We start from the raw sequence: 922746 nt of genomic DNA on the forward strand, positions 1-922746 counted from the left end.
ACTACCTGCAGAATGTAACCAGGTTTATTCCTTCATCCCAAAGTGGCGTTTTAGAAAGCTGTAAGGCGCTTATGGATCGGCTAAAGCATCTCGACGCTGATATAAATACCTATGGTCTCATCCATGGGGATATCAATGTAGGCAACTTTTTGGTCCACAATGGTAAGCTGACCTTGTTTGATTTTGATGAAGCTCAGTACAGCTGGTTTGTAGAAGATATCGCCATTCAACTGTATTATCTAGTCTACGTTTACGGGGATGATAGTATGGAGGACAGGCAGCTTCAATGTCAGCGTTTTATGGAGCATTTTCTTAAAGGCTACGTTAAAGAGAACAGTATTTCAGAAAATGAGCTGAAGCTAATTCCTCTTTTTCTTCGATTAAGAGAGATTATTGTTTATACAGGGATGTACCGGAGTTTTGATATGTCTAACCTAGATGATTGGACCAAAGATTATTTAACGCAGAGTAAGGCGAGAATCGAGAATGGTATTTCCATCATTGAGTCTTATTTCTGAACAAACATCCAAAGCGTTTCATATGATGTGTCTCTCTTACAAAACCCACAGCTATCACTGTGGGTTTTGTGTTCTCTAAACAAGTCCATTTTTGCTTTTAAGAGGTTGATATGCCGTGACTCTATCCTAACTTGGACATATCGTATAAATGAGACTTTTCCCAAAAATGCATATGAGGGGTTGGTTAAATGAGTGCTGTACCTCACTACAAGGCGAACCAACAAGGTATTTCCATTATTACCTGTACCAATCGCCATAATTATTTAAACAACCTATTTCAAAATTACAGCAGACAAAAATATGCAAATAAAGAACTTATCATTATTATCAATAATAATAAAATTCCACTATCCCCCTACCTAACCTTAGCTAAAAAACACAAAAATATTAAGATATTTCGTAAACCTGAACATCAATCTCTCGGTTCATGCTTAAACTATGCCGTAACAAAATGCAAATATCATACCATCGCCAAATTTGATGACGACGATTATTATGCCCCTCATTATTTGACGGAAAGTAATCTGACCTTACAAAGAACTAAAGCTGATATCCTTGGAAAACGGGCTCACTATATGTATTTACTAGGTTCAAAGACTTTGATTCTTCGTTTTGCAAATGATGAACACCGGACGGTTACCCATCTCCCTGGCGCTACGCTCGTCTTCAAACGAAAAGTATTCGATCATGTGAAATTTCCTAATAAAAACGTAGGTGAGGATGATCTCTTTTGCAGCAGAAGCAGAAAGAAAGGTTATAAGATTTATTCTGCGAGTAAAAATAACTTCGTTGCCATACGTAGAAAAAACTCTTCAAAACATACATGGATTATCAGTGATAGTACGTTAATAGCTAACCATAAGATCATCCGGAATATTAAAAACTACAGGAATTTTGTTGGACGCAGTCCAAAGATTCCGTTATGAAGTTAACTGCTGAATCTACTTCATCTGCTGTGTCTATTCTAACTTGTACGAAACGACTTGATTGTATTAAAACCATGTTTGATAACTATCAACGACAGAATTTCAAATCTAAAGAACTTATCGTGATCATAAATAATGATAGCTTGAGAATTGAAGATTATATACATGCTGCAAAAAAACATAAAAACGTACGGATCTATAAACTACCAGAATATCGTTCACTCGGGTTTTGTCTGAATTTTGGTGTGCACTTAGCGAATTATAGTTGTATCGCTAAATTTGATGACGACGATTATTACTCTGCCAACTATTTAACGGATAGTATGAAAATCCTCAATAAAACTAAAGCTGATATCGTTGGAAAACGAGCTCACTATATGTATTTAAATGATAAGAAGCTACTTTTGCTTCGTTATCTTCATATGGAAAATAAACAGGTAACCAATGTTCAGGGTGCCACCCTACTCGTAAAACGAAATGTCTTCCAGCAGATTTCTTTTCCAGATTGGAATAAAGGTGAATGTGTTAAGTTTTGTGCGGATTGCGCTGCACAGGGCTTTAAGATTTATGCAGGAAATAAGTATAACTTCGCTGCGGTTCGTAGAAAAAACTCCAAAGATCACACATGGATCGTTAGTGACAAGAAACTTCTAGCTCAAAATGTTAAAGTTCTAAAGGTAAAAAACTTCAAAAAATACGTAACTCGAGGCTGATTTAATCAAACTCATTCTAGCAGTTGCGACTTAGTAACCCAATAAAAAGACTGGACAGCAATTAGCTAAGCGGCTATTCGCATCCAGTCTTTCATATTTTTAAAAAGTATAATCGAAAAATTTCTCTGCATTCCTTAAGCTAGACCATATATCAGAACTTTCTCCACCTATATACCAATAAGCTACTCCAGCTAGTTTTTTAGTAACCGCTAAGTTGTATTTAGTTATTAATGAACGCCCATCCTCAATCCAAATCGTATGTTTTATAGCTTGTTTCGAGTAGCTCGCGACATATTGTCCCAGAGTAGGATTCCACACAGGTTTCGATGCATAGCTGCTGATGATCTGATTTTGCTCCGGAAGCGTAATATATTCAGAGGATAAAACCGTTCCCTTCTGGTTCAGTGTCCAATCCCGATTATATAAGGGCAATGCCAATATAACTTTTTGACTAGGTACAACTTTTAGGATTGTATTCACAGCCTTTTGATCATAAGAAAGCGAAGCATTGGACCCCGGAACTTGACTCCCGTCATAATGCTCATCATACCCCATCATCACCATGTAATTCACTTGCTTGCCTAGGGCAGCATAGTCAAAAGCTTCTGTCCAATCCGTTCCAAGATCAGGGGATACATCCATCGACAGAATAACATTGAGCGAATGCATTTTCTCGGCCAATAAAGTAATAAACGAAGTCAAATACACACGATCTTCGGCCGCTACATTTTCAAAATCTATATTTAGTCCATCTAATCCATATTTACTCACTAAAGCAGCTAATTGTTTGACTGCCGTATTCCTTGCGGTTGTACTCAACAGCATCTGATGCGTCGCTTCTTGATCCGATCGATTACTAACCATCGCCCAGACTTGCCTTTTATTCTTTTTTGCCCAAGTTACCAGCGAGACATCTGTCGAATCCGTTACTGTCCCTGTTTTTCCAACATAATACCAACGTGGTGAGAGTGTGTTGACGTTCGATTGCAAAACATGATTCTCAAATTGTGACGTCGTGAGACCATACTGCCAGCCTATAACAATACGTTTATCCGGATCACTTTCCAGCTCTGCCGCCCAGCTTGTATGTTGCAGCACCCGATCCATCAGCACTGCCGTCTCTTGCCTGGTTATCGGGTCCGTGGGTCGAAAATTTCCGCTATTATCGCCCTTCATTAATCCGCGATCATTAACCTTGGCTACAGCAGCACTTGCCCAGCTAGCAATTTGTTGCCGATCTTTAAAATTGGTTTGTGCGGTAGTTGCAGTGTTTGTTTGCTTTAGCGCTTTGGCTATCCACACAGCCGCTTCCTGCCGAGTAACTGCTTTTGCGGGTGCAAAAGTAGTTGCCGAAGTGCCGTTCGCCAGTTCAAGCTGAATTGCTGCCTGTATCCAGCCGTAATACCAAGCGCTTTTGGCTACGTCGGTATAAGGAGATACCGGACTCAACGCTGGATCAAGCTTCAACAGACGATCAAGAACGGTAATAAACTCAGCTCTAGTAATCGATTGAGTAGGTGAAAATTTAGTATTCGAGGTGCCAGTTAATATATTCCGGTTATATAAATCTATGATTTCTTTTTTTGCATAACTAGTGTTTATATCCTCAAAAGGAACCCCGTTATCGGCCGATATATGCTGAATAAATACTCCGGCGTATAGCACGACAGCGAGGGTCATTATAGTAAATATAGCAAATATATTCTTCACGGGTTAAGAGATTCCCCCTTGGTTATCAATCTTTGAATTATACCAAGGATACAATCCATAAACATCGCTAAAATATTGGTAGAATACGATAGGATCAGCTCTTCGGATTACGCAAAAAGAGACTAAGAACCACACCACACAGCGCCAAGACCAATGAAACTAGGAACGTGTCGTGGAATCCTGCAACCATAGCCTCTAAAGGTAGCTTCTGATTTCCTTGACTCATTTGAGTAGCTATATTCGAAGTCAATAAGCCCGACATTATAGCGACAGCAAAAGAACCTACAATTTGTTGTGCAGAGGCAGTAAGTGGGGTCACACGGCTGATCAAATCCTTCGGAGCGGCCTTAAGCACATGTGTACCGAGCTGCATAGTAGTTAATCCTTGGCCAAGTCCCATAATGGCAAAATAACTGATCATAACGTATACACTTGTATCATTTTGCAAACGTGACAAGAGAAAGAGTCCGGTGGACAGCAGCACAAGTCCAGAGAACACAACGGGCCGAGCTCCATACTTATCAAATAATTTTCCTCCAATAATCATGCCAGCAAAGGATATTAAAGCTTGAGGAATAACTAAAAGTCCCGATTCAAAGGAAGAAAAACCTCTGACCTGCTGCAAAAAAATTGGAATTAACAGAATCGAACCAAATAAGGCGAACTGATTAATCCAGGTCAAAATCATACCTTTACTAAATTCTAGAGATCGAAAAGAGCGAAGTTCCAATAACGGTTCTTTTTGGCGCAATTCCACGAAAATAAACAAGGCTAAAGCAATGAAGCTGAACGCAAGAGATATAATCGTTATACGATCCCCCCAGCCGTCCACTCCCCCTCTATGCACCCCAAATACCAAGCTGGAGAAAGCGAGTGGTGATAAAATCACACCCCAAATATCCAATTTAGCTTTATTCCCCTTCTCTATTACCGGAAGAAATTTCACTCCAACAATCATTGCAATAATACCAATGGGGACATTAATCAGAAAAATCCAGTGCCAGCTTGCATATTCCAACAGCCATCCTGACAGTACAGGACCAAGAACAGGCGCAATTAACATCGGTAGGCCAAGCAATCCCATGATTGAACCTCTTTTATCGGGAGGTGCGATTTTGAATGACATAGCCATACCAATTGGAGCAATCATCCCTCCGCCTAATCCCTGCAAAATACGAAAGATTATCAGCTCTGTTGTGGATTGTGCCATTGAGCATAATAAAGAACCTATGGTAAACAATACGATCGAAGCTAAAAAAACACGTTTGGCAGTAAACTTATCCGAGAACCATCCGGCCAATGGGATAATTACGGATAAAGCCAGCGTATAACCCGTGATGGCCCACTGTATTGTTTTTAGGCTAGCATCAAAGTTTTTTTCAAGCTGCGGGATCGCTACATTCATAATTGTACTGTCGAGCATAACCAGCAACATTCCTGTTATAAGTGCCAGTATTACGGGAAATATTGCTTTTATAGAAAATTCTTTGGTGACTGGTTGGGATTGTTCCACTTGTAGATTACTCATGGGTCTATACACATCCTTTTTAATTTTTACTAATAAAATAGCTAACCGCTGCCTCCTTTTAAAAAAATCGCACCATTAAACTAACAGTGTAAGATTAATATAGCACCCGTTTATTTGCTTGTAAATAAAAATATCTAACACTGTAAGATAAACCGGTAATCTAACGATGGTAGACCAGCCATCCATCTTCGCTTATGATAAAAGAAGACAGTAACAGGAGGTCGTTTCGATGAGAATCAAAAATCTGCAAATCACTGAACAAGATATAATAAAAGCTTCTTGGGAGCTGTTGGATGATATCGGCATAGAGGCATTTAGTATGCGTAAATTAGCAGAACTATTAAATATACAAGCCGCCTCTCTCTATTGGCATTTTAAGAGTAAACAGAGTATTTTCCAGACACTGGCTAATGAGATCGCCAAAGAAGCCCTCGAAACTGCGAATCTCGAAGGTGATTGGCAAGAACAGCTTTTTCATTTTGCAGATCGAATCCGCGGGGTTTTACATAAGTATCCTTGCTCGGCTCAGCTGATGATGAGAACCTTGCCTTCTGAACCTAATTATCTATCTTTACTGAATACTTTGCTTCAGATCGTGGATCATCTTCCTTTAAGCGATAGTGACAAATTCTCCCTAATTGCTTGCGTGTTAAACTATGTAATCTCTTTCGAATTGGACAAATATGAGCAGGATCGAATTGACTTAGCCATGAAAAATGAACCTAATGGAGATGCTAGAGAGGTATTTAAACAATCGCTTGAGCACTTATCCGGGGATGGACCTAATGTTATAAAACGAATGTACGAAAACAATATCTTTAATGAAATTGGCTCCGATAAGATGTTCTATACAGGTCTAAAAATAATGGTGAGTGGAATTGAACAGTTAGCTAATGAGCGACAAGAGCGAGAAGAGCAAGAAGAATAACAAGAGCGACAGTAGAGCTTAGGGGATTTTTCACGAAAATAAATCTTGGCACAAAAAAAGGGCATCCCAGCAGCCGATTTCGGCTTTTGGAATGCCCTTTTTTAAAGAGCCCGAAATAAAAGTTCTCCTTTGGACTGAATATATCTATACATCACTCCACATGCCACAAATATCACCACACCAATACCTAACATAACGAGATTACCATTTAGATCGGATAAAAGAAAACTCAAACCAAATGGAATCAGCAAGCTGATAAATCCTATAATCATCGCTACAAGGACCGAAGCACTTTGTTTAATTACTGAGACTTCGTTAGTCCACTCCAGTTTAGGAAGCTTCAAGTTAACGATCACACCTACCATTGCAGTAAGACAAGCGTATAGGACGGGGATTATTAGCAATAACAAGCTCTCCATCCAGCCTGTGCCCAGAGAAATCATTAGAAGCACACTACTAACAATCACAATCGGTACTGTAATGGTGAGATTCACTACGATTTTACTTAATAATATGGTTTTTGTCGGAACGGGGGCGCTTTTTAAAATCCAAATATGGTTACCTTCAAGCGAAATCGAACTCGATGTCGTACAGCTTAATGCAACAAAGAGGGAAACAAATAGTGGCGCCAATCTACTTAGATAGTTAGAGAGTTCAGGTATCTCAATAATTTGTCCTAATTGCTCTGAGCTAACAAACAGTAAGGTAATCGCCATGACAAGTAACATAACCATACCGATACTCGTATTTAGCACATATATAGAAGAACTGAAATAGCGGCGCAGCTCTTTTTTATACAATGTGTAAAGCGGTGAAGAGACTGCAAGTGACCTCATTTGATACTTATTCTTTGAGTAAGAAGTCGTAAGGCCTGTGTGTATTGCTTTATATTTGCTGCCAAGAATAAGGGTAAACAACATAAAAGAAAGTAACGAAATCCCTATAAATAATAGTAAAGGAGCTACCTGATACGAGCAGACAGCATCTACATACATAACCGTCAAAGGATATAAGTTGAAGATTTGATCGGCAATTTGTGTGCTCATATCCGCAAGTAACTGCGGGTCATTCCCATTCATTTGGCCTGAACCCAAAATAATAACAATGATTACGGCAAAAGTCAGAATGAGACTTATTAAACGACTTCCTTTAAAACGTGAGGAAATCCAACTAATCAATGCCCCTATAATTGTTGCAGCAATGATCGGCACTAATGGGATAAATAGCAGCGTTATCATGAAAAATAAATAATATACTACTGCCGGATTTACCTTTATAGCATAAACTACACCTGCTGGCACCATCACCATCAATGAGAACAGTATATTCAGCACATAGAGCTGAACTACACGGCTTGCTACGATATGGCTCGTTTTGATAGGCAACGACATTACGAGATCGTAATCTTTGGAGCCAAATAATACCCCACTCGCCTTATAGATCGTTGTAAAAAATCCAATCAAGCAAGTAACAGCCATCATAATCGCAAGCAGCAGCTCTGGCCTGCCTATCTGTTCAAGGGTCTCTGCTATCATGAAGCTATATCCAAACGAAACTACTGCCATCATGACAATCCCTATTAAGATACCGATGCTCAGCAAAAGCATTTTTCGTCTTTCTTTCATATTCCTTGTATGCAAAGCTTTATTTAACCCAAACGATGAGATCAGCTGAATTTTCGTCAATCGCCAGATATTAATCATGTTTAATCAACTCCAAAAACACATCTTCAAGGCTGCTGTCACCCTTCACCTCTTCTGTTTTCCCATGAGTGATCAATTCACCCGCTTTGATAATGGCAATCTTATTGCAGAGCTTCTCGGCCACATCCAGTACATGCGTCGAAAAAAAGATCGCACTGCCTTGGCTGCAAATCTCCGCCATGATTCTCTTGAGCGTGTGTGCCGCTTTTGGATCAAGTCCCACAAAGGGTTCATCCAGAACGAGCAGCTTCGGTTTATGAATAAGCGCGGAGATAATCGCGAGTTTCTGTTTCATACCATGAGAATATGCGGAGATTAAATCCCCCAGATTAGAGGTAATCTCAAATTCATCGCTATACTTCTTTATCAATAACTCCCGATCCGCTTTCGATACACTAAAAAGATCACCAATAAAATTCAAGTACTGAATGCCCGTCAGATGATCGTATAGATCCGGATTATCTGGAATATATGCAGTAATCGCTTTGCAGGCTAAGGGATCTTTTTTAATGGAGTACCCACCAATCTCGATATCCCCCTCCTCAAAATCTAAAACTCCGACCACTGCTCGGATAGTTGTTGTTTTCCCCGCACCGTTATGACCGATAAAGCCATAGATGTCACCTTTTTCGACCACCAAATTCAGATCATTTACCGCCTTCTTGCCACCCTTGTAGCTCTTGGTAAAATGTTTGATTGTCAACATCTTGCCACTCCCCTTCCAATCTCATAACACTCTCGACAAGCCATATTTACTATAGTTTCGTCGTCTTCAATATACGTTTCTTATAATACGTTTAGCCCGTCCAGATAGTTCATTCATTCACAAATATTTTTATCGGAAATTCCCACCCTATAGCGCGCGAGGTGAATAGTAACCGGGTCCGTAAGGGTAAGCAATTTACTTTTGAACGCTAAACAGTCGACTTCGTTGGTGCCACGGTGTATAGGACCGAGGCGCCCTTATTTCACAAAATCATGCCTTTTTCCACTCCGTTCGGACTCAGATGCAGCTATTGTGCCATATCCACTGCATTTTGCTGCAAAATCAGCCGAATAAGTGCTTTACAGTCCGTTACTTTGAAATAAGGCGCCAAAAACACTATTTAGCTGCAATACGGTCCGCAAGGGTAAACAAACTACTTTGGTGACGATGAGCTAACTACTTTGGAACGCTAAGCAAACGAATTTCTAAGCATTCTACACTGGAACAGAAGCAATCTACCTTTGGCGATGGCTGCCATTCCTACGTATCGGACCGAGGCGCCCTTATTTCACAAAATCATGCCTTTTTCCACTCCGTTCGGACTCAGATGCAGCTATTGTGCCATTTCTGCTCCTTTTTGCTGCAAAATCAGCCGAATAAGTGCTATGCAGTCCGTTACTTTGAAATAAGGCGCCAAAAACACTATTTAGCTGCAATACGGTCCGCAAGGGTAAACAAACTACTTTGCTGACGATGTGATAGCTACTTTGGAACGCTAAGCAAATTACTTTGGGGACGGTGAGATAACTAACTTTGGAACGCTATCCAAACTACTTTGGGGACGCTGAGTTAGCTCCTTTGGAACGTTAAGCAAATTACTTTGGGGACGCTAAGCTAACTACTTTGGAACGCTAAGCAATCGAATTTCTAAGCATTCTACTCCGGAACAGAAGCAATCTACCTTTGGCGATGGCTGCCCTTGCAACGTATTGGACCGAGGCGCCCTTATTTCGCAAAATCCCACCCTTTTCCACTCCGTTCGGACTCAGATGCAGCTATTGTGCCATATCCGCTCCTTTTTGCTGCAAAATCAGCCGAATAAGTGCTATGCAGTCCGTTACTTTGGGGAAAGGCGCCAAAAACACTATTTAGCTGCAATACGGTCCGCAACAGTAAGGTAAGGTAAGGTAAGGTAAGGTAAGGTAAGGTAAGGTAAGGTAAGGTAAGGTAAGGTAAGGTAAGGTAAGGTAAGGTAAGGTAAGGTAAGGTAAGGTAAGGTAAGGTAAGGTAAGGTAAGGTAACTATCCACCCAACAAAAAGAGCATTCACCCCCAAATTCGGGATTGAATGCTCTTTTTTCTAAATGCAAAGTCTACGCTGATGCGAACTGACTGTTATATAATCTGGCGTAATATCCACCGCTGGCTAGGAGTTGGTCATGCGTACCACTCTCCACAATGTCTCCGTCCTTCATGAAAAGAATGAGATCCGATTCTCGAATCGTTGACAAACGGTGGGCAATTACAAAGCTGGTCCGGCCTGCGATCATTTTTAGAAAAGCCTTCTGAATCCGTACCTCAGTCAGCGTATCAATACTGCTGGTGGCTTCATCCAAAATGAGCATAGGTGGATCTACGAGCATCACTCGTGCTATGGTTAGCAGCTGCTTTTGTCCTTGCGACAAATTATCTCCTGAGCCACTGATCTTCGTATCATATCCCTCAGGCAGGCGTTTAATGAAGCTATGAGCATTAGCAGCCTTTGCAGCAGCGATGACCTCTTCTTCGGTAGCCTCAGGTTTGCCGTAGGCAATATTTTCTCTAATTGTGCCGCCAAACAGCCAAGTGTCCTGCAACACCATCCCGAAATTACGCCGCAGACTGTCCCGGGTAATCGTCTTGATATCCACGCCGTCAATCTTGATGGAACCCCTATCCACATCATAAAAACGCATAAGCAGATTAACCAGTGTCGTCTTCCCCGCTCCCGTCTGCCCTACAATTGCAACCCGGGTACCTGGTTTCACTTCCAGACTGAAATCATTAATCAGAGGACGTTCAGGATTATAAGCAAAGGATACTTTTTCAAAGGTAATCGTTCCTTGACTTGTATTCATAATTTTGGCGTCTGTTGCATCAGCTGGTTCTGGCGATAGGTCTAGAATGGCGAAAATCCGCTGCGCTGATGCTGTTGCCGATTGAAGCTGCGTAATCACACCTGTAATTTCATTAAACGGCTTAGCGAACAAGTTGGAGAAGATCAAAAAGCTGGACAAATCCCCTACCGTCACAAGCCCGCGAATCACCATAACACTTCCGATCATCGCGATAACAGAGAAGGTAATATTATTTACTAACCTTGTTGTCGGATTGGACAAGGAACCGTAAAATTGTGATTTCACACCAGTCTGGTACAAAGTCTCGTTTCGTTCTTCAAACTGGGTCAGTGCACGGTCTTCATAATGATAAGCTGTGACCACTTTTTGTCCGCCAATCATTTCCTCCACATATCCGTTGAGACCGCCCAGAATTTTAGCCTGCTCCTTAAACATCTTCTGGGAGCGCATCGTAATGAATCTTGCCACAAAAAATGTAACGGGTGCTGACAGAAGAACAACTAAGGTCATTAAAGGACTAATGTACAACATGAGTACAATCGCCCCCACGATGGTGATGATCCCCGTGAGCAGTGTTGAGAAGCCTTGCAGCAGTCCATCAGAGACCGCATCCATATCATTAACAAACCGGCTGATGCTGTCCCCTTGCGGGTGGTTATCATGAAATTTCAGCGGCAAAACATTTAATTTATCAAAAAGCTCCCGCCGTAAGTCATATACAGTCCGGTAGGCAATTCGATTAGTCAGGTAGGTAAGAAGCCATCCGAAAAAGCTGCCGACAATATACACCCCTGCCAGAATCAAAAGCAGTCTAAGTACGGCGTCAAAATCAACCTCTCTCGGCCCGATCATAAAATCGATGGCGCTGCCGATAAGCAACGGGCCAATTAGATTGGCAATCACACTGAGTATTGCGCAGATTACTGCGCCTATAGCTATTTTTTTATAATGCCCTGTGTATACAATAAGTCTTTTCCAAATGTTGTTTTTGATCATTGGCCCGACTCCTCACTTGATAGCTGGGACAGGCAGATTTCTTTATACTCTTCACAACCCCGCATCAGCTCCTCATGGGTTCCGACACCGGCGATCCGCCCTTCCTCAAATACCATTATTTTATCCGCTTGTCTTACAGTGCTTACCCTCTGCGAGACAAGGAGCACGGTCATTTCCTGGCTGCTCTCTTTGAGAGCCTTACGAAGTGCCGCATCTGTGGAGAAATCCAGCGCACTGGAGGAGTCATCCAAAATAAGAATCGATGGCTTACCTACTACTGCACGAGCTATGGTTAAGCGCTGCTTTTGTCCACCGGATAAATTTAATCCACCACGAGATACTTGCGTATTCAAGCCTTCGGGTAATTTACGTATAAACTCCTCCGCTTGAGCGATAGAGGCTGCCTGCATGATTTCTTCCTCAGTTGCATCTTCCTTACCCCAACGTATATTCTCAGCGATTGTTCCTGTAAACAGCACAGCTTTTTGCGGTACAATCCCTATTTTCTCACGAAGCTGGTGCAGCTTGTAATCTCTGACATCCACACCATCCACTTTCACTTCACCTTGCACCACATCATAAAAACGAGGGATCAAATTCACAAAAGTAGACTTACCTGAACCCGTACTGCCAATCAGGCCCACGGTCTCTCCGCGATTAATTACTAAAGATATATCCTCTAATGCCGATTCACCTGTCGTATTATACCCAAAGGATACGTGATCGAATTGTATAGCAGGGGCAGCATGGTCAGGTTCTGCAATCAATGCATTTCCTTCCTCGGACACGGATACCTTAACACCAAGCACTTCATTCACACGATTCGCTGAGGATGAGGCTTTTGTAAAAATAATAACCAAGTTGGAGACTACTATCAGCGCCAGCAAGATCTGAGTGATGTAATTGATGAAGGCAATGATCTCCCCTTGAGACAATCGGCCCCCATCGATATGAATTCCGCCTACCCACAAAATAGCTATGATCGCCGCATTTACTACAAGTGTAGTCATCGGCCCAAGCAAAGCAGAAATCCGCGAAACCCGGATCGCTGTAGTAGTCAAATCATCGGATGAGGCATCAAAACGGTCTTTTTCTGTACGTCTTTTGGCAAAAGCACGAATCACTCGAATCCCCGATAAATTCTCACTCAGTACGAGCGCAAGGGCATCCAGCTTCTGCTGGTATTTTCGGTACAAAGGAGCACTGCGGGTGATAATAAAATATAAAATAATGCCAAAAACCGGTGTTGCCGCTATTAGAATCAGCGATAATCTAAAATCCAAAATCATGGACATTAGGATAGCCCCGATGCAGATAAACGGTGCACGAATAACTAGACGAATCAGCATGGCCACAGCAATTTGCAGCTGGTTTACGTCATTGGTAATCCGATTAATCAGTGTAGGCGTACCTAAGGTATCCAGTTCAGCATACGACAAGGATGTAATATGTCTAAACATCTTATTGCGTAGTGTCGTACCGAATCCCTGTGAAGCCCGGGCTGCATAATATTGGCATACCATGGAGCAGCCGAAGCCAAGCAGTGACATCAGCACCATTAGGCCACCCATGCGGTAAACATAGGCGCTGTCATGATTGCCAACCCCGTTGTTGATGATCAATGCGACAATGGTAGGCAAAATCAGCTCCAGAATCGCTTCCATCAGTTTGAAGATCGGTCCAATGATCGCTTCTTTTTTGTACGGCTTTAAATATACTGCAATTTTGAACAAATTTATCCACACCCAACATAAGAAGTATTTAACCACTTGAAATATGTATAAGAACAGTTATGATTATGGCATATCTACTCACATATTAATAATATTGGATTCGTATCGCTCCCATACGATTAGCATATCTCAAGTTCGGAGGATTTTTATATGGATATTAGACAGCTTAAATATTTTATGGCGATAGCTGAGGAAGGACAGATCACATCTGCAGCCAAAAAACTGCAAATGGCCCAGCCTCCGCTGAGCCAGCAGCTAAAGCTCCTGGAGGAAGAACTCGGTGTAAAGCTAGTGGAACGAGGTCCACGCAGCGTGCAGCTCACTGAAGCTGGAGCCATTTTGCGGGACCGTGCCCAACAAATTCTGGAGCTGGCAGATTCCACTGCCCGTGAGCTCACTGATTTTGTCAAAGGTTTAAAAGGAACCCTAGCCATTGGTACAGTTTCTTCCTCTGGAGCTACGTTGCTTCAAGATCGGCTATGTGAATTTCACAAAACCTATAAAGGTGTGAAGTTTGAGATTCATGAAGGAAATACCTTTAGAATCATTGACCTCTTGAATAAAGGCATTGTCGAAGTCGGAATTGTAAGGACACCCTTTAATGGTACAAATTTAGAGTGTCTTTACACACAAGCTGAACCTATGATTGCCGTAATGACACCTGAGTATGACTGGAAAACGGATGAAAACTTTATTGAGATCGGTGAGCTAAAGGATAAGCCGCTTATTATCTACCGCCGTTTTGAGCAGCTTATCCGGGAAACATGTCTTGAGAACGGCTTTGATCCGCTGATTTTCTGCATGAATGATGATGCTAGGACAACACTGCTCTGGGCAAACGCTGGTCTTGGCATCGGAATCATCCCCAAATCCGCTTTCGAATTAACGAGTAACCGTAATTTGATCTATAAAGAAATCAGTAGTGAATCACTACGCACGCGGGTCGCCGCCGTCTGGATTAAGGATAAATACTTGTCATCATTGGCTTCAAAGTTTATTGAGAGTTTCAAGAATGGATAATACCAGCTCTATTTATTCACTTGTTGTTGAACGAGCCTATCCTCTTCTTCTTTAATACGGTTAATATCAATTCGTTCAAACAATAATTGTAATTCAGTAACCTGTTGGTAAGGGGGTACCGAGCAAGGCTGCCAATTCGGTAGTTCTAACGACAGGAACCCCCTGATCTTGTCACAAGAGAACGGCAGAAACGGATGTAACAAATTCGCTAGGTTCGCAATAATCTGCACACATGTGTATATTGCAGAATCACAAGAAACCTGATCCTCTTTTATCTGTATCCATGGTTTTTGCAGGTCGAAATACTGGTTTGCCTTGCGCACATAAGAAAAAATATACTCCAGCGCATCTTTTAGATTCCCAGCCTCAATAAGCCGCCCTGATTCGAGATACAAGAGGTCAATGTTGTCATTCCACCCCTTATCCAATTGCCCATTCGGCACTTTCCCTTCATAAAACTTATCTACAAAAGCCAATGAACGATTCACAAAGTTACCAAATGCTCCAAGCAGCTCTCCATTATGGCTATAAATAAACTCTCTCCAGGAAAAATCCGTGTCCCGCTTCTCGGGTCCATTGGCAATTAAGAAATAACGAATAGAATCTGGCTGATACCGCTCTAAAATATCAGGTACCCAGACCGCCCAGTTTCGGCTAGTGGAGAACTTCTGCCCTTCAAGGGTTAAATATTCGCTAGATATAATCCTGTCCGGTAAATGCAGACCTCCTGCTCCTAATAACACAGCCGGCCATATTAAAGTGTGAAAAGGAATATTGTCTTTACCATGCACATAATAAGCGGTTATCTTCCTTTTTTCCTCTAACCAAAAATCCTCCCAGCTTCCTCCGGACTGTGCAGCCCACTGCTTACTGGCTGATAAATAACCACTTACCGCCTCAATCCAAACATAAATCTTTTTATCTTCAAATCCAGCCACAGGAACATCTACACCCCAAGACAAGTCTCTTGTTACCGCGCGGTCCTGCAGCTCTTCTTGTAAATAACGTTTGGTCAGTTTTATAGCGTTATCTCTCCAAAATTGTGCTTCCTCTACATATTCCGTTAATTCAAACTGAAAATTAGATAAGCTAAGATAATAATGTTCTGTCGGCCTTTCTGATGGTGTATTACCACATAATTTGCATACTCTGTCTAACAAATCGGCAGGATCTAGAATCGTAGAACAATAATCACATTGATCCCCTCGCGCCCGCTGGCCACATACCGGACAAGTCCCTTCCACATATCTGTCTGGCAAAAAGCGCTGATCCACCTCGCAGTAACATTGCGCAATGGTTTTTTTATATAAATGACCATTCTCTAGTAGCTTTGTAAACAACTCTTGCACGACCTTATGATGCTGCTGTTGATCCGTTCGAGTATATAGATCATAACTAAATCCCAGCTGTTCAAAACACTTCAGAAACTCTTCATGATATCTGCTTGCAAAAGCTCCGGGCGTAATCCCTTCATTCACAGCCTGAACCGCTACGGGTGTTCCATGGCAATCACTGCCTGATACATATAATACGTTATCCCCTTTGGAGCGAAAATATCGTGCCAGCACATCCCCAGGCAACACACTTGATAATCTCCCAAGATGTAAAGATCCATTCGCATACGGCCAAGCGCCACCTATAAACACATTACTCATTAACCTTTTCCTCCTTTTTTAGACAACAAAAAAACTCCCATCCACAAAGGACGAGAGTTCTACTCACGTGTTACCACCTAATTTTATAAATGCCTCATGACATTTACCTCTTCAGGTACGACGTTAATTAACGTTTATACCCTAGCACTGTAACGGATGCAGGTTCCGGCGCAGCCTACAACCCATAAGGTTTCGATGCGCAGCTCTGAGACCATATTCCCAAGGGTTTTCTTTACTCCTTTTCAGCGACCGGAGCTCTCTGTTGAAAGAATTGCCGTGGTACTCTTTCTCTTCTTTGCTTTTACATATTCAAGTTAGAGAAAATAATACTCAATTTGTTGTTTATTGTCAATGTGAAAAATCAAGCTCACTGTAACTTTTCCAGTTAATCTCCGTCTTTTATATAAATACGTTACAAGGAGGTTCCTCAGTGAAAAAGGTAAATTTGCTTACACTCTCTTTTCTTTTACTAGGAGGAGTATGGGGTTGTTCCGATAATAAAGTTAATTCTCTTCCCAAAAGTGAACCCTATACTTCCAAAGAAGCCATCAGTAGAGGGGATATTGTTTCTTGGGAAAAAGTGTACAACCTAGATAAATTCGAGAAATTTATAACTAATCTCTCCAGCAAAAAAGCAGACAATATACGCGTTACAAGTTACACAGATGAAGGCGATCCTATATTTAAGGATTTGAAATTTGACGGTAACGTGATTAATTATAGCTATGATACCTCTAAGGATGCATTCGGTGGAAGCAACACAGGAGTCAGAACCGATACCTGCTCCGAAGTGACGAGTAAAAAAAGCACACAAGGTGAAATTATCTATTCGATCAGCGGTTGCACAAATAATGACTCTGAAATTGATTACTACCTTTTTCGCACAACAAAATGAAATGCTGAAATAAAAAAGACCACCCAATCATAATACAATTGGATGGTCTCTGTACTTCATATTATTTCATGATTTTGCAAATATCATTGGTGAATTGAACAGGATCACTAACCTGTAGACCTTCGATCAACAGCGCTTGGTTGTACAGCAGGTTCGTGTATAAACCGAGCTTTTCTTTGTCGTTCTCTGCTGCCGCCTTCAAGGACTGGAATACTTCGTGATGGATGTTGATTTCAAGTACCTTATCCGCTTGCACCTCTTGGCCATTCGGCATCGATTTCAGAATTTTCTCCATCTCGATCGTCAGCTCACCTTCTGCAGAGAGACATACCGGATGAGTCTTTAAACGTTTGGAAGCTTTAACATTTTTCACTTTGCCGGACAGGATGTCCTTCATCGCTTCAAAAAGCTCCTTGTTTTCGTTCTCTTCCGCTTCCGTTGGCTTGTCCGCTTCGTCGGCTTCGATCCCCAGATCTCCGCTGGATACGGATTTAAATTCTTTTTCCTTATAAGACTGAATCATCTTGATCGCAAATTCATCAATATCATCAGTGAAGTAGAGAATTTCATACCCTTTATCCGATACAAGCTCGGTTTGCGGGAGCTTCTCGATTCTGTCGATCGACTCTCCGGAAGCATAGTAGATATACTTCTGATCTTCTGGCATTCTTGAGACGTATTCGTCCAGCGTAACCAGCTTCTTCTCCTTGGAGGAGTAGAACATTAGTAAATCTTGAAGGGTGTCTTTGTGCATCCCATAATCGTTATAAACACCAAACTTAAGCTGTCTGCCAAAAGCATTATAGAACTGCTCATATTTCTCTCTTTCATCCTTCAGCAGGCTTTGCAGTTGGCTTTTCACTTTATTCTTAATGTTCTTAGCGATCAGAGTCAGCTGACGGTCATGCTGGAGCATCTCTCTGGAAATGTTCAAGGAAAGATCCTCTGAGTCCACCATACCTTTTACAAAACTGAAGTAATCAGGCAGCAGATCCGCACATTTGTTCATGATCAACACACCGTTGGAATAGAGCTCAAGACCTTTTTCATATTCCTTTGTGTAATAGTCAAACGGTGTATTTTCTGGGATGAACAAAATCGCATTGTACACTACAGCACCATCAGCACTGATATGAATATGTTTAAGCGGCTTATCGAAGCCGTAACGTTTCTCTGCATAGAAGTTATCGTAATCTTCTGTAGTCAGCTCGCTTTTATTCTTGCGCCAGATTGGCACCATGCTGTTTACGGTTTGTTCTTGAACAACTTCTTCGAACTCGTTCTCCGTGCCTTCTTTTGGCTTTTGTTCCTTCACGTCCATTTTGATTGGGAAACGGATGAAGTCGGAGTATTTTTTAATGATGGATTTCAGGCGATATTCTTCCAAATATTCATCATATTGATCTTCTTCAGTATTCTCTTTAATCTTCAAAATCACATCAGTGCCGACAGAATCCTTCTCAACAGTCTCGATGGTATAGCCGTCAGCGCCCTTAGACTCCCATTTAAAGGCCTCGTCGCTGCCTAATGCCTTACTGATCACTATAACGTCATCAGCCACCATAAACGCAGCGTAGAAGCCCACCCCGAACTGTCCGATGATGTTGTGGCCATCTTTAGCTTCGTTCTCTTTCTTAAAAGCAAGAGATCCACTCTTCGCGATTGTACCTAAGTTATTCTCCAGCTCCTCTTGTGTCATCCCGATACCTGTATCGGAAATCGTCAAGGTTCTGTTCGCCTTATCGGCGGTCACTTTAATATAATAATCCTCTTTATTGAAGACCAGGCCTTCATCAGCTAAGGCTTTGTAATAGATCTTATCAATCGCATCACTTGCATTGGAAATCAGTTCACGCAGGAAAATTTCCCGTTGAGTATAAATGGAGTTAATCATCATTTCCAGCAATCTTTTCGATTCGGCTTTAAACTCTTTTTTGGCCATGAATAAATAAATCTCCTTTCAAAATAACCTTATTATTCATCATTCCGTGATTAGCACTCTTCTTAGATGAGTGCTAATTCTTCTTTTTATATAACATAAACTCATTTTCAATGTCAAATTTTTTGGCTACTTTCATATGAAAATATAACCATTTACAATTCCCTTGCAATCCTATTGATTGTATGATTTAAATAGATTAGATACATAATTTCCAAATAAAGGTTTATCCATTTCGGATTTGGGAGGTCTTTAAATGAATGAACAAGCAATGTCCGCTTTAAATTCCACAATAATAAGCCCCGTAAAGAACTTAATTGGCAGTGTATTCATTCCCGTACATGATATTGAAAAATCCCGTCGCTGGTATTGCCAAGTCCTGGGGCTTCCAGAGACAGATTGTAAGATCATGAACGGTCATTTATGCCCGCTGCCTATGCAGGGAAACACTGGAATCATACTGGATACCATGCCGTTGTGGGGCGGCTTAGAACCTGAAGGAACACCGCCCATTACAACACCAGCTTTTTTGTTACTGACCGATGATTTGCAAGCCTCTTTCAATTATGTGAAGGCTCTCGGTGTAGAGCTAGTAACTGAAATTCAAGATGAGCATTGGTTTGTTGTGAAAGATCCTGATGGGAATAAATTAATGATTTGCAAGCAACATTTGGATTAAAAATTGCAGCGGTTGTGATTTCCACTTCTTAGGGTGCATCAAAAGCTGCAGATCAAAGTGAATTTCGGGATGAATAAAGGACAGCTCCGCCAAGCTTCCTCGTTCAATTTCTTCCTCTGCCACGATTTTTGGTAACAAAGCAATTCCAAGGCCATTCATTACACAACGTTTGATGGCCTCCAGATTCGAAAGCTCAAAACCAATGCGGAATATGATCCCGTGCTCTTTTAACAAATTCTCGAACAGACTGCGGTAAATACAGCTTTCCTCCGAGACTATTAGCTCACAGTTATTCAGATCGTTTAGGGTTACCGTATCCATCTGGGCAAGCGGATGATGAATGGGGGCTATCAATACAAGCGGCTCATCTCTGACGATCGTACGCTCAAGGATGGAATCCGCAGTGGTGCGATCCAACATTAAGCCTAGATCTACTTCGCCATCTTTTATTTTGGCAAGAAGATTAGCTTCCTGCATCGTTTGCAGATGAATATCCAGCTTCGGAAATTTAGTCCTTAGCTGCTGCAGGTAAGGAGGTAAATAAAAGGCCGCTAAAGAATCTATCGTCCCAATAGTTATCGTTCCTCCGATTTGCTGGGCGATGGTTTCTTTTGAACGATCATACAAATCCAAAATCTCCACGAACAGCTTCAATAACTCTTCTCCTGGCGGGGTAAGCCGCAGCTGACGGCCATGCCTCTCTATTAAAGGTACTCCATATTCCTTCTCTATCTTCTGTATCTGCATCGTCACACTTGATTGTGCATATCCCAATTCTTCAGCAGCTCGCGTAAAGCTCTGACGTTTAGCCACCTCGCGGAAGGTTCGTAAATAGGTTAAATCCATTACCTCACCCTAACATCAATATTTTTGATGATCCATATCATTTATTATAGCTAACGACGATGCTACTTTCCATGGTAAAGTGTATGTAGAGGAATTAAAATATTTTGGAGGCCGATAATTTATGCTTACAGAACAACAGATTTATGGAGTTTATGTCCCCGTGGTCACCCCGTTCAATGCTGCTGGTGAAGTTGATTTGGATTCGTATCAGCGTTATGTAAAGAACATTATTAACAACAGCATACAAGGTCTGGTCGTTAATGGAACCACCGGAGAATCGCCCACTGTAACCGTAAATGAAATGCAGCTTCTAGTAAACACTTCCCGTGAGCTTCTACAATCCACATCAATCCCCTTAGTAGTTGGTACAGGTACCAATGATACAGCCTCTACGGTTGCACGCACGGAAATTGCTGCAAACCTTGGTGCTGATTGTGCACTAGTAGTCGTACCTTATTATAGTCGTCCTTCACAAGAGGGTATCATTGCCCATTTCCGCAAAGCAGCAGAAGTAGGCATACCTATCATGGCTTATGATATTCCAAGTCGTACAGGTACCGCCATGACGGTAGATACTGCACGTACAATCCTAGAAATGAATAATGTTGTCGGTTTAAAAGACTGCTCAGGCAGTACAAAAATGGTTACGGAGTTAGTCCGTACAGGTGCCAAACCTGTGCTTGGCGGCGATGATTCCCTCTTTTATGAAATGCTTAGCTGCGGAGCAGCTGGGGGTATGCTCGCTACTGCCAACGTTTATCCGGCAGAATGCCTTCGTATCTTTGAAGCCTTTACATCTGGTCAAGTGGACTTCGCTAAAGAAAGCTTTGAACAACTACTGCCGATCATCCGCCTATTGTTCAAGGAATCGAATCCCGCTCCAATTAAATGGATGCTTAACCAAAACGGCCTACTATCCTCGGATACGCTTCGCCTCCCTATGACTTCCATCAGCACAGGACTTCAGCAAGAACTGAGCCCCTATGTTCAGGACAATACAATTGAAGCAACCGCATAAATGAAATAACAACAGCCGTTGTACAGTGAGGAACTGTTTAGCGGCTGTTTTTTGTTGTAAATCATCAGGACATAAAACATAAAAAACTGCACCTCCAAATGTTAGTTGTGTCTAACAATTGGGGTGCAGTTCAATTTACTCTGACGGTTTTTTATAATGCTATAGAAAACGATACGCATTCAAACTTACTTATCTGCTGCTCGTTTTTTGTCTTCCTTTTGTGAACCACTCGGACTTTGGCTTCAATGGAGGGTTAGACTTAGGTTTTGCTTTAGCTGGTTTGGATGCCGCTGATTTTGTTGCTGCCGGTTTTGTTGCCGCAGGTTTAGCAGTTGCTGGTTTAGAGTTCGACGGTCTGGAAGACGATGGTCTCGAAGCTGCTGCTTTCGAACCTGACGGTTTCGCAGAACGATCTGTCTTCATTTGCGTTTTACGAGACATCGGATAAGGATGATCCTTAACTTCCGGAATCGATTTTCCAATCAATTTTTCAATATCTTTAAGGAAAGGAAGCTCTTCAGCTTCGCAAAAAGAAATTGCCGTTCCGCTCAATCCCGCTCTGCCTGTACGACCGATCCGGTGCACATAGGTTTCCGGAATGTTCGGTAAATTGAAGTTGATTACGTGAGACAGCTCATCAATATCAATTCCCCGGGCAGCTATATCCGTAGCTACGAGAACACGAGTCGCACCGCTTTTAAAATTCCGCAAGGCGTTCTGGCGATCATTTTGTGATTTATTGCCGTGTATGGCTTGAGCAGAAATGTTCACTTTAGCCAGATCGCGGGTAACACGGTCTGCACCACGTTTGGTACGAGTAAACACCAAAGCTGAGACGATGGATTTATCCTGTAACAGCAGGTTCAATTGGTTTTGCTTATTTCCGTTCTCTAATAAATAGATCGATTGATTGATTCTATCCGCAGTAGATGACACGGGTGTGATTTCTACCTTCACTGGATTCACAAGCAATGTTTTGATCAATTTAGAAATTTCAGTTGGCATCGTTGCCGAGAAAAACAGAGTTTGCTTCTTCGTAGGCATTTTGGCGATGATTCGTTTCACATCATGAATAAAGCCCATATCCAGCATCCGGTCAGCTTCATCCAGAACTAAAATTTGTACATATTGCAGATCTACACGTTTCTGATTGATCAGGTCGATAAGTCTGCCAGGGGTAGCAATAAGAATATCGGCCCCTTGATTCAGTGCGCGTTCTTGCACTTTCTGTGACACACCGCCAACAATGGCAGCAGAGCGGATATCTGTATATTGGCTATACGCTTTTATGTTATCAGCAATTTGAATCGCTAGTTCTCTTGTCGGTGTTAAAATCAACGAGCGAATGCGTCGCACATTATTGGATTTGTTTGGGTTGGATTGTTCGCTTAACAATTGAATAATAGGCACGGAAAATGCAGCTGTTTTTCCTGTTCCCGTTTGTGCGCATCCAAGTAAATCTCTACCCGCTAATACAGCTGGAATCGACTGCTCCTGTATTGGTGTAGGTGATGTATAGTTTTCTTTGCTTAAAGCCTTCAAAATTGCAGGCACAATATTCAGTTCATTAAATGTCATTGGGTCTCCTTAATTTCTAATACATATATTCTTAACAATAAATCCTTTTGTCACGTCATAAACCATAATCATAACACAATAAGTTACATAATAATAGATTTTCTTTATCATCACACCAATTTTCATTAAAAATCCATTTCAGGATACTATTCGTTCTGCTCTTACAGAAATATTTTGCTAACCGTAAAATACTCCTCCTCAATTTATCCTGTGGCGTATCATTTGTTGATCCTGTTGATCCTGTTGATCCTGTTGATCCTGTTGATCCATCGGACTCAGACGCCCTTATTTTGAGGATTCATGGTTTTTGGCGATGCTATCGGACTCAGATGCACTTATTCACACCTTCGAAGCCCAATTCAGTACAAATATAAGGCAATAAGAGCTATGCGGTCCGATACCTTGGCAAAATAGATCAAAATGCTGAAATAGCTGCGATACAGTCCGATATGTACAAGCGGTCGGGTAAACCACGCAAACTTTACAGCACGCGGATCAGACACGCAATCCTTACAGCACGCGGATCAGACACGCACAAAAAAGCGGAGGATTTCTCCCCCGCTTCTTATCTTTGCTATAACTATGATGACTATTCTACGATTTCAGCAGTATCGCCGTTGTTGGCACCTGCAGCGTTAGCTTCGTCAGTGTCAATATGCATATCCAGTTTAAAGCTGTCTGATACGCGTGCAATTACGTTCTCCAATACGAGACCACGATCGCCTCCGAGACGAACTTTAAGCAATTGCTTATCAGCAATGCCCCAAGCTTCAGCTTCAGAAGTATGGAAGTGAATGTGACGAGCGGCGATGATAACGCCTTGTTCCAATTCTACTTCGCCAGCAGGTCCTTTAAGCGTAATGCCAGGTGTTCCATCAATATTTCCAGATTCGCGAACTGGAGCTTTCACGCCAAGTGCGAAGGAGTCAGTACGGGAAATTTCTAATTGGGAAGCCGGACGAGCAGGTCCCAAAATTCTTACTTTGTCAAATTTACCTTTGCTGCCGATAACTGCTACTTGCTCATTTGCTGCAAACTGTCCTGGTTGAGAGAGGGGTTTGAACTCCGTTAGTTGATATCCTGGGCCAAACAAAGCCTCCACATGCTCTTGCGTAAGGTGAATATGTCTAGCCGACACACCTACGGGTACAGTCTTACTCATAGTAAAGTCACTCCTTGTATTTTCTCTAGTATCTGTACAAGCCATTAACCATTATACATCTTCTTAACCAAAAATAAAAAGCCCCACATCATAACGAGGGCCTTTTTTTCGACAATTCATACTTTTAGAACAGGATTGTCATGATTTAGACACCTGTGAAGGTAAGTTTGTACGCAAGTAGGAGACCGCATTCTCATATAACCAACCTTTAACGGAAGCTTCTGGATAGTAACGAAGCAGGTGCTCGGCAAGCTCAGGGTATTTTCCCGGATGTTCCATATTCTCTACCCAAGTGTCAATGCCGTCAAAGTCCGAACCAAACATCATATGTTTCTCCCCACCCAGACTACATACATGATCAATATGCTTAAACAAATCATCTATACGAGCTTTTCCATCATCACATACAAACCACGGATAAAAGGTCAGGCCCATTCTTCCGTCCATTGCAATTAATGCTTTAATCTGTTCATCATTTAAATTTCTAACATGCCCGCAGATCTTTGCGGCGTTCGAATGGGAAGCTATAAACGGACGTGTGCTTAAGTCGGCTAGCTCCCAAAAACCTGCTTGAGACAAATGTGACACATCAAGCAGCATTCCACTGTCGTTGCACCATTCGATCAGCTTTCGCCCTTTTTCCGTAAATCCGCCGTTGCGCTGCTCCAATACTCCGTCCGCTGCCCAATTGGCATAATTCCAAGTGATCCCCAAAAACCGCACGCCAAGCTCAAAGCAGAGCTGTGCATAAAATAGGTTCCCTTCTAGACCGTCTACACCCTCCAGAGAGAGCATTCCCCATGGAGGTGCTCCAGCTGCTCGTTTACCTACCTCCTCCTTCCAACGCAGCCACTGAAGGCTCTCTGCGCCTAATATTTTTTTCCGGAACAAATCAATTTGTCCTAAAACATTCTCAAAGCTAGGTCTACCTCTACTTGCCGAAAGGTATATCGCAAAAATCTGCAATTCTACACCGCCCGCTACCAACCGCTCTCCGGTAACATCCAACCGGGGATCATTCTTAAAATCCATATCCGGTGATGCTTGCATTTTACTCAGCACATCACAATGAAAATCCGCAACCTGTAGCTTATCGGTTCTCATCCCAAGCCCTCGCTTTCATGCAGCCCTATTCCAGATTCTATGCTTAAAAACGCCAGACTATATACCAAAAGCAAAAAACCTGTTTACATAAGTAAACAGGTTCATCCGTTCTATGCTTCTATTATCTGGGTTCTACAATCAATTTAATCGCGGTTCGATCCTCTCCATCAATCACAATGTCTGTAAATGCCGGAATGCAGATCAAATCTACTCCGCTTGGTGCAACAAATCCCCGGGCAATGGCAACTGCTTTGACTGCTTGATTCAGTGCTCCAGCTCCAATAGCTTGTAATTCGGCCGATCCACGTTCACGAAGAACACCTGCTAAAGCGCCGGCGACGGAATTTGGATTGGATTTAGCTGATACTTTTAATACATCCATAGTAAGTACCTCCCCTGGGAAAATAATGGTGTTCTTCCACTACTTTAGATGTTATTCGCGAGAGAAGAAATAATTCCTTCTTTTTGCGGACTACTCTGGAGAAAATGGTACAATAGATACTCTTTTTCGATATAATAAATATCACACTTTACCCTTATTCGGCGAAATTACCCAGAAAATCACTTATCTTATCCTACTACTAGCTCATTACCCATTCATCTTCACGTAGCCGTATTTTCTCCAGACGGGTAGCCGCGCCAGTATTCTCGTCTAATTCTGCAAATAAACCGTGAAGCTGCCATTTGCCTTCATCAACAACAAATCGTGCTGGAAGCTGTGTAGTGAACTTATAAAGTACTGCATCTCTTTCCATACCCAGAATCCCTTCACTTGAACCAACCATACCCGCATCGGTCAAGTAAGCCGTTCCACCTGGCAAAATCACATCATCATTCGTCTGCACGTGAGTGTGGGTCCCAACTACAATTGATGCGCGACCATCCATGAAATAGCCCATTGCGATTTTTTCAGAGGTAACCTCTGCATGGAAATCAACGAGAATGCATTTATGATCTCTACGTAGCTCTTCCACAATTTCTTCACCCACACGGAAAGGGCAATCAATCGCAGGCAAAAATGTACGGCCTTGCAGGTTAACTATAGCCAGCTCTTTCCCGTTACCTTTAACAACCGTATATCCTCTTCCTGGTGTTCCTGGAGGAAAATTAGCAGGACGGATAATCCGGGCCTCATCGTCGATAAACTCGAAGATATCCTTGTTGTCCCATGTGTGATTACCCATGGTGATTCCGTGAACGCCCCAGTTAAAAAATTCATTTGCGATCGCTTTAGTAATCCCTCTACCGGCAGCAGAATTTTCACCGTTAACTATGATTATATGTGGTTGATATTTGCTTTTTAATGAGGGCAACATCTCCCGAAGTGCCTTCCTACCTACACTACCTACGATATCTCCAATGAATAGTACTTTAATGTTTCTCTCCTCCTAATCTTAACCTCTTCATCTAACGGATAAGTCTTCATATTTAAAAGAAAAAAGGCCCCGCTTAGGGGCCAATTTTCATCAAATATAAGAAAGTATAAGTTATATCTTATCCTTTAACCTTATATTCCTAGCAGAAACATGTACCAGGAAACGATCATAAATATCGTTATTTCCGAAGCGTATGTTATCTACTTATTGCCTATTTAGCGTATTCAACAGCCCGTGTCTCACGAATAACGGTAACCTTGATATGTCCTGGATAATCCAGTTCACTTTCAATCATCTTCGTAATATCGCGAGCAAGACGGAATGCCTCTGCATCGTCAATCTTCTCTGGCTGTACCATCACGCGCACTTCACGGCCCGCTTGAATAGCAAATGATTTCTCAACGCCTTCGAATGACTCTGAGATTTCTTCCAGTTTCTCTAGACGTTTAATATACGTTTCCAGTGTTTCACGGCGAGCACCAGGTCTAGCAGCCGACAATGCGTCAGCGGCGCCAACCAACATAGCAATAACCGAGGTAGCTTCGCAGTCTCCATGATGAGATGCGATACTGTTGATAACAACCGGATGTTCCTTATATTTCTTCGCTAGTTCAACGCCGATCTCAACGTGCGAACCTTCCACTTCATGATCCAGCGCTTTGCCGATATCATGAAGTAATCCTGCACGTTTTGCAAGCACGATGTCTTCCCCAAGCTCACCGGCCATCAGTCCTGTTAAATAAGCAACCTCCATGGAGTGCTTCAATACATTTTGACCATAGCTTGTACGGAATTTCAGACGCCCCAGAATCTTGATCAAATCTGGATGCAAACCGTGAACGCCCACTTCGAAAGTAGCTTGCTCACCATATTCCCGAATCCGTTCGTCCACTTCTTTGCGGGATTTCTCCACCATCTCTTCAATACGAGCGGGGTGAATACGTCCATCAGCCACCAATTTCTCAAGTGCCGTACGGGCCACTTCACGGCGAATTGGATCAAATCCCGACAAAATAACTGCTTCCGGCGTATCATCAATAATGAGGTCGATACCTGTAAGAGTTTCCAACGCACGAATATTACGGCCTTCACGACCGATAATCCGACCCTTCATCTCTTCATTCGGCAACGTAACAACTGAAACCGTTGTTTCCGCCACGTGATCAGCTGCACAGCGTTGGATAGCGAGTGTAATGATTTCACGGGATTTCTTATCCGCTTCTTCTTTCGCCTGCTGTTCAATTTCTTTGATCATTTGTGCCGTTTCATGGCGAACTTCTTGCTCAACATTGCTAAGAATGATACTTCTTGCATCTTCGATGCTTAAATTGGAGATACGTTCCAATTCAGTGACTTGGTTTTTGTAAATAACATCAATTTGCTGTTGGGTTTCATCAATTCGTTTCTCTTTGTTAGCTACTTGTTCTTCTTTTCTTTCAAGCGATTCCATTTTTTTATCCAGAGATTCTTCCTTTTGCAGCAAACGTCTCTCTTGGCGTTGGATTTCATTCCGACGTTCACGAGTTTCTTTCTCAGCTTCAGTACGGATTCTATGGACTTCGTCCTTAGCTTCCAATACTGTTTCTTTCTTCAGCGCCTCAGCGTCCTTCTTCGCATTCTCAACGATGACAACGGCTTCTCTTTCTGCGCTTTGGATTTTAGCTTCTGCAAGGGATTTACGAATAAAATAACCGAACCCAAAGAATATTGCAGCTACAACGAGAACGATAATGACCCAGATCCATGATTCCAGCATCTGTTCACCTCCTCGTTGGTTCCTCTCCAAGGTATATCCCTGGGAATTGTGCAGTTGTTTAACTATCCGTTCATCACCATACAAAAAACCGGTAAACAACCGATTGCCATACTGCACATGCTGCACATGCACACTGCCCGCCTTATCCGGCGATTACATTTCATATGAGTTGTACGTGAACCGTTTAAAACAGTCTCCTTTTTGGGAAGGAAAAAGGATTCTAATTTTATGCCGATTCATGTTATATTTTATTATTTATAAAAAGACATTGTCAAGAGAGTCGATATACGCATTAATGTCAAGAGAATCAGTGATTCTAGTAAAACTCCTCATCTTCACCTTCATAATTGTCTTCCGCAAGTAAAGTATTGATCACTTGGCGAACCATATCGCCCGAGAATCCACGGCGCATAAGGAAGGCTCCAGTCTTTCTTCGCTTATCTGAAGCGTCTCCACGGATGAGATTCCATTTCTTGCGCCCTGTTTCGAGTGCACTCTCCAGCTCTTGTTCAGGAGTAATATTCTCCAAAGCTTCCGATATAAGGGTTTTGTCAATCCCCTTCTCACGTAGCTCTTGTCGAATCCACATCTTCCCTTTCCGCTGGTTCGCTATTCGTTGCTCCGCCCATTGCTTAGCATATAAAGGGTCATCAAGAAATCTTTCCTGATGTAGCCGCTGCACCACTTCCGCAATAATAGTCTCTCCTATTTCCTTCTGGCGTAAACGGCGAGTCATTTCCATAGCGGTGCGTGGTTTACGTTCAAGATAACGGAGGCCTTCCACATAAGCTCGTTGACGCTCATCAGCTACAACAATTTCTTCCAAATCAGCCTTCATAAAAGAATTACCAGTAATCATTCGATATTTAATCATGACGTCCTCGTGCACAGTCATGTTATATGCTCCGAAATGTATGATATAACGGTGGTCAGATTTCTTTTGACGTTCTACTTTAGTGATCTCTAAGAGTTCTCCTTCAGGAAAATCAGATAACACCTGCTCATCTTGTTCTTCTGCTTCAAAATCCAGTTGTATTACCATAGTTGTTTGTCACCTCATAGCAATAGATCAGTTATCGTCTTACTTTCAATACTTGTTAAGAAAAGACACCCTGCAACAATCAATCACAGGGCGTCCTATTGTTTAATATACTATTCGATTTCGAGGAGCAATTTTTCTTCTTCCTCTTGCTCTGCAACAATCTCATCATTATTCGGCGCAGCAACAATAGTGGATAAATTACTTGCTTCACGGATCTTATTCTCAATAATAAGGGCAATATCCTGATGTTCCTTCAAAAACTGCTTAGCATTCTCACGACCTTGGCCGAGACGCTCGCCTTCGTAGGAATACCATGCACCACTCTTATTCACGATATCCATTTCAGTACCGATATCTACAAGACTTCCCTCTTTGGAAATCCCTTCACCATACATGATATCAACATCAGCCTGTTTAAATGGAGGGGCTACTTTATTCTTCACAATCTTGATCTTAGTACGGTTACCAACCACATCGTTCCCCATCTTGATGCTCTCTACGCGACGTACATCTAAACGTACAGAGGAGTAGAATTTCAATGCACGACCACCCGGAGTTGTCTCAGGGTTACCGAACATAACACCGATCTTCTCACGAAGCTGGTTGATAAAGATAGCAATCGTATTCGATTTGCTAATGGCACCAGAAAGCTTACGAAGTGCTTGAGACATCAAGCGAGCTTGCAGTCCGACGTGGGAATCACCCATATCGCCTTCAATTTCAGCCTTAGGTACCAAAGCAGCAACGGAGTCAACGACAATAATGTCAACGGCTCCACTACGAACAAGTGCTTCGGCGATTTCCAGCGCTTGTTCACCCGTATCTGGCTGAGAAAGCAGCAATTCATCGATATTTACGCCCAAGTTACGTGCATATTTCGGATCAAGCGCATGCTCGGCATCGATAAAAGCAGCTTGTCCGCCTTGTCTTTGCACTTCTGCAATAGCATGAAGAGCAACTGTTGTTTTACCTGAAGATTCCGGTCCATATACTTCAATAATACGTCCCTTTGGAAGTCCGCCTATACCTAACGCAATATCAAGTGCCAAAGATCCGCTAGGTACAACTTCCACTTGCATATGCGTGGATTCTCCCAGTTTCATTACCGAACCTTTACCAAATTGTTTTTCTATTTGACGAAGCGCCATATCAAGCGCTGCACGACGATCTGACAATCAGACCACTTCCTTCACTGTTTATAGTAATATAATAACGTGTTTTTAAGGTCTTGCCAAGCTTTTTTTCGAACATACATTCGTTTTTTTTGTCTTGGGCGTTATTTATCCCTTTTATTGTAAGCCTCCCTCCGGAGATAGAAGTTAATTAAATTCTCCACTTCACCGGACATCAACGACTTATGATCATGAGAAAGCATCGTGATCAAAATCTCTGCAAATATACAAAAAACCGCAGCAAAGAAATCTCAGTGCCACGGTTCTTCCGTATGTGTTTATTATAACTGGGCTAATCTCCCATTACAAGTCTGAACCCTCAAGAGGTGTCTCCACCTTGCGTTCCTCAAGTCTCCGCCAGAGACGATACAGCAAAGCCTTAACTGTTCGTAAGCGGATATTTTCCCGCGTACCTTTAAGATTAAGCTCATAAACCTCTGTCTTACGTCCCCGTTCAGCCAAGCCGATAAATACAAGTCCAACAGGCTTTCGTTCAGAATAACCCGGTCCAGCTACACCTGTAACAGATAAGCCGAAATCGCTGTCTGCAATCATTCTCACTTGGTCAGCCAACACCTCGGCAACTTCTCGGCTTACGGCTCCAGGGGCATTGGGTCCCTCCAAATAAGCACTTGGCACATTCAGCAGCTTTTTCTTTAAGTCATTTGAATAGCAGACGATTCCGCCGGCAAACATCGAAGCACTGCCTGGAATATTTGTTATACTCTCCATCAGCAAACCTCCGGTGCAGCTCTCTGCCGCACTTAAGGTCAGGCCGGCATCCGCCATCCAATCCACTATCAATTGCTCTAGCGGCACATCAATGTTCGCATACAAATGTTCCGGCAAAATCTCCTTGATTTGTTGTTCCAGTATCTCCAGCTTTTTTGTAGCTTCATGCTCAGAAGGGGCCTTTGTCGAAATACGAACAGTTACCTCTCCCTCTTTGGCATACGGAGCAATCGTTGGATCAGTCTGACTGCGAATCAGCTCAATGAGCTTGTCCTCCAGCAGTGATTCTCCGATGCCGGCAAATTTGAGCATTTTTGAATAAAGCGGTGTTTCGTTCGTCAAGGCGTGCTGCTGTAGCCACGGTACTGCTTTATCTACGAACATCGGTTTCATCTCACGAGGTGGACCTGGAAGCACAATATAATATTTCTTCTCATGCTCAAAAGCAATCCCAACCGCAAGACCGATTTCATTCGGCAACGGTGTAGTTCCTTCAATTATAAGTGCCTGTTTGCGGTTATTTTCGGTCATAACGATCTTACGATCATCAAAGAAACGTTGTACATGATCCATCGCCAAACGATCAATGTGGAGCGTTCTACCTAGCGATGCAGCCAGTGCGTCTTTAGTCAGATCATCCTCAGTGGGGCCAATTCCGCCTGTAAAGATAATAACGTCGGCCCGACTCTGAGCGATCTCGATGGCTTGCTGCAGGCGGCTGCTGTTATCACCGACAACAGTTTGAAAGTATACATCGATCCCGATGGCAGCTAGCTCTATAGACAAAAACTGGGCATTACTATTCACGATTTGACCGAGCAAAAGCTCTGTCCCTACTGCAATAATCTCCGCTTTCATACCTGGCTTTCGCCTCCTAGTTATAATGTAGGTACACTGCTTTTAGATTTCAAAAAAGGTAATAGGTGCTTCACCTATTACCCTTCCTTGTATGTCCAGCTTACATGCTTACGCATTATGCAGCTGTAGCAGATCCTTATTCTTCACAAAATAATCAATTCCAGAATAAATAGTGATCAGCGCTGCGGCCCAAATAGCAATATCGTCTACAGGAATACTGACAAATTGAAATGGGAAATTATTCAACAACAGCAGTGAAATCGCAACAATTTGTACAACCGTCTTTATCTTGCCCCATTTGCTGGCGGCAACCACTTTTCCCTCTAGCAATGCAATCTGGCGAAGTCCGGTGACTGCAAACTCACGACTGATGATTACAATAGCAATCCATGAATCGCATCTGCCCAGTTCCACAAGTGAAATCAGAACTGCAGATACCAGCAGTTTGTCCGCAAGTGGATCAAGGAGTTTACCGAGATTGGTGACCATATTATATTTCCTAGCAATGTAGCCGTCTATTCCATCCGTGCTGGCCGCAAGCAAAAAGATTACAGCTGCTACCAAATGATTAACAGATAGCTGAAACGAGCCCCAATGTATCGGTTCTGGATAAAAACTGAAATCCACCAGTAAAAAAAACATCATAATCGGGATCAGGCAAATACGAGCTAGCGTGATGCGGTTGGGCAAATTCACTGAAGTTTTCCTCCCCTAAATCGTTCATACAAATTGCCTAAAACAGGCTAATCCATTTCTACTTAAGCAAGTATATTATAGCAATAAATAGGTGTCAAAAAAACAGAAAGCACCCCGCGTTGTTAGCGCTAATAAGCACTGCGGGGCACAAAATTCTATTTCATGTTCATGAATTGTAGATCCAGCGGCAAATCAGCTTTACGCAAAATCTGAATAATCTGCTGCAAATCATCGCGGCTCTTGCCGGTTACACGAATTTGATCCCCTTGGATCTGGCTCTTCACCTTTAATTTTGAATCACGGATCAGAATATTAATCTTTTTCGCATTCTCCTGATCAATGCCTTGCTTAAGCCCTAAACGTTGACGTACAGATCCCAGGGAAGCCGGTTCTACTTTACCGAAGTCCAGATTCTTTAGGGTAATGCCTCTTTTCACCATCTTTGATTGTAAAATATCAATAACAGCGTTTAGCTTATATTCGTCTTCAGAGGCGATTATAAGTGCGTCTTTCTCCATCTTCAGACTGCTTTTGCTGTTCTTAAAATCAAAGCGGTTGTCGATCTCTTTCTCTGTTTGGTGAATAGCATTCGTTAACTCCTGCATATCCATTTTGGATACAATATCAAATGAACATTCTGAACTCATTAAACTCCACGTCCTTTATACAATTAGTCTGCTACTATTATAAGAGAATGGTACTATTAAGTCTAATTTTGGATAAATCATTATGTAGCTCACCCGACATAGAAAACAGCCCCACTAAGTGGAGCTTTTCCTTCGAGTGAGTTTGGTTCAAAGGGTAGAAACACGTCTCCACCGGAAGTACGCCGTTGGAGACGTTCATTTCTACAGCTTCTATCTGCTTCGGACCGGATTACGAAACATATCCAGAATTCCTAGCACAATATGTGCAATACCGAATCCGAGAATTCCGTATCCCCAAGCACCTGGTGTCAAATAGTATCCGATGAGACTGACAACAACCCCAAGGCCAGCTACAATCCAGCTAACTGTCATAAGATGTACACCTCACTTTGGCTAAAACTGAAAACAGTCTTATGTTCTCTCTAAAGCCAAAGTCTATACATCCTATTTGTTATTCGCCTGTCCCTTCACTTTGGGTACCTTCACTTCCAGAACCGTCGTCAAGATTAAGCAGGAGACGTGAAGAAGTCTTCTCATCCGTGATTACTTGACCATTTACGGTAATCTCAGTTGCTGGGGAATACCCAGACTTAATATACATGCCCTCACTACCAAGAACGAAGCTCATAGTTTCTCCTGCAGCTGTATTTCCGAAGGAGAGTTTTTCACCTTTAGAGTTCTCGCCTTTGTAAACTTCAAGCCAGCTTACTCCGGATGCAACAATCTCAACCTTAACTTCGCTTCCGGCAGGAGCTGTGACCTTAAATTTCGTTGTTTTGCCTGACTTCCCATCTGGTGTAACCGTGATAGATTGAGGAGTCGGCGTTGGCGTCGGTGTTGGCGTAGGCTCCGTAGTTGGCTCTGTAGTTGCTTCAGCACCTGCCGAGGAAGTAGGCGCTACAACACCGCCTCCTGATGCGGGTGGAGAAGTTTGTGCTGTATTAGGATCCTGCACATTATTGGTGATATTTGTTTGATCAACTTGATCAGGGTCTGCTTTGTTTAAACTAGAAGCATAAATGTAAATCACTACAATAATCAATATAGGGAATGTCCACATTAGCACCGTTGGCAGCCATTTTGCATTCCGTTCGGTTTCGGGTCTACGGCTGCGCTTTTGAATCACCGTCTCCATGGTCGTGTCTGCGGGTGGTGCAGGTACGTTCCCATGCTCCTCGAGCAGTTCGTCAGGACTCATGCCTACTGCTTCTGCATACGTTTTGATAAACGCCCTCACATAAAAACTTCCTGGAAGCACCTTGTAGTCTCCAGACTCGATGGCTTCCAAATACTTTTTGCGAATTTTTGTTACTTCCTGGACATCGTCAAGACTCATCCCTTTTTGCAGACGTGCCTCTTTCAATTGCCGGCCCAGTTCCGACATACCATCACCTCCTGTAAGTTCTATGAATGTAAACTTCCTTAACCAGCTTTATAAATAAACATGCTCGGAAGTGTATTCTTCATTGTTTGTGTTCTATAAATCATCACTGTAGCTCGTCGTAAACGACTCGTACAAGATTTCTTCAGTTGGATTATTCCGCAGCTCAATAATAATATCAAAGTCATCATAACTGTACTCAGATTCGCGTACGAAAATATCTGGATGCTCTATAACCTTTGTGCTTGGCATGCTCATAACATTTTGTAATAAATTATAATGTTTCTCATTAGAGCGGATCGTACTAACTATACCATCAATAATAAATACATTATGTGGGTTCATCTCATCTTCAGCCAATTGACTCCGCACCGTCTGCCGCAACAGTGTGGACGAGACAAATGTCCAGCGTTTCATAGCACAGACACTGCCAGCTATAATGGATTCCGTCTTTCCTACACGGGGCATACCACGCAGTCCTATAACCTGATTCCCATCTTTTTTAAACAGCTCACCGAGAAAATCAACCAATAGACCTAACTCATCGCGGGTGAAACGAAACGTCTTCCGATCATCTGAATCCCGTTCAATATATCGCCCATGGCGCACAGCCAGCTTGTCCACGAGCCTAGGAGACCGCAGAGCTGAAACTGTAATATTATCAACTTTTTTGAGCATTTCGCCCATCAGCATAATTTTCTCATCATCATTGGTCTCCAGCAACATTCCGCGAGTTTTTCCTTCAACTCCATTAATCGTCAGAATGTTAACTTCCAGCATCCCTAACATTGAAGCGATATCACCAAGCAGACCGGGTCTGTTCTTGTGAATCTTGTATTCCATATACCACTGTTTATATTCCACTTGTACACCTCATAGATTCCTTTTCCCTACCCTTTGCCAATACAGCAAAAAAAGCTGCCCCGGCAAAGCGGTCTTTTACACGGGTCATGTTAATGATATATAAAATAAAAATGAAAGGCAAGGTCAGTCCTGTAATAATTGCAGAAAAGCTCCCACAGGGGGAGCTTTTCCGCAAGCTTAGGCGTTGTCTTTCGCCAACTTGACCATGAGTTTAGCAATCGTTTGCTTTTCTTCATCGTTGCCGACATCCCATAGCTCTTTGATCGCACGGTTTTGAGTGTTTGCTGGATCCACTTTTTCATCAAGGAATTCCCCGATTTCAAAAGCCAGCTTTGAGATTGTGTCTTGACTCATCCCAAGTTTCTCTGCCTGTACAACCCGTTTACCTAAGAATTTCTTCCAGGTGTCAAAATTTTTGATTACGCTATCGTCTTGTGTCATCTTAAATCCTCCTTCATGTTTACGGTCGAACACCTGCATACAGGCTGTAAGCCGCCTTACGAGAGATTAAAAAACAACACTTATAATATGTCTCAGACGATAGCTTCTTATGCTGGAGCTTTTCTCCAAGTTAAGCATTACGTAATCCAGCCACCGTTAGGGCTAATGATCTGCCCAGTAATATACCCGGATTCTGGCAGTGCCAAAAAGTAAATCAATGAGGAGATTTCGTTCGGAGTAGCCAAACGTCCCGCCGGAATCTCATCCTCCAGCATCCGGACCTCATCCTCCTGTAGGTTAGACAACATATTCGTATTAACCGCTCCTGGAGCTACCGCGTTCACAGTTACGCCAGAAGGTGCTAATTCTTTGGCTAACGCCTTAGTAAAAGCATTTACTCCGCCTTTACTAGCTGAATAAGCGACCTCACAAGAGGCTCCCGATATTCCCCACACGGAAGAAACGTTGATGATTCGACCATAACGCTGGGATACCATGTACGGCATAAAAATCTGGCTGCACATAAAGGTACCTTTCAAGTTAATGGCCATAATATCGTCCCATTCCTCTTCGCTCACATCAGCGAGCATCCCGTAATGAGATTTACCGGCATTGTTAACAAGGATATCCGGCTGCATTCCATTGCTTTCAAGCTTCTCCGCCATTCGTACAATCTGACTGCGATCCTTCATATCCGCATTTACAGTCATTACCTTTGCTCCAAGGGCCATACAACGCCGAGCGACATCATTAGCAGCTTCATGTGAGTGCTTGTAGTGTATAACAATATTCATGCCCACAGAGGCAAACCGTTCTGCAATGGCGCCACCGATTCCCCCGCTGCCCCCTGTCACCAGAACTGTCATTTCTCCTAATGGTTTGTTGCTCTCTCCCAAAAGCGCCATTTAAGGACTCACCACTAGTGAAACAGCGAGCTGCTCCCAATTTACATGGGCATGTAAACGCTCATTCACTTCAGCTAAAGTAATCGATTCGTAAATAGGCAGAACTTCAAACAGGTCACCACCGCGGAATTGGTAACGTGTAAATTCATGTGCGATACTTTCAGGGGAGTTCAGCATGCGCAAATATCCGCCTATTTTCTTTTTCCGTGCCCGCTCGAAATCCTTCTCAGCAAAGCCAGACTTTAAGATCTGATCCACTTCTTCTTTTATTCGTTTTAGAAGCAAATCAGGGTCCTTGGTATCTCCACCCATAGCTGAAAAAGTATATTGTTCTGAACTATTAAATTCATGGCCAAAGCTGTCTGAGATCAGTTCTTCATCATAGAGCTTTTGGTACAACGCTGTGCTGCTGCCAACCAGCAAATCAAGCATAAGCTTAGTGGCCAAATCACGCTTAAGCGCAGCTTCACCTGTAAGACCATCAACTTTTTCCTTAAATCCAAACATAATCTTAGGCATCGAAACAGCCAGTTTGCTTTCTAAGCGCTTCGTAGCGACTTGTTCCGGCTCCTCTTCAAAAATACGCTTAATCTCACCTTGTTTACCATAAGATTTCCCCTGCTGATTGCTGCGAATCAAGGAGAATACCTTCTCCGGATCCACACCACCCACTACGAACAACAGCATATTGCTGGGATGATAAAAAGAATTGTAACAAGTGTACAGTGTTTCTTTCGTAATCGTACTAATCGACTCTATAGTTCCGGCAATATCAATCCGAACCGGATGTTTCGAATACATCGCCTCAATAAGGCCAAAGTACACACGCCAGTCTGGATTATCTGCATACATATTGATTTCTTGACCAATGATCCCTTTTTCCTTTTCTACATTCTCATCCGTAAAATAAGGTCGTTGCACAAAATCAACGAGTGTACTAAGGTTGGTCTCTATGTTTTCTGTTGCCGAGAAAAGATAAACCGTCTGATCGAAACTTGTAAAAGCGTTAGCTGAAGCTCCATTTGAGGCAAAAGTGGCAAAAATATCGCCTTCTGGCTCTTCAAACATTTTGTGCTCCAAAAAGTGAGCTATACCATCAGGAACAGTGGTCTCTTCTCCACCTGCGACATGAAAATGGTTATCTACAGAACCGTATTTAGTTGCAAATGTGGCGTAAGTTTTTTTGAATGTTGGTTTTGGCAATACATAAACCTGAAGCCCATTATCCATCACCTCATGATAAAGGGTCTCTTGAAGTCTGTCGTATTGAATCTGTTCCATCTCTATTCCTCCTTCCCTGTCAAGAAATAAATCGTATCCAGCTGAAAGGTCTCCGCTGCGGCTTTTACTTCCCCTGCACCGATTTGTTCCACCTCTTCTAGCAGCTGATCCGCTGTCCGTTCTTTTCCTGACAACTGGCGGTTGAAGTCGTAAGAGATCATCTCAAAAGCAGAATCCGGAATCTCGGAAAGCTGATTGCGGATCATGGCTTTGGTCTGGCTTAACTCCAGATCACTGATGTTGCCAGCTTTCATCTCTTCCAATTGTTTCTCTATAATTTCAACAGCTTTGTTGTAATTTTGCGTTTCGATGCCTGATTGTATCGTTCCAATCCCCTTGTGACCGTCATAGCGTGAAGAAGCATAATATGCAAGACTGGCCTTCTCCCGTACATTGACGAAGAGTTTGGAGTGTGGATACCCTCCTAATATTCCGTTGTACATAAGTGCGGACGCATATGTATCGTCCTTATACGTAATTGATGTGCGCAGACCCATGTTCAACTTGCCCTGACTGACATCCAGCTTCTCCTCTACCGTCCTTACCTCGCTGACGGATACTGGGACAAACTTGGAACTATATAAGCCCACCTCCGACTGAATGCGTCCGAAGTGATGCTTTACAAGCTTTTCAACTTCCTCAGTAGTCGTATCTCCCACTACATAGAGATCCAAAATAGCTCCATCCAGCCATGAATTATAGGATTCGTACAAACTTTTTGGGGTAATCCGGTCCAAATCCGCTCTTTGACCCAGTGGATGAAGACGATAGGGCTCGTTACGGCACATTTCTTCGATACAGCGCTCCGCTGCATAACGAATCTTATCATTTACGATAGATTCCAGCTTCTTGCGCACTGTTTCACGCTCTGTTGCAACATAGGAAGGACGGAAGCTTCCATCCTCCGCCAATGGACGGGTCAGGACTTCTCCTAGGAAAGCAAAGGATTGTTCAAGCAAGCTCTCCTGACTCTGCACGAAGGAGTCATTAATGGTGTCCATGCGAAACTGAACAATCTGATAATCGCCTCTTTTATAAATATCAAAACCAAATCCAGCGCCATACAGCTCCTCCAAACGCTCGCGGAATTGAGTAGTCTCTGGGTAAGAAGCGGTACCTCTGCGGAGCACAAATGGAGCAAGTGCTGTAGGGGTGACCGTATCCTCATTAAGTGGGACGCCGGCATAAAGTGAGATGGCGTAGGTCTTGAACGCCTTGGTAGGCATCACGTGAATACGCATACCTGCAACGTTGCCATGCTGAAATACATTATTAGTCAAGTCCAAAACTCCTTTACCGCGTGGATAGTTGCTCATTAACATGTTTATGAATTAATAACCATTCTAAACCATTCCAAAGTAAGGAAGCAACCGGATGCCTCTTCCCGGTTGCTCTCTGGATTTACTTCTTTACTTATCTACATACAGAAAATATGCTGGCCGATAGTCTTGACCTGTGGACGAGTCCAAATCCATTTGGAGGTCGCCGTTTTAGGGTTGAAATAATACAAACATCCACCCGAAGGGTCCCAGCCATTCAGCGCTTGCTGCACTGCTTTTCGTGCCTGCTCATTTGGCTCCAAATAAATCTGCCCGTCAGCTACAGCTGTAAAAGCTCCCGGCTGAAAAATAACGCCAGACGGTGTATTAGGAAAGCTCGGAGATTTTACCCTGTTCAAGATTACTGCAGCAACAGCAACTTGACCTTCGAAAGGTTCGCCTCTCGACTCACCATAGACGGCATTAGCCATGATTTTGAGATCATTTTCTGATAATCCCATCGTATTCCCTGAAGACAGAGACGCTGAATCCGAATTATTGGTTGTATTTGTTTTGTTACCGGTGTTGTTGTTTGCTGTATTATTTCCGGTTGCTGAAGCAGACTCTGTCGGCTTCCAGTTCTTAGTTGCGTTATACAATTTCAGCTTAGTCTTAGCGCCTACGATGCCATCAGACTTCATTCCAAACTTCCATTGAAACCACGTTACTGAATTTTTCGTTTTCGGACCAAACTGACTGTCTATTTTCCCTTCATAAAAGCCTAGATGTTTTAAACGTCCTTGCAACTCATAAACATCCTGACCAGAAGAACCGAGTTTAATCGGAGTCGTGCTGAAGGCAGGCAAGGCCTCTTCTTCAGGATGATTTAGTTCATGGACAAATGACGCAGCAGCACTTTGCTTGGTCTGTACTATGCCATTACCCTGGAGCAACATTCCTGCAAACGGTGCGGCAGCAAGTGCAAGGGTTAAAGAAGCAAAGATCCACAACTTATGTTTCTTCATAGGGGTTCGCTCTACCTTTCTTTTGTGAGTTCTGCATGAATGGCTAAAGTTATTATGACGACTGTCAGGACATCCTATGCATTACTAAAAAAGAAGTAATAGCATTTCATTGTAATTGAGAATGATTATCAACTATAATCGAAATAAGAAAACGTTGGAGTTGATATTAATCATGAATTTAAAGGACCACATGTTATTGTGGAACCACGCATTAATAGAAATTATTGATATACGCCATACTTTTCAACGATCAGGTGATCTGAATTCACATTATCAGCTGCCCTCAAGTGCATTCTTGTTGATCATAAACGGCAAGGCCGAAATACTAATTGACGAGGTCCCGCACGAGATCAGCAACTTTCATATCCTTCATGGTGGAAAAGGAATGAACATTCAATTTTTACGCACGGAGGAACTACTGGAGTATTACTTAATTTTATATAAAGCAAACCTTTCACTCGCCTCACGCAACAATCTAAAAGCAATCATGGAACACAATAATCCCTTTAATCTCCAATATGGATTTACGCCTACTAGTCCACTGCCCTTATTTGATAAGATGGAGAACATGTTTACTGATTGGGGCAAAATAGGGCTTTTGGATCGGCTGCATGTCAAAACACTTTTTTATCAATGGATTTATGAGATGCTTAGGCAGCTGCATACGCTGGAAACACAGTTAATTCAACCTGATCCGCTAGATCAAGCAATTCGCTATATGCAGACTTATTATAAGGAAACCTTCTCTCTTGAAAAATTAGCTAAAGCGGTAAACAGCAGCCCTAGAACATTATCCAGATTATTCAGAACACAGCTGCAGACTAGCCCTGCTCAGTACTTAATCAACATCCGCATGGAAAAATCGAAAATATTGCTCCTGAACACAGAGGCCAGCTTGCATGACATCGCAATTGCAGTAGGTTATCCTGATGGCTATTATCTAGGAAAATGTTTAAAAAATATTACGGAATCTCCCCTGTCCGATACAAAAATAAAGTTATCACCCAATCCAGTTGGCGTGATATGCCATCTCAAGGTGCACAAATTGACATTGCCCGAACACAACCTCTCCGTTATATTGATTATGATAATCATTATCAATATAACGGAGAAGGGGAATTACCAATGTTTAGAAATGCCAAACCATCATTACTGCTCACCCTGTTATTATGCTTTACCATAGTGTTAAGCGCTTGTTCCACGGGAACCACAAATTCAAATGCATCAAGCAATGGGAAACCCACCCCCTCAGCAGAAACAAGTACAGGGGCAAATACAGACAAAGCTGCTGTCGAAGCACAAACCCGGATAATTTCCACAGTTAAAGGAGACATTGCCGTTCCCACTAGTCCACAAAGAGTTGTAGTTCTTTATTTGCTCGGTGATGTACTGGCTCTCGGCATTAAACCTATAGGTGTATCCGATGTATCCGAGGGTGCTGCATTTGAAGATGAGCTAAAAGATGTGCAAAAGCTTGGCACCTGGTTTGAGGCTAGCCCTGAAGCAATCCTTGCTCTTAATCCCGATCTTATCATTGTGCCGTCAGAGGAAACTTATGAAGCTCTTCACCAAATTGCGCCAACAGTCTTAGTTCCGTATGAAAAAATGTCAACAGAAGAACGGGTGTCCTTTATTGGACAAGTCGTAGGCAAAGAAGATCAAGCAAAAGAATTATTTACTGATTTCCATAAAAAAGTTGAGGACAGCAAACAAAAGCTGCAAGAAGCTGGTATTCTTGATCACACAATATCCATCATGGAAGGTGGAAAAGACAACAGCATGGCTGTTGTAGCGAGCAAACAATTCGGACGTGGTTCACAAATCATTTATGAATATTTAGGCATGAAGGCGCCGGACATCATTCAACAGGAAATAGATACGGCGACTGGTGCGGATGGGGAATCCGTATCCTTTGAAGTCCTTGGCAAATACAGTGGTGACTATATCTTCCGCTCCTCTTATGATGGTATGGCTGATCTGACCCAAAACCCAATTTGGAACAATATCCCTGCCGTGAAAGAAGGCCGTTTGATGGAGATCGATTTTGGCTTAGGTTATTACAGTGATATCTATTCTCTAAATGTGCAACTGGATTATATTGTTGAAGCTTTGCTTGCTGCGCCAAGAGTCAAATAAGTACTCAGGATACAAAAAAAGAGATGGTCCACTTCATAAAGTGGCCATCTCTTTTATTGTCTATTGAAGGTTTCAACGGGCTTCTACAGCTTAGGAGCTGATCTTGTTATGCTGATATTGCTCAAGTGACATCAGCACCTCACGCGGCTTGCTGCCCTCGTAAGGACCGATGACCCCACGAGCCTCCATAGAGTCAATCAACCGGGCTGCACGGGTATAACCGACCCGCATACGACGCTGCAGCAGCGACACTGAAGCCTGCTTAGCCTCTAGTACAATTTGTACGGCTTGCTCGTATAATTCATCCTGTGGCTCCTGATCCTCAGTGATTGTATCATCCACTTCAGGAACGATGGACTCATCGTATTCGGCTTCACCTTGACTGCTGACATATTGAACAATAGTCTCTACTTCTTGGTCACTCATAAAAGCTCCCTGTACACGAATAGGCTTAGATGCGCCCATTGGTAAGAACAACATATCACCTCGGCCTAACAACTTCTCTGCACCGGGCATATCCAGAATGGTACGTGAATCCACATTGGACGATACGCCAAAAGCGATCCGGGATGGAATATTAGCTTTAATTAAACCTGTGATGACATCTACTGAAGGACGTTGTGTAGCGATAATTAGATGAATCCCTGCCGCCCGCGCCATTTGTGCAAGTCGGCAAATCGCATCCTCAACATCATTGGCTGCAACCATCATCAAATCCGCAAGCTCGTCCACAATAACAACGATATACGGTAGAATAGCCGCTGGATTCTCAGCCATTAGCTTATTATAACCTTCCATATTCCGTGTTCCCGATTTGGAGAATAGCTCATAACGCTTCTCCATTTCGACTACGATCTTCTTCAAGGCTAGGCTTGCCCGCTTTGGATCTGTGACAACCGGAGCCAAAAGATGGGGAATTCCGTTATACACATTCAGCTCGACCATCTTAGGATCGACCATGAGGAATTTGACCTCATCAGGTTTAGCTTTGTATAAGATGCTTGTTATAATCCCGTTGATACAGACTGATTTACCGGAGCCAGTTGCACCGGCCACCAATAAATGGGGCATCTTAGCCAGATTGCCGATAATGGTCTGGCCGGAAATATCACGGCCAAAAGCAATCGATAATCTGGATTCAGCCTCCTGAAAAATCTGTGTTTCCATAACTTCGCGCATGGTAACAATAGACACTTCAGAGTTCGGAACTTCTATCCCGATCGCAGATTTACCCGGAATCGGTGCTTCCATCCGAATGTCTTTGGCTGCAAGTGCAAGGGCAATGTCATCCGTCAGATTTACAATACGGCTAACCTTAACCCCAATATCCGGTTGTATCTCATATCTTGTAACAGCTGGGCCTCTTACTACCTCCAGCACTTTAGCTCGTACCCCAAAGCTTTCAAGTGTTGCTTCTAATTTACGGGCTGTCTGCATATAATCATTCTGATCTCCAGCTTTGCCACCATTGTTAGGTTTGGCTAAAAGACGGAACGATGGCAGCTTATATGGCTTCGGTGGCGGTGGTGCTGGAGGAGCGGGAATAATCTCTCCATCTGGAGAAGCACCTAGCAGGCCTTCCAAGTCAATACTTACATTCTCCTCAGACTCATCCGTAGCCTGCTGCTTAACGGCATTAGCTCCGGCTACAGCAGGTTTAGCTGCTTCACCCCGAGCTGCGGGTGAGAATTCACTCCACTCTTCCCGATCTTCTTCGTTTAAACCTTCTGAACGGATATGTTCAAAGAAATCTCGAATAATAGGCGTCACAGGTTCAATATCCAGATCCGCATCGTCAAAATCATGATCGATATCCTCTAATGGAATTACACGGCTATCTGGTGTTAATCCCGAAATAATCGGACCGCTCGAAGCACTTGTCACAATTGGACCCTGATCGTCATCCTCAGGATCTGCTTCCACCTGTGAACGCGTGGAGCCTGAGAACCAGCCAGATATTTTTTTCAAAAGGACGGGTTGTTTGCGATTAGGCAGATACCGATCGTCTTCGTCTTCTTCATCCTCGTCATCATAGACAGGCTGCTTCACCTGCCGAGCTTTAGCTGGAGCAGACGCTCTAGATGGTCTCGCCGCTACTGGGACCGCCTTCGGGCGATTTGCAGCATGGAGACGAATCCCCTCCACAAACTTAACCGAGCGCACTCGCAAAAGCGTAAAAATCTCTACATATGACAAGTTGGTAATTAGCATAAAGCTGATCGCCAGCATGACGATCATAAGCAGCTTAGCGCCCAGACTGCCAAAAAGCCATAACAGCGCTGCATACTCCAACCCGCCGATGTAACCTCCGCTTATATCCTTACCCAGCATATAGACATTGCTGTCGTTCGAGCCAGGTGAAAGTGATCCCGAAAGATCATTATGTATTTGTGTCATTACATTGCCAGGATGTAACAAAGACAACGGGCCAAGCTTCTGCTCCATTGCAGATATTGTGCTCATAAGGCACATAGACAACAGAAGCAGAAGCACGCCAGTATGCCTGCTGTTCCACGAGGAAGGCCATCTTCGATGGATCATAACCATAAGTCCATAAAAAATGCCGACAAGCGGCAACACAAAATAAAATCTCCCTAATAAGTAACCCGCCATACTTGAAAGTGAGCGCCCTACGGCTGCTTCACCAGACAGTGCAATGACGGAAATAGTTATTAATAAAATTCCATATATTTCATATTTTAAAACGCTGCCGAGCAGCGCTTTTTTCTTCTTCTTTTTTCGTTTAGCCACGCCAGCCACCCCCGGAACAACATTATACCATATAATGGCGTGGCGTACCTATGTTCTCTTTTGTCAGAAATTGAATCTTTATGTTAATGTAATTATCGAACCTGGAGAGAACGCCGGATCTAGATAACGGTTCAGTGGACAATCCAATAATCTCACGATCCGCGCACGCCCTTCCTCCATCGGTTCAACCTGCATCAGCATGCCCTGCACACTCACTTCTCGGGTTGTTGCATAATTGTTAAATGCCCCCTCCCACACCTGTTCCATTGCAACTACTGTGTACAGTGTCATTGCGTAATCCCTCCTGGAGTCGATGCAGAGAAATCCCCGCCGATCATTCGGTTGAGATGCGCTAGAGCCGCTCCGATCCCGCCGACCTCATCCATAAGGCCATATTTAACGGCATCCAAGCCCCCCACAGCCGTCCCGATATCACGATTGAGCTCACCTGTCTTAAACATGAGATCACGGAACTGTTCTTCAGAAATACGCGAATGGGAAGTCACAAATTTAACGACACGTTCCTGCATTTTCTCCATATACTCGAACGTTTGCGGCACTCCGATCACTAAACCATTCATACGAATCGGATGAATCGTCATCGTTGCACTTTCGGCAATAATCGAATAAGTGGAGGAAACTGCAATCGGCACCCCGATACTATGCCCGCCTCCAATGACCACGGTTACCGTTGGCTTGGAGAGGGATGCAATCATTTCCGCAATTGCTAATCCCGCTTCTACATCTCCACCTACCGTATTTAAAATGATAAGCAGACCTTTGATGTTTTTATTCTGCTCAGCAGCCACCAGCTGTGGAATGATATGCTCATACTTTGTTGTTTTGTTCTGTGGAGGCATTACAATATGTCCTTCAATCTGACCAATAATCGTTAAGCAAAAAATATCAGGCTCTCCACTTGGGACTACCGTTTGTCCAAGCTCCTTAATCGCTCCCATTGCAGTGGGCGGCATATTTTCATTAGGATTCGGATTAGTTTCTCCTGGGACAACTTCCTCATTTTTTGCTCCATGTGATCCTTCGATGTAGTTCATCTTCGCAGCTCTCCCTTGTCATATGCAGCTCTAGTCTGCTGTTGCCTTACTAACAATCCTTAGTATGACATTTCAGGGTGCTGCCTTATGCAATTTTCAGCTTATGAAGTAATTATGACATGCAAAAACCCCTTCTCCCAAGGAAACCGTCCAATATTTCCGGGGAAAAGGGGCTCAGCCCTAGCTATATATTCGTTGAAGGAGAAACTCTCCTTACACTTCCATGATAATTGGCAAAATCATCGGTCTGCGGCGCGTTTGTTCATATAAGAAACGGCCCAGCGAATCTTTTACGCTTGTTTTAAGGGAAGCCCACTCATTTACTTTTTCACTCATCAGGCGTTGCAATGTACTGGATACAATTCGGTTAGCTTCGTCGAGCAGTCCTTCGGACTCCCGAACATAAACGAAACCACGTGAAATGATGTCAGGTCCAGAAACAATGGCACCATTCTGTTTGCTAAGTGTAACCACGACAACCAAGATACCGTCTTGAGACAGCAGCTTACGGTCACGCAATACAATGTTACCCACATCGCCTACACCTAGTCCGTCAATCAATACGTTACCAGCCGTTACTTTACCAGCTTTACGAGCGGCACCGCCTTGGATCTCAACAATTTCACCGATTTCAGTGATGAAAATGTTCTGTGGATCTACGCCAACGGATTCTGCCAGCAAAGCATGTTTGCGTTGCATGCGGAATTCACCGTGGATCGGAATGAAGAATTTCGGCTTCATGAGGTTGAGCATAAGCTTAAGTTCTTCTTGGCTACCGTGACCGGATACGTGAACGCCGGAGTTGGAACCGCTGTAAATCACATCAGCGCCAAGACGGAACAATTCATCGATGGTACGGCCTACATATTTCTCATTACCTGGTACAGGTGTTGCCGCAATAATAACGGTATCACCTGGCAGGATATCTACTTTACGATGACTGGAACGCGCCATACGTGTCAATGCAGACATTGGCTCGCCTTGGCTGCCTGTGCAAAGAACAACGACACGATTAGCTGCCATTCTATTCATTTCTTCTGGTTCGATCAGCATACCGTCAGGTACGTTCAGATACCCAAGCTCAGAAGCGATGGATACAACGTTAACCATACTACGGCCAATTACTGTAATCTTACGACCCGTGGATTCTGCTGCATTAACCACTTGCTGAATACGGTGCACATTGGAAGCAAAAGTTGCTACAACGACACGTTGCTCAGCTTTGCGGAAAATATCTTCCAGCACAATACCGACATTCTTCTCAGAAGGGGTAAAGCCTGGTTTCTCAGCATTCGTACTATCCGACAAAAGAGCAAGCACGCCCTTTTGGCCAATCTCTGCCATCCGATGCAGATTTGCAAATTGACCGTTGACTGGGGTGTGGTCAAATTTGAAATCGCCCGTATGAACAACATTTCCTTCCGGAGTCTCAATGCAAACACCCACGGAATCAGGAATGCTGTGATTGGTTCTAAAGAAAGTTACCTTAAGTGAGTTCCCCAATTGAATTTCTGAATCTTCGTTGATCAGAATCCGTTTGGTGTCACCCAGCAGGTTCGCTTCCTTCAATTTGTTCTCTACAAGGCCTAAAGTTAATCTTGTTCCATAGACTGGAACATTCAAATTCTTCAGGACATAAGGCAGACCACCGATGTGATCCTCGTGTCCGTGAGTAAGCACAATACCTCTTACCTTGTCACGGTTCTCTGTCAAATACGAGATATCAGGAATTACGATGTCAATACCGAGCATATCCTCTTCCGGAAACTTGAGTCCCGAATCCACGACTACAATGTCAGCTCCGTATTGAATAACATACATGTTTTTCCCGATTTCTCCGACTCCGCCCAATGCGAAAATCGTCAATTTATCGTTGTTGTTTTTTTTGGACAAATGAATCTAACCCTCCTATGATGTTGGACGTCATACTTTTATTGGTAAATATCGAACTTCGATTATTTCAGCGGCGCTGAACACATTCTTCAAACAGCTAATAACTTCCAATCAACAAGGAAATTCCTGAAATCTGTAAAATGCGCAATGCGAAAGCTCCCGATTCCGGGCAGTAAAGTTCATATTGAAGCGGACAAACGCCGTCAAAATTCACCGTCGCGCCCCTCGCGCGAAGACATGTCATTTATTTAAACAGACTCATCTTGGGACCTATCCTGTCTCACAATGTATTACATTGACGGAAGATTACCGCATATTTAATTTTAACCGCACCCAGTCACTTAAGATCATTATACATGATTTTTTTGGCAAAAGACAAGTCATCCGCCTCGTATCCAAATTCTTTCCTTAAATTCGCCTCAATACTTCAGAAAAAAAATATAAATGCAAAAACCGGCTCCCCCAATAGAGTAGCCGGTTTAGAACGTTCATCATCAATGATTAATTCTTAGTGAAATAGTCCTTCAATAAAAGCCGCTTCCGCTTCCGTTGGCGAAATAAGTGGCAATCTGACTCCGCCCACAGGGATCCCCTTGAGTCCTAAAGCATATTTTACTGCTGATGGATTGGGCAGCGGTTGTGGGCATTCAAACATTCCTTTAAAAATCGGGAACAGCTGGCGATGAATCTCTCCAGCAAGCTGAACATTGCCGGAGGTATAAGCGTAAATCATTTCTGACATCTGCGCACCAACCACATGGCTAGATACACTTATAATTCCGTATCCACCAACAGCCAGACTGGCAAGACCCGAGGCATCATCACCTGTATATACACGGAAATCATCTGAACAAGCAGAGGCAATAAGTGTTACCTGATCCACAGACGCGCATTCTTTCGTAGCAATGATGTTCGGAATCTCAGCAAGTCGCAGGGTAGTGGCCACGCTCATACTTACACCTGTTCGACCTGGAACATTATATAGAATCACTGGTAATGAAGTCTCTGAAGCAATCGTGGAAAAATGCTGATAAAGACCTTCCTGATTCGGTTTATTATAATAAGGAACGACCAAAAGCACTCCATCTACACCTATTTTCTCTGCTTCCTTCGTCAGATGAATGGAATGTTTCGTGTTATTGCTGCCAGTTCCAGCAATAACTTTACAACGTCCATTCGCCTTTTCCAGCACAAAAGAAAACAGCTGCAGCTTTTCCTCATCGCTTAACGTAGGCGATTCCCCTGTCGTTCCGCAGACAACCAAAGCCTCTGATTTCTGTACCTCAATTAAATAATCGACAAGCTGTGAAGTTACATCCCAGTTGATTTCTCCATCCCCATCAAAAGGGGTTACCATGGCTGTTATTAATCTTCCGAAATCCACTTTGAATTCCTCCTTGTCAGCGGTGCAATTCAAACATAGCATGCAGCGAACGCAAGGACTGCACCATATCTTCTTTTTTCACAAGCACCCATATCGTTGTATTCGAATCTGCGGATTGTAGAATTTGAATGTTTTGCGAGCTAAGCGCCTCAACGATGCGCGCCATAATACCAGGCACACCGTTAATTCCTCCCCCGATAACAGAAACTTTGGCACAACCCGATAAACTCTTAGGTCGCAAACCCAGCTGTTGCAGAGCAGAAATAGCCTTCTCTGATTTGTCATCAAAAACCGTATAAAGAGCTTCCGTAGGTGTTACATTAATAAAATCAACGCTTATCCCGTTATCTGCCATACTCTTAAAGATTTGCAATTGCACTCCGGTTCCGTTACCGTCCGGGCATTCCACAGAAATCTGTGTAACATTGCTGACATAAGCAATCCCTGTAACGAATCGATCCACAATACCCCCTGCTTGGATATCGTTAAATCCTTCTGGATTCGTAACCAGCGTACCTTCAGCTTCTGAAAAGGTTGAACGAACACGAACTGGAATCTGTGCCTGCATAGCAATCTCAACCGCACGTGGATGAATGACTTTTGCTCCCTGATGAGCCATATTGCAAATTTCAGTATAACTAACGTAAGTTAATGGCTTAGCATCTTCAACGATCCGTGGATCAGCTGTAAGTATCCCGTTAACATCCGTATAAATATCCACCATATCAGCATGAAGAGCAGCACCCAGTGCTGTAGCAGAGGTATCACTACCGCCACGGCCTAAAGTTGTTAAATCACCCGCTTCAGTCTGGCCCTGGAACCCGGTAACAATAACCACTTTATCCTCACGCAGCTCACGGAGAATGCGTTCCGGACGTACATCCAGAATTCTGGCATTGCCATAGTTGCTGTCTGTCAGAAATCCTGCCTGAGCTCCCGTTAATACTGTAGAAGCGATACCTTCATTCTCCAACAGCCCACATAGAGTAGTAGCTGAAATAATTTCACCGCAGCACATCAGGAGATCTTTTTCCCGGTCAGGAAGTGCATCTCCGTTCTGCACGGCCCAATCCAGCAAAGTGTCTGTTGCGTAAGGCTCTCCGCGACGGCCCATGGCCGATACAACAATAACAAGACTGTAGCCACTTGCCAGCTCTCTTTTGACATTGCGGATTACGTGTTCTCTAGCTTGCGGTGTGGATAGCGATGTTCCTCCGAATTTTTGTACCAGAATACCCATGTATAATTCCCCCATTATTATCAAAGCAAACACACTAATCATTCGTGAAAAGATTACGGTACGTGAGCTTATTCGTTAAGTAAGTTGTTAAATGGCTGTACCGCCCTCGAACCTGAGGACGGTAGCAATATTGCTTATATTTTTTTGATAGCAATGAACTTAGCTGTTTCCACTACGTTATCTTGGCACTTCTCATTGCTCATTTGGTGCATCTCCCCTTTTATTGTCCACAACAAAATCAGCCGAGCTCTGTTAATTTTCTATGCTGAATGAAACCGTTCGATGATCATCGGCTGTAGTTGTTTACCTTGCAAAGCGGCATAGCAAGCTTCCGGGATAAGATCCATGCGTGCCACGAGCGAGTTAGGTTTACCCTCAGGGTTATCTTGACCGAATGGTACAAAATAAATATGTTTAGCCACCAGAAGCTTAGCAATATTTGCGGCATTTAGGCCCAATCCATCATTTGTAGATATCGCTAGAACTAGTGGACGTCCGTTGCGCATCTGCGATTTAGCGGCCATTAGCACGGGACTATCCGTCATGGCATTAGCCAGTTTACTCGTTGTATTTCCTGTGCAAGGTGCTATTGTCAGCACATCCAGCAGCTTGGAAGGACCCAGCGGCTCCGCTTCAACAATTGTAGAAATGATATCATTCCCTGTTATATCTTTCAACTGTTTTAACCAATTTTGCGATGTCCCAAAGCGGGTGTCTGTTCCTAGTACAGATGCTGAAACTATAGGTACTACGTTTGCTCCCCCGTCTACGAAGCGCTGAATTTGTGGCATTACCTCAGCAAAAGTGCAATGAGATCCAGTGATCGCATACCCTACTGTTTTTCCGTGCCAATCCATTTTATTCGTCCCCCTTGATTAAAGCCTCGTCCGAAATCGACTGTACCAGCGCATTTGCCATAATAATCCCAGCGCTTTTTGGAGCTACAATGCCAGGGAGTCCTGGAGCCAGCATCGCCTTAATCCCACGTTTTTCAGCATAACGAAAGTCACAACCGCCTGGTGCAGATGCCAGATCAATAATTACGCAATGCGGCGCAAGCCGCGAGAGCACCTGAGCGGTGATGATCATACTTGGTATCGTATTAAATATAAGATCCACATCCGGTACGTGAAGCAGCAGCTCACTGGTCATAAAAGGCTTCCAGCCCATTTCCTCAGCACGTGCATAATGTTCTTGTTTTCTGACACCAACCTTTACACTAGCCCCCAGTCCCTGTAGACTTCGAGCCATTGTAAATCCAGTTCTACCTAAACCAAGCACCATTGATTTCGAGCTGTGAATCGTAAAATCCGTGTTCTGAATGGCCATTACCAGCGCTCCCTCCGCTGTCGGGATAGAGTTGTAAATAGCCACATCATCACGATTAAGCAGTTCGATTAACTTTAGTGAGTGCTTGGTACACATCCCGCGCAAGTAACTTTTAGCCATACCGGTATACACTAAACAATCGGATGGCAGCGCAGTGAAATGCTCCTCCAGAATCGTTAAACGCTCAGAAGAAAATAGAGCACTAATATTTCCTTCATCATCACAGCCTACCGTAGGCAACACTAATACATCTGCATTACTTAGCAGCTCTACCGTCAATTGTTCCAGGCTCACCCCTGGGCTAGGGGTCTCCCACTTATCGAACCCGGCAGCGCTTACCGTCGCATCCAATTCCACACATTTCCGAATCACTTCAAGCTGTCTCGCGTCCCCGCCCAGGAACACGATCCTGACGCCAGTAAGCATAGGGATGACGCTCCTTTCAACATACACTATCGACTATAAAGCATCTTATGCTGGGCATAGTTAATGGGTGAAGAGCGGAAATGAAATCCCCGGCACGCATGGCTGATGGCTGATGAGCAGATGGCTTACGGCTGATGAGTTACGGACCGAGATGCAACTATTTGTGTATTTTTTGTCTTTTAGGAGGAGTTTCGGACTGGAGAGCTCTTATTCGACATAAACAGGTTCGATATCAGGTGTTTTTGATCCAATAGTGACACTGGGGTCCGAAAACAGCCGAATTAAGCAGAATTGTTGTAAATAAGAGCGCTGAGGTCCGATAGGGGCTTCGTTTTTAATTTGACAGTAGGGTTAGAGTTGTGGCAGAGCTCCAATGAAAATGCTGAGTTTATTCGATGGGGAAATCGGATGTAGTTGGAGTAGCAGATAGCACTTTATAAAATGCTATCTGCATAACAATCGAAGAAAATAATGTTTAATGATAATTAACTCTGCATAACAAAAAAAGCTCACGAATCATGCCTTGGGCATGAATTCGTAAGCTTTTTAAATGAATTATATCAACAATCTTATTTGCCAGTATGACCAAAGCCTCCGGCTCCGCGTTGTGTTTCGGACAACTCTTCCACTTCCACCAAATTAACCACTGGAACAGCTTGAAATACCATTTGGGCAATCCGCTCATTGCGAGCGATAGCAAACGGCTCCTGCCCCAGATTGATCAAGAGTACTTTGATCTCTCCGCGGTAATCAGCGTCTATAGTTCCAGGTGTATTTAAGCAGGTAATCCCGTGCTTCAAGGCCAGTCCACTACGCGGACGGATCTGCGCTTCAAGCCCCTCTGGCATAGCCAGTGAAATCCCTGTTGGAATTAAAGCACGCTCTCCTGGTGCAAGTACAATTTCACCCGCAACTGCAGCATAAAGATCATAACCGGAAGCTTGCTCCGACATTTTACAAGGAAGATTTACATCCTCGTTTCCAGTAAGTTTATTGATTTGTACGTAATAAGACAAGATCATCTCTCCTAACATTTGCAATAGCTTTATCTGATGAGCCTACCATCGCTAAAGAAAGCGGCTCCGCGAACATATGGTCCAGCACACTGTTGATATTGTCCATCGTCACTAGCTGAATTTTGGCGATCATATCGTCCAATGTATTATGTCTTCCGAGCATAAGTTCATTTTTTCCGATACGGTTCATTCGGCTGCTAGTGCTTTCGAGACTAAGAATGAGACTGCCTTTAAGCTGCTCCTTGCCTTTTCTCAGCTCATCTTCACTGAGGCCGTTAGTAGCAAGTTCGTACATCATTTCCTTGATTAACTCCATGACATCTTTTGTTTGCTTGGGCGCTGTACCAGCATAGACCGTAAACAGACCAGAATCTGCCTGGGAGCTGTGATAGGAATACACCGAATAAGCTAATCCGCGTTTTTCACGAATTTCCTGGAACATACGGGAGCTCATCCCTCCGCCTACGGCATTATTGATCAGCACCATAGCATATTGCAAGGGATCGCCAGAACGTACGCCAGGCAAGGAAAGACAGATGTGATTCTGCTCTGTTTTCTTGCGGTGAAATAAGAGTTCTCCATAGTAATCTGGTGGAGTCAGCGGCGCACTTGTACCATGATTATCAAAAGAACCAAAATGCTGTTCCAGCAGTTCGATCAATCCATCACTAATGTTGCCGGCTACACTTATAACCGTATTCTCAATCGTGTATTGTTCCTTCATATACGCCCGAAGATCATCCGGCTTCATCTCCATCAGCCGTTCCTTCAAGCCAAGGATGGAATACGCTAGCGGATGGTCCTTGTAGGCAGCAGCACACATTAAATCATGTACAAGATCATCCGGCGTGTCTTCGCACATGGAGATTTCCTCAAGGATGACATTCTTTTCTTTCTCCAGCTCTTCAGCGTCCATCCGTGAACGGAAGAACATATCCGCTAATACATCTACAGCGATGGGCAGATGCTCATCCAGTACTTTAGCATAATAACATGTATATTCCTTTGAGGTAAACGCATTTACATTGCCCCCGATGGCGTCAAACTGCTCAGCAATATCCTTGGCGCTGTACCGATCCGTACCTTTAAAAAGCATATGTTCTACAAAATGGGATATCCCGTTGTTTCCAGGGTGTTCATTCCGAGAGCCTGTCTTTACCCAGATTCCGAAAGAAACGGACCGGCCAGTCGGGATTTTCTCCATTACCACTCGTAAACCATTGGATAACACTATTTTTTCCACTTCAAGTCCTCCTGGCAAATAGCCATGTTCTATCTAATTTAATTACACGTGCCTATAATCCTACCAGAAATACAGCTCTCACTCAACATTAGAGGGGATCAGCCGCTCTGCTGAGAGCGTTTGACTAACTGTGCCTAACTGCAACCCTTTTGCTTTGATTCCACGTATCATAGCCCTCAGAGCTTTGGAGGATGAGGCTGTGGGATGCATTAAGACTAGAGTGCCTGGTTCCGCTTTGCTTGTGATTTTGGCAACTACAGATTCAGGAGAAGGATTACGCCAATCCACGGTATCCACGGTCCATAGTACGGTCTTGAGCCCTAAACTGCTGGCAATTTCTACTGTCTCCTGATCGAAATCACCAGAAGGGGGTGCGAACCATTTATTAGTGACTCCAAGCGATTCCTTTAACAGCTTTTGTGTCTTCTCAATTTCTACAGTAGCTCGCGCACGACTTAAAGTACTCATATTAGGGTGGGTATAAGCATGATTCTCCATCTCATGACCACGTTTTAGCATTTCTTTAGCCAGCTCCGGATTTTTACTCAGCCAGCTCCCATCCAGAAAAAACGTAACTTTAACGTTCTCTTCATCCAAAACATCCAACATTGGCACAATGTACTCATTTCCCCACGCCACATTAATCATCAACGATACCATCGGTTTGGCCGGATTCCCACGATATATGGGTTCAGCTCCCAGTTGATTCAGTGATATCTGTGGTTCAATCTGCCGATACACAAATTTTATAGGTTCTTTTGGCGCCAAAAGAGCATTCCGATATGTACTCTCTACATCAATCTCAAGTCCGTTATAACCCGGAATCGCCTTCCATACCCGATCAACCACGGCATTCACTGGAGGGGCATTAAGTTTGGCTGCGGCGGTCTCAATCCGTGTCCGAAGATCATTGTTCTCCGGCTTAGAAATATCCTTCCACACAGCTAGGTCATCCTGCGGCTTCAATTGCGCAAGCATGTCCTTTACCGGTCCCTGAGTGCTGCCAATTCCTATCACGATCGCAATACAAGCAACCACTAAAGCCACTTTTTCCGTCTTCATGACGACTTCCTCCCCGGCAGAAACGACTTGTAGTCCGTTCCACACGAATACAAAGACACTTTGTCCCAATCTATGAGACAAGAGAGGAATTTATGTCATAAGAACAGAGGCAAGAGGCGTGATAGTGATGCACTTTACTTTATTTCATATAAAAAAAGAGCCAGAACGCAATCGCTTCTGTCTCCTTTTATTATGCTATTAGGTACCTTAGAAAAGGTACCTCTACAATTGAAACTTAAGCTTTAGCTCCAGTTTCCGAAGTCAATACCGCTTTACGCGACAGGTTAACCCGGCCTTGTTGGTCGATTTCGGTAACTTTAACGGTAATTGTATCCCCGACAGCTACAACATCTTCAACCTTAGCTACGCGCTCAGTGGACAATTGGGAAATGTGTACCAATCCGTCTTTACCCGGAATTAGTTCAACAAATGCTCCGAATTTCTCAATACGTCTAACTGTACCCACATAGATTTCTCCGACTTGTACTTCACGCACTAGTCCTTCGATAATCGAACGTGCCTTTTGGATCATCTCTTCATCTGAAGAACCGATAAAGACACGGCCATCTTGTTCGATGTCGATTTTTACGCCGGTTTCTTCAATAATTTTATTGATAATCTTACCACCAGCACCGATAACATCACGGATTTTGTCCGGATTGATGTTGATAATAATGATTTTTGGAGCATATTTGGACAGATTAGGTCTTGGCGCAGAGATCGCTTCATTCATTTTGTCCAAGATGAACAGACGGCCTTCTTTAGCCTGCTGAAGTGCATCCTGAAGAATGTTGCGGTCGATACCGGCAATCTTAATGTCCATTTGAATAGCTGTAACACCTTCTGCTGTACCAGCTACCTTGAAGTCCATATCTCCGAGATGATCTTCCATACCTTGAATATCCGTCAGGATGGAGACATGCTCTCCGTCTTTGATCAGACCCATTGCTACTCCGGCTACCGGTGCTTTGATTGGCACACCAGCGTCCATCATAGCCAGAATGCTGGCACAGATACTTGCCTGGGAAGTAGAACCGTTAGATTCAATCGCTTCTGATACTAGACGAATCGTGTACGGGAATTCAGTTTCACTAGGTATAACCTTGGATAATGCACGTTCTCCAAGTGCTCCATGACCGATTTCACGGCGTCCTGGTGCTCTAAGCGGACGAGCTTCCCCTACGCTGAACGGTGGGAAGTTGTAATGGTGCATGAAACGTTTCGTTTCAGTAGGATCGATTCCGTCGAGAATTTGCACATCACCTAGTGCTCCAAGGGTACAAACGCTAAGGATTTGTGTTTGTCCACGTGTAAACAGACCGGAACCGTGTGTACGCGGTAACAGACTTGTATCACATTCAATCGGACGGATTTCATCAAGTTTACGCCCATCTGGACGAACCTTATCATGTGTGATTAGACGTCTTACTTCATCCTTCACGATATCATGTAGGACTTCTTTAACATCTTTCAGAAGCTCCGGTGCTTCTATGTACTTCTCTACGAAATACGCAACCGCTTCATCATTAACGACATCAATCGCTTCCTGACGCGCATGTTTTTCAGCTATTTTAACGGCTTCCACCAGACGAGCCTCAGCAAATGCACGGACCTCAGTATTCACGTCAGCATTCACTGTATGCAGCTTCACAGCCATTTTTTCTTTACCAGCCACTTTAACCAGTTCTTCAATGGTTGCAACGATCTTGCGGATTTCATCATGACCGAACATAATCGCTTCGAGCATCACATCTTCCGTCACTTCGTTCGCTTCTGCTTCAACCATCATGATTGCATCCTTCGTTCCAGCAACCACTACATAAACATCACTGATTGCTTGCTGAGACATATCCGGATTGATCACAAACTCTCCATTAATCCGACCTACAGCAACGCCGCCGATTGGTCCATCAAAAGGCACATCGGAAATACTAAGTGCAGCTGAAGTACCGATCATAGCAGCAATATCTGGTGCGCAGTCCTGATCCACACTCATTACCATGTTCAATACCTGAACATCGTTACGAAATCCTTCAGGGAACAGTGGTCTGATTGGACGGTCTGTCAAACGGCTTGACAGAATCGCTTTCTCACTCGGTCTACCTTCCCGTTTAATAAATCCGCCAGGAATTTTACCTACCGCATATAATCTTTCCTCATAGTTGACTGTAAGCGGGAAAAAATCCAGATCCTTAGGCTCTTTCGAAGCCGTAACGGTACATAATACCGAAGTATCCCCGTAACGCACCATAACAGCTGCATTTGCTTGTTTAGCCAGGCGGCCCGTTTCCAGCACAAGGCGTCTTCCACCCAGCTGCATTTCTACACGTTTTTCCATAAATACCTCCTTGAATAGTAGTAGACCCGCAGTCTAAAATAGCAGGTTCACATATCGATCTAAATGAATTGGAAAGGCTTGTCCCAAAGGGAGGCTACCTATTCTGTATGCATATAAGAAGAAACGGCTGGGCCTTACTGAAAAGTAAAGCCGCCGTTTTTGCGAATAATCTCATCGATCCTAATATTAAGTTTTCCCTAAATTTTCAAAAAGCAACCCAGCTGTCCCGCTGTCGCTCCGAGAAGGACATACGGTATACAACCAGGCTGCTTTAAGAGTAATCTTATGGAAAATTAACGACGCAATCCCAGTCTTTCGATCAGGGCGCTGTAACGTCTGATGTCTTTGTTTTTCAAATACGCCAGAAGTTTACGACGTTGTCCAACCATTTTCAACAATCCGCGACGGGAGTGATGATCTTTCTTGTGCGTACGCAAGTGGTCAGTCAAATTAACGATGTTCTCCGTTAGGATAGCAACTTGCACCTCAGGGGATCCAGTATCGGATTCGTGAGTTTTGTGCTCGTCGATCAATTGATGTTTACGTTCTTGAGTTAATGCCATCCTGTTCACCTCCTTCAATATAATCGCCACTAGCCTCGTCACCGTCGGTGAGAACGTGCAACCAAGCTAAGGTTATGATGCTGTAAGCCAGCAACGTTACTTAGTATAGCATCTCCATTAACAAAAGTAAACGGCTTGTCCGGGATGACTATAAATTATACTCCAGAATCTTCTTCGCGGTTTCTGCATCCTCGCCAATCTGAGTAATCAATGCCCCAATGGAGTCAAACTTCCGTTCTGGACGAATGTAAGATACCAATTCTACCTTAAGCTCTTGATCATACAGGTCACCCTCGAAGTCAAACAGATGTACCTCAAAGCTCGGAGTCAACACACCCTCATGAAAGGTTGGTTTAACGCCCACATTCATAACCCCGTACAGAACTTTATCCTTATAAAAGACTCGAACCGCATATACACCTTTGGTCGGAATGACAAAATGATCACTGAGCTTCAAATTGGCAGTTGGAAAACCAATTGTGCGGCCTCTCTTCTCACCATGCCCCACTTCACCACGCAGATGATAGCAACGTCCGAACCAGGAGTTTGCCAGTCCCAGATCTCCATTTTGGAGACTTTTGCGAATGCCGGAGCTGCTAACCTTTTCGCCTTCAAGCAGAAAAGGAGGAGCAACTTCCACATTCATAACACCTTCACCCAGCTTACGAAGCATCTCAACATCGCCTTCACCTTGGTAGCCAAAGCGAAAGTCAAAGCCAACAACTGCAGTTACAATATGTAGCGGCAAAAGCATAACAGAGACAAAATTCTGTGGACTAACCCGGGAAAGCTGCTCATTAAATTCAATAACATACAGGATATCTACACCCATGCTGGCAAGAATCTCTTGCTTTTCAAAGGGTGGCGTCAAGTACCCTTCATAATCCCCCTTACCCATAACATCTTTGGGATGAGGATGAAATGTAAGGACTGCAGCCGGCACACCTTGTTTACGGGCTAAGGCCACAGCGGATGTAATGACACTGGCATGTCCACGATGCAGGCCGTCAAACTGCCCTAGAGCAGCCACTTGAGGTTGTGCCCATTCGGCAGCAGTCTCCGGCGACATCGGATAGGTTAACGTTACGGTTCTCACGCTGTTTCTCACCTACAATTCACTTGGTAAAATTGATTTAAGCTTGTGCAAACACTTTTACTGGGGCAATAGCACCTGTCTCTTCCAGCTCATAAATGCCAAGAAACAATCCCTGAAGATCGTATAGCCGAATTTGACCTGCTGTCTTCACTTCTGGAGCAATGAACCGCGAAGACAAACGTTGACCCTGCAGTGCTGCCTTCTTCTTCTCATCCATAACGGTATGCTTAGGCAAATGCGAAATTGCCTCATCAGCAGCGATTAAATGATCTTCTAATGTTCCGGCTTCCTTGTGCGCGGCAATATCCTCAAGGGATAAACAATGGCTGGCAGAAATTCCTGCCGACATTGTTCTCTCCAGCTTCACCATTACACCCGGCAGTCCAAGCGCACGACCGATATCAACACAAAGTGTTCGAATATACGTGCCTTTGGAGCATAATACCCGGAAAGTGATGTCGGGATGATTACCTTCCCAAGTCATATCCGTCATTTCGATTTCATAAATCTCTACTTCACGACTTTTTCGTTCAACGGTCTTGCCTTCTCTAGCCAATTCATAAAGACGTTTGCCATCCACTTTCACCGCAGAGTACATGGGAGGAACCTGAGAAATTACACCTTTGAAAGAGGCAAGCACTGCAAGAATCTCTTCCTCAGATACATGAACCTCATCTACAGTTTCCGTAATGGTTCCAGTTAAGTCTTCAGTATCACTGGACATCCCCAGTCTCAGTGTTGCCACATATTCTTTGGGCAGCTCCTGAATATACTCCACAACGCGAGTCGCACGTCCCAGACAAAGCGGCAATACACCAGTCACTTGGGGATCTAGTGTCCCCGTATGACCAATCCGTTTCATGCCGAGAATACGGCGTGCCTTGGCTACAACATCATGTGAAGTGAAGCCTGCCGGTTTATAAACCGCCAGAACACCTTCTAATTCACTCATAAATGACGTCTTACCTCCTCAAGCACCTGAGTTATTGCCTCTTCAAGCGTAGCTTCTATACGCGCACCTGCAGCACGGGTATGACCGCCGCCGCCAAACGTTTGCGCCAATGCAGCCACGTCTACTTTACCGGCAGAACGTAGGCTAACCTTGACCGCATGTTCATGAATAACTTTAAAAAGAATGCCTACTTCCACGCCCCGTATATTACGAGGGTAGTTTACGATCCCTTCCAAATCTTCATTAGCAGCAGCACATTCGATCATATGCTCGGGTGTAACATATAGCCAGGCAATATCCCCTTCAGGAGATAATTCCAGCGTATTTAAGGCTTTATTTAATATTTTAACCTGTGGCAGCGTCATTTCTTCAAGCAATGTCTCAGCGAGTTCAGGACCGTTAACTCCAAGGGATAATAGCTCAGATACAGCTGCCATTACTTTTGGTGATGTGTTGGTATAACGAAAACCACCGGTATCTGTTAACAGACCCGTATATATAGCTGTGGCGATATCAATATCCCATTCGATCTCGAATGTCTTCAGCAGGTCGAACAATATTTCCGCTGTCGCAGCTGCATCCGGTTTGATTAAATTAACGAATCCATAACCGTTATTTGTTGGATGGTGATCAATGTTCAGGATAAGAGCCTCATTCGCAAAATAGCGGTTTGTCAGCCCTACTCGCTGAAAATCCGCACAATCCACACAGATGACGTTGCTGTATTGACGGGGCGGTTCACTAGAGGCCATATTGATGATTTCATCCGAATGCCATAGGTATTCCATTCGCTTCGGGATCGGTCCTTCATTCAGCATAGTGTATTTTTTGCCCAGACATGAGAGAAGCCAGCCCACCGCAAGGGTGGAGCTGACTGCATCTCCGTCCGGCTGAACATGCGACACTACAAGGTAATCGTCGTGTTCCAGCAGAAACTCACGGGTCTGCTGGAGACTTTGTTCATAGCTCTGCATTCGCCGTCTCCTTTTTAAAGGTTGTTCAAAATAGCATAACGCTATTTTGAACCCCACTTTAATCACTTATTTCTAATCGTTCTTATGAAGCTCTCCAAGAAGCTTCTCAATATGACTGCCATAAGCGACAGATTCGTCGATCTTGAAGATCAGCTCCGGTGTATGCCGAAGGCGAATGGCCTTGCCAAGCTCTGAGCGAAGAAAACCATTGGCTTTCTCAATCGCTTTAAGCGAGTCTGCCTTCTGCTCTTCATCCCCGAACACGCTTAAGTATACCTTGGCTTGCGATAGATCGTTAGTCACATCTACGCCAGTTACAGTTACAAAACCGATTCGAGGGTCTTTCAGACCGCTTTGGATAAGTTGACTAAGCTCTTTCTTGATCTGCTCGCCCACTCGTCCTGCTCTAATTTTAGACATCTATATTCACCTCTTCGCTTAGCGCTCTACAGTTTCCATAAGAAACGCTTCGATAATGTCGCCCTCTTGGACGTCATTATAGCGTTCCAAAGTTATGCCACATTCATAACCTTGCGCCACTTCTTTGGCATCATCTTTGAAACGTTTCAAAGTATCAACCTTACCTGTGAACACTACGATTCCGCTACGGATCAAGCGCATTTCAGCATTACGGGTAATTTTACCGGAAGTAACCATACATCCTGCAATGGTACCCACTTTGCTGATTTTGAACACGCTGCGAACTTCGGCGTGACCGATAACATTCTCTTTATAGATAGGATCGAGCATACCTTTCATGGCACTTTCGATTTCTTCAATTACGTTGTAGATAATGTTGTGCAGACGAACATCTACTTTTTCTTGCTCAGCAGCTGCTTTGGTCTGTGCGTCTGGACGAACGTTAAAGCCGATAACGATAGCATTAGATGCTGCTGCAAGCGTAATATCGGATTCAGTAATCGCACCAGCACCGCTGTGAATGATCTTCACGCGTACGCCTTCCACTTCGATCTTAGCCAAGGATCCTTTAAGCGCCTCGACTGAACCTTGTACGTCAGCTTTGATGATCACGTTAAGGTCTTTGATCTCGCCATCTTTAATGTGCTGGAACAGATCATCCAAAGTTACACGGGTGTTCGTATTCAGCTCAGATTGACGTTGGGAAGTGGAACGTCTATCAGCAATCGCACGGGCTTTACGCTCGTCTTCGAATGCCATAAACGGATCGCCAGCTTGTGGCACCTCAGTCAAACCAGTAATTTCTACTGGAGTAGATGGTCCAGCTTCTTTAATCTTACGACCTTTATCATTGACCATCGCACGTACACGTCCGAAGCAGTTACCTGCTACAAAGGCATCGCCGACTTTCAACGTACCGTTCTGAACGAGTATACGAGCAACTGGTCCACGGGATTTATCAAGCTCAGCTTCTATAACAGTACCGCGTGCCCGTTTGTCAGGGTTCGCTTTGTACTCATTAACTTCAGCTACGAGCAGGATCATTTCCAGCAGTTCTTCCAAGTTAATACGTTGTTTCGCAGAGAGGTTAACGAAGATGGTATCTCCACCCCACTCTTCAGGAACAAGTTCATAACTTGTAAGCTCTTGCTTCACCTTATCAGGATCTGCGCCCGGCTTGTCGATTTTATTAACAGCGACAATAATCGGAAGTCCAGCAGCCTTAGCGTGTGCAATAGCTTCAACGGTCTGAGGCATAACACCGTCATCAGCAGCAACTACGATAATTGTCATATCCGTAACCTGTGCACCACGAGCACGCATAGCAGTAAATGCTTCGTGACCAGGTGTATCAAGGAACGTGATTTTCTTTTGATTAATTTCGACTTGATAAGCACCGATGTGCTGAGTGATTCCGCCGGCTTCGCCTAGAGTCACATTTGTCGAACGAATAGCATCAAGCAGTGTAGTTTTACCATGGTCAACGTGACCCATAATAGTAACTACTGGAGGACGAGTCTGAAGATCCTCTTCATTGTCATTCTCTTCCACTGTTTCGAAGCTGTCCTCATCAACAGGAATCTTCACTTCTACTTCTACGCCAAATTCAGCAGCGAGTAGCAAAATGGTGTCGATATCAAGTTCTTGGTTGATGGTAGCCATAACACCCATTGAAATCAGCTTTTTGATTACTTCAGAAGCATCCTTGTGAAGCAATTTCGCTGTTTCACCAACGGTCATGCTGCCACGAACGATGATTTTCTTAGGTGTGTTATCGATCTTCTCGCGGTGTACCATTGGTTGGTTCTTGCCACGACCATTCTTACCACCACGACCGCGGTAGTTACCACCTTTACCATCATCAAAACGTCTTTGATTATTATTCGGTCTGCCACCAGTTGTGTTCTTTTTAGGACCTCTGTCATCACCGCGTGTGAAACCTCCGCCTGTGCCAGATTGACCTTGTGGACGGCTGTCAGTGCGTGGTGCACTGTTTTGTCCTTGCGGACGGCTGCCACTTGTGTTGCTTCCTTGTGGACGGCTTCCACCAGTGTTGCTGCCTTGTGGGCGGCTACCACCAGTATTGCTGCCTTGCGGACGGCTGCCACTTGTGTTGCTTCCTTGTGGTCGGTTGCCGCCAGTATTACTGCCTTGCGGACGGCTGCCACCGGTATTGCTACCTTGTGGGCGATTGCCGCCGGTAGTGCTGCTTTGCGGGCGGCTGCTACTAGTACTGCTAGTACTGTTAGTACGTGGAGCACCGCTTTGTTGCGGACGTGCATTCTGCGTTGAACCTGTTTGTGTTCTGCGGGAATCTTGTCCGCTTTGGGGCCTTGGGGACGTCGTCGATTGGTTGTTGTTTTGGTTACTGTTCATACCTACCTGCTTTTCCTGTTGATTTTTGTTGGCATTCTGAGCACTTTGAGGTTCGGCTGTTACCGCACCGGTTGTTACCGGCCGGCTGCTGGTGCCGGTATCCCGCTTGGCTGCAGCGTTTGATTTGATATCCTTAAAGAACTGTTCAACTTTGTTCACGGATCCATTCTCCATGACACTCATATGATTATTCACGGGGACATTCAAACGCTTCAGAATAGTAATAATTTCTTTACTGCTCATGTTTAGTGACTTTGCGTATTCGTACACGCGCAATTTATCTTTGTTCTCTTCTTTAGTCAATAAATCCACCTCCGACAGTATCTCCGAGTTGCTTGGAGATCATTTCCGCGAATCCTTTATCCGTAATGGCCAGTACTACACGCTGGTCTTTACCAATACTTGCACCGAGTTCATCCCGGTGAAATGCGATTACTAGTGGAATATCGTAAGTTCCGCATTTATCACGGAACTTTTTTTGGGTATTATCTGAAGCGTCACCTGCCAGAACGACCAGCTTCGCCTCTGAAGACCGTACAGCTTTGAGTACAGCCTCGTCACCGGTGACTATCTTGCCTGCTCTCATGGCAAGCCCTAAATAAGAAAGCGCCTTACTCATTATCCTCACTATCCTTTGCTGCTAGGAACTGCTCTTCCACGGATGTAAACTCCCGGGCTAGCTGGGCGTAGATTTCAGGACTCACTTGACATTTCAATGCACGGTCAAGTGCTTTGTTCTTTTGTGCCAGCTGAAAGCATTCAAGCTTGCCGCATATGTAAGCACCACGGCCTGACTTCTTACCCGTCAGATCAATCAGTACTTCACCTTCAGGCGTTCTTACCACACGAATCAGCTCTTTTTTAGGCATCATCTCTTGGGTAGCAACGCATTTACGCAGCGGCACCTTTTTTTGTTTCATACCAAACGCCTCCCGTCAAGCAGGTTAATTAATCTATGGAGACGGAATCCTGATGCATTTCATCAATAGAAGATTTCGGTCTGCCGTATTCCTGCTCCGCTTGAGTTTCACTCTTGATATCAATCTTCCAGCCGGTAAGTTTAGCGGCAAGACGTGCATTTTGCCCTTTAATACCGATAGCCAGTGATAATTGATAGTCAGGAACGATAACTCTCGCCATCTTCTCCGCTTCAAAGACTTGAACTTCAAGAACCTTGGAAGGGCTTAGTGCATTCGCAACATATTCCTGCACCAGATCAGAATAACGGACGATATCGATCTTCTCACCGCGAAGCTCAGTAACGATGGTCTGAACGCGTGTGCCTCTTGGACCTACGCAAGAACCAACGGGATCTACTTCTGGATTGCGGGAATACACAGCAATCTTCGAGCGGAAGCCAGCTTCACGAGCTACAGAACGAATCTCAACTACACCGTCAAATATTTCAGGAACTTCAAGCTCGAACAGACGCTTCAGTAATCCAGGATGACTGCGGGAGAGCATAATCTGCGGACCTTTTGTTGTATTCTCAACTTTTGTGATATAAGCCTTGATGCGTTCGCTTTGTTTGAACTTTTCACCTGGCATCAATTCGCTAAGCGGAAGAACCGCTTCGATTTTACCAAGATCAATGTAAATGTTCCGCATATCTTGACGTTGAACTAGTCCAGTAACGATATCATCTTCTTTGTCGATAAAAGCATTATAGATAAGTCCACGCTCTGCTTCGCGAATCCGTTGAGTTACAACCTGCTTAGCAGTCTGTGCGGCAATACGTCCAAAATCACGCGGTGTCACTTCAAGCTCAGCGATATCTTCCAGCTGGAAATGCGGGTTAATTTCTCTGGCTGCCGGCAATGAGATTTCAGTCCTTGTATCCAGGACCTCCTCAACAATTAACTTGCGGGCAAACACTTTAATGACACCTGTATTGCGATTCATGTCAACACGCACGTTCTGTGCTGCATTGAAATTACGTTTATAACTAGAGATCAGCGCCGCTTCAATCGCTTCAAACAGCACATCTTTACTGATGCCTCTCTCCCTCTCCAGCTCATTCATTGCTTCAATAAACTCCATACTCATGAATTTCCGGCCCCCCTTTCAAGACGTTAAAAAATAATGGCCAATCTCGCACTTGCGACCTTGGCGTACGGTACTGCATGTTCTTTTTTGCCCGCGGAGATGAGCAGTTCCTCGTTCTCGAACGAGAGCAAACGACCTTCAAATTCTTTGAGTCCTTGAATCGGCTCATAAACAGTCACATACACGTCCTTACCTACCGCTTTAGCTACATCCGCAGCTTTTTTGAGAGGACGCTCTGCTCCCGGCGAGGAAACCTCAAGGAAATATGCCTCAGGAATAGGATCATTCTCATCTAACTTCTGACTGAAATATTCGCTAATGATCCCGCAGTCATCAATATCAATGCCGCCTTCTTTATCTACGAATATACGCAGAAACCAATTGGAGCCTTCCTTCACGTATTCAACGTCCACCAGTTCGAAACCATTGTCGTCGAGATAGGGCCCGAGCATCTGCTCTACCGTTTGTTTAATTTTAGATTTGGGTGTGCTCAAAAGAAAATTACCTCCACGAACTTGTCTTTTGCTATATACCAAAGATAAAGAGTGGGTTTCCCCACTCTTTACACAACGGACTTATCTCATTATTACCAAAGAAATTATACCATAGGGAAACTGGACTGACAAGTGCTAGCCCTTGACTCCCCCTTTGGAGCACTCTTTTCTAGCCATGAAATAAGTGTTGTTAAAGCCTTTAAAATAGGGAAAGTTGATTGCTTTCCGGTAAGCCGCGGAAGCAGCCCATGCCAGTCAGCAGCTCAATAACCGTCTTACTTGCCTTTGATTTCTGCTGGAAATCTTCAATAGACAGGAACTCTCCAGCATCTTTCGCAGCAGCTATGTTGATAGCAGCATTCTCACCAATTCCCGCTAATGCGGAAAACGGAGGAATCAAACTCTTGTCATCAACAATAAACTTATTCGCTTCTGAGCGGTAAAGATCAATGTTTTTGAATGTAAACCCACGTGCCGTCATCTCCAAAGCCATCTCAAGGACAGGCAACATAGCCTTTTCCTTAGGCAAAGCCTGAAATCCTTTTTGCTCGATTTCTACGATCTGACGGTTGATGGCTTCATACCCCTTACAGCACAATTCAATATCAAAATCTGCTGCACGTACAGAGAAATAAGTCGCATAATATTCAATAGGATGATACAGCTTGAAGTAGGCGGTACGTACTGCAGAAATTACGTATGCAGCAGCATGCGCCTTCGGGAACATGTATTGAATCTTCAGACAAGAATCAATATACCATTGTGGGACCTTGCACTTTTTCATTTCCTCGATCCATTCGTCAGACAAACCTTTACCTTTACGAACACTCTCGGTAATTTTAAAGGCCAAGCTCGCATCCATTCCCGCTTTATAAATTAAGAAGAGCATGATGTCATCACGACAACCGATAACGGTCTTAATGTTACACGTGTTATTCTTTATAAGCTCTTGAGCGTTACCAAGCCAAACTCCAGTACCATGAGACAAACCTGATATTTGCAGTAAGTCAGCAAAGCTGGACGGCTTCGACTCAATAAGCATTTGACGTACGAACTTGGTCCCCATTTCGGGCACACCATAGGTCGCAACCGGTGATCTGATTTCGTCAGGTCTCACTCCAAGTGCATCTGTAGAGTTAAACATGCTCATTACTTTCGGATCATTCATCGGGATAGAAGTTGGATCCACACCTGTCAAATCCTGCAGCATCCGCATCATCGTCGGATCATCATGACCCAGAATATCAAGCTTCAGCAAATTCGCGTCAAAAGCGTGATAATCAAAGTGTGTGGTCTTCCATTCAGCATTGACATCATCCGCCGGGAATTGTACTGGCGTAATATCTTCTACCTCCATATAGTCTGGAACAACGACTATACCACCCGGATGCTGTCCCGTACTACGTTTAACGCCTGTACAGCCAGCCGCCAGACGGCCAACTTCAGCTCCACGCCAACGTTTCTGGTGCAGTTCTTCGTATTTTTTTGCAAATCCGAAGGCTGTCTTCTCAGCTACGGTACCAATCGTTCCGGCACGGAATACATTTTTCTCACCAAACATTTCTTTGGTAAAGTTATGTGCATTCGGCTGATATTCCCCTGAGAAATTCAAGTCGATATCGGGAACTTTATCCCCTTTAAATCCAAGGAAGGTCTCGAACGGAATATCCTGGCCTTCACCTTTGAGCTTCTGACCGCAATCCGGGCAGACTTTATCTGGTAAATCGAATCCGCTCCGCACACTACCGTCCAGGAACCATTCACTATGGCGACACTCGGGATCTAGGCAAATATAATGCGCAGGCAAAGGATTAACTTCTGAAATCCCAAGAAATGTAGCGACTACAGAAGAACCTACGGAACCCCGCGAGCCTACGAGATACCCATCCTGATTTGATTTTTTTACGAGACGTTCAGAAATCAAATAGTTGGCAGAGAACCCGTATTTAATAATCGGTGCAAGCTCTTTCTCCAAACGGGCAATAACTACCTCAGGCAGCTCTTCACCGTAAATGGATTTGGCAGTATTGTAGCAGGTCTCGCGAATTTCTTCGTCCGCCCCGTCAATAATTGGTGTAAATAGCTTATCTGGAAATAGCTCCAGTTCTTCAAAACGCTCCGCCAGCTCAACTGTATTTGTGACAACGACTTCCATCGCTTTTTCAGCACCGAGAAATTCGAATTCAGACAGCATTTCATCTGTTGTGCGGAAGTGTGCATCCGGTTTGCGTTGGTCTTTAAGCGGACTAAAGCCCGTGATCCCATTAATCGTAATATCACGATACAGCTTGTCCCGGGGTTCAAGATAATGCACATTCCCCGTTGCGATAACAGGTTTATTCAACTGTTCCCCTATTTCGCAAACCTTCCGGACTACATCGCGAAGCTCATCCGGGCCTGCTACAAAACCCTTGTCCACCAAGTGCATGTACATGGTCAATGGCTGAATCTCCAGCACATCATAAAAATGAGCAACCTCCATGGCTTCCTCAGTCGTTTTGTTGAGTACTGCTTCAAAAAACTCTCCACGTTCACAACCGGAAATCACTAGGAGTCCATCTCTATGCTCTTCCAGCTTAGATTTTGGAATACAAGGTACACGTTTGAAATATTCCGTATGTGACATGGAAATGAGCTTATAGAGATTTTTTTTGCCTATTTGATTAAGTGCATAAATATTACAGTGGAACGGTCTTGTGTTCGAAAGATCATTACCCACATAATCGTTTAGTCGATCAAGGCGGGTCATGCCCTTCATCTTTTCAGCATCTGCGAGCAATCCTGTTAATATACCGCCGAGTGCTATGGTATCATCAATCGCACGGTGATGGCTTTCCAGAAGAACTTTATATTTATCGGCTAATGTGTTCAGCCTGTGATTCTTCATGCTTGGATATAGTAAGCGAGCGAGCTCAAGCGTATCAAGAGATGGATTCGGAAGATCAGGTTCACCTATTTTACGTAACGAGGCCTGAATAAAACCCATATCAAACCTGGCGTTATGAGCTACAAGGATACTGTCACCCACAAATTCAACAAACTTACGCAGTACTGGTTCAAGATCAGGAGCATCCTTAACCATTTCATCCGTAATATTGGTCAATTGCTGAATATGATAAGGGATTTTCTCATGCGGATTAACAAAAGTAGAATAACGGTCTACTTCTTTGCCTTCGCACATTTTAATGGCCGCCAGCTCCGTAATATTATTGCGGGTAATCGATAAACCCGTGGTTTCTATATCAAACACTACATAGGTAGCTGTCTTCAAGTCCAAAGGCTGAGCATTCTCGACAATATTCACAGAGTCATTCACAACATTAGCTTCCACACCATAAATCATTTTTATCTTATGCTTATGAGCTGCATGGTTTGCATCAGGAAAAGCCTGAACGCCACCATGATCAGAAATAGCAATCGCAGGATGACCCCACTGGGCAGCTGTTTTGACATAGGTAGTGATCGGAGTGACCGCATCCATCGTACTCATCGTAGTGTGAAGGTGGAATTCCACCCGTTTCTTAGGAGCAGTATCTTTACGTGCAGGCGGTGCCTTAACTTCCGTTAAATCCGAAGGGATCATCACGAGCTCAGGAATCTGCATAAAACGGTCATATTCTACTTTTCCGCGTGCTCTTACCCATTTGCCATTAGCTAGCTGACTCATAACCTTCAGATCATCTTTAGTCTTCGCGAACATCTTCATTTGTAGAGAATCCGTAAAATCGGTCAGACTGAAAGTGAACAAGGTACTGCCATTGCGAAGCTCCTTACGATCCAGACCAAAAATGGTACCCTGAATTGTAATTTTCTTCTCTTCATCTTGAATTTCAAGAATCGGCACAGCCTGTTCCTTAATTTCATACCCCACTTGAAGCTTAATTACTTCATTAGGATCGCTATCATCAGCAGGAGCTTCTGTTTCAACAGCAGTCATCATCTGCTCAACAATCTCGCGTTGTTCTTGCTGAAGCTTTTGCTGAAATTCTTCGAATGCTTCAACATTATTATTTTCGTTCTCCGCCATTAGTAATTTAACTTTTAAGGAGAGACCGAAATACTTATCATAAAATTTAATAATTGCTCCATCGATGCCTTTTTTGCGAGCCAGCTCCATCGAAGTGGAATCACTCATCGTTAACATTAAAGTATCCTCTTTAAGCTCCTGTGAGGAGCGGGTCAGCCAGCCGTTTACCGATGGAATCTCCCGATGCACCCACTCCAGAAACAGTCCCCAATATTCTTGGACAAGCTCCGCTCTACTAACCTTCTCATCATATAGGAACAAAAAGCTTACTTTAGCTATATGCTGTAGCTTCTCCCGCATTCTAAGGCTAAATGTCCGATATACCTGTGCTGGAACCAGACTTTCTTTCGTAATAACGATTTGCCAGTCCCGGTTGCCGCGACTGATCTCAACACGTTCTATATACCCGTCTAAAAAGTAGGGATCCATGATTGCAGGCGGAATTTCACCCTGCTTCATCAAGAGCTCGAACCTTTTTCTTCTCTCCTGGTTTTGTTCCATGCTTTCCTCCCACCTTTAATAACCCAGTTAAAACTATCCATGATATACAGTGAAAGTACAATATGATAAGAAGAAACGATGTTGTCGCCTTTTAAAGACGATAACTGTTTCTCGTAAAAATATAAGGATAATTTATAGCGAATTCCTATAAATTCTTATATTTTAAAAAGCTTCTGGTTTCAAAAAGCATTGGGTTCTTACGGCCCGCCGACTCCTCTCTCCAGAAGCTAAATTAAAATACTACAAGACTGTTGATCGGTGCCTAAAGATTAATATGCCTTTGCAAAAACCACAGTATGCTTGGCTGGTTGGCCACAGCAAATGCAGACTTGCTTAGTCTCCGCTGGATCAAAAGGAATATTGCGGCTACCCGCACCTGTCTCTTCCTTAACTTTGGACTCGCATTCTTCGGAACCACACCATCCAGCTAGAGCAAATCCACGTTTTTCATCCATCGAAGCCTTCATTTCCTCCAAGGAATCCACAGAATAGAAGTGGTCCTCGCGGAATTTCAGGGCACGTTCGAACATTTCGTTGTGAACCTGTTCAAGCATTGTTTGAACCTCTTCTACGAGGTTTTCCTGTTGAATAACCTTCTTCTCACCGGTGACACGTGAGACGAGAACGCAGACGCCATTCTCCATGTCGCGTGGTCCAAGCTCCAAACGTACTGGCACTCCACGCATTTCATATTCATTAAACTTCCAGCCTGGAGTAACATCTGAACGATCATCCACACGTACACGAACGCCAGCATTCTTCAATTCCTTGAACAGCTCGTCCGTCCGCCCAATCACAGCTTCGCGGGTCTTAGGAGGTCCGATAGGAATCATAATAACTTGCGTTGGAGCTACCTTAGGCGGCAGAACAAGACCGCGGTCATCTCCATGTACCATAATCAAGGAGCCAATCAAGCGAGTGGTTGAGCCCCATGAAGTAGTGTGTACATACTCCAAATTATTGTCACGGCTTAAATATTGAATCTCAAAAGCTGTGGCAAACTTGGTGCCGAGGTAATGTGAAGTAGCAGCCTGAACAGCGCGTCCATCCTTCATCATCGCTTCAATAGAATACGTATCTACCGCACCGGCAAAACGCTCGGAAGGTGTCTTTTGTCCAGTAATAACCGGAATGGCAAGATAGGTCTCGACAAAATCACGGTAGTTATCCAGCATCCGCATAGTTTCTTCACGAGCTTCCGCTTCATTCTCATGCGCGGTATGCCCTTCTTGCCAAAGAAACTCAGTCGTGCGGATAAATGGTAATGTACGTTTCTCCCAACGAACCACGTTCGCCCATTGATTGATAAGTACAGGAAGGTCACGATAAGATTGAATCCATTTAGAGTACATGTGGCCGAACATGGTCTCTGAAGTAGGACGAACTGCGAGACGTTCCTCAAGTACGTCACCACCCGCTTCTGTTACCCATGGCAGCTCTGGATTAAAGCCTTCAATATGATCCTTTTCCTTCTGAAAGAAACTCTCTGGAATGAACACTGGAAAATAAGCGTTTCGATGCCCAGTTTCCTTGAGGCGACGGTTCATTTCCTCCTGAATATGCTCCCATATTTCATAGCCTTCTGGCTTAAATACAATACAGCCACGAACAGGAGAGTAATCCATCAAGTCTCCTTTTTTAATAACATCAATATACCAGCGTGAGAAATCCTCGCTTTGCGGCGTGATTTCCGTAACGAATTGTTTATCTTTAGCCATGTAATGGAATGCCTCCCGAAGAAAATTAGCCGCTGATCAAACGTAAAATATCATTATACGTAACAGCAATCATTAATAAAAATAGCAGTGCAAAACCTACAAAGTGAACCATGCCTTCATGACCCGGATCCACAGGTTTGCCACGCAGTGCCTCAACACCTAGGAATGCCAGACGGCTTCCATCGAGTGCCGGAATCGGCAAGAGGTTAAATATCCCCAGATATAGACTCAAAATAGCGGCCCAGTATGTAAGATACTGAATACCTTGTTGAGCAATTTGACCGGTTACCTCAAACGTACGAACCGGACCTCCAATATCATCCATATTGAATTTATTGATCAATTGTTTAAAGCCCAAAAAGATAGCTTCTGTCGTATCAACCATAGCTTTTCCTGAACCTGTTATCGTCTCGCCAAAACCAGCTTTACGAGTAGGTAGCTCAGGAGTGATGCCTATTTTACCGCCTTCTTGTCCTTCCATACTACGAGGAACTAGCTTAACGTTAAGGGTTTCTTCTCCCCGTTGCAGCGTCCAGTTCATTTCTTTACCTTTGGACTCCGAGGTCAAGCTAATCATTTTTTTGTAATCAGCACCGATTTTCTCACCATTGATGGAGACAATGATATCGCCCTTTTGGAGTCCTGCTTCTTGCGCCGGCATTCCTTCGGAGACGTCGCCAATCTTAACAAAAGTAGGATTTTCAACTTGAATCCCGACCATTTGCAAATGAATGGCGAAGAGTACAAAGGCTAACAGAAAGTTCATCACAGGACCCGCAACGATAGCCAACGCACGCTGACCCACGGTCTTGCTGCCGAATTGACGATCTTTAGGTGCAATTTGTGTCTGTTGCGTCCCTTTAATCATCATCGCTTGCGGATGAACATCATAAGTAGTAACTTCTCCGTCCACATCTAAGGTAATCTGCAATTTATCTTCGAGATCGGTACTCAGCGCCTCACCACGGATAACATTTCTACGGGTGTCTAGTGCATCCAGATAAATGTTTTTAACTTTATTGTCTTGTCCGAGCCTTACCGCAATGGTCTGTCCAGAACCAATCTCGACAATCTCAGGATCTTCACCAGCCATGCGGGCATAACCGCCAAAAGGCAGTAAGCGAAGAGTGAACTGAGTCTCATTCCGTTTATAAGAAAACAGTTTCGGACCGAAACCGATAGCAAATTCCCTCACGAGAATACCGGCGCGTTTGGCAAAATAATAGTGACCCCATTCGTGTACAGTCACAAGTACAAAAAACATGAGCACCGTTAAAAAAACGACCTGAACCATTTCCAAACGTATCATCCCCCTTTAGGTGTAAGACCGAAGTATGTCCTCTTAATTTATCATTATTCTCCGATCAGGCACAAGAGAATCAACTGTCCCAACCTATTTTTAGGGCAAAGTAAGTATTTCCAGTCAAGCAATAACGCCATCAGTGTTCCTTAAGGAGACGGTACGCGTTTACGCGAGAAATATAAGGATAATGTATAAAGTGAAACTTATACTTTCTTATATTTTTAAAAGGAGATCTTTCTACGTTCTACAGCGTAGCTGCCAGCTCTCGAACACGTCTATCACAGGATTCAATTTGTTCCAGATTCGGATTATGCTCGTTATTATGACAATCTAGCACTTCTCCGATAATCTCCTCAATACGCAGGAACGAGATCTCATGACTTAAGAATCGGGCAACTGCTATTTCGTTCGCAGCGTTGAAAGCAGTAGTCGCCGTTCCACCAGCTTTTCCGCAATCTATCGCTAGCTTCAGTGCAGGGTAACGTTCAAAGTCCATTTCACGGAAGGTCAAACGTCCTATCTCAGCTAACGACAAACGCTGTGCCGGAGATTCCCAACGATCTGGATAAGTAAGTGCATATTGAATCGGGACACGCATATCGGGATTGCCAAGCTGGGCAATAATACTGCTGTCACGGAATTCAACATAAGAGTGAATGATGCTCTCCGGGTGCAGCAGCACATTCACTTGTTCATACGGAAGACCGAATAACCAATGCGCTTCAATAACCTCTAAGCCCTTGTTCACCATTGTAGCAGAATCTATCGTTATTTTCGCGCCCATGCTCCAATTCGGATGACGAAGCGCATCTTCTACCGTCACATCCTTAAGCTGATCACGCGTAAAGTCACGGAATGAGCCGCCGGATGCTGTTAAAGTGATGTAGGCAATATCTGAGATATTCTCGCCATTGAGACATTGATATATAGCTGAATGCTCACTATCAATCGGCAACAGCTTAACTCCCTTACGATTAGCAAGATCAGTGACCAAATGTCCGGCCGTTACTAATGTCTCCTTATTGGCGAGTCCAATATGTTTGCCGGCTTCAATTGCCGCTAGTGTTGATTGAAGCCCTACGCTTCCCATAACAGCCGTTACGACCATTTCGGCATCGCCGCCAGCCGCCACTTCAACAAGCCCTTCATTCCCGCTGTAAAGCTCTATACCAGAAGGTAGGCTGGATCTAATCTCATCTGCCAGCTCTTTCGTTGCCACAGAGACTCTACGCGGGTTAAAACGACGAACTTGCTCCAGTAATAATGCTGTATTTGTTCCGGCCGCCAAGCCATCTACTTCAAAAGAGTCTGGGTGCATTGCGATGACATCTAGAGTCTGAGTGCCGATCGAACCCGTCGAACCTAGAACACTTATTTTTTTCATAGTTATACTCTCTCTCCCTTCGTTTAATAGTAAGGCATAAGCATTACAATATGTACGAATGGAAATACGATAATCCAGCTGTCACATCGATCAAGAATACCGCCATGCCCTGGCAAAAGTGTACCTGAGTCTTTAATGCCATACGCACGTTTATAAGCTGACTGCACAAGATCTCCAAGCTGTCCTAATATCGCACAAGAAAGCCCAATAAGCAATGCTCGTCCTATCGCCAAGTGTTCAGGAGCAAGCAGCGCAAACACGATAGAAATAAGCATCGAGATCAGTACCCCGCCAACAGCACCTTCCACCGTTTTGTTAGGACTGATGGCCGGCCAGAGCTTGTTCTTGCCAAAGCTTCTGCCTACAAAATATGCCCCCGCATCACTGCCCCAAATGCAGAACAGGAGCAAAAAAGTCCAGAACAAACCATGTCCGTCATCCGATGCACGAGCCACGGCCATATAAGAGAAGCCCATTCCAATGTATACAATACCAGTAAACAGCAAGGCTGTTACTCGAATATCTAATTTATTTTTAGTGAAAACGGTGACCAGAAGGAACAATAACAGCAGAATCCAAATCCCTTGCTCCCAGGACAGCGGCTCAGAAACACCAAGCAAATTCCATGGGATCATGAAGCTTAGAATAGCTGCGTAACCCAGAAAAGTAGTACCGGAAAGCGTAGGAATACCTATCATTTTGACAAATTCATAAAAACCTATAAGAGCCATAGCAATAAGCAGAACCTGATACGGCCAGTTTCCCAGTACACATAACCCTAAAAATAATACTCCGGCAACAATTCCGGTAATCAATCGCTGCTTCAAAGGTTCCATCTCCTAACAAGCTACTTCAGTCCACCATAACGGCGTGTTCGTCGTTGATATTCAGCAACGGCCTGATGCAAATGCTCTTTGTCGAACTCAGGCCAGTACACATCAGTAAACCACAATTCACTATAGGCAATCTGCCATAACATAAAATTGCTAAGCCGAATTTCTCCACTTGTTCGTATCAACAAATCAGGATCGGGTAAACCAGCAGTTAATAGTCTGTTGTTAATCAACTCTGATGTAATTTCTTCTGGCGACAATATACCAGCTTGGATATCTTTCCCTAAACTGCGCATACAGCCTTCTATTTCATTGCGTCCACCATAGTTAAGAGCAAAATTTAAGATCAATCCAGTATTCTCTTTTGTTCGAGCTACCGCCTCTTCCATAGCCTTACGGGTATATGAAGGTAAAGCGTCAGCGTCACCCATCATGCGTACTTGAACATTCTTCTCGATTAGCTCATCAAGCTCAATCGCCAGAAACTCCCCAGGCAAACGCATCAAGTAATCGACTTCTTCTTTCGGGCGTATCCAGTTTTCTGTCGAGAACGCATACATCGTTAAGTATTTAATACCTAATTCGTCTGCAGCGATCGTAGCACGTTTGACAGCCTTCATGCCGTTTTGATGACCCATAACGCGCGGTAAGCCGCGCCGTTTAGCCCAGCGTCCATTACCATCCATAATCACAGCCACATGCCGGGGAATGTTATCCGGTGAAATCTCGACTGACTGTTGCCTGTCTTTACGGCTCAGCCACGCTTGAATCCGTTTGATCATTTCCGTTTCCTCCAAGCTCTTATCAGAAAGAGACAAACCCCACCATTAACGGAGGGGCCTTAAGTCTCTTGAATATCATTAAACTTCCATAATCTCTTTTTCTTTGGAGACAAGCACTTTGTCAACTTCGGCTATGAACTTATCCGTTGTTTTTTGAATGTCTTCCTGATGGCCACGGGACTCATCTTCAGAGATACCGTTTTTCTCCATCTTTTTAATATCATCGTTGGCATCACGGCGAATGTTGCGGATCGCTACTTTCGCTTCTTCACCAAACTTCTTAGTCAGCTTAACCAAGTCCGTCCGACGCTCTTCAGTCAGCGGAGGGATAGAAAGACGAATAATGGTGCCGTCATTGGCTGGCGTCAATCCGATATCGGATTTCATGATCGCCCGTTCAATATCAGACATCGATGTTTTGTCCCACGGCTGAATCAACAGTGTCCGGGAATCCGGAGTACTTATGTTGGCCAGCTGATTAATTGGAGTAGGTGCTCCGTAATATTCAACTTGAATACGATCGAGAAGCGATGTTGTTGCACGTCCTGCACGTAATGTTGCCAAGTCACGTTTCAGCGATGAAATCGCTTTGTCCATACGCTCTTCGGCATTTTTTTTGACCGATTGTGGCATTAATCTACACTCCCTTTAACAATCGTTCCGATCTTCTCACCGAGAACGACACGTTTGATATTGCCTTGTTCTGTAATGGCGAATACAATGAGCGGTATATTGTTATCCATGCATAAAGATGAAGCTGTTGAATCCATAACACCGAGGTTTTTATTCAGAACATCCATATAAGTAAGCTGTTCGAATTTCTCAGCTGTACTATCTTTGAACGGATCAGCAGAATATACTCCGTCAACCTTATTTTTCGCCATCAGAATAACTTCTGCTTCGATCTCTGCCGCTCTAAGTGCTGCAGTAGTATCTGTTGAGAAGAATGGGTTACCTGTGCCTGCTGCAAAAATAACAACCCGGCCCTTCTCCAAGTGGCGAATCGCACGACGACGAATATATGGTTCAGCAATTTGCTGCATCGAGATCGAAGTCTGCACTCTTGTTGGCACATCAATTTGCTCCAATGCGTCCTGAAGAGCAAGTGAGTTCATTACTGTTGCCAGCATGCCCATATAATCTGCAGTAGCGCGATCTATGCCGCTTGCGCTGCCCGCGATCCCGCGCCAAATGTTACCCCCGCCACAAACAATTGCAACCTGAACGCCAAGTTCTACAACTTCCTTGATCTGTTCAGCGATGGAAATAATCATGTCGGCATCAATACCATATCCGTTTTGTCCTGCCAAAGACTCTCCACTTACCTTAAGGACTACTCTCTTAAATACCGGCTGTTCCAAATGTATACCCTCACTTTCTGCAAAAGACGGAACACTACGTGTACGTGTTCCGCTCTTCTGATGCTTGCCTTTATTCAATTCTTCATATTTATGATGAAGCTATTATTGATTAACTTGTGCCATAACTTCTTCAACAAAGTTATCCACTTTCTTTTCCAAACCTTCGCCTAGTTCAAAACGAGCAAAACGACGGATCGAGATGTTTTCTCCGATGGTGCTGATTTTTTCATTCAACAATTGGGAGATTGTTTTGTCTGGGTCTTTAACGAAAGTTTGCTCAAGCAAGCAATATTCTTCGTAATATTTACCAATACGTCCTTCAACCATTTTTTCAATGATTTTCTCAGGCTTACCTTCGTTCAAAGCTTGAGCTTTCAGGATTTCTTTTTCTTTTTCAACATCTTCTTGTGGTACTTCTTCACGACGAACATAACGAGGGTTTGCTGCAGCGATTTGCATAGCGATATCGCGAGCAAATTCCTTGAAGGAATCTGTTTTACCAACAAAGTCAGTTTCGCAGTTGATTTCTACAAGTACACCAATGCGGCCGCCAGCGTGGATGTAAGATTCTACAACGCCTTCAGTAGCAATACGTCCTGCTTTGTTTGCTGCTGCGGACAGACCTTTTTCACGAAGCAATTCTGCTGCTTTAGTAATATCGTTATTAGCTTCTTCAAGCGCTTTTTTACAATCAAGCATACCAGCGCCTGTTCTTTCACGAAGTTCTTTTACTGCTTTTGCATCAACTGCCATTGTTTATTCCCTCCAGGTAATTGTCGTTTTCTTACATTATTCGAGGCCTTTATCCTAAAAAAAGGGCAGTGAGAGGTTATCCACCTGCCAACCACCCTTTTCATTTAAGTTCTTGTATGTGCTAGTCGCTACTTAAGCAGTAGTTGTGTCTTCGCCTTGGTGAGCTTCAACAACAGCGTCTGCCATTTTACCAGTCAACAATTTAACAGCGCGGATAGCGTCGTCGTTACCTGGAATTACGTAGTCGATTTCGTCTGGATCACAGTTAGTATCAACGATAGCTACGATTGGAATACCCAATTTGCGAGCTTCTGCAACTGCAATACGCTCTTTACGCGGGTCAATGATGAACAACGCGCTTGGAAGACCTTTCATGTTCTTGATACCGCCCAAGAATTTTTCAAGACGATCTTTCTCTTTGCGAAGAAGGATAACTTCTTTCTTAGGTAGTACTTCAAAAGTACCGTCTTCTTCCCAAGATTCCAATTTCTTCAAGCGATCAATACGCTTTTGGATAGTTTGGAAGTTAGTAAGCGTTCCGCCCAACCAACGTTGGTTAATGAAGAACATACCGGAACGTTCTGCTTCTTCTTTTACGGAATCTTGAGCTTGTTTCTTTGTTCCTACGAATAGGATTGTGCCGTTGTCACCAGCGACGCTTTTCACAAAGTTGTAAGCTTCCTCTACCTTTTTGACTGTTTTTTGCAAGTCAATAATGTAAATTCCGTTTCTTTCAGTGAAGATATAACGATCCATCTTTGGGTTCCAACGACGAGTCTGGTGACCGAAGTGTACCCCAGCTTCTAGAAGCTGTTTCATGGAGATTACTGCCATCTTCACACACCTCCTAAGTTTGGTTTATTGTGTGTCTCCTCCGCCATGCGTCATCTTTCAGCAAGACTTTCTTCAGAAGAAAGCACCCCTTGTCGAAATCAACCGGCGTGTGTTTTAACACCGTCAATTACTATACCATATTATCTCAGTGTATGCAACGATCACTTTAAAGTTATTAATTTCTCTATTATAGAGTCAATACTCTCTCCCTTATTAAAGCTATAAGAACCGGATTGAATTTTCGTATTAATCTTTCGTTTGTTTGCAGCCTCTAGAAAAGTAGACTTATCCTTAATGACTCCAGCCTTTGCCAAAATATCTGTTGTTGCTGTCAATGTGCTGCCAGATGGAATTCGAACGGAAACACTAGCATTTGCTGTGACTTTAGGCGTTACAGGAGCTACAGCGGTTGGAGCGGCACTGGCCTTTGGAGTGACCTGTGGCTGCTCAACCTTGCCGTCAGTAGGCGTAGATGGCTTCTTCGGCGCAACGGCTTTATCAGAGCTCTCAGGTACTGTAGGTGACACTACCGGCGTGGGGGAGGCTGCAGCAGCCGGCGCAAAGGGGCTGACATTCTCCTTGCTTTCTGCTGTCGGCCCCCCGGTCTCTGTGACTTCCTCTTTATTATCATTCTCAGTTTCCCCTGAGGAAAGTACTGCAGCTTCATCGATGACTTTCATATTCAGTTTCTCCGCACCCTGTAGAACTTGTTCTTTGGTAAGTGGAGCCGCTCCACCGGAGATCATTAATTGAAGTAATAAAGCGCCAGTAATTAGTCCAGTGCCTAGCCCGAACAAGAATGAACGGTTCTTAATCATACCGATTCCTCCTGTTTGGCAAGTTGCAGAATCAGTTGCACTTCCCCTCGCTGAAGTCCAGCTGTCTTGGCAATGGAGTCTATCGATTTGCCCTGCTCATGCAGTTCAAACAATCTTGGGTAACGTAATTTTATCGAACTAATAGGTTTCGCTTTCACATCTGGCGACACTGAACTCATCTCTGCTTGGAGAGACGGATCTTCGTTAACACCAACTTTAACCTTCGAACCTTGTTCAACCGACACTGCAAGTTCTTTCAAACTCTTCTCTTCCTCGGCCACTCGTGCTTCTAGCTTTAAAGAGCTGTTCTGCAACTCTACCACTTGACTCTGTAATTCATTAACCTGTCCCTGCAGTACATTATGATTAGTTTGCGATTGTTGTTTAATACTACTAACTAATTGTACCAGTTCCTCATTCTCGCGCTCTATGTCTGCCATATATAGCTCAAGCGCAGCCTCTGCATCTTTGAGGCTTTGCTGATTAGCTTTTCCTTCCTTTACACGTGTGGGAAGTAAAAGGGCATAAAGAATAGCGGCGACACCTACTAGCACAATATAAACCCATGGTTGCAAGTGCCTTATCTCCTTTTACATATCAGATGTAGATTCATGTAGATTCTTATTAAAGACTTAGATCAATGCGTTGGCCTTTGTAAGGATGCTCAGCATCACGGGTTGCAGGCGGGTTCGAATGTTTATCTGACGAAGAATTGCCACCTGAATGCTGATTGCCTTTTCCACCGCCATCCCGTAAAGCTGATTCAGAAGACTCATCCACTTCAGTGCTCCGCATGGCCAATTCCTGACTTTGTTTTACATTTTGCCCAGCCAATTGATGTTGGTCGATAGCAGGACGTTGCTGAGATTCATTCTGAAGCTTGCCCGCCTCCGTGGTGCGAGGCAAAGCAATTTGCAGTTCCACCGGTTTTAGGCTCATCTTAACCCTTCTCTCACAAGTAATGGCCGGCCGCAAATGCTGCCCGCCCGATTAATTGTACGGCGTTAAAGATATATCCCCATCACTGTAAATAAACACAACCCGCTCCGTAGCATCCTTAACAAATCGGGTATATCTGCCGATCATGATCTTTGAACCGCCATAAATGGTTTTGATAACCTCAACTCTCGCTCTACCTGTATCTTCTAACATTCTTTCTATCTCTAGCACTCGTTCTTTAATTCTTTTTTCTTCACGTTGATGGGATTGTTTAGTAGCATTTAATTTGACGCGAAGCGCCACTTTATCCGCAGGGAGCTGACCGTTAGTAGCCAATTGATTTAATAGATACAAAGCTTTAGAGGTTTTATCCTCGTTCTCCAGCAGCTGCCGCAGCTCTTGACGAAGTTCGTTAATCTCATTTCTAAGCTCTGGAACCACGCCTACCTCAATCACAGTCGCAGTGGACATGGTGTTACCTATAGTTCTTGCTACAACTCTTTCTCCAGACTGAACGATTCCACCCACTATCAAACCTTTAGAGCCGTTACAGATAACATCTCTACCAGCACGTATATTGGAGTGCATAATACTCTGAGAAACAATTACATCTTCCCCAGCGGTTACGTTTCCATCTTGAATGAAAGAAACCTTCACACTTTTTCCAGCGGTAACTTGGCCTTTGTTATATCCGATAATTCCACCAGTAATTTCAATGGAGCCCCCAGAGATTAACTCTGCACCTTCAACGCCGCCTACAACCCGAATATCACCGGCAGACTTTACCGTAAAGCCTGAAAGGACATTCCCACGTATGACGACTGTACCTACAAAATCAATATTTCCAGTGCCGTAATCGACATCACCATTCACTTCATATACAGGAAACACATTGATTTTCCCGTTATCAGTTAACGTGACCAGTCCATCAATCGCTGCGTACATCGAAGTGCCGTCATTATCAATGAGTACATTTTTCCCGATTTTAAAATGAGCTTCCTTTCCAGCCTTGAAAGCAAGCTCATCACCAGTTACAGTCATCCCTAGCTTTCCAGGCTGGGCAGGGATAATTTTAGCTATTAACTTTCCTTTAAGTACATTACGAAGCCGGACCAAGTCCTTATAGTCGACCTTACCATCCGCTTTCTCAAGCGGTTTGCGGTCCTCTTCCAGATCTACTGTAAGCATAACTCGTCCATCCGTGCCATGCACAGCAGGATAACCTGCAGCAATCGGAACTTTACTCCAAAAAAACTCCTCAGGATGACTACAAATACGTTCGACAACATCACTCTTGATACCGTAGCGAATATTGTGACTGTGCAGGAAGGCTTCCAGTTCTGTAGATGAGCAGGAAAAATTCTCATCCTTTTTGGAGAACTGCAAATACGCGATCCCTTTGTCCTCCGAAAAAGTTATACTCAAGTACTGATTCAAAGCATATTGACCGATCAAATTTTGCTCCCCCTTGTCACCGCTAACGGTTAATCGTTCTGCATAAGGAGATCACGGTTCTTCTCGAGCGTTCCCCTCAGCCGCAAAATAGCTTTGGAATGCAACTGCGAAATTCTTGAAGGAGATAACGACATGACCTCTGCAATCTCACTTAAAGATAAATCTTCATAATATAAAAGGGACACAACGGTCCTTTCTTTCACCGTTAATTTCTCAATACCTTTGGTGAGCGCTTCGCGCAAGTAGAATTCATTTACCTTGCTATCCGGATTCTTAGCTTTATCGTCCACCAGTATGGACATTCGGGTCTCTGATTCCTCTTCACGAATCGGGTCTTCCAGTGAGCAAAGTGACATCACAGCCACATCCTGCAACATATTTTGAAATTCCAGTTCACTAATATTAAGGTATTGGCTCATTTCCTCGTCACTAACTGACCTTAAGTGCTTCTGCTCCAGCTGCTGATAAGCGTCCTCGATTTTTTTAGCTTTTTCCCGAACGGATCTAGGTACCCAATCACTTTGGCGTAATGAATCTAATATCGCACCACGCACACGCCAGGACGCATAGGTCTGAAATTGCAATCCTCGTTTGTAGTCGAATTTCTCAATCGCATCAATTAGTCCCATAACCCCATTGCTGGCTAAATCATCTTTGGATACATTTTTGGGTAATCCCACAGCCAAACGACTGGATACATAATCAACAATATGGAGATAACTCTCTATCAGCTTCTTTTTGGCTTCAGGGTCTCTGTGTTCTTTCCACTGTTCCCATAGCTCGTCAGTTTCCAATTGAGAAGCTTTACGCTCGTTCAATAGCTTTCACCCTTCCCAAAGTTTAGTCAGCGAGCATTCGCGGCGAAATGTACCTTCCAATAAGATCACCGATTCCGCCTCAGCCCTCACTTATTCTTCTTTCAGGTGACGAACGGCCTTGGCCAATTCTTCAGGATCCTTCATCGAAACTAGCTTAGGAGGTGTAAGAGGCTTAAATCCCTCGCTATTCTCGTTTCCTTGTCCTGGCTTCGGTTTTAGTAGATTGATTAATTCTTCATCCTCATTAGGGGTGCTGATGTCCAGCTTCGCCCCAAGTTCTTCACCGCCAGTGTCCACTTCATCCGGAGGCGATGTTTGAATCATAATAAAACCCAATACCCATCTTAAGAGAAAAGCAAGCAGAAACCAGATGATAAATGCAATTAGGCTTCTTAATAAACTAGTACCCAATACATTGTTACTGTAGGTTACAAAAAAGGTAAATATGAAACCTACCAAACCCGACACCAAGTTTATCAAAATGTTTCCAATCATATTCATAATTATAGTTCCTTAGCGCCTTTTTGCACACTGCGAATAAACAATATACCAGTGTTGCAGGCTATTTCTATCGTACGGCCATAATTGCCGCCTGTGTCTTCTGCGATTAACGGAATTTTTAAATTTTCAAGTGCTAGTTTACAAGATTCAACATTACGAGGCCCGATCCTCATGGTGTCGCTCCCCCCGGCAAAGGCAAACATTTGTGAACCTCCGGCCATCTTGGCTACGATCCGGCTCCGAACTGCCCCAAGCTCTAGCAGACGGGATAAGAGCTCCGGCACTGCGGTATCTGCAAACTTAGCAATGTTTAACTGCCCTTCCCTAGCAATCTCAGATGATGGGAGCATCACATGCGCCATCCCTGCGAGCTTTTTTCCAGGGTCAAACAATGTTAATCCCACGCAGGAGCCAAGACCTGTGGTACGAATTAAACTATCTTGGCTGCCAACGTTAAGATCCGCCATCCCTACTTTAATAATGCTTTGTTCTTCAATCATTTTCAAAAGGAACTCCTAGCGATTTGAAGATTTTCGGGAATGATTCCGGATCGGGAATAAGGAAAAATTGCCCTTCAATTTCGTTTTTCCCCTCAAAGAAGGTAGTGTCGATCAACAATGCATCGTCCCCCATCTGCCCGAATTGCAGCAGACCGTAGCTAAGGATGGCGCCAGCCATGTCCATAGCAAGGGCCGGAACCGTTGGATACATAGAAAGTGAGGTGAAGTCTGCTAGAGAAGAAAGATATGAACCTGCCAAAATATTGCCAATTTCGCTTAGCGCAGAAAGTTCCATTTCTCCAAGCTCTTCATCACTCGACAGCTCAATGCCTGCAATACGACTAAGCAAGTTCATTGCCGCTTCTGGTGACAGAATGAAAAACAGGTTACCTGGAGCTTCACCCTCCACACGTAGAAACACCGCATATACTAGTTCTTCGGCTCCGCCAACTTTATCAGTAATTTCCTCAAAGTTAAGGAGCTGTACCTTAGGAACAGCCATATCTATCGGCTTGTTCAAGAGCTGTGATAATGCGGTGGCTGCATTTCCAGCTCCAATGTTCCCAACTTCCTTAAGCACATCCATTTTGAAATCCTTATAGTGCTTAAATAGTTCCACAGGTTAGCCCTCTAGGCTTTCTAATTGAACGATTTCGCTTTTGTTAAGCACTTCTGACAAGTTGAGCATAATCAGTAAGCGCTCGTCCCCAATCTTGGCCACCCCATCCAAATACTTTGCCTTGATGCCGCCAACAACATCAGGAGGTGTATCAATAGAATCTCTGTTCAGATCTATAACATCATTTGCAGAGTCTACAATGAAGCCTACTTCCATTTCATTAACAGATACGATGATGATTCTTGTCTGATCGGTGTGTTCAGCCTCTTCGATACCGAAACGGCCCCGAAGATCAATTACAGGAATAACAACACCACGTAAATTAATTACACCTTTGATAAATGAATAGGTCTTAGGTACACGAGTTATGGGCATCATACGCTCAATAGTTTGTACCTTTTCAACTTCAATTCCATATTCCTCTACGCCTAATTTGAACACTATCACTTTAATATCTTCAGCCATGGAATGAACCTCCCTGTTCTATCCTAGTTATTTAATAAAAGCGTTGGGATCAATAATAAGTGCTACTTGACCATCACCAAGAATGGTTGCGCCAGATATTCCTTGTACTTCAGGCAAATATTTACCCAAATTCTTGATCACAATCTCGTTCTGGCCAATAAAATCCTGTACCGCTAAGGCAACTAGCCTTTCTCCTTTACGCACAACCACGATTTCTGTTTCTTCTTCAGTACTCTCATCATAATCAGGCACCGAAAAGAGACGGCTAAGAGAAACCAGTGGAATATGCGAATCACGGAATTCCACCATTTTATTGCCATGAATTGTACGAATCTGGGATTGCTTCACGATTCCGGTTTCCACTATGGAGGTCAAAGGAATGGCATACTTCTCAGAGCCTAAACGGATAAGCATTGCAGCAATGATAGATAGAGTAAGAGGCAGCTGCACTGAGAAATTAGTTCCTTTACCTGGAGACGAATAAATCGTTACATTGCCGCCTAAAGAAGAGATCTTAGATTTCACTACATCCAGCCCTACCCCGCGGCCTGAAACATCAGAAATGACCTCTGCTGTACTGAAACCTGGTGCAAACAACAACTGAAAAGCTTCATCATCCGACATACTGGCTGCCTGCTCTTGTGTTATAACACCCTTCTTCACAGCAGATTTCAGAACCTTCTCTGGATAAATCCCTGTTCCATCTTCCTCGATCTCAATAAAGACGTGATTACCACTGTGGAAAGCCCGCAAATAGACCGTTCCGGTCTCCGACTTACCAGCAGCAACACGATCTGCAATAGATTCGATACCATGGTCAACTGCATTACGCAATAAATGCACCAGCGGATCACCGATTTCATCAATGACCGTACGGTCTAGCTCAGTTTCTGCTCCTGTGATGATAAGATCTACTTTTTTGTCTAGTGACTTGGCTAGATCACGAATCATACGTGGGAATCGGTTAAATACTGTATCTACTGGAACCATCCGCAGCTTCATTACAATATTCTGGAGATCTCCACTTACCCGGCCCATATGCTCAACCGTTTCCGTGAGATCACCGTTTTGAACCTCAGAAGCCAGCTGTTCCAAACGAACACGGTCGATAAGAAGTTCACTGAATAAATTCATCAACACGTCCAAACGTTCAATATCTACACGAATGGTACGTGACGGTGCCCCACCTGTTTTGTGAGTTGCAGGTTTGTTACCCTCTTCTTTGGTTGGCAGTGGTTTAGCGGCAGAAGCGGCAGGTGCAGCTGCTGCTGGCGCCTCAGTAGTCGTGGCTGCCACTTCAGAGGCTGCTGCTGCTTCCTGACCCAGCTGTTGCAGAGAATCTTGATCCAATGCTACTGCCGATACCTTGTCAATCTCAGACAGATTTAGAATCATAGCCTGAATTTGATCAGCACTTTTTTGAGTTATGTAATAGAGAGAGAAGCTTTGATCAAATTTCTCTTGTTCAATATCCTGAACGGATGGGAAGGATTTAACCACTTCACCTGAACGCTCCAAAAGATCAAACACCATATATGCACGTACTGCCTTAAGCTGACAATCCTTGCGAATGGTTACGTCCACATATAATACTTGATGTCCTTCTTGAATCGACTGTTCTAGAACAGAAAATTGAAACTCATCTAAATGAATCGGGGTTTCAACCGCTTGTGCAGCAGGTCCTGAGACAGAAGCTGCCTCGCCACCCGCAACAGGAATCTCTCCCCGGACTATAGCCTGTAAGGAGGAGACGATAGACGAGACATCCGCTTTACCCTCGCCTCCTCCCGTAATATCCTCAACCATAGACTCCAAGGCATCCAAACTTTTGAACAACGTATCAAAAATGAAATCCTGCATGCGCAGTTTGTTGTTGCGTACCAAATCAAGAACATTTTCCATTTGGTGTGTGAGTGAAGCCAAATCTTCAAAGCCCATAGTTGCTGCCATACCTTTTAAGGTGTGCGCAGAGCGGAATATTACCTGTACAATACTAATGTCCTCAGGATTCGCTTCCAGCCCCATCATGCTCTCGTTCAATGACTGCAGATGATCGTTCGACTCATCAATAAACATGGATAAATATTGGTTCATGTCCATCAGTGAGCACCTCCCCTTTGAGTTCGCTTTTCTGTTATTTAACAGCTTGCACCAGCCTTGGAGCAATTTCTTGCAAAGGCAGTATGTGCTGGACGCACTGTAATTCCACCGCAGATCGCGGCATTCCATATACGACACAAGTTTCTTCGCTTTCAGCAAAGGTTGAGGTTACCCCAGAGTCGTATAAGGATTTCATCATTCTTGCCCCGTCACTACCCATCCCTGTCATTAGTAACAAATGACGTTCTAACGATGTGAGCGGCAGCAATGATTCAAATAAAACATCCACAGAAGGTCGATGGCCATTACGCGCCTCCTCCTTTGTGAGTACAACCGCATATTGCCCTCTAGAGGATGGGACAACTTGTAAATGATAGCCTCCAGGTGCTATATAAGCAGTTCCTTTTTGCAATATCATCCCCTGCTCAGCTTCAATCACTTCTAGCGGGCTAAAGGTATTCAGTCGCTGGGCTAGTGATTTGGTAAAGTTAGGCGGCATATGCTGCACGATAACAATAGGCGCTGGAAAATCCGCAGGAATCTTCTCCAGAAATACCTTTAGAGCACGTGGTCCACCTGTAGAGCACCCCACGGCAACCAACTTTTGCAGATCATTACTCCCATACTTCCGGACCTGAGGATTTGCAGGAGCGTCAGAAGACACTTCCACTTTAGGTTTAGGCAACGGTTTTGGTGGGGTAGCGTTATTCTCTACTCTTGACCTTGCATTACTCTTTTCTGATAAAGGTGGTGGAGTAGAGATTAATGGTTTGGCTGCTCTTTTAGGAACAGTATGATCTAACGGCTGCTTCACCCGCGGTTTTTTGATCACTTCATTTTTGAGTGAAGCTTTAGGTTCTACCTTGGGTTTGCCGGGCATCACTCTCGGTACAGTTGGCGGTGCGACTTCTACTGGCGGTATGTCTGGCAACTTAAATGCAGAAGCACGTGCTTCGCGCTGCTCCCGGGCCATCATAGCCTCTTTCATTTGTTCCCTTAAGGATTCTCCCACTCCCATGATATCCTGAGAGTTGGTAATCGAAGGTTTACGAATAAAGTCAAAAGCGCCCCATTCCAGTGCAAGAATGGTTTCCTTCATACCCTCTTCATTGATCCCTGACAGCATAATCACTGGCAGAGGGTCTGAGGCCATTATTATTTTCAGCGCTTCCAGGCCGTTCATTTCTGGCATTTCTACATCCATAGTAACCAGATCTGGACGAAGCTCATTGATTTTTTCGATAGCCTCACGACCGTTTTTTGCTGTTGCCGTCACCTGAAAGTCAGCGTCATTTTCAATTAAATCGGAAATGATCTTGCGCATAAATGCCGAATCATCAACAACCAATACTTTATATGGCTTCATATCATTTCCACCTCTGTCCCAAATTCAGAACAACTATTTACTCCGCTTTAACCATTTATGGATAAAGCCTTTAATCCCTTGGACTTTTGTGGTCTTTTTAGAATCAATGGTCAAATAACTTAGAGCAAGCCGATGTATATCTTTTGCAGCAATACTGTTTGGAAAAGCCAATGTGAATGGCGTTTGCCTTTTGACAGCTTGCACTACATGGGCATCTGAGCTTATATGACCAAGATAAGAAATATCTAATTGCAAAAAACGACTGGCGGCCATTCGGATCTTATCGCTTGTCGCTATGGCTTCCCTTTCATCACCTGCCTGGTTCACAATCAATTTAAAGGAAGTCTCAGGATAGGAACGATTCACAACCTTCATTAATGCGTATGCATCTGTGATAGCTGTTGGTTCTGGTGTAGTAACCACTAGGCAATCGTCGGCAGAAGTTATAAACTTCATCGTTTCCTTAGATAATCCAGCACCAGTATCGAACAAAATATAATCCATGCTGTCCGCGATAAGTGTTATCTGATTTGTGAAATAATCAAGATCAGACTCTGAAAGCGTGAATAGCTCATCCATTCCAGAGCCACCTGCTATAAAAGGGAGCGAATTCGGACCGTATTGAATAATCTGCTCGATATCCGCTTCTCTTTTTAACAAATGATAAAGATTATATCTCGCCGATACGCCCATCAACACATCTATATTAGCCATGCCGATATCTGCATCGAACAGCAAAACCCGTTTGCCCATAGCCTTTAAAGTTAGAGCGAAGTTAAGTGTAAAATTCGACTTACCAACGCCCCCTTTACCACTACACACCGTAATGATCCTGGCGGATGATCCCCCTCTTACAGCTACTTTAGAATCCTGACTGGATACAAGCTGTCTTAAGGATTGTGCCTGATCCATCATGTTTCACCTGTTCCAAGAAGCAACTCACTCAGCTGTCCTTTGGTAGCCATAAGCAGGTCATCAGGAACATTTTGACCATCGGTCATATAAGACAAGGTAAGTGGGAAGTCATTCAGGACATTAAAGAGCGGGCCGTAACTCCCCGTCTCATCCAGCTTTGTGAAAATAACCTTATCCAGCCTATATCTGCCGAAATGCTCTGCAATAAGTTTCATATCACGGCTTTTCGAGGTCAAGCTAAGCACAAGATAAGTTTCACTTCTCAATTCCTTCGCAAGCAAGCTTTGCAGTTCGGCTACTAGCATATCATTACGATAATTTCGGCCAGCTGTATCCATTAATACTAGATCACAACTCTCCAAGCGAAAGAGTGCTCTTTGCAAATCTCCTGGCGATTGGACAACCTCCAATGGAACATTGAGAATAGCAGCGTAGGTTCGCAACTGTTCCACAGCTGAGATTCTATACGTATCGGAGGTGATAAAACCTACCTTGCGTCCGTGCTTAAATAGCTGTTCTGCCGCAAGCTTAGCTATGGTTGTGGTCTTTCCAACTCCAGTGGGTCCGGCAATATATACAATTTGAGTATCCCGGGCAATTCCATCAGCAATTCGTCCCGTCAGGAAACCATCAATCTGTTCTTTAAGAGATCCCATAAATTTCTCTGGTCCCCAAGTACGCCCTTCATCCACCCAACGTTCCGAGATGTTACTGATCCATTCCTCAACAAGCACAGCATCCATTTCTTGCTCTAATAAAAGATCCCGTAGCTCCTGCAGACTGTCTGGCAGTTCTCTTCCACCTGAGGATTGTCTGGCAATTCGCTCCATCCAGAGCTTCATATCTCTAATCTCACGAAGAACATCATTTTCGAGAGCAGTGGCAACCTCTGGCGATTGTTCTAATCCTAATGATTCATACAACGCTGATATAGAAGGTGCATCTTCCAGATTTAATTCAGGAAGTTTTTGCTCAGGTTCTGGCTCCGGATGCTTGGCTATCGATTCTTGTACATTGATAGCTTCCGATAAGGCTGCAGCAATCTCTGCAAACGTCCGTGACTCTTCTGGCTTTTCTAATGAAACAGAAGGTACGGAAGGTATAGAAGGTGTAGAAGGTGTAGTGGAAGCAGCTGAAGCTTTTTGATAAGCCTGTGGTACTGCACTCCGTGGAATGTTCATCGCTGGCGCAGCCGGCTTTTTTGGAACATTATTCTTCTCTGCCTTTTCTACTGCTGCTACAACTTCTATTTTTTTCTTCTTAAATAACCCTAAAAATCCGCCGATTTTGATTTCCTTTGTACTTAAAATGACGGCCTCGCTCCCAAGCTCGTTGCGAATGGAAAGCATGGCGTCAGGCATCGAATCGACCACGTAACGCTTCACTCTCATAAATTCACCACTCCGACGCTTTGTATTTCAATGTTAGGCTCTAGCTCGCTATAAGACAGTACAGGAATGTCCTGCATCGTTCGTTCAATCACCTGCCGCAAATACATACGAATGGTTGGTGATGTGAGCACTATTGGCTGTTGCCCTGTCTGCAGCAATCGATTAATCTGTTCACTTAACCGCTGATAGATCGTTTGTGTCGAAGTTGGATCTAGTGCCAAATAACTTCCCTGTTCAGATTGCTGCACACTCTCGGAAATTTTCTTTTCAAGATTAGGCCCCACCGTGATGACTTTCAGCGTCTCTCCTACTTGCGAGAATTGCTGGGTAATCTGTCTGGACAAGGACTGACGAACATATTCAGTGAGAATATCAGGATCCTTGGTGTATGTCCCATAATCCGCCAATGTCTCAAAAATCGTAACCAAATCTCTGATCGATATTTTTTCACGAAGCAGCTTAGCAAGAACCTTCTGCACATCCCCAATCGCCAATACGGAAGGAATAAGATCGTCGACGAGCACTGGATAATTATCCCTAAGGTTGTCCACCAGCATCTTAGTTTCTTGTCTTCCTATCAGCTCATGTCCATGACGTTTGATTAACTCCGTCAGATGTGTTGCGACAACAGATGGAGGGTCTACTACAGTATAGCCGGACAATTCAGCCCGCTCTTTAACCGATTCATCAATCCATAATGCTGGAAGCCCAAAGGATGGTTCGATGGTCTCAATACCGTTTATAGATTCATCATCATATCCTGGACTCATTGCAAGGTAATGATTAAGTAATAATTCACCACCGCCGACTGTATTTCCTTTAATTTTTATGACATATTCATTCGGTTTTAGTTGAATATTGTCGCGAATGCGAATAACAGGTACTACAAGACCCATTTCTAGGGCACATTGCCGTCGAATCATGATGATACGATCTAGCAGATCGCCTCCCTGACCTGTATCCGCCAAAGGAATAAGACCATAACCAAACTCGAATTCAATGGGATCAACTGACAACAAATTAATGACACTTTCCGGACTTCGTACCTCTTCAATCTGCTTCTCTTCAACAAGTTGCTCTTCGGCAATCTGTTTCTTATTTAAATTTTGTCCCATACGGTAGGCTGCAAAAGCCAGCAATCCGGCCAATGGGAGCGTTGTAATCATATGTATGGGTGTAAAGAGTCCAAGAAAAGCTACCGTAACTGCGACAATATACAACAATTTCGGATAGGACAACAACTGTCCTGTCAGCTCTTCTGCCAGATTACCTTCCGAAGAAGCTCTAGTAACAATCAAGCCGGCTGCTGTCGAAATAAGCAAAGCTGGAATTTGACTGACGAGACCGTCCCCGATGGTCAATACAGAATAAGTGGATAACGCAGTAGCAAAATCCATCCCGTGAACCATCATACCGATGATAAATCCACCGATCAGGTTGATCAGCAAGATGATAATACTCGCAATCGCGTCTCCTTTAACGAATTTACTTGCACCGTCCATGGCTCCGAAAAAATCCGCTTCGCGTTCTACGTTACGCCGGCGCTCACGTGCCTGGGTTTCGTTAATCATGCCTGCGTTAAGATCGGCATCAATACTCATTTGTTTACCGGGCATCGCATCCAAGGTAAATCTAGCGCCTACCTCAGCTACGCGCTCTGAACCTTTGGTAATAACAATAAACTGTACTACTACCAAAATCAGAAACACGATAAATCCAACCGCAATCTGTCCGCCAGCGATCCAGCTACCGAAAGTAGATACCACTGAACCGGCATCTCCGTAAGTCAGGATCAGTTTTGTAGTCGAGATGTTAAGTGACAGACGAAAAAGTGTGGTTACTAGGAGCAGTGAAGGAAAAATTGAAAATTCGAGTGCATTTTTCGTATTCATAGCAACCAGAATGATAATTAATGCGATTGAGATGTTAATAACAAGCAAAACGTCCAATAGCCAGGACGGGATAGGCAGAATCATCATAAGCACGATCCCGATGATGCCTAGCAAAACTGTTAAATCTTTAGCTTTCAATGTCCTAACCCCCCCGCCTTATCTCCTCTTACCTTTAAGCTTATATACATATGCCAGCACTTCAGCCACAGCCTGGAACAGATCATTTGGAACGACATCTCCAATCTCTGCCCTTTGGAATAATGCCCGTGCCAGCGGTTTGTTTTCCATAGTCACGACGCCGTGCTCTTTAGCCAGCTCCCGGATGCGAAGTGCTACATAATCCTGCCCTTTTGCTATAATCTGCGGTGCTTCCATCTTGGTACCGTCATATTTAAGCGCAACAGCAAAGTGCGTAGGATTCGTAATGATTACATCCGCATTTGGAACTTCCTGCATCATACGCTGCATGGCCATTCTACGTTGGCGTTCCCTGATCTTACCTTTGATTAGAGGGTCACCCTCCATTTTTTTGTATTCATCCTTGATATCCTGCTTGGACATTTTTAGGCTTTTTTCATGCTCGTATTTCTGATACATGTAGTCCAGAAAAGCCATAACCAATAGGGCAGCCCCGATTTTCAAACCAAGACTCATCGTCAGCTTGGCCGCAAATTTAAAAATCCCCTCCGCACTGATATGCGACAGGGATGCAAAGTTCTTCTTTTCTCCCCATAAAGTGCTATATACCAGATAAGCGATAATTAGAAGCTTAAATATGGATTTCAGGAACTCAACAAACGAACGCATGGAGAAAATATTTTTGAACCCTTTTATCGGATTAAGCTTGCTGAATTTAGGGGTGATCCCCTCTCCTGTGGTCATAAAGCCCACCTGCGCCAAATTGCTTACCAGCGCCATAACAAAAACTATTCCAAGTAATGGAGCTAGCAAAATCAGTATTTGTAGTCCATATTGATTAAATAGCAGCGTTATATTCTCAGGAGTAACCTCCATTGTCATTTGATTCTGAAATACGTCCATATATAGCTTCATGAAGCGCTCTTTCATAAAACCACCAAACATCATCAAGCTAACTATTGCTGATAACAATACAACTGCACCGGATAGCTCAGCACTTTTGGCTACTTGACCCTTCTTACGAGCATCTTGCCGTTTCTTCGGGGTTGCTTTTTCCGTCTTTTCACCGGCGAATTGTTGAAGATCCAGTCTATACCGCTTCGTCTTAGGCATAATACGCTCCCCTTACGGTCACCTACGGACTCTTCCCCATGAGACTCAATAAATTCTCCATGGATTCGAACATGATATCGAAGAGATTCTGAAACAGCACAGCCAGACCAGGCATCAGCACTAAAAGCAGTGCAAGACCTATAATGATTTTGAGCGGCACCCCAATAACAAATACATTATATTGCGGAGCCGTTCTCGCCAAGAAAGCAAGGCCAACATCAGTCAGAAACAGCGCAGTTACTAAAGGAGCCGACATTTGAAAAGCGAGTACAAAGGACTGCACAAATGTTCGAACCAGAAACTCTGATAAACTACCGTCAATCATGCCTAGAAATAAATCATTATTCATAGGAACCCATTTATAACTGTACACAATAGCATCTAGCAGATGGTGATGACCATTCATGCTCAGAAACATTAGCAGGGCAATCATATATTTGAAATTACCGATAACAGGTGCAGATGTTCCAGTCATAGGATCAATGACATTAGCAATACCGAATCCAATCTGAATATCTATAAACGAACCTGCTGTCTGAATCGCCATAAACATCAAATATCCAATGAAACCTAGCAATAAACCTATTAATACCTCTCTGGCAATCAGCAAAATATAACTGAAATCCTGCGGGATTGTAAGTCCTGTTCCGTTAGCACTAAAGACAACCAATGCTACAAAAAAAGAAATGCCAATCTTAAAGGTTGTCGGGACCCCTTGTGAAGAAAATACAGGAACGACAACAAAAAAAGCGGTTATTCGACAAAAAATAAGCAAAAAGACGGGTAAACTTTGCAGTATGGTCTCCATGTTCATTGTTTAACCAATATACATGTAGAGATTACCTAAAATTTGGCTTGTAAAGTCAATCAGCTTCGTGACGATCCACGGACCAAATAGCAATAAAGCCAGTAGCACTGCGACGATTTTGGGAACAAACGCTAGCGTCTGTTCCTGAATCTGTGTCGTAGCCTGAAAAATACTGATTATTAGTCCTACCACCAGACCAAGAATCAGCATGGGTGCGCTGACTTCCAGCACTAAATATACGGCTTGGCTTGCTAGCCCGATTATAAACTCCGTACTCATCCCTCATGCCTCCTCTTTAGGTCAGGTGTTAAAACTAAGAAGTAGTGATTTAATGACTAAGTACCAGCCGTCTACCAGTACAAAGAGCATTATTTTAAAAGGTAATGAAATCATAACCGGGGGAAGCATCATCATCCCCATGGCCATCAGTGTGCTCGCCACAACAATATCAATAATCAGGAATGGTATGAAAATTAAGAAGCCCATTGTAAAAGCCTTTTTCAATTCGCCAATTGCAAAAGCTGGCACCATCACCGTCAGTGGAATATCACTGTATGTAGCCGGTTTAGTAGATCCGGTATAACCGGTGTATTTCATAAATAACAGAAGATCTTTGGTGTTCGTCTGTTTAAACATAAATTCTTTCATCGGATCAGCAGCTTTGTCAAAAGCCTCAGTTTGGGAGATTGTCCCCTTCATATACGGCTGCAACGCATTTTCATTCACTGTGGCCAGCGTTGGTGACATAATGAACAGGGTCAGAAACAAAGCAAGTCCTACCAGCACCTGGTTCGGAGGCATATTCTGAGTACCCAGCGAGGTTCTCACAAAACCTAATACGATTACAATTCTAGTAAAGCTAGTCATAAGAACCAGAAACGCCGGAGCAATACTCAGAACCGTAACAAGAAGAAGAATTGATATGGAACTGGTACCACTGCTTGAACCTTCATTACCGACCTGAATATTAACATTAGGTATAGGATCAGCATGTATCGGCGTCATCATAACCACACTGATAATACCGAACAGCAGAATAGCAAGAATTAGCTTCTTTTTCATATATTCCTCGACTCATCCTTAGTAACATCATCCCGAAGCAGCTCTTCCATTTTCTCTTTGCGCTCTGGTGCAGAACGAAGCTTGGATTGCAGAGTCTCGTAAAAAGATGATGTTTCACTAAGTTCAATTTCCTGAGATGGAACCTCCCCACGCAGCTTTACCTTTACCTTGGCAATAAGCGGTGCGAGGAAATTATTCTGGTTAGAGGACTGATCCTCAAATGCCGCAATGATCAATGCTACCTCATCCGGATCGGTGACTTTATCCAAAATGGATATATTTTCACCAATCCCGATTAAGTAAAGACTGCTTCCCAGTTCGATAACCTGCATCGACTTATTAGGTCCAAGCCCTATTGCACCAAGCGTTCTTATAGAACGGTTGCTCATAAAGGTCTGATTACGTCGTCCAAGAAAACGAATCAGTACCACTATAAGTACAATGATTATCGCCAGGACAATAATAACTTTAAACAAATTCAGCAGGGTGTTACTGCTTCCGAGCGTTTCGGAATATAACATGACTTTATCCTACACGCCCAACGTTTTGTTAATAGCTTCGATAACCCGGTCAGCTTGGAAAGGCTTCACTATAAAGTCTTTAGCTCCTGCTTGGATTGCATCGATAACCATAGCCTGCTGGCCCATGGCTGAACACATAATAACCTTTGCAGCCGGATCTACTTTTTTGATTTCTTTCAGGGCGGCGATTCCGTCCATCTCAGGCATAGTAATATCCATCGTGATGAGGTCCGGACGCAGTTCCTTGAATTTTTCTATCGCTTGAGAACCGTCCTGAGCTTCGCCCACTACTTCAAATCCGTTTTTCGACAAAATGTCACGGATCATCATTCTCATAAATGCTGCATCGTCCACGATTAGAATTCGGTTAGCCATTTTTACAAAATCCTCCCTAAGTATGCTTATTGTAATTTCTGAATTCGGTCCCACTGGCTGACGATATCCGTAACGCGTACGCCAAAGTTTTCGTCGATAACAACGACTTCACCTTTGGCAATAAGCTTGTTGTTAACCAAAATATCTACAGGCTCACCTGCGAGCTTGTCCAGCTCAATAATTGAGCCTTGTGACATTTCTAAAATATCTTTGATCTGCTTCTGGGTCCTTCCTAATTCTACGGTTACTCTAAGCGGTATGTCCATCAATAAATTTAAATTATTTTCATCAATATGACCAAAGGCCCCACCATTCAGATTTGCAAATTGCACAGGCTGTACATTTACATTGCGATTTGCCTCAGAATTAAGCGGTGGTGTCTGTCCATATGGCATCCCTTGCGGTGGCATACCGTATGGTGGCATCCCAGGCATTCCATAAGCCGGCATACCCGCTGGAGGATAATAATACCCGCCTTCTGGCATCCCTGGATACGCTGGCATACCCTGCGGTGGATATGGTGGTTGCGTTCCTCCTGCGGGCTGTGAGGGCGCCTGTTGCACCGGAGGTGCTGGAGGTGGTGTCTCCGCAGAATTAGTCATAGCAGGTGTTTCAGCCATTGTAACCGCTGCCTCCTCCTCTGCCGGACTAACATCACCAAGAAGCATGGATACCATATCTTTTGCGAACTGAACAGGCAAGAGCTGCATAATAGTAGAATCTATTAAATCGCCAATTTTAAGCCGGAACGAAATACGAATTAGAGTTTCATCGTCTGGCAGACTGCCTACTCCTTCTCCGCTGGACATATTCAAAATGTCGATACCCGGAGGTGAGATATTAACAAAACGATTAAAAATCGTAGACATCGATGTAGCAGAAGAACCCATCATTTGATTCATAGCTTCTTGCACAGCACTAATATGAATCTCGTTCAACTCTTCATCCTTAGGTTCGCCGGCACCGCCAAGCATCAGATCGGCAATGACCTGCGCGTCCCTAATCTTAATAACAAGTGAGTTAATCCCTTGAAACCCATCCACATATTGAACGTGAACAGCTACATGCGGTTTAGGAAAAGCAATTTCAAACTCCCCGCGTGTAATGATCGAAACTTGAGGGGTTGTAATATCTACTTTTTTCCCTAGTAAAGTGGAAAGTGCTGTTGCTGCACTGCCAAACGTTATATTACCAATTTCGCCCAAAGCATCCTGTTCAAACGGTGTTAGATAGTCATCTACCGTTTTCTCCGTAGGAGCTAATGAGCCCTCCGCAGATTGTCTCAGAAGGGCGTCGATTTCTTCTTGGGATAAATAATCTTTACTCGTCAAATTCTTCAACTCCTTCATTGACAATTTCGTCTATTTGCACGGCTACCCGATCTTTAACCATTCCGGGACTTCCGATGAACTTAAGCTTCTCCCCTACCTTAATTGACAGTCCAGAATCTACGTTTCTGTTGAGAGAAATCACGTCACCGACGCTAAGCCCTAGGAATTCAGATATGGATAAGCTCGATTCTCCAAGTTCAGCAACAATCGGCAGCTTCGCTTTATGAACTCTAGCTCTAATGGCCAGTAGCTCATCTTCATCCCGCGTCTTCTTCTCTGTCACAAACCATTGGTGAACAGAAAGTCTGGACATGATAGGCTCTAGAACGACATGCGGTATACAAAGATTGATCATGCCTGTTGTATCTCCAATTTTGGTACTTAGAGAGATTAATGCAATGGTCTCATTGGGCGATACAATCTGCATGAACTGCGGGTTCGTCTCAAGAGCTTCCATCCGCGGATGAATATCCAGCACCGTTTTCCAAGCCTCCTGCAGACTCTCAAAACATCTACTAAAGATACGCTCCATAATCGTTGTTTCGATCTCAGTTAGAGCATTAATCTTAGAAGGTGCAGTTCCAAAGCCCCCAAGCAACCTGTCCAGCATAGCAAAAGCAATGTTTGGATGAACTTCCATTACCATGCGGCCCTCTAAAGGTTCAGCTTCAAAAATGTTCAATATCGTCATTTTCGGTATGGAGCGAATAAATTCATCATAAGGGAGCTGCTCTACTTGAACGACATTAATCTGAACGAAGGTGCGCAATTGGGCTGAAAAATACGTTGTAAGATAACGGGCGAAATTGTCATGTATCCGTGTAAGACTGCGGATATGATCTTTGGAAAAGCGGACAGCCCGTTTAAAGTCATAAGAGCGGATTTTCTTCTGAGTTTCTTCCTTTTTAAGTTCATCGGCGTCCATCTCACCTGAAGAAAGTGCAGCAAGTAGAGCATCAATTTCGTTTTGTGATAGTACATCAACCAATTCAATCACCCCCCCATCAAAGAATTATCAGGAATAAAGCTACACAGAAGCCAAAAGGAATTTGGTGATTTCGATCTGAGTAATTTGACCCTCAGTCAATGTCTTATTGATCAGATTAATAAGCTTACTGCTAAGCTGATCTTTTCCATTCGCTCCATTAAGGTCCTCAGGTTTGGTATCTGCAAGCGTCTTGATAATTATTGGTTTGATTTTGATCTCTTTTATTTTTTCGAATTCTTCCTTTGATTTCGCAGAACTCAGTTGGAAGGCGAAATCTACTTGAAGGATAAAATCGGGATCAGCAAGATTTGTTTTGATATCAATGATCTCTGCCGTCAATTCGACGATTTCATCTGCAGTTAAATGTTTTGTTTCCACATTTTGAACAGCAGCACTTACCTCGTTCGTATCTTTCGGAAAGATCCTGTCCATTAGTAAAAATGCGGCGACCACGATCAGAGTAATCGCTAGTAATATCGTGATGAGCCACGGCATCATCTTTTTCATGTTAGCTCCTCCATTGACTGGATTTTAATGGTGGCAGCATATGTGCCTATGTCCCTGTTATAATCCCGGATCTTCGTAATAACCTCATCGGCTTTTTCGAGAACGATCAGTCTTTTTCCGGTTACGAGCGTAATATATGTATCCGGGCTTTCTTCTACCATTTCGACCAGTAGGGCATTGATCCACATCGGTGTTCCATTTAATCTCGTTACCGATATCATAACAGGCCTCCTAACAAAATAGGGGGAGGAGTAACTCCCCCACGACTCCGCATGAACCATTTAAGAAAATATAGAATTTATTGATTAAATTAACGCTTCAGGTTTACTACTTCCTGCAGCACTTCATCAGAAGTTGTGATGATACGGGAATTCGCCTGGAATCCACGCTGTGATACGATCATTTCTGTAAATTCATTGGTAAGATCCACATTGGACATTTCCAGCTGTCCAGAGATGATTGCCCCGGTGCCATCTTCTGTATTGTTCGCTGTAGTCGGAACTAGTTCGCCTTCTGCATTCGCATTAAGTGTCATACGATACAGATTGCCTCCGATTTTCTCCAGACCAGATGGGTTAGTAACCTTGGCTACACCAATCTTCACCCCAGCTCCAGTCGTTCCATCTTCCATGGTCTGAACAATTGTTCCATCATTAGAGATAGAAAACGCCGTTACATCGTCACCTAATTGAATGAGCCCACCGTCGGAATCTAAAACATGAAGTCCGTCAGCGGTAACAAGATTACGCGCAGCGTCAATGTGGAAATCTCCGGCGCGGGTCAGAAACGCAGTTTCTTGATCCTCAGTAAGCTTAACCAGAAAAAAACCATCTCCATCGATACGTAAATCTGTTGGGTTGTTGGTGGTTTGAGCACTACCAGCCAAATGTAGGGTATCTATAGAAGCAATACTAACACCTAGTCCAACTTGTTTCGCATTTACCCCACCTTGACCATCCTCACCCGGTGCAGTAACACCAGAAACGGTTTGGCTCATAATATCCTTGAACATAACACGTCCGGATTTAAACCCGATAGTGTTTACGTTAGCAATATTATTACCGATTACATCAAGCTTAGTTTGAAAGCCTCTCATTCCTGAAACCCCTGAATACATTGATCTTAACATGTTTAATGTCCTCCCAGATTATAGAGTCCTAATAACTTTCCAAGTGAATTGGGACCGCGTCAGTCGGTCAGCGGCCGCCTCGGCTTTCCGTTAGGACCAGCCTATTATGAAATCACTATTGCACTATCGATTTGTGTAAATACATTATCTTTGATCGAGTTACCATCCATAGCAGTAACTACTGTGCGATTAGGAACGCTAACGATAAACGCCAAATCCTTCATTAATATCAAGGATTCTTTACTTCCCTTAGCAGCAGCTTTGTCCACAGCAGATGAAATTTGATCCAACTGACCGCTTCCAAGCTCTATCCCTCTTTGTTCTAGGCGCTTAGCAGCATGATTGCTGAATTTTAATAGTTTCTGTTGCAGTAAACTCTCAAAAGAAGCTTCCCCCGCCACAGACTGCTTAGGCAGCGAAGATCGTTGTAACGTTGTAGAATGCAGGGACGCAGGATACAGCTGGCCTATAGTAAGCCTGTCACTCATATGCTCGCCCCGCTTCCTCCGCTATTCTCCGGAGTATTACTATCTGTACCAGAACCGCTTTCTGGCGTTGCTGCGGCATTCTGAATTTGTGTAATATCGGTTAAAGCAATTCTGTCTTTTCCCACAACCGCATATTGAATACCATTGCTAACAACGATAGATTCAACATTACCTGTCTTAGGCAGCTTTGTGGCGGTGTCTGTCCAAGTAATATCTTTACCAATCAACCCGGATACAGATCCAAGGGACTGATTCATAGCATTAAGCTGAGTAGAGATATTCATCAATTGCTCCACGGATGTAAACTGGGCCATTTGCGCAATAAATTCTTTATCTTCCATCGGTTGCATCGGATCTTGATTTTGCAGCTGAGTAATCAAAATCTTCAAAAACTGATCCTTACCTAAAGTAGAATTACCCGTTGTCCGTGCACTAGAGTCGGGAGTTGTATAATTCCACTGATCTTTAGTAGAGACCGGAACTGTTGTCGCCATAACCACTCACCTCTCTTTCGTTTGTTATTAGAGTTAAGCCTTAGCAGAAAAAGATCCACCTTGGGACTGATCTTCTTGTCCCGCATTTGAAACCCAGTCCTTCCATTCACCATTCAGCTCTGCGGCAAGAACGGCATCACTGGCTTCCTCTCTGCTTTCTTTGGAACGTCTACCCTGCTGTCCACTTCCGGAATTAGGTTGGCGTCCTTCTTGCCCCCATTGCGAATTAAGTGGGGTATTATTTTGCGTAACTTCCAGCTTCTCCACTTGAAGACCCTGAGATTGCAATGCAGCGCGAAGCTGGTTCATTTGTTGCTCCAGCATATCTTTAGCACCGGTATGTTCAGTCATGAACTGGGCAACTAAATGACCATTTTGCATTGTGATCTTAACATCAACTTGTCCGAGATTTTCTGGAAAAAGGGATATAGTCGCTTCAGCGATCCCACCTTTTTGCACAATCTCTAATTTGCCTGTAATGAAACCTGTCATTTCTTGAGCAAATTGCTGAACCGGAACAGGCGCTGCTGGCATTTCAGCCTTCAGGGGTGCTGTAATTCCTCCGCGCAGAGATAACTGACCCGCAGTAACAACCTCATGATCCCCTTCGTTAGCTGTAATTCCTAGCGTGGAATCTAGAGTGGATTCTGTTGACTTCGTTTCCCCGGTTACACCTGTCTTGATTAACGGCGTGTTCGCAGTCTCTGCTTCAGCTTCTTGCACAGTTCCTGAGGTCACTGGCGAGCTGACAACCGTATCATTTCTCACTACAACAGCTTCTCCGGAACGATTGCTCACATTCTGAAGTGTTTTATCCGTTGGATTATTTTTGCTTTCAGTGATAGCGGGCTGTTCTACGGAAGAAACAGAAGCAGCATTCACATTGCTTGTCTTTCCCTTCCCTTTATTAGTGTTAGAGGAGGACTCTTCTAAAAGCGCTGTGAAATTATTCAATAAACTGATTCCCTTAGCTGCTACTTCCTCATTGCCACTCACTGCAGCTTCCTGAATCATAGAAACTAAACTTTGCAGGTCGTCTTGAACTGCAAATCTCAATGTATCAGCATTCTGTGCCAATGGGGACAAGCTTCCAGCCACTTCTGCTTCCGTTGTAGCAGTGCCATCTTCTGCGGCATGGCTTCCAGATAAAAGTGCAGATACCTGAAGAATCCAAGCCTGTAAGGCTACCAACAGAGCAGGATCACTACTGATACTTTCATCCAGCTTCTCAACATCAGCAGCAAGTTTTTCAAGGAGATCACCCTTCTGAGTGTCTTGCCCTGCTTGCTCTTCTCCAGTCGGCTGCACTTCCTTTAACAGGCCTTGCAGCAAAGAAGTTAGATTTCCCAATAGGGGTTCAGCTGGAGTCGACGAGTTGTTGGCATTGCCTCCCATGGTTTGTACCAGGGTTTGAGCAAATGGTGCAGCCGTCGTTGTTGTGCCCGTTGTAGTCGATGAACTCCCATTTACTGCAGTTGCGTTTGCACTCACAAGCGATTGAACGACTAAACTCATTTATTTTTCACCTCCTTTCCCTATCTATTTAGCACCCATCAGACGATTAACAATTTTCGCAGTTTGCGCGCTATCATTTTTAGTCATTTCTCCCAAAATAGATGAACGAACACTATCACTTACGGTATTCATAATCGTCACAACCTTATCAGGGCTAATCTTGTACATTTCTCCTAGTAACGATGCTGCATTAGCAGGAGTCATTGAACTGAAGGTCTGATTCAACTTTTCCTTATCCAAATTCTTACTGGTTGTTGCTGTTGCTGTTGTGCCGGCATCTTTCTTCAATCTAGATTGAAGGGCTGCGATCGCCATGTCACTCGAAGATGTGGTCTCTTTTAACTTAATCGTTACATCTGCAGCTTTTTGCGGATCCATTTTTTCCAAAATCGCAGTTTTACTCGCTTTACTCATGACACTGAAGATCTGCACCATTTCTTCTGTAGTTAAATTCTCCATGATCGGTGCAGCCTTTGAAGCTTTCATGCCCGCATACAGCTTAGCCAAATCAGAAACCTGTTTCTGATAAGGATCCTCAGCTTCTTCTGTGCTTGCCTCTGCGGTTTCAGCTTCCTTCTTCATTCCTTCAATCTGTGACTCTAGCGCCTGAACCTTGGTATCCTGGGCAGTTTTTTCATCTGTAACCTTCTTCAGGTTTTCTTCCTGCTGGGCGAGCTGAGCTTTAAGCTCCTTAATCGTTGTCGCTGAGCTCACTTCCTGCTTTTTGCTTTCTTCCTTCGGTTTAGAAGGATCTGCAGGCGGATCAGGAACCCATTTTTCCAGGATAGGAATTTTATTCGCAACTTCAAGTACATTATTACGAATGTCCATATTAAAAAGCGTCAACAGTACTCCAAGCAGTACTAGCGTGAATATAATCGGTATCATTAAGAATAAGAACCGCTCAAATTTCCCCGCTGACCCTTCATTTTCAAGTTCCATATCATTATCAATATTAGCCACTAGCGGAAACCTCCCGGGTTAGAGGGATTTCATCGCGAAGCGGACGGTTGCCATCTCATCCAGTTCGTTTTGTTCCCGTAAAATCATACTTTGCTGAAACAATGTCTCAGCCTTGTCTTTTGCCTTCAACCATACTTTTTCATCTAAAACCTTAGTGCTTAACTGATCTTGTTTCTTCTGGACTTCTTGATGTGCACGGCTAATGTCCGTATGCTTACGGGCAATGCATTTATCCAGATATTCCACATACTCCTGCATTTCACGAATCTTAACCATAGGTGTCTTTTGCTCTGCGGCATTTTGTAAGGATAGCATGATAGCACTCCGCTGAAAGATGAGTTCATCCAGGCTTCTTTCCTGTGCCTGCAATTCTCCAAGCGCGCTTGAGAGCATCCATTCTGCCTGTGTCTTCTCATTGCCCTTCAAGTCAACGACTTTTTGAAAAGTATAATGAAACCTCATAATACCGAATCAACTCCTTGAGAACTGTGAAATTAAAGACTGTTGAACTTCAGCCAGCGTAACTTTTTCATTCACCTTTTGTTTGGTGAAATCCCATATACTGTCGATAAATTCCATCGACTCGTCGATTTGAGCATTAGAGCCTCTCTGATAAGCTCCAATATTAATCAAATCCTCTGAATCCTTGTAAACGGCCATAAGGCGCTTCACATTCTCCGCTGCTGCAATCTGTTCTTCTGGAGCAATATCCTTCATTACTCGACTTATGCTGGAAAGAACATCTATTGCTGGAAAGTGTCCTTTGTTAGCAATGTTTCGATTGAGTACGATATGTCCGTCAAGTATTCCTCTGACTGCATCTGCGATTGGCTCGTTCATGTCATCACCATCAACTAGTACCGTGTAGAAGGCTGTTATAGAGCCTGTAGGACCTGTACCAGCACGTTCCAGCAGTTTGGGTAAGCTTGCAAACACCGAAGGTGTATATCCCCGCATGGCTGGCGGCTCTCCAACTGCAAGTCCAACTTCACGTTGGGCCATAGCATAACGGGTGACCGAATCCATCATCAGCATTACATTAAGGCCGCGATCGCGGAAATACTCGGCAATCGTTGTAGCGATAAGCGCACCTTTTATGCGAATCAATGCAGGTTGGTCTGAGGTAGCAACAATTACTACGGATCGCTGCAAGCCCTCTGGTCCCAAATCTCGTTCAATGAAATCCAATACTTCTCTGCCACGCTCACCAATCAGAGCAATAACATTTACGTCAGCTGATGTATTCCGGGCAATCATCCCCATCAAAGTACTCTTGCCGACCCCCGAGCCAGCAAAAATACCGACCCGTTGTCCCTTGCCAATCGTTAGCAAACCGTCAATCGCTCTCACACCGATACTAATGGGCTCCTGCACCCGCGGTCTATTAAGTGGATTGGAAGGAATATTAAAGGTAGAGCTATGTGGCATTCGTGCTGGAATGAGAGAGCCATCAAGCGGCTGCCCCAGACCATCCAGTACTTTTCCTAATAATTCAGAACCTACTTGCACGCTAAGCGGCTTACCAGTGCCCACTACATCACAACCAGGTCCAATCGCCTGCAGTTCACCAAGTGGCATCAATAGTACCTTGTTATCACGGAAACCAACGACCTCAGCTTGCAGCGGTTTGTTTCCTTTAGAAGGGTAGATGTAGCATACATCACCTATACTTGCGTCAGGACCTTCCGATTCAACCATTAGACCGATTACCTGCGTCACTTTCCCATTGATCCTCACCGGATCGAGATTACGAAGTTGCTCCTTATAACGGTTGCTATTAAGCATCGTCTTCCCCATTTCTCTGCTCATCGGTGTCCAGCGCAATTCTTACCAGCTCTTTCTTAATCTCTGCGAGCTGAGTGTCGATTCGAGCATCTATGCTGCCAAAGGAAGAGCGGATAACACATCCTTGGTCTTTTACCGTTGAGTCGGGCAAGATTTGCAGTTCAGCCTGTGAATCAACAGCTAGTGATAATTCTTCCCGAGCAGCATTCACAAAAGCGAACTGCGCTGGGGATACACAAAGTGAGATCAAACCCTGTTCTCGCTTACGAGCCAGATTTTTGCGAATTAAGTCCATTGCGAATTGTGGTTCTATCGTTAATTGCTTGTCCACAATTTTTTCTGCAATATCACAGCTTAACTCTACTAAAAAAGGCTCCGCTTCCTGAATAATCACTTCTCTTGCTTTATACGCCTCAGTCAAAACAGCACGCGCTTCTTCCATCATCTCTGCAATCTTATGCTTCATCTCTTCCTCAGCCTGAGAAACACCTTCCTCATAACCTTGCTGATGAGCTTCAGCTTTGATAGCTTCGATCAGATGTTCATCCTGCTCACGCCGTTGTTTCCACCACTCTTCAGCCTCCGCTTTCGAGGACTCTACAATCTGTTCCGCTTCAAGAGATGCATTCCGAACCTGCTCTTCAGCAAAATCCTGAGCGTCCTTAAGCATTTGCTTACGCGTCTCTTCTGCCTCTTCACGTGCGGGATCATGATAGTCAGTCTCGCTTAAAGTCTCCTCGGGAACGGGCTCCTCAGTTAGGCCCGCATATTGCCGGGCCTGTTCCAGTCTCTTAAAGACATCAACCGGAACATACTGGGAGTGTTTGATCAGCTTAGACAATGATGTCATCTCCTCCGCCACGAGCGATGATAATTTCACCAGACTCTTCGAGTCTGCGGATCGTGCCTACAATACGAGTCTGTGCTTCTTCAACATCACGCAGCCGCACAGGACCCATGTATTCCATTTCTTCTCGGAACGTCTCTGCCATACGCTTGGACATATTTCTGAAAATAACATCCCGTACTTCTTCGCTGGCAACCTTGAGTGCAAGCTGTAAATCCGCATTATCGATATCACGAACAATGCGCTGTATTGAACGATTGTCCACATTGACAATATCTTCGAATACGAACATCCGTTTCTTGATCTCTTCGGCAAGTTCTGGATCTTGAATTTCGAGAGAATCCAGAATCGTACGTTCTGTCCCCCGGTCAACCCCATTCAAGATTTGTACAATCGATTCGATACCGCCAGCATTTGTATAATCCTGAGTTACTGTAGCGGAAAGCTTCTGCTCCAGCACACGTTCAATTTGCGTAATTACCTCCGGAGAGGTGCTGTCCATAACAGCAATTCTTCTCGCCACCTCTGCCTGCTTCTCTTGAGGAAGCGAGGAGAGGATTGCGGCAGCTTGTTCAAATTGCAGATAAGACAATACAAGTGCAATAGTCTGTACATTTTCATTCTGGATAAAGTTGAGAATCTGATTAGGATCCGCTTTTCGTGCAAAATCGAAAGGTCTTACTTGCAATGTTGCAGTCAGACGATTAATGACCTCCATTGCTTTTGTTGACCCAAGCGCTTTCTCCAGAATTTCTTTAGCGTAGTTAATACCGCCTTGTGATATATATTCCTGGGCGAGGCATATCTGATGGAATTCAGACATGATCGACTCTTTTTCACTGCTGTCCACTTTGCGAACATTGGCAATTTCAAGAGTCAGCTGTTCAATTTCCTCGTCTCTTAAATGTTTGAAAATTTGCGCCGATACCTCGGGCCCTAGTGTGATAAGCAGGATCGCAGCTTTTTGACGGCCACTAAGTCCCTGCTGGCTAGCCTTTGCCATTAGTTCACCTCTGTTCGTCTGCAAGCCATGTACGCAGCAGATTTACGAATTCGTCTGGCTTCTTCTTGGCCAAACTTTCCAATTGCTTACGAACTTGACTTTCATTCGTCACGCTCTCCAAATTAATAGAAGGAAATTCAGTAGGAACCTGCAATGGAATGTCTTCATCTTCCTCTTCCACAGTCTGTTTACGACTCCGGTAGATTAGATATCCTCCACCTGCTCCAACCAGCAATGCTGCTGCTCCGATAGCCCATATCATCCAAGAAGCGAGACCACCTTTAACGGTGTTGGCATCGGTGCCACCAAATTGTTGCGAGTAGACCGAAACCTTTTTGGTCAAATCAGCGTCTGTATATGTAGTACCTGAATCTGCAAGAGAAGCGCGAACAATATTCACCAAAATATTTTGAATTGCAGCTGATGTTGCATCATCTAAAGTTTTTTCTCCTGAAGGTGGTTCAACTGCAACATTTATGGTTAAGTCTTTAACAGTATACGGACTAGCAATAACATCTTTAGTAATTCGGTTAACTTCGTAGTTCCTCGTTTCAGAAGATTCCTCCGAGGTAGAAGTATCCGCACCCGCATCAGAAGGATAGCCCGTAACATCTTGAGAACCAGTGCCAGCCACTCCGCCAGTCGTGTTTCCTTGACCCGAATACGAATTACTAATTATCTGTGAACTGATCTCAATCCCCTTCATGTTCTCTGTATCCACAGGGGTAACAAGATCTTCCTTCCGGTTTTCCTTGTCAAAGTTCAACTTTGAGAACACAAGAACATCCACTTTATCAGGACCGGTAAGAGTGCTAAGGAATTGTTTCACATTTTTCTTTACTTCTTCTTCGAATTTTTTCTGAAGAGCGAAGTTTTCTTCAACTTGGTTTGTGACACCAGCCTGTCCACCTTTAGCTGTTGGCATTAATTCAATTTCATTATTTGCAATGGTAATGTTGTCAATTGGCAAATTGGGCACAGCAGTTTTCACAAGATTGAAATACCCGTCAATATTGTCTTGAGTAGGTCTAAATCCTGGATCAAATGAAAGCACAACGGATGCAGATGCCTGCTCCTGATCAGCCTGTGAGGCAAAAACTGTCTCTTTAGGCAAATTAATCAGCACTTTTGCATCTTTAATCCCTTGCATGCGTCTCATTAACTGTTCAACTTCACCGTTTAATGCATTATTGTACTTCACGTTAAACTCGCTATCTGTTGTACCAATCATCGATGAGTTTTCATCAAAGACTTTATATCCGATAGAACCACCTTGAACAATCCCCTGAGAACCGATATCCACCTTGACCCGAGCTGCTTCTGTACTTGGTACAGAAATACTCTTTCCATCTTGACTTAATCGGTATGAAACACCTGCTGAATCTAAGGCTTTCATTACTCCAGCCGAATCCGTACTGTCCAAATCTTGAAATGCTACTTCATATTCTGTTTTTGAAAGCTGCATGGTCATAACTACGATTATTATTAGAATGATAAACAATGTTGAAAAGAATAAAATCTTCTGTTTACCACTAAATCTGTTCCAATACAAGAGAACCTTCTCCCGATATTGGGCAAATCTTTCATTCACAGTGTCACCCCATCCGAAACTAAGCTAGGATTTATTATATTTGAGTTCTCATAATTTCTTGATAGGCTTCAATCACTTTGTTCCGGACTTGTGTAGTCAACTGTAAACTCAGTAGAGCCTGTTGGGAAGAAATCATCACTTCGTCAATGTTCACTTCTCCCAATACAAATTTATTACTCATATCCTTAGCTTGTTGTTCCTGATCAGCCACTTTATTGAGCGCATCCTCAAGATAAGAGCCAAAGCTCTCCATCGAATTAGCAGGAGTGGATGAAACTTCGGAAGATGTCGGTTTCATTGCAAGCTGCTGTACAGCCTGAACCCCATTAGATATATTCTGTATCAACTGTTTCCCCCCCTTAAGTTAATTAACATTCATTTATCTACCAATTTCGAGTGCCTTGCTTACCATAGCTTTGGATGCATTAAGCATCGTAACATTGGCATCATAAGAGCGAGATGCAGATAACATATCAACCATTTCTTTGGTAATGTCTACGTTTGGCATATAGACATATCCTTCAGCATCCGCATCGGGATGGCTCGGATTGTATACCGGCTTCAATGGTGAAGTGTCTTCTATGATCGACTGCACCTTAACCCCTTCATTGCTATTATTCATTTTCGAATTTAGTATATTCGAGAATTTATTACTTTCGTTCGTTTCCAAAACAACCAACTTACGTCGGTAAGGAACAGCCTTGCCATCCACCACGGATGCTCTTGTAGTTTCAGCATTGGCTACGTTGGAAGAAATTACATCCATCCGCAACCGTTGAGCCGTTAATGCAGATGCGCTGATCCCAAAACTACTACCAAAGTTCATACTCTCTTATCCTCCTTGAATTACGGCTCGCATCATCGAAATCTGGCTGTTAATCTGTTCAACATAAGAACTATACCTAAGCTGGTTCTCTGCGCTTAACGCCATTTCGCGATCTACATCCACATTATTGTCGTTATTGTTCATAGAGGTAGTTTCATCAGTATTCTCAACAGCAGCGGGAACAATTGTGTTGCTGCCAAATTGATAATGCCGGGTATCCGAAACTTTCGCTCTAAGTGTAGATTGGATTCCACTTTCCTGTTGTTGCAGGATACTTTCGAATGAAACATCAGAACGTTTGAAATTGGGCGTATCTTGATTAGCCACATTATTTGCTAGAGCACTTTGTCGTTTATAGGCAGCATCAATGCCTCCCTGCAATCGTTGAAAACTGACACTATTCAGCAATCCCAAGACAATTCCTCCTTTCAAAGCTATCATAATGAAAAGAATTCCACAACTTCCATCAAAAAACCTGCTTGCTTTCGACAAATAAAGAAAAAAACACTCTAAATTTACGGTATTCCGTCGAACGCTGTCGCAATGAATAACACTTAGCATTTTCACATACATTGATTTTCATTTAATTTGTATATTATTACAATAAGAAATAAGCCCTATCTTTTTAGAAAAGACAGGGCTTTTAGCACTTTATTACTATTTATTTACATTTTCAACTCATTTTTTTCTTTTTAATTGCATGTTTTGACATATTTTTACGTTTTCACGACACCAATTTGTAATTTATCTAATCCGTTATGCCCAAATTCAAAATACATAGATTTTTTGTTTTTTTGTCGCTTTAAAGAATATACTGACTTAAATCACGATCCTGAGCTATACTTGCCAATTTCTCGCGCACATACTCCGGGGTAATAACCATTTTCTCCAAAGTCAGCTCAGGTGCTTCAAAAGAAAGATCCTCTAACAGCTTCTCCAAAATAGTATGAAGACGCCGTGCACCTATATTCTCCATATTTTGATTCACTGAAGCCGCTATTTTGGCGATCTCATGTATAGCATCCTTCTGGAATTCCACTTCTAAATTTTCTGTTTTAAGCAGATTCACATATTGTTTAGTTAAAGCATTCTCTGGTTCCGTCAAAATAGAAACGAAATCCTCTAACGTTAGACTGCTCAGCTCTACGCGAATCGGAAAACGGCCTTGAAGTTCTGGAATCAAATCTGAAGGCTTAGCAATATGGAAAGCTCCGGCAGCCATAAAGAGTACATAGTCCGTCTTCACAGGACCGTATTTCGTCATAATGGTTGAACCCTCTACAATCGGCAAAATATCCCGTTGCACGCCTTCACGCGACACATCCGGTCCAGACCCTTTTCCCTGACTTGCTACTTTATCGATTTCATCGATAAAAATAATGCCTGATTGTTCAGCCCGAGTCACAGATTCCTGGATCACATCATCCATATCAATCAGCTTAGCCGCCTCATCCTGAATGAGTACCTTGCGCGCTTCGCGAATAGGAAGCTTACGTTTCTTCGTCCGCTTAGGCAGCAAACTGCCGAACATCTCTTGCATATTCATACCCATTTGGTCGTTACCTTGACCTGCAAACATATCCATCATAGTTGGCGCTGTATCCTCAACATCAATTTCAATGATGTCATCTTCCAGCTGACCAGCTAACAGCTTAAATCTAACCCCACGGCGGCGTTCACTTAAACTTCCATCCTGCTCAGTGTCTTCTTTAGAGTCCTCTTGTGCAGAATTCCCTCCAAAAATCATCTCGAAAGGATTCTTTTGTGATTTATTTTTGGAAGAGGAAGGGACCAATATAGAAACGATCCGCTCATTAGCCAGTTCTTCCGCACGATCCTTAACCTTCTCCGTACGCTCAAGCTTGACCATACGAATAGAAGTCTCTACCAGATCACGAACCATAGATTCCACATCTCGACCTACATAACCGACCTCAGTGAATTTAGTAGCCTCCACTTTGATGAACGGTGCATTAACAAGCTTTGCTAGACGCCGGGCGATCTCTGTCTTACCCACACCTGTAGGTCCGATCATCAGGATGTTCTTAGGGACGACTTCATCACGCAGTTCCTCTGCTAGCAGACTGCGCCGATACCGATTACGGAGCGCAACAGCTACCGATTTTTTGGCTTGCTTCTGACCTACGATATATTTATCCAATTCGGCTACAATTTGACGGGGTGTAAGCGATTGATTCACCATCGTGAATTCCTCCTTGTCTCTATGGCACTGAGTCTATAATTGTTCAACAATAATGTTGGAATTAGTGTACACACAAATTTCAGATGCTACCTGAAGCGATTCTCTAGCAATATCCGAAGCGGAAAGATTGGGTGCATGACGTTTGAGTGCTCGACCTGAAGCCAGCGCAAAATTACCACCGGAACCAATCGCAAGAACGTCATCATCCGGTTCGATAATTTCACCATTTCCGGAGATCAGGAGCATTCCTTCCTTATCCATAACAATCATCAAAGCTTCAAGCTTCCGAAGAATACGATCTTGACGCCAGTCCTTCGCTAATTCAACTGCAGCCCGCTGCAGGTTCCCATGATGCTCCTCCAGCTTGCCCTCGAATTTTTCGAATAGGGTAATAGCATCCGCAACGGACCCCGCAAAACCTGCTATTACTTGTCCTCTGTACAGGCGACGGACTTTTCTGGCCGTCGTCTTCATAATAACACTCTCTCCGAATGTAACCTGTCCATCACCTGCTATAGCTGCCTGTCCGTTATGTCTTACAGCACAAATTGTAGTCGCATGAAAGCTGGGTACCATGATTGTAAGTTACCTCCTTAAGATGGGCTTTGTTCGCTATCGACAACCTCCGGCTCCGAATAAGCGAGTCCTGTACGGTTGGCATACTCGGCAAGACTGTCCAGAGCACGATGAGCTAACATTTCATTCTTTTCCTTCTTATTGCGGATCTTCTTCTCTACCTTCGGCAACAGACCGAAATTGGCATTCATAGGCTGAAAATGCTCTGGATCGGCAGAAGTAATATAAGCTGGCATGCTGCCTAGAACAGTATCCTGCGGGAAGATCAGTCCTTCCTGTCCGAGTGCTGCCCGTGCAGCATTAATGCCAGCTATGAGCCCGGAAGCAGCTGATTCAACATAACCTTCTACACCTGTCATCTGTCCAGCAAAAAAGAGTCTTTCCTTGCCTTTCATCTGATAGGTAGGGTGCAGAAGTTTAGGAGAATTAATAAATGTATTTCTGTGCATCACACCATAACGAACATATTCAGCATTCTCAAGACCTGGGATCAGCGAGAATACACGCTTCTGCTCGCCCCATTTCAAATGGGTCTGAAAACCAACAAGATTGTAAAGTGTGCCTGCAGCGTTATCCTGACGGAGTTGCACAACCGCGTAAGGAAGTTTACCTGTATGCGGATTGATAAGTCCTACTGGCTTCATTGGGCCAAATAACGCTGTTTGCTTACCGCGTTTCATCATGATTTCAATAGGCATACAGCCTTCAAAGTATATCTCTTTCTCAAAATCCTTGAGAGCTGCTGTTTCAGCAGAAATCAACGCATCATAAAACACGTCGAACTCCTCTTCTGTCATCGGACAGTTCAGATAAGCCGCTTCTCCCTTATCATAACGGGAAGCCAAATACACCTTGTTCATATCAATGGTGTCTTTCTCAACAATCGGTGCTGCTGCATCATAGAAGTAGAAATACTCTTCACCCAGCAGCCCTTTTATTTCAGCAGATAATGCCGGTGAAGTTAGAGGGCCCGTTGCAATAACAACAATCCCTTCCTCCGGTATATGCGTAAGTTCTTCATTTATGACTTCAACGAGCGGATGATTATGCAAAGTATGGGTGATCTCACCTGAGAATCCGTCACGATCTACGGCGAGTGCTCCTCCTGCGGGTACCGCGTGTCGGTCAGCAGCACCTAATACAAGAGAGTTCAAACGCCGCATTTCTTCCTTCAATACACCTACAGCATTTCCTAATCCATTCGCACGCAAGGAGTTGCTGCATACCAGTTCAGCAAATTGATTCGTGTGATGGGCTGGTGTCTTTACTACGGGTCTCATCTCATATAATCTTACCGGTACTCCTAGTGATGCTATTTGCCAAGCGGCTTCGCTTCCTGCGAGACCCGCTCCAATTACTGTTACTTTTGCTGTATCTGACACTGTCTTTTTTCCTCCCATAGAGACTATTAATCTGCTAATTCTTCTTCGTTGTCTAGAACCGCCTCTGTATGATCACAAGACGTACATTGTAGCTTGGTTCCTTGCTTATTACGTTTCTCAATCATCCAAGATCCACATGATGGACATGGTTTTATAGAAGGTCTATCCCATGAAACGAAATCACAACCAGGGTACTGATCGCAGCCATAGAAAACACGCCCTTTTTTACTGCGTCGCTCCACAACCTTACCTTCATGACATTTAGGACAAGTTACGCCAATATCCTTGATAATCGGTTTTGTGTTTCGGCAATCAGGAAAGCCAGAGCATGCTAGGAATTTTCCAAAGCGACCCAGCTTATACACGAGAGGTTTGCCGCATTTCTCACAGATCTCATCAGAGACTTCATCTTCAATCTCAATTTCTTTCATCTCTTCTTCCGCGAACACCAAACGCTTCTCAAACGATTCGTAAAACTCTGCAAGAACCTTTACCCAGTCTTCTGAGCCCTCTTCCACATGGTCAAGATCCCCTTCCATGTTCGCCGTGAACTCAACGTTTAGGATTTCCGGGAAAAATTGCTCCATCTGCTCTATAACAAGCTCGCCAAGTTCGGTTGGCATGAATTTTTTCTCTTCAATAGCCACATACCCACGCTTCTGGATGGTTTCCAGCGTTGGGGCATATGTACTTGGACGGCCTATACCCAGCTCCTCAAGCGTCTTTACAAGTCTTGCTTCCGTATATCGTGGAGGCGGTTGTGTAAAGTGCTGCTTAGGCTCGATCTCCTGCTTATTTAAAGCATCTCCCGCTTGAAGCGGCGGCAAATACTTGTCTTCATCTGTAGTTCCGTCATCGTTGCCTTCTACATAAACCTTCATGAACCCGGGGAATGAAACCTTCGAACCAACAGCTCTGAATGTAGCAGTACCTGCAGCAATATCGACCGAAAGCGTATCCAGCAGGGCAGAAGACATCTGACTTGATACGAATCGCTCCCACACTAGCTTGTAGAGACGGAATTGATCACGGCTCAAGAACTCTTTGACCATTTCAGGTTCGCGTAATGCCGAGGTAGGACGAATCGCTTCATGCGCTTCCTGTGCTCCAGCTGCCTTTTTAGAATACTGCCGTGGGGATTCTGGCAAGAACTTCTCACCATACTTAGCTGTTATAAGCTCTTTAGCTTCATCCTGAGCGGTGACAGAGAGACGCGTGGAGTCTGTACGCATATAAGTGATCAAACCTACGGTACCTTCTTTACCGAGTTCCACACCTTCGTATAGCTGCTGTGCAACAGACATTGTCTTAGCGGCACGGAATCCAAGCTTACGAGCTGCTTCCTGTTGTAGGGAGCTGGTGGTAAAAGGAGCCGAAGGATGACGTTGTCTTTCCTTCTCCTTCACATCACTCACCTTAAAAGATGCGTTCTTAATGGCTTCAAGAACCTCCTGAACATCACTTTCCTGGTTCAGTTCTTTTTTCACACCATTCAGCTTATGAAACTTAGCTTCAAAGACGGAATCCCGGATTCCAAGCTTCGCTGTTATGCTCCAATATTCGGTGGGTACAAAAGCGGAGATTTCATTCTCACGATCCATAATGATCTTCACGGCAACGGATTGTACACGTCCAGCAGATAAACCTTTTTTGACTTTCTTCCATAATAGAGGGCTAATCTTGTACCCTACCAGTCGATCCAGAATACGTCTAGCCTGCTGTGCATTCACGAGATCCATATTAATCTTACGCGGTGTCTTAAAAGCATCTTTTACCGCTTGTTTGGTGATCTCATTAAAAACAACTCTGCATTCTTGTGTATTATCTAAATCCAGCGCATGCGCCAAATGCCAAGCAATTGCTTCCCCTTCGCGGTCGGGGTCAGCTGCGAGATAAACTTTTTTAACTTTTTTACTAGCGTCTTTCAATTCCTTCAATATAGATCCTTTACCGCGGATAGTAATATATTTGGGACTGAAATTATTCTCCACCTCAACACCAATTTGACTCTTCGGTAGATCTCTAATATGTCCCATTGATGCCTTTACAATATATTTACTACCTAGATATTTGCCAATTGTCTTCGCTTTTGCAGGCGACTCGACAATAACTAATGCATCTGCCATAGACTCTTCCTCCTCGTTAACACTCGCACCTCTATATTAAATTACCTTATAAATAGCTCCTGGTAATTGTGTTACCGCTTTTTTTATGATTAAAGATAACAGAACTGAATGCAAATGTCCAAAATCCCATCCTGTTCTTACAAGCAGATCGTCCAATATAAAAGGGCCTTGATGCAGTATATGGTATAGGTGAGACTCCTCATTTGTCAATTTCTTTTCAATCATAAAGTCGTCTGCTGTCTGTTCGGTAGTGCTATTATTCCCTGTTTTTATTACGTTTGCCGGCAAATAAGAAGTATATTCTTCTATAATATCTAATCCACTGGTTACCAGCTTTGCACCCTGTTTGATAAGCTCTAACGCCCCTCTGCTCTTAGGTGATGTGATAGGTCCGGGAACTGCGAAGACATCCCTTCCAGCTTCCAAGGCAGCATCGGCTGTAATAAGTGATCCACTGCGACTGTCAGCCTCCACGACCACTGTCCCCCGTGATAAACCTGCTATGATCCGATTACGCTGTGGAAATAATCCAGGATGACTTTTAGTTCCAAGAGGATACTCTGTGATGACAAGCCCTTTTTGAGAGATACGCCGCTCCAGCTCAATATTCTCAGTTGGATAGACTTTGTCCAACCCTGTTGCCACTACCGCTATCGTCCCTCCACCGCTTCTTAGCGCCGCTTCATGACAAATGCTATCGATCCCCCTCGCAAGTCCGCTAACCACCGTTAGACCTGCTGCACTAAGCTCCTCCGCGAGAATCTCCCCTACCTTTCGTCCATATGCTGTTGGCACACGAGTGCCAACCATCGCCACACTAGGAGTTGATAACAGTTCCAATCGACCTCGATAATAAAGGATCCACGGTGGCTGTGTCGTCTCCTTCAACAAAACAGGATAAGCCGCATCAAACACAGTTACCATCTTCACTGCACATTCTTCCATTAATAAGCGCCTTTTGGCGATCCACTCTAACGTATATTTGGAAGCAAGATAATTCGACAGCTTTCTGTTCAATCCGATCGTTTCCCAATCTTTTGCACTACAGGAAAATGCTCGTTCTGACATTAAGCCGGCTCTGCGGATCTTGTCGATACTCTTCCAGCCAATCCCCTCCACTTCATTAAAACCAAACAGCAGATCTTTTTCTTCCATATAAGTTTACTCTCCTTTAATGGAAGGGTTAGCCTTCCCTATTTTGTAACATGAATTTGACGAATGCAATATTTTCTTTTAATTCAATATTTTTCTATGTTAAAAAAACAAAAAAAGCAACCTTTCATCCCTTGGATAGGAACAAAAGGTTGCTTACCTCTGAAATAATTATACACGAAAGAAGCCCACTCGCGTAGAGTGAATTCCTTCAATTATATAAAATAATTAATGCGTTGTAAATGCGCTAAGAATACCGCGTTCTTCAAGCACACTCACAAGCGTTGAGCCCATTTCGGCAGGTGTAGGAGCGACCTTGATTCCGCACGATTCAAGTACGGCAATTTTCTCACTCGCTGTTCCTTTGCCTCCGGAAATAATAGCACCCGCATGCCCCATACGTTTGCCAGGAGGGGCAGTAGCACCGCCAATAAACCCTACAACCGGCTTAGTCATATGCTCACGAATCCACTCTGCTGCTTCTTCCTCTGCGGTTCCGCCAATTTCACCAATCATGATGACTGCCTTTGTACCCGGATCCTCATTAAAAAGCTTCAGAATATCAATAAACTCCGAGCCTTTAACAGGGTCTCCGCCAATACCTACAGCTGAAGATTGCCCGATTCCACGCGTGGTCAGCTGATGAACAGCCTCATAGGTTAGAGTTCCGCTGCGCGAGACAACACCTACATACCCTGGCATATGAATATAACCCGGCATAATTCCTATTTTGCATTCCCCAGGAGTGATAACTCCCGGACAGTTGGGTCCGATCAATACAGTAGAGCGCCCCTCCATATAACGGGACACCTTTACCATATCAAGCACTGGAATCCCTTCGGTAATACAAATCACCAAGTCGAGTTCTGCGTCCACGGCTTCCATTATGGAGTCTGCTGCGAATGCTGGCGGTACATAGATTACACTAGCGGTTGCGCCTGTAGCCGCCTTAGCAGCTACAACAGTATCGAATACCGGAAGGCTAACCTCACTGCCATTTTCAAGCGTGATATTGACAGATGTTCCACCTTTACCCGGTGTTACCCCTCCAACCATCTGTGTTCCATAATCAAGCGCACCTTTAGTATGGAACAAACCCGTTGATCCTGTAATTCCCTGCGTGATAACTTTCGTATTTTTATCTACAAGAATGCTCATGCCTTAAGTCACATCCCTACTTATATTGTCAAATACGATAACTGGCTTCCTAAATCAGGCCATTATTGCACAAGAGACACAATCTTACGGGCACCGTCCGCCATAGAATCAGCAGCAACAATATTAAGTCCCGATCCAGCCAAAATCTGCTTGCCTAATCCAACATTTGTTCCCTCAAGACGCACAACCAGCGGTTTTGTCAAACCCAGTTGACTAGCCGCTTCTACAACACCGTTAGCGATAACATCACAGCGCATAATACCGCCGAAAATATTAACAAAAATCCCGTTCACCTTTTCATCCGATAAAATGATTTTAAAGGCTTCTGTTACCTTCTCGGTCGTTGCACCGCCCCCTACATCCAGGAAGTTGGCGGGTTCGCCCCCATAATACTTAATAATATCCATAGTCGCCATCGCGAGACCTGCACCGTTTACCATGCACCCAATATTGCCATCAAGCGCAATATAGCTAAGGTCATACTTCGAGGCTTCGATTTCCTTTAAATCCTCTTCATCCAAATCCCGCAGCTCTAGAATATCCTTATGACGGAACAAGGCATTGGAATCAAAATTCAGTTTGGCATCCAGTGCCATCACATTCCCATCCGCAGTCACTACCAATGGGTTAATTTCGGCAATAGAGCAATCTTTATCCACGAAAGCTAAATATAGCGCTTGCATGAATTTCACAGTTTTGCCTACCAGCTCATTGGGAATAGAGATGCTGTAAGCCAGCTTGCGCGCCTGGAAAGTCTGCAAACCCACTGCCGGATCAATGATCTCTTTAAAAATTTTCTCCGGATGTGTTGCAGCTACTTCTTCAATCTCAGTACCGCCTTCTTCAGAAGCCATCATGACCACTCGGCCAGTTCCTCTGTCAACTACGATACCAATGTAATACTCCTTAACAATTTGACAACCCTCTTCAATGAGCAGTCTTTTTACTACCTTACCCTCCGGTCCAGTCTGGTGAGTTACTAGAGTCTTTCCAAGAATCTCAGTTGCGTAACTACGCACCTCATCGATATTCTTAGCAACCTTTACTCCTCCAGCTTTACCGCGTCCACCTGCGTGAATCTGAGCTTTAACTACAACAACCGGTGTGCTCAGTGACTCTGCGGCTTCTACCGCTTCCTCCACTGTATAAGCTACTTTTCCATTCGGTACGGCTACACCGTACTTCTTAAGCACTTCTTTTCCCTGATACTCGTGGATATTCATAGCGGTAGCCTCCTAAAGTAGCGTGGTGACTAAACAGGCAGCCTGTCGTCATCTCGCTTTCCGTTTTGATTGCCGCGGGGTTAGGGATAGGCTGATGTTATACATGCAGCACTATTCCGGAACCAGCAGAAACTGATCTACCACTCGTAAAAAGAATGGCACTATTTCTGCAAGAGACATTGTGTAAATCTATAAGACTAAGCTTATATTTACCTATATGCCATACAAAGGAACCCAGAATAGTGTAACATGTTTTTAAAACGCTTACCTTAAATATATTCATGATTTGTACACATTTTTTCGCTTGATTTCATGCCGAAATGCGAACGATCGCATTGACTCCTTACTGCGCTTACTTTTTACTATCTTGGATATTAGCTTCGTGAACACGATTCAATAAGTCTTTAAACTGATCAAGTAGCTCTATGGATTCATTATTTGTCAGTGTCGTTTCTTCCATCATTTTGCCGGGAATACACACGGCATCACTTTGGAGTGCCCAGCCTTGTTTCGTTAGTGAGATTAATACTTTTCGCTCATCCTGCATCGAGCGTTCACGTATAATCAGGCCTGCGGCTTGCAAGCGTTTCAATAGCGGAGTCAGCGTTCCTGAATCCAAAAATAACGCCTCACCAATCTCTTTCACTGTACATTGCTGCCGTTCCCATAACACAAGCATTACTAGGTATTGGGAGTAAGTTAAACCGATCTTATCCAAGTACGGTTGGTACAGCTTTGTAATCTCACGCGAGCAAGCATAAATGGTAAAACAGAGCTGATTCTCGATCAGCAGCTCTGGGGTTGTAGTCATTTTCTGCATATCTTCTTCACTCATTTTCATATTTATTCACCCGCCTTATCTCTTTATTTTATCATAATTCACTCACACATCATAATAATAGCAAAAAATTAATTTGACTTTTATATTAATTGTGATAAATTAGATTGTACACAAACTAATTAATGAATAGGAGAGATTTATTATGATGACAATTCAACAAAAGATGTATGAAACAACAGTTAAAGCGGTTGGGGGAAGAAACGGTTATATAGAATCAGAAAGTCCTAAACTCAACCTTACGATCAGTACACCACGCGAAATGGGTGGCGCCGGTGGTGAAGGTACTAATCCTGAACAATTATTCGCAGCTGGCTACTCCGCTTGTTTTGACAGTGCCCTAAACATGGTTGCTCGACTTGGCAAAGTGAAGATTGAAGGCAGCGAAGTTACGGCTACTGTTAGCTTTGGTAAAGTTGAAGATGGCGGGTTCGGCATTGCGGTTAAGCTTGACGTGCTGGTTAAGGGCGTTGACAGAGAAACCGCAACATCTTTGGTAGAAGCTGCCCATGGCGCATGTCCTTACTCCCGTGCTACTCGTGGCAATATCGAAGTAGAATTGAATGTACTGTAAGAAATTATAGAGAAAAATGTATGTGAAATTCACTAAACGATCTAACCTTCGTTTGAATACGTGGCATTTCGCATTCGAAGTAGCTAACGGACACAGTTGATCTTAAACGCAACTTAATCCCATATTTGGAATGCTATCGGACTTCATGGAAGCTATTGGAATGAAAATCACCCAATATAACCTTCTTCCAAAGGAATAGCGTCTCCAGAGTCCGAACCTACGCTCCAAGGGCTAAAAACTTGCAAATAACGTCCTCTAGGTCCGTTCCGTAAACATCAGAGGATAATGATGATTCGGCGGTGTTCGTAACTAACGGTCCATAATATAGAGCAGCGATTCTCCCATAACGGGAATCGCTGCTCTTTTATCTTTATTCCTCCGCTATTACCTGCCGATCCAGATTACGGTATTGCACAGCTTCCGCGAGATGTGCAGAAGAAATATCCTGTGCACCCTCTAGATCAGCTATGGTACGGGATAGCTTAATAATCCGATCATGCGCTCGCATGCTTAGACCTAAATTCTCCAAAATGTCATACAGCATTTGAGCACTCTCTCGGTTTAGGCTCGCATATTTCCGAAGGGAAGCACCAGAAAGTTCACTGTTCCATGAAATCGCAAGTCGTTTGTAACGTTTAGCTTGGATGGCCTGAGCAGCCAACACCTCCGCACGCATATCTGCTGACGATAAAACATGCCCCTGCCGATCCCATTCCTTCGGGCGGGGAACATCAACCTGTAAGTCGATCCGATCCAATAAAGGACCAGATATTTTTGCCCGATATTGGGCAATCCTGGCAGGACTACAGGTACAATTTTGCTGGAAGATACCGCTTCCAAAAAAGCCGCAGCTGCACGGATTCATCGATGCAGCGAGCATGAATTTGGCAGGAAAAGTAAAGGAAGCTCGGGCACGACTTATAGTAACCACCCCATCTTCGAGGGGCTGTCGCAGCACTTCAAGTACATTCCGGGAGAATTCTGGCAATTCATCCAGAAACAGAATACCTCGATGTGCAAGACTTACCTCACCTGGCTTGGGAATACCGCCCCCTCCAATTAATCCGGCAGAAGATATCGTGTGGTGTGGAGAACGAAATGGACGACTTCGCAGCAAACCGTTGTGTGCATCCTTCAAATTTCCAGCCGCACTAAAAATTTTGGTTACCTCAAGCGCCTCACTGTCCGACAATTGCGGAAGGATACTGGGAAGGCGTTTAATCAGCATCGTTTTGCCTGTGCCAGGTGGACCAATAAGCATAATATTATGCATCCCTGCAGCCGCGATAGTTAGTGCTCTTTTCACATGTTGCTGTCCAAGCACATCACTGTAATCATCCATTATTTCATTCGCTTCGGAAGAAGCAGCCTCAGAATCAGAATATATAGGGTTATATTTGAGATGCTCTACAGAAAGAACAAGCACCGGAGGTTGTTCTTTTGCCCCCGCCCCCATACTCATGGATACAGGAAAAGGAAGTAGTGATCCTTCAGATTCTTCTATAGGAACTAGCTTATCTATAATCGGACCAAAGCTGGCCACAGGTTCAGCAGCATTCACTAACGCTTGCAAATGGTTGAGGGTGTAAACATTCATGCCACTGATTAAAGCAGCTTCTGCCGCATTGCCCTGCGGGAGCAGAACGGCTTTAAACCCGCTTTTACGCGCTGCTTCAACCATCGGCAGCACACCCGATACCGGACGCAGACTGCCGTCGAGCGCAAGCTCTCCAATTAAAAGCATCTCTTGAGCTGAAGGCATAATCAACTGGCCACTAGTTATCAGTATGCCTAAAGCAATCGCTAGATCAAAAGCGGAACCTTCTTTACGCAGGTCAGCTGGGGCAAGATTGATCGTAATACGCTGCTGTGGATAGCGGTAACCGCAATTTTTAACGGCAGCCCTAACTCGTTCAACAGCCTCGCGAATTGCTGAATCTGGTAAGCCAATGATATTCGTCTGCGGCAATCCATTTGCAAGATCGATTTCCACACCAATCATTACCCCTTCAATCCCATACAGACACGCGCTAAACATTTTCCCATACATAATAAAAACACCTCATCTCCTGAAATACACCCTAATTTGGGGTGTCATAGCTTCAAGAAAAAAGGTGCTTCCTTATTTTCCAAATATATATTAGCTGTTAAGTACATTATAGAAGTTGTGTCCTAACGCAATCTGTGAGCAATTTATCTTTAGAATAAGAAATTCAAGTTTTACATAAAAGCGAAAGCACATCTCTAAAGACCTACATCAATCTCCTTCTTTAACTACGACCGAGCCCCTAATCTGCTCAAAAGTCAACGGTTTATAGTTCCAATGCTCTACACAAATGTTAAAATGATTGTTTCCCTCATATTTTTGCCCATGAATATGGCCGTGCACATTTACGTAAGGCATATGTTTATTCATGTACATAGGCTCATGTGAGAGGAAAAAGAAATCCTTATAAATCAAAGGATATTCACTAACCTCATCAAAACCTGCCTCAAGCCACCAGCTTCGGCTGCGGCCGCGATCATGATTGCCAAGGATCAGGATTTTGTATCCATGCAGCCTGGCCACAATCGCACGAGTCGCCTCCTTATTTAAAAAAGAAAAGTCTCCCAAATGAAATACTTTATCGTCCGGATTCACTACCGAATTCCAACTTTCAATCATAACTTCATTCATTTGCTCTACATCGTTAAAGGGTCTGGATTCAAAATCAATGATCAACTTATGCCCAAAATGATGATCTGATGTGAAAAAAACCTTAGCCATTTGCACCCTCCCTTTGTTCCTATTCTAATGACAGTATGTATGAAAAAAGCTCCGACTACCCATAAACCCTAGGAAATTCGGAGCCCCGAGGACTTTTCCGCCTAATTTCTCACGAAATTATACGTATCATTCTATGTCATGAGGCGATGACGGAATACCTCTTTATTGTTAATGTTACTTTTCCCAGTCGCGCCGCTTACTCGAACGTTTATTAACATCACTCTGAATCAGTTCAGCTAAAGGAGGCGCCTCCTCATTGTCAATAAGCCAGCCACGCATCTCCTTGATCGCTTCCACCTGTCCATTGCCTTTGTCACGCCATGTAAGCAGTTCAATAACTCTAATTACAAGCGCTAAGAGACTGCTATTGCTGTTTTGCGACTTTTCAGCCCGGATTTTTTGAAATAACGCTTCATTTTCCCAATCTATTAATATTTCCTCCGCTATAGTGGGCCGCATTACCGTGAAGGTCTTATTGCAATTATCGCAACAGACGACAGATATTGGCTCTGCTTTAAATTTCACTTCAATCTTCTGCTGGCAATATTGGCATGTAAAACTAACCTGCATTTCAGAAGGTTTATTCTTCACTAGACAGCCCTCCTCATGATGACATTAAAAAGTTACTCCTAATGTTTACCCATTTCTTTTGAGAAATGACCCACAGTGCGGAAGGTATGTAAAGACTTTTTTATCAGAACAGCAGTAAATTCATAAAGAATCGCATGAGAATATAGAGTTACTCTTAAAACGCCTCGCGAATATGACTAAGTGAAGCTAGGCTAAGATCGTCATTTAACAAGACGCTAATTACATCAAAAGAAACCCGCCGTTCCTCATAACCCTTCATATGCAAATAAACCTGTGTTGTATTCCGAACCTGGTTTATTTTGCGAGCATTCACCGATTCTTCTGGAGTTCCCTGAAGCAGCTCTCCACTGCGGCTACGAACTTCGACAACAACAATACAGTCTTCACGCTCCGCAATGATATCAAGCTCTCCAGTACGACAACGCCAATTCCGTTCCAATATCATATACCCGCTAGAAGATAGGTACTGCACAGCTCCGTTCTCTGCAGCTGTTCCTTTCTCTTTGCGGTTATAGTGTTTTCTTACATATGGCTCTTTCATTCTTGTCCCCGTTCACCAGCAGAACGATCGCTTTGATACACAAAGCTGAGGATTTCCGCCACCAGCTGATAGAGCTCAGACGGAATCTGTTGGTCCAGATCAAGCTTTGAAAGAACCTCCACGAGGGCTGCATCTTCCTGAACAGCAACCCCGCTCTCCTTAGCCTTTTGCAGAATAAGGTCTGCTATCGCGCCTTGTCCCTTGGCTACTACGACAGGAGCCTCGTTTTGTCCGGGACTATATTTGAGAGCGACCGCTTTTTTGAGCCCTTGTGAAATTGGCTGTACAGGCTCATTCATATACGGTAATCCACTCCTTTGTAAGCCTCAGGAACATAATCAACAAACTTATTAGTATTGGAGCCGGCAAGTTCTTTAGGCAGATTCAATTCTGGCAAGGGTTCGGTTCTTAAACCTGATAACTGATAACCGATAGATTCTACTGCGGTTTTTATATCATCACGCCGCGTCTCCAGCAGCTCAAGCACCCACGGATGATCATTATGAAGCTTAAGACTAACGATTCGATCTACAACCTGCACATCTACCAATGTCTGCCCTAGCTGCTTCATGTCCAAATCGAACCATAATCGACAGTTAGCTGCATCCAGCTCCCCTTTGCGGCCCCGCCTGGACTGGATATGAACCGATGCAGTTTCCTGCCCATCTGGACCTTGCAGCGGCAAGAACAGTGTAACCTGCGCGAAGGGAGCAGTCCGATCTGTATTCAGCAGCAGCTGTTGGCCTGTCAGCTGCTGCACTAGCCCGCTCGCGGCATCTTTTACCGCGGGCGGCACCTCGCTGCTGCTCATAAGCTGCAGCAGCACGCCCTTCAACGTGTCGGCAGCTTGCTCCCCGCCGACACTGCCTAGCGCGGCTGCAGCTGTCCCCGCTGCCGCTCGCGCCGTGTCCGCGGCCGGCAAAGCGCCGCCGCGCACGGCCTGCTGCTCGTGCTCCGCACCGAGCAGCTTCAACACCCGCCCCACCCACGACTCCGCATCCGCGGGTGGGGCGGTGTCTGGCTGCACCGGCGAAGCCGCAGCAGCCGTGGTCTCCCCGCGCGGCGCTGCCGGCGCGGGGGCAGGATCTTGTCCCGCCGCGTCAGCGGGCGGGACGTTCGCGAGCTGCGGCATGCTGCCGCGCAGCTCGGTGAGCACGCTCTGCAGCTTCGCGAGCAGGGCAGCCCCGCTAGGCGCAGCAGCTTGGCTTGCTGCACCAGCTTGGTTTGCCGCAGCAGCTTGGCTATCTGCCCCAACTGATCCAGTGGCGCTTGTATTCGCGCCACTGACACTGCCCTGCGCTCTATCTTTATTTAGACTCATTTCATTGCCATGAGTTTCGCTCCCATTAGAACTATTTTGATTGTTTACAATCCCGTCCCCTTGCGTGTTAGCGGCACTACTCTGAGTCCCGGCAGCAATCGTAGAAGTTGTCTTCCCAGCCAAAGGTTCACCAGTATTTCCACTCTTCGAGAGCTGAACAACCTCACCAGCCTCTTCGGGCACCAGTGGCTTAGCAGTTACAATACCGGTTTCATTCTCAGGAGCTTCAGCTGTACTCGCAGCTGCACTTCCCGATATTTCTGATTTCACTGAATTCAAAGGAATTGCAGGTTCGTCAGAAATAACTCCGGCTCCCATTGCCCCTCCTGTTGCAGCAGCACTTCCGCTTGTAGTAGTAACACCAGTGCTACCTTCAGCAGGTTTACTTACAGGTTGTCCAGTCCCTTTAACCGCCACTTGGTCCATTTCCGCATCAGCATCACCTGCTGATACCGCTTCCCCGTTAATCACAGCGCCTGTACCTGTCGTTACAGGAGCATTCAGCTTTCCGGTTTGGGTACCCATTTCAGCTTTAGCTTCAGCTGTTGTTGTTTCTTCACCGGCGACTTGACCTGCCCAAATCGTAATCTGTTCTTCGAGCGCTGACAAAAGCTGATGAAGCTGCGGACCAAAAACCGCCTGCTGCAATCCTTTCACACTTTCAGGGGTAACCGGCAGGCCCCGCTTTACAGAAATGACAGCTGCATCAAGCCACTCTGAGGTCGGCACGCCCGCAGGTTTCGCACTCATTACAGCATCCAGAATCGCCGCTGTCTCTTTGGTAAGCGGAATACCACCCGACTGCATCGCCAACACAATTTCCCGACCCGCTTTGGAGTCAGTAAGCCCAAGCGATTCCAACGCCTCGCCCATGTTTTGCGGGGTAGCTAACACCGTTTCGCCGAGGGAGACCGGCTTCAATACGGGCAATCCGCCTTCTCCGGGTGCTCCAACCTGCAAGTTCAGGGTCTCTCCTGGCAGTAGTGGTGTTTCCAACTCCGCACGAACAGGTGTACCTTGAATCTGCACAACGGCTTCTTTTCCCGAATCCGATACAGACAAAACAACACCACGTACAACTTGCCCTTCTTTTAATTCCAAAGACTTGGCCGCTCCCGGTTTATTATCCCCGAGCAATCCGCGGATCAATGTTCCGATATTCATACCGTTTCTCCTCCCTCCATTTTCTCTCTTCTTACTATATCGGTATTAATCCGACTTTTTTGAGCGGTGAATTTATCCAAGCTTAAAGCGCCTTTGGCGTCTTTTATATTCTGATATTTCTAAAAAAGGGTTTGCTGTTCAGCAAGAATCTTCCCAATAAAGCTGCGCCGATGCATAGGTGTCGGACCTAACGCCGTAATTTGTTCCCTGTGAAGCTTGGTCGCATAACCTTTATGTATCGCAATCCCATAATCAGGGTATAATTCCTCCCACACCCCTTCACACAGTCTATCTCTTGTTACTTTAGCTATAATCGAAGCTGCCGCAATGGACTGGCTGTTAGCATCCCCTTTTATGATCGCCTGCTGCGGCAACGGAAGATCTACTTTTTCAGCATCGATTAACATATAGTCCGGGGTATGACTAAGACCTTCTACCGCTTTTTTCATCGCCAGACGAGAAGCCTGCTTAATATTAATTTCATCAATCATGCGGGAATCCACATAACCTACACCAATAGCTATCGCCTGCTCCATAATAATCTCGAATAAGGCATCTCTTTTTTTCGCTGTAAGCTTCTTAGAGTCGTTGACGCCATCAATAATAAGCCCTTCCGGCAAAATCACCGCTGCTGCAACAACATCCCCAAACAAACAACCTCTGCCTACTTCATCTACGCCGGCTATACGGCGATAAGACTGTTCCCAGCCCTCTTTTTCATAACTCAACATATCTATCGTACTCACGAATCTGTCACCGCCAATTATAATTTATTCTATAAACTACATAAGTCAGCTTACCATAGTAAAGCTCACATGGTCATGTACAAATAACCACTCCAATTTGATCCAAATCGGCAAAAAAAAGAGCCCCCGAAAAATTCCGGATGGCTCTTCCATACCCATTCATTTAAACGCCTTTAAGGTGTTTCCAGCGTAAAACGACCAAGCTTACCTGCCCGCAGCTCATGCAGCAAAGCACGTGAAGCTTTTTCCAGATCAACACGTCCACCGCTAATCAGACAACCGCGTTTGCGGCCCACGGCTTCCATAACTGCGACGATCTCATCAGGGTTCTCAAGATCCTCAGGAAGCTTCTCAATACCAAAGCGTTCTTGAAATCTGGAACCATAATCCTTCACCAAATACTTCACTGCATAAAAAGCAATGTCCTCAATGTTCAGGATTTCTTCTTTGATCGCACCCGTCACTGCCAAGCGGTAACCCACGTCTTGATCCTCAAACTTCGGCCATAAGATACCAGGAGTATCCAGAAGCTCCAGATTACCTCCTGTTTTAATCCACTGCTGGCCCTTAGTAACCCCCGGGCGATCACCCGTAGCAGCGATACTCTTCCCAGCCATTCGATTAATCAGCGTTGATTTACCGACGTTAGGAATACCGACGATCAATGCGCGCATAGCTCGTGGGTTCATTCCTCTTGCGATCTGCCGATCAATTTTTTCCTTCAGCAGCAGCTTGACCTGCTCCGGAATCTCCTTGACGCCTGTTCCAGTAGATGCATCCACAGGATGGGCAACATGCCCTTGTTCCTTAAAGTAAGCCAGCCACTTCCGAGTAATTTCCGGATCCGCCAGATCCGCTTTGTTCAAAATAATTAATCTCGGCTTGTCCCGCAAAATATCGTCAATCATCGGATTGCGGCTGGAAAGCGGCAGACGGGAATCGAGCAACTCTATAACAACATCAATCAGCTTCAGCTTATCCTCGATTTGCCGCCTAGCCTTCGTCATATGACCAGGAAACCAATGAATGGCCATTGCCGTCACCTCCTTTGACTTCTGTCAACTTAATGGTTAATCAGTGTAATATCTTTTATCGGCCAGAAGATTAAATCTGCACGACCCACAATATCACCCAGCGGCACATAGCCAATCATCCGGCTGTCTGTACTATCCGAGCGATTATCCCCCATAACGAAAATATGTCCTTCTGGTACAGTACCATCCGTGAATTTTTCATTTGGGAAATCTTTATTATTATACAGAGCGTTGTTACTATGCGCAGCATCAATAGCGCCTTGGATGTAAGTCTCGTTAACAACCTCACCGTTAACTGTAACTACATCTCCTTCTACTTTCACAGTATCTCCAGCCACACCAATTACACGTTTAATAAAATCTCTGCCTTCAGATGGCACGTGGAATACAATAACCTCACCCCGCTGCGGTGATCTTATATCGTATAAAATTTCATTAACGATAACACGTTCTCCCGTATGGAAATTAGGCTGCATGGAAGGTCCATCTACAATAAAAGGCTTGAATAAAAGCCAGCGAATCAGTATAACCAGAACTAAAGCAATCGCAATGGCCTTGACCCATTCCAGCACTTCATTTTTCTGTTTACGTGGGTTCTGCTCGCTTGATTCCAAAGTTTCGCTTTGTTCCTGCTGCATAGTTCACCGTCCTCTCTTAATACTACTCTTACTATACAACACAAAAAAACTCCTGCCAAAAACCCCTCCACAGATACTCCTTCAGGAGGCCTTTTCGGAGAAGCTTATCCCCAAGCGTATATGTCACACGCATTGTATACCAAGCTAAAACGCCCTCAGCGTCCTTTTAAGGACGGTAAGCGTTTATGCGAGAAATTTAAGAATAATGTATAACGTAAAACTTATGCTTTTCTTATATTTTCAAAAAAAAATAAAGCGAAAGGGGCTTGAACTCAAGCCCCTCTCCTCTGTCACTATTCTAGCGACGAATTTCTTTAATTCTCGCTGCTTTACCACGTAGTTCACGAAGGTAATAAAGCTTAGCACGACGCACTTTACCACGACGAGCCACTTCGATTTTTTCGAGTTTAGGCGAGTTGATTGGGAATGTTCTTTCCACACCAACACCGTAAGAAATTTTACGAACCGTAAAAGTCTCACTGATTCCACCGCCACGACGTTTGATTACAACGCCTTCGAACAACTGGATACGCTCACGAGTTCCCTCGATAACTTTTACATGCACCTTCAAAGTGTCACCCGGACGAAAACTAGGGATATCTTTACGAAGTTGCTCTTGCGTAATAGCTTGTAGGATATTCATTAAGGACTTCCTCCTTCCGTACAGGTGTTCTTGCCTCTTCCGGAGAGATCTGAGCTCTCCCTCATTATCCGCAGCGGACCACCGTATTCCACACAACAGAGTTAATAATATCATAAAGGACGGGCTAATACAACTTATTTTTCTATTTTATAACGGCAACATATCTCTTTTTTTTGCCTTAGACTGGCAGTCTTTACACAAGCCGACCACGGTTCCGTTGTCTTGAGCATAGAAGATCAACTTTCCATTCTTCTTCTTGCAAGAAGAGCAAGGCTGCTCCCCTGGACTCTGTTTGGCTTTGCGATGACTGTCCATTGAGATCACATTATTGCTAGTGGTGCGCAAAGGATTGCTTGAGCTGCTTGTTTTCTTTTTCTGAGCTATATAATACACAACACCCAGCGCTAGCAAGGCAAGCAAAATAACTACATATTGCATCTGGCTCCCTCCGCTCTTCATGATTTAATTGAGGTAAGAAAATAAAAAGACCGCCCTGTGATGCAAGTAAGGCGACGGTCTATATCGTATTCGCAAACTAGCCCTAGCACATCTCACTTTAAAAAGCGCTTTTCAGTAGCTGCTGAAGATTATATATGAGAGCATCTTCGCTCTTTTTATATGTATCCTTACCCATTTTAATGTCAGCGTAAGATCTATATTACATTTTAGCACAATTGAAATTTGAAGTGTAGTGAACACTTTTTAAATACCTAGTCTTTGGTCCAGTATATTAACCCGTCTACAGCCGTTTTTACAATAAATCCCCGTAGGCTATACTTACAGAAGTACGTACATAACGTAGCGCTTAGGGAAAAACACATATACCCAAAAATAAGGAGGATTTTATTCAATGAAAAAGAGTAATACAACTAGCGTAATGGCAGCTGTAGCCGTCTTGTCCATCGTACTTCTGGCAGGATGCACAGAGTTACCGGGTAGGCAATCCGCTAATAACGAACTAGGAAAGAATATTACTGAAGATGTGCAGCAAAATATTGGTGAGGCTGTGAAGCAAGAGTTAGGTAAAGCCGCTGCAAGCGTGGAGCAAGCCGTTCAGGATACAGCTACCAAGGTGGTCGACGAAGTTAAAGCAAACAGCATTAGCAAAGAACTATCCTTATCAAAAGAGATCGGCTCTGCTTCAGTGCTTAGCATGAACAATGCAGTGGGAGAAATTGAAGTCACATCAACTACGGGTGATCAAATTAATGTAAGTGCAACAATCTTAGCTCATAACGGCTCTGCCCATAAAGCTGACCGTCAGAAAATCTTGGATGACGCTGAGATTTCAATAGACGTTAGTGGCGATACTTTGAAGGTATCTACAAATTCCAAATCAAATTTGAAGAAGGATTTATGGACTTGGGCTCAAGATAAATACGGCTATTCGGATTTTAGTATTAACTATACTATAGAGATCCCCACCAGTATGGATGAATATCAAATCACCAATAATGTCGGACAAATTCGTCTCCGCAATCTGAACGGAAACTACCGCATCGTCAGCAACGTTGGAGCTATTGATATCGAAGGAGCGAACATCACCGGTAAGTCCACTCTAGAGTCTAATACAGGAAGCATACGCATGGATATAGCCGGAATGAAGAGTGATAGCCGCCTTAAAGCGACAACAAATGTGGGTAGCCTCAATGCTGTTCTAGCCGATGGCGTGAAATGTAGCTTGGTGGCTAAAAGTGATCTAGGCCAGATCACCGGGGTTGAGGGTGGCAAACGTGATGTTAACGGAGGAGGTCCATTGTTGTCCTTAAGCTCTGATATAGGCGCAATTACAGTAGAGTAACCAACCACTAATAAACAGACCGTCCGGATGAGCGGACGGTCTGTTTTTGCATCATCATGATTAAATTAATGCAATAGCCAACAGCGTGAACAAGCTGAGAGTTAAAATATTGTCTGCAGCATAAGGGTAACCAAAAAATGCAGAAGTCTGCACAGGTCCATTGGATCCTGTTCTTAAGTAAACATTATATCTGTCCACATCTGTAATCACACCTTCATGCTGTCTGCCATCAGTAGTCAGGATACGTACCCTTCTATTCTTACAACGTAAGCAATTATAATAAGCCTCCACTAGTGTACTCCTCCTCATTCGTAATGATATACTCTATGGTGAGGAGTACAGGTCGGTAACGGCTAAGTTACATAGGTCATTTGTTTGGATCGATATTTACTTTCCGTTCTCTGCATTTTTTGTATTCCCAAAGGTTATATATAAGGAAAGACATATTTTCGGCTTGTTATCCGTACCATCCTATCCATTCAAGGAGGCCAATCGAATGAATGTAGCACGTAAACAGTTTATTAAGGAAGGCGTACTGCGTATTACCATCTTTATTATTTTATCATCGCTTACCTATACCGTTCGCAACTATGCATGGGCAGTTACTGTTCTCGTATGTTTTGCGCTTTACGCTCTACTTACAGGAGTATATCGCCTCTTTCGTAAAGAGTAGAATGCGCCTCCACGAATTTTTATAGTTAACCAAACACCCCCTTTCCAAAGAGTTTTTAATTTTCCTTGAAGTGGGGGTGTTTACATTCTGATCAGAGTCACAGGGTTTGACCTCTCTTAGCAGGAACAATAAAACCATTAGATGTAGTGAACTTTCGTTCGCTATACTCTAATGGTTTTATTGGACTTGCTTATTCATACTTAATTATTAATCTTATATGTTCAAGCTTTAAAGGGCGAATGGGAATTACGATTTGCGATTTGTATAATAATCGATAATATCATTCACGGTGCGGAGCGGCTCCGCTTCTTTGTGGATCGTGTCCACGCTAGGCTTGAATTCTTCACGCGTCTTCGTAGTCACTTCAGTTCATTCCTTTCAATAGTTAAGCTTGCTGCATCGTAAGCTGCATATAGTATTACGCCACCTCTATCTATTACCCCAAATAGAAGAGTTCAACGCACCTATGCTCATTTGTTTTGGAAATTACGCAAAAAAATACGAGATTATAGCCCTTCTTATATTTAAGTAAACATAACAAAAACGCCTCCTTAACGTAAGATACGTTAAAAAGACGTAAAATATGCCTGTTTTATTAAAATTTTACTCCGGCTTGATTTCATTTTTCAGACGTTCCAGTGTTTTCTTGTCTTTCAACGTTAGTTCTGCACTTTCGAGCAAATCAGGTCTACGTTCAAATGTACGCTGTAACGCTTGCTCTCTTCGCCATACTTCGATGTTGGCATGATGGCCACTCAGCAACATATCTGGTACCTTCCAGCCCCGAAATTCAGCTGGCCGAGTGTAGTGGGGATATTCCAACAGCCCTGTACTGAACGAATCCGTGATCGCAGAGGTTTCATTTCCAAGCGCTCCTGGCTGTAGCCGAACTACTGAATCAATAACCGTCAGTGCTGGTAGTTCTCCACCCGTTAGCACGTAATCGCCAATCGACAGTTCATCTGTAACCAGATGCTCCCGTATCCGCTCATCGTAGCCCTCATAATGACCACATATAAAGATTAGATGCTGCTCTTGTGCCAGTTCCTCAGCAATCTTCTGATTATACGTCTTTCCTTGCGGGCACATAAGAATGATGCGCGGCTTCACAGAGGAAGGCGTCGGGACTGCAGATTCAGAACCATTCTCCAAAGGACTAGCCTCGATCCCCAATACATGTTCTACCGCTGCAAAGATCGGGTCAGGCTTCAGTACCATGCCCCCGCCCCCGCCATACGGTGTATCATCCACACTGTTGTGCTTATTGCCTGAGAAATCACGAAAGTTCACAGCATTCAAAGATACAATCCCTTTTTCGCGTGCCTTACCAAGAATGCTTGTGCTAAATACGCCTTCGCACATCTCCGGAAAGAGCGTTAGCACATCAATTCTGATCATGGCAATAGTCCTTCCATTAAGTGAACCGTAATTCGTTTGGCCTCAATGTCCACGTTCAGCACTACATCGTTAATTACAGGGATAAGGATGTCTTGCCCTTTAGCAGGCTTAACAACCCACACGTCATTTGCACCTGGCTGTAAAATTTCCGTAATTGTGCCAAGCGGTTCATTTCCAGCATCATCCGTATAAACTTCACAGCCAACGATTTGGTGGAAGTAATATTCGTTCTCTGGCAGATCAACCAGATCATTACTTGGTACCTTAAGCAAACTTCCCTTATACTTTTCCACTTCGTTAATATTGGTATATCCCTTAAGCTTAACGATAAACATACCCTTATGCTCTCGAGCGGATTCTACAGTCACTTCAAATTTTGCACTGCCATCCGCAGGGATGACGAACAGTTTCTTGTCTTTAGCGAAACGAACCTCAGGAAAATCGGTATGGGATAATACTTTAATCTCCCCGCGAATTCCATGCGTATTCACAAGCCGGCCTACGGTTAATTCTTCCGTCATATAACCCTCTCCTTTACAAGCTTCATCTATATATTTGAACAAAAAGGAGCCGGGATATACTATCCCTAGCCCCTCATTGTACGCATTATTTAAGATAAAATATCTACAGTTACGCGTTTATCGCTCTTGACTGCTGCAGATGTGACTACTGTACGGAGCGCCTTGGCGATCCTGCCTTGCTTGCCGATGACCTTTCCTACATCATCTGGATGTACGGACAGCTCATAGACAATCAAGTGTTCTTTCTCCACAGCCCGTACCGTCACATCTTCTGGATGATCCACTAAAGCCTTAGCAATTACTCCAACTAATTCTTCCATAGAGGACCCTCGCAATCAGTCATTATTTCTGTTGCTTAAGCTCATGAAACTTCTTCATCACGCCTGCTTTGGAAAGCAAGTTGCGGACGGTATCAGATGCTTGCGCACCTGTTTGAAGCCATTTAAGAGCTTTTTCCTCATCGATCTTAACTACTGCCGGTTGTTCAATCGGATTATAATAACCGATTTCCTCGATAAAACGACCGTCACGAGGGGACCGGGAATCGGAAACCACTACACGATAGAAAGGCGCTTTATGCGCTCCCATTCTTTTTAGACGAATACGTACTGCCACGAAAAATCACCTCCTTATAATAGTTTCCAACATTAGTTGGACAGACATTCAAGATCATTTAAAAGGGAATTTCAGCCCTTTTCCACCACCAAGACCTTTAAGCTGCTTCATGGCATTTTTCTTGGAGGCTTTGCCGCCTCCGCCCATCATGCCGGAGAATTGCTTCATCATCTTACGCATCTCATCAAATTGTTTGATGAGGCGGTTGACCTCAGCGACTGAGGTTCCGCTGCCGGTTGCGATACGCTTGCGGCGGTTATGGTTAATGATCTCAGGCTGTTGCTTCTCCGCCTTAGTCATAGAATGAACTATGGCTTCAACGCGTCCCATTTGCTTATCGTCGACCTTTAAATCTTTAATGCCCTTGGCTTTGTTCATACCCGGAAGCATATCAAGAATTTGATCGATAGGGCCTAGCTTCTTCACCTGATCCATTTGCTCAAGGAAATCATCGAACGTAAACTCTGCATTACGCATCTTACGTTCCATTTCTTTAGCCTTGTCAGTATCAATGTTCGCCTGGGCTTTCTCAATCAGCGACAGCATGTCGCCCATACCCAGAATCCGCGAAGCCATACGTTCCGGATGGAACGGCTCCAGCGCGTCGATCTTCTCCCCTAAAGCGGCGAATTTGATCGGGCAACCGGTAACAGCTTTTACTGACAGTGCAGCACCACCACGGCTGTCGCCGTCGAGTTTCGTCAATACGACCCCTGTAAGCTCAAGCTGCTTATTAAAGCTCTCGGCTACATTCACGGCGTCTTGACCTGTCATAGCATCTACTACAAGAAGTACTTCATCAGGATTTACAACATTGTGAATCTGCTTGAGTTCTTCCATTAGTTCTTCATCAATATGCAGGCGGCCTGCTGTATCGATAATAACATAATCCAGTCCGTTATCCTTCGCATGTTGTACAGCTTGTCTGGCAATTTCTACCGGACTAGTCTGATCACCAAGCGAGAATACAGGAACCTTAATCTGTTCTCCCAGCACTTGCAGCTGCTTGATAGCAGCAGGCCGGTAAATATCTCCCGCAACCAGGAGCGGACGATGATTGCCCTTCTGTAACAGCTTAGCTAGCTTACCCGAAGTGGTTGTCTTACCAGCCCCTTGTAGACCCGCCATCATAATGACGGTCGGTGGCTTGTTCGACTTGGCCAGCTTCGCTTGGCTTCCGCCCATCAGCTCGGTTAGTTCCTTGTTGACGATGTCGATAATTACCATGCCAGGCGTAAAGCTGTCCATGACTTCCTTGCCGATGGACTTTTCTTTCACCTTAGCCACGAATTCTTTAACTACCTTGAAGTTAACATCGGCTTCCAGAAGGGCTAACCGCACTTCACGCATAGCTTCGTTTACGTCTTCTTCGGATACTTTACCTTTCCCGCGTAGCTTGCTGAACACATTCTGCAATCTTCCGGTTAAACCTTCAAACGCCATATGCAGATTTCTCCCTTCATGCTACTCTAACCTCTGCAAGCGATCCACGATCTCCGCGAACCGAAGTTTATATTGCTCAGGCAGCATCCCATTCTCCGGCAGTCTGCGCAGCTCTTCTAAATATTTAGTACGACTCTCATGTTTCACTAATAATCCAAGTTTTTCTTCATAATTCTCAAGGACTTGCTCAGCCCGCTTAATATGCTCATAAACAGCTTGGCGGCTGATTTCAAATTCAGCGGCGATTTCTCCTAAGGAAAAATCATCGTGAAAATAATATTTAAGAAACGTTTGCTGCTTATCTGTAAGCAGTCGTTCATAGAAGGCAAAAAGCAAATTGATACGATTCGTTTTCTCGAGCCTATTCTCCTGACTCATTAAGGACAACCCCTTCGTCAAGGAAAAACACTTTACACCTTCACAACGTCCCTTATGATACCTAAAAGAAAGAGAGATGTCAAGCACTTTTGCTTGTCATCTCTTTCTTTATTAAAAATCCATATTTTCCGCGATAAATCCGCTTGAAATTATTGGATTGGCAGTACATAAATCAATATGGCGAAGAAATGTGTGACACTGCCTGCAAGAACAAATACATGCCAGATCGCGTGATGGAACGGAAACCCTCTCCACACATAAAAAACTGTGCCTAGAGTATAAAGCACTCCGCCAGCCATCAGCAGAATCATACCACCGTCCGCTACAACTGCCGAAAGAGGATTCCAGGCGATAACAATCAGCCAACCCATAGCAATGTAGAATACCGTAGACATGAACAAAAACTTTTTAACAAAAAATGCTTTGAAGAAAACGCCAAATACTGCGATCCCCCAAATGACTCCAAATAAACTCCAGCCAAGTGTTCCCCGAATAGCTACTAGCAAAAAGGGAGTGTACGTGCCTGCGATAAACAGATAAATAGAGGAGTGATCGAAAAATTCGAACAAATCCTTCGCCTTGCCCTCTTTGAGACTATGCACAAGTGTTGAATTGAGATACAGAAGCAGCATTGTCGTTCCATAAATGGAGAAGCTGACCACATGCCATGCCGTTCCTTTCAGACTTGCAAAAACAACAAGCAGGACAAGTGCAGCGACGCTTAATACAGCTCCGATCCCGTGCGTAATCGCATTCGCGACTTCTTCTCTCCGGGTGTAGGTGTGAGTATTTGCCATATCCATATCCTTCCGTCTAAGCTTTCTTTCTATTATACCACGCGGACCTCACTGGATTACAGTTTGTAAATCTCCGTGTATTTCTCCTCCAAATAATCAGCCAGATAATCTGGGCTCAGCGGCTCACCTGTTACTTGTTCGATAATTTGCGAAGGGGTCAGGCTTTTTCCGAAACGGTAGATTTTTTCTGTTAACCATTCTTTAATCGGCAAAAGATTTCCCGCAGCAATCAATTCATCGTAGTTCGGCAGCTCCTTGCGGAGTGTATTCAAGATTTGGGCAGCGTACATATTCCCCAAAGAGTAGGATGCAAAATATCCGAAGTCTCCACCGGACCAGTGCACATCCTGCAATACACCAAGTGCATCATTAGGCGGTGTAATACCTAAATATTCTTGATATTTAGCATTCCATACCTGAGGCAGATCTTTGACAGATAGACCTTCATTAAAAATAAGCTTTTCGATCTCGTAACGCACAATAATGTGCAGATTGTATGTAAGCTCATCTGCTTCAATTCGGATGAATGAATTTTCCACACTGTTAATAGCCCGGTAGAAATCCTCTACATCTACATTAGCAAGCTGCTCTGGGAAATGCTGCTGTAGATCACCGTAATAACGTTGCCAGAACGCACGGCTGCGGCCGATCATATTCTCCCATAGTCTCGACTGAGATTCATGAATCCCCATCGATGCGCCTTGAGCCAGTGGTGTTCCCACTAAATCTTGGCTGATATTTTGTTCGTAAAGCGCATGTCCACCTTCATGCAGTGAACTGAAGACGGCACTAGTCACGTTATCAAGTAAATAAGCGGTCGTAATACGAACGTCACCTGGATTCAGCCCTGTAGCAAAAGGATGCACACTCTCATCCAAGCGGCCTGCGTCGAAGTCATAGCCCATTTGCTTCAGAATAAAGTTACCAAACTTTTGTTGCTGCTCTTTAGGGAAAATCTGCTGCAAGAAGCTGGTATCAGGTTTATTAGGTGAAGCAGCGATAGCTTCCACTAACGGAACCAAGCGGCTGCGGAGGCGACTGAACACTTCATCCACCTTCTCTACCGTGAGATCAGGCTCATACATATCTAGTAGCGTATCGTAACGTGTGCCATTTACACCCCAATAATCGATGAACTCTTGTTTCAGAGCTACGATTTTGCTCAAATAAGGTTCAAATGTAGCAAAGTCATTGTTCTCCTTAGCTTCTTCCCAGATCGTTTGGGAATGAGCAGACAGGACAGCGTACTCTTCAAATCTTTTGGAAGGAATACTCTTACTGCGCTCATACTCTTTGCGGCAATCGTTGACGATCTTTTGTTGATTAGCTGTAAGCTGGCTCAACACTTCTGGACGACTGAAAAATGCTGTGAAGTCACCCATCTCCTGTGAAATCTCGAGTCTGAACAATTCTCCACTCAGCATCCCAATCGTACCGGAACGAACTTCTACTCCCTTACGCGGTGCACCTGTGCGCAAATCCCAGTGCATTAATTCTATGGCCTCTGAATATCCACTAATTTTTGCCAATAACTCGCTGAATTGTTCCCATCGTTCCTTTACTTGTTGTTCCATTCTACTCCACCTGCTTTCTCTGTTTTACAGACTCCTCTTGATGATACTTTTTTGAATGAGTATAATCAACTTCAGAGATTACATCTCTAATTTTAAATATTTAATGAGTTACATAAGAAGCAGAGCATGCTTCGAACAAAAATCAAGGAGCGTGAACAGGGCTATGATGATTCAAGTTACACCTCTCGCAGAAAGGAAGTTGAAGGAAAGGCTTGGAGATCAGCCAGGATTTTTCAAGCTCTTTTATGATACGGTAGGCTGCGGGTGTGACGGAATTAATGTGTTACTGATTGTTTCAGAAGTGGAGCAAGGCGATTCTAGGATAGAGACGAATTCTCTTCCCTTTATCGTAAGCCGGCAACAGGAAATCTTTTATGAAGACAAGATGCGACTCGATGCAGAGGAACGTTTCTCTTCCTATAAGCTGGTCAGTGATTCTCAGATTTATGGCAACAATATCATGGTAAGAGATATGCGCAACGTAAGTACAATTCAAGGATTTTAAGGGAGGAAGCTAATATGAGCCACGTATCAGAAATTATTAACTTTAATAAAAGTTTTGTAGAGAATAAGGACTATGAAGCTTATTTAACCAGTCGTTATCCTGACAAAAAAATGCTGATCATCACCTGTATGGACACTAGACTCGTTGAATTATTGCCGAAAGCCATGAATTTCAAAAACGGTGATGTCAAAATTATCAAAAATGCTGGTGCGGTTATTTCTCAGCCTTTCGGTAGTGTTATGCGTAGTGTAATGGTAGCTCTATATGAACTAGATGCTGAAGAAGTAATCGTGGTTGGACACTATGAATGCGGTATGGCCTCCCTCAATGCGGACCATATGATCAATTCCATTAAAGAACGTGGCGTATCTGAAGAAGTGCTGTCTACACTGGAGAATTCCGGAATCAAACTAACAAAATGGCTGCGTGGGTTTGACAATGTCGAAGAAGGGGTAATTCAGACTGTGGACCTGATTAAACGTCATCCACTGCTTCCCCCTAATGTACCTATCCATGGCATGATCATCGATCCGGCAACCGGAGCGCTTGAGCTTGTCGCTGATGGGTATAAGTAACGAATGACGACTCTCTAACTGCTGTTTGCGTGGATCCTGGATCCACGCTTTTTTTGTGCATAAAAGTATAAATTATGATAAATAAAATTGAAACCTTGTGGGGCATGTCTGCGTATTACCGACCATACACAAAAATTCATGCTCACAGGAGGGTTTTCGTACTAAATGAAACCAATGAAACGCGTAATGATGATTCTAATGGCCTTCACTCTATTTTTTGCAGTGGCTGCTCCAGACTTTGCCGATGCACGTCGAGGTGGCGGCGGTTTCAAATCCGGCACTCGCAGCTATTCAACAACTCCAAAAAAATCAACAACAACAAATAACATCAAAAAAAGTGACAGCACTAAAAGCTCCACAGCAGGATCTGCTGCTAATACGAAACGTGGATTCTTCAGCGGCGGCAGCTTAATGAAGGGCATGATGATCGGTGGTTTGGCCGGATTATTATTCGGTGGAATGTTTGGTGGAATGGGAGCTTTTGGTGACTTCTTAGGCTTTGCCGTTAATATGCTAGCTATCTATGTACTGGTTATGCTCGTGATGTCCTTCTTCCGTCGTAGAAAAGAACGTCGCCGCTTAGAAGAACAGGATGGTCGTTACTAATGTCTACAATCGTTCTAAGCATGGATGAGATCATCAATGCCCTCTGTCTGCACATGGCGGAACGAAAGGCTGTTCGCCCAGAGGATGTTCAGGTAGAACTGAGCTGGGAAGAAGATACCGGTTACTCTGCAGAGGTTTGGGTACAGGGCCGCAGTCAATTTCTAGTGGAGTCCAATATGATTGAAGCGATCCTGCGTTACATGCTCAGCGAATATGGTGTTCGCACCTATCGTGAAGATGTAAGACTGGACCTGGATGAGGAAATCACAGCGATTGTAAATACAGGGAACTAATGATAGTAAAAGGGACAACCCAAGGGGTTGTCCTTTTTTGATATAACGCTATTCATAGAAATATTGCTTTACCGTCCCTACCCCGTCTGCCACTTCAATTTCTGCATAAGCTCCATTAATAAAAGTAACCTGCGGCGGGACATGACCACAATCGATATCATAAACGATCGGCACCTTAAGCTCTTCAAAAAGTTCAGCATAGATATCCTCGGCAGTATAGTTATCCACAGGCCGATTAGCTGGACTTCTGCCAAACATAATCCCCGAACAATTCTCAAACCACCCTGCCAGCTTCATCTGCACTAAAGATCTGCGTAAATCCGCTGTGTTCAATTCACAATTTTCCAAATACCAAACTATAGGTTCGTCATGAATCATTTCTTGCTGAAAATGCTGGAGCTTTCCATAGGGCGTGCCGATTAAATGCCTAATTACATCTATACAACCACCCAACAGACGTCCTTTCATCGTTACAGCATCTGTAGTTAGAGACTTCCAATAGGTCTCCTCTGTCAAATGAAAAACGCATGGCGAAGGCACATCATGTTGCCATTCCCGCTGATATTTAAGAGATGAATGCTGGACAATGGACCCACCCACTGATGTCTCTAGGACCGCCTGCCAGAGGGCTGTAGTATCATCTGAATACTCTCCCCGTAAATCAATGAGATTCGCTCCATGGGCAGTAGCCAACCCGGTTGTCAGCGTGACCGCAAGCAGCAAGACGCTTATATCTGAATATCCCACGATCCATTTGTCCTGCAAAGCATCAAAATCAATAAATTCCAGAGCTTCAATTAACAATTCCCCGCCCCAAGGCGGAATAAGGATATCAATTCCATCATCTTTGATCATCTCATTAAACTCATGACCTCGAACATTGGCTGGTGCAGATTTAGCCTTATCTTGCTTCCATGCCGTTTCGCCGATAATGACATTAAATCCTTGCGACTTCAACCGGCTGGAGGCCAGTGTAAGAAGTTCTGCATTTTGAATGCCTACTCCAGATGAAGGTGCTGTAACGCCTATCGTCGCATTCTTTTTCAAAAAAGGGTATCTAATCATATGCCACCTCCCAGAGTTTGTACCCATTATATCCCTAAAGTGATAATGAGAACACCTCCTTCTAACACATACTTTACGCCTACAAAAAAAGGACCTGGCGGGATGCGTCAACGTATGACCACAAATCCTGCACATGTCCTTCTTCAATTAAACCCAAGCACTAGATTAAAGAGATAGCAAGCAGTTCAAACAACACAAGCGGTAAAATCACATTATTATTGTATGGGGGACCTGGATAAGGTCCTGGATATGGGCCAGGTCCGGGGCCCGGATGAGGATGATAAGGCTGATGAGGGTTGTAAAACCCGCGGGGCATTTGCCCATTAGCCGCAACGTTCAGATACAAGTGTTTATTATCTACTCCGGCTATAACGCCTTCATGTACAAAGCCATCAATTGTCTGTACGTTCACCTTATGGTTAAGGTATGGCTTGCAAGATTGATGTAAGGAATCACGGACACCGTGCAGGTGCCGGATCACAGCAGGATCGGCCTGATAAATCACATTCTGTTGCTGCCCAGTGTTAAATGTCGACATGGATGTTCTGACCTCCGTAAATGGATTTGCTCCATTCTATGCTGAAGCCTAGATTACGGTGCCTATTAAATGGGCTATTCTTAGAATGGCAGAGCGACCTTCTCAACCTTAACATTTACGGAAACTAGAGACAGTCCCATCATATTTTCAACAGCATTTCTTACATTTTGCTGTAGCATATAGCAGACCTCTTGAATCACACATCCGTAATTAACTATGACCTGAAGATCGATGGCAACATCCACTTCTTTTACTTCAACGGACATTCCTTTTTTTACATTTTTACCGCTTAGACGTTTAGCCCAGTTGTCCGAGATACTGCTTCCTGACATGCCGGCAATACCCGGTGTGTCCAGAACCACTTGCCCGACGATCGAAGTCACCACATCATCTGAAATATGAATTAGTCCTTGCTCCGTTCCTTCATTCATAGAAATCCCTCCATAATGTTTTATTACCTTAAGAGATATCAGGACTCTCCTCTACCTCTATCTCTACCCGTCGTTGCTTGACAAACAAATAATAGGCCTTGGTCAAGACGATTTTAACAATCATATACAGCGGAATAATCAGCAATATCGCTATGATCCCGCCTAAATCCCCGCCAACCAATACCAGGATAATCGTTGTCAGTGGATGAATATCGAGCTTTTTCCCAAAGATGTAGGGAGCGATTAAATTATCCTGTATCTGCTGCGCTACCAGAACAATGATGATGGACCAGACGGCTATAGACGGCGATTGAATGAATCCGATGATGAAAATAGGGATACTAGACAGTATCGCACCAATAAAAGGCACGAAGTTCATCACAACTGCGATTACAGTCAACAGCAATGCATATTGCAGGCCGATAATAAGGAAACCAATATACATCAGAACGCCTAAGGCTAAATTAACAAGCACCCGGCCCACGATAAAGCCACTAAGCGCACTGTCGATTTCAGTCATCATTGTAGTTCCTTCTTCACGATACTTCTTTGGGAAGAAACTTACAATCTTACGTCCGAATTTCCCACCTTCCTTAAGCATGTAGAATAACATAATCGGAAAGGTGAACAAAATGATCGCGAAATTCGAAACAAAAGAGAACAGTCCTGAAACGTAATTCGTTAACAGCGTAAACCCTTTATTCAAATAATCCGTCAATGTGGAGGCTGGATTCGCATCAGCAGGGATCAACGCAGACAGAAATTCATTATCTTCTAGTTTCAAAAGCTGTTGATTCAAGGAGGCAATGAGATTCGGCATATTATCGACGAAATTAACTAATTGTGTGCGAAGTGAAGGCCAAACACCGATAATAAAAGCAAACAGAAGCACTAAAATAACTACATATACGATGATAATCGCCAAAGAACGATTCAGCTTATATTTCTCCAAGGTATCGATCAGTGGCCGCAGCAGGTAATAAAAGAAACCCGCCAGCATTAAAGGCACTATAATGACACTGAACAAAGACAGGATCGGTGTGAATAAAAAATCTACGCGTGAGCCTAAAAATACAATGCCTAACACTAAAAGGATCGCTAGACAAACTCTGATGAAATTGTTCAGTTTAGCCATAGTTTCTCTCCCGTCTTCTGATTTGGATGTCTTCCAGCTCGTTATTTCGGAATCCGGATGGTGAACACCGTAGGTTCCTTCTTTCGGCGACTGAGATGAAGCGTACCCCCCATTTTCTCTGTATTTTTCATAGCTATCGAGAGACCTAGCCCTGTTCCTCCCGAAGCTGTCCGCGCTTTATCTCCCCGAACAAACGGATCAAACATTGTGGACCACAGCTCTTCTGGAATACCCACTCCAGTATCAGCGATTTCAATCGTGACTTCTTTCTCCAAAGGGATAACCTCCACACGCAAATGTGTACCTGGAGGATTATAGATCAGTGCATTGGAGATCAAATTATGAACCACACTCGAGAGCAGCTCCGCATCAAAGTTCAAGAACACATCCTCTTCGGGAACATTTAGATGCAAAACAAAGTTCTTTTGTTCAATCTCTCCGTAGGTATCTGCAATGATTTCACGAATAAATTCGCCCAGTTCTTGACGCTCCATTCGTAGCAAGAAATCCGGTGAATCTATTTTTAACAGCTCCAGCATGTTCTGAATCAGCTTAGTAACTTGTGAGGATTTATTATAAATATAGCTTAAATATCTTTTTTGGCGTTCTTCATCCTCGCCTCTACCCTCTACAAGCGCCTGTGCAAAGCCCTGTATACTCGTTATCGGCGTCTTCAGATCATGGGACAGATCAACCATCATCCGTTTCTTACTTTCCTCTGCCTGGCGTTTTTCTTTGGTCGTCTTTTCAATTACGTCTGCCATATAATTAAAAGTCTCTCCAATTTGCGAAAATTCCTTCTCTGCATATAAAGCGATTCGAGTATCATAATTCCCCTGAATCATCTGCTTCAGCCCAAGCGTGATGATACGCAGTGGTTTCCTGATTCGCCGCGCCACCCAATAGCTGTACACGATAATTAGCAAAAGAATCATTCCCACACCCAAAAAGACGTAGTATGAAAGCGAATGATTAAAGTAGGCCACGAAGGGATCACTATTAATGGTGATGGTGATAGCTTCCCGCGGCAGCTTCAGCAGCAGCCACTCCGATTCGCTCTGAGCATTTACCGTGGTCAACGAGTAAAAGTAAGCTTGATCTTCTCCATTTTCCAAACTTTTTAAAAGCTGGTTACTGGTATATTGGGTTACACCGTCTTTTTTTTCTCCAACAACCTTGGTGACCTTCATGTCTTGATCCAAGACCTCGATCCATCCCCCGCTACGCAGAAGACGTTTGGTTTCTACCCCATGCTCCAGATTTTCTCGATAAGCACTAGCTTCCACCTTCAAATCAGGATCAGCAATTTTATTTTTTTCAAAAATATGGGTCACATCAAGATTAATAAACAAATAATATACAATCACGAGAAAAAACAAAATACAGATAAACAACAAAAAATCCAGCGTCAGCGATGATTGTAAAGGTCGTTGATCTCTATTGCTCCATAGGCGCTTCAATTTTGTATCCCAGCCCTCTAATAGTCTTTAAATATACTGGCTTTTTGGAGTCTTCCTCAATTTTTTCCCGGATATTGCTGATATGTACCATGATACTATTATCTTCGTACACATAGAAATCTTCCCACACGGCCTCATATATTTTTTTGCGTGTAAAGACTCGTCCAGGCTGCTTCATCATTAGTTCCAAAATTTTGTACTCGGTAGAAGTAAGCACCACAGGTTCACCAGAACGATAGAGCAGACACTGGCTTTGATCCAGCATTAATTCACCTAATACAATCTGTTCAGCTTCTTTTTCCTCAACGACTTGCGCATCGAAATGATGTACACGCCGCAGCAGTGCTCCAACACGGGCTACTATTTCTAATGGATTAAACGGTTTGGAAATATAATCGTCGGCTCCTAGTTCAAGACCCAGAATCTTGTCATGATGTTCGCTTTTGGCGGATAAAAATAACACTGGAAAATGATGCACCTCGCGGATCTTTTTCAATAATTGCAGTCCATCCAGACCCGGCATCATAATATCCAGAATTGCCAAATCAACTTTATGGTTCTGTACCTGCGTTAAGGCTTCAGTCCCACTGTTCGCTTCCAAAATGTTGTACTCTTTCTCTAAATATAATCTTAGCAATTCCACAATTTCTGCTTCATCATCAGCGATCAATATTGTATACATGATAATCCCCCCATCTAACTATATTCTGTGATTATTAACAGAGCCTAAACACAATCTAAAGAATAGCTAAATTATCACATAGGAATAAAATAAAAATCGCACACGGGAAACCGTCCCATGTACGATCGTAATTTGTCTGGATTGTGAGGATCACTACTTTAAAAAGCTACGCCAATTCCGCCTTCCCCAGCATAGGTTCCCATTACCGGACCCATGCTTGAGAGTAAGACTTCTTTGAAGGGATGCTTTAGTAAAATGCGTTCTTTAATCTCGAGTGCCAGCTTCTCACAATTACTGTGTACAATAGCGATAACCGCTTTCTCGTAATCATGCTGCTTCTCATCCAAATGCGCAAGCAGACGATTCAGTGCTTTTGGAAGACCCCGGGTCTTCTCCACTACTTCGACAGTGCCTTCTTCGCTGATTTTGAGCAGCAACTTTATATTGAGTACAGACGCTACGGCTCCCGAGAGCCGACTTAGACGTCCGCCTTTCATTACATTCTCCAGAGTGTCCAGCGTAAAATAAGCGTTAACTTCCTCTATCTGCTGAAGTACCTTTTCCTTGAGCTCTTGCAAGCTTGAACAAGTTAAGGACCACTGCGCCGCCAGGCCGACAATCAATGACAGCCCGCCTGAGAAGTTTTTGGAATCTATAACCTCTATTGCATTGGTATGTCCTTCATCCTTATACATTTCCATAGCAATCATAGCCGTCTGATAAGTGCTACTAATATTAGAGGACATACAAATGACCATAATGTCAGTTCCCTCCTCCACTTGCTTGAACTTCTCAAGGAATTCGTTGGGACTTGGACTAGCTGTGGTAGGCAGCTCCTTGGATTCGCGCATTTGAGCATAAAAGCTTTTCGTGTCCGTATCTGCCGGCATTAACTCATGCCCAAAATGAACCGGTAGGTGGATCACGGAAACATTATACTTCTCCATGTAGTCAAGGGGCAGGTCTGAACCGCTGTCTGTTATGATCTTGATTGCCATAATATAAGTACTCTCCTTTCAATATCAGTACTATTATAGCCACCATAAAATGAAATCTCCAGTAACCTTTATAACTTGAAAAATTCTTCGATCTGTGCTATGTCTTTCTTCCTTAACTTGTCCTTATATGATATGGTTTATAAATAAGCGTATAGAAATGGAGTGTATGTATGAGTAAGGGAAGAGTATGGAACAGAGGCAAACATGATGGTACAGGACTATCGAGAAAAAAAACCGTAGATCAAGAGGGTACAGCTTCTACTGAAACTGAATCCACAGAACCTTCGAAGGAACCTTCCAATTCAAGAATTGATACTGTAAAACCGATGAATCGCACGAATTGGGTGACCAGACCCACCCGAGTCAGCAATAAAGATTCGAAAGACAAACGATAATTCATACATTCTGAGATTTGAGGACCCAGATAACGTTATTGGCAAATTCCCAGCCTTCTGAGCAGAGTTTCGGACTCCAGAGCCGTTATTCCGTTGAAAGAGATTCATATATGGTGTTTTTCGTGCCATTAGTGACTATGCGGTCCGTTAGCATCCCAAATGCGGAATAAAACTACGTTTAGAGTCATCTGTGTCCGATAGTTATCTTTGTACATGCAAAAGTAATGAAATCCAGCGAACAACAAAAAGGGTTGTCCCAGTAGCCATTTCATCATTTCATGGCTTATGGAACAACCCTCTTCTACTTTCTACGCCATATATCCTAACTCCGCTTCATCTCTGGAGGGGGCTTCGCCAATTAACTGCTTCAATAGTTTTTTCATCATTACCGAAGCTTTTACTTTGGTATGAAGACACGGAGAAACCTCTATTACATAGTTTCCTTGTTTGATAGCTTCCTTCAATTCTTCCACAGTTGAGCAGGAGTCTTGCAGACGATTCACAACACTGCCATACTGCAAACACTGATGACTGTCACTGCCAGCAATCACAGGCACACCCAGCTTCTCAGCAAAGGGCGTGATCAAGTTTTTATAAGTCTCCACCCCCTGCATGTAAATATCCTTAGCGTTGAAATCAAAAGCGTCTAATCGCTGAAGCAATGCCGGATCCAGTTGATGTAAAGGCGTAGAAGTTCGGAAGGGGTGGGCTCCGATTTTCCAAAGATTATGTTCGTCGGCCATATCAAGCAACTGCTTAAAAGGTATGAAATCCCCCTCCTGTGTATGCTCATCTAGTAAAGCGCGGACAGCTAGAACATTCTCCTTTAGTCCGATCAACAGGATGTGACCTGTCTCCGCGATATCCACTTCCATGCCTGGAAACAGTTTAAGTCCGTTCACATCGTAATAATGCCCGTTATAGGGATAAGTCTGATCCAGCGCATCATACATCGCAAAGAAATTAGAAGTATTAAAATGCTCGGTCAATGCTACAGCCTGTAATCCATTTGCCTTGGCTTCGAACATCATCTCCGCAAAATATTCGGGGGAAAACGTAGATTTCTTAGATAATTTACCATGGGTATGCAGATCAATATTCATCATGTCTAATTCGTCTCCTTTGAGCTTGTAAGTTATGTTAATACACCAGTTCAGGGTAGAGATAACCAATACAGAATATCAAGATGACATAAGCAATGGATCCGGATAAAAAGTACCAGTCGGACCGCTTCATTTTCAAATAAGATAACTTGATCTTCTTCACTTTCTTATTATTAAGCCCGTAGCTAAATCCCCGAGTCTCAAGAGCTTCAATCGTTGTTCGAGAACGTTTAGCTGTGTTCAACATGAGCGGGTAAAATGCCAGAATGACGATTCGCAAATAATACGTTATTGTTCGCCAGTAGAAAATTCCATGTTGAAGCGGTCGTTGCCCTCTCAATCTAAAGGAAAGTAGAATTTGATGGAATTCCTCCAGTAAAGTAGGCAAAATACGATAGCCATAAGATAAGCTGAACGCAAAGGTATCAGGGATTCCTAAAGACAGTAAGCCGTCACTAAGTCGTTCCGGATCAAGACTAGAGAAAACCGTAATACTCGCCAGCGAAATCACCGAAAGCTTAAGCGTCAGTGTCAGCATAGGCAGCAAGGATTCAATCCCCCCGCCGAAAAAGAGCGACAATATAAACATCCAGCCAATCTGGCTGATTAAGCCGAGACATAATATAAAAATAATATAAGGGCTGACCCGGGAGAGAACAGTCGTTAAAACCATAAGCACGAACATCCCTAACAGGATTGTCCGGTTATGTACAAACCAAGGCACGATGGCAAAAAAGAGATACCAGAGCAGCAGGGTTCGCGGGTCCAGCCTGCCCAGAAAAGTACTGCTGCTGTTATATGCGGTTCCTAGTAACTCCAATTTGATTTGTTCTACAGATATACGGTCAAGTGCCCGTTTAACGGCTTCCATGGATTGCAGCTACCTCCTTCTTTTCCACTAAACTCACAAACTCTTCTAAGCTACTGCAAATTCTAGGGAGACCGAGCATACGACTTAGCTCCATCAATTGGGTCTGAGCCAGACCCGCACGCCGTAAAAGAAGGCCGTCAGCGAAAATTTCATCCTTCGTCCCATCCGCGATTATCCGCCCTTGATGCATTACAATTATTCTGCTGGCCCATTCTGAGACAAGCTGCATATCATGAGTTGCGATGACGACCGTCTTCACATGATTACGAAGCGTCTCCAGCACATGTACCATTTCTTGTTTGGTCGAAATGTCCAGATTAGCTGTCGGTTCATCAAGCAGCATGATGGCGGGCCTAACCGCGGCACCAATCGCCAAGGATACCCGGCGCTGCTGCCCGCCACTTAGCAGTCGGGCATCCCGTTCAGCCAGCTCGCTTAAGCGAAACGCCTTTAGCATCTCATCCACTCTTTCATCCGTATCTGGTAATTTCCGCGCCTTCAGATAATAAGCGATTTCCTTACGCACAGAATCCTCGATAAACATTTCCTCCGGATTCTGGAATACGTAAGCTACCGTACCGGAGAGACGTTCAGGCGGCAACCCGTTCACCGTCATTTCTTTAACCTTTACGGTTCCAGCTGTAGGTCTGACAATACCAGCAATCAGCTTCATTAATGAAGATTTACCTGCTCCGTTGTTGCCAATAAGAGCAATGGACTCTCCCTGCCGCAGTTCTAGCTGAATTCCATTCAGTACAGGATGCAGCACCTTATGAATCGTACGATAAGAGAGGTGGACATTCTCCAGCTGAACGATAGAACTTTCTTCTTTTGCTGCTATGGGGAGCTGCTCTTGAATTCGTCCGATTGGAAGTGTCTCCACATTAGCATCCTGACGAAGCATCATGCGGGTACTGCCTTCCTCAGCATTTAAGGGAAGCAGCTTTGACTTCTGATCATCAGGCTGTAGCAGCCAAGCCGCCCGGGTCACATCCGGTGGGTAAATGCCCAGCTCTAGCAATTCTTCTACAGATGACAAAGCTTCACGCACAGGCTTCTGCCAGCGCATTTTACCCTGATCCATCAGGACAACATTTTTACAATAATCCGCAATAAATTCCGCATGATGCTCAATCACTACAATGGTCTTTCCATGCTCTTCATTCAAACGCTGCAAAATATCATAGATATGACGGGCATGCTGCGGATCCAGCTGGGCTACGGGTTCGTCGATCACCAGAATTTCCGGATCCATAGCTAATGCTCCGGCCAGAGCGAGCAGGTGTTTTTGCCCACCACTTAACTGCCAAATAAATTCATGCCTCAAGTCACTAAGTCCGGTTAACGCCAGCGCACGCTCTCCCCGTTCCTTGTAATCCGTAAATCCATAATTCAGAGGTGTAAAAGACACATCATCAAGTACCGTCGGCCGTACCAATTGATTCTCGAAATCCTGATAAACATAACCGATACGTTTGGACAGCTCTGCTACACTTTTTCCATCCGCAGATTGGCCGCAAACTGTCACCTCTCCACTGAAATCACCCGTGTAATAATGAGGAATTAAGCCATTGAAGCATTTGCAGAGTGTAGATTTCCCGGAGCCATTACTGCCGATGATCGCAATAAAATCCCCTTCTCCCAGTCGTAAGTCTACGTCTTGCAGTACTGGTTGTTCAGCTCCCGGATACGTAAAGTTAATTTTGTTCAATTCAAGAATTGTATTACGCATCTGCTTGACCCGCTTCCTGTCTTTTTCGTGCCGAACGCCGAAGCAGTGCAATAATCGCCGTTGCCGCTACTACAGCCGCTACCAACATACTGAGCCAAATCAAGGTCTTTTCATTCGATTCCGCCCCTGCAAGCTCAAAATCACCGAAGTTCCAGCCCGATTCCGATAACAATTCTGACCCCACCGCTACCATTACTAGAAAGGTTCCGGCAATGACCAGCTTAGGAGATAGCCATGCTCCTGTTGCATATTTCATATTCCGCTCACGTGGCTTCATGCCGAGCAATGGTTCAATTTTTCCATATAAACGCGGAACCAGATACATGGTAGGAATCAGCGCGAACAAAATGCCGGAGAAGAGGACATCATTCAGGAACCCTACTCCCTCAATTACAACGATACTTTCTGCCAGCCCTTTAACAGCCTCTAGCTCTTCTACCCCTACCCATACCTTCACAATATCTATAACGGAGCTAAAAAACTGGTGAATCGCCACGCCGGTAATCGCAGCCACTCCAACCTGTCTACGATTCTTCGGATCAGTTACCATGCGGCCTGCGGTATACATCGCCAGTGAGAAGGTAATGAATTTCTCCAGCTCCCCTAAACCTCCAAATTGGCCTAACATCAATTCCCCGAAGATTACCTCACCAACAGCTGCTCCGACCGCCGCATATAAGGGGTGAAACAACATACATAATGTCAAAGGAATAAAAGCGAAATATTCAATGGATAATTCAATCGGGCCCAGTTTGATCCCAGGCACTAGCTCGGTAAACATATTGGACAACCCGTAAAGCGACATCGACAGTACAAAAATCATCATTTTTTGTGACTGAGTCAGTGTGTAACGCGTTTTTATCGTGCTCATGAAATATTTGGCCTCCCAATAAGAATTTATCTTCATTATAAGAAGGCCATGTCATCACAGCTTTTTTCATTTGTTAAATGAGAGTAATATTTTTTTCAATATTTTTAACGTTGTAAAAATATTTACAACATATTCGCACGTTATATTCTATCTATCGCATCATCATAGGAGGATTGAGAGATTGTATAAAGATTGGAACCATCGCGCTTTTTCGCCTAATCAACGGATAATTGCCGACTTTATTCAAAAAAATGAGCAACGCGTGGTCTATATGACCGAACAAGAAATGGCAGACGAGCTGCATTTGAGCATCGCCTCTGTTTCACGTTTCTGGAAAGCTGCGGGGTACAAACATGCCAAAGATTTTAAAAACCGGCTCCGTTTCCGCTTTGAATCCACACCTTCTGTAAAAATGCGTGATGCCATGCAGCGATCAGACGATACCTCACTCCCTCAACTGCTGCTGGACAATTGCTCACATCATTTGCAAGAAACACGCCGCTATTTAAACGACGATGTACTAAAGCGTGCAGTAGATGCAATATCTACAGCTCGGATTATTTATGTATACAGCCCTGGCCCTTGCGCCGGATTAGCCGAGCTAATGATCTATCGAATGGCGCGTTTTGGTCTTCAAATGAAAAAAATGGCCCCCAGCGGCCATGAGCTGCTAGAGACCTTAATGCATGCTGACAAACAAGATGTCTTGCTTGTCTTTGGATTTGTGCAAATACTGCCTGAGATTGAAGTCATACTGAACCATGCACGTGAAGTAAATTACCAGGTCATCCTGATCACAGATAGACTCGTCTACCCGCGATCCCAAGATGCAGATATCGTGCTTTATGCCGGGAGAGGTGAGGTTTGGGAGTTCCACTCCATGGTTGGCCCCACCTATATTATTGAGAATCTGATCCTTGGAGTGGGATTAGCGAACAGGGACAGTAGTCTAAGCAAGCTGGATAAATTGCAGCAAATGCGCGCGCAGTATGGGGGGAAGCTCCCGCGGAGTTAGGTTTAGATTTGACTGCAAGGTGAAGAAATATTTAATTCATTCCTAAAGCTTCTTTAATTTGTGGGATAGATAAACCGTTTGCTTTCATTTCTTTGATCCAAAGAATGCGCGCGACGGTTTCTTCTCTTTTATATCTGCGTGTTAAGTTCTCCTCTGCCTGTTCAAAGGGCAGCATGCCTTCTTCTGTGTAATGTTTGAGTGTACTATAACGAGCATTTGTGATTCTTACTAATTCCCCTATCGATACATATTCTGACGCCATAATATTCTCCATGGATCGTTGTCTAGACATTGATAACCAACTCCTTTACAGCGGGCGCTTCGGAATAAGACGCACACCTTGAATTGGCACTTTCATCATTACAAAATGTGGGATCGCATCGTAGAGCAAATTATCAATTTTAAGAGTCGCAATCGATCCTCTCTCCAGCACCTTAACTTCATGTCCATAGGACATTAATCTTGTAATAACTGCGTCTAACCTTTGATTAGAATTATCAAACCAAGACTCTGTTTCTATAAAGACAGCTCGTGATCGCTCTAGGGCAGGGAAGATAAGATTGAGACTGCTGCCGATAAAGGTCTTCGCAAACTTTGTCTTCAATGCTAAAAAACGTTTGATGCCTAACTCAACTCCCTGGCGGATTTGTATAGGAAACAATGCCTTTGCCCATAAGTTACTTTGGTATAGATCATGTAATTTGATATTCACCTGTTCTAATTCGTTCAGTGAGAAGAAATCTTGCATACATCCACATTCACGAAGTAGCCATAGCATACAAATGACCTCATCCGTAACTGGTCCCTCTTCCAAAATCTCTGCCCGCATATTCTCTGTAATGCTCGTGTACGCCTCCATATTACTGCGATAGGCTCTAATTTCAACTTCAGCAGAATCAAAATACATGTCGCTCCCTATCAGGCTTGGTATATCTTCAAGCAAATTCATGGCTTGAAGATCATCTGAAATCGCGGTTTCGAACTTTTTTAGTTGATGGTTAGACTTCCTCGAAGCCTTCTTTAACCACCAATTTAGGTCACCCGTTACCTCAGCACTATTATGAAGTAAGGGTTGTAGAACAGTTTCTCTATAGAGTGTTGAATAAGATTGATCAAGTGCTTCTTTGTGCAAAGTTAACTTGTTCTCTGATTGTGTAAAACATCCCTCTAAGTAAAGCTCCAATATAACCGCTGCTGCCATGCAGCGCAAAGACACTTTCTTAACAGTAGTCATCTGAAGACTTCTCTGTGCATTAAGCGCGATCAATGAAAAACTTGGTGCTAATTTAAGATCCATCATAACCATCCACCCCTATCCATTAATTCCTATTAACAGGATGATATTTATTCCGTATGGTGAGCGTTTGATTTACTTACTACTTACTACTTACTACTTACTACTTATCACTTACAATACACCATCTTTACAATAATTGTCAATGGTTTGGAATAACGTAAAGGAGGCCCTGCCCATAATGGTCAGGCCCCGATTTTATAGACACTAAAAAAAGACCCTAGGCTATAAGCTGCTTCCGGTAATCAACCAGGGTAGCTTAGAAACAGGAGGATCAGTTCTAACGGGAATTTATGTAGCCAATGAAGCAATTGGAGCATCCGGCTGGTCTCAAAAAGAAGTCGACTTGTTAAGTTAAATAAAGAAGGCTGGCCATGTGAGCCTGCCTTCTTTATTCACACGGATCAATAAGTAAATTGGTTAACTCTAGATTTTCAACCTTGTCTTCTTTGACGACAAAGGCAAGGGAAGGATGATAGAATCCTTCGTCAAGCTTGGTACCGTTCAACCAATAATTAACAACATCTACTACTTTCTTTTCGCTGCGGGATGCCTCAGGGATAGCTGCGATGATATCCTTTTCACTGCTTCCGATACCGATATTTTTATCCGTCCTAAGCGAAGAAAGAGAGCTAATCGGTATATCAACTACGCCTCCGACTGGCTTAATTTCTCACTACGGTAAAACTGATCGTCAAAATTATCTTTTTCATATAACCAGCGGATGTTAGGGGGTTCCCCCCACTTCCGTCATCCGTTTCGAATAAATTCCCGCTCCGCTTTTTTCAAATGCTTTAATGAATTTTCGAAAGAATATGGAAACTTAGCCCTAAGTTTAGAGAGTTTTTCAACCTCTCCCATAGCGATAGCTTCCTTAATAGCAGGAACCAACTTCGCTTGAATAATGCCCCAACTTTCTGCCTGAAGAAGTTCGTCTATCAACATATGCGGTTTGGAATGATATTGTTCAATTTTTGTTCTCCTCTTCTCGATTTCTACCCTCTAATAGCTCTATCTTTATTTTTTCAAGACATAGCTTCTCCCTTAGAGTGTATAAGTTCATCCTTATGTTCTAATACTTCTATTATCATAGCAGCCCCCGTTCTGAATCCGAGAGTATAGGCGGAAGCGGATGAGATAGAGTTCTGCATGCCACTCAGATCCAAGGCTTGTTCAATCATAGTAAAGTCTTCTATAGATAACTTTGCTTTTAGGATGTCCATAAACTCTGAGATTAGCTTGGAGTTCTGTATATACTCGGGATCGCGTAAACACAAAAGTTCACTTGGACAGATTTTCCCGTAATATAAATCCTCCAAAAGACTCACCAGTCATCCCTCCCAAATCATCTCTTCAATCATATTAGCGAATTTATCGCTAAAAATCAATAGCGAATAATTCGCTAAGATATGCTTGCCTTGGAGGTGTTTAGTATGTATCAACGTATCCGAGATTTACGTGAAGATAAAGATTTGACTCAAACCCAAATGGCAGAGTATTTGCAATGCAGCCAGCGGATTTATAGTAATTATGAACGCGGTGATGTTGATATTCCCACGGCTATTCTGATTAAGCTAGCAGATTATCATAAGACGAGTACTGACTATTTACTAAACAGAACGAACCAAAAAACTCCTTACTCTAAAAGTTAAATTAAAAGAATGAGTAGATATCGCAGTTTTCAAAGGATTTCATCCTTATGCTGATGAGCATTGTACACAGGAATCCGTGATTTACGCGAAGACAAAGATCTGACACAGCAACAAATAGAGGAGCTTTTATATATTACACAAGCCACCTACTCCCGCTATGAAAATGGAAATTTGGATGTTCCGAGCGCCGTTTTAATTACGCTAGCTAATTTCTAAAAAGTAAGCATCGACTATATTTTAGGTCAGACAGATAATTCCAAATGCTATCCCAACAAATAATAATCCGCAGCACAAACAAGCTCCTGTGATAATCACAGGAGCTGTTCACGTTTAGGCTAAAAATAGCCTGAAATTAGGGGATGCTCTTAGATACCGCTCAGGCCAGCAAGGTACGGGCTACCTGATCCACAATGTAATTAATACCTGTCGGTCCGTAGCAGCCGATCCATGTAGCGGCATCTACCGGGTATATATACGGCCGCTCATCGGAATCCAACATCCCTCGGACGCTTTGCTCTGTCGCAGATACCCCCTCCTGCATCATCTCGTTACTAAGTAAAAAATAATGGCTGGCATGCACAGCTGGCAGTCTATCAACTGTAATATGATAAGCCGTGTCGGAAGTGTCTGCGACAAATAGCGGAGCAGGCAGACCAAGATCACGGTACAGCACGGCACCTGTGCGATGGGAGGCAGTATGTACCCGTACCAGCGACTCACGCGGACGGATCAAGGCCACGCTCTGACCCGCCAGCGCCGTTGCAAGCTGCTCAGACAGCAATGCTGTTCGGCGCAGGTAATCCGCAATAATACGCTCCACCTCTGTCCGCTTGTCCGTCAATTCACCGAACAGGCTCAAAATCGTCTGCCAGCTCTCATTCCGTTGAAACATTAGGGTTGGCGCAATCCGGTTTAACCGTTCATAATGCTGGGCATGCACCTCAGTACAGACAATCAAATCCGGCCGCAGCCGTTCGACAGCTTGCAGGTCCGGGTACTCATAAGTTCCGAGCATTTCCGTTGTCTTAAGCCTTTCCCTGATATATTGGGGGAATTTTAACGCTGCACTGCCCGTTCCTACACTCCCTGCCGGTGATATCCCAAGCGCAAGCAAATGGTCTGCATATTGAACGTCGAGTACGGCGATACGCCTCGGAGAAGCGGTGACGCAATATTCGCCTCGCATATGACAAATTACCGGGCCTTGCAGCGACTCGTACGATGAGGCCAGGCGATCCGGCAGCCCAGAATATGCTGAGAGAGCACCGATCCCTGAAGCGGCAGTGCGCCTGTAGATCTGCGGGGGAACTCCGTGATATTTCTTAAATGCCCTGCTAAAGTAATACATGTCGCGATAGCCCGTTTTTTCTGCGATTTCGCCGATGGTAGCATCCGTATGACGCAACATCCGCTCGGCACTCTCCATCCGCAGCTGGATTACATATTCCATCGGTCCTAGTAACTTCTCCTGTTTGAATCGCCGCTGTAACTGTCTTGTACTGCATCCGGCAAGCGCTGCCAGCTCCTTAAGCTCCAGCTCCTGACGATAATGCCCCGCTATATAGGCAGCGACAACATCCACCATATCCGCCTCTGTGCCTTTCTGACCACATTCATACTCCATAATAAGCTCGTAAAGCATTCCTTGCAGTAGCGCATTCGCATGGAAACGCTCCAGCCCTTCGCCCCGGCTCCATTTGGCTTCGATTTGTTCCGCAGTCTGATGCAGTTCAGCCTGGAGCACGGGACGGTGAACAAATGATGTGCGTAACGGGTGATTACGCTGCGGAAACAGAACATGGGCAGCCCCCAACATTGGAAAAGCCTTGTACATAATAACGGTATAATGAATGGATTCTGATCCAGCAGTCAAAGTAAATGCTGATCCCTTGACTACGTGACAAGCGAAATAGGCCTGGATATGACAAATTTCGCCATTCATCACAAGCCTACCTTCCCCGCCGCCTGCCAGCAGCAACACATTGGCTGTTAATCCGGTTTCGCTCATAACGCCGCCGGGTGGCAAAGTACCGCTGCGCACATCAAGCATCTTGATCGTTGTATCACTCCATAAACTTGCCTGTTCTTTCAGCGGCATTTCTCTCATCTCCTGACAATAGCATCCTCTGTTAAACGGGCGCACTCGAATAGGATTACATGCTTTAGTGAAAGCGCGTCCGCAACATAAGTGAGTGCGTTGCTGTTGTCATTTTAATTGAGATTCATTCTCATTGTCAATTTTCGGACATTTTCCGCAATATTCCGCCGACATCCTGTAATAAAAACAGCAGGTGATACGCTTGTTTTTTGCAACCGGAGCCAGGTCATTGTTCTCTGTGAACCGGGTAAACGGATTGCGTCTTGCGCCGAACAATTGTCCGGGAGCTATCCGGGTCAGGAAGGCAAAATCGGCTTGCATTCGTTGCCTCTCTTGCCCAAATTCACCTGTTCCAGGAGAATACAACGGGGCAACGCGTACCATAATATTCTCCCAAAGTACTGCCATGGAGACGGGACCAATTACAGCAAGCGTGTGCAGCATCGGCGCAAGACGTACCGCGAAAATTTCCTCTACGATCTCTTCTCGCCAGGCTTCCCTGTCTTCCGGTGCCGCCGTCGCTCGAAGCCCGTTCAGCGCAAGGAAAGGAAAACGCGTATCCCCTTTAAAAGCTGGGGAAGCCGGATGATAGAGGAAGCAGTTCTCCAGCGGGATGGAGACTTCCCGGTTATGAAGGGTCATAGCGGTCAGCATCGGTGCGATCCACAGATAACCGATCCGCTTGGCCAGCATGGAAGCGGCAACCTGCATATCAGGCGCACCGATATAACCTTTAAGCCAGCTTACATATTCGCGGCATGCAGCTTCTTCGTGCAACTGGCTAAGGGCAATTGTACGAACGTTGCCTTCAGGTAGTTCACCTACCCACAGACGGTATTCCTCCGCCATTTGCTTCCAGGTGGCAGACGACAGATAGTTGTCCATTTTAATGCGATCCCAACAGCGCTTCCGCGGTTTGATCTACAATAATATTGAGGGCAATTGGCCCATAATAAGCGATCCAGAGCGTTGAATTCACATTGTATACGCGGTTATTTTTAACGGCATCATGAGATTTCCAGACCGGACTGTTCGCCATTGCCTCTGCCTCTTTGGCAAACAATTCATCCGATAACAGGAAATAGTGATCTGCTCCAATATCAGCGATGGTCTCCATCGAAATTTCAACGGAGGTATCATCTTTGATCTCCTGAACGAATGCAGGGATATTCAATCCCAAATCCTCATAAAGAATGCTTCCGGTCCGATGTTCGGGACCGTGTACGCGAATACCTTCCGGTCTTGGGCGAATCAGAGCTACCGTTTCGTCGCCCAGCTTCGCCGACAGCTGCTCCCGCAGTCCGACGATTTTGTCCTCGTAGGCTTGACGCACTACCTTCGCCTCCGCCTGCTTGCCCGTTATCATACCGATGGTAGCCGATGTATCCCGCCAATCTTCATAGAAGTCGAGTACTATTGTGGGCGCAATTTTACTGACGCTGTCATACACCTGCTCCTGAAAATCGGTCATCAATATAAGATCCGGATTCATCGCTACAATAGCTTCAAGATTGGGCTCATCGCGTGTGCCCAGGACCTTCACATCACCCAATTGTTCACTTAAATATTCTGGAAACTTTGCATCTTTCGCTCCAGCTACAACGCTGCCTGCCGGATGCTCGCCTATCGCTAACAATTGATCGATGAATTTCACATCAAGCGCGGCGATGACCTTCGGCTTCTCAGTCAGCGTATATTCGCCCTTCATATGCGAGATGGTAACCGGGAAGGCTGCAGTCTGAGCCTGTGTCTCAGATGTAGGTGACGGCTCGGCTGAAGCAGATGGCAGTGCGGCAGTGCCCGCATTTGCTCCCCCTCCAGTACCGCAAGCCGTTAGCACAAGTACCAGCGCCATCATCCATATCATTAATAGTCCTGCTTTTTGGGCAGCATCTACCTTTCTACCGGTTGCTTGCCTCTTCTTTGTTCTTTTCATGCTGACTCCCCCTTATGTATGATAATGATTTTCATTATCATATCAATAAAGTGAGTATAATCTATCTTCATACTCTATTTCCATGTACTTTTGCGACATTGCAGCAGGATTAATGCGACATTGCACACCATAGGAACGACTCAGGAGAATCGCGACTGACTACAAAAATTCCACACAAGCACCTAACTCCCTAATTTTAACAAAAATTTCTTTGCTCCAGTTCTACAAATAGCCAACACAGTCGATGGTAATCTCGCTCAATTCAAGCTTTTCCTTCTCCAGAAACTGATCATCGAGCAATCTGGCTACTTCAGAAATGGTTCTCCCATTGCACTCCCTGCTTTTTCCCAAAATGAAAAAAAGCATCTTTGTTTTACACAAAGATACCTTTTTTCATTAAAAGCTTATGGCTCAATCCCCCACACAAGCTGACCATTCATATACCCGGTGACCTGTTCATTGTTGATGAACTGACTGCTGGATGCCTTGAACGAATAATCATTAACCTGGTTGAAATTGGACCAGTCGGTTTTGGAGAAACGGGTTTGAATTTCTGCGCTCTGACCTGGATTAAGTGTTCCAGCCGAACTCGTGAAACCAATTTCCAAAACATAATCTGCACTGGCAACAGGAGTCGCCAGCTTAATGAAATTGCCGGTTAGATTCGCATTTCCGATGCTGGCCCAGTCGATCCAGAAACTCTGATCTTTCTCGCCATCAATCGTATAGTAATACCGGACCTTCACATCACTTAGTTGAATCGCTGAATCACCGGTATTGACTACTTTGATTTTGGGTGAAATCCCGTTAGTGGAGGCACTTGTGTTGCCATTAAAAGCTTGGACCGTCAAATCTCCAGTGGGTACTGGAACACTGCTATCCGTTACGTTCACTGTAAGAACAGCATTATTTCCTCCATTAAAATGAAAGGTTAGGGTATTCTGTCCCAGCGGAAGCGTGGAAAGATAGGATTTTTTCAGAACAACAGCAGTGCTTGATGCCGTATAATCCTGACTCGCTAAAAGTGTGGAATTTCCATTTGTGATACTTGCAAGCTGGTGTCCATTTAAGGTAAGGACTACGGAAATATCCTGGGTTAGATTCGCCGCTTTATCAAATGCAGCGCTCACGGGCGCAATGGATGCGCTTGGCGTGGTATCGACAATTTTCACTTTTAATACGGGATCTTGTCCTTTATTAAAATCAAAGATGATCGAATGCTCGCCAACCGGCAGTGTCGCCAGAAATGCTTTTTTGAGCATTAGCGTATTTCCACTCAAGGTATAATCCTGAGTCTCTATTAATGTATTTGCGCCTGCCCGGAGAGCGGTTAACGTATTGCCGTTTAAATTCACGGTGATGGCTTTGTCACTCTGATTGGAGGCATTTTTATCAAATTCGACGTTTGCAGGTGTGATAGACGCACTTGGAATTGGATTGTTAACCTTCAAATCAGGCAGCTCATCGAGCGTGATTACATAATTGCTTTGGTACAGCGTTGTTAAGGTGGCCGGATAATTAAAGGCGGAACTCATGAGATGCTCACCATACCACGGTAAGAAATAGAGCCAGCCCGATTTTTCCTCTGTCAGATTCTGAACGCTTGGAACGGTGTCGTTCTCCGTCATGGCTACCATTTTCTTACCGCCGGTTAAATCAACAAGCTGATAGAAAATCGAGGTAATCGCGTCCTCATTGGGAACACCAGACAAACCGTCATAGCGGTTATAGATCGTATTGTATTTATCATAGCCTACAATATCCACCTGATCATCGCCGGGATACCATGCGGGAGAAGTGCTGTACACGTAGCTGTTGTAGGTCCAGATCAAATTGTGCAGACCATACGTTTCTGTAAGTTCGGTATAGAGCAGGTCCCACAACTGCTTGTACACCTCCGAGCCTGCCGAAGCCCACCAGAACCATGCACCTTCTCCATTCAATCCGCCGTTGCCCTCCGCCTCATGGAAGGGTCTGAAGATAACCGGCACGTTGTTATTTTGCAGAATCTGCAGTTGCTCCGCCAAATCCCCAATGGCCAGTTGTACATATTGGTATTCTTTCGTACCTGGAACTACCGCATTAGCTGTATTAAAATTGGTTTCTGTCGGCTTGTAGGTGGCTTTCTTCCAATCCACAAATTCCCCGAGCTGATAGGCAGTGAAATCTCGAGGTACAGTGATATGCCAGCTGTTTGTCGCGATCCCGCCCCGGTTATTCACCCAATCGATCATCCGGGCGGTCGTACCATCCTCCCATCCGTAAAGCGGATTGTAATTCATCAGATCAAATCCGCGGATCGCCGGATACTTTCCCGTTAAATTGTGAATCCAATCAAACTCCAGCTCGGAATTGCCGTCATTTCCGCCTCCGTAAATCTCCTGCTGGCCGGAGATCATATGATTGCCGTAAACCTCCGTTAAATAATTCATCAGAAGCTGAGTTTCCGGAGTCGCTTGAGTATCGCTGAGGACAGGTTGCACATCCAGGGGATCAAGATCGGCATAATCCACAGTGAAGGTATCAAAATAAGCGAAACCCCAGCCAGCCTTCAGTTGAATAGTGTTGCTGCCTTGATTCAGCTTGTGATAGCCAAAATCGAAATTCGACCATGTGGTCGTATAGGGCAGCATATACGACCCCTTCGTAACGCCGTTAACGGCTAAAGATTGAAGCCTGCCGTCAGCACTGAGCTCCTGCATATAACGTGTGGAGATCGTATACATGCCGGTTTCTGGGACAGTCACTGTGAAGGAAATTGTACCGGAATTCTGCATCCAGACAAATCCGCTTCCAGAGTATCCGGGTTTGGGCTGTCCGTAAATTTGGGTCGTCACTTGAAGATCGGAGGTGAGCTGAGCGTTTTCGCTTTCAATTGTGAAAAGTGCGTTGTCTGCATGAACGGGCGGCGCTGTCATCAATCCAAGTAGCAGAGTAAATGCCAGCATCATTGTGATTGCCTTCTTGAGCAAATTTTTCATTTCCACCTTTCCTCCCTATGTTAAATATGGTAAATAAAAGTTTAATATACCATCTCTTGGATGCGCTTTCATAGATAAGATAGCATATATTCCATATTTTGTAAATCTATCAAATCGAGAAAATTTCCACATGCAAAAAAACTCCCACCAATATTTATTAGGAGGAGTTAAATAACATTGATTCATACAAACAACTCATCAATGACAGGTAAGTGTGGGTCAATAAGTAGATACAGATAAATATGTGTGTTATCACCAAACGGGATAACACACATATTTTCTGAAAAAGAGAACCTTCTCCATGTTATTTAGGTGTTGCAGCATATATACAATGAATTTACCTTGGTTTATATATTAAATTATATTAAAGAATGTAATAAAATCGTTACCCAACCTTTAAAAAGGCTCTTCCTAATTAAGGCATGAATTTGAAAAAAGACACTTCTTTAATTCTTCCACGTACTACCTAGAGTGAACGGAATAGGTTTAACATTAGGATTATCTAACAATGTAATCCGGTGATGATCAGTATATCCACTATCTGAATTTAAGCAACACTTTTTATATTTTATCCCCGAACTACAAGGACATAAATCATTTCTTCCTATGTCCCTATATTCTGGATTTTTTTCTTTTAAAATATCAACATACCAATTATCATAAGGTTTTTTAAGATTTGGCATTAACTTTTCTAACATAAAGTAGTTATATTCTTTATCTTGAGGAAACAAAACAGTATATTTGTCAAAGGGATTCGTAACAATCGAAAATCCTAAAATTTCAAATTCTTCAACAATTCTACTACACATTTCTCCCATATATACTTTTCCAACTTTATGTCCACAGTGTTTTCTAATTGTGTTGATTTCCCCACAAATAGAACAAGATTCTTTTTTAACAATTGATTCTCTACTCGTAAAATACTCATAGGGAAATAACTTTTCATATTCCTTAATTATGTTTTCTGTAAATTTTAAATTATATATATTTTCAGAATAGTTGAAATTTTCTCTTAAAAATGAAAACTCAATACCAATTTTCTCTAGTATTTTCCATGATTCAAAGTAGTTATTGTATTTATTTTCTTTCAGTAGATAAAACATATCGATATACATTTTTTGTATATTGCATATTGTTTCTAAGCACCAAATTTCATTAGCTAACTCTTCATTAAAAGTATTTATTGCTTGTTTCTTTAATTTTTCTAATTTGTCAAATATGTTATCATCAAATGCTATCTTTTTAATAGCAAGATATTTCTTTATATTTTCTATTGACAAAATAATCACCTACTTAAGTATGTGCTCATCCACACTTTTCATTGCACTCTCAAAGTTTTCAATACTTCCTTCATAACGAATGGTTTTTGACTTACCATTTGTTTCAACAGTTATACTAACATTAGCATTAATATCTTTTTTATTATAATGTTTCAATTTATCATATAAATAATTAGTAATTAAACCTACTACAATTGCGTATGCAGAACTATTAACAATAATTTGAGCAATATTAATTACATCAGCGTGCAACTCTAGCTCTTTATACTCTTCGTCGGAACTACATATTTCAACAGTAATTGAATTGCTAAGAGTGTTCTCTTTAAGGTAATCATATAGTTTATATGTTTCTTCTGGAAAAAGGTAGTCACTTCTATCTCTAAAACCCTCGTAGGGCAATATTAAAATATCAGCTTTTTTTATCGTATCTATCATTTCCTGTGGTGTATAATCTTTTTTGTAAATGTCAGAAAATGTGTACTTCCCATCAATAATTTCAATTTTTGATTTTTCGCTACTTTCGTGTTTCATAGATATATTCCTCGTTTCGATCTGGAATTAAATTGCTCCTTAAGATTTAATTCTTTACAACTAAAGGTATACCTAACTCCATATTTGTTCAAAGAGCATTTGTGTGTATTATAGCACAATTAAAGATCCCTTTTGGAATATTATTCAAAGCTGTTTACGATTTAGATACCTATAACAAACTGTCAACTCCACCCGATTCCCTTCCCGATTATACTCAATCCGCTCCACTAGCTTCTTCAACGCCCTATTCTTCTCTTCACTCGTCACCGCGACGCTCCATTTCTCTCTAAATCTATCAATCCACTCATGTATCAGTCTAATGACAACAAAATTTCATGAAAAGTTGATTCTTATGTGACAAATTAAAAATTACTTCTACCTAAAATTAAACTCGGTTCCGCTTCTACTAAAGGATTGATCAAATTAAATTAGGTTACCAAAAAATCGTTTCTTCACTACTCATTTCCGATGTTTTCTTTTCATATAATCCAGAAATGACAACCCGCTATTCACCACATTAATTACTTCTGTAAATTCCAGTGGAATAGCCATTGCTTTCCCACCCATCTCAAAATCAACTAGGACTACAATTGATGGCATATTAACAGACGTTTCTCTGTAAATGCCTTCCAACCCCTTAACATACTTTCTTTCAACGCCTATTACACGCTCTTTTATCTCAGAGTCTTCATTAATTGGATTTAGAGCAAGATAAAATTCAGCTTTCGCCTTAGTATCGAAAAATAATAAATGATCCTCTCCATTTATTTTTTGAGTTCTCATATTCCCGGAATTAACTTCGTCCATAAACTCCATTATCGCCCAAAACGGTTCACCTTTTGATGTAATCAAAGGTAAAAATTTGAAGTGCGGTTCTCTTTGCAATTCTTCTTTCTTAGCGCGTCGAGCTGCATCTGCCTTTTGGCTGTCAGTCATAGACTTTAATAATCTAATAATTTTGTATACACCTAAGAAGTCCTCACAATTCAGTATTGCATGATTTATCTCTGGTCTTAAATCAAACATACTTGGACCATTCCACGCACACTTTTCATGAATAATATGAAAATTACCTAAATTTTCATTAGATAAATCATTTTTATCAACCCTTAATACAATAGTAACCTTATCTTCTGTCACTATTTTAGTGTTGCAACTAATACATAGAGGTTGATCGCTCTTTGAATAAGTTTCACTCCAAATCTCACGCTCATTCTTAAACTGACTTTGTTTAAAAGTAATTAAGAAAATCGGATATTGACGAAGGTATTCATCGCATATATAAGAATTAAACGGTTGAATTAAATCAATAATTAATTTTGTATGCCACTTTGATATCTCATAACAATAAATATATTTCATTAAAGCATTGTTACTTATAGAGATATATTGGATTTCGTTAGAATCTTTAGTAACGAGTATTACCCCTATTCTAAGTAATTCCTGAAAATGTGAAAATCCATTATCAACTATTGACAAAAAATTCAATAGTAAATCGAACTCTAAGTTTTCCCTCTTTTCTTCGACCATCTGTTTTACAATCTTTATTAGGACAAGCCTAGTCATATCTGGCGATGAGGTCTGACCGAGCTTCTGGTGCAGCCATTTTTTGTACAGCTCTATTTCAGTAATTTCGCTCGCAATTTCTTGATCTTGATACACCTCAGCAAGCATTCTCATTAGAAAGGGTTGCTTTGCCAACTCTCTACTCTCGCTTTTCAAACTCCCCTTAATTCTAAATGTTTTTTTATACCGTTCCCATAAAAAGGTCAATTCCTTTTCGTCCAGCTTATCAACATAAACACCTTTCCTGTTTAGATAAGACAAGTTCCTTGACGTATAAATATTTTCTCCAAAAGAATTTAGCGAACCCTTAAAATGAGTCAAGCTGCTCCAAATATCATTAGATTCATCAGTTGTTTTACAGGATATAATCAAATGAATATTTGTATCTTGAACTTTTTTTATTAGATCGTTCAATTCATTCCGCAGTTCCATCGTGTTGGGGTGCTCATCTAAACCATCAATTACAATAAAAAAGCGTTGCTCCCCATTATTCTTAGTAATATCGTCAAATCTTCTGATTAATTCTGCTAAACTGTATTCCTTGTCTAGTAAAAAGTGAAAATCCTCTTGGATTGAAGTTATCACTCTCTGATTTAATAAGCCTGCGTTATAAAACAAAATTGGAAACCGATCTCGATATAGTTGCCATAATGAGTATAAATAATTAGTTTTTCCATATCCCGAATTACCGATTATTGCATAAATCTTGCTTCCCGACTTTAAAAAGTTCTTAAACTCATCTATGTATTTGGCTCTGTTACAATGAAGTTCATCTATAATACTTTTACTTGAAAGCTTTTCTGACTTTATATCCTGAAAATTACGTTCGCTCTGTAGCTGACAAAAGCGAAGAAGATTCGTTCGATCTAAACCAATAAAAGTTCTAAGAGCCACTTCACGGATATCTTCTGGCATTGTTAGGTTATAACCTGCAGTGACGAAGTTACTCTTGCTCAAATCAGAATTAGTTAATTCATTTTTTGTTATGGTATCAAAAATTTTTGTCATTTTTCCGTTAGTTACTACACAATAAGGAGCAATTTCATCAAGTAACCGAGCATAATTTATGGCTTGTTCTTTATCTCTGTCATTAAGCGTGTGATTCTCCCTCTTAACTTCAACTAAAATAACATTTGTCAACCTACCGTTCACTAAAGCTTTATAAAGTATATCTGAGTAAACATTTTTAGCTATTTCTTCCCCTATCTTCACCCCACCTTGTCGTGGAATATTTATTGTCAAATGTGTCTCAAACTCTACATTGTCTGTTAATAAACCTATTTTGGAGAAAAACGGGACTATAACAGTATTTTTAACTTGCTCTTCATTCATGTATTTATTTCCCATATACCACCCTCATCCTCCCAGTCCTATATAATTATGATTCAACCGCTCTCTAGCAAGTTACTGGCAAACTGCAAAACAGAAAATTCACTTATCTTTCGAATTGAAGAATTATCATACTAAATTATCTCCAATCCTTTTAATACGCTATGATATACAATATGGGAAATTCGACAAATTTCCGGTTTATTCCTTCAAATCAAAACATTTTAGTGTAGACTCTGTTTATCCAACTTTCTATTAGGTCTATTTAAACCCTAATAAGCCGTGCCATAATCCAGCACGACTTCATCAAAGGGTAAATTTAAATATGTTTACTTATAGCAAACCGTCAACTCCACCCGATTCCCTACGAGAACACAATAAGAGTAATCTCTATGAGTTAACACAAATGTACAAAGGTATCGATCAATATAATATACACTCAACTTGATAACTAACGGCTTCGTGTTGAACTTCGCTGCACATTTCTTCTCACCAATAAATTCCAGATAAATATTCCACTGCGCCTGATTAGGAGTACATGACTATAGTTATTAAAAGCATGTTTGATTTTTTTCGATAATCACCAAGCGAAACTCCATCGCTTTGGTTTATTTTGGTATAATAAGTAAACGTTAAAGAAAAAAAGATATAATTCAAATACCTGAATCAACTTCATAATTCATAAAATCGCAAATTAACACAAGCCAAATTGTGACATTAAACGAAGAATATTCGAGTTTGGACTGATTTCCCAACTATAAATAGCTCTGAACACATGCTATAGTTCGGTTTTCTGCTGCAAAAAAATGTTTGTGGAATTGATTCACCTAAAATTAAATTCTTACAGATGGGATTCTTACTCATCTAGGAAGGCTGATATTTATGAAGAGAAGTAACCAGCACAAAGATTTACAAGGAAAATGTTTGGAGTTAGTCAATCAAAATAATACTATTAATGAGCGATTTGATATTTCAGGCAATGCCTTTAGATTAAATCGAGAGTCCATTTTAAACAATACTAAAGCTAACTTTACAAGGAAACAACTAACTGTATTTGAGAAACAACTTTCCTTTAATGGTTATTTGTTCTCACTTCTTGAAGAAATTCATCGCTTTGCATATTTGGCATTAAGTGAAGTTTTTATGTTTGAAGAGCGTCTCAAACACAAAGATGACACAACATTCTTTAGTTCACGTTATTTCTTAAATAATTCATTTATACATATAATGGGTTCATGGGAACGTACACTCCGTTTTTCCGGATTCATTTATGGGTATGATTATTCAAAAAAATCTGGAAAATCCTCTGATGTGTATAAAGCGTTAAAGAAAATGGATTCTTATAAATCTAGTGAGTTAAGCAAGATTATCGAGTCTCTTAAGAAAACAGGTTATTTCCCAACAGTGGAGGATTTTAGAGAAAGTAATGATCATCGTTTATCAAAACATGTTGAGGTTGAGCAAGATGATGACTTGAAGCCAGTAGCATGGTCTTGTTACGAAAATGGAAAATCGCTGTATGAAATTGTTATACTATTTATAGATCAACTCTCAAGAGAATCGTATATATATAATGAGGCTATAGATTTGAATATTTTAAATTGGGAGACCAAACTCGATACAAAAAAACTTGAATCTACCGTTCCTAATGAGTTACAGAATCAATTGCTTGAAGATCGTTTACAGAATAATAGTAAGTATATTAATTCCGCTATTTCTGTTTTCAAAAAAATGAGGCCCATCATTAACAAATTCCTTATTGAATTAAATGACCAGTCAAAATTTATTTTACTTCACACGGATCTAGTTTTTAGACTACATGAAGCGAACAGATCTTTAAATTTTGCATACTCTCTCATCCAGAGATCCATCAATAAAAATACTGAGCTCGATGAAGAATTTGTATGTTTTCATAACATGAATTACGCTTATTTTATTGATTCAGCTATATTTAGAATTTATGCAACTTTCGATAAAATCGCAAACATATTAAATACTTACACTGAAGCAGGATACAAAAAAGTTACATTTGAACAATTTATGCGCAATTATAAGGGTTTCCAAAATGATACAGTTCTGATGAAGTTAGCAACATCCCTATTTCTTGCTGCTGAATATAAAGAATTATCACAACTAAGACAACACAACTTTCACTATATTACAAAGGAAAGTTTTATTAATATCCATGATAGTGAGTGGAGTAATATGTATAACATGATCCTAGCTAGCAAAAACATTGAATTACTTAATGAGATAGTATTTGAAATTATGAGTCTCTTTATTAATAAAACTACTCGTTCTTAACGATTTATTGCCTATTTAATTATATAGATAACAGCCCATTAGTACTTTATTTAATGTAGAAGAGAGCTCTAATCACTAGAACTCTCTTCTACATTAATTTTAGAGCTTTTATTTATAATCTACCGTCAACTCCACCCGATTCCCTTCCCGATTATAAACAATCCGCTCCACCAGCTTCTTCAACGCCCGATTCTTCTCTTCACTTGTCACCGAAGCGCTCCACAACTCCCTAAACTCCCCTATCCGTTCATATATCTGATCAACAGTCGGATAATTCCCTTCATCTACTACAACCTTCCGCAAATCCTTCAACTCTTCCTCCAGCTTCTGTATCTGCCTTGAACGAACAGCCTTTCGCTCTAAAAACACTTGTTTCGTTATCATGTCCTCTTCATACGATTCATACAGCTTGTCCAATGCCCGCTTCTGCTTTTTCAACTCCTGCTCTTTGACCTCAATGATCGTCTGCGTATCATTATAACGACTTCCATGCAATTCAATCTCCCGTAAAATGTTTGGGTCTACATGAATAATCCGATCATACAGAGCATTGAAAAAATCGGCATCCATTACTTTGCCACGCTGTTCACATTTGCTGCCATCTTTGTACTGGTGATAGCACAATGCACTCCAGTGCTACCCCTGCTTCTTGTTCTCACCCACTCGGAATCTCATCCGTGAACCGCACTTTTCACAATACAGCAAGCCTGACAAAGGAAAAATGTTACGCCTTGAATTGGGATTCAACATGCGATTCTTAAGCAGCCGCTCCATAATCGCTTCATGTTCTTCCGGCGTTTTCAGCTTTTCATGTGTTCCCATGACTTTAATCCGCTCTTCTTCGGGAACCAATTCCACCTGTCCACGTTTGGAACGGGTTTTACCATAAGTAATGTAACCCAAATGGATTTCGCTTGCCAGCAACCGTTGAACCGTAATATTTGACCAGCCCTTGCTCTTTCCATCCGGCTTAATGTTGTATGGCGTGGGTATCTTGTTATTCGTCAACCAAATGGCGATATGTCCCAAGTTTGTTCCATTAAGATATTTCTCTACAATCGCTCGGTAAATTGGACGCTTCGTCTCATCGACCAGTACCGACCTTGTGTTCTTATCATAATAGTTTGGAAACGGTGGCTTTCCATTTGTCCACATGCCTTTTTTCGCCCCAGCCTCTTTGCCCTACTTCATTCTTCGCTTAATCGTTTTATATTCTATTCGGGCAAAAATGGACATGAAATCAAAGGATACATCGTCATTGTCTATTTCCAGATCGTATATCTTGTTTGGTGTGATAATGACCGTTTCTGAGTTAAAAACGGATCTTTTATGAGTGCCCAATCCTTATTTTCTCCACGCCCTAAACGGTCAATATCCATGACCACTACCCCATAATAAAGCTGGAATTCAACATGTCGAAGAAACTTCTGCATTTCCTTACGGGACTCGATCTTTTCACCTGAGGCCACTTTTTCATATAGCCTATAAGTCCAATTTCGATTCTCGACCAAGGTCAGAAGGGTATCCCTATGCTTCGAGAGAACGTCTTCAAACTTACCATCATCCCGTGATTTTCTTAAATAAACGGCTACGTGTTTAATTGTTTTACTTTCCATAATAGTTTCTACTCCAAACCTGTTAAATTTTTGCTGCCTTTCAAGTAGAATGTTGAGCATTTTTGATGACACATCATCGAATATGACAACTGTAAAATTTTGGAGGCATAATTCATGAAGAAATGTGAATATGTAATCAAAGAAGTTAATGAGCCATCTGGCAAAGCGTTGCGGCAATTTCATGAGCATGTGACCGAAATATTAAGCCATACTGTCCAAGCTGAAGCCGAGAAGACATACCACTCCCCAAGTGAATCATTCTACGCAAGACAGTCAGAAAAATTAACAAAATAAAAACAAGCCGGAGCACATGACCAATCCATGCTCCGACTTGTTCTATTTCAGGTTATTTTGAATGAATTCCCGTTCCAACTTTTTCAGATACTTAAGCGAATTCTCGAAGGAATACAGGTACATGGAGCGAAGCATCCTCAGCTTTTCGGCTGAGCCGTCCGCAATCACTTGCTTAATGGCCGGTGCAGAATCTTACTAAACATAATGTTTTATTTTTATAATCTAGGTCTTATAAACCACAGTCCCATTGTACTGTAACATGGTAGAAGATGTAGCACGATATTTCCATGATTCAACGCAAAAAACTTCTAATCAATACTGAGCCGCTGAAGCTTCTTTGAATAATTGATTCACCCAAACATCCCATCAATGAAAAGTCAAATATCCCATACGGAGGGAAATTCGCTTATTTATTTATTTATTTATTTATTTATTTATTTATTTATTTGTTTGTTTGTTTGTTTGTTTGTTTACTTAAATGCCCATAACTTCAAGCGTACCAACTCTTCTTACAACTTAAAGTTTCGGAGCGGCTTTCCGTACCGTACCAAAACATGCCATAAGAGTTTTAATTCTTGAAGTACTTCTTTTTCGGTTCCTCGGTCCCGCCATGCTGAAGGATCATGCTTTAAGTGCATAGCAGCAGATCCAATCATGCTCGCATCAATATAACCGTGATGAGCAATACGCTTAGCCAAGGAGGGCATCGTAGGCCCTCTAAAATCTGAAGGCACTTCGTCTACCCACATCGCGAATCCCATGTGCCAATAGAGTTGGATGGCATACTGTAAACATATTTGCTCCAGGACTTGCCCTGTTGGAGTACCCTTGAATGAAGGATCGGCAACTAAGATTTCCACATCTTCCTTTAGACGGATGTTTCCATGAACTTGCGCTTCAATATAGTGGTTAAGATTACGTTTAGCTTCACACTTTGAAGGGTCTGTAAACGGCATTGTGAGGTTGACCCGAAGATGGTCGACTAATTTTTGTGATTGAAGATCTTTTTCCCCTAGAGCGGAATCTCTTAAGAAAATCTCCTCTAGTAATGCCGCCATCATATCATCAAATTCTGCATATGTCCCTTTCTGTACAGGGTTTTGATGCGAATCCATATAGGTGTATGTACTGCGATAAGAAACCTCAGGGGACAGGAGGAAATAGCAGGAGCCAAAGCGCGGAGCTGGCCCATCCGAATGAAGCATCAAATCAAGAGCGCCATATTTAGGGCGTTCGCTATTCGAAGCACCCTCTTGTTGGTATGCCCCTCCAAATAGTCTTTCCTCCCACAAATCACGTGGACCACCAGAATAGGCTGATACACTACCACTGGATAACAAGGTCTCAAATTGGCTCTTGTACACGCCTTGCTCCAATAGCGCCTCTGCAACACTTTTCTTTACCGGATCTAGTCGATCTGGATGGAAATGTAGAGCAATCTTCGCCTGTGACTTTATTTTGACCACAGCATCTTCAAACTCTTCCCGATCCACATTAGACATTTGAAGAATTTCATGGATAGTCTGAACTGCTTCACTTTTTCGAGTTCGCGCGTAATTCGTAACATATTCTAAAGCCGATAATTGTGACTCCGATAGTTCCTCAGTGAACTGAGACTCTCTTATTTTATTGGCATTTGCATCGCCTTTCCACTCCATTGCTTATTCACTCCTTTCTAGACCCAGTCCATAAGAAAAGAGACTTGAGTTCTCCTCTCACTGTATCAAACGCTTCTTCACTTGAAACTTCATATCCTTGCAACCGCGGATTCCGATAACTTTACGTGGATCTGGAATGATATAAATTCAAGATCGAATGGTGATGGCTTGAACATCGTATGCGCGTTATGCGTAATCTTCCTTTTTCGCAGGAGTAATCAACTCGATTTGCTCGTAAGGTGCGGGACTCAAAACAAATACCATTCAGTTAACCGTCAGTGTCACAACCACTCAACCATTATTAGAGCGTCTCAGCCAATTTCTGAATCTTTGAGTGAGAAATTAAATATACATTGCCTATAATGTCGATTTTGCTGTCCTTCACACGTACAGCACCATCTTTGTCTGCCGCCACATAAATATCCATTTTATTCGATAAAGGGAAACGCTCCTCAATCATCGCGGTGTTATCATGATCAAAATGAGCTTCAAAAGAAAAGTGATTAAGAGCCATACCTTCACAAACAGTGCATTCATCCACATATTCATCAGACATGTTCATCCCACCAGCACTTGTTCCCATTACAACAGCATTGCTTTTTTTAATCAAATCCGATAATTCATATTCCGTCAAAAGGTGCTTTTGGTCCCGAGCGGTTCCACCACATAAAAAAACGACAGAGGCGTTTTGAATTAATCGCTGGGCATCTTCCTTCTGCGTGCGGTCATCAATGAAATGATATTCATCAAAATAAATGTTAGCCTGATTAAACCATGTCCTTTCAAAAACACTATCAATATTAACTTGTTCATCACTAAAATCAGACGATTCAGCGCTAATCATAACGAGCGATTTTCTGTCTGTTATATCCTCATGCAACACATTGACTAATTTCTCAGAAAAACCCTTATCATAAAACCAATCTAAGTAATAGTGAGTTTTCATCCGTAATTACCTCCATATGTAATATTTAAATTTATCCATTATGTTTATCAAAATCCATAGTGCCAGACAAGATAAAAATGTCTATAGTAATATAAATTTAGAGGCATAATCAAGGTTTTTTATCTGCGCTTGATCCACACTAAGCTTATCCGGAGTGGAAATGGGCCGCGTATTTTTGTTCTGCACCGATTATCTTCATTCCTTTTATACCATGGATATCGTACCATATAATGGAATTCAATAAATCTTACAAATTGATTAAAACAAAAAAATCCCAGCCTCACTAGTTCCTTCGATGAACAGCAAAAAGACTTACTCGAGGTATCGCTCCCTTCAAGTAAGTCTTTATTTCTAAAGTTATAAAGATACTAGTCCCTTAAACGAAAACATACTCCCCATCACCAATCCGAATCGTCTTCTCTTTCAGCTCTAACGAATCCGTTTCAAAAACCACCTGCTTGAATTGGTTCTCGTCTCCTTGCACGAAAGCAAATGATCTATCGCCAATCTTAAGGCTGAAGGTATCATTCTCTGACTTCGTAACAGGCAGTCCGAATATGGTTCCCCAATGGTTGGCTGCAGCTTCAGGATCGGAGACATGAAATACAGCACGGACGATTTCGACTTCTCCCGCAGGATGAGGCTTAATGACTCCAGATGATGTTAATCTTTCCACTCGCTCTGTATCCGTTCCGCTCCATTGAATGATGAATGGATAGACCAGTCCCCCAAAGTCACCAGCAATGGTCATCATCCGCCACTCTATTAATCTGCCCTCGTTATCTAGACGCTTACCATCGATAATTGGAGATAATGATAAGCCTGCTGCTTCCAGGGAAGCCGCTACTTCTTCAATATCATCCGTCCGGATGACTACTCTACTTAGAACTTCATGTTCTGGTAAAAGTTCAACTGCATCTTTCACCACTAGATTATGTTCAGTTGCCTTTGCCAGCTCAAGATTCTCAATGCCCAGAAACTCGAGATAGGTTAGCCCAAAGTAACTTAAGGCATTATAGGTTCCCCAATCTTTATGAGATCCTCCTTTAAAAGCAACCAATCCATGAGCTCCAAAGATCTCAACCGGTTTGGCCAAATCATTGACATAGTGAACTAAATGATCCCATTTCATCGTTGCCATGATTACTTCACTCCCAGCTCAGTAGTACGTTTTACGGCTGCCAGAACACTTCTTTGCAGGCCCGCTGCGAAATCACTGTTGTTTAATTCGTACAAGCCATGCATGCCGACACCGCCAGGTGAATTATTAATATCCAGCAGCTGTCTTGGATGCAGGCCTGTCTGCTGCAGCATTGCTACCGATCCCATCATATTCTCCAATGCAACCTTCCAGGCTTGCTCACGCGGCAGTCCGGCAAGTACACCTGCATCCACGAGAGATTCAATGAAATAATAGATATAGTTAGGACCCGCCACACCAAATCCAGTGAAAACATCCATTAACGCCTCATCCAGATATTGTACTTTTCCAAAGCCAAGTAAGAAATGCTCCACTTGATCACGAGTAGCATAAGCATTTAACGCTACACCACTATATCCATATCCTGTATCGGTTAAAGTATTGGGGATAACCCGGATAATGGACCGTTCAGCTCCAAAATACCCAGCTAATTGATCATTCGTCACACCCGCCACAATCGATACGATAGCGGCAGAAGCTGTAGCGAATTGTTGTACGATTTGACCAAGTGTAGTTAAATCATCCTGTGGACGAACTGCCACTACTATTACATCTGCTGTAGACAGGTTATGCTCTTGTGAACTCTCCGTATCTACACCATATTTGGTATTCAAAAACTGCAGCCGCGCTTCATTAATATCCGATACACTAATTTGATTTACAGACAAGGTGTTATTCGCTATACATGCGCGGATGATCGCTTCCGCCATCTGTCCGCCACCAATAAAATGAATCTTTTCTTTGGTCACTCCGTTCACTTCCTTAATTAATTGTTGTCCCAAGCTTCAGGTAGAATGAAACCATCATATTTTTCTAATCCATGAATATATTCTTCAAACTCTTTGGATTCATAAGCAGCTTTCAAATCTTTAGCCCACTGTGAATTTTCATCCTTTTTATTAACCGATACGATAATTCTGTGTTCCATAGGTGTGTTTTCTATTTTCAAAGCATCCGTAATCTTTCTGTCCGAATTGGCAATATAATTACCGTTTACAACGCCATAATCAACATCTTGAAGGGAGACAAGGATTTGAGCTGGGTCCAGTATTTTAATATCAATATTATATTTATCCGGTTCCATACTATTAATATTGAAATCCGCTACGCCCGCCCCTTCTTTAATTTTGACCCAACCCAATTCTTCCAGAATACGTAGTGCACGCTCTTGGTTTACCGGATCGTTCGGAACAGCTACGGTTGTACCGTCTTTAACATCGTCTAGCGTGGTATGATTTACAGAATAAAGACCTTGTGGAGCACCTGGAACATAAGCAATTCCGACCATATCTGCATTGATTTCTTCGTTAATAGCCTCCATATAAGCTGTACTTTGGAATATGCTTGCGTCAATGGAGCCTTCCTTCATTGCTGGATTGACCTGCATGTTTTGCGAGAAGGTTTTAATGTCAACGGAATACCCTTGTTTCTCTAGAATCGGTAGAATCGATTGGCGGAATTGTTCCTCATAGGTTCCGACACCAAATCCAACGGTAAGTTTTTTCTTATCTCCAGAATCCCCCGCCTCTTTATTGCCACAAGCCGTCAACACTGCAAGAACACCTATCATCATCACTAACATTAACTTTTTCATACTTACTTCCCCTATTCCAATATAGATTTTTTAAATTGTGCCAACGCCTCATCCGTCACATTGAGTGGGATTGCGCAATTTGGAGATAGAATAAACGGCTGGTCTTTCATTAACTTTAATGCATCTTCAGCCTGCTGCTTGATTTGGGCAATATCGTTTACCGCAAACAACCCATGATCGACTCCCCCCACTTTAGTAGCTTTGAGATTTGCCTCTAACCCTGGATTCCCCTCGGCTATCGTATCCCAACTGATCCCATCAATCCGATAATCGTTGAACTTCTCAGGCTGGGCGTAAGCTCCACAAGTATGAAGAATGTTTTTTCCATAGCTTGCTGCTTCTAACACAATAGAATCATAAGGTCTGGACAGCTCATCAAACATTGCTTCATCAAATAATCCTGGGTGAGCTGTGCCCGTCACTGCGTAGAACAAACCGTCAGAGCCCGCTTGCTGTAACTCTTGTACATAATCGGCTAAAGTTAAGGAAATCGCATGTAGCGCATGGTGTGCTGCCGCTCGATGTTCTTTAAACAAGGATTCCAAAGTTACCGGGTGCTCAATACCAAACACCGTTTTAGTAACGTAAGCAGAACGTCCTACAATAAATAGCAGCACTGTTAATGGTGAAAATACCGTCTGGATTAGTGGGGTATCTGGTAACCCTTGGCGAATTTTTCTAACCGCATCTAAATGCTCTGCCAAAGGGGCTGACTGGACTGCCTTTTTAACGTCGATATCCCACAGACTAGCCGCTGTTGGAATAGCCGTCGTTTGCTGTCTCGGAAATACGGTCTGATAATCCGTAAAATCGTATTGATTCCCCCAAGCTTCCGCCAGATAAGTCGCTCTTGGATTAATCTTGACCCAATCCCAATCATATTTTTTCGTAAAAGAAATCGTAGTTTCTGCTAAATCATCTGCAGTTTGTTCTTTGTCGATAAAATGGCGCCAACCACTTCCGATTGGACGATCCGCCCGTTCTCCTGATAATAATGCGTTAAAACGATCTTGCTTACTCCATTCACTCATCTGTCGAGTCCCTCCCAGAATATGTAGTAACTAGTAACGGCGAATTTTTCTTGCTAGCGTGTTGCCTAAAGATTGAATCCCTTGCACTAAAATAATGAGGATAATCACGGTGGCTACTACGACAACAGTGTCAAAGCGTTGGTATCCATATACGATCGCCAAGTCTCCCACGCCGCCTCCCCCTACCGTTCCAGCCATTGCAGTTGCACCTATCAGACCAATCGTCGCTGTTGTAAGAGACAGGATTAAGGATCCAACCGCCTCTGGCAATAAAAAGTACCAAATGACTTGAAAAGGAGTGGCTCCCATCGCCTCAGCGGCTTCAAGGATTCCCGGATTCACTTCAAGCAGTGAGTTCTCTACCAACCGCCCTATATAAGGTGCGATATAGATAATCAAGGGTACGATCGCTGCGCTTGTCCCAATTGAAGTATGAACAATCAATCGTGTGAAAGGCACAATCGCAACCAGTAAAATAATAAAAGGCAATGAGCGAATGATGTTGATAATCGGATTTAGTACGGCGTAAAGCGCTTTGTTCTCCAAAACCCCACCCGGACGAGTGATGACAAGCAATATCCCAAATGGGATCCCAATCAGGGAGCCAACAAACAAGGAGAACCCTACCATTTGAATTGTTTCTATAATCGCCTGCAGAAATTGATCACCTGTTACTGTGGTCGAAAACATTAGATTCTACCTCCTCTACACCGACTCCATTTCTTGTTAAGAAAGATAATGCATTGTTAATCTCTGCTGCCTCACCATCGAATTGAATGATCACTGTTCCCAGTGTTGTTTCTTGAATTTCCGTCGTATTCGCAAATAAAATATTGACCTTTATATCGCAGGAGCGAATCATTTCAAACAGGATAGGCTCGGAGGCACTTGCTCCCACAAAATTAAGCTTGTACAGCTGACTTCCGGGTTCTGTTTTGATAGATTTCCGCACGCTAGAGGTCATGCTATTTTGAATAACCGTCTTCACGAAATTTTGCGTGGTCAGATGTTTTGGACTTCCGAATACATCTAGAACGCTTCCTTGCTCAATAATCCGGCCTTCTTCCATGACCGCTACCTTGTTACAAATCTCTTGAATCACGGACATTTCATGTGTAATGATCATCACGGTAATGTTGTATTCAGCATTGATTTTTTTTAATAGCTGTAAGATAGAATGTGTGGTCTGTGGATCTAAGGCAGAGGTCGCTTCGTCACATAAAAGGATAGACGGATTCGAGGCAAGCGCTCTGGCAATCCCGACACGTTGCTTCTGACCACCTGATAACTCACTCGGGTAACTCCCCGCTTTGTCACTTAATCCAACAAACTCTAGCAGCTCCATTACCCGTTGGCGGATTTCATTTTTATTCTTTTTTAGGAGAACTAGAGGGATCGCCACATTATCAAAAACTTTTTTAGATTCTAATAGATTAAAATGTTGAAAAATCATTCCGATATTTTTCTTAGCGGTACGCAACTCTTTATCGTTGTATGTTCCCAAATCACGTCCAGCGACCATAACTTGTCCTTTGGTGGGTCTTTCCAAATAATTGACTAAACGAATTAATGTACTTTTCCCAGCACCGCTATAGCCGATAACCCCAAATATATCGCCTTTTTCGACCTTTAAATCAATCCCTTTAAGAGCATCAATAGTGGTCCCTTTCCGAGTGAACGATTTGTAAACATTCTTTAATTCAATCATTTCCATTCCCCTCAATCATATATAGGATTAAGCTTCCTCTTGCTGCTTCACCAGCGCTTGTTCTGCCAATAAAGCGAAATACTTAGCAGCTGGTAATATCGCAGCTTCATCAACATCGAAACGAGGGTGATGTAAGGGATAGGCTGGACCTGATCCTATATTCACAAAAGCACCCGGTATCTGTTGTAAATAAAAAGAGAAATCTTCTCCACCCATCTGTGGAGGAATATCATGTACTTCATAGCCGAAATCTGAGGCGATCTTTTTGGTAAAGTCCGCCCATTCCCCATGATTTATCGTTGCGGGTGGACCTGGATACCAATGTAACTGTGCCTCTGCCCCAGCTCCCGCAGCAATCCCTTCGATAAGACGAGTCATTTGTATCGGAATATTGCGGCGAATCTCTTCATTGTAAGTTCTTACTGTACCTTCTAATTCGACTTTTTCCGGCAATACATTCCATGTGAAGCCTCCATTAATTCGGGTAACACTTAACACTACTGGTTCCGTGGTGCTGTTTTGACGACTTACGATGGTTTGTAGAGCGGTAATGATTTGAGCCGCAGTTACAATCGTATCCACACCTTTTTCAGGATAAGCAGCATGAGCGCCGACACCTTTTATTGTAATTTCAAACCGGTCAACACCGGCTGTTAAAGCTCCTGTTCTTGTTCCAAAAGCTCCTGTAGGCAAGTCAGGTGAATTATGGAGACCAAATATAGCCGCCACATCCTGGAGTCCTCCCGAGGCTAAGACACTTTCCGCCCCATGCCCTGTTTCTTCCGCGGGTTGAAACAATACTCTAACCTTTCCAGGTAATTCACTTTCACGAGCCTTTAATAATAATGCAGCACCTAAAATAGTAGCCGTGTGAAAATCGTGACCACAGGCATGCATCTTTCCTGGGATCTCTGAGGCAAAGGACAATTCAGTTTGTTCCTCTATGGGAAGTGCATCAATATCACAACGAATGGCCACTATGGGTCCGTGACCCTGCCCGATCTCTGCGATGAGTCCTGTTTGTAAAGGCAAGTCAAGGATGTGAATATTGGCTTGGGTCAGCCATTCCCGTAATTTTGTTGTGGTTTTAAACTCTTCATACGCTAATTCAGGCTCACGATGCAGGTTTCTGCGAACCTCTATTAATTGATTAGCTAAAGTTTGCTCAACCTCATTTAGTGGTTTCATAGCTGATGTACTCCCCTTTCGTTATGCTTCCAGCTTTTCTTCAATCCCTTTGATGCGATCAAGCGCAGTCGATAGACTGCTTAAAATATGATCTTGCATGGCTTTTTCAGCACCATCTTCATTTTTAGCAGCGATCATTTGTAAAATAAGATCATGTTCTTCATCCGCTTGTGTGTTCCAATCCCCATGCATAGAGACGAATCGACAATAACGAAGCGAATGATCTCTTAATTGATTCAGAACCTTCTCGAAGGTTTTAAGTTCACTGATTTCTGATAAATAATCATGGAACTCAAATCCATAAGTAACAAAATTCTGATTATCACCAAGCTGGAACGAGTGTTTCATTTTTGTAATCATCGTCGTTAAATTCACAATATCTTTCTCTGTGGCATGCTTAGCTGCACTTCTTGCAATATAGCCTTCAAGCATGCTGCGAATAAGAAATATTTCTTCAACCTCTTTAAGGGTTACTGAAGCTACCCGCAGTCTTCCATTTGGCTGTCGAACCAGAAAATCCTCGTTCTCCAGTCTCTGTATCGCCTCTCTTAGAGGTGTGCGGCTGACTCCGAGCAAGGCCGCCAAATTTTCTTCATTTACAGGTTGATTCGGTTCAAACTCGCTATCAATAATTTTTTGTTTTAATTCATAGTAGGTATTATCCTTTGATAACCTTCGTGATCGTATCGCCATTTCTATACTGCTCCTCATCGATAATCTATGGGGTCCGAACCCCAATAATATATTTGTATAATTGTATACAATTATTAGTTAAGGATTGATTAGTTAGTTACATTCCCTTCCATACCGTTCAAGCTTTTTTATACTATATTCCAATTATTCCACCTAGTCAAGTAGGAATTAAAAATCAACCTAATCCCCTCTTTTCAACACAAAAAAACCCTACAACTCCCAGGGGTCGTAGAGCTATTTTTGGATATATAAATTTCAGAATTAGAAAGAAATAATTCCCGAGGTATGCAGCAGCACTAGGAACACTAGGATCGGCGCCACATAACGGAGCATAAACAGCCAAACACGGAACCAGCGCGCCTGTAGTCCAGCGGCTTCCGCTGCACCTTTCCAGAAATAACCGGCGAAGATGGTAATCAGCAGACCTCCAAGCGGCAGCATAATGTTAGAGGTGATAAAATCCAGCCCATCAAATAGAGATTTGCCACCAATCGTTAGCTCCGGGAACATTCCCAGTGACATCGCTAAAGGAATACTAAGAAGGAAACAGATCAGCGTCAAAATCCAAACCGAACGTTTCCGGCTCCAATTCCAGCGCTCCATTGTGAAGGATACAGGCACTTCAAGCAGCGATACAGCTGAGGTTAGAGCAGCAATCGCCAGCAAGATAAAGAACAAACCGCCGAAGAGCGCACCAAAAGGCATAGCCGAGAAAGCGGCTGGCAAAGCGATAAAAATCAGCGAAGGCCCCTGATCAGGAGCAATACCAAATGAGAACGTCGTCGGAAAAATAATTAAGCCTGCGATAAAAGCATATAACAAATCTCCTGCACCGATTGCGATGGCAGCGGTACCCAGCGATTGCTTTTTATCAACATAAGATCCGTAAGTAAGGAGAATCCCCATCCCGAGCGATAATGAAAAGAAAGCATGTCCCAATGCAACTAGCGCAGATTCCGCTGTCAACACTGAAAAGTCCGGTTTTAGGAAAAAGGATACCCCTGCGGATGCACCCGGTAAGGTTACCGCACGAATCATTAACACTACAAGGAGTACGACCATACCAGGAATTAATACTTTGTTAAATTTCTCAATCCCGCCTGATACGCCAAGGATGACTACACCCGCCGTAATCAGAATGGCTATCCCCTGCCAAACGATTGGCATATATCCAGAGACAAACGAATTGAATTCGCCTGCATAATCAGTAGTGCTGAATAGTTGTCCATTAAAAGCAATCATCGAATAGTTCAGCGTCCAGCCAGCAACAATAATATAAAAGGAGAGAATTAGAAACGGCGCAAGCACCTGCAACATTCCAGCTGCAAACCAACTCTTCCCGCCTCCAGCCCGCATAAAAGAGGTCGCCGCACTACCACGCCCGCTGCGTCCGATAGCCAGTTCTGCCAACAGCACCGGTAACCCTATCAGCACTAAACAGACGATGAAAAGAAGGAAAAAAGCTGCCCCCCCATTTTCTCCTGTAATATAAGGAAACTTCCACATATTCCCTAGCCCAACCGAGCTGCCGATGGCGGCAAAAATAAAGCCCGCGGAAGAGAAACGTTCCTCCTTCTCCGAGAGAAGATTTTTGTTACCCTTAATTTGATTCATTATAACGCCCCGTTTTCTTTTTTAGACCTCATTATAGCTTAAGTAACAAAGCACGTCATATGGAAATTTTCTGACTATTCTTATAACTACTCAAATTCTCTGTTTGTAAACGCTTATATTGTTTATTCAGTCACTGAATCTTACGAAGAATTATACTACTAACTCCCCTTTCTCATTATATCCACTAATGTCGTGCCTCATTGCTTCAATGAAACGAATTGTCTATATCCTGACGATATCTTTTAACAAAAAAGGCTCCCACTAAGGGAGCCTTTTCTAAACATTATTTGCGGACAGAGAGAATGAACCTCTCAAGCTTAGCTGTATCGGTTATGCTCCGATTACATTCCTGATTATCCAAACATACGTATTGACCCACAGCAGAAATATTATCCGGCGAAACGTTCACATTCTTGGTCTTAACATAAAAGAATGCAAGCTCTTGATGCCGATTGCAGAACATGCAGTACCCTTTTTTGTGCGTTGGTGTAATTCTACCCTCTATACCAATGAACTGTCCTTCGTACGGATAGATAATGAATAATTTATTACTGGCAATATCTATCCAACTCAAATACGTTATGTTGCGATAGTCGATGAGTTGTAGATCAGGTACTTTCAGTTTCTTATTCTTAGGGAATAGCTTCTGAATCTGCTTCAGCGTAATCGTCGGATATGACTCTAGGTATGGTTCTAATTCACTAAGATATCTCTGGAAATCTTCTGCAGTTTCGAAGGTCGATATTTGTTCCAGCATCTGCTTGTGATTCTCCGTAAGAGAAGGAAATGCCTCAATAATGTTCGTAGCAGCACTATATCTTACAGTCTCCAAGACTCTGCGATCCGCAACGGTTCGCAGGGTATGCAGAACAAATTTCGTTTGTTTCTTAATTAAGTTATATTGATGGTTTCTAATAAATGGTGTACACATCGCTTTTCAGCCCCTTATTTATATTAAAAGTTCATAAGGTGCAAAGCCCATTTATAGAAACGATAAAATTAAGTTGGGCGATATATCCATCCATCGCACCTCACGCAAAGTATCGCCCTATATTAGGCTTTGCGTGAGGAACTTCTAGCTAATGGGCATTTCAACATTAGCACTGTACCACCTCCGAGCATATTTCATGCCAAAAGTATAGCACCGTATTTTAGAAGGCGCAATTCATCTCGGGTGTCTATTTTTCATGCCATACCTACAAAAAAAGGGAGCTACATGGACTAGTCCAGTAACTCCCTCTTTTTTGATTATTCTTTTACAGCGCCCACTACGATCCCTGTTACAAAATAACGTTGCAGGAATGGATAAACCAACAATATTGGTAGCGCACTTATGAAAATCTGTGAAGCCCGTATGGTCCGTTGAGACAAGTTAGCTACAGCTGACGGATCAAGCTTGGACATATCTGCCTGAACGATAATGGTCTGCATAAACGTCGCCAGCGGCAGCTTATCCGAATCTCTGATATAGATTATACCGTCAAAATAAGAGTTCCAATGACCCACCATCATGAATAGAGAAACCGTTGCAATGACTGGTAAGGAGACTGGTAAATATATTTTCAAAAAGGTCTTAAAATGTCCTGCCCCATCAATAAAGGCTGCTTCCTCAAGGTCCTTAGGTACACCACGGAAGAAGTTCAGCAGCAAAATGATGTTAAATACGGCTACCAATCCAGGTAGGATAAGTGCCATCAAAGAATTCATCAGCCCGAGCTTTAGAATCAGGATATATCCCGGAATCAGACCCCCACTGAACAGCATGGTTACGACAAAATACCAAAGATAGATATTACGCGCCCGGAAAACTCTAGTTTCCTTAGAAAGAGCATAGGCTGCAACCGTATTTACTACCAGTGCAAGTGCTGTTCCTAGTATTGTCCGCTCTACCGACACCCACAGGGATGTAAGAAAATTAGTGTTGTTAAAAGTTTTTGCATAGGCCTCCAAAGTAAAGCCAATTGGCCAAAAGGTGACCAATCCAGCATTGGCTGGGGCGGACGCACTAAGAGATACCATGAGTAAGTGATACAATGGCAGCAAGCAGAGCACCGAAAGGATAGTTAGGAGCACATTGTTGAATATGCTAAATATTCGATATGGAAGGGTTTTATGGTACATTTGTTGTCATCCTTTCTAGAAAATTCTGTACCCTGCAAATCTATAGGCAAGTCGGTATGAAATAACGATTAGAATTAAACTAATTGCCGATTTAAAAAGATTAACTGCGGTCGCAAAGCTGAATTGTCCGCTCAGAAGACCTTCTCTGTACACAAAGGTATCAATGATATCCCCTTGTTGATAGATCAAAGGACTATATAGGTTAAATACCTGGTCAAAGTTGGCGTTTAATACATTGCCCAGTGCCAAGGTCGCAATTACAATAGCAATTGGAATAAGTGCTGGTATGGTAATATACATCGTTTGCTTCCAGCGACCTGCCCCATCCACTTCAGCAGCTTCATAAAGTGATGGATTAATGCCGGATAGCGCAGCTAGGAAAATGATCGTGTTGAAACCAAATTCTTTCCAAACATCACTGGCTATGATGGTAAATCGGAACCAGTTGCCGTCCCCTAGAAAAAAGATCGGTTTTATGCCGAAAACGGACGAAATAAACTGATTGACGATCCCTGTTTGTGCTAGGATATCGATCAGAATTCCTGAAAGGGTAACCCAAGACAAGAAATGCGGTAGATAGACGAGTGTTTGAATAGATCTTTTAAGACCCATATTCCTTACCTCATTGAGCAACAAGGCGAATATAAAAGGAATAATCAGGTTCAAAACAATTTTGGAGCAAGCAAAAAACAGTGTATTCCAAGTAATTTGCAGGAAATAATCGTTCTCCCACATGTACCTGAAATGCTTAAGTCCGACCCATTCGGAATCAAAAAATCCTAATGCAGGCTTATAATCCTGAAATGCCATGAGTATTCCTGACATGGGGATATAAGAAAAAATAAAAACCATAATTGCCGCCGGTAATACCATGAAGTGGAGCACCCATGGTTGTTTATAGCCTTTTTTTCTTTTTCTTTTTATACTTGGTTTATTTTCCAGGCCTACCTGCTGTATTGAATTAGCCTCCATAGCTCTCTCCTGTTCCCAAAAAAATATTTTGTGTGTGATGGGGATCTCTGCTATAAATAGTATCAGGCGTTTCTCAGGTTTGACTATATAACATTGTTAGGCTTGATATGGTTTTATTAGGACATCATCTGGAGGGTACATTTATGAATATTTGGAAGCGCTTTACATCCCTGAGAGAATTAACACAATCCCGGTTTAGTTTGTTTGCCAAAATAAACTGCCTCATCATACTCTTGTTCATCCCCATCATTATCATGTATACCTTTTCAAATAACGTCACCTACGATGTTGTGAGTAAAGAGCTGCAGGTGTCCAATACGAAGCAGCTCACTTTTCTGTCCAGTCAAATTGATTCACGTATTAATCAGATGATGGACTTCACCCTTATCCTTTCTAGAGATCCAAATGTCAGAGCCTTCAACGGATTAAACATTTGGGCTGATCGATATGATCAGATGCAAACCCGGTATGTCATTCAGGAAAAGATGGTGCTTCAATCCGGGGTTGCAGATATTTGGCCTGCCAGATATGCCGTACATTCACAGCAAAATAAAGATGTCATCTCCAACTACAATCGAGCATTTGGGTATGATGAGGATTACTTAAAAAGAAATATGAGTGGAAAATGGACGTATGGCGATCATAGCTTGGAATCTAAAGACGAGCTAAAATCCTTCTACTGGTTCTATACAGATTCCTTAGCTCAGCCGGGGATGTTGACGGGAAGCAACTTGGTGATTGAAGCCAGCTTCAGTTATGAGAATATTCAGAACATGCTGGATACGTACAAGGAAGGTGGACAAGGTGATCCTTTTCTCTATCATAAAGGGAACTCTCCGATTCTGAATCGCAGTGCGGACAAGCAGTTATCTGAAGAACTCATTCGTTACCTGGATAAACACTCACCTGAGAACACTACGCAGGATGTGGTCAAACTCAATGGCAAGAACTACCTGGTCAGCTCTGTGAAGTCCTCCTATTTGGATTGGAATTTAATAGATGTTGTCCCTCTATATCAAATCCTAAAACCCATTTCGCTCAGTCAGGATTTGTTCTATATCTCGATGATTTTGCTGTTTGTTATGGGAATTTCCGCTTCCATATTACTATACAGAAATGTTCAGTACCCTATCAAAAAGCTAATTAAAGGCTTACGGCGCGTGCAGCGTGGAGATTATTCTGTACGTCTTCATAACGAGGGCCGGAACGAGTTTTCGTTTCTATTCCATCGCTTTAATGATATGTCCCATCAAATTCAAGACCTGATAGAGAATGTGTTCAATGAGAAAATCCGTGCCCGCGAAGCTACACTTAAGCAACTGCAGGCGCAAATCAATCCGCATTTCCTCTATAACTGCCTTGGTTATATTATCAATATGGCCCAGATGAAGGATGAGGACGCTGTTGTCTCAATGGCTTATAATTTAAGTGCTTACTATCGTTATACTACCCGAATGGAACGGGAAACCGCGTCACTGGATGAAGAAATCAAGCTGCTCGTCAACTATTTGGATATTCAAAAGCTGCGCAATGCCAGAATTGATTATCATATCGAAATCCCTGAGAACATGTTAAGCCAGTCTGTGCCACGTTTAATGCTTCAGCCTATTGTGGAGAACTCAGTCATTCACGGAGTGGCCAAATCGTATTCATCGGGTGAGATTAGCATTAGTGGTGAAATTTCGAACGGCTTCTGCAAGATTTATATTGATGACGACGGGCCTGGCTTGAATCCGGAGCAGTTAGAAGCTTTGAATCGTAAAATGCAGGAGCCATTGCAGGAAGAAATGGGCTGTGGGCTCTGGAATACGAATCAGCGGATCATGCACCTGTTCGGTAATCAATCCTGTCTAACCTTTAAACCATCCCCTCTTGGAGGTTTCCGAACAGAGATTATCTGGGAAATCCCTACTGAGGATGAATATTCTAAATTTAAGAATCATCAAGGAGAATAACAACATGCAAATGATTATAGTAGACGATGAAGCGCACTGGGTAGATAATCTTGCCATGACTAAACCCTGGCATACGCTAGGAATTGAACAGGTGCATAAAGCGTATTCGGCACGTGAGGCGCTACAAATTATCGATACCAACCCGATTGATATTGTGATCTCGGATATCCAAATGCCCGAAATGACGGGAATTGAATTAATAGAGCGGATAAGAAAACGTGATAAAAAGATTAAATGCATTATTTTATCAGGCCATTCGGAGTTCGATTATGCCAAAAAAGCACTCCAGCATAATGCAGTCGATTATTTGCTTAAGCCACCTACCGATGATGAAATCATCGGTGCAGTCAAAACTGCCATCGAGCAATTGAACACAGAATGGGAACTTATCAGTTCGCTTAAACGAACCCAGTTTACCCTACGGGAAAATCTGCCGCTTTTACGTGGTCAACTGCTGCTTGATGCCTTGCAAGGTCATCAATTTCAAGCTGGCGAATGGGAACGGAAGCTCGTAAATTATGATTTGCCCTTCCATTCTGGCGATTGCGCTTTGATGCTTGTACGCATGGAAGAAGAATTTAGCCATTATAACAATAATGATCAAACCTTAATTGAATATGCCATCATCAATATGGCTGAAGAGATTATGGGTGAATTCATGCAGGTCTGGGGCGTTAAAGAAGAACATGGATATCTTGTGTTTCTGCTTCAGCTTAAAGAGAAAGGATCCGACATCGGCAAAGAAACCATCCTAGAAAAGCTTTCTTTACAGCTTCAGTATAAGGTTAAGCAATTTCTGAAAGGTTCCCTGTCCATAGTAATCACAGAGTGGTTCCAGTTTCCCGAGAAGGTGTCGAGCCGTTTCCGTCAGGCTACAGCTTATTTCCGGCAGATCGTGGGAGACGAGCGCGAATTCGTAATGCGGGTCAGCGAATTTGAACCTTCCACTACCCAAGGACCTTTGGATGCCCTTTACACCCCGCCGACACTAATTCACCTGCTTGAAAGTGGGCATTGGGATGCTGCGGAAGAGAAATTACTCGCTGTCTGCGCGGAGCTGGATGAGAAATGGTCTGAATCGTGGGAGCATTGCATGGAGGCCGGTTTTTTAATCACTGCATCCTTCACGAATCTCGCACACCGAAATGGACATACTCTAGCTAACTTAGTGGGAGACGATCTCGGTTGGTTGCAAAGCGGTGAAGCGTTCTCGACCATCGGTAAACTTAGAAAATGGTCCCTCAGCATCCTGAGCAAATTGAAAGAGGGAACGTCTAACGAAATTAAAGACATCAGGTCTGAATATGTGAAAAAGATTCAAGATTTCACAGACAAAAACCTGCATTTAGATGTTTCATTACGGGTTCTGGCTGACCATGTAAACCTCCATCCGACTCATTTATCAAAAATTTATAAGATTGAAACGGGTGAAGGAATAAGCGATTATATCTCGCGCCTGCGCATGGATCGGGCCTGCCATAAGCTGAAAACCACTTCTAAAAAAGTCTATGAAATCAGCATGGAGATTGGCTATATGGACCCTGCTTATTTTATAAAAGTATTCAAACGACAGTTCGGAGTAACACCGCAGGAATATCGAGACAATAATAAATAGCATGATAGAGTCCTATCGAAACTAAAAATCTCATATAGATGCCATCCCCGACTAGTTGTTAAAGTTACACTTGTAAAGATCATACACAGTAGGGGGAATTAAAGAATGATCAAGTTCAAAAAAATGTGGTCGTTGTTAACGGTCACAGCACTTATCACACTCACAGCCTGCGGCAGTGGCGGCGGAAATAATGAAAACGCCAAACAAAACAATACCACATCGTCTGAGACTAGTTTATCTGAAGCAGATGCTGCTTTTGAAAAAGGTAAATACGATCCACCCATCGAGTTCAGTTCGGTATTGATGCCGAAGAAATATGTTCAAGGCGATACAAAAGAGAACAATGTTCACGATCGCTGGATGCTGGAAACACTGGGCATGAAGCATAAAGATACTTGGTATCCTGCCAATGACGATCAATACAGACAAAAGCTTCAGCTTGCCATTGCTTCTGGCGAAAAGCTGCCTGACTTCGTTTCTGTACCAACCAATGCAGTGTTGACCAATCAACTGATTGATTCCGGTCAGTTCATTGCTATTGATGAGTTGTTTGACAAGTATGCTAATAAAATTCTAAAAGATCATGCTGCAGCACACCCAGAACTTTGGTATCCATTCACAAAAGACGGTAAGAAATACAATATGCCGATCCTTGAATATACCGATAATGACGATACCCTTCTCTGGTTACGGGAAGATTGGATGGAAAAGCTGAACCTTCAAGCTCCAAAAACAATCGCCGATCTTGAGATCATTATGGACAAATTCAAGAACGAAAACCCTGACGGTCTAGCACCTAAAGATGTTTTCCCACTTGCGATTTCTTTGAAAAACAATACAAACACCTGGATGGGCCAACTCGACTGGTTATTCGGTGCTTATGGTACGATTGAGGAACAATGGAATAAAGATGCCGATGGCAATCTAGAATACGGTTCCATTAATCCTGGTGCTAAACAAGCCCTTGCTAAGCTTAGTGAGTGGATGGAAAAAGGTTATATTCACACAGACTCCGCACTTTGGGATGAAGGTAAATCTGCTGAAAGCTGGACAAAAGGCGCCGCAGGTATTCTACCAGGGGCAAACTGGGTTCCAGACTGGCCGGCTCCCGATCTTATGAAAAATGTACCTGGAGCGAAGATCAAAGCTTATCCGGTTCCAGCAGGTCCAGACGGACTCATCGGTACCAAATGGCAGAACTCTGGGGTAAACGCTAGTATCATGATTAACAAAGATGCTAAGCACCCTGAAGCAATTTTCTTATACTACAACTACTTGCTTGATAACCTAGCTAATCCTGCAGCTGGTAGTGAATTTGAATACGGCTTTGCTAAAGGCTACGATTGGGACATGATTGATGGAAAGCCTACTAGTGATAAAGAGAAGATTAAAGACTTCTCCAATGAGTTTCCTTTCTTAACTGGACCGGCTCGTATTCCTGATCTGTTCATGAAGACATTGGTTAAACTTGCTGATGGTGAAACACCTGTAACTCCTTATGAAAAACAAATGGCTGAGTTCCGTAAACCGGAAAACTGGGCCGCTGCAAAAGTTGTTATGTCGCAAATAGACATTCGTAGACAGAACTATTTCACTGGTGCTGCGACACCAACGATGGTATCCAAATGGAATCTGCTTCGTCAATCCGAAATGGAAACCTTCAACAAAATCATTTACGGCAAGCTTCCAGTAGATGCCTTTGACTCCTTTGTTTCCAACTGGAAAGCAAATGGTGGTGACCAAATCACCAAAGAAGTTAACGAATGGTTCAAGTCTGTATCCACCAAATAGACTAAAGTAAATAAAACAAGCCGGAGCGTGTTCCTTACGCTCCGGCTTGTTTTTTTATGAATTCATCATTAACTTTCGCCCGCTAGAATCCCTTTCAAATACCCCGTCAACTCTTTTGCCGCTTGTTCATGAGCTAATGCTCCCGGATGACTTCTTGCCCCTATGGTCTCATCCGTCATATTTGGAAGCTGCAACACTGAAACCTGCTTGTCCCCTGTTTTCTTGCTATAAACATCGACCGCTCGGTAGATCGCCGGCATCATGGGGATACCAAGCATCCCGTATGCCCATACGAGATGTGCATGTTGATTATTTTTTCTAAGCTTCATCAGAAATTTCTCGGCGGCATCGACAAAAGCTTGTATATCATCCTCATGATAGGTCCCGTCTTCATTTAAGCGTTGTTTATGGCTTTCCCCTGTTACCTCATCTTTCCATTCTGGCGATTGAAAAGCGCCCCCATCATTTGTTCCTAGATTAACTACCACAACATCTGGCTGCCAGGATTCAAAAGAGTGTTCTTGAAAAGCTCCTAAAGCTTCGTTTTTTGCTCCAGTTAGAAGACCACAAACCTGTTCATAACCATCAGGGATATTACCGTGCGGATTATTATCCCAGCTAGTAAGGACGCCCCAGCCACTTTGAGAAATAACTCTATATTCTGCATTTAAAGCATCTGCCGTCATGCTAGTATAGTTGTTAATGGCACTAAACCACATTGGAATCCAGTCTTCTTCAGCCTTGGCACCTATACTTCCTTCACCGGATGTTATACTGTCACCTATGAACTCTATCTTGTGGGGTTTGTCCGCAACCGGCAGAAATTTCCCATCCATCTTCACCGCATGTATCTGCAAAGAGCAGCCAGGGTCTCCACTCATTGCCTGCACATCTTTTACAATACGTACATTTTTCACAACACGTTCATTCATGCCTCTAAATACACAAATCCAATACCGGCCTGCTACTAACATTTGTCTGCTAACAGGAACAGAATTGATCAGGATGCTAATCCAAGGTTCATAAACATCATAATCTGCTTCTACTTCAAGCCATAGCTCAGAACTTTTAACATTTAATTCGACCGCACTGCCTGTCCAAAATAACGTTAGTGGAGAAAGTAAACCTGTTGTTCTGCCGTGAATTTTCAGATGTTCGATATCAGCTAATGTATGTACCTTTAAGTTTGTATTCTGCTTCATAAAATCCCTCCTAAATTACCACTAGAATCCTAATCTACACTTCTACTTCACTACTTCTTCAATACTATCTTATAATCCTTTTCCAAATAGCATATAGCATATAGCATATACTCTGCCTCTGGTACAATAAAATTAAATGAGGTCATGAACAAAGGTGGGATTGAAGTTGAAAGTTATACCTAATTGTATTACACTTGGCAGAATTATTTTGGCAATCATGCTGTTATTCTTCGAGCCCCTAAGTTCGGCCTTTCTTGTAATTTATATCCTTTGCGGAGTCACCGATCTGATAGATGGTCCAATTGCCCGAAAATCAGGCACAACAAGTCATCTCGGAGCAAAGCTGGATTCTGCTGCCGACACGATACTAATCGGGATCTGCTTATTTACTTTGTATCCGTTTCTGGGTCTTGCACTCGAATTCATCTTATGGATCTTCTTGATCGCGGTCATCCGCATAACATCGATAGGGATCGCCCTCCGGAGATTCAAAACTTACGCAAGCATCCATACCTACGGCAATAAACTTACCGGGCTCCTCTTATTTATAACTCCTTTATGGCTTTCCCATAGTACCCACACCATTTGGACAACCATTGTCTGTATAATTGCAACCTTATCCGCCGTGGAAGAATTGATCATCCAAATCACATCCACTCAATTACAGCTGGACAGAAAAGGATGGTTTTACAACCATCCTAATCAGGAATAATGAAAGACACTGTAGTTCCCACCCCAGGAATACTTTGAATCTTCAAGCCTTGTCCATATAATTGTGTTAATCTCCGATCTGTATTAAGGAGACCAATTCCTTGATCCTTAAGACTTTTGGGCTGTAATAACTTGCTGACTTGAGCTTCATCCATTCCAATCCCCGTATCTGCAATGATAAAATGAACAGCCTCCGCATGTGTCTCGATGTGAATACGCAAGGTTCCACCTTTTGCCCGACTTAAGATCCCATGCCGGACGGCGTTCTCGACCAGTGGCTGAATCGTCAGCGGAGGAATTAGAAGCTGGAGATTCGCGTCTACTTCCCATTCAACTTGCAGCCTCTCCTCAAAACGCTGCTGCTGGATATATACATAATTCTCGACCAGCTCCAGCTCTTGCGACAGCGAAACAAGTTTGCCTGCATTTAAGAAGTCAAAGCTGATCCGCAGATAAGTAGTGAACGCATCTGAAAGATCTTTCATTTTGACAGTGTCAAAATCACTCAAGGACATAATCGAATTTAATGTATTAAAGAGAAAATGTGGATGGATCTGCGCTTGTAAATAAGCAGCCTCCATTCTCAAACGATCATTGACTGCTTGCTTCATAGAAGTGAGCGACGAAGCACGATACTTCAATTCTATGGCATCTACTGGCTTGGTTACATAGTCATTAGCGCCAGCCAAGAAACCTGCGTAGACATCCTCCTGCTCACTGCGGGCGGTCAATAGAATAATAGGAAGTTCATACATCGTGAACCGCTCGCGTATCAATCTTGTCAATTCATAACCAGACATGCCCGGCATCATCACATCAGCGATAACCAAATCAAACTGCTCATGATGCAACATATCCAGCGCCTCACGGGCTGAAGTCGTTGTATCAATCCGATAAGCTCCATCTGATAAAATATTTTGCAGAACTTTTAAATTGACCGAATCATCATCAACCGCCAGCACATGTATGATGTCAGCGTCTGTATCGAGCTTCGAGAGTGCCTCTACTTCCTTTGTATTATAGGTGGCAGCCACCATAGCTGATTTCTCAGCAGTTATCCACGTGCTGAATGGTGACAACGGATCCGAATCTTTTTCTGTATGAACATCTGGAATAGATGACTGCAGGCCCCCTTTAGCTACAGGTAATTTGAAGCTGAACTTACTTCCCTGACCCGGCTGCGATTGCAGCAATAATTCACTGCCATGCAGTTCGACCAGCTCCTTACAGATGCTAAGTCCCAGCCCAATGCCGCCTTGACCGTAAGCCCCTTGTTCATAGCGCATAAAAACACGCTTTTTCAAAGCTTCATCCATACCTACTCCTGTATCCGTAACATGTATCCATACATCCCCACCTACTTGTTCTGCGGCCAGTTCAACACTTCCCTGTTCGGTGTACTTTAGTGCGTTATGAACTAAATTAATCAGAATCTGCACCAATCGCTCCTCATCCGCATAAACACGAGGCAGTTTCTCATCTATAGACATTCGAAGCTCTACCTTCGTCCCACCGGTTAAGAAGCGTAACATATCCAGTACACCTTCAGCCAATGACCTCACTTGCAAGACCTTTATATTCATCACAATCCGCTTATCCTGCAATCGCACAACATCAAGCAAGTCATTCAGCATAAGCGACATCCGGCGACTGACCATAATTAGCAATTCCATGTCACGCTGGCTCTCTTCATCCAGCACATGTTTTTTTCTTGTTAACACACTTTGGGCAATATTCATAATCCCATGCAGTGGAGTGCGCAGCTCATGTGATGTATTGGCTAGAAAACGGTCCTTTAATTTATTGGATTCCGCCAATTGAGCGTTCAGTAACACATTTTGATGGGATTGATGAAAATATCTCCTAAACCAATAGGCGGAAAATGCGGCAAGGGCAGCAATTAAATCTACGGGATAAAACATGAATTGTGAGCTACCGGCATAGTAGACAGCCCCCCACAACATATTATTTAGTACTGCTAACACTGAAAACAATAAAAATAGAGCACCTTCAGCTCGTAAGGATACCATCTTCCAAAAATAATATACCGTCCAACACACTGGAACGTAATACAGGATCATGTAATACCCTTTTCCGATGATATATAACACTGCCTCTTCAGGACCTACAATAATAAATAAAGTAAAAATGAGAACTGACAGGATGTAACTATAAAACGCCTTGCCTTTCCGTCGATTCCCCAATAGTTCTCTTCCCATCAATAAAAGGAATAGACAAAACCCTATATACGAAAGAACCTTTAACCTCAACATCCAGGCAAAATCAACATGAAGAAACCGGAACAACAGTCCATTATGTTCAACCCCAATGGATACAGCCGCAGCGACCATCATTAGGAAAAAAATAATCAGCTCTGTTTTTCGTACATCCATCAGATAGATAATCAATAAATACAACCCATGTAGAAGAAGCATGACCCCTACGACTAGCTGCAAGCCAATGGAATTCCAGTATATAGTGTCTACCTCATGTTGAATGCCAAACTCCACGGACCGAATTATGCCCCCTTTTAGTGGAGACTCATAGTTTGACGTCCGGACAAACAGATCCAGATGCTTCTGATCTGTAGGTGTATAACTGATTAAGAATGCTTTCGTCACATAAACATGCTCTTCCTTCTCGTCAGATAACACTCCAAACCGTGAGAGAATTGTTCCATTAATCTCCACTTCAGAAGAAGTATAGATGGATTGGAACCAAAAGCTAAGTGGCTCAGACAAGGGGCGATCTAGCAGAATCCGCAAATGATAAGTTCCGTATCCATATGCCTTCTTTTGCTCTGAAGGATTAAATGCGGTACTCCAATTACCCGGCACCTGAAGCATCCGACCTTTTAAAATACGATCCATATTGGCGGCATTCACCCATTGTTGAGGATAAAACTCCCATTCTCCATCCAATGGAAAAGAGCTTAGTGATTCAAGGTCTACTCCCCGCAAATCGAGCACACCTTGCTCCACTACCGGGGCATTGGATAAAGTAAAATGATTGTACCAGCTCCAGCGTATTGCAATCAGCAGGCAGATGAATACTACTATGTACAACATATGACTTAACTTAATTTTATTCTCCGAAGTTCTCATAGACTCCTCATTCGTCAATAGTATTTAATAGTGCTATATCCCTATCTCCAACTTTGTGCAATACAGTATGATTATACTATATTAAGAGGCCTATAGACGTATGTAATCCTATGTTTAGAGGAAAAAAATCAACTATCCCATAGAGCAGATAGTTGATTTCTTCCTTAACGCTTCTTCTAATGTAGGGTTCGATGTGTTTAGATTTCTAGCAATGAGAATACTTTATCGAAACCTGCTTTGGAACGGGAAAATAATTCAGATGAACTGTGTGCGGAGGCTGGTGCCAGCACTTCTTGGGCGATAACGCCGGTATACCCGATCTTTGTAAGGCTTCCCAGGAAGCCTGTAAGATCAATAGCCCCTTCCCCTGGATACAATCGATCAAAATCAAGCAATTCTTCTATGGGCAGAGGTTTAGCATCATTGATATGGACATACGCGATTTGATGCGGTTGTAATTTCAGCAGATCCTCACTTGTTAATCCATTTGTATGCCAATGATAGGAATCCAGCAACAAGCCGATATTTCTCACTTGAATGGTGTCTATCCAGTTCAACGTATCATGCATCGTCCAGATCAGCGGATTTGCCCATTGTGTACGTAAGTGATGAGGGCCAACGAACTCTAAGGCTATCGAAATACCATAAGCGCCTAATATTTCTGCACATAGTCTTAAACGTCTAGTGGCTGCAATCATAAACGGTGCGACCGGAAGATCAGTCGAAGGTAAAATATATGTGCAGCATGTGGTGCACTTTAAGTCAGCAGCGGCCTCAGCCATCTGGGTAAGCGATTTCAGACTCTCCCTAAAGCTATCCTCTGTCGTGCGCCAATCTACCTCCAAACCAAAAGATCCTAGCATGACGCCATGACTTTCCAACAATTGAACTGCCCCATCCTTGCCATATTGCTGTACCAACTCTAATGGATTGACGTCTATGGACCGAAACCCGAATTGGCTCGCAAGTCTGATGTATTCTTCATTGGAACTAATCTCACCCAAACCTGCTGTTGTTAATCCTCTTATCATCGTCGTTCTCCCCCTTTATGACCAATCAAACAGTACATCATTGTTCTGGTTACCCATTCCAAGTCTAGCGCATTTGGCACTCGAATAAAACACCTCAGAGGACATGTCATTCCTTTCATTTTTCTTTAAAGATCCTTATACTTGCTTGAAGAAGCATTTCAAGGGAGATTGAACAGTATGGACATAAAAAAGTTACAATACTTTATCGCAGTAGCAGAGGAACTTCATTTTAACCGTGCAGCAGAGAAGCTAAATATGACGCAGCCTCCCTTAAGCCAGCAAATTCAAGCTCTGGAGAATGAGATTGGTGTGAAACTATTAGAACGGAACAAAAGACAAGTTCGTCTCACGCCAGCGGGGGCAGTATTTCTAGAGGAGGCTAAATCCATTTTATCTCAACTGGAACGCTCTATTAAAACAACACAATTAGTCGATCAAGGAATTATCGGACATTTGAACATTGGATTTATAGATTCTGCAGCTGGTGGAGTATTGGTTAATATGTTAAAAATGTTTCGGGAACGTTATCCACAAGTACAACTCAGATTACATGAGATGACGTCTGCTCAGCAATGGCAGGCTTTACATGAAGGAACGATTCACATTGGATTTGTACGTTATACAGAGTCGGGCAAACATATCGGCCATCGTCCCTTAGTCAATGAATCGCTTATTGCCGTTTTGCCAGAGCAGCATCACCTATCTCAATTACCGGTGTTATCCATTCGCTCTTTAGCTTTAGAGCCGTTTATATCGTTCCCGCGTCATTTAGGAGCTCCTTTTCATGACCTCATTATGAGCTTCTGCGCCCAACACGACATGTATCCGAATGTTGTACAGGAAGCCATTCAGATGTACACCATTGTAAATTTGGTAGCTGCTAATCTTGGAGTTTCCATTGTGCCCTCTTCAGTTGCTATTTTTCAGCGTGAAGGTGTCGCATTTCGTCCCTTTGAAGAAAGCACACCATCGATTCCCCTTTATGCCGCTTGGAGAACCGATTGCGATCGTGCCTCCTTATCCGCGTTACTAGAGATCATAGGACAAATGAGTTCAGAAGCTATTAATGGTGAATAATATAATATTCAGCCCGTTTTTCTAGGATCACGTTCAACGAGTCCTTCTAGCACCCTATCGATTTCCAACATTACTTCCCTATCCAGACGAACTCCCGCAGCTCTGGCATTTTCTATAACCTGCTCAGGCTTGGATGCCCCAATAATTGCAGAGGAGACTTGTGTATTTTGCAACACCCATGCTATAGCCAACTGCGGAAGCGTCAACCCAACTTCACTGGCGATGGAAGAGAGATTCGAGACCGCCTCAAGCACCTCAGTCCGAAGCCACTGACCCGCCAATTTATTCATAAATGGTGAGCCCGCAGCGGTTGAAGCACGAGAACCCTCTGGCAATGGTTGCCCTGGCATATATTTACCTGAAAGAATCCCTTGAGCAAGCGGTGACCAGACCACCTGTCCAATCCCTTCCCGCTCACAAGCTTGAACTACCTCCGTCTCCATCACACGCCATAACATCGAATATTGAGGTTGACTAGCCACCAATGGCACCTTCAATTCCCTCGCCAAACTAGCACCTTCTGCTATCTGATCCGCCGTCCACTCACTTATCCCGACATAGAGAATCTTACCTTGACGCACCAGATCCGAAAAAGCCAAAAAGGTCTCTTCAAGGGATACTGTTGCGTCAAAGCGATGCGCATAATAGATATCAATATAATCGGTCTGTAATCTGTTCAGTGAAGCATGGCACGCCTCCATAATATGCTTGCGAGACAGACCTCTTGCGTTACGCCCCGTCCCTGTGGGATGGCACACCTTGGTACACAATTCGATATCAGCTCTGTGCACTCCTTTTAATGCTTGGCCCAGCACCATCTCAGCTTTCGTATCGGAATATACATCTGCAGTATCAAATGTTGTGATCCCTACATCCAATGCAGCGCGAACACAAGCATGGGCAGTATCATTGTCCACTTGAGCACCATGTGTAATCCAATTACCATAAGCAATCTCACTTAGATGTAAGCCACTAGTTCCTAATTTGCGATAGTTCATTTTATACCCTCCTTTAGATAACAATCTGATTGTAACAAAGAGATATTAATACGAGAAATACTCTTTAATATGCAGTTTAATTCAAAATAGATATTACTGAGACACTTAAAGATAATAAAAAAACGCCCTTTAGGCGTTTTTCTCGGTAAATATTCTGTTTCGAAACTCTACCTTCGCCAATACTCCGGTGAGTATTAACCTCCAAGCCTTGTTACCGCACCACAACTAACAGTACAATAATTCCGAGCCAAAACAGCCAGCTTACTGGGTGACCGAAATTTAATCCCCAGCCGACTCCGAGCCTTTTTTTGACGATTAGGTTTGGATCTTTGCTATTGAAATAAATCATACCTAATAGCCATTTATCATCATCATGGACAGGTCTGACATTGGAGCTATTGGCAGATCGCTCCAAGCGGCTTTCACCCTGACCAGCCCAGAACGTTAAGGCCAAGGCGTATAGGATGATAAGGGCTATTATGATTAGGATAATAGGGATAGCGAAATTCATGTTAAGCTGAGATATCATATTTAGTTGCACGACGGAAAACAGGATAACTATTAAGAAGCTTGCTGTAAGCATAAAATATGACCAAGTACGGCGGTAAGTTGCGTCTTGTCTGATGGAACGGTTAGGATCATTGGGTTGAACCTGCTGCTTCACTCTGCGAATACTCCAATTCTCAAATATGAACAAAAGTGTTATGAACACTTGCATGATCGTAGGCATAAACACAGAACTATAAGATTTAGCTGCATAGCCGTCTACGTTCCAACTGCTGTTGTAATGGATCGGAATCTGATCAGGAATCAGATCGTAGTTGCGTAGCACATTTACAATAGTAACAACAATAATTAAAACATGAATGAGGAACCATTTATTAGACAAGCCAATGTTTCTTTTCCGAAATCCAGTGTCCACTGCCATGATCGATGGTTCCAGAGCAATAGGCAGCATAGGTAGTAAACTTTTCATTTTGAAATAATAGCTAATGTTTATGACTAGGGAGATTACGACCATGGCGAGTGAATAAGTGACAATGATCCAACTTGGTTGCTTGGAATGTTCATCACCGTATATTAGACAGAGGATACAAATAATGAATAGGATGGTATGTAAGGTAGCACTAATCCTAGCATATGACTTCCGCATCTGGCGCAGAGGCTCACTATGGAATTGTACAGGGCTGACGGTGACCCCAAAACTAATCGTCTCTCTTGTTAAATAAGGCATGCTTACCATGAGTACAATGGCAGGTACAAATACTAAGATCATTACTATAACAGGCATTATCGTCATATCATTCGCCTCCTCTTATACATAAGTGTGTATTTGAAAACTCTATAACCCTTATAGCATAGGCGATTCATCACTATGCCTTTTTGCGTATGATTATCCTATTAACTTAGGATAGGTAATCGGCTTGAACATAAATTTTATTATAATCGATTTTAGTGAATATAGGGGTGAAATTAACAATTTATCCAGTTTTTCGCTACGCAGAGCTACTCATCTGACAACTGAATTATGGCAAGTACATCTGTTTGAAATTCTGTGTAGGTAAAGGACTCGCCTCGTATCTGCAATGGTGCGGATTACTTCGTCAGAGTATAAATAAGTCCTTCCATGCTTAATATAGTACTTGCTCAGGTTTGTTCCATTAAGATATTTCTCTACAATCGCTCGATAAATAGGACGCTTCATTTCATCCACTATCAATGATAGAATGCACCGTTTCATTCGATTCAACATCAAAATAGCCAACATACGGCGTATTTTCTACTTCCGCTGATAATCGGATTTTCAGTGCAGGGAAACCATCTATTCCTAGCGACCTGCAAAAACGAACAACCGCCGCACTGCTTGCCTCCGCTTTTGTCGCTAACTCATGTATGGTCATATGCAGCACTTCTTTAGCATTTGCAAGAATGTACTCCGCTACTTTTTCTCTGATTCTGGCAATTCATTTAAGTCTAGCTCAATTTGCGAAATCATACTTCCCCGCAATTAAACCCGCTCCAACAAATGCAGGAATCAATGGTATGAAAATATTTCCGATTTTTCGCAAAAATTTCTTGAACGGTTTATCATTCTTCTTTTTAAGCTGCGCCTTCATTTGTGCGCTTTGTGCTTTGTAATTGCTCAGCCGAAGTCGCTATTTTCCTAATACTCATTTAGACTATATTGAGCAATCTAAATTTTGTATCACTTCTATGATTCCACACGTTCCATTATTGACGAATTTTTTTTTCAACATTAAACTATAAGTTAAGAAATTAAATTTCAAAAAAAAAAAACCGTTTTTTTTCATTTATTAAATTTATCCCAACATTACGGCGCAGGAGGAAATGAAAGATGACGACGACACCAAACATCATCGTAATGAACCATCCAACTAGAGAGCAGCTTGAAAAGATTTACGATATTTTAGATGAATGCTTTTCCGTAGGCCGAGCTTTTTTCCAAGAAAGATTAGACCTCGACACCACATATGATCCAGATACAACATGGTTTGCGATGGTAGACGGTAAGATTGCATCCAATGTACAAATTTTCCCGTTTCATATTAGAGTCGGTCAAGCGATCTTGAAAACAGGTGCAATGGGGAGTGTCGGTACAGATCTAAATTACCGCGGGCTGGGGCTTGCACACAAAATTCTTCATGCGCAGACCAACTATATGAAAGAAACCGATTATGATATAAGCTTGCTTTTGGCTAGCAAGCATGCGTTTTATGAAAAGGCTGGCTGGAGACTTATTCCGGAGACTGCTTTCGCAATTGAAAAACCAGCAAGTTTGGAGCAGCAGCAAAACAGTGATGAAATCATTCCTTTTGAAGCCTGTTATCTCGATGATATCCGTTTCATCTATGAACAATTCAATAAGAATCGTACCTACACCGTGATCCGAAGTAGAACGTATTGGAATGATTTATTGACCTGGCCGGAATGGAAGAAAGTTGACTGCTTGCTCCTTCGCAGAAATGGAAAAATCGTCGCTTATGGCATCATTGAAAAGAAAGATACTGAACAAGTATTTATTAATGAATTATTGTATTTGAACGAAGCCGAAAACGGCGTTGAAGCTTTGTTTCATGCCTTATGTCAGCTGCGTCAAAATGCAAAGCAAATATTAGCGATGCTCCCAGAGGACCATAAGCTATATTCCTATTACCAACAGCATCAAGCTAATTCAATTCAAATCAATATGGCGATGTGGAAAATGATCAATCTCAGTTCAACTTTCCATAAGCTTCAGCCTGAATTAGAAGATCGCCTAAACCGTAGCAACATAATTGCAGACCAGGAGCTGCATATTGCACTTCGCAGTAATGAGGACTGTATCTACTTGGATTATAAGCAAAAGCAGCTTTCTGTTTCCGATGCTAGTAATCATACCAATCCCTATACTTCAATAGAAGTAGATGAACGCGAGCTAATGACTTATATCATGTTCGGCTATAATGAAGCAGGCGCAGCAAAGGACAGTACTGAGCACGCTAACATCCTTCAAGCTCTATTTCCGAAACAACAAGCCGTGTTTTATTTGACTGATAAATTTTAAGCCATTTTTGATTCCTACCATTTTAAAATAAGGGTGTGTCGCAAGTCCAACTGCTCGGACTTATGACACACCCTTATTTTTCCATAGCGACAAAAACTAGTCGTTGTTCTTTTTTGATCTTCCTAACAGGACAGCACCGTAGGCTGCATCCTTAATCGGCAAAATCAACTTTGTTTGCGGGTAGCTCTGTGCGAGCTTTCGCTCCAAGGCTTCTTTCACAAAGCGAGACTTTTGCAGCACACTTCCTGCAATCGCAATCGGACTTTCATATAGCTTAAGCCGTTCAATAACAGGCACAACAAGCTCATATAGATTGGCTGCACATTTCTCCGCTAACGCTATTGCATGTGCATCGCCCTTCTCGCATGCGGTCGTCATAATCGGTGCGAGCTGCGCAATATCTTTTTTCGTCGTATTTTTATCATAAACAAAGCCAATAATCTCTTTCACAGTGCTTAATCCAAGCTGCTCATATACCATCGCTGGGATGACCGTATCGGTTATTCTTCCGTCCTCCACTTGAACTAATCCGGATAATAGATCGCGCCCAATACTATAACCGCTTCCCTCGTCATCAATCAGATGACCAAAACCTCCTGTGCGATGCTGCTCTCCTTTTTCATTGACCCCAAAGCAAATCGATCCTGTACCGGCAATGAGAATGATGCCTTGCATCGCATTTTGTGCCCCGTATAATGCGGTTTCTTGATCGCCAGTAATCGTTAATGGCCCGATATAACCGTTATTTCTCACATGCTGCTCCAAAAAATTGATGACCAGCGGATTACTTATTCCTGCCGCACCTATACATATATGAGCAACTTCTTGTAAATTACTGCAGTAGAGCTTCATTTGACTAAAAATTTTCTCAAAGGAAGCGGCAATAGCATCAGCATCACCACCGTTATAATTAATAGGCCCTACAGTAAAGGTGAATAAAGAGTCTTCCTGGTCATGCGTAATGGTGACAGCTGTTTTCGTGCCACCCCCATCAATTCCAACGATAAATGCCATACCTATGTCCCCTTGTTGTACTTTTTATCTACATCTGTATCGTAATCTTGGCGGTGGGTACAACCTCACCATTTAGGATTGGAAGGAGTGATTTGAATGCATCAAGTGTATACTCAAATGCCGCAATTCCGCAGAACTCGCCTTCGATTAACGGTAAATCATACGGGCGACCTAATGTAATGGCCGTTACTTTGCAGCCTGCTGCCAGCAGCTTCTGAACAAGCGCAAGCTGACCTTTGTTTTCACGCGCATTAAACAAGCCGATAACAATATGCTTGTAGCCTTGTACCTTTGGCAGCGCAGCGTTGATTTGCTCCTCACTCGGGTCAATGTCGATAATCTCATAAGCTGTATTAAAATGCTCCCCCATATATTGCGGAAAGCTAAGAGCTTGATTCAAGCTGCTGGACGCAAGATCGGTGCGGTATGAATAGGAACCCATAAATAACACTTGCTCGTCACCGGTATGAATGGGCTGGAGCTCACCTTTAATGAGGCAGATCGTTTCCGTACGCATTAGCTCATTTGCTCGGCGATGTACATCGCAGCCAACTAGTTCATAATCTAGCTCCTCAATCGTCGCATATTGTGCTTTATAAGCTAAAATTTTTGTAACAGCTGCATCAATTAGCGCTTCATCCAAGTCACCGGTGGCTACAGCTTCTTCGATCAAATGAATCGCTTCCTTCACTGTCTCAGGAGTATGACTAATGAATACCAAATCAATACCTGCTTTAACAGCTCCTAACGCTCCTTTTGCCGTACCATAGTATCGTTTGATCGCGTCCATTTCTAAACAATCCGATACAACTAACCCTTTATATCCTAATTTTCCTTTTAATATCTCTGTAATAATGGTATGAGACATAGTTCCGGGCACACCGGATTTTTCAATTTTCGGAAATAAAATATGTGCACTCATAATCGCTTGAGCTCCTTGCTCAATTGCTGCCTTAAACGGCAGCAGCTCAAGCTGCTCTAATTCCTCAAGTGTTTTTTCAATGCTAGGCAAGCCAATATGTGAATCGACATTTGTATCACCATGACCTGGAAAATGCTTAAGTGAGGACATGACGCCTCCATCGAGCAATCCCTTCATCATTTGAATTCCATACTGGGATACTGTTGCAACAGAATCACCATATGAACGAACATTTATGACTGGATTCAATGCATTATTGTTAACGTCCATAACTGGAGCTAGATTAAAATTAATACCTAATGCTTTCAATTCTCTGGCAGTCATTCTGCCTGCTGCATACGCATTTTCAGGTCGTCCTGAAGAAGCAATTGCCATGGCTCCAGCAACATTGGTCGCGTCTTTAGGCATACGAGTGACTCGACCGCCTTCTTGGTCGATCGTAATAAAACCCGGGATACCAGTATGTGTCGTGTACCATTGCTGCAGCTCAGTAACAAGCTGGCCTAATTGATATTTATTGTCGATATTATGTGAGAATAAAATAATATTGCCCACTTTATAATGCTCAATAACTTCCTTCAGCTCAGGAGTGATCTCGGTTGAAGGGAAGCCTGTTACGAACATTTGTCCAATCTTTTCGCGCAAGCTCATATGTTCTATTGTTCTCATCAATTATTCACCTTCCTCTAGCGATATAAATGATACTGCTGTGTTATTTCTGCAAATTGCTTGCTTTCCGCTGCAAACTGTTCAAGCAGCTGCTTGGCTTGCATATTTTCCGTACGATACATGCTGTCTCCCCCCAGCAAATCGATAAATGGGCGAGAGCCCTCCTTCACAGGAGGCAGGAATGAAAATTGCTCGTACAAATCTCTTATCGTAAATAATAAGGTTACCCCAACTTCTAAAGGCCTCAGCACTTGGAGATCTGTAATGTAAATTTGTACCCCGCCGCATAGCTCGCCACAATGTTTAGATGACGTTGGCTTGAAATAAACTGGACGAAAAAGCACACCCGGGATACCTTTTGCATTCATCTCATCTGCCAATTGCTGCGCTTGAATGAACGGAGCACCAATCATTTCAAACGGGAACGTTGTGCCTCGTCCTTCCGAGCAGTTCGTGCCTTCAAATAAACATGTTCCTGTATATAATAACGCTGTTTCATATCGTGGCATTCCAAGTGAAGGATGAACCCAAGTTAATCCTGTATCCGGGAAGGACATGCTCCGTTCCCAGCCTTCCAAACGAACGACATGCAGCGATGCATTCCAATTCATTTGATCATTTGCCATCGTTGCTACCTCACCTGCTGTTAAGCCGTATCGCACGGCTAGCTCGTAATTTCCAACAAATGATTTGAAGCCGGGCTTCAAGACATTCCCTTCTACCGTTACCCCGTTAAGCGGATTAACACGATCAAGAACAACAAATTCCACACCTGCATTTGCACAATCTTCAAGTGCATATAGCATCGTATAAATAAATGTGTAATAGCGTACACCAACATCTTGAATATCGTATACAATGATGTCTACTTCATTCAGCATTTCTTTTGTTAAACGCTTGGAGTCTTTACGGTACAAGCTATAGACTGGAACATTCGTAAAAGGATCCATGTAAGTGTCTACTACTGCCCCTGCATCCAAATCTCCGCGAACGCCATGCTCAGGTGAAAACATCGCAGCAAGATTAAAATTTTCATGTAATATAGTAATCGTTGATGCAAAATCCTTCGTAAGACCTGTCGGCGCTGTAATCAATCCTACGCGCTTACCTTCGAACAAATAACGATAATTCGTTATAGAATCAATCCCATTTAACACCATATGAAGCTGCCTCCTAGCTGCTTTTTCGCATAAATGGATAGAACAAGGGAATGTTTCCTGCTATACATAGAAACACTCCCTCTTAGCTAGTTGAATAGTTACCAAAGACTAGACTGCCTAACCTTCACCGTTTCAGCTGGCACCATAAATGCTTCTGCATATGTCTTTCTTGCTTCACAGCCGCGAACAACTGCTAGTGCTTTATAATAATCCATGTATTTGAAAGATTTGCTATTCGTCACAAACCAATGCTTGCTTAAAGCATCTATCCATAGATCAAATGCCGCTTGATCGAAATCCACATATACGTAAGGGACATAATCAACCGCATCCTCCCAGTTTTCGGAGTAATATAATCTTGCTGCAAAGTGCGCGGGGAGCGCTCGTTCAAAGGATGATAGACTTGCGAAGAAACGGGCATCATTTACGATATGATGCGTTAGCGCATGGTCCTTATGCATACTGTTTTTCCAGTGTGTAATAATAATGTTAGGCTTCACGCGACGAATTACATCACAAACCTCCATACGAATTTCTTGATTGTCAGGCAACTCTCCGTCACAATAATCATCGAATACAATGGCTTCACCGCCTAGCATATCCGCAAAAACCTGTGCCTCTTTCACTTTTTGCTGACGATATTCCTTCATATCCTGTCCTGCCGGGACCCCTCGTTCACCCGCAGTTAACGCTAGTGTCACAATGCGATCTCCCTTTAAACTATGACTAGCGAGCACACCACCAGAAGCTAGCTCCACATCACCAACATGCGCTCCAATTGCTAATACTGTGAATTTTTCGCTCATCTTTAAAGTTCCCTCCGCAATAAAGAAAATTGTTTTTCAATAGTAAAGCCCGCTTTTTGATAGATTCGAAGAGCCGGATTATTATTTCCAGTGAATAGAGAGATATATTGACAGCCCACATTTTGAAAAGCTTCAACCATTCTGAAAAATAATACACTGCCAAGGCCATTCCCCTCATGCTCTGGGTGCACTCCGATACCGCAAAAAAATGCTCTTCCATCAGGCTGCGAAATAATTGGACCCGCAAAGCCCACAACCTCGTTGCCGTACACAGCTACTACAAGTGGTGCGCCAACCTTCACATAAGTAACAACATCCTTCTTCCACTGCGGATTTTGCAGGGCAGCAAGCGTTGCTTCAAGCCCTGTATGTAAATCAGGGACATAGGAAGTAATGTAATAGTCCTTGCTATTTGCATTGGTTTCCTTATCTAAAATATCTTCGGGAACTATAAAGCTTCCGAGTTTTAAATACATGCCGCATTGCCTCGCTCGATCTTCGTAGCCTCTAGCAATTAAAGCTTCATATAATGGCTGGTCCTTACTGATGCCCGGGGCATTATTATGCTCATGCTGAGGTGCACTTGGTATACTCCACTTCAGCTTAACAGGGTTGAAAAACAATACATCCGCTTGTCTTTTCCCAAGTTCTTGGAATCTTTTTTCTAAACGCAATAGAAAAGCATCGTAAAGCTCCAGAGAAGCCACATGGGTATCTATAATAACACTCGTAATATAACCCGCCACATCTCCAAGAGGGAGATCGTCACCGCAGCAGCCAGCTGCAAAACCAACAATCCCTTTTTCGTCACAGCCTACCCATATACAGTCAGCGTCAAAATAAGGATGGTCGATGAATGTATCTTGAAACTCTCGCTCTGTAAATGGCTTATAATCATATTTTGTAGCCTCACGATTCCAAAGCTCTACAACTGCAGAGTGATCTTCAATTGAAAAGGGTCTGATTTGCATCATTTAAGCCTCCTGTGAACGTCCAATATAGGGCCAGGAAATTTTGCCCATTACTACTGGCTGTGAAGCTCCAGTTACTAGCGGGATATTGTTTGGTAAGCGCTCCATCGTGTAATACGCTAGCAGAGCAAAAGCAATTGCTTCCTTAGCATCACTATTACCACCGATATCCTCCTGCGTCAGCACCTGCACGTTATGCGGTGCAAATAAGTGTTGTAAATCACGCAAAAGCGTCTTGTTATAGCTTCCACCGCCGCCAATTAACAATTGCTCAGCCTGATGCTGCGGTGCAATATACCGTTCATAGCTATCGACGATGCTCCAGGCAGTTAAGTACGTAGCTGTTGCAACAACATCTTCCGCTTTCCAGTGATTAACCTTCATCATTTCAATAATTTGTGCCACGTATTGTTGGCCAAACCGTTCTCTGCCTGTCGATTTTGGTAACGGCATCTTATAATATTTATCCTGCTGCATCCATTTCAATAGCTCATCAATCACTTGACCGCCCGCACCAATTTCGCCATCAACATCCATGGTCATAGGTGCAAATAATTGCAATACAAGGCCATCGATAATCATATTTCCAGGACCCGTATCAAAAGCAAATACCTCATCCGGTGAGGCATTTACAGGCAAAACAGTCACATTGCCTATTCCGCCAATATTTTGCATCAGAATTGTTTTCTCTGGATTGTTAAACAATAAGTATTCGGTAAATGGTACTAACGGAGCTCCTTGTCCACCCATTGCCATGTCAGCAACTCGAAAGTCTGATACGCAAGGAATTCCTGTGCGATTGGCGATAACTGCACCATCCCCAATCTGAACAGTACAATGCAGATTATAGCCGCCCATAACATTCTCTTCCGGAGCATGATAGATTGTTTGACCATGCGAACCTACTGCGAATATTTGCGAAGGCGAAAGGCCGCATTTCCCTATAACGGATAATGTGGCTTGGGCGTATAATTCGCCAAGCCACATATTCATTGCGCCAACCTTATCAATCGTAGCGCTAGCGGGATCAAAAAGCTCAAATATGGAGTTTCTAACTTGCACCTCAAAAGGTGTGTTTTCAAAAGCCAGTAATTCAATCTCTACTCCATGCTCTTTTTCGGCTGATGGGAAAAGCTTAACTACTGCTGCATCAATACCATCTACTGATGTACCTGACATCAAGCCAACTAAGTATGTTGCATCAACTTTTGATTGTTTGTCCATTAACCTTTCACCGCTCCAACTGTTACCCCTTCAAGGAAGTATTTTTGTAAACTGAAGAACAAAATAAACATTGGAACTGCTGAAATGGTTGCCCCCGCCATCATCGGTGCAAAGTAAGTTGTATTCGCAAAGCGAAAGTTTTTCAAGCCGACCTGAATGGTTTGCATATCCATCGTATTCGTTACTAGGAACGGCCAGAAAAAGTCATTCCATGCCGCCATGAACGTTAGGATTGCTAGTACTGCCATAATTGTTTTAGATAGAGGCATAATGATATACCAGAAGATTTTAGGCTGGGAACAACCTTCGATTTTAGCAGATTCAATAATTTCACCTGGAATGGAGGACATGAACTGCTTAACCAAGAAGATATTGTATACCGTTACTATGCTCGGCATAATCAACGCTGTGTACGTATTTTGTAATTCAAAAATGTTTACGATCAAAATATATAGTGGAACCTGAGTGACTTGAACAGGAATCATCATAGATCCCAGCAAAATAGCGAACAAAATGTTTTTCCCTTTAAATTTCATTTTTGCAAAAGCATATCCAGCAAGTGTAGCAAAAAATACGTTAGATACCGTGATACACGCTGCCACTATAAAGGAGTTCAATAACCAGTCCCATGTATGTGGGCTGAAGTTAAAGAAGAATTTATAAGATTCAAATGAAATCTTCGATGGTAGGATAGAATAGCTCATTGCACCAGCTTCTACCGGATCACCGAACGAGGAGATGACCATAAAGTATATCGGGAATATGGTAGCTGCGGCAAATAGGATAAGGAACGTAATGTTTGCACCATTACGTATAAACAGATACCCTTTGCTTCTTAAGCTATTGTTGTACAAACCCATAGTATTCTGCTCCTTTTCCTAGTATTCTACATCTTTACCTATAAACTTGAATTGAAGGAATGAGATAAATCCGATAATCGCTGCTAGAACTAATGATTGTGCCGCTGCCTCACCAAACTCAAAATATGTGAACGCATTGTTAAAGATTAACAAACCTACCATTGTTGTTGCATGGTCTGGTCCACCGCCTGTCATAAGATAAGCGTTTTGGAATACTTGGAAGGAACCGATAACACCAGTAACAAGTAGGAATAGCGTTGTTGGCTTAAGGAAAGGGACAACGATAAACCAAAGCTTTTGCAGGAAAGACGCGCCATCAATTTCAGCTGCTTCATAATAGCTGTTATCAATAGCGAGTAATGCGGCTATATAAATAATAATTGCTGTACCATGACTTGATAACCATGACATTAATACAAGTGAGAACATTGCAGTTGCACTGGAACCAAGCCAGTTTTGATTTTCAATACCTAAAAAACTCACGAGCTTATTGGCAATACCTGATTTTAACGGATCGAAGATCCACAGCCACACAACAGAAAGCGCTACACCAGATGCTACGGCTGGCAAGTAATATAGTGCTTTAAAGATCGTTTGTGTTTTTTTCTTGAAAGGAATAATCAAAATTGAAATTAAAAATGATAGAAGAATATTAAACGGAACAGTTAATAGCGTATATACTAACGTATTTTTCAGCGCTTTCCAGAAAAGTTCATCTGAAAAAGAGTTAACGAAGTTATCCACGCCGACAAAAGTGGATCCTAATGGACCATATTTTTGTAAGCTGATAATAAAAGCATTGATGACTGGATATGCGGTAAATAAAGAAAACGCAATAAGTGCTACTGCGATAAACGCGTATCCCCAACCTGAGTCACTTTCGAGTTTCAATTTTTTTCTTTTAGTCAACGTTTGATTCATTGGGTCGCACCTCTCTTCTAAAAACAGTACAAGCTCTAGCTAATTTAGAAGGAAAGCTGTACGTTCTAGCTACGCACAGCTTTCACATGTCAGCCTACGACAGACTAGTCAACTACAATACCATCTTTACCGAAAGATTTAATTGCAGCTGCTTTAACTGCATCATACATTTCTTGTGGAGCAATCTCATTTGCAAGTAAGGCTTGTAGTTTAGGAATAATAACTTCTGTTTCAATTTTTAATGCTTCAGCAGCCAGATCAGTAGGAATATCTGTACGAGCCGGAAGCGCTTTTGCCATCATAGCTTTACCTGCAGCAACGTTATCTTCGTTACGAGGGAATTTTTCAAGTACTTCTGCATTACGTGCAGATTCAGTAATTGGTGATAAGAACAGCTCATTACTGTAGTTAGCAGCAATTGAACCAGAAGACAAGAAATTCGTTGCTAGGGCAATATTTTTGATGTGCTCTTCAGATGGAGCTTTTTTACCACGAAGTGCGATATAACCATCAACGATTGAAGTAGGGACATAATCGGCACCGTTGAATGTTGGGACTGGAAGTGAAATATAATCAACTTCAATAGAATCTGCAACAGCTGAACCATCGTTCGCTTTAATCTTCTCATTGTTTAGACGAGCAGAGTTTTCAAATGCAGATAAACCTTTACCTGTGATCATCGTTTGACCCGTTAGGAACATGTTCCACCGTTTACCAGCATCGATAGAGCTTAGCTCTTTAGGCATAGAACCATCGTTGATCATTTCGCGAATAGATGTAAGTAGCCCCAAGAAGTTTTTGCTTGTATACGTATATTTAAGATCTTTATCGAAGTAATCTGGTAAACCAGCAGTTTTAGCAAGAATAGCTAGATAGTCTTTAGATGCTACACCAGATGTTGCGAACACGAAACCATAACGAGTAGTTTCACCTTTATCATTTTTCACTACGCCTTTAGAAATTGCATTACGGAACTCTTCATAAGTCCAACCGTTTTGTTGAATGCTTTTCCAATCAATTCCGGCTTCTTCAAGGAATTGTTTGTTACCACCGATAGTGTGGATTTCCATATACGCTGGTAGGCCGTATTGAGCGTCACCTAGTTGGAAATATTTCAATGGAACTTCGTCATAATCTGCCTTGGCTTCATCAGAAAGGGCACCGTTAAGGTCGATTAGTACATTAAGTGCTGCATATTTCGAAATTCCTGAAGCACCGATAAAAGCAATATCTGGAGGAGAACCTGCATTTACTTGAGTATCAAGTTTTTGCGTCATATCTTCCCAGCTCGCTGGCTCGATTTTCAAAGTCAAGTTAGGATGTAGTGTATTAAATTCTTTTTCCATATCAGCAAAACGTGTTTGATAGTTCGCTGATATCGGAGGTAAAAGTGCTGTAATCGTATCCTTTTTAGGCTCAGAACCACCGTTACTAGTTCCTGTGTTACCGGAATCTGTAGAAGCTGGAGCGTTATTTCCGTTTCCTCCGCAAGCCGATAATAGTGATACCATCATGATTCCTGACAAAAACAGAGTTAATCCACGTGATCTTTTTTTCATCGAAAACAGCCTCCTCAATTATTAATAGCATCCATCCTGTTATTCCACTTTTCACACCTAAACCAATGATGCGATTGCCTGTTTCAAGCGTCCTCCGTTTGTGTTAAGTACTTGTTCTGCTTCTTTTGCATCTAACCCCGATTTAATCATCATAATTGCCAGCTTACAGTTCATAGATGCTTTTTCAAGTGTTTCTGCTGCGGTTGATGTATCTACACCAGTCGTGTTCATGATGATACGAATCGAGCGATCTACGAGCTTAAAATTACTAGCCTTCAGATCAACCATCAAGTTGTTGTACGTTTTTCCTAACTTGACCATTGTGCATGTTGTCAGCATATTAAGCACCAACTTCTGAGCAGTTCCTGCCTTTAATCGAGTCGAACCGCTAATGACCTCAGGTCCTACAACAGGTGTTATACAAACATCTACAATGGGTTCGAACTTTGAGCCTCTGTTGTTACAAACACCGATAGTGGCTGCTCCAAGTTCCTTTGCTTTCGCTAAAGCTGCAATAACGTAGTTTGCACTACCGCTTGCCGAAATCCCAATAAGTACATCTTTGTTTGTTACACCAATGCTTTCGATTAATGCGATCCCTTCATCCATATCGTCTTCACAGCCTTCAACCGCAGTACGCAAAGCAATATCACCACCAGCAATATAGCCCTGCACCAAGGAAGGATCTGTACCAAAGGTAGGAGGACATTCGGAAGCATCCAGAACACCTAATCTTCCTGATGAGCCAGCTCCTATGTAAAACATTCTTCCACCATTAGACAACCTATGATGTAGAATATCTACCGCCTTTGCAATCTGCGGAATCTCCTCAGCTATAGCTCTGGGGACTAGTGCATCTTGTTGATTCATTAACTGGATCATTTCTTCCGTAGTACATTCATCAATCATTAATGTGTCTGGATTCACAGCCTCTGTTGTCAATCCCGCAAGGTAGTCATTCATAGCCATCCTCCTTCTTCCCAGCCTTAATCTGTCATTTAATTAACAAAACGTGTTAGATTAACTTACAATTATTATGTTCTTATACTAATACAACACCATCGCTTCGTCAATAGATTTTGAAATATAATTTCATGAAGAAATTAAATTCTGATGTTTTATTTCATTCCTTACATACTATGTTATACCACATTTATAAAGCGCTTACAAGATGCAATTTAAATTTTTAACAATTGCTTTGATCGCTATGGCTCTAAGGTTAAAGCGATTTAAAAAAATGTATTATTTGCTGATTATCGCTCCAAACGAAACATAAAGTTACATCATCCGTGTTCAACCGGATGATGTTTCGTCTTCAATTCCATTCATTTTCTTCCTCATAATTGTGTGCCAAGCTATTAATTATTGAATTAAACTACTTATTATATTCATTAGATCAACGTATTCATCATGTAGATAATCTGACATGGATTGATAAGTAGTACATTTTAGTACACGAATAAGTGAATGAAATACAAAAAAAGAAAGCATTGATCCATGATCAATGCTTTCCTCCACATTCATTCTATCAGAACCTAATTTCTAAGTTTTTTCTTTAATATATTATGCGTTTTTGTTAAGTAGGTTTTTACTTCTTCATATTCAGCACTTGCGACACCAGCAAATAATATGTCGATGATCGTAAGCATCGCAATACGCGAGCCCATAGCCCCACTGCGGATTGTTATTTCAGGTGTGGATATGCTCAATACAATATCCGCCCGCTCCGCAAGCTCACTTTTATTGTACTTCGTAATCGCAATACATTTCGCTCTATTCTTTTGGGCAATTTCCAGTGCATCAATAATATCACTAGTTGCTCCAGAGTTAGAAATGAAAATGGCAACATCATCTTTCTCAAGTAAAGTTGCTGCCGTGAGCTGACTATGACCATCTGTATAGGCATGACACATCTTATTAATTCGCGAGAACTTCTGTTCCCCGTCCATACAAACGAGTCCCGAAGCACCTATTCCAAAGAAAACAATTCGCTTACTATGACATAGTAATTCTACAGCTCTTGTAATTTCTTTTCGATCAATAACACTAAGCGTATCCTCAATGGACTTGCAATTATTCAATGAAATATTTGATATAATTGTCGAGAGATCATCACCTGGCTGAATATCTGTATATTGAGCCTTTGAATCCTCATCACGAGAACCCAAAGATGCCGATATACTCACAATAAAATTGCGGTATCCGCTGTAACCCATCGTCTTACAGAAACGAAGGACAGATGCATCGCTTGTCTTACTCGATTGAGCCAATTCCTTAATCGACAAATGAGGGATCTCTTCCGTATTTTCTAAAATGTAATCTCCGACCAATCGTTCAACTGGTGTATAACTCTCTCGCATATCACGAATTTTAATTAATACGTTGTCATTTAGACTCATAATCTACCTACTCTAGATTTAATTAACACCTTTATTAATATCATAAACAATATAAACAACCTATTACAATAACAAAATACGTTTCGGCATATCAAAAGCTAATATTAATTAATCTATTAAAATCATCCTACTCTTAGGTCATCTGGTGACTTTACGTTGATTATAGCGTAATAAAGTTGTAAGGTATAGTCGATAATTATATACTTTCTGATATGGTGAAACAAGGGACCACAAAGGTCCCCGAAGATTCTTTCTATTGTTCTCAGCATACGTAATACGCATGTATTTTTAAATTTTACTGCCCTCTAAATATGACTCGATTTGTCAACTACATTCTTTGATGTAGCACCGTTGCTTGAACCATTTAATTTGCTAGCAAGCTGCTTTAATGCAGTCAAGAACACCGGCATGGCCGCTACACTTAGTAATAATAGTGCAATGATTAATACGAATGCTACCTGTATAAGTGTCATTACGCCCGAAGGAATCAACGCGGCGCAGGTGATCCAACATCCCCTTCAAGCTCGTTATACCGCATCATCAGGAATATGCTGTAATCAACGCCCAGGGCTGCAATCATAATGAAGCTGAAAAATGGAACGATCCAGCTCAAGATTTCACTGATTCCAAGAGAAGTAAGTACACTAGCACCAAGGAAGCAATAATGAACAGAGAACTGGACACAGAGCGCGTAATGACTATTAGCACAATTAAGATTCCGACCAGCATAATCACGGCTGTACGTACAAAGTCATCCTGTGAAATATTCTGCAAATCAGCATTGGTTGCAGTTGTTCCTGTTAAGGCTGCTTGCACTCCTTGCAAGTCGCTGCCCCATCTAATGGCATTCCAAAAGCTGTCTGCAAGTTCTTCTTCGAGCTCAAGCGAATACAGTAACTCACCTTCTTCCATCATTTTAGCGAACTTCTTCAAAGGGCCATATACAGTGCAGATCAATGCCATAGAAGGCAGGGGGCGTAACAATTTCTCCTCCTTACTTGATTTGGCTATATCTAGAATGAATTTTTAATAAATCACCAAATATTGCTTTGCTATGTTCGTCTAAGTAATACCCATCTTCATGCAAGCCTTTCTTTTGCGATTTTTTTGCGCAAGAAATAAAGAGTCCTTTATAATGTAATAATGTACATAAAGACGGATTTGGAGGGAAATAAATGGCAAGTCGTAAATGGGTATTAATCATAGACGATGAAGATGATTTAGCGCGTCTAATGAAGGCTGTTTTACATAAAGAAGGTGTTCCAGACGTTGTAACTGCCGGGACCGTTGCAGAGGGTTGGGACAAGTTCCAGGAGTATAATCCTGAGCTTATATTGCTAGATATTATGCTCCCAGATGGAGAAGGATATGACTTATGCAGAAAAATTCGGGAAACATCAAATGCACCCATCTTATTTATGTCTGCAAAAGACGAGGAAATTAATAAGCTGTTAGGACTGGCGATAGGTGGCGATGATTATATTACTAAACCGTTCAGTCCGAAAGAAGTCGCTTATCGGGTAAAGGCACAACTGAGAAGAGCTGGCTTTACAGAAGAAAAAAAGGCTCCGAAAAGCTTACAAGCTGGTCCCTTTGAACTTAGTGCCAATGAGACAGAATTAAAAAAGAATGGCGAGGTCCTCGTGCTAACCGCCAAAGAAGTCGGTTTAATGAGCTGTTTTATGCATCATCCCAATCAGATTCTAAGCAAAGAAACCTTGTTTGGACAGGTGTGGGGTGAAGATTTTTTTGGTTCCGATAATACAGTGATGGTACATATTCGGCGATTACGCGAAAAAATTGAGGCCGACCCTTCAAATCCTTCCTTTATTTTGACGGTTAAAGGGTTAGGTTATAAATTACATACCAAGGAGTGAGACTAGTTGAAATGGAAATTGACACTCCGCTTTTTAAGATCGGTTATGACTATTGTTGTGATCGTTGGTATTGTAAACGCGATTTTGTTCCTTTCCCTATTCTTTATAAAGGTAAATAATAATAACTTTGGCACTGAAGAAGCATCTGCAGAAACCTTTAGCCGAACCTTTTCACAATACGTAGAACTACAGGCTGGCAAACCTGTTGTGAACGAAGAAGGTCTCAAAAAACTACAAGAAATGAGCGCCTGGGTACAATTCTTGAATGACCAAGGGGAGCAAGCAGCAGCCTTTTATACCCCTGAAGAATTGAAAACAGAGTATTCTCCTATTGAAATTGTCCAAATGTATAAATATAAAGAATTAGATGCACGCACGACGGTTTTTGTCAGCGAAGCCCAAAATTTCAGTTACTTTTTAGGGATTAATAATCCTAAAATAGGCCGCTACGTAATGACCTATGACTACGCTAAAATTTTCAAAGATGTTAATGTTTTTCTTTCCATTTTTTTAATCGTTGATGTGCTTATTGTAATCATCATTGGATTTCTATTTGGGAAAAAGTTAACTGCACCCCTTCATACATTAATAGAGGGTATTCAACAGCTCAGGGAACGACGTTTTAAGAAAATGCCTACTCCCAAAGGTGTTTATGAAGATGTTTTTCGTAATATGAATGAACTATCTGAAAAGCTCGATCGGCATGAAGAGGAGCGTAAACGTCTCGATCAAATGCGTGAGGAATGGATTAGCAATGTTTCACATGACATGAAAACACCACTTGCTTCTATTCAAGGTTATGCAGAATTTATTAACGACAGTGCCACAGATTTAACAGCCCAAGAATTACAGGAATACACGTCAATTATCAAAAGTAAATCGATGTATATGAAAGATCTGTTAGATGACCTCAATTTAACAACACGTTTACGTAATCACCAGCTATCCCTGCAATTTGAAGAGGTGAATCTCGTTCAGTTTCTACGAGAAATGACGATTGAACTTTTAAATGACCCGACCTTTGGTGAACGGCAGATAGAGTTTGAGGCGAATGTGGCTAAAGCAATGCATAAAGTAGATAAAAAGTTACTAAAACGAGCGATCCTTAACTTGATCTACAACGCGCTGGTGCATAACGATGAAAATGTCGTGGTGAAGATTCGAGTGGATACAGGTCCAGAATCTCATACCCAAATTTCGATTTCTGATAATGGCCAGGGTATTCCAACTAAAGATCTGGAACAGGTTTTCGAACGCTACTATCGGGGTACAAATACAACCAGCAAGCATGGTACTGGTTTAGGAATGGCCATCGCAAGAGACATTATTTGGGCTCATGAGGGGAACCTCGATATGACGAGCATTGAAAATACCGGAACCACCATTACTATACTTTTATAATACAAATGCCTTACTTACTCATTAGGCAGAGGAAAGGGCTGTGCTCCATTACCTTTATTGGAGACAGCCCTTCTTCAATTTATTAGTTTTTTATTGCTTTTAGCGGAATATCCTCTACTTTCACTTCATCGTATGAGGAGACTTGATCACCTTTTTTTACATACATTTTTAAGTAGGCGCCTTTACGAAGATTTTTTTGTGCATTAAATTCCAGTGGAATTGTATTACCTTTAGCATTTGTAGCCTCTAGTGTATACGAATAGGAAGTCATCACTGTACCATCACTCAGTTTATATTCATGGGGTTCCCCATCCTCTGTAATTTGTAAATAGTAATTTTCGGCATTCATGCGATTGAAATCAATCTTTGCTAGAGCAAAGACACCTACAACCCCAATAACAAACAAAATACCCATAGTAATTAGAAATTTTTTCATCTCAATCATCCTTCTGTTCTATTATTTAGTGTGATAATACGATTGTATGAAGCTACGGTTAAGAAATAATACAAACCGTAAATTACGGTATAAGCAATCATCCAGAGCAACACTGGCTTTGCTAAATCTATCATCAGTAGACTAGAGAATGCTTTTAAAGCCACTACACTATGCAATAACCCTACTATAAGCGGTACAACAAAGATAACGAATACCTGTGACGCAATGGATTTCTGCATTTCTTTTGCACTGACACCCATTTTATGCAGCATATTGTACTGTGCTTTATCCTCTTCTGCCTCTGTTAAAACTTTAAAGTAAATGATACTGCCTGTTGCAGCCAGAAATACGAGCCCAAGGAAACTTCCTATAAAAAGTAGAGAACCTACACTTTCCAAGCTTGTTTGGTAATCTTGAGGCCTACTGGAAAATGGCGCTTCTTCAGGCAAATGGTTTGCGATTTTTGCAGATAAATCCACAGAGGCATCCTCTATCCCAAGAACACGATAGCGTAGCACTTCTCCATCATTCCGTAATACTTTATACTGTTCATCCGAGACTACAACTGTTATACCTGCTGTGCCTGCATTCAATACGGTTTGTGTTTTAAAGCTTTGGAATGTGAGTGGATGGCCGTTGCCTGTTGTTATAGTTTTTCCTGTATACATAGGTGAGAACCTTTTGTCATATCCGATATCTAAAATAACTGCGTAACCATCCTTTACATTTAATTTTTCTTTATGCTGTACATTTGCTAAGTTGTTGTATGTTTTTTCATCGATAACTGTATACCCTCTTTTATCAGAGCTATCGAACGAGGATGGTGAATTTAATTCTTTCGTATGAAACGTAATGGATAGCGCATCGATATTTTCATCGTATTTTGTAGCTGGCAGTACAGCATTTACTTTTTTATCCATTTCCGCATCTGTTGATTGATACATAAAGGTATTCGGATTAATCGTTTTTGCCGAGTCATTCGTATTGTAATACAGGCTATAGACCGCTCCACCGGCAGTTACTGTTGTAGCACTCAACACAGCAATCACAGTTAATGTACGTGCATTCCCACGGATACGATAGAGCAGCTGCGATATGGTTATTACATGAAGGCCTTTCCACAGCCACTTTTCATTTTTCTTAATCATTGCTAACACAAAGCCAGTCACACTGTGGAACAATAAAAATGTACCCACAATTACCGTTGTTAAAATAATTAATACGGTCATGAGAAATCCGATTTTTGCCCATACCTTAGAAGTGAAAAGGTCCTGCATTGCAAGCCAATAGCCCAAGACAATAAGTAACACTCCAAGAACAGCTACTATCATAGATGGTTTAGGCGCCACTTCTCCCTTTTTGGAAGCATGAAATAAATCAATCAGCTTAAATTGATAGATCAAGCGGTAGCCTTGAAATGATGTCACTAAGAAAATAACCAGAAATACGATAGCCGTGTTCATCGCAGCCGCCATTGAAAAAGTAAAGGGTGCTACAACGTCATAACCCATTAAATGAATCAAAATCGTCATAAATCCTTTTGAACAGAGGAAGCCAAATACAATCCCTACTATTAAAGAGAATAATCCTAATAACAAATTTTCAAAAAAGAGCATAAAACCTATTTGACGATTACGTACCCCCAGCAACGCATACAGTGCGACTTCTTTTTTACGTTTTTTCATAAAAAATGAATTGGAATAAGCTATAAATATGAACACGAAAAAGATAAGAATGACTGCCGCGCCACTCATTAGGGAAGCCAGTTTTTGGGATGAAGCCGTCTGTTCTGCTATCGTATCACTATATTTTAAGGTCACAAATGTAAAGTAAATGATGATACTAAACACCATCGATGCAATGTATAAAAAATATTGCGAGAAATTTCTGGCTATATTTTTTCTTGCTAGACTAAATAACGTCATCTACCTCACCCCCAATGGCCGCATGAACATCTAAGATCTCTTGGAAGAAGGCTTTGCGTGTCTGATCACGACGATAGATTTCTGTTGAAAACGAACCATCTTTGATGAAAATAATCCGGCGGCAGAAGCTTGCGGCAAAGGCATCATGGGTTACCATCATAATGGTCGAATTGTTATTTTCATTTAAAGTACTTAAGCTTTCCAATAAATCTGTTGCTGATTTAGAGTCAAGTGCACCTGTTGGTTCATCAGCCAAAATCAGTGCTGGCTCTGTCACGAGCGCTCTAGCCGCAGCGGTTCTTTGCTTTTGACCCCCAGAGATTTGGTAAGGATATTTCCCCAGTAAATCTTCAATCCCAAATACTTTAGAGATCTGAGTCACGAGGTGATTAATTTTCTTCGCTGGAATTTTAGCAATCGCCAGGGGAAGCAATATGTTCTCCTTTACCGTCAAGGAATCGAGTAAATTGTAATCTTGAAAGATGAACCCGAGATGTTCACGCCGGAAGTCTGACAAAGCTGCTTCCTTCAGATCATGAATACTCTTGTTCTTCATATATATCTTTCCTTCTGTTGGAGAATCTATGGTTGCTAACAAATTTAGCAAGGTTGATTTTCCCGCTCCGGAAGGTCCCATAATCCCTACAAACTCACCTTCATGAATGTCAAAAGACACGTTTTCCAACGCTGTGTAAGCAGCACTTAACTTCCCGTACACTTTTTTTACGTTTTCTACTTTTAATAATGGTTCCATTCATTTCACCTCATAATTTGCTGATACTTATACTATAGGCACCGAACCTTACAGCAAATTCATGCCAACCTTACAACAAGCTTAAATCTACAAAAAAAGGGATACCCTGTAGCCATTTAAGACTACGGAGTATCCCTTTGCTATTGAATAGCATTCATTTTTTTCTGGTTGTATATAAATCAGAAGCTTCATCAAAGTAAAAGCGGCGTTTTTGTTTGCCAAACACGACTAAGACAATATGGATGAACAACACGATCGTTAAAATAATGGAGGTCAATCCAGCACCTAGCGTTAAGAATATAGATGCCTTATAAAATGGAGAATCCATTGATAGTTCCACATTATTCAAAATATTCGCAATGACTGTTATGAAGTACATCGCGTAAATGGCACCAAAGCGTTTAAATAATCGCTTGTTAGTTTCCACTCGACTTATTTTACTGTCATAGCGATAACGCATTATTTTCGTACCGATTGTCGATCCATTCCAAATTATCGGAATAATAAAAAAGGTTACAGAAAGTGTAATTGTGCTCGCAATAAATTCACTAACCATATTAACGTTGGTCATACTCAACACAACTTTAACTACTAGGTTGCTGATAAATAGATCAATAATAACAGCCAGTAACACAGACATCCCTCTTACTTCATCAAGAGCTAATAATCTTTCTGCTTTCTCCTTAATTTTCTTTTTTGATGGGAATAACGCCAACACGGCTGGAGCAATAAAGAACCCCAGTACTCCGCCAGAAGTATTTAACAATAAATCATCCACATCAAAAATACGATAAGGGCAATTATAAATCCCGTAAATACCGGTTACCTGTGTTATCTCATAAAATAAAGTTAATAGGAACGTGAAGCCTAGAGCTTTCTTCCAATATTTTTTATCATGAAAAAAGTAACGCAGATAAACACCAAAAGGTAATAATAGCAAGAAATTAAAAAAAGCTTGATAGAATGAGGGTTGGCTAAATAACAGTCTATAAGTAGCTGGCTGTGATAACACGATGCCACTATTGCCAAAGGTGCCCACTATAAATTGAAATGGCATAAGTGAATAATGTTGTGTGCCCGGTTTTTGAAGAGAACAAGTATTACGTATTTCCGGCAACGGCAACAATACTAAAAATAACGCTGCTAGAAAGTAAAAGATAAACGAAAACGAAATTAACGTGGTAGAAAAGGGAAGGTAATTATATTTTCTATAGGTATAAATGAGCCATGGGATAAATAAGGCAAATGCTAAAACCACAAAAAAGATCGCTGCCACAAAGATCGGTTGAGTATATGCTGACATTTCTAGTTCACACCCCAAAATGATTTAGTATTCATATTAACCATAAAACTGATTCTAATTCAACTGGAGTTGGAACATTTTATCAAATTTAAGGATCCTGTAATGTTGGCATCAATTTAATGTAAGGTTCGCAACTTATACTAACTCCTAAGCAAATAAAAATATTTTCAAAGGAGCACTATTAATGAATCCCTCCATTTCGCAAAAAGAAAGAATCATTTCACTCGACATCATTCGCGGACTTGCTCTTTTCGGCATTCTGCTTATAAATGTTGGAGCCTTTAAAGTTATTATGGAAGGAGATCCCTTACCAAACTATAGTGGCATTAATGGAATCATCCATAGCTTGATAATCATCTTCGTACAAAAAAAGTTCTTTTCTATTTTTTCCTTTCTATTTGGTGTAGGTCTATACATTTTCGCCTCAAGAGCCGAAAGCCGGGGAGATAAACCCAGATGGCGTATGGCTAGACGTTTACTAATCCTTTTGCTGCTGGGAATCATTCATGTATTTATCTTTTGGGGAACCATTCTGCCCACATACGCCATTATCGGATTGTTTCTGATCCCTTTTTATCACTCAACGGTTTCTACACTTAAAAAATGGCTGATAGGTATGACATCCATTTACATCATTTCCTTGGTGGCAAAAATATTTCTACCCACTCTAGGGGTTATATCATCTATCCTTGATATTTTTTCTAATGATGCTATACAAATCTTTATTATGTTTTTAGCTGGTTTTTTAACCGCAAAGTCAGGTTGGCTGACACACATACAAGAATTGTCTAAACCAATTAGAGGAATTCAAATGGTATCATTTCTGTTGTTCATTGGTTTTTCACTATGGATTTGGAACGCTTCTCAAAGTGGGAGCAGCAATGTAGATTCAGTTACGGGCTTAGGATCTCTCCCAACCACTTTGTTCTACTTAACAACATTATTTCTACTATTAGAAAATAAACAAATGGTGAAATTCCTGAAACCCATATCACGGGTGGGTCAAATGGCGTTTACAAATTATGTAGCACAAAGCATTATAGGGACGGCAATCATTTCAATGATAGGTCTCGAAGTCGTTTCACCGAAAGATATTCTCTACATCGCAGTTCTGATTTATTTTATTCAAATCATTTTTAGTACCATCTGGTTCAAGTTCTTTTCCATGGGACCCTTAGAAAAGCTTTGGCGCTTGATGACCTATGGAAAAAAGCCTGCAACAAAACGATAAAAACTTCACTTTCCTCCTCTTAATGCAAGTCGGAATTTATTTTCCCAACCCAAAAACCCCTTATAAAAAGGGGTTCTCAAGTTTAAGCGCTTTAACTTTTAGCCGACAGATCACAACATGAACATTAAGAATCAGAGAATCAAGTCCAAAGCATCCTGCGAAATCCACACTTTATCTTTAATCATTACCGTCAGCACATTTAGTTTCGTTGTTTTGCCATCCTGTATGGCGATATTTTTATCTATAGGCAGCTTGAGAACTTGGCCTGCTTTTTTCACTACAACCACCGGATTATTCTTATCGGTCTTATCTAGGGTAATCGTAGCTCCTTTGGCCTTGAATTTATCACTGGATACGTACAGTGTATCCTGAAGCTGCGCCAGATTGAGTCCGGTCACTTCTTGAATATATTTATTCACATCCGTATTCTGGATTACACCGCTGTTCACGAAATCAGTCGGTTTAAAATTAGCCGGATGGTACGCGAATAAGCCAACTTCTTCCGATGTGTGATCATCCGTAGAGAAGGTTACACCTATTTTATCCCCCAAAATTTTACCGATGACCGGCGAAAGGTTATCCTGCATTCCCAATCTGACTTGATCTGCTTCTTCTTTGGTTAGATCACTAAGTCCATAATGATCTGCAAGGACCTTTTTGAAATTGCTCTCATTAATACTGCCTTCAATGTAATAACTGGTATGCTTCGCTTTCTTCAGCACGGAGATTAGGTCTTTGGTAGAATCATAGTTCGTCATATTGAGTCCGCCGGTAGCATGATCCGAAACCGATAAGACTGCTGTATTGCCATCTTTTTCTGCAAAGTCAACAGCGGCTTTAAAGGCTTTATCAAACGCTAAGGTCTCACTCATAATACCCACTGGATCGTTATCATGACCATACCAGTCAATCTGGCTTGCTTCGACCATCAGAATAAAACCGTTCTCGTTCTGCGACAACTTCTCTATCGCTACTTTGGTCATTTCAGCAAGGCTCGGTTGCTTTTGCGGGTTCAGGTCAAAATCAGCATCCAGTGCTTCGGGGTTGAAGAGACCCCAGATTTTATTCGTTTTAGAATTCATTAACCCTGCTTTATCCGTTACGTATTCATACCCATTTGATTTCAGAACTTTGGTTAAATCTTCTCCGTCCTTGCGGTTAATGTCTTCTTTGCCGGGTACCAAATACCCGGAACCACCCCCAAGTAGAACATCTACACCACTATAGACCATCTGTTCTGCAATAGACTGCGCATTGTCACGCGTGTATGCATGACTTAAAAATGTAGCCGGCGTCGCATCCGTTAATTCACAAGTGAATACCGTTCCTGTACTTTTCCCTGCCATTCTCGCTGCATCCATAAGGGTAGGCAGAGGTTTGTTCACGTCCTCTGGCTTAACTGCGCTTATGAAAGGCATCGTTATTCGGTCTGGAAGTATGGATACCGTCTCACTCTTAACCTTATGGCCTGTAGCATAAGCCGTAGCTCCCGCAGCGGAATCTGTGGTCAGTGAATCCGTAGAATATGTTCTCACCAGCCCGCTGAAATACTTATCCATCGCAAGCGCCTGCCCTCCCTGATACCATCTGGCCAAGTTCACATCGGATAAGCTCATCCCATCCGTAATAAACAGGATTACGTTTTTGACCGATTTGTTGGTAGGAGCATCAGAGTTATTGGCGCCATCGGCGTAGGTCGTTCCGTTGCCTGCTGCAAGCAGACTGCAAATCATAACTGTACTGCAAATTCTCCCGATAACCTTTTTGCGCATTTGAATCCTCCTCTAGCAGATTTTGTTAAGTACGTTATTAGTTTAAAGGAGGATTGTTTGCGGGAGCAGCACCTATTCTCTTATTTTATATTAAATTCTATGCATATTTTGTCTTGACCTGTGCTACTGATATTTGTAAAAAAGGGGCGCCCTAGGGGCCCCCTTTGCATTATTATTGTCTTATTACGAGGACATCTCGAGGCGCTCTACCGGTACTTTGAATTTGGGAAATTTCGGAGCTTGTAAGGATACGTCCTACCAATATCAACGAAGATGTGACATTGTTAAAGTTAAAATTATTCAAGTTCGCTACGTTTTGGCTGCCACGGAACACACGGAACGATCCCTGAAAGTTAATTCGCGAAAAAAGCACAAGCGTTACTTGAGAGCTTTCCACAACATTTCTGAGACGGAAACTCGAGAGAACGTTGTTAAACCGAAACGCTCCAAGATCACGAACCGCAACTCCTCCACGTCTGAATCGAATCCGACGATTGGTAAAATTAGTACCCGACCAAAGAGTAAGACGTATATCACTGTTAGCCAACTAAATCAACTCCTTTTCTGAGATTGATATAGTTTATTACTAACTTCAAAGAACGGTACAAGACAAATACAGTTGTACAAATGTTTGTTTTTCAGATTTCCCTAAGGTGGTATTATCCAAATAACCGTATCGAGCCTCGGATATGTTAGCAATTGAAGTGATTTTTACAGTTATATTCTTCTAACTATTAGACACTTTCTTATACGTTAGGTGCGAATATGAAAAGAATAATTCAAGCATTCGGGTATTTAGGTAGTACAATTTTGGCTGCAGCTTTACTGTCATGGATCTGCGTATTTTTGATTCACGGCTTACCTGGTGTCTATGAATGGATGGCACTTAAATTTATCATCCCCATTCTAGGTTTCGTAGGACCCAACCCAAACCCTCTTGACTATCCTGGCAGAAGGACTGCCGTTATATTTTGAAGGTACCAATGCAGAGGTTATGCCGTTAAAAGGAACAAAAGTCACGCCAATGCGCAATGAATCATGATCTGGTAAAAAGTGAGGCTATCTTTCTGAGGAGTTACCGTAGGAGGAATGGACAGCTTCAACAACTAAAAAAAGGCGTTAACGGATGCCTAAGCTCCGTCAACGCCTCCTCTATCCTTTCATTGTATTCCTGCCTCTGCTGGAAGCGAGTTATTTCTTGTCCCCACTGCTTTAATAACGAAATTGTAGGCTTTAGCAGAATCTATGCCGTTTAATGTATAGCTGTAACTCGTCTGACCGCTTACCGTCGGTACATACACGCTCCAGTTTGTGCTGACTTTATCATTTTTCTCGTAAATCCGGTAACCTCGCACCGGCTCAGAACTATTTGCTGGCGCTTTCCAAGAAAGAACTGCACGGTTCCCTGACTGTCTTACTGCGCTTGGATTTTGGACAATGCCGGGTTTGACATCAGTCCGTTTAATACTGTAAGCATCATAGACGGCAAGGGGTTTATCTTTAACTGCTGTGTAGGATGTGAATTTCAGCACGTCGCTTGTAATGGAAACATCCACGAACATTTTCTTGTTGGGCTGATCGTTTTTTGCTGCAAAAAAAGTGTCTGCATCTGGATTAATAGCATAGAATTTCGAAGCTGCCGAGTTGCCCATTAGATATACGGTCCCTTTGGGATTCAGCACATTTCCTTGCTCATCGGTAATGACATTCTTAATCGGAACGTTGTTCAGCATTTGAAAAGACCTCATATACATATGGTCATGACCTTCAAAAACCATGTCCACACCCAGCTCATCCAATACAGGAATCAGATATTTCCGGTAAAATTCTACCCGGTCGCTTTCTGCCGAAGCATTATCCCCTGAAGAATACGCTCCCTTATGCATCGAGACGAATTTCCACTTTTTATCGGTCTTTGCCACCTGATTCCGCATCCATTCCAATTGTTTGGTGAACTGAATATCCGCTTTGTATGGCTTGACCTCCCCTTCGTACTGGGAATTGATCTGCATAAACAGGGCATCGCCGTATTCGAAAGCATATACCGAACCGTCATGAGCACCCGTCCCGACATCTTTTGGAAGATTAAAATGGTTATAGAAGTTGTTATTCGGATAATCTTCTATCTCATGGTTGCCGATAATCGGTGCAAATGGCACATTGGCAAATTCCTTTTTTGGCACACCCAAGAACCACTGCCACAGCTGCTCCAGATCACCGTCATCCGTTAGATCCCCTGTAAGAAGAACAAACTTGGGATCTACCGTTTTCTCAATAGCTCTCTTAAAAGTATCCTGCCACAGATCAAAATTCGATTTACTTGAGCCTTGGGTGTCGGTTACATAGAGGAAATGGAAATCCTGATTATCCGCCTTGTCCGTGGTAAAAGAACCCGCCTCGCTCCAGCCGTCCGCATCACCGTTACCGGCCCGGTAGATATATTGGGTTCCAGGCTTAAGACCGCTTGCAATAACCTTGTGGCTGGCGAACTTTTTATACTTTTGAGAACTTCTGTCTCCTGATGTCATTAAGGTTTCAATAACTGTTGAGCTGCCCTCATAAGAAGCTGCCAGTTGTTCCGGAAACTCGCTTCCTCCCGCATTGGAGGCCTCCACTACTTGCACTACTGTACCTCTGACGGTTTCGGCTGTATACCAGTCAAAGGCGATACTTGTCTTTGGGTCCCCGTTAAAAGTCATGTTCAGCAGCGTTGGTGTTTTGATGCCGGTATCCGGAGACTTTGTCTTAAAGCTCCAGGTAATATCGTTCTCAGGTGTCCGGCCATCCGCAGTCCCCTTAACAAGCTCTTTAGGGACGGTCACGTTGTAAGTTTTGCCGGCAGTAAAATTAGGGTGGCTGACTCTGACTGTGTCTTGACCGAGGAGCGAAGCAGAAATGTTATTAAGAGGGAGATTGTTTTCCGTGATTACAACTTGATAACCACTGTCGAGACTGATCGCTTTGTTAAACTTCACTGTGATCTCTGCGTTAAGGGAAACATCTGCAGCCCCTGAAGCGGGAGTTTTGCTTACCTCAAGTGTGGGAGTGTCCCCAGGTTCGCCGCTGCTGCGTGTTCCTTTAATTATCACATCTTTGATTCTGCTTGAGCCTGAGCTGGACACCGTTCCCCCGCTTACACTTTTCGCAGAGTTTACCACCCAGCGGATATAGAGTACATCTTGATTGTTTGTTCCCGCAGGCAAAGCGAGGTTAGTTAATTTGCAGGAATTATTGGAACAATTAAAATTGTTCTGGGCTAAAACAAGGTTGCCGCCCGTAACATCTGTCCATTCCTGTTGATCTATACTGTATTGCACCTTAAAATCCCTGGGTCCTGTACTTGAAGAAGTTTGCTGTGAAGAGAGGAAGATACCTTCGAAACCTTTGGTAGAAAGCGTGGCAAGCCAGTATTTCAGGCCCGTTCCTTCATGCCACCCCTGGTTGCGTACGCTGTTCTCACCTGACTCATAGGTGTACGCATTCGTATTAGTTCCTACATCACGAATGGATGAAGCCGTCTGATATACCCCGCCTGTAGCCGGAAATACACCGTTCTCGCCTTTGTCTTTAAAAATCCACTGGGCAATCGTTTCCTGAACTGCAGTTGCTTCGCTTGCAAGATCTTCCTCATTTCCCTCTCTTCCTGCTGAGACAAACCCGGTCAACTCCATGGCAAGCAGCAAACCTATAACCATTAGACTGATTACCTTGTAAAATCTATTTTTGAGATAAGATTGGTTGTTATCCATTCAGCCCATCTCCCTCTTCCTTAATCTCACTTATCATCGAACCGCAGTCACCGAGAAGAACGGTGGTTCTACTGCCCTTACATTCCTGTTATTGGAGTTCCCAGTCGGTGACTTGAAGAATTGCCGAATCTGCACCTTTCAGGTCTGTCTCTCCCATGTTCAGCAAATTGCTCCACTGCTTCACACGGTTCTTGCCGTTAGGCGGAGAGTTGTACTCATTAGTATCCACAATCTTGGTCCGTTCTTTATAAAATTTGGTCATGAAAGTCTTCTCATCCGTGCTGCTTCCGGATTTACCCAAAAGCCCTTGAAGGGTCTCGGAGCCGCCGGTAGCTCCATGGTTCAGCGCTGCATCCACGAAGGAACCAATAGTTAATGCCGAGTTAAAGCCGCGTTTGCGGGCCTGCTCCACACTGTATTTAATATAGATATTGTAGAACGTTTTCCACATAGCCTCTCTCCACTCGGGATCATCTTGCAAATTGCCGATTTTTCTACAGAAGCTCTCTTCGCTTTCATTGATCTCGAGGATCTTCCCTTTCATCGAACCCTTAACACCGATCCGGGCCAATGCACCTTTAACCGAAGGATTACTCGCGCCTTTAGCAGCGTCATATGCCTTGAACAGATCCGGACCGTCAGGACCGGTATCATTTGAGCCGCCTGTAGTTGCACCAAATATTCCAATCGTATACCCGCGGTCATCATCAATATCTTCACAATATCCGTAAAAATCGATCCAGTTCAGATCGTCCTGCTCCGGTTTGTTGACAAGCATCATAATATTGTTCCACTGCTCACCATCCAGTCCTGTGTTGTCACGCAAGAATTGAAGTGTTGCCGGTGAGAAGTTAGAATCAGGGTTCCCTGCCGCATAACTTTTCTGTTGAGATGTTTTGGACAGACAGCCATAAGAAAAAATCATTGAAAAACTGAGCAGAATCATCAATGAAAATTTCATCTTCTTGGAAACCTTACTCTTCGTTGAATTTAGCACCGCAATCTCTCCTTTAATTGAATAGTTTAAGCGCTTTAACTTTTAGCGGCAGTGAACCTTATCCCCAACCCATCTGAGCATGACAGCCCTCCTTTTACCAACACTTGGTAATTCAGTTCAAGCTTATCTCAAAAAGTTTGTCCAAACAGCACGTATTTTCTTGTATTTATTAATTTTTATACATATGTTGCTACAAACCATAGATTAAGTCTACAATCCTCTTAGGAGGTGCTGAATGAAGCCGGTATTTTATGAGTCTACTCTTTTTGACATCAGCCGCAAGAAACAGGTATACACCAGCATGCCTGCAAGACACTATCATGATGCATATGAGATTCTGTATTTAATATCCGGGGATTTTTATTATTTTATAGGGGACAGAACCTATCAGGTTGCGGGCGGAACGCTGCTATTTATGGATATTCACGAAATGCACAAACTGGTCAATTCAGGCTGCAATATGTATGAGCGGGTAACACTCCTGTTTAAAAAAGAATTCCTGCAGCATTTCTGCACCGGCAGTCAATGTGAGGAACTGCTCGAATTGTTCAAAAGTGATTACCGCGCTTTGAAGATGACCGGGATGGATCAATATTTCATCGAACAGCTTTTTCAGAAGATGATCCAGGAGGGAAAGAAGCAAGCCCGCGGATACGAACAGTACCAACAAATATTATTGGTGGAGCTGCTCCTCTATCTTAATCGTAAACTATTTGACAGCCGCACAGCTTCATTTGTGGAATCCAATCGTACACATAAGAAAGTCCTGGACATCGTTAATTATGTAAATCAACATTATATGGAACCGCTCAAGCTCTGTGAGATTTCACGGCAATTCGACATAAGCTCTTCCTACCTTTGCCGCACTTTTAAAGAATCCACCGGGTTCAGCTTCATTGAATATATCAATAACATCCGCATTAAAAAAGCGCGTGATTTGCTGCTTGGCTCTTCTTTTAATGTTACTGAAATTGCGGGAATGGTTGGGTTTGATAACACCTCCCATTTTGGACGAACCTTCAAATTAATAATGGGCATCTCGCCGCTCTGCTTCCGCAAACAATTTAAGTCTAAATAGCAACGTCAAGACATTTCATCAAGCCGGACAAATTGCAGGTTTCTTGCCTGTAGTTGGTTCAGCACTTCTTCTAAAGCTTGCAGCATAAAATAAGGAGCATGCCGGTCCGCGCCCGCAGTCTCTCCGCTATCGTGAAGTAAAACAACGGAGCCATCGGTGATTCCACCTAATAGAATGGCCTGCATCCGGGTTTGACAGGCCCGGATGTTCCAGTCACTCGCCTTCAGCGACCATAGAACAATTCGATACTGCTTGTGCCGAAAAAAATCAAATAGATTGATTAATCCCCAGGGTGGACGGTAATGATTGGGTCTGATTCCGACAATAGACTCTATAATATCAGCGGAGCGTTCCAGGTGTTCTCGCCTAATAGTACTGGGCAGCATCAGCCAATTAGAGGTATGGCAGTAATTATGGATGCCAATCTGATGGCCTTCCCGATCCATTCTTCTGATCAGATCTGGATACTGCTCCGCTCGCGCTCCAAGCACGAAAAAAGTAGCCTTCACTTGATGTAACTTCAATAAATCCAGCAATTCCGGCGTATATTTCGGATGTGGCCCATCATCAAAAGTGAATGCCACCTGTTTTTCTACCGTTCCTTTGCGAAAGACACCAAAGCCGCTCACTCGCGTAATCAAACTTGGAATAAACATGTAAAGAGTAGTCGCACATAGTATTCCTCCTATCAGATATGTAAGTATGATTACACCTCCTTATAACAAGCCTAAGTCCTATCCAGAGTAGTTCTGTCCGGGTGAGAATCGATTTTTCAGTGAGGCGCGTGAATGGATCAGTAACATCGGGACCAGTTGCTCTGTTCGCCGATTGATTCTTTGTCTCCCTTCAGGATGCATGGCAGACAGCAGCAATCGAAGATAGATGGTGGTGATGCGTTCGAAAACGCCGGACTTTATATTTTGTTGTTCAAAGCCAAGACCGTGTGTTAATCCCCGATGGAGCAGTGTAATCCCCAATAAAGCCTTGACCTGCCTGAACTCGGACTGCGATTCGAAGGCTTCGTTGATTTGCTGCATTGATTTGCGCAGCATGCGAGCCGTTTGCAGTGCGGCACGATCCGATCCTTCGGACCGGATCAACTTCAGGATTCTTTCATTGTCGAGGTGGAGTTCTCCCACCCACTCTCCCTGATTGATGACCGTGGCGTCTTGGCATACAATAGGCTGTCCCCGATGCTTTTTTAGCATCACGGTACATATTCCAAAGCGTGACTTATGCGACCCGCGAAAATGTGAAAGCAACGCAAAAGCTTTTTCCCACATCATCCAGACGGACTGCACCGTGTTTTTACGTATTTTGAAACCCAACTCATTCACCATCCTTAAAACGGTTATTGTCTCTCATTTCATACATTGTACCTAACGGAACTTTCTTTTTTTCTAACGTCTACTTATATTTGACGCTATACACCAGAATTTCTCTGCGAGTAAATCAAATTTTTATACAATTATTTTCATTAAGTCTAAATTTTTGGCATCCAACTACATAAAGAAAAACCCATGTCTCTTGGACATGAGTTTCGGAAGTTATCTTTTTGACTAAATCAATCTGGTTTCACTATCAATCCAAACTACCCAACTCCACCACATCTCCGCTAGTAGCCTTCACTGCAAAATCACAATCCAGCTTCCCGCACAGCACATACTTCTTCTGCCCAGGATTATACACATAGACGGGTGTTAATTCGAACCATCCCCTGAGCTTGTCATAAGCTTCGTCATGGCTCACAGCAATTTCCCCTTCGCTCTGGAACTCATCAAACGTATCGAGCATTAACTTGTTATCCATATAATCTATAACCTTATAATTTTTCGTATCGATAAACAGGAGGATCTTACGCTGAAAAATACGATTACTTGGCGCATTCCCCCTCAATGTCGCTTGAATATGTCCTCTTTCCCGATGTAAAGTCTTCAGAATCCATTGTCCGGATTCATCCGGATAGAGCTGGCTTAAACCAGCTTCGACTGCGGCTATACATTGGGCTTGTTCTACGTCTGTGATTGAAAATGAATCTGGATGCGGCTCACGTGCTACTGCCTGTTCGATTGTAACTACTTCTTGCAGACGGATCTCCGTCCTTGCGAACTGTTCCGTGTCCACTTGCTCCCAATGTATTACTTGATCAATATTCAGTCGTGCTCTCGTACCTGATATCATCTCAAATGGAATTGTGGTTGTTCCATCATTTGTAATGTAGATTTCTTCTATCCCATAGATCGGCAGGAGATGCTTCATCTCGTACACTGGATATTCGATAAGCTGTAGTTGTTTTTTCGCCAGTGGCTCTACCGCTTGAAGCGTGAGAGAATAATGCTCTTTGTGCACAAGGGAGCTAGAAGGAAACTGGCCATATACACTATAAAAAATAATCCTACCTTCCGCATCGAAGCGTAATTCCATTCGCCCGCCGGGGGAGATGGGGATACCGTCTATACATTCGGCAAAATGATATTCTCCTCTTTCTTCCTTCAATAGGTAGAATTGTTTACCATATTCAAGCCCTACTTCAGCTTCCATCCACTGAATAACGCCGTTTATTTCAATGTTTTGGAATGGTGTTCGATTTGCATAAGATTTCCCTCCAACAAAAATAACACTTTTATAGTTGCGGGATAGTAAGTCAAGCGTAATGACTGCAGTTCCTTCCGGATTATAATCCTCCTTCCATTCCTTAATGTGAGAAGGAAACCATTCCATACTAAGCAAATAGTCGGTTTCTCCCAGCATCGTAACTTCGCGATAAATTTCATTTGTATGTAAGTAGTAGTTGTCCAATCCATAGGTTTGCTGTGTAGCATTAACTAGTTCTTTGATTCGGAAATCCATATCAGTGCACCCCACAAAATTGATGCCTATATCATATCATTACTTAGCAATGATTATGAAGCGCAACGAATCATATCTGCTACATATTCTAAGAGCTTATGTAATGGGTTTTGCTGGTGTTCAGAAAATGATCAGTAGCTTGGGGTTTAATAATGCAGAGTGTATCAATCTATTGTACCAAGTCAGGGAAATTCACCCTACTGACTTACAACCTTGCCAGAATACTAAACATGTATAGTGAACACATATTTTAATGGAGGTATATCATCATGATTGACATCATCGACGGAAATGCGGCATTAATACATTTTTTTCCACTTCCGGCGCATCTTTATTCTAAGAATATTGCTTGTATTGTTGCTGTGGCTCATGAAGAAGAACGGGGTCCAAATTTAACAGGCCTCATAAACGCTTTATACTCAAAGGGATATACAGACCTTGATCATCTATTAAATTCCACATGGAAAAAACTATACCAAGTTCCGAGGTTGGGCCAGCAAAGACTGGTGCTTCTACTTAGTTTACTAGAACGAATTTCTGCAGATCCCAAGACCATAGAAAACTATACAACTGTCCCTCCTGTTACCATCCACAGTAAAAAGGAAATGAAAGAATTAACTTTAAAGAGGATCATTAAGAAGTATAACGAAACATCTGTAGAGGTATTAACTGAAGACAGCGAAAAAGAAGCTCGTTTAAAGAAAATTAAAGATAGACTCCGAGAAATGGGGATGATCGTATAACAAAACCCCGCCAGTATAGTAAAGTGCACCCCTTAGAATAGACATTGGATAAACCCCTGGGTCAATCCGATTTCTATTCTAGGGGTGTGACTTTCAATTCATTTAGTAATCGCGCGCTGCATCGAACCAGCGTTGAGCCATCTCCTCTGTGATAGGCTGGCCAATCAGGTGGTCAGACTGGCTAAGTTGCCATACCGCTTCACCAAGATCTTCTCGTTCGGTGGTTTCGATGCCCTTAAGATTGTTGAAGCGCACGGTGAAAGCGGTAATGGCGGCCTCTGCTTCAGCAAAGCTATGGGCCTCGGACAAGGTTACCTGTGCAACGTTGTAAGCTTCATTAGCCAGCTTGGCTAGACGTTTAGTCCAGGAGGAGAATGGGCGGCCAAACTCGGTCGTCCACCACTCTGGCTTTCGTAATTGGCTCACTGAAGCATGGTCGGTCCAAGGACGGGTTTCAGCGCGAGTTTTCATTTGCTTTTTTAGATGCTTGCCAGCGCTCTCTTCCACATTGTAGGCGATAAATCTGTCAAGCAACGGCCACGCGTTCAAGGTCGGCAAATCCTCCAGATCAGGCATGAAGCGCAGCTCCAGATTCGTTAACTCGGTATGATGAGCCAATAGATTCAAATCGCAGAAGTTTCCCCACAAACTCAGTGATTTAAGGTTTGGGTACCGGTTTAGACACTCTAGCGAGATGGGCTGTCCCAGCGGTGCGTTATGTAGCGTCAAGCTCGTTACCTGGTGCAGCTCCCCCATATCGGGCAGCAAAAAAGGGGAATCATTCTTACGTCGGCCGGTGCGCGGTGCTAGTGTAAGAGAAGATGGCATATCACCTGTGGCCGAGAAGCGTGATAGATCGCCAGACACACTCAGGCGGAAAGGCTGCTTCGGAAGTATTAGGCTAAGGGACCTCCCGGATGGTTCCAACTTGACATGCAAGCCATGCAAATTGGACTGACTGGCGTCCGCCACCGTGTCTGCAGACAGGATCGGAGTCCATGTCATCTCTTCAATGGGACGTTTCTGTGCCCAGTCAAAGAAGCCTAAATCACTGCCTGTATAATGCAGAAATCTCGGCCAGGGAGAGCCGGCCGGTGTGGCAAAGACATCGAATACGGTCCAATCGATAGGCGCATCAGACGCGACATGAAGGTCAACCTTTTTCCCCAATTGCGACGGACCCATTGATAGACTGCCCACACCGGGCTTAAGGACAAGAGTATGACTACGTGGACCTGTCAGGTTGATAGGATAACTACCAACTTCTCTAACAGAACCAGCTGAAGGACCAGCTTGGCTATCATTTGGCATTTCTATCATCCTTTCCTCTAAAGCATATCAAGATCTAACTATTCACACCTGACTCTATCTTCTCAGTAATAAATTGTTTAAATCTTGTAAAATACCGCTCTGATGCTTCCCAGCGCCTAAGATCCAAATAGGGCATGTCCTGCTTGCCATATTGATCGGGCGGCTGATAATGCCGGGAAACATAAGTTCCATTGTCCAGTGTATAAAAATAATACGTTTCATCTGGAGTCCTGATTTCAATCCGACCATGTAGGAGGTCTCCGTCCTCGTCCGTATGCGTTTGACGGAAGCTGTAACATTTGGAGCCGTCCCAGAACCCGCCATTCTCCTCCACTTCCGAATTTAATTCCTGAATTACAGTGTGTTGCAAAATGTCTTGCACATACTGTACCTCAATGTTTGGTAAATAAAGCTCAGCCATATTAACGCAGGTCAGCAACATCGTCCAGCAATCGCTAATCTCTGCTAGTTGTTCCTGAGACTCTTCTGTAATGTCCTCCCACTCAGACCCTTCTTCTATGGTTCTCTTCAACAAACCGACAGAATGATCTTGCTCCAGCCAAATATAATAGTGATGCCGGTTATCATTCATATAAACGCTAAGATCCCGCTCATCCCCGTCAGCATCAATATGCTCCAGTTGAACTTTGAAAAAAACGTCTTGCTCGCGAAAATTAAAAGAAGGCTTATCACTTGGCATTAAAATACACTGCGTCAACTTCAATATATTTTCTTCATTGATCGTGTTATGGGTGAAATATAAATGAACTGCGTTCTTGCTAATGGGGGATTCATTTATTTTTTTTAGAGCAGAACAGCCTTCTTTAATTACGTTCACCAGTGTGGCAAAGGAAAAATCCTCCTCATCCTCATCCATATCCAAAAAAACTTCATCAATCAACACCTCATGAATGTCCACCGGAAGCTCCTGAAATACGCCGTCCCCCTCCCACACATTTACTAAGCAAGCGATCGATTTATGTCCGTCCACTTTGAAACTGTACTCGTCATCCTGAACTAAAACCGCAGCGCTGAGATCACCTTTAACAATCGTTTCCCCATGATTGTAGGAGCCGCATAATATTTCCTCAATCATCAGGTTGCCCGAAACATAAATTTCCTGACCTCCTACAGCTATATTTTTTGCACTCAAATTACCGGTCACCAAAAGCCCTATGGCGCCATCAGTTTCTTTATTATAAAGATTGTCTACAGTAAAATTTCCTTCTATAAAAATGATGATTACCTCTTTTTGTTGCGGGAAAGGTTGCTCCCAATCTAGATTAAGAGAAGGCAGCGTCAAATCCCCTTCATAGTAAGCGGCAAGTTGCTCTTCACTAAAATCTTGGTAAAACTTCGCCCACCAAGATCCTTCGGGAAATTTATCTGCTAGCTGGCTAATAGGAATGAATCGGAAAAGATTGCTCATACATTATTTTCCCTTCATTTTGAAATTTCCATTATTTCCTCACATGCCCCAAGGCTTACGCCCTGCTTAATCTCGACCATTTTATTAAATCCGAATATAGTAGACGGTTCCCGAAAGCGGAGGCTTCTACTCCGCCGCTTCCGCCAACCATACTTGCATAGCCGAAGATTCTGCCCGATTCAAACGGAGGGCGATTTCAGTATTGATCTCATCCGGCGGCATGACTTCGACAAGGACGCATACTGACTCTCGCAGTTGATTCAAGGCAAACACACCTTCATCATCGAGCATTTTCATCGCCAGCTCCATGGCCTTCAGCCTCAAATCAAACTCACGATTCCCTTCGTCATTCTCAAGATCCGCAATGAAAGGACGCTCGGTAAATCGTTGTTTAACGTTATCGAAGTTCTCATCGCCGAAACAACAATAGGGCGAATCCGCATAAGACCATTTGATAAGTTCCGCAATCGTCGATGCCGGTGTGTCACTTTCGACTCCTTGCCTGACTGCTTCCATCTCCAAAGCTTCCCACGACCAGGCGGAGATACTTGGCGCATGTCCCTCGCCAGTAGTGTATAGAGTACAGTAATAGTAACGTTCGCCATTTTCAAAAAGAGTGCGAAAAGACGTTCTAGCAGCATCGGCGATCTCTATCGCCAGCGTCTCTATTTCTTGCATCGGCTTCCTCCTTTCCGTTAGTGGATCCGCTCAGGCAGGATGTCTTCTATTAGCTCCAGCCTTCTACAAATGATATGGCGGCGCTTTTTCTACTACAAGGTTATCAGGATGAATATCAGTTGGCTCATAGTCATTCATACGGAGAAGGATATACTCAATCTCTTCTAATGGCATCTGCAATTTCTGGCTGACTTCATAAAGACCCATGTCTTGCGAAAGTAGTTTCCGTGCTTGATTTAACTTTCCATTTAGCCAATTATTTTCGAGCATCCATTTTTTCACTAGGTCCAGTAGTTGATTTTGGGTTTTCTTATCTGCATGCTTATTATATTTAGCAACTGACTCTGACAAATAGTTAAAAAGGTGAATACCTAATCCCTCACGTTGCTCATGCTTGGACATCCGTTGGTATTGCTCATAACTTATGCTGATATCTAATTCGAGGGTATGATCCCTGCTATCAAACCGTCTGGATGTTTTTCGACCATAACCTTCAGGTAAAACACGCAATACAAAAAAGATATCATAGGGAAACTCCCATGTATTTGCTAATTCCTCTAAGGGCAGCAGTTCATCTCTCAATTGACCCACACACGTTCCATGTGTATCCAAAGTAAAAACTAGTTTCATGCCTACCTCCCTCTCCCATACGTAAGGAGCACCCAGATCAGCTGTTATTTTCTGAAATCGCTTCGCAGCCTTTCGACAAGAGCCACTGCTCCATATCGGCAAACGCCTGCCCCGTATCCTGTTCATAGAAGACGGCCACCTCTTGCTGGTAGGCATAATTCAATCGTACATAGCCTCCCAGCTGCCGGTAGAACAGGAAACAAGCATAGGCATTCTCATTAAACAAATCCGGCGGAAATTCATGTTGGCACAATCCAGCCAGTTCGGGTAGCGTAAGCTGGTCCTGCCCTTGTGGCAAACGCAAAAATCGATGGCTGCGAGTGCCCGTCCACGGTTCATAATAGACGCTCTCCCCTTGAATGATTCCATACACCTGACGATATATTTCGTCCAGCACCAAAGCGTACATCTCCTCGTCTTCCTGCTCCGGTGCCTGCAGGAAAATCGCCTTCACGTGCTCCGCATGCCGAGGTAGCCAGAGCAGCCCAGCTGTCTGTGGATACACTGCCAGAAAATCACCGTCAACCGTTGTACCTATAACGATACACTCCCCGATCTGTTGCTCAGTAATGGGGCTGTTTTCGTCATGCTCCCATAATCCGTACTCTGCAAAAGGTTTGAGCACCTCCGCATCCGGAAGCTGAACATTCAACCACCCTCTGTAAGTTCCTTCGCCGAATCGCCGCAAAAACCGGAGGTAGCCCGGTGGATAAACAGCGGCATCTTCCTTCGCAAGTGCTTGGTTTTGGTCATCAGACAGCGGTTTTGGCCGAGATACGATGTACATAAATACTCCTCCTGCTGCCCCCAACATGCAACTCTTCCAAATAAGAGAATTCTTTAAAATATTGCAGGTTGAGGAGCTTTTTTATCCAAGATAATACTGAAATTTTAGAGAGTGCAACATATCAATCCCCAATTTTTGAATTCTCCAGCTTGGCCAGTGCTTCGGTGTCATTTGCCCTGAACTATTTTCCACCCATCACAAGCCCATATTTATTGAAAATCCACGATTTGCTCAAATCTTGCATCGCACCATGGCTTATACACACAGAAGGCTTTTGCTCCTTCATAGCATCTGCATCATGCGCCGAGAAGCGAAGCGGCCTTGTCATTTTTTTAATAGCACCCGTTATTTCATCGAAAAACGTATATGTTAATGGCTTATGGTCCCGAATATCCTCATAGATATAATACTTCCCTTTTTCATCTTCCAAATCTATTTGAAAGCCTTTAGGAAATGATAGCAAGATACACGGCAGTTCATCCTCTGCCCATTGTCCGTAATATGGAAAATAGACACCTTCATTTCTCGCGAAAAATCCAGAGCTTCCATTATCAGACGCAACAGAAATAGAATAAACAAAGAAAGGGAGACCCTCATTCCTTTTTTCTTCTGCCGTAAAATAATCATAAAAGGTCTTATACGCCTCATACACCTGATTCAGATCATGCTCTGTCTGGGCATAATTGGTTAGATGAAATTGCGCTTGCTTATGTTCAAAAAGCTTCAAAACGCTTTCAAACTCTTCCGGCCTTATGAAGAATCTAAGCTTATAAAATCCGCTGTTCTTTAATCTATCCATTTCTTTTCGCTCACCGCCATGTACTAAAATGTCATCTCAGCTGTCCTTAGCCATTTGCTCGTGTATTTTCAAAATTCATATTTCACAAATCGTTTTCTGAGAGTTTCTTCGTACGGGATCCACTCCCAATCACTCCATAAAGACATACTTACGAGTTCTGACAGCTTATCTACGGCTTGTCCCGGACTCGTTATGTCAATGAAGCCGTCAAAATCCTCATTACGGATATCCAACGCTTTTCGCAGGTAGTCATCATTGAGAGGCTCTTCCCGGAGTTGTTCATATTCATCCCTCGTCCACTGTTCACAAAAGATCTTTTCGGCTTGAATGTCTCCATTCTCGAACAACGACAACTCGAATATTTCCTCATTCATATATCCGGCGGTCATCACTGGCTCCCCGATAAGCTGGGACAACGTTTTGCCGGCCTCCTTCACCGTACCCCATACAAAGTAATCGTGGAGCACGCTGATCCAGTTCTCGTTGCTTTTGCTTACGTACATGACAACTTTGCTCTCTGGAGCCTCATGATTGGACTTGCCTAATACTTTGGCATGCCCTTCGCTTAGCTCTCTTAATGCTTCGACAGTCTTCTCAAGGTTGTTCGACTTGATATGCAAATTTGCGAATGATCTTCCCACGAGATGGCCTCCTCTAATCGCTTTTTTTACTCAGCCGGATTCTATTTATATCCTATTGATCGGCTCTATGAATGTCTCATATTTCCATTATAGTGATCGCTTGTCCTGAGTCTACCTACTTTTCACCTGAATTTTGGAAATAACCTTCGCATAGAAAGAGATATAATCTTGACCGTTCAGCACAATCTCTAGCTCCTTCCCTCCTTCTCGCTTCGCTCACTCATTAAAAAAGGAGGGTATCCCTACGTCAATTTATGACGTTTGGGACACCCTCTGTCGAACTATTCCACATCCTTATTACAGCACTCTCCAACTTTCCGCTCAAAAATTTCCTGTCGTCCCTAATGGTACGGATCAGCGCGCTGGCTGTAACGGCAAGTTCTGATTTTAACTTACCGTTGTTCGATCAATCCATACTTTGGGCAGTTACCGACTCGCTGCCTCGATGATCCAGTCGGTCAATTCGTTGATTTGTCTTTTCACGGCGATTGGGTCGCGGTACCAGGATTGGTTCTCCGTCCATAAAAATACCCGATTGTTGCGAATCGGCTCGAGCGTCCCCCAGATCGGATCAGCCTGCAGCGATTCCAAGCTGGCTTCTGTCGTCAGAATCAAATAATCACCCATGTACTCCGAAAGTTTCTCCAGCGAAAATTCATAGTAGGATTCCTTCAGCATAAATTCTGGAACCGTCGTCGGCGGTTTCAGCCCCATTATTTCATACATTAGCCGGCCGCCTCGTCCCGACTTCGGACCAAAAAGGCTCACGTTTCCATCGTACTCTTGCATAATCGAAAGCGTCTCTCCTTCGGGAACGGCTTGTTGGACTTTCTCCCGAATGTCTGCAATGTCCTTCTCGAATTGTGCGTTCCATTTCTCCGCTTCCTCGCGTTTATCCAGCAAGTCGCCGAAATACATCATTTCCTCCTGAATGGATGCAAACTGATTGTAAGGAACAGATACCGTAGGTGCGATCATCTGATATTTATCGACTACCTCAGGCTGTGGATTATGCGTTATGATTAAATCCGGATTGAGCTCCAGCAGCTTCTCTAATGAGTCACCTACATCCGTCACGACGTCCAGCATTCCCTCAAGATAAGGACTCGACATCAAGAACGATTCGGCTGCGATCGGCTGGACTTCCAGCGCAAGTACAGTGCCGAGATAAGAAATTGCCGCTACGCGCTGAGGATGTGCAGGAACCTCGACATCGCCGAAAGCAGTCTTAACTACCTTGATCTCCGAAGATGTCAAAACCTCTGACTCTTGGGTGACCATGGTTGGAGAAGCGCTGACGGCAACCTGGCTGTTCGTTGCGCCTCCGTTGTTCACCGCCCCACCACAAGCTGTTAACATCACGGTCAAACATAACAGCATCACTGCATAAAAACTTCTGGTTGCTCTAGTCATTTTATTCGCCCCATCCTGTTGAAATTGATAATCAATATCACTCACATAAAAAGGATAGCTTAATGACCGGCTTAGAACAACGGACGATTGTGACATATTCCTTGCATAATCTGAAACGAACTGGCCGTATCGTTTACGATATTGGCCTGGCGTCATGCCGGCATATTTTTTGAACATGCGGCTGAAATAAATGAGGTCCGGATAACCGACATGTGATGCTATTTCCTGTTGCGTTGCTATCGTGCCGGCCAGCAGAGCCTTCGCATCTTCCATTCGGAAACGAATGACGTAGTCCAGCGGACTGAGCCCCGTCTGTTCTTTAAATTTTCGCGAAATGTATTGTTGGCTGTAATTCAATTGCCGAGCAAGCTCCTCAAACGAGATCGGCTGGCGGTAATTCCTGGACAAATGCCGAATAACTTGCTCCGATAAAGATGGCTCACCGGCTCCGAACAGACGCTCCCTCAGGACAGCGTGAACGAAGCGGATAAAGTCTCCCTTGGCCGACAGCCGGGTCAATCCGTCGTCAGAATTAAGCCAACCGTCGCGTATCGTTTGAAGCAGCTCGAGCATGGCCAGCGGTTCGCCAGGCGGGAACCCCCAGCTTTCCAGAAACGGGTCGGATTCCTCCATCATCATATGAAATTCGCGCGAGGCCGAAGCGGGGAGAGACGCTTTGTAGAGTACGATATATACATTCAGCGCTTCTCGGCTCCGAACCGTCACCAAAGAGCCTTTGCCGGCGTGCAGTACATGAAAACGATCGCACAGCCACACCTCATCATCAACCCACAACTCGCCTTGTCCTTGGAAAGCGAATATAAATGCGCTTGCTGGCAAACGGTATTGATTCAAATCGTTCTCGGTTCCGGCCTGTTTTAGCCGTACGTCCAGCACACTCATAATCACCTGGTTCCATATTTGTATAAGTTTCAGAACGTCCATAGCTGATTCGCAAACTCCCTTTAAATTCTCAAGAGATAATCATTCTCAATTGAATCATGTTTCTAAACACAATAACGAATACGTCTAGCGCTGTCAATAAGGTGTTGCCGAATGAGACGAGGATGCGAATAGCGAAGCATACGGTTATTTTGCCGGAGTCTAGCCCAAAAGCAAAAGACGCTAGTTCCGCAAACATACGTGCGGAACTAGCGTCTATCAATGAATCGTGAGGGCCCTTTCTTTGAACTCTCAATTATCTTAATCATTAGCATACTTTTATGTTGCCTGCTTAGTGAATGCCTGTCTCTTTCGCAAGGGAATTTTTGTAGGCTGCAATTTTGTCTTTCAACATCTTCTCTGTGGCTGTTAAGTTTCTGATTTGGCTCTGTATAGAGTTACTATGATTCTCAAGAAGGTTCAAGCGGGCTTGGGCCGTATGCTCTCCTTCTAAATATAACTGCGCATATTCTCTAATTTGTGAGATCGGCATTTGGGTTTGTTTCAACCTCATCACAAATCGCAGCCAAGCAAGATTGGAGTCATCATATATTCTTTCTCCATTCGCATTCCGTATCGGAGCAATAATCTTTTCCTTTTCATAATATCTCAGTGTATATGCGGTAATCCCTAGTAATTTGGCTACATCGCTGATCGTATACATACAAGCCCCCGAATCTATGTTGATTTTAAGAGTCCCCATAATTATAAAAAACATTTGACTTAGAGTAAACTCTAAGCTTTATGATTACATCGTTGTTGAAACACTAAATATTCTTGTAAAAACGGAGGAATTCACATGAAATATACTGTAGTTACAGGCGCCAGTTCAGGTATAGGTTATGAAACCGCTCTAGCCTTTGCGGCTCGCGGTAAAAACTTAATTGTTACAGCCCGCAGAAGGGAGCAACTGGAGGAGCTAAAATCTGAAATCAATCATAACTACCCCGATGTAGATGTCGTTATTCGAGTGACTGACTTATCCGTTTCTAGTAATGCTTATAAGCTTTATGAGGATCTACAAGGGTTCGAAATCGAAACTTGGATCAACAATGCGGGATTTGGAAATTTCGCTTCAGTGGCCAAGCAAGATTTAGATAAAATTTCTGCAATGCTGCATCTGAACATTGAATCATTGACGATCCTTTCCTCTCTATTCGTTCGTGATTACTCCAATGTTGAAGGAACACAATTAATCAACGTTTCATCCGGTGGCGGCTATACGATTGTGGGAAATGCCATTACGTACTGTGCGACTAAGTTCTATGTGAGTGCCTTTACTGAAGGACTCTCTCATGAGTTGAAGAGTCAAGGTGCACTTATGCAGGCTAAAGTGCTGGCACCTGCCGCAACAGAAACAGAATTCGCGAAGCTTTCTTTCGATGTCTCCGAATTCGAATATCATGGGACTGTGCCGAAATATCATACCGCGAAGGAAATGGCTGTATTCATGCTTGATCTGTATGACAACGATCATGTTGTGGGGATTGTTAATGGTTTGACGTACGAGTTCGAGTTGAGAGATACCCTCTATAATTATGTGGCGAGCACGCGATAAGTTCATCTCGTAATGGCAAGTTAAGAAGCATGATCATCCTTTACGGATCGCCGTGCTTCGACAATGATGTATCTCCTAAATCCCCTATCAAAAAAAGGCTGCCAATCCCTTATGGGCGGCAACCTTTGATTTTTACTCTACGACAACGCCAACATCGCGTTCATATCTTCCTCAGCAGTAGTAATTAGCTTCAACCCAAAAAGCTCTACCAACACATCCAGTACACCTGGCGAGATGAACTCGGGTGGCTTTGGTCCGATGCGGATGTCCTGAATGCCGAGACTGAACAAGCCTAGCAGAATGGCCACTGCTTTTTGCTCAAACCAAGACAGCACGATGCTGACAGGCAGCTCGTTCACCGTACACTCAAATGCCTCAGCCAGAGCCATGGCAATCTTCACTGTAGAACCGGAATTATTACATTGCCCAAGGTCAATGTAACGCGGAATACCGGTGTCTCCAACGGTGCCATAATCTACGTCATTAAAGCGGAACTTTCCGCAAGAAGTAGTTAAAATGACGGTATCGTTCGGTAAGGAAGTCGCCAACTCACGGTAGTAATTCCCGCCCGTACCTGGCGCATCACAGCCTGCAATGACGAAAAACCGGCGGATATGCCCGTCTTTGACTGCTTGAATGATCTCTGGTGCTAACCCGATTACAGTTTCATGATGATATCCGGTCGTGAGTACCAGATCTGACTCTACATCAGCCGCAGGTAGGGACAACGCTCGATTAATTAGTGGGGAGAAGTCGTCGCCCGTTATTTTCTCTACACCTTCCAGCCCCGCTACTTCATATGAGAAAAAGCGGTCTGCATAAGTGCCTTTAATCGGCATTACACAGTTTGTGGTAGCAAGAATTGCACCGGGAAACTGCTCAAACAATCTACGCTGATCATACCACGCTTTGCCGATGTTGCCTTTAAGATGCTTATACTTTTTGAGTGCAGGATATCCATGCGCAGGCAGCATTTCTGAGTGAGTATAAATGTTGATGCCTTTCCCCTCTGTCTGCCGCAGTAATTCCTCCAACGCATATAAATTATGTCCAGTCACAACAATACATTGACCTTCAATTTTGTTCTGACTGACTGTGATTGGTTGCGGAATGCCAAAGCGGTCCGTATGCGCACGATCCAGTACATCCATGATGCGCACCGCCGCATCTCCGACCTTCATCGCCATCTCCAAATGTTCCTGCGTATTAAAGTTGGAATTGGTCAACGTCATATACAAAGCTTCGTGGGTGATACGATCCACCTCGGGGTCGCTATATCCTAGCTGCCGGGCATGTGTCGCATAAGCTGCAATTCCTTTTAATGCAAAAATCATCGTATCTTGTAAACTCGCAATGGTTTCATTTTTGCCACATACCCCTACAACGGTGCATCCGCCATTCGGTGTCTGTTCACATTGGTAACAAAACATATTGTTATCCTCCATATCTAGATAATCATTCGTTACTTCCAACGTAACAGAACACCAAACCTTGAGTTGTGATTACACACACATTTTTTTAGATCAAGCAGATTTAAATGACCTTCTATTTATAACAACCATTAATACAATAACGCTTAAACAAATGAAAATATTAATCTCAAAAACCAATTTGAACGCCTGCAACTGACTCCCTTGTCCTGTCTCTCCACTCATCACACCAAGTCCAAGTGCTGAGCCAAAGACCATCCCCGCATTTCTTGTTAAAGCAATTAATCCGCCAATCGAACCCACGTATTCCCGAGGTGTCTGCTGCATAATGAAGCTATTATTAGGAGAGGCAATGAGCCCCATACCAAGGCCTATAAGAGATAGAATCGCCGCGATTCCATAAACCGGTATATGGTCTAAATACACCAGCAACAAGATAAACCCGCTTCCCATACAGCTCAGTCCCATAAGCATCAGACGATGAGAGCCATAACGGTCGGAACAGTAGCCTGCGAGAGGACCTGCAAACGCCAAGGCAATGGGATAAGCCGCCATAATATATCCTGTCGTAGATGACGAGAACGGAGCCGCCGCCCCCATCAAATAAAATGGAATAAGGACAAGCAATGTATTAGACAGAATAAAAGAGGCACAGCTAACGATCAAGCCTCCCGCTACAGTTGGAATTTTCAAAGCTTGTAAGGGTAGAAAAGGATTCTTTTGCTTCCGTTCCCAGAATAGAAAAGTAATCAGTAACAAGAAACCCCCCACCAAACTTGTCATCGTCCACACGGACACCCAGCCCCATTTGCTCCCATTTGTTATTACGAGAAGAACCAAGGTGATGAATGCCATAAACAAGCTGGCCCCCACGAAGCTGATAGCACCCGGTTTGCGCTCTTGCACACGGTTGGGTATGTACCGATATGCCATAATTGTAGCCACAATCGCCACAGGAACATGGATTAAAAATAACCATTTCCAGCTCAGCCACTCTGCAATCAAACCTCCCGCTATAGGTCCCGTCATCCCGCCCAGTGCGACAGCTGTACTTAAAATTCCGAGTGCACGTCCTCTTTGCTCTTTCGGCATATGAATGGTGATGAGCGCAATATTAGTTGCTTGGAACATCGCAGCTCCTACTCCCTGTATAACTCTGAGCGTTAGCAATATTGGTAAATTAGGTGAAAAAGCGACCAGGATGGAACCCACAGTAAAGATCACAAATCCAAGATTGTGAATCCGGCGAAAACCATAACGGTCGCCCAGTTTCCCCATAACAGGAAGAAGTGCCGTAATCACTAGCAGATACCCTGTTGTGATCCATAATCCCTTCCCAAGCTCTGTCTGAAAATAATTCACAATAAAAGGAAGCGACACATTCACAATTCCGGCTGTAAAATGGGAAATAAACGCCCCCATACAAATAGCCGCCATCATCCCCAGCCGCTGCCCGTGTCTGCTTTTAAACTCTATATCTTTTGCTGCTATCATGTTGATCCCGTCCCTACTCATATTGTTTAAGAATTACTAACAATTATAAGTAGATCCCTTGCAAGAACAATCCCATAAAGATGGGATGGAAATGGTTTAGGCGAATATGTCTATCAGAATAGGTGAGGAAAATCAGAGGTAATGCAAAACAGCAAAAAGCGGCACATTTAAGTGCCGCCTCTGAATTATTATCTATAAGAGTCATGCGTTGGGCGAAACAAATCTTCTTCGGAACTTCTGACCATAGAAAAATGTTCGACATTGTAGTGCCCATGTAATGTTTTATTATGATGCTTGATGATTTGTTCTGCACTTAAAACATCATTGTCCGTTGTAGAATGACCATTTCCGACCAATGTAACATCCATGCCGCTAACCGTAGCCGTCCGAACCGCAGTATCGATGCAGTGTTGAGTTTTACATCCCATAATGACCACATGCTCAATCTGCTGATCTTTCAGATATTGTAGCAGTTCAGTTCCGTGAAAAGAATTCGTTGCCAGCTTATCAAAGATTTTGGCATTTACAGACCTATTGATTTCATTGTGCACTTGAAAGCCTGCACCTGTTCCTTCAGCGACATCAAGATCCCTAACAAACACAACTTCGACATTGGCTTCTTTTGCTTGTTCAATCACTTTATTAATATTCCGGATAAGCTGCTCTTTATTGAATACCGCACTTTCCTTTTCGTTTCCATCCATTAATTCTTGTTGTGCATCGATGATTAATAATACCTGATTCAAATGATTTTCCCCTTTCGAATGGTGGGGAACGCTAACACGCTTGATCAGTTAAACGTTTTCCCCATATAATTTTGCAAGCTGACATTGTTTTTCATAATATCTACCTCCCAATAAAAATGGTATATAAACTTTAATCTTATAATTTAAGACTTTTTTAGTTTACCATATTTTTAAAATGTACTCTCTAAAAACTTTGATCGCTACATCCATTGATACATCATAAAAATGGAGGAAATCAGATTAGTCAGCCCGTGCAGGACCCAACCTGGAATGATCGAACCGCCGGATAACTTCTCATTCAATATTCCGATACTCCAACCCACAAGACCCGTAAGAAGCATTACAACAGCAGAATTCAAAAATCCGGCACTACTGTATAACAGCACAGCATGTACGACACCAAATAATAAAGCTTGAGCACAGTTTCCAATTCCGAATCCGAATTTCGAACTTAACCGTTTTCCAATGAAGCCGCGGAACAGAATCTCTTCGGACAAGCTAGTCTGCAACCAAGAATAAATCAATGCCGGAATCAAACCTTTAAGACCTGTACCATAAAACTGTGAGCTGGCCAAAGTATTCCTATCCAGCATGTAGATTGCTGTAAGCATTCCCAGACTGGTGAATATAGTCATCGTAAGTATAAAACATAGTATGAACTGCTTCCTAGAAATCAATTGGGGTTTCTTCCAGCCAATCCACATGGCAAAGGATGATGTTGTTCTGCTTGTAAAAAACCAGTATGTATAGGGAATGATGCTGAATAAGATGAGCTGAAGGACTGCACTGATGAGCAATGATAATGTCAACGGAATACCCTCCCTTTAATAAGAACAGCCTCAATATATCATGGACCGCTGCTTGCCCGCGGGAAGAGACCGTAACTTGCAGGTTAGGTGGAGTAGTTGGTTTCGGATTGCTACTCAGGCAGTGGTAATACCGCCAACATCATGAACTGCCCATTCTCATATCTGAAACTGACGCTTCCTTGAAGCTGTTGAACCGCATACTCAATGCTTTCGATTCCGAACCCTCTACTCCCAAAGTTCCGCTTGCTGGACAAAAAAGAGCCCTGCCCGTCCTCTGTAAGCAGAGATGCAGGATTCTTTAAAGAAATCACCAATAACCCTTCGGTATAAATTACTTCCAGCTCAATAACATTCTGCTCTGACTCTGGTAATCTCTGAACCCCTTCAATTGCATTATCTAATGCATTGCCTAGAATAATTGCAATATCAACCTCTTTGCCTGCAAGTGACAGGTCCTGCGGGATGCGAAAATGAGATTGCATTGTAACTTGATGTAGCTCAGCTTTTGCGAATTTCTCATTATAAATGGCATCAATAGCAATATTTCCAGAAGAAATAAACTTTTCTCCCGCCTCCTGTGTCGAAGCAACCTCTGCAATATATCGCTTGGCTTCTTCTAAAGCGCCTTCATCCAGCAGAGAATGAATAAGGATCAGCACATGATTCAGATCATGCCGCAAACGCTGTGCTTCCTGATTATCTTTCAGTTTACTCGTGTAATCCTTCACTTGCTGCTGAAGCACATGATTATGGAATTCGATCTGCATCCGTTTCATTAACTTTTGATATATAAACATTACAGCCACATTAATTACAAGAATCCCAAGCAGGATGAATACAAAATCAAGCGGAATATTAAAAGGTTTATCACTGGAATGTCTCAGATTCACAATAATAATAAGCAAAGAACCCGCCGAAACAAGATTCAACACAGCCCAATCCTGATTCGACAATAACGTAGTGGTGTCCACTTTGAATAACCGCAACAATAGCAGACATAACATGATGCTTAGCAAGATAACAAATAGGAAAGAAAAAGATAACCACCAAAAATTAGCTTCATTTATTCCACCGGTATTGAGCGGGATATGCTGAATCCCATACCATACCAGCATTTCAATAACAACCGTAAACACTGTATAGAAACTGCTAAAGAACAGCTTTTGTAGCACACTGCCGCGGAAATAAACAATAGTAATCAGACTATACACAATCAGGTGAAGGATGACCGAATCAACTAGAGATAAGCTAGCAGCAGTAAGCGATTTAACCATATAAAAGATAATAAGACAGCCTATAAATGACTTTTTGCTCCTGTTCAGGATTAGAAATTTCTTGAGAAAAATATAAAATGTGACCCCTTGCGGAACATATATAAGGATGAGCATAAATACACCAAAAAAGTAAGGACTAATCTCCCGGATGAAAGACATTTATCTTAAGAGCCTCTTTTCTATAAAGGCATGGTAAGACCGTAAAGAATCAGAGCTTTTACTGCGGCTGACTGGAAGTTCCACCCCGTTCTTCAGCTGAATAAGTTCCTTGCTTAAAGAACGAACATGCAGCCAATTTACTAGGAATCCCGTATGTACGCGACAGAAATCATGTGATCCCAGCTGTCCTTCCAACTCTCCCAGTTTGCCATAATACGAGTAAGTCTCTTGTTCAGTATAAAGGACCAACTTTTTACCTCGTTCTACCGTGATATACATAATATCATCTACCCTTAAATTATAGCTCATATGATGGATTGAGAATGTCAGCACATTGTTTCTTTGCAAGCATTGCTGAATGGCTTTGACTGTGGCGGTCTGCAATTCATGTTCATCAATAGGTTTCAGCAAATAGCGAAAGGGATGAACCGCAAAGCTTCTTCTCATATAACTTGTATGGCTGGTGACATAAATAATTAATACCCTGGCATCTTTGAGCCGGATCTTCTCTGCAACTTCTATACCGTTATACTCGGGCATCTCCATATCCAGATAAACTATATCGTATGCGGTAGACGTCATTGTCTGAAGCAGGGTTTGGCCTGATTCATAAATCTCAATAGAGGTGGTCATCCCTTGCAGGCTAGTCATCTGCTTCTTGAGTAATTCTTCCAACCGCGAGGCATCTTGCCTCTGATCGTCACAGATAGCAATGTTAAGATTCATATTATGTATCCCTCCAAGTGAACGTAATTCTATCATATTATAATTTGGAAAAATATGAAGAACCGCCAAAAAGCCGATCCTCTCGGACCGGCCAATAAACTCTTTTCATAGGAAAGTTTTTTACCCTAATCAATTCATCGGAATCGCGGACGCCAGCCGCCGAAACTGGATGAAAATAAACAGAGCGGTCAGCATCACCACAATTCCTGAACCAAGGAACCATAGCTGCACTCCGTATCGATCCACTACAGGTCCTGCCAACAGCAGTCCAATTGGCGAAGACAACATCATAATGCTGGTCACAAGTGAAATGACACGCCCAAGCATCTCGGGTTCAAAAGAACGCTGGATCATCGCCATGAAGGGACCATTGAAGAAGGGTGCCGCACTGCCCATGAAGAACGAGAGAATGGCAAAGATCACAAATGCATTCGGACCAATCAAACCACTGATCACACAGGTAAGACCGATGACTAGCAGACCTACGCTCATATAGCTAATGTCGCTCCATTTTGATGAGAACATCGACAATAGCAGACCACCTAAAATCATCCCGATGCTGAACACCGCTTCCACCAGGCTGGCACTGTATCCTCCACGGCCAAAATGAGACAAAGTCATATAAGGAAACAGTGTCGCCAGCGGCATAAATGCGATACTAAACACCGCAGTAGCCCCCGTAATCAACACAATGGGTTTCGCTTGAATGAGTGCGTTCCAACCCAAACGGAATTCTTGAACGAAAGACGGCGCAGCTGTAGCCTGCACTTTAGGCTGATGGATCTTCACCATGAACAGCATCAGATTCGCAATCAAAGCCCCGGCCACATCGAGTAGCAATACCGCCCCAAGCGAAGTTGCCGAGTAAACCGCTATCCCAAGTGCAGGACCAATTACATTCGAGAAAGAGAACACCATCTGCTGCCAGCCCGCGACTCTTGTCAATTCTTCTTCAGGTGCAATCAACGGAACAGCCGCCTGAAAAGCCGGGGCATGAAAGGCCGAAGCCGCTGAACGCAAGCTCAGAATGACATACACAAAACCAAGTCCCGGTTCCCCCCACATGAAATAAATACCTAATATCAGACTGAAAAGCGCTATTGCGCTATCAGCAATAATCATTGTTATTTTACGATTCCAACGGTCCAGCCAAACCCCTACGAAAGGACCCAAGACCGCTTGCGGCAAAAACGCTGCCAACCCAGCAATCATCAAAACTGCCGCTGACCCTGTCGATTCCGTCAAGTGCCAGATCACCGCGAATTGAACCATCGAACTCGTGAGAATCGAGAAAATCTGTCCGCTAAAAATAAGGGCGAAGGCTTTTTTCCATTGTATTTGCATAAGGTCATCTCCTTTGATTAAAAACTTAAATAAACTCATTCCATGAGCATAGGCACACTGAAACAGGCACATCACAAATAAACTCATTTCCTTATCTCAAAAAAATGAATGAGTCCACTTGTCTTGCACCACGGACTACCATAAACGAATGGAATGGGTCACAAGGAGCACCTCCTGAAAAAATTATGTTCATTATAACATCGCAACTCCTCCATGAGCCAGTTCCAATTGTTCATTTTGCGAAGAATTTGATCTATCTCTATCTTCCGAATAAATTCCTAAATAAGGGAGAAGATAAAAATCACACTTAACATCTAATTTATTTAAGGAGAATTGCATGCGGAAATTTTTTAACGCCAAGACGCCTCCGTCTAATCCTAAGGTGCCCCCTCAAATCGAAGCCGAAAATGAGCTTTCAATGAAGGATCTTTTTTCCCATGCTATCTCTGCGTCTCTCGAAGACAACTTGCAGATTATTAATAACTGTTTTGCCAATTGCTCAGACCTAAAGGTTATTCCATGGCATTATGGCCCGGATCTTAAGTATGAAGCCTCATCCGTCTATTTCAATACACTTACTAAGTCTGACCCTACAAATTATTTTAAAGATGTCTTGCAAAATATAGTTCCGCATGAGCTGGGGCCCACCTTAGACGTAACCGTTGAAGATGTCACCTCTTATTTTGAAAAAAATGGTGTTTCATCACCGCTGCTTGAATTAATGGACAATATCGGTCAAGCCATTAAGGGGATTCTTGATGGGAAAGTTGTCCTTTTCTTTACAGGTTGGCAAAAAGCCGTTGCCTATTATGCCTTTGATGTAGAACAGCGCCAAACCTCTGAGCCCATTTCAGAGCCTACTGTTCAAGGTCCCCACGTCAGCTTTATAGAAAGCTTAGAGCGTAATATAGGTGTTATTCGTAGTTTGCTAAAATCTACTAATCTTAAGTTCGAGTTCTTTACCTCTGGTAAGCAGGTTCAAAGAACGTTGTCCTATGGTTATCTGGATGGAGTGGTGAAACCAGAAGCATTAAACCAATTCAAACAACGTATAGCAAGTATTGATCAGGAAGAAATTCTTGACGTCTCCTATCTCGAAGAGTGGATCGGTGATTCTCTCTACTCACCATTTCCACAAGTCCGCTACACAGAACGACCGGATACAGCTATAACAGCTCTGCTAGACGGGAAGATTATTGCTATGGTTAACGGAAGTCCTTCCATTCTGATCTGTCCCGGGAATTTCATGGAGTTTTTTACGAATAGCGAAGATTATTACTACCGAACCATTTTTTCATCATTGATAAGATTGATTAGGGTCGCTGCCTTCATCATCGCCCTGTTGTTACCCAGTACCTATATTGCCTTATCCAACTTCCATTCCGAACTAATTCCCACGGTTCTGCTGCTTGCCATTCTAAACACACGCGAAGGAATCCCCTTTCCGGCTATGGTTGAAGCTTTGATCATGGAGTTTTTCTTTGAGCTTTTGAGAGAGGCGGGCATACGCTTACCCAGACCGATTGGATCGGCCGTCAGTATTGTTGGGGCATTGGTCATTGGACAAGCGGCTATTCAATCGCAGATTGCCTCTCCGGTCATGGTCATTGTCGTCGCTTTGACGGGCATTGCCTCATTTGCGCTACCTCAATACAATATGGCAATTGCGCTGCGGATTTTACGGTTTCCCTTAATGATTCTCGCGGCAACGTTCGGAGGACTTGGCATCATGGTCGGTTTTATTCTAATTTACCTCCATCTGGCTACCTTGCGCTCTTTAGGAGAACCGTATTTAGACTCGTTAGCTCCGCTAGATCTCAAAAGAGTACGTGATTCTATTTTTCTACTTCCGAGAAGACTGCTGCTTCATTCACCACGGAATCGACACCTATATAAAAAGACTTCAGGAAGGAAGTAGATATAGTGAAGCGACTTACTACCATACTAATTTCCCTTCTTGTACTCACTCTAACTAGCGGATGCTGGGATAATAAAGAATTGGACGAGTATGGGTATGTGCAGGCGGTCGCCATTGACCAAAGCGAAGACAATCGGATTGTGATCACGACACATTTCTATAATCCTTCCACCAAAATAGAAATGGGACAAGCAGGGGATCCAGCGTCGAAGGGAATTAATATTGTTACAAGTGGAGAAACCTTTTTTGAAGCAATAAGGGAGATCCCGGCAAAATTTGGTCGAAAAGCCAAATGGGATCATATGCGCGTCATATTAATCGGGGAGCAACTAGCCAGAACCTCGAACATCCGGGAGGTGCTTGATTTTTTCTCCAGGGATCAAGAACCGCGTGGTACCGTTCTTCCTCTCATCGCTGAGCAATCTGCGGCACCATTTTTAGATATCAACCCGTTTATCGAGCAGACCATTGGTCAACAGTATAAGAGAATGGAGACGAGCGGTGCTCTATATGCCGCAAAAACTTCCAAGATTCCTCTCTATGAGCTGGCTATACAAATGTGTAGCCCCTCCAATACTTCCATCATCCCTTACCTGCATAAGACCAGTTTGGATCATAAACCATTGATATCTGGGCTGGCTGTAATCCATGACGGGAAAATGATTGACATTCTAAAGGAGAAGAATACAGAAGCATTCATGATGCTGACGGATAGATATATTTATGGAGTACTAGAATTTCCTTGCCCGGATGAGACCGAAGAACCGCTGCGAAAAAAAGAAACGCTTGAAGTGCTTACCTTCAACAGTACGCTTACTCCAACCGTGAAAAATGGTTCTGTATCCGTCGGTGTAAAAATTGCTATTGAAGGGATGATCGGAGAATTACGGTGCTCACATTTAAAAAACAATAAGGACATGAAGCTTTTTGAGCAGCGTGTCATAACTCAGGTTGAACAACAGGTTGAGCATGCAACCAAGTTTTTGAAAACAAAAAAGATCGACGCACTCGGAATTGGCAATCAGATTTACCGGAAAAATCCACAGCTGTGGAAACAACTAGAGCCACAATGGAAGGAAACATTCGCCCAGACTCAGTTCGATATCAACGTTGATGTCAAAGTGTTAAGCACTGGAATGAACTCAGGCACAATATTCGGAACAAAGGAGAAGTAGCTATGGTGGGAAAAATAATCTGCGTCCTCTTATTAGCTTCCGCTATGCTAGCCCATGACATCCCAAGGTTTAGGCAAGCCTCCATCCGCGATCGAGTAGTTTATGGAGTATTATTACTACCCGTACTTTATCTCGGATTTATCTTTATTGCAGCTAAGCCATGGCCCAATTTAGACTCCATCTTCAATTTACTTACGGCTCCAGCTGAGCACATCGTCCATTGGATCAACCCAACCATTTCATAAGCTTAAAGAATGAGGAGGAACGTATGAATAAGCAAGAACGTGTTAGCTCGATCCAAATGTCCATGCTGTTTCTCTTCTTTATGACCGGTTCCTCAATCGTCATCGTCCCTGCATCATTAACTAACTTTGCCGGCAACGGAGCCTGGATATCCCTCTTAATCGCCTCGGCCATAGGAATGCTTCTGCTTTCCGGTATTCTATATTTGAACCGACGAGCGCCAGATCTTTCGCTTGTGGAACAAAGCCGCTCCGTACTTGGAAACGGACTGACCCTTGTCCTCCTGATTCCTTTCACTTGTGTGCTGTTTTGGAATGTCGCAGGAATTGTAATTGAGATCGGAACCTTTTTCAAAAGTACGATGTTAAAAGAAACGCCCACTTACGCGGTAAATACCATGTTTTTTATAACGATTGCGATGACAGCTCTAGCTGGAATCGAAGTGATTGCCCGCATGGCAGCCGTCCTAATGTCACTAATGTTCGGATTTATCATCTTAGTCTGGATACTCGTAGCAGGGTTATATCATCCCGAATACCTACTGCCCATCATGCCTGATGGATTTAGGCCTATCCTAAGCGCTGCATATGTAGTCTATGGCTTTCCCTATTCCGAGCTTATCGTTTTTTCGATGATTTTACCGTTCGTGCGTAAAGAAGACAATTCTAAACTGGGAAAACAAATGTATCTTGCACTCATCATCAATGCCCTGACGTTAATTGCTTCTGTCATTAGCAGTATTATGGTACTGGGACCACTGTCCGGCAGCTTAAAATATTCATTATATCAGTTGGCGAGACTCATTTATTTTCAGGAAACCATTGAAAGAATCGAATCCGTGATTGGTTTTTCACTCATTATCGGCTTCTATTTCAAGGCTTCTATCCTGCTGCTTATTCTTATTAAAGTACTAAAGGAGCTTCTGAGATTGAAGGATGAACGTTTAATTGTTTTCCCTCTTGCTTTTGTTTGCCTGCTGTTATCTGTAACAACTTACACACAAGAGTCTGAGCTTGAGGAAATCGTGAATATTACATGGCCCTTGATCACTAACCTAGCTTACACCCTGCCATTTCTTCTGATTCTATTGGTCACTTTCATTCGTTATCATATAAAAAAACACAAAAAATAACCCGTTCTATACGGATTCAATATCCCCTATCTCATTTTGCAGACTTCAGAAAAGTAGGGATGCCCTACAGCCACTTTTAGCTTATTAGGACACCCCTGTTAAGTTTATTACTTTAATCGCACTAACCAATAAATTCTTGAACCCACTCGCTGTTATAGTAACCTATTCCAATTTCTGTGAAGCTGCTATTCAGGATGTTGGCACGATGGCCAGGACTGTTCATCCATTGGTTCATTACTTCTTCTGCACTCGACTGACCTTTGGCGATGTTTTCCCCTGCTGAATTGTATGAGATCCCGAAGGCTTTCATCATATCAAACGGAGATCCATACGTAGGAGACTGATGGTCAAAATAATTGTTGTCATACATATCCTGCGCTTTAGCCAAAGCCATTTTCGAAAGTTCGCTATTTAAACTAAGGGGCTTCAAGCCTGCATTCGTTCTTTCTTTATTCACAAGATCCAATACTTGCTGTACTGATTGGGATGTATTGGCGGATGGTTGTGGATTTGCAGACTTCTGCGGGACAGCAGAATGTTGCGGATTTGCAGAATATTGTGGTTTGGCCGACTGCTGCGGATACGTTGTTTGGTCTGTTGTGCCTCCTGTAGGTGGATTGGTGCGGATGAACCCATCCAGCCATTTCGTTACATCGCCAGGAACTTGTTTAGTCTTAATTGTTGAATTCCCTGCATTCTCCGTGGAAATGGAAGATGCTTGCGTTAAAGTTGACGTTGAGGTAGTTTTACGAGCATGATTGTCAACCTTCGTTTGTTGAGTAGTCATTTGGTTGTTGGCCGAGTTATTACCCGAACAAGCAGTAACGAGTAATAGCGCTACTATAACGATAAATGGTTTAATAAGAACCCCTCCTGATTTGGCAAAGTAGTGACTTAATCGAATAAAGTTTTTGTAAAGTACCACTGATTTATTCATCCCTAATTCAAAAATATAAAAAGCAAAAAAGTCCACCCGCAACATGGTTGCTGTGGACTTAATCTTAGTGGATATATTAGATTCGTTGATTTTGTTACACTTTTAGGAATTTATAGAATTTTTTACTAATTAGTGTTATGCTTTATTAAGATAATAAACTATAACATCACAAATTTTTTTGGACAAACAAGCTTATAGAAATGAGCGGGCGTTGTTAGGTAAATAGATACTTTTAGATTACTTAATGTAATGTGATTGCAAAATTATTACAAGGGGTGATCATGCTATGTTAGAAGGTATCTCGATAAAACAAGTCTCCATTTATTGTCCTGAAAGAGTGATTAACAACCAATATTTTATTGACCATTTTCAAAAGCAAGGCATAGATATTAAGCGGATTCTTAAAAAGACAGGCAGAAAAAACCGCCATGTTATTGAAGGAACGAAGGAGAACTCGTTGACGATGGCGATTAATGCCGCTCAACAAGCAATTGATGCTGCTTCATTGAAATCTGCAGATATAGACCTGATTCTTTTTTCCAGCTCAACTCCGGAATATTTATCACCTACGAATTCATTGCTTATTCACAAAGCTATCAAAGGTAAAGATGATACGCTTTGCTATGACTTGAATGGGAATTGTATAGGAATGTTTATTGCGGTTGAACAGGCTGCTCGTACTTTATACGATGATCCTGATAGAGATAGAGCGTTGGTTATCGGTTCGGATTTTTTAAATTTATGGGCTGATCCATCACATCCAATAACATATTCAATTTTTGGCGATGCCGCCGTAGCCCTCATTTTAGAAAAAGACCATTCAGAGAGTGGATTAATTGACGTAAGGTATCTTTCGGACAGCCGTTTTACAGAAGAAATTGTGTACCCCGCTCAAGGATTGGCTAAGTCTTTGCGTGATGGGGCTGAACACCGCTACTTACACTGGGGGAGATTCAGCGGAATAGACAGTGTACGATTTGCGGAAACATCTATTGTTGAATTATTGAACAAACATCACCTAACATTCGAGGATATACAAGTTTTTTGTTTTTCACAATTTACATTGGCTAATATTAAATTACTTCAGGCTAAGCTGAACCTGGATCAGCATAAAATTATTTATGTAGCCGACGAATATGGCTATACTGGCACAAGCAGTCCCTTTCTGGCCTTATATTGTGCAATTGAACATGGTTTGATCAAACGTGGCGATAACTTGTTATTTTGGACATTGGGATCAGGTTATCAAGCCGGTTCAATGTTATGGCGTTATTGACATGAGGCTTCATTTATTCATCCTATCACTATCGAAACTCCACAATACACTAACAACAATCCCATCAGTATATTAAATTGACTTCTATATTTAGATATCATTTTTTTGAAAAGAGAACCACATAAACACCAACTAAAAGTGCCCATAAAACCTATGAGAGCTAAGACTATAGAGTAACTCAATAAACTAAAATAGGAAGAATGAGAGGTAAGAATAAATGTAGATGTAACTGTGATTCCATATAATATCCCTTTTGGATTAATAAATTGTAAAAGCATACCCGCAATAAAGCTGTTGTGTTTATCGCCACTTCCATCATTTTCTTGATGTTTACTTGTAATAATTTTAAATGCTAAATAAAACATGTAGACTCCGCCTATCACAGCCATAATAGATTCAATCTTTGGGATAAGATTAATCAGAAGTATATTAAAATAGCAACATAACAATATGATCACGAAAAAACCTGTGCCCACTCCTAAACAGAATTTCATTGTTTTTCGTAAACCAAACTGGTTTGCAAAAGTCATTGCCATAATGTTATTGGGTCCCGGAGTAAAGCTAGCAACAAATGCATATAAAAACAAAGAAACAATCACTGAATTACACCTCGTTGTATGTTATAATGTATTTATCAGACGCTATAACGTCCTTATGTGCGTTTTATTGTATATCCTGGTCGTTATAAAGTAAATAGGGATAGGAGAATTACCGTGGAAGAGATAAATCAAATCATTGCGGAGAATATAAAAAAGATTAGAAGAAGTAAAGATTTAAGCCTGGAAAAGGTGGCAGAATTAACAGGAGTAAGCAAAACAATGATTGGTCAAATCGAAAGAGGCGAATCAACACCTACCATTACAACCATTTGGAAGATCGCTAATGGATTAAAAACTTCATTTTCTACGCTAATAGATTACCCAAAGCCTGACACAAGAGTGATATTAAGAAATGAAATTCAACCACTGCTTGAAGACAACGGAAAATATCGAGTGTATCCATCTTTCCCATTTGATGAAAGCAAACGATTTGAGGGTTATACAGTCGAGATAGACGAAGGTGGATACCTTGATGCCAATCCACATATGGAAGGAACTGAAGAATTAATCACTGTATTTGATGGTGAATTGTCTTTGCGTGTCAATTATAATGAATATCTATTAAAATCTGGTGATTCTATCACGTTTAACGCAGACAAACCCCATGTATATTATAATCCAGGAGAATCATTGACCCGTTTAAGCATGATCTTATACTATTCTAGTTAGCAAAAAAACCAAGGTTCTTAAACCTTGGGATCAAATCTTACTATGATAACCTGCGGAGACGCCACTCAGCCTCCCCATTATGAACCGTCCAACATAAACTTATAAACCTTACCGTCTTGTACATATTCATTATTAAAAAGCAGGGCATCCCCTTCTCTTTTCAGGAACTTCAGGTTATCTCCAAAAAAAGGAAGGTCGTTTGTTTCGGCATATTTTTGCTGCTCTACGTCAAGAAGTGCCTTGTACAACAATGTTTTGGCACTTGTTTTGCGATCTATCATCATGAGGAAACCTTGTTGATTGGACCTAATCAGCAGAAAATCCTCGTCCATTCCCTCCACTAAATAATTATCCGAATTACCACCTAGGGTGTTCAGATTAATCGTCTCCGTTACCTTCCCTGTTCCATCTTCAATTAATCGTAATATTTTACCATCGGTAAGCAGGAGCTGATTGCCAGCTATTTTTACATTGTCACCATAACGAAGATGGTATCCTACACTTGCGTGGCGAATGACCATTCCATCCTTAATAATCATGGTATACCATTTATTATTGATATGTGGTTCTCCGTAAATATCTGTTACGGTTAGATAGATTAGACCTTTCGGCGTCTTCTGAAAATCGAATTGAACAGCATCGAATAACTGCGAACCAAGGTTCGTTAGCAAGCGAGTTTGTCCTGCGGAATCTGTTAGATATAAACTCCCTGTTTACTTCCAATACGAACGGCTATCTTTTTTCCCCATCCAGTAAACTTCGCTCTTTGATGCGATTTATCCCATACAACCTTCAACCCTGCCGCTTCCCAGTGACTGGCTGAAACATAAGTAATCCCATCCTTTACTAGTGCAGCGCTCGTACCTTTCCCGCCTCCATCCATAATGAAAGTAAAATAAGTGATCAAAGTCTCTCCTTCTATTAATCCTCTCAATCTGCCTCTTTTTCTCTCATTTCGTGGTTCCCCCAAGAATCTGTGAAAGTTTTCTCATATATTGATAGGGAGGTTGGCGCCAAACCTTTAACAAAATAATTGAAAGAAGGCAATTACAATGGCTTTAGGTTGTGATACAGCTACAAATGTAACAGCAGCAAGATTAACTACACTTAAAAATAATAAATTCACATTCGTTTGCCGCTATTTGAATCGCGTCGAAGGATATCAGGATGGTCTTACCTCAGCTGAGATTACACGGATTTCAGATGGGGGATTATATATCATATCCCTTTATCAAATCAGCAAATCGCTCGATCATTTTACGAAAGCCAATGGTGTTAAAGATGCTGAAACGGCTGTAGGCTTAGCAAGTGATTTGGGACAAACCAGCAGCACTCCGATTTATTTTGCCATAGACCGCGATATGACTTCTACCGAAATCACAAACAATATAGTACCTTATTTTCAAGGCATAAAATCAGTGCTAGACAGCAGTACTAAAAATTCCAAAGGCTATAAAATGGGTATCTACGGATCACGAGCAGTCTGCTCTCATATTCGAGGCACTAATTCCGCCACAACACGTTACACCTTCATCATAGATAATGACTGGCAGGGAACCTTCGATGATTGGAACCTGCGACAATATAATTTCAACACTGAGGTAGGAACGAGCACTGGCAAAATCAACGTAGACTATGTAGAGTCCTCCTCACATAGCGGTGGAGGCTGGAAAAAGTAATTTATTCCTCTTTTATCGGTGACGAGGCGTTATACTAAAGCAGATGATGATAGATTCAAATAAAGTCTCGTTATTAAAAAAATAGTAAAAAGACAACCAGGCATTGACTATCCGATTATTGGAGAAGCTCTGCCTGGTGTTTTTGGTTTGTAGCGGAAGTTTAAGCAGATAATGATAAATCGTAGCTATCCGACTTTAAGGTCTCCTTTGGGCAACCCTCGGAGAAAAATCGCTCTAACTTTATGCAACCTATGAGATAACTGCACTTTATACACTTATTTCGTCTGTAAAAGGCTAACTTCTCACTTTAACTGTATTCTATACAATTAAAAATTACAGTTATCAGCTTTAGCGGCAAAAAACTAAAAAATAGGTGTACAAAATACAACTATCTTCAGGAGCGAGTTTTTCGAGCGAAAATAGCTGTACGAAATACAATTAAAAGCCACTACATATTAAAATCGTCAGCCCTCCATATAAAAAAGGGGCGGGATCTTTGTAGACCACCCCCTGCTCCACTTGCTCTTATTTAGAATCGCCCAATTGATCATATGCTGAATCATACGTCCACTTCAGGCCGTTGTCCTTACTCGACAGATAGATGGTACCTACAGTTTTGCCCTCTTTGCTGAGCAGAATAGGATACAATCCTTCTTTTCCATTAAAAATAGGTGAAAGCGGCGTTTTTTGATATTCATTAAAGGTTTCCGGTAGGGATACCACGAGCTTTTCCCATGACTTACCCTTATCTTTGGTCCAATAAATAACAGGCCCATTATCTTCATAATATCTGAACCCCAAGAATCCGATATCCTTGTTAGAAAACCCTGCCCCGGCTAAACTTTCCGCGTATAAATCGTTAGGATTTCCAAGCTCCGTCCATGTCTTCCCGCCGTCAGAGGTCTGGTATACATAATTTAGCGAACGTCCCACGCCTGCAGAACCTCCGGAGACGATCCAACCATTTTGCTTGTCAGTAAACCCGATGAACTTGGCATCATACCCCTTAGCACCTTCAATGTTGTAGTTATTCCACGATTTCCCCATGTCATCGCTGATTAATACATGTAGAGGGGATTCTTTACCATTCGCAAATCCATATACAATTGCAGTTTTGTCCTCGGAGATATAAAATCCGGTATCCGCTCTCCCCATCCCCATTTCTGTTCCAGTCGTATCAAGTTTTAAAGGTGTTGGCGCTTGGATCTCCCCTTTCCGATAGGAGACAGAGACATTACCATCCTCGTCCATGGAATACGCATTCCCAGCGTCATGCACAACAACTTGTTCTCCACTAGAGCTGTAGGAATAAATAGTACCTGGTTTGAGCGCCGTATCTGTAGATTGTCCGGTTAGGTTCGTACAGGCTGCTAGCACTGCTGTTACACCAACCACTATTAAGACCGCAAGAAATGCGCCTACTCCATTTCGTTTTTCTTTCATATTTAAAATACTGCCGAATCGCTGCTTCATCGAGTGTTTTCCTCCTGCAAAATTCGTTGATAAAGCTACATGCCGAGTAGCATTACTTTGCATAACCGATAAAATAGCTTCGCAGTATTTCTTTCGATATGCTGCATTTTGCTTACGTACAACGGTGTCATCACAATAAATTTCAATTTCGCGGACAGCTTCGCGTGCCATGAACCAAACCAATGGATTAAACCAATGCACTGCCTGCACAATCAGTAGCAACAGCTTATATATGATGTCATGCCTTTTGTAATGGACCAGCTCATGTTTTAAGATAAACTCCAGCTCTTCCTCACTATATTGATCATGCGGCAAGAATAGTGTTGGCTTGTAAAAACCCATTAGCATCGGATTCGGAACTTTACTGCTTATCAGAACCGAAATGGCGGGTGTTACATGCATTTCTTTAGCGACTTGTTTGAGCTTGGAGAACATATCCTCTCTCTGAAGAGGGCTGCTCCAACGTAATACCTGTTTTCTGAAAAAGAAATAACTAAGCAAATGATACCCTAAAAAAAGCACAGCTCCAGTAACCCAGATGTACGCTAAGATATTAGTTATAGAAGGGATATGGCTTACATCCCCTGTCTGGACCGGCTGAGAGATTACTGACGTATCCGCCTGCAAATTCTGGGACACTGAGCTTTGAAAGACAGTTGCTATGGCCTGACCTTCGGGTAGCTGAATCGCCACAGGAGGATTGGTAAAGGAAAAGTTGAATGGCAACAATAATCGCAGGGTTAGGATCAACCATATCCAATAGCTCAACTTAGCCGAATAATGTTTTCTTAACAAGGGAGTTAATGTGATTAAGCCGATAATAACTAAACTTATGGTCACAGAGATAACCAGAAAATCTGTAAAAAGACCTGTTATCATCAGGATTCCTCCTTATCTACTCTATCGAGCAGTTCCCGCAACTCAGCAAGATCGCTTTTATCAATCGCCTTCCCGTTGTATAAGGACATCACCATATCCTGCACAGAGTTGCCAAACAGCTTTTCAAGCGTAGACTTCCCTTCGCTCTCTTTATAATCTGTCTCAGAAATTGCAGCGAGATAACGGTTGCTCCGCCCTTCTTTTTCGCAAGATAGAAAGCCTTTTTCAACCAGCCGTGACAGCACTGTCATCAAAGTAGCAAGCGCCCACTTACGTTTATCCCCCAGTTGATTCAAAATATAAGAGGAGCTAACCCAACTCTCGGCTCTCCAAATCACCAGCATAATTTCCAGTTCAGCATCTGGCAAGCGTTTGATTTTGTTATTCATCCCTATTTCTCCTTGTTATACATTTGTGTAATACATTCATTATACAAACGTGTAATTAAAAAGCAAGCACATTATTTCTAAAATATGTATACATTCTTAGACGTTTATTGTTTTAATAAAGGTTTCACAAGTCCAGTAGCAAATAATAAATAGAACCCTAGGAATTTTTATAAGATTCCAACAATGATAACCAACACACACTCAGCTGAAATTTATAACTATTTTGGAAACTAAGTGATTGGTCTGCATTATTCTTAAGTAAGGAGGTAGGTTATGAAAAAATTTAGTATTCTATCATTTTCACTGATAATTTTACTAATTTTATTATTTGTATTAGTCAGACCCACGCAAAAGATCGTAGGTGTCAATCTTGCATCCGAAACAACAGAAATTACTTATACTGACCGTGAAAGCCTTCAAATCTTCGAAGATGCTATAAGAACTGTAAAAAAAGTACGCGGGTCTGTTGATGTGGGTGAACCGACTTATCGAATGACTGTTACTTACGCTAATTCAAAGGTGGCCGGATTCAGCCTTTATATGGATTTTAAAACGAAAGATGGTTTCCTGATTAAAGCTAGCAATAGCGAAAAGATGCTGGATTTAAGAAATAAGAATTCGGTTGAGCTAGCTGATCTGTTAAGTAAAGAAAAGGAAGATTAAAATTTGGAAACTCAATCTAAAAATAGGCATGGTCATCATACAAATGTAAAAACAAGCCATCCTTTAGTACTAACTAAGGATGGCTTGTTCGTAATTATATTATTTTCCTGCGCTTCAAATATACTGTCCCGCTCCGCTCAGAGCGCTGCAATTCTCTGCTGGATGCGTGGGAATAATGCAAAGGCATTCTCATAAAATACTTTCTCGTAGTGCTGCTCAGGCACAAGTCGGCGGACGAACTCCGCATACAGGTCAATAGGCGCGAGTGGCCAATCGGTACCGAACAGCATTTTTTCATAGTGATCAGAGTACACCAACGCCCGGCGAAAATGATCCATAAACAGGGGTTCATTCATGAACCGCTCAAAATGAGGCCGGTCACCAACAACGAGACCGGACAAATCGGCATAGACGTTTGGATTCTTGGCGACCACTTCGGCAGCATCCATCACCCAGGGATCGCCTAGATGGCAGATCATAAAGTTCACGTCGCGCCGTTGGAACGCTAGTTCGTCCACAGTAAGCGGATGCGCATACTTAAGCAATCCATTCATCGAATACGTATCACCGGTATGAATAACCACAGGCGTGCCATACTTGGCCGCTAGCTCATAGATCGGCGTGTAGATTTTGTCATAAACGTAATGATGATAGTACCCGGCATAAAGCTTAATACCAGCTACCTCAGGAGCTTGCAGCCGTGCCTCAATTCGGTCCAGCTCATCCAAAGCATCCTTTCCTCCGAGCATATTCGGATTAATGCCCACGCATTCCATTAAGAACGGCGGTACACTGGCTTCCAAGTCGAGACCCATCGGATTGGGAGAGGCAGAGTCAGGAAAGGCTCCCTTCGTCTGCTCCGTGACCCCCATTCCAATGCCGAGAACAACGTCGTTCTTGTCAAACTCCGCTTTGAGCCCAGCAGCTGTGTAATCAACTTTGGAGAGGTCCAGTGCTGTCTGATGAAAGCTATCGATGTCCGACAGATGAATGTGAATATCAATGATTGGCATTTATAGTCTCCTTTTTGTCAGAAGCACTAGCAAAGGTCACCTTCATAAGATTACGAACTGCCTCTGGATCCAGAGCGAGCTCTCCCATGATCATGAAGGTCGGCTGTGTCCAAGCGGTTTCTCCGTTCAGAAGTAGTAGATGGTGATTCACACCATATGTGAATACCTTATTGTTCACGTAAGACATAGCTCTCTGATTAGGATAACTATGCACCACATGCAGCATGTCTTTACGCGAAGTTGCACCGATTCGGATAAGCCCCTTGGATTCCAGATGGGCTTCGACCTTCCCGATAGGGAAGTTGCCTTCCTCTGGGAGCTCCATCCAGCCTTCCGAATAGATTGGTGAAGGCTTAAAGTAACTATCCTCGGATAGCGAATAATGCGGTAGCGTCATTCCACTTTCATTGGTTACTGAAATCAACACACAGAGCACAGGAACTCCGGGCAGCATAAGGTAATGCTGATTGATCGTGATCCCCCGGTTTGCTTCCTGCTTCTCCATCGAAGTGGTCAGTCTCAAACCCTTCCAGACGTTACCGTGATCATCCATCTGCTCCGTCCAAGCTGCGCTTCTTGGCTCCTGCAACCGGCTAAATCCGCCTATTCCAGAAATACCCACACCGAGTCCACCATGCCAAGGATTCCACCAGGAGCGTGGTTCTGCTTTCGGAAAGGTGCTGTCCAACCACTCTTCTCCTCGGTGCTTCAAGGAATGCACAACACTGCCGAAATCAGGAGCAGCTGCAATAGATAGAACTCCGTTGGTCACTGTGTAAATGGGACCCGCAGGTCCTTCTTCTATCCCACAAACAACGCTTGTTTCCGTTTGTGGAAACCAGAGGCCTGTTCGCTCTTGAATGCGGTCCTCACCGCGATAGACGACCCGGACCTTACGGCCAGATTCGTTGTGTTCTGGTGATTCTGTATCCTCAGTAGAGAGCTCAAAACCTGCGGAGTGCAAATTTTGTCCTCTTTGCAACTCCATCTCAGCGACACTTCGCTCCTCTTCTCCATCAGCCTGTACATACAATTCAAGGCTTCCATCAAGCGGTGTCATCTTTCGTTCGATTAGCTCGGCATGAAGTGCCCCTGCCGCAAACGGATTTCCACCGCCGAGCGTTAGCTCAAGATGGTCATCCAACACCGGTATGACCGAATTCTGCTGTTTTAGGGCAAAGGCGCGAAATTCCGACCACTTAAGGAAGGTGTTAAGAGCAAACATCATAGTTTTTGTCCGTACGACATCTCCAGCGGAGATTCGGCCAAGATTATGCTCCAGCCCAAGCGGGTATTCCGGGCGAAGTAATTTTAGCGAAGGATCCCAGCAGATTCCGCATGTGACGTTCTCTTCCTTGCAGAACAACCAGTTCTCCGTAATTTGTGCACTGTCCCAAAGACTTGGATCGCCTGAGTAAGCATCGCCCATGTCCACGTATTGGCCCTGATATGGCAAGATAAGCTGTTTACCGAAAAAGCCGAAATTCGTCAACAGATACATGTCTTCTTCCAGGATGTCACTATTGGTATTGCAGACCTCGCTATAAAACTCAGCGATTCCGTTAGCAAATAGCTTAGCCACTCTTTTTATCTCAAGACCCGGAAATTCTTCCGACTCGTAAAGGGCTTCGAGCACCTGAATCTCCCCTTCAGAATAGATCTTTACTTCTTTGGCCTGTTTCTTAGAGAATTCTTCTGCGAATGGCTTGCCTAACTTCGGATGGGTCAACCAGAAATTATGGCTCGAGCCGGGATATTCAATCCACATTCCATTGTCGGTATTATTAAGATGAATAGAGTAGGCGCCATTCACAGCCACCCACTGATCCCCGTTTTCCCCGCCAAAGCGGCCATGCGTTCCCTTCATTAGAACGGATAGCTTGCTTATGAAGGTGACTGCCTTCTCTCCAACCGGAACGGCCGTTACCTCAATAGCCTGTGAATAAAGACCGTATGACTTTAGGGTAAAGGGTACTTGAATAGAAGCCTTACTCTTAGCTGGAACAGTAAAGCTTACTGTACGGTCCGCCCACATCAGGAATTCGTCTTCGGGCAAATCAAAAGAAAATTCTGCTTCTGAAGCAAAATTATTCTCCACATTAAGGTACAGTTCCGAAGGAAGACCCAGATATAGTTCCCGGTGTGGCAGCGCTATCTTCATTTTGAGTGGGAATTTAGGAGCAACGCCAATGCGGAATTCAGCACGCTTGCCACCGATGATCCACTTGCTCAAAACAACGGGGTGTGTCTTCTTATCGTTCTGCTCTTCCCGAACCGAATCAAGCTCAAAATCACCTTCCACGATAACCGTTTCACCTGGTGCTAGTGTTCGCGCAGCAGATAGAGCAAAACGGATATTTTTATCGTTCTGGCCTTCGATCTCAATGGCCAGCTCAGACGCCGAACGATTCTTGATGCGATAGCGAATCTTGTAGGTCGAACCGAACACAAGATCATGATCATCAATCTCCGTGGAGATTTCATAGTCTGGTGTATCAAGAGCGGTCAGACCGCGGCCAGTCTTCTCGAATTCCGCCCGCAAGGAGAGTTCTCCCTTTTGCCAAGTATAATCAAAGAAATCAAAGCCACGCTCCTGGCGGCCATCTGGCTGGATGGGAAGTTCACGGGTACTGTCTGCATACCAATCCAGTTCTTCAAAATAAGGAGCAAGTGCTTCCGTTTGCAATACAGTTGGAATGAAGTTCATCAGATGGACGTAATCTTCATTTTTCTCCCAAAAAAATCCGCATTTCTTATACATCGGTACGGCTTTCGTATTACCTGCCCAAGTGAACAGATCAAGACGTGGCCAGCCCGCTTCTATTGTTTGGCGAACAGCGTTCAGAATCAGATTGCGGCCAACCTTGTATCCGTGATAATCGGGGCGCACATTTAATAGCGGGACATACAAAGCCCCTTCATCTTGACGGTAGTGGGCGAAGCTGCAGAAGCCGACTACCTCTTTGCCATCAACGGCAAGAAAGGCATTAAGATTGGACGAGATCTCCATCTCACGGCGCACACTGTCCTCAGTTCTCTGATTAGTGCCTCCGCCCCAGCTTTCGTTGCTGCGGTTCCACATTTCTGCGACCGCCCCAGCATAAGAAGAATCGTATTCGATAATGCGGATTTGTTCCGCTGTAGTTTTTACAGTCATGCTCTCATCTCCTTATTCCTCAAAAAAATATGAGTATGTATTCGCATAAAGTTATTGTGGATAAGCTCTCTACAACATATTGAAATAACTCCTACGAGTTCTTATTATACTATTAATTGGAAGCTCAATACGAGGTAAAAAACTCTTTCACCTTATTTTCTACATAAACTCACAGCCGGCAGAAAGCTACAAAAAAACTGCTCCTAAGAGCAGTTTTTTGATGTTAATCCACCGTCCCAACATTCTCCAAGTGTAATGAGCTTTCGGAGCTGACGCCTGCTTCCGTACTCAGAGTAGTAAGTGCTTGTTTTAGATCCTCTTTATTCACATAGACATACGGACTTTTCCAAAGAGATTCCACATGTAAGGAATTAATATGCTCTGGTTTAAGTTTAGGGAAGTTGAATAACCACTGCTGCAGATCTGCTTGAGGAATATCCGTCTTCACATTTTCACCAATGATATCCAATACATTTCCCCATTGGGACACGCCTTGGAAATTTCCTAGCTTATCCAGAATCTGCTTGATTACTTGCTGCTGCCGATCATTGCGCTGGAAATCGGAGGATTCAGCCGTTCCTTGATTCGATTTACGGTACCGTACAAAATCAAGAACTTGTTTGCCATCCAGCTTCTGCAAGCCTTTCTTTAAATCGATGTCTGTACCATCTGCCGTATCGGTATATTTCATATCCATATCGACATCTATAGTCAGTCCGCCAAGCAAATCCACGGTCTTCTGCAACACATCAAAATTCACCACAACCATGTGCTCAATCGGCAGACCGAACAGATTGCTGAAGAACTCTTTTGTATTTGGAATAGCCTCTGTTTTGTCTTTTATGTAATGATAAGCATAATAATAATTGGCTTTGCGGGAAGGCAACGATTTAGGTTTTAGCAACAAATCCCGTGGTAAAGATAAGAAACTCGTCGACTTCGTGTCCGGATTGAAGCTGACAAGCATCAGAACATCGGTATTCATTACTCCACCACCGCCATCCCGGCTATCTACCCCGGCTAGCAGAAAAATCATAGGTTCAACCGATACCGTCTCCTTTTTTTCCTCTGGAGCAGCTGTGGGCTGGATGGTGACTGGAGCTGCCATACGCTGTATCGCATCATCCGTCTTTTTATATAAATACCCTGCATATACTCCAATCCCTATAATAGCTGCGCCTAAGACAAGACCAATGCTCGTCAGAATTTTACGGGTTGTTGTCCACTTGCGTTTGTTAGACATAATTTCCTCCACTCAGTTCCAATAGCTAATTCAATCAGTGCTTTCATCCTTATGAACTTTAACACTTAACACCATGCCAATCGCAATCATATTAGTTAGCAATGAGCTGCCTCCATAACTAATAAAAGGCAATGAAATCCCCGTCAGGGGCAGCAACCCAATATGCATCCCAAGATTAACGGAAACTTGAAAGATGAACATGGCGATAAACCCGGTGACAATATAGGTACCCGCACGGTCCCTACTATCCAGCGCAATAAAGATCATTCGGTACACGAGCAGTAAATAAAGCATCAGCAGCACGGATGAACCTATAAAACCGTATTTCCCCCCGATGACTACATAGATCGAATCGGAATACGCATATGGAATATATCCTTTTCGCAAAAAAATACCTTCACTGCCCGATAATCCTCCGGAGCCAATGGCTATCATTGCGTTTTTTACATGCCAAGATTTATCAGGATCGCTTTGCGGGTCCAAAAAAGCTTGGATTCGTGACAATTGATGGGGTTCGACAATCTTGGATAACAAGTCGAAGTTGGCATAATACAGCCATAGTATCGTGCCGATCGAAATAATCACAACACCAAGGATCAGAATCATATATAGAGCACGGATGTTACCAATCCACAGCATACTAAGTAATATGCCAGCAAAAACGAGCGCTGTACCCAAATCGGGCTGATCCATTATTAAAATAAAAGGAATTAAAAAAACGAAACAAACCGGTACTAAATCTTGAAAAAACCGCAGCTGCTGGCCCTCTCGTGTACCTAATAGATGAGCAATGAGCAGCACCGTACATATTTTAGCCAACTCGGAGGGCTGAAGCTGAAAGCTCCCAATGCTTAACCAACGCACGGCACCATTGAGGTTTTCTCCAACCAGCTTGACTAGTACGAGTAAACCTATGCCCACGCCATAAAAGAGATACGCTAACCTGCCTAATAGAATCTTATAATCTACCAAAGCAATGAATAACATGGGTAGGCAAAATAAAGCAAATAAATACAAATAACTTATGTAAAGACCGTCTAACCGCGTATCCGTAGTCGCTTCATAAATAGCAACAGTACCCACGCCAACTAAGCAGGTGGTGAGAAAAAGTACGGATCTGTCCAGCTTTGCAATTTTGGTAGAGATGAGCATAAAACAACCTCTATTTAATTTCTGTAGTTTTCTTGTTGTGCTGAGCACTTTTACTTCTTTTTTTCACATTGAAGCGCTACGGATGATTAAATTGAATGATTACCTCAGATCAAATTTGCCCTGATACGCTTTCTTCGATAACAGCTTCAGTTTATCTTCACTTAGCGTATAGATATCCAGACCATTCCCAGCCTCACCCAATGACCAGCCCAGCGCGAGCTCCTTATGGCCATCTTCATCAACATCAAAGAATCCGGCATAATCTAGACCATACCCAAACCCCTCAACCTCGGAAATCTTCTGCCAAGCTTCATTTTCCTGCCTCAACAACATTGCTTTTATAGTATATCCTTTGTTTTTACTGTACTCATACACAACCACAGCTTCGTCAATTCCGTCTCCATCCATATCGCCAAAAGAGATGGCATTATCCTCTTGTCCCTTCATCGGAGTTATCAATTGAGCTTTGTCTGGAAGCCACTTAATAAATTCCTGGCTCGTTTTGTCTCGCTGCAGGCTTGCTTCTGATGATGGAGGTTTAATCAGCTCTCCGGGTGTTGCCGGGACTCCGCATCCTCCGAGCAAAAATAAAGTTGTAAACAGGGTACCAATTTTTATGAATTTGCCCGGCATTTGGATCATCGACTCCTCGCTTGTCCGCATATATAGTATTTTATCTGTGAAAGAGATGAAAGTGGTTATGAAATAGTTAAATTTGAATTCTTATTCTATCGGTAAGTCAAATTGGACAATCGTTCCTTTGCCTAAAGTGCTGCTTATTCGCAGCTCTCCATGATGCAATTTAATGATCTGTTCCGAGATGGATAAACCCAAGCCACTGCCCGAAGCCTGTTGATCCCCTTTGTAGAATTTTTGCCGCACATTCTCTAAATCCGTCTCTGCGATACCTGAGCCTGTATCCTCTACAGAAATCACGACTTTCCCTGGAACCGTATGGGCGCTGATTAAAATCCGATCTGATGAAGCAGTAAATTTGAGTGAATTATCAATGAGATTAATCATGACTTGCTTCACACGATTCTCGTCAGCTTGAATCACTGGCAGATGTTCTTCTATTTTCACTTCTAGTGAGATGCCTTGTCGGGTCGCTCTAGGGGTAAGTTGTCTGCCGATATGCTGCAGCAGTTCTGTTAGATCCACTGATGTGAAGTGAACGGCAATTCTTCCGTTATCCAACTTAGAGAAATCCAACAATTCATCCACCATATGAGTTAACCTGTCACTTTCGGATTCAATAATATCAAGCCCATCATAAAATAGAGGTTGATTACTCACCTCACTCGCCTTTAAGGTAATTGCCCAACCTTTGATCGAGGTCAAGGGTGTTCGCAGTTCATGGGATACGGAAGCGATAAAATCATTCTTAAGCTGTTCACTCTTGGAGATTCGGCTTGCCATCATATTTAACGTATCCGCCAATGAACCAAGCTCATCTTGATAGCGCTTATGCACTCTGATGCTGAAATCTCCTTCGGTCATCTGGTCTGCTGCCTGCTTCAGATCTTTAATTGATCTGGTTATGGTCCAAGACAGCAATAATCCAAGTAAGGTGACAATGCCAATAACGATGATCCCCACCCCGATCAGTAAAACCGTAATATGTTTAACTGTATGTATAGTTTCCGTTAAGGACGTGATAAATCTGACTCCCCCCACTATGTTTCCATTAGCCTGCAAGGGATAAGATACCGCGTAAATTGCTTCCTCTGTGTTAGGGTCCGCACCTTTCCAACTGCCGGGCTGCCCTTTTATTGCTGCTTGTACATCTATGTACTCAGTCATAGTTAGATCGCCTTGAAGTCCATTTGAGTCCTGCAACAGCCAGCCTTCAACATTAATAATCTGCACCTGTGCATCAGAATGACTCGCAAAACCCTTCAGTAACCTATCCGATTGTTCCACCAGATCCTGGTCCCCAAAGTATTGCTGAAAAAAAGAAGCCGATAGCTCTGCTTGATTCATCAAGGTTTCCTCTATGTTATGAAAATAATAATATCGCACAGATACATTAAGAATGATTTCAAGAATGAGCACAGTAAGACAAATGAGTATAAAATAGCTTCCTACTAATCTTTTCTGAATCCCCATTCTTCAACCATCCTTTCTAAAGCGGTAACCGAGCCCCCATACCGTCTCAAGCCAATGCGGATTAGAAGCATCAACCTCAATTTTCTCTCTTAACTTACGCACATGAACATCCACCGTTTTGGGATCTCCAATATAATCCTCTCCCCAGACAAGATTCATTAATTCATTTCTAGAGAGTGCTGTATCCGGATGCTCCAGAAAGGTTTTCATCAACTGAAATTCCTTCGGAGTTAATTCAATGCTGTCATCCTGCTTAAACATCTTGTTCGCGTTCAAATCCAGCCGGATCGGTCCAGCTTGAAGTATAGTTCTTTGCGGCTTTAGAGCGGATTCTGTACGGCGCAAAATAGCTTTAATACGTGCTACCAATTCTAATGGATTAAAAGGTTTAACAATATAATCGTCAGCACCCATTTCAAGGCCATTGATTTTGTCCAAATCCTGTCCACGTGCGGTTAAGAAAATGATGATGACCCCAGCGTCTTTCTCTCTTAGCTTTCGGCATATTTCGAACCCATTAGAATCAGGCAACATGATATCCAGAACCATAACATCTGGACGGCTCGCCTCAAAGCTCTGCAATGCTTCTTCTCCACAAGCAGCTTCACTAACCACAAATCCGTTATTCGTTAAATTTATAGATATAAAACGTCTAATATTATCGTCATCTTCCACAATAAGCACATGATTGCGATCAATAGTATCCACTTTTCCACCCCTATTACCCAGAGTCTAAACAAGTAAAAAAACAAAAAAACTCTCCCGGTAAAGAGAGAGTCTTGTCTCAGATCCCTATAATTAAATCACAAGTGGATATTACTCTAAATCACTATAGTTGTCAAAATCTAATCCAGATACACAGCTTTGCCGGTCTGCGCCGATTCATAAATAGCTTCCAATATTTGCGAAACAACAAAAGCCTGTTCAGGAGTTACAACCGGGTCCTTATCCTGTTCAATCGCTTCAATCCACTTTCTTAATTCTATATCCGGAGCACTTTCAGCTTTTCCTTCATAATAGGCAACGCCGCCTGCCCCAAGCTCAATTTTATTAGTGTACAGCTTGCTGAATTTCTCTCCGTTAATTCTAAGTCCGTCCTTCATATCTGCGCCTGCTTCCGTCCCACTTAAGCTGCATTTCGCTTCATGTACGTCTAGTGAATTCAGAGCCCAGCTCGCTTCCAGCATGATTGTTGCACCATTCTCCATTACGACCATTCCAAAGGCTGAATCCTCTACGGTGAACTTTTTAGGGTCCCACGGTCCCCATGCGTTGGCGGCTTCTTCTTTTTGTGAAAGTTCATGATATTTAGTGCCCAGCACAACTTTTGGTTTATAGTTATCCATCATCCAAAGGGTTAGATCCAGCGCATGGGTTCCGATATCGATAAGCGGACCGCCGCCTTGTTTCTCTTCATCAAGAAATACTCCCCAGGTCGGTACGGCTCTTCGTCTGATGGCATGTGCTTTTGCAAAATAAATATGACCAAGCTCTCCGGACTCACAAGCTTTTTTCAAATATAAGCTGTCTTCTCTGTACCGGTTGTCATATCCAATGGTCAGCTTCTTGCCTGTACGTTTCGCTGCTTCAACCATTCGTTTGGCATCTGCCGCCGTCTTAGCCATTGGTTTTTCGCACATCACATGTTTTCCGGCTTCTAGAGCAGCGATTGATATTTCCGCATGGACATCATTAGGCGTAAGCACATGAATAATATCAATGGATTGATCTTTTAATAGTTCAGTGTAATCCGTATAGACAGTAGCTTCATTATTTCCGTATTTCTCCGCTGCCTCATCAGCACGTTCTTTAATAATGTCACAGAAAGCCACGATCTCAACCTTACTTTGTCTGCTCAAGCTTGGAAGATGTTTGCCATTCGCAATACCACCACATCCAATAATCCCTACACGAAAAACCTTACTCATATCCTTCACCCTCACCTCTAATGGATTTGTTTGCTGTTTCGATAAGTTGCCGGTGTCATACCTAACCGCTTGCGGAAGACAATATGCAAATAGGTAGCATTGGTAAACCCTTCCGACTGTGCGATTTGTTCTATCGGATAATTGCTTTCTTCAAGCTTGCGGCAGACCGCTTGCAATCGAATATCCTCAAGCGCCCTACTGAATGATTGTTCTGCATTTACTTGCTTAAACACCCGCTGCAGCTGCCTTGAACTAATATTTAGCTTTTCCGCAACATTTTCTAAGGTAACCGTTCCTGAATAATTCGCTTCCATATATTGCATTGCGTATTGATACCGGTAAGTCAGCATATCTCTAACCGGCGCCTCCGTGCGGATCCCGCCTGAATCATACGCTCTAACGGCTTTTAGTAAAATACTGATCACAAGATGCTTAATTGAAGTATAATATCCGGTCAACTTCCCATCGCATGCTTCGTACGCTTCTCGAAAACACTTCATAGCCCCGTGATAGTCTTGTGCTGGAACCAAGGGTAAACACTTCAGCTTCTCCACACAGGTCTCAGCTTCCGCAACCTCCCAAAGATCAGCATCATCCCTGATCCTCTTTTTGATGTCAACATGCAGACATAGCTCTTCCATGGATTCATCAGCATCTGCCTCTTGACGATGCATAACACCTGGTCCGGTTAGATAGAACATTCCTTCTGAAAGAGGATATTTTTGATCCCCAAGAATGACTTCTCCCTTCCCGCGCGGAATGAAATGAAATTCAAATTCAGAATGATTATGGAACTCGACTACTCTGCCCGGTGGAAAAGATGTCAAATGAAATCTAAACACTGTAATCTCGTAATGTCCCCATAAAATCGTGATATCCAATCTTTCAAGCATGTCCTGCTTCTCAAACATCATCTCATAGGGAAAGCTGCTCAACGTTAAGTCCTCCCAATCGGAATTACACAGCCTTCTTTAGCCGAACGGTTCGCCGCCTCCATTAATCTGGTAAGCTCAACTGCCATTTCAACATTTTGAGTGGCAAGTGTATTATTTTGGATATGATCAACCCATTGATGGAAGGCGCTTTCACGATTGCATTGCAGGGCTACTTCTTTCCAGCCTTCTTCTTTATCTGTGGATTTGTTCGTTCTAAGAAGAAGCTTATTCTCTGGTGTTCCGTAAAGCAGCGTTCCTTCAGTTCCATGCACCTCGATAGTAAACGGCGAATGACTATTCACGAAACCAGCCTCCACCACACCAATCGCTCCTGAATCCGTAAATAGTGTCACTAAGGCATTATCTTCCACTTCTTTACCGGTTACATAACCAAAATTAGCACTTACCCCAGTCACATCTTGATCTAAGAAAAGCTTCGCCAAATACATGGGATGACAGCCCAGATCAATCAAAGCTCCGCCTCCACATTGCTCCAAGCTAAAGAAATGATCAGGAAGCCAGCTTTCCGTTGCTCCGTTATGGGATAAGCGAACTCTAACGTAAGTAATCTTGCCGAGCAGTTCCTGACTTAGAATCTCTTGAATAGTTAATGTATAGCCGTCATTTAAACGAGGCAAGGAGACCGTTAGCTTCACTTTGTTCTCGTTAACTTCTGCGATGATTGCGTTAACTTCTTTTAACGTTGGGGCAATAACTTTTTCTGTGAAAATATGTTTACCCGCTTTGGCCGCAGCCATGATTACGTCTCTATGCATATTCGTTGGTGCATCCACGATAACGGCATCTATATCCTCTTGCGCAAGCAGATCATCCAGTGATTCGAAATAAGGAATATTCAAGCTTTCCGCAGCTTTGTTCCCACGCTCTACGTTTTCGTCCCAAACTGCAGCTAATACGGTATCTTCATGCTCCTGAGCTTGCTTGGTATAATCCCATGCATGCACATGCCAATAGCTGAGCTTACCAATTCTAATGGTCATTTACTTGTGCCTCCCGTATATATGTTATTCTGACATCTGCTATAAAAATAACACATAATAAACAGCTTTTTTAGTAGGAAAATGCGACAAAACATATATAATATTACGACACATAAAATCCGGAGTGAAATACGATCAAAAAAAAAGAAACCCTTGCTATGAAAGCTAAAGGTTTCTTTATACTTGGCTTAATGGGTAAGTGGCTTATTATATCCTTTGTCATCAAAGGGTTGCAATTTCTCAAACCACTTCTTTTTCAATAGTTTAAGCTCCCAGCGCACGTCAGTTAAGTCTTCTGACTCCTTCTGCTCTAATACCTCATAGCTGAAAGCTTCTGCTCCAAGTTCCTTCCAGTCCTTTTGCAGCTCTGCATTCGCAAATCTGCCCATATCTAATTGCATCTGTATAGTCATCCATTTATTCTTCAGGTTGGGATAGCTGTCAACGAATATTTTTCCGCTTATTTTGTTTGTAATTTGAATAGCACCCATGTAAGTCTTGAGCTGCTTATATTGCTCCTGAAGTTCTTTACGTTTGCTTTTGTCCATTATGATTCATGATTCTCCTTCCACAAACAATTCTGCTAAATTTCAGTACCCCATTTCTTTTAATAAACGGGACAATACCGAAAGTCGTTCTCCAATCATTTCACCATCATCACTAAGCGCCTGGGCGAACAGCTTAATATCATTATCAATCATGGGATTGTCTGCACAGACAGATACACTCATTGCATCTCCTTGCAGCCCAACACGATCAATCATAGGGCTCTCGGGATCATACATTTTTGGAAAACGATAGGCCTCTTGAAAATACAAACTACTTCTGCAAATCAAAATTGCCAGGTCAAGCACTCTGTGCATTGGCAGCTCTTCGGACTGTCTCGACCATTTGTCCCCTGTATGTCTCCATACCTTTGCTGAGATGTCGACCTTTCCTCTATCATTCCATTGAGCTAATCCTAGGGACAGACCTTTTGCATCTGTGTCCCCGGCGTAGCGGCCATCAACCTGCTCGTAATTTTCTGACACGATTACAGGTTTATGTTTTAGAGTTGTTGGAATTTTCATGATTAGTCACTCTCCATTTTATGATTTACTAATTTACTCATTTACTAAATTACTAATTTACTAAATCTAAGATTCATATTACCCGGCAAAAGATCATCTGTCAAACGACATTACACCCGTTTTATCCAACAAAACAAAAAATCCCTCTGCGCGCAGCAAAGGGACTGTTATTTTTATGAAAAATATATCTCTAGCTTAAATGATCACTCACATTACACAACCAAACCATATGGACGGAATCAGGTCCCCAATAGTCTTCCACTACTTTATAAGGTTTCCCAAATTTACGTTGCCACCTGATTTGTGCACGTTTATAACCGCTGTCCAGACAAAACCGCTCTACCCCTTGCTTTTTTAGAAATATCATCATTTCCTTAATTAAGGCTGAACCCACACCTTGACCCTGATAACTTGGCATAATGTATAGACTGCCCAATTCCCCTATTTCATCTAACTGATGATCCGTGCAGGTTTGAATATCTTCGCCACAAGCTCCAAAGGAAATCGTACCGACCACCTGCTCTTCTATTTTTGCAAGAAGGAAGTAAGGCTCCGCAGTTGTAGTATCCAGTGAAGTCATCACCATTTGCTTTTTATGATCTATTTCACTTTGGATATCGTCTTGTAAATGATCAAGCCCTTCTTTTTCAAAAGCATCTGGGATTGAAATTTCAAAAACAGAGCATGTGGATTCAAAATCATCTGGAGAAAGTGTGCTTATGGCCATTTGATTACTCTTATTCATTGATTCGTACACCTCTTCTATTCCCGGCCGGAATTCTTAAAAATCCTGCAATAATATACTATCAGCATTCAGACTGAAAGGTTTATATTCATAGAACTACTTTACTGGAGGTCATCATGAATATATTGTCCTTTCTGATCTATTGCGTTGTCGCTACATTTACACCCGGTCCTACCAATATTGTTATTCTTTCTTCCGTGCAACATTCCGGGGCTAAAAAATCAATGGGGTATGTATACGGATCCACGCTGGCTTTTGGCTTATTACTTATCATTTCTACTCTGCTGAACCGTGTTCTAGTAGAAATCATCCCAAATATCCTGTTCATTATGCAAGTCATTGGGAGTTTATATATGCTCTACCTTGCTTATAAAATCTTTAAAATGGGTTCAATGGAAGACCAGCCTGACCCCAATGCCAATTTCCGCTCAGGCGTGCTTATGCAGCTTGTGAATCCTAAAGTGCTAGTATTTACACTAACGGTCATTCCCAACTACGTAATGCCATTCTATACCTCTTCGCTTGCCTTGTTTATGTTTGTTATAATTATAACTGTGATCGGATTTTTTGCATTTACGACATGGGTTGTTTTTGGGACAATCTTCAGAACATTTATGAAAAATCATCAAAAAGTTCTAAATACCGTGATGGCACTGTTTTTAGTATACTCAGCCATTATGATATCGGGAATCCTATAAAGTCGCGGAGGTTAAGAACGTGGAGAGATTTAACTATAAAAAGTCAGCAGAGATCCTGTCCTTATCCGCCAGCCTTACTGATTTCACCTATAAAAAACATTGCCATGAGGAATATGCACTCGGTGTGACCCTTCGTGGCATTCAGCAATATAATCTTGACGGTAGTTTGCAATCCTCTCATAAAAATGGCGTAATGTTGTTTAATCCAGAACAAACGCATGATGGCAATGCGTATGATAAAGGTGGCATTGATTATGTCATGCTTTATATTAAGCCAACCCTAATGCGAGAGATACTAGATAAAAAAGAACTCCGCTTCGCCACTCCTATCTTATACGATGACAAATTGGCGCAGTGCATATTAGCCCTAAACCATGCCATCCAGAATGGCAAAGAGGAGTCTTTGTGCAGTGAACTGTTATTCACTCTGCTTCATTTAGTATCTAATACTGAAATAGTTACCGATCGTAGAACGAATAATAAATTTCTCAAAAAAGCAAAGGAAATGATGTACTGCAGTTTAGACCATGTGCTGAAGCTGGACGATCTCTGCACAGAATTTGGTCTGTCCAAATATCAGTTTATTCGCGAGTTTAAGACACATACAGGAATATCGCCCTATCAATTTTTCTTAAATTGCAAGGTAGAGCGTGCCAAGCAGTCCATTGAGAGAACCAAGGATATCTATGCAGCTGTTGTAGATTGCGGATTTGTGGATCTAACTCATCTGAACAGGCATTTTAAGAGCGTGTTCGGAATAACGGCACATGAATATCGGTCACAGCTGTAAGATTTGCCCTCCTACCATTGTCCAGAGCACTTTAAATTCATCATCCAAGAGGACCAGGTCAGCATCTAAGCCAGTGGTTATCGTCCCCTTTTGTTGAAGTTCAAGAATATTAGCAGGTGTAGTTGAAGCCATTTGTACGGCATCTGTCAGCGAAATTCCAGTTTCGACAGTATAACGTAAGGCTTCATTCATGGTAACTGTACTGGAGGCCAGCGTGCCATCTTCCAATCGCGCTATGCCCCCAGATACCGTAACCTGATGTCCTCCAAATATATAGTTCCCATCCCCTAACCCCATTGCTTGTAACGCATCTGTGATCAAGACCATTCCTTCTGGTCCTTTCATGGTATGCATCAATCGGATAATTGCAGGATGCAGATGGACATTATCCACAATAGCTTGCAGGCTTACATGTTTCTCTTCGAAAGCGGCAACCACAATCCCCGGATCTCGATGATGGATCGGCCGCATGCCATTAAAACAATGCGTAACATGACTTGCCCCAGCGGCAAAAGCTTGTTTGGCTTCCTCATATGTGGCATCCGAATGAGCAATTGCTATCACCACTCCCCGTTCCTTCAAAAAGGAAAGAAGCTCCATGCCTCCCGGCAGCTCAGGAGCAATCGTAACCATTTTAATGAGTGATCCAGCTTCTTGGAAAATGAGCTTCATTTCTTCTAAGTTAGGATGCCGCAGATACTTTTCATTTTGCATTCCTTTTCTCTTGGGGTTTAGATAAGGTCCCTCTAAGTGAATGCCTGCGATCTTTGCTCCCACTTCATGCCCAATTACACGTTTGACACTACGAATCATCTCTAAAAGATCTTCCATCGTAGAACTCACAGAGGTAGCCAGAAATGAGGTGCAACCAGATGCTGCGCAAGCCTTCGATACTTCTTGAATACTCTCTGCAGTACCGTCCATCATATCAAACCCGTTAGCACCATGAATATGCACATCTATCATTCCGGGCACTAACAAATGCCCTCCGCCATCAATCCGTTCATACTCACCCTCTGGAATAGAGGTATCTCCTGAGTCTATCCTCATCACTTTTCCTTCAGAAATCCATACATTGGCCGCTGAAACTATACTATTCTGAAGCACTACTTGTACATTTTGCAAAATATAAGTCATAAACGTTCTCCTCCATTTCGTTATCACTCTTGATTTCGAACCTCTTCAGCTTCATCTTGACACTCAATAACTGTGATGTTCTTCTGATCTAGAACTTCTCTGATCTCGATTGGAAGCTCTCGATTTGTAATTAAAATATCAATGAAGTCAAAGTCTAGCCGATAAAAGGATTTGGCATTAAATTTGGTGTGATCGGCTACTAAAATCACTTGATCAGATCTTCGAGCCATTTCTCTTTTTACCCGCGCATCTTCTTCATAAGGATAATAGAGCCCATCAGCACAGATCGCCGACGCTCCAATAAAGGCTTTATCCGCACGAATTTCACTAAGTTTATCGATAATGGAAGAACCATATAACAAGCGGTTTTTCACATTCAAGTAACCACCAAGTACATAAATTTGCAGATCCTCACGATGGGATAAAATCCCTACATTATCTATTGAATGCGTGACAACCGTAATATCCTGTGCACTAATTTGTTCAGCAACAAACTGTACAGTGGTCGATACGTCTAAAATCACAGTCTCACGATCTTGGATAAGCGCGGCTCCGATCTTCCCTATTCTCTGCTTACTCTCGGATTCATCGATCAAACGATCCTGGTAAGATAATAATTCTTTTTGTAATTCTGGTAACGCTAGACCGCCATGCGTCCGAACAACGACGCCCTCTTGTACTAACCTAACAATATCCCGTCGGGCAGTATCTCTTGAGACTTCAAATTGCGTACAGATATCTTGAACACTCATTGCTTGGTGTTGTTTCAAATATTCGAGTATTTTTAATAATCGTTCCTCTTGATACATAAGGTAATCCACCTCCTAAAGTCATCATAAGTCATTTAATAAGTATTTACAAGCGTTTATGAGTATATGATTAAGCATATGTAAGTATTAATACGTAAAAAAAGACGAAAGCCAGATGAATGTGCATCCGCTAACGCCTTTTTAATTTTATTTTTTTAGGATTTACTTCACAATGTCACTTCACATTGCGGTTCCAGCTTTTTTGTATTTTTCGAATAAAAACAATCTGGCCCACATGATAAGCATTATGGGTTGTTACATTTCCGAGTACTTCCCACCATTTACTGTCTGGGAATCCTTGAACATCAGCTTCCAATTGTTCTTTCTTAATCAATTCCTGCCAATGTAAAAGAACCTCTAAAAGTTGTTTTTGCAACGCTTCGAACGTTTTCTCTTCTGCAACGACAAAGGTATTATTATTATCCACTGAAGGAACCGCATGAACACTGGCTTCTTTATACCTAGTTTGCCAAGTTTCATTCCAGTAAAGCAGATGCTGCACAATCTCAGCAATACTATTGCTTTCTTCCGTTACCTTCCAAAAAGCTTCTTCTTCACTTAAGTCTTTAACCGCCACTTCAAAGGGCACATACCAACTCGGATCATTTGCATTGGCCAGCAACTGGTTGGCTAGAACATCATAAGCATGAAACATTCTTCCTTCCCCCATTTTCCAGATAGATTATAAGCAATTTAAGTACCGCAGAATGTACGATATGGACATGCGGATTCCTCAGGAAGTGCCGAGTATTCCTCTTGTTCAGGGGAGTAGGCGTATGGGTTAGACAATGCTTGAAGTAACCTCTCCATCACATCGTAATCTTTCCGCTCTACCGCCGCCTCAAGCGCTTCTTCCACACGATGATTCCGCGGAATAATCGCAGGATTACTGGTACGCATCAGCTCCTGTGAAGAGGATTGTGATTCCTGCTGCCTGCTAAGGCGCGCCTGCCACAGCTCATTCCATTGCTTAAATTCAGGAGTGCCAAACAGATCAGCATCTTCCATTACGCCTAAAGTTAAAGACCGAAATGTATTAGTGTAGTCAGACCGATATTTTTGCATCAGTTCAAGGAGGGTATCAATCAGAGCAACATCCTCTAACTCTTCGTTAAAGATTCCCAGCTTCGCTCTCATTCCCGTTAGCCAATATTGATAGGACCGCTCCGAAAAATCTGAAATTGCCTCCTCAGCCAGCTTAATCGCCTGTGCCTGATCGTCAGCCAGCAATGGCAAGAGAGTCTCGGCAAATCTGGCGAGATTCCATGCGCCAATCCCGGGTTGATTGTGGTAGGCATAACGACCTTGCTGGTCTATGGAACTAAATACTGTCTCAGGATTGTACACATCCATGAAGGCACATGGACCATAATCAATCGTTTCTCCGCTAAGGGCCATATTATCGGTATTCATCACTCCGTGAATAAAACCTACAAGCTGCCATTTGGCAATTAGCGCTGCTTGACGTTCCATTACTTCCCGAAGCAGAACAAGATATGGATTATCTTCCACAGGAGCTTCTGGATAATGTCTTTGCAATGTGTAATCAGCCAGAATACGCAGATCCTCCACAGTCCCCCATGCAGCAGCATATTGGAAAGTTCCAACACGCAAATGACTCGCCGCGATCCGGGTCAAAACCGCCCCCGGCTGTTCCGTTTCCCGGATTAGCGACTCCCCTGTTGCTACCACCGCCAAGCTGCGAGTCGTAGGAATCCCGAGTCCATGCATAGCTTCACTGATGATATATTCGCGTAACATCGGCCCAAGCGCTGCCCGGCCATCGCCACCACGAGAGTATGGGGTTCTTCCCGCACCCTTCAACTGAATATCTACACGATCACCTTGAGGGGTGATCTGTTCGCCCAGCAGCACTGCTCGACCGTCTCCCAACATGGTAAAATGTCCGAATTGATGTCCAGCATAAGCTTGAGCAAGCGAAATGGTACCTTCAGGAACTTCGTTGCCGGCAAGAATCCCAAGACCCTCCTTACTCTGTAGTGCTGTGCTATTCAGCCCTAGAGTAGCAGCCAATGGTTCATTAAAAATAATCAGTTCCGGTTTACGCACAGGCGTTGGCTTAATTCTTGTAAACATTGATTCCGGCAGATGAGTATAACTGTTCGCAAAATTCCAGCCTATATCTATTTTCTCTGTCATATTATCTCCTTTTTATACCCTCAGTCTATGCCTTTATTAACTCAGAATAAGTTATGTTAAAATTTAATGCAAATCTTCTCGCAGATCTATGTTTTGCCGAAGTGTTACAAAGACCGCCCGGCTTCCTGCCATTTTATGCAGGAAACCGGGCGGTCTTAATTATGATGTTCTATCTTGTTTTCAACTTATTTGGAAGCTAATTCGCTCCGCCTTTGGAGAGCATAATATTGAGAATGGTCTTGTCAGTATCCGCCAGCCCTTCCTGAACCAAACGCTCCATGTTGCGGATGGTATCTTCCACCTCTTCGAAAATCACACCATCCTTGGTTGTAGGAGCAATGTTGTTCATAGCTAGTGTGGCTGCCTGGATCGCCGTATTGGTGGAGGTGGAAATCTTCAGCGCACAGGTAGAATTCGCACCGTCACAGATCATCCCTGACAAAGAAGCAATCGTATTCTGTATCCCATGCTTGATCTGCTCAAGACTGCCGCCCATGAGATAAATGATCCCGCTATTTGCTCCTACTCCCCCTGCAATCCCTGAACCACATAATGGGGACAAACGCCCGATATAATGTTTGATGTGCACAGTGACCAGATTGCTCAGTGCAAGCGCCCGAGCTAGCATTTCTTCATCTTTGCCCAGCAATTCCGCCAGAGCTATAACGGGAAGCGTACAGGCGATGCCTTGATTACCACTGCCCGCAGTTGTCATCACAGGCATTGCACTGCCATCCATTCGAGCATCTGAAGCCGCTGCAGTGGCCGCGATAATTCTGTTCGCTACATCATTGCCGAACAGATTCACCGCAGATTGCTGATTCATTTTCTTGCCTACTTGCAAGCCATAATCACCTCGCAATCCCTCATCAGAGATCGCTTTGTTCATCCGCGCTCCTTCCAAGAGAAAGCTAAGCTCTGAAAAAGGAGCGGTACAGATAAACTCGAATATCTGATCAACTGAGCCCGCATACTCTTCCGTGTCGGAAAGACTAGGCTTGCCACAGTCGGCTTTTGAATTCCGGGGTGTTATTTTCTCCCCGTCCAGAGCCAAATATTCTATATGGGTGTGCTCTCTGGCAATAATGGCAGTCGCCGTATGGTTCTGCGTAAACAACTGGGCTTCAATATATAATTTCTCAGGAGTGTCCTTTATCTCCACTTTTAGCAGCTTTCTATCCAGCAGGTCATTTGCCATCTTCAACTCAGCCTGTGTCAGACCTGACAGAATTTCCAGTTCCTTGTGAGAACGGCCGACCACCGCTCCAAGGGCTGCTGCGATGGGCAGGCCTGTCTGGCCTGTCCCGGGAATGCCCACTCCCATTGCATTTTTGATAATATTACCGCTGAGATGCAGCTGAATCCCCGTAATTTCTTCCTCGAGAAGCTCTGCCGCCAAGGAGACGGCATACGCAACTGCAATCGGCTCCGTACAGCCTTCTGCCGGTACGACTTCCTTGTGTAAAATTTCCAATAAGTTGCTCATGTATGCATTTCCCCCTTCTCTCTCCTGTTGGAGTTATTTATATATAGTAACTCAGAGAGAAGTTTCAGGGAATCCTTTTTCTTAGGAATCACTCCTTCATCCCCCTAATATAGTGTAGGAAAGAAAGGCGGGATGCACGTGAGTAAGAGGAATGAGCAAGGGCAAAGGGCGATCTTTCTAGCTGCAGTCTGCGGGCAGACCTATACACAATTTTCAAATATAGATGGAGTTTTCGTCATTCCATTAGATTATCAGCTATGTCATCCCATTGAAGCACAATCCTTCAATAATGTATGGGAACGTTTCGGCTTTATTTTGGAGTCTCCACAAGAGATTATTATTGCCTTTCGGGGAACCAGTACGACGACCAATTGGATATCCAACGTCCTCGCTTCACAGGAACGGTTCAAATATCTTAAAGAAGACTCTCTCACCCATCGTGGCTTCACCAACATTTATTCTTCAGCTCGGGATGGCATCTTCTCTACGCTCTCCAAGCTATCTCCCGACAAGACCTTATACATTACGGGCCACAGCCTCGGTGCAGCGCTCGCCACCTTATGTACCTTAGATATTGCGGCAAATACCTCTTACACCTCACCTAACCTCTATACTTATGGTTCCCCACGGGTAGGCGATCCGGACTTCGTTAATATTTTCAAACAATATGTGCAGAAGAGTTACCGGTATGCCAATCTTTTTGATGTTGTAACCTACGCACCTCCGCATGTCTATAAGCTCCCCAAACGGGAAAAAAAGTATTATTACAATCATGTCCACACTTTTAACTCACTGTCTTTCCAAAATGGATCTACAAGTGGTAATCACGTAATCAGCAGCTATTTCGCCGAGCTCTCCAAGCTCCAACCGGAATTCGCTCAAGAATTATGTATAACGAACCCTGGATTCTGTCCACTCGTGGCTACGAAAGCAGAAGTATAATGTGAACACAAAAAGGAGGTGCCCAACAAGCCATAAGCTGGCTGCCGAAACACCTCTTTTCTTCGTATGATTCGATGCCATCAGCAGTTACAAAGTCACTAACGGACTCCATTGACACTAACAGCAGTATATTTCCACTTTAAGAATTCCATCGGACTCCATGGCCACTATTGGCATAAAAAACACCTAATATAAGTCACTTTCTAACGAATAGCTGCACTGGAGTCCGAAACGCTGCCCAAAAGGCGATTATTCAGCAATTAACGTCATCTGGGTCCGAAGCCGGTACGAATGAAACTAGATCAGAATATAAAATAAACTAATACCACACCCAGGACTAACAGAATAAGTGAAACTATGTGCTGTTTCGTATGTTTTAGAAATTTCCAGTCGATGAACGACTGAAACCCTATTGCTACTACTATAACTACAATCCAAAACCATTTTATAACCGTACCCTCTGGGCCATCGGCAATTATTATCACAATCCCCGTAATTAATCCCACAAGTGCAAGTATAAGCTTCCCTTTTATATTAAGCTCATAACCGTCTTCAGGAAGTTTTTCTTTGTCCGGGCCAACAATCCATATCCTTAGAAATAGATTAGAAAAAGCAAGTATTATAAGTATAAGTCCAATTTTCACTTTCGTTCACCTCCACCCTTATATAGAATTCATTCGTATTTATTTCTGATCATTAGTTCTTTGATTTCTTTTAACTCATTTAATATTTCTTTTGATAGTTGCGTACTTCTAGAGTTATCGATGCCTACTTTAATCACAAATATTCCAAGCAACAAATAGATGATTAGCATTACGATGATCCCCAATTTACGTTCACTCCTCTTTTTTTGTATATTTCCTTAAAGATATTGTTAGCATTAGATTAATATTATTCCCATGATACCATAATAAGGATATCTAATTAACACTCAGGAGCTTGCCGTTGGCTTGACAAATGATCAGTATATTCGATAAAGTATATTATATCTTGATAATCAAGATAATTGATTTGCGAGATTTTTTCCATGAGGGAACGCGATTAATCTTAACTGAAAAGAGGGAACACAATGGCAGTACTTATTCTATACGCTACAAAATCTGGAGCAACAGAACAATGTGCAAAAGTATTATCAGAAGAGCTACCTCAGAGCAAAATTTGCAATATCGAACTAGAAAAGCCAGATATCGAGGCATTTGATAGCATTATTTTAGGGGCAGGAGTAAGAGATGAAAAAATATATAAAGCCATTCGTGACTTTATCAAAAAAAATAAAGATGAGTTACTGACTAAGAAGATGGGCTACTACATTTGCAACGAGAAACCCAAGAAAACCGAAGAATTAATAGAGAAAAATTTCCCTGATGATCTGAAAGAAGCTGCGATTTGTATTGAATCTTTTGGAGGTTATAAGGCCTATAAGGCTCCAAAGGAAGGTACTGATCAGCTCAAAGGGATATTGGTAGATAAAATAAAAGAATTCTCACAAAATTTCAAATAAAAAATCCTGTTACCAAGACGAAAATCTTGATAACAGGATTCTTTTTTTATATACGTTTATTGCGCCTTGAGGGTCACTTCAAACTTCGCACCGACATCACCTACAAATACAATTTTGCCGTTGCTAGGAAGTTTGACTTGCTTAAGACCGCTAATGGTAAAGTAATTCACACATACACCATTCTCATCATAGACGGCAAAGGAACTCTTGGTTGGCAGCTCTACTGTCATTATCTTACCTGTTGCCGTTTCAGGAACTCCATACCATCTAGCATATCCATCTGATTGGATCGTTACCATAGATTGCGGGCCTGCATAAATCGGTTTAACCGCATCTTGATGTATAAATAATTGATTGCCAATCTTTAAATACTCCACACCATTTTTATTTTCAAAAATAAGATCCGCAAGATCGCGCCCAGCGATGGTTGGGATTTGCACGGTCATTTCTGCTTTATTAGGTCCAGTTATTTTATTCGAGCCCATATAACCAGGTGCGTCAGGGAACATAGCGATTCCAGCTACCGGCATACTCATGTAATATTGGGAGCTGTACTTCTCGCTGACATCAAAATACAATTTCCCTTGACGCTGCTGCCATGCAGTAATGACCTCTTGAGATAGGGCATTAGGTTCAAGCTTCTCAGCTGCATATTGGGTAACGGCAGTTTCACCAAGTCCTGGAATTACCCCATACCCTTGACTCCAAAGATAGATACGGCCATTGCTCTCCTTCACAAAGCTAACTTTACTTGTACCCTCGGCATCTAAAAATTCACCGTTCGAATTATATGAAAATTTCTGTGCTGGCATTGTAGGAGCTATAATCGAAGATATACTCAATTCCCCAGCTTTACTAACTTCTATCTTCATTAGTTGCGTAGAATCACCATAGACACCCGCATAGTTTACCAATTCTTGCGGCATATCCTCTTTGTTCGAAGCTTTAAAGGTAGGTGTAGCTTTCAGTTCCTTAATAACTCCCTTTTCCTGTAAGGCACTGAGTAAAATTTCGTTGGCAAGCATCTGGTCCGTTGTACTTGCTCCGCCAGAAGATATTACTGCTGCTGCCATCCGTTGTTCGGGCAATACAACTAATGAGGTATGATACAGACCCGTATCTCCCCCCTTTGTCAAAGCCTTGATTTCGTACTGGTTAAATGGATATAAGTTCACACTGTCCCAGCCTAATCCATAAGCTAACGAATTATCTGTTCCCTTAGGCCATATTCCACGCTTATATTCCTCTTGTTCCATCGCTTTCACAGACTTTTCTGACAAAATGCCAGTCGATTGGCCCGTAAAAATAGTTGCAAAGCGCACCAAGTCCTCTGCAGTGGAATAGATACCACCTGTTCCAATCACATTAATGGTTTCTTTGGGTAAAGCTGCTGAGTAGGTAGCATTGTAGACACTAGCCAGCTGAGAAGAAGCTACAGAATCTACAGGCGTTTTCGTATGTTCAAGCCCTAGAGGTTCTGTGAAATTTTGATGAATGAATGTGGTAAAGTCCGTGCCACTGACCTTTTCAACAATCAACTCAGCCAACGTAAATCCATCATTACAATATACTGAGTAGGCACCTGGATCGGCCTTCAGACGTTGTGTTGACAACGTTTCTAGTAAACTATCTTTTGCAATAGGATCAGAATCATTAAATAAGAAAGAATTGGATAAGTTCGAGCCAGCAAGACCTGAGGAATGATTCAACAGCATCCGTACAGTGATTTGCTTATAACGAGGATCTTCCATCGTAAAATTATTCAAATAAGATACGACTGAACCGTCCAAGTCTACTTTCCCTTGCTCAACAAGCTTCATAATAGAAGCTGTTGTATACATTTTACTCGTTGAGCCAATTCCATACATCGTTGTAGCGCTTGGTGCTGTCTTACTCTCCACATGACTATATCCAGATTGACCGCTCACAACGATATTATCGCCATCAATAAGAGCATATTGGAGACTAGTCGTTCCCAGCTTTTCCGTTAAGAATGCTGCCTTCTCTGCTGCCACCTTCTGAGTGTTCACATACGTTTGCCCTTTGCCGCTATCTGCTGCTAATGCACTCGTAGGGACATACATTACCAGTAGAAGCAATGCAACTAATAGGGATGCCAAATTCTTCTTCATACATAACCTCCCGATATGAAATCGTCATCCTTTAAAGGATAATTTATCCATGGAGTAATGTAAAGGAAGTTTGCAATATTGGGACCATGTATCTAATCTACTAATTCTACTTTATCTCCGATTCGAATTTGCCCAGTTTTGATTACTGAAGCATAAACTCCAAAATGCAAATCAAACTCTTTATGCAGTTTTTTCAAAAGTACTGGGTCCTTCTGGAGACTATCCGGGTCCATCGTAATCACAACACATCTCTCACAAAAACTATCTACCTGTAGCTGTGCGTCCCCAATGTTAAGCCGGCGTCCAATCCAATCTCCTTCAAAAAGAGAATCATCATTCAGCGCAATAACAAAATTCCCGCGAAAACGCCGTTGATCCAAGGAATGCCCCCAGGTTGCCTCCAGTTTTTTTAAGCTGGCATCCGTAATGAGTAGAATACTAGCGCCATCCACGGATAGGAGCTGCGGATGTTCTGGCTGAGGATGTGCAGCTTTTAAACCAGACATAGTGATTGGAGTTTTGGTTTGGCTTTGGATTTCTTCCAATAGATTATCATCCCATCCAAAGGTTCGCCCGTCTGATGCCGTTACATGGATTTGTCCATCTATAAATTGCGCTTGATAGGTAAGCATATTCGGAATATTTCTAGCGGTGATATATTTTCGCCAGCCCTCTTTTGACTCATCGTAAAAGGAGCAAAAACGGTCACCAAGCATTCCATACGGTTCAATTATACAGCTTTCTAAATTCTCACCCGCAAATGACTTGACCGGGTAACGATTAATTCCTTGAATTTCACCAACAACTGATAACATGATACAACGCCTCCACTTGTCTTAAAATGCAACGTATCTTCCCATTCTACCTGATTTTATTTAACTGTTGTATGAATATCTAATAACCCAGAAATTTTATATGTTTTATTGAGTTATATGTTTTATACTATGACTGTTGGATATATTGCATTTTGAGATAACACTCACTCCCCTATAAAGAAGAGAGGTAACCTGCTGTGCGGACAAATGATTTTCAAGGTTTTGACTTTGTTTTTACCCAAGCCGTGATGGGTATGGCCCTTATTTCGCTTGATGGAACGTTCCTAAAACTGAATTCAGCATTATGCGACCTCTTGGGGTATGATGAAAACGAGTTAACGACACCCTCTCCAACCGTCCGTACCCTTCTAGATCAGATTCATAAATTCATTTCATTAGGAAGCTCTCTTCCATCTACGAGTACTGATCCGCAGAGACTCGAATTAGATTATTTCCATCCAACCGGACACCGGTTATCTTTAAACGTCTCCTTATCTATCCTTTCGGATGACATTGGTAAACCTATATTTTATTTTACTCAATTCGAGAATAAGACCCTGATCAGGGAAATGGAGACTCAGCTTCAGGTTGTGAAGACCCATCTACTTGAAAAAGAGAGCTCTTTTCTACAGCTGCTGGAGGAACTGCCTCAGCCCGTGCTTATCACTAGGGGAGGGATTGTTCTATATGCAAATTCGGCAGGTTTACAATTAATCCATGCAGAAAGCCTAGATCAAGTACTTGGTCTATCGACTATGGATATTGTAGACTACTCTAATTATGAAATTCTCTCAGAACGAAGAAAGAAATTCAACACTGATAGAACAACAGGTTCTGTCTGCTACCTGATTAATTGTTTAAATAACCAGCAGAAATATGTGGATGGGATTACATTGCCAATCATTTATGAGGGAAACGAAGCGTACATTGGCATATTCAAAGATATATCCGAGCAAGTATTGGAAGATGAACGACTGATACAGTCCGAGAAATTATCTACAGCAGGACAGTTAGCCGCTGGAATCGCTCATGAAATACGGAATCCTCTTACAGCCATTAATGGCTTTATGAAGCTACTGCGCTCTTCCGAGCGGATGAATGATAAATATATTTCCATTATTGAGTCAGAATTGAAACGCATCGAGTTCATCGTCAACGAACTGCTTGTCTTATCTAAACCCCAAACCACTCATATTAGTAAACCAGTGGATTTATTGTCTTTGCTGGAACAAGTCACCACACTAATGAATGGACAAGCTGCCCTAAAAAATCTCAAGATCCTCCCTGTCTGTACTGATCAATCCATTTGGATTAATGGTGAGGCTTATCAGATGAAGCAGGTATTTATTAACTTACTTAAAAATGCGATGGAAGCAATGAATCATGGGGGAAACATCTATATTCATGTGCAAACCTATGACAGAGAAGCCCGAATCAGTGTGCAGGATGAAGGCTGTGGGATGACAGAGGAACAGATCAATGCCCTCGGCAAACCATTTTATACGACCAAAGAAACAGGAACAGGCTTAGGTTATATGATCACACAAAATATTATACATAATCATGGCGGAGCGATCTCTGTAGAAAGTACTCTGGAGCAAGGAACAACTTTTACTGTGAGTATTCCAACGATCATTACACCTGAGGAACCTATCATGTAGAAGATGTGGTATCGCAACATCATGCAAGAATGCCCCTAATTTTCACATTATAATGGTTATACATTATTGGAAAAGAAGGTGCAGCAATGACTCGTGAAGTTCGAACTGTAGTTTTCGATCATGACTTAAAATTTGAGGCGTATCGATTCGAAGGTATTATGCAGAAGTTTCCCAACCATTTTCATGACCATTATGTCATAGGTTTTATTGAACAAGGAAAGAGACATCTGCTCTGTAACCAAGAAGAGCATATTCTTAACAGCGGAGATGTGGTCATCTTTAATCCGGCGGATCCCCATGCCTGTGAACAGATAGACGGGAGAACGCTTGACTATCGCTGCATCAATATTCAGCCGGAAGTCATGCGTGAGTATGTGCTAGAAATTACCGGCATAGGCTACTTACCGCGGTTCACACACAACGTTCTCTACCAAAGTGAACTGTCGAACCCTTTACACGACCTGCACCAAATGATATTAGAGGATCAATCCGATTTTCAAAAAGAAGAATTGTTTCTATTTCTCCTGGAGCAGCTTCTGAGAGAATACACGGAGACAGAAACCCCCTATCCAGCTCAAGAGCCTACTTCTGAAATTAAAATCATTTGCGATTACATAGAGTTACATTATGCGCAGAACATTACGCTAAACCAGTTAAGTGAATTAAGCGGCTTAAGTAAATATCACTTGCTGCGTTTATTTACCAGACAGAAAGGAATATCACCTTACCGTTACTTGGAAACTATTCGCATCAACCATGCCAAAAAGCTTTTAGAACAAGGAATATTGCCAATAGAAGTGGCCTCTCTAACCGGATTCAGTGATCAGAGCCATTTCACAAATTTTTTCAAAAGACTCATAGGCTTAACCCCTAAGCAATATATGCGTATATTTGTTCAGCAAACGGGAGTAAAGTCATCAATGGAACTTACGAAATGATAAATCAACGCAAGATTAACACAGGACATCTGCTGGCATTACTTACGATTTTAATCTGGGGAACCACCTTTATCTCCACTAAAATACTGTTAAAAGACTTTACGCCTGTGGAAATTCTGTTCTTCCGTTTTCTTATTGGGTACTTTGTACTGTTACTGATCTATTCACGTCCAATCCGAACTACATCCTTTAAAGAGGAATTACTCTTTATCTCAGCAGGTCTTTGTGGGGTCACGTTATATTTTCTTATAGAAAATATTGCCCTAGTCTATACCCTTGCATCCAATGTAGGTGTGATTGTCTCCATCGCTCCATTTTTCACGGCGGTGATCGCCCATTTCTTTTTAGAAGAAGAGAAATTTCGTAGGCAGTTTATTATAGGATTTTTGATAGCCTTGGCAGGAATTATATTAATTGGGCTGAACGGGAGTTTTCTTCTGCAGCTGAACCCCATCGGTGACTTGCTGGCATTGCTGGCACCTGTGGTTTGGGCAATTTATTCAGTGTTGATGAGAAAAATAAGCGTATTAAAGGTTCATACTATAGGGGCTACCCGCAGAGTATTTTTCTATGGTCTGCTGTTTATGCTGCCTGCTCTGTTTCTGTTTGATTTTCAGCTAGGTCCGAGTAGATTTAAAGAAATTTCAAATGTAGCTCACCTGCTTTTCTTAGGTTTGGGTGCCTCGGCACTGTGTTTTTTGACTTGGAATAAAGCTGTAGGGATTCTAGGGGCTGTAAAAACAAGTGTATATATCTATATTGTTCCTGTAATTACAGTGGCAGCTTCCGCCCTTGTTCTGAATGTAAAGATCACCTGGGCAATTCTAACGGGAACTTTTTTAACGCTTATCGGTTCTTATATTTCCGAACGCAAACCTAAATAAACAAAATATCTTTAACATTTAATAAAAAGAAGCCCCAGCAGCGTGATGCATACTGGAGCTTCTTTAAGTTTCATTCCATACTCAGAACAACGAGACAGGAATAAGCTTTCTTCCTCCCTTGATCAGGGTTGATTCCAGCATGTCCCCTTTGACGCCTCCAAAATAAAGCTGCCAATACACGCCAAAACGCACGCTGACATCATTCTTGACAAGCTCCGGCGGCGTAACAATCAGCCATTGGAATTTGAGTGCCTTGGAAATTTCGAAGACGGGGTCAAGCACGTTATTGGAGACCATTTCTCCGAAAGGATTGTCATATAAAAAGACCGTCCACCCTTTATTCTCACGATTCACCCGTTTATGCGTCATGATCATCATTGCGACCAGCAGCTGTACAGATTGACGTTGCCCCCCACTGCCGACAGCTTCATCCAGTGCGCCGCGATTAATAATCTCCCAGTCCGAATAATGATAATCTTCCGGTGCGGCGTAGAGGAAATAATTCTCCGTTACCGGTTTATACACCTGAAGAACTGGAAAGCGGTTCTGCAGCGCCGCATAGACAATTCGTCCGTCATTAATAACCTCTTTGATTACCAGTGCCGGCACTTGTTCTATCTTTGGATACTTTTTGAGCAATTCATTGATACATTGATTGAAGTAGTCACTCACCATCGGCTCTACCTCATCGCTTGTTCTTGGCACATTGATATTCTTGTAATTCAGACGTACCAGCGGGAAGGCATAATTATTCTCGTTATGAATAATCATCCGGCGTTCCATTCGCTTCATAATATCAATGATTTGTACCACTCTTAGAGAAGCCCGGCCTACCCACATCTTGCGGGAGAGATCCATGCCTTCCTTATCGCTTTGAATGCTCTCGATCTGATCACGCGAACTGCGTAGCATGGAATCTAGGACTTGCAGTGCAATAGCGAAATTATCCCAATGGACCGTATTCAATCGATCTAGAATCTTGGTCTCCAGTTCGGAGTTCCGTTCATTTTTCGCAAGTTTTTCGGTTAATGAATTTTTCTCTTCCTTCACCTTTTTGGAGATCTCATCCTGTCTAATCCGGCTATCCTTGATGCGGAGAAGCCAGTCGGCTACTAGAGGCTCGCAGCTTTCTCTAACCCTCAGCGTTATTTCTTCTGGTACACTCCGTAGGTTGACGCGATCCTCAATATGCGCATTCATTATTTTGATTTGATTGGATAAAGTCTGGATGAGGACATCCATTCGATCCAAGGATCTTTTACACTGGTTAAGCATAAGCTCATTCGCTTGGCAGCGCTCCTGAATTTCTGTCTCCTTATCCTCTAGCACCTCATTCCAAAGCTCCACGGCACGTTCATGTTTCTCCTTGATACCCTTCTCTACTTTGCGCAACTCTTTCTGCAAGTTCTCCAATTCAGTCTGGCAGCGGATGTAACCGTCGTGAACAATCTGATAGTCTTCCTCCAATGAAGTAGTATCCGTCTTTTGGCGATTTCTTGCAGCCATTATAGACTCGGCCGTTTCCGTAGGTTCAGTCGCCTTCCGCCAATTCACATCCACTTGATTCAGGCTGGATTCAAGCTCAGCCAGATTCTCGCTTGCTGCCTTAATCTGTGCAGCTCTTGTCCGAACTTCCAGCTCATTTTCGGTAAGTGATTGCTGCAGGCTTTCAACGGTACTGAGCTGCTGCAATAGAAGATTCTGCTCTACAGGATCTACAGGTAGGACTTCTCCTTCATCAGAAAGCTGGCGATCTGTTGGGAAAACAATCTCAGGAAACCATCGTTGCAGTCTAGGGAACATCGCGTATTCGGTTTCTCTCGTCCATTTATTGCGTTGTCCGCTCAAGCTTTCCATTTGCACCTTTAGGTGTTCAAGCTGCTGATCTTTACCTGCTAACTCTTTGCTCACCAGATTCTTTCGTTCGATTATTTTTTGTTTTTCCTTATAATCTTGTTCCTGTTTCTTCGTCCGTTCAATCCAAGCTTGCAGAACCCCCGCTCTCTGCTCATGTTCCACACTTAGAACTTTGTTCTCAGCGAGCTCTCGTCCGATCCGGGTAAGCGTCCCCTCATTCTCATCCATCTCATTGCTCAGATTGATAATGCTCTGCTGAAGTTCAGCCTGCAGTTTAATAAGCGCATCATGCTTGGCTGTAAGCGTCATGGTATTCTCGACTTGAAATAAACGTTCATACTCCTGACGCACCGATTTCAACTTAGATAAATAGGCTTCAGAGTCCTGAAGGATCTGCTCCTGTTCCTTGAGCTTCCCCTGAATACTGCTCTTCCAATCCTGGAAACGATCCGGCTGCAAGACCATTTGCGGCCCTTGATTCGCAAAAAGCATGAAGGATGCTTGATTCGAAGCTGCCATCTCTTCACGAATAAAGATCGGCACCGCTGATTTCAGCAAGGTGTCCTTCATCAGTTCCGGCTGAATTTTATCAGCTTCGCGCCGGGTCAAAATCAAACTATATGGAAGTAACGGATATTGCTCCAGTTCTTCCTCACGTTCAAGATACGGACGGTCATTTAAGTAGGAACTACCTAGCGTTGATTGAATCTTTAACGAATCGAGTGTATCTTTGACCGTCAGAATATCTGAATTGGGTAGCCAGTAGGATTGGTTCTGAAGTTCCACATCCATGAGCTGATTATAGTAATCCCGTCTGGAACGTTTAGTCTGTTGCTCTATTTCATCTATTTTTCGGATAAAACGTGCCGGGATAACATCTTGTTCTTCAAAAAGGCCAGTAGCACCTAAACGATTGTGCTCTTCATACATTTCCAGCAGCACAACGAGCTGTGACCATAATTGGGATTCTTTCTGAGTCTGTGACTCAAGCAGAACTCCAAGCTCGTCCGCTTCACGCTCATAAGAACGCCGTTTCTCGCTCAGCTCAGCATGACTCTTATGCAGTGCCAGCTTCCGAATCTCTTCCTGCTTGCGCTGTTCTTCCAAGTCTCCAATGACTTGAAGAATCGTTTTGGCCGCTGAGACCGTACGCTGCAGCGCAGCTGCCGGAGAATGGGCGGCATCCTGCCCATATTGGGCTGCGAATGCTCCGAGTTCTTCCGTGTATTGCCGAATAGATAAGGTCAAATCATTGATCTGATTATCCAGCCCGGCCAGCTCTACCAAGAACCTTTCCCTTTCCTTGCGCAATTCCCTTTCTTCCGCCGTCAGGTCTTGCTGCGCTGTCTCAAACTCTCTAATCGTTTGCTGCCAGAGATTAAACACCACATCCCACTGTTTCCGCAGCTGTTCCTTGGCTGCCTGAATGACCTCTTGCTGTTCTTTCATCTCCAGAGAACCTTCGATAGCTTGAATTTCTTTTTGCCACTGCTCAATTTGCCGGGTATGGAGCAACCGTTTAGCCAGAAAATAAGCTACTTCAAGCTTCTTCTCTTGCGCTTTGGAATCCTCCAACCGACCACGCGCACGGCTCTGATCATCACTGAGCTTCTTAAACTCTTCTTGCTTCAGTTCCGTTTCTTCCTTGCTGCGTAAGTATTTAAGATTGTCTGTCTCAAAGCGCAGTTGCTTCGCATCCTGATAACGTCCAGCCAGTTCATCAGCAATCTTACTTCGCTCAACTTCTGCATTTCTCTGCTCTTCATAGATAACCGTATAGATTTGGCGTCCACGTAGTTCAGTTTCTTGTACTACGTTTTCCGCCTCCACGCCAAGTTTCACCAGCTCATAAAGCGGTGCAGCCATACCAAGAAACTCTGAATAGACCTGCTCCCGCTGTTCAAGCATCGGCAAGCGCTGAGCCACTGTTGCTGTATCGATAAACATCCGCTGCAGCGTATTGTCGTCTTCCTTTAATCCTTCATTCAGACTAGATCCGATTTCAGGAATAATCAGCTTTTCGAACAAGTTATGATTGGTGAAGGCATCATTCTTTTTAAAATAACCTTTGATACCGCCCTCTTCACCATTGATCCGCCGCATATTACGCCACTCGGCGATATGGATATCCCGGATAGCCAGGAAGTCATAATATCTTTTCAAATCCGAGCTATGGCTGCCAAAAGGTACAATCTCTCCCCGCCGATCGCGTACAAATTGCTGGATCGTTTCAAAACTCGTAGGTTCAGCAGTCACTTCGTCAAATAACGGCAACGTTGATAGCGTAAGTTCAGCCGCTTCACCGTAATCTGTAAGTGCGTACAGCAAGTAATCCACTTTGATATCCTGCTGATCAAGCGAATTATGTGCCGTCATAGCAATTCCCGTAGTCATATACTCATTGCGCTCATTGTTGTCGAGATGCCATTCGATAGCTACGTGAAAAGTGTACGGTTTAAGTTGTTTTTTATGATTATGAAAAAAAGCCTCAACCTGGTTCTCACTGTCTTTGCCCCATGGTGTTTTGGGCATTAACAGCTGAAAAATGGATTGCAGCAGTACTCCCTTTCCACCGCCATTCATGAGCGTAATAAGCGTATTAGCGGGTCCCTCTTCGTTGCAGAGGTCCAGAATCATATCGTCGTATTTCTTGAGCATCTTCTCGTATTTAAGTCCTGTAATTCGTATGCGTTCAATCCGCGGCATAGGTAGCACCGTCTTTCTCAGCTAAAGTTCTTCCAATGAGGCTCTTTAATTCCTGGTATCGATCGACATCATGATATAAATAACGCATTCTCTCATACAGCTCTTCCCGAGGAAAGATACGCTTCTCTGTCTCAGAGATGAATACGAGCTTCTCCTCTTCCAGAAGTTTCATGCCTTCATGGATCAGTCCAATTCGTGAGCCTGCGCCTCTGGTCAGAAGATCGCTTTCTTCCTGACTCTTAGTCTGCATGTACAGACTGGTCCATACCTTAGACATCGCTTGGATATCAAGCTGCCACTGCTGGCTAAATCGCCCATCCTCATCCATCTGAATCCACGTCTGAAAGAGCGAGGACACCTGATCAGCAATTTGAATATAGGACATACTGTCCTGCCCCGACTTAAAATGAGTCTCATCCTGATCCATTTCGGCCAGAAAAACCAGAATAATAATATTGATAATATGTAAGTGAGTTTTACGCTCAACACGTGAATATTTGTTCTTTAACTGGGTGAAATTGGTTGCAAACACTGACCCCAGTGGATTAACCAGCAGATGGAGACGGTGCCCCGAATTCATCACCCGACAGCCCCCTTCTTTAGCAACATACTGAAGCGCATCATAAGTTCCTGCATCCTGAAGGCATTCTGCCGTTGCAGGGTCATCGAGAGGAATTACTTTTTTACGGAGCAATTCAAAAAATAGCCGCGAAGCTTGCTGTACCTGTTCTAATGTATAACTCATGTTAGTAACTTCTCACCTCTCCACGATCGTAATCATATATGGACTCATATCCAGACCAGGACACCGTACCCTTGAGGCTGGCTCTGGAGCAATGCTCGTCCGCAGCATTTTGCCGCGTAAACTCTCAAACAGAAGATCTTCTGCAAGTACATATTGGATTAGCTGTTGGCATTCATCAGAAACGCCGCCACCACCTTCTGGTGCCTGTTCCTGCACTAAAATCTCTGTATGAAAAAACTGCACCCACAGATCAACAGCATCCGGTGTATTTGCCCACCCTGTTAGTTCTTCGGCGGAAAAAGCCTCTGCAGTAAAGGTAAAGCTTCCCTGCTCAGCCAAGGCAGTAAAAACCGGCTTCCACAGATCCACTACCTTTGCCCATGGGATACCTTTAGGAATATATTGAACAGGCTCTGCGTCCACCTCATCTTCGAAATCATCCATCACTAAGTCGGGGATAAAGCCTACCTCTTGTTCCTCCCAAGCCCAAGGAAGCGGATAAACGAAGTCCTGATTCGGAGCGAATAATCCGCTGAGCAGCAGTTCAAGACTGTCACCGCTTGGCAGACCCTCTTCTTTCACCCATTCCTCCCATACGTGAGTACGGAAGTTAAACCCGGCTGCTCCCCAGAATAATTCAGGAAAGTTCAATCTTAAATTGGTCTCCATCTCAAAAATATTCAATACTACCTCAGCCAGCTCATCGTGCACACGCCTAGAAAGCTCGACTCGTTCAGAGAGAATACGGATCTCATTGAAGTCGATTACGTCTTTCTCATCATTGGCCAGCCGGGCCAGAGAACGGTGAATACTGTCAAAATGTTTGCGTTCCTCCTCGAACTGATGATGAATCTCTTCGAGTCGCTGATGCCGAGCCACTCCGAATTCACTAAAAATATGCTTCGGATTGCGGCGTAACGCATTGCGGTATTCTTGCTGTTGCTGGGTCATCTTACGGACACGGGAGATCAGTTCATTAACATCCTGAAGAGCCCGAGTTACGCGCCCATGTTTAATATGCATTTGAATCTCGAGCAGTTTGATGCTGATCTGAAATTCATCAATAATCTCATGGCTCATAAAAATGAGCTCCATTGCATATTCGGAGAGACGATAGATGGTTCTGCCATTCTCTTCCCAACTGCTGCGGGTCGCATCCTCGTCCACCGTGAAATACTTATATTTCTGCGCGGACATTTGCCGGGTCACATCATCATAGAAAAAGGATTCGAAATCTCCACCATTCCCGCTCCACAATAAACCGTCCACGAGACGCTCTACGGATTCGGTAGTCCCAAGATTGGCGATATTAAAACGTTCCAGTGCAGTCCAAGTAAGTTCTATAATATCCTCCTTGGATCTTCTCTCATTCGATTCTAGCTCCAGATAATAGACTTGCAGCAGAACGCTTAAAGACACCATTTCTTTGTACGGTTGGATTTCGCCAAGGTTCATGCCAGCCCCCAAATTCCACAGGGGATTCAATCGTTTGTTTCGTTCACCAAAATCCGACCAATTCATCTTTCTGCTAACCTCGCCATCACTTCATAATTTAAAATTTCCTGCGGAACTCTCCGGTCCTTTTCTCCCTGTACGGACAACGCCATACTTATTCTCGATCACCCTCACTAAAAGAAATAAAACCCCTATACATCCTGTATAGGGTTCTGAAACACGGGAATATATGTTTCTATTATAACAATCCTTCGAAGCTTATGCTATTTTTGTTAAACAAAATAATAGATTCTAGCCGGATGACAAAAGATCGCGGAATTACAGGGAGAAATCCCCTGATTTTTCTCTTGAAGCTTCATTAACTCTTATGGACTAAGCAAAAAAAGGCTGCCCCATAAACCATGAATTGGCTGAATGAGACGGCCCTTTTTTATTAACTACTCAGCAACTCCTTGCGTAAACGCCATACAATACTGCTCAAGTGGGCTATTAGGTAGAGGAATGACTTTAACCGTACGGAAATGATAATGCTCATAAATGGGCAAGTTGCTCGGCGTCTGTGTCTCTAACGTGCATAATGTATTGTTCACACGACATTCCGCGAGCAGCGGTGTCATGATTTTTGATACATATCCTTGGCCTCGATATTGTTCTTGCACTGCAAGCATATCCAAATGTTTATACTTCTGATCCCCAAACATTGATAACCATAAAGAACTCATACTACGCAAAATAGATAAACCACGTATAAATCCTCGCACCCCAATGATTCGGCAGATCGGTAATGACTTGATGATCGCAAGGACTATCTGTTTCATATACCTGACGTTCGAAATCAATGTCCCTGTCTGACGCTCCGAATGGAACACTAAAGCCACTGCTTCAAAGTTAGTAGAAGTCGTTAGTAAATCCGAATATGGATACAACATCTCAATGTAACGATGGAAAAAAATATTCAACACGCGTAATCTGGTTGATTCATCAGGCAAGATATGCTGATATAACGGATCATTTTTAGCAAATGCTTCGGCCAGAACACTGGCTGCTCTCGGAATATCATGCTGCTGAATTTTTAGTAATGTACTACAAATAGTTCCACCTCATTTAATAGTCTTACGAATTAGTATAACTCGTCCAATTGAATATGGCACGATGGTTCTATTGTCATTTCTTTATTGAATACGATATGATTGAAAAGATTACAAAAATACTGGGAGGTAAAATGGAAGATATTATACTGTGGCTTAAATACTTGTTTCTAGGGTTTGTTCAAGGGGCAACTGAGCCAATCCCCGTCTCTTCGAGCGGCCATTTGATCATCGCACAGAAATTGCTAGGCTTAAAACAAAATGGGCTATCATTTGAAATCTTAACAAATACGGCTTCACTAATCGCGATTTGTTTTATTTTCCGTAAAGATATCGGAAGATTGATCACTGGATTCGTTCAATTTATTCTGACCCGCAAAGAGGAATATAAGTCAGATTTCCTGTTCTCTTTGTACATCATCATCGGTACCTTGCCTGCGGTAATCGTTGCTTTACTCTTCAAGGATCAGATTGAGGATATCTTCTCGTCAGTTCATACCGTATCTATCGCCTTGCTGGTTACAGGGGTAGCTTTATGGTTGATCCGTAACCTTCGCGGCCGTAAACAAGATGGTGACTTAAAAGCGAAGGATGCAGTTATAGTCGGACTTGCCCAAGCAGTCGCCCTTATTCCTGGGATAAGCCGCTCTGGTGCAACTGTCATCTCTTCCATCGCTGTGGGAATGAAGCAAGAAACTGCTTTACGCTTTTCTTTTATGCTTTATATTCCTGTCAGTTTGGGCGGACTTGTTATGGGTGCATCTGATATTGCCCACGATCCTAACCGCTCGCAGCTAGCAATTCCATACTTGATTGCATTTATTACTACACTTATCGTTACTTATTTCTCCATGCGCTGGTTTATGGGGATTATGGCTAAAGGTAATTTGAAGTATTTCTCTTATTACTGCTTCTTAGCTGGGATACTTCTCCTCATCTTTATGTAAGACATAACTTCAATTAAAAAACCTCATGACAATCTCTGAAATTACAGAGAGAGCCTGAGGTTTTTTTATACTATTTCAACATGGATATTACTTCATCGCTCGACCGGATCTTACCTATACGAGGGAAGATAGTTTTGCATACATAATCATGCTCTTCTTTTACCATCGCGGTCATAGCGTCTTCTATAAAAACTTGATGATAACCAAGCTGATAAGCTTCTCTTGCAGTAGTATCCACACCAATCGAGGTAGAAATACCACATAATACGATCGTATCTATTCCGCGGCGCCGTAACTGCAAATCAAGATCTGTACCGAAAAATGCCCCCCACTGCCGTTTGGTAATCAGATGTGCATTTTTGATATTCGCTAATTCTGGCACGATGTTGTCCCAACCTTCTGGATAGGTGACAGAATTCATTTGTAAATCAGTTTTAGGTTTAAGCATATCTTGCCCATCTAGCCATGACACCCTCACTAGAACAACAAATCCTCCTTTCTCCGTAAAGGATTGAGCTAATTTGCAGGCATTCTCAACCACCTGAGCACTTGTATGCGGCCCCTGCTTTGGACTGAGGACAATTCCTTGTTGCAGGTCGATCACGACTAGCGCCGTTTTACTTGCCTCAATACTTTCAGATACTAAGCTTGTTAATTCTTCCATGGTCTTCTCTCCGATTACTATCAATTTTGTGTACATCTTAAAATAGACCCACTGTTAGTTAGTTTAATACAACAATTACCCTATATTACCCAATAGGTGTCCCATTAGGTAATTTAATATCTGGCTTCAAGAGAACCACATCCCCTTTATCCGGTATTCCTCCAAGAACTAATACTTCTGATAGGAAACCCGCTATATTTCGAGCAGGGAAGTTAACTACCCCAATGATTTGTTGCCCTACAATCTCTTCAGGCCTATATCGTTTAGTAATCTGTGCACTTGATGTTTTGCTTCCGATATCTGGTCCAAAATCAATTTGGAGTTTAATCGCAGGTATTTTTGCTTTTGCAAAAAACTCCGCTTTAATAATCGTTCCAACACGAACATCAAGTTTCAAAAAATCATCAATAGTTACCATTTTCCATCCCCCTATACATATTTCCGACTACTCATTTACTTATTTTGAATGTTGTACTTTAAAGATTTCGACCAAAAATACATTCCCATACCGAGTAAGGTTATTATGCCGCCTAAAAGCTGGAATAATGACATAGTTTCCCCTAATAATAGGTATGCAAGGACAATGGCAAGAACAGGCTCACCAATAATCCCAACCGAGACAGTAGTTGCTCCAATCGAGTCGATCGCTTTGGCTGACTGCCAAATCGTGTTTATTGAGCTATCGTTCTCCGTTAGCGTAATTTCGATGTCCTTCGTAAATTTCGAATTTATTTCCAAGACACAAGCTTAATGTTTTCATTTTCTAATAGTCTATGATTTCGGGATCGCCATATAAACGATATTCCATTCTCTTTTCCAATAATGTTACGTCTATATCTTCAACCTTTTCGTCCTGCATGAATTAGTGTTCAATTCTCCTATATGATAAACTTGCAAGAAGTTATCTGCTATTTATCTATTAATAAAGGAGCGGAAAAATGATATGGGCAAAAAGAAAAAAACATTACCCGCCAATTTTGCCGAGCTGGTTAAAACGAATGATATATCTGCCTTAAAAGAGGTATTTGAGCTATGCGAATGGGATGCCCGCGGGGGTTACAGCAAAGGTACCGCCCTCAGCTTCCGGCAAATACCGGATGAAATGGTTTCCTGGCTTGTGGAGCAGGGTGCTGACATCAACGCTGCCGACAACTATAAGCGTACCCCTCTTCATGCTCAGGCTGCAACCTGGTCCGGAAATGTCCCCTTACTCCTTGAGCTAGGTGCAGATATGGAAGCTCTGGATTACCAGAATGAGACACCGCTGCACTCAGCAGCAGCTTCTTACAAAACAAAAGTAGTGCAGGATCTGGTGGAACGCGGTGCAAATGTCCATGCAGAAAATAAGCGAAAAAACACACCTCTCGCCAAAGGATTATTACAATGCCGGAATATCGATATAGTTCACATGGCAGAAATCTCGCGAATTATGCTGGATGCAGGTGCAGCAATTACGCCGGAGATGAAGGAATCCGTGCGGCGTATCGGCAAGGATTTTGAATTCGTCAGAACAAATTACAATAAAGATCGACTGGATGAAACTGCAAATGCTCTCCTGGAGCTGTACCGGCAATTTGATGTCGAGCCTATAGCGAAACTGGAGAGACATGACGGAATTTCTCCCATCAAGGTAACGGCAGCCGCATGGCCCGCACAGCACCAAGAGCTGTGGGATTTTCTTGTCCCTGCTTCAGGACATGCGACAACGGTGCAGGGTGAGGTTATCCGCATCACAGGGCGGGTGTCTCATGAAATACTTAATAATGGCGGAGGAAACTGGGATGCCGATTACCGTAAAATGCTGGATGCACTGATACGGCATTTTAGCACGGGCACGCCTTTAACGCCCGCCCTTCTTCAAGAGGCAGCTGCACTCGCCAAGCGGTTCCGCAACATTGCTGGCAATGAGCAACCAGCCAGATTATGCGAGCTGGCGGTGCAATGGGTACTTGCCAATCCTCAGCCCATTTCTATGACACAACCCGATTATTCCCGTTAAGTCTTCTATATGAATATTCATGACAACATTAACCACCGTAAAAATAATCCAGAATCCTTAACGTTGTCAATTATCTAACTAAAGAAAACACAGAACCGCCCCGAAGAAAAAAACTTCGGGGCGTCGATTTACATAATTCTAGATCCAACAAGTTTTAAGGATAATGACGAGAAGAATGTAAAGCACAAGAATCGTACCCGTTGATGTCCAAGGATTAATACAAACTGGAGCCTTTTTTTGTTCTTGAACGCCCCCAACACAATTATATCCCATTTTAATCCCTCCCTAATTACTTTTTTTTAATTTCACAACAGCATATGACTATGTATCATCAAATGATTGGGCATTAAACAACTTTGTCGCTTGTATCTAAGCCTATGATTCTATTCATTTTCTTTAACTTGACAAGCATCAGTTACTGTATGCTAATATAGACAAATCAATAACGTTGATATATCATCTATTCTTCAATTAGGAGAGATTATATGGATTCCAAAGACCCGCTAGGTTTAGTGATTCGCGATTTACATTTGGAAATAGCAAATTATTTAACAAAATTGCTTGCCCCTGTTCGACTTGCGCCTGAACAACATCTACTTATGGCTTTGTTGCTTGAGAAAGAAGGTTTATCTCAGAACGAGATTGCTAATAAACTTGGGAAGGACAAAGCCAGTGTTGCCCGAATGATCGCCAGCTTAGAGAGCAAAGGTTACATACGCAAAGTAACAAGTGCGCAAGATCGCCGGGCGGTAAATGTATATGTAACAGAAGAAGGACGGAAATTAGAGAACACTATAAATGAGGTGACGGTCAATTTAAACGAAATTATCGAGTCAGGATTATCTGCTTCAGATTACTCAACGTTAAAGACTTTGCTAACACATGTGCTGAATAATGTAAGAGGTGCTTAAAGCATTTCTCTCCCCCTTATAGTTGATATATCATCTATCATGCAAAAATAATACGAATCAAAATTCTGAAAAGAGGTTCATCATTATTATGGAATCATCATCAACTGTTCAAGTTAAACGTCCAGCCCTCATGGCCTTCTCGCTTATGTTAGGTGCATTCGTCGGGCTATTTAGTGAAACCGCCTTAAACATGGCTTTTACAAATTTAATGGATGAATTTTCAATCAACGCCTCAACGGTTCAGTGGCTAACCACAGGATATTTACTTGTATTAGGTATCCTCGTTCCAATATCCGCCCTATTAATGCAATGGTTTACCACTAGACAATTATTCACCGCTTCCTTGCTATTTTCTATTATCGGTACATTAATTGCTGCTCTCTCCCCTAATTTCAGCTCATTATTAATTGCACGATTAGTGCAAGCCTTAGGGACAGGCTTATTGCTTCCATTAATGACCAATATTATTCTTATTATTTTCCCTGCACATAAACGCGGAACTGTCATGGGAATGATGGGACTCGTTATTATGTGTGCACCGGCCCTTGGACCTACTCTATCTGGTTTAATTGTAGATCATTTTGGCTGGGAGTATATCTTTTGGATAAGCTTACCTTTATTGTTATTTACATTAGGTTTCGGATTAACATTCATTAAAAATGTAGCCAACATCACAAAACCTAAAATTGATATTTTATCCATCTTGCTTTCTACTCTTGGATTTGGTGGAATCGTCTTTGGTTTTAGTAACTTTGCTGATCATTCTTTGAATGAAATCATTGTTTTGCTGCCTCTTATTGTTGGTTTCATCAGCTTAATCTTGTTTGTATTACGGCAATTTAAATTGGAAACCCCAATGCTGAATTTACGGGTATTTAAATATCCCATGTTTACGATAGGTCTTATAATGCTCTTTTTAGGAATGATGATCATTTTATCTTCTGCAATTTTATTACCTTTATATTTAAAAGGAGGTTTATTGTTATCGGCCACAATGGCTGGTACTCTACTTCTTCCAGGCAGTGTTATTAACGGGGCTATGGCTCCAGTTACGGGTAGAGTATTCGATAAATACGGTCCGAAATTATTGCTGCCGCTTGGATTTTTTATCGCAACCATTGCTGGTTTTCTATTTACAAGAAACTCTACTGAAACCAGTAGCCTAACCTTTATATTAATACACTGCGCAATGTTTATCGGATTAGCAATGGTCATTATGCCCGCTCAAACCAATGGGTTAAATCAATTACCTGTGAAATACTATCCGGATGGGGCTGCTGTTATGAGTACACTTCAGCAAATTGCAGGTGCTCTTGGTACAACGTTCGCTGTTACGCTAATGTCTAGCGGACAAATACGATTCGCAAACACACATCCAACCGCTGCACAGCCTGAAATATTAACCGCTGGAATTACACATGCTTACTTATTTATCGCAGCAATTGCAGGTATTGGATTGATTATATCGTTATTTGTGAAGCGTATTCGAGTGTATTGATTTTGTCTGTTAAAAAGACAGTGGACATGAACTGCCCGCTGTCTTTTTTTTTAAGTATAATCCTAAGGCTTTAACTCATATGTTTTTCATAAAAAACTAATGTTAAGTTGTCATTTATTTTTTTGGTTTCTCCCGTGCTTCTATACCCTAACTTTTCATATAAATAGCAATTCCTTTGCTCCTGTATAATACTATCCAGCTCCCATTTCTTTGATACTGACCCGATAAGTTTTATTTTCCTTTTTAAGGATGCGGACACCGCCCACAGCAATATCAAAATACTTAATCATATAATAATCTGCAAAAGACTGATTAATTCGATCCCTGATTTGTTCCACAGTTTCATTGGCTGGGCTGGTTTCATAATCTTTATATTTCTCCAGCAATGGCATAAAGGCTTTGACTTGCATTTCATGAATAAACGCTGCGTCACTCGCGTCTGCTTTACATATAGAAATCTCCATAAAGTTATACCCCTCCGAAAGTTAGTAAATATATAAGCTGTCAGATATTCTTTTTATCCTCCGATTTAGAGGAATCTCTAAAAGAGCCCAAGATACCCGTAAACAGCCCAACTAATCCAATAAAAACGCCTATCCCGCGGCCACCCTCATAGGCTAATATCACAACTACTCCAAACAATGTAATGTGAAGCCCAAAAAGTTGAGTTTGCACTCCTGATTTCAAATAAAGACACTTGAGCCTCCCGGCTCCAGCGTCTCATCATGTGGATTTATGGTTTGTTTTTGGGAAGGATATAGAGTGTTCCGTCTTCTTTATATTCAGCATAGGCAATATCCTCAATGCAATTATAGCCCTGCTCTCTGACGCGTTCCTTAATCTGCTCCTTGTTCATCGATCTGCCACGCATAGACTCTTCCAGTACCCTGCCTTTATCAATAACTGTAACGGAAAAAGCAGAAGATTGCTCATCTTCAGACTTGCGCATTACCGATAGAGAACCGTTCGTTTCGAGCAGAGCATACCGTACTTCACTTAGGGAAAAGATATTTTGTTGCCTCAGCATGAACAGCAGTTGGGTATACTCAATATCATATTTCTCCAACAAATCCTGATTCACTATGCCATCGTCAATTAGCAGCACTGTCCGGCCTTCCGCCATGTTCCCGAATTTCACAAAATGGGTAGTCACCTTTTCGAACAGATAAGATAATGCGGTCCAAATAAAAAGAGCAAACAGCAGATGCCAGATCTTCACCTCATCATCATATATCGTATTGCCGACAATTTCACTTAAAATCAATGAAGACAGAAAATCAAGTGGTGTCAATTGACTAAGCGTCTTGCGGCCGGTAATAAAGGTAATGATCCACAAACCAAAAAAGCTGATGACCAATTTGACGCCTATAGTTACAAATATCTCCATTGCTGCACCTCCAGATGGGACTCGCGCAGGCACGTTGCCCTTTTTACACGAAATCCATTCATGAAAGGTATTACACACTCCTAGTGGGGTATAAACAGCAAAAGATACTCTCTGCAACTTGCCTATGTTGGGATGGTTATAAGGAATGTTGTCCCTTTGCCTTTTTCACTATCGACTTCAATATTTCCTTTCACTTTATCGACGGTACTGTAGACCATAAGCATACCCAGCCCCGTCCCTTCTGCTTTAGTAGAATAATACGGTTTACCGAGTCGCGATATTTCATCTTTAGTCATGCCGACTCCGTTATCTTTGATACTGATCATAATATTTTGCTTTTTTTCAAATATATCGATAAATAGCGTTCCACCATCGGTTTCCTTCATCGCTTCTATACCGTTTTTATATAAATTAATTAGACACTGCTGAATCTGGTTCCGGTCATAATTTTTATTTAAGGAATTATTAAAATTGAATTGAACATCTACTTTGTGCATGGTGGCATAAGGCATTATGATATTTTTAGTATATTCTGATTCTGCCTTCATATTGGAGTAAACCATGTTTTCAGATTGTGGCTTGGCAAAGGAGAGATAATCACTTACAATTTTTTCTGCTCGCTGTAGCTCTTGTAGAGACAACTCTACAAATCCCTTTTCCTCTGGCGTCATTGTTTTAGATTTATTTAATAGCTGCAAAAAACCACTAGTCACTGTAAGTGGATTTCTGATTTCATGGGATACACTTGCCGCTAGCTCGCTGACGACATTTAATCTTTCCGATTGGACAATCCGTTCCCGATTTTTAATATTAGATATAATTTTTTCAATCAAAATCATAATGACACTCATCACCCCAACATGAGTCGTCAAAGCATTTAATGAAAGAATCCAAAATTGCCTGTCTAAAGAATCCTGAACCAAACCTAAAATAAACAGATAAACCCCCATAATTAGCAAAGCAATCAGATTTGCCGCAATCACACGACCTTTCGATGGTAATTTTAAAAATCTGTTTTTATATAACGGCACCAAAATCAGAATCGCCGTCGCAAATAGAAACGAATAAAATACGCCATCTCCACCCACATAGAATCTGTACGCATTCAAAATAATATATAGAGGAAAAACATTCCTATATCCTCCAAAGAGTGCCACAATAATAAACGGAATGTACCTTAAATCAAAAATATAGCCAATTTCTAGTCTGATAGGTTTAGCGATACAGAGACTCATGGTCACTGCTGACATAAAAACGAGAATCAATCTATTGTAGGAATAGGCCCGATTCTCAAAAAATATCAGAAATGTTAATACTGGAAAAAGCAAAAACAAAAAATTCAAAAGTAGGGTTTCAAACAAGAGATGACTTCCTTTCAGCCTTTTGCTGCGTAAATGAATATATTCAAGGTTATATTAAGGGTTTTAGATCATTACCTAAGCTAACATTATAAGTCACAGTATTGACTATACACTATGTATTTCTCAACCATTTTTCAAATAATCCCAAAAAATCATACTATAGAACCACAATTAGCAAAAAAATACAGACATCTGAAGTCTGTGTGGGGTCATCAATTTTCGTATTCCTGAATATCTACCTTGTAAACTGTACCTTCGTAGTTTTTATGGCTGGAAATGAATCATTGAATTTGTTTTACACAGAAAACAGCCATCCCCTCAGGATGGCCGGTTTTTAATTCACTAAAATCCGTTAACTGTGATATGGAGCGGCGCCTAATTTAACTTCGCTCGGATCTCCACTTTTGATCATAGCAATGGAGACAGCTATAAGCAATATTTTCCGGTGAATAAATAAGTACTACAGCCTAAAAACAATTTGATCTCCTGTCTCATTGTTCTTGAAGGGTTTACCATATTTCCTGAACTCTAATGTAACGCCTGAAGGATCGTCAGAAAGCGGTGGAGAAATCACGTAATTATAAGAAGCTTGTCCGGTTGAACTTCCGCCATTCGTCATTCGACTATCATATTCTTCTCCTATAAACAGCTCGAAAAAGCTATGGCTATGAGAATTTGCTGGAAGCTCAGTTGTCATGTCCCAATCTATATTAAGGGTGACCACACTAGCATTACTGTATTGACGTATAGAGGTCAGTGTATAAAATAATTCATCTTTCTCAATTGATTTAAGAACTGCAATATGTTTTCTAAAATCAATTGGCTCAACCATCGGTTTAAAATGATCTTCACTTAGCAATGTCCCAAATACCGCTTTCAAAAAATCCTCATAGAGCTCATAATTTTCTGCCCATTTAGAGATAGATTCAAACGGTGGGAATCCTGGATTATTATTCGAGATTTCCTTTCGTTGCTTGATCAATGCACATATTTGCTCGTCGATATCCTTAATTTGCAGATCGTAATGTTCAGTTGGTCGTACAAACGGCATCCTTTTCATTTTGAACCTCCTTTTTGCACAAATGCAAAAGAAATCTCAGCTTCACATACCAGCTCACTATTTACTGTTGCGATGCCTTTGCCTTTTACAATCTCACCTTTCATCCGATTGACTTCGAATTCGAGAAGAAGCTGATCCCCAGGCGTTACTTGGCGCTTAAAACGGGCATTATCAATGCCAACTAATAACCCTATCTTGCCCATCAGCTTTTCGTTTTTGCACATTGTGATTCCTCCTACCTGGGCTAATGCCTCCACAATTAAAACACCTGGCATAACAGGATGCTCAGGAAAATGGCCGCTAAAAAACGGTTCATTAATGGATACATTTTTTATACCTACTGCTCTCTTGTTCTCCTCCAACTCAATAATTCTGTCCACTAAAATAAACGGATAGCGATGAGGAATAAGTTCTACAATCTGCTGTATATTTAGCATAATTCCCGTCTTAGCCTCCTAAAATACTTTTTGGGTAATTTTAACACCAGAAGAGATTTTGTACTACTCAAAAATCCCAAAGCAACTGGCTTATAACATCACTTCTGGAGAACCTAAAAAACAACGGCAGCCCTGAACTAGTAAATAAAGTCCACGACTGCCGCTTTTTATTGATCTACTGTATCCTGTTAGCTTAAGATTCAAACTCAATTAACAAACACCTGTGTCTTTCTCCCTGCTTCAATTCGTTCAGTGAATTTTCCGCCAGTGTATTCCTCTATTACCTTTTTCCAAAAGCGTTGTGCGGGCTCATTATTATCTATTTGATAAACTTCCCATTGCCCCTTATGTAAATTAAAAATATCTTTTGCAACTAGTCTACCTAATCCTACTCTCCGATACTTTTTTATAATAAAAAACTCTGCAATGGAAAAGTATAAATCATCATCTCTATTTTTTAATTTGACTAAAACGAATCCAGCATTTTTCTCATTCAGAGTTAACAGATATGGGAAATTCGACTCTTCTGTCCAGTAATCGTTGAGAGGATAATCATTAAATTTTCCGTTTTCTTCAAGGTGCAAATCCATATACTCGGAGAAATCATACATATAAAATTGCATTAGGTTGTTGAGGATTTCTTTTTCTTCAAGGGTCGCCCTTTTAATTTGATAGTTCATTTAATAATCATCCTATATCTATATTTTATCTAATTAGTAAAGGAATCTTCTATTTTCTCGGATAAGTTTCTTCGCATCCTTTTGAAATAAAACAATTGTTGTTGTACGCTTCAATGGATTGATTCCCAAATTACTTTGCAGTTGCAGTAATATGTTACCACTCAAGAATACTCTCTTTCAACTTTACAAATTTTCACTTTGTAATTTTGGTACCATTCTTTCTTACCTTTCTCCTGAGCAACTTTGTGAGATTGATGCTGTTTCCAGTTACTAATCGCCTCTAAGCTCTCCCAATAAGAAATCGTAATACCCGCTCCTGAAGAATTCCGGACACTTTCCACTCCTAAAAACCCTGGTTGCCCGGACGCAAGCTGCTCCATTTTTTCAGCCATAATGTTATATCCGTTATCCCCCTCCGTACGTTGACTTGAAAATATGACTGCATAATAAGATCCGTTTGATTCATGAACCATTCCGCTCAAACTCCCCTTTAATCGTAGATGTTTTTATATAAAACAGATTATACTATTATAATTAAGATAAAAATAATGAATATTAATTATTAGTTTAATGAATTTTTTTCATATATTATTGAGGAGAGAAATCATTATGAATCTTTTAAAATATCAGATTTTCAGTAAGGTAGTTGAGATTGGCAGCATTACCAAAACAGGAGAGATATTAAATCTAACACAATCAGCCATCAGTCATGCGCTTTCTAGCTTAGAAGCTGAATTCGGACTGTGTCTTCTCATAAGAAACAGATCGGGTATCCGGTTAACCAACGATGGCGAACGTTTAATCCCACATATCAGAGAAATCCTCCAACTTAATGAAAAACTCAATCAAGAAATAGCTGCATTAAAGGGTGTCGAAATCGGCACTGTGAAAATAGGTACTTTCTCTAGTGTATCGATCCAATGGATGCCCCAAATCATTAAACAATTTCAAAATCAGTTTCCACATATTGAAATAAAACTACTTGATGGTAACTACTCTGAAATAGAAGAATGGATTGCCGATGGAACCGCTGACTTGGGATTTGTAAATCTGCCTAGTAAGTATACTCCCCGAAATGATTCTGTCACATCTCCCCGACAATGTATGTTATCGCCCATTAGAAGGAGAGCATTATCGTTCTATTGGCATTGCAGCCGCATCCATTAAAAATGCCTCTCCAGCGGCAAAAAAACTAATTGAATTCATAACAGAATGGATCACCCAACGTGCCCAACCCTCCGCATTACCGTGATTAATGATACGGCTCAACGCGCTGTCTGTAACGGCAAGCTTTAAGGTTATCCTTCGCAGAGTAGTCCTTTTTTGAATCTAGTATTAACGTCAGCGTCAGGGAAAAATGAACCTTGTCTATGTATCTTTTGCGTAATTCACTACTCCCGGAACACGAAAATTCGCATAACATAGAGAACAGCCTGCTGGCTGTTCTCTATCGCTGTCTGCTTTAGAAGCACGTGAACGAAGCGATCCGATTCAAATCAATACCAAAGTACGACCAGAAAAAACCGTTCCATCTGAACCCTGCAATAGAATTACGCCCGACGAATACTGGAAAGAACCAAAATTGCTCGCCGTTGTTCAGCCAAATGTATGTGTTGCGGAACAGGCAGCGTCTGATCCCTCCGGGATCAATGGCAAATGTGGTAGTCGACATTTGCGGCACGAATTGCGGTGGAGGAGCCGTCGGCGCTTGAACGCCTCCTGGTGCACCCCCCGGAAATTGTCCGGGGGTTCCCGGAAACCCTGGTCCCCCGGGTCCTCCAGGTCCTCCGGGTCCTCCTGGCATGCCAGGTCCGCCAGGTCCGCCAGGTCCGCCCGGGAATCCTGGAAATCCTCCGCCGGCTCCCGGTGTTGGAAAAAATCCCATATGTGATCGCTCCTTTCAATGAGTAGGCATAATCATCATATGCATTCGTGGAGAGGGCGCTTGGGCGCAATGGGCGTTTTTTCAAAAAATGAAAATCAACAATAAGATCTAACATAGGCAATATCAAAAAACTAAACTTGCTCCTACTTATAGTACGGTTCAACGCATTATAAATAAACTAAGCCAATTACACTCATCAGCACCTGCTGAATTAATTCCGTCCACGTCACCTTGTTAAGTTTTCAACTTTAATGTTAAATCGTCACTGATGAGATGCAGATGCTTGGTCAGCCTTCACACAATCAATAGCGACAACGAACGCAATCATGAGCGTCTCCATCTCATCATTCAATATTTGAACCTTATAGCTATCACCCCAAGTGAACCACTCCTTGTTCACTTTACCGATGACTACACCATGCTGTAAAACCTGAAAATCCATGTCCCACCAGTTACCATGTACCTCAATGTCAGCAGCATCAATCGTATAACGTGCTTTAAAGAAAGAAAACTCCTTCTTAATCGTTAACACCTCTCGACCATCTACTTCAACAAAAAACTTTGGTAAAAAACTGAACACCTTTTTCGTAATTAGTGCGACTTCATCTCTTGTTGTATTCATAATAGAGAAAGTCTTGGGAATTTGCATAAAACTGCCCTCTACGTAATAGACATCTTGCTCCTGCTGATTCTTTACCGTGAATTTACCACTTAGACTGAATACCTTTTGTTTTATATAAAGTTGCTTCATTCTAAGCCTCCTATCGCTCCTTAGTTAACATCATTTAAGAGAAATGTTATAGTTGTTTTGTCATAATAAAGTCTATTTGTTCCTCATCACCCATATAAAAAGAATGAGTTCCTGTATGAACAAACTTCATTTTTTCATAAAAGCTAATGGCGTTCTTATTTTTTTCCCAAACCCCCAGCCAAATCTTCTCTTTATTACATTGTATCGCTATTTCTATAGCTTTATTTATTAGATATTGCCCAAGCCCCTGTTTATGAAATTTTTTCCTAATATAAATCCTCTCGATTTCAAGCGAATCATTGCCCATTACTTCAGATTGAGCATCATCGGTGTTAACCTTTAAATACCCAGCTATTTCTTCATTAAAATAAATAAAATAGAATTCCGATGAGCTATCCGACAATTCTTTTTCTAATTGTTTTAAGTTAAATGCTCTATCCAAGTAGGCTTTCATATTTTCAGGTGAATTCTGATTACTAAATGTCTCATTAAATGTTTCAACACTAATTCCTTGAAGTGAACCTAAATCTTCGAACGTGCACTTTTTTATATTTATAGCCATTGTGTTTTCTCCTTTTAAAATATCAATTTACAAATAAACTCTTATTTTGAGCTCTATTTATATGGTGTTATGCAGATGTGACAGGAAAATAGTATACCATAATTGTTGTATTTGCAACAAAAACTAGGTGTTTTCCATTCATCCCACCTATTAGCGTATTGGCGTAATCAGTCTCTATGCGGTATTCAGGACTCCAAAAGTGAGATAGAATCTTGTTTTAGAGTCAATTGTACCCGTAAGACGCTTCGTGTGCGCAAATGTGATCGAAGAAAGTGTGGCTTGGGGGAGTGATGGTGAAAACAAACGATAATTGGGATTCGATGATGGAAGAAGGTTACTTTCGGACCCAGTTGACGTTATTTGCGAATATTTCGCCTTTGGAGCAAGGTTTCGGACTCCAGCGCAGTTATTCCGTCGAAAAGGCATCATTTGGGGTGTTTTTCAGGCCAATAGCGACTATGCGGTCCGTTAGGATTCCAAAAGTGGGATATGACGCGTCTAAGGGTCATCTGTGTCCGATAGCTACTTCTGGGCACGCAAATTTGATCGAAGAATGTGCGGCTTGGGGGGATAGAGGAAACGAGCGACGTTTGGGGTTCGATGATGGAGCAAAAAAAATGAGGTGCCCCAGTAGCCATTTTCGGCTTTTGGGACACCCATCCTCTCCGCAGTGCGCATATAGCGCGGTATGGTGGACTGGTCAGAGCCCGGTTAAAGCCATCTCATAAATCTTTTTTTAGATAGTTTAATCTGATTATGTTCGGCCCATGCGGTTAGTTCTTTCATTCCCTTGTATTCTTCGTCAAGAAAACTAAAACATAATCTATAGGGAGGAAATTTGTGATCTACAGGTTTAATGCCTATTACGGGTATGAAATAGCCCTTTACATAAATATTCTCAATTTGTTTCGCTTGAATTTCTTTGTTATCTACTAGTATAGAGTCTGGAAGAATCCGAACCTCAATGAACTTTCTAATCGTAATGATCCTATAGAGCAATATGATTACAACAATCAGACAGAAGGTCAACCATATATAACCAAAATAAAGTAATACTTTATACTCCATATTATTTCTGGCATTTAACAGTAGTATGCTACTTGAAAAAATCATAGAAAACAGAAGCGACATTAACGACGGACGACTCACCTTATAAGCTCCTATATTTTCCATAACCCCCTCACTTTCTCAGACTATTATAGCTTACTATATTTCATAAATTATGGATATGGCACCTCTTTTTAATCCACTGGAATCTCAATCACCTTGTTATATTCCTTCATATAATGTATTCCTTCTATCAGAATATTTTCAGGTTTCGTTTGTGTATCAAATAATAAGGTGCGTTCCTTCATGAGTTTACCGTTGTTTTGTTCTGACTCTTTTTGATTAATTGTTGTTTTTAAAGCCGTGTTTTCGCCAGCATTTTCTATAGACACACCATCCAGCATTACATCCTCATCTGTAGCAATAGTTACTTCAATCCCTTGAGCGGTATTGGACACATCCTTAATCCATAATTCTTTATCCCCCAGTAGAATCGGCTCATTACTATCAGCATTTAGAGGATACTTCTCTTCCAGCTTCTGATATCCAACAAACTCTTTAACAACCAGCTGCAATGAATGTAGTTCTTTTGGCAAGGTGTCATAACGAATATCAAATGATCTCCCACCCAGCGAGGTTTTATTGCTACTACCTAATATTTCTACAGGCTTTCCATTGGCAATTAATTGAATGCCTTCTAGCCCTAATCTTATTCGATCGAAATTCTCGACATTCATACTCCCTTTAATCACTGTCATGGTTGGTGTGGCCGTGATCGATTTGAAGGTAATTGATCCTTTGTCGGCTTTGACCTTTTTATTAATCGACTGTTTGATCTGAGTCACCATCGCTTGATTTGGATTATAAGAAAACGTTATGCTCCCTTCACTCATCTGCCCTTTCTGTAGAGGTCCCCAGTAATGAAGTGTTAGTTTTTTCGAAAATGGGCTTACGCTATCAAATGTCATCGTGCCTTTTATTTCTGTATGTTCGTCATTGTTTAAAGATACACCACTTCTTATGTTGGAATTCGTGAGAAACCCTTCTATTTTAGAAGGACTAAAATGATCTCCCGTCTCCTCTAGTCCCTTAGGATTGTTTAACGTGTAATACACAATAAATTGATTGGCATCTGCCATAATTCCGTTAATCTTAAGTTCTGTTCCATCTGCTAACGTCGTCTTTTTGTCTATGCTTTGTCCCATTCCTTGTTCATTGAGTTGTTGTAAAGTTCCCTCTAACACCTCATCAAAACCAAATAACTTTTTTCCATAATAAGCGAAGGCATTATAGCTGTTTCCAGAAACCACTATCACTAATAAGATGACGGCTGCAATCTTCCAGAGGGGGGAGCTTTTTCTTTTTATTCTTTTTGGGGGTGCCGAGTCTAAAGCATTTCTTAATCTCATTTCTAAACCCTCAGGTGCAGTTATGGACTCTAAATTCCTCTTCTCATTAACTAATCGTTGTTCGACGTTATCGTTCATCAACATCACCTCTGTAATGATTTTTTAGCGTTTGTAATCCATTGTAGATTCTTGATTTAACAGTTCCGATCGAGACCTGTGTAATGTCAGCTATCGTTTGATAATCGAGATCATGAAAATACCTTAAATGAATTGCTTCTCTTTGCTGCTCGTTCACATGTAACAATAACGCCTGCATATCCATTTGCTGTTCACTTTTATGATAAGGATCGCCTGGTGCAACATGGACGCTTTCCATCTTATCATTGGAGCTCCAATCCTCTAATAACACCAGTTTGCTTCGCTTATGAAGCTGCCTTTTGCAGCCATTTACCAAAATCGTTTTACTCCAGCTGTAAAAAGACTCCTCTTTCTTAAGTTGATCAATCTTCTCGTATAACGTAACTATCATTTCCTCCATGGCATCCATTGCATCTTGCGCATTTCCCATATAGCTGTACGCAAGCCTATAAAAAACATCTTTTTCAGACATAATTAATTGCAGCAAAACTTCTTTATTTCCTTTTTTGGCTTTTTTCACCAATCGTATAACATCCATGCCTTCACCTCTCTCCCCTATATGAGTCAGGAGCACTGTAAAAAGTTCATCTTCATAAAAAATTTTTATATATCGCGAACTATTCAATCCACCTAAACTGTAATATTCAGGAAAATTTCACTCAGACATACCCAAATCTAGTTGATTTTAAACGCTTCAATGTAATAGAATGAACTAATCTAAAAAGAAAAGGATGGGCATAAGCAATGCCGTTTAAAGAACCTCGTACCCTCAGTAAAAGATCCCTGCTATTCTTCTCTCTCATTATGCTTGTAAAAAGCTATTTTGCCTGGTATTTTCTATTTGAAGATGGCCCTACTTGGACCACTTGGCTTAAAGAAATCCCTTTTGTACTTCTAGTCTTTTGCTTGATTGAATGGTTCGCTACGAAACGAAAAATTGCAATTTACATGCTTGTCAATGTGTTGATTACTACTCTATTTTTCTCATTAATTGTATATCATAATCATTTTGGCATCATTGCTACTTCGCAAGTATTAGATCAGGTCAAACAAGTGGGAGCCGTAAAGAAAAGTATATTTTCGGTCCTTCGTCCTCAATATATGCTTATCTTTGTGGATATCATTGTCATCAGCTTGGTGATGTTTAGAAAACAGAAAGCACTGGATTGGAAAAAAGCCATGTCGCGCAAAAGTAACCGTAAAGCGGTGGCAGTCCTGTTCTGTATTTCCATCATCATTTGTGCAATGAATATTTTTCCAAACCGTGCCAGTATGAACGAAACGATTAAAGCGGAGCAAATGGGCATTCTTAATTATGAAGCCTACTCTCTGCTAGCTGATCAAGAGGAAGAACAAATTGACGTCTCTGAGATTACGCAATCCACTATTGATAAAACCAAAGGAATTCAAGCGATCTCTAACCCGGTTTTATTTGGAGCCGCCAAAGGAAAAAATCTAATCATTCTGCAAATGGAGTCTTTCCAGAACTTCTTAATCAATCTAAAGATTGATGGACAAGAAATCACACCAAATATGAACAAGCTTGCGGCCAGCAGCTTCTACTTCCCGCGTTTCTACCAGCAGGTTGGACAAGGCAACACTTCTGACGCAGAGTTTATTGTGAACACTTCTTTTTATGTACCACCTGATGGTCCAGCTACCCAAATGTACGCTCCTAAAGAGCTTCCAAGCTTACCCAAGCTGCTGCAAGCACAAGGTTACGATACGGCAACATTCCATACGAACGAAGTCGACTTTTGGAACCGTGGTGAGCTTTATAGTGCTTTGGGATTCAATCGTTATTATGATAAAACTTACTTCGGGGAAGAAGACACAGTATTTTATGGCGCTTCTGATGAAGTTTTGTATGAAAAAACCGCTGCAGAGCTGGCAAGAATGGATCAGGATGACCAGCCCTTCTACTCCCATGTAATTTCGATGTCATCTCATAACCCGTTCTCCATCCCAGAGGATAAATACAAAATGACACTTCCAGTGCGATTCGAAGGAACGCTTGTTGGCGATTATATTCGGGCTCAGAATTATGCTGATTATGCGCTAGGACTTTTTATTGATGAGCTCAAACAAAACGGAGTGTGGGATAACAGCTTGATCGTATTGTACGGGGATCATCGTGGGCTGCCTATCTTCTCTCTAAAAGAGGATGATCATCTCCTACTGGAAGAGATTCTCGGCCATGAATATTCGGAACGTGAATTGATTAATATTCCGTTGATCATGTCAGCGACAGGGATTACAACACCTAGTGTAAAAGATCAGCTGGGCGGGCAAGTGGATATTTTACCTACCGTATCTAATTTATTGGGTGTCTCACTTACAGATCATATTCATTTCGGACAAGATCTCTTGAATCAATCAACATATAACTTACTTCCACAACGGTATTATTTGCCTACAGGATCTTTCGTAAATAACGAAGAGCTCTTCTTATCCGGCAGTGGCTTCGAGGATGGCCAGCATTATACTTTATCTGGTAACGGCGATCAACCTCTGCAATCCACAGAAGACGAATTCGAGCGTGCCTTACAACTGCTCCATTTGTCAGACAGCTATGTTACACAGCTACCGGATAGAGTTATTGAAGAATAAGCTGCAATGTACAGCAAAAAAGACTGTGCTCGCCAAATCGGCGAGCGCAGTCTTTTTCTATAATGGTTATTATTTTGACTCTTTAACAACTAGTTTAAGCGGTGCCGCAATCAGCTTTTCTACGGTTTTGCCTTCTAATACATCCTTAGCGGCTTGAATGGCTAGCTGGCCAATTAATTCAGGCTGCTGAGCAACGGTTCCTGTTAATTTACCAGCTTCGATGGATTTAAGTGCATCTTCATTTCCATCAAAACCAATCACAGGGATATTCTTGCCTGAACTTTGAATGGCTTCAATGGCACCTAGCGCCATTTCATCATTATGAGCGAAAACTGCTTGTACGCCAGGATTTCCTTGTAGAAGGTTCTCCATAACGGTCAGGCCTTTCGTACGGTCGAAATCAGCCGTTTGCTTAGCAATGACATCTAGCTGGCTGTCCGCAATTTCATGGAATCCCTTACCGCGTTCCCGAGTCGCTGACGCTCCTGGGGATCCTTCTAGCTCGATGACCTTTGCACCTTTCCCAAGCTGCTCTACAATATATTCTGCCGCCATAGAGCCACCCTTTACATTGTCAGAGGCAACAAGAGCTTTGATATCCCCTTGATCTGCGGAACGGTCCAAAGTAACGACGGGAATATTTAAACTGTTAGCTGTTTGCACTACCGTCGAGATCGCTGATGAATCTACAGGATTGATCAATAACGCATTCACACCTTTTTGCATCAAATCTTCGACGTCATTACTTTGTTTAGCAGAATCATTTTGGGCATCAATGACAAGGACTTCCAAGCCTTGCTTCTTAGCCTCGGCCAAAACACCATCTTTAACGGATACAAAGAAGGGGTTATTCAATGTAGATATGGATAATCCAATCTTCATATTCTCCATGCTTCCACCACTGCTAGGCTTAGCCCACTCTGGAGGCTCCAAGGAACATCCTGTCATGAGAATTAATAGTAAGGAAGTAAGAATCAAAGTTAACTTTTTCATGTTGGAATCCCCCTTATACGGCTTTCTTACGGTCTATGAGTACGGCAATGGCAATAACGATCCCTTTGACCACCATTTGGTAAAAAGAGGATACGCCGAGCAAGTTCAAACCATTGTTCAAAATCCCGATAATCAGTGCACCAATCAATGTGCCTACGATACGTCCACGACCACCAGTTAAGCTCGTACCGCCTAATACTACAGCTGCGATAGCATCCAGCTCATAGGATGTGCCTGCTGTGGGTTGTGCTGAGTTCAATCTGGAAGTCAGGATAGCTCCTGCCAATGCGGACAACATACCGGTCAATGAATAGATCATAATTTTAATGCGGTCTACTTTAATCCCTGAAATAATTGATGCTTTTTCATTACCACCAATGGCATAGGTTTTACGACCAAATGGAGTTTTGTGCAATACAACCCATAAGACTGCGAAGACGATGAGCATTGTTATAGCAGGTACAGGTATTCCCAGTAAATATCCACGACCAAACAATTGGAAGGTCATGCTGTCTCCAAGACCTGTGATTGGATTACCGTCTGTGTATACAAGAGTTAATCCCCGGAAAATCGTCATGGTCGCCAACGTAGCGATAAATGGTGCCATTTTACCTTTGGTAATCATGAGTCCATTGACCATCCCCATCACACCACCCGCTAAACAACCTACAATAATAGCTAAGACAGGATCCCAACCTGACAACATCAGGTTAGCTGTGAAGGCACTGGATAGGGCTAGAATAGAACCCACCGATAAATCGATACCACCCGTTAGAATAACAAAGGTCATCCCAAAAGCGATAAGCGCATTTATGGCAACTTGTCTAAGCAAGTTCAGGATATTAAGGGGCTCCATAAAGCTTGGGTTCAACACCGTAACGATAACAATTAGAATAATCAGCCCTAGTAATGGACCTAGCTTCTGTGTAATTTGCCCGATTTGAAAACCTTTATTTTCTCTCTCACCTTTGATAGTTGTCATTACTATTGCCCCCCTGTAGCTAACGTCATGATTTTTTCTTGCGTAGCTTCTAGTTGTGATAGCTCTCCACTAATTTCCCCTTCATGAACCACTACGATCCGGTCGCTCATTCCTAAAACTTCAGGAAGCTCTGACGATACCATGATAATGGCGACTCCACGTTCCGTTAATTCGTTCATGAGCTGGTAGATCTCCCGTTTAGCTCCTACGTCCACTCCACGGGTAGGTTCATCGAGGATAAGCACACTTAAGCCAATCCCAATCCATTTAGCGATGACCACTTTTTGTTGATTCCCCCCGGATAAATTCCGGACCAAAGTGGAGGAAGACTGTGTCTTGATGTGCAGCCGTTTGATAAGTATGTCTACAAATTCTTGTTCTTTTTTATCAATGATTACACCCTTAGGAGCGAAGCTATATAAATTTGTAAGGACCATATTGTCTCGAATAGAGAAATCAAGCACTAACCCTTCATCTTTCCGATCCTCCGTAACGAATCCTATCCCCACCTTCATCGCATCATTGGGATTTCGAATCGTGACCTTTTCTCCCCGTACCATAATCTCACCACGGTCTAACGATTCCAATCCGAATAAGGTTCTCATCATTTCTGTTCGTCCAGATCCCATTAATCCTGAGAAGCCTAAGATCTCACCAGAACGAACGGAGAAATTAACATCTTTAAATTGCCCTTTTTTCGTGGCATTTTTGACTTCAAGAACAACCTCTCCGGGTTTGGAGGTACGCTCAGGAAACCGGTCAGTTAATTCACGCCCTACCATCTTCCGAACTACATCATCGAAGTTAGTCTCTGGAATAGGCTTCGTGTCTACTGTTTTCCCATCTCGCATGACCGTTATTCGGTCACATATCGTAAAGATCTCTTCCATCCGGTGCGAAATATACACGATGGAGACGCCTTCCTTTTTAAGGGAAGTTATGACTTCGAACAATTTTTGGATTTCCCGTTCGGTTAATGCCGCTGTCGGTTCGTCCATGACGATAACTTTTGCATGAGTCATAAGCGCTTTTGCAATCTCAATCATCTGTTTCTCACCTACCGAACATTCCCCCGCCTCTTGATTTAAGGGAATCGTTACGGAGAGCTTACGAAATTGTTCATTTGCTAACGCTTTCATCTCTTTCATATTTAAGATCCCTAGTTTGGAGGTTCGTTCCTTACCAATAAACAGATTATCTAGAACCGTCATATCCGGCCACACGTTCAGCTCCTGATGGATAAAAGCGATCCCATAACGTTCAGCCTCTTTGGGATTATTAAAGTATGTTTCCTGACCATCTATAGTAATGGTCCCTTGATCACGCTGATGCAGTCCAATCAGAATGTTCATCAGAGTAGACTTGCCTGCGCCATTTTCTCCCATTAGGGCATGAACTTCGCCATCCTTCAGTTCAAAATCCACACCCGTCAACACGCGGTTAGCCCCAAAAGATTTATAAATATCTTTCATCGTAATGTGCATACGCTTTGAACCCCCTTTTTATCAAAAATAGACCCCGGCTTGTAAAATACAATTTGCATAAGGCTTAGCTTCCCCCGTACGAATGATGACCTTCGCATGCTGGGTTAACCATTTAAATTGTTCATGTGAAATCGCCTCTATAGGTATTTCCTTAAATTTGTCATTCAAGTATTCAGAGGTATCTTTATTTTTTTCAGCTAATTCCTCTGCTACGATAACTTTCTCAATGACCATATCCTCTGAAATGATTTCGACAAGCTCTTGGAAGCTGGGAACTCCCAATTTAAGTGCTAAATCAATCTTTGGAACACCAGGTGGAACGGGTAATCCAATATCAGCAATGACAATCGTATCGGTGTGGCCTAAATCAGTAAGCACTTTGGAAATATGACTGTTTAAGATTCCTTGTTTTTTCATAATTAAAGACTCACCTCCACCTCTACTCTTGTTGGCATGCCACCTTGGGCACCAAATTTTGTGACGGATAAAGAAGCCGCGCGATTGGCAAACTTTACACTAGTTCGAATAGACTTGCCTTCAGCTAGAGCAACAGCAAATGCCGCATTAAAAGTATCTCCTGCTCCAGTGGTATCTATAGCATTCACTTTATAGGTGGGAACTAAAACTTCCTGTTTACCATCGTAATAACGCACACCATTGCTGCCCTCGGTAATAAATAACTTATTGGGATATTTGCGTAAAGCTTCAGCAGTACTCATCTCAGGAAATAATATTGCACATTCATGTTCATTGGGTGTTAAATAGGTGGCATTGTTTATAATCGTTTCACTGATAGGACGAGCAGGTGCTGGGTTAAGCAACATAGGCACATTGAATTTGTGGCAAATCTCACTTACAAAAGACACCGTTTCTTCCGGAATTTCTTGTTGAATTAATACCATGTCAGAGCCTTTAATATTCTCAAGTGCCCGTTCAACCAAAGCAGGAGTAACTAAATCATTGGCTCCTTTTACAACGATAATGCTATTATCACCTTCCGCTAAAATGATGTGGGCTGTTCCGCTTTCGGCATGTGTAACCGGTTCCACATTGGCGGTAAAAACGCGATTCTTTTTCAGATTATCCATGATAGCGGTACCATAGAAATCATCACCTACACAACCAACCATCGTAACTTCTGCTCCAAGACGGGCTGCAGCGACTGCTTGGTTCGCGCCCTTACCGCCCGGAACGGTGGAGAATTGTTCTCCAAGCACAGTCTCACCCGCGTGAGGTCGCTTATTCGAAGTCACTACTAAATCCATTGAACAGCTGCCAATTACACAAATCTTAGCCATTTTCATCAACCTTTCTCATGTTGTCATCTATTCTTTACTTCTTGTAGTTTCCCGCTCCACAAAGCTAACGGGTAGTTGAATAATCTTCTCTTCCACCTTATCTTGCTCAATTAGCTTAATAAGTAAACCCGCCGCTTCTCTACCCATATCATGTGCCGGCTGGCGAATGGTGGATAAAGCAGGTGACAACAAGCTGCTAAGCGGGATATCATCGAATCCGATGATTTGCAGATCCTGCGGCACTCTTTTACCTAAACGATGTGCTTCATGAATGACTGCCGTCGCGACAATATCATTACTGGCAATTACGCCATCTGTATCTATATATTTAGCAAATAACTCCACAGCCCATTGTTCTGCTACTGTATGGGAGAAGGATGAAGTTTGGATCACATTATAGCTGATTCCCATTTCATTAAGTACTTCAATCGCCCCAAGAAATCGATCTTGTGCAGGTTTGATATGCGCCGGTCCTTGTATTACTGTGATTTTTTTGCTTCCCCGTGCGATAATCTCTTGTGCTGCAAGACGTCCGCCCTTTTTGCCATCTGCGTATACGGAAGGGCTATCGTTAGAAGTACGGTCCAGAAATACGACCGGAATTTTCAAGTTAGAATAAACGTCGCTCTCAGGGAAGTTGGTTGACGATATCATGCCAATGACATTATTTTGGATAAAGGTTTGAATATAATCCATCTCTTTGTCCTCGTTCTCATCACTATTGCCAAAGATGATCCGATAACCTTGCTCCTGCATCCGATCCTCTATCCCCCGCGCTAACTGCGGGAAGAAGGGGTTGGTAATATCAGGCAAGAGCAGCCCGATTAATTTAGATTTCCGCTTGTACAATGATCTTGCAACCTCATTAGGGGTATAATTCATTTCTTTGATCGCTGCCTCAACCTTTTTGCGAGTATCGATATTCACATATCCAGATTCATTTATAACCCGTGAGACTGTTGCTACCGAAACTCCAGCTATTTTTGCGACATCTTTGATCGTCATCATTCTTTAATTCATCCCCCAATGTGTAACCGGTTACATGTATTACATAAATTAGATTATCACATAACCTTTTCATTTACAAATCTTTTTTTCGATCATAAAGCTAACAAAAGATACCAATTATATATCGATATCTTTTGTTATTTGAATTTATTTATCTGCAAAGCGATTTAATAATTTTATTGTATTGAAGTGCATACCTTCATGGTAAAGTGTGAAATTTATGAATTCACCGATTGAATTTAAGGTTAATCCACTTCCTGTTGTAAGAGGGGTTACTTGCTCACTTAAGCGATTGTGAAAAGCTTCCTGGATCCGTTTGGGTTGCTCCGTAAGCATCTCAAGTAAAACTTCAAGCGTTGGCGGTTCCTCATTCCACTCGGCTGGTTTAGTCCCTTTCGCAAATAAGCGTTCAAAGCTTGCCGGCAATTGCATAAGCTCCCTAGCAGAATGAAAGGCAAACTTCTCTTGCACCAAATAAATATGTCCCAAGTTCCAGCGGATATTGTTATTAAAACCTTCTGGAATACTATCTAAAATTTCCTCAGATAGTCCCTCGACAGCACGCACAGTAACACTACGCACAAACTTAAGTTGTTTGAATATGATTTGATCCATTATGACCCCTCCTAACTTTTATCCATAGTTTACCATAAGCTTATCTTTAATTTCCTAATATTATTTTAAACTTAATTGTTTCATAACGAGCGTAATAAACGACTGCATATAACTTTCTTGAAGTTCCTTCTTTCTGTAACCCATCCATATCGAATGCTTGGAGACTACATTTTCTACTGCTACATTAGCTAATGTTCCCTGATCAAGATAAGGTTTCGCCAACAAAGCGGATACATAACTAATTCCATAACCGGCAATCACAGCTTGAATAACTTCATTCACTCCATTAAATTGAAGCCCAATCGTTGGCTGCTGTACACTTCTTTCTTCACACAACCGGACAAGCCGCTCTCTGGCTGCACTGCCCTCTTCTCTCATAATAAATGCTTCAGACATCACTTCTTCAAAGCTAACCTGCTGATTGGCAAAAGGGTGATGGGAAGAAACCACGAATACATACTCGTCCCTATATAACTCCCGATGTTCGAACACTCCTGTATTATGCGTAGGAAACTCCATATCACTGTAAATCGCTACGTCTGCTTCAAAATTATTCAATTTTTCCATGACTCCATGAGAATTAGTAGTAGTGATCTGAATGTTAACTTCCGGAAAAGATTGTTTGAATAATGACGCCCACCGGGGAATGAGGATGCTTGTTGCCAAATAATTACCTGCAATCCGCAGATTCCCCTCAGGAAATTTGTGATAGTCTTCAATGATTTGCTGGACTTGATCACCCATGGCAAAAAACTTCTCAAGAGGTTCGATTAACCTTTTTCCTAAAGGGGTGAGCACCATCCTCTTTCCTTTAATTTCAAATAACAAAATATGATTCTCCCGTTCATACTTACGGATTTGCGCTGATATAGCGGGTTGACTGATATGCAAACGTTCAGAGGCTTTGGTCACACTACCTGTGATCGCAACGTAATAAAACAATTTTAATACATGATAGTTCATCGTGATCTCTTCCTCACTTCATAAAATAATATCTGTATTCGCCGCTTATCCTCAGTCATTTTACTATAACTATACATTATGGATGTTAACTATTATATATTGTTTATTTATATTTATTTCTTTTATACTTACAACTATTCATCAGGGAGGTTTTGTTAATGACAAAGACAGTATTATACTTAACCCGCCACGGGCAAACAGAATGGAATTTACAAAAACGAATGCAAGGGCATCAAAATTCTGCGCTTACAGCCTTGGGCGAACAGCAGGCCGAATGGTTAAGGGATCGTTTGCAAGTAGAAAACTTAGGCGCAATTTATTCTAGTACTAGTCCAAGAGCATTGCATACTGCGCAGATTTTACGGGGAAAGCGGAGTTTACCTATTCAACAGCAAGTTTCTTTAATGGAAATAAACATGGGGAGCTGGGAAGGAATGAATACGGATCAGATACAACTAGAATCCCCTTTACAATATTCCCATTTTTTCACCAGACCCGATCTATATATTCCTCTAACCTCAGGTGAGACTTATAAGCAGCTTGAAGAAAGAGTAGTGCCGACAATGGAGCGCATCATAAACGATAACGTAGGGCTAGAGGTGCTCATCGTCACCCATCGGATGACTTTAAAAGTCATTATGGCTTATTTTCTTAATAAATCATTGCAGGAAATAGGGGAGTTACCGGATATTCTCTCTACTGCATTATGTAAAGTAACCCTAACTGATAACAATACAACCATCGATCTGTATGGAGATACTTCACATTATCAATGACTATGTATTAAAAAAATAAAAAGGTAACTCCGATTAACGGGGCTACCTTTTTAGCGTTCAACATTAAATATCCACACTTTTGATTATAAAACTGCGTACCTTCATCCATTTGCCTGAAATGAATTCATCAATCGTTTTCGTCTTTGGTCTAACGCAAAAACGGTGTTTTGCCCCTTTATCAAAGCCCACAGCTTCAAAAATTAGGCTGTCCCCTATTTGCTCCTTGAAGAACACCTGCTTTAATCCCAACCTATTTAACATTTCAAGCTTTACGCTCTCAATATATGTGCGCGAATACTCCTTAGACATATGTGTTCCTCCTAGTAGTGGTAGTAATATTATAAGTCAATAGGAAGAAAATCAACAATAGTTCATATATTCATCATCCACAAAAAAACAACCAGGCAGCAATTCTCCGTTATTGGAGGTTCGCTGACTGGTGTTTTGGGTCTGTTGTGATTTGCTTGATAGGTTATGAGCTAAGCTTAATCATTCGTAGCTTTCGGATAACCACTCCGTTGTAGCGCACTATCTTGATATATCTGTAAGATAACTGCATTCTATACACTTATTCGATATCCACAAGGGCTAATTCTAACTTTAAGTGTATTCTATACAATTAAAAACTAGAGAAATAGCCTATAGAGTATTAAATCAGGAAAATAGATGTACAAAATACAGCTATTTTCATTGGCCGGGCGTTTTGAGCATTTTAGTTGTACAAAATACAGTTAAAACCATCTACTGTACACTTCAATGTTTCATACTCCATTACTTCATACTCCAATAATTCACTGCTTCAATACTCCATTACTTGTTACTTCAAGGCTTCCGTCGGCTCTCATATGGTAACTAGATGGGGTGTAGTCCATTATGAGTCAGCCCATTCATACTGATTCCTTTTGCCTATCCTATCCGGATAATTCTATCTATTTAGTCCATCTACTTCTACCTAATCGAAATCATCACTAACTTATTTAACTTCAGTTGCCCCAGTCACTTTACCTTCAATCCCTGCAGTTGCTTTCACATCTTCGTTTGCGAAGTAAAGATTTCCATCAATAGTCGAAGTTTCATGCAGATTAAATCCGTTCGCATCTACATAAACATCACCTTTAATGGTTCCGCCTTGAACTCGTAAATTTTCACTTTGTACAGTTAACTTAGGTACAGTGAGTGTGTAATTGGCAGTAACTTTGTGATCAGCGTCTTGGGCATAAAGAGCAATCTTACGGTAGATGTCGCCGTCTGCGGCCCCTTTATCATGGAATTCGCCTTCAACAACAACATCTTGGGCAATGGTCACATCATTTAGAATGGCAATAATCCAGTTTCCATCTTTACTTACAGCCTTGGTAAACGCATCTGCTTGATTTACGATTGAAGCTGTAGTAACTGCATCCGTTTGCTCTGTAGCTGGAGCCGTAGTAGCCGCCGAATTAGTCGCATTATTATTATTCGCACCACAACCAGACAAGACTGCAACCGAGACGCCTGCTACTAACATCATTTTAAATAACTTCATTTTAAATCCCCCTTGTTTTTGATTATAAATTAATTATATATTAAAATTTTTAATAAACAGGTGAAAAATTTCACAATATTGTGTCGTTATCTGAAGCGGTTTCACAAAGGCGATTAATTCCATACAAAAAGGACACTCCCAATAACTGCGGAAGTATCCTCATAGTCTTTATTACTATAATTTTTTAGATTAAATACCCTCTTGAAAAAGATATGGAACCATCATACTCTACACTTACTTTTTTAATGTTAGGTTTATGCAAAACATCAGCATAAAAATAATACAGCGGAAGGATGACCATTTGGTCAATGAGCATTTTTTCAGCTTTTGCATAAAGCTTGTTTCGTTCGCTAGTGTCTAATGTAAGCCTAGCTTGTTTAATATAACTATCATAAAGTGCACTGCTCCAGCCCGAATCATTATCGCTGCTCCAAGATGTGAAATAATCTAAAAAAGTCGATGGATCGTTATAGTCGGCTGCCCATGCCGCTTTTGCCATTGTATAATTCAGCTTAAGACGATTATCAAGCAGATCTTCCCAGGGTTGAACCTCAAAACCTACTGTAATGCCCAGATTTTTGTTCCAGCTGTTAATAACGGCTTCTGCAATTTCTTCATGCCCTTCATTTATAATAATCGAAAAACTAGGAAGCTGAGTTAAGCCCTCTTCCTTCAAACCTTCCTGAAGTAATTTCTTAGCCTGTATTACATCCTCTTTGAAATACCGTGTATCAATAATCTCTGATCTAAAATTCAACTTGGAACCACGAATACTCCGAGGAATAAAACCGTAAGCAGGTGTACCATAGCCGATAGATTCTCGGTTAGCTGCCATGGCTAATGCTTTACGTATCTTCAGATTTTTGAAAGGTGCTTTGCTTAGATTGAACTGATAATAATATGTAGAAGCATACGGCAATGCATATAACTCCTGAGGGAATACAGAATTTAAAGAAGCCTTATCTATCAGCTCATCTTTTGCCCCTACCCAGTCAACTTCATTGTTTAAGTAGGCCATAGTTGGCGAAGGTGTTCCAGCTTTAGGCTGAAGTAGATGCACCTCTGAGAAACGAATTTCTTGCGCCGCATAATAGTTTGGATTTTTAATTAGATGAATCGAATTTTCATCCCACTGTTGCAGTTTAAAAGGGCCATTAGTAACCATAGTTTTAATATTGTACGCCCAATTCTTATCTGCTTTCGCGACTTGCGCATTAATTGGCATGTAAATACTTTCCGCGAGAAGCTGCGGGAAATGTGAAGTTTTTTCATTCAAAGTCACTTGGAGTGTATCGTTATTTAACGCTTTCACACCCACTTTCGAAGACTCCTTTAGCTTCCCTTTATGATAATTCTCTGCGTTAGCAATTATGAACATTTTGAATGCATAGCTATTCATAGACTGAGGTGCAAGCGCTTGTTTCCATGCATACTCAAAATCTGAAGCCTTAACCTGCTGCTGATTACTCCATTTTGCGCTCGGCCGCAAGGAGAACGTGTATGTTTTCCCATCCTTGGAGACTGTCCACGACTTGGCTATCCCGGGAACCGCCTCTCCCGCATCATTTAAACGCACCAATCCCTCAAATATCCCTTTAATGACCGTAGTCGTACTACTATCTGTGGAAGAGGCAGGATCTAGATCTACAGGAATATAATCAAAACCAATACGCAACACCTGTTTAGCCTGTACAGCAGATGCAGTGTTCCCTTCACTTACATTTAAACCTATTAGTAATACTAAAACAAAGAGAACATGGAGCAATTTTTTCATCGACACTTCCCCTATTTCTATTATTTTTATTAACTAGAATAACATGGAATCTATTGATTCCGATAGATTAATTTCACCGTAATTCTTCCATTTCTAGAACCTAGCAGGGTCATCTAACTGCACACTCACTTCCCATTGACGCTTTGGGATCAGAATGTTAATCTTTAGAAAATATCACAAGGATAAGGGAGCTATTTACTGGTGAAAAAGACAACCATGAAGGACATCGCACTTCGTGCCAATGTCTCCGTCGCAACAGTGAGCTATGTTCTGAATCGTGTCGGCAACCAAACCATTCCTGAGAAAACGCGCCAGCAGATTCTTCAGCTTGCCGAGGAACTACACTACATACCCAATCTGGCGGCACGTTCACTTGCGAATCAGAAAACAGGATTGGTAGGTGTGCTTGTTAACACCTCAGCCCATACACCACACTGGAAGCTCCATGCCCAGTTCTCATTTATACATGCCTTGGAACAACGGTTAACAAATGCTGGTTACCATACGCTGCTATATTCACTTGATGTTGATCAGCCTTCTTTGGATATTATCGTAGAAAGAAAGCTGGAGGCTGTATTTCTGATCGATGTGCGCGAGGAAGCCTTTTATTCGATCTCCAAGCATTTTGTAGAAGGAATTCCTTTGATTCTGATCGACAGCATGATTGAAGATAAACTCTTTAAGCAGGTCCTTTTCAACTATCGAGCAGCTCTGCAAAAGGTAAAACCACAGGACCTTTCACAGGTATGTTTAATTATGGAGAGCTTCAATAACTCTTTCCTCACCCGCTTTATTCAGGACAGTATTCCATTACCTGAAGAAGCGATATTCACCGTTGTCAATTTGGAGGAATTAAATACATTCTTACAGGAGGGGGGCTATAAAGAGGCCATTGTCATTAATGAGTTTATTGGAAGTTACGTTGAAAAAAACGGGAGGTTCGAACAACTCTCTGTTCTTTGCACCTGCAATTGTCCGGAAATATTAGGCGATGACGTTCATAAATTCATTTTCACAGGGGATAAAGCGGCTACTGCATTTGAACTAATGGACAAATTATTGCATCATTCTGACTACTCCGCACAAGAAAATAATTGTTATTTTGTAGAATAATTTTTTTGGCTATTCACTTAATCGTTTAAGTTGAAGGGAGCATAACTTATGTCTGGTCCTTTATTAGTGAAACAAGTTCCCCCTGCTGTTCAAGCTCATCCCTCTCTTTGGGGAAATCGGAGATTCCTGCTGCTACTCAGTTCGTACTCCATTTCCTTATTCGGTAACACTTTTCATAGTATTGCTTTAAGTTTATGGGTACTGCAAACGACCGGCAGCGCCAAAATGATTGCCATCATCACGATAATCAATTTAGTGCTCAGTTCTTTACTTGGATCGATAGGGGGAACTTTTGCGGATAGGGTCAATCGTCGAACCCTCATGTTGATCACCGATCTGATAAGTTGCGGACTCGTAGTGACACTTGCTTTAGCCATTTCCCTGCCCTCTACATCGTTCATTATAGTCGCTATACTGACGGGTCTTACGACCGTTTCAGCTTTATTCCAGTCCCCGGCATACCAAGCTTCTATCACTACTGTTGTTGGTAAAGAACATCTACAAAAAGCGGTAGGATTGTTGAACTTGTCTGAAAACATCTGCCGGACTATTGGTTATTCAGCCGGTGGTATTTTCGTAGCGAGTTTTGGAGCAGCCGACGCTATTTTATTTGATGGAGTTACATTTTTCCTCTCCTTTCTGCTCGTTTTAGCAGTTCGCTCCCTTCCTTTGCCAACTCAATTAAATAACGCACCCAAGAAAGAACGGAAATTCACACAGGATCTGGTTGATGGAATTCGCTATATTTGGAGGTATCCTTTCGCACGCGCCGTTATGATTATGCTTCCTACCTTAACCTTATTTTTTGTCCCCTCCCTGATGTTGACGCAGGTTATGGCCGTCAAAGTGTGGGATTCCACTCCCTTTCAGTTTGGACTTATTGAAGCCTGTATTCCACTTGGTTATATGATCGGGTCCGGACTGATCTTGCTGCTTGGCTCCAAATTGAAAAACAGAGGTTTCCTTATTATGACTGGACTGCTATGTCTCGGTCCCCTGTACCTCCTGTTATCATTCGTCACTTCCGCTGCGATTGCCATTCCTATCATTCTTGTGATTGGCTTCATGTTCTCATTCTCCACGTTGCTGATTAATACAATCCTTAGGCTGGAAGTTTCAGAAGACATCCAGGGTAGGGTGTTCGGTGTATTAGGTTCTATCATGAGTGTAGCCCCATCCATTGGTCTTACTGCTGTCTCGTTCTTGTCTGATCTCTTCAGCCCTGGTCCTGTCATGGGTTCAATCGGAGTCTTACTGCTGCTGTTTGCCTTATCAACTATCACTAAATTAAAGGTAATTCGAAACTACAAGTAATTTCAGAATGTATCCTGTGTTCTTTATCGCCTTCTTTTTCTAATAACGCGTCTAAGATAAAGCTCAAACAGTAATAGAACAACCAGAAAAATCAATAACAGGAGACCCGCTATTCCAGTAAGAAACGGAAATAGGAGTGGGAAGAAAATACTAGGATAGGCCTTAGTAACATCTGAATAATACCCCATACCCATAAGGGAGGTACCGGAGAACTCGATTAGCTTGACACCTAAATGATTGATGCTTCTTTGCGCATAGCTGAGAACCTCTTCGTCTACTTCTCCGTTTTGTGCAATCGTGATGATTTTCCATTTTCTGTTTTCCATGGGTTGACTATCATCGGTCAGTCTTTGGACTATACTTACTTGTTCCTCACCAGTCTTTCGGTCCTTTACTGTGAGAATATCTATCCACGAAAAATATCTGCTGCCTCTGTCCCGATTGGATAGCCATATTTCATCAGGGGTGGAGATTTTTTGATCATTTAATAAGAACTGAACTTTGACAATATCACCAGGCGGGGCTTTCTCCTCTTCATCCCATGGAGTCATATCTGCTTTCCTGCCTGTTTTCACGTATATAGTTGAACAATGGGTTAAAAGAAATCGCCAGTAAAAATAGCGAGACGCCAGATATAACTATAAACTTCTTCATAAGTCCTCCTTTTTAACTTACAGTCAGTTTAAACTTTTGGCGTGAACCCCCATCCGGTCCATCGGGAACATATTCCTGCAAAGGACTAAATCCTAATTTCCGATAAAACTCCCTGGCAGGTTGGCCTGCTAAATGATCCTCACCAAAGGTAGTGACGGTTATCTAAATCTCCCAACCATAATAAACATTGTGGAATAAAATCTGCATAGTTCTGTAATGCATTAATCGTACGGATTACCTCACAAGTACCCAGCTCCCGTTCTGCGTCATCCGAGCTCTCCAGTCCTAGCGAACGTCTGATATTGTAAGCTAACCATTCTAATTTTCCCAAAAAGCCATAGTTGAGCACAACCTGCCAATCCGCATAAATCTCTCCGCCATGCTCCAGATAGCTGTTAATCAAATTTGAGAATGCCTTTTTGCTTAAATCTCCCGATTCAGAACCTGACCAATATAAAGCTACATCTATCAGCTCTAACGTCGGATGAATAGGTCCTGCTGCTTCCCAATCGATTATTATTGGAGCTTGCCGCTCATCCCACAAGACATTTTTGGGGTCTAAATCCCGATGGCTGATAACATAATGATTCGTCAATAGACTCGCTGAAGAATGAATCAATGCCTCCCAATTCTCTATCTTATGCAGGTGATCTGCCAGCAAGCTTGACCATTCTGCACGCTGCTGCTCTCCTTTGAGAGCAAGCTCTTTCCAATTGGCAACTGCAGCATTAGACGCTATAAGCGTTTCAAAGTGATGATCATCCGTTCCCTGTGAGAAATCGATGATGTGGAGCTGCGCAAGAATTGCCCCAATCTTTTTACAACAATCTAAATCTATTTCACCTAAAGGTAATGCCTTCCCCTGAACCCATGGAAACAATAAATAAAATTGCCCCTCAACCTCGTGCATACTACTGCCATTAGATACGATTGCCGGAACAGCATGGATCCCCTTTTGATAAGCCAGATTCGCAACCATTTCAGAAAAAATATAATTAGACATGGCTGTATCTCGTTGCATAATTTGAGGATTTAAGGCCTTTACTGCGTATTGCGCTTTATCCGTTTGCAGGCGATACATTCTGTGCAAGAGTCCACCTGTTATCGGTTCAGGTTCATTCATCAACAGACCCAGATTATATTTGGCACAAAGTGTAGCGAATTTTAAATTATAGCTTATATTTTCCATGTTATGTATTCCTTTCTGTGTGAGTAAAGTCGTACTCATTTAAAATGGTTCAAGTAAATTTAAAACATATTTTTGTCTTTATGAAATATTATGTACTGTTCACTATGACATCCTGTGTAACCCTCGTGAACCAAAAATGAAAAGGAGGCTTCGTTAATGAGTAAGCGGTTACATCAGTCAGGATATCTTGTAATCATTTGGTTTTTAGTCTTTACGTTAGGGACGGCAGCTTTTGGCTCTCTTTCCTCTGTTTCGGCAGCAGCTGCCCGGCAAGCGGAAAAGCTAAGTCGGGGACTAGTAGCAGTCAAGGTATCCAGCGGTGTATTTGTGAGCTGGCGGCTACTCGGAACAGAAGAACTGTCGGTTTCTTTTAATTTATACCGCAATGGCACAAAAGTAAACGTTACCCCAATCACGGACAGCACGAATTATCAGGATAACGCCGGCACAGCTTCGTCTAGCTATACAGTTCGAGCAATCGTTGGCGGTATTGAGCAATCTGATTCTCCAGCAGCAAATGTATGGGCCAACAATTATTTGGACGTTCCAATTCAAATTCCGGCTGGCGGCACTACGCCAGATGGCGTAAGTTATACCTATAGTGCCAATGATGCCAGCGTGGGTGACTTAGACGGTGACGGGGAATATGAAATCGTATTGAAGTGGGATCCTTCCAATTCCAAAGACAACTCGCAAAGTGGCTATACTGGCAACGTCTATCTGGATGCCTATAAGCTGAATGGAACTCGGCTATGGCGAATTGATCTGGGCAAAAATATTCGGGCTGGCGCACATTATACTCAATTTCTAGTCTATGATTTCAATGGTGATGGTAAAGCCGAAGTAGTCTGCAAAACAGCAGACGGTACGGTTGACGGAGTTGGCGTAACCATTGGAAACGTAAGTGCAGATTATCGCAATTCCAGTGGATATATCCTGACCGGACCTGAATATCTGAGTGTATTTTCCGGACAAACGGGGAAAGCCTTAACCACAATTGATTATGTTCCTGCCAGAGGAACGGTATCCAGTTGGGGTGACAATTACGGCAATCGAGTAGACCGCTTTTTAGCAGGAGTAGCCTATCTGGATGGAGTACATCCAAGCATCATTATGGCACGTGGTTATTATACACGCACAGTCGTTGTAGCTTTTGACTGGAATGGCAGTGCTTTGACTCGTAAATGGACCTTTGATAGCAATAGCTCCACCAATGCTGGAACCGCCGGTCAAGGTAATCATAGCTTAAGTGTAGCCGATGTGGATAACGATGGTAAGGATGAGATCATTTATGGTGCCTTAACCATTGATAATAACGGTGCGACCTTATACAATACAGGGCTGGGTCATGGAGACGCGCTGCATGTAGGCGATTTAAATCCGAACCGCCCCGGTCTCGAAGTTTTTAAAGTCATGGAAAATACTAGTTCTCCCTATGGCGCTGCGGTATGGGATGCTGCAAACGGGACGGTCTTATGGGGTGTATACACGGGAAAAGATACCGGCCGGGGGATGGCTGCCGATATTGATCCCAATTATCCCGGGGAAGAGGTATGGGCTCACGGCGTTGGCCTATACTCCATTACAGGCACCAAAATAAGCAGCACAATGCCTTCTGTGAATTTTGGAATTTGGTGGGATGGCGACTTGTCCCGCGAACTGCTGGATGGTGTCAAGATTGATAAATGGAACCCTGCAAGCAACTCCGTTACCAATTTATTAACCGGAGCGAGCGTAGCATCCAACAATAGTACCAAAGCAACGCCAAGCCTACAGGCCGACCTGCTTGGAGACTGGCGCGAAGAGGCTATCTGGAGAAAGTCCGATAACTCGGCTCTACGAATCTATACAACTACGAACATCACCACTAATAAAATATATACCTTAATGCATGATCCAGTATATCGGTTGAGCATTGCCTGGCAGAATACAGCTTACAATCAACCTCCGCACACAGGATTTTTCCTAGGCAACGGTATGCCCACTGTGTCTAAACCCAATATCTACGTAGTGCCGTAAGCTTTCTAAAGAATTAGTAAGTGAATAAAAAAGCAATTGCAGTTATCCGGATGTGCCGGGGCAATTGCTTTTTTGTTCGGTTTATATCAGCAATGATCGAGGTGCGTTAATAGTTTTTTTAATTGTTTAATGCCTTCGCATTGAGTGGTTATTATTGCATATAAAATAGGTTTTAGTGTTGGGCAGATATTAAACTGTAAAACGTTGTTTGACATTCGTACAGCGCTAGATCCCCAATCAGAATCCCAGCTTTAATAGCCAGGCCGCAAGCTTCTCCTCCCGCCTTTTCAATTCACCATCTACGCGATTATATTTTCCAAGCCGTTGCTCAGCTGCAATGCTGCCATCTAGCATATATAAGACACGCTCAGCTTGAGCAGCGACTTTGGCATCATGTGTGGCGATTATAAGCGTTGTTCCTGATTGATTAATATCTGCTAATATGTCCATGATTTCACTAGCTGCTTTTGAGTTAAGCGCCCCGGTTGGCTCATCGCCAAACAATATATCTGGCTGATTAATGAGTGCTCTGCAGATTGCTGCTCTTTGCAATTGTCCTCCTGACACCTGTGTAATATCACGTTCAGCCAGCGTAGCAATTCCTGTTTTGTTCATTAACTCGGCTGCTCTTTTATTGATAGTTCTACGGCTGCTGGTTCTCGCCCGATAAGCAGACAGGATGATATTGTCGCGGATATTCAAGTTTTTTAACAGATGCATTTGCTGAAAAATAAAGCCCATATGCTTTAAGCGCAGTCCGGCTAATTCGTTCTCTGAAACTCCGCTGATCTCCTGCCCTTTAAAAATAACACTTCCCGCTGTCAACTTATCCATCCCGCTGATCGTATACAGCAATGTTGATTTTCCTGAACCAGAAGGTCCCATGACAGCTATGAATTCCCCCTGTGACACCTGAAGCTGAACATCCTTTAATATCGACTGCGGAGTTCCTTGCCCTGTTGAATAACTTTTTTTTAACCCCTTCGTCTCTAATATGAACATTCTGTCACCTCCTATCATTCGACAATTAGTTTGGCTATACTGGATTTTCTCATTGAGATCGTGCTTGTTACGGTGGTGAGCGCTACAATCAGCATGAAAAGTATAGGAAGAATAAGATAGGCTACCGCCGGATTGACTACAAACTGTATCTTAGAAGCACCCATAAAAGAGCCTAGCATTTGAGCAATTTTTTGCCCGAGAGTGTTAGCCGCAAAAGTACCAAGAATGACGCCCAGCCCTGATATTAACAGCATCCTTACCAGGTATTGCCTACGAATATCTCCTAACGTAAAGCCAACACTTCTCAAAATAGCGGTTTGCGAAGAATCCTTGGCAAGCAGCATTTTCAGAAATAAAGAGGTAATCAATACCGAAATCGAAAACGCGATAACGATGGATAAGCCTGTAACCAGCTTCAATTGGCGAATTGTATTTCCTAATGTCTGAGCTAAATAGCTTTGCAGATGAGTGATTTTTGCTGGATAAAATAATTTGGTGTACTGATCCATTTTTGCCTGGACGGAAATTCCCGGGTTCACATCCAAAGCTACGACATACCAGAGAACCGTCTTCGGGTCATATGGCAATTGCGCTTTTGCAGTTCGGCCACCATTAGTTATATCCTGATAGATCCCGCTAACGGTCAATTTTTTTGCCACCCCAGCAACCTCTAAATGAACGATATCCCCCACCTTTTTATTCAGTTCCTTGGCGTTCAGGTCAGAAAGAGCGATCTCACTTGCACTTCTAGGAGTTCCTCCATTAACATACGAGAGCGGAAAAATAGTAAAGTCACCGGTTTCAACATTTAGCGATTCCCATACACCATCACTACCTAATACCTTAAATCTAGAAGTAATCAGTGGAGATAATTTAGAGATGTCCGGGTCATTTTCAAGCTTGGTTATCATCTCATTAAAACGCTTCTCTATTTGGTTCGATTGCTGCAAATCTATACGAATATCGCTCTGACCGACGCCCATATAAGAAACAAACCGGGGAGACTGAAGGGTATTCAATATATTCACTGGCACTAGAACGATAAACAAACTGATCACAAATACGAAGAACAATAATCCGTACATGGTGAAGCGCCCGTAAACATCTTTTACCCCGAGAAAAGCATTCACGTTAACAAATTTACGCTTACTAAGTGAAAATCTGCTTGTGTTAATCCTTGCTTCACCCCTCGTACCTGACCGTAAAGCTTCTACAACCGTGATGCGATTAAAGCGTCTAAGAATCATCCGGCAAAAGAATACAACAACTCCAAAGATCAAACCTACCGCCAGGACAGGAACAAAATATTGAAGGATACTGGCAGGAGCAACGCCCAAATACAAAGTAATATTGGCTGTAAACAAACGCACCACACCTAAAGATAGTAAATATCCACATACAGAGGCGACGGCTGCCATCACGATATATTTTGCTAAATAAATGCTGCGAATATCTTGCTGCGTGATCCCAATCGCTTTCATGACACCTATCTCTCTGTAATCCTCTTCCAAGGTAGCGATCATCGTAAATCTGAGACATAAAATAGCAATCAGCATCAGCAGAACACTTACCAAAATAATAACAACTGCGATAATCCCATCCGTCAGTGCATTCAGCGTTTTAAATAAAGGATAGTCAATAGAGGGGCCTTTATTGGGCAGATTTGAGGATTGATACTCATTGCGGAAATCTTTGAGCTTGGATAGATCCGTAAGCTGAAATTCAATCAGGTATTCAGGTTCACCCAGATTCTGTCTCAGCGCTATGAAGTCAGCAGTATTTACGACAAATCGTTTGGAGCTGACCATGGCTGGATTCATTTGGACATCCCTTACAAAATCAGTAATCACAAACTTTTTATCGAACTGTTCACCTAGAATGCTAACTACGTCGCCGATTTTCAAATTCTTTTGCTTCATATAATAAATGGGGACAGCGATTTCTCCTGCCGATACCTCAATCACCTTGTTCTCTAAATTCAGCAGCAAATCAAACGAAGGATTCTGCTCTACAAAGCCGATATCCATCACGCTGTTTGCTTCCGAGCCTTGGTTACTGCCTAGATAAACGTTAGATCCATCCAAGTTAAGCATCTCTACGGTTTGTTGATCTTTCACCAGTGGATTAGTAGCTGTAAAGCTCTCGATTGCTGAGCTGTCGATTTGTCCTGCGTGCATCTGCACGAAATGAGGGGCTTTGGATTTAATCAATAGCTGATTCAAGGACCCCGACAATTCCATAATCACTTGCGACGCAGAAGCAACAAGCAAAGCCGATAACATGATAAACACAAATAATCCGAAGGTAATGATTTTATTGCGTTGAAGGTCTCTTTTTACAATTCGTAGCAGCATTGACGGGCCTTCTCCTCTCCTTAGTTGAATCCACCTACAGATAATCACTAGAATTAGTGTCACTGCGCGAAAATTTGGACTTCCGGAGACAAAGGCGGTCGCTATCGCTCCTACAGTTCCAAACTTTCTCTTCGTTTCTTTCCTTTATGGTTTTTAATTCGTTTAATTATTCATGTTCAAGGCAGCGAATGGATTTCATTCGGGGGATCACAAATGCCATAATAATGATGAGCAAACCAGAGATGATAAATAATAAGCCGATTCCCCGTCCTTCCCCTGTGCCTATCACCTTACCTACTGATGAAGTAAGCAGACCTCCCTCTCGCAAAAGAGGATTAAACACTTGATCAGCCAATATGCCAGCAAAAGCATACGCAGCCACATAACCGAGTTGTGATAAAATGCCAATGATCCCCCATGCCCGCCCCTGTGTGTCATTTGGGATATGGTTGCGAATCATAACGTCAGCACTGGTATTAACAAAAGGCAACGTTGCAAAAAATAAAAATCCAGCAGCTGTAATAAAAGCAACATTCGTGGTCAGTCCCACCAAAGAAAAAAACAAACCGGCGAATCCTAGGCCGAGCGCTAATACTTTGATATATTTACGATCGATGCTAAAAACTCCAATAATCAGACTGCCGAGCAACATCCCTATAGCACTTACAGACAATACCGTGCCTAGAGTTTTCGTATCCGTAAAGGGTAGAAGCATAGGCGTATATAAGGTTTGGAGAAAACCCACATAAAAAGTAACGACAGACAAAATGATCGTAAGCTGCAGTACACCTTTCGTGTAAATAAGAGCATCCCAGCCCTCCTTCAAATCTTTTACAAACGACTGATTCGTTGGGACTCTGTGTTCAGTATGTAGATTCCTGCGAACAGCCATCACTGCAAGAACTGTAACTAGAAAGGTTGAGATATCTATAAGCAGGATAGTTTTTATATCCATAAAGCTAAGCAAAATCCCGGCAAGGATAGGGGAAAGAAGATATTTTGAGGACGCAGCAAGCTGAACTAAACCACTGGCCTTGGCAAATTGCTTCTCTGTTAATAAATCTGTAATGGTAGCCTTGTAGGCAGGTTCAAGCAAGGATACAAAAATCGAACTAAACGTCACGCCTAGACAAATCTGCCATAAATGAGGTTCACCCAGCAGCATGATGATGAGAACATATACTAGTCCAAAAGCAGATAACAAATCCCCTGCTATCATCATCAATCGACGATCAAACCGATCCGCTAACACGCCGCCAAAAGGACTGAGCACAATGGAAGGGAGAAAAGCACATAAGGTTAAAAGTGCCACGCTAGAGGCAGTCTGCGTCATCTGGAACACATAAACCCCTAAGGTGAAAGCCGTCAACCCGCTGCCAATACTGGATATCCACTCCCCCATCCAAATGATCATAAAATTTCCGAAGGATTTGTTGTTCAGAATATTCCCTCTCCCCTACTCAAACATTTGAAACACATAGTCGAAGCTGCCCTTCTCCGCCCCCAGCGTAATTTCCATCGTATAGATAAAAGCTCTTATCTTCTGGATGATTTCCTCAGGCTGCCACTTGAATATACCTTCATCAAAAAGAAATTGAGAGGTGATCAATAGAAATTCCATCGTCTCCCGGGGATACGGATTGTGAAACAGTCCCTCCTCTATGCCCTGCTCAATGACCTCCGTCAAAACAGGAGTTAGCCGTAAAATGGTTTCCACCAAGCTTTTCTGGTGCAGCTGTGCATTATCAGCCTGATGGAACTGCTCAATCATTTGGCTTTTTCTGTCCGTATCCGGCTTTTGCGCCATAATGATTTGCAGCAGCTTTTCATGAACGGTCAGCTTAGGATCTGCAGCAATTTGCTTAGCGGTTGCTACACCAACATCAATAAATCGCAGCACTACAGCATCCATGACCTCTTCCTTCGATTTAAAATAATAGTAGAAGGTTCCCTTCGCAATACCTACAGCCTGCAAGACATCATTCACTGTCGTTTTGGTATACCCTTTCGTAAAAAACAGCATTTCTGCTGTATCCAATATTTCATTTCTACGTTCTTCCGCTTCTTTGGAAATTCTCATCTGAAACGTCCTCCATTCTATTGACCGACCGTCGGTCTATTCCAATTATATACAAATATCAGATCCTGTCAAGATTAATCCGGCATCACAAAAAGAGAGAATTCCAAAAGCTATGTTATAGCAGCTGGAACTCCCTCTTTTTTTGTGATTCACTTTTGAGTTTTACTGTTGGGTTTTAGTCTTACTATTTTCTGTTTAGTCTAATTGTTTACTGTTGGATTTTACTGTTAGGTTTTACTGTTGGGTCTTATTGTTTATTGTTGGATTTTACTGTTTGGTTTTACTGTTTGGTTTTACTGTTTGGTTTTACTGTTTGGTTTTACTGTTTGGTCTTACTGCTGCGTTTTACTTTTAGCTTGCTCTTTGATCTGATCCGTTGAGCGAAACCTTTGCTCGTGTTGTAACACTAAACTTCGTTTGCTTATATCACATTTACACTTACGACATAGCCTATCGGACACAGCTGACCTTATATGCTGCATTATCCCCCATTTGGAATCCTAACGGACCGCATAGCCACTATTGACATGAAAAACACCACAAAAGACCCCTTCCTCAAGGAATAGCTGCACTGGAGTCCGAAAACCGGCTCAAAGGGCTATAAATTTGCAAATAGCGTCCTTTGGGTCCTTAAGCTACACGGGATAGGTATTCTATAGGTATTCAATAGGTATTAATTACCTAAGTACGGACTAAGTGGCTTCCGGCTGCAGATTTTGCCCCCAAACGGCTTCCCTGTATAGAATGCTGCTATTTCGCATGAGCTTCTGCAATCCCGTCTCAAAAAGATTATCTAATCCGCCGGATTGTACTAATGAAAATTTGCTGCCCAAGGAATAGGCTATATAATAATCCGCCCAACTGCTATAACGTTCTTGTAGCTGCCTTGCTGCTTCTATTTTGTATTCCCAGGCTTCTTCCTTCTTCAAATAATCCTCAACATAACCAATCCGGCTCAGATAAATTACCCAAGCTAACCCAAAAGCAGAAATGTCACCAGAAGGCAACTGATGTATTCCTTGTGCAACAACCTTCAGATTAACAAAATCCTCATGATCCTTATGTGCCTCAAGATATTTACTGCGTGAGGTTTCGGAAAGTGTGGCTAAACGAGCATGTAAAGATCTATATTCTGCACGGTTGCCATCTTCTAGAAGCCAGCGAATCTGGCGATGAAAGGAGTTAGCATCCTCGATATTCCATCTTTCACAAGCATTTTTGATGAATCCTCTTTTGAAGAAGACGTTACTGAAATCAAACTCATAAACCACATAGTATCTCCCTAAGAGACCACGTATGCAGGTAGAGGAAAGACAGCGGAAATACATTTCCAATCGTTTTCTTTGCTTAACATTGTATTCCTTCAGCATATAGAGCCTCCTGATATTAGTTCGAGAATAGGTATGCTGTTTTGCAAATGTTCCTGATTTTCCATAGAATAATAAGAATGAACACCGCATTGACAAGCGGGGGAAGCTCAGATACTGAAAAATAACATATGGTATATACCAACATATAGAACCAGCTTAATTTCAGGAAAACCAATAGATAGAATAATATAGGCCCTATAATGTTCTTTCCAATGGTTACGAGCGAAGAGATACGAAGACGTTGTGGATACAGTTTTTTGTTGTTCAACATGGACTTATTCGCAAGGTAACGAAAATGAATGAACTCGTCCTTTTTAGGCTCATTAGTCTCCGTTTGTGTAAGAGCTTCCTCAATTTGAGAACATGCAATCTTACATTCCAGAATTAAACATTGCACATCTCTATTTCCAGCATCCTCTTGCAACAAATATTCACAATCCTTCATCGCTTCCTCATAACGCTGCAAATAGTAGAGAAGCCGCCCTCTTAATAAGTAACCGTCTCTTTCGTTAGGCCACATAGTGGTTACTCGGTCCAAGCACACCAGCGCTTCCATATAATCAGCAGTATCCAGACAATACTTAGCTCGCATTAATTGCAGATCCGGATCATTCTGAAACAGCTTATTTGCTTCATCGAGCAGTTGGCCAGCTTCAGTATGTTTATCCTCCATCAGCATGAATTGAGCGGATTGCCTCAGATTTAGATAGTGTTCTATGTCGAACTCAAGAGACTCCTGCAAAAGGAAACACTCATAACGCATCTCCAAACTTCCGTCGACCTGCCCTAGTATGTACTCGACTAACTTATTATCATAACGTTGAAGAAATATTTCCTTGTCCTCACGAAAATGAAAAAATGAATCTAACGCCTCCCATACGGCATAAGGCAAATTCCGATGCTGATCAAGGAACAACATAAGCTTGTCCCTTAGCCGATCACGATGCTCTATACTCCACATGAAATCTTCATTCAAAAGTGAATGCCACGAAGCTTGTTTAATCCGGCGCGAGAAGTCCGCATACAGTTCCCTAATTTGTCTGTCAAAAATAGCTGCTGGTTGTTCTTGAAGATCAGCATCAAGTTGAATGGGATGAGGGCGAAACAGCGTCCACTCGTTTTCATGCGGTATAAAAGTAGCCCCTTCTGCTTTTTCCTCGCCTTCTTCCTCCTCAGCTTCATCTACTCGTATTACTTTTTCTGCTTGTATCACCATTTCTTCTATTTCTTTTGATATTGCTTCCGCTATTTCTTTCTTATCCTCACCTACAAATGAAGGGACAGTGCTTGCTATACGCTGCCCGGAGCGGGCCCATTTCACAGCTGTATCATAAGCTTCTCTAAGCTGCTGGTATCCTTCAGGGTCATCTTCGGGGTGATGCGATTTCAGTTTTTTGGCATAGGCCTTTTTGATGATAGCTAGTTCATCTGTGGGTTCAATCTCCAACATACTCCAGATTGTCATGTGAAGTATGACCACCCTTCAATTTCCGCCAATTGCTCATTGAAAGCTTGTGCCGCTTTTTCAATCACTTTCTCGTTCTGAGTATATAAAGCATCTTCGAATACTTTCAGACACTGTGCGATAAACTTCCGTTGGTCCCCAAGCACCTCTTCATATAAACGCTCACCTCTAGCAAGCAGAAGCCTGTTCTCGGTACGCTCACGCGGATGAATTTTGATACTCCGCAGTTCCAGTAAACGAGCTTCAATTTGCTTTTTCGTCATTGCACCAGCATTTTGCTCGATGATCATCTGATGCTTCTGACCTGTTGAAACTGTTGTAACCTCCACCTCAAGAATCCCATTCACATCATATGTATATCTGACATCAATACTTTCTTCTCCCCGAGGTGCTTGCGGAATCTGAAACTCCATTTCTCCTAGGAAAAGATTATTTTCAACGCGAGGACTCTCCCCCTGATACACATCCACACTTATGATCTTCTGATTATCTGCGGCTGTATATAGACGTTCTACCCGGCTAACAGGAATCGGAGTGTTACGTTCAATGATCGGAAAGTAATGTCCAGATGACGTTTGTCCGCTTGAACCTCTACGCAAAACACTGGTCCCTAATGTATAGGGGCAAACGTCCGTCAAAATCATTTCATCCAGCGCTTGATCACGCTGCTTCAGAGCTACCTGAACCGCAGCTCCAAGTGCGACGGTCTCATCTGGGCTGATATTCGCATAAGGCATTTTCCCGAACATACGGCTGATAATTTGCTTAATCAGAGGCATTTTAGTCGCACCCCCAATCATCACAATCCCATCCAGATCGGAAGGCTGCAAAGAAGCATCCCGCAATGCTCTTTCTATCGGCTGCCTTAGACGTATTAATAATGGTTGTACCAATTGCTCAAGCTCTGAGCGATCTATAGTCAGAACGTATTCTTCCTCTTTAATAACTATCCGCATAGTCGCAGCAGACTCTGTACCAAGAATTCGTTTACTCTGCTCTGCCTGCTTATACAACATCGACCTCGTTATTGGTGTTAACGATTCCGCGTCCAGCTTATTCTTTTGGATAAAATAGGCCACTAGTATCTCCGTGAAATCTTCCCCGCCTAGATAGTTATCTCCGGCAATCGACTTAACATCCATTACCCCTTCGAAAAGCTCCAGAATTGACACATCAAAGGTTCCTCCACCCAGATCAAAAACAAGAAATGAAGTCTCCTGATTCTGATGCAGGCCATAAGCGAGTGCTGCCGCCGTAGGTTCACTAATAAGCCGCTCTACTTGTAAACCAGCCAGCTCAGCCGCTTTCTTAGTTGCTTTCCGCTGAACATCATTGAAATAAGCCGGAACACTGATTATAGCTTTCGTTACGGACTCACCTAGATGATTTTCCGCATCCTCTTTCAGGGACCGCAGAACGAAAGAAGATAACTCTTCAGGAGTAAAAGTCATCGAACCTAGCGTATATTTCTTTGCTGATCCCATAAAGCGCTTAAAAGTCGAGGCGGTTAACTGTGGATGTGTAATCAGTCGTTCCTGTGCGATTCTTCCAACTAATACTTCTCCCCCTGCATCTACACTAACAATCGAGGGTGTTACATGCTCCCCGAGTACATTGGGAATAATTACAGCCTGACTGCCGTCCCAATAAGCAGCAAGACTATAGGTCGTTCCTAAATCAATTCCGATTGTTCTCACTACTATCTCCACTCCTTTTATATACAATAATATACAAAGAAAAGAGTCCAAGAATCGAAATGTCACTAATTCAACATATTTACATCCAGAGCATAATAATGAAATTGCGCTTCTGCAATAGATATAAAAAAGGTATCTCAAAAGCCACACTGGCTAATGGGATACCTTCATTTTTTGGTGGAGGATATTTTTCTGTACATCATCTATAAAAAACAGTCTCATTCGCTCTTTGGACGTCCTAACATCTGATCTATCTTCTCTTTTGCACCTTCCCATGAGGTCAATAATGGAAAAGCATATTGTTCACGGGCCCGCAAATTCCATGGATGCGGAATACAAAGCACTTTTCTTCCCTCCTGCAATGCCGGAACCAGGTTATGCACCCCGTCATCGATCAATAGATCGTAGTTAATAAGATTTTTTCGCTTACAGGTAAAGAAATTTTCAATCGGAATAAACGGCATATGCTTCTGCAGCCAGTTCCATTTTTCCACCACCGACTGGGGTTGGGCTGCCGTAACAATAATTACATCATAAGCGTAATGCAGTTTCTCCATTTCTCCTACGACATGTTCGTCAAACAGTTCAAGCTCTTCATACAGACCGGGCCGCCCATAGAAAATCTCTTGTGTACAATCCGGATGACGTAAATGATCCGTATTCCAATCAAGCATTTCCTCATACCGCAGCAGATGCGTGGGAAAATCATTATTATTATGGTATATGGCTCGCTTCACTAGATGGCAAATTGTATCATCCATATCTACTGCAATTATTGGCTTCCTCATCTGCGCCTCCATTATTTTTTTAGATTACACTTTAATTATATACAATGAAATTACGGTATTCGTCGAGAGTTAATTAAAATCCCGGTTAATGTTTATTAAATGCTTCTACGCATTTTTGGCAGATACAAGCTTTCCCTCTCAGTTCTTCCGGGATCTGTTCCTGCAATTCGAGTGGAATTTCTGTATGGAAACACCAACAGTCACCGCTTTCAGCGCCACAACGATTCAATTCTTTACATAAAGGACAATGGCGTTCTTCAACCAGTATGTTCATCATATCCAAAATTTCTACTCCCCCAAAAATCACAAACTATTTTTCTTTGGAAAACCATATCAATAAAATAAATCCAACAAATGACAAAACGTCAGTAAGTAAAACAAACAACTCCCCGAATAGGTTTCCGCCATAACCACTTCTGAAGATCCCTAGTTTAGCATAAGCCCAGTTTCTCTATTATTCCTACACTTGTGAACTCGGTTCACTTGCATTAAGATAGTGAACATTACGAACTCGATTGGGAGAATAACAGATGAATGATAAGAAGATGAGCTTTTTAGAGTGGGTTCGGGAAAGAAACAGTCTCGTATTTATCCGCTTCAAACCTCCACTGCCATATTTTCATGTGTACCTCCAACAGTATTATTTCACTCTTCCAAGTGCTATCTTTCCTTCTATTAAATCTTTTCTTATTTCATGCAAAGCTTTAACTCCTTCATTCGTAAGTGCGACCTGATTATAGTTTAATCCAACACCCATCCTTTGCCTATCATCCAGAAGGGATGCAAATCAGTGGTCGTTAGTATCTCTTCACCTATATGGATATTCCAGTATCTGGATTATTGGACCAGACCATATCACCAACTTGAACCTGTTCAATCGGCTTGGCACCTTCTTGGTTATTCACCAGTGTGCCAGGTGAGAAGCAATTACACGGGTTGAATTTATAGATTTGCCTGAATATCCGTGCTACAAGAATAAGTTTCTGTCCACGAACAAGATATAAAATGGAGTTGAGTCCATCAGGACCCGCCCCAAGGATTTTAATAATATTTCCTGTTAGATCATAGTGAAAACAAGGTGGGTCGTCAGAATTAATGCATACTTTCACTTCGTTGTCTATTAATTTTTTGATTGGATATTTATCCCACGACGGATATACTTCTAAGCTTATATTAGAAGCTGGACATAGAGTAAGTAATATTTTTTTATCTGCCAACCATTCTAATAACTTTTCGTCCTCTACAGCACGAACACCATGATCTATTCTATCAAATGGTATCGATTGGATGGCATCCCAAATACCTTCTGGACCAACTTCTTCACCAACATGACCCGTAATAAAGAATCCATTTTCTTTTGCAACAGCAAAAGCCTCAGCTTGCCGATGAGCCGGATGTCCAAGTTCTTGCATATCCATTCCCACAGCAATCAATGAAATCATATCTCTGTACTTCACTAACTCTTGAATATATTTACAGTTATCCTTAACTTGAGCTGTTCTATCGAGGTTTGCAATGAAACGTATATCAATATTATTAAACTTTTGTTTTACTAATTTTAAGCCTTTAGCAAAGCCATTCATAACAGTTTTTAGTGGAATTCCTCTACGTCCATAGCAAGCTGTGTAATCAAACATTGCTTCACGATAAATAATATTTTGTTCTACCATTTCACGAGCACACTCAAAGACCATGTCAGCGAAGTCATTTTCTGTTTGAATTGAAGAGATCGCTGTTAACATCACAGTAATAAATTCATTAGCAATAATTCTCAGAATACTATTTCGCTTTAATCCAAATATTTTTTCTTTTTCTGGCCAGGTTAAATTATCCATATTTCTATTTGAAAGAATCTCAAAAGCCCTTATGAAATAAGTTCTCTCTATTAATTCTTTGCTTGAATTCAAACCGTATTCACAACTACAGTCAGGACAAAGAAAATACTGTTTAGAATGCAGCAAGTGTGATAAGTACGCCCTGCAGAAGACGAAGCAAGGATGTTGGGAGTTCTCTTGATACTAAAAGTGAATTAGGTTCATCGATATCTGGATGAAGAGAACTAACCACAATTACAGCGACTACGGGTACTGTTATTTTATAATCGGCTAACCCTAAGATCGAAATAGTAATCAAAGAAACTGCTGCGCTTGGCTTAGAGTAGCACAAACCTCGGAAATTTCAATCTTGGTTGTCATAAGCTTGAAGGCAAGTAATCCTCCTTGATCATCTCTCATCTTCTTTCCTACTTGAGCGTACACTTCATCAATTTGCTGGTGAAAAGTTTGACGAAGCTGAGCAAGCTCGATTTGATTTCCATGATCGAGTTCCGAAAATGCACTTCGTTTGAAGATTGCTTCAAATAAAATTTCAAAACGGTTGATATCTACTTTCTTTTCGAAGACATTGCAGCATACATCCTCTATTTCATGTGCTTCGTCAAAAATGACGGCATCATATGCTGGAAGAGTACCATTCCCCGTCTTCATTCTCATTTTTAGATCATTAAAGAAGTAAGCGAAATTTGTGACAATTATATGGGAGGTATACATCTTTCCTTTCAGGTCTTCTAACATGCAGTTGCTTGGTTTAGTATTGGCTGGACAATTGGAAGCACTAATCTTTTTTCACACATTGTCTTCAACATCGAATCCTAGAGCCGCACGATCCCCAACCCGTTCTTGTTTCACCATCTTTGAAATTTCACGTACAAGTTTAGCTTCAGAATCATTACTGCGTAACTTTTCTTGCCAGTGAGCTTCTAATTTTGTATTACAAATATAATGATCTTTTTCTTTGACATGTTGGAACTTAAGTGATAACTTCTCCATCTTAAGAATGTTAACTACTCTTGGCAGCTCCACATTAACGATTTGATTCATTAAAGGGATCGTATGCGTACAGACAATAACTGTTTTCTTATTAACGACAGCCCATCGAGCTGCAGGAGTTAAATATCCAAGTGATTTACCAGTCCCGGTGCCGGCTTCGCAGATTAAATGCTGTGAATTTTCTAAAGATTCGCCAACCTTTTTCGTAATCATTATTTGGGGGGCTCGTGGGATATATCCATTTACTAACTTAGACAAATGCCCTTGAGCCCCGAAAGCCCGTTCAATAAATAATATATTGTAAATGCCTTTGTAGGAAGCTTGATAAATAAAATCTATGCTATCACTCTCATACTTATTTATTCATCTAAAATTTTGGAAGCATCTGATTCGTAAAAGTATTCATTTTGTCGATCTTTATACTCCTGCGGAATTTCCTTCCCCCAATATTTTGCATACGAATGTAATGTCCTCTTGTTCCCTCCACTTCCAGGTTTCCCAAAATAAAATTCGAGATAACTCTCGGGTTTGCTAATAGGATCAAAATCCCGATCACTAATATCTTCCACGATGGATTAGGCAACCCTCTAGCTTTTCTACTGACGGGTGGTCAAGTTATTCTTTTCCAGCGATTGAATTGCTTCAGGAGTTAGATATTATTGGAAGTCACATTCTTGGCGACAAAGCCTATGGCTCAGAAGCGATTCGGAACTGGATTACGACTAAACAGGCCACTTACACCATTCCACCTAAAACGAATAGTCAACATCCATGGAAGGTCGATTGGTATCGGTAGAAAGAACTCCACTTGGTTGAATGCTTTTTCAATAAAATCAAACACTTTCGCCGTGTGGCCACTCGTTACGATAAGTTGACTAAGTCATTCCTCGCGTTTATATACATAGCTTCCATTTTTAAATTGACTCAATGATAGTTTTCAGACACGCCCTAAATGACAATATTAAAAAAAGTGGCGTAATGGCCTCCTCCTATGTAGGTGGGCTTAATAGTAGAGCCTTTATTCCGTTCCATGAAGATCACGGCATGATTAAAGCGGCTCAGCGGGGTACCCTTACACTAGAGAAGCTGGAATCTATGACCTTTGGTCGAATTTGGCAGCCTGCTCGGATATGCACCAGTTATAGCAGTAAACGGCTTCAACTGCGCGAACTTCGTTAATCGTGGCGGACGAATCCCAGCTCCAATTCATAGCTTTAAGAATTAATTGAAACCTCAAACAGCAAGTCCCTATTTCACTTCACTTAGGAGACTTGCTGTTTTTTTGTGTTAGTTGGTCAGTCGTAGAAAAAAACTTTAGCTGAATGTAGAGGCATATCATTTGATATACCCCTTTATCCATCTTATTGCAATTAAATCAAACCGTTTCCATTCTATTTGAACTGGAACCAAGTTAAATTTGCAACTGTGGTTGAATCTGACTTAACAAAAGTAACATATACTGTATGGGTTCCTACAGCTGTCCCGGCATTAAGCGAGATATTCTTGACTGACCATGTCTGCCATCCGCCTGTGCTTTCTGCCGTCCAATAACCCAGCATAGTGCCTGTAGGGCTGTCCAAGTGGAATTCTATTCTTCCGCCGGAATTAGCGGATGCGACCTTCAAATCAATACTTGTTTTAGCTGTACTACCAAAATCTACATTTTTAAATGCTATATAGTCGCCATTACTCCCTCCACCAACATCCAGCCCACCATCAGTGCTTGCCTCATAGGAAATAACACCTGAACTAAGGTTATAGCCTTCCGCTTCAAATTTCAATGTGTTGAATTTTGGAGCTTCAGCATAGCTGTTAGTATCTGTTATTTTCAATTCTGTCAATGTAGTTGCCGCAACTCCACCGACGCGAACATTGTTTAATGTAACTCCGGAGACAGTAAATGTATCACTCCAACCCTTCATTACTGAAATTTCACCTAAAGCGCGTAAATTGATATTATTATAGACCACATTTTTTATCGGTCCGCTTTTTGCAGAAAGATCAAACCATCTGGAGTGAACACCGGATCTTGGCCAGAAGCCTTCTACATCTATATTGTCAAATATGATGTTTTGTGCTGGTGTAGTCCCATAAAGATGACCTACCGCTAAAGCGCGCCAGCACCTGTATACATAAGAGTTTTTAACAACAATGCCATCCTGAAGCTGTTTAACTCCATCTCCAACCTTAAATGCTCCACATCTGCTCCAAGCCAAAGCATCATCCACAACTACATTTGACTGGTTTTCAGGACTTCCCGGCCAGTTTGCAGCTATATCCGTAGTTGCTACATCCCATGTCTTAAATGAGTATGTGTCATCCTCCGATACTGCTACCGTGTGCTTTATTAGTACATTCTGGCTCTCTTGAATGTCTATTGCATCATTTTCATAATCAAGTTCATTGTTGTTGAAATGCTTTGTATTCTGGAATGTGACGTTATTGGATCTTGTAACTATGGTAGCCCAGCCCCCGCTGTCTCTTATTGTTATGCCGTCAACCGTGAAGTTGCTGCACTGCAAGGGTACAAGAATATTGTTCAAATAATTCTTTGTATTTCTCATATAATGGCCATTGCCGTCAATAGTCCCCCTGCCGTATATCTTAATATTGTTTGCATTTGTTTCGGTGTAAATAAACCATGTTCCATCCTTACCCAGAGAATTCTTATGAAAATGGGTAGTGTAATCGCTCGGATTTCCTGAACCCCTTATAACAGAACCACCCTCCAGATAAACCGAAACATTGCTTTTTAAAACAAGGTTTCCGCACTTATAAACACCGGCTGGAACGTATACTATACCGCCACCTGCTGCGTTAGCCGCATTTATGGCGTTTTGTATTGCAGTTGTAGCCATAGCGGCACCGGTACTGTCGGCACCGTATTGAGTTTTAACATTGTATATACCTGTACCGGATGAAGCCGGAACATTGGTTTCAAGAGCATCTGCCGCAATAACCAGATCTTTCAGGTTATTGATTTTAACTATAAGATATGTTGGTGATGAAAGTGTAAATGTAAGTGTATTTCCGCTCTTTGTTGCACTAATTCCCAAAGCTTTGGGAGAAATATTATAGGTATTGATTGTCTCGCTTGCTGTTATTGTGATTGTAGTAGTACCTGAAAAAGAGAAATTACAATAATTATAGTTTACAAATACCGCCGAAGTGTCGATTACCGGTATATTTGTAGAGTCTGCTGTTACCGTGTATTGACTGGTCGTGGTATAGATCGACGGTAATGGATAGCTTACAATTGTATCCGCCGCTCTTGCTGTCAAAGGAACGACAGCTAAAAGACTGGCGAGCATACAAACAATTAAGCTTAATAATTTTAACTTTTTCAGCATAAATAAACACCTCTTTCATATTTTTAGGAAATACTCTGTCATCAGTGAATAATGATTTCACCAGTGATGCTCTATTACTCTTTTCATAAAATCGACATATTCCTGTTCAGCTTCGGAAGTGGCAGAGTAATACTAACCTTTTCTGCATCAGCAAAGTTTCCTTTTAAAATACGGTCCTGGTTTTGTTGCACCTTGTGCAGGATTTCTGCGTTGGTCGCTACTACTGAGCTGTATTGTTGCATTTTATGGATAATCTCCCCACGGTCGCTGTTGTTGATTTAGCATTGTTGCACTTCATGCACAAACTCCGCGCAAGCCGCTCCAATCATGGCACATGGCCCCACTGTTACTCCGCATTTCCGCCCTCAGCCTGCTTCCAATCTTATCTATGCTCCGGCTCCAGACAGAGTCGGAGCAGATCGTCCACATGGGCCGTTGCCAGACATTCTACCGTATCCGCAGAGCCATAATAGATCTTGACCTCGCCGTTATCCTCCAGAATCATCCCTCCCGGAAAAATCACATGATTGCGGAAGCCCCCGCCAATCTCATAGTCTGTCTCCGGTGCCAGCAGCGGCTGCCTGCTCATGCCGATCACCTTGCGGGGGTCCTCCAGATCCAGCAGCATAATTCCGGCGGTATAGCGCTTCTTCCAGGTGTCCTCCCAACCATGCTTGCCTCTGGCCGGGTCCACATCCACCGCATGGAAGGTGGTCAGCCAGCCCTTATCCGTCCGGACCGGAGGTGCGGCCGGACCGACCTTGTCATTGGCAAACGGCACCTGCTCGACGGCGAGCAGTAGGCTGGAGTTGCCCCAATGCTTCAGGTCCGGCGACTCGGAGATCCAGGCATCGAAGCGGTCCCTGCCGCCGCGGCTGTATACCGTGAAGGGACGCTCCAGCCGGACATACTTGCCGCCGATCAACTCGGGAAACAGTACCATATTGCGCAGGTCCGGTGTAGACAGGCTGAGCACCTCGAAGTGTTCCAGATCATCGGTAACGGCAATTCCGCCGCGGATGCCATGGTGCGTATCCACGGCAAAACACATATAACAACGGCCGCCGATCACGGTCAGGCGCGGGTCGTAGGCGCGGATAATTTCCTCGTCATGCATTTTGAACACTGGCTTCGGGCCGGCGGTCCAGCTCAGCCCGTCGTCACTGTAAGCAATGCCGAGATCCGTGGTGTGGTGCGGCTCAAGCGTCTGATCGGCCAGTGAGCCGTAATCATTGCGGAAGATCATCACATATTTGCCGTTAAATTTCGTTACACCAGCATTGAATACCAGTGCGGTGGGGTAAGGAATCTTCGCTGCAGCCAGCACCGGATTGCCCGGATACCGCCGGATGAACGGGGCAGATTGCAGAATCGCCGGAACGTGTTGAGTCATGGGGTGTACCTCCTTGAATGTTAAAGATGGATTATGGGTTGCGCAGGGCCGGACCGCTACCCTTTGAGGGAACCGGCCGTCATCTGCATGAAGGATTTGTTGGCGAACAGATAGGCCACGAGAATCGGCAGAATGGACAAGCAGGCGCCCGCCATCATATAGTGGGTCTGGGAAGCGGCCGAAATCCCGTATTTCAGGTTCGCCAGCCCGACAGTCAGCGTCTGCAGCTCCGGCTTCGTCATCGTGAACACGAGCGGCAGCAAATATTCATTCCACGCGCCGCGGAAGGTGAACAGCGCACCTACGCCGAGTCCGGGTCCGAGCAGTGGCAGAATAATTCGCCAGAAGGTGCGGCCAGGGGAGCTGCCGTCCATCAGCGCCGCCTCATCCAGCTCACGGGGAATCCCCTTCATGAAGCTGGACAGAATGAAGAAGATCGAAGCATGGGCGGAGATCAGAATCAATATGACCCCCCACAGGCTGCTGTGCAGATGAAGCTTGACCATCAGATCAAACTGCGGGCGCAGCACGACCGCCCCTACTGCCACGAACATAGTGAAGGATTGCAGGCCGATATACAATTTCTTGCCTGCAAAATCCATCCGGTCCACCACATAAGCCGCCATGGATGATACCAGCAGCGTGCCAACCACCGCCGCCAGAGAGACAATCAGGCTGTTCAGCGTATATCTGGAGAAATTCGCCTGCGCCCAGGCTTCGGCATAGTTCGAGAAGTGCCAGCTATCCGGCAGGAAGGTGGCTCCCGCAGTCAGTTCGGCATTTGTCTTGAAGGAGCCGAGAATGGTGATAACGACCGGAATCAGGGTGATAAAAGCAAATGCCAGCAAAAAAATCCACAGGATGATATTGCCCAGTATGGTTCTTAGTCTCATAATATCCTCTCTCCTCAATCGGTCTGATTCATACGTCTGGATGCGTAGAAATAAATGAGCGATATGATCCCGACGATGACCGCAGACACGAAGGCGACCGCACTGCCGTATCCGAACTCTTGGACCTGGACCGCCGCGCTGCCTCCGCCGACAGGGAAAAATAATTTGTACAAATACAGGAACATCACCTCTGTCTTGCCTACGGGGCCGCCTTCGGTCAGCACCATAATGCTCTCGTAGCCCTTCAAAGCTGTAATGATCGCCAGCATAATGACCATCTGCATGACAGGCCCGAGCATTGGCAGGGTGACATAGCGGAACTGCTGGATTCTGCCTGCTCCGTCCAGGGAAGAGGCCTCATAAACATCCTCCGGGATATTCTGCAGACCGGCAAGGAAGAGCAGCATGTAATTGCCGACCGCCCCCCAGGCTGCAACCAGAATGACGGTGAGCATGGCATATTTCGGCCCCAGCCAGTCCACACCGGAATCGGAAAGGCCCGAACGGATCAGAAACTGGTTGAGAATCCCGTTATACGAGTTAAAGATCGTGAAGAAGACTACGGCCATTACGGCAGTACTGATGACGGTCGGCATGAAGAAAATCCCCCGCAGCAGCTGTCTGCCCCGCAGCCCTCGATTCAATATGGCGGCCAGCAGCAGAGCCAGCGGAATGGTGATCAGCAACTTGCCGCCTGCATAGACAAACGTGTTCACCACCGACTCCCAGAACTGGGTATCCTTCAGGATGCGTCTGAAATTGGCCAGCCCGGTAAACCGGGCCGTTCCGAACCCTTTGTAATCATAGAACATATAGCGGAACGCCCAGGCAATCGGATAAATCCCGAGGACCAACGTGAGCAAGGCACTTGGAAAGATAAAGCTGTATGAAAATAAGGCTTGTTTTGTTTTGTTCATCTGGTTTCTTCCGGCTCCTCTCCCTTGCGGCCAGAGCAGAGGGAGAGGAAAGCTGCTTCCCCATCCCTCTGCTTTGGCCTATATCTCTATCCCTAACCTTCCGTCTACTTGGCGAACTTGCCGCCCAGTGCGGCGGGGTCAAAGCCGGCATCCGGCTCGGCCTTCACGCCATCATTCGCAATCACGCTGTCCAGTGCAGTGTTATAGCGTTTGTTCAGATCGGCGATAATCGCCTTCAGATCGCCGCCGTTCAGCATATACTTGAAGAAGGCGTCATCCGATTTCATCCCTTCCGGTGCTACAGACGGATAGACCGGCCACACTCCATCGTGCTTGTTCGGCAGGAAGCCTTCAATGCCGTTCACATCCGGTGTCTTGGCTACTGCGCTGACGGATGGAACCATGGAGATGCCAAAGCCTTTTTCCTGATAATCCGTCAGCACCTGATCGCCGTACATGAACTCCATGAACTTCCAGGCTGCTCCTTTGTGCTCCGACTTCGAGCTCAGCGCCAGCCACTGGCCCCCGAGGAAGCCCGAAGCCCCCTTCACGGTGCCGTCGATGGTCGGAACCGGAGCGGCTGCCCAGTCAATCTTGGCCGGGAACTGATTCTTGTAGACGCCCGGCTCCGAGGAGTAGGACATATACATTCCGATTTTGCCCTCTGCAAACTGCGACCGCAGCGGATCAATATCCAGTGATTCCACACCCGGCAGCATGCTGCCGTTGTCCCGGATCTGCTTAAAGGCATTGATGATCGGCTCGAAGCCGCTGAAATCGTAGCGGGCCGTCTTGAAATCATACCCGAAGCCGCCGTAGCCGCTCATCTCCGCAATCACCCGCGCCGAACGCCCGAACGCGCTTCCGGGGCTTTTGAAGTTCTGGGCGAAGCCGTAAGCGCCATCCGCTTTACCGGCTTCCGTCAATTTTTTGGCGGTTTCCACCAGCTCCTGCAGGGTAGCCGGCGGATGCTCAACGCCTGCTTTGGCGAACAGATCCTTGTTGTATACAAGACGCATGGTTGTTCCATAATTCGGCAGACTGTAACGCTTGCCGTCGAATTCATTCAGATCCGGCATGGCCGGGAATTTCGTCTTCAGCTCATCGGTGAGGAACTCGTCAATGGGAGCGAGAAAGCCTTTTTTGTAGAAGGTCTGGATGGTATTCTCCTTCACCCGGATTACATCCGGCGCATCGGAGGTCTGGAAGGACAGATCGAGTGCGGTATCGAAGTCGTCGCCCTTGACGACCAGTTCCACCTCAATCCCGTCGGTATTGGTTGCGTTGAACTCGGCTACCTTGTCCTTCACGAAATCCGCATCATGACGGTCGCCGGTCCAGTAGCTGATTTTGGTCTTGTCCCCCGAGCCGCCTGTCTTCCCGTCTCCCTTACCTTCTGCAGCATTGCCGCCGTTACCGTTGCCGCAGGCTGTCAGGCCAAGTGCCAGGACCAGGCTCAGAGATGTTATTAGCATACGCTTCATCATTGGTAGTTCCCCCTTATATATCCCTGCTGTATTCGCTTACAACCTGATTATAGACGGATTGGCGCATCCGGATAAGGCGGGTAAGCCCACTTTAAGGGCAGATTTCTGCAGAAGCTTTATACAGTGAAGGGAGGCCACCTCCGCCCTGCGGACATGCCTCCCCTGCGCATTTTTATTCTTTTCCAAGATAATGCAGTTTGAACTCGGACGGGGTCATTCCGGTATATTTCTTAAACACCTCGCTGAAATAGCGCCTGTGCTCATACCCAAGATCCTGGGCGATCTCCTGAACCTGCCGTCCGCTGATCAGCATCGCCTTGGCCTTCTCCATCTTCTCGTGCATCACATACTGCTGAAACGAAATCCCCTGCACCTTCTTGAACAGGTTGGAGAAATACCCCTGGCTGAGGTTAATCTGCTTCGCTACCTGCTCCAGCGACAGTCCCGTATCCAGATGGCTATCGATATAAGCGGCGGCCTGGCGGATAATCCGCGTGGACTCCAGGGAACGGGTCTCTGTAACCAGCGCACAGGCCTCCCGGCACAGCCCGGACAGCAGGTCCCGGATATCCTGCAGGGAAGGATGCACCTGGTTCTTCATGACGGCAATCCTGCGCTCCAGCGGCTCCACCTGCCCGTAGGGGAACTGCTCCAGCAGGACCCGGCAGATCCTGTAGCCCAGCTCATAGCCGACGCTTTCCACATAACGCGGCTCAGGCAAAAGCCCGCTGTCCAGCAGCTCCGCGAATAGCTGATCGAGCATCTGCAGGCTTTTGGCAGAATTGCCGGAACGCAGGGCGAACAGCAGCTCCTGCTCGACGGCGGCGGAGTAGCTGTGAAGTGCGAGCGGTTTATTCTCGATATTGCTGTAAATGTAGACCCCGTTGCCTCCGGTGTAGAAATGATAACCCAGCGCGCTAATCGCCTGCCTGTACGCTGCGCTCAGCTCCTGAATCGCCGCTGCGCCCAGCCCCACGCCAATGGAAAGCGTATGCCGGGAGAACCGGCTTACATTCGTGCAGCAGGCCTCCGTAACCAGCGCGGCCGTATCCGGGTCCGAGCCGTTCATGATGCAGACATACCGGTCTGTCGCCTCCCGGATGATGACGCCGCGGGTCCAGGCGGAAATCGTCTCTTCGAGAATATTGTGCAGGCTGAACCGCAGCAGCTCGACCTCCTGCACAGGCTGGCCGCTCAGTTTCTCCGTGAAATGATCGATTTCGGCGACAAACACGAAGAAATCATGCTGGTCCAGAGGGATATCGAGATAGGCCCAGCGGGAACGTGCATCCGATTCTGTCGTCTGGTGGTGCAGCAGGAAGATGAGATATTCCTGGCGGAGAATAGGCAGACTTTCTCTGATTTTGGCCTCCATCACAGCAAGTCTGGTGGTCTCCTGACGCTCCTCCCGGCACAACTCCCTGGCCTTCAGCACAGCCTGCATAATCTCGTCCAGCGAAAAGGGCTTCTTGACGAAATCAAGCGCCCCTAGTCGGATGGCTTCCTGGGCATAAGAGAACTCCGAGTAGGCGCTGAGGATAATAATCTTGCAGTCCGGAAGCACCTCCAGAATCGCCCGGGTCATCTGCAGGCCGTCCATTCTTGGCATTCGGATATCCGTCAGCACAATGTCCGGCCGGGTCTCGCGGATAATCTGCAGCCCCGCATCACCGTCAAGCGCCGTACCGACGACCTCAATACCGTGCTCCTGCCACGGCGGCTTGCGCGAGACCATCTCCACCACACTTTTAATATCGTCGATTACACATAACTTGAACCTTTCCTGCTCCAGCTCCCAGTCCATCCTTCATCTCTCCTCCCCTAACGGAATCCACAGATCTGTCCGTGATCCCTTACATGGTTCGCCACCAACGTCCATACGTGCTTCGGCCCCGTAATACAGCGCCAGCCGATGCCTGATGTTGAACAGGGCATAACCTTTCCTCGACTGCGGAGCCCTGACCATCCCCTGCTTGACCCGTGCAGCATCAAGACCCCGCCCGTTGTCGGTAATGCAAATATGCAGCAGTTCCTGCTCCCGGCTGACCGTGATGTCGATCCGGCCGCCGGCGGTCCGGTCGCTGAACCCGTGCTGAATGCTGTTCTCCACCACCGGCTGCAGGATAATCTTGGGCAGCAGGCAGGACAGCAGGGCCTCGTCCTCAACAGTCACCGTGTATTCAAACAACCCTTCATAGCATTTCTGCTGAAGGGCGAAATACTGCTGCATGTGGGACAGCTCATCCTCAAGGGGAATCAGATCCTTGCCGCCGCTGAGCCCGATCTGAAACATCTGCGACAACGACAGGATCATCTCATTCACATCATCATTCTCGCCCATGACCGATTTGCAATAAATGGTATTCAGAGTATTGTACAGAAAGTGCGGCTCCATCTGCGCCGTAAGTGCGCGGATCTCTGCATGACGCTTGTCCTCCTCCTTGGCCTTCACATCTGCAATCAGCACCTTAATCTCCGACATCATCCGGTTGAACTGATAGCCGACCTGGGCAACCTCATCCTCATAACGGCTCTCATAAACTACGCTTAGCTGGTTCTCCTCAACTCTGCGCATCAGCCGCCGCAGCTTGAACAGCGGCTTAAGCAGCACAGACGTCAGCTGATTGGAGATCAGCCAGGTGGCCAGCAGGAAGAATGCGATGACATAGAGGGTGATGCGCTGCACCCGCTGCAGCTTGCCCAGCAGCTGGTCCCTCGACTGCATGCCGGAGATGATCCAGTCCGGCGATGCCGCTGAGCCTGTATAATTAACCAGATACTCCTTCCCGCCATAGCTGTAGTTGTAATCCTTGGGACCGGCTGCTGTCCCGGCTCCGGCAAGCATCGGCTTCCAGGGGAACCTGCCTTGGAAGGGCCAGTGGGACTCCACCACCGCCTCGCCTTCACCGCTCACCAGGTAATAATCCCATCCCGCTTGTTGTCCCCCTTTATTCAGCAGCTCATTTATCCGGCTCTCCCTGATATTGACCACAATAAATACATTGCTGATCGGTGTGTAAGGGTATTCATAAATTCCCCGGACCACGAAGGAGACCACCCGCTGGCTGCCCGTGAATAACCGGTCATAATGTCCTTTGGCCCAGTAGCCGCCCGGCTTCCCCTTGCTCAGACCATATAATTCCGAGTCGTAGAATGAATGGTCCTGCGCCCGGGTCTGCGTAGTGGAATAGAAATCGCCTATCGGGGTAACGATCAGTACATTCTCAATGATCGGCTGATTGAACGTTGCCTGGGAGAGCACATATTGCAGATCCGACAGATGCACATAGTAATTCGACACATCATGGCTGAACACATCGAGCATCATCTTGCGGTACGCATCGCTCAGCATCAGGGACTGCACGGACAGCGCCACATCATTCAGGCGGGAATCCAGCAGCTGTGCCGTCTTGCTTACGGTCTCCTGGCTGCCCGCGTAGGCATTGTCCTCGATCTCCTGCGCGGCAATCCAATACGAGAAGCTGCCCATCGCACTGATGGACAGCGTGATCAGCACGATGAACGAGAACAGAATTCTCTGCTTGATGGATATCCGGTAATACCTGCTGACGATCTGCCGCCGGATCTGTCGGCCATAGGCTGTGAATTTATTCATAGTTCCCCCTTCTTGAGCATGTGTTTGTATGTTTGTATGTTTGTATGTTCTTGTCACTTGTACCATACGGCTGCTCCAGCCCGGCGTCAAGACAGGGCATGACTATTTAGCTGATTCTGTCCCTTATTATCAATAGGCAGGGGGCCTCCGCTTAACATGGTGCGGATTCATTAATCATGGCTCAGGTTGACGGGAAGCTACGCGATTGAGTAATTATGCTTGTGACGGTCAGTCCACTCCGTTTGATGCCTTTCTGCGGCAAATGTTGAACGATCCAACAGTAGCAGAGCTCACTGATTTTGTTGCCTCATACGTAAAAAATAATACAATTAGCCAAACTGACGGTTTCAAGGGCGATTCTATGAAGCATGAAACAGAGATGGGGGGAACGTTGAGCGAAGTCCTGCCCCAACTGAATACTGGCGGCAACGCAGTGTTCACTTATTATGGCGGCAAGCAATCTGGTCCGCTTCATGTGGTATTCCATGTATAGGTCTGGGAACAATAAACTGCTTCCATTTGCTGCTTCGACACCTGGATGAATAAGGGCTGGGACCAGTTGTTGGCATTACGATTGCGGATGTAGAGCGCTATTGAGACCAGGAACATTGACGGATTGATCGAACGACTGGCTGACGACTATGCGGCCCGTCTTCTGGATACCGGACATCGTCAATTTCAGCTAATCGGCTAATGTTTGGGAGGACTGATCGCGGTTGAAACAGCTGGTCGTTTGTTGGAGGCAGGGACTGGAGGTTGTAGACTTGGTGCTGGTAGACAGCCATCCTGTTTTTCATTCCATTGAAGATGAATTAGCAATGGAAGCGCTATTAGTACCGAACCTTAATATTTCACTGGAGCAGACCGGTTTTGTCGGAGTTGCCTCGGGACAACTTATTCGCGACCTACAGACAGTTTTTCTGTGAAAATAAGGGGAACTAGACGAATCGACGAATTTTAGTTTTTGGAGTCGGCCTTCTAAGTAAGCTTCTTTGTTTTTCAGCATGCTATAGGCTATGACCAGTAGGGTTCGTGCCATAGCAATTGGCGTTAGCATGAAAGAAGTACAAGAATGGCTAGGTCACAGTGTCTATTCCACCACAGCCAACATCTATGCTCACTTGGAATACAGTTTTAAGGTCACTTCCGCAAACCGAATGAATGAAGTAATAAAAATAAAAATAGTCCACCAGATTTTTAATCTATTGAACTGCTCTTAGTAAAGGGCGAGAGGACTCGAACCTCCACGGTTTCCCACTCGATTTTGAGTCGCGACTGCTATTGAGAAGATAGCAGAAATCAAGTCCAAGAAGAGGAGTTTAAAGACCGTAAGGGTTCCCGGTATCTGGGCAAAATGAAGCTTTTTGGGACGTTGGAGAGAACTCGGGAAGAACTCAGAAAGAACAACAACAGAACGGCCCGCTCCCTACCATTGACAAAATAATGAAGCATCTGTGTAGGGCGTATCTGAAAACTATCATTGAGTCAATTTAAAAATGGAAGCTATGTATATAAACGCGAGGAATGATTTAGTCAACTTATCGTAACGAGTGGCCACACGGCGAAAGTGTTTGATTTTATTGAAAAAGCATTGAACCAAGTGTAGTTCTTTCTACCGATACCAATCGACCTTCCATGGATGTTGACTATTCGTTTTAGGCGGAATGGTGTAAGTGGCCTGTTTAGTCGTAATCCAGTTCCGAATCGCTTCTGAGCCATAGGCTTTGTCGCCAAGAATGTGACTTCCAATAATATCTAACTCCTGAAGCAATTCAATCGCTGGAAAAGAATAACTTGACCACCCGTCAGTAGAAAAGCTAGAGGGTTGCCTAATCCATCGACCATGGCATGAAGTTTGGTCGTCTTGCCGCCACGACTGACGCCGATGTGTTGGTTTACTTCGTGTCCATCTGCGTTTTTTTTTGCACCGGCACTGTGTCGGTGGGCTTTGACCGATGTAGAATCGATGCTCAAGTTTTTAAAATCGGGTTCGATGTGAAGGGCTTGGAAGATGGCGAGAAGGAGTCCGGAGTCTCTCCATTTGCAGAAACGACTGTAGGCCGTTTTCCATGAACCATAACGTTCTTCCGGCAAGTCTCGCCATGCCGCACCACTTCGGGCAATCAAGGAAAGGCGTTAAACATCGTACGATTGCTTAATTTCGACGGTCTTCCTGTTTGATAGGGGGAACATGTCCTTTATTTGTTCCCACTGTTCATCGGTTATTTCGTACCGTCTTGGAATCATGCTTGTTTCTCCATTCGTTTTTCTCATATCATACCATAGGATTCTTTAGTTTTCAGACACGACCTAGATAAAGCGTAAGCAAGATTGTATGCAGTGGTCGTTTTGCCTGTACCGCCTTTCTGATTGGCAATGGTAATAACCGTCGTTTTGGACATTTCAATTCCCTCCCTGAAAACAGTAGGCTATTAAAATGAGTAAAAAAGATTTTATATCGTTCTCCTTTAACTGTTTCGCTTCTCTTCAAAGTCAGCCAAAACTGGCTCGGGAAGTTTGCGTTTCAAATGTGCCAGTATATGCTCAAAGCAATATACCAATGATTCGCGGTTTAAGTTCGGTATCCGTCCTAGCAACTCCCACTCGGCATTAGTCAGATTCTCTTTACACTTCAGGCATTTATGGTTTGAAACCGCAAATGATTGTATTGGAGCGGCTCCATCCTCTACTCCTGCAGGTGGTCCACTCTGTTGTAAATGTGCAAGCGCTGGGTTCCCTGCCCAGTCCTCAAGCTTGTAGGGGGCGAGATCCTTCCATCCCATCTCATAAGTATCAATCGCGTCGATGAAAGCTTCATTGACTGCCTGATCGACCGCTGTACGTATTAACTTGGGCTCGGCAGCAGGATCTCCATTCATAATCGATACTCCGTAGCCATCACGAGTATAGGGTCCAATACGGATCTGTACGATCGCCTTTACATAGCGATGTGGCACACTAATATCCAGCTACTTAATCTCCTTATCCCACTCACTGCCTGTTGCAGTCTCAATTCGATCTGTATAGACCTGATTGGGGATATAAACTCCCTTCTTATCTTTTCGGTGTGTTACTGTCCCTTCCGGAAAGCGCTGCTTCAGCGAAGCTATGATCTCCTGATAGTTATCCATCCTCTCATACCTTTCTATTAGTCATATTTTTTCATGATTTTAGAAAATCGTTCATAAACCTGGATGGCCATGTTTACTTCTATCCTACATAGTGACTTACTTGCTACCATGGAAGAAGTATATAATCCTTGCAGGTTTGATTGCTCCGAACCAATTCTTGAACCGCAAAATGCGGAATACGGAGCATATATCTTTACCTTAAATGCGCTGGCCATTAGATTCCGGGTGGCTATAATCACACCCACTAAAGTCGGGCAATTTGTGACACTATGGGAGCGAATTGGAGATCATCCCATCCAACCCTATGACATCTCAGATCCTGCTGATCTCTTCGTTATAAGTACACGAAATGGGAATCACTTTGGCCAATTTATTTTCCCAAAAGCTGTCCTAGGAGAACATGATATTCTATCTGCTAAAGGTGAAGGTGGAAAAAGAGCTTTTCGAGTCTACCCGCCTTGGGACAATCCCACGAGTCGCCAAGCTCAAAAAACGAAAACATGGCAGTCGGAATATTTCTTGGATATCCCTGCAAATAAACCCATAGACTACCTTCGTGCGCAAGCACTTTACGGTTTACCTGTAAATCTTACGGTCTGACCTATCTCCTCCACATGTTCCTTATCGCCCTGCAAAATAAAATAATAGTATACATCATCTCCTATTTTCACTGCTTCGGGATATTTAATTATAAGCGCCGCTTGATGATTCCATTCCTCTCCTTGGTCAGTAGAAGGCATTATCAACTTTGCCTTCTCTTCCTCTTTTAACCCCTCTAATGTCAGTTCAGTGATTTGCGGATTGGAGCCATATGGTTTCAGCTGATGGGAGGCAATGATTTCAGCTACTTCATCTATTGATTGTCCCTCTCCAGACATAGCGGATAATTGAAAAAAACCATCCTCCCCCTGACCCTTCTCATCATCTGCTGAATCGACGACCCATTCCGTTGGATACTTCAAAGAGACTCCATAAGCATTGGATGTAAAGGTTGCAAGCCCAGTTTGCGTAAGCAGCATACCGATTACAGTACCTGCAAGTGCAATAACCACGATAACCAACACCCAAAGCCACCGTTTTTTGTATACATTTGTTTTCACGATATCCTCCTAAATCAATAATTAGTTGACATGTACAATATTAGGAAATAAGATATAAACAAACATATGAGCAATCATTCATATGTATTGGTAAGGAGGAAATCATAATGAGCGATCTTAAAAATATCCTATCTCTACTTCTTTTCTTTATCTTCCTAATTTCTTATCTATTAAAGCTCCTTATACTTTACAAGAAAAACCACATTAAAGGAAACGTTCTGGCTAAAGGCGATAAACTATCTAAGATCCATTATACCGAGCTATTGGTAAAAACCTCTACTTTTTTATGGGGCGCAGCATGGTTTGTTTTTTCCGTAGCAGAGTCCTTTATGGTTACACTTGTAGGTAAACCGTTTGATATTCCTGTAATTCACTTTAGCGGTGTTGGTGTAGCTGCCCTCGGATGTTTTATTTTCATTCAAGCTATGATTGCTATGCGCACTTCATGGAGAGTTGGGATTGATAAGACTACTGTAACCAAACTCATCACACACGGTATTTATAAATATAGTAGAAACGCTGCATTTGTCGGGTTTGATCTCATGTTTCTGGGATTGTATCTGATGTACCCCAATCTGTTAACACTCCTAATATTCATTCTTAACATTGCCGCGATTCATTTACTAATTCTTCAAGAAGAGCAACATTTAAAGTCCGTATTCAGAGATGAATATATCCAATATTCCAATAATACACCTAGATATTTTCTATTTTAAAATCTTTTATCACAGCTCGGATAATTTATATTCGCTATATCATTTTACATTTTTTACAAGACAAGAAAACATTCTCTTAATGTAACTACTATAATATGAGACTGTAAACATACATTAGGAGGGAAATTATGAAATCACCGAAAAAGCATGGCGTCAAAACAGCAATTGTAGCGACAGCGGCAACGGCTCTTTTTGTATCCAGCATAGTCACTACTCATGCACCTAATCAAGCAGACGCAGCATCTTCGAACACAAGAAATGTAATTCTGTTTATTGGAGACGGAATGGGTGCTGCTCAGCGTGATGCCATCCGGCTTGCCACCGTAGGTGAAAAAGGAAATCTAGCAATGGATTCGATGCCATACGTTGGATTAATTCATACAAGCTCCACTGTCCCTGTTACAGATTCGGCTGCTTCTGCTTCAGCCTATGCCAGCGGTGTGAAAACTTATAATGGAGCTATCGGAATGGATGCCGATAAAAAAAGTGTTAAAACCATTATGGAATATGCTAAAGATGCCGGAAAATCAACAGGTGTCGTTACTACTAGTCAGATTACAGACGCGACTGGCGCCGCATTTGGTGCTCACGTCGAAGACCGCTCAAAGCAAAGTGATATCGCCCTCCAGCTTCTGACTAAGAGCAAGGTTGATGTTCTGCTTGGTGGGGGTGAGGATTTCTGGTACCCTGCAGGCAATCCCGGGAAATTCCCAGATGAACCCGCTGAAGATCCTTCAGAGAAAAGCAAAGGAACACAAGGTAACCTTGTTGATAAAGCTAAACAATTGGGCTACACCTATGTAACGAACAAAGCGGATATGCAAAAAGCAAAAGACGGCAAGCTACTGGGAATATTCGCAAACGAGGAAATGTTCCAGCAAAATCCTGAGGGTGAAGGGGATATTTATAATCCGGTGGTATCGCTGCCCGAGATGACTAAGAAAGCTATAGATACGCTAGCAACAAATAAAAAGGGATTTTTCCTTATGGTGGAAGAAGAAGGCACTGACGAATTTGCACACCAAAACAACGCTAAAATGACGATTAGATCAGGTCAAGAACTGGACAAATCCGTGCAAGTAGCCAAAGACTTCGCCAAAAAGAATCCAGATACACTGGTTCTAGTTCTTGCCGATCATGAGACCGGCGGATTTTCTATTGAAGCAGTTGACGCAGATGATGAGTCCGGTGACGGCATATCCAAAGAAGACGGTCCATTCGCCATCGCCAATTCCAAACACAATTTTGTAGTGGACTGGACGACCTCAGGCCATACTGCGGTTGATATTCCAATCACAGCTATGGGCAAAAATGCACAATTATTTACTGGAATCTACGAAAACACCGAAGTATTCACCAAGCTTATGCAAGCATCAGGTTTTAAAGCCAAAAAATAAAGGCGAACAATAAAAGACTAGCCAAATTAAGGAGGATGCCCCCTGCTCTCTATTGAGCAGGGGGCATCCTCACTTCTGATTACCTCGGTTGATATTAGCATCAATTAAAGCATTTTTGTGCTTGTTATCTTCTTCTTCTTCTTCTGTTACAACTACGCTTTTCAAAAATAACGGACTGTTATTAGTAATCATCAAATTATACTCATTATCGTTTGCTACTTTTGTATCATACTTAAGTATTTCTTCACAGTCATAAGCTTGACTCTCCAATCTTATATTCTATTGTACCTCCTCATATTTTAAAAAATGATTGGTTCATAGGGTGCTAAACTGTTTCCTTATGCTTCTAATTTACGTGACAGCTCCTTAATTAACTCGATCTCTCGTAAAACCATACTTCGGGTGTAAAAATAGAGCTCCTCAGAGTAATCCATATCCTCACTATTGCCTACTACTTTGGATAACTGCTGTAAATGGTCCAGCTTTTCGTTCATATAAGTCTCTCTGTAATCAAGCAATCTTCTACGTGTCTCCTGATCCAAAAGCTCATAATAAGCAAGACGAATAGACCATTCATTATCAATTCGAATAGTCTCCAGCGTAAATTCTGTTAAGCAGGTGTTAAACCGCTCCTCACCCTCAGTAGTTATAGAATATACATAACGTTTAGGCCGGCGTTCCTGAATTTCCGTTTTTTTGATTACCCATTTTCGCTTTTCAAATAATTTCAGCTTTGGATAAAGCGAGTTATTGTTTACGATTTTATCATTGCCCATTACAAAAATAATGTTTTTTTTAATTTCATAACCATGTTTGGCCCCTTTCATTAATTGGGCCAGAATCAAAACTTCAATATCCATAATCATCCTCCGGGCTTCCGGAATACGTATCCGGTTCATCATTTTCTTATATTACCTCAATTACTACAATCCTGCCAAATCACTCGTGATTTTTTGCACATACTTTCAGCCCTCCCTTTCGCTAATATAGGTTAAAATAACCTATTTATTTTTAACCTATATGTAGAGAGGAAGTTATCATATGGAATTCACACATTTATTTAGCAAGGGCACAATCGGAAATATGGAGCTTAAGAACCGGGTCATTTTACCAGCGATGGGCACGAAAATGAATGCGCCGGGTGGATACGTCAGTGATCGTCTGATTGATTACCATGTAGCACGAGCTAAAGGCGGCAACGGCTTAAATACTGTAGAAGTAACAACTATTCACCCAACGGCGGCCTCCGATGATGCTCCTGCCCTTTATGATGATAAATTTATTCCAGGTATGGCTCAATTAGCATTAGCTATTCGAGAGGCAGGAGGCAAAAGCTGTCTACAGTTATGGCATGGAGGTAAAGTAACTCCCAACCTAATTCAGGTCTCCTCTTCACCTGTTCCATTTGAAGGCGTAAGTCATATACCACGTGAACTTGCGCATCATGAAGTCGGCGAGATGGTTCAAGCTTACGCAGATACAGCCTCACGTGCGAAGAAAGCCGGATTTGACAGCGTGGAATTCCATGCCGGCCATGGTTATTTGCCCCAACAATTTCTAAGTCCTGCAATGAATTTTCGTCAGGATGAATACGGCGGTTCTTGGGAGAATCGTTGCCGCTTCCCGTTGGCTTGTATCCGCGCTATCCGGGAAGCGGTTGGACCTGGGTTCCCTATCTTGATGAGAATTTCTGCAATTGAGGATCTACCGGGCGGACTTACGCTGGAAGATATGAAGCTCTTCTCGAAGCTCGCTGAAGAAGCTGGAATTGATGCTATTAATGTATCTCGTGGGGTCCCTGCTGGCGCTGCAATTAAATATGAAGTTCCGCCAATCGATTTACCTGTGGGCTTCAATGTAGATAACGCAGCACAAATTAAATCTGTGGTTAACATCCCTGTTATTGCCGTAGGCCGTATTAATGATCCAGCAATTGCAGACCGGATAATCGCGGAGGGTTTGGCTGATTTTGTAGCCATTGGGCGTGCGCAGCTGGCTGATCCGGAATTCTGCAATAAAGCTTTAGCCGGACGTGCAGACACCATCGTTAAATGTGTGGGTTGCGACCAAGGCTGCTTCGATGGATTCGTGAATCCTAATGTGCCATTTATCAGCTGTGTGTTTAATCCTGCAACCGGCCGTGAAAGTGAATATGAATTGCAGCAAACGAATATCCCCAAGAAAATACTTATTGCTGGTGGTGGCCCTGGTGGATTAGAAGCAGCTGTCACACTGAAACGACGTGGGCATCATCCAATATTATGCGAAAAAAATGACATTCTAGGCGGACAGCTTTATATTGCCGGCGCCGCACCACGTAAAGAGGAAATGGCTGCAGCCGCTCTGAATATGGGAGAAACCGCTAAACGTGAAGGTGTAGACATTCGATTGAATACAGAGGTTACACCTGAATTAATCCAAGAAATTGGTCCAGATGAGGTCATTCTTGCAATCGGATCTTCTCCTATTATTCCGCCTGTGGAAGGCGTCGACAGTTCACATGTGGTCAATTCACATGATGTGTTGTGGGGAACGGTTCATCCAGAAGGAAGAGTCGTTATTATCGGTGGCGGTTTAGTGGGGCTTGAGGTCGCAGAGCTGCTTGTAGAACGCGGACATCAAATCACTGTAGTTGAAATGCAAGCCGATGTTGCTAATGATCTAGGACTTTTGCGTAAAATCTGTGTCATGGAAAGTCTATATGGACATGGCGTTGAATTAATAACCAACAGCAAATGTATGGCGATTCAAGGGGATAGCGTAATTGTTGAAAAAGACGGCGAATCTCACAGCCTACCTGCTGATTATGTAGTAATCGCCGTAGGTTCACGCGCCCTCAACAAACAACCTCTTCAGGATTTCTTGGAGGAAAGCTCCATCCCTTATCATGTAATTGGCGATGCGGTGCAAGCGCGTAGAGCGCTTAATGCGATTTGGGAAGGCGCTGAATTAGCTAGACGAATCTAATTAAGCTAGCTATAAGATTTATGAAACAAACCCGGCAGGTCGCCCTGCCGGGTTATTTTTTACTCAGAGTGCATTCGTGAGCGGTTATCCGGTAATCGGTATCCATTCAACCATTCACCCATTATGCCGTTCTGTCTTTCGGACTCAGGAGGCGCTATTGAGCTAAAAGTAGTCTTTTTACGAATCTATCGGACCCAGATGCCGCTATTCCGCAAAAACAGGGGGCAAAAGTGGTGCTGCGACGGGAATAACTGCATTGGAGTCCGAAAAGCTCAGCAAATCAGCATTTAGGAGCTAATAAGTGCACTGGTGTCCGTTAGCGTTAAAGGTGCGCACAAAAGTATGGTAAGAAAGATGAAAACGGTGAGAATGATGAGAATAGTGAAATACTCATGTCAATGAACCACTCACATTCATTTTGAGTATCGGCAGCCCAATAAATGCCGCATATCGCTCAGCTTCTTTAAGTACCAACTTTTCCGTATCGCCCAGATCGGCAAAAGGATGGATCACAATCTCAATCCCCTTGGTCTTTAGGGTTCTTTTCCATGTACCCACAACCTGACCCTCCACAACAATCGTTGGAAGAAAAACACCATTATTCCCCGGAACTATCAAAGGAGCAACGTCGGGCTCTAGAACGGCACTTCGGTCTTTATAACCAAGAATGTACTCATCAAAACCCGGAAGCAGATGAACGCCCGAGTCCTCAGCAGTTGGCTCTAGCCGATGAGCAGACATCCAATACTCACTGCCATCAATAACCTCTGATTGCAGTTGACTTTTGGCCGCTTCCAGTCCTCGTCTGGCATCTGTAAGGGTTATGCCTGCCCACCAAGCAAAATCTTGAACAGTTGCTAAACCATGTCCAGTGAAATATCTCCGAGCGAGTTCATACAATGACTCTTCGTAAGTAAGATCGCGAAAATGAGGCACCCATTCCTCTAGCAAAACAATCGTTTGCTGCTTACCATTCATCGGCCCGAAACAAATCAGCCCTTGGTACGCAACATTCCACAACATATGATAACCACGCTGGTTCCCTGTGTGAATACCTTCTTCTTCTATTAGCTGAAGTAAAAGAGCACGATCTAGCTGCTTTCCACCTTGTAAAGCATTAACTATAATATGTCTACAACGTTCTAGTGTCTGATCATCTAGCCCAAGCTCTGCATTTCGTCGCTTTGTTTGTCCCGCTAAACGCGGCACAGATAGCTGATGCATCCACTTTACATCTTCCGGTGGGACAAAATGAAGCGTACCACGCAGCGTCCAATTCAGAATCATCTTGCGATCAACGATAGCACACTCTATATCAGCTAAATTCGAAGATGGAGTACGTAATCCGATCGCCCACATCGCCTGCATGTAGTCCTGCGCCTGTATTGCCCCTAATTCTTTAACGACCTGTTCGGGCTTGATTAGCTTGGAATCAACGATCTTCTGATTATATAAACGCTGAGCAGCTATCATTTTATTCGTCACACTTTACCTCCTTAAGTGAACCTTATCAAACCATCGTCTAACCTTATAGGAATGATTTTAATATAATTTTTTCCAATCTCATAGTTTTTCTTATTTCTTAGCTATATTATTGGATAGGATGAAGTTTCGATTCAATCTCTTCCCGGCGTTCTTCCAGAAAAGAAGGTAAGGTCAAATTCTCGCCCAGCGCATCAAAAGATTCATCAATCTCAAACCCTGGACCATCTGTAGCAAGCTCAAAAAGAATATGGTTCGGATCACGGAAATACAAAGAATGGAAGTAATAACGATCAATGACCCCTGTGTTCTTGAACCCTGCAGCTGTGATTTTAGCAGCCCATGCGGTTAACTCTTCCAGATCCTTCACTCTTATAGCCACATGATGAATACTGCCTTTTCCCGGTCTTTCCCGGTCTTGATCATTAACTTCTTTGAGCTGAAGTTCAGTGTACAAGCCGCCTTTAGCTGTTTCATAAATATCCACCATTACCTTCGGGTCACCCATGGATGGCACTCTACGAACTTGTGTATAGCCTAAAACATCCTCTAAAACAGCCTTTGTACGGCTAGCCTCACGGACAGTCAATTCAACGGGACCCAAACCAACAATGGCATATTGTGGTGGAATATCATCAGTAATCCAAGGTTCTACCAGCTGAGTCACATTATCTTTTTCTGCGGACACCAGATGAACCGTTAATTCATCACTATCCTGAAAAGTAAGCGAATTACGCTCCTCTATACTTACGATAGCTTCATGAGCGATTTCAAATGTATCTAATCTGTTAGCCCAATATACTAAGGCCTCATCGCTAGGAACGAGAAGAGAGATTGCAGAAATACTGTTCGTTCCTTTCCGGGTCTGCCCTGCATTTGGCATTTCAAAAAAAGATACCTCGGTGCCTGGAGCGCCATTAGGATTGCCATAGAATAAATGGTACATGGTTGGATCGTCCTGATTTACGGTTTTTTTGACAAGTCTTAGTCCCAGTACTTCTGTATAAAACCATAGGTTTTGTTTAGCGTCTTTAGTAATCATTGATACATGATGTTGTCCGGTTATTTGTTGTTGGCTCATTTTAATTTCCTCCTAATATGATTATGGTTTACTAGTAAACTGATGCTGAAAAAAGGAAGCTTTATTCACAATAAAGCTTTTACAATACTACTGAACTCCTCGGGAAATTCGATTCTCATTCTGGCTATGGCGGTGAATCTTCTTAAGCATGCTGTAAAATACTTTCTTCTCGTCGTCCGTCAGTGGATCGAATAACGAAGCTTGGAAATCCGATTGCAAAGGAAGAACCTTCTCGATAAGCGCTTGGCCCTTTTCAGTTAAAGAAATATACTTCACCTTCCAATCCTGCTTACGCTCAATCCATCCTTCTTTTTCTAATCTGCCAAGCATATGTGATACTCCACCTTTAGTAATGGTTAAATGCTCGGCAATTTCCATCTGTGTCACAGGCTGATGTAATAGTATTTGTACTAACGCATCAAACTGGCTAACCGTTAAATCAAACTGCTTCAAGAACTCATTGGAAAGATCGTTACTATTGTCATAAACTCTTACCAGCCGCAGCCAGATCAACAAGCTTAGTTTGTTGTCTTCAGTGAATCCATTGTCTCGCATTATGCCACATCCATTGCTTTGGAATTGGATCTATTTGATTATCAGTTTACTAGTAATCTGATATGAAGTCAAGTTTCGTATTAACTTAAGAAATAGAGAAGCACAGATAAACCATTACTAAACATGTGCGCGCCTATAGGCACTAATATATTTTTTCTTTTCTCATATAGGTAGGCAAAGATTAATCCAGCAGCCATATAAGAGAAGATATTCCACATTTCGTTATAGTTACTCTGGAACACCACGGCTCTATAGACATGTTGAAAGCCAAATAAAAAGGAGGATATCAGATAAGCCAGAAGACGACTCTTCCTGCGGATCGTTCTATAAATGGTAACCCGATATACTAATTCTTCAATCAAGGGGCCAATCCATACCACGTTCACTGTAAAAATAAATGGATACGAGGACAACATTGCCCGTAAATCCACCTCATTAACAGACTTTGTAATAGGATGAAAAATGGAGATTAGTGTGGGAATCAACATACTTCCGATGATAATAATCAAACAAAGTCCCCAAATCATCCATAACATATTACGGACCCAGTATTGTCTGAAATCATGGATAGCTTGTTTATAGAACCCCCTAAAACCTAAAATCACTCCTATGTAGATCAGACCATTCAACAGTAAGGCCATTCGATTTTGTTGTTCTGGCTGCCAAATAAAAACATGGTTAAGAATCTCCATAACCGGCCTGATCAAGAGAATGGAGAACAATCCTAAAAAGTACATTACTGCTAATATAACGCCCAAGATCAATTGCCTTTTACTTAATTTTTCATCAATCATTATAATCTATTCCCCCAAGTAAAATTGTTAATAAACTGAATATCAACCATTTTAGCATTAGGAAATTTCATACGACTTAATGTAATCTTACATAGACCTTAAATTTGCCGGTTCAGCTCAATTATAATTTCAAACTGGTTATCTTGCGTATTCAGCTGAACAGTCCCTCCATGAGCAGCTATTATTTTTTGAACAATGAGTAGCCCTAATCCAGAACCTGCCGGGTTCAAGGCTGATGGTTCGCCGTAATTAATAAAAGTAAGCTTGGCTCCATCATTCACCTTTTCCAGCACAACTTGAAACGTAGAACCTTGCTCCTGATAAGCGATGGCATTATAAAGCAGGTTTGAGAATACTCGATTCATTCTTTTTTTATCAAACTGTAGAATTATTTCTTCTGGCTCGATTACAAAATCAGGGATCAGACCCGCAACCTCAAGCTCGGGCAACATATGTATCATTTCTTCTCTCAAGTATTCTGAGAAATCATCTGGTGTAACATCCAAGCGGAATTCGGGACTTTCCATTCTCGATAATTCAAACAAATCCTGAATTAATACATTGGCACGGATACTATTTTCGTATATTATTTTGGCAAATTCCAAATGTTCTATCCGACCGCTCACCTGTTCTTTTAGTTCAAGCTCTGCGTAACCCATAATACTTGTTAATGGATTTTTTAAATCATGGGATATATCTAATATTAGATTTTTTCGATTGTTTTCACTCTGTTCTTTTAACGAGGTCTGGATCTGAATCACTTCTGCCATATGATTAAAAGCCTGCTCCAGTTGACTAAACTCCCGATTCCCGCCTACCTGCACTCTTGCTGAATAATCCCCATTCTTAACTTTTTCAACAGCAGCGGACAACTGGTCTAAGGGTTTAATGAAACTAACCGCCGTAATTCTCGCATAAATCATCGTGCTTAGAATCAGAATCAACAAATAACCTAACCCAATAAACCCAAGCATTCGAAGGGTATGATCCTGCATAGGTGAATCTGAATTCCAATGGAAACTGCCTGTCATTTTCACTTGTATAGGTAAAGAGACGATCAGCCAAAATTGTTCCTGCTCATTATATTCAACAGTGATCATATTTTTGTTAGCGCCAGTATTCATTAGAAAATCCGTAAATTCTTTGACACTAATCTGCTCGGACGTAAATGGATTGTTGCCAATGGAGTCTATGACTTCGTAATTGGAATTCACAACCTGTAAACTGCCCCCGACATCATTAATAACACTAGTGTCAATTCTTTGATAGTCATTTTGCATAAGCTTAGCAGCCGTTAACTGATTATAAATAATATCTTTAGATCCCAGCCTGTTCATGCAAAATAAAGCAACAATCACCAATATCGTTATAACCGTTGTTATAAGAAAGATCGCGATATAGTTTTTTAACAATTGATAGGATATATTTTGTTTTCTCATCTTATTTACCTGGGTTGTAGAATTTGTAACCTAGTCCACGCACTGTAACGATATATTCGGGATGGTGTGGGTCCCGTTCGATCTTATTCCTTAGACGGCTGATGGTAACCATAATCGTATTATTATCACTATAGAAATCTTCTTCCCACGCTGCTGCATATAACTTTTTGGGCGTAAAAATTTGATTAGGACTCTGCATCAGACATTGTAACACCTTATATTCCTTGGCATTTAAAAGAACCGGACTTTCATTTATGTACAACATACATTCCTTTAAATTCAGCTTCAATTCTCTATGTTGGATTGTTTCTTCAGTTATCGATTGGCTAAGATCGTATACATTTCTTCGTCTCAGCTGCGCCTCAACCCTAGCCACAAGCTCTGAAGCACTAAATGGCTTCACCATATAATCGTCCGCTCCAAGACCTAAGCCCACTATCTTATCAATTTCTTCACCGCGGGCAGTTAACAAGATAACCGGAATATGGCTTTTCTCTCTTATCTGTCGCAACAGATTAAGCCCATCAAGCTTGGGCATTACAATATCCAGAATGGCAAGATTTATTTCATGTTGATTAACAACCTCTAAAGCCTCAATGCCATCCTTGGCTTCGAATACTCGATAGGATCGATCTTCTAAATGTATTTTCACTAGTTTTCTTATATCAGTTTCATCTTCAGCAATCAGTATATTCATCGCTCAATTCCCCTAACTAATCTCAAATAGCTGAGTCTTTTCACTCAGTATAACTTGCCAAATACCACTTCGGTATATAAAGCCTAAAGAAAAGATCTGGAACATCATGATTAAAATACCCATGGATTCGGCCCGATGCGAACTCTGGACTCGTTAGTGCACACCAAGAAATGCGATTAAATTCCTCCCAAGGATCACCATAATCAAATCTATTAAAATCAATAATTCCAAGTTCCCTCGACTTCGTAATGATCATATTCCTACATGATAGTCGCCGTGTTGAAAAGTCTGCGGCCGCCCCTCCAATAAGTAACGATTCGCCTCCACAAACTCAATGACCTGCTCTGCTCCCTTTAGAACAATGCCGAATGTTTGATATTTCGTGATGTACTTATCGATCTTCCACCCCAAACTGAAGAGGTCATTTCACAACCTCCTTTTAATCAAACTGCTTCACAAAATAGAAAAATTTTCTTATTTATTTCTTAGAAGATTATTTTATTCAATTGATGTTGGAACAATAATAGTGTATGATGCATAGTATAGATCGAATACTGTATGACACATAGTAAGTATAAGCGGCTTCGAAGTCCTCTCAAGGACAACAAGCGTTTAAACCAAAAATATAAGAACAATTTATAAGAGATTATAAATCCTTATATTTAAAATAATGAGGTGGGTGAATGAGTACTTTATTAAATTCTTTAATCACAGAGCTTAGAAGAGGTACGTTAACGCTAGCCGTTTTAAGTCAATTACGAACACCCCAGTATGGATATTCGCTCGTTCAATTGTTGGAGGAATCCAGCATCATCATCGATCAAAGCACCTTATATCCATTACTTCGCCGATTAGAGAAACAGGAATTAGTGACGAGCAGCTGGGACACATCCGAGAGCAGACCCCGTAAGTATTATGTTCTAAGTGACTATGGCGTAGAGATTTTTTTACAGCTAAAGGAAGAATGGCTTAAGAATTCGAAAGAACTCTACGGCCTATTACAAGGGGAGGATGACCATGAAGCTAATTGAGATTTACATTCATGAAGTTACTCGGAGGTTACCGGAACAAAATCGGGAAGACATCGCATTAGAATTACGATCAACCATCGAGGATATGTTACCGGATGATTATGACGAAAAAGAGGTAACGGCCGTCCTTGAAAAATTGGGCAATCCAGCTATTTTAGCTAGTGAGTACCGCGATCAGCCCATGTATCTCATCGGCCCACGCTATTTCGATTTATATGTTACGTTATTAAAAATGATTATACCAATCGCTGTAGTTGTTTCTTTAATCGCTCTGGTTGCTGATTACTTGATTGGCTACAGCGGCGATAAAACAGTTGCGGATATTGTTACTGCAGTTATAAGTACAGGAATTGGAACCTTCCTTGAAGTAGGAATCCAAGTCTTTTTTTGGATAACTGTTGTGTTCGCTATTATCGAACGGGCGGATAAAGGAAAGGAAGGGCATCCGCTTACTACAAAATTAAGGAAATGGACTCCTGATGATTTGAAGGATATCGCGCTTGTCCATAAGAAAAAAGCAATTACAAGCTTCGAAGTGTTCGGAAGTTTACTGTGGACTGCCATTTGGGCTACTGTTTATTTTAATGCTGAACACCTGATCAGAGTCTATAGAGGCGGTGAAGGCGCACTTAACTTCGTAGCCCCAGCTTTTAATCAGCATGTGTTACTTGATTATTGGCCTATTATTCTTATTGTGATCGGATTAGAAGTCGCATTAACTATATATAAATTAATCAAGAGACAATGGACTAGAGAATTAGCATTATGTAATACGGTCCTCGAGCTCATTGTACTTATTGTATTCGCTGTTATCCTTATAAATCCGAATGTATTTAACCAAGAATTCATTAACTACATGTCTAATTTATTAACTACTACAGCTAACCAATTTGAAACGGGGCTAGTAGGTGGAGGTATAGCAGTCTTGATTTTAGTTGCGGTCCTCAATATATATGAAGGCTTCCGCAAGGCTCGCCTCTAGTATTAGCAGAGCGGTGATTCTCCTGTTATTTGGAGAATTGCCGTTTTGTTTTCTGACTCGTTGAATGCCTGCTTCAAATGCTTCAACAGTATTGTCACCCTCTAAGAGTTACGGACCCAGATGACGTAATTTGCACATTTTCTGCCTTTGGAACAGGGCTTCGGACTCCAATGACGTTATTCCCTCGAAAGAGCTCCATATCGGGGTGTTTCAAGCCAATAGCGGCTATAAGGTCCGTTGGCATCCCAAACGTTCGGTATTTCTAGGTTTAGAGTCATCTGTGTCCGATAGGTGTTTCGTATGTGCAAATGTTGGCGAAGAATACGAAAAAAAGGAGTTGTCCCATAAGCCATGAATGGCTGCTAGGACAACTCCTTCTGATTTAATTAAATAGTTCAAGCTCGATAACCGTATCCATCTCATCAGGTAACATCGCGCCTTTTAATGTAATAAACGCTCCACCGTCAACATCCGAATATTCCTCAGCCATCCACGGCGCCTCCACCTTTAGCTCGGTACCATCACGTAGTAATCTGGCCTTTTTAATCTTCCCTTTCAAGCCTTGGAAATAGATCGGGCCAATTCCACGGTCGTAAACGTGCGCATATAACTTATTGCCCTTTTGCGTATAACGTCCCCACTCTGGCTTAGGTAGCAAAGACTTCCCGCATCCATAAATACTGTCTCCATTAAGGCGCATCCACTCCCCAACTTCGTCAAGGATAACCAGTGATTCCCGTGTCATTTCACCTTTAGCATCTGGTCCAACATTGAGGAGCAGGTTACCATTCTTACTGATACATTCGACCATCGAGCGGATGACTTGTTTGGTCGATTTATAATTCTTATCCTCGGAATGATAACCCCAGTTGTCATTAAGGGTAATGCAGGCTTCCCAAGGGATGGATTGGCCGTTTATGTCAACAATGCCGCCAGGCGGAATGATCTGCTCGGGGGAGAAGAAATCTCCAGCATATTCCTCAGGTTCTGCCGCACGAATATTGCCACCTAATCGATTGTCGATAATAATATCAGGTTGTATGGAACGAATCATCCGGATAAGCTCCGTCGCCTTCCACTTCTCCCCTGTCATATTATCGTAGGAGAAGTCAAACCACATAATGTCGATTTTACCGTAATTGGTGAGCAGTTCCTTTACTTGCCCATGCATATACTCCAAGTATCTATCGAAATCAATCGGCTTATCTTTAGCCGCTTCGTTATCCCGATCAGGATGTGCCTTATCTCCATATCCGGGATAATCCTCATGGTGCCAGTCTATGATAGAGTAATATAGACCTACTGCAATCCCTTCAGCCCGGAAAGCGTCTACATATTCCCGCACTAGATCACGCCCAGCGGGCGTATTAGTGGCTTTGAAATCAGTCAGCTTACTATCGAACAGACAGAACCCGTCATGATGTTTGGTCGTAAGAACAGCGTATTTCTGACCCGCAGCTTTTGCTGCACTTGCCCATTTCTTCGGATCATATCGAGAGGCGTCAAATTCATCGAAATACGTCATGTAATGCTCTCTACTCATCCGCTCGTTACCGCGTATCCATTCCCCTCTAGCAGGAATTGAATATAATCCCCAATGGATAAACATCCCGAACCTATCCTGTAAGAACCATTTCGTTCTTTCTTCTCTTGCACCCATCTCACCAACTCCTCGTTAATGAAAGCTATAATCAATCTTTCACTCCACCTAAGCGGTATGAAATAATGCTGCGGCTCCAATTAAACCTACATCGTCTTTGAGAGCGGCAGGTTCAATTGTAAAAGTACCCTTATATGGATCCATGACAAATTGCTCCGTCTTCTCCACCAGTGCAGGGAATAACAAATCTCCAGCCTTACTCACGCCTCCACCGATCACGATCCGATCAGGATTGAACGTATGAACTGCATTGGCTAGACCTAGTGCCATATAATGAATACTGCGGTCAATAACCTCGACGGCCACGGCATCGTTAAGTGCCATGGCTTCAAATACGTGCCGCGAAGTAATTTTTTCTCCATTTATATTAGCCAGTTCCGTAATCATCGACGGTCTGCTCTCCATACTTCGCAGCGCCATATCCCGAATCGCTGTGCCCGAAGCGAAAACTTCCCAGCAGCCGAATCTTCCACAGCTACATTCCGTTCCGTTCGGGTCAATAATATTATGACCTAGTTCACCAGCAAATGAATTTTTGCCAAGAAGCAGCTTGCCCTCAATGACGATACCTGCTCCAATCCCTGTGCTAAAGGTAACATAAACCATGTTGTCTGCACCTTTGCCAGCTCCTCGGACATACTCACCCCAAGCCGCAGCGTTCGCATCATTCACTACCTTTACTTCAACGCCTAGCTCCGACTCCATCCAGTGCTTCAGCGGAACATTATCCCATTCCGGAAGATTGGTGCCGTGAATAACGATCCCGTCCTGGCTATTTACAGCTCCGGGAGAAGCCAGCCCCACTCCAGTGAGTGGTCGTCCTTCGGATACGGAGCGGATCATATCGATCATTCGCTGCACCACTTCTTTAGCGGTACGTGCCCCAGCCGTTTCCATCAGTTCCCGTTTCAACACGGTCCCCTTTGAATCGAACAATGCTGCGGCAATTTTTGTGCCTCCTAAATCGATTCCAACTACGTAGCTCTCAACCTTCTGCATAACCCATTCACCTTTTCACTATCTATTATTAGCCGTTAGAATGAATACTCTCTGCTAACGCCCGTAAGGCTGCTGGATCGATTGGCGACAAAGCGTCTTTATCATAACGAACAGCCGACCCAAAATGCACTTCTGTTACTCCAGTCTGATGTATAAATGAAGTAATACCTTCCGGCTTCAAACCGCTTCCAGCCAGTATACTTACCGTTTTACCTCTTGATTCCTCGACTAGCTTCCGCATAGCAGGAATAGCTTCTGGTGCCGGACCTGGCCCAGCAGAAGTGAGTACACGCGTAATTTGCGGATACTTACAAAGCGTTCGATAACCTTCTATTTGATCCTTCAACTCATCAAAAGCACGGTGGAAGGTTACTTGCAATCCATCGGTCAACGGCAATAATGTTTCAAGCGCTCGCTCGTCGATAGTCCCTTCCGGTGTTAACGCACCAATCACAATCCCCGCCGCTCCGCTGGCTGCAATTTGCTTTATCTCTGCTGCCATGGTCAAAATGTCATACTTTGAATAGCAAAAAGAACGGCTGTGCGGGCGAACCATAACAAACGCAGGAATGCTAACCGATTTAGCAACTTGTTGCACCAATCCTATCCCTGGTGTTAGACCGCCTTCCGTAATCGCAGTAATGAGCTCCAGGCGGTCAGCCCCGTTCGCTTCGGCTGTAAGAGCATCGTCCATACAGGTAGCGATGACTTCCAATCTCATAACTTTCCCCCACTCTTCCGTTGTTATTGTTGTGCCTGTTTCATGACATAATCAGCGAGCAGTCGAGCACCATAGCCCGTTGCTCCAGCTTCTGAATACCCCACATCCTGCTTGTACTGAACCGTCCCAGCCATATCAATATGAACCCAGCTCAGCGATTCCGCTACAAAACGCCGTATAAAAAGCGCTGCTGTAATCGCACCTGCAAAAGGTGAAGTACTAACATTACGTAGATCAGCGTAATTGCTTCGAAGATCGACTTCATATTCATCCATAAGCGGCATGGGCCACAGTCGCTCACCATTGCGCTCACCGATTTCGACGAGGTTCTGCGTCATCTCTCCATCACCCCATATGCCGGCGATACCTAATCCTAGCGCTGCGCCAACATTTCCAGTAAGTGTTGCAATATCGATGACCTTAGTTGCCCCGATATTTGCTGCATGAATAAGCGCATCCGCGATAATAAGCCGCCCCTCGCCATCCGTATTTGCAACCTGAACCGTCAGCCCATTAGGATAGCGTATAACAGACGATGGCAGCATCGCTTCAGCATCTGGTACGTTATCAACAACTGGGATCAATGCGGTCACATTTACATGAGCTTGATTCCGTACTAAAATATCCAGCGCCCCAATAACAGCTGCTGCGCCACCCATATCCATACGTGCATCGCTGATATCACTTGCGGTCTTAACATTCATCCCACCCAAATCGAAGGTAACACCTTTACCCACCAATGCCAGCATTGGCAATTCAGGGTTACTCTCATAGCGAATTTCAACGAGGGCCGGGGAGTGTTTACTGCCTGCTCCAACCGCCAGCAACCCATTCATCTGTAGGTCAACCAGCTCCTGCCCCCGGTAAACATGAACTTTCACTGCTGCGTTATCACGCTCGAAATATTCGACCATCCATTCTGCGAACCGATCCGGATTTAGAGTCCCGGGCACCTCATTCACCAGATCGCGAGCAACCACTGCTCCTTCAGCGCGTATGCGGCCAGTACTTAGTACAACTTCCAGTTCAAGCTTAGTCAGCTCAGGCCAATCGGCTGTCTGGAGCAGCAAATCAACTGAATTGTCTATTTTAGTAACGCCACGATAGGTTTGGAAACGATATAATCCGAGAAGCCAGCCTTCAATCCATGCTTGCAGCTCATCCGCAGCGGAAATATCACTTTCTGCTGTCCTACGAACAAATGAAGCGAAATTCAGCCCTTCTCTTAGAGCTAAGCGGGCGGCAGATCCCGCTGCTCGACGAATTTTCTCAAGCGTAAGAGCCTTGCGTTTTCCCATTCCAACAGCTAACACATCGGACTCTTCCTCAGAACGAGCATATAACCATGTCACACTGCCACTCTGTTTGTGAGCTTCACCCAGCCGAAGAGGAAAAGGCTCCTCTTCATAGGCTAAGTAGATAAGCATATCCGCCCCATTAGCAGAATCGAACAAGATATTCATAGCTGTCCCTTCTTTTCCGTAAAGTGTACTCACATTTAAAATTATCGTTCTAGTTTCAACATTTCTTCATCAAACAGATGACAAGCGAGCTCATGACCTGGTTCAACTTCCCGGAATACAGGCACATGTTGCTTACAGATCTCCATACAGGAAGGGCATCTTGTATGAAAGCGACAGCCCGTCGGCGGATCAACGGGACTTGGAAGGTCACCTTTTAGAATAATGCGTTCCTTCTTCAAGCTTGGATCGGGCACGGGAACTGAAGATAGCAGCGCTTGGGTGTAAGGATGCAAGGGACGGTCATACAATGTATCCTTATCAGCCGTCTCCACAAGGGAACCCAGATACATGACCCCAATTCGATCACTAATATGCTCGACCACACTAAGATCATGAGAGATGAATAAATAGGTCAGGCCATATTCCTCCTGCAAGTCCTGTAACAGATTCAACACTTGAGACTGAATCGATACATCCAGTGCTGACACGGGTTCATCCGCCACGATTAGACTAGGGCGCACCGACAAAGCCCGGGCAATCCCAATCCGTTGCCGCTGTCCACCGCTGAACTCAAACGCAAATCGCTCAGCGTGCAAACTGTTCAATCCAACGGTCTCCAGAAGTTCGCAAGCTAGCTTATCCCGCTCTTTGGAGGACAGCTTTGTATGAATAAGCAGGGGTTCGGCGACAAGATCCTTCACCTTCATGCGTGGATTAAGTGAAGCGTAAGGGTCTTGAAACACCATCTGCATATCTTTGCGCAGAGGCCGCATTTGGTTATCTGAGATATGGCTAATATTTTGCCCCTTAAACCACACTTCTCCATGATTGGGTTCCAGTAAGCGAGTCACTAGTCTGCCCGTAGTCGATTTCCCACAGCCACTTTCACCTACAAGGCTGAACGTTTCTCCTTTACGAATGGCGAATGAAATCCCATCAACGGCGTGCAAATATTTAGTCGTTCCGAAGAAGCCCTTCTTCACAGAAAACAACTTCTTCAAACCCTTAACTTCAATTAGTGGAGTCTCTTTCATAAACATCCCGCTCCTTCCGTGTCCTCCTGCTGTGTAAGCCAACAACGGCTTTTGCGCTCTAGTCCCTCAATCGGAAGTAGCTCAGGTTCGTGCGACAGACAACGCTCCATGGCAAAGTCGCAGCGAGGCGCAAACTTACAGCCGGCAGGCATTTGTGAAAGGTCTGGCACATTCCCTTTTATTGACTCCAAGCGATGTACATTCTGGCGCAGCTTAGGTACCGATTGAATCAATCCCTTGGTATACGGATGCTGCGGTCTGGCAAACAGCTCCTGAACAGAGGCTTCCTCCACCACACGACCTGCATACATTACAACTACCCGGTCACATAATTCGGCAACTACTCCAAGATCATGGGTAATGAGCAGCATTCCCATATCCTGTTCATCTTTCAACTGCTTCATCAGATCAAGAATTTGCGCTTGAATCGTTACATCGAGTGCGGTCGTGGGTTCATCGGCAATCAACAGCTTAGGATGACAAGACATGGCCATTGCAATCATGACCCGTTGTCTCATCCCGCCGGATAGTTGATGCGGATATTCATCGATTAATTCCTCTGCGCGAGGGATACCTACAAGCCGCAACATATGAATCGCATGCTCACGAGCCTTCTTGCGTCCATAACCCAAATGCAGTCTAATCGGCTCTGTTAATTGCAGCCCAATCCGCAGCACTGGATTAAGAGAGGTCATCGGCTCCTGAAAAATCATTGCCAGATCATTTCCCCGGATTTGGCGCATCTCCTTCTCAGAAATCTTCGTCAAATCCTTTCCTTCAAAACGCACAGAACCTTCAGAAATTCTACCCGGCGTATCTTTAAGCAACCGCATGATCGATAATGAGGTTACACTTTTGCCACAACCAGATTCACCAACCAGGCCTAGCACTTCACCTTTTTTAATAGCAAAGTCTACCCCCGCAACCGCAGTAATACTTCCATCGCCGCGTTTGAACTCCGTTTTCAGCCCTTGTACATCCAGCAAATGTTGAGTCATGTCTTGTCCCTCCTTAGTTTTTCATTTTGGGATCAAGAGCATCACGCAGTCCGTCCCCGACCAGGTTAAATGCAAGTACAGTTAAAAAGATGGCTATCCCCGGAAAATAAACGATATGTGGAGCAATACTTAAATAATCACGTCCCATACTTAACATTGCGCCCCAATCAGGCTCCGTTGTTTTTGCACCCATTCCGAGAAAGCTTAGTGATGCAGCGGCCAAGATCGCTCCGCCAATCTTCATGGATAGATTAACGATAATGCTGGGCACGGTCTCAGGAAAAATATGACGCCAAATAATCCGGCGATGCTTCGCTCCCATGGAACGAGCAGCTTCCACAAACAATGTTTCTTTCGCAGACAGCGTTACGCTCCGAATAATTCGGGCGAACGATGGAGTACCAAAGACTGCAACCGCGATAACAACATTGGATAGACCCGGACCGAGGATGGCGACGATCCCAATGGCAAGCAGCAAGTCTGGAAATGAAAATAGTACATCACTGCCACGCATAATAATCCGATCTAGCCAACCGCCATAATATCCACTTAACAGACCTAGGATGGTTCCAAGTACGCTTGCGATTAAGACGGAACTGAGACTGACAGCTAAGGTTAAGCGAGTACCATCAATCAAACGGCTTAGAATATCACGGCCATATTCGTCTGTCCCGGCCCAATGTGCAGCAGAAGGACCCGCCATAAGGGCATCGTAGTTTGGTTCATCAGGATTATACGGGGTCAGAAATGGCCCGAAAATTGCAATTAGGAATAGCAATATAATAAAAAATGCGGCCACAAGGGGCATCTTTTGTTTACTGAACTTACGTAAAAAAACACCCATACGGCCTTTTGTTTTCTCCGGGGCCAGTACCTCTCCGGGTAATGGAGATTTTGCTCCCATCACCGCCGAATTGTCACTCATGATATCCCTCCTGATCCTAAATTCACCCTATAAATCTATTGAAATTCTGCTTCTTAGTCGCATTAGCTACTGAGAAAACCTTATTTTCGGATTAAGTACGCCATACAATAAATCTACTAATAGATTGATAAGAATAAATTGTGTAGCAAACAGAAGCAGTAAGGCTTGAATGACTGTATAATCCCGGAACAAAATGGAGTCTACTAGCAGCCTGCCAAGACCCGGAATACTGAATACCGTCTCAACCATTACAGAGCCGCCGAGCAGGAACCCAAACTGAAGTCCAGCTACGGTAACCACCTGAATCAAAGAGTTGCGCAGCGCATGCCTGCCGATAACAACATACTCGCGTAAGCCTTTTGCACGTCCTGTACGGATATAATCCTCCCGAAGGGTCTCCAGCATAGATGACCTAGAATAACGGGCCAACATAGACATAATTCCCATCCCAAGTGTAATGGAAGGAAGAATATAGGACTTCCAGGAATCAACACCACCTGTTGGAAACCAACCAAGCTCTACCGAGAAAATTTGAATGAGTACCAAGCCTAACCAAAATCCAGGAATAGACATCCCTGAAATGGCTGTCAACGTCCCTAAATGATCTGGCCACCGATTGCGATAAACGGCTGAAACCACGCCAATTAGAAGACCAATAATTAGAGCCCAGGCCATACTGAGAAAAGTCAGCCACAACGTTGGCATTACTCTGCTTTCTAGCATGTCGGTAACCGGGATCCCTGAACGGATCGAATTGCCCAGATTCCCACTTAGCAGATCACCCATGTAGTTTATGTATTGCTTCCACAAAGGCAGATTGAGACCCAGCTGCTCCTGAATTCCACGAATCTCTTCAAGTGTGGCATCTTTACCGGCAATAAGTCGGGCTGGATCGCCTGGGATTAAGTGAATAAACAAAAAGACAAGCACCGATACAATGAACAACAGCGGAATAACCCCGAGGAGTCTTTGTAAAGCATATCTACCCAACTCATAAGCCCCCTTCAGTATCGACAAATGATTTAGTGAGGCCGCTTCCCACCATACTACAGAAGCGGCCTCGTTCATTTCTTGGGATATTAAACCTAACGTTTGTTTAGCATTATTTCACTTCTGCATTCAGGACATTAATGGAACCATCCGGGAAGACCTTAACTCCTTCCAGATACGATCTTTTGCCTGAGATGATTTGGTCGACGCCCATGAATGCCCATGGAGCATCTTCCCATATTGTTTTTTGAATATTGCCATAAATGGATTTAGCCGCTTCTGGATCAACAGATTTATTCGCCTCAGCGATCCACTTGTCTACATTTTCATTTTTATAATAAGCTGTATTTGAGCCAGCAGGCGGGAACATTTCACTACTGAACAACCCTCTGGTTGCACCATCTGCATCACCTGAAGACGGAGACCAGCTGACATACCACATTTGAATTTTTGCTTCTTCTGGCGTCTTAGCAGAGTTAATTTGGTCGGACAATGTGCCGCCTTCCATGGATTTCACGTCTACCTTAATCCCTACAAGTGCTAGCTGTTGCTGAATAAATTGCATACCCTTCATAGTTTCGGATTCATTTTCACCCCAAATTTCGGTTTCGAATCCATCAGGATATCCTGCCTCAGCAAGCAATTGTTTAGCTTTTTCAATGTCATAGTCATAACCTGTTTGTGGGGAATAGTATTGTGTTTTGGAAGACATCGTGGAATCAAGCTTAGCGCCAAGACCCGATTTCACAACTTTGATATAAGCTTCTTTATTGATAGCATAGTTAATGGCTTGACGAACCTTCACATCATCAAAAGGTTTTTTCATCGTATTTAACGTTACATAACGAACAATTGTCGAATCGATGGTATCTACAGTAATTCCTTCAAGACCTTCAACCTCAGATACTTGCTCCGTTGGCATTGGATAAATGAAATCTGCCTCGCCGGTTTTTAGCATGGCTATCCGTGAACCATTCTCTGGTACAGGTCTAAAGGTCACACTATCCACTTTTGGCAACCCCGCTTGCCAGTAATCAGGGTTCTTAACGACAACCAAGCGGTCGCCTTGCACCCATTCTTTGAACTTAAATGGTCCCGTTCCTACAGGATTTTTCGAAATATCGGTGCCATTTTCTTCTAAAGTTTTCGGACTAATAATAGGTGCCATAGCTACTTTATTTAAAAATGCGTTGTACGGCTCGCTGAGTGTAATAACCACGGTTTTAGCATCAGGAGTCTCCACTTTCGCTACCTTTGCGAAGCTTTTGCGCAGTCTTAGATTGTTCTTCTCATCTTGAATACGGGCGATGTTTACTTTAACCGCTTCAGCATTAAAGTCAGTACCGTCTTGGAATTTAACATTCTCTTGCAGTGTGAACGTGTAGACCAACCCGTCTTCACTTATGGAATGGCTTGCGGCAAGAACAGGAACTACGTTCATATTCTCATCAAAACCCATCAGACCTTCGTACATCGTTCTGGCAGCGCTGATTGAATGCGTATCGCTTGCGTTATGAGGGTCCAGCGTAATAAAGTTAGAATTGATGGCAATTACAATGTCTTTATCATTCTTTGTAGTTGGGGTGCTAGTTTCAGTTCCACCAGCAGTATTGCCGTTTTGTCCCTCGTTGCTCGCTTTGTTGCCGCACCCTGCAGTCACTACTACTGTAATAAGCAGCAGCATGAACATTGACCATACTTTTCCTTTTGCTTTCATTTTTTACACTCCCCTATTCAAACGATGTATTAGAAAAGCTTCTAGTCCGATTAATCACCAAACTTGAAGATTATTCTTGACCTTATGCTCTAGATCTCCCATTGAAATACAGCACGGCGTTCGCCGACCACAGTACCGCCATCATTAACAATCGTGTTAGGCACAAGTGCATATAAGCGATCAATTGTGTCTTGATTGCTGTAACCAATACGTTCTAGAATCGATGCGATAATACATGGCCAGACTTGTTCTGATCCGTCGGATACTTTCAGTGATATACCCATTCGTTCCTTACGGAGTCCGATACCGTATACCCCTTTTGCTCCACCTTTAGCTGTCAGATTGTCATCCTTCAGGAGCTCTGAGCATACAAATTTCGTGTCAGCAATCATAACTGGGTTATCGTTCATAAGTTTTGCAATGGCAGCGGCTGCCTTACGTATATCCGTATCCTCAATCAAATCGGGACACGCTAGCTTTAGATAGGAATAAGCGATTTTATGAAGCGGAAGTGCGAAGATAGGAAGTCCACAGCCATCAATACCTTGCGGGATGGACGCTTTGGGAACTTCAGCGATATAAGCCATCATCTCAAGAATCTCCTGTTGTACAGGATGGTTAGGATCGTAATAAGTGTCTATATCCCAACCCATATATTTGCTAAGGCCCATTAAACCTGCATGTTTGCCTGAGCAGTTATGAAAGATTTTACGAGTTGGCTCATTTGCCCGGTGACGTTCTGCTTTGGCTTCTTCATTCAGCGGGTATGTAGAGCAGCAATGAAGTGACTCTTCTTTTAATCCCATTTTCTGAAAAAGAGCTTCAAGCGCTTCAATATGGAAGGCTTCTCCCCGGTGTGAAGCGGTAAACAGCGAAGTTTCTTTACTTGTCAAACCATATACTTCATCGATCCGGCGTTTCATTACCGGCAAAGCTTGGAATGGCTTAGCAGCAGAGCGAAGATAAGTCATATGCTCCGGATCGCCTGCTTTGTACAAAATGTTGCCCTTCTCATCGACTACACTAACTGCACCATAATGCACATTCTCCAGCAGGCCAGCACGATATTCTTCTACCAATGTTGTAAATCCCATCTGTACAACCTCCCCAGCAGTAGTTAATTTAATCTAAGGCAAAAAATCGATTCTGTGATAAAAGTCCCGATCCGATAATTACACCCTTCTCATTCAGCAACGAGCGATGAATCGTAAAGGAACCACGAAGCGGCTCCCATGTAAAGCGCGAGAGGTACAGCTGCTCAACTTCTTCGTATATATCCGGGAATTTGTCCACGAGTTCTCCACTTAAAATCACGCTGTCGGGGTTATACATGCATACGACATTATTAATGGTGATGGCCATATACATGAGTGCACGGTCGATCAAGTGAATCGCCCATTGTTCTCCTGCATGTTTTGCTGCGAATAACTCCTCAATCGTACGGATCGGGCGAATCCGATTAGCTTCAGATAATAAAGAACTGATATTTATATAGGTCTGTAAACAGCCCGCTTTGCCGCACTCACACATCATTCCGTTAGGATCCACTGTCGTATGCCCAATTTCACCCGCACTGTTCATCACCCCTCGATAAATCTCTCCCTCGAGAATCATCGCAGAACCCACGCCTTGACCGAAACCCAATAATGCCGTACGGCTGGAGCCGACTGCGGCTCCTTTAAGATGTTCAGCAAGAGCCCTTACTTTCAGCTCATTGTCCACAGCGATTTCAAAACCTGTCAGCTCTTTCAAGCGTTTGGCTAACGGCACATTTTTCCATCCAAGCTGAACAGAGAAGACAACAATTCCTTCTTCGTTATTCACAATGCCGGGAAGTCCAACGCCAATACCCACGATACGTGTTCTGTCAATCACATGCTGCTGGAACAATTGATCGATGGCATCCTTAATTCGTTCCAGCGTTCGATCTGGACTTTCGTCTGGTGTACGGGGAAATTGACTACTGCAGATAAGCTGTCCTTGTAAGTCCACAATTCCAATAGACATAAGACTGCGATCCAGTTCAACGCCAACCGATAATACAGAAGTGTCAATCATACCTATTAACGTTGATTTCCGACCTAATCCTGATGATACTTGCTCAGAGTCGAGTAAATATCCTTCCTCCGTCAACTCTCCGACGATTCGACTTACAGTCGTAGGGCTCATACCAGTCTGTTTAGCAATAGAAGCGCGAGAAATCGGTTGTTGATTTTTTATAATTTCGAAAACCGTTAAACGATTTTGTCGCTTCATGAAATCCTGATCGTGCTTTTTCACGGGCATTCTCCTAATTATTTTCTCCAGTGCATTAATTGGATTAATAAACCACAAAAACAAGAAAATATTTGCAAATAAAGCGCTGATAATGTATTGTTTGATTTAAATTTTAATTTAGTTTCTCCAGTGATGGGATTAATAATAAAGGGTCATGGTTTATGTGTCAATATAAATGACATATTTTTTATTTAAAAATAAATGTAAGCGGTTAACGAAAGATAACCGACACAAAAACCATTAAATATATAACACAGACATAACACACATACCCATGAATTAGCATTTAATTTGAATCTTGAACCTATTAATTGGGATAGAAAGACTGAAAGAAGTATTTTGCTTGGATGAATGTGAGGGGGTTGAATGAAAGATTGATAATGGGAGCTGGAGCAATCTGTAGATTGAAAATATACAGAACGATGTGTGAATCGAAAATACAATGGAGGTAACACTCGCATCAAAAGGAAGCTCTCTAAAGGGAGGTAACCTTTGATGCGAAGTGAGTTAGTTACATCGAGGGTGCTAAAAAATCATTGAAACTCAACGGTCTTAACGGCTGCGTCCTCTTGGATCATCGATAACAATTGCACTGGATTAAATGATTCAGGCAATCTTACAACGATTTCTACGTTTAATTCGGATTCTACACTGTTATTTTCAGCATGAAAACTTAGAACAGCGATTTTGTGTTCTTTAAGTAACTCTTGAATTCGGCCCATAGCGCCTTCTGTGTTAGCTAGACTTATAACGAGCTGTTGGGTTTTTGGTGCGGCCAGCCAGCTGTTACGACTGTGTAAGATCTTTTGCCCAAGTAAAATGATTATCGTTGCTCCTACGCCAAGAATATAAAGACCAGACCCTATAGCCATGCCCACTCCGGCTGTTGCCCAAATCCCTGCAGCAGTAGTGAGCCCTTTGACTGTGTGTCTTTGCATAAAAATCATCCCTGCTCCCAAAAAACCTACTCCGCTTACTACCTGAGCAGCTATCCGAGCGGGATCAAGAGAAAGATTAGGCCAATCCGCTTGGTCCTGAAACCCATATTTGGAGATGACCATCATGAGTGCAGCCCCTAAGGCTACAACAAAATGTGTTCTAACTCCAGCTTCTTTCATCCGGCTTTTGCGTTCATATCCAACTAATACGCCACAAATTCCCGCGCCAATTACACGAAGCAAATACTCAAACTCCATACCTTCACCTTCTTTCATCATGATATGTATGTTGGATTAGTACCACGTAGGATAAATTCGATAATCTATTTATTGTATCACAAACAAAAAACCATAATACGTCCTCTCGCATTATGGTTAACTTGCTTTTATTAATTTTAAACTTCTTAGTTCGTATCGGAAGCTAACAAAGAGCAAATCTCCGCATCTACAAATCTACCTTTTTCAAAAAAAGATTCGCGTAACAACCCCTCATACTTAAAGCCCGCTTTCAAAAGCGACTTCTTGGAGGCAATATTAGCCGGATCATAAAACGCCTCAATTCGATGGAGCTTCATATGCTCAAAGCCATACGCAATAATAGCTGTCAGAACTTCCGTCATCACACCCTGCCGCCAATAAAGTGGAGATAATTCATACCCAATCTCTGCTTTGAAATTTCTGTGCGCCCAGTTATGATATCCGCATGAACCAATCATTATATTATCCTCACGCCTGGCTATTCCCCAGCGAATGCTTTGTTTGCCTTTGAAACGTTCATCCCATCTTTCGATAAGGTTGATCGCTTGCTGTATATCGGTGAAGCTATCCAGATCATAATACTGGGTCACTTCATCTTTTGAAAAATAATCATATATTTCTTTAGCATCATCCAGTGTAATTCTTCTCAAAATAAAGCGGTCAGTTTCGAGCACCGGAAATACTTCAATGTTATCATTCATATTTTCCTTAAGTCTCCTCTCATTTCTCTAGTAGTACAGTTCGTCGTGGAAAGTGAAACTTCCTTTAGGATATAATGTATTTATAAACTAGTGATTTTTTTCACCTTGTAATCATTTGTTCATATTGCGTTCTTAATTGCTTGATACACTTCAATCATAACGATAACTACAAAGGAGATATTCTTATGAAAAAATTGTATTACACGTCTTTTTTCTATGCAATTCTTGGTTTGATAGCCGGAGTGGCCTATCGCGAAATTACTAAAATGAATGATTTCACAGGAGATACTATATTAGTTGCGCTTCACACCCACATTCTAATCTTAGGATTCTTTTTCTTTATTATTGCTATGATCTTAGATAAGTTATTTAATATCCATGAGGCTAAATCTTTTGGTGCATGGTACATTGTCTATAACATTGGTCTTCTAATCACGATTGGTGCAATGGCTACACGTGGAATGCTGCAAATTAACGGCAGTGATATTAGCTTCCTGCCCCATATTGCGGGGCTTGGTCACGCCATTGTTGGGGCTGGAATCATCTGGCTGCTTGTGCTACTCGGTAAACGAATTAAATAATACAGAAAGAGCCGCCAGGATCACTCCAGCGGCTCTTTTAAATATCCCCTGCTTTCCGTTACGGAGCAATCCCCCATACGAGAGCATCACTTTGATAAAGCGTCACTTTATCCCAGTTAGTATAAGCAGTTTTAGTAGCATCAAAGGAGTAGTCATTGGCTTCGTTAAAATTAGTCCAATCGGATTTATATATTCTGAGCTGAATATCTCCGGACTGGCCTCCAGCTGGAATGGAACCAGCTGCAGAAGTAAACGAAAGCTCAACGTAAGTGTCTGCATTCGTGCCTGTGTAGTCTGCAAAGGCGACTTGAATATTACTGTTGCCAACTTGTGCCCAGTCAATTGCGCTGTTTAACGTCTGATTACTATCTTTAGTGAAATAATAACGGATTTTAAGATCGCTTAAGTTCACTGCGGCTGTGCCGTTATTTTTAATATTAAAATAAGGTTTGATCTGATTGTCTGTCGCATTAGTATCTCCCGCCCGATACTGCAACGTCAGACTAGTTGCTGCCGGAACTTGTGGAACAGCACTCGCTTGTGCCGAATACACACTCTCTCCCGCACTATTGGTTGCGCTTACAACATAGTAATAGGTTGTTCCGTTCGTTAAGCCCGTGTTGATGTAGCTCGTTGCCGTTAGCCCTGTTGCTACAGTGGTGTACGGTCCTCCGCTTGTGGTTGCACTTTTCACAGTGTAACTCGTCGCACCACTGGATGCGCTCCAGCTCATGCTCACTTTCGCATCTCCTGCTGTCGCTACCAAGTTAGTTGGTGCCACTGGAACAGTTGCCACCGCTGCTGGGATCGCACTTGCTTGTCCCGAATTCACACTCTCTCCTACACTATTGGTTGCGCTTACAACATAGTAATAGGTTGTTCCGTTCGTTAGGCCCGTGTTGGTGTAGCTCGTTGCCGTTAGCCCTGTCGCTACAGTAGTGTACGGTCCTCCGCTTGTGGTTGCACTTTTCACAGTGTAACTAGTCGCTCCACTGGATGCGCTCCAGCTCAGGCTTACTTTCGCCTCACCTGCTGTCGCTACCAAATTGGTTGGTGCCGCGGGAACAGTCGCCACTGCTGCTGGAGTCGCACTCGCTTGTGTAGAATCCGCACTCTCTCCCACACTATTGGTTGCGCTTACAACATAGTAATAAGTTGTTCCGTTCGTTAAGGCGGTGTTGGAGTAGCTCGTAGCTGTTAATCCTGTCGCTACTGTGGTATACGGCCCTCCGCTTGTGGTCGCTCGTTTTACCGTGTAACTAGTCGCACCACTGGATTCGCTCCAGCTCAGGCTTACCTTTGCATCTCCCGCTGTCGCTACCAAGTTAGTGGGTGCCGCTGGAACTACAGTGCCCCCTCCGTTGCTCAGAGGAATTACAGGGTAAGCATTCTGTACCAGCTGAACAAATTGATCATGGAACCAGTGACCTGATACAGGCGCATTAGGTAATGCACCGGTCAGTGTGCCGCTTGAGCTGGTATAAGTCGGATCACACATTCTGTCAAAGCCCTTGCCTTCATTATTTGGAATGGCACTGCTGGAACCATCAGATTCTCCCGGAGGTTTCACCCAGACAAATGCGTCCAAATGTGAGGCTGCATAACCTGCAGGGGCTGCTTGTGGAACTTCTCCAATTCCAGCGCCGCTGGCATTACACCAATTGCCGCGATGGAGACGTTTATCAATCCGACCGGAATCTGCATAAGCGTTAACGGTTGTTCCGCTTGCACTAGTCGGACGATTAGGTCCACCCCACCCGTTACGGGAGGTATCAATAAGGAAGCCGATCGTGGAAGGCCAACCTTTTGCTACAAAACCTGAATACAAAGCTGCTGTGAAATCGGCTTCATCAAAATACGGATTCCATTCATAATAACTTGCGGAGCGAAGCTGCTGGCTGCCTATCGTAAGATTCGGATCTGGAAGATTAGGTTCTACTAGTGGAGTGGTATTGGCTGTATTCGTAATAAATCCATCGACACTAGCAAGTCCAGCTGTAGTGCCTGACACAACCGAAGTAAAGAGGTCGATAGCGGGGCCACGGTTAGTATCCCATCCGAGCCAGCCGGAGTGACCAATATCCATGTAAGTATATACATTCGGAATGGCATGGAGAGCATTTAAAGTGTAACGCGTAGCATCACGGTAAATATTCGTGGAGTTAGCTTGAGCACACTGTGGTGTGCTGAGATTGGTGACTAGATTCGGAAGCGAGTCCGGCTCTACGATAGTCACTATACGAATGTCACTATATTTGGGCTTTGCAAAAATACTGGCGATTACGTCAACATAATCTGACTTATAGGTTGTAAGACCCGCAGCTGTCAGTGGCAGCTCGCCATTGGAGGCAAGAGCGTGGCAATCCCGACCAGGCATGTCATAAATTACGAACGTGGCTGTAATCGGCGTATTGGGTTGCTTTTGCGCGAGTACGGCATCTAAAGTCTGTTCCAGACTTTTTCTACCTCCATTGTCCTCTCCGCCATAAATTGCAGCAATTCGATCCAGCCATACGGCTGTCGGATATTTTTTTATGGTCTCCATCTTGGAAACTAAAGTACTATCGGTAACCTGAGCAATAGAGGTATCAATCAGTGCGGCATAATCAGGATTCACATATGCTGTAGCTCCTACAAACGGATTGTCAACATGTGCCTCACTGGCATACGTGGTAGAAGGAGCATATCCGGTGATAACTAAAGCCATGATCGTAAGCAATAACAACATTTGCTTCCTTAGTGCTTTTGTCATTTATTATTCTCCTTTCGACAATTAAATAAATTCGCAAATAATTTATTAATAGCCACGCGATGCTACAATTGCAGTATTCACTCCTTTAAAGAATTGTCACCTCCTCTATGCCTTACCCGCACTCACCATCACCTCCTCTCAGTGGTAAAGATCAAACACGAGCCCAAATAAACCCCAACTATTTAACATAAATATAATTTTATTTAATTTATAGAAAATTATCCCTTTTCTTGAATACTACCATATCCTATTTTTAATTAGAAGATAGTAGATGAAATAAAAGTTTAATAATGAGACTAAAAGTATATTTGTTTATAAACTGGTAAATGATACAATGTGGATGTGATAAGGTATTTTGAATTTTAAGAACTTTTGATGTGCCGCTAACAAACCTTTAAGGAGTGAAAAAAATGTCTATCGATGTTTATCTTAATTTCAACGGGAATTGTCGTGACGCAGCAGAGTTTTACGCAGAGGTGTTTGGCACTGAACGTCCACAAATCATGACCTTTGGTGAAACACCACCCGATCCCAATTTCACTCTTCCTGAGGAAGCTAAAGATTTGGTTATGCATACCCGCTTGAATATCGAAGGCAGTAATGTAATGTTTTCTGATGTTTTTCCAGGCATGCCTTTTATCGAAGGAAACAATATTAGTCTTTCCGTAGTTAGTAAGGATTTAGATAACATAAAGAAATATTTCAATAAACTTCAAGAGGGCGGTAAAGTAGTTATGGAACTGCAAGAAACCTTCTGGAGCTCTTGTTATGGTAGTCTAAAAGATAAATTCGGCATCGATTGGCAATTCAATTATGATGATGGACGAATGAATATGTAAAAAAAACAACGAGTATGGAGTAACCTCCTGCTCGTTGTTTTTTGTCTTTTGCTTAGTCCATAATCAAATCGTACACACTAACCTTCCGAATTCGCCGGGCAACAAGCATAGACACCGCATAAGCGACTACTAGAATGGCTGCACACAATAGCAATACTTGTGGCAAACTAACCGCCAGTTGGACGTTATAAATCCCTAAACTCGAGAGCAATAGTACAAACGCAGAGTCCGAGAAAAAATAACCGCCTATACTCCCCAAAGCTACTCCCACCACAATCACCGGAAACAGACTAAAGGTAATCTGCGTCATCAGATTAAAAGTGGTATAACCCATTCCTTTAAGAATGCCGAACTCACGCTTCCGCTTCAGAATCAAAGTCTTAATCACTAAATATAAAATCAGACTGACTACTATAATCGTCACCACAGTGATGACTGCTGTCATAGAAGATACTGCGGCAGTGAATGTACTGAGCGTACTATCAACCGTTTCTCGAATGTTAGTAATGTTCCATTTTCCGGGGAAACGTGCTTCCAGATCCTTCACAAAAGCTTGCGCATCTCCCCCCTCTTTCAGATACACATTGATGGACAGAGGGGTGTACTCCGGTTGAAGTCTTCTCATTCCATCACCGGTCATACTCGCCACCATTCCAAGTTGGCTAATCTGCTGGCTTAAGCCAGTGACCAAATAATTCTCCGTCACACCATTAAAAGTGATAGGTACCTCGTCCCCTATTTCTGTATTTTTCAACTTTGCAATAACACCGGAAATCACAATTTCATTATCATAAATAGGCTCTCGCCCTTTGTATATGGTTTGTGTCTCCAGCTTGCTATAATCGTCAGATACCCGGAGCATAAAGCTGGTATTTTTAATCGAAGCGACCATGCTATCCAATACAGTCAACTTTTCAACCCCTGGCATGGCTTCTAATTCTGTAAACTTCCCCTGCTGTAGGTCACCGTTTTTCGGCAACAACAAAAAGTCGCTGCGTTCTATACCTACCAGTTTTATAACTGCTGAGGTGTCTCCCTTAAAGTTGAAATTCAATATAGAGCAAAAAATACTAGAAAAGGTTAATCCGGCAACGATCAATACGATCATCATATTCTGCTTCATTTGCCTTACTAAAGCTTTAAGGCTTAAGCTGAATTGCAGATTCATTCGGGATGTTTCGAGTGGAATTGGGTTCCTCTTAAAATTGTGAGTGAGGATTCCGCTCTGCAGAGCTGTAATTGGAGTAATGTTCCGAATTCGCCGGCTCGACAGATAGGTAACAAGTAGCACTAGTCCAGAGACAATAACCAAACTAAGTACTGCACTGACCCCTTCAAAGGATATTGGCCACAGAAGTCCGATTGAAGACGAAATCATATTCCCTACCAACGGCATAACCAGCCCAGATAACCCACCTCCCGGTATAGCTGCGATGATTGACACTGAGGTGAACTGTAGCAGAAGCGCGTTTTTAATCTGCCATGAAGTATAACCGTTGGCTTTTAAAATACCGATATTCGTCAAATTGTCTTCAATATGTCCCAATATTTGAAACCTGATGACAATAAGCGAGATTAGAACCATAATCAGGGCAAATACGATCAGAATGGCCGCTAAAAGATTAACAAAAACACGGTTCCCTTGGAGACCAACCTCTGCCCGCATGACTTGAAATTGATCCGTATTTCCTGAGGCAAAAATCCGCTCACTTAGCATTTGTTCCAGCTTTACATCCTTTGAAGGATCGGTTAAATCTGCTGATAGAAAGCTGTACTGAGCTTCTGTTTCAAGACGTTTCTCCAACTGCTTATAACCTTCATCATTCAAAAATACTTTTAAAGCTCCATTAGTTAACGTCCCTAGCAACGGCTCCTCAATAAAGCCACCTATGGTATAAGAGAATGGCTTATTATCGTATACAAAAGAAAAGGTATCGCCAAGGTTATACCCCGATCCAACATGGAACAAATAAGGCAAATAGATCATATCCGCATCCTTAGATCCTAGCGGAGTCGTTGTCTTGAATAGTCCCTTGGTCCGCGGTGTATCCATGTTAAGAATTATAAAAGCTACCGTAGTGTCCGTTTGTCCGTACTTCATTTTAGCGTCTGCTAACAGAATTGCTGCTTCATTCTCCCAGGTTTCTGTATATGAATAACTATCCACAAGCTCCTCATACTCTTCTAGATGATCATCTTTTGGGAAAAATGCACTTATTTCTGGAGTCCTTAATTCAGTCATTTTTTCTTGCTGAAAAGAATTTAGCTTTAAACTGACCGTAAGGCCAATGTTCAGCAGCAGCACAGCTATCATGATCAAAATGAAGAGTGTAAGCGTGGCGCTTTTTCTTTTACGAATATTTGACCAAGCTAGTTTTCCTATTAGGCTGCTCATCCCTACCACCCCAATTCGGTTAGAAAGGACTGTACTTGCTGCTGCCGTTCAGGTCCGTTATCTTCGCTATAAGGGGTAAGACGCAAATCACCAACGATGACTCCGTCCCGCAGATACAATATCCGATTACCACGCAACGCGGTTTTAAGATCATGTGTAACCATAATTATGCTTTGCCCTTGCCTATTCACCTCAGTGAGGACGCGCAATACACCTATTCCTGCTGAACTGTTTAACGCACCTGTCGGCTCATCAGCGAAAACCGCTTTTGGACTGTTGATCAATGCCCGGATAATACCCGCCCGCTGAGCTTCGCCACCTGAGATTTGCGCCGGAAACTTGCCCCAGACAGAGTCATCCAGACCTACATCTGAGAGTAGCTTTTTGGCTTTTTTCACAGCCCCTGCTCTATCCTTTTGTACAAGAAAAGCACTAGATAATACATTGTCGAGGACACTCATCGTATCCAGCAGATGAATCTGCTGAAACACGAACCCACAATTCTTCCGCCGGAATATCGCAAGCTGATCATTACTCATGGCTGTGATATCCTGACCTTCAAATAGAACCTCTCCAAGCGTTGGCTTATCCATACCCGAAATGGCATACAGCAGTGTTGATTTACCAGAACCAGAGCTGCCCATGATAATCGTGAAATCACCATGATATAAGGTCAGATCCAGATTTTTCAAAACATGCTGCTGAGTTCCTCCATGGGAGAAGGTTTTTCCAAGCTTATTAGTCTGCATCAGCACTTTATTATTCACTTCGCTCATGTTGAACACTCCATTTACATTCATGCTCATTAATTGCGCTAAAAGAAAATCATTGCTCTACGCGAAATATAATGGCTGCAATCACAAGCTCATTCGTAATTGCAACCTTATCGTACGTTAAATGTTCTTAACATGTCTTTGTGCAATCCTTAGCTAATTCTTAATTCTGTCCTGCTAAAGGAATTAGCAGTTTGACTGTAAATCCATCCTCCCGATTGGAGCACACAATGTCGCCTTGCATTTTTTGCATCATATAACGGGAAATGTACAGGCCTAGACCCGCACCATTCTGGCTCACGGCCAGACTGCCCCGAAAAAATTTATTAAATACTAAAGGCAGCTCCTCCTCAGGAACTCCGGGGCCATAATCCAGAATATCTACCTCCAGATAATGATCCGTAATCTCGAACTTAATATCAATAGGTGTGTCTATGTAGGCATATTTGTAGGAATTATTCACAACATTATCAATCACCTGCTGCAGCCGCAAGGAGTCCACCGTAATGATACAGTCAGGCACTGCTGCTGCTAAAATCCGTTCATAGAAATTTACATTATTTATAATTTGGATCAGCAGGTGGCTTTGCTCCTCCGTTAAGCTGACTTTAAGTTCATTTAGTTCCTCTAAGGTCGAATGGAACATATCGGTCACCAGACGATCAATCTGATCCGCTTTGGAATACAAAGTGTTAAGCTGTCTGCTGGTCTTCTCATCCCTTGCGCTTAATAACATCAGTTCCGTGATCGCCTTTAACGAAGCAACTGGTGTTTTAATATCATGACTGAGACTAGCAACCAGTTCTTTTTTACTTTTATTCGCCAAATATTCGCTGTGTCTAGCCGCTGCAAGCTCTTCCCGCATCATATCAAAGCTTTCGGTAAAAGCACCAAACAGATGATTACGATCCATCTCCAGCGGAACTTCCAGATCACCTCTCGCGATATGCTTCGCGAATAGCTGCATTTTGCGAAATGGACGGAGAACCGATCGATTCAGGAACCAAATATAGAGAATGCCTAAAACCGTAAGCAGTAGCAGCATCACAATAGAAACTTGTATAAATTGTTTTTTCATATGTATAAAAATCGCACGGTAATCATTATTAATAATCACCTTACCCACCATCTTATCCTGAACAAAAACGTCCACTAGAGTATCCCGATTGTTGATGGCTTCGTTAACGGTAACGGAAATCGCATTTCCCGTCTGATATTTAAGTACTCCCGCGGTATCGATAATGGCAAATTCATAAGGACCTTCCTTGTACAGCTTCGGATCAAGCCTGTCCCAGTTCTGTTCCGTGAGCTTCACAATGGTATTGATAGCCACTCTATCTGTTCCTGTCTCCTCCTGCAAATTAAGAATTAGGAATGTGAGCGTTAAACTTGCGGCAAATATAGTAAGTAGAAGAGCCAACAGCAGTTTTTTAGTCATAACTATTTGTCCTCAAAAGCATAACCGATGCCCCATACTGTACGGATGTACTGAGGATCATTAGGATTCTGCTCAATCTTCTCGCGTAGATGGCGAATATGTACATTTAAGGTGCCATCCCCCGCAAAAACATCTCCCCATACCTCTGTAAATAACTCCTCTTTGGGGATTACCCTATTTTTATGCTGAATCAAATAGCTGAGCAGTTTATATTCCATCGTTTTCAGCTTGAGAGCTACGCCATTAAGGCTTGCCCTCCTAAGTTCAGGGTCTATCTGGATAGAGCCGGCTTGAAGGACCGCTGCCTCAGCTATAACTTCGTTATTGTGGCGTTTAAGCACTGCCTTCACTTTTGCGAGCAGCACTCTCAGGGTATACGGCTTATGAATATAGTCATCTCCTCCGATATCAAGAGCAATCAATACATCATCTTCACTGGAGCGGGCACTAATAAACAAGATAGGAATCCCCATCGTCTGACGCAGCTCTTTGCATAACTGGAAGCCGGATTCACCGCCTAAATTAATATCAAGCAGTAACATTGAGACTTGATGCTCACGCAAAAAGCTCCGGCAGGCAGCAGCGCTTGTAACAAACGCGGTTTGAACATCAAACAAATTAAAATATTCGCAGGTGCTCTCCGCAAGTTCAGTTTCATCATCAATAATTAAACAATCATATCTCATGCATTTCTCTCCGCTTCAACAGAATTTAGTATTATGTTAGAATATGCCTTTAAGGAGGGGTTACCTGTGGATAAACAATCCCAGCGTCTGGAGCAATATTTAGAAAAATACGAACAAAGCTGGCCACTGAGCGGCACAGTCTTAATAGCTCAGCATGGAGAAATCAAGCTACAAAAAGCATACGGATATGCGAATCTTGAACATCAGGTTCCGAACACTATAGATACCAAATTCCGGATCTGGTCATTAACCAAGTCATTCACTGGCATGGCAATTCTGATGCTAAAAGAACAAAAACGTCTGCGACTGGAAGATCCGATCCTTAAGTATCTTCCTGAACAGCATGCATTCGAGGGGATTACCGTCCTTCATCTGCTGGGACATACCTCGGGTATAGCCAACTACACTTCTCTACCCGAATACAATCAAAAATTAAATAAGCTGAAGCTGACTCCACTGGAGATGTTACAGCTATTTGTGAGTCAACCGCCTGCATTTATGCCTGGCACATCGTTTTCCTATAATAATTCAGGTTATTATTTATTAGGAATGATTATTGAGAAGATTACAGGCATGACATTTGAAGATTATATCACTACTTTTATATTACAGCCTCTTGGCATGGTAAATACAGGAGTTTATAACAATCAGCAAATCATTTCAAAATTAGCCTCACCTTATCATTCCTCATGGGGTGAGTATACTCAGGGTGAATACATAAATATGAGCTCTATCCTATCAGCGGGTGCTATGTATTCGACGGCTGCTGATCTTTTCCTGTGGGATCAAGCGTTATACTCCGATCAATTAGTATCCCACGATACTTTGGAGATGGCTTTTCATTCAAGTAATCTCAAATATCGTTTTGGTTGGTTTTTGGACGAACGTTATGATCGCAAAAGAATGTATCACGGCGGCGCTTATCGCGGCTTCCGAAGTGAAATGCACAGATATCCAGAAGAGCAGACGACCGTCATCATGTTGACCAATTATGATTGTGTCCCCATTACCAAGTTAACGGAATCTCTATCTGGATTAGTATTCGGTGAGCCTGCCGAGATGCCGATATTCCCGCAAGCCTTCCCACTTGATGATAGCATGTATGCTGAATATATGGGGACCTATGAGGGATTTGGCTGCAAAGCGAGCGTAGAGCGTAGGGGCCAGGACTATTATTTTGTCTGGAATGATGAAGAGGTTACACCGTTCTATCCTATCTCAGAAACAAGATTCCATCATACCAAGCATGACAGTGAATTTGAATTTAAACGGAATGAACAGGGTGAGCTTTCATTTCTGGGGATGAAAAAAAACAAACGAGTGCCGCATAAGCCATGAAATGGCTGCTGGGGCACCCGCCTTTTTTTTCAGCTAAAGCCTAAGCCTTGGCCAAAATAATAAATTGTGTGAGCATCACGATTACCGCTGAAGACACCCCCAGCGAATTAATGATTGTTAAAGCATTTGGATAACTTTCTTTCCGAAACTGTGAGAACAAAGATACCGTCCATAACACGCTGAAAAATAACGACGACAACCCAGATACAGCTTCACTATCAATTCGTCTGCTCCGGAGAAACAATCCGGCAAGGGTGGCGACAGTATAAACAATATATATTACTAGCTCTATCGATGTGATAACGATCGCCTCGCCGGCAGAGAACAAACGCATTAACAAGTATTGAAAACCTAAACAGATAAACACAAGCTGGTTAAAAGATAGTCTCTTCACTCTCATAGCTTAGCTCCTTTAGGATATATTTTCACAAAAAGATAACGCTTACATTGTACTAGTGATTGAATATATCTTCTGTGACTTTCCATACCCTGCCAAATATTAGTCAGATAATATCCTCACATACAAAAAAGGAAGTACACTTTGCGAAAAAGATCCGCAAGGCATACTTCCTTTTTTTACGATTCGATTGTAGATTTAGACGGAATGGGACATCTTAGTTCCAAAATAGAATGAACAGTGGATTTATAAGATGTTTTCTTAAAATTAGGAGGTCATTGCTGTGAGAAACAAACAATCTATTGTCTTCGTGACCATTCCATTATCCGAGATCAAGAAGTTCATCCTTATTGATATTGTTGCTGGATGGGTCTTTTATTTTGCTATAAAATTTCCCTTCCATTCCTTAATTGCCGCCTCTGCCGGAAGCATGTTTGGTCCTATCCTCATACGCCAATCCATGAAGTTAGTTCAAAATCGCGCCAAGGTTTAAGGTTTCAAGAACTGCTCAATCTGTTTTTTATGATGCTTATCATGTGGGATAAAACTTCTCAAATACTTGCGAACGCTGAATTTTTTGCGATCTCCGTCCTTATATTCCTGATTGAATTCATCTTCCGTTAACCCTGCAGCTGCATCTATGATTTTAGTTCTATAACGAACAAATTGTTCAATTAATGTTTGTTCAGATAATAATTTAGCATATTCTACAGCGTTAGCATTAAACTCGTTAAAATCCAAATGCTTAGTTGTGATCGGTTCCCGGAGAATTATTTTCTTAATCGCACCTTCATAAAAATATTTATCCCATAACATGAGATGACAGATGATATCCTTTACAGTCCATTTACCAGCTGCAATAGGCTGATTCCAATGTTTGTCTGATACTTCCCCTAAAGATTCTACGAACGGGATGAGGGACTTAAATTCGAGTAACATTTGCTCATTTGTTTTTGCAGCCAGAGAGATCAACCTCCACATGAAAAATAAAATAATTCAGTCACAACATCTATGCTGCGTCATCCGCAGAAGCTGCGGCCAGATCCATATCGGTAGAGTCAGGATTCAGCCAAATCTCAATCAACTCATGGGTACGCTTCACATCATTTTCGTCAAGCATATAATACCATTGATCCTTCCGTCTGCCTTCACCCTGCAACATATGGCTTGTGATCTCAGGAGTACCCCCCTCGAGAATTACTCTTTTCGCCAAATCAAGAATAAAGTCTGACTTCATATTGGTTTGGAAATTACTGCCTGCTATTTCGATGATTTTCTGTATATTAAGGATATTATCTACTCTCTTCATCCGTTCAAGCGCAGATTTCAAAAAGATCCGCTGCCGCTCCGTTCGTTTAAAATCAGAATCCTCACGGTATCTTACATACATTAATGCTTCAGCGCCAGAATAAATCGGTTTGTTCGGTTCAATTCTTAATTTCTCATGATCCGGGCTCTTGTTCTCAATCACCTTGGTAATCGGAAGTTCAACACCCCCTAGAGCATCTGTAACGCCCACAAGACCGTTGAAATTAATAGTAGCGTAATATTCGATAGGCGCGTTTAATAAATTTTTAACGGTGTCTACACTCATCTGAGGACCGCCATAGGAATGTGCTGCATTAATCTTGGTTTCTTTCCTAGCTCCTTTAACATTTTCCGCTCCGATAATTTCTGCATAGGAATCACGAGGGATCGACACGAACAATACTTTATGATCAACTGGCCGAATCACAGTATATATAATCGAATCAGAAAGCCCGTTCTCTTTTCCCCGCTGATCAGTACCCAATAGGAGGATAGAAAATGGACGATCCTTATTATCCGTCGTGGGTTGGAATCCAGGAGCTTCAGCATTTTCATTATTTTTTAAAGGAACGTATGACCCATCAAGCGTGTGTTCAATAGTCGGAGCCACAACATTATTAAATCCGAAAATCAGCAGTTCTTTACGAAAAACATAAGATCCTAGCCCAGCAATAAGTACGATAGCAAGCGTAAATAGCCAGATCTTTTTTTTCTTGCTGGTCTTAGTTTTCTTCTTCACCTTCTTTTTCTCAATTCTACTTAAAGAAAAAGAAGAAGCTGAATGGGTAATCTGTTTATTTTTCATTCGGATCCTTAACCCTTCCTGATGACGGATTCTACCAGCCGATAATAGGGAATCATGTAGGTTGTCTCAAAGCCTAATCTATGCGCTAAGTTGAAAGAACCTTCGTTATCCAGACGACACGCCCACACCGGCTCAAGCTGATGTTCTAGACAGTATTCGATTAAGGCTGAACAGACAGCGCAGGCATAGCCCTTCCCCCGATGTGCTTCTGAGGTTTCTATGCCAATTTCCAGTTGATGCTCATTAACAAAACCCGAAAATGCCGTAGAGGCAATTTCCCCAGCGTCAAGAATATTGAAGCCCAGCCCCTCAGCAAGAAATTGCTCTTCATTCCTCCAAAAATCCTTAGGATTGACACCTCCTGTTGCCGCCATAAACCGTTCTTTGTTCATTCGCACCACTTCAAGGTCTTGGTTAAGATAAGAAGCTTTCTGGTTCAGATATCTCTCGCGGTTAAAGCTGAAGTTGACCCTTGTATTTCTATGGAGCATTTCCTGTTCACTCCAATGAGCGATAACTTCCGGCCAACCTCCCGCTGGATCAGCCTGCAGCAACTCTTGATGATGCCGAATCATATTTTTATTGGTTATGTAATCAAAAAGGTCGCGCTTAAACTCTTCATTATCCGACTCACCAATTAATAAAGACATTCCACAAGGGTGTGCAATGTAAAAAGCACGCGGGTTAACGATATCGTCAACATATAAGCTGCCAGGTATGACTTGCTTCACCACTGACTCAGCGAACATCGTATTTATTTTCACTTTTCCTAAAGGCTCAATAGCTTTGTAATAATCTTTACTCTCTAGTCGTTTCATAATTTTCTCCTTAGATATCACGTAATGTTTTGATAGATAACCACCAGTATGTGAGGATATTTTTTGCTGGATGACACTGTTACCTAAAATATCCCATTATTATAGACGATCTTCGGGTCGATAAGTTTCTATTTATAAGAAATTTGTGAGACAAAAAAAGACCATATCCTATCAAGGATTGGTCTACCCTATTTATTAATGATGATCTTAGGTTTTTTTCACAATCATATCGATCTCGCTCTTCAGTAAAAGATATCTGACGACACTTCTCATGATCGGAACTTTAGTCAACTTATGCTGATCTACATAACTTTTCATTTGATCTTTAGACAGCCCAAGCAAGCTTCCCGCTTCAGATACCGTCAATACTTCCTTGTTACTTGTAGCGTTAAAGGTTTTCTTAACTTTTAAATTCCAGTCTTCAAACACCTGCATTTACATCCGCCACCTTTCTATAAAAAAATCCCCAAACGATACGTTTGGGGATTCATTTTACTACTTACAGTTTTACAACATTCTCAGCTTGTTGACCACGATTGCCTTGAACTACGTTAAATTCTACACGTTGTCCTTCATCCAGGGACTTGAATCCGTCACCAGTAATTGCGCTGAAATGTACGAATACATCTTCTCCACCTTCAACCTCGATAAAACCAAAACCTTTGTCTGCGTTAAACCATTTCACTGTTCCTGTTTGCATAATATAATTACCACCTTATTTTTATTTACATGTTATTCTTATCCTCAAAAAATCTCTTACAAAATCTCTAAAAAAATAAAAATTCACATATGGTACAAGGTTATTAACGTCTAAAGAATAACCCTCTACGCTATGTGAATTCGCCAGGTAAATACTTTCGATAGATTGATTATAGCACAGCTAACACCAAATAGATACTCTTCTGCATTATGAACAAAATGGGAAGAAAGAAGGAGCTGTGTCATAAGTGATTCTACGAGTGGAGACTGACCTCCTCACTTTCAAAATCTTAAAATCAACAAAACAGCGATTCTTCTGTTCTCGAAGAATCGCTGTTCGGCGTTTTTTGGTCATTCGCGGTCTGCTTCAACTACACTTTCATTATCCTGCGGGGCTTTCGGACTCAGTTGACGTTATTTACATGTTTTTATCCTTTACAGCTAGAATTCGGACACCAGCGACGTTATTCCTTGGAAAGAGGCTCATATTAAGCATTTTTTGGGCCAATAGCTGCACTGGAGTCCGATAACATTCCAAATATCGGATAATCCTACGTTTAAGGACCACTGTGTCCCTTAGCAGGTTACTAAGCGTATTTTCCAGTGACTAAGCATGTGCTTTCGACACAGCAGTCATTTTCATAGCTTAGGGGATAGCCCTTTTTCTAAAATTTGAAAAGGGAATTTAAATTTTAAAATAGGACAATTTATCCAACAGGTCTTGCACCATTGAGCTAAGTGACTCCGACGAAGCTGAGATCTCTTCCATAGAAGCAAGCTGCTCCTCTGAGGCTGCTGCCACACTTTGGGAGTCAGATGAAGCTTCCGAAGCAAGATCGGCTAATTGTTTAACTGTAACTGAAATTTGCTCCGTACCCGCGGTCATCTGCTGTGCAGCTGCTGACACCTCTTGGATTTGATCAGTCACCTGCGTCATCTCTGTCAGAATCGAAGTAAATAAAAGATCACTATCAGATACACTTTGCACACCAAGAATTACTTTTTCATTGCCGACAGCCATTGCTTGTGAAGCTTGATTAGTATCTTGCACCACATCTTCAACCAAAGCAGTAACTTGTTCGGCAGCTTTTTTAGTCTGATCTGCCAGCATACGAATTTCTGAGGCCACTACAGCAAAACCTCGGCCATGTTCACCCACTCTGGACGCCTCAATAGCCGCATTTAGTGCCAACAGATTGGTCTGTTTACTTATGTTCGAAATCAGGCCTATAATCCCGCTGATCTGAGCAGATCGTTCGCCTAAACGTTCGATTGCCAGACTCGTCTCATCCACAGACAGCTTTAACTCTGACATTTGGTTCACTGCCATTTGAAGCTGCGCACTGCCCTTTTTCGTCTGATCGGTAACTTCATCTGCAGACGCAGACACCGATGACGAAGAGTCAGCGATCCGTTGCACTCCAACATTCAGCTCGCTCATCGCCATTGAAGAATCACCCGCATAATCACTCTGCAGCTGCGCTCCTTCGGCTACTCGTCCAATTGCCACAGCAATTTGTTCAGCAGCTTTCCCAGTCTGCTCAGCGTTAGCTGTCAGCTCTTCAGAGGTAGCTCCCACAGACATTGATAAATCAGCAACAAGTCCAAACATTTCTCGAAGCTTATGGGTCATATGATTAAAATGTGTAGCCATCTTGCCGAATTCATCATCATTTCGAACCTGCAGGGTTTGAGTCAAATCACCCTGAGACATCAGCTGCAATTTATCAGATAACAAGCGAAGCGGTTTAACTACCATCAACCATAGCTGAAGACCAACAATAACAGCTAAAATCAAAATACCAATAATCATAATAATAAAAAATTCTGTTTTGGCTTGTTCATAATCAGCCATGATAACATCCTTAGAAATCGCTGTCTGTGTGTACCAGACCTGGTCACTTCCAGGCATTGGTATCGGAACAAAAGTCCGCAGCACGTCTTCTCCCTTGGAATTTATCGTGTATCCCAGTGTGGCCTCCCCATTCTTCACACGCTTCCACAGTACTGTTTTATCTTCTGTATCACCGAACTCTTTGAGTACACTTTGAGGATCATTTGGATTGGCTGCATATTTGCCATTACCAGTGATTAAAGAAACATAACCTCCCAGAGGTTTATAGTTAACAGCTTCTTCCTGCAATTGGGTTAACGAAACATCGAACCCTACAGTCCCAAGAAATGCACCCGTTTTATCCAAAATCGGCAGCATGACCGAAATCATCTCTATTGCTCCACCAGTCGTCTCATAGGAATAGGGTTCAATATAGACCGGTTTTTTCTCTTTTTTAGGTAAAAGGTAATAATCACCCGCACCTTCTACATCGTAATTTTTTAAGGGTTCAACCTTAATTGCACCTTGATTTCTAAAGACATAAGGAATAAAACGCCCCGTACCGTCATCATATGGCATCTTATTTATATTAGCCTGATCGTTCTGATCAAAAGCATTGGGTTCCCATAATATGCTCATCCCAAAAATTTCTGGTCTGTGCTCAAGCATAGTTTTCATTGTAGAAACAACATCTTCACGGTCCAAGGTTTGACGTTCTCTTGATTCAATCAGTACCTCAGCGAGCGCTTCACCCGTCGACTGAATGTCTATCATTCTATTCTGAATGGTCTCCGCATAACTTTTCCCTGCGATCTCTGCCTGAAGTTCACCGTTGGATATGCTCACACTACGCAGATTAGCCAGGTTTGCGACTAAACTAAAGAAAAAGATCACAATAATTACTAAACTTACCACCATAACAAACTTAAACGTTAAAGAAAGCCTTCGATACAATGCCATCTGAACAACTCCACTCTAGGATAATATATCTTTAATCGACAAAATACGACCTCTATTCAATAGGACTTATTACCTATAATTCAAGGGATGAAAATTTAAAATTCTATCCATTCCAAAAGTATGTTTAAATAAAAGTAGCCTAATCAAAAAAACATAATACAAAGGAGTTCATGCCGATGGAAATATCCTCTTTTTTGTTGCCAAAAGATCAAGTTGCCTATATCACTAACTCACTATCCATGCTGGAAGCCTTAGAACAATTAGAACAGCACCATTACACGGCTATCCCTATTATTGATAATGAAGGAAAATATGTAGGAACACTTTCGGAGGGTGATCTATTGTGGAAGCTGAAAAACACAGCAGATTTAACCTTTGACAATATAGGGGAAGTTCCAGTAAGCGACATCCAAAAGCATGTTCATAACGAAAGTGTTCTCATTAATGCAGAAATGGAGGATATGCTGACGCTTGCTGCGGATCAGAATTTCGTTCCTGTGATTGATAATGAGGGTGTATTTGTTGGAATTATTAGGAGAAAAGATATCATTGAATATTACACTCGCAACATTACAGATTAATAAAAAATGACCAATCTCCATTACGGAGACTGGTCATTTTATTTTTCATCAAAATTACAGTTCAGTCAGGATAATCGTTCCTTGTGGGGTAATCGCTAAAGTATGCTCATATTGTGCTGACAATCCGCCGTCAATGGTACGCGCAGTCCAACCATCCGCATCAATTTTTGTTCTGTAACTGCCTGTGTTCAGCATGGGCTCAATGGTAAATACCATCCCCTCTTTAAGACGAGGCCCTCTCCCTGCTGGACCATAGTGAGGCACTTCCGGAGCTTCATGCATTTCTGAACCGATCCCGTGGCCAATAAAATCACGTACTACAGAAAATCCGTTAGACTCTGCATAAACTTGGATGGCATGCGCAACATCCCCGATACGGTTGCCTGCAACCGCCTGCTCGATTCCACGGAATAACGATTCCTTAGTAGTGTCTAGAAGTTTGGTCGCCTGTTCACTAATATTGCCAATGCCGTAAGACCAGGCCGAATCTGCCAACCAGCCGTTTAAGTTAACAACCATGTCAATGGTTACGATATCCCCGTCTTTTAGCGGCTCTTTTTTCGGGAATCCGTGGCATATTACATCATTTACAGATGCACAGGTTGCGTACGGGTACCCATTATATCCTTTTTGCTCAGGAGTAGCTCCTTGAGACAATATAAATTTTTCTGCAAATTCATCAATTTCCCAGGTCGTAATACCAGGCTGCAAAATTTGCGCAATTTGACGATGACATTCAGCGAGAATTTTTCCCGCCGCACGCATTTTTTCGATCTCTTCCATCGTTTTCATGATAATCATAATATCGCCTCTTCTGTACAGAACTCATCGCTCTCGGGCAACGGTTCTTCTTTTGTATTTAGTTTACCCTTTATATTATGAAAGAAAATCGCGAGAAATCCAAATCATTAGGCAAAAAAAATTATATTTTCCTTCCTGAATCTAAAAATAACATCATTTTTTATGATAATGTTAGATGAAAGACGAGTGCCTGATCAGCACTTCGTCTTATTTTCTAATAAAACATAAAATTATTGTTATCGTTAAATTATTTATTATTCCTAAAAATTCCTTTATATGTTATATTCAAAATAACTGAGGAGGTGATACATGCCTGTAATTGAGTGCATTTACTGCAACCACCTGAAGGATACGCATAATCTAAGAAGCAACCCTATTTGATTAAGGAGGAAATGTTGATGAAATTCAGTAAGCATTTTTCGTTCCGGAAAATCAGTTTGTTAGTATTAATTAGTATCCTTACTCTTTCTATTTCTTTACCTCAACAGCAGGCAGCGGCAGCAAACACTTCTGTTAAGGGCTTTTATGTAAGCGGTACCACTTTGTATGATGCCACCGGCAGTCCTTTTGTAATGCGTGGGGTTAATCATGCACACACTTGGTACAAAAACGATCTGGCTACTGCAATACCGGCCATTGCAGCCACTGGCTCCAATACCGTCAGAATTGTACTTTCTAATGGCAGCAAGTGGTCTCTCGATACCTTGGCGGATGTCCAAAATATTCTTAAGCTTTGTGATCAGTATAAATTGATTGCCATGCTGGAAGTGCATGATGCTACTGGCTCAGACAACACATCTGATCTTAACGCTGCAGTCAACTATTGGATCAGCATCAAGGATGCTTTGATTGGTAAAGAAGATCGTGTCATTGTGAATATTGCTAATGAATGGTACGGTTCTTGGAACACTGCAACATGGGCCAGTGGTTACCAAGCGGCAATTCCGGCGTTAAGAAATGCGGGCATTAAGAACACTTTAGTTGTAGATGCAGCGGGATGGGGTCAATACCCACAATCCATTTTCACTAGTGGTCAGGCTGTATATAATTCAGATACCTTAAAAAATACTATTTTCTCGATTCATATGTACGAATATGCCGGAGGTAATGCTGCTACCGTTAAGAGCAATATCGACAGTGCCTTGGCCATTGGAGCCCCCGTGATTATCGGCGAATTCGGTGACAAGCACACGGGTGGAGATGTCGATGAAGCCACCATTATGAGCTACACTAAGGAAAAAAAGGTAGGATGGCTCGCCTGGTCCTGGTATGGTAATGGCGGAGGCGTCGAATATCTGGATCTAGCCAGCGGTCCAGCAGGAACACTCAGCAACTGGGGAAATACAGTCGTTAATGGAGCAAACGGAACCTTAGCAACCTCCGTGCTTAATAAAATTTATACAACGCCTGGTTACCAACCTGTGCCGGATGGTGGCACAACACCTACACCTACACCTACACCTACACCTACACCTACACCTACACCAACGCCAACACCAACGCCAACGCCAACACCAACACCAACGCCAACACCAACACCAACGCCAACAGCAACAGTAACACCTACAGCCACTCCTACCGGCTCGCCATCCAGTAATCTGGCACTTTACTACCGTGCAGCAGATACCAATGCTACAGATAACTCAATCAAACCTTACTTCAACATTTATAACAACGGAACAACGGCAGTCAATCTAAATGGACTGAAAATTCGTTATTACTTTACTAAAGATGGAAGCGCCTCCCTCAATGGTCTGATCGATTGGGCGCAGATCGGTGCTTCTAATATATCGGTTGCCCTTGGGTCCACTAGTGGAACGAACGCCGACTCTTATGTTGAGCTTACTTTCAACGCTAGCGCGGGCTCCATACCTGCCGGTGGACAGTCAGGAGAAATCCAATTACGAGTGCATAAAAGCGACTGGTCTAACTTCAATGAAGCAAATGACTATTCGTTCGACCCAACCAAAGTTTCCTTCAGCACTTGGAACAAAGTAACCTTGTATCAAAACGATGTACTGCTCTCCGGCATCGCTCCTTAAAAACATAAACCAGCGAGCCTCCCAAGATTGGGGACTTGCTGGTTTTTAAAATTAGATCTGTTGTAGCGCAGATGTTAGGATAATGCTTACTTATAGTAGCTCAAAAGATGACTGTTGTTAGATTTGTCAGTCAACATTGATCTACTGCTGTTAGTCTGCTCCCGAACTGTTGTTACTTTGATGTTAGTCTACTGTCGGACTGTTACTACTTTGATGGATCTGTTGTAGCGCAAATGTTGGGATCTTACTAGATTATTGTAGATCAAATAAAGGCGACTGCTAGATTTGTCAGTCAACGGTGATCTACTGCTGTTAGTCTGCTGCTGGACTGTTACTACTTTGATGTTAGTTTACTATTGCTCGTCTATTGTTCCGCTAGTCGGTTGCTGCTCTTTTGTTTGGCTATTCTGCGTACTACTCTACTGTTGCTCCTACTGATCTGATTTCACTCTTTCACACTATTTAATTCGACTCTTTCATTACTCTGACGTTAATCTACTATCGCTCATCTGCCGCTCATCTGCTGCTCCACCATCGGACATCTACTACTCATCTTCCGCTCATCTGCCGTTCTTTACCTTTTGAGCGCTTTGTTGAGATTTTCGGACTCAGATGATGCTATTTGTGCGATTTAAGCCGTTTTGAGCAACTTTCGGACTGGAGAGACGCTATTCTTCTGAAAAAGGCCTGTTCCTGCCTCTTTTCATCCCCATAACGGCGCTGGGGTCCGAATACTCTGCAATTAGGCAAGATTTCAGGAAATAAGGGCTCCTGAGTCCGTCACCATGTTAGTCTACTGTCGCTCGTCGCGCTCATCTGCTGCTCATCTACTACTCTACTATCGCTCATCTACTACTCATCTTCCGCTCATCTACTACTCGTATGCGCTTATCTGCTGCTTATCTGCTGCTTATCTGCTGCTCATTTACTCTTGTCTACCGTCTTTACCTCTGGAGCATTTTGTGTACGACACGACACCTCGCGCACCTAACTACGCCCAAACCACAAAAAATACCCCGGCAGCCATCCAACTGGCCCCGGGACATTTTTAAATCTACTTTCATTTAGTCATGGAAATTAAGCCCAGAGGTAACGGCTTTAACATAATCTGCACGGATCACGAAATCTCCAAAATGCTCACCTTGTTGACGTTCTTTGGCATATCGGTGAAGAATAGGTTCAAGCGTCTCTAGGATCTCCTTCTCATCTATGTTTTCTTTATACATTTTATTCAGGCGATCACCCGTAAAGCCTGCTCCTAAATACATATTATATCTGCCTGGAGCCTTGCCGATAAACGAGATTTCACCCAGCGCCGGTCTAGCACATCCATTAGGGCAGCCGGTCATCCGGATTACAATTTCCTCGTCGCGCAAACCAGCTTTATCTATAACAAGCTCCAGCTTATCTATCAACGAAGGCAGATAACGTTCCGCTTCAGCCATCGCAAGTCCGCAGGTTGGCAGTGCTACACAGGACATGGAGCTGCGCCGCAATGCAGAAAGATGTGCTCCATCTGTAAGTCCATGCTGTTTAGCCAGCTCAGCTACTTTTCGTTTTTTGGCAGTAGTGACGTTGGCAATCGTTAGATTCTGATTCGGCGTTAGCCGGAAATCTCCAGTATGGATTTTAGCAATCTCCCGCAAGCCAGTCATCAAGGTGTATCCTTCTTGGTCATGAATCCGTCCGCTTTGGATATAAAGTGTCAGATTCCATTTTCCATTGGTACCCTTCACCCAGCCGTAACGGTCTCCGTTGTGATCAAAATGATAATCATGTGCCGCTTCAAGCTGCCATCCGAGTCTTTCATGCAGTTCGTCAACGAACCATTCCAGACCGTGGCGGTCAATCGTATATTTGAACCTTGCATTTTTGCGGACAGAGCGATTGCCATAATCCCGCTGGATCGTTACGGTCTTTTCTGCCACATCAATCAACTGTTCGGGACGGCAAAAACCAATAATACGTCCCAACTGAGGATAAGTACTGGTATCCCCATGAGTCATCCCCATACCGCCGCCTACAGAAACGTTAAAGCCTACTAGCTTCTCATTTTCCAGAATAGCGATAAAACCCAGATCTTGCGAGAATACATCCACATCATTAGAAGGTGGCACCGCTAAACCAATCTTAAATTTACGAGGTAAATATACCGGACCATAGATTGGTTCTACTTCCGCACGTTCGCCTAAGCTATCTACTACCTTTTCACCGTCTAGCCAAATCTCATGGTAGGCGGGAGTACGTGGGGATAAGTGATCACTCACTTTGCGCGCCCATTCATAGACCTCTGCATGCACCTCTGACTGGTAAGGATTCGGATTACTCATTACGTTACGGTTAACATCGCCGCAAGCTGCCAGCGTCGTCATCAGCGTATCATTAATGCTGCGAATGGTTTTCTTAAGATTCCATTTGAGTACCCCGTGCATTTGAAACGCCTGTCTGGTAGTCAGACGTAAGGTCCCATTACCGTATTTTTGTGCCAGATCATCCATCACTAGCCACTGCTCTGGTGTCGCTACCCCGCCTGGGGCAACTACACGAAGCATGAACTGAAATGCAGGCTCCAGCTTTTGCCGTTCACGCTCATTGCGTAAATCCCGATCGTCCTGCATATAACTTCCGTGAAATTTCAGCAGCCGATTATCATCTTCCGGCAAACCTCCGGTAATCGGATTGCTTAATGTCTCAACAAGCGCGCCCCGCAGATAGTTACTCTCTTGCTTAATGTGTTCAACATCACTTGGAGGCCCGCCGATCGGCTTAACCTTTTCATTGTTTGCCATTGTTGTTATCTCCCCCCGAAGTCATTCGATAACTTTCCTCTATCCATTAGTAAACATCACGTTGGTAGCGCTGCGCCTGCTGCATATTATCCAAATAAGCTGCCGCTTCTTCAGGACTCAGCCCACCCTCATGCTGGATGACAGTAATCAGAGCAGAATGAACATCATGTGCCATATGCTTCTCGTCACCGCAAATGTAAATATGAGCTCCCGCTTGCAGCCATTCGTAGACCTCGCGGCTCTTTTCCAGAATGCGATGCTGAACATATACTTTCTCTTCGGTATCACGGGAGAAAGCAACATCCAGCTTAGTTAACAAGCCGTCTTTTAGCATTCTCTGCCAGTCCGTCTGATAGAGGAAGTCCGTCACGAAATGCCGATCTCCGTAGAACAGCCATGATTTACCTTCCACCCCAAGCTCGCCACGTTCCTCCAAGAAAGAGCGGAAGGGTGCAACGCCTGTCCCCGGTCCAATCATAATGATCGGCGCATCAGGATTTGTTGGAAGCTTAAAGTTAGGATTATGTTGAATGTAGATGGGCAACGTATCTCCCGGCTGGACTCTTTCAGCACAATGTACCGAGCAGACCCCATAACGCTCACGGCCATGTGCCTCATAACGTACAGCTCTAACCGTTAAATGAACCTCATCTGGATTAGCTTTATAGCTGCTAGCAATTGAATAGAGTCGTGCTGGAAGCTTGCGCAAAATAGTCACAAAGTTACTGGCTGAACCTTCCCATGGAGAGAAGTCCTGAACCAAATCGAGCAGATCGCGGCCTTGAATATATTCCTTAAGCTGTTGCGCACGTTCTGGCGCCAATAAATCCTTTAGTTTGTTAGAAGAAGATAACTTCGCCGCTTGCTCAAGCAACGGTTTGGTTAATACAGTGATTTCATAGTGGTGAAGAAGTGCCTCACGTAAGGAACCTTCTTCCCCTTTTTTATTAAATGGAACAATATCATTAGGATTCCAGCCCATAGTATGAATAATAGCGTCTACCAATTCAGGATGATTCTCCGGGTAGACACCCAGCGCATCCCCTGGCTCAAATTGTATGTTAGAGCCTTCTAGTGATAGCTCCAAATGGCGGGTCTCCCGGTCGGAACCGCGTCCGTTCAGATTTAGATTTTCTAATACTTCCGCTTTAAAAGGATTGTTGCGGGTATACAAAGGCTCCTGAGAATCTGTGTCTTCCGCAGCTTGAACCGCTTTTGCCGCAATGGCCGGAGCATTTAAATGTGCATTTAAGGCACCAATCACGCCTTCAAACCATTCGGTAACCGAATCATCATAATCAAGATCACAATCCACACGCGGACTTAACCGCTTGCCGCCAAGTTCCTCAAGCCGCTGATCGAAGTCTTTGCCGGTCTGACAAAAGAATTCGTAAGAGGTATCCCCCAGTGCCAACACTGAGAACTTCAGATTCTCTAATTGAGGGGCTCTTTTGCTATAGAGAAATTCATGGAACATCCGTGCATTATCTGGCGGCTCGCCTTCACCGTGAGTACTGACCAGCAATAGGAGGTTCTCAACCTTCTTAAGTGCATTGGGCTTAAAGCTGTTCATCGCAGTGATCGTGACCTGAAATCCTTGCTCCTCCAGCTTGCGGGACAAGCTCCCAGCCAGCCGTTGGCAATTCCCTGTCTGGGACCCAAACAACACGGTCACTTCACGTGAAGCTACAGGTTGACTAACGGCACTACCTTCCGCATTTCCTATCGTATTTGATTGCACTGCTTGAACCCCGGCACCTGCCGATGGTGCAGTAGTAAGGCCCATGGCCGACAAATAACCGCTAAGCCATATTTGCTGTGTCTCCGTTAAGGATGGTAGAAGACGATTGAGTAGCTCGACTTGGCTCTCGTTAAAAGGACTGTTCGTTACCTGTAGTTGCAACAATATCCACCTCTCCTAAACATGAAATCTTCTGATGATCCGTACCTCATGAAATCAGGCTATCACAATAATTGTAAACGATCAATGATGTCGATTTAACCTAATAATTGTAATTTATTGAAAAAGTATCTATATAGTACGTAAAAACCGATCAAAACAGTATGATTTAACCTGTTTTGATCGGTTTCATTATAAAAAGTGATACTATTTATAAAATATTGTGATAAATAAAAGCTATAATTTTTGCTTACTTTCGGGAAATAACACCTCGCCGATCCCCGTCTTAATCTTCACTATCTCCTCAAGCGTATTCGATAGCTCGCCGGGCGGATAAGGTTTAGTTAAATATTTTTGAATTACATCGTTTAATTGATTCTTATCCGATTGATCCAGAGCAGAAGAAATAACGATAGGGATATTTTCAGTTCTTGGATCTTCTTTAAGCATTCGGATCAAATCCCAGCCATCCAGCTCTTCACCCAACATCAAATCTACCACTATCGCCACAAATGGTGTTTTCAAGGCCTGATCAAAAGCTTGCTGTGGATGGTAATGATGGGTAACACGGAAGCCCTTCCCTTTAAGCTCTTCTGATAAAAGCAACGAAAGACTGTAATCATCTTCAACGATCATTACATTAGGCTTGAGCTCTTTATCGGTGCTCCATTTATTAAGCTCATCCTGTTGCCGGCTCGCTTCCGCATGGAGGATAGGGAGGCTAAACCAGACGGTAGTGCCTTCTCCTTCTACGGAATCTATACCGATATTTCCCTTTTGCTTCTCAATGATCTCCTTACAGATAGCAAGTCCAAGTCCTGTTCCTCCAATTCTTTTAGAGGCGCTATTATCCACTCTTCTGAATTTTTGGAATAGCTGTCCTATTTGATCCTTAGGAATGCCAAGACCATTATCCTGGATACGTACAATAATCCTATCCGACTCGTTATGCAGCAGTACTTTAACTTCATTGTTATCAGGCGAGAACTTAATCGCATTACTTAACAGATTCGTCAGAACTTGGACAATCTTATCCTTGTCCACATCAACATCCGCATTCAAAGCCTCATCCACTAGGAGCACATGATGGGTACTGCTCAGTTTATATTGATCAATTACGCCTAATACAATTTCACTGAGATTCAAATGCTCCGTGATATATTGCTGCTTACCTGACTCCATTCTCTGCAAATCAAGAAAATCATTTATGAGCTCCGTCAGTCGTTTAGCTTCTTTATGAATCGTCTCCAGATATTTAAGCTGCTTCTCAGGCTTCATGGTCTTAGACAATAGCAGTTCTGTGAAACCAAGCACACTCGATAGCGGTGTTCTTAGCTCATGACTTACCGTACTGACAAGATCAGATTTCATAAGGTCCAGCTCATATTCTCTAGTGATATCTCTGTAGACAAACAATGTACCAATACGCAGCTCGCGACGGAATACAGGGATCGCATACACATCAATATGCTTCATCGATTCAGTTCCAATGGAGTATTGCATGCTGCTGGATTCCAGAGCATCCTCAGCAATCGCTTTTTCAAAAAACATCCGAAGTTCATGGTTCTCATTCGAGTGCTCGATGAAATAATCCATCCATTTCTGTCGGGGAATCAAAGTTCCTTCTGTCCACTCATAATTAAAAATGTTGCTCAACGCTTTATTCATCTGCAGGAGCATACCTTCTGTATTCACAAATTGTATGCCCTCGTTCACATTATTTACGATGTCCCGATTCAGCTTTCGTCCATGTTCAATCTCTTCATACATGAATAAACGTTCAATCGCCAGCGCTACGCGGTTCATCATCCCCTGAACCTCATTAATCTCTTCTTTGCTGAAGGAATGACCAATCCGGCTGCCACAGAACACTGCAAGAATCTCATCCTCTGCGTTCACAACAGTAGTGTAGAAGTCGTAAACATAGACCTCACTCGCAGAAATCCCTTGCTCTGGTTGTGTGGCCAAACGCTTGATTAGGTACGTTTTTTCCGCTTGCAAGCGATATAACATCTCATTGTTCTCATGATCAAGATAACGCTCCACATTCTCCTGCGGAATGCCTTTCACAGCCGCGATATTATCTTTCACAAGCAGGAAGAAACTCGAATCAAAGGCATACAGGCGATGCATAAACTCAATAAACTTATCGGCAAATTCATGCTTATCCAAGGTATAAGTAATATCATGATTCAGCTGATTATTAAGCTCAAGCATCATCTTGGTCTGTTCTGTATTTTTTAACGTTTCGGCTAGCTCCTGCTGCACGCTCTTCATTGAGGTGATATCGTTCGCAATAAGGATGTATTGATAAATCATACCCTCTTCATTCAGGTACGGCACAATCGTTAGTTGCAGCCAGATGGGCAATCCGTCTTTGGCTAGAATCTGCAGCTCATTGTTCCACACTCCGCCTGTATTTAATTTGTTAAAAATTTTCTGATAACCCTCGTCAGAGATATTATAAAGTTCAAATAACTTATAGGTGTAACCGATAATCTCAGACTTTTTATAGCGGGTATATCCACTTAAATTATCATTCGCGTAGGTAAAGACACCTTTAGCAGTAAGGATCCCGACCGCAGACGATTGATCCAAAGCTTTCATCATACTTTCAATTTCACTAAGCGAGCGTTGCAGCCTATATTGCTGATCCTGAAGTTCATCCTGCTGCGCATGCAGCTCTTCATTCTGCATCATCAATTCTTCTTCTTTATCTTGAATACTTCTAGCCATATTAAGAAAAGCATCATAAAGTCGGCCAATTTCATCTTGATTCTTAAGCTTGCCCAGAAGAATTTCTTCTCCTGCAGCCAGGGAATGGGTTGCCCCTTCCAGCTTCAGAATAGGATCTATAAGGTTCTTCAGAATCCGCCAGATCATAAAGGTGAAGATTAGCAGAATAATCGTGCTGAAAAAGAATGCGATAAAGGTAAATTCATTGGCACGTTTGATGTAATCCATAGCCATAGTATTTAATGCGGCATCGGATCGTTGCTTGTACTCTTTTGTATACATTAAAAAATCATTCACTGATTTCGTGTTCCCATCTGCGGATAGAGCTCTCAAAGACACATAATCATCTGCCTCGACAAACCGAATCGCTTCAGGTAAAACTTTAGTTTTGTACTGAACATAAAATGCTTTCAAACCATCTCTAAACAAGGCTTCTTCCGGAGATAAATTGAGATTAGAATAGGTATCCAGAATCTTATCAAAGTTAACAAGTCCTAGGTTTAGGAGATCTAATTCATTGGCACTCTTAAGTGCGCTGAATCCCCTCGCTCGGAAAAAAACCTCATTTAATGCAGTCGCCAATTCGTTAATCGTGTCCGCCTTATTCTGCAGAACTTCACGGTCTCTACTTAATTTGTTCTGCTCATTATTTATGAAAAATAAAAATACAGATCCCATAATAATGATTAACGAAAAAACCAAGGCAATGATACGAAAATATCTATTTTTAATACTGTGATTAGAGCTGCTTCCCTTTGTCACTTAGGATCCCCTCCACAATCTGCAAGAGTTCCATCGGACTAAAAGGTTTTGGCATAAAATAACGTGCGCCTGCATCTACCGCTCGAAGACGATCTACATCTTGGGCTTTGGCTGTTAACATTAAAATAGCTGTAGCCTTCTTTTTCTCATCATCCAGTTGGCCTAGGACTTCAATCCCTGTCATTTCAGGCATCATATAATCCAATATCACCAAATCATAATGATCCTGTGACAATTTTGAAAGCGCCTCTAATCCGTTCTCGGCAGTATGGATCTCCACGTCTTCCAAATCTTCTAAGGTGTCTACAATTAACATTCGTAATACTTCTTCATCATCCACTACCATTACCTTTTGCATAGCTGCCTAATTCCCTCCGCTTTAGATCTCTCCTGGTGCTCACAACATATTCAGAAACCAATTAGAACAAAAATCTATGAGCCAACCGCTCTATTCTCGACAATAACTCAGGCATATGAACCGGTTTCACTACATAATCATCGGCACCCATCTGCAGGGCATGTACAATATCCGCCTGATTATTTCTTCCCGTCAGCATGATCACTAATATATTTACTTCCGGATACGTTTTGCGGATTCTTTCCAGAACTTCTACTCCATCCAGATCAGGCATCACACCATCCAGCAAAATAATATACTTCTCATCCACGGCATACCAATCCGATTGCAGAAAATCAAGCCCATTCGCATAGCTGCTAACCTTCACCTCAGCAATATTATCCGGCTCCCAAATGGCGAACTGACTGGTCACAATTCTACGAATTAGCGTATCATCATCTACAACAATCACATTCAGAACCGAATGCTTTTTAGTAGTGGATAAATGGTCCGAATAAAGCGTTGTCTGATTCCTTCCAGCATGCTTACTGGCATAAAGAGCCTGATCTGCTTCCTCAATCAATTTATCGGCTATATTCTCGGCATCTGTTACCTCAGAAATCCCGCTAGAGATGGTCACATGAAAGATTTCATTTTTCGCAAAAAAGTCAGTAGCCGCAAACCGCTCTTGAATACGCTGTATAACCAACATTGCAGATTCCGCATCCGTGTTAGGTAAGAACACTGCAAACTCTTCTCCCCCATAACGGCAAAAGGTATCCTCCAGACGGATGGAATTCTTCACAAGCTCGGAAAAGCCCTGCAGAACTTCGTCTCCGATTAGGTGACCATATGTATCATTAACGTTTTTAAAATAATCCAAATCAATCAGCGCTAACGAAAATACGCGGTTGGTCCGCTTAAAATCACCAATCAACTGCTTCATGACTTGATTAAAGTGTTTGCGATTGAATGCGCCGGTCAAATCATCCACGATGATGGACTCCTGCCATTCTCTCTTAAGCTGAAAGCGATTTTTGATCAATACCAGAAATAAATCAATATCTACAGGCTTCGGTAAAAAATCCATCACCCCCAGCGAATACGCATGCATTTGCGTCGCTTTGGAGTACTCCCCACTTATAATGATAATGGGAATTCGTTCCTTTTTAGCCTTGCCGATAATTTGGTTCAACACCTCAATCCCACTTTTATCCGGTAAAAGAATATCCAGCAGAATGAGATCTGGTTTCGTTTCATAAAAGATTTTGAGTCCCCGTTCAGCAGATAAGGCTATGCTTACATAGTAATTCTGCTTCTCCAACGACTCTTTCAGATAAGCAACTAACTCTACATCGTCGTCGATAAGAAGAATATCATTCTGCGTGAGCGTCTCAGCAGGTCCCTTTTTATCCAATGCTTTAACAGAGCTTGAAGCTGCCAATGAATGGACATTAAACAATGGAATCAGTGGATATAAATAATCCCCCCATTCCTCAACCGACCAACTCTTAAGACTGCTTTCCATGAAATAGGGCAGCGTATCCTCGGCAAATTGTTCGACATCTGGTAATCCGACAGTTCCAGCAGTGCCTTTTAAATTATGCAAAAAACGATAAATGTCCTTTTCCTTCACTTCCGCCTGTTCCGTCCATTCCTGGAGGGTCATCTTCGTTCTTTGCTCAACCATGTCTTTATATTTTTGTGTAGTCATATTTACTCCTTCAGACTATCATATCAAACTCTCAGTTCATCACATTTTTTATAGGCTGTCAAATGAATTTTCTATAATTTCAGCTGTCAAAATAAATATTTAATCAAACTGACAAAAAACCTTTGGTTGAAGCTTGTTTCATCATTTGCAATAATAGTTGGAATGGTTCATTCCGTATACACGGTGAAATCAATAAATATAAAGGGAGGCTGTATTCATGAAGGGAATTATTACTGTATTAGGAAAAGATAAAGTAGGGATTATTGCTAAAGTATGTACATATCTAGCCGAACACAATTTGAACATTCTGGATATTTCGCAGACGATCGTTCAGGATTATTTTAACATGATGATGATTGTAGACATTTCTAGCTCAACTAAAGCTTTTGAGAATATCGTAGAGGAATTACATTTGCTTGGCGAATCGATTGGCGTGGAAATCAAGCTTCAGCATGAGGATATTTTTAATATTATGCACCGAATCTAGGAGGATGGCTGACCATGATATCACTAGTGGAAGTACAAGAAACGAATAAGATGATTCGTGAAATGAATCTGGATGTGCGTACCATAACAATGGGGATCAGCCTCATGGATTGTGCCCACACGGATATGCGCACCTTTAATCAAAATGTATATGACAAAATCACCAGATCCGCTGAAAAGCTCGTAAAGACGGGTGAAGATCTGGAAAGACAATTTGGGGTTCCTATCGTTAACAAACGGATTTCTGTCACACCCATCGCTATTGCCGCTGGTGCGGTGAAGACAGATACCTATGTACCTGTTGCTGAAATCCTGGACAAGGCTGCAAAAGAGGTAGGCGTTAACTTTATTGGCGGCTTCTCTGCACTTGTACAAAAAGGCTGCACCAAAGGCGATCGTATTCTGATCGACAGTATTCCTGAAGCACTGGCAGTCACTGAAAGAGTCTGCTCCTCGGTCAATGTCGGTTCCTCCAGAAGTGGAATCAACATGGATGCTGTGAAATTAATGGGCGACATTATTATCCAAACTGCAGAACGCACCAAGGATCGGGATTCCATCGGCTGCGCCAAGCTGGTAGTCTTCTGTAATGCAGTCGAGGACAACCCTTTTATGGCCGGAGCATTTCACGGGGTTGGGGAGCGGGAATGTGTCATCAACGTTGGCGTCAGCGGTCCTGGTGTAATCAAACGTGCGCTTGAAGAGGTTCGAGGGCAGGATTTTGAAACCTTATGTGAAACCATTAAACGGACAGCCTTCAAAGTCACACGTGTCGGTCAGCTAGTTGCTCAAGAGGCTTCCAAACGGATGAATGTTCCTTTTGGGATTATCGATTTATCCTTAGCCCCTACTCCAGAAATCGGAGATTCCATTGCCGAAATCTTTCAAGTCATGGGTCTGGAGGAAGCTGGCGCACCGGGAACAACCGCTGCTCTGGCGATCCTAAATGACAATGTTAAAAAAGGTGGCGTGATGGCCTCCTCCTATGTAGGTGGCCTTAGTGGAGCCTTTATTCCAGTCAGTGAAGATCACGGCATGATTCAAGCCGTTCAGCGGGGTGCCCTTACACTAGAGAAACTGGAAGCTATGACCTGTGTTTGTTCCGTGGGACTGGATATGATAGCTATCCCAGGAAGCACCACCAAGGAGACCATTTCCGGTATCATCGCGGATGAAGCTGCAATCGGCATGGTGAATAACAAAACCACTGCGGTTCGCGTGATTCCAGTAATCGGCAAGGACGTAGGTGAAATGGTCGAATTTGGCGGCCTGCTCGGATATGCACCAGTCATGGCAGTGAACGGCTTCAACTGCGCGAACTTCATTAATCGTGGCGGACGAATCCCAGCTCCAATTCATAGCTTTAAGAATTAATAGAAACCTCAAACAGCAAGTCCCTATTTGTACTTAGGAGACTTGCTGTTTTTTATTAATCTGATGCTGAGAATGTTAGTTTACCTTGATTAAGCCCGTTGGATGCCAATATTAGGTGTTCCGCCAGTCAAATCGATAAATAATACATAATCATTTCCATCTGTGCCCTTCAGCACGAGACCAGTCTGACCTACAGCACCTACAGAAAAGTATCGAACTTGTTGCAGGCTGGTAGGAGCGCCTGGTGGCAATGTTGCTTGGTTCGTAGCGATCAACCGGGTTGCAGCTCTAATGGTGCCTGCCCCGCTAATTTCACCGGTTACCCCCAGATGACCAAGTATGGATTCACTGCCGTTCACATTTAGGCTTCCCATTATGGTCTGACTACCATTCAAATGAAGATTCGAATCGATAGTCTCATTTCCATTAACGTGCAGATCATTTTGAATGGTCTGACTTCCTGTAACTAGAACGTTATCGAAGGTTGGCAAGGCGATCATCCCTTTCAGGTTTTATAGCATATCTTATGTTAAACAAGCCAGCCCTGTCATAGATAGATATACAGCTTTCACTAAATCCGCTTTTTATCTTCAGGGCTCTGATTAATGGTCTTATACCTAAAGTCAAAATAACCCCCTACACATATAATGATTAGCAAGACTCGGTGCTAGAGCGGACGACTGGCTCCACAGAATACAGGAGGAATTATGAAGAAGACAGCTAATAGGCTCACTCCTGAAAGGCCTTCAAGTCACGAAGTCACCATCAGCCAAGTTAATCCATCGCAACACCATAACCTCATCCTTGAGATGAACTCTTATAGAGCAGAGCCGCTGCAACGGGAACTCAAGCAATTAAGAATATTGCTGCTGGTTCCTACAGAGGCCAGCGATAAAATGCCTAATGTACGACTTTTTAAAGATCAACTAAGGCATTTGGTCAAAGAAGTACTTGCTATTAAATTCCAGCATAATCTGGAGGAATATTTAGCCCATTTTCAACCTGATCTAATATTAGCTCTAGGATCGGAGACCCTATTTCCGGAGGAGAACCTCCCTGCTCTGAAAACTTCCAACGTTCCCAAAGCGGTATGGATGGCAGATGCAGCTTGTCTTACTCCAACAGAACGTAATCTGGCATTGTTATTCGATTATATTTTCACACAGAACATAGCTAATCTGATCTATTATCAGGGTTTATGGGGCAAACATTCCAGTTATCTCCCATATGCTGCGGATACGGATCTCTATTATCCAAGACGTGTGGAGGACTGTTATCAGAGTGACGTACTCATTCTCGGCGATTTTCAAATCGATAGTGTGCTTTACACGTTGGCGTATTCAGACCTGCTTCAAGGCCTTAAGGTAATGATCGCCGGGCGTGGTTGGGCCCCCCCCAGAAATTTCCTGGATATCACCCATAGTAAAGATATGTCCAGTTATTATAATGGAGCAAAAATCGTCATCAATTGCACTGGTTCTATGCAGCAGATTATGGAGGTCACCGCTTGCGGTGTATTTCAGTTAGTGGAGGATCATCCCCATCTTCATAATTACCGAATTGCAGAAAAAGATCTCATTCGTTTCCAGAACTTCAAAGAGCTCTCCGAAAGCTTTAAGCACTATTTTTCACATAGTGAAGAAAGGAGAATTTCTGCCTCTCGTGCTCTAAAGGAACTTAAATATAACCATTCTTATATCCAGCAAGGAAAGTTACTGCTGAGAAAAATATTCAAGGAACCATAGGGGGTGGCATGACTTGAGATGCATTGCTTTTGTATTGCCTCAGTTTCATCAGATCACAGAGAACGATTCCTGGTGGGGTGAGGGTTTTACAGAATGGACAAATGTCAGGAAGGCTGCAGCCCTTTATCCTGAACATGATCAGCCCAAGAAGCCATTAAATAATAACTACTATGATTTAACGGATCCTAAAGTGAAACAATGGCAGGCAGAGACTGCAAGGGCTCATGGCATTTACGGTTTTTGTTATTATCACTATTGGTTTAATGGCAGGCGACTACTGGAACAACCGGTTCAGCAGATTCTTGCGAGCAAAGAGCCTGACTTCCCCTTTTGCCTTTCTTGGGCTAACGAACCATGGACACGTAGCTGGGATGGCACCGAAGAGGATGTACTGATGCCACAGGAATACGGAGAAGAACGGGATTGGCGAATGCACTTTTTTGCGTTGCTGGAAGCCTTCAAAGATGATCGTTATATCCGGGTAGAAGATAAGCCTGTCTTTATCATTTATAGATCTGCTAGTATCCCGCGCTGTGAAGAAATGCTTCAATATTGGCGCGAATTGGCTCTGCAGAACGGACTTAAAGGACTTCATCTGGTCCGGACACTAGGCGGTTTCCCCCTACAGAAAGAGCAAGGATTCGATGCCAGTCTGGAATTTGAGCCGCATTACACATTCGCACATGGCGGGGTTAAGCATTTATGGAGCTCAAAGCAGGTGGAGGATCAGAGGCATATCGTAATTGATTATGATGAGTTATGGGAATCCATGTTGGAGCGGACACCCCATAGGGACGGAGAAATCATATATCCGGGAGCCTTTGTCAACTGGGATAACACACCACGGAAAGGCCCTGCCGGACAAAGCACCTTAGGTGCTAATCCTCAAAAATTCGGCCAATACCTTTCACGACAAATTGAGCGCGCCAAAAAAATGTTCAAAAGTGAATATATTTATATCAACGCCTGGAATGAATGGGCTGAAGGCGCCTATCTGGAACCGGATGAGCGTTATCAATATCAATACTTGCAAGCCGTTAAGGAAGCCCTACAATTTCATCACAAAGAAGATCCTTCTTAGCCGTAGCGCCAGAAGGATCTTTTTCATTTTATGTTATCTTTCCGATGACTGCACTCTGGCGCTTCTTGCACTCACCAATCTCCAGCCAGTTAATAAAGCAGCCACTAGACATATGGATGCCGAGGTTACAAACACTACATGCATACCCTCGATAAATAACTCTGGCCGGCCGGGAACTAACCCTGTCACTCTATAGCCGGCTTCACTGCTCATCACTTGAAAAAGAATTGTAGTAGCAATTGTAATGCCGACAACCATACCGACATTACGAACTAACGAATTGACACTACCCGCAGAACCAAGCTGTGTTCTTGGTACCTTAGACATAACAAGCGAGTTGTTCGGCGATTGAAACAGGCCACTTCCTATACCCAGCATAGCGATCCACACACCTACCAGCACAACAGAACTTCCTACATGAAGCTGTGCTAATCCGAACTGTGCAATAACCATGACCACCAGCCCCGCAAAAGTCAAAAATTCAGAGCCTATTTTATCCGATAGCGCACCACTCATTGGAGCCACGACTACCATACATATCGGCAACAGCATTAACAAGAAGCCTGCATAGAATGGCGATAAATTAAGCATGTTCTGTGCATAAAACGGCGCGATAATATTGAAGCAGAAATTCGCTGTAAATACGAGAAAACCACATAATATACTTAAAGAAAACAACGGATTCTTAAATAATGACAGCTGCAACAACGGTTCTTTTCTACGAAGCTCCGTCCATATGAAAGCAATGAAGCTGACGACAGCAACAATTATTGATGTAACAATTAAGCTGTTACCATACCCTAGCTGTTGTCCTAGTAATAATCCTGCGAACAAAGTAATAATAAAAACAGCGAACAGTAAACTGCCCGGCACATCAATCGAAGATTTCACTCTCGTTAAATCCTTAGGCAATACCTTCCAGCCAAAAAATATAGCGATCAGACCAATAGGCACGTTAACCCAAAAGATATACTCCCAGCCTAAGGTGGAAACCATAATCCCGCCTAAACTTGGACCAGCTATACTTCCCAGAGACACGAATGTACCAATGAAACCAAGGGCTTTACCACGCTCCGTGGCAGGAAAGATATCCGTAACAATTCCCTGACTGTTCGCCATGGTCATCGAAGCACCCAAGGCTTGAATAACACGTGAAGCGATCAAGGCTGGTAAACTTACACTAAGCCCACACAGCATAGATCCAATAACAAATATAATGGTGCCAATCTTAAAGATTCGAATCTTTCCTACGATATCTCCAAGCTTGCCGAAGAAAAGTATCGCTGCACAGATCGCCATTAAATAACCTGTAGTTACCCATTCGATTTGCGCCATGGGCAACTTCAGTTGTTTGGATAGCTCAGGCAGAGCAATATTGACAATACTACCATCAAGGGTGGACATAAACGTAAATATATTCAGAACAATTAAAATCATCCAGCGCTTCTTCTGAATTTCTTTATCCTCCTGGTAGGTTGCACTTACAGAACTCATAACTAACACCTCATTAAATATTAATAATCACCGTTTAGTTGCGCACGCAACCAAACTCGCCATACCCAGTGTACAACAATTTAGTTGCGTGCGCAACGACTTTATTGTACACTTTATTTCAAGGCAAAAAATGAGCGAACTTATAACCCAAAGAGGTGTCTATATTGGCAAGAGAGCCTATCGGGAAGCTAATTTCCCATCTTCACCGTCAAAATCAAAAGAAACTGGTTAAGCAGTTTGTCCCTTATGGAATCGGTAGTGGTGGACAGCATAGCTTTCTTAAATTGATTCTTTCTCGGCCAGGCATTACTCAGGATCAGTTAACTGCCGAATTGAAGTTCGATAAAGCAACTACAGCACGTTCTGTGAAGCAATTAGAGAATTCGGGATATATCGAGCGCAAAGACGATCCTAATGATCGACGCTCCCACCTTCTATATCCTACCCCGAAAGCCATCGATTTCTTCCCAGTTTTACAGTCCATCTTAGATGAATTTAATAAAAGCCTTGTGGGCCATTTAACCGATGAAGAAGTAGAGCAACTACATTTCCTGCTGCAAAAAATCAGTACAAACGAAGAATAGAACATAAGAAAAAGGATGTCCCAAAGCCACTCGGCTGTTGAGGCATCCCACTTTTACGTTTACTTTTGCTTTACAATTTCAGCAACTTCTTCCGTAATCTCTTCCCCGCCCATACTCTTCCATTTAGCTACAAACACATCAAAATCACTAAGCGGTGAATCACCCACAATAATATTTAAGAACGTCTCATTCTCCAGATTCTGCAGTTCCGGCCACTTGGTCTTCATAAGTCGGGTGTTCCCATAAAAGACCCCACGCACTCCCTCTATAGCAGTTGAGGTTAACACAGCTACTCCATATTTATACGCATTCGCTGCTTTCCAGCCTTCAAGATCTTTTTTGGGCTGCTCTGTTTCCGCTACCCATTGATCATAAATGAGCCGGGTATCAGAATTTAATGTATCCGGGTCTATCTTTCCGTGCAAAGCCTGCTGGATATCAGCATAATGTTTCTCAATCGCATCCCTATAATCTATCAAAAGATCGAACGGATAATAAGCACGCAGCTGAATGCCTGTCTGCGCAGAGAAATCACCCAGCTTTTTTACCTCCTCTTGATTAGGATCTTGTCTTCTTTCGAGTCTTGTAAACACGTTCAATTGCTTGATTACAGCCTCTGGATGTTCAAACCCTTTACGCACAACAAGATATCGATCTGTTACCGGAGCCAAATGAGCGACAAACTTACCGGAATCATCAACTGGAGCTGCATATGCTCTCCATTCTGCCTTCGTATCCAAAGCCACTGCCTCTGACAAAGGATAATAAGGCATCCACCAAGGACCAAAAAACATCCCTGATTTACCTGTAATAATAGGCTCCTGAGTTTCCTTATATAGTGCAAAGTCCGGATCCAGCAACCCGTGTTTATACCAATCAGCAAGTTTAGCAAGCGCTTGTTTGGTTTCTGGTGTAATGGAGCCATACACGATATTTCCGTTGTTATCCTTAATCCAATTCGTGGGGAAAGCATGAAATGCACTAAAAACAGCATCCAGACCATTAACTAATGGTTTAGTTCCATATACGATATTTTTGTAGCCGCTTAGACCGACGGTATCTCTTTTTCCATTCCCGTCAGGGTCTTTTTCAATAAAAGCTTTGGCAATTTTCTCGATGTCTTCAAAAGTTTGTGGAGGTCGCAGCTCCAGCTTCTCCAGCCAATCCTGACGTACCCAGAGCAGCACGGGAGAGTCTGCATCAATAGCTACATTCGGTAATCCATATAATTTACCGTCGCGGGAAGCGTCCTCTAACGCCTCTCCCTTTGTAGAATTGTACATATCCTTGATAAGTTCAGATCCATATATTTTATATGTCTCTGTCAAATCTTCAATCATGTCATTATCAATTAATTTCTTCAATTGATCCCGATCCACAACCATGGCATCAGGCAAATCGTTGCTATCAATGGCAAGCTGCACCTTTTGCGTAAAAGCATCCTCACCCTTCGCTTCCCAGGAGTGAACCACTTTGATATTCGTAATGCTCTCTAAATAACGGGTGATTGGATTGTTATCGTTGCTGTCACCTGTATTAAGTCGCGAGTCGGGAACCTTAAATCCCACCCGGATCACAATCGGATCCTCATATTTACTATAAGCGATAGAAGTATCTTCATCCCCTGCCTGAGGGCTTGCAACTGAATCTACAGTACCGATATTGTCACGACATGATGTCATTCCAATGACCATAAACACTAGGAGGATAGATTTCCAAAATTTCATATTTGGTTTTTCCCCTCCGCACGGAATTCACTTGGTAATTTACCAATACGTTCTCTAAACAATCTGCTGAAATAACGATCATCCTCAAAACCGGACCGCGAAGCAATCTCACAGACGGGAAGTGTAGTCTCCAGCAGCAGTGATTTGGCAAGCTCCAGCCGCATTCCCCGTAAACATTCACCAAATGTCTCTCCGGCAAAACGAGCGAAACACTGGCTGAAATAACCACGGCTCATATTAATGACGGCTGCTACGTCGCTCTGATTGATTTTGTCACCTGCATGGCTCTGCATATAACGAACTGCGCGAATAAGACAGGACATAACCTCTTTAGTTAATCCAAGCTCCAGCATTCTTCGTCCCACATGATCAGAAAATCGCCGCAGCCAGTTCTTCCAATGACACCAGTTCAGATTATGGGAAATGTCCTTTTCCAGTTGAGCAGCATCTTCAGGCTTTAAAAGTAAAGAACTCCAACTTTGTATTAGAGAGTGTGCAAACGCCAGAAACTGATCAGAACGGGGTTTCTGCTGAAGTATGTTTGCTACAAATTTCTCCCACTCCTTTCCATCAATTGTCCACTTCAAATTCTGTGCTTGCTCCAACAGATTATCCGCCTCTTGTTTTGAATAGGGAGCCCCTGGTTCCTTCTTTATGTCTTCATATTTCAATGAGGTCAAATCCTCAGGTTCAGGATGATAAAATAGAATACGGCGTAATTTCGCAGTGAGCTGTTCCTCCAGTTCCTGCAACGGTTGATCTCTCAATCCACTGATCAGTGCGGTCTGCCATCGTCCGGATAGCTGGATCTTTAGTTCACGCTTGCTCTCATCTATTGAGAAACGATGCAATAAGGGCGACATCCACATCTCATGAAAAGTAATAAGCGGATTATTTTTCACGCTGGACAGCTGAAATAATTCTTCTTCATTGCATTGATGATTTAATGGCAAATATAGCAGAGCCTTATCAGCAGCCATACGTTTACTCTCCCCACGAACCAGAGCATCCCGCGTATTGTCCTCCCATTTAATACGATCGACAAGACGTCTGATAGTTTCATCCGCATTTTCCATCTCAAGCAGTGTTTTTACAATATAGTCAACGGCACCTAAACGCATAGCCTCCTGAACATAGTCAAATTCATGATGACAAGTAAGGACAACACAGCGAATACCTGTGAACCGTTGTCTAACCATTTTAATAAGCTCGAAGCCTGAAATGCCGGGCATGGTCAAATCCACAAATAATAAATCTACTTCCTGCTGTTGAAGCAGCTCCAAAGCAGATTTACCATCACCTGCCTCCCCAACTATAACAATCCCTAAGGATGACCAATCAATCAGGGATATGAAGCCTTTTCGCACGAGTCTCTCGTCATCGACAACTACAGCCTTAATCATCGAAGTCCTCCTTACCTTTCCTCGGAATCACAATGGATACAACCGTACCTTCTCCTGGCTTACTGAACATCTCTAGCTTCATTTGTTCTCCATAATAGGTTCTAAGCATCCGGTTCACATATGAAAAACCAATTCCAAGTCCCCGTTTTTTTGCTCCATCATCAGACAACAGCTGATCTAATGTATCTGCATCCATCCCAGCTCCGTTATCTTTTACACATAACTGAACTTCTCCTTCACCATGTTTCATTATCTCAACATCTACCTTGCCATTATCGCTTAATCCATGATAAATCGAGTTCTCCACCAGAGGCTGAAGCAAAAATCTCGGGACAGCCACAGACAATACATCCTCATCAGCTTCAACGTTAAATTCAAATTCATAATCATAACGAATACGCTGCAGCTCCATATAATTTCGAATCGCTTCAATTTCCTCGCCAATGGTAACAATGATGCTTTGCTTGCCCAGATTATAATGCAGCACCTTTACAAGAAGAGTGACCAGCTTGTCGATCTCCTTCTGGCCGTTTAACCGGGCCATCCACTGTACCGTATTTAAGGTATTATGCAAAAAATGAGGATTGATCTGGCTGAGCAACTTCTCAATCTCAAATTGGCTTTTCTGCTTCTCATTATGGGCAACCGCAACAATCAGCTCATTCACCTGTTTTTTCATCTGCTGAAAGTTGGTAAGCACAAAATCAAATTCTTCCACATTCGTATAGGCTACCGGAGCGGTAACATTTTCCGCCATTCGGTTGATTTCAAGGTTAACCTTACGCAACGGACCATAAATTTTCCTCCAGATGATCCAAGCCAGAAATCCGGCAAAAAGAAGGGTGGAGAAGGCAAGTAAGATCATTTTATAAAACCAAGAATAAATTTCACTGTTGAATTCTGATTTTTTCACAACGGCAATAAGTTTCCAGCCCTGAGGACTCGCGTAACGAAACAGATGATATCCACTAAGCGTTTCATGGGTGAGATTAGAGTTGCTTCCCGCAGCTTTAATAATACTTAGCGGAAGTTTGCCGTCGATCACTTTTGTACTGTTACCTTGCTGATTAACCAGCAGATGATTTACTTTCATCCCGTAGGACTCCTGATTGAAGATTTTGCGAAACAAACTATAATTCGTCTCCAAATAAATATAAAGCTTATGCTGGCCCGGCACACGGACAATCCGCTGCTCCGAGAACACGAGATTGTCACCAACAGCGTACATAGTGGGGTGTGGTCCATAATAGTCAGCCCCGTTATATCGCATAAAGGACGGCAATGTACTGATATCAAAATTTCTGCGTGCGCTCATGTTGGTAAACAGAACGGGATCATCGCTGTCCGGCATAATGTAGGCTGTAAGTCCAATATAAGGGTTCGTAAAATTGACTAGATTGATCTTCTGGTTGATGGAATTCATCATTTGCGATTTGCGAAAAATTTGTTTTTCCTGAATAAATGAGGACATCTCCTGCACAATCTGACCGTCCAGAGCAAACTGCTTGGAGGCAAAATCCATATTGTCGATGGCATTCTCCAGGCTTGAGGCTTCCTGTCTCAGACTAGCGCTGATCCCGTTGCCAATTTTACCTGAAAGGATGGAGTAAATAGAGGTGTAGGTTACGAATCCTACTAAGAGAAGCGGAAGTAGTGTTCCGATTACTAGATAGATAAATAAGGTATTGCGTAAGGATTTGACAGCTGGAGTATGACTCCGCAGGGGTACTCTTACCATCTGGATTATCCTCTTCTTTCTATCTGAAAGCGTTTTATATTAATGTGAGAATACCACATTTATCCTTAATTGAATAGAATAAGGCAGAACAGCCTCCACGCCGCCCCGCCTTATTTTATAGTTACTAGCCGTGTTTATTTAACGCTTTTACGGGCCTCGAACAATTCCTCAGCCTTTTTAATCGAGAAATCCATAACTTCGGAATAACCAAGACCATTTACCTTATCATGCATTTCTTTATTCAACTTATCATATTCCGCTTGATCTTTAGCAAAGACCATTTTCCAGGAAATCTGTTGAATAACCGTACCGATTTGTTTATTCTTTTGTTCCACTGTTTTATCCATGGTTAACGGCTCTTTGCCAGTGAAGCCTTGTGGTGCTACAGCCAATAGATTGTTTTTCTCAAAATACTCCTTAGGAGTCAGAACGCCCATCTTCGCTCTCCAGTCACTATCAAGCTTGGAAGGGTTACGTTCCAGGGTTGTTGTCCACAGATTATGATCGAATGGCTCACTATTCTCTGGATTCACCATCGCCGGAACCACAAACGAGAAGTTCATTTGATTGGAGCCATAGTAGTAGTCACCACCGCCGTATTCAGCAGGAACTTGAGTATTCTGTTGATCAGTATAAGCTTTCCAACCAAAATCAGTCACTGCAGGTTTGCCGTTTGCATCAATATCCCAGGTCAGACCTTGAGGTCCGTTAGGTACTGCTGTACCACTTCCTGCAGAAATCATTGCACCTTCCGGTGTGTACATCCAGTTAATGAATTCCATAATTCTAGCAGGTTCCTTAGCTTTTGCGCCGATTGCAATAATACCGTTACCACCGTAAACATTGAAGCCTGTGGAATACATCAATTCATCTTTGAACGGAACTAGCGCAAAACCTTTACCTTCGGCTGTTCTTTCTGGTGTATTGTAGTTAGCAGCTCCTAGCCATGGGAACCAAGAGAACAATAGACGACCATCTTTGTATTTCGCTACAACATCGTCGAATTTTTGCGTCATAGAGTCCGGATCAACCAGCCCCATTTGGTTAGCTTCAAAATACAGTTTGAGCGATTTCATGTACCAGCTATCTTCGGATAAAAAGTCATAATACTTTTCTTCATCTGCCTTAACATACACAGCAGTATCAGGAATTTCGTCATAGCCCATCATGTTTGCGAACTGTTTAGCCAATGTCATTTTATAGTTGCCATCCCAATCAGACCACATCGAGAAAGCATAGGTTTTTTTGCCTTGTTCGTTCTTAGGCTCGAGCTCTTGCATTTTTTTCAGCACAGGCAGATAATCTTCAATCTTTGTAATTTCTGGCGCTCCAATTTGTTGGTAAAGATCAAAGCGCAGGTCTGGACCCCAAGTCATATCTTTTCCTTCAGAAGGTCCGGATGGGTTAGAAGCTACGCTGTTCCCCATACCAAAGACTGATGATCCACCGCCAAAAGCTACCTTTGCTTTCTCAATAGCTTTTGGGAAAGTGCTAGAAATGTCTTTTCCGTATTTGTCCAAAAGACCGTCCTGTGTCCAGTCCAAGAGCAGCTTTCCTTTGATGGCATTTGGATAGTGGTTCTTGTCGTCACCGAAAATAATGATATCTCCAAGATCACCGGAAGCCATCATTGCAGAGATTTTGGTATCTCCACCAGTCAGGTTTGAAGCTACAATGTCCATTTCAATGTTGAACTTATCCTTGATGATTTTTGCAAACCATCCGGTCTGTGGACCGGCATAGTTAGCGGTTGTTGAGAATACAGTCAGCTTCAGCGGCTTGGAATGATCAAGCGCTCCGTCATCCGGTGCTGCTGTCTCCTCCGCCGGGGCATTTGTGGCAGCCGACGTAGGTTTCTCTGTGCTCGTGTTTTTGCCCGAATTAGCCGTATTATTCCCCCCGCCACATGCTGCAAGAACGAAGACCAGGATTACGGATAGCATGACAAGCGATGCTCTTCTTAATCTCATTGCTTTATACCCTCCCTTTCATCTCTTCACTTATAGTTCAACTCTGCTTATAGCAGAGGAAAACCCAGTTCTGGTCCAGAGCGGCCACCCATCAGCCTTTAACCGCACCGATCATAATTCCTTTGACGAAAAAGCGTTGGAAGAACGGATATACGATCAAAATCGGCAATACGACGATCATCGTTACAGTCATCCGCACAGAGGTTGGAGTCTGCATATTTGCTGCACTAGCGGCCATATCTGGTGAATTACGAATTAAGGCTGCGAGCGAGCTGGATTCGTTCAAATAACGCCATAATAAGAACTGGAGCGTAAAGTATTTCGTATCTGTCATTAGAAACGCCGTATCAATAAAGGCATTCCACTGATTCACCGCTGAGAAAATCGTAATCGTAGCCAAGATAGGTGTTGTAAGAGGAACAATGATACTCCAGAACACCCGGAAGTAACCTGCTCCATCCATTGACGCCGACTCCTCAAGTGAGGGCGGAATAGCCTCGACGAAGGTTTTGACCAAAATGATATTAAAAGGAGTAATAATAGTTGGCAAAATATAAGCCAGGTAATTATTAGTCAGATGCAAGTTATGCATGGTGATATACCATGGGATCAGCCCTGCGCTGAAATACATCGTGACTACAACACTGCGGTACCAAATACTCCGGCCCCACATTTCCTTTTTGGTGAACAAGTACCCAAGAAATGCCGAAGATCCAACGGTGAGCAAAGTACCAACAACTGTTCTATAAATAGAGACTGTCGCCGCATGACCTAAACCACTGATTCTTAGAACCTTACTATAGTTATCAAAATGGATCTGCCTTGGATAAAATTTGATATACCCCGCTGCGCTAAGATCATTCGAACTGATCGTATTAATGAACAAATAGTAGAATGGATAAATGCATGACAGGGTGAACAATCCAAAGAGTGTGTAGATAATAATTTGAAAGATTAATTCTCCAGAAGTTAGTTTTTTCTTTCTCAAATGGGATCACCCCTGCCTTAAATGATAGATTCGTCACGCACCATCTTGGATAAGGTGTTTGCCGCGAACAGTAGAATTACACTGACGACCGACTTCAGCATACTGACAGCAGTGGCAAACGGAAAGTTGTTAGCGAACGCAATATTGTATACATAAAGATCCAGCACTTCTATGGAATCTTTATTCATCGCATTTTGAAAGGCAAAGTACTGCTCCATCCCGTTATTGACTAGGTTACCTATGGAGAGCAGCAGTAGGACAAAGAAGGTTGGGACAAGACCCGGAATGGTAATATGCCAGATTTTACGGAACCGGCTTGCACCATCCACCTCAACGGCCTCGTACAATTCTTGATCAATGCCTGCGATTGCAGCAAGATAGAGAATGGCACCCCAGCCTAACGATTTCCACCAATACCAAATAATCATCGTGACCCAAATATTCGAGCTGGAGGCTAAAAAGTTATAACCCTCATCAACGATTCCAAGCTGCACTAAAATATGTGTGATGACCCCGTTATCAACGGAGAACAACGAGAAGGCCAATGCATATACCAGAATCCAGCTGATAAAGTTCGGAATCGTGGTTAGCGTCTGCACCATCTTGCGATACCAGCCTGACTTAATCTCGGTCAGAAAAATCGCAAAGATCACTGGAAATATCGAGGTAATTAGTCCAAGTGAACTCATGGCAAGAGTGTTCTTCAGCACGCGCACAACCTCTGCGGTCTGTGTTGGATTGGATACAATCGTCTTGAACCATTTCAACCCGACATATGGCGTGTCAGACAACGGTATTCCGGGAATGAAATCATAAAATGCATAAATCCATCCGCTGATCGGCAGATAATAGAAAATAAAGGTGACAATAAGAAACGGAAAAGCCATGAAGAACAATTTATGTTTGTTCTTCATCTTCCAGCGGGATCGATGAACCGGATCGACGCTGGGAAGTAATTCACCAGAAGGTACCCCCATGTCGGAATCTCCTATACCCAGATTTTGATTACGTTTTCATAGTATCAGAACCTTTATGTATGGCGAGATAGAACACAGAACGGCCTCACTGGAGAACCGTCTGATGCTTGTGAACCAAATTCGCATATATTTCGACCATTTTCTACCTAATCACTGTGGGTCTAGTGATGGAGAGCCTACATGCCTTTTGGCTTATAAAAAGCGGCAGGATGACGGGAATTCCCCTCATCCTGCCGCTGAAAGAAATGGTTTCTAAGGGGCGCTTGGGAGCTATGGGCAACTAGACCCTCCTCGTTCCCTACATCAACTATGGTACGTTTTTCCTCTTCATCTGCTACATCAACTATGGTGCGCTTTGTCCTCTTCGTCCGCTACATCAACTACGGTGCGCTTTGTCCTCTTCGTCCGCTACATCAACTATGGTGCGCTTTGTCCTCTTCGTCCGCTACATCAACTATGGTGCGCTTTGTCCTCTTCATCCGTTATGGTCTTTCACACTTCATAGATCTTGCATCGGACCCAGATGCACTTATTTCCGGGATTCAACACATTTTCTCGTACTATCGGACTCAGGTGCAGCTATTCACACAAATATAGTCCAAATATCAGCAAATTCAAGCCCATAAGAGCAATACAGTCCGAAACTACGGCAAAGTAGCTCAAAAATCAGCAATAGCGACTATACGGTCCGCAACACTCCACGCATCATTTTTTGGCACACTTCTATCTAGAATTCATCACATTTTCTTGTACTATCGGACTCATTCTAGAATCCATCACATTTGCTCATGCTATCGGACCCAGATGCACTTATTTCCGGGATTCAGTGTTTTTCCTCGTGCTATCGGACTCAGGTGCAGCTATTCACACAAACATAGTCCAAATATGAGCAAATTCATGCCCATAAGAACAATACAGTCCGAAACTACCGCAAAGTAGCTTAAAAATCAGCAATAGCGACTATACGGTCCGCAATACACTTCATGCAGCGAAATCAGGCACACTTCTATCGAGAATTCATCACATTTGCTCATGCTATCGGACTCATTCTAGAATTCATCGCATTCACTCATACAGTCTGACTCATTCTAGAATCCACCGCATTCCCTCATGCTAACGGACCCAAATGCACTTATTTCCGGGATTCAGCGTTTTTCCTCGTGCTATCGGACTCAGGTGCAGCTATCCACACAAATATAGTCCAAATATGAGCAAATTCATGCCGATAAGAGCTATACAGTCCGAAACTACGGCAAAGTAGCTAAAAAATCAGCAATAGCGACTATACGGTCCGCAACACTCCACGCATCATTCTTAGGCGCACTTCTATCAAGAATCCATCACATTTGCTCAAGCTATCGGACTCATTCTTGAATCCATGACATTTGCTCATGCTATCGGACTCATTCTTGGATTCATCGCATTCCCTCATGCCGTCGGATCCAGATGCACTTATTTCCAGGATTCATCGCATTTACTCATCCTTCAACGCAGCTCCCTTACTTCGAGGGTTCATGCTCATTTGTACTCCCAACCACACATAAAAAAGCAGCCTCTCAAATGAGAAGCTGCTCCATCACTTTACAACCATAGTTTGTTTACACCAAATCACTGCATTCCGAATAATACGCACTATTTTCCGCTCATTATTCGAATGCCCAACGTCTTCCGCCACAGCCTAATGCCCGGGCGTCTGAACTTCCACCTCCGCGGAGGCATCCATTTTCTGACGCCCCATAAAAAAGGAAGCCAGCAAAGCTAATGCAGCTGGAATAACCGCCCAAGCGAAGGTGTTCGCAATGGAAGAGGAAAGTCCCTCTGTAATTTTGCTCAAAATTTCCGGTGGAATGAGTGCTCTAGTCTCAGGCGACAACAGGGAATGCGGATCTTTAAAATCCATAACCCCAGCAGCCCCCGCAGAAGCAGCTCCTCCTCCATTTGCTGTGAGCAACTTAGTTAGACTGCCCGAGAAATAATGGCTTTGAATAATGCCAAATGTGGTAATTCCAATGGTCATGCCAAGCGAACGAATGAAATTCAGTGTTGCGCTGGCGGAGCCGCGTTGCTGCGCAGTCAGACCATGAATAGCTGCTGTGCTTAACACAGAGAAGGAAGCGCCGATGCCCAATCCGATTAAAATCATGTACAAGGTAACCAAGAGACGTGAAGCTTCCGGAGTAAGCGTTGCTACCAGTCCTGTGCCGATCACCAAAAGTACAAACGTAGGTATCAGCAGATTGCGGTAACTGGTTTTTGCCATCAGGAATCCTCCCGTTGTGGCGGTAATTACTGAGCCGACCATCATCGGCAGCAGGACAAGTCCTGAATTGGTAGCCGAACCCCCTAATACACCTTGGATAAAGATCGGGATATATACGGAAGCCACGATAAATGCAGCACCGCTAAATAGCGCGCACAGAATGCTGACGGCGTACAGTCTTTTTTTGAATAAAGCAAAGGAAATGATCGGCTCTTTCGCTCTCGTCTCCACAAAAAGGAACACTGCCGCCAATATAGCAAAAGCTGCAAATAAGCCGAGGATCATCGATGAGCCCCAAGCGTACTCTTTTCCACCCAGCTCCAACGCAAACATTAAGCAGATGACAGAGCCCAGCAGTGTGCCCGCACCCAGCCAATCAATAGGTTGTTTAGAATGCTCGTGTGATTCTTTATAAAAGAATACGACCATCACAAAAGCCAACAGTCCAAGCGGCAAGTTAATATAAAATATCCACTGCCAAGCAATATGATCGGTGATATACGCGCCTAGCAATGGACCAAAAATACTTGATAATCCAAACACCGCACCAAATGCACCGCCCAGCTTGCCCCGTGTCTCCAGTGGTACGGCGTCGAACATTATGGCAAAAGCAATCGGCACTAGCGCGCCGCCTCCAATTCCCTGAACCGCCCGATAAGCAGCCAACTGAGTAATTGTATCTGCCGTCCCGCAAAGCGCCGAACCTGCCATAAATACAATAATCCCAAAAATAAAAAACTTTTTACGCCCATACATATCAGACAGCTTGCCAAAGATAGGCATCCCCGCCATCTCAGCTACGAGATAAGCTGATGTTACCCAGACAAATTTGTCCATACCGCCTAGTTCCCCAACAATATTGCCCATTGCTGTAGCAACGATGGTGCTGTCCATGGAGGCCATCAGTATTCCTAACAGCAGACCTGCGATAACAATGCCCAGATTGGGCGCTTTGGCAGCACTCATTTATTCCACTCCCCATTGTCAAAAGATCTATAACTATGTGTTACAACTTCACTTGATGCCTCACTATTGCATTCTTGTGAATCTCCAAAACACTACGGTATTCCACAGTATCAATCTCACAGTCCACACCGATGATTACCCGATCTCCTCTGACAATATTTGCTTTTGTATTATTCAGCTCTATCGTATCGCCTTCAATGAGCCCAGCCTCAAAAAGCACTTTAGGATTCTGCTTCATCAAATGCAGGAATTTTCCGGTCTTGCTTTTTTTGATCGTTAAAGCACTGCCTCCAACCTCTTTCGCTCTACTTATTCCATATAAATTGATCTCCAGTTGCTCCGCACTTAGCAGTCCTGCCACATTGAGAGCGCCCGAAATACGCAGATGTTCACCTTCACAATCACCATTGACCTCCAAATTACCATTAAGATGAATATCGTCGATTTTTACGGAGGTTGCTTTAATTTCACCCTGACCCCGCAAGGAATCCCCTTCAAGATTACCCAAAAGTGTCATCTCACCGGTTATTTTCATTTTGGTCATTAGCAGGTTTCCATCTACTCTGGCATTTCCAGTCAGGCTCAGCTTCTCACAATCTACATCACCTGCAAAATGACCTTCCCCAGTAACTTTAATGTCCCGAAAGAAGCCTCCCGCTGAGGTCGTTGTGCCTATTATTTTCAAATTACTCCGAGTTGTTTCTTCAGTCACTGATCTTCTCCACCTTTCCAACCTTTGCTTCTGGATGTACTGTGATCTGATCACGATACTCTATCCGTTCGATAGTACAGCCTGGCCCTACAATCACAATATTGCCCCTGATAACATCCGCTATTGTATACTCTAAATCAATAAAATCTCCTTCAATAGTCCGAGCCCGCAGCTCCGATCTTAATTTAGGGATGATTCCACTTAACATTTTGCTCCAGACTCCACTATTCGTTTGCCGGATCACTAGACTCTCCACACCAATTTCATGCGCCTTTCCCTGCCCTTGCAGTTTGAAGTCTACATGTCCTGCACTAAGTAAACCTCCGACACTAAAGCTTCCTTCCCCCGCAAAATCCTCAAGCTCACAATCACCCTTGATATTCAGCATTCCATGAAGAGTGCAACTTTCTCCCCGAAAGCTCTCACCGACAGTAATCATTCCATCCACCTTTAGGGAGTTAAAACGCAAATGTCCCAGCACTTTCATCGTCCCATTGCATTCCGCTTCTTCCGCCGAGAGATCATTCTTCAAATTCATATGCCCATTTCCTTTAAAAATTCGCGTCACAATGGGTCCCGTTACTTTGCCTACACCATCGATTTGCACACTGTTATAAGTACCTCCTGCCCCCCCGCTGACTCCGTTTATAATCAGATCCGGCAGCTGTCGTTTATCCATTACAGTAACCCCCTATTCAACAAGCTTAAAAGCAAGCTTACCTTTCAATTGTTCTATTACATCTGCACTGAGTATTTTACTGACCAGCTTTACCCCTTCATCGAACCATAACTCCGCTGGTGCCTGAGCCAGAATAAAGGATGACACCCCCATTTTGCGGATAAAAAACAACTCCCAGCTGTCACTCTCAAGATTGGAGGCTTTATTCATTAAGGTTCGAAACAGGAGCTCTGCTTCCTCCATATTCATCTCCCCTGCACTAAGCAGGCGGTCTACAGCCAATAAATAAGTGAGCTGATCGAAGCTATATCCATTCTTGACACCAAGCCTCTCTCCAAATTTCCCCAGTGTCACTGACGAAACAATGTTACGTTCTATAATTTCCGCAGCAGATACACTTACTCTGTCAAAAGAAGCCTTATCTGATAGCTTATCAGCCATTTCATCCAAAGAAAGTCCATCTTTCATATTCACAATATTATCGATACGGGACAAGATCATGTCTTTTGGAAAAAAAGTCTCCTGTCCAGTAAACGTAGATTTACGGATAAACCATTCCTCTGGAATCAACTGCTTCCGCTTCCAGCGGTACAATTGCCCATAGGATATACCGGTTAATTCCAATAGCTGCTTCTTCGAGATCAAATCCTCTTCCATGCTTATCACTCCTTGAAGCCATCGTAACATAACACTGTTACGTTGTAAAACCAATAAAATAAACTCACCTCATACCTACCTACGCTAGTAACCATCGAGTCCTAACGTCTCCCCCAAAGATTTTAAAGCATACCTTAAGAGCAGACCTCCGTCTTGAGAAGGATTTAACGGTTATTCACTATTTTCCCCACAAAAAAAGACTGCCCCCGCCGCTTATAAATGGCAGCATGGAACAGCCTTCTCTTAGAATGATTTTTACGAACTGCTAATCTTACTGAACAAAAGTATAATGTGCTGAATCATATTGCGGGCCGGATTTCTCATAAGTGAACCAGTACTCAATACTGCTGCCAGCGCTTAATCCACTCACCGTCTGCTTCCATGTTCCTGAGTTATTAGTCATCCGGTAATTAAGCTGGGAACCACCGCTAATCTTGTAATGTACATCTACATAAAGAGCACTGGTTACAGGTGTAATATAGATACTCGCCTCTGTAGCAGAAAGTCTCGTTACCCCTGCTGTAAAGTCAGCCGTCACATGATCACCGCCTCCGCTGCCTCCAGTGGAATTAGTAGTAACTGTTGCGGTATTACTAGCGGAGGATAAATTACCTGCTGCATCCGTAGCTTTTACTGTAAACGTATAGGCTGTGCTTGGAGTAAGTCCACTAACAGTAGCTGTAGTTCCCCCCACAGTGGACACCTGCTGTGTTCCGCGATAAACAATATAACCTGTAACGCCAACATTATCGGTAGAAGCGGACCAGGTTAAGCTAACTCCTGTATCCGTCTTACTGGTTACCGTTAGATTAGCGGGAGCGGTTGGCGCGGTTGTATCCCCAGTATTACCACCACCCGTCAAATATTGACCTGTGAATGGATTAAACCGGTGCAGGGACATTATTAACCAGCCTGTGCTGGAAACACAGTTTTGCTGCGCCATCACCCAATAACTGTTGCTGGACCCTTTCAGCGAGTAGGGAATACCCCCGAGCGAAGCACCGCTTGTGCCTTGTTTTTTAATAATCTCTGTATTAATGGCGTCTGCCTTTGAGGCATTGCCTTGCAGATAATAAGCGAGTGACATGAATGCGCTTCCTTCAAACCATACGTCAGCACCCGTATTGCCAATTTGATTTCCGTTATCGTCATACGCCGGCAATACTTCGTCTGTCCAGTCAAAATCGTATCCGGTGAGCGTATTCCCAGCATCATTGTAAGTAAGCGTCTGCTTGTAACGCGGATTTGCTAGTGTTCCCGGGGTGCCGGAGGCATTTTCCACATAGGTTAAGCTTGCGCCGTAGTTATGGGCCCCGGATACGCCTAAAGCTAACACTCCCCAAGGGTTCACGTCTAAAGGTATTTTGGGGTCGATCAGATTTGTATCGTTTTTCCAGCCCCCCTTGAAACGTTTGACAGTGTCATCCCACACATAATTATCCAGGAAGGTTTTGACTCCAGAAGCCGCACTGTTATAAGTGGCTGCCTTTGAGGAATCCACCGAAGCATAATACTGCAATACCCGGTAAATATCGATATTGTGCTCGGTTGAGCTCCAAGGCTCATCGGAATTACTCCAACCACTCCATCCTCCTGCAATACTGCCATTAGCCTTTTTATACTGTAAACTCCAATCGAGTGCTTTAAGTGCCATCGGACGATACCGTGTATCATTATATTGCTTCTCATAAGCCATAGCAGCCATTGCCATCCATACAACGGGTCCCACATGTTTACGGATTTCTTCTCCGAAGCCGTTGTTATACCAATAAGAATTCAGCCAGAAGCCGGAAGGATCTTGAATGTCCCGCATTTTGTTCAAAACCTGCTCTGCCCGCGTCCGTTCACCCTTTACAATAAAGGCGATAGCTGCAACCGCTTGATCATACGTGTATACAATCTGTTTGGGGTTGTTCGGTCCCCAGAAATCTTCAAAGCTATCTACCAGTCCCTCAAAAGCATACCCCGCTGTTGCATCCTGCTGGGCTTTCAACCAGATTAAAGCACGATTTGAAGCGTCACTTGCAGCATCTGCATTCGCTTTTCCACCAAAGGGTAGAGCTACCCCAAGCACCAGCAAACTTGTCATTAAGATCGAAAACAGCTTCCTCATCTTCATAACTTTCCTCCTCTTAATCATGATGAACTAGGCAATGAGAGTTCTTTGAAGCATAAAAACTAAAGCGTTTTCAAACAGCAACAACAGGGACTTTTGAATATTTCACCATGGTAATTGTCCTCATTTTCAGGCTTAGAAACCCGTTCGTCAACGATTTTATGTAAATTTTTAACTAAATGAGGCGAAACAACCAAAATTGCCATTTGAGAAACCATACGAAAGACCAGCATCTTTTTTATGAATTCATATTTATGAAGGCAAAACAAAAAGAGCAGACAGCTCCTTTATAAGGATTCTATCTGCTCTTTACTATTTATCTCTATACTATTCTGCTTTATCTTCGCCAGCAGTTTCAGCTGCAGCGGGTTCAGCAGTATCTTCTTCTGTTGGCTCTTGCGCTGCTGGAGGTGAAATACGGACAATCAAAGTGTCCTCAGGCGTCAATACTTCCCAGCCTTCATGCTTCGGCAAATCAGATACCAGCAATTGATCACCAATATCTAGTCCACTGATATCCACTTCAAAGGATGCAGCTATTTTATCTGGAAGTGTGCGAATATCCAGCTCATGCAATTCAATTTGTTGCACACCGCCGCTCTTCACACCTACTGGTTCACCTGTAAAGTGGAACGCTACTTTTGTATCCAATTTGGCCTTCATATCAATCTGCTGAAAATCAATGTGCAGCAGTTGTTTGGATATTGGCTGACGTTGGATTTCTTGAATAACCACGTTCTTTTTGCCCGAGTCTGGCAATTCCAAAGTAAGAACAGCCCGTGGGTTGCTGGCTAAAATACCTGAAATTGTCTTAGCATCCGCTGTAAAGGACTGGCTATCTGAACCTGCACCGTACACGACTACCGGTACAAAGCCTTTTCTGCGCTGTGAAGAAGTCGAGCCGGATCTTTCTGTCAAACGTACTGTTGTATTCACGATGATTCCTCCTAAGTAGGGATTTTATACTAGACCGATTAGATATGTACGCCTAACCTAACCACTCTCTAATTACCCCATTGACCTGGCTTTGAAACCTCTCAAGACTTTTGAGCCCAGGCAAAAATAAGGTCAAATTGTATTATTATACAATTCAACATTAATTATTCATGTCTTAGGAGTAAATCATTGCTATATTTGTGACAACTATCAAACTAAATGACAAGCTACAAAATGGTTACTGCCAACATCACGAAATACCGGGATTTCAGATCTGCAAACCTCTTGCGCAAAGGGACAACGGGTATGGAATTTACAGCCAGAAGGCGGGTTCACCGGACTCGGAATATCTCCCTTAAGTACAATCCTTTCCCTTTTCAGCTTTGGAATAGGAATCGGAACAGCCGACAGCAGCGCTTTGGTATACGGGTGGAGCGGATTCTTAAACAGTTCATCTCTTGAAGCCGTCTCCATCATAGAGCCCAGGTACATGACACCGATTCTTGAACACAAATGCTCCACAACACTCAGGTCATGGGAGATAAACAAATACGTTAACCCTCGACTCTGCTGGAGCTTACTGAATAAATTAATAATCTGTGCTTGGATGGAAACATCCAGTGCTGAAACTGGTTCGTCTGCAATGATCAGCTCAGGATTCAAAACAAGCGCACGGGCGATCCCGATCCGCTGCCGCTGCCCCCCGGAGAATTCATGCGGAAAGCGATCAATATGATAAGAAGATAAACCGCAAGCCGCTAGCGCTTCAAGCACCAGATCTCGCACCTCGGACCTTGAGCATAAACCATGATCCAGTAAAGCTTCACCAATGGCATCACCTATACGAACCCGTGGGTTAAGAGAGCTATAAGGATCTTGGAAGATCAACTGCATTTGGGGCCTAATATTGCGTAATTCAGCAGGAGACAGGGAGTGAATGTCTATCCCTTTGAATTTGATCTCACCTGCCGTTTTATCCGTTAGCCGTAAAATCGTCCGTCCGACTGTACTTTTGCCGCTCCCAGATTCCCCTACAAGCCCAAACGTCTCCCCAGGTTGAAGTGTGATGCTAATATCGTCAACAGCCTTTACATGCCCAACGGTTCGGTTAAGCAGCCCCTTAGTAACAGGGAAATATTTCTTTAAATGATTGACCTCAAGCAGTGCCTCAGGCATGAACAACCGCCTCCTCATACAACCAGCAAGCTACCTTTTGTCTGCTGGCCACCTCTTTAAGCCGGGGCTGCTGGCTGACACATACAGGCATGCAATGCTCACAGCGGTCATGAAAATAACAAGAGGGCACCAGCTCAAGCGGATTTGGCACTTGACCTGGAATGGAATACAGCTCATCCTGTCGCTGATTGATTACCGGCTTCGATTTGAGCAGCCCTTTTGTATAGGGATGTTTGGGGTTATTGAACAATTCAACAACTTCCCCCTCCTCCACAATCTTTCCGGAATACATAACAATCACATAATCGGCCATCTCTGCCACTACGCCAAGATCATGGGTGATTAGTAGAATGGACATGCCCGAGCTATCTTTAATTTCACGCAGCATATCCAGAATTTGCGCTTGAATCGTTACATCCAGCGCCGTGGTCGGTTCATCAGCAATCAAAAGTTTTGGACTGCAGGCAATGGCAATAGCAATCATGATCCGCTGCAGCATACCTCCACTTAATTCATGCGGGTAACTATCAGCAATTTGCTCTGGTCGTGATATGCCTACCTGCTTAATCAGTTCAATCGCCCGGATACGCGCCTGTTTCTTGTTCATCTTCAGATGTACAATCAGCGGCTCCATGATTTGCTCACCGATCTTGATTACAGGATTAAGGGAGGACATGGGCTCCTGAAAGATCATCGCGATTTCATTCCCGCGGATGGTTCGCAGTGTGTTTTTGTCCATTTTCAACAAATCCTCACCCTGAAAATCAATTTTCCCTTGGGCTACCTTGCCCCCGGGTTCCTCAACAAGCCCCATGATGGACATCGCGGTCACGCTTTTGCCGCAGCCCGATTCTCCAACGATACATACCGTCTCTCCCTCGCGAACACGGAAGCTTACATCATCAACGGCTTTCACTTTTCCTTCTTCCGTGAAGAAGTATGTACTTAGACCGTCTATATTCATTAAATCACTCATCTGAGGGTCACCTACCTCTTCTGTTTAGGATCAAGCACGTCCCGGAGTCCGTCTCCAAAGATATTGATCGCGATCACTGTCGCAAAAATCGATAACCCTGGTGGAATCCACAGCCACGGCCGATCCTGAAAGTCGATCATATTATTCGCAGCATCAATCATATTGCCCCAGGTTGGAGTTGGCGGCATAACACCTAGCCCAAAAAAGCTAAGAACCGATTCACTCAATATAGCGCCACCGATGTTAAGTGTAGCCATAACGATCAGTAACGGAACGATATTCGGCAGCAAATGATTAAATAATTTACGTCGGTCACGGAGGCCTAATACTACCGCCGCCTGCATAAACTCACGTTCACGCAGGCTAAGCATTTGCCCCCGTACCATACGTGCCATACCCGGCCAGCTAACAATACTAAGCATCAGCATAACGATATACATCCGATAATCCGTTGGAATCTTCCACTCCGATAATAACGCACCAAAAATAAAGAGCAGTGGCAGACTCGGGACCGTCAATAAAAGATCTGCAATCCGCATAATGATTTGATCGGCAATACCGCGGTAATACCCAGCAATAGCCCCCAAAAGAGCACCGATGAACACCGAAAGAACCATTGATGCTAGTCCTACGGTCAGTGAAATGCGCCCCGCCTGCATTACCCGGGTCAGAATATCTCTGCCCAATGCATCAGTGCCCAGCCAATGCTTCATATTGGGTGCCTTGTTCATCATAGCCATATTAATTTTGTTATCCGTATAAGGTGAGAACAGCGGACCAATAAAACAAAGCGCAAACATAAAGATCACCACCACAAATCCGGATACCGCCAGCTTGTTCTTTAGCAACCTCCGCATGGATTGCCGGAATAAAGAGGATTTTCCTTTGGTGGTCTGCGGCTTCGCGATCCCAGCTACATTACTTTGAACTGCCACGTCAGCTTCCTCCTCTCTATAGCCGAACTCTAGGATCGGCAATCCGGTACAAAACATCCGAAAGCAACGTTCCTATGACGGTAAGTATGGCAATAAACATCGTAAAGCCCATCAGCAAAGGATAATCCCTTAGTCCGAAGGACTGCATATACAGTTGGCCAATCCCAGGCCAATTGAATATTTTCTCAATAATAAGTGATCCGCCAAATAGTGCTGGAAGCTCAAAACCAACCAGTGTAATTGCGGGCAGCAAGGCATTACGTAAGGCGTGTGTAAAGAGCACCTTGCGTTCTTTTAGGCCTTTGGCGCGTGCCGTACGGATATAATCCTGTTTTAAGACATCAATCATATTGCTGCGGAAATAACGGGTGAGCGAACCTAATCCCAGAAGGGTCATAACTACAACCGGAAGGGTCATATGCGTTACGATCTCCTTAAAGTAAGCCAAACCCGTAGCATTACTCCCCGTGGTGATTATTCCACCTGGAGGCAGCCACTTGAGATCGACGGCCAGGATTTTGATCAGGAATAAGCCTATAAAAAATGACGGCAGCGACATTGCTGCAAATATAGCGATCATCACGAGTGTATCGAACCAGGAATATTGCTTATAGGCAGAGATGACGCCAATAATGACCGCAATCACCCACGTTAGAAACGTAGATACGGCAGCCAGCAAAAAGGAATTCCAAATATAATCATTAAAAAGCTGCAGCACAGGCTTTTGTTGAGCTAAGGAATACCCGAAATCACCATGCAGCGCATTCTTCATCCAGATCCCATACCGTTCAAGCACAGGCTTGTTTAAGCCGTAGATTTCACGAAGCTCAGCTTTGCGTTCAGCGGTCAATTTAATATTTCCGGTTATGAAATCACCGGGAGTTGAAGCATACAGACAGAAGATCAATAATGATGCCGCAAATAAGATGATGACCATGTACAACAGTCTTTTCGATAAATAAGCGCTCATGACAGACTCCTTATGATTCGTCCCCTGCCCTTGAATCCAGTCAGGGCAGGGGACACTGGTTTATTTATTTCAGGCTCCAAGTTGGCAGACTGCCAGCAAGACCGATGAACGGGCTGACCGATAGATTCTCAATACGTCCGTTATAGGCGTATACTGTCTTTTTATAACTTGTAAAAATAATAGGCAGTTCATCATTGAAAAGCTGATACAGCTCTTTATATACCGCTTTGCGTGCCTCAATATCAGTAGTGGCCAAGGCTTTGTTGTACAGCTCCAGGAATTTCGGATTGTCATAATCCGTGATTTCTCCATCGAAGAATTGCATGAACCCGTCAGACGGATCAGTCAACATGCTTGTGGAGAAGGATACGAGATCGTAGTCCCCACCTTCTACTTTCGATACCAGTGAGTTAAAGTCTGCGAAAACCTCAGGCTGGAATTCGATACCCAGCGCTTCAAAATTCTCTTTAGCTACAGCGATGAAAATATCTGTGTTTTTACTCTTCGAACCGAGGTAATGGATGGACAGCGGTTTGCCATCTTTTTCACGGATCCCCCCCGCGCCTACCGTCCAGCCAGCTTCATCGAGCAATTGTTTTGCTTTTTCCGGATCATATTTGTAAGGATTAATACCTTCCTCAGTGTAAGACCAGGAAATCGGCGATGCCGGGATGTTGGCAATAGAACCTGCACCTTGTGCTGCATCCACATAAATACTCTGACGATCCAAACCGTACACAATAGCTTGACGTACAAGCTTATCCTTGAGCTGCTCATGCTTGAGGTTAACTTGCAAGTAACCATAGGTACTTGGAGTGTATGGAATAATATTCACAAAACCAAGTGCTTTCAGCTTCTCGATATTCTCGTCTGTCGCACTAAAGGAAGCGTAGTCCACTTCACCAGTTTCTACGAACTGCCATACGTCGCCTTCCGTAGTTTTGTAGATGAAATGCTCCGTCTTTGGTTTACCTTTGAAATAATTCTCATTCGCTACAAAACGCACTTCTTGACCTGGAATAAATTTTTCCAGCTTGTAAGGTCCATCGCCAAGTGGCTTCTCATGTAGCTTTTTAATGTATTCAAGATTTCCAATTTTATAGTCCTTGCCATAGTAAGCTTTCGATAGTACATTCGAGCCGAGCTGTACCAGCGCTGTTGCGTTTGGTTGCTCAAGGGTTGCTGAGATCGTCTGTGGATCAATTACTTTAATGCCCTCAACTGTAGGGGATGTACCTTCCTTATAGGCTTTGCCGCCTTTAACATTTAGCGATGGAAGCTGGGAGCTACCGTCATACGATTTGTCGTATTGGATCGTCCATGTAAATGCCACATCATCCGCTGTTAACGGTGAACCGTCGCTGAATTTCAAATCTTTTCTCAAGTGGAACGTGTATGTAAGCTGATCATCTGAAACATCCCAGCTCTCCGCAAGCTCCGGCGTTGGAACGCCTTTGTCATCAACAGTTACGAGAGAAGCGTATAGCAGTGAAGAGACATTGCCATCATAACCACTTTGTTGAAAATAAGGAGTGAACGCTCCGCTTGGGTCCGTAAGCCCGACGATAATGGTATCTGTACGTTTCTGGGCCACCGCTGGAAGTTTGGATAAATCCGTGGCAGTCAAAGGTTCGCTTAGAGCACCCGCAGGAACAATCTCTGGTGCAGTGGTTGCTTCCACATTGGTTGAATTAGTCCCTGCAGCCGCATTGTTTGCGGATGAGGATTCGTTATTACTGTTGTTAGCGCAAGCAGAAAGTAACAGTGACCCCGTAAGCAGTAATGAAGTGATTACAATCGCATTTTTTCTCATGTACCTATCTCCCTTTTCTCTCTGAATAGAATAATAACTATAATTCCTACCCGTTAAGTATGAATAACATCTGATGTTCATTATAGAAAGGTTTTCTAGTTCTGTAAAGAGAGAACTTAAAAAAAATTCTCCATAAACAGAATTAGGTGATAATTAAAACAAATAAAAAAAGCCAAAACCCTCTATATATAAGAGAAGTCCTGGCTTTCAGACGGTTATATTTTTTCAAAATCATTATTTCAAATACTCGAATAGCTGCTCATTCATCCGATGAATACCTTCAAGACGCAGACTGTATCCGGTGACATTCTCTCCTTCAATATAGGCATGAAGCAAACCTGCACAACGAAGATTAAAAATATGATCATGCACAATCCCCTTCGAGATCCCCGCATGCTTAACAATTTCGGTAAACGTCTTACGGCCATCACTAAGGGCTTGGAGGATTTTTAGCCGGCTTTTTTCACTCAGACTACGGATCGCTCTGTACATAAAAGGGGAGATTTCCTCATTCTCCATCGATATCCACGCCGCATAATGGCAGATCGTTAATTCCCCATAGCAATAGATAATATTAGCAGGCTGAAAATGATACTGTGGAATCAGTACGAGCTTCTTAAGCCCATCCGTAGGCATGAAGTAAAATCCGTTGGTCGTCTTGTTCACGAAATCCGCAGTGTCCAGTTCATTAAGCTCCGTGTTCTTCGAATCCGCATGCTGCTGCAGTTTGCTCAAAATCGCAGGATTGCATTGGCTAAAGTACTGGCGGTTCCACTCGGAAAGTAAAAATACTACGCGGTTACGGTAATCCTCCATATGGCTTGGAAATACCTTTACATACTTTGATAAGGTCTCATATAACTCACCAACCGATAACCCTTCAATCCATTTCAACACACTGTCTACATCATCTTTAAATGGACAACAGTAAATGAGCAGATTCAACATTTTCCACTCATTGTTTAGTTCGGTTTCTTTCAGACGGGATAACAGCTCTTCACTGAGCGTGCTTTCAATTTCATTAGCCCACGCTACCCCTAAATCAATCTTCTTATAGGATTTTTTGCAGAGATAAGTATGTAAGCTGTTCAACAATTCATAAATCGATCCAAATTCAACCTCAACCTTGTATTCCACAATGATTCCTCCTGCTAGCGGTTCTTTTCAGTAGTGAGATATTCTCTTAATCTTATTGTATTATCCTGAGAATACGCAAGCTACTCTATAAACGGGAGTGTATAAAAATTCATTAGCTGCTGTTTCAGCACCCAATTTTCTGCATTTCACGTTGATTTAGCTGACATTTCCGCGAGCGTGGGCGCTATCGGATACAGCTGAGCTTGTGCTAATAGCGTTTGCTCGATCCGCAGGCATTAGTGGGGAATTAGGACTCTGGTCCGCAAGCTTCTGCGGAGGAATAGGTTCCTACGCAATCTGACACAGTTGACTTATGCAAATAACGTCTGCTGGGTCCGTAGGCTCTAGCTGGAGATTCAGACTCTGGTACGCAACCTCCAGCGGAGGATTAGAGTCCTGCGCTATCGGACTCAGTTGTCCTTGTGCTAATAGCGTCTGCTGGGTCCGCAGGCTTCAGCGGGAGATCAGGACTCAGCTCTATCGGACTCAGTTGTCCTTATACGCAGTATTATCCTCTTTTCAGCATGCTATCGGACTCCATTGGCACTATGAGCACTAAAAATACCTATTTCGTACCTATTCCAAAGGAATAGCTGCTCTGGTGTCCGAAAATTTACTCAAACGGCTAAATATGTGCAAATAGCGTCTGCTGGGTCCGTAAGCATCAGTGAGGAATTAGGATTCTGGTCCGTAAGCTTCTGCGGAGAATTAGGATCCTACGCTATCGGAAACCTATCGGACACGTTGACCTTATTCGCAGTATTATCCTCTTTTTTGCGTGCTATTGGACTCCATGGGTGCTATTGGCATAAAAAACACCTATTTCGTACCTATTCCAAAGAATTAGCTGCTCTGGTGTCCGAAAATTTACTCAAAAGACTAAAAATGTGCAAATAGCGTCTGCTGAGTCCGAAAGCATCAGTGGGGAATTAGGACTCTGGTCCGTAAGCTTCTGCTGAGGATTAGTATCCTACGCTATCGGACACAGTTGACGTTATTCGCAGTATTATCCCATTTTTTGTGAGCAATCGGACTCCATAGGCGCTATTGACACTATAAATGCCTATTTCGTGCCTATTCATAAGGAATAGCTGCACTGGGGTCCGAAAATTTGCTCAAAAGGCTAAAAATGTGCAAATAGCGTCTGCTGAGTCCGAAAGCATTAGTGGGAAATTAGAACTCTGGTCCGAAAGGTTCTACGGAGGATTAGTATCCTACGCTATCGGACACAGTTGACCTTATTCGCAGTATTATCCCCTTTTCAGCATGCTATCGGACTCCATAGGCGCTATTGACACAATAAATGCCTATTTCGTACCTATTCCAAAGGAATAGCTGTTCTGGTGTCCGAAAATTTACTCAAACGGCTAAATATGTGCAAAAAGCGTCTGCTGGGTCCTAAAGCATCAGTGGGAAATTAGAACTCTGGTCCGAAAGGTTCTACGGAGGATTAGGATCCTACGCTATCGGACTCAGTTTTCCTTATTCGCAGTATTATCCCCTTTTCAGCATCCGATCGGACTCCATAGGCGCTATTGACACTATAAATGCCTATTTCGTGCCTATTCATAAGGAATAGCTGCACTGGTGTCCGAAACTTTGCTCAAACGGCTAAATATGTGCAGATAGCGTCAGCTGGGTCCGAAAGGTTCTGCGGATAGGAAAACCAAGGGTTCGGAAGTTCGGGGGTCGGGGTTACGGGGTTACGGGGTTACGGGGTTACGGGGTTACGGGGTTACGGGGTTACGGGGTTACGGGGTTACGGGGTTACGGGGTTACGGGGTTACGGGGTTACGGGGTTACGGGGTTACGGGGTTACGGGGTTACGGGGTTACGGCATTCCAGGGTTACGGGTTCCGGCGTTCCAGGGTTCCGGCATTCCGGGGTTACGGGGTTACGGGGTTCTGGCATTTCGGGGTTCCGGGGGTTCCGGGGGTTCCGGGGGTTCCCAGCGTTCCCAGCGTTCCCAGCGTTCCCAGCGTTCCCAGTTTTCAGCTTACCAAAACAAATACTTGAGGTTAGTTAACTCACACTTGTTCATATTCTGCTATAGCCAAGTTGCCCACATGGACAAAAATGCAGCGCAGCGATCCACGGGTAACAAGGAAAGCAACATTCAGCCCGAAGAACAATCAATCTGGTTCGCTCCTCGCTTTTTGCAATTCATGGTAGTAAAATATAGGCAATAACTAATTAGGAGTGAAGCCATAAGATGCAAATTCAAAATGAAAACGGACGTTTTTTTGTTGCTAATGACGGTAAGGACCTTGCCGAAATCACATACAGTTTGGATAAAGAAACCGGGGAATTGGTCATTGACCACACTCGTGTCTCCGAAGAACTGCGCGGGCAAGGTACTGGACAAGAGCTTGTACGTGCTGTTGTGGACAAGGCTCGGAATGAGAATTTAAAAATTGTACCCGTGTGCTCCTATGCTGCGCATCAATTCGAGAAGCACCCGGAGTACAAAGACGTGCTGAGCGGGAATACTGGCGGGAGAGCTTAAAACCTGCTCCCGTTTCCGCGAAGCTTTTTTAGTAACTATGCGAACTTATAATAGTTCAAATACACTTTAGGGGGAAACGGGTTTGACGACTGCCGACACTTTTAAGAATATTGAGGAATTGCAACAACGCTGTGAGCAATATGAAGGAATCACATTAAAACTGAATTGGGATATGCTCCGCCAGCCATCAAGCGCAGGTGATACGGAATGGCTTGTGACTTATGAGGACGAATTGCTGGTCGGTTTCTTGGGACTCTATGGTTTTGGAAGCGATATGGAGGTCTGTGGCATGGTTCGGCCAGGCTACCGTCGACGCGGAATCTTCACCTCTCTGTGGAACCGAGCACAAACCATAATCAAACGCAATAAAGTCTCTAATCTTCTTCTAAATGCACCCGCCGCTTCTTCATCTGGAACTGCTTTCCTGCAAACCTTGCCTCTACAGTTCAATCACGCTGAATATCAAATGAAATGGGATGGCAATTCCATGGTTTCTTCTGATGTTAGCTCAGCAACAGGGACTGTGGTCTTACGGCCAGCTCGTGAAGAAGAGGCACATATTCTGGTCGAACTGGATTGTGGAGGTTTTGATATGAAGACAGAAGATGCTGCCGAGCAGTATGAGTTGCACAAACAGGAAGGTATGCAAGAGAATATTATGATCGAGATGGACGGCAGGCCTGTTGGGAAAATGCGAGTGTGGACTGAAGATAATGAATCCTGGATCTATGGATTTACAGTCGACAAAAAGCTACGTGGGCTTGGCATTGGCCGCAGCGCCCTTCTTCAGACCATCGAACGAGAGCGCCAAAATTATAATGGTGTAAATCTGGAGGTCGCACTGGATAATCCCAATGCACTTAAGCTGTATGAGAGCTGCGGCTTTGTCATTCAGAATAAACAGGATTATTACCGATTTATCGGCTAATCCCCCGACCTAACTCTTGAGATTTTAATAAAGCAGTAACAATAAGACCTCCTTACTTGCTGGTGTTCTAACCTGCAGATAAGGAGGTCTATATTTATTATAGTAAATAATTCGCTTCGCCTCTCTCATTTCTACGATCGCTGCAGCTTAAGGAACCGTCAGCTAACACTTCACGCTCAAGAAATACGGATAACAAACGAACATAATCCAGTGACTCCATAAGCGAGATTGCCTCTCCAGCAAAGCAGTATTTACGTCCATCCAGCAGCGAGAAAACTTCCACGGTCTCCGCTGGCTCACCATAAGCATGATGGCAAAAAACATTGGCCATATGCATAAATCCAGTGATGATATCCTCATTGCCATTAACCATAAACTTCTGAATGTTCACGCTTCGGCCACTTAGTGAAGAGTTCCAAGCCAGTTGCGTAATCATCGATAACTCCAAATTCAACGCTGGAACTGGGACATGCCACTGTTCATATAACATCACTGGAATCTCCTGTAGATGATTGCTTGAAACGATACGCATAAGCTCATCAGCTACACTCGTTTTGATATCCCAATATTGCAAAAGGGAGGGAAAAGCATCTCCCCTAGGAGGCCACCGTCGCTCTAACAGAAATTGTATAGGTGTCTCTCTCCGCACTTCCGGCAGCAGACTATAGAAGTCATTAAGCGTATGCCCCACAGCATATTGAACCTGCTGGCGCCAACGTGGGAGACCCGTCGCTTGAGCTCCGCTAGCTAAATTCTCAGTCCCGCCCAGCATAATATGCTCCATGCGATAATCGTGCAGCCGTTTATACGGAGGGGTATGTACAGCCCTTGCTTTGTTAAACCAACTTCCCACTGGCCCCCCCATCTTAGGTTACCGCCATACAGGCTTCGATGAATTGACGTCCGAATTGACGGCAGGCTTCTTTTTCTACAGCATTAGGGCCATACTCAATCTTTAGGCTATCTTGCAAAATGACTGCTCCACGCTCCTTTAACTTCTCCTCGATAACATCCACTGCCCCACAATAAATGGCGTAGCCTGTATCCCCACTACCAAAAACTGCTGACTTCATGGCAGTCAAATCAAGTTCATCCATCTCCTCATAGAAATCAAGAGATTCATCCGGCAACTCTCCGTCTCCCCAAGTATATGCCCCTAGCAGAACGCCTTCATATGATTTTATCTCAATCGCATTACATTCAGTGACCGACTTCAAAACAGCCTCACCGCCTGCTTGGCGTATTCCTTCTACAATCAATTCAGCCATTTCCTCAGTGTTCCCAGTCAAACTAGCATATGCCACAAGCACTTTAGCCATAAACTCCTGTTCCTCCCCTACTAACACCTTAAATTTAAATCATATACGCTTCACCTCATTCTATTTGATAATGATTATCATTGTCAATAAATAAAGTTAAAAAAACGCAAACTCCCCGTTATTACACACGGTTGAAGTTTGCGCTCCGTCTCATTTTTCTTAAAAAGAAGCTTAATAAGCACCTTCCAGCAAGGTTATGTGATTCCCATCAGGATCACGAAAATTCATTTCTTTACCGCCATATTCCATCGTAACAGGTGGCTGACAATCCAGTCCCTTAGCTTTCAACTGCTCGTATGTCTCATCAAAATTATCACAGCCGAATACTAAATTAACAAAACCTGTCGTAAGATTTTCCCACTTTGCAGCATCCCAAATAATAATTCCCGGCTGTTTCTTGTCAAAACCAAGCTTTGCCCCGTCGAAATTACCGTAACCTTCGAAAGGCATAGGAATTCCTAGTACCTCCGTATAAAATTTAGCTGACGCCGCAGTATCTTTAGTGTAAATGTTAGTCCCTTCAAAAGACGAAATCATAACTTGTCCCCTCTCATTTTCATAATATGTCTCATTTCTTACATGGGTTTAGTCTAACAAGGTTAACACGCTTTGTATTGCAAAATTACGACATTCTTCGGCCTGCATAGACCAAGGCTTCAAGTGGGGTTCTTCCAGCATATTTTTTGAAATTATTGATAAAATGGGACTGGTGACTGTAACCATACGCGAAAATAAGATCCTGCATATTCTTTGTCTGCCCAGGTAAATGACACATCTCCCGCCATACATTCTGAAACCGCACGAGATCTGCTGTTTTTTTAGGCGATACACCTATATATTCTTGAAAAAGCCGTTCAAGTTGTCGTCTGCTTAAATTAGAACTGGTCTCCAAATCCTCAGCGGTCACAATCCCTTTTTGTTTAACCATAGTATAGACTGCGTTCATCATCCGATCGTTAGTCCGCCCTCCACGCTCAAGACGACGAAGCAGATAGGCTTCAGCGGCTGCAATCCTTTCGTCCATCGAGTTTACTTTCTCCAATAGATGACCAAGCTCTTTTTTAAAAGTGCCAAAATAATGTTCTACATCGACATGTGCATTCAAGACATTCCGCAGATGATCATCTGCAAAAAAATGAACCGCCCAGAAATGAAACCGGATACCAAAGGTTGAACTCCCCCCTGGCTTTCCGTCTGAAGAGACTTCAAATGGAGTGTCATTGATACCGGAGAAAAAAGTGTTTGTATTGCCTGATTCTCTATCCAAATCCCAAATAATATCCATACAGGTATCCGGAATTATTGTCTCCGTCTCAGGTTGTTGTATAGACTCCACATCTACAGAACCCCAAAAACAGCGAATAAACGGCTGCAAGGCATGGCTGGGCAGAAACTCACTAGTGTGGTTGGGTTTTGCAGTTATAGGGAAATACAGCGGTGAGAGATTGAACATAGCTTTAGTTCTCCGATCGTAAATAGGGTAAGGACTCTACTATCTGATCATACACAATCAAGTCTTGCAGCACCAGTTGAATAGCCGCATAAGCATGGGAATATTATACACTTCATTAGCATTGGACAAAATAATTGGTGAAGCTGGCTGAGGCGTAATTTGTTTGTAGCAATCAGGTGAAATGTTGTACAATAAAGGCTAAATGAATTTTTTTGAAGGATGGATTAAATCATGTATATAGCGAGCGATTGGAAAGACTATGAAGTAATTGATACAGGCGGTGGAGAGAAGCTCGAACGCTGGGGCGATATTATCTTGCGTCGTCCTGATCCACAGATTATTTGGCCTCTAAATAATGAGACCGCTAAATGGCGTGATGTGCACGGACATTATCACCGTTCCTCCGCTGGTGGCGGACAATGGGAAATGAAAAAAACCATTCCGGACGATTGGAAGATTAGCTATGGTAAATTAAAATTCCACTTACGTCCTACAAACTTCAAGCATACAGGACTATTCCCGGAACAAGCAGCCAACTGGAGCTGGATGATGGACAAGATTGCAGCGGCTAACCGTCCAATCTCAGTGCTGAATCTTTTTGCTTACACAGGTGGAGCTACTGTGGCAGCGGCGAGTGCCGGTGCGTCTGTCGTTCACGTAGATGCAGCCAAAGGTATGGTGCAGTGGGCGAAAGAAAACGTTCAGCTGTCTGGTCTTGGAGAACGTCCAGTCCGCTTTATCACGGATGATGTATTCAAGTTCGTACAACGTGAACAACGCCGCGGAAGTAAATATGATGCGATTATTATGGACCCTCCTTCTTACGGAAGAGGACCTGGTGGAGAAATGTGGAAGCTTGAATCAAGCTTGTATCCTTTCCTTGAGAGCTGTATGGAGATTATGAGCGACAACCCCTTGTTCATGCTCATTAATTCCTACACCACAGGAATTTCTCCAACTGTACTGCGCAACATGTTGTCCATGACCATGGGCAAACGTTATGGCGGAAAACTTACCTCCGGCGAAATCGGTCTTCCGATCACCTCCTCCGGCATGAATCTGCCATGTGGTATCCTGGGTCGCTGGGAGGCGTAAGCCATGACACAACATAGTTCCGGCAACAATGAGGCTGTAAGCGGCGGATCACAACGCTTTGAAGTGTTGTACGAAGACAACCATCTTCTGGGGATTGTAAAACCCGTGAATATTCCTGTTCAGGAGGATGCAACAGGCGATCCTGACCTGCTGAACCTGCTGAAAGAAGATGTGAAGGAACGTTTCAACAAACCCGGCAACGTCTATATCGGTCTGGTCCACCGTTTGGATCGACCGGTTGGGGGAGCAATGATTTTTGCCAAGACTTCCAAAGCGGCTTCAAGACTATCCGAGAGTGTCCGTACTCACGGCTTTCATAAGGTGTATTTAACAGTCGTGCATGGTAAACCGCCAGCCACTCGTGGCCGTCTTACAGATACGCTGCTTAAAGACGCAAAGAGTAACACCGTCACTGTGGTTCGAAAAGGAACTCCCGGCGGCAAGGAAGCAATTCTGGATTACACAGTTCTTGACAGTGCAGAAGGATACAGCCTGCTTAAGATTGATTTACTTACAGGCCGTTCCCACCAAATTCGGGTGCAGCTAAGTTCGATCGGCTGCCCATTATACGGTGATCAGAAGTACGGGGCTTCAGTGAACAGACCGGGGCAACAAATTGCGTTATGGTCAGCACTTGTAGGATTCCCTCACCCTGTTACTAAAGAAGAAGTGGAACTCATCTCTCTGCCCCCACAAACCCATCCTTGGGATCTGTGGCCGCGGGAAACACTACAAAAAGGGCTGTCCTAAAGCAGCCGTTTCTAGGCATTGAAACGATAAAAACGAGGCAGTGATTCTCCGGTTAGTGGAGAATCACTGCCTCGTTTTTGTTTCTGCGTCTGCTACTTGAACAGACTATGGGAATAGGGTCCACGCTGGAGTGTTCTTCCTAGCTCCGCAGAATATGCTTAGTCCGATTATTCTAGCCGGGCATTGAAGATCCCTTTGAGATTAAACATCCTTTCGAGATTAAACATCCCTTCCAGCCTGAACTTAGCTAACGGTAACCCGCTCAGTTTAGCTGAGGATCAGCAGTGGTTCAGCAGTGGTTCAGCAGTGGTTCAGCAGTGGTTCAGCAGTGGATCCTAGATGGAATCTGAAATGAAAAGTAAGATAACTGCATTCTATACACTTATTCCGAATAAAAAGCAGTAGATCGGATTTTAAGTGTACTTTTTACAATTAAAAATCAGGGAAACTGCAAAAAGAGAAGTAAATCAAGAAAATAGTTGTATAAAATACAGTTATATTTCATCAATCGAGTAATTAGCAAACAATAGCTGTACAAAATACAACTAAATGCATCTAGATGCATCTAGGTGCCTCTAATTGCTCTAAAACACTCTAAATGCTTCTACATACTCTAAATACTCTAAATACTTCTAACACTCTAAATGCTTCTACATACTCTAAATGCACTAGTGATACAGCAAAGCTATTTGCTTCAAGGTGTAGAACCCTCCGGTGTAGTTGTAACAACCATTTTGCCCATTAAGTAGAGCAGTAACTGTTGGTTATGAGAGGAGATCGGATCAAGCGCTTCCGCAAAAAAATCACTGCGGATCTTTAGACCACGTGCAGCTTCTTCCTTTCCAGTCTCCGTTATGCTCACCCATACAATCCGCCGGTCCGAAGCATCTCTTTCCCGCACAATAAGCTCATGCTTCTCCATCCGATCAAGTAACATCGTAACCGCTGCAGGACTGGTCGCCAAATGTGGAGCCAGATCAGAAGGCTTCATCGCGTCGCGTTCCTGAAGCAGTTCAAGTACAGTAAGTTGGGCATCCGTCAGCGTTGGAGCAAGATTACTGTCCATATGTAATTTATAATCTTTTAAAATCTTATGCCAAATTTTACTGAATTCAGAAGCATGCACACTTATTCCTTCCTTTCCTCGCGGTTCTATCCGGTATATCTACATTTTCGCGAAACAACTTCCATTTCCTGCAAAAGAAGAAAAAATAAATCTGCCGGACCTTCAGCATAAAAAAATAAAAAACGACGCTTAGTCAACCCTCCAAAAGAGCGGACTAAACGCCGTTATAAAATCACTTGTTAATCGCTAGTTTTAATGAACTGATGGGAAAAGATTTATGATCTCATCCTTTTTCTCCACAGCTACAATCTGTTTGCCTGTAGAACGACGCTCGCCCAGCGGCGCTGATTCAGAGGAGAACGTATGGTGGGCATTCTCACGAGTAACAGCATTCAGTTCTAATGGCTCCTTGCAATAGAAAGCCCCTGCTAACCTGCTGCCATTTGGACGTATTCGTTTGCCTTCCTTGAATTCGAAGGTTGGCATTCCTTTGCCACCACGGCTTTGTGATGGATAATCCACAAGTAATGAACGTTTCGCATAACCAATATCAGAAATAGCAAGGATTTCGCCTTCATCTTCGCTGACCCAGAAGCAGGAAATCACCTCGTCGCCCTCGCGCAGCTGAATTCCTCTTACACCAGATGCAACGCGACCCATAGGGTTAACCTCATTCTCATGGAATCGGATACTCATTCCCTCACGGGTAACCAGCACAATGTCCTTGTCATTCGTACTGGAAGCCACTGTAATGATCTCATCACCCTCGGCTACCTTACAGGCCGCTACAGCTCCAGAACGGCTTGTAGAGTATTCCTTGAGCTCTGTACGCTTCACCTGACCCCGACGGGTGACGAACACAAGACTTTGCTGCGGATCATCTAGATTATTAACCGGAATCACACTAACGATTCCATCTCCTTTAGACAATCCAATGACATTCACAATCGCTGTACCAGGCTCTTTCCATTTAAACTCCGGAATCTGGTGCACAGGAAGCAAGAAGTATTGCCCCTTGCGGGTAAATACCAGCAGACTGTCACGGGTATTCACATCCAGCAGCCTGACGATATGGTCGCCTTCTTTGACGCCTGAGGTATGACGCTCCCCACCTGAACGGGTGAAGGAAAGCATACCAGTCCGCTTAATATAACCATCTGCTGAAAGAGCAACTAGCACATCCTCCGCGTTGACCAGAGCTTCAAGGCTAACCTTGAGCTCCTCTACTTCGCCTTGGATCAGAGAACGGCGATCAATGCCGTATTTGTCGCGAATCTCCAGCAGTTCCTTACGGATTACAGAAACTAGCTTTTTGTCGCTTTCCAAAATGCCGCGCAGATGTGTAATCTTTGCCATCATTTCATCTAACTCTTTCTGGAGTGAAGTGATCTCCAGATTGGTCAGACGATACAATTGCAAAGTAAGGATCGAATCGGCTTGGCGTTCACTGAAGCCGAACATCCATACGAGATTGTTCTGAGCATCCTGACGGTTTTTCGACGCTTTGATCGCAGCGATAACCTCATCCAGAATGTTCAGTGCTTTAACTAAGCCCTCTAAGACATGAGCACGGTCTTCTGCGCGTTCCAGATCGAACTGGGTGCGATGAGTCACAACTTCACGCTGATGCGCGATATAAGCTTCCAGGATGGCTTTTAGACCAAGCTGCTGAGGCGCTTTGTTAACAATAGCAACCATATTGAAGTTATAGGTAATTTGAAGATCGGTTTTTTTGAGCAGATAGGCCAACACGCCTTGAGCATCAGCCTCTTTTTTGAGTTCGACTACAATCCGCAATCCCTCACGGCCGCTCTCATCACGAACCTCGGCAATGCCATCGATCTTTTTCTCCAGCCGAATATTCTCCATGGAAGTAACCAGCCGTGATTTTACAATCTGGAATGGAACTTCCGTAATCACTATTTGCTGCTTACCGCCCCGCATATTCTCAATCTCTGTCTTGGAGCGCAGGTAAATACGGCCTTTACCTGTGCGGTAAGCATCCATGATGCCGTCTCCGCCCATGATCGTGCCGCCTGTAGGGAAATCCGGACCTTTCATAAAGGTCATAATTTCTTCCAGCTCAATATTTGGCTTCTGCATCACTGCGATACAAGCGTCAATTACTTCACGCAGATTATGTGGCGGAATTTCAGTAGCAAAACCCGCAGAAATCCCACTCGTGCCATTTACGAGCAGATTCGGATACCGGGAAGGAACCACAACAGGCTCTTTGGCGGTATTGTCAAAGTTATCTTTAAACAAGACGGTCCGCTTCTCGATATCACGCATCATCTCCATTGCAATGGGAGACAGCCGTGCTTCTGTATAACGCATTGCCGCAGCTGGGTCATCGTCCATGGAGCCCCAGTTGCCGTGACCGTCAACTAGCACATGCCCCATCTTCCAAGGCTGTGCCATACGTACCATACCATCGTAAATAGAGGAGTCACCATGTGGATGGTAATTACCCATTACATCTCCGACGGTTTTGGCTGACTTGCGGTATGGCTTGTCAGGTGTGTTGCCGGAGTCGTACATCGCGTAAAGAATCCGGCGCTGCACGGGTTTAAGTCCATCACGGACATCGGGGATTGCCCGGTCCTGAATAATATATTTGGAATACCGACCAAAGCGGTCACCGACGACCTCTTCCAGAAATGCCGGCAAAAATTGTTCTGATAAACTACTCACTTTGCTCACCTTCTGTTCCTCAAACTGCCCGTTTTAAAATAGTGTGGTGATTCTCGGGTACTTCAGGGATTTTTGGAATTCCGGGCACTATCGCTCCTACAGTTCCAAAAATCTTCTAGGTCCCATAAATCACCAAACTCTTAGAAAATCGGGATTATCGTCACTTGCAGCACTGACATTACTCTACAATTTCGGTGAAATCGACATTTTCAACAATCCAGCGTTTACGTGGATCGACTTTGTCACCCATAAGTGTTGAAACACGGCGCTCCGCCTTAGCGGCATCCTCAATCTGTACCTGAAGCAGCGTACGCGACTCTGGATTCATCGTTGTCTCCCACAGCTGATCGGGGTTCATCTCACCCAACCCTTTATAACGCTGAAGCTCGAAGTTTTTGCCGAATTCCTTTAAGTAATTTTGCAGCTCTTCATCACTCCATGCATACCTTACGGTCTCCAGCTTACCCGTTTTGCGGGTCAACTTATAAAGTGGAGGCTGAGCAATAAAGACCTTACCTGCATCTAATAAAGGCTTCATATAACGATAGAAAAATGTCAGCAGCAGCACCTGAATATGCGCTCCATCGGTATCGGCATCGGTCATAATGATAATTTTGGAATAATTGCTGTCTTCGACAGTGAAATCCGGACCAATTCCAGCGCCTATCGTAGAAATAATTGCTTTATACTCGTCGTTCTTCAGGATGTCCAGCAGCTTAGCCTTCTCCGGATTCATCGGTTTACCTTTTAGCGGCAATATCGCTTGAATCTTAGAGTCACGGCCTTGCTTAGCCGAACCACCCGCGGAATCACCTTCCACGATGAACAGCTCCGTACGTGTAACGTCCTTTGATTGTGCAGGAGACAGCTTACCGCCAAGATTCGAGCTTTCGCTGCGTTTCTTGCCTGTGCGGATCTCATCGCGGGCTTTACGTGCCGCTTCCCGGGCTTTCGACGCTTGAATCGATTTCTTCAGCAGGCTCTGCGCAACTTGTGGATTTTCTTCCAAGAAACGCGCCATATTTTCAGAAACAATATAATCTACTGCACTACGGGCGGAAGCACTGCCAAGCTGATCCTTTGTCTGTCCAACAAATTCAACCTCGGACATTTTTACACTAATGACAGCCATCATGCCTTCCCGCAGATCATTACCTTCCAGGTTTTTATCCTTTTCTTTAAGCAATTGCGTGCGGCGGGCATATTCATTTAATACACGAGTGTACGCAGTTTTAAAGCCGGTCTCATGTGTGCCCCCGCTGCGAGTTGGAATGGAGTTTACGAAGGAAGCCAAGGTTTCTGTGTAGCCTCCGTTGTATTGAAGAGCTACTTCTACCTCGATATCATCCTTTTCTGCACTGAAATGAATAACATCATGGAGAACATCCTTACCTTCGTTGAGGAACTGCACAAATTGACTGGCTCCACCTTCATAAAAGAATTCATCCTGACGGTTGCTCCGCTCATCTTGCAGTGTAATACGCAGACCGGAATTCAGAAAAGCAATCTCCTGAACCCGCTCTGCCAGCGTGTCATAATTCAGAGCAATTCCATTTGGGAAGACACGAATATCTGGCTTGAAAGTAATTTTCGAACCAGTTTTATTGGTGTTACCCAAGATTTCAAGACCAGTTACAGGTTCGCCGACATGCTCTTTGCCCTTCTTGTCCACCCAGTACTCAAACCGCTGACGATGGATTTTGCCCTCACGATAAATTTCTACTTCGAGCCATTCAGACAAAGCGTTTGTGACAGAAGCCCCTACGCCATGCAAACCGCCTGATTTTTTATAACCCGATCCACCAAACTTACCGCCCGCATGCAAAATTGTAAATACAACTTGCGGTGTAGGTACCCCTGTCTTATGCATTCCAGTCGGGATCCCCCGTCCATTATCGCTAACGGTTACCGAGCCATCCTTGCGAAGCAGTATGTCAATCTTTGTACAATACTTGGCTAAATGCTCATCTACGGCATTATCTACGATTTCCCATACTAAATGATGTAGTCCTGAAGAACTCGTACTGCCGATATACATGCCAGGTCGTTTGCGTACTGCAACCAGACCCTCGAGCACTTGAATGTCGTCAGCATCGTATCCAGTACGGCCATTCTCGCCGTTATTAGAAACTTCAGCAAACATATCGATCTGTTCGAGCATTCATGCTCCTCCTTCTTTTCTCTATACTAAGAAGAAACGGCTTGGCCGTCCTTTTTGTTAAGAACGGTATCCGTTACTGCCAAAAACCTAAGGATAGAATATAACGTGAAATTATACTCTCCTATATTTCTAAGAAATGCAAACAAACGTTTTGGTCACTTTGTTCATTCTAATTCAAAATATCCCTTTTCGTAAAGACGGCGAATGAAATGATCACCGAAGCGGCTCCCCATACAGCCAGCACAGCCATGGAAAATGACAAGGACATCCCTTCAATGGGGGCGGGAGTACCAGACAAATAGCTGGTCAGTCCAAGATTTACCATAAATAAATATTTCGCTGTTGTCCAGGCAGAGGCCATATTGGTCAGTATACTACCTGCAATCAGCGCGGCCATCATAACTACTATACTCGCGGCAGTACTGCGAACAAGCACCGAGATCATGAATGCGAGCAGTGCAACCACTACGCTGACGAACCAAATCAAACCACCTTGCATAAGCATATATTTCCACTGAGGCACTGCATGTACAGTAGACATATCTAGCGAATCACCACTTATTTTAAAGCCTGTGAAAACAGGAATGTTAAAGCCTTTAAAACCAAAGGCGAGACCAGAGATAAAGTAGCTGATTGCAAATGTGGAAAGTACGATAAGCGAGACAAACATTAGCAGTGCTGTCATTTTGCTAAAAAGCACCTTCCAGCGCTTGACCGGCCTAGTCAACAGCATTTTGATAGTTCCAGTTGTCCTTTCGGCCGAGACCAAATCTGAGGCCACCGCCATAATAAGCAACGGAATAAATAATGTAACCGAATTATCCATAAATTCACGGGTAAAGGTAACCCCGCTAGGTTCATTCGGATTAACGTCATGGTGAAGATAATACTGAAGCTGTTGTACAAATATTCGCCGATAAGTCTTCCATTCCTCTGGAATCCGGTCACTTCCCAGTGAATTTTGATTATCGATAATCTGCTGCTGGATCTCAAGCCGCCAATCGGAATTAAACTTCTCCCGGCTCCGTTCGGCTGAACGCATCTGTGCATAGGTGAACATAGGCACCAGTACAATCAGAATCAGCAGTATAACATAAAACCGTTTCTTTTTTATAATCTTCAAGCACTCATTACGGATTAGCGGAAGCAAGTTACTCAACATTCTCACCCTCCGTTAGTTTCAAGAATAGCTGTTCCAGTGTCGGATTAATTTTATGCACAGCCCTCACCTCGATTTCAGCAGTAACCATTACGGCCACAATCTCGGGGATCAGATCCTGATCCATGATCGTTATTAAAGAATTGGGGCCCATCCCTGCAATAATTGAGTCATCTAATGTGACGTCTTCTAGTTTCTGAATCTGAATATCTGAACGATCAGCCAGCATTTCCCGAGCCTCAGCAAAAGGCTCCAGCTCCCAAAGTACATACGGCGAATTACGAGCGATCAGCTCATCTACCGCACCAACAGCCAATACACGCCCTTTACTAATTATCGCTACACGGTCGCAAAGAAGTTGAATTTCGCTTAGCAAATGGCTCGATACGAACACCGCCAGCCCTTCATCCGCCAGCTTGCGAATGAATTCTCGCAGCTCCTTAATACCTTTAGGGTCAAGTCCATTCGTCGGCTCGTCCAAAATAAGCAGCCGTGGACGTCCCAACAGTGCCTGCGCAATGCCTAATCGTTGTCTCATCCCAAGCGAGTATGTACTTACCTTATCATGTATCCGCTGATCTAATCGAACAATATCTACCACTTCGCTAATACGTTCATTGTCTACACCAGGCTGCATCCGGGCAAAATGCTGCAAATTCTCCCACCCGGTCAAATAGGTATATACCTCAGGATTCTCAACGATAGAGCCTACATATTGCAATGCTTTTTCCGGATTTCGGTTCACATTGTACCCACATACTGTAATCTTGCCCTCAGTAGGACGAATCAAATCCACAAGCATGCGGATCGTGGTCGTCTTCCCAGCGCCGTTAGGGCCGAGAAAGCCGAAAATCTCCCCTTTTCTCACATCGAAAGTAACATCATCTATTATCCATTTCCGTCCTATTTTTTTACGTACCCCGTCCACAGACAAGACGACTGTGCCGGAGTCTTCACTATTCGCTTTTGTCATATTTAATTTAGCTCCTTGTGACTGTCATTTTCTCGGTTTGTACTTGCTCAAAGGGCATTTACCTACATGATCTTACTGCAAAATTTAACACTCACCTATATACTACTGCACAGCCTGTATGAACCGTTCTCCGATTCGCTGATAGCCATCACCATTAGGATGAAAATGATCGGTGGATAGATACTTGTCCAAATGTCTGTTAAACAAGTCAAACGTAGGAACCAAGGTCATGTTGCTATGCTTATTAATAATATCCATTGCCGTATTATTCCACTTCGTTACCGCTTGATTGCCTGGTACCAGTAATTCTGGAATATCGCCAAAGGGATTATACAGCCCCATATAGTAAATTTGCGCATTTGGATTGATCTGTGAGATTTTATCGAGAATCTTCTCCAGCCTAGCTGCTGCTTCTGGCAGAGCGGCTAATAAAGACTCTGGAGTCAGCTCCTGCTCAGAGGTTGATGAAGTTGTGTTTCCTTGCTGCGCCCCATTATTCTCAAGAATATCCGAATCCTTAAACAGATCATTTCCTCCGACGGATAGCAAAACAACATTCGACATGCGCAAGGCATACTCCACACCATCTTCGTTCAGTTTGCTTAACAGCCCCGCAGTAGTCAACCCGTTAATCCCCATATTACCTAAAAAGTCTACTGTGACACCTTTTGCAGATAAACCAGTAACCGTACGCTTAACAAACCCTTCTCCGGTGTTATCACCAGTCCCCTTGGTAAGCGAATCCCCGAGCGCAACAATTTTGAGGAGCTTGACAGTCTCCGTCACCGGTGCGGCTGTTTGCTGAGGCAAGCTGCTCTCGGTAACCTCTCCGACCGGATAGATAATATCTTTAACCGCATAAACTAAACCAACCATCAAAACTATAGTTGTTACTATGGAAATCAAGCTGACGCTGCGCCATGTCCATTTCGAATCCTTCAAAGCTATCCCTCCGTATGCCGTTCTATTATGTATTGTTCCACAATTTACAAAGATCTTAACTATGTTACATAAACATAATTCTTCCATAGAAGTTTTGCAAATGTCTAGCAAAGAAATAAATCCCGCTGTTACAGTGTTTATGCCGAGGAGCGAGTGTGGACTTTTTTGAAAATAAAAAAATACTGGCTTTTTAATTAATGCCATTATATAATATTTCCCGTTGACTCTTTAGACATTACGGGTTATTAGCTTAGCTGGTAGAGCAGCCGACTCTTAATCGGCAGGTCGCAGGTTCGACCCCTGCATAACCCATAGAGCTAGACAGAAGAAGTAAGGACAAGTTCCTTGCTTCTTTTTTTGTTGCATTTTTGATCTTCACCACACAAAAAAAACCGCTCCCCGACTTACATCGGAGAACGATTTCTTCCTGAAGCATCTACTCGTATTATTTACCAATAAACTCTTGAACCCAGTAATTATTATCATAACCTACACCGATATAATTGAAGTTAGCATTCAAAATATTAGCGCGGTGACCTGGACTATTCATCCATGCCTTCATAACTTCTTCTGGTGTTTTTTGTCCCATTGCGATGTTCTCGCCTGCGGCTTTATAAGTGATGCCAAAGGATTTCATCATATCAAATGGTGAACCATACGTAGGTGAAGTATGTGAAAAATAGTTGTTCGAACGCATATCCGTAGCTTTTGTAGCGGCAACTTTGTGCAGGCTATCCAATCCAGCTACAGGTGACAATCCAGCTGCTGCACGTTCTTTGTTTACCAGCGTTACGATTTGCTGAACATAGGTTCCTTTATTGCTCACAGCACCTGTTGTAGTTGTATTATCTGTCGGCTTAGTTACAGTAGTTGTGTCTGCTGGCTTTGTAACCGGTTTTGTAGTTGTAGTTGTGGTCGTGTTGTCTTTGTTTGGTACTGTTCCAGTTTGCGGCTTAGTTACCACGATTGTGCTATTCGAAAAAGGGAATCCCTCAAGATTAGCTTGTTTAAAATATTGTAATATTTGCTCATAACTTGTGCCTTTTATTGTTACTGTCGATTCATTCGATGCCGCATTTGCTTCCAATGGAAGAGAAATACTAAGTGCCATAACAGCTGCCACACTACCACCGATGATTGCTTTTAATGTCTTGTTCTTCAATCTGCCATCTCCTTTTTTCTTGCGTGTAATATATGCTTCTGCCTAGAGTGACCATCTACAAATGTTACAAAGTTGTAATTTGTTCCTCAGTCATTGTAGCATAAATCTCTCAAATGTGCGCTTCTAATTTTTTACATATAATAGTCTTGACTGTAAGATTTCTGATTCCTAGATACATTCGCTTTCTTTCGCTGTTTCCCTGCCTAAAAATACCAATTCATCTATTATTCGCGAAAGAAAGCACAAAAAAAGTCGCCCTCCCCGAAAGGACGGCAACTTCAGCAAACCTATGGATACCTGTCGATTAATGAAACGACTGCCAGAACTCGCCCTCCGTAGAGATCAATCCCATGATCTCCGCATAAGGAATCCGGAAGGTTGGAAAACCTGCAGAATACGGAGCGATCTCATAAGGTGCGAAATACAGATACAACGCTTCATTATCCACAAAGAAGGGCTGATCCGAGGTAATTCCTTTATACGTATCCGGAAAAACATATGAATATTGTGGATCGTTCTCGATCTGTTTGCCCACAATTTTACTGAGCTTCTCCACATATCTGCTGCCCGGCTTGAACAAATCTCCCAGCTTATAGAACCTGCCGCTGCGCAAATTAATATGCGGATAGATTTTGGTAGGCATTCCATGTGCTGCTCCAAAAGGAAAACGATAACCGGTCAGCTCCAGCACCAGCAGGTTTTTACGGAAGAAAGAGACTGAAAAATCACCATTATAACTAAAGTCCTGGGAAACCCCTCCACTCCCAACGTCTTCAGCAAGGGATAGCTTGCGCAGCTTATCGTTAACCTCTCGCGAAACTTCTGCACTGGCAATCCCTTCAACGACCGGATAATACACCAGATAATCCCTGTTCGGTTTGTATTTCTTCTCCACTACGGAATAGGGAGGTCTCAGCGGAATGACTCCATTTTGGCGCCAAACCTGCTTTCCCTGCCGATCATAATAAGAGGTGCGTTGATCTACATCTGCTCTTATCAAACGTCCGCTAAGGGTGAGTGTTCCTGCACCTGGAATAACTGGAGGCTGGGCTGCCTTTTTTCCACTTCTATCGATAAAATAGGTATCTTTAGCATCAAATACAGACGCCAAGCCTTCCTGATAATTGTTCACGCCAAGCAGGGTGTGATTGCTCAGGACCGCTCCCGTTTCCGCATCTGCAATTACGTAACGTGATCCGCGATAAGGCTGGCTGGGGAATACAGGCGTTCCTATGGCTACTCTGCCTTCACCTAGCTGCAATACTTCATAATATTTTGCCGGGATGATCATTTTCCCTTGTTTATCAATCAGCCCGTAGGCGTTGCCATAATTCTCAGCGGTATTCACCACCGCACGTCCCTCTGAAAAAGGTAAAGCAGAGGTGAATTGCGGCTGAATAGCTACAGAACCATCCGTATTTAAATAGCCATATTTACCGTTTTCAGTCGCTTGATAGGCGAGTAAACCTTCTCCCGGACTTCCTACAAAAGGATGGTTGTAAGTATGCAGGATGTTCCCAGCCGGATCGATGAGCGCATACTCTCCTTCTTTGATTTTAACCAAAGCCACGCCGTTCATAAAATCATTGGCATCCACATAAATCGCGGGCAGCACCTCTTTACCTTGCGCGTCCACATATCCATATAGCGATTGGCCACCGGTTGTATTTTGTTTTGAAAATAGTGCACGCCCCTCATGTAATGAGTTCAGATAATCATACCGGGCGGACGTCACTTCTTTGCCTTTTTCATCAATAAAAGTGTACCCCTTGGCATCCGACACGACCGCGCGCTCTTCCGAAAAAGGCGCAATAAAGGAATAGATCGGCTTCACTCGTTCTCTTCCAGTGCTGTCAATGAGCCCGCTGCTATTTTTTCGCTGAACTACAGCAAGACCGTTCTTTTGAAAATCCTCAGCATATTCGTACCGAGGTTCAATCTGAACACGGCCTTCGTCATTAATATATCCCCAAAGTGTGCCCTCTTTGAGATTAAACGGAGCCGGATGCAGACCCGTGGTCCGCAGATCGTCCCCCACCCACTCCGGCAATAAGTATGGCGCCTCAAAAGGCTTATTAGAGTAATCTACACGATATAATCCCGCTTCTGCCGGAATCGTGACAAATAACTCCTCTTCCGTGCGTATGAAATCCTCATCCTGCTGAGTAATATATTCGTTCCAGCCAATGCCATCCCATTTCCATACATCCGCCTGTATCAGACCATTGTCATTCCCTTTCCCCAGCTCATTCAACCTAATCCTTAACATCCAGTCGCTCCCCTTTAACAAAGGCATTTGCCTATAGAATATGGGAGAACGTTGGTTTATGTGCTTTTTGATCTTTGGGGTTGGGGGGAGAGGAGCTTTGGTGGGGAATCCGCAGAGGGGGTAGGCGTATTCTAGGGCATTTTTGCCTCTCTTTCCTCCTCTGTATATCATTTCAGCTAATTCTGCGGGATTTGTACCTTTCATTCGCCTCACGTAGCTCGTTTCAGCCAATTCTGCGGGATTTATACCGTTCTTTCACCCCACATAGCTCATTTCAGTCAATTCTGCGGGATTTTTACCGTTCATTCGCCACACGTAGCTCGTTTCAGCCAATTCTGCGGGATTTTTACCGTTCATTCGCCACACGTAGCTCGTTTCAGCCAATTCTACGGGATTTATACCGTTCTTTCGCCTCACATAGCTCGTTTCAGTCAATTCTGCGGGATTTTTACCGTTCTTTCACCCCACGTCGCTCATTTCAGCCAATTCTGCGGGATTTTTACCGTTCATTCGCCTCACGTAGCTCGTTTCAGCCAATCCTACGGGATTTATACCGTTCTTTCGCCTCATGGTGCTTCTGTTCTGTTACTAATATTAGTTTGTTGATATTGTTGGGGAGCTATGATGAATATGATGTGTTTTCGTGGTGCTCCTGATGGCGATGGTCGTGTTATTGCTGCTGATATTGATTTGTGGCCGTGATTGCTGTGTTCATGCTGATAATGTTGAGTGGAGTGTGATAGCCGTGTTTGTGTTGATGACATTAATTGGTGATGGTAATGATGCTGTAGATGTTCCGTGGCGGTGAAGGTGCAACTATTGGGTGGAGTAAATCTTATTGGTGCAATATTAGCTTTGATGGAGCAGGGGTGGCAATGTTGATTGTAGTTGGTGGTGGTAAATAATGTTGATGTTGATGTTGATGTTGATGTTGATTTTGATTTTAGAATTGCTGGCGCTGTTTAGTTGTGGTTACATTTTCGCGGGTAGTTTTTGTGGTGTGTTTGTTTCATGTTGGTAGTAGCCATTGTTGATCTGTGTGTTGGTGGTGACGACGCTATTTGGTCGTGGTCGCATCTTAGTGGGTATTTTTGGTGTTGTGTGAAGTTGGTAGTACTTTAGTTAGTGGTGTTTTGGTTGACAGTCCTGTGGTTGACAGTGCTGTGGTTGGCAGTACCGTAGTTAGTAGTACTTTAGTTAGCAGCGCTATAGTTAGCAGTGCTGCTAGTGGCATTATTGGTGTAATTGATATTATTGGCGTAGTTGATGGTGGTGCCAATGGTACTAGTGGGAGCGGAAGTGGTTTATCCCCAACTAATTAAACCAGTTTTTGTGGGTAGTTTTTCATACATAGTTATGGTGGGTAGTTTTCGTGCTCGTGCGTAGTTTTTCTATGCGAGGAGCAAGGGGGCGACGTTAAGTACTTGTGAATTGGTACTTGTGAATTGGTACTTTTAAATTGCATCTTATGAATGGTACTTATGAATTGGCACTTGTGAATTTGTACTTTAAACTGGTTCATATGAATTGCATATTATAAACTGTTTCTTATAAACTGTTTCTTATAAATTGCTTAGTATCAGCAAGCGAAATGGACAAACCAAAAAGCGTTTGCCATAAATAGCAAACGCTATAATCACCACACATCCCCCACACAACTACTTCTTCGAAGAATACTTCCGCATATCAAACGCGACCGCGGCGATGATGATTAAACCTTTGATAATCAACTGATAGTAAGGGCTGATGCCGATGAAGGTCAGGCCATAGTTGATTAAGGTAAAGATAATAACACCGACCAGAACACCTGGCACTGTTCCGATACCACCGGTTGTGGACACCCCGCCTACGACGCAAGCAGCAATCGCATCAAGCTCATACATGTTACCATAGTTATTGGTTGCGCCACCTGTTCTGGCAGCCTCCAGTACACCCGCCAGACCATAAAGGGCACCAGCAATGGCATAGATGTAGATCAAGTTCTTGGAAACATCGATGCCAGATACCTTAGCTGCCTGCATGTTACCGCCGATAGCGTACATGTTCTTGCCCAGCTTGGTTTTATTGAACACCACCCATACGATGGCGGCGACACCCAAGGCTATCAGCACGATATACGGGATTGAATATTGCCCCTTGCCGATAAACCCGGAACCGATTGTAGTGAAATCTGGACGCAGACCGCCAATCGGCTGTGATTGGTTGGGGTCCATGTCAAAGTACAAGGAATTCAAGCCGTAGACGATAACCATCGTACCCAGTGTTGCGATAAACGGCGGGACGTTCAGCTTGGAGACGACAATACCATTGACGAGTCCGCAGAGAAGACCAGCGATGATAGCTATAAGGATCGGAAGCCACACTTGCACCTGTGGCAGATCAGGAAAAAACCGCCGGGAATAATCCGGAATTTGCAGCATCGAAGCAGAAATTACCGCCGTGAAACCAACCACACGTCCAGCAGACAAGTCCGTCCCAGCTGTGATAAGGATGAAGGCAACACCAAGCGCGATGATAATCCGTGTTGACGACTGAATTAGAATGTCCCGTAAAGTATTTACAGAAATAAAGGCCGGCTCATATAAGGCAATACCCATAATTAGAATTACCAAGACAATATAAATGGCATTTTGAGTAATAAAAGATTGGGCTCTTTTAGCGTTCATTAGTAGTGTTCCTCCTTAAAGTTACGCGAAGAGTACTTCTCTTCGTAAACCAAATCTAGTTTCGCCCAGCAAAACTATCATTGAAATCCTATCCTAATGCTGTGCAGCGAGCCGCATAACTTCGGTTTCCGTAGCTTGCTCGCCTTCTAGTATTCCGGTAAGCCTACCCTCCGACATGACCATTACACGATCAGACATTCCGAGCAGTTCCGGCATCTCAGAGGAGATCATAATGATGCTTTTCCCTTGCTGTGCCAAGTCGGCAATAATCGAATAAATCTCGAATTTAGCTCCTACGTCGATACCGCGAGTCGGCTCGTCCAGAAGCAGGATTTCGGGCTCGGTTAGAAGCCATCTGGCGAGCAGCACTTTTTGCTGATTCCCACCAGAAAGATTCATGATCAGCGTTTTGGTTGTTGGAGTTTTGGTCCGTAATTTTTCAATCATTTTATCGACTTCTTCTTTTTTCTTTTTTCCATCTAGTAGAAGTAGTAGTTTCTGGTATCGATGCAGGTTAGCGATTGCGCCATTCTCATGAACAGACAAGACTGGAAAAATACCGGTGACACGCCGTTCCTCCGTAAGCAATGCCATTCCGTGTTTCTTAGCATCCTTGGGAGATTGAATATGAATGCGCTTACCATCGATAGAAATCGTCCCCGATTTAATAGCCCTCAGGCCAAATAATGCTTCAATAACCTCTGTTCTCTGAGCGCCTACCAGACCACCAATCCCTAAAACCTCACCTCGTCTTAATTCAAAAGAAACATCTTTAAACGATCTTTCTTCAGGGGAGGTTAACCCTTCCACCTTCATATATACTTCGCCAGGCACGTTAAATCGTTCTGGGAATCGATTGGTCAAGTCGCGGCCGACCATTTTGGAAATGATAAGGTCTGTAGTCAATTCCGCCGCTGGCCAGGTTCCGATTTTTTTACCGTCCCGCATAATGGTAACTTCGTCAGAAATCTCGAGAATCTCTTCCATTTTGTGGGATATATAAATAATAGCTACGCCTCTACTCCTAAGATCCCGTATGATCCGAAATAAATGCTCCACCTCCACACTGGTCAGGGAGGAAGTAGGTTCATCCATTACAATAACTCGGGAGTGAAAAGAGACAGCCTTCGCAATTTCAATGGATTGGATTTTGGATACAGACAATTTACCCACTAATGTCTCGGGATTCAGATCGATATCCAGATCTTTAAACAAATTCTCCGTGTCAGTGTACATTTTCTTATGGTCAATAAACTGAAAAGGTCCAACCCCTTTGGTTGGGAATCGTCCTAACCAGATATTCTCCATCACACTTCGGAACGGCACGGGATGCAGCTCTTGGTGAATCATTGATATCCCATTTTTCAAAGCGTCATTTGAGCTTCCGATAGAGGTCTTCTCACCCTCCAAAAAAATCTCACCGGCATCCGGTGAATAAATACCAAAGAGACATTTCATTAAAGTGGACTTACCCGCACCATTCTCGCCCATAAGGGCATGCACCGAACCTGGTCTGACCTTTAAACTAACTGCATCCAGCGCTTTGACGCCGGGGAATTCTTTAGTAATGTCATTCATTTCTAGCAAAAACTCAGCTTTTTCCATGTTGTTACGCCCCCTACGCTTTTTTCTTTTTTCATGAGAGGCACAGCGGTTTCATCCTGTTCCCTGCCTGAAAGAAATCCGAGGAGCGAATATCCGCTCCCCGTTGCTGCTATATGATCATGAATTCCATCTAGATTAGAGCGTTATTATTTGGCGTCATCGATATTATCTTTGGTGATCTTTTTATAGGAAATCCACACGTATTGGTTGTCTGTGATATCAAAGCCTACGTTATCTTTTGTAGGTGTTTCTCCTTTAGCAAGCAGAGCAGCAACTGTGATCGCAGCTTTACCTTGGTTGTTCGCATCATTCAGCACGGTACCAAGCATCGTTCCATCTTGCAGCGCTTGAATCGCAGGAGCAGTAGCATCTACACCTACTACCGGCATAAATTTATCACCCGTGAAGTAACCTGAAGCTTTCAGAGCTTCGATTGCACCGAGAGCCATATCGTCGTTGTTCGCAAGCACAGCTTCAATTTTGTCGCCATGGGAGCCAAGGAAGGCTGCCATTTTTTCTTGCCCTTTTACGCGGTCCCACATCGCAGTATCTTCAGCCAGCTTTTCTACCTTGATGCCGGCATCTTCAATTGCTTGGATGGAGTACGTAGTACGAAGCTCAGCGTCTTGGTGCCCCGGTTCGCCTTTTAGCATTACGTATTGGAGGACACCGTCGCCGTTTTTATCCGCTTCAGGATGTGCCTTCCAGTAGTCCACGATCAGTTGACCGGACATAGTTCCGGATTCTTCCGCTTTAGCGCCTACATAATAAACCTTATCCCATTTCTTCATATCTTCTGGCAGCGGCTCGCGGTTCAGGAAGACCACCGGAATATTTGCCGCTTTTGCTTTTTCGATAATAACGCCAGCCGCAGTACGGTCAACCGGATTGATCAGCATGCCTTTATATTTTTTGGTGATGAACAAGTCAACTTTGTCATTTTGTGTGGGTTGAGAATTTTGGCTATCTACGATATCTACAGTAGCAATGCCTTTGGCAGCAGTGTCGATTGCGTTACGAACACCCGTCATGAAGGTATCGTCAAATTTGTAAATGGCTACCCCTACTTTTGGCGATTCAGTGGAAGAACCCGCATTTTCAGTTTTTGGAGCATTGGTAGCTTTACCACTGTCTGCATTATTGTTGCTATTGCCACAGCCTGCCAGAGCGGCACCCAGTATTGCGCTTGCTAAAAGAACGGAAGTGATTTTTTTCATTATTCATTGACCTCCTGTTTATACTTCTTTTTTTTGGTTTAACCCCGAATTCTCTCGGGCACATCCATATTATGCCTTAGGTGAAAACGGTTTCGAATATAAAATCCTACTCACTTTTATAAAAATTCTACTGAACCCAAAAAACGAATACCTCCCATTTTAAGGATGGCATTCGTCTTTTCAAAAATAACCCGTCCACTATCTGACGAAGGGAAATAACAATTTTTGATTCTCAGGCCACAGCATATTGTCCAAATCAATGAGTTTAGTGCCCGTATCGACACGTTCAGGAACATCCATTCCTTCGATTACCTCAACGGCATGTTTTACGGCTAAATACCCGTTACTAAAAGGATTTTGGATTACGGTCGCTTGAACCGTCCCCTCCTGCAGCAACTCCATCATTGACGGGGAGCTGTCGAACGCAACCATTTTAATATTATGCAGCCCTCGGCTCTGGATAGCTTTTGCCGCCCCTTGTGAAGCTGTCTCATTCAAGCTGGCGATCCCGCGAAGATTTGGATGTTTCAGCAGCATTAACCGTGTCAGCTCTTCAGCATCACTAATACTCGAAGTGGTATAAGAAATCTCTACTACCTGTATGTTCGGATATCGGGCAGCGTAATTTAAAAATCCCTTTTCCCGTTCCTCTGCATCTCTTGCACCATATTCAATGCCGTTTGAAGACTCCTGCTCCGCCCCCAAAGATGAATTTGTGAAGTTAATGATGCCGACCTCCCCGTATCCATTTAGCAGTTGAATGAGTCTTTCTGCAGACTTTTGTCCCGCTTCATAGCCGTTTGAACCCACATAGGCTCTTACTCTGGCCGAACCGACTTCTGCATCCACAGACAATACGGGAATCTTGGAATATGCCGCCCGATCGACTACTTGTGCAAGTCCCATGTAGCTACTGGCAGCTAAAATAATAACGTCCGCTTTTTCTTTAATGGAGTCCTCAACCATTCTGACCTGTTCCGCAATATCACTCTCCGCATTCGGAGCTTTGAACGTTAATTTCACATTAAATTCCTGTGCCGCGGCTTCTGCACCCAATCTAACTGTATTCCAATAGTCGCCTTTGTTCATTTTCACAATAAGATGAATATTGCGGGTTTTGTTCGTATTGATATAATTAGGTGCCGAATTAAAACAAGACGTGATCGTGGTCCATAACACCACACATACCAGCAGGGTTAGCCAAAAACGAACGATTTTCATACCGATGTCTCATCCTCCTCATGTCCAGGATTGCCCTCGCCTGCTGCGAGTGCCGGGAAGATAAGAGTAACCGTAGTGCCTTCTTCAATTTCACTTTCAAAAGAAAGACCATAATCACGCCCATAATACAGCTCAATACGCTCGTTAACATTTCTAACGCCTACCCCGGAGCCATGCATACTCTTACTGCCGCCAGTTAAAAGAACCTTCATAGTCTCCTCGGACATACCCAGTCCATTATCACGAATGCGGATGATGACAAGATCATCCTTCAGCTCCGCTTGGATCGAAATAAAACCTTCATCAGGCATCATTTCAATCCCGTGATACAGGGCATTCTCCACAATAGGTTGTAAAATTAGCTTAATAGTCTGACACTGCAGCACTTCATCCTGAGCCTCGATCTCGTAGCGGAACTTATTTTTGAACCGAAAGCTCTGAATCACAAGGTAATGACGAACATGATCAAGCTCTTCCTGCACGGTAATCATATTATTCCCTTTACTAAGGCTAATCCGGAAAAACTTTGATAAGGACTGAATCATCGTGACTACCTCCTCAGTCTTGCCGCGTTCAGCGAGCCGGATCACAGAATTCAGGGTATTGTACAGAAAGTGCGGATTGATCTGGGATTGCAGCACTTCAAGCTCACCTTTACGTTTGGTTTCCTGTTCATAAATAATCTGATCCATCAGTTGGCGGATACGTTGCAGCATAAGGTTAAACCGTTTGGACAGCTGTTCCACCTCATACGCCCCGCTGACATCTATTCGAGTGTTGAGATCCCCTTCGCCCACCTGCTGAAGCGTCCGTTCCAGCTTGCGGATAGGGCGGGCAATACGTGCAGACAAAAAGACGGATACAATAATTACGCATAAAATGACTACCGCTAAAAACCAGGATAAAAAAGTGTTTAGATCACGTTTGGTGGTTACAATCTCATCGTAATAAGCCACGCCCACGATCTTCCAGCCTGTCTGTTCCAGTGTCCTTACGGTGATAAAACGTTTTTCACCCGTAGACTCATCCAAATAGCTACGAAAAGCATATTCCAGTACTGGCTCCACATTCTCATATTTTAAGCCAGCGTAAATCAGCTGCTGCTGGGGATGGTACACAATATTTCCTAGCTGATCGAGGATGTAAGCGTATCCTCTTTTGCCAAGCTTAACCTGCTTGCTCAGCTCATCAATGGTTCGAAAGTTAAAATCCATCAGCAGGATGCCGGTTTTTAAGACTCCGTTCTCCTTATATTGAATTAATTTGCTGATAGACACGACCCAGATATATTGACCTTTGAATAAATTCTGAATATGAGGTGCGGAATAGGAGAGCTCTGATGTTCTTTGCGCCGTCGTAAACCAGCTCTGAGTCTCCAGCTGTGTGTTGCTGCGCAGCTTCTGACCGGGTGTACCCACGACATATTTCCCCTGTGGTGTAAAAACAGCCGCCGAGACCAGATCCTCTCTGCTCCCCATTAGCATAGCCATTCTTTCCGTCAATAAAGCGGAATCCACGGAAGGGCTATTCGTAATCTGCTCCTCCGCTGTCTCAAAAATATTGCGCATTCCCTTAACATAAAGACCCAGATTGTAATTCACTTGCTCAATGATCTGCTGCATATTCATATTGGCATTCTCTTCTGCGGTCTTGGCAAACTTGTTGTACAGCATAAGACTGACAACGACAGCTACCAGCACGGCAACAGATGTAAAAGTGAGTGTAATCGTAACTTGAATGCTTCGGAGCTTGGAGGACAACCGACGTTTTCCGCCTTTGGGATGCTGCGGTCTTAGATGAAAGGAATATGGTTTATCCTTCAGCATCTTTACCCTCCTCTGGAGCTGTTTTTATACTCTTTAGGAGATTGGCCATATTTTTTGCGGAAACAAAAGCTGAAATAGTTAGGATCGGCAAAACCTATTTTTTCTGCAATTTCAAAAGCCTTCAGCTCCGTGGATCGCAAAAGTTCCTTGGCTGCTTCTAACCTAATTTGCAAAAGATAACTAACGAACGTCATTTTCATTTCCTTCTTAAAAATACTGCTAAAATAGCCGGTACTTATATGTAAATGCTGACAAACCTTGCCGATGGAAATATCAGATTCAACATAGTGGCTGCGTATATATTCTTTAGCTTCATCAATAAGCAGCTTATAGGAAGATTGACGTTCTAATGCAATCGTATCCATTAAACCGCTACAGACTGCAATAATCCATTGCTTGGCTTCGGCCATACTATTAAATTTATTAATGGCAGTTAGCGACGAAATGCCAGAACCAATATACTTTGCAGCCTCACTGCCGGATTCTTTAGCCACTCGCAGGATAGATGTAAAAATCTCCAGCAAAAAAATCTGATAATCCTGTGTAGACACCTGCTCTGCGTCAAGACCAGCAAATAACTCCTCAACAACCTCTTTAAGTTCTTGCACCGTACCTAGTTTAATCGTCCGGATTAAGGATTGCTGGGTTAGTTCATCATAGGTTAGCAGTGTGCTGGAACGTGACTCAACATCCTCAATCCAGATCACCCGGTTATTGCCGAGAATAAGCCGATAATCTAATGCCTGCATGGCATCCCCAAATGAATTAAATAACAAAGCAGGCGATGAACAGACCGTTCCGGAGCCTGCCGTTACCGTCAGCTTCAGAAAACGCTGTACGTTCTGGCGGATTTCTTCAAGAAGCTCAAAAGTCTTTCCAGTGATATCAGTTTCTTCCCCTTCTTCATGGATTGTGAGCAATACGACCTCATCACGATGAATAAACACCCTTCCAAAACCATGCTTCGAGCATATTTCTTCAGCAATATTCAGCACAGCGAATAGCTGTAAATTCTTTTCACCAGTGTCTCGTAAAGAAATTTGCCTGCCTGCTGCACCCCCAGCCGATTCCCGCTCAGGACGAATATAATCCACACTAATTACCGAAGCCTGAAACCACCGTCCCGTTAATTTTATGCCATATTCAGAGCTTTTCTCAGCAATTTCATCCGTACGCAATCTACGCGAAATAAGGGACGATAAAAATTGCTCCCTTAACACAGGCAGACTTTTCCGGTAATGCTCACTGAGTACAAATACATTTTCTTTTTCTGCAATTTCAGCCTCGATAGTGGCTCTAACCTTAAGCAATACTTCAATTAATTCCTGCGAAGAGAACGGTTTCAAAATATACTCATCAATTTGCAATTTTATCGCCTTCTGAGCATATTCAAATTCATCATACCCAGTCAAAATGATAATCTTAGTGTTAGGATGATGACTACGAATCCATTCAGCCAACTGAAGTCCATTCATAAAAGGCATTTGGATATCGGTAACTACCACATCCGGCAGCAAACGGTCTATGGCATCCGCAGCTTCCCGTCCATTCTCCGCCTGCTCAACAATCTCAAATCCGTAACGCTCCCAGTCAATCTGCCCGATAACGCCTTCCCTAACGTCTTCTTCATCTTCAGCAAGAACTAGCTTATACATGTCTCATCCCTCTTTGGAAACGTTTTAGATGTCATAAATTTTATTGTATATGATTCAAACCAATCCATCTATGGTTAAGTTATTTAAATAGTTTTAGGTATTAATATATTAAATACATATAAAAAAAGAGTTCCAGAGCAAAAAAAAACCATCCCGCCGTAGCTGGGATGGGGATGATCGGTAACCTATAAGTATTATAGCAACGCTTTGTTAAAGCGATAGCCTGCTGTCTTTTCGAAACCGATATGACGATAAAAAGCATGTGCCGGTGCGCGTTCTACGCGGTTGCCACTTCTGAGGAAAAGCTGACAGCAACCTTGCTCACGTGCCCATTCTTCTGCTGCGGCCACAAGTCTTTTACCGAGTCCGTTTCCTCTGAGTTCTTCTGATACGATAAGTGCAGTAATCTCTGTGATACAATCTGTCTGTTTGTAATACGAGCTTACCTGTCTAAGGCCGATCATACCCACAACTTCATTATTCAGCTCTGCTACAAGTGTGCATTGGAGATTGCTGTTCTCCATGCTTTCCAGTCTCTCTTTCATCACGCTTAGCGTTGTTGGATAGCCGAATTCCCGCAGAAGCGCTGTAACTCTCTCCAGATCATTCAAGCCGCATTTGCGAATTTCCAGTACAGGTGCCATGGTACTACTGTTCATCCTCATATACCTCCACTTTTAGCATAGACGCCGCCTGCTTGGCTATCGTCCGCGCGATTTCCACATCTTCCGCCGCACTTAACGCTACTGCCATCCGCCGACCAGGACGAACTTCCGGTTTACCAAATACGCGAACCTGAGTCCTGGGCAGTTCCAAAGCTCCTCCAATTCCGGTCACAGCAAAGGCTCGTCCTTCTCCATCAGCCTTCAGCGTAGCTGAGGCACCAGGTGTCAGCAATTGTATTGACTGGACAGGAAAACCAAGAATAGCTCTGACATGCACTGCAAATTGAGATAAATCCTGCGTCGCCATCGTGACCATCCCCGTATCATGGGGTCTAGGTGACACTTCACTGAACAATACGCCTCGATCTGTCAAAAAAAGTTCCACTCCAAAAATACCGAAACCTCCGAGCTGATCCGTTACTGCTTTTGCAATAGATTGCGCTTCTTCAAGCAGCTCTGGCTTCATAAAGTGAGGCTGCCAGGATTCCACGTAATCTCCATCCTTCTGAATATGTCCAATAGGTGGACAAAATACCGTTCCAGATACAGAACGCACCGTCAAAAGAGTAATCTCGCTCTCAAAAGTAACAAAAGCCTCCACGATAACTCGCGTTCCTTTAGCTCTCGCTCCATCCAAAGCAGTGTTCCAGCAGTTTTCTGCATCCTCAGGGCTTTTGCATACGCTCTGACCCTTGCCAGAAGAACTCATAATCGGCTTAATGACACAAGGAGTGCCTAGCTCGGCTATAGCTTGTTGCAGCTCTTCCAGACTATCCGCAAAACGGTAATCAGCGGTTGGCAGTCCAAGGTCTTCAGCCGCAAGACGACGAATCCCTTCTCTGTCCATGGTCAGCCGAGCCGCCCGCGCCGTCGGAACAACGAAAAAGCCTTCTTCTTCAAGCTCTTGAAGAGCATGAGTGGCAATTGCCTCAATCTCCGGAACAATGACATCCGGTTTCTCAGAGCGAATCAGCGCTTTCAGCGCCTCTGCATCCAGCATATCAATTACATGTGAACGATGAGCTACACCCATCGCCGGTGCATCGGTATAACGGTCTACAGCTACGGTCTCTACGCCAAGGCGTTGAGCTTCAATTATGACTTCCTTACCCAGTTCCCCGCTGCCCAGCAGCAACAGCTTGCGGCTTTGAGCTGAAAAAGGAGCTCCCCACATTGTCGATTCCAACCTCTTTCGGCAAATTGACTGTCTCGTTTTTATGAATTTCAGAAAACGTAACAGTTTCATTGTATATTTTCAGGCTTCTTTATTTTCATCCATCATACGCCAGATTGCAAGTGTTCTTCGACATTTTCCTACAAACTTCACAGAACTTTGTCGACTTTATCAACGAAAGTTTGTTCTAGACGTGATAATTGGTGGCTTATTTGGCCCCAATGATCTGCAGTCTCACCCCCTTTAAGGAGATCTAACATCGCTTTCTCTTGCTCCGCAAGCCCTTCTTGCAGGCTTTCGGCAGCAGATTTTAATTCTCTGCTGATATTCTCGACGTAATGAGCAATTAATTTTCCCTTCTGCACTGCCGCTGCAAGATTAACCGCTTCTTTCAAAAGCGGCTCTGCCGCACCTTTGACCAATTCCCGCCCAGTTCCCTCAAAGAAATAACGCGGGGATTTGAAATGGCCCCATAAAGCGGACCACTGCACAGGCTGAAGCTGGCATTCCAGATCCTTAGGAGATGGCCAAGCCTGCTCCTCATTCTCCATAAGATGAAATTCCTCCGTGGAAAAGAGTAGCTCTGTAGCTGCCGCTTCAGCAGCTTCATGAACAAGCCTGCGTCCCGTGCTCTCTAGCCGCAGCGTTGTTGCCCATAGCTCTTGCTCAAGCTCGCGCTGAGTAGTACGCATTAGTTCGGCACTACAGGCAGAGAAAATGGCTTTTAAATTCCCTGCATCCTCACGCAGTAAGGAGGGATGAAAAGATTCCTGAAAATTTCTATTGAAGGAGAAGCTAATCCGCTGGCACACATGATAGATCAGTTCTTCACTTTCGTGAATAAGATCTCTGCTAGGACGTTCCTCAGTCTCCAAAAGAGACAACCGCTTCATGGCGAACTGACGCCGTTCCTGCAGTTCTTTTAACCCGGCTTCACGCTCGCCCGCCGCCTTGGAAGCCAGATTCTGCCATTCCTCAGCCCGGCGCCGAACCGATGCGATACTCTCAGCAGCTGCGTTAAGTGAAAGCTGAGGAAGCTCATCACCAGCAAAGCTGGATAATGCTTGCTCAAATTCATTGAAGCGGGAGGTTCCATAAAGATCGTGATTATGTTGAGTTTTAGCTTCTAGAGCAAGCAAGCTGGACAAAGCATAGATTCTCGGAGACCGCAAACCTCCGGCACGCAGATTTTGAACGACATGTGCTTTAACCTCATCTAGTTCTTCTTCGCTTGAAGCGAGATCGGAGGCATTAATAATAAAGAACATTTTATCGAGAGCAAAGCTGTCTTTAATGCGGCCCAGCTGGGCCAAGAGGCCGCGATCCGACTTCGAAAAAGCGTGGTTATAATAGGTCACAAAACAGATCGCATCCGCATTTTTCATGTAACTAAAGGTTACGCCAGTGTGGCGTGCATGCAGTGAATCTGCTCCTGGTGTATCTACGAGCACAATCCCGCTCTCCGTCAAAGGACAGGCATAATAGAGGTCAATCCCCTGCACAAAGCAAGCTCGGGTCTCTTCCGCAACTAGGTTTCGATATTCTTCCAAATCAACGGTCCGCACCGTTCCTAGCAACGGCTCCGCTTCAGCCCAACCGGATGCTGCGGCTCTTAGAAATCCTGCATGCGGCAGCGCAGAGGGGTGGATTCCCCGTGTTGGCAGGCTCGCAAGTACTGCTGTCCACGTATCCTGTTGCGGCTCTCCAAGCTGCAGCACGCTAAAGGAATGGCAGATGTCATCCCAGAAATCGGCCATGCTCTTCATCGTTACAACCGCGCTGGCATGGCGGAAGTCTCCTTCCGGCGCCAATATGCGGTTAACTGCGGCCGTGGCAGGGTGTGGCGACACGGGCAGCACTTCTTCGCCGAGTAAAGCGTTGGCGAAGGAAGATTTGCCTGCGCTGAACGCACCGAACAGCGCAAGGGTAAAGCGGCCGCCGGCGAGATCCTCCGCCCGTGCGGCCAGACTGCGCGCCGCCGATGCCATCGCTGGCTCGCGGCGCAGCAGCTCTGCCGCAGCCGCCAGCGCGTCAGCGGCTGCCGAGAGCCGGCGGCGTCCGCCCGCCGGCGAAGCCGTTCCCGCCGCCCAGCTTGCGGCGGCGGCACTTCCAGCCGCGGCGCGTTCGCGCGGCTGGGTCTCCCGCGGTGCGGCGCTCTGCGCAGCCGCACGCAGGGTGACCTTCACCTCCGGCAGGATGCCGGGGGTGAGGGTCCGGCGCGGCGGCAGCAGCGCCGCTAGCTCGTGCGCGCGGGCGTCAGCCGCGCGGTCCAGGGCGGCTATCGCGCGGGCAGCGCTCGCCTGCCGCGTAAGGGCCTGTTCGCGGCGCTGGAGTTCCGCGCGCTGCTCCTCGATAAGCGATGGCAGCTTCGCCAGCAGCTCATCGCCAACTAACAGCGCAGCGCGGCGGAATTGGCTCTTCAGATCTGCCGCAAGTGTGCGGCAAAAATTGAGCAGCGCCTCGCCGCTATACCCCGTTCCCGGCTTAACTGCAGCCGCCAGCCATTCCTGGCTCACCGCCGGGAACCCTTGCTTCAGAGTCGTCTCTGCCTCCTCTGCCCACAGTCCGAGATTCTCCGCCCATTGACGTACCAGCTGAATCAGATGCCATTCCAGCTGAGCGGAAACCTCTCGGACCAGTAATCCTTGCCAGGCATCCAGTCGTTTGCCTTGTTCCTTCTCCCGCCGTCCGGCTGTAGAGAACAAACCTAAGCGGAAGCCTGGGCTGACACTCTCCACATAGCTCCCTGCCGCCTCTCTAACATCCGCAGGCATTAAGTTAGCATTATTGAGTAAGGCATCAAGATCACTTCGCAGGCTAGCTCGTGATTGCTGAGGCAGCTCCTCAAGCAGTGCCTTCTCTTCTTCCAGCGATTTCAGCTCTTCCATCACAACTGTAACCGCTGCACCCTCTAGCTCAGCTAAAAAAGTTTCCCGATCCTCCTGCTGGTCTTCACGGAACGCGGTCAGCGAAGAATCTGCTGTATGATGAATGGAACGTGACAAGCTATATTGAAGCAATTGTTCCCTGTGCTCCAACAGCTCTGTTATAAGGTTCAGCAGATTATCCCAATGATTCAGTGGGTGCTCTTTCATTTTGAGTGAGGTAAACAGAATCCCCGCACAATGAATCCCCCACTGCTCAAAAGCATTTTCAAGCTGGCGTTTATATTCTTCAATGGAAATTTCTTGTTCTCTATGCTTGTCTATCTGATTAACAATAAGATAGAGCGGTTTGCCCCAGTCACTAAGATTTTTGGCAAAAGCCAAATTATTCTCTGACTGTACATGGTTATAATCCATAACATAAAAGACGACATCAGCTAAATGCAGCGCGGAACGAGTGGCCGCCTGGTGACCATCATCCGTCGAATCTACGCCAGGCGTATCCAATAGAACACCATGCTTCCCTAGAAGAGGAATCTCATTCCAGACTTCAATCGCGGAATATTCTCCGCCATTTCGACAATATTCCTGTAATCTTTCTGGTGTTGTCTCTACAGGGGCAGATTCATTTTCATTTCCCTCAACCCTTGGATAGATAAGCACTCGTGGAGCCCCGCTGCGAATAGAAACAATATTGGCACTAGTCGGCACAGGTCCGGAGGGTAACACTGAGCTACCGCATAAAAGATTAATCATGCTGGATTTCCCTGCCGAAAAATGCCCACAAAAAGCAAGGGTCAGTTCATTCCCACCCTCTTTATTTTGTAAATCTTCATATATTCGTTCAGCACTCTCATCGCCCCAGTGGCGCATTAAATCTTTCAGCTGGGAAAGCAGCGATGCTGTTTCACTTAATGTCTCTCTCTGAATTCTAACCCGTTCCGCTCCCACAGACATTCCACCTCCACAGTTACCTTTTAATCATGCACTGATCTTAATCCATTCATGAATACTGATTTAAGCTCTTTTTTATGCAAAACTTATATAGGTGCAATTTCTGAACTTTAGCGCGGAACATTTTTATAAATAATAATTACAGTTTATCACCAGTTTGACACAAATTAAATACACACTACTTACAAAATAACCTATCATCTCCTACGAAATGATAAAAAAAAGAAGCGACGTTGTCGTCCTGTAAAGCCAACAGTCGTTTCTCGTAGAAATATAAGGATATTCAATAAAAAAAGGAGCCAGCCCCAAGGGCTGACTCCATTTCAGGTCACTTCTCAATTATGCAGTTTCCAAAACAGGCAACAGAATTTCGAATACTTTTCCGTGCTGCAGAATAGTCAATCCACGAGATTTGTCTCTCATTACGACAACCTCTGGTTTTACAGACATACGCTCCAGATAGTGCTCAGGCACATCACCGGAATGACTGATCGTAATGCCCTCTACTTCTTGCTCTTCATTTTCTTCCAGCGGGCTTTCCACTACGCGGTCAAAAATATCCGAGAATACCTCAAAATTATCTGTGTATACAGAAATGCATTTCATCTCTATCCCATCCTCTTCTTCAACTCTAACTTTTAACTTTTTGGCGTATGATCTTTAGCTTTCCTGACGACAGCCGTTTTCATACGTTTTTTGCCCTCTCGACATACATCAAGGAGCGGACAAACCTGACATTTTGGATTCTGAGCCTTACAGTGATATCGTCCAAAAAAGATTAGCCGGTGATGCGTGAGCGTCCATTCATCACGTGGCACAGCCTTCATCAGCTTTTTCTCCACTTCCAGCACAGAATCTTTCCAGCCTGCCAATGCAAGTCGTTTAGCAACCCGCTCCACATGAGTGTCCACAGCAATGGCAGGAACTCCAAATGCGTTGGACACTACTACGTTAGCGGTTTTACGACCTACTCCTGGCAACGTTACAAGTAAGTCATGTGCCTCAGGCACTTCTCCGCCATACTGTTCTATGAGTATAGAGCACAGGCTTTGGATATGCTTAGCTTTGTTACGATATAAGCCGATGCGCCGGATATCCCCCTCCAATTCCTCCAGCGACACAGAAATATAATCGATGGGGGCTTTGTACTTTTGGAACAGGTCCTCGGTCACTTTGTTCACCGTTGCATCCGTACATTGGGCTGACAACAGCACCGCTATTGTTAATTCAAAAGCGTTACTGTGATTTAGCTCGCAATGTGCATCCGGAAACAAATCTCCAATCGTATCCAAAATGTGGCGGACGTCTGCAGCTTTCATAGTGTCCCCTCCACGGAGCAAAAACGCTCAGAAAATTCTAACGAGCGTCTCACCTCAAATGTTAGAAATATAAGCAAAGTATGTATTATAACGTATGGATTCATACATTTCAACACATACGATACTGGCATTATATTTCAAGTATTAACGCCTTGAATGTCCTTATAAGAACAGTAAGCGTTTAAGCGAGAAATATAAGACATACAGTATAGGAGCAATACTTATACTTTCTTATATTTCAAAAAAAACGTCTTGACGCAGGTAAAGCCCCCTGTGTCAAGACGGTGATTCACTCAGAAATCCACCATTGCAACTATTGTTTCACAATTTCAACCAAAATATCATTATTGAAATACATTATAATATTATCATTTTCTTTCAAAGATTGCACGGATAAAGTCGAATCTCCCTGATGAATATATACATTAGCAGGAACAAAGAATTGATATTTATCATTTAGATTAGCTCTCTTAGTCGACAATAAGTTAGTTGCACTTTCATAGCGTGAGAATGTTCGACTAAGTTGAGACATTACACGAACGATTGTAGATCCATCCGTATCCTTACGAATCTCTACCCGGTCACCTGTGGTCAAGTTGCTAAGAGCAGTCGTTGTGGAGCCATCACGTATGATTTTGACTCCTCCGCTCACCGCTAAAGTCTGTGTTGCTCCAGTAAAATCTTTCACAACCAAGCTATTCCCAGCGGGATCTACAGAACTTACCTGACCTGTTGTAAGCTTAATTGCTTGAATAGCCAGTGGTGTGCTTCCATCGAAGGTCACGTTAAGATAATCACCCGATTTTAAAGCTGTTAGCTTAATGCTTTCACCAGCTTCATTGGTCATCGGGATAGCATAAGTATTGATCTCGCTGGTTCCCCCATTCCATTTGATGCTCAAACGGTTGGTTCCAGAATTAACCGTTGCTGCTTCAACCTGAAGAACTGACTTTACTTTCAGGACAGCCACAAGGTCCTGATTTGCAGTTAACGAGGCTGTCACATAACTGCCAACAGGAACATCTGTTACGGTTGGATTCGTTTTACCAAAGATATCAATAAACTGTGGAGTTGGCAGTGTCAGACTCTGTCCGTCATTTAGCTTCATAACTATAGTTCTTGAGGCAACATTGATTGAAGTAACGGTTCCTTCATACTTCGTAACAACTTCCAACGATAACGCACGTTGTCCGATTGCCTTTATATTCACCTTGCGATTCTCGGTCAGTCTTGCCCCAATGCTAGTTAAGTTAGGAAGTACACCTTCATAGGACAGCTTTGTTTTTTCATCCAACTGAACCACATGTGCCTTATTGTTAGTATCCATAACCGTCAACAGCTGCGTTTTAGAATTATAGTCTATAACCGCTGCTCCACTATACTGTTCAATTTGACGGCTTAACACTTCAATTTTGGTGACTTGATCGCTGCTGTTTAGGGTAACCTGAATCTTGTCCCCACCTACTGCATCAGCAATAAGATCATCAGCTACTGCTCCACTCATGTTCGGAATAACAATCGTCGGTTTAGTGCCAAGCAGTTTAACCTCACGATTTCCGTCTGCTTTTTTGTAAACAACTGTGGAACTAGTCAGCTCGGTAAGTACCCCGTCAACTGTCCGTTCAACACCTTCTGTCACTTCTACAGTGCGGATCACATTATCTTGAATCGTATATTTGACCGCATTACCTGTCTTCAAATCTGCAGGTTTCAGCACTGATGCTTGAGAGCTGAATAATGAAGTCCCATCTTCCCATTTAAAAGTTTCTACAGTACCCGCAGTATTTTTGAAAGTAATGCTTTTACCAGTAAGATCTACACTTTGAATAGTGCCTGTTGTTGTTTTGTTAACAACCCCTGAAGTCACTTGAACCTTTACTACTTTATGTGAACCACTATACGTTTCACGTTGCAGTGAAACTACACTATCTGTTACCAGCGAAGCAGGTTCAATTCCAGCTCCATTTACATCCACAAAGGAAGTAGTCTCATCGTAGTAGTATTCTGTGAACCCTGTTGGTGACTTTAACCAAAGCTTATTACCTGGAGCTACCATGGCGAAGTTTCCTGACAGAGTCTCTACTTGTTGTGTAGGGTCAGTCACTTCAACATAAGCCGCGTTATATGTCGCGCCAATTACAGTAACCTTAGTGTAGGGTTGGACATCACTTAGATTGATTCTGCTTTCAGAAGCACTTGTGTAATAAGCAGTGCTTGCTCCCAGGGTATATGTAGAAGTCTTTCCGTTGTTATAGACGGATAGTTTCCCATCTGCTAATTGACTGATCGTTCCTGATACCGTGTTGTCGTATTCAACCGTATTGTGAGCTTCAGCGCGACTGAAAAAAGTCGCCAATTGCGCACGTGTTACAGCGCCTTGCGGATCAAAACGATTGCCATCAAGTCCATTGGCTAGGCCTAAATCAACGGCAACGTTGATGTAACCACGTTTGTTGGCAGACACTTTGGTATCATCTGCAAAGCCAGTTGGCTCACTAGCAGCCCCTGCTGCATCTGCGCTTTTTCCAAGGGAGCGGATTAACAGCTCCGCAATCCATTCCCGGGATGCTTTACGCTCTCCCCAAGAAGTCTTCAGATTATCTGGAGCCATTTCGGTTGCTTTATCGAGTAATCCTTGTTGAAAAGCCAACACAACATAATCCTTGTAATAATTCGTAACCTTAAAATCGGTAGGCAATGCTACCGCAGAAGAAGCATCCACTTTATCCTGCAACTTCATAAACCGCAGGGCCATAAGCACTGCTTCCTGTTGAGTTACAGAATCTCCAGGACGGAACAATCCATTATTCCCAACCACAATTCCTTGTGAAGCGAGTTTGTAAATATGTTTTTCAGCCCAGAAGCCTGTCTTCACATCGCTAAAAATCCCTACAGATTGAGTAGTGGTTGATGTCGGTGTAGTGGCAGCTGTGTCTGCAAACACTGCACTTGCACCACCAAAAACCATAACACCAGCCATAACAGCCGACACTGCTTTATTAGAATAAGCCTTCAATGGACGTTTTGACCTTTTTTGCGCGGACAATAGATTATTCCCCTCTCTATGACTCAAATAAATAGTATGTTTAAAAATTCGTCAGCTAGATGCCTAATTCCTTTGTTGCATGACCAATTAAGAATTATCTCTAGTCATAGGATGCAATAGGTCCACATGGCCCATCAGACTTTCTACCTTTTCACCATCAACTAAAACTTCGATACTCTTTACTTCCGCAAATTGAAAATAAGTTTTGGCAAGTGAAGTAATGGCAAAGGATTCTCCACCCGCACCAAGCTGAGCTTCATCTGGTTTATGAATATCCATTACGATTTGACCTTCAACGAATTTCAGTGATTTGAGTTCAATTTTCCCCCATAAAGGTACAAGATCTGTATTCTCATTACTTTGCAGTGCTTTGAACGTCTCTGTATATTTCTCAACATCGTCAGAGTAGTTAATCGTAGTCTTAGCAGGCACTAAATCCATAATTTGCGAATCTGTGTAATAAACTTCAATACTCTGGCTTTGCTTTTGTGTCTCATTTTCTACCGGCTTCGATGACGGCTGTGTTTCTGCATTAGTATTATCTGCTGTCGGTTGCGGAGTGCTAGCCACTTCGCTTTCCTGATCATCAGACGGAGCTGGGGTACTTTCTCCCGCACCACTTACAACGTTTGTAGTATCTTGCTCCACTCCATTAGCAGGAGCTGCAGTAGGCTTATCTCCACAGCCAGCAATCACTAGTAGAAGCAGCGCAGCAACCCCAACCATAGTCCATTTTTGTTTAAACATTAATAAACGCCTCCTCTAGATGAATACGGGCAGACAGGTACCGCAAAACCACTTCTTGCCTTTTTATAGATAAAAGCAGAAAGCTGACTTTGCGGCGCTCGTCTGCCACTGGTCTGTTATTTTATACCCAAATATTCCTTGATTCCACTCACTATTGAAGCAGCAACTTTGTTTTGTAATGCTTCCGTAAATAGCAATGTCTCATCCTTCTTATTGCTAAGGTATCCTACTTCAAGTAGAACAGCAGGCATTTTCGTTTCACGAATGACATGGAAATTCCCGTATCGTACACCGCGATCACTAAGCCCTGTAGCCTCAACTAGATACTTATGCATCACTTTCGCTAAGGCCTTACTGGCTTCCCGCTGATAATACGTTTCTGTCCCGCTTGCCGCAGAAGATGCGGAACTGTTGGCATGTACAGAAATGAATAGATCTGCTTTTAAATTATTAGCCATAGCCGCCCTATCCTTGAGCTCCAAGAATGTATCGTCACTGCGTGTCAGTACGACGTCGATATTACTTTCTTTTTTCAGCAATGCTGCTGTCTTAAGTACTATAGCTAAATTAAAATTCTTTTCGTATTTTCCTGTTACTCCTACTGCACCAGAATCTTTAGCTCCGTGCCCTGCATCCAGTACTACGAGCTTCTTGCCATCATTACCTGGCTGTGTTGAAGTATCATCCGTACTTTCTGCATTCAGGTCAATGATAACCAACTTAGAATCAGTTCCAGATACGCTGATGTTATAATTCTTAGGATAATTCAAATCAATTACAAAACGTACAGTATAAGGGTTGGAGCTATAAAGCGAATACCGGACGCCTGATACATCAGGATAATCCTTCACTTCCAGTTTGCCATTCAGATCAGGATCAAGAACTTGTCCCGTACCAAACAGATCTGAGAAAGTGGCATTAGGAAAATCAATAACTAACCGATCCGGCCCTGTCATTACACTTACTTTTGGCGCTGAATTACCTTCCATCGCAATGCTCAAACGATTCTCACTAAAGCTCAAACCATTTATCATGGTTAAATTCTTAGTAGGATCTACCGGCGGAACAACCTCAGATCCACCATTTCCAGAGTTTCCATCTGAACTTCCGTTTTCATTTGAGGATCCTGGGGTAATAAGGTACACGATCTTCTTTGCATTATCCCAAGTGACGGTGAGACCAAACTGCTCACTTATGAACCGTATAGGTACAAGTGTCGTATCACTCCGCAGGACAGGTGCAGTGGTAAGCTGTACTGTTTTGTCATCAACCGAAGCTGTCTTTTGATTAACAATAAGTTTGATGACCTTACCTTGCTGTTCAATCGTCACCGTTTTGCTTTTTTGATCCCAGCCCACGGTATAACCAAGACTCTCGGAGATCAATCTCAACGGTACCATGATAGTATCATTCACATTTTCAACCGGTACTTTTTGCCCTGCAGTAATCTCTTTGCCGTCCAGATAAATCTTGCTATTCGCGGCAGCAGCATGTCCATGCTCAGGCAAAACCAACACAAAGAGCAACAAAAACAACATCAAACTGAATTTCTTCATTCTTCACCTCTAAGAATCTAGTATTCGCCTGTGAATGGCGATCGTGGTGCCCTGTCTCCGTCAACCTCAGACCTCTATTAGACGCTGGTAATCTATAAAGGTTGCGAATATATTCCATAAAAATTGAGAAATCTCACCAACCTCAAGTCTTAAAGCCCCAGATATTCCTTAATCCCGGCAACAATTTCTCTCGCTAATTTCTCTTGAAGCTGCTCACTATACATCGCCGACTCATTCCCTGAATTTGTAAGATATCCTACCTCCAGCAAGACTGCCGGCATAGTAGTTTCTCGTGTAACATGTAGGCTTTTCGTACGAATCCCGTTGTCTTTAAAACCAGTAGCGGCTAATAAATGCTTATGCATAATCTGAGCAAGAGGCAGACTATCACTGCGAGAATAATAGGTTTCACTGCCATTTATTTTATCTCTATTTGGATATCCAACATCTAGCGAATTCGCGTGCACTGAAATAAAGAGATTCGCTTTAGCAGCCTCCGCAATTTTCACGCGATCCTGAAGCCCCAAGGTAGCATCATCCGTTCGAGTAAAGACCACGTCAACTAATGCTTCCTGCGTTAATAGCGTTTGTACTTTGCGGATGACGGCCAGATTGAAGTCTTTTTCCAGCTTGCCTGTGAGACTGACAGCTCCAGATTGAGTTCCGCCATGCCCCGCATCTAGAACTACAATGGGTTTACCTAACGTTCCATTAGCCCCTGGGGTGTTGCCTCCGCTGCTAGTTACATTCAAATCAATCGTAACCAGCCCGGTGCTTTCATCCGTACTAAGCTGGTACGGTTGATTTCCAACCGTTTGAATTACGAATCTGACAGTGGACGGACTCACACTGAACAGTGCATAACGGATCTCAGAAACGAGCGGGTAGCCGGCAACGTCCAGCTTACCTTGTGGACCGCCAGTGGTGGTAACACCCGTAAGACTTCCAATGAAATCCGGATCGAACGCAGCACCCGGAAAATCTACGACGATTCGATCAGGGTTGCTCATTTTTGTAACATTTGGCTTAGTAGCCCCCGACACAGCGATAATAAGTCGGTTCTCAGTGAATACTGCCCCGTTTACTAGAGGGCCTGTTGGAATTCCTGCTGTGCTTCCCGGTGCCGTAGTTGTTTGTGGAACTGGTGTCGGGCTGGGTGAAGTCACTACACTGCCAGCAGTTGTCCCGTTGTCACTTCCCGGCGTAGCACTTGGAGTTGGAGCAGGTGTATTAGTTGCTGTTGGATTGGTAGTATTCCCCTCAGGTGTCATTGCAGAATTGCTAACTTGTCCACCTGTCAAATAGACGGTTTTATCAACATTATCCCAGCCCACCTTTAAGCCGAACTGCTCGCTTACGAAACGAATTGGAACGAGTACTGTGCCGCCACTCTGCTTAGGAGCTGCATTTAAATCAAACGTCACCCCATCTGCATCAGCTGTTTTCCGTCCTACCGCCAGCTCAATGCTTTTACCATCCTGTTGAACGGTTACTTTCCGGGTCTGCTGCTCCCATAACACCTCGAATCCAAGATTCTCTACTACCACTCTGACCGGAATCATAACGCTACCATTTACGTTTTCGAGCTTAATTCCTTTTGGCAAAGCAAGTTCCTGATTGTCCATAATAATTCTGCCTGCGCTGCTACCAGCTGCGGCAGCTTCTTGTCCGGTGGATGATAATAATAATAATGGCAGTAACAAAAGCAGCAATATACGAAGCCCAGCTCTTCTCATTCTCATTTTCCGCTCCTTCTGCAAGTAATAGATCCTAGATAAGTATTTAGACGACAGAAATCACCAAATGTTTCCTTAATGACCAATGAATATATCGATTATAGCAAAAAAACTTCTATTTCCGACACCCGGAAATAGAAGTTTTGCGTATTTTTTGTAAAGTTTAAGAATCAGACCAGTTATATCCTCTTTTTAAGAGAATAGCTTGGCAGCATGACGCTCTTCATAAGCAGCAATTTCATCCGCATGTTGAAGGGTCAAACCGATATCATCCAAGCCTTGCAGCAGGAATTGACGACGGTGCTCATCCAGATCAAAGTTGATGCTCAGTCCGAATTCATCTTGTAAAGCGTTGTTCTCAAGATCAACTGTCAGCTTGTAGTCCTCATGCTCAGCTGTCCGTTTGAACAATTCATCCACTTGCTCTTCCGAAAGCTTAATCGGCAGAATGCCGTTCTTAAAGCAGTTATTGTAGAAGATATCCGCATAAGAAGGTGCAATTACAACTCTGAACCCGTAATCCATAATCGCCCATGGTGCATGCTCCCGAGAGGATCCACAACCAAAGTTAGCGCGTGAGATCAGAACAGAAGCCCCTTGATAACGTGGTTTATTCATTTCGAAGGCTGGATTATCGTTACCTTCTTCATCAAAACGCCATTCATAGAACAAAAACTGTCCAAATCCCGTCCGTTCAATCCGTTTCAAAAACTGTTTCGGAATAATCGCATCCGTATCTACATTTACCCGGTCAACTGGTGCAACAATTCCTGTTAATTTTTTAAAAGCATCCATAGTTTTATCCTCCCGTGTTCTCTCTAGCTCTATGAGCTGACGGCTTCCGTCTTATAATTCCAATCACGTACATCAGTGAAACGACCTTTGATCGCAGCTGCGGCTGCCATAGCTGGAGATACCAGATGTGTACGTCCTCCGCGTCCTTGGCGTCCTTCAAAGTTACGGTTCGAGGTAGATGCACAGCGTTGTCCAGGCTGCAGAACATCCGGGTTCATGGCCAAGCACATGCTGCATCCCGCTTCACGCCATTCAAAGCCAGCTTCAGTAAAGACTTTATCAAGTCCTTCTTTCTCAGCCTGCATCTTAACACGGCCCGAGCCTGGAACAACAATGGCAGTAACCTTTTCAGAAACCTTATGACCTTTAGCTACCACTGCTGCAGCTCTCAAATCTTCGATCCGTCCGTTAGTGCAGGAACCAATAAATACATAATCAATCGGAATTTCAGAAATAGGTGTTCCAGGAGTCAAATCCATATATTCAAGCGCTTTTTCAGCAGCTTTACGTTCATTTTCAGTGGTGAAGTCAGCCGGATTCGGTACGCTGGAGTTGATGTCAGTACCCATGCCCGGGCTAGTACCCCAGGTCACTTGTGGAATCAATGTTTCCACATCAAATTCAACAACCGTATCGTACTGAGCGCCCTCGTCGCTTACAAGACTCTTCCATGCTTCTACAGCAGCATCATAAGCCTCGCCTTGCGGTACGTATTGACGTCCACGCAGATAATTAAAAGTAGTTTCATCAGGGGCAATCAAGCCAGCTCTTGCTCCACCTTCGATCGACATATTGCAGACAGTCATACGTTCTTCCATCGACAATTCACGAATAGCTTCGCCTGTATACTCAATTACATAACCTGTGGCAAAATCAGTACCGTACTTAGCAATAACACCTAGGATCATATCTTTTGCTGTTACGCCAGGGTTACGTTTGCCTGTAAAGCGTACTTCCATTGTCTTAGCTTTGGATTGCTGCAAACATTGCGTAGCCATTACATGTTCAACTTCACTAGTTCCGATACCGAATGCCAGTGCGCCGAATGCACCATGCGTGGAGGTATGGCTGTCGCCGCAAACGATAGTTTTGCCAGGATGTGTCAAGCCGATTTCAGGACCCATTACGTGTACAACGCCTTGATCAATATCATTCAGATCGAACAGTCTTACACCAAAATCAGCACAGTTCTTAGAAAGGGTATCAATTTGTTGCTTGGAGATTGGATCTTTAATGTTAAAACGATCTTTAGTTGGTACGTTATGATCCATCGTTGCGAAGGTCAGCTCAGGACGGCGAACCTTCCGGTTGCTGAGACGAAGCCCTTCAAAAGCCTGTGGAGAAGTTACTTCATGAACCAAATGCAGATCAATATAAATAATGCTAGGTTTACCTTCCTCTTGATGAATAACGTGATTCTCCCAAATCTTCTCAAACATTGTCTTGTTGCTCATAATTTCACCTCATTAATAGAATCGTTCATTGGAAGAGAGCGTGGAGTCTCTCTTGAATGATCTAAATATAACACCCCTGTCTTTATAATTCCAAGATATGATATCTATAAAAGTGATAGCCTGAACCTATAAGCTGAGTTAGGGTATGTTGAGGCGCAATATGTAGGAGCGATGAGCAAGCGGGGTATGTAGCAGCGTTGCACAAGCGGGATATGTAGCAGCGTTGCGCAAGCGCAGTGTGTAGAAGCGATGCGCAAGCGTAGTGTGTAGAAGCGATTCGCAAGCGCAGTGTGTAGCGATGCGCAAGTGTGATGAGCAAGCAAGTGTGATGTGTAGGTGCGATGTAGCAGCGTTGCGCAAGTGTGAGTAGCGTTGCGCAAGCACAAGCGCAAGGATATGTAGGAGAGATGCGCAAGTGTGATGTGTAGGTGCGATTCGCAATGCGCAGTGTGTAGAAGCGATGCGCAAGTGTGATGTGTGTAGCAAGCGTAGTGTGTAGAAAGCGTGCGCAAGCGCGCAAGTGTGATGTGTATATGTTGGAGAGATGTGCAAGTGTGAGCGCTATATGTTGGAGAGATGTGCAAGTGTGATGTGTAGGTGCGATTCGCAAGCGCAGTGTGTAGAAGCGATGCGCAAGTGTGATGTGTAGGATGCACAAACGATTCGCAAGTGTGATGTGTAATTCGCAAGCGTAGTGTGTAGAAGCGATGCGCAAGCGCTATATGTTGGAGAGATGTGCAAGTGTGATGTGTAGGTGCGATTCGCAAGCGCAGTGTGTAGAAGCGATGCGCAAGTGTGATGTGTAGGTGCGATTCGCAAGCGAGTGTGTGCGATGCGCAAGTGTGAAATTCGCAAGCGCAGTGTGTAGAAGCGATGCGCAAGTGTGATGTGTAGGTGCGATGCACAAACGGGATGTGTAGCAGCGTTGCGCATGTGTGATGTGTAGGAGCGATGCACAAGCATAGTGTGTAGGTGCGTTTAGTTGTATTTTGTACAGCTATATTCCTGTGAATCATTCGTTAATGAATATAGCTGCATTTTGTACAGCTATTTTCTTGAATTATCGCCTTATAGCTGGGAACTCTAGTTTTTAGTTGTATAGAATACACTTAAAACCAAAATGATCCCTTTTGCATACGAAATAGCTGTACAAAATACAGTTATTTCATAGATACTCTCAAGATCCGGCGCTAAAAATATACTGTTAGAGGATATCGGATACTTCGGTCAGTGTACAAGGGTTACTCTCTTAAAATCAGGCCCAGCAAATTCTAGGGAGTGATGAAGTGAATGCTCCTTCGGTTTGCCTATACAAAACTATAATCCAATAGGATATACTTATAAGTAAATCATTTCTCTAAGGAGTCCATATATGGAACTGAGACAACTGCAGTATGTGCTGCAAATCGCAGCCGAAAAAAACTTCTCACGTGCAGCGGACAAGCTGCATATTGCCCAGCCCTCGCTCAGCCAGCAGCTTTCCAAACTGGAAAAAGAGCTCGGCGTAATGCTGTTTCAGCGTAATACCAGCTCAGTTGAGCTGACCTACGCAGGTTCTAAATTCGTTGAACAAGCCCAGATTATCATTGACGCAGTGGAGCTGCTGCGGCAAGAAATGTCCGACATATCAGAACTGCGTACTGGACGTGTAGTTGTGGGTAGTATGCCGATTACAGGTGCACATCTTCTGCCGCATGTACTTCCAGTTTTTAAACAAAATTATCCTGAGGTAGAAATAACGCTGCTCGAAGACTCGTCAATGAACCTAGAGAAGCTCACGGCAAGTGGCCAAACCGATTTAAGCCTGCTCTCCTTACCCCTCGAAATTCCTGCACTAGCTTATGAAGAGCTTGGAGAGGAAAGAATCGATCTCGCTGTTCCTCCTGAACATCCACTCGCTAAACGAATCCTAGATGGAACACGGACCTCACTTGAAGAGCTTAAGGACGAACCTTTTATCGTACTTAAGGAAGGTCAGGGCTTCCGCAAAATGACTGTGGAACTATGCCGGAAAGCCGGATTCGAGCCACGAATCGTTTTCGAGAGCAATAATATGGAAACCGTTCAATCCCTAGTGGCAACAGGTATGGGCGTGACTCTTGTTCCTCGTTTTATCGCTCGTGCACCGCGGAGTGAATTTGTTCCAGTCTACTTACCGCTTGCTGATCCAGTGCCTAGTCGTACGCTAGTTGTAGCATATCGACGCGGACGATATTTGTCCAAAGCCGCAAAGGCTTTTGTAGAAACATTCAAATCAACCGTGTCTGAATTAACGGAAGAATAGAATATATACAAATAAAGTGCCCCAGTAACCATTCGTGTGGTTGTCGGGGCACTTTTCAGGTGAACCTCTTGTAACAGTACTAGATTATTTACGCAAATTACGCTGTGTAATCAGGCGGTTCTGATCATCCGACACACGTGCTTTACTTGAATCAGCCAATCCCTTATCAACTGGAGCCCCGGTGTGCTCTTCCACAAATTCACGAGTCACACTATTCTGAAGCTCTGCAACTTCGTTTGAATCTTGATTCTGTCCCTGCTCGGCTTTATTGTCTTTAGTCAATTTAATCCACCTCCTGGTAACAGATTATAAGTTCTTTACCCCTTCTCTTTGAGGTTAAACATAATATATAGAGCTTTCTGCATGAAGAAATATATCCTACGTTTTCCCTTTGCAATGCAACCAGCTCCATGGTATTCTATTGAAAATAAGTGAAACGTGCAGACGGGACCAGTAAGAATGAGTCTAACCGCGCCTAGAGAGTAGATTCCGACAGGCTGAAAGAATTTACCGCGGTTTTCGTTCCGAATCCTACCCCCGAGCGGCCTGTGTCAAACAGGACGGATCCTCCCGTTATGAGAATGAAGTCGGATGATCCCTCATCAATGAAGGTGGTACCGCGGAAGTTTATAAGCTTTCGTCCTTTGCTAAGTCTAAGGATGGGGGCTTTTTGTTGTTTTCAGGACTTAATAAACGAAGAGGATGTGGACAGAAATGACGACGCGAATCGTGGTCAAAATAGGCAGCAGCTCGCTGACCGGACCCGAGGGCGGTTTGAATCGTGAAGCAGTCTCCTTTTTTGCCTCAGAGATTGCCGAGTTGAAGAAAAACGGCTGTGAGGTGTTGTTAGTAACCTCTGGTGCGGTAGCCGCCGGCTTCCGCAGTATCGGTTATCCAGCACGTCCGAAGCTGCTGCATGAGAAGCAGGCCGCTGCGGCTGTGGGTCAGGTACTGCTGATGCAGGCTTATCAGGAAGCTTTTGCCCAGCATGGAATTACTACCGCGCAAATATTGCTGACTCGCACCGATTTCTGCAGCCGCAGAGCCATGAATAACGCTATGATGACTGTAGAAGAGCTACTTCGCCAAGGAGCGGTGCCCGTATTTAACGAAAATGACACTGTCTCCGTAGATGAACTGAAATTTGGCGATAACGATACCCTCTCTGCGCTAGTAGCCAACCTGTTAAAAGCCTCTAGACTACTTGTCTTAACCGACATGGATGGTTTATACAGTGGAGATCCCCGCAAGCATCCGGATGCTGTCCGCTATCAGTTCGTAGATGACATTACACCGGAGATATATGCTATTGCTGGTGGAGCTGGCTCTAGTGTTGGAACAGGCGGTATGCGATCCAAAATCGATGCGGCCAAGATCGCTACTCGGGGTGGTGTTCCTGTCTTTGTCGGAAGAGCCACCGAACCTGGAGATTTACAGCTTGCTGCAACAGGAGAAGGTAGGGGCACTTATTTTGCAACGAAGCTATCCTCTCTCCCCGTCAAAAAGCAATGGCTTGGCTTTATGTCTACCCCTCTCGGCTCCCTGTACGTGGACGAAGGGGCTGTAGAAGCTTTGCTTCATGGCGGTCACAGCCTGTTGCCTGTAGGCGTCAAACAGACAGAGGGTAGCTTTCACGCAGGAGATGTTGTAGAAGTACTTGGACCCGACTCCAAATTGCTTGGACGTGGGATTGTAAATTACGATGATGCTCAGCTGCGCAGCATTCAAGGTCTGCCAAGCCGTGAGATTGTACCAAAACTGGGAGAAGTACACCGGCTTGAGGTCATTCACCGTGACGAATGGATTACACTGAGATAAACAATTTTTTTTCAATTCAAATATAGGGAGGAATCGTCATGAGTGAAGTAATTAATAAGAGTAAATTAGCCAAGGTGACTACAGGAGTTCTAGCAAGCTTAACAACTGGCCAGAAGAATGAAGCACTGCTGGTCATGGCCGATGCGCTTCGCCGCGAAGCTCCCGCCATTATCACCGCCAACGCGGAGGATTTGGAACGAGGAAGACTCAATGGAACTCCGGAATCCATGCTCGACCGGTTAGCGTTAGATGTGGACCGGATTAACAGCATTGCCGAAGGCCTGCAACAAATCGCTGTATTACCGGATCCTATCGGTGACACGCTAGAAAGCATTGAACGTCCTAACGGCCTCAACATCCAGAAGCTGCGTGTTCCGCTTGGTGTGATCGGCATCATCTACGAGGCACGTCCCAATGTAACTGTTGATGCTGCAGGTCTATGTCTCAAAACCGGCAACGCTGTTGTGTTGCGCGGGGGCTCCTCTGCCCTGTCCTCCAACCGTAAAATTGTCGAGGTTCTGCACAATGCTCTTGCTGAAACCTCAATGCCGCCTAACGCGCTTCAGCTGATTGAAGATCCTAATCGTTCTTCAGTAGATGAAATGCTAAAGCTGAACGGACTTTTAGATGTGATTATCCCGCGCGGAGGCAGCTCTCTTATTCAAAATGTAGTCCTTAACGCAACCGTTCCTGTAATTGAAACTGGAGCAGGCATCTGCCATACTTATCTCGACACAACTGCCTTGCCAGAAATGGCACGGGACATTAGTTTAAATGCCAAAGCTCAGCGCCCTTCGGTATGTAACTCTATGGAAACACTACTCGTTCATCAGGATTACGCGAGCAAATATCTGTTATCCTTAGCCGAAGCATTTCGTGAGGTTCATGTAGAACTTCGTGGCTGTCAACAAACCATCTCTCTTGTCCCATGGGTATTACCTGCAACCGTAGAAGACTATGCTACAGAATACAACGATTATATCCTTAATATTAGAATCGTCAGTGATTTGGAAGAAGCTATGCAGCATATCGCGCAGTATGGTACGAAACATTCGGAATGTATCGTAACAGAAGATCAGGAGAACGCCACACGCTTTTTACAAGAAGTGGATGCTGCCGCTGTTTATCACAATGCCTCAACCCGCTTCACGGATGGCTTTGAATTTGGATTCGGTGCAGAGATTGGTATCAGTACCCAGAAACTCCACGCTCGTGGCCCGATGGGTCTGCCTGCTCTAACTTCAACCAAATATAAGATCTACGGAACGGGACAAATTCGGGGTTAGTATACACGTTTAAGTTTTCTATCACACAACTTTTAGGAGGATTTTAGCCATGTGTCAGCATCCATCAGTTCCACTCATGAATCATAATATTGTTTTTTATGGCGCAGGCTCCATGGCAGAAGCCATCGTTCGCGGGATGATTAGCCGCAATATCGTGAAGTCCGATAATGTCATCATGCTCAATCGCAGCAGCAGTGAACGTCTGGCAGAACTAAAAAGCCGTTATGGTGTAATAGGCACAAATGATCCCGAACAAAAAATAGAATACTTACGGAACGCACCAGTAATAGTACTGGCAATGAAACCTAAAGATGCTGCAGAATCCTTACGCGGACTAGGTCCAATTCTTTCTCCGGATCAGATCGTAGTTTCTGTCATTGCAGGTCTATCTATTCGCACCATGCAAGGTCTACTTGGCAAAGCACAGCCTATTGTTCGCACAATGCCTAACACTTCCAGTTCCATCGGTCTGGGTGCCACTGGTCTAGCCTTCTCCAAAGAAGTAGACGAAAGAGGCCGTCGCCTTGCTCTTAATATCTTTGAGGCTGTCGGGCTTACAACAGTCATTGATGAGGAACGTATGGAAACCTTGACCGGAATTTCAGGCAGCGGGCCTGCGTATATCTATTACATGATGGAAGCCATGATCGCCGCTGGTATCCGTGGTGGGCTGCCACTTGATCAAAGCACCGAATTAACTGTTCAAACAGTGCTGGGTGCTGCCCGAATGGTACAACAGACGGGAGAAGAACCCGCAGCACTCCGTAAGAAGGTTACTTCCCCTAACGGTTCAACACAAGCAGCTATAGAAGTGCTTGAACGAGGGGAATTCTTTGAAACTGTGATTGCTGCAGTTAACCGATGTGCCGAGCGCTCACGTGAAATGGGTGCTGCCCTAGAGAAAGAGCTTCGTTCTTAACCAAAAAAAGATCGCAGCCCATCCCCTCATCGGGTGGGAAGCGATCTTTTTTTTATCTTGTTACAACATTTCCATAATTATCTCTTACGATTACCTTTAGATTTACAGGAGCCGCAATGGTCACGTTCAATGCATTCCTGGAGTTATCGAATACTAGATGTCTAGGTATGTCTCCTAAAATGACGTAAAATGTGTCTCCGACTTGTTTAGTTTGCAACAGCCGCTTCTCTTGCTCTTGCTTGAGTTGCCCTTCTGCCGTGGAATAACTCCCAAATACATTCAACTCGTTCCCAGCCGTTCGATCAACCATAATTCCATAAGGTTCAGCAGCCTGGATTATAAGTGTGCCTACACCCTGTGGAACATTCCCCTTCCATTCCGGCAAGGAATAATTCTCCTCCGTAGATGAGATCACATGTCTAAGTTCTTGTGTTAATCCTAAAGAGCTGACTCCTGCGAATACTAAACAGCACACTGCCAGAAATCCGACGAACAGAACACTTAGCACATCATAGTACATTTTCCCTTTACCACGGAACCATAAGGTGTAAATTACAATTTCTAAACCAAGTAAGATAAAAATGAGCGGCCACCAAGCAAGTGTTGTCTCGAACACATCCGCTCCTTTCCACTGAGAGACCATTATTAATGCCCCGAGAAATAAAAGGCTCAGTCCCATCGACAACGTACCTACACGCCAACTTCTAGATTTCCCTTCGTTCACTGGAAACTCGCTAGTTACCATGACTCCCGACTCTACTTCTACTGGATTATTCAAGATTGACCCCCCGCCCCTTTTCTACTCTTATTATTCTTACTTCCAGTCATCAGCTTCACCCCACCACCAATCAATAACACGGAGACGACAATGGTCTTAAAATATTCATTTACGCGATATTCCAGCCGCCATTCTGGAAATCTGATATCGATGGCAGGAACTGCGACATTCACAACAATAAAGTATAATCCGAGACACATCAGGACTGCACCGAGCCAACCTTGATGATTTAAGAAACCTTCGATAACCGGCTTATCCTGCAAAGGTTCACGTCCATATCGGCTAACTAACTGTAAGCCATCGAATAAGCTATAGAACCAAATGACCGGGATGAGGAAAAAGAGCAATGTTAACCGCAAAAGATCCATGACATAGATACTTCCTAAGAAAAGAAGCATGAGCTGGAGCCCTCTTTTTTGCAGTCCCAGATACATCTGTCCAGCACCAGGAAATGCGGATAGTAATGTCGCTAATACTTTGCTGCGTCGTCCTTCCTCACGTCCAGCCTCCATCTCTTCGAATAATGTGCGGTCAACAAGCATTTCTCCTGCTTGTTTACGATGGATCAACTGAACTGCATCAAACATGCAATACAGCCAAATTACTGGCAATACTCCAAACAGCAGCAAAAATGCATCACTCGAAGTAATTCCGGCCAAGAACAACATAACGGTCATGAATCCGAAAAAAGAAATCAGAAAGGATAGTCCACGCTGCATCAGCCCCATATGAAAATGACCCAATCCAGGAATGAAAGACAATAAGATGACATGCACACGTTCATTATCCTCCGTCTTTACGGGCATAGTAGAACTAAAATCCAGCATTGATCCATCAGGCGCTACAATTGGAGTGGGCATTTGCAGTAATTTAATTACCAGATGAATCATCGAAAGGATCCATAGAAGTAAGAATCCGATCACTCCCAATGCCAGAATTCCCTCATCCCCTTCAGCCATAGCGATTAAGAATGACATAAATAACACACCAAAGCTTAGCAAAAAATAAACAATCCCTTGTGGTCGTCTTCCCATATAATAATGACCTGCTCCAGGAATCATATTAAGAAAAAGACCCTTAATTTTATTACGCTGCTGTTGCATTGTTCATTTCTCCTCTCATTTCTGTCTTCCGTCCATAATCCGGCTCAACCATCCGCTGGTGGCTTGCATGAATTGTTCGCTATAAGATGGCGAATTATCTTTCTTAGGGACAATAAGTTCCATTTCACCCGTGAGTAACTTATCAAACATCCCGGAAGACATAATCAACAGCGTTAACGAAGCAGCAACGGCATAATGAAAGATTGTTTTTTCATACCAGCGATAACGCCGTGATCCTTCTTCTTTCCCCGCTACTTCTTCTATGACTACTGAAGATCTCACCGTAGCAACCCAATCTCCCATAACTCTCTCTGTAAAAGCAGACGAATTCTCCAATGAAGGCAGATCCTCCTTTAGCTCATCCAGCATCTCCATGTATGAAACAAATGTGTCTTCATCCTTGAGCAGCATTAGTTCCCATTCTTCTCGCTCTATACTATCTTCTTGCCCTTCAAGATAAGCTTTTGCCTGCTCGCGGCGAATTAGGTTTTCTCCACTCTTCATCATAGCCATTCGTCCTCCTTCCAATGTTTTCGCATCCATTGTCTCGCCCTATATAGTCTGGACTCCACCGTCTTCAGAGTAATTTCATTTTCAGCAGCAATTTGCTCATATTTTTTATTTTCCAGATAATAAGCCACCATAATTTCCCGATGACCCTCCGGTAAATTGTTGATCTCACCCGACAGACGATTCATCCGGTCACGACGGACAACAGTGGCTAGTACATCCTCCTCATTAGAAGGTGTCTGGCTCAGCACAAGCTCATAGTCAACAGGTAACTCTCGTAGCCGATCACGTTTACGTTTGGCATCAATAGCCTTATTTAAGGCGATCCGCGTAATCCATGATTTTAAGCCTTGATAACGGTAGTCAGGGAGAGATTTATACATCTGGAGAAAAGCTTCCTGAGCAGCGTCTTCAGCCCCTTTGACTTCACGTAATACAGAATAGGTGATTTTGTATATATGCTGACTGTATGTATTTACAAACTGGCGAAACGCATCTTCGTCTCCTTGGCAAATCCGCTTGATTAATAGCTCTTCCTCAATGACTCTCCCCTCCTTCCCACAGCAATAGACGCTGAGTTCTTCGCCTACCCCTGCACTTATCTAAAAAAATAAAAAAAGAACCGTACAGACTCTAGCAATAGCTAAAGCAATACGGTTCTCTCCTAAACGATCTATCTTCCACCATTGCGGAATTTTTGTGTATACGTCTTAACATCCTGAGCGTTCTTGACCCGGTTACGGGCCCATTCCAGCAATATCCGGTCGATATAACGAAAATGAACCTTCCCCGCAAATACGGATTCCTTGAGTGCTAACAGAATCAGCTCCTCAGGATATCGGTCTTGATCCACCCAGCTGGAAATCGTCTCACATTCCATTGGAGACAGCGGGCGCCCGAATTCCTTCTCGAAAATACTGAATAGATTCCGGCTCTCCTCTTTATCTCCAAGTGAAGAAGGAGATGTGGGGGGAGTTCCGAATCCTCCACCTGACGCAGCAGCCCGGGGAGCTGATGTTCCATATGCTCCCTTGTCCTTATCTTGCTCATTTTCTTGTACAGCTGTCGCAAGATAAGCACCTAGCTTTCCATATAGCCCTGAGAAATTGTAGCGTTCATAATGGATATCTCTTAGCTCATCGTTGTCTCCATCGATGCTAATGAAACCTTCCTTCATGAGCTTCTGCAATTCTCCGGCGAGAACGGAAATGCTACGACCAGTTACAACCTGAAGCTCCTCCAGAGAAGGGAACTCAATCCCTTCTACTTGCCTGAAGGAGAGCAGATGAATCAGCAGCATGGCTTCACTTCCGCTTAAATTCAGCTTCCGGTAATACTTCAGTAAAGCGTAAGGTATGACGGCCATTCCGTTCTCCAGACCGAAGGAGACGCCTTCGCTCCAGGTACTCCATGTCTTGCCGTCCATGTGCTTCCCCCTTTGTTCAAATCCTAAGAACTTATGGGTAGAGGCGGTACAGTGTACGTGGGAATGGAATAGTCTCACGTACATGGTCAAGACCACAGATCCAAGCTACAGTACGCTCAAGCCCAAGTCCAAAACCGGAGTGAGGTACAGATCCGTAAGTACGCAGATCCATGTACCATTTATAAGAATCCATCGAAAGATTGTGCTCTTTATAACGCTCTTCAAGCAGCGCAGGATCATCGATCCGCTGTGAACCCCCAATAATCTCTCCATAACCTTCAGGAGCGATCATATCAGCACACAGTACGACTTCAGGACGATTTGGATCCGGCTTCATGTAGAACGCTTTGAATGAAGCAGGATAATGAGTAATAAATACAGGTTTATCGTATGCTTCAGCGATTGCTGTTTCATGAGGTGCACCGAAATCATCACCCCAAGCAATATCTTCAAAGCCTTTATCATTCAAGAACTTGATCGCATCGTCATAAGTAATGCGTGGGAATGGTGCTTTGATATTCTCCAGCTTGGAAATATCGCGGCCTACCGCTTCCAACTCCGCACGGCAATTCTTCAATACGGATTGCACTACGAAGCTAATAAACTCTTCCTGAACCTTCAAGCTTTCTTCATGATCTGTGAAGGCCATTTCCGGCTCGATCATCCAGAACTCGATCAAGTGGCGACGAGTCTTAGATTTCTCCGCACGGAAGGTTGGTCCAAAGGAATATACACGGCCCAGTGCCATAGCTGCAGCTTCCATGTATAACTGTCCGCTTTGGGTCAGGTAAGCATCCTCATCGAAGTATTTCGTGTGGAACAAGTTAGTAGTTCCCTCTGCTGACGTTGGCGTCAGAATCGGAGGATCCACCTTTGTAAATCCGCTCTCGTTGAAGAACTGTTGGATTGCCCGGATAATCTCCGCACGAATAACCAGAACAGCCCGCTGCTTCGAGGCACGGAGCCAGAGGTGACGGTGATCCATCAAGAAATCAACGCCATGCTCTTTCGGAGTAATTGGATAATTCTCTGTAAGGTGCAGAACTTCAATTCCGGTAACAGTCATTTCAAAACCGGATTGACTGCGAGGCTCCTCACGAATAATACCAGTCACATACAATGAGCTTTCCTGCGTGAGGCTCTTAGCTGCGTCCCATACCTCTTCAGGCACTTCTGATTTCACTACAACTCCCTGAATATAACCTGTACCATCGCGAAGCTGCAGGAACTGAATTTTACCACTGGAGCGCTTGTTGTTTACCCAACAACCGATAACAACACTTTCTCCAACATGTTCATTCACGTTCTTGATTACACTCTTGTTAGCCATGCCTTCAATCTCTCCTCTAATTTAGCCGTTAATTCCTTGCACAATACGGTTTGTATCACGTGCGATGACAAGTTCTTCGTTAGTCGGAACTACAAGCACCTGCACTTTGGAATCTACCGTAGAGATACGACGCGGGTCGCCGGAGCGAACTTTGTTAGCTTCAACATCCAACTCAATACCCAGGAACGTAAGGTTATTTAGCAGTTTCTCACGTAGCAATGAAGCATTTTCACCAACACCAGCAGTGAATACGATAGCATCTACACCGTTCATAGCAGCCGCATAAGAACCGATATACTTGCGCAAGCGGTACTCATACATTTCAAAAGCTAGCGTGGAATTAGGCTCACCTTTTTCCATACCCTCAATAATATCACGCATATCACTGCTTACGCCCGAAATTGCTAGGAGTCCACTATGTTTGTTCAACATGGAGTTAACTTCTCCTACGGACAATTCTTCCTTGTTCATCACGTAAGGAACAATTGCTGGATCAAGATCACCACTGCGAGTACCCATCATCAAACCTTCCAGAGGAGTCATACCCATGGAAGTATCCACAGACACTCCATCTTGAACTGCAGTTACGCTACCTCCGTTACCGATATGACAAGTAATGATCTTCAGATCTTCCAACGGACGCTCCAAGTACTCCGCAGCAGCTTTGCTTACGAAGTCGTGTGATGTACCGTGTGCGCCATACCGACGAACTTTATATTTATTGTACAGTACTCTAGGAATCGCGTACATATAAGCTTTTTCAGGCATTGTTTGGTGGAATGCAGTATCGAATACAACAACCTGCGGTACACCCGGCATATTTACTTCAGAAGCCGTAATCCCCATCATTGCTGCTGGGTTATGCAGTGGTGCAAGGTCAAACAATTGACGAATTTTAGTCTTGGCATCAGCGTCCACAAGTGCGGAAGCTTTGAAGAATTCACCACCATGTACTACACGGTGACCCACAGCATTGATTTCTTTAATGGATTCAATAACGCCATGCTCTTTATCCGTTAGGCAAGCTAGAACTTTACGAATCGCTGTGTTATGCTCCAAAATTTCACTTACTTCTGTTACTTCAGCTTTACCAGTAGGTTTATGGTTCAGAATGGAGGAATCCATCCCGATACGTTCCACCAAACCTTTAGCCAAAACGGATTCATCAGCCATATTGTACAATTGATATTTTAAAGAAGAACTACCGGAGTTAATTACTAGAATATTCATATACGGTCACCATCCTTGTCGTACTGGAAGAAGCCTTCGCCTGATTTCATACCCAATTGTCCTGCACGCACCATCTTCTTAAGGATCGTGGAAGGACGATATTTCAGCTCACCATATTCACGGAACATATTTTCAAGTGCAGCAAGAACCGAATCCAGACCGAATCTGTCAGCCATTTCAAGCGGTCCATATTGGAATTGATAACCAATACGCATAGCATCGTCAATATCCTGTGCGGAGGCAACGCCTTCTTGCAGCACGTGCATAGCTTCATTGATAAACAAGCAAATGAGGCGTGATGTTACAAATCCTGGGGATTCATAAATCATTACACCTTTTTTCTCAACAATTTCATCAACAAAGGATTTTGTATCTTCAAAAGTAGCATCTGAAGTTTTCAGACCGCGTACAATTTCAACAAGATCCACTTTAGCTACAGGGTATATGAAATGCATTCCGATCACGCGTTCCGGATACATTGTAGAACTTGCAAGTTCAGTCAAGCTAAGTGTTGACGTATTGCTGGCAAGAATAATGTGGTTTGGACATACTTGATCCAGTTGATTCAATATTTTTTTCTTTTCTTCTAAATCCTCAACGATTGTTTCGATAACCATGTCACAAGAGCTCAGCTCTGCGAAATGTGTCACTTTTTGAATGCGGCTAAGAATCAGCTTCTTCTCAGCTTGAGTGATCGCCCATTTCTCCAGTTGCTTATCTAGACTTGTCTCGATCATTTCGTAGGAGTAGTCCAGTTTCTCAGGGGTTTTCTCCACCAGCAATACATCCAGGCCCTTGGCTGCCAGCATTTCGGCAATCCCTTGTCCCATTGTGCCACCGCCGATGACACCAATTTTCTTGAAATTCATAAAAAAGTCTCCATCCTTTCAGGTATCTATACTTTTGTATTGTACCTTGTCTGTCGCAAAAATTTATAAAGCCCGACATATAATGATATCTTAGCATGCCTGAAAAGTAAAAAAAAATAACCAGCATAAATATTTATGCTGGTAAACGCACGCTGTCACGAAATTGACATCGAAATTGCTCTCCAGAGAGCACTTCTTCCTTCATTAAAATGTCAAGGGAGTAATCAAATACATTTCGTTGCTTTTCAAGGTGGTCGTGAGTACGTACCATCAACTCATCCAATATTTTACTGTTTTCCTTCATAAGCTCTTCAGTGGTAACCATTTCCAGCTTGGCGATACCCAACGAAGTCAATCCGGATTTCATCATGGTTTCGACAATATTCAGGGCCTGATCAAAATCGCCACGCGAACCTGTGCTTCGTCCGCCATAATACATTTCTTCTGCAGCCGCTCCACCAAGTGCGATCATAATCTGATCTTCGAGATAATCTTTGGTGTACAAATACTGCTCTTGCTGAGGATTGTGACGTACATAACCAAGGGCTTGCCCCCGCGGAGTCAGCGTAACCTGACTAACACTTCCCGGACGAAGCAGCTCTGCCATAATGGCATGTCCCAATTCGTGGATTGCCACCCGTTTTTTCTCTTCGTGGTTAGTTTCTCTGTCCGTTTTTTCCCCCATCATAACCTTGTCAATCGCCATCGACAGATGCCGCTGCTCAACCTCTGTTAATTCCTCACGCATCATATAAATTGCTGCCTCATTCATAACACTTTCGAGCTGAGCACCGGAAAAACCATAGGCTTCTTCGGAAATTTTGTCGAGGTTCACATTTGCATGAAGTGGCTTATTTTTGGCATGCAATTCGAGAATCGATTTGCGGCCTTTTTTATCAGGCATGTCCACTTGAATATGACGGTCAAACCGGCCAGGACGCAGCAATGCTGAATCAAGCATTTCTTTACGGTTAGTGGCTGCTACCAGCAGAATGCGCGGCGTTTCGTTGTTATAGATCCCGTCCATCTCGGTCAACAGCTGATTCAAGGTCTGATCATATTCTCGCTGCTGTCCGCCTTCACGCTTACCGCCAATTACGTCAATTTCATCTATGAAAATAATAGCGCTTTGCTTGTTTTCCTTAAGGGCGCGGGTACGGGCATCCTTAAACAAATCGCGGATACGGCCGGCACCGACACCTACGTACATTTCTACAAACTCACTGCCTGATGCTGCCACAAATACAGAGTTCGTATAATGTGCTGCTGCTCTAGCCATAAGGGTCTTACCTGTTCCTGGAGGGCCTGTAAGCAGAATCCCTTTCAAAGGCCGAATCCCGAATTTGCTGATTTCCTCATGCCGGATCAGAAAATCCAACGCTTCACGAAGCTCCTGCTTTGCATTGTCTTGCCCGCCAATTTCTTCAAAAGTAAGCTTTGAAGGTCCATCCTTCTTGCGTTTCTTCCCGGCACCTGCATTCACCGCAAGTCCGCCTCTTAAATGAGCAATGATAAGTAAAGCCGTGAGCATCCCAGCAGCAATAACGATCGGGAATATATTAATGCCTAGAAAAGCCATAAAAATAAACAAGACAGGAACAAATCCGATTAGAATTTCTTTAAGGTATTTAGGCATTATTCCATACCCCCAATGTCGCAGGTTTGCGCGGCAAAATAATAAATTTGCTTTCTTTTCCATTACTTAAGCTTACATAGACATTATTGTCGTCAATTTCTGTTGAGGCTATCACATTTTTATATTGCGGATATTGCGCTTTGAGTCCATCAAGTTCTGTGGGTATAAGTGTATATTTACGGCTCTCCATGGCTTCAGCTACAGAGAACATCGCTTTATCCCAGTATTCATCCAGCAGTTCACTGGAGTTCTGTTCTACATCAAGTTTCAGTGTACGTCCATCAATCATCGATTTTCCTTCTTTGGAGACGTACTGAACCAGTTCACGTAATTTCGTGCCTGGCTGGAGATCAAGTTTCAAAGTGACCTCATTGCGGTTAATACTGATATGAGAATCATTGACGCCCTCATATTGAGATACAATCTTCTGAAGTGGTTCCTGCATTGCAAACTGACGATACAAAAAGAAGCCACCAAACAATAGAGTAGCCGACAGTAGAGACGTTATCAGCACAGGTACAAGACGTAATTTCAAGAAACGTCCTCCTCTCAAAGATGACAAAATATAAAGCTCAGTATAATAATTTATAGCTACTTGAGAGCTCATCAGAGAGACTGAAGTCTCTTATTGCTGTTCTAATTACAAGTAGTAGTATATCACAGGTGTATATACTAATTTCAAAATAAATGTGAATATATTTAAAATTTAATTTTTTAAATATTTCCATCAATACCAAATATATTCCTCGTTTTCGACAAAATCGGCCTTGATTTTTAATCAATCGGCCTATTTTTGTATGTGAATTTAAGAGAATATTCGGTGATAACCACCCATTCAGTATATCACTTAGTATATCACTTTTGTACATCAAATAAATGTAAACAAGCGAACTTATAATAAGTTCGCTTGTTTACATTGCCACCCTTAATTTCCTTATGTTCGGCTTAACTTTTAGGTAAACTGTAACCTTCACCCATTCGGGACCCATCCGAAAACCGATAAAATTGATAATAATACCGACCGCTCTGTTTATAAAAAAGCTGCCAAGCATACTCTCCGTTATATACTCCCGGCAGCAAGCGTTCAATCGTTATGTCCGGAAGATCAGCTTTGATAATGCCGCGTATTTGGGCTTCTGAGGTTCCTTTACTTAGTTCCTCAGCAAACACTGCGTCGTCGCCTTCAGCAAATTTTCCATCTACCGTAAAGCGGACCCAGACCATAAGAGCAGTCCCGGCTTCATTTTTTCCTGTTAAAACCCAGTACACTGCATTTTCATCCCAAACCGATTTTTGTGCTTTGGTTACCTCTGTTAGACCCGCTCTGGTTTTGGCAACATCCTTGGCGATATCCCGCTCGTTCCATTGATCTTTCATAATATAGGCATAGAACTGGATAAGTCCAAACCCCAGGAGCAGAATCAGAACTGACCCCAGGAGGATCCATTTTTTCCTTTTCTTCAAGGTACAGCTCCCTTTCTAGTAATATATCTTTTTTGATTATATAACACACCCGCGTGTTTATCCAAAATTTCATAATTTTCTAGCTTTCCCAGCCTTAAAATGTACAAAAGGCCGCAACTTTTGCTAAAAGCAAAAAGTCGCAGCCTATTATTTATTCGTTATTCTCCAGACTTAACGCTTCAATAAACCTTCGAAGGCTTCTTGCGCTTTACGCCGGATAGCTTCCTCATCCAGGGTTAAGCATTGTCCATGCTTGATGACCTGTTTACCATTCACCCACACATGCTCAACATCCTTAGCGCTAGCAGAGTAAACTGCATGAGACAACAGATCTGTGTGTGGCAGCAAATGCGGCTGATCTATATCAATTGCAATGAAATCAGCTTTCATCCCAACAGCAAGTCTACCTACATTATTTAAAAAGATGGACTGGGCGCCATATTCTGTAGCCATACGTAGAGCTTCTGGAGCTGGAACAGCCGTTGGATCACCGCTGACACCCTTATGAATGAGAGCTGCAAGCCGCATCTCTTCAAACATATCCAAGTTATTGTTGCTTGCCGCGCCATCCGTGCCAAGAGACACCTTCACACCAGCTTTTAGAAGATCAGTAACCCGAGCCACTCCGCTAGCCAGCTTCAAATTACTGCCCGGATTATGAGAGACACCCACATTATGGCGAGCCAAGATCTCAATCTCTTCATCATTTAAATGAACACCATGTGCAACTATCGAGGGACGTGTGAACATTCCAAGCTTCTCTAAGTGAGCTACAGGACGCAACCCGTAATCCGCCACATTTTGTTCCACTTCACGTTTCGTTTCGGACATATGCGTATGCATCGGTAAATCCAGATCATGCGCTGCCTGCACGAACTTAACCAGGAAGTCCGGAGGGCAAGTATAAGGGGCGTGCGGCGAGATCATAGTAGTAATTCTACCGTCAGCCTTTCCATGCCAGTTACGGGCAAAAGAAATCGCTTCCGCAAGCTTGTGATTCTGTACATCCTCTGGACATAACCCGATCACACCACGCATCAATACGGAACGGATACCTGATAACTCAGCTACCTCAGCTACTCGGTCCATGTGATCATACATATCGAGGAAGGTCGTAGTTCCACCCTTCAGCATTTCCAATACAGATAAGGAGGTTCCCCAGTATACATCATCACCGGTGAACTTTTCCTCCATCGGCCACATCTTCTCCTGAAGCCACACTTGTAGCGCTAAATCATCTCCATATCCACGCAGCAAAGACATCGCCGCATGACCATGTGTGTTTACAAGTCCAGGCATGAACAGCAGACGGCTGCCATCAACCACTTGCACTCCAGCTTCCATCTGAGGCTCTTCTTTTCCTATGTAAGTGATTAAATCATCTTCAATAGTCATATATCCACTCAGAACCGGCTCATCCGTTCCCGGAGTCAGAAAATACCCGCCCTTAATTATCGTTTTATTGTTGTTCATGTTCGCTTTCTTCCTTTCCATCCCGCAAGTAATAAGCAAGACTTTGCAGATCAGTTGTAAAATCAGCTGCATGCACCCGGATATTCGGTGGTGTCTTCAGAATCACAGGGGCAAAGTTCAAAATTGCTTCAATCCCAGAAGAAATGAGAATATCTGCTACATTTTGAGCTTCTGAATCAGGTACGGTAATAATGGCAATGCGAATACCTTGCTCACGAATCGTGCTGCCTAGTTCATCCATCGGTTGCACAGTAAGGGAGTTGATCTTACGTCCAACCTTAGGAGCGTACGAATCAAATATAGCCGTGATTTTCATAGTATCTTTGAGATATGCATTGTAATTAGACAAGGCATGTCCGAGATTACCTGCCCCTACTAAAGCTACATTAAGCTGTTGATCCAGCTTCAGAATATGACGGATTTTCTCAATAAGATACGTTACATCATAGCCGATACCTTTTCTGCCGAAGTCACCAAAATACGCTAAATCCTTACGAATCTGTGCGGGATTAAGATCAAGCTTTTGTCCAAGTTCCTGAGAGGAAACTGTTAATATTTCGCGATTCTGGAGATCATTCAAAAAACGCAAATACACAGGTAGTCTGCGAACAACGGCTTCTGATATTTTATCCGATTTCATATTTTTCCTCCTAAAAATAGTAATGTTCTTGTGAAAATCCATATTCTAACGTATACCTCTCCTTATTAAGGGCGGTACTGTAACTTACCGCCCTTAAGGATAAGGAGGAGCTAAACTGAAGACGAGCATTTTAAGAAGCGCCGCCATCCTCTAGCCATTCCGCTATGCGGGGGACCATTTGATCAGTCAGCATATGCTCCATTTTGGGACCAGGCAATGAATAAAGGAAATACTTCCCGTAATGAGATTCAATAACCCTTGTATCATAAACAATAACTATTCCGCGATCCTGCGCCGTGCGAACCAGTCTTCCGAATCCCTGCTTAAAACGAATAACCGCTTGAGGAACAGACAATTTCATGAATGGATTCTTCTTCTGAGCCTGCAATAACTCCGACTTCGCTTCCGCCAACGGGTGATTCGGCGGTTGAAACGGAAGTCTCACGATGGCCAGGCAAGTCAGTGCTTCACCTGGAATATCTACACCTTCCCAGAAGCTGCTCGTCCCCAGCAGAACGGATGCTGCACTGTCCTGAAAGCGGCGGATCAGCTTGCTCCGGCTGCCACCTTCCACGCCTTGACCAAGCACCGTAATCTCTTGTGAGGCCAAAGCCTCTTTAAGCGGATCATATACCTGACGCAGCATTTTATAAGAAGTAAACAGAACCAGCATCCGCCCACGTGTTGTTTTGGCAGCTTCTGCTAACGACTGTACGAGTGTATCGACAAATCGAGCATCGCCCACACTGCCCTTCACACTAGGAAAATCACGCGGTATAACTAGCAGCGCCTGCTCGCGATACTTAAAGGGAGATGGAAGGAGTGAGGTCATTAGACGTCCCTCTTCCGCAGCTTCGTTAAGTCCGAGATTATCAATCATAAACTGAAAAGATTTATCTACAGACAGCGTCGCCGAGGTAAGCACGATGCTTTTTTTCTTATCGAAGAACAACTCTTTAAGCTGGCTGCTAACATCCACAGGGACGGCATACATCTGCAGTGATTTGCTGCGGTAATTTCCATTTGCCTCCAGCCAATATACTACATTATCGTCATTCAGCCCCATAAAGAATCTTACTTGCTCACGTATGGAAGCCAAATCCTTAAATAAACCGCTAATATCAGTAACAAGACTGTCTGCTGAGGATTGGCTTTCCTGGTCACGCATCTCATTAAGCATTTTATCACCCTTACGGATGATGTCGCTTAACGTCAGATTCATAGTGTTCTCAAGCGCAACTAATTCATCCCAATCCTTCGGCTTACGGGCGGGAAGCAAACGCATAACCAGTTGTCCCGCTTCCCCTGCTGCCGCATCACTGCGTTCCGGCAAAAGGCTGAACAGCTTGTCGCTGAGTGCATCCCAGGTTTCTTTGACAGTAAGCAGATCCGGGTAGATCCGATCGATGACTCCGCTCCATTCTGAAGCCTCTTCACTGCCTGACGACTGTAAGATCTGGCGCAGAGCAGGAAGCTGTCCGTTTCGGCTATCTTTATACAGTCGCGATAACGTGTGTGCCACAGTGAAATGCTTCATATGCATGCCAAGATGTTTACCAGCCACATCTTCTAAATGATGTGCTTCATCAATTACAAGATGCTCGTAAGCTGGAAGCAGCTGGTGCCCAGCTTTAACATCTGCGAATAGCTTGGAGTGGTTCGTAATGACCACGTCAGCAATCCCAGCTTCATGCTTGGCCCTATGATAATAGCATTTGCGGAACCAAGGACAGGAACGGCCCAGACAGGAATCGGTATCGCTTGCCACCGTCTCCCAGAAATCACCGCCCCGGCCGCTTAAATTCAGCTCTTCATCATCCCCTGATTCACTTTGAGTGAGCCATACGATCATCTGAGCTGCAGTAAGCGCATCTTCCCTTGGGCTTATAAAGTCCTTTTTATTAATTTTATGCTCAAACTTACGCAGACACAAATAATGTCCTCTTCCCTTAAAAATAGCAGCTTTAAACGGAAAAGGAACTACCTGCGTTAACAAAGGGATATCCCGCTCGCGCAATTGGTCCTGCAGATTAATGGTATGAGTGCTGACCATGACTTTTTCATTGGTGCGAACGCTTTGATAAATGGCAGGCAACAAATAACCGAGCGATTTACCGGTTCCTGTGCCCGCTTCGATCAGTAGGTGTTTGTCTTCGGCAAGTGCCGTCATCACCTCATTGATCATAATATCCTGAGCTTCCCGGCTTTCATACTGCGGTAATGTGTCTTTAAGTCGTTTGGTTACTTCGTCCATATAATCAGTAAAAGATAAATTCGCTAGCGGATTCTCAGCATGCTCATCTCTAGGTGGCGCTAACTCCGTCCAGTCTCCTACTGCAAGCGCTAATTGACGATAGAAAGTCAGATCACCTTCGGGCTGTAGCGTCTCCGCTTCCCGCTCTCGCAGCAGACCATCAAAGTACCAGCCCAGATCACTATCCTCTTCGGTAAACAGCTCACAGAGTCTCTGGATCGTAAGCAGCGGCAGCTCGTAGAGCTCCTCCAGACATTTCAACAGCACTAAAGCAGTCGCAAGTGCATCACTATCTGCCTGATGCGGACGATCATGTGTCACTCCAAAATGAGCACTGACAGAGCCTAGCTGATAAGATGTGAGCGAAGGAAAGCAAATTTTCAGAAAATCAATCGTATCCAAAATCCGCCCTTGAAATGGCAAATAACCACAACGATCTAAAGCATTTTGTAAAAAATGGAAGTCGAAAGCGACATTATGCCCTACAAGCACAACATCATCCAAGAGCGGAACAAGCTCCATCATCATCTCATCCAGCTCAGGCGCATCCTTCACATCATCATCGGTAATCCCCGTCAGACCTGTTATAAAAGGAGGAATCGGCGTTCCGGGCTTGACATAGGAACCATATACCCGGGAGATGGACCGGTCTTCTTCTATAATTGCAAGGCCAACCTGGATAATTTCACCCACGGATTGGGTTCCTGTTGTTTCAAAATCAAGCACGGCAAATTTCATTATAATTCTATTCCCTTTCAATTGAGACTCTTAATCAGCATAACAGAAGTTGCGAAAAAAGGCGATGCACACCACTGGTTCAGGGGATGCATCGCTTGAATAGAAATTTCCAAAACCGTTATTCTTTTACAAAAGGGAAACCAGCTGATTTCCAAAATGCAGCTTCCCTCCACGACGGCGGCATACCTCTAAGTTAACGTTTGGCTCCGGAAGCGCCGGGTCATGCTGCAAGGCAAGGTCAAACAATTCCTGCGCTTCATTAAAACGTTCCTGTGAGGCTCGTATGCAGCCTAAAGCATTATATACCATGGCTTTCAGCTTGGTCTCCCGTATCAAGCCCAGCATATGGTTCAGATGACTCCAAGCGGCTTCACCGTCACCTTCCTGCAGATAAGAGATGGCTAAATATAATCGAGCAGCCAAGCTATCCGGGTATTGCGCAATAACTTCTTTAAACTGATCAATACACTTTCCATACATCAGCAGCTTATAATATCCCTGACCTCTTACAAAGGAATCCATACACAGCTCTGGTGCTTCCTGTTCCGGCACTTCCTCTTCGACCACTGCTGTAAAATCCGCACTTTCGCGAAAGTGACTTAGCTTCTCAGCAAAAGCGAGCCATTCATCCATCACTTTATCGCTCAGTCTATGCAGCATATTATAATTGCATAAAAGCTCGTTCCGGCGGGCACCCTCCGCTGTAGGGTAATCTGTTATGATCTCCTGAAGCACCTTGTTCATTTCAGCAAACAAATGTTGAAACATGGGCTATCCCCCCTTACTGAAGATGAAATCAGTTCAGCTTGCCTGACTTCATTTTCTGCGAGATCGGGGTCTTTCATCCCTGCCATTCATTACATGGCGTAAGTCCATACATTAAGCGATTGTAGCATGCAATTCATGATCAGCCAGCTTCACTGGTTTGTTATTCTCATCCACGAATACCACCGTTGGCTTATGTGACTCCAGTTCTTCCGAGGACAACATCGCATACGAAATGATAATTACTGTATCGCCCGGCTGAACAAGACGAGCTGCGGCACCATTGAGACAGATCACTCCGCTTCCACGCGGTCCAGGGATTACATAGGTTTCCAGTCGCGAACCATTATTGTTATCCACAATTTGAACTTTTTCATTCTCAAGAATGTCCGCGGCTTCCATCAAGCTCTCATCAATGGTAATACTGCCCACATAGTTTAAATTCGCTTCCGTTACTGTTGCGCGGTGAATTTTGGATTTCATCATATGTCTAAACAAGTGCAGCAACCTCCTTTGGAATAAATACATTATTATCAATCAAGCGTGTTCTGCCAAACTTCACGGCGAGCGCTATAATAATTTCCCCAACCACTTCTGATAAAAGAGCTTCATCCTCTAATCCTTCAAGATCAGGGAATGTTAGGATCTCCGCATAATCAATCACCGCTAGAGGAGAGCTGGAAATAACCGATGTCAACAATTCCCGCACTTCAGCAACGGTTGTTACTTTTCCTTCTTCAATAGACTGACGTGCTTCACGTAAGGAACGAGATAACACCAATGCCTGACTACGCTCCTCAGGAGACAAGAATACGTTACGTGAGCTGAGTGCAAGTCCATCCCCTTCACGAACGATCGGACAAGGAATAATTTCGACATTCATATTAAGATCGGACACCATTCGGCGAAGGACAGCAACTTGTTGAGCATCCTTCAGCCCAAAGAAAGCATAATCCGGCTGTACAATATTGAAGAATTTATTAACCACTGTGGTTACACCATCAAAATGCCCAGGGCGGGAAGCCCCACAAAGCCGGGTAGTAAGCTCCGATACCGAGACAGTAGTCCGAGTAGGCTGCGGATACATTTCTTCCACACTGGGGATAAATACAATATCTACTCCCTCACGTTCAGCGAGTTCCAAATCACGACGCTCGTCACGCGGATAGGAATCATAATCCTCGTTTGGCCCGAATTGCAAAGGATTCACAAAAATGCTCATTACCACTGTGTTGCTCATTTCTCCAGCCCGGCGAAGCAGACTGGCATGTCCGTCATGCAAGTATCCCATCGTAGGAACGAACCCAATCGGGGCGTGCCCGCCTTGTCTCATATACTCCAAAGCTTCGCGCAGCTGCTCAATGCTTCTGACCACTCTCATTTATTTCCCTTCCTTTCTGGCAGCGCCATATAAAGATTCCAAGACTGTTTCATCTGCATTAAAAACGTGACCTTCATCTGGGAAGGAACGTTCCTTCACTTCCTTCACATATTGGCTGATGCCCTCACGGATCACATTACCCACATCCGCATAGGTTTTGACAAAACGTTTCTCACGATAAGGTGAGGCATAACGCAGCAAATCATGGAAAACCAATACCTGTCCATCACAGTAACGGCCTGCACCAATCCCAATGGTTGGGATGCTAAGCGCTTCAGAGATTGCCTGGGCTACTTCTTCCGTTACCAGCTCCAAAACGATTGCAAAAGCACCTGCTGCCTCAAGCGCCTTAGCTTCATCCATCAGGCGTTGGGCATCCTTGGCGTCTTTGCCTTGAATCCGGTAGCCACCAATCATATTCACGGATTGAGGAGTAAGCCCGATGTGTCCCAGCACAGGGACTCCCGCAGCCACAACCGTAGCTACAGTCTCACAAATCTCAAGTCCACCTTCCATTTTGACGGCATGAGCCCGCCCTTCCTGCATCAATCTGCGCACACCCCGCAGGGTTTCATCTATACTCCCGTGATACGTCATAAATGGCATATCAGCCACGATAAATGTACTTTGTGCTCCTCGAGTTACCGAGCGGGTATGGTACACCATATCTTCAATCGTTACCGGTAAAGTTGTATTGTATCCAAGGACTACATTCCCAAGAGAGTCACCAACCAAAATAAGGTCGATACCTGCTTCTTCTGCAAGAACTGCAGATGGATAATCATAAGCGGTCAGCATGCTCAGTGGCACACCTTCTGCTTTCATTTTTTTCATTTTTACAATATTTAGTGCTTGTTTGTTTGCCATTTCTCTTTTCGTCCTCCTTTTTTAAGTAACCTGCCCGTAAAAATCGCAACAAAAAAACCTTTTAGCAATCATTTGCTAAAAAGGTCCGAAGGGCAAAAAAGAGTCACTTGCGATCGTCCCTTCTGTCTCGGTCCTTACGGCTCAGAGCAGAATCCAACGTAACCGTCAAACGCAGTTATGAAGGTACTTTCAGTAATAAAAAATATAAAAAAGTTCTACAATTCAAGAGTACAGTTCGATAAACGATACCGCCTCCGACCCATAGTATATCAAAAAGAGCGCGGAATTACACGAAAAAAAATATGACAAGGGATGATACCCCTGTCATATAAATAAATCTTATAAGAGTTCAATTTCACCTGAGCATACGTTAGAGATCTCTCCTGAGCTGTTTTTAAGCAGTAGACCACCTATTTCATCCAAACCCACTACCACACCTTCAGAACGCCCCTGAGGGCTGTTCAGTGCGATCTGGCGCCCCAAAGTCACAGACATGGACTCCCAAAGCTCCTTTATAGGTTTAAAACCTTGCTTCATGTACAGATTGTAGTGCATATCCAGTTCGTCCAAAACCGCCCTTACCAGCTCAGAACGGTCAACTGGAGCCCCCCCCCGCTCAATCCGAAGTGAAGTGGCGACCTCCTGCAGATGATCGGGATAATCTTCCTCTGTCATGTTCGCGGAAATGCCAATTCCAGCAATGCAATAATGAAGCTCCCCTTCTCTTAGAGAAGATTCGAGTAAAATCCCACAAATCTTACGACCGCCTGCGAGCAGATCATTCGGCCATTTGATGCCGGCATCTACACCGGTCACCCGTCGAATTGCCTTGCAGACGGCAACTCCAGCCAGCAATGTCAGCTGCGGAGTCTCCGACAAGGGTAATTGGGGCCGTAACACAATACTCATCCAAATGCCCTTGCCACGGGGAGAGAACCACTTTCTTCCCATTCGGCCTCGGGCACCCGTCTGTTCTTCTGCGATGACGGTTGTTCCTTCCGGCGCGCCGTTTTCCGCTAAAAACTTAGCTTCTTCTTGTGTGGACACCACAGATTCCAGCAACTGAACGTTGCCTATCCAATTCGAAGCGGAGGTCTCTCGCTTCAGCTCAGTTAGCGACAGCGCTTTATCATCGCTCATGTCCATCCATCCTTTTTGCTTCAAGCAGCAATAATTGTTTATCATTAGGTAAATCACCTGAAGCGACCGCTTGCAGGAGTCCATTTAACATTTTGCCGAGCCATGGCCCCGGATGTTTGTCCAAAGACTCCAGCAGCTCATTGCCTGTAATCTCAAGCTCCGAAAGGCTGGTTAGCGGCATTTGCGCGATCCATTCTCTTGCCGCTTGTACATTTACAGCGGCAGGTGCGGTTACAGCCTCTGACGATTCCACGATGGAAAAGGCAGAAGAGGCAGCAGTGGGAAGAGCAGGTGCAGCTACTGGCAGTATCGCCAGCAGCGAGAGCCACCCTTCGGCGGCTTCCACGCCGAAGGCCAGCACGGCGGCGATCCATTGCCGCCGCAGACCTTCCATGCCGCCCATATCCGGCGGCATGGCCTCTAGCGCAGCGGTCCAAGCTTCGCGGACCCGCAGCACCTGGACGACGCCGCTCCGCGTCGTCCCCGAGAACGTCCATGCCCGCAGCAGCACATCGGCCTCTTGGGCCGACTGCTTCAGGGCATGGAGGAGAAGCGCCCACCGCAGGCGGGCGCTCTCCAGTTCCCCGATCCCGGCCGTTAAGGTGGCAGCAGCCGCCATATCGGTTCCGGTCCAGGGGAACGGGGCTTTGCCGCGCGCCAGCAGCTCGCAGCGCGCTAGCATGCCAAGGCCGCGCAGAGGATGCGGCCCCTCGACGATGCGGTCCAGCTCCGCGCGGACACGCTCCACAGCAATATGCGCCAGCTTATCCCGCTGGCGCATCAGGCCCCTCCACGTGTTCTTCGCGATGGAGAAATCCAGCACCGATGCAAAACGAATGCAGCGAAGCATGCGAAGCGCATCTTCGTCAAACCGCTCCTCCGCATCGCCTACACAGCGAATCACCTGTAGCTGTAGATCCTTCTCACCTGCGAATGGATCAATAAGTTCCCCATTTAATCCACAGCAAATCGCGTTGATCGTGAAATCACGACGACGAAGATCCTCCTTCACATCGTTCACGAAAAAAACATGTTCAGGACGACGATGGTCTACATAACCACTTTCTGTCCGGTATGTCGTCACTTCAAACCCGCAACCATCCTGTATCACGGTGACCGTACCATGAGCTAATCCTGTTGGCACACTGCGCGCAAAGATAGCTATCACTTCCTCCGGCAGTGCTGAGGTTGTAATATCCATATCGTGCACTGGCCTACCTAATAGCTCATCGCGAATACATCCTCCAACCCAATAAGCCTCGTGGCCATTTTGGGTTAACTCGGAAATTACAATCTCCGCTGCAATTGCCATCGCAGAAGGTGCCATTGTCCATTCCATATGTGACTCCTTACCCCCGAACTGGGTCCAGTCCAAGTACCTTGCGCCCCAGCACCCGGTAATAAATATCTTCATATTGTTTCGTTATCGAATCCTTACAGAAATCTTTGCAGGCTGTTTGTAAACAAGCTTCTCTGAACTGTTGCACCATACGTTCATCCGACAGGAGCTTAACTGCATATTTAGCCATAGCCGTTGTATCGCCAATCGGTGCAAGGAATCCAGTCTTTCCATGCTCTATAAGCTCAGGAATGCCTCCGGTTTGCGAGCCAATCGTCGGTACGCCGCAAGCCATTGCTTCCAGAGCAACCAGACCAAAGCTTTCCTTCTCGGAAGGAAGCAGAAGCAGATCAGCTAAAGAGATCACCTGAGCAATTTCATCCTGCCTTCCCAGAAAACGAACTTTATCTTCCAGACCCATTTCACTAATTTTGGCTTGGATTTTGGGAAGATCCGGACCTTCACCTACAAGCAGCAGGCGGGAAGGCAGTTCACGATTCACTTTGGCAAAAACGTCAACAACATCGCTGACTCTTTTTACAGGACGGAAGTTACTGATATGCATCAGAATCTTCTCATCAGGCGCTGCGAAATCTCCCCGCAGATCCGTTACATCACGCGGATAATAGACCCGATGATCCACGAAGTTATAAGTGAGATCAATGTCGCGGGTAATATCGAGGACATCCCTTGTTTCTCTAATAAGATCCTGAGAGACCGCCGTAACGGCATCACTTTCATTAATCCCCAGGCGAATCAAATCTTTAAGCGATTCATCCTGACCAAGCACCGTTATATCCGTGCCATGCAAAGTCGTTACAACCTTCATATCGTTCCCAAGCATTTGCTTTGCAAGGAAAGCACACACTGCGTGTGGCACTGCATAGTGAACATGGAGAAGATCCAGATTTTGCATTTTGGCAACCTGAGCCATCTTCGTAGCAAGCGCTAGATCGTACGGGGGATAGCGGAATACATAATAATCGTTTACTTCTACCTCATGGTAAAAAATATTTTTCTGAAACGTTCCCAACCGGAACGGGATACTATGTGTAATAAAATGAACTTCATGACCCTTCTCGGCCAAGAGTTTACCTAATTCAGTCGCAACTACGCCTGAACCGCCAAGAGACGGATAACAGGTAATTCCTATTTTCAGCATACGATCCATCTTCCTGTCTCCTTCTTCTCCAGTATTGATTCGTGTAATGAATCATCTATTGTTTGTCGGCCGCTTTCAAAAAAGCGAAGCGAACACCGTTTCTTTCAAAATCACAGGACTTCATTTCTCTAAGCTGTTCAAAAAAAGCTCTCAGGAGCGCAATGGCGTATTAATTCCAAGCACTCCTGGATCAATCATAATCAGCTTATTATATTATCATACAAACTTCGTTATATCCGTTCCTTAAGTAAACAATTCCACCGTATGAGGTACCTTGGTTGCAAACCCTTCTGCATAAGGAATCAGCCTGCGCTGGCCAAGCAGCATATCTCTCGAACGGACTCGTTCAATGTAGCCTTCCGTTAACGGTGTGGATACAGCATCCTCACCCGGAGGTTTGGTGAACTGGGAGCGATAGCAGGACAACGCCTGCTCCTTCAAGCCATATTGCTCAGTAACATCAACAATAAGATCGGTACGTCCTAAATCATTGATAAAATAGAAGTACAGCTGTGGAGCAGGAATTGCCGGCTTGTCCGGCATATATTTACGTAGTTTGGCATTAAAAACAGCCTCTTCCACCAGCTTGCTACAGGCGATATGATCGGGATGACGATCCTCCCAATAAGGAGCAAAAACTATCGTAGGAGAAAAGCGGCGAATTTCAGCAGTCACAGCCGCCACATGCTCTGCTGTAATAAAAAGCACTCTATCTGGCAGACCCAGGTTTGTCCGCACGGATGCTCCGAGAAGGTCTGCAGCTTGCTGCGCTTCTTGCTTGCGAAGTTCTACTGTACCGTTCGATGACATTTCCGCGGCTGTTAAATCGCAAAGTCCCACCTTAAGTCCCGCAGCGGTATGTTTTGCAATTGTTCCTGCCATACCGATCTCCGCATCATCTGCATGCGCACCAAATACAAGAATGTCCAGCTTCATTCATCAACACCTGGTTTGTATTTATGAACCAGTGCACGCCAAGCAAAATCACCACGATCAATCGCCTTCACAAGAACCTCCGCTGTGGCAATATTCGTAGCTACCGGTATCCCGTATACGTCACATAGACGAAGTAGAGCTGAAATATCAGGTTCATGTGGCTGCGCCATTAATGGATCACGCATGAAAATAATAAGATCCAGTTCATCCTGTGCTACCATTGCACCGATTTGCTGATCTCCACCTAATGGACCAGACATGTAACGATGAATTTTTAAGTTAGTTACATCCATAATCCGTTGGCCAGTAGTCCCTGTAGAAAAAAGTTCATGACCTTCAAATACATGTTCATAAGCTAATACAAAATTTACGATTTCATCTTTTTTACGATCGTGGGCAATAAATGCGATCTTTAACATGGTGTTCTCTCCTGTCTATTCTATAAAGTGCTCGAATCCATAGATCAAGCCTGTATATCCCATTACCTTTTCAATACCCATCTTAACGCCTGGCATATATCCCGCACGCTCATAAGAATCATGGCGAATCTTCAAGGATTGTCCGAATCCGCCAAAAATCACTTCTTCTTGAGCAAACACACCAGGAAGACGGACACTATGTATCCGGAATCCGTTATAGTAACCACCACGGGCACCTTCAATGGTTTCTTCCTCTTTAGGATTACCTTGACGAAGTTCCTCACGAACTTCCGAAATCATCTCTGCGGTTTTGACCGCAGTTCCAGATGGAGCATCCAGTTTCTGGTCACCATGATACTCTATAATTTCCAGATGCGGGAAGTACTTTGAAGCTTGCGCCGCAAATTTCATCAATAGAATAGCCCCAATGGAGAAATTCGGAGCAATAAGTCCGCCTATCCCCTGTTCTTGACACTGCTTGTCCAGTTCCACCATCTGCTCCGGTGTGAATCCGGTTGTACCGATAACCGGACGCACTCCGTACTTAATAGCTAGCGCTGTATTCGTATACGCTGACTGTGGTGTAGTGAAATCCACAAGGACATCTCCGTTGCTTCCCGCGAGGGCGGCCTCAAGATCAGAAGTTACAATAACGCCTGAGTCTTCCAGACCTACCAGACGCCCTGCATCAATATCGCCCGAAGAACGATCTACTGCTGCTGCTAACTCCAGCTCTTCGTCCTGCAATACAAGTTTAACAACCTCTTTACCCATTCTTCCGCCTGCGCCGGATACAACGACCCTGATCTTGTTATTCATATTTTTTCCATCCTCGCTCTCACTAGTTATATAGTTATTGCATATACGATTGTATGGATTTCTGAAGGTCTCTCATCAATTCCCGCAAGCCAGAATCATCCGGATGTAACGAAATCACTTCTTTTAAGGCAGTCATAGCCTGTAAATGTTCATTCACTCGACTATGCGCGATAGCAAGCCATACATAAGCATCCCCATATAATGGATCAAGGGTAATCGCCTCTTTGAGCAGTGTAATCGGATGATAAGGGTTGCGAGTTTTGTTGTCTTCATCTTCTATCAACCGTTTGGCTTCCTGTACATGCATCATAGCCTGCAAATGCTGCAGATGCAGACTATACTCAGGTTTGCTGGTGTCCAGCTTTACAGCAGCCTGAGCATGAACTAAAGCTTTATCTAGCATACCACTGCGGGCATACGTTATGGAACAACGATATCTAACCTCGGCATCAGCAGGGCTTGCCGCAATTGCAGACTCGAAGCAAACAATAGCTTCGGCAAAGTCACTGCGCAATATCGAGCGGTAGGCCTCTCTTACATAATCCTTATGATCCATATACACACCATCCTCACGGCTAAATCCCGTTCGTTTGGTACAGCATATGTTATAGAGGCCTAATCGGTGTCTTTCGGTGTCCAACGTCCCGCATCACGGGTATTAAATTTATGCATTACCTTATTATGCGCTTCCGTCAGGTCTATCCCGAGAGAATTCGCAAAACAAACGGTAATAAACAGAATATCTCCCAGTTCAAGTTCAATGGAATTCTCAGCTTCATCAGACTTCTTAGGCTTCTCACCGAACTCATGATTGACCTCTCTAGCCAGTTCTCCGACTTCCTCGGACATGCGGGCCAGCATAGAGAGTGGACTGAAGTACCCTTCCTTAAACTGCGATATATAAGCGTCTACTTCACGCTGTATGTCACCAAGACTTTTGTCCATAAAATGTAACTTCTCCCCCTCTGTATATCTTGCCTTCTGTTTGCCCCTATGTTATCGTAAAGACGTTTTGAAGACAATCTTTTTTGAATATTTTAACACACGCAAGAAAAGGTATACTTATTATAGGAAAAGAAAAACTGCCTACAAAAGGCCTAACGAGGGATTTCATGAATTCAAAAAAGGTAATTACAATCAGCAAGACAGTCGCTCCCATCTTGCTCGGAGCCGCAGTATATGCCTTCGGGCTACTGTATTTCATCATTCCAAATCAGTTGATGGAAGGCGGCGTAACCGGGATCACACTTCTCCTTAATTATGCCTTTAGTATTCCCATCTTTTTATCCACACTGCTGATCAACCTTCCTTTGTTTCTGCTGGGCTGGAAAGTCCTAGGCGGGCGGCAAATTGTGTATACAGGTGTAGGGATCGGGGCGTTGACCTTTTTCCTGTGGGTTTTCGAACGAATGATTACTGCGGGATGGATTATCCCCTTCAGTACCGAACACGACTTTATTCTTGCGGCACTGTACGCAGGAGTAACGCTTGGAACGGGGCTTGGGCTAGTATTCCGTTTTGGGGGTACAACAGGTGGTGTTGATATTGTCGCAAGAATTCTGGGACGGAATTTTGGCTGGAGCATGGGGCAGATTATTTTGGCCATCGACATTATTATTATTGGCTCTTCCATCCTCTACATTCCTAAAGAAAAAATACTTTACACACTTGTCGCAGTTTTCATCTCATCACGAGTTATAGATTTTATCCAAGAAGGTGCCTATGCCGCCAAGGCATTTACAATTATCAGTGATGATGCACCGCAAATTGCCGATCTGATTACAGCGGAAATGGATCGTGGTGTAACCCTCATCCCTGCCATTGGTGCTTATTCCAAGCAAGCTAAATATATGGTGTACTGTGTAGTCTCAAGGCAAGAAATTCGCCGGCTAAGTCTGCTGGTCAAATCCGTTGATCCACGCGCCTTCGTAATTATTAGCGATGTACACGACGTACATGGAGAAGGCTTTCGAGAAACCTAAATAAAAAGGAGTGTAGGCCATTTCAAGCCCACACTCCTTTTTGCTGTTTATAATTTCACCCTACGGAATCGGCTTCCAATTCTGATTCTGACCACGGTACTTGCGATAAGCTACATAGGCTAACGCAGCTATAATGAAGCTTGCTGCTAACCCTCCCCAAATCCCAAATTCTTGCGATGCCAGCGGCAAGGACAATGCGGGTTCATCCTTCTCTTTTCCGAACATCACTCTTACCGCATCCTGACCATAAGATACAATTTCAAGCAGGCGGGCACGTTCAACTTTTTGTGAGGACGAAGGAATGCCGGCCGCATATGAGAGCCAAGAATCAAAAGCACTCACAACTTCAGGCTGGCGGGAGACAATCACTGCCGGACGGATGTTATCATACCTGCCCTGCAGTCTTTCCAGAGCTGTTTTCCAGCCCGCCAAATCATTTGCAACCGCACTTTGCTCCATCGCATTTAGATCCTCACGAATCAGCTTGTAGTACTGAAGCCAGATAGGCTGACGCGGATGATTAAGACTGTTGGCAGCTAAACGTAGCTTGGCGGCTGACGCTTCCCATTGCTGTGGATTTATTTTCGCGCCTGCCACGGTAGCCTTCAGGTCCATAATGACCCCTGACAACGCATTAATCCCCTCCACAGAGGTCATTCCCTCAAAGGATGTGGACACAAAGATCTTGGAGATCGCTTCGGTCTCCTGTCGAACCTTCATTACATCCCCTTCCAAAACATACCCATACAACGCCTCAGCGGCTTGTTCCAGCTGCTGTGCTCCAGTCTTTCCGCTCATTACTGCCAAACCGTTGCCCGAACTAACGTCGGCGCTTTGCTTCGAAGCATTGCCAGACCCTTCGCCATCATCCCCTAGCGCTGCTGAAGCCTTTACAACATCCATACTGGTCAGTAGCCAGCAGAATACTAGCACAACCACTACATAATATCTCCCGCGGAGCATGAGACTCCCCCTCCTACCCAAGAAGAAACGACGTTGTCGTCTTTTAAAGACGATATTCGTTTCTCGTAAAATTATAAGGATAAAGTATAGTATAAAACTTATACTTCTTATAATTCTAAATGTATGGCAGGGGGACAAGGGATAGAACTGCTTACTAACGTCTATTCTTGAACTGATAGATTGACTCTACCGGTCTTTGTCTTCTACTAAACAACCAAGCAGCTGCAACACTAAGCAGCGTAAGCGCCATAGTAAAGTACTGTACCTGAATTACATAATCGTTCAAAACAGAAGGTAACCACGGATAGATTCCGTAAGAATAATCCAGCATATCGTTGGCGAGTGTCCATAGTAAGGCTAATGGAATCATTTTGCGGAAAGAAAAAAACCTTGCATAAATCAACGCTTCAACTGCCATCCCCGTATGGGAGATTACCAGCATCCAATCTTTCCAAACCAAAACATCACCGTGATAACCCCCGGCAAAAATAATGCTCACTGCCCATATCCCGTACTTCACTGACGTAACGACCGCCAAAGCCTCAATAAGTTCCCTTACATTGTTTCCTGTGTAGCTTTTTGGAGGGAAGAGCATCAGCAACAGAGCTAAGGTAAAAAACAAACTTGCGGTTGGGCTATCCGGAACAAATGGAAGCAGCCAGTGTGGATAATTAGCCGCAGTGAACTCCAGTTGATTGCCATACCATATGTAGCCATAAATTGTGCCCAGGAAATTTACGATAAATAACAACCAAATAATTCCCCGGTTCTTAAACAGTTTGTTAAACCAATGAACTGGCATACAGATTATTAACCTCCCCAAGTAGTGGCACTTTACATTTAGACATACAAAAACCTGACCGCATGCACGATCAGGTTGCGTTATCATTATTTTACTGTTCGCTTTTTTGTTTGGCAAGCCAGCCGGCCAAGGTATCGATATCCGCTTCTGACAGACCTGCTCCCAACGCGGTATCGTACATTTTTGGCATCTGCCCTTGACCCTCTTTTATAATAGTAAGGATTGCTTCTTTGTCATGGGTGTCTCCAACTCCACGAAGTGAAGGTCCGCCTGCCCCTTTCAAATCCGCTGCGTGACAGGTGATACAAGTGGCTTGTTTGTAGAGCCCCATAGCTGGATCATCCTTGTCCACAATCGCTACTTCTTTTGCCTTAACGGCGCTGGAGGTTGGAAGACCTTTTGCCCTGTTCTCCGCCGCCTTTTCTTCCCGTTGAACATCTTCAGGAATCTGACCCGTTTCAGCCATTTCATGTTTATATTCAGTCCAGGCTGTATTGGTCAAATAAACAATTGCTGCAAGTGACAAGAACATTAAAGATGAAGCAATCGGCCTACGGTAAAAGCGACGCTCTCTACCCGTATCCAGAAAAGGAGCCAACAGAAGTGAACCAAAAGCCACACCAGTAACTCCTAGTGTACCCAGAACGATATAATCGCCCGAAGCATAAGGGAGCTTCAAATACTGATAGAGAAACAAGAAATACCAGTCAGGAATCGGGATAACCGTAGCACTAGCATTTGCTGGAAACCCTAGCGGAGCTGGCTCTGAAATAGTAAGTACTAATATTCCTACAAGTACAACGACTCCGACCATCCATTCCTTCAATAGAAAGTTAGGGATAAAGGCTTCCGATTTGCCGGGGTAAGCCGTGTAGTCCGGAGGTGTGATAAATCCGTTCCCTTTGCGAACTCTGGAATCACCGACATATACAACCTTTTCCTTAGAATTGTTTCCATGCGCCATCCGTATTCCTCCTCTCTCAGATTAACTTACAACGGTCCGGAAATCCCTTGTCTGCGGATCATAATAAAGTGTCCTACGAGCAGACTAAGAAGCACCGCTGGGAGGAAGAATACATGTAGTGCGAAAAACCGAGTTAAGGTTTCGGCGCCAACAATCGTTCCGCCTTGCATCAGTTCCTTCAGCACCGGCCCCATTACTGGAACAGAATTGGCTATTTCAAGAGTTACCTTTGTTGCGAAATAAGCTTTATTATCCCAAGGCAACAAGTAACCTGTTAAACCAAGCCCCAACATTACGAAGAAAATCAGCATTCCAACTACCCAGTTCATCTCACGCGGCGCTTTGTAAGAGCCTGTAAAGAAGACGCGCATCGTATGAAGGAACATCATAACAATTACTAGACTTGCACCCCAGTGATGCATCCCGCGGACAATCTGTCCAAATGCAACACTTGTCTGTAAATACTCAACACTAGCATAAGCATTAATAATGTCCGGAACATAATACATCGTTAAGAACATACCTGATAAAATCTGAATGACTGTAATAAAAAAGGTCAGTCCGCCAAAGCAATACACGAACGCAGAGAAATGATGGGCCGGATTAACATGCTCAGGAACCTCGTGATCGGCCACGTCTCTCCAAATTGGCGTAACATCCAAACGTTCGTCAATCCAGTTATAGACATTTTTAAACATCAGAACTACGCCTCCTCACGAGCTACTGTATTTGGCACAATGTCTCCCAAAAGCACCCACCCGTTATCGAATTTCGTTTTATACTGATCAAGCGGCTTAGGAGCAACCTCGAGATTTTTGCCAAGCTTTGTATAACGTGCACCATGGCAAGGGCAGTGATATTCGTCCGGATGAGCTTTATTGTTGTTCCACCCGACCGTACATCCCAAATGTTTACAAATCGGTGAAAGCGCATAAATATCACCCTTCGCGTCTTTCCGGATCCACGCAGTGAGTGTCGCTGTACTGTCGTACCATCCGTCCTTCTGTTTCAATTCAAAAGTAAATTCCTGGGGCTCTTCGGTGATTTTGCTTATCTCAGCAACCTTGATAAAATCTCCAGCACCCTTCTTATGTAATATCGGATCTACGACAAAACGGACCATTGGAAGAATTGTACCCGCCCCCATAAAAGCAGTGGCGCCACCAAGCGTGTAGGTCAAAAATTGCCTGCGCGACATCTCTTTACGGCTGGGTGGTTGTTCAGGCCATGTCTCCTGTTGTTCATTATGGCTGCTCATACTGTTATATAACCCCCTTCTCAAGATATAAGAAAGTATCTGTGGTGTCCGATCAGAGATGTCTCAATATAAATAATCCGTTTTCAAATCTTTTCAATGAAATACATCACATACCATTTGGATTCAACCTAATAATAGCTTAGGCTCCAAAACCCGTCAAGAATATTGTCTAATTTGTGACAGGCTAAAAAGCGGTTTCAACCTGTAATTGTTGATTTTCTGTCACATTTATAAGGAGTTCATCTCCGCCACATCTCTTGAATTTTGATACTAATTCCACTGTTATTCTTCCCTTCTGGAGAAGCCTCAATGATAGGCAGAGAGAGAACTAAATCGCTTTCATAGATTTGGCTTTCTTGGAGAGGTACATCCGCTGTCAACACCACAACATGCTGGAAACCACTGGATTTGACTTTTTGGCAAATCTCATTAATTAAATTCACATAACCCTCTCCAGCATACTGAATGGCTGGGTAAGTCACGATCCGCCCCTTGAACGGTATTTCCACCATATCCATGAAATTACGTAATCTTTCGAGTGCCTGAACGGTCTCAGGAGGACTCTCAAGTCCAGTTAATCCTGTAAAAGGTATGAGACATGTATCATAGAATTTTCGATTTTCTTCCCAAGTGTCCACTTCAAAATCGCTGAATTTCATTCCCATTCATCTCCCTATGTATAATTGTTAATCTTTTTGATCTTTCGCAGATCTTCCTGAAGTTATAGAACCCATTATATTGAAGGAGGAGGAGGAACGTCCAGATTTAGATTTTTTATTTTCGTCCGATTAAGCAAAGTGAGTAGATTATAAGCAAAAAAAGAAATGCGCTAAGCGCATTTCTTTATGCCAAACTTTTAAGTTCCTCAGTAAGATTTCGGAAAGCCATCTCATCTCCGGTAGCCAGCGCCGTGTCAATCTCACGGTGCAAGATGTCGGAGCGACGCTTTCGCAGCGCTTCATCCCACACCATTTCTGCCGCAAGTCCTAGCATCACTTCATACGTAGCCTTCATTTTGTCCATTCGATACACCTCCGCTGTTTAAGAGATCCTTTTTTCTTGTTATTTGATATTTTGATATCCATCAAGATGATTATGTTTTCGGTTTCAAGAGAAGCGGCACCTACTAAAGCATATTCATCAATCCTGTCTTCGTTCTACATATTTGCCCATTACGCTCAATACTTCCTCTATTGTACCCATCAGCAGCATTAACGGATTCCTACATCTGCGTATGTAATCCCCATAAGCCTTTTCGCATGCGCACCTCTACCGAAGATACTTAGGTACGGCTGTCTCTATCCCCCATGGCGTCATCATCACAGCGAGTCCACCAGAAGTCTCGCCCAATTTAAGCATCCCTAGGTGCACCATCATCCGTATTATTCGTTGCTCTAGAATAGAAGCAGCACTGTCATAATAAAACGGTTTAATTAGCCACCCCACACCATCCACTAAAGAAGGTACTGTCACCCAATTACTGGCGCTGATGCTTATCCAATACACAAGTGAAGGTAGATTTGGCACAGCCCCTTTATATAGTCTTAACCAAAAAGAGAATATCTGCATCAACGAATCACATTTTCCATCGTTTAACACAGCCTCACCGGTCGCAGTAAGCCTTAGCCGGAAGCCTTCCTCAGAGATCCAGCGGCGGTGACGAATATAGTCATACAAAAGCGCAAATCTTGGAGGATAATGCTCACAAGCTCTCCCATAACCAAACCTCCAACCGCCTTTGCTAAGAAGCTCCTCCGGAATATGAAGCGCGTTCATCACACCTTGCTGGTACCGCCTATACATTGCCCCTTCCTGATTCAGTTCTGGCTCATTGTCCTTAATATATCTCAGCAGCATTACCAGATCACTGATCATTAATTCTCCTTCACTGCGATACATAACAGGTTCAGGGCTAGTTGCGATGCTCTCTTTGATATGTGCACTCATCGTCTCCCGAAAACGTTCTTTTAAATCCTTGGGTACCTGGTACAAATATCTGGTCTGCTGTGAGGAACCACTAAAAAGCCAGCCTCCACTTTTGAAACGAGAGACCATCTCCCGGAAACCTCCAGTTTTCCCTTCAGGTGCATCAAAGGACGCTTGCCTTGCCACGGCCAACAAATCCTCAAGACTAAAGTAGGTGCGTTCATCAAAAAGCAATGTATTCAAAAACCGTAAATCCTCCGGAGCGCATTCCCGGATATGAGACTCCATAAAACTTCTGCTTCCAAGCATAATCAAAATACTTTGGATCAAGTCGTGTTTGGAATTCTGTTTGCATTCACACCGGTAGCGGCCCGCTATGGCGGTCAGCTGTCCAATATCTGCATAAGTAAGCATATCCGCCAGATTCATGTTTTATCGCCTCACCGTTTTACTACCATTATGGGGAATACTGCCTATTTTATTCCCTTTATTGCAAAAAAAATAACCCGAAGCCCGGGTTAATGCTGATTTTGCAGGATATGGCGAGTACAATTATATAAAATAGGATTCCATTCCCGCTCTTTCTTCTCCAGAATCGTCAAGGATAGATTGCCAATTCGTTCAGAATACTTATCCTTGTAAAGAGCAGTATACAGCTGAGCAAGAAATCCTCCATGGGATATGACGAGTATATTCCGATTGGGATGCAGTGCAGAAATATCTTCCATAAAAGCAAGAGCCCGAGCCTGAAGCTGTTCGTCGGTTTCTTGACCGAGGGAGAGCTGGCTCCATTCCTTACCCCACTTCTCTTCACGTTCTGCAGCAGTAAGCCCTTCTACCTGCCCATAAGCACGTTCCCGGATACGCTGATCAGGTTCTAATAGCGGAATTCCTAACTTGTCAGCAATAATCTTACCGGTCTCAGCAGCGCGGGAAAGATTACTAGTAACGCAGTAGTCCCAGCTGTACGGTTCCTGTAATAAGCGGTCAGCAAGCATTGCAGCTTGCATCCGTCCTTCATCATTAAGTGGAATATCACTTTGTCCCTGTATTTTCCCTATCGCGTTCCAGTCCGTCAATCCATGGCGTATCAAGCCGATTAGCATGTTGCCTCCCCCTTTTCAGCAAAGTATTTGTCTCTTAATGTAACATGGATGAAATAAAAAGTCTTCTTTTTATGAGTTTTACAATGCAAAAAGCCCCTCATTACATTAAGTAAAGGGACTCCTTCAATGTTCTGAATATTATAAACAACGGAAGCAAAGACATACGTCTAATAACCCTCTATGATCGGCGATAACGATTCAGCCTAGTTAATGAAAATACTGCAAAGCCTACACCTAACATCGATAACATCATCCAGTATTGAGGATGAGTGGGTCCCATACTTACAACAAGGGGTTCAATGATCCCACCTTCAGAGCCCAAGATTGGATACGTTGATTGCCATTCCATCGAGGATCCAGCGACACCTGTCTCCACAATTCCACTCTGAGCAACAACTGCATCACCTGGAGTTCTGAACATCGTAAAATAAAGAACGCTGGACAGAAATATTGCCAGAAAGCATGCGATCCATAAGCTAAGCCGATGGCGAACAATAGCAGAGGTCCCAGCAGATTTCCCGTCACCGGGCATCAACCATGGACTCTCTAAATAAATCCGCTCCATGACTTTAACATTTATGGCTTCAGCACGCTCTTCACTGATCTCTTCCCTCAAATCTTGCATAAGCAGGCTGCTCTCTTGCCATAGAGCCCATTCTGCAGCGCAGTAAGGACAAGTTTCAATATGTCTTTCAAGTAAAATCCGCCTAGGATGTGTGGGGGGAGCGTCCCACAAGAGCGGAATACATTCTTGCGCTTCCCTGCAATTCATTCGCCTTACACCCTCTCAACCTGCTCTTCAACTTCAGGCTCATTGAAATAGGATTCGAGTTGAAGCTTCACACTACTCCTGGCACGAAACAATAATGATTTCACTGAGCTTACACTCTGATCTAAAATTTCTGCGATTTCTTGATAGTCCATTTGATCATATTCACGTAGGATAAGTGCAGAGCGTTGTTTTTCGGGAAGATTATTTATCGCCTCACGGACCAAATTCATCCGTTCATTGCGCAATGCAGCCTGCTCGGGTGCAACTTCAAACGGTGCTACTGGTGTATATCCACTCTCTTCCAGAGATACATTACCGGCACGGTTCTTGCGAAGCTCACTTAGCACAGTGTTGCGGGCGATAGTGTACAGCCATGTTGAGAATGAAGCATCTACCTCTCGAAAGGAATGCAAGCTACGAAATGCCTTGTAGAAGGTCTCCGAACAAAGGTCCTCTGCGATAAGCTCCATATGTGAATTTCTAAGCATATGATATACAAATGCTAGTATTTTACGTTGATAACGACGCATTAATTCTGAATATAATTCTGTGTTTCCTTGTTTGATTTGCTGGATCAACTGGGAATCCGTCATGGTGAGATTGGCCCTCCTCGCCCTTGCACGTCTTTTCCCATCCGGTCCGTACTTATTATACCGGTTTGGGCTTTAAAAGTTGCGGTGTTACTGCAATTTTTTAGTTTTTTTATGAAATACACCTATGTATATTCAACTACCCGATAATTAAGGCATGATGTATATGAAGAAGACAAAAAGAAATAAGGCATACTTCTAATTTTACATAAATATAGAAACGAATCTAGAAACATACCTGCTCTATTGTACCACATATTCTCATAGGATGACATTAATAGACTTAAGATAGGTCCTCTCGCCAACAAGACCCGACATTGGATTTCTGACTTAGAATCCGGCTTTAAAAATAACACATTTATCAATTTTTAAAAACTGTTGACAAAATGTAAACGTATACATATAATAAAAGTACAGTATGGTTTCTCTCCACTCCTATCCAATACTTAACGGTTCCAATTTATTGTGAACTGTAGCCGCTTACTTTGTAAGCGGTCTTTTTTTGTCCTGAAAGCGCTCTACCTTTTTTTAGATGATCAATATCAGATTATTTTACTATAGCGAGCGAATTAGCTTACACAAATCCCCACAATCATCTATTACCCCGTCTGCGTCCACTTGAAGAGGTATATGCTCATTACGTTTCCAAATGCCTTGCAGCCCTGCGTTACGGCTCGCTTGTACGTCATTCATTGGATGATCACCTACAAATATAGCCTCCTCTGCGCTCACCCCATTGGTATCCTTCCTTTTTCAAAAATAAAGGATTAAACCGGGGACGGTGATAAACCTACGGGCAGGTTCGTTACATAGACGTCAGATTTTGTTTAGCTGCGTGTGTTATCCACCCTCTAATCCTAATCGTATGGAAAAGAGTCAAAATAAACAATATACTAGCTATAAAGTTATTTATTGAGGTGAATTTGAAATGGATGAAATCGATGAATCAAAACAACTGGTACTACAAATCGGCGGTGCCTTGAAAAAGTACAGAAAAGAAAAAAACATGAGCTTAGATGACTTAGCGGAATTAACAGGCGTAAGCAAACTTACTCTGGGGAATATCGAACGTGGCGAGACAAATCCAACTTTGGCGATAATATGGAAAATTTCAAAAGGCATATCTTTGCCCCTATTAGCTTTGTTCAAATCTGAAGACCCTGTTAGTCTGTATCGAGCAGGTGAAGGTCTCCGGTTTTCTAATGATCAAAAGAATTGGATCATTGAACCCGTCTTTAAAAACGTAAGCAACGATATTGAAATGTGTCGGGCTTACTTACAGCCAAATAGTTCGTATCACCCTGAAGGTCATCATGTGAATACAACTGAAATTGCGACAGTAATGACTGGTTCCATTGAAATTCGAGTCGATGGAGAAATGTACACATTGAATCAATATGATACGATCAGTTTTCGTGCAGATCGCCCTCACTCTTATACCAATCATACAAATAGCGAAACAGTGCTCCATATCTCCTTAAAATATGGTTTCTAAAAGTCGAAAATTTCACCTATAAAATGCAACTCAGTATTCCATTCTATATGGAAACTCTGAGTTGTATTTTTTTAACTAATTTAAGCATTTCAAGATATAGAACAATCTCAATAAAGTAAACTTTAAAATACTTATTGTTAAATTTAATATATTATACTATACTTTCATTGTCCGCGCGGATATTAGTACGCATTAATTCTGGGAGGGAAAATGAAGAATGCCGAATAAAAAATTCGTACCATCATCTTTAGGGCTGCTACTACTCGGCATTATTATTATTGCCGCAAATTTACGTGCTCCCTTAACCTCGGTCGGTCCTTTAGTGGGTCTCATAAGGGATGACGTTCATATTTCCAATACTTTAGCAGGCTTGATCACAACGGTACCTTTACTTACCTTTGCTTTATTATCGCCTCTAGTACCAAAACTAGGACGTAGGTATGGAGTTGAACTTTTAATTTTGTTCGCTCTGATCTTTTTGACTGTTGGTATTGTAATACGTTCTTTATCTGGGGCTGCAAATCTGTATATTGGAACTGCAATTCTTGGATTTGCAATTGCCGTTTGTAATGTATTAATGCCAAGTTTAATCAAACGCGATTTCCCTAATAAAATCGGTGCCATGACTGGTGTATTTGCAATTTCAATGAGTTTATCTGGAGCGATCGCCTCGGGAATCAGTGTACCGCTAGCTGCAAACGCAGGTTTAAAATGGCAGGGTGCATTGGGAATTTGGGGGATCCTAAGCTTTGTATCGATCCTTTGCTGGTTGCCTCAATTAAGGAAGCATACGAAGCAAACAGCCTCGACAAGTCAACAGATGGCCGGCAATGATGTGAATGTTTGGCGTTCCCCTCTTGCCTGGCAAGTAACCTTGTTTATGGGGATGCAGTCTATGATTTTCTATGTGCTGATCGCATGGTTGCCTGAAATTTTAAAACAGCAAGGCATTGACTCAAGCCAATCAGGATGGTACCTCTCAATAATGCAGTTAGCGCTGCTTCCATTTACCTTTATTGTCCCCGTTATTGCAGGGCGAATGTCAAATCAACGTTCGTTAGTGTTCATCACAACCATTTTGCTTTTGACGGGAACGCTCGGACTGCTTTACGGAAGCTCCAATATCATTCTGTTGTGGATTATCATACTCGGAATTGGTGGAGGCTGCGCCTTTAGCTTGTCCATGATGTTTTTCGGTTTACGTACTAAAAGTGCGCATCAAGCAGCGGAACTATCTGGTATGGCGCAATCGATCGGATATCTGCTTGCCGCAATTGGTCCTGCCCTTATAGGATATTTGCATGACACGACAAATAGTTGGAACCTGCCACTTTTCATACTGCTTGGCGCTTCGGTTTTACTCTTTATTGTCGGTCTAGGAGCAGCAAGAAATCGTTTTGTAGGTAGCCAAGCTAGTTACGACGAAGAAAACTCAAGTACCAGAGAATTTCATGGAAATACTGATCTAAATGAAGAAAGCGAGTTTGGGAACAGTTGCAACAAACCAAACCTAAATTAGAGTCTGCGGGTATAAATCCGGAAGCATTTTGCGGCACTCCTTTCTTTTCTTCGTTGATCCAATAAACATTTAGCTTGTGCGAAGACGCTATCGGACACAGTTGACCTTAAATGCAGCATTAATCCACATTTGGGATGCTAACGGACCGCATAGCAGCTATTGGCACGAAAAACACCCAATATAAGCCTCTTCATATGAAATAGTGTCAGTGGAGTCCGAAAGACTGCTTTAAAGGCAAAAAACGAGCCAATAACGTCATTAGGGTCCGTAAGTACTAGGTGGTACTTATACTGGTACTTATACTGGTACTTATACTGGTACTTATAGTGATACCGATGGCGATGGCGATACCGATGACGATACTGACGGCGGCATGTTGAAGTAAGCAACCAACAAACCAACAAACAAAAAAAATAGCGATTCTCTATTCACATGAGAATCGCTGTTTTGCTGTTTATTACGATTTGAAAATGAACCCGAGCGAACCTTAATACTACACGTATACCGTATAATCATGATGCTGCAACAGGATCTTCGCCCGCTCCATATCGTTCTCCTGACGGAAAGAGAGACGCATAATCCCCGGAACATCTTCACGGCTTTCGATAATTTGTACGTTGCTAAGGTTAATTCCTTGATCCCCCAGCTCTGTAGCAATACGACCGATAATCCCCGGATGATCGGGTACATCAATATGTAGGTCAAATAAAGGTGCTATCATACCTTTACGCCGTTCAGGCAATTGACTACGGAAGCCATTAGCTTCATGAAATGCCTCTTCAATCCCAACACCATCTTCACTTTCCAGCAAACGAACAAAAGAAGAAACTTCCTCGTTCCAATCCTTCAACAATCGAAGCATCACTGAACGATTGTTTAACAAGATATCACGCCAAATAATTGGATCACTGGACGCAATCCGTGTAATATCCCGAAAGCCCCCTGCAGCTAACGTACTATACAAGGAGTCAGTATCATCATAAGCTTTAATCTGATTTACCAGCGCAACCGCAATAATATGTGGCAAATGACTAATGGCACCTACAATCTCATCATGACGTTCTGGATTAAGGCGTACAATCTGCGCTCTAGTAAGGTGGAGTAAGGACTCCAACGCGTGATAAGCCTCGTCTGGCACTCCCGGTGGAGGCGTTAATACGTAATAGGCATTCTCAAACAACAGCGATGAAGCTGCCTCAACACCTGAACGCTCTGATCCTGCCATAGGGTGACCGCCGATAAAATGTACTCCAGGAATATCCAAAGAGACTGCGCATGCGGCAATACTAGCTTTCGTACTTCCAACATCTGTAATGATGCAGCCGGGCTTGAGCGGCAATTTGCTTAACTGCTGCAAATAATCCTCTAGCATACCCACCGGCACACATAAAAAAATGAAATCGGCATCGATTGCCGCTTCCTCCACAGACAATGTGGCACTATCGACCACACCTCTGCTAATATACTTACTCGCGGATTCAGGACGGTGGGCATGGCCAACGACGGTCAGGCCCTCCTTGCCTTTAAAGCAAAGGGCCAGTGAGCCTCCGATCAGACCGACACCGAATATTGCTATTTTTGTCGTCATGTTCTTTGAACTACCTGCCTTCTTTAGTCTTGACTTGCTGTTATTACTAGGCGCGTACTCCACTCTCTATAAGAGTTTGTTCCAGCGCGGTGATAAAAGCTGTATTCTGCTCAGCCGAGCCCACAGTAACCCGAATATAAGTCGGATAAACCTGATGACCCGCTCTTACGATGATTCCTTTACGCATCAAAGCATCAAAGACCTCTGCAGCAGGCTTACGAACATCTACCATAATGAAGTTACCGTGTGCCGGGAAGGATTCTAGGCCCAGGCGTTTGAATTCACCTTGCAATTGAACAATACCCGCGCTATTAAGACGACGGCATTCCTGCACATAATCTTGGTCATTCAAAGCAGCAAGAGCTGCAGCTTGAGCAATACGAGAGGTATTAAATGGCTCGCGTACCTTGTTGATCAACGAAATGATCTCAGGACTCGCAACACCGTATCCAATACGCAATGCAGCTAAGCCATAAATTTTGGAGAATGTGCGAAGCACAACCAAATTCTTGTAACGAGTCAGTAACTGGATGCCATTGGAGTATGAAAGATCTGTTACATACTCACAGTATGCCTCATCAAGGACAACCATTACATTGGAAGGCACAGCATCCAGGAAAGAAACCAAAGCTTCCTCTGGTACAATCGTACCTGTTGGGTTATTCGGATTACAGATCCAGATAACCTTAGTACGGTCTGTTATACGGGCCAGCATTCCATCCAGATCATGTGTCCCTTTTACAAGTGGCACCTCAATAGATACCGCACTTTCGATGTCTGCGTTACTCTTATACACGGAGAAGGTCTGGTCCGCCATGATGGTCTCATCACCTGGCAAGAAAAAGGCACGAGCAATAAGTGCAATAATCTCATCTGAGCCACAGCCAAAAATAATATTGTCGTTATTCACGCCAAGACGGCTGGACAGTGCTGAAGTCAATTCAACGGCTGAGCCGTCCGGATAAAGATAAAGATTCTCAAGTTCTGCTAGAATTGCTTCTTTTGCACTCGGTGAAGCTCCATACGGGTTCTCATTGGATGCAAGCTTAATAACCTCACTTAAGCCAAGCTCCTTCTTGACTTCGTCTATAGGTTTCCCTGGTTTGTAGACAGGGAGATTAACTATATTCGGTTTTGGATTCATTGAATAGTCCTCGCTCTCCATAGTTGATTACTCCACTATACACAGGTCAGAATGACACTGTTATGGTCTTTTTAATTGTGCCACAAATTCTCGAATTTGCAACAGTCCCTCATTCCGCGTAGCAGGATAATCGAGCAACGGAATTACCTCTTCTATTTTGCGGACAATGGCACTCCCTACTACAACACCATCGCAAATCTGAGCAAAACGGGCAACCTGTTCGCCAGTAGAGATCCCAAATCCTACAGCCACTGGCAGATCCGTAGCTTGACGAACGGAAGCAATAAAGGCTTCTACATCCGCATGGAAAGAGGATCTTTCTCCAGTCACCCCTAATGAAGATACACAATAGATAAACCCGCTCGCACCGGATACAATCTTTGCAATACGTTCGCTTGAGGTTGGTGCAACTAAAGGAATGAGGTTGACTCCAACTTCATCACTACGGCGCCGCATCTCCGCTGATTCCTCAACGGGAAGATCCGGGATAATAAGTCCACTAATTTCATGCTTGTTCAGATCAGCAAAAAACGTATCAAGACCCATTTGCAGGATAGGATTGTAATAAGAAAACAAGATAAATGGCAAACTGCTGCCGGCTTGACGAGCCTTTAGCGCGGTCTCCATGCAAGTGCGCAGGTGAACTTCACCCCGCAGTGCCCGGGCAGATGCTCTCTGAATTACAGGGCCGTCTGCAAGCGGATCAGAGTAAGGTACTCCCAGCTCCAGAATATCTGCACCTGCTGTCTCCAGTTCAGTAATGATGGCAAGAGTAGTCTCCAAATCTGGATCTCCAACAGTCAGAAAAGGAATCAATGCGGTCCGGTTCTCAGCTTTAAGCTTCCGGAATACCAAATCCATCCGGTTTGTAGTTTGGGTTGTCATTCAGTTCCCTTCCCTTCTGTATACGCCATAATGGATTCTACATCTTTGTCTCCCCGGCCTGACAGGCAGATGACAACAATATCATCCTTGGTAAGGGTTGGACCCAATTTCACTACATGAGCTATCGCATGTGCTGATTCTAACGCTGGAATAATACCTTCCGTTACGCAAAGCAGCTTCAGTGCATCTAGCGCCTCTGCATCTGTAATCGGTACATATTTTGCACGTTCGATATCTTTTAGATAGGAGTGTTCAGGACCCACACCAGGATAATCCAGGCCTGCGGAGATGGAATGTGCTTCTGTTACTTGTCCATGCTCATCCTGCAGGAGATAACTCATCGAACCCTGGAATACGCCATGAGTTCCTTTACTCATTGTTGCCGCATGAAAAGGGGTATCAATGCCTTTACCAGCCGCCTCTACACCAATCATACCTACACTTTCATCCTCAACGAATGGATAGAACATACCGATGGCATTACTGCCACCGCCTACAGCAGCTACGAGCAGATCCGGCAGCCTTCCTTCAGCCTCCAGAATCTGGCGCCGTGTTTCATCCCCAATAACCCGCTGAAAGTTACGGACCATCATCGGATAAGGATGCGGTCCTACAGCTGAACCCAATATATAGAAGGTATCATCTACATTGCTAACCCAGTAGCGAAGCGCTTCGTTGCCGGCATCTTTTAAAGTGCGCGATCCGGAAGTAACGGGAATCACTTCTGCACCAAGCAGCTTCATCCGGAATACATTAAGAGCCTGGCGGCGCGTATCCTCTTCCCCCATAAACACCTTACATTCCATACCTAGCAGAGCTGCAACTGTAGCTGTGGCTACACCATGTTGACCCGCGCCAGTCTCAGCGATCACCTTCGTTTTTCCCATCATTTTGGCCAAAATCCCTTGACCAATCGCGTTGTTAATCTTATGGGCACCTGTATGATTCAAATCTTCACGCTTCAAATATATTTTAGCTTCTCCCAGATGTTTGCTCAGACGTTCCGCATAATACAGCGGGGTCTCCCGTCCGGAATACTGCTTTAATAGATAATCTATTTCTTCCTGAAAAGCTGGATCTGCCGAAAACTTACGGTAGGCCTCCTCCAACTCAATCAATGCATTCATCAAAGTCTCGGGCACGAAGCGGCCTCCGAATGAACCGAAACGTCCATGCTGGTCCGGTACTTGTATCATGATTGCTTCACCCTTTCCACAAAAGCTGTCATTTTTTGAATATCCTTAATGCCGTCAGTCTCTACTCCACTCGATACGTCTACCCCATACGGGACATAGGTATCAAGCAATTCACCAACATTATCTGAATGAAGCCCTCCAGCCACAAACAAGGGCAAGCCATGTCGTACTGCAATTTCTTGGTACTCAGGTAATTTGTTCCATGCGAAGGTTCGGCCAGAGCCGCCGCTCTGCAATGGATCATACGTATCTAATAAAACCGTATCTACTGCAGCTGCGTAATCTTCCAAGGTATATTCATTTTCAGCTTTATCCCGCTCTTGATCAGCAACGGACAGTGCCTTCCATACCTGAACCTGTGGATAAGCTTGGCGAACCTGCTGGCAAAAAGCCGGGCTCTCCTGTCCATGGAGCTGAATTACATCTAAATGCACCACAGACAACAATTCGTTCAACTCATCCAGCTCCGGATTAACAAAAACTCCTGCAGCCTTAGGAATTTCACCAGTCTTCCAATTTGGAAGTTCTGCAATCAGTTCGGCAGCACGCTCTATGGATACCTTCCGGCGGCTAGGTGCAAAAACAAATCCGATATAATCTAGTGGTAAGTGTAACATAGATTTTAGCACTTCAACGTCCTGAAGTCCACAGATTTTTACTAATGTCTCAGCCATGCCGGACAGGGTCCTTTCCGTTAGGAAGCTCACCGAGCAAACCGTTAACCGCATCCTCTACGTTAGCTTGACGCATTAGATACTCCCCAACGAGCACTCCGTGAGCACCAGTAGTTCTTAGGTAGCCGATGTCTTTTGACCCGGAAATTCCACTTTCGCTGATCACTGGAACACCTTGCGGCACAAGAGCTGCCAGCTCGGCTGTTGTCTCCAAAGAGGTCTCGAAGGTACGTAGATTACGGTTATTAATTCCTAGCAGGACGTTAGGTTGGGTTATCTTTTCTGTGCTCAGTACAACCGCCAGTTCATTTCGGTCATGCACCTCAATCAAGATATCCAATCCAAGCCCTGAAGCTATATCTATAAAATGAGACAGTTGTGCCGGTGTCAAAATAGCGACGATCAACAACACGGCATCCGCTCCGAGAAGACGTGCTTCGTAGATTTGCTTCTCATCGATAATAAAATCTTTGCGAAGCAGCGGCAGATTTACAGCTTCCTTCACTTGCTGCAGATAAGCTGCGCTGCCCTGGAAATATTCTGTGTCCGTCAGAACAGATAAACAATCAGCGCCTCCAGCTTCATATCCTTTTGCAATGGAAACAGGATCAAAATCTTCACGGATCAACCCTTTGGAAGGAGAAGCCTTCTTCACCTCAGCGATCAAGCCCATATCTCTGTTCTTCCCTTGGGTCAGAGCCTTACGAAAGCCTCTTGTTGCCGAAAGAAGCGCAATATCACGCTCTGCTTGTGCCAACGAAAAGTTTTTACTGAGCAATTCAACCTCTTTAATCTTAGTCGCGACAATTTTATCAAGATACATAATTAAGTTCCTCCGTCATAGCTACAAGCTGATTAAGCTTGGATAATGCCTTGCCTGAATCCACTACATCTTTTGCTCTCTCTACGCCTCCGGCCATGGTATCTGCCAGACCAGCAACATATATACAGGCTCCGGCGTTAGCAAGAACGATATCGCGATAAGGATTAATCTGCCCTTGAAGGACCGAGGTAATAATCGCCGCATTTTCAGCTGCATCTCCACCCAGCACAGCTTCCAGTGGATGTCTGTTAAGACCTAATGCCTCTGGCGTTACCTCATACGTGGTTACGATGCCCTCTTTTAGCTCAGACACTAATGTAGGGGCCGAGATGCTGATTTCATCCAGACCATCCAAGCTGCTAACAACCATCGCACGCTTGGACCCCAGCTCCTTCAGTACATTAGCCACCGTCTCTGTCTTATTCCGATCATAAATCCCCAGCAGCTGACGGTCAGCACCCGCGGGATTCGTAAGCGGACCAAGCATATTAAAAATCGTCCGCACTCCAAGCTCTTTACGCGGTGCCGCCGCATGCCGCATCGAAGGATGATAGATTTGCGCGAATAAAAAACAAATGCCGATTCGATCCAAGCATTCCCGAGCCTGATCCGCATTCAGATGAATGTTGACGCCCAAAGCTTCAAGTACATCTGCACTTCCTGCTCTACCGGAAGCTGAGCGGTTGCCATGTTTGGCAACTCGTACAGAAGCCGCTGATGAAATAATCGCTGAGGCGGTAGAAATATTAAACTTATGGATGCCGGAACCGCCCGTACCACATGTATCTAGCAGACGCGCTTTTTCAGTAAGGACAGGTGTGCCGAAACCTCTCATGGCTTCCGCAAACCCCGTAATTTCCTCCACGGTCTCTCCCTTAATCCGTAAAGCGGTCAGCAGTGATCCGATTTGCGCCTGAGAAGCATCTCCCAGCATAATTGCACCCATTATATCCCGTGCTTCTCCACGTGTCAGACTTTTGCCTTCGATTAGTCCAGCGATTCCTGATTGTATCAATTTTGTTGCATCCATAATGTTCATCCTCCCAGCCTTAATGTAATCTTTTATATTAATCAAACCACCTGTTCAGGGGTATATGTGTACATGTAATCTTGATTGATGACTTGTTTCTCTTTTATCTCGGGTGGGAACATAGCCTCTGCCATACGAATAGCTTTTAGCATGCCCTTCGCTTTATTCACCGTCTCTTCATACTCTTTCTCCGGAAACGAGTCCCAAACGATACCCGCCCCAGCCTGCACATATGCTCTGCCCTTACGGAAGATGATTGTACGGATGGTGATACATGAATCCATATTTCCCGAGAATCCCAAATATCCAATCGCCCCCGCATAAGCACCACGGGCTTCTCGCTCCAATTCAGCAATAATCTCCATTGCCCGTAGCTTAGGTGCTCCTGAGACAGTACCGGCTGGCAGACAGGAGAGAAAGGCATCAAAGAAATCTTTATCCTCGCTAAGCGTGCCTGACACATTCGATACCATATGCATGACATGAGAGTATCTTTCAATTTCCATAAAGGAATCACATTTTACAGAACCGAATTTGGACACTCTTCCTAAATCATTACGACCTAGATCAACTAGCATCAAATGCTCTGCACGTTCTTTTTCATCCTCCAGCAGCTCCGCGGCGTAAGCACGATCCGAAGCTTCACTTTCACCTCTTGGTCTTGTTCCGGCAATCGGCCGTGTCTCCACACGGTTTCCATCTACCTTTACGAGCGCTTCCGGTGAGGTTCCAACAATAATCTCTTCATCCATTTTCAAATAATACATATATGGAGATGGGTTAAGCGTCCTAAGCATCCGGTATACATGCAGTGGAGAAACCTCCGTTTCAATATGCAGGCGCTGCGACAACACCACTTGAAAAATATCGCCAGCCCGAATGTATTCCTTCGCTTGTTCTACGTTGTTGATATATTGTTCTTTAGTCAGGTTGGAATGAATCTCACCCAGCTCAATATCCTGCGGAATGCTGCGGCGGTTCACATTTTCCTTTGGCCCTTCCTTTTGCAGCTCTTCGGCCATATCCTCAAGCTTACGACTTAAGCTTTCGTAATTAGATTTGATATCTGAGTCCGTATCACCGTCTTTAACATGTAGGTTGCCAACTAGGAGAATTTGTTGTTTCACATGATCAAAAACAATGATGCGATCACAGAACATAAACCGGATATCATCCATTTGGAGATCATCTACTGGATGCTCAGGCAGCTTCTCATAATATTGCAGCAGATCATATCCAAAAAATCCGATAGCTCCTCCAGTAAATGGCGGCATCTCATCCAGCTTAGGGCTACGGTATGAACGAAGCAGCGCCTTAAGCTCCTCAATCGGCTTTCCATGCAGCTGTTTTTTCTTACCGTCGATCTCTACGTTAATTGCACCCTTTTTTCCCGATATCATTAAAAAGGGATCGCTGCCGATGAACGAATACCGGGCCCATTGTTTGCCGCCCTCTACACTTTCTAGTAAGAACGCGCGGTCACGTTCAGCAAAACGTTGGAATAACCGGATAGGTGTTTCCATATCAGCCAGCAGCCGCTTCACAACAGGAATCAGATTATAATCCTGCGACAGCTTTACCACCTCTTGAACACTCGGATTCGTCATTTTTAGATGCCCCCTTAGTTATATAAATCTTTCCGAAACACAGAAAAACCCTCTACCAAAGTAGAGGGTTTGTGTAAGTAAGTATATGTTTTTGAGCAATGATCAGCATCGTTATGTTGTGCCTACAGACTTATCTCTAAATAAGATACATCACGGATGTGAAATAACACTCCAGTACATATCAAAATAAAGACTCTGCGTACACAAAAACTGCTAATCAGGCATAAACGTCTTCAGCGTCCTTATAAGGACGGTAAGCGTATATGCGTGAAATATAAGAATGTATAGAACAAAGCTTATACTTTCTTATATTCGCAAAAATTTCTTGCACTCTGCTCAACTATACTCATCTCAACTCAACTAAACTCTTCTATACTCGGCTAATTACACTATACATGATGACAAGGGTCATTGACAACCCACAACTCAAATTTAAGACTTACTCTGCGACAAATCCGGACGAAGCTTCTGAGCTTCATTCAGATATACATGGCGGATCTCACGCTGTGATTTATCCGTATTAAACTGCACCATTAACCGGATACACATCGGCAGACTGCCTTTAACAGGGATCTCCGTTGAACACATAAGTGGCACCATTTCCCAGCCCTCAATCTCACGAATGGCTCTTGCCGGAAAAGTAGCATCCAGATCAGTGGTCATCGTAATCCATACATTGCTAATATCCTCAGCTATAACATCATTACGTTCTACGATCTCCCGCAGCAGCACAACGGTTTCACGCAAAATCTCTGTTTCTTCGTTATTAATCACGGTAGTTGCTCCGCGAATCCCTCGATTTACCACGGTTTCCCCTCCTTTTTAAGCTCTGCGAGAACCTCTCGCACAAGCGATTCCTGCATATCGTTTACAATGCTTACGGCTCCTATGGCATCAGGCACAATAAAAGTCATTCTGCCTTCTTTGAATTTCTTATCATGCATCATTGCTTCCATTAGCTCAGCTTCATCATATTCAGAAGGAAGCTGTATAGGCAATGAAAGTGCAGATAACATAGATACTGTATCCTCATAAATGGATCGATCATGTCCAAGCTTTACAGCCAGCAGCGCCGAACCCGCCATACCAATCGCAATCGCTTCACCGTGCAAAAATACGCCATATCCGCCAACCGCTTCAATAGCATGTCCGATCGTATGTCCTAAATTCAGAATCGCCCGAAGTCCATGCTCACGTTCATCGTTCGCTACGACATGAGCCTTGATTGCACAACCGCGCTCAAGGGCATAGCCGAGTGCTTCAGCATTCAGAGCAAGCAGCTCATCAGCATGTTCACGGCACCAATATGCGAATTCTTTGTCCATAATCAGACCATGCTTCACTACTTCAGCCAGGCCAGAAGAGACTTGGCGTGGCGGAAGCGTGCGAAGGGTATCCAAATCGTAAAGCACCAGCGAAGGTTGATAGAACGCACCAACCATATTTTTGGCTAGTGGATGATTGACAGCCACTTTGCCGCCTACGCTGCTGTCATGGGCTAGAATCGTCGTTGGAATTTGTAGAAATCCTATTCCGCGCATGTAGGTAGCTGCTACAAAACCAGCTAAATCACCAACAACCCCGCCACCTAAAGCCAACACAGCTGAGTTGCGATCCAGTCCCGCTTGAATCGCGGTCGTCATAACCTCTTCATACACGGTTAATGATTTGGATGCTTCCCCTGCCGGCATAATATGGCTGACTACGGTATAGCCTTGCTGACGTAGAGCTTCTTCAAGCGACGGTAAATACAGTGGAGCTACTTCACTATCACTCACAACCAGTAGTGGGCTGCGAGTGGACAGTCCAGCCTCAGCACAGTACTGGCCAATGTTCTGCAGCAGACCACTACCGATGTGAATTGGATAAGAACGATCTCCTAAATCTACATTGATCGTACGCATGATTAATAACTCTCCAATTGTGCAAGATAGTTTTCATAGTTCGCTTTAATTTCTTCGAGAGAATCCCCGCCGAATTTATCAAGAAAAGCTTTGGCAACTTCCCATGCCACTACGCTTTCCAGAACCACACATGCCGCTGGAACTGCACATGCATCCGAACGTTCTACTTGAGCTGTAAAAGGTTCTTTCGTATCGATATCTACACTTTGAAGTGGCTTATACAAGGTAGGAATAGGCTTCATAACACCACGAACCACTATCGGCATACCATTCGTCATCCCGCCTTCAAAACCGCCTAAACGATTGCTTGCGCGATAGTATCCTTTAGAAGCTTCATACATAATTTCATCATGGACTTTCGATCCACGCAATTTACCAGCTTCAAACCCAATGCCGATTTCAACGCCTTTGAAGGCATTAATCGACATCACTGCCCCAGCGATCGCCCCGTCCAGCTTCCGGTCTGACTGTACATAGCTGCCAAGTCCGATGGGCAGTCCTTCGACGATACATTCAACGATTCCACCGATGGAGTCGCCCTCTTCCTTGATCTGATCTATGTAAGCCTCCATTTTCTGTTCCGTTTCTTTGTCGACAACTCTGACAGAGGACTGTTCTGTGCGTTCAATCAGCTCATCGATAGGCAGATCATTAGCAGGTGCCTCAATTTCACCAATACGAATGACTTGACCTGCTACTTTCACACCAAAAGCTGCCAGCAGCTGTCTGGCTACAGCGCCACATGCAACTCTGGCTGCTGTTTCGCGGGCACTGGAGCGCTCCAGAACATTGCGAAGATCCGTATGATTGTACTTCAATCCACCATTCAAATCTGCATGTCCAGGACGCGGCCGATTTACCCGGCGTTTTTCTTCATCACTGCCTGGAATAGGTTCAATATTCATTATGTTCTTCCAGTGAGTCCAATCCTTGTTCTCTACTACCAAGGCTACCGGAGCACCTGTAGTATAGCCGTGACGTACTCCACCGACTATTTGTGCCGTATCTTTCTCAATCTGCATGCGGCGTCCACGTCCGTATCCCTTTTGTCGACGATGCAATTGAAAGTTAAGCTCTTCAAAATCCAAAGTTAAATTACTTGGCAATCCCTCAATAATAGCCGTTAGCTGGGGGCCGTGCGTTTCCCCCGCAGTTAAATAGCGTAAACTCATGATGTCTTCCCCCTTTTATACTTTTAAACTGTAAACCGCTAAAATCCTATGATCTTTGCTCATTATAGTATAGGGAATCCGCTTTGACAAGAAAGGGCTCTACCTAGAAACACTCTATGTATATCGAAATAAAAAGCGCCATCCATACCCTTAAGAGTATGAATGGCGCTCCTCGGCTGGGTCCTCAGCTTGTTAGCTGCCGAGCCGCTGACTTGGTGGAGGGAATGTAGACTTACGCTCTTCCAGCTGCAGAAGGCGCTCCAATTGCATTTCTTCCACACCGAGAATTTGCCCGCACTCACGAACGGTGATAAAGCCTCGTTTGTACGCGGCAATGACCTTGCTTTTGTCCATCGGTTTAACTTTCCTTTCACTTAGCGTACAGATTCTACTATCCAGTATCACTGAACTTTTGCGAAAGTATACCTTTGAAGTTAATGGCGAAGGAGCAAAAAATATTTATTTTTTACGATAAAAAAAAGTTTCCGTCGATTCAAAACCGTATTGAGCCGGTGTAAAGATTTGCTCTGTGCTGCCCACAAACAAATAACCACCCGGACGTAAGCTAGCCGAAAACTTATGATAGAGCTTATTCTTCGCCTCTTCAGTAAAATAGATCATTACATTGCGACAAATAATAAGATCAAAACCTTCGTCGAACTTGTCCAAGAGCAGATTCTGTTTGCGGAAATCTATGTTTTTCTTAAGTGAATCGCTGACCTTGAAGACAGGGCCTTCCGGTGTAAAGTAACGTGCTGCCACGTCTTTTGGCACATCCTTTAAAGAACGTTCCAAATAAAGACCTTGCTTTGCTTTAGATAAAGCGCCATCATCAATGTCAGTGGCAAGAATGCCTGTTTGCGCCAATATATTCTTGTCCGACAAAATCATAGCCAGCGTGTAAGGCTCTTCGCCAGTGGAACACGCCGCGCTCCACAGCTTTAATTTGCGGCCTGACTGCTGGAGGTCAGGAAGGATAATATCCCGCAAAACTTCCCAGCGATTCGGATTCCGCCAGAACTCAGAGACATTGATCGTCATTCGATCTAAAAATTCATAAAATAAGTCCTTATTTTTCATCATCGCTGCAAAAAAATCACTGAAGGTATGATACCCATTCTTCATCCGAAGAGTCGTCAAACGCCGCTTCATCTGCGCTTCTTTATATTGAGCCAGATCAATTCCGGTGCTTTGTTTAACGTTGTGAATAAATCCGCTATAATCCGGATCTGTTGTTAATGCTGCAACATTACGATCAGACATGTTAATCCCCTGCCTCCCACCTGGACCTTACATCCAGACTGCGATGTCTTTGTTATACTGATTCAGTTCATCTGGAGCAAAGAAATTAGCAATTTCCCGTTCTGCACTTTCAGGCGAGTCTGATCCATGAATTAGATTAAGTGGTGTATGGCTGGCAAAGTCGCCACGAATCGTGCCTGGCAGAGCTTCTCCAACTTTTGTCTTGCCTATGAGTGTCCGGGATAACGTTACAACATCATCGCCTTCCCATACCATTGCAAACACTGGACCTGAAGTGATGAAAGAGACCAGCTCCGAAAAAAAGTCTTTGCCTGCATGCTCAGCATAATGTCTTTTCGCTTGATCCTCACTAACTGTAATCAGCTTAGCAGCGACCAATTTAAACCCCTTATCCTCAAAGCGGGTAACAATACGCCCTATTAATCCACGTTGAACTCCATCAGGCTTGACCATCAGATACGTCTTTTCCATAGAAGCACTCTCCATTTTCCCATTTGAAGGGTTGTTTTGACGCTATCTTAACAGAAACATTGCTTTCTGGAAACGTTTAATTTCAATCTCACCAGAAGATCAATAACTTCTTCCTGTTATAAAATAAGCAATATCACGCAGATTGCGCTTAGTCTTATTATTAGGCAATTGTTCCAGCGCCGCCAGCGCCTTGTCAATATAACGTGAAGCGAGCTCCTCAGAGCGGGCGATTCCGTCTCCGGAAAGTATAAGATCAATCGCACGTCCTACCGTGCTATGGCCCTCACGTATAGACTTCAGTTCCTCAAGCAATGACTCGCGCAGCCGCTCATCCTCAAGACTATAAATCACTGGAAGTGTAATGTTTCCTTGACGCATATCACTGCCCGGAGGTTTACCGATCTGTTTCTCTGTGCCTGAGAGATCCAGTAAATCATCACGAATCTGGAACGCCATACCCACGTTATATCCATAATTATAAAGCAGGCGAGCTACTTCTGGATCTGCCTCAGCAGCAAGTGCGCCGAGTTGGCAGCTAACTGCAATCAGCAGGGCTGTTTTGCGGCGGATACGCCGTAGATAATGACGTACACTTTGCTCACTGTTGAAAAAGTCACGAATCTGCTCCATCTCTCCGATCGACATTTCGATCATCGCCTTAGACAGAATTTGATGAATTCGTGGATTCTTCAGCTCCGTAGTCATAACCAGCGCTTTTGCATATATGTAGTCACCAGTGTACATGGCAATTTTATCGCCCCATTTTGCTTTTACGGTGAGTTCACCACGGCGCAATTCTGCATCGTCGATCACATCATCATGGACCAGTGAAGCGCTATGGATCAACTCTAACGGTATCGCTACCCGTTTCAGCTTTTCCAGATCATACTTACCGAATTTCCCGCCCATCAGGACAAATACGGGACGTAATCTTTTGCCGCCTGCCTTTAATAAATGCAGGGAGGTTTCTGTAAGCAGATCGTCATCCCCCTGTACACTGCGGTACAGCTCTTTTTCAATCTGATCCATATCTCTGTTCAGTAATCCGAATATTTGCAGTCGTTTCATTCTTTCACCCGTGTCAACAGTTTATGGCTCCAAATCTCCATCTTCACTTCCTGCGGCAGCAGGCCCATCTCATAGGCATAGCGGAAATAGAGGTTCAAACCTTGCTGCTGCCTTTCTCCAAAATCATAACATAAATTGCGGAAGTACCCTTCCCAATAAGACTTTGTTCCTCCAATGTTAGAACAAGCTGCTTGTACAATAGGATCTAAATCTCTCAATCCCCGCATTTTACTCTCGGCAAAAGCCTCTGCAATCTCAGAAATAGCCTCCGGTTTGTCCTCAGCAGCCTTTCGGTTCACTGCCCAGACCGCAAAGGTCATCCCTAAGCCCGTCCATTCCTTCCAAACCTCAGCTAGATCAGTAACGATATAACCTTGATCCTGCCATGAGGCTTTAATAGCATTATCACCAATTAATAAGCAGGCATCCGCTTCATGCATCATGGCATCCAAATCAGGATTAGCGCTAATATATTCCGGTTTATTGCCAAAAGCTTTTTCCATTAAAATTTTCAGCAAATTTACCGAGGTTGCAGAAGTATTCGTAACAGCAATCTTACCGCTACCAATCTGAGCAAATGGCACCCTGGAAAAAAGGAATATTGATCTCACAGGACCGTCCGCGCTAACCGATAAATCAGGTAGTAGTAATAATTTGTCACTGGCCTCAGCATAAGCAAAAGAGGATAAAGCACCTACATGAATAGTTCCACGGCTCATCCCCTGATTAAGAATGGCAGGTACCTCACTCACCATCTCTGCAGGATATTTTAATGCAGAGGGATGAAAATTGTGAAATACCGGCCATGAGTTGGTATAGCTGATTTTGCCGATGATGGTGTGGCTGTTATTGTCCATCCTTTCAATCCCCCCATCTTCGAAATAAATTGTGTTCAATATTAAAGCTGTCAAGCACTTTGCCCACCATGAAATTAATCAGATCATCCATACTTTGCGGCCCGAAATAAAAAGCCGGCATTGCGGGAATCATCCGAACTCCCAGACGGGACAGCTTCAACATATTCTCTAGATGAATGGCATGCAGTGGAGTCTCACGAGGAACAAGCACCAGTGGGCGTCCTTCCTTGAGCATAACGTCAGCAGCACGTGTCATCAGATTATCAGAGGTCCCATTCGCTACCGCGGACAATGTTCCCATAGAGCAAGGCATAATAATCATCCCTTCCACACGAAACGAACCACTTGCAATGGATGCGCCGATATCCGCAACAGGATGATAAAGCAGAGAACCGGGATAGCCTTTGAACCTTTCGTTCAAAAAGCCCTCCCGGTCTGATGCGATATAGCCAAGTTCTTCTTTAAATACGCGCCAGCCCGCATTGCTAACTACCAAATGCACGGAGTAGCCTAGTGACAGCAAGGTTTCAGTTAGACGAACACCATATATCGCACCGCTTGCTCCTGTAATTCCAACCACGATGTTTTTCGGTTTAGTAAGCGTCATTAGTAGAACTGCACCACCAAGTCAATCAAAGTGAAAGAGAACACTACGATGCTCAATACGCCGTTCATAGTGAAAAAAGCAGTCTGCAGACGGCTCAGGTCACTCGGAGATACAATGTAATGCTCATAAAAGAGAATAATATATGCGATGATCATGCCTGCTACATACCACCAGCTTAAATCCGTCATAAACAGCAACGATACGAATCCAATCGCCGTGAGAATGTGAAATACGCGGGCAATAATGAGTGCACCTTGAACCCCGAACCGAACCGGAATGGACTTCAAGCCCTCTTTTAGATCAAACTCAACATCCTGACAAGAATAAATTACATCAAAACCTGCAGTCCAAAACACAATAGTGAAGTAAAATACCATTGAAGTCCAATTCACGCTACCGGTCACAGCTACCCAACCGCCTAAAGGTGCAAGCGCAATGGTCAGACCGAGGATAAGATGGCAAGCCCATGTAAAGCGCTTCGTAAATGAATAAATAACAAGAAGGAAAACTGCGATTGGCAAGAGCTTGGCCGACAAAGGATTCAGCTTAAAGGCTGCCCAAAAGAGTAAGAAAAACGAAATGCCGATAAAAATGACGACTTCACCGATCTTCAATAATCCTGCAGGAATAGCCCTTCCCGCTGTGCGAGGATTCTTAGCATCACTTATCCGGTCAATCAGTCGATTCAGCCCCATAGCAGCGCTCCGTGCCCCAAACATAGCCACTACGATCCAACCAATCTGGCTCCAGGAAGGTAGCGTGCCAGACATGACAACGGAACCAAGTAAAGCGCCCATAAAAGCAAAAGGTAAAGCAAATACCGTATGTTCAAACTTGATCATTTGTAAAAAGATACCGATTTTCTTAAACATTCCCGTTCTCCTTGAGCCCAATATGTAATGCCGCGATGCCTCCGGTCAAGGGGAAGGATTCCACTTTTTGCAGTCCGGTTTCACGGAAAATAGCAGCTAATTGCTCCCGGTCAGGGAACAGCGCCAGCGATTCTGGCAGCCATTTGTATTGCTCATACCTTTTAGCGAATAACTTGCCCAGCAATGGAAGTACACGCTGAAAATAAAAGAAATAGATACCTTTAAACGGTTGTTTCATCGGCTTGGAAAGCTCCAGGCAGACCACCATTCCTCCGGGTTTTACCACGCGTTTCATCTCGTTCAGCACTTGAACAAGATCCGGTACGTTGCGGAGTCCAAAACCAATCGTTGCATAATCGAATGCGTTGTCTTCAAAAGGCAACTCCATAGCATTGCCCTGTACGAGAGAGATCCGGTCCTGAAGCTTGCGCTCCTCCACCTTACGGCGCCCCACTTCAAGCATGCCAGCACTAAAGTCAAGTCCTATCACATTCCCTGTCTGTGTGGCTTCTGCCAAGGCAATGCTCCAATCGCAAGTGCCGCAGCATAAGTCTACAGCTGAATCCCCGCGCTTCATGCCCATCTTCTTCATCGTGAACTTGCGCCAAGCCTTATGGCGGCGAAAGCTTAAGATATCATTCATCAAATCATATTTACCTGCAATACTCTCAAACACCGAGTGCACAAACTGTTCCTTCGGCTTGCTGTTATCACCCACAGCAGTTGTAGTTTTGTCCATAGTCATCCACTAACCCTCCACGGCTGCTTGTCCTGAGACTTTCATCTGCAGGAGAATACGATCCAGCGCTATCTCAAGCTCTCTAAGCAGGCTTTCGTCTTTAACGCTTTGTAATAGTCCCTGAATCGACTGAATCGACTGATGGAGCTTGTCCGTCAGCAGAGAATCACATTTATATTTCATCTTCAGCATCTTCCAGTCCTTCTGATCAAGGTTCTGGTCTTGAAGCTGTTTGCGTTCTTCCTCTGTCGCTGACTCCAGCATCTTCCAGTAGCAATAACCATTGCTAGCATTCTCAAGGTTATCACAACGCTGAAGCTCTATGGCAACAGTTTCGCACTGACTGAATTCTGTCAATAACTTCTCCCACAACTCCACTAAGGAATTCTCGATCATGGGCGTAAAAGAAAGGAACAGCCGCATATTGAGCTGTACCATGTGCCGCAAGTATTGTTCAGCCGAAAGACGGATTCCTCTCATCTTCACATAGAGGTTCGCTTTCAAGACATTAAAATCAGCAATCGCCTTACTCAAGATTCCAACCATCTCAATTTGATCACTCTTTGCAAGCAGATGGTAAAACCAGCTACTGAAATAATCGCCAGCCAATACCTTTAATTGACGGGAACGCATAGGATCTCCACCGCGTCTATCATTCGAGCGGTCAATTACCTCATGTGTATCTAGTCCAAGTTGAATAAGTGCTGTTACGAGCGTATACAACTCACCAGCATTTCCTTTAACAGAAGATCCATGGTTTAGAAAAATATATAACAAATGACCCCGGCCATCAGAAAACGGCGGCAAATCCGTATGCTTCTGAATCATGTCGTAGTCGGTGTAGGGTTTTGCCAGTTGCGGTATGCAGTACGGTTTCATTTCAGCCTCCGAAGCCATTGACATTAATAATAATTCCTTTGTTCACAATCTTGTCTATTATATCACATGTTTTTTTGTCACGCACTGTGGTACGACTGAGTTTCTTTTATTCTTCTCAAGGATAAATGAACTGCTTCTTCCAGAGCTCAGTCTCACTAATACGGAAGCCCGTCTTGAGTCGCTCGGATATGGGGAGATTACCCGCAGACTGAAGTTCATTCTGGAGTTCAGCCGACCACTCCGTGCGTCTGATATCCCCTGCTAGCAGCAGCCGGCGGCTATCCAGCCATTTATCCATGACCACGATGCGCAGCAAAAGCTGATCCACATTCGAGGTTTCTTGAAAAGCAAAAGAAATAGCCTGCGCCATATTTCGATAAAGCTCCTGGGGTTCATGATCATTTCCGCTCACTTTTAAATCCAGTGACAGAACGTGATCCTCCCAGCCTACGCTATCAATGGATAAGGTCAATGGAAGTGCTCCAAGAACATCAACAAGATTATCATTGTCTAGCACTGTGTTATGGTCGCCAGTAAAAGTCTCTACTGCACCATTGCGTTGCTGTAAGGTAGAATCCATATCTGCCACTTTGGGCAATATTACAGCAGAGGTTGCAGTCAAGAGTAATACGGCTCCGACCCACCAGGCCTTGTTCATGAACACGCCTCCTTATCCATAATTCCCACTCTTAGCTAATACGATCATTTATCTTTACTATATTTTGAAAAAAAGCAGGCTATGCCTGCTTTTCAGCTTTCACTTTCCAATTGTCCGTGCTTTGTCCATATTTCAGCCTTACCGCGAATCTTCATCGCTGAGGTATGATCAGTAAACTGGGCAATCAATACCTCGCCCTTATCCAGCTTCTCTGTATGATGAAAACGTGTATCTGTACCTCTGGTTAGCCCAATGACCTGAACGCCATTATCTTTAGCTTTAACCACAATATAGTCGCTGCCCGTTGGAAGCGGAGTAGTACCCGTATTTTTATCCATCATCACTCATCCTCCTCTAAACCTATTATACAGTTCATAGTATTTCAAAAAACAAATGCCGCCTTGGAGGGCGGCATAGTTGTTCTTAAAAGACTATGGGATAGGTATGTAGAAATCTTTATTTGATTCCGTCTTTCAGCGCCTTACCGGGTTTGAATGCCGGTACCTTGCTTGCAGGAATTTCGATTTCTTCACCAGTTTGCGGGTTACGGCCTTTACGTGCAGAACGCTCACGCACTTCAAAGTTTCCGAATCCAACCAGTTGTACTTTATCACCGCTTTGCAGTGCTTCTGTAATTGCTTCGAAAACCGCATCTACAGCTTTAGTAGCATCCTTCTTGGGAAGTTCAGTTGCTTCTGTAACTACATTGATCAAATCTGATTTATTCATGTTTTCTCACCTCCCTGAGTAAATTCTCCGGTATCATACACTGTTTCCGTTTCAACGTAAAATATACGTGATAATCCCGTTTAAAACTTAACTTTGGCGCCCTTAGACCTTGAAGCGCAACAAACTTATAGTAATACAGCCCATCCATAAATTCAAGCTGTTACTCAAAAAAGGAGCAGAAATTATCATCTATCCGTGCATATTTATCTAAATTCGATCTAATTTGTTAGACCTATAGGAGCAGTTTAGGTCTTTATTTCATCAGAATAATTGAGTCAGATTCACCGTTATTATAGGAACTAGGAATCAAGTTTTAGGATATATACAAATAAAAAGAGCAGGATTTCTCCCACTCTTTGAATTTATTTATATTCAGCTTAGAGAATAATTGCAATAAGTCCGCCGGAACCCTCGTTAATAATGCGGCCAAGCGTTTCTTGCAGCTTGTAGCGTGCATTATCCGGCATCATAGCTATCTTGCCTTGAATGCCTTCTCTAACAATGGAGTGCAGGGAGCGGCCAAAAATATCGGATTCCCAAATCTTAATAGGATCATTCTCAAAGTCCTGCATCAGATAACGAACCAGCTCTTCGCTTTGCTTTTCCGTTCCGATGATTGGCGAGAATTCAGACTCCACATCCACCCGAATCATATGAATGGACGGTGCAGTAGCCTTTAAGCGAACCCCGAAGCGAGAGCCCTGACGTATCAGTTCTGGCTCGTCGAGCGCCATTTCGGCTAAGGATGGAGCCGCGATACCATAACCTGTAGTCTTGACCATTTCCAATGCTTCTGAGAATCGGTCGTATTCTCGTTTCGCATGCGAGAACTCCTGCATAAGCTGGAGCAAATGATCTTTACCGCGGATCTCAACCCCGACCACTTCCATCAGAACTTGATCGTACAGCTCTTCTGGAGCATACAGGTCGATCTCTGCTACGCCCTGACCCATGTTCATACCACTTAGGCCAGCTTTATCAATAAAGTCATATTCGGTGAACTGAGATACGAGGCGGTCAACATCCCGCAAGCGGCGAATATCTTTTACCGTATCGCGAACGGAGTTCTCATAACTACTACGCAGCCAGTGGTTTTCTCCAAGCACCATAACCCAGCTTGGCAGGTTTACATTTACTTCATGCACTGGGAATTCATAAAGCACTTCCCGCAGCACACCAGTTACGTCATCTTCGCTCATGTTTGCGGCGCTTAGCGTCATAACTGGGATATCGTATTTGATGGCTAGCTCGTTACGGAGCTGCTGCGCTTCCTCACTGCGTGGCCGGGTGGAGTTAATGACAAGCACAAATGGCTTACCCACTTCCTTCAGCTCTGCAATGACGCGCTCTTCAGAGTCCACGTACGAGTTCCGCGGAATTTCTGCAATCGTACCATCTGTTGTTACCACTACACCTAGCGTTGAATGCTCCTGAATAACCTTACGTGTCCCGATTTCTGCCGCTTCCTGAAAAGGAATAGGCTCTTCAAACCAAGGTGTAGAGATCATTCGTGGTCCATTTTCATCCTCGTAGCCTTTTGCACCTTCTACAGCGTAACCCACACAGTCTACCAGACGAACATTAACCTCAAGCCCTTCCGCAACCTTGATTTGGACTGCGTTGTTAGGCACAAACTTCGGTTCTGTCGTCATAATCGTTTTGCCTGCTGCGCTTTGCGGAAGCTCATCCACAGCTCTTACTCGATCAGCCTCATTCGTGATGTTTGGCAGGACAATTGTTTCCATGAAGCGCTTGATAAATGTCGATTTCCCCGTGCGAACCGCGCCGACGACGCCAAGATAAATGTCTCCGCCGGTACGCTCGGCAATGTCCTTGAAAATATCCACTTTTTCCAAAAGAGATCCCCTCCTCATATTACTCCGAAGAAAAAATGCCTGAAGAGCATCGACTTCGCGTTCCGCCGGTAATCTGACCCTTGCAGGACATCAACCGGACTTATCGTATGCCCGCCCGAAGCCTAGCTGCTTTCGACCGGGACGTACTTGCCCCGCGCTAAACTCCGAATGCTCGGACATGCATTTGGACTAGTATCATCATATGTATCCGGAACGAATTTATGACCCGTATTCGCGCATTTCCCAATGTAATTTCAAAAAAGTTAAGTCTGCGCGCCGCAAGGCGTCTGACGCCCGGAAGCTTACTCATCCATCTTATGAGCTAGGATTCTTTGATAGAACTATTTTTAGTGGATGCTGAGATTACAGGACTTGGTGTAAAAGGATATAAACAAAAAAACGCCTAATACCCCGGATAAAACCGAAGCTTAGACGCTCTTAAACTTTCACTCTAACTTGGAGGCTGCGGGATTGGCTGATTGTTAATCCATAGATACGGCAAAGACTTCACGGGAACGTAATATGAAGCTTCCTCCAGATCCAGTCGCAAGTCCTGATTCTTATCGTGCTCTCCACCCTTCTTATCGACGGCAGCCATGATATCAAAAACATAATCTACGTAAACAGTTCCATCCTTATCCATGATGAAATCAAGAACCTGACCGGAATAGACGCTCGTTAATGTTATAGAGCTTGTACCCGCCTGCTTATGATTAATGGTATACAATCCGGGGTATAGCTCATCAAGCACAGGCAGGTTGCCGCCATGAGCTGATTTATAGCGGTTAACCTGTCGTTGCACGTCATTCACCTTTTGAACAGTAACAAGGTCCATCACCTTCACCACAGGATCAATTTCCTCATTCAAAATAAGAAAATAAGCACTTCCACCCTGCTCAAAGGCGGTAGCCGGTATATCATCCAAATACCCCTTATTATTCAGCTTCCCCAGGTCTATACGGAACTTCTCGTACCTTGGAGTAGTTTCATCCGCATTAAGAATGGGCAGTACCCCTTCCTCCTGTTGATAATCATCAACGGCTGCTTGTATCCGTTTAACACTTTCCCGATAATTAACACTGGCCCGCTTCTCTTCACCTGGGTATAGACAGCCCGAAAGCGTAAGCGCGAGCGATACCATCCCTAGCAAAAGCTTGGCCCCTGCCTTCAGTTTCATTTTATATCCTATAAACTCCAACCGAGTCCCTCCCACGGTGACATTCTTACGCTACCACAGCTCATCTTCTTCCCCACGCCGCGCTGCTTCAAGCTTACGGCGCACCGCAGCCTTCAGTGGATCTTCCGGCACCTGAACGGTTACGTCGCTCCATACGGCAGCCTGACAGGCCAGACGCGTTCCTTCTTCTAAGGCCGATCCAAGCTTACGCCGCTCAATATCACCGGGAGGCCTTACTGCAGCAGCCTCTTCCTTCGCGACTGTAACCTTGCACATCAGACAGCCTGCTTTGCCTCCGCATCTAGTTGTTATTGGCACTCCTGCTTTACGAGCAGCCTCTAATAACGAAATGCCACGGTTCACAACAGCTTTACGGCCTTCTGGTTGAAATACAACGGTAACTCCTTTTTGAGATTTCATGATGTTACTTCCTTCCTCAACACTATGTAATTGCTTACATAATTGAAACAACTCCGCCCAATAGGCCCACTAACATGATGACAAAAGCAAGTATAGACAGTACAGCCTTAAGCAAGCCCTTGGTTTTGCTCCGAGCAAAAGTTATAAGAAATACTGATAATCCCATAATCAGCATCGCAATCAGGGATAACCACATTTTTGTCATCGGATCCATGGTCAAAGCCCCCATTCGCCTGTAATTTATTAGGGACTATTATATCATGACCTTATCCTTTTCTGTAAAAAAACATCATTTTTTATGTATTATTTTAAATAAACTACGCTTCGTGAAAATTATCAGGAATATAAAAAAAAGCAAAAGACGACGGAATCATTCATTGATCCGTTTTCTTTTGCTCACCCAACATAAAGCTATTTTTTAAGCATCATTTTCATTAAAGACTCCATTGTGCTGGAACCTGCGCCGCCTTTTTTAACGGCATTGATAATCTCCTGCACAGTAGCTTCACTGACCGGCACTTTCGCCATTGATGACACCTGCTTAATTAACTGGCGGAGCTGGGCTTCATTCTGCGTAGTTCCTGGCTTTACCGTACTGGCTAGCTTTTTGACGGCACTTTCCGTAATGTTCTTGCCCGCCTTTTTGTTAATGGCGTTCAATGCATCCTTGGAAAAATCTCTGCTCACTTTTCATCCCTCCTCCGTCAATCCCCATTACAACATATGAGAATTTGCGGAAAAAGGTGAACAGGATCAGGAATGCCACTGCTCCCAAGTTTCCTGGGAGATCGACTCAAGCTCAGGTTTACGATCACGACCCATCAAGGCTTCAACTGCACTGCGTGGGCTTCTTCCTTGAAAGAGCACATGATAAATCTGATCCGTAATCGGCATCTGCACACCCAGTTTGAGCGAAATTGCATAAGCTGCTTCGGTAGTACGAATACCTTCGACTACCATCCCCATGGATTCCAGCACCTCGGCCAGCGGCTTACCTTGACCAAGCATGGACCCAGCGCGCCAGTTACGGCTGTGCTGACTAGTAGCTGTCACAACAAGATCGCCAATTCCGGCAAGGCCGGCAAAGGTCAAAGGATTGGCTCCAAGCTCAACTCCCACCCGAGAGATCTCAGCGAGTCCACGGGTTAAAAGCGCTGCTTTAGCATTGTCCCCATATCCAAGGCCATCGGATAGGCCTGCACCAAGGGCAATAATATTCTTAAGAGCACCGGCAAGCTCTACCCCAACCTGATCACGATTCGTATATACACGGAAATCGTTGTTGATGAACAATTCCTGCGCTTCGGCGCTACGCTTGTCATCAGGTGAAGCAACTACAACTGTTGTAGGACACCGGCGTACAACTTCCTCTGCATGACTTGGACCGGAGAGGACGACGATCTGCCCTTCGTCACAGCCCAGTTCCTCTGCAATTACGATGGACATCCGCTTATTGCTTTCCGACTCAAAGCCCTTCGTAGCATGGACACATAACATGTCATCCTTCCAGAATGGCTTCAGACTGCGAGCAACCTGCCGCATTCCTGAAGACGGAGCCACAATTACAACCGCCTTAGAACCGGACACTGCCGTTTCCATATCCGTAGTTGCAATAATGTTAGCTGGCAGAGCGATGCCAGGCAGATACTTATTATTCGTATGAGAGCCATTGATCTCGGCAGCTTGATCAGAGTTGCGTGTCCACAGATAAACTTCCGAGTGGTTTGCAGCCAGCACACTAGCCAGCGCAGTTCCCCAGCTCCCCGCTACAAGTACGGTAACTTTATCAGACAACACGATTCCCTCCTTTAACTTTTGAGCCTATCTTGTTCTCACGGCCTTCTACGATCTTTACAATATTCGTCCGGTGCCGCCAGAAGGCGAAGACCGCAATAATAATACTGGTCCAGAGCACAGGTTGTGTAAATCCTGTCAACAATAAAGCCACTGGTGTCAGTGCTACAAAAATTAATGAGCCAAGGGACACGTAACGTGTGATAAAGATAGACAGGATGGCGATGATACCGGCGAGCAGCGCTGGCCATAAACAAAGCGTAGCCATAACACCGATCGTAGTAGCAATGCCTTTCCCCCCACGAAAACGAAAATAGAGCGGCCAATTATGTCCGATGATGGCAGCGATTCCGCAAAGAGCCGGAACCCAGGTTCCCCATCCGCCGACCCAGGTTCCTAACCATACAGCGGCAACCCCTTTCAGCACATCCAGCAACAGCACTAATATTGCAGGACCTTTACCCAATACACGCAGTGTATTGGTAGCCCCCGCATTTCCGCTTCCGTATTGACGGATATCAATTCCCTTTAGCAACTTTGCAAGCAGTACACTAAAGCTGACAGAACCAAGCAAATAGCTTACAACGATAACCAGAAGTTCAAGCGCCACACTTCTTCTCCCCTAACCTTCGTTTTCGGATTTGCGCCGTGTAAAGAGACGGATTGGTGTTCCTTCGAAATTAAACGCTGCGCGAATTTTATTCTCCAGATAACGTTCATAGGAGAAGTGCATCAGCGATGGATCATTCACGAACACCACAATCGTAGGCGGCTTCACCGCAACCTGCGTTACGTAGTTAATACGCAAGCGACGGCCTTTGTCAGTTGGTGGAGGGTTAATCGCGATTGCATCAGATACAACGTCGTTCACCAAATGTGTAGTAATGCGCAGTGCGTGCTGTTGAGATACATGCTGTACAACAGGCAGCAGTTTTTGCAAACGCTGTTTGGTTAAGGCCGACAAAAAGACAACCGGTGCGTAACTCATAAACAAGAAATGGTCACGAATCTTAGTCTCAAAGTTTTGCATAGTCTTATCGTCTTTCACAATGGCATCCCATTTGTTCACAACAAAAATAGATGCTTTACCAGCTTCATGTGCATAACCAGCAATATGCTTGTCCTGATCGATGATGCCCTCTTCGCCGTTAATTACAACGAGGACCACATCAGCCCGTTCAATCGCACGCATAGCACGCATAACACTGTATTTCTCAATGTTCTCGTATACCTTGCCTTTTTTACGCATACCTGCCGTATCGATAAGCACATAACGTTGCCCATCACGTTCAAAAGGAGTATCGATAGCATCTCTTGTTGTCCCTGCAATATCACTGACGATAACACGTTCTTCGCCCAAAATCGCGTTGACCAAAGAGGATTTCCCTACATTCGGACGGCCAATCAAAGCTACACGAATGACATCCTCATCGTATTCATCATCTATTTTCTCAGGTAGGCGCTCAACTACAGCATCTAGCAAATCGCCGAGTCCGGTTCCGTGACTACCAGAAATTCCGATTGGATCGCCAAAACCAAGGCTATAGAACTCATAAATATCATCCGCACGCTTCATATTATCCACTTTGTTGATGGCAAGAACGACCGGTTTACCTGAACGGAACAGAATCTGAGCTACCTCTTCATCTGAATTCGTCACACCACTCTTTGCCTCACACATAAATACAATAACATCCGCTTCTTCAATCGCCAGCTCCGCTTGAACGCGGATTGATTTCAGAATTGTGTCTTCTCCATCAATTTCAATACCTCCGGTATCAATCACACTGAACGACTTACCGTTCCAATCTGAAATACCATAAATCCGGTCACGTGTAATCCCCGGTTTATCTTCTACAATGGCTAATCTATCGCCAATCAGCCGATTAAATATCGTCGATTTCCCGACGTTAGGCCTCCCAACGATTGCCACAACGGGTCTTGCCATATTCATTCCTCCTGTCATCCTTACGTTACTCATCATAGCAAAAAACATTTAAATTGGCTAACAATCATGTTAACTCTCATCAATCCTGCCGGTTCCGAAAAAAAGACAATCGGCGAACCCCCGTATCGAGGGCTCGCCGATTACTTTACCCGTATATTCAAAAGCTCGTTTAGGGATTAGTTATTACCCTTAAATTTGTCCAGCTTATCACCAAAACGTTCAGCAAGCGTAAAGCTAAGGCCTTCGTTGCTAAGGGAAACGTTAGGGTTGTTCAGAACTTCTTTAGGAGCTCTGTCTCTGCTATTGCTGCGTTCAGGTCTAGCAGATGGAGCTGGAGCTTCTTCAGTTTCTTTGATGCTCAGGCTAACACGTTTCTCGGATGGATTGAAGTCCAGAACTTTCACTTGAACTTCTTGTCCTTCTTTCAATACTTCGTGTGGAGTAGCGATGTGTTTGTGGGAGATTTGTGAGATGTGCACAAGACCTTCCACACCCGGAAGCAATTCTACGAACGCTCCGAAGTTCACAAGACGTTTTACAACGCCTGTTACAACATCACCGATGTTGATTTCGCCAGCAGCAGAGTCCCAAGGACCTGGAGCAGCAGCTTTGATGCTCAGGCTGATTTTTCCTTTTTCAGGATCAACCTTCAATACTTTAACACGTACTTTATCACCTTCAGATACTACATCAGAAGGTTTCTCTACGTGACTCCAAGCGATTTCAGATACGTGTACAAGACCGTCAACTCCGCCCACATCAACAAATGCGCCGAATTGAGTCAGACGTTGTACTGTACCTTCGATGATTTGGCCTTCAGATAGTTCAGCCATAATTTTCAGCTTGTTAGCTTCGAATTCTTCTTCAAGAACTTCTTTAGCAGACAAGATTACTTTGCTGTTCTCACGGTCAAGTTCTTTCACTTTAACGCGCAATGTACGGCCTTTGTAATCGCTGAAATCTTCAACGAAGTGACGCTCTACCATGGAAGCTGGGATAAATCCACGAGCTCCAACATCAGCTACGAGGCCGCCTTTAACAACGTCAGCCACAGTAACTTCGAAAGCTTCTTGGGAAGCGAAGTATTTCTCAAGATCTTCCCATGATTTTTCACTATCAACAGCACGTTTGGAAAGTACAAGGCTTTCCTTGTTGTCGTTGATGCTGACAACTTTACATTCTACTTCCTGTCCAACTTCTACTGCTGCAGCAGCGTTGTCCAGTTGTACTGCGGACAATTCGCGAATTGGAATCACACCGTCATATTTATATCCAATGCTTACATAAGCTTGGTTATCTTCGATTTTGACGATTGTTCCTTTCACGGTATCGCCTTTTTTCAGAGAAATGATTTCCAAGTCAGCTTGGTTAGTCACTTCTTCTTCGTTAACGGCAGCAACTTCTTCTACAGCTCCGTTATTTTCTGTCACAGCGGAATCCACCGCTTCTACGGATTCATTCTTTTCCGCAGCTTCCTGATTTTTAATTTCTTCAGACATGTGATTAGCCTCCTCGATTCAAAACCCCATTTATTTAAACCTGCGTATAGCAGAGTTCAAAACAAGCAATGCTTGATATTGCCACTTACACTTGATGATAGTATGTTCCAAAAAATAGCGGCTATGCCGTTATTTAATCAAAACATTGAGCAAAATTTATTGTTCTGCTCATCCCTTAACTAGCACTTGGTTTACCTGTCTCTTTCATCTCACGGATGCGATCCATAATGACATCGGTAACAGCCTCGAGAGATTCGCTCCCCGCACCGGCAAATTGACTAAGGTCTACAGGAGCACCGTAGACAACGACCATGCGTCGAAAGGGTTTATACTGGCCGATAATAGCCGCTGGAATAACTGCTGCGCCACTTCGAAGTGCAAAGCTAGCAGCACCCTTCTTGGCCACGCCGGCATCAGAGTTACGCGTACCCTCCGGGAAGATACCCATGACATTACCATTACGAAGTGTGTTAAGGGCCGTTTTTATGGATTCTTTGCTTACGCCGCCACGTTTCACCGGAAAAGCACCCAATTTATTAATGAGCCAGCCAAGCACCGGAACCTCAAACAGTTCAGCCTTAGCCATATACTTTACCTGACGGTCCAGCTTAATTCCAATAGTCATTGGATCAAGCAGACTAATGTGGTTAGCGCAGAGCAGTACCCCGCCCTCCTTTGGCACATTTTCTTTCCCCACAATCTTAAGCGGGAAAAGGATTGCGTAAATCAAGCGAAGCAATCCAACACAAATTGCATAAATCATAAATGATTTCTCTCCCCGTCAACATGAGATCTACAGTGGGATACAATGGCCTCCACAACTTGATCGATATTCATTAAGGTCGTATCCAGAAGAATAGCATCCTCTGCACGGCGCAGCGGTGAAATCTCCCGTCCTTCATCCAGACGGTCCCGCTTTGCAATATCGTGTTCAAGCTGCTGAAGCGTCACCGATTCCGCGTCTCTCAGTTCCTTATAACGACGGAGAGCTCGTTCTTCCACACTTGCCGTCATAAAAATCTTTACCTCGGCATCCGGCAGCACGGTTGTACCGATATCGCGGCCATCCATTACCACGCCTTTGCGAAGCGCCATCTGACGCTGCAATTGACTCAGTCTGGATCTTACATCCTCGATCTTCGCATACTGCGACACAAGGCCGCTAACCTGAAGGCTCCGAATATGTGGGGTCACGTCTTCCCCATTAATCAGCACCTTCTGAATGTCTCGTTCCGGAATAAGTTCAATCACCATGTCGCGAACCTTCTCGTTCACTCGCTGCTGATCTTCCGGTTCAATGCCTTCTTGGATCATATACCAGGTGATTGCCCGGTACATTGCACCAGTATCGACATAGATATAAGACAACTTCTGGGCTACCAATCGGGCTACAGTGCTCTTGCCTGCCCCGGCAGGTCCGTCGATGGCGACGTTTATTCTGTCATAAGTATGTGTACCCTGCCTATCCAACGGGGCATTCCTCCTCAAACACTCTTTCATAAAAAAAACATCTAGCGTTACGAAAACTATTCCTGCAATATCAAGGAGCACACATAAATTGTTATGCTTGATGATATTATCAAGAAAAAAGCAGGCATTGCCTGCGACTTATAAAATTATACCACAGTTTATACTTCAGTGCAAAATCAGACAGCTTAATAGAGCTGTTAAAAATGCTTATCTGTTGCGGAAATCAAACTGACGTTCGAAGCAATAACGGATAATTTTCTGGCGTTCCAAATCTGAAATAGCGACAAATTTCAACATGGCTAAAAGACGTCCATTCTCAAGCTTTTTAATGCGCACTACTTCACCTTCAAAATTGACATGCTCCGTGCTTCCGTTTCGATAAGGAACCAGTACCCAGCAGGACAATTTATTACCAACCTCCAGCTTTACTTGGTTATCCACCAAGAAGGAGATTCCTCCGCCACCAATATCATCTGTGCGAACCAGGAAGCGTTTGCCAAGGCTATCCTTCACAGCTAGCTCTAGATCAGCATTCACTCGGAAAAAGCTTCTTCTCTGGATCTTGAAAATCGAATCTGTCTCCGGCTTTTGAATCCTGACCATACGAATTACATCTTCTTTAAAGCCCAGCACATAAGTATTAAAGTAATTTTTAATGCCACCCTCAGTTAAAAAATAGACCGAAAGCTCGTCCCCCATAAAGAGCCTTTTTAGACGACCATTGCTCTCCTGCATAGGAATTTCAATCAGAAATGCGTCTTCTTCCGTCTCTGCAATTCTTGATCTATATTCAACTTCTGCTTCAGCAGCGTCACTGGAAGCAACCTGTATGTATAGATATTCGTTAATTTTAGGATACAAAGATGTCACCGCCACATCAGTTTAGTAATTATCACTAAGCCTGATTATAGCATGGGAATATCAGCCAGTCAGATATATTTTATAGATATTGCAAAAAAAAGGGACGCACCCAACTGCTGGATGCGCCCTCCCTTTTATTTTGCCTCAGACCCCGAAGAAGGTCTGATTTCTTCCACAGACTCTTCAATTCCATCCTCAGCGTTAATATAAATACGATACTTTGAGCCATTGACCCCTCCACCGAACTCGTAAGTCAAGACCTCGACGGAATCATCATTTTTAATCCAGGACAAGCGATTGTATTGCTCCTTGAAATCAGAATTCAGAAATTTTCTCGCCTCAGCAAGAGTAAGCTTTGGTTTTGGAAGCTGACGGTTGTCCTTATGCTCTTTAACATATTCGCTGGCCTCAAAACCGATGGTATCACCTGTATCCAGCCCCATACGAATAGTCATTTTTTCAGGATAAATCAATACATCATTCTGTTTGGTCACAAAGGTCAAATTCCCGATATTATCATAACGATCAGCGCTGACTGCAGTCATATGGGGATATCCTTTTTTCTCAAGAAACTTCTCGGCTTTGGTAACTGCTTCTTTAATAGATACCTTGGCAGGTCCAATCTCACGGTTATCATAATAAGAGATCAGCAATCCGCCATTTTTTGTGAAATCCATACTGATGGTGTGCTTTTCATTCGAACCACTAACTGTTGCCGTATAGGATGGCCATTCGGTGTTCTTCCCATTTTCTTTAACATCGACTTTAGCGTTGGAGCCCGCATCCGCGAACTTCAATGCCTTACGTTTGATGTCTTCGGCAGTCACGGGGTTACCTCCGAGCATTTTGACGGAACGTTTATCGTAGATGCTTGCTACTGAAGGGCCCCAGTCTAGCTCAGGGTATGCGCCAACACGTTTATCCACCGTTTTGAAACCGTCAATAATCGTGTTGTCCTCCGCTTTATTTTCTGTTGCCAATGCCGTTTCAACATCCATCCAGCGCAGCCGGTTGCCAATGACTTTATTCTGTACCTCTTGCAAATCCTTAGAGATTTCTCCCGAGTTCTTATATAATGCTTTTAGATTACTCAATTCTCCATCTGTCAGAGGTTTTTTAGTGAAGTCACGAATCCCGGCTTTATAAGAAAAGTTGGAGATTTTGGACAGAAACTCCTCTGTTTTGCTAAATGGCAGCAAGGTCAGCGGCAGCTGATTAATCTCATTTTGGGCCTCACTGGTCATCCGCCACACATTGACGAGTCCTTTGCGGTGCATCCCGTTAGAAGCAGAATTAACCGCAAGCGTATTTCCAAGCTCACCATGAAGACGGTCCACATGATAGGACAAATCGTGAAAGGCGCGTTGATATTGGTTTTCCGCCTTAATTAGTATTGAATTCTTCTCCTGGTTCTCCTGATAACCCCACACAAGCGCACCAATCAGCAGCAGCGCGGTCAGCGGGAACATTACAGCACTTAATCTTTTGTACATAGGGCTACAAGACTCCTTTCGATAGCTTATTGGCGTTAGTTTGACAATAAACTAGGAGTCTTATGCACTGAAGTTGCTACACCATGTGACTATAACGTCCGCTCATGCTCTTTCTTCAATCTCAAAGCCACTGCTATTACTGCAAAGGCATTGTTTAAAGCCGGTTTGAATGATACCATGCTCTTTAATCCCTCTTAATATGTAGGTCTCACCGCACTGTTTGCAAACGATACGTACTTTTATACGCAAAAAAAGACACCTCTCTCCTCTCTGGAATTCCTTACTAGGAACTGCCCTTCGAATATAAGTGTGTCCATCTCGATTATAGGTTAACCTCTTCTTCACGTTTCAGAAAGCGGAAAGGAGAACGGCTGTTGGCCCTAGCTACCTTTCCCATACCTCCATACCATAGGATAGCCATCAGAGGCACAATAAACCATATCCAATAGTTAGCTGTCGTACTCAAAATAAAGTCATATATCCCATGCCACATCCATGGCAACAGTAGCGAAAAAACCAGAATTCTCCGGGTCTTAACACCTTTTGAGAACTTCGCCCTCCCCATATGGTAGCCCATGATCACACCAAACATAGCGTGTCCAGAAACCGGAAGAAGTGCTCTCAGAAACATTGATCCGATTGAAGCGTTGCTATACCAAGCGTACATTACATTTTCTATTGTTGCGAAGCCGAGCGAAATCGCCACAGCGTATAGTATCCCATCATATGGCTCGTCAAATTCGGTATGATTGTAAATCATATGGTAAAGCACAAACCACTTTAGACATTCTTCCACGCCAGCGGATATGAGAAACGACTCCACATACGGACCGCCATTTAGTCCCAGCATCAGCCCTCTCTGAATGATCATGACAGGAAACACAATCAGAAGGCCGAGCAAGAATACTTTAATGACTACATGAAGCGGTTCTTGATCATACTTGTCTTTCAGATAAAAAAAGGTCAACAGAGCAAGTCCCGGCGCCACTGCCGACGAAATAACCGATAACACGAGCACCGAATAACCTCCCTATACTCCTAAACCCTATTACTGCCGTTACACAGCAAGGTAGATGATAACTTTGATACAAGAATGACCGACATATCACCAACAACAAGACTAGGGCTGATCGGCCTAAACAATGGTCATCAGCCCCTAGATCTTGCCTAATTACTCCTGACGCTTAAAATGAGTGCACAATAACTGGACCGCATTCTCCGGCATCACTGTTTTCCCATATTCATCGAGAACAGCTTCTGTGACCGGTGAGGAATCTCCAAACTCAGCTAGTACGCCAACAAGACCTGACAACGCCGTTTCTTCAAATTCCTTTGGATCGAAATACAGATACCATTTATTGTTATAAGAATACAGTTTCCCCTGGGAAGTAATATTACCGATGAGCACATGGGCCGCTTCAACCAGAACCTCGAAATCGCGGAATGCATATACAATGGAGTCGCTTTGTTCAAGAGTAACTTCCATTTCATAAATCTCTTCTGGCAATTCTTCTTCCCCGGACGCACCGTACTGATGGTGATCATATTTTCCTCGGGTCACTATAACGACCATGCCTTGCGCGGGCAATGCGAAAACTTCTACGGCAAGCGGACCCGTGGCATCAAAACCTAGTTCACTATATGCTTGATCCATCATCTCCGTAAACAGGTCATGAACCTTAGGAACTTCCTGCCACATGTCTTCCTTCTGGATGCCCCGCTCGCTCAGGTCGTCAAAAGTGAGGAAAATCCGTATCTTATCTTGACTTAATCGCTCTATTCTCATGACAGGATCCTCCTTTTGCAAGCTCATTTATTATAATGTATGATGAGTCCCGAGTAATGAGCCAAAAATGGTTACTATGTAAGTATGTTATCATTTTGCCGAGATAAATGCACGTAAATAAATATATAAAATCCTCTCTATTGAATAAACCATTTTCAGAGCCCTGAATAATAAAAAAGAATCATTCTGCGGAATATTTCATCCCCAAAATGATTCTGATGGAGTCCTTTACGGTTACAATCCCGGTATGGTTGTATGCGTTTCTTTAAGAATCTGCTCTACTTCGCTCTTCACTTCAGGATTGCTGCGAATGAATTCCTTTAACAATTTAAGATTGGATTCCTTCGACTTCACTGGTGATTCAGTCTTATGCTCAGTGGTTCCGCTACTTGAACCGTTACTTTGAGCATTACTGCTTGAAACAGCAGTGTTACCAAAACCAGTCGTGGCCATACCGATTATTTTTTCTTTTGCTTTATCTGCAGCTCCACTCATGGAACCACCCGATTGCCCTAGCGAAGACATTAAAGAATTCCGCTTTTTGGACATAATCATACTGGCTGCGGCGCCCATCAGCACCCCGCATAAAAATGACGAAGTATTCATATTTCCAGCCTCCTTGTATGGTAAAATCATGTTTAGTGTTCGCGGAAAGATTCCGGCTCATACAACCTAATAACAAGAAAGCGAGTTGAAAAAAGTGGGTAAAATGACATCAGTGCTCCTATTGGCTACCTTGTTGCTTACTGCCTGTGGCAACAGCGGTGCAAATGGAAATACAGCTAAGGAAACAAATGCCTCAAACAATCCGCCCACGGCGGCAGCTACACAAAGCGCAGAAACTACGGCGCCATCACCTGAAGCAACAGCCAGTCCTACCCCTGAAGCAACAGCAGATGGAGGTACTACAGGAAATAGTACAGCCAGTAAGGGCGAAGCATCCGCTGAAATTCCACTGCTGTACCATATGAACAAAAATTACGATATCGTCCCTAATGAGGAAGCTACAAATAAAAAAGTGGTTTTGCTCACCTTTGACGACGGTCCTAAAGATGCGGCAATGATTAACCCTTTGATGGATGTTCTGGACAAACATCAAGCTAAAGCCATCTTTTTCGTGAATGGTTATCGTGTTAAGGAGCATCCTGAGCTTCTGGAGTTAATACATAACCGCGGTGGAATTATCGGCAACCACAGCTGGGATCATATTGTATTGAAAGACAAGTCCTATACTGAGGTTAAAAAGCAAATCGAAGATGTTCAAAATATTGTCAAAGAAACGCTTGGAGAAGCTCCTCACTTTTTCCGTCCGCCACATGGTGCTGGCGGGGATGTTGGCAAGAAGGTCGCTGCCGAGAATGGAATGTTATACATGACCTGGTCTGTAGGCTCTCTTGACTGGGAAATGAAAGAAAAAGAAACGGGTAAGACAGAAAAATTGATCAGCAATGTTACCGATCAGCTGCATTCTGGCAGTAATATCCTGATGCATGAGCTACCATGGACCGTTGAAGGTCTGGATACCCTGCTCACTACACTTGAGGGCAAAGGATATAGCTTTGTTGATCCGCGCAGCATTGAGCTAAAAATGCGTTGATCTCATTATCCGTACATGTCCGATAATTGCTTCGTCAGTGCAAATGTTTCAAATCAAACGAAAAATAGAAGGGGGTTCCAAAAGCCATTTGCATGGCTTTGGACCCCCCTTTTTTTACGCTACCTATTTTTCTTACTGGAAAGAGTAAGCACTATTGGGTTGATTTACGCAGTGTCAGCACATGCATTTCAGCAGGACTACCCCAGCGAATTGGCAGATGTGCTGTTCCAAACCCTCTGCTGATCAGCAGCAGCGCATTTTTTGCGGAACCGTCACCTCTTGGCCAACTAAACTTTCCAGCGTCATATTTATGATAGAAATGCTCAACATGTCTTTGACCCACAAACGGAAGGATCACCTGGCCCCCATGCGTATGACCTGCCAGAATCAGGTCCGCTGGCACACTTTGGCGCTTGGATAACCAAAGCGGATCATGTACAAGAATTATACGACAGGTATCTTCAGCAGAAGTGTTTGTGGTTAATTGCGGAAAAGGACGGTATGGAGTTTTGCCCCCATTTTTCGGAAAATCAATTCCGGTTAACCAAAGTTTAGCTCCCTCACGTTCAAAAGCCACATTTTCATCCATTAACAGTTTTGCACCACTGTCCTGAATAATCTCATCCACCCTTGTAATATTAGCCCGATAATCATGATTTCCATGCACTACATAGGTAGATGCAATAGAAGTAACTAGAGTCATATTATCGACAAGACGATTTAAAGGGCTATCTTTTTCCGTTAGATCTCCTCCCAGAAAGACAACATCTACTCCACCCTTTAATGGCATCAGAAGCGCGGACGGAAGGCGGCGGCGATGGATATCTGTTATAAACAAGATACGAAATCCATCGAACTCTTCAGGTAGCGAATCTAGCATTATTTCCTCGGTAATAATTCTGTTTCTAAACGCGTTGATCACCATGATTATGACAACAGCCGCAGCTATCAATAGAATGGCCAAGACCACTCCCCATGCCCATGTACTCACCATAATGTACTCAGCGGAGGCGCTCCTTCAATTCCCCACCAAAGCAGCCCTATTAGCAAAATAACAAAGATAAAAATCAAAGAATTCACAAACATCTTGCTTAGACGAACTTTTTCTGAAGAATAAGTATCTGAACGAGAAGGAACAGATTCTTCGTCCTTCTCTTTACTTCCTGTGGAAGAGCGCTTTGCAGAACCTGCTGGGCGGCGAGCTTTTCTTGATAAAGTTGCAGTAGAGACCCGAGCGGTAGCATTTTTCTTTATAGGAGCAGACTTCTTTTCAGGAGTAGCCTTTTTTACAGCCTCCGAAGTCCGCTTCTCTTTTTTACTTTTGCCAGGATGTTTGCTTTCACTTTTGTGTTGTTTTTGTCGAGACTTTACCCGGCTTAATTCCTCACTCATGATTCCCTCCTATAGCGGATCACCAGACCTGAGATCAGGTCGATGAAGAAGTGACATAGTATAGGGGCCCAGAGGCTGCCCGATTGAATGTAAATATATCCAAGACCATAACTGCTTAAGAACACCCAGCCGGTAGGTACAAAGTGACGTAAATAACGGACATGAATAAGAGCAAATACTATACTCGTCCAATAAGGGCCAATGGAATATTGGATGGCTCCGCGGAATAAGAGCTCCTCACATACCGATACAATTGCTGCTATGACGATAATATGCCACACAGGTCGATTTCGAAATAAAAGGTCGTTTATTCCACCATCATCCATGCTCTCCTCAGGGACAATATGTGTCAATAAATAGTCAACAATTAGCATTGCAGCAGCAAGTCCGAGGCCCCATGCCACAAAATGTACTTTTTCTGGAATAATTAATAGCTGAAAAGGATTTCTTTTCTGAAATAATATCCATATCAAACCGATAATTAATGTGAGCCCCTGAGTGATATAGAGATTGAGCAGCAGAAGACGGTCTGTCAACTGGCCTGGTTCTACCTTTTTAACCTTAATCTCGCCAAATTTGAATTTTTTCATCGTGACCTGCCTGTTCTTTATTTTTTTCGGGCAGCTCCGAGAGAGAAACCGTCCATAGTGTTGCTATCAATACATAATACATAGGATAATCCCCCCAGAAAAAGGAGCATTTATTATGAGCAAACGTAAGTCCCGCAATCAAATGTTATACACGCTAGTTTTTTTGTTTTTCCTAGTTTGCGCCTTCGCCGCATTTTTTACTGGCGTCAAGGTTGGCGCAGACAAAACTGAAGCCAAATATGACAATCAATCAAGTATGAATGGTTTAGTAGAATTCACGGGCTCTTATCAACAGCAGGATCTGGTTACTTTCTATCATAACGTATTTTTGCCCTATCGGGAATTCAAGCGAAATTGGAACATTCAAGTAGATAAGTTAGCGCGCAGCACAGATGCTCGTATGAATGCGGCAGTAATGAAGAATCTAAGTATTCTAGCAGACCAGCAATATGAGAGAGTTAATCAAGATTCTATTTTCACTAACTCTCCTCTATTACATCAGTCACAGGTCAATGTGCTCAAAAGCTTAACTTTATTTTCTAAGGCCTCCGGCAAAGTCTCTACTAGTGCATCTGGTGCAGAGACCGCAAAGTTATTGAAAAATGATGAATTTACAACTGGCGCCGTGAAGTACGGTCTGTTAGCACAAAAGAACTTCTATGATTCTATGCTAAAATGGGGCTCTAAGACAAACCAGAAAATACCTTCTGCACCTGGCGAACTAAAAACGATGTCTTTCATTCAGTGGAAAAAAATGCCCCTTCTTTTGAAGAATGCTTCTATCGCTGACATGATGTTGAATCGCGGAATTTTTGCAGGTTATGATCCTCAGGACATCACTGCTAAAATAGACGATATGATTTACTCAGGCACTGCAAACTCATTAAATCTTTCGGATATCCAGTCCTCAGTAACCTTGTTGATTTCTACAGGTGCTGTGCAGGAACAGGATTTTGTAAAATGGCGGGAACAGTATTATAACAGGGAGACACTTCCACAGCTTCCGTTCTTTTTTGAATAGAACCAGTTATTGAATCATAACGAAAAATGAAGTTCACTTCAAGAAACGCTACTTGTAAAGCCTATTGACACAACTTGCATACCGTGTTACATTATGAAAAAATTAATCATTCAAAACCGATGATGGAACAAAGATCCTGGAAGTCTTCAGAGAGCCGGTGGTTGGTGCAAACCGGTGACGAACAGCTATCTTTAGCGCTCCTGAGATATTGTATCGAACCTTAAAGTAGGTACAATCGGATCAACTCCGTTAACAGTGTGGCCTATGCAGGCCAATGAGGCTGCTTCTTCCAAGTTGCAGTGAATTAGGGTGGTACCACGAAGATAACTCTCGTCCCTTACTACGGCAGTAGTATGGGGTTGAGAGTTTTTTTAATTCCCTAATCCCCCATAAATACTACCTTATGCCCAAAGTTACCGATTTCGCGGTACTCTTGCACGCTGTTTCTTTTGTGCGACACCGCGTTGATCTACTATTATTACATGTTTTTCTCTACTAGTTCGTGAACCTTCTGGTATTGTGGACAGTCCATCAGGGCGTCCTCGACATATAAAGCTTTTCAACTTTAAGGGGGATAAGAAACCATGTTTAAAGTATTAGTATCGGATCCAATCAGTGATTTGGGCATTCAGCAATTGATGGACGCAACAGATGTAGTTGTAGACAAAAAAACAGGTCTCAGTGAAGATGAGCTCGTTGCAATCATCGGTGAATATGATGGTCTACTCGTCCGCAGTCAAACTACAGTAACTGAAAAAATTATCGAAGCTGGAAAAAACTTAAAGGTCATTGGTCGTGCAGGTGTGGGTGTAGATAATATCAAGCTGGAAGCTGCTACTCAACGTGGGGTTGTTGTTATCAACGCTCCTGATGGAAATACCATTACAACTTGTGAGCATGCTTTTGCAATGATGATGGCACTGGCCCGTCACATTCCACAAGCTTATGCAAAAACAATTGGTGGAACCTGGGATAGAAAAACCTTCGTGGGTGTAGAGCTTCGCGGCAAAACTTTAGGTGTACTGGGAATGGGCAGAATCGGTAGCGAAGTGGCTAAACGTGCCAAAGCTTTCGGCATGGAAATCCTTGCTTTTGATCCTTTCTTAACTGCTGAGCGTGCTGAGAAACTGGAAGTAAAATTAGCTTCCGTTGACGATGTAGTCCGCGGAGCAGACTTCATTACTGTGCACACTCCACTTACTCCGGAAACACGCCATATGATTTCCCGCCCGCAATTTGAAGTGATGAAAAAGGGAATGCGCATCATCAACTGTGCCCGTGGTGGTGTAATTGATGAAATGGCGTTAGTAGAAGCTATTGATAGCGGTATTGTTGCTGGCGCTGCATTTGACGTATTCGAAAAAGAGCCGCCACAAGCAGATCACCCATTCTTGTCGCATCCAAAAATTATCGTGACTCCTCACTTGGGCGCTTCTACAATTGAAGCTCAGGAGAATGTAGCGATCGATGTATCGGAACAAGTACTGCATATTCTGCGTAATGAACCGTTCATCAATGCTGTAAATATTCCTCCAGTTGCTCCAAGCGTAATGAACAAACTCCAGCCTTACTTCACACTTGGTGAGAAGCTGGGCAGCTTTGTTACCCAAATTACAGATAGTGCTATTCGTGAAATCCATGTTGAGTATGCGGGTGATCTGTCAGATGTCGATACCCAACCACTTACTCGTTATATTGTGAAAGGCGTGCTCTCCCGCCACTTCGCTGAGGATGTTAACATCGTTAACTCCATGCACTTGGCAAAAACACGCGACGTTAATGTAGTAATAACTAAAGCTTCCAAAACTAAAGGGTTCACTAATCTGATTACCGTGACCCTTAAAACAGATCACGACCAAGAACGTCTCGTAGCCGGAACATTGCTGCAAGGTTATGGAGAAAGAATTGTTCAAGTGAACAAGTTCCCAGTTGATATCGCTCCTGAAGGACATCAAATCGTCGTATCCCATAACGACAAACCAGGGATTATCGGACTTGTGGGCACATTGCTGGGTGAAAATGATGTCAATATCGCCTCCATGCAAGTGGGACGTAAAATCGTTGGTGGCGAAGCAATCATGCTGCTGACCGTTGATAAAGCTGTACCTACTCATGTGCTTGTGAAGCTTGCTGGCCTGCCAGAAATCAACACTGCCGAAGAAATCATTCTTCTGTAAGCAATAAGATAGAAATCAAACAACAGAGCAGCGACTCTCCCCTTATAGGAGTTTCGCTGCTTTTGTTGTTGATCGTCGACCTATTTCGGCTTCATTTACAACACCGAATCGAGTTCCCCTGGAGACTTACGGACCCAGATGGCCTTATAAGCAATAACTTCACCTTTGAAGCAGTGTTTCGGACTCCAGTGCCGCTATTCCTCAAAAAGAGAGCTAAATCAGGTGTTTTGCCTATCCATAGCGTCTATGGGGACCGATAGCGTCCTAAATATACGAAAATGCTGCATTTAAGATCAGCTCTGTCCTTTACTGCTTCGTACACAGAAATGGGATCAAACAGATCAAGTTTGCTGTTTAGACTAAGAATGCGGGAACAATCCGCCCATCGATGTCGGTAAATCCATACTTTTCAGCGAGCTTAGCAACCTGCTGCGGTTGACCGGTCATAGACATAACCTCAGGATCGGTTGCGAGAGCAGCGGCTGCCCTACCGATATAGGTTGTGGATTCAGTCATCTGCAATTCTTCAACCTCATGCCAATGCTCCTCATCCGTGGTCATGCTCTCCAACACCGCCTCTGTCCTCATCCAGCCCGGAGTAAGAGGAATAACTGCAATGTTGTCCTCTTTAAGCTCAATCGATAACCCGTAGGCCATACGCACAAGTGTATTTTTAGAAAGATCATAATAGAAGTTTCCGAGATATTTGTAATGATCCCAAAAGGTTGTGTGGATGATTAGACCGCCAGCTTTTGCCTCGCGCATTAAAGGTATGGCGTAATAATTTGTTACCAACTGTGCCCTCACACCCGCATTAAACATATTGTCCCAATGCGCTGTTGGAAGCTCCCAGAAAGACTTCTGCTCAATAAGTAAATCGTTGCCGCCCCATACATTGTTGACTAAAATATCAAGCCGCCCTTGCTCTGAAGCAATCTGGCGAATGACCGTCTCTGTCTCCTGATCTTTTGTATGATCACATCGTATGGCGCTGCCGGACCCTCCCTCCGCTTTTATTTCCCTAAGCACGTTATCAATGCTCCGCTTGCTTTGCCCTGTGCCAGAGGCCTCTGTCGTTCTGCCCGTAATATAAACGAATGCACCTTTCCTTGCCAGCTCCAATGCAATTCCTCTACCAGCACCTCTGCTGCCTCCGGTGACCAATGCTACTTTTCCTTTTAAAGTCATGTTCTCAATCCTTTCTACATTTGTTTTTCTCTAAATGTTCTATATTTAATCCTTACCTTATATAAGTATAATTCTTTAATATGACATCAACTGACATATATAATATAATAATTAATTAAGAACTGACTAACATTTATTAGGAGGAGGAATGTTCCCTTAATGAGAGCCGATCGTTTGTTATCCATCTTACTTTTGCTGCAAAATCGTGGAAAGATGACGTCCCGTGAGCTAGCCCAGACCTTAGAAGTGTCTGAACGAACTGTGTTTAGAGATATGGAAGCCTTATGTACAGCAGGAATACCGATTCTTGCCGAACGGGGACGCGAAGGGGGCTGGATGCTCACAGAAGGATACCGAACCTCGTTAACGGGTATGAAGCCCTCAGAGATTGCTACTCTGCTGCTGTCCGCAGACTCCTCGATTTTAAAAGATCTGGGTATACAAAACGACTTTTCTTCTGCCGTACTCAAGCTGGAGGCTGCTTCGCCATCTAGGACGAATAATCCAGCCAGTTACCTAAGCCAGCGCATCCATATTGATGGTGCCAGCTGGCACCCTTCCGACGAGACCTATCCGTTCCTATCTATCCTGCAGGAAGCTGTTTGGGAAGATCGTAAAGTAAAGATCACTTACCCACGGAATGACGAGACGAAGGAACGTTTTATTGAACCTCTTGGGTTAGTCGCAAAACGTGGAGTTTGGTATGTAGTGGCACGAACCGAGGATGAAATGCGGACTTTTCGCGTGTCAAGATTAATACAAGCTGAAGCAACTAATGAATCATTTGTCAGACCTGAGACTTTTGATTTAAAAAGCTACTGGGAACAGTCGACTTTAGCTTTTAAAGCAGCTCTGCCAAAATATGTAGTGAAATTAAAGGTGAATGAGTCTATTCTTAAAGAATTACAACGTGAAAGATATGTAACTATAACTTTAGTAGAACCCTCTGCTAATACTGGGTGGATGAACGTAGAGGCCGAGTTTAATACTATAGAATCTGCCTGTCGTATCGTACTCTCTTTTTCTCCTTCAGTTATTGTTTTAGCTCCTACCGAACTTGTAGGGATGGTAAAGTCTGCTATTAAAACAATTTCCACAATATATGAGGAATTTTGACATGAATTCTAAATATCTACTACTTAAAGAAGATTTATGACACTTCTCTATAGACCAATGACCTATAAATCCCCTATAATAACACCATTACATAAAATTTAATAAGGGGGACATTTTACCAATGAGCTGGATGCACAAACTTCCGTTAAAACAAAGAATTGTTGCCGGATGTTACCTCGTTGCCGCACTGTTTGCTATTCCTGTCTTAGTTACGTTAATGATTCTAGGTCAATTTCTCGTAGGAATTATACTAGTAGTTGTTCTTGCAGGTCTGACTTTACCTGTTGCTCGCTTCGTGGAGAGAACGCTTACATCATCTTTTGATGATATTGCTAATGTATCTCACAGTATTTCGAAGGGGGATTTCACTAGCAGAGCGGACGAAAATGGTTCAATGGGTGACGTAAGCCGCTCCTTTAACACAATGATTGATAAGCTCAAGAAGATTCTGACCGATGCATCGCAGATCACCCGTCAAGTAATGGATGCAAGCCGCGGAATCGAAGATAAGAACCAGAACCTGAAAATTGTTATGGCACAAGTAGCCTCTTCTTCTACCGAGCTCGCTCTTGGTGCAAATGAAATATCTACGGATATCGCTGATATGACAGAATCCATTAAAGACATTGAGACCAAAGTATCCAATTATACGAACTCCACCAAAGAAATGAACAGACGTTCAATACATACCTTAGAACTTGTTGAGCAAGGGCGCCAATCCGTAGATACACAGGCTGAAGGCATGCGTAAAAACATAGAGGCTACACAAAAAGTGGCTGATACTATTGAAGCTCTCTCACAAAATGCCCGCGGGATTACGATGATCACCAAGACCATCACAGAGATCGCTGAGCAGACCAACCTGCTGTCACTCAATGCCTCCATCGAAGCTGCTCGTGCCGGAGAGCATGGTCGGGGTTTTGCCGTTGTCGCTCAAGAGGTTCGCAAGCTTGCTGAGGAATCTACGGCTTCCACAAAAGAAGTATTCGGTTTGGTCCGCAGCATTGAGTCAGATATTAAACAAGCCATCGATAATATCGCCATCAATGAAGAGGTTGTGCAGGTTCAGAATGAAATGATCACTCAATCTGCCCATATTTTCGCACAAATTGTACAAAGCGTGCAGTACATTACCGAGCAAATCTCTTCATTCTCTGCGGAGAGTGATCTTATGCTAGAAAGTGCCTTGAAAATTTCCAGTGCAATTGAGAATATCTCAGCAATCACCGAAGAAACCGCTGCAGGCACTGAAGAGGTATCGGCGGCTATGAATGAACAGATTAATGCCCTGCAGTCTGTTGCAGAAGAAACGGAAAAAATGACCCAGGCCGTATTTAATCTGCAAAAAACCATTCATATCTTTAAATTCTAGTTCAAAACTATCAACTGCCACCTAAGCTGAGTCTTAGGTGGCAGTTTTTTTCGCGAGGCAAAACTTCATCTCTTGGACAAGACTTTCGTCAAATTTCGAGTTTTTTTAGCGGATTATGTTGACAAAAATTAATGAGGAATATATTGTAAAGGAAAATTATTCTTATCAACTATAAATTAATATTGGCAAAATCCTCGAAAGAGGATGACGCAAAACCATGGATCTACAGCCTCATTTTTTCGTTTGAGGCCATGATTGCCAGGTTGCAGAGGAACCAGGACGGCTGAACTATTGTTCAGTCTTTGCGGCGCCTTATGCCACCAACCTGTGCTTACTATAGAGCACAGGTTTTTACTTTTTGAGTATATTGATCTATCGTATCTATTCGGTAGATTAATAACTAATATATATCAAAAAACTTGTGAGGTGTTTCTTTTGAAGACAGTCGCAGATTACATGGCGGAAGCACTACGTAACCTAGGAGTCACCCATTCTTTTGGGATCATTGGCAAATCGATTTGTCCAATAGTTCTAAAGATGGTCGATTACGGTATTGAATTTATTCCCGGTAGACATGAAGCAAGCTCCGGATTCGAAGCAGCAGGGTATGCGCTGAAAACGGGTAACCTAGGCGTAGCATTTGGTACTTCTGGTCCTGGTGGAACTAACCTGCTCACAGCAGCAGCTCATGCGAAAGCTAACAACCTACCTGTCCTGTTTATTACTGGCCACCAATCCATTACAGAGCTTGGAATTCCTCAATGTCAGGACTCCACCTCTTTTCTGGCTGATTTAGCTGATATGTTCAGACCTGCCACCTTGTTCAGTAAATTGGTTGAACGTGGGGATCACTTTGGTACTATTTTTAATCATGCGATTTCTGTGGCCCTGGCCAAACGGGGTCCTGTTCATCTTTGTATTCCTTTTGATGTACAAACTGAAGTATTGGAAGAATGCAATATTGTAATCCCTGAAAGAGAGTCTCTAATTAGTCAAGCAAATATCGATAGAGTCATCGATGCTATTCAAGCTGCTAAGAATCCTTTGATTATTGCGGGTAAAGGAATTAACCGCTCCGGAGCACATAAAGAGCTTGTTCAACTCGCAGAAACTTTTAATATTCCTGTAGTAACATCTCCTGGTGGAAAAGGGGCTATAGTCTGGGATCACCCGCTCTATCATGGTCCTATTGGCGTTGGCGGTTCGACCCACGGGGATGATTTATTGAATAAAAGCGATCTGTTTATAGTGCTTGGATCACGTTTAAGTGATATGACCATCTGTAATCTTAAACGGGAGAATCATCCAGCAACTTTAATTCAATTTGATATTGATCCAACCTTTGTCGGAAAAATCCTATTGTCCAAAACGATACCGGTCACTGGGGACCTGCGCGATAATTTGGTGCACTGCCTAAATCATATTGACCCCAGCACAATCACCAAACGTGAGGCTTTGGCCGATGCTGATTATTCAGAAGAGCTTCCAACCCTCAAGAATCTTTCACTGGCTTCAGTAATGAGCACTTTAAGTGATTTGATCCCTTATAATAATTCAATTTTCGTTGATGATGGAAGCCATGGATTCCACGCTGCAAAATGGTACAAGGTTAAGAAACCGGGCAGCTTTTTTTTTGATGCTTATTTTGCTTGCATGGGTAATTCGATCGGCATGGCTATTGGTGCAAAAGTTGCAGCTCCTGAAGAAACTGTCCTCTGCATTACAGGTGATGGTTGTTTCATGATGCTCGGCGCTGAGATTAACACCGCTGTCTGCAAAGATATCCCTGTCATCTTTATCGTGGTCAATAATAAGCAACTAGATATGGCTCTTAAGGGTATGGAGAAAACCACAGGTCGTATCGATGGAACTCTATATGAAGTACCAATGGACGCCGTGAAATTCGCTGAATCTCTAGGTGCTAAAGGCTACAAATGTGAGACTGCGGATGAATTCACAGCTGCAATTAAAGATGCGGTAGCTCTAAACCATGTTGCCGTTATTGAACTACTAACAGACCGTGATGAAGTCCCTCCGACTGCACACCGTACTTTGAACCTAAACTAGGAGGCTAACCATGAAGGAAAATATCAACAGTGGTCTCAACCACTTCACGAATCTATCAGGAGACTATGGCGCAAAAGCACTAGCTCCAATTAAAGACCACTTCCCTGACTTGGCTGAATTTATTATGGGGAATGCCTATGGCGATATTTTTCAACGTAATACTATAGCCCCTGACTGGAAGGAAATTGCAGTCATTTCATCTTTAATTTCAATGGGTCAATTCGAACAGCTGGGTGTTCATTATGTTATGGCCCTTCGTGTTGGAGTCACCGTAGAACAGCTTAAAGGCATTCTATTACACTTAGTACCCGTTATAGGGGCACCTAGAATCATCACAGCTTTTAATATCCTGCTTGCAACCATAGAAGAAATCCAATAACCCAACAGTTCGACAACAATATACAAAATTCGACTTTATTATTGCATGCACTTGAAAAATATGCCTATAATAGAGTCGGAATATCCCAATACTTGCTGTATAGTGTCGAATTTTGACTTTTATAAAACAGCTAAGTGGATATATAAAGGGCTGGATATTGCAGTCGAACTGTTTTGGACAAATTCAATCTATGGGAGAGATTTAGGCATGGGAAGTTTCATTTTGAAGACAGACACTGCAAACAAGGTTATTAACATTGAGTTGGATGGAACATTTTCTGAAGAAGATGGTCTAAAATCTATTCAAGCTTATCAACAAACTATCAATCCAATTACTCCAGCTGACTATGAACTAAAAATCGACTGCAGAAAGCTAAATGTAACTGCACCAGATGTGGTACCTCTTTTAGAAAGCTGCTTTGTAATGTTTAAGAATGATGGTTTTGTAAAAGTAAATCTAACGCTTGAAAATAACCCGATCCTCAAAATGCAGCTTTCCCGTCTTGGCCGTAAAGCTGGACTCGATAACATCGAGATCATTTCTGCGGTTACAGTCTAGATCTTTTAATCTTAATATGTAGGCCACATTTTACTGCTTTCCTGGAGGCGTATTATGACCGGAATTCCTATTAAAGGCATTGATATCTATCATCCCAGCAATATAGTTGGTAACGACTTTTTCATTAAGCATTTTGACGAAAAAGGCATTGATATTCGAGGTCTATTATCCGCATTAGGTCGTATTACACGGTATAGTATTAAGGATGCGGATGAGAATTCCCTTACGATGGCTTTTGAGGCTGCCCGGAATGTTCTGGAGAAAAGTGGTCTCACAGGTGCCGATATCGACCTTATTGCCTATGCAAGTCAAACTCCTGAGTATATCTTTCCTACCAACTCATTAATGATTCACCGTTTGATCAAAGGCGCATCCCATACGATCTGCATTGACAGCAATGCTAATTGTGCGGGTATGACGGCTTCAGTGGAACAGGTTAGCCGTCAGATGCAAGCGAATCCTAGGATTAAACGAGCGTTGGTAATCGGCTCCGATTATGTTACCCCTCATGCCGATAAGAATGATCCAGTCTACTACGCTAACTTCGGTGATGCAGCGGCGGCAGTCATTCTTGAACAAGCTGAGGATGTAGTCGGTTTCATTGACTCTATCTACCAAACGGATCCTTGTGTTTGCGATAAATCCAAGTTCCCGTGCGCAGGCCTGGCTAAACTGGGTAAACAAGGTGTAGCGGCTGGAGAGTTTAATGTGAAGTTTATTCCTTTTGATGATTCCATTTGCATAGATGCTGCTTCTGAGTCTATTCGTACTCTACTGTCTAACAACAATATCGCGCCTGAAGCCATTAAAGCAGCCTGCTTCTCACAGTTTTCATTGCCTAATATCTTAGAGATGTGTGAGAAAGTCGGTATTGATCGCAATGTAGCGGTATACATAGGGGATGAATTCGGATATACCTCTACCAGCAGCCCATTTATTGCTCTACATAAAGCTGTAACTACTGGAAAGATCGAACGTGGTGATAAAGTCCTGTTCTGGACAGTGGGCGCCGGTTGGCAAAATGTAGCATTTGTTATTGAATATTAGGAGCTATATAACAAAAAGCGGCAAGCTAGGGATTCACCTAAGCTTGCCGCTTTTTGTTATAAATATGAACGCAACATCAAGACTTACTTGCAAAGGTGAGCCCCTTTTCCGCAAGAGCACTCCGCAGTAGAACGATCGCCTTTGGCCCCAATCCATGTAGCTGCAGAAGCTCTGCCTCCGTAAGCTTGCTGAATTGTTGAAGCTGAACATATCCAGCCCCATGCAGGGCTCGAAGCGCCGGCTTAGATAGTCCGCCCGGCAGATCAGATTCGGTTCCGTTAATCATAGACATATACAGCCCCTTTATCACTGATATCCTTCATGCTTCTCCCAACCCATGGTACGCGCTACAGCGTCCTTCCAGGCGTTGTAACGACCTTCCCGCTCAGTTATACCCATCTCAGGCGAGAAGACCCTCTCAGCCTTGTTGAAGCTCTCTAGCTGGGCACGTGTCCAGACTCCGGACGTTAATCCCGCCAGAAGCGCTGCACCTAGCGCTGTTGTCTCCGCATATGTTGTTCTAGTAACCTCACTGCCCAGGATATCAGACTGGAATTGCATCAGCAAATCGTTACGCACAGCTCCGCCATCCACACGAAGGCCGGTCAATGGCATGCCTGCGTCTTTTTCCATAGCTCCTATTACATCTCTAGATTGAAAGGCTAAGGACTCCAATGTAGCTCGTACCAGATGTCCTGAGGTAGTGCCTCTAGTAAGGCCAAATATGGCTCCACGGGCATACATATCCCAATAGGGTGCCCCCAGTCCGGTAAACGCAGGCACAACGATAACCCCTTCACTGTCCTCTACTTCCCGTGCTTTATCTTCTGAGCCTGATGGCTCCTCTATAAGACCAAGCCCCTCCTGCAGCCACTGAACGGCCGCTCCGGCCACGAACACACTGCCCTCGAGAGCATAATAGAGTTCATCTCCCATACCCCAAGCTACAGTGGTCAACAAGCCATGGCTGGAGGCTACAGCTTCTGTGCCTGTGTTCATTAGAATAAAGCAGCCTGTACCATAGGTGTTTTTGGCACTGCCGGGTTCTAGACAAGTATGTCCAAACAATGCGGCCTGTTGATCTCCAAGTACAGAGCGAATTGGAATATCCGCCCCAAACCACTGTTTGTCTGCTATTCCAAATTCGCCGCCAGACATTCTTACTTCTGGCAGAATGGTACGCGGAATACGAAGCTCTTGCATTAGCTCTTCATCCCAGCACCGTTCATGAAGATTGAACAGCATCGTACGTGAGGCATTGGTAACATCAGTCGCATGTACGGCTCCGCAGGTAAGTCGCCAAATTAGCCAGCTGTCGATCGTACCTGCCAGAAGCTCCCCTCGATTCGCCCGCTCTCGGGCACCATCCACGTGATCCAGTATCCAGGAGATTTTGGTAGCTGAGAAATAAGCATCTACAACAAGGCCCGTCTTGCTCGCAATAACTTGCTCCAGCCCTTTACTTTTAAGTTCTTCACATTGCTCTGCAGTACGCCTGTCCTGCCACACGATCGCAGGGTATATCGGTTTGCCCGTTGTTTTATCCCAGATTAAAGCCGTTTCTCTCTGATTGGTTATTCCGATGGCAGAGATCTCCTCAACCGCTATGCCACCCCGCGCAATCGCGTCTCTTGCCGCTGCGAGCTGTGACTCCCAGATTTGCTCAGGGTCATGCTCTACCCAGCCTGGATGGGGGAAGGATTGCTTAACATCATATTGACCTTGTGAGACCCATTTAGCCTCCGTATCGAACAATATGGCTCGTGAGCTGGTAGTACCTTGGTCTAAAGATAAAATCATTCTATGCCCTCCCAAGCAAAACCTACAAGATATGTTCCACGATGAACAAGATTAATGTGTTTGTTTCAACAAAAAGCACCTCTGCTGTCAGAGGCGCTATCACACATTGTGTTTGGAATTACTGTTTTTCGACAGGAAGTCTTAGCGTAAAGGTTGTACTTTCGCCTAGTTTGCTTGAAGCTGAGATGGTCCCGTGATGCGACTCTACAATATTTTTAACAATCGCAAGCCCAAGTCCTGTTCCACCTGATTCTCCCCGTACACGCGCCTTATCAGCTTTGTAGAAGCGGTCGAATATATACGGCAGATCCTCTGGTGGAATTCCCACCCCTTCATCCTGAATTTTAATCTCAAGATAACGACGACCTTCTAATACACAAGTTCCTGTATGAACTGTGATTTTTTTGCCACCCTGTGTGTGGCGGAAAGCATTATCGAGTAAATTGGTTAGGACTTGTTCCAGTTTATCCTCATCCGCTGCCTTCAGAACAGCAATATCGCTCTGTTGCTGCAAGTGAAGATGGATATCGCGCTCTTTGGCACGTACAGAAAATTTACGGTAGACTCGTTCCAGCAGTTCATTCATGTCCACCTGAGCTTTCATCATATCCGTATGTCCGGCTTCCATTCGGGCAAGATCAAGCAAATCCTTAACCAGACGCCCCATACGCAGTGATTCGTCATGAATGACCTGGATCAGCTCACTGCTTTCTTCGGGGGATGAAGCCATCCCGTCCAATAAAGCCTCACTGTACCCTTGCATCATCGACAACGGAGTGCGTATTTCATGGGAGACGTTAGCAACGAAGTCTCTGCGCATCTTTTCCAGACGCACCTCTTCCGTCACATCCCGCAGTACAGCAACTACTCCCCGGATGCTGCCTTCAGAATATAATGGTGCCATATGAACAGACCAGACGCCCTGCCGCACATGTACATTGGAGCGGTCATCGCCACCTTGTTTCAGGGTGCTTAAAAATAAAGGACGCAGGGGAGGCGGAACACTGCTCTCAGCCGTTTCGGGATGGAGCTCAGCATCACTCGCATGTTCCCACTGCAAATCGCTCCAGCTCTCTAGCAGAGCTTGGCCGTGCGGATTGGTCAAAATAATCTGCCCTTCAATATCAAAGGTGATCACAGCATCGCTCATACTGCGCAGTACGCTAGATAAATGCCCCTTCTCATGATGCAGACTGCGAATATTCTCTTCAAGCTCCTCAGCCATATGGTTAAAGGAAGTCGCCAACTGGCCAATTTCATCACTTGTGACCAGCGTAAGCCTTGTTCCGTATTCTCCCCGGCGAATGTTATTCGCAGCTTCAATGACACGCTGCATCGGCTGAGTGATTTTGGTAAACAAAAATAACGCAAAAAATGTAGTCAAAGAAAATCCGATCATACAAGTATACATAAATAAACGTTTGATATCTCCGGAATTGGCAAAGTTACTGTCTATGTAGGGAAGCAAAAATAACCCCAAGGTAATAAGTACGACAGCGACCAGGCAGATGATCGTAACCCACAGTTTGCCGACAAGACTTCTCCAGAAGTTCACTTATTTAGGTACCTCTAGTTTGTAGCCTACGCCCCATACGGTCGTAATCATCGCTGCGGATTCCGGTGATACTTTATTCAGTTTTTCACGAAGGCGTTTTACGTGAGTATCTACAGTACGCAAATCTCCGAAAAATTCATAATTCCAGACATCCTTAAGCAGTTCTTCACGAGAAAATACTTTATCCGGCGAAATAGCCAAATAATGCAGAAGTTCATATTCTTTAGGTGTCAAACTCACTTCTTCACCACCAGCAGTCACACGGTGAGCATCATGCTCAATAATAAGATGAGTAAATACAATGTTATTGCTGGAATTGCTCTCCTTGGACAAGAAAGCAGTTGCCGAAGAACGGCGCATAATAGCCTTCACCCGGTAAATGACTTCACGTGGACTGAAGGGCTTCACAACGTAATCGTCTGCGCCCATCTCAAAGCCCTGAACACGGTTGATCTCTTCGCCTTTAGCTGTAAGCATTAACACCGGTGTTGACTTCACTCCTCTGAGTCTTGTCAGCACTTCCATCCCATCGATGCCAGGCAGCATAACATCCAGCAATATTAGACCGTAGTCATTTGCTGTTGCTTTACGAAGAGCGATTTCTCCGTCTTCCGCTTCATCGATTTCATAACCTTCTTTTTCAAGATACATCTTTAGCAGGCGGCGAATACGTTCCTCATCATCCACTACCAGAATTCTGTTTAAATGATCTGCCATTTCACTACAACCCCTTCATCAATACAGTAGAACGTAATCTTTAAACCATTGTGCAACGTTAACAGGTAAACTATGCTCAGTCCGTCCCCGCGTAAGAATGAAGTCCGGCGATGACTAAATTAACGCCAACCAGAGTAAACATTACGACCAGGAAGCCAAGCACAGCCAGCCAGGCAGATTTTCTTCCTTGCCATCCACGAGCCAAACGTAAATGAAGATAAGCGCTATAGAAGAGCCAAGTGACAAGCGCCCAGACTTCCTTAGGATCCCATCCCCAGAATCTTCCCCAAGCGATTTGCGCCCATATCATTGCAAAGATCAAAGCGCCTAATGTGAAAATAGGAAAGCCAATGGCTATCGCCCTATACGTAATCTCATCTAGATCGCCCTCATCAATTCCGTCCATCACTGGGTGTAAAGCAGTGCCCAGCGGTTTACGTACGATCAAGCGAAGAACTCCGTAGAGGATTAATCCGGAAAGGAGTGACCAAATTACAGTATTAAACTTCCGTCCAGCATTTACACCATTCATCCAAGATGGTGCCTCAAAGAGTGGTTCTTTTATGCCAAGAAACGACTGGAAGCTCTCAATTTCGCTATTGTGAGGTGCCACAATCGGCGGCATTCGATAACTCACTTTCTCTATTGTACTATTTTCCTGCCCGGGGCTGTCAATCGTAACGTTCGGACGGACAAAAACAGTTTCGTAGCCTGCTCCGCGGAATGCAAAAACAGAACCCAGAAACCCAATTATAACAATGATTGAAAAGAGAGTAAATTCGACCAGCCTCTGTTGCTTGCGATCCGCCTTCTCTTTACTGGAAAAATTGACTGTTCGCAGCAGATACATCAGTCCCGCCGCAAACCCTACTGCGAAGAAGGATTCACCTAGTGCAGCCAGTGTTACGTGAATCTTTAAATAGTTCGATTGAAGAGATGGAATCAGCGGCTGTACTTCCTGTGGAAATACTGCGGCATAAGCCATCACAATAATACTGATTGGAACTGCAAAGAGACCCAAGATTACCTTACGATAAATAGCGTACATCACAGTAAAGGCAACCATGACCATCATCGATAAAAAAGTCATGAACTCGTACATGTTGCTGACCGGAATATGCCCTGAGCCCGCCCAACGTGTAAAGAAATAAATAAGATGAAAGATAAGACCTATTGAAGAGAAAATAAAAGCAATTTTGCCCCAACGTGCGGTATGTTCCTCCGGCTTGCGGCCTGACCACTTGCGACCCATGATGGCGATAGTGAATAACATAAACGAACCGCTGTATAATAAAAATGCGGCAATAAAGACAGCGCTGCTGATGTCGAGCAAGCTCATGAAAGGCCTCCTCCATTATCTAATGATTTTTCATCGACTACCAGATCTACTTTTTCTAAAATAGAAACGATCTCACGGCGGAACCCGAACCAGTTCTTGTTCGTATGTCCTCCGAGGATAAGCTCCCCGTTAGCAACGGTAAGCCAGATACGTCTATGCTGCCAGTAGAAGCCAAGCACTAAACCCAGCATCACGATTGCTGCACCTAGCCATACAAACGGCATTGCACGATCAATACGTATATTCAAGTAAGTAGTCGATTCCGAAAAATCAACGTCGCTCATGTTGTCCACTTCAAGCTCAAGAAATCTATTGCTCCCGCCAAGCTTATCGTTAATGGCAGCCTGTTGAAACTGCGCCTTATCCACCTGTTTAGGAAAATAGAAATACTGCTGCCCTTCCGCCGGGAGATCCGGACCTTGTATCAGGAACAAAAAAGCAGGTGCATTCGGATAAGGTGATTTGGATATCGGCTGTCCATCCTCATTTAGACCAAAATCCATATACTTTTCTTTCAAAGTTAAAGTATAAGGACCCGCCTGAATTGCCCGCGGAGGATTCTTCATGTCCAGCTTAAATTTGCCGAACGCCTCGCCAGTGGTGGAATTCTTAAGCTCAGGCTGTACCGAACGCAGCACCGGGGTCAGATCATAATCAAACTGATACGCTTTCAATCCTTTATAATCCAAAGGTGAATTTACTTGGATATCATGTTTCGTCACCTCGGATAGCTGTGGTTCCTTCGATGGGTCTCCACAATCCGCGGTGCATTCATAAAGCACAGCTTGGGTCTGGAATAGCTTTGGAAGTATTTTTTTGCCTCGAAATTCCTCAGGCATCTCTTCCTCCGTATAAAACTCCACGGTGAATTTCTCATTTTTCAAATAATAGGTGGTGTCCGGAATCTGTGTGATCTCCCCTTGCGGGAAAGCAAGATGCTGATCCATGTTCAGTCCCGGCAATCCTCTTGCTAATACAGCAAGTAAAAAAATAATTAAGCCAATATGTATTACATAAGGTCCCCAGCGGCTGAAGCGATGTTTCTCTGCCAGCAGAGCTCCTCCATCCGTCTTCACGCGATAGCCCTTTTTACGCATTGGCTGAATTACCCGGGCTACCCAAGCTTCTGGTTCCTCTTGTACTTCAGTTACTAACACAGCTTTTTGCCGAGTTAAGAACTGACGATGTTTCCGAATCTTCTGCCTGGTTAAGGCCTTATAGAGCGGAAGTACTCGGTCCAAGCTACAGATCACAAGTGAAGCGCCGATCATTACGAGTAGAGTTACAAACCACCAGGATTCGTATGTATGTGAAAGTCCAAGTTTGTGATAAATATATCCGGCTGTTCCGTACTCTTGCTTGTAATAAATTGAGGCATCGATATTAAGAAAAGTACTCTCCTGCGGGAAAATCGTCCCTAACATAGAGCCTATAAGTGTCAACACGATCAGATAGATCGCTATTTTGACGGAAGAGAAAAAGTTCCACACCCGATCAATAATCCCCGGGTTAACGCGCTGAGAACGGCGAGCTACGCCATCGTAACGCATTTCCAAATTCTCGCCCCAGTCTGATTCTTTACCCAACGGCTTCCCGCATGCTTCGCATAAAACAGTGCCTACAGGGTTCTGGTGGCCACATTCACATTTGGTATTGGTTATAAATGCCTCGCGTTCACTCATCAATCCACCAGCTTCCCAATTTGATCATCAAGTGAATTCAAATCAAGCTGGCCGATATGAATGTTGTCAATTTTACCCTTGGAATTAATGAATAAGGTAGTTGGCAGCGGAGAAATACCATAACTTCGTACAGCATCACGTCCAGTGTCCATCAAAATCGGAAAATCGATGTTTACTTGCTTCACAAAATTCTCGACAGTCATCCGGTCTTCGCCCACATTAATGCCTAAGACCACTACGTCCTTGTCCTTCCATTTCTCCCATTGCGCTTGGAGAGCCGGCATTTCTTTGACACAAGGTGCACACCAAGAGCCCCAGAAATTAAGCACAATAGTCTTGCCCTTATATTCGTCTAGGGTATGAGCCAGACCGTCAAGCCCAAGCAAATCAAAGGAAGGTGCTTTGCTCCCTTCCTCTGGTTTGCCGCTTCCCCCAAATACAGAGGAACCGATGGCATAACCGCCCACTATAACAATTAGAAACAGAATCACGATTTGAATTGGTTTTCTTGCTTTACCCACACGTAAAGCCCCCTTCTGTGACGCAACTCATACTTATGTTGTAAGGTGTGAACATCCTATGAACATTATAGCGAATTTCGTCACAGCTTTAGGGGGTTTAATTGTGAATATTCTGTGTCTTTATGACTCTTTACGTGGAGTTCTTTCTTTAAGCAATCCTGCTTTGGCAATTTGCTGCAGATGGTTAATTTCATCCTTGGTCAAATGACGGTATGAGCCACGTTTGAGATTTTGCAGCATAATATCCCCGAATGAAATCCGTTTCAGACGGAGTACGGGGTGTGAAATCGCATCAAACATGCGTCGTACCTGACGATTACGTCCTTCGTGAATCGTGATGCTGATTACCGCTTCTTTATTTGCTTCATCAATATCCTTGTACTCTACTTCCGCAGGCGCTGTCATGCCATCTTCCAGCTTAATGCCAGCTTTCAGCTTGTCCAATGCAGTACCATGCGGTATACCCTTGACCGTAGCATGATACGTCTTAGGTACATGGTGCTTCGGATGGGTTAGCAAGTTAGCAAAGTCCCCATCATTTGTCAGCAGCAGCAAACCTTCCGTATCGTAATCGAGCCGGCCTACAGGGTAAACCCGTTCAGTAATTCCTTTTAGGTAGTCAGTTACAACCTTACGACCCTTTGGATCGGAAGCGCTTGTGATAACTCCCTTAGGTTTGTTGAACATAATATAGATTTTGTTCTCGCCCCGGATCAGTCTACCGGAAACTTTAATAATATCTGTTGCGGGGTCCACCTTCGTGCCAAGCGTAGTTACGAGTTCCCCGTTGACTTCCACTTTACCGGCCAAAATCATTTCTTCACACTTACGTCTGGACGCCACACCGGCCTGCGCCAAAATTTTCTGTAATCTTTCCATATTCGACTAGTCACCTCAGATCAATGATAACCATCAGAGGGATAAATCACAAGTTCATTCCAAGGAAAAAATGCTCCTGGGCAGGAATTATTGTGGGGTTCGATGATTAAAGGGGAGATTTGGTAGCGTTCTACTAATTCTAAAACGAGTTTAGCCGTTGCAAAAAGCTGCTCCTTCCTTCCGGATATTGGAGGATCGCCCACTTCCTTACCAAAATCACCTTCCAAACAAATATGAATATACTCCGGATCTGTCAGTAGCGGTGCTGCATAAATTGCGCCATCCACTCCTACCCAGAAGTCAAAACCTTTACCGTTAATGGATGTACAGCTAGAATGATGCAGAATAAAACCTTTATAGTTCATTGCGGAATGCCCCCCTCCACATTGCTGCAATAGCATATGTTCAGGGGGGCAATGGGGTGACTATCCAAATAATAGCAGACACACAGCGATCGCAGCGACAAAGCCGACAACATCGGAGAACAGACCAACCTTAAGCGCATAACGGCCATTCCGTACGCCTACAGCTCCAAAGTAAACGGTCAAAACATAAAGCGTTGTATCTGTGCTCCCCTGTATGGTGGAAGCAATCATACCAATTAAAGAATCCGGGCCATGCACACGGATCAGATCCGTAGTGTAGGCAAGCGACCCAGTCCCCGTAAGCGGCCGCAGAAGACCAAGCGGCAATACTTCGGCAGGAACACCAAGCCCCCGCAGGGCTGGGGATATGAAGCCCATAAAAAAGTCCAGCGCACCGGAAGCGCGAAAAACACTGATCGCAACCAGCATCCCCACAAGATGAGGAATAATCGCAATGGCCGTGCCAAACCCATCTTTCGCACCTTCAACAAAGGATTCGTAGACTGGCACCTTGCGCGTAAAAGCATAGAGCGGGATGAACGTGATCATGACCGGAATCGCCCATGCCGATATGAGACTGATAAACTGGTACAAATCACGTTCACCCTTTCAATGAGGAATGAGGGAGTGTTGTCTTCGCCAAAGGAGGAACCCCGGACTTTGCTGAAGGGGGCTTCGGCGGTTTGCGCAGTAAAGTCAGCCTTCGGAAAAACCGGTCTGCCGCAATCGCTGCAAGTGTAGCCACGGCCGTTGCTGCAAGGGTTGTACCTACAATGCCTGCGGGATCGGCTGAACCATAGTTTAACCGGATGGCAATCAGTGTGGCCGGGATAAGCGTAATGCTTGCTGTGTTAAGCGCTAGAAGAGTACACATGGCTGGTGTGGCGGTCTCTTTATCAGGGTTAAGCTTTTGCAGCTCCTGCATCGCCTTGATGCCCATTGGCGTTGCGGCATTGCCTAGTCCCAGCAGATTAGCACTCATATTGGAGAGAATATATCCAATGGCAGGATGCCCTTTCGGCACATCAGGGAATAAAAAAGCTACGACAGGGCCAAGCACCTTGGCAATCTTTTTAAGCAAACCTGCATCTTCTGCTATCTTCATGATCCCAAGCCAGAACACAAGCACACTGATTAAGCCAAAACTAACCGTTACCCCACTCTTGGCTCCGTCGAATACGGCGGCTGTAAACTCATCCATTCTGCCGTTAACGGCGGCGAACAGAAAACCGATGATGATCATTCCTAGCCAAATCCCGTTAATCATGGATACGCCTCCTTCTTCATTCATCAGCCCATTTTCTTATTTCGAACTCGCTCCCATTTCAAATAGAGCTTTCAGCGCACTGCCCAGCGCCTGGAACCAATTGTTTGCCGGATAAGACTGGGCTAGTGTGGGACTATACTTTTTCATATAAGCAGATTGCTCAGGAGGCAGATTCTCAGGAGTATACACCGGCACGCGACCTATTTCTTTTCCGCCCAGCTCCAGCACAAGCGCCCCTTGCAATCCAAAATTTGCTCGCGTAGCTTCGGCTGAGACCGTTTCCTTCTGATTCAAAACAAGTTTCGTGATCACTCTATTTTGTTCACCTTGTCCAAGTGGATAAGCAAAGGTTTTGGAGGTTACAAAGTTATAGCCCGTCACGGCATCACCACGTTCGATCAGTGTTTTGAGCGGATAGTGATTAAACCCGAAGTTTAGCAGGGAAGCATGATCATTCCAGTCATCGCCGTCATTTATAGTAACTGCAACAAGCTGCTGGCCGTTTCTGGTGGCAGAGCTGACAAGGCAGCGCAGTGCTTTTTTGGTATAACCTGTCTTTACACCGTCCGCTCCCTCGTATAAATACAGCATCTTATTTTTGTTTCTCCATTTGTAATCCCATTTCTCATTTGGATTGTCTGCAGTTTTCTCCTGCGTCTTCACAATTTCTTTAAATACAGGATTATGAAGAGCATAAGCGGTCAGAACAGCCAAGTCGTTGGCACTTGAATAATGCCCTTCAGCGTCAAGACCATGGGGATTAGCAAAATGAGTATGGGTTAGCCCTAGCTCCTCAGCCTTAGCGTTCATCAGGTATACAAAACCTTCTTCAGAACCACCGATATGCTCTGCGATCGCCGTTGCTGCATCATTCCCTGAGCGCAGCATCAGGCCATACAGCATATTTTCCAGCGTCATCTCTTCTCCCTGCTGCAAGTAAATAGAAGAGCCTTCTTTCGCATAGGCATTTTTTCCTACTTTGACTTTAGAGGCTAAATCACCATTCTCAATGGCGACGAGGGCGGTCATAATTTTGGTCAAGCTGGCAATAAGCATAGGCTCATCCCCACGGCTGCTGTACAAAATACGCCCGGATTCCACATCAATCAGTGCCGCTGCTCTTGCATGTGTAGAGATAGAGCTGTTCTCGGCCTGAATTGAAGATAGCGGCGCCAGAAGCAGCAGCGAAAGGCACAATATTAAGGCGAATGGCCATTTACGGGTTATTGTCTTCATGTTCATCCTCCGGCTTCTTATCGGATCTTAAGTAAAAGTGTTTATGTTGTACAAGTGTATGCGGACCAGCCTTAGGGTATGTCCACTCCTTGGGATGTTCCACACAAAATATCCCCACAATGTGAGGCCTTGCTTCGATATTTTTTCAGGTAATTTGCGGGGACCAAAATATACTTTCTGATACGTCAAAAAAGGGACACCGCCTGATGTATGGCGATATCCCCGAGGCTATTTGTAGAATTATGTGTACCTAATGAGTTGAAGATTGAGATGTACTTGGATCGGTTTTAACAGGTGCTGCTGCTGGTGTGGCAGGTGTTGGCGGCGTTTGAGCTGCAGCATTGCTGGTTTGGAACATGGTTTGAATTTTGTCGATGAGCCCTGGTGTTGCGTCGATGATTTTTTCGAATAGGTGAGTTTGATTGTCCAGAGGGACAATATTCACTCCATCCTTACCTACCACTAAAAAAGCGATCGGTCGAATGGAGACGCCTCCCCCGCTACCTCCACCAAATGGAAGCATTTTGACTCCACCTTGGGAGCTTGAACCACTTATAGAATCTTCTACTCGATAATCACTACCACCAGCAGCAAATCCAAAGGCAACTTTACTGATAGGCAGGATGATGCTGCCGTCAGGAGTTTGTACTGGATCTCCGACAATGGTATTCACATCTACCATGCCCTTGATATTTTCCATCGCTGTTTGCATTAGGCCTTGAATAGGATGGTCGCTCATATTGTTTCCTCCTTTAATTGAGTACGATTTCTCTTTCTTCTACAGCGTATATCATCCCCACTTCCGCCCATTTGTATGTAACTTTCATTTTAAACTTTCCCATGTGGCTCCTGACGCATCTGTTTCAGCAGATTTCTCCAATGGCCGATCCCACCTTTTTCACGCAAGACACGCCGAGATAGCCGCATTAAGGCATACAAAGTATAGCCGACTGAGATTTTCCCCTTACAGACAAACTCCATTGCAAAACAAAGCTCATCTTCAAAAACAGGCTTAACAAAAATTCGAGGGTGCTGCTGCAATTTCACCCACTGCGAAATAAAACCAACAATACTCCACTTCAGGCCCCAAACCGCTCCCGATGCGGTCGCAGTATCTGCTGCATCACCAAGAGAGAAATCGGTGGACCAATCGAGCTTTGATATTTTCACATGAGCTACAGTCTCTTTTAACCATTCCTTCAACCCGCGTGTAGATTTTACAGCTTGGTTAACATTGTCGCGCCAGTGCATTACTCTTTCTTTATCGAATATCTCTTCTTTTACGGTATCTACACCTGTCGTCGCAGTCCCTGTCTCTTTAAACTTTCCCCACACACCCTGCTCCAATCCCTTAAAAACCAATTGGGGAAGTTCATAGTGAAGCTTTATCAGACCAAAAAGAGAGGTAATATCTAATTCGAGCAGGTCATTTTTTCCATGTTTATAACACCGTATGCGGAAATCGATAGATGAAGACAGGACCAGGATCAGTGCCAGCACAAGCAAAACGAGGGGAATTGCAAGCCATAACGTCACGTATTTACCTCCAAGAAACCTTAATAATGGGAACCTTTGGTTTAGTATGGCAATTTAAGCTGGAAAAAATTCGGGGTTTGCATAAAAAATATGAGCTTAAATAAAAATAGGGACTGTCCCAAACCACATAAATGGTTTAAGGGCAGTCCCTTCAATACAATTATTAGCGTTCTCGTACGAACTAAGGCAGCTCGACATCCTCAAACGTCATTTGAGTATCCAGCTTATTGAACAATAGCTGCGTCTCTTCTTCCAAATTATCCGTGGACTCAAAGTTCGTTGGTTCCGGCAGATCCTTTAGACTGGCAAGACCAAAGCTCTCCAAGAAGGATTTAGTCGTCCCGTACAGAATTGGCCGGCCTACCGCTTCCGCACGACCAATCTCATGAATCAAATCCTTGTTATTCAGCGTATGAATTGCGCGTTCCGACTTCACACCCCGGATTTCTTCAATCTCCACCCGCGTAATCGGTTGGCGATAAGCCACGATTGCGAGAGTCTCTAAGGCAGCCTGAGACAAGGTTGATCTGGATGGTGAATAGGCCAGACGCTCAAAATAGTGGGCATGATCAGGCAATGTAGCCAGCCGATAGTTCCCGGCAATTTGCACTACCTGTAAGCCCCGCTCCTGTGCTACATAATCTTCTTTCAGTTCCTCTAATGCTCCGGCCGCAAGCTCTGGGCGCTGTTCCGTAATTTCAGCCACTTGGCGTACAGAGATTCCTTCATCCCCTGATAGAAACAGCAGGCCCTCAATAATCGATTTCAGCGTTTTGTAATCCATTGAAGTGTTCTCCTCCTCTCCACTCCATTACGATGTCATCAAACAATTTCTCTTGGTAGCAAAAAATCGCCTTCATTTTCATCAGTTCCAGAATCGCAAGAAAAGTAACTACGATTTCGTGCCGTGCCATTTCATCGTGAAGCAGTGCCGAGAAATGCAACTTACCGCCTGTTCCTCTGCGCTGCAGCGCATCTGATACATCACGTATACGATCTTTTACCGATATTTCATCCCGGGTAATCCGCTGGTAAGAAGACCTTCTGGCAGCCTTACTTAGCGCTTTACGAAAAGCGGCTATTAAGTCTGAGGTATGTAGTCCTTTTAGCGTTTGATCAATCTCTTCTGGCACGAATGGACCCAAATCCTCAGGCTCCTTCGTAAAAATCAAGCTCCGCTCGCTCTCCATATCCATTAGATGTACAGCAATACTCTTGAACTTACGATACTCAATCAGTCGCTGAACAAGTTCAGCTCGTGGATCAAATTCATCCTCTTCGTAATATTCAAAATCATCGATCTCAATGACCGGTGGTTTGGGCAGCAATAGCTTGCTCTTTATAGATAAAAGGGTAGCGGCCATCACGAGAAATTCACTCGTAATATCCAATTCAAGCTCCTGCATGCTACGCAGGTATTCCATATACTGTTCGGTGATCTCGGCGACCGGAATGTCCTGGATGTCGATTTCCGCCTTATCAATTAAATGCAAGAGCAGATCCAGCGGACCTTCAAACGTCTCCAGCTTGTACAATACAGTCACGAAGCATCCTCCCGCCAAAAAAAGTAAAGTGCAGCGCCCGTCTGGACGCTACACAAGTAGAAAGGGCTCTTATAATCCATGCTTTCTTCTTATACTATAAATAAGCACGAATTCGACTGATTCGTCAATAGCTGACTTACTTAAACAGTTTGTTAAGATTCGCCATTTCAATCGCAGCAGTCGCAGCATCCCAACCTTTATTGCCTGCTTTAGTTCCTGAACGCTCGATGGCCTGTTCAATATTTTCAGTAGTAACTACGCCAAAAATGGTTGGCACGCCGGTCTTAAGATTGATAGCGGCTACTCCTTTGGCAACTTCATTACATACATAATCATAGTGTGTAGTGGAACCACGGATAACCGTTCCTAAGGTAATTACAGCGTCGTATTTGCCGCTTTCAGCCATTTTTTGCGCGATCAATGGAATTTCAAATACCCCTGGAACCCAAGCAACATCCACTTCATCATCACCGACACCATGGCGTTTAAAGGCATCGAGTGCACCTGACAAAAGCTTGCTGGTAATAAATTCATTAAAACGTCCTACAACAACTCCGTATTTTAACCCCTCAGAAACTAAGTGTCCTTCTAAATATTTCGGCATATCCATCATCTACCCTTCGTTTTTTATAATGTATGGTTAAGCTTTCGAATCCTCATTTTGTTCAATATCGTCAAAAGACAGCATATGTCCAAGCTTCGCTTGCTTCGTGTGGAGATAGTTGGTATTGTCCTTGTTCTCCGGCATTTGTATCGGCACGCGCTCAACGACTTCCAATCCATAACCCTCCAGCCCTTTGATCTTACGCGGGTTGTTCGTGAGCAGACGGATTTGGCGCACACCCAGATCCTTCAGAATCTGTGCTCCAATTCCATAGTCACGCAGATCTGCTGGAAAACCAAGCTTTAGATTCGCATCTACAGTGTCAAGTCCTTCCTCTTGCAGCTTGTAAGCCCGAAGCTTATTGATAAGGCCAATGCCTCTGCCTTCTTGGCGCATATAGAGTAACACGCCCCTTCCGGCAGTTTCGATCTGCCGCAGTGCAGCTTCAAATTGCGGGCCGCAATCACAGCGATGGGAGTGGAATACATCACCAGTCAGGCATTCGGAATGTACACGTACAAGCACTGGCTCATCGCCGGAAATATCGCCTTTTACCAAAGCTACATGCTCTTTATCATCGACTTCATTTGTATAAGCAATGGTCTGGAAATCCCCAAAATCGGTAGGAAGACGTACTGAAACCTCGCGAGTAACGAGTTGTTCTTTTTCATTGCGATAATGAATAAGATCCTTGATACTGATCAGCTTAAGATCATGCTTGCGGGCAATTTCGATTAGATCAGGTAAGCGGGCCATTGAGCCATCTTCCTTGATAATCTCGCAAATGACACTGGCTGGATAAGCGCCACACATCCGCGCTAGATCAACAGCAGCCTCCGTATGTCCGGAGCGGCGCAGAACGCCACCTTTTTTCGCAATCAGCGGGAACATATGCCCCGGTCTGCGGAAATCAGCAGGTTTCGCTTTTGGATCGATCATGGCCTTAACGGTCAAAGATCTTTCCCCCGCAGAGATCCCAGTGGTTGTATCAATATGGTCAACAGATACGGTAAAAGCCGTACCGTGATTATCGGTATTGTGGGTTACCATGGCTTGCAGTTCAAGTTCTGCCGCACGCTCCTGGGTAATAGGCATACAAACCAATCCACGTCCCTCAGTAATCATAAAATTGATGACCTCTGGTGTCGCCCGTTCAGCAAGGGCTATAAAATCCCCTTCATTCTCACGATCTTCATCATCCACTACAATGATGACTTTACCGCGCATTAAGTCATAAATCGCATCTTCAATCGGATCCAAGACACTTTCCTTTTTCGATTGCTCGCTCATGATCCTATCCTCCTAAAAGCTTTACGAAAGATTATTCCCTTCTTCGTAAGCAAACTCTTTATTTAAACAAACCCGTTCGCCGCCAAGAAATCATGACTAATCCCGGAGCTGCTCTCGCCTTCTTCATCTTGGGCGGCTGAGCCATAATGCAACAGATGATCTACATATTTGCCAAGTACATCACACTCGATATTCACATTATCCCCGGCCCGTTTGTGCGTCAGTACTGTTTCCCCTAACGTATGCGGAATAATGGACACTGCCAGCGATGAGGCCGTAGTCTTCACTACAGTTAAACTAATGCCGTCGATCGTGATCGATCCCTTAGGGATAATATATTTAAATAGTGATTTACGATCCGGTGCAATCTCGAATACGACAGCATTTTGATCACGTTTTACACTCTTAATAATGCCAGTGCCATCAACATGTCCTTGAACAATATGTCCTCCAAAACGCCCGCCAGCTGCCATCGCTCGTTCCAGATTCATCCGGCTGCCGGGCTTCAGTTCCTTCAGGTTGCTATTCCGGTAGGTCTGCGGCATTACATCCACTGTAAAGGAATGATCGCCCAAAGTTGTCGCCGTAAGGCAAACCCCATTGACGGACACACTGTCACCGATTTTTAGATCATCCATGATGACCGAAGCGGCAATATTCAGCACCATCATTTCCCCACCGGCGGAGACACTGCGCAAAACACCAACCTCTTCAATTAATCCGGTGAACATGATATCCCTCCTAAAAAGCATTACTTCCTCAAATTCACTTCGCTTAAAACTTTTTTAGCGTACCGGAGTACCGCTGATACATACATTATCTCCTAGCACTTTTACTTCCAATCCTTCAAGTGAGATCGCATCCTTCATCAGCTCTACACCCGGGAATACGAAAGTCCCTTTCGCTTCTGTACCACCACCGACAATTTTTGGAGCGAAGAAGAGAATAACACGATCCACTAGCCCGCTTTCCAGCATCGCACCGTTCAGCGTTCCCCCGCCTTCAAGCAAAATAGAGCCAATTTCCATTTCGCCAAGGGATATCATGGCCGCCTTCAGATCCACTCTTGGACCTGCTCCGCATACAACGATTTGAACACCTGCTTTCAGCAGTGCAGCCTTCTTAGCAGGATCTGCAGCATCGGTTGTTACAATAAGTGTAGGCGCTAGACCATCACATACAACTGCCGAATCCAGAGGAATACGTAGCCCGGAATCAATGATGATCCGCGTTGGGTTAATGCCAGGCACTTCTGTTCTTGTTGTCAGAGAGGGATTATCAGCAATCACTGTATTCACACCAACCATGATGCCCTGATGCCGATGCCGCAGCGTATGTACGATCTCCCGCGCTTCCCCATTCGAAATCCATTTACTGTCACCAGATTTGGTAGCCAGATTGCCATCAAGCGTGCTAGCACTCTTCAGCGTAACAAAAGGTTGTTTTGTCAAAATATATTTGATAAAACGCTCATTCAATCGAAACGCGCGATCACGCAGCAAACCAACTTCGACCTCAATCCCTTGGTCACGCAGCATTTGGATTCCTCTTCCTGCCACCTGAGGGTTCGGGTCTTCACAAGCAACTACAACCCTAGCTACCCCTTCATCGATCAGCCTTTGGCTGCAAGGTGGAGTTTTTCCATAATGGCTGCACGGTTCTAGTGTGACATATGCCGTACTGCCCTGTGCCTGCCCAGCTGCCATATTCAAAGCGTGCACCTCGGCATGCCCCGTACCGCGCTGCAAATGAGTTCCGAGTCCAATCATTGCTCCATTCTTCACCACAACGCAGCCAACAACAGGGTTAATTCCCGTTTGCCCTTGGGCACGTTCTGCCATGTCCAGTGCTAGCGACATATAAAACTCATCATTCATGTTCTCCATCTCTTCCTCCTATCCACTGCTGTCTATTCTTAAGCTAAAAAAAACAGAAAAACCCATCTCATTCTCCAGGAGGAGTTCAAGATGGGTTATGCGAGAGTTAATCGGCAGTCCAAATAAAAGTGTGCTTAAATAGCCGTCAATCGACGGGTATTGTGAAATATCGCACATAATTATATGAAAACACTGCGATCCGCCAGTCCATTGCAGACAAGCGGTCAACCTCTCCTTCTTCCATCCAGACTATACTGTCGGTCCCGGAATTTCACCAGGTCCACCGTTCGCGTCAACAACGCGAGCCGGGTAGCGGACTGAGCACTGTAGATGAACTTAATAAGTTACTTCTACAACAGCATCACCGCCGGTAGGGAATTACACCCTGCCCTGAAGGATTGATCCTTTATTTAATTGAGGTTCAAGTTTTCCTTACTAACAAAATTATCACTTACACCAGCGAAATGCAAGTGCATTTATTATATTTACTTAAAATTTGTAACTAGATTATAGATTGTACTGAGTTTATAAAAGGAAACCAAGAAGCGCCAGGACAAGGACTCCTGGCGCTTCTTGGTTATATTTCATGATTACAAACCACGTTCTTGTTGTTTCAAAAGATCACGAATTTCCGTAAGCAGCACGATATCCTCTGCAGGTGCTGGAGTCTCCACCACTTCAACTTTAACGGCTTCTTTGCGCTGAAATTTATTGGCCAGCTTGATAACCAGAAAAATGGAAAATGAAATAATAAAGAAATCCACAACCGATTGTAAAAATAGTCCATAAGGTATTTTCAGGTCCGTACTGACTTCAAACACCCGATCCTTCAAATCTATCCCACCAGTAAGCAAACCCGCAATTGGCATAATAATGTCATTTACTAATGAAGTTACAATCTTTCCGAATGCAGCTCCAATAATGACCGCAACCGCTAAATCAAGAACATTTCCTTTCAAGGCAAAAGCTTTAAATTCCTTCCACATATTCCAAATTACCCCCAACATATTTAATTTGAAATTATTATAGCATAGTAGCTTCCTAATTCTTAAGACTTGTTAAGAAACTATTAAGTTTCCCTTTACTTTTATCTGCCAGCGTTGTTAAGAAGTCTCCTGTTAAATAGGGTTTAAGCACTACAAGAAAGGAAGATTTCTATCATGACAACTCTTAAAAAAGATTCCAGAACTGCATGTTAGGGGGCATGGCTGGGAATGTATTATCCACAGATCAAAACATGGATTGAGGCACAGCGATCAGAGCAAGCTAAAAGAAAAAACAAACTGGCATAATGCTGTGGGCGATTTGGTCTTTTATTCCACTAATTTATGAGCTGCTATACAGTTCCTTTGCCTTCACCGGTCTTCAAATGAGGCTTCCAAACAAGAAAATGTTGTATACTTCTTATAGCAAGATTGCTTTACAAGCAAGAAAGGACGCTGAGAAATGCACAACGGAACGCTGCTATTGGTGGACGACGAAGCCGAGATTATTAAACTAATGCAAATCTATCTGGAGAACGAGGGCTATCGGCTGTTAACTGCCAAAGACGGGCTGGAAGCACTCGAAATTATCAATAGAGAGACTATAGACCTCATGGTTCTTGATATCATGATGCCTAATATGGACGGCATTGAGGCTTGTATTAAAATTCGTGAAACGCAAAAATTTCCGATCATCATGTTATCTGCTAAAGGACAGGAACTTGATAAAATCACCGGACTTAGCGTAGGTGCAGATGATTATGTTACGAAACCTTTTAGTCCGCTGGAGTTAGTTGCCCGTATTAAATCCCAGCTGCGCAGAACTCGAAATTACATGGCAGATCTAAACGCCAAACAGGATGAAATCATCATTGATGGCTTGGTTATTAATTCGGTTACGCATGAAGTTAGTGTGGATGATCAGCCAGTTAAACTTACCCCGCGAGAATTTGCGATTCTAGAGCTGCTCGCCCGTAATAGAGGACAAGTCCTAAGCATGGAGCAGATCTACGCCAAAGTATGGAAAGAACAATTCCTGGAAAGCACCAATACACTCATGGTGCATATTCGTAAAATCAGAGAAAAAATAGAAGAAGATCCGCGTAAACCACAATACTTAAAAACGGTATGGGGCGTTGGCTACAAACTGGAAAAAGGAGGTCCTTCTAGTTGAACTTTAAACGATTCGATACCCTATCCTGGAAAATAGTTGGCTTCAGCTTAACAAGCCTAGCACTCACCGCTTTAATCTTAATGGGCAGCTATTATGGCACTTCACTATTGCTGTGGTTAAATCCTTCGCGCTCCTTTTGGGGGGTCAGACTCATTCTCTGGGTGATCAATACTATTGGATCGACGCCAGTTGTAATTCTTATAGGGATTCCTTTATTTATTTTTTTCATCCTAAAACTGTCCAGAAATACAACTAAGAATCTTCATAACATTACGAGCGGAGTTCAGGCCATTGCGGATGGCAATTTGTCTTTCAAGGTGCCGGTATCAGGTACGGATGAACTCGGAAAGCTCGCTGAAAATATGAACACAATGGCTAGCAAGCTAAAATCTGCTATAGAGGAAGAACGAGCCGCTGCAAAAGCCAAAAATGACCTAATCACAGGTGTGTCCCATGACCTCCGAACCCCACTAACCTCTGTTCTCGGATTCCTTGAATATGTGGAGAGGGATCGTTATAAAAACGAGGTTGAGCTGCGTTATTATGTGAATATTGCCTATGAGAAATCTCTGACTCTTAAAAAGCTAATCGACGATTTATTTGAATACACACGCGTCAGCAGCAGCGGATTACCGCTAAATATTGAGCCTGTAGATCTCGGCAAGCTGCTCGAACAGCTGATTGAGGAATTTGCACCCGTACTGGAACAAGCAGATATGATCTACCGCATTCATACGGATACAGCTCCTCTGATCATCAACGGAGATGCGGACGAGCTGGTGCGATTGTATGAGAACCTATTTACCAATGCCGTAAGATACGGAAAGGAAGGAAAAATTCTAGACATTTCTGTTGTTAGAAAAGACGGTAGAATAGTTGCTGTATGTACGAATTATGGTACTCCTATCCCTGCATCCGACCTCCCCCACTTATTTAAACGCTTTTATCGAGTCGATAAATCCCGCTCCCGAGAGACAGGCGGAAGTGGCTTAGGGCTCGCCATAGCCAAGAGTATTGCAGAGCTTCACGGCGGAACCATTACAGCCAAAAGCACACGCAAACAAACTGAATTTGAAACCTCTTTCCCTGTGAGCGAATAATGCTTGCAGGGATTTTTTGTACAATCTCATCCATTAAGAAAATGATAAGATTTCATAACATAAAGCCTTAAGATCTCTGACTTATAGTGATTTCATACCAAATCTGCTATAAGTGAGGAATTCCTCTAATATTATTATCCATCTTATTTAACTATGCTAGGGGCCATTTCATTCATACCGCGACAGCTAAGCATCGCCGACCGCTACTGATCTTTAGCTTAAGCACGCCGAGAACACCGTTACTATGACTGTGGGCAGTGTCAAAGCACTCGTGAACGGGAAAGCTCTCACCATTGATGCTGCGCCGCTACTGCCAGGAGGAAAAGTTTTAGTCCCGGTACACTTAAGAATCAGCCATAAATTTTTCAAAAAAAGCACAAAAGCACCCGGCATTTATCATGCTGGGTGCTTTTGCATAAAATCTTAAATCACACTAATCTCAATCACTCCGTCTTACCCCTACGTCTAAATACTCGGTTCAAAACAAAGCCTATCGTTATCAACCCAATTCCCGACAGATACAGTGGCATTGGACTATTCTCACCTGTCTTCGGCAGCTGAGGAGCAACCGAAGTGCTATTGTTCACCGTACCCTTTGGTACTTCTTCATCGGCGATATCAACTTCTCCTAAAGGAATTTCATCTTCGGTTATCTCTTGCTCAGGAATTCCCTCATCGGTTGATGTCGCGGATCCTAGATCGGCGGCAATTCCAGGACCAGCAGGAACAGCTGGATCATTAATAATTACCCCTGGTACGGGCGAACTTGTAGACGTGGGTACCACCGAACCTCCAGATGTGCTGCTTGTAGGGATTGGTGTAGGTGCAGCAGTCGCTTCTGGTGATGGAGAAACCGTCGGTTCTGGCGTTGTTGATGGTGCAGGTGTTACGGTTGGCTCTGGTGTTGTTGTTGGAGCATCGGTTGGTTCTGGTGTTGCCGTAGGCGTTGGCTCCACTGCTTTTTGATTCGTAATCACCAGTTGAATCGCTGACGAGGAACGAATCTCCACTGGATGCTCGGATGTATCGAGCACGTAACCATTTGGAGCTGCTGTCTCCACCAATACATAGCTACCCAGCCATATTTTATTGAATGTAGCTGTACCCTCTGCATCTGTAGTTAGACTGTTAATCAATACACGTTCCGCTCCATTTAGTCGATACAATGCAAAAGTCGCATCACCAAGCGCTTTTAAGTTATCTGCAGCATCTAGCTTCTTAATATTGAGGGTGCCTCTAACCCCGCTGCCTGTGCCAGAACCGCTGGAGACCCCGACAATAATTTCTTTGGAGGTCTCTTTACTTATTTCGCTGCCGTTAAAACCACTGAAATGTACAGTATTTATTACTTTGTCTCCAGTGTTAGCCACAATCAGGGATTGATATTCGAGAATGTAAGCCCTGCTGATTTCCTTGGCAAAGCTTAACTCAAAGGATTGTTTTCCATCGGCATCCGTTGTAATAACTACGCTATAATCAATACCCTGAATCAATTCAGGGCCGCTTTTCGTGATATCTCCGTTCACAGCTACAGCAGTAGGATATAGATGGAATGAATTCTGCAGCAAAATTTGATTAGCACTAGGAGTATCTTTGATTAAAGCATCCTTTACAGTAGACTGCCCCCGGTTAATTTGCAGGCTCCAGTCGATTTTATCCCCGTTTTGTGTGCCGTCCTTCAGCACATAATCCTCTCCAAAAGGAATTTTTACGGAGGCGGTCAAATCTTTGGAAACCACTTTTGTTCCATCATAGAGATTAGCTTTATTATCAATAGTAGTGCCTATTATTTGCCCTTCAAGACTTGTGTTAAATTCAATGTAGAAAGCGGAGTTAATCGCATCTGTAAAAATGACCTTTAATTCATTATCGCTATTTAAGCTATAGGTATATTTATTACGATTCACTTCTCCACCCTTGGTAGGATCACCATTCTTTGCAATATTCATAGTGTAAACTTTAAGTGAACCAGGAACCAAGGTCTGGCCTGATTTTAAAATATCTGCAAGCGCCGGAGCTTCGAGGGTTTTGCCGTTATAATTGGCGCCTATCGTCCAAGTAATTTCTTTAGTTGAAGCATCGTAGGCTCCCCCTTTAAATCCATTGTTTTTCGCTTCAGGTCTAGGAATGAATAACCCTTCTGCTTCTATCGTGCGTAAGGCTTCAGTAGAGTCCATCCAGTCTAAGCGAACTTTGTTGTTGAAATTTTCAGTTTTAGCCCAAATCCAATCCTTGTTAAATTCTGTAGAATAGCTAATCGTGTAAAGACCAGATATCGGTGAATTAAACACTACCTTGAAGCCTTTATTAGGCTCGACAGGTGAGTTGTATACTAGATTATAGTTATTCGGATTTAAAACATTTCCATTCAGATTTCTAATCACCAGTGATTCCGGAATAAACTTTAGGCCGCCAAATGGGAAGGATTCGGTAACTGCAACATGGCTCATCGGGTAATTGTCACTATTCAATGTGACCTTCCAGCCCAATGTTTTATTCTGATAATCTACGGTTGATAAAGTCTTATAAAGAATGGAAGACCGGATTAATCGGGTAGCCTGATTACTATACGTACTATCGGAGACTGTATTAGTTATGGTGACATCCTCAAACACGCGCTTTATCGCTTTTGTCTTATATTCGATTCGATATGGTGAAGTAACATCGTGTACAAATTGCAATACAAATCCAGCCTTATGAACGTCTGAGGTGGAAACAACCGTGTAGTCAACATCCTTTGTCAAAACCTTGCCTAACGTTGCACCACCAGAAGAATCCAGCTGCACAGCATATACTTTTAGCGAATCGGCTACCAGCTCTTGAGAATCATCGAACAAATCTGTTAACACAGCGTTTCCTTGCGGGATGTTCTTTTCACTGTAGTTATATTCAATTGCCCAGGAAATGATCTGCTTGCCCCCATCATAGCTTGTGGAATACTTTTTCAAGCTTCCTCCACGTTCTACATTCACTGTGGCAGAGGAGCTGGCAGGCTCTTGCCCATCTCCTGAAAAAGTTGCAGTATTGGTGAAGCTTAGCTGATGGTCATTAGTAATCCCTGTGGAATATACAATACGGTAAGCCTCTTTAATCACAGGCTCCGTAAAACGGACAATCAGTGCCCCTCCGGAGAGCTCTGCAGAGTATTTGCTTGTGTCGAGCAACGCTCCTTCCGTTACTGAACCATCCAATTGAATGCTCAGTTGATACACGCTCACAGTGACTGGAGTATTTAATGATAAGCCTGAAGGGATGGGGTCCGTCACAATGGCATTCCCCACGGCTTCCAAAGACTTATTGACATCAACAGTCCATAATATTTGGTTCGCATTGAAGCCTTCGGGAATACCTCTCTTCTCTATGATCGATCCAACACTTGGCTTAAAATTCACTGTCACTGTCTGAACGCCACCGCTCACGGGAAATAAAATATTCTGAATAGTACTGCCCGAGATTTTCTGTTTATCGAATTTAGTATTTAACCGCAGCGTTCCCTGCACGTCATCATGCATTTCTATGTAGTCATTAAAAGTCATTATCACTTCATGTGAATTTTGCCTGACTTCAAAGCTCCCTACATCTCCATCCTCAGAGACTAAGGGTCCGTTAAAATCATTAAATAGCTGGAACTGTTCCGGTAGCTGAAAAGTAAAAGTGTCGCCCTGCTTGTAATTATGATTTTTAGGAAGAGACCAATTATAATCCAAGGTAACATTAGCATCTTGTTCGTATACGCTATTCGTGACTGTGATTCCATCCGGCCCGTAAACAGCCATCGAAACACTGGTGATGATATTTCTTTCGTCATCAATCGCAGCCGCTTTTACTTGCGGAGCAAATCCGATGCCATAGGCATATTGTGCCACAAGCATCAAAATAATGACCATTACACTTATTTTTTTCTTAAACATGTTCTTTTTGCCTCCATTTTCTTGTTCTAATTGTTTTCCACCCCTGTTTGTTCAAAAGCTTCATATGTAATTCCGCACCCAGCGCCCCATCTTATGTTAATATAATGAAAAGTCTTCCTTATGTGGTGGAGTTGACAGAACATATACATATATACCCAATTTATGGATATCTAGAATCAATATTATTAAAATTCTCAAACTTTATTTTTGATGGATGTTTTCACGTTCAAAGGAGGTATGTCTATGCAGCTTTCATCTTTTTTTGATCGCCAGCACGCGGAGGATTTCATCATGTTCTCATCTTCGCATTGGGTTGCGCTGTCTATCATTACGTTAAGTTGTCTACTGCTCTATGGCTTACGGTTTGAAATTCGTGCAGATTCAAGACTTCGGCAAAGTGTGCGTTTGCTGCTAATCATTCTACTTGTAGTCTCAGAAGCCGGGCTGCAAATGTGGTACATCTCTCAGAACATCTGGCGCTCCAGCTCCTCATTACCGTTCGAGCTCTGTGGAATCACTCTACTGCTGTCTATTATCATGTTAATTTCACGCAGTCGAACCCTTTATTCCTTTCTCTACTTTGCCGGGATCGGCGGAGCATTTATTGCTTTGCTTACCCCTAACCTAGTTTATCCGTTCCCTCATTTCCGCTTTCTCCTGTTTTTTATAGCTCATGGTTCTATTATTCTGGCGTCTCTTTATATGACCTGGATTGAGGGCTACAAGCCGACTTGGAGATCGTTACTCATCACCATGCTTGGCCTCAATATTGTGGCTGCCTGCATCTGGACTGCTAATTACTTCCTAGACTCAAACTACATGTTCCTATCCCAGAAGCCTAGCACCTATTCCGTATTGGATTATTTTGGACCTTATCCTTATTACCTGCTTGTTGAAGAGCTGTTTGCCTTCACTGTGTTTCTTGCCATGTATTTGATATTCTTCTGGCTGCCAGAACGGCGCAATTCGCGGCGTACACAGGTTAGGCGGATTCTTTAACAACACAAAAAAGCCAGCCCCGATATTCGGAGACTGGCTTTTTAACTATTAAATCTTAAGCTTCGATGATTTCTACCGAAGTCATTTTGTCGCGTCCTTTGAAAGCATCAACAAGATCCATGCCTTCTACTACTTTACCAAACACAGTGTGTACTCCATCCAAGTGTGGTTGTGGAGCGTAGCAGATGTAGAACTGGCTTCCGCCTGTGTTCTTACCCGCATGTGCCATAGCAAGTGTTCCGCGTTCGTGTTTGTTTGGGTTAATTTCGCAGTTGATTGTGTATCCTGGACCGCCAGATCCAGTTCCGTTAGGGCATCCGCCTTGAGCAACGAAACCAGGGATAACACGGTGGAATGTTAATCCGTTGTAGAAACCTTCTTTTGCCAGCTTTTCAAAGTTGGCTACAGTGTTAGGTGCATCTTGATCGAACAAGTCCAGCAGCACTACGCCGCCATTTTCTAGAGTGATTTTCGCTTGCTTTGCCATATGTAAATGACCCCTTTCAAAATTAACAAATTTAGAATACCTCAATTATATTACTATGAAACCACGCACAAAGCAAAGCAAGCAGGAGACTTTCCTGCTTGCTCTATATGCTGCTCAACCTTACCCACCTTACAGCAGCAGGCTATTACTTAGCAACAACTGTCTGTTTGGCGATACGCTCTGGAACAATATCGTTGGCAATAAGATCCGTATAGCTTTCACGACGCACTACAAGATCGCTTTGTCCGTTCTGTACGAATACTAAAGCCGGACGGCGAAGACGGTTATAGTTGCTGGCCATGGAGTAATTATACGCACCTGTGCAGGCTACAGCCAACAAATCGCCGCTTTCAGCCTTCGGCAGCTCTACATCCCAGATCAACATATCTCCGCTCTCGCAGCATTTACCAGCGATGGAGACAGTCTCAGTTGCGTCTTCGTTAGCACGGTTAGCAAGCAATGCCTCGTATTTAGACTGATACAAAGCAGGGCGTGGATTGTCGGTCATTCCACCATCAACAGCAACGTACTTACGCACGCCAGGAATGTCCTTGTTAGATCCTACAGTGTACAATGTAGTACCTGCATCTCCAACAATACTACGGCCCGGCTCCACCCAAATTTCCGGCAAAGCACTATAAATTCCCGCAAAATGAGTCTTCACTGCATCCGTAATCGCTGCAACATATTCAGAAACATGTAGTGGGGTATCTCCCTCAACATAACGAATGCCGAAACCTCCGCCAAGATTGACTACACGGAAGTCCACTTCCAAGCCTTCTTTAACACTGCGGGCAAAAGTTGCCACACGCTCAACAGCCAGCTGGAAACCATCGGTTTCAAAGATCTGCGAACCAATATGGGAATGCACACCAAGCAGCGTGATATTCTTTTTGCTGACTGCTGCTTTCACTGCTTCATAGGCCGATCCATTACCGATATCAAAACCGAATTTGGAATCCGTCTGGCCAGTTGCGGTATATTCATGAGTATGCGCTTCTACACCTGGTGTCACCCGCAATAAGATGTTCACATTAACTTCTTTACGTGCGGCAATGGACTGCAAAAGGTTAAGCTCTACCAGATTATCGACTACAAAGCAGCCGATTTTGGCATCAATCGCCATTTCAATCTCTTCAGATGTCTTATTGTTGCCATGAAAATGAATACGTTCTGCCGGGAAGCCAGCTTGCAAAGCTGTATATAGTTCGCCGTCAGATACAACATCCAGTGACAAACCTTCTTCATCAGCCAAACGAACCATTGCCATTACTGAAAACGCCTTGCTTGCGTAAGCTACTTGGAAACCAAGGCCGGAGGCTTTAAAAGCATCCATATATTCCCGGCAACGTTGTCTAACCAATTGCTCGTCCAATATATATAGCGGGGTTCCATATTCCGCTTTCAATTCAGTTACATCACATCCGCCGATCTCCAAATGCCCAGCATCGTTAATGCGGCTAGTACCGTGTAGAAACATTCTTTAGTCCTCCAATTTCTGTGGAATATCAAGGTTCCACCCTGTCTTAGTGTATTCAGTATAACAGACAGTGGGAACTCCATTGAATGGACTAATTTGCAGTAGTTTTGTATTTTCCTACGATTGTTACTCATTCTCTTGAGATGGCGGCATTCTGGTATTGTCTCTGGTTTTGTTAAAAGACGGTCTTTCCTTCGAACTTAGGACCGGTTTACGCAATAGAATTTCACTCATTGCCTTTGCATTAAAGGGTATAAACGGCCACATATATGAGGAGTTATAGGACCGATGAGTGGTTAAGAAGATAGTCAGCAATGTCGTGCCAATCATAAAGCCTGGTACCTGGAACGCCGCTACGGCAATTAATAACACAAGCCTGACTATACGATTCGCCAGACCCAGCTCATAACTCGGAGTCGCGAACATACCGATTGAGGCTACCGCCATATATAGTACTACTTCGTTTACAAACAGACCGCTCTGCACCGCTATATCACCAATCAATATGGCTGCAATCAGACCCATCGCTGAGCCTAAAGGTGTTGGGGTATGCACGGCGGCCATCCGCAGTAAATCAACCCCAAGCTCTACAATCAGAAACTGAGCGAGAATAGGAATTCTCGCTGTCTTTTGCGGCCCGATAAAATCCAGCATAGCAGGCTTTAACTCAGGATGGATAACAAGCAGCATCCATAACGGGAGCAGGAACATGGAGGCGAAGATGCCGATGAAACGGACCCACCGCAGATATGTCCCCATAAAAGGAGTCTGGCGATTCTCCTCCGCATGCTGGCAAAGATCAAAAAAGGTGGTCGGAAGAACAATTACAATGGGCGAGGTATCCACGAATAATATGACCCGTCCCTCCAATAAATTGGAGGCAACAACGTCAGGGCGTTCAGAATAACGCACCATAGGATAAGGGTTCCACCCTCCGCCGATAATCGCTTCCTCCAATTGCTTATCCGCCAGTGGAATACCATCGATATCGATGCTGTTGATTTTATCAATGACAGACGTAACCTGTGTTTTATCAACGATATCATCGATGTAAGCCACACAGACATCTGTCCGTGTCCGCCGTCCCACTTGAAACATTTCAAGCTTCAGCCCCGGATCACGTATCCGTCTTCTTACAAGTGAAATATTACTAAGCAGGGTTTCTGTAAAACCATCGCGCGCACCACGTACCACCCGATCAATCGAGGGTTCATCCGGACTTCGCATTGGGTAAGATCGAGTATCCATTAGGATAACTTTGTTCTCACCATCAATAAATAGTGCGCTCATTCCTTTTAATACTTTATCGAAACATTCACTTAATACACTACCCTCTTCAACTTGAATATGAGGGATGTATTCGTTCATAAAGCTACCTAACACACCTGCGGACAAATTTTCTGAAGAAAGGTAGGTTAGTCGTTTCAGAATTTCATCCGTTACATCTTCGTTGGTGAATCCGCTTAAACAGAGTAAAGCTGTCTTATGTCCCCCAAAGGACATTTCTCTAAACGTCACATCAAAACTTGATCCCAGCCCCATCACTTCGGTCAGCGTGTTTTTTGTTTCTTGTAGAGAACCTGGGATATGATCATTGCCTTGCCAATAAATAACGGATTCCTTTAATGAGTTAGAATGCTCACTATCGCGTTTGTCTTGCAGCTTATTTTTCCCTTTGTTCTGAGTCTGCTGCTTCGCCTGCTTCTTCGAAGGCTTCGGTTGAGCTTGAGAACCCTCCCCGGTTCCGGTACCGTTATCTGTGCCTCCTGCTGCCTGAGCATTCTGATCCTGTGCCTCATCATCTGATTCCGAATCCTCTGAATCCATACCAAATAACCTGGCAAAAAAACCTTTACTCGGCTCATTGGGCTCCTGATTGCCGAGCTCATCCGATGCTTCTGCATCTTGTTGCCCTGTTCCCTGCTCCGCAGTGGCATCTGCTGCATCTTGCTGCCCTGTTCCCTGCTCCGCAGTGGCTTCCGCATCCTGCTGCTCTGTTCCCTGCTCCGCAGTCACTTCTGCATCTTGCTGCTCTGTTCCCTGCTCCGCAGTTGCATCTGCGTCTTGCAGCTCAGTGCCTAATTCAGCTGACGCCTCTGCACCCTCCTGGTCTTGGCTAGTTTCAGTTGTTGTAGAATTTTCCGCTGAATCTTCACTTTCCCCGATAGCTGAAGCTCCTACAGGTTCTGTGTGATCTGCAACTAGATCCGCTGCAGTTGTCTTCATTGCTGCAGCAGCTGCAGCATTATCTTCCAGATGATCATCTTCCGGTGCAGAATCACCGCTGTGAATAAACTTGCTCATTTCATAACCCCCTGTTTACTGTCGGTATACAAACCAGTCGAACAAAGAACCCGCGACCTTCCCACTCACCATCGCCATTAACAGACCGAATAGATAATGTGTCATATTTAAGCGTTTAGCAAGTATCGGCAGCACATTTAATACCTCGGTCAATGCTGCAGCGAGCATCCCGACAAAAATCCCATCAAATAGTCCTACACCAAGTTCAACTAGAGGACCTGAGGTAATTTTCCAATTCCAAAAATCACTAACAGTACCTACTAAAGATCCACCTACCATCGCGCCTTCGTACCAATGAACTTTATCGTAAGAAGAGGTTAATTGCGCCAGACGCGGCACCATATCGAGCACAACAAATAGAGCGATCACTCCGCCGCCTACAGCAATACCACCCGCAATGCCCAGCAGCAAATTTAGTCCCAGTGCTATGGGTGCCGTCATCTTCAGTCCTCCGTATTCTCAGATTGGTTTTCACTTCGGCGCCTCATCTTGCTGTATTCCTCATTGATGACATATTGGTCGATGTTCTTCTGATACAGATACATTTCCACTTCCAGCGGAGTAGGCTCCTCGTTCCACTTCTTTTTAAATAAATGGTTGAAAAAAATGACCATCCCAAACCCGATGCCCAGAGAATAAGCAATCTGAAATATATAGGGATGCTCATCCCGATGACCCGTTAGCATCTCCACAATTCGAATTTGTACCTCCAGCATATTTACATCAGCATGAAAGTTCATAATTGTCAGAGCAGACCCAAAGAAAAGCAGCAGCCACACTAAAACAAACATCGCCACCGAAGGTTTCCGTCTCTCCACCTGACTCTCAATCTGCACAATCGTCCTCCCTTCACCGATCGGTTCAATGTCCGCATTCGGTATAAGTTCATATATCCGGGGGATAACCATCAACAGATCAATCAAAATCAGATTGCCGTCACTTTGCTCCGGCTTCATTAAGAGAATTGTCTCCAACGACTCTTTCAGCTCAGGCTCCGCTATCAAAAAAGCAATATCACCCAATGTGACACCTTTACCCTTGGGAACCATCACCCGATTTTTAAGCTGTATATAGATGGTGGGAGCAGAATGTTGTTTCATCCGCATTCCTCCTAAAGGTTATGGTGAAGCTCAGGTCCAAGATAACGGTAGTATGGGAGTAAAGCCTTATTTTTACTCTTGCTGCTCTGAATCAATTTCCTGAAATACTGAAATGTTGCTTGTTTATAGGTATCAGGAAAGGCCAATCCTTCTTCTGGAAATTAAAAAGAAGACAGCTCAAGGTAATTAACCTTAAGCTGTCTTCTTGTTTCTGCCAATTCATCAGTTAGATCGCAAGTAATCCAACATACCGTGCCTGTTCAATTTCATCCAGAAACGAGATATCCATTCCATTGATAAATGTGGTTGTCATCATTGCTACTCCTTTACAGAACCAAGTGTCATCCCTTTAACAAAATATTTTTGCAGGAAAGGATATACGATCAAAATTGGAGCGGCTCCGATAAATATTTGCGCGGCTCTCACCGTCGTCTGCGAGATCAGCTCCATTTCCTTTGGATTGATGCTCATGGAGCTCATATCCCGTTGAATGATAACCGTCTGCAGGAATGTCGCCAGTGGAAATTGCTTGGAATTATTCAAATACAATAGTCCATCGAACCAGGAGTTCCAATGGAATACCATGCTGAACAAGGCAATCGTAGCGATCGACGGCAGAGAAATCGGCAAGTAAATACTGAACAACGTACGGAAATGTCCGGCTCCGTCTATTAGCGAGGCCTCCTCCAGATCTTTTGGAATACCACGGAAGAAGTTCAGCATCAGAATCACCAAGAACGTATTTACCGCACCTGGCAGAACAAGTACCCAGAAGGAATCCATCAAACCAATCTTTTGAATCACAATGTAAAATGGAATCAATCCACCGTTGAACACCATACTGAAAACGAACAACCAAGAGTAGACATTACGGCCCTTGAAGGCTGAGTTTTCTTTGGACAACGGATAGGCTGCCAGAAAAGTAATTAAAAGTGTAAGTCCAGTCCCGAGTATGGTTCTTTGAACAGATACCCAGATGGAGTGTAGAAAGATTGGATTGTTTATTGTCTTTTTATAAGCTTCCAGAGAGAACTGCTTTGGCCATAACCCTACCAAATTGGCATCCGCTGCCGACTTCGCGCTAAAGGATACAGCCAGCACGTGAATCAAAGGTACAATACACATCAGTGCGAGCAGGATTAGAAAGCAAGTATTAAACACATTGAATATACGATAACCTCTTGTTTTGTAATACATAAGTTGTCTCCCTCTTCCTTTGGTAGATTAGAAAATGCGATATCCTGCCCACTTCTTAGCCAAACTGTACGAGACGAGAATTAGGATCATACTAATGGCCGACTTAAACAGTCCGATTGCCGTACCAAAGCCCATCTCACCATTCAGAATAGCCGTGCGGTACACGAAGGTATCAATAATATCGCCTTTCTGATAGACCAGTGGATTGTAGAGGTTAAAAATCTGGTCAAACCCTGCGTTCAATACATTTCCGAGAGCCAAGGTACCTACCACCACAACCATTGGCAATAGAGATGGCATTGTGATAAAACGTGTCTGCTTCCAGCGGTTAGCGCCGTCTATTTCAGCAGCCTCATATAATGAAGGATTGATTCCTGCTAGAGCAGCTAGGAAGACGATCGTATTATAACCAAATTCCTTCCACACATCTGTGAGAATAACTGTGAACCGGAACCAGTTGTTATCCCCTAAGAAAAAGATGGGTCTGAAGCCCATGCTGCCTAAGATCTGATTGACAAAACCATCTGTAGCAAGCAAATCCAGCAATATCCCGCCGAGAATAACCCAAGATAAAAAGTGAGGCAAGTAAACCAGCGTCTGAATAGTGCGCTGTATGTATACCTTGCGAATCTCATTTAACAAAATGGCGAACACAAACGGTACAGCCAGATTGAAAATCATTTTTAGAACAGCAATAATCAATGTATTCCAAATGACCTGCATACTGTCATTACGTTCAAACAGATAACGGAAATTGTCCAATCCAACCCATGCCGAGCCTGAAATTTTCAGCCATGGCTTATAATCCTGAAATGCCATCACAATTCCGCCCATTGGAATAAAGCTGAAGATAATCAGGAATATCATCGCCGGCAATAACATCAAGTGAAAAGGCCATGTTTTTTTTAGTGTTCTCATCCTTGGTCCCCCATATCGTGTCAAGTTCTTCTGTAACCATACTCAAATTATAACAACGCCCGAATTCCTCAAATAGCGAGCAAAACCAATATATATGGTACAAAAGCAATCTCTTTATCACATAGAAAAAAGAGGACTCCAAACGCAAACAGGGACCCTCCCTAAAGCCTAATACTACGGCTGAAGAGACGGTCCCGTTTGCTGCTTTTTACCTAGTCAAACTAAATCCAAACCTTATTTTACGCTGTCATACCATTCGTTAACTTCTTTAGTGATTTGATCGCCACCACCTGATTTCCAGGTTGCTACAAAGGAATCAAATGCATCCAGCGGTTTGTTGCCATAGATGATTTCATTAAACGTTTGGTTCTCAATTTTGTTCAGATAGTCCATCTTCGATTTCATAGTTTCGGTCGTAGGACCTGTGAACATATTCTTAAAGGATTTATCCTCTTGCGCCAGCAGAACTTTTGCAGCAGCTGGGGTATCTTTACCATAATTCACAGCTACCTCTTTCTCCAGGCGGGTTGTTGGCTCTGCGCCATCTGCCAGGTTAAGGAGTGCTTTCATTTGGGCATCCGGAATCCGGGCACCGTCACGAACCAGCATATAACGAACGCTATTCACATAACCGCCAGCAATTTTATCATTTTCGATCATCTTACCGTTCGCATCTAGCTCATAGTCGTATCCTGCAAAAAGGCCGTTATCCAGTTCACTGCCTGGCGTTGGATTAGCAAAGTTATCGAACAGGTAGTTTTGATAAGTAAAGAAGGCTTCAGGATTTTTCATTTTCGTGCTGATCAAAGTTACACCGTTAGTGAATTGTGTACCATGACGCATAACCTTTCCATCTGGACCCGCTGGAATTTCAATTGGAGCCCATACTGCATCTGGAGAGTTCTTCACGGTATCCTGAAGCGGCCAGCCGCTCATCCAGTAAGGACCCGGGAGAATACCTGCTGTACCCGCAACTGCTGGTTCGGCAGTTTTGTTCTCATCCCAAAGAGCCGCTTCCTGAGGAATATAACCTTTAGCCAACCATTCCTTCAGTTTTTCGAGCCCTTGCTTCATGCCAGCATTTACAGAGCCGTATTCTAATTTACCATCAGCATCTAGATTCCATTGCTGTGGCAAGGTTCCGTAAGCACCAAAGATCCAAGAAGGGTCGCCCATCCAAGTGTTCATCGTTGTTTTAAAGCCGATACTAAGTGGAGTTACCTTGTCTGGTGCCAAGCCATCAGGGTTCTGATTCTTGAACGCATCCATCACTTTTGCCAGCTCATCGATCGTCTTCGGTGCTTGCATATTCAGCTTATCCAGCCAATCTTGGCGGATCCACAGAATGTAATCATGGTTATATGCATAATCGAGAACAGGCAGACCCATTCTTTTTCCATCACGGCTGTATTGGTTCCAAACGTTAGGATCCTGTGCCATCGCTTCTTTCCATGTATCTGAAGCATATTTATCAAACAAAGTTCCTACATCAGCATACATGCCGGAATCGATCAAATCCTGTGCAATCGTGTTGTCGGCTGTACCGATGGTTACGACATCAGGCATGTCCTGACCTGAAGACATGGATAAACGCAGCTTCGTACCAAATGCGCCGTTCGTATCTGTGATGGACCAAAGGGACTTAATGTTGATGCCGAATTTTTCTTTAGCCCATTTTGTAGCCACGTTATTCTCAATGCTTTCACCGTTTTTGAATTTAAGCTCAGGGTCCACGCCCCATGCGGTTGTAAATGTCACCTCAGGATCGTATTTATCCTTGTAGGCGTTTTCAGAATTGGAAGCTGTATTTGCAGTCGCTTCACCAGCTGTTTTATCTCCAGCAGTGTCTTTACTATTAGCAGCGTTATTGCCTGAACAGCCCGCAAGGCTACCCGCCAAAAGCATGCTCATACACAGGAGCGGCAGCCATCTTTTTCTCTTCATCGCGCTCATTTTGTTCCCCCTTGGATTCCATAAGTGTTGGTTACAATTTAATTATAGGGAACGATTCTAAGCCCGAATACGTCATTTAAACAAGGTTTCTGCACCTTTCTCAACCTCTATCCGTCCCGGAATTCATTTGGTGTCATATGGTAGTGTTTTTTGAACATCTTACTGAAATATTGCGGATTTTGATATCCAAGCTCAGAGGTGATTTCATAGATTTTTTTATTCGTATTTTTAAGCAGATAAAGTGCCCGTTCCATCCGCATCCGAATAATATAGTCCCCAAGCCCTTCCCCAGTCTCAGCCTTATAAATCTTGGACAAGTAGACAGGATGCAAATATACATGATCGGCAATGGTTTTGACGGACAGCTCATGACCCGAATGGTTTCCTACCAGCTCATGGACCTGCTTGATAATATAACTTTTCGTATTCTGATCGCTTTCGGATAGCTCCTTCTGAAGCTTATCGAGCATATCAAACGCCCATTCTTTAAGCTTATCAAAAGAAACAATAATACTCTGCGTCAACAACGGATCTAAAGCGTATTGGTCAATCTTGGAGATGAACTGGCCACTCTTATGCGCTATATACATAAATGCATTCGTTATCGATAGAAAGACCTCGTACAGATGTTCACTAGAAAACCGTGCATTCTCCATATCCCGGAACACGTCAGCAATTTTTTGCCTTGCTGTATCCCATTGTTTGGATTCCAGCAGATGAATGAGTGTAGGTGGACGATAAAGACATTCGAGCGATTTGATGCTCAGCGTCTCCTGATGCTGGCGATCATCCAAAAACAGCACGGAACTGGATTCATCATGTGCTGCCAAATACATCGAGCTAAGACCGCTTCGATAGGCAGCCGTCATCCCCTCTGGAAAGGTGAACCACTCCGTTACAATCAGTGAAATCTCACCCTTGAGGTAATTGCTTACACTAATTTGGAAATTCGCGATCACCGCTTTTAGGACTTGCTGCCTTGCAGCTTCATAGTTAGCCATTTGCTCCAATCTCTGCTGAACTGCCGGCTTTAATTCAACAAGCAGAATCAAGCAATCATGCGGCGCTTTGCAGAACCAGACATGGAACTGCTCCTTAAAAAGCTCCTCGGCAATGTTACCGATCGCATATTCCATTAGAGAAACCGAATGGTGATCCATGGCGGCATAATGTTTACCAAGCTGAATCAGCAGCATCGCCGCTTCAGCGTTCGGCTGGAAGGAGATTTCATATTCCTTCAGCTTAATGGCCAGCGTCCGCTCGGACAGCACCCTGCCGAGAAGCAATTCGTGCATCAGATTAGCCCGCAAAACACTGTAATCGGCTTTGCGATTATACAGCAGCAAATGATATCTATCATGGGCTTCCCATTCATCTTTCAAAGATTCAATCGCACCAGATACGCTTTTGATAAACTCGTCATCACTTACCGGCTTCAAAATATAATCAAATGCCTGCAGTTGAATAGCTTTTTTCGCATATTGAAAATCGGAATAACCCGTCAATAAAATGGACCGAATATTTGGCCATTTCTCGCCTACGGCTTCAATTAATTGCAGGCCAGTCATTCCTGGCATTGAAATATCAGTAACCATAATATCTATAGCCTGCTGTTCCATAATTTGCAGAGCTTCAGCACCCGATGCCGCTTGATGCACCTGCTTCACCCCGATTTCAGCCCATGGAATAGTACGAGCTAAACTTTCCGTAACATAGGGCTCATCATCAACTAACAACAGCTCTATCATTCTTTCCCCTCCTAGATGTCATTCCATTTCATTGTCTGTGTAGGGCAGCAACCACTGCAGTGTCACCTGTAACCCTCCGAGTGGAGAAGGCGAGATGCGCAAGCCAGACGTCTCCCCAAAACGCAGCCGCATTCTCTGATGCACATTCCATAAACCGCAGCCCATTTCTTCATCCATCGCCCTGCTTAGTTTATTTTCCAGATCTATAATTCCCTCTGTCGTCATTCCCTGACCATCGTCCTCAACCGTAAGCGTCATTTCTCTGCCTACACATGAACCCGTAATCCGCACCAGTCCCTCTTTGGCGATGGGCTCAATTCCATGTATAACCGCATTCTCCACCAGAGGCTGCAGTACGAGCGGCGGAAGCTCTCTTTTGCGCATTTGCGGTGGGATATTGATCTCATAACGAAGTCTGCTCATCCTCATCTTCTGGATCTCCAGATAATGATTCACAAATTCCACCTCTTCAGACAGCGCAACCAAATCACGTTCCTGACGAGTGGTGTATCTGTAATATCGGGACAAATTATGCGACATTCCAACGACCGCACCCATATTATCGAGCTTCGCCATACTTGTAATAAAGGAGAAGCAATTATAGAAAAAATGTGGATTAATCTGTGATTGAAGCTGCTTTAAGCGGGCTTCGCGAACGTGGATTTTCTCCATCAGCACATTCTCGATCAGCATCTGAATCTGTTCTACCATACTGTTAAACCGGCCGGACAGGAAGCTGAATTCATTCTTCCCTTTAATCTCCACTCGCGTAGAATAGTCCCCTTGCTTCAACCGTTGAAAGCCTCCAACCAATAACCTTATAGGTACCTGCACTTGAACATATAACAGATAAGCTACGAGACAGCTCATTAACAACAAAGCACTGATCGCAAAATAAAATAAACGATTAGAGGTCAGGATCGGATGTAAGATTTCAGTTAGCGGCATATAGTCGATCAAATACCAGCCCATTTTGTCCGAATAGACGATATTTACACTGTAGGATTCACCTTCTATTTTGACCGTGCGATTCTCACTAGGTTTCAGTTGGGTCTCTTCCAGCCTGTCTACCAATTCTTTGGCTAACACCTTGTCGGCACTGCGGTTAAAAATAAGTCCTGTTCCCTGCTTATAATAAAAAGGATCTCTTCTGCCATCACTCTTGAATTTATCCAGCATATCTTCTATGTTCCGGCTGTCGAACTCTACCTTCATAATCGTTTTGACTTTTTCCGGAGCGAATTCTGACATAAAAGGTGTAAAAGAGAACCACGAGAATACGAAGCGGTCACCCTCCTGCCCTTCAATCTTCTCCACATGCCAGCCCGACTTCACTTCCCGCTTCAGATCCTCATCTTCGTATAATTTCGCATCATTTTCAGATACCATACGGTGAATGGATGGGGAGTATAAATACAGCTTACTTTTCCAATTGGAGGAGCTTTCTTGAATGCTGATTTTGGTCTGAATCCGTTTGATCAGGTTTATCGTATCCAGATTCAAACGCCCTTTTTCCAGATAAGTATCCTTAAGGCTGAGGATATCAGGATCATGGATCAGCAGAATCGGCCACGAGGACAATAACTCCATATTACTTTCTACCTGATTCTGAAAAAAACTAAGCTGATTATTATTCGAAGTATTTAACTCCGTACGCAGCACATCCGTGGTCGTTTTATTGGAATAGAAGTAAAGGATGGTTATCGGGATCAGCATAATGACCATGATACACACGATTTTGGTAAATAAATTATATCTATACACGTTCCTTCACTCTCCGGCTCAAATGTCATAGCCCCTATTGTACAAACAATCCCTACTTGCGAAAAGATAAATATCTAAAAAATGTGGTAAAGACAGGCCCTAACTGCCTTTTCGAGCACAGTTATTGCCTGTCTGCCTATTATTGCTGCAAAAGATTGAGTATGATATAAGCCGCTTCAGCGCGTGTTGTATAGGCTTGCGGACGGAAATTGCCATCTTCGAATCCATTGATAATCCCAGCCTGCGCAAGCGCTGTTATCCCTTCACTGGCATACAACGAGATCAGGTCTTTATCTTTAAAAGAAATAACCTTCACATCCGTCTGACCGTTCACTTTCTCCGCCAACTTAAGCACACGATACGAAATAGCTGCCATTTCTTCACGGGACAATTTATCATTCGGGCCAAAAGTGCCATCCGCATGTCCTTGTACAACACCCAATTTCCCAGCAGTAATCACAGCAGAGCTATACCACGCATCAAGGTTCACATCTTTAAAACTGCCTGTTCCTCTTTCTGTATTTAGCTCCAGTGCGGACAGCAGCATGCTGACAAATTCAGCGCGTGTAACCTCCCCTTGCGGATTAAAGATCCCGTTTCCTATTCCTTGCACGATTCCTTTAGCCGTCAAGGATTCAATCGCTAACGTGGCCCAATCTGCTGCTTTTAAATCTGTGTACCCCACCTCTGCGTACCCCGCAGCATAAATGCTGAAATGACTTGGATTAAACACAATCTGTTCCGCGGTTGGGTTGTACCGCACAGCTTTGATAACTTCGAGTTTTCCATCAGCAAGTATCGAATAAACAGCAATCCGCTGGCTCTGCTCCCCGAGCTTCAGCTTGTAATGGAAGGCTACCGATATTGCTCCTTTTTTGAAAACATCGATAGAAGTCCCGTCTACTGACACATGGATGTTATAGGCCGTGTAGTCTTTTGCTCCAGTTGCCAATGGTGAAGGCAAGGTTGGCGTAGCTACCTGAACCAGTGAGAGCGTTAGTTCCTTAGCTCCCGTCTTTATAATTCCTGCACTAGCTTCCGTAGAAACCGTAACAGATGCCGCACCATATACAATTACTATTTGAGGATGTTTGCCCTGCTCTAGTATAGAACTCAACGGAAGATGAACGACTGCTCCCTTAAGCTCTCCCGTCGATGGCAGAACAGAAATAATCAGTTTTTCATCCGCCGGAAGCGTCGACAGCGCCTTATTGATATCCTCTATACCTAGCGTGATATCAGCTATGTCGGAAATTCCTGCTTGTGCCTTCACTTGAAGTTGTCCTGCCGCTGTATGTTCGACCACTGCTTTATTTGCTGAATTTACAACGCTTGAATCTCTGACCGTGATGACAGGATCAGGATTAACTCCCGTTCCGGGTTCTTCACCAGTGCCAGGATTCCCTTCCGTTCCGGGTTCCTCACCAGTGCCGGGATTCCCTCCCGTTCCGGGTTCCTCGCCAGTGCCAGGATTTCCTCCCGTTCCGGGTTCCCCACCAGTGCCGGGATTTCCTCCCGTTCCCGGTTCCTCTTCGCCCCCCTCACCGGCCACCGGGGTTTTGAAGACATTTAATGAAGAGAGTGCATTCCCTGCAAAATCGAACATTGCCTGATTCTCCCAAGCATTTCCTTCGCCTACCTTCCAGCCTACACCTTGCACTGGAATCCAAGCTGGTTCCCAATAGAACAAACCTGTTCCTTTACCATCGGGTACTTTGGACAATATATTCATTACTGTTTTGACCTCAGCCATTTGACCTGCAACCGTAGCTGGGAAGCCACTGCCGTCTAGCTGATCCTGACGAGCGATGTTATTCTCAAAGTTGTCGCCGTCCTGCAGCGTGTAAGGATATGCGGTTTCCGTCACAATCACTTCTTTACCATATCGTTTAGAGATATCGTCCAAGTTAAACTGCAGGCTATCCATCGTTCCGCTCCAATACGGATAAAAGGACGCGCCGATCACGTTATAATCAAGATTCCGCTTCGTTAATTCGTCAAAGAACCAACTAAACATATCATTTTTGCCACCTTCAGCAAGATGGATCATAATTTTGATATCCTGATCTGCACCCTGGCTGTCTCTAACTCCCTTCACTCCGCTCTCCAGCAGCGGAACAACCTTCTCAAAAGCATTCTCTTGATCATAGGATTTGCCGTCAGGCCATAACAAGCCACCATTAATCTCATTTCCGATTTGGACCATATCGGGTGAAGCTCCCTTTTCCTTTAGCTCATCCATAACATCTTTGGTATAGTCATATACCGCTTGCTTCAATTCATCATAGGAGTAATCCGCCCATGCTCCCGGCTTGTTTTGCTTTCCGGGGTCAGCCCAGAAATCAGAATAATGGAAATCAAGCAACAGCTTAAACCCTTTGGCTTTGACGCGCTGCGCCATTTCCACAACATGCTCACGGTCATTATAGCCGCCAGCTTCCTGAGGATCATTCCATAAACGTAGCCGAATGTAATTTACACCCCGGCTTTTAAGAATATCCAGCAAATCCTTTTCTACTCCATTGTCGTAATACTTTCCACCGGCATCCTCAATCGCTTCCAGTGTGGAAATGTCCGCACCTTTTATGAACCCGGATTGCAGCACAAGCGGAGTAACCTGAATATCAGCTGTGGGTTGTAGGTCTGTCCCTGCAACTTTCCCCATTACGCTGTAAGTTCCTTCAACCGCGTACTCCGCCTCAGTAAGGTCATCCCAGGTTACAGGCAGCTGTTTGCTTGACCCATCTTCGTATATAGCCGTTACCGCTGATGGCAATAAAGCAGGCACATCCGTAATTGTGCTGACATTTATGCTCTCAAATCCGACAATAGGCGTGCTGCTGTCACCTACTACTGTTACCTTCGCCACTGCCTTCTGCACAGTACCTGAGATAGAACCGCTTACTGTAAATGTTCCGGGACGGGAATACTCTGCTGGCAGGATCACATCCCAAGCAACCTGAGCATCCTCCGTGTCAGAATTGCTATATACCACAGTTACAACACTTGGAAGCTCAGGGGCTTGCCCAATTTCCGTGTCCAACCGTACTGGCAGTACAGTTTGTATTTCACCCTGTGCCGGCTCATGCGGCGTGCCGGCTGCGGGAACACCCCAGACCTTCAGATCATTAATGGCTGCCCATTTTCCGCCGTTGATGCCGGTCAGGTTGACCCTTACATAAGAAACATTCCGCAGCTTGAAAGCATTGTACTGAGTTTGCTCTACACTGCTGCTCTGACTTTTGTCCACAACTGTTGTCCATACCTTATGATCACGTGATACTTCAATCGTATATTGATTAATGTAACTCCATGCATTCCAGATGACGGTTGCACCTGACAAATCATATGCACCTTGCAAATCTACTTCCAGCCAATGAGGAAAGCTCCCGTCATTCGCCGTCCAATGTGTGTTCCATTCATCGGAATCTACTGCGTTACCCGCTTCATACCCTGCAAGCTCACTATCTGATATTGCAGGCTTACCTAGGGCAATATTCTCATCTCCTGCCGCTTGAGCAGACGGCCCAAACGTAAAAGGGGAAGTAAGAAAGGTCAGAATCATAAATAATACAAATGATTTCTTCAATGTCTGTTTCCTCCTAAATAATTTAATAATGGATTATGTACTCAGTGGCACAGTCATTTTGTGCCCTTCCTTATTGTAAACGCTTTATTAATTCCTCTATATGTTACGTTAGAAACATTTCAGCAGTTTTTGCAGTCGATATGATCAAAGCAAGGAGCAAAATCACATACAAAAAAGATGATCCGAAAGCCATACGGCTTCGAATCATCTTTATATAGGTAGAACCATTCCACTTCAATCTGCTCAGAGCGTTTGTGGTTTGGACTGTTGATTAGATAAAAAGAATAAAGCGACCCAGATCAAGGCAAATCCGAGAATCTGCGGGATAGTGACCAGCTGTTGGAACACGATCCAGTTGATGATTACTCCCGTCATAGGAAAGCTGAGTTCAGCTAATGTGGCGAAGGAAGCTTTGGTCGTGCTAAGCCCTTTGTAATACAACAACATACTAAGAAGTCCTGGCAGCAAAGCTTGCAGCAATAGATTAATCGCAATGGCTGCCGATGCACCAAACCCGCCATGAATCTGCCACGGTGCACCTTCTAGCGTAGTGATAACGAACAGTAAAGGAAGCGCAAGGATAAACCGCAGCGAAGTCACTGTCTCATATTTCATAGAACCGAGCAGATAACGTCCCATGACTGTCGATCCGCCCCACAGTGCAGCTGCTCCCAAGGCCATCAGACTGCTAACCCCAATAAAGTTATTCACATGTCCGAAAGGGATACTCCAGCCAAAGGTCAGCAGATAGGTTCCTACCAGTGCCAACACAATGAGTGGTCCGAAATTTTTAGGCAAACGTTCTTTAAGAATTAAAGCAGCGAGACCGATCGCGAATATTGGCTGAAGCTTTTGCAGTAACAGCACCGCATTCAAATCCCCACTGGAAAGTGCCATCGTAAATAGGATTGTCGCCCCGGCAGAACCTCCCCATGAAACAATCAATAAAGCACCAATCTGGCGAAATCCAATTCCTTTAAGCTCCGCCCGGTGACGCCAAAGAACAGGTGAAGCAGCCAAGAAAAGCACCACATGCTCCAGAAGAACAATTTGCGAGGAGGTCAAAGATTTTAACAGGATGATACGAAAGAGCGGATCAACGCCCCATAATGCTGCACCAATCACAACGAGCCAAAATCCACTGCGTAGCGCTGATGTACTGCCAACCTTAGTTGATGATGAAGCTGTAACATTACTCATAATTTCATTCTCCTTGTCGATACAAACCCTCGATAAGAGACCAAAAACCCCCGAATTACCAAAAAGGTAAACTCGGGGGCATTATCAATAAAGACGTACAAGGATAGACTCCTAGCGTCTTTATCTTATGATCCTCTCCCATCCGGACTTTACCGTCGGCTCTGGATTTACACCAGATCAGTCACTTCTCTGCAAGCAGAACAAGTGAGTCGCGGGCTCAGTTCACTTTGAACATTACCGCCGGTCGGGAATTTCACCCTACCCCGAGAATCTTGTATTCCGTTGTTTTTTTCACAATCTCAGAATAAACCTCTTCTTGCCATTCGTCCAGTACTTTATGAAAATGTACACATTACTTTCATGTTTCGCAGCATTTTATTACATGTTTGTTCGTAATTGTTCTACTGCTTCATCCAAAAAACTTCTGTATAATGAAAATATGTTTATTTTTCCATAGTTTAGTAATCATGTCGAGGAGGTTGTTATGAAAGAAGCATTCTGGACGAAGTTATTGTTCTCCATCTTTGCCGTTGGAGGAATAGCTTTTTTAGGATTCATAGGTGCTATAATTACTGCGCTTTACGGAGGACTGCTGTTTTATACCCCACTTATGGCAATCTTAGCGATCGTATTAGCCATCTATGTTGTACTTATCATATTTAATGTGTTGTCACGAAAAACAAGCAATATTGTATTGTTATCTATCCTCGGACTTAGTCTGCTCGCGACCGCAGGATATGAGATCAAGCAAGCGTACGTCAACAGAATTGCCATGGTCGATGATCGGGAGGTTAATCTGCTACAATATGAACCCTTTGCTGAGAAGACCAAAGCAGTGAATCTGGATGAACCTTCTTCCTATCATATCGATAGCAATCTTCCAAGATTGGACGGCGCAACCGCACTTTATCCACTGTATTCAGCTTTCGTTCAAACTACTTATCCTGAGGGTTATTATAATCCGTATGATTTTCAAACAAGTCAAGTAATTTGCAGCAGCACACCTGAAGCTTACAAGAGATTAATTGAAGGAGAAACCGATATTATATTTGTAGCGGCTCCGTCAATCGCACAACAAAAAGAAGCTAAGCGCAAAGGTGTCGAACTGAAGCTTACGCCGATCGGCCGCGAGGCCTTCGTATTTTTTGTAAACAAACGAAACGACGTAACCGGACTTTCCACCGCTCAACTTAAAGATATTTACGCAGGCAAGATCACAAATTGGAAAGATGTAGGCGGAGCTAATAACCGAATCCGTGCTTTTCAACGGCCTGAAGATAGTGGAAGCCAGACGATGTTGCAAAAGTTTATGAAGGACACTCCACTCATGAAGCCGCCTCAAGAAGACGTAGCGGATATTATGAGCGGTATCATTCAACAAACCTCCAGCTATCGAAACTATAAAAATGCACTGGGCTACAGCTTCTTATTTTACGCCTCAGAAATGAATCGGAACGGGGAAATAGCCCTGCTGGCCATCGATGGTATCCAACCAGATAAGGAAAGTATTCGTAGTGGACAGTACCCATTGGCAACAGAATTTTATGCAGTGACCGCGGGAAGCGACAACCCTAATATTCAACCCTTTCTGGATTGGATTCAATCTTCTCAAGGTCAGAAATTGGTAGAGAAAACAGGTTATACATCGTTAAAATAACATATCTCTAGCGAATGAGAGCTATCCCAAATGTTTGGGAAGGCCCTTTTTCTATTTTTATACCGAAAATTTTCCTTTTTATCGCTTGTAGAGCGCAACTTTTGGAAACTATTGTCGTTTATACTTTATACGAGCCTTAAACGGCATCAAAGGAAGAAAAAGTAAGAATTGCTAGAGACCAATAAACGGGGATGGTAGGGATTGCAGATGAAAAAGTTTGGTTTTTTGGCGTTACTGCTGCTTTTGTTGGTGCTGGTTCATCCAGGAACTGGTTATGCCGGCTCTACGGAAACACACATCAACCTAGACGGCAACGATCTTAAGATTTCCAAAGAAGCACAGGTACAAATTGTAAATGGCAGTGTAATGGTTCCTCTTCGCGTTGTTGCGGAACAGCTTGGTTATACCGTGAAATGGGATAATGTGGCCAAGACAGCGATCATTGAGCAAAAGGGAACTACTTTAAAACTGATCGTGGATAATACGATGGCAGAAGCTTCAGGGAAACAAGTCAAACTGGACAACCCTCCGTTTCTCAGTGGCAGCACAACCCTTGTTCCTTTAAGATTTGTTGGGGAACAGACAGGAACTACTGTCGGTTGGGACAATGTAACCAAAACCGTATATTTAACCTCTCCAGTGCCTGAGGTTGGGGGAAGCGATCCGGAAGTTACGGTTCCAGAACCCACTCCAACAGCACCTTCGGAGAACGGATCAACCGGGAATACAGCAACTGAAGGGAATAGCTCAGTGGCTGCAGTCACCAATCTTAGCTTCATCAATAACCAGCTGGTTATTGCAGTGAACGGCAGTATAAAACCTACCGTGTTCACTATGACAGACAAAGACCGAATTGTCGTGGATTTACCGAATACTGGCTTTGGAACCGACTTCCATCAGAATCTTTCCGTAGGAAAGAACCAAAGCGGACAGTTAACGGTTACCGACTATCCTAATGTCTCTGCCGTTCGCTATTCATTGTTCAGCAGTTCCCCATCGACCATTCGGATCGTCATTGATCTAAACAGCGCTAATAGCTACAGTCTGATAAATGCTAATGATGGACTTATTATTGTGGATCTTAATGGGACTAGCGTTACGCTTCCTGAAACCACCTTACCAGAAGTACCGGTTATAACTCCTCCACCTTCTACCGGCAACACAGACAAGAAGATAATCGTCATTGATGCAGGACATGGAGGGAAAGATCCAGGGAGTTCAAGTGTTAACAAGCTTAAAGAGAAAGATTTCACCTTGCCGACAGCACTGAAAATTGCAGAATTACTAAAGAAAGAACCAAATATCGAGGTTATACTCACGCGCAGTGGCGATACATACCCAACTCTACAGGACAGATCTAACCTCGCCAACAATGTAAAAGCCGATCTATTTATCTCTGTTCATGCCAATAGTATTCCGGCGGGCAGTAAAAGTAATCCTAGTGGCACAGAGACCTATTACACACGTAATGATAGCTTATTATTCGCTCAAACCGTTCACAAATACCTCGCAGTTGCTACAGGACTGCAGGACCGAGGGGTTCGTCAAGCTAACTATCATGTAACAAGAGAAACCAAAATGCCTGCAATATTATTAGAATGTGGTTACTTAAGCAATACCAAGGATGAAGCATTACTCTTTACCCCGGACATCCAGAATAAAATAGCCGAAGCAGTAGTTTTAGGAATCAAAGAATATTTAGGTCGTTAAAAAAATGGGTGTCCCATTAGCCATGCAGGCTGATAGGACACCCATCTTTTATTCGGTAGTTGTGTTCCAAACACTCATTCGTTCCCGCAGATTCGAGGTATGCAGCTCTAGCTGTATACCATCCGGATCTAGAAAATTGACCGTCCAGCCTATTCCCCGTTTGATTGGCCCTCTAATTATGGGCACATTCTGGGTTTGCAATACTTGGACGGCTTCCTCAAAATGTTCCTCTGCAATACTAAAAGCGATATGGTCTACCCCAACTACTTTATCTGCAATCGCCGTATAATCAGGCTTTTCAAGAAGACATATCCAGGCACTTCCCCATTCCAGATAAGCATCAGTTTTACCTCTATGAACTAGCTGAAGGCCCAGAACTCCTGTGTAGAAATTCAGGGAATTCGCTAAATTACTGACATTTACGGTCACATGGTTAAAACCTTCTACCTGCATCTTTATTCAGCCTCTCAATCTTCTTAAGCCAGCATAGTGACAATTCTTTTGCGTTTCTCTGACTCAGGATCATAAGCTACATGCGTATCTTCATCAAAGATCAAGGTAGCCCGTTCCTCCAGATTGTATTTCGGCCATAACCTCTCTGCTGTAGCCGGATTTCCTTGATGAGCGAAAGCAATCCAAGCATCATGCATAACTTCAGCCAACTTCTGCATCGTTGGATTAATTTCTGCCCTAAGATGGGTTAGATGAGATAGATTATTAAAGGCATAGACGATTTCTGCACTATGCACAGCTTTATTTAACAATGGATGACCTGGGATCGTGCCGTCAAAACGGTACATCCAGACAGGTGCATATTTCAGTTGGTTCTCTGCCAGGGACACCGAGGTTCCCCAGAAGTAAAGATCCGTTAGAATTTCGGCTTGTCCCTCCCATGAGGATGAATAATGGTTCGCAATCTCCTTCAGACTCCCAGTACCCATCATCTGCTCCAGCGCCTTGAGTGAATCGTCAAAGTCTGCCTCAGGCGATTCTTCTCTGAAGAACAAGTTGCCCTCATCACGATTGGTTCCGATCAATAGCGGAATACCCTGTGCCGATCCTTCTGCCACAGCCTGTGCAGGTTCTACAGGAAGTGTATCCCCATCAATGACAGGCTGAAATAACATACCTATAGAGCCACCCGTTAATTTTTTAGTCATTCTTGCGGCTGCTTCGATAATTTGTTCAGAAGAAAATGTTTGCAGAAGACTGGCATCTCCATCTGGAGCAATCCCTAATTCAGCTAGTAGTGCAGCTGCAATGTACTTCCCCTGCTCGGAAGGCAGCGTCTGAGCAGCCCCGCTTTGCATAATCGCACCAGCGAACAACCCCTTCGCTGCTGGCATGGCCAAAAGGGCTGCGATACTCATACTCCCTGCTGACTCCCCGAATACAGTTACCCGCTGCGGGTCCCCGCCAAAAGCAGCAATATTCAGCTTTACCCATTCCAGTGCGGCGATTTGATCCAATAAACCTTGATTAGAAGCAAGCCCATGGCCAAATGGAGACAAATTCATGAATCCAAATGGACCCAGCCGATAGTTAATGGTCACTAAAATTACTTTACCGCGTTCAGCGAAGCTTGTGCCGTCAAACTGCGGCTGACTTCCAGCCCCGGTCACAAACGTCCCCCCGTGAATCCAGAACATAACAGGCAGGGGCTCATCATGAACTGCTGGCGCCCAAATATTTAAATACAGACAATCCTCGGAATGAAGCGGCGTCTTGCCACCGAACCGAGTACCTCTCGTATCCGCTGGCTGATGACTAACTGGACCAAATTCAGAAGCATCTCTAACCCCATCCCAGGCTTCTGGTGGCTGTGGTGCACGAAACCGAAGTTCTCCAACAGGTGGAGCTGCAAAAGGGATCCCGCGCCAAATGTTCACGTCCCCCTCCTGTATTCCTTGAAGCTTACCATAAGAGGTTACTGCTATTGGTGCTCCCATTACATTTCACCCTTCCACATTATTCCTTATTCTCTTCAATCTGTTTATATAAGCCGGATCGAAACCGGAACCATTCAAAAAGATGTGTAAATACCACCTTAAGTACCGCATAACCCGGAACTGCAAGGATAATCCCCAGAATTCCAAACATTTTACCTGCGAATATAATTACAAAAATAATGGTTATCGGATGAATCTTCAACGTCTTGCCCATGATCTGTGGTGAGATAAATTTCCCTTCAATCAGCTGAACAGCTGTCCACACGATAATCATCTTCAACAACATAAATGGAGAAGTGACCATCGCCACAATTAGGGCAGGTGTAATCGCGATTGCCGGGCCCAGATAAGGAACAACTGCTGTACAAGCAGCAGCAATAGCCAGAACGAGAGAGTATTCCAAACCAATGATTAAATAGCCAATATAGAGCAGCAGACCAATACAGCAGCTGACAATAATTTGCCCGCGTATGTAAGAGGATACCTGACTGTTCATCTCCGACATGACCATACGAGTCTGCGGCTGCAGAGAAGTAGGTACAAACTTCAGAATATAATCCGGCAATTTTTTTCCATCGCGAAGCAAGTAGAACAAAATAAATGGCGTCGTTACAACCGCCAAGACAATCTCTGTAAGGGCTCCTACAAAGCTGCCAACACCCGTCAAGGCATTATTCAGAAAAGAACTGCCCCACGCCGTAATCTTAGATGTTATCTCACTAAGGTTCGTTCCGATACTATCTTGAACTTGACCAAAGAACTCCGTTCCGGTCAGATCCATAAACCGTTCTTGAATTAATTCACTATACCTTGGAAAATTGTCGATCAAACCTGATAGCTGAGTCCGTATAATTGGAATGACCATAAACAAAACCAGCGTGATGAGACCAGCAATCAACAAATATAGGATGATTATTGCATATACACGTTTTATTCGGGATCTTTTCTCCATCCGATCTACCAACGGATTCAGCAAATAATAAGCTATACCTGCCAGTAATAATGGTGCGGCCACGGTGTGCAGCAATACTGATATCGGCTTAAAAATAAACGGTATTTTGGAGAATACCAGAATATTAATTCCAACCAGCAGCATAATGAGCAGCACTACTACAAATTTATTATTCAGAAAAAATTTTTTGAACTTCTCTGGCCACACCTGCAGCCTCTCCATCGTACCCTCTCCCCTATAAACCATCATATATACTGTGTTATTTCATTCACTTTTTAATAGCATAGTCAACGTTAGCCCTGCAAGTCAAATTTGATGTCCTTAATTAAGCACACAGTCCTATTACGAGTCTGGTCATGATCCGATTCAATCATAATCCTCCCCTGTTTATAAATAAATAACCCTGCACGAGATATTCCTCTGTACAGGGTTAGAACCGCAACTAAAAGGTACTTACAAGCCTTGCTATTTTTTCTTTTTCCCTTTAGCGCCCTTTTCATTTGAAGCAATCAATTGTCCATCATAGGTGTATAACAAGTGATCTTCAAGCTTCTCCCCCTGCAAATGTTTCCGCACTAATGATTTCGCCAGCTTAGGTGTAATCTCTTTGTACCACACACCTTCGGGATAAGCGATCACCACACAAGCATCTGAACATCTTCCATTACAACGGGTCACAGTCGTATGTATAAGACTTTGTGCGCCCTGCTTCTCAATCTCGTCTTCTATCGCTTCAGCTACCTCTTCACCTTTGTGTTTCTTGCAGCTGCTACCGTTACATATTAATAAGTGACTTACAGTTCCTTGTAAATTCCAGGTCGTCATGGATGACTTCAACCCCTTCTTATCAGCTAACCCTATTCCGTTCGTGGATTATTTTAAACACTATCATAAGCATCATTATAGTCAATAGTAAGAAAGACTGTTATACTATAAATGAGAATGATTATCAATGAAAAGAAGGGGATTACTACATGCAGATCCAATCCGACGGGATGCCTTATCCATCCCATCCTTTTTATATGCCCCTTCGGGTCATCAGCTTATCGGGAATAACCAACTACTCAGCCTCAAACATTTCTTCTACTAATTCCAGCCTTATGATGATCTGGGATGGGAAAGGTTTTCTTGAAATAGACGGTAAGATACACAAGGTCATGGCCGGAAGCTTAATAGCCCTTAGTAGTTCTTCTTTATTGAAGATGGAACCTGAATTACAGTTAAAGGGGATATGGATTGAGTATTCCTGTATACCCCAGAGTAAAAATGAGGACATTTTTATAAATGACAACTCCCCTGTCCACCATGCCTCCACTCGTTTGATAGCCTTGGCAGGTGAGCTTTACAGTGCCTGGATAGATGCTGATAAACAAAAGCCGTTTAGGGTCCAGCAGCTATTCACCCAGTTCATCGTGGAGCTTCATGGTGAACTGACATCCCATAAAGAAAGATCAAGCAGTTGGATGGAACGGGTGACTGAGTATATAGAAGCTCATTACAATGAAGATATCACGCGGGATCAAATGGCTGCTTTAGCTGAAGTGAGCCCCGAGCACTTTTCGCGAACCTTTCGCAAATCAATAGGTCTATCCTTCAGTGCTTATATTACACTACTAAGAATCCGTAAAGCCCAGCAACGAATCCTCACCAGTTCTCCCAATCTGACAACATTGGCACATGAGGTTGGTTACGAAGAGGGAACTTATTTGAGCCGAAAATTCAAGCAGCTTGTTGGCGTTTCACCTACAGCCTACCAGAATAAGAATAAACGGGTCGTTGCCCTGAACTATAATCACACCGCTAGCCTGCGAGTACTGGAAATCATGCCTCAACTCGGGGTTTATTCCGAATGGCAGCATAGCTTGGAACAAGTTCCCGCTTCCAAACAGCTTCAAATGAGCGAAGGTAAATTTTCATTACTCTATGACTCAGTAGCTGCGGTAAAACCAGACGTCATTATCGGCTACAGTCTACCCGACAATAAGATTCTGACTCCTGTTGCTCCGGTTATTGAGCTGCCCTTTATGCAAATGAGTTGGCGAGAGCAATTTGCTCTGATTGCCGAGGTTGTGAATCGACGACAGCGTGCTGAACAGTGGCTAAGTCATTATGACAGACTTTGTCTTACCGCCAACGGGTTATTAAACCATGCAATAGGAATGGAGAGAGGTACGGCTATCGTGTGGGAGGTTAGCTCCCGATCCGCCTACTGTTTCAGTAGCAGCTTCGGCAGAGGTTGCCAAATTCTATACGGTGATCTTGGCTTCAAGCCCCCCTCCGTAATTATTGAAAAAGGGATCACAGATTCCGGGTACTTAGAGGCATCTATTGAGGATATCGTATCGTTTCCTGCTGACCATATTATTATCACTAGCATCCCTTCATCATCTGAGGGAAGACAACGTTTTACTCGCCTACTACATTCTAAAGCTTGGAAGCAATTAGATGCAGTCCGAAACGGACGGGTATATATTCTGAACCAGGCTGATATGTTCTACGGATTTGACCCACTGTCCTCACAGGCACAGCTTCAAGAATTGCTACGGGTAATGACATCATAAATTTGCATAAGCTGAGATCATATCCGTCCATAGTAAATACCCGGTGAAGCTTGTAAAGTTCTTATTGAGAATGATAATCAATATACATAGGGGGAACAACAAATTGCATAATCCAGGAAAAAATAGCTCCAAACAAACCCATTGGCTTCTTTTTCCCTTCATGCTGGCATTAATTCTAGTCATATCAGCTTGCGGGAATTCCAATAATTCTGTGGGGAATACAGGCAGTAACACCAGCAACACATCATCGGCAACTGCAGTACCTACCGAAACTAGTCAACCAACAGAAACTACGGAAACAGCTGCTCTTAAAAAGGTCACTACTATAAATGGTGATATTGAAATCCCTGTTCAACCTAAAAGGATTGTCGCTGAGGAATATCTGGGCAGTCTGATTGCGCTAGATACCATTCCTGTTGGTGCTCCCGGATTAACACTGGAGAATATGTATTTTAAGGAGGCACTTACTGGAGTTGCAGACACTGGAACTTACGGCAAAATGTCACCTGAAAAAATCATCGCACTTAATCCTGATTTGATTATTTCTGGACAAGCTGAAAGCTATGAAGCACTAAGCAAAATTGCTCCAACCATCGTTGTGCCATATGGTGATCTGAAAGATGCTCATGCCGAATTAACCTATTTCGGAGAACTCCTTGGTAAGGAAGAGGCAGCCAAAAGCTGGCTTGCAGATTACGACAAACGGATAGCTGAAGCTAAAGCCAAAGTAGACAAAGTATTCCCTGCAGATGCAACATTTTCCATCATGGAAGACGGCGGAAAATCCATTTGGGCCTATGGCGATAACTTTGGCCGAGGCGGACAGCCTGTCTATCAGGCGCTGGGTCGTAAGCCCCCTACAGCTGTGGCCGCAGAAATTATGGAGAAGCAATGGGCGGAAATCTCTACAGAGGCACTCGCTAAATACGCAGGAGATTATATTATCTTAACTTCCAATAACCGTACAGAAGCTGATTACAAAGCTGATCCAATCTGGAGTAGCCTACCCGCTGTAAAAAAAGGCCATCTCTATGTATGGAAAGAAGAACGGTCCTGGTACTATGATCCAATTGCCGTGTTATCCCAGACCGAAGAACTGGCTGCTTGGCTTACACAATAAAATGCGCTTAAATTAGAATCCCCTACTGCTTCCAACAACGTTGGAGCAATAGGGGATTTGTTATTTTCTTTTGACTACAAACACACTCAAGAGGTAATAATACATTTAGCCTAAGGTTAATCTAGCAAATGGAGTTGATCAATATGAAATTACTATTACTATATTTCATGCTTGCTTTTATGGGGTTGCTGATGGCAGTAATCATCGACCTTTTATCAGGAGAAAACCTCACCGCTTCAATGCGGACGATCTATGACTCCTTTGCAGCTACAAGCATACAGGAATCAATAACTATGCTCGTTTTTATCTCCTTACCTTTTGTTATTACAATTACATCCTCTATCCGAAATAGAAGCAATAAATCCATCAAATAAAATAAACTAACCTAAACTCCCTAATTTTCTGCGGATGTAATGAACGATGCACAAGAGAATAGGTACAGCGGCACAGAAATACGGCAAAATATATTTCAGAAATATCCTTCCTTCGTCCATATGTATCGGATAATTCGCTGAACTAATAAAAGCCCCGAACAAAACAACAATACCAACGGGAACGGCGAGCTTTCTGCTGTCTTGCACCTTGAATAGATCCGCGGTGACTACCATTGCAGCGTAGCAATATACTGACATTTTAAAAAAGACTCCAATGATTAAGGTTAAGAGCACAAGCGCGTCCAAACGTTGAATGAAATTGGCCAGGTTTACTAACGTTATCGTAGTGAACATCGGAAAATTGGCTCTACTGTAGATTTCTGTTCCTAGAACGGATATTTCGATGGCATGGGTAAAACTGAGTAATAATCCGCATAAAGTAATTGCGATGATTCCGGTTCTTTTTGCTACCTTGGTTTTTTTGATATGAGGTAAAATCGTAGTGAAACATACCATCTCCCCGAACGGAAATAGCCATATATTTAGATAGGCTGATTTCAATGCATTCTTCCAATCCGAGGCCTGTAACGGAAACAAGTTATCTAGTTTTACAAGTCCGGCGGCAATAACCAAAAAGCAACTGGTCAAGCCCAACAATATTATAATCAGCATATAAATCTCAGCCGCCCGCGCAAACACCTCAATCCCCTTATTTAAGATGTAAATTACCGCAACAACCATCATTGCATAAATGATGAACACGGGTGTTCTGTCGTAAGAAGCAGCTATTAACAACTCACCTGATTCATGCAGATTTCGGGAGCCATTGAAGAGAAGGATTGGAATATATGTTAAGCTTAACGGCCAGCCTATAACATTGCCCAGTATCTTTCTTGTATAACCGCTAATAATCATGCCCGGATATTGCCGGTATAAATAAACATAAATCAAATACAAAAGAAGTCCACCGGGCAAAGCTAACAGAATAGCAATCCAGACAGCATGGCCACTTTCAAGTCCAATCGGTACCACAAGGGCCGTTCCCAATTCAAACAAAAAAATCAAAGCAAATAATTGACTCGCGCTGATGGTTTCTTTTTTCATAAAGTGGCCTTCTCCCACCTTTCTCACTGAACACTTTCATTTTTCCTTTAACAATTTCGGCTCTAATCTCATTCCAACACTGCGAATATAGGCCTCTACAGAAACATCCACTTCCGCTTCCGCGAACACTGACTCCCAATCGTCCTTAACAGTCTCCCATGCTTTTGGATTTGTGCGCTTCAGTTCATTCCCGAAATTGAAAATATCGCATTTCATAGTTTGAGCAGCCTGTAAGGCTTGGGTTATTTCCTGTTTAGTTTTAAGAGCCACTTGTTGTTCCAACTGAACGATTACCTCTCTATCACTTAGCTCAATATAACTCTGTGCCTCACTAAGCGTCCCCTCTTCCACAACATTTACATGAATGACGGGTACTTTATTGCGGAGTTCAATCTTAATTTTTGTTTTTGAATAATTAATGTTAACGGCTATCGAATCTTTAACCTCATTTGAATCTACATTAATACTGGTTTCATTAATCTCGTTCTGTACCCATAGTGCCCCCCGAGCAAGAGGGCCATCCAGCCACCCCTGAAAAACCCCTTTTTTCAATACGCTAAGCCCGCTCATTGTGACAAGTGCTTTTACTTTAGTTTGCTCCATCCCGGATTTTTTAGTTCCTTCTTCAGCGTCTCCAAGAATTCTGGCTCCGGATATCACCACTGACCCTTCTCCACTGAGACCATTAATTAGCTCAAAAACATTGATATCCCGGCTTTCTCCATATATTCTAGCGGTATTTTTACTCTTTTTAATAATCCCAATTGCAGGCAGGCTTTCTACGGGAAGCAATAGTTTCAGAATAGAGGATGCTTCCGTATCTCTGGCTACAATAACATTCGTGTTGAGCCGCAGCTCATGGGACCTTTCAAAGATGTCAAAAATCCCATCAATACCGCTCTTCACTGTAGATTCGCCTAAAACTAATAGCTGCGTGTGTGCAAAAAACATCTGTCTTGCCGCCTTTTTTGAAGTCTTGCGAAAAGCGCCAAAGATCGTACGGTCCGTAGAAGAATAAATAGTGACCGTGGGTTGTCCGGTGCTAGCTCCTGCACTTGTGGCTGTTGAGGATGGATTCACAATCTGAAAAGTAACATGATATTCCTCTTTATTCGGCACCTTATCCACACCTATACCAGTCACAATGCCTAAATTGTTTAATTCCCGACTGTTCCAGCAGCTTGTCAGCAACATTAAGCAGCATATACAAATAAATGAACGCATCATCCATCCGACCTTCATTTGCCACTCCCCGGCTTCCCATCATTCACCTTAAGTCGAGTATTATTTTTTTGGCTAACAAGACGCGGCCGAGTTTTCATATATTTCAAGGGCACACGCAAGATCGAGTCCTTCTGATTCTCAGCGATAAAAGGACCAAATGGAGACATATACGGAAAACCCAACGATTTCAAGCTACACATATGAGCAACCAAAATAAAAGTAAAGATCGTTATTCCATAAAGCCCCATAAAGGCTGCGATAAACATAATGATGAAACGCAAGATACGTATGGAAAGAGCCATATTAAAAGCGGGAGTAGCAAAGCTGGATATTCCTGTAAGTGAAACTACAATAACCATTGCAGGAGAGACAATACCGGCTTGTACGGCTGCCTGTCCTAACACTAAGCCCCCAATGATCGACACAGTTTGGCCTATAGGGGATGGCATACGAATTCCTGCTTCACGTATAATCTCAAAGGTAAATTCCATCAGCATAGCCTCAATAAAAGCCGGAAATGGAACCCCCTCCCTTTGTGAAGCAAAATTAATAAGTAAGGCCGTTGGGATCATTTCTTGATGAAAGTTTAGAATTGCAATAAATAACGCTGGGCCAAATAACGAAATAACAAGGCAAATAAATCTCAATAATCGGATCAAAGTCGTGATATCATAACGCTGGTAATAATCTTCTACGGCATGTAAAAACATAAAAAAGGTTGTAGGTGCAATCAGCACAAACGGGGTCCCGTCCACAAAAATAGCAACTCGACCTTCTAAAAGATTTCCTGCAACACTGTCAGGACGTTCCGTATTATATAATGTTGGGAATGGAGAAAAGGGAGTATCTTCTAAAAATTGCTCAATGTATCCAGATTCCAGAATCCCGTCTATATCAATGCTTTGCAGCTTAGTTCTGAGCTCCTTTAAGGTATTATCATTGACGATTCCATGAATATACATAATAGATACATTCGTTTGCGTGACGTCACCTATCTTCATCGACTCCACCCAGAGATTAGGGCTTTTTATTTTCCTGCGCACCAGAGAGATATTCGTCCCAATAGATTCCGTGAAGCCTTCCTTGGAGCCACGAATGGCTACTTGAGTTGTAGCGTCCGATACCGCTCTAACCTCACCGCCGCTTGTATTCCCTCTGATAGCTGCCCTTATCCCGTTGACCCAAAGAAGGGTATCCCCAGAGAATAAAGCCTCAAAAAGCACATCCCAATCTTCAAGTGTCTGTTCTTCTCCGATCCCTCTCGCCACTTCTTTCATATACACAAAGATATCTTCAGCGGATGTTACCACCGGGTTTTCTTCACCTAGCTTATCGAACGACATCGCATGCTCCACAAACTCGTTGACCCTCAATTTTTCTATTAATCCCTCAATATATACGGCAGCTACCTCAACCTGTGTGGTAGTGGATTTAATTCTACGAATAACAATATCAGGGCTATGGCCAAGCCTTTCTTGAAGCTCTTTAAGATTATCGTCCAAAATAGTAGAGTTAAAGGGGTCCATCATTAACACCTCCTGCTCATACTATTTGTTCTACACCGCTTTTTTATGCAACAAATGGAATCTATAACCTCCCTTAACTTGGAATATAAATACGCAAAAGGGATGTCCTTGAGCTACTATAGCTCAGCGAACATCCCCTTTTACTCTTTTGAAATTAACTTATTGAAGAGACTTCAGCAACGTAACTATCTCATCCAGCTGCTTGTCCAGCGCATAAGCATCGGATAGATAATAAGTTTTTAGATCGTAGGTGAATACATGACCCGACTTGACAGCAGGTAGGTTCTGCCAGAAGACACTGTCCAGAATGTCCAGCTTATCCTGCTCCACACCACGGCTGAAGCCTTGGAAGATATAATCAGCTTCACCTAAGTACTCGGGCAACGCTTCAAGTGAGAGGGAAGCCCAGCCTTCTTTAAAGGCTGCCTCTTGGACAAGATCAGGTGCATGCAGCCCCAATCCGTTATATATAATCTCTCCACCACGCCCATATGACGAACCGTATAAATACAGCTCTTTACCGGCAATTTCAAAGATCGCCACCTTTTTGTCAGCTGCGATCAGATCAGCCAATTCCGCTTTTTTCGCTTCCAGCTTCTGATTGAAATCCGCCACCCACTTTACAGCCTGCTGCTCCTTGTTCAAGATTTTCCCGATCTCGATCAATCGTTCCTTATAGTCGTATTTGCCCCAAGGAATAAAGACAGTCGGAGCAATCTTAGAGATTTGCTCATAGGTATCTTCCTGATAAGTGATAATCAAGTCCGGTTCTAGGCTCGTTATTTTCTCCAGGGACACCGTCATGTCATCGCCTACTACTTCTACACCTGTCAGCGCCTCTTTGAAATATGGATGGTTCAAGATGTCATTCCCGGCAACGGCAATGGGCGTCACGCCAAGCGTCAGAAGATCACCAATAAAGTCTTGTACCGGAATCACAACTCTTTGTGGATTGCGTGGGATCTGCACCGGGCCTTTGTCGCTTTCGTATGTCCAATACTCTGTATCAGCAGCCGGCTCCGTGCTGGCAACTACAGAATCATTAGTGCTTTTAGCCACTTCAGCCGACGTGCTAGCTGGAGCATTCCCCTGATTAGCAGCTTGTCCGCATGCGCTCAACAGCAGCACCAGCGTAAGCATAACAGCTATCATGCTTGTTTTTCCTAACGATATAATTCTGTACAATGTAAATCCCCCTTGAGACTTTATATTATTATGATATTGATAATCAATATCATTAAGATCTTTGTTTAATATACCGTCTCCGCGGGAAAACATATATACACGCTAATACATCAATTTAGCTATGGACGATTGTCAGCTTAATTTATGGCCGGTTAACAGATCTGTCTGTATCTCCAGCTGGCGTTCGAGCGCAAGCCCTTCGCTGCCCCAAAATTCCTCAAGCTTCAGGTAATATATGCATTCATTCCTGAATGCTGAAAGATTGCGCCAAACCGCGCTTTTACTAATCCGTTTACGTGTCCTCGACATCCAGTCCTCTTGTCCTGATACAACCACAAACATATGGTCAGCCGCGTATATTGGCAATTCCGACAGTGAGATGCATAAATGATCATCCCGCTCTAGAACATCTGACCTTACCTTGTCCGGTGGAGTTAACCCCAGCATTGGATACAGATTGTACACCCCTCGGGCTGTATAATTCCAGATATAAATACTGTTATCTTGCCTAATCTCATACACCGCTACCGTTTCACCAGATTCAATTAATGAGGACAAGCGCTGCTTGGCCAAATCTATTTTCAAATGATAGTGCCTTATCCATGCCTCTGCCCGCTCCTCTTCTCCCAGCAATCTGCCGAATAAACGAATCTGTTCCAGGCGGTCCATTTTATCACACTCCACAGTAACTAGTGGACCCAACTTTTCCATGCATTTAAGCTGACGAGGGCTCAGATAGGTCGGTGCAATAACTAGATCGGCTTCTAGCCCAGACCAGTCCGCTTCCGCCGGACATCCCTGCAACTCAAATGATCGCACACCCGCCAGTTCCGGCAGCAAAAGCAATGAGTAGTTCATCACATCTTCTTCAACCGCGACAGGCTTCACTCCCAGCGCAAGTAAATCCCCTAAAAATTGTAACGCTACTATCCGCTTCGGTTTGGGACGTAAACGGAATTCTGTTGGGGTCATCCCGGTGACTTGCTTGAATTTGCGGCTCAGATATAGTCCATCTGTATAGCCAACTTTTTGCGAAATTTCCTGTATTGTTGCTTTGCTGGACATCAAGTGTTTTTTCGCTTTATTTACTCTTAAATGAGTTACATATTCGGTGAAGCTCCAACCCGTCTGCTTGCGGAACCATACTGAGAAATAACGAGGATTGAAGCCCATCATTCGAGACATCATCTCCCGCGTAATCTCCTTTTGGAAATTCTGGTGGATATAAGCGAGCATTCTGAAATATGAACTATCCGTAATGTCTGCTTCAGCGTCAGCCTCTACGAGCAGTTGATGTAGCTGATGCAGCAAGGATTGAATTCTATCTGCCTGTACTTCTAAATTATTGGCAGCAACGTCTTCTAATTCGCTGAATAAGCGAGTTATTTTATTCGTCGTACGTATAGGTAAAATCCCATTGACCGGAAAAATTTCACGGCAAAGTCCATAGACCAATTCTTGCTCCGTGCTATTACTTAGCCCATATACCTCATAGGAGATTGCTAGAACAGAGATAACAGTCTCTAATGGAGCATCAATTTGATAAGTCACACCTGTGCTTAGAAAAAGAATTTCACCATTTTTAAGAGCTACTGTCTCTCCTTCTATGGTTATTTGAACGATAGCTTCTATTGGTGTCAGGAAGAGTGGGGACTGGGCAATCTGGGGTTTATTGATGTGACCGCCGCCGCATTGGCGTTTCCCTGCCTCTTTTAACAGATAAATTCTATGAACCGGGTTATTATTTGATAGCTTCATTCCTGCTCCCTTCCAGACTGCTAGACTTAATAACCCATAAAATAGAAAGCAAGCGTATAAGGGTTCTCTCCGCTCGAAATGGATAAGATCTCCTATACGCTTTATATAAAACTTCAGATTTTATGGTTTGAGAAGCCTCTATCCTTAGTGGTCGTCAACGACTCCAAGCGCTTTATTCTTCTCTTTGAACCGTTCATTGTGAGAAGATACGTAAGCGACTTTGGCCGCGGTCGGGTCAATGTACAGCTTTGCGCTATTAAGCGCCAGAGCCGCATCAGTGAAAGCGCCTGCGATCAAACGAACCTTGCTCGCATAATCCACAAAGTCACCTGCTGCGAATATACCCGGAAGATTGGTCTCCAGCTTATCAGTTACATTCGCACACCACTCGCCCATATCAAGGCCCCATTCTTTTAACGGACCAAAATCGCTCTTCAGACCATGATTCACAATGACAGCATCCACTTCAAACTGCTCTGTTTCACCTGTCTCTATATGGCTGATCGTAACCTGATCTATCGTTTCACCATTACTGCTGTGTAATTGGCTTACTGCATATGGCGCACGGACATTGACTGAGGATTCCTTCATCCGCACAATGTTTTTCTCATGTCCGCCAAACTGTTCGCGGCGATGCGCAATCGTCACACTTGCAGCGATGGGTTCCAATTCATTCGCCCAATCTACTGCGGAGTTGCCTCCACCGGAGATTAGCACTCTTTTACCGCGGAACGGCTCCAGCTCTTGAACGGTATAATGAAGATTCGTCACCTCATAACGATCTGCACCTTCAATTTCAAGCTTTGCCATCTGTAGAATTCCGTAACCAATTGCCAAAATGACTGTGCGGGTCCAATGTTGTTCCCCAGTAGAAGAGGTCAAGATGTACGTCCCATCTTCTTGTCTCTCTTGATTCATAATTTGCTGACCCAGCACAATAGTCGGATCGAAGGTTTGAGCTTGCTCCTTGAGCTGACCGATCAGTTGATGGCAAAGAGTTGGGGTTACGCCTCCTACATCCCAGATCATTTTTTCGGGATAAATAAGCATTCTTCCTCCGAGCTCATCCTTCGCTTCAATTAACTTTGTCTTCAAGTCTCTCATTCCACTATAAAAAGCTGTATACATCCCAGCAGGTCCGCCACCAATAATGGTTACATCGTATAATTCCAGTTGTTTATTCATCGTGTCCCTCCAAAATTATATTCTAGTGATCCCTTCAGCTACTTAAGCTCCAAACTGCGCTTCATGCAATCGGCTGTAAATTCCGGCAGTCTGCAGCAGTTCCTCATGCTTACCTTGTTCTGCGATGCCGCCTTCCGCAACGACAACAATACGGTCCGCATTTCTGATCGTTGCAAGGCGATGAGCAATAACAAGTGTTGTTCGTCCTTCAGACAACTCGGCGAGGGCCTCTTGTATAGCGGACTCCGTTTCAGTATCCAATGCAGAGGTTGCTTCGTCCAAAATGAGAATCGTCGGATTCTTCAAGAACATCCGGGCGATGGACAACCTCTGCTTCTGGCCGCCAGAAAGCTTGACGCCTCTCTCACCGATCATTGTATCCAGCCCAGCAGGCTGAGATTTGATCAGTTCTTCCAGCTGAGCGCGTCCCGCAGCCTCCCAGATTTCTTCATCGGAAGCTCCCAATCTGCCGTAAGCAATGTTCTCACGGATGGTTCCGTCAAACAGGAATACATCTTGTTGTACAATCCCGATATGGGAACGAAGTGATTCTAACGTCATGGAGCGAATATCTATTCCATCAATAGAGATGTTGCCTTCGCTTACATCGTAAAAGCGTGGCAGCAAGCTGCAAAGTGTTGTCTTACCAGCACCGGATGGACCCACAAGTGCAACCGTCTCTCCTGCCGAAATCGATAAGTTCACATTGGTTAGCACCTTTTCTTTATCACTATAAGCAAAAGCTACATCCTGGAAGGTTATATTCCCTGACAGATGAGACACTGGCTTAGCGTCTTTTGCGTCATCAACATCTGGCTCCGTCTCCAGCAGTTCAAGATAACGTTTGAAACCAGCGATCCCTTTAGGATAGGTCTCAATGACCGAGTTAATCTGTTGCAAAGGTCCTAAGAAGACATTAGACAACATCACAAAAGCAATAAATTCACCGTAAGTCATTTGCTTCTGGATTACAAAATAGGTTCCGCACACGAGTACGAATAATGAGACCAGTTTCATAAGCACAAAGCTAAAGGATGAATTCCAAGCCATAATTCGATAGGTCATAAGCTTCGTAATACGGAAGCGTTCGTTATTAACTGCAAAACGGGAAATTTCATGATTCTCATTAGCAAAAGCTTGCACAACACGGATCCCACTTACATTGTTTTCTACGCGTGCGTTATAGTCAGCAATGTCCGCGAACATGATGTGGAACGCTTTGGACATTTTACGACTGAAGTACATGGATAAATAAATCATCAGCGGGACAATTACAAAGGTTAGAATAGCTAATTTCCAATTGATGCTAAGCATGATACCGAATACACCAAGCAGCGTCATCACTGCTATGAATAAATCTTCAGGACCATGGTGGGCAATCTCACCGATGTCCATCAGATCATTTGTCATCCGCGAGACCAAATGGCCTGTTTTGTTATTATCGAAGAAGTTGAAAGAGAGCTTCTGCACACGATCAAATAGCTTTTTTCTCATATCCGACTCGATATTGATCCCCAGCTTATGCCCCCAATAAGTAACGACAAAATGCATAAAGGCGCTGACGATATATATCCCCAGCAAACCGAGGCAAGAATAGAGAATCCATTTCCAATTCCCACTTGGCAGCATATCATCCACTACCCGGTTAACCGCCAGTGGGAAGACTAGTTCCAGCAGTGCAGCAGCAATAGCACAGGAGAAATCAAGAATAAACAATCCCTTATAGGGTCTATAGTAAGCAAAAAAACGACGCAACATTGTAAAAATTCGCTCCTTCCGGTGATTGACCATCCTCTTTCATCAAGATTTAGTACGGGCTAGCAAATACAAAAAGTATGGCGCTCCAATTACAGCAACAACAATTCCAGTGGGAATCTCAGATGGCTGTAAGATCCAGCGCCCAATGGTATCCGCTATAATAACTAGCAGTGAGCCGAGCAGCGCTGAGGTTGGCAGCATGAGCTGATGTTTGGGTCCAACTAGTCGTCTCGCCAAATGGGGGCCGACAAGGCCGACAAAGCCAATCCCACCACTCACAGCAACACTTGCCGCAGCTAGACCAACCGCAGCCGCAAGAAGCCGGAATTGTTCTTTCGTTACAGCAGCCCCAAGTCCTACAGCTGTCTGTTCACCCAAATTAAGGACGTTCATTACCCTTGCTTTATAGATGACATACGGCACGAGAATTACGATCCACGGTAGTAAAGAAAGTACAAACTTCCAGCTTGTGCCCCAAATACTTCCCGCAAGCCAAGTAGCCACAAACTGATACTTCTCCGGATCCAGCCGAAGAGTCAGCACGATCATCGCTGCACTCATTCCAGCTGCAACCGCTACACCGGTCAGCAACAGTCGCATGGGTTTTATTCCTTCATGCCGTTTATAAGCTAAGACATAGATCAAGGCAGCAGTAATTCCCGCACCAACAAACGCCACCATAGGCAACAGATACACCGGAGCCGCGGTTGCCGTCGGATAAAAAGATATTAACAGCATAACCATAATTCCTGCACCAGCGTTAATCCCTAAGATGCCGGGGTCGGCCAAAGCATTACGAAAGACGCCCTGCATCACAGCTCCGGATACAGCCAAACCTGCGCCTATCAGAACGGAGATCACAATACGCGGTAGCCGAAATTGAAACAAGATTAACTCTTGCTTATCCGTCCCTTTACCGAATAACGTATTAAGCAGCTCCATAGGTGTCAAACGTATGTATCCTGTATTCATACTAATAATAAAAGCAATAACAATCAGTACAGCTAAAATAATCATTATAACTAAGCCACGTTTATTTTTGGCGGCTTGGAAGGAATCGAATGAAGTTTTCTCTATCATTACAGTTCCCTCCTTTCTTTACGTGCAAGATAAAGGAAGAAAGGTACACCGATCAGTGCAATAATTGCTCCAAGCGGCGTTTCATTAGGGGGATTAATCATCCGTGCTGTTAAATCTGCAAATACTGCAAGCAGACTGCCAAGAATAGCTGAACATGGAATGATCCATCTGTAATCCACACCTACAAAAAAACGGGTCAAATGGGGAATAATTAGTCCAATGAACCCAACGGCTCCTACTACTGCAACTGATGATCCAGCCAGAATCAATACGATTAAAGTCCCTGCCAGCTTAACAAGCCCTGTGCGCTGGCCTAGCCCTTTAGCAACATCGTCACCTAGGCTGAGCATTGTAATCGATCGGGATATTACCATAGCCCCAATTAACGCTGCTCCTATCCAAGGGAACATGACTTTAAGCTGAATCCATTTCGTCCCAGCCACGCCTCCCGCATACCAGAAAGCCAAATCTTGCCCAATGTGAAAATATAAAGCTACCCCTTCACTCAGCGCTGACAGCAGTGCACTAAAAGCAGCACCTGCCAGCACCAGACGAGCAGGAGTCAGCCCTCCCTTAGCCAATGATCCGACCCCATACACAACCCCAGCCCCTACTCCGGCACCAATGAAGGAATATAGGATTAAATACATAAACGATAGATTCGGGAAAAATGCAAAACAAAGCGCCAGCGCAAATCCTGCGCCTGAGTTGATGCCCATCAAACCTGAATCTGCGAGTGGATTTCGGGTCATTCCCTGCATAATGGCACCCGCAACTGCAAAGCTGGCCCCTATCATTGCCCCGCCAAGTACACGGGGTAATCGTAATTCTCTAATAATCTGATGATCCATGATCTCCGGATCAAAGTGAAACACAGCTGCCCACACCACAGAAAGTTTAATATCAGCCGCTCCAAAGGAGACTGAAACAGCGATACCTAGTGCTAATAGTACCAGACCGCCAACCAAGATTAACGTGGCAGCCCAAGGACGTGAACGGAACTCTTGTATGGCTGACCCTTTATTAGGTCTAATCTTGGAAGATATCTGTTGATTCATGAATGCCACCCTATTTCTATGAAATTGATTCTCATTATCACTATGCTATTGTAAATGAGCCTTCCTAGGTTTGGCAATAGATAGATTTAATAGGAGGCATTTATTTTATTGCATTGACAGGAATTCTAGGATTTGATAAAGTTCAAATTGAAAATAATAATGATAATGATTCTCATTATTATTTGTTGGTACACATATATAGGGAGGTTTATCATGCTAAAAAGAAAGACCCTCTTCCCCATCCTGGCACTCATAATGTTATTGTCTGTATTTGTGACAGCTTGCGGGGGAACAAACAATGCTTCATCTAATAAACCAACAGAAACAACAGAAGCAACTACAGCACCGAGCACAGAGCCAACGACTGCTCCTGAGGCTTCAGCTGCTGAAATGCGTAGCTATGAAACCACTAAAGGTACTGTGCAAATACCTGTAAAACCACAGCGGATTATTACAGATTATTATGGTGGGGAGTTGCTCTCCATAGGAGCAAATGTTGTAGGTGTCGAACCTAGTACCTTTGATAATCCCTTCTTGAAAGACCTGCTCACAAACACACAAGATGTCGGTGCTCCAGTTAACGCCGAGAAAGCTCTGGAACTTACACCTGATCTAATCGTCGTTATGTATGATGATAACTACGATGCTTTATCCAAAATTGCTCCAACCATTCATATTCCATACGGAACTGCTACAAATATCTATGAAACTGTTAAACTGTTCGGTGACATTGTAGGTGTGCCTGACAAAGCTGAACAATTTATTGCTGACTTTGAGAAAAAGGCTGCTGAAGGCCGCGAGAAGCTTAAAGGTGTCGTAAATGAAAATGATACTTTTGGAATCTATGAGCTGACTGATAAAGGTGAGCTATGGACCTTCGGAAATAATGCTGGCCGGGGTGGACAAGCCCTTTATAACGCACTTAAGCTAAAAATGCCTACTAAGAACAGCAATGACAACCAAACGTTGCAGCTGTCCATGGAGCTATTGCCAGAATATGCAGCTGACTACATGTTCCTCACCACTTATGATCCTGACAAAAAAGGAGATAAGCTGAAAGAACTGAAGGAATCTCCAGTTTGGAACGGACTTGATGCTGCGAAGAACGATCATCTATTCTACAATGATTTTGATACCTACTACCGCTATGATCCGATTGCGATTACCGCACAGATTGATCTGTTCGTAGATATGATTCTTGAACGCAACGGTAAGAAATAAACATAGGCACATACAAAAACACCCTACTTTAGGCACTGTCTAAAGTGGGGTGTTTGGCTATACATAATAAGCTTCTGTTAAATTTATATCATCTAATATATTCATTATACTCATCGGTGTTATTTAATTTTTTGTACATATACTCATCATTTTTAAGCTTATAGAGCTGCCCCATCCCCGCAAATACGAAAAACAGCACCAAAATTAATCCATACGCATAGGTGAATTCACCAATATAAAAGCAAGTGACTATCGCAACAAGGGTCAAGATCATTAATGCGACTGCAATTCTGGAAAAAATCTTTTTCAAATGGAATCCCCCCACGTTTTGTGCACCAATATTATCATATTTGGGATTAAATTGAAATCTCATTTTGTTCTATTAAGGGAATATCGAGTAGCTTAATATGTACCAGCATATTGTGAGTGTATATTTTAGTGTATATACGATAAAAGAGGACTTGAAATAAAAGATACGCTCCGCCTACTAACAAACAAAACCACATCGGCTCCAGAGCTGTAGACATTTCAACCCTGGAAGAACCAACAACATAAAAAGAAGACAATGCAATACCTAATGCATAAGGGAGAAAAAACAGCACTTTTAAAGGGCCGCCTATAATACGAGCCACGTCCTTAGTAGTAATTCCAATCTTGTTCAGCTTCCTGAATTTGATCCGCTCACGCTCTAAATCGGTCTGAATACTGAAATGCAGCACTATCCCGGAGGCGCCGAAAAATATTAAACCAACAAATGAAATTACGAAGATTCCAAATCGGCCAGACTCCTGTAACTGTAGATAGTCACTTATTCTAGACTTCGTAGAGAATACGAGGGCCTCTTGCCGCTCATTGCCATACCAGGACTCTGTATTGTCTTTGTTATATTTGGCTAAAGCGGCATTTAACTTAGCATCTATATCCGCAGTTTTTTTCCAATCCTTAAAATTCAGGAGCTGAAGGATACCGATCGCTTTTTTATTTTCCGCTTTCAGCGCCATATAATCCTCTTCGTTTACAATGATATGAAGACCATTCATTAAATTCGGCACAGGGTTAAATACCATGTTAAATAGGATACCTTGTGAATACAGCGTATGCTTCCCGGAAGCAAGCGTCAGGTCAAAGGTGGGCATTTCCGGTCTTTGATTCTTCCACTCTTCTCCTTGTGCAACTGTGGCCAGATTTAGAAAGTGATCTTTCTCCACATGATAATCAGAGCCGATTAATGCGTTTATATTCTGGTCCAGAAATATTTTAAAATTAAACAAGTCGATATACTCCAGCTTTTGGTGTGAAAGCAGCGGCGTAGCGCCATGATCCGTGATCTCACTTAGTATTTTTGGTGAGATGCTATTTTTTCCGAATACTTCTGAATAGGCAATATCATATGGATTGTTTGCAACCGGAATTTCCTCAGCATTCCAGGTCAAATAAAAAATAATCCCGCTTAGAGAAATCGTGATGAAGACGAGAAAGGTGATGAGAGAAAGCACTACTTTGGAGCGACCAAGGGTATAGATCAAATTGGAACTAAACAGCAGGTGCTTGTGATATGCTCTGCTTGATCGCGATATAAAAAGTTTCATCCAGTCCCCAAGTCCTGACAGCAGCAAATAAACGCCCAACATACTAATTCCCAGATTTATTAACATCATGCGAGCATCGGAAGGGTTGTAATGAGTGAGCATATTATAAACGGAGATTCCCAACAGTAAAACTCCGATGACTCCGGTGATTTTCCCATGAATCAGGTTGCGTTCTGCGGTTCTGGATTCTTTTAAAAGACGTAAAATGCTGTATCTCAAAGTGAATAGCAAATTGATTGCAATCACAACTATGTAAATCACCGCGAAGAATTTAATGGTATACAGATAACTATCCAGCGTCAGTATAAAAGCACTGTCCCCAATATTAACTAACAGCGAAACAATGAAGAAAAAAATACCGGAGAAAACCGTCCCTGCACCTAAACCAGTGAGAATCGAGGCTAAAGCGATCATGCTATTCTCGAACAAAATGATTTTGCGGATATTGTGGCTTGTCATTCCAAGTACCATTAATAGCCCAAAGTCGCTTTTTCTGAATTTCAAAAAGGCCATCTGCGCATATACAATAAACAGAACAGCAAACACTCTTATCACCAAAAAAGGAGCATATAAATTACCTGACACCATCCCATTCACTTGATAAGGGTCATTAAAATCAGGATTACTGTACAGCGAATAAAATGTAAAAAAGATCATGACTGTAAAGCTGCTGCATAAGAAAAACAACAAATATCTTCTAAGATTCGCCTTAAATATCTGAAATGCCATTCTCCTAAAGGTCATCTTCTCCCCCTCCAATAAAGGCCAGGTTCTCCAGAATCAGATCAAAAAATGCTCTGCGCTCTTTATTCTCTCTAGCAATCTCTAGTAGAGCCTTCCCATCTTTGATAAAAAGCACGCGATTACAATAGCTGGCCGCAAAAGGATCATGCGTGACCATCACTATCGTTGCTCCTTTTAGAGTGTTGAGCTTGGCGAAGGTTGCCATCACCGTACTCGAGGATTTGGAATCCAAATTCCCCGTCGGCTCGTCCGCAAAAATCACATCTGGATGATTAATAATCGCCCTGCTGATCGCCGCACGCTGCTGTTGCCCCCCTGAAACCATATAAGGATATTTGTCCTTCACCTCATCCAGATCAAATAGCGATAACGTCTCATCTGTCTTGGCATTGATATCTTCTACCTCTTGATCATCCAGCACCATGGGCACCATGATATTTTCCCGTAGGGTCAGACTATCCAGCAGATTGTAATCCTGAAAAACGAATCCCATACGCTGCCGGCGAAAAAGCGCAAGCTCGTTCTTGGACATCTCACTTATACTAGTCTCTGCAATTCTTACAACCCCACTATACTCCGTATCGATTCCGCTTAGTATATTTAAAAGTGTCGTTTTTCCGCTCCCCGAGGGTCCCATAATCGCCACAAACTCGCCACTGTCCACAGTAAGACTAATCCCGTTCAGCGCTCGATACCGATTCGTTTTGCCTTTTCCTTTGTATTCTTTTGAGAGATTCTCTACTTGCAGTATGGACATCCTAGCACCTTCTCATTGATAGGTTTGGATTGAGTTACATTAAATGGAATTCAATCACTCGGTATTACTATAAAGCTAAGAAGGGCGTTCGTTTGTTAGATTGCTCACAGCGCAAAAAAAGCAGGATACCTCCTCTATAATTTCCGCTCCCGCAAAAAACAAAGGCAAAGAAAACCAGTAAAAGCAAGTCCTCCGATTGCTGCTAATGAGAAGGAAAACGCCCTTACATAATCCGCTAGATCTGCTTCCAAAAGAGAATGCTTTAGCGAAGCGGAGAATAAAATACCGATTAACGCCACTCCTAACGAATTCGCAAAATACATAAAGGTAGTGATCAAGCCTGAACCCGTGCCCGTGATCTTTGTGGGTACTGAACTAAGCGTGACGTTAACTAGGGGCGTAGTAGCCATTCCGAGACCGAAACCATATATCAATAATATTAGGATATTACGAGGGTCCAGCAGATGCGTAACGTCCACATTTAGCTCTAACATAAGCAGCAGGCTACAGCTACCCATCATCAGCGCTCCTATCTTAAGAACACTCATCCCCCATCTTTTGACCATTCGAGACGAGATTAAGGAAGTCAGAAAAAAGCCTATCCCTATAGGCAAGAAAACCATACTCGTATCTTGAACACTATAGTGCAAACCAAATTGCATATAATAGCTCAAAATAAAAAAGAAAGAGAACATACTTAGATAAAGGACAAGAACGGTTGCCAGACCAGCGCTAAATGTTCGATCTCTGAAAATAGACAGATCGACTAACGGTAACGCCCCCTGCTTTCCCTTTCGATTTTCAACCCAGATAAAAGTAAACAACACGAAAAGAGCTAAAATTAGACAGCCAAAAATCCACAACGGCCACCCTTGTTTTTGTCCCTCTGACAACGGATAGATCAGCAGGAACAAACCGATCAGCAGAAGGAAGCTTCCAGTCCAATCAATACTGTGCGCCTGCTCAGCCCGTGTTTCAGGTACAATCGGCATTAACAGCAGGACGAGAAGTCCAAATGGCACATTGAAAAAAAACACCGTCCGCCAACCGAGATCGAACGGATTCCAATTCACAATAGTGCCTCCGAGGATGAATCCGAATGCAAATCCAAAACCAATCATGGCGCCGTAAATGCCGAAAACAAGCCCTTTTTCCTTTGGCAGAAAGCTGACCTGCAGCGTAGATAGAACCTGAGGTTGAATAAGCGCCGCAGCCAATCCCTGCACAATCCGAATAACAATCAGAAGAGCCGGATCTGAGGTCACTCCGCCCAATACTGCCATGACCGTAAACCCGCTCACCCCGATCAGCAACATCCGTTTCCTGCCGTATATATCTCCAAGCTTTCCACTAATAATCAACGCCACAGCTAATCCTAGCGAAAATCCGGTAACGATAAGCTGTGCTTCCGAAAAGCTTGCGTTCAAGCTATATTGCATAGATGGAAGCGCAACTTGAATCATATAAGTATTTAATGAAATAAGTAATGTTGGCAGTAAAATAACCCCCAGCGCATACCACCGGCGCGAATCTACTTGTTGTTGTTCCATTGTATAACCACCTTTTTATCTGCAATCTATGTAATTATTATCATTTAGAGTGGTCTTTTTCTCTACCTGTTAAGGGAGGTGCACTCCTTGATAAGGGAGCAAACACAAAAAAACCTCAAGCAGACAGAATATAACGTTCGATTCCGAACCCTATGTTCTAACACTTGAAGCTTTAAGCTTTCTGCATTTACAAATCTTCCTACAGCCTGTTTCGTTCCAAACTCTGTTGTTCGATACGTTTTAAGTATTCGCTTGGATTGCAGCCATAATGCTTACGAAAGGTCGTCGTGAAATTGCTGACATTGCTATATCCGACCGAAACAGCTGTTTTCCCTATATTCAAACCTTCAACCTCCATATACCAGAGCGCTTTCTCCATCCTTTTTATACGTACTAGCTCGAAGATCGTCATGCCAAATAATTCGCGGAAGCCTTTTTTTAGCTTGAATTCGTTGATACCTACCCGCTTAGCCAACTCACGTATAGATAACGGTTGTTCGAAATGGATTTGCACCAATTCATGTACCCGCTTCAGATTGGTAATATCATCGTGCCGCAGCGTCATACTATCGCTAATAGAACCGTAACCATCAGACTCACCAAACAAAGCAATAAATTCAAGGGCTTTGCTCTCCATATATAAACGTCTCAATGTTCCATGATAGGTACAGTGGATCATTTCGGAGACACATTTTCGGATTGCCGCAGTATCTGGATAACGATCAATATTGCCACGATGATGTCTAAGCCAGGTTTCCATCTGCTGCTTCTCCGATAAATCTCCGGCGTAATTCAGCAGTTCACTAGGAGCAAACCGTATTTCCAGCAATTGATTGGGGACACCTGCTTTTTTCTCTTCATACACCTGAACATCCTCTAGAAAAAGGACATTGCCCATTTGTTTATCCGTGTAACTTTCCTTGCCGTTCCATTCGCAATAGATTTCTCCGCTTAGATTATAGCTTAGTTCAAACAACGGACAAGCTTCTTGAATGTGGAGCTTCATATCCTGTTCGTAAGTTATGTCCGTATACATAATCTCCATACCTGGACGAATCCGTGTACGGGTGACACTTCCCTTGCCAATATGTGAAGGGATAGTAAGCCGTTGTTCCCATTGGTTATGCTCAACATGCCCCTCTATCCGTTCTGTAAATTGATCAAAAAGATCATGAATTTCCATATTCAATATATTTAAAGTCATCGCAAACCTCTCCTTCTTCGCTCCTTGTATACGATGAGTTACATAATCTCTACTCTAGCTCCGTAAATGATAATTGTTATCACTTGAAAGTGTCAACCTGAAATACAAAAAAGCATTGGCGGATTTTATCCTGCCAACGCTTTTTCAGAAGTAAAATAAGACCGTTCAAACTGATGGAAATGTGTCCCTTCGGTATCTCAGCTCCCCCGTAACCTCCATAATCTTCGAGGCTAACAAATGCGAGGGCAGCTCGTAATCCACACAACCCAGCTTCGCCGCTGCTTCAGGCATTTCACTTTCAATAGAAGTTTCTTGCGATTCTACAAGCGTTGATTGGGCACCAGCATGTTTGGCAGCTAGCATCCCTTTAGCGCCATCATTTCCCATTCCGGTCATTAGGATTAAATGCTGCTGTAGACCAGTTAATGCAGATATAGACTCAAACAAGACATCGACCGAAGGACAGTGCCCATTCACTGCAGGCTTTTTCATAAGTTTTATTCTGAGATCTTGCCCCTCCCGAATGATGGTCATATGAGAATTACCTGGAGCGATATAGACGGTTCCCCCGAGCACCGATTGCTTGTCCTTGGCTTCCACCACCCGTACACTTGAGAACCGATTCAGTCGTTCCGCCAATGCTTTTGTGTACTTAGGCGGCATATGTTGCACAATTAGCAGGGGATACGGGAAGCTCGCTGGAAGTGAGGTAATTAAGATTTCTAATGCCTTCGGCCCTCCTACTCCACATCCAATTCCCACGATCTGCTCAATGACTTCTGTACATCCACTCTTATCGTTTTTTTGTTTCTCTTGTCGAGCTTTCACTTTGGAGATGTTTATATTGTTAAGAATAAGAGTTCTTAAAGGAATTTCAGCGGCTTTCTTAATTTTGAATAATAACTCATCTTTTATGCTGTATAGACCAGGTCCATAAGATTGAGCTGGCTTGGAGATGAAATCCACTGCACCATTTTGTAGAGCAGTAATGGTTGCAGTTATTCCTTCCTTTGTAGCTGAGCTCAGGATAAGTATAGGTGTTGGCCGCTGTGACATTATGCTTGTGAGTGCTACCAAACCGTTCAATTCCGGCATTTCTATATCTATAGCCACGACATCGGGCCTGAGTTTTTGAACCATGCTGATCGCTTCGGATGCATTTCGAGCTACTCCAATGACCTCGAGGGTTGAGTCCTCCGAAATTAGGTTCGAGATCTGTTTACGCATGGTTACTGAAGCAGCTACAACGAGCACCTTTATTTTTTGCACTACTTCTCCTCTCCTATCAATGATAATACCCCTGACACTGTTTATTTAACTTTAAAAATTGATACCAGACTATTTAACTCTTCTGCTAGCTGAGCCAAAGCATTGGCCGTCGTTGCCGTTTCACTGCTGCTTGCCGCCATTTCTTCAGTTGCGGCGGATATGCTCTCAATTGAGAACATCACCTCAGACGATTGTGCAGCCTGTTCTTCACTGGCAGCCGCAATTTCTGTTACTTTATGAGCGGTATCGTTCACCATCGTAAGGATATGTTCAAAGGCTTCTCCATTTTTTTGTGAAAAAGCTACTCCTTCTACTACGGCATTTACACTATGCTGCGTATTCTTCTGCATTTCTTTGATAATGCCCGTGATTTGTTTCGTAGCCCCACTGCTCCGCTCAGCTAACTTTCTTACTTCATTCGCAACAACGGCAAAACCTCGACCTTGTTCACCTGCGCGGGCCGCTTCTATCGCTGCGTTCAGGGCTAGCAGATTTGTCTGTTGGGCAATATCTTCAATCACCGCAATAATCTCACCAATCTTATCGGAATCTTCCGCAAGTCTAGACATTTGAGTATCCAGTACTGCCATTCCTTGTACGGAGTTCTTAACCACGATCCCTCCATCTTGAGCGATACGCATCGTTTGATCTGAAAGCTCAGAGGCCTGTTCAGCACTCTGGGCTACTGAATTAATCGCCGCAGATAATTCTCGGAACAACTCATTCATCGTTTGTGCTGCACTAGCTTGACTCATACTTCCACTAGCTACTTCCTCTGTACTTGCTGAGATTTGCTGTGCAGCAGCTGAGACACTTTCCGCAGAAGAAGAAATGCCGCTCACAGTTCGTCTTAGGTTCAGAACCATTTCATTAACAGAATAAGCTAGCATTCCAATCTCGTCCTTAGATTCCAGATTCGACGTTTCGCTTAAATCACCATTAGCCACTTTACCTAGCAGGCGCATTACTTGATTTAGAGGCCGTGCTATGATCTGCGATATTAGAAGACCCAGACCAATACTGATGAGCAGTGCAACAATAGTAACGCTAAACGTAATCAAACGAGAGGACTGATAAAGGTCATTGGCATTAACAATCGAACCTTGAGCCTGCTTCATATTGATGTCTATTAAATTTTGCAGAAAGTCAGTCAGCTCTGTTGTAGCTGTTTGCAAATCACTTACAAGCAAAAAATTTGTATATTTCTCATTACTAATATTTGTATTATTCAATTCAATAGCCTCATCCAGGCTTGTGATATACCGTTTCCAGATCTCAGGATAATCCTTCATTATGGCTAATTCTTCAGCTCTCAACGCAGTCTTGCTATATTTACCCATGATCTCTTCAATACTTTGAACGTTTTTATGTATTTTATCTTCGTATTCTTTCTTTTCTGCCACTGTTTTAGCCATCGTGTTTATATCACGGATATTGATTCTATTTGTTAAAAATAGTTCATTCGCTTCTCCCAGATAAGCTATAGGTGTTAAGCGGTTTTCATACATGTCCACGATAGAGCGGTCCATCTTACTCAAATTCGTAATTCCATAGAATCCTACAAAGCACAATATTGCGGATACTAACAGAAATGCGGAGATTAACTTCACTGCTGTTCTTAAATTATAAAACCACTTCATTTTCCTCAGCCCCTCATTGGCGTTAGTCATTTTTTAGTAATTCTTAGGAACTATTTCATCATATACGGTAAGCAGATTAAGGTAACCGAAAAAAAATAGCGCGACCACGCAAAAATATTGCGTCATCCCGCAAAAAAAGCGCAGACCAAAAAATCCCGCCTCACAGAACCGTGAACGGGATTTTGATCTATTTGTTTGTTACGAATTTTCATAGTGAATTGTTGAAATCGGACTCCTTCAATATGCCCAGACGTTTAGCTTTTATTGCCGCTTCAATTCTCGATTTCACATTTAGCTTTTGGAACAGACTCGTTAAACTGTATTCCAGCGATCGTTGACTCATAAGTACAATCTCTGCTATTTCTTTGTTGCTTTTTCCTTTTGCAATCTCTGTCAGCATTTCATGCTCTTTTTTGCTTATCTTCGGGTTTGCTTGGTCAACATTAATCTCCATTCCTTTAGATGATACTTTTCTTAACTGTTTAACTAGGGTATGAGGCAAAATGACATCTCCCCTTAAAGCACAACGCACTGCTGCAACCAACTGCTCTCTATTGGTCGTTTTTGAAATAAACCCAAACAGACCCGATTCGATCATCAAGTTAAATTTGTTAGTAATTTCGTATCCGGTATAGATTAAGATAATCGCGTCTGCGTTTATTTTTAAGACTTCCTTCGCCAAATCAATCCCATTCCCATCAGCGATATGAAGATCAAACAACATCACGTCAAACGTATGGCTACCCACCATGTTAAGCGCCTCATGGGCTGAATTGGCTAGGGTAACCTTCATATCTCCCTCTTGTTCCAGTATCATCTTAGTCCCTTCCATGACAGAGGGATGGTCGTCCACTAACAAAATTTGAATCATGCCTAATACACCCCTATCCCCTTATTATGCCCCATGATTAATCTGCAGGTATGGATATAAAGACAGCTAATCCCTTATTCTCTGGCGAAAGAAATCGTATGGTCCCATCCATACTGCGAACCCTTTCTTTCATCCCATAAATCCCCATACTCTTAATAGAATCCTCTCCTAAAAGGCTCATTCCAATTCCGTTATCTTCATAATCCAAAAGCACCTGTTGCCCTTCACTAGCTAAGGAGATACGTACTTCTGTGGCACAGGAATGTTTAGCTGCATTAGCCAAAAGTTCCTGCACAATACGGTACAGACCTATTAGAATCTCGTCTTTTAACTTATGCCTGAAAGCGTTTGACTCAAAATATATCTGATAGTCGTTCCGCAACTGAGCAAATTCAAACAATGTCTCAAGTGAGGAAGCAAGCCCCTCATTGATTAATGCTGGTGGCCTAAGCTCATTGCAGATAATCCGCAGTTCATAGATAACATCGAGTAAACCTTCTGTGATCTGTTCTAACTGCTCCTTTAGTTCCCCCGTAACGGATTTATCACTTAAAAAATTATCAAGCTTACGATACCAGATGATCTGTTCTTGAAGTGCTGAATCATGTAAATCTTGAGCAAGCCGTTTGCGTTCATTCTCGGATAAATTAAACATAAAGCGTAGTAACCATGTCGGAGCTTGCTCGGAAGCCGCTAACTCAAGGTCCTTAGTTAGATCTTCTATGAGCAAAAAATTATCAAATAACACACTAACATAACGGGTAATCGTCTTCAGCCACACTCGAACAGAACTTATTTCTAATAAAATAGACTTCTCATTAATGGATAGAATATAGCTTTTTCTTCGGAACTCTCCGATCTTAAGTGAATAGCCCCGCTCGGTCTCAATAATCTCGCATATTTTATCATGGTTATCTTCAACTTCAACCATACAAATATTGGTAACCCGCAAGACTTCTCTAACTTCTTTTAGTAATCGTTGTTCCATGTGACTGATCTTCATCGCACCAAACAAATCTTGCGAGAATTGATCAAGACTCATCTGTAAGTTGAAATACCTTTCCTCGCTGTTCCGAATGATCTGCTCTGTAAGCTGTCTTTCCACCTCAATTTTTTTCCGATCACTGATATCCCTAAAGATAGAGATACATGCAACCTTACCCTTATATAGAATTGAGCTAGCTGTTACTTCTACATCGATAATAGATCCATCTGACCGCACGACCTTTTGTTCAATAGGAGCTAATATCCGATTGGGTCCATAATAGATTTCACGCATCCGATCTCTAGCCAGCGTTATATAGTCTGGGTGGGCCCAATTAAAAATAGAGGTGCCAATCAATTGATCCTCACTGCAAACTCCAAACAATCCTAAACAGGAAAAATTCACATAAAGGAATTTATATTCACTATGGAGTACTACCGCTTCAGGTGACATGTCAATAAGCAGCCGATTGAGTTCCTCGCTTTCTCTAAGTTCACTCTCCATCTGGACCCTTTTTGTAATGTCTCTCGCTACAATCACAATACTAACTACTTCTCCATCCTCACCAAGAACAGGTGTACCCAAGCATTCCAGATCTATAATGTGACCTTTGATGTGAATAAACCGATTGTAAAACATCTTACATCCTTTTGTCCGAAAAATATCCAAGATCTGTTCCCGCAACACTTCTTGTTCATCAGGATGAATATACTCCAAAATGGTTGTGTTCTTTATTGAACCAACAGGAAGACCAATAATTTTCTCACAAGAGGACGAAGCAATAATGAAGTTCCCTTGCTGATCCAGAACCCCAATCATATCCTCCATATTCTCTGTAATAAGCCTGTACTCCGCCTCCCGCTGAGCCAGCCGCTTTTCCACCTCCACAGATGCAGTGATATCTCTTGCGATAACAAAGGTACCCACAATTTGATTGTTTTCATGTACAGGGATGTTTTTCATCGACCAATGGTTAACTAATCCATTCTCGCAGACAGAAGTAACCGTGTAATGCTGCAGAACTCCGCCAACCGTTTTCTCAAAATAATCAGACATCATATGCGAATTCTCTGCACCAAATAAATTCACAATGGATAAGTTTTCTCCGAATCTATTAAAAGCTTCTCCAGTAATTTGATCTGCCGCTGGATTGATAGCTACAATGCTGCCCTGCAGATCCAATTCACACACGATATCTGGGTTATGGTCAAACAGGGATTTGTAGCGCTGCTCGCTTTTTAATAGAACCTCTTGCATCTGCTTTTTTTCCGTATGGTCGATTAAGATCCCATTGAGCCGTACCACTGCCCCTGTCTCATCCATACTGGGAATGATCCTGACTTGGACCCATCGGAGTTCACCGCTGGCATGGATGATCCGATATTCACTAAGATTGCTTATTCCTTGCCCCACTGTAGTTATAATCTCTTGAATTAAAGGCCGCTCTTCTTTAGGAGCAATTCTTAGCCAAAAGTCATCTTCCTTCGCCTGTTCTGGTGAATATCCCGTGATATTGAAAATGGCATCCGATATGAATAACATTTTCCGTGATACGTAATCGTAAGACCAAATCGCCACATCGATCGTAGCAAACATCTGCTGATACAGAGAAAAGCTACTCTCTAACTGGGCTTGAGCATTTTTTTGTTCCGTGATATCTATGATTACGCCATCTATTCTACAAACCTTATGCTCTTGATTAAAAACGGGCGTGCCTATACTTTGAACCCACTTCAGCGCTTTTGCAGGTAACTGCATACGATACTCAAGATTACATAGGTGACCAGAGTATAATTTATCTATATACGCATCAAACCGTTCAAGATCCTCACCGTACACATATTCACGTAAAAAATTGGGGTTGTGCGGTAAAGCATGATCTGAACAGTCCACCCAATTCTCCAAAACATTCGACATTGTCAGCAAATTCGCTTCCATGTCAATAGACCATGAGGTCATATCCTTGTCACCAAGTGAATGCATATTGAGATTCCCTCCACATAAAAAGCCCCCCCTTTTCGGGGTGGCTTTTTCTTCCTATTCGCTATTTCACAAGCGTCTTTACATTTTAGCCATTATCTACTGAGCAATCTGCTCGCGGATATTCTGCAATATTTTCTTCTCCAGCCGGGATACCTGCACTTGAGAAATCCCAAGGCGACTAGCAACCTCTGACTGCGTTTGGTCACGGTAATATCGAAGATAAACAATCAGCCGTTCACGCTCGCTGAGACCTCCGATAGCCTCATTCAGTGCCAGCTTATCAAACCAGCGTTCCTGTGATTCGTCAGCGATTTGATCAATCAGTGTGATCGGGTCGCCATCATTCTCGAACACAGTCTCATGAATCGAGGTCGGTGGCTTGTTAGCTTCCTGAGCAAATACCACTTCTTCAGGGGTAACTCCCAGTGCCTCAGCAACTTCACCGATGGTAGGCAGACGGTCCAGCGTCTTAGACATTTCATCCTTCATCTTGCGGACCTTATTAGCCATCTCCTTAAGAGAACGGCTAACTTTCAAGGTTCCATCGTCGCGAAGGAAACGCTGAATCTCGCCAATGATCATCGGCACGGCATAAGTGGAGAATTTGACCTCATAGCTGAGGTCGAACTTATCAACGGACTTCAAGAGCCCGATGCAACCGATCTGGAACAAATCGTCAGGTTCATACCCGCGGTTCATAAACCGCTGCACTACCGACCAGACCAACCGGATATTGCAGCTAACTAGTGTGTCCCGGGCAAGATTATCTCCGGCCTGACTGAGCGCGATAAGACGTTTGACCTCCGCATCGTCCAAATAGGTCGGCGGAGCTTTTTTTGACTCTGCATCCATGGCTCCAACCCCTAATTGTATAAAGCTTTTTTCGAAACGATGGTTTTCTTCATTGAGATCGAAGTGCCGTGTCCCGGTTCACTAGTGACTTCAAATTCATCCATGAAATTCTCCATAATGGTAAAGCCCATGCCCGACCGCTCCAGCTCTGGCTTTGAGGTATATAGCGGCTGTTGTGCCAGCTCCAAATCCTCAATGCCCCGTCCCTGATCCTCAATGGTTAAATGTACCGTTTCGTTGTCCAGCGAAGCTGAAATAGTCACAATACCTTCCGGATCACTATCATACCCATGAATAATACAATTGGTGACCGCCTCCGACACGACTGTCTTCAGATCATTCAGCTCGTCCATTGTAGGATCGAGCCTAGAAACGAACGCCGCTACAACTACACGCGCGAATGATTCGTTCTCCGAGAGTGCAGCGAACTGCACGTTCATGAAGTTACCAGCCTTACCATTTGTCATAACGCAACCTCCAAATCCGAGAGTGCAGTGCTCTCGTCGTCATATAGGGGCATGATCTTGAACAGGCCTGACATTTCCAGAAGTCGCTTCACAGGTGCCGTTGCATCACACACCACCATTTTGCCGCCTTTACTATGGATCAGTTTATACCTTCCCAGAATTACGCCGAGACCCGAACTGTCCATAAACTGCAGATGCTTAAGACTAAGGATCAAATGCGATACCTGACCCCGCATAATCGCTTCATCCATATCCATTCTTACAAAATCGGCGGCATGATGATCGAGTTCCCCAGATAAACGGACAATCAGCACACCCCTGTGATGCTCCATTTCCACATTAGAATTCATGCTTGCCACTCTCCTCTTCGTTGCTTTGAAAACTTGGCCTTAAGAGACAGTACCCATTCTCTTCAAGGACAAGGTTTCTACGTGGCAAATCAGGAATCCTGCCTCACGACAAAACTAGAAGAAAACCCCTATGAATCTACAAAGCACATGGGCGCAATCTACAAAAAAGCTCTTTTTAATCCATGCCGAACATCGAGCCTGTTGTACGTTTAAAGAGCTTCCACCAGCCTGCTTTTGCCACAGCTTCCCCTGCTTTAAGTTCATACTCTTTAATCACTTGGGTTCCTTGGTAGACAACCAGCTTGCCTATGGACTGGCCTTCAGCCACTGGTGCCTTCACGCTTTCTGGAAGTACTAGTTCGTGACGAATGCCTTCTTGCGTCACACCTTTTTTCAAAAGAACACTATACGTCTCTTTCGCCGTAATCGGCAGCTCGGACTTCACACCCTTCTCAATCTTAAGGGTACCAATAGCGTCCCCTTCTTTGTGAATAGTGTGGATCTTATATTGCGAAAAGAGATAGTCAAACATGCCCGACACTTCACTGTTACGTGTCTTCGTGTTCGGCTCACCCAGCACAACAGCAACAGCACGCAGACCGTCTCTTGCAGCCGTAGCGGATAAGCAGAATTTTGCTTCAGCGGTATATCCTGTTTTCAGTCCATCAGCGCCTGTATAGAAACGTACAAGCTTGTTCGTGTTTACCAACCAGAATGGTTTGGTGGAATCCTTACGCAGATAATCCTGATAGGAACCGGTATATTTGATAATTCTATCATGCTTTAAAAGCTCCCGGCTAATTACCGCAATATCGTAGGCTGAGGAATAGTGATTAGCAGCTGGAAGACCGTTGCAATTGGCAAAGTGGGTATCTTTCAGACCCAGCTCTTCCGCTCTTTTATTCATCAGATCGACAAAAGCGCTCTCCGAACCCGCTATTTTCTCTGCCATCGCCACAGATGCATCATTACCGGAGGCCATAGCGATGCCTTTGAGCATCTCATCCACCGACATTTCTTCACCAGGCTCCAGGAAAATTTGCGATCCGCCCATCGATGCGGCATATTCACTCGTGCGCACCTTATCCGTCAGTTGCAGTCTTCCTTCATCCAGTGCTTCCACCGTAAGCAGCATCGTCATAATCTTCGTAATACTTGCGGGAGGCAGCTTATCATGGCTGTTCTTTTCATAAATAATAGTGCCGGTGCCTGCATCCATCAAAATCGCAGAACGCGCACCAGGCGCAAGATCTACAGCGGCAGCATTACTGCCAGAATCCTTGCTTTTTTCCTCAGCATAAGCACCTGACATCGGTCCTAGAACCGACACAACGATACAGAGCACAAGCACAGCAAAACGCATTTTTCTCACAATGGTTCCCCTCCTGAACGTTAACCTTCATATCACAGGTACTGTGTTCCAGTTTCGTCAGAAAGGGTGGAAATTATTCCATTTCTAAGTAAATAACTATAATAATTTATCCCAAGAAGTAATGTTGTTGTCAATTAAAAAAAGCCCAGCAGTAGTTGCAGAGCATTTTTATTATAGGGGAGATCAAAAATTATTTCAAATTTTAAGTATTTCCAATTTTTTCGTATTCATTTGATTCACTTTAAAGGAAAATGGAAGATTTTAACGAATGCTATTTAAGAACTTAACTGCTTATAGAGGAGTGAATATACAGATGAACCACCTTGCAGATTGTATTGAAGCAGAAGCTACACAGAACAATTTCTCTGGTGTAGTGCTGGTACAACAACATGATAAAGAAGTCAGCAGCAGCTGTTACGGTTATGCCAATAAGTCGGATAAGCGCGAAAACAATATTCATACCCGGTTCGGCATTGCTTCCGGATGTAAAATATTTACCGCGATTGCTGTCTGCCAGCTGGTCGATCAGGGATTGATTTCTTTTGAAAGTAAACTAATAGATTATCTTAAAAAGGTAGAGTTCCCTCTCTTTAGTCCTGACATCACCATTCATCAGCTACTTACGCATAGCTCTGGTATTCCGGATTATTTTGATGAAACAATTATGGATGATTTCGAGGACCTGTGGAAGGCACGGCCTATGTACACCTTGCGACAGCTTGAGGATTTTGTGCCGATGTTCCGAACCCTTCCCATGATGTGGACCCCGGGCGAACGTTTCCACTACAACAATGCCGGCTATATCGTGCTAGGCCTTCTGGTGGAGGAACTGAGTGAAATGTCTTTTTCCGATTATATAGAGCATCACATCTTTAAGCCTTGCGGAATGGAGCAATCCGGTTACTTTACGTTAGATGCCTTACCTGCCAACTGTGCACTAGGATACATAGAGGAAGAGAACGGGAACTGGAGAACCAACATCTATTCAATCCCGGTAAAAGGAGGCGCTGACGGTGGAGCTTTTGTCACTGCCCCCGACCTGCAGCTATTCTGGAGCGGGTTAATGAACCATACATTATTGAGTCCAGTACTCACTTCATTATTGCTTACTCCTCATGTACATGTGGATGGCGAAGGCTATTATGGTTATGGTGTATGGATTACCCTCCGCGAAGAAAAAGTGTTCAAATTTCACATTATGGGCTATGATCCCGGTGTTTCCTTCCGGTCGGCTATCTATCCAGCTAGTGGCGAGACTGTGGTCGTATTATGTAATACAAGCAGCGGGGCTTCGCAGATTTTCAATAAGATCAATAATCAGTTATAAATATTGCACCATTGAGCAAAACGCAAAGCAGCGACCTTCCCGTTATGGGAGGATCGCTGCTTTGTTGTCTGTTTACGGCCATAGCCATGACAATATTTATATTACCTTGACTAGTACCGTGTTACCCCATCTTTAGTAACAAGTGCAAATACCAAAGGTTGGGCAGGAACAGGTTCAGAAGTGATACGGTAGGCTTCTAACACCTTACCTTCAGCTTCCTCAACTTTCTTCTCACTGGCATCGTTGATATGCAAGACTGCAAGCGTCTCGCCAATCTCTACAGCATCTCCAACCTTTTTGGAGAGTTGAATCCCCACAGCCAGATCGATTACAGATTCCTTAGTTTCACGTCCAGCTCCAAGCAGCATAGCCGCAACGCCAATTTCCTCGGCCTGAATACCTTCTATGAACCCCTTCGTTTTCGCCTTCACTTCAATGAATCGCTTAGCAGTAGGGAGCTTCTCCGGAGAATCAATTTGCGATACATCTCCACCTTGTGCCTTCACGATTTGTTTGAACTTCTCTAGCGCACTGCCATCTTCAATATGCGTCATAAGAATCGAACGTGCCTCCGCTTCATCCTTGGCTTTGCCGCCAAGAACAAGCATCTGGCTGCCCAGAATAAGACAGACCTCCTGTAGATCCTTTGGACCATGACCCTTCAAGGTCTCGATTCCTTCCTTAATTTCCAACGCATTTCCGATCCCGTAACCAAGCGGCTGGTCCATATCACTGATGATTGCAACGGTATTGCGACCCAGATGCGTTCCAATGTCAACCATCGCCTGAGCGAGTGCTATAGAATCATCCAGCGTCTTCATAAAAGCACCGCTGCCTGTTTTGACATCCAACACGATCGCATCCGCACCTGCTGCAATCTTCTTGCTCATCACAGAGCTTGCAATAAGGGGGATGGATTCAACTGTTGCAGTTACATCCCGAAGGGCATACAGCTTTTTGTCTGCGGGTGTAATGTTGCCCGACTGACCGATCACGGCAGCCCCGATCTCTCCTACTTGGTCAAAGAAACGCTCACGAGCCATCTCGATAGAGAAACCACTGATTGACTCCAGCTTATCGAGCGTGCCTCCAGTGTGCCCAAGTCCACGACCGGACATCTTCGCTACCGGTACTCCAGCAGAAGCTACCAAGGGTGCCAATACTACAGTTGTTTTATCGCCCACTCCGCCTGTGGAGTGTTTATCGACTTTAATACCTGCGATTGGGCTAAGATCTACTTGATCGCCGGACATCGCCATTTCCATCGTTAGATCGCCGGTTTCCCGCGCGTTCATGCCTTGAAAATAAACAGCCATTGCCCAAGCAGAGAGCTGATAATCAGGCACTTCACCTTTACTGTAGCCCTGAATTAGAAAGGAAATTTCCTCACGACTCAGCTCTCCGCCATCTCTTTTTTTCTGAATAATATCGACAGCTCTCATATTACACCTGCACTTCACGGACAATTGCGCGAGCAAGTCCAATAAATTTTGGTCTAGTCAAATTAGTTACCTTCATTATCTGTTCAAACGTCAATGGCTCAAGTTCATTCACTTGTGTCATAGATTGGACCTCCCAAAAATTCAAAATGCAGTACCCGAAATTACATTTTCGGAATAAAGCCCAACACTAGCTTCAGGAAACGCTCACGCACACGGTCTGCAGTTTCCATAACCTCTTCATGGTTGAGAGGTTGATCCAGAATTCCCGCAGCCATGTTAGTAATACAGGAGATACCCAATACCTCGATACCTGCATGACGGGCAACAATGGTTTCCGACACAGTAGACATGCCCACAGCGTCAGCCCCTAGATGACGAAGCATTACGATTTCAGCAGGTGTTTCGTAGCAAGGTCCCAGCAGACCTGCATATACGCCTTCTTTGAATTCGAAATTCTGCTGCGCTGCCGTTTCCTTCGCTACCTTGATTAGGCGGCGACTATAAGCGGTTGACATATCCGGGAAGCGCACGCCCAGTGCAGGATCATTAGGTCCTATTAACGGGTTCCGCCCCGTCATATTAAGATGATCCGTAAGGAGCATAAGATCGCCCGGCGTGAAATCTGTGTTCACTCCACCAGCAGCATTAGTTACTAATAGGCTGGCTATACCAAGTTCTTTCATAACCCGAACAGGGAATGCCGTTACCTCCGGTCCATATCCTTCATACATATGAAAGCGGCCCTTCATCATCACGACACGGCGTCCTTCAATCATACCGATCAGCAGTTCTCCCTCATGCCCTTCTACAGTGGACACAGGGAAGTGAGGAATCTCATCATATGGAATGCTGATTCCATCGGTGATCAGGTCTGCCAGCACACCGAGTCCTGAACCAAGGATCAATCCAATTTCCGGAGCCACCGGACATTTGTCTTTTATATAAATGGCTGCTTCTTGAATTTCTTTTTGAGTTAACATGCTATGGATGATCCTCCTTAATGAATGTTGTGGCGCAACCCACATCCTTTTATTGCAGTTTCGCTAAAAAGCTTGTCCCATACTGCGGCGCCTTCGCACCGAAATTATCAGCAATGGTTGCGGCAACATCCGAGAAGGTCTCACGAATACCTAAGCTATCTGGATGCTTAAGGCGTGGGCTGTAAATAAGCAGTGGCACATATTCACGAGTATGATCTGTTCCGCTATGGATTGGATCATTCCCATGATCTGCTGAAATAATCAACAGGTCATCTTCACCAAGCGTGGATAGAATTTCAGGCAGCGCCTGATCGAATACTTCCAGTGCATGACCATATCCTTCCGGATCGCGACGGTGTCCATATAAAGAGTCAAAATCCACCAGATTCGTGAACAGCAAGCCATTGAACGGTTGGCGAAGTTGCTCAATGGTGACTTCGATACCATGTTCATTGCTCTTCGTAGGGTAAGAAGCTGTAACCCCTTCACCTGTGAAAATATCGTTGATCTTTCCTACCGCGATAACATCTTTTCCGATATCAGCCAGCGCGTTCATTACCGTTGGTTCCGGTGGTTTCACGGCATAATCATGGCGATTTGAGGTCCGTACGAACTTTCCTGGTTCGCCAACATATGGACGAGCAATAACACGCCCTACGGAGAATTCTGGAGCCATAGTTAGCTCACGGGCGATTTTACATGCGCTGTATAGCTCTTCCAGTGGAATGATATCTTCATGTGCCGCAAGCTGGAATACACTGTCCGCAGAGGTGTACACAATCCAAGCTCCGGTCTTCATCTGCTCTTCGCCATATTCAACTAGAATTTCCGTACCGGAAGCTGGTTTATTACCGATCACTTTCCGGCCAGTTGCTGCTTCGAATTTTTCAATCAATTCTGCCGGAAATCCATCCGGATACGTATTGAATGGAACCTCGATCTTCAGCCCCATCAGCTCCCAGTGCCCGGTCATCGTATCCTTACCGACAGATACTTCCTGCATCTTGCCATAATATCCTGTTGGTGAAGCTACAGGTTCAAGCGGCGGCAGCGGAGCAATATTAGCTAATCCTAACTGCTGTAGGTTAGGGAGTTTCAATCCGGGAACACGGTTCAAAATATGACCAAGCGTATGTGAACCCGCATCACCAAAATTCGCAGCATCTGGAGCTTCTCCGATACCTACACTATCCAGAACAATAAAACCAATTCGTTTAAATGAGGACATATTGTCTTCACTCCTTTTTTAATATAGATCGTTAGTTCATTCGTTTGCACCAACAAGAAGAAACGGCTGTACCTTCTCCCGGAAGTCAGATGCTTCCGTAGCTAGCGATACAATGTATCGCCTGTCAGGTATCCGTTTCTGCCAAAGGATAACCTGTGGAAAATTACCCATTCCCCAGTCTATCCTATAAGTATGATTCCATCATAACTATCTTACTCACAAAAAGCATCTTTGAAGCATGATCAGCGAGCTCTGGGATGATGGCTCTCATATACTTCCTTCATATTCTTACGGGCGATACCGTTATAAATCTGAGTCGTCGAAATATCAGCATGACCCAGCATTTGTTGTACGGAACGCAAATCCGCTCCACCTTCCAGTAAATGGGCGGCGAAGGAATGCCTAAGCGTATGCGGTGTAATATCCTGCTCAATGTTTGCTTCCCGTGCGTATTTTTTTATGATTTTCCAGAACCCCTGGCGGGTTAATCGCCCACCTAGGCTATTCAGGAACATGGCCGGCTCCTCCTGATGATCACGAAGCAGCTTGTCCCGCATAAGAGAAGTGTAAGCTGCTACACTCTCAGCAGCAATGGTTCCAATGGGAACCACTCGTTCCTTGCCCGAAGTCCCTGTACAGCGCGCAAACTTCATGTCCGTATGCACATCGTCTACGTTAAGAGAAATCAATTCAGAAACCTTTATCCCCGTTGCGTAGAGCAATTCCAGCATTGCCTTATCGCGCATCCCTTGTACTGTACTCACATCTGGAGCAGCCAGCAGCCGCTCAACCTCCGAAACCGCAAGCACCATAGGTGGCTTCTTATCAGACTTCATGGTTTCCATGTCCAGTGTTGGATCCTGCTCAATTAAACGTTCCTTCAACAAATAATGAAAAAAGGCCCGCAGGGACACCGCGTTTCTGTTGAGCGTTGCAGTGGCTCTTCCCGCTCCGCGTAAGGAGCCAAGATATAACATCACATGAGATCTTCGGATTTCTTCAGGCTGTTCAGCCCCCCGCTCTTCAGCAAACTCTAGAAACTGCGATACATCCCTACCGTAAGATTCCAGTGTATTCGGGGACAAGCCTTTATCTCCGGACAAATAATGTAAAAAAGGCTGCAAGTGTGACTTCATTATTTCACGCTCCTGTCCTGGCGCAGCTACTCTTAGTGTCTTCCTGCAGCACATTCAGCATGAGGCTTCAGCAGATGTGTACACAACTCTTACTCTGCATAAATCCACCCTAGCTTTCTTCGACATTCTTCTCGCTTGTTCCTGCTTCCTGCGGAGCTTTCATTCTCCGAACCAGTAATAGAAACGTAAGCGCTGCCTTGCATCCAGACCATCATCACCAACCTCGGCGTGATCAAATGCCCGAACAGCAGTGCCTTCAGGAATTCCATAGTTCTCTATCGGACTAAGCCATTCCCCTAGCCAGCTCATAGCATAGTAGAGTAAATAGCTTAGAGCCACAAACATGATCATAAAATACAGCTTGCGCACTGTTTTGGGCACAGAAACAATCATAAGGACGCCTCCTATTACATATAAATGAATTCTGCTCGTCCTTCATTTTATGCTCCAAAAAAGGCTGATATGTATGGCTCTAATAGACTAATCATTTAAAAAGCCCCCTCCGGTATAGGAACCGGGGAGGACTTGTGAAGTTAATTCTTAATATAAGATAACTTAGGATGGATTTCCGTCTGTATTGTTCTTATCAGTACAGCGGTAGCAAATCCCATGGAAATCAAGTCTATGATCAAGCACTGTGAAATTAAACTCTTTCTCCAGTCGCTCTTCCAGCGGACCGAGCCAATCCTCGCGAATCTCATCCATACTGCCGCATTGCACACAAATTAAGTGATGATGATGATGCTTCGCAGTATCTGTTCGCAAATCATACCGGGCTACACCGTCGCCGAAATTGATCTTTTCTACGACATGTAGCTCACTGAGAAGTTCGAGGGTACGATACACAGTCGCAAGACCGATCTCGGGAGCTTTCTCCTTCACGAGCATAAATACGTCTTCCGCGCTAAGATGATCTTCCTCATTCTCCAGCAGCACTCTTAAGGTCGCTTCCCGTTGGGGTGTAAGCTTGTATCCTTGGGATTGTAACTGTTGCTTAATCTTGTCTATCCGTGCTTCCACCTGTCTCCCTCCCCCTTGGATAATTACCGCACCGGTCTTCAAACCACTTCTTCCATTATAGGGGGTGTCGCTTTCAGAAGTCAAACGCTTTTACTGCACAGTCAAGGTCGTCACCGCTTGTACAAGTGAAGGCGTGACCCAACGCATCATGGTTGGTGTAACCCAGGTCTCAAAACATGAAATACCCAGGATCAAAAGCGCCATCACAAATGACAATATAGTGTACATGGTAAAAGGACGAGTCACTGGCGTCCGGCGTTGTCCCATCACCCGGCTGCGGATCATCTGCAAGGAAAAAGCTATCGCAGCTGCACTGCTAACCAGCAGCACAGGGATCAGCACCAGATTATGTGGAGCCACAGAAACTAACGCGAACAACATCCCATGCCAAGAATATTGACTGACCAAACAGCCAACCGTAAAACCGATCAGTACCCCTTTTAAAAAATCAAGAATCAAAATTCCCGGCAGCCCAATGACCGACAACCCAAGAATCCAGATCAGTCCGATCCATTTCAGATTCAAGGCTGCTATACTCCAGTACGAATCAGGTGCGGCTGGCAGACCTTGCTGATCAACCGTAACAAAGAAATTCCCCAGATAATCCCCCAGCTCCTGCTGCTGATCCATCGTAAGCGCACTAACGATAAGAGCTCCAAATACAACACCTACCAGAAATAATACGCCGACAAAAATATACAGAGGCGTCTGTTCCTTCATCATCAGCCGTAAATTACGCATTTGGGACGTTCCCCTTTCCGGTTACATGTTACACCATATGAGAAAACGTCCCGCGATATGACTTGTCCTTTAGGTAATGACTCTACTTTCTGGGCTGTACCACTTTACCGTACGTCCCGCCACCGCCAGCTGATAGCTCCAAAATGCCAGAGCGGGCCTGGACGATCATCGACGCCAAATCCGCACCCACAACGCCAGCAATCTCCGCTTCACCACAACCATGTAAAATGTTCATCTCGGTTCCAAACGCTTGCAGTAACGCGTTCATCTTCGCCTTCCCTAACCCCGGGATAAATTCAAGCGGAACCTGATAATGATAGGGTGGACGGTCAGCAGGCACTAACGGCGTCTTGCGGTCAGCAATATCTAGGATCCGGTCGAAGACACCTCTAACCAGCTTAAGACTGCCGCAATATTGGCAACGATCCGCGTTGACATAAGCCTCATCAATAATACTGCCGCAGCCCCCGCAATAGCTCCGGTGGTATTTGCCAAGCCGCGGATTAAGTCCGAAATTAGCACTTACCTTCCGCCCATTTTTACGTTCCAGTGCAAGCCGCAGTTCAGCGAACGAAGGCCGTGCCAGCTCCATCACATTATACTCACGCCCTAACTTACCCAGTGAATGCGCATCTGAGTTGGTTAGAAACGTGAAATCATCCAGTTCAGAGAGATATCCAGCCATTTCGGAATCTGCACTCAGCCCAAGTTCAACCGCAGCTATGCGGTCCAGATCAAAGATCTCCGCCATACGCTCTGCAGCACAGCCGTACAAGCCCTTGTGAGGCGTGAAAATATGTGCAGGAATAAGAATGCCTCCCCGCCCGTAAATCTCATCCTGAAGCTCCCTAGCCGGAGCATACAGGCGCTGGGAACTTAGATTCACATTCCGCATATAGCGGCTCATCCACGCACTAAAGTCGGTCATGCGTTCCACGTCCGGCATGTAAGCGAGCACATGGCACTCTTTTCGCCCAGGCTCGCGGATTTCAATCTCTGTCCCCAGAATGATCGTAGTCCCTCGGTAAGCAATCCCTCCACCTTCAGCTAACGTCATCTCTCCAGATTCCAAAGAGCGCTGAATATCCCGCAGTACGCCAGGTGAATGACTGTCTATAATACCGATCATTTCTAGTCCCTTGCGCTCTGCAGCTTCTTTGGCAATGCCCGCAAAGGTAAGCTCGCGGCTGCCGCTAATTTTGACAGCCTGACCTTCCGACGTTCGTCCAATATGAACATGCAAATCGCAATAGAAACTCTTCAGTTCAGTTGTTAATTCCATTGGCCTGTCAGCGTGTATAGATGCCAAGCGTACACTGCCATCATCGTTTTTGCATCCGCGATGCGCCCGTCAGCCATATATTGATACGCTTCCTCCAGGGTAAGCTCCGAAACCTCTAGAAATTCATCCTCGTCCAGTGACATATCCCCTGGTTGAGCGTTAGTAGTCACATACAAATGAATAATCTCATCGGCGAAGCCGGGAGAAGTATAGAAGGATTTAAGCAATTTCAGATCTCCACTGTGAAATCCAGTCTCTTCCTGAAGTTCACGACCAGCCGCAACTAATGGATCTTCACCTTTATCCAGCTTCCCAGCCGGAATTTCTACCTCAGTGCGTTGCATGGGCTGACGGTATTGCTCTACAACAAGCATTTTGTTGTTGTTTAAAGCAAGCACCGCTACGGCGCCAGGATGCTTCACAACTTCACGTGTCGCAGTATTTCCATCAGGCAGTCTCACTGTGTCCACCTGCAAAGATATAATCTTCCCATCAAAAACAGGCTGTGTAGACAATGTCACTTCATCAAGCTCGGGTTTGCTGTGCAAATGTTGTTCTCCCATAAAGTTTCTGGTCTCCTTTTTCTCTATTGTGCATACGGTGTATTATAGCAAACTTAAAGGGAAAGAAGGAATTTCAGATGAACGAAATCTTCAGCCGTACAAGCTCATCCGCAGTTATGATGGTAGGTAAGCCGGAGGAAATAAAGGCCATCTTGGCTGGATGGATCCAGCAGTATGGGCGCGATATGCCCCTGGCATACATTCTTTCCCTGCACGATCAATCTACAATCCTTCCGTCCAAGGCAGGATGAATTCATCCTCTCCTTTGGGACTTAGCCATACATGTTCACACAACTATAGGGGTGTCTCAAAAGCCATGAAATGGCTGCTGGGGCACCCCAGTCTTTTTGCGTCCTCCCCGATTAGAGGGACTTTTGTGCTTACGATGCTGGTATTGGGCACAAGTTGTTTGATTAAGCGACAATCGCGCTTACGATGTTGATATCTAGCACAACTTGTTTGATTAGATCGCTATTGCGCCTATCTTTGTACGCTATCGGACTCAGTTGACCTTAAACACACGTTTTCCCCACTTTTGCTATGCTATCGGACCCCAGTGACGCTATCAGCATGAAAAACACACTATATGCTCCTCTTTATAAGGATTAGCTGCGCTGGTGTCCGAAACTCTGCTCAAATGGCGATAATATTGCTTATAGCGTCATCTGGGTCCTTTAGCCTCAAGAGAGGGGGCGGACTTGACGCTATCTGTTGTGTCTCTGTGCTGTGTGATGTGTCTCGGTGCTATCGAATGTGACTCGTTGCTGTGTGATGTGTCTCGGCACTATGTGATGTGACTCGCGCTGTCGGACTCAGTTGACCTTTAACACACCTTTTTCGCACTTTTGCGATGCTATCGGACCCCAGTGCAGCTATCAGCACAAAAAACACACTATATACTCCTCTTTATAAGGATGAGCTGCGCTGGTGTCCGAAACTCTGCTCAAATGGCGATAATATTACTTATAGCGTCATCTGGGTCCTTTAGCCTCAAGAGAGGGGACGGACTTGACGCTATCGCTCTCTGTACATCGATATGCCTATGGACCCCAGTGTAGTTACTGGCATGAAGACTTCATCGGAGCATTCCGAAAATTTCTACTTCGAGACTCGCCAAAAGCGGCGTTAGAGGTCGCATGACTTTTTTTGGATTTACCTTGATAGTGCTACACTAAACTCCCCATAAAAAAATGCAGAGCAGCAATCCTCCGTTACGGTAGGATCGCTGCTCTGCTGTTTTATAAGGCGATTAGCCCTTTGCGCTCTCTTTTACAATATTCACAACGAGTTCAGCCACTTTAACGATATCTTCGGCTTTAATCCGTTCCTTGGTAGTATGGATATGTTCATAACCCACTGCAAGGTTAACAGTCGGAACATCTAGACCGTTGAATACATTAGCGTCACTACCTCCACCAGAGTGGAACAGACGTGGAGTAAGCCCCATAGAAGTAATGGCCCGCTGTGCAAGCTGCACTACCGGATCATGCTCATTAAAGCTAAAAGCAGGATAGATGATTTCACTGCGGAATTCGCATTCTGCGCCGTATTCCCGCACAGTTGTCTCGAGTGCTTCGCGCATCGAAGCGATTTGATCGCCTACCTTCTCCTGCACAATACTGCGTGCTTCTGCATCCAACTGAACGTGATCACACACTACATTCGTTGGGCCGCCGCCAGCGAACTTTCCAATATTCGCTGTGGTTTCATTATCAATACGACCCAGCTTCATGGCTGCAATCGCTTTGCTAGCGACTTGAATTGCGCTGATGCCGTCCTCAGGGTTCACGCCAGCATGAGCCGATTTCCCAAAGATTTGCATCGTGATTTTAGCCTGTGTCGGTGCTGCCACCGCAATCGCTCCAACTTCACCATTGGAATCAAGTGCAAAGCCGAAGTCAGCATCCAAGTTACTTGGATCCATCGAACGTGCGCCCAGCAATCCAGATTCTTCACCCGCTGTAATCACGAATTGAATCTGACCATGCGGAAGCTTTTGCTCTTGGATAACACGAATGGCTTCGAACAACGCAGCAAGCCCTGCTTTGTCATCGGCTCCAAGAATCGTAGTGCCATCACTTGTAATCCATCCATCTGAACCAAGTGTAGGCTTGATATTTTGTCCGGGAACAACCGTATCCATATGGCAAGTGAACAGAAGCTTTGGAGCAGCTCCTCCATTCTCAGCTGGCCAGGTAATGAATAGATTACCTGCTCCATGTCCGGTTCTTTCCTGGGAATCGTCTTCGAGCACTTCTAAACCCAGTGCGTTAAACTTACTCTTAAGGACATCGGCAATCTGCCGTTCATTTCTTGTTTCGCTATCAACTTGGACAAGTTCCATAAACTCCTGAATCAATCGGTCTTGTGAAATCACTGGACTTCCCTCTCTTTCGTGAATACGGTACAATGGTTGTACGGCATTACCATCTTCATGTTAATAACTTAAACTAAATCTAAAGGAGTTACCCATGCAACGTAATAAATGGTTCAAGATCTTCATCTACGTCATGTTGTTTGCCATGATTGCCTCTACGCTATTTATGGTTATCGAGCCGTTCCTTGCAGGTTAAACATTGCTCAGGAAGCATTAATAATAGCGGCTAGGAACACCTTGCCGCTATTTGGCCTGCACGTTTGTTCTTAATCAGCCTTTGCCATATCACAGAAAGTATCCATCAGCTCTTCATATGGAAAATGTTTCAAGAAATATGGGACCAGCTCTCTAGCCACCTCTTGAAGCTCAAATCGACGACCTGCACATTCCTCTAGAGAAGTTATTCCAAAATCGGTGATCCCGCATGGAATAATCCCTTGAAACCCGCGCGCCGCAATCCCCTCAGAAATGTTAAAAGCAAAACCATGACTGGTAATAAAACCTCTTCGAAATTTACTCTTATTAAACTTCACACCAATAGCACAGATCTTCTCATCGCCAACCCATACTCCGGTATACTCCGGTTTACGATCTCCGACAATTCCGTAGGATGCCAAATAATCAATAATAACAGCCTCCAGACTGCGCAAGTACCCATGCAAATCCACTTTGCCATCCTCTCCGAGCTTAAGGATCGGATAACCTACAAGCTGACCTGGTCCGTGATATGTAATATCTCCTCCGCGATCGATTTCAAACAGCGCGATTCCTTTTTCTTCGAGCTGCTCTTGATCCAAGAGAAGATGTTCAGGATGATTTTGTGAACCGATAGTATAGGTAGGCGGATGCTGCAAAAGAATAAGTCGCTCCGGCTGCTCGCCAGAATCAATGGCATGCACACTTTCTTTTTGCAGCTCCCAGGCAGTCCCATACTCCATAATGGGGTCATATGAAATCTGCAGCTTACGAAAATCCGTATTTTTCATACCGTCAGGTCCCCTTTTCCAGTCTCCTGCCTGCACAGTTTGGCTAGTTATTCATTAATAGAGCTTAGTGTCCGGTGTATATCCTTCTATATTATCCTTGACGCGTTGCAAGAAACGGCCACAAATGACTCCGTCCAGAATCCGGTGATCCAGGGACAGACAAATATTAGCCATTGAGCGAACAGCGATCATATCATTGATGACCACAGGCTTTTTCACAATCGATTCAAAGGTCAGAATCGCTGCTTGTGGATAGTTAATGATTGGATAAGAAAGAATGGAGCCAAACGAGCCTGTATTATTTACAGTGAAAGTCCCTCCCTGCAAATCTTCCAGACTAAGTTTGCCTTCGCGTGTTTTTTGTGCCAATTCATCAATCTCACGAGCCAACCCAGCGACATTTTTCTGATCAGCCTTCTTAATCACAGGAGTGATAACCGAATCTTCTGTACCTACCGCTAACGAGATATTGATATCACGTTTGACAATAATTTTGTCTACAGCCCAGACAGAGTTCATAATCGGGTAATCCTTAATCGCACTCACAACAGCCTTCATCATGAAAGCCAGATAGGTTAGATTGATGCCTTCCTTGCGCTTGAATTCTTCCTTATGTTTATTGCGCAGCGCTACCAGATTAGTCACGTCCACCTCAATTATCGTCCAAGCATGTGGAATCTCCGAGACACTCTGGCGCATTCTTGTAGCAATTGTGTTTCGGATTGGTGTTACATCAATCAGATATTCCGAACTGCTTCCTCGTCCACCCTCAACCTCTATCGTTGGAATACGCGGAGATTCGCTCAAATGTAGCCCGGAATGGCGAAGAGGCTCTTCCGCTTTCTTCACTTCGGTTTGAACAAACTGTGGAGCTGGTGGTTGTGATACAGACGGGGCAGGCTGACTAGCAGGAGTTGAAGCTGCGGATGTAGCTCCACCTTTTTCTAAGAAGGTTAGCACATCTTTACGGGTAATTCTGCCACCCATACCTGTACCAGTAACCAACGATAGATCAATGTTATGCTCAGCAGCCAGTGTCTGTACTGCAGGAGAATAACGAGCACGCATCGAATCGCCAGCATTTGCAGTGGACTTCTGCCCTGCAACATCATTAGAAGCATTCGATGCAATTGTCGTCTGATTCGTACTTGGAGCAGCAGCAGAGGCAGCCACAGGAACTGCAATACGGCAAATCACTTCGCCGACATTAACAACCTGACCTTCTTCCGCCAAAAGCTCACCCATAACTCCATCTACAGTCGAAGGCAATTCCGCATTTACTTTATCAGTAATAAGCTCACATATTGGTTCGTATTGCTCTACCGGATCGCCCGGTTTCTTCAGCCATTTGCCGATCGTCGCCGATACTAGCGATTCCGCCAGCTGCGGCATGATCACGTCAGTCAACTTTTGGTTGTCAGACATCTTTTCACTCCTTAAAAGTTTTACGAAGCATTGACTCTTAGAAAGACTACATAGTAAAACTTGCTTCGTAAGCATATTCTTAAAGTTTTACGAAGCTTCGTAAGCATCACCTGAGTTTTAGGAAGCTTCGCATCTACTTAACAAATTAATATTGTGCTAGCCGGAGCATTTCCGCCTTCACTTTTTCTTTACTTAGCATGAAAAACTTCTCCATTGGCGGGCTGATTGGCATCGCCGGAACATCGGGACCACAGAGACGGAAGATCGGTGCATCCAGCTCGAACAGACAATGCTCAGCGATAATGGCCGCCACTTCGCCGCCAATTCCGCCTGTTTTATTATCTTCATGCACAATCATTACCTTACCGGTCTGACGGGCAGCAGCAATAATCGCATCACGATCCAGCGGTTGCAAGGTACGCAGATCAAGAATATGTGCTGTAATTCCTTCCTCGCGTTCCAATTCTTCCGCAGCCTGCATAGCAAAATGCAGCGGAAGACTGTAGCCAATCACCGTAATATCCGCTCCCTCACGCAGCAGATTAGCTTCGCCAATTGGAACGGTGTAATCCCCTTCCGGCACTTCTTCCTTGATCAGCTTGTAACACTTTTTGTTCTCAAAGAAAAGAACCGGATCAGGATCACGTACGGCTGCCTTCAACAAACCTTTAGCATCATAAGCGGAGTAAGGCGCTACAATCTTCAATCCAGGTGTACCAAAGAAAATCGATTCTGGACACTGTGAATGATACAAACCGCCGAACACCCCGCCGCCAATAGGGGCACGAATGACAACCGGGCAACTCCAATCGTTATTTGAACGATAACGGATTTTAGCCGCTTCACTAATGATTTGATTCGTCGCTGGAAGCATAAAGTCGGAGTATTGCATTTCAGCAATTGGTTTCATTCCGTACATAGCTGCTCCGATGGCTACACCAGCAATCGCTGATTCAGCGAGGGGTGTATCCATAACCCGCTCTTCGCCAAACTGTTCCTGTAGACCTTTAGTTGTGGTAAATACGCCGCCTTTGAGACCAACGTCCTCACCAAGCACGAACACGGAATCATCGCGCTCCATTTCTTCCTTCATCGCGAGCCTGATGGCATCGATATATTCCATTATAGCCATGGTTTATGCCCCTCCTTTGAGGTCGGAATCACTGTATACATGCAGCAGTGTGTCTTCCGGTTTCGGGAACGGAGCATTATCGGCATATTCGATAGCTGCTTTAAGCTCAAGATTGCATTCAGCAGCAAGATCTTGTTCTTGCTCGTCACTCCACAATCCCAGACCGATCAAGTAATTACGGAATCCTGCTACGCCGTCCTTCTTCCAGTTCTCATCAACCTCTTCTTTGGTCCGGTAAGCCAGATCATTATCTGAGGTGGAGTGTGGAGACAAACGGTACATCATCGCTTCAATCAGCGTAGGACCTTCACCCGCGAGGGCTCTTTCCCGCGCTTCCTTAACGACACGATAAACCTCAAGCGGATCGTTTCCGTCTACACGCACACCAGGAAATCCATAACCCAGCGCACGGTCGCTAACCTTGCCGCCTAACTGTTTATGAACAGGAACAGAGATTGCGTACTGATTGTTCTGGCACATGATAATAACCGGCAGCTTATTCACTCCGGCAAAGTTACAAGCTTCATGAAAATCCCCCTGATTGCTGGAACCTTCACCGAAGGTTACAAATGAGACGAATTTCTTCTTCTGCATTTTGGCCGCCAGAGCAAAACCAACCGCATGAGGGACCTGCGTGGTTACAGGGCTTGACCCTGTCACAATACGCAGACGTTTGCTGCCAAAGTGACCCGGCATTTGCCGCCCACCACTGTTTGGGTCTTCTGCCTTTGCGAATACGGACAACATAAGTTCGCGTGTAGTCATACCCACTGAGAGCACGAAAGCATAATCGCGGTAATACGGTAAAAAATAATCATTTTGCCGGTCCAGCGCGAACGCCGCCGCCACCTGACCCGCCTCCTGGCCTATGCCGGAGACATGAAAGTTGATCTTGCCAGCGCGCTGAAGCAGCAGACTGCGCTCATCGTATTTACGAGCGAGCGACATATATCTGTACATATCGATGACCTGGCCGTCACTAAGTCCAAGCTGCTTATGTCTGTTAATCGTTTCTACAGTACCTTGGGATTCCATAAAGAGATACCTCCTTATTCATAAAGCCTGAAGTCTTACAGGAATTAAGACCAATTGTGCCCTGATCTTAAAACCTGGTACTAAGACTTGGCTTGAGTATATTATAATCCCTTTCTACCCAAAAAGAAAAGCTAAGAAAAACTAAAATCCAATAGATCTTCCATCCACAGCTAACATTGCTTCTCCGATAATCTCCGAAAGGGTAGGGTGAGCATGTATAGCTTCACCAATCTCCCAAGGTGTTGCATCCAGAAGCTGTGCCAAGGCCGCTTCTCCAATTAGATCCGTCACATGAGGACCAATCATCTGCACACCAAGAATATCTCCACTGCTACGATCCGCTACAACTTTGACAAATCCGTCCTTCTGGCCATATACAATTGCCTTACCAATGGCCGAGAATGGGAACTTGCCAATCACTACATCATGTCCAAGCTCTTTAGCTTCCTTCTCGGTGTAACCCACACTTGCTACCTCAGGCCGAGTATAGACACAACGTGGCACTAAATGTGTATGATAAGGATGTAGCTTCTCACCAGATAGATGGTTAACCGCCATAATCCCTTCATGACTGGCTGCATGAGCCAATTGAAGCCCGCCGATACAGTCGCCAATCGCATAAATATGCGGTTCTGCCGTCTGCATACTAGCGTTTACAGCAATAATCCCTTTGTCAAAGCGAATGTCTGTGTTTTCCAGACCAATATTCTCGATGTTGGCCACTCTGCCTACGGATACAAGCAATTTTTCTGCGGATAGGCTTTGACTTTGCTCTCCCTTACGGGCTTCAATCGAAATTCCATCCTCCGTTACCTGGCAGGTTGCAGCATCCACTGTAGTTTCTGTCAGTACCTTAACCCCACGCTTTTTCAACAACCGTTGCAGTTCCTTAGCTACCTCTTCATCCTCTTGAGGCAGTAACTGACCTGCCGCTTCAACCACAGTCACCTGCACTCCAAAATCAGCCAGCATTGAAGCCCATTCGACCCCAATTACACCGCCGCCCACAATAATGATAGAAGATGGCAGCTCTTCGAGCATGAGCGCTTCATCACTGCTAAGAATCACTTTCCCGTCTGGTTCGAGACCAGGCAATACTCGTGGGCGTGAGCCCGTAGCAATAATAAGATGGCTGGAAACTACTGTTTCCATCTCCCCATCTTCCAGTTCCACAGCTACAGCACCGCTGCGCGGAGAAAAAATAGAAGGACCCGTTACGCGCCCTTTACCTTTGACAACTTGTATTTTATTTTTGCGCATCAAATATTGTACGCCTTGATGAAGTTGCTCAACTACAGCTTCTTTGCGTTTCTGTACCTTTGGGAATACCAGCTGTACACCGCTTGTCTCAATGCCATAGCTCTCGCTCTCATTGATTTCAGCATATACCTCTGCACTACGGAGCAGTGATTTACTAGGAATGCAGCCCCGATGCAGACAGGTTCCTCCAAGTTTGTCCATTTCGATGACGACAACGGACTTTCCAAGCTGTGCAGCGCGAATAGCCGCCACATACCCTCCAGTACCTCCGCCAAGTATGGCCACGTCACATGAAATTGTCATGATATGTATCCTCCAGTCATTACACGTAAGTTCATTTTACTTAGTATATTGTACTCTCTTTTTGCTCTATTACAAAACTTATAAACGTCATATGCAAATGGACTTTTTCTTGCTAAAGCGTTATTATATGGGTGAATCTAAAGGGCTAAGAGGGGTAGGAGACACTTATGAAACTGTTAATTTCACGCTTCATTGCCATCCTTATTCTTGTGTTTCCGGGCTTAATAGCAATGAAGGGCTTCCTCATGATGAAGGATGATATTTTTGATTACATATCCATGCATGGTGATGATACCGTTGTGCCCCACTTTGCTTGGCTGCATTTCGGTGGTGGATTGCTGCTCTTCGCAGCTGGCATGACTTTCCTTGGTGGCTGGATTCTGGCTAGGGACCGTAAGAAGAATTACGTAGGTCCAAGGTTCAAGGAGAAGCAAAAGGTGAAACAAGCCGGAACGCAGGAAACGATCTCTTAAGATGCTATGTTAAACTTAGAATCAGCTTTTTCATCTCATCATTTGTTCATCTGATCATATGAATCTCGAATCGCACACAATCAAGCCTTATTACCCTGCTGATTGTAATTTGTACAATAGATTTCCCCACATTCAAACCCTCCCAGCTCACCCGATCTGGTGCTCGTTATCTATCACAAATAACATAAAGGCGAGAACTTTCAAGGACGCAATCTGCGCTCCCTGAAAATTCTCGCCTTTTTCTTAAATACCAGACTTATCAAGTGCCTCGTTCCGCCGCCCCTGTACCAACTCACTGTACAGTCCGCCTTGCTTCAGCAGCTCTTCATGAGAGCCTTGCTGCAATAATCTGCCGCCCTGAAGCACAAGAATTCGATCAGCCGCACGAATCGTGCCAAGTCTATGAGCGATGACGAAGCTCGTTCGCCCTTTCATCAGCGCCTGCAGCCCTTCCTGAATCTTGATCTCGGTCACTGTATCAATACTGCTGGTTGCTTCATCAAGCACAAGCATAGAGGGGTTAGCAAGAATCGCTCTCGCAATGGAGAGCAGCTGCTTCTGCCCTTGGCTTATACCGCTGCCATCCGCCGAGAGCATCCGTTCATAACCTTCGGGCATTCGCATAATAAAAGAATGGGCATTGGCCAGCTTAGCCGCCTCTTCAACCTCTTCATCGGACGCATCCAGCCTCCCGTACCGGATGTTATCGCGGATACTCCCTTTGAACAAAAAGGAATCCTGCAATACAAAGGCCATATGACTTCTCAAGCTTTCCCGCCGAATCGAAGTGATATCTAAACCATCCAGCGTGATTTTCCCCTGATTAGGATCATAAAAACGGGATAACAGCCCTATTAGCGTTGTTTTGCCTGCACCGGTAGGTCCAACTAAAGCGATCATCTCACCAGGCTTCGCTTCAAAGCTGATATCCTGCAGCGTGTTAGAACCTCCATCATAAGAAAAAGCTACATTTTCAAACTTCACCGCACCCTGTACAGTTTCAAGTGATATGGCTGCACCTTCATCTTTAGCCTCGGTCTCTTCGTCCAGCACTTCAAACACCCGTTCTGCCCCTGCCACCGCTGAAAGCAAGGTATTCCACTGATTCGCTAAATCATTAAGCGGACGAGTAAACTGGCGGGTATATTCAACGAATACGATGATCACACCCACTGTAATCGACCCACGGATCGCAAGCAGACCACCAATTCCTGCAACAATGGCGAAGCTGAGATTATTAAGACCATTCATAAGCTTGGGGATGAAACCAGAAATGGACTGCGCCCAGTAACCTGACAGCATAATTCGCTTGTTGCGTTCATGAAAACCGGAGATGACCCGTTCCTCTTGTGAAAAAGCCTTGATAATCCGTTGTCCGGATAAGGTCTCCTCAATATAACCGTTAAGCTCCCCTACATTGCGCTGACGTTCTTTAAATAGTGGACCTGTACGGCGTGTAATCCAGCGCATGCCTAACAACATCAAAGGCACGACGAGGAATGTGAGCAGCGTCAACAAGGGACTAAGCCACAGCATAACCCCTACGGTTCCCAGCAAGGTTAAGACACTTGAAAATATCTGAATAGCCGAGCTATTCAACGTAGAGCTGACGTTCTCGATATCATTGGTAAGACGGCTCATAATTTCTCCCTGCTGTCTCCGATTAAAAAAGGAAATGGGCAGACGGTGTAAATGGGAGAATAGCTCCGTACGCATCCGTAATACAGTTTCTTGAGCAATTTCGATCATCCATATGTTTTGCAGCCAAGAAGTCAGAGAATAAAAAATGTACACACAAGCAAGGCTTGTCAGAAAAACAACCCATGAGCGCCCGCCGGTACCTTCCAGATAATTATCCACCGCTCTGCCAATCATGTATGGCCCCATCAGCGCTAGCGCTGAGCTGAAGACAACCATGATCAGTACAAGAATAAGCTTGGCTTTACGCTCAGCTAGATAACTCCAGATCCGGATCAGCGTCCCTGACCAATCCTTCGCCTTTGCTTTGGGTTTGCCGCCAGATGCTGTCCCTAGACTTCGTCCCACGCCAAGTTCAAAGTTCGGTTTAGGATGACGAAAAGGTTCAATTAATGCTTTGAACATGCTGCTTCGCCTCCTCTACCTGTGATTCATAAATCTTGCGGTACAGCTCGGAGCTTGCCATAAGCTCCTTATGCGAGCCTTTGCCAATTAATCGTCCCTCATCCAGCAACAGGATCAAATCGGCTGATGCCGTTGAACTGATTTTCTGAGTAATCAAAAAGGTTGTACAGGAGATATCCTTTAGCGCCTCCAGCAAAAGCCCTTCCGTAACCGCATCAAGTGCACTGGTGCTGTCATCAAGGATCAACATAGCCGGTTTCCTAACAAGTGCACGGGCAATCGTTAACCGCTGCTTTTGTCCGCCGGAGAGATTAACCCCTCGTTGACCAAGCATCGTGTCATAGCCATCCGGCAACCCTTTTACCGTCTCGTGAATTTGTGCAGCCGCCGCTGCTTGTTGGATTTGTTCCAGTGTGGCGTGTTCATTGCCCCATGCAATATTATCGCGGATTGATCCGCTGAAAAGCTGCAATTCCTGAGGCACATAACCTATCGATCTCCGCAGTCTGGAAATATCGATATCAGCACTTTTTTCACCGTCAATCCAAATGGTGCCGTCTGTCTCTTCATACAAGCGCGGAATCAGACTCACGAGTGAGGATTTTCCAGATCCGGTCGCCCCCATAATCGCTACTCGCTCACCAGCAGCTACTTCAAAATGAATGTCCTCCAGGACAGAGATATCACTATTAGGATACTTAAAGCAAACGCCTTCAAATTTAACGTGGCCCTGAATCGGTTCGCCTTGCAAAGTCCCGCCTTCATGAACTCCAGCTCCCGCTTCCATAACTTCTGAAACACGCTGAGAGGAGGCCCGAGCGCGGGAAAACGTTACAACAAGACCAGATATCGCTGATAGTGCTCCAATCGTTCGCAAGGAGTAATTAATAACAGCAACAGTCTGACCCAAAGTAGCATCCCCATTGGAAATGGCTATCCGTCCAAACCATAAAATCGCCAAAATCGCCGCATTCACAATAAGCATAACAAAAGGCATCGTCGTCTCAGTCAAACGCAAGGCAGACACCGTTGATCTCATCAAATTCCCGCTAAATACCGTGAAACGTTCAATCTCATACCCCATACGCACAAATACGCGGATCAAGCGAATACCCGTAAGATTCTCCTGAATCACGCCATTAACTCCGTCTAAACGCTGCTGGACCGTACGAAATAACAAGGAAGCTTTTCTCATAATCCAGTAGAGGAAAAAAATCAACAAAGGTAACGCCACCGTCAGCAGTAATCCCAGCTTCACATGAACAACTAACGCCATAATCACACTGCCTACCACAACAAGTGGCACCCGTGTCATAAAGCGCAAGCTCATAAAAATAGTATCCTGCAGCTGTGATACATCACCAGTCAGACGGGTAATCAGTGACGAGGTAGCAAAACGATTGAATACTTCATACGTAAAAGACTGTACCTTTTCGTACAATTTGTCCCTAAGATCGAACGCAAAGCTCTGACTTGCATGGGCAGCAAAAAAAGAACTGAGTACCCCGGCTGTAAACGCAACTACCGCGCTGCCGATCAATATACTGCCCCACAGCCATACTACAGAGGTATCTTTTTCTCGGATCCCTAAGTCAATGATTTTGGAAATGATCAAAGGCTGTGATAATTCTACCGTCAATTCAATGAGCATCATTACAAGGGCAGCTATTGCAGCTACCTTATATTTTTTGAGAAAAGAGAAAATCAAAGCCATTCGCATACCCTCTTTTTCTATTCGTACAGTGCATCCCTTAACCGAGTTGACATCGTGGAAGCCTGTCCAGTTTTCAGAATTGCTCGACGCAGTGCTTTATTACTCCGATTCAATTCCACCAAATCCGCCATCATTTCTTCCAGCAAGCTTTCAGTGTCACTGGATAAATCTCCATTCTGCTGCAAAAGAGCTAACCGTTCCTTATATTCGTCTAATCTTTCAGTCACACTTATTACTTCCTTTCCCATCTCTTATTACCTCTTATCATACCACATCCAATCAATCGCAATGTTTTCACTGGATACATCCGATCCGAATATGATACTCTAATATGGTCGCATTTTTAAGATATAATCAATGTTTTTTACGAAAGGATAGATGGAAGTGGCACAATTGTTTTTCAAATACGGAGCAATGAATAGTGGTAAATCTATTGAGATACTCAAGGTTGCACATAATTATGAAGAGCAGGGGAAATCGGTGCTTATTTTCACTCCATCCATAGACGACCGGGACGAGGTTGGTTTTATTTCTTCTCGTATTGGGCTTCGGAAACAAGCAATCCCCATCGATGAGAACACTGATATTTATAATATCGTCAGCAGTAACCAACCTAAACCACACTGTGTACTTATTGATGAATGTCAATTTCTAAGCAAGGAATGTATTCTCCAGCTAGTGCGTATCGTTGATGAGCTGGGTATTCCGGTAATGGCCTTCGGACTTAAAAATGATTTTCAGAATCAGTTATTTGAAGGCAGCAAATATATGCTGATCTACGCTGATAAAATTGAGGAAATGAAGACGATCTGCTGGTTCTGCGAGCGCAAAGCTACTATGGCTCTACGAGTAGAAAACGGCAAGCCCGTATATAGCGGCAAGCAAATCCAGATTGGTGGTAATGAAGCTTACTATCCGGTATGCCGCAAATGTCACAAGAATCCACCGCTATAGCCGTGTATAAAAAGCATCCCAAAGCCATAAAGGCTATTGGAATGCTTTTTTGATTAAGAAGATATTACCCTAAATATCTATCTTTAAGAATATTCAAATGATGATGGTCATGTCCAATCATAATGCAGGCCTGAGCTCTCGCAGAAAGAGTAGCCTCGTTAACTATTCCCTTCCGGATCCATGCTTCCTCCGGCAGAGTTTCCATTAGGAGTAATGTCGATTCTCGAACAAGCTTGTAATGGGCCAGTAATGCTTTTAAAGTGTGTGCTTCGAAATTGGCGTTAAGTACGTAGTCTTTCTCTTCAAAACCCGGCAGTGGAGTCGTATCCCCTCTGGCGATGCACAATAAACGGTAGGACATGATTCTTCCGGTATCAGCCAGATGTCCGACCATTTCCTTGATACTCCATTTCTCTGGAGCGTAACGATAGTCCCCTTGTTCTTCCGTAAGATTCGAAATAAAAGTGCAAATCTCATCCGTCTGCTCTCTAAAAATAGTAATGATGTCTCCTTCAGCTGGCACTAAATCGACATATTTTGATAATTCTTCGAGATACTCACTGCTTTCTGGACGTCGCCCCATGTCTAAACCCCTCTCATTTTGAATTTTTTTGAAAAAATAGGAGGAAAATTATACTGTAGTTGTTGTATTTTAGCTCATTTTATACGATACTTGCAATAATAGGGTTGGTTAAACTAGAAGTCATCGGGAGTGTCGGCATGCTAGATTTTATTCTTTTTATGATATTTTCAATACTAGAGACTTATGCAATGTTTTTTCTGGCTTTCAAAATCTTCAAAATTGATCTATATCATAAAGAGATGGTGTTTGCTAGTTTTATTATGGGCTTTTGTTCTTATACAATTAGGATCAACTATGGGATGTTTCCATTAGATATTTTCTCACAATATGCACTAATGTTTTGTTTTATGTGGATGTTATTCCGGATTCATCCCTTCTACGCTTCTATATTAACCGGGATGACCTATCAAGCATACTTGGTGATTCAGACCAGTCTTATGTATCTATTAAACTCTGTAATCATCATGCCTCTAAATATCTTGAACCCGATTACCAAAAACATGATCACAATGCAGGTTTTATCAGCATTAACCGCGATTCTCATTGGTATGTATGTAGGTCATAAACGTATTGGATATGACTTTGTACCTGATAAACCCGATGTAAAAATTAAACCAACGACTAATGAAAAAATATTATTCGCTCTTAATCTTCCTACAATAATTGTCGTTACTTCACTCAACTACTTTTTTGAATCTCGTTTCTTTTTCATAATCCCATTTCTCTATGGAATACTATTATGGGGATATCTATATTTCTCATACAAAAAGGACAGAAATAATTATGAATCATTTATCTCTTAAAATTGTTGAGTTCATTAAGAAAAGTAATCCAGAGCAAACGCATTCTATTGAAATCATGCATTATGCCCTTAGCATTATTCTGAATACTTTATTAATTATTATGACTTCATTATGCATTGGCGGGCTCACTGGACAGCTAAAAGAAACATTCTTAGCCTTATTCAGTTTCATACTCCTAAGAATGTCATCTGGTGGTGTGCATTTAAAATCCGCAAGGTCCTGCAATATTGTATCTATCTTTATCTGTTCACTTATCCCTCATATTACCTATCTAATACATAACCATTTGATTTGGATTAATCTTTTTTCTTTACTTGTAATGATCTTATGTGCTCCGAATCCTGATGCTAATGCTCAAATCCCCAAAGAATGGTATTTGGGTTTAAAGATCATTTCCATAATTCTGGTTTCTTTGAATTTTTGGATCCATTCGTCTGTCATTGGATTGGCATTTTTAGTTCAATCCTTTACAGTTATAATCCCATTACAAAGGAGGTCAATCAGATGAAAAAAACCTTAGCTCGTTATGCTTCTAACCTACTGGGTACTTCTGCTCAAGTTTTCACAAAAATTCTAAAACCAGCAGCTTACAGCCCTGAAATTCCAAAAGAACTGCGCAAGTAATTAAACAAGGATGGGGAAAAGATGCGTGTCTTACAGAAAGACGGTTCCTCTAGTGATATTCTAGAGGAAGATATATTGTATTTCTCGAATTATAAAAATACAATATTCGTCCATACGAAAGAAGGCGAATTTATTCTCCCCACCACGCTTTCCGATCTTTCCGTAGCGTATGAGGGTAAGGGATTCGAACGCCTTGACCGCAGCAATGTCGTCAATATCAACAACATAGAAGGCTATGATCCCGGGCGGAAGATTGTATGCTTTAATCAAGGTACGCAGTTCACTACTGTTTCGGAATCCAATGAACCGCGCCTTAAGAAGTATCTTGCTTCACAAAAGAAAAAACCGTCAGAATAAAATTCAGTTTTTTAATAATCCCGGCATGTTCACGCATGCCGGGATTATTTTATTAAAAATTGAAACTTTTTAGCAATTTCCTCAAAATCGCACATTATGCCATAATAATCCTCAAATGTAAAGATAAATTCGTAGGATGAATGACAGGAGACGGATCCTATTCCAAATGATACCATATAGATAAACCTATAATAAAAACAATTAATGATGGAGGATCATAATGAATTACTATTTTCATCCCTCTCCACGGCCCTCATCTCTGGAATCTATATCTGACGAGGATTTACTAAGAATCTATGAGCTAGCGGTTGATGCCCATGCGTTACCGGATTTCATTGAAATTATTAAAGATATCATGAGAGGTAGAAATCTCATAGATTCTGAAAGTATATAACATCCCCTTCCCCATTAAATTCACACTGCGCATGGTACACATTATTCTTCAGCTTCAACCAACAATAAACTCCTTAGGTCGCCTTAAGTCAAGTACATAAACATAAAAAAAGGTAGAGCCTCCGCGGCCCTACCTTTTTTATATGCACATATGATGGTTAATCTGAGATAAAAATAATGCTCTATTCTGTAATTTCTGTTTTGAAAACATTTTCCAATTTGCCGCCGAGTCTTTTCTTCAAGGGAACTTTAATATCTCTGCCCAATTCTTTAAAGAAAGTTTCAACATCACATTTCACATTTTTTGCAGTTGCGATTACCGCACCATCACCAACAATGTTTTGATTCGCTTCAAGAGGAACATCAACTTCGATGTCATACTTTTTGGATAATGTCTTGATGTAACGTGCGAAGATCTCCAGCAATTCCTCGTTATTAAAATTCTCTATAGCGACTTTGCCCTTGCTGGTAAACTTCATGTTAATTTTCATTATTAATATCCCCTTTTCTGTCAAACCATTTTTAGTTGTTAGTTTATGGATCAAGATGAATAGATGGCTGCAAGAAAGGGCAACATTCATTCATTTTTGAGATCATTAGCAAAAGGCATACATTATTTATAAGCACCCTTTATTTGTTGTACTTTAAACTGAGTAAATTCTTTAAGTGCTTGTATGACCTGATCCTGTTCCTCTTCCTTCAGTTCATAAACGCACTCCCGTAGCCACTCGCCAAATAGAAAGGCTTGACGCCCTTTACGGGGGCTCTTTCTTAAGGAGTCGAGGTTACCCTCAAACTTATCGTTCAGGACATCGGTCAGATTGTATTTCTCAATCTTCTCTATTACCATTCCTGCCCCATATTCCGTTTCGTAAACTATAACTTCATTCGAATCAAAGGAAACGTACGATGTTTCTTTCCCTTCCTTCGCTCTGAATTCCTTAAGCTTGTTAAAGGCTGTCTCGTAGATGTAATCTTGAGACTGTTTGAGCTGTGGCAGCTCATATCCTTGCTTCAAGGTCTTGATATATTCAATATCTGGCATATAATCTGCCAAATGGTACATCCGATTCTTCAGATCCGTTCCAAGCGCTTCAATGATCTTGTCCAGATTGTCTTTAAGCGGAATGCTCTCTCCACGTTCGATTTTGCTGAGCTGTGAGTAACTTATACCGCTCTTTTCTTCCAGTCCTCTTAAGGTTAACCCTCTCGTCTTTCTGATGTGCCGAATGAAATTACCCAGCTCATCGGGATAGTTCTCAAAATCATTCATGGGAGTCACCTCCCTACTATCATAACACAACATAACAATTTGTGTTGGCTAATAACAATTATTCCTTGTTTTTACTTGCCTCTGAAGAGTAATTCCCAGTATTCCACGCCCAATATAACCCTATCTTTACAAAATACCGGAAAAAGACTCGGCGCTCGTCTGTAAGCATTTGGAATATGCTCGATACTCGCCTCAGTTTTACTATACGCTTAAACCCCATCTGTATTCTGCATCTTATCTTCCGTTTACTGACTCAGTTTACTTACTTTACTCATCTAGCTCACCTTCTCAACTTGCTCACTTTACTCACTTTACTCACTTGACTTACCTAGCTCACTTGGCTCACATAGCTCACCTTACTCACCTTATTAACTCAATTCTACTTCATCGGACCGAGGAGACCTTATTAAGCTGATTTCTGCCATTCTGCTCAGCTATCGGACTCAAATGCAGCTATTCATTAAAATATATTACGATTCCGTGCAAAAGTATGACAATAAGAGCTATGGAGTCCGAAAAATTGGAAAAATAGACCAAAAAGTTAAAATAGCGGCAATACAGTCCGTTACGATCCCAAACCATCGAGGCTATCTGTTAAAACAAACTTTCTTGATAAAAGTAGCTCGTCCGAGCCAAACTTACCAAGTGTGCATCGCTGTTGGCGCACTTTAGCTTTAGCGTACCTCAGTGAGCGTACTTTAGCTTTAGCACACTCAGCGAGCGTACCTCAGCGAGTGTACCTTAGTTATCTGTTCTCCATATACACTTACCTATTGTGTCTCATCCTTGTTTTTACTTTTACTCCGCTTTCCCCCTCTGTGTATTCATGATGCGTATCCTGCGTATATCCCACTAATCCAATTATCAAAAAAACAGCCAGTCCCCATAAACCTGAGACTGGCCATAATCATTACTCCATAACACTCAGCAGGTTGAGGATCATCTGTGCACTTTCAGCACGTGTTCCGTTTTGGCACGGTGCAAATTGCCCTTCAGCACGTCCTTGCATCAAACCAAGTCTGTACACTTCGCTGGTTGCCTCTTGAGCCCACTGTGGAGCAAGACCAATATCATTGAATGCCGAAATGTTACGGCTAGCTACAGATACACTACTCTTGGTGTAAGCTTAAAATCCATTGGGAACACCCGTAGCAAAACCGGGGATTTCATAGAAATCACCGTTGATCCCTGCGATCACTCGGTTTCCAGGCGAATCCGCATACATGGCCATTTCGGTAACGCCCTTCATACCGTATACCTTTCCATCCTTCGTACCTGCCCGCAGCTCCAAATTTCCTTGTTGCGGGTTGAACTCCACTGCATGTATCTTTTGTAAACCACGTTCATTCTGGAGATCTATCCAGGTATACATCGCCCCGGGTGCAAGCTCTGTTTGGCGAACATCAATAACGGTTCCGTAATCTGTTGCTGGTAAATATAAATCAGAAATGGAAGCGCGAACAATTGCTCCCGGTTGTAACAACGAAATCAACAAAACAAAGATAATAACAACATTAATTTGCCTAAGATACCATCTCACTGTGTTGACATCCTCCCCACTTGGCTGTCCTAATATCGATCTGAGCTTGGACAACATCATAGGGTTAATATTAACTAGGAAGCGTAAAGGTTAGATAAAATTTACCAAGGCATACTGTTAACTTCGTCTAATCATTTCATCAAATTCATGCTTTAGCCTGTTGATAAATCTCCGGGCGGTCTGGGAGGTCTGTTTTGAAGCAGAGACAATAGCTCCTGAATATTTCGCACGGGTATCTGGTGATCGTAACTCGATGGTTTTCATGAAGCCTGGAGAACCCTCTGATATTTTTAGAAACGAATAATCCAGACCAATTGTGATGGCCAGTCCTTCTGCAACTGCATTCTCAATCGCCCGTGTGTTGTTACTTACAAAAAGCAAATTGATCGGCCCATAGCCAGATAAATATCGCTCTACATAGTCCTTAATGTAAGAATCATCGTATAAAACCAACGTCTGCCCCACTAACTGAGCAGGTGTAAGGATGGAATTCAGGGCAAGCGGTGAGTGTGGATGTACACCAACTACAATCTTTCCTTCCACTAACCGTTCAAACTTAACCCCTTTATATTTGTCAGGCATTCCTTCCGGCGAGACCATAAGTCCAATGTCCATTTCATCCTGAAGTACATTATCCAGAATTTCTTTAGGTCCCTTTTCAAAAATCTCTATTTTCACATTTGGAAAATCTGCCTTAAAGCTAGAGATTACCTTCACCATCAGATGCATGGGTCCGGGTATCGTAGCTATTTTCAAATGACCACTTAACGTATCGCTGTAAATCTGTGCTTCTTCTTTTAATTCATTTACTTTCATCAGGACTTCATTTGCTTTGCTAATAATGGCATTTCCTTCTGCTGTGGGAACCGCCTTTTGCCCGCGCGAACGGATGAACAAAGTAACTCCCAGCTCAGCCTCCAGCATGGTAATGGACTGGCTCATTGCGGATAGAGTGATATGACGATTCTGAGCTGCTTTGGTTAAAGAACCAATCTTTGCGACTTCTACGATATTCTCGCACTGCTCCAAATTCATTTGAATCACCCCTTAAGTTAATCTTTACTTAATAACTATTAAATTTACTTAAATTTTAATTAATTTAGACAAGTGCTACAATGTAAATAAGTTAGTAAGTAACCATTTTTACTATATCAACTTTCATTTCTAGTATAACTATATTTCTCGAGGAGGAAACTCAAATGACAGACAAAAGAGTAGCCGTAATAACAGGTGGAGCCAGTGGAATCGGGAAACAAACCGCCATTAAATTTGCAAGTAAAGGTGATCAAGTTGTCGTTGCCGATTTCAATCAACAATTAGGTGAAGAAACGGTAGCACAAATTATTAAAGATGGTGGCGAAGCTATTTTCGTCAAAACTGACGTCTCAAAATACGAAGAAGTTGAAGCACTCGTTCAGAAAACTGTAGATACTTATGGAAGAATTGACGTAATGTTCAACAATGCCGGCATCGGCCGCGTCACTCCTGTACTAGACCAAGACCTTAAGGATTATCATAGTGTCATTAATGTCAATCAGCATGGCGTAGCCCATGGGATTATCGCTGCTGGTAAAAAAATGCGTGAGCTCGGCATTAAAGGTGTGATCATCAATACAGCTTCTGTATTTGGATTCCTAGCTTCCCCAGGTACATTCGCATATCACGCTTCCAAAGGTGCGGTCATTATGATGACTAAATCCGCAGCACTAGAACTTTCCGTCCATGGTATCCGCGTGCTTGCCGTTGCTCCAGGCGCTGTAGATACGCCAATTATCCAAGGATATAAAGATCAAGGAATGGTCGACCAAATGAAGAGTAAAGTAATGGGTAACAAATTAACATTGCCTGAACAAGTTGCAGACACTGTATACTTGCTCTCCTTACCAGAAGCTAGTGCAATTAACGGTAGTGTTGTAATGGCTGATGAAGGTTATGCTTCATTTAAATAAAATTTCGGGTGAAAAAAATCCAAGGCTTCCCACAGGGGAGGTCCTTGGATTTTTTTTTATAGTATTCAATAGATACACCTTACTCCCAAGTCCTCTGTTCATTAATCTCCAGCTTACGTTTAAAAGCCTGCTCCAGATCAATGCCAAGTTTATTGGCCAGATCAAAAATATTCCACACCACATCGTACATCTCGTATCCCAAGTTTTCTTTCCGCTCTGCATCTGGATGAAAAGATACGGACAAAACTTCTTTGGACAACTCCCCAACCTCAGTCATTAAGTACAGCATTCTCTGCTCAATGGTGCTGGTATCAAACCCTTTGATTTCACTGAACTCCTTAACATACTGTTGAAACTCTGCTGCATTCATTTCCTTACGCCTCGCTTTTTGGGTAAAAATCCCTATGTTCTATTGCTGCCTTAGGTTTAGATGGCTTGAATTGATTTATATTATACTACAAGGCAATTCGAGCAGTACTCATTTATGTTCTTTACTTCCTCCCCTGTTTCATTAATAGCCGCCTCTACTTCTTATCTTCTGCAGGAACATCCGGAAATAATGGCCGCCCTTCCGGATAGGTTAATTGATTCAGCTGATCGCCAACCCATGCTTCGCCGTCTTCGCCCATTTCTTTTTTCCAAATAGGCACGATTTCTTTAATCCGGTCAATCACATATTCATTCGCTTCGTAAGCGGCCTGACGGTGTGGCGAGGATACAGCGATCACAACGGCGATATCAGTGATTTCAAGTTTTCCTATCCTATGGGTTACAGCAACCATAGTATTTGGCCAACGCTCATTCACTTCCTGCCCAATTCGTTCCAATTGCGCTACAGCCATGAGCGGATAAGCTTCATATTCAAGATATAATGTCCGCTTACCCTGCGTGAACTCCCGTACAGTGCCTAGGAATAAGGTAATCGCTCCCGCTTCTCTACGCAGGACTTTATCAGATACCTCCGCTGGTGTGATCGGTCCGTCTGTAATTTCAAATAATGAACTGCCCATGTGATCACTCCCTTTCGATAGATGCAGCAAATCCTTATATTGCTCAGGTGTATCTACATCTGCAGTGAAATCCTCATATATACCAGCACCAGCAAGGTCGCCCTTATCTACCCCTAACCAATGCATCGAATCTAATAATCCTGATAGCCGGTACTGTCGTGTTTCCAGTCTATCAATGATACTTGGCAAAATCAGGTGCGGCCGATATACCCCATGGAGCATCTGATGCTTACCGTTAATGATGGGAAGAACAGCATCATAGTCGCCTTCCTTGAACCGGGTGAGCATCCACGAAGCTGCAGGGGCTGAAATATTAGGACTATCGCATCCGACAACCCAAGCATAATCCGTTTCCACCCTGACAAAAGCGGCATGAAACCCGCTTAAGGGTCCATGCCCTTCATAGATGTCCGGTAGAAAAATGAGACCGGATGGAAGACAATCCTCATACAGGGATGCATCTTTCGTAACAATAATGATCTTGGAGCAAAGGGTACGCATCTCCTTCACCTGTCTAACAATAAAATGCTCCCCGTGATAGGTCAGGAGCGCTTTATTCCGACCCTTCATCCGGGAATTCTGTCCCCCTGCCAGTATTATTCCAGTCAGCACAATGTGCACCTCCTGTAAGGGAATCTCCTTCTCTTATGTCAGGGATTCCCATATTAGATTGAAGCAGCGACAAAGCCAGGTTGAGGACCTCCTGATCTATAAGAGCTTGATCCCTTAAAAGTAGTACAGGGGTAGTATTCTTGCTTACCACAGACGTTACACTTTTCATATTAGCGTCCTCCTCCCAGCTTAACCACATATAAATATTCGTTGCTTGACTTCGCAGATTTATCATTTCATTTACATTGCGGATCAAGGCGATTTTGGGATAATCTGCAGATTTGAACCCTTCAGCAATCAGCAGATCAACCTTACCATACATAGACTGTACGATTTCTTCTAATGAAGTCTCGGACTTCCGCATTATTCTTGTAGCCTCAGACGATGTCAGTACGGTTTCAATCGCACCGTGCAGCAGATGCCTGCTGCTGTCTGTACCCGGATCATCTAATTGAAAATGGTGAGCATCGTGTTTAGCAGACCCGACGCGTATACCTTGAGTAGATAGAGCGCGAATTAAACGGCAGGCAAGTGTTGTTTTTCCGCTATTCTTGTACCCGATAATTTGTAATACAGGAACCGGACCCTGTACTGTTGCATGATGAGATTCCATACTCACGATGTTTACTCCTTTTCTTAAAATGATTAGTGCTTCAAATCACCCGGGTCCCCTCAAGGAAAAACGTATAGTTAAAGAGTATGGCATCCTCGCATGCCATGATATTTCAGGGTAGGAGGATGTTTACTATGAAGAAGTATATCCCTAACCAGCACGGCGCCTGGGCGATGCTCGTCCTTCCCTTTCTGTTCGGGGTAGCCGCATCCCAGGGGCAACCGATACATATTCCGCTGTTTGCTTGCTGGCTTCTGATCTATTTGTTCAGTTTTCCTTTACTGCAGGGGGTGAAGACAGGAAGATTTAAACGCTATGCCCAGCCCTTGAAGGTATATGGAATTCTGCTACTCCCTTTGATCGTCTATCTGGTAGTAGCCGAACCTAAGTTGTTATGGTTTGTTCTACCGCTCGTGCCTTTGTTCGCTGTAAATCTCTATTATGCAAAAACTAAAAATGAACGTGCCCTGCTCAATGACATCTCGGCCATTTTGGCATTTTGCCTGATCATTTATCCGGTCTTCTACGTCGGTCAGGGAGAAAGCTGGCGGACAGCGACCGAGTTGTTCCTGCTGGCTGTCCTGTACTTTGTCGGAACCGCTTTGTATGTCAAAACCATCATCCGTGAACGAAATAATATTAGCTTCTATTACGGATCTGTTCTATATCACCTGCTGGTTGCAGCAGCCGGGCTGTTCCTGTTTCCATCTCTGCTTGTTCCGCTGCTCATCCTGCTTGTGCGGGCAGCTGTCCTGCCAAAGACGGGCATCACAGTAAAACGTACCGGAATCATCGAAATTGGCTTCTCCTTTATGTTATATGTGTCTGTGCTCGTGTTGTACTTCTAGTATACAGTTGTAAAAAACCAGAAAGCTCATCTGCCGGTAATCCGGGTAGAGGAGCTTCCTTGTTGTTGCGTTAGTCTATTCTGCGATCATTTCCGGATTGCTCGATCCTGGAGGTACAATAAGGATACATTGCTCAGCCAAAAATGATCTGCCATCCGGCTCGATCAACAGCTGAAATTGCATTCTGCTCTTTAACCTCCAATATAGGACATGCCGATCTTTGTTCTGTTCTTCACGGTTTGTTCTGTCCGCTCATCGGAGTAACGGTCTGTCCGCTGCTCCCATACATCCCTAATGGCTAGCAGCAGGCTTTGGTCACTCGCCCCGCTGCGGAGCATTTCCCTGAGATCAAAACCGTCTGATGCGAACAGGCAAGTGTATAATTTGCCGTCGGAAGACAGCCGGGCACGTGTACAGGAAGAGCAGAACGATTCAGATACGGAAGTAATAAAACCGACCTCGGTACAGCTACCCTTGTACCGGTACCTTTTGGCTACCTCGCCAAAATAATTATGGTCCTGTGCTTCCATTTCAAATGAGCCTTGGAGGCGCTCCAGTATTTCCCGTTTGGTTACAACCTTCTCATAGCTCCAGCCGTTATCGTTGCCGGCATCCATAAACTCGATGAACCGCAAAGTTATATTCTTATCCTTGAAATAGGCAGCCATCGGTACAATCTCCGATTCGTTCACACCTCTTTGTACCACCATGTTTACTTTGACCTCAAACCCGGCTTCTACGGCATGATCAATATGATGCAGAATTAATCCAGACGTAAAGCCCCGTCCGTTCATTTTTCCAAACCGCTTATGCTCCAAAGCATCCAAGCTGACGTTCAGTCTGCGGAGTCCCGCAGCATACAGTGGCGCTGCCTGCGCACCGAGCAGTACCCCATTCGTCGTCAGTCCCATATCTTTTACACCGCCGATAGCGCGGATTCCCGCAACAAGCTCAGGCAGATTACGCCGCATAAGCGGCTCGCCACCGGTCAACCGGATTTTGCTTACTCCAAGGGATACGAACAGCTTCGTCAGCCGGCAGATTTCCTCAAAGGTTAACAGCTCGCTTGCGGGGAGGAATGCATAATCATCACCGAACACTTCCTTCGGCATGCAGTAGGAACAGCGGAAATTGCACCGGTCTGTTACCGAAATCCGCAAATCATGGATAGGCCGTCGCAATTGATCCTTTAGTGGATGTGCATTCATGACTCTTATCTCCCTTCCGGTAGGCTTACAGTACCCATTTATCCGTACCTTCTTCAACACCCAGAAGCAGTACATCAACAAGATCACCTGCGGCGTAACCTCTTGTCCCGCCCGGCAGCACAATCAGCGAATTCCCGCGTGCGATGGAAGATACGGCATTAGATTTATTGAAACCGGCAGGACGCACCGAGGTGCGGTCATGAACAGCCCGGATAAACCGGGTGAACGGATTGGCCTTTGGGTAATCCTCTGCCAGTACCGCCGTCGTGCGCGGCAGATAAATTTTATCCGCTCCCATCATTTTGAGCAGGGCGGGTCTAACAAACAGCTCGAAGCCTGTGAAGCAGGCAGAAGGATTGCCGGACAGTCCGAACAAGTACGTATCCCCGGCAACCGCAACTGTGGTCACGCTGCCCGGACGCATCGCCACCTTGTTGAACAGCACATCAGCCCCGAGACGGTTATATATTTCCGGCAGGTAGTCATAATCACCGACGGACACACCTCCCGTTGTGATCAGGCAGTCTGTTTCTGTCATTGCCTTCCGCACCGTCAGCAGGCATGCTTCCAGTTGGTCTGCGGCTGTATCATACATCCGGTAAGGAATACCCATCCGGGCGAGCTGGGCTGCGATCATCGGTCCGTTACTGTTGCGGATTTTGCCGGGTGCAAGCTGTGCTGTCACCTCCAGCAGTTCGGTTCCCGTAGACAATATCCCTACTACCGGCCGCTTACCGACCTGAACATACCCATAACCGAATGTAGCCAGCAGCGCTACAATCCCGGGATGAATGAAGCTGCCGGCCGGAACGATCATTTCTCCTGACCGCATATCTTCACCCTTCAGGGACAGATTCTCCTGTGGCGCAAAAGCTTTACGGATTGTAAACGTATGACCTGCTGCTGTGGCCTGTTCAAACATAACTACAGCATCCGCTCCTGCCGGCAGCGCCGCTCCCGTCATCAGACGGACAGCTTCGCATGGCCCAATTGCAATCTGAGATACTGCCCCTGCGCCGATATGATCTACTACAGTAAAGCTGATCCTGTTATTACCGGAAGCACCGGCAGAATCTGCCGAAGAAATTGCATATCCGTCATAGGGTGATCGGGTAAAATGCGGAACATCATGGGTTGCCGTCAGCGGCTCCGCCAGGATCCGTCCATAGCTTTCAGCAAGTGGAATCCTTTCTGTACCTATGCGACATGCTCTTTCAGTTACCCGGAATACAGCTTCGGCAACGGTAACCGGAGTTCTGGTCTTTTCCACCTTCATCTGCTCCTAACTTAGTGCCGTACTAAAAAACGGTTCATCCGGTTATTTCTCTGTAATATCGCTGAATGTGCCTACATACCGGACATCTTCGCCGGTCTCATCCTTTACAGCGCTGATATTCAGCCACTGCAAATACTCTTCCCCGCCCTTGCGCTTGTTCCAGATTTCACCCTGCCACATCCCCTTCTCCCTGACTTCGCTCCACATTAAGCGGTAGAACTCCTTGGATTGGCGGCCTGACTTCAGAATGCTGGGCTGTCTGCCAAGAACTTCGTCTTCCGTATAGCCGGTGAGCTTCGTGAACGCCGGATTGACGGTCTTGATCAGACCGGAGACATCCGTAACCAGAATCCCCTGTCCGGTAGAATTGAACACTTCAGAGGTAAGCGCAAGCCGGTCCTGAAAATAGATCCACACTACCAGCACCAGACTGGCCAGCGCTACCTGAGAGAGCAGCATGAACCCGATGGAATATTGCCCTGTAGCCGAATAAATCACCGACAGCATAATGGGAGGGAAAAAACCGCCCAGACCGCCCATCATCGATACGATCCCGTTGGCGACACCCGCCTGCTTATTGAAGTACAGTGGGACTAATTTGAATATGACTCCGTTACCGATTCCCGCGCTGAACGCAATAGCAAGGCAACCTACTGTATATAAGCCCATGTCAGGCATAAATGCCAGGATGATTGCTGCAACCGTATAAATACTGAATGTGCCGGTAAGCAGAAACAAAGGCTGGAACTTGTCGGCAAGCCAGCCGCCTATCGGCCGGAAGAAGGTCGCAACGGCAATGAAGCCAGCTGTGCGCATCCCGGCATCCACTTTTTCCAGACCGAAGTTCGAAACTAGAAAGTTCGGCAGATAAATAGTGAAGGCAACGAAGGAGCCAAAGGTAATGAAATAAAACAAGGAGAAAAGCCAGAGCTTTTCATTTTTGGACACGCCCTTGATCTGTTCAATAATCGGCGTTTTGAGTTTAGGCTCATGACGATCCCCAAAGAAGAAATTTAATGCGATAAATACCAGTAACAGGATCAGATACATTTTAACCGCGGGTGCCCAGCCAATCTGTGCTGCCACAATCGGAGCCGAGAAGGTAGTGACAGCTGTTCCGATATTCCCGATCCCGTAGATTCCGTTGACCAGACCATGCTTATCTTTGGGGAAATACTTCGGCAAAGAGGTTACACCTACCGAAAAAACGGCTCCGCCGATTCCCAGGAACAAACCTCCGATAATTAAATGAGTGACCGAGGATGCTTCACTGATGAAATATACCGGAAACAAAAGCAGGATAAAGCTGAACATAAAAATAATGCGTGCTCCCAGAATGTTTGCATAATAGCCTAAAGGAATCCTTAGAATAGAGCCGAGCACCACCGGAATAGCCGTGACCATCGCTAGCCGCCCCGGAGGAATGCTGATATCCTCGGAAATAAAGGGCATCAAGGAAGAGATGATCACCCACACCATGAATCCAGTAATCAAGTTTAATGTTTGTAGCGGCAATTGCATTTTTTTAATCATTCGACTCACCTTTTCGCCGTTTATTCTCTTGATTATTCATACCAATACTTCCTGTACTCATTGTATCCGCCGATCCCCCGGCTCAGATATAGGGGAGTCCCCTTTCCCTGACAGGGGAAACCCTAAAAATAAAATAACCCCACATAGTGGGGCCTTGCTCCAGAACTTATTCACTCCTATCACAAATGAAACATAATACCTTATCTACTCTCTTAATAAGACCCAAAAAAGCCGCCCAAGTAGGAGCAGCCTGTTCATTATCACGTAATGAGCGTATTCAATTGCTGGCTTAACCGTTCTTTGTCTTTCGCACTCAGCTGATGCTCGGCCATCGGGTAAATGACAGTCTCTTCTTTGACAAAGTGTACCGTCAGAACCTCAAAAGCCTCCCCTGCATCCTTAACAGCTGCGCGGATATCCTCAAGCGGCAGCATATCTATATTGCCCTCTGTGTAATGCAGGAAATGCCCTATATATCCGTCAATCTCGCGGTGCTCCTCCTGGATGCCGACCAGTGGTCCTTGTTCAAAGCCGATATAACTGCCAAGCAGCGGAAAAAAAAACGTTTCTTCCTTCACAGTATGCTTCTTCAACGGACCAGTAAACTCCAGAATCGCCTTACGCAGCTTATGCAGCTGTGTCCTAGATTCTTCCAGAGCGGGCTGATCGTGTTCAAACCAGAGTACAAGGGCATGCCATTCTTCCATCAGAAATGATAAATAGCGGTGTTCATTCTCAAGAATACGCATGGCGGGCATCGTAAACTTGAGCCCTGTATTTTCCGGCATCCTGCTAACCCTCCATTTGCAAATCAGAAATCTAGCATTTTTTTCCTTAAAGCATACTCGACCAGCTCCGGTCTGCTTTTAAGGTTTAACTTCTCCATAATTTTCGCTTTGTGGGCTTCCACCGTTTTTACCGAAATAAACAGCTTCTCTGCGATTTCCTTGTTCCCGTAACCCTTGGCGATAAGCGGCAGGATCTCCAGTTCACGTTTGGACAACAGCTCAAACAGATCCTCTGTACCGCCGGATTTGTCCTGCTTAATAAATTCACGGACCAGTGAGGTCGCCATCTTAGGATGGATATAAGTGCCGCCTTCATAAATGGTCCGGATGGCCAGCAAAAGCTCCTCGTCCGGGGCGCTTTTGAGAACATAACCGGAGGCCCCGTTCTTCAATACATGAAAAAGATATTCATCATCGTCATGCATCGTCAGAATCAGGATTTTGGTATCGGGATAATCCTCTTTAATCTTCCCGGTTGCAACCAGCCCACTTTCGCCCGGAGGCATGCTTAAATCCATAATCAGAATATCCGGCCGGAATTTGGCAACCATTATATAAGCTTCCCTCCCGTCTGCCGCCGCTCCGATCACTTCTATGTCATCCTGAAAATTGAGAATCATGGAGAATCCGCTCCGTACGATCGCATGGTCGTCTGCAATGACGATCTTCATCAGAAGCTCATTCCTTTCCTCGGGATAATCCTACTGGCACCTGTAAAATAATAGTTGTGCCCCTACCTATCCCTGAATCTACGGTGAAGGTGCCACCCACCAGCTCCGCCCGTTCCTGCATGCCAAAAAGACCAAGTCCGGTTCCATTGGGTTCGTCTCCCTGAATGAAGCCTGTTCCCTCATCCTTAATCAGAAGCCGCAGCACGCCGTCATTTTCTGTAAGAGATACTTTGACGCTGTCTACCTGGGCATACTTCAGGGCGTTCAACACAGCTTCCTGGCATACACGGTACATGACGGTTTCAATCTCACTCTCATACCGTTTCTCCAAAAGCCGGGACTCATATTCAATTATAAGTCCGTAGCTTTGTTCCATCCGCTTGAAGTGTGACCGGAATGCAGCCTCCAGCCCGAAATCATCAAGTGCAGCCGGCCTGAGCTCCACGGAAAGGTTGCGGATATCATTCAGAAGTCTTGTCATGGATACTTCGGTCTGCTTCACCTTCTTCAGCAGCTGTTCATCAGCTGTCATATATTTGAGCACACGCAGATCAATCACGGCACTCATCAGCTCTTGGGCAACGCTGTCATGCAGTTCACGGGATATCCGCTTGCGTTCATTCTCCTGCGCCTCAATGATATGCTTCATCATCTTGTTCTGGTAGAACTTCTCTTGTGTCGTGAACTGTCTGCTCAGATCCCTAAGCATAAACACTCTGATACCATTCTCGTCATCTATCGTGTGAAAGGTGGCGGCATAAGGGACAATCCCCTTATCTTTCGTCTCCAGATAGACTTGATAAGAGGTAAATTCCTCTGAGTCCGGTGTATGAAAGTAACAATTAAGGCATGTGCGGAGCTCCGTCTCACTAGTGTATCCCCGGCAGGTCCCGCATAGTGCCTCCGGATTTCCCTGATACAACTGCTTCAGGATATCCTGGTCAACGATGTTCTCGGCAGCCGGATTCATCGCCAGGGCTTTCCCTTGCCGGTCAAAAAAGAACATCGCCTCCGAGCTGTTCTCGAACAGCTTCGTCATGAGCAGGCTCCGCAGATCCATTCCGGGTGTCATCAACTGAGCAACAATTCCTTCCCGTTCAAGTCTCCAATCCCCTTACGTGCTACCCTGTCCAGGTCTCTCAGCATTTCAGCGGTTACCTGCCGTTCACCCCTGAAACCGCCTAGAAGCACGCCTGCGACGCGGGCATCATTCCACACCGGTACAGCACCAATACTGTTCAAATTCTCCATCTTAGTAATGGGATAATTAAACAAGGTATCAGGCTTCACATCTGTCTGCACAGAAGGGATTAAGAACGGTTTTCCGGTCTTGAACACGATCCCTGCAATCCCTCTGCCGGATTGAAGTACAATCCGTTTGTAACGGTCATTAGTGTTCCCTGAGGCGTATTTCCACCGGATTACATAGTCATATTCCGCAGGTTCAGCAAGAGCCAGCGACATGAAGTCATATCCTAGAGCTGCGCGGATCCGGTCAAGCTCGATTTGATAATCCACCTTATTGTTCATCGTTTTCTCTCCTCGATTAGAACAGGAAAAGAAGTCCACGCAACTCTTTCCGTTAATTCGATTTATTTCTTCTGTATAGGATATAACTTCTGCCTATATAATTCAACGGAACACTCCATACATGGACCAACCGGGTGAACGGCCAAAAGGCAAAGATGGCAAACCCTGACAAGATGTGAAGCTTGAAGGAAAACGGCACATCACTCATCAGTGACGGGTCCGGACGGAACATGAACAGGCCGCGGAACCAGACAGAAATCGTATCGCGGTAGTCAAACTCAGGTTGTACGGCATTCGTTACAATGGTAGAGTACATCCCCATAAACACGATAAACAGGAGGAGTGAGTTGACTATCAGGTCCGATGCACTGCTGAGACGGCGGACATTCTTAAGCGTAAAGCGCCGCGAAGTCAGAATCAGCATCCCGAGCAGTGTGGCTGCACCGAAGATGCCCCCGATGTATACCGCGCCGATATGGTAAAGATGATCACTTACGCCGATGGATTCCAGCCATGATTTCGGAACAGCGAGCCCGCCAATATGGCCCAGGATAACCGGCATAATTCCGAGGTGGAACAGAATGCTGCCGAATTTCAGTTGTTTCTTTTCAATAAACTCACTTGATTTGGCCGTCCAGTTAAACTGATCCTTACGATAACGAAAAATATGTCCGCCGATAAAGATCACCATACACATGTAGGGAAAAATGACCCATAAAAACTGACCCAGCATATTCATTGACTCAGGGCCTCCTGTTCAGCACAAGCTTTTAATGTTTCGCGCAATCCCTTGACCAGATGGAAATAGGGACTTTCATTTCGTTCCAGAGCCTTGAGCAGATGATACGTACCATCCTCAAGAATCGCTATCAGCATCCGGAAATTCTCCGGCGCTCCCGGGACTTCCAACCACTGCGCGGCATATAGAAATTCACACATAAGCGGCAAATAATCAGGTAGTTCTTCCTCCGGCATTTCCAGACCGAACATTTCGTACAGAAGCTTCAACTTGGCGAGCATTTGCCCCCGTTCCTTGGCCTCCTCAAATTTGAAATAGGTCATATACAAGGCGCAGTCCTTCTGAAAATCAAATGTAGCGGCATAACTCTCCTGAATCTCATCCAGACTGAAGCTCTGCATTTGCTTCCAATAGGTATGCACATGGGCATAACCCGGATGAGTGCTGTCAAACGCCTCTTCCAGAAAAGCCGGATGAAAGTCCAGCTTCTCCGGGTACATGAGCTGCAGGGCGAAATAACCGAAGGATTCCTTGTAATCATGCAGTTTGATCAGATCAATCACGCCAAATCCCCCCGTAGAAATTCTCTTCATACATTTCCTTGCCGGTCTTCATCGTGTCGCCGGCAGAGCTGGCAGGTCCGCAGCCGTCACAACCGGAGCCGGAGCCCATATCGCCCATCCCGTTTCCGAAACCGGTCGAGCCCTGGGCACGGTAAGGGTTCATGTGCTGCTCCTTGTGGGAGGTTGGGATCACGAAACGGTCTTCATATTTGGCAATCGCGAGCAGCCGGTACATTTCCTCTGTCTGCTGTGCTGTCATACCGACACGTTCAAGACGGCTAGCGTCAAACCCTTGGCCTGAGGATTTAGCGCGCATGTAGGAGCGCATCATGGCCATCCGCTGCAGGGCTTCTTTGACGGTCTCCGTATCGCCTGCGGTCAGCATGTTCGCCAGATACTGGATCGGTGTGCGCATCTCTTCGATAGCCGGGAAAATCATATCGGGATTCTTCAGCGAATCTTTACCTTCAAAATAATTCATGATCGGGCTAAGCGGCGGCACATACCACACCATAGGCAGTGTGCGGTATTCCGGGTGAAGCGGGAAGGCAAGCTTGTGCTCAATCGCCAGCTTATAGACCGGTGAGTTCTGGGCTGCCTCCAGCCAATCCTCAGAGATACCATCTTTTCTCGCCTGGGCAATGACTTCCGGATCATGCGGATTCATGAACAGATCACATTGTGCTTTGTACAAATCTTTCTCGTCCGGGGTGGATGCGGCATCAAGAACCTTGTCGGCATCATACAGCAGAACCCCGAGATAGCGGATTCGGCCTGTACAGGTCTCGGAGCATACCGTAGGCAGTCCTGCTTCCACACGCGGGAAACAGAAGGTGCACTTCTCCGCTTTGTTGGTCTGCCAGTTGAAATACACTTTTTTATACGGACAGCCAGTCATGCAATATCTCCAGCCTCGGCAGGCTTCCAGGTCGACCAGAACAATCCCGTCTTCATCCCGTTTGTACATCGCACCTGAAGGGCAGGAGGCGACACAGCTTGGGTTGAGGCAGTGTTCACAGAGGCGCGGCAGATAGATCATAAACGATTTCTCGAAGTTGAATTTAATTTCTTCCTCGATCTTCTGGATATTCGGGTCAAGCGGGCCGGTTACATGCGCTCCCGCCAGATCATCCTCCCAGTTAGGCCCCCATTCCAGATCCATCTTCTCGCCTGTTACAGCAGAATGAGCCCGCGCCACCGGGGAATGCTTTTGCTCTCCTGCATTCGTCAGATGCTCATAATTGTAAGTCCACGGTTCATAATAATCCTTCATCTCCGGCATGTCGGGGTTGTAGAAGATTTTGCCGAGCGCAATCTTGGACAGCTTATTGCCGGATTTCAGCTCCAGCTTCCCCTTGCGCAGCTGCCAGCCGCCCTTGTAGAGCTCCTGGTCTTCCCAGCGTTTCGGATAACCAATCCCCGGTTTCGTTTCCACGTTATTGAACCACATATATTCCGCACCTTTACGGTTCGTCCAGGTCGTCTTGCAGGTCACGCTGCAGGTGTGGCAGCCGATGCATTTATCCAGATTCATTACCATTGCAACTTGCGCTTTAATTTTCAAGCCAGTTGACCTCCTTCATTTTGCGGACGGCTACGTAGACATCACGCTGGTTGCCGATCGGACCATAGTAGTTAAAACCGTAGCTGAGCTGTGCGTATCCGCCGACCATCTGGGTAGGCTTCAGATGAATCCGGGTAGGCGCATTGTGGCTTCCGCCGCGCGTATCCGTAATTTCAGAGCCCGGTACTTGAATGTGCTTGTCCTGGGCATGGTACATAAACATGGTGCCTCTCGGCATCCGGTGACTGACAACCGCGCGTGCAGTTACGACACCGTTACGGTTGTAGACTTCGAGCCAGTCATTATCCTCAATGTGATGTGCCGCAGCATCCTCATTATTGATCCACACGGTTGGACCGCCCCGGAACAACGTCAGCATGTGCTGGTTATCCTGATAGGTCGAATGGATATTCCATTTCCCGTGCGGTGTCAGATATCTCAGAACCAGAGAATCCTGTCCACCCTTCACTTCCTTGTCACGCGGCCCGAAGACCATCGGAGGCAACGTTGGCTTGTAAACCGGCAGCGCTTCGCCGAACTGCTGGAAGATTTCATGGTCAATGTAGAAATGCTGTCTTCCGGTCAGCGTCCGGAACGGAACGAGACGTTCAATGTTCGTGGTGAACGGTGAATAGCGCCGTCCCTGCTTGTTCGACCCGCTGAATACCGGTGTCGGAATGACTTCCCGCGGCTGTGCGGTGATGCTCTGGAACGTAATCTTTTCTGCGGCCCGGTCCGCCGAGATGTCTCGCAGCTCTACTCCTGAATCCTTCTCCGCTGCAGCGTAAGCCTTCTGGGACACGCGCCCGTTGGTAGCCGAAGACAGGTGAAGAATCGTATCTGCGGCCTGGCGGGCAGTCTGCAGCTTCGGCAGTCCGTTTTTGATCGTTTCATCGAAATAAACACCGCTGAGCTTCTTCAATTCCTCATATTCTTCGGCGACAGAGAAGCTGATGCCGTGCGCGCCTGCTTTGCCGATTGCGAGGTTAGGTCCGAGTGAAATGTATTTGTCATGAATTTTAGTATAATCACGCTCTACAATAGTAAAGTTCGGCATTGTTTTGCCCGGGATAGCCGGAACTTCGCCTTTGGTCCAGTCTTTGACAAGACCCATCGGCTGTGAGATCTCGCTTACCGAATCATGGCCGAGCGGTGACATCACAACATCCTTATAAACGCCAGGCAGATGCGATTTTGCCATTTCGGAGAATACCTCAGCCAGCTGGCGGTAAATATCCCAATCCGACCGGGATTCCCACAGCGGGTTAACTGCCGGATTGAACGGATGAACAAACGGATGCATGTCAGTCGACGACAGATCTGTTTTCTCATACCAGGTTGCGGCCGGCAGCACGATATCTGCATAGAGGGGTGTTGTAGTCATCCGGAAATCCAGTGCAACCATCAGATCGAGCTTACCTTCGACATCCTCACGCCAGATAATCTCTTCCGGTTTCTGTTCTTCATTCGGCTCGGCCAGCAGACCGTCGGAAGCTCCGAGCAAATGCTTCATGAAGTATTCCTGCCCTTTGGCAGAGCTTGAAATCAGGTTCGAGCGCCAGATAAATAATGAACGGGGAAAGTTCTCCGGTGCGCCGGGATCTTCCACGGCAAACCGTGTTTTCCGTGATTTAATCTCTTCCACGGTGTGACTGATAATCTCGCTGTTAGTCTTCTTGCCTTGCTGTGCGGCTTCCTCGGCGAACAGAAGACTGTTCTTGTTGAATTGCGGGAAGGATGGCAGCCATCCGAGACGGGCAGCCAATATGTTATAGTCAGCCGGATGTTGGTAAGCTACATCCCCTCCAGTCGGCGATTTCAGTGAATCAGTGCCGCTCTCCTCATAACGCCATTGCTCTGTTGCGAAATAGAAGAACGAAGTCGCGTTCTGCTGACGTGCCGGACCCTGCCAGTCCTTGGCAAAAGCAACCGTTGACCAGCCTTCAATCGGACGGCATTTCTCCTGACCAACATAATGCGCCCAGCCGCCGCCGTTAACACCTTGGGAAGCGGTCAGCACCACTAGATTCAGAATGGAACGATAGATGGTATCGCTGTTGAACCAGTGATTAATCCCTGCGCCCATGATGATCATAGAGCGTCCACCCGTATCAATCGCATTCTGGGCAAATTCGCGGGCAATCTGAACTACGACACTCGCCTTTACCGTCGTAATCTTCTCTTGCCATGCCGGGGTGTAATAAGAGGATTGATCCTCATATCCCTTTGCGTTAAGCGGACTTTCTGTACGTGCGACGCCATACTGGCTCATCATCAGATCATAGACTGTGGCGGCATAACGTTCTGCACCGTCGGCAAGCCGTATTTTGCGGGCCGGAATCACCCGTCTGAAGGTGCCGTTGCCGGCATTATCGAAGTACGGGAACACGATTTCCGTCCACTCTTCTCCGTGGCCTTCGATGGTCAAGGCGGGTTCTACTTTACTGCCGTCTTCCCGCTCGAGGATCAGATTCCATTTCTTTCCTTCCTCCCAGCGCTGCCCCATGGTACCGTTCGGAACCATCATCTCACCAGCCACCTCGTCAAAGATTACCGGTTTCCAGTCTGAGTGCTGGGAGTTATCTCCAAGATCACTCGCCCGCAAGAAACGTCCGCCTTTAAGGGCATCCTCATGAGGGTCAAGCAGAATCAGGAAAGGCATATCTGTATATTGCTTCGCATAATTCAGGAACATCGGCTCCTGGCGTTCCTGGTAGAACTCTTGCAGGATGACATGCGTCATGGCCTGGGCAAGCGCAGCGTCCGACCCTGGATTCGGGGCCAGCCAGTTGTCGGCGAATTTGACGTTCTCTGCGAGATCCGGTGCCACCGACACGACTTTGGTTCCCTTATAGCGTACTTCAGTCATAAAGTGGGCATCCGGCGTCCGAGTTAGCGGTACGTTAGAGCCCCACATCATCAGGTAACCGGCGTTGTACCAATCCGAAGATTCTGGAACATCCGTCTGCTCGCCCCAAATTTGCGGGGAAGCCGGAGGAAGATCGGCATACCAGTCATAGAAACTGAGCATTTGACCGCCTAGTAGTGATATGAATCGCGCCCCCGATGCGTAGCTGACCATGGACATGGCCGGAATCGGTGTGAAGCCGGCGATGCGGTCGGGACCGTATTTCCGGATCGTGTAGATCAGCTGGGCCGAGATCAGCCGCAGCGCGTCGTCCCAGGCTACACGTATATGTCCACCTTTACCGCGCGCCTTCTTGTACTGGCTAGCCTTCTCGGGGTCTTCAACAATACTGGCCCAGGCATCGATGTAATTGTCATGCTCCTTCAACGCCGTTTGCCACAGCCGCCACAGTTTCCCTCTGATATACGGGTATTTCACGCGCAATGGACTATATTCGTACCACGAGAAGGTAGCTCCGCGGGGACAACCGCGCGGTTCAAACTCCGGCATATCCGGTCCGCAGGAAGGATAATCGATCTGCTGATTTTCCCAAGTAATGATTCCGTTCTTCACAAACACCTTCCAGCTGCAGGAGCCTGTACAGTTGACTCCGTGAGTGGTACGCACTACTTTATCGTGAGACCAGCGCTGGCGGTACATATTCTCCCAATCTCTATTTTTCTCTTCAAGAATGGACCAGTTTCCGGAATAGCTTTCAACCGGTTTAAAAAAGTTAAGTCCGAATTTCTTCTTCATCGATCCAGAACACTCCCTTCAAAATTTATTCAATTAATACCATTATGGATCTACCCGGCCGTGCTTCCCATTAGGGAAACACCTATTGAACCTCGGGAATTCCCTCGATCTGAATAAAAAGCAAAAAGCCTTTCCCACTGAGGAGAAAAGCTGTGTTCCTGCCGTTTACTTCCCGGGCAGAGGATCCCATTAGGGACTTCCCTCTTTTTGGTCCGGGGAATTCCTTAGCGGGAATTCCTCTGCAAATTCGTGTGCTATACTGGCAAGTGGAAACGGCTTTACCGTCCTTTTTTGAAGACGGTACCGTTTCAGCGAGAAGTAGAATGATCATTATCATATGAAACATATAGATTCTTATATTTTCGAAAAACGGGAGGATGAAGCAACATGCCAGGACCCTCACTACGCCAGTTGCATGCCCACCATGCCATTCATCAGGGCGGGCTCTCCGGCGCTGTAGCCAAGACCGAAGAAGTGGAAGAACTGCTGGAAGCGAAGGAATTTGAAGTGGCGCATCAGGCCGCCGAACATCTAATTGAGTACTGGGAGACGCGGATTATCAGCCATGCTGACGCGGAGGAAGACGGGTTCTACCAGGAAATGGCCGGGAAGAATCCTAACCTGCAAGACGCAGTTCTTGGGCTTACACGTGATCATGAATTATTGCGGATTATAGTAAAAGATGTCAAAGCATTGCTTGCGGAAGAAGGCCTCACTCCGGAGGTGCTTCACCAGTTCCACGCGCTGCTGGTTGTGAACGCGATTCATAGCCGGGATGAAGAACGTCTTCTGTTTGAGGAGGCGTGACCTCATTTCTAGCTTGCATGATGGCACGCAAATCAGCTTTGTTAATCAGTAATTCTTGCAGCGTGTATTCGCCCAACAATGGAAGCGATGATTGGCGAACTGCCCAGGCTCGGGATGAAAGAAGAGCAAATTCATTATGAGTTTTTCGGACCGCACTCCAATTGAACAACAATTTGATTATGAATCTATTCACCCAGCATCTAATTTTATTTATTAAAAAAAGCACACGGGCCTCCCTCGAAATCCTTAACGATTCGGGGGAGATCCGTGTGCTTTTTATCTGGAAAGCAGCCATTTATATAATACATTCGCATGATTATGTATTGGGTCTTTCGCGGCATATACCAACGTAACATCCTGTTTCAGCACCCGTTCACGGATTGTCGCTGCAAGTCTCACGCGCGTCGGATCTTCCTCCAGTTCCCGGATATAACGGTCACTAAATGCCGCAAAACGCTCCGGCATGTGGTCAAACCATTTGCGCAGCTCCGGGCTTGGAGCAATCTCCTTCATCCATTCGTCTAATGCCGCCTGCGGTTTCGTAATTCCGCGTGCCCACAGCCTGTCCACCAGTATCCGGTACCCGTCCTCCGGAGCCGCCGGCTCATAAATCCGCTTCAGACATATAGAGTACTGATGTTCATCTAAATTGCGGCAGGTATTCTCCAACATGTAGTCTCCCTCCTGGCATCCATACTGGAACGGACCGTTGTCCAATTGCTGTATCGAACGTGCGGTCAGCTATTCCAAAAGAGCGATTTCTTAGTACACTGAATATACCATGGAACAAATTTTCCTGCCAAGGACAGTAACTTGGAGGGAATGTGGTACCGTAAACAGGTTGATTGCCGATTAAATCCTCTAATTTCTGAGCGGCACTAGTGCCAGGCACAAGAAGAGCAACATTGTTTGTACCTTCTAATACTTGTGAGATAATCCGTGGAAACGGTGAATCGATCGTTAAAATATTGAAAATATACTCAGATGGAATAGAAACTTGTTACATTGCTTCTGGAACGATTCACGAAACTTCTGCAACCAATACAAATATAATGTTATTGCTTCAGGTGGGATGATCTTTTACTATTCACATTATTTTTACATAAAAAATACTCCTTCATTGGTTTTCCAAACCCAATAAAGGAGTGAATCCGCTTATTTACCAGCCCCTATTTCAGCCACTCTACGATTCTGGAAATGACGGATATCCGGACGCTCCAATCCTAAATGTTCACGAAGAGTACTCCCCGTGTACTCAGTACGGAACAAGCCGCGTGCCTGCAAGATGGGCACAACATGATCCACAAATTCATCCAAGTTGCCCGGCAGTACTGGTGGCATAATATTAAATCCATCGCAGCCGTACTCTTCGAACCACAATTGCATTAAATCTGCCAATTGTTCATAGGTTCCAACAAACTGCATATGTCCTCGTGCACCAAGCAAACGACGGCCTAATTCTAATATCGATAATTTGTCCTTACGAGCCATATCCATAATCAGCTGAACCCGGCTTTTCATTCCATTTGATGCTTCTACTGGATCAGGAATCTCAGGCAGCTGTCCATCTACTGGGTATTCGGACAGGTCAAACCTCAACATGCCAGACAACATACCAACAACAGCGGCAGGAGGAATCAACTCCTGCAGTTCTTTATATTTACTTTGGGCTTCCTCTTCGGTCGCTCCAATGATCGGAGACAAGCCCGGCATAATTTTTAAGCTGCCACGTTCACGGCCGTAATCTGCTAATTTGGAATTGACGCTTTCATAGAAGGCCTTAGCCGCTTCAAGCGACTGCTGTGCCGTAAAGATCACCTCTCCAAAACTAGCTGCAAACTCTTGTCCTGGACCAGAAGATCCGGCTTGAATAAGTACAGGATACCCTTGAGGTGAGCGAGGAACATTGAGGGTTCCTTTTGTAGAATACCACTCCCCTTTGTATTCCACTTCTTTGATCTTCTTCGCGTCAGCAAATTGTCCCTCTTCGCGGTTAACGATTAAAGAGTCATCCTCCCAGCTGTCCCAGAGAAGCGTCGCCACCTCAACAAATTCACGAGCCATTTTATACCGAAGTCCGTGCTCTGGATGCTCCGGCTTCCCATAGTTATAAGCTTCCACATCGAGCTGGGAGGTGACAATATTCCAACCTGCTCGACCTTCACTAATATGATCTAAAGAAGCAAATTTGCGAGCCACATTATAAGGTTCGTTATACGTGGTCGATACGGTAGCCGTTAATCCGAGTTTTTCTGTTTCTGTCGAAAGGGCTGACAACAGCGTCAATGGGTCCAGCATACCCGAAGCAGCTTGATCCGCACCCATCACATACAACAAATCCGCCAAAAACATCATATCGAACTTTCCACGCTCTGCGGTTTTTGCCAATTCGCGATAAAATTTATAATTGAAGATCTTATCCGCTCCTGATTCCGGATGACGCCAGCCATAATGATGATGTCCTGAATAATAAATAAATGCACCTAAATGTAGCTGATCTTTTCTGGTTCCCATAATGACCCTGCCTTTCGAATTCTAGAGTTCGTTAACCTTTGAATGTATCACGCCAATGCAGCCATCTTTTCTCCAGCAATCGAATTGCGGAATCCGAAAGTTTTCCTATCACTGCAAAGATTGAAATTCCAACGAATACTATATCTGTTTGCGAATAAGCTCTGGCATCCTGAATCATATAGCCTATCCCCGCACTTGTTCCCATCATCTCCGCTACGACGAGTACAAGCCACGATGCACCAAGTGATAAGCGAATACCAAGTAGAATATTAGGCATTGCAGCCGGAATAATCATTTTGCTAAGCAGCTGCCATCTTGTGTATTGGAAAATATGGGATACTTCAACAAGCTTGATATCAACATTACGAATTCCTAGAAAAGTGTTCAGATAAACTGGAAAAAAAGCACCTAATGAAATCATTAGTATTTTAGAAAATTCACCCACACCAAACCACAAAATGAATAACGGAATAAGGGCAAGTAATGGAATCGTTCGAAGCATCTGTAAAGATGGATCCAGTGTACGCTCTACTAATTTCCCAAGTCCTGTAGATAAGCCAAGCAGCAGTCCAGTAGCAGATCCCAATAAAAAGCCAAGTCCTGCCCGATAGGCGCTAATCCCCAGATGTCGAAACAACTCACCGCTAGCTATTAAAGAAAAGAACTGCGTAATAATGGAGGATGGAGCAGGCAATGTCGTCGCAGAGACTAGATGGAGCGCAGCTGCCACTTCCCAAATCACCACTAGAGCTAGAGGTACAATCCAACCATGCAGTTTTTTTGGAATCCAGCTTAAACCATCGTCGTGACGCTCTATTTTATTACTGGATAGGTGATTGCTCATGATCCTTTATCTCCTCTATAACTGTCCTGCCATCTTAGCAATCTCGATTCCAACAGCTTTACTAATGAATCTGACAGTTTACCTACTACCGCAAACACGATGATCCCAACAAATACCACTGTGGTCAAAGAAAACGATCGCGCGTCATTGATTAGATAGCCAACACCTGAGCTAGAGCCCATCATTTCCGCTACGACAAGTCCAAGCCAAGCTATGCCTACAGACAAGCGGATACCTAAAAAGATGTTGGGCAGTGAGGCTGGAATAATTAACTTACTCACCATCTGCCATTTACTGAATTGCAGTACTCTCCCAACATCAAACAACTTGTTGTCCACCGAACGGATTCCTAGAAATGTGTTCACGTATAATGGGAAAAATGAACCTTTGGCAATCAACAATATTTTTGAGGTTTCACCGAATCCGAACCACAAAATAAATAGTGGAGCAATTGCTAAATGGGGCAGCGTGCGCAGCATTTGCAGCGACGGATCCAGCAAACGTTCTGTTTTGTATGAAAAGCCTACCCACAAACCAGCCGCTAAGCCAAGCCCTCCCCCAATTAAGAAACCAAGCAGTGCCCGCCAAGCAGATATGCCTAAATGTTTCGCCAGCTCACCGGACGCGGTCAAGCTAACCAATTCCCGCCATATTTCACTTGGCCTTGGCAGCAATATAGGATTTAACTTTCCCATCGCTCCGGCTATCTCCCAAATCAGGAGCAAAGCAATTGGTAAGATAAGTCCAAGCAATATATTCGTCGTTTGGATGGAAAGTCCACGCTTCTTTACTGGATTCTTTTTATGGATTAGTGGCGAGATCACAGCTTTTTCAGCACTGAATTGCATGTAAACAACCTCTTTTCTACATCTGTGGTTTCATCCGTTACTTCAAAGGTTCCTTCAGTGCTGCTTCAATATATTGATTATCTGTTATTTTAGAAACTTCAATCTCTTTACGAATGTTCTTAATATTAAATTGAAAATTGGCTGTCTTCTGCAATTCTTCAACAACAGCATCACTAATTGGAATGTTGATCATCTGGGAACGTTCAAACGTACCTTCTATTACCGCTGCCGGAATGTTCCGCTCAGCCGCATATCTTTCAGTCGCTTCAGCGCGATTATCTGTCTCCCAAGCTATAGCTTTGTTGGTGACTTTTAAATAAAGCGTAACTAGTTCTGGATATTTCTCTGCGAACGCTGAACGGGAGATCACAAAAGAAGGAGATAAGACACCCAATTGCTCACCATCCGTCAAAACCTTCCCTTTACCGGTCAATGCATTTAGAGTAATATATGGATCCCATGTAGCCCATGCATCAACGCCACCGGTTTCAAATGCAGGTTGTGCTTCATCAGGCTGTAACTGGATAATCTCAAAATCTGCTTCTTTAAGACCTGATTCCTCAATACCGCGATAAAGGAAGTTGTAAGCATTGCTGCCTTTTGTAACAGCTATCTTCTTACCTTTCAAATCCTCCAGTTTCTGAGCAGTACTACTACTAGGTACAAGAAGAGCAACGTTATTCGTACCTTCTAATACTTGTGAGATAATCTTAATAGGAATGCCCGCAGCTTGGGCTGCGATCACCGGCATGTTACCAAGCGTCGCTATGTCCAACTTATTAGAAGCGATCGCCTCTGTCATTGGGGGTCCACTTTGAAATTCCGTCCATTCTACTTTGACGCCCAGCTTATCAAATTCTTGCTCATACCATTTTTCCTCACGGGCTTTACCAAACATTCCCCCGCTGCCCTGCACGCCAATTTTAATGGTCACACCTTCATATTTGTTCGCATCGTTCTTTCCCGCGCTCTTTTCATTCGATGCACAACCCGTTGCAAATACAGACAAAACAAGCATAACAAGTAGTGAATTACGAAATAATTTCATGGATCATTTCTCCCCTTTTTATAAAAAATGGACTCTCTTTATCTAGATACCAGCACCATCGATTGCCGGTTCTTCAACCTTCTCAAACTCACTCAGAACCAGTCGACGTAACTCTTGGAATGAAGTACTGGATCTTTTTCGCGGAAACGGTAAATCGATGGGAAGAATATTGCGAATATGTCCAGGTCGAGGATTCATAATGACTACCCGCTCACCCAAAAATACAGCTTCATCCAGATCATGAGTCACAAATAACATAGTCGTCTTATTACTCTGCCAAATATCAAGAAGTACCTCTTGCAGATGTGATCTAGTAAAAGCGTCTAGTGCGCCAAAAGGTTCATCGAGCAATAATACATCCGGATTACGGAGCAACGCCCTAGCAATAGATACTCGCTGGGCCATCCCGCCTGACAGCTCACGTGGATAGGATTTCTCAAAACCCTTTAATCGTACAAGTTCAATCAATTCATTTATTTTTTTGCGAACCTCTGGATTTTTAAGCGATAAATTTGCTGCAATATTATGATCCACCGTCAACCACGGAAAAAGTCTTGGTTCTTGAAATATAAATCCCTTCTCAATACTCGGACCGTCGATCTGTTTGCCATTCAGTAGAACCGTGCCGCTATAGCTCGTATCCAGTCCTGCCACAATTTTTAGCAAGGTACTTTTTCCGCAGCCGCTGGGACCTATAATCGTAATCAACTCGCCTTTTTTCACCTTCAGCTGAATATTACTTAATGCGATAACATCACCTGCAGGCGCGGCGAATACTTTATTCAAATGTTCGATAACCAGTGTTTCCTCCGACACTCCATTCACCCTTTCCGATAAATATAAATTAAACTATACTTATGTATTTAATAGGTATTTAAAGCAAAAAAATAATGAGATCCTCTAAAGAACCTTATCCGATTATTCAACTAGGTTTAATTTACATCATCTTATCAGTGACATTCCTCACATGTCAAACATTATTTTCCAAATGAGTGTCTATTATGTGAAGTGGAGTTTTGTGTGAATGGCAGGGATTTATCTAATTGCAAGTAAAAAAAGCCGCACCAGTTATGGCGAGACTTTTCGTCATTATTCATTTATTATTCGCCGAGCTGCGTCTTGATCTGCGAAATTTCTATTTCCATGAACTCTACACGTTTATTCAACTCCGCGATATAGTTTCTTCTAGCCTCTAAGTCTGCTGCGCTTGTTAGGTCAGCCGCAGTAGTTTCCACCAGTTGGATCGCTTCTTTGAGAACTTGAACGCTTGATTCTGCCCCTGCTAATCTTTCCCGGAGTTTAGCCGCAGCAATACTTGCCTTTAGCGCTGCCTTCTCAGTCTCCTTACTCTCCACTATTATTGTTTTTCCTTCAACCGTCACCCCTGCTCCGGTCGCTTCGGACATCGCGCGTACAGGTACGTAGGCCGAGTTATTTACTACAATCGCATCTGCAATCTTCTTTCCGTGCCACAGCCAACCCAACTACTGGCCAGATGTAATCGAGCTATAATACGCTATCTGGACAGGCGTGATCATATTGTTCTAAGTTGTATTTTAAAATTTCACAAGCAACTTTAATGCGAAATGATTGAAGTTGCTTGTAAACAGTGTTACTCTATCAACGGTAAACTCAAAATCTGTGCTCTTCAATACATCTTATAATAGTCACTATTTTTAGTTAAGAAAGGTAACACTATGATAAAAGTTGATAACTTATCCTTCGCATTCCCGCAAAAAGAACTATATAAAAACATTTCATTTACGCTTGAAGAGGCACAACATTGCGCTTTTATAGGAACAAGCGGCAGTGGTAAAAGTACACTGATCGATATACTAATGGATCCAGAAAAATATTTGTTCGAAGGCAAGCTAGAGATGGACCCAACCTGCAAAATTGGGTATGTAAGTCAGTTTTCGCAACTTGACAAATCTAAAGAAACAACAGTTTTTGAATATATAGGAGAAGAATTTATTAAGATACAAAATGAAATAACAGCTATCCTCACTGAAATGGAAACATCATCAGATATTGATTCATTACTCGAAAAGTATCAATTAGCTCTAGATGCCTTTGATTTAATGGATGGAAATGATTTTGAAAGCAATATTAATAAGAAACTAAATTTAGCCAACCTCTTGAAGCTAAAAGATGCTAGGGTATCCGACCTAAGTGGTGGGGAATTTAAGCTTATTCAAGTGATGAAGGAAATGCTGACTAGTCCAGACTTAATGATTATGGATGAGCCCGATGTATTTTTAGATTTTGAAAACCTAAATGCACTTAAAAATCTTATTAATGCTCACAAAGGAATATTGCTAGTGGTTACGCATAACCGTTATCTATTGAATCATTGTTTTAACAAAATTATACACCTTGAAAACATGGAGATCCAAGAGTTCGATGGGCGATATATTGAGTATAACTTCTCATTACTTCAGACGAAAATTGAGTTACAAGAAATCGCAGTCGCTGAACAAGAAGAGATAGAGAGATACGATAACATTATTGATAATCTTAGAGCGATCGCAACCTATAATTCAGAAGCATCTAGAGGAAGAGCGTTAAAAGCTAGGGTTAAGTTTCAAGAAAGATTGGAAGCGCGAAAAATTAAAGCGCCATTCGTTGATATTAAGCAACCAAAAATCAGTTTTGGTGTGGACAATGAATTTGAAGAAGACATCACTGTTTTAAATGTGAATAATTATAGTGTTTCCTTTGATGAGTTGATTTTAGAAAATGTTAACTTTGAGATGAAACCTACAGATAAAGTAGCCCTTATCGGTCCAAACGGTACCGGGAAAACGACTTTACTCCGAGATATCTTTAAAAATAATCATGATTCAATTAAAATGAATTCTGATATTAAAGTGGCTTATCTTTCTCAGCTTCAAGACGAAGTGCTAAAGGATTCTAATACCATACTAGAAGACTTCATCGATGCCGGGTTTGCAACTTATGACGAGATTAGAGCACATCTTTCAAACTATGGCTTTGAAGGAGAAATTCTTACTCAAAAGATAGAATCTTTATCTGGTGGCGAAAAAAATATACTGCAATTGGCAAAAGTTTCTGCTAGCAAAGCAAACTTATTGCTTCTTGATGAACCGACAAGCCATTTAGACACCTATACACAAATCGCACTGGAGAAAGCCATTGAAGACTATAAAGGTGCGATTCTCATGATTTCTCATGATTTCTATTCCGTAGTAAATGGTATGGATTATGTACTAATCATTGACGAGAAGACGATTAGAAAAATGAGTATGCGAAAATTCAGAAAGATGATTTATGCCAGTCATTTTGATAAAGATTATTTAGAAAATGAACAAAATAAAAAAGCAGTTGAAATGAAAATAGAATTAGCTTTAAAAGACAATAATTTTGAACTTGCGAAAGGTATGGTTGACGAGCTAGAAGAGCTGATTAAGTTACTTTAAATTCCAACCTTCTGAATGAAATGATTACAAGAACGATGAAATAAAATGTTGGTGGAAAAGTATCCACAAAAAAGACACTGATGAATAGATCTCAGTGTCTTTTTACTGCATTGATTTCTTGATAGCTCTTGCCGCGGACACTCTGATTGATATAACTATAATGAAGTATCATGAGAAATTTTTATCAAAACAGTCTTTAGTCTCGCATTTAATTTTATACCATTGATAACCATAATCCGATAAGTTTGGTAGGATCAATAATTTGTTACCACAGCGGATACAATTATTTTCTGATAAATTTCCGTTCTTATAGTCCACTAAGTAACCTTCTGCTAGTTCTATTTCCTTAATGATATTTTCTAGAGCAACATCGCTTATATCAAAAGGGGTCATATCTCCTCTATTTGCATGGATAGAGCGTGAAAAAGCTCCAAATCCACCAACCAGTTCGTGGTGATGCGTATTAATCCGTCCCCCACCTCTCTCAAATAATTTGATCATCGGTTCATATATATCTGGAAACTGTAATGCGATATTGTCGCGCGCATCAAGCAAAGAGCACCAGCGTAAATAATGTATACTTATTAATTTCATAAGCATAATATCAATTTCATTAAAATTCGGACACGTTTCTAAGAAACTGTCCCACTCATTTTCCTCCATCTTAAAACCTAATAACATATCCATTCCTATGTATATACTTGCTGCTTCCTTTGAGATAAACTGCAAAAACACGCCGACTCTACGGTAATACTCTGCAATCAAATTAGCATCTGCTTCATATTCACCCTTAGATCTTACTTCTTCGTATCTTTTTTTTGAAATTCCAATGTATAAATTCGCATCAATATTCCTAATTCTTCCAACACCTGATTCGTAATAATTCATGAAGATTCCTCCGACTTAACTCATAAATGTAGTTCTCTATATCTGATAGAAGATTGGTTTATTTAACCAGCTCGCCCGATTGTTCTAAGCCCCTGCTTGAGTTTCACCATTTATAAGATGGCTAATCTTTAAATAAAAACAAAACCCAATAAACCAAAAAGGTTTATCGGGTGAGATGGAAAAAGTTTATCGGCTTCAAAACAAGTTTATCGGCTTTTATATACTGACTGTAAACACCTACCATCAACCTACAATCCCTTACCCCGCACTGCCCCTAACCCTTTCAACTAACCTTATGCTCAATCCGCAGCTTGTCCGCTACCATGGCAATAAATTCCGAGTTAGTAGGCTTAGATTTGGAGATATTAATGGTGTAGCCGAATAAATGGCTGATGGAGTCAATGTTGCCACGTGTCCAAGCGACTTCAATCGCATGGCGGATCGCGCGTTCTACACGTGAAGGCGTGGTTTTGAACTTCTCAGCGATTGCTGGGTAGAGCGTCTTCGTAATCGCACCAAGGATCTCGATATTGTTATATACCATGGTGATCGCTTCACGCAGGTACTGATAGCCCTTGATATGCGCTGGGACACCGATTTCATGGATGATCGAGGTAATGTTAGCGTCGAGGTTCTTGCCCTTAGAGAGCGGCACTACATTCGATCTGGACGTCGACGAATAATTGTACATGTTGGAGGAAGAGCTCATGCTGCCTTGAGAGCCGACAAGCTGACGTACACGATTTGCCAGGACCTCCATATCGAACGGTTTCAAAATATAATAGGATGCACCAAGCTGTACAGCTCTTTGAGTGATGTTCTCCTGACCAAAAGCAGTCAGCATGATGATCTTCGGTTGAGGATTCAGATCCATATCACGTAGACGTTCCAATACACCTAGGCCGTCTAAATGCGGCATGATGATATCAAGAATAAGAACATCGGGAATTTTACGCGCTTCGCTAAGCATTTGAAGCACTTCTTCACCATTGTAGGCGATACCCGTTACGGTCATATCTTCTTGCTCAGAAATGTACTCGGAAAGCAAATTCGTAAATTCCCTGTTATCATCGGCCAACAACACTTCAATATTCTGCACTGGCTGCTTCCTCCTTAATTATATCTGCTATTCGAAAATAACATTTTTTTCTTGTCTCTTACGTTTTCGACATGGAGATCGAATTCCCTTCTGTCGAAAATTATTTTTCTTTATTTTTTTTCTGCGTTGGATTATAATTAAATATTTTATCTCAATGTTCGAGGTTCTTCGTAATCGTTCGACAAAAAATCTTAAGGCTAAACCGCCTTAAGATTTAATGAATACCTATTCTCCTGTTTGGTCACACCTGAATCTTGAAGCATCCATTCGATGAAGCACCCATAACCGGACTTAGGATCATTTACAAATACATGAGTTACGGCTCCGATGAGACGGCCATCCTGTACAATAGGACTTCCGCTCATGCCTTGAACGATACCGCCTGTCTTATCGATAAGGCGTGGATCAGTGATCCGCAGCACCATTCCTTTAGTGGCTGGCGTTTGCTGATGTGCTACATGAATGATTTCAACCTTAAACCGCTCCACCTGCTGTCCGTCAACTACAGTTAGGATCTCAGCAGGACCTTCCTTGACTTGATCGCTCATCGCCACGGGGATCGGTTCTTTGTAAAGACTGTGCTCGGGATTGGAGCTCATTTTACCGAAGATACCGAAGTCAGTATTACTCTCCACATTTCCAAGCACTTGGCTTTCTTTCAAAAAATGCGCTCGTTTCTCGCCCGGATCGCCATCCTGGCTTTTGGATATGGAGGTGACACTGGACTGAACGATATGACCACTGCCTACAACAATTGGAGTACCGGTATTCATGTCTGTAATCACATGTCCCAAAGCTCCATATACACCTTGCTCGGGAGCATAAAAAGTTAATGTGCCGACACCCGCTGCTGAATCACGAATGTACAGGCCTAACCGCCACACTTTGTCATGAATGTCATACGCGGGCTTTAGCTTAGCTGTATGCTCTTTACCCCCGCGTTTGAAGACAATGGTCAAGGGGTTATTCGCTTTACCAGCACGATCCACCAGCTTGGCCACCTTGGACAACTCATCCAATTTCTCACCATTCATGGAGATCATCAGATCACCCGGCACTAAACCGCTGACCTCTCCTGGGGAAAGCTTAGATTTCTCTGATACTTCAATCAGATGATGACCAACAACCAAAACACCTGCTGATTTCACTTTCACACCGATCGTTTGACCTCCCGGGATCACCTTAAGCTCGGAATGAATTCCTTGTGCAGTCACCTTGGCTGGTTCACCATGCAGTGGTGCAGCAGAACTTAGATTTGTTCCCGTTATGCCCGATAAACTAAGAAAGAAGGCAAATAAAAGGCCTGGCATTAACTTCCTGAGGTTAGGCTTCAATGGCTGTCACGCTCCCTTTTGCTTCTTTCGCTTGACGAAAAAGGTGGTCGCCAATTGCGTACCTATAAGATAACCTTGCCCCCAGGCTTTTATTACTGTCAATCATTGCTCCGCTTAGCTTGTTGCAGCCTTACTTGCCTCGGCCAGATTAAGCATTTCCTGCGAGTGATGCAATGTTTTTTCGGTAATTTCTACGCCACCCAGCATCCGGGCCAGCTCCATTACACGTCCATCGTTTGTTAGGGATTCCACTTCAGTCATGGTTCTTCCATCCTCAACCTTTTTGCGGATTAAGTACTGATGGTCAGCCATACAAGCCACCTGCGGCAAGTGAGTAATGGAGAACACCTGACAGGTAGAGGATAGCTTAAACAGCTTATCTGCGATGGACTGAGCGGCTCTGCCGCTGACACCGGTATCCACTTCGTCAAAAATCAGAACTGGAATTGCATCATGGCGCGCAAAAATACTTTTCATTGCCAGCATAATACGCGACAGCTCACCACCAGAGGCGATTTTGCCAAGAGGTCTCAGGGGTTCGCCCGGGTTAGGGGATATCATAAATTCTGCGCTGTCTATCCCTTGTCTTGTGAGGCGAATACGCCGACCATTGTATTCCACTCCACGGGGGTCCTCCAGCGTGTCTAATTTGACCTGCAACGAGGTTCTTTCCATTTGAAGGTCTTTAAGCTCACCCTCCACTTGGGTGGCCAGATCAGCAGCACAAAGCTTGCGTGCTTCACTTAATTCCGTAGCTGCTTCCATTAATACAGACAGCAGCGAATCGCGCTTCGCCGTCAGTTTCTCCAGATATTCATCTTTATTCTCAAGCAAATCAGTTTCCCGGTGAATTTGTTCATAATAAGCCAAAATCTGTTCTACACTCTCTCCATATTTACGTCGGAGTCCAGTGATCAAATCCAGACGATTCTCGATTTCTTCAAGTCGCATCGGATTGAACTCGATATTTTCCCGGTAATCACGAAGCTGAAAAGCAGCATCCTCTAGCTGGTAATATGAGGACTGCAGCTGTTCGAGCACTGTTCGCAGACCCTTCTCATCGTAACGAACTGCATCCTCAAGTCTGGAAATGACATTACCGATCGATTCCAAGCCTTGTCTGTCGTAAAGCAGCTCATATGCACCCGATACGGAATCCATCATTTTCTCACTGTGGGATAGTTTGACCCGTTCTTCGGTAAGTAATTCATCTTCTCCCGGTTTTAATCCGGCCGATGAAATTTCTTCAAGCTGAAAACGATATAAGTCGAGCATTTGGTATGCCTTCTGGCTGGATTCCTGCAGCTCTCGCAGCTCTTTCTCCACCTTCGCGAAGGCAGAATACCTTTCCTGAAAAACTGCCTTTAGCGGACCAATAATCGGTTCTCCGTATGTATCCAGCAGTCCCAGATGCCGTTCCGCCTTCAGCAAGTTCTGGTGCTCATGCTGGCCGTGTATATTAACCAGCTGCTCGCCGATCTCGCGAAGCATGGTAAGATTGACCATCTGTCCATTTACACGTGATGTACTTTTACCTTGAGAGGTAAGCTCGCGCCGTATAATAAGATGCTCCTCGCGCTGGGCCTCAATGCCAAGACGCTCCAAAGTCTCCCAAACGGGATGACCGCTGGGAAGACTGAAGAGCGCCTCCATCTCCGCTTTTTCACAACCATAACGAATGGAATCCGCTGAACCGCGGCCTCCAACAATCAATCCAAGCGCATCAATAATAATGGATTTACCTGCCCCGGTCTCTCCCGTAAGCACGTGGAAGCCAGGATAAAAATGCACATCAACCGCCTCAACGACGGCAAGATTGCGTATAGACAAGGTTTCTAACACTAATAGAGCACCTCCGAGAAGATGACAGGCATCTGATTAATTATAATTAAGAAATATAACCCATGATTTGTGAAATTACAGTCTTACTGTCCTCAGGTAAACGGCAAATAATAAGGATTGTATCATCACCAGAAAGGGTTCCCATAATTTGCGGCCAGTCAATATTATCAATCAAAGCAGCGACAGAGTTAGCCGTACCTGGTAAACATTTCATCACCACAAGATTAGCCGAGGAATCGATCTGCACAAAATTATCCACAAGAACGCGCTTAAGCTTCTGAATGGGATTGTACCGTTGATCCGTTGGAAGTGAATATTTATATCTTCCATCATCCATGGGTACCTTGATGAGCAACAGCTCTTTTATATCTCGAGATACTGTGGCTTGCGTAACTTGAAAACCTGATTCACGCAAGGCTTCCACAAGCTCGTCCTGTGTCTCGATATCCTTTTGTGTAATAATTTCACGAATCTTAATATGTCGTTGTCCCTTCATTGTTGCCTCCTGGTATATAAAAAATATGGACTCAGTTTGATTCTCCGTCGTCTTTGCCAAGCTTAATTACATGGATCGATGCTGTTGCTACATTAACATATAGAACGCCGCTGCATTCCGGATAGATCAGCAGGTAGGGAAGCAAGGTATCACGTAAGCCGCTGCCAGTGAAATCCAAAGGCTTGCGTGGTCTGGAAAGGATAACTAAATATAACGAGCCTTCCTCTTTTGTCGCCACATAATCTATAAATAACCGGCTATACATCTGCGCCCCATTTACGTTGAAAGACAAGGGGATTTTTAATTTCCCTCCAACGACCTCATATCCTTCATCCTCAAGTATATCAATAGAGGGATGTGGAATAATCACTTTATTGAACGGAATCTGATCCTTCATAAAAGAACGCGGAGAACTCTGCAGCCATACATATATCCGATATATTATAAAAATCGATAATGCTACCCCAATAAACGCCATAACGACCTTGTCAGAGCTACCCGCCACTATCAATCACCTCGGTGATTTATTCGCGTGAAGCCCTGGTAAATCCTGCTTCTAAGCTGTCTTTTTACGAGCTTTCCGCATAATTGATATTATTCGCTAATTCAGCAATTTACAATTACAACGAGCACAGTAAATCCAAAAAAGATTCAAAATATAAAGACCCGGATTTTATACCGGGTCTTTATTTTAATAAATTCAATCCATTTGAGCAAATCTGCAAAACACCCCGCTGACCATTTGAGGTTGACGGGGTGTTCATAAAGCTCTAGCGGCGCGGGGAGTTTCCATGAGTAGAACTCACATTAAAAGTACCCGTAGCCTGCTTAATCACTTCATCAGCAAGGGAAGCGAAGTCCTCCACTGGAATGACTGCTGCAACAGCAGCTGCCGGCTGTACGGATACTTCTTCGCCTTCCACCACTTCTGGCGTCAGTCTCCAGTGAGCAAGAAACTCAATATTGCCTTCTCCGCCTGTAATTGGTGAAAAGGTTAATCCATGTAGACCGAATCCTAACTCTGCAGCCATAGTCAGTACATTAATCAATACCTCTTTATGGACCGCGGAATCACGAATCACACCTGATTTTCCAACCTTCTCACGCCCAGCCTCAAATTGCGGCTTGATGAGTGCAGCGATATCTGCTGGACGTTGCAGCAAGGCTTTGAGAGGTGGGAGAATTATTTTTAAGGATATAAAAGATACATCAATACTGGCAAAGTCCGGAACAGGACCCTGCAAATCTGAAGGTGTCATATACCGGAAGTTCGTACGCTCCATGACGCTCACTCGCTCATCATTACGCAGTGACCAATCCAACTGGTTATAGCCAACATCAATAGCGTACACATGGCTTACGCCATTCTGAAGCGCACAATCTGTGAAGCCGCCAGTGGAAGCACCAATGTCCAGCATGTTCCGTCCCGTAAGATCAATATTAAATTGGCGAAGAGCCTTCTCCAGCTTTAGGCCCCCACGACTGACATACGGATGCACAGAGCCTTTAACCTTAAGGGTAGACTCCCGCGAAACCTTCATGCCAGCTTTTTCAATACGTTCCTCATCCGCGAGCACCAACCCTGCCATAATTGCAGCTTTAGCTTTCTCCCGGCTTTCATAAAAACCTTGCTCCACAAGCAGTACATCTATCCGTTCTTTACGGTGTTCCATGGTCATCTCCCGATCGTTCAAGGGTTACTAATTTCCGGCTTCCACTTAGGAAGACGAAGTTGTTTTGTAATTATAAGCACTTAAAGCCATCATGGACTTGATACGTGCACATAACGCTTCTACGGTAAGGCCTGTTTGCTGACGTTGTTCTTTAATGGAGCCATGCTCCACGAAGATGTCGGGCACACCCATCAGATGTACACGCGCGTCATAAATTTCATGCTCCGCGTAGAATTCCAATACCGCACTGCCGAGACTTCCCGCTTGGCAAGCCTCTTCAATAACAACCATATTGGTTCCAGCATGAGCCAAATCAAGAAGCATGGAGTTATCAAGCGGCTTCAGGAAACGCGCATTCACAACACCCACCTGAATCCCTTCCCGCTTCAGCAAATCAGCGGCTTCTTCAGCCACTTGAACCATAGGACCACATGCCACTACAGCATATCCTTCTCCTGTACGCAGTCGTTCCCATGATCCTATAGGAAGGGTATGCAGTTCAGCATCCATTGCCACGCCTGTTCCGTTAATACGCGGATAGCGGTAAGCAATTGGACCGTCATTATATTCAAGTGCCGTCTTCATCATATGACGCAGCTCATTTTCGTCTTTTGGCATCATCATAACCATATTAGGGATATGGCGCATAAAAGCAACATCGTACACACCCTGATGAGTCTCACCATCCGCACCCACAAATCCAGCACGGTCAATGGCGAACATAACATTGGCGTTATGGCGGCAAATATCATGGACGATCTGATCATAGGCACGCTGCATGAAGGTAGAATACACGGCGTATACCGGCTTCATCCCTTCCATAGCCAAAGCTGCACACAGGGTTGCAGCATGCTGCTCGGCAATCCCGACGTCAATCATGCGATCCGGAAATTCCTTCGCAAAAGGAAACAACCCTGAACCGCCTGGCATCGCAGGGGTAACTGCAATCAGACGCGAATCTTCACGTCCCAGCTCAATCAGCGTACTGCCAAATACTTCGGTATACATTGGAGGGCCTACAGCTTTAAGTGCCTGACCCGACTCAATTTTGTAAGGGGAAATGGCATGCGATTTATAGAAATCAGTCTCAGCCGGTTTGTAGCCCTTGCCTTTGGTCGTCAGCACATGCACAAGCACAGGACCCGCCACGTTATCTGCTTGATGGAAGGTGTCGATCATTTTCTCCAGATCATGTCCATCCACTGGCCCAAGATACGTAAAGCCAAGCTCTTCAAACAATACTCCGGGTACCATCATATATTTAAGACTGTTTTTTAACTGTTCAGCGGTTTTCGCTAATCGTCCACCGATGGCCGGAATCTTCTTAAGCAGCCCTTCAACCTCGTCTTTAGCACGCAAATAATGACGGTCCGAACGAATTTTGCTTAAATAATTGTGCATCGCCCCTACATTCGGAGCAATCGACATTTCATTATCGTTCAAAATAACCATCAGCTTACGCTTCTCATGGCCAATGTGGTTAAGCGCTTCAAAAGCCATCCCGCCGGTAAGCGCACCGTCACCAATCACGGCAATTACCTTGTTGTCTTCGCCTTTAAGATCACGAGCCATAGCCATCCCCATCGCTGCCGACAAAGAGGTGCTGCTATGTCCAGCTTCCCACACATCATGTTCGCTTTCAGAGCGCTTAACAAAGCCGCACAATCCCTGATATTTGCGCAGGGTATCAAAGCGATCTTGACGGCCGGTCAGTATTTTGTGGACATAGGCTTGGTGGCCAACGTCGTAGATCATTTTGTCACGAGGACTGTTATAGCAATAATGTAAGGCCAGCGTGAGCTCCACCACCCCCAGATTAGAACCGAGGTGCCCGCCGGTTGCTGTAAGCTTCTCAATCAGAAATCGTCGAATTTCCTCTGCAAGAGTAGTTAATTCTTCGACTGACAGTGATTTCAGTTGTTGTGGATCATTTATTTGTGGAAGCAGCACGAATAGTTCCCCGCTTTCCTAGATGTTGTAAAATATATAAAAACCATTATAACACAAACGAAACGGCTGTCGAAATACAGCCGCTTCGAAAGTTCATACTTAGTGATCACGTGCCATTAAATAATCTGCAATTTCCAGCAGGCGCTGGTTGTCGTAAAAACCGCCATTCAGCACAGCATTTTGAGCTGCTTCTGTAAGCTGCTTCACCTCAGCACGAGATTCCTCTAACCCAATAAAATAAGGGTAGGTTACCTTCTGCTGTTTGATATCGCTGCCTGTTTTTTTACCAAGCTTGCCTTCATCTCCAACCAAATCAAGAATATCATCCTGAATTTGAAAAGCGAGTCCGATGCTTGTGCCAAAATCACGCAGAGCTTCAAGCTGCTTCTCTGTTGCCCCTGCGATACGTCCGCCGGCTAACAACGAAAAGATAATTAAATCTCCGGTTTTATGCAGATGAATATACTTCAGCTGTGCAAGATCTGTTAGTCCTTGCTCGCCTTCCATATCTGCTATCTGACCGCCGACCATGCCGCGTGGACCCGCCATTTCCGCCAGATCCTCCACTATGGATAAAACATTATCAGCAGGGATGCCAAATTTACGGGAGGCTTGTACCACACTGTAAAAAGCATGGGTCAAAAGCGCATCACCCGCAAGAATAGCTGACGCTTCACCAAAGACTTTATGATTCGTCAGCTTACCGCGCCGATAATCATCATTATCCATGGCAGGCAGATCATCATGAATCAACGAGTAGGTATGTACCATCTCAATAGCAGCAGCAACAGGCAAGGCTGCTTCACGGCTGCCTCCCAGTGATTCACAAGCAGCGATCACAAGCAGCGGCCGGAGGCGTTTGCCCCCTGCCATTAGCGAATACTTCATCGCTTGCTGTAAATTTTCTGGAACCGTCCATGCTGCGGGAAGAATAGTCTCAAGCTCCTGTGAGAGCAAATCACTTATCGATGCGATGTAATCCTCCAGCGGCTGCCGCATGCTTTCACTTGCGGACCTTCCCTCCAGATCATTCTCAAAGCGATTCATCGGCGTCCCCTTCCAGACGTGCACCAAACGGCTTTTTGCGCAGTTCTCCGTCCTCTTGGGTAATCATTTCGATCTTACGCTCTACTTGTTCCAGCTTGCTGCCGCAAAGCTGCGACAGCTTCATTCCCTGCTGAAATAAATCGATGGCCTTCTCCAGAGGAACGTCGCCGTGTTCAAGCTCACGAACGATTTCCTCCAGTCGGTCCATAGCGCCTTCAAAATCAAGTTCCGCTTCCTTCGTCATCGTCTTTGCCATCCTCCTTCATCCCCCATACTTGGCAGTTCAGCTGTCCGTCATTCATCTTTATCACCACAAGATCGCCAAGCTGCACTTCGGTCAGCGATTTGATTAAATGTTCTTCCGCCTCGTCATACACTAAGCTGTAGCCGCGCGACATTACTTTTAGCGGGCTCAGCGCATCCAGGTGACGAATCTCTGCCACATAGCGAGATCGCTTCTCCTGCAAACGAGCCTGCATAGCGCCCATTAACTCACGGCGCATGCTGTCCGTGCGCTGACGCGCTGCGGCAACACTGTCGCGCGGATGGAACCGCTGCAGACTGTGATGCAGCACCGCCTTACGCTCGCGGGAACGGCTGAGCCGTGCATCCGCTGAGCGCTGGAGCCGCTCACGCAGCATGTCCAGCCGCTGTGTGTGCTGAATCAGCGTCCGGCGCGGGCCTGCCAGCGCCAGCGAGCGCTGCAGCACCGAGTGGCGCTCGCGTCCACGCTGGGCGCGTTGTTGCAGCGCTTGGCGCAGCCGCTGCTGCAGCTGGCGAAGCTGCGCAGCTAGCTCGCCGGCATGAGGCACGGCCAGCTCAGCGGCCGCTGTGGGCGTAGCCGCGCGGAGGTCGGCGGCGAAATCGGCAATCGTGAAATCGGTCTCGTGGCCGACGGCCGAGATGACCGGAATCCTTGATGCCGATATCGCTCGTGCGACTTCCTCCTCGTTGAACGCCCACAGCTCCTCCAGCGAACCGCCGCCGCGGCCGACGATAAGCACGTCGGCTTCACCCATGGCGTTCAGCGCGCCAATCGCCTTCACTATCGAAGGCGCAGCGCCTTTGCCTTGCACCAGTACGGGATAGATTACAATAGCTACCTGCGGAAACCGCCGCTGAAGCGTAATCACAATATCTCGTACAGCTGCTCCTGTTGGGGATGTAATCACACCAATACACTTCGGGAACCGCGGCAACGAACGCTTGCGAGCTTCTGCAAAAAGGCCTTCTTTTTCAAGCTTGCTCTTCAGCTGCTCATAGGCCAGATATAAACTGCCAATCCCATCAGGCTGCATATGTGTGGCATAGAACTGGTATTGCCCATCCCGTTCATAAACGGTCACATTACCTCTGGCAATTACCCGAGCGCCTTCTTTCGGAATAAAAGGCAGCCGCTGGTTATGAGAAGCGAACATAATCGCTTTAATGCGGCTGCTCTCGTCCTTAAGTGTGAAATACATATGCCCGCTGCCATGATGTGTAAAGTTGGAAATCTCTCCGCGAATCCACACATCCGAAAGTAAATTATCCGAGTCTAGCTTCATGCGGATATAACGGTTGAGTTCTTTTATCGAATAAACCTGCCGCTCTGCCGCCATGAATCTTACCCCTATTCCAGGCCGTGACGGCGTTTAGCCGCAATCAGCGTGTTGCTCATCAGCATTGTAATAGTCATCGGTCCAACCCCGCCTGGAACAGGCGTGATGTATCCGGCAACTTCTTTTGCACTTTCATAATCAACGTCACCTGCGAGTTTACCGTTATCCAGACGGTTCATGCCCACATCGATGACAACAGCACCCGGCTTCACATAGGAAGCATCAATGAAATTAGCTCGTCCGATCGCTACAACCAAAATATCCGCTTGACGGCTAATCTCTTGCATATTAGCTGTACGGGAATGGCACATAGTTACGGTAGCATTTTCGCGTTGCAACAAGAGGGAAACTGGCTTTCCTACAATATTGCTACGACCAATTACAACGGCATGTTTACCTGCCATACCTGTTCCTGTACGTTTAATCAGTTCGATTACTCCTGCAGGAGTACATGGAAGAAGACTGTCGGCACCGATGACCAGGTTGCCTACATTGACAGGGTGAAAGCCGTCTACATCCTTTTCCACGGAGATTGCATCAATAACAGCCTTCTCCTCGATATGCTTAGGCAATGGGAGTTGAACCAGAATTCCGTCGATATCATCGCGTCCGTTTAGCTCTGCTACCAGTGCCAGAAGTTCTTCTTGAGAAGTGGATTCATCCAATTTATGCACTTCCGAATGGAATCCTAAGCTGATACAAGATTTCTCCTTATTGCGAACATAAACCTGAGATCCCGGGTCTTCACCTACTAGAATAACAGCCAAACCGGGCTTTACGCCGCGTTTCGCCAGTTCAGCAACCTCTTGGGCAATGCTAATACGAATTTCCTCGGATACTTGTTTACCACTGATGATTGCTGCTGTCATGTTAGTCTCTCCCCTTTTATATACTTTACTATGGTTTATAAATTAAGAATGGTCAGCTTTAATAGTATCTATCTCTTGGATCATCTTGCCGAGTACTCCGTTAACAAACTTCCCGGAATCATCCGTTCCAAAATGCTTGGCCAAATCGATCGCTTCATTCACCGCAACCTTCGCAGGCACATCATTAGCGAACACCATTTCATACGCTGCTAAACGTAGAATCTGACGATCCACACGTGACAGACGGCTCATTTGCCAGCCCTTCAGGTAATGTTCAAGTATATCGTCGATCGCTACCTTGTGCTCCCATACCCCATTCACATGCTCTACCACATAGTGTTTAAGCTGAATCTCGTCCGTGATTACACGTTCGGTTTCATTCTCTTCTGAAGCTTCCTCGAGCAGCATTTCTACGGCTTCCGCGCTTTCCACATCGTTCATTTCCATCTGATACAGGCTTTGGACAATAATCTCTCTAGCTATACGTCTTTTCATGTGTTCCTCCTAAAATCTTATATCGCATTAAAATATTCACTTGTACTGCAACAACGTCTACGACCTAAATATCGCTTCACACTTATTCATTCTTTCCCTAATCCTGTGAGGATTATTGCACAAAGCGAAGATACCTTCAGAGGAAGCTCGCAAATATACCTATCCCTTGTCGCAAAAAAACCGCAATGCCTTTCTTCCGGGGGCAACGGACAACACAAACTTACGGTTTCCTGCTCCGGGAAAAAGACTATCGCGGTTCACTTAAAGGGACGCCAGCGTCCGGATAATCGCGAAACCAACTCCTGCCATTGAAACAGGGGCGCTTGCGCGGTATCCTTTCTTTTGCCGAGCGTATATCCGATGAACACTACCAGTGCAAAGAACAGCATATCCCAAAAACCGCAAATTAAATAAATCAAACCCAGACCAATGCCGAAAGTCACTCCGGCGATTCTACCCCCGTGACTTTCCCATACTTCTTTCCAAGACATAAGGGAAACTCACCTCTATTCCACTCGACTTTTGAAGCTTGGAGACTGCGTGAGGTTAGCAATATATACAGACACATCAGCAACCGGAATGCCCGTTGTCTCCTGCACGAAATCATGCACCTGACGTTGTACTTCTGTCGTAAGCAGCGGTAATGAATGCTCACCGTCCACTACTGCACGAATTGTAATTTCAAGGCCAGCCTGAGAGACACGAATACGTGACTTGAGATCTCTGATTCCCTTCACTTTACCAGCAGCCTTAAGACTCAGATTCTCAATAGTTTCCATTGAAATCTGGATATCCCCATACTCTGTACGCTGATCGACCGAAGGCAATGAAGCGCGATCACGGCGCAGAGAGATGTAGAAAAATCGGATGCTCAGAAGGAACAAGACAACTGCTACTATTATTGCTGTAATATAAGCTGCTGGTCCATTCTCAATCTCCAAAGTTCTAGGAATCGCACCGCTTAAGAGGAGGATGGCAATAACAGATAGTATTCCGATACTTAAGCTGTAGACAAACAGCAAAAGTCTGTCCAAAATTTTTGCCACGAGTCTCATAACCTCCTTAAATTAGAGTAAACCCTCGACTTTGCTGTCGGGGGTTTATGGAAGAACGATGACTGCTATTTCACACGAAGAATCGTTTCAGCTTCTTCGTTCTTGTCTACAGTGTTGTTGTTCTTGAATTGCACATCATGAATATGCACATTCACTTCCACAACAGTCAGACCAGTCATAGTCTCGATGGAGCGCTTAACATTGCGTTGAATTTCAGCAGCCACTTCAGGAAGGCGATTGCCATATTCAATAATTACAGAAACATCCACCGCAGCTTCACGTTGTCCAACCTCTACTTTAACTCCTTTGGACAGATTCTTACGTCCAAGAAGTTCAACAATACCACCGGCGAAACCGCCGCTCATACCTGCTACACCTTTAACCTCAACGGTCGCCAGACCTGCAATAACCTCGATTACTTCAGGAGCAATCTGGATTTCACCGATTTCCGTCCGTTCGTATTCTGTCGGCAATGTACTCATTTTAGACTTCACACCTTTCAAGAAAGATTGTTCATGATTTCAAGCGTAAAGCACGTCTCTTATTAAACATACTATATCATTTGACGAACTTTATGACAAACAAACCGAAGTCGTCCTAAATTTCATACTCTTCAAGAAACTTAATGTCAAAGTTACCATCCAAAAATACAGGATGCTCCAACAGTTTCTGATGGAAAGGGATGGTAGTATGAATGCCTTCCACGGCGAATTCAGCCAAGGCGCGCTTCATCTTCGCAATCGCTTCCTGACGTGTAGGAGCCCATACAATCAGTTTTGCAATCATAGAATCATAGAAAGGGGAAATCGTATATCCTGGGTACGCCGCACTATCTACACGAACGCCAAGGCCTCCGGGTGGCAAATAAAAGCCGATTTTTCCTGGTGAAGGCATGAAATTACGCTCTGGATCTTCAGCATTTATACGGCATTCAATCGACCAGCCATTAATCACGATATCTTCCTGAGTGAATGACAGCGGATTGCCTTCTGCTACAGAAATCATTTCCTTAATCAAATCCACACCTGTAACCATTTCCGTTACTGGATGTTCGACCTGAATACGAGTATTCATCTCCATGAAGTAAAACTGTCCATCCGGTCCAAGCAGGAATTCAAGTGTTCCGGCTCCCGAATAATTCACGGCAAGCGCTGCTCGAACAGCTGCTTTACCCATTGCTTCACGAATTTCAGGTGTGAGCACTGAACAAGGTGCCTCTTCAATCAGCTTTTGGCGACGACGCTGCACGGAGCAGTCCCGTTCACCTAAGTGCACTACATTGCCATGTTTATCTGCAATAATCTGAATCTCCACATGCTTCATGCCTGTTAGGAATTTCTCCAGATATACACCAGCGTTACCAAACGCCTTTTGTGCTTCCTGTTGTGCAGCAGTGATCTGCTTCACCAAAGATTCCTCGTCCTCAGCAATCCGTATTCCCTTACCTCCGCCACCTGCAGTAGCCTTAACGATGATTGGGTAACCAATATCGCGGCCCAGCATGACAGCTTCCTCTACATCGCCTACAAGACCATCTGAGCCCGGGATAATCGGAACTCCAGCCAGTTTCATGGTTTCCTTCGCTACAGCCTTGTCACCCATACGGTTTATGGCATCTGGAGAAGGTCCTATGAAGATAATATTGCAAGATTCACAAATCTCTGCAAAATCCGCATTTTCAGCTAAAAATCCATAGCCAGGATGGATGGCATCACATTCCGTTAAGGTGGCTACACTCATAATATTTGTAAAGTTCAGATAGCTGTCCTTGGCCGGCATCGGACCGATGCAGTAAGCTTCATCAGCCAACCGGACATGCAGTGAATCCCGGTCGGGTTCCGAATAGACCGCGACGGTGGAAATGCCCAGTTCACGGCAGGCCCTAATAATGCGGACCGCGATTTCGCCGCGGTTGGCAATCAACACTTTTTGAATGTTCATGCGTTTCCTCCCAAAGTTTTGCGAAGCTTCCGCTCCTTAAGTAGTCTGCGGTATTTATTCCGGTTTAACCAAGAATAGTGGTTGACCATATTCTACAAGCTGACCGTTCTCAGCAAGTACAGACACGATTTCACCTTTGATCTCCGCTTCCAGCTCATTCATCAGTTTCATCGCCTCGATAATGCAAACCGTTGATTTTTCACTTACACGGTCTCCAACATTAACAAACGAAGGCGTTTCCGGAGAAGCGGCACTATAAAAGGTCCCCACCATTGGAGACACAATTTTATGTAGTTTGCCTTCATCAGCTGCTTGTGGCTGCTGCGCTGGAGGAACTTCACCAACTACCGGATAGGATACTTGCGGTACGCTCTGCGGCTGCGGGGCAGGCGTAAAGGGATAGGCAGCATAAGGAGTCGCCTGTACTGCTGTTCCATCAGCTTCAGGGCGATCCGGTTTGCGAATTGCAAGCTTCATTCCTTCGCTTTCGATCTCCAACTCATGTACAGAGGAGGTCTGGTCCAGCAATTTAATCAATTCCTTAATTTCGCTCAACTTGAACATATATCAGTTCACTCCTTCAGCTTTCTCTCGAAGCCACTTCTTAAGCGGACAAGATAACTTTATGTATTATATCACAATCGGTAAAAATGGAAAGAGCCCGGGGCAACCCGAGCTCTTTCGTCATTTTTCTTTTAATTTTACAGCTTATTATTGCTCGGAAACGTATTGTACACTAATTTTATCTTGAGACACGCTCAGTTCCTTCATTACGAGATCCACGATACTAACGGCTTGCTTTACATCCAGTTTGTCGCTGAGAACGACTACTTTGTAGCTGTCTCCAGCTTCTTCCTTTACAATCGCTTCTCCATATTTTTGTTGAAGCTGTTCTTCGATACCGGTAATTTTGGATTCTTTTTCTTCAAGATTGAGAAGTTGTTCTTGAGCGACTGCGTTATCAGCAGGTGTTTTATCCATGTCATTAATCAAAGCAAGCAAGTCTTGTTGGTTCTTAAGATTCTTTTGCTCACGTTCATAAAGGTAGTTAGTGAACATGCTGCTCGCCGATACACTTTGAGAAGCTACTTCATCGAGAATTTCTTTGTCATTTTTGGCTGGAGTCTTGGTGGTTGTATTTGCGGCTGTATCTTTAGCAGATGTATCTGTTTTCGCGGCATCTTTAGCAGCAGTGTCGGTTGTTGCCTTCTCTGAGTCACTGCTATTTGCGGCAGCTTTACTGCTATCGTCCTTAGCAGCTGTAGTTGTACTGTCGTCCGTTTTAGCAGTAGTAGTGCTATCATCCGTTTTAGCGGTAGCAGCACTGTCATCCGTTTTGGCGGCAGTAGCGCTGTCGTCCGTAGTAGCGGCGCCAGTAGTGCTATCTACAACGCCTTCATCAGCAACAACATCGCCTTGACTAACAACTTCGTTCACAACAACACCTTTGTCACCAACCGTTGGCAACGCTGCACCTGCTGTGTCTTTCAGGGAATCAACCTGCATTGTGCCAGCCGTGTCTTTTGGAATCGAAGCACCTGAGTCTTCAGTGAATAAATAGTATGCAGAGAGGACCACCATCAAGCTGAGCATAGAAACCAACCATATCGTTTGTCTTTTGCCGTTCATTCCATATTCCTCCTAAAATTTAATCTAGTGGCTGCTTCGGAAGCACTCACTTATTGACTTTCTCCTGCTACTCTTGTTTGCGTGGTACTACTGAAATGCGCTGGATCGGGACGTTCAAGCCTTTTTCTATAGCCTGCTCGACGAGTCCACGAACAACCTTGTTCTCTGCCCCTTTGGCAACTACCAGTACGCCGCGTACCTGAGGTTTAATCCGCTTCGTCACAATGGGTGTTTCGTCCCCTGATTGCGAGTAGGTTACGATTTCGCCATCCCTCGTATATTGTGTCGTATGACGTTTCCCCCCACTGGCATCCGTCTCTTCACTAAGCTGCTGGGAGTCATTCATATTACGCACCACGACAATTTCTTCTGTAGACTCCACTGTAACCATGATATCGACCGTACCGACGCCAACGATTTTCTCCAAAATCTCCTTCATCCGGTTCTCCATCGCTAGTTCGATGCTGTCGAACGAATTGGTTGTTGTGGTTGGATCACTCTGCACCAACGCCGTTTGTGAGGACTGATTCAGCGGCGGCTCGCGCCCTGTATTCTCGTTATCAATCCTCTTCACATTGACGAAGGAATTGAATAGCATGATCGCTGCGCCCAGCAGACCCAGAATGATCAGCCAGCGAAAGGTATGGCTTCTCTTCGGACTGCCGGCCCCACCCCCAGCCCACTGCTCAAGCTTTTTCAGCCAATTGCCCACTCCCATCCCTCCTAAAAATTATAGTTATTTAGAAACTGCAAGCTCATGATTTGACGTTACTAGCCACGCTGCCATCCACCTGAATGACTTTGGGATCCAAATCCCACTTCAGTTCCAGCAGCTTTACAATGGACTCCATTTCACTCGAGGACGCGCTGTCTTCCGCCACAGTTCCGTTCACTGCTTTATTAGGTTCATCTGATGATGTTGCTTCACTCTCTACGTTATCTGCCGGATTAGCGCCAATTTTAACTTCTACAGGTGCTACAGGAGTGATTGTAATGGGTGCTGTAGTCGCTGTGCTGGAAGCTCCGGAAGTACCCGGGGAGTTAGCCGATGTCTGAGGCATAGAGACCTTTACATTAGAAATGACAGGGACGTCTTCGTTACCGGTGCCGCCAGACTTCCCCATGCCCAGCGTTACGGTGACATTAACCCCGCGTTTGCCGGTCTCGCTGATAATCTGCTCTTTCATCTGACCCGCCACCTCTTCGGCAGCGAGCTGCAGACTCTGTTCCTGACGGCCTTGTGCAAGCTTTTGCCCATCTGCCAGAATCTGTTCCAAGGATGGGTCTCCCTTCCCTCCGCCAGTGAACAAACCGCCTTCTTTCTCTTGCTGTCCCATAGCGACACTCAGTTCGGAGATTGCATCACCTTTCAGGAGAGAGACAATAGGGCTGAGCATCGTGAGCAGGATTAGGAGACTTAGCACCAATCTTGCATAACGCTCCATGGATTTGCTTGGGAGCAGCAATTCAACAAATGACGCCAACAGCACAACCAGGATGATCTCCCGCAGCCAATCGCCCAACCAGCTCATGGTTTCCCTCCTAAAGGTTTTGTTGCTTCACCTCATCATTACGGTCAAGTTGCCCGCAGTCAGCATGATCGTAACCGCCATAAAAAACATTAAGGAAACAGCAGCCAAAGCAGCGAATACGTACACCATGCTTTTTCCAATCGTCTGGAGACAGACTACAATCGGTGTCTCTCCCAGCGGCTGCATCACAGCGGCGGCTATGTTGTAGATAAGGGCAAGCACCAGGATTTTGATTGCCGGAAAAGCACACAGGAACAATATGATAATGACACCCGATAACCCGATCGCATTCTTCACCAGCAGTGAAGCTGAGATTACTGTGTCTGTGGCATCCGCGAACATTTTGCCGATGACCGGAACAAAATTCCCTGTAATATATTTGGCGGCCCGAATGGTGACCCCATCCGTTACTGAGCTTGTTATCCCTCGAACGGAAATTACACCTAGAAACACAGTTAGCAGTACACCTAACAGTCCAGCACCGATGTTTCGCAGCAGGTTAGCCAGCTGGGTTAGTTTATATTTCTCCGACAATGCGCTGACCAGATGCAGCACAGCCGAGAAGAACAGAAGCGGAAAAACAAGGCTGTGGATCATGGTGCCAACCGTATGAATCATAAAAACAATTAACGGATGGGTGACAGAGACCGTAACGATATTCCCCATCGAAGCCAGCAGCGCGAACAGCAGTGGAATCATCGCCATCATGAAATCGATCATCCGGTCGATAGCATCCTTTGCATAACCAATAGCGATATTGAAGCTGTTCACGGCAATTACCAGCACCACCATATAACAGAGCGTATAAGCGACCTTACTGACCGTTTTTCGCTCAAAAGCGGTTTGCAGCGTCTCCAGAATCATGCTGAGTACACTGATCATCACAATCGTCACAAGCAGCTTACCGTTGTACAGCACCTCATGCCACATAAAGCCTAGAAGCCCAGATAACACACCCTTCAAGCTGAGCCCCTTATCTCCTGGAAGCAGCATGTCCATTAGCGTAGGTGTGGCCCCGTCCGGGAAAAAACCACCATAATCCTTCATCAGCTGATCCCAATACGACTCCACTTTATCTTTTGGCAAATTATTCACCTGGCTCTTGACCCACTGGTCTACCGGGGAAGAACTGCCGGATTCTGGTGTTGAGGAAGCTTGCACACTCTGAGCTGTACCTGCAAACCATAGAATGAAAAAGAATGGAAGCAGCAGCAGTATTATTTTTAGTTTTGGAGGACGGAAAACACTGCGCTCTTGCATAATTTCTCCTCCCGATTCGTTGCTCAGCTCTCTTTACGATTGCTTTAAGCAGGCAGTAGTTTCATGACGGTTTCGATAATGATGCTGATGATGGGTACGGCTAGTACCATAATTAGCACTTTGCCGGCGAGTTCTATTTTGGAAGCAATGGATTCCTGACCGGCATCTCGTACAATTTGTGCACCGAACTCCGCGATATAGGAAATGCCGATGATTTTGAAAACAGTCTTCAAATAAATCATTTCCATCCCCGATGACTCAGCCACCCGCTCCAGTGTAGAGAGGATCATTCCGATCTTGCCGATCAGAAACATAAAAATTAGAATTCCTGTTGTAGTAGCAAGAAGGAAGGCGAACATCGGTTTTTGTTCCTTCAGTACGAGAATCAATATGGTCGATATCAGCCCAATCCCAACAACTTGAATAATCTCCATAGCACGCCTATTGAAAAAGAAAGATCGTTTTTATTTCCTGCAGCAACCCGTCCAGCATACGAATCACCATGAACAGCACGACTACGAACCCGATCACGGTGACCCAATGTGCGAAATCCTCTTTTCCCATCTGTTTGAGCACCGTGTGTATCATGGCGATAATTATGCCAATGCCGGCAATTTGAAAAATCGCATTGACTTCAATATTCATTCCTGGCACCTCGCTAAAAGATCAAAATGACGATCAGTACTCCAAGCAGCAGACCCAGGCTTTTACTTAACTTTTCATATTTGCCTTGATCCTCTCTGGCCACCGACTCCTCCTGCTTCAATTGCTGCAATGCTAACGCGATATGAGTGCTCTGATTCGACCTATCGCTTGTGCCGAGAGTACAGCTGAGCTGGCGAAGAATCTCTCTTTCTGTCCCCTTCATAGCGGTAGACTTCCAATATGCTTCCATCGCCCGCTGGATGGCATCCTGGGCGCTTCTGTCATAGGGAGGGCTCATCTCCTCCGCTGTTTTGACAAACAACGATTTCAGCGGGTCCTTCGACTGATTCCCAATCCGCCGCATGGCTTCCGGCAGTGGGGTGAAGCCGTACATGATCTCTGTTTCCAACCGCTGTAGTGCTGCTATTAAACCTCTGATATGTCTGGGCCTGTCTGCATATTGACGAGCAAACTGGAGACCTGCAAGCGTACCAGCCACCACAATGAGCACAGCACCGAACAGCTTAAGCATGCAAATCACCACCTAGTCGATCCCCGGGAGAGATAAGCAGCATTCCTCTTTTCTGACCATCCAGAATGCGAAACGTGAGACCTGCTTCTGAACGATGGAGTATGACATATCTCTCGAACATCTTTTGTTCCAGCAGTCCTCCAAGACCCGGCCTACGAGCCAACTCTGTTACATCTTTTCCGTGAGCGGAAGCAATGACAGATATTCCGGCATGCAGTGCCTCGGTAACTGCTTCGGCATCTTCCGGACGCCCAATCTCATCCGCGATTAATACATCTGGCGATAGCGACCGGATCATCATCATCATGCCTTCTGCCTTGGGACACCCATCAAGAACGTCTGTCCGCGGACCCACGTCAAAGGCGGGAACACCACGCCGGCTGCCAGCAATTTCAGACCGTTCGTCAACAATTCCCACCTTCAGCCCCGGTCTATTCCCTTCGCGCTTGCCCAATTCCCCTAAGGAGATTTGTCTTGCGAGATCGCGGAGTAGGGTAGTCTTGCCATGTTGTGGAGGGGAGAGAATCAAGGTGTGCATCATTCGCTGCCGCCCCTTGTCCAGTAAATAAGGCAGCACTCCATCTGCGATTCCAGGTACTTCACGAGCAATACGGACATTAAAGCCAGTGATATCACGAAGATGCTCTACACCTCCGCCACTCAGTACTGTCCGACCAGCAAGTCCTATCCGATGACCGCCGGGAATCGTAATAAATCCTTTTCTCAGCTCTTCTTCCATCGTATATAGCGAATGGTTGCTGATCAGATCTAGCAGTCGATGAGTGTCTTCCCGATACGGCTTGTAAGCTTCTTCAGGCCTCTGCGTCAAACTGCCATTCACTCTTAGAAAGTGATATTTACCAGAGTAGTTAATTTCCAGCGGACGACCTTCACGGACACGAATCTCCTCCACCATTCCTAGCAGCGGAAGGGGAAGGCACTTTAACAGCGCTCTTACTTTTTCAGGAAACAATTGCAGCCAGTCATCTGCCATACAAAGTACCCCCAAGCTGTCCTCTACTTAATTGCTTTATTCCATATTTATGCTTGTACGCGCCTAATATGCCTATCATCTATCATTTTTTCAAAATCCCGATTAAGAGAAAGGCTACACCGCAGCCCACCCAGCCTAATTTGCTCCATGACAGCTGCTGTGCCATCCCAGTCAGGCCAATAGCTGTCGTCAATATCAATATGGTCGGGCCTACCAAAGCCAGTCCAGAATTGACAGCCAGCGCCTTATCGACCTGATTTAATCTGAGCATTATCAGCGCAGCTATAATCTCTGCACTGCCCGAGAACAACCGCAGAGTCGCCATCCAGCTTACATACTTGTCCAATCTACTCCACTCCTTTTACTAATTCATTCATACCAAAAGACATCTGAGGCTTGTTTAGCTTTCTATTATTCATGGATATGCGTGGCTTTTTCACTTTAGACAATGAGAAATGACAGATTTACAGATCAGACTGTGAAAGAATTCATAGTGAGTGGGTTCATAAATAAATATAATCAGTACGATAAAATAATTTTTACGAACGCCTTCATCTGTGGTATCCTTTTTAATTGGAAATATAGTGAGTTTATATTTTCAAAAAAAGGCAAACTAAAAAGACATAAGAAAAAGAGGGGATTTGTGTCATGCACGTTCGAAATTACGGGCTACCGCTCAGCATGCGGTCCGTAGTCAGACCAGTAAGAGAAGCGGCAATCATTATTTTTTCAGCTTTTTTAGTCGCCGCAGGGATGAGATTATTTCTAATTCCTCATCAACTGCTAAGCGGCGGGGTAGCGGGGGTGGCTTCAGTCATCGGGTATGTAACTAATCCGAAGTACATCTCAATCATTTATTTTGCGATAAACCTTCCTGTTCTGATCTGGGGATTTATTGCAGTGGGGAAAAAATACATCTTACTAAGCATGCTTTCCGTTTTAGCTACCACCTGGTTCATGACAATTATTCCTGCGGTGAAAGTGACCAAAGACCCGATTTTGGCTAGTATTTTTGGCGGCGTAATTATTGCTGGCGGGGTTGGATTTTCTCTCCGTGCCGGGGGCTCATCTGGAGGATTTGATATATTAGGCTCGATTATTACACGCAAGCGGGATATTCCTATTGGGAATGTACTCTTCGTAATGGATGGGATCGTTATTCTGAGTTTAGGCTTCTTTAAAAGCTGGGACTCAGCCTTATACGCTATGCTCTGTATTTTTGTGAAAAGCAGAGTGGTTGATATGATTCATATTCGTCATGTCAAGCTAACCTGCTTCATTGTTACCAAGGAACGGGATAAAATGCTGAATCGTCTTAGAGAGCTGCCTCATGGCATCACAGTAGTCAACGCAGAGGGCGGTTACAGTCACGAGGGCAATACAATGCTGATGACCGTAACGACCCGCTATGAGCTGTCAGAGCTGCGTAAGACTATCCTTGAGACGGATCCAAGCTCTTTCGTCAATGTACTTGAGACTGTTGAAATTCTAGGCCGATTTAGACGTTTAGGATAAATACCCATATAGATGTAAAAAGGAACGCTGCATTCAAACCTGCAGCGTTCCTTTTCATTTATAGCTGATGCCCAAAAAGGAGACCCCGTAGCTAAGTAGCTGTAGGATCTCCCTTTTTATTGATTAAACGGCTCTTAACGACGATCCTTAGGACCACCAACAAAGGCCTGCTCAGTTGTATCCAGATTATAAGCGGTGTGAAGCGCCTGAATGATCGATGGCAAATTGCCGGATTCGATTACACAAGAAACCTTAATCTCTGACGTGCTGACCATCTTAATGCTTACTCCCTCTTGGGAGAGTACATCAAACATTTGAGCTGCAACACCAGGATGGCTAACCATACCCGCGCCAACAATAGAAACCTTCACGAGGTTATCCTCGGACGTTACTTCACGGTAAGGTAAAGTTTTATGGATTTCTTTAATTACTTCCTTCGCACGATCCAGTTCATCAAGTGAAACTGTAAATGAGAAGTCAGCCTGCTCATTCTGCACACCACTTTGTACAATGATATCTACGTTTACGCCTTCTTCAGCCAGCTTGCCGAAGACTTGAGCGAGTACACCCGGTACATCAGGTACTCCTAGAATACTGACACGTGCTACATTCTTATCATAAGCAATCCCACTAACTACGACTCCTTGCTCCATGCTTGCTTCCTCCTTCACAACAGTACCTTCATTATGATTAAAGCTCGATCTAACGACCAGCTTAACTTGATGACGCTTAGCATACTCCACTGCACGCGGATGTAGTACCGCCGCTCCCAGATTGGCAAGCTCTAGCATCTCATCGTATGAGATTTCGTTCAGCTTGCGGGCTGTTTTCACAATGCGTGGATCTGTAGAATAGATACCATCAACGTCGGTATAAATCTCACATACATCTGCTTGAATAGCAGCCGCAAGGGCTACAGCTGTCGTGTCCGATCCTCCGCGGCCCAGGGTAGTGATCTCACCATCCAAAGTCATCCCTTGGAAACCGGCAACGATAACGATCTGTTCGCGTTCCAAAGACGCTACTACACGGTGTGGATCAATATCATTGATACGAGCTCTACCGTGGGTTTCGTCTGTACGGAACCCGGCCTGCCATCCTGTATAAGATACTGCATTCCGCCCGATCCCATGAAGAGCTATGGACAAAAGAGCAACGGAAATCTGCTCTCCTGTTGTCATCAGCATATCCATTTCACGTGCAGGCGGCTGCCCGTTTAATTGCTTCGCCGTATCGATCAAATCATCTGTTGTATCCCCCATAGCAGATACAACTACAACGCAGCGATGTCCCTCATCCTGCTTGTCTGCGATGCGCTTGGCAACACGTTGCATGCGTTCTGTGTCGCCGACGGAGCTGCCTCCGAATTTCATAACATAAAGTGACAAAGTCCCACTCACTCCCCATATCGGTCTATGTAGTTGCTTCTAATCGGTTTCCCGCTTTAAACCAGTATAATACGAAAATAGCGTAATGCGTTAATGATTTCATTAAAAAATTATTGATTTTCCAGAAGCTAACAAAAAGATAAGGTCAGCTTCAACACACTAGCTGACCTCATTTCACTCGTCTTCCAATATTTCAATGGGAAGCTGGTCGATAAGTCAAGGCCATCACTCCAGAACTGAATCTTTTGGAGTCCACTAGCTCCAACGTCTTCTCTTCACCAACGTTATCGAACAGGCGCTGACCGCTACCCAGCAGAATCGGGAAGACCAGAAGCTGATATTCATCGACAAGACCAAGCTGCATGAGGCTCTGCGCAAGCGTACGACTGCCAAAAACGAGAATATCTCTCCCCGGCCGCTCCTTCAGCTTGGACACCTCCTGAGCAAGATCGCCCTTGATCAAGCTTGAATTGCTCCATGTTGTTTCTTCGAGAGTTGTGGAGACTACGTACTTAGCGTATCCATTCATCATTTCACCGTACTCACCCGTCTGCTCAACCATATTTGGCCAAGCCTCTGCAAAACCTTCGTAGGTTGTCCGTCCTAACATTAGAGCGTCAGCAGCTTTCAGTTCAGCAAATTTGAAATGCTCCTGTTCTTCACTTGCGAATGAGAAGGTCCATTGTGGATTTTCCATAACACCATCAAGGGATATGAACTCAGATATAATTAATTTTCTCATATGCGCCTCCTTCTAATCCTTTAATTCGTAAGTATAATATCCCACACCCATACTGTTCCTCATGCATCCTCGTTTATATACCAAAAACCCCCCACCGTAATAACGGGGGAGGCTGATTGGTTATAAGTTCGGCAAGTATGATGCTTCCTACGCGCGGGAGATATATTTACCTTCGCGAGTATCAATAAGCAGCACATCTCCTTCATTGATGAACAAAGGAACTTGTACAGAATGACCTGTTTCAAGCTTGGCCGATTTAGTAGCGCCTTGAGCTGTATTTCCCTTCACACCTGGCTCAGTTTCAACAACCTTCAGCTCTACACTGGTAGGCAGGTTGATCCCAAGGATTTCACCTTGGTAACTGATGATGTTTACAGTCATGTTCTCTTTAAGGAAGTTCAATTCCCATTCAAGCTGCTTGCTGGACAATTCGAATTGGTCATAGGTTTCGTTGTCCATGAAAGCATGCTCAGATCCGCTTGCATACAAATATTGCACGCCACGGTTCTCAATAATAGCACGGCCAATAGTTTCACCTGCACGGAAAGTACGCTCTACAGTGTTACCATTGCGCAGGTTTTTCAGCTTAGAGCGAACGAACGCTGCACCTTTACCTGGTTTAACGTGCTGGAAATCAAGAACGGTAAAAATATCACCGTCCACCTCTACGGTCAAGCCTGTCTTAAAATCGTTTACTGAAATCACTAAAAATCCCTCCTGAATTCGATAATTAAACCACTACTTTTTCATACTTACAGTACTGTATATTCTTTGGACGAATGGGTCAGCAGCGATATTCCGCTCTCGGTGATCACAACATCGTCTTCAATACGTACTCCGCCAATCCCCGGCAAATAGATACCTGGTTCCACAGTAACCACCATTCCCGGCTGCATGATATCGTCACTCAGCTTGGACAAACGCGGCCATTCATGAACTTCCATTCCAAGTCCATGACCCGTGCTATGTCCAAATTGATCACCATATCCGTAGCTAGCGATGATATCACGTGCCAGTGCATCACATTCCCGTCCAGTCATACCCGGTTTGATATGTGCCAACGTATGTAGCTGAGCTTCCAGCACAATATCATAGATTTCTTTCAGCTTCGGATCTGGAGCTCCGAGTGCAATGGTACGAGTCACATCTGAGCAGTATCCATCGAGTAATGCGCCGAAATCAAGCGTAATAAATTCATTACCTTGAATTACACGGCTGCTTGCTACGCCATGCGGCATGGACGAACGTTCACCTGAAGCAACAATCGTATCAAACGATGACGCAGTTGCCCCGTGGGTACGCATATAGAATTCCATTTCCAAATCGACGTCTCTTTCAGTCATGCCTGGTTTGATCACATTCAGAATATGATTGAATGTAGCATCAGCCAGATCAGCTGCACGTTGCATAACAGCAAGCTCTTCAGCATCCTTGAACATACGGAGGTCTTCCACGGCTTTGGAAACTGGAACTAACACTGCCGGCTTAAGGGCTTCCGCATATGAGGTATAAGCGCTGAATGAGACATCATCCTGTTCGAAACCAACACGTACCTCACTGCCTGTTGGCAGCAACTCGCGTACTGTATCAATAAATTTAGGACCATGCTCTACAACCTTAACTCCTACCGCTTGATCCGCAGCCTGTGTCATGTACCTGAAGTCAGTTAGCAGATAACAATCATCGCTTGTCACCAATACATAACCGGACGATCCGGTAAATCCACTTAAATAGCGGCGGTTATAACCGCTGGTTATCAACATTGCTTCCAATCCTTTATCCTGCAAAACCTTACGCAGCTTGGAGACGCGCTCGTTACCCATTTTCATTCTCCTCTCGAAATAGCCACATTGTATTTTAACATAGGGATATCCCCTTGAGAAGTTTTTTCGAGCCGTTAGGCAAGTGCAGTCGCTTGCTCACGCTTTCGTTCGTCGGTATACTCAATCGCCGCTGTGTATCCAATGAACATCCCCCAAAGTAAAAAAAGGCAGAACTCACTAATCACAGTGTTCCACGGCAGCTTAAAAGGCGGCTGCATAAGAAACATTTGCGAGCCGGGAATAAATATAACTACCCACCACAAAACACCATAAACCAATCCTGGCCAAGGTCCCTTCAGCTTGCGCAGAATAAGCACATATAGCAGTGAGGCTATCACTGAAAATAAGATGAAAAACAAATAACCCACGAGATGTCCATACATTGTTGTCAGAAAAGTATGTTTAAAAAACGGCTCTGCTAAATAACCAGGACTAACCTTGGTAAAGCTGAACCAGTAGATTAACCAGTGCAGCCCTCCCCAAATCAAACCTGCGAAAAAACCTAATTCGAGCGCAAAAAACCAAATATTAGTATGATCTGATTGTTGTTGATGTGATTTGCTCATAGAATTGCCTCTCTTTCCGTATTTTTAATAACGATTTGTCTCTCCTTGTCCATATAAGGTAGTATGTGCAGCAAAAGGCGATCCAACTAGTAATGTCTTCAAAAATTAGTTACAATGTATTATATAAATCATATTAATTACGGGAAGGTGAATTGGTTGTCCCAGGAAACTCCCAGCTATGGCGGCCAAGCCGTCATTGAAGGCGTCATGTTCGGCGGCAAGCATATTAATGTAACAGCCGTGCGACGAAAGAATCAGGAGATTACATTTTTGGAGGTGCCAAGAAGCGATAAGAGCTGGGTCACTAAACTGCGCAAGATTCCGCTGCTTCGCGGCCTTGTCAGTATTATAGATGCCAGCGCCAAAGGCTCTAAGCACTTGAACTATTCGGCTGAATCCTATGCCGAAGATGAATTGGAACCCGAAGAACTGGCGAAAGAGAAAGCTAAGCCGAAGAAAAAGGACGAAGGCTGGAGCCTCGGAATGATTTTTGGCGTTGCTGTAATGGGTATTCTCTCCTTCTTATTCGGAAAGCTCATTTTTACGCTTGTCCCAGTATTTGTCGAAGATTTTTTATTCAAGAATGCATTTGATAACTATGTACTGCACAACCTCATAGAAGGCGGCATTAAAATGGTTCTCTTGCTGGTCTATTTATGGGCGATTTCGCAAACACCTGTGATCAAGCGGCTATTCCAGTATCACGGTGCGGAACACAAAGTCATCAGCGCCTTTGAAGCAGGCGAAGAGCTGACTGTCCAGAACGTTCAGAAATACAGCCGTCTGCATTACCGCTGCGGAAGCAGTTTTATGATGCTGACGATTATCCTCGGCGTTATTATTTACTCCGTAGTACCATGGGATAATCTTTGGGAACGTGTGATCCAACGGATTATTCTGCTGCCTGTCGTAATCGGTGTTTCGTTTGAGGTTCTGAAGGGTACCAACGCAGTAAGAGAAATTCCAGGTCTCAAATACTTGGGATATCCTGGACTATGGCTGCAGCTGCTCACTACCAAAGAACCAAAGGATGATCAGGTAGAAGTATCCATCGCCTCTTTCAATCGTATGCGTGAGCTTGATGCAGAGATTGAAGCCAGAGGATATACGGAGGCAAGTGTGTCAGGCGGCATATTGGATCCTGCGAAAGGATGAGTGTCCTATGATCAGGCATGCTTTAATTTTTTGGATTTCAGTAATTCTTGCAATATTCGGTTTTGTGATTGGAGTCTTGACTGAGCCTTTCTACACGCTGTCGAAGCTGATTCTCCCCTTAGTACTGTTAGCGATTATCTATTATGCTTACAAAATGGGACCAGGGAAATACGCACGCAGCAGTAATGGATCTAGAATCAAAGTCAAACCTTCGCAGAAAACCATGACCAAGGTAGCTGGGATTCGCAAGACACAAGCAGCACCAGGCAAACGCAAAAGTTATCCCTTCCAAGTCATCGAAGGAAATAAAGGGAAAAACGATGATCAGCTTCCGAAGTACCATTAACTAAATTATGACAAACACCAAAAAGCATCCCCACGTTTCAAAATAACGTGCGGGATGCTTTTTTTCTGATATTATGAAGCTTGCTTGTTATCGGGGGCGCCATTCCTTAAAGAAGTCTTCCCCTGCTTTCAGTCCGGCGGCATACAATTCGTCGCTTTGCATCTTCGTAATATTAAATTGGGTCGTGCCGATACCAAGCGTTGGGATGGTTACTGTGCGGACATATTTATCATTTTCAATATATTTCTCATCATGAGCAGACAGCATGGTACTGACCATAGCTTGCAGCATACTGAATGGTCCCCTAATCCTGTGGGGCTGCGGGTCGGTTTTACCTACTGTTTGATACCCTACCGTAGGGATTCTTTTCCCCGGCACTTTACTATTCTCATTCATCCCGTCAAATAGCCATAAAGGAAAATTGCTTAATAATCCTCCGTCCACAACGTATACAAATTGCTCAATAAAAGACTTCCCTCTAGCGGACTGTCCATTTAACCTGAGCATCACTGGATCAAAAAAATAAGGAATACTGCAGCTCATACGGACAGCCTTAGCCACCTCAAAATGTTCAGGAGAGATTCCATACTGTTCCAACCCATCTGGTAAGACCAATATCCGGCCATTGGTAATGTCAGAAGCAATTATAGATAGTTTGCCTGGAGGCAGATCACGAAAAGTGATAATTCCCTTTTTAAGCAAAAGCGATCTCATCCACGATTCCAAGGCTTCACCCGAATACAATCCCTTCTTCAATAACACTCGCAGTGCAGGACCTACCCAAGCCGTATTATAAATGGGAGCTCGCTTCATAAACGATGAAAAAGAAGTTCCTTGGATAATCCGACTCATTTCCTCACCTTCATAACCCGCGGCCAGTAAAGTCGCTACAATCGCGCCTGAGGAGGTTCCAGCGACCTTTTTAAAGGTTCGCCCCGCCCTTTCCGTGGCTTCAACTGCTCCAGCGAGAGAAATCCCTTTTACTCCCCCTCCTTCAAACACAGCGTTAATCTCCATACACAAAAATCCCCCGTTTCCCATAGATTCTATTGCTTATCTATGAGCACGGGGGAGTATTCATGACTCCTTATCTAGAACAGTTATCTTATTTGGACTGAAAATAAAAGGTCAGCGAATTTGATAATCCAAACGGATTGCGGACTACAATGTCATTTGCTCTGAACATAATACTGCCTGCAACCTCTTTATATTTCTCATTATATTTAAGCTGGTTGATGATTTGGTCGCCACTTTGCCATTCTGCTTTCTGGTCACTTGCTCCAACCTTATAAGCAGCTTGCCCAATATAGAGCTTAACATTCGTATTCTCTACTTCTTTAACCCACCAATCTACTAGCTTATCGTAGCGGGCAGTGCTAAAGGACAAACTCCAATAAATTTGCGGTGCTACATAGTCAATCCAGCCTTGCTTGATCCATGTCCGAACATCGGCGTACATATCGTCATAAGCGGTAACTCCAGCTGTGGTATCCGAACCTGTGCTGTCTTTTTTGATATTACGCCATACACCAAACGGACTAATTCCATAAGAAACCTTCGGTTTCACCTTATGAATCTGTTCTCCCAATTGACGGACGAATTCATTAATATTATCGCGGCGCCAATCCGCCTTAGAGGACAGGTTCTTCGTGTTATAAGTCTTATAGACAGTATCATCAGCAAAAGATACACCTGAAGGATAGAAATAATCATCCAAATGGACACCATCTACATCATAGCCTTTGACGACCTCTAACACTGTATCGATAATATGCTGGCGGGCTGCTGGGATCCCTGGATTGATGTATTTTTTACCTCCGGCGTCTACAATCCATTCCGGATTTGATTTAGCCACATGATTACTTGCTAATGCAGATGTAGAAGCATCCGTTGTCGCGCGGAATGGGTTGAACCATGCATGGAACTGCATACCGCGTGAATGTGCAGCGCTGACCATATAGCTCAACGGGTCATAACCCGGATTTTTTCCTTGTGTGCCGGTCAGCACCTTAGACCAAGGAACTAGAACAGAAGGGTATAGGCTGTCTGCTGAGGTTCTAACCTGTACATAAACAGCATTAAAACCAACAGCTTTTAGCTTGTCCAGCAGATTATCAAATTCTTGTTTTTGTTTCGCTTCGTTACCTGCAGAAGCTACTGAAGGCCAGTCCAGATTAAATACTGTAGAGATCCAGGCTCCCTTCATCTCCTTGTTAGCCGACGCACCAGGGATACTTGGAACTGTTGGCGAGGTCGGTTTTGGAGTCGCTGTAGGGGCTGGGGTCGGCGTTGGCGTAACGACTGGAGTCGCTGTAGGTACTGCTGGCGTTTCCGGATCAGCAGCCTGCGGCGGCTCTGTATTAGAGTACAAAGAAATATGTTTGGTAGCCTGATCCCAGATAACCTGTAACCCCAATTGCTCACTTACAAAACGAAGCGGCACCATAACCCGTCCCTGCTTAATCTGTACTGAGGTGTCGAGGGCTACAGAAGCATTATTAACTAATGCACTTTTCTGGCCACTGGTCAGCTTGATCTCTGTATCTCCTTGCGTGATTGTAACTGTCTTACTGCTTTGATTCCAAACTACTCCAGCACTCAACCCTTTACTAATGACGCTAATTGGCACCATCGTTACATTCGAAGCTGTGATATACGGCGGCACATCGCTTGCCAGCGCCTCGCCATCCAGTTCAATGGTAATCTGCACAGCTGCCGCACGTGCCCCAGGAGACCATAAAGGCAGAAACAATACTAATACTAGCAATCCCAACATCCATTTACGATAATTCATAATTCCTCCCCAAATCTAAAATAATATGTATCCAATAAAAAAAGAAAAAACGGATCAATCCTCCAAGTTGATGTACCGATTCCACCCTTCAAAAGAGCGGTATCAATCTCAGCCAGAAAAAGGACTTATCCGTTTTGACGCTAAAAACTGGGAAAGGTTGCACTAAACAAAATAGAAACGGCTATACCATCAAGTAGTTTATGCTCACCAAAGCCTTGCTGGGCATAACTTTAAGGACGGTATCCGTTTCGGGAAAAAACATTTCAAGAATCGCTTGCCAGTTCATTGTGAATAGCATATAAAGTCTGCAGACGTTCTTCATCGCGGCGGAAATATTCCACCAACGTTTCGATACGTGTAATCGAATCCCAACTCAAGTGGTGCTCGATCCCTTCAACATCATTATAGATAAATTCCTGCTGTACTCCGATCAAACCGAGGAATTCTTCCAATAGTTGATGACGATCAACAAGACGTTTCCCTACTTTTTTCCCTTTGTTGGTTAGGACAAGCCCACGATATTTCTCATAGATGAGATATTCGTCCTTATCCAGTTTTTGGATCATCTTGGTCACAGAGGAGGGGTGTACTTCCAGTCCCTCGGCAATATCTGAGACCCGCGCATAACCTTTCTCATCAATGAGCTTATATATGCGCTCCAAATAATCCTCCATGCTGGGTGTTGGCATTAAAATTTACCTCTTTTCTATAATGAACCTGGCGCCGAGCCAAACCTTGCTCTAACAATGATACATGTTTCTAACGCCCCTTGGCAAGTCCTTCAAGAGAACATGCTGAGGAGTTACCGAGTTACCCATGATTGCCATGCTTCTAATGAGACTCAGTTAGGCATAATAAACTTACTCATCTTTCAGAAGGAGCGTGAATTCATGACTATAGTGACGCCTGAGACCCCTCCCGTAAAGAGAACCAGAAAAGCTACAGCCCTTTTTGTCCCCGAGCTTGTTTTCTTCGAGCCGGATGCTTTAAATTACCCGAAAGGTGAACGGATCATGGAATGGGTGAAGGCTAACAATATTCCCTATCGCATGACTACATCGCATAACCGCATAATGAATTTCCCGGGTGACACAGAGGTCGAGCAATATAAAATTGCCAAAAGAACACTTGTAGTCGGCCTGCGCAAAACCTTAAAGTTTGACCAATCCAAACCCTCCGCAGATTATGCAATTCCGATCGCAACTGGCTGCATGGGCCACTGCCATTATTGTTATTTGCAGACTACTTTAGGTGCAAAGCCTTACATTCGTGTATATGTAAACACCGAAGACATCATTGACGCCGCCAAAAAATATATCGAGGAGCGTAGCCCTGAAATCACGACTTTTGAAGCAGCCTGTACCTCAGATCCATTAGGACTGGAGCATATTACCGGATCTCTGTCAGAACTCATCACATTCATGGCAGCGGAGCCCCTTGGCCGCCTGCGCTTTGTGACCAAATACCAACATGTTGAACCTCTACTCGATTTGCAGCATAACGGACATACCAGAATTCGTTTTAGCGTAAATGCTGACTATGTGATCAAAAATTTCGAGCCTGCTACCTCGCGGTTTGAAGAGCGAATTGAAGCGGCTGGAAAGGTCGCACGTGCCGGCTATCCACTGGGCTTCATCATTGCCCCAATTATTTGGTATGACGGCTGGCAGGAAGGCTACGCGGAGCTGCTGGCCAAATTAGCCAAGACCCTCCCGCCGGAAATAGGAAAAGGTCTAACCTTTGAAATGATTCAGCACCGATTCACCAAAACAGCCAAGACTGTAATTGAGAAACGTTACCCGAAATCTAAACTAGAAATGGACATGGAGAAACGTAAAAAGAAATGGGGCCGCTGGGGACAGAACAAATATGTCTATCCGGATGAACAGCAAACCGCCCTGCGAGAATTTATCACAGAGCGGATTTTCGAGCATTTTCCTGAAGCAGGTATTGATTACTTCACCTAAGCTCTAAAAATTCTTGTATTTTAAAAAATTAGCCAATCCGGCGTTATTCCTTGTAGCCACACTGTTATCCGGAACATTTGATCCGTGAACAGCAAAACACCCATAAATACCATTAGGACGCCGCCAATCTTCATCAGCAGATTCGAATACTTAAGGATACGCTTCACTCCGCCAAGGAAAAAGGCTAAAAGAAAAAATGGCAAAGCAAATCCGATGCTATACGCGGTAATCAATGTAAACCAAGTGCCTGGATCGCTTGCCGACAGTGCAATAATTGCCGTCAAAATCGGTCCGATACAAGGTGACCAACCAGCAGAAAAACCAATCCCGAAAATAAAGGAGCCCACATAACCCGCCGGTTTCCATTTTAAATCAAGCTTCCGTTCGCGAAGTAGAAACTGGGGCTGAAAAATCCCAAGCAAAAATAAACCCATTACAATAATTAGAATCGCCGACAATTGCCGGATCAGATCACGCTGGCCATTAAAGAATTGCCCGAATAACCCAGCCCCAAAACCAAGTGTGTAAAAAACAGCAGAAAAACCTAATATAAATGCCAATGTATGAGTCAGGGTGCGTATACGAACCTCTTTAGAGTTGCTGCCTGATTTTAATTGTTGAACGGATAACCCGGTAATATACGATAAATAAGAGGGGTACAGCGGTAAGCAGCATGGCGATATAAACGATGCCACCCCTGCAGCTAAAGCAATTCCTGCATTGATATTAGACAAAATAGCGGCTCTCCTTCCGGCATTCGAGTCACTTCATGGAGCTGCTTATGGCTCCTTTTTTTAATATAAGAAAGGATTAATTTCTCATTATTACTTTTCTTATATTTCACACCTAAACGCTTATCGTCCTTACAAGGACACCGAAGGCGTTTACGCTTGCCTAATGCGATACCGATTACTTAATTCGCTGTTTATGCTGGCAATCCCTTTTTACCGATCAAGGTTAATACCAATAATGATATGAGCAAAAGCACAATAGTTGCACCGGGAGCCAAATTCCACACTCCAGCTACTACTAGTCCTCCTACAACGGCAATCTCCGAAATGATAACCGCCAGGATGACCGAGGATTTAAAGCTACGAGATAGCAATAAGCTGATTGCGACCGGAATAGTCAACAAAGCAGATACTAATAGCGAGCCCACAATCTTGATCGCTGTGCTAATCACAAGTGCTGTCAGGATGGTGATCAGCATGTTAAGCAGCTTCACCGGCAGCCCACTTACACTTGCTGCATCCTCTTCAAAGCTAAGCAAAAAGAACTCTTTAAAGAACATCGATACTACTACTACAACAGCTATAGTCACTATGCCTACCACGATCAAATCAGTATTATCGAGCGTATAAATGCTGCCGAACAAATAACTCATTACGTCCGCATTATAACCTTTTCCTAAGGTGAAAAAGAGTGAAGCCAACGCCACTCCGCCCGACATTATAATGGCAATCGACAGCTCCGCATAACTCTTATAAGCCTTGCGAAGCTTTTCAATCGCGAAGGACGCTACCACTGCAAAGATAAGGCCTGCGCCCAGCGGATAAAATCCTGTTAGAAAACCGAGTGCCACCCCCGCTATAGTAACATGAGCCAGCGTATCACCAATCATGGATAATCGTCTAAGCACAAGAAAAACGCCTATAAGCGGCGCTGTTATACCAATCAGCAGTCCGCCCGCAAGCGCCCGCTGAAAAAAATCGCTAAATAGTATTTCCAACTTAAACTCTCCTTCATACAAACTCAAACCATTTTAAAACCATTTTAAAACCTTTTTCAAACCTTTTTCAAACCTTTTTCGATCCCTCCCAAACCCTCCCTTCCAAGGGAGGGCCCCAAGGGCTCTGCCCTCTGGACACCCGTTAAGTGCAACTAGCGTAGGAGTTAGTGTTACTGAACATAGATAGGTCGGGGAAAGATCGCTTTCGTCCCTAAAGGGACACGCTTGTACTTTGGTGGTGCTTAGGTAAGAGAAAATAAGAAATAGGAACAAGGTTAAAATACCTCTTAATAAAACCATGTCTACTGACTAACTTCCACACGCAAGTTATGTATGCCCTGAGAACAGAGGCACCCCTGTTCAGAGTTCAATTATGACTTAAGAGAGCGTGTGCTGCAGGTTCTCTTCTGTGCAATTCTGGAGATCATGTGAGTGGCGGGAGTAAAAGTTGATTTTACCATTTGTCTGCACGGGCTCATGACCTAAATAATTTTTAATCATGTCGATATCATGCGACACCATCAGGAAGGTCATATGATGATGAGCATGCATATGCGTAATTAATTCAAAGAATCCCGCTTGTGATTCGGCATCAATACCCACGGTAGGTTCGTCCAAAATCAGCAGGTCAGGATGGTTAATCAGCGCCCGAGCCAGAAAAACACGCTGCTGCTGACCGCCTGACAGCTGGCCTACTCTTTTCTCCGCAATATCTTGTATCCGCATGACTTCAAGTGCATCCTCACATTGACGATGCTGAGCCTTAGATACTCTGCGGATCAGATTCTTGTTATTATATAGACCTGACAGAACTACTTCACGCACCGTTGCTGGAAACAATGGGTTGAAAGCATTTTTTTGCGGAACATATCCGATCCGTTCCCAGTCTTTAAACTTGCGGACAGGCGTTCCGAATAATTTAATTTCACCACTGCTCGCCGGAAGCAAGCCGACGATCATTTTCATCAATGTTGTTTTACCAGCACCATTAGAACCAATGATACCAAGGAAATCTCGTTCTCTTACACTATAGTTAAGATTCGATATCACCTTCTGTTCCCCATATGAAAAAGAAAGATCCTGTATATCGATGATATGCTGATGGCAGTCCAAGGATACCGATTGCATGCTTAAGTACCGCCTTTCCCTTATACTTTCCTTATTATTGTAAGGCCATAATCAGATTTTGCAAATTTTTCTCCATCAGAGTGAAGTAATTATCGCCGTTCTTCTCTTGCTCCGCAGTAAGTCCCTCTACCGGATTAAGCACCATAGTGGAAACGCCCGCTTCGGCTGCCAGAGTCTTAGCCAGTTTATCGGAGACAAGCTCTTCAAAAAAGATATACTTAATACCTTCATCTTTTACCATTTTCGCAAGCTTCACTAAATCCTGTCCGCGCGGCTCGGCGTCCGGCGAAAGTCCCATAATCGCATGCTGATCCAATCCATAATCACGGGCAAGGTAAGAGAAAGCCTGATGCGATACTACGATCTTATGGTTGGGCAGCTTAGCAAGCTCCTCTTTGAATTTACTATCTAATGCCTGCAGACGTTCAGCAAGCTTATTGTAACGCTCTTCATAACCTTCTTTATGCTCAGGATCCACGGACTGAAGGCTTTCTTTAATATTCTGAGCCATAGTAATGGCTGATTTTGGACTTACCCAAGTATGCGGGTCCGTATGCAGGCTGTCTCCTGAGGCATTACTGTTATGATCCGTATCCTCATTTTGATGAGAATCTTCCTCACTTGCCCCATGATCATGCCCGTCATCTTCATCGGTCATGATATAATCAATACCTTGGCTTACTTCAACCGCCTTAACTTTACTGCTGCTATCAAGGCCTTTTAAAAAGTTAGGGACCCAGCCTTCTAAGCCTGCACCGTTATATAGAAATAGCTGTGCCTTAGAAGTGTTGATAATGTCTTGACTGCGCGGTGTCCAATCATGTGGCTCCACACCCACTGGAAGCAGGTTAATAGCATTGATATCTTCCCCGCCAATCTCCTTAGCAAACTCGTAAATAGGATAAAAGGTTGTAACTACATTTACTTTCCCTTCAACTATACTTCCACTGCTCTTAGGTCCGCATGCACTTAGTGTAAATACCAGTACCAGTGCAAGGACGAGCAAAATTATACGCGATTTCATTGCTGCCATTATATTGATCTACCCCTCAAATCGTAAATTTTACTATTAGTAGTATAATAGTAATCGTTACGATAAGTCAACAAAGTATCCAAAAAGAAACGGCAATATCGCCTTTAATAAAAAAGGAATGCTCCCACAACCAACCCGGCTGAAGGAGCATTCTCTTGTTCAAGCAACCTCATTAAAAAATTTCTACAACAGTATTGTCTTATTTCACTACTGCTCCGTTTGGCATGCTGTCCGGCACGGTAGCGATCGTTAGCTGGTCACCTTTAGAAGCCGCCAAAATCATCCCTTGGGACAACTCCCCACGCAGCTTCACCGGTTTAAGGTTTACGATACAAATCACTTTACGTCCCACCAGCTCTTCCGGTGTATAGAATTTCGCGATACCAGAAACCACTTGACGTTGTTCATAACCCAGATCCAGTTGCAGCTTCAGCAGCTTGTCAGCTTTTTTCACTGGCTCTGCAGCAATAACTTGAGCAACACGCAGCTCTGCTTTAGCGAAATCGTCAATGCCGATTTCCTCTTTATGCTCTTCCACTGGCTCGGAGTCCGCAGCAGCAGGAGCAGCCGCTTCCGCCACTTCAGCCGCAGCTTTGCCAGCGCCCATAGCCTCGGCAATATAAGCTACCTCTTGCTCCACATCCAGACGCGGGAAGATTGGATTGCCTTTCACCAGCTTTGTTCCCGCCGGAATCAGGCCAAAAGTCTTACCGCTATCCCAAGTCGTTAACTCACCAGGCTCAATACCCAGCTGTTCCCAGATCTTCGCTGGTGTTTGTGTCAAGAACGGCTGCAGCAGGATTGAAGCAGTACGCAGACCTTCCACAAGATGTCTCATCACAGAAGCCAACTCGGCAGTTCTATTTTCATCTTTGGCAAGTACCCAAGGTTGGGTCTCATCGATATATTTGTTGGTGCGGCTAATGAATGTTCCGATAGCTGTCAGCGCCACGGAGAACTCCATTTTTTCCATAGCTTCTTCTACTTTGGCATAAGTATTCTCAGCTGCAGCTTGAAGCTCACCATCAAATGCTGTTACATTTCCTTCATATGCCGGAATCTCGCCTGCAAAATACTTTTCAACCATAGCCCCTGTACGGTTCAACAAGTTACCCAGGTCGTTGGCAAGATCATAGTTAACCCGGTCTACAAAACTTTCCGGTGTGAACGTGCCATCAGAACCAAATGGTACCTCGCGCAGCAGGTAATAACGTAATGCATCCAAGCCATAACGATCAATCAGTGTCACAGGATCAACTACGTTACCTTTGGATTTCGACATTTTTCCATCTTTCATGAGCAACCAGCCATGGGCAAATACTTTTTTCGGAAGGGGTTCACCAAGCGCCATCAGAATGATCGGCCAGTAAATCGTATGGAAACGAACGATTTCTTTACCAACGATGTGTACATCCGCAGGCCAGAACTTGTCATACAAGGTGCGATCCTCGGAACCATAACCCAGAGCAGTAATATAGTTAGTCAAAGCATCAATCCACACGTACACGACATGCTTCTCGTCGCCCTTAACTTTTACACCCCAATCAAAGGTTGTGCGGGAAACTGCCAGGTCTTCCAGTCCGGGCTTGATGAAATTGTTAATCATTTCGTTCTTACGGGATTCCGGCAAAATAAACTCTGGATTCTCCTCGTAAAATTGCAGTAACCGATCCGCATATTTACTCATCCGGAAGAAATAACTTGCTTCCTTCACCAACTCAACCGGGTGGCCGCTATCTGGGCTTTTTGCACCAGTAATCACACCGTTATCATCACGCACAATATCAACTAATTGCGTTTCTGTGTAAAAGGTTTCATCTGGGATACTATACCAGCCCTCATATTCACCTTTATAGATATCTCCTTGCTGCAGCAACCGATCAAAAATATCCTGTACCACTTTTTTATGACGCTCTTCCGTAGTACGGATGAAGTCATCGTTCGAAATGTCCAGCTTGCGCCATAGCTCCTTAATACCAACAACAATGTCGTCTACGAACTGCTGAGGGGTCTTTCCTGCTTCCTCTGCCTTCCGCTCAATCTTTTGTCCATGTTCGTCTGTACCGGTTAGATAACGCACTTCGTAGCCGCGCAGACGTTTGTAACGGGCCATTGCGTCTCCTGCCACGGTTGAATAAGCATGTCCGATATGTAGCTTGTCACTCGGATAATAAATTGGTGTCGTTAGGTAAAACGTTTTTTTCTCACTCATTCGGTAATCATCCTTTCTTATTAAAAAACAAAAAACTCCCGTCCCCATAATGGGGCGAGAGTATAACTCACGCGATACCACCCAAATTTCCTGTCTCTTCACAGAGCACAGGCTTCGCCAGTTCCCTCGCGGGAACTGTCCATTAACGCTGGATCACGCTGTTATCTTACGTGAACCTCAATTGCAGTCCCCGCTCGAACACAGTTCCTCCCGGACCATATTCAATCTAACGCTCCATACCGGCTTTCAGCACATTCCGGCTCTCTGTAATGGACGTAACGATTTACTTATCCGTTCTTCGGAATTCATACTATTACTTGTGAATATACCCAAAGGTAAGGCACCATGTCAAGTCGCAGGGGCAGAATCCTTCTCAGCAGATTCATCTTGAAGCGGCGGCACAGGATCAAGTCCTCCAGGATGAAAGGGATGACATCTGGCAATCCGCTTAGCTGCAAGCCATGAGCCTTTCAGTGGACCATGGACTTCAATGGCTTCCAAGGCATAGGCAGAGCAGGTTGGATAGAAGCGACAGGTTGCTGGTTTAATAGGGGAAATGTACCTGCGGTACACCCGAATAGGCGCCTGAATCGTTCTGCGTAGGGTCACCATTTCTAAAGTCCCTTTTGTTTATCTGATGCTGCAACTAGTTCTTCTTCCCGGTTCTCTTCACATTCTTTGCAATAACCGAACACCTCAAATTTATGCTTGACTACCCGGAATTGATCGGGTGTATCCGTTAAATTCATCGGGCAGAAATTAATCGGGTAGGTCTTTTGGCATTGAAGGCAGATCATATGATGGTGATGATCCTGATGATTGCAGCTTCCCTTGAACTTCACTCCGTCTTCAAAGACAATCTGTTCAAGCACACCAAGCTCTTCCATTACACGAAGATTGCGGTACACCGTATCAAAGCTAAGCCCGCTATACTTGCGGCCCATATGCTCATATACATCCTTCGCTGACAAATATCCCTTATTCTCGCCGAATAACTGGGCAAGCGTTTTGCGTTGGTCGGTGATTCGCAGTCCTTGCCCCGACATGACTTCTAATATTTGTTCTGTCGACAGCATACGCTCATCTCCCATAAGATCAGTTCATTTATATTTCACTCTCTTAATAATGCCCCAAAATAAATGCCCCGTCAATGAAGCACAATGAAGCACCCCTACATAACCAATGAATTATTATATTTAAACAAAAGCCCGGCTGCGTATTCCTTTACGGAATATTCAGCCGGGCCTATATTGTAGATAATTCCCCAATAGAGCTTATAGGGATATTCCTATTCTGTTATTTCTTTGCTGGAAGTGGAGTGATGAGGAAATTGACCGGCAAGTTACTGCCTGAAGCTGCTGTGAACAAAATCTCCACACTGCCGCCATACTCACCACTACGATAAACCACACTGTTCATATCAGCATTAGCAAGACTTCCCACGCTTGGCATATGCACGATTTGATTATTAACCATAACCGGCCCCATATAGTTACCGCCACGTGGATTAAACGTAATCAAGGAGTTTGGTGCAACATTTTCGAATCTGATCTTGTATAATACCCCGAAATTACCGGCATTGGATGCTTCCGTACCTGCCATTGGGTCTACGCCAGCCAGGTTCTTATCACTGGAATTATCGCCTAGCAGAAGTTTTGCAGGGGTTTTTCCTACCTCATCGGTAACCGTGATAATACGAGTAGAATCTTCGTAAGTTCCCCGATTATGCACTCCGTCTTGATCCAGAACTGGAAGTGTTGGAAGTGTAGTCAGTGGATCTTTATTCGCATCAATTAACATGACATTATAATCGATTGGATAATCACTAAATAAGTCCGCTTGCAGTGAAACAATTTCACTTGGTTTCATCGCAATTTGGTTTAGATCCGTCAGAATTGAGACGCTTTCCCCGGGTTGCAGAACAATCGTTTTATAATGCTCATTTGTAAGCATAGATTTCCAATAACGTTCTACAGACATTTTACCTGTACCTTCAGGATATGTGCTTGGGCCTGCAAAGCCAACATATTCTGTTGTAAGCGTAGTTGGGTAAAGATTGTTATTCGTAGCAATCACATACACTTTAGCTTTAATATTCAGGTTATTCTTGTGGTGAATCAAGAAGCGGGTTTTACCTAATGAAGTCTCACGGTAAGTAACACCTTCTGTATACACCGTTTCTGGGCTGTTGCTGCGAATTAGTTTATAAGGCTCGGAAGAAAGATTATAAGCTACTTGCTGCCAAGTAGGAACCATCGATCCATCGATGCTAAACACACTGCCCGGAGATGCAAATAATCTGTTGAAATCTTCTTTACTGTACAAGATTTCATCCGAAATATTAACGGTTTTCTCAAAGGTACTGATCGCGCCATGTGAATCTTTTACTTGGACAGCAATTGTCGCTGGACCCGGAGTAAAGAAAGCTTCTGCTTTGTTCGTCCAAGTTACGGTAATTTCATCACCATCAGGATCGTTACTTAGATCGGTATAAGTAATCATTTCACCCATCTTATATGAATCCTTGTCTGTAGTGAAATTAGCAACTGGAGGTGTATTAGGTTTAAGCACTGTGATGGTCATGGAGTAAGGATCACTCCACTGTTGATTCGCATCCATTACGGAATAGGTTACTACATAATATCCTGGTTGATCATAGATATCCTGCTTGTTACCTCCCCAGCTTTCATCCACAATAGCTACACCATTTGGTGACGAGCTGGAGGTAACGAAGGTCACTGGTTCGCCGGCGTAAATTTCAGTTGGCACTGTGAAAGAAGCTTTAGGTTTGTTGTTTAATGTAAGGATTACCCGCTTTTGTACATTATCAACGGTGTAAGGAATGCCCAGTGCCCCAGTTATGGATGTCAATGGAACCATGAAAGTACCCTTGTATTGGTAAGCTGGACCTTTCATTGTCTTCTTTTCACCATTAACTGTATAGACCTTGCTGTCGGTCTTAAAGCGCATAACGTCGCTTCCCTTGGTAACAATAGTTTCTTTCGTTTTATAATCATAAACGTATTTCACACCTACACGTTCTACCATAGCCCGGATCGAAACGTAGGACACGCCGTTTTTCACTGCCATAGGCTGATTAGCTAAATATTCCTGGCCGTTCTGATACATTTTGTTGCTGTTCATCATAAGGATAAGCTGATTGCTAGCCGCAGCACGAGCACCATCTGTAGTTGTAGTAGGTTCTGTAGTAACTCCAGGTGTTGCAGTTGGAAGCGGTGTTGCAGTAGGTTCAATTGTTGCTGTAGGTTCAACAGTAGTGGTAGGATCAACTGTCTCTGCAGGAATAGGAGTTGGTGTTGGTGACACTACTCCTCCTGGCGTCTCCGTCGGCAATGGCGGCAATGGATCGGTAGATTCTGGCATTACCTCCGGCGCAGCTGAAACAACTGTCCCTATTACAGTAGTATTACTTGGGGTATTATTGACAGCTTCAGCAAAAGCCGGCACTGCCGAGGCGGCCTGAGATACAGCCAAAACAGCAACTAACGTTAACTTTTTCAAATCCATGATATAACTCCTCTGCTCCTATTTGTAAATATAAGTAGGACTCTATCTTTTTCATACTCCTCTTATATTCCCCGCAAAATGCTACCACCCACGATAGGGCGGCAAAAAGCTTTTGCCACGATCGTCATAACAAACATAGTATTAGACGCATGCCACCATAAAAAGTTTCATTATTAAGTAAAGAAAGATTAACGCTGTATTAAATAACATTCTACAACCACGCTGTTTCCCCTGAAAAAAATGAGATTTTTTCTATAAATATGTTTATTTTTCGTCTGACTATATTCGCTTTCATTTGCTTTTGTTACAATGTATGGAAGAATATCTTTTACATGCGAGGGATAACATGTCCAAAAAAATCTCCATCCTCGTTCAATTAATCATGGGCTTCTCTCTAATCATCTTCACCATCGTAGGATTCACCATTTTTTTGTCCTACCGCTCTTCCTCTCAAGCTGTTTTAAACCGCTCCAACCAATATATCCTGGAATCCGTCAAGCAACTTCAAGGTAAAATGGACGCAATTCTTCAGGATAACGATAAGCTTTCTTCTACGATCATGTTCAGTCCCTTGATTCAAGAAACCTTGGGAGACTTAGCGTTGTCACGTTCACCTCGTACAGACGCCATGGAAATTACTCGTTACATAGATCAACAGACACGTTCCATAAACTCTGACATCCAGTTCAAGCTGCTCGGGCTGTCCGATGATCAGGTGTATACCAACAGCAGTTCCTTAAAGGTCATCTGGGACAGCGAAAAGGAAATCCGTGATGCTTATTGGTTTCCGGCTATAGCACAGAATAAAGGCCGAATGGTCTGGTTCGGTGTAGATGTATGGCAGAACGGTAATATCCCTGTGGTGATGGGTGCCAGACAAATTAATGATTGGAATGATCTAAACCGGTTAGGAACCCTGTTTCTTGTCCTCCCTGTCGAGGTTATCCATAACGCTGTCAGCCAATTTCACCTCGGCAAAAATGAGAAAATCCAAGTTGTTGATTCATTTAATACCATTGTCTATTCCACAGATCCAAAAGAAATTGGACTCTATATGAACGACGGGCTTCTAAAACAATTCAGCAATCATAAAGCCAGAATCATTCCACAAAAAATAAACTCACGCAATCTATTCGTATCCTATGCCTATTCCGACTATAGCGAGTGGAGCGTTTTTGCTTACATTGATTCTAAAGACGCTGTCAAAGATTTAAATACGATTCGCCGGAATATTATTTTAATTGGCCTGCTGGGGATGGGCGCTGCCCTACTATTCACTTTCTTTTTCTCTTGGACCCTATCCAAGCCCCTTCGTAATCTGGCAACCAAGCTGAGCAATGTCGAACGGGGAACTACTTTACCTTTTGTAAAAACAACCATGAACAAAGAAATGGCTATCCTTTATTCAAGCTATAATTCGATGCTCCAAAACCTGGATCATACTATCGCTGACCTATCCAGCAAGCAGATCAGTGAAAAGCAAGCTCAGATCGTAGCACTCAAAGCGCAATTCCGCCCGCATTTCCTTTATAACACTTTGAATACAATCTATTGGTCGCTCGCCAACAAACGCATGCAGGAAGAGTCCCAAATGGTACTCGCTCTAAGTGACCTGCTCCGCTATAGCATTGACCGCGGATCCGAATTCGTTACAGTTGAGGAGGATTTAAAGCAATTAGAACGGTTCATTTTTCTCCAGAAGCTGCGCTACGAGGACAAATTGCAGATTGATCTTTTTGTAAATCCTGAGGTTATGAATGGCCAGCTTATGAAATTAACCCTTCAGCCACTTGTCGAAAATGCCATTACTCATGGACTTGAACCCACACTTCGGGAAGTATGGCTAATTCGCATACGTGCCTATAGTGAAGGAACATCTCTGGTGTTAACTGTAGAAGACAACGGGGACGGCATGAGCGAGGAAAGTATGGCAGACGCATTAGTCGGCGGTGAGGTTAATCCGGAGAAGCTGCTTCATACCGGAATTGGACTATCCAATCTAAATCATCGCATAGAGCTGATCTACGGACAGGAATTTGGTCTACAGCTATCAACAAGCGAGCTTGGTGGCTTATTTGTGAAAGTCACTGTTCCATTACAGTATGATCAAAGTTAAGGAGGCACAACGATGAATGTGTTAATCGTGGACGACGAAAGTTTTGTTCGCCGTTCTCTGTCAGAAATGCTGGGAAGTGCGAATCATAACTTTAGCATTATTGGCTCGGCAGAGAACGGTTTAGAAGCTGTGCAACTGTTAAAAGAGCATATGGTTGATCTGGTGATATCCGATATACGAATGCCCGGCATGGATGGACTGGAACTTGCAAAGCATATCCATGAATGTTATCCAGACACTGAAACCGTGCTGCTCACAGGTTATCAGGATTTCACCTATGCTAGTCAAGCCATCCGTTATGGTGTAAAGGAATATTTGGTTAAACCAAATTCAGTAGAACATATTCTTGAAGTCGCAACAGGCGTATATGAACGTCTTCAATTGAAGAAACAGCAGAGGCAATTAACGCAGCTGAGAGAAAAAAACCTTCGGGAGAAACGCTTATCTGATCTTCTTTACGGCATCCCGTTACCCTATTTTGAAGAACAACTTATTCCTCCTTTTCATTCCTTTGTAGTCATAACCGTAAACCATCTTGGAGTAGGCATGCCGCAGAACTGGTCGGAACAAGCCATGTATGCAGCGGTCGTTAATATATTAGAAGAATGTTTTGCGCTGTACGCCAATGTTGTTGGTATTCAAGAGGAGCAGGAAGCCATCATGCTATTATTCTATCCTCTTGAGCAGCCTAACGGCGTGGATGAGGTATTGACACAAGAACTGCTGCATAAGCTGTCGGGTATTCTGAAATCGCCATTCTGTGCAGGGGTCTCCAACCCTCACTATCAATTGGGGGCGCTCGCAACCGCCTATCATGAGAGTCTGGAAGCTTGTCAGCAGGTCAAAAAAGAGAGTACGCCATCCGTTATCTTTTTCAGAGACCTCACCATACATTCGGCTTCTCCACAGCTCGCTGAACAATTACAAGTAAAGGCAACGCGTAGGGTAATCTCTATGATGATTGAGGTTATGAATTCCCGGCTCCAAGAGAATCTCTCCCTCAAAATGATCGCAGATGAACTGTATATGAATCCTACCTATCTCGGCCGATTGTTTAAAGATGATGTAGGGGAACCTTTCTCTAGCTTCCTTACCAAACTTCGTATTCAAAAAGCTACTGAATTATTAGAGAATGTTACTCTCAAGGTATATGAGGTTAGCGAATTAGTAGGCTTTAAGGATCCTGCATATTTCAGCCTTATTTTTAAGAAATACATGGGGATGACTCCTCAGGAATTTCAGAAGCACAACAAATAAAGTAGAGGTGTGTTTCTCTTGAATGTAAATGGTAAGTTGATTACTGTCCTATTAACATTTGGCTTGTTGCTTAATACAAGTGGTTGTCAGCTCTCCCCTTCCAAGGAAGATACCGCTTTACAAGACCCGATACAGCTGAACATCTGGCTCACTGCCGGATCAGGTCTTGAGTCGCTCATTGACCAATATCAATCTCAACATCCCGAGCTAGAGATTCATATTCAGACCTCCACCTCCACGCAGCTTCCAGCCAAGCTACAGACTTCATTCGCAGCAGGTTATAGTTCCCCGGACGTGGCTGCCATTGATATTAGCTATTTGGATCGCTTCAAACAGTTCCCTGATTATTTTTATAACCTAAAAACTTTTGAAGCTGACAATCTGAAGGACCAATTTCTGAATTGGAAGTGGCAGGAGGTGCTGGGTAATGATTTTATTTTCGGATTACCAACGGAAATTGGACCCTATGCCATGTTATATCGAACGGATATATTCGCATTATCAGGTCTCCCTACTAAACCAGAGGAAGTGGCTAAAGAAATCCAAACTTGGGAGCAATTCCTTGAAGCGGGCACCAAAGTACAGGAGAGAACAGGAAAAGCTTTTGTAAATGACTTGGAGAACCTCTATCTCACCCTTCTACGTCAGTCCAAGCTTCAATATTACAGTCCCACAACGCAAGAATTGATCCTCGACAATAATCCAGCGGTCAAACGAGCCTGGGACTTCTCAATTCAAGCCCTTAAGCTAAATCTGTCCGCCAGTATTGCAGTGGATACGCAACGCTGGGGTGCAGGCCTGCTCAACGGAGATTTTGCAGTCATGCTCTGTCCGGCTTGGATGATTGGTCATATCAAGAGCAGTGCTCCAACTGCCAGCGGTTTATGGAATGTAACACAAATCCCAGAAAACAGCGCTAATCGCGGAGGCTCCGTTCTGACCTTACCAAAGACAGGTAATCATCCTGATGAATCCTTTGCTCTTATTAAATGGCTAACCGAACCAACGCAGCAATTGGTTTCTTTCAAGGTACAAGGGGCTTTCCCTTCCACCCCCGAAATCTATGATGACCCAGAGATCCACGATCTGCATGATCCTTATTTTCCTAATTCAGAGCTTGGTCTGACCCTTTCTTCAGCAGCAAAAACAGTAATTCCGACCTATTACGGCCCTCATCACGCTGACGTGGAGACAAGCATGCTCGAATACTTGACCAAAGCTGAAAAAGGCGAGCTAACTCCTGAACTGGCTTGGACCCTAGCTGTTCAAGCCGCAAAGCAAATAGACAGCTCCTTCCGCTAAGTAATATCATAAAAAAGGCTCTCCCCGGCTAAATTAGCCTGCTGGGGAGAGCCTTTTTTTAATTCATTTTCGCTTTATTTTTGCGCAGCCAAGAAAGCATCCAGCTGTTTTTGCTTCTCTGCAATAATCTTATCGAGCCCTGCCTTTTTCAGCTTATCAGCATACTTAGTCAGTACGGTATCAGGATCAACAGAACCCGTATCCAAACTGATGTCGTATTCATCCATTACAGCTTTACAAGCAGCCATTTCAGTCTTCATCGCGGAGGCGTCGAAGTTGAAACCAAGCGCTACAGAGGCTTTACCTTTAGAGTTAAAGGCTTTGAATTGTTCCCATTTGTCTGGAGCTTCACTTTCCCACACGGGGTTCAGGAATTGACTTCCAAGCATCCAAGCTGCAGCCGTATTATAATCAGCTGTTTTATCTGTAGCTTTGATCGTATCACCACTTACGACTTCATAGTGCACACCTTTTATACCGAAAACAAGCAGATTGTTGATATCTTTATCTGTGTGCAGAATATCTAGCACCATCATAGCCCGGGCCGGATCACCAGAGGAAGCGGAGATCGCAAGCATAGATCCAGCAGCATCACTAGTAGAAATCGTTGGATCATTGAATGCAATTTGTTTCAGCTTGCCAACCAAGCCGGTAGCATTCGCCAGCTCACTATCTTTACCTGGTTTAAGCGATTGCACTGTCATAAAGACATTGCCAGCCTTCATTGCATCCTGAGTCGAATTCGTAGCAACTGCGGCGTCTTTGTTAATGTAACCCTTTTTCATATACTCACGAGTAAGTTTAATGATTTCTTTATAACGATCCATCTCAATCATCGATTGAATCTTAGTATCTGAGGAATCTTTAAGCAGAACACCAGGAATGGCAGCATCACCAAGGGTATCGTATTGTGCCATGTATTGTGAGTTAAAGGTCTCACCTTGTTTGAAATACAATGGAGTCAGGTCAGGTCTTTTCTCCTTCACTACTTTGAGAACTGCATCCAGATCTTGGATAGATTTCACATTTGACATATCGATGCCCAGTTCATCCGCAATATCGGAGCGATAGACAACCCCACCTTGTGCAGCCAGCTCCTTGTTTGTAGGAACAGCATAATTCACACCATTGATCGCTGAACCTTTTAAGAATTGTGGATCCAGATTTTTTAGAATCCCTTGGCCGTATTCATTTAGGAGATTACCATATTTGCCGCTATCTTCATTAATCGGGAGATAAGCGCCTTTAGCTGCATTCGTTACGTAGTTCTTCCATTGAGCTGTAAAGATGATATCGAATTTTTCCTGACTCGCAATTTTCAGATTGACATCATTGTCCCATGGACCCCAATCGATCGGTGCGATATCCAATTTGGCGTTGATTTTAGGTTCCAATAACTTATTGATTTCATCTTCTACTGCTTTTTCATCCTTTTGCACTGCACCGACATAGATTAACTTGACGGTATAAGGCTCCAATTCTTTTGCCGGTTCGGCAGTAGGATCTGCGGCTGGCTCATCCGTAGCAGCAGCATTGGTAGCGGTTGCATTTTCGCTTGGAGCAGGTGAAGCTGCTTCATTATTCCCGTTATTCCCACCGCAGCCTGCTAAACTAAGACTCAGTACCATCGTTAGCAATAGTGTCATTAGTGCGCTTTTTCTAACAGCTTTCATATACACCATAACCTCCCTCAAAATATTTATATATGCTGAATCGGCCGTTCACACCTTAGCATAAAGCGGCCGAATTAAGCCATGACAATCGTCCTTAACCTTTGACAGCACCCACGGTAAGCCCTTTAATAAAATACTTCTGGAAGAAGGAATATACAAACACGATAGGTCCAATACCAATAACAGCCATCGCCATTCTTACCGTTTCTGTCGGAATATTGATCTCTACACCTTGTGCAGCTAAGGCAGCCATCGCCTGAGGACTTGCAGTCAGGAACTGAACATTCAGCATCGTCTTATACATTAGGTATTGTAAATTGACATGACCTTCGGGTGAGATAAAGATCAAACTAAGGTACCAATCATTCCAATAGGCCAGGGTCTGAAACAAACCTACTGTAGCTAATACTGGCATAGATAAAGGCAAAATAATTTGAACGAAGATCCGGAATTCTGGCGCCCCATCGATCTTAGCAGATTCGATTAAAGCTGGCGGTATGGTATTGGCAAAAAAGGTTCGTAAGATGATAACAAAGAAAGCAGAAACCAGCAGCGGCATAATTAGAATCCATAACGTATCCTTCATATGCATCATTCGCGTGTAGACCAGATACCAAGGCACAAGGCCACCATTAAACAACATTGTAAAAAACATAAAAAATGAGAAGAAATTACGATGTGGAAAATCTCCACGTGAGATAGGGTAAGCGTACATAGCCATAATGATAAGACTCAGAATCGTGCCCACCACAGTCACAAATAACGAAACGGAAGCTGCATCGATAATTTGCCAATAATCTTTTAACAGAAATTCATAAGAAGAAATATCCCACTTGTTAGGAAAAAAGCTGTACCCGTTCTGAATAACGGAATTCTCGTCCGAAAACGATACAATAACTACGAGGATCAGCGGCACCACACAAATCGCTGTGTATATCCAAAAGAATATATTAATTAGCAAATTAGATATATTAGATATTTCATTGGGTTGTCTTTGCCGTTTTGTGCGCTTTCCTGTACGCCGTGACGACCCTATTGCTGTTTCTGTCTGGCTCAACACTCCCACCTCCCTTTAAAATAAAGCATCATCTTTACTGATTCGTCGCACTGCTAGATTCGCCAAGAAAATCAATAGAAATCCTACAACAGATTGAACGAGACCCGCGGCTGAAGACATTCCTATATCACCGATTGCAAGGAAGGTCTGATATACATAAGTGTCGATAACCTGCGTCGTCGAGTATAACGCTCCTGCATTTCTCGTAACCTGAAAGAATAATCCGAAGTCTGCGTTAAAAATCCTACCTATCTGCAGCAGCGTCATTACTATAATAACTGGACTGATCAGGGGCAGCGTGATTTTTCGAATCTGCTTCCATTTAGAAGCTCCATCAATAAGTGCCGCCTCATAATATTCATTATCTATTCCAATGATAGCGGCCATATAAATAACCGTTGTATACCCAATCTCTTTCCATATCTTCACAATTACAAGAATCCCAGGCCAATATTTAGACTGTGAATACCATTCGATAGGATCTACCCCAAAGAACGGGAGTAATGTCTTGTTCATGAACCCGTGCTCTGCACTCAGAAAGCCGTATACTAAGTAACTTACGACGACCCAAGAGAGAAAATAAGGGAGAAACATAGCGCTTTGATGGAATTTCGATAGCCATCTGCTACGCATTTCATTAAACATAATTGCGAAAGCTAGCGAAAAAAATAGCGTCAGTATAATAAACGCCGTATTATACAATAACGTATTCCTCGTAATGATCCAGGCCGTCTCCGTCGAGATTAAATATTTGAAGTTTGCTAACCCGACCCAATCACTACCCAGAATCCCTTTTTGGTAATTGATATCCTTAAATGCAATTACCGTTCCTAACATCGGTATGTAGTTATTGATGATTAGAATCACTATCGCAGGTAACATCATCAAATAGAACACCCAATATTTCTTCATTACTCTAAGAAAATTCGGCGTTCTTCCCCTGCCTGGTTTCTTTACTTCTGACAAGCTGACGGAAGGATTCGTCACACTCATTTTTGGTTCCCCCATTCTCCATCATCCCATTCTTAAGTCCCAAATACTCTTGCTTGCCTAACGTTTTGCGTATCCTCCTTACACTCTAATTAAAACATATGATAATTTATGGGAGTATAGGGAACATATTATATTTCTATAAAAAAAGAGACGATTATCCTCGAAAATCAAGGAAAACCATCTCTTCAGCCTCTAAATAGAGGCAAAAAATTTAATTAATCATAGCTTATGTACCTTAATCGCATTTATCACAGCCAAGGACTGATCGATAATCTTTTCTCTTTATCACAGCCAAAGGCTGGTTGATAATCTTCGTACTTTATCACAGCCAAGGGCTGGTCGATAATCTTTGTACTTCATCACAGCCAAGGGCTGGTCGATAATCTTTTCTCTTCATCACAGCTAAGGCTGGTCGATAATCTTTGCTCTTTATCACAGCCAAGGCTGGTTGATAATCTTTTCTCTTCATCACAGCCAAGGGCTGGTTGATAATACCTGCCTGCCTTAGATTAACTAGGCAATCAGCCCTTGTGTTCCCAGAAAGGCCCACATCCGTAGGTGTGGGACGGCCCCTATACTACTACGAAGAGGGGTGAGGGAGAAGGAACGGAGAGGAAGTTTGGAACTGTAGGAGCGTAGCGTTCGCCTTTATCCTCGGATTTCAACCGCTAATAGCGGTTTCTAATCAAGAAATCTGAGGATAACAGCGACCGGAAGTCCAAACATTCCTTGTAGCGACACTAACCTCGCCACTCAGCAACAAACATTCCTCAGAGCGACGCTAACCTCACCACTCAGCAACAAACATTCCTCAGAGCGACGCCGACCTCACTGCACTTCGGTCCGGCATCGGTCGCGATACTCCTTAGGCGACATCCCCGTCTGCTTCTGAAATACCTTGGTAAAATAACGCCGCTCCTGATAGCCAACTCCGGAGCCAATCATCGTAATACTCTTATCACTGTTAGTTAGCATAAACTTAGCAGCTTCAATTCGTTGTAGGGTCACGTATTCCACGAAAGTCATAGCAAAACGATTCTTAAATAAGAGACAGAAATAACTGCCACTAATCCCGATCTTATTCGCCACTTCCTCAATCCCAATATCAGAATGGAGATGTTCTGTGATGTACTTAGCTGCTTGGTTCATCAGCTGATCCGGTGTTTTTTTGCCAGAATCATCTTCACCTTCAGGGATTTCCTGAAAAATTGGAATGCTATTATACAGTTTATTCTTAAACTGCTTACTACGGATCTTAGCCCCAATTTCCCGTACCTTATTGCCAAGCTCTTCATAATGTATCGGCTTACAAATATACTCTTTAACACCTAGCCGAATCGCTTCCCGTGCATAATCAAACTCCTGATATCCGGTAAGAAGCAGCACCTCGCTATCCAATCCCATCTCCCGCAACTTACCGATAAAAGTTAACCCGTCCATCACTGGCATACGGATGTCACATAACACAAGATCAGGCTGTTTCTCCTCGGCAATACGCAAAGCATCCATCCCGCTTCGCGCCATACCGACAACCTCCATCCCCATCTCCTGCCAAGGCAACACCCTGTTCAGATTATTCAGAATTGGGGCTTCGTCATCAACCAATAATACTTTTAGCATAATGATCTTCCCCCTGCTCGTATTTAGGTATGACACATTGGATAATAGTACCATGACCTGGACTAGAACAGATAAATATTCCGTACCTGTCACCGTATTCAATGCGGATGCGATCTGCTACACTGCGAATACCAAGACCTCTGCGTTCAAGATTCATCCGGTTATCCCGTTCAACCTTAACTTCTTGCTCCACAGGATCATTCACAATATATTGAAAAATAGCTAACTGAGACGGTGTAATACCAATACCATTATCTTCAATACGTAAAATCAAATCCCCCTGCTTCTCCCAAACTTTCACAGAAACATGACCTTTGTAATCAATGCCCTCAAATCCATGTTGAATGCTATTCTCTACAAGCGGTTGTAAAGTGAGTTTAAGGATACCGCAACTCATCAATTCATTCGGAATATCGATCTCGTATTCGAACAAATCTTCAAAGCGGAATTTTTGTATATCCAAATAATTGCGCAAATGTTTAACTTCTTCATCCAGTGTAATCTCTTCCCGATCCTGAATGCTGATTCGCAAAATACTGGCCAGCCTATAGACCATCTCACTAACTTTTTTGCCTTCATTCTGTATAGCGAGAACATTGATTGATTCTAATGTATTGAATAAAAAATGTGGTTTAATCTGTGCCTGCAGAACACGCATCTCAGCTTGATTCTTGCGACGCTGCTCCACATGAATTCTGTTAAACAACCCATTGATTTTATCCATAAGATCATTAAAACCCTTAGCAAGCAGCGTTAGCTCATCATTTCCTTTAACTTCTACCCTAGTGGTCAGATCTCCGTCTTCAACCCGGCGCATAAAACGAACAATGACAGCGATGCCGCCGGTAATCCGGTTCATAAAAAATAAATTGAAGATCACAGCTGCCAATAAGCAAAGGAAAATCACAGCGACGAACCAGCGAGCAAATACTGTAACTTCGTGAGACAGCGTATCCCAAGAAGTCACAGATACCAGACTCCATGGATAGTCCTTCAAGTGATACATGGAAAGAATGCTTTTCTCCCCGTTGTACTCTGTTTTGAAACTCTGAAACCCTTTTTTAAAGGTAATCTCTTTATCCGCGAAAGACTGGAAGTCCTGTCCATCCAGCTTTTGATCTGGGTCAAAAAGAATCATTCCATCATCATTTACAAGCATAAAGGATACATCCTGATTGCTATCCCCAATTTTTAGATTGCGAAATATGGATTCGAACTCCCAATTCTTGATCTGCACAACTAGGATACCTATGTTCTGAAAGAAGCTCAATTCCTTCACTAAGCGAATTTGTGTAAACACAGGTTCAGTACCCGTAAGCTCGGGATACTCGTGAGGAGCCAGCCATTTCGGCACACCATTCAAGTCCATAACTTCCTGGTACAGATCACTTTTTTTGAATGTATCATAGGGTAGCGTTCGGAAATTTTCCTTGTTAAAAAGCGACACGATTTCAGAGTTACCTCTACCGTTAAAATTGTACAAAAACGCATAACTGATCGATGGATGATTAAACAACAGACTACGGAAATTGCGCTGGCTCGCATTCAGATTCAGTTGCTCAGCATCAGTCAAATCCTGATTGGTAGGATCATCTGCACTAAGGGCCATATGAAATACCGAGGTAGCAATTCCGTTGTCTGTAACGTTATCCATATCTTTTAGTACATTAGAAATACTGTAGCTAATCGCTTTAAGTGAGTATTCCGACTGCTGGCTGTACTTTTTCTCAATTGAATTATAAGTCACAAAAAACATAAGCATGCCTAGAATAAATAAAGGAATGATAATCAGGCCCAAAAATGCCGTAAATAATTTATAGCGCAAATTCATCGGCTAGTGCTCCTGACTGAGAATAAAGTTATCCTTTTACGCCGCCCGCTGTTACACCTTCAATAATCTTCTCCTGCAGAATAGCATAAATGATAATTACCGGCAGGACGCTGAAGACGATACCGGCTGACATTTGTGCATAGTTCATTTGGTATTGATCACGGAATTGGACCATACCTACTGGAAGCGTTCGCAGCTCGTCATTCGACAGGAAGTAGTTAGCTAGCAAGAACTCGTTCCAATTTCCCAGGAAATTAACAATGAATACAGTAACCATAGCCGGAACCGTTAGAGGTACAATAATTCTAGCAAAGATACCCGGTGCCTTCAAGCCATCCATGACCGCAGCTTCTTCTATTTCTCTAGGTAAATTTCGCATAAATGCTGCTAAAATAATTATGGTAAATGGAATCGCATTGGCGATATAAGGAATGATCAACGCCCAGTGGGTGTTCAGTATTCCTAACTTACGTACAATCGTATAAATCGGCAGCATTAAAGCATTATTCGGAATGAGCATTCCTACTAAAACCAGTGAGAACAAAATAGTATTCCATTTCCCCTGACGCATCCGCGTAACCGCAAAAGCAAACATAGACGCAAGCAGAATGGACACTACAGAAGCAAGGATCGAAATGTACAAACTGTTGAAAAAGTAAGTACTGATCTTGGCATTTACCCAAGCTTCGACGTAGTTATTGAAGACGAATTCCTTTGGAATGCCAAAAGGATTAAGCGCAATCTCATTATTATCCTTTTTCACAGATGAGAATAATACGAATAGGAAAGGAAACAGGATCACTAACAAATAGAATAAAAGGGCAATATGTGGCAGACTCTTTTTCAGGGCGCGTGGCATCAGTATTCAATCCTTTCTGTACGACGTGCAATCAGCAGCTGATAAAGGACTGTAACCACCAGTGTAAACGCAAAGATCAGGACAGCGATGGCATTTCCGTATCCATATTTAAAGTTCGTGATCGCATATTTAATCATGTATGTTGCCATTACATCGGTTGAACCTGCAGGTCCCCCCTTAGTCATAACGATGACAATATCCGCCGCTTTCATTGCTCCAGCAATGGATAGCATAATTACAACCGAGATGATCGGTACGATTAGTGGGAGCGTGATACGGGTAGCGCGTTGAAATCCGGTTGCGCCGTCAATGGCTGCAGCTTCATCCAATTCACCAGGAATAGCTAGAATCGCCGCTAGGACCATAACGATATAAAATCCAGTCCACTGCCAAGCATTCGTCAACAAAATAGAAAGCATTGCAAATCTCTCATCTGACAGCCAGTAAATAGGATTAATTCCTACTAGACTAAGGAGCTTATTAAAAAGTCCAATGTTGGGCTCATAGATAAACCCCCAGAGAATACCGATAACCGCTGTAGACATAATGGAAGGCATAAAGACTGCGGTCTTATATAAGCCTTTTAACTTCTTCACATTAGAAATCAATAACGAGAAGAATACGATCAACGGTACCTGGATACATACAGAGAAAAGAATAAACCAACCGTTGTTCTTAACGGATATCCAGAATCGTTCATCTCCTAATGCTTTCTCATAATTACTTAATCCGGCTGATTTAACCGTCTCCGATACACCGTTCCAACTGGTAAAACTGTAATAAATAGAACTGAAAATGGGGTAAATGAAAAACATCGTGAACAATATCAATGCTGGAAGAACGAAAAGGAAAAATACCACTGGATTTCTTAATGCTTTATTCATGACTACCTCCGGTTGCTTTGACATCTGGCGAATAGTGAATGCTTCAGATCAAGTGCAAACACATATTTTCTTTGATTTTAAAAATGTACCCTGGATTTAGCACCAGGGTACATTCAGTTTGCAGCTATTTATTCAACTGCTGCGTTTGCTTCTTCTTGTACCTTTTGCAAAGCTTCGCCCATTTTCTCAGGAGTCGTCTGATCGCCAATCAGTTTTTGAATTTGAATGTTACTGATTTCTGTAGTTACATCAGCTTGAACAAGAGAGTCAAATGCTGGGAACGAAGATTGTGAGTTGTTAAGTACACCTACGATTTCGCTCATCAGATCATCAGTAATATTCTCATTCAATACGTTTTGGTCAATCTTCATTGCTGGCAATACACCATCTTCAACAAGTCCACGCAATTGCATTTCTTCATTAAATAAGTTTTTAATAAAAGATTTCACAGCAGCCAATTGATGTGGATCTTTCTCAGCAGATGCAGAGAAACCATAACCATTGTTCACATCGCGCATCAATGCAGTTTGGTCGCCCGCTCCGCCTTCAACTGCTGGGATATTGAAGAAGCCAACTTTACCGATCAAACCTTCGCCAGATTGGCCAGTTTTAAATACGGAGGATTTCCAAGTACCATCATACAGCAGGATCGCTTCACCACTAGTAAATTGTGTTGTGTATTCAGCATATTCAAAGCCAAGTTCGCCTTTTTTGAAGTAGCCTTTATCAACCCATTCTTTGTATTTCGCAAATCCTTTTACTACATTTGGATCAGACCATTTAGCTTCGCCTGTTGCAAATTTAGCAGTTACATCTGGACCTGCATAACGTGACCACAAGTGGTTAGCTAACATAAGTGGTACCCAACCAGCTTTGGATGCACCAGCCAAAGGTACTTTTCCATCAGCCTTGATATCAGCCAATTGTTGTTCCAATTCGGCAAACGTTGTTGGAGCCTTCCAGCCCTTGCTTGTATAGTATTCTTTGTTATAGAAGAAGCCTTCTCCAGAACCACCGATAGGCAATCCATAGATTTTTCCTTCATAAGTGAAAGGATCAAGATTTGAGAATTTATCCTTAATTCCAAGTTCCTCAAGAATTGGAGTCAGGTCAAGTAATTTACCTTCTTTAGCATAGATCTTGGAGTCAGGACTACCGAACAGATCGAAGATTTCCGGTGGATTACCCGCAGCCATTTCACCACGCAATTTTTCTTTACGGTTTACATCTGAATCTACCCCATCGAGTTTAAAGGTCAGACCCGGTACATCCTCTTGTACCTTGTTAACTACTTCTTCGAGAATAGCCAGACGTTTCTGCTTGTCTGCACCGATTTGAGTGTGACGAATCGTCATTTCAAATGGCTCGTTATTTACCGGTTCTTCTGTTGCAGGAGCATTTGTAGCGGCTGAATTAGTCGCGGTAGCGTTTCCATCTCCTTTGTTAGAAGACTCATTGTTGTTGCCTCCGCAACCAGTCAGTAAAGCTGATGATACGAAAATCAGGGACAATAGCAAAGTCATACTTTTTTTCATTTCTTGTGACCCTCCCTATATATTGATGTGCTTTACACTTCTTATTATAGAAAACAGACTTCATTATCGTAAGGTTAAGATTCATCCACTATAGGGATAAAAATCTCTAATGTAAGCGGAATCAACTACATTATAAGTTATATTACATAACACAAAAAATGTTAAATCGCTTAATTTATTTGTTTTTCTCATCACAAAACTTTGTTTTCACTCTAGAAACAATTAATAAAACATCCAAATAGTCACATTACCTGACATATTCATTTATTATCCATCCCATTAACCACGTGTAACTATAGCATGTCTTTATTAGGAATAGTATAAAACTACCCCCTCAGAGGAGCTTTATCCCCTCCCTTTTTACTTCCTCATAACAAAAAACCGCACCTTCAGTGATCAACCACTGAGGGTACGGTCTCTCTTAAAAATATATATCTATTATACCAATGCCGTTTGCTTACGACCTTCTTCTACCAAGCGATATGCCCGTTGCACTTCTTCTTCTGTTGGAGAAGGTACTCCATCCAGTTCATAAGCTTTGCCGAGCATTTCCCATTTATAGATACCCATCTGATGATAAGGTAAGATTTCGAATTTCTCGACGCCATTTAAGGTTCCAATATAACGACCTAAGTTAATGAGATCCTCTTCACGATCATGAATACCAGGTACATATACATGTCGGATCCACATCTTACGATTATGGTCTGAGAGCCAGCGTGCAAGCTTCAAAGTTCGATCATTGGATTTACCGGTTAACTTGATATGCGCTTCTTCATCAATATGCTTCAGATCAAGCATAACCAAATCTGTAACGTCCAATAAGTCATTAATCTTGTCACCTTCGTTGTAGCCATTACTATCTAATGTGGTATGCAGATTCCAACGTTTTTTCACTTCCGTGAATAACTGCTTTACAAATTGCGCCTGCAAGGTTGGTTCTCCACCGGATACAGTTAACCCTCCACCGGATGAACGATAGTAGTTTATATATGGCTCGATCTCCGAAAGCACTTCTTCTAGAGTCATTTCTTTACCTTCATCTAAAGCCCAAGTATCAGGGTTATGGCAATACTGACATTTCAGCAAGCAGCCTTGCATAAACAAGACAAATCGAATACCAGGTCCATCAACGGTTCCAAAGGTTTCCAAAGAGTGTATGCGACCTTTAATCATAGGATGTCATCCTTTCGCCACGACAGACTAACAGTCCCTCTTTCAACGATGAAGCTTCCTGTCTTTGAGACTGTCATATCCCTAAATCGCGGCTATAAAATTTAAAATTTTAACAATTCTCAAACAAGATATTACCGCCCTTGAGACAAGGGCGGTATCTTCCTTGCAATTATTTCAATGTAGTACTAATTCAAAGATCTTCATGACAGGAACAAATTACATCGAACCGTGGAATGTACGGTTGATTACGTCCATTTGTTGTTCGCGAGTCAGCTTGATGAAGTTAACTGCATAGCCGGATACACGAATAGTCAATTGTGGATAGTTCTCTGGGTGCTCCATAGCGTCCATCAGCTGTTCACGGTTAAATACGTTAACATTCAAATGCTGAGCGTTGTTATGGAAGTATCCATCCATCATGTGTACCAGGTTAGACTTACGGGAATCCTCGTCTTTACCAAGTGCCTTAGGTACGATGGAGAACGTGTTAGAGATACCATCTTGTGCATCGGAGTAAGGCAGTTTAGCTACAGAGTTCAGGGAAGCCAAGGCGCCTTTCTTGTCACGTCCGTGCATTGGGTTAGCACCCGGTGCGAAAGGTTCACCTTTCTTACGTCCGTCAGGTGTAGTACCTGTCTTCTTACCGTACACTACATTCGAAGTAATGGTCAGTACCGATTGAGTTGGCACAGAATCACGATATGTTTTGTTTTTACGGATCATAGTCATGAAGGTTTCAACCAATTCTACTGCGATGCTGTCTACAGCATCGTCATTGTTACCGTAGCAAGGGAATTCGCCTTCGGTTTCGAAGTCGATCGCAATACCTTGTTCGTTACGAATAGGTTTTACTTTGGCGTATTTAATTGCGCTTAGTGAGTCAGCTGCAACGGACAGCCCAGCAATACCACAAGCCATCGTACGCAGAATGTCACGGTCATGCAGCGCCATTTCGATACGTTCGTAAGAATATTTGTCATGCATATAGTGAATGATGTTCAAAGTGTTAACATAAGTTTTAGCCAACCACTCCATCATCGGTTTGAAACGTTTCATTACTTCGTCATAATCCAGATATTCAGAAGTGATCGCTGGGAATTCCGGTCCAACTTGTGCTCCGGATTTTTCGTCTATACCACCATTGATAGCATACAGCAATGCTTTTGCCAGGTTGGCACGAGCGCCGAAGAACTGCATTTGTTTACCGATACGCATTGGAGATACGCAGCAAGCAATCGCATAATCTTCACCCCAGTATGGACGCATTACATCGTCATTTTCATACTGAATTGCACTAGTTTCGATGGAAACCTTAGCACAATATTTTTTGAAGGCTTCAGGCAATTTTTCGGACCATAGTACAGTTAAGTTTGGTTCCGGAGCTGGACCCAAGTTGTACAGGGTGTTCAAGAAACGGAAGCTGTTCTTGGTAACACGAGTTGTTCCGTCTTCAGCCATACCACCGATGGATTCAGTTACCCATGTTGGGTCGCCGGAGAACAGATCATTATAGTCAGGTGTACGCAAGAATTTCACGATACGCAGTTTCATTACGAAATGATCGACGATTTCTTGTACTTGTTCTTCAGTCAAAGTACCTTCAGCAATATCGCGCTCTGCATAAATGTCCAGGAAAGAGGACACACGGCCCAGGGACATCGCCGCACCATTTTGTTCTTTAACTGCTGCCAGATATCCGAAGTATACCCATTGAGTAGCTTCTTTGAAGTTGGTCGCTGGTCTGGAAATATCCATACCATGAGCGGCTGCCATTTCTTTCAATTCGCCAAGTGCACGAATTTGCTCGGACAGCTCTTCACGCAAACGAATGATATCTTCAGTCATGGAATCAACTTCAAGCTCAGTTTGTTGTTGTTTTTTGTCTTTAATGAGGAAATCAATACCGTACAGAGCAATGCGGCGGTAGTCGCCGATGATGCGTCCGCGGCCGTAAGCATCAGGAAGACCTGTAATTACGCCGGATTTACGCACAGCTCTCATGTCTGGTGTATATGCATCAAATACGCCTTGGTTATGCGTTTTGCGAATGTTCGTAAACATGTCAACGATGTTTTGTGGAAGCTCGAAGCCATAAGCTTTCGTAGCATCAACCATCATCTTGATCCCGCCAAATGGCTGGATGGAACGTTTGAAAGGAGCGTCAGTCTGTACGCCTACAATTTGTTCCTTGTCTTTGTCAATGTAGCCTGGAGCATGTGAAGTGATTGTGGAGACAGTATCTAGGGAAACATCCCATACGCCGCCTCTTTCTCTTTCTTCCTTGCTCAATTGGGAAATAATCTTCCATAGTTCAGTTGTGTTACTAGTAGGTCCTACGAGGAATTCTTCGTTTCCTTCATAAGGCTTAATGTTACTTGCGATAAAGTTGTTAACGTCAACTTTTCTGGACCATTTACCTTTTGTAAAACTTCTCCAACCGGATTTCACTTCTTGTACATCTTTTTCAATCACCGACATGCTAAATCCCTCCATCTATATTTATAATATTTGTAGAGATCGCGGGCTTGAAGGTTGATCCCGTGTCTCGTGATCCCAAGAAAGATATGGTTGTTCGAAAATTCACAATCATTGTTCCATGTATGGGACCGTTGTTTATATAAACATTTTAGTTTATTTTCTATAAATAGACTGTGACAAATATCACCTTTCCGGTGATATTTGTCACTTATATCTAGTCCACAACCATCCTATTATCTACTTAACCAAATATTAATTATCAAATCTTCCGTAGAAAGCATTACGGTACACATCTGCAAGTTCAGATACCAGTGGCAGCTTAGGATTGGCAGTTGTACATTGATCTTCAAATGCACGGTCAGCCAAGTAATCTACACGGGATTCAAAATCCTTAGGATCAAAGCCCAGTTGTTGGAAGGATTCTTCGATACCCAGTTTTTTGTTCATATCGCGAATAGCATTGATCAGGCTAGTTACACCTTCTTCAGTTGTGCGAGCTGGCAATCCCAGAATACGGGCGATTTCTGCATAACGCTCGTCAGCTACGAAGTGTGAATATTTAGGGAACGAAGCGAACTTCGTAGGTTTCTTAGCATTGTAACGAATAACGTGTGGCATAAGGATCGCATTAGTACGACCGTGAGCAGTGTGATATTGACCGCCCCATTTATGCGCCAAACTGTGGTTAATACCCAGGAAAGCATTAGCAAAGGCCATACCAGCAAGTGTTGATGCGTTATGCATTTTCTCACGGGCAACTCTGTCGCCTTCAAGCGCCGATTTTTCAAGGTATTGGAATACCAATTGGATTGCTTTAATTGCCAGACCATCAGTGTAGTCACTCGCCATAACAGATACATAAGCTTCGATGGCATGTGTCAATACGTCCATACCTGTATCAGCTACAGCAGTTTTTGGCAAGCTATATACGAACTCTGGATCAATGATAGCTACGTCTGGAGTTAGCTCGTAGTCAGCCAATGGATATTTAGTGTGTTGTTCAGTTGTTTTATCGGTAATAACTGCGAAAGATGTTACTTCCGAACCCGTACCCGAAGTAGTTGGAATCGCTACAAACTTAGCTTTATTTCCAAGTTTAGGGAATTTGTAAACCCGTTTACGGATATCCATGAATTTTTGTTTCAGACCGTTAAAGTCTGCGTCTGGATGTTCATAGAATAACCACATTCCTTTTGCAGCATCCATTGGGGAACCACCACCAAGTGCGATGATGCAGTCCGGTTGGAATCTGTTCATCATTGCTGTACCTTTTTCAACTGTAGTTGTCGATGGATCTGGTTCAACTTCCGAGAACACTTCTATCGCTACAGGAGTTTGGCGTTGACGCAGGTAATGTTCAACTCTCTCAACATATCCGAGCTTAACCATCATTGGGTCAGTGATAATTGCGACACGTGTGATATCAGGCATTTTGGTCAGGTACTGAGTAGCACCTTTTTCGAAATAGATCTTGTCAGGTACTTTAAACCATTGCATATTCACGGTACGACGATTCACCCTTTTCACGTTGATCAAATTAATTGCTGTAACGTTTTGCGACACGGAGTTACGACCATAAGATCCGCAGCCCAGCGTCAACGAAGGGATGTTAGTGTTATAGATATCGCCGATCGCACCATGAGTGGAAGGCGAGTTAACGAGAATACGTCCTGTTTGCAGACGGTTGGAGAACTTCATGATTACTTCTTCGTTGTTGGAGTGGATAGCCGAACTATGGCCCATACCACCAAATTCAACAACTTGTGCTGCGCGTTCGATACCTTGATCTGCGTTTTTAACTTTGTAGCAAGCAAGCACAGGACTCAATTTTTCAGCGGACAATGGATATTTAGTGCCTACACCTTCAAGTTCTGCTACCAGAATCTTAGTGCCGGCAGGAACTTGAATGCCGCACATTTCAGCAATTTTCACTGCGGATTGTCCAACGATTGCTGGGTTAACCGCACATTTATCAACGTTCATAGCGCCGCTAGTAAGTTTGGCAGCTTCTTCTTTGTTAACAAAGTAGCAGCCATTAGCGATCATTTTCTTTTTCACTTGATCAAAGATTGGTTCTTCGATAATAACAGCTTGCTCGGAAGCACAGATCATACCATTATCAAATGTTTTGGAAAGAATGATGTCCGTTACGGCTTGATCGATATCCGCGCTCTTTTCGATGAATGCAGGTACGTTACCAGGACCTACGCCAAGAGCTGGTTTACCACAGCTATAAGCTGCTTTTACCATTGCAGAACCGCCTGTTGCGAGAATAAGTGCAACGTCAGGGTTGTTCATCAAAGCGTTTGTTTTGTCCATCGTTGGCATTTCAATCCATTGGATACAATTCTCAGGTGCGCCAGCTTTTACAGCCGCATCATGAAGAATTCTAGCAGCTGCTGCACTACACTCTTGCGCAGATGGGTGGAAACCGAATATAATAGGGTTCCGTGTCTTAATCGAAATCAACGCTTTAAACATCGTGGTGGATGTAGGGTTGGTTACCGGTGTGATACCCATTACAATTCCGACGGGCTCAGCAATTTTTTGGAAGCTTTCATAAGCATTGTCTTCAATAACGCCTACTGTTTTATCGTATTTAATTCCGTGCCAGATATATTCTGTCGAGAAGATGTTTTTAGTAATTTTGTCTTCGTAAACCCCGCGGCCAGTTTCTTCTACAGCCAATTTAGCGAGGTACATATGTTTGTCGAGTCCAGCCAACGCCATTGCATGAACGATTGTGTCAACTTGCTCTTGATCCAGCGCCATGAATGCCTCATGTGCTTTTTTCGCTTTATCCACTAAAGTCTGAATATACTCTTCAGCGGTAGTTTGTTTAACTTGGGCGGCGACTTCGTTCTTAACTGCCATCTCCCTCGTCCTCCTGTCAATTTTTAGGTTGTTTTTCTCTACACATTTATCTTATCACATCATTTCCACCTTGTATAGTGAAATCTTTCACAAAGTATAAAGTTTTTTTGATTTGTTTTCAAAGCGCTTTCATTCGATCATATTATAGCTTTTTTACCATTATTTATGCTTTATTATTCCTTAAATTTAAAGTTTATGTTTAAAAAGACAAGAACTGATACCCATTTTCTACCTTTCCGCTCGCAAAAATATTTTAAAAAAGCAAATCTAATTTTGTTGACACTCTATTTTTCCATTGGCCTCTAAAAAATAGTCGGATGCCCCCCGTCGTGTTGATTTATAAAAATATCAATAATATAAACATAAAAAAACCGACTCCTATGGAGCCGGTTCTGTTCTTTTTAGCTATTCTACTTTAATTGTGTCGAAGAATTTCTCTTGCACTGTTTTGGCAGCAGCTTCAAGCTGTGTCTTGGAATCTGTTCCTTTTTTGGAGAACAGCTCTTGAATTACATTGGACATGGTTGCGTAGTAGTCCTGTGTATTGTATTGCGCTTCCGGTTTACCGTCCAGCAAACCTAAAATATCAGGGCTGTATTGATATACATTTGTATATTTATCATACACAGCTTTCGTTTTCTTGCCGAAGTCAGAATCTGCAGAATAGTAATCTAAGAGCGGCGGAATAAAGTATTTACCATCCGTTGTACGTTGTTGCAGAACCGCATCCAGTGCTTCTAGACCTTTATCGGAGAAGTAATCAAATGTAATATAACGGAATGCCATTTCTTGCTCGTCTGGTGTTGCATTTGGATTGATTACAAGGTAGTCACCACCAAGTACCCCGGTGTGTTTTCCGCCTTTTTCCATTGCAGGCATTGGATACGTAAGTACATCTTCTGGTTTCAGACCGCCCTGATTCAACGCTTGCTCAATAACACCGTCAGATCCAGCCATTACCATTGCTGTACGACTTTGTTGGAATGCGCCTACAGCATCACCCCAGCCCAGTGCCCAGTCCTGAGGAATCGCGTTTGCTTCCCATCTAAGTTTCTTGTAGAAATCCAGCGCTTTAATCCCAGCCTCAGAATTAAAAGTAGCTACAACCTTACCGCCTTCAATCTTCTGAATTTCACCGCCAGCTTCGAACAGGAAGTTGGTCCAGTTCCAGCCTGCTTCATTCCCTTTACCCATTGGAGCAATACCGGAAATCCCTTTTTTGGTATCAGCTACGCCTTTGGCGGTATTCAGCATATCATCCCAAGTCCAATCCATAGGTGGAACAGCAACGCCTTTTTCGTCCAGCATTTTTTTGTTGATCATTGTGGTTGTTACATAACCCTTTTGAGTTACGCCGAAGACTTTACCGTCAATGATAAATTGATTTTGGAGAACCGGGTTAATTTGATCCTTAAATTCGTATTTATTCCACAGATCCGTAATGTCAGCTACCCAGCCTTTTTCAACTAGGAATTTTGCTTCTGTAGCGTAGGTGTTAAAGAAGGTTGGAGCTTCATTCGCTGCCATTTTGATGCCGATTTCACTTACATTGTACTGCCAATCGTCTTTGACGATTTCAACATTCGGATATTCCTCTTGGAAACGTTTGATCTTGTCATCTTCCTGTGCTCTAACTTCGGTTAGGTCAGGGGTTGGATAGTGAATTTTGATGGTCACTTTTCTTTGTGTGATATCATCAGTTGGCGCTGCTGTAGCACTGCCAGCATTATCTGTTGCAGCATTCGTTGGCGCAGTAGTCGCTTCCCCTTCCTTGTTTCCTGTCGTGTTTCCGTTATTGTTATTACCGCCGCAAGCGGTTAACAACGATCCGGCCACAAGGAGGCTTAGTAGCACGCTAGAGTACTTACGCATTGAAACTCCCCTTTTCAATTCATAGTTATCTTACATATCGATCATAAAAGAGAAATCGTTTACAAACGAGGTGCATTTATATTCCTTTCATGTGCATGTTTACGATCCGTGACTAAATCCGTCGATCCTTGCTTATCCCTTAACTGCTGATAATGCGACGCCACGCATAATGAACTTTTGGAAGATCAGGAAGACAAGGATCGGCGGCAACGATACGATAAATAGGATGGCGAATTTAATATTCGTATTAAGTGCCTTTACATTAATAACGTATTTATAGATTGCTGTCGCGAGCGTATATTTCTCTTCACTGTGCATAACCAGAGATGGCCAGAACCAGTCATTCCATGCGGTAGAAAAGATAAAGATCGCCAGCGTAGCAAAAATCGGAACCGACAATGGCACTGCAATGGAGAAAAAGCTTCTCGGCTCAGAGGAACCGTCAATCCGCGCTGCTTCAAAAATTTCAGGGTGTATCCCATCAAAAAAGTTCTTTAAGAGTAGAAAATAGAATGTATTCGCACCAGCAGGCAGCCAAAAAGCAGCGTACTGATTCAGTAATCCAAGCTCTTTTAGATTGACAAAGTTGGGAATCATATAGCTGGTCGCCGGAATAAACAATGTCATCAGGAAAAAGAAATAAATTGCCTTTCTGTAAGGGACATTCATACGAGAAATGCTGAAAGCAGACATTCCCAATACTACTAGTGTCACGACCATATTCCCCACAAAAATATAAATGGTGTTTTTAAGGAACATCAGCAGATCAATGTAATTCATCGCTTCCTTAAGGTTGCTGAAGTGCCATTCCTGCGGGAAAAAATGCGGTGGGAATGAGTTCACCTCTTGATTCGATTTCAGTCCGTTAAATAACGTCATACAGATCGGATACAGCATGCTAAACACCATAATCAAAATGACCACGCACATCAAGCCATAAACGATCTTATTGCTTGTTTTTTTCAAATCATGTTCTGAGAGAATCCCTCTGTCTGCGCTCTTCATCTTAGTTGTCCTCCTTGTTAAGCTTGAACTGTAAAATGCCCAAACCACCTAGGACAATGAACATTAGCATGCCAAGCGCAGTCGCCGTTCCATAATCGAGTCGCGTAAAAGCATATTTTACGATCAGCAGCGCATAGGTAAGCGTAGTATTATTCGGTCCACCATCAAGCAGCGCCATTTGTGACTGATACCCTTGTGAAGTCCCGATAATCTGTAATATCAACATCAAAATGATCAAATTACGTAGCGAAGGCAATGTGATGTACTTTATACGTGCCCACACACCCGCCCCATCAATCTCAGCTGCTTCATACCAATCCCGCGGAATGCTGAGTACAGCAGCCAAGTATATTAACATCCCTGATCCAAACTGCTGCCACGTCTCCATAAAAACAAGAGAAATCATCGACCACCTTGTATCTGTCAGGAAGGCAACCTGGTCCACACCAAGCGAGCTTAATACCGCATTGATTGGGCCCACCGGATCATAAAGCCATCTCCAGAGTCCATATAGAACCACACCAGGCATAACGAAAGGAAGGTAAGCCGCTACCCGTACAAAGCCCCCAAACCTTCTCAGCTCCGAGATCATAATGGCAAAAGCAATCGGAACCCAGAACCCGATAATAAGACATAGAAGCATGTAATACCCCGTATTTTTTAACGCGGTCAAAACATCTGGATCACTAAGGGCTCTAGCGTAGTTCTCAAAGCCAACAAAGCTATTCCCTTTTACAAAATCAACATGGTAGAAGCTGTACAACAAGCCTTTAAAAATTGGCACCCACAGGAACATTACAAAAATAATCACAGCAGGTACGAGGAACATATATCCCCAAAAGTTTTTCTTCCAGCGGTTTTGCTTGTAAGGTGTACCCTTCAGCGCCGGCGGATTTTCGGATACAACTGCGGTTTGATTCATCAGGCTCCCTCATTCCATTTTTCTTTCAGCATTTTTCGCAAAATGCTTCCTACCTTAAATTGTAGAAAATGAGGGTTGTACTGAACATGTCTAAATCTACCGAAGTAGTATGTGTTTTTACTTCTTCAATTCACTGGGGCTAATCCCATAATATTTTTTGAAAATTTTACTAAAATGCTCTGGTGATTCATAACCTACACGCTCGGCGATTTCGTATCTGCGAAGATCTGTGTTCAAAATCATGTCCCGGCTTTCTTCCATCCGCAGCTTAATTACATATTCCCACAGGTTGTAACCTGTATTTTTCTTAAACAGATAGCTCAAATAATTAGGACTGACATGGTTTTTCTTAGCCACTTCATGGATGGTTAATCCTTTTTGCGCATAGTTCTCGTCAATATACTCTCTTGCTTTCTCTACAATCAGATTGCTGCGTGTATGAAGCTCTTCTACTGAAGGATCGGTTGTGTAGCTGTTCCAATTAAAATCCCCGTAGTAAAACACATAATGGTCATTATGTTCATTATTCCAAAGAATGGCTTTGGAGGCTTGACGGTTCAATACAGCCATAAATGATAGACCCTTGAGAATCTGGCTGATGCCGATGACTGCATTTAAGTGCAGATATTTTTGAATATTAAAATGAAGACTGCGGCCAAGAATATCTAGCCTATTGATTTGACTGGCAGACGAATCTTCATAGCTTTTTTCATCCCATTGAATAATGATCGTTATTTCTTCATCCTCTGCGTAAAAGGCTGTCGAGTTCCACTCCTGATCCATCAGCTCTTTGGCGATATTCAGCGCGGCATAACAAAGAAGCCGTCTGTCCCGCAGGGTGTAGTGCTTCTCCTGATTCATTCCAGCCAGAGGCACCTTAATTTTTAAGACGGAAAAATACGGCCCTTGCAGCTTCAGGTTATCCAGCTTTTGTAAGCGTTCTGCATCACACAGTACACCTTCAGGCTCATTGAGCAGCTCATTTAATAACTTGCTGTATTCCGGAAGCGGCTCTTCCAGCCGAAAGCTTTCATTAATTCCTGACATGAAAATGTCCAATTCTGGTGATGGTTTGCCCATCTTAAGCAGCACATTTCGCACCGAATCCAGAAATTGCTCACTGTTCAAAGGTTTGATCAAATAATCCTTCGCGCCAAGCCTAACCGCCATTTGTGCATATTGAAATGTCTCGTGTGCAGAAATCACGATGGTCTGTACCCAGGGTTTGGCCAATTTTGCATGCTGCATCAGATCAATCCCGCTCATTGCGCCCATCTGAATATCAGTAACGAGCAGGTCTATTTCCTCCATCCGAATGCAGTCCAGCGCTTCAAAACCACTGTTTGCTGTATAAATATGGTCTATGTTTAACCCCGAAGAAGCTAATAAATTGCTCAGCCCTTTACAAATCAAGGGTTCGTCATCCACAACTAATATATTGAACATATCTGTATGCTCCCCTTCCTTAGTCCTGATTCTCTGATTTCGGAAGCTTAACCGTCACCAATGTACCGCCCTCTTTACGAGGCGTATAGCTGATGCCATAATCAGAGCCAAAGTGTAAATGTATGCGCTGGTTAATGTTGCGAATCCCGTAACCGCTGGCCGGATTTGGACTGTCGTCATTCAGCACAGCTTCAATGGCCTGATAATCAACAGACTTATATCCGTTATCTTCAATAGTGATCTCGACGGTATCGTCCACACAAACTGCGCTAATGATGATTTCCCCATCCTCGCCCATATTTTTGACACCATGAATAATAGCATTCTCAATTAACGGCTGCAGGGTAATTTTAGGAATTAGATTTCTTTTCGTATCTGGGTGAATCTCCATTACAACACGAAATATATAATCATACCGGTGCTGCTGCAGCTTGATATAGGCCGTTGCATGCTCCAGCTCTTCTTCAAGGCTAATCAGCTCCCTTCCCCGACTGAGGCTAATCTTCATAAGCTTGGATAATTCCTTGATCATCTCGGCGGATTCAACGTTACCTTCCAGCGAGCTTTTCCAGTAAATACTCTCCAAAGTGTTGTAGAGCAAATGCGGATTGATCTGTTGATAGAGCAGTTGAAGCTGTGATTCCTTCTGTTTTAGCTCCATCTGATATTTATAAGTAATTAGTCCATTAAGCCTGCGTGCCATGTCATAGGTAGATCCAATCAGCACACTGACCTCATCGTTACTCCCTCTTTTTGGCGTCTCAGGGACACGATTGCCTGGCTCAAACTTCCGGACGAAAAAGGCTAACTTTTGCAAAGGCGTCATTAATGAACGCCAGAAATAAGTAATCATGATTAATCCAAAAACAGCATAGGCCACAGTTATGTATTGAATCACACTTTTCATTTCGTTTTGTTGCTGCAGCAGTGCTTTTACGGCGATTTTGTAGACTAGCTTCTGTCCTAAGGCGTGGTTATTATTGACCACATAAATAAAATCCGAGGTAATAACATCCACGGTACCTTCCAAATCCTCAGCAATGACCGTTTCCGGCAACGTAATGATCTCACCAGTATTATTCGTAGTAGAAGCGAGTACACGATTATCCAGATCCGTTAAGTAAATATCACCATCAGGCAACGATATGGATTTGAGGGATTCTCCGATTTTCGCGTCCATCTTGGTAATGACTAAGACCCCAATAGTCTCAGCTTTCCTGGAGATGTTATTGACAGCTCTCATATAGGTAAGAGTCTTCAAGTTTTCCGCTTGCGCACTTAGCTTCCCTGTGAATTTTAGAGATCCGCGGCCCTTTTTCTGGACAACCTCCTCGAACCAATATGGCTCTTCCGCTTTGGAAAAGAAATATACCCCCGCCTTCTTAACCTGTGGGAAATTGGGTGCAAAAAAATAATAATCCTCGGGATCGTATATATAAAGGGAATAATAGATGCCGTCCCCACGCTCAGCTCCCTGCGAGTAACTGACCAACAGCTTCTCTATCGTCTCATAGCGTTTAACCCGCTCCAGGATGGTATCCGAACCCGTCATATTAATCTGCTGAATCAGAGGGTTTTGAATTACAGTGGTAGTAATTTTATTTACGGTATCGATATCTCGGTTAATGATGGTGAAGTTTTGCTTGTTCAGCTCTACATAAGCATTCGTCACATGGCGCTTCAGAATTTGCTCAGCCTTCATATTCCCGTAAATGTTCAAAAACAGAATGGGCGAGATCATAATCAGAAACAGCAGGATAAGCTGCTGTTTGACGTTCAGCTTCAGAATCGGCCGAATCAGCCTAGACAACATCGAGATGCACCTCCGGGTTCAATAACTATATCAAAGTGATAAACGCTTACATATGTTTATTTTAAAGTTTTTTATGTTCATTTGTATGTAGTTTTTTCTGTTGGACGGATAAAAAGAGCACGATGATATGTTCGCCACTACGTGGAGCGTTTGGGCTTACGATCGCTGTTATCCTCAGATTTCCTGATTTTCTACCGCTGAGCGGTAGAAATCCGAGGATAAAGGCGACCACTGGCGTTTCTCCAGCTCCAAACCTCCACTTCGCAACTCCATCAACGAACTCTTAAAAACCGCAAACAGAAAAAGGGGCGGACGGCGTACAGACCACTGCGTGGGGCTAGGAGGAATGAACTCTATATGGAAGAAGTGCGATGTATGTTCTTGAACACTTGAACACTCAAGTACTTCAATACTTGAATGTGCTTTGCTGTTGGGCGTCTGGATTACTTGATGTGCTATTTAGCTGCTTGTTATGCGTTAGGATTACCGGATGTGCGGCTTTGCTGCTTGTTGTGCGTTTGGATTACTTAATGTGCGACTTACTACTTATTCGGCGTTTTGCATTCCCATACGCCCTCTTCACGATGAGCTATCGGACTCAGATGCAGCTATTTGGCTAATTTTTGGCTTTTACGAGGAGTTTCGGACTCCAGAGGCGTTATTCGTTCCAAACTACGCGATATGTGGGCTTTTCGAACCAATAGCGACTATGGAGTCCGATAGGTTCGCATATGAGCCGGATTATTACTTATAGAGACTATGAGGTCCGATAAACTGTTGAGCTTTTTGACTAACCTTCTGAATTATTTACTGTGCAACTTGCTGCTTGTTGTGCGTTTGGATTACCGGATGTGCGGCTCAGCTGCTTGTTGTGCGTTTTACATTCCCACACACCCCTTCACGATGAGCGATCGGACTCAGATGCAGCTATTTGGCTAATTTTTGGCTTTTACGAGGAGTTTCGGACTCCAGAGGCGTTATTCGTTCCAAACATACGCGATATGTGGGCTTTTCGAGCCAATAGAGACTATGGAGTCCGATAGGTTCGCAAATGAGCCGAATTTTGGCTAATAGCGACTATGAGGTCCGATAGACAGTCTGAGCTAGCTAAATACAGAGACTTTGCACAAAAAAAGACCGCCCCCAAAGTCATCCGCTACTTTGGAGTCGGTCCCTTGTTCATTTAGAAATTTAGTCTGTCAGCAGCTCATACAATCCTTTTACGACCAGATCAGCTTCTTTCAGCACCTCAGGTTTGCCGATACCTACAACCTTCATTCCAGCAGCTTTACCTGCTTGAACGCCTGCCTCAGCATCTTCAAACACAACACATCCATCCGGCTGCAAGCCTATCTCTTGAGCCGCGATCAGGAATACCTCTGGGTCAGGTTTGGCTAGTGACACTTTGTTGCCGTCAACAACTGCATCGAATAAGTCTGTAATGTTCAGCTTATTCAAAATAAACTCAGCGTTCTTACTGGCTGAACCTAACGCAATCCCAATCCCACGTGATCTCAATCCTGTTAGGTATTCTTTCACTCCAGGCAGCAGCTCCGATTCCTCGAGTCGAGAAATGTATTCTACGTACAGGCGGTTTTTCTTCTCCGCCATTGCCTGCTTCTCTGCTTCCTTAAATTCCAGGCCACCCACTTCCAGCAGGATATCAAGCGATCTCATCCGGCTCACACCTTTAAGCCGTTCATTATCCTCCTCCGTGAATTTAAAGCCAAGCTCATCTGCAAGACTCGCCCACGCCAAATAATGATATTTGGCTGTATCTACGATCACGCCGTCCAGATCAAAGATGGCGCCTTTCATATTTTCCAACATTGATTTGCTTCCTCTCCGTTGTGTATTAATATTTATACTCCCGTTTCGACAAAGCCAGTCGAAGGTTCTCACCAGCAGAGCACGACTTGCCTTCTCCGCCTTGCACCGAGAATACTAAGTCTCCACTGTAATCAGCAGCTGTGATCACAGTGACTTCATCCTTACTGATCCGCAGTTGGATGGTATCGCCGCGCAGTGTAACCGGAAGCTGAACGGACTGCCAATGTTGCGGCAGAGATGGATTGATGTGCACAACCCCTCCGTCGTAGTCCAGCCCAGCAAAGCCAAGAACCGCAGCCATCCAAGCACCACCATTCGCAGCTGGATGAGTCCCTCCGATGTAGAGATCCCCTACATATTGCTTAGATTCGCCGGTGAGATCGACGGTAGCCGTACGCATAAAATACGGATAGCCCCAATCCGGTGAACCAATATCAGCAGCTACCAAAGCGTAGATACAAGGGCTTAAGCTTGATCCATGTTCCGTACGCGGTTCGTAAAATCCCCAGTTCGCTTGTTTCACTTCCTTGCTAAAGGAGTGTTTAAACAGATTCAGCATCAACACAACGTCTGCTTGTTTAAGTATGGTTGTGGTGGTAGCTAAGCCATTGCCGCCGCCAAAATACTCATTTTTATTAAGCACACGTGATTTCAGTTCTGTTAGTTCTACATCCTCCAAGGTGAGGTACCGGTCGAATTGTTCAATAACAAGACTGGCAGGATCAGGCTGTGGAACATAAAAGCTATCCAGCATCGTTTTGAACTCCTTCAGGAATGGCCCTGAGCTAAACGGAGCGGACAATTGACCGTAGGCCTCAGGATACTTCTCTTGCAGCAAAGCTGCCGTATGCAAGGCAATCTCCAGCGTCTCTTTAACCAGTGCATTGGTAAAAGCATTATTGTTCACACGCTCATGATATTCATCCGGACCTGTTACATCCAGAATCTCAAACCGCTGTTTAACCGAATTATAGTAAGCGTAAGAGTAGAAAAAGCGAGCGCATTCCCAGATCACCTCAGCTCCTCCACTAGTAAGCAGACTTTCATCGCCTGTGAATTGAACATACTTCCAGATCCCATGCACAACGTCACCACTGATATGAACCTGCTTATCGCGGAAATAGGTCCGCATCGGCCGGCCTGTAAATACATCGTTCACATTAAACAGCGTACAGGCATCGTCTCCCGTATCCTGACTTTCCCAAGCATAAAATGCGCCCAAAAATCCATATTCCGCTGCCTTACGGCGAGCACCATCCAATGTATGAATCCGGTACATCATCAAGTTCCGCGCTACCTTAGGATCACTGTGCAGGAAAAACGGCAACATAAACATTTCCGTATCCCAGAATACAGCTCCCTTATATACCTGACCCGATAATCCCCGGGCTGGAATAGACACCTTCTCCGAAACTGTAGGGGCAATGATTAACAGCTGATAGATACTATATCTCAAGGCAAATTGGGCAGCTTCATCACCTTCGATGATTACATCGCTGTGTGACCATCTCTCGTCCCATAACAGACGATGAGCCTTAAATAACCCCTCAAAACCCAGCGCCTCAGCAGCATGGACAGATTTAACAGCTTCCGACTCCGGCTGATCAGCATCAAGTCCAGTATAGACTGCTACATACTTAAACCATTCATACGTCTCACCCGCACGGGCATCAAAAGAAATCCGGCGAACAGCAGCCCCATCTTCCAGTAGCTCCTCACCAAAACTGAATACCGCCCTCTCCGCCACAACAACCGGAATCTTCAATTCTCCGCTAACAGAAGAAGAGATCAGCACCTCGTCCTTGAGCTGTACCTTTTGTCCGTAAAGATGAGGCCCATTGATATCCCACACATCTACGTCAATTCCCGTCTCAATCGCTACTCGGCAGTCTTGAGTACTGCGAATAGAGTATTTACTAACGAGCAAGTGAAGATTATCCTGGCTTACGAAACGATCTGCGGTAAACGTCAACGCCCCACCGTCAGATACAGCATATTCAGTGCTCCGATGATGAATGGCATTTCGGATATTCAGCTCCTGAGTATGAGCGACCGGTTCACAGTCAAGCACACTTAAGAGCTGATCATTACAGAAAACTTTGGTCAACAATCCATTAGGGGCATTAACTGGTTCTCTCCATTTGTCCCCCTCTTTGTCATATAGTCCTGCGAGGGTGACAGCTACTAGCTCAGTTTTACTGAATTCCTCCAGTGTGCCGCGATACCCCATGTAGCCGTTGCCTAACATATATTTGTTACCGTTCGTCGTCACAAGCTGTTTATCAAAACAACTCTCCTTTACGATCCAGTTCATCCTGCCAGCATCCCTTCGCCTAGCGGAAGCGTCTTCCCGGAAGCATCCACTGTAATCGACTGTCCGTACACTATAATTTCGGTACTTCCACCATTAACCGCAGTGATTGTTACTGAATTTTTGTCGACCACAATTCTCAGAAGCACTCCTTCATACAATACTTGGAAGCTATATTCATCCCAGCGTTCTGGCAGGGTTGGCTGAAAGGACAGACGTGCTCCATCCGAACGCATTCCACCAAAGCCGTAAACAATATTCATCCAAGCAGCTGCAATTGAGGTAGTATGCAGCCCTTCACGGGTATTGCGGTTATAGTTGTCTAAATCCAGTCGAGTAGCAAATTCAAAAAACGAATATGCTTCCTCGGGTTTGCCGATTTCACTCGCCAAAATGGAGTGGATCGAAGGTGACAGCGAAGACTCATGAATACATCTAGGCTCGTAATATTCATAGTTCGCCAGCTTCGCTTCTTTAGAGAATTGTCCGCTGTACAAGAACATAAACATAAGTACATCCGGCTGCTTAATCATGTCATAGCGATACAAACGATCATATGACCAGTTCGAATATAACGGGAATTCTGTAACAGGAATCGAATGAATATCAATATGTGGCATATCGAAGAACCCATCATGCTCTTCATAAACTCCTGTCACTTCGTCAACCGGAATCCGCATATGCTGCGCCTTGTTTTCCCAATCGGTGAGTTCCTCGTCATGAAGTTCTGTTTTCTCTACCACAGCTGCAAAAGCAGCAGGAGCCTGTTCTTTCATCTCCCGAAGAGTCTCTAGGGTGTATTCAAAAGATTGTTGAGCCATCAGATTAATGTAGCAGTTGTTATTGACCATCAATTGGAACTCATCAGGGCCCATAACGCCAAAATAACCATATTCCCCGCTGCGTTGCCCCCATTGGCCACGTGTAGCATAGAATCTGCTGATCTGAATCAGCATCTCAGCCCCTTTACTGTGCAGGAAGCTTTTATCACCGGTATTTTTGACATAATGCCAAATGCCATAAGAAACAGCAGTCCCTACATGAAGCTGAAGATTAGAGTGCTGCCAGAGATCACAGCTTTCTGTTCCATCTATAGTAGCAATTGGATAGCAGGCTCCCTCACAATCCACCTCTTTAGCGCGCTGCATAGCCTGCGGCAATGTTTTATATCTGAATTCCAATAAGCTCCGGGCAGCCCTTGGATTATTGAACATATAGAACGGTAAGCAATAGGATTCTGTATCCCAAAAAGCCAACCCACGATATACTTCACCCGTCAGCCCTTTGGCACCAATATTAAATCCGGGATGATCGCCATGATAGGTCTGATAAAGCTGGAAGATACAGAAACGAATACCCTGCTGATTCTCAGGATCGCCCTCAATTCGGATATCACTTGTCTCCCAGATGCCCTTCCAATAAGCTGTCTGATCAGCGATTATTTGGGTATCTGTCAACTGGCTTGCTGTTTCAGCAAGAGACAGACCTTTGCTCCACAGCTCTTCAGCTGTATGGGCAGAATCACTATCCGAATAGTTCATAACCAGTTTGGTAAAATAGGAGACTTCTCCTTCCGTAAGGTCCAGGGTGAAATTTTGTCCAATAAATTTATCACTCTCGACAGCAGTGAGCTGTAACGGCTGCGAGGATTGTAAGGTAAAGCTTGAGAACAGCTTATTCCCAGTATTCACTGTACTCGCCATAATAGCAGAGGACGCTCCACTTACTCCGCTGCGGAGACTGTTCCACATACATTCGCCGCGTTCTTCATGAATAATGCCGAAATCAAGACCTGCACAAATGTCCACGCTCCCTGAGAAATTAAGGGGTTCAAACTCCACCCGCTGCAACCCCAAATGAGACATAGTCATGCTGACCAGACGTGTAAAGACTACTTTTAGCGACTTGCCATCGTTTAGATGCCAGATTAGCTCTCTCCGATACGTACCCTTACGAAGATCCAGCTTGCGCACATAATCTGTTACGTTGCTTTTTGCTAAATCAAGCTGTTCACCATCTATAGATAGACGTGTATACAGCCAGTCCACCGCATTCACCATATATCTCAGCGAGCGAATAATCCCTTTATAGTGATTGCCAATATCCAATTGTTCATTTAATCCATTAAAATAACTTCCTTGCAGGGTGTCACCTGAATACCCTTCCTCTGCATATCCGCGTACACCCATGTATTCATTACCCAATGAAAAAATAGATTCCGAAGTCCGATTTCTTTCTGGATCAAAGCCCTCTTCAATAATTGCCCACGGATCAACCTTAAGATATTTGTCTGCTACTTTAGCCATATATGATTTCTCCTTCTCCTGATTTTTGCTCCAATTTCAGGATATCGCTGCATAGCAATAGAGCCAATGTCCGACCGTAATGAAGATGTGTGCATTTATACGGAGTTGAGATAAAACTAATTTCTTTAACATGAATTTCAACTGTGTTATATGTTACAATCTAACGGGGACGCAAAAAAACAGCGATTAACCCAGTATTTGAGAATAATGGATAGCCGCTGTTCATATATCATAAACGTGAGATCACTTACTCTTTTTTAGTTAAAAAGAATATTACATCGAACACTTTAGAAGTGAAATTTATCACAATGTTGAAAATTCGACACTTTTAAACGATTTTTTATAACCAATTCGAGGGATTTTCAAGGTATAATTAATTTAAAATTTACTGAAAAACTGAGGGAATAAAGGGGATGTCGATTATGCTAAAAGAACATTACAATGTTATCGAAGCCCACGGAAATACAAACTGTTTCTCCGAACAGAATTTCAACAGACTTCTAGTTACAATGAAAGAGCGCATAGTTCCAGAGGGTTCACATCTATTCTGGGAAGGCGACTACTCGGATAAATTGTTTTATATCAAACGTGGACGTGTGAAATTAACTAAATCTACTGATGAAGGTAAAGAACTCATTCTTTATATGTATCAAGCTGGCGATATGGTAGGTCAAGCAGATCCATTCTTCAGCACTAAGCATAGCTTTACAGCCGAAGTGATTGAAGAAAGTGAAGTTGGCGTCATCGAACAAAAGGATCTAGAAATTCTCATCTGCCAACATTGTGACTTTGCTATCGACTTTATGAAATGGATGGGTATTCATCACCGTCTCACCCAAACTAAATTCCGTGATCTAATGATGTACGGCAAACCTGGTGCACTATGCTCCACGCTCATTCGTCTTGGCAATACCTATGGTGAGAAGAGCAGCGATGGTGAGAATATCCTTATCAACAAAAAAATTACGCATACAGATTTGTCCAACATGATCGGTGCCACTCGTGAAAGTGTTAACCGGATGCTGAGCGACCTGCGTAAAAAAGATGCTGTTGAGTATGAGAACGGTATGATTGTCATCAAGGACCTTGGCATGCTGCAAGAAATTTGCCACTGCGAACTGTGTCCGAACGAAATCTGCCGGATCTAATTCCGTTATAATATACCCTCTATTCACCTCAATGAAACATACATGACCCAATTATTCTGCATAATATAAAATAGAGTGGTCCAAGGCGCCTAACGTAGGTGTCTTTTTTTTATATTCAACAAAAAAAGAGCTGAACCCAAGATCGGTTCAGCTCTAATACAGTTAATTAAAAATGGATTTAACGGTTATTGCGAGTACCACGCACTGGTGAGATCAGCCAATAGGCCATGCCGACAAATACGCCCCCACCAATGATATTCCCCAAAGTTACAGGGATCATATTATGCAGCCATCCAGCTATCGTAATGGTTTCCGGATGATTCGGAAGCAACACAGCAACACTAAGCAGAGTCATATTAGCCACACTATGCTCATATCCGCTTGCGATAAAGGCGAACAGACACCACCAGATTAAAATTAGCTTAGCAGATTCACTTTTAGCACGTGAGGACATCCATAGAGCTAAACAGACCAGCCAGTTACATAGGATTCCACGAAAAAACAGCTCAGAGAACGGGAGACTCATTTTTTTAGCAGCGGCTGTAAAGATCAAATGCTCTGGCGGCGCAGCACTGAATAACCCAGTCCCACGAATTAAAAGCGCTAAAATCACTGCACCCACCACATTCCCGATGAATACAAGGATCCAGTTCTTAACGGTATCCCAGATACTGGTTCTGCCTGCCAGTGTACTTACAGTAAAAAACATATTATTTCCGGTAAACAGCTCGGAGCCTGCAAATACTACAAGCGTCAAGGCGATGCCGAAGGATGTACCCATAATAAGCGGTTGGAAAGGAGATTTAGCAGCTGCTAGCGGTGCTCCTAGAGAGAAAATAAGGATAATCCCAATGCCTACATATGCACCTGCCAAAAGGGCTGCTAGAAAATATCTTGGTAAGCTTTCATTCATTTTGTCCCGCTTACTGACTGCCGTTTCTACGATGCTCTCCACACTTTGCGTAAACATAACACTCCACCCCACCGTTTTCTATTAAATCTATTACTACCAGCTTCGGTGTCTACACGCTTACTGTAACTTTCTCTCCGTCCAGAGTGACTGGATAAGTCACAACACTACCTTGGTCAGGTGCCTGCACCTCGCCCGTGCGCAGATCGATTTTCCAATCGTACAGCGGATCGTACAGATAGTGACCTGACACGATCCCTTCCGCAAGCGGGCCACCCTTAGGATGAGGACTACGATTCTCTACTGCATAGATGGCTCCGTCAGAGGCACGAAATACAGCCAGTTCAACATCTCCAGCTATCACTACACGGCCAATCTGCAGCAGGAAATCCTGTACTGAGCCTATTGCATACGTTTGTGTGGTCTTATTCATTGGTCTCTCCCCTTCTGTGTGCGTTATATCCGCTAGACTCTTGTTTCTTCAAAAAGCGCAGTACGAGTGCTACTGTCATTGAGCATTTTTTTCCAAGGATCCGTCACCTGAGTCAGAGCAAAGTCAATCCGTGCGGCCAGCTCTTTGCGGTTATCTTCATTATTCAAAATGACCATTTGAATCTGCTCAAGTCCCATACGCTCAACCCACTCGGAGGTTCTCTCCAAATAATTACCGGTCTCACGATAATATTGCATCACAGCGGAGCACACTTCGATCAACTCTTCATCGGTCTTAATTTTGCAGAAGGAATCAGCAATCCGTGGTTTGATCCCACCGTTACCACCGATAAATACTTCCCAACCGCCGTCATTACCGACGATGCCAATATCCTTCGTGCAGGATTCCGCACAGTTACGTGGGCAGCCGTTGACAGCTATTTTAAACTTGGCAGGAAAATCAAGACGTTCATACTTACGTTCTATGAGCGCGCCCATTCCCAGCGAATCCTGTGTGCCAAAACGGCAGAACTGTGAGCCCACACAAGTCTTAACCGTACGTAGCGATTTGGCATAACCATAACCTGATGGCATATCGAGCTCTTCCCATACCTTCGGCAGATCCTCTTTTTTCACCCCGATTAGATCCAGGCGTTGCCCACCAGTCACCTTCACAACTTTTACATCATATTTAAGGGAGACATCAGCGATTTTCTTCAAATCCTCTGGTGTCGTTACCCCGCCGTACATGCGTGGAATAACGGTATAGGTTCCGTCTTTCTGAATATTGGCTCCCATACGTTCATTAACAAAACGTGATTCCTTCTCATCTTGATGTGTATCCGGATTTAGCATCCCCAGATAATAGTTAATCGCCGGACGGCATTTAGAGCAGCCTTCCTCTTGTTTCCAACCCAGTACATGCATAACCTCTTTAGTAGTACTAAGACCTTTAGCTGTAATCTCAGCAACAATCTCATCCCGGCTAAGCGTTGTACAGCTACAGATACCTTGCTTGGCAGACTGCTCAAAACTATCACCCAGGACAAATTGTAAAATTTGTTCTACAACCGGTTTACAACCTCCGCAAGAACGCGTCGCTCCTGTACATGCTTTGATCTCGTCCACAGTAGTAAAACCATTTTCTATGACCGCATCCACAATCGCTTTTTTAGTAACCCCATTACAGCCACAAACGATTTCTTCGTCCGCCATAGCTTCTACAGATGTGCTCTTTTTGGCTCCGCTTCCGCAGCAGCCCGTACCCATGACCTCTGTATAAATCTCATCAGTCATTACAGCACCTTGTTTTACTAACTTTTGCAGGTTAGCCGATTCCGTCACATCCCCGAACAGGACTGCACCAACAATGACATTGTCTTTGAGCAGAATTTTCTTATAGGTTCGCTTCCATTCATCTTTGCTTGAGATTACAGTGTGCTCAGGGGAATCCATAAACTCACCTGCAGAAAATACATCCACACCGGAAATTTTTAATTTGGTGGAGACAACAGAACCTTCATATGGATTTGTATCGCTTCCGCAGAGATGTTTAGCTAGAACCATACCCTGCTCGAAGAGCGGCGCTACTAATCCGTAACAAACTCCGCGATGTTCGGCACATTCGCCAATGGAATATACATTCTGCATAGAGGTCTGCAAATAATCGTCCACTACAATTCCACGATTAACAGCAATTCCGCTTTCTTTTGCCACAGTTATATTCGGTTTGATGCCTACAGCCATAACTACAAAATCAGCTGCAAGTGTAGTGCCATCACTAAATTGTAAACCACTTACTCTCTGTTCCCCTGTCAATTCTACTGTTTGTTTGCCCATGGCAAATTTCACGCCTTGACGCTCTAGCTCAGCTTGCAACATAGAGGAGGCATTACGATCAAGCTGGCGCTCCATTAGATCTTCCATCAGATGCACTACAGTAACGTCCATGCCAAGGTTCACAAGACCCTTTGCCGCTTCCAATCCAAGTAAGCCCCCGCCGATTACCGCCGCTTTGTTGTATTGTTTAGCCGCAGCTAGCATCGCATCACAATCTGCAATATCCCGGAAACCCACTACTCCTTCCTTATCACAACCAGGTACAGGTAAAATAAATGAATTCGAACCCGTTGCAATAATCACTTTATCGTAAGAAACAGCCATACCGTTATCCGCAATTACTTGCTTGGAATGCTCGTCAATTCGCGTAACTGTTGTTCCTGTATGCAAGGTAATGTTGTTATCTTCATACCAGTTCCAGTCGTTTAGGATGATATCATTGATGGTTTTGCTGCCTTCGAGAACATAGGACAACATGATCCGATTATAATTGGGGTGAGGTTCGCTTCCAAAGACCGTAATGTCATAAGCTCCACCTAGCTTCAATATTTGCTCTAGCGTACCTATGCCTGCCATACCGTTGCCGACTAATACTAATTTTTCTCTCTTCGCTGCCATAGTTAGGTGCCTCCTCAGTCTTATCCGTTCTTGTTGAACTTTGCTTCAACTTATCTTCTACATAATGAAATTATACATTTCAAAATTTAAGAGAGATTGTGATTACAGTCACATTAAATGTGAATGTTTTCACATAAAAAATAAGACAACTTTGTTAGGTTCTAAATTCTAATAAAAAAAGCCAGATCACAGGTTCTGAATAACCGTAGATCTGGCATTTATGTACTTTTTTTAACGTATAGCCAATAAAATCTCCAATTCATCCTGCACTCTAAGCTTCATGTCCATTCCATTCTCAAGCAGCTGCTTCCCATTCACCTTCATCTTCCAAACTTCATTGCTAAAAGGAGTATAATCACCAATGGATAACACCTTTTTGTTGTCTTCGGTCAACTGCACCACACTGCTGTTCTTCAACAAACCTCTCACTGTTAAATCTTCAGTAAATCCCATAACATATGAATGATTCAAATTCACTTGCTCACTTCCGCCATTCACGGTCAACAACACAATTTGAAGGGGTTCCTCTTGTTCCTTAGACATCGCCGTAATTACTAATTTTGATTCATGCCCGACGGTTCGACCCCAATCCTCAGCTCCAATGGTCTCCCCATCCATTTGCAGCTCCCAATTCATTCCTGGACTGAGTGAAATATTATTTACCGTTAGAATGCTTGTGTTATCCTCAGAAAAGGTGGCCTTCCCACTACCTTTCAGTAGGTCAAAGATCGTTATCCCTTTTCTGTAGCTCTCGCTAAGCTGCTTGTCCAAAGGGTTGGTCAGCAAGTCATTTCCCGCAACGATAAGCGAAAGCGTAGGCCCGTCTGATCCTGCTAAGCCATTATTCCCTTCATTATTAACGTCAGCAAGAGTCGAACATCCACCTATTATGAATACGATGACTAATCCTAGTAACAACCTCCACATATATTTCGTGGGCATAGTGACACCGCCTTGTCCCGCCTAATGACCACACAGCGTCTCAGGCTTGTAGTAAGTTATGCATACTGTCTATTTAAGAATAACGTAAATAAGCTTTGTTCTCAAATATAAAAAAAGTCCCCTAAGGGACTCTTTGAAAACTCATTTTTTCTACTGGAATCTAGGGAACAATATATTATTCTCCAGATGAACATGTTCAAAAGTCATGCTCTCCAGCTCCTCTAGCCGGGCATAAGTCAAACGATAGGTTGTACAAGCATGAGCCGGTGGGGTGAAATCATCTGTTATTTTGCGTATTTGTCTCAATATATCGCCTGCTGTGTCATGTTCACTCTCAAGTTCAAATAATGCCTCGCGAAGTGTGGTCAGCCCTTCTTCACTTGGATTGGCATCATACGCTAATAATTTCGGAAACTCATCTTCCTCTTCTTTAGCTGTATGCTGTAGCAGATCTTCCTTGAGTGCATTAAACAAACTATATAACTCTTCTAAATGAGGTGAATCTCCGCCATGAACCCGGTATACCTTAGTTACATTTTGGCTAATCAGGGGCAGTTCTTCCCGCAGGTAATGGTGATGTTTACTCACAATATGCTCGATTAACTCTGCAGAAGGTGCTGTGTTCCATGCGAGTTCTTCTTGTGGTACCGGATATTCCTCGAACAGCTTGTTGAGATCACTAATGATCATCTCTTGATCTAGTCCACGCTCTACAGCTGCTTCAGCAAGAGGTTTGGCGCCTCCACAGCAGAAATCAATCCGTTTAGACTTGAAATAATCCGCAGCTTTTGGGAATTGCAGCACAATATCTTTTACAAGGGCATCTGGAGTAAATCCAGGTTGCACCGATTGCTTATGCTGTAAATCTGAAATTCTATCATTAGGTTGTTTAGTTTCCATAATAGTTCCTCCTCGGGATATGTGATCAGGTTCTGAAAAAATCTTTTCTACCTGTTCACCTTAACCCTGAAAGGAGTTTTGACTTGTGATTGTACTCACGAAAATTGTATCTCTTTGTTGAACGAAAAAGGTCAATCATGGAGATATATCCCCACAATCGACCTGTCTTTTGTTTACCACACGGGCATCAGTAATGTTATTTGTCTTACATTTATCTATTCGGTCACACCAAATCTGTATCTTTTATTGAACATAAGCCTGCATATACGTTCGCTTACCCTTTGCGTCCTTTAAATAAGGTCCTAAACCAGCAAAGCGGGAGTGATCCATATAAACACCGGTCATCCATCTGCCTTCTGTCAGGCCACCATTCCATTTGAGGACAAGGTCAGGGGCGGATATCCATTCCTGATAAATCTGTATATTCTGATCTTTGTACTCTTTACAAGGCTTAGACTGCTCCAGTAGACGTAGATCGTTAAGATAAGTTGGCACGAAATAAGAGGATATCGTATGCAAATCATCTTCATCAAAAAAGGGCTCATCCCCTAAAAAGGGTTTGAATAATACGGTATTCTCGTACATGGACCAAATTAAGGCTTGTAGCACCATGCTCTGGCGAATGCCATTATGAAACTTATATTGTCGTTGATTACCTGCCATATTCACTTCTTGAAGAGGTTCCGTCGACTCCAGGCAATGCCGTTCACAACCGATACATTTCCAGCCAGAAGGACTTTGAATCCATTTTTGAAAAATAGTTCCGCTATCATTGTTGCCTTTGTAGAGTGAAGAGATAATGCTGTAAGGCACACCAATCCACGCATCCCATAAGGAATCTGGAAGATGGCTATGCAGCATGAACAACGTCTTGTCATAGATGAGCTGTACTTTGATCGAAGCGTTCTCCAGCTCAGCAACATCCTTTTTTCCATACGTTATTTCCCGGGAAAACAGGGTGGTCTTCATCTCCCTCGCCTCCTAATAGTTTTGCTATGCCTGTACTCCAGCTGAGTAGATTTAAGCAAAAACCAATATTGCAAGCGTTTCCATTCAAGGAACATACAACGTTTTTTCTATTATATTACAGATTTTTTCGATCTGTGCAAGGTTTTTATTTAAAAATTGAAAAGCCCTCCTCCGTTCTTCAGGAAAAAGGGCCACAACACGACTTTGATTTCTACTCTACCCAGCTCTCAGCCCAAGACTGAATCTGCTGCATAACAGGCTCCAGCGCACGGCCTTTGTCTGTTAGTTCATATTCAATACGTACAGGTGTTTCCGGGTATACATGTCTAACCAGAATACCCTCACCTTCCAAATCCTTCATCCGCTCGGACAGCATCTTATCGCTCATTGAAGGAATGAGGCCGGAAATATCTTTAAACCGCTTCGGTCCACTCATCAATGTCTGAATAATAAGTCCATTCCAACGTTTGCCTAAGAAAGAGAAGGCTGTCTCAAATCTGGGACACATCGAAATTTGATGTTCTTCCATTGTTCTCACCTCTCACTAGCGAAACTTACTATTAGTTAGTATATATAATATTAACACATTTCATCCCTGATGAACATCGTTTACTAAAAAAAGTTCATCTGACATTATCATTATATCCTCGTTGTCAATCCCCTGTATGTGCTTTAGATTCCCTTTGAGCAATCGCTTCTGTCACGATTTGCGCCAAGTCATCATTTCCGAATAAGGAGAGTACGCCGAGAACTGTGTCATCGGAAATATCCCCTGCTTCCTCCGCAGAAACCGTTAGGGCAAGCGCTTTTCGCAAGGCTTCATTCCCTTCTTGCTGTGGATAAGCCTGCAAATATAAACTGTGCGGGTCGAGTCCTTGATTCACGCACCACTGGGCGAATACAAGGATCATCATCTCTTCCTCCCGCTTATAGCTTTCGATGATTTGTTCCTCCACTAATTTACGGTTGTCTTCCATATTTTACTCCTTTCTTAGAGACCTCATTCAGCAAGCTGAGCTGCCAATCTATGACTAGGCAGAACTGCTGAAGCAGCAATACTGCATAACTCTGGTGTATTTATATTGTTCAGGAAATGATCTACCACTCCACCGAAACCTCTTCTATCCAGCACCGTATCCCAGCTTCCAAAGCTCTGGGTCCGTGGCAAAGCATTTTTTTCATATAGGATGGCTTGGTCCAGATCTGCCACTTCCACCGAACGGCCATTACCGTGCAGCTCCAGCTTCTCCAAATCAACACCAGCCTCACGAACCATGCTATACATCCCCACTGAGCCTTGCTCCCAACCCAGCATTCCAGATGCCTGGACAAGTCGCCCCTCTCCATTGGATTGAAGATTACTGCGAAGCAGCTCATACTGATCTCCACATAACCATAACAGCAGATCAAGCATATGAATCAAGTCGTCATGTACAGTCTCACGGCTGCTGCCTAACTGCAGCTTCGTGCGATGTTTAATCGCGTGACAATGGCTAATGCCTCCAGCTTCCTCGAGCCAACTCTTGGCGGTGACATACATTGGGGCAAAACGCCGATTAAAGCCCACTCCTAGCAGCAGCCCTTTATTTTCTGCCAGCTCTGCCATCCTTCTGGATTCTTCCAGATCATAGGACAGCGGCTTATCTACATACACCGAAATCCCCTGTTCGAGACATTTTGTTACTATATCATAATGGGTCGTCGTTGGGCTATGCACAAATACTGCATCCAGATCCCAAGACAACAGCTCGTCTAAATTTGTCATACCTTTAGGAAAGCGATAGGCATTAACAGCTTGCTCTACTGTTGTGGATGAGTGACTGAGAACCCCCACTACCTCAACTTGTCCATGCTGAGAGAGCAGTGGCAAATATACTTTGCGGGCGATATTGCCAATCCCGATGATGGCGACTCTTTTGCGTACAGAAACGATCACTGATCTAACTCCCCTCTTTATAATTCAAGAATTTATCTCTCTCTTTGTTCTCTATAAATGCTATTATACCTGCTTGGCGTTCGCCGACAATGATCTTCACTTCAATATTTACTTTTTATCCCGTATGATGAGATGAATGAGTGGAAGAAAGGGTATATTAGCTATGAGAAAATGGTTCTCGATTATTCTTTATGTTTCGGGCACAATCCTTGCGTTTATCTACAGATATGACATCCTTAGCTGGATGAAAGAGGATCATAATCTTTTCGGCTCTATAGGGATCGCAACTTTACTGGCTCTCTTTCCAGTTGTACCGTACAAAGCGGTCATCGGATTTTTTGGTTATGCATACGGAAGTTTGGCTGGTGCTTTAATTTGCTGGGTAGCTACAACCCTTGCTGCCGCATTCCTTTTCGGCGTAGTGAAGTTCTTATTTCAAGATCAAGCGAGAGCTTATCTGACTTCTATTCCCCTACTTGAAAAATTCACAAAAGGCATAGAACGGCGGCCCTTTGCTTCTATTGTCTTAGCACGTCTCTTGCCGATTATCCCGCAGACAGCAGTTAACATCTATGCCGGAGCAGCCGGGCTGCCCTTCTGGAGTTATCTAGCTGCCTCAGCTATTGGAAAAATCCCAGGCATCGCCTTGTATGCCTTCCTTGGGGATCAACTGTTCCAGAACCCTGGAAATGCGATTATAGCCATCGTTGTTTATGCCATTGTGCTTATTATAGCCGGACTAAGCTTTCGTTACAGTTCACAGGAAGTAAAAAAACACTAGGTAACAGAGAGCTTATTTGGCGGAAGCTGGCAGGCTGTGGTTATTTGCTTTATAATTAGATTGTGATCTATTTAATTGCATTACATGAATGGAGGGATATTAATGAGTGAACATCAGACTAACCATATAAATTCCAAGGCGGAAAAAGCAACCTTTGCAGGTGGATGCTTCTGGTGCATGGTCTCGCCGTTCGAGGAATTGCCAGGCATTATTAGTGTCGTCTCCGGCTATACTGGCGGGCATACAGTGAATCCTACCTATGAAGAGGTATGCTCCGAAACCACAGGACATGTTGAAGCGGTACAAATTACGTTCAACCCAGAAATTTTCCCTTATAGCAAGCTGCTTGAGTTATTCTGGCAGCAAATTGACCCAACCGATGCGGGTGGACAATTCCATGATCGCGGCACCTCTTACGGAACGGCTATCTTCACCCATTCTGAAGAGCAAAAGCAACAAGCAGAGGCTTCCAAGGCAGCTTTGCAAGAAAGCGGACGATTCGCTAGCCCGATTATTACCCCGATCCTCCCGGCAGCAACCTTCTATCCTGCCGAAGAATATCATCAGGGCTACCATCGTAAGAACCCGGGCCACTACAAACGTTACCGTAAGGGTTCCGGCCGAGAGGATTTTATCGAAACCCACTGGACACATAAAGAAGATAAACTAAGCTTGAAAGAACGTCTGACGCCACTTCAATATGAAGTCACTCAGAATAGCGCTACAGAGTCACCTTTCCGAAATGATTTTTGGGATCACCACGGAGAAGGCATTTATGTAGATATCGTATCTGGTGAAGCATTATTCAGTTCGCAGGATAAATACGATTCCGGTTGTGGCTGGCCCAGCTTTACACGTCCGATTCGCGATTACGCCGTGAAGGAAAAGACGGACCTCAGCCATTTGATGGTTCGCACAGAAGTGCGCAGCAAAGTAGCAGATTCCCATCTAGGTCATGTCTTCGACGATGGTCCAGGGGAAAACGGCCTGCGCTACTGCATTAATTCAGCGGCACTGCGATTTATACCGAAAGAGGATCTGGAGAAAGAGGGCTATGGCGAGTATCGTGTACTCTTCCAGCCTGCCTAATCTTCGATAACGTGCGAAACTGTACTGTCTTATAGAAAAGCCTCCAATTCACGGGATACCATGAATTGGAGGCTTTTTAATTCATAGGAGCTTATTCTTTATTCTCGTCCTCGTTCGCTTTCTTATCCTTTATTGAGGTTGTCACCTTTGGCTCTGCTGGTGCAGGGAGTACCTCCTTGTTCAGCTCCCGATTTTCCTGCCGTATCCGCTGGGTCTGCTGCTCCCGTCGTACGCGGATATTTTTGCGGGCAAACCAAACGATGGCTAAAATAATGCCCGCACCGATTAGAATCGGCAATGCGCCTGCAAGAATTACAAAAATCCACTGAAACATAACAGATAGTGCGTTCAGGCTTCCTTTTAAAGCATCTGATGCGCGTTCCAGCAATGGACCTTGCTCTGCCTTTTCCTTCACAGCTAAGCTCTCATCCGTCTGGTACACTCTAAGCTCTACCGTTGAAAAGGATACGTTCTGATCTATATATCGCATTCTGCCTTTGATCTGCTCAATCGTTTCTTGAATCGAACCAAGCTCGTTTGCAAAGGCGACCAGATCACTTGATTTCGTTGCTTTTTTCATAAACTCAGTATATTGAGCTTCCATTAACTGCTTTGCCTTCAGACGCGACTCTAGATCAACATACTCCTCCGAGACATCCTGACCTTGAATGCTGCGCTGTAGCGATTCGTGTTTTACTTTTTCCAAATTATTCAGAAAAGGAGAGAATCCGGAGGCTGGCACCTTAAGGATAAACGTCCCCCCTTGCTCATATTGCGACATGTTCTCGTTAAACTCTATAATATATCCTTTAGCCATCGTTACCATGTTTCGAATTTCAGTCTGAGCTTTACCGTAGTCTTCTACTTCCATAGTCAGATTGGCATGATAGATAAGCTTCTTGTTCAATCCTTCCACGACATCACTGCCCGTGAATCCCGCGTTTGCTTGATCCGTGTTCTCTGATGTCAAACCTTTTTCAACTGGGGCTTCGTTGCCTCCCGCTGCTGTCTCAGCCTCTGCTGAGGTATTCTTATCCGCTAATGTAGCTTTTGAAGATTGCTCAGTTGTTGCTGCAGCAGAATTACTCGTATTTCCGCCGTCACTAGCTAATTTGTCAGCTGCCGAATTGTTATCACCCGAGCCACAACCTGCCAATACCACCGCAAGAATTAATAAACATAAGTAATGCAGACCCCATTTGCGCATTCTCATTCCTCCAAAAATGTAGTGGTAATCCCTAGCATTGTAACGTTACGGAATGTCATGTTCTATACAGATCTCTTCCGTCTCTCATTTCTTTGACGCCCCAAAACTTGGAAGGTTGCACTGGAATATGGAATTTCGGTAAATTTCTTTTGGTTTTTCATGTTGAAATACACAAAAAGCCGCATTTCTGCGGCTCTTATTGGACATATTTTTTATGTGGGAGGGGTCCTGAAAGTTAAAGAACTCATTTGCTTACAAACTCATTATTTGGTACAATTACCACGTCTAACCTAGTAAAAAAATCCAAATACCCTCTATTCATAATGAATGAGGGCGTGACACGGCTTTGCTGAGACAAGCTCCACCTTGCTGAACAGAGCCGTTCTTTGAATGATACTGTCAATTACTAAAAGGGGAGGTGAACCCTCATGGCAAAAGACGTAGTTTGTGAAGTTAACTCCTGCACCCACTGGGCAGAAGAGAACAAATGCAGCGCTGAATCGATCTTCGTAGCTTTCCACAGCTCTCAAGAACCAAAACGCGCAGAAGAAACAGATTGCAAAACTTTCGAAAGTAAATAAGTAAATGCCTAAAGGGACCCTCCACGGTTCCTTCTTTTTCTTTTTCATTCTAACAAGATTGAGAATTATTATCAAGTAGCTGATTACAAAAAAATAATTGAACTAAAAAGCCAGGGTAAATTACCCTGGCTCTAATTTATTTAAGTCTATTTAGAAGCAATAACCCCTGTCTTTTCCCTCGCAATAGCAGCAGCTCTTACCATGTTACGTAGTGCATCCTCTGTCTCCTGCCAGCCACGCGTTTTCAGACCGCAATCCGGATTAATCCAGAACTGTTCAGGGTCAAGCACCCGCAGCGCACGATCGATATTCGCAGTCATTTCTTCGACAGCTGGAACCCGCGGGCTATGGATGTCGTACACTCCAAGACCGATTCCTTTATCATAGGCCTGCTCCTCAAAGCTGATAATCAGCTCACCATGGCTACGTGAAGTCTCAATGGAGATTACATCAGCATCCATAGCCGATATTGAATCGATCATGTCATTAAATTCGCTATAGCACATATGCGTATGAATTTGTGTCGTAGCCTTCACATGGTTCGTGGCAACACGGAACGACTTCACTGCCCAGTTCAGGTAATGCTCACGGTCTTCTGCCTTTAGCGGAAGTCCTTCACGAATAGCCGGCTCATCCACTTGAATCATTTCGATGCCTGCATCTTCCAACGCTTTTACTTCATGGCGAAGGGCAAGAGCAATTTGATTGGCTACCTCTTCCCGGCTGAGATCATCACGTACAAATGACCAATTGAGGATAGTAACAGGGCCCGTCAACATTCCTTTAACCGGAAGCTTCGTCAACGATTGTGCATAGACGCTTTCTTTAACAGTCATAGGCTGTATAAATGCAATATCCGCGTAGATCACCGGCGGCTTAACGCAACGGGAACCGTAGGATTGAACCCAGCCATTACTAGTAAACAAGTATCCATCCAGCTTTTCTCCGAAAAACTCCACCATATCTGTACGCTCGAACTCGCCGTGGACCAGAACATCCAGACCTAGCTTTTCTTGGAAGGTAATTGCATCCGCGATCTGCTCACGAACAAATCCATCATAACGCTCCTGATTCCAGACCCCTTTACGCCATTTCAATCTCGCCTGGCGCACTTCGACTGTCTGCGGAAAGCTACCAATTGTAGTGGTTGGCAGAAGTGGAAGCTGCCATTTCTCTTGCTGCACCTTTAAGCGCTCAGCAAAAGGCAGACTGCGTTGGTCTGGTAGAGCTGCAAGTGCAAGCACTTGCTCCGCCACATCCTTACGGCCACGCTCAGGTAGTGCGCGGAACGCTGCAATTGCTTCACGACTAGCGGCCAGCGCTGCTTGAGAAGCTTCTCCTTTATCTGCGACGGCTGCTCCGAGCAGACTAAGCTCTTTAAGCTTCTCATCGGCAAAGGCTAACGCATTCTTAACTGTCGCCTTCAGCTTCACTTCACCTTGAACGGTGACTGGGACATGCAGCAGACTGCAAGAAGGCTGAAGAATAAGACGATCAAGCGGTACATGAACGCTGAGCTTTTCTACCAGTTGCAGCTTAGCGTCTAAATCGGAACGCCAAATGTTCCGTCCATCAATAATTCCGGCACCCAGCCATTTGTCCTTCGGCCAGCCAAGACGTTCGATGGAAGCCAGATTCGTTCCACCATCGTGCACAAAGTCAAGACCCAAGCCTTGAACAGGCAGCTCTAGCAGTGCCTCCAGCGGCTCAGCAGCTTCAAAATACGTCTGTAAAATAATATTCAAGCCCGGCACGGAGCCGGCAATGTCTGTGTATATCGAGTTAAGCAGTGTTAATTCTTCTTTACTTATGCCTGTAACAATCGCTGGCTCATCGATTTGTACCCAGCTTACCCCTTCTTGCTTCAGTTCCTGTAGCAGTTGAACATAGACTGGAACAAAACGTGCAGCAATCTTGGCGATATCTGCCGCTGCGTAACCTTTGGACAGCTTAAGGAAGGTATACAGACCTAAAAGTACCGGTTTACCTTCAATCCCTGCCTGCGATTTAGCAAAACGATAAGCCGCTAGAGGTTTGTTTTCAGTCAGGCGTGGTGTTTGTGTGCCGATCTCTGGAACGATATAGTGATAGTTCGTATTGAACCATTTGGTCATCTCGCAGGCAGTAGCCTCAGCATTACCACGGGCCATTGCAAAATAAAGATCAAGCCCGATGTCGCCGCCATCATACGCATACCGTGGAGGTACGATTCCAAACATAACAGCCGCATCCAACACATGATCATAAAATGTAAAATCATTTACCGGAATAAGCTCAATTCCTGCTTCTTGCTGGGTCTTCAAATGCTGCAGCTGGATTGCTGCCATTTCGGAGCGGAATTGCTCCTCATTTATTTTCCCCTGCCAGAATGCCTCCAGTGCCTTTTTCCATTCGCGGTTCTTTCCGATTCTCGGATATCCAAGATTGCTTACTTTTACCTTATTCGTCATTTCGATACACTCCCTCTTCAATCTCTTATTTCAAACTCCAAAACTACTTGCTTTCCTATAAAAAAGAGCGCCCTTCCCTAAAAAAGTCAAAGGGAAAGACGCCCATGATATACCCATGGTTAACGTCTAACACCTCCCTATCTTCCGTAGGTGAAGCAGTGCTGTTGAAACAGGCAGGTCTCCTGGCTAGCGGCGTCAACATCTTGAGCAGTCTTCCCAGCAGTAGTAAATTGCCAGTGACCTCTGTTGCTCGAGATTCTTCCGTTACAGTGGCGGGACCGCATCGGCTTCGAACCGAATTTCCCTATTAAGCCTACCGAATTACTATTTTCCGGTCAGCACCTGTCTCCGATATCATTCATCATTTGAGTGTCTTAATCTGATGTCATCATACGTGAAAGCCCCAGCAATCTGCAATAGATTACTGGGGCTTCTGTTATATCGATTCCTTATAACGGACTTAGAAAAATACGAAATATACTACAGCAGCAAGAATTATACGGTATATAGCAAACGGTAAGAGCTTGATACGATTGATCAGTTTTAAGAAGAAACGCATCGATAACAGCGCAAATAGGAAGGCACTAATAAAGCCTGCAATAAAAAACGGCAGCGCGTCCATGGTGAAATATTGCCAGTTCTTCATCAGTGACAACAGACTGGCACCTGCCATGATGGGTACTGCCATAATAAACGTAAAATCAGCAGCGGCACGATGGCTCATCCCGAGGATTACGCCACCAGAAATCGTCGAGCCCGAGCGTGAAAATCCAGGCCATAACGAAAAACACTGTACAAGACCTACACCAAGTGCCTGTTTGTATGTAATCTGATCTACACTCTCAGTTCTGATCTTCTTCGGCCCAAACAGATCCGCAATAATCATTAATATAGCCCCGATCACTAGACCAATTAACACCGTTGAGGTAGAGAATAAATGCTCATCAATATAATCATTAAACAGAACACCTAACACACCTGCAGGCACTAACCCTACCAGAACCTGTGTCAGCTTGAGGTGCCCGCCCTGCTCTAACTGCGGTAGCTTCTCTGTTACAGGGTCCAACTGCTTACGGCTGAAACGCCTTAAGCCCAACAGATCAATGAATCGATTTCTAAAAATCACAACAACCGCTAATATAGAACCCAGTTGAATAACTATTTTGAAGGTATTTGCCGTATATTGTCCAAATAACTCCTGTGATTTCAGCCACATATCATCAACAATAATCATATGACCCGTGGAGGATACTGGAGCAAATTCGGTTAAACCTTCAACAAGCCCCAAAATAATGGCTTTAATAATCGTTAATAGCTCCATGTGTTTCCCTCCTTTTTAATAGTCATTTCTATTATCAGTCCTCCACCCGCTTAGCCCTCAATGTTCATTCTCCGGCTGCGTTTGCGGAAGTACAGAAACCCAAGAATAACTAATCCGCCAGCAATTAGTACATAGACCACATTGGAGTAGACATCCATGTACATGGCAATGTCCTCCCAGGATTCGCCCAAAGCCGCGCCAATAAGCACAAGCAGCAAATTCCATCCCAATGTGCCAATCGTTGTGAAGATCATAAATACTCCAAATTTCATACCTGACATTCCCGCCGGAATCGAAATCAGACTGCGGACCAGCGGAACCATCCGACAAAACAATACAGTCCAATAGCCATATTTATCAAACCAGGCGTCAGCCTTGTGGATATCTTTTTTAGTGACGCGAATTAGGCCCCCCCAGCGTTCAACCAGTTTCTCTAACCGGCTCACATCCAATAATCGGCCAATATAATAGAGAATTACTGCACCCAGTAGTGATCCTGCCGTGGCAGTAATGATTACACCAGGTATAGTTAAGCTCGTCGTAGTGGTCATAAACCCTCCAAAGGGCAGGATCACTTCTGAAGGAATTGGTGGAAATATATTTTCAAAGGCCAGCATCAGAAAAATACCGAAGTAACCAAACTGCTCCATAAAGTCTGTAATCCATGCTTGCATTCTTGTTACCCCCATTTCTCATATCAAGTTCTTCTTCAGGTTGCGTAAATAGCGGCTGCGAATAAAAAAGAAGTATAGTCCTTGAACAGCCAAATATCCGAGTAACACCGCGCCTGTCTCCGTTGCGATAGATAAGTAGAACAACCGTTGAAGCGCAATAAAGGCAAACACACTGTGTAAAATAGCTATTCCGACCGGCACAAAAAACAATAGAGCGAGCTGAATTGTGACTATTCGATTGAGTTCTTTATCCGTAAGCCCCATCTTGGACAAAGTGGAATATTGATTGCGATCATGATCAAGATCGGTATATAACCGGAAGTAAAGAAAGCTGCCTGCCGCGATAAAAAAGACAGTACCCACCAGCAATGAAGCAAAAAGCATTGTGTTATACAATGTTTTCTGAAGTTCAAACAGCGTGCCGCTGATCACAATCGCATACGGAGAATCACTTTCATAGGACTGTTTGCCTTTATGGGCAAGATCATCTGCGATACCTACCGTCTGTGGAAAATCCTCTACATAAAAACCTGTATAAAGATCCGTCTGCACGGGATCAATAGCGCTGTAGAGCTCATCACTGATCACGACACCACTAAAATCCCCGCCATCTCTACCATCCAGCTCCGGCAATAAATATTCAGCAATGGGGACTTGCGCGGTATAACCTATTTCTTTAATGGCAAGTCCTTGCTGCAAGGAATAGACCACTTTTACTCTGCCTTCTGTTAAACTGCGATCCCGCTGTGAACCAATCATCACCAGACCTTCGTTGCCCACCAGAGCACGCTCAGCCGTTGTGAAACCTGCACGCTGCAGGGCGAGATTATAATCACTAAAAGCAATCAAGGGAAGGCGTAAAGTGCGATCGGGTCCAGTCTGAGCTTCGACCTCAGCATATTTAATCGGGATACTAAGCGCTTCATAAGGGAGTCCGTGCGTCTTGAGCTCTTTCTTAATTTCGTTCAGATGCTGATCAAAGGGTTCATCCGCCTGATTTCCTTTAGCTACATAACCCACTGCTGCAGGATAATCCAATTTCAGCTCTCTGGAAAGTGTATGTATCGATGCAAATACCCCTACTGAAGTGAAGGAGACTGCGGATACAATCGTCACCATAAAAAACATTCGGCCATTCTCTTTCCAGCGGTAGGACAAGCCCGATAAAGTGATGATATTCGTACGATGCCAATACAAGCGCCGAATGTCCTTAAGCAGCTTAACCACACAAATACTTAGCTGGGTATAAAAGAGATACGTCCCGATAACCGTAATCGCAACGACCGGAAACATGACTTTCTCTACGGAAGCAGCTTTTGCAGTAGCCGCCATATAATAACCACTGATCAGCAGTACAGCAGAGATAAATGACAATATAAACGATACTTTGGGTTCTTCTTCTGCCTTACGTTCTCCCTGAAACAGACGCATCAGTGACTCATTGCCGATAAAAACAAAGGTGCAAAGCGATATCAGAAAAAACAATAACACGAAGCTGCAGATCGTAAGCACAAGTGCCTGCCATGGGAGATGAAAGGTTAACAGGGGAATTCCCAAAAAAGTGGATCCGATCATCAGGAATAATTTGCCCAGAAGTAACCCGAGAAGGGTACCCGTCAGGATGGCAGAGGTGCCGATCATCATATTTTCCAGAAAAACCATGGTGTTTAGCTGTCTCTTCGTCATTCCATGCATCAATAAAATTCCGAACTCCATCTTCCGCGACTGCAGGAAGGATCCAACGGATACGAGCACGAACAAAGAACAAAAGACATAAATAATTGCCTCTGCCACCATCATCGTATGAGCCGCCGTACTATAAATTAAGCTCTTTGAAATATCCGGATGGTAAATAAACAAAGCGCACACGAAAAAGATCATCACCGAAAAAGCACTGACGACAAAATAAGCGGCATATTTGCGTTTATTACGTGTTACATTCCTATAAGCGAATTGCCGAAAGGTCATGGCTGGTTCCCCCAAGCAGAGACAACATATCAATAATACTTTGGAAGAAAGCGCCTCTATTACTGCCCTTGTACATTTCACTATAGAAACGTCCGTCTTTAATAAAGATGACCCGGTTGCAAAAGCTCGCAGCCACTGCATCATGCGTGACCATCAGCACCGTAGCTCCTTCTTCCTTATTCACCTCTGTCAACATATTCATGACTTCCCCTGAGGCTTTGGAATCCAGATTGCCTGTGGGCTCATCCGCCAAAATTAACGCTGGACGATGAATCATCGCCCGGGCGATAGCCGCCCGCTGCATTTGTCCGCCTGAGACCTCATACGTGCGCTTCTTCAGCAAATGTTCGATGCCAAGCAAGGTAGTGACCTCTTTCAGCCTGCTCTCCATCTCTGGGACACGGGCACCTGCAAGCGTTAAAGGTAATACGATGTTCTCCTCTACAGTGAGCGTATCCAGTAGATTAAAATGCTGAAAGACGAAGCCTAGCTCATGACGGCGAAAAAGTGCCTTTTCTTTTCTGCTAAGCAGATTAGGATCTCGGCCGTTGATCAGAATCTGACCGGAGGTCGGTTGGTCGATGGTGGCAATCGTGTTGAGCAGCGTTGTTTTCCCACTCCCTGATGGGCCCATTATGCCAACGAACTCCCCCTTTTCTACAGAAAATCGGATATGATTCAGCGCCTGAGTGGACACTTTCCCCTCATATATTTTTGATAAATTATGAACATCTAGAATGGGCAAGTGTTACCTCTCCTTCTTTCGACTGGATTGCCTTCATTATACAAAGTGTACACATGGGCTGCTATTTCTGAAACTTACAATGCCCTTACACATTTGTAAGGTTTGTTATATGCTGCTCCCTAAATACAATCCGCACGGTGGTCCCGCTTCCTTCTTCGGAACGGATACTCACCTCATGTCCAAGCTTGCCGCAGATCTGCTTCACGAGATATAAACCCATCCCCGTAGATTCCTGGAAGGTTCGTCCATTCACCCCGGTAAAATATGCATCGAACACGCGCGGCAGATCTCCTGCTGGTATGCCCACTCCTTCATCCCGGATCTCAAGCACAGTCTGCTTATCTTCCGTGACCATCCCTTGGAAAAAAACATGTTTGCCCTCTTCAGTCGTATAACGTATAGCGTTCGTAATCAGCTGCGTAAGGACAAAAGTGAGCCATTTTTCATCCGTAGTTACGGTAATCTGCTCATCTATTTGTATAGCTGGAAAAACTCTTTTTCGAATAAAAAGCCGCTTCTGCTCAGAGGTCACACCACGCACGATTGTCTCCAAATTCAGCCGTTCCACATAGAAATCGTGTTCAAAAGTATCCAGACGGGCCGTATAAAGCACGGTATCCAGTCCTTTTTTCAGACGATCCAGTTCATCACCAATTGCCGTAAAAGGAGGGCCATCCTTATCCTGAATGATCAGATGAATGACAGACAACGGCGTCTTCATGCCATGTACCCATTGATTAATAAAGTGAATATGTTCTTCTAATTTGTGGCGGTAGCTGTGCAAATCATTTTTGTAGAGGCGGAATTGCGACCCCAGTAAACCTCGCAAGCTTACGGCTAGCGGAGAATCCTGTGCAGGGCCACCTGCCTCATCGAGAGAGGAGGGCGTAGTCTCCAAACGTTCATAGAACGTGCGATTGGTGACATAACGGTAAGCGAGGTAGCCAATCAGTAGACAAGTGCTAAGCAGCGCGGCATATAAACTTACATTCAGACCGCTGCCTCCATCCAGCCGATACACTAATGTGATCAGGACTAGCTGGGCTAGATAAACCACGATCAGGGGGAACTGTTCCCTTAAAAACAACTTCATTCCTCATCCCCCCAATTCGGAATCAAACGGTAGCCTTGACCGCGCACGGTTTGTAGTCCATCTGTGATAGCGAGAGCAGCAAGTTTTTTGCGTACACGGGTAACATATACATTTAATGTATTTTCATCCACGAAGGCTTGATCATCCCAGATTTTTTCGAGCAGCCTGTCCCGGGTAACGATGACTCCGGACTTTTGCATCAGCTCATCTAGTATTTTGGCTTCCGTGTGGCTTAAGTCCACTTTAGCTTCGCCTCGGGTAAGGATTAGCCGCTCTACATCCAGCGTCATTCCGGCAACGTTCAGTGTGCGTTCATTATTCCCACCAGCATAGGTGCCGTAGGCGCGCCGCAGCTGACTTTTGATTTTGGCCATCGCGATTTCGTAATCAAAAGGCTTAGTGATATAATCGTCGGCTCCATTTTCCAGCGCCATTACTTGGTCCATTTTGCCATCGCGGGCAGATATAAAAAGAATAGGGCAGGTTGAAATTCCGCGAATTTGGCGGCACCAGTAATAGCCATCGTATTTTGGCAAATTAACATCTAGGAGTACCAGATGTGGCACGAACGCCTCAAACTGAGTGCGGACCCGCTCAAAATCACTCACCGCCTGCGTTTCATATCCAAACTTATGTAAATAATCCTGCAGCAAAGCCACAAGTCCACGGTCATCTTCTATAATAAATATTTTGAACATATCATGCCTCCGGTCCAGCCTCACAATATAAGGGGGTCTGCCAAATAATATATACACCGTGCATAGGGTTAGTCAAATCAGAAGGAAGAAAAAAGAACCCTTGAAGCACCTGTTTACGGCACCTTTTGGGTTCTTGGATAATTTAGGTTTAAGAATATCAACTAGTCCCATTGTTTCTTCTGAATCCCGGCAAGAACTCTCTCTACAGGTGCCCAGCCGATAAGTTCTGGTTGGCTCCAGCCCGGAGCAGCTTGCAGATGGCAAATTTCCATGTAGTGATCTATCCTTACTTTATCCCAGGCATGAATGGCCTCGCCATTCCCCAGGGCCAAAGCTACATGCCCCCAATCCTTAAGCTCACCGTCCACCAAACCTGAACAAGCATAAAAAACAAACGCGCCAGCTGGCGGAACCCCGGTATTCTTGTGCGCATCGTACAGCTCTGCGGATTCGCGTGCATCGCTGCCTCCCCACATTTCGATTCCATTGCTTCTTTCATATGCATCTTCAACAAAAGCAAGACAACGCAGCGGATACTCCTGCGACCCCAGCCGCCTTTAGCCCAACTAATAGCATTCTCAATTTCCTTGCCAAATTCCACGTCCGTTACCAATATACATTCCTCCAAAGTACGATTTAGTGTTGAACACATCATACCTGAACCAGCTACTCATGAACTGGTATTATATAGTTATTAATTAAACTATCCCAATCCTACCTGAGTGGTCATCTACTTCGGCCAACCATTACTTACAAAAACATAAAAAACCGTAAATGAGCATAGCCCATTACGGCTTTAACAAACTATAAATTGGTTTAAGATTCCAGTAGTGGTGGTGGCAGCGGTGGCAGCGATAACGGTAGTGGAGGACAATTTAGAGTTGATATTGCAGACGCCGAACGGTGATATCCCATCGAACATAAGTAACTTATTGCTTGTTGAAGTAACTTATCTGTGGATATATAGCGCTTATAGAGATGTATACGCTCGATCGGCTCCATTCTATGGGATTATACCGCTCCTTTGGCCGCAACTACTCCATCCGCTCCATTCTGCGGGATTTATACCGCTCATTTGACCATATACGCTCCATCAGCTCCATTCTACGGGATTTATACCGTTCATTTGACCGTATACGCTCGATTGGCTCTATTCTACGGGATTTATACCGTACATTTGGCTATATGTGCTCCGTCGGCTCCATTCTACAGGATTTATACCGTACATTTGGCTATATGTGCTCCGTCGGCTCCATTCTACGGGACTTATACCGTACATTTGGCTATATGTGCTCCGTCGGCTCCATTCTACGGGATTTATACCGTACATTTGGCTATATGTGCTCCGTCGGCTCCATTCTACGGGATTTATACCGTTCATTTGACCACAGTGACTCGAGTGGCACCATTCTGCGGGATTTATACCGTTCATTTGGCCATATACGCTCCATCGACTCCATTCTACGGGATTTATACCGTTCATTTGACCGTATACGCTCCATCGGCTCCATTCTACGGGATTTATACCGTACATCTGACCGTATACGCTCCATCGGCTCCATTCTACGGGATTTATACCGTTCATTTGGCAGTATCGAGTAAATCAAAGGCACTTTTACCCTTCTTTCGCGTCACACTAGCTCATTCGAGCAAATCAAAGGTACTTTCGCCCTTCTTTCGCGCGATACTAAACCTTTACAGCAAAACAAGGGCATTTCTGCCCTTGTTCCCCCCCTAAAAGCACCACCGCTGAAACGATGCGTCCTCTTGTAATGTTGTATACCTCGTATGCTCCACATTTCGTACGCTCTTTGCTTCATATGCTCAGTATTTCCACGCTCACTCCATATTTCGTACGCTCTTTGCTACATATGTTCAGCAATTCCACGCTCACTCCATATTTCGTACGCTCTTTGCTTCATATGCTTTCCACGCTCACCATATTCCGCGCGCTCTTTGCTTCATATGTTCAGCATTTCCACGCTCACTCCATATTTCGTACGCTCTTTGCTTCATATGCTTTCCACGCTCACTCCACATTTCGCGCGCTCTTTGCCTCATATGCTCAGCAATTCCACGCTCACTCCATATTTCGTACGCTCTTTGCTTCATATGCTTTCCACGCTCACTCCACATTCCATATATCCTCTACTCCCACGCTATGCGCTTCGCTCACGCAGACTTATCTGCCATCCAGCAAATTACCAAGCCCACCAAGCACGCTTCCTTCTTCTTTCCGACCGCTGTTGCCGGCAGCGGACAGGATGCGATCGGCCATTCGGCTGAATGGCAGCGATTGTACCCACACCTTGCCGGGTCCGCGCAACGTTGCGAAGAACAGGCCTTCACCGCCGAACAGCGCGGTTTTGACCCCTTTTACAAACTCAATATTGTAATCCACCGAAGACGTCATAGCGACTAGACAGCCAGTGTCCAGCTTAAGCGTCTCTCCCGGTTGAAGTGTGCGTTCCATAACATAACCGCCAGAGTGTACAAATGAAAGTCCATCACCCTCCAGCTTTTGCATAATAAAACCTTCCCCACCAAAAAATCCAGTACCCAGCTTACGCTGAAATTCAATACCGATTGAAACGCCCTTTGCCGCGCAAAGGAACGAATCCTTTTGACAGATGATTTTTCCACCGTATTGCTGCAAGTCGAGCGGGATGATTTTGCCTGGATACGGAGCAGCAAAGGTAACACTTTTACGCCCATAAGAACCACTGTGTGTGAAGACAGTCATAAACAAGCTTTCACCTGTCAACAGACGTTTGCCCGCGCCCATCAGCTTCCCCATCAAGCCACTTCCACGCGAGCCTCCGCTGCCGTCACCAAATATCGTCTCCATTGTTATTTCCTGATCCATCATCATGAAGCTCCCGGCTTCGGCAATTACACTCTCTCCTGGGTCAAGCTGCACCTCTACACACTGTATTTCCTCACCCATAATGGCATAATCAATCTCATGAGCACTCATCCCGCAGTTCCTCCTTATAATTAAAGTCATCATGTGACTTATGAATGAAAATATATACGTGCGTTGCGATTCACGGTTTCGCTAATCATAACTATCCATGAAAACCGCCTATATCCTGCAGAAAAAATCAACCAGAGGTTCTGGCTGACCTTAATCCTGGTATCCCTGAAAAATGATATTTATACCAGCTTTCTTCAGGTTACTGTACCACATCTCTTGTCAATACTTGATAATATGTTACAATACTTTTTATACTTAAATGTTTATTTAGTAGTCTAATTCTAATGATAAAGGTGAAATGAATGAATCCACAATCGGAATATGCAATTCTGCTATACTATAAATTTGTAAAAGTGCCGGATGCAGAACTATTCGCCCAGGAGCATTTGGCTTACTGCAAAGAGCTTGATGTAAAGGGACGAATTCTCATTTCAGATGAAGGCATTAACGGAACACTATCAGGTACGGTTGCCCAAACCGAGCAATACATGAAGGATTTGCGCGCAAACCCTCTGTTTAGCGATATCGTCTTCAAGATCGATAAGGCTGATGGTCATGCCTTCAAAAAGATCTTCGTTCGTTATAAAAAGGAACTCGTGACGTTCCGGGTCGAGGATGAACTGGACCCTAACGTGATTACCGGAGAGCATCTGGCGCCTAAAGATTTCTACGAAATGATGCAGCGCGACGATGTGGTGATTCTGGATGGTCGTACCGGCTACGAATTCGATCTTGGTCATTTCCGCGGCTCCATCCGCCCCGAAGTAGACAGCTTCAAAGAATTCCCGGACTGGATTCGCGAGAATATGAGCGACCTTAAGGATAAACCAATCCTGACCTACTGTACAGGCGGGATCCGCTGCGAGAAATTAAGCGGGTTTATGATGAAGGAAGGCTTTGAGCAGGTGTACCAGTTGGATGGCGGCATTGTGACTTATGGTAAAGACCCTGAGGTACAGGGCCAACTGTTTGATGGAAAATGTTATGTCTTCGATGAGCGGATCTCCGTACAGATTAATCATACCGACGAGGATATCGTTGTCGGACGTTGCCATCACTGCGGTCAGCCAGCTGACCAATTTATCAATTGCGCCAATGATGCTTGTCATCTTCAGCATATTTGCTGTGAGGACTGTGAAACACAGCACAGTGGTCATTGTTCGGACGAATGCGAAGCTATCACGAATACCGTGGGCTAAATAAAAGACAAGCTGGTCGCAAATGTCTCTACACGATTCAAAGACGAGCACAAGTGAGTCTTAAGTTAACTAAAAGATGGCGTACAGGATTTTCACTGTACGCCACCTTTTGTTATGAGCGAAACGTCCGAACAACGCCCCTAGGGACTGCACCCTTTAAAAATACGTCATATCCAACAAAAAAAAGTCAACCAGAAATTCTGGCTGACCTTAAATGTAGTATATCCCCGAAATAAGCTGTTTATACAGCCTTATTCACATTACCGTACCATCATGAGGTTTACGCAAAGTAGATTGAATCTTTGGCGACTTCACTAGCTTTGGTTTGCCTAAAGAGGTTGTAAAGGTGATCACATAGCCGGCTACGACTACTGCCATCACTGTATACATCGTTTCTTTAACAGGCATATAAAAGAGTGATAGTGCCAGAACGATTACATCCATCATGATGAATACCGTACCTACTTTGATTCCCTTCCATTCACTAACCAGCAGCGACAAAATATCGTCTCCACCGCTAGCCCCGCCACTCCGCAGGATAATTCCCGCTCCTAAACCTGTCAGTACGCCGGACAAAAGAGCTGCTAATGCCAAATTGTCCTGCAAGTTGATGACCAAACCGGAATAACGTTCCATGAGACCATAGAAGATTGTAAAAGCTCCTACAGAAACAAAAGTGTTGCACACGAACGCTTTCCCTTTGAACATCCATGCTATCAAGAGTACTGGAACGTCTAGAAGCAGAGTTGAAATCGAAGGTGAAATTCCTAATACATATTTGCCAAGCAGCGATAATCCTACGAATCCGCCCTCTGACAAATGATTCTGAAAATTGATGTGATAATAAGTAAATGCAAGCAAAAATGTTCCAAACAAAATGACTGTCAATCGGAGCAGTACATTCACTCCGTAATTGTGGTTCCTCATACAGGTCTCCCCTTATCGTATATGGCGGCTAGACGTCCCACCAACCTCTACGACGGGTAAAACCGGAGGTATTGCTCCTTCGCATATATATACTCCTTCCCCTCGCAGAGGCGGTTCGTCAAGTAACAACGGTTTACGCACCTTCTACAGGGAAGCTAAGTATAAGACAGATCATAACGTTTCCAAATCGTCCTTTGGGGAATCGTCCTTCGGGGACACATGGTATCCTGATCCTTTCTCTAATTTGATAAGTTCTGTTTACATTATACCACGGAGCCACCCTACTCTAAACAGTTTGCCAGAAAAAAGCAGGAATCACTCTGTACTCCGCAGCAAACGGTTGATTGTTTCACGTCTTACACCGATCAATTGCCCTATTTCTTCCTGGGTCAATAACTCTGTTAGCGCTGCGCCATGAGAATAGTCATTAAACCAGCGGGTTAGCAATTCCATACGTTCTGCAGGTGTACCTACAGTAAGATGATCCAGCCGTGTCTGCATAAACCGTACCTTCTCCTGAAGCAGTCTGGCGATTTCCATCGCTTGACCAGGATCATCCCGCAGCTGTTGATACCATTCTGCTGATGGAACTGCCTCCACCTCGCTCTTCATCATCGCAACTGCCGTTCCATGCGCCTCCTTTGGCGAAATGAGTGAATGATGGGGAACCATCTCACCAGGATACAGGATGTTAAATAACACCATGTTCCCATTCTCATGAAGTCTTGTGACCTTGAACAGCCCGCTTTTTACCTTAAATAAAAAATCACAGCTGTCTCCTTGGCGGAACAAGACTTCCCCCTTATGTAATATCATCTCGCTCGCTCCTTTTCCTTCTGATTATATATATTTTCAATTATATAAAATTAAACCTCATTTATGGAGATAAATCTACCTATGGGCGAGGAAAGGGGTAGATTAAAGTCCATGCAAAAACTGCTGGACACCAGAATGAAAATTCTGGCACCCAGCAGTTCAATTTACTTATAAAGTTACTTTGCTTCAAGCGGTTTCTTCCATAATCCGAGCATCAATCCGGAGATGACCGAACCGATCAGAACAGCCAACAGGAACAACAGCGCGTGGCTTGAAAGGGCAGCTACAAAGATCCCGCCATGCGGAGCAGGCACGTTGATATTCCAAAGCTGTGTAAGACCTCCAGCAACGGCCGAACCAAGAATACAAGAGGTTAGGACACGAAGCGGATCGGCTGCGGCGAATGGAATGGCCCCTTCCGTAATGAACGACAAGCCCAGCACATAGTTCGTTAAGCCTGATTTACGTTCTTCTTCCGTGAATTTATTCTTAAAGAAAGTAGAAGCCAGTGCTATTGCAAGTGGAGGCACCATCCCCCCGGCCATTACAGCAGCCATCATGAAGCCGTTGGTATTGCCACTGGTAGTGAATACACCGATGGCAAAAGTATAAGCAGCTTTATTGAAAGGTCCACCCATATCTATGGCCATCATGCCACCGAGAACCAGGCCCAGAATAACAGCATTAACAGTTCCAAGATCATTAAGCCAATCAATCAGTCCTACATTGATCCAGCTAAAGACCGGATCGAACAGGTAATACATCAATCCACCGGTAATTAGAAGCCCGAATACCGGGTATAACAGGATCGGCTTCAGTCCGTCAAGTGTTTTAGGCAGACCTGCAAATACTTTACGTAGTCCGATAATTACATAACCCGCCAAGAAACCAGCAGCCAGCCCGCCGAGGAACCCAGCGTTGGAATTCAAGGCCATGTAACCCCCAACCATACCTGGCATCAGAGCCGGACGATCACCAATGCTAAGCGCTATAAATCCAGCAAGGACTGGAATTAGGAAATGGAAGGCACCATCTCCGCCACCGATTGTCTGCAGTAACTGGAACAGCGGATGATCTGCTCCACCTACTTGTTCAATCAGGAAGGAGATTGCTAGCAGAATACCGCCACCGACTACAAACGGAAGCATGTGGGAAATCCCATTCATTAAGTCCTTATATATTTTACTGCCGATACTGCCAGATTTCTCTTTAGACCCTTCGTCATTGCCACCGCGACCTTCATTGTGATAGATCGGCGCTTCCCCATTCATAGCTTTACGAATAAGCTCTTCCGACTTACGGATGCCATCACTTACCGGTCTTTGCAGTACAGGTTTACCGTCAAAACGGGCCATTTCCACCTTTTTATCAGCTGCAACAATTACACCGCTTGCACGCCGAATCTCATCAGGGGTGAGTACGTTTTTGGCCCCTTCTGAACCATTCGTCTCTACACGGATATTAACTCCCATTTCTAGAGCTTTTTTCTTAAGGGCATCTTCAGCCATAAAAGTGTGCGCAATGCCTGTAGGACAAGCAGTTACAGCTACGACAAAAGCTTGGGAATCCGGGTTGCCCACGATTACACGTTCAGGCTCTGACTTCGCGGCAGTTTCAGCGGCTTCGTTCTCTTTCTCCTTAGCTTCGCCTTCCGCCTGCTTGGCATCAAACAAAGCTGATACTTCATCCGGAGTCTGAGTATTCATAAGCTGTTCAATGAACTCGCTATCGATCAGTAGTCTGGACAATGAGGCCAGTGTACGAAGATGCATATTGCCTGCTCCTTCTGGAGCGGCAATCATAAAGAAGATACGTGCTGGCTCATCATCAAGGGATTCAAACTCCACTCCCTTTGCGCTCTTAGCAAATACAACCGTCGCTTCATTTACCGCTTTAGTCTTAGCGTGCGGCATCGCGATACCGCCACCAATCCCAGTACTGGATTGCTCTTCGCGCTTCAGAATCATCTCTTTAAAAAGGATCGGATCATTAATTCGGCCACTAGCAGCAAGACTTGCAATCAATTCATCAATTGCAGCTTCCTTAGTTGTAGCTTTTAGATCCATGATCATAGTTTCTTTTATCATTAAATCCGTTATTTTCATCATGTTCAACTCCCTTAAGTACTTTGAATGCTGTCGGCTTACACTTCTGAGATTTGGATCAGCGGTCTCAGCTGTTCAATGAATTCTCTGTCCGCTAAATCATCAGAGAATGCGGTTGCACTGCCCGAGGCAACGCCTGCACGGAACGCCTCCAACAAGTCTCCTGTCAAAGACAGTGTCCCTACAAAACCAGCGATCATGGAATCCCCTGCACCTACAGAATTTTTCACTTTACCTTTTGGTGCGTTGGCGTGGTATACCCCTTGCTCCGTAATGAACAAAGCCCCTTCACCCGCCATGGAAACCAGTACATGTTTCGCTCCTGCATCCAGCAGCTTGCGTCCATAAGTAATAATCTCTTCCCTCGTGTCTATTGTTACGCCGAATAGCTCTGCAAGCTCATGATGGTTCGGTTTAACCAGCAATGGCTGATACGCCAGCGCTTTTTGAAGTGCAGCACCAGTAGTGTCAATGACGAATTCCGCTCCACTCTGTTTGCACACAGATATAAGCTTGTCATAGAAATCTGCACCCAGTGATGGGGGAACGCTTCCCGACAAAATCACTACATCCTCCGCGTTCAGAGCAGCCAGCTTTTGCAATAGTGCGTCGGCTTCCGGAACAAGAATGGCGGGTCCAACACCGTTAATCTCCGTTTCTTCTCCATGCTTGAGCTTGATGTTAATCCGCGTATCATCAGAAACAAACACGAAATCGCTTGAAATTGATTCTTCGTGTAACCAATCCTCAATATATCGGCCGGTGAAGCCGCCAAGGAATCCCATAGCCTTATTCTGAACCCCAAGCTGTTTAAGCACTCGGGATACGTTAATCCCCTTCCCTCCGGGAAGCTTCAAATCACGTTTCATCCGGTTCAAGTCACCCAGTCTCAAATCTTCCACTTCCACGATATAATCAATGGAAGGATTAAGCGTTACAGTATAGATCATGATTATCCCTCAATTATGTTGGTTTTCTAAGCCATAGATTACCGATCAAAAATACGGCATCTGTAATTTCTCCAAACGATCACACGGTAATTCATAATTGCTTATCCTATATAGAATTTATACCAGCGTGAAATCCACACCCAATTGCGTGATCTCACGGATGAATTTGTCAGACGCTCCTGAATCTATAATGCAATGATCCATTTCCGTCACATCAGCAACCTTGCTAAAGGATACCTGCCCCAGCTTACTGTGATCTGCCAGTAGAATAACTTGCTTGGCGACTGCGATCATTTTGCGTTTTGTAGCTGCCTCTAACATGTTCGGGGTTGTGATGCCTTCCCGCAAATCCAGTCCATTAGTAGCAAGAAAAGTTTTATCCACTCTCACCATATCTAAGGAACGTTCTGTCATCGGTCCAACAAAAGCCATCGTATCCGGGCGAAGCATACCACCTGTAATTGAGACTTCGATATTGCGGCAATCCCGCAGCTCATTCAGCGCCATAATCGAGTTCGTAATGACTTTGATATTCGAAAAGTTCTTCAGCTCTCTGGCAATCTGCAGTGTTGTTGTTCCTGCATCAAGCAGTATAGCGTCACCCTCCTGAATCATCTCCACTGCTTTGCGGGCAATCCGTTGCTTCTCATCCAATAAATGATCTTCCTTATCAGGATAAGCCGCCTCAAAATTGACACTCTGCAAGGAAACCGCTCCGCCATGAGTACGCTTTAATAGCTTGGCTTCTTCCAGCTCCTTCAGATCACGGCGCACAGTAGACTCGGATACGCCCATTTCCTGACTTAGCTCCTGTACAGAAGCTCTTGAGTTTTTTTCCACAAAAAGCACGATTTTTTGTTTTCTCTCTTCCTCAAACATCATCGTGGCTCGCTCCTTTATGTGAGAGCGCGACCTGTGCAATTCCTTGCGCTCATCTATGAATTTTCTTGACCGTTAATTGATTATATGTGACCGTTATTGATCGTTTGTGCTCGTTTATGATTTTAACAGCGTTTTCATCCTATGTAAAGTGCTAAAAAGAGACAGTGCAAAATTACATCCCAATTGCCTATCTCATATACGGCATTTATAACATATTAATAATACATACCGGGAAAAGCGGGTGATCAGAAATGGCCAATGGAAGAAACCGTGGGAGAAATAACGGTAACAGCAATGCTAATAAGAATGGGACCACCAATAACACTAATCCAGTGGAATCCGCAGAACTTAGCGCTGAGGATTATGAGATCATCGCAGCTGGACTTGTAGCATTAGGTGAGATTTTTTCCTTTTTATCTCTTGTTAAAGCAAGACAAGTTACCAAAGAAACTGGAGGCGAGGAGGTAGTTCCTGAAATCTTCACTTTATCCACTAGAAAATCTCATAAACGAAAGTCAAGATAATCCACGAAAAAAGCAGCGAAGTAGTGATATACCCTTGTTATATTGCGATCTTTTTACTTGGCGTAACCTTTGTAACTAGAACCTCTATATGGGTATGCCAAGAACTACCTATAAGGAATTACACGCTTTTGAATCAATACTTGTAAATTAGGGTTATTAAACTACATAGATATAAATTTGAATTTTGGGGGATGTTTTTATTGCCACAACAGAAGTATTTTCGGACAAGCCTTGCTATTATCGCCTTTTTACTGATTTTGTACTTAGGCTCCAAAGTAATGTTTCTCTTCGCGCCACTAGGTGCCATTTTCAAATTATTACTTGTTCCCATGATGTTATCAGGGTTTATGTACTACCTGCTGCGTCCATTAGTAAGAATCCTAGAGAAAAGAAAATTAAACCGGGCGTTCTCCATCCTGCTCATTTATTTTCTGATTGCGGGCTTGTTCGTTCTCTTCTGGATTCTAGTCTGGCCGACACTGCAAGAACAAATTCAGAACTTTATTGATAACACTCCCTACCTCGTGCAAGGTTTGCAGGATCAGTTCAATGCATTGAGGGAGAATCCGACACTGTCACGTTTTTTCAAAGGGGATTCTGACGTCGCGGCCCGTTTATCAGAATTTCTTAGCGATACTATTACCTGGGTTACCAATTCCATGTCCAATTTGATTGGCGTTGTTTCCAGCATTGTAGTGTTAATCGCCACTTTGCCCATCATTCTGTACTACATGCTAAAAGATGACTATAAGCTATCGCCTAAACTTCAAGGCTTAATTCCGAGAAAATATCGGAAGGAAGGCCAAGAGATGCTTGGAGATATCGACAGCGCCTTAAGCAGCTTCATCGTCACACGTGTGGTGCTAAATGTGGTACTCGGTATTATGTTATATATAGGATTCCTTATCATCGGACTGCCTTACTCCCTGTTACTCGCCGTAATTTCAGTGCCTCTTAACTTCATTCCATATGTGGGTTCATTCTTAGCAGCGATTCCGGTAATAATAGTAGGTTTCATTGAATCACCGACGATGGCCATATGGTCCCTAGTCATAATTTTCATTGCCCAGCAGATCCAGGATAATGTACTCTCACCGATTATTTACGGAAAATCATTGGATGTTCATCCACTGACTACGGTCATCCTTGTCCTTATAGGTGGAGACTTCTACGGTATTATCGGAGTTCTTATTGCGCTCCCTGTTTATATGATTATAAAAATTGTTTTCCTGCGCGTGTATGAGATTATTATTGCAGACCGTAAAGATGAAGCTGAGCCTATCAAAAAAGAGGAGCTATAACGGTTGTAATCTACTTCGTGAACGGGCGGAGCTTAACTATAAAATAAAAAAGGGTACGTCTCCAATCACTCGGAGTCGTACCCTTTTTTATTCTTTACAGGTTCCTGAAATCACCCTCGTAAAGAACGAACTACAAAGATGTGATTGCCCTTCATCAGGTTTTGGCCGTTCTGAAGTGTAACTGAACCTTTCGTATGTGAGGTAATAATCGTATTAAAGGCAATAAGCTGATCCTCTTTCCAGACGCTGACTGCCGATTTAAAATACACTGCATTGTCAAATTGCTGCCGATCCCTCATCACATAACCCACGGAATGGAGAACTGGAGGCAGAGCTCTTTCTTTTGGAGCCAGAGCCTTAATAACAACAATATCCCGAAACGGCACAGCAATTTCCTGATGGCCAATGACCGCCACCGATGCGGAAAGGTCCCATTTGCGCAGGATTCCCTTCATAATGGTATAAGGTTTCTCTCCGCAGTACATTATAACGGGTTTACCTACCCAATGCTTCATAGCTACCTCCCCTTCGCATCACTCCATAAATTATAAGTCCGGAATGAACCAATCTATTCCTTCCATACCCTGCGACTCTAGAAATTGATTGGCCTTCGAGAACGGACGACTGCCAAAGAATCCACGATGCGACGAGAGAGGGCTTGGATGAGGTGATTGCAGCACCTTATGCCGGCTTTGGTCGATGAAAGCACCTTTTTTCTGCGCATGACTCCCCCATAATATAAATACCATGGGCGTAGTTCTTTCATTCAGCTTTTGCATTATGGTGTCTGTGAATGTCTCCCAGCCCAGACCTTTATGTGAACCCGCCTCACCCTCACGTACCGTCAGTACGGTGTTCAGCAACAACACTCCCTGCTCTGCTAAGTGCAATAAAGAGCCGTGGTTCGGAACAGGCACACCGACGTCCTCCTTCAGCTCTGCATAAATATTGCGCAGTGACGGAGGGATACGTACCCCCGGATTGACAGAGAAGCTTAGTCCGTGAGCTTGTCCGGGACCATGATAAGGATCTTGACCTAAAATAACTACACGAGTCTCCTTATAAGGCGTTAGTTTTAATGCTGTGAACAATAATTCTTTTGGCGGATAAACGGTATGTTCCTTATATTCTTCTGTTAGTACATCCATTAATTTTAAAAAATAAGGCTTTTGCATTTCATCCTGCAATACCTCATCCCAATCGTTGCCAAACATCCCCAAACTCCTCCTTTAACCCAAACCATAGCGATATAGTTTTTTATTTCCGACCATAATCCGCTTTGATCTCGCCCCACTCTTTTGTGTGCCACTTGAGCACCTTATTGTCATATGTATTGGTTTGCAACCAACGCTCTGCCCGATCAATAAGCACCCAAATTTCCTCTGTTGAAGAATCGCGCGGCAAGGTTGTTGCCACCTTCTTCTGCTTCACCCACTTCATTGCATTTACAGAATCACTGTAAACCGTTTTATCGCTTCCCTCTTTCTTCAACAACGCCAAGGCATGGACAATCGCTAAAAATTCACCTAAATTATTAGTGCCCTTTTTGATCGGACCACAGGAGAAAATGATATCTCCCGTTTGTGTATCTACACCCTTATATTCAACAGGCCCCGGATTACCACGAGTCCCCACATCTACTGAAATACTGTTGTAATCAATCTCCTCAGAGTTCTCTACTGTAGCACTGCGTTTAAAAGAACTCGTCCCCTTAGACTTTGCTGCACCAGCTGCCCCTGTTCCCCAATTCCCCTTCCAGCCCGCTTTATATGCCGCATCAGCTGCTGCTTTGGATTCATAGGATTTATATTTTGCACCGGTATAATGATCTGTCTGTGCCTGGCATTCTGCCCAAGTGCTATAGACTCCTGGTTGTTTACCTTCCCAGACTACATAATATTTCTGCTTGGCCATGGATAATGCTCCTTTTCTACTGCCTGTACTTATTGTAATCCATATTGCTCGTGAATTCATCGGATAAATCACATTTTTCAGGTCATACTATACGCCAGAGATGTCCAGGCCTATATTACCATTTGTAGATTGATTGGTAAATTACTAACTAATCACTCTATAGTAAGCTCGAAGGATATCGGTACAATTACTTAGGGAGGTTATACAGATGAGAAAGATAGCAAGTGTTGCTGCGGTATTTGCTTTTGTGTTAATGGTCGGATGTGGAAATGCAACAGATAATGCTAATAATGCTACTGCAACAAGCACTCCTGAGAACACAAATAACGCGGGTACCACTAATAATGCAGGCACCGCTAATAATCAAAATAACACCACAGATGCTGTAACCTCAGCTTCCGTAGTAGATAATGAAGAAGCCTTCAAACGCGCCATCAGTCCAGAGGGAACCTGGATTGCTGCCACACTTAAAGACTTAACCTTCACCGAAGATCTCGTCGTGGATGGAGAATTCATGAATAAAGAGGAACCCGCCAGAAAAATTGCTCTATACACACAAGATGCGGATCACAACATCACCAACTCCTTCAAACTGACTGCTCCAAAATTGACCATCAAGAGTAAAAACGCCCGTATTCAAGGCGGCACTTTTATTGGAGATGTATACGTAGAAGCGGATGGTTTTACCCTGGTGAACGCAACCGTTGAAGGCAATGTCTACTTCGCAAACGATCAATATAAATCCACCTTTAATTCATCCGATCAAGGAAAAGTAACTGGTGTTACAGAAGTGAAAAAATAAGCTTCAACCCCAAAAAGGTGATCTGAAGTCGTTAAGACTTGAGACCACCTTTTTTATATACATTTTTATTCTTGATAAAAACCATCTTTGAAAAAATTGTACCATCCCTCGACGGTTTCGATTGGGAAACCCTCTAACTTCTTCATAACTTCCCTTGCAAATTCTAAAGCAGCCGTACCATTAGCAGTAATGATATGTTCACTCGAAACTGCCTGTTTTTCTATATAATTTGCATCTCCTTTATAATTAGGAGCGTTTTGTTTTAAATAATCCAATGAATTTCCGGTATGCGGTATGTTGTCTAAATAGCCATGTTCAGCCAAAAAAGTTGTAGCGTCACATATAGCGGCAATAGGTACACTCTCCTGCAAACATTTTTCAATCACTGGAGTAATAGCTGAATTATCTTTCCAGCCTGTGCCACCGATTAAAATTAACATTTCATACTGAACAGGTAAACTGTCTAAAGTATAGTCAGGTACAACAGTAAATCCACCCATAGATTTGACATTGTCGCTAGTTAAAGCAACTGTGCTTACTTTAAATTCACTCTCCGGCTTATTTAGTTCGGCACTAATATATCCGCTTTCCCAATCAGCGTAGCCATTGGATAGAAACATCAAAACTTCTTTTTTCATATATTAGCACTCCCTTTAAGTTCTAACGTCACTTCCGCCACTTCTCGCCCATTTACCAGCAGCACAATCCGGTGCTCTCCTGGATAATGACGCCGAGTTGTTAAATCAGCCCAACGATGTGTCCGTTTACCTGACAGAATTCTACCTCCAGGTACGGTCTTATCCGATAACAAAAAAGATTTACGAGAGGTTCGACCTGCCGCTTTCACGAAATAGATTCCGTACTCAATCCGAATCCGTGCCGGAGCTCCCTCACGAACTTGAAGCTTATACTGTAATTCAGAGCTTTCGCCAATGGTCAGGATAGAAGGTTCCAATAGAATTGAAGCACTCGTTATAAGTGGAGTAGCTTCGTCTGTCTGCTCTGCGTATCCGAATAAAGCCATAATCTCTGGCTCAGCTTTACGAATCAAAGAACGGCAGCCGTGCCGCACAATCCAGTCTGTATCGGGATGTGTTCCCTTCCAGCGCCGAGCGGTATCGAGCACCACTTCCGGATGATCCTTCGCAATATCATTCAAATTATTAGCGACACTTTTACGCACATACAGGGATGTATCCGCCTTAAGCTGCTCAAGTACAGGTAATACCGGAGCTGGGTCAAGCTTGAACATGGGGAGCGCCTGTCCCCAAGGCAAACGAGGCCGACAGCCTTCACTAGCCAGCCTACGTACATGCTCATCAGGGTGCTTCGCCCATATCTGCATTTGAGCCATCATCCGCTCTGGTTCCCGCAAAAGAAACGGCCTAACTGCAAATTCAGCCGATGATTTCGCTGTGAATCTTTCCAGCGCCTGCATAGACAACGCCCAATGTTCGTCTCCTTGGCCATATACCTCAACGAAATCCGGAAAAATTAAATAAGGAAATCCTACACATTCCTCAGCAATGGCGAATAGGATAGCCAGCGCTTCCTCATAAGGAAGCTGTAAGTGGCTGCCCAACGTCTCGGTGATCCGCCGCATTCTTGCCTTCAGCTCAAGCGTATCCCACGGTTCAGTCATGGCTGAGCTTACAAATGCCTCAGTATCGAAGACACTATGTACGCCACGAATCTTTTCGCCGAACTCACGCAGAAATTGTTCATTGTACATTGCTTTTAAAGGTTCAGCCATTCGATAATCCCTCATTTTCATCTTTAGATCAGCAAACGTGATTCTATCAGGAAATCGTAGCACACCCAATTTGACAACAGTATGTCAACTTTGGCAGCTAAGAATTAATTAGTACCTTTACCTCTTCAATCCCTTGTTGGGCTCGACTGTTTAACGCACGTTTATCTTTAAGGTTATGTTCTTTAAGTTCGTGTCCAGGATCAATGACCAGCGGCTGTGAGATTACATCCTCGAGGATTTGAACAGCAACCTTACATCCTTGAAATAACAGTTCTTTTGTGATCACTTGATTATGAGAACGAATGATTTCAAGCATTTTTTCCGCATAAATCAGTCTAACCAAACTATCGGCGCTCATAATATTCCGCGAAGCAAAAGAAGCCACTTTTTCCACAATCCAGCTATCCTGATAATTCCGCGAAATGGATTCCAGTATCGTAATCGCATCCCAGTCCCGTATCGACAACTGCTTGACGTGCTCCGTGGCCCATTCCTGCAGCCATTCCAGCTCCACTTCTCTTGGAATTTCAAAACTCTTGTACTCCTTAAGCACTCCTGCTTTATGCATATTTAAAAAATGACCCAAAAACTGAATGTACAGCTCCTTGGCTCTTTGTGTCTGTTCCGTCATCTGGCAATCATCCTTTCATTATCCAAATCATATCCATTCCCCGGTTTCTTTTCAAATTAAAAAGATAAAAAAAGACAGGTAGCGAAATCATCGCAATACCTGCCCTTTAATAACTTCGGGTTATGGTAAATAGTTTGCTTCAACCGGAGGGGTTTTCTCCACTATTTTCAGTTCTAGTCCTCCGAATCTCTTCGCCAGCTTGTTATATACCAGCGCTACCAGCATACCCACCAAACCATAAATGAGTATCAAAATAACCGGCATAATCAAATAAGGGATACCCATAACAACCATAAACGTCTCTTTAATGATAAGCCCGACCACCACCATCCCTAAACCTACTATAAACAATAGCAGTGTAGGAATGATCATAAAATAGATAGTCGTTTTAAAAAAACTCTTTTTGTTAATTTCCAGCACTTCATAGTCTTTCATTATGTAATCCCCTTAATTTATTTAGAGTGGTAAAATTACCCTCTTTGTTTCATTAAAGATGATCTTAAATACATTTTCAACCAAATTTCTCATATTTTCGACTTTTACCAAAGAATTCTTCCTAAAACTCAACGATAAATCATGGTAAAATAACTCCTATGGTTTAATATATCATCATGTACAAGATGTCACCGGAGGGAATAACATGCCACAAACACTAGTGAAAAACATTGATTTTTTTATAGCTGCCTTATCCCAAACCTATATTTCTGCGCTACAGCTTGATCCTGATGGAATGTATTCAGAGGTTGCTTCAGGAATTGTTGAACTGTTCTCTGATGAACAAGTACGGCTGAGAAGATATGACGGATCAGTATCCCATTATGCAAGAGACAATACCAAATTTCAGCGATGACAAAAGGACGTGAACTGGAAAAAGGTCATTGTGAATGATCCTCTTCCAGCTCACGTCCTTACTCAATCTGCACACAACTAATCTAGCACGATCCATTCGCCTTCAGCATCCGCTGACTTCATTTCTGCTTCCACGATTCTTAGAGACTCCGCTGTACTCTCTGGTGTACAAATAATGATAGGCTTATCCTGAATAATGACATCCAGAAAATATACAAGCTCCCTATAGTAGCCAACATCCGGCGAAAGTTCCGCTAAATAGCCTGCCCCGTCGTTCGGATTGACCTTGACCTCGCTGCCGTCAAACACTATATTTCCTCGTTCAAAATTAACCCGATACCCCATGTAAAACCCAAAATCACCTTCCAGCGTCCAATCCACCTGAGCATTAATTACTTTTGCATCCTTATAAAAATAGTGAGTCGATGCGATATCATATCCGCTTCCCGGAAGGACATTACGTCCTAAGGATGATACTTTATCCGGTCTGCCGAACAGATAGTTAATCATATCCGTATCGTGAATATGCATATCCATAATGCCTCCACCGCTTAGTGTCTCATCCAGAAACCAATCCTTAGGAGCACCAGATCCCCTGTAAAAATACCCTTCCGTGACCTGACCGAACTGCCCGCTCTCTATCACTTCTTTTAAATACTCATACCCCGGCCAAAAACGGAGACAATGTCCGATCATCAGTTTTTTCCCACAGCGGACTGCCGTCTCCACCATTTTCAGCGCTTGTGCGGAAGTTCTGGCCATCGGTTTCTCACAAAATACATGATATCCACGTTCCAGCAGCGAACAAGTCATTTCCGCATGCAGATAAGTAGGAACCGCAATGTCGATCATATCCAGTTCCTCACTGGCTATCATTTTCTCCAGATCATCGTATAGATTGTAAGCTGACAAATCATAGACTTCCTGGGCAGTGCTCATATTCCCGGCTGCTTTTCCATCCTTTAATTCCTCAATTCGCAAATCACAGATGGCTTTAAGGGCAATGGGCTGCCCCTCTTCCGTTAAGCGCACATAATTATCAAAATGCATCCGGCCCATAAATCCAAAACCGATCAAACCTATTTTCAACATCGTGAAGTCTCCTTTACTAAAAATATGGCACTTAACGTATCCGTATCCAGGTACCTTCCTGATCAGCCGATTGGATTTCAGCCTCAATGATTTCTATGGATTGGGCTGCACTTTCGGGCATACATAGAGTCACTGGCTCATCGTTCTGAATGACTTTTAAGAAATATACCAACTCTCTGTAATATCCGGTATGCGAAGAAAGCTTCGCAATGAACCCCGGTTGACAATTAGGATTCACCTTAACTTCCGCGCCATCGAAGACTACATTCCCCCGTTCAAAATTAATCCGATAGCCCATGTAAAAACCAAAGTCGCCTTCCAGTGTCCAGTCCGCTTGGGCATTGACCACTTTTCCATCCTGATAAAAATAATGAGTGGAGACGATATCATAGCCACTTCCCGGTAAAACCTTCCGCCCAAGCGTTGATACTTTATCCGGTTTTCCGAATAAGTGATGGATGATGTCCGTATCGTGTACATGCATATCCAGCATACAGCCACCACTTAGCTCATCATTGACCAGCCACCCTTTAGGAGCACCGGAACCCCGGTAAAAATAAGCCTCTGTCACTTCACCGAACTCACCGCTAGCTATGATCCCCTTCAAATATTCATATCCCGGCCAGAAGCGAAGACAATGGCCAATCAGCAATTTTTTTCCGCTGCTTTGCGCCGCCGCTACCATCTTCCAAGCTTCTGCGGAATGTCTCGCCATCGGCTTTTCACAGAACACATGATACCCTCGTTCCAGCAGCGAACAAGCCATTTCAGCATGCAAGTACGTAGGTACCGCAAGGCTAATAGCTTCTAGTTCTTCTTTTTCGAGCATATGCTCCAAATTCTCATAAAGGTTGTAAGGGGATAAATCATATACCTCGTGGGCCGTGTTCATATTCCCCGCAGATTTAGTATGTTTAAGGACTTTAATCTGCGGGTCACAAATGGCAACCAGAGAAATCGGATGGCCATCTTCCTGTAATTGAACATACTGATCAAAGTTCATTCGGCCCATAAATCCAAAGCCCACCAGCCCCACTCTGAGCACAGCCTTCACCTCTCTTAAACTTAGTAACTAGTGCGTCCTAAAATAGCATCCATCGCTGCAGAAGTATTAAAAATGATTTGCTCCGAATAATGCGTATATGGCGGTATCATTTCACCAGTAACATAATTGCTGTAGCCGATCTCTTGCAGTGCTTCCATAACAGCAGGATAATCCACATCCCCAGCAAGTAGATCAACAAATCCATGAAGTCCTCCGGCTGCCCGGCGGTAATCTTTGAAATGCACCTTCTTGATTCTATGGCCTAGAATCCGTATCCACTGCTCTGGATAACCAGAATGAACGATATTCCCTACATCCAGATAGGAACCTACATAATTGGAGCCTACAGCATCTATAAAAGAACATAATTCGAGCGGAGACAGCAGGAATTTATTCCACACATTTTCAATCCCAATAGAAACACCCGCCATTTTTGCATCCTGAGCTAGATCACTGATCGCCTTCAAGGCTCGATCATAAGCTTTTTCATAATCGACTACTTCACAGCCCTCAATAAAATCGACACCAACCGCACCAGGAATGACAAGAATCGTATCTACGCCAAGTGTTGCTGCCAGCTCCAATTGTTTTTTACATACATCGATAGCCTTCGTCCGGTTCGCCGCGGATTCACTTGTCATGGCATATGACCAATATAGTCCTGTCGCCAGTCCTGCAATTTCTAACCCCATCTCCTGAATGGAATTTCTGATCTTAATAGCTTCTTTCTCAGTGGTTTGCAGGCCAAGTTCACCCGATTCATTCAAAGACAATTCAATTCCATCGAACCCCGCCGCTTTAGCCAGACGTGCACATTCTTCGATCTCAGTACCTTCGCGAAACGACCAAATGTTTATTCCCTTTTTCATCTGAATCCTCCTCAAATTTGTTATTTTCCGTCTTTTAAGATCCTGCCCTAAATACCCTTATATCCTTGATTTATTTATATTATAATAGATTGTAAGTTAGATTTATTTAGGTGAACAAGAGATTTTTTGCACGATTCCGGTCTATTTAGTAAATCATTTTATACTGTATGGGAGGTTTATTCGTGGCTGAAAAAGAACCCCGTTATCCCCTGAGAAAACAGGTCCCTTCCCGGGAGTGGTCACCTGGCATTCACTACGCACAATTCCAAACCCTCTCACCTTGCCTCTTTCCAAGAAGAAGATTGTATGATTTCGAGCTGCTATACGTTCGCCAGGGGAAATTATCAACAAAAATGGATACGGAGGAATATATCCTGAATTCAGGACAACTGATATTCCTTTCTTCCGGGGTATATCATCAGAATGCGATTGTGTCAGATTCGGAAACCAAACTCATTGGGATCCATTTTGATTTTTTTGGGGAATCGATTATTACAAGCGATGAAGACATGCTGGTCAATGAGGAGGAGGTTATGGCCGAGAAGTTTGCCTTGGAAGCTGTGACCGCTCCTTTTATGCCATTGTCACAGGAGCCCATTTATACCCCGCCACCCGAATGTATTCATGCGATGGAACAGCTCGTGCATGAATTTACGATGCGGCCTGCCGGTTATGAATGGGTCTGTCGGGGGTTACTGCTCGGCATCCTAACCTCGCTGCTCCGAACACAAAGCTCCCGAAATGCAGCCAAATCTTCCGTTCATACCGGGCGGATCAGAGCTTTAATCGACGAGATGGATTCAAAGCTAGCAGACCGCTGGAGTAATAAATTCATGGCTGGTGCCATGAATATGCATGAAGACCATTTCTCCAAGCTATTTCGTGAGGTGGCTGGCATGCCTCCTGGTGAATATCTCCGTTCCATCCGGCATCGGGAAGCACGCAAGCTGCTGCGCGAAACGGATTGGCCGATTGAACAGGTCGGTGATAACGTTGGTTATCCTGATATCCATTATTTCAGCAGGGTATTTACCGCGAATGAGGGGATTTCTCCGCGGGCTTATCGCAAGTTGTCCCGGATACTCTAGATACGGAAACCCCAGAATATCTCAATCCAAGTTAGAAGAACTCGCTAAAAACATTGAGGGGGATGGATCATCTGCTTTGTATGATACCTGTGGGGGCCGATAAACAATATACATTGTACGGTGAGATGTGCAATATGCGGGGCGGCGAACGTTCGTGTTTTCTGCGTTAATGCAGTATGCGGGGACGGCTCTAAAACTAATTAGGGAAAAACTCCCTGAAAATAATCAATATTCGCTCTAAATGAACGAAATCAGGGAATTCCTCCCTAATAATAAGAGGAATTTCTATAATTGCTAACGAATCAGCTAAACTTTGGGGAGATTTTCCCTGATCATTAGTCTGATGACCAAAAATCCCGGAATTTCAGGGAGAAATTCCCCAATCACTCTATCGAAGCGGTACAATTCAGGAAATTTGGAGATAACAGCAGCCGGAAGTCTAATTATTCGCCGTAGTTACGGCTGACTCTTAATGTGTGATCTCAAATTGAAACCACACACTTTCCATCCCACCCAACTCTATTTCTTGGATCACGGCGTTGTGCATCAGGATCGTCGTCTTTTGGATCTCGGAAGTGTTATTTACGGCACAATATCGACCCGTCTCAGGATACGCATGACATTCAACATTCGGATTCACTGAGAACCATGAATACAACTGCTCCTCTTGATGTGCAGCCCAAAAGATCGCTCGGCTGAGTAGTCTGGTATTCTGAATACTGTACGGAAGTCCAGCGATATAAACGCCCCGCCCCTGACCAAATGAGTTCACGGCAAGATTGCAGCTGCCTTGGTGCACATCCAATATTTCTGCTCCGGCCTCCGCTTGATAAACCATGGTCATCCCTTCACCATAATCGATCTCACCTTCCAGATCTTCCGTTATGAAATGATCCTGCACAGGCGTTACCTTGGCCTTATTGATGCTTGCTGTAAATCCAATCTCCTTCTGAACCCCTAGAATATCCGCTAGTTGAAAAAGAACCCCTTGATGTTCATAAGCTGATGGATCACCAATCCCAATAAAACCGCCCCCTTGATCCACCCACTCACGGAGTGTTGCCACAACTTGCGGATCGCTCCATTGATCTCCACCGCTCCAAGAGGTATGGACATCACCCGCGTTAATAATCACACCGATACTAGGATCAATCCCACTTAACCTGATGTCATCAAAGCTTATAAACTCAATGTCGAACGGCAAGCCTGCCAGTGACTCTAATGCCCCTATGTAGGAGTAACATCTTTGATTCCATAATGAATGAGCCACTTGATGTGTCTGCCAGCTTCGAAGGGAGCCCCAAGTATTCAGAACCGCCACTTTAAAAGGAGCTTTAAAAGGCTGTGTCCCTTCTGCATTGGCATGAATCCCTTTGAACTGCGTTGCAATCTCTGTCACATGATCTATAAAATCCGGGAATTGATGCGCTAGACTTAAATATCCGCCATACCCCATCCTGCCAACTGGTTTGCGCATGAGCGCACGCCGGCATTTGATCCAGATCGGCATGGACTCTCCGACAGGGTCTCCCCCTTCAAAAAAGACATCTGGAAAGAAATAAGGATAGAAACGTGCCTCGGTATCCTTAATAGGTATATCCGCAATCATACGGGTTGTAACGCCATCTCCTGCTGCCCCAACCACTGCGTCGAGCCCGATCTCCGGAAAATATTTGCCATAAGGCTCTGTGCCCGCCCAGTGATCCCCAAAAAACATAATCGCTTTCTTCCCGAAATCATGCACCATATCTACACATTGTTTGGCATAACCTGCGATGAATTTCTGATTGAAGTCCATCCAGTCCAGATATCTTTGGGTCGGGTTCTTAAATGGTGTGTTATATCGCCCCTGATCCACAAAATCTTCTGCAGTCAATCGGTACCCATAAGCTTGTTCGAATTGCTCTAACGCAAGTGGACTTACACAACTCAGATAGCCAAACCAATTTACCTGTTTCTCCTTACCTTCCTTGTTAAATATCAAATCAAAATTATAAAAGAAGGTCGTAAAACGAACGATATCAGTCTTGGGATGTTTCTTCAGCCAATCTTCCAGCACCTTCAAAACATGCTCTTGAGCCTCGGGATAACGAACATCCAACGGTAAACGATGCTCCTCATCCCAATCATTCGTGATGTGGTTGTACATGGAGACTGGCTCCCATTTCTGGTAGGCCAAGAAACTGACCGTATATTTGTGAAATTGTACCGCCTGCTCAAGTGTGACAATCCCCTCTGCATAACTCCAACATTCAGAAGGTAATACTTCTCCTGTAGTCCGGTTTACAACCTGCCAATATTTTTTTATATCCACATCTGTGTTAGGAATAAATTGATCGGCATAAAAATCAGCCATAATATCGATAGTCTTCACCTTTGAAGTTACTATTACTGGAGCAGTCATCAGATAGATCTGCTGTCTATATTGCGGATGCTGCTTCGCCCACTCATTGTCCTCACGGACGAGACAAAGCGTTGAATAAATTTGCAGACCCATATCGAGAATGTCCTGCGATAGATTCGTGCCATCACTGTCACGTACGGCATCTACACCCCATCTTTCGACGAGATCACCTATGACCTCTTCCATCCCTGTTTCACCAGGCAGTGTAAATCTTCCTTTGTCCACGTAAATTCCCTCCATGTCTTTGTTGTTCAGCCCTTAATTCCGCCTGCGCTTATTCCTTGGAGCAATTGCTTTTGTCCTATCACATATAAAAGAATTGTTGGAATCAGCACTAGGATCAGCGCGGCAAATAGTGCACTCCAATCTGTAGCATAACGTTGAACCTCAAAAAGATTGGCTAAACCTACTGGCAATGTTTTTTTGCTATCACTTTGAATTAAGACCAATGCCAGCGGATACTCATTCCAAAAGCCCATCGCTGCCAGCATACAGACCGTCACAATCCCCGGTTTAGCAAGCGGCGCAACAATTCTGACGAGCACTCCTGTGTTGCCACAACCGTCAATCTTAGCGGCTTCTTCATAATCTCTAGGGACGGACCTCAGAAATCCACTTAATACAAAGATGGCAAAGGGAAACTGCAGAACAGCGTAGATCAAACTGAGCATCCCGCGATTGTCCAACATCCCGAATGAATTCACCTGCAGAAATAAAGGAACCATAATGTAGGAGGCTTGCAGAAAGATACAGGCCATATAAAGGTTAAGGATTAGTTTGGAGCCCCAAAACTTAAATCTCGTTAAGACATAAGCCATAGGAACCACAAAAATAACTAAAATCGCCGTGGATAACACCACAAGAAAGATAGAGTTCAGGAAATAACTCCCCATCTTGGATTTCTGAAAAGCGCGTACATAGTTATCAAAGTGTAAGGCTTGTGGAAAGGAGAAGGGGTCGGTCAGAAATTCCGTATTGCTTTTAAATGAAGCTAAGAGATTCCATACAAACGGATATAACAAAACAATGGTGGCTACAATCAGAAACAGCCGTGTGATCCAGTTGGCAATATTCATTTTTAGAAGACTTTGTTGATTGCTCGTCATCCTTCTCCCCTACCCTTCTGCTCGATTTGTAAGTAGTCTGGACAGAAAAGAAAGCACAAAGGCGAACACCAGCGTAAATATAGCTATGGCCATGGCATAACCAAAGTTCGCATTCTGGAAGGCCTGCGTGTACATGTAGTGGAGTAAAACAGTAGTTCCACCTGCCGGACCACCGCCAGTCATTACAGTTACAACTATAAAACTTAAATTGATCGTACCTGCCAGGGACAACACAAACGTAATGCCAATAATATCTTTTAGCAGAGGGATCGTAATACTGGTAAGCTTCCGGAAATATCCCGCACCATCAATAGTCGCCGATTCAAACACATCCGCAGAAATTCCATCAATCGCAGCGATATACATGACCATATAATAACCAACCGCTTGCCAGATCAGCGTAACGGCTACACACCACAATGCTGTTCGGCTATCTCCAAGCCAAGGTCTGCTCAGTTGATCTAATCCGATGCTCTCCAGAATATTATTCAAAATGCCCATGTTGGGATGAAACACAAAGGACCAGATAATTCCGACTACCGTCAAAGAGATGATACTTGGGAAAAAGAATACGGTTCGGTAAAATCCTCTTTCCTTCAGCTTCGTCTGCGTTAATAGAAAAGCAAGCACCAGCCCAAAAATCAATGTAATTACTGGCACAACCAGCATCAGTTTAAATGTATTGCTCAGAGCTTTGAGGAACATCTCATCTTGAAACATATATTTATAGTTATCCAAAAAGATAAACTTGTTCTCATCACTCATCCCGGTGGCATCCGTAAAAGACATAAAAAATGCCCGAAAGGTTGGAATAATCATAAATACGAGGGTTAACAAGAGCGTAGGAATCGTGCATACCGCTATGAATAGCTTAGGATTTCTGGTTTTCGCTGTCCTAATCTTTGATTTTCTCTGTCTAGGAGCTACTTCTGCCAGCTGCATTTCAGACATCTTTCTCACTCCTCTTCATACAAAATGCATCCCGTTCATAGATAACCTTATCCATTCCTAACAGGATGCATTTGCATGAGATACTATAGATTATTTACTAGCTGCTTTCTCTTTACGAATCTGTGCAAAAGCTTTTTCCACATTATCCATCCATTGATCCGTGGTCATCTGGCCTGTCATCACTGGTGTGACCGTATTCTTGAACATTTCAGTGACTACACTAACCTTGGAACCCTTCGGTAACGATTGCCAGCCCTGTAGAATAGAAATGGAACCATTATAAGCCTCAAACATGTCATAGACACCTTTAGTCAAAAATGGCTTAAACAGCTCCTTCGCATCGTTAAGCGCATACGCCCCATTCGCTTTTTCCGCGAATAGTTTCACAGACTCATCGGTATATAGGAACTTCAAGAATTCCTTAGCGAGCTCAGGATTTTTAGCCTTAGCAGGGATGGAGAATTGCTCGTAGCTGGAAAGCACATACTTCTGATCACCTTTATTGAACACAGGTACTGTTGTCATCCCAAATTCAAACCCATTTTCTCTAGGTGAATCCTTCATTTCATTTTCCATCCAGTTGCCGTTTACGATAAACAAAGCTTTACCCATCATCATATCGGTCTGCGACTGTGTATGGTTCAAGGCAACCGTGCCGTCCATCAGATAACCGTCTTTAGAGATTTTATAGAAAATATCCAGTACTTTTTTGATCGTGTCGTTCTTAAATGAACCTTCTTCATATGCAAAGACTTTATCCAGCGTTTCTTTTCCCCCCGCACTGGCAATGGCCGGGTAGAGAATTTCCTCCAAATAATCCGGATAGATGCCTTGATAAGTGAATAAAGCCCGCTTCGTTTTAGTTCCATCTGCATTAACCAGGTAGTTCTCCTCTTTGTTCAGCTCATCACCTAAAGCAAAGAACTCCTCCCAAGTCTCAGGAACACTCCAGCCTTTTTCTGCGAACAGTGTTTTATTGTAAATCAAGCCCATCGGTCCAGCATTAAAAGGTGCGAGATACGTCTTTCCATCTTGATAGGGCTGAAATCTTGTACTGTCCAGCATCCCCGGTAGAATCATATCCTTAAGCGTCTCCTCTTTATCAAGCGCTTTGCTTTCAAATACATCGCTGATATCTAGCAGTCCTTTTTCTTTAATTAATGAAAGCACGATGCCACTTTGCTCTGTATCTGTAACAGACAGGAAGTCGGGAGGATTACCCGCAACAATCTGCGGCCGGATTACTTCACCAACTTTTGGATTAATCGTCATGTTCACTTTCACACCTGGATAAGTACTTTCGAATTTGCTGACAATTTCATTCCAATAATCCGCACCATATCCCCCTTGGAATACAGCAATACTAAGTTCCTTGTTATCAAAATCTTTAGCAGGTTCTTCTTTAGTATTCTCGGCGTTCGTTGTACTTGTAGCTTGCGCTGTGCTCGCAGCTTTCGTTGAATCCGATTCATTAGAGGCAGCAGGTTTATTATTGCTGTTCCCGCAGCCGAGCAACCCCACACCTAGCAGCATTACTGCTAATAATGTACTCATAGTCTTTTTCATAAACGCCCTCCTTAAGATATTCTTGTAAACGCTTTTTTAATAATTTAAGTATAAAAGGATTTACGCTATATTTACATTTACAATACAAACCTACCTATGTATTATCTTATCCATCTTCCAATGCAAGCTCGTATAAGCTTATTCATCAGGGTCACATAACCTGTAAACTTAGCCGTTAACGGAATGGATAATATTATCCATTCCATAGATTATTCTCACTTTTCGCCGCTGCATATATATTCCATTGTTCTTTTTATGTTAACTTGTAAGTAAAAGATAGTGAATGGGAGGTCATCCACCTGAGTCGACGTAAAGGGAAGCTGCATTTTCCTAATCCTCCGCAAATCATGCGCAAGGTTAAAATTCAAAATCGCTTAACCGTCATTTTCTTAATCGTTTCTGTGATCCCAATCATCTTTATAGGTTTCTACTCCTACACCATTTACTCCAAATCCATTAACAATAAATTAAGTAAATCCACATTTCAGGCTTTAACGCTGCTTAATCGAACGATGTTAAGTGAACTTAACAACTATCAATATCTTGCAGGCTCTGTTTCTACCAATAGTATTATTCAGGAGCGTTTATCGGCAGCACCAAATGAACCCGCTCCTAGCAATGCTGCCATTAATCATGCCATGGACAATTTATATAGAACCATCTACCCCGGATATGTCCAGAACGTTCGGGTCATCGACGCCAAGAACCAACCTATCTATGAATTAGGCTACGACGGCATCCCCAATCCTAAGTATGAAGAAATTATGAAACAAGTAGAGCTGAATGCCCCTTATGACAGTCTTAACTACGTAAAAAGCTATCGCGCTTACAATACCATTGTCCTGGGCCGGAAAATTTTTGATCAAGATGACATTGGCGTTCCCTTAGGTCATGTATTTGTTTTTATTGGTGGGGAGTTATTTTCAAAAGTCATTCTTTCCAGTGTGGATTTAGGTACAGGTTCCAGTCTCCTTATTATGAATAGGGAGGGAAAAGTAATGTCCTCGAATCAAAAGGATACTCCGCTAGGAGAAACCTATTATAAAGATGAGCTTTTTAAGCAAATCAAGACACAAGAGGCAAAGAAAAACCATTCCTTCCAAGGCATGGTCAATGGAAAAATGCAGCAAATCTCTTATATTAACAATAATCAATTAGGCTGGTACATGATTTCTACCGTCCCCTTCTCTTATATCAATTCAGAGACAAGTAAAATCACCACTGGACTACTTATTGTTGTCAGCATCATTGTAGTCGTGTGTATTCTAATTATTATCGTATTGTATAAAAGCATCCTGAAACCAATCAAACAAATCATCGTCTTCTGCAACCAAATTTTTTATGGTGATCTATCGAGTCGGGTCGAAGATCACAGCAACGATGAAATGGGCGTGTTGGCCAATAGAATTAACAGCATGGTCAGTAGAATGGAACAGCTGATGAAGGATCAAAAGAAAGATCTGAAAAGAAGACGTTCGCTCGAATTGCAAATGCTGCAATCGCAAATTAATCCTCACTTTCTTTTTAATACACTTAACTCCTTACGATGGCTGGCGATGATTAACCAGGTTCCCGTCCTTAGCGACGGCATCTCCTCACTAGCTGAATTGCTGCGTAGTACCATTATCGATCAAGATGAGCAAATCACCATCAAGCAGGAGCTGAACAATCTGGATCATTATTTTGCCATTCAAAAAATACGTTATGCCGACAGGTTTGACATTGAATATGACTTGGATGAGTCTTTATTACAGAGCATGATCCCCAAGCTCATCCTACAGCCGATCGCAGAGAACGCGATTCTTCATGGGGTTACAGATATAGGAGGAAAAGTTCTAATCCAAATTAAGGTATACGCAAAAAATGAATATACCCTTATTATTGAAATCATCGATAACGGAAAAGGGTTTGACACCACCAAATCAGAAAAGGCTGACAATCTGTCGGGTATCGGAATTTCAAATGTGGCCGATCGCATTAAACTTCAATACGGTGAGAGTTACGGGCTGTTCATCACAAGCTCAATGGGTCATGGAACCTGCTGCCGCCTGATTATCCCTATACAAACATACGAACTTAAGGGGTGATACTATGTATCCTATGTATAATGTAATGCTAGTGGATGACGAACCTATTGTTAAAGTTGCGCTCAGAACCATGATTCCATGGGAAGAGCTTGGATACATGATCTGTGCTACTGCCTCTGACGGAGTTGAAGCCTTAACACTTGTAGACAAGTTTAATCCCCATATCATCATTACAGATCTCAAAATGCCTAATATGGATGGTCTGCAGCTGATAAAAGAACTGAATAACAGAGGGTTTGCAGGAAAAATTCTGGTGGCCAGCAACCACGGGGAGTATGAGTTAGTTCGTGAAGCCTTAGTGCTTGGTGCTGTAGATTATATGCTGAAGATTAGTATGAAAACGGGGGATTTGATCCATTTGCTGGAGAAATCTACGAAGCTAATTCAAGAACAGCTTCAATCTAGGCAGCAGCAGGAGACCCAAACACAGTTATTACAACATAACTTAAAAAGCGTGAAAAATGCGCTTTTAAAAGATTATTTCACCGATCCTTATTACGATGTGCAGCAGCTTGATCAGCATGATGCTATAACGTTCGCTTTCAGCGAAAGCAGCTGTTATTTATTCTACATTACTTTTGAGCAGAATAACGCCACTCAAAACGAAAGACAAAATCACATCTCCGTATCCTTTATTGAAAACATCATCTTGGATATCTTGGAGACCGTAGATCAGTTAGAAATTATTCAGCTAGAATCTAATGGGCTGCTGCTTCTAATCTCCTGTGATACCTTAGACGATCATCAAATTATCCGCACAGACTTTATCCAGAGGGTCATTCGTTTAATCAAAATGTATATTTCTATCACCCCTACTATTGTTTTTTCTGATCCTGTACGGGGATATGCTGAAGCAAAACGAACCCTAGAGCAATGTAAAGAATCCTTGCAAATCCAATTTTACAACGAAATAACGATTATAGATCCAAAGGATGTCCATTTAAAGGATACGCTGGACTTCGAGGATGTACATGATTTCTCGACGCAATTAATTCAGAACTGGAAGCTTTCAGGGGTTGAAGCCGTTACTCAAGCAACTCAGCAATTTCTTGACATCTGTAAATCCAAGCAAATTAATCCTGCTGAAACCAAAAAGTTCATTGTAAATTGTCTGCATTATCTTCCCTTATGCGATGCCCATCTCATTGTCGAGGATCCAAAGCTTTTAAAGAACTATATAGAAAATATCGCCAGCAGTAAACGTACCACTGACGTTCTATCTATAATGGAGCTTGTGTTCCAACTATTCTCCCATCAAAAGCAACAGATCGTAACTACACACAATAGAGATGTTAAACAAGCGATTGACTATATCAACACACATTATCAGAAGAAGCTGACCTTATCTCTGATTGCCAAGCATGTCAACTTAAGTGAGAACTATCTGTCCAGAATCTTCAAAGAAGAAGTGGGGCAAAGCATCATTCACTACATTAATACTGTGAAAATGGAAAAAGCCGCAGATTTAATACTTAAAGGGAATCCATACATTAAAGAAATTTCCACGCAAATCGGTATACACGATCAATTTTATTTCACCCGGTTATTCAAAAAACACTTTGGTGTTAATCCTAGTGAATATAAGAATCACGTTCAGGCCACGCTTGGTTCAAGAAATTAAGACCATTCCAACTCTTTTTATTGGAATGCGGTTCCTGATTTTATGATCCTTTCACAACCTGAATGAACCCTTCTTTAGGTGCAAATATGGAATTAAACAACAATTCTTTTGTTTAACCGCTCCAGCTGCAGAAGATGATGACGATAGTGCATTTCAATAAGTAGGAACCATTCCTCCGCGCATAATCCACCGAATCGCGGGTGAGAAACGGTATTTTGTTTGGATGCTTTCTCAAGAGAGGGTTCGATCTCTCTCATTCTTTGGATGACTGTACGTAACCCTTGAATTAATTGTTCTTTGCTCTCCGGCTGCTCCGGCGTATATTGGGCGGAAGGCGGAACCTGAATACGAATGGGCGGAAAGCTTCCTTGCGCAAATATAGCCGCACCATCCTCAGTTTTCCCCACATGAGCTACTAAGGGATCTTGGTCGAGCACAAGGCATTGATCAATATTACGAAGCTGCATATACAGCGCCGAGTTAATGAGATGCTGAAACATCTGTCCGATGGACCACTCGTTTTCACTCGGCTTTTGCTTCAGCTGCTCCAGATTGAATCGCTCCAATTCTTGAATATAGTATGTCGCAGTTTCTTCAAATCGTTGTAAGGCTTCTTTTGTTGTAATCATCATATATCAGCTCCTGTAGTCATTGATGGTCCAAGTATACAAAAACGCTACTGACAGCGTTATGTCAGTAGCGTTTTAACATTATTTCTATTTCATTTCTAACCTGATCACGGAAAGATTCGGGCTCCAGCACAACCATACCGCCTCCCCAGCCAAGCACCCATTGCAGCAATTCCCCTGGCTCGCGAACGCGAAAAGTAACAAGTAACCCCTCCGCATGCTCCTCAATAGTTTCCATATAGAAATTATTTGATTCCCTTACCTTATCGGCTATGTCAGCTTGGACTAAGATAAGCACATGAACGTTGCGATCATCAGGAGGTTGGTATACCTCCAGATGAAAATCTGCTGGCAGTATAAATTCATCTTCCAGATTAATAAGCTCCCTCATTCGGGATAACCGGAAATGACGGATGTCTTGACGCAATTCACACCAGGCGATGAGTACCCATGACCCGTGATGAAGCACAAGTCCATAAGGAGCAACCGTACGAACACTTTGACGGTTCCCATCGGCTTCGGCGATTCTTTTGGAATAACGAAATCTTATTTTCCTTCCCTCCAATATCGCTCCACGAATGGCTTCCAAACATGCCTTCTCTTGTATGGGTGCTATATCTTCTACGGATGCAAATAAACGAAAACTTTTGCGAATCTGTGATGCTTCACTGCGGATAGCTTCCGGCAGGATAGCTTCTATCTTTGCTTTAGAACTTCTAGCCTTATTACCATAGTGTGCATCAAACCGCTGCTCGATAAAATCAGTTCCGATAAGCAATGTCACTGCTTCATCCAGCGTGAAACTAACGGGTGGCAGGAAATACCCCTCGATTAAGGAGTAACCCTGCCCTGGCGCTCCTATAATGGATACGCCCGCTTCACTCAGTGCCTGAATATCCCGATAGATCGTTCTTACGCTCGTTTCAAACCTAGCAGCCAAATCCTCCGCCCGCAACATTTTGTTACGCTGCAGTTCAAGCACTATAGCTAACAACCGATCCATTTTGTTCATACGACTCCCCCTCCCCGAACAATCTCATCAACAGCTCGTCGATACCCACCCGAGTTCCGAAACGATTCACTGATATTGGAGACAGCTTTTTTATAAGATAAATCGCTTAATACATGATCTACGGCTTCTCGTAGGTGATTTGCAGTTAAACTTTGCATTTGTAACTTAATGCCTGCTCCGACATGGACGACTTGCTTCGCAATTATTGGCTGATCCGCACTTTGTGGAATTACAATTAGCGGAACCCCGTAATAAAGCCCTTCATTGATACTGTTCATTCCACCATGTGTAATAAATAACTTTGTGTATTGCAGTATATCCGTTTGTGGAACATAATTTTTCACGAAAAAGTTTTGCGGAATTTCCCCTAAATCAGTGATTTGGACTTTATCTCCAATTGACATCACAATAGTGTGCTCCGTGTTCCCCAATGCTTCAAAACAAAGTTTATAGTATTCAATGGCTTGGTTAAAAACTGTGCCGAGTGAAATGTAAATTAGACTTTTCCCCTTAATTGCCATGAGATCGAATTTTTCTGGAGCTAATCGTGAAGAGATGGAGGGTCCTACAAAGATATAAGACGGGTCAAAAGCTTCTCCCTCAGGTTGAAACTCCCTAGTTGTATAAACGATAGTAAGTGGGGCAGGATTACAAAACACTTCATAAGGGGATTGGATGTCCACATCATATTTGCCCTTCACCATTTGCGTCAAGCTTTGGAATTTATCCTTTATAGGATTAGTTACTTCTGCAGGGACTGTAGTATAAAATCGTTCTAACATGTCATCGAATGCTGCTTTTGTCTGCGCAAAAGAAGTACAGGAGCTAATGGCCGGAAGCTTAAGAATTTGAGCTAGCAAACGTCCACAACCAAACATAGAATCATGGATGATGTAATCAAAATGCTCCCCTTTGATCTGTTCAAGAACGCTTGGAATAACTATATCTGCCGTAAGTAAAAGGCCGTTGATTCTTTCCAGTACATAATTTCTTCCACCTGAGATAAAAGCTTGTATAAATTTCTGATCGTCAAATGTTCGTACTGTAGCCCCCGTCATCTCTATACGCTCTTTATAAGCTTCTATACAAAAGTACACTACCTCTTCGCCATGCGAAATAAGCTCTTCCACAACGCCAATCGTGGGATTGATATGTCCCTCTGATCCACCATTAATAAATAACACACGCGCCAATTGTAATCCTCCTTAACTATAAATCATTTTTATATTAGATATTATAAACATTAATTTTACTTATATCGCTCTAAAAGGGTATAGTAATATAGGCTTTAAAACCATTTTAATAATATAGAGTATACCCTTATTAGAGGAGAGATCATATTGGAAAGAGTAGTTGGAACAGTTGTACGTGGACTTCGCGGACCTATCATTAACAATGGGGATAACATTGAAGAAATCGTAGTTCAGACGGTATTGAATGCAGCAACAGTCGAGGGTTTTTCGATCGAAGATCGTGACATTGTGACCGTAACTGAATCCATTGTTGCTCGGGCACAAGGAAACTATGCGACGATTGACAATATTGCTGCTGATATAAAGGGGAAATTCGGCGAAGAAACCGTAGGTGTTATTTTTCCAATCCTTAGCCGTAACCGGTTTGCTAACTGCTTACGCGGTATTGCCAAAGGGGCACAAAAAGTAGTCCTGATGTTAAGCTATCCAGCTGATGAAGTAGGCAACCACCTTGTAGACATCGACGAACTAGATGCTAAAGGTATCAATCCATGGACGGATGTATTAACAGAAGCTCAGTTCCGTGAGTTTTTCGGCTATATTAAGCACCCATTCACAGGGGTTGACTATATTGAATATTATAAAGGTTTAATTGAAGCTGAAGGTGTGGCTTGTGAAGTCATCTTCTCCAACAACCCAAAAACCATTTTAAACTATACAAAAAATGTATTAACTTGCGATATTCACACTCGCTTCAGAACCAAACGTATTCTCACAAACAACGGTGCTGAAAAAGTATTTGGCTTGGATGATATTCTTACACAATCAATCGATGGCAGCGGCTTTAACGAAGCCTATGGTCTGCTAGGATCAAATAAAGCAACAGAAGAAAGTGTAAAGCTATTTCCAAATAACTGCCAGCCTATCGTGGATGGTATCCAAGCAAAAATCAAAGAAATTACAGGTAAAACTGTAGAAGTTATGGTTTATGGCGATGGAGCATTCAAAGATCCAGTCGGAAAAATCTGGGAGCTCGCAGATCCAGTTGTCTCCCCTGCTTACACCGCCGGACTTGATGGAACACCAAATGAAGTAAAATTGAAATACTTGGCCGATAACAACTTCTCTCATCTTCGTGGTGAAGAGTTAAAACAAGCTATTTCTAAATACATCCAGAATAAAAATGATGATCTAGTTGGTGCGATGGAAGCCCAAGGGACTACACCTCGTAGATTAACTGACCTGATTGGATCATTATCTGATTTGACTTCTGGTAGTGGCGATAAAGGAACACCAATGATTTATATCCAAGGTTATTTCGATAACTACACAAAATAAGAGTAGTACAACAAAGGGAGTCTCTAAACGAGGCTCTCTTTTTTACTTTCTGGGTTATAATAAAAGCAAACAGCGGCATGCGGAGGATACTATGAACATAAGAAGGATTAAATATTTTATAGATCTCGTGGAATGCAGAAATTTTACGGAAACAGCTAAAAAGAACTATGTATCGCAGACCACCATTAGCCAACAAATCGCCGCGCTTGAAGAGGAATTCAACATTCAATTGATTGACAGAAAGCAGATCCCTATTGAGCCAACCAAAGCCGGATGGCTTTTCTATGGCGAAGCCCTCATCCTCTGGAAGCAATATAACCATATGAAGATGAGCATGGAAAACTTTCAAAAGTATAATACGCAATCCTTGAGTATCGAATATGCGGCGATGACGGATATCCAAAGTTTGTTGAAATTGATTCCCTCGTTTCAGGATCATCATCCGAATATTAAGCTGGAACTGAATAAAGTATTGCTAAAAGATATTGCAGAATACTTGCAAAAAGGGATTTACGACGTGGCTATTGCCTTTGATTCCGAGTTTCAAGGAAAAGAGGACATTGTAACCTATCCCTTGTATAAGGGACGTTATTGTGCGGCTGTGAGTCACCACCATCCCCTGTTTCATCATGAATCGATCGCCAAAGAGGAGTTATATGAACATCCACTAGTCATGCTGAATCCAACAGCTATTGGAAACTCTTATCATCTAATGATCCAGCATGCAATTGAAGACGGCTATCAGCCGAACATTCTTCGAACCGCAGACGATGTGGAGACAGAATTGTTTTATATCATCACGGAGAATTTGATTGGCTTTTTCCCGGATAACTATCAGCTCGCTTATCTTCAAGATGAAGTCCGGCTAATTCCCTTAGATGATTCACACCATACCTTTGCAATCGAAGCAGGTTATCTCAAAAATAATACAAACCCGGCCTTGCCTTCCTTCCTGCAACAAATCCAAATTGGATTTAGCAATCGACCATAAGTTTTATGCGTTAGACTATGTTACTTTTTTCACATACTATAAGGGTATAATTCATTTCAACAAGGAGTGACAACGATCATGGGTAAATTATTGTTGACTGGTGTCGATGGAAATCTAGGGAAGCAAGCTGCGGAATATTTGTTGGAGCTGATAGATAAAGACCAAATCATTTTTTGCGCTTACGATCCAGCATGTTTGAAAGAATATGCGGAACAAGGGATTGAAACACATGTGACCAACTTTAATAACAAGGACGGCCTTGCCGAAGCTTTTGCTCATGCCGATAAACTCGCTCTAATCTCCATGCCTTTTGTTGGAGAAAAACGCCAAAATGCACAAAAAAATGTGGTCGATGCTGCCAAAGAAGCTGGAGTCAAACAAATCATTTATACTTCTCTAGTAAACGCAGCCGATGAAAGCAATCCAAGCGTAGAAAAAATCGACCATGTATATACCGAGCGTTATATTCAAAGCGTTGGGCTAGATTATATCTTCCTTCGGAATTCCCAATACGCGGAAGCCATGATTACCAATTACTTCACGTATGTGAAGGGTGACGGGGTATTAACAAACAATCAAGGTGACGGTAAAATGGCTTATATCTCGCGGAAGGATTGCGCAAAAGCCGTTGCGTATGCCCTAGCCTCCAATAATTATCAGGAAGCGATTCTAAATATCAACGGACTTGAATTGATGACAATTACCGATTTCATTAAGATTGGTAATGAAGTAACGGGCAATCATATCACCTACAAAGAAAACACGGATGAAGAAAATTATGCCGTATTCGAAGCAATGGGCGTGCCTAGAACCACCGACGGTGCATTTAAAGAAGGCTCCGAAGCACCCTTTTCTTCAGAAGGTATGGTTACTTTCGGACAAGCTATTCGTGAAGGAAAAATGGATGTTTATACAGACGACTTCAAACAACTTACTGGTCATGACCCTCTGACCGTGAAATATATGTTTGAACATGCCGATGAATTCCAGGTTGGCGAAAGACACTCTAAAGACAATTAAAAGCTGACACTCTTACTTCTTAGGCTAAATCACCCCCGTTTATTAAACGGGGGTGATTTCTTTTATACTGAGCTTGGCAAAAAAACTCCGTAAAGCTCAATCATATGCTCGCCCTGGAGATAATTAGGGAATTCCTCCCTTATTACCAGAGGATTCTGGTCATCAGACTAATAATCAGGGAATTTCTCCCTGAAATTCGACTGATTTGATGGTAAATCTTGATATTGCTCTGTTTTTAGGGAGTTATTCCCTAATTTCATTCATTTAGAGCAATTATCGGCTTTTATTAGGGAGGTTTTCCCTAATCCTCCGTCACGGTATAGATAGAACTCGCCAAGTATATCGGTATGCTCACTGTAGAACAAAATACACCTTTAACCGTACGGATAAACATCCGAATGGCTAAAGGTGCTTTATCTTTATCTCTGTCTACTTTTTAATTAAAGTTAGTTCCAGATCTCTTCAGCAATTTCTTTAATATAAGCAAGCTTACGCCATTGCTGCTCTTCTGTCAGGTGGTTGCCTTCTTCCGTAGAAGCAAAGCCACATTGCGGGCTAAGGCAAATCCGGTTTAGATCAACGTATTGCTTCGCTTCCTCAATACGCTTCAGAATATCTTCCTTGCTTTCAAGCTCACCAAATTTGGATGAGAACAGACCTAACACAACCTGCTGATTGTCTTTCAAGAAACGCAATGGCTTGAAGTCACCTGCACGTTCGGTATCAAACTCCAGATAATAACCCGAGTAGTTATTGATATTAAGAAGCGTTTGCGCGATAGGCTCGTAGCCTCCACCTACTCCAGCATAAGTCGAAACATAATTGCCCCGGCATACATGGGTCGTTACAACAAGGTCTTCCGGCAGACCAGTTACAACTTCCTCATTCAATTTTGCAAGTTCGCTTGCATATTCAGCTACGTTCACGCCAATCTGATTCATAAATGCTATAAACTGTTCGTCGCAAAGCGCTCCCCACGTACAATCGTCGATCTGAATACTGCGGCAGCCCGCTGCATAGAAGGCCAGAATCGATGCTTTGTATGCTTTGGCAATATCCGAGATAAGCTCTTCGCGATTCGGGTATAATTCATTTGTGCTTTCCTTGTTTTCCGCCCGATCTAGCTCGAACAGGAATTGTGCAGCCGCAGGAATCGATTGACGCGCAACAACGTCCTCACCAGCAGCACCTTTTAAAAATTCATAATGCGAAACAAAAGGATGGCTGCTGTAGCTTATTTTCCCGGTCAGTCGGGCTGTTTCTGGTCTGGACTCTGCACCGTTAAATTGGTAACCTTGGTCAATAATTGTCCGATCTACACCGTCAAGTCCCCAGAAGAAGTCGAGGTGCCACCAAGAGCGGCGGAATTCGCCATCGGTTACTGCTTGAAGACCCACCTCTTTTTGTTTCTGCACGAGCTTAACGATTTCGTCGTTCTCTACTTCCTTCAACTGCTCGGCAGTAATTTCACCATTCTTGAATTTTAATCTAGCCTCTTTCAACGCTTGGGGGCGCAGGAAGCTGCCCACGATATCATATCGAAATGGAGTAACGGTTCGTTTTTGGGGTACGGTTTGAATGCTCATATATTAATCTCCTCGTAAACAAATTATTAGAATAAATATAGCATAACCGACTGACTAAACCGATCTACCAATGAGCTATGACAGGTTATAAGTATTAACTATAGCTAGATTCAGCGTGATAATTAGAAGGGCATGATAAAAAAAGAAGAGGCGCATGAGTAGCGCCTCTTTCTTAATAAATCATATCGACGGATATTACATAGTAATTAGACTCCGCAGTCACCTCAAACCCAATCGACTGATAGAGGGATAATGCCTTTCTATTTTGAGTGACCACGCCAAGACGAATCTGGAAATCCCTCTGATCTCGCAAGATTTTAACTACCTCTGAAAGAATTTCACGTCCGTATCCTCTGCCTTGACACGAAGGAAGCACACAAAAATCATGTATAACCGCTGTATTTGTATCTAAATAATTGACTCTGATCATCCCAACCGGAATCATGTTGTCCACAGCAATGTAAGTAATCCGTGCCGGTTCTCTTGTACGAGTTAAATAATTCCTAGTCCAGGACTCTGAATCACCAAAAGCTTGTGATGAACATTTAACCATGAACTCTAAATCCTGATCTTCTTCTAATCGCACAGCTAAACCGGAGTGGCTTGATCCAGCGATTTGTGCCCGATTAAAAACCATGAGGAATTCAGACGGTGCAGCACTTGCCCCTAAATACCGTATATAATCCATCCCTGATTCAGAATTAGAAGGTATCCTAAAACGGCAAGTTTGTATGCCTTGCATTTGCATATCTGATGCGGCACTTTTCAGTAAGTCGTGGAATACACCTTGGCGACGAAAGTCCGGGTGAACCATTCCGTTAATATTAGCTTCGATGCCATCCGAAGTATACCAACTGAGAAATCCGACTAATTGGTTATCGATCTGGCACAAGAATGCCTCATCTCCGTCTATCTCCTTAAGGCTTTCTATACCCACCCTCAAACTTGATCTGTCGGACGTCTTGCAAAGATGTTCTAATATGCGGATTTGATCAATCGATTGCTTTGAATAGTCTTTCATTGTACTAATTTTATATTCTTGCATCTAGTACCCTCATTAAGAAGGAAATACGCAGTTTATGGACGAGTAGGCGTTATCCTTCTAAATTCTGTCCACCTAATGATAGTTACCAATGGAACCGCCTCCTAAAAGTCAATGTCTTCACTCTAAACCAGGGTAATCATAAAACAAACCTTATAACTAAAAAAATGATAGCAATTATAGCCACAACGATCAACAGATTGGTTACCTCACTCCAGAATCCTGGAACGCCTTCAGTATGATATTTTTGCGCATTTACATCATGGTTTGCTTTATGGCCTGCAGGGTCCGACAAATTGGGATTAGGTCCTGAATTAAAAAAGTCAGACATAAATACAACTCCTTCCCATGAATATAAACCATATTATACCAGTTCATTGCCATTTTAACGACAACTTAATGCCACCTTCAATATATCGTTTGTCGGAGGCTCTTAGGGAGATTTTTGACAACCATATCGTAAGAATGATCAATCATTAAATAGATATCCGACTCTGGTAAGGAGCCATCCAAAACAATCGTATTCCAGTGTTTTTTGTTCATGTGGTATCCTGGCCGAACGCTCTCATGCTGCTCTCGCAAGTTCCCTGCAATCACCGGATCACATTTTAGATTTATGTAAGCATAATTCCCCTTATTCTCAAATATAAGCGCGAACATTTTACCGGCAATTTTGATCACCATTGGATCGAAGCCGAAAGGAAAATCCTTTGTTGCTCCATTCTTTTGTAAACAGTATTCGATAATATTATGGGTCAAAATCAGTCCCTCACCTTCTTCATTAAAACGAATCCTGTATACCTTATATCAAATATTATAACTGAAATAAACCTAACACTCTTGCCCTTGGCAAAATGAACTCGTGAGTAATCCTTTCAAGTGCACGAAACCTGAATAACCTTAAATACGTTAAAGTAATATACAAATCTACAGGAGGTTTTTATAATGAGATACAGTGCTGCAGGCGCACCAATAACCTGTCCTTGCTGTCAAAACGATACCTTTGATCTGGATTATAAACTGCTTAACACAAGCGGCGCATCATTTTTAGGCTTTGACTGGGCGAACAAAAACGCTGCCATCCTTATTTGTAAGCGATGCACCCATATTTCATGGTTTATGAAAGAACCAACATCTGATTAGTGTTTGGTAAAAATAAAGTATTAGACTGGATCCATTAAAACAAGCAGCGGCGGACCAAGACTTGATAAATAAAGTCTTAGACTGCCGCTGTTGTCGTTCCAATAACGTTCCTCGTGAGCGTAATCACCTTAAGTGACAAGGTCATCTTACCGTCTGGTAAACGAGACCTATGGCTCCAGAATCAAAGGTCTTGTTTTCGATTAGCTTAAGATTTCTCTTCTCCTTGAGACCTTGGAATAATGGCAATCCCTTACCGATCAGAACGGGAGAAACCGTAATTTTATACTCATCAATTAAATCAAGCTGCATAAGGTGGTGTGCGAATCTAGGACTGCCGAGGATGACCATATCCTTGCCGGGCTGCTGTTTGAGGTTATTGATCTCTTCCTCGACAGCTTCTTTCACGAGTCTGGAATTATTCCATTCGACTTTCTCCAGCGTCGTGGAAAAAACGATCTTAGCTGTCTTTTCGATCCACTCGGCATGATTCCGTTCATGCTGCGAAGCTGATGGGTTCGAAGGGACAGATGGCCAGTAACTGTGCATCATCTGATAAGTCCCACGTCCCCAAATGACAGTGTCGGCAGTACTCAGAATTTCTTTCGCATGGTTCTCCAAATCAGCATCGTAGGAAACCCAGCCAATGTCCATTTCACCATTCGGCCCTTCTACAAAACCGTCAAGCGATGCGTGAAGAAATAGAACGAGTTTTCTCATTTTCAGTTCTCCTTTGTTCATGAGGGATATCTACATTAGACATTAACTACATTTTAGCAGAATTCAACTTGGGTTGTTTCTTATGGATTGCTAATCTCAAACGCTCTTTTCTTCACTTTGGTATTTTTATCCACATCAACATTTTAGCAAACATACGTTCGTTTGTAAATGCACCTTTTTCTAATTTTCAAATCATCTTTCATTTCTTTAGAGCCGGCATTTTTCTGTGTTTCGTTTGTTGTTCGAATGCAAATGCAATCCGAATGAGTGTCGGTTCACTAAATGCCGTTCCTGCAAATGTGATCCCAAAGGCTCTTCCATTCTCTTGAAAGCCTGCGGGCACTGCTATAGTTGGATAACCTGCTCTAGCACTTAAATCAGCTCCGACATAAGCAGGAAACAGGATTGCATCCAATCCATACTTTTCTAAAGCATGATCGATCCCTATATTTTGCGAATAATATAAGTCAGAGATAGACTCTACAATATATTCCGAATGATTCAACGGTTTATCTAGCTGTGATCGATAGTTCAGCATATCTTGTCCATATTTCAAAGCCTTTTCCGAATTCCGCTCGTTCCATTCCATCAATTCATTTAGGTTATGGACAGGAAGTTGAGCCGGAAGGTTATATAAGTAATTTTCAACGGAATGCTTAAATTCAAGATTCATTTTGTTATATTTCCACTCTCTATGGAACGATGGAATATCTATATCATCTATTATGTTGGCTCCAGAATCTTTTAATTTAGCCACAGCATCATTAAATAAATGTTCATCATATTCACCCATGTCACAATAATTCTTAGGTAGAGCATTTCTAAAAACGCCTATGGTCGCTTTATTTAATCCGTCTTTATCCAAAAATGCTGTGTAGTCCATAGTAGAATATTCATTTTTACAAGTAGCAGGATCACTTTCATCTTTTCCCGTAAGTGCATTTAATAAGATCGCAACATCTGTCACATTCCTTGCCATAGGTCCAGCTGTATCCTGAGAATATGACCATGGAATTATGCCTGATCTACTTATTAGACCTACAGTTGGCTTTAAACCAACAATTGCGTTTTGCACAGCTGGACTTAAAATAGAGCCAGACGTCTCTGTCCCCACGGCTACTGTTGAAAAATTGGCTGCAACAGAAGCGGCAGAACCCGTACTGGAACCCCCCGGAAAATGATCCCCGTATGGATTTTTGGTTTGTCCTCCTATTGAGCTATACCCAGCCCACATGGATGATGACATCCCATTTGCCCATTCCGTCATATTTGTTTTTGCAAGTATAATTGCCCCAGCATCCCTTAGTTTTTGGACAAGAAAAGCATCGTTTGAGCTAACATGGTTTTCCAAAGCTAATGCGCCAGCGGTTGTATGCATTTTATCATTCGTTTCAATATTTCCTTTCAATAATACAGGCACACCATGTAAAAGACTTCGTGCTCCGCTTAATTTTCTCTCCTGATCTAATGCCTCGGCAATAAAAATCGCATCTGGATTCATTTCCATAATAGAGTTTATCATGGGACCACTCTGGTCAAACGTTGCTATCCGATACATGTAATACATAACAAGTTCCCTAGAACTAACATCCCCTCTATCCATTGCATCCTGCAGTTCGAGTATCGTTATTTCTTCACTCTTTATTTTTGCTAATTCGAAGATATGTTCCATGATAACTCCTGCTTTCCATTTGGGTCATTTATGTAATAGTGTCATGTTCATATATTTTGGTGGGCCGTCCCCACTCGAAGTTATCCAGACCTATCTCCTTAAATCCATATTTCTCATAATAAAGAATATGATCCGTCGCCAAGTAGACTTTTGTATAACCTAGTTGTCCAGCTATTTTTCTGGCATGCTCCAACAAAACGGCTCCTAGTGCTTTGCCTCTCTCACTTTCGTCAATAAACAATGGCGCAATCCAAGGTGATAAATCTTTTCGAGTTATAAATTCCTGCTCAATTAATTGATAAAACCCGATGATTACATCATGTTTCAACAGCAAAAATGTAAAAGGAAACTCCTCATCTTTTGAGATTAAACTTTCTTGTATATTGGGGAGCACAACTTGTTGTACTTTTGGCCACCGTTTTTTGACATACTTAATAAGCTCATTTTGACGAAGAGGACATTCTTGTAAGGATTTAATATCTAGCATCTAACCATCCCTTCTTGTAAAAAGAAATTCCTATACCCATGTCTGCTCTCACAATAGTCATCCACCAGCTCTCAAAATGCATAGCAGCAAGCCCCGAGTGGGGCTTGCTGTAGGTTGTAAATACTAAAGTAGGTTATAACGCTGGTTCACTTCATTACTTAGAAACCGGTGTATAGATCAGGCAGCGCAGCGTCTTCTCGGGATAGCGCAGCTCTGCCGTGTAGGTGCTACCGTCTTTCAGTTTGACCAAGACCGCTACCACTCCGCTTTTGTCATATGCACTGTCTTTAATGATAGAGGAGCTGGTTATCGCACGGGTCTCGCCCTGCTTGTCCACCACAATGGATTTAGCGGCTTGAAGCCAGCTGGAATCCTGGCTAATCTTTTTATTTATAGCTGCTGTAATCGGAGTTCTCTTATAGGACAGATCCACTATCGTGGTATCCAGTACGGTCCCACTCTTTGCATCCACGAACGTATTATACATGAAATAGGACTTATCCTGAGCCCGCAGTGTCTCTGCCCGGTAAGGTAGAAAATTAACGAACCATTGACCTTTCGAATCAGGAAAAGGCTTATGATATGAGGTCTGAGCCTGCAACTTAGAGAGATCCACACCGAATAGACGGCTTACGCTCTCTTTTGCTCTGCGTAGGGCTTCATCCTGACTGATGTCCTTCTTATCTGGCTGTGCCACGACAAGATTGAGGCTTACCACATAATTAAAACGGTAATTCCAGTCGATCAATTGCAGCATTTCTTCATCGGTCAGTTCGCGCTTAGGAAATACATAGGTAAATTTGCTTTGATCCAGATAAAATTCGGAGCTCCCTGATTTCAAAGGTAGCTTCTGCTTGGGCCGTAAACCATCGTACTTGTATTGATCATCCAATAACATCCGCCGCTTATTCTCCTGGTCCGTAAATTGCCGCGTAAGCTGTTCATCCTTGCCAGTGAGCCTGGCCTTCTCTGCATACTCATTAATCTGCTTAATTTCTTCAGCGGTGACTGTGCGCTCAAAATACGACTTGATCGTCGAGACCGGTGTTTTGGTTGCAACCTTAAGTACCGGGATCTGGCTGCTCGCCAGTTGAACAGCAGGCTTCTGGTTGAGTTCTTGCGTGTAGGAAACGTTCGCTTGAGACACATTCTGGTTCACTGTAGTGTAAGCGACGATTTTGGGCACTGCCAAAGCAGTCAGGGCCAGCAGACCACCGGATATCGCGATCACCCCAAGGGCTGATTTCACATCTTTACTCTTCATTTCTCATAACCTCCATAGTGTAAGTGGGCTTAACTTACATGTACTTTAAGTTACGAATGTTATAAAGTACGAAGCCCCTTGTTATGAAGTTGTAAAATCAGTTACAGACTCGTTCTAAATATTGGAGCCAAGCAACAGATCAAGGATTGGGAAGCATGCACTGCCCATGTTGACATAGTCACAATTACTCATAACAGAAATAGCGATTTTTTCATCGGGAAGCAGGAACAGATTGCTTAAGAATCCAGTATCCCAGCCGGAATGTGAGAGAATACGAGAACCTTTATATTCTCCTAGAAACCAGCCCAATCCTATCTGTGCATTTTCCGGATCATAGCCCGTTTGTGCATGAGGTTTCCACATTTCATCATAGCTACCTGGCTGGAGGATTTCATTGCCGTTCCCGGCTGTTCCACCGTTTAGATGCATCAACAGATATTGGCACATATCTTCGGCATGGGTATATAAAGTGGAGCTAGGTGCATGGGCCCTGTTATATGGAAAAACACTACTAACGCAGCCACCACATTCATGGGTAGCTCCAAGCACATGAGGTGCAGCAATATAAGCTTCAACCTCCTGTTTAAGAAAAGAACTGGACTGCATTCCTGTTGGTTCAAGGATATTTTTTTCCATATACTGCTCGAAGCTCATATCGCTGACTTTTGCTATCATATCTCCCAAGATCTCATATCCTATATTACTATAGGCAAATTTCTCTCCCGGTTGGCTTAACAGCTTGTGGTGACCTATCCCTTTTACATATCGTTCAAGACTTTGCTCGTCGTATTCAGGGCGATCCCACGCATAATCTTCCTCATCAGGCATACCGGAGGTATGATTCATAAGCTGTCTTATTGTTATATTTTGATACCGCTCATCCTCTAACTTAAAATATGACAGGTATTTAGTGATGGGGGCATCCAATTCTACCTTACCACGCTCAACTAATTGCATAATGGCGGTTGCTACGAAGGTTTTGGAGACAGAGGCTTGGTGAAACAAAGTGCCACGAACTACAGGATCACCCGTCGATAAATTTGCCGTCCCATATTCACCAGTAAACAGAACTTGGTTGTCCTTTACGATTCCGGTCGCTAATCCCGGAAACTTTTCATTTTCCACAAACTTGATTAGCATTTCATGCAAAATATCCTCTATCTTCTGATTCTTGTACATTTTGTCCTCCCCAATGACAATAAAGCACCATTTTCAATAAATTCACCCATACAAATAATAACATCTTATCGACCCTTTATCTGGTAATAAATAATTATAATCAAATAAACAGTCGCTTACTTGAAAAGGCAGCAATTCATTTCCCGAGCTTCCGAGCCAGCCTCCAATTAGAGGACCCACAACGCGTGGTCTTTCTACCTTGCTAATAATATCCATGAATCGTCTTCACCTGCCCTTCAACAACCATAGATTTTACGGCTGAAACAGACGGCTGCCGCAGCTTGATAACCTCTAAAGCCTCAGTAACGATAGCATCCGCAGCTGATTTCCGGGAAAAGTTCTTCATATCCTGCACCTTTTCATCCCTGTACCCCAGATGCTCCAATCTCTGAAGCTGCTCTACTAACTGCTCCTCGTTTCGGGCAATCTCTATTAAATTGTGCTCAGACAACCATTCTGCATTGCCTGCCTCCTGACCGGGGAGCGGACGATAGACAATTACAGGAAGTGCTAGAGCCATCGCCTCAGTCAAGGTAATCCCCCCTGCTTTGGTCAACAGACAGGAGGATATGCACATTAGCTCCTGCATTTCTTCTGTATAACCCCGTATGTGAACCCGAGGATTCTCTTGAAAAAGCTCTTCCGTAGCCATCTGGAGCTTATGATTATTCCCGCACAATACCATTACATCGAAGTTTGATTGCTGCAGCGCCCTTATTATTAAATGGTTAATATCACTCAACACGCCGTAAGCCCCTGCCGCAAGTAATAGATAATGTCGATTTCCATCTAGTCCATGCTTACGTAAAAGGCCTTCACGTTCCTGAGTCTGTTCAAAAGCTTCACGAATCGGAATCCCGCTAACCACAAGCTTTTCTTCAGCAATACCTAATGACATCAGTTCTGCTTTCATACTTTCCGTAGCAATAAAATACTTCGAGGTTTGTGGATGAAGCCACCTGCCATGAACCACATAATCCGTCATGACAGTGAAAAGGGGGATTCGTCTTCCCTTTGTTGATGCAAGCTCAGCAGCGGCCAAATAGGGAAAGGTATGAATGATAATATCCGGTCCAATCTCGTCGATGATCCTTTGCACTTTCCGCTTGCCCATAGAATGAATCCATTTACCCATGAACTGGTCTGGTTTAATCTTGCTCGTCAACTTGTACACTAATCCATAAAATTCTTGAGTATAACCTGTGCTGTTCAGATAGAATCTGCGGGACAGCTCATTCAGACTAGGGTAGACTGCAGCGAAAAGATCCAAGGTAACAATCCGGCTGATCCCTCTACGTCTAAAAGAATGATCAATTGCTTCTGCTACTTTGATATGCCCGTCTCCAAATGCCGAAGTTACAATAAGTACTTTAGGATCTGTGTTCATGAGAAAGCTCCTTTTTCGCTTGGCCTTCTCTAACTCTAACTCTGAATCGTAAACAGATAGTGATGAGATCCTCAACTGAATATTAACTTCATGATTTTCTATAGAGCGAAGCAAACGAAGAAATCCGCAGAAAAAAACACAGTGCATCAACCTCCAGTAACGATAGGATTAATGTTCTGTGTTTAGTTAAAGGCCAACTGTGTCTGAAAGCATCTTCGAACATGTAATATGATCAAATTAAATGAAAGTTGGTGTCTGAGTAAATAAAGTTTTAGACTGCCGCTGGTTTATTGAACTAACGTGTCCCGTTAGCTCAATTGATTACCTTTGAAAAGTGAGTCTGTATTTGATATATATCCATAAATGAAAAATGTATTATTTTCTTCTCTATACGGAATTCTTAATTCATGTAAAATCGAAAGAAATTCTTTACTTATGTCAATTAATTCAGGAGGAAGCAGATTCCCCTTGTGCTTCTGATACCTTGGTCTAACCCGTATCCATTCTACAGAAAAAAAAGGTGAAAGTCCTTCTATCCAATCCCCTAAATACCAGACGTCGTTTTCGAAGTTCTCTGGATAAAGTATATCGTCTAATACATACTTAGCTTGATATGGAGGGGTAAAAGGTAGTTTATTTAGTACATCACTTTGTAAGTTTCCCCACTTAGTGTCATTCATAACTGAACATAATTGTTTCTGTGTAATAACTTCATGTACCCTTTTTTTAAAATCCTGTTCAAAACCCACAATTAAAAATCCTCCTGAATAACAACATAAATCCCACGCTGACCTGCCCGTGTGTCGTTATTGAGTTATCGTTATCCGTTAACTTAATACAAAATGGCTGCTCGGCTATTACATATTCAAAATTAGTCAAGTTTAATAATCTTATCAAAGCAGTATGAATCTTTGTCATAGCCATTATGCACATAGAAAGCATGGGCGTCGGTTCGCTTAAATCCGCTACATAAAATAATACTTGATATTTCCATTTCTTTAGCGTAATTTTCAGTGTATCTTAGTAGTTCTGTACCTATCCCACTATGCTGTAATTCCTTTTTAACAGCAAGCCCTTGAATATGTAGATAACCATTCGAAGACCCTACGGATAACGCCTGAACTATAGTGACAAAACCAACCACATCATTTTCAAATAATGCAACGAATGTTTTGTAATTTCCAGCCTTATTCATGTTTTCCATAGTAACTCGAAAGTTTTCAATATTAACATTGCGAACGCCAAGTACATCATTCCATAAAAAAACAACTTCAGTATAATCATTTGCTACAACTTCTCGTATTTTAATTTCCATCCCCCCCTTTATAGAAATATTCAAGCAAAGGATTTGACAATTGATGAAGCAATCCTGCCCGTAACTTTAACAAATAAAAGAGGAGCATTGTCATGGCAATGCTCCTCAGCTATCGTTTCCCGTAAGCTTTATAGATTGCCTCTTTTTCAGCCTGCAATCATTAGAATCCAATCTCTCATTAGTTTGTTGTTTTATAATATTCTGATAAAATGCCCTCTAAAACTTGCTTATAATCATTTTTATTATAAGAAGAGTTATCAACTTTTATCTTGGTAATGTTTAATCTGTTAAAAATTTCTTCTTCCAGTTCCCTTCTTGCTTTAAGAACCTGCAGTGTTCCATCTAACCCTTTATAATTTTGTTCTTTTCCATACCCTTGGTTCGTGTAATATTCAATAAATCCCTCTGACCATTCCTGAGGTCTTTCCTTTACAGCCTTTCTGAAAGAATGATCAAGATCATTCTGCTGTACATATATCAACAATGGATTCAATCGCTCTACAATTGTTGCCAGTTCAATAACATAACTTATAACGTCTTCCTTCTTCGCACCATGTTTAATCATGCCTATAGTTACAGGGTTTTGTATAAAACAACAATCAAAAACAAAGGTGTCTGCGCCATACAAAACACGATCCGCAAACTTCTTCCATCTTTCTGTTATCAGTTTCCTATTTTGATCTAGCGGCAATTCATAAATATCATGTTTAAAAACTGCGTGATGCAATTCATCTGGAAAACTTGACCAGACTTCATTTTTTATTTTCCGATATTCCAGGAAGTAATCGTTACCTTGTTTAATCATTAGATTACTCAACAAATCTTTAAACTTTTTACGGGTATTCAATAATTCATCGCATTCGGTTTTCTTAAAGAAAGCGACTCCATCATAATCAGCAGGATGTTCCAGATTTCCTTCTAAAAAAAGCTGGGATGTAATGTTCACTTCCGTAAGAATTTCATGAACTTGCTGAGCAGTTGTTGTTTTACCAGATCCTGGCATTCCCTCAATCAAGACTAACTTCGATCGCATAACAAAGTTCCTCCACTCGCTAGTAGAAGGATAAACAGGTAGGAATCAATAGAGATGCTGTTATGCTGTTTCCCACGAATAAAAGCGGATACCATCAGGTATCCGCTGGATGGGTATATGATACACCTTTTCCTGCATACCCTATAAGATTAAAGAAAAGCATACCTAATAAAATAGTGTAGTCACTATTTCAGGCATCCTTTCAAATTGTTAATCTTTACAGAGTATTCCACATGATAAGTTTATGCTCCTTTGTTTGCATCTCTATTGTTTAGATTAACAGTAAGCATAGGTAAATACAATCAGGGACTTTCTAAACAATCCTGCCTGTTAGCTTAATAAAAAGAGCAGGATACCGAAGCACCTGCTTATCAATGTAATGTATTATTCAACTATCGTTCTCCGTTAGTTGAATCCACCCGTGGAATGTAAAACTTGGCCGGTAATCCACTCCCCATCATCGGTGGCTAAGAATGCAACCAGACGAGCTGCATCCTTAGGCAATCCTACTCTACCTGTTACAAATTGCTTAGATAACTGCTGTCGTAGGTCAGGAGTCATCCAGCCGGTGTCTGTGGGTCCAGGATTTATCGCATTTACGGTGATGCCTTTCGGTCCCACCTCTGCTGCAAAAGTTCGTGTGAAAGCATCTATTGCCCCTTTCGTTGTGGCATAAGAGATTTCCCCAGCCATGGGACCTAGTGATTGGCCCGATGTCATATTAATAACTCGACCACCTGCCGATTGCGTAAACCGTCTAGCGAATTCCACACTAAGCATAGTTACCGCCCTAACATTAATTGCGTAGTGTGCATCCAAAGACTCTGGGGTAATCGTGGTTAAGTCATCGTTAACCGAATAACAAGCATTGTTAACAAGAATGGAAGGTTCTCCTAGCTTCTGCTCAACGTTATTTAATAAATCCACAAAGCTTTCAGGTACAGAAAGATCCATCATTAGGTGTTCGCAACGAACGCCCATGGAACGTATTTCCTCACAAAGTTGCTTTTGCTCCTCGTTATTGCTACCCCAGGGCATCTGTTGATCGTAACTAACCCAGTGTGTAAAAAATACATCAGCGCCTAGATAGGCCAACTCTTTGCACACTGCAGCACCGATTCCTGTGCTGCGACTTGCACCTGTTACTATTGCGATTCGACCTGTTAATCTGCCAAGTGTAGTATTCATGGGTCTTTTCTCTCCTTTTTATTTTGAAGTCGCATTAAACTGCGGTGACTATTGTGCAAATCTGCCCGTTACTTCAATGAAAACAGCAGGCTACCGTAGCGCCTGCTCATTAACGTGTATTATTCAACTAAAGTTCCCGTTAGCTCAATAGTCATATGTTTTAATTAGAGTCGCTGCTTATAGTTGTGAGGCTTGCCAAACACCTAACGCAGTGACGTCCCGACGGGCTTAGGGGGCTGGATGTGGTCACTCGCTTCTCAGAGTGACCCGGAGCGTCAATATGGTGTTAGCCGAAGGAAGTTCTGGAAGCAGCCATTGCATTTAAGACGTTCTCAAAATAGCTACATACTTCATCTGCAATTCCCAGAAACTCTTCAACAAGTACATTACTATCCAAGTAACAAGCATACAGATAATCAACTAAAGCGGAGTCAATCTCACAATAGTTTAATAGGGCATTCTTCATCTTAATAATGTCATCTTGCCATACACCTGTATCTTCTAAAACCAAAGAGTATAATGCACGAATTAATCTCTTAGAGTAACCTTTAATATATCTAGTTTTCATTGTGTTATCACTAGCATTAGAAAGTAAACTATGTATACGATCTATTTCCTCCTTGGTCTCTGTATTTAAGTCTAAAATGAACTCTGGAGAAATAATTATCGGTGGTACTTTTTCACCAACGTCATGACCATATATGCAAACACAAATTATCTTTACCCAAAAACCCCACTCATTTGGTTTACTTAATACATCGTCAATCGAGCAAATTATCGTATCAATCTTAGTTACTATTGGATATTCTTCCAAAAGCCTGTCTTTAATATTTGACAATCTTTCGTAATCAATATCTTTGGGATTTACACATACAATAGTAAAGTCTGCATCTGACTTAAAAGGTTTAGCAGTTCCTTTTGGAATCGAGCCACACATATAAATGCTATGAATCTTACCTTTGAATTCGGTAAGTATATTATCTATATACTTATCAACAAAATCCTTATATTCACTTTGTATTTCAATTCTATTTATAACTTTTTCTAATATCATATAGACTCCTCCTAAACTAAGAACTTCTTTCGACTAACGCCTTTTTGCGAACTTCGTAAATTCGTCATGACTTAAGTTATTCGCGAAATCATTCAACTATCCTGCCCGTTAGCTTTAATGAAAAAGCAGCCGGTTGTTTGAGCGGCTGCTTACATGTTTTTATTAAATTAACGTTTCCAGTTAGTTTAATACCTTGGTGTATAAACATGGTCTGTATCTGTATCAATTACGAAATCAATCCCAATCCCTTCTTTGTATGCTTCATGAATTAATTCAAATTCAAATAGTCTGCAAAAGATGGCTGAAATATCATTTATGTTTGTGCAATGACTTTTGGCAATAATGTACATATTTCTTAATTCTATAATTGAACATGTTTTGCCTTTAAGCAGTACATTCTCAAAGTAACCATCAATTTCGATTATCACATCAATCACTGCTGGTTTCTAACCAGCCTATAAGCTCATAGTTTTTTACTTTCATCGGCTGTACTTAGATTCCGAAGTGAATAATCAATTGGTTATTGGCTGAAGCTTTGGCAGCCAAGTCAATTAATACTTCTAATTCACTTTGCATTGTTTCTCGTTTCAACCAATTTCTCGTCTGTTCCCAGTAGCCCTCTTCATTCTCTTCTTCTTTCCAAATAGTATCTCCCCTTAAACTAAAAGTGTCTGGGGCTTCTCCGATTAGTTCAAGCCATTTATCTAATATCTTTATTAGCTTCTCTGCTCCAAGCTTATTAATAACGGTTACGCCATAGTAATTTAACCCTTTGTGACTTACTTTTGTTTCAGGGTTATATGAAGGTAACCAGTTCAAAAAATCCGTCATGTATTGAATAGTCTCATCTAATACTACAGACTTCTCAGCCCATGTATACCGATTATTTCTGTACCATTCATATCTGTTATTCAAATCAAAATCAACGTTAAGAAGAAAAAATTCGTGGGTTAAACTCATACAAATCACCTGGGATGACCCGTGTTAATTTATTGGTTTTACATAAACTATATTAGCACATATCAGAACTAAACTACCCGTTAGTTCAATGAAAAAAGCAGGATACCTTAGCTCCTGCTCATCAATTTGTATTATTCAACTATCGTGTCCCGTTAGCGTAATGAATTTTACCGAATGTCCCGATGCGTTATTATGGTGTTATGTGTGTTCCTACCTTCTAAAGAATATACATAATCTATATGTTTTCTAACAAAACCCTCAACTTTTCTTTTTTGATGTATTTTGAATCCAACACTCTCATACATTTTTTGAGCAGGTATAAAGTCGATATTAGTAGTTACAACAATTTTCCTAACATCATTTTTTATGATTCTATTAACAGCTTCTTGGAGTTGCATTTTACCATAACCATTGCTTTTTTGTTTTGTAGCAATACAATTATGTCCGATTTCCACATAATCAGGTACATTTCTTGGGTCCCATGAAACAAAACCAATTGCTTCATCGTTTAATGTAGTAATAAACCCACTTTCATCTGCAATCTGTAAATTATCAAAGAAGAAATTATCAAATTCCTGCCAATCTGAACTACAATTTTGTTCATATCTGCAATCAAATAAATAAGCATCTGTCAATTCAAAGATTAACCCACGGTTAAAATCACTTACTTTTCTAAATTTTATACTCATACATTAATCTCCTTTTCTTTGCTTAGATGTAAATTTCAATTTCTTGTCAATATATTTTCGAAATATTTTAGCTTGTATGTCGTATAACGTTTATTACACGATACCGAGTGGCTTAAAGTGATGTAAAAAGATAAGTGAAGGCATAACGTTATATTCACGGAGTTCGTAAATTACTCCATCTCAAAAAGAATTCGAGAAACGATTGAACTATCCTGCCTGTTAGCTTAATAAAAGAGCAGAATACCGAAGCACCTGCTTATCAATGTAATGTATTATTCAACTATCGTTTCCCGATAGTTGAATGCTCAAAAAAAGGGTTCTTTTTCAAATAAAAGACGGTCAATTTCTCGCTGGTTCAGTTTCTCCTTTAGCTCAGGTAAAGTGACATCGCGGAATTGTTTTTGTTCCTCTTGTTGTCTCATACCAGCGTATAGGTGGCTTTTGTATAGCTAAAACCAAGCCGTTCAGCATTCTAGGGATTCCTTTTAGGGTATATTTCTCGCCGAACTCGCGAAGGACCCATGCACGAACGTCCAAGTGCATTTCGCTTCGAATCTAGCATCCACCGTTCTTTGCTTGGCAATGGTCTCCTTCAGCCGTTCTTCTTGTTCGTCAGAAAGTTTTCGGATTCCTCCAGGATACACACCAAATTCAAGGCCTGAAGTCCCAGCTTGCGTTAAGCGTTCCAAATACCCGCTGAGGGCAGGAAATAATTTGTCCAAAATGTCTACAATTTCGGTTAACGCACGTCTTTCCAAATGCCACCGGAAATACATAGAGAAGAATTGGAGATTTAATGCATAAGGAAATTAATATTATCGTAAAATGATGTTCACATGTACTTTAAAAGGTATTATTATAAAATTAGGAAAATAGAACATTTTATAGTGGGATCTTTTCCTTTACGAACCTTATCGATTCGTTCAACATTTTTGTGAATATAATGTTTTAAAGTAGGACATATTTACTGGTAAAGAAAGGTTGGGGATAGTATGTTTAAAAAAATAGGCTTAATAGCCTTTGCAGTGACTATTATTTCAGGAGTGGTGTTAATATCCAATTCAAAAGCAGACACCTATCCAGAAATGGTAACCGTAAATAAGACAGATGAACATCCTGTTAACACTAATTTTTCAACAAATAACGTGGAATCCGTAGAATCTGTAAAAGAATCCGTAGAATCAAAAATCGCAAAAGGGTATTATAGTCAACTATATACACCTCATGGCATGTTCTTGCGAGCAGATAAACAAAGTATCTTTAAGGAATCGGAGATAGCAAGAAATTTAGATCAAATCGGACCTAATACGAATCAACTAATTTTTGAAGGCAAGTTTTTTTTAAAAGTAGATGAATCAACATTTTCGAAATTTTATCCCAATTCGTTACTCATAAATGAAACAAATGAAAACCCGACTGATGCTCATATTCCAACAAGTTCATCAAAATAGCAAGTCATAAAGAAGGAGCCGTTGTTTTTCGACAATGGCTCCTTCTTCGCTTTCATGTTTTACTTAATTATTGATAGATCCATAACCACTAACATCCGTATTCCCAATATTTTATATTTGCGTCTCTCTTCCCTTATAAAATATTTTCAAGTTCAATATATATAGCTATATTTAAAAGCTCCGTTTCAGTCACGTCCATATCTATTTTCCTACGTTAATCTGCCCGTTAGCTTAGTACTGTTTCTCAAATAAACCTCCGGGGATTAGCCGATATTAATCTTGTCTTTATATTTCTCTGCCCATTCTTTAAACGGGGTTAATTTAAGATTATAAGTTTTTAACGAATCAATATCTACATTATAACCAGCTACGTTATTCCATTGCTCACTTCGTACAGATAATGGATGAATCCCTTGCTCTAATGCTTCCTCAATACTAAGTGTTGTGATTTTAAGCTCTTTTCCTGTTACCTCCGAGATGATCTCGGCAATTTCTTTATATGACAGCGATTCGGCAGCTAATTCAATATTATGTTTATTGAATTTTTCAGGATTTGCAAAGGCTGCACAAACAAAAGAAGCAATATCTTCAACTGCAATGTGATCTATACGTGTATCCGCAAACGTAACCGTTTTTATTTCCCCTTGTTTTAAAAGTGGATACATTAACTCAGGTTTTTCAGTGAAATTTTCCATAATATGTGCTGGTTTCACGATAGTCCATAAAGGAAAGCCTGCTGAACGAACAGCTTCCTCTATATCCCACTTATCTGTCCAATATTTTTCAAACCAATAACCTGTTCCCCATTCCGGGAATTCCGTATATCTGCTTGTGGCTGCAACGGAAGTATGCACAAATTGTTCTACGCCACTTTTTATTGCACTTTGAATTAATGCAAAATCCTGTTTTCTCTCTCTATCTGTTTCATTGGTATCCACGCCAGAGATAGGCACAGAAAAAACAGCATCGACATTTTTCATAGCATTTTCCAAAGAGGTTGGGTCATCGAAGTTACCTACTACAGCCTCTGCCCCTTTTTGAATAAGTGCCTGGGCTTTAGTAGAATTTTTATCTCTAACTAAAATACGGACTTTAAATCCCTGCTTTAATGCTTCCCGTGCCACAGATCCCCCTTGTAAACCAGTTGCACCTGTGACTAATATTACTTTTTGCTTATTATTCATTTGAAAAACTCCTTTGTTGCGAAAATTTATTGATGTAGTAATAAGCATAGGATAGTATATAATGTGATTAAAAAACAGTATGCACTTATTAGTGAGTTACTATCCAAAAGGAGAGTATTAGAATGAACGAGAGCAATGAAAATTTCAATGGATTGGAATCCTTTGAATATACCCTCTCCATTATGAGTGGAAAATGGAAGATGTTAATTATTTTCTTTTTAGGACGAGATAAAGTGATGCGATACAATGAACTAAAAAGATCCATTAATGGGATTACACATAAAATGTTAAGCAAGCAACTGAAAGAATTAGAAAAAGAACAATTAATAATACGTCAGGAATATTCTCAAATCCCACCAAAAGTTGAATATTCTTTAAGCGATAAAGGGGTATCTTTGCTTCCTATAACAAAAACTATGTGTGACTGGGGGAAAGAACATACGCAACAGGGTTAATTCCTGATTACACTAACCTGCCCGTTAGTTGAACATAGGCAGCCGATCCATTGACCGACTGCCTGTGTGTCGTTATTGAGTTATCGTTTCACGTTAGCGTAAAGTTAAGGTAATGAATCGACATGTGATTCGACTTCAAAAATAAATTCTTCGAGGTTATCGCAGTCAAACCAACCACTTTTTTCATTAATTTCATATAGCCCTTGAAAACCAGGATAGGCAATTAATTCTATCCACCCGGCTCTCGAAATCATCAGCAGTTCGATCCATTTCTTATTTAATAGCCATAGTAGTTTTAGTCCTACTGCTCATTTTTTTAAATAGTAAGATGGCAAGAAGTAAAGCTATGCATACAGCGGCAAAACCCAGCCAATTCAAATATAGGACAGATGTACGACTGATAACTAACCCGCCTAATCCAGATCCCAGTGCAAAGCCAAATTGGATGAACGAAGTATTTACACTAAGAGCAATGTCCGGATTTCTAGGCGCCAGAGTAACCAGATATAGTTGCTGGGCCGGGGAAATACTCCACGTTGCTAACATAAAAATCATTAATACCAAGATTAAAACCAAGAGATTGACTCCAGCTAGAGCGAATAAAAGCAGAGTCGCCCCTTGTAACAGGAGCCCGAGACAAATGGTAAATTTAGATCCCTTTGCATCTGCCAATTGTCCGCCCAGCCTTGATCCGACAAAGCTGCAAATGCCAGCTAGGAACAGAACACCGCTGATTTCGGTCATGGAAAGGGAGGACGTGGCTTGCAAGAAAGGCGTAATATAAGTAAACAATGTAGAATAGCCGCCGACATAAAATAGCGTAATAACCAAGGCCATCAGAATGGTTGGATTTTTTAAAATAGAAAGCTGCATTCTAAGAGTAACCTTCTCCTCTTCTTTGATTGCCGGAACCTTTTTATAGATGATAAGTAGTGGAAGAATGCTTAATAATCCGATTAAAACAAATAGCACTCTCCATCCAAACATCTCACTAAAAAATGTGCCCACAGGAACACCAAGCACTAGTGAACTGCTAAGCCCCATCAAAATGATACCGATGGCATTGCCCCTTTTTTCTTTTTCAACGAGTCGGGTCGCTATTGCCATGGCTACAACGGTAGCGATTCCTCCGCTAGCCCCTTGGATAATACGTATCCATAGTACTGTCTCATAAGCAAGATCTACAAACATAAGTCCGTTGCTGGCAATAAACACACCTAGGGTGGTCATTAGTAGTTTCTTGCGATCTGCATTGATCGTTAATGCAATCAAAACAGGAGCGACAATGGCTGCAGAGAGGGCAAACACAGTCACCAATAATCCAACTTCAGAAGTAGATACTCCCAAGTCCACAGCGATCATCTCAATAACTCCCGTAATAATATATTCAATGGTTCCAATCAGAAAAACAGCCAGTGCCAGAATATAAATGATCCGTTTATTTTTCAATTTCCCCCACTCCACCTTCTTCAGTTATCTATTTATAATGGGAATTTGTATTTCTATGAATTGTGCATCTCGTTCTGGAGTTAACGGTAAATACAACTCCCTGCCCGGTTCGTTCTCCTTGATCTGATAGTTGTTTTTCTCAATCCATTTCGCTAAATGAACACAGGCCGCACAATCAAAATTAGTATTTGAATGAAAAGCCATTGTGGCCATCATCGGTTCAGGAGGAAGAGTCCGTAGCTGAAACGGTTCTGGGAATGATCGCAGCTCACAGGTTAAAAAATACCCGACTTCAAACTCAAACTCATCCTCTTTTCCTTCGACTTCTTTCCACAAAACAACCTGAGGACCTTGAATTAATTGACGATTTTCCGTCGTTATAAACTGATCAAATTGACGAAGCAAATCCGGAATGTCCTCTTCTTTCCCGCATGCTTTCTGATAAAGAAACAATTGAGCAGCCTCTGCCTTGACTCTGATTTCTTGACCCGTTTCGAATTGCCCCTCTTTTTCTATAAGCTGCATACGCTCCTCAATCCTGACGAGTTTAGCTTGTTCCGTATCGATGATATGCTGGATTTCGCTTCTTTTCAGCTTAAACATGCCTTGAATATTTTCTAATGAAATATTTTCCTGAAGCAGCTGTTTAATTTGGGGCAATGTAAAACCCAATTCCTTATAGATTAAAATTCGGTTGAGCTCTAGAAGCTGATCTGCGGAATAGTAACGGTAGCACGTATCCTGATCCACTTTTTTCGGCCTAAGTATGCCAATCTGGTCGTAATAACGCAGTGTTTTTAAGGACACCTTGCTTAGCCTAGAAAATGCACTGATTTTGAACAAAATATCATCTCCAATCTATAACATAATGTGAGTATACAGCTTCCCGTGCAGGGGAAAGTCAAGGATGCCTTTATTTATTTAAGAAATTACTCTTAGATGAACAAAAGCAGCTGATCGTGTTGATCGGCTGCCTTCTTGTTTATATTATGCTTCTTTCCAATGTTTAATTGGTGCGTAATAAGCCAATAAACGTTTTCACCTTTGCCCATCCTTAAATTATCGCACGGAGTAGCTAGGTTGGGCTATAGGTAGCTAATTCCGCGCACGGTGTAGATAGCTTGAGCTATAGACGGCTAGTTTAAGCACTGGGTAGCACGTTTAGGAGCAAATTTGGCAGGCGGCGTTCTTTTCACCAACTGTTCGGACTCAGTTGCTCTTATTTCCATAATTCAGCTCGTTTTGCCACACTATCGGACTCAGTTGCAGCTATTCGCTCAAATGTACTTCTTTTCTATGCAAATCAAGGGCAATAAGAGCTATACAGTCCGAAACCTTCGCAATATGAACCCATATGCTGGAATAGCTGCAATACGGTCCGATACGATCAAGATCGAGCAAAAGGCAGCTAGTTTCGAGACATAGGCGGCTAGTTTGAGCAACAGGTAACAAATTCTGCGCACGGTGCAGCTAGGTTGGGCTATAGGTAGCTAATTCCGCGCACGGTGTAGATAGCTTGAGCCATAGACGGCTAGTTTAAGCACTGGGTAGCACGTTTAGGAGCAAATTTGGCAGGCGGCGTTCTTTTCACCAACTGTTCGGACTCAGTTGCTCTTATTTCCATAATTCAGCTCGTTTTGCCACACTATCGGACTCAGTTGCAGCTATTCGCTCAAATGTACTTCTTTTCTATGCAAATCAAGGGCAATAAGAGCTATACTGGACCTCTGTCAAGAAAGTGGACAGTTACGCAACAGACATTCTAGTCAATTGCTCAGCAAAACGAACTGGAGAAAGATACCCCAGCGCGCCATGCATTCGCTTGCGGTTATAATAAAACTCAATATATTGAAAAAGTGTCTGGTAGGCTTGCTCCTTAGTTTTGAATCGTGGATTACAATAAATGAGCTCCTTTTTCAAAATGCTGTGCCACGACTCGATACAGGCGTTATCATAACAGTTACCTCTGCGGCTCATGCTGGACTCCATGCCATACGCTTTCAACTGCTGCCTGTATTCATGAGAAGTATATTGAGAACCTCTATCGGAGTGATGTAATAGACCCTTTTCCGGTTGTTTAGCTTCGTAAGCATCTTGTAAGGCGCCCGAAATTAAGCTAGTTTCCATATGGTTCTCCAAGCGCCACCCCACGATTTCGCGCGTGCAAAGGTCCATTACACTAGCCAGGTACAAGCGCCCTCCCCGGCAAGGAATGTACGTAATGTCGGTAACCCATACTGAATTGGGTTTGAGTATTTTAAATTGCTGGTTCAGCGTATTCGGGGCAATCGGATGGTCATGATTGGAGTCAGTGGTCTGTACGCGATACGTTTTGGAGACAATGGAGCGAAGCTTCATATGTCGCATGTACACACTCACCGTGCGTTCGGTAACGGTATAACCTTCTTGATGTAACAGGCGGGTGATCTTCGGACTCCCATACCGCTTTTGATGGTCTGCAAAATGATACTGAATTCGCTTCATTATCGCAGCCTTACGAAGCATATGCGTACTGGTTTTTTCTGTCCGCCACTTGTAGTACCCGCTCCGTGACACATGTAGGGTCATGCACATCTTCTCCAAGAGAAACTCGGAGCGATGTTTTTCAATAAACTGGAATCTCAGTTCCTTGGTTTGCTGAAGATGTGCACTGCTTTTTTTACGATCGCTAATTCCTCTTCCACATCAGCAATCTTGTTATCTTTTTCTTGAAGTTGTCGGCTCATTTCTTTCAACTGTGCCTCGAGTTCCCGTACTCGATCCACGCTAGCTGCCGGTTCATTCTTTAGTTCTCGATACTGGCTCATCCATTGATGCAGGGTACTTTTTGGGATGTTGAGCTCTTCCGCCAAGTCGCCCACTGTCTTTGTTTGCTCTTGAATGAACTGCACTGTCTGTTTTTTAAATTCTTCGTTATACCGTTGTCGATGTTCTCCCATGTGAACACACCTCCGTGGACTCATTATCGCCAGTCTGTTAACTACTGTCCACTTTTTATTCTAGCTTCATACAGTCCGAAACCTTCGCAATATGAACCCATATGCTGGAATAGCTGCAATACGGTCCGATACGATCAAGATCGCGCAAAGGGCAGCTAGTTTCGAGACATAGGCGGTTAGTTTGAGCAACCGGTAACAAATTCTGCGCACGGTGCAGCTAGGTTAGGCTATAGGTAGCTAATTCCGCGCACGGTGTAGATAGCTTGAGCCATAGACGGCTAGTTTAAGCACTGGGTAGCACGTTTAGGAGCAAATTTGGCAGGCGGCGTTCTTTTCACCAACTGTTCGGACTCAGTTGCTCTTATTTCCATAATTCAGCTCGTTTTGCCAAACTATCGGACTCAGTTGCAGCTATTCGCTCAAATGTACTTCTTTTCTATGCAAATCAAGTGCAATAAGAGCTATACAGTCCGAAACCTTCGCAATATGAACTCATATGCTGGAATAGCTGCAATACGGTCCGATACGATCAAGATCGAGCAAAAAGCAGCCGACCACGCAGCTGCCTGATCGTGATTCTTGAGCCATCGTTTCCCGTTAATTAAACAAACTACTCCCAGTAAGGAGTCCCACTGAAGAGAAATTCTTCTTTATTTACATATAACTTAAATTCCCGACTTGCTAATTTACTAATATGACTGGGCAACCACTCATTAGAATCAGGCAACCCAAGCCAAAAATTCATTGTTTCAAGTTGGGCCGCCACAAAGAAGCCTTCTAACTGTTGAACATAGTTATGAGGCAGGTCGAATTGTTTTGCGTATGATTCTAGCAACTGGCTTCTGAAAACTGGATGGATATAAGAAAGTGTCCAACCTAAATCGAATAAATAATATCCGAACCCGCAAGCTCCAAAATCAATGGCTCTAGCTTCTTGTTTATGAAACACATAATTACTTGGAATCAAGTCTGCGTGAATTACCCCCCAGTTGCTAGGTGTTCTTTCTATATCGTTCATCATTAAAATTGCACGCTCTCCTGCCAATTGCAGAATTGCCACATCATTTTTATTGAGCTCACCACCGTCAGCAAGCTGTTTGAGCTTTTCTAATGATTGTGAAATTCTAGTATTATCAAAGGATGGTCTAGTAAATGATTGCGGAACCTTCCAAATAGATGATTGTTTATGAAGCTTTCCGATCAATTTGCCTACGTACTCGGCATCATTGACTGTTGGAACAAATTGTTTTTGCTCACCCTCTACCCATTTTACCAATGTACAGTTCATGTCAGCTATCTTAGTAACATATTCACCAATGTTATTTTTTATAGGTGACGGTAACACCAAATCAGTATCATTTATTAATGATTCCAGCCAAATCATTTCTGAATGAATGACTTTTTCCTCAGACCAAATCCTTTCCATCGAATCATTTTTTGATAGATGTATCCGCAAACTATAGCAGTTACTTTCTTCATCTGTCACTTTATAGATAGTGTTTGCATTTTGACCAATATGATCTATTGATTGATAAGTAATTGAATAACAAGTTAATGCTTCTATTGCAACATCATGAGTATTTAACATGTTCTCCTCACTCCCCCTGAAACAACCGAATAAGGACATCGTACCATGACTTTTTCTAATAGTTCGGGAGAGAACTCTTATATTTATATTTTATCCACCACCTAGTTTATTAAGGTAACTTGCCCGTTAGTTGAATAAAGGCAGCCGATCACATTTACTGACGGGCTGCCTTTATCGTGTTTATTGAACTAGCGTATGATGTTAGCTTAACGCCATTGCCTATGCATCACCAATCTCCGATATACGTGTCTACTTTACTTTATTTAATAAGTTTGTCACCATTCTGCTCAATGTCCCTTGATCGACGAAAGGAGCAAGGCTTGCCAGCAGATCTGGGCTAAGATGTTCAGCTTCGACTCCACTAATTAACTTCTCGAGATTTTCCCTGTCCAGAAAAGGTACGAGGCTAATGATCCGGTTCGCATCAATAGTGCCATCTGCAACCCGGTCTACCAAGCGGCTTAACGTTTCTCTGCTAATAAAGGGTGCCAACCCTTGAACGGAATTCCAGCTCAAGATAACCTCCTCTGCTTGTTGTACCAACCGATCTACATGTTCTTTTTCAAGAAATGGGGCAATTCCAACAAGATTGTGCACTTCTAAGGAACCGTCAATTGATTTATCTACCAGTCGGCTTAATGTGTCGCTGCTGACGAACGGAGCGAGTCCAGTAATGGTATTCCACACAATTTCGCCCTCTTCTGCCTGACGAACCAGTTCATCCAATGTATCTGTTCCAAGGAACGGAGCCAGCCGCATGATCACGTCTAACTTAAGGACGCTGCTGTCTAATCGTTCTGTAACCTTATGCAGAGCACTCGCTTTTACAAACGGCGCTACTTCTACAAGCTCTTCCACCTCCACCTCACCGGTATTGACCATCTCTGCAACTTGGTCCGGCCTGTTCTCTGCGATATCCTCAACGATCGTTCCTAGGTGCGGGTGCTCCCGATTTTCTGCGTTGTCTCCTGCATTTAAAATGTCGTCTACCGTTTTGCCGAATAACCTCGCAAACTGCGGAAGCGTTCCGATATCCGGTAGCGAGTCGCCCCGTTCCCATTTCGATACCGCTTGATGACTTACATTCAGTTGGTCGGCAAGTTCTAATTGGGTCAAATCCTGGTCTTTGCGAAGCTTCGAAATATAAGCTCCAATTTTACGCAAGTCGAGCATTGTATACCTCCAATAAAACAAAATGTACAGTGCGCACTGTCGAAAACAGCATAGCATTTCCTCAAACGCAATCCTATCAAGCGGTGGTTGAATTTTCACAGGCGCTTTATTCAACTGCCGGTAGAATTGTCCACTTTTGTCACTTTCATTTATAGGTTTTTTTCTACAAATCATTTCCATTATTTTACCCGCTAGTTGAATTACACCCAGGCCTTTGGTCACTACCGAAGTCTTAAATACGTTGCTCTCTCGTCCAATTAATGCAGAAACCCTGAGGCTCATCAGCGCTCATCGTTTATACATAATATAATCATCACTCTAACTCATCGCTGTTAACAACACGGCAATCGTATTAAACACACCGTGAACGATCATACCAGGCACGACCGATCCCGTACGTTCATAGGTCCATGCAAGGACAACTCCACTAATAAAATTCACGGGCATAGCATTCATAGTGGGAAAATGTGCAAGCGTAAAGATTAGCGAACTAATCACAATCGCCCAGCTCATACTAACACGAGTCCGTAACCAACGATATATAAATCCACGGTAAAATATCTCCTCATAAAATGGTGACACGATCCCTGCCGACACAATACCAATAATCATAGTAAATAGAGTGACATTTTGCTTCAGACTCTCTGTTTTGCTATTGTCCACCGTATTCCCAAGAAAACTCGTGAGATAGAGAGTCGCCATACTCAATACGATAAGAATAAGTGTCCACAGCGCAATTCTCCACCAATCTTTCGCAGAAAATCTCTTTACTCCTACCTCAGTCCAAGGCATTTTCTTCGGTCGTAAAGCAATAAAATATAACCCTAACAAAAGTACAATTGCTATGGTAAGCCCTGTAAGAGTTCCTGAATAAAGAGTATTCCCCAGCCATTGCTCATACATTGACTGTACCGCATATTTGATAACGAATATAACAAATACAAACTCAAGCGCAAGTAAAGCAATAAACTCACGCCATGTCCACTGATCCATCTTCTTCCACATTTCCGTGCTGGTCATCCTTAATCCCTCAATCCTCTGTGATATAATTTAATGATAATAGGTGACGTTACGTCACCTGCAAGCATTATTTTTGGGAGGAAAAAGAACCATGAATAGATGGACAACAGGACAAATATCCAAACAGCGGAACATTTCGGTTCGAACCCTACGTTATTACGATCAGATCGGTCTACTTACACCGAGTTATAAGGAAGATAACGGCCGCCGTTATTATTCAGAAGAAGATTTATTCACTCTCGAAAAGATAACGTTGCTTAAATCACTATCACTACCGCTTGAAGACATTCAAAATGTAATGGACAAGCTATCCTTTCGTCATATTCTAATCGCACATCATAATCATCTTCAGGAGCAGCTTGCTTCTCTTCAGGGCAGTATTGCAAATACTACTTCTTTGATCAACATGATTGATCTAGAAGGTACACTCTCCTGGGATCGGGTTTCTCATCTGGTCCAGAACGTACAACCCATTTCTAAACAATGGATCGATTACTTTAATGATGACGAAAGTGCCTTTCTACAAAATGTACTACCCAATCTCAGCAGTAATGACCAGACCACTCAGCAATATGCCTCTTTACTGCGCCGGATTGAGTGGTGCATACAACAATCTGTTCCACCTGAATCTGATGAAGGTTATTCCATTGCCTGCGAGTTAATAAAGCTATCACACGAAACCTTTAATGGAGACGAGGAATTGATGGAGAAGTTTTGGGAAGTGAGGAAGCTCCCTACATCAGAGTCAGGACTATATCCCGTTTCCGACGAAGCGCTGAACTTTGTGGAGCTTAGCATTGCTCACGCTCTAGAAAAAGAGACGGAACAGAAATAGGAGATTTCATCATATTGATAGATTTTTTTATACACCAGGCCGCGGTTTATCATAACTCGCTGGAGAACTTTTTTTATTTCCTATAGCCATTTGAACGATAATCTGAAGCACGATGATTACAGCCAATCCATAAAATGCTTGAACAAAGCTGCCCGTTGCATCGTGCAGCCAGCCAATGGCTAGCGGCCCAAGCGCTCCGAGAATGTAGCCACCAGATTGGGTCATTGCGGACCAGCTACTGGCTTCTTGAGCACTGCTTGTTTCATCAATGGGCAACATCAGTGCAATCGGGAACAGACCACCCGCTCCAATACCGAGCGGAATCGCCGCGAGCCAGGGGCTAACGGTTAGGTTCAGCATCAGGACACCCATCAACTCCAATAATGCACACCCGACAAGCCAGAATACACGTCTTTGGTAACGATGTACAAGCATGGGAATGAACAACGTAGAGGGCAGCGATATCAATGTAAATAAAGTTTGGATTTTGCCGGCCGTCTCTTGACTATACCCCTGGCTTTGGATTGCTGGTGCAAGCCAAGCGGTCAATGAATAGAAGATCGCTGCCATCAGCCCGAAGAATAATGTCAGCACCCAGGCACGTTTGTTGTTCACCGGAAGTGGTGCATTAAGTACACTGGAGATTTTACCGGATTGTCGATCTGCGTGCGCAGACCAGGCTAATCTCAACCATATCGGCAATGCAATGGCTGCGAGTAATGCCCATACAGCCAACGAGCCTCTCCACGAACCACCCAGCGTATGCTGTAGCGGAACCGATAGTCCCACACTAATGCTGGCCCCCATCACCATCGCTGTAGAGTAAATACCCACCATGGATGCCACTCGGTCAGGGAAGTACTGCTTGATGAAGCTGGACAACAGCGGCCCTGCCAATGCAATCCCTACACCGGACAGAAAAGAAGTGAACATCATCAAAGGAGTTGTACCAACAAACCATCGTAATCCCGTACCTAACCCAATGAGGATTAAAGCCAGAACAATTGCACCCTCATTTCCCCACCTTCTGCTTAATCGTACGGAAAACGGAGCAAATATACCCATACATAATACCGGAAGTGTGGTTAACAGACTGGCGGTAATCCCGCTTATACCCAGATCACTCTGAATGGTGCTCATGAGAGGAGAAATGGATGTAATGGGTGGCCGTAAATTCAGTGAAGCCAGAATAAGCGCCAAGACGATATAAAAAAGTTTCATTATGAATCACCTCATGGTAGTAGTATCGATGCATTCACCCATGATCCTATTTGTTAATAACAGATCTTTGGATGGTGCACGATTAAGTATAGAATCATTAGAATGATTGAACAATACTATAGTTTCTATTAAAATGATTACAAAAACCAATGATTAGAGGTCATTCATATGGAGATTCGTCAGATGGAAAACTTCATTGCTGTGTGTGAGGAGCTTCATTTTACACGAGCAGCTGAGAAGCTTGGCATATCTCAGCCTACGTTGAGTCAACAAATACGCGCGCTCGAGGATGAACTCGGAGTTCCCTTATTTGACCGAGTCGGCAAAAAGATTGTGATGACTCAGGCCGGAAATCTCTTTCTGGAGCACTGTGTACAGATGATTCGGCATTTACAGAATACCCAGGATGCGTTAGCTGAATTACGCAATGATCAACGAGGGCGGTTGGTAATTGGTGTTCTCCCTTCCGATCTGGACTATCGGCTCACCCCATTACTCGTGAATTTTCATACGCGATTCCCTAAGGTGCAGCTGAAGGTTATCTCTTCGATCTACGTCTTGAATCAAGTACTGGATAATGAAGTAGACATCGGGATCGAGATCATTTCCGCTCCTGATGACCGGCTTGTACGCATTCCTTTGTGCAGTGAAGAATATGTACTTGTCGTTTCCGAGAAACATGATTGGGCTGAACGAAGCACAATTGGAATCCATGAACTGCGTAATATCCAAACTGTAATGTTCCCCGAAGGATTTACAGGCAGAGAATTGGTTGATGGCTATTGCCGTAAATATGGCTTCAGCTTAAATACGATCATGGAGACCAGTTCGGCAACTTCCATTATTAGCTTGGTTAAAGCCAACGTCGGAGGAACATTGCTGCCTTATCCTCTGATCCAAGCGATGAATGAACCAACACTACACTGCATCCGAATTACAGACGATCCGCCATATCGTCACTTTGAGATCATTCATCGTTCCGACCGTTTTCTGACAAAATCGGCCAAGGCATTTATTGAGAAAACTATCGAGTATTTCAATTAAAGGTGAGTTGCGAAAGAGATCGCTTCTGCTGCCAGAAGTAGAGTATAGTAGGAATAGTTGAAAATATATTAGGAGGCTACAGCCATGTCACAGGAGATTTGGATTAACCTGCCAGTCAAAGATGTTGAGAGGTCAACTGCCTTTTTCAATGAGATTGGATTCCAAGCGGTGAGTGTTGGTAACGAGAGAGCCAAGCTTGTTATAGGCCAAACAACAATTCTGCTGTTTCCGGATGCGGCGTTTGAGAAATTCACAGGTTCAAAGACCGCAGATACTTCCCATAGCGCTGAAGTAATATTCTCCATTGGTGCTGAAAGCAGAGAAGAAGTAGATGCCTTTATCCAAAAAGCAGAGTCTGCCGGAGGAAACATCTTTGGCAAGCCAAGTGAAACTGACGGCTGGATGTACGGCGCAGGATTTGCCGACCTGGACGGTCACCGCTGGAATCTGCTGTATATGGATGAGAGCAAAATGCCAAAACGCTAATATAAAAACGCAGGTCACCTGCATATTTGAACTAACCTTCCGTTAGCTAAACAAAGGCAGCCACTCCATTGACTGGCTGCCTTTGTGTCGTAATTGAGTTTTTTAGGAGTGAAATTTGAAGCGAAAAGCCAACACCGACAAATCCAAGATATGGTGTAAAAATTTTGCTTATACGTTGATGAAAAGAGCTGGGAACGGAATGAATAAAGAAAATAGGGACTTCGCTGAACGAGTTCGATGATTTAGCTGGTCAACTGTACCTGAACATTGAATCAAAGTGGACTATATTTGATTCAGTTCCCTCTCAATACCCTAGTAATGAAAGTCAAATAATAAAGCTGAGACGTGAAAAAATTACAGATATAAAATTGGGAGACGTTACTCCACATTTAATTATAAACTTGGAATCAGGAAGCCTATTATTTGTTAATGGTTTTCATGAGAAGTATGAATGTTGGCAGGTGGGAGTAGAATTTGATAATTGGCTGGTTGTTGCATGTCCAATGAATGGAATTGCTACATGGACCTCAAATAAATTTGAATAACAAAAAACACTCCATTGTCAGGAGTGTTTTTTGCTTTATATACTGATATACATTTTGTGGTCAAACTGTACTTTGTATTTGGAAGCATTACGGTGAACCGTATTATATATTCAAATTTCATGGCTACGCGATTACACTTTCGGAGGAAACATACGTTTATGGACCCTCAACCACATGTACCTGCACTGTAAGCTTACTATCTACGGTTGCCAAGATGACATTGTTCAATAAGTGGGGCTGTATTACCGTTTGCAGCCATTCGCGGTTTTTGCCGATTTCGCGTAACAGTGCATGTTCAATGTGGCCATCCACAATAATCGGTTTGGTCAGGTTAAATGGTTGTGTGGCCAACTTCAGATCAGCCGGAGTTACAGGCTGATAAGCCGTATTTACGAAGACAGAAAGAGTACCGCCTGGCTCCCATGAAGCAAAGGCAACCTTCGAGATATCCTCTACGCTCGACTTTCTCAGCTCTGCATACAAAAAATCAATAGGTAACTTTGCCTTCGATAGGTTCCGGTAATTAAGCTTCCCTTCCTGAATAAGAGTAATCGCTGGAGGATCGAAAAATTGTTTTAACAGTGGGATCTTTAAACTGAGCCAGATCGCGACTATGTATAGGATCACGAGCGAAAGAGTCGTAATCATGGAACCCTTCAGGCCAAGTTGCTCGTCCGACAGTGGATGCGCAATAATATTTCCCAGCGTCAGCGCGATGATGAAATCAAGAAACCTAAGCTGCGATATTGAACGCTGACCCATCATTTTGGCAGCAATTATAAGGAATACAAATCCGACAATCGAGCGTAAAATCCACCCTATTGCCGACAATGACTCTTGGCTCTTAAAAAAATCCACGCGCTCTTTTCCTCCGTTATCTTATTTTCCATTAATTAGGTTGCCCTATCTCTACCCAAGACATACAATTCGTAGCAACACTTTATGTAATGTTAGTTTTTTTGTATCAGCGACATTACGCTCTACTGCCCGTTAGTTGAACAAAGGCAGCCGATCCCCTGACCGGCTGCCCCTATGTCATCATTTAGCTATCGCTATTCGACAGTTTAACAATCAAGATTTCTGCACGCCGTGACCACTCTTCTAATGTCTATGTGCAAGAATATTAATAAGTTTGCCAAACGGGTCGCGGACATAGAATCGCCGAACGCCCCAAGGCTCATCAACAGGCCCATATTCTATCGGAAATCCAGCTTTCTTCATGCTTTCAAATGTAGCATCGACATCATCGACTTCAATTGATAGATCAGGCGTAGGCGTTTCTGAGCCACCCTGTGAGGCAAAACTAATCTGAATGCTCATCTCCTCGTCTAAACCATAAGTTCTAATCCAACCATGATCCATCATTAAATCAAGACCGAGCACATCCTCATAGAAGCATTTAGCTGCCGTGATATCCTTCGTGTTTATATTGGCGACGATTCGTTTGACCTTCATTTCAAACCTCCCAGACATAAGTAGATTAATCTTGAATATAGAATACATTCAACATATAACAGTTAATTCTAGCACCGACGTTCCTAACCTTAATTTATCCATAATAAGCTGTGAGGCTCACCGAGCAGAAAACACCCGAAGAGTTGGCATTAAGTCTGGTTACGAAATCTCCGTACTAACCATCTCAACACAAGAAGCACCACGATTCCGCAAATGGTATAACTGATTGGGCGAATAAATTGCTCCACGATACCCCAGTTGTCACCTAAGCGGTATCCCAGATAGATCAAAGCTAAGTTCCACGGGATACAGCCGAGTGCTGTAAATGTTATGAATCTCCAAGCTTTCATTCCAGCAATCCCTGCGGGCAGTGAGATAAAAGTACGAATAAAGGGCAACATACGAGTAAAAAATACGGTACTCTCGCCATAACGCCCGAACCAACGCTCCGATTGCTCCAAATGATGCTCATTCAGGAGAATATATTTTCCGTATTTCTCTAATAACCGGCGTCCACCAGCCTTACCAATATAATAGGCAATGATGGAACCCAGTAGGTTTCCGAATATCCCAGCAACAGCAACTTCCATAAAAGTAAGCGAACCTTGCGCAATCAGCCAGCCACCGCTGAGCATAATCACTTCGCTGGGAATGGGAATACAGGCACTCTCTAGAATCATCCCTAACCATATGCCCCAAATGCCCATAGAATTAACAAGGTGAAGCGCGGATTCAGATATCCACGCAAATAGTTGATGCATGAGTGTTCACTCCGCTTCATAAATTTTCTATTATATAAGAAAGGAAACAAAATAATGGTGAAATTCAATATACACAAACTTTTGTACGGCATATTCGTTATAGCCGCTATCTTGCTGATGTTCCCTAAATTTTCTTACAATGATCCCGATACCTTCTGGCATATAGAGCTAGGACAATATATGATCGAGCACGGACAAGTTCTACATCATGCCATACATACTTTTTACGGAAATAAGCTGCCCTACGTCCCTCATGAATTCGGATTCCAGCTGCTCGTTGCCCCGCTTTATGCAGCGTTTGGATGGCCGGGTGTGTATATTTTGACCGCTGTATGCTTGTTCTTTTTAGTGCTCGGATTGCTTCGGCTGGGTAAGGTTTCACGCAAAGAACTGGGACTTCCGGAAGACCATGTTCTCCTGCTCCCTTTTGTGCTGCTAATTTCTTGCTGGATTTATTATAATTATTTCAAAGGCCGTCCACAGATGATCTCTTCGTTTATGATTGTCTGGTTTTTCGTATATTTGCGTGAATATCAAATGAGTGCTCAAAAGAAATATGCCGCTGCGATGATTGCCCTTTCTATTGCCATTGCCAATTTCCATGCAGGAGTATGGCTTGTAATTGCTGTATTTACAGGGATGGCCTTGCTTGAATCATTGATCCAAAAAACGCTGAATGAGCGTAAAATTATAGTCTTCGGTCTCATCTGGTTAGTTGGCATTCTAAATCCAGGCGGCGTAAAAAGCCTCTTGTTTATTTTGACAGTAACGAAAAAGAACTTTAACCTGCTGATTAATGAATGGCAGCCGATTCGGTTCAATAGCTTGGATAATTTGCCCATTCTACTGTTGCTTTTGTTCTTTGCCTGCACACTTCCTTTTGCACTCCAGCGTAAACCGTTCCGTTTTTTTCTTATGCTTGGGATTCTATACCTCGGTGTATCAAACTTCAAGCAAAACCTGTTTATGTGGCTGTTCATTCCCTATTTTGCGGCTGTATTTTTTGATGCGCTTCCTGAGTTCACCAAAACAGGTATTCTAGTCCGACAAAGTACATTACGAGGGTTACTGGCAGTTGGTCTGCTGCTAAACATTGCTTATCTGTTCCTTGTACCACCAGTTATTGACGCTAAAAAATATCCTGTAGATGAAATGGACTATATTCTGCAGCATACACCTGAAGGTACACGTCCCAAAGTTCTCGCCCACTACGGTTCATCCGGCTATGTCATGTTCCGAGGGGGAGATGTGTTATGTGATGGCAGACAAGATCCCTTCGTGACAAAAGATTCTCTTGGCGTATTGGGTTGGACTGCTTTTGAACGCTCGATGCACGGATTCTCTGAATACCTTCCCGAGATCGTTAATTACGATCATCCCGATTATGTAATTACGAGCAAAAAGGTCTCATATAAGCTACTCAAGGAATGGACACAAAAATTCGGTCAGCCCGTATTTACAGGGACCTATGGCAGTGTCTTCTCGTTTATCCCAAAGTGATGATCCGGCTCGTTAATTCCTCACTCTGTAGAACGCAAAAAAAACGCTGACCTGAGGCAATCTAGCCAATAGTCACCGATCCGCAATTAAGTATTCTGATTAATAACATCCACATGGTAAGGATATACATAATTACGACAAATAAGAAAAATAAGTTAGTAAAATATCAAATCTAGCGTTGATGGTTCCGAAAATGTATAGTATTTTATGGAAGAAAGGTAATTTAAAAGAAGGGAGGAATTAAAAATGGACAAGATGTGTATGGAAATGATGATGAACATGTGTATGGATGATATGATGTCTAAGATGAACTGTATGAAGATGGGCATGGAAAAAATGTCTGAAATGGGCATGATGGATATGAACATGGATATGATGATGAAAAAAATGCAGGACTGCGATGAAATGATGACTATGTGTATGACAATGATGCGCGAAGGAATGCAAATGTCTAAGTAGCCTATAGACCATCGTAAGTTTGGCAGAGCAGACTAACTGCATGCCTTTTTTTATTTTCTTTTTTATCACAATGTGGGCTTAAATTATATCCTGATATATCTACTCTGAATCTTCTTCGATAGATTAATCCGTTCCTGCTTTAACTCCCAGATTTTCTCTTTCCACCGATACTGCTCTACTGGATCCACACTTTCTCTCAGCTTATTAAATAAATCCATTAATATTGCATTTATATCGTCGAATTGAATCCACAGCTCGTTCACACTTTGTTCTGTTGTCTCAGCATGAGAAGCCTTACTCAGCTTATTCAAACGGTCTATGATGTCAGCTTGCCACTGTCCATCGTTAATTGCTTTGGCGTAGTTTAGAAGATCCAGATAATCATCGACAGACATTTTCACCGACTCCTTATTCTGTGTATACCCAGTATTATACTCGGCATTATAGAAATTGCAATAGTCTATCAGCAGAAAAGGCATCTTCTCAGATGCCCCCGCAATGTTATTCCTAATCTGTTACTGGATTTTCCCGCCTTCAACAACAAGCTCATCGGTATATCCTTCACCGTAAATTTCATTTAAGGTTTCTTTATAGGCTTGATG

The 922746-nt window shown here is 43.6% G+C and carries 860 protein-coding genes, 1 tRNA gene, 11 pseudogenes, 4 riboswitches and 2 other annotated features (2 of these 878 cut by a window edge); of the genes and pseudogenes, 159 read left to right on the plus strand and 713 right to left on the minus strand.

Annotation, left to right across the window (positions count from 1 at the left end; genetic code table 11):
• The 3 genes from NSS82_RS19885 to NSS82_RS19895 all read left to right on the plus strand — a co-directional run.
• Positions 1-518: the 3' portion of a phosphotransferase enzyme family protein gene (locus tag NSS82_RS19885; protein WP_076272713.1), read on the plus strand. Its footprint begins 469 nt before the window's first position; only the last 518 of its 987 coding nucleotides appear in the window; the start codon falls outside the window, past its left edge; its stop codon occupies positions 516-518.
• A gap of 188 nt (positions 519-706) precedes the next feature.
• On the plus strand, positions 707-1444 hold the full coding sequence (locus NSS82_RS19890; protein WP_076214668.1) for a glycosyltransferase: 738 nt from the start codon (positions 707-709) through the stop codon (positions 1442-1444).
• Positions 1441-2157 (plus strand): glycosyltransferase family 2 protein, encoded by a 717-nt coding sequence (locus tag NSS82_RS19895; RefSeq protein ID WP_076214664.1) that lies wholly within the window; start codon positions 1441-1443, stop codon positions 2155-2157. Before NSS82_RS19890 ends, NSS82_RS19895 begins: the two co-directional genes overlap by 4 nt.
• 99 nt (positions 2158-2256) lie before the next feature.
• On the opposite strand, the gene NSS82_RS19900 is transcribed toward NSS82_RS19895, so the two are convergent.
• Positions 2257-3867, minus strand: a complete 1611-nt coding sequence (locus tag NSS82_RS19900; RefSeq protein WP_081386616.1) for an S-layer homology domain-containing protein — start codon at positions 3865-3867, stop codon at positions 2257-2259.
• A 94-nt stretch (positions 3868-3961) separates the two neighbouring features.
• On the minus strand, positions 3962-5395 hold the full coding sequence (locus NSS82_RS19905) for an MDR family MFS transporter (protein ID WP_340961071.1): 1434 nt from the start codon (positions 5393-5395) through the stop codon (positions 3962-3964).
• A 229-nt stretch (positions 5396-5624) separates the two neighbouring features.
• On the opposite strand from NSS82_RS19905, the gene NSS82_RS19910 reads away from it, so the two are divergent.
• Positions 5625-6323, plus strand: a complete 699-nt coding sequence (locus NSS82_RS19910) for a TetR/AcrR family transcriptional regulator (RefSeq protein WP_076146504.1) — start codon at positions 5625-5627, stop codon at positions 6321-6323.
• Between the two features lie 101 nt (positions 6324-6424).
• Here the strand turns inward: NSS82_RS19910 and NSS82_RS19915 are convergent, their stop codons facing one another.
• The 4 genes from NSS82_RS19915 to NSS82_RS19930 all read right to left on the minus strand — a co-directional run bounded on the left by NSS82_RS19915 (position 6425) and on the right by NSS82_RS19930 (position 13577).
• Entirely contained in the window at positions 6425-8026 is a 1602-nt protein-coding gene (locus tag NSS82_RS19915) for a hypothetical protein (protein ID WP_038571874.1), read from the minus strand.
• Positions 8019-8732, minus strand: a complete 714-nt coding sequence (locus NSS82_RS19920; protein WP_036688363.1) for an ABC transporter ATP-binding protein — start codon at positions 8730-8732, stop codon at positions 8019-8021. Before NSS82_RS19920 ends, NSS82_RS19915 begins: the two co-directional genes overlap by 8 nt.
• Positions 8733-10104: 1372 nt before the next feature.
• The gene (locus tag NSS82_RS19925) at positions 10105-11844 is read right to left on the minus strand and encodes an ABC transporter ATP-binding protein (RefSeq protein WP_076272310.1); all 1740 of its coding nucleotides are present in this window, start codon (positions 11842-11844) and stop codon (positions 10105-10107) included.
• On the minus strand, positions 11841-13577 hold the full coding sequence (locus NSS82_RS19930; protein WP_076272311.1) for an ABC transporter ATP-binding protein: 1737 nt from the start codon (positions 13575-13577) through the stop codon (positions 11841-11843). Before NSS82_RS19930 ends, NSS82_RS19925 begins: the two co-directional genes overlap by 4 nt.
• A gap of 150 nt (positions 13578-13727) precedes the next feature.
• On the opposite strand from NSS82_RS19930, the gene NSS82_RS19935 reads away from it, so the two are divergent.
• Positions 13728-14597, plus strand: coding sequence for a LysR family transcriptional regulator (locus tag NSS82_RS19935; RefSeq protein WP_076272312.1), 870 nt, complete (start codon positions 13728-13730; stop codon positions 14595-14597).
• Between the two features lie 8 nt (positions 14598-14605).
• Here the strand turns inward: NSS82_RS19935 and metG (NSS82_RS19940) are convergent, their stop codons facing one another.
• Entirely contained in the window at positions 14606-16252 is a 1647-nt protein-coding gene (metG, locus tag NSS82_RS19940) for a methionine--tRNA ligase (RefSeq protein WP_076272313.1), read from the minus strand.
• Between the two features lie 43 nt (positions 16253-16295).
• Positions 16296-16557 (minus strand) — a binding site (T-box leader).
• Positions 16558-16682: 125 nt separating this feature from the next.
• Between metG (NSS82_RS19940) and NSS82_RS19945 the strand changes: the two genes are divergently transcribed.
• A complete protein-coding gene (locus NSS82_RS19945; protein WP_076272314.1) occupies positions 16683-17147 on the plus strand; it encodes a DUF4362 domain-containing protein in 465 nt (154 codons plus the stop codon).
• A gap of 61 nt (positions 17148-17208) precedes the next feature.
• On the opposite strand, the gene htpG is transcribed toward NSS82_RS19945, so the two are convergent.
• Positions 17209-19089: a molecular chaperone HtpG gene (htpG, locus tag NSS82_RS19950; protein WP_076106327.1), complete on the minus strand. Its 1881-nt coding sequence runs from the start codon at positions 19087-19089 to the stop codon at positions 17209-17211.
• A gap of 253 nt (positions 19090-19342) precedes the next feature.
• On the opposite strand from htpG, the gene NSS82_RS19955 reads away from it, so the two are divergent.
• The gene (locus NSS82_RS19955) at positions 19343-19765 is read left to right on the plus strand and encodes a VOC family protein (RefSeq protein ID WP_081384079.1); all 423 of its coding nucleotides are present in this window, start codon (positions 19343-19345) and stop codon (positions 19763-19765) included.
• On the opposite strand, the gene NSS82_RS19960 is transcribed toward NSS82_RS19955, so the two are convergent.
• Positions 19736-20611, minus strand: a complete 876-nt coding sequence (locus NSS82_RS19960; RefSeq protein WP_036688377.1) for a LysR family transcriptional regulator — start codon at positions 20609-20611, stop codon at positions 19736-19738. The two genes, NSS82_RS19955 and NSS82_RS19960, sit on opposite strands and share 30 nt — an antisense overlap.
• 121 nt (positions 20612-20732) lie before the next feature.
• Between NSS82_RS19960 and dapA (NSS82_RS19965) the strand changes: the two genes are divergently transcribed.
• Positions 20733-21629 carry a 4-hydroxy-tetrahydrodipicolinate synthase gene (dapA, locus tag NSS82_RS19965; RefSeq protein ID WP_036688378.1) on the plus strand — a complete coding sequence of 299 codons (897 nt, stop codon included), beginning with the start codon at positions 20733-20735 and terminating at the stop codon, positions 21627-21629.
• Between the two features lie 189 nt (positions 21630-21818).
• On the opposite strand, the gene NSS82_RS19970 is transcribed toward dapA (NSS82_RS19965), so the two are convergent.
• The 19 genes from NSS82_RS19970 to sleB form a co-directional block, all read right to left on the minus strand.
• Positions 21819-23207, minus strand: coding sequence for a DEAD/DEAH box helicase (locus NSS82_RS19970; RefSeq protein WP_036688380.1), 1389 nt, complete (start codon positions 23205-23207; stop codon positions 21819-21821).
• A 589-nt stretch (positions 23208-23796) separates the two neighbouring features.
• Positions 23797-24369 carry a phosphate propanoyltransferase gene (gene pduL / locus NSS82_RS19975; protein ID WP_036688383.1) on the minus strand — a complete coding sequence of 191 codons (573 nt, stop codon included), beginning with the start codon at positions 24367-24369 and terminating at the stop codon, positions 23797-23799.
• A gap of 138 nt (positions 24370-24507) precedes the next feature.
• Positions 24508-25473 carry a dipeptidase gene (locus NSS82_RS19980; protein WP_076272315.1) on the minus strand — a complete coding sequence of 322 codons (966 nt, stop codon included), beginning with the start codon at positions 25471-25473 and terminating at the stop codon, positions 24508-24510.
• Between the two features lie 121 nt (positions 25474-25594).
• Positions 25595-25855: a stage V sporulation protein S gene (locus NSS82_RS19985; protein WP_019910496.1), complete on the minus strand. Its 261-nt coding sequence runs from the start codon at positions 25853-25855 to the stop codon at positions 25595-25597.
• A 199-nt stretch (positions 25856-26054) separates the two neighbouring features.
• Positions 26055-26849 (minus strand): TIGR00282 family metallophosphoesterase, encoded by a 795-nt coding sequence (locus NSS82_RS19990; RefSeq protein ID WP_076100408.1) that lies wholly within the window; start codon positions 26847-26849, stop codon positions 26055-26057.
• 211 nt (positions 26850-27060) lie between these two features.
• Positions 27061-28605 carry a ribonuclease Y gene (gene rny, locus NSS82_RS19995; RefSeq protein WP_370510565.1) on the minus strand — a complete coding sequence of 515 codons (1545 nt, stop codon included), beginning with the start codon at positions 28603-28605 and terminating at the stop codon, positions 27061-27063.
• A gap of 316 nt (positions 28606-28921) precedes the next feature.
• Complete coding sequence (locus NSS82_RS20000) at positions 28922-29647, minus strand: regulatory protein RecX (protein WP_076272316.1); 726 nt, start codon at positions 29645-29647, stop codon at positions 28922-28924.
• Positions 29648-29757: 110 nt separating this feature from the next.
• The gene (gene recA / locus NSS82_RS20005; protein WP_036688391.1) at positions 29758-30822 is read right to left on the minus strand and encodes a recombinase RecA; all 1065 of its coding nucleotides are present in this window, start codon (positions 30820-30822) and stop codon (positions 29758-29760) included.
• 300 nt (positions 30823-31122) lie between these two features.
• The gene (locus NSS82_RS20010; protein ID WP_036688393.1) at positions 31123-32409 is read right to left on the minus strand and encodes a competence/damage-inducible protein A; all 1287 of its coding nucleotides are present in this window, start codon (positions 32407-32409) and stop codon (positions 31123-31125) included.
• 108 nt (positions 32410-32517) lie between these two features.
• The gene (gene pgsA, locus NSS82_RS20015) at positions 32518-33105 is read right to left on the minus strand and encodes a CDP-diacylglycerol--glycerol-3-phosphate 3-phosphatidyltransferase (protein WP_036688397.1); all 588 of its coding nucleotides are present in this window, start codon (positions 33103-33105) and stop codon (positions 32518-32520) included.
• 155 nt (positions 33106-33260) lie between these two features.
• A complete protein-coding gene (locus NSS82_RS20020; RefSeq protein WP_036688400.1) occupies positions 33261-33752 on the minus strand; it encodes a YajQ family cyclic di-GMP-binding protein in 492 nt (163 codons plus the stop codon).
• A 210-nt stretch (positions 33753-33962) separates the two neighbouring features.
• Positions 33963-34124: a hypothetical protein gene (locus NSS82_RS20025; RefSeq protein ID WP_169744781.1), complete on the minus strand. Its 162-nt coding sequence runs from the start codon at positions 34122-34124 to the stop codon at positions 33963-33965.
• A gap of 79 nt (positions 34125-34203) precedes the next feature.
• The gene (locus tag NSS82_RS20030; protein ID WP_036688403.1) at positions 34204-35136 is read right to left on the minus strand and encodes a helix-turn-helix domain-containing protein; all 933 of its coding nucleotides are present in this window, start codon (positions 35134-35136) and stop codon (positions 34204-34206) included.
• Positions 35137-35229: 93 nt separating this feature from the next.
• A complete protein-coding gene (locus tag NSS82_RS20035) occupies positions 35230-35997 on the minus strand; it encodes a DUF3388 domain-containing protein (protein WP_036688406.1) in 768 nt (255 codons plus the stop codon).
• 177 nt (positions 35998-36174) lie between these two features.
• Entirely contained in the window at positions 36175-36438 is a 264-nt protein-coding gene (locus NSS82_RS20040) for a DUF3243 domain-containing protein (protein WP_036688409.1), read from the minus strand.
• A 137-nt stretch (positions 36439-36575) separates the two neighbouring features.
• The gene (gene ymfI, locus NSS82_RS20045; protein WP_036688412.1) at positions 36576-37343 is read right to left on the minus strand and encodes an elongation factor P 5-aminopentanone reductase; all 768 of its coding nucleotides are present in this window, start codon (positions 37341-37343) and stop codon (positions 36576-36578) included.
• Positions 37344-38624 carry an EF-P 5-aminopentanol modification-associated protein YfmH gene (gene yfmH, locus NSS82_RS20050; protein WP_076100406.1) on the minus strand — a complete coding sequence of 427 codons (1281 nt, stop codon included), beginning with the start codon at positions 38622-38624 and terminating at the stop codon, positions 37344-37346.
• Positions 38625-38626: 2 nt separating this feature from the next.
• Entirely contained in the window at positions 38627-39865 is a 1239-nt protein-coding gene (gene yfmF, locus NSS82_RS20055; RefSeq protein ID WP_254924614.1) for an EF-P 5-aminopentanol modification-associated protein YfmF, read from the minus strand.
• Positions 39866-40041: 176 nt separating this feature from the next.
• A complete protein-coding gene (gene sleB, locus NSS82_RS20060; protein ID WP_036688421.1) occupies positions 40042-40908 on the minus strand; it encodes a spore cortex-lytic enzyme in 867 nt (288 codons plus the stop codon).
• 190 nt (positions 40909-41098) lie between these two features.
• Here sleB and NSS82_RS20065 point away from each other — a divergent pair, with 190 nt between their 5' ends.
• Together NSS82_RS20065 and NSS82_RS20070 are read left to right on the plus strand one after the other, a co-directional pair.
• Complete coding sequence (locus tag NSS82_RS20065; RefSeq protein WP_341109895.1) at positions 41099-42091, plus strand: AraC family transcriptional regulator; 993 nt, start codon at positions 41099-41101, stop codon at positions 42089-42091.
• Complete coding sequence (locus NSS82_RS20070; protein WP_076272319.1) at positions 42034-43044, plus strand: ABC transporter substrate-binding protein; 1011 nt, start codon at positions 42034-42036, stop codon at positions 43042-43044. The genes NSS82_RS20065 and NSS82_RS20070 overlap by 58 nt, the downstream gene beginning before the upstream one ends.
• A 90-nt stretch (positions 43045-43134) precedes the next feature.
• On the opposite strand, the gene NSS82_RS20075 is transcribed toward NSS82_RS20070, so the two are convergent.
• The 77 genes from NSS82_RS20075 to NSS82_RS20455 all read right to left on the minus strand — a co-directional run bounded on the left by NSS82_RS20075 (position 43135) and on the right by NSS82_RS20455 (position 123122).
• Complete coding sequence (locus tag NSS82_RS20075; RefSeq protein WP_076272320.1) at positions 43135-45795, minus strand: FtsK/SpoIIIE family DNA translocase; 2661 nt, start codon at positions 45793-45795, stop codon at positions 43135-43137.
• A gap of 78 nt (positions 45796-45873) precedes the next feature.
• The gene (locus tag NSS82_RS20080) at positions 45874-46086 is read right to left on the minus strand and encodes a YlzJ-like family protein (protein ID WP_076100399.1); all 213 of its coding nucleotides are present in this window, start codon (positions 46084-46086) and stop codon (positions 45874-45876) included.
• Positions 46083-46850, minus strand: coding sequence for a ClpP family protease (locus NSS82_RS20085; RefSeq protein WP_076100398.1), 768 nt, complete (start codon positions 46848-46850; stop codon positions 46083-46085). The genes NSS82_RS20080 and NSS82_RS20085 overlap by 4 nt, the downstream gene beginning before the upstream one ends.
• Before the next feature lie 213 nt (positions 46851-47063).
• Complete coding sequence (locus NSS82_RS20090; RefSeq protein WP_036688436.1) at positions 47064-48743, minus strand: ribonuclease J; 1680 nt, start codon at positions 48741-48743, stop codon at positions 47064-47066.
• A gap of 508 nt (positions 48744-49251) precedes the next feature.
• Entirely contained in the window at positions 49252-50127 is an 876-nt protein-coding gene (gene dapA, locus NSS82_RS20095; protein WP_036688439.1) for a 4-hydroxy-tetrahydrodipicolinate synthase, read from the minus strand.
• Between the two features lie 16 nt (positions 50128-50143).
• On the minus strand, positions 50144-51367 hold the full coding sequence (gene dapG, locus NSS82_RS20100; protein WP_036688442.1) for an aspartate kinase: 1224 nt from the start codon (positions 51365-51367) through the stop codon (positions 50144-50146).
• Positions 51368-51627: 260 nt separating this feature from the next.
• On the minus strand, positions 51628-52224 hold the full coding sequence (locus NSS82_RS20105; RefSeq protein WP_036688443.1) for a dipicolinate synthase subunit B: 597 nt from the start codon (positions 52222-52224) through the stop codon (positions 51628-51630).
• 1 nt (position 52225) lies between these two features.
• Entirely contained in the window at positions 52226-53122 is an 897-nt protein-coding gene (dpsA, locus tag NSS82_RS20110) for a dipicolinate synthase subunit DpsA (protein WP_036688445.1), read from the minus strand.
• 569 nt (positions 53123-53691) lie between these two features.
• Positions 53692-54138, minus strand: coding sequence for a dUTP diphosphatase (gene dut, locus NSS82_RS20115; RefSeq protein WP_170914171.1), 447 nt, complete (start codon positions 54136-54138; stop codon positions 53692-53694).
• Complete coding sequence (locus NSS82_RS20120) at positions 54113-55381, minus strand: M16 family metallopeptidase (RefSeq protein ID WP_036688449.1); 1269 nt, start codon at positions 55379-55381, stop codon at positions 54113-54115. The genes dut and NSS82_RS20120 overlap by 26 nt, the downstream gene beginning before the upstream one ends.
• Positions 55382-55459: 78 nt before the next feature.
• Positions 55460-56443, minus strand: coding sequence for a polysaccharide deacetylase family protein (locus NSS82_RS20125; protein ID WP_076272322.1), 984 nt, complete (start codon positions 56441-56443; stop codon positions 55460-55462).
• Between the two features lie 235 nt (positions 56444-56678).
• Complete coding sequence (pnp, locus tag NSS82_RS20130) at positions 56679-58781, minus strand: polyribonucleotide nucleotidyltransferase (RefSeq protein WP_036688453.1); 2103 nt, start codon at positions 58779-58781, stop codon at positions 56679-56681.
• Between the two features lie 293 nt (positions 58782-59074).
• Positions 59075-59344 carry a 30S ribosomal protein S15 gene (gene rpsO, locus NSS82_RS20135; RefSeq protein ID WP_036656390.1) on the minus strand — a complete coding sequence of 90 codons (270 nt, stop codon included), beginning with the start codon at positions 59342-59344 and terminating at the stop codon, positions 59075-59077.
• A 148-nt stretch (positions 59345-59492) separates the two neighbouring features.
• Positions 59493-60440, minus strand: a complete 948-nt coding sequence (locus NSS82_RS20140; RefSeq protein ID WP_038571921.1) for a bifunctional riboflavin kinase/FAD synthetase — start codon at positions 60438-60440, stop codon at positions 59493-59495.
• A 37-nt stretch (positions 60441-60477) separates the two neighbouring features.
• The gene (gene truB, locus NSS82_RS20145) at positions 60478-61392 is read right to left on the minus strand and encodes a tRNA pseudouridine(55) synthase TruB (protein ID WP_076140993.1); all 915 of its coding nucleotides are present in this window, start codon (positions 61390-61392) and stop codon (positions 60478-60480) included.
• Positions 61389-62366 (minus strand): DHH family phosphoesterase, encoded by a 978-nt coding sequence (locus tag NSS82_RS20150; protein WP_038571927.1) that lies wholly within the window; start codon positions 62364-62366, stop codon positions 61389-61391. Before NSS82_RS20150 ends, truB begins: the two co-directional genes overlap by 4 nt.
• Positions 62367-62438: 72 nt before the next feature.
• Positions 62439-62786 (minus strand): 30S ribosome-binding factor RbfA, encoded by a 348-nt coding sequence (rbfA, locus tag NSS82_RS20155; RefSeq protein WP_036688461.1) that lies wholly within the window; start codon positions 62784-62786, stop codon positions 62439-62441.
• Between the two features lie 18 nt (positions 62787-62804).
• On the minus strand, positions 62805-65465 hold the full coding sequence (gene infB, locus NSS82_RS20160; RefSeq protein ID WP_036688463.1) for a translation initiation factor IF-2: 2661 nt from the start codon (positions 65463-65465) through the stop codon (positions 62805-62807).
• Positions 65458-65781, minus strand: a complete 324-nt coding sequence (locus NSS82_RS20165; protein WP_036688466.1) for a YlxQ family RNA-binding protein — start codon at positions 65779-65781, stop codon at positions 65458-65460. The genes infB and NSS82_RS20165 overlap by 8 nt, the downstream gene beginning before the upstream one ends.
• A complete protein-coding gene (gene rnpM, locus NSS82_RS20170) occupies positions 65774-66082 on the minus strand; it encodes an RNase P modulator RnpM (protein WP_036688467.1) in 309 nt (102 codons plus the stop codon). The genes NSS82_RS20165 and rnpM overlap by 8 nt, the downstream gene beginning before the upstream one ends.
• A 28-nt stretch (positions 66083-66110) precedes the next feature.
• On the minus strand, positions 66111-67208 hold the full coding sequence (gene nusA / locus NSS82_RS20175; protein ID WP_036688470.1) for a transcription termination factor NusA: 1098 nt from the start codon (positions 67206-67208) through the stop codon (positions 66111-66113).
• A gap of 26 nt (positions 67209-67234) precedes the next feature.
• Positions 67235-67702 (minus strand): ribosome maturation factor RimP, encoded by a 468-nt coding sequence (gene rimP, locus NSS82_RS20180; protein WP_036688473.1) that lies wholly within the window; start codon positions 67700-67702, stop codon positions 67235-67237.
• 199 nt (positions 67703-67901) lie between these two features.
• Positions 67902-72230, minus strand: coding sequence for a PolC-type DNA polymerase III (locus NSS82_RS20185; protein WP_076100393.1), 4329 nt, complete (start codon positions 72228-72230; stop codon positions 67902-67904).
• Between the two features lie 269 nt (positions 72231-72499).
• Positions 72500-73948 carry a proline--tRNA ligase gene (gene proS / locus NSS82_RS20190; RefSeq protein WP_036688477.1) on the minus strand — a complete coding sequence of 483 codons (1449 nt, stop codon included), beginning with the start codon at positions 73946-73948 and terminating at the stop codon, positions 72500-72502.
• 25 nt (positions 73949-73973) lie between these two features.
• Positions 73974-75248 (minus strand): RIP metalloprotease RseP, encoded by a 1275-nt coding sequence (gene rseP / locus NSS82_RS20195; RefSeq protein ID WP_038571933.1) that lies wholly within the window; start codon positions 75246-75248, stop codon positions 73974-73976.
• 247 nt (positions 75249-75495) lie between these two features.
• Positions 75496-76635, minus strand: a complete 1140-nt coding sequence (locus NSS82_RS20200) for a 1-deoxy-D-xylulose-5-phosphate reductoisomerase (protein ID WP_036688483.1) — start codon at positions 76633-76635, stop codon at positions 75496-75498.
• Between the two features lie 23 nt (positions 76636-76658).
• Complete coding sequence (locus tag NSS82_RS20205; protein ID WP_076272323.1) at positions 76659-77462, minus strand: phosphatidate cytidylyltransferase; 804 nt, start codon at positions 77460-77462, stop codon at positions 76659-76661.
• Between the two features lie 20 nt (positions 77463-77482).
• A complete protein-coding gene (locus NSS82_RS20210; RefSeq protein ID WP_036688488.1) occupies positions 77483-78250 on the minus strand; it encodes an isoprenyl transferase in 768 nt (255 codons plus the stop codon).
• A gap of 78 nt (positions 78251-78328) precedes the next feature.
• Positions 78329-78883, minus strand: coding sequence for a ribosome recycling factor (gene frr, locus NSS82_RS20215; RefSeq protein ID WP_036688489.1), 555 nt, complete (start codon positions 78881-78883; stop codon positions 78329-78331).
• Positions 78883-79611 carry a UMP kinase gene (gene pyrH / locus NSS82_RS20220; protein WP_036688491.1) on the minus strand — a complete coding sequence of 243 codons (729 nt, stop codon included), beginning with the start codon at positions 79609-79611 and terminating at the stop codon, positions 78883-78885. The genes frr and pyrH overlap by 1 nt, the downstream gene beginning before the upstream one ends.
• Positions 79612-79713: 102 nt before the next feature.
• A complete protein-coding gene (tsf, locus tag NSS82_RS20225) occupies positions 79714-80364 on the minus strand; it encodes a translation elongation factor Ts (RefSeq protein WP_036688492.1) in 651 nt (216 codons plus the stop codon).
• Positions 80365-80496: 132 nt separating this feature from the next.
• Entirely contained in the window at positions 80497-81198 is a 702-nt protein-coding gene (gene rpsB, locus NSS82_RS20230; protein WP_036688493.1) for a 30S ribosomal protein S2, read from the minus strand.
• 161 nt (positions 81199-81359) lie between these two features.
• A complete protein-coding gene (locus NSS82_RS20235) occupies positions 81360-82016 on the minus strand; it encodes an endolytic transglycosylase MltG (RefSeq protein WP_076272324.1) in 657 nt (218 codons plus the stop codon).
• Entirely contained in the window at positions 82013-82591 is a 579-nt protein-coding gene (locus NSS82_RS20240; protein ID WP_076272325.1) for a hypothetical protein, read from the minus strand. Before NSS82_RS20240 ends, NSS82_RS20235 begins: the two co-directional genes overlap by 4 nt.
• Before the next feature lie 49 nt (positions 82592-82640).
• The gene (locus NSS82_RS20245) at positions 82641-82955 is read right to left on the minus strand and encodes a hypothetical protein (protein ID WP_076127826.1); all 315 of its coding nucleotides are present in this window, start codon (positions 82953-82955) and stop codon (positions 82641-82643) included.
• Between the two features lie 51 nt (positions 82956-83006).
• On the minus strand, positions 83007-84410 hold the full coding sequence (locus NSS82_RS20250; protein WP_076272326.1) for a DUF342 domain-containing protein: 1404 nt from the start codon (positions 84408-84410) through the stop codon (positions 83007-83009).
• Between the two features lie 29 nt (positions 84411-84439).
• The gene (locus tag NSS82_RS20255) at positions 84440-85228 is read right to left on the minus strand and encodes a FliA/WhiG family RNA polymerase sigma factor (RefSeq protein ID WP_036688498.1); all 789 of its coding nucleotides are present in this window, start codon (positions 85226-85228) and stop codon (positions 84440-84442) included.
• Positions 85229-85318: 90 nt separating this feature from the next.
• Entirely contained in the window at positions 85319-85729 is a 411-nt protein-coding gene (locus NSS82_RS20260; protein ID WP_370510564.1) for a hypothetical protein, read from the minus strand.
• Positions 85730-85731: 2 nt separating this feature from the next.
• Complete coding sequence (locus NSS82_RS20265) at positions 85732-86229, minus strand: chemotaxis protein CheD (protein ID WP_036688499.1); 498 nt, start codon at positions 86227-86229, stop codon at positions 85732-85734.
• Positions 86222-86815 carry a chemotaxis protein CheC gene (locus NSS82_RS20270; RefSeq protein ID WP_370510568.1) on the minus strand — a complete coding sequence of 198 codons (594 nt, stop codon included), beginning with the start codon at positions 86813-86815 and terminating at the stop codon, positions 86222-86224. Before NSS82_RS20270 ends, NSS82_RS20265 begins: the two co-directional genes overlap by 8 nt.
• 36 nt (positions 86816-86851) lie before the next feature.
• Positions 86852-87313 carry a chemotaxis protein CheW gene (locus NSS82_RS20275; RefSeq protein ID WP_036688501.1) on the minus strand — a complete coding sequence of 154 codons (462 nt, stop codon included), beginning with the start codon at positions 87311-87313 and terminating at the stop codon, positions 86852-86854.
• A gap of 27 nt (positions 87314-87340) precedes the next feature.
• On the minus strand, positions 87341-89413 hold the full coding sequence (locus tag NSS82_RS20280) for a chemotaxis protein CheA (RefSeq protein WP_076272327.1): 2073 nt from the start codon (positions 89411-89413) through the stop codon (positions 87341-87343).
• A gap of 34 nt (positions 89414-89447) precedes the next feature.
• Positions 89448-90779, minus strand: coding sequence for a protein-glutamate methylesterase/protein-glutamine glutaminase (locus NSS82_RS20285; RefSeq protein ID WP_076272328.1), 1332 nt, complete (start codon positions 90777-90779; stop codon positions 89448-89450).
• Between the two features lie 33 nt (positions 90780-90812).
• Positions 90813-91694, minus strand: a complete 882-nt coding sequence (locus NSS82_RS20290) for a MinD/ParA family protein (protein WP_038571955.1) — start codon at positions 91692-91694, stop codon at positions 90813-90815.
• Positions 91691-93085 carry a flagellar biosynthesis protein FlhF gene (gene flhF, locus NSS82_RS20295; protein ID WP_076272329.1) on the minus strand — a complete coding sequence of 465 codons (1395 nt, stop codon included), beginning with the start codon at positions 93083-93085 and terminating at the stop codon, positions 91691-91693. Before flhF ends, NSS82_RS20290 begins: the two co-directional genes overlap by 4 nt.
• Positions 93082-95115 carry a flagellar biosynthesis protein FlhA gene (flhA, locus tag NSS82_RS20300; RefSeq protein WP_036688509.1) on the minus strand — a complete coding sequence of 678 codons (2034 nt, stop codon included), beginning with the start codon at positions 95113-95115 and terminating at the stop codon, positions 93082-93084. Before flhA ends, flhF begins: the two co-directional genes overlap by 4 nt.
• Positions 95116-95133: 18 nt before the next feature.
• Complete coding sequence (gene flhB / locus NSS82_RS20305; RefSeq protein ID WP_076272330.1) at positions 95134-96228, minus strand: flagellar biosynthesis protein FlhB; 1095 nt, start codon at positions 96226-96228, stop codon at positions 95134-95136.
• 22 nt (positions 96229-96250) lie between these two features.
• Positions 96251-97036 (minus strand): flagellar biosynthetic protein FliR, encoded by a 786-nt coding sequence (gene fliR, locus NSS82_RS20310; protein ID WP_076220245.1) that lies wholly within the window; start codon positions 97034-97036, stop codon positions 96251-96253.
• Positions 97037-97045: 9 nt separating this feature from the next.
• Positions 97046-97315 carry a flagellar biosynthesis protein FliQ gene (gene fliQ, locus NSS82_RS20315; RefSeq protein WP_076220246.1) on the minus strand — a complete coding sequence of 90 codons (270 nt, stop codon included), beginning with the start codon at positions 97313-97315 and terminating at the stop codon, positions 97046-97048.
• Between the two features lie 21 nt (positions 97316-97336).
• Complete coding sequence (gene fliP, locus NSS82_RS20320; protein ID WP_076272331.1) at positions 97337-98098, minus strand: flagellar type III secretion system pore protein FliP; 762 nt, start codon at positions 98096-98098, stop codon at positions 97337-97339.
• Positions 98095-98619, minus strand: a complete 525-nt coding sequence (locus NSS82_RS20325) for a flagellar biosynthetic protein FliO (RefSeq protein ID WP_036688521.1) — start codon at positions 98617-98619, stop codon at positions 98095-98097. Before NSS82_RS20325 ends, fliP begins: the two co-directional genes overlap by 4 nt.
• A 9-nt stretch (positions 98620-98628) precedes the next feature.
• Positions 98629-98994 carry a response regulator gene (locus NSS82_RS20330; RefSeq protein ID WP_036688523.1) on the minus strand — a complete coding sequence of 122 codons (366 nt, stop codon included), beginning with the start codon at positions 98992-98994 and terminating at the stop codon, positions 98629-98631.
• A 26-nt stretch (positions 98995-99020) separates the two neighbouring features.
• A complete protein-coding gene (gene fliY, locus NSS82_RS20335; RefSeq protein WP_036688526.1) occupies positions 99021-100325 on the minus strand; it encodes a flagellar motor switch phosphatase FliY in 1305 nt (434 codons plus the stop codon).
• Positions 100315-101313, minus strand: coding sequence for a flagellar motor switch protein FliM (gene fliM / locus NSS82_RS20340; protein WP_036688529.1), 999 nt, complete (start codon positions 101311-101313; stop codon positions 100315-100317). The genes fliY and fliM overlap by 11 nt, the downstream gene beginning before the upstream one ends.
• Positions 101314-101352: 39 nt before the next feature.
• A complete protein-coding gene (locus tag NSS82_RS20345) occupies positions 101353-101820 on the minus strand; it encodes a flagellar basal body-associated FliL family protein (RefSeq protein ID WP_076100380.1) in 468 nt (155 codons plus the stop codon).
• A complete protein-coding gene (locus NSS82_RS20350) occupies positions 101817-102041 on the minus strand; it encodes a flagellar FlbD family protein (protein WP_036688535.1) in 225 nt (74 codons plus the stop codon). The genes NSS82_RS20345 and NSS82_RS20350 overlap by 4 nt, the downstream gene beginning before the upstream one ends.
• A gap of 89 nt (positions 102042-102130) precedes the next feature.
• Positions 102131-102949 (minus strand): flagellar basal body rod protein FlgG, encoded by an 819-nt coding sequence (flgG, locus tag NSS82_RS20355; protein WP_076100379.1) that lies wholly within the window; start codon positions 102947-102949, stop codon positions 102131-102133.
• Positions 102950-103053: 104 nt separating this feature from the next.
• Positions 103054-103437 (minus strand): TIGR02530 family flagellar biosynthesis protein, encoded by a 384-nt coding sequence (locus NSS82_RS20360; protein WP_036688541.1) that lies wholly within the window; start codon positions 103435-103437, stop codon positions 103054-103056.
• The gene (locus tag NSS82_RS20365) at positions 103434-103931 is read right to left on the minus strand and encodes a flagellar hook capping FlgD N-terminal domain-containing protein (protein WP_036688543.1); all 498 of its coding nucleotides are present in this window, start codon (positions 103929-103931) and stop codon (positions 103434-103436) included. The genes NSS82_RS20360 and NSS82_RS20365 overlap by 4 nt, the downstream gene beginning before the upstream one ends.
• A 33-nt stretch (positions 103932-103964) precedes the next feature.
• Positions 103965-105446 (minus strand): flagellar hook-length control protein FliK, encoded by a 1482-nt coding sequence (locus NSS82_RS20370; protein WP_076272332.1) that lies wholly within the window; start codon positions 105444-105446, stop codon positions 103965-103967.
• Between the two features lie 24 nt (positions 105447-105470).
• On the minus strand, positions 105471-106388 hold the full coding sequence (locus NSS82_RS20375) for a MotE family protein (protein ID WP_076272348.1): 918 nt from the start codon (positions 106386-106388) through the stop codon (positions 105471-105473).
• 39 nt (positions 106389-106427) lie between these two features.
• The gene (gene fliJ / locus NSS82_RS20380; RefSeq protein WP_038571963.1) at positions 106428-106871 is read right to left on the minus strand and encodes a flagellar export protein FliJ; all 444 of its coding nucleotides are present in this window, start codon (positions 106869-106871) and stop codon (positions 106428-106430) included.
• Between the two features lie 9 nt (positions 106872-106880).
• Positions 106881-108194, minus strand: a complete 1314-nt coding sequence (gene fliI, locus NSS82_RS20385; RefSeq protein WP_036688546.1) for a flagellar protein export ATPase FliI — start codon at positions 108192-108194, stop codon at positions 106881-106883.
• Positions 108187-109035, minus strand: coding sequence for a FliH/SctL family protein (locus NSS82_RS20390; protein ID WP_038571966.1), 849 nt, complete (start codon positions 109033-109035; stop codon positions 108187-108189). The genes fliI and NSS82_RS20390 overlap by 8 nt, the downstream gene beginning before the upstream one ends.
• Complete coding sequence (gene fliG, locus NSS82_RS20395) at positions 109028-110044, minus strand: flagellar motor switch protein FliG (RefSeq protein WP_076272333.1); 1017 nt, start codon at positions 110042-110044, stop codon at positions 109028-109030. Before fliG ends, NSS82_RS20390 begins: the two co-directional genes overlap by 8 nt.
• A gap of 4 nt (positions 110045-110048) precedes the next feature.
• Complete coding sequence (gene fliF / locus NSS82_RS20400) at positions 110049-111635, minus strand: flagellar basal-body MS-ring/collar protein FliF (protein ID WP_076106359.1); 1587 nt, start codon at positions 111633-111635, stop codon at positions 110049-110051.
• Positions 111636-111669: 34 nt separating this feature from the next.
• Positions 111670-111981, minus strand: coding sequence for a flagellar hook-basal body complex protein FliE (gene fliE / locus NSS82_RS20405; protein ID WP_036688553.1), 312 nt, complete (start codon positions 111979-111981; stop codon positions 111670-111672).
• 33 nt (positions 111982-112014) lie between these two features.
• Positions 112015-112461: a flagellar basal body rod protein FlgC gene (gene flgC / locus NSS82_RS20410; RefSeq protein WP_036688555.1), complete on the minus strand. Its 447-nt coding sequence runs from the start codon at positions 112459-112461 to the stop codon at positions 112015-112017.
• Between the two features lie 6 nt (positions 112462-112467).
• Positions 112468-112875 carry a flagellar basal body rod protein FlgB gene (gene flgB / locus NSS82_RS20415; protein ID WP_038571975.1) on the minus strand — a complete coding sequence of 136 codons (408 nt, stop codon included), beginning with the start codon at positions 112873-112875 and terminating at the stop codon, positions 112468-112470.
• Positions 112876-113263: 388 nt separating this feature from the next.
• Positions 113264-114664 (minus strand): ATP-dependent protease ATPase subunit HslU, encoded by a 1401-nt coding sequence (hslU, locus tag NSS82_RS20420; protein ID WP_038571978.1) that lies wholly within the window; start codon positions 114662-114664, stop codon positions 113264-113266.
• A gap of 33 nt (positions 114665-114697) precedes the next feature.
• Positions 114698-115240: an ATP-dependent protease subunit HslV gene (hslV, locus tag NSS82_RS20425; RefSeq protein ID WP_076272334.1), complete on the minus strand. Its 543-nt coding sequence runs from the start codon at positions 115238-115240 to the stop codon at positions 114698-114700.
• A 17-nt stretch (positions 115241-115257) separates the two neighbouring features.
• The gene (trmFO, locus tag NSS82_RS20430) at positions 115258-116640 is read right to left on the minus strand and encodes an FADH(2)-oxidizing methylenetetrahydrofolate--tRNA-(uracil(54)-C(5))-methyltransferase TrmFO (RefSeq protein WP_076100371.1); all 1383 of its coding nucleotides are present in this window, start codon (positions 116638-116640) and stop codon (positions 115258-115260) included.
• Between the two features lie 8 nt (positions 116641-116648).
• The gene (gene topA / locus NSS82_RS20435; RefSeq protein ID WP_076272335.1) at positions 116649-118748 is read right to left on the minus strand and encodes a type I DNA topoisomerase; all 2100 of its coding nucleotides are present in this window, start codon (positions 118746-118748) and stop codon (positions 116649-116651) included.
• Positions 118749-118784: 36 nt separating this feature from the next.
• A complete protein-coding gene (dprA, locus tag NSS82_RS20440; RefSeq protein WP_076272336.1) occupies positions 118785-119903 on the minus strand; it encodes a DNA-processing protein DprA in 1119 nt (372 codons plus the stop codon).
• 225 nt (positions 119904-120128) lie between these two features.
• Positions 120129-121058: a succinate--CoA ligase subunit alpha gene (sucD, locus tag NSS82_RS20445; protein WP_036688571.1), complete on the minus strand. Its 930-nt coding sequence runs from the start codon at positions 121056-121058 to the stop codon at positions 120129-120131.
• A 62-nt stretch (positions 121059-121120) separates the two neighbouring features.
• Complete coding sequence (sucC, locus tag NSS82_RS20450) at positions 121121-122281, minus strand: ADP-forming succinate--CoA ligase subunit beta (protein ID WP_038571984.1); 1161 nt, start codon at positions 122279-122281, stop codon at positions 121121-121123.
• Positions 122282-122633: 352 nt separating this feature from the next.
• On the minus strand, positions 122634-123122 hold the full coding sequence (locus NSS82_RS20455; protein ID WP_235219564.1) for a MarR family winged helix-turn-helix transcriptional regulator: 489 nt from the start codon (positions 123120-123122) through the stop codon (positions 122634-122636).
• Positions 123123-123264: 142 nt separating this feature from the next.
• Here NSS82_RS20455 and NSS82_RS20460 point away from each other — a divergent pair, with 142 nt between their 5' ends.
• The gene (locus NSS82_RS20460) at positions 123265-123693 is read left to right on the plus strand and encodes an organic hydroperoxide resistance protein (protein ID WP_076100366.1); all 429 of its coding nucleotides are present in this window, start codon (positions 123265-123267) and stop codon (positions 123691-123693) included.
• A gap of 370 nt (positions 123694-124063) precedes the next feature.
• Here NSS82_RS20460 and NSS82_RS20465 read toward each other — a convergent pair whose 3' ends face one another.
• From NSS82_RS20465 to NSS82_RS20515, 11 genes are all read right to left on the minus strand, one after another.
• Entirely contained in the window at positions 124064-125743 is a 1680-nt protein-coding gene (locus NSS82_RS20465; protein WP_076272337.1) for a YifB family Mg chelatase-like AAA ATPase, read from the minus strand.
• Between the two features lie 207 nt (positions 125744-125950).
• Entirely contained in the window at positions 125951-126460 is a 510-nt protein-coding gene (locus NSS82_RS20470; protein ID WP_076272338.1) for a metallophosphoesterase, read from the minus strand.
• Positions 126461-126634: 174 nt separating this feature from the next.
• Positions 126635-127051 carry a hypothetical protein gene (locus NSS82_RS20475; RefSeq protein WP_051491578.1) on the minus strand — a complete coding sequence of 139 codons (417 nt, stop codon included), beginning with the start codon at positions 127049-127051 and terminating at the stop codon, positions 126635-126637.
• 154 nt (positions 127052-127205) lie between these two features.
• The gene (locus NSS82_RS20480; protein WP_038571990.1) at positions 127206-127592 is read right to left on the minus strand and encodes a YraN family protein; all 387 of its coding nucleotides are present in this window, start codon (positions 127590-127592) and stop codon (positions 127206-127208) included.
• A complete protein-coding gene (locus NSS82_RS20485; RefSeq protein ID WP_038571992.1) occupies positions 127589-127891 on the minus strand; it encodes an EscU/YscU/HrcU family type III secretion system export apparatus switch protein in 303 nt (100 codons plus the stop codon). The genes NSS82_RS20480 and NSS82_RS20485 overlap by 4 nt, the downstream gene beginning before the upstream one ends.
• Positions 127888-130077, minus strand: coding sequence for a hypothetical protein (locus NSS82_RS20490; RefSeq protein WP_076272339.1), 2190 nt, complete (start codon positions 130075-130077; stop codon positions 127888-127890). The genes NSS82_RS20485 and NSS82_RS20490 overlap by 4 nt, the downstream gene beginning before the upstream one ends.
• Before the next feature lie 119 nt (positions 130078-130196).
• A complete protein-coding gene (locus NSS82_RS20495) occupies positions 130197-130808 on the minus strand; it encodes a ribonuclease HII (RefSeq protein WP_076100429.1) in 612 nt (203 codons plus the stop codon).
• Between the two features lie 188 nt (positions 130809-130996).
• On the minus strand, positions 130997-131857 hold the full coding sequence (ylqF, locus tag NSS82_RS20500) for a ribosome biogenesis GTPase YlqF (protein WP_036688587.1): 861 nt from the start codon (positions 131855-131857) through the stop codon (positions 130997-130999).
• 29 nt (positions 131858-131886) lie between these two features.
• On the minus strand, positions 131887-132495 hold the full coding sequence (lepB, locus tag NSS82_RS20505; protein WP_036688589.1) for a signal peptidase I: 609 nt from the start codon (positions 132493-132495) through the stop codon (positions 131887-131889).
• A gap of 298 nt (positions 132496-132793) precedes the next feature.
• The gene (rplS, locus tag NSS82_RS20510) at positions 132794-133138 is read right to left on the minus strand and encodes a 50S ribosomal protein L19 (protein WP_036688590.1); all 345 of its coding nucleotides are present in this window, start codon (positions 133136-133138) and stop codon (positions 132794-132796) included.
• Between the two features lie 147 nt (positions 133139-133285).
• Entirely contained in the window at positions 133286-133576 is a 291-nt protein-coding gene (locus NSS82_RS20515) for a hypothetical protein (protein WP_340961050.1), read from the minus strand.
• A 412-nt stretch (positions 133577-133988) separates the two neighbouring features.
• Between NSS82_RS20515 and NSS82_RS20520 the strand changes: the two genes are divergently transcribed.
• A complete protein-coding gene (locus tag NSS82_RS20520; RefSeq protein ID WP_076272341.1) occupies positions 133989-134939 on the plus strand; it encodes a hypothetical protein in 951 nt (316 codons plus the stop codon).
• Positions 134940-134999: 60 nt separating this feature from the next.
• On the opposite strand, the gene NSS82_RS20525 is transcribed toward NSS82_RS20520, so the two are convergent.
• Positions 135000-135230, minus strand: coding sequence for a hypothetical protein (locus NSS82_RS20525; protein ID WP_036688596.1), 231 nt, complete (start codon positions 135228-135230; stop codon positions 135000-135002).
• Between the two features lie 205 nt (positions 135231-135435).
• Between NSS82_RS20525 and NSS82_RS20530 the strand changes: the two genes are divergently transcribed.
• Positions 135436-135612, plus strand: coding sequence for a hypothetical protein (locus NSS82_RS20530; RefSeq protein WP_155288145.1), 177 nt, complete (start codon positions 135436-135438; stop codon positions 135610-135612).
• Between the two features lie 603 nt (positions 135613-136215).
• On the opposite strand, the gene trmD is transcribed toward NSS82_RS20530, so the two are convergent.
• The 8 genes from trmD to NSS82_RS20570 all read right to left on the minus strand — a co-directional run bounded on the left by trmD (position 136216) and on the right by NSS82_RS20570 (position 142338).
• Positions 136216-137007 carry a tRNA (guanosine(37)-N1)-methyltransferase TrmD gene (trmD, locus tag NSS82_RS20535; protein WP_076141092.1) on the minus strand — a complete coding sequence of 264 codons (792 nt, stop codon included), beginning with the start codon at positions 137005-137007 and terminating at the stop codon, positions 136216-136218.
• Positions 137007-137531: a ribosome maturation factor RimM gene (gene rimM, locus NSS82_RS20540; protein ID WP_038572005.1), complete on the minus strand. Its 525-nt coding sequence runs from the start codon at positions 137529-137531 to the stop codon at positions 137007-137009. The genes trmD and rimM overlap by 1 nt, the downstream gene beginning before the upstream one ends.
• An 89-nt stretch (positions 137532-137620) precedes the next feature.
• Complete coding sequence (locus NSS82_RS20545; protein ID WP_036688600.1) at positions 137621-137851, minus strand: KH domain-containing protein; 231 nt, start codon at positions 137849-137851, stop codon at positions 137621-137623.
• A gap of 22 nt (positions 137852-137873) precedes the next feature.
• Positions 137874-138146: a 30S ribosomal protein S16 gene (gene rpsP, locus NSS82_RS20550; protein WP_036688604.1), complete on the minus strand. Its 273-nt coding sequence runs from the start codon at positions 138144-138146 to the stop codon at positions 137874-137876.
• 54 nt (positions 138147-138200) lie between these two features.
• Positions 138201-139589 carry a signal recognition particle protein gene (ffh, locus tag NSS82_RS20555; protein WP_036688607.1) on the minus strand — a complete coding sequence of 463 codons (1389 nt, stop codon included), beginning with the start codon at positions 139587-139589 and terminating at the stop codon, positions 138201-138203.
• Between the two features lie 21 nt (positions 139590-139610).
• Complete coding sequence (ylxM, locus tag NSS82_RS20560) at positions 139611-139967, minus strand: YlxM family DNA-binding protein (protein ID WP_036688609.1); 357 nt, start codon at positions 139965-139967, stop codon at positions 139611-139613.
• A gap of 149 nt (positions 139968-140116) precedes the next feature.
• Positions 140117-140764 carry a PAQR family membrane homeostasis protein TrhA gene (gene trhA / locus NSS82_RS20565; protein WP_036688612.1) on the minus strand — a complete coding sequence of 216 codons (648 nt, stop codon included), beginning with the start codon at positions 140762-140764 and terminating at the stop codon, positions 140117-140119.
• 56 nt (positions 140765-140820) lie between these two features.
• Complete coding sequence (locus NSS82_RS20570; RefSeq protein ID WP_036688614.1) at positions 140821-142338, minus strand: carboxypeptidase M32; 1518 nt, start codon at positions 142336-142338, stop codon at positions 140821-140823.
• A gap of 163 nt (positions 142339-142501) precedes the next feature.
• Between NSS82_RS20570 and NSS82_RS20575 the strand changes: the two genes are divergently transcribed.
• The 4 genes from NSS82_RS20575 to NSS82_RS20590 all read left to right on the plus strand — a co-directional run bounded on the left by NSS82_RS20575 (position 142502) and on the right by NSS82_RS20590 (position 144317).
• Positions 142502-142843, plus strand: a complete 342-nt coding sequence (locus NSS82_RS20575) for an iron-sulfur cluster biosynthesis family protein (RefSeq protein ID WP_036688616.1) — start codon at positions 142502-142504, stop codon at positions 142841-142843.
• Between the two features lie 14 nt (positions 142844-142857).
• Entirely contained in the window at positions 142858-143418 is a 561-nt protein-coding gene (locus tag NSS82_RS20580; RefSeq protein WP_036688619.1) for a beta-class carbonic anhydrase, read from the plus strand.
• A 174-nt stretch (positions 143419-143592) separates the two neighbouring features.
• Positions 143593-144024 carry a hypothetical protein gene (locus NSS82_RS20585; RefSeq protein ID WP_076100426.1) on the plus strand — a complete coding sequence of 144 codons (432 nt, stop codon included), beginning with the start codon at positions 143593-143595 and terminating at the stop codon, positions 144022-144024.
• A gap of 8 nt (positions 144025-144032) precedes the next feature.
• A complete protein-coding gene (locus tag NSS82_RS20590; protein WP_076100425.1) occupies positions 144033-144317 on the plus strand; it encodes a YxcD family protein in 285 nt (94 codons plus the stop codon).
• 48 nt (positions 144318-144365) lie between these two features.
• Here NSS82_RS20590 and NSS82_RS20595 read toward each other — a convergent pair whose 3' ends face one another.
• The 7 genes from NSS82_RS20595 to NSS82_RS20625 all read right to left on the minus strand — a co-directional run bounded on the left by NSS82_RS20595 (position 144366) and on the right by NSS82_RS20625 (position 150626).
• The gene (locus NSS82_RS20595; RefSeq protein ID WP_076272342.1) at positions 144366-145382 is read right to left on the minus strand and encodes a S66 family peptidase; all 1017 of its coding nucleotides are present in this window, start codon (positions 145380-145382) and stop codon (positions 144366-144368) included.
• Positions 145383-145542: 160 nt separating this feature from the next.
• Complete coding sequence (locus tag NSS82_RS20600; RefSeq protein ID WP_036688624.1) at positions 145543-145920, minus strand: hypothetical protein; 378 nt, start codon at positions 145918-145920, stop codon at positions 145543-145545.
• Between the two features lie 80 nt (positions 145921-146000).
• Complete coding sequence (locus tag NSS82_RS20605; RefSeq protein WP_036688625.1) at positions 146001-146351, minus strand: Asp23/Gls24 family envelope stress response protein; 351 nt, start codon at positions 146349-146351, stop codon at positions 146001-146003.
• Positions 146352-146379: 28 nt separating this feature from the next.
• On the minus strand, positions 146380-147486 hold the full coding sequence (locus tag NSS82_RS20610; protein ID WP_036688627.1) for an AI-2E family transporter: 1107 nt from the start codon (positions 147484-147486) through the stop codon (positions 146380-146382).
• Between the two features lie 41 nt (positions 147487-147527).
• Entirely contained in the window at positions 147528-148946 is a 1419-nt protein-coding gene (locus tag NSS82_RS20615; protein ID WP_076143829.1) for a sensor histidine kinase, read from the minus strand.
• Positions 148924-149631, minus strand: a complete 708-nt coding sequence (locus tag NSS82_RS20620) for a response regulator transcription factor (RefSeq protein WP_170914177.1) — start codon at positions 149629-149631, stop codon at positions 148924-148926. Before NSS82_RS20620 ends, NSS82_RS20615 begins: the two co-directional genes overlap by 23 nt.
• A 155-nt stretch (positions 149632-149786) precedes the next feature.
• Complete coding sequence (locus NSS82_RS20625; RefSeq protein ID WP_036688632.1) at positions 149787-150626, minus strand: DegV family protein; 840 nt, start codon at positions 150624-150626, stop codon at positions 149787-149789.
• Between the two features lie 170 nt (positions 150627-150796).
• Between NSS82_RS20625 and NSS82_RS20630 the strand changes: the two genes are divergently transcribed.
• Positions 150797-151021, plus strand: a complete 225-nt coding sequence (locus NSS82_RS20630; protein WP_076100352.1) for a hypothetical protein — start codon at positions 150797-150799, stop codon at positions 151019-151021.
• A gap of 308 nt (positions 151022-151329) precedes the next feature.
• Here the strand turns inward: NSS82_RS20630 and NSS82_RS20635 are convergent, their stop codons facing one another.
• From NSS82_RS20635 to NSS82_RS20650, 4 genes are read right to left on the minus strand one after another with little or no spacing between them, the layout of a single operon-like run.
• The gene (locus NSS82_RS20635; RefSeq protein ID WP_306031462.1) at positions 151330-152127 is read right to left on the minus strand and encodes a PHP domain-containing protein; all 798 of its coding nucleotides are present in this window, start codon (positions 152125-152127) and stop codon (positions 151330-151332) included.
• A 34-nt stretch (positions 152128-152161) separates the two neighbouring features.
• The gene (locus NSS82_RS20640; protein ID WP_038572018.1) at positions 152162-152995 is read right to left on the minus strand and encodes an energy-coupling factor transporter transmembrane component T family protein; all 834 of its coding nucleotides are present in this window, start codon (positions 152993-152995) and stop codon (positions 152162-152164) included.
• The gene (locus tag NSS82_RS20645; RefSeq protein WP_340961045.1) at positions 152982-154727 is read right to left on the minus strand and encodes an ABC transporter ATP-binding protein; all 1746 of its coding nucleotides are present in this window, start codon (positions 154725-154727) and stop codon (positions 152982-152984) included. Before NSS82_RS20645 ends, NSS82_RS20640 begins: the two co-directional genes overlap by 14 nt.
• Complete coding sequence (locus NSS82_RS20650; RefSeq protein WP_076272344.1) at positions 154720-155598, minus strand: cell division protein FtsQ; 879 nt, start codon at positions 155596-155598, stop codon at positions 154720-154722. Before NSS82_RS20650 ends, NSS82_RS20645 begins: the two co-directional genes overlap by 8 nt.
• 181 nt (positions 155599-155779) lie before the next feature.
• Between NSS82_RS20650 and NSS82_RS20655 the strand changes: the two genes are divergently transcribed.
• The gene (locus NSS82_RS20655) at positions 155780-156613 is read left to right on the plus strand and encodes a MurR/RpiR family transcriptional regulator (RefSeq protein ID WP_076136357.1); all 834 of its coding nucleotides are present in this window, start codon (positions 155780-155782) and stop codon (positions 156611-156613) included.
• 31 nt (positions 156614-156644) lie between these two features.
• Here the strand turns inward: NSS82_RS20655 and NSS82_RS20660 are convergent, their stop codons facing one another.
• The 4 genes from NSS82_RS20660 to NSS82_RS20675 form a co-directional block, all read right to left on the minus strand.
• Entirely contained in the window at positions 156645-156905 is a 261-nt protein-coding gene (locus NSS82_RS20660) for a helix-turn-helix domain-containing protein (protein ID WP_036688642.1), read from the minus strand.
• A gap of 15 nt (positions 156906-156920) precedes the next feature.
• Positions 156921-157913: a hypothetical protein gene (locus NSS82_RS20665; protein WP_076136356.1), complete on the minus strand. Its 993-nt coding sequence runs from the start codon at positions 157911-157913 to the stop codon at positions 156921-156923.
• Positions 157914-158657: 744 nt separating this feature from the next.
• Positions 158658-158852, minus strand: coding sequence for a hypothetical protein (locus NSS82_RS20670; RefSeq protein ID WP_076100343.1), 195 nt, complete (start codon positions 158850-158852; stop codon positions 158658-158660).
• Between the two features lie 80 nt (positions 158853-158932).
• The gene (locus NSS82_RS20675; RefSeq protein WP_076100341.1) at positions 158933-159235 is read right to left on the minus strand and encodes a DUF6809 family protein; all 303 of its coding nucleotides are present in this window, start codon (positions 159233-159235) and stop codon (positions 158933-158935) included.
• Between the two features lie 105 nt (positions 159236-159340).
• Here NSS82_RS20675 and NSS82_RS20680 point away from each other — a divergent pair, with 105 nt between their 5' ends.
• A complete protein-coding gene (locus tag NSS82_RS20680; protein WP_076100339.1) occupies positions 159341-159559 on the plus strand; it encodes a helix-turn-helix domain-containing protein in 219 nt (72 codons plus the stop codon).
• A gap of 60 nt (positions 159560-159619) precedes the next feature.
• Positions 159620-159775, plus strand: coding sequence for a helix-turn-helix domain-containing protein (locus NSS82_RS20685; RefSeq protein WP_076100336.1), 156 nt, complete (start codon positions 159620-159622; stop codon positions 159773-159775).
• Between the two features lie 160 nt (positions 159776-159935).
• On the opposite strand, the gene NSS82_RS20690 is transcribed toward NSS82_RS20685, so the two are convergent.
• The 7 genes from NSS82_RS20690 to NSS82_RS20720 form a co-directional block, all read right to left on the minus strand.
• Complete coding sequence (locus NSS82_RS20690; RefSeq protein WP_076272345.1) at positions 159936-161657, minus strand: helix-turn-helix domain-containing protein; 1722 nt, start codon at positions 161655-161657, stop codon at positions 159936-159938.
• 108 nt (positions 161658-161765) lie between these two features.
• Positions 161766-162506, minus strand: coding sequence for an IucA/IucC family C-terminal-domain containing protein (locus tag NSS82_RS20695; protein WP_256718425.1), 741 nt, complete (start codon positions 162504-162506; stop codon positions 161766-161768).
• Between the two features lie 37 nt (positions 162507-162543).
• Positions 162544-163593, minus strand: a complete 1050-nt coding sequence (locus NSS82_RS20700; protein ID WP_036688650.1) for an ABC transporter substrate-binding protein — start codon at positions 163591-163593, stop codon at positions 162544-162546.
• Between the two features lie 404 nt (positions 163594-163997).
• Positions 163998-166574: a glycosyl hydrolase gene (locus NSS82_RS20705; RefSeq protein WP_076272347.1), complete on the minus strand. Its 2577-nt coding sequence runs from the start codon at positions 166572-166574 to the stop codon at positions 163998-164000.
• A 446-nt stretch (positions 166575-167020) separates the two neighbouring features.
• Positions 167021-167854, minus strand: coding sequence for a YecA family protein (locus tag NSS82_RS20710; protein WP_340961040.1), 834 nt, complete (start codon positions 167852-167854; stop codon positions 167021-167023).
• A gap of 9 nt (positions 167855-167863) precedes the next feature.
• Positions 167864-168385 carry a hypothetical protein gene (locus tag NSS82_RS20715; RefSeq protein ID WP_340961038.1) on the minus strand — a complete coding sequence of 174 codons (522 nt, stop codon included), beginning with the start codon at positions 168383-168385 and terminating at the stop codon, positions 167864-167866.
• Between the two features lie 459 nt (positions 168386-168844).
• Positions 168845-171283, minus strand: coding sequence for a type I restriction enzyme HsdR N-terminal domain-containing protein (locus tag NSS82_RS20720; protein WP_256718369.1), 2439 nt, complete (start codon positions 171281-171283; stop codon positions 168845-168847).
• Between the two features lie 879 nt (positions 171284-172162).
• Here NSS82_RS20720 and NSS82_RS20725 point away from each other — a divergent pair.
• On the plus strand, positions 172163-173584 hold the full coding sequence (locus tag NSS82_RS20725; protein ID WP_076271973.1) for a Cthe_2314 family HEPN domain-containing protein: 1422 nt from the start codon (positions 172163-172165) through the stop codon (positions 173582-173584).
• Positions 173585-173692: 108 nt separating this feature from the next.
• Here the strand turns inward: NSS82_RS20725 and NSS82_RS20730 are convergent, their stop codons facing one another.
• The 3 genes from NSS82_RS20730 to NSS82_RS20740 form a co-directional block, all read right to left on the minus strand.
• Positions 173693-174208, minus strand: a complete 516-nt coding sequence (locus NSS82_RS20730; RefSeq protein WP_076271974.1) for a hypothetical protein — start codon at positions 174206-174208, stop codon at positions 173693-173695.
• Positions 174209-174220: 12 nt separating this feature from the next.
• Positions 174221-174739, minus strand: a complete 519-nt coding sequence (locus tag NSS82_RS20735; protein ID WP_038572039.1) for a recombinase family protein — start codon at positions 174737-174739, stop codon at positions 174221-174223.
• A gap of 107 nt (positions 174740-174846) precedes the next feature.
• Positions 174847-175200 (minus strand): recombinase family protein, encoded by a 354-nt coding sequence (locus NSS82_RS20740; protein ID WP_178944155.1) that lies wholly within the window; start codon positions 175198-175200, stop codon positions 174847-174849.
• Positions 175201-175314: 114 nt separating this feature from the next.
• Between NSS82_RS20740 and NSS82_RS20745 the strand changes: the two genes are divergently transcribed.
• Positions 175315-175494, plus strand: a complete 180-nt coding sequence (locus tag NSS82_RS20745; RefSeq protein ID WP_038572043.1) for a hypothetical protein — start codon at positions 175315-175317, stop codon at positions 175492-175494.
• A 509-nt stretch (positions 175495-176003) separates the two neighbouring features.
• Here NSS82_RS20745 and NSS82_RS20750 read toward each other — a convergent pair.
• From NSS82_RS20750 to NSS82_RS20815, 14 genes are all read right to left on the minus strand, one after another.
• A complete protein-coding gene (locus NSS82_RS20750) occupies positions 176004-177152 on the minus strand; it encodes a DUF3626 domain-containing protein (protein WP_076106406.1) in 1149 nt (382 codons plus the stop codon).
• 301 nt (positions 177153-177453) lie between these two features.
• Positions 177454-178098, minus strand: a complete 645-nt coding sequence (locus NSS82_RS20755; RefSeq protein ID WP_076106408.1) for a Type 1 glutamine amidotransferase-like domain-containing protein — start codon at positions 178096-178098, stop codon at positions 177454-177456.
• 376 nt (positions 178099-178474) lie between these two features.
• Positions 178475-179239, minus strand: a complete 765-nt coding sequence (locus NSS82_RS20760; protein ID WP_076106410.1) for a VOC family protein — start codon at positions 179237-179239, stop codon at positions 178475-178477.
• Between the two features lie 2 nt (positions 179240-179241).
• Positions 179242-180048, minus strand: a complete 807-nt coding sequence (gene proC / locus NSS82_RS20765) for a pyrroline-5-carboxylate reductase (protein WP_076106412.1) — start codon at positions 180046-180048, stop codon at positions 179242-179244.
• A gap of 17 nt (positions 180049-180065) precedes the next feature.
• The gene (locus NSS82_RS20770; protein ID WP_036688665.1) at positions 180066-180893 is read right to left on the minus strand and encodes a MetQ/NlpA family ABC transporter substrate-binding protein; all 828 of its coding nucleotides are present in this window, start codon (positions 180891-180893) and stop codon (positions 180066-180068) included.
• Positions 180894-180904: 11 nt separating this feature from the next.
• Positions 180905-181924 (minus strand): uroporphyrinogen decarboxylase family protein, encoded by a 1020-nt coding sequence (locus NSS82_RS20775; RefSeq protein WP_036688667.1) that lies wholly within the window; start codon positions 181922-181924, stop codon positions 180905-180907.
• Between the two features lie 30 nt (positions 181925-181954).
• Positions 181955-182614, minus strand: coding sequence for a methionine ABC transporter permease (locus NSS82_RS20780; RefSeq protein WP_036688669.1), 660 nt, complete (start codon positions 182612-182614; stop codon positions 181955-181957).
• Positions 182589-183632 (minus strand): methionine ABC transporter ATP-binding protein, encoded by a 1044-nt coding sequence (locus tag NSS82_RS20785; protein WP_036688670.1) that lies wholly within the window; start codon positions 183630-183632, stop codon positions 182589-182591. Before NSS82_RS20785 ends, NSS82_RS20780 begins: the two co-directional genes overlap by 26 nt.
• 27 nt (positions 183633-183659) lie before the next feature.
• Positions 183660-184820 carry an amidohydrolase gene (locus tag NSS82_RS20790; RefSeq protein ID WP_076106414.1) on the minus strand — a complete coding sequence of 387 codons (1161 nt, stop codon included), beginning with the start codon at positions 184818-184820 and terminating at the stop codon, positions 183660-183662.
• 21 nt (positions 184821-184841) lie between these two features.
• Positions 184842-185513 (minus strand): GntR family transcriptional regulator, encoded by a 672-nt coding sequence (locus NSS82_RS20795; protein WP_052097124.1) that lies wholly within the window; start codon positions 185511-185513, stop codon positions 184842-184844.
• Positions 185514-185774: 261 nt separating this feature from the next.
• Positions 185775-187127, minus strand: coding sequence for a sodium-dependent transporter (locus NSS82_RS20800; RefSeq protein ID WP_036688675.1), 1353 nt, complete (start codon positions 187125-187127; stop codon positions 185775-185777).
• Between the two features lie 283 nt (positions 187128-187410).
• A complete protein-coding gene (locus NSS82_RS20805) occupies positions 187411-188058 on the minus strand; it encodes a FusB/FusC family EF-G-binding protein (protein ID WP_036688678.1) in 648 nt (215 codons plus the stop codon).
• 317 nt (positions 188059-188375) lie between these two features.
• Positions 188376-189248: a carbohydrate ABC transporter permease gene (locus NSS82_RS20810; RefSeq protein WP_036688680.1), complete on the minus strand. Its 873-nt coding sequence runs from the start codon at positions 189246-189248 to the stop codon at positions 188376-188378.
• A 15-nt stretch (positions 189249-189263) separates the two neighbouring features.
• Positions 189264-190220: an ABC transporter permease gene (locus NSS82_RS20815; RefSeq protein WP_036688682.1), complete on the minus strand. Its 957-nt coding sequence runs from the start codon at positions 190218-190220 to the stop codon at positions 189264-189266.
• Between the two features lie 143 nt (positions 190221-190363).
• Between NSS82_RS20815 and NSS82_RS20820 the strand changes: the two genes are divergently transcribed.
• From NSS82_RS20820 to NSS82_RS20830, 3 genes are all read left to right on the plus strand, one after another.
• The gene (locus tag NSS82_RS20820; protein ID WP_036688684.1) at positions 190364-192175 is read left to right on the plus strand and encodes a sensor histidine kinase; all 1812 of its coding nucleotides are present in this window, start codon (positions 190364-190366) and stop codon (positions 192173-192175) included.
• Positions 192176-192179: 4 nt separating this feature from the next.
• Positions 192180-193790 carry a response regulator transcription factor gene (locus NSS82_RS20825; protein WP_036688687.1) on the plus strand — a complete coding sequence of 537 codons (1611 nt, stop codon included), beginning with the start codon at positions 192180-192182 and terminating at the stop codon, positions 193788-193790.
• Positions 193791-193895: 105 nt separating this feature from the next.
• Positions 193896-195581 carry an ABC transporter substrate-binding protein gene (locus NSS82_RS20830; RefSeq protein WP_036688689.1) on the plus strand — a complete coding sequence of 562 codons (1686 nt, stop codon included), beginning with the start codon at positions 193896-193898 and terminating at the stop codon, positions 195579-195581.
• A 68-nt stretch (positions 195582-195649) separates the two neighbouring features.
• Here the strand turns inward: NSS82_RS20830 and NSS82_RS20835 are convergent, their stop codons facing one another.
• Positions 195650-196783, minus strand: coding sequence for an SGNH/GDSL hydrolase family protein (locus NSS82_RS20835; RefSeq protein WP_076106416.1), 1134 nt, complete (start codon positions 196781-196783; stop codon positions 195650-195652).
• A 166-nt stretch (positions 196784-196949) separates the two neighbouring features.
• On the opposite strand from NSS82_RS20835, the gene NSS82_RS20840 reads away from it, so the two are divergent.
• Positions 196950-197495 (plus strand): CDP-alcohol phosphatidyltransferase family protein, encoded by a 546-nt coding sequence (locus tag NSS82_RS20840; RefSeq protein WP_076106418.1) that lies wholly within the window; start codon positions 196950-196952, stop codon positions 197493-197495.
• Here NSS82_RS20840 and NSS82_RS20845 read toward each other — a convergent pair.
• Positions 197482-200562, minus strand: a complete 3081-nt coding sequence (locus tag NSS82_RS20845; RefSeq protein ID WP_256718370.1) for an ATP-binding response regulator — start codon at positions 200560-200562, stop codon at positions 197482-197484. The genes NSS82_RS20840 and NSS82_RS20845 overlap by 14 nt on opposite strands.
• Before the next feature lie 233 nt (positions 200563-200795).
• On the minus strand, positions 200796-201629 hold the full coding sequence (locus NSS82_RS20850; protein ID WP_076106422.1) for a sugar phosphate isomerase/epimerase family protein: 834 nt from the start codon (positions 201627-201629) through the stop codon (positions 200796-200798).
• 177 nt (positions 201630-201806) lie between these two features.
• Between NSS82_RS20850 and NSS82_RS20855 the strand changes: the two genes are divergently transcribed.
• Complete coding sequence (locus tag NSS82_RS20855) at positions 201807-202706, plus strand: LysR family transcriptional regulator (RefSeq protein ID WP_036688700.1); 900 nt, start codon at positions 201807-201809, stop codon at positions 202704-202706.
• A gap of 8 nt (positions 202707-202714) precedes the next feature.
• On the opposite strand, the gene NSS82_RS20860 is transcribed toward NSS82_RS20855, so the two are convergent.
• From NSS82_RS20860 to NSS82_RS20875, 4 genes and pseudogenes are all read right to left on the minus strand, one after another.
• On the minus strand, positions 202715-203704 hold the full coding sequence (locus tag NSS82_RS20860; RefSeq protein WP_036688702.1) for an aldo/keto reductase family protein: 990 nt from the start codon (positions 203702-203704) through the stop codon (positions 202715-202717).
• A gap of 211 nt (positions 203705-203915) precedes the next feature.
• Positions 203916-205004, minus strand: a complete 1089-nt coding sequence (locus tag NSS82_RS20865) for a DUF1648 domain-containing protein (protein ID WP_076106424.1) — start codon at positions 205002-205004, stop codon at positions 203916-203918.
• A gap of 406 nt (positions 205005-205410) precedes the next feature.
• Positions 205411-205605: a hypothetical protein gene (locus tag NSS82_RS20870; RefSeq protein ID WP_249267671.1), complete on the minus strand. Its 195-nt coding sequence runs from the start codon at positions 205603-205605 to the stop codon at positions 205411-205413.
• An 84-nt stretch (positions 205606-205689) separates the two neighbouring features.
• A pseudogene (locus NSS82_RS20875) lies at positions 205690-205824 on the minus strand (PTS transporter subunit EIIC); the annotation flags it as partial.
• Between the two features lie 236 nt (positions 205825-206060).
• On the opposite strand from NSS82_RS20875, the gene NSS82_RS20880 reads away from it, so the two are divergent.
• Positions 206061-207269 (plus strand): GNAT family N-acetyltransferase, encoded by a 1209-nt coding sequence (locus NSS82_RS20880; RefSeq protein ID WP_076100315.1) that lies wholly within the window; start codon positions 206061-206063, stop codon positions 207267-207269.
• Positions 207270-207365: 96 nt separating this feature from the next.
• Here NSS82_RS20880 and NSS82_RS20885 read toward each other — a convergent pair whose 3' ends face one another.
• From NSS82_RS20885 to NSS82_RS20945, 13 genes and pseudogenes are all read right to left on the minus strand, one after another.
• Entirely contained in the window at positions 207366-208283 is a 918-nt protein-coding gene (locus tag NSS82_RS20885) for an N-acetylglucosamine kinase (protein ID WP_076100313.1), read from the minus strand.
• A 28-nt stretch (positions 208284-208311) separates the two neighbouring features.
• Positions 208312-209874 (minus strand): glycoside hydrolase family 3 protein, encoded by a 1563-nt coding sequence (locus tag NSS82_RS20890; RefSeq protein ID WP_076106426.1) that lies wholly within the window; start codon positions 209872-209874, stop codon positions 208312-208314.
• Positions 209875-209891: 17 nt separating this feature from the next.
• Positions 209892-211034 carry an exo-beta-N-acetylmuramidase NamZ family protein gene (locus NSS82_RS20895; protein WP_076100310.1) on the minus strand — a complete coding sequence of 381 codons (1143 nt, stop codon included), beginning with the start codon at positions 211032-211034 and terminating at the stop codon, positions 209892-209894.
• Positions 211035-211132: 98 nt separating this feature from the next.
• Positions 211133-211840 carry a PIG-L deacetylase family protein gene (locus NSS82_RS20900; protein WP_076106428.1) on the minus strand — a complete coding sequence of 236 codons (708 nt, stop codon included), beginning with the start codon at positions 211838-211840 and terminating at the stop codon, positions 211133-211135.
• Positions 211841-211842: 2 nt separating this feature from the next.
• Positions 211843-212814 (minus strand): GNAT family N-acetyltransferase, encoded by a 972-nt coding sequence (locus NSS82_RS20905; protein ID WP_256715534.1) that lies wholly within the window; start codon positions 212812-212814, stop codon positions 211843-211845.
• A complete protein-coding gene (locus tag NSS82_RS20910) occupies positions 212815-214035 on the minus strand; it encodes an anhydro-N-acetylmuramic acid kinase (protein WP_076106430.1) in 1221 nt (406 codons plus the stop codon).
• A complete protein-coding gene (locus NSS82_RS20915; RefSeq protein WP_036688719.1) occupies positions 214035-214895 on the minus strand; it encodes a carbohydrate ABC transporter permease in 861 nt (286 codons plus the stop codon). The genes NSS82_RS20910 and NSS82_RS20915 overlap by 1 nt, the downstream gene beginning before the upstream one ends.
• A gap of 18 nt (positions 214896-214913) precedes the next feature.
• Positions 214914-215816, minus strand: coding sequence for a carbohydrate ABC transporter permease (locus NSS82_RS20920; protein WP_036688721.1), 903 nt, complete (start codon positions 215814-215816; stop codon positions 214914-214916).
• A gap of 104 nt (positions 215817-215920) precedes the next feature.
• The gene (locus NSS82_RS20925; protein ID WP_036688723.1) at positions 215921-217375 is read right to left on the minus strand and encodes an ABC transporter substrate-binding protein; all 1455 of its coding nucleotides are present in this window, start codon (positions 217373-217375) and stop codon (positions 215921-215923) included.
• Positions 217376-217432: 57 nt separating this feature from the next.
• Positions 217433-218338, minus strand: a complete 906-nt coding sequence (gene murQ, locus NSS82_RS20930; protein ID WP_042129111.1) for an N-acetylmuramic acid 6-phosphate etherase — start codon at positions 218336-218338, stop codon at positions 217433-217435.
• A gap of 572 nt (positions 218339-218910) precedes the next feature.
• Positions 218911-219774, minus strand: coding sequence for a MurR/RpiR family transcriptional regulator (locus tag NSS82_RS20935; RefSeq protein ID WP_036688728.1), 864 nt, complete (start codon positions 219772-219774; stop codon positions 218911-218913).
• Positions 219775-220079: 305 nt separating this feature from the next.
• A pseudogene (locus NSS82_RS20940) lies at positions 220080-220608 on the minus strand (MMPL family transporter); the annotation flags it as partial.
• A gap of 63 nt (positions 220609-220671) precedes the next feature.
• Positions 220672-220737 (minus strand): annotated as a pseudogene (locus tag NSS82_RS20945) (hypothetical protein); the annotation flags it as partial.
• Between the two features lie 212 nt (positions 220738-220949).
• On the opposite strand from NSS82_RS20945, the gene NSS82_RS20950 reads away from it, so the two are divergent.
• Both NSS82_RS20950 and NSS82_RS20955 read left to right on the plus strand, forming a co-directional pair.
• Complete coding sequence (locus NSS82_RS20950; RefSeq protein WP_036688733.1) at positions 220950-221651, plus strand: response regulator transcription factor; 702 nt, start codon at positions 220950-220952, stop codon at positions 221649-221651.
• 6 nt (positions 221652-221657) lie between these two features.
• Positions 221658-223052, plus strand: coding sequence for a sensor histidine kinase (locus NSS82_RS20955; protein ID WP_076104941.1), 1395 nt, complete (start codon positions 221658-221660; stop codon positions 223050-223052).
• Positions 223053-223134: 82 nt separating this feature from the next.
• Here the strand turns inward: NSS82_RS20955 and NSS82_RS20960 are convergent, their stop codons facing one another.
• The 4 genes from NSS82_RS20960 to NSS82_RS20975 all read right to left on the minus strand — a co-directional run bounded on the left by NSS82_RS20960 (position 223135) and on the right by NSS82_RS20975 (position 227470).
• Positions 223135-223488: a YxeA family protein gene (locus NSS82_RS20960; RefSeq protein ID WP_036688737.1), complete on the minus strand. Its 354-nt coding sequence runs from the start codon at positions 223486-223488 to the stop codon at positions 223135-223137.
• 5 nt (positions 223489-223493) lie between these two features.
• Complete coding sequence (locus NSS82_RS20965; protein ID WP_076104942.1) at positions 223494-225413, minus strand: FtsX-like permease family protein; 1920 nt, start codon at positions 225411-225413, stop codon at positions 223494-223496.
• Complete coding sequence (locus NSS82_RS20970) at positions 225400-226167, minus strand: ABC transporter ATP-binding protein (protein ID WP_038572078.1); 768 nt, start codon at positions 226165-226167, stop codon at positions 225400-225402. The genes NSS82_RS20965 and NSS82_RS20970 overlap by 14 nt, the downstream gene beginning before the upstream one ends.
• Before the next feature lie 154 nt (positions 226168-226321).
• Positions 226322-227470, minus strand: a complete 1149-nt coding sequence (locus tag NSS82_RS20975; RefSeq protein WP_076104943.1) for a VanZ family protein — start codon at positions 227468-227470, stop codon at positions 226322-226324.
• A gap of 184 nt (positions 227471-227654) precedes the next feature.
• Here NSS82_RS20975 and NSS82_RS20980 point away from each other — a divergent pair, with 184 nt between their 5' ends.
• Positions 227655-228701, plus strand: a complete 1047-nt coding sequence (locus tag NSS82_RS20980; protein WP_076104944.1) for a DUF418 domain-containing protein — start codon at positions 227655-227657, stop codon at positions 228699-228701.
• Between the two features lie 131 nt (positions 228702-228832).
• On the opposite strand, the gene NSS82_RS20985 is transcribed toward NSS82_RS20980, so the two are convergent.
• From NSS82_RS20985 to NSS82_RS20995, 3 genes are all read right to left on the minus strand, one after another.
• Positions 228833-230473, minus strand: a complete 1641-nt coding sequence (locus tag NSS82_RS20985) for an alkaline phosphatase (RefSeq protein ID WP_036688747.1) — start codon at positions 230471-230473, stop codon at positions 228833-228835.
• A 1160-nt stretch (positions 230474-231633) separates the two neighbouring features.
• Complete coding sequence (locus NSS82_RS20990) at positions 231634-234222, minus strand: metallophosphoesterase (protein ID WP_076104946.1); 2589 nt, start codon at positions 234220-234222, stop codon at positions 231634-231636.
• An 88-nt stretch (positions 234223-234310) separates the two neighbouring features.
• Positions 234311-235183: a chitosanase gene (locus NSS82_RS20995; protein ID WP_038574606.1), complete on the minus strand. Its 873-nt coding sequence runs from the start codon at positions 235181-235183 to the stop codon at positions 234311-234313.
• A 271-nt stretch (positions 235184-235454) separates the two neighbouring features.
• On the opposite strand from NSS82_RS20995, the gene NSS82_RS21000 reads away from it, so the two are divergent.
• On the plus strand, positions 235455-236297 hold the full coding sequence (locus NSS82_RS21000) for an AraC family transcriptional regulator (protein ID WP_076104947.1): 843 nt from the start codon (positions 235455-235457) through the stop codon (positions 236295-236297).
• Between the two features lie 5 nt (positions 236298-236302).
• Here the strand turns inward: NSS82_RS21000 and NSS82_RS21005 are convergent, their stop codons facing one another.
• The 3 genes from NSS82_RS21005 to NSS82_RS21015 all read right to left on the minus strand — a co-directional run bounded on the left by NSS82_RS21005 (position 236303) and on the right by NSS82_RS21015 (position 239147).
• On the minus strand, positions 236303-236953 hold the full coding sequence (locus NSS82_RS21005; RefSeq protein ID WP_175617280.1) for a polysaccharide deacetylase family protein: 651 nt from the start codon (positions 236951-236953) through the stop codon (positions 236303-236305).
• 78 nt (positions 236954-237031) lie between these two features.
• Positions 237032-237637, minus strand: coding sequence for a YkoP family protein (locus tag NSS82_RS21010; RefSeq protein WP_081386525.1), 606 nt, complete (start codon positions 237635-237637; stop codon positions 237032-237034).
• Positions 237638-237878: 241 nt separating this feature from the next.
• Entirely contained in the window at positions 237879-239147 is a 1269-nt protein-coding gene (locus NSS82_RS21015; RefSeq protein WP_076104949.1) for a hypothetical protein, read from the minus strand.
• Between the two features lie 269 nt (positions 239148-239416).
• Here NSS82_RS21015 and NSS82_RS21020 point away from each other — a divergent pair, with 269 nt between their 5' ends.
• Positions 239417-239890, plus strand: coding sequence for a hypothetical protein (locus NSS82_RS21020; protein WP_038572090.1), 474 nt, complete (start codon positions 239417-239419; stop codon positions 239888-239890).
• A gap of 102 nt (positions 239891-239992) precedes the next feature.
• On the opposite strand, the gene NSS82_RS21025 is transcribed toward NSS82_RS21020, so the two are convergent.
• The 9 genes from NSS82_RS21025 to NSS82_RS21065 all read right to left on the minus strand — a co-directional run bounded on the left by NSS82_RS21025 (position 239993) and on the right by NSS82_RS21065 (position 249184).
• A complete protein-coding gene (locus NSS82_RS21025) occupies positions 239993-241201 on the minus strand; it encodes a hypothetical protein (RefSeq protein ID WP_038572092.1) in 1209 nt (402 codons plus the stop codon).
• 34 nt (positions 241202-241235) lie between these two features.
• Positions 241236-242630 (minus strand): hypothetical protein, encoded by a 1395-nt coding sequence (locus NSS82_RS21030; protein WP_076271976.1) that lies wholly within the window; start codon positions 242628-242630, stop codon positions 241236-241238.
• A gap of 126 nt (positions 242631-242756) precedes the next feature.
• Positions 242757-243308 carry a DUF4303 domain-containing protein gene (locus NSS82_RS21035; RefSeq protein ID WP_076271977.1) on the minus strand — a complete coding sequence of 184 codons (552 nt, stop codon included), beginning with the start codon at positions 243306-243308 and terminating at the stop codon, positions 242757-242759.
• Positions 243309-243371: 63 nt separating this feature from the next.
• Complete coding sequence (locus NSS82_RS21040) at positions 243372-243938, minus strand: hypothetical protein (protein WP_076100287.1); 567 nt, start codon at positions 243936-243938, stop codon at positions 243372-243374.
• Positions 243939-243975: 37 nt separating this feature from the next.
• A complete protein-coding gene (locus NSS82_RS21045) occupies positions 243976-244725 on the minus strand; it encodes a hypothetical protein (RefSeq protein ID WP_076271978.1) in 750 nt (249 codons plus the stop codon).
• Between the two features lie 181 nt (positions 244726-244906).
• On the minus strand, positions 244907-245524 hold the full coding sequence (locus NSS82_RS21050; RefSeq protein ID WP_076271979.1) for a hypothetical protein: 618 nt from the start codon (positions 245522-245524) through the stop codon (positions 244907-244909).
• 68 nt (positions 245525-245592) lie between these two features.
• Positions 245593-246165, minus strand: a complete 573-nt coding sequence (locus NSS82_RS21055) for a hypothetical protein (RefSeq protein ID WP_076271980.1) — start codon at positions 246163-246165, stop codon at positions 245593-245595.
• Positions 246166-246591: 426 nt separating this feature from the next.
• On the minus strand, positions 246592-248523 hold the full coding sequence (locus tag NSS82_RS21060; protein WP_076271981.1) for an AraC family transcriptional regulator: 1932 nt from the start codon (positions 248521-248523) through the stop codon (positions 246592-246594).
• Positions 248524-248812: 289 nt separating this feature from the next.
• Positions 248813-249184 carry a MerR family transcriptional regulator gene (locus tag NSS82_RS21065; protein WP_076271982.1) on the minus strand — a complete coding sequence of 124 codons (372 nt, stop codon included), beginning with the start codon at positions 249182-249184 and terminating at the stop codon, positions 248813-248815.
• Positions 249185-249319: 135 nt separating this feature from the next.
• On the opposite strand from NSS82_RS21065, the gene NSS82_RS21070 reads away from it, so the two are divergent.
• On the plus strand, positions 249320-250078 hold the full coding sequence (locus NSS82_RS21070) for an SDR family NAD(P)-dependent oxidoreductase (protein ID WP_076271983.1): 759 nt from the start codon (positions 249320-249322) through the stop codon (positions 250076-250078).
• Between the two features lie 137 nt (positions 250079-250215).
• Here the strand turns inward: NSS82_RS21070 and hcp are convergent, their stop codons facing one another.
• From hcp to NSS82_RS21105, 7 genes are all read right to left on the minus strand, one after another.
• A complete protein-coding gene (gene hcp / locus NSS82_RS21075; RefSeq protein WP_036688774.1) occupies positions 250216-251508 on the minus strand; it encodes a hydroxylamine reductase in 1293 nt (430 codons plus the stop codon).
• 93 nt (positions 251509-251601) lie between these two features.
• Positions 251602-253002 (minus strand): MFS transporter, encoded by a 1401-nt coding sequence (locus NSS82_RS21080; RefSeq protein WP_094901141.1) that lies wholly within the window; start codon positions 253000-253002, stop codon positions 251602-251604.
• 188 nt (positions 253003-253190) lie between these two features.
• The gene (locus NSS82_RS21085; RefSeq protein WP_076271984.1) at positions 253191-253748 is read right to left on the minus strand and encodes a cysteine hydrolase family protein; all 558 of its coding nucleotides are present in this window, start codon (positions 253746-253748) and stop codon (positions 253191-253193) included.
• 200 nt (positions 253749-253948) lie between these two features.
• Positions 253949-254557 carry a CPBP family intramembrane glutamic endopeptidase gene (locus NSS82_RS21090; protein WP_036688777.1) on the minus strand — a complete coding sequence of 203 codons (609 nt, stop codon included), beginning with the start codon at positions 254555-254557 and terminating at the stop codon, positions 253949-253951.
• Between the two features lie 110 nt (positions 254558-254667).
• Positions 254668-255831 carry a sensor histidine kinase gene (locus tag NSS82_RS21095; protein ID WP_178420337.1) on the minus strand — a complete coding sequence of 388 codons (1164 nt, stop codon included), beginning with the start codon at positions 255829-255831 and terminating at the stop codon, positions 254668-254670.
• Positions 255832-255990: 159 nt separating this feature from the next.
• The gene (locus tag NSS82_RS21100) at positions 255991-256716 is read right to left on the minus strand and encodes a LytR/AlgR family response regulator transcription factor (RefSeq protein WP_076271985.1); all 726 of its coding nucleotides are present in this window, start codon (positions 256714-256716) and stop codon (positions 255991-255993) included.
• Between the two features lie 129 nt (positions 256717-256845).
• On the minus strand, positions 256846-258060 hold the full coding sequence (locus NSS82_RS21105; protein ID WP_038572114.1) for an MFS transporter: 1215 nt from the start codon (positions 258058-258060) through the stop codon (positions 256846-256848).
• A 337-nt stretch (positions 258061-258397) separates the two neighbouring features.
• Between NSS82_RS21105 and NSS82_RS21110 the strand changes: the two genes are divergently transcribed.
• From NSS82_RS21110 to NSS82_RS21125, 4 genes are read left to right on the plus strand one after another with little or no spacing between them, the layout of a single operon-like run.
• A complete protein-coding gene (locus NSS82_RS21110; RefSeq protein ID WP_256718371.1) occupies positions 258398-259978 on the plus strand; it encodes a spore germination protein in 1581 nt (526 codons plus the stop codon).
• A gap of 5 nt (positions 259979-259983) precedes the next feature.
• Positions 259984-261153, plus strand: a complete 1170-nt coding sequence (locus NSS82_RS21115; protein ID WP_076271986.1) for a Ger(x)C family spore germination protein — start codon at positions 259984-259986, stop codon at positions 261151-261153.
• Between the two features lie 2 nt (positions 261154-261155).
• The gene (locus NSS82_RS21120; protein ID WP_036688786.1) at positions 261156-261398 is read left to right on the plus strand and encodes a hypothetical protein; all 243 of its coding nucleotides are present in this window, start codon (positions 261156-261158) and stop codon (positions 261396-261398) included.
• Positions 261399-261421: 23 nt separating this feature from the next.
• Entirely contained in the window at positions 261422-262528 is a 1107-nt protein-coding gene (locus NSS82_RS21125; RefSeq protein WP_036688787.1) for a GerAB/ArcD/ProY family transporter, read from the plus strand.
• A gap of 121 nt (positions 262529-262649) precedes the next feature.
• Here the strand turns inward: NSS82_RS21125 and NSS82_RS21130 are convergent, their stop codons facing one another.
• A complete protein-coding gene (locus NSS82_RS21130) occupies positions 262650-263465 on the minus strand; it encodes a CAP domain-containing protein (RefSeq protein ID WP_256717307.1) in 816 nt (271 codons plus the stop codon).
• 286 nt (positions 263466-263751) lie between these two features.
• Here NSS82_RS21130 and NSS82_RS21135 point away from each other — a divergent pair, with 286 nt between their 5' ends.
• Entirely contained in the window at positions 263752-264741 is a 990-nt protein-coding gene (locus tag NSS82_RS21135; RefSeq protein ID WP_340961015.1) for a ketoacyl-ACP synthase III, read from the plus strand.
• A 17-nt stretch (positions 264742-264758) separates the two neighbouring features.
• Here NSS82_RS21135 and NSS82_RS21140 read toward each other — a convergent pair whose 3' ends face one another.
• Positions 264759-265340: a LysE family transporter gene (locus NSS82_RS21140; RefSeq protein ID WP_036688794.1), complete on the minus strand. Its 582-nt coding sequence runs from the start codon at positions 265338-265340 to the stop codon at positions 264759-264761.
• 114 nt (positions 265341-265454) lie between these two features.
• On the opposite strand from NSS82_RS21140, the gene NSS82_RS21145 reads away from it, so the two are divergent.
• Positions 265455-266009: a helix-turn-helix domain-containing protein gene (locus tag NSS82_RS21145; protein WP_076271988.1), complete on the plus strand. Its 555-nt coding sequence runs from the start codon at positions 265455-265457 to the stop codon at positions 266007-266009.
• A 77-nt stretch (positions 266010-266086) separates the two neighbouring features.
• On the opposite strand, the gene NSS82_RS21150 is transcribed toward NSS82_RS21145, so the two are convergent.
• Both NSS82_RS21150 and NSS82_RS21155 read right to left on the minus strand, forming a co-directional pair.
• Positions 266087-266680: a hypothetical protein gene (locus NSS82_RS21150; RefSeq protein ID WP_076104955.1), complete on the minus strand. Its 594-nt coding sequence runs from the start codon at positions 266678-266680 to the stop codon at positions 266087-266089.
• 23 nt (positions 266681-266703) lie between these two features.
• Entirely contained in the window at positions 266704-266943 is a 240-nt protein-coding gene (locus NSS82_RS21155) for a hypothetical protein (RefSeq protein WP_141118455.1), read from the minus strand.
• Positions 266944-267061: 118 nt separating this feature from the next.
• Here NSS82_RS21155 and NSS82_RS21160 point away from each other — a divergent pair, with 118 nt between their 5' ends.
• Complete coding sequence (locus NSS82_RS21160; RefSeq protein WP_076104957.1) at positions 267062-267688, plus strand: glycoside hydrolase domain-containing protein; 627 nt, start codon at positions 267062-267064, stop codon at positions 267686-267688.
• A gap of 525 nt (positions 267689-268213) precedes the next feature.
• On the opposite strand, the gene NSS82_RS21165 is transcribed toward NSS82_RS21160, so the two are convergent.
• Positions 268214-270040, minus strand: a complete 1827-nt coding sequence (locus tag NSS82_RS21165) for a M56 family metallopeptidase (protein WP_076271989.1) — start codon at positions 270038-270040, stop codon at positions 268214-268216.
• The gene (locus tag NSS82_RS21170) at positions 270040-270429 is read right to left on the minus strand and encodes a BlaI/MecI/CopY family transcriptional regulator (RefSeq protein WP_076143756.1); all 390 of its coding nucleotides are present in this window, start codon (positions 270427-270429) and stop codon (positions 270040-270042) included. Before NSS82_RS21170 ends, NSS82_RS21165 begins: the two co-directional genes overlap by 1 nt.
• Positions 270430-270702: 273 nt before the next feature.
• On the opposite strand from NSS82_RS21170, the gene NSS82_RS21175 reads away from it, so the two are divergent.
• Entirely contained in the window at positions 270703-271092 is a 390-nt protein-coding gene (locus NSS82_RS21175; protein WP_076143754.1) for a hypothetical protein, read from the plus strand.
• 137 nt (positions 271093-271229) lie between these two features.
• Here NSS82_RS21175 and NSS82_RS21180 read toward each other — a convergent pair whose 3' ends face one another.
• The 13 genes from NSS82_RS21180 to NSS82_RS21240 all read right to left on the minus strand — a co-directional run bounded on the left by NSS82_RS21180 (position 271230) and on the right by NSS82_RS21240 (position 285445).
• The gene (locus NSS82_RS21180; RefSeq protein ID WP_076271990.1) at positions 271230-272105 is read right to left on the minus strand and encodes an amidohydrolase family protein; all 876 of its coding nucleotides are present in this window, start codon (positions 272103-272105) and stop codon (positions 271230-271232) included.
• Positions 272092-275262, minus strand: a complete 3171-nt coding sequence (locus NSS82_RS21185) for a GNAT family N-acetyltransferase (RefSeq protein ID WP_076271991.1) — start codon at positions 275260-275262, stop codon at positions 272092-272094. The genes NSS82_RS21180 and NSS82_RS21185 overlap by 14 nt, the downstream gene beginning before the upstream one ends.
• A gap of 223 nt (positions 275263-275485) precedes the next feature.
• Complete coding sequence (locus tag NSS82_RS21190; protein ID WP_076271992.1) at positions 275486-276505, minus strand: LCP family protein; 1020 nt, start codon at positions 276503-276505, stop codon at positions 275486-275488.
• 30 nt (positions 276506-276535) lie between these two features.
• Complete coding sequence (locus tag NSS82_RS21195; RefSeq protein WP_036688828.1) at positions 276536-277657, minus strand: FtsW/RodA/SpoVE family cell cycle protein; 1122 nt, start codon at positions 277655-277657, stop codon at positions 276536-276538.
• Positions 277658-277756: 99 nt separating this feature from the next.
• Positions 277757-278290 (minus strand): hypothetical protein, encoded by a 534-nt coding sequence (locus tag NSS82_RS21200; protein WP_036688830.1) that lies wholly within the window; start codon positions 278288-278290, stop codon positions 277757-277759.
• A gap of 90 nt (positions 278291-278380) precedes the next feature.
• A complete protein-coding gene (locus NSS82_RS21205) occupies positions 278381-279766 on the minus strand; it encodes a sensor histidine kinase (RefSeq protein WP_076271993.1) in 1386 nt (461 codons plus the stop codon).
• 3 nt (positions 279767-279769) lie between these two features.
• Positions 279770-280474 (minus strand): response regulator transcription factor, encoded by a 705-nt coding sequence (locus tag NSS82_RS21210; protein WP_076271994.1) that lies wholly within the window; start codon positions 280472-280474, stop codon positions 279770-279772.
• 137 nt (positions 280475-280611) lie between these two features.
• Complete coding sequence (locus NSS82_RS21215; RefSeq protein WP_038572153.1) at positions 280612-281694, minus strand: Gfo/Idh/MocA family protein; 1083 nt, start codon at positions 281692-281694, stop codon at positions 280612-280614.
• 17 nt (positions 281695-281711) lie between these two features.
• Complete coding sequence (locus NSS82_RS21220; RefSeq protein ID WP_235219571.1) at positions 281712-282629, minus strand: AraC family transcriptional regulator; 918 nt, start codon at positions 282627-282629, stop codon at positions 281712-281714.
• Between the two features lie 2 nt (positions 282630-282631).
• A complete protein-coding gene (locus tag NSS82_RS21225; RefSeq protein WP_076104966.1) occupies positions 282632-283630 on the minus strand; it encodes a Gfo/Idh/MocA family protein in 999 nt (332 codons plus the stop codon).
• Positions 283631-283818: 188 nt separating this feature from the next.
• On the minus strand, positions 283819-284178 hold the full coding sequence (locus NSS82_RS21230) for a GIY-YIG nuclease family protein (protein WP_036688839.1): 360 nt from the start codon (positions 284176-284178) through the stop codon (positions 283819-283821).
• A gap of 42 nt (positions 284179-284220) precedes the next feature.
• Positions 284221-284700 (minus strand): DUF6530 family protein, encoded by a 480-nt coding sequence (locus NSS82_RS21235; RefSeq protein ID WP_036688841.1) that lies wholly within the window; start codon positions 284698-284700, stop codon positions 284221-284223.
• Between the two features lie 190 nt (positions 284701-284890).
• A complete protein-coding gene (locus tag NSS82_RS21240) occupies positions 284891-285445 on the minus strand; it encodes a GNAT family N-acetyltransferase (RefSeq protein WP_081386528.1) in 555 nt (184 codons plus the stop codon).
• A 116-nt stretch (positions 285446-285561) separates the two neighbouring features.
• Here NSS82_RS21240 and NSS82_RS21245 point away from each other — a divergent pair, with 116 nt between their 5' ends.
• Both NSS82_RS21245 and NSS82_RS21250 read left to right on the plus strand, forming a co-directional pair.
• Entirely contained in the window at positions 285562-286143 is a 582-nt protein-coding gene (locus NSS82_RS21245; protein ID WP_076104967.1) for a LysE family translocator, read from the plus strand.
• 19 nt (positions 286144-286162) lie between these two features.
• A complete protein-coding gene (locus NSS82_RS21250) occupies positions 286163-286933 on the plus strand; it encodes an AraC family transcriptional regulator (protein WP_036688847.1) in 771 nt (256 codons plus the stop codon).
• Here the strand turns inward: NSS82_RS21250 and nagA are convergent.
• The 5 genes from nagA to NSS82_RS21275 all read right to left on the minus strand — a co-directional run bounded on the left by nagA (position 286922) and on the right by NSS82_RS21275 (position 292525).
• The gene (gene nagA, locus NSS82_RS21255; protein WP_076104968.1) at positions 286922-288070 is read right to left on the minus strand and encodes an N-acetylglucosamine-6-phosphate deacetylase; all 1149 of its coding nucleotides are present in this window, start codon (positions 288068-288070) and stop codon (positions 286922-286924) included. The two genes, NSS82_RS21250 and nagA, sit on opposite strands and share 12 nt — an antisense overlap.
• Before the next feature lie 23 nt (positions 288071-288093).
• A complete protein-coding gene (locus tag NSS82_RS21260; RefSeq protein WP_038572168.1) occupies positions 288094-288879 on the minus strand; it encodes a DeoR/GlpR family DNA-binding transcription regulator in 786 nt (261 codons plus the stop codon).
• A 175-nt stretch (positions 288880-289054) separates the two neighbouring features.
• Positions 289055-289534, minus strand: a complete 480-nt coding sequence (locus NSS82_RS21265; protein WP_036688853.1) for a DinB family protein — start codon at positions 289532-289534, stop codon at positions 289055-289057.
• 38 nt (positions 289535-289572) lie between these two features.
• Complete coding sequence (locus tag NSS82_RS21270; RefSeq protein WP_076104969.1) at positions 289573-291039, minus strand: protein adenylyltransferase SelO; 1467 nt, start codon at positions 291037-291039, stop codon at positions 289573-289575.
• Positions 291040-291235: 196 nt separating this feature from the next.
• Entirely contained in the window at positions 291236-292525 is a 1290-nt protein-coding gene (locus NSS82_RS21275) for an L-cysteine desulfidase family protein (RefSeq protein WP_076104970.1), read from the minus strand.
• 138 nt (positions 292526-292663) lie between these two features.
• On the opposite strand from NSS82_RS21275, the gene NSS82_RS21280 reads away from it, so the two are divergent.
• Positions 292664-293467 carry a lipase family protein gene (locus NSS82_RS21280; RefSeq protein ID WP_370511295.1) on the plus strand — a complete coding sequence of 268 codons (804 nt, stop codon included), beginning with the start codon at positions 292664-292666 and terminating at the stop codon, positions 293465-293467.
• A gap of 302 nt (positions 293468-293769) precedes the next feature.
• On the opposite strand, the gene NSS82_RS21285 is transcribed toward NSS82_RS21280, so the two are convergent.
• The gene (locus NSS82_RS21285; RefSeq protein ID WP_036688860.1) at positions 293770-294111 is read right to left on the minus strand and encodes a DUF4181 domain-containing protein; all 342 of its coding nucleotides are present in this window, start codon (positions 294109-294111) and stop codon (positions 293770-293772) included.
• Positions 294112-294536: 425 nt separating this feature from the next.
• Here NSS82_RS21285 and NSS82_RS21290 point away from each other — a divergent pair, with 425 nt between their 5' ends.
• Positions 294537-294968: a flavodoxin domain-containing protein gene (locus NSS82_RS21290; RefSeq protein WP_076104972.1), complete on the plus strand. Its 432-nt coding sequence runs from the start codon at positions 294537-294539 to the stop codon at positions 294966-294968.
• A gap of 56 nt (positions 294969-295024) precedes the next feature.
• On the opposite strand, the gene NSS82_RS21295 is transcribed toward NSS82_RS21290, so the two are convergent.
• Together NSS82_RS21295 and NSS82_RS21300 are read right to left on the minus strand one after the other, a co-directional pair.
• Positions 295025-297100 (minus strand): serine hydrolase domain-containing protein, encoded by a 2076-nt coding sequence (locus NSS82_RS21295; RefSeq protein ID WP_076104973.1) that lies wholly within the window; start codon positions 297098-297100, stop codon positions 295025-295027.
• Positions 297101-297192: 92 nt separating this feature from the next.
• On the minus strand, positions 297193-297915 hold the full coding sequence (locus tag NSS82_RS21300; protein WP_076104974.1) for an MOSC domain-containing protein: 723 nt from the start codon (positions 297913-297915) through the stop codon (positions 297193-297195).
• A 197-nt stretch (positions 297916-298112) separates the two neighbouring features.
• Between NSS82_RS21300 and NSS82_RS21305 the strand changes: the two genes are divergently transcribed.
• The 3 genes from NSS82_RS21305 to NSS82_RS21315 all read left to right on the plus strand — a co-directional run bounded on the left by NSS82_RS21305 (position 298113) and on the right by NSS82_RS21315 (position 301398).
• On the plus strand, positions 298113-299576 hold the full coding sequence (locus NSS82_RS21305; protein WP_256715487.1) for an ATP-binding protein: 1464 nt from the start codon (positions 298113-298115) through the stop codon (positions 299574-299576).
• Positions 299577-299662: 86 nt separating this feature from the next.
• Complete coding sequence (locus NSS82_RS21310; RefSeq protein WP_076104975.1) at positions 299663-300514, plus strand: AraC family ligand binding domain-containing protein; 852 nt, start codon at positions 299663-299665, stop codon at positions 300512-300514.
• On the plus strand, positions 300514-301398 hold the full coding sequence (locus NSS82_RS21315) for a DMT family transporter (protein ID WP_256715488.1): 885 nt from the start codon (positions 300514-300516) through the stop codon (positions 301396-301398). Before NSS82_RS21310 ends, NSS82_RS21315 begins: the two co-directional genes overlap by 1 nt.
• 81 nt (positions 301399-301479) lie before the next feature.
• Here NSS82_RS21315 and NSS82_RS21320 read toward each other — a convergent pair whose 3' ends face one another.
• The 4 genes from NSS82_RS21320 to NSS82_RS21335 form a co-directional block, all read right to left on the minus strand.
• Positions 301480-305961, minus strand: a complete 4482-nt coding sequence (locus tag NSS82_RS21320) for a hypothetical protein (RefSeq protein WP_076104977.1) — start codon at positions 305959-305961, stop codon at positions 301480-301482.
• The gene (locus NSS82_RS21325) at positions 305948-306706 is read right to left on the minus strand and encodes a DUF6063 family protein (RefSeq protein WP_076104978.1); all 759 of its coding nucleotides are present in this window, start codon (positions 306704-306706) and stop codon (positions 305948-305950) included. The genes NSS82_RS21320 and NSS82_RS21325 overlap by 14 nt, the downstream gene beginning before the upstream one ends.
• Before the next feature lie 12 nt (positions 306707-306718).
• Complete coding sequence (locus NSS82_RS21330; RefSeq protein WP_143759049.1) at positions 306719-308227, minus strand: hypothetical protein; 1509 nt, start codon at positions 308225-308227, stop codon at positions 306719-306721.
• Positions 308228-308598: 371 nt separating this feature from the next.
• Positions 308599-308979 carry a GNAT family N-acetyltransferase gene (locus NSS82_RS21335; protein ID WP_235219572.1) on the minus strand — a complete coding sequence of 127 codons (381 nt, stop codon included), beginning with the start codon at positions 308977-308979 and terminating at the stop codon, positions 308599-308601.
• 404 nt (positions 308980-309383) lie between these two features.
• Here NSS82_RS21335 and NSS82_RS21340 point away from each other — a divergent pair, with 404 nt between their 5' ends.
• Positions 309384-310196 (plus strand): undecaprenyl-diphosphate phosphatase, encoded by an 813-nt coding sequence (locus NSS82_RS21340; RefSeq protein ID WP_036688882.1) that lies wholly within the window; start codon positions 309384-309386, stop codon positions 310194-310196.
• Positions 310197-310266: 70 nt separating this feature from the next.
• Here NSS82_RS21340 and NSS82_RS21345 read toward each other — a convergent pair whose 3' ends face one another.
• From NSS82_RS21345 to NSS82_RS21355, 3 genes are all read right to left on the minus strand, one after another.
• Positions 310267-310860, minus strand: a complete 594-nt coding sequence (locus tag NSS82_RS21345) for a hydrolase (RefSeq protein ID WP_076104980.1) — start codon at positions 310858-310860, stop codon at positions 310267-310269.
• An 85-nt stretch (positions 310861-310945) separates the two neighbouring features.
• Positions 310946-311278 (minus strand): chaperone CsaA, encoded by a 333-nt coding sequence (gene csaA / locus NSS82_RS21350; RefSeq protein ID WP_038572193.1) that lies wholly within the window; start codon positions 311276-311278, stop codon positions 310946-310948.
• A 35-nt stretch (positions 311279-311313) separates the two neighbouring features.
• Positions 311314-311598, minus strand: a complete 285-nt coding sequence (locus tag NSS82_RS21355; RefSeq protein ID WP_256718372.1) for an EamA family transporter — start codon at positions 311596-311598, stop codon at positions 311314-311316.
• Between the two features lie 205 nt (positions 311599-311803).
• Here NSS82_RS21355 and NSS82_RS21360 point away from each other — a divergent pair, with 205 nt between their 5' ends.
• Entirely contained in the window at positions 311804-312859 is a 1056-nt protein-coding gene (locus NSS82_RS21360) for an ankyrin repeat domain-containing protein (RefSeq protein WP_076271995.1), read from the plus strand.
• Positions 312860-312997: 138 nt separating this feature from the next.
• Here the strand turns inward: NSS82_RS21360 and NSS82_RS21365 are convergent, their stop codons facing one another.
• Positions 312998-313078: a YjcZ family sporulation protein gene (locus tag NSS82_RS21365; RefSeq protein WP_232061537.1), complete on the minus strand. Its 81-nt coding sequence runs from the start codon at positions 313076-313078 to the stop codon at positions 312998-313000.
• A 266-nt stretch (positions 313079-313344) separates the two neighbouring features.
• On the opposite strand from NSS82_RS21365, the gene NSS82_RS21370 reads away from it, so the two are divergent.
• Both NSS82_RS21370 and NSS82_RS21375 read left to right on the plus strand, forming a co-directional pair.
• A complete protein-coding gene (locus NSS82_RS21370; protein WP_076271996.1) occupies positions 313345-313770 on the plus strand; it encodes a MarR family winged helix-turn-helix transcriptional regulator in 426 nt (141 codons plus the stop codon).
• Between the two features lie 79 nt (positions 313771-313849).
• Positions 313850-315268, plus strand: a complete 1419-nt coding sequence (locus NSS82_RS21375; protein WP_370511297.1) for an MDR family MFS transporter — start codon at positions 313850-313852, stop codon at positions 315266-315268.
• A gap of 70 nt (positions 315269-315338) precedes the next feature.
• Here NSS82_RS21375 and NSS82_RS21380 read toward each other — a convergent pair.
• From NSS82_RS21380 to NSS82_RS21410, 7 genes and pseudogenes are all read right to left on the minus strand, one after another.
• Positions 315339-315732 (minus strand): annotated as a pseudogene (locus NSS82_RS21380) (GNAT family N-acetyltransferase).
• Positions 315733-316001: 269 nt separating this feature from the next.
• Positions 316002-316655 carry a DUF421 domain-containing protein gene (locus NSS82_RS21385; protein WP_076143734.1) on the minus strand — a complete coding sequence of 218 codons (654 nt, stop codon included), beginning with the start codon at positions 316653-316655 and terminating at the stop codon, positions 316002-316004.
• A 122-nt stretch (positions 316656-316777) separates the two neighbouring features.
• A complete protein-coding gene (locus NSS82_RS21390) occupies positions 316778-318016 on the minus strand; it encodes an ATP-binding protein (RefSeq protein ID WP_038572208.1) in 1239 nt (412 codons plus the stop codon).
• A 460-nt stretch (positions 318017-318476) separates the two neighbouring features.
• Positions 318477-319076: a chorismate mutase gene (locus NSS82_RS21395; protein WP_076100216.1), complete on the minus strand. Its 600-nt coding sequence runs from the start codon at positions 319074-319076 to the stop codon at positions 318477-318479.
• Entirely contained in the window at positions 319073-319513 is a 441-nt protein-coding gene (gene fabZ, locus NSS82_RS21400; protein ID WP_076104987.1) for a 3-hydroxyacyl-ACP dehydratase FabZ, read from the minus strand. Before fabZ ends, NSS82_RS21395 begins: the two co-directional genes overlap by 4 nt.
• Before the next feature lie 206 nt (positions 319514-319719).
• The gene (locus tag NSS82_RS21405; RefSeq protein ID WP_036688911.1) at positions 319720-320193 is read right to left on the minus strand and encodes a GNAT family N-acetyltransferase; all 474 of its coding nucleotides are present in this window, start codon (positions 320191-320193) and stop codon (positions 319720-319722) included.
• A gap of 161 nt (positions 320194-320354) precedes the next feature.
• Positions 320355-320666: an antibiotic biosynthesis monooxygenase family protein gene (locus NSS82_RS21410; protein WP_076104988.1), complete on the minus strand. Its 312-nt coding sequence runs from the start codon at positions 320664-320666 to the stop codon at positions 320355-320357.
• Positions 320667-320802: 136 nt separating this feature from the next.
• Here NSS82_RS21410 and NSS82_RS21415 point away from each other — a divergent pair.
• Positions 320803-321445, plus strand: a pseudogene (locus tag NSS82_RS21415) (LysR family transcriptional regulator).
• A 210-nt stretch (positions 321446-321655) separates the two neighbouring features.
• Here the strand turns inward: NSS82_RS21415 and NSS82_RS21420 are convergent.
• The 6 genes from NSS82_RS21420 to NSS82_RS21445 all read right to left on the minus strand — a co-directional run bounded on the left by NSS82_RS21420 (position 321656) and on the right by NSS82_RS21445 (position 326445).
• Entirely contained in the window at positions 321656-322078 is a 423-nt protein-coding gene (locus NSS82_RS21420; protein WP_076271998.1) for a transporter, read from the minus strand.
• Positions 322079-322340: 262 nt separating this feature from the next.
• Complete coding sequence (locus tag NSS82_RS21425) at positions 322341-322829, minus strand: LURP-one-related/scramblase family protein (RefSeq protein ID WP_076104991.1); 489 nt, start codon at positions 322827-322829, stop codon at positions 322341-322343.
• Positions 322830-322875: 46 nt separating this feature from the next.
• The gene (locus NSS82_RS21430) at positions 322876-323391 is read right to left on the minus strand and encodes a GNAT family N-acetyltransferase (protein WP_076271999.1); all 516 of its coding nucleotides are present in this window, start codon (positions 323389-323391) and stop codon (positions 322876-322878) included.
• 711 nt (positions 323392-324102) lie between these two features.
• Entirely contained in the window at positions 324103-324564 is a 462-nt protein-coding gene (locus NSS82_RS21435) for a hypothetical protein (protein ID WP_076105271.1), read from the minus strand.
• A gap of 68 nt (positions 324565-324632) precedes the next feature.
• Positions 324633-325925: a DUF4179 domain-containing protein gene (locus NSS82_RS21440; protein ID WP_076272001.1), complete on the minus strand. Its 1293-nt coding sequence runs from the start codon at positions 325923-325925 to the stop codon at positions 324633-324635.
• A complete protein-coding gene (locus NSS82_RS21445) occupies positions 325915-326445 on the minus strand; it encodes an RNA polymerase sigma factor (protein ID WP_370511296.1) in 531 nt (176 codons plus the stop codon). The genes NSS82_RS21440 and NSS82_RS21445 overlap by 11 nt, the downstream gene beginning before the upstream one ends.
• A 224-nt stretch (positions 326446-326669) precedes the next feature.
• On the opposite strand from NSS82_RS21445, the gene NSS82_RS21450 reads away from it, so the two are divergent.
• Entirely contained in the window at positions 326670-328535 is a 1866-nt protein-coding gene (locus NSS82_RS21450; protein WP_076272003.1) for an LTA synthase family protein, read from the plus strand.
• Positions 328536-328604: 69 nt separating this feature from the next.
• Here NSS82_RS21450 and rbsB read toward each other — a convergent pair whose 3' ends face one another.
• The 8 genes from rbsB to NSS82_RS21490 all read right to left on the minus strand — a co-directional run bounded on the left by rbsB (position 328605) and on the right by NSS82_RS21490 (position 335878).
• Positions 328605-329528, minus strand: coding sequence for a ribose ABC transporter substrate-binding protein RbsB (gene rbsB, locus NSS82_RS21455; protein ID WP_036688935.1), 924 nt, complete (start codon positions 329526-329528; stop codon positions 328605-328607).
• A 13-nt stretch (positions 329529-329541) separates the two neighbouring features.
• The gene (locus NSS82_RS21460) at positions 329542-330510 is read right to left on the minus strand and encodes an ABC transporter permease subunit (protein WP_036688938.1); all 969 of its coding nucleotides are present in this window, start codon (positions 330508-330510) and stop codon (positions 329542-329544) included.
• A 2-nt stretch (positions 330511-330512) separates the two neighbouring features.
• Positions 330513-331994, minus strand: coding sequence for a sugar ABC transporter ATP-binding protein (locus NSS82_RS21465; protein WP_038572232.1), 1482 nt, complete (start codon positions 331992-331994; stop codon positions 330513-330515).
• 21 nt (positions 331995-332015) lie between these two features.
• On the minus strand, positions 332016-332411 hold the full coding sequence (gene rbsD, locus NSS82_RS21470; RefSeq protein WP_038572233.1) for a D-ribose pyranase: 396 nt from the start codon (positions 332409-332411) through the stop codon (positions 332016-332018).
• A gap of 2 nt (positions 332412-332413) precedes the next feature.
• On the minus strand, positions 332414-333292 hold the full coding sequence (gene rbsK / locus NSS82_RS21475; protein ID WP_036689135.1) for a ribokinase: 879 nt from the start codon (positions 333290-333292) through the stop codon (positions 332414-332416).
• A gap of 27 nt (positions 333293-333319) precedes the next feature.
• Entirely contained in the window at positions 333320-334300 is a 981-nt protein-coding gene (locus NSS82_RS21480) for a LacI family DNA-binding transcriptional regulator (RefSeq protein WP_036688945.1), read from the minus strand.
• Positions 334301-334447: 147 nt separating this feature from the next.
• On the minus strand, positions 334448-334915 hold the full coding sequence (locus tag NSS82_RS21485) for a DinB family protein (RefSeq protein ID WP_076147540.1): 468 nt from the start codon (positions 334913-334915) through the stop codon (positions 334448-334450).
• A 60-nt stretch (positions 334916-334975) separates the two neighbouring features.
• Positions 334976-335878 (minus strand): LysR family transcriptional regulator, encoded by a 903-nt coding sequence (locus NSS82_RS21490; protein WP_076272004.1) that lies wholly within the window; start codon positions 335876-335878, stop codon positions 334976-334978.
• Between the two features lie 158 nt (positions 335879-336036).
• Between NSS82_RS21490 and NSS82_RS21495 the strand changes: the two genes are divergently transcribed.
• Entirely contained in the window at positions 336037-336654 is a 618-nt protein-coding gene (locus tag NSS82_RS21495) for a histidine phosphatase family protein (RefSeq protein ID WP_076100194.1), read from the plus strand.
• A gap of 63 nt (positions 336655-336717) precedes the next feature.
• On the opposite strand, the gene NSS82_RS21500 is transcribed toward NSS82_RS21495, so the two are convergent.
• From NSS82_RS21500 to NSS82_RS21510, 3 genes are all read right to left on the minus strand, one after another.
• A complete protein-coding gene (locus NSS82_RS21500) occupies positions 336718-336963 on the minus strand; it encodes a hypothetical protein (protein WP_036688955.1) in 246 nt (81 codons plus the stop codon).
• Between the two features lie 664 nt (positions 336964-337627).
• Positions 337628-338179 (minus strand): polymer-forming cytoskeletal protein, encoded by a 552-nt coding sequence (locus NSS82_RS21505; protein WP_076147533.1) that lies wholly within the window; start codon positions 338177-338179, stop codon positions 337628-337630.
• Between the two features lie 184 nt (positions 338180-338363).
• Positions 338364-339953, minus strand: a complete 1590-nt coding sequence (locus NSS82_RS21510) for a peptide ABC transporter substrate-binding protein (RefSeq protein ID WP_076272005.1) — start codon at positions 339951-339953, stop codon at positions 338364-338366.
• Between the two features lie 201 nt (positions 339954-340154).
• Between NSS82_RS21510 and NSS82_RS21515 the strand changes: the two genes are divergently transcribed.
• Positions 340155-341066 (plus strand): LacI family DNA-binding transcriptional regulator, encoded by a 912-nt coding sequence (locus NSS82_RS21515; RefSeq protein ID WP_076147527.1) that lies wholly within the window; start codon positions 340155-340157, stop codon positions 341064-341066.
• A 48-nt stretch (positions 341067-341114) separates the two neighbouring features.
• Positions 341115-342380 carry an MFS transporter gene (locus tag NSS82_RS21520; RefSeq protein WP_076272006.1) on the plus strand — a complete coding sequence of 422 codons (1266 nt, stop codon included), beginning with the start codon at positions 341115-341117 and terminating at the stop codon, positions 342378-342380.
• A gap of 23 nt (positions 342381-342403) precedes the next feature.
• Here NSS82_RS21520 and NSS82_RS21525 read toward each other — a convergent pair whose 3' ends face one another.
• Positions 342404-342955 (minus strand): hypothetical protein, encoded by a 552-nt coding sequence (locus NSS82_RS21525; RefSeq protein ID WP_340960998.1) that lies wholly within the window; start codon positions 342953-342955, stop codon positions 342404-342406.
• 218 nt (positions 342956-343173) lie between these two features.
• Positions 343174-344223 carry a phosphotransferase gene (locus NSS82_RS21530; protein WP_076272008.1) on the minus strand — a complete coding sequence of 350 codons (1050 nt, stop codon included), beginning with the start codon at positions 344221-344223 and terminating at the stop codon, positions 343174-343176.
• A gap of 156 nt (positions 344224-344379) precedes the next feature.
• Between NSS82_RS21530 and NSS82_RS21535 the strand changes: the two genes are divergently transcribed.
• Positions 344380-346242: a rhamnogalacturonan lyase gene (locus tag NSS82_RS21535; protein WP_178944157.1), complete on the plus strand. Its 1863-nt coding sequence runs from the start codon at positions 344380-344382 to the stop codon at positions 346240-346242.
• Positions 346243-346479: 237 nt separating this feature from the next.
• On the opposite strand, the gene NSS82_RS21540 is transcribed toward NSS82_RS21535, so the two are convergent.
• The 13 genes from NSS82_RS21540 to NSS82_RS21600 all read right to left on the minus strand — a co-directional run bounded on the left by NSS82_RS21540 (position 346480) and on the right by NSS82_RS21600 (position 360039).
• The gene (locus tag NSS82_RS21540) at positions 346480-347244 is read right to left on the minus strand and encodes an ABC transporter ATP-binding protein (RefSeq protein ID WP_036688966.1); all 765 of its coding nucleotides are present in this window, start codon (positions 347242-347244) and stop codon (positions 346480-346482) included.
• 14 nt (positions 347245-347258) lie between these two features.
• Positions 347259-349598: an ABC transporter permease gene (locus tag NSS82_RS21545; protein ID WP_076272009.1), complete on the minus strand. Its 2340-nt coding sequence runs from the start codon at positions 349596-349598 to the stop codon at positions 347259-347261.
• 166 nt (positions 349599-349764) lie between these two features.
• Entirely contained in the window at positions 349765-351012 is a 1248-nt protein-coding gene (locus tag NSS82_RS21550; protein WP_178944158.1) for an MFS transporter, read from the minus strand.
• A gap of 42 nt (positions 351013-351054) precedes the next feature.
• Positions 351055-351678: a TetR/AcrR family transcriptional regulator gene (locus tag NSS82_RS21555; protein ID WP_076141075.1), complete on the minus strand. Its 624-nt coding sequence runs from the start codon at positions 351676-351678 to the stop codon at positions 351055-351057.
• A 692-nt stretch (positions 351679-352370) separates the two neighbouring features.
• A complete protein-coding gene (locus NSS82_RS21560) occupies positions 352371-353048 on the minus strand; it encodes a DUF1266 domain-containing protein (RefSeq protein WP_076272011.1) in 678 nt (225 codons plus the stop codon).
• A 16-nt stretch (positions 353049-353064) separates the two neighbouring features.
• Positions 353065-354513: a J domain-containing protein gene (locus NSS82_RS21565; RefSeq protein ID WP_076100181.1), complete on the minus strand. Its 1449-nt coding sequence runs from the start codon at positions 354511-354513 to the stop codon at positions 353065-353067.
• Entirely contained in the window at positions 354510-356210 is a 1701-nt protein-coding gene (locus NSS82_RS21570) for a molecular chaperone HscC (RefSeq protein ID WP_076272012.1), read from the minus strand. The genes NSS82_RS21565 and NSS82_RS21570 overlap by 4 nt, the downstream gene beginning before the upstream one ends.
• A 218-nt stretch (positions 356211-356428) precedes the next feature.
• Positions 356429-356998 (minus strand): 5' nucleotidase, NT5C type, encoded by a 570-nt coding sequence (locus NSS82_RS21575; RefSeq protein ID WP_076201434.1) that lies wholly within the window; start codon positions 356996-356998, stop codon positions 356429-356431.
• Positions 356999-357083: 85 nt separating this feature from the next.
• Entirely contained in the window at positions 357084-357275 is a 192-nt protein-coding gene (locus NSS82_RS21580) for a cysteine-rich CWC family protein (RefSeq protein WP_076141099.1), read from the minus strand.
• A 535-nt stretch (positions 357276-357810) separates the two neighbouring features.
• The gene (locus tag NSS82_RS21585; protein WP_076272014.1) at positions 357811-358833 is read right to left on the minus strand and encodes an adenosine deaminase family protein; all 1023 of its coding nucleotides are present in this window, start codon (positions 358831-358833) and stop codon (positions 357811-357813) included.
• A 112-nt stretch (positions 358834-358945) separates the two neighbouring features.
• Complete coding sequence (locus NSS82_RS21590) at positions 358946-359131, minus strand: hypothetical protein (protein WP_143759061.1); 186 nt, start codon at positions 359129-359131, stop codon at positions 358946-358948.
• The gene (locus tag NSS82_RS21595) at positions 359128-359571 is read right to left on the minus strand and encodes a hypothetical protein (RefSeq protein ID WP_143758655.1); all 444 of its coding nucleotides are present in this window, start codon (positions 359569-359571) and stop codon (positions 359128-359130) included. Before NSS82_RS21595 ends, NSS82_RS21590 begins: the two co-directional genes overlap by 4 nt.
• 51 nt (positions 359572-359622) lie before the next feature.
• Positions 359623-360039, minus strand: a complete 417-nt coding sequence (locus NSS82_RS21600) for a DEAD/DEAH box helicase (RefSeq protein WP_076105255.1) — start codon at positions 360037-360039, stop codon at positions 359623-359625.
• A gap of 424 nt (positions 360040-360463) precedes the next feature.
• Here NSS82_RS21600 and NSS82_RS21605 point away from each other — a divergent pair, with 424 nt between their 5' ends.
• Together NSS82_RS21605 and NSS82_RS21610 are read left to right on the plus strand one after the other, a co-directional pair.
• Positions 360464-360622, plus strand: coding sequence for a transposase (locus NSS82_RS21605; protein WP_162636765.1), 159 nt, complete (start codon positions 360464-360466; stop codon positions 360620-360622).
• A 152-nt stretch (positions 360623-360774) separates the two neighbouring features.
• Positions 360775-361051: pseudogene (locus tag NSS82_RS21610) on the plus strand (DUF711 family protein); the annotation flags it as partial.
• Between the two features lie 166 nt (positions 361052-361217).
• Here the strand turns inward: NSS82_RS21610 and NSS82_RS21615 are convergent.
• The 8 genes from NSS82_RS21615 to NSS82_RS21650 all read right to left on the minus strand — a co-directional run bounded on the left by NSS82_RS21615 (position 361218) and on the right by NSS82_RS21650 (position 371482).
• Positions 361218-363176 (minus strand): carbohydrate-binding protein, encoded by a 1959-nt coding sequence (locus NSS82_RS21615; protein WP_076105254.1) that lies wholly within the window; start codon positions 363174-363176, stop codon positions 361218-361220.
• An 83-nt stretch (positions 363177-363259) separates the two neighbouring features.
• Positions 363260-363418: a hypothetical protein gene (locus NSS82_RS21620; protein WP_178944312.1), complete on the minus strand. Its 159-nt coding sequence runs from the start codon at positions 363416-363418 to the stop codon at positions 363260-363262.
• Positions 363419-363558: 140 nt separating this feature from the next.
• On the minus strand, positions 363559-364569 hold the full coding sequence (locus tag NSS82_RS21625) for a glycoside hydrolase family 130 protein (protein WP_038572282.1): 1011 nt from the start codon (positions 364567-364569) through the stop codon (positions 363559-363561).
• A gap of 56 nt (positions 364570-364625) precedes the next feature.
• Positions 364626-365462: a carbohydrate ABC transporter permease gene (locus NSS82_RS21630; RefSeq protein ID WP_038572285.1), complete on the minus strand. Its 837-nt coding sequence runs from the start codon at positions 365460-365462 to the stop codon at positions 364626-364628.
• 14 nt (positions 365463-365476) lie between these two features.
• On the minus strand, positions 365477-366379 hold the full coding sequence (locus NSS82_RS21635; protein WP_076105253.1) for a carbohydrate ABC transporter permease: 903 nt from the start codon (positions 366377-366379) through the stop codon (positions 365477-365479).
• Positions 366380-366483: 104 nt separating this feature from the next.
• Positions 366484-367866, minus strand: coding sequence for an ABC transporter substrate-binding protein (locus NSS82_RS21640; protein ID WP_038572290.1), 1383 nt, complete (start codon positions 367864-367866; stop codon positions 366484-366486).
• A 172-nt stretch (positions 367867-368038) separates the two neighbouring features.
• Positions 368039-369670, minus strand: coding sequence for a response regulator (locus tag NSS82_RS21645; RefSeq protein ID WP_076105252.1), 1632 nt, complete (start codon positions 369668-369670; stop codon positions 368039-368041).
• A gap of 3 nt (positions 369671-369673) precedes the next feature.
• Complete coding sequence (locus NSS82_RS21650; RefSeq protein ID WP_076105251.1) at positions 369674-371482, minus strand: cache domain-containing sensor histidine kinase; 1809 nt, start codon at positions 371480-371482, stop codon at positions 369674-369676.
• A gap of 205 nt (positions 371483-371687) precedes the next feature.
• Here NSS82_RS21650 and NSS82_RS21655 point away from each other — a divergent pair, with 205 nt between their 5' ends.
• Complete coding sequence (locus tag NSS82_RS21655) at positions 371688-371975, plus strand: hypothetical protein (protein WP_076105250.1); 288 nt, start codon at positions 371688-371690, stop codon at positions 371973-371975.
• A 223-nt stretch (positions 371976-372198) separates the two neighbouring features.
• Entirely contained in the window at positions 372199-372408 is a 210-nt protein-coding gene (locus NSS82_RS21660; RefSeq protein WP_076273775.1) for a hypothetical protein, read from the plus strand.
• 551 nt (positions 372409-372959) lie between these two features.
• Here NSS82_RS21660 and NSS82_RS21665 read toward each other — a convergent pair.
• The 4 genes and pseudogenes from NSS82_RS21665 to NSS82_RS21680 form a co-directional block, all read right to left on the minus strand.
• Positions 372960-373729 (minus strand): annotated as a pseudogene (locus tag NSS82_RS21665) (IS5 family transposase).
• A 23-nt stretch (positions 373730-373752) separates the two neighbouring features.
• Positions 373753-373884, minus strand: a complete 132-nt coding sequence (locus NSS82_RS21670) for a ParA family protein (protein ID WP_080742533.1) — start codon at positions 373882-373884, stop codon at positions 373753-373755.
• Positions 373885-373950: 66 nt separating this feature from the next.
• Positions 373951-374439 carry a hypothetical protein gene (locus NSS82_RS21675; RefSeq protein ID WP_143759060.1) on the minus strand — a complete coding sequence of 163 codons (489 nt, stop codon included), beginning with the start codon at positions 374437-374439 and terminating at the stop codon, positions 373951-373953.
• A 12-nt stretch (positions 374440-374451) separates the two neighbouring features.
• Entirely contained in the window at positions 374452-374613 is a 162-nt protein-coding gene (locus tag NSS82_RS21680) for a hypothetical protein (RefSeq protein ID WP_155288153.1), read from the minus strand.
• A gap of 69 nt (positions 374614-374682) precedes the next feature.
• Between NSS82_RS21680 and NSS82_RS21685 the strand changes: the two genes are divergently transcribed.
• On the plus strand, positions 374683-375213 hold the full coding sequence (locus NSS82_RS21685; RefSeq protein WP_076105248.1) for a MepB family protein: 531 nt from the start codon (positions 374683-374685) through the stop codon (positions 375211-375213).
• Here the strand turns inward: NSS82_RS21685 and NSS82_RS21690 are convergent.
• Positions 375183-375713 (minus strand): hypothetical protein, encoded by a 531-nt coding sequence (locus NSS82_RS21690; protein ID WP_038572309.1) that lies wholly within the window; start codon positions 375711-375713, stop codon positions 375183-375185. The two genes, NSS82_RS21685 and NSS82_RS21690, sit on opposite strands and share 31 nt — an antisense overlap.
• Positions 375714-375820: 107 nt before the next feature.
• Here NSS82_RS21690 and NSS82_RS21695 point away from each other — a divergent pair, with 107 nt between their 5' ends.
• Both NSS82_RS21695 and NSS82_RS21700 read left to right on the plus strand, forming a co-directional pair.
• On the plus strand, positions 375821-376429 hold the full coding sequence (locus NSS82_RS21695; protein ID WP_036688989.1) for a methyltransferase family protein: 609 nt from the start codon (positions 375821-375823) through the stop codon (positions 376427-376429).
• A 128-nt stretch (positions 376430-376557) separates the two neighbouring features.
• Positions 376558-377826, plus strand: a complete 1269-nt coding sequence (locus NSS82_RS21700; RefSeq protein WP_076105247.1) for an alkaline phosphatase — start codon at positions 376558-376560, stop codon at positions 377824-377826.
• A gap of 69 nt (positions 377827-377895) precedes the next feature.
• Here NSS82_RS21700 and NSS82_RS21705 read toward each other — a convergent pair whose 3' ends face one another.
• The gene (locus NSS82_RS21705; RefSeq protein WP_076105246.1) at positions 377896-378096 is read right to left on the minus strand and encodes a hypothetical protein; all 201 of its coding nucleotides are present in this window, start codon (positions 378094-378096) and stop codon (positions 377896-377898) included.
• 68 nt (positions 378097-378164) lie between these two features.
• Positions 378165-378686, minus strand: coding sequence for a PadR family transcriptional regulator (locus NSS82_RS21710; protein WP_036688994.1), 522 nt, complete (start codon positions 378684-378686; stop codon positions 378165-378167).
• A gap of 181 nt (positions 378687-378867) precedes the next feature.
• On the opposite strand from NSS82_RS21710, the gene baiCD reads away from it, so the two are divergent.
• Positions 378868-380793 (plus strand): bile acid Fe-S flavoenzyme BaiCD, encoded by a 1926-nt coding sequence (baiCD, locus tag NSS82_RS21715; protein WP_052097144.1) that lies wholly within the window; start codon positions 378868-378870, stop codon positions 380791-380793.
• A 390-nt stretch (positions 380794-381183) separates the two neighbouring features.
• Here the strand turns inward: baiCD and NSS82_RS21720 are convergent, their stop codons facing one another.
• From NSS82_RS21720 to NSS82_RS21750, 7 genes and pseudogenes are all read right to left on the minus strand, one after another.
• Positions 381184-382278 (minus strand): winged helix DNA-binding domain-containing protein, encoded by a 1095-nt coding sequence (locus NSS82_RS21720; RefSeq protein ID WP_076105245.1) that lies wholly within the window; start codon positions 382276-382278, stop codon positions 381184-381186.
• A 106-nt stretch (positions 382279-382384) separates the two neighbouring features.
• The gene (locus NSS82_RS21725) at positions 382385-383356 is read right to left on the minus strand and encodes a ring-cleaving dioxygenase (protein WP_076105244.1); all 972 of its coding nucleotides are present in this window, start codon (positions 383354-383356) and stop codon (positions 382385-382387) included.
• Positions 383357-383443: 87 nt separating this feature from the next.
• Positions 383444-383911: a MarR family winged helix-turn-helix transcriptional regulator gene (locus NSS82_RS21730; RefSeq protein ID WP_076105243.1), complete on the minus strand. Its 468-nt coding sequence runs from the start codon at positions 383909-383911 to the stop codon at positions 383444-383446.
• 80 nt (positions 383912-383991) lie between these two features.
• A complete protein-coding gene (locus NSS82_RS21735) occupies positions 383992-384705 on the minus strand; it encodes a CPBP family intramembrane glutamic endopeptidase (RefSeq protein ID WP_076105242.1) in 714 nt (237 codons plus the stop codon).
• Between the two features lie 98 nt (positions 384706-384803).
• Positions 384804-386042, minus strand: a complete 1239-nt coding sequence (locus NSS82_RS21740) for a HAMP domain-containing sensor histidine kinase (protein ID WP_178944236.1) — start codon at positions 386040-386042, stop codon at positions 384804-384806.
• Between the two features lie 103 nt (positions 386043-386145).
• The gene (locus NSS82_RS21745; protein WP_076105240.1) at positions 386146-386841 is read right to left on the minus strand and encodes a response regulator transcription factor; all 696 of its coding nucleotides are present in this window, start codon (positions 386839-386841) and stop codon (positions 386146-386148) included.
• 40 nt (positions 386842-386881) lie between these two features.
• Positions 386882-387243, minus strand: a pseudogene (locus NSS82_RS21750) (aminoglycoside phosphotransferase family protein); the annotation flags it as partial.
• A gap of 281 nt (positions 387244-387524) precedes the next feature.
• Between NSS82_RS21750 and NSS82_RS21755 the strand changes: the two are divergent.
• Both NSS82_RS21755 and NSS82_RS21760 read left to right on the plus strand, forming a co-directional pair.
• The gene (locus NSS82_RS21755; RefSeq protein WP_036689003.1) at positions 387525-387872 is read left to right on the plus strand and encodes a PadR family transcriptional regulator; all 348 of its coding nucleotides are present in this window, start codon (positions 387525-387527) and stop codon (positions 387870-387872) included.
• Positions 387859-388854: an HAAS signaling domain-containing protein gene (locus NSS82_RS21760; RefSeq protein WP_076105239.1), complete on the plus strand. Its 996-nt coding sequence runs from the start codon at positions 387859-387861 to the stop codon at positions 388852-388854. Before NSS82_RS21755 ends, NSS82_RS21760 begins: the two co-directional genes overlap by 14 nt.
• Positions 388855-389236: 382 nt before the next feature.
• On the opposite strand, the gene NSS82_RS21765 is transcribed toward NSS82_RS21760, so the two are convergent.
• The 13 genes from NSS82_RS21765 to NSS82_RS21825 all read right to left on the minus strand — a co-directional run bounded on the left by NSS82_RS21765 (position 389237) and on the right by NSS82_RS21825 (position 403535).
• Positions 389237-390514, minus strand: a complete 1278-nt coding sequence (locus tag NSS82_RS21765; protein ID WP_076105238.1) for an alpha-L-fucosidase — start codon at positions 390512-390514, stop codon at positions 389237-389239.
• A 48-nt stretch (positions 390515-390562) separates the two neighbouring features.
• A complete protein-coding gene (locus tag NSS82_RS21770; protein WP_341109896.1) occupies positions 390563-391513 on the minus strand; it encodes an ROK family protein in 951 nt (316 codons plus the stop codon).
• A gap of 28 nt (positions 391514-391541) precedes the next feature.
• Positions 391542-392234: a copper homeostasis protein CutC gene (locus NSS82_RS21775; protein ID WP_038572334.1), complete on the minus strand. Its 693-nt coding sequence runs from the start codon at positions 392232-392234 to the stop codon at positions 391542-391544.
• Positions 392235-392257: 23 nt separating this feature from the next.
• Complete coding sequence (locus NSS82_RS21780) at positions 392258-393697, minus strand: leucyl aminopeptidase family protein (RefSeq protein WP_076105237.1); 1440 nt, start codon at positions 393695-393697, stop codon at positions 392258-392260.
• 41 nt (positions 393698-393738) lie between these two features.
• The gene (locus NSS82_RS21785) at positions 393739-394731 is read right to left on the minus strand and encodes an ABC transporter ATP-binding protein (RefSeq protein ID WP_094903192.1); all 993 of its coding nucleotides are present in this window, start codon (positions 394729-394731) and stop codon (positions 393739-393741) included.
• The gene (locus NSS82_RS21790; protein WP_038572340.1) at positions 394728-395729 is read right to left on the minus strand and encodes an ABC transporter ATP-binding protein; all 1002 of its coding nucleotides are present in this window, start codon (positions 395727-395729) and stop codon (positions 394728-394730) included. The genes NSS82_RS21785 and NSS82_RS21790 overlap by 4 nt, the downstream gene beginning before the upstream one ends.
• Before the next feature lie 13 nt (positions 395730-395742).
• Complete coding sequence (locus tag NSS82_RS21795; protein ID WP_370511310.1) at positions 395743-396573, minus strand: ABC transporter permease; 831 nt, start codon at positions 396571-396573, stop codon at positions 395743-395745.
• Positions 396574-396720: 147 nt separating this feature from the next.
• Positions 396721-397644, minus strand: a complete 924-nt coding sequence (locus tag NSS82_RS21800; RefSeq protein WP_036689023.1) for an ABC transporter permease subunit — start codon at positions 397642-397644, stop codon at positions 396721-396723.
• A gap of 112 nt (positions 397645-397756) precedes the next feature.
• Positions 397757-399361 carry a glutathione ABC transporter substrate-binding protein gene (locus NSS82_RS21805; RefSeq protein WP_076105235.1) on the minus strand — a complete coding sequence of 535 codons (1605 nt, stop codon included), beginning with the start codon at positions 399359-399361 and terminating at the stop codon, positions 397757-397759.
• Positions 399362-399450: 89 nt separating this feature from the next.
• A complete protein-coding gene (locus NSS82_RS21810) occupies positions 399451-400455 on the minus strand; it encodes an asparaginase (RefSeq protein WP_076105234.1) in 1005 nt (334 codons plus the stop codon).
• A 28-nt stretch (positions 400456-400483) separates the two neighbouring features.
• Positions 400484-401641 (minus strand): ROK family transcriptional regulator, encoded by a 1158-nt coding sequence (locus NSS82_RS21815; RefSeq protein WP_036689029.1) that lies wholly within the window; start codon positions 401639-401641, stop codon positions 400484-400486.
• Between the two features lie 530 nt (positions 401642-402171).
• A complete protein-coding gene (locus tag NSS82_RS21820; RefSeq protein ID WP_244886359.1) occupies positions 402172-402855 on the minus strand; it encodes an MgtC/SapB family protein in 684 nt (227 codons plus the stop codon).
• A 125-nt stretch (positions 402856-402980) separates the two neighbouring features.
• Positions 402981-403535: a GNAT family N-acetyltransferase gene (locus NSS82_RS21825; protein WP_076105233.1), complete on the minus strand. Its 555-nt coding sequence runs from the start codon at positions 403533-403535 to the stop codon at positions 402981-402983.
• A 185-nt stretch (positions 403536-403720) separates the two neighbouring features.
• Between NSS82_RS21825 and NSS82_RS21830 the strand changes: the two genes are divergently transcribed.
• A complete protein-coding gene (locus tag NSS82_RS21830) occupies positions 403721-404116 on the plus strand; it encodes a DUF2871 domain-containing protein (protein WP_036689034.1) in 396 nt (131 codons plus the stop codon).
• 58 nt (positions 404117-404174) lie between these two features.
• Here NSS82_RS21830 and NSS82_RS21835 read toward each other — a convergent pair whose 3' ends face one another.
• Positions 404175-406868: a glycoside hydrolase family 6 protein gene (locus NSS82_RS21835; protein WP_076273012.1), complete on the minus strand. Its 2694-nt coding sequence runs from the start codon at positions 406866-406868 to the stop codon at positions 404175-404177.
• 410 nt (positions 406869-407278) lie between these two features.
• On the opposite strand from NSS82_RS21835, the gene NSS82_RS21840 reads away from it, so the two are divergent.
• Positions 407279-407707, plus strand: a complete 429-nt coding sequence (locus NSS82_RS21840) for a VOC family protein (RefSeq protein ID WP_036685812.1) — start codon at positions 407279-407281, stop codon at positions 407705-407707.
• A gap of 52 nt (positions 407708-407759) precedes the next feature.
• On the opposite strand, the gene NSS82_RS21845 is transcribed toward NSS82_RS21840, so the two are convergent.
• The 4 genes from NSS82_RS21845 to NSS82_RS21860 form a co-directional block, all read right to left on the minus strand.
• Positions 407760-410102 carry an ABC transporter permease gene (locus NSS82_RS21845; protein ID WP_076105231.1) on the minus strand — a complete coding sequence of 781 codons (2343 nt, stop codon included), beginning with the start codon at positions 410100-410102 and terminating at the stop codon, positions 407760-407762.
• A 2-nt stretch (positions 410103-410104) separates the two neighbouring features.
• Positions 410105-410902 carry an ABC transporter ATP-binding protein gene (locus NSS82_RS21850; RefSeq protein WP_080742713.1) on the minus strand — a complete coding sequence of 266 codons (798 nt, stop codon included), beginning with the start codon at positions 410900-410902 and terminating at the stop codon, positions 410105-410107.
• 136 nt (positions 410903-411038) lie between these two features.
• On the minus strand, positions 411039-412313 hold the full coding sequence (locus tag NSS82_RS21855; RefSeq protein WP_076105230.1) for a HAMP domain-containing sensor histidine kinase: 1275 nt from the start codon (positions 412311-412313) through the stop codon (positions 411039-411041).
• Between the two features lie 2 nt (positions 412314-412315).
• On the minus strand, positions 412316-412999 hold the full coding sequence (locus NSS82_RS21860) for a response regulator transcription factor (protein ID WP_038572354.1): 684 nt from the start codon (positions 412997-412999) through the stop codon (positions 412316-412318).
• 66 nt (positions 413000-413065) lie between these two features.
• On the opposite strand from NSS82_RS21860, the gene NSS82_RS21865 reads away from it, so the two are divergent.
• Positions 413066-414337, plus strand: coding sequence for a serine hydrolase domain-containing protein (locus tag NSS82_RS21865; protein WP_051491413.1), 1272 nt, complete (start codon positions 413066-413068; stop codon positions 414335-414337).
• A gap of 40 nt (positions 414338-414377) precedes the next feature.
• Here the strand turns inward: NSS82_RS21865 and NSS82_RS21870 are convergent, their stop codons facing one another.
• A complete protein-coding gene (locus NSS82_RS21870) occupies positions 414378-414737 on the minus strand; it encodes a hypothetical protein (RefSeq protein WP_036685802.1) in 360 nt (119 codons plus the stop codon).
• Positions 414738-415017: 280 nt separating this feature from the next.
• Between NSS82_RS21870 and NSS82_RS21875 the strand changes: the two genes are divergently transcribed.
• Positions 415018-415227, plus strand: a complete 210-nt coding sequence (locus NSS82_RS21875; protein ID WP_036685800.1) for a hypothetical protein — start codon at positions 415018-415020, stop codon at positions 415225-415227.
• On the opposite strand, the gene NSS82_RS21880 is transcribed toward NSS82_RS21875, so the two are convergent.
• From NSS82_RS21880 to NSS82_RS21905, 6 genes are all read right to left on the minus strand, one after another.
• Positions 415224-415673, minus strand: a complete 450-nt coding sequence (locus NSS82_RS21880) for a DinB family protein (RefSeq protein ID WP_036685850.1) — start codon at positions 415671-415673, stop codon at positions 415224-415226. The two genes, NSS82_RS21875 and NSS82_RS21880, sit on opposite strands and share 4 nt — an antisense overlap.
• 70 nt (positions 415674-415743) lie before the next feature.
• Positions 415744-416847: an LCP family protein gene (locus NSS82_RS21885; RefSeq protein WP_052097155.1), complete on the minus strand. Its 1104-nt coding sequence runs from the start codon at positions 416845-416847 to the stop codon at positions 415744-415746.
• An 8-nt stretch (positions 416848-416855) separates the two neighbouring features.
• Complete coding sequence (locus tag NSS82_RS21890) at positions 416856-417665, minus strand: GNAT family N-acetyltransferase (protein WP_076105229.1); 810 nt, start codon at positions 417663-417665, stop codon at positions 416856-416858.
• 207 nt (positions 417666-417872) lie between these two features.
• Positions 417873-418100, minus strand: a complete 228-nt coding sequence (locus NSS82_RS21895) for a hypothetical protein (RefSeq protein WP_038572358.1) — start codon at positions 418098-418100, stop codon at positions 417873-417875.
• 64 nt (positions 418101-418164) lie between these two features.
• Entirely contained in the window at positions 418165-418365 is a 201-nt protein-coding gene (locus NSS82_RS21900) for a cold-shock protein (protein WP_036685790.1), read from the minus strand.
• 684 nt (positions 418366-419049) lie between these two features.
• Complete coding sequence (locus tag NSS82_RS21905; protein WP_076273013.1) at positions 419050-421158, minus strand: methyl-accepting chemotaxis protein; 2109 nt, start codon at positions 421156-421158, stop codon at positions 419050-419052.
• A gap of 176 nt (positions 421159-421334) precedes the next feature.
• Here NSS82_RS21905 and NSS82_RS21910 point away from each other — a divergent pair, with 176 nt between their 5' ends.
• Positions 421335-421739 carry a CBS domain-containing protein gene (locus NSS82_RS21910; RefSeq protein ID WP_038572361.1) on the plus strand — a complete coding sequence of 135 codons (405 nt, stop codon included), beginning with the start codon at positions 421335-421337 and terminating at the stop codon, positions 421737-421739.
• Between the two features lie 54 nt (positions 421740-421793).
• On the opposite strand, the gene map is transcribed toward NSS82_RS21910, so the two are convergent.
• Positions 421794-422540 (minus strand): type I methionyl aminopeptidase, encoded by a 747-nt coding sequence (gene map / locus NSS82_RS21915; protein WP_036685786.1) that lies wholly within the window; start codon positions 422538-422540, stop codon positions 421794-421796.
• A 398-nt stretch (positions 422541-422938) separates the two neighbouring features.
• Between map and NSS82_RS21920 the strand changes: the two genes are divergently transcribed.
• Positions 422939-424582 (plus strand): cellulase family glycosylhydrolase, encoded by a 1644-nt coding sequence (locus NSS82_RS21920; RefSeq protein WP_341109897.1) that lies wholly within the window; start codon positions 422939-422941, stop codon positions 424580-424582.
• A 1064-nt stretch (positions 424583-425646) separates the two neighbouring features.
• On the opposite strand, the gene cysI is transcribed toward NSS82_RS21920, so the two are convergent.
• From cysI to NSS82_RS21945, 5 genes are all read right to left on the minus strand, one after another.
• Positions 425647-427371, minus strand: coding sequence for an assimilatory sulfite reductase (NADPH) hemoprotein subunit (gene cysI, locus NSS82_RS21925; protein WP_076100127.1), 1725 nt, complete (start codon positions 427369-427371; stop codon positions 425647-425649).
• A gap of 46 nt (positions 427372-427417) precedes the next feature.
• A complete protein-coding gene (locus NSS82_RS21930; RefSeq protein ID WP_076100412.1) occupies positions 427418-429274 on the minus strand; it encodes an assimilatory sulfite reductase (NADPH) flavoprotein subunit in 1857 nt (618 codons plus the stop codon).
• 234 nt (positions 429275-429508) lie between these two features.
• Positions 429509-432769: an ATP-binding protein gene (locus NSS82_RS21935; protein WP_076273015.1), complete on the minus strand. Its 3261-nt coding sequence runs from the start codon at positions 432767-432769 to the stop codon at positions 429509-429511.
• Positions 432747-433127 (minus strand): response regulator, encoded by a 381-nt coding sequence (locus NSS82_RS21940; protein WP_036685780.1) that lies wholly within the window; start codon positions 433125-433127, stop codon positions 432747-432749. The genes NSS82_RS21935 and NSS82_RS21940 overlap by 23 nt, the downstream gene beginning before the upstream one ends.
• A 61-nt stretch (positions 433128-433188) precedes the next feature.
• Entirely contained in the window at positions 433189-434820 is a 1632-nt protein-coding gene (locus NSS82_RS21945; RefSeq protein WP_038572367.1) for a diguanylate cyclase, read from the minus strand.
• Positions 434821-435037: 217 nt separating this feature from the next.
• Between NSS82_RS21945 and NSS82_RS21950 the strand changes: the two genes are divergently transcribed.
• Positions 435038-435307, plus strand: coding sequence for an ACT domain-containing protein (locus NSS82_RS21950; RefSeq protein WP_036685776.1), 270 nt, complete (start codon positions 435038-435040; stop codon positions 435305-435307).
• A 17-nt stretch (positions 435308-435324) separates the two neighbouring features.
• Entirely contained in the window at positions 435325-436680 is a 1356-nt protein-coding gene (locus NSS82_RS21955) for a PFL family protein (protein WP_244886527.1), read from the plus strand.
• Between the two features lie 89 nt (positions 436681-436769).
• Here the strand turns inward: NSS82_RS21955 and NSS82_RS21960 are convergent, their stop codons facing one another.
• A complete protein-coding gene (locus tag NSS82_RS21960; protein ID WP_232061415.1) occupies positions 436770-437180 on the minus strand; it encodes a hypothetical protein in 411 nt (136 codons plus the stop codon).
• 207 nt (positions 437181-437387) lie between these two features.
• Here NSS82_RS21960 and NSS82_RS21965 point away from each other — a divergent pair, with 207 nt between their 5' ends.
• Together NSS82_RS21965 and NSS82_RS21970 are read left to right on the plus strand one after the other, a co-directional pair.
• On the plus strand, positions 437388-438425 hold the full coding sequence (locus NSS82_RS21965) for a glycosyltransferase family protein (RefSeq protein WP_076273016.1): 1038 nt from the start codon (positions 437388-437390) through the stop codon (positions 438423-438425).
• A gap of 13 nt (positions 438426-438438) precedes the next feature.
• Positions 438439-439506 (plus strand): glycosyltransferase WbsX family protein, encoded by a 1068-nt coding sequence (locus NSS82_RS21970; RefSeq protein ID WP_036685768.1) that lies wholly within the window; start codon positions 438439-438441, stop codon positions 439504-439506.
• 33 nt (positions 439507-439539) lie between these two features.
• Here the strand turns inward: NSS82_RS21970 and NSS82_RS21975 are convergent, their stop codons facing one another.
• Entirely contained in the window at positions 439540-441000 is a 1461-nt protein-coding gene (locus NSS82_RS21975) for an MFS transporter (RefSeq protein WP_036685766.1), read from the minus strand.
• Between the two features lie 164 nt (positions 441001-441164).
• On the opposite strand from NSS82_RS21975, the gene NSS82_RS21980 reads away from it, so the two are divergent.
• Positions 441165-441584 carry a MarR family winged helix-turn-helix transcriptional regulator gene (locus NSS82_RS21980; protein ID WP_036685765.1) on the plus strand — a complete coding sequence of 140 codons (420 nt, stop codon included), beginning with the start codon at positions 441165-441167 and terminating at the stop codon, positions 441582-441584.
• Between the two features lie 59 nt (positions 441585-441643).
• Here NSS82_RS21980 and NSS82_RS21985 read toward each other — a convergent pair whose 3' ends face one another.
• The 18 genes from NSS82_RS21985 to NSS82_RS22070 all read right to left on the minus strand — a co-directional run bounded on the left by NSS82_RS21985 (position 441644) and on the right by NSS82_RS22070 (position 465720).
• Complete coding sequence (locus NSS82_RS21985; protein ID WP_051491407.1) at positions 441644-443311, minus strand: extracellular solute-binding protein; 1668 nt, start codon at positions 443309-443311, stop codon at positions 441644-441646.
• Positions 443308-444714, minus strand: coding sequence for a response regulator transcription factor (locus NSS82_RS21990; protein ID WP_076106488.1), 1407 nt, complete (start codon positions 444712-444714; stop codon positions 443308-443310). The genes NSS82_RS21985 and NSS82_RS21990 overlap by 4 nt, the downstream gene beginning before the upstream one ends.
• Positions 444707-446452: a sensor histidine kinase gene (locus NSS82_RS21995; RefSeq protein WP_036685760.1), complete on the minus strand. Its 1746-nt coding sequence runs from the start codon at positions 446450-446452 to the stop codon at positions 444707-444709. Before NSS82_RS21995 ends, NSS82_RS21990 begins: the two co-directional genes overlap by 8 nt.
• A gap of 134 nt (positions 446453-446586) precedes the next feature.
• Positions 446587-448422 (minus strand): ABC transporter substrate-binding protein, encoded by a 1836-nt coding sequence (locus NSS82_RS22000; RefSeq protein WP_036685758.1) that lies wholly within the window; start codon positions 448420-448422, stop codon positions 446587-446589.
• Positions 448423-448513: 91 nt separating this feature from the next.
• On the minus strand, positions 448514-449410 hold the full coding sequence (locus tag NSS82_RS22005; protein ID WP_036685756.1) for a carbohydrate ABC transporter permease: 897 nt from the start codon (positions 449408-449410) through the stop codon (positions 448514-448516).
• A gap of 17 nt (positions 449411-449427) precedes the next feature.
• Positions 449428-450387, minus strand: coding sequence for an ABC transporter permease (locus NSS82_RS22010; protein WP_036685755.1), 960 nt, complete (start codon positions 450385-450387; stop codon positions 449428-449430).
• Between the two features lie 1678 nt (positions 450388-452065).
• Complete coding sequence (locus NSS82_RS22015) at positions 452066-453613, minus strand: MFS transporter (protein ID WP_076273017.1); 1548 nt, start codon at positions 453611-453613, stop codon at positions 452066-452068.
• A 40-nt stretch (positions 453614-453653) separates the two neighbouring features.
• Complete coding sequence (locus NSS82_RS22020) at positions 453654-454325, minus strand: hypothetical protein (RefSeq protein ID WP_076104472.1); 672 nt, start codon at positions 454323-454325, stop codon at positions 453654-453656.
• Positions 454318-455004, minus strand: a complete 687-nt coding sequence (locus NSS82_RS22025; protein WP_076104471.1) for a hypothetical protein — start codon at positions 455002-455004, stop codon at positions 454318-454320. Before NSS82_RS22025 ends, NSS82_RS22020 begins: the two co-directional genes overlap by 8 nt.
• Before the next feature lie 12 nt (positions 455005-455016).
• Positions 455017-455661: a YhbD family protein gene (locus NSS82_RS22030; protein ID WP_076100120.1), complete on the minus strand. Its 645-nt coding sequence runs from the start codon at positions 455659-455661 to the stop codon at positions 455017-455019.
• Positions 455662-455932: 271 nt separating this feature from the next.
• The gene (locus NSS82_RS22035) at positions 455933-457780 is read right to left on the minus strand and encodes a fibronectin type III domain-containing protein (protein WP_076100118.1); all 1848 of its coding nucleotides are present in this window, start codon (positions 457778-457780) and stop codon (positions 455933-455935) included.
• A 324-nt stretch (positions 457781-458104) separates the two neighbouring features.
• Entirely contained in the window at positions 458105-458713 is a 609-nt protein-coding gene (locus NSS82_RS22040) for a 50S ribosomal protein L25 (RefSeq protein ID WP_051491406.1), read from the minus strand.
• Between the two features lie 210 nt (positions 458714-458923).
• Positions 458924-459889: an ABC transporter ATP-binding protein gene (locus NSS82_RS22045; RefSeq protein ID WP_036685744.1), complete on the minus strand. Its 966-nt coding sequence runs from the start codon at positions 459887-459889 to the stop codon at positions 458924-458926.
• Positions 459882-460865: an ABC transporter ATP-binding protein gene (locus NSS82_RS22050; protein ID WP_036685742.1), complete on the minus strand. Its 984-nt coding sequence runs from the start codon at positions 460863-460865 to the stop codon at positions 459882-459884. Before NSS82_RS22050 ends, NSS82_RS22045 begins: the two co-directional genes overlap by 8 nt.
• A gap of 11 nt (positions 460866-460876) precedes the next feature.
• Positions 460877-461800 (minus strand): oligopeptide ABC transporter permease, encoded by a 924-nt coding sequence (gene opp4C / locus NSS82_RS22055; protein ID WP_036685740.1) that lies wholly within the window; start codon positions 461798-461800, stop codon positions 460877-460879.
• Between the two features lie 16 nt (positions 461801-461816).
• Positions 461817-462770, minus strand: a complete 954-nt coding sequence (locus NSS82_RS22060; protein ID WP_076130810.1) for an ABC transporter permease — start codon at positions 462768-462770, stop codon at positions 461817-461819.
• Between the two features lie 64 nt (positions 462771-462834).
• Complete coding sequence (locus NSS82_RS22065) at positions 462835-464583, minus strand: ABC transporter substrate-binding protein (RefSeq protein WP_076273018.1); 1749 nt, start codon at positions 464581-464583, stop codon at positions 462835-462837.
• A gap of 234 nt (positions 464584-464817) precedes the next feature.
• The gene (locus NSS82_RS22070) at positions 464818-465720 is read right to left on the minus strand and encodes an ArsR/SmtB family transcription factor (protein ID WP_076216097.1); all 903 of its coding nucleotides are present in this window, start codon (positions 465718-465720) and stop codon (positions 464818-464820) included.
• A 2212-nt stretch (positions 465721-467932) separates the two neighbouring features.
• On the opposite strand from NSS82_RS22070, the gene NSS82_RS22075 reads away from it, so the two are divergent.
• Positions 467933-468226, plus strand: a complete 294-nt coding sequence (locus NSS82_RS22075) for a GNAT family N-acetyltransferase (protein ID WP_036685732.1) — start codon at positions 467933-467935, stop codon at positions 468224-468226.
• 82 nt (positions 468227-468308) lie between these two features.
• Complete coding sequence (locus NSS82_RS22080; RefSeq protein ID WP_076273566.1) at positions 468309-469154, plus strand: GNAT family N-acetyltransferase; 846 nt, start codon at positions 468309-468311, stop codon at positions 469152-469154.
• Positions 469155-469251: 97 nt separating this feature from the next.
• On the opposite strand, the gene NSS82_RS22085 is transcribed toward NSS82_RS22080, so the two are convergent.
• From NSS82_RS22085 to NSS82_RS22100, 4 genes are all read right to left on the minus strand, one after another.
• Entirely contained in the window at positions 469252-470007 is a 756-nt protein-coding gene (locus tag NSS82_RS22085) for a hypothetical protein (RefSeq protein ID WP_176462674.1), read from the minus strand.
• Positions 470008-470020: 13 nt separating this feature from the next.
• Positions 470021-470473, minus strand: coding sequence for a flavodoxin (locus tag NSS82_RS22090; protein ID WP_076104467.1), 453 nt, complete (start codon positions 470471-470473; stop codon positions 470021-470023).
• Between the two features lie 171 nt (positions 470474-470644).
• Entirely contained in the window at positions 470645-471010 is a 366-nt protein-coding gene (locus tag NSS82_RS22095) for a VOC family protein (protein ID WP_076273564.1), read from the minus strand.
• A gap of 85 nt (positions 471011-471095) precedes the next feature.
• On the minus strand, positions 471096-471926 hold the full coding sequence (locus tag NSS82_RS22100; protein WP_076273563.1) for an AraC family transcriptional regulator: 831 nt from the start codon (positions 471924-471926) through the stop codon (positions 471096-471098).
• Positions 471927-472157: 231 nt separating this feature from the next.
• On the opposite strand from NSS82_RS22100, the gene NSS82_RS22105 reads away from it, so the two are divergent.
• The 3 genes from NSS82_RS22105 to NSS82_RS22115 all read left to right on the plus strand — a co-directional run bounded on the left by NSS82_RS22105 (position 472158) and on the right by NSS82_RS22115 (position 474110).
• On the plus strand, positions 472158-473021 hold the full coding sequence (locus tag NSS82_RS22105; protein ID WP_036685718.1) for a class I SAM-dependent methyltransferase: 864 nt from the start codon (positions 472158-472160) through the stop codon (positions 473019-473021).
• A gap of 3 nt (positions 473022-473024) precedes the next feature.
• Positions 473025-473771, plus strand: a complete 747-nt coding sequence (locus NSS82_RS22110; protein WP_076127603.1) for an RluA family pseudouridine synthase — start codon at positions 473025-473027, stop codon at positions 473769-473771.
• A gap of 195 nt (positions 473772-473966) precedes the next feature.
• Positions 473967-474110, plus strand: coding sequence for a hypothetical protein (locus NSS82_RS22115; RefSeq protein ID WP_178944286.1), 144 nt, complete (start codon positions 473967-473969; stop codon positions 474108-474110).
• Between the two features lie 355 nt (positions 474111-474465).
• Here NSS82_RS22115 and NSS82_RS22120 read toward each other — a convergent pair whose 3' ends face one another.
• The 6 genes from NSS82_RS22120 to NSS82_RS22145 form a co-directional block, all read right to left on the minus strand.
• Entirely contained in the window at positions 474466-474897 is a 432-nt protein-coding gene (locus tag NSS82_RS22120; protein ID WP_076273562.1) for a MarR family winged helix-turn-helix transcriptional regulator, read from the minus strand.
• 192 nt (positions 474898-475089) lie between these two features.
• Positions 475090-477531, minus strand: coding sequence for a DNA gyrase subunit A (gene gyrA / locus NSS82_RS22125; protein ID WP_036685712.1), 2442 nt, complete (start codon positions 477529-477531; stop codon positions 475090-475092).
• Between the two features lie 178 nt (positions 477532-477709).
• Positions 477710-479692: a DNA topoisomerase IV subunit B gene (parE, locus tag NSS82_RS22130; protein WP_036685709.1), complete on the minus strand. Its 1983-nt coding sequence runs from the start codon at positions 479690-479692 to the stop codon at positions 477710-477712.
• 169 nt (positions 479693-479861) lie between these two features.
• On the minus strand, positions 479862-480851 hold the full coding sequence (locus tag NSS82_RS22135; protein WP_036685819.1) for an ABC transporter permease: 990 nt from the start codon (positions 480849-480851) through the stop codon (positions 479862-479864).
• Entirely contained in the window at positions 480844-481824 is a 981-nt protein-coding gene (locus NSS82_RS22140; RefSeq protein WP_036685707.1) for an ABC transporter ATP-binding protein, read from the minus strand. The genes NSS82_RS22135 and NSS82_RS22140 overlap by 8 nt, the downstream gene beginning before the upstream one ends.
• Positions 481825-481926: 102 nt before the next feature.
• Positions 481927-482766, minus strand: coding sequence for a GDSL-type esterase/lipase family protein (locus tag NSS82_RS22145; protein WP_051491403.1), 840 nt, complete (start codon positions 482764-482766; stop codon positions 481927-481929).
• Positions 482767-483005: 239 nt separating this feature from the next.
• Between NSS82_RS22145 and NSS82_RS22150 the strand changes: the two genes are divergently transcribed.
• Positions 483006-483078, plus strand: a tRNA-Lys gene (locus tag NSS82_RS22150).
• Between the two features lie 133 nt (positions 483079-483211).
• Here NSS82_RS22150 and NSS82_RS22155 read toward each other — a convergent pair.
• The 3 genes from NSS82_RS22155 to NSS82_RS22165 all read right to left on the minus strand — a co-directional run bounded on the left by NSS82_RS22155 (position 483212) and on the right by NSS82_RS22165 (position 486632).
• Entirely contained in the window at positions 483212-483928 is a 717-nt protein-coding gene (locus tag NSS82_RS22155) for a CAP domain-containing protein (RefSeq protein WP_036685704.1), read from the minus strand.
• Positions 483929-484232: 304 nt separating this feature from the next.
• A complete protein-coding gene (locus NSS82_RS22160; RefSeq protein WP_076273561.1) occupies positions 484233-486197 on the minus strand; it encodes a WG repeat-containing protein in 1965 nt (654 codons plus the stop codon).
• Positions 486198-486452: 255 nt separating this feature from the next.
• Positions 486453-486632, minus strand: a complete 180-nt coding sequence (locus NSS82_RS22165) for a hypothetical protein (protein ID WP_341109898.1) — start codon at positions 486630-486632, stop codon at positions 486453-486455.
• Between the two features lie 220 nt (positions 486633-486852).
• Between NSS82_RS22165 and NSS82_RS22170 the strand changes: the two genes are divergently transcribed.
• Together NSS82_RS22170 and NSS82_RS22175 are read left to right on the plus strand one after the other, a co-directional pair.
• Positions 486853-487005 carry a hypothetical protein gene (locus NSS82_RS22170; RefSeq protein ID WP_178944285.1) on the plus strand — a complete coding sequence of 51 codons (153 nt, stop codon included), beginning with the start codon at positions 486853-486855 and terminating at the stop codon, positions 487003-487005.
• Positions 487006-487291: 286 nt separating this feature from the next.
• A complete protein-coding gene (locus NSS82_RS22175) occupies positions 487292-487519 on the plus strand; it encodes a hypothetical protein (protein ID WP_076273559.1) in 228 nt (75 codons plus the stop codon).
• Between the two features lie 336 nt (positions 487520-487855).
• Here the strand turns inward: NSS82_RS22175 and mglC are convergent, their stop codons facing one another.
• The 17 genes from mglC to leuC all read right to left on the minus strand — a co-directional run bounded on the left by mglC (position 487856) and on the right by leuC (position 512718).
• On the minus strand, positions 487856-488863 hold the full coding sequence (gene mglC, locus NSS82_RS22180) for a galactose/methyl galactoside ABC transporter permease MglC (RefSeq protein ID WP_076127586.1): 1008 nt from the start codon (positions 488861-488863) through the stop codon (positions 487856-487858).
• Between the two features lie 93 nt (positions 488864-488956).
• Complete coding sequence (locus NSS82_RS22185; protein ID WP_076273558.1) at positions 488957-490468, minus strand: sugar ABC transporter ATP-binding protein; 1512 nt, start codon at positions 490466-490468, stop codon at positions 488957-488959.
• A gap of 146 nt (positions 490469-490614) precedes the next feature.
• Positions 490615-491685 (minus strand): galactose ABC transporter substrate-binding protein, encoded by a 1071-nt coding sequence (locus NSS82_RS22190; RefSeq protein ID WP_143759021.1) that lies wholly within the window; start codon positions 491683-491685, stop codon positions 490615-490617.
• 198 nt (positions 491686-491883) lie between these two features.
• Positions 491884-492906, minus strand: a complete 1023-nt coding sequence (locus NSS82_RS22195) for a substrate-binding domain-containing protein (RefSeq protein ID WP_038572394.1) — start codon at positions 492904-492906, stop codon at positions 491884-491886.
• A complete protein-coding gene (locus NSS82_RS22200; RefSeq protein ID WP_080742537.1) occupies positions 492903-494732 on the minus strand; it encodes a sensor histidine kinase in 1830 nt (609 codons plus the stop codon). Before NSS82_RS22200 ends, NSS82_RS22195 begins: the two co-directional genes overlap by 4 nt.
• Positions 494733-494734: 2 nt before the next feature.
• Complete coding sequence (locus tag NSS82_RS22205) at positions 494735-496387, minus strand: response regulator (RefSeq protein ID WP_036685685.1); 1653 nt, start codon at positions 496385-496387, stop codon at positions 494735-494737.
• A 194-nt stretch (positions 496388-496581) separates the two neighbouring features.
• Positions 496582-497046, minus strand: a complete 465-nt coding sequence (locus NSS82_RS22210) for a GNAT family N-acetyltransferase (RefSeq protein WP_232061416.1) — start codon at positions 497044-497046, stop codon at positions 496582-496584.
• Positions 497036-498226: a formate-dependent phosphoribosylglycinamide formyltransferase gene (gene purT / locus NSS82_RS22215; RefSeq protein WP_038572395.1), complete on the minus strand. Its 1191-nt coding sequence runs from the start codon at positions 498224-498226 to the stop codon at positions 497036-497038. Before purT ends, NSS82_RS22210 begins: the two co-directional genes overlap by 11 nt.
• Positions 498227-498375: 149 nt before the next feature.
• The gene (locus NSS82_RS22220; RefSeq protein ID WP_256718583.1) at positions 498376-502062 is read right to left on the minus strand and encodes a dynamin family protein; all 3687 of its coding nucleotides are present in this window, start codon (positions 502060-502062) and stop codon (positions 498376-498378) included.
• Positions 502063-502404: 342 nt separating this feature from the next.
• Positions 502405-502671 (minus strand): hypothetical protein, encoded by a 267-nt coding sequence (locus NSS82_RS22225; RefSeq protein WP_036676334.1) that lies wholly within the window; start codon positions 502669-502671, stop codon positions 502405-502407.
• Positions 502672-502703: 32 nt separating this feature from the next.
• The gene (nth, locus tag NSS82_RS22230) at positions 502704-503384 is read right to left on the minus strand and encodes an endonuclease III (RefSeq protein ID WP_076273556.1); all 681 of its coding nucleotides are present in this window, start codon (positions 503382-503384) and stop codon (positions 502704-502706) included.
• 313 nt (positions 503385-503697) lie between these two features.
• Positions 503698-506430 (minus strand): S-layer homology domain-containing protein, encoded by a 2733-nt coding sequence (locus NSS82_RS22235; RefSeq protein WP_081386710.1) that lies wholly within the window; start codon positions 506428-506430, stop codon positions 503698-503700.
• 87 nt (positions 506431-506517) lie between these two features.
• Entirely contained in the window at positions 506518-507177 is a 660-nt protein-coding gene (locus NSS82_RS22240) for a GerMN domain-containing protein (protein ID WP_036676330.1), read from the minus strand.
• Between the two features lie 116 nt (positions 507178-507293).
• Positions 507294-508733, minus strand: coding sequence for an N-acetylmuramoyl-L-alanine amidase (locus NSS82_RS22245; RefSeq protein ID WP_038572397.1), 1440 nt, complete (start codon positions 508731-508733; stop codon positions 507294-507296).
• A 149-nt stretch (positions 508734-508882) separates the two neighbouring features.
• Positions 508883-510475, minus strand: a complete 1593-nt coding sequence (locus NSS82_RS22250; RefSeq protein ID WP_081386709.1) for an N-acetylmuramoyl-L-alanine amidase family protein — start codon at positions 510473-510475, stop codon at positions 508883-508885.
• Between the two features lie 186 nt (positions 510476-510661).
• The gene (gene leuD / locus NSS82_RS22255) at positions 510662-511264 is read right to left on the minus strand and encodes a 3-isopropylmalate dehydratase small subunit (RefSeq protein ID WP_036676325.1); all 603 of its coding nucleotides are present in this window, start codon (positions 511262-511264) and stop codon (positions 510662-510664) included.
• A gap of 29 nt (positions 511265-511293) precedes the next feature.
• The gene (leuC, locus tag NSS82_RS22260) at positions 511294-512718 is read right to left on the minus strand and encodes a 3-isopropylmalate dehydratase large subunit (RefSeq protein ID WP_036676324.1); all 1425 of its coding nucleotides are present in this window, start codon (positions 512716-512718) and stop codon (positions 511294-511296) included.
• 1372 nt (positions 512719-514090) lie between these two features.
• Between leuC and NSS82_RS22265 the strand changes: the two genes are divergently transcribed.
• The gene (locus NSS82_RS22265) at positions 514091-515002 is read left to right on the plus strand and encodes a LysR family transcriptional regulator (RefSeq protein WP_076101451.1); all 912 of its coding nucleotides are present in this window, start codon (positions 514091-514093) and stop codon (positions 515000-515002) included.
• 84 nt (positions 515003-515086) lie between these two features.
• Here NSS82_RS22265 and NSS82_RS22270 read toward each other — a convergent pair whose 3' ends face one another.
• The gene (locus tag NSS82_RS22270; RefSeq protein WP_076104453.1) at positions 515087-515284 is read right to left on the minus strand and encodes a hypothetical protein; all 198 of its coding nucleotides are present in this window, start codon (positions 515282-515284) and stop codon (positions 515087-515089) included.
• A gap of 432 nt (positions 515285-515716) precedes the next feature.
• On the opposite strand from NSS82_RS22270, the gene proB reads away from it, so the two are divergent.
• From proB to proC (NSS82_RS22285), 3 genes are read left to right on the plus strand one after another with little or no spacing between them, the layout of a single operon-like run.
• The gene (gene proB, locus NSS82_RS22275; protein WP_076101454.1) at positions 515717-516820 is read left to right on the plus strand and encodes a glutamate 5-kinase; all 1104 of its coding nucleotides are present in this window, start codon (positions 515717-515719) and stop codon (positions 516818-516820) included.
• A 38-nt stretch (positions 516821-516858) separates the two neighbouring features.
• Complete coding sequence (locus NSS82_RS22280; RefSeq protein ID WP_076273555.1) at positions 516859-518106, plus strand: glutamate-5-semialdehyde dehydrogenase; 1248 nt, start codon at positions 516859-516861, stop codon at positions 518104-518106.
• A 49-nt stretch (positions 518107-518155) separates the two neighbouring features.
• Entirely contained in the window at positions 518156-519025 is an 870-nt protein-coding gene (proC, locus tag NSS82_RS22285; RefSeq protein ID WP_038572403.1) for a pyrroline-5-carboxylate reductase, read from the plus strand.
• A 52-nt stretch (positions 519026-519077) separates the two neighbouring features.
• On the opposite strand, the gene NSS82_RS22290 is transcribed toward proC (NSS82_RS22285), so the two are convergent.
• From NSS82_RS22290 to NSS82_RS22415, 26 genes are all read right to left on the minus strand, one after another.
• The gene (locus NSS82_RS22290; protein WP_081386708.1) at positions 519078-519803 is read right to left on the minus strand and encodes a hypothetical protein; all 726 of its coding nucleotides are present in this window, start codon (positions 519801-519803) and stop codon (positions 519078-519080) included.
• Positions 519800-520906 (minus strand): hypothetical protein, encoded by a 1107-nt coding sequence (locus NSS82_RS22295; RefSeq protein ID WP_036676314.1) that lies wholly within the window; start codon positions 520904-520906, stop codon positions 519800-519802. Before NSS82_RS22295 ends, NSS82_RS22290 begins: the two co-directional genes overlap by 4 nt.
• Positions 520907-520921: 15 nt before the next feature.
• Positions 520922-521419 carry a hypothetical protein gene (locus tag NSS82_RS22300; RefSeq protein WP_141240287.1) on the minus strand — a complete coding sequence of 166 codons (498 nt, stop codon included), beginning with the start codon at positions 521417-521419 and terminating at the stop codon, positions 520922-520924.
• Positions 521410-522018 carry an RNA polymerase sigma factor gene (locus tag NSS82_RS22305; protein ID WP_176462568.1) on the minus strand — a complete coding sequence of 203 codons (609 nt, stop codon included), beginning with the start codon at positions 522016-522018 and terminating at the stop codon, positions 521410-521412. Before NSS82_RS22305 ends, NSS82_RS22300 begins: the two co-directional genes overlap by 10 nt.
• A gap of 71 nt (positions 522019-522089) precedes the next feature.
• A complete protein-coding gene (locus tag NSS82_RS22310; RefSeq protein ID WP_038572407.1) occupies positions 522090-522842 on the minus strand; it encodes a DnaD domain-containing protein in 753 nt (250 codons plus the stop codon).
• 31 nt (positions 522843-522873) lie between these two features.
• Entirely contained in the window at positions 522874-524172 is a 1299-nt protein-coding gene (gene asnS, locus NSS82_RS22315; RefSeq protein ID WP_036676308.1) for an asparagine--tRNA ligase, read from the minus strand.
• Between the two features lie 21 nt (positions 524173-524193).
• Entirely contained in the window at positions 524194-525402 is a 1209-nt protein-coding gene (locus NSS82_RS22320; RefSeq protein ID WP_036676305.1) for an acetate/propionate family kinase, read from the minus strand.
• Positions 525399-526271, minus strand: a complete 873-nt coding sequence (locus NSS82_RS22325) for a 3-hydroxyacyl-CoA dehydrogenase family protein (protein WP_036676304.1) — start codon at positions 526269-526271, stop codon at positions 525399-525401. The genes NSS82_RS22320 and NSS82_RS22325 overlap by 4 nt, the downstream gene beginning before the upstream one ends.
• 133 nt (positions 526272-526404) lie before the next feature.
• On the minus strand, positions 526405-527907 hold the full coding sequence (locus tag NSS82_RS22330; RefSeq protein WP_036676302.1) for an AAA family ATPase: 1503 nt from the start codon (positions 527905-527907) through the stop codon (positions 526405-526407).
• Positions 527900-528442, minus strand: a complete 543-nt coding sequence (locus NSS82_RS22335; RefSeq protein ID WP_036676301.1) for a hypothetical protein — start codon at positions 528440-528442, stop codon at positions 527900-527902. The genes NSS82_RS22330 and NSS82_RS22335 overlap by 8 nt, the downstream gene beginning before the upstream one ends.
• Before the next feature lie 410 nt (positions 528443-528852).
• Positions 528853-529284, minus strand: a complete 432-nt coding sequence (locus NSS82_RS22340; protein ID WP_341109899.1) for a cell wall elongation regulator TseB-like domain-containing protein — start codon at positions 529282-529284, stop codon at positions 528853-528855.
• 258 nt (positions 529285-529542) lie between these two features.
• The gene (locus NSS82_RS22345; RefSeq protein ID WP_076127547.1) at positions 529543-530844 is read right to left on the minus strand and encodes an amidohydrolase; all 1302 of its coding nucleotides are present in this window, start codon (positions 530842-530844) and stop codon (positions 529543-529545) included.
• Complete coding sequence (locus NSS82_RS22350; RefSeq protein ID WP_036676294.1) at positions 530831-531484, minus strand: redox-sensing transcriptional repressor Rex; 654 nt, start codon at positions 531482-531484, stop codon at positions 530831-530833. The genes NSS82_RS22345 and NSS82_RS22350 overlap by 14 nt, the downstream gene beginning before the upstream one ends.
• Before the next feature lie 130 nt (positions 531485-531614).
• Entirely contained in the window at positions 531615-534476 is a 2862-nt protein-coding gene (gene dinG, locus NSS82_RS22355; protein WP_036676291.1) for an ATP-dependent DNA helicase DinG, read from the minus strand.
• A 126-nt stretch (positions 534477-534602) separates the two neighbouring features.
• Positions 534603-535244, minus strand: a complete 642-nt coding sequence (locus NSS82_RS22360; protein WP_076101460.1) for a tetratricopeptide repeat protein — start codon at positions 535242-535244, stop codon at positions 534603-534605.
• Between the two features lie 111 nt (positions 535245-535355).
• Positions 535356-535739, minus strand: coding sequence for an aspartate 1-decarboxylase (panD, locus tag NSS82_RS22365; protein ID WP_036676288.1), 384 nt, complete (start codon positions 535737-535739; stop codon positions 535356-535358).
• Positions 535732-536622 (minus strand): pantoate--beta-alanine ligase, encoded by an 891-nt coding sequence (panC, locus tag NSS82_RS22370; RefSeq protein WP_076104446.1) that lies wholly within the window; start codon positions 536620-536622, stop codon positions 535732-535734. Before panC ends, panD begins: the two co-directional genes overlap by 8 nt.
• Positions 536623-537489, minus strand: a complete 867-nt coding sequence (gene panB, locus NSS82_RS22375; protein WP_036676283.1) for a 3-methyl-2-oxobutanoate hydroxymethyltransferase — start codon at positions 537487-537489, stop codon at positions 536623-536625.
• Positions 537490-537828: 339 nt separating this feature from the next.
• Entirely contained in the window at positions 537829-538629 is an 801-nt protein-coding gene (locus tag NSS82_RS22380) for a biotin--[acetyl-CoA-carboxylase] ligase (RefSeq protein WP_051490911.1), read from the minus strand.
• Positions 538619-539968, minus strand: coding sequence for a CCA tRNA nucleotidyltransferase (locus NSS82_RS22385; protein ID WP_076273554.1), 1350 nt, complete (start codon positions 539966-539968; stop codon positions 538619-538621). The genes NSS82_RS22380 and NSS82_RS22385 overlap by 11 nt, the downstream gene beginning before the upstream one ends.
• Before the next feature lie 10 nt (positions 539969-539978).
• Positions 539979-541139, minus strand: coding sequence for an N-acetyl-alpha-D-glucosaminyl L-malate synthase BshA (bshA, locus tag NSS82_RS22390; RefSeq protein WP_036676278.1), 1161 nt, complete (start codon positions 541137-541139; stop codon positions 539979-539981).
• A 234-nt stretch (positions 541140-541373) separates the two neighbouring features.
• Positions 541374-542066 carry a bacillithiol biosynthesis deacetylase BshB1 gene (gene bshB1, locus NSS82_RS22395; protein ID WP_076273553.1) on the minus strand — a complete coding sequence of 231 codons (693 nt, stop codon included), beginning with the start codon at positions 542064-542066 and terminating at the stop codon, positions 541374-541376.
• A complete protein-coding gene (mgsA, locus tag NSS82_RS22400; RefSeq protein WP_036676275.1) occupies positions 542063-542485 on the minus strand; it encodes a methylglyoxal synthase in 423 nt (140 codons plus the stop codon). The genes bshB1 and mgsA overlap by 4 nt, the downstream gene beginning before the upstream one ends.
• Positions 542486-542500: 15 nt before the next feature.
• Positions 542501-543304 carry a 4-hydroxy-tetrahydrodipicolinate reductase gene (dapB, locus tag NSS82_RS22405; protein WP_036676273.1) on the minus strand — a complete coding sequence of 268 codons (804 nt, stop codon included), beginning with the start codon at positions 543302-543304 and terminating at the stop codon, positions 542501-542503.
• A gap of 34 nt (positions 543305-543338) precedes the next feature.
• Complete coding sequence (locus tag NSS82_RS22410) at positions 543339-543860, minus strand: tetratricopeptide repeat protein (protein WP_036676272.1); 522 nt, start codon at positions 543858-543860, stop codon at positions 543339-543341.
• 59 nt (positions 543861-543919) lie between these two features.
• A complete protein-coding gene (locus NSS82_RS22415; RefSeq protein ID WP_036676271.1) occupies positions 543920-544249 on the minus strand; it encodes a nucleotide pyrophosphohydrolase in 330 nt (109 codons plus the stop codon).
• Between the two features lie 167 nt (positions 544250-544416).
• Here NSS82_RS22415 and NSS82_RS22420 point away from each other — a divergent pair, with 167 nt between their 5' ends.
• The gene (locus tag NSS82_RS22420) at positions 544417-545286 is read left to right on the plus strand and encodes a YitT family protein (protein WP_036676270.1); all 870 of its coding nucleotides are present in this window, start codon (positions 544417-544419) and stop codon (positions 545284-545286) included.
• Between the two features lie 60 nt (positions 545287-545346).
• Here NSS82_RS22420 and NSS82_RS22425 read toward each other — a convergent pair whose 3' ends face one another.
• From NSS82_RS22425 to NSS82_RS22480, 12 genes are all read right to left on the minus strand, one after another.
• On the minus strand, positions 545347-546249 hold the full coding sequence (locus NSS82_RS22425) for a sporulation protein YpjB (RefSeq protein WP_076273552.1): 903 nt from the start codon (positions 546247-546249) through the stop codon (positions 545347-545349).
• A gap of 154 nt (positions 546250-546403) precedes the next feature.
• Complete coding sequence (locus tag NSS82_RS22430; RefSeq protein ID WP_051490910.1) at positions 546404-547051, minus strand: DUF1405 domain-containing protein; 648 nt, start codon at positions 547049-547051, stop codon at positions 546404-546406.
• Positions 547052-547142: 91 nt separating this feature from the next.
• Positions 547143-548015 carry a menaquinol-cytochrome c reductase cytochrome b/c subunit gene (locus tag NSS82_RS22435; protein ID WP_036676267.1) on the minus strand — a complete coding sequence of 291 codons (873 nt, stop codon included), beginning with the start codon at positions 548013-548015 and terminating at the stop codon, positions 547143-547145.
• Between the two features lie 26 nt (positions 548016-548041).
• Positions 548042-548713 (minus strand): menaquinol-cytochrome c reductase cytochrome b subunit, encoded by a 672-nt coding sequence (qcrB, locus tag NSS82_RS22440; protein WP_036676266.1) that lies wholly within the window; start codon positions 548711-548713, stop codon positions 548042-548044.
• Positions 548714-548718: 5 nt separating this feature from the next.
• Entirely contained in the window at positions 548719-549273 is a 555-nt protein-coding gene (locus NSS82_RS22445; protein ID WP_036676264.1) for a QcrA and Rieske domain-containing protein, read from the minus strand.
• Positions 549274-549512: 239 nt separating this feature from the next.
• A complete protein-coding gene (locus NSS82_RS22450) occupies positions 549513-549932 on the minus strand; it encodes a DUF2487 family protein (protein WP_036676262.1) in 420 nt (139 codons plus the stop codon).
• A gap of 184 nt (positions 549933-550116) precedes the next feature.
• Positions 550117-550296: an IDEAL domain-containing protein gene (locus NSS82_RS22455; protein WP_036676261.1), complete on the minus strand. Its 180-nt coding sequence runs from the start codon at positions 550294-550296 to the stop codon at positions 550117-550119.
• A 246-nt stretch (positions 550297-550542) separates the two neighbouring features.
• Positions 550543-551628: a hypothetical protein gene (locus NSS82_RS22460; RefSeq protein WP_036676259.1), complete on the minus strand. Its 1086-nt coding sequence runs from the start codon at positions 551626-551628 to the stop codon at positions 550543-550545.
• An 89-nt stretch (positions 551629-551717) separates the two neighbouring features.
• Positions 551718-552305 (minus strand): histidine phosphatase family protein, encoded by a 588-nt coding sequence (locus NSS82_RS22465; RefSeq protein ID WP_036676257.1) that lies wholly within the window; start codon positions 552303-552305, stop codon positions 551718-551720.
• Between the two features lie 178 nt (positions 552306-552483).
• A complete protein-coding gene (locus tag NSS82_RS22470) occupies positions 552484-552930 on the minus strand; it encodes a hypothetical protein (RefSeq protein WP_051490909.1) in 447 nt (148 codons plus the stop codon).
• Between the two features lie 152 nt (positions 552931-553082).
• Positions 553083-553670: an RNA polymerase sigma factor gene (locus NSS82_RS22475; RefSeq protein ID WP_036676255.1), complete on the minus strand. Its 588-nt coding sequence runs from the start codon at positions 553668-553670 to the stop codon at positions 553083-553085.
• A 552-nt stretch (positions 553671-554222) separates the two neighbouring features.
• On the minus strand, positions 554223-554399 hold the full coding sequence (locus NSS82_RS22480) for a hypothetical protein (RefSeq protein ID WP_143761338.1): 177 nt from the start codon (positions 554397-554399) through the stop codon (positions 554223-554225).
• A 196-nt stretch (positions 554400-554595) separates the two neighbouring features.
• Here NSS82_RS22480 and NSS82_RS22485 point away from each other — a divergent pair, with 196 nt between their 5' ends.
• A complete protein-coding gene (locus tag NSS82_RS22485; protein WP_038572428.1) occupies positions 554596-555162 on the plus strand; it encodes a helix-turn-helix domain-containing protein in 567 nt (188 codons plus the stop codon).
• Between the two features lie 217 nt (positions 555163-555379).
• Positions 555380-556681 (plus strand): CynX/NimT family MFS transporter, encoded by a 1302-nt coding sequence (locus NSS82_RS22490; RefSeq protein ID WP_081382624.1) that lies wholly within the window; start codon positions 555380-555382, stop codon positions 556679-556681.
• A gap of 493 nt (positions 556682-557174) precedes the next feature.
• Here the strand turns inward: NSS82_RS22490 and NSS82_RS22495 are convergent, their stop codons facing one another.
• From NSS82_RS22495 to NSS82_RS22685, 39 genes are all read right to left on the minus strand, one after another.
• Complete coding sequence (locus tag NSS82_RS22495) at positions 557175-558269, minus strand: prephenate dehydrogenase (RefSeq protein WP_036676253.1); 1095 nt, start codon at positions 558267-558269, stop codon at positions 557175-557177.
• Positions 558270-558315: 46 nt separating this feature from the next.
• On the minus strand, positions 558316-559413 hold the full coding sequence (gene hisC / locus NSS82_RS22500) for a histidinol-phosphate transaminase (protein WP_076223090.1): 1098 nt from the start codon (positions 559411-559413) through the stop codon (positions 558316-558318).
• 60 nt (positions 559414-559473) lie between these two features.
• A complete protein-coding gene (gene trpA / locus NSS82_RS22505) occupies positions 559474-560298 on the minus strand; it encodes a tryptophan synthase subunit alpha (RefSeq protein ID WP_076273551.1) in 825 nt (274 codons plus the stop codon).
• Positions 560295-561494, minus strand: a complete 1200-nt coding sequence (gene trpB, locus NSS82_RS22510) for a tryptophan synthase subunit beta (protein WP_076101466.1) — start codon at positions 561492-561494, stop codon at positions 560295-560297. Before trpB ends, trpA begins: the two co-directional genes overlap by 4 nt.
• Positions 561491-562168 carry a phosphoribosylanthranilate isomerase gene (locus tag NSS82_RS22515; RefSeq protein ID WP_076273550.1) on the minus strand — a complete coding sequence of 226 codons (678 nt, stop codon included), beginning with the start codon at positions 562166-562168 and terminating at the stop codon, positions 561491-561493. Before NSS82_RS22515 ends, trpB begins: the two co-directional genes overlap by 4 nt.
• Positions 562161-562991, minus strand: coding sequence for an indole-3-glycerol phosphate synthase TrpC (gene trpC, locus NSS82_RS22520; protein WP_076273549.1), 831 nt, complete (start codon positions 562989-562991; stop codon positions 562161-562163). The genes NSS82_RS22515 and trpC overlap by 8 nt, the downstream gene beginning before the upstream one ends.
• Positions 562981-564021: an anthranilate phosphoribosyltransferase gene (gene trpD / locus NSS82_RS22525; RefSeq protein WP_178944283.1), complete on the minus strand. Its 1041-nt coding sequence runs from the start codon at positions 564019-564021 to the stop codon at positions 562981-562983. Before trpD ends, trpC begins: the two co-directional genes overlap by 11 nt.
• 41 nt (positions 564022-564062) lie before the next feature.
• A complete protein-coding gene (gene trpE / locus NSS82_RS22530) occupies positions 564063-565628 on the minus strand; it encodes an anthranilate synthase component I (RefSeq protein ID WP_076273548.1) in 1566 nt (521 codons plus the stop codon).
• 432 nt (positions 565629-566060) lie between these two features.
• Positions 566061-566435 (minus strand): chorismate mutase, encoded by a 375-nt coding sequence (gene aroH / locus NSS82_RS22535; RefSeq protein ID WP_076273547.1) that lies wholly within the window; start codon positions 566433-566435, stop codon positions 566061-566063.
• Entirely contained in the window at positions 566429-567532 is a 1104-nt protein-coding gene (gene aroB / locus NSS82_RS22540) for a 3-dehydroquinate synthase (RefSeq protein WP_076273546.1), read from the minus strand. Before aroB ends, aroH begins: the two co-directional genes overlap by 7 nt.
• Positions 567533-567534: 2 nt before the next feature.
• Positions 567535-568704, minus strand: coding sequence for a chorismate synthase (aroC, locus tag NSS82_RS22545; RefSeq protein ID WP_076273545.1), 1170 nt, complete (start codon positions 568702-568704; stop codon positions 567535-567537).
• A 192-nt stretch (positions 568705-568896) separates the two neighbouring features.
• Positions 568897-569058 (minus strand): hypothetical protein, encoded by a 162-nt coding sequence (locus NSS82_RS22550; RefSeq protein ID WP_169744788.1) that lies wholly within the window; start codon positions 569056-569058, stop codon positions 568897-568899.
• Between the two features lie 105 nt (positions 569059-569163).
• Positions 569164-569967 (minus strand): CheR family methyltransferase, encoded by an 804-nt coding sequence (locus NSS82_RS22555; RefSeq protein WP_036676236.1) that lies wholly within the window; start codon positions 569965-569967, stop codon positions 569164-569166.
• A 27-nt stretch (positions 569968-569994) separates the two neighbouring features.
• Entirely contained in the window at positions 569995-570438 is a 444-nt protein-coding gene (ndk, locus tag NSS82_RS22560) for a nucleoside-diphosphate kinase (RefSeq protein WP_036676234.1), read from the minus strand.
• A gap of 99 nt (positions 570439-570537) precedes the next feature.
• Complete coding sequence (locus NSS82_RS22565) at positions 570538-571506, minus strand: polyprenyl synthetase family protein (RefSeq protein WP_036676233.1); 969 nt, start codon at positions 571504-571506, stop codon at positions 570538-570540.
• Positions 571503-572363 carry a menaquinone biosynthetic enzyme MqnA/MqnD family protein gene (locus NSS82_RS22570; RefSeq protein ID WP_076101474.1) on the minus strand — a complete coding sequence of 287 codons (861 nt, stop codon included), beginning with the start codon at positions 572361-572363 and terminating at the stop codon, positions 571503-571505. The genes NSS82_RS22565 and NSS82_RS22570 overlap by 4 nt, the downstream gene beginning before the upstream one ends.
• A 4-nt stretch (positions 572364-572367) precedes the next feature.
• Positions 572368-572970, minus strand: a complete 603-nt coding sequence (locus NSS82_RS22575) for a UbiX family flavin prenyltransferase (RefSeq protein ID WP_036676229.1) — start codon at positions 572968-572970, stop codon at positions 572368-572370.
• A complete protein-coding gene (locus NSS82_RS22580; RefSeq protein ID WP_036676227.1) occupies positions 572970-573842 on the minus strand; it encodes a UbiA-like polyprenyltransferase in 873 nt (290 codons plus the stop codon). Before NSS82_RS22580 ends, NSS82_RS22575 begins: the two co-directional genes overlap by 1 nt.
• Positions 573835-574581 (minus strand): demethylmenaquinone methyltransferase, encoded by a 747-nt coding sequence (locus NSS82_RS22585; RefSeq protein WP_036676394.1) that lies wholly within the window; start codon positions 574579-574581, stop codon positions 573835-573837. Before NSS82_RS22585 ends, NSS82_RS22580 begins: the two co-directional genes overlap by 8 nt.
• Before the next feature lie 9 nt (positions 574582-574590).
• Positions 574591-575484, minus strand: coding sequence for a heptaprenyl diphosphate synthase component 1 (locus tag NSS82_RS22590; RefSeq protein ID WP_235219377.1), 894 nt, complete (start codon positions 575482-575484; stop codon positions 574591-574593).
• Between the two features lie 91 nt (positions 575485-575575).
• Positions 575576-576118 carry a hypothetical protein gene (locus NSS82_RS22595; RefSeq protein WP_076147351.1) on the minus strand — a complete coding sequence of 181 codons (543 nt, stop codon included), beginning with the start codon at positions 576116-576118 and terminating at the stop codon, positions 575576-575578.
• Between the two features lie 92 nt (positions 576119-576210).
• A complete protein-coding gene (gene mtrB, locus NSS82_RS22600; protein ID WP_051490908.1) occupies positions 576211-576459 on the minus strand; it encodes a trp RNA-binding attenuation protein MtrB in 249 nt (82 codons plus the stop codon).
• A 115-nt stretch (positions 576460-576574) separates the two neighbouring features.
• Positions 576575-576847, minus strand: a complete 273-nt coding sequence (locus NSS82_RS22605; protein ID WP_036676223.1) for an HU family DNA-binding protein — start codon at positions 576845-576847, stop codon at positions 576575-576577.
• A gap of 377 nt (positions 576848-577224) precedes the next feature.
• Positions 577225-578703 (minus strand): stage IV sporulation protein A, encoded by a 1479-nt coding sequence (gene spoIVA, locus NSS82_RS22610; protein ID WP_036676222.1) that lies wholly within the window; start codon positions 578701-578703, stop codon positions 577225-577227.
• A gap of 451 nt (positions 578704-579154) precedes the next feature.
• On the minus strand, positions 579155-579901 hold the full coding sequence (locus NSS82_RS22615) for a DUF3939 domain-containing protein (RefSeq protein ID WP_256718582.1): 747 nt from the start codon (positions 579899-579901) through the stop codon (positions 579155-579157).
• 30 nt (positions 579902-579931) lie between these two features.
• On the minus strand, positions 579932-580300 hold the full coding sequence (locus tag NSS82_RS22620; RefSeq protein WP_036676220.1) for a 2Fe-2S iron-sulfur cluster-binding protein: 369 nt from the start codon (positions 580298-580300) through the stop codon (positions 579932-579934).
• Positions 580301-580334: 34 nt separating this feature from the next.
• Positions 580335-580514, minus strand: a complete 180-nt coding sequence (locus NSS82_RS22625) for a DUF2768 family protein (RefSeq protein ID WP_036676218.1) — start codon at positions 580512-580514, stop codon at positions 580335-580337.
• 197 nt (positions 580515-580711) lie between these two features.
• Positions 580712-580987 (minus strand): stage VI sporulation protein F, encoded by a 276-nt coding sequence (locus tag NSS82_RS22630; RefSeq protein ID WP_038572437.1) that lies wholly within the window; start codon positions 580985-580987, stop codon positions 580712-580714.
• A 66-nt stretch (positions 580988-581053) separates the two neighbouring features.
• The gene (locus NSS82_RS22635) at positions 581054-582094 is read right to left on the minus strand and encodes an NAD(P)H-dependent glycerol-3-phosphate dehydrogenase (RefSeq protein ID WP_076127494.1); all 1041 of its coding nucleotides are present in this window, start codon (positions 582092-582094) and stop codon (positions 581054-581056) included.
• Positions 582087-582704: a glycerol-3-phosphate 1-O-acyltransferase PlsY gene (gene plsY, locus NSS82_RS22640; RefSeq protein WP_036676213.1), complete on the minus strand. Its 618-nt coding sequence runs from the start codon at positions 582702-582704 to the stop codon at positions 582087-582089. Before plsY ends, NSS82_RS22635 begins: the two co-directional genes overlap by 8 nt.
• A 12-nt stretch (positions 582705-582716) precedes the next feature.
• Positions 582717-584042 carry a ribosome biogenesis GTPase Der gene (gene der, locus NSS82_RS22645; RefSeq protein WP_036676212.1) on the minus strand — a complete coding sequence of 442 codons (1326 nt, stop codon included), beginning with the start codon at positions 584040-584042 and terminating at the stop codon, positions 582717-582719.
• Positions 584043-584218: 176 nt separating this feature from the next.
• Entirely contained in the window at positions 584219-585541 is a 1323-nt protein-coding gene (gene rpsA, locus NSS82_RS22650; RefSeq protein WP_170914203.1) for a 30S ribosomal protein S1, read from the minus strand.
• A 175-nt stretch (positions 585542-585716) separates the two neighbouring features.
• Positions 585717-586304, minus strand: coding sequence for a lysophospholipid acyltransferase family protein (locus NSS82_RS22655; RefSeq protein WP_036676211.1), 588 nt, complete (start codon positions 586302-586304; stop codon positions 585717-585719).
• Positions 586301-587011, minus strand: a complete 711-nt coding sequence (cmk, locus tag NSS82_RS22660) for a (d)CMP kinase (protein WP_254924541.1) — start codon at positions 587009-587011, stop codon at positions 586301-586303. The genes NSS82_RS22655 and cmk overlap by 4 nt, the downstream gene beginning before the upstream one ends.
• Before the next feature lie 207 nt (positions 587012-587218).
• Positions 587219-587872 carry a flagellar brake protein gene (locus NSS82_RS22665; RefSeq protein WP_036676209.1) on the minus strand — a complete coding sequence of 218 codons (654 nt, stop codon included), beginning with the start codon at positions 587870-587872 and terminating at the stop codon, positions 587219-587221.
• A 134-nt stretch (positions 587873-588006) separates the two neighbouring features.
• Complete coding sequence (gene ypeB, locus NSS82_RS22670; protein ID WP_036676206.1) at positions 588007-589365, minus strand: germination protein YpeB; 1359 nt, start codon at positions 589363-589365, stop codon at positions 588007-588009.
• Positions 589366-589687: 322 nt separating this feature from the next.
• Positions 589688-590383: a glutamic-type intramembrane protease PrsW gene (gene prsW / locus NSS82_RS22675; RefSeq protein ID WP_038572438.1), complete on the minus strand. Its 696-nt coding sequence runs from the start codon at positions 590381-590383 to the stop codon at positions 589688-589690.
• A 153-nt stretch (positions 590384-590536) separates the two neighbouring features.
• Positions 590537-591151, minus strand: coding sequence for a genetic competence negative regulator (locus NSS82_RS22680; RefSeq protein ID WP_036676203.1), 615 nt, complete (start codon positions 591149-591151; stop codon positions 590537-590539).
• A gap of 234 nt (positions 591152-591385) precedes the next feature.
• Positions 591386-591757: a hypothetical protein gene (locus tag NSS82_RS22685; RefSeq protein ID WP_036676200.1), complete on the minus strand. Its 372-nt coding sequence runs from the start codon at positions 591755-591757 to the stop codon at positions 591386-591388.
• A gap of 121 nt (positions 591758-591878) precedes the next feature.
• Between NSS82_RS22685 and NSS82_RS22690 the strand changes: the two genes are divergently transcribed.
• The gene (locus NSS82_RS22690) at positions 591879-592748 is read left to right on the plus strand and encodes a polysaccharide deacetylase family protein (protein ID WP_445254018.1); all 870 of its coding nucleotides are present in this window, start codon (positions 591879-591881) and stop codon (positions 592746-592748) included.
• A 151-nt stretch (positions 592749-592899) separates the two neighbouring features.
• Here NSS82_RS22690 and NSS82_RS22695 read toward each other — a convergent pair whose 3' ends face one another.
• From NSS82_RS22695 to NSS82_RS22705, 3 genes are read right to left on the minus strand one after another with little or no spacing between them, the layout of a single operon-like run.
• Positions 592900-593742, minus strand: coding sequence for a metallophosphoesterase (locus tag NSS82_RS22695; RefSeq protein WP_052097190.1), 843 nt, complete (start codon positions 593740-593742; stop codon positions 592900-592902).
• Entirely contained in the window at positions 593736-594140 is a 405-nt protein-coding gene (locus NSS82_RS22700; protein WP_076141318.1) for a hypothetical protein, read from the minus strand. Before NSS82_RS22700 ends, NSS82_RS22695 begins: the two co-directional genes overlap by 7 nt.
• A complete protein-coding gene (locus NSS82_RS22705) occupies positions 594137-594730 on the minus strand; it encodes a CPBP family intramembrane glutamic endopeptidase (RefSeq protein ID WP_036676197.1) in 594 nt (197 codons plus the stop codon). Before NSS82_RS22705 ends, NSS82_RS22700 begins: the two co-directional genes overlap by 4 nt.
• Positions 594731-594845: 115 nt before the next feature.
• On the opposite strand from NSS82_RS22705, the gene NSS82_RS22710 reads away from it, so the two are divergent.
• Entirely contained in the window at positions 594846-595751 is a 906-nt protein-coding gene (locus tag NSS82_RS22710) for a hypothetical protein (RefSeq protein WP_076141319.1), read from the plus strand.
• A 110-nt stretch (positions 595752-595861) separates the two neighbouring features.
• Positions 595862-596092, plus strand: a binding site (T-box leader).
• A gap of 243 nt (positions 596093-596335) precedes the next feature.
• Positions 596336-597928 (plus strand): phosphoglycerate dehydrogenase, encoded by a 1593-nt coding sequence (gene serA, locus NSS82_RS22715; protein ID WP_036676193.1) that lies wholly within the window; start codon positions 596336-596338, stop codon positions 597926-597928.
• A gap of 354 nt (positions 597929-598282) precedes the next feature.
• Here the strand turns inward: serA and NSS82_RS22720 are convergent, their stop codons facing one another.
• Positions 598283-599116 (minus strand): SDR family NAD(P)-dependent oxidoreductase, encoded by an 834-nt coding sequence (locus NSS82_RS22720; protein ID WP_076273544.1) that lies wholly within the window; start codon positions 599114-599116, stop codon positions 598283-598285.
• 159 nt (positions 599117-599275) lie between these two features.
• Between NSS82_RS22720 and NSS82_RS22725 the strand changes: the two genes are divergently transcribed.
• From NSS82_RS22725 to NSS82_RS22750, 6 genes are all read left to right on the plus strand, one after another.
• Positions 599276-600232, plus strand: a complete 957-nt coding sequence (locus tag NSS82_RS22725; RefSeq protein WP_038572440.1) for a helix-turn-helix transcriptional regulator — start codon at positions 599276-599278, stop codon at positions 600230-600232.
• A gap of 121 nt (positions 600233-600353) precedes the next feature.
• On the plus strand, positions 600354-601604 hold the full coding sequence (locus NSS82_RS22730) for a methyl-accepting chemotaxis protein (protein WP_036676188.1): 1251 nt from the start codon (positions 600354-600356) through the stop codon (positions 601602-601604).
• Positions 601605-601778: 174 nt separating this feature from the next.
• Positions 601779-601875: riboswitch (cyclic di-GMP riboswitch) on the plus strand.
• 155 nt (positions 601876-602030) lie between these two features.
• Positions 602031-603671, plus strand: coding sequence for a thiamine pyrophosphate-binding protein (locus NSS82_RS22735; protein WP_143761336.1), 1641 nt, complete (start codon positions 602031-602033; stop codon positions 603669-603671).
• 10 nt (positions 603672-603681) lie between these two features.
• Entirely contained in the window at positions 603682-604050 is a 369-nt protein-coding gene (locus NSS82_RS22740) for a carboxymuconolactone decarboxylase family protein (RefSeq protein WP_036676184.1), read from the plus strand.
• A 207-nt stretch (positions 604051-604257) separates the two neighbouring features.
• Positions 604258-604608, plus strand: coding sequence for a hypothetical protein (locus tag NSS82_RS22745; protein ID WP_076101486.1), 351 nt, complete (start codon positions 604258-604260; stop codon positions 604606-604608).
• A 54-nt stretch (positions 604609-604662) separates the two neighbouring features.
• Entirely contained in the window at positions 604663-605655 is a 993-nt protein-coding gene (locus tag NSS82_RS22750) for a ketoacyl-ACP synthase III (protein ID WP_076273542.1), read from the plus strand.
• 76 nt (positions 605656-605731) lie between these two features.
• Here NSS82_RS22750 and NSS82_RS22755 read toward each other — a convergent pair whose 3' ends face one another.
• The 21 genes from NSS82_RS22755 to mscL form a co-directional block, all read right to left on the minus strand.
• Positions 605732-605947, minus strand: a complete 216-nt coding sequence (locus NSS82_RS22755) for a DNA-binding protein (RefSeq protein WP_036676180.1) — start codon at positions 605945-605947, stop codon at positions 605732-605734.
• Positions 605948-605961: 14 nt separating this feature from the next.
• Positions 605962-607455, minus strand: coding sequence for a glycerol kinase GlpK (glpK, locus tag NSS82_RS22760; protein WP_076273541.1), 1494 nt, complete (start codon positions 607453-607455; stop codon positions 605962-605964).
• Between the two features lie 118 nt (positions 607456-607573).
• A complete protein-coding gene (locus tag NSS82_RS22765) occupies positions 607574-609010 on the minus strand; it encodes an ATP-binding protein (protein WP_076101492.1) in 1437 nt (478 codons plus the stop codon).
• A complete protein-coding gene (locus NSS82_RS22770; protein WP_036676174.1) occupies positions 609011-609727 on the minus strand; it encodes a response regulator transcription factor in 717 nt (238 codons plus the stop codon).
• Between the two features lie 76 nt (positions 609728-609803).
• Entirely contained in the window at positions 609804-611066 is a 1263-nt protein-coding gene (gene ccsA, locus NSS82_RS22775) for a cytochrome c biogenesis protein CcsA (protein ID WP_036676173.1), read from the minus strand.
• Complete coding sequence (gene resB / locus NSS82_RS22780) at positions 611063-612748, minus strand: cytochrome c biogenesis protein ResB (RefSeq protein WP_038572442.1); 1686 nt, start codon at positions 612746-612748, stop codon at positions 611063-611065. Before resB ends, ccsA begins: the two co-directional genes overlap by 4 nt.
• Entirely contained in the window at positions 612748-613269 is a 522-nt protein-coding gene (locus tag NSS82_RS22785) for a redoxin domain-containing protein (protein ID WP_038572444.1), read from the minus strand. Before NSS82_RS22785 ends, resB begins: the two co-directional genes overlap by 1 nt.
• A gap of 120 nt (positions 613270-613389) precedes the next feature.
• Entirely contained in the window at positions 613390-614148 is a 759-nt protein-coding gene (locus NSS82_RS22790) for a pseudouridine synthase (protein WP_036676166.1), read from the minus strand.
• Between the two features lie 20 nt (positions 614149-614168).
• Positions 614169-614513, minus strand: coding sequence for an N-acetylmuramoyl-L-alanine amidase (locus NSS82_RS22795; RefSeq protein WP_036676164.1), 345 nt, complete (start codon positions 614511-614513; stop codon positions 614169-614171).
• A gap of 60 nt (positions 614514-614573) precedes the next feature.
• Positions 614574-615107 carry a spore maturation protein gene (locus tag NSS82_RS22800; RefSeq protein ID WP_036676158.1) on the minus strand — a complete coding sequence of 178 codons (534 nt, stop codon included), beginning with the start codon at positions 615105-615107 and terminating at the stop codon, positions 614574-614576.
• Positions 615108-615114: 7 nt separating this feature from the next.
• Entirely contained in the window at positions 615115-615780 is a 666-nt protein-coding gene (locus NSS82_RS22805; protein ID WP_076273540.1) for a nucleoside recognition domain-containing protein, read from the minus strand.
• Positions 615781-615816: 36 nt separating this feature from the next.
• Entirely contained in the window at positions 615817-617016 is a 1200-nt protein-coding gene (locus NSS82_RS22810; protein ID WP_178420405.1) for a D-alanyl-D-alanine carboxypeptidase family protein, read from the minus strand.
• 250 nt (positions 617017-617266) lie between these two features.
• Positions 617267-617755: a GerW family sporulation protein gene (gene ytfJ, locus NSS82_RS22815; protein ID WP_036676154.1), complete on the minus strand. Its 489-nt coding sequence runs from the start codon at positions 617753-617755 to the stop codon at positions 617267-617269.
• Positions 617756-617844: 89 nt separating this feature from the next.
• Positions 617845-618552: a DUF2953 domain-containing protein gene (locus NSS82_RS22820; protein ID WP_076101497.1), complete on the minus strand. Its 708-nt coding sequence runs from the start codon at positions 618550-618552 to the stop codon at positions 617845-617847.
• 181 nt (positions 618553-618733) lie between these two features.
• Positions 618734-619336, minus strand: a complete 603-nt coding sequence (scpB, locus tag NSS82_RS22825) for an SMC-Scp complex subunit ScpB (RefSeq protein WP_341109900.1) — start codon at positions 619334-619336, stop codon at positions 618734-618736.
• Positions 619305-620096 carry a segregation and condensation protein A gene (locus tag NSS82_RS22830; protein ID WP_036676147.1) on the minus strand — a complete coding sequence of 264 codons (792 nt, stop codon included), beginning with the start codon at positions 620094-620096 and terminating at the stop codon, positions 619305-619307. The genes scpB and NSS82_RS22830 overlap by 32 nt, the downstream gene beginning before the upstream one ends.
• A 136-nt stretch (positions 620097-620232) precedes the next feature.
• On the minus strand, positions 620233-620700 hold the full coding sequence (gene ribH, locus NSS82_RS22835; RefSeq protein WP_036676377.1) for a 6,7-dimethyl-8-ribityllumazine synthase: 468 nt from the start codon (positions 620698-620700) through the stop codon (positions 620233-620235).
• A 36-nt stretch (positions 620701-620736) separates the two neighbouring features.
• The gene (locus tag NSS82_RS22840) at positions 620737-621990 is read right to left on the minus strand and encodes a bifunctional 3,4-dihydroxy-2-butanone-4-phosphate synthase/GTP cyclohydrolase II (RefSeq protein ID WP_051490904.1); all 1254 of its coding nucleotides are present in this window, start codon (positions 621988-621990) and stop codon (positions 620737-620739) included.
• A 62-nt stretch (positions 621991-622052) separates the two neighbouring features.
• On the minus strand, positions 622053-622721 hold the full coding sequence (locus NSS82_RS22845) for a riboflavin synthase (protein ID WP_076273539.1): 669 nt from the start codon (positions 622719-622721) through the stop codon (positions 622053-622055).
• Between the two features lie 54 nt (positions 622722-622775).
• Entirely contained in the window at positions 622776-623876 is a 1101-nt protein-coding gene (gene ribD / locus NSS82_RS22850; RefSeq protein WP_076141322.1) for a bifunctional diaminohydroxyphosphoribosylaminopyrimidine deaminase/5-amino-6-(5-phosphoribosylamino)uracil reductase RibD, read from the minus strand.
• Positions 623877-624095: 219 nt separating this feature from the next.
• Positions 624096-624269: riboswitch (FMN riboswitch) on the minus strand.
• A 188-nt stretch (positions 624270-624457) separates the two neighbouring features.
• On the minus strand, positions 624458-624853 hold the full coding sequence (gene mscL / locus NSS82_RS22855; RefSeq protein ID WP_076273538.1) for a large conductance mechanosensitive channel protein MscL: 396 nt from the start codon (positions 624851-624853) through the stop codon (positions 624458-624460).
• A gap of 460 nt (positions 624854-625313) precedes the next feature.
• Here mscL and NSS82_RS22860 point away from each other — a divergent pair, with 460 nt between their 5' ends.
• From NSS82_RS22860 to NSS82_RS32720, 3 genes and pseudogenes are all read left to right on the plus strand, one after another.
• Complete coding sequence (locus NSS82_RS22860; protein ID WP_076273537.1) at positions 625314-626024, plus strand: response regulator transcription factor; 711 nt, start codon at positions 625314-625316, stop codon at positions 626022-626024.
• The gene (locus tag NSS82_RS22865) at positions 626021-627124 is read left to right on the plus strand and encodes a sensor histidine kinase (RefSeq protein ID WP_038572451.1); all 1104 of its coding nucleotides are present in this window, start codon (positions 626021-626023) and stop codon (positions 627122-627124) included. The genes NSS82_RS22860 and NSS82_RS22865 overlap by 4 nt, the downstream gene beginning before the upstream one ends.
• A gap of 232 nt (positions 627125-627356) precedes the next feature.
• A pseudogene (locus tag NSS82_RS32720) lies at positions 627357-627551 on the plus strand (stalk domain-containing protein); the annotation flags it as partial.
• 16 nt (positions 627552-627567) lie between these two features.
• On the opposite strand, the gene NSS82_RS22870 reads toward NSS82_RS32720, so the two are convergent.
• On the minus strand, positions 627568-631035 hold the full coding sequence (locus NSS82_RS22870) for an LPXTG cell wall anchor domain-containing protein (protein WP_076273536.1): 3468 nt from the start codon (positions 631033-631035) through the stop codon (positions 627568-627570).
• Between the two features lie 243 nt (positions 631036-631278).
• On the opposite strand from NSS82_RS22870, the gene NSS82_RS22875 reads away from it, so the two are divergent.
• Positions 631279-632034 (plus strand): YwaF family protein, encoded by a 756-nt coding sequence (locus NSS82_RS22875; RefSeq protein ID WP_076273535.1) that lies wholly within the window; start codon positions 631279-631281, stop codon positions 632032-632034.
• Positions 632035-632089: 55 nt separating this feature from the next.
• On the opposite strand, the gene NSS82_RS22880 is transcribed toward NSS82_RS22875, so the two are convergent.
• From NSS82_RS22880 to NSS82_RS22935, 12 genes are all read right to left on the minus strand, one after another.
• Entirely contained in the window at positions 632090-632521 is a 432-nt protein-coding gene (locus NSS82_RS22880) for a peptidylprolyl isomerase (RefSeq protein WP_036676135.1), read from the minus strand.
• 145 nt (positions 632522-632666) lie between these two features.
• Complete coding sequence (gene lysA / locus NSS82_RS22885) at positions 632667-634001, minus strand: diaminopimelate decarboxylase (RefSeq protein WP_036676133.1); 1335 nt, start codon at positions 633999-634001, stop codon at positions 632667-632669.
• A 126-nt stretch (positions 634002-634127) separates the two neighbouring features.
• Positions 634128-635828: a spore germination protein gene (locus tag NSS82_RS22890; protein WP_076273570.1), complete on the minus strand. Its 1701-nt coding sequence runs from the start codon at positions 635826-635828 to the stop codon at positions 634128-634130.
• 492 nt (positions 635829-636320) lie between these two features.
• Positions 636321-636746, minus strand: a complete 426-nt coding sequence (locus NSS82_RS22895; protein WP_036676132.1) for a stage V sporulation protein AB — start codon at positions 636744-636746, stop codon at positions 636321-636323.
• A 2-nt stretch (positions 636747-636748) separates the two neighbouring features.
• Positions 636749-637405: a stage V sporulation protein AA gene (locus tag NSS82_RS22900; RefSeq protein WP_036676129.1), complete on the minus strand. Its 657-nt coding sequence runs from the start codon at positions 637403-637405 to the stop codon at positions 636749-636751.
• 318 nt (positions 637406-637723) lie between these two features.
• Complete coding sequence (locus NSS82_RS22905; protein WP_036676128.1) at positions 637724-638602, minus strand: carbohydrate ABC transporter permease; 879 nt, start codon at positions 638600-638602, stop codon at positions 637724-637726.
• Between the two features lie 27 nt (positions 638603-638629).
• The gene (locus NSS82_RS22910; protein ID WP_076273534.1) at positions 638630-639520 is read right to left on the minus strand and encodes an ABC transporter permease; all 891 of its coding nucleotides are present in this window, start codon (positions 639518-639520) and stop codon (positions 638630-638632) included.
• 234 nt (positions 639521-639754) lie between these two features.
• Positions 639755-641473, minus strand: a complete 1719-nt coding sequence (locus tag NSS82_RS22915) for an extracellular solute-binding protein (protein WP_076273533.1) — start codon at positions 641471-641473, stop codon at positions 639755-639757.
• Between the two features lie 107 nt (positions 641474-641580).
• Positions 641581-643221: a response regulator gene (locus tag NSS82_RS22920; RefSeq protein WP_076273532.1), complete on the minus strand. Its 1641-nt coding sequence runs from the start codon at positions 643219-643221 to the stop codon at positions 641581-641583.
• A gap of 18 nt (positions 643222-643239) precedes the next feature.
• Entirely contained in the window at positions 643240-644985 is a 1746-nt protein-coding gene (locus tag NSS82_RS22925; RefSeq protein ID WP_076147015.1) for a sensor histidine kinase, read from the minus strand.
• 139 nt (positions 644986-645124) lie between these two features.
• Positions 645125-648574, minus strand: a complete 3450-nt coding sequence (locus NSS82_RS22930) for a glycosyl hydrolase 53 family protein (protein WP_076273531.1) — start codon at positions 648572-648574, stop codon at positions 645125-645127.
• Positions 648575-648817: 243 nt separating this feature from the next.
• A complete protein-coding gene (locus NSS82_RS22935; RefSeq protein ID WP_076101508.1) occupies positions 648818-649774 on the minus strand; it encodes a DMT family transporter in 957 nt (318 codons plus the stop codon).
• A 126-nt stretch (positions 649775-649900) separates the two neighbouring features.
• Positions 649901-650049: riboswitch (FMN riboswitch) on the minus strand.
• A gap of 209 nt (positions 650050-650258) precedes the next feature.
• Here NSS82_RS22935 and NSS82_RS22940 point away from each other — a divergent pair.
• Positions 650259-651431 (plus strand): PstS family phosphate ABC transporter substrate-binding protein, encoded by a 1173-nt coding sequence (locus NSS82_RS22940; protein WP_076273530.1) that lies wholly within the window; start codon positions 650259-650261, stop codon positions 651429-651431.
• A 207-nt stretch (positions 651432-651638) separates the two neighbouring features.
• Positions 651639-653141 carry an N-acetylmuramoyl-L-alanine amidase family protein gene (locus tag NSS82_RS22945; protein ID WP_076101550.1) on the plus strand — a complete coding sequence of 501 codons (1503 nt, stop codon included), beginning with the start codon at positions 651639-651641 and terminating at the stop codon, positions 653139-653141.
• A gap of 48 nt (positions 653142-653189) precedes the next feature.
• On the opposite strand, the gene NSS82_RS22950 is transcribed toward NSS82_RS22945, so the two are convergent.
• The 4 genes from NSS82_RS22950 to NSS82_RS22965 all read right to left on the minus strand — a co-directional run bounded on the left by NSS82_RS22950 (position 653190) and on the right by NSS82_RS22965 (position 656867).
• Complete coding sequence (locus NSS82_RS22950; protein WP_076147002.1) at positions 653190-653594, minus strand: VOC family protein; 405 nt, start codon at positions 653592-653594, stop codon at positions 653190-653192.
• 23 nt (positions 653595-653617) lie between these two features.
• The gene (locus NSS82_RS22955; protein ID WP_076273529.1) at positions 653618-655090 is read right to left on the minus strand and encodes a carboxylesterase/lipase family protein; all 1473 of its coding nucleotides are present in this window, start codon (positions 655088-655090) and stop codon (positions 653618-653620) included.
• 19 nt (positions 655091-655109) lie between these two features.
• Complete coding sequence (locus NSS82_RS22960) at positions 655110-656264, minus strand: AI-2E family transporter (protein ID WP_036676105.1); 1155 nt, start codon at positions 656262-656264, stop codon at positions 655110-655112.
• Between the two features lie 243 nt (positions 656265-656507).
• Positions 656508-656867: a (2Fe-2S) ferredoxin domain-containing protein gene (locus tag NSS82_RS22965; RefSeq protein ID WP_036676102.1), complete on the minus strand. Its 360-nt coding sequence runs from the start codon at positions 656865-656867 to the stop codon at positions 656508-656510.
• A gap of 149 nt (positions 656868-657016) precedes the next feature.
• On the opposite strand from NSS82_RS22965, the gene NSS82_RS22970 reads away from it, so the two are divergent.
• The 3 genes from NSS82_RS22970 (at position 657017) to NSS82_RS22980 (ending at position 660097) form a co-directional block, all read left to right on the plus strand.
• Positions 657017-658603, plus strand: coding sequence for an AraC family transcriptional regulator (locus NSS82_RS22970; RefSeq protein ID WP_051490902.1), 1587 nt, complete (start codon positions 657017-657019; stop codon positions 658601-658603).
• Positions 658604-658763: 160 nt separating this feature from the next.
• The gene (locus NSS82_RS22975) at positions 658764-659723 is read left to right on the plus strand and encodes an ABC transporter substrate-binding protein (RefSeq protein WP_076273569.1); all 960 of its coding nucleotides are present in this window, start codon (positions 658764-658766) and stop codon (positions 659721-659723) included.
• A 143-nt stretch (positions 659724-659866) separates the two neighbouring features.
• A complete protein-coding gene (locus NSS82_RS22980) occupies positions 659867-660097 on the plus strand; it encodes a hypothetical protein (RefSeq protein ID WP_036676096.1) in 231 nt (76 codons plus the stop codon).
• A 6-nt stretch (positions 660098-660103) separates the two neighbouring features.
• Here the strand turns inward: NSS82_RS22980 and NSS82_RS22985 are convergent, their stop codons facing one another.
• From NSS82_RS22985 to NSS82_RS23025, 9 genes are all read right to left on the minus strand, one after another.
• Complete coding sequence (locus NSS82_RS22985; RefSeq protein ID WP_076273528.1) at positions 660104-661201, minus strand: GerAB/ArcD/ProY family transporter; 1098 nt, start codon at positions 661199-661201, stop codon at positions 660104-660106.
• A gap of 36 nt (positions 661202-661237) precedes the next feature.
• Positions 661238-662443, minus strand: coding sequence for a Ger(x)C family spore germination protein (locus NSS82_RS22990; RefSeq protein ID WP_038572463.1), 1206 nt, complete (start codon positions 662441-662443; stop codon positions 661238-661240).
• A complete protein-coding gene (locus NSS82_RS22995; RefSeq protein ID WP_143761334.1) occupies positions 662440-663954 on the minus strand; it encodes a spore germination protein in 1515 nt (504 codons plus the stop codon). Before NSS82_RS22995 ends, NSS82_RS22990 begins: the two co-directional genes overlap by 4 nt.
• Before the next feature lie 156 nt (positions 663955-664110).
• A complete protein-coding gene (locus NSS82_RS23000) occupies positions 664111-665136 on the minus strand; it encodes an iron-hydroxamate ABC transporter substrate-binding protein (RefSeq protein ID WP_256717662.1) in 1026 nt (341 codons plus the stop codon).
• A gap of 132 nt (positions 665137-665268) precedes the next feature.
• Positions 665269-666894, minus strand: coding sequence for a helix-turn-helix domain-containing protein (locus NSS82_RS23005; protein WP_076273526.1), 1626 nt, complete (start codon positions 666892-666894; stop codon positions 665269-665271).
• A 144-nt stretch (positions 666895-667038) separates the two neighbouring features.
• A complete protein-coding gene (locus NSS82_RS23010; RefSeq protein ID WP_036676089.1) occupies positions 667039-668079 on the minus strand; it encodes an NAD(P)/FAD-dependent oxidoreductase in 1041 nt (346 codons plus the stop codon).
• Positions 668080-668121: 42 nt separating this feature from the next.
• Entirely contained in the window at positions 668122-669837 is a 1716-nt protein-coding gene (locus tag NSS82_RS23015; protein WP_076179717.1) for an ABC transporter ATP-binding protein, read from the minus strand.
• A gap of 42 nt (positions 669838-669879) precedes the next feature.
• The gene (locus NSS82_RS23020; protein WP_370510596.1) at positions 669880-670854 is read right to left on the minus strand and encodes a FecCD family ABC transporter permease; all 975 of its coding nucleotides are present in this window, start codon (positions 670852-670854) and stop codon (positions 669880-669882) included.
• Positions 670855-670916: 62 nt separating this feature from the next.
• Complete coding sequence (locus NSS82_RS23025; RefSeq protein ID WP_036676077.1) at positions 670917-671975, minus strand: FecCD family ABC transporter permease; 1059 nt, start codon at positions 671973-671975, stop codon at positions 670917-670919.
• A gap of 213 nt (positions 671976-672188) precedes the next feature.
• Here NSS82_RS23025 and NSS82_RS23030 point away from each other — a divergent pair, with 213 nt between their 5' ends.
• Positions 672189-673196, plus strand: a complete 1008-nt coding sequence (locus NSS82_RS23030) for an ABC transporter substrate-binding protein (RefSeq protein ID WP_076273525.1) — start codon at positions 672189-672191, stop codon at positions 673194-673196.
• An 88-nt stretch (positions 673197-673284) separates the two neighbouring features.
• Here NSS82_RS23030 and NSS82_RS23035 read toward each other — a convergent pair whose 3' ends face one another.
• From NSS82_RS23035 to NSS82_RS23095, 13 genes are all read right to left on the minus strand, one after another.
• Positions 673285-673506 carry a hypothetical protein gene (locus NSS82_RS23035; protein ID WP_076273524.1) on the minus strand — a complete coding sequence of 74 codons (222 nt, stop codon included), beginning with the start codon at positions 673504-673506 and terminating at the stop codon, positions 673285-673287.
• Between the two features lie 46 nt (positions 673507-673552).
• Positions 673553-675514, minus strand: coding sequence for an FtsX-like permease family protein (locus tag NSS82_RS23040; protein ID WP_178420407.1), 1962 nt, complete (start codon positions 675512-675514; stop codon positions 673553-673555).
• 4 nt (positions 675515-675518) lie between these two features.
• Positions 675519-676286 (minus strand): ABC transporter ATP-binding protein, encoded by a 768-nt coding sequence (locus tag NSS82_RS23045; protein WP_076101520.1) that lies wholly within the window; start codon positions 676284-676286, stop codon positions 675519-675521.
• A gap of 134 nt (positions 676287-676420) precedes the next feature.
• Positions 676421-677836 (minus strand): MFS transporter, encoded by a 1416-nt coding sequence (locus tag NSS82_RS23050; RefSeq protein ID WP_076141330.1) that lies wholly within the window; start codon positions 677834-677836, stop codon positions 676421-676423.
• Between the two features lie 199 nt (positions 677837-678035).
• On the minus strand, positions 678036-679040 hold the full coding sequence (locus NSS82_RS23055) for an AraC family transcriptional regulator (protein WP_076141331.1): 1005 nt from the start codon (positions 679038-679040) through the stop codon (positions 678036-678038).
• 165 nt (positions 679041-679205) lie between these two features.
• Complete coding sequence (cheB, locus tag NSS82_RS23060) at positions 679206-680309, minus strand: chemotaxis-specific protein-glutamate methyltransferase CheB (RefSeq protein ID WP_076101525.1); 1104 nt, start codon at positions 680307-680309, stop codon at positions 679206-679208.
• A 41-nt stretch (positions 680310-680350) separates the two neighbouring features.
• On the minus strand, positions 680351-681949 hold the full coding sequence (locus tag NSS82_RS23065; RefSeq protein WP_038572471.1) for a methyl-accepting chemotaxis protein: 1599 nt from the start codon (positions 681947-681949) through the stop codon (positions 680351-680353).
• 208 nt (positions 681950-682157) lie between these two features.
• Positions 682158-682820: a response regulator transcription factor gene (locus NSS82_RS23070; RefSeq protein ID WP_036676060.1), complete on the minus strand. Its 663-nt coding sequence runs from the start codon at positions 682818-682820 to the stop codon at positions 682158-682160.
• Positions 682821-682857: 37 nt separating this feature from the next.
• The gene (locus tag NSS82_RS23075) at positions 682858-685788 is read right to left on the minus strand and encodes a sensor histidine kinase (RefSeq protein ID WP_076273523.1); all 2931 of its coding nucleotides are present in this window, start codon (positions 685786-685788) and stop codon (positions 682858-682860) included.
• Between the two features lie 96 nt (positions 685789-685884).
• Positions 685885-686640 (minus strand): RNA polymerase sporulation sigma factor SigF, encoded by a 756-nt coding sequence (gene sigF, locus NSS82_RS23080; protein ID WP_036676059.1) that lies wholly within the window; start codon positions 686638-686640, stop codon positions 685885-685887.
• A gap of 11 nt (positions 686641-686651) precedes the next feature.
• Positions 686652-687107, minus strand: coding sequence for an anti-sigma F factor (gene spoIIAB / locus NSS82_RS23085; RefSeq protein ID WP_036676058.1), 456 nt, complete (start codon positions 687105-687107; stop codon positions 686652-686654).
• Complete coding sequence (gene spoIIAA, locus NSS82_RS23090) at positions 687104-687457, minus strand: anti-sigma F factor antagonist (protein ID WP_036676057.1); 354 nt, start codon at positions 687455-687457, stop codon at positions 687104-687106. Before spoIIAA ends, spoIIAB begins: the two co-directional genes overlap by 4 nt.
• 175 nt (positions 687458-687632) lie before the next feature.
• Positions 687633-688769 (minus strand): D-alanyl-D-alanine carboxypeptidase family protein, encoded by a 1137-nt coding sequence (locus NSS82_RS23095; protein WP_235219379.1) that lies wholly within the window; start codon positions 688767-688769, stop codon positions 687633-687635.
• A gap of 373 nt (positions 688770-689142) precedes the next feature.
• Here NSS82_RS23095 and NSS82_RS23100 point away from each other — a divergent pair, with 373 nt between their 5' ends.
• The gene (locus NSS82_RS23100; RefSeq protein ID WP_076273522.1) at positions 689143-690156 is read left to right on the plus strand and encodes a serine hydrolase domain-containing protein; all 1014 of its coding nucleotides are present in this window, start codon (positions 689143-689145) and stop codon (positions 690154-690156) included.
• A gap of 110 nt (positions 690157-690266) precedes the next feature.
• On the opposite strand, the gene NSS82_RS23105 is transcribed toward NSS82_RS23100, so the two are convergent.
• From NSS82_RS23105 to NSS82_RS23145, 9 genes are all read right to left on the minus strand, one after another.
• The gene (locus NSS82_RS23105) at positions 690267-691598 is read right to left on the minus strand and encodes a pyrimidine-nucleoside phosphorylase (RefSeq protein ID WP_036676056.1); all 1332 of its coding nucleotides are present in this window, start codon (positions 691596-691598) and stop codon (positions 690267-690269) included.
• Positions 691599-691759: 161 nt separating this feature from the next.
• On the minus strand, positions 691760-692578 hold the full coding sequence (locus NSS82_RS23110; RefSeq protein ID WP_036676055.1) for a purine-nucleoside phosphorylase: 819 nt from the start codon (positions 692576-692578) through the stop codon (positions 691760-691762).
• 49 nt (positions 692579-692627) lie between these two features.
• Positions 692628-693806: a phosphopentomutase gene (gene deoB, locus NSS82_RS23115; RefSeq protein WP_036676054.1), complete on the minus strand. Its 1179-nt coding sequence runs from the start codon at positions 693804-693806 to the stop codon at positions 692628-692630.
• Between the two features lie 242 nt (positions 693807-694048).
• The gene (gene xerD / locus NSS82_RS23120; RefSeq protein WP_076104405.1) at positions 694049-694942 is read right to left on the minus strand and encodes a site-specific tyrosine recombinase XerD; all 894 of its coding nucleotides are present in this window, start codon (positions 694940-694942) and stop codon (positions 694049-694051) included.
• A gap of 159 nt (positions 694943-695101) precedes the next feature.
• The gene (locus tag NSS82_RS23125; protein ID WP_036676052.1) at positions 695102-695335 is read right to left on the minus strand and encodes a DUF4227 family protein; all 234 of its coding nucleotides are present in this window, start codon (positions 695333-695335) and stop codon (positions 695102-695104) included.
• 162 nt (positions 695336-695497) lie between these two features.
• Entirely contained in the window at positions 695498-695962 is a 465-nt protein-coding gene (gene fur, locus NSS82_RS23130; RefSeq protein WP_036676051.1) for a ferric iron uptake transcriptional regulator, read from the minus strand.
• A gap of 90 nt (positions 695963-696052) precedes the next feature.
• Positions 696053-696703, minus strand: coding sequence for a stage II sporulation protein M (spoIIM, locus tag NSS82_RS23135; RefSeq protein ID WP_036676050.1), 651 nt, complete (start codon positions 696701-696703; stop codon positions 696053-696055).
• 82 nt (positions 696704-696785) lie between these two features.
• Positions 696786-697985 carry an endonuclease Q family protein gene (locus NSS82_RS23140; protein WP_076273521.1) on the minus strand — a complete coding sequence of 400 codons (1200 nt, stop codon included), beginning with the start codon at positions 697983-697985 and terminating at the stop codon, positions 696786-696788.
• A complete protein-coding gene (locus NSS82_RS23145; RefSeq protein ID WP_036676048.1) occupies positions 697976-698548 on the minus strand; it encodes an NUDIX hydrolase in 573 nt (190 codons plus the stop codon). Before NSS82_RS23145 ends, NSS82_RS23140 begins: the two co-directional genes overlap by 10 nt.
• A gap of 77 nt (positions 698549-698625) precedes the next feature.
• Here NSS82_RS23145 and NSS82_RS23150 point away from each other — a divergent pair, with 77 nt between their 5' ends.
• Positions 698626-698799 (plus strand): hypothetical protein, encoded by a 174-nt coding sequence (locus NSS82_RS23150; protein WP_155288161.1) that lies wholly within the window; start codon positions 698626-698628, stop codon positions 698797-698799.
• Positions 698800-699797: 998 nt separating this feature from the next.
• On the opposite strand, the gene NSS82_RS23155 is transcribed toward NSS82_RS23150, so the two are convergent.
• The gene (locus NSS82_RS23155) at positions 699798-700925 is read right to left on the minus strand and encodes a tripeptidase T (RefSeq protein ID WP_076104403.1); all 1128 of its coding nucleotides are present in this window, start codon (positions 700923-700925) and stop codon (positions 699798-699800) included.
• A 94-nt stretch (positions 700926-701019) separates the two neighbouring features.
• Between NSS82_RS23155 and prli42 the strand changes: the two genes are divergently transcribed.
• Positions 701020-701121, plus strand: a complete 102-nt coding sequence (gene prli42 / locus NSS82_RS23160; protein WP_094872112.1) for a stressosome-associated protein Prli42 — start codon at positions 701020-701022, stop codon at positions 701119-701121.
• Positions 701122-701191: 70 nt separating this feature from the next.
• Here prli42 and lipB read toward each other — a convergent pair whose 3' ends face one another.
• The 5 genes from lipB to lpdA all read right to left on the minus strand — a co-directional run bounded on the left by lipB (position 701192) and on the right by lpdA (position 707066).
• Positions 701192-701911 (minus strand): lipoyl(octanoyl) transferase LipB, encoded by a 720-nt coding sequence (gene lipB, locus NSS82_RS23165; protein ID WP_036676046.1) that lies wholly within the window; start codon positions 701909-701911, stop codon positions 701192-701194.
• 54 nt (positions 701912-701965) lie between these two features.
• Positions 701966-703336, minus strand: coding sequence for a dihydrolipoamide acetyltransferase family protein (locus tag NSS82_RS23170; protein ID WP_076273520.1), 1371 nt, complete (start codon positions 703334-703336; stop codon positions 701966-701968).
• Between the two features lie 145 nt (positions 703337-703481).
• Positions 703482-704468 carry an alpha-ketoacid dehydrogenase subunit beta gene (locus NSS82_RS23175; protein WP_076273519.1) on the minus strand — a complete coding sequence of 329 codons (987 nt, stop codon included), beginning with the start codon at positions 704466-704468 and terminating at the stop codon, positions 703482-703484.
• Positions 704469-704471: 3 nt separating this feature from the next.
• Positions 704472-705503, minus strand: coding sequence for a thiamine pyrophosphate-dependent dehydrogenase E1 component subunit alpha (locus NSS82_RS23180; RefSeq protein WP_036676031.1), 1032 nt, complete (start codon positions 705501-705503; stop codon positions 704472-704474).
• Positions 705504-705644: 141 nt separating this feature from the next.
• On the minus strand, positions 705645-707066 hold the full coding sequence (gene lpdA, locus NSS82_RS23185) for a dihydrolipoyl dehydrogenase (RefSeq protein ID WP_076273518.1): 1422 nt from the start codon (positions 707064-707066) through the stop codon (positions 705645-705647).
• 167 nt (positions 707067-707233) lie between these two features.
• On the opposite strand from lpdA, the gene NSS82_RS23190 reads away from it, so the two are divergent.
• The gene (locus NSS82_RS23190) at positions 707234-707539 is read left to right on the plus strand and encodes a DUF2627 domain-containing protein (protein ID WP_036676028.1); all 306 of its coding nucleotides are present in this window, start codon (positions 707234-707236) and stop codon (positions 707537-707539) included.
• A 243-nt stretch (positions 707540-707782) separates the two neighbouring features.
• Here NSS82_RS23190 and NSS82_RS23195 read toward each other — a convergent pair whose 3' ends face one another.
• The 3 genes from NSS82_RS23195 to NSS82_RS23205 are packed head-to-tail and all read right to left on the minus strand — an operon-like array spanning position 707783 to position 711604.
• Positions 707783-709642, minus strand: coding sequence for an ABC transporter ATP-binding protein (locus NSS82_RS23195; RefSeq protein ID WP_076273517.1), 1860 nt, complete (start codon positions 709640-709642; stop codon positions 707783-707785).
• Positions 709623-711356 carry an ABC transporter ATP-binding protein gene (locus NSS82_RS23200; protein ID WP_076273516.1) on the minus strand — a complete coding sequence of 578 codons (1734 nt, stop codon included), beginning with the start codon at positions 711354-711356 and terminating at the stop codon, positions 709623-709625. The genes NSS82_RS23195 and NSS82_RS23200 overlap by 20 nt, the downstream gene beginning before the upstream one ends.
• A 17-nt stretch (positions 711357-711373) precedes the next feature.
• Positions 711374-711604 carry a hypothetical protein gene (locus NSS82_RS23205; RefSeq protein WP_036676022.1) on the minus strand — a complete coding sequence of 77 codons (231 nt, stop codon included), beginning with the start codon at positions 711602-711604 and terminating at the stop codon, positions 711374-711376.
• Positions 711605-711740: 136 nt separating this feature from the next.
• Here NSS82_RS23205 and NSS82_RS23210 point away from each other — a divergent pair, with 136 nt between their 5' ends.
• Entirely contained in the window at positions 711741-712310 is a 570-nt protein-coding gene (locus NSS82_RS23210) for a thymidine kinase (protein WP_036676019.1), read from the plus strand.
• A gap of 64 nt (positions 712311-712374) precedes the next feature.
• On the opposite strand, the gene NSS82_RS23215 is transcribed toward NSS82_RS23210, so the two are convergent.
• On the minus strand, positions 712375-712893 hold the full coding sequence (locus tag NSS82_RS23215) for a DinB family protein (protein ID WP_076101540.1): 519 nt from the start codon (positions 712891-712893) through the stop codon (positions 712375-712377).
• Between the two features lie 137 nt (positions 712894-713030).
• Between NSS82_RS23215 and NSS82_RS23220 the strand changes: the two genes are divergently transcribed.
• The 4 genes from NSS82_RS23220 to NSS82_RS23230 are packed head-to-tail and all read left to right on the plus strand — an operon-like array spanning position 713031 to position 714677.
• On the plus strand, positions 713031-713696 hold the full coding sequence (locus NSS82_RS23220) for a hypothetical protein (RefSeq protein WP_176462578.1): 666 nt from the start codon (positions 713031-713033) through the stop codon (positions 713694-713696).
• Positions 713677-714204 carry an accessory gene regulator ArgB-like protein gene (locus tag NSS82_RS32725; protein ID WP_176462579.1) on the plus strand — a complete coding sequence of 176 codons (528 nt, stop codon included), beginning with the start codon at positions 713677-713679 and terminating at the stop codon, positions 714202-714204. The genes NSS82_RS23220 and NSS82_RS32725 overlap by 20 nt, the downstream gene beginning before the upstream one ends.
• On the plus strand, positions 714201-714320 hold the full coding sequence (locus tag NSS82_RS23225) for a cyclic lactone autoinducer peptide (RefSeq protein ID WP_139329854.1): 120 nt from the start codon (positions 714201-714203) through the stop codon (positions 714318-714320). Before NSS82_RS32725 ends, NSS82_RS23225 begins: the two co-directional genes overlap by 4 nt.
• A 21-nt stretch (positions 714321-714341) precedes the next feature.
• Positions 714342-714677 (plus strand): LytTR family DNA-binding domain-containing protein, encoded by a 336-nt coding sequence (locus NSS82_RS23230; protein WP_036676016.1) that lies wholly within the window; start codon positions 714342-714344, stop codon positions 714675-714677.
• 575 nt (positions 714678-715252) lie between these two features.
• Here NSS82_RS23230 and NSS82_RS23235 read toward each other — a convergent pair.
• From NSS82_RS23235 to NSS82_RS23255, 5 genes are all read right to left on the minus strand, one after another.
• Positions 715253-715561 carry a hypothetical protein gene (locus NSS82_RS23235; protein WP_036676014.1) on the minus strand — a complete coding sequence of 103 codons (309 nt, stop codon included), beginning with the start codon at positions 715559-715561 and terminating at the stop codon, positions 715253-715255.
• A 122-nt stretch (positions 715562-715683) separates the two neighbouring features.
• Positions 715684-716343: a helix-turn-helix domain-containing protein gene (locus NSS82_RS23240; protein WP_036676012.1), complete on the minus strand. Its 660-nt coding sequence runs from the start codon at positions 716341-716343 to the stop codon at positions 715684-715686.
• A gap of 910 nt (positions 716344-717253) precedes the next feature.
• Positions 717254-717430: an S-layer homology domain-containing protein gene (locus NSS82_RS23245; protein ID WP_141118485.1), complete on the minus strand. Its 177-nt coding sequence runs from the start codon at positions 717428-717430 to the stop codon at positions 717254-717256.
• A 39-nt stretch (positions 717431-717469) separates the two neighbouring features.
• The gene (locus NSS82_RS23250; protein ID WP_076273515.1) at positions 717470-717883 is read right to left on the minus strand and encodes a hypothetical protein; all 414 of its coding nucleotides are present in this window, start codon (positions 717881-717883) and stop codon (positions 717470-717472) included.
• Between the two features lie 117 nt (positions 717884-718000).
• Entirely contained in the window at positions 718001-718918 is a 918-nt protein-coding gene (locus NSS82_RS23255) for a LysR family transcriptional regulator (RefSeq protein WP_076098659.1), read from the minus strand.
• Between the two features lie 164 nt (positions 718919-719082).
• Here NSS82_RS23255 and NSS82_RS23260 point away from each other — a divergent pair, with 164 nt between their 5' ends.
• A complete protein-coding gene (locus NSS82_RS23260; protein WP_036676006.1) occupies positions 719083-719832 on the plus strand; it encodes an SDR family NAD(P)-dependent oxidoreductase in 750 nt (249 codons plus the stop codon).
• 79 nt (positions 719833-719911) lie between these two features.
• Here NSS82_RS23260 and NSS82_RS23265 read toward each other — a convergent pair whose 3' ends face one another.
• The 4 genes and pseudogenes from NSS82_RS23265 to mobB form a co-directional block, all read right to left on the minus strand.
• Positions 719912-720202 (minus strand): MazG nucleotide pyrophosphohydrolase domain-containing protein, encoded by a 291-nt coding sequence (locus NSS82_RS23265; protein ID WP_036676004.1) that lies wholly within the window; start codon positions 720200-720202, stop codon positions 719912-719914.
• A 154-nt stretch (positions 720203-720356) separates the two neighbouring features.
• A complete protein-coding gene (locus NSS82_RS23270) occupies positions 720357-720842 on the minus strand; it encodes a molybdenum cofactor biosynthesis protein MoaE (protein WP_076273567.1) in 486 nt (161 codons plus the stop codon).
• Positions 720843-721091: 249 nt separating this feature from the next.
• Positions 721092-721412 (minus strand): annotated as a pseudogene (gene mobA / locus NSS82_RS23275) (molybdenum cofactor guanylyltransferase); the annotation flags it as partial.
• Positions 721396-722067 carry a molybdopterin-guanine dinucleotide biosynthesis protein B gene (gene mobB, locus NSS82_RS23280; protein WP_254924558.1) on the minus strand — a complete coding sequence of 224 codons (672 nt, stop codon included), beginning with the start codon at positions 722065-722067 and terminating at the stop codon, positions 721396-721398. The gene mobB and the pseudogene mobA, both read right to left, overlap by 17 nt.
• Before the next feature lie 134 nt (positions 722068-722201).
• On the opposite strand from mobB, the gene NSS82_RS23285 reads away from it, so the two are divergent.
• Positions 722202-722915: a YwiC-like family protein gene (locus tag NSS82_RS23285; RefSeq protein ID WP_169744792.1), complete on the plus strand. Its 714-nt coding sequence runs from the start codon at positions 722202-722204 to the stop codon at positions 722913-722915.
• A gap of 191 nt (positions 722916-723106) precedes the next feature.
• Here the strand turns inward: NSS82_RS23285 and moaA are convergent, their stop codons facing one another.
• From moaA to NSS82_RS23340, 11 genes are all read right to left on the minus strand, one after another.
• A complete protein-coding gene (moaA, locus tag NSS82_RS23290; protein WP_076098657.1) occupies positions 723107-724123 on the minus strand; it encodes a GTP 3',8-cyclase MoaA in 1017 nt (338 codons plus the stop codon).
• A 25-nt stretch (positions 724124-724148) separates the two neighbouring features.
• The gene (locus NSS82_RS23295) at positions 724149-725399 is read right to left on the minus strand and encodes a molybdopterin molybdotransferase MoeA (protein ID WP_076098656.1); all 1251 of its coding nucleotides are present in this window, start codon (positions 725397-725399) and stop codon (positions 724149-724151) included.
• Between the two features lie 42 nt (positions 725400-725441).
• Positions 725442-726932: a nitrate/nitrite transporter gene (locus NSS82_RS23300; protein ID WP_036675998.1), complete on the minus strand. Its 1491-nt coding sequence runs from the start codon at positions 726930-726932 to the stop codon at positions 725442-725444.
• 260 nt (positions 726933-727192) lie between these two features.
• Complete coding sequence (locus NSS82_RS23305) at positions 727193-727720, minus strand: hemerythrin domain-containing protein (RefSeq protein ID WP_076141340.1); 528 nt, start codon at positions 727718-727720, stop codon at positions 727193-727195.
• 23 nt (positions 727721-727743) lie between these two features.
• The gene (locus NSS82_RS23310) at positions 727744-728391 is read right to left on the minus strand and encodes a response regulator transcription factor (RefSeq protein WP_038572504.1); all 648 of its coding nucleotides are present in this window, start codon (positions 728389-728391) and stop codon (positions 727744-727746) included.
• Positions 728392-728398: 7 nt separating this feature from the next.
• Positions 728399-729463, minus strand: coding sequence for a sensor histidine kinase (locus NSS82_RS23315; RefSeq protein ID WP_036675994.1), 1065 nt, complete (start codon positions 729461-729463; stop codon positions 728399-728401).
• Positions 729463-729921, minus strand: a complete 459-nt coding sequence (locus tag NSS82_RS23320) for a GAF domain-containing protein (protein ID WP_036675992.1) — start codon at positions 729919-729921, stop codon at positions 729463-729465. Before NSS82_RS23320 ends, NSS82_RS23315 begins: the two co-directional genes overlap by 1 nt.
• A 52-nt stretch (positions 729922-729973) precedes the next feature.
• Complete coding sequence (gene narI / locus NSS82_RS23325; protein WP_036675990.1) at positions 729974-730660, minus strand: respiratory nitrate reductase subunit gamma; 687 nt, start codon at positions 730658-730660, stop codon at positions 729974-729976.
• Entirely contained in the window at positions 730657-731223 is a 567-nt protein-coding gene (gene narJ / locus NSS82_RS23330; RefSeq protein WP_036675989.1) for a nitrate reductase molybdenum cofactor assembly chaperone, read from the minus strand. Before narJ ends, narI begins: the two co-directional genes overlap by 4 nt.
• Positions 731216-732787 carry a nitrate reductase subunit beta gene (narH, locus tag NSS82_RS23335; RefSeq protein ID WP_076273513.1) on the minus strand — a complete coding sequence of 524 codons (1572 nt, stop codon included), beginning with the start codon at positions 732785-732787 and terminating at the stop codon, positions 731216-731218. The genes narJ and narH overlap by 8 nt, the downstream gene beginning before the upstream one ends.
• A complete protein-coding gene (locus tag NSS82_RS23340; protein ID WP_076273512.1) occupies positions 732777-736451 on the minus strand; it encodes a nitrate reductase subunit alpha in 3675 nt (1224 codons plus the stop codon). Before NSS82_RS23340 ends, narH begins: the two co-directional genes overlap by 11 nt.
• A 387-nt stretch (positions 736452-736838) precedes the next feature.
• Here NSS82_RS23340 and NSS82_RS23345 point away from each other — a divergent pair, with 387 nt between their 5' ends.
• Positions 736839-737258, plus strand: coding sequence for a hemerythrin domain-containing protein (locus NSS82_RS23345; protein WP_036675981.1), 420 nt, complete (start codon positions 736839-736841; stop codon positions 737256-737258).
• A gap of 276 nt (positions 737259-737534) precedes the next feature.
• On the opposite strand, the gene NSS82_RS23350 is transcribed toward NSS82_RS23345, so the two are convergent.
• The 7 genes from NSS82_RS23350 to NSS82_RS23380 form a co-directional block, all read right to left on the minus strand.
• Entirely contained in the window at positions 737535-737930 is a 396-nt protein-coding gene (locus tag NSS82_RS23350; protein WP_051490895.1) for a DUF488 domain-containing protein, read from the minus strand.
• Positions 737931-738413: 483 nt separating this feature from the next.
• Positions 738414-739772, minus strand: a complete 1359-nt coding sequence (locus tag NSS82_RS23355; RefSeq protein ID WP_038572513.1) for an LLM class flavin-dependent oxidoreductase — start codon at positions 739770-739772, stop codon at positions 738414-738416.
• Between the two features lie 31 nt (positions 739773-739803).
• Positions 739804-740616: an ABC transporter permease gene (locus NSS82_RS23360; protein ID WP_036675977.1), complete on the minus strand. Its 813-nt coding sequence runs from the start codon at positions 740614-740616 to the stop codon at positions 739804-739806.
• Positions 740613-741464 (minus strand): ABC transporter permease, encoded by an 852-nt coding sequence (locus tag NSS82_RS23365; RefSeq protein ID WP_038572516.1) that lies wholly within the window; start codon positions 741462-741464, stop codon positions 740613-740615. Before NSS82_RS23365 ends, NSS82_RS23360 begins: the two co-directional genes overlap by 4 nt.
• Before the next feature lie 37 nt (positions 741465-741501).
• Positions 741502-742512 (minus strand): aliphatic sulfonate ABC transporter substrate-binding protein, encoded by a 1011-nt coding sequence (locus NSS82_RS23370; RefSeq protein WP_038572517.1) that lies wholly within the window; start codon positions 742510-742512, stop codon positions 741502-741504.
• A gap of 42 nt (positions 742513-742554) precedes the next feature.
• The gene (locus tag NSS82_RS23375; RefSeq protein ID WP_076273511.1) at positions 742555-743328 is read right to left on the minus strand and encodes an ABC transporter ATP-binding protein; all 774 of its coding nucleotides are present in this window, start codon (positions 743326-743328) and stop codon (positions 742555-742557) included.
• 284 nt (positions 743329-743612) lie between these two features.
• Positions 743613-743996, minus strand: coding sequence for a hypothetical protein (locus tag NSS82_RS23380; protein ID WP_036675973.1), 384 nt, complete (start codon positions 743994-743996; stop codon positions 743613-743615).
• A 213-nt stretch (positions 743997-744209) separates the two neighbouring features.
• On the opposite strand from NSS82_RS23380, the gene NSS82_RS23385 reads away from it, so the two are divergent.
• Positions 744210-745952: an ABC-F family ATP-binding cassette domain-containing protein gene (locus NSS82_RS23385; RefSeq protein ID WP_340960936.1), complete on the plus strand. Its 1743-nt coding sequence runs from the start codon at positions 744210-744212 to the stop codon at positions 745950-745952.
• 168 nt (positions 745953-746120) lie between these two features.
• Here the strand turns inward: NSS82_RS23385 and NSS82_RS23390 are convergent, their stop codons facing one another.
• The 27 genes from NSS82_RS23390 to NSS82_RS23520 all read right to left on the minus strand — a co-directional run bounded on the left by NSS82_RS23390 (position 746121) and on the right by NSS82_RS23520 (position 769180).
• Positions 746121-746840 (minus strand): hypothetical protein, encoded by a 720-nt coding sequence (locus NSS82_RS23390; protein ID WP_076273509.1) that lies wholly within the window; start codon positions 746838-746840, stop codon positions 746121-746123.
• A 283-nt stretch (positions 746841-747123) separates the two neighbouring features.
• Positions 747124-747939, minus strand: coding sequence for a sporulation transcription factor Spo0A (spo0A, locus tag NSS82_RS23395; RefSeq protein WP_036682806.1), 816 nt, complete (start codon positions 747937-747939; stop codon positions 747124-747126).
• Positions 747940-748136: 197 nt separating this feature from the next.
• Positions 748137-749249 carry a SpoIVB peptidase gene (gene spoIVB, locus NSS82_RS23400; protein ID WP_080742549.1) on the minus strand — a complete coding sequence of 371 codons (1113 nt, stop codon included), beginning with the start codon at positions 749247-749249 and terminating at the stop codon, positions 748137-748139.
• A gap of 138 nt (positions 749250-749387) precedes the next feature.
• Positions 749388-751115, minus strand: a complete 1728-nt coding sequence (recN, locus tag NSS82_RS23405; RefSeq protein WP_038572526.1) for a DNA repair protein RecN — start codon at positions 751113-751115, stop codon at positions 749388-749390.
• Between the two features lie 46 nt (positions 751116-751161).
• Positions 751162-751611: a transcriptional regulator AhrC/ArgR gene (ahrC, locus tag NSS82_RS23410; RefSeq protein ID WP_036682813.1), complete on the minus strand. Its 450-nt coding sequence runs from the start codon at positions 751609-751611 to the stop codon at positions 751162-751164.
• Between the two features lie 31 nt (positions 751612-751642).
• A complete protein-coding gene (locus NSS82_RS23415) occupies positions 751643-752116 on the minus strand; it encodes a hypothetical protein (protein WP_232061423.1) in 474 nt (157 codons plus the stop codon).
• Positions 752117-752381: 265 nt separating this feature from the next.
• Positions 752382-753284: a TlyA family RNA methyltransferase gene (locus NSS82_RS23420; RefSeq protein ID WP_076273508.1), complete on the minus strand. Its 903-nt coding sequence runs from the start codon at positions 753282-753284 to the stop codon at positions 752382-752384.
• A gap of 45 nt (positions 753285-753329) precedes the next feature.
• Positions 753330-755234, minus strand: a complete 1905-nt coding sequence (gene dxs, locus NSS82_RS23425) for a 1-deoxy-D-xylulose-5-phosphate synthase (RefSeq protein WP_036682816.1) — start codon at positions 755232-755234, stop codon at positions 753330-753332.
• Positions 755235-755333: 99 nt separating this feature from the next.
• Positions 755334-756281, minus strand: coding sequence for a polyprenyl synthetase family protein (locus NSS82_RS23430; protein WP_076273507.1), 948 nt, complete (start codon positions 756279-756281; stop codon positions 755334-755336).
• Positions 756268-756525 (minus strand): exodeoxyribonuclease VII small subunit, encoded by a 258-nt coding sequence (gene xseB, locus NSS82_RS23435; protein WP_036682818.1) that lies wholly within the window; start codon positions 756523-756525, stop codon positions 756268-756270. The genes NSS82_RS23430 and xseB overlap by 14 nt, the downstream gene beginning before the upstream one ends.
• On the minus strand, positions 756503-757882 hold the full coding sequence (gene xseA / locus NSS82_RS23440; protein ID WP_038572529.1) for an exodeoxyribonuclease VII large subunit: 1380 nt from the start codon (positions 757880-757882) through the stop codon (positions 756503-756505). Before xseA ends, xseB begins: the two co-directional genes overlap by 23 nt.
• 11 nt (positions 757883-757893) lie before the next feature.
• Positions 757894-758751, minus strand: coding sequence for a bifunctional methylenetetrahydrofolate dehydrogenase/methenyltetrahydrofolate cyclohydrolase FolD (gene folD / locus NSS82_RS23445; protein WP_036682821.1), 858 nt, complete (start codon positions 758749-758751; stop codon positions 757894-757896).
• A gap of 42 nt (positions 758752-758793) precedes the next feature.
• Positions 758794-759246: a transcription antitermination factor NusB gene (gene nusB, locus NSS82_RS23450; RefSeq protein ID WP_036682824.1), complete on the minus strand. Its 453-nt coding sequence runs from the start codon at positions 759244-759246 to the stop codon at positions 758794-758796.
• A gap of 257 nt (positions 759247-759503) precedes the next feature.
• Positions 759504-759737, minus strand: a complete 234-nt coding sequence (locus tag NSS82_RS23455; protein ID WP_036682825.1) for a DUF2273 domain-containing protein — start codon at positions 759735-759737, stop codon at positions 759504-759506.
• A gap of 15 nt (positions 759738-759752) precedes the next feature.
• Entirely contained in the window at positions 759753-760292 is a 540-nt protein-coding gene (amaP, locus tag NSS82_RS23460; protein ID WP_036682827.1) for an alkaline shock response membrane anchor protein AmaP, read from the minus strand.
• A 74-nt stretch (positions 760293-760366) separates the two neighbouring features.
• The gene (locus NSS82_RS23465; RefSeq protein ID WP_036682829.1) at positions 760367-760783 is read right to left on the minus strand and encodes an Asp23/Gls24 family envelope stress response protein; all 417 of its coding nucleotides are present in this window, start codon (positions 760781-760783) and stop codon (positions 760367-760369) included.
• 115 nt (positions 760784-760898) lie between these two features.
• A complete protein-coding gene (gene accC / locus NSS82_RS23470; protein ID WP_038572530.1) occupies positions 760899-762242 on the minus strand; it encodes an acetyl-CoA carboxylase biotin carboxylase subunit in 1344 nt (447 codons plus the stop codon).
• 54 nt (positions 762243-762296) lie between these two features.
• Positions 762297-762806, minus strand: coding sequence for an acetyl-CoA carboxylase biotin carboxyl carrier protein (gene accB, locus NSS82_RS23475; RefSeq protein WP_036682835.1), 510 nt, complete (start codon positions 762804-762806; stop codon positions 762297-762299).
• A gap of 147 nt (positions 762807-762953) precedes the next feature.
• Positions 762954-763871 carry a SpoIIIAH-like family protein gene (locus NSS82_RS23480; protein ID WP_036682837.1) on the minus strand — a complete coding sequence of 306 codons (918 nt, stop codon included), beginning with the start codon at positions 763869-763871 and terminating at the stop codon, positions 762954-762956.
• Between the two features lie 67 nt (positions 763872-763938).
• A complete protein-coding gene (gene spoIIIAG / locus NSS82_RS23485; protein WP_036682839.1) occupies positions 763939-764583 on the minus strand; it encodes a stage III sporulation protein AG in 645 nt (214 codons plus the stop codon).
• 43 nt (positions 764584-764626) lie between these two features.
• Positions 764627-765403 (minus strand): stage III sporulation protein AF, encoded by a 777-nt coding sequence (gene spoIIIAF / locus NSS82_RS23490; RefSeq protein WP_038572534.1) that lies wholly within the window; start codon positions 765401-765403, stop codon positions 764627-764629.
• A 27-nt stretch (positions 765404-765430) separates the two neighbouring features.
• The gene (gene spoIIIAE / locus NSS82_RS23495; protein WP_076098641.1) at positions 765431-766663 is read right to left on the minus strand and encodes a stage III sporulation protein AE; all 1233 of its coding nucleotides are present in this window, start codon (positions 766661-766663) and stop codon (positions 765431-765433) included.
• 44 nt (positions 766664-766707) lie between these two features.
• Positions 766708-767097: a stage III sporulation protein AD gene (spoIIIAD, locus tag NSS82_RS23500; RefSeq protein WP_036682847.1), complete on the minus strand. Its 390-nt coding sequence runs from the start codon at positions 767095-767097 to the stop codon at positions 766708-766710.
• 7 nt (positions 767098-767104) lie between these two features.
• Entirely contained in the window at positions 767105-767308 is a 204-nt protein-coding gene (gene spoIIIAC / locus NSS82_RS23505; RefSeq protein WP_036682849.1) for a stage III sporulation protein AC, read from the minus strand.
• A gap of 13 nt (positions 767309-767321) precedes the next feature.
• The gene (gene spoIIIAB / locus NSS82_RS23510) at positions 767322-767840 is read right to left on the minus strand and encodes a stage III sporulation protein SpoIIIAB (RefSeq protein ID WP_076104383.1); all 519 of its coding nucleotides are present in this window, start codon (positions 767838-767840) and stop codon (positions 767322-767324) included.
• On the minus strand, positions 767833-768834 hold the full coding sequence (spoIIIAA, locus tag NSS82_RS23515) for a stage III sporulation protein AA (protein WP_076273506.1): 1002 nt from the start codon (positions 768832-768834) through the stop codon (positions 767833-767835). The genes spoIIIAB and spoIIIAA overlap by 8 nt, the downstream gene beginning before the upstream one ends.
• A gap of 82 nt (positions 768835-768916) precedes the next feature.
• Positions 768917-769180, minus strand: a complete 264-nt coding sequence (locus NSS82_RS23520; protein ID WP_371915730.1) for a YqhV family protein — start codon at positions 769178-769180, stop codon at positions 768917-768919.
• Between the two features lie 302 nt (positions 769181-769482).
• Here NSS82_RS23520 and NSS82_RS23525 point away from each other — a divergent pair, with 302 nt between their 5' ends.
• Positions 769483-770349, plus strand: coding sequence for a YitT family protein (locus NSS82_RS23525; RefSeq protein ID WP_081382367.1), 867 nt, complete (start codon positions 769483-769485; stop codon positions 770347-770349).
• Positions 770350-770483: 134 nt separating this feature from the next.
• On the opposite strand, the gene NSS82_RS23530 is transcribed toward NSS82_RS23525, so the two are convergent.
• The 5 genes from NSS82_RS23530 to NSS82_RS23550 all read right to left on the minus strand — a co-directional run bounded on the left by NSS82_RS23530 (position 770484) and on the right by NSS82_RS23550 (position 774868).
• Positions 770484-771737 (minus strand): aspartate kinase, encoded by a 1254-nt coding sequence (locus NSS82_RS23530; protein ID WP_036682855.1) that lies wholly within the window; start codon positions 771735-771737, stop codon positions 770484-770486.
• A gap of 193 nt (positions 771738-771930) precedes the next feature.
• Entirely contained in the window at positions 771931-772479 is a 549-nt protein-coding gene (locus tag NSS82_RS23535) for a dihydrofolate reductase family protein (RefSeq protein ID WP_076273505.1), read from the minus strand.
• Between the two features lie 147 nt (positions 772480-772626).
• Positions 772627-773184, minus strand: a complete 558-nt coding sequence (gene efp / locus NSS82_RS23540; RefSeq protein ID WP_038572538.1) for an elongation factor P — start codon at positions 773182-773184, stop codon at positions 772627-772629.
• 47 nt (positions 773185-773231) lie between these two features.
• Positions 773232-774302, minus strand: a complete 1071-nt coding sequence (locus NSS82_RS23545) for a M24 family metallopeptidase (RefSeq protein WP_076273504.1) — start codon at positions 774300-774302, stop codon at positions 773232-773234.
• Positions 774303-774376: 74 nt separating this feature from the next.
• Complete coding sequence (locus NSS82_RS23550; RefSeq protein WP_036682865.1) at positions 774377-774868, minus strand: YqhR family membrane protein; 492 nt, start codon at positions 774866-774868, stop codon at positions 774377-774379.
• A 114-nt stretch (positions 774869-774982) separates the two neighbouring features.
• On the opposite strand from NSS82_RS23550, the gene NSS82_RS23555 reads away from it, so the two are divergent.
• Both NSS82_RS23555 and NSS82_RS23560 read left to right on the plus strand, forming a co-directional pair.
• Entirely contained in the window at positions 774983-776023 is a 1041-nt protein-coding gene (locus tag NSS82_RS23555) for a DUF1385 domain-containing protein (protein ID WP_370510857.1), read from the plus strand.
• A gap of 7 nt (positions 776024-776030) precedes the next feature.
• Entirely contained in the window at positions 776031-776369 is a 339-nt protein-coding gene (locus NSS82_RS23560) for a hypothetical protein (protein WP_036682871.1), read from the plus strand.
• An 87-nt stretch (positions 776370-776456) separates the two neighbouring features.
• On the opposite strand, the gene NSS82_RS23565 is transcribed toward NSS82_RS23560, so the two are convergent.
• From NSS82_RS23565 to mntR, 3 genes are all read right to left on the minus strand, one after another.
• Positions 776457-777386, minus strand: a complete 930-nt coding sequence (locus tag NSS82_RS23565; RefSeq protein ID WP_036682875.1) for a patatin-like phospholipase family protein — start codon at positions 777384-777386, stop codon at positions 776457-776459.
• 88 nt (positions 777387-777474) lie between these two features.
• Positions 777475-779163, minus strand: coding sequence for a family 10 glycosylhydrolase (locus NSS82_RS23570; RefSeq protein WP_076273503.1), 1689 nt, complete (start codon positions 779161-779163; stop codon positions 777475-777477).
• Positions 779164-779426: 263 nt separating this feature from the next.
• Complete coding sequence (mntR, locus tag NSS82_RS23575) at positions 779427-779852, minus strand: transcriptional regulator MntR (RefSeq protein WP_036682880.1); 426 nt, start codon at positions 779850-779852, stop codon at positions 779427-779429.
• Between the two features lie 201 nt (positions 779853-780053).
• Between mntR and splB the strand changes: the two genes are divergently transcribed.
• Positions 780054-781130, plus strand: coding sequence for a spore photoproduct lyase (gene splB / locus NSS82_RS23580; RefSeq protein WP_036682882.1), 1077 nt, complete (start codon positions 780054-780056; stop codon positions 781128-781130).
• Positions 781131-781150: 20 nt separating this feature from the next.
• On the opposite strand, the gene NSS82_RS23585 is transcribed toward splB, so the two are convergent.
• The 8 genes from NSS82_RS23585 to NSS82_RS23620 form a co-directional block, all read right to left on the minus strand.
• Positions 781151-781864, minus strand: coding sequence for a cytochrome c biogenesis CcdA family protein (locus NSS82_RS23585; RefSeq protein ID WP_036682883.1), 714 nt, complete (start codon positions 781862-781864; stop codon positions 781151-781153).
• A 191-nt stretch (positions 781865-782055) separates the two neighbouring features.
• Positions 782056-782859, minus strand: a complete 804-nt coding sequence (locus tag NSS82_RS23590) for a metal ABC transporter permease (protein ID WP_036682884.1) — start codon at positions 782857-782859, stop codon at positions 782056-782058.
• Between the two features lie 378 nt (positions 782860-783237).
• Entirely contained in the window at positions 783238-783987 is a 750-nt protein-coding gene (locus tag NSS82_RS23595) for a metal ABC transporter ATP-binding protein (protein ID WP_036682888.1), read from the minus strand.
• A gap of 34 nt (positions 783988-784021) precedes the next feature.
• On the minus strand, positions 784022-785011 hold the full coding sequence (locus NSS82_RS23600; RefSeq protein ID WP_256718580.1) for a metal ABC transporter solute-binding protein, Zn/Mn family: 990 nt from the start codon (positions 785009-785011) through the stop codon (positions 784022-784024).
• Positions 785012-785219: 208 nt separating this feature from the next.
• The gene (gene metG, locus NSS82_RS23605; RefSeq protein ID WP_076104376.1) at positions 785220-787232 is read right to left on the minus strand and encodes a methionine--tRNA ligase; all 2013 of its coding nucleotides are present in this window, start codon (positions 787230-787232) and stop codon (positions 785220-785222) included.
• 348 nt (positions 787233-787580) lie between these two features.
• A complete protein-coding gene (gene yidD, locus NSS82_RS23610) occupies positions 787581-787844 on the minus strand; it encodes a membrane protein insertion efficiency factor YidD (RefSeq protein WP_036682893.1) in 264 nt (87 codons plus the stop codon).
• Positions 787845-787846: 2 nt separating this feature from the next.
• Positions 787847-788308, minus strand: a complete 462-nt coding sequence (locus tag NSS82_RS23615; protein WP_036682896.1) for a Fur family transcriptional regulator — start codon at positions 788306-788308, stop codon at positions 787847-787849.
• Positions 788309-788528: 220 nt separating this feature from the next.
• Positions 788529-790760, minus strand: coding sequence for a stalk domain-containing protein (locus NSS82_RS23620; protein WP_038572549.1), 2232 nt, complete (start codon positions 790758-790760; stop codon positions 788529-788531).
• A 346-nt stretch (positions 790761-791106) separates the two neighbouring features.
• On the opposite strand from NSS82_RS23620, the gene NSS82_RS23625 reads away from it, so the two are divergent.
• From NSS82_RS23625 to NSS82_RS23635, 3 genes are read left to right on the plus strand one after another with little or no spacing between them, the layout of a single operon-like run.
• On the plus strand, positions 791107-792876 hold the full coding sequence (locus tag NSS82_RS23625) for a sensor histidine kinase (protein ID WP_036682901.1): 1770 nt from the start codon (positions 791107-791109) through the stop codon (positions 792874-792876).
• A 12-nt stretch (positions 792877-792888) separates the two neighbouring features.
• Positions 792889-794133, plus strand: a complete 1245-nt coding sequence (locus NSS82_RS23630; RefSeq protein ID WP_036682902.1) for a response regulator — start codon at positions 792889-792891, stop codon at positions 794131-794133.
• Between the two features lie 18 nt (positions 794134-794151).
• A complete protein-coding gene (locus NSS82_RS23635; protein WP_076104375.1) occupies positions 794152-795435 on the plus strand; it encodes an ABC transporter substrate-binding protein in 1284 nt (427 codons plus the stop codon).
• A gap of 74 nt (positions 795436-795509) precedes the next feature.
• Here NSS82_RS23635 and NSS82_RS23640 read toward each other — a convergent pair whose 3' ends face one another.
• From NSS82_RS23640 to NSS82_RS23735, 20 genes are all read right to left on the minus strand, one after another.
• Positions 795510-797108, minus strand: a complete 1599-nt coding sequence (locus NSS82_RS23640; RefSeq protein WP_076104374.1) for an ABC transporter substrate-binding protein — start codon at positions 797106-797108, stop codon at positions 795510-795512.
• 94 nt (positions 797109-797202) lie between these two features.
• Positions 797203-798165, minus strand: a complete 963-nt coding sequence (locus NSS82_RS23645) for a carbohydrate ABC transporter permease (RefSeq protein WP_235219483.1) — start codon at positions 798163-798165, stop codon at positions 797203-797205.
• 15 nt (positions 798166-798180) lie between these two features.
• Positions 798181-799158, minus strand: a complete 978-nt coding sequence (locus tag NSS82_RS23650; protein WP_235219484.1) for an ABC transporter permease — start codon at positions 799156-799158, stop codon at positions 798181-798183.
• Positions 799159-799480: 322 nt separating this feature from the next.
• Entirely contained in the window at positions 799481-799627 is a 147-nt protein-coding gene (locus NSS82_RS23655) for a hypothetical protein (protein ID WP_178420210.1), read from the minus strand.
• A 359-nt stretch (positions 799628-799986) separates the two neighbouring features.
• Entirely contained in the window at positions 799987-800778 is a 792-nt protein-coding gene (locus tag NSS82_RS23660; protein WP_036682908.1) for a response regulator transcription factor, read from the minus strand.
• Entirely contained in the window at positions 800756-802609 is a 1854-nt protein-coding gene (locus NSS82_RS23665; RefSeq protein WP_076104373.1) for a cache domain-containing sensor histidine kinase, read from the minus strand. The genes NSS82_RS23660 and NSS82_RS23665 overlap by 23 nt, the downstream gene beginning before the upstream one ends.
• 28 nt (positions 802610-802637) lie before the next feature.
• The gene (locus tag NSS82_RS23670) at positions 802638-803468 is read right to left on the minus strand and encodes a carbohydrate ABC transporter permease (protein WP_036682912.1); all 831 of its coding nucleotides are present in this window, start codon (positions 803466-803468) and stop codon (positions 802638-802640) included.
• The gene (locus NSS82_RS23675) at positions 803468-804352 is read right to left on the minus strand and encodes a carbohydrate ABC transporter permease (RefSeq protein WP_036682917.1); all 885 of its coding nucleotides are present in this window, start codon (positions 804350-804352) and stop codon (positions 803468-803470) included. The genes NSS82_RS23670 and NSS82_RS23675 overlap by 1 nt, the downstream gene beginning before the upstream one ends.
• A 128-nt stretch (positions 804353-804480) precedes the next feature.
• Positions 804481-805887: an extracellular solute-binding protein gene (locus tag NSS82_RS23680; protein WP_076273502.1), complete on the minus strand. Its 1407-nt coding sequence runs from the start codon at positions 805885-805887 to the stop codon at positions 804481-804483.
• Between the two features lie 438 nt (positions 805888-806325).
• Complete coding sequence (gene pflA, locus NSS82_RS23685) at positions 806326-807063, minus strand: pyruvate formate-lyase-activating protein (RefSeq protein ID WP_036682920.1); 738 nt, start codon at positions 807061-807063, stop codon at positions 806326-806328.
• A 216-nt stretch (positions 807064-807279) separates the two neighbouring features.
• Positions 807280-809541 carry a formate C-acetyltransferase gene (gene pflB, locus NSS82_RS23690; RefSeq protein WP_036682923.1) on the minus strand — a complete coding sequence of 754 codons (2262 nt, stop codon included), beginning with the start codon at positions 809539-809541 and terminating at the stop codon, positions 807280-807282.
• A gap of 252 nt (positions 809542-809793) precedes the next feature.
• Positions 809794-812415 carry a bifunctional acetaldehyde-CoA/alcohol dehydrogenase gene (gene adhE / locus NSS82_RS23695; protein ID WP_038572553.1) on the minus strand — a complete coding sequence of 874 codons (2622 nt, stop codon included), beginning with the start codon at positions 812413-812415 and terminating at the stop codon, positions 809794-809796.
• Between the two features lie 405 nt (positions 812416-812820).
• Entirely contained in the window at positions 812821-814287 is a 1467-nt protein-coding gene (locus NSS82_RS23700) for an ABC transporter substrate-binding protein (protein ID WP_036682927.1), read from the minus strand.
• A gap of 132 nt (positions 814288-814419) precedes the next feature.
• Positions 814420-815292 carry a carbohydrate ABC transporter permease gene (locus NSS82_RS23705; RefSeq protein ID WP_036682930.1) on the minus strand — a complete coding sequence of 291 codons (873 nt, stop codon included), beginning with the start codon at positions 815290-815292 and terminating at the stop codon, positions 814420-814422.
• A 1-nt stretch (position 815293) separates the two neighbouring features.
• The gene (locus tag NSS82_RS23710; RefSeq protein ID WP_370510527.1) at positions 815294-816121 is read right to left on the minus strand and encodes a carbohydrate ABC transporter permease; all 828 of its coding nucleotides are present in this window, start codon (positions 816119-816121) and stop codon (positions 815294-815296) included.
• 210 nt (positions 816122-816331) lie between these two features.
• Complete coding sequence (locus NSS82_RS23715) at positions 816332-817660, minus strand: response regulator (protein ID WP_076104372.1); 1329 nt, start codon at positions 817658-817660, stop codon at positions 816332-816334.
• A 19-nt stretch (positions 817661-817679) separates the two neighbouring features.
• Entirely contained in the window at positions 817680-819473 is a 1794-nt protein-coding gene (locus NSS82_RS23720; RefSeq protein WP_036682936.1) for a cache domain-containing sensor histidine kinase, read from the minus strand.
• Positions 819474-820664: 1191 nt separating this feature from the next.
• The gene (gene pgmB, locus NSS82_RS23725) at positions 820665-821303 is read right to left on the minus strand and encodes a beta-phosphoglucomutase (protein ID WP_076273019.1); all 639 of its coding nucleotides are present in this window, start codon (positions 821301-821303) and stop codon (positions 820665-820667) included.
• Positions 821304-821328: 25 nt separating this feature from the next.
• Entirely contained in the window at positions 821329-823617 is a 2289-nt protein-coding gene (locus NSS82_RS23730; RefSeq protein WP_076273020.1) for a glycosyl hydrolase family 65 protein, read from the minus strand.
• Positions 823614-825920 (minus strand): glycoside hydrolase family 65 protein, encoded by a 2307-nt coding sequence (locus tag NSS82_RS23735; protein WP_076273021.1) that lies wholly within the window; start codon positions 825918-825920, stop codon positions 823614-823616. Before NSS82_RS23735 ends, NSS82_RS23730 begins: the two co-directional genes overlap by 4 nt.
• A 422-nt stretch (positions 825921-826342) precedes the next feature.
• Between NSS82_RS23735 and NSS82_RS23740 the strand changes: the two genes are divergently transcribed.
• The gene (locus tag NSS82_RS23740; RefSeq protein WP_036682945.1) at positions 826343-827068 is read left to right on the plus strand and encodes a Crp/Fnr family transcriptional regulator; all 726 of its coding nucleotides are present in this window, start codon (positions 826343-826345) and stop codon (positions 827066-827068) included.
• 178 nt (positions 827069-827246) lie between these two features.
• Here the strand turns inward: NSS82_RS23740 and NSS82_RS23745 are convergent, their stop codons facing one another.
• From NSS82_RS23745 to NSS82_RS23785, 9 genes are all read right to left on the minus strand, one after another.
• Positions 827247-828038: a formate/nitrite transporter family protein gene (locus NSS82_RS23745; RefSeq protein ID WP_036682946.1), complete on the minus strand. Its 792-nt coding sequence runs from the start codon at positions 828036-828038 to the stop codon at positions 827247-827249.
• A gap of 52 nt (positions 828039-828090) precedes the next feature.
• A complete protein-coding gene (gene nirD / locus NSS82_RS23750) occupies positions 828091-828411 on the minus strand; it encodes a nitrite reductase small subunit NirD (protein ID WP_076104367.1) in 321 nt (106 codons plus the stop codon).
• A gap of 32 nt (positions 828412-828443) precedes the next feature.
• Entirely contained in the window at positions 828444-830867 is a 2424-nt protein-coding gene (nirB, locus tag NSS82_RS23755) for a nitrite reductase large subunit NirB (RefSeq protein ID WP_036682952.1), read from the minus strand.
• Between the two features lie 231 nt (positions 830868-831098).
• Positions 831099-831809: a hypothetical protein gene (locus NSS82_RS23760; RefSeq protein WP_076273022.1), complete on the minus strand. Its 711-nt coding sequence runs from the start codon at positions 831807-831809 to the stop codon at positions 831099-831101.
• 150 nt (positions 831810-831959) lie between these two features.
• A complete protein-coding gene (gene ric, locus NSS82_RS23765; RefSeq protein ID WP_076273050.1) occupies positions 831960-832655 on the minus strand; it encodes an iron-sulfur cluster repair di-iron protein in 696 nt (231 codons plus the stop codon).
• A gap of 297 nt (positions 832656-832952) precedes the next feature.
• Complete coding sequence (locus NSS82_RS23770; protein WP_076098623.1) at positions 832953-833678, minus strand: hypothetical protein; 726 nt, start codon at positions 833676-833678, stop codon at positions 832953-832955.
• A gap of 211 nt (positions 833679-833889) precedes the next feature.
• Complete coding sequence (locus NSS82_RS23775; RefSeq protein ID WP_036682958.1) at positions 833890-834207, minus strand: winged helix-turn-helix transcriptional regulator; 318 nt, start codon at positions 834205-834207, stop codon at positions 833890-833892.
• Positions 834208-834331: 124 nt separating this feature from the next.
• A complete protein-coding gene (locus tag NSS82_RS23780; RefSeq protein ID WP_036682960.1) occupies positions 834332-834655 on the minus strand; it encodes a hypothetical protein in 324 nt (107 codons plus the stop codon).
• Between the two features lie 23 nt (positions 834656-834678).
• Complete coding sequence (locus NSS82_RS23785) at positions 834679-835614, minus strand: Gfo/Idh/MocA family protein (RefSeq protein WP_076273023.1); 936 nt, start codon at positions 835612-835614, stop codon at positions 834679-834681.
• A 163-nt stretch (positions 835615-835777) separates the two neighbouring features.
• Between NSS82_RS23785 and NSS82_RS23790 the strand changes: the two genes are divergently transcribed.
• Positions 835778-836395 carry a TVP38/TMEM64 family protein gene (locus NSS82_RS23790; protein ID WP_036682965.1) on the plus strand — a complete coding sequence of 206 codons (618 nt, stop codon included), beginning with the start codon at positions 835778-835780 and terminating at the stop codon, positions 836393-836395.
• Positions 836396-836497: 102 nt separating this feature from the next.
• Positions 836498-837484: a peptide-methionine (S)-S-oxide reductase MsrA gene (msrA, locus tag NSS82_RS23795; protein WP_076273024.1), complete on the plus strand. Its 987-nt coding sequence runs from the start codon at positions 836498-836500 to the stop codon at positions 837482-837484.
• A gap of 91 nt (positions 837485-837575) precedes the next feature.
• Here msrA and NSS82_RS23800 read toward each other — a convergent pair whose 3' ends face one another.
• Positions 837576-838691 (minus strand): DUF4349 domain-containing protein, encoded by a 1116-nt coding sequence (locus NSS82_RS23800; RefSeq protein WP_051491265.1) that lies wholly within the window; start codon positions 838689-838691, stop codon positions 837576-837578.
• Between the two features lie 428 nt (positions 838692-839119).
• Here NSS82_RS23800 and NSS82_RS23805 point away from each other — a divergent pair, with 428 nt between their 5' ends.
• A complete protein-coding gene (locus tag NSS82_RS23805) occupies positions 839120-839272 on the plus strand; it encodes a DUF1540 domain-containing protein (protein WP_076098619.1) in 153 nt (50 codons plus the stop codon).
• Between the two features lie 146 nt (positions 839273-839418).
• Here NSS82_RS23805 and metE read toward each other — a convergent pair whose 3' ends face one another.
• The 8 genes from metE to NSS82_RS23845 all read right to left on the minus strand — a co-directional run bounded on the left by metE (position 839419) and on the right by NSS82_RS23845 (position 848772).
• The gene (metE, locus tag NSS82_RS23810) at positions 839419-841722 is read right to left on the minus strand and encodes a 5-methyltetrahydropteroyltriglutamate--homocysteine S-methyltransferase (protein WP_076104363.1); all 2304 of its coding nucleotides are present in this window, start codon (positions 841720-841722) and stop codon (positions 839419-839421) included.
• A 155-nt stretch (positions 841723-841877) separates the two neighbouring features.
• Positions 841878-842083, minus strand: a riboswitch (cobalamin riboswitch).
• Positions 842084-842182: 99 nt separating this feature from the next.
• Positions 842183-843043 (minus strand): undecaprenyl-diphosphate phosphatase, encoded by an 861-nt coding sequence (locus tag NSS82_RS23815; RefSeq protein ID WP_036682972.1) that lies wholly within the window; start codon positions 843041-843043, stop codon positions 842183-842185.
• A gap of 50 nt (positions 843044-843093) precedes the next feature.
• A complete protein-coding gene (locus tag NSS82_RS23820; protein WP_076273025.1) occupies positions 843094-843717 on the minus strand; it encodes a DedA family protein in 624 nt (207 codons plus the stop codon).
• 18 nt (positions 843718-843735) lie between these two features.
• Positions 843736-845685, minus strand: a complete 1950-nt coding sequence (locus NSS82_RS23825; protein WP_076273026.1) for an FtsX-like permease family protein — start codon at positions 845683-845685, stop codon at positions 843736-843738.
• Positions 845660-846430 carry an ABC transporter ATP-binding protein gene (locus NSS82_RS23830; protein ID WP_036682980.1) on the minus strand — a complete coding sequence of 257 codons (771 nt, stop codon included), beginning with the start codon at positions 846428-846430 and terminating at the stop codon, positions 845660-845662. The genes NSS82_RS23825 and NSS82_RS23830 overlap by 26 nt, the downstream gene beginning before the upstream one ends.
• Positions 846431-846515: 85 nt before the next feature.
• On the minus strand, positions 846516-847523 hold the full coding sequence (locus tag NSS82_RS23835) for a sensor histidine kinase (protein WP_076273027.1): 1008 nt from the start codon (positions 847521-847523) through the stop codon (positions 846516-846518).
• Complete coding sequence (locus NSS82_RS23840) at positions 847520-848221, minus strand: response regulator transcription factor (RefSeq protein WP_076273028.1); 702 nt, start codon at positions 848219-848221, stop codon at positions 847520-847522. The genes NSS82_RS23835 and NSS82_RS23840 overlap by 4 nt, the downstream gene beginning before the upstream one ends.
• A gap of 161 nt (positions 848222-848382) precedes the next feature.
• Complete coding sequence (locus NSS82_RS23845) at positions 848383-848772, minus strand: NlpC/P60 family protein (RefSeq protein ID WP_143761280.1); 390 nt, start codon at positions 848770-848772, stop codon at positions 848383-848385.
• 454 nt (positions 848773-849226) lie between these two features.
• Here NSS82_RS23845 and NSS82_RS23850 point away from each other — a divergent pair, with 454 nt between their 5' ends.
• Complete coding sequence (locus tag NSS82_RS23850) at positions 849227-849823, plus strand: hypothetical protein (RefSeq protein WP_178944237.1); 597 nt, start codon at positions 849227-849229, stop codon at positions 849821-849823.
• A 333-nt stretch (positions 849824-850156) separates the two neighbouring features.
• Here NSS82_RS23850 and NSS82_RS23855 read toward each other — a convergent pair whose 3' ends face one another.
• Both NSS82_RS23855 and NSS82_RS23860 read right to left on the minus strand, forming a co-directional pair.
• Positions 850157-850333, minus strand: coding sequence for a hypothetical protein (locus NSS82_RS23855; protein WP_218641950.1), 177 nt, complete (start codon positions 850331-850333; stop codon positions 850157-850159).
• Between the two features lie 70 nt (positions 850334-850403).
• Positions 850404-851198, minus strand: a complete 795-nt coding sequence (locus tag NSS82_RS23860; RefSeq protein ID WP_038572584.1) for a TIGR00266 family protein — start codon at positions 851196-851198, stop codon at positions 850404-850406.
• Between the two features lie 302 nt (positions 851199-851500).
• Between NSS82_RS23860 and trhO the strand changes: the two genes are divergently transcribed.
• Complete coding sequence (gene trhO / locus NSS82_RS23865) at positions 851501-852397, plus strand: oxygen-dependent tRNA uridine(34) hydroxylase TrhO (RefSeq protein ID WP_076223570.1); 897 nt, start codon at positions 851501-851503, stop codon at positions 852395-852397.
• 255 nt (positions 852398-852652) lie between these two features.
• On the opposite strand, the gene NSS82_RS23870 is transcribed toward trhO, so the two are convergent.
• The 5 genes from NSS82_RS23870 to NSS82_RS23890 all read right to left on the minus strand — a co-directional run bounded on the left by NSS82_RS23870 (position 852653) and on the right by NSS82_RS23890 (position 858077).
• Positions 852653-853324: a YitT family protein gene (locus NSS82_RS23870; RefSeq protein WP_036682994.1), complete on the minus strand. Its 672-nt coding sequence runs from the start codon at positions 853322-853324 to the stop codon at positions 852653-852655.
• 315 nt (positions 853325-853639) lie between these two features.
• Complete coding sequence (locus NSS82_RS23875) at positions 853640-854140, minus strand: Crp/Fnr family transcriptional regulator (RefSeq protein WP_036682996.1); 501 nt, start codon at positions 854138-854140, stop codon at positions 853640-853642.
• A gap of 176 nt (positions 854141-854316) precedes the next feature.
• A complete protein-coding gene (locus NSS82_RS23880; protein WP_038572586.1) occupies positions 854317-856245 on the minus strand; it encodes a PTS fructose transporter subunit IIABC in 1929 nt (642 codons plus the stop codon).
• A gap of 38 nt (positions 856246-856283) precedes the next feature.
• Positions 856284-857195: a 1-phosphofructokinase gene (gene pfkB / locus NSS82_RS23885; RefSeq protein WP_076146748.1), complete on the minus strand. Its 912-nt coding sequence runs from the start codon at positions 857193-857195 to the stop codon at positions 856284-856286.
• 117 nt (positions 857196-857312) lie between these two features.
• Positions 857313-858077 carry a DeoR/GlpR family DNA-binding transcription regulator gene (locus NSS82_RS23890; protein ID WP_305953507.1) on the minus strand — a complete coding sequence of 255 codons (765 nt, stop codon included), beginning with the start codon at positions 858075-858077 and terminating at the stop codon, positions 857313-857315.
• 251 nt (positions 858078-858328) lie between these two features.
• Here NSS82_RS23890 and NSS82_RS23895 point away from each other — a divergent pair, with 251 nt between their 5' ends.
• Together NSS82_RS23895 and NSS82_RS23900 are read left to right on the plus strand one after the other, a co-directional pair.
• Entirely contained in the window at positions 858329-858601 is a 273-nt protein-coding gene (locus NSS82_RS23895) for a hypothetical protein (protein WP_036683002.1), read from the plus strand.
• Between the two features lie 191 nt (positions 858602-858792).
• The gene (locus NSS82_RS23900; RefSeq protein WP_036683003.1) at positions 858793-859902 is read left to right on the plus strand and encodes an AI-2E family transporter; all 1110 of its coding nucleotides are present in this window, start codon (positions 858793-858795) and stop codon (positions 859900-859902) included.
• 110 nt (positions 859903-860012) lie between these two features.
• Here the strand turns inward: NSS82_RS23900 and NSS82_RS23905 are convergent, their stop codons facing one another.
• From NSS82_RS23905 to rnhA, 3 genes are read right to left on the minus strand one after another with little or no spacing between them, the layout of a single operon-like run.
• On the minus strand, positions 860013-860417 hold the full coding sequence (locus NSS82_RS23905; protein ID WP_036683006.1) for a hypothetical protein: 405 nt from the start codon (positions 860415-860417) through the stop codon (positions 860013-860015).
• Positions 860418-860447: 30 nt separating this feature from the next.
• Entirely contained in the window at positions 860448-861116 is a 669-nt protein-coding gene (gene ung / locus NSS82_RS23910; RefSeq protein ID WP_036683009.1) for a uracil-DNA glycosylase, read from the minus strand.
• 43 nt (positions 861117-861159) lie between these two features.
• On the minus strand, positions 861160-861816 hold the full coding sequence (gene rnhA, locus NSS82_RS23915) for a ribonuclease H (protein ID WP_076215337.1): 657 nt from the start codon (positions 861814-861816) through the stop codon (positions 861160-861162).
• 208 nt (positions 861817-862024) lie between these two features.
• On the opposite strand from rnhA, the gene NSS82_RS23920 reads away from it, so the two are divergent.
• The gene (locus tag NSS82_RS23920; protein WP_036683014.1) at positions 862025-862618 is read left to right on the plus strand and encodes a hypothetical protein; all 594 of its coding nucleotides are present in this window, start codon (positions 862025-862027) and stop codon (positions 862616-862618) included.
• A 65-nt stretch (positions 862619-862683) separates the two neighbouring features.
• On the opposite strand, the gene NSS82_RS23925 is transcribed toward NSS82_RS23920, so the two are convergent.
• The 4 genes from NSS82_RS23925 to NSS82_RS23940 form a co-directional block, all read right to left on the minus strand.
• Positions 862684-863256: a type 1 glutamine amidotransferase family protein gene (locus tag NSS82_RS23925; protein ID WP_038572592.1), complete on the minus strand. Its 573-nt coding sequence runs from the start codon at positions 863254-863256 to the stop codon at positions 862684-862686.
• On the minus strand, positions 863253-864371 hold the full coding sequence (locus NSS82_RS23930) for a DNA alkylation repair protein (protein WP_036683017.1): 1119 nt from the start codon (positions 864369-864371) through the stop codon (positions 863253-863255). Before NSS82_RS23930 ends, NSS82_RS23925 begins: the two co-directional genes overlap by 4 nt.
• A gap of 97 nt (positions 864372-864468) precedes the next feature.
• Complete coding sequence (locus NSS82_RS23935; RefSeq protein WP_036683019.1) at positions 864469-865002, minus strand: hypothetical protein; 534 nt, start codon at positions 865000-865002, stop codon at positions 864469-864471.
• Positions 865003-865122: 120 nt separating this feature from the next.
• Complete coding sequence (locus NSS82_RS23940) at positions 865123-865437, minus strand: hypothetical protein (RefSeq protein ID WP_076273031.1); 315 nt, start codon at positions 865435-865437, stop codon at positions 865123-865125.
• 205 nt (positions 865438-865642) lie between these two features.
• Between NSS82_RS23940 and NSS82_RS23945 the strand changes: the two genes are divergently transcribed.
• Positions 865643-865852 (plus strand): hypothetical protein, encoded by a 210-nt coding sequence (locus NSS82_RS23945; protein WP_036683023.1) that lies wholly within the window; start codon positions 865643-865645, stop codon positions 865850-865852.
• A 77-nt stretch (positions 865853-865929) separates the two neighbouring features.
• On the opposite strand, the gene NSS82_RS23950 is transcribed toward NSS82_RS23945, so the two are convergent.
• From NSS82_RS23950 to NSS82_RS23960, 3 genes are read right to left on the minus strand one after another with little or no spacing between them, the layout of a single operon-like run.
• Positions 865930-866943 carry a Gfo/Idh/MocA family protein gene (locus NSS82_RS23950; RefSeq protein ID WP_076104354.1) on the minus strand — a complete coding sequence of 338 codons (1014 nt, stop codon included), beginning with the start codon at positions 866941-866943 and terminating at the stop codon, positions 865930-865932.
• 31 nt (positions 866944-866974) lie between these two features.
• Complete coding sequence (locus tag NSS82_RS23955; RefSeq protein ID WP_076273032.1) at positions 866975-867988, minus strand: Gfo/Idh/MocA family protein; 1014 nt, start codon at positions 867986-867988, stop codon at positions 866975-866977.
• Between the two features lie 20 nt (positions 867989-868008).
• The gene (locus tag NSS82_RS23960) at positions 868009-868857 is read right to left on the minus strand and encodes a sugar phosphate isomerase/epimerase family protein (protein ID WP_076273033.1); all 849 of its coding nucleotides are present in this window, start codon (positions 868855-868857) and stop codon (positions 868009-868011) included.
• Between the two features lie 182 nt (positions 868858-869039).
• On the opposite strand from NSS82_RS23960, the gene NSS82_RS23965 reads away from it, so the two are divergent.
• Positions 869040-869945: an AraC family transcriptional regulator gene (locus tag NSS82_RS23965; protein WP_076098612.1), complete on the plus strand. Its 906-nt coding sequence runs from the start codon at positions 869040-869042 to the stop codon at positions 869943-869945.
• A gap of 469 nt (positions 869946-870414) precedes the next feature.
• On the opposite strand, the gene gnpA is transcribed toward NSS82_RS23965, so the two are convergent.
• The 4 genes from gnpA to NSS82_RS23985 all read right to left on the minus strand — a co-directional run bounded on the left by gnpA (position 870415) and on the right by NSS82_RS23985 (position 875972).
• Positions 870415-872574, minus strand: a complete 2160-nt coding sequence (gnpA, locus tag NSS82_RS23970) for a 1,3-beta-galactosyl-N-acetylhexosamine phosphorylase (RefSeq protein ID WP_218641951.1) — start codon at positions 872572-872574, stop codon at positions 870415-870417.
• 26 nt (positions 872575-872600) lie between these two features.
• On the minus strand, positions 872601-873425 hold the full coding sequence (locus tag NSS82_RS23975) for a carbohydrate ABC transporter permease (RefSeq protein ID WP_197740369.1): 825 nt from the start codon (positions 873423-873425) through the stop codon (positions 872601-872603).
• A gap of 39 nt (positions 873426-873464) precedes the next feature.
• Entirely contained in the window at positions 873465-874406 is a 942-nt protein-coding gene (locus NSS82_RS23980) for a carbohydrate ABC transporter permease (RefSeq protein ID WP_235219487.1), read from the minus strand.
• A 90-nt stretch (positions 874407-874496) separates the two neighbouring features.
• Entirely contained in the window at positions 874497-875972 is a 1476-nt protein-coding gene (locus NSS82_RS23985) for a carbohydrate ABC transporter substrate-binding protein (protein WP_076273035.1), read from the minus strand.
• Positions 875973-876319: 347 nt separating this feature from the next.
• Here NSS82_RS23985 and NSS82_RS23990 point away from each other — a divergent pair, with 347 nt between their 5' ends.
• The gene (locus tag NSS82_RS23990) at positions 876320-878059 is read left to right on the plus strand and encodes a cache domain-containing sensor histidine kinase (RefSeq protein ID WP_076273036.1); all 1740 of its coding nucleotides are present in this window, start codon (positions 876320-876322) and stop codon (positions 878057-878059) included.
• Positions 878060-878063: 4 nt separating this feature from the next.
• A complete protein-coding gene (locus tag NSS82_RS23995; protein ID WP_038572600.1) occupies positions 878064-879680 on the plus strand; it encodes a response regulator transcription factor in 1617 nt (538 codons plus the stop codon).
• Between the two features lie 92 nt (positions 879681-879772).
• Here the strand turns inward: NSS82_RS23995 and NSS82_RS24000 are convergent, their stop codons facing one another.
• The 3 genes from NSS82_RS24000 to NSS82_RS24010 form a co-directional block, all read right to left on the minus strand.
• Positions 879773-880306 carry a DinB family protein gene (locus NSS82_RS24000; RefSeq protein ID WP_038574709.1) on the minus strand — a complete coding sequence of 178 codons (534 nt, stop codon included), beginning with the start codon at positions 880304-880306 and terminating at the stop codon, positions 879773-879775.
• Positions 880307-880373: 67 nt separating this feature from the next.
• On the minus strand, positions 880374-881321 hold the full coding sequence (locus tag NSS82_RS24005) for a helix-turn-helix transcriptional regulator (protein WP_038572601.1): 948 nt from the start codon (positions 881319-881321) through the stop codon (positions 880374-880376).
• On the minus strand, positions 881318-882514 hold the full coding sequence (locus NSS82_RS24010) for a macrolide family glycosyltransferase (protein WP_076273037.1): 1197 nt from the start codon (positions 882512-882514) through the stop codon (positions 881318-881320). Before NSS82_RS24010 ends, NSS82_RS24005 begins: the two co-directional genes overlap by 4 nt.
• 147 nt (positions 882515-882661) lie before the next feature.
• On the opposite strand from NSS82_RS24010, the gene NSS82_RS24015 reads away from it, so the two are divergent.
• The 3 genes from NSS82_RS24015 (at position 882662) to NSS82_RS24025 (ending at position 885863) form a co-directional block, all read left to right on the plus strand.
• Entirely contained in the window at positions 882662-883852 is a 1191-nt protein-coding gene (locus NSS82_RS24015) for a coenzyme F420-0:L-glutamate ligase (RefSeq protein ID WP_076130227.1), read from the plus strand.
• A 91-nt stretch (positions 883853-883943) separates the two neighbouring features.
• The gene (locus tag NSS82_RS24020) at positions 883944-884843 is read left to right on the plus strand and encodes a LysR family transcriptional regulator (RefSeq protein ID WP_036683054.1); all 900 of its coding nucleotides are present in this window, start codon (positions 883944-883946) and stop codon (positions 884841-884843) included.
• Positions 884844-884921: 78 nt separating this feature from the next.
• Complete coding sequence (locus tag NSS82_RS24025; protein ID WP_076273038.1) at positions 884922-885863, plus strand: NAD(P)H-binding protein; 942 nt, start codon at positions 884922-884924, stop codon at positions 885861-885863.
• A gap of 446 nt (positions 885864-886309) precedes the next feature.
• Here NSS82_RS24025 and NSS82_RS24030 read toward each other — a convergent pair whose 3' ends face one another.
• The 4 genes from NSS82_RS24030 to NSS82_RS24045 all read right to left on the minus strand — a co-directional run bounded on the left by NSS82_RS24030 (position 886310) and on the right by NSS82_RS24045 (position 889250).
• Entirely contained in the window at positions 886310-887449 is a 1140-nt protein-coding gene (locus tag NSS82_RS24030) for a 5-methyltetrahydropteroyltriglutamate--homocysteine S-methyltransferase (RefSeq protein WP_076273039.1), read from the minus strand.
• Positions 887450-887621: 172 nt separating this feature from the next.
• Positions 887622-888470 (minus strand): GNAT family N-acetyltransferase, encoded by an 849-nt coding sequence (locus NSS82_RS24035; protein ID WP_341109901.1) that lies wholly within the window; start codon positions 888468-888470, stop codon positions 887622-887624.
• Between the two features lie 160 nt (positions 888471-888630).
• Positions 888631-888822, minus strand: a complete 192-nt coding sequence (locus NSS82_RS24040) for a hypothetical protein (protein WP_036683062.1) — start codon at positions 888820-888822, stop codon at positions 888631-888633.
• A 77-nt stretch (positions 888823-888899) separates the two neighbouring features.
• Positions 888900-889250 (minus strand): MmcQ/YjbR family DNA-binding protein, encoded by a 351-nt coding sequence (locus NSS82_RS24045; RefSeq protein ID WP_036683066.1) that lies wholly within the window; start codon positions 889248-889250, stop codon positions 888900-888902.
• 186 nt (positions 889251-889436) lie between these two features.
• Between NSS82_RS24045 and NSS82_RS24050 the strand changes: the two genes are divergently transcribed.
• Positions 889437-889634 (plus strand): hypothetical protein, encoded by a 198-nt coding sequence (locus NSS82_RS24050; protein WP_036683067.1) that lies wholly within the window; start codon positions 889437-889439, stop codon positions 889632-889634.
• Between the two features lie 141 nt (positions 889635-889775).
• On the opposite strand, the gene NSS82_RS24055 is transcribed toward NSS82_RS24050, so the two are convergent.
• The 15 genes from NSS82_RS24055 to NSS82_RS24125 all read right to left on the minus strand — a co-directional run bounded on the left by NSS82_RS24055 (position 889776) and on the right by NSS82_RS24125 (position 903301).
• On the minus strand, positions 889776-890351 hold the full coding sequence (locus NSS82_RS24055) for a dihydrofolate reductase family protein (protein ID WP_038572611.1): 576 nt from the start codon (positions 890349-890351) through the stop codon (positions 889776-889778).
• A 199-nt stretch (positions 890352-890550) separates the two neighbouring features.
• Complete coding sequence (locus NSS82_RS24060) at positions 890551-892023, minus strand: amidase family protein (protein WP_076273040.1); 1473 nt, start codon at positions 892021-892023, stop codon at positions 890551-890553.
• Positions 892024-892051: 28 nt separating this feature from the next.
• Positions 892052-892510, minus strand: coding sequence for a GNAT family N-acetyltransferase (locus NSS82_RS24065; RefSeq protein WP_076273041.1), 459 nt, complete (start codon positions 892508-892510; stop codon positions 892052-892054).
• A 154-nt stretch (positions 892511-892664) separates the two neighbouring features.
• Complete coding sequence (locus NSS82_RS24070) at positions 892665-893774, minus strand: hypothetical protein (RefSeq protein ID WP_038572617.1); 1110 nt, start codon at positions 893772-893774, stop codon at positions 892665-892667.
• 114 nt (positions 893775-893888) lie between these two features.
• On the minus strand, positions 893889-894953 hold the full coding sequence (locus tag NSS82_RS24075) for a serine hydrolase domain-containing protein (protein ID WP_076215355.1): 1065 nt from the start codon (positions 894951-894953) through the stop codon (positions 893889-893891).
• 42 nt (positions 894954-894995) lie between these two features.
• Positions 894996-895169, minus strand: coding sequence for a hypothetical protein (locus tag NSS82_RS24080; protein ID WP_178944238.1), 174 nt, complete (start codon positions 895167-895169; stop codon positions 894996-894998).
• On the minus strand, positions 895156-896340 hold the full coding sequence (locus NSS82_RS24085) for an MGDG synthase family glycosyltransferase (protein WP_076273042.1): 1185 nt from the start codon (positions 896338-896340) through the stop codon (positions 895156-895158). The genes NSS82_RS24080 and NSS82_RS24085 overlap by 14 nt, the downstream gene beginning before the upstream one ends.
• Positions 896341-896648: 308 nt before the next feature.
• The gene (locus NSS82_RS24090) at positions 896649-897089 is read right to left on the minus strand and encodes a DUF6678 family protein (protein WP_051491267.1); all 441 of its coding nucleotides are present in this window, start codon (positions 897087-897089) and stop codon (positions 896649-896651) included.
• Positions 897090-897211: 122 nt separating this feature from the next.
• Positions 897212-897655, minus strand: a complete 444-nt coding sequence (locus NSS82_RS24095; RefSeq protein WP_076104336.1) for a GNAT family N-acetyltransferase — start codon at positions 897653-897655, stop codon at positions 897212-897214.
• A 178-nt stretch (positions 897656-897833) separates the two neighbouring features.
• Entirely contained in the window at positions 897834-898688 is an 855-nt protein-coding gene (locus NSS82_RS24100; RefSeq protein WP_076098601.1) for a hypothetical protein, read from the minus strand.
• Positions 898689-899093: 405 nt separating this feature from the next.
• Positions 899094-899876, minus strand: coding sequence for an SDR family oxidoreductase (locus NSS82_RS24105; RefSeq protein ID WP_076128395.1), 783 nt, complete (start codon positions 899874-899876; stop codon positions 899094-899096).
• Positions 899877-900162: 286 nt separating this feature from the next.
• On the minus strand, positions 900163-900930 hold the full coding sequence (locus NSS82_RS24110; protein WP_076104334.1) for a nucleotidyltransferase domain-containing protein: 768 nt from the start codon (positions 900928-900930) through the stop codon (positions 900163-900165).
• A 492-nt stretch (positions 900931-901422) separates the two neighbouring features.
• A complete protein-coding gene (locus tag NSS82_RS24115) occupies positions 901423-901890 on the minus strand; it encodes a hypothetical protein (RefSeq protein ID WP_076273043.1) in 468 nt (155 codons plus the stop codon).
• Between the two features lie 167 nt (positions 901891-902057).
• Entirely contained in the window at positions 902058-902579 is a 522-nt protein-coding gene (locus tag NSS82_RS24120; protein ID WP_076273044.1) for a GNAT family N-acetyltransferase, read from the minus strand.
• A 485-nt stretch (positions 902580-903064) separates the two neighbouring features.
• Entirely contained in the window at positions 903065-903301 is a 237-nt protein-coding gene (locus NSS82_RS24125) for a hypothetical protein (RefSeq protein WP_143759012.1), read from the minus strand.
• A gap of 270 nt (positions 903302-903571) precedes the next feature.
• On the opposite strand from NSS82_RS24125, the gene NSS82_RS24130 reads away from it, so the two are divergent.
• A complete protein-coding gene (locus tag NSS82_RS24130; protein WP_076273046.1) occupies positions 903572-904030 on the plus strand; it encodes a hypothetical protein in 459 nt (152 codons plus the stop codon).
• Positions 904031-904293: 263 nt separating this feature from the next.
• On the opposite strand, the gene NSS82_RS24135 is transcribed toward NSS82_RS24130, so the two are convergent.
• Positions 904294-905214, minus strand: coding sequence for an NmrA/HSCARG family protein (locus tag NSS82_RS24135; RefSeq protein WP_076273047.1), 921 nt, complete (start codon positions 905212-905214; stop codon positions 904294-904296).
• 122 nt (positions 905215-905336) lie between these two features.
• Between NSS82_RS24135 and NSS82_RS24140 the strand changes: the two genes are divergently transcribed.
• The gene (locus NSS82_RS24140; protein ID WP_076104327.1) at positions 905337-905669 is read left to right on the plus strand and encodes a winged helix-turn-helix transcriptional regulator; all 333 of its coding nucleotides are present in this window, start codon (positions 905337-905339) and stop codon (positions 905667-905669) included.
• A 273-nt stretch (positions 905670-905942) separates the two neighbouring features.
• Here NSS82_RS24140 and NSS82_RS24145 read toward each other — a convergent pair whose 3' ends face one another.
• The 7 genes from NSS82_RS24145 to NSS82_RS24175 all read right to left on the minus strand — a co-directional run bounded on the left by NSS82_RS24145 (position 905943) and on the right by NSS82_RS24175 (position 913838).
• The gene (locus NSS82_RS24145) at positions 905943-907118 is read right to left on the minus strand and encodes an MFS transporter (RefSeq protein WP_076273048.1); all 1176 of its coding nucleotides are present in this window, start codon (positions 907116-907118) and stop codon (positions 905943-905945) included.
• A gap of 24 nt (positions 907119-907142) precedes the next feature.
• Positions 907143-907961: a MerR family transcriptional regulator gene (locus NSS82_RS24150; protein ID WP_076273049.1), complete on the minus strand. Its 819-nt coding sequence runs from the start codon at positions 907959-907961 to the stop codon at positions 907143-907145.
• Positions 907962-908864: 903 nt separating this feature from the next.
• On the minus strand, positions 908865-909791 hold the full coding sequence (locus NSS82_RS24155; RefSeq protein WP_143767984.1) for an IS3 family transposase: 927 nt from the start codon (positions 909789-909791) through the stop codon (positions 908865-908867).
• The gene (locus tag NSS82_RS24160; RefSeq protein ID WP_036683594.1) at positions 909740-910057 is read right to left on the minus strand and encodes a transposase; all 318 of its coding nucleotides are present in this window, start codon (positions 910055-910057) and stop codon (positions 909740-909742) included. Before NSS82_RS24160 ends, NSS82_RS24155 begins: the two co-directional genes overlap by 52 nt.
• Positions 910058-910667: 610 nt before the next feature.
• Positions 910668-911645, minus strand: coding sequence for a phosphotransferase enzyme family protein (locus tag NSS82_RS24165; RefSeq protein WP_038572637.1), 978 nt, complete (start codon positions 911643-911645; stop codon positions 910668-910670).
• A 249-nt stretch (positions 911646-911894) separates the two neighbouring features.
• Positions 911895-912818, minus strand: a complete 924-nt coding sequence (locus NSS82_RS24170) for a helix-turn-helix transcriptional regulator (RefSeq protein WP_076272178.1) — start codon at positions 912816-912818, stop codon at positions 911895-911897.
• A gap of 318 nt (positions 912819-913136) precedes the next feature.
• Entirely contained in the window at positions 913137-913838 is a 702-nt protein-coding gene (locus NSS82_RS24175; protein ID WP_038572639.1) for a CPBP family intramembrane glutamic endopeptidase, read from the minus strand.
• Positions 913839-913929: 91 nt separating this feature from the next.
• Between NSS82_RS24175 and NSS82_RS24180 the strand changes: the two genes are divergently transcribed.
• Positions 913930-914673: a MerR family transcriptional regulator gene (locus NSS82_RS24180; RefSeq protein ID WP_076100532.1), complete on the plus strand. Its 744-nt coding sequence runs from the start codon at positions 913930-913932 to the stop codon at positions 914671-914673.
• Positions 914674-914700: 27 nt separating this feature from the next.
• On the opposite strand, the gene NSS82_RS24185 is transcribed toward NSS82_RS24180, so the two are convergent.
• Positions 914701-915894, minus strand: a complete 1194-nt coding sequence (locus NSS82_RS24185) for an MFS transporter (protein WP_076272179.1) — start codon at positions 915892-915894, stop codon at positions 914701-914703.
• 183 nt (positions 915895-916077) lie between these two features.
• On the opposite strand from NSS82_RS24185, the gene NSS82_RS24190 reads away from it, so the two are divergent.
• Positions 916078-916938: a LysR family transcriptional regulator gene (locus NSS82_RS24190; RefSeq protein WP_256718381.1), complete on the plus strand. Its 861-nt coding sequence runs from the start codon at positions 916078-916080 to the stop codon at positions 916936-916938.
• An 84-nt stretch (positions 916939-917022) separates the two neighbouring features.
• The gene (locus tag NSS82_RS24195) at positions 917023-917424 is read left to right on the plus strand and encodes a VOC family protein (protein ID WP_036683113.1); all 402 of its coding nucleotides are present in this window, start codon (positions 917023-917025) and stop codon (positions 917422-917424) included.
• A 701-nt stretch (positions 917425-918125) separates the two neighbouring features.
• Here NSS82_RS24195 and NSS82_RS24200 read toward each other — a convergent pair.
• The 3 genes from NSS82_RS24200 to NSS82_RS24210 form a co-directional block, all read right to left on the minus strand.
• Complete coding sequence (locus NSS82_RS24200; RefSeq protein WP_076272181.1) at positions 918126-918827, minus strand: DUF421 domain-containing protein; 702 nt, start codon at positions 918825-918827, stop codon at positions 918126-918128.
• 243 nt (positions 918828-919070) lie between these two features.
• Positions 919071-919424, minus strand: coding sequence for a VOC family protein (locus tag NSS82_RS24205; protein WP_036683117.1), 354 nt, complete (start codon positions 919422-919424; stop codon positions 919071-919073).
• 149 nt (positions 919425-919573) lie between these two features.
• Positions 919574-920185 carry a DedA family protein gene (locus NSS82_RS24210; RefSeq protein ID WP_076272182.1) on the minus strand — a complete coding sequence of 204 codons (612 nt, stop codon included), beginning with the start codon at positions 920183-920185 and terminating at the stop codon, positions 919574-919576.
• Between the two features lie 54 nt (positions 920186-920239).
• On the opposite strand from NSS82_RS24210, the gene NSS82_RS24215 reads away from it, so the two are divergent.
• Both NSS82_RS24215 and NSS82_RS24220 read left to right on the plus strand, forming a co-directional pair.
• A complete protein-coding gene (locus tag NSS82_RS24215) occupies positions 920240-921685 on the plus strand; it encodes a hypothetical protein (RefSeq protein ID WP_076272183.1) in 1446 nt (481 codons plus the stop codon).
• A 246-nt stretch (positions 921686-921931) separates the two neighbouring features.
• Positions 921932-922144, plus strand: a complete 213-nt coding sequence (locus NSS82_RS24220; RefSeq protein WP_038572647.1) for a hypothetical protein — start codon at positions 921932-921934, stop codon at positions 922142-922144.
• Between the two features lie 83 nt (positions 922145-922227).
• Here NSS82_RS24220 and NSS82_RS24225 read toward each other — a convergent pair whose 3' ends face one another.
• Positions 922228-922539: a hypothetical protein gene (locus tag NSS82_RS24225; protein ID WP_036683223.1), complete on the minus strand. Its 312-nt coding sequence runs from the start codon at positions 922537-922539 to the stop codon at positions 922228-922230.
• A 120-nt stretch (positions 922540-922659) separates the two neighbouring features.
• Positions 922660-922746, minus strand: a pseudogene (locus NSS82_RS24230) (cysteine ABC transporter substrate-binding protein); it runs 788 nt beyond the window's last position.

It is taken from the genome of Paenibacillus sp. FSL H7-0735 (genome assembly GCF_038008505.1).
Lineage (GTDB): Bacteria > Bacillota > Bacilli > Paenibacillales > Paenibacillaceae > Paenibacillus_AQ > Paenibacillus_AQ odorifer.

Bases quoted from the DNA above. Each gene is read 5' to 3' on its own strand.
- NSS82_RS19890 (WP_076214668.1), top strand. From the start codon at position 707: ATGAGTGCTGTACCTCACTACAAGGCGAACCAACAAGGTATTTCCATT.
- NSS82_RS19895 (WP_076214664.1), top strand. From the start codon at position 1,441: ATGAAGTTAACTGCTGAATCTACTTCATCTGCTGTGTCTATTCTAACT.
- NSS82_RS19905 (WP_340961071.1), bottom strand. From the start codon at position 5,395: ATGAGTAATCTACAAGTGGAACAATCCCAACCAGTCACCAAAGAATTT.
- NSS82_RS19910 (WP_076146504.1), top strand. From the start codon at position 5,625: ATGAGAATCAAAAATCTGCAAATCACTGAACAAGATATAATAAAAGCT.
- NSS82_RS19915 (WP_038571874.1), bottom strand. From the start codon at position 8,026: ATGATTAATATCTGGCGATTGACGAAAATTCAGCTGATCTCATCGTTT.
- NSS82_RS19920 (WP_036688363.1), bottom strand. From the start codon at position 8,732: ATGTTGACAATCAAACATTTTACCAAGAGCTACAAGGGTGGCAAGAAG.
- NSS82_RS19925 (WP_076272310.1), bottom strand. From the start codon at position 11,844: ATGATCAAAAACAACATTTGGAAAAGACTTATTGTATACACAGGGCAT.
- NSS82_RS19935 (WP_076272312.1), top strand. From the start codon at position 13,728: ATGGATATTAGACAGCTTAAATATTTTATGGCGATAGCTGAGGAAGGA.
- metG (WP_076272313.1), bottom strand. From the start codon at position 16,252: ATGAGTAATGTGTTTATAGGTGGCGCTTGGCCGTATGCGAATGGATCT.
- htpG (WP_076106327.1), bottom strand. From the start codon at position 19,089: ATGGCCAAAAAAGAGTTTAAAGCCGAATCGAAAAGATTGCTGGAAATG.
- NSS82_RS19955 (WP_081384079.1), top strand. From the start codon at position 19,343: ATGAATGAACAAGCAATGTCCGCTTTAAATTCCACAATAATAAGCCCC.
- NSS82_RS19960 (WP_036688377.1), bottom strand. From the start codon at position 20,611: ATGGATTTAACCTATTTACGAACCTTCCGCGAGGTGGCTAAACGTCAG.
- dapA (WP_036688378.1), top strand. From the start codon at position 20,733: ATGCTTACAGAACAACAGATTTATGGAGTTTATGTCCCCGTGGTCACC.
- NSS82_RS19970 (WP_036688380.1), bottom strand. From the start codon at position 23,207: ATGACATTTAATGAACTGAATATTGTGCCTGCAATTTTGAAGGCTTTA.
- pduL (WP_036688383.1), bottom strand. From the start codon at position 24,369: ATGAGTAAGACTGTACCCGTAGGTGTGTCGGCTAGACATATTCACCTT.
- NSS82_RS19980 (WP_076272315.1), bottom strand. From the start codon at position 25,473: ATGAGAACCGATAAGCTACAGGTTGCGGATTTTCATTGTGATGTGCTG.
- NSS82_RS19985 (WP_019910496.1), bottom strand. From the start codon at position 25,855: ATGGATGTATTAAAAGTATCAGCTAAATCCAATCCAAATTCCGTCGCC.
- rny (WP_370510565.1), bottom strand. From the start codon at position 28,605: ATGCTGGAATCATGGATCTGGGTCATTATCGTTCTCGTTGTAGCTGCA.
- NSS82_RS20000 (WP_076272316.1), bottom strand. From the start codon at position 29,647: ATGGTAATACAACTGGATTTTGAAGCAGAAGAACAAGATGAGCAGGTG.
- NSS82_RS20010 (WP_036688393.1), bottom strand. From the start codon at position 32,409: ATGAAAGCGGAGATTATTGCAGTAGGGACAGAGCTTTTGCTCGGTCAA.
- NSS82_RS20020 (WP_036688400.1), bottom strand. From the start codon at position 33,752: ATGAGTTCAGAATGTTCATTTGATATTGTATCCAAAATGGATATGCAG.
- NSS82_RS20025 (WP_169744781.1), bottom strand. From the start codon at position 34,124: ATGACAGTTAGCTGGATTGTAGCTGGCCTTGGGGTTGTTGTCAGTCTC.
- NSS82_RS20030 (WP_036688403.1), bottom strand. From the start codon at position 35,136: ATGTCGGAACTGGGCCGGCAATTGAAAGAGGCACGTCTGCAAAAAGGG.
- NSS82_RS20040 (WP_036688409.1), bottom strand. From the start codon at position 36,438: ATGACACAAGACGATAGCGTAATCAAAAATTTTGACACCTGGAAGAAA.
- ymfI (WP_036688412.1), bottom strand. From the start codon at position 37,343: ATGGCGCTTTTGGGAGAGAGCAACAAACCATTAGGAGAAATGACAGTT.
- yfmH (WP_076100406.1), bottom strand. From the start codon at position 38,624: ATGGAACAGATTCAATACGACAGACTTCAAGAGACCCTTTATCATGAG.
- yfmF (WP_254924614.1), bottom strand. From the start codon at position 39,865: ATGCGTATTCACGTGATGCCTACCAAGGCGTTCAAGACCTACGCCATC.
- sleB (WP_036688421.1), bottom strand. From the start codon at position 40,908: ATGAAGAAACATAAGTTGTGGATCTTTGCTTCTTTAACCCTTGCACTT.
- NSS82_RS20065 (WP_341109895.1), top strand. From the start codon at position 41,099: ATGTTATTGTGGAACCACGCATTAATAGAAATTATTGATATACGCCAT.
- NSS82_RS20070 (WP_076272319.1), top strand. From the start codon at position 42,034: ATGTTTAGAAATGCCAAACCATCATTACTGCTCACCCTGTTATTATGC.
- NSS82_RS20080 (WP_076100399.1), bottom strand. From the start codon at position 46,086: ATGACACTGTACACAGTAGTTGCAATGGAACAGGTGTGGGAGGGGGCA.
- NSS82_RS20085 (WP_076100398.1), bottom strand. From the start codon at position 46,850: ATGAACTACATCGAAGGATCACATGGAGCAAAAAATGAGGAAGTTGTC.
- dapG (WP_036688442.1), bottom strand. From the start codon at position 51,367: ATGGGTATTCTGGTACAAAAATTCGGAGGAACATCGCTATCCACACCG.
- NSS82_RS20105 (WP_036688443.1), bottom strand. From the start codon at position 52,224: ATGGATTGGCACGGAAAAACAGTAGGGTATGCGATCACTGGATCTCAT.
- dpsA (WP_036688445.1), bottom strand. From the start codon at position 53,122: ATGCTTACTGGCGTCAGGATCGTGTTCCTGGGCGGGGACGCGAGACAG.
- NSS82_RS20125 (WP_076272322.1), bottom strand. From the start codon at position 56,443: ATGAAGACGGAAAAAGTGGCTTTAGTGGTTGCTTGTATTGCGATCGTG.
- pnp (WP_036688453.1), bottom strand. From the start codon at position 58,781: ATGGAAAAACGTGTAGAAATGCAGCTGGGTGGAAGACGCCTTGTGCTG.
- rpsO (WP_036656390.1), bottom strand. From the start codon at position 59,344: ATGGCATTAACTCAAGAACGTAAACATCAATTGATCGACGAGCACAAA.
- truB (WP_076140993.1), bottom strand. From the start codon at position 61,392: ATGAGTGAATTAGAAGGTGTTCTGGCGGTTTATAAACCGGCAGGCTTC.
- NSS82_RS20150 (WP_038571927.1), bottom strand. From the start codon at position 62,366: ATGCAGAGCTATGAACAAAGTCTCCAGCAGACCCGTGAGTTTCTGCTG.
- rbfA (WP_036688461.1), bottom strand. From the start codon at position 62,786: ATGTCTAAAATTAGAGCAGGACGAGTGGGCGAGCAGATCAAGAAAGAG.
- NSS82_RS20165 (WP_036688466.1), bottom strand. From the start codon at position 65,781: ATGAGTAAGGCGCTTTCTTATTTAGGGCTTGCCATGAGAGCAGGCAAG.
- rnpM (WP_036688467.1), bottom strand. From the start codon at position 66,082: ATGAAACAAAAAAAGGTGCCGCTGCGTAAATGCGTTGCTACCCAAGAG.
- nusA (WP_036688470.1), bottom strand. From the start codon at position 67,208: ATGAGTATGGAGTTTATTGAAGCAATGAATGAGCTGGAGAGGGAGAGA.
- NSS82_RS20185 (WP_076100393.1), bottom strand. From the start codon at position 72,230: ATGGAACAAAACCAGGAGAGAAGAAAAAGGTTCGAGCTCTTGATGAAG.
- proS (WP_036688477.1), bottom strand. From the start codon at position 73,948: ATGGCTAAAGATAAACAATTCGTTACGGAAATCACGCCGCAAAGCGAG.
- NSS82_RS20200 (WP_036688483.1), bottom strand. From the start codon at position 76,635: ATGAAAAAAATAAGTGTTCTAGGTTCGACGGGTTCGATCGGCACTCAG.
- NSS82_RS20210 (WP_036688488.1), bottom strand. From the start codon at position 78,250: ATGATCAAACGGATTCAAGCGTGGCTGAGCCGTAAAGACAGGCAACAG.
- frr (WP_036688489.1), bottom strand. From the start codon at position 78,883: ATGCCACAATCGGTCAAAAAAAATGCCGAAGAGCGTATGGACAAAGCG.
- tsf (WP_036688492.1), bottom strand. From the start codon at position 80,364: ATGGCAGTTGATGCAAAAGCAGTAAAAGAACTTCGTGAAAGAACAGGC.
- rpsB (WP_036688493.1), bottom strand. From the start codon at position 81,198: ATGGCAGTAATCTCCATGAAACAGCTTCTAGAAGCTGGGGTACACTTC.
- NSS82_RS20235 (WP_076272324.1), bottom strand. From the start codon at position 82,016: ATGATTAAGAACCGTTCATTCTTGTTCGGGCTAGGCACTGGACTAATT.
- NSS82_RS20245 (WP_076127826.1), bottom strand. From the start codon at position 82,955: ATGAGCCTAAAACCGGTGGAACTGCAAATTGCTTTGCCTCGCACCACG.
- NSS82_RS20260 (WP_370510564.1), bottom strand. From the start codon at position 85,729: ATGAATATGATTGGAAACATTTTGATAAACTTGGTGTCGGGTTTGGTA.
- NSS82_RS20265 (WP_036688499.1), bottom strand. From the start codon at position 86,229: ATGATTGAAGAACAAAGCATTATTAAAGTAGGGATGGCGGATCTTAAC.
- NSS82_RS20270 (WP_370510568.1), bottom strand. From the start codon at position 86,815: ATGGATGTGCTTAAGGAAGTTGGGAACATTGGAGCTGGAAATGCAGCC.
- NSS82_RS20275 (WP_036688501.1), bottom strand. From the start codon at position 87,313: ATGGCTGAAGATATTAAAGTGATAGTGTTCAAATTAGGCGTAGAGGAA.
- NSS82_RS20280 (WP_076272327.1), bottom strand. From the start codon at position 89,413: ATGGACATGAACCAATATTTATCCATGTTTATTGATGAGTCGAACGAT.
- NSS82_RS20285 (WP_076272328.1), bottom strand. From the start codon at position 90,779: ATGAAGCCATATAAAGTATTGGTTGTTGATGATTCGGCATTTATGCGC.
- NSS82_RS20290 (WP_038571955.1), bottom strand. From the start codon at position 91,694: ATGATGGATCAGGCACAATCCTTAAGACAGCTTGTATCCAGTCAGGAT.
- flhF (WP_076272329.1), bottom strand. From the start codon at position 93,085: ATGAGAGTGAAGCGTTACGTGGTCGATTCGATGCCTGACGCCATGCTT.
- flhB (WP_076272330.1), bottom strand. From the start codon at position 96,228: ATGCCTAAGACGAAGCGGTATAGACTGGATCTTCAACAATTCGCCGGT.
- fliR (WP_076220245.1), bottom strand. From the start codon at position 97,036: ATGGAGACCATACTGCAAAGTTTACCCGTCTTTTTGCTTATTTTTTGT.
- fliQ (WP_076220246.1), bottom strand. From the start codon at position 97,315: ATGAGTACGGAGTTTATAATCGGGCTAGCAAGCCAAGCCGTATATTTA.
- fliP (WP_076272331.1), bottom strand. From the start codon at position 98,098: ATGAAAAAGAAGCTAATTCTTGCTATTCTGCTGTTCGGTATTATCAGT.
- NSS82_RS20325 (WP_036688521.1), bottom strand. From the start codon at position 98,619: ATGTTATATTCCGAAACGCTCGGAAGCAGTAACACCCTGCTGAATTTG.
- NSS82_RS20330 (WP_036688523.1), bottom strand. From the start codon at position 98,994: ATGGCTAACCGAATTCTAATCGTGGACGATGCAGCATTTATGAGAATG.
- NSS82_RS20345 (WP_076100380.1), bottom strand. From the start codon at position 101,820: ATGAAAAAGATGATGCCGTGGCTCATCACGATATTACTAGCGATTACT.
- NSS82_RS20350 (WP_036688535.1), bottom strand. From the start codon at position 102,041: ATGATATCGGTAACGAGATTAAATGGAACACCGATGTGGATCAATGCC.
- flgG (WP_076100379.1), bottom strand. From the start codon at position 102,949: ATGTTAAGATCAATGTATTCAGGGGTTTCAGGAATGAGAGGCTTTCAA.
- NSS82_RS20360 (WP_036688541.1), bottom strand. From the start codon at position 103,437: ATGAGTGACAGGCTTACTATAGGCCAGCTGTATCCTGCGTCCCTGCAT.
- NSS82_RS20365 (WP_036688543.1), bottom strand. From the start codon at position 103,931: ATGGCGACAACAGTTCCGGTCTCTACTAAAGATCAGTGGAATTATACA.
- NSS82_RS20370 (WP_076272332.1), bottom strand. From the start codon at position 105,446: ATGAGTTTAGTCGTTCAATCGCTTGTGAGTGCAAACGCAACTGCAGTA.
- NSS82_RS20375 (WP_076272348.1), bottom strand. From the start codon at position 106,388: ATGGAACTTGAAAATGAAGGGTCAGCGGGGAAATTTGAGCGGTTCTTA.
- fliJ (WP_038571963.1), bottom strand. From the start codon at position 106,871: ATGAGGTTTCATTATACTTTTCAAAAAGTCGTTGACTTGAAGGGCAAT.
- fliI (WP_036688546.1), bottom strand. From the start codon at position 108,194: ATGCTTAATAGCAACCGTTATAAGGAGCAACTTCGTAATCTCGATCCG.
- fliG (WP_076272333.1), bottom strand. From the start codon at position 110,044: ATGGCAAAGGCTAGCCAGCAGGGACTTAGTGGCCGTCAAAAAGCTGCG.
- flgC (WP_036688555.1), bottom strand. From the start codon at position 112,461: ATGAACTTTGGTAGTAGTTTTGGGATCAGCGCATCTGCATTAACGGCT.
- hslU (WP_038571978.1), bottom strand. From the start codon at position 114,664: ATGGTGAATCAATCGCTTACACCCCGTCAAATTGTAGCCGAATTGGAT.
- hslV (WP_076272334.1), bottom strand. From the start codon at position 115,240: ATGGTACCCAGCTTTCATGCGACTACAATTTGTGCTGTAAGACATAAC.
- trmFO (WP_076100371.1), bottom strand. From the start codon at position 116,640: ATGGGAGGAAAAAAGACAGTGTCAGATACAGCAAAAGTAACAGTAATT.
- topA (WP_076272335.1), bottom strand. From the start codon at position 118,748: ATGGCAGATGCATTAGTTATTGTCGAGTCGCCTGCAAAAGCGAAGACA.
- dprA (WP_076272336.1), bottom strand. From the start codon at position 119,903: ATGGAAGAAAAAGATCTGCTGTTTGGTTTTAATGAAGTGGAGGGGATT.
- sucD (WP_036688571.1), bottom strand. From the start codon at position 121,058: ATGAGCATTCTTGTAGATAAAAATACGAAAGTTATCACGCAGGGAATT.
- sucC (WP_038571984.1), bottom strand. From the start codon at position 122,281: ATGAATATCCACGAGTATCAGGGAAAAGAAGTGCTTAAGAAGTACGGT.
- NSS82_RS20455 (WP_235219564.1), bottom strand. From the start codon at position 123,122: ATGAAAATGAGTGAAGAAGATATGCAGAAAATGACTACAACCCCAGAG.
- NSS82_RS20460 (WP_076100366.1), top strand. From the start codon at position 123,265: ATGATGACAATTCAACAAAAGATGTATGAAACAACAGTTAAAGCGGTT.
- NSS82_RS20465 (WP_076272337.1), bottom strand. From the start codon at position 125,743: ATGTATGGGAAAATGTTTAGCGCGTGTCTGTATGGGATTGAAGGGGTA.
- NSS82_RS20470 (WP_076272338.1), bottom strand. From the start codon at position 126,460: ATGGCTAAGGTTTTTTTCACATCAGATCATCATTTTGGGCATAAGTTG.
- NSS82_RS20480 (WP_038571990.1), bottom strand. From the start codon at position 127,592: ATGAAAGAGCCATATGTAAGAAAACACTATAACCGCAAAGAGAAAGGA.
- NSS82_RS20485 (WP_038571992.1), bottom strand. From the start codon at position 127,891: ATGAATGAGCCTGTACAGCCAATTTCACAAGGGCTCAAAAAAGCGGTC.
- NSS82_RS20490 (WP_076272339.1), bottom strand. From the start codon at position 130,077: ATGAATATCGGAACATTGATCCGCGGATTGCTCGGGGATAATAAACCG.
- NSS82_RS20495 (WP_076100429.1), bottom strand. From the start codon at position 130,808: ATGTTGAGTTATGAAAAAGAGGGCTGGGAACAGTCTTATCGCCGTATA.
- ylqF (WP_036688587.1), bottom strand. From the start codon at position 131,857: ATGGCCATTCATTGGTTTCCTGGTCATATGACGAAGGCTAGGCGGCAA.
- lepB (WP_036688589.1), bottom strand. From the start codon at position 132,495: ATGCAGCAGGAACAAAGCGAAACTTTGGAATCAAGCGAGCAGAACCCA.
- rplS (WP_036688590.1), bottom strand. From the start codon at position 133,138: ATGAATATCCTACAAGCTATTACGCAAGAGCAACTTCGTAAAGATATC.
- NSS82_RS20515 (WP_340961050.1), bottom strand. From the start codon at position 133,576: ATGCAATATGTAGTTATTTTGCTTGCCTTGCTAGCGCTGGGTGTTGTG.
- NSS82_RS20520 (WP_076272341.1), top strand. From the start codon at position 133,989: ATGAAAAAGAGTAATACAACTAGCGTAATGGCAGCTGTAGCCGTCTTG.
- NSS82_RS20530 (WP_155288145.1), top strand. From the start codon at position 135,436: ATGAATGTAGCACGTAAACAGTTTATTAAGGAAGGCGTACTGCGTATT.
- rimM (WP_038572005.1), bottom strand. From the start codon at position 137,531: ATGACGGAAGAATTAACCGTAGGCCGGCTTGTGAATACGCATGGAATT.
- NSS82_RS20545 (WP_036688600.1), bottom strand. From the start codon at position 137,851: ATGGAAGAATTAGTTGGAGTAATTGCTAAGGCTTTAGTGGATCATCCA.
- ffh (WP_036688607.1), bottom strand. From the start codon at position 139,589: ATGGCGTTTGAAGGTTTAACCGGAAGATTGCAGAATGTGTTCAGCAAG.
- ylxM (WP_036688609.1), bottom strand. From the start codon at position 139,967: ATGAGTCAGGAGAATAGGCTCGAGAAAACGAATCGTATCAATTTGCTT.
- trhA (WP_036688612.1), bottom strand. From the start codon at position 140,764: ATGGCAAATACTCACACCTACACCCGGAGAGAAGAAGTCGCGAATGCG.
- NSS82_RS20570 (WP_036688614.1), bottom strand. From the start codon at position 142,338: ATGGAACAACAAGTAAAGGAACGATGGGAACAATTCAGCGAGTTATTG.
- NSS82_RS20575 (WP_036688616.1), top strand. From the start codon at position 142,502: ATGATGATTCAAGTTACACCTCTCGCAGAAAGGAAGTTGAAGGAAAGG.
- NSS82_RS20580 (WP_036688619.1), top strand. From the start codon at position 142,858: ATGAGCCACGTATCAGAAATTATTAACTTTAATAAAAGTTTTGTAGAG.
- NSS82_RS20585 (WP_076100426.1), top strand. From the start codon at position 143,593: ATGAAACGCGTAATGATGATTCTAATGGCCTTCACTCTATTTTTTGCA.
- NSS82_RS20595 (WP_076272342.1), bottom strand. From the start codon at position 145,382: ATGATTAGATACCCTTTTTTGAAAAAGAATGCGACGATAGGCGTTACA.
- NSS82_RS20600 (WP_036688624.1), bottom strand. From the start codon at position 145,920: ATGTCGACATTTAACACTGGGCAGCAACAGAATGTGATTTATCAGGCC.
- NSS82_RS20605 (WP_036688625.1), bottom strand. From the start codon at position 146,351: ATGAATGAAGGAACGGAGCAAGGACTAATTCATATTTCAGATGATGTG.
- NSS82_RS20610 (WP_036688627.1), bottom strand. From the start codon at position 147,486: ATGGCTAAACTGAACAATTTCATCAGAGTTTGTCTAGCGATCCTTTTA.
- NSS82_RS20625 (WP_036688632.1), bottom strand. From the start codon at position 150,626: ATGGCAATCAAGATCATAACAGACAGCGGTTCAGACCTGCCCCTTGAC.
- NSS82_RS20630 (WP_076100352.1), top strand. From the start codon at position 150,797: ATGAGTAAGGGAAGAGTATGGAACAGAGGCAAACATGATGGTACAGGA.
- NSS82_RS20635 (WP_306031462.1), bottom strand. From the start codon at position 152,127: ATGATGAATATTGATCTGCATACCCATGGTAAATTATCTAAGAAATCT.
- NSS82_RS20640 (WP_038572018.1), bottom strand. From the start codon at position 152,995: ATGGAAGCCGTTAAACGGGCACTTGACCGTATATCTGTAGAACAAATC.
- NSS82_RS20645 (WP_340961045.1), bottom strand. From the start codon at position 154,727: ATGCGTAATACAATTCTTGAATTGAACAAAATTAACTTTACGTATCCG.
- NSS82_RS20650 (WP_076272344.1), bottom strand. From the start codon at position 155,598: ATGAGCACGATAAAAACGCGTTACACACTGACTCAGTCACAAAAAATG.
- NSS82_RS20660 (WP_036688642.1), bottom strand. From the start codon at position 156,905: ATGTCTAGACAACGATCCATGGAGAATATTATGGCGTCAGAATATGTA.
- NSS82_RS20665 (WP_076136356.1), bottom strand. From the start codon at position 157,913: ATGATGGATCTTAAATTAGCACCAAGTTTTTCATTGATCGCGCTTAAT.
- NSS82_RS20670 (WP_076100343.1), bottom strand. From the start codon at position 158,852: ATGTTGATAGACGAACTTCTTCAGGCAGAAAGTTGGGGCATTATTCAA.
- NSS82_RS20680 (WP_076100339.1), top strand. From the start codon at position 159,341: ATGTATCAACGTATCCGAGATTTACGTGAAGATAAAGATTTGACTCAA.
- NSS82_RS20690 (WP_076272345.1), bottom strand. From the start codon at position 161,657: ATGCCGCTGAAAGAACAGGCAAGTTTATGGAGTGATACAACGATCAAG.
- NSS82_RS20695 (WP_256718425.1), bottom strand. From the start codon at position 162,506: ATGGCGGAGGAATACCGTCTGTGGGTAGGTGAACTACCTGAAGGCAAC.
- NSS82_RS20700 (WP_036688650.1), bottom strand. From the start codon at position 163,593: ATGAAAAGAACAAAGAAGAGGCAAGCAACCGGTAGAAAGGTAGATGCT.
- NSS82_RS20705 (WP_076272347.1), bottom strand. From the start codon at position 166,574: ATGAAAAATTTGCTCAAGAAGGCAATCACAATGATGCTGGCATTTACT.
- NSS82_RS20715 (WP_340961038.1), bottom strand. From the start codon at position 168,385: ATGAAACACGAAAGTAGCGAAAAATCAAAAATTGAAATTATTGATGGG.
- NSS82_RS20720 (WP_256718369.1), bottom strand. From the start codon at position 171,283: ATGAATGAAGAGCAAGTTAAAAATACTGTTATAGTCCCGTTTTTCTCC.
- NSS82_RS20725 (WP_076271973.1), top strand. From the start codon at position 172,163: ATGAAGAGAAGTAACCAGCACAAAGATTTACAAGGAAAATGTTTGGAG.
- NSS82_RS20735 (WP_038572039.1), bottom strand. From the start codon at position 174,739: ATGTGGACAAATGGAAAGCCACCGTTTCCAAACTATTATGATAAGAAC.
- NSS82_RS20740 (WP_178944155.1), bottom strand. From the start codon at position 175,200: ATGGAAAGTAAAACAATTAAACACGTAGCCGTTTATTTAAGAAAATCA.
- NSS82_RS20745 (WP_038572043.1), top strand. From the start codon at position 175,315: ATGAAGAAATGTGAATATGTAATCAAAGAAGTTAATGAGCCATCTGGC.
- NSS82_RS20750 (WP_076106406.1), bottom strand. From the start codon at position 177,152: ATGGAGTGGAAAGGCGATGCAAATGCCAATAAAATAAGAGAGTCTCAG.
- NSS82_RS20755 (WP_076106408.1), bottom strand. From the start codon at position 178,098: ATGAAAACTCACTATTACTTAGATTGGTTTTATGATAAGGGTTTTTCT.
- NSS82_RS20760 (WP_076106410.1), bottom strand. From the start codon at position 179,239: ATGGCAACGATGAAATGGGATCATTTAGTTCACTATGTCAATGATTTG.
- NSS82_RS20770 (WP_036688665.1), bottom strand. From the start codon at position 180,893: ATGAAAAAGTTAATGTTAGTGATGATGATAGGTGTTCTTGCAGTGTTG.
- NSS82_RS20775 (WP_036688667.1), bottom strand. From the start codon at position 181,924: ATGAGTGAATGGAGTAAGCAAGATCGTTTTAACGCATTATTATCAGGA.
- NSS82_RS20780 (WP_036688669.1), bottom strand. From the start codon at position 182,614: ATGTTTTCGACCACAGTAACAGGTGATCAATTTCTGCAGGCGATTATA.
- NSS82_RS20785 (WP_036688670.1), bottom strand. From the start codon at position 183,632: ATGATTGAATTAAAGAATGTTTACAAATCGTTCACTCGGAAAGGGACC.
- NSS82_RS20790 (WP_076106414.1), bottom strand. From the start codon at position 184,820: ATGAAACCACTAAATGAGGTTGAGCAAACTTTAGCTAATCAATTAATA.
- NSS82_RS20795 (WP_052097124.1), bottom strand. From the start codon at position 185,513: ATGGCGATACGATCACGAAGGTTATCAAAGGATAATACCTACTATGAA.
- NSS82_RS20800 (WP_036688675.1), bottom strand. From the start codon at position 187,127: ATGAATCAAATTAAGGGTAACAAAAATCTTCTCTCGGAGAAGGAGGAA.
- NSS82_RS20805 (WP_036688678.1), bottom strand. From the start codon at position 188,058: ATGTGTACACCATTTATTAGAAACCATCAATATAACTTAATTAAGAAA.
- NSS82_RS20810 (WP_036688680.1), bottom strand. From the start codon at position 189,248: ATGTACCATAAAACCCTTCCATATCGAATATTTAGCATATTCAACAAT.
- NSS82_RS20815 (WP_036688682.1), bottom strand. From the start codon at position 190,220: ATGGAGGCTAATTCAATACAGCAGGTAGGCCTGGAAAATAAACCAAGT.
- NSS82_RS20820 (WP_036688684.1), top strand. From the start codon at position 190,364: ATGAATATTTGGAAGCGCTTTACATCCCTGAGAGAATTAACACAATCC.
- NSS82_RS20825 (WP_036688687.1), top strand. From the start codon at position 192,180: ATGCAAATGATTATAGTAGACGATGAAGCGCACTGGGTAGATAATCTT.
- NSS82_RS20830 (WP_036688689.1), top strand. From the start codon at position 193,896: ATGATCAAGTTCAAAAAAATGTGGTCGTTGTTAACGGTCACAGCACTT.
- NSS82_RS20835 (WP_076106416.1), bottom strand. From the start codon at position 196,783: ATGAAGCAGAATACAAACTTAAAGGTACATACATTAGCTGATATCGAA.
- NSS82_RS20845 (WP_256718370.1), bottom strand. From the start codon at position 200,562: ATGTTGTACATAGTAGTATTCATCTGCCTGCTGATTGCAATACGCTGG.
- NSS82_RS20850 (WP_076106422.1), bottom strand. From the start codon at position 201,629: ATGATAAGAGGATTAACAACAGCAGGTTTGGGTGAGATTAGTTCCAAT.
- NSS82_RS20855 (WP_036688700.1), top strand. From the start codon at position 201,807: ATGGACATAAAAAAGTTACAATACTTTATCGCAGTAGCAGAGGAACTT.
- NSS82_RS20860 (WP_036688702.1), bottom strand. From the start codon at position 203,704: ATGAACTATCGCAAATTAGGAACTAGTGGCTTACATCTAAGTGAGATT.
- NSS82_RS20865 (WP_076106424.1), bottom strand. From the start codon at position 205,004: ATGACGATAATGCCTGTTATAGTAATGATCTTAGTATTTGTACCTGCC.
- NSS82_RS20870 (WP_249267671.1), bottom strand. From the start codon at position 205,605: ATGACCATACATGAGTTAGCGACAAAAGCGGAGGCAAGCAGTGCGGCG.
- NSS82_RS20880 (WP_076100315.1), top strand. From the start codon at position 206,061: ATGACGACGACACCAAACATCATCGTAATGAACCATCCAACTAGAGAG.
- NSS82_RS20885 (WP_076100313.1), bottom strand. From the start codon at position 208,283: ATGGCATTTATCGTTGGAATTGATGGGGGTGGCACGAAAACAGCTGTC.
- NSS82_RS20890 (WP_076106426.1), bottom strand. From the start codon at position 209,874: ATGAGAACAATAGAACATATGAGCTTGCGCGAAAAGATTGGACAAATG.
- NSS82_RS20895 (WP_076100310.1), bottom strand. From the start codon at position 211,034: ATGGTGTTAAATGGGATTGATTCTATAACGAATTATCGTTATTTGTTC.
- NSS82_RS20900 (WP_076106428.1), bottom strand. From the start codon at position 211,840: ATGAGCGAAAAATTCACAGTATTAGCAATTGGAGCGCATGTTGGTGAT.
- NSS82_RS20905 (WP_256715534.1), bottom strand. From the start codon at position 212,814: ATGATGCAAATCAGACCCTTTTCAATTGAAGATCACTCTGCAGTTGTA.
- NSS82_RS20910 (WP_076106430.1), bottom strand. From the start codon at position 214,035: ATGGACAAACAATCAAAAGTTGATGCAACATACTTAGTTGGCTTGATG.
- NSS82_RS20915 (WP_036688719.1), bottom strand. From the start codon at position 214,895: ATGGGTTTGTACAACAATAGCTTAAGAAGCAAAGGGTATCTGTTTATA.
- NSS82_RS20920 (WP_036688721.1), bottom strand. From the start codon at position 215,816: ATGAATCAAACGTTGACTAAAAGAAAAAAATTGAAACTCGAAAGTGAC.
- NSS82_RS20925 (WP_036688723.1), bottom strand. From the start codon at position 217,375: ATGAAAAAAAGATCACGTGGATTAACTCTGTTTTTGTCAGGAATCATG.
- murQ (WP_042129111.1), bottom strand. From the start codon at position 218,338: ATGAATGACTACCTTGCGGGATTGACAACAGAGGCTGTGAATCCAGAC.
- NSS82_RS20935 (WP_036688728.1), bottom strand. From the start codon at position 219,774: ATGAGTCTAAATGACAACGTATTAATTAAAATTCGTGATATGCGAGAG.
- NSS82_RS20950 (WP_036688733.1), top strand. From the start codon at position 220,950: ATGGCAAGTCGTAAATGGGTATTAATCATAGACGATGAAGATGATTTA.
- NSS82_RS20960 (WP_036688737.1), bottom strand. From the start codon at position 223,488: ATGAAAAAATTTCTAATTACTATGGGTATTTTGTTTGTTATTGGGGTT.
- NSS82_RS20965 (WP_076104942.1), bottom strand. From the start codon at position 225,413: ATGACGTTATTTAGTCTAGCAAGAAAAAATATAGCCAGAAATTTCTCG.
- NSS82_RS20970 (WP_038572078.1), bottom strand. From the start codon at position 226,167: ATGGAACCATTATTAAAAGTAGAAAACGTAAAAAAAGTGTACGGGAAG.
- NSS82_RS20975 (WP_076104943.1), bottom strand. From the start codon at position 227,470: ATGTCAGCATATACTCAACCGATCTTTGTGGCAGCGATCTTTTTTGTG.
- NSS82_RS20980 (WP_076104944.1), top strand. From the start codon at position 227,655: ATGAATCCCTCCATTTCGCAAAAAGAAAGAATCATTTCACTCGACATC.
- NSS82_RS20985 (WP_036688747.1), bottom strand. From the start codon at position 230,473: ATGCGCAAAAAGGTTATCGGGAGAATTTGCAGTACAGTTATGATTTGC.
- NSS82_RS20990 (WP_076104946.1), bottom strand. From the start codon at position 234,222: ATGGATAACAACCAATCTTATCTCAAAAATAGATTTTACAAGGTAATC.
- NSS82_RS20995 (WP_038574606.1), bottom strand. From the start codon at position 235,183: ATGAAATTTTCATTGATGATTCTGCTCAGTTTTTCAATGATTTTTTCT.
- NSS82_RS21000 (WP_076104947.1), top strand. From the start codon at position 235,455: ATGAAGCCGGTATTTTATGAGTCTACTCTTTTTGACATCAGCCGCAAG.
- NSS82_RS21005 (WP_175617280.1), bottom strand. From the start codon at position 236,953: ATGTTTATTCCAAGTTTGATTACGCGAGTGAGCGGCTTTGGTGTCTTT.
- NSS82_RS21010 (WP_081386525.1), bottom strand. From the start codon at position 237,637: ATGGTGAATGAGTTGGGTTTCAAAATACGTAAAAACACGGTGCAGTCC.
- NSS82_RS21015 (WP_076104949.1), bottom strand. From the start codon at position 239,147: ATGGATTTCCGAATCAAAGAACTAGTTAATGCTACACAGCAAACCTAT.
- NSS82_RS21020 (WP_038572090.1), top strand. From the start codon at position 239,417: ATGATTGACATCATCGACGGAAATGCGGCATTAATACATTTTTTTCCA.
- NSS82_RS21025 (WP_038572092.1), bottom strand. From the start codon at position 241,201: ATGCCAAATGATAGCCAAGCTGGTCCTTCAGCTGGTTCTGTTAGAGAA.
- NSS82_RS21030 (WP_076271976.1), bottom strand. From the start codon at position 242,630: ATGAGCAATCTTTTCCGATTCATTCCTATTAGCCAGCTAGCAGATAAA.
- NSS82_RS21035 (WP_076271977.1), bottom strand. From the start codon at position 243,308: ATGCAAGAAATAGAGACGCTGGCGATAGAGATCGCCGATGCTGCTAGA.
- NSS82_RS21040 (WP_076100287.1), bottom strand. From the start codon at position 243,938: ATGAAACTAGTTTTTACTTTGGATACACATGGAACGTGTGTGGGTCAA.
- NSS82_RS21045 (WP_076271978.1), bottom strand. From the start codon at position 244,725: ATGTACATCGTATCTCGGCCAAAACCGCTGTCTGATGACCAAAACCAA.
- NSS82_RS21050 (WP_076271979.1), bottom strand. From the start codon at position 245,524: ATGGATAGATTAAAGAACAGCGGATTTTATAAGCTTAGATTCTTCATA.
- NSS82_RS21060 (WP_076271981.1), bottom strand. From the start codon at position 248,523: ATGGACGTTCTGAAACTTATACAAATATGGAACCAGGTGATTATGAGT.
- NSS82_RS21065 (WP_076271982.1), bottom strand. From the start codon at position 249,184: ATGTATACGATCAGCGATGTAGCCAAATTACTAGGGATTACCGCATAT.
- NSS82_RS21070 (WP_076271983.1), top strand. From the start codon at position 249,320: ATGAAATATACTGTAGTTACAGGCGCCAGTTCAGGTATAGGTTATGAA.
- hcp (WP_036688774.1), bottom strand. From the start codon at position 251,508: ATGTTTTGTTACCAATGTGAACAGACACCGAATGGCGGATGCACCGTT.
- NSS82_RS21080 (WP_094901141.1), bottom strand. From the start codon at position 253,002: ATGATAGCAGCAAAAGATATAGAGTTTAAAAGCAGACACGGGCAGCGG.
- NSS82_RS21095 (WP_178420337.1), bottom strand. From the start codon at position 255,831: ATGGTTAAATCGCTTACTGCTGCTAGCTTATCTCTAGTTGATTCGGTC.
- NSS82_RS21100 (WP_076271985.1), bottom strand. From the start codon at position 256,716: ATGAATCTTAACATTGCTATCTGTGACGATCAGAGGCAAGATGCCTCG.
- NSS82_RS21105 (WP_038572114.1), bottom strand. From the start codon at position 258,060: ATGCAAATACAATGGAAAAAAGCCTTCGCCCTTATTTTTAGCGGACAG.
- NSS82_RS21110 (WP_256718371.1), top strand. From the start codon at position 258,398: ATGCGGAAATTTTTTAACGCCAAGACGCCTCCGTCTAATCCTAAGGTG.
- NSS82_RS21120 (WP_036688786.1), top strand. From the start codon at position 261,156: ATGGTGGGAAAAATAATCTGCGTCCTCTTATTAGCTTCCGCTATGCTA.
- NSS82_RS21125 (WP_036688787.1), top strand. From the start codon at position 261,422: ATGAATAAGCAAGAACGTGTTAGCTCGATCCAAATGTCCATGCTGTTT.
- NSS82_RS21130 (WP_256717307.1), bottom strand. From the start codon at position 263,465: ATGAATAAATCAGTGGTACTTTACAAAAACTTTATTCGATTAAGTCAC.
- NSS82_RS21135 (WP_340961015.1), top strand. From the start codon at position 263,752: ATGTTAGAAGGTATCTCGATAAAACAAGTCTCCATTTATTGTCCTGAA.
- NSS82_RS21160 (WP_076104957.1), top strand. From the start codon at position 267,062: ATGGCTTTAGGTTGTGATACAGCTACAAATGTAACAGCAGCAAGATTA.
- NSS82_RS21165 (WP_076271989.1), bottom strand. From the start codon at position 270,040: ATGATAACAGGTCTTTTTACAGATTTTCTGGTTATCTCTGTGACCATA.
- NSS82_RS21170 (WP_076143756.1), bottom strand. From the start codon at position 270,429: ATGAATAACAAAATCAAACGCTTGCCAGATGCTGAACTGGAAATTATG.
- NSS82_RS21175 (WP_076143754.1), top strand. From the start codon at position 270,703: ATGAAAAAATTTAGTATTCTATCATTTTCACTGATAATTTTACTAATT.
- NSS82_RS21180 (WP_076271990.1), bottom strand. From the start codon at position 272,105: ATGCCAATCATTGATATTCACATTCATCTGTCGGACATCGATAGCTTT.
- NSS82_RS21185 (WP_076271991.1), bottom strand. From the start codon at position 275,262: ATGACTGTAAAAACTACAGCGGAACAAATCCGCATTATCGAATACGAT.
- NSS82_RS21190 (WP_076271992.1), bottom strand. From the start codon at position 276,505: ATGTCTAACAAACGCAAGTGGACAACAACCCGTAAAATTCTGACGAGC.
- NSS82_RS21195 (WP_036688828.1), bottom strand. From the start codon at position 277,657: ATGCTCATCTCTACCAAAATTGCAAAGCTGGACAGATCCGTACTTTTT.
- NSS82_RS21200 (WP_036688830.1), bottom strand. From the start codon at position 278,290: ATGCCGGGCAAATTCATAAAAATTGGTACCCTGTTTACAACTTTATTT.
- NSS82_RS21205 (WP_076271993.1), bottom strand. From the start codon at position 279,766: ATGGGGATTCAGAAAAGATTAGTAGGAAGCTATTTTATACTCATTTGT.
- NSS82_RS21215 (WP_038572153.1), bottom strand. From the start codon at position 281,694: ATGAGTAAGGTTTTTCGTGTAGGGATTATTGGATGTGGTGGTATTGCG.
- NSS82_RS21225 (WP_076104966.1), bottom strand. From the start codon at position 283,630: ATGACCATTAGAATTGGTAAGCTCAGCTATTGGCATGTGCATGCATGG.
- NSS82_RS21230 (WP_036688839.1), bottom strand. From the start codon at position 284,178: ATGGACAAAAGCAAACGTAAAGAACTTCAGGAGCAATATAAGCAGCTC.
- NSS82_RS21235 (WP_036688841.1), bottom strand. From the start codon at position 284,700: ATGAAAATTCCAACAACTCTAAAACATAAACCTGTAATCGTGTCAGAA.
- NSS82_RS21240 (WP_081386528.1), bottom strand. From the start codon at position 285,445: ATGAATAAGAGTAATCAAATGGCCATAAGCACACTTTCTCCAGATGAT.
- NSS82_RS21245 (WP_076104967.1), top strand. From the start codon at position 285,562: ATGAATATATTGTCCTTTCTGATCTATTGCGTTGTCGCTACATTTACA.
- nagA (WP_076104968.1), bottom strand. From the start codon at position 288,070: ATGACTTATATTTTGCAAAATGTACAAGTAGTGCTTCAGAATAGTATA.
- NSS82_RS21260 (WP_038572168.1), bottom strand. From the start codon at position 288,879: ATGTATCAAGAGGAACGATTATTAAAAATACTCGAATATTTGAAACAA.
- NSS82_RS21265 (WP_036688853.1), bottom strand. From the start codon at position 289,534: ATGTTTCATGCTTATGATGTTCTAGCCAACCAGTTGCTGGCCAATGCA.
- NSS82_RS21270 (WP_076104969.1), bottom strand. From the start codon at position 291,039: ATGACAGAGAAAATAGATATAGGCTGGAATTTTGCGAACAGTTATACT.
- NSS82_RS21275 (WP_076104970.1), bottom strand. From the start codon at position 292,525: ATGAGCAACTTATTGGAAATTTTACACAAGGAAGTCGTACCGGCAGAA.
- NSS82_RS21290 (WP_076104972.1), top strand. From the start codon at position 294,537: ATGGCAGTACTTATTCTATACGCTACAAAATCTGGAGCAACAGAACAA.
- NSS82_RS21295 (WP_076104973.1), bottom strand. From the start codon at position 297,100: ATGAAGAAGAATTTGGCATCCCTATTAGTTGCATTGCTTCTACTGGTA.
- NSS82_RS21300 (WP_076104974.1), bottom strand. From the start codon at position 297,915: ATGTTATCAGTTGTTGGTGAAATTCAAGGAATTAATCGTTACCCGGTC.
- NSS82_RS21310 (WP_076104975.1), top strand. From the start codon at position 299,663: ATGACTCGTGAAGTTCGAACTGTAGTTTTCGATCATGACTTAAAATTT.
- NSS82_RS21320 (WP_076104977.1), bottom strand. From the start codon at position 305,961: ATGCCGCGGATTGAACGCATACGAATTACAGGACTTAAATACGAGAAG.
- NSS82_RS21325 (WP_076104978.1), bottom strand. From the start codon at position 306,706: ATGAGTTATACATTAGAACAGGTACAGCAAGCTTCGCGGCTATTTTTT.
- NSS82_RS21330 (WP_143759049.1), bottom strand. From the start codon at position 308,227: ATGAATTGGTCGGATTTTGGTGAACGAAACAAACGATTGAATCCCCTG.
- NSS82_RS21335 (WP_235219572.1), bottom strand. From the start codon at position 308,979: ATGAAACAGATAGTCCTTGCGATCATCAAGTCATTACCGATCTGCCGA.
- NSS82_RS21340 (WP_036688882.1), top strand. From the start codon at position 309,384: ATGGAAGATATTATACTGTGGCTTAAATACTTGTTTCTAGGGTTTGTT.
- NSS82_RS21345 (WP_076104980.1), bottom strand. From the start codon at position 310,860: ATGGAAGAATTAACAAGCTTAGTATCTGAAAGTATTGAGGCAAGTAAA.
- csaA (WP_038572193.1), bottom strand. From the start codon at position 311,278: ATGGTAACTATTGATGATTTTTTGAAACTTGATGTTCGTGTTGGAACG.
- NSS82_RS21360 (WP_076271995.1), top strand. From the start codon at position 311,804: ATGGGCAAAAAGAAAAAAACATTACCCGCCAATTTTGCCGAGCTGGTT.
- NSS82_RS21370 (WP_076271996.1), top strand. From the start codon at position 313,345: ATGGATTCCAAAGACCCGCTAGGTTTAGTGATTCGCGATTTACATTTG.
- NSS82_RS21385 (WP_076143734.1), bottom strand. From the start codon at position 316,655: ATGGAGATATTTGTAACTATAGGCGTCAAATTGGTCATCAGCTTTTTT.
- NSS82_RS21395 (WP_076100216.1), bottom strand. From the start codon at position 319,076: ATGAAAAGGATGCCGTTTGTACGACCAACTGAACATTACGATCTGCAA.
- fabZ (WP_076104987.1), bottom strand. From the start codon at position 319,513: ATGCTAAATATACAGCAGATTGTAGAACTTATTCCTCATCGCTATCCG.
- NSS82_RS21405 (WP_036688911.1), bottom strand. From the start codon at position 320,193: ATGAACTATCAAATTAAAAGGGCGACCCTTGAAGAAAAAGAAATCCTC.
- NSS82_RS21410 (WP_076104988.1), bottom strand. From the start codon at position 320,666: ATGGTTCATGAATCAAACGGATCTTATTATGCAGTCATATTTTCAAGT.
- NSS82_RS21420 (WP_076271998.1), bottom strand. From the start codon at position 322,078: ATGGGATTTTTTCCAACACCGGGAGCCGGCGGAGGATTTCCAGGATTC.
- NSS82_RS21425 (WP_076104991.1), bottom strand. From the start codon at position 322,829: ATGAAGCAACTTTATATAAAACAAAAGGTATTCAGTCTAAGTGGTAAA.
- NSS82_RS21430 (WP_076271999.1), bottom strand. From the start codon at position 323,391: ATGGCTATAAATATAAAAAAGTGCACGTTCGAAGATTTAGGTTCACTT.
- NSS82_RS21435 (WP_076105271.1), bottom strand. From the start codon at position 324,564: ATGGAAAATATAGGAGCTTATAAGGTGAGTCGTCCGTCGTTAATGTCG.
- NSS82_RS21440 (WP_076272001.1), bottom strand. From the start codon at position 325,925: ATGAACGATAACGTCGAACAACGATTAGTTAATGAGAAGAGGAATTTA.
- NSS82_RS21450 (WP_076272003.1), top strand. From the start codon at position 326,670: ATGCCGTTTAAAGAACCTCGTACCCTCAGTAAAAGATCCCTGCTATTC.
- rbsB (WP_036688935.1), bottom strand. From the start codon at position 329,528: ATGAAAAAGTTAACTTTGATTCTTACTTCCTTACTATTAATTCTCATG.
- NSS82_RS21460 (WP_036688938.1), bottom strand. From the start codon at position 330,510: ATGACAACTATCAAAGGTGAGAGAGAAAATAAAGGTTTTCAAATCGGG.
- NSS82_RS21465 (WP_038572232.1), bottom strand. From the start codon at position 331,994: ATGCACATTACGATGAAAGATATTTATAAATCTTTTGGGGCTAACCGC.
- rbsD (WP_038572233.1), bottom strand. From the start codon at position 332,411: ATGAAAAAACAAGGAATCTTAAACAGTCATATTTCCAAAGTGCTTACT.
- rbsK (WP_036689135.1), bottom strand. From the start codon at position 333,292: ATGGCTAAGATTTGTGTAATTGGCAGCTGTTCAATGGATTTAGTAGTG.
- NSS82_RS21480 (WP_036688945.1), bottom strand. From the start codon at position 334,300: ATGATGACGATCAAAGATGTCGCAAAAATAGCTGGAGTTTCGGTAGCA.
- NSS82_RS21485 (WP_076147540.1), bottom strand. From the start codon at position 334,915: ATGGATCAAATCATATTCAAACAACTTAAGTTTGTGCGTAGTGTTACT.
- NSS82_RS21490 (WP_076272004.1), bottom strand. From the start codon at position 335,878: ATGAACTATCATGTATTAAAATTGTTTTATTACGTTGCGATCACAGGT.
- NSS82_RS21495 (WP_076100194.1), top strand. From the start codon at position 336,037: ATGACAAAGACAGTATTATACTTAACCCGCCACGGGCAAACAGAATGG.
- NSS82_RS21500 (WP_036688955.1), bottom strand. From the start codon at position 336,963: ATGTCTAAGGAGTATTCGCGCACATATATTGAGAGCGTAAAGCTTGAA.
- NSS82_RS21505 (WP_076147533.1), bottom strand. From the start codon at position 338,179: ATGAAGTTATTTAAAATGATGTTAGTAGCAGGCGTCTCGGTTGCAGTC.
- NSS82_RS21510 (WP_076272005.1), bottom strand. From the start codon at position 339,953: ATGAAAAAATTGCTCCATGTTCTCTTTGTTTTAGTATTACTAATAGGT.
- NSS82_RS21520 (WP_076272006.1), top strand. From the start codon at position 341,115: ATGTCTGGTCCTTTATTAGTGAAACAAGTTCCCCCTGCTGTTCAAGCT.
- NSS82_RS21530 (WP_076272008.1), bottom strand. From the start codon at position 344,223: ATGGAAAATATAAGCTATAATTTAAAATTCGCTACACTTTGTGCCAAA.
- NSS82_RS21535 (WP_178944157.1), top strand. From the start codon at position 344,380: ATGAGTAAGCGGTTACATCAGTCAGGATATCTTGTAATCATTTGGTTT.
- NSS82_RS21540 (WP_036688966.1), bottom strand. From the start codon at position 347,244: ATGTTCATATTAGAGACGAAGGGGTTAAAAAAAAGTTATTCAACAGGG.
- NSS82_RS21545 (WP_076272009.1), bottom strand. From the start codon at position 349,598: ATGCTGCTACGAATTGTAAAAAGAGACCTTCAACGCAATAAAATCATT.
- NSS82_RS21550 (WP_178944158.1), bottom strand. From the start codon at position 351,012: ATGATCATTTGGATGGGGGAGTGGATATCCAGTATTGGCAGCGGGTTG.
- NSS82_RS21555 (WP_076141075.1), bottom strand. From the start codon at position 351,678: ATGAGAATTTCCAAAGAAGCGGAAGAACGTAGAAATGAAATATTGGAT.
- NSS82_RS21560 (WP_076272011.1), bottom strand. From the start codon at position 353,048: ATGCTGAAGGAATACAATGTTAAGCAAAGAAAACGATTGGAAATGTAT.
- NSS82_RS21565 (WP_076100181.1), bottom strand. From the start codon at position 354,513: ATGACAATCTGGAGTATGTTGGAGATTGAACCCACAGATGAACTAGCT.
- NSS82_RS21575 (WP_076201434.1), bottom strand. From the start codon at position 356,998: ATGAGGAAGCCAATAATTGCAGTAGATATGGATGATACAATTTGCCAT.
- NSS82_RS21580 (WP_076141099.1), bottom strand. From the start codon at position 357,275: ATGATGAACATACTGGTTGAAGAACGCCATTGTCCTTTATGTAAAGAA.
- NSS82_RS21585 (WP_076272014.1), bottom strand. From the start codon at position 358,833: ATGGATAATTTAACCTGGCCAGAAAAAGAAAAAATATTTGGATTAAAG.
- NSS82_RS21595 (WP_143758655.1), bottom strand. From the start codon at position 359,571: ATGTTAGAAGACCTGAAAGGAAAGATGTATACCTCCCATATAATTGTC.
- NSS82_RS21600 (WP_076105255.1), bottom strand. From the start codon at position 360,039: ATGATTACGAAAAAGGTTGGCGAATCTTTAGAAAATTCACAGCATTTA.
- NSS82_RS21615 (WP_076105254.1), bottom strand. From the start codon at position 363,176: ATGCTGAAAAAGTTAAAATTATTAAGCTTAATTGTTTGTATGCTCGCC.
- NSS82_RS21620 (WP_178944312.1), bottom strand. From the start codon at position 363,418: ATGCAACAATACAGCTCAGTAGTAGCGACCAACGCAGAAATCCTGCAC.
- NSS82_RS21625 (WP_038572282.1), bottom strand. From the start codon at position 364,569: ATGACTCAACACGTTCCGGCGATTCTGCAATCTGCCCCGTTCATCCGG.
- NSS82_RS21630 (WP_038572285.1), bottom strand. From the start codon at position 365,462: ATGAGACTAAGAACCATACTGGGCAATATCATCCTGTGGATTTTTTTG.
- NSS82_RS21635 (WP_076105253.1), bottom strand. From the start codon at position 366,379: ATGAACAAAACAAAACAAGCCTTATTTTCATACAGCTTTATCTTTCCA.
- NSS82_RS21640 (WP_038572290.1), bottom strand. From the start codon at position 367,866: ATGATGAAGCGTATGCTAATAACATCTCTGAGCCTGGTCCTGGCACTT.
- NSS82_RS21645 (WP_076105252.1), bottom strand. From the start codon at position 369,670: ATGGACTGGGAGCTGGAGCAGGAAAGGTTCAAGTTATGTGTAATCGAC.
- NSS82_RS21650 (WP_076105251.1), bottom strand. From the start codon at position 371,482: ATGAATAAATTCACAGCCTATGGCCGACAGATCCGGCGGCAGATCGTC.
- NSS82_RS21670 (WP_080742533.1), bottom strand. From the start codon at position 373,884: ATGTCCAAAACGACGGTTATTACCATTGCCAATCAGAAAGGCGGTACA.
- NSS82_RS21680 (WP_155288153.1), bottom strand. From the start codon at position 374,613: ATGGATAACTATCAGGAGATCATAGCTTCGCTGAAGCAGCGCTTTCCG.
- NSS82_RS21685 (WP_076105248.1), top strand. From the start codon at position 374,683: ATGTTTACTTCTATCCTACATAGTGACTTACTTGCTACCATGGAAGAA.
- NSS82_RS21695 (WP_036688989.1), top strand. From the start codon at position 375,821: ATGAGCGATCTTAAAAATATCCTATCTCTACTTCTTTTCTTTATCTTC.
- NSS82_RS21700 (WP_076105247.1), top strand. From the start codon at position 376,558: ATGAAATCACCGAAAAAGCATGGCGTCAAAACAGCAATTGTAGCGACA.
- NSS82_RS21710 (WP_036688994.1), bottom strand. From the start codon at position 378,686: ATGGATATTGAAGTTTTGATTCTGGCCCAATTAATGAAAGGGGCCAAA.
- baiCD (WP_052097144.1), top strand. From the start codon at position 378,868: ATGGAATTCACACATTTATTTAGCAAGGGCACAATCGGAAATATGGAG.
- NSS82_RS21725 (WP_076105244.1), bottom strand. From the start codon at position 383,356: ATGAGCCAACAACAAATAACCGGACAACATCATGTATCAATGATTACT.
- NSS82_RS21730 (WP_076105243.1), bottom strand. From the start codon at position 383,911: ATGCGAGACAATGGATTCACTGAAGACAACAAACTAAGCTTGTTGATC.
- NSS82_RS21735 (WP_076105242.1), bottom strand. From the start codon at position 384,705: ATGATTGATGAAAAATTAAGTAAAAGGCAATTGATCTTGGGCGTTATA.
- NSS82_RS21740 (WP_178944236.1), bottom strand. From the start codon at position 386,042: ATGAACAGGCTGGGATCTAAAGATATTATTTATAATCAGTTAACGGCT.
- NSS82_RS21745 (WP_076105240.1), bottom strand. From the start codon at position 386,841: ATGAATATACTGATTGCTGAAGATGAAACTGATATAAGAAAACTAGTG.
- NSS82_RS21755 (WP_036689003.1), top strand. From the start codon at position 387,525: ATGAGTACTTTATTAAATTCTTTAATCACAGAGCTTAGAAGAGGTACG.
- NSS82_RS21760 (WP_076105239.1), top strand. From the start codon at position 387,859: ATGAAGCTAATTGAGATTTACATTCATGAAGTTACTCGGAGGTTACCG.
- NSS82_RS21765 (WP_076105238.1), bottom strand. From the start codon at position 390,514: ATGGGTGCAAGAGAAGAAAGAACGAAATGGTTCTTACAGGATAGGTTC.
- NSS82_RS21770 (WP_341109896.1), bottom strand. From the start codon at position 391,513: ATGCAGAAGGTTGAGAGCTACGTAGTTGGAATCGATTTAGGAGGCACA.
- NSS82_RS21775 (WP_038572334.1), bottom strand. From the start codon at position 392,234: ATGAGATTGGAAGTCATCGCTACCTGTATGGACGATGCTCTTACAGCC.
- NSS82_RS21780 (WP_076105237.1), bottom strand. From the start codon at position 393,697: ATGAATATCTTGTTCGATTCTGCTAATGGGGCGGATATGCTTATCTAC.
- NSS82_RS21785 (WP_094903192.1), bottom strand. From the start codon at position 394,731: ATGAAAGAGACTCCACTAATTGAAGTTAAGGGTTTGAAGAAGTTGTTT.
- NSS82_RS21790 (WP_038572340.1), bottom strand. From the start codon at position 395,729: ATGACTCAACATTTGCTGGATGTACAAGGGCTGAAAACGGAGTTCAAA.
- NSS82_RS21795 (WP_370511310.1), bottom strand. From the start codon at position 396,573: ATGGGTGTTTTTTTACGTAAGTTCAGTAAACAAAAGATGCCCCTTGTG.
- NSS82_RS21805 (WP_076105235.1), bottom strand. From the start codon at position 399,361: ATGAAAGCAAAAGGAAAAGTATGGTCAATGTTCATGCTGCTGCTTATT.
- NSS82_RS21810 (WP_076105234.1), bottom strand. From the start codon at position 400,455: ATGGGATTTACAACATTGGTAGAAGAATATCGTGCTGGCCTGCTGGAG.
- NSS82_RS21820 (WP_244886359.1), bottom strand. From the start codon at position 402,855: ATGATGAAAGAAGGTGAAGGTATGGAGTTTGAGTATTTGCTTCGTGTA.
- NSS82_RS21825 (WP_076105233.1), bottom strand. From the start codon at position 403,535: ATGAATGATAACATTGAAGTATTTCCGGTGCTCGAAACTGACCGCTTT.
- NSS82_RS21830 (WP_036689034.1), top strand. From the start codon at position 403,721: ATGAAAAAATTGTATTACACGTCTTTTTTCTATGCAATTCTTGGTTTG.
- NSS82_RS21835 (WP_076273012.1), bottom strand. From the start codon at position 406,868: ATGACAAAAGCACTAAGGAAGCAAATGTTGTTATTGCTTACGATCATG.
- NSS82_RS21840 (WP_036685812.1), top strand. From the start codon at position 407,279: ATGTCTATCGATGTTTATCTTAATTTCAACGGGAATTGTCGTGACGCA.
- NSS82_RS21845 (WP_076105231.1), bottom strand. From the start codon at position 410,102: ATGAGCAGCCTAATAGGAAAACTAGCTTGGTCAAATATTCGTAAAAGA.
- NSS82_RS21850 (WP_080742713.1), bottom strand. From the start codon at position 410,902: ATGAATGTAAATGGAGTGTTCAACATGAGCGAAGTGAATAATAAAGTG.
- NSS82_RS21855 (WP_076105230.1), bottom strand. From the start codon at position 412,313: ATGACTAAAAAACTGCTGTTGGCTCTTCTACTTACTATATTTGCCGCA.
- NSS82_RS21860 (WP_038572354.1), bottom strand. From the start codon at position 412,999: ATGAGATATGATTGTTTAATTATTGATGATGAAACTGAACTTGCGGAG.
- NSS82_RS21870 (WP_036685802.1), bottom strand. From the start codon at position 414,737: ATGAGAGTGAAGAGACTATCTTTTAACCAGCTTGTGTTTATCTGTTTA.
- NSS82_RS21880 (WP_036685850.1), bottom strand. From the start codon at position 415,673: ATGTTACTCGAATTTAAGTCCCTCATCCCGTTCGTAGAATCTTTAGGG.
- NSS82_RS21885 (WP_052097155.1), bottom strand. From the start codon at position 416,847: ATGAAAAATAAACAGATTACCCATTCAGCTTCTTCTTTTTCTTTAAGT.
- NSS82_RS21890 (WP_076105229.1), bottom strand. From the start codon at position 417,665: ATGAAACGACTAGAGAGTAAAGATTATTACAAAGCTATTGAGCCTTTA.
- NSS82_RS21895 (WP_038572358.1), bottom strand. From the start codon at position 418,100: ATGCAGGTGTTTGAAGACTGGAATTTAAAAGTTAAGAAAACCTTTAAC.
- NSS82_RS21900 (WP_036685790.1), bottom strand. From the start codon at position 418,365: ATGCAAACAGGAACAGTGAAATGGTTTAACGCAGACAAAGGTTTTGGT.
- NSS82_RS21905 (WP_076273013.1), bottom strand. From the start codon at position 421,158: ATGGCATTGTATCGAAGGCTTTCTTTAACGTTTAAGTTTGTTATGGTG.
- NSS82_RS21910 (WP_038572361.1), top strand. From the start codon at position 421,335: ATGGAAATATCCTCTTTTTTGTTGCCAAAAGATCAAGTTGCCTATATC.
- map (WP_036685786.1), bottom strand. From the start codon at position 422,540: ATGATTATCATGAAAACGATGGAAGAGATCGAAAAAATGCGTGCGGCG.
- NSS82_RS21920 (WP_341109897.1), top strand. From the start codon at position 422,939: ATGAAATTCAGTAAGCATTTTTCGTTCCGGAAAATCAGTTTGTTAGTA.
- cysI (WP_076100127.1), bottom strand. From the start codon at position 427,371: ATGGCAAACAATGAAAAGGTTAAGCCGATCGGCGGGCCTCCAAGTGAT.
- NSS82_RS21940 (WP_036685780.1), bottom strand. From the start codon at position 433,127: ATGCAAAAGGTAATGGTAGTGGATGATGAAGAAGTATTACGAATGTTA.
- NSS82_RS21945 (WP_038572367.1), bottom strand. From the start codon at position 434,820: ATGACTACACAAAAATATAAAGACATGGTTGAGCAAAGAACGAAGATG.
- NSS82_RS21950 (WP_036685776.1), top strand. From the start codon at position 435,038: ATGAAGGGAATTATTACTGTATTAGGAAAAGATAAAGTAGGGATTATT.
- NSS82_RS21960 (WP_232061415.1), bottom strand. From the start codon at position 437,180: ATGATCGCCTTGCCAACCTTCGATAACGTTCTAGTTACAGGAAGTCAG.
- NSS82_RS21965 (WP_076273016.1), top strand. From the start codon at position 437,388: ATGAAGAAGACAGCTAATAGGCTCACTCCTGAAAGGCCTTCAAGTCAC.
- NSS82_RS21975 (WP_036685766.1), bottom strand. From the start codon at position 441,000: ATGAGTTCTGTAAGTGCAACCTACCAGGAGGATAAAGAAATTCAGAAG.
- NSS82_RS21985 (WP_051491407.1), bottom strand. From the start codon at position 443,311: ATGAAATTTTGGAAATCTATCCTCCTAGTGTTTATGGTCATTGGAATG.
- NSS82_RS21990 (WP_076106488.1), bottom strand. From the start codon at position 444,714: ATGATTAAGGCTGTAGTTGTCGATGACGAGAGACTCGTGCGAAAAGGC.
- NSS82_RS21995 (WP_036685760.1), bottom strand. From the start codon at position 446,452: ATGGTAAGAGTACCCCTGCGGAGTCATACTCCAGCTGTCAAATCCTTA.
- NSS82_RS22000 (WP_036685758.1), bottom strand. From the start codon at position 448,422: ATGAGATTAAGAAGAGCATCGCTTGTCATGCTATCCGTAATCCTGGTC.
- NSS82_RS22010 (WP_036685755.1), bottom strand. From the start codon at position 450,387: ATGGGGGTACCTTCTGGTGAATTACTTCCCAGCGTCGATCCGGTTCAT.
- NSS82_RS22015 (WP_076273017.1), bottom strand. From the start codon at position 453,613: ATGAGTGCTGCCAAAGCGCCCAATCTGGGCATTGTTATCGCAGGTCTG.
- NSS82_RS22025 (WP_076104471.1), bottom strand. From the start codon at position 455,004: ATGGATAAACGACAGCTGCCGGATCTGATTATAAACGGAGTCAGCGGG.
- NSS82_RS22030 (WP_076100120.1), bottom strand. From the start codon at position 455,661: ATGGAAGAGGATTTGATCTCGAAGAAGCAGCTATTGGAATTAACCGGT.
- NSS82_RS22035 (WP_076100118.1), bottom strand. From the start codon at position 457,780: ATGAAGATGAGGAAGCTGTTTTCGATCTTAATGACAAGTTTGCTGGTG.
- NSS82_RS22045 (WP_036685744.1), bottom strand. From the start codon at position 459,889: ATGCCTGAGGCACTGCTTGAGGTCAATCATTTAAAGAAATATTTCCCT.
- NSS82_RS22050 (WP_036685742.1), bottom strand. From the start codon at position 460,865: ATGAGTGATTTAATGAATATAGACGGTCTAAGTACATACTTCTTCACG.
- NSS82_RS22060 (WP_076130810.1), bottom strand. From the start codon at position 462,770: ATGAGCGCTTATTTATCGAAAAGACTGTTGTACATGGTCATCATCTTA.
- NSS82_RS22065 (WP_076273018.1), bottom strand. From the start codon at position 464,583: ATGAGAAAAAATGCGATTGTAATCACTTCATTACTGCTTACGGGGTCA.
- NSS82_RS22075 (WP_036685732.1), top strand. From the start codon at position 467,933: ATGCAAATTCAAAATGAAAACGGACGTTTTTTTGTTGCTAATGACGGT.
- NSS82_RS22090 (WP_076104467.1), bottom strand. From the start codon at position 470,473: ATGGCTAAAGTGCTTGTGGCATATGCTAGTTTGACTGGGAACACTGAG.
- NSS82_RS22095 (WP_076273564.1), bottom strand. From the start codon at position 471,010: ATGATTTCGTCTTTTGAAGGGACTAACATTTACACTAAAGATACTGCG.
- NSS82_RS22100 (WP_076273563.1), bottom strand. From the start codon at position 471,926: ATGTTCAATCTCTCACCGCTGTATTTCCCTATAACTGCAAAACCCAAC.
- NSS82_RS22105 (WP_036685718.1), top strand. From the start codon at position 472,158: ATGTATATAGCGAGCGATTGGAAAGACTATGAAGTAATTGATACAGGC.
- NSS82_RS22110 (WP_076127603.1), top strand. From the start codon at position 473,025: ATGACACAACATAGTTCCGGCAACAATGAGGCTGTAAGCGGCGGATCA.
- parE (WP_036685709.1), bottom strand. From the start codon at position 479,692: ATGCTCGAACAGATCGATATGTTTGCTGAAGTTTCTAATAACGGCGAG.
- NSS82_RS22140 (WP_036685707.1), bottom strand. From the start codon at position 481,824: ATGACAAAAGCGAATAGTGAAGACTCCGGCACAGTCGTCTTGTCTGTG.
- NSS82_RS22160 (WP_076273561.1), bottom strand. From the start codon at position 486,197: ATGTTAAGGATTAGGTTGAATGAGCTGGGGAAAGGGAATGACAATGGT.
- NSS82_RS22170 (WP_178944285.1), top strand. From the start codon at position 486,853: ATGGCGATGGTCGTGTTATTGCTGCTGATATTGATTTGTGGCCGTGAT.
- mglC (WP_076127586.1), bottom strand. From the start codon at position 488,863: ATGAACGCTAAAAGAGCCCAATCTTTTATTACTCAAAATGCCATTTAT.
- NSS82_RS22185 (WP_076273558.1), bottom strand. From the start codon at position 490,468: ATGGAAAAAGCTGAGTTTTTGCTAGAAATGAATGACATTACTAAAGAA.
- NSS82_RS22190 (WP_143759021.1), bottom strand. From the start codon at position 491,685: ATGAAAAAAATCACTTCCGTTCTTTTAGCAAGCGCAATACTGGGTGCC.
- NSS82_RS22195 (WP_038572394.1), bottom strand. From the start codon at position 492,906: ATGAAAATCGTTCGTTTTTGGCTAACCCTGCTGGTATGTGTGGTGTTA.
- NSS82_RS22200 (WP_080742537.1), bottom strand. From the start codon at position 494,732: ATGCTGAAGGATAAACCATATTCCTTTCATCTAAGACCGCAGCATCCC.
- NSS82_RS22205 (WP_036685685.1), bottom strand. From the start codon at position 496,387: ATGTATAAGCTAGTTCTTGCTGAAGATGAAGAAGACGTTAGGGAAGGC.
- NSS82_RS22210 (WP_232061416.1), bottom strand. From the start codon at position 497,046: ATGAACAGTAGTACCATGGCACCTGTACTGGAAATTCGCAAATGCGGC.
- purT (WP_038572395.1), bottom strand. From the start codon at position 498,226: ATGTGGGGAGCTCCTTTTTCAGCTCAAAGCCGCAAGCTGTTGCTGCTG.
- NSS82_RS22225 (WP_036676334.1), bottom strand. From the start codon at position 502,671: ATGAAATGCATTTCTGTATACACAGATAATTTTGAGGTATTCTCGGAT.
- nth (WP_076273556.1), bottom strand. From the start codon at position 503,384: ATGAAAGCTGCAGACGTCCGCCACATTTTGGATACGATTGGAGATTTG.
- NSS82_RS22240 (WP_036676330.1), bottom strand. From the start codon at position 507,177: ATGTTTAAACAAAAATGGACTATGGTTGGGGTTGCTGCGCTGCTTCTA.
- NSS82_RS22245 (WP_038572397.1), bottom strand. From the start codon at position 508,733: ATGAAGAAATTCAGTTTGATGTTGTTTTTGTTGCTCTTTGTGTTGGTT.
- NSS82_RS22250 (WP_081386709.1), bottom strand. From the start codon at position 510,475: ATGAGAATGAGAAGAGCTGGGCTTCGTATATTGCTGCTTTTGTTACTG.
- leuD (WP_036676325.1), bottom strand. From the start codon at position 511,264: ATGGATGCTTTTAAAAAATTAACAGGAATTGTTGCACCAGTTGACCGG.
- leuC (WP_036676324.1), bottom strand. From the start codon at position 512,718: ATGAGCAACAAGACAATGTTTGAGAAGATTTGGGAGAATCACGTTATT.
- NSS82_RS22265 (WP_076101451.1), top strand. From the start codon at position 514,091: ATGGAACTGAGACAACTGCAGTATGTGCTGCAAATCGCAGCCGAAAAA.
- proB (WP_076101454.1), top strand. From the start codon at position 515,717: ATGACGACGCGAATCGTGGTCAAAATAGGCAGCAGCTCGCTGACCGGA.
- NSS82_RS22280 (WP_076273555.1), top strand. From the start codon at position 516,859: ATGAGTGAAGTAATTAATAAGAGTAAATTAGCCAAGGTGACTACAGGA.
- proC (WP_038572403.1), top strand. From the start codon at position 518,156: ATGTGTCAGCATCCATCAGTTCCACTCATGAATCATAATATTGTTTTT.
- NSS82_RS22295 (WP_036676314.1), bottom strand. From the start codon at position 520,906: ATGCAACAGCAGCGTAATAAAATTAAGGGTCTTTTTCTTAATATGATT.
- NSS82_RS22300 (WP_141240287.1), bottom strand. From the start codon at position 521,419: ATGGCTATGATGAAGAGTGGAGAAAACCTAATTCGCCGCGAGCAGGCA.
- NSS82_RS22310 (WP_038572407.1), bottom strand. From the start codon at position 522,842: ATGGACGGCAAGACATGGAGTACCTGGAGCGAAGGCGTCTCCTTCGGT.
- asnS (WP_036676308.1), bottom strand. From the start codon at position 524,172: ATGGCTAACAAGAGTGTAATCAAGAACGTGAATGAACATGTTGGAGAA.
- NSS82_RS22320 (WP_036676305.1), bottom strand. From the start codon at position 525,402: ATGAATATTCTAGTAATTAACTCCGGTAGTTCTTCTTTAAAATATCAA.
- NSS82_RS22325 (WP_036676304.1), bottom strand. From the start codon at position 526,271: ATGAATTTCAAGAAAATTGGTGTCATCGGCGGTGGCACAATGGGACAA.
- NSS82_RS22330 (WP_036676302.1), bottom strand. From the start codon at position 527,907: ATGCCTAAATACCTTAAAGAAATTCTAATCGGATTTGTTCCTGTCTTG.
- NSS82_RS22340 (WP_341109899.1), bottom strand. From the start codon at position 529,284: ATGAAAGATCAATGGAACGAGCGGGATATCGCCAAGGATGTTGCCAAA.
- NSS82_RS22345 (WP_076127547.1), bottom strand. From the start codon at position 530,844: ATGAACAACAATAAAACGATAATTAAGGGCGGGTATTTTCTGACTCCG.
- NSS82_RS22350 (WP_036676294.1), bottom strand. From the start codon at position 531,484: ATGAAATCGGATAAAATATCAGAAGCCGTTGTTCGCAGACTACCTGTG.
- dinG (WP_036676291.1), bottom strand. From the start codon at position 534,476: ATGAAATTTGCCGTGCTTGATTTTGAAACAACAGGAACCCAATCCGTG.
- NSS82_RS22360 (WP_076101460.1), bottom strand. From the start codon at position 535,244: ATGTTTCAACATTTGTTTGCTGAAATGAACAAGGTGCTTCAGGAGATC.
- panC (WP_076104446.1), bottom strand. From the start codon at position 536,622: ATGAGAGTGGTCAGAAGCATTGAGCAGCTGCGCGAAGCTTTGGAGTAT.
- panB (WP_036676283.1), bottom strand. From the start codon at position 537,489: ATGGCAAACAAACAAGCACTAAATATTGTAAAAATGAAAAAAATGAAA.
- NSS82_RS22380 (WP_051490911.1), bottom strand. From the start codon at position 538,629: ATGAGCGATGATAAAGCGCTGTCGCTAACTGAGCTGAAGCGAGAGACC.
- NSS82_RS22385 (WP_076273554.1), bottom strand. From the start codon at position 539,968: ATGGAATGGACAATGGCACCTTCTGCGATGGCAATTGCAGCGGAGATT.
- bshA (WP_036676278.1), bottom strand. From the start codon at position 541,139: ATGGATCGTATGCTGAAAATAGGAATTACCTGTTATCCGTCTCTTGGC.
- bshB1 (WP_076273553.1), bottom strand. From the start codon at position 542,066: ATGAAGCTGGACATTCTTGTATTTGGTGCGCATGCAGATGATGCGGAG.
- mgsA (WP_036676275.1), bottom strand. From the start codon at position 542,485: ATGTTAAAGATCGCATTTATTGCCCACGATCGTAAAAAAGATGAAATC.
- dapB (WP_036676273.1), bottom strand. From the start codon at position 543,304: ATGAATAACAAGATCAGGGTCGTTGTATCCGGCGCAGGCGGAAGAATG.
- NSS82_RS22410 (WP_036676272.1), bottom strand. From the start codon at position 543,860: ATGGATCATAAGGATTATGTAAGAGAGGCCTACCGCTCGATATTGCGC.
- NSS82_RS22415 (WP_036676271.1), bottom strand. From the start codon at position 544,249: ATGGACAAAAGTCTTGGTGACATACAGCGTGAAGTAGACGCTTATATA.
- NSS82_RS22420 (WP_036676270.1), top strand. From the start codon at position 544,417: ATGAATTCAAAAAAGGTAATTACAATCAGCAAGACAGTCGCTCCCATC.
- NSS82_RS22425 (WP_076273552.1), bottom strand. From the start codon at position 546,249: ATGCTCCGCGGGAGATATTATGTAGTGGTTGTGCTAGTATTCTGCTGG.
- NSS82_RS22430 (WP_051490910.1), bottom strand. From the start codon at position 547,051: ATGCCAGTTCATTGGTTTAACAAACTGTTTAAGAACCGGGGAATTATT.
- NSS82_RS22435 (WP_036676267.1), bottom strand. From the start codon at position 548,015: ATGGCGCATGGAAACAATTCTAAGGAAAAGGTTGTATATGTCGGTGAT.
- qcrB (WP_036676266.1), bottom strand. From the start codon at position 548,713: ATGTTTAAAAATGTCTATAACTGGATTGACGAACGTTTGGATGTTACG.
- NSS82_RS22445 (WP_036676264.1), bottom strand. From the start codon at position 549,273: ATGAGCAGCCATAATGAACAACAGGAGACATGGCCTGAACAACCACCC.
- NSS82_RS22450 (WP_036676262.1), bottom strand. From the start codon at position 549,932: ATGAAATTCAGCGATTTTGAAGTGGACACTTGGGAAGAAAATCGAAAA.
- NSS82_RS22455 (WP_036676261.1), bottom strand. From the start codon at position 550,296: ATGGACAAAATGAAGGCTACGTATGAAGTGATGCTAGGACTTGCGGCA.
- NSS82_RS22460 (WP_036676259.1), bottom strand. From the start codon at position 551,628: ATGAATCTGGCGGATATGCTTACTTATGCAGATATTGGACAGCTGACC.
- NSS82_RS22465 (WP_036676257.1), bottom strand. From the start codon at position 552,305: ATGCTAATCGGCTTGATACGCCATGGATTGACGGACTGGAACGCGATA.
- NSS82_RS22470 (WP_051490909.1), bottom strand. From the start codon at position 552,930: ATGCAAGATTTGAGGGAAGAGATCAGTGAAGAGCGTGCTGAAGCCATA.
- NSS82_RS22475 (WP_036676255.1), bottom strand. From the start codon at position 553,670: ATGACGGATTCCCAGTTGATCCAGCAAATCAAACAAGGAAACACAGAA.
- NSS82_RS22485 (WP_038572428.1), top strand. From the start codon at position 554,596: ATGGATGAAATCGATGAATCAAAACAACTGGTACTACAAATCGGCGGT.
- NSS82_RS22490 (WP_081382624.1), top strand. From the start codon at position 555,380: ATGCCGAATAAAAAATTCGTACCATCATCTTTAGGGCTGCTACTACTC.
- NSS82_RS22495 (WP_036676253.1), bottom strand. From the start codon at position 558,269: ATGACGACAAAAATAGCAATATTCGGTGTCGGTCTGATCGGAGGCTCA.
- hisC (WP_076223090.1), bottom strand. From the start codon at position 559,413: ATGAATCCAAAACCGAATATAGTTAATCTCCCTGTCTACAAACCAGGG.
- trpA (WP_076273551.1), bottom strand. From the start codon at position 560,298: ATGACAACCCAAACTACAAACCGGATGGATTTGGTATTCCGGAAGCTT.
- trpB (WP_076101466.1), bottom strand. From the start codon at position 561,494: ATGATACAAGTACCGGACCAGCATGGACGTTTCGGTTCATTCGGAGGC.
- NSS82_RS22515 (WP_076273550.1), bottom strand. From the start codon at position 562,168: ATGGCTGAGACATTAGTAAAAATCTGTGGACTTCAGGACGTTGAAGTG.
- trpC (WP_076273549.1), bottom strand. From the start codon at position 562,991: ATGTATCTTGATAAAATTGTCGCGACTAAGATTAAAGAGGTTGAATTG.
- trpD (WP_178944283.1), bottom strand. From the start codon at position 564,021: ATGGATGCAACAAAATTGATACAATCAGGAATCGCTGGACTAATCGAA.
- trpE (WP_076273548.1), bottom strand. From the start codon at position 565,628: ATGACGAATCCGAGTGTTCAAGAGGTGGTAAAGCTGTCGCAGGATTAT.
- aroB (WP_076273546.1), bottom strand. From the start codon at position 567,532: ATGCGTACGATCAATGTAGATTTAGGAGATCGTTCTTATCCAATTCAC.
- aroC (WP_076273545.1), bottom strand. From the start codon at position 568,704: ATGAGTTTACGCTATTTAACTGCGGGGGAAACGCACGGCCCCCAGCTA.
- NSS82_RS22550 (WP_169744788.1), bottom strand. From the start codon at position 569,058: ATGGACAAAAGCAAGGTCATTGCCGCGTACAAACGAGGCTTTATCACC.
- NSS82_RS22555 (WP_036676236.1), bottom strand. From the start codon at position 569,967: ATGTCTGATCGTAATGTTGCAGCATTAACAACAGATCCGGATTATAGC.
- ndk (WP_036676234.1), bottom strand. From the start codon at position 570,438: ATGGAAAAGACGTATCTGATGGTCAAGCCTGATGGAGTTCAACGTGGA.
- NSS82_RS22565 (WP_036676233.1), bottom strand. From the start codon at position 571,506: ATGAAACGACTGCAAATATTCGGATTACTGAACAGAGATATGGATCAG.
- NSS82_RS22570 (WP_076101474.1), bottom strand. From the start codon at position 572,363: ATGGACAATAACAGCCACACCATCATCGGCAAAATCAGCTATACCAAC.
- NSS82_RS22575 (WP_036676229.1), bottom strand. From the start codon at position 572,970: ATGACGCTTACTAAACCGAAAAACATCGTGGTTGGAATTACAGGAGCA.
- NSS82_RS22580 (WP_036676227.1), bottom strand. From the start codon at position 573,842: ATGTTTAAGAAAATCGGTATCTTTTTACAAATGATCAAGTTTGAACAT.
- NSS82_RS22585 (WP_036676394.1), bottom strand. From the start codon at position 574,581: ATGGACAAAACTACAACTGCTGTGGGTGATAACAGCAAGCCGAAGGAA.
- NSS82_RS22590 (WP_235219377.1), bottom strand. From the start codon at position 575,484: ATGTCAATGGCTTCGGAGGCTGAAATGAAACCGTACTGCATACCGCAA.
- NSS82_RS22595 (WP_076147351.1), bottom strand. From the start codon at position 576,118: ATGAACAAGGCCTGGTGGGTCGGAGCCGTATTACTCTTGACTGCAACC.
- mtrB (WP_051490908.1), bottom strand. From the start codon at position 576,459: ATGATGGATAAAAATACGGGTACTACTCCGCTTCCAACGGGCAGCGAC.
- NSS82_RS22605 (WP_036676223.1), bottom strand. From the start codon at position 576,847: ATGAATAAATCAGATTTGATCAATGTAGTTACAGAAGCAACTGAACTT.
- NSS82_RS22620 (WP_036676220.1), bottom strand. From the start codon at position 580,300: ATGAAATCTCAAAAAGGAGTTACCGTTGTATTTCAACCAGAAGGCCGT.
- NSS82_RS22625 (WP_036676218.1), bottom strand. From the start codon at position 580,514: ATGGATCCGATGACAAAAATGTGGTTATCCCTGATTGCGATGCTGATT.
- der (WP_036676212.1), bottom strand. From the start codon at position 584,042: ATGGCAAGACCCGTTGTGGCAATCGTTGGGAGGCCTAACGTCGGGAAA.
- rpsA (WP_170914203.1), bottom strand. From the start codon at position 585,541: ATGTCTGAAGAAATTAAAAATCAGGAAGCTGCGGAAAAGAATGAATCC.
- NSS82_RS22655 (WP_036676211.1), bottom strand. From the start codon at position 586,304: ATGATTTATGCAATTTGTGTTGGATTGCTTCGCTTGATTTACGCAATC.
- ypeB (WP_036676206.1), bottom strand. From the start codon at position 589,365: ATGTACAAAAGATTAAGTGCTGTAATGTTCCCGCTGACCGCGCTGCTG.
- NSS82_RS22680 (WP_036676203.1), bottom strand. From the start codon at position 591,151: ATGAGAATAGAGCGATTAAGTCAAGATAAGATACGGATTTTCCTCACT.
- NSS82_RS22685 (WP_036676200.1), bottom strand. From the start codon at position 591,757: ATGAATACTTCGTCATTTTTATGCGGGGTGCTGATGGGCGCCGCAGCC.
- NSS82_RS22695 (WP_052097190.1), bottom strand. From the start codon at position 593,742: ATGGTGAGTACATGGGCATGGGGAGTGGTCTTGGCCATTCTATTGATA.
- NSS82_RS22700 (WP_076141318.1), bottom strand. From the start codon at position 594,140: ATGAGTGAGGAATTAAGCCGGGTAAAGTCTCGACAAAAACAACACAAA.
- NSS82_RS22705 (WP_036676197.1), bottom strand. From the start codon at position 594,730: ATGAAAAAATTCAAATTTGGCGAGATTAAGGTTAAAAAGGTAGAACCA.
- NSS82_RS22710 (WP_076141319.1), top strand. From the start codon at position 594,846: ATGAGCAAACGTAAGTCCCGCAATCAAATGTTATACACGCTAGTTTTT.
- serA (WP_036676193.1), top strand. From the start codon at position 596,336: ATGTTTAAAGTATTAGTATCGGATCCAATCAGTGATTTGGGCATTCAG.
- NSS82_RS22720 (WP_076273544.1), bottom strand. From the start codon at position 599,116: ATGACTTTAAAAGGAAAAGTAGCATTGGTCACCGGAGGCAGCAGAGGT.
- NSS82_RS22725 (WP_038572440.1), top strand. From the start codon at position 599,276: ATGAGAGCCGATCGTTTGTTATCCATCTTACTTTTGCTGCAAAATCGT.
- NSS82_RS22730 (WP_036676188.1), top strand. From the start codon at position 600,354: ATGAGCTGGATGCACAAACTTCCGTTAAAACAAAGAATTGTTGCCGGA.
- NSS82_RS22740 (WP_036676184.1), top strand. From the start codon at position 603,682: ATGAAGGAAAATATCAACAGTGGTCTCAACCACTTCACGAATCTATCA.
- NSS82_RS22745 (WP_076101486.1), top strand. From the start codon at position 604,258: ATGGGAAGTTTCATTTTGAAGACAGACACTGCAAACAAGGTTATTAAC.
- NSS82_RS22750 (WP_076273542.1), top strand. From the start codon at position 604,663: ATGACCGGAATTCCTATTAAAGGCATTGATATCTATCATCCCAGCAAT.
- NSS82_RS22755 (WP_036676180.1), bottom strand. From the start codon at position 605,947: ATGTCTATGATTAACGGAACCGAATCTGATCTGCCGGGCGGACTATCT.
- glpK (WP_076273541.1), bottom strand. From the start codon at position 607,455: ATGATTTTATCTTTAGACCAAGGTACTACCAGCTCACGAGCCATATTG.
- NSS82_RS22770 (WP_036676174.1), bottom strand. From the start codon at position 609,727: ATGGCAGATCATTTAAACAGAATTCTGGTAGTGGATGATGAGGAACGT.
- ccsA (WP_036676173.1), bottom strand. From the start codon at position 611,066: ATGAGCTTGCTCGACATCAGCAGCGCTGTCTTTATTGCCGCATTTTTA.
- resB (WP_038572442.1), bottom strand. From the start codon at position 612,748: ATGAGTGAACGCGAGGCATTTATAACCAATACCAAATGTGAATGTGGC.
- NSS82_RS22790 (WP_036676166.1), bottom strand. From the start codon at position 614,148: ATGGAAAGATTACAGAAAATTTTGGCGCAGGCCGGTGTGGCGTCCAGA.
- NSS82_RS22795 (WP_036676164.1), bottom strand. From the start codon at position 614,513: ATGAACTATAAAGGTTTTATTCTGCATCATTCTAGCTGTACATCCATT.
- NSS82_RS22805 (WP_076273540.1), bottom strand. From the start codon at position 615,780: ATGATTAACGGGATTTGGCTAGGAATGATCATCATCGGTTTTCTGTTC.
- NSS82_RS22810 (WP_178420405.1), bottom strand. From the start codon at position 617,016: ATGAAGACAATAACCCGTAAATGGCCATTCGCCTTAATATTGTGCCTT.
- ytfJ (WP_036676154.1), bottom strand. From the start codon at position 617,755: ATGAGCGACCATCCTATTCAAGGCCTAATGCAAACAGCGATGGAAAAT.
- scpB (WP_341109900.1), bottom strand. From the start codon at position 619,336: ATGGATTACAAAACGCTGAAATCGATTATTGAGGGCCTGCTGTTTCTA.
- ribH (WP_036676377.1), bottom strand. From the start codon at position 620,700: ATGCCGAAATATTTAGAAGGACACTTAGTTTCTGAGGGGTTAAAATAC.
- NSS82_RS22840 (WP_051490904.1), bottom strand. From the start codon at position 621,990: ATGAGCGAGCAATCGAAAAAGGAAAGTGTCTTGGATCCGATTGAAGAT.
- NSS82_RS22845 (WP_076273539.1), bottom strand. From the start codon at position 622,721: ATGTTCACCGGATTAATTGAAGAGGTTGGTGTTTTGCGCAGTGTCTCC.
- ribD (WP_076141322.1), bottom strand. From the start codon at position 623,876: ATGGAGAACATGAATGATGAGTTTTATATGTCGCTAGCACTGGACATG.
- mscL (WP_076273538.1), bottom strand. From the start codon at position 624,853: ATGTGGAAGGAATTTAAAGCTTTTGCCTTGAAAGGAAATGTTCTTGAT.
- NSS82_RS22860 (WP_076273537.1), top strand. From the start codon at position 625,314: ATGCACAACGGAACGCTGCTATTGGTGGACGACGAAGCCGAGATTATT.
- NSS82_RS22870 (WP_076273536.1), bottom strand. From the start codon at position 631,035: ATGTTTAAGAAAAAAATAAGTGTAATGGTCATTATTTTGATGCTTGTG.
- NSS82_RS22875 (WP_076273535.1), top strand. From the start codon at position 631,279: ATGCAGCTTTCATCTTTTTTTGATCGCCAGCACGCGGAGGATTTCATC.
- NSS82_RS22880 (WP_036676135.1), bottom strand. From the start codon at position 632,521: ATGGCAAAGCAAGCGAAAATCACTCTAGAAAATGGCGGCGTAGTGCTG.
- lysA (WP_036676133.1), bottom strand. From the start codon at position 634,001: ATGTTTCTACACGGTACTAGCCGCATTAACGATGCTGGGCATTTGGAG.
- NSS82_RS22890 (WP_076273570.1), bottom strand. From the start codon at position 635,828: ATGGATTCAGAGGATTCGGAATCAGATGATGAGGCACAGGATCAGAAT.
- NSS82_RS22895 (WP_036676132.1), bottom strand. From the start codon at position 636,746: ATGACGGCACCCATAGCACTGGGACTAAATTTGCTGCTGGGCATTGCG.
- NSS82_RS22900 (WP_036676129.1), bottom strand. From the start codon at position 637,405: ATGAAACAACATTCTGCTCCCACCATCTATATACAGCTTAAAAATCGG.
- NSS82_RS22905 (WP_036676128.1), bottom strand. From the start codon at position 638,602: ATGTATTACAAAACAAGAGGTTATCGTATATTCAATGTGTTTAATACT.
- NSS82_RS22910 (WP_076273534.1), bottom strand. From the start codon at position 639,520: ATGAGAACACTAAAAAAAACATGGCCTTTTCACTTGATGTTATTGCCG.
- NSS82_RS22915 (WP_076273533.1), bottom strand. From the start codon at position 641,473: ATGAGCGCGATGAAGAGAAAAAGATGGCTGCCGCTCCTGTGTATGAGC.
- NSS82_RS22920 (WP_076273532.1), bottom strand. From the start codon at position 643,221: ATGATAGAGCTGTTGTTAGTTGATGATGAGCCCTATGTTACGGAAAGT.
- NSS82_RS22935 (WP_076101508.1), bottom strand. From the start codon at position 649,774: ATGAGTAATGTTACAGCTTCATCATCAACTAAGGTTGGCAGTACATCA.
- NSS82_RS22940 (WP_076273530.1), top strand. From the start codon at position 650,259: ATGAAAGAAGCATTCTGGACGAAGTTATTGTTCTCCATCTTTGCCGTT.
- NSS82_RS22945 (WP_076101550.1), top strand. From the start codon at position 651,639: ATGAAAAAGTTTGGTTTTTTGGCGTTACTGCTGCTTTTGTTGGTGCTG.
- NSS82_RS22950 (WP_076147002.1), bottom strand. From the start codon at position 653,594: ATGCAGGTAGAAGGTTTTAACCATGTGACCGTAAATGTCAGTAATTTA.
- NSS82_RS22955 (WP_076273529.1), bottom strand. From the start codon at position 655,090: ATGGGAGCACCAATAGCAGTAACCTCTTATGGTAAGCTTCAAGGAATA.
- NSS82_RS22960 (WP_036676105.1), bottom strand. From the start codon at position 656,264: ATGGAGAGGCTGCAGGTGTGGCCAGAGAAGTTCAAAAAATTTTTTCTG.
- NSS82_RS22965 (WP_036676102.1), bottom strand. From the start codon at position 656,867: ATGACGACCTGGAATTTACAAGGAACTGTAAGTCACTTATTAATATGT.
- NSS82_RS22970 (WP_051490902.1), top strand. From the start codon at position 657,017: ATGCAGATCCAATCCGACGGGATGCCTTATCCATCCCATCCTTTTTAT.
- NSS82_RS22975 (WP_076273569.1), top strand. From the start codon at position 658,764: ATGCTGGCATTAATTCTAGTCATATCAGCTTGCGGGAATTCCAATAAT.
- NSS82_RS22980 (WP_036676096.1), top strand. From the start codon at position 659,867: ATGAAATTACTATTACTATATTTCATGCTTGCTTTTATGGGGTTGCTG.
- NSS82_RS22985 (WP_076273528.1), bottom strand. From the start codon at position 661,201: ATGAAAAAAGAAACCATCAGCGCGAGTCAATTATTTGCTTTGATTTTT.
- NSS82_RS22990 (WP_038572463.1), bottom strand. From the start codon at position 662,443: ATGAAGGTCGGATGGATGATGCGTTCATTTATTTGTATATGCTGCTTA.
- NSS82_RS22995 (WP_143761334.1), bottom strand. From the start codon at position 663,954: ATGATGGACCCCTTTAACTCTACTATTTTGGACGATAATCTTAAAGAG.
- NSS82_RS23005 (WP_076273526.1), bottom strand. From the start codon at position 666,894: ATGAAGCTATCAAATAATAACCCGGTTCATAGAATTTATCTGTTAAAA.
- NSS82_RS23010 (WP_036676089.1), bottom strand. From the start codon at position 668,079: ATGAATAAACAACTGGAATTATACGATGTAACCATTATTGGTGGCGGA.
- NSS82_RS23015 (WP_076179717.1), bottom strand. From the start codon at position 669,837: ATGTTGCGTCGTTTTTTTGCTTACTATAGACCCTATAAGGGATTGTTT.
- NSS82_RS23020 (WP_370510596.1), bottom strand. From the start codon at position 670,854: ATGATTATTTTAGCTGTACTGATTGTTATTGCTTTTATTATTAGTATG.
- NSS82_RS23025 (WP_036676077.1), bottom strand. From the start codon at position 671,975: ATGAATCAACAGATATCTTCCAAGATTAGACCTAATAAAGGGTCAGCC.
- NSS82_RS23030 (WP_076273525.1), top strand. From the start codon at position 672,189: ATGCTAAAAAGAAAGACCCTCTTCCCCATCCTGGCACTCATAATGTTA.
- NSS82_RS23040 (WP_178420407.1), bottom strand. From the start codon at position 675,514: ATGGCATTTCAGATATTTAAGGCGAATCTTAGAAGATATTTGTTGTTT.
- NSS82_RS23045 (WP_076101520.1), bottom strand. From the start codon at position 676,286: ATGTCCATACTGCAAGTAGAGAATCTCTCAAAAGAATACAAAGGAAAA.
- NSS82_RS23050 (WP_076141330.1), bottom strand. From the start codon at position 677,836: ATGGAACAACAACAAGTAGATTCGCGCCGGTGGTATGCGCTGGGGGTT.
- NSS82_RS23055 (WP_076141331.1), bottom strand. From the start codon at position 679,040: ATGACTTTAAATATATTGAATATGGAAATTCATGATCTTTTTGATCAA.
- NSS82_RS23065 (WP_038572471.1), bottom strand. From the start codon at position 681,949: ATGAAGTGGTTTTATAATTTAAGAACAGCAGTGAAGTTAATCTCCGCA.
- NSS82_RS23070 (WP_036676060.1), bottom strand. From the start codon at position 682,820: ATGATTCAAATTTTGTTAGTGGACGACCATCCCTCTGTCATGGAAGGG.
- NSS82_RS23075 (WP_076273523.1), bottom strand. From the start codon at position 685,788: ATGCATTCACTTGGTGACAAGGATATGACCTCATGGTCTATTGACATG.
- sigF (WP_036676059.1), bottom strand. From the start codon at position 686,640: ATGGATGCAGAGTCAAAAAAAGCTCCGCCGACCTATTTGGACGATGCG.
- spoIIAB (WP_036676058.1), bottom strand. From the start codon at position 687,107: ATGACAAATGGTAAGGCTGGTAACTTCATGAACGTGCAGTTCGCTGCA.
- spoIIAA (WP_036676057.1), bottom strand. From the start codon at position 687,457: ATGAATTCTAATGTGGAAATGGAGCATCACAGGGGTGTGCTGATTGTC.
- NSS82_RS23095 (WP_235219379.1), bottom strand. From the start codon at position 688,769: ATGTCAGGTGCTTATGCTGAGGAAAAAAGCAAGGATTCTGGCAGTAAT.
- NSS82_RS23100 (WP_076273522.1), top strand. From the start codon at position 689,143: ATGAACCACCTTGCAGATTGTATTGAAGCAGAAGCTACACAGAACAAT.
- NSS82_RS23105 (WP_036676056.1), bottom strand. From the start codon at position 691,598: ATGAGAGCTGTCGATATTATTCAGAAAAAAAGAGATGGCGGAGAGCTG.
- NSS82_RS23110 (WP_036676055.1), bottom strand. From the start codon at position 692,578: ATGTTAACTCAAAAAGAAATTCAAGAAGCAGCCATTTATATAAAAGAC.
- deoB (WP_036676054.1), bottom strand. From the start codon at position 693,806: ATGTCCTCATTTAAACGAATTGGTTTTATTGTTCTGGATAGTGTAGGT.
- xerD (WP_076104405.1), bottom strand. From the start codon at position 694,942: ATGAAGTCACACTTGCAGCCTTTTTTACATTATTTGTCCGGAGATAAA.
- NSS82_RS23125 (WP_036676052.1), bottom strand. From the start codon at position 695,335: ATGATTGTTTCTGTGCCCAAAACAGTGCGCAAGCTGTATTTTATGATC.
- spoIIM (WP_036676050.1), bottom strand. From the start codon at position 696,703: ATGCGTAATTTACGGCTGATGATGAAGGAACAGACGCCTCTGTATATT.
- NSS82_RS23140 (WP_076273521.1), bottom strand. From the start codon at position 697,985: ATGGAATTAACAACTGAACTGAAGAGTTTCTATTGCGATTTGCATGTT.
- NSS82_RS23145 (WP_036676048.1), bottom strand. From the start codon at position 698,548: ATGGGAGAACAACATTTGCACAGCAAACCCGAGCTTGATGAAGTGACA.
- NSS82_RS23150 (WP_155288161.1), top strand. From the start codon at position 698,626: ATGAACGAAATCTTCAGCCGTACAAGCTCATCCGCAGTTATGATGGTA.
- prli42 (WP_094872112.1), top strand. From the start codon at position 701,020: ATGCAACGTAATAAATGGTTCAAGATCTTCATCTACGTCATGTTGTTT.
- lipB (WP_036676046.1), bottom strand. From the start codon at position 701,911: ATGAAAAATACGGATTTTCGTAAGCTGCAGATTTCATATGACCCCATT.
- NSS82_RS23170 (WP_076273520.1), bottom strand. From the start codon at position 703,336: ATGTCTGACAACCAAAAGTTGACTGACGTGATCATGCCGCAGCTGGCG.
- NSS82_RS23175 (WP_076273519.1), bottom strand. From the start codon at position 704,468: ATGGCTATAATGGAATATATCGATGCCATCAGGCTCGCGATGAAGGAA.
- NSS82_RS23180 (WP_036676031.1), bottom strand. From the start codon at position 705,503: ATGGAATCCCAAGGTACTGTAGAAACGATTAACAGACATAAGCAGCTT.
- lpdA (WP_076273518.1), bottom strand. From the start codon at position 707,066: ATGACAATTTCATGTGACGTGGCCATACTTGGCGGAGGTACTGGAGGG.
- NSS82_RS23190 (WP_036676028.1), top strand. From the start codon at position 707,234: ATGAAACTGTTAATTTCACGCTTCATTGCCATCCTTATTCTTGTGTTT.
- NSS82_RS23195 (WP_076273517.1), bottom strand. From the start codon at position 709,642: ATGTTCAAAGCATTAATTGAACCTTTTCGTCATCCTAAACCGAACTTT.
- NSS82_RS23200 (WP_076273516.1), bottom strand. From the start codon at position 711,356: ATGGCTTTGATTTTCTCTTTTCTCAAAAAATATAAGGTAGCTGCAATA.
- NSS82_RS23205 (WP_036676022.1), bottom strand. From the start codon at position 711,604: ATGGGAAAGGAAGTAATAAGTGTGACTGAAAGATTAGACGAATATAAG.
- NSS82_RS23215 (WP_076101540.1), bottom strand. From the start codon at position 712,893: ATGGGGCGACGTCCAGAAAGCAGTGAGTATCTCGAAGAATTATCAAAA.
- NSS82_RS23220 (WP_176462578.1), top strand. From the start codon at position 713,031: ATGCTAGATTTTATTCTTTTTATGATATTTTCAATACTAGAGACTTAT.
- NSS82_RS32725 (WP_176462579.1), top strand. From the start codon at position 713,677: ATGAATCATTTATCTCTTAAAATTGTTGAGTTCATTAAGAAAAGTAAT.
- NSS82_RS23225 (WP_139329854.1), top strand. From the start codon at position 714,201: ATGAAAAAAACCTTAGCTCGTTATGCTTCTAACCTACTGGGTACTTCT.
- NSS82_RS23230 (WP_036676016.1), top strand. From the start codon at position 714,342: ATGCGTGTCTTACAGAAAGACGGTTCCTCTAGTGATATTCTAGAGGAA.
- NSS82_RS23235 (WP_036676014.1), bottom strand. From the start codon at position 715,561: ATGAAAATTAACATGAAGTTTACCAGCAAGGGCAAAGTCGCTATAGAG.
- NSS82_RS23240 (WP_036676012.1), bottom strand. From the start codon at position 716,343: ATGAATGATTTTGAGAACTATCCCGATGAGCTGGGTAATTTCATTCGG.
- NSS82_RS23255 (WP_076098659.1), bottom strand. From the start codon at position 718,918: ATGAATTTGGAGCAGTGCGAGAATATCGTAGAAGTCGCAAAGATTGGT.
- NSS82_RS23260 (WP_036676006.1), top strand. From the start codon at position 719,083: ATGACAGACAAAAGAGTAGCCGTAATAACAGGTGGAGCCAGTGGAATC.
- NSS82_RS23265 (WP_036676004.1), bottom strand. From the start codon at position 720,202: ATGAATGCAGCAGAGTTTCAACAGTATGTTAAGGAGTTCAGTGAAATC.
- NSS82_RS23270 (WP_076273567.1), bottom strand. From the start codon at position 720,842: ATGGGCAGTTCATTATTTGAAATTACAGACGGACCGATCACACCAGCG.
- mobB (WP_254924558.1), bottom strand. From the start codon at position 722,067: ATGGAATCTCATCATGCAACAGTACAGGGTCCGGTTCCTGTATTACAA.
- NSS82_RS23285 (WP_169744792.1), top strand. From the start codon at position 722,202: ATGAAGAAGTATATCCCTAACCAGCACGGCGCCTGGGCGATGCTCGTC.
- moaA (WP_076098657.1), bottom strand. From the start codon at position 724,123: ATGAATGCACATCCACTAAAGGATCAATTGCGACGGCCTATCCATGAT.
- NSS82_RS23295 (WP_076098656.1), bottom strand. From the start codon at position 725,399: ATGAAGGTGGAAAAGACCAGAACTCCGGTTACCGTTGCCGAAGCTGTA.
- NSS82_RS23300 (WP_036675998.1), bottom strand. From the start codon at position 726,932: ATGATTAAAAAAATGCAATTGCCGCTACAAACATTAAACTTGATTACT.
- NSS82_RS23305 (WP_076141340.1), bottom strand. From the start codon at position 727,720: ATGCCGGAAAATACAGGGCTCAAGTTTACGATGCCCGCCATGCGTATT.
- NSS82_RS23310 (WP_038572504.1), bottom strand. From the start codon at position 728,391: ATGAAGATCGTCATTGCAGACGACCATGCGATCGTACGGAGCGGATTC.
- NSS82_RS23315 (WP_036675994.1), bottom strand. From the start codon at position 729,463: ATGACACCCGGAATGGATCTGCGGAGCCTGCTCATGACGAAGCTGTTC.
- NSS82_RS23320 (WP_036675992.1), bottom strand. From the start codon at position 729,921: ATGAACAATAAGGTGGATTATCAAATCGAGCTTGACCGGATCCGCGCA.
- narI (WP_036675990.1), bottom strand. From the start codon at position 730,660: ATGAATATGCTGGGTCAGTTTTTATGGGTCATTTTTCCCTACATGTGT.
- NSS82_RS23340 (WP_076273512.1), bottom strand. From the start codon at position 736,451: ATGAAGAAGAAATTCGGACTTAACTTTTTTAAACCGGTTGAAAGCTAT.
- NSS82_RS23345 (WP_036675981.1), top strand. From the start codon at position 736,839: ATGCCAGGACCCTCACTACGCCAGTTGCATGCCCACCATGCCATTCAT.
- NSS82_RS23350 (WP_051490895.1), bottom strand. From the start codon at position 737,930: ATGTTGGAGAATACCTGCCGCAATTTAGATGAACATCAGTACTCTATA.
- NSS82_RS23355 (WP_038572513.1), bottom strand. From the start codon at position 739,772: ATGGGAACCAGAAAAGATCAGCTACATTTAGGTGCATTTATTTATTAT.
- NSS82_RS23360 (WP_036675977.1), bottom strand. From the start codon at position 740,616: ATGAGCAATCACCTATCCAGTAATAAAATAGAGCGTCACGACGATGGT.
- NSS82_RS23365 (WP_038572516.1), bottom strand. From the start codon at position 741,464: ATGCAATTCAGTGCTGAAAAAGCTGTGATCTCGCCACTAATCCATAAA.
- NSS82_RS23370 (WP_038572517.1), bottom strand. From the start codon at position 742,512: ATGAAATTATTTCGTAATTCACTACTTGTTATGCTTGTTTTGTCTGTA.
- NSS82_RS23385 (WP_340960936.1), top strand. From the start codon at position 744,210: ATGATAAAAGTTGATAACTTATCCTTCGCATTCCCGCAAAAAGAACTA.
- NSS82_RS23390 (WP_076273509.1), bottom strand. From the start codon at position 746,840: ATGAATTATTACGAATCAGGTGTTGGAAGAATTAGGAATATTGATGCG.
- spoIVB (WP_080742549.1), bottom strand. From the start codon at position 749,249: ATGCCAGGCCTTTTATTTGCCTTCTTTCTTAGTTTATCGGGCATAACG.
- ahrC (WP_036682813.1), bottom strand. From the start codon at position 751,611: ATGAAGGGACAACGACATATTAAGATTCGTGAAATTATTACACAAAAG.
- NSS82_RS23420 (WP_076273508.1), bottom strand. From the start codon at position 753,284: ATGGAACACCGTAAAGAACGGATAGATGTACTGCTTGTGGAGCAAGGT.
- NSS82_RS23430 (WP_076273507.1), bottom strand. From the start codon at position 756,281: ATGAATCGCTTTGAGAATGATCTGGAGGGAAGGTCCGCAAGTGAAAGC.
- xseB (WP_036682818.1), bottom strand. From the start codon at position 756,525: ATGACGAAGGAAGCGGAACTTGATTTTGAAGGCGCTATGGACCGACTG.
- xseA (WP_038572529.1), bottom strand. From the start codon at position 757,882: ATGGCGGCAGAGCGGCAGGTTTATTCGATAAAAGAACTCAACCGTTAT.
- folD (WP_036682821.1), bottom strand. From the start codon at position 758,751: ATGACAGCAGCAATCATCAGTGGTAAACAAGTATCCGAGGAAATTCGT.
- nusB (WP_036682824.1), bottom strand. From the start codon at position 759,246: ATGAAAAGACGTATAGCTAGAGAGATTATTGTCCAAAGCCTGTATCAG.
- NSS82_RS23455 (WP_036682825.1), bottom strand. From the start codon at position 759,737: ATGTCTTGGAAAGAAGTATGGGAAAGTCACGGGGGTAGAATCGCCGGA.
- NSS82_RS23465 (WP_036682829.1), bottom strand. From the start codon at position 760,783: ATGAGTACATTGCCGACAGAATACGAACGGACGGAAATCGGTGAAATC.
- accC (WP_038572530.1), bottom strand. From the start codon at position 762,242: ATGAACATTCAAAAAGTGTTGATTGCCAACCGCGGCGAAATCGCGGTC.
- accB (WP_036682835.1), bottom strand. From the start codon at position 762,806: ATGTTCAAGTTGAGCGAAATTAAGGAATTGATTAAATTGCTGGACCAG.
- NSS82_RS23480 (WP_036682837.1), bottom strand. From the start codon at position 763,871: ATGAACGGCAAAAGACAAACGATATGGTTGGTTTCTATGCTCAGCTTG.
- spoIIIAF (WP_038572534.1), bottom strand. From the start codon at position 765,403: ATGAGCTGGTTGGGCGATTGGCTGCGGGAGATCATCCTGGTTGTGCTG.
- spoIIIAE (WP_076098641.1), bottom strand. From the start codon at position 766,663: ATGCAAGAGCGCAGTGTTTTCCGTCCTCCAAAACTAAAAATAATACTG.
- spoIIIAD (WP_036682847.1), bottom strand. From the start codon at position 767,097: ATGGAGATTATTCAAGTTGTTGGGATTGGGCTGATATCGACCATATTG.
- spoIIIAC (WP_036682849.1), bottom strand. From the start codon at position 767,308: ATGAATATTGAAGTCAATGCGATTTTTCAAATTGCCGGCATTGGCATA.
- spoIIIAB (WP_076104383.1), bottom strand. From the start codon at position 767,840: ATGCTTAAGCTGTTCGGTGCTGTGCTCATTGTGGTGGCTGGTACGCTT.
- spoIIIAA (WP_076273506.1), bottom strand. From the start codon at position 768,834: ATGGCAGATGACTGGCTGCAATTGTTTCCTGAAAAAGTAAGAGCGCTG.
- NSS82_RS23525 (WP_081382367.1), top strand. From the start codon at position 769,483: ATGCACGTTCGAAATTACGGGCTACCGCTCAGCATGCGGTCCGTAGTC.
- NSS82_RS23535 (WP_076273505.1), bottom strand. From the start codon at position 772,479: ATGAGAAAATTAATTATATCTGAGTTCATATCCCTTGATGGTGTTATG.
- NSS82_RS23545 (WP_076273504.1), bottom strand. From the start codon at position 774,302: ATGGGTAACGAGCGCGTCTCCAAGCTGCGTAAGGTTTTGCAGGATAAA.
- NSS82_RS23550 (WP_036682865.1), bottom strand. From the start codon at position 774,868: ATGAGCAAATCACATCAACAACAATCAGATCATACTAATATTTGGTTT.
- NSS82_RS23555 (WP_370510857.1), top strand. From the start codon at position 774,983: ATGTATTATATAAATCATATTAATTACGGGAAGGTGAATTGGTTGTCC.
- NSS82_RS23560 (WP_036682871.1), top strand. From the start codon at position 776,031: ATGATCAGGCATGCTTTAATTTTTTGGATTTCAGTAATTCTTGCAATA.
- NSS82_RS23565 (WP_036682875.1), bottom strand. From the start codon at position 777,386: ATGGAGATTAACGCTGTGTTTGAAGGAGGGGGAGTAAAAGGGATTTCT.
- NSS82_RS23570 (WP_076273503.1), bottom strand. From the start codon at position 779,163: ATGAATTATCGTAAATGGATGTTGGGATTGCTAGTATTAGTATTGTTT.
- mntR (WP_036682880.1), bottom strand. From the start codon at position 779,852: ATGCCAACACCCAGCATGGAGGATTATTTGGAGCGCATATATAAGCTC.
- splB (WP_036682882.1), top strand. From the start codon at position 780,054: ATGACTATAGTGACGCCTGAGACCCCTCCCGTAAAGAGAACCAGAAAA.
- NSS82_RS23595 (WP_036682888.1), bottom strand. From the start codon at position 783,987: ATGCAATCGGTATCCTTGGACTGCCATCAGCATATCATCGATATACAG.
- NSS82_RS23600 (WP_256718580.1), bottom strand. From the start codon at position 785,011: ATGAAATCGCGTATAATTTTGCTCGTCCTTGCACTGGTACTGGTATTT.
- metG (WP_076104376.1), bottom strand. From the start codon at position 787,232: ATGAGTGAGAAAAAAACGTTTTACCTAACGACACCAATTTATTATCCG.
- yidD (WP_036682893.1), bottom strand. From the start codon at position 787,844: ATGGTGACCCTACGCAGAACGATTCAGGCGCCTATTCGGGTGTACCGC.
- NSS82_RS23615 (WP_036682896.1), bottom strand. From the start codon at position 788,308: ATGCTGTCGACAGAACAAATATTAGAAGTCATGTCGGGGCAAGGACTG.
- NSS82_RS23620 (WP_038572549.1), bottom strand. From the start codon at position 790,760: ATGGATTTGAAAAAGTTAACGTTAGTTGCTGTTTTGGCTGTATCTCAG.
- NSS82_RS23625 (WP_036682901.1), top strand. From the start codon at position 791,107: ATGTCCAAAAAAATCTCCATCCTCGTTCAATTAATCATGGGCTTCTCT.
- NSS82_RS23630 (WP_036682902.1), top strand. From the start codon at position 792,889: ATGAATGTGTTAATCGTGGACGACGAAAGTTTTGTTCGCCGTTCTCTG.
- NSS82_RS23640 (WP_076104374.1), bottom strand. From the start codon at position 797,108: ATGAAAGCTGTTAGAAAAAGCGCACTAATGACACTATTGCTAACGATG.
- NSS82_RS23650 (WP_235219484.1), bottom strand. From the start codon at position 799,158: ATGAGTGTGACGAATCCTTCCGTCAGCTTGTCAGAAGTAAAGAAACCA.
- NSS82_RS23655 (WP_178420210.1), bottom strand. From the start codon at position 799,627: ATGAAGAGAAAAGATTATCAACCAGCCTTGGCTGTGATAAAGAGCAAA.
- NSS82_RS23660 (WP_036682908.1), bottom strand. From the start codon at position 800,778: ATGCTAAAAGTATTATTGGTTGATGACGAAGCCCCAATTCTGAATAAT.
- NSS82_RS23665 (WP_076104373.1), bottom strand. From the start codon at position 802,609: ATGAATTTGCGCTATAAATTATTTACGGCATTTTTGGGCCTGATTATC.
- NSS82_RS23670 (WP_036682912.1), bottom strand. From the start codon at position 803,468: ATGCCACGCGCCCTGAAAAAGAGTCTGCCACATATTGCCCTTTTATTC.
- NSS82_RS23675 (WP_036682917.1), bottom strand. From the start codon at position 804,352: ATGAATAAAGCATTAAGAAATCCAGTGGTATTTTTCCTTTTCGTTCTT.
- NSS82_RS23680 (WP_076273502.1), bottom strand. From the start codon at position 805,887: ATGAAAAAAAGTATGACTTTGCTATTGTCCCTGATTTTCGTATCATCA.
- pflA (WP_036682920.1), bottom strand. From the start codon at position 807,063: ATGATTAAAGGTCGCATACACTCTTTGGAAACCTTTGGAACCGTTGAT.
- pflB (WP_036682923.1), bottom strand. From the start codon at position 809,541: ATGTCGGTGATTGAAAAAGATGTACAAGAAGTGAAATCCGGTTGGAGA.
- adhE (WP_038572553.1), bottom strand. From the start codon at position 812,415: ATGGCAGTTAAGAACGAAGTCGCCGCCCAAGTTAAACAAACTACCGCT.
- NSS82_RS23700 (WP_036682927.1), bottom strand. From the start codon at position 814,287: ATGCGTAAGTACTCTAGCGTGCTACTAAGCCTCCTTGTGGCCGGATCG.
- NSS82_RS23705 (WP_036682930.1), bottom strand. From the start codon at position 815,292: ATGAAGAGCGCAGACAGAGGGATTCTCTCAGAACATGATTTGAAAAAA.
- NSS82_RS23710 (WP_370510527.1), bottom strand. From the start codon at position 816,121: ATGTTCCTCGTACCTGCTGTGATTATTTTTGTAATGTTCCTGTGGGTG.
- NSS82_RS23715 (WP_076104372.1), bottom strand. From the start codon at position 817,660: ATGTTCAATATATTAGTTGTGGATGACGAACCCTTGATTTGTAAAGGG.
- NSS82_RS23720 (WP_036682936.1), bottom strand. From the start codon at position 819,473: ATGTTGTCTAGGCTGATTCGGCCGATTCTGAAGCTGAACGTCAAACAG.
- pgmB (WP_076273019.1), bottom strand. From the start codon at position 821,303: ATGTTGGAAAATATGAAAGGCGCCATCTTTGATCTGGACGGCGTGATC.
- NSS82_RS23730 (WP_076273020.1), bottom strand. From the start codon at position 823,617: ATGAACTGGATCGTAAAGGAGAGTTGTTTTGATAAACAGCTTGTGACG.
- NSS82_RS23735 (WP_076273021.1), bottom strand. From the start codon at position 825,920: ATGGCTAAAGTAGCAGACAAATATCTTAAGGTTGATCCGTGGGCAATT.
- NSS82_RS23740 (WP_036682945.1), top strand. From the start codon at position 826,343: ATGCTAAAAGAACATTACAATGTTATCGAAGCCCACGGAAATACAAAC.
- NSS82_RS23745 (WP_036682946.1), bottom strand. From the start codon at position 828,038: ATGTTTACGCAAAGTGTGGAGAGCATCGTAGAAACGGCAGTCAGTAAG.
- nirD (WP_076104367.1), bottom strand. From the start codon at position 828,411: ATGAATAAGACCACACAAACGTATGCAATAGGCTCAGTACAGGATTTC.
- nirB (WP_036682952.1), bottom strand. From the start codon at position 830,867: ATGGCAGCGAAGAGAGAAAAATTAGTATTAGTCGGCAACGGTATGGCA.
- NSS82_RS23760 (WP_076273022.1), bottom strand. From the start codon at position 831,809: ATGCCCACGAAATATATGTGGAGGTTGTTACTAGGATTAGTCATCGTA.
- NSS82_RS23770 (WP_076098623.1), bottom strand. From the start codon at position 833,678: ATGAAGACCACCCTGTTTTCCCGGGAAATAACGTATGGAAAAAAGGAT.
- NSS82_RS23775 (WP_036682958.1), bottom strand. From the start codon at position 834,207: ATGGAAGAACATCAAATTTCGATGTGTCCCAGATTTGAGACAGCCTTC.
- NSS82_RS23780 (WP_036682960.1), bottom strand. From the start codon at position 834,655: ATGGAAGACAACCGTAAATTAGTGGAGGAACAAATCATCGAAAGCTAT.
- NSS82_RS23790 (WP_036682965.1), top strand. From the start codon at position 835,778: ATGAGAAAATGGTTCTCGATTATTCTTTATGTTTCGGGCACAATCCTT.
- msrA (WP_076273024.1), top strand. From the start codon at position 836,498: ATGAGTGAACATCAGACTAACCATATAAATTCCAAGGCGGAAAAAGCA.
- NSS82_RS23800 (WP_051491265.1), bottom strand. From the start codon at position 838,691: ATGCGCAAATGGGGTCTGCATTACTTATGTTTATTAATTCTTGCGGTG.
- NSS82_RS23805 (WP_076098619.1), top strand. From the start codon at position 839,120: ATGGCAAAAGACGTAGTTTGTGAAGTTAACTCCTGCACCCACTGGGCA.
- metE (WP_076104363.1), bottom strand. From the start codon at position 841,722: ATGACGAATAAGGTAAAAGTAAGCAATCTTGGATATCCGAGAATCGGA.
- NSS82_RS23815 (WP_036682972.1), bottom strand. From the start codon at position 843,043: ATGGAGCTATTAACGATTATTAAAGCCATTATTTTGGGGCTTGTTGAA.
- NSS82_RS23820 (WP_076273025.1), bottom strand. From the start codon at position 843,717: ATGCAAGCATGGATTACAGACTTTATGGAGCAGTTTGGTTACTTCGGT.
- NSS82_RS23825 (WP_076273026.1), bottom strand. From the start codon at position 845,685: ATGACCTTTCGGCAATTCGCTTATAGGAATGTAACACGTAATAAACGC.
- NSS82_RS23835 (WP_076273027.1), bottom strand. From the start codon at position 847,523: ATGAAGTTGTTTTTAAGGGAACAGTTCCCCCTGATCGTGGTTTATCTA.
- NSS82_RS23840 (WP_076273028.1), bottom strand. From the start codon at position 848,221: ATGTTCAAAATATTTATTATAGAAGATGACCGTGGACTTGTGGCTTTG.
- NSS82_RS23850 (WP_178944237.1), top strand. From the start codon at position 849,227: ATGGGATTATACCGCTCCTTTGGCCGCAACTACTCCATCCGCTCCATT.
- NSS82_RS23855 (WP_218641950.1), bottom strand. From the start codon at position 850,333: ATGAAGCAAAGAGCGTACGAAATATGGAGTGAGCGTGGAATTGCTGAG.
- NSS82_RS23860 (WP_038572584.1), bottom strand. From the start codon at position 851,198: ATGAGTGCTCATGAGATTGATTATGCCATTATGGGTGAGGAAATACAG.
- trhO (WP_076223570.1), top strand. From the start codon at position 851,501: ATGAATCCACAATCGGAATATGCAATTCTGCTATACTATAAATTTGTA.
- NSS82_RS23870 (WP_036682994.1), bottom strand. From the start codon at position 853,324: ATGAGGAACCACAATTACGGAGTGAATGTACTGCTCCGATTGACAGTC.
- NSS82_RS23875 (WP_036682996.1), bottom strand. From the start codon at position 854,140: ATGATATTACATAAGGGGGAAGTCTTGTTCCGCCAAGGAGACAGCTGT.
- NSS82_RS23880 (WP_038572586.1), bottom strand. From the start codon at position 856,245: ATGAAAATAACGGATTTAATGATAAAAGAAACTATGATCATGGATCTA.
- pfkB (WP_076146748.1), bottom strand. From the start codon at position 857,195: ATGATCTATACTGTAACGCTTAATCCTTCCATTGATTATATCGTGGAA.
- NSS82_RS23890 (WP_305953507.1), bottom strand. From the start codon at position 858,077: ATGATGTTTGAGGAAGAGAGAAAACAAAAAATCGTGCTTTTTGTGGAA.
- NSS82_RS23895 (WP_036683002.1), top strand. From the start codon at position 858,329: ATGGCCAATGGAAGAAACCGTGGGAGAAATAACGGTAACAGCAATGCT.
- NSS82_RS23900 (WP_036683003.1), top strand. From the start codon at position 858,793: ATGTTTTTATTGCCACAACAGAAGTATTTTCGGACAAGCCTTGCTATT.
- NSS82_RS23905 (WP_036683006.1), bottom strand. From the start codon at position 860,417: ATGAAGCATTGGGTAGGTAAACCCGTTATAATGTACTGCGGAGAGAAA.
- ung (WP_036683009.1), bottom strand. From the start codon at position 861,116: ATGTTTGGCAACGATTGGGATGAGGTATTGCAGGATGAAATGCAAAAG.
- rnhA (WP_076215337.1), bottom strand. From the start codon at position 861,816: ATGGCCAAGCAGAAATATTATGTAGTCTGGGAAGGTAAACAACCAGGA.
- NSS82_RS23920 (WP_036683014.1), top strand. From the start codon at position 862,025: ATGAGAAAGATAGCAAGTGTTGCTGCGGTATTTGCTTTTGTGTTAATG.
- NSS82_RS23925 (WP_038572592.1), bottom strand. From the start codon at position 863,256: ATGAAAAAAGAAGTTTTGATGTTTCTATCCAATGGCTACGCTGATTGG.
- NSS82_RS23930 (WP_036683017.1), bottom strand. From the start codon at position 864,371: ATGGCTGAACCTTTAAAAGCAATGTACAATGAACAATTTCTGCGTGAG.
- NSS82_RS23935 (WP_036683019.1), bottom strand. From the start codon at position 865,002: ATGACGGAACAGACACAAAGAGCCAAGGAGCTGTACATTCAGTTTTTG.
- NSS82_RS23940 (WP_076273031.1), bottom strand. From the start codon at position 865,437: ATGAAAGACTATGAAGTGCTGGAAATTAACAAAAAGAGTTTTTTTAAA.
- NSS82_RS23945 (WP_036683023.1), top strand. From the start codon at position 865,643: ATGCCACAAACACTAGTGAAAAACATTGATTTTTTTATAGCTGCCTTA.
- NSS82_RS23950 (WP_076104354.1), bottom strand. From the start codon at position 866,943: ATGTTGAAAATAGGTTTGATCGGTTTTGGATTTATGGGCCGGATGCAT.
- NSS82_RS23960 (WP_076273033.1), bottom strand. From the start codon at position 868,857: ATGAAAAAGGGAATAAACATTTGGTCGTTTCGCGAAGGTACTGAGATC.
- NSS82_RS23975 (WP_197740369.1), bottom strand. From the start codon at position 873,425: ATGAATATTGCCAACTGGATCACACGGCTGTTTCTGATTGTAGCCACC.
- NSS82_RS23980 (WP_235219487.1), bottom strand. From the start codon at position 874,406: ATGTCTGAAATGCAGCTGGCAGAAGTAGCTCCTAGACAGAGAAAATCA.
- NSS82_RS23985 (WP_076273035.1), bottom strand. From the start codon at position 875,972: ATGAAAAAGACTATGAGTACATTATTAGCAGTAATGCTGCTAGGTGTG.
- NSS82_RS23990 (WP_076273036.1), top strand. From the start codon at position 876,320: ATGCGCAAGGTTAAAATTCAAAATCGCTTAACCGTCATTTTCTTAATC.
- NSS82_RS23995 (WP_038572600.1), top strand. From the start codon at position 878,064: ATGTATCCTATGTATAATGTAATGCTAGTGGATGACGAACCTATTGTT.
- NSS82_RS24005 (WP_038572601.1), bottom strand. From the start codon at position 881,321: ATGAACAAAATGGATCGGTTGTTAGCTATAGTGCTTGAACTGCAGCGT.
- NSS82_RS24020 (WP_036683054.1), top strand. From the start codon at position 883,944: ATGAACATAAGAAGGATTAAATATTTTATAGATCTCGTGGAATGCAGA.
- NSS82_RS24025 (WP_076273038.1), top strand. From the start codon at position 884,922: ATGGGTAAATTATTGTTGACTGGTGTCGATGGAAATCTAGGGAAGCAA.
- NSS82_RS24030 (WP_076273039.1), bottom strand. From the start codon at position 887,449: ATGAGCATTCAAACCGTACCCCAAAAACGAACCGTTACTCCATTTCGA.
- NSS82_RS24035 (WP_341109901.1), bottom strand. From the start codon at position 888,470: ATGAAAGACTATTCAAAGCAATCGATTGATCAAATCCGCATATTAGAA.
- NSS82_RS24040 (WP_036683062.1), bottom strand. From the start codon at position 888,822: ATGTCTGACTTTTTTAATTCAGGACCTAATCCCAATTTGTCGGACCCT.
- NSS82_RS24050 (WP_036683067.1), top strand. From the start codon at position 889,437: ATGAGATACAGTGCTGCAGGCGCACCAATAACCTGTCCTTGCTGTCAA.
- NSS82_RS24055 (WP_038572611.1), bottom strand. From the start codon at position 890,351: ATGAGAAAACTCGTTCTATTTCTTCACGCATCGCTTGACGGTTTTGTA.
- NSS82_RS24060 (WP_076273040.1), bottom strand. From the start codon at position 892,023: ATGGAACATATCTTCGAATTAGCAAAAATAAAGAGTGAAGAAATAACG.
- NSS82_RS24065 (WP_076273041.1), bottom strand. From the start codon at position 892,510: ATGCTAGATATTAAATCCTTACAAGAATGTCCTCTTCGTCAAAATGAG.
- NSS82_RS24070 (WP_038572617.1), bottom strand. From the start codon at position 893,774: ATGAAGAGTAAAGATGTGAAATCAGCCCTTGGGGTGATCGCGATATCC.
- NSS82_RS24075 (WP_076215355.1), bottom strand. From the start codon at position 894,953: ATGTACAAGAATCAGAAGATAGAGGATATTTTGCATGAAATGCTAATC.
- NSS82_RS24080 (WP_178944238.1), bottom strand. From the start codon at position 895,169: ATGGATATTATTAGCAAGGTAGAAAGACCACGCGTTGTGGGTCCTCTA.
- NSS82_RS24085 (WP_076273042.1), bottom strand. From the start codon at position 896,340: ATGAACACAGATCCTAAAGTACTTATTGTAACTTCGGCATTTGGAGAC.
- NSS82_RS24095 (WP_076104336.1), bottom strand. From the start codon at position 897,655: ATGGAAATTAAAATACGAGAAGTTGTAGCAAATGATTATACTGAAGTT.
- NSS82_RS24100 (WP_076098601.1), bottom strand. From the start codon at position 898,688: ATGCGATCGAAGTTAGTCTTGATTGAGGGAATGCCAGGATCTGGTAAA.
- NSS82_RS24105 (WP_076128395.1), bottom strand. From the start codon at position 899,876: ATGAATACTACACTTGGCAGATTAACAGGTCGAATCGCAATAGTAACA.
- NSS82_RS24110 (WP_076104334.1), bottom strand. From the start codon at position 900,930: ATGATATTAGAAAAAGTTATAAATAGAATTGAAATACAAAGTGAATAT.
- NSS82_RS24115 (WP_076273043.1), bottom strand. From the start codon at position 901,890: ATGAGTTTAACCCACGAATTTTTTCTTCTTAACGTTGATTTTGATTTG.
- NSS82_RS24120 (WP_076273044.1), bottom strand. From the start codon at position 902,579: ATGAGTATAAAATTTAGAAAAGTAAGTGATTTTAACCGTGGGTTAATC.
- NSS82_RS24130 (WP_076273046.1), top strand. From the start codon at position 903,572: ATGTTTAAAAAAATAGGCTTAATAGCCTTTGCAGTGACTATTATTTCA.
- NSS82_RS24135 (WP_076273047.1), bottom strand. From the start codon at position 905,214: ATGAATAATAAGCAAAAAGTAATATTAGTCACAGGTGCAACTGGTTTA.
- NSS82_RS24140 (WP_076104327.1), top strand. From the start codon at position 905,337: ATGAACGAGAGCAATGAAAATTTCAATGGATTGGAATCCTTTGAATAT.
- NSS82_RS24160 (WP_036683594.1), bottom strand. From the start codon at position 910,057: ATGGGAGAACATCGACAACGGTATAACGAAGAATTTAAAAAACAGACA.
- NSS82_RS24165 (WP_038572637.1), bottom strand. From the start codon at position 911,645: ATGTTAAATACTCATGATGTTGCAATAGAAGCATTAACTTGTTATTCA.
- NSS82_RS24170 (WP_076272178.1), bottom strand. From the start codon at position 912,818: ATGCTCGACTTGCGTAAAATTGGAGCTTATATTTCGAAGCTTCGCAAA.
- NSS82_RS24175 (WP_038572639.1), bottom strand. From the start codon at position 913,838: ATGACCAGCACGGAAATGTGGAAGAAGATGGATCAGTGGACATGGCGT.
- NSS82_RS24180 (WP_076100532.1), top strand. From the start codon at position 913,930: ATGAATAGATGGACAACAGGACAAATATCCAAACAGCGGAACATTTCG.
- NSS82_RS24185 (WP_076272179.1), bottom strand. From the start codon at position 915,894: ATGAAACTTTTTTATATCGTCTTGGCGCTTATTCTGGCTTCACTGAAT.
- NSS82_RS24190 (WP_256718381.1), top strand. From the start codon at position 916,078: ATGGAAAACTTCATTGCTGTGTGTGAGGAGCTTCATTTTACACGAGCA.
- NSS82_RS24195 (WP_036683113.1), top strand. From the start codon at position 917,023: ATGTCACAGGAGATTTGGATTAACCTGCCAGTCAAAGATGTTGAGAGG.
- NSS82_RS24205 (WP_036683117.1), bottom strand. From the start codon at position 919,424: ATGAAGGTCAAACGAATCGTCGCCAATATAAACACGAAGGATATCACG.
- NSS82_RS24210 (WP_076272182.1), bottom strand. From the start codon at position 920,185: ATGCATCAACTATTTGCGTGGATATCTGAATCCGCGCTTCACCTTGTT.
- NSS82_RS24215 (WP_076272183.1), top strand. From the start codon at position 920,240: ATGGTGAAATTCAATATACACAAACTTTTGTACGGCATATTCGTTATA.
- NSS82_RS24220 (WP_038572647.1), top strand. From the start codon at position 921,932: ATGGACAAGATGTGTATGGAAATGATGATGAACATGTGTATGGATGAT.
- NSS82_RS24225 (WP_036683223.1), bottom strand. From the start codon at position 922,539: ATGTCTGTCGATGATTATCTGGATCTTCTAAACTACGCCAAAGCAATT.